The sequence below is a fragment of the Actinospica robiniae DSM 44927 genome (assembly GCF_000504285.1).
Taxonomy (GTDB): domain Bacteria; phylum Actinomycetota; class Actinomycetes; order Streptomycetales; family Catenulisporaceae; genus Actinospica; species Actinospica robiniae.
This window is the reverse complement of the sequence record NZ_KI632511.1, coordinates 7,351,692-8,262,465: the sequence shown is the minus strand read 5'-3', so window position 1 is coordinate 8,262,465 and position 910,774 is coordinate 7,351,692. Positions and strand designations below refer to the sequence as shown.

The window sequence follows — 910,774 nt, the reverse complement described above, 5'->3', positions numbered from 1 at the left end:
TGCACTGGTTCTGCACGAGGATGTTCGTGACGTTGGAAGCCGCGGGCAGGAAAGCGTTGGTGTACGGGGTGACCACCTCGTCGGCGCTGCTCTCGATCACGGTGTACGTCACCGACGAGACGGTCTCGCCTCCGGCATTGAGGTTCGTCAGGAAGGACGAACCGACTTCCTGCTCCACGCATGAGGTACACACGGTGGTCAGGAACTGGTTGGTGGGCTCGAGAATCTGCAGTTGTGTGCCGAGCTGGGTCAGGCCGTCGAGCGTCGTGCCGTTGTTGCTCGGGGCGAGGGCGACCAGCTTGTCGACGGTGCCCGCGCCACCGAGGAACTTGATGTAGTACCGGGGCATCATGCCGCCCTGCGAGTGGCCGACTATGTCCACCTTGGCCGCGCCGGTAGCGGCGAGCACCTTGCTGACGAAGGTGGCGAGCTGGCCGGCGCTCGCCGCGATGTCGCCGGTGCCCTGCAGGTCGGCGTTCGCGGACGAGCCGCCGTAGTTGAAGGCGAAGACGCAGTATCCGTTGTCGGCCAACAGGGGCGAGGCGCCGCCCCAGTTGTCGTTCATGTTCTCGACCGTGCCGTGGACCAGGACTACCGGGTACGGATGGGCGCTGCTGGGCTTGCAGCTCCAGTTGTTCGCGCCGGCCGGCGCGTCGTTCGGGAACAGGAAACCGGCCACGAAGCCGGTGGCGAAGCTGTAGTTCACCGGGTAGCTCGCGGCCGACGCGGGGGCGGCGCCGATGGCGGCGAGGCCGAGTGCGCCGAGGAGCGCGGTGGCGAGCACCAGGCCGCGACGCTTGAAGGTCGTCAGGTGGATCCGCATGGACTCTCCCTTGAGTCGTGGGTCCGCGGCGGCGCCCGGGACCACGACGCCGCGTTCGGGGCGTGACGGTAGGAGCGCGGCGGCGCGAGCGTCAACGCATCCGCGCAGGCCGGGGCGGAAGACTTCGGCCGGTTGATAGGAATCGCGGCGGGGCCGGTCACAGCTCTGTCATGAGGCTGAGCGCTTTCGCGGCCGTACGTCCGGGGCGCGGAGCACGCGCCGGGCCCGGGTGTACCCCACGGTATTGACCGGCCGGTAACATCGACGGATACTCACCGGTAACAACGTGGTCGGACCGGGAGGAGCCGGTGTTCGCACAGCGGATCGGCTGGCCCCGGGGCTTCGCCGGGGACCTGCGCCGGGAGAACCCGAGCCTGGTCCTGGAGATCGTCCGGGAGATCAGGAACCTGATCCCGGAGTACGACCGGCCGATGGACTCGCTCTTCGTCAGTGGCCTGATGCTCGGGGTGCAGACGGCGCTGGCCGAGTTCGCCGACGTGGTGGAGGGGCAGGCGGCGCCGGCCAGCCAGCGGGCCTGGGTCTACCGTCGGCTGGGCCGTTCGGAGCTGGCCGAGGGGCGCAGCATGGACGCGCTGCAGTCGGCCTGCCGACTCGGCGGACGGCTGGCCTGGCGCCGGTACGCGCGGGTGGCCCGGCGGGTCGGGATGCGCCCGGATCAGATGGTTGATCTCGCCGAGGCCGTGTTCACCCACGTCGACCAGATCGCCACCGCGTCGGTGCTCGGTTATGCGCAGGCGAAGGCCGACATCGGCGAGGCCCACCAACGCCGACGGCGGCTGCTGGCGGCCGTTTTCGACGGCGCGGCGCCGGACCAGCTCGAGGCGGCGGCCGAGGAGGCGGACTGGGCCCTGCCGGAAGTGGTCGCCGGCGTGGCTCTCGGGCCGGGTTCCGACTGGCGCGAGGCGGTGGACCCGCGGCCGCACGCGGCGGGCTTCGCGCGTCTGCCGGAGGAGGTGCTGGCGGATCTGACGTCGGCGAACCCCTGCCTGCTGCTGCCGGAGCCGGACGCCTGGCTCGGCAAGCCGGAGATCGCGCAGTTCCTCCGGGAACGGCGGGCGGTGGTCGGGCCGACGGTGCCGCTGCGGGCTGCCGGGGATTCGCTGCGCTGGGCCCGGCTGGCCCGGGAACGGCTGCCTGAATCAGCCCTCGAGCACGCACCGATCCGCTGCGACGCCCACCTGCCGGCGCTGCTGCTGCTCACCGACGAGGCGCTGGTGCGGCTGATCGGAGAGCGGCGGCTGGCCCCGCTGGGCGGGCTCACCGTGAAGCAGCGGGATCGGCTCGAGGCGACACTGCTCGCCTGGCTGGACACCAGTCGCGGCACCGCCCCGGAGGTGGCCGCGCGGCTCGGGATCCATCCGCAGACGGCGCGCAGCCGCCTGCACCGGATGCAGGAGCTGCTGGGTGCGGCGTTGGCGAACCCTGAGTCGAGGTTCGAAATCGAGGTGGCGCTGCGCGGGCGCCGGATGCTCGCCGATTTCGCCCGCGCGGCCTGAGCCGCCCACCCGGATCGGCAGAGCCCGCGAAGGCTCAGATCACGACCGGCAGCTGCGGCAGCCTCGGCCACTCCAGCCAGCGTTCGAAGAAAGAGCCCTGGTTCAGGATCGGCGTCGTCAGTCCGGAGTAGTGGCCGGCGAACAAGCCCACGAAGTCGCTCGTGCGCACCCCGGCGTGCCGGTACGTGGTGGTCCACTCTCGCAGTATCCGGAAGAACGCCTCGTCGCCCACGGTCAGGCGCAGCGCGTGCAAGGTCAGGGCGCCGCGCTTGTAGACCCGGTCGTCGAACAGCTGCCCGACGCCGGGTTCGACGAGCACGAGGTCTTGCGGGAGGCGGTCGAGGCGGCGGTGCCAGCGGCGGGCGTGTTCGTCGGCGGTGCGCTGGCCGCTGGCCTCCGACCAGATCCACTCGGCGTACGCGGCGAAGCCCTCGTGCAGCCAGATGTCGCGCCAGTCCACGACCGTCAGGCTGTTGCCGAACCACTGGTGGGCCAGTTCGTGCGCGACCAGCCGTTCGTTGTCCCAGCCCTCAGCGAGGTGATTCGTGCCGAAGATGGACAGGCCCTGCGCCTCGATCGGGATCTCGAGTTCGTCGTCCGCGATGAGCGCGGTGTACCCGGCGAAGGGGTAGGGACCGAAGCGCTGCTGGAAGACGTCGATCATCCGGGCCTGCCGGGCGAACGCGGCGCCGGCCCGGGCAGCCAGCCGGGGCGGGGCGATCAGCTGCTGCGGGACGCTTCCGGGCAGCTCGATCTCCCGGTACCGGCCGATCTGCACAGTGGCCAGGTACGTCGACATCGGCGCTTCCTGCCGGTAGACCCAGGTCGTGGTCGATCCGCCCGGCATCCGCTCCTCGAGCATGCCGTTGGCCACGACGTGGTACGCCGAAGCCGTTGTGACCGCGATGCGGTAGGTCGCCTTGCGGTCGGGCCGGTCGTCGCACGGGAACCAGGACGGGGCGCCGACGGGCTGACTCGCGACGAGCACGCCGTCGGTCAACTGCTCCCAGCCGAGGCCGCCGTACGGGCTCGAGACAAGCCGCGGCGTCCCCGCGTAGCGCACCTCGACCTGGAAGGTGGCGCCGGCGGCGATCGGCCGGTCGCCAGGCAGGGTGACGCGGAGCTTGCCCGTGCGGTGGGTGTGGCGCACGCGCATGCCGTCCACGCTGACCCGGTCGGGGCGCAGCCCGTTCGAGAAGTCGAGTTCGAACGCGCCGAGGGCGTCGCCCTCCTCGGCCGTGGCGGTCAGCACGGCGGTCGCCTCGAGCCGGTTCGTGCCGACGCGGTAGGCGAGCGTCAGGTCGTAGTGGCCGACGCGGTATCCGTCGTTGCCGTGCCGGGGGAAGTACGGTTCGTGCTCGGGCATCGTGCGGGTCACTCGGGCTTTTCGTGCCAGGGGGCGATCGGGTTGCCGGTCCAGCGGGTGCGGGGCGGCACCGCCTCGCCGCGCATGACGAGGGAAGCGGGGCCGACGGTTGCGCCGGTGCCGATGGCAGCGGCCGGCAGGATCACGCACTGCGGGCCGAGGGTGGCGCCTTCATGCAGGGTGACGAGGTCCATGCTCATGACGCGGTCGTGGAACAGGTGGGTCTGGACCACGCAGCCGCGGTTCACCGTCGCGCCGTCGGCCAGCACGATCAGGTCGGCCTCGGGCAGCCAGTACGTCTCGCACCAGACGCCGCGGCCGATCCGGGATCCGAGCGCGCGCAGCCAGAGGTTGAGCACTCCGGTGCCAAGCCAGGTTTCGGCGAACCAGGGGGCGCCGATGAGCTCGATGAAGTTGTCGGCGAGCTCGTTGCGCCAGACGAAGGAACTCCACAGCGGCTTGTCCTCGGCCGCGATCCGTCCGACGATCGCCCATTTGGCGGCTACCGCGAGCGCGGCTCCGAGGGCGCCCGCGGCGAGCACGATCGGACCGGCCAGCAGCACGGCTGCGGGGGTGCCGAGGCTGCGGGCGGTCTGCGCCACGAGCGCCGCGGCGAACAGGACGAGGCCGGCCGAGATCATCGCGGGCACGATACGGCAGATCTCCACCGCGGCGCGCGCCGCCTTGAGCCGCGCGGGCGGGTTGTAGGTGAGCGAGCTGTCCGTGTCCTGGCTCGCCCGGCGGAGCCGCTCCGGCGGCATGCCGAGGTAGGACTTGCCCCGCTTGGCCTTGGTCGGCGCGGCCGAGAGCACGCCGACGAGGCTGCCCTTGGGCAGCTTGCGGCCGAGACCCACCATGCCGGAGTTGCCGACGAAGACGCGCTTGCCGATCCGCACCGCGCCGACGCTGAGCATGCCCTCGGACAGCTCGTAGGGCGCGATCATGGTGTCGTCGGCGAGGAAGGCGCCGTGGTCGACGCTCGTCATCGCGGGCACGGCGAGCACGGTGGAGGCCTCCACGTCGCGCCCGACCTTCATCCCGAGCAGCCGCAGCCAGACCGGTGTGGCGATGCTGGCGTAGAGCGGGTAGAGCCAGATCCGCGACATCGCCATGAGCTGCGTCGTCGTCCACACGCGCCAAGCGGGGAGGCTGTGCAGTGGGAAGTCGCCGGGCCGCATGCCGACGCTCAGGGCCCGTACTCCGGCGAACACGAGCAGGGCGAAGGTGAGGAAGAAGACGATCACGGTCGGCGCGAGCCCGGCGAGGCCTTGAGCGAAGGCCTGCCACAGCGTGCTGGAGCCGCCGAGGAACGCGGCCAGCACGGTCAGGGCCGGGACGGCGGCGGCCAGCGGCAGCAGTCCGAGCAATACCGCGGTGACGCCGTAACCGGCGTTCCATCGCCTGGTGAACGCGGCGTGCGCGGTCGGCGGACCCTGCGGCTTCGCGGCGTTCTTTCCGCCGCCCTTGCCGGGCCGGACCGGCTCGGCCGGGGATCCGGCCCACCGCTCGCCCGCGGGCACCTCGCCGTCGACCGCGGATCCCGGCTCGATCCGGGCGTGGGCGCCGACGCGGGCGCCGGGCAGCAGAGTGGAACGGGTGCCGGCCGAGGCGCCGTCGCCGACTCGGATCTCGCCGACGTGCACCACGTCGCCGTCCACCCAATGGCCTGTCAGGTCGACTTCGGGCTCGATCGCCGCGCCTTCGCCGAGCCTCAGGTGCCCGGTGATCGGCGGCGGCGAGTGCAGGATGGCGTCGCGGCCGATCCGGGCGCCGAGCGCACGGGCGTAGAGCACGAGCCAGGGGCCGCTGGAGATGCTGAAGACACCGAGCCGTTCGGCCAGGACCTGGGCCGCCCACAGCCGCAGGTGCGCGCGGCCGCCGCGCGGGTAGCGGCCCGGGAGCAGGTCGCGCAGCAGCAGGCGGGCCCCGAGTGCGGAGAGCAGCAGCCGGCCGGGCGGGGTGACGAAGAGCAGGAACCCGACGAGCACGGCCCACCAGGACACATGCGGCGCCCACGGCGGGCTGAAGACGTTTCCGGCCGCGGCGAGGACGGTGAGCCAGCGCACCGCGCCGAGGATCGAGACAGGCACCATCGCCACGGCCTGGGCCCACTGGAACACAGGGCGGACTGGGCGCGGCAGGGCCGACTCGCCGTGGGCGCCGACGAGACCGTCCGGCGCACCGGACGCGGGCGCCAGTTCGGCGAGGCGGTCGGCCAGATCGGCGAAGACCGGGTTGTCGTAGACGTCGCGCACAGTGACGGTCGGGTGGGCGGTCCGAAGCACGGAGACAAGGCGCGCCGCGGCCAGACTGCCGCCGCCGGCGTCGAAGAAGTCCGCGCCGAGACCGAGCGGGCGGTCGCCGAGCACGCTCGTCCAATGCTCGGCGAGCTCCTCCTGGGCCGGCGTCAGCTCAACTGGGCCTTCGTCCTCCGCGGCGGTCGGCGACGCCGCGGGCTCGGGCAGCGGCCACGGCAGGGCATTGCGATCCACCTTGCCCGACGTGCGCGTCGGCAACTGCTCGACGACGGCGATGCGCGGCACGAGGGCGGCGGGCAGGCGCGTGGCCAGCAGTGCGCGCGCGGAAGCCGGATCGAAGGGCTCGGCGGTTTCGTCCTCGCGCACGACGACGTAGCCGACGAGGACCTGACCACCCGTCGGGCCCTTGACCGCCGCGGCCGCCGCCGTCACGCCCGGCAACGCCTGCAACGCGGCGTCGATCTCGCCGAGTTCGATTCGCCGGCCGCCGAGCTTGACCTGCTCGTCCGCACGGCCGAGGAAGACCAGGCCCTCGGGGTCCGCGCGGACGAGGTCGCCGCTGCGGTAGGCCCGATCCCAGCCGGCTGCGGGCAGCGGCGCGTACTTGGCGGCGTCCTTCTCCGCGTCGAGGTAGCGGGCGAGGCCGACGCCGGCTATGACCAGCTCCCCGGATTCACCGGGCGCGACCGGTACTCCCGCGGCATCGATGACGGCGAGCTCCCAGCCGTCGAGCGGCAGTCCGATCCGGACCGGGCCCTCGCCGGTGAGCAGGGCGGCGGTGGCCACGACCGTCGCCTCGGTGGGGCCGTAGGTGTTCCACACCTCGCGCCCGTCCACAGCCAGGCGCTCGGCCAGCTCGGGCGGGCAGGCCTCGCCGCCGAATATCAGCAGCCTGACCTGCTCGAGTGCCTCGGCCGGCCAGAGCGCGGCCAGGGTGGGCACGGTGGAGACGGCGGTGACGCCGCGTTCGAGCAGCCACGGCCCGAGGTCCACGCCGCTGCGCACGAGCGACCGCGGCGCGGGCACCAGGCAGGCGCCGTGCCGCCAGGCCAGCCACATCTCCTCGCAGGAGGCGTCGAAGGCCACGGACAGCCCGGCCAGCACCCGGTCCCCCGGGCCCAGCGGCGCCTGACGCAGGAACAGCCGGGCCTCGGCGTCGACGAACGCGGCCGCGGCGCGGTGGGTCACCGCGACGCCCTTGGGGGTGCCGGTGGAGCCGGAGGTGAAGATGATCCAGGCGTCGTCCTCGACGCTGGGGCGTGCCGAGGGCACGGTGGCGGCGCTCGTGGCGGCGGCCGTCGCAGGGTGTGGCGACGCGCTGCCGGTCACCTCGATGCGCAGGCCCTCGCGGATCACCGCGCGCACACTCGCCTCGCCGAACACCAGTGCGGCCCGCTCCGGCGGATCGTCCACGTCCACCGGCACATAGGAGGCGCCGGCCGCGAGCACGCCCAGGACGGCGAGGTAGAGCTGGGCCGTACCTGAGGGTATGTGGATGCCGACGCGGTCGCCCCGGCCCACGCCCGCCTCACCGAAGCGCTCGGCGAGTTCGGAGACGTCGGCGAGCAGGGTGGCGTAGTCGAGTCGGCTGGCGCCGTCGTCGAGCGCGGGAGCCAGCGGATGCCGGGCCGCGGTGTCCTCGAGCACGTCGATCAGTGTGCGCGGCGTCGGCGCAGCGGCCACGGACCCGTATCGGGCGGTGTCGGCCAGCAGGCGGTGGGGCGGCAACGTGAGCGCCTGCTTCCTCGAGGAGACAGCGGACTCCAGTCAGCCTAACAGAGGTGCGGCATATCAGCTGATTTGTCACCATAAACGAGCAGGGCGCGGCGGATCCGCCGGCGCGTGGCAGCAGACGGACCCGGCGACGGTCCGGCGAGGCGGAGGGCGGAGGACGGAGGCGCGATGGAGGCCGAGCATCCGATCGACCTGAAGAAGTCGCTCTACCCGCTGGTCGACCTGGACACGATCAGCGGGCAGCTGAGCGACTGGGTGCGCGAGTACCGCACCCACGCCGACCTGCGGGTGGAGTACCCGGACGGCTATGACCCGATCCTGATCCGCCCGGACGGGCGCGAGGTGGACACCTGGCGGCAGGGCTACCCGTACGAGAGCCTGATGAAGCGGGCCGAGTACGACCCGGCCAAGCGCGCCCTGCAGATCGAGCTGCTCAAGCTGCAGACCTGGGCGAAGGAGACCGGAGCGCGGCTGGTGATCGTGTTCGAGGGCCGGGACGCGGCCGGCAAGGGCAGCACCATCAAGCGGTTCATCCAGCACCTGAACCCGCGCGGGGTGCGGGTGGTGGCGCTGAACAAGCCGAACAAGCAGGAGCGCACCAGCTGGTACTTCCAGCGGTACGTGGCGAACCTGCCCTCGGCCGGCGAGTTCGTGCTCTTCGACCGCTCCTGGTACAACCGCGCCACGGTGGAGCCGGTGATGGGCTACTGCACCGAGGAGGAGTACCGGCTGTTCCTGCGTCAGACGCCTCTGTTCGAGCGGATGCTGGTGGAGGACGGGATCATCCTGGTCAAGTTCTGGTTCTCGGTCTCCCGCGCGGAGCAGTTGACCCGCTTCGTCATCCGCGACGTGGACCCGGTGCGCCGGTGGAAGCTCAGCCCGAACGACCTGGCCTCGCTCGACCGTTGGGACGCCTACACCCGGGCCAAGGAGGCGATGTTCACCGCCACCCACACCGATCTGGCGCCGTGGACGGTGGTGAACGGCAACGGCAAGCGCCTGGCCCGGCTCGAGGCCATCCGCTTCGTGCTCTCCCAGGTCGAGTACAGCGGGAAGAACAGCGAACTGGTCGGCGTGCCGGATCCGCTGATCGTCGGGCCGCCGCGGATGGCCGGCTCGGGCGGCTCCGGGCTCGTCGCGCGCTGACCCGGCGGTGACGGCCCCAGCGCTCGGATCGTCAAACGAACTCGAACTCGGTCACGTCGCGCACCGGGCGGAAGCCGATGCGCTGGTAGATCGCGTTGCTGGTCGGGTTGGCCAGGTCGGTGTGGAGCATGACGTGTTCGGCGCCGCGGGCCAGCGCCTCGTGCGCGGCGGCCCAGGTCACTCCGGCCGCGTAGCCGTGGCGCCGGTGCTCGGGCGGGGTGTAGACACCGGTGATGCGCGAGCCTCCAGCGGCGACGCCGGTGAAGTTGGCGCAGGCCACCGGCTCGCCGCCGCGGGTCCACAGCAGCTGCCTGCGATCGAGGACGCGAGCCCGGACGAAGGGCTCCGGATCGTGCGGGACCGTGAGGCCGCAGTCGCGGAAGAAGGCCAGATCCCATTCACACAGCATTGCCACGTCCGCCGGGCCGGCCAGGCGGCCGTGGCCGGCCGGTGCGGTGTCGGGCGGAGTGGGCTCGGCGAAGGAGAACAGCCGCATCTCGTGGTTCGCCTTAGCCCGGTAGCTGAGGCCGAGCAGCCTCGCCCAGCGCGCCGCGATGTCCTCGGCGACCCGCACGCCGCCGGCAACCCCGATGGGCCGGTCGCGCCCGGAGGCCTGCCAGACCGCGGGGAGCTCGGCGGCGGCTCGCTCGGATACCTGGGCACCGAGCGTGACCGGGTACGGGTACTGCGCCGCGAACGCCGCGCCGAGCCGGCCCTCTTCGTCGACCCACCAGCCGTAGCAGTCCTGCTCCCTCGGCTGCCGCGGACTCGTGCGCAGCCCGGCGGCGATGCCGAGGATGATCGTGTTACCGACGGGGTCGAGGCTCAGGAACTCCAGCGACGCGTCCGCGAAGGCGCTTGCGTCCCCCGTCAACGTCCAGCCATGATCGGTCACGCGGGCCATCCTTCCCGTCCCGCAGACACGGGGTCAATCCGGACACGGGTCGATCCGAGCACAGGTCAGTCATCGTGTGGAGGCGCCCGCATGAAGATCTTCCTCTCCTCCGACATGGAGGGCACCGCCGGAGTGGTGGACTGGGAGCAATGCCGCCCGGGCCAGAACGATTACGAGCTCTACCGCGAGCTGCTGCAGAACGAGGTGAACGCGGCCATCGACGGCGCCCTGGGCGCGGGCGGGGGCGGAGAGCACGAGATCCTGGTCAACGACTCACACGGGCGGATGGCGAACCTCAAGCCGGACCGGCTACACGGCGACGCATCGTATCTGTCCGGCCGCCATAAGCCTTTTTACATGATGCAAGGGCTCGACGACACCTTCGATGGAGTCTTCTTCGTCTCGTACCACGGCTCAATGTCGGGCACGCCGGCGACGCTCTCGCACACCTACAATCCGTTGGCCATCGCGGAAGTTCGGCTCAACGAAACCGTGACGGGCGAGAGCGGCATCAATGCCCTGGTGGCGCTGGGTTACGGCGTCCCGGTGCTGCTGATCACCGGCGACCAGACGACGGCCGAGGAGTTGCGCCCGTTCTGCCCGGACGCGCGCGCGGCCGTGGTCAAGAAGTCGGTCAGCCGCTTCGCCGCGGAGAGCCTGCATCCGCGCCGTGCCTGCGCACTGATCGAGCGCACCGCGCACGAGGCGGTCGACGCGGCGGCCGCGGGCGAGATCGGGCTGCCCCGGATCGCGTTGCCGGCCACGCTGAGCGTGCGGATGCGCAATCCGGACCTCGCCGAGATGGCCTGCTGGCTCGAGCGCGTCGAGCCGGACCACGACGACGCGACCGTGGTGCACCTGCGCGACACCGACCCGATAAGGCTCTACCGCACGTTCATCACCTTGGTGCTGCTCACTCGCGGCATCGCCGAATAGGAACCGCTCACGCATACAGTCTGAGCTGGTCCGTGACTCACCTGGCGGCAGGTGCCACATCTGCCGTGGCGTGGGCATGCCGCCATGTCCGGCCTTGGATCGTCACCGATGCTGGTGATCCGCTTGACGTTCCAGGCCCCGTGAATGGGTCGACTGTCAACATCAACAGCGATCGTTAGCGTCAGCGCCTGCGTTCAACGTCAACGTCAACGTCAACGTCAACGTCAACGTCAAGGTCAAGGTCAACGGCGCCGCTGGCGGGCCCTCCCTCGGAGAGAGTGCCGGGTTTGGGTGGGTGCTGTCGTTGGGAGGGCGGGCTGGGGTTCGGGATGGTGAGGTTGCGGGGGTGGGTTCTCTCCTCGGCCGGTCCCCGGAGGCAATCAGGAACCTGCCGGGAGGTCAAGCGGCGGAGGTTTCCGCGTGGGGCGGTTTCCAGTGATGGTTGCGAACTTCTCGTTGAGAGGTTTCGTACGTGCCCAATCCGACTGGGATACCCGTTGCGCGCGAGGTCAAGTACCGGTTCTTCGAGCTCATCCATTCGGGCTATACCCAAAGGCAGGCGGCAGCGGCGGCCGGAGTATCCGAAAGCGCCGGCTGCCGCTGGCTCCAGCACGCTGGTGGGGTGAGCATCGATGAACCAGCCCGGGTCTCAGCCCGTTTCCTCTCACTCCAAGACCGGATCGTGATCGCCGACGGCACCCGTGCACGCCGCCCCAAACCGCTGATCGCCGAGGCGATCGGCAAGAGCGTCGCGACCGTCTACCGCGAGATCGAGCGCAACAGCAGACCCAACGGGGTCTATGACCCCTACTACGCCCACAACCAGGCCTACCTCGCCCGACGCCGCGACCGCCCGGCCAAGATCGAAGCGAACGAGCCCCTGCGCGAACAGGTACACGCACTCCTCGCGGCCGGCTGGTCGCCCGGCCAGATCGCCGGACACCTCGCCGCCGCCCACCCCGACCAGTGGCACCAGCGCGCCTGCGCCGAGAGCATCTACCAGGCCTACTACGCCGGCCTGGTCGGCGAGAAGAAAGCGAAACTACGCACCGGGCGCCGCCTGCGCACACCCCACACACGCGCCAAACCCGGCCACGCCGGCCCGATACCCCACATGACCTCGATACGCCAGCGCCCCGCCGCCGCCGACGACCGCTCCGAACCCGGCCACTGGGAAGGCGACCTGATCATCGGCAAACACCAGCGCTCCCAGATCGGCACCCTCGTATGCCGCCACACCCGCTACCTCAAACTCATCCACCTGCCCCACCGGCGCACCGGCGAGACGATGCGCGACGCCCTCGTCGCCCAACTCGCCGACCTGCCCGCCCAGATCCTCAAATCACTCACCTGGGACCAGGGCTCCGAAATGGCCCGCCACCGCGAGACCACCGAGCTGACCGGCATGCCCGTGTTCTTCTGCGACCCCCACTCACCCTGGCAGCGGCCGACCAACGAGAACACCAACGGCCTCCTACGCCAGTACTTCCCCAAGAGCACCGACCTCTCCCGCCACACCCTCGAAGACCTCCGCCACGTCGAACACCTCCTCAACACCCGCCCCCGCCGCGTCCTCGAATGGGCTACCCCGGAAGAACGCATGGCACAATGGATCCCCAGACAACACACCACCTTGATTCGCAACCACTGACAGACACCGCGTGGTGGATTTTGCGTCGCGCCGCTTGACCTCCCGGCAGAACCCTGATCGGGCTTCGCCTGCCCGACCGAGGAGAGAGCCCACCCCCTGAGGTCCGGTGCGAGCTGCGCTCGGGCCCGGACCAGGGCTCGCCTCGCGCGGTTAGCGTGCATGGGGGTGGTGGATGGCGTCGTGGTGTTCGCCGCAGACGAGTGTGAGGTTCGCGAGCGTTGTCGGGCCTCCTTTCGAGTAGGCGATGACGTGGTGTGCTTCGAGTGGCCAGAGGGCCGGGCGGTCGCAGCCGGGGTGGGTGCAGTGGCGGTCGCGGAAGCCCAGGGCCATGCGCTGTGCGGGCGAAGCGAGGCGGGCGAGTGGGTCAGTGTCGATGGCCTTCCCGTCGAGGGTGACGGGCTGGCCGAGGAGGTCGGTGAGGAGCAGGTGTGCGGGGCGATTCGGCATGGGGCCGAGGGCGGAGAGAGCGACGAGGTCACCGTAGGCACTGACGGCATACCCCGGCGCGACGCCTCGTCCCTGTTTCTGGTTCTGGCCTCGGCCCCGACTGACGCCTCCCACCCTGCCTGATGTCGGATTCAACACGGATTCCTGCCTGGGGGTCATCGTCGTGTCTGTTGTGTCTCCTGCCGTTTTCCGCGTGGCCTGTGTCTCGGGTAGTGGTGCGTAGAAGAGGATGGGTGCGCTGAAGGCGGCTTCCCGCTGGGCGGGCGGCGCCGCGAGGAAGACTTCGGCCAGGTGCGTGAGTGCTTGGGCGTTGTATTGCTCGGTGTGGGCGATGTCGTCGGGTACGAGCGTGGTCTTGTCGAGACGGGCGGTGCGGTGCCAGTACCCGACGAGTTGGTCGATGGCGGAGCGCAGGATCGTGGCGCGCACCGTGTCGAGCAGGGCGTCGATGCGGGTGAATCCGTCCCCGACATCGCTGAAGCGCAGGAAGCTGCGGGCGCGCTGCTGGGAGTCGTTTTCCTGGGCGGCTTCGGGGTCGATGGTGTGTTCGAGCACCCGCACGTGCTGGTTCGCCGCGCTGATCCCCTCGGCGCGGGCGATGGCGATGGTCGTCGTGAGCGCCTCGCCCGGATCCAGCGTGGTGTGCTGGACGGCTCGCACGGTGCGGGTGAGGGCGCGAGTGGTGTCCGGGCCGAACGCACCGGCGGAGAGGTCGTGTGTTAACCGCGGAAGGGCGCCGATGGTGCGGGCTTCGAGGGCGAGCTGTCTGGCCCGGCTGGTGGAAAAGTCGAGGTTGGCGGCCAGCCAGGGCCCCACGCCGCCGGGTGCGGCCTTGAGCCGGTCGGCGCGTGCGGTGGTCTGGAGCATCAGCCCGTGGGCGGTCTGTTCGGCGGTCCCGAGTGCGCGCAGCACCTGCAGCAGCATGCCAGCGACTTCGGGATCCTTCGGCGAGGCGTTCTCGGTGGCGGCGAGCACCTGATTCACTGCCCTGCGCAAGCCCGCCGCCGCAGCCTCGATCTCGGCGACGGCGTTGCCGATCTCGTTCTCCATGAGCCCCTCCCCATGATTTCCCACCGTGTTCGGTCCTGTACCTACAGTTTAGATGAGGGGTCCGACAAAAGGTGCGTTTTGGTGTATTCGAACCCGTTAAAGGCAAAGAGAATCCGCTGCAACCTCGTGCCGGTACCGGGCGTTGACTAGCTAAGAGGGCCAATGGTGAAGGTCGATGTGGAATTCGGCAGCGGCGGGAACGGCGACCAGACCGGCGAGTCCGGGCCCGAGCGCAGCTCAGACCGGTCGGCTGGGGGTGGGTTCTCTCCTCGGTCGGGCAGGCGAAGCCCGATCAGGGTTCTGCCGGGAGGTCAAGCGGCGCGATGACGAAAGCAGCACAGCGACAACCACCGCCGCTTGACCTCCCGGCAGGTTCCTGATTGCCTCCGGGGACCGACCGAGGAGAGAGCACACCCCGCAACCCCACCATCCCGAACGCCAGCCCGCCCCACCACGCCAGCACCCCACAAACCCCGGCATCTCTCTCCGAGGGAAGGGCCCGCCAGCGGCGCGTTTGATCTTGATGTTCAATATTGATGCCACCGACTGCAGCCGCGAACGCCATCGCAGAACATCGCGAGTCAGGCGCAGGGGCGGGTGGGCGGGTAACGAATCCCGGGCCCTCCCACGGACACCGGACACCGCAGCAACCAGGCACGGGATACAGTGGCAACAGGCATCCGACCCACACAGGAGCCACGACAGCACACTGCTCAGCGCGGCCCGGCAGAAACAGCCTGAGCCCAGCCAGTAGCGAAGCCTGTGGCGCCGCGACAACCGGCCGCAGATCGCCAGCAGAGGCATGGCGCACGGCTCGGGACCGGGCAAGGTTCGCTACGTCGTCGTGTGCACGCTCGCCAATTGCATGACATGCTTGACGGGCGCGGGTGCACCACGAACGCCCCGCCGGCATCCACGACGAAGCCTTCCGCAAGCTCGGCGTGTGCCTCTTCGCACTAGGACCAGTCATCCGCGGCGTTAACGGCTTTGAAGGGGAATCAGGCCTCAAGCTCGCGAGCGGGCGGAGGGCCCTGAGTTGCGGTCTCCAGCTCCTTCGGTGAGCCGGGCGCCGGCAAAGCGAGCGCGTCTGCGGGCAGTTCGGCGGCCCGCAGCACCGAGCGGACCGGACCGATGCATGCGCGCCGGTCGTCCGAGAGCTGATCCACCAGCACACTGCACCCGGCCCAGGCCGCGCCGCACTGCTCCACGATGGCGCGGACCGTGGCTGCCTGGGCGCCGGTTTCGATCCAGTCGTCGACCAGCAGCACCCGGTCGCCCTCGCCGAGCATCTCGCGCTGGAGCCGGAGCGTGTGGCGCAGGCCGCGGTAGTCCGGCGCGGTCTGGCCGAAGGCCTTGTCGCCGGGCAGTAGGCCGATGCCTTTGCGCACCGGCACGAATCCGACGCCGAGTTCGACCGCGACGGCCGCGCCGAGTAGGAAACCGCGCGACTCGATGCCGCACACCGCCGTCACCCCGTCCGCGCGGACCGGCTCGGCCAGCCCGATCACGAGCGCGCGCAGCGCCTCGGCGTCCCGGAACACGGCCCATACGTCGGCATGGCCGTTGACCCAGCGGAAGTGCTTGAGGGTGTGTTGCGCGGCGTACGAGGCTGAGGACGCTGACATGGTGGCAGTGTGCCCGGCGCCCCGGGCCTCAGTCCAGTGGGTGACGCTGGTCGGAGCCGTCCGACACCGCGGCGCGGCCGCTGCCGGCGGGATATCCGTTCTCGAGCTCAGCCGGCTCTTCGCCCGAGGTCAGGCGATCCAGCGCGGCGCGCACCCGGCGCAGCAGGCGCCCGCCGATGTGCCGGTCGAGCTCCGCCGGGGCCACGTAACGGAACTCCGAGAGTTCCTCCGTCTGGAGCACGATCGCCTCCCGCTGTTCGGCGGTGAGGCGGCCGCCGTCGAAGACGTACATCAGCCCCGGCCGCGGGCGCTCCGGCCGGGCCAGGATGAAGTCCATGACGAGCACTCGCCCCGGTTCGAGCGCGAGACCGAGTTCCTCGGCGAGTTCGCGACGCACCGTCTCGCGCGGGTACTCGTCCGGATCCATGGCACCGCCGGGGATCTCCCAGCCTGGCTTGTAGGTGGGGTTGACCAGGAGCACTCGTCCGTCCTCGTCGGTGATCAGCGCGCCGGCACCGACGTAGACGGCCGGAAGGGAATCGAGGAAGCTGCTCACCGGCCCGACTCAGAGCCCTGACGCGCGTCCGGCGCTGCGGCGCGGCCGCCGCCGCGGACCAGGGACTCGAACTGCGCGACGCTCACCGGCTGGGCGAACAGGTGGCCCTGCACGAAGTCGCAGCCGAGCTCGCGCAGCCGGTCGTGCTGCTGCCAGGACTCGACGCCCTCGGCGATGACGTGCATCCCCAGCGCGTGCGCCAGCGTGATTACTGCGACCACGATCGCGTCGTCGCCGCGCTGCCTCGTCAGGCCCTCGATGAAGACCCGGTCGATCTTCAGCGCATTGACCGGGATGTCGCGCAGGTGGCCGAGCGAGGAGTATCCGGTGCCGTAGTCGTCCAGCGCGATCTGGATCCCGGCCTGGGACAGGTCGGCCAGGGCGGAACGGGCCGTGCCCGACGCCTCGTGCACGGCGGTCTCGGTGACCTCCAGGCAGATCTGCTCCGGCGAGACGCCGTGCTGCGAGATCGCCTTGGTGATCTCCGCCACCAGCGCCGGATCGTGCGAGAGCTGACGGTTGGACAGGTTGACCGCCAGGGTCAGCGGCTCGGCGCCGACCGGCAACTCGGCATTCCACACGGCCAGCTGCCGGCAGGCCTCGTCCACCACCCAGCGCCCGATCGGGATGATCAGATGGTTCTCCTCGGCCACGCCGATGAACTCGGCCGGCGGCAGCAGGCCGCGCTGCGGGTGCTGCCAGCGGATCAGCGCCTCCGCGCCGATGATCCGGCCGTCCACCAGGTCGAGCACCGGCTGGTAGGCCAGCCGGAACTCCTCGCGCTCCAGGGCCAGGCGCAGGTCGTGCTCGAGGTCGATGCGCTGCACCGCCTGCTCGTGCGCGGCAGGCTCGAAGAACCGGTAGCCGCCGGTCACCCCGCCGGCCGCCTTCACCTGGTACATCGCCGCGTCGGCGTCGCGCAGCAGCGCGTCCACGTCGGCCGCCGCGCCCTCGGCCATCGCGATGCCGATGCTCGAGCGCACGTGGATCGCCTTGCCGGCGCAGCTGAACGGGCGCACCAGGCAGCGGTTGATCCGCTCGGCGATCTCGGCCGCCTCACCGCGCTCCACGTCCTCGCACAGGACGACGAACTCGTCCCCGCCGAACCGCGCCACCAGGTCGCCCCGGCGCACCGCCTCGCGCAGCCGGTCGGCCACCGCGGCCAGCAGCTCGTCGCCCGCGGCGTGTCCGAGGCTGTCGTTGATCAGCTTGAACCGGTCCAGGTCCAGGAACAGCACGGCCAGCCCGCCGCGGCCGGCCGCGCCGAGCTCGATCGCCTGCCGGATCCGGCTGACCAGCAGGGTCCGGTTGGCCAGGCCGGTGAGCGGGTCGCGCACCGCCTGCTCGGCCAGCGCCTCCTCGATCCGGCGCCGCTCGGTCAGGTCCCGGCTGACCGCGAGCACGCTGCGCACCTCGCCGCTCTGGTCCACCTCCGGCACGAACCGGGTGTGCAGGTAGCGGTAGACGCCGGCGAGCACGACGCTGAACTCCCGCTCGGTCCCCTGGCCGGTGGCCAGCACGTGGCACAGCGCCTCGTCGAAGGAGCGCACGAACTCCTCCGGCTCGCGGCCGAGCTCGATCATGGTGTGGCCGAGCAGCTCCCGCTGCGGGGTGCCGGTGATCGCCTCGGTGGCCGGGTTGGCGTAGGTGCAGCGCAGGTTCCGGTCGAACCGGGTCATCGGGTCCGGGCTCGTATCTATCAGGGTCTTGAGTTCCTTGCCGACCCGGTCCAGCTCGGCGGTGCGGGCCCGCAGCTCCCGCTCGGCGATCTTCCGGGCGGTGATGTCGCGGCTGATCCCGAAGGTGCCGATGATCCGGCCGTCGAAGTCGCGCAGCGGCTGCTTGCTGGCGCTGAGCGTCTCCTCCTCCGAGGTGTGCGCCCGCAGGTGCGGCTCCTCGATGTCGTTGACCGCCTCGCCGCTGCGCATGATCTCCTGCTCGGTGGCGAAGGCGGCGGCGACGTGCTCGGGGGTGAAGTAGTCGCGCACCGACTTGCCCAGCATGTCCTCGGGCGAGGTGGCGCCGGTGAACGCGGCGGCGCTGCGGCTGGCCCGGATGAAGCGGGAGTCGCGGTCCTTGAAGTAGATCATGTCCGCGCAGGCGGACAGGAGGTTGTGCAGGCAGATGCGGTCCAGTTCGGCCTCGGTCAGCGGCCGGTCACGCTCCTCGTCCGGCGCGGCCGGGACCGCGTCGGAGCCCGACTTCGCCCCGTGCTCTGACGTGCTCGTCATCGACGTGCCTGCTCCCTTGCGTCCGGTTGGCGCTCGGCCGGGAGGCTTTGCGGGCCCGTCCGGCGGCTCCGGAATGCGATCTCCATCTTATCCGAGCGTGATCTGCGGGCTCTCGATTCCCGAACCCGCCCCGATCGGTCCGATCCAGGCGACGTGGCCGTCCGGGCGGACCAGAACCGTCTCGGCGGCCTGCCCCCAGCCGTCCCGCGCCGCCCAAGGGGGGTCTAGTACCCCGCTTGCGGTGATCGTCGCGGGCTGGTCCGGGGTTTCGGGCACGGTGGAGGCCGGCGGCGCGGCGGCGTCGGGCGTGCCGAGCACGAGCCGGACCGCGCGTCCGGGTCCGATCGCGGAGAGCAGCCGGTAGAGCTGCTGCGGGCCGCCGTCCGCCTCGGGCAGGTCGAGGTGCAGGTCGGGGACGCGCGCGCCGAGCCGCGGGTCGTCCCCGTCGGCCACCGGGTAGCGCACCTCCAGGCCGGCCAGCCGCCGGGCGTACTGCAGGTTGACCTCGGAATGCTCGCCGAGCAGCGCCTCGAACCGGCCCCGCAGCGCGGCGCCGTCGGCTCCGCCCGCCGCGACCAGGGCCATCTGCGCCCGCACGTCCTCGAGCACGCGCTCGCCGGCCGGGCGGCGCTCCGCCTCGTAGCCGTCAAGCAGCGCGTCCGAGGCCGCCGGGTCTGCGCGCCGGGCGCGGGTCACAGCGGTGAGCCGCCAGGCGAGGTTGTGCGCGTCTTGGATGCCCAGGTTCATGCCCTGGCCGCCCATCGGAAAATGCACGTGCGCGGCGTCGCCGGCCAGCAGCACCCGGCCGTCCCGGTAGCGCTCGGCCTGCTTGGCCGAGTTGCCCAGGGTGGCCACCCGCTCCGCGTTCTTCATGCCGAAGTCGGTGCCGGTGATGCGCCGCAGCGAGTCGCGCACCATCTCGCCGGTCCACTGCCGCTCGATGTCGCCCATCTCGGCGTGGTCGATGGTGGAGACGACGAAGCGGCCGTCGGGCAGCGCTATGGCGAAGAACACGCCCTGCTCGTGCGTCTGGATCAGCTGGTCCAGCGGCGGCGGGTCGGCCAGCTCGACCAGCGCGGACGGGCTGAGCATGGTGTCCGGGTTGCCGTGGAAGCCGATGCCGGCGGCCTGGCGCACCGAGCTGCGCGCGCCGTCGCAGCCCACCACGAATCGGGCGGTCAGCTCGGTCTCGGTGCCGTCGTCCAGCCGGACGCTCACTGCGGCGTGGTCAGGGCCCTGCTTCAGCCCGATCGCGCGCCGCCCGCGCAGCACCTCGCCGCCGCAGCGGGCGAGGTGCGCCTCGAGCAGTTCCTCGGTGAGCGCCTGGGGCTGGATGACGATGTAGGGGAAGGCCGAGGACAGCTGGGTGAAGTCCAGCCGCCGGGTGCCCATGGCGTAGTGCCAGCTGGGCAGCCGCTTACCGGAGGCGAGCAGCGGCGCCACGGCGCCGCGCGAGTCGAGGATCTCCAGGGTCCGCGGGTGCACCACGAAGCCGCGGGACCACGAGACGCGCTCCTCGCGCGCCTCGATGACCAGCACCCGCACCCCGGCCGCGCACAGCTCGGCGGCAAGCCACAGCCCGACCGGGCCGGCGCCGACCACCAGCACCTCGGCGTCGAGTTCCGGTTCGGCGTGTCCCGACGCGGCCGACGAACTCTGTTGAGGCGGCAAAGCCATTCGCTCCTTCGCTCGTCACCCGCGAGTACGAACGATGATAGCGGGCTGGCGCAAGAGGTCTGCCTGCGCCGATCCGGCGGCGTCCGGCACCGGGAGGGACGCCTGGACGGACGCCGCGACGCCGACGGAGACAGGCCGGCTTTCCTCGGACCCGACGCGCTGTCCGATGTGCTGCCCGCGCGGGACGAAGCGGCCGCCGAGCGCGATGGCCAGACACACCACCCCGGCCGTCACCGCGTAGCCCAGGTGCATGGACGCCGCACTGCTGATGAACCCGATCACCACTGGTCCGAGCAGCAGGCCGCTGTAGCCCATGGTGCTCGCCGCGGCGATGGCGCGTTCGGTCTGCGCTCCCCCGGCGACGCCCGCGAGCGAGAAGAGCAGCGGTGTGACGGCGCAGATCGCGAGGCCCACGGCCGCGAAACCGAGCAACGCGACCAGCGGCACCGGCGCGGCCGAGACCACGGCGAACGCGGCCGCGGCGGCCAGACCGGCCGAGATGATCAGTCGGCGGGCGCCGAAGCGCACGGTGAGCCGGTCCGCCCGCATCCGTCCGATGAACATACAGGCCTCGAAGATCGGGTATCCGAGCGCTGCCACGACCTCAGCCGAGCCGAGCGTGTCGTGCAGGTAGACGCCGCTCCAGTCGGCCACCGCGCCCTCGGCCAGGTAGCTGCAGAAGACGAGCGCGCCGAAAAGATAGACGAGGCCGGGCAGCTTCCGCTTGGGCGCCTCGACCTGCCCGGCGCCCTCGTCAGCAGGGGCCGCGGGCAGATACGTCGGTCCGACGGCCAGGACCGCCGGGATCAGCAGCACGGCGACGGCGCACAGCGCGCCGGTGAAGCCCAGGCCGACCCAGGCCGTGATCGCGCCGAGCACACCGCCGGACACCGCGCCGAGCGACCAGCCGGCGTGCATGCGACCCATCAGCGGACGTCCATAACGCCGCTCGACGGTGGACGCCTGGGTGTTCATCGCGACGTCCACCAGGCCGAAGCAGAGCCCGAAGACGAGCCCGGCGGCGATCAGCAGCGGGTAGTTCGGCGCCAGCCCGACCAGCGCGAGGCACACGGCGGTGCCGGGCAGCGCGGCGCGCAGCACACGGCGGCTGCCGAGGCGCCCGATCACCCGGCCCGCCATGGTCATGGTGATCAGCGCGCCGAGGCCCCAGCCCAGCACTTCGAGCCCGAGCTGGGCGTCACTCAGGCTTAGCTTCTGTTGCAGCGCGGGCATGCGCACGGTCCAGACCGCGCAGAGCGCGCCGGCCAGGGCGAACGTCGCACGGGTGCCCAAACTGGCTCGGGAGAGTCGGCGTTCGGGAGACATGGGTACCAAGCTCCTCAGGGGCGGCGTCGCACGCCGCTGGAGAATGTGAAGACTTTGAGAAAAGAAGGTGGCAGTCGAAACGCCGGAGCGCCGCGACTAGGAGACGAGCGCGAGAAGCCGCTGGCGCAGAGCGGAGAGGCGTTCGGGGCCGAGCAGCGTCTCGTCGAGCTCCGCTGCCTCCCAGACGCCGTCCGCGGCCAGCCGGGCGAGCTGCGCGAGATCGGGATCGGGCTCCTCGTCGAGCCCTTCGGTCATCCACCGCCGCTGCGCCGCCGCGAGCGGTTCGCGCAGCGCCGGGTCGGTGGATGCCGCCGAGAGCGCGGCCCAGCGGCGTCGGGCCAGATCCGGGTCCTCGCCGGCCAGCACGCTGAAGGTGGCCTCGATGTACGCCCGGGTGTACCACCCGGGGCGCTCCTGCCGGTAGCCGGCGATCAGCTCGTCGAAGCCCGCGATCAGGCGTTCGATCATGGCCGTGATCAGGGCGTCCTTGCTGGCGTAGTGGTAGAGCAGGCCGCCTTTGCTCACGCCGGCGTGCTCGGCGACCGCGGCCAGCGTCAACCCCTGGGTGCCGTGCTCGCCGAGCACGGTCTCGGCGGAGTCGAGCAGGCGGTCGCGGACCATGCTTCTACTGTACCGGCTGGACGGTATAGATGTCCAGGAAGATGCGGACGGTCCGGCGGAGCCCGGCGGTGTCGCCGAACTCTTCTATGATCTCGTCTGGGATCCGCGGATCCGCGGTCCCGCGCTGAAGGAGGCACGAGATGAGCGAGCAGGCGGCCGAGGAGTCGGCCCGGCGGCAGGCGATGAACCAGGCGGTCATCGACGAGTTCCGCGGCAACGCGGGCGTCGTCGGGGGCTTCCACGCGCAGATCCCGTTGCTCCTGCTGCACCACGTCGGCGCCAAGTCCGGCGCGCCGTACGTCACCCCGTTGGCCTACCTGGAAGCGGGCGACGCCTTCGTGCTGATGGCCGCGAACGGCGGCCGCGACCGGCATCCGGGCTGGTACCACAACCTGGTGGCGCGCCCGCTGGCCGCGATCGAGATAAACGACCGCACCATCGCGGTGACCGCGCGCGAGGCCGAGGGCGAGGAGTGGGAGCGTCTCTCCGAGCGCGCCCGGCAGGAGTCGCAGCTGTTCGAGGGCTTCGAAAGCCGCACCGCGCGCCACATCCCGATCCTCGTCCTCGACCCGATCAGCGCCTAGAGCCACCGCTAGACGGTCTAGAGCGAGCGCGCCAGGCTCTCGAGCAGGTCCAGCGCGTCCTGCATGCCGTCTTCCATGCCGGAGGCCAGATGCGCGTCGCGGTATTCCTTGCTCTGGTGCGTGACCAGGATCTCCATGAAGGTGCGCCCGTCCTTCTCGGTGAGCGTCAGGGAATTGATCGCTTCGGCGTCGGGCACGCCGGAGTAGATCTCGGTCGAGACCACGTGTTCGTCCGGCACGATCTCCCGGTACTCGCCGTGGAAGGAGAACTCGAACCCGTTGTGCGCGGTCATCTCGTACCGCCAGGCGCCGCCGACGCGCAGGTCGACCTCGATGGATCGGAACTCGGCCCGGTTGGCGTGGTACCAGCGGCGGATCAGCGCGGGCTCGGTGGACGCCCGGTAGACCAGGTGCCGGGGCGCGGCGAACTCGCGGGTGATCAGGATCTGGTTGTCAGCCGGGGTGGTCACGGTGGCGCGCCGGGCGCCGGACTGATCAGTGTGCTGCGTGTTCATGGTGCTTCTCCCTCGTTCTCGTCATCCCCCGTATCTGCCTGCAACTGCTCGAGCACCGTGTCGAGGAGCTCGAAGCGTTCGGTCCACAGCCGCTCGTAGCCCCTGACCCAGTCGTAGACGGCCCGCAACGGGCCGGGTTCGAGCGCGTATATCCGCTGCCTCCCGTCCTCGCGGACCCGGACCAGCCCGACCTCGCGGAGCACCCGCAGGTGCTTGGAGACCACGGGCTGGGCCACGCCGAGCCTCTCCACCAGGTCGTTCACACTGAGCTCGGCGCCCGCGAGGGCGTCGAGGATCTCCCGCCGCCGGGGTTCGGCGACGGCGTTGAACGCGTCCGTGGTGGTCGCCGCTCTGGCCATGGCTCCATCGTATGCCCATATAGGCATACGTCAAGCGGCAAGCCGCCGAACGGCGGCGTGTCGCGGATCAGCGCAGGTCGCGCTTGAGCACCTTGCCGGAGGCGTTGCGCGGCAGGCGGTCGACGAAGCGGACCTCGCGCGGGCACTTGTAGCCGGCCAGCGAGGCACGGCAGAACGCGAAGATCTCCTGCTCGTCCAGAGCCGTGCCGGGCCGCGGCACCACGACGGCGACGATCTCCTCGCCGAGCCGTTCGTCCGGGCGGCCGATCACCGCCGCCTCGAGGATGCCGGGGTGGCGGAACAGGACCTCTTCCACCTCGCGCGGATAGACGTTGAAGCCGCCGCGGATCACCATGTCCTTGATCCGGTCGACGATGAAGTAGTAGCCGTCCTCGTCCACGTAGGCGAGGTCACCGGTGTGCAGCCAGCCGTCGACCAGCGTCTCGGCGGTGGCGGCCGGGTCCTCGTGGTAACCGCTCATCACGACGTGGCCCTTGACCAGCAGCTCGCCGACGTGCTCCGGGCCGGCCCCGGCCGCGCCGTCTATTCGGGCCCGCACGCCCCACAGCGGCTTGCCGATCGAGCCGACGCGGCGTTCGCCCGGCCGGTTCAGGAAGCCGGCCGCGCCGGTCTCGGACATGCCGAAGCCCTCGAGCACGTTCACGCCGAAGCGCTGCTCGAAGCCCTCGATCAGGGCTCTGGGCATGGGCGCGCCGCCGCAGGAGGCGACGCGGTAGCGCTCCAGCCTCCGGTCACCGAGATCGGCGTTGAGCAGGGCGTGGTACATCGTCGGCACGCCCAGGCTGATGGTGACGTCGTGTGCTTCCATCGCGTCGAGTACGGCCTCGACCTCGAACCTGGGCACCAGGCTGATGGTCGAGCCGTAGCGCACGGCGCTGTTCACCGCGCAGGAGAGCCCGTATATGTGGAACAGCGGCAGCACGGCCAGCGTGACGTCCTCGGGCACCGCGCCGAAGGTCTCCGGCGCCACCGTGCAGCTCATGTAGAGCTGGAAGTGGCTCAGCTCGGCGCCCTTCGGCTTGCCGGTGGTGCCGCTGGTGTAGATGATCACGGCCGTGTCCTGCGGCTCGGTCGCCGCCACGTCGGCCATGCCGTCGGCCGCGTCGCACAGGGCCGTCACCTCGGCCGGGTCGGCGAACCGGCTGCGGGCGCCGGAATGCGCGAGCAGGTAGTCGCTCTCGGACGCGGTGAGCATCGGGTTCATCGGGACCATGACCAGACCCGCCTTGAGGATCCCGTAGTAGGCCGTCAGGAACTCCGGTACGTTCGGCAGCTGCACCGCGACCCGCTCGCCCGGCTTCAGGCCGGCGGACAGCAGCGCCGAGGCGAAGCGGCCGCTGTCCCGGTCGAGCTCGGCATAGCTGACGTCCCGGGTCGCCGTGCGGCAGACGAATTTCTCCGGCGACTGCTCGGCGGATTCGGTCAGCGTGGTGGCGAGGTTGAAGACCATGGCGAAGACTCCTTTGTCTCGGTCTCAAGCCCTGGATGAAGCGGCCGTGGGGTTCGGATCACTGCGAAGCGGCGGCCCGCCGGCGCAGCTCGGCCTTGGCCAGGGAACGGCGGTGCACCTCGTCCGGGCCGTCGGCCAGCCGCAGCGTGCGCGCGGCGGTCCACAGCTCGGCCAGCGGGAAGTCCTGGCTCACCCCGCCGCCGCCGTGCGCCTGGATCGCCTTGTCCAGCACCCATTGCGCCATCGACGGCACCGCGATCTTGATGGCCTGGATCTCGGTGTGGGCGCCCTTGTTGCCCACGGTGTCCATCAGCCAGGCGGTCTTGAGCACGAGCAGCCTGGCCTGCTCGATCCGCACCCGGGACTCGGCGATCCACTCGCGCACCACGCCCTGCTCGGCCAGCGGGCGTCCGAACGCGACCCGGTCCTGGACGCGGTCGCACATCAGCGCGAGACCGCGTTCGGCCATGCCGATCAGCCGCATGCAGTGGTGGATCCGGCCCGGTCCGAGCCGGGCCTGGGAGATGGCGAAGCCCTCGCCCTCCCCCGCGATCAGGTTCGCCGCCGGCACCCGCGCGCCGTGGAAGAGGACCTCGGCGTGGTCGCCGTGCCACTCGTCCCGGTAGCCGAAGACGTGCATGGGCCGCACGATCTCGACCCCGGGCGTGTCCCGCGGCACCAGGATCATCGACTGCTGACGGTGGCGGGGCGCGTCCGGATCGGTCTTGCCCATCACGATCAGAATCCTGGCATTCGGGTTCATCGCGCCCGACGCGTACCACTTGCGGCCGTCGACGACGTACTCGTCGCCCTCGCGGCGGATCCGGGTCTCGATGTTCGTCGCGTCGGAGGAGGCGACTTCGGGCTCTGTCATGCAGAAGGCGCTGCGGATCTCGCCGTCGAGCAGCGGGCGCAGCCAGCGCTCCTTCTGCTCCTCGGTGCCGAACTGGGCGAGCACCTCCATGTTGCCGGTGTCGGGGGCGGAGCAGTTGACCGCTTCCGGGGCGAGTCGCGGGCTCCAGCCGGTGATCTCGGCGAGCGGGGCGTAGCCGAGATTCGGCAGCTCGCAGAAGAAGTTCCACAGCCCGCGCTCCCGAGCGGCGGCCTTGAGCTCCTGCATCAGCGCCGGGGTGGCGAAGTCGTCGGCACCGCCCGAGCCGGGCGCCTCGGCCGCGGCCACACGCTGCTCGGCCGGGTAGACGTGCGTGTCCATGAAGGCAAGCAGCTCGCCGCGCAGCTGCTCGGTGCGGGCGTCGAAGGCGAAGTCCATCGGTGTCAGTGTCCTTCCGTGAGGATCGCGTGCCCGCGCTCGACCAGCACCGGGACCGCGGCACCGAGCCGTTCGAAGCCGGCGCCGACGGTCTGGCCGGCCTGGAAGCGGAAGTGGATGCCCTCGGAGATCACCGCGAGCTTGAAGGTGGAAAAGGCCAGGTACCAGGGCAGGTGGTCGAGCCCGACGCCGCCTTCGGCCAGGTACGGCTCGAGCAGCGCGGAGACGTCCGGGAACTCGGCGCCCGGCGGCACCTTGCCGAACAGGCCCTGCCCGGTGACCAGCAGCTCCCAGTACAGCAGCAGCGCGCCGATGTCGGTGAGCGGGTCGCCGAGGGTGGCCATCTCCCAGTCCACCACGGCGGCGATCCGGTCGTTCTGACCGAAGATCACATTGTCCAGCCGGTAGTCCCCGTGCACGATCGCGGCGCGCGGGCTGGGCGGGAGCGAGGCGGCGAGCCGGTCGCGCAGCTCGTCGATGCCCGGGAGTTCGCGACTGCGCGAGGCGTCGAGCTGCTTGCTCCACCGGCGCAGCTGCCGCTCCAGGTAGCCGTCCGGCCGGCCGAAGTCGGCCAGGCCCACCGCGGCCGGGTCGGTGGTGTGCAGCCGCGCCAGCACCCGGCCGAGCTCCCCGGCCAGCGTGGTCAGCCGGTCCAAGCCGAGCGCGGCGGCGGAGGCGGCGGAGCGGTAGACCTCGCCCACGACGTTCTGCATCACGTAGAACGGCGCGCCGAGCACGGCCGGGTCCTCGCACAGCAGGTGCGGGCGCGGCACCGGCACCGGCGTGTCCGCCAGCGCGTTCAGCACGCGGTACTCTCGGGCCATGTCGTGGGCCGTGGCCAGGACGTGGCCGAGCGGCGGGCGGCGCACGATCCAGGAGCGGCGCTCGTCGCACACCAGGTAGGTCAGGTTGGACCGGCCGCCGGCGATGAGCTCGGCGGACAGCGGCCCGTCGCCGAGGAACGCCGCCAGCGCCTCCAGGTCGAGGCCGGGCGGGGAGGTGGGCTCGGAGCCCGTCATGGCGCGTCCTTCCGTACGGTACCGTCTGCCGCGGGCGGACTAAGCGATTGCTTACACTGGTTCCCCTCGGCCGCGCCGCGGCCGCCGAGCGACGCAGGAGGAACGCGATGCCCCAGCCCGACGCGGGACTCGACGAGGCGCAGCAGCGCGGCCTGGTGCAGGCCTGGGAGCAGGCCGGCCCGCCCGCGGCCCGGCGGCTGCTGATAGCGGCCGTGGACGCGTTCGCCGCGCGCGGCTACCACGGCACCTCGACCCGCGACATCGCGGACCGGGCCGGGCTGAGCCCCGCGGGCGTGTACGTGCACTTCGCGTCCAAGGAAGAGCTCTTCTACCGGATCACCCTGCTCGGCCACCAGCAGACCCTGCGCAGCGCCCTGGACGCCGACGCCGCGCCCGGCCCGGACGCACACCCGGCCGAGCGGCTGCGCTCGGTGGTCGCGGCGCAGACCGCCTTCGAGGCGCGCCACCACACCACCGCGCGGGTGATCGAGTACGACCTGCCCTGCCTGTCCCCGGAACACTTCGTCGAGGTCAATGCCCTGCGACGGCAGATCACCGCGGTGGTGCGCGGGATCCTGGCCGACGGGGTGCGGGCCGGCTGCTTCGACGTGCCGGACGTGGACGGGACCGCGCTGGCGCTGCTGTCCATGATCACGGATGTGGCCCGCTGGTACCCGGCCAACAGCCGGCAGGCCCCGGAGCAGCTCGGCCTGCTCTACGCCGATCTGGCGCTGCGGATGGCGGCGCCGCACGGCGCCGGACCGGGCGCGGCGGCGCGCTGAGCGGCCGGCCGCCGGCAACCTCAGACCCCTGACTTGAGTAGCAGGCCGCCGTCGAGCACCAGGGTCTGTCCGGTGATCCAGCCCGCGTCCGCGGAGGCCAGGAAGGCGACCGCGCCGGCGACGTCCTCGGGCACGCCGAGCCGGCCGAGCGCGTAGCCGGCCGCCACCTTCTCCTCCCGGCCCTCGTAGAGCGCGGCGGCGAAGGAGGTCTTGACCACGGCCGGGGCCACCGCGTTCACGCGGATCAGCGGGCTGAGCTCGTCCGCGAGCTGCGCGGTGAGCTGGATCAGCGCGGCCTTGCTGGCGGCGTAGGCGCCGATGTTGGCGGCCGGCCCGAGCCCGGCCACCGAGGCGACGTTGACCACGGCGCCGCCGTGCTCGCCGAGGTAAGCGCGGTGCGCCGCGCGCACCCAGCCGAGGGTGCCGATCACGTTGACGTCGAAGACCTTGCGCAGCACGGCCGGGTCGAGTCCGAGCATGGGCCCGTAGGCCGGGTTGATGCCGGCGTTGTTGACCAGGACGTCCAGCGAGCCGAAGGCCTCGAGCGTGCGCGCTACGGCCTCCTCCTGGTGCGCCGGATCGTCCGCCTTGCCGGGTACGCCGATCGCGTGTTCGGGCCCGCCGAGCTCGGCCACGGCGGCCTCGAGCGGCTCGGGCTTGCGCGCGGTCAGGCACACCCGCGTACCCTCTGCTACCAGCCGACGGGCTATGCCGAGGCCGATGCCGCGGCTCGCCCCGGTGATCAACGCCGTCTTTCCCTGCAGGTCGCGCACCCTTGCTCCCATCCTTCGCGAACAGACGCCTCGTGGCCGCGGACGCACTAAGCGTTTGCTTAGGATGCCTCGCCCGACCAGGCCTGTCAACGACCGGGCGGGCTTGACAAGGCGCTCGCGGCCTGGCGATGCTGAGCGAACGCTTACCTCAGCCGGCCGAGACGCGGGAGGAACACCGATGGAGCTGGACGGCGCGGGAGTCGTGGTCACCGGAGCGGCGGCCGGCATCGGCGAGGCGCTGGCGCGGCGGTTCGCGGCCGCCGGGGCGCGGGTGGTGCTCGCGGACCTCGACGGCCCCGGCGTGATGCGGGTGGCCGAGTCCGTCGGCGGCCTCGCGGTGCCCGGCGACGCCGCCTCGCCCGACGGCGTCGCGCGCCTGATCGCCGCCGCCCGCGCCCACCTCGGCGAGATCGACCTGTACTGCGCGAACGCGGGCGTCGGCGGCGCGTCCGACCTGGCCGACGAGGCCGGCTGGGATTTGTCCTGGCAGGTGAACGTGCTCGCCCACGTGCGCGCGGCCCGGGAGCTGCTGCCGGACTGGCTCGCCCGCGGCCGCGGCCACTTCCTGGCGACCGTCTCGGCCGCCGGGCTGCTGACCATGCTCGGCGCCCCCGCGTACTCCGTGACCAAACACGGTGCGCTCGCCTTCGCCGAATGGCTCTCCGCGACCTACGGCGACCGCGGGATCACCGTGCAGGCGCTGTGCCCGCAGGGCGTGCGCACGGCGATGCTCGACGCCTCGGGCAAGGCCGGCGAGCTGCTGCTGAGCGCCACGGCGATCGGCGCGGACGAGGTGGCCGACGCGGTGATGGCAGGGCTCGAGGATGGATCTTTCCTGATCCTGCCGCATCCCGAGGTGGCCCGGTACTACTCCGGTCGGGCCGCCGACACCGACCGCTGGCTCGCCGGAATGCGCAAAGCGCAGCAGATGCTGGACTGATCTCGCTACCATCTGGTTTCCATGAGCGAGATGGCTACGAATGACGGCACCGAAGCGACGACGACGATCACCTACGCCTGGCGCGGCGAGTTCGAGAGCGCCGATGTGGAAGCCCTGCACGGCGAGGGCTTCGGCCACGATCCGGTGGACTACGACTGGTTCGGCCAGGTGAGCCGGCACAGCCTCGGCTGGGTCTGCGCGTACCGGGAGGCTCAGCTGGTCGGCTTCGTCAACGTCGCCTGGGACGGGGCCGGACACGCGTTCATCCTCGACACCGTGGTCGCCGAGTCGGAGCAGCGCCGCGGCGTGGGCGCCCGGCTGGTGGCGCTCGCGGCCCAGCACGCCCGGGATGCCAAGTGCGAGTGGCTGCACGTCGACTTCGAGCCGCACCTGCGCGAGTTCTACCTGGACGGCTGCGGGTTCACCGCCACCGACGCGGGTCTGCTGTTCCTCAAGTCCGGGTCCGTCAAGCAACCCGCCTGATCCGGCGCAGGATCTGCCACCGCGGACTGTATCTGACCTCGACGACGTCGCCGACGCCGAGCGCCTTGTAGGCGTCGCGCTTGACCGTATAGGTGGCCGCCTCCTCGCCGCCGCCGTCCACGCTGCAGCAGTAGAGCGTCGCGTCGTCGTCGAGGTCGTCGCTCTGCGTCCACTTCTTGACGACCTGGCCGCGGTAGACGACCCGGCGCGGGTGTGGCAGACGCTTGACATAGGCGGGCAGCCAGAACAGCGCGGTGGACAACACGAACAGCGCCGCCGGTGCGACGGCGATGGCGGTGCCGCGCGCGTCGTCGTACTTGGCCGTTCCCACCAGTGCGATCGGGACCGAGATCATCGCGGTCCCGAAGAACGACACGGCCAGTTTCGCCGGCCGGCCGCGCGCGGGCCGGGTGAGCGGCCCGATCCAGACCACCCGCCAGGTCCCGGTGAACGAGGACCAGGCCCGGTTCGCCGGCAGCGGCCGGCCGTCCTTCTCCACCAGGACGGCCGGCGAGGCGGCCGGGCGCGGAGCGATGCTCGAAGGCTGCGACCTCTCCTGCGTACGGGCCCAGCTCGCGATCCGCTTGCCGTAATCGGTCGGGCGCGCAGAGGTCAGGATCGAGGCCACGACGAGCCCGAAGGCGAAGGCGAGGACCGCCGTGCCCTCCGCCCCGCCCGCTCGGCTGCGGCCGTCCGCCAGCGCGCCGAGTCCGGCGCCGACGGCCGTGGCGAGCAGGGTCAGCGGGTATCGCAGGGCCCGATGAACCCGGCGATGCGTGAGCCCGGCGGCCACCGCCTCGGCGGCGAGCGCGTCGGTGAACCGGCGCATCCACTTCTGCCGGTCTTCGGCCTCGAAGTCGGTGATGACCGAGAGCGGCACCGTCGGCATCGCCCGGCTGCACGCGCGCACCCGTTCGAGCACCAGCGCCTCCGAACGCGGCAGCGCCTGCGCCCCCGGCGCCGGCAGCAGCCGGGCGGTGGAAGTGGCCGCGTCACCAGGGGTGATCTCCAGCCAGCCGCGCTCGGCCAGGGAGGCGAGGGTGCGCTGGAAAGCCAGTCGCCCTCGATCGAAGTGGCCTGACATGTATACCGCCAGCCCGGGCGGAAGGCCGTCCGCTCCGGGCATGTCCTGCGGACCCGCCATGCCCCCTCACGATAGGGCCTCGCGCGCTCGTGCGCAGTGGTGCTAGAGCGCTGTTCCCACGTAGTTCAACGCGAGTTCGGCGGCGGCGTATGGGGAGGCTGAGATCCGGTCGAGCTGTGAGATCTGCAGGCGCGTGTCGAAGGGATTCTGCTCGGGCGCGGTGTGCAGCGTGGTGGTCATGAAGTAAGAGAACTGCTCTGCTCGCCACACCCGCTCCAGGCAGTGCCGGGAGTAGTCATCCAGGCCGGCGCTCGCGCCGGTGCGCTGCCACTGCTCGAAGGCCCGTGCCAGGACGGTGACGTCCGCGGCCGCGAGGTTGAGCCCCTTGGCGCCGGTGGGCGGGACGATGTGGGCGGCGTCGCCGGCGAGGAAGATCCGTCCCCAGCGCATCGGCTCGGTGACGCTGCTGCGCAGCGGCAGCACGGCGCGCTGCGTGATCGGGCCGCGCGCGAGCTTCCAGTCGCCGTCGACCGCGAAGCGCGCGTCGAGCTCGTCCCAGATCCGCTCGTCGCTCCAGACGTGCGGGTCGGTGCCGTTGGGCACCTGCAGATAGAGCCGGCTGACGGTGTGCGAACGCATACTCAGCAAGGCGAAACCGCGCGGCGAGTGGGCATAGACGAGTTCGTCGTTGGACGGAGCGACATCGGCGAGGATGCCGAACCACGAGTACGGATATACGCGCTCATACGTGGTGAGCTCGTCCGCGGGTATCGCGTTGCGGGTCACGCCGTGGTAGCCGTCGCAGCCGACCACGTAGTCGCAGGACAGCGTCCGCGCGACGCCCTCGTGGGTGTAGTGGATGACCGGCCGGTCGGTGTCCGCGCCGGTGACGGCGGTGGCTTGGGCCTCGAACAGCAGCGGCGCGCCGTCGACGAGCTGCAGGGCTATCAGATCCTTGACGACCTCGGTCTGCGCGTAGACCCACACCCGGCTGCCGCCGGTGAGCTCCGGGAAGTCGATGCGGTGGCGGCGCCGGTTCCAGCTGAGCTCGATGCCGTCGTGCACGATGCTCTCGCGCTCAAGCCGGGCCGCCGCGCCGGTGGCCCGCAACACGTCCACGGTGGACTGTTCGAGCACTCCGGCGCGCTGGCGCTGTTCCACGTAGGCGCGGTCGCGCGCTTCCAGCACGACGCAGTCCACTCCGGCCTGGTGCAGCAGTCGGGCCAGCAGCAGGCCGGCCGGTCCGGCGCCGACGATCCCGACGGTCGTCGTCGCGGGTATGTTCGTGGTCTCACTCATCGGGGCACTGCTCACTGTTCGTCTTGGGCTTCAAGCACTCGCCGCGCGACGGCGAAGGCGGAGTTCGCGGCGGGCACGCCGCAGTAGACGGCGCTCTGCAACAGGACTTCGCCGATCTCATCGGGCGTCAGGCCATTGTTACGCGCGGCACGTACGTGCATCGCGAGCTCGTCCAGGTGGCCGTGCGCGACGAGCGCGGTCAGCGTGATGCAGCTGCGAGTGCGCCGATCGAGGCCGGGCCGGGTCCAGATCTCGCCCCAGGCGTAGCGAGTGATCAGGTCCTGGAACGGCGCGGTGAACGCGGTGGTGTTCGCGACGGCCCGGTCCACGTGCGCGTCGCCCAGGACGGCTCGGCGCACCTTCATGCCGGCCGCGTGGCGGCGGGCGTCGTCAGACGTGGTCGCGGTGACGTGCTCGGCCAGCGCGGCGGCTACTCGCTCGGGCGCTTCGACCGGGGCGAGGTGGCCGACGCCGGCGAGTTCTAGCAGGGTGCTGTTCTTGATGCCGTCGGCCAGTTCCCGGGCGTGCGCGGGCGGCGTGGCCGGGTCGAGCCTGCCCCCGATCACGAGCGTCGGTGCGGCGATCCGGGACAGCTCGCCGGTCAGATCGAGCCCTGCGATGACGTCGCAGCAGCCTGCGTAAGCGAGCGGATCGACCTCGGCGTGCGCGGCGATGAGGTCGCGGGCGATCTCAGAGCCGCGGATCGGGGCGTCGGCCGGGAACCAGCGATCCCGGGCACTGTCGGCGAGTTCGGCCATCGCGTCGCGGCGGCCGGCGCGCACCCTCTCAGCCCGCGCGCGCCAGTTGGCCGGGTCTCCGAAGTGCGCGGAGGAGCACAGCACGGCGAGTGCGTGCACGCGGTCGGGGTGGTGCGCGGCAAGCCAGGTGCCGACGGCGCCGCCGAGCGAGTCCCCGGCGTAGTCGAACCGCTCGATGCCGAGACTGTCGGCGAGCTCGACGACCAACTGGCCGAGGTCCGCGATGCTCGCCGGGATCAGATCCCTGCTGCTGCGGCCGTGTCCGGGCAGATCCCAGCGCACGACGCGCCGGTCGCGGGCGAGCGCGGGCACGACCTGGGCCCAGAGCGCGGTGGTGGTGCCGATCGAAGGGCCGAGCAGCAGCGGAACCGGTGCGTCGGCACCGGCCGAGGCCGGGACGGCCGGACCGTCGAGCACGTGGTGCAGGACGCGGGCTCCGGTGAGCGAATCAGACATCGTTTTCGCCTCTCCTCACAACCGGTCGGACCGGGGTACGGGCCAGGGCGCGATCGGTGAGCTCGGCGGCCACGCCGCGATACCCGGCCGGGTCGGTCAGTTCGTCGAGCCGCTCGGCGGAGAGCGAGCCCGCCTCGATCAGGCTCCTGATCTCCGGGCGCTCGCCGAGCGCCTGGGCGAGCGGGATCTCCCGTTCGCCGGCGGCTCGCGCGGCCTCGGTGAGCGTGGCCCGGTCGAACACGCCGACCAGCCGTTCCGAGACGATCAGGCCCCGGGTCGCCTCCAGGTTCTCCGCCATGCGCTCCGGCCTGGGTTCGAGCGTCTCAGCCAGGTGGGCGGCCAGCGAGGCCGCAGTGCCGACGAGCCGCAACGCCTCGCGCAACGGCAGCCATTCCGCGTGCCACGCGCCGGCCGGGCGTTCGTCTTCGGCGACCATCGAGCCGTACAACACGCCGGCGAGCGCGGGCACCTGCCGCGCCACGGCCGCGATCAAGGCAGCATCGACCGGATTCGCCTTGTGCGGCATGGCCGAAGAGCCGCCCGCGCCGTCCGTCTGGCGCACCTCGGCGATTTCGGTCCGGCTCAGCACGAGGACATCCGCCGCGAACTTCCCGAGCGCTCCGGCCGCCAGCGCCAAGGCGCCCCCGAGTTCGGCGATCGGAGTGCGCAGCACGTGCCACGGCAACGTCGGCGTGTCCAAACCGTTCTCTTCGGCGTAGCCTTCGACGAGCTCGAATACAGCGTCAGTGCTCTGTGCCGTAGTCGTGAACGCGGCCAGGGTCCCGGCCGCACCGCCGAGCTGCGCGGGCAGACTCAGGCCACTGAGACGATCGTGTGCGTCCAGTGCGAGGGCGCGCCAGCCGGCAGCCTTGAGCCCGAAAGTCGTGGGCACCGCGTGTTGCGTCAGTGTGCGCCCGGCCATGGGCGTGGCCCGATGCGCGGCGGCCAGCGTGCCGAGCGCGCCGGCGATACGCTCGAGCTCCGCCAAAATCAGGGACCTGACCCGGCTGGCCACCAGCATCGTCGCCGTGTCCATGATGTCCTGGCTGGTCGCGCCGTGGTGCACGGATCCGGCGTACTCGCTGCCGACTGCCCAGCGCAGCTCGCCGACCAGTGGGATGACCGGGTTGCCGCCGGCGCTCCCGGCGAGCGCGATCGCGCGGGAATCGAAGTTCCCGAGGCGCGCGGCGGCGGTGACCGCCACGGCCGCAGCCTCAGGCGCCAAGCCCAGCCGCGCCTGCGCGCGCGTGAGCGCGGCCTCGGCGTCGAGCAGGGCCTGGAGAAAAGCGCCGTCGCCGGTCTCGGCCTCGACCCGCCCGCCCGGACGTCCCGGGGAGAGCAGGCCGAGGTCGAGATCGGACGCGCCGCGCTCAGACGAAGTCAAGGAACACCGTCTCTTGGGCTTCGTCGCCCTGCAGCCGCACGTCGAAGCGGAAGACGCGGTCGGACTCCGGCCGCGCCATGAGCGTGGCCCGGCGCTCCGGACTCAGCCCGGCCAGCAGGGCGTCATCAGCCGCGCCCGGGAAGTAGATCCGGGTGAACAGGTGGTGCAGCAGGCCGCGCGCGAACACGCACACCCCGATGTACGGAGCGTCCGGCGCGGGCGCGAAGGTGCGCAGCGCCCAGTGCCCGTCGCCGTCGGTGCCGACCCGGCCGAACCCGGTGAAGCGCACCCCGTCCCGGCCGAGCAGGCGCCCGTCGGACGTGTCCACCCGCAGCGAGCCAGGCGATCCGGTGCGCGAGCCGTCGGGCGCGGCCTGCCAGAAGTCCATAACGGCGTCCGGGATCGCCAGGCCCTCGCCGTCGTGGACGAAGCCGTGCACGGTGATCGCGTCCGGGTGGCCGGCCGGGGCCACGTCGCCGCCGCCCGGGAACGGCAGGCCGTAGCCGAAGAAGGGGCCGACCGTCTGCGAGGGAGTCGGTTCGAGCAGCTCGCTCATGAGGCCACCTCGCTGGCGCTCGCTAGGCCCACTCGCGTGCGCACTGTGCTTATCGGTTCGCTCGCAAGCTCGCTCATGAGGCCACCTCGCTGGCGCTCGCTAGGCCCACTCGCGTGCGCACTGTGCTTATCGGTTCGCTCGCAAGCTCGCTCATGAGGCCACCTCGCTGGCGCTCGCTAGGCCCACTCGCGTGCGCACTGTGCTTATCGGGTCGCTCGCAAGCTCGCTCACTGGTGGTCCTCCTCGAAGTAGGTGGCGCTCGGGCCGTCGAGCACGAGGTCGAAGCGGAAGCCGAGGGAGAAGTCCGGCACGGACAGGCCGTGGTCGTACACCGCGATCAGCCGCTGCTGCGCGGCCGGGTCGGTGACGGACTGGAAGATCGGGTCGTACCCGAACAGCGGGTCGCCCGGGAAGTACATCTGGGTCACGAGCCGCTGGGTGAACGCGGTGCCGAAGACCGAGAAGTGGATGTGCGCCGGACGCCAGGCGTTGACGTGGTTGCCCCACGGGTACGGCCCGGGCTTGATCGTGGTGAAGCGGTAGTTCCCGTCCGCGTCGGTCAGCGCCCGCCCGGCCCCGGTGAAGTTGGGGTCGAGCGGCGCGGGGTGCTGCTCCTGCCGGTGCACGTACCGGCCGGCCGCGTTGGCCTGCCAGATCTCCACCAGCTGGTTGCGCACCGGCCGCCCGGCCCGGTCGGTGACCCGGCCGGTGACGGTGATCCGCTCGCCCAGCGGCTCCCCGCTGTGCCGGCGGGTCAGGTCCGCGTCGAGCGCGGTGACGTCGCCGTTGCCGAACACGGGCGTGTGCAGCTCCACCGCCTCCGGGTCCTCGACCACGATCAGCCGCTGGCGCGGGTGGCGCAGCCCGCTGCTGCGGTAGGGCGGGTAGTCGCGGGCGGGATGGCCGCCGGGCCGCCGCACGTCGGCGTACGCGGCGATCTGCTCGTCGATCTCCTGCTGAGACGTCATCGTCTGCCTCACACATCCAGAATCGGCGCGGCCGTGGCCGCGCGCAGCTCGGCCGGGCTGACCCCGGGCGCGGTCTCGACCAGGCGCAGCCCGTCCGCGGTGACGTCGAGCACGCCGAGGTCGGTGATGATCCGGTGCACGCAGCGGCGCCCGGTCAGCGGCAGGGTGCACTCCGGCACGATCTTGGAGCCGCCGTCCTTGGCCCGGTGCTCCATCAGCACGATCACCCGGCGGGCGCCGTGGACCAGGTCCATCGCGCCGCCCATGCCCTTGATCATCTTGCCCGGCACGGCCCAGTTGGCCAGGTCGCCGCGGGCCGAGACCTGCATGGCGCCGAGCACGGCGGCGTCCACGTGGCCGCCGCGGATCATGCCGAAGGAGAGCGAGGAGTCGAAGAAGGCCGCGCCCGGGCGGACCGTGACCGTCTCCTTGCCGGCGTTGATCAGGTCCGGGTCGAGCTCCTCCGGGTACGGGTACGGCCCGACGCCGAGGATGCCGTTCTCGGACTGCAGCACCAGGTCCACGTCCGGCGGCAGCTGGTTGGGAATCAGGGTCGGCAGACCGATACCGAGGTTGACATAAGAACCGTCGGTCAGCTCGGCGGCCGCACGCGCGGCCATCTGCTCGCGGGTCCAGGACATCAGAGGGCTGCCTCTCCGGCCTCGCGCACGCTCACCGTGCGCTTCTCGATTCCCTTGTCGGCGGCCTGCTCCGGGCTCAGCGGCAGCACCCGCCGGACGAACACGCCGGGCAGGTGCACGGAGTCCGGCTCGAGCTCGCCCGGCTCGACTAGATGCTCGACCTCTGCGATGGTCGTCCGCCCGGCCATCGCGGCCAGCGGGTTGAAGTTGCGCGAGGCGCGGCGGAAGACGAGGTTGCCGTGCCGGTCGCCCTTCCAGGCGCGCACCAGCGCGTAGTCGGTGCGGATGCCGCGTTCGAGCACGTACTCCACGCCGTCGAACTCGCGCACCTCCTTGGCCGGGGAGGCCACGGCGACCGTGCCGTCGGGCGCGTAGCGCCAGGGCAGTCCGCCCTCGGCCACCTGGGTGCCCACGCCGGCCGGGGTAAAGAAGGCCGGGATGCCGGCGCCGCCGGCCCTTAGCCGCTCGGCCAGCGTGCCCTGCGGGGTCAGCTCGAGTTCGAGCTCGCCGGACAGGTAGCGGCGGGCGAACTCCTTGTTCTCGCCCACGTAGCTGCCGGTGACCCGGGTGATCCGGCCGGCCGCGAGCAGGATGCCGAGGCCGCCGCCGTCCACCCCGCAGTTGTTGGAGACCACGCTGAGCTCGCGCGCGCCCTGCTCGTAGAGCGCGGCGATCAGCACGTTCGGCACCCCGCTGAGCCCGAAGCCGCCGACCGCGAGCGAGGAGCCGTCCCCGATGCCGGCCACGGCCTCGGCCGCGGTGGCCACCGTCTTGTCCATGTTCGTGAGCCCGTTCGTCTGATGAACTAAAATTCACTACTCTGTGGGCCGAGTCTGCTTCGCGCGCCCGCGCTTGTCAACGCCGCGCTGCGGCGAATCCGCGGGCCCGGGCGGTTAGAGTGCGAGAGAGGTCAGGAGTGGAAAGGGTGGGTGTGACGGAGACGACAGCGCGCGGCCCGGAGCCGGCCGAAGCGCCGCTGCCGCACCCCGACGAGAGCGTGGGGCCGCTCGAACGCGGCTTCGCAGTGCTGCGCGTCCTGGCCGACGCGCCCGGCGGGCGGCTGCGCGCCAGCGAGCTGACCCGGGCCACCGGGCTGGCCCGCTCGACCGTGGACCGGGTGGCCGCCACCCTCCTCGAGCTCGACTGCCTGCGCGCCGAGGGCGACGGCCGCGACCTGGTGCTCGCTCCCCCGGCCGCCCGGCTGGGCAACGCTTATCTGCGCGGCAGCGGCCTGCCCGAGGCCCTCGGCCCGCTCGCGCGCGAGCTCGCGGCCCGCCTCGACGAGTCCGTCTCCCTCGCCGTGCCCGACCGGGACGCGGCGCGCTTCATCGTCCAGGTCAAGCGTCGCAGGGCCCTGTCGATCTCGTTCCGGGTCGGCGACGCCCTGCCGGCCGAGCGCTGCGCCCCCGGCGCGCTGTTCGCCCGCGACTGGACCGCGGCCGACTTCGAGGCCTGGCACGCCCGGCTGGCCGCGGATCCGGCCGGCGACGGGTTCCCGGCGCTGCCCCGCCCCGGCCGGGCCGCCGAGCCGGCCGCGATCGGCGCGGTGGCTGCGATCGACGCGGTGGAGGGCGAGTTCCGCGAGCGGGTCGAGCGGGCGCGGCGGGACGGCTGGGTCGCCGACGACCAGCTGATCGAGCAGGGCCTGATCGCCCTCGCGGTCCCGGTCCGCGACCCCGCGGGCGCGCTGGTGTGCGCGCTGAGCGTGGTCAGCCACACCAGCCGGCAGACGGTGGCGTCGCTGGCCGAGTCGGTGCTGCCGGACATGCTGGACTGCGCCGCTCGGATGACCCGGACGCTGGCCGAGCACGGCGTGCCCGCTGACGCGGCTGCCGTCGACGTTGCCGATGCTGCCAACGCCGTCGACGCCGCCGTCGTCGACGCCCCAGCGGAACCGATCGATCCGACCGCCGCCGCGAAGGAGCAGCACGGCCCCGGCTATCTCCAGTCGCTGGCCCGCGGAATCAGTGTGCTGTCGGCGTTGGGCGCGGGCGGCCCGGCCGGGATGACGCTGTCCGAGGCCGCCGCCTCGACCGGCCTGCCCCGGGCCACCGCCCGCCGCGCCCTGCTCACCTCGGCCCGCCAGGGCTACGTCACCACGGACGGCAATCGTTTCAGGGTTCTGCCGCGCATCCTCGAACTCGGATACCCCCGGCTCTCCCAGCTCTCGCTCGGCGAACTCGCGCAGCCGCACCTGGCCGAAGTCGTCGCGGCCGTGCACGAGTCGGCCTCGATGGCCGTGCTCGACGGCGATGACATCCGCTACGTCGCCCGAGCCGCGGCGGGGCGGATCATGAGCGTGGACATCATGATCGGCACCCGCTTCCCCGCCTACGCGACCTCGATGGGCCGCGTGCTGCTGGCCGACCTGCCCGAGCCGGAGCGGTCCCGGCGACTGGCTCGGGCCGAACTCAAAGCCCTGACGAGCCACACCGTCACCGATCCGGCCGCGCTCGCCCGCATGCTCGCGGCCGTCGCCGACGAGGGGTGCGCGCTGGTGGACCAAGAGCTCGAAGAAGGCCTGCGTTCCATCGCCGTCCCCGTGCGCGACCCGGCCGGCCGCGCCGTGGCGGCGGTCAACGTCTCCCTCCACGCCGCCCGCACCAGCGCCGACGAAGCCCGCGCCGACGTCCTGCCCGTGCTCCGCGCGGCCGCGGCCAGGATCAGCGCGGACCTGGAGCTGGTGTCCGGCTGAGGCCCGTCCTCGGCGAGAGCCGGCTCAGATCTTGTGGTGCACCCACACTGCCGGCTCGATGTAGACCGCATAGTCGTGCTCGACGCTGCACTGGACCGGCACGAGCGCCTCCGGCACGACGACCGGCCCGGACTGGTCGAACGGCAGGCCGGTCCAGGTGCGCCACTCGGCCAGGGTGCCGGGGATGACCATCGCGCGCTTGCAGACGCCGACGATTCTGCCGCCGGCGCGGACGTGGACGCGCAGCCACGGGTCCTGCGGCAGTCCGTCGTCGCGGACCAGCGCCGCGTACTCGTCGATGGGAAGGTCCGGGACCAGGTGCTTGCGGTTCGGCCGCACCGGGGCGATGAGATGCTCGAACCCGAGCCGCGCGACGTTGTCCCGCATCGCCGCCAGCAGCTTCGCGGACAGTCCGGTGCCCTGCAGGTTCTTGGGAATCGTGATCTCCAGCGCCGAGACCATGTTCGGCTTCTTACCCACCTGCCGGTCGCGCGCCCCGCGCCAGATCACCCCGTCCCACCCGTCGATCGGCAGGTCGCCGAGCGCCGGATCGCCGTCCCAGGCGAAGGGCACGCAGTACGCGCGGGCGATGGCCTGGTCCGGGTCCGCGGCGTCGTAGGCGATCAGGCCGAACTCCGGGTTCGCCACCCGGTTGTCGCTGTAATACAGCAGGGATATCGGGTCCTCGTTCATGAACGCGGGCCACGGATCAGTGGTCTCCGCATTCGCGAACGAGGATTTCAGGTCGGGCCGCTCGGCAGTGGTCACGATGCGCAGATCCATGCGGCGGATTCTAGGCGGGCCCGCTGCGCACGAGCACGTGGGTTTTTCGTCAGACCGCGCCTCCGTACACCGGCAGCGGGTCGGCGCCGGCGGGGGTCATGCGCCGTCCGGCGGCCTCCGCGAGTGTCAGGATACGAAGTCGGCTCAGCGTGTTGCGGGCGCTCTGGCCGGCCCGGGTGCGCGGGACCATGAGCCGCAGGTTGGGCCCGATCTGCCGCCGGGCCTTGACGAGCGGCCGGTGCGCGGATTCGTACCCGGCGAAGGCCCGCTCGTGCCGGCCTTCGGCCTGGGCCAGCTCTCCGGCGAGGCGGTAGGCGCCGACCATCGCCAGTTCCGCGCCCGCGCCGGCGGCCGGAGACACGCACCACGCGGCATCGCCGACCAGGACGACGCGGCCCTTCGACCAGGACGTCATGTGCACCTGCGCCGCGGCGTCGAAGTAGAACTCCGGGTCGGCCAGCGCGCCGTCCAGCAGACGGCTGATATGCCAGGGCGGCTGCGGTCCGAAGGCTTCGCGCACCAGCCGCTTGTGCGCGGGCACGTCCCGACGGTCGTAGTCCAGCGGCGGCGACCGGAAGGCGAAGTACGTCTTGGCCTGGGCGTGGTTTCCCGAACGGTAGATGCCGGCCATCCGGCTGGGCATGTTGAACATGGTGACGCAGCGGTCCTCACCGAGGGCCGCGTCGGCGTCGGCGAAAGCGAAGTAATGGTCCTTATGCCGGATGAACTCGGACTCCGGCCCGAAGGCCAGACGCCGGACCCGCGAGTGCATGCCGTCGGCTCCCACGACCAGATCGAAGCGGCGGGGCGCGGCGTTCTCGAAGCTCACGTCCACGCCCGCCTCGTCCTGCTCCAACTCCCGGATGCTGTCGCCGTGGAGGATCTCGACGTCGGTCTTCTCACGTAGCAGCGCCACCAGATCCCCGCGCATGACTTCGATCGCGCCGGGATCGTGGATGCGCAGGCGGGCTACGGCGCGGTCGGCGGCGTCGACGAATTTGACGCTGCGCACGTCCGCCGCCTGCGCGGACACCTGGGCCCAGATGCCCATCCGCTGCGCCACCTCCCGGGCATGACCGCGCAGGTCCACGCCGTTGCCGCCGACTCGCGGGGCCGTGGCGCGTTCGACGACGAGGGGCTGGAGTCCGTGGCGGGCGAGCCAGTGCGCCAGGGTCAGGCCGGCGATGCTCGCGCCGGAGATGAGGATCCGGGGCGGGGCGGTCATGGAGGGCTCCTCGCGCTAGAATCAACTGGAATGAAGGTTCCATTTGATTATCTGGAAGGAGCGTTCCATTTGTCAACGCCCGCAGCCGGCGCCCGTGCCGACGCCGTGCGCAACCGCGCCCTCGTCCTGGACGCGGCGGTGTCCTTGCTGGCGACCCCCGGCGCGCCGCTCACCGTCGACGCCGTCGCCAAGAAGGCGGGCGTGGGCGCCGGCACCGTCGTGCGCGCCTTCGGCGGCAAGGACGCCCTCGTCGACGCCGCCGTCTCCCGCCTGCTCGAACCGGTCGTCAGCCGAGCCCGCGACCTGCTCGCCGCGACCACCCCGTACGCCGCGCTGCGCGCGTTCCTCGGCGAGCTGATGGCGTTCCAGGCGTCCTACCACCCCATCGGCGACCACCTCGGCGAGCTGAACCAGCCCGCGACCACCGCCCTGCGCGCCGAACTCGTCGCCGCCACCCACGGCATGATCGAAGGCGCCCGCCGCGACGGCGAGATCCGCACCGATCTCGACGGGGACGCCGTCATGCAGCTCATCGGCGAGACCGCCTTCGCCATCGCCCGCAGCGGGCCGCTCTCCGCCGAGCTCACCCACGCCTATCTCAGTGTCCTGTTCGACGGCCTGCGCCCGCAGGGCTGATCCGGAGACACCGGAGACACTCTCGGCACCCTCGTCACCTTCGCAGACGTACGGCACCCGGGTAGCATGGCCCGACCATGAAACCGCTCGACGGTGTGCTGATCGCCGACTTCAGCCGGGTCCTGGCCGGGCCGTACGCCACCATGCTGCTCGCCGACCTCGGCGCGCAGGTGGTCAAGGTGGAGCGGCCGGGGATCGGTGACGACACCCGCGCCTGGGGGCCGCCCTTCGCCGACTCCACCGCCACCTACTTCCTCGGCGTCAACCGCAACAAGCAGTCCGTCGCGCTCGACTTCACCACCGCCGAGGACGCGGCTCTGGCGCGGGAGCTGGTGCGGCGCGCGGACGTGGTGGTGGAGAACTTCCTGCCCGGCACCATGGACCGCCACGGGCTCGGCTACGAGCAGGTCAGGGAGCTGAATCCGGGCGTCGTCTACTGCTCGATCACCGGCTTCGGCGCGGACGAGGGCGCCGGCCTGCCCGGCTACGACCTGATCGTGCAGGCCGTCGGTGGTCTGATGAGCGTCACCGGCGAGACCGGCGGGAGTGGGACGAAGGTCGGCGTCGCGCTCGTCGACGTCGTCACCGGCCTGCACGCGGCGTTCGGCATCATGGCCGCGCTGCGGCACCGCGAGCAGGGCGGTCCGGGACAGCGGGTCGAGGTCTCGCTGCTGACGTCCCTGCTGTCAGGGCTCTCCAACCACTCGTCCGGCTACCTCGCCGCCGGCGTAGTGCCGCGCGCGCTCGGCAACGCGCACCCGAGCATCGCGCCGTACGAGGTCTACCAGGCGGCCGATCGGCCGATCGTCATCGCCGCCGGGAACGACCGGCAGTTCGAGCGGCTGTGCGCGGCCCTCGGCGCGGCGGAACTGGCCGCCGATCCGCGCTTCGGCGGCAACCGCGAGCGGGTCGCGCACCGGGACGAGCTCGCGGCCGAACTCAACCGGCTGCTCTCCGCCCGCGACGCCGACGCCTGGTTCACGGCGCTGAGCGCGGCCGCCGTCCCCTGCGGACCGATCAACGACCTCGCCGAGGCCTTCGCGCTCGCCGAGCGGCTCGGGCTCGGCGCGGTGGCAGAGGTCGAAGACCCGCGCCGGGACGGTCCGCTGCGCCAGGTCGCGCACCCGATCGCGTTCAGCGAGACGCCGGCAACCTACCGCTCCGCACCACCTCGGCTCGACGAGGACGGCGCGGAGATCCGGCGACTGCTCGCGCACTACGCCCGAACGGCGCAGTCGCACGGCACCGAGTAGGCGTACGAGCCATGGCAGGCTGATGCCTGTGACCACAGTCTTCGACGTACTCGCGGTGCCGGCCTGGATCTCGCTCGCCATCTGGGTCAGCCTGGTGGCGTTCCGAGGCGGGTTCTGGCGGATGGACATCAGCCTTCCACCGGTGCCGGTTTCGTCCGCGCCGACGCCCGGCGCCGACGAGGAGTGGCCCGCCGTCGTCGTGGTCGTGCCGGCCCGGGACGAGGCGGAGATCCTGCCGGAGACGCTTCCGACGCTGCTGGCCCAGGACTATCCGGGCCGGCTCGAGATCGTCCTGGTGGACGACGCGAGCTCGGACGGGACCGGCGAGCTGGCCCGCCGGCTGGCCGAGGGCGCGGAGCGGATCACCCTCGAGGTGCTGCGCGGGGACGGCCCGCCGCCGGGCTGGGCCGGGAAGGTCGCGGCGATGGACCGCGCGCTGCGCGCCTGCGGCCCGAGCGAGTACGTGCTCTTCACCGACGCCGACATCGGCCATCCGCCGGACAGCGTGCGCCGCCTCGTCGCCCACGCCCGGGCCGGCGGCTGGGACCTCGTCTCGCTGATGGCCCGGCTGAGCACCAAGTCGGCCGCGGAACGCCACATCGTCCCGGCCTTCGTCTACAGCTTCTTCCAGCTCTATCCGCCCGCCTGGATCCGCAGCGCCCGCAGCCGCACCGCGGGCGCGGCCGGCGGGTGCATGCTGGTGCGCCGATCGCGGCTGGAGCAGGCGGGCGGGCTGGCCCCGATCGCCTCCGCCCGGATCGACGACGTCGCCCTCGGCCGGCTGCTGAAAGTTACAGGCGGCCGCACCTGGCTCGGCGTCACCCGGAGCGTGCGCAGCCTGCGTCCTTACCCGCGCATGGCAGACCTCTGGGATATGATCGCGCGCAGCGCCTACACCCAACTGCGGTGCAACCCCTGGCTTCTGGCCGGTACCGTCCTCGGCCTCGCCCTGACCTACGGGGTGCCGCCGTTGGTCGGCGTGGCGGGCGCGGCCGCCGGCGCCTGGACCGCGGCCGTGCCCGCGCTTCTCGCCTGGGCGCTGCTGACCCTCAGCTATCTGCCGGTCCTCCGGCTCTACCGCCTCGCCGCCTGGCGCGCCCTCCTGCTGCCCACCGTGATGGCCCTGTACGGCGCGATGACCGTGGACTCGGCCCGCCGGCACCGCCGCGGCCGGGGCGGCGCCTGGAAAGGGCGCACCGCCGACTCTGGTGAGGCCAGCCCCCGCGCCCTAACATGAACACAGATTCAAGAAACGGAGCCCGATCCGATGACGCACACCCCCGCCCGCCCGCTGCCGCGCTTCCCGGAAGGATTCCTCTGGGGCGCCGGCACCTCCTGCTACCAGGTCGAAGGAGGCGTGCACGAGGGCGGACGCGGCGAGTCGGTCTGGGACCGCTTCGCCCACACCCCGGGCACCATCGCGGACGCGAGCACCGGTGACGAGGCCTGCGACAGCTACCACCGCTACGCCGAGGACGCGGAGCTCGCCGCCGAGCTCGGCGCGGACCTCTACCGGTTCTCGGTGGCCTGGCCCCGGATCCAGCCCGAGGGCACCGGCCCCGCGCTCGAGGCGGGCCTGGACTACTACGACCGCCTGCTCGAGGCCCTGAGCAGCCGCGGGATCACCGCCGTGCCGACGCTCTACCACTGGGACCTGCCGCAGGCGCTCGAGGACCAGGGCGGCTGGCTCAACCGGGAGACCGCGTACCGCTTCGCCGAGTACGCCGCGCTCATGGCCGAGTTCTTCGCCGGCCGGGTCGAGACCGTGCACACGCTCAACGAGCCGTTCATCCACCTTGCCCTCGGCTACGCGCTCGGCACCCACGCGCCCGGCCGCACCCTCGGCTTCGAGGCGCTGCCCGGCGCCCACCACCAGCTGCTCGCGCACGGCCTGGCCGCCGCCGAGCTGCGCGCCCGGGGACTGAAGGTGGGCCTCGCCCACAACTACACCCCGGTGCGCGCCGCGAGCTCGGCCCCGGCCGACATCGCCGCCGCGCACGCCTACGACACGCTGCACAACCGGGTGCTGACCGACCCGCTGCTGCTCGGCGAGTACGCCGACCTGTCCGTCTTCGGGTTCGAGGACGCCCCGGAGTACGTGCACGAAGGCGATCTGAAGATCATCTCGTCCGGGCGTCCGGACGTGCTCGGGGTCAACTACTACAACCCGACCACCGCCGCCGGGCTCGACCCGCTGGCCGCCTCCACCTCCCCGCTCTCCCTCGGCCTGCCGTTCGAGCTGCGCGGGGTCGAGGGCGCGCCGGTGACCGCGTTCGGCTGGCCGATCGTGCCCGAGGGGCTGACCGAGATCCTGGTCACCCTCAAGCAGCGCTACGGAGCCGCGCTGCCGCCGGTCCTGATCACCGAGAACGGCTGCTCCACCCTGGACGAGCCGGACCAGGACGGCGTCGTGCACGACGAGGGCCGGATCGAGTTCCTCGACGGCCACATCAGGGCCCTGCACGAAGCGATCGAGGCCGGCGTGGACGTGCTCGGCTACGTGGTCTGGACGCTGCTGGACAACTTCGAGTGGGACCAGGGCTTCGAGCAGCGCTTCGGCATCGTCCGGGTCGACTTCGACACCTTCGCGCGCACGCCCAAGGACTCCTACCACTGGCTGCGCGCGCTGATCCAGGACCAGCGCTCCGGCTCAGCCGGCTGATGAGCGCGGTCTCCGGCCGCCTCGGCGGCGACGCGGCCGACGGCGACCCCGCCGCCGCGATACCCGCCGCCGGGCGGCCGGAGACCGCCGAAGGCCGCGCCGTCGGCCGCGGCTGGACCACCGCGCTCGCCCTGGCCAACCTGGGCCTGTGGCTCGGCTACTTCGGGCCGCTGCAGGTGCTGCTGCCGGACCAGGTCCAGGACATCGCCCCGCACGACAAGTCCGCCATGCTCGGCGTCGTCACCGGCTTCGGCGCCCTGGTCGCGCTGGTGGCGGGGCCGGTCGCCGGAGCCCTGTCCGACGCCACCGGCTCCCGGTTCGGCCGGCGCCGCCCCTGGATCCTCGGCGGCGCGCTGCTCGGCTGCCTCGGGCTGGCCGGGCTCTCCGGGCAGCACGGCATCCTCGGCGTGACGCTGCTGTGGTGCGTCGCGCAGGCCGGCCTCAATGCCCTGCAAGCGGGAATCAGTGCACTGGTGCCGGACCGGGTGCCGGTGCGCCAGCGCGGCGTCGTCTCCGGCTGGGTCGGGCTGACCCAGTCCCTCGGCGTGGTCGTCGCCGTCGTGCTCGTCTCCGTCGTGGTGACCGGGCGGGTGAGCGGCTACACGACGCTCGGGATCCTGGTCGTGCTGTGTGCTCTGCCGATCGTGCTGCGTTCCCCGGACCCGCCGCAGCCGGCCGCGGAGCGGCCCGCCTTCGATTTCAGGGCCCTGTTGCGCGCCTTCCGGATCAGCCCGCGCCGGCACCCGGACTTCGCCTGGGCCTGGGGCACCCGCTTCCTGGTCCAACTCGGCAACGCCCTCGCCACGCTCTACCTGCTCTACTTCCTGCGCGACAAAGTCCAGTACCAGAACCGGTTCCCCGGTCAGACCGCGTCCGACGGACTGCTGATCGTCATCGTCCTCTACACCGTCACCACGCTGGCCACCGTCGTCATCGGCGGCGCGATCTCGGACCGGTCGGGCAAGCGCAAGCCCTCGGTCGTCGTGGCCGGCTACGTCATGGCCGTCGCCGCGCTGCTGCTGGCCGCCTGGCCCACCTGGACCGGCGTGCTCGTCGCGGCCGCGATCCTGGGCCTGGGCAACGGCGTCTACCTCTCGGTCGACCAGGCGCTGATCACCCAGGTGCTGCCGGCCGAGCAGGACCGGGCCAAGGACCTCGGCATCATCAACATCGCCAACTCCGCCCCGCAGGTGCTCGGCCCGGCGATCGCCGCGCCGGTGGTCACCTACCTCGGCGGCTACTCGGCGCTCTACCTGCTGGTGGCCGTCGTCACGGTCGCCGGGACGGTGTTCGTGCGGAAGATCGAATCCGTGGACTGAGACGGTATCCGTGGACTGGGAAGCCTCAGCCCCAGTCCACCGCGATCCGGTTGAACCGCTTGTCGATCACGAACCGTCCGCTCAGACCGCTGCGCGCGTCGCCCTGCGCCAGTACGAAGCGGGGCGCGGCGCCGCGCACCTCGCGGTCCCAGTCCTGGATGGCCGCGGCGACGGTCTCGGTGAGCTTGGTGCCCTCCGGCCCGAACCCGGCCACGCCCACCTCCCAGCCGTTCTCGGCTCGCCCCGCCTCCGCGCCGGAGCCCGGAAACACCGTCAGGCAGGCGATCGAGCGTCCGGTCACCGCGGCCATGCCGCCGCCGAACAGCCCCGCCTCGGCGCCGGGAGACGTGGTCAGCTTGCACAGGCCGCCGGGCAGCGCGCAGGTGAGGTAGAGGTCGAGCGGCGAGAAGGAGTCGCCGTAGTCGAGCAGGACGCCGGTGGAGATCTCTCCCGCCGGCTGGTCCAAGGCGTGGCCCAGCGCCTCCGGATCCGATTCGTGCTCGCCTTCGTGCTCGTGGTGCAGGTGCACGCTGACCGAGCTGTCCAAGGTCAGGTCCACCACGTGGCCGGCGTCGTCCGCGATGCCGCGCAACGGCATGAAGGTGCACGCCTCGGTCGAGGACGAGTACAGCCGTCCGTCCGGGGCGAGGTCGAGGGCGAGCGAGAAGGTGACGTCGCCGCGCAGGCGCAGCGGCACCACCAGCCGTCCGCCCGGGGCGAGCTGTTCGACCCAGCCGGGCGGGACGTCGCCCGCGCCGACGGTCACCGTGATCCGGTCGTACGGCGCGTGGGAGGGGAGGCCGAGCGCGCCGTCGCCGAGCACGACCTCGACGTTGGACGCCTCGGCCGCGAGCAGGTGCGCGGCCGCCGCCTCCACCAGGTCCCGGTCCACGTCCATGGTGACCACCTTGCCGGGCCGCCCGACCAGGCGCCCGAGCAGCGCCGCGTTGTACCCGGTGCCCGCGCCGATCTCGAGCACGCTCTGGCCGCGCCGCACGTCGAGCTGCTCCAGCATCAAAGCGACGATCGTGGGCTGCGACGCGGCCGAGATGGACTGGCCCTGCGCGTCGTACTTGGTGGGCACCACCGAGTCCGCATAGGCCTGATACAGCCCGACACCCGGGAGGAAGAGGTGCCGCGGCGTGTACCGGAACGCCGCCGCCACGCTCGCACTGCGGATCGAGCCCTGCTCGCGCAGCCACGTGGTCATCGCGGCGCGCAGCTCGTCGGCGTCCGGCTCGTCCGCGTCGAGCTCTCCGACGCCCGGCGGAGCATCCACTTCACGACCCCGTCCTGCTCCGGGGCGGCGGCCGACCGCCCCCGGCATCGTAACGGGCTGCGGCCTCCGAGCGGCGGAACGGCGCGCTAGCTTTGCTCGCCCACAGGCTCCTGCTCGCGCTCGACCTGGGCGTTCCACTCGCGCTTCGAGGTCTGCCAGCCGTCCTCGTCGTGGCCGAGGCGCCAGTACCCGGAGATGGACAGCGACTCGCGCGGGAAGCCGCGCTCGACCCGCAGCAGCGCTCGCAGCTCCTTGACGAAGCCGGCTTCGCCGTGCACGAACACCTGCGGCACGCCCTCGGGGAAGTCCAGGGTGGACACGGCCTCGACCAGCTTGCCGCCGACGACGCCGTCGCCGCGGTGCAGCCAGGTGACGTGCACCCCGTCGGGCGCGGCGAGCTTGAGCTCCTCGGCGGCGTCGACGACCTCGACGAAGGCATGCCCCCGGGCCTCGGCCGGCAGCGCTTCGAGCGCCGCGGCGATGGCGGGCAGGGCGGTCTCGTCGCCGGCCAGCAGGTGCCAGGGGGCCTCGGGGTCGGGCGCGTAGCCGCCGCCGGGGCCGGAGAAGTGCAGCACGTCGCCGGGCCGCGCGTGCACGGCCCACGGGCCGGCGATGCCCTCGTCGCCGTGCACCACGAAGTCGAGCGCGAGTTCGCGGGTCTGTTCGTCCCAGCTGCGCACGGTGTAGGTGCGCGTGGACGGCCACTGCTCGCGCGGCACCTCCTCGCGGATCCGGCGCACGTCGAACGGCTCCGGGTAGGTGACGCCGGGCGCCGGGAAGAGCAGCTTGACGTAGTGGTCGGTCTGCCCGCGGGTGGCGAATCCGGCGAGCCCGTCGCCGCCGAGGACGACGCGCACCAGGTGCGGGGTGAGCTGCTCGACCCGCAGCACTTCGCCCCGGTGGGCCGGTCCGCCCCGTTCGCGGCCGCCTCGTCCGGCGGGAGTGGGGGATTCCTGGGTAGTCATGCCCGCGATCATAGCCGACGGGTATGTCCGAGGTATATCTTCGTAGTGCTAACGACAGTCGTTAGCCTGTCGCCGAGGCCGCCAGCCGCTCGACAGACGCCGCGACCACGGCCGGGTCGCTGATCATGGTCAGGTGGCGGGCGTTCGGAATGAGCGTCGGCGCGGGGGCGCCGATCCGCGCGGCCGTCTGCGCGGCCGAGCCCGGCGCGTACTCCGGGTCGTCGGCGCCGTAGACCACCGCTTTGGGGAAGGGCAGGGCGGCCAGCCGCTCGAGGCTCGCCACCGGCAGCGACGGGATGCCCGCGTTGAGCACGTCGAAGGCGGCCGGCTCGGCCCCGGCCACCTGGAACGGGCGGCGCCACTGGTCGATGCCGGCCTCGTCCAGCACCGGGCAGCGCGTGCCGCAGGTCTCGGTGTAGATGAGGCGGATCATGTCGTCCGAGCGCAGCACCAGCCGGAGCAGGGTCGTGCGATACGGCTGCGGGATGCCGAAGCCGAACCCGGCCGAGTCCCGCCCGCCGTCCGCGGTCCCGGACAGCGGCAAACCGTCGCCGTCCAGGAACATCACCCCGCCCACGTTCCCCGGCTCCGCCAGGGCTACCGCCGCCGCGACCGCCGCGCCGCTCGAGTGCCCCACCAGCACCGGCCGCACGAGGTGCATGGCCGCGATGAAGTCCATCACCTGCGTCGTCAAGTGCGCGGTCGAGTACGGCGCGACCCGCGAGGAGTATCCGAAACCGTCGAGGTCGATCGCGTAGACGCGGTGGTCCCGGGCGAGCAGCACGGCCGTCGTCTGCCAGCTGTCCGCCGACTCGACGAAGCCGTGCAGCAGCAGCACCGGCGAGCCGGACGTCCCCCATTCGCGGTAACGCGTGTCGATATCACCCGTGGGCACGTAGGTCAGACCCGACGGCGGCGCCACGGCGCCCTCCGTCGTCAGGTTGTAGACGAAGCTGAAGGCGGTGAAGCCGGCCACCATCACGGTGACGGCGACGACCCATTGGCGCAGAAGACGCACCAGGCTGCTGCGAAACCCCGGCATGCTCGCATCGTAGGGGTACCGTCTGCGGGAGGATCAGGCGGCCGGCCCTGTGACGGCCTGGAGGAATCCGGTCAGCTCGTCGCGGAAGCGTGCGGGCGCGTCGCGGTGGATGGAGTGGCCGACGCCCTCGAACGTCACCAGCCGAGCCTGCGGGATCAGCGCCGCGGCGTCGGCCAACGTGTCTTGCGGCACGTGGCTGGTCGAGCCCCCCGCGATCACCAGCGCCGGCACGGAGATCCTCGCCAGCGACGCCCACCAGGCCGGATCCGGCGCTTCGAGCTGCGCGAAGATCTCTGGCACCAACTGCCAGTCGTAAGGCAGCGATTCGGGATGCGCGGGACGCACGGGCTTGGGCAGATGAACGCCCTCGCGTGGAGGCACGGCGTCCTCCAGGACGAGGCCGAGCAGGCCGGTCGGCGCCTGTGCCGCGGCCAGCGACGCGACCGTTCCCCCCATGCTGTGTCCGAGCAGCACGAACCGGCCCGGATCGAGGGCGGCGACGAAGCCGAGGACGTCCGCGGCGAACTCGTCCAGCGCGTACGGCCCGCCCCGGCTGCTGCGTCCGTAGCCGCGCTGCGTCACCGCGATGAAGCGGTAGTCGCCCGCGTCGCAGACGCCTGCCGCCACCGCGTCCCACGTCTCGGCGGAGCCCGGATGCCCGTGCAGCGCCACCACGGGCAGCCCCGAGGCCGGGCCGGTCTCCCGGTAGTGCAGCAGGGTCGATCCGCCGATGCGGACCACCCGGTCCACGGCCTCGAACGTCACACCCGTACTTTAACCGAACACTGAGCTACGGTGACTGAATGATCGATTCATCGGAGCCTGAGATCCCGCTGTTCGGCGGCGACGTCACCGAGGGCATCGTGCGCGTGGGCGACACCGTGCGCAGGCCCGTGAAGCGCAACGCCGCGTTCGTGCATGCCCTGCTCCAGCACCTCGAGGCGGTCGGATTCGACGGTGCGCCGCGTTACCTCGGCGTCGACGCGGCCGGACGCGAGGTGCTGACGTTCATCGAGGGCGAGCTGGCCGGACGGCCGCACCCGGCCTGGATCGGCGACGAGGACAGGCTCGCCTCCATCGGCAGGCTGCTGCGTCGCTACGACGACGCCACCGTCGGGTTCGTCGCGCCCGCCGAGGCAGCCTTCGTGCCGCCGCTCCACCCGGAGGGCCTGCCGCCGGCGCCGGAACTGCCCGAGGAGGTCATCGCGCACCTCGATATCACGCCGGAGAACCTCATCTTCCGCGACGGCACCGCTCACGCGCTGATCGACTTCGACCTCGCCCGTCCGGGCGCGCGCGTCGACGAGCTCTACAACGCGATGCTGTGGTGGGCGCCGCTGAACGACCCGGGCGACCTCGACCCCGGCCTGCGCGGCCTGGACGCACCGCGCCGCTGCCGCATCCTGGCCGACGCGTACGGCATGTCGGAGGCGGACCGGCTGCGGCTGGTGGAGGTTGCCTTCATGCGGACCCGCCGTTCCTGGCACCTGATGAAGCATCACGCCGAGGTCGAAGGCGGCGGCTGGCGGCGGATGTGGGACGAGGGCGTCGGCGACGTCATCACCCGGCGCGAAGCCTGGCTGGAGCGCAACGGATCAGCCGTCGAGGCCGCACTGACGGCCGCCTGATCCGGCCGGGACGCGCAGACGCCCCACGATGCGCCCACGACGCGCCAAGGCCCGGACCACCCCGCCGTACGCGGTGTGTCCGGGCCCCGGAGCGTGGGTGCCGCTTGTGTTTCCCCGCTCAGCCGATCTCTATGTCAGAGCGCAGCCGCAGATCCCGGGACGAGGAACCGACCTCGATCCGGTAGCTGCCGCGCGGGTGGACCCAGCCGCCCGCGGTCTCGTCCCAGCGCGCGAAGGCTCGGCTGGGCATGTGGATCCGCACGGTCTCGGTCTCGCCGGGGCCCGCGTGGGCGCGGCTGAACCCGGCCAGAACCCGGATCGGACGCCCGGGCTCGCCGTCGCCGGCCGGTCCGGACAGATACGCCTGGACCACCAGGGATCCGGCGCGACGGCCGATGTTGGTCACCGCGACGGTGATCTCCACGTCGGCGCCGGCCCGGGTCTGGCCGAGCGGGACCTCGATCCGCTCGTAGGACCAGTCGGTGTAGCCGAGCCCGTGCCCGAACGGGAACCGGGGCTCGATCGAGGCCTTGTCGTAGCCGCGGTACCCGACCAGCAGGCCCTCGTCATAGACCAGCGCCCCGTCCACCGGCACGAGCTTGCCGACCGGCAGGTCGGCCTCCGTGCGCGGCATCGTCACCGGCAGCCGTCCGCCCGGCTCCCGCTCGCCCCACAGCACGTCGGCGAGCGCGTGGCCGAACTCCTGGCCGGGCAGCCAGGCCTGGATGATCGCGCCGACCTGGTCGGCCCAGGGCATCAGCACCGGCATACCGCTGTTGACCACCACGACCGTGCGCGGGTTGGCCGCGGCGACCGCCGCGATCAGCTCGTCCTGACGGCCCGGCAGCGCGAGCGTGGTGCGGTCGTAGCCCTCGGACTCGGTCGTGCCGGTCGAACCGACCACGACCACGGCCACCTCGCTCTCCCGGGCGGCCGCGACCGCCTCGGCGAGCAGCACCTCGTCCGTCTCGACCGGCGCGATGCCGACCTTGAACCGGACCAGCTCGTGCTGATAGCCGGTCGGCACGCAGACGGCGGTGAACTCGAGGATCTCACCGTCCGTCAGCTCGACCTCGCGTCCGAACTCGAACGGGCCCGCATGCGAGACCATCGTGTCCGTCGGATGCGGAGCGTCACCGCTCAGAGTAAACGCTTCCCCGCTGTCCATGCTGGTCGCGCCGCATGCCTTGACTTCGAGTTCGAGTTCGCCGATGCCGCCGATCGCCACTCGGTAACGGCCGGAGCCGGACGCGGTGTAGGTCGAGCGCAGCACGATCCGGCCGATGCCCGGGCCGGTCACCAGGGGATCGGGATCCCACCAGGTCACCTCGCTGGTCGGGCGCACGCCGGTGTAGCGCAGCTCGCCGTCGGCGGTGTAGACCTCCAGCCGGGTGCCGGGCTCGCCGGTCTCCGGCTCGCGCAGCGTGGCCGGGGCCGGCAGCGGCGTCGAGGTCCAGGTGCGGCAGCCCTGCGCGATCCGCAGCAGCGAGGCCGGCGAGGCGTCCTCGCTCGGACCGCGGCCCGAGGCCATCGCCGCGCTGAGCGCCGCGCGCAGCCCCTCGGCCGGCGTGACGCCCGCGGCCATGCCGATCTCCGCGCTGCCCCGGCCCTGGAACTGCGGCTCGGCGACGTTCGGACCGATCAGCGCGATCGAGCCCGGACGCGCGCCCGGGCCGGAGAGCGCGCCGCGCCCGCCCGGGCTGCCCAGCGGCAGCAGCGGACCGATGTTGCGCAGCAGCGTGAACGCGCTGGCCGCGGCCTTGCGCAGGACCGCGCGGCTGGCGTGCGGACCCGGCTTGGGCGAGGGCTCCGGGCCGCGGAAGGCGCCGGTGAGCACGGCGACCCGCAGCAGGCGCAGCACCTTGTCGTCGATCTCCTGCTCGGTCACCTCCCCGCGCTCGACCGCCTGCACCAGCGCCGCGCCCCACGGGCCGTCCGGCCCGGGCATGCAGACGTCGAGGCCGGCCTTGGCGGTGGCCTCGGTGGACCGCGCCGCGAACCAGTCGGAGACCACCGCGCCGGTGAATCCCCACTCCCGCTTGAGCACGTCCACGAGCAGGTGCCCGTGCTCGGTCATGGTGGTGCCGTTGACGAGGTTGTACCCGGCCATCACGGCCGCGCAGTCGCCCTCCGTGACGGCGGCTTCGAACGGGACGAGGTAGACCTCGCGCAGCGTCGCCTCGTCGATCCGGACGTCGACCGTCCAGCGGTCGACCTCTGCGTCGTTGCCGACGTAGTGCTTGGCCACCATGGCGACCCCGGCCGACTGCACGCCGCGCACGAACGCGGCGCCGGTCGACGCGGCCAGCACCGGGTCCTCGCCGTACGACTCGAACCCGCGGCCGCCGTAGGGGCTGCGAGCCAGGTTCAGCGTCGGCGCCAGCAGCGCGTCCACACCCTTGGCCTTGGACTCGGCGCCCAGCTCCGCGCCGACCCGCTCGACCAGCTCCGGGTCCCACAGCGCGGCCAGCGCGATCGGGGCGGGCAGGCTGGAGGAACGGTCGGCCGGGTCGAGCACCGGACCGCGCACGCCGGCCGGGCCGTCGGAGAACACCAGGCCGCGCAGCCCGATCTCCGGCTCGCCCGGCATGGTGAAGTTGTCCACGCCGGTCAGCAGCGCGATCTTCTGTTCCAGGGTCAGTGCGGCCACCGCGGACTCGAGTTCGTGCGGCGAGGCGGAACGCTGCTCGGCGCGCGGCACGGCCGTTGCTTTCTGATCAATCTGCCCGTGCTCCACCGGGCCTCCTTGCTCCTGAGGGCTTGCGGATGGCAAGAGGAGCCCCGGGTCCGCGCAGAGTGCGGCTGCGCGGATCCGGGGCGGACTCGGTTAAGCGATTACGAGACCGGGGTGAGGTTCCACACGAGGTACTCGTAGGCCTGGTACTGCGGCGACGGGTTGATGTACGGGTTCGCCGAAGTGGGCCAGCCGGTGAAGTGCGAGTCGTTGTACTCGTACCACGCGGCCCCGTAGAGCACCGGGATGGCGGGCATGTCCTTCGAGAACACCGACTGCATCTCGTTCAGAGCGGCCTGCTGGTCCTGGGCGCTCGTGGCCGACTCGTAGTCCTTGACGGCCTTGGTCGCGTCGGCGCTGGTGTAGCGGTCGTAGTCGCCGGCCGCCGCGGAGCCTTCCGGCGCCGACTGGGTGTAGTCCAGGATGAACTGGTCACGCTGGAACGGGGTCGAACCCTGGCCCCAGTGCAGGGCCGCGGTGAAGTTACCGGTGGTGATCGCCTGGGTCCAGGTGTCGTACGTGTAGTTGCCGGAGGCGGTCACGTTGAAGCCGGCCTTGGTCAGACCGGTCGCCATGGCCTGGGCGTCGCACCAGTAGTCGCTGAAGGTGTTCGGGTCGATGATCGAGAAGGTGATCCCCTTGCCGGCCTTCATCCACTTGCCGTTGGTCAGGGTGTAGCCCGCCGCCTGCATGTCGGAGGTGACGGTCGCCGAGTCCGGGCCGGACTTGATGTCAGCGGTGGTGGCCGGGTTCTCGGCCGCCTGGTCGATCGGCAGGGTCAGACCGCCGGACGAGGTCGCCGGCAGCTCGTAGTTGGTCTCACACTGCGTGGCCATGGACTGCCGGTCCAGCGCGGCGCTGAGCGCCTTGCGGACGTTGACGTCGCCCAGAGCCGGCTCCGTCTTCGACTGGGTGTTGAGCAGGAGGCTCACCGTGTTGGAGGCCGGGAAGTACGGGGCCGCCGACTGGTAGAGGTGGTTGTGCGCCGGGTCCTTGTTCACGAACGTGCTCAGCACGTTGTTGATGTCGTTGCCGGCGAGGTCGATGTTGCCGGCGGACAGGGCCAGGGAAGCGGCGTCGTTGCTGGTGTACAGCGGGATCGACAGTTCCTTGACCTTCGGCGCACCCTGCCAGTAGCTCGGGTTGGCCTTGTACTTGACGTCCTGGCCGCTGAAGGTGTCCAGCTCGTACGGGCCGGAGCCCACGGCCTGGGCGCCCGGCAGCACGTACTTCGCCGGGTTGGAGATCGCGGACCACTGCGCCTTCTGCACGATCACCTGGTCGGCGATCGCGACGTAGTTCGCCGACTCGGAGGTCGCGTAGTTGATCACGACCTGAGTCGCGCTCGGCTCGGTGATCGAGGCCGCCGCCGGGATGCCCTGCAGGTTCATCGCGGAGTTCTTCGCGGTCGTCACCATCTGGTAGGTGAAGGCCACGTCCGCCGAGGTCAGGGCCGAGCCGTCGGACCACTTCGCGTTCGGGTTCAGCGAGATGGTCAGCGTCCTGCCGTTGTTGGTCCAGTCGAACTTCTGGGCCAGCCACGGAATCGGCGGCTGGGTCGACTTCAGCGTGTTGATCATCATGAGCGGCTCGTACATGAACGAGACGGTGTTCTCACTGAGCACGAAGTCGCCGGCGTCGAACGGGTTGAAGTTGTTCGTGTAGGCGGTCGAGGCGGTCGCGTCCTCGATGATGAGGGCGGTGTTCGCGTTGCTGCCGCCACCCTTGCTGCTGCTGCCGCCCCCAGTGGGACTGCCGCTCGAAGAGCAAGCCGCCAAGGCGAGGCACGCCGCCGCAGCGAGCGTGATCCCCGTGGTGGTTGTCCTGCGTGTCATTATGTACGCTCCCTATATCCGACCGGCTCCGATGCCGGCCAGTCCTGAGCAACCACTGCTATAGGTGTGCTGTATGGAGTTGTGCGGGGCGGTTTCGACTGCCATCGGCCCGCTCCGTGGTCGGTGCGCGGCCGAAGGCGGGAGTCTCTCCCGCTCCGCGGCCGGTCGTCCGCCCCCCGAGGCGGGGGGCGGACGACGCCGGGCCGCTTGGACCCCGGCGTTCCTGGACGTACAGAAAGGGCTTTCACGCCGCTCTCCCTCGTCGAATCGAAAGTTCTCGGTGGTGGTGCGGTGGTGCCTTGGTACTCGAAGCGTCGTGCGGTGGTGCGGTGATGCCTTGGTACTCGAAGCGTCGTGCGGCGGTGCGCTCGTTCCGTGATGCGAGATCTCTTCGGTCTCAGACCCGCGCGGTGGCCTCGGCCGCCTCGGCCCGGTGCTCCGGGCTGTGCAGCCAGCACGCGGCGACCTGGTCGTTGCCGACCGGCAGCGGCGGCGGGGTCTGCTCCTTGCACACCGCCATCGCGAACGGGCAGCGCGGGTGGAACCGGCAGCCGCTGGGCGGGTTGACCAGGCTCGGCGGGGCGCCGCGGCCGCGCAGCTCCGGCACCTGCTCGCGGCCCGGGTCGGGCGCCGCGCTCAGCAGCAGCTGGGTGTAAGGGTGCTGCGGGTCGTCGGTGATCTGCTCGGCCGGGCCGGACTCGACCACCTGGCCCGCGTACATGACCACGATGGTGTCGGCCAGGTAGCGGGCCGAGGCGATGTCGTGGGTGACGTACAGGATCGCCAGCCGCTCGTTCTCGCGCAGCTCGTCGAACAGGTTGAGCACGCCGAGCCGGATGGAGACGTCGAGCATGGACACCGGCTCGTCGGCCAGCAGCACCCGGGGGCGCACGGCCAGGCCGCGGGCGATGGCGACGCGCTGGCGCTGTCCGCCGGAGAGCTCGTGCGGGTACTTCGCCGCGAACTCGGCGCCGGGGCTGAGCGAGACCCGATCGAGCAGCTCCACCACCTTCGCCTCGAGCTCGGCGCCGCGCAGCTTGGTGTGCAGCTTGAGCGGACGCTCGATGTGGTAGCCGATCCGGTGCGCCGAGTTGAGCGAGGAGAACGGGTCCTGCAGCACCAGGTGCACGTCGCTGGTGTACGCGCGCAGCGCCCGGGCGCTGGTGCCCACCGGCTTGCCGTCCAGCAGCAGCGTGCCCGAGGTCGGCTTGATCAGGCCGGTGAGCAGGCGGGCCAGGGTCGACTTGCCGGAGCCGGACTCGCCCACCACGGCGGTGACGGTGGCCTCGGGCAGCGCGATCGAGATCTCCTCGACCGCGTGCACCACCCGGCCGCGTCCCACCGGGAAGTGCTTGGTGACCCCGCGGGCCTCGAGGGCCGCGGTGCCCGGGCGCTTGGGTCCGTGCACCACCGCGGGCGTCGTGGCGTCGTTCATGAGAGGTCTCCCACGGTGAGGTTCGTGCGGGGGTCTGCCGCGGGGATGACCGCCGCGTGCCGGGCGGGGGTCGCGTCCGGGTCGGGCAGGGCGAGCGCGGCCGGGGGAGTGCGGGTGCCGTCCTGCAGGGTGCAGGCGACGGTGCGGTCGCTGCGCGAGCCGATCGGGTGGGCCAGCCGCGGCTCGGCCGTCTTGCAGGCCTCGGCCACGTGCGGGCAGCGCAGGTGGAACTTGCAGCCCGAGGGCATCGCCCGCAGCGACGGCGGGGAGCCCGGGATGCCGACCATCCGCACCTTCTCGCCGTGCAGCGCCGGGAAGGAGTTGAGCAGGCCGTGGCTGTACGGGTGGCGCGGGGAGCGCACCAGCTCGGCGGCCGAGGCCATCTCCACCAGCCGGCCCGCGTACATGATCGCGATGGTGTCGGCCAGTTCGAGCAGCAGCGAGAGGTCGTGGGTGATGAAGATGACCGCGAAGCCCAGCCGCTCGCGCAGCCCCATGAGCTCCTCGAGGATCTCCCGCTGGGTCACCACGTCCAGCGCGGTGGTCGGCTCGTCCATGATGACCAGGCTCGGCTCGAGCGCGAGGGCCATCGCGATCATCACACGCTGGCGCATGCCGCCGGACAGCTCGTGCGGGTAGGAACGCAGTCGGTCCTCGCTGATGCCGACCATGTGCAGCAGCTCGACCGCGCGGTCCTTGCGCTGCGCCGCGGTCCAGTCCGGACGGTGCCGGCGCACCACGTCGGTCAGCTGGCTGTCGATCCGGGCCACCGGGTTGAGCGCGTGCATCGCGCTCTGGAACACCATGGACAGGTCCACCCAGCGGATCCCGGACAGGATCCCGGCGTCCGCCGCCAGCATGTCCACGGTCTGCGGCTCGCCGCCGCCGGCCGGACGCTGGTGGAAGAGCACCTCGCCGCCGGTGATCACGCCCGGTGCGCGCAGCAGCCGGGGGATCGCGTAGGCCAGCGTGGACTTGCCCGAGCCGGACTCGCCGGCCAGGCCGAGCACCTCGCCGCGCCGCAGGGTGAAGCTGACATCGGTGACGGCGCGCACGCCGCCGTCCTCGGGCATGCCGTAGTCGATGCACAGGTTGCGCACCTCGAGCACGGGCTCGCCGAGCGTGGGACCGGCGTAGCCGCCGGCCCGGGAGGTCGAAGCGGTGGTCACAGCTGCTCCCCTTCCACCACGGGCGTCGTCTGGGCGCGCACGACCGGCGTCAGGCCGAGCTGGAACTTCACGTCCCGGCGCTTGGACCGGCTCGAGCGGATACGCGGGTTGATGATCTCGTCGATGCCGAAGTTGAGCAGGGCCAGGCCGATGCCGACCAGCGCCACGCACAGGGCCGGCGGCAGGTACCACCACCACTGGTTAGCCTCGATCGCGCCGTTGGCCTGGGCGGTCTCGAGCATGGTGCCCCAGGAGCCGGAGGCCGGGCTGACCACACCGAGGTAGCACAGCGCGACGTACACGCCCATGCCGTAGATCACGGTGAAGATGAAGGACGCGGCCACGATCGGCAGCAGGTTCGGCAGGATCTCGAAGATGACGATGCGCGGCCTGCGCTCGCCGATCACCCGGGCCGAGACCACGTAGTCCTGGTCCCGCAGCGACAGCGTCTGCGCCCGCAGCGCCCGGGCGCCGTAGGCCCAGGAGCTGATCGCGACCACGATGCCGATCACCATCGAGTTGCTCTTGTCCCCGGCCGGCAGGGGGCTGATGATCACCATCAGGATCAGCAGGCCCGGCAGGGCCAGGAAGATGTTGGTGATGATCGAGAGGACCTCGTCGGTCACTCCGCCCAGGTAGCCGGAGGTGACGCCGACCGCGACCGAGAGCACGGTGGCGAAGATGCCGGCCAGGAACGAGATCAGCAGGGTGGAGCGGGAGCCGATCAGCAGCTGCGAGTACAGGTCGTGCTGCGTGTTGTCCGTGCCGAGCCAGAGCTTGCCGCTCGGGGCCTGCGGCACGCCGTTGGTGGAGTTGTTCACCCAGGCCGCGGTGTGCGGCGCGAGCTCGGGGCCGAACAGCGCCAGGACGATGAAGAAGAGCGTGATGAACGCGCCGACCTGGACCTTGATCGGGAAGCGGCGGCGCTTGCGGCGGGCCGGTGCGGCGGGCGTGGCCGAGCCACCGCCCGTCACGGCCTCGGTCGGAAGAGTCGAGGTCATCGGATCAGGCCTCTCTGCGCGAGCGGGGGTCGAGGGCGACGTAGGCCAGGTCGGCCAGGAAGTTCGCGGCCAGCACCGCGAACGTGACGATGATCAGGATTCCCTGGATCAGCGGGTAGTCGGCGCCGGTGACCGCGTTGAACATCTCGTAGCCGACGCCGGGGTAGTCGAAGACCACTTCGACCAGGATCGCGCCGGTGACCACGAGGCTGATGGAGAGCGTGAAGTTGGAGATCGTCGGCAGGATGGCGTTGCGCGCCGCGATGCTGATCACCTTGGCCTTGCGCAGCCCCTTGGCCGCGGCGACCAGGACGTAGTCCTCGTCCATGGTGGTGATCATCATGTTGCGCATGCCCACGATCCAGCCCGCGATCGAGGCGAGCACCACCGTCACCCCGGGCAGCACCAGGTGCTGGAGCACGCTGGACATGTACGGCCAGTTCCAGCCCTGCACATAGGTGACGTACCGGCTGGTGGTGTCGTACCCGCCGCCGATCGGGAACCAGTGCAGGTCGGAGGCGAACACGATCAGCAGCAGCAGGCCGAGCACGAAGTACGGGATGGCCTGGAAGAACGTGGAGACCGGGACGATCGCGTCCAGCAGTCCGCCGCGCCGCCAGCCGGCCATCACGCCGATCAGGGTGCCGAGGACGAAGGCCACCACGGTGGCCGACCCGATCAGGCCGATGGTCCAGGGCAGGTCGCCGCCGAGCACCGTGGAGACCGGGACCTGCTTCGAGACCGAGAAGCCGAGGTTGCCGGAGACCGTGTGGCCGATGTAGGTGAAGTACTGCGAGAGCAGGCTCTCCTTGCTGTCGACGCCGTACTGCGAGGCCATCGCGGCCAGCTGTTGCGGCGTCACATTCGTGCGCATCTGCGCGATGATCGCGTCGAGCGCATCACCCGGCAGCATCCGGGGTATGAAGAAGTCCAGCGTGATCGCCACGTACGCGGCGATCAGATAGAAGCCGATCCTTCGTATCAGCAGGGGCATCCTGGTGTCACCTCACGGAATGGGCGCCGACGGCGGGCGCGGATTCGGGCCGGCAGCCGCAGCTGGACCGGAGCACGACCTGGACCGGCAGGACGATCTGGCGTTCCGCCGGCCGCTCCCCGCTGATCATGGTGTACAGGGTTTCGAACGCGAGCGCGCCGAGCCGTTCGATCGGCTGGCGCACCGTGGTCAGGGAGGGGCTCACGTGGCGGGCCACAGCGATGTCGTCGAAGCCGGTGACGGCGACGTCGTCCGGAACCTTCAGACCGCGCCGTCGCAGCTCGTTGATGACGCCGAGGGCGGACTGGTCGTTGGCGCAGCAGATCACCCGGGGGATGCGTCCGCCCTCCTCGATCAGCCTGCGCACGACCCGCGCGCCGCCGGCTGCCGAGTACTCGCCGTACCAGTTGGGTCCGTCCTCGAACGGGACGCCGAACTCCTCGGCCACCTCGCGCACCGCTTTGCCGCGGGCGAGGTTGTCGGGGCTGTCGGCGTGGCCGGAGAGGTAGGCGATGGAGTCGTAGCCGTGGTCCCCGAGGACGTGCCGGGCCAGATCGCGCATGCCGGCGGGGTTGTCGCCGCCGATGTTGACGCTGGCCCGGGTGGGCGAGCCAGCCAGCGTGACGACCGGGATGCGGTCGGCCAGCCGGATCACGCCGTTGGGGTTGAGCACACGGTCGTGCAGGATGATCCCGTCGCTCTTGCCGGCCAGCTTGGCGACCTTGCCGCCGGGGCTGTGCTCGTGCACGTCGACCGAGCTGAGCAGCAGATCGAAGCCCTCGAGCTGGGCGGCGACCTCGATACCGCGGTTGAGCACGTCCATGAAGACGAGGCTGTCGGCCTCGTCGTCGAACTCCGCGTCGGCGGCCGGTTCGGCGCGCGGACGGCGGAAGACCACCGAGACGACCTCCTTGAGCCGGCTGGAGAGGGCGCGCGCGGCGCCGTCCGGGACGAAGCCGAGCTCCTGCACGGCGCGCAGCACCCGGTCCCTGGTCTCCGGCCTCGGGGTGGAGTGCCCGTTGAGCACGCGGGAGACGGAGGCGATCGAGACTCCGGCCGTGCGCGCGACGTCGTAGATGGTCAACGAGGGTGTGGGCTTGCGCCCGTGCGACGGGTGGGACTCGTCCGCGGTCACTGCCCTAGCACCTCCCGTCCCCTGCTCGGCTGCCTTCTCCGGGGCGGAGTGGCAAGTTCTGAATGTTTCCACGATCTCGCAGACATCGTCGGTGCCGGCGGACCGGCGTCAACGTCGGAACAAATGGATCTTAATGATCGGAACCTGAGCGAGGAAGCGTTTCCGTAAGCGCTTCCCTGTGCGGCGTGCTGAACCGTATCGCCGGGTAAACGCTTACGCAAGACCGGATGGACGGGGGCCGAGCGAATGTTACCTCGCTGTGATGCCGGTACCGGTTCCGGAGGCCTCGGATCTGGGCACTGATTACGGATCAGAACACGCGCTCAGCTGGCCCGATGGGTCCGATCCCGGGGCCCGGCCGAGGTTTTCGCATCGTTACGTGAGCTTCGCGCGTCGCCGTACGCCGTCGTTTCAGCCAGCATCCTCGCGTGAAAGTCCGAAAACCGGGGCGTTCACGGCGAATCGGACTTCTCCCTCGTCCCGGGCCCGCCGCCGCTCGGCGCCCGGCCTCTTTACACGCCCCGGCCGGGCCCGAAAGACTACAGCCCTCCACCTGAAGGAGGCAGGCGGACATGGAGCGCGCCGCATGGATCACGACGCCGGACGCATCGGCGTTGCTGGCGCCTTGGGAGACCGGGTCCGGCCGCGCCGACCTGCGGGTCGTGGTGGACGAATCACGGGCCCGCCAGACGTTCCTGGGCTGCGGCGCGTCGCTGACCGAGTCCTCCGCCTCGCTCCTGGCCCGGCTGCCGCAGGAGGAGCGCGAGGCGGCGCTGGAGCAGTTGTTCTCACCCCGCACCGGAATCGGCCTGAGCGTACTGCGCCAGCCGATCGGCTCGTCCGCGTTCGTCGCCGGAACCCGGTACTACACCTACGACGACATGCCCTCCGGCCAGACCGACTTCGAACTGGCGCACTTCAGCATCCAGCACGACGAGGCCGAGATCCTGCCGCTGCTGCGCCGTGCCCGCGCGATCAACGGCGACCTGCGGGTGATCGGCACGCCGTGGAGCGCGCCGGCCTGGATGAAGACCAGCGGGTCGCTCGTCGGCGGCGAACTCATCGACGCGCCCCGCTATTACGAGGCGTACGCCCGCTATCTGACCGCCTTCGTGGAGGCGTACGGCGACGCCGGCGTGCCGATCTACGCGCTCACGCCGCAGAACGAGCCGCAGAACCGGAATCCGGACGTGCCCGGCATGCACCTCGGCGTCGAGCAGGCTAGGAAGCTGATTCAGGCGCTCGGCCGGCGGCTGCGGAGCGCAGGGAGGGGCCACGTCCGAGTCATCGGCTACGACCACAACTGGGCGATGCACCCGGACGACCTCGCCGCGGTGCCCTCCGGGGAGCCGACGGAGCGGGACTACCCCGAGGCGCTGCTGGCCGATCCGGAGACGGCGCAATGGATCGCGGGCACGGCGTTCCACTGCTATTTCGGCGGCGCGGAGGCACAGAGCGCGCTGAAGAACCGTTTCCCGTTCAAGGACGTCTACTTCACCGAGTGCTCCGGCTCCCGCGGCTCCGCGGACTCGGACGCCAAGGCATTCTCCGACACCCTGCGCTGGCACGCCCGCAACGTCGTCATCGGTGCCACCCGCAACTGGGCGCGCACCGTGGTGACCTGGAACCTCGCCCTAGACCCCAGCGGAGGCCCACACGCCAACGGCTACACCGACTTCTCCGGCCTGGTGACGGTCGAGGACGATGGCCGGATCACGCCCAACGCCGAGTACTACGCGCTGGCGCACCTGTCCCGCTTCGTGCGCCCGGGCGCGCTGTGCGTTTCCAGCGAGACGGTCGAGACCGCCGAGACAGTGGAGTCCGCTGAGGACGGGAGCGAGGACGTGCTCTCGGTCGCGTTCCGCAACCCGGGCCCCGGCGGGTGCTTGGTCGTGCTTGTGCACAACCAAGGCGAGCGGGAGCGGGACGTCGAGGTGGCGGCGACGGGTGCGGGCTCGGTCGTCGTCACACTGCCGGCCGGTTCGCTTGTCACGCTTGAGCTTCCGGCGGCGGGGTGACGGGCCGATCCGCGCGCACGAAGTCGATGATCCGGCTCAGCGGCGGTCGCCAGTCCGCGGTGGTGTCCACGTGCAAGCAGGGAAGGTCGAGCGCGATCGGGACCCAGGAATCGATCGGCCGTTCGCCGCGTTCGATGCGCTGTAAGAGTTCTTCGTCCGCGTGAGCGGCGCGCGCGGGTTCTCGCGCGGCCCTGCGGGTGATGCGCAGCCGCGCGACTACGGGATCGACGACGCAGCGGATGACGCGGAGGTCGGCGCGGCCGGTGAACGGTCCGAGGTTCGGGCGCCAGAGCCGGTCCTGAAATGCCGCCTCCGCCACGAGATCCGTTCCCGCGTGGACGAGTTCTCCCATGCGTCGGAAGAAGACCTCGAGCGTCTTGAGGTTCAACTCATCGGCCGGAGCTGACGCCGTCGCCACCATGCGCTCTTTGATCTCGTCACGGCATAGCGCCGGCCAGCCGAGTGCGTCGGCCAGGGCGTGGGCCAGCGTCGTCTTGCCCGCGCCGGGCGGGCCGCTCACGATGATCAGTGCCGGTGGTCGCGTCACGTCGTCGATCGTCGCAGAGCGCGCCTCTATATATGCGCATCGTTGCGCAGCCGGATGGCGGTGGCGACGGCGCCGAGCAACTCGGCGCGGGTGCCGAGCCGGCCGGCGAGCACGTCGACCGCGCCGGCGCCGGCCTGACCGGCGTGGCGGTCGATCGACTCGCGCACGCCGGCCACCAGCGGGTCGCCAGCTTCGCCGAGTTCGCCGCCGAGCACGACCGCGGCCGGATTCAGGCAATTGATGAGGTCGGCCAGCACGCGGCCGATCGTGCGTCCGGCGTCGGTCAGGACCCGGGCCGCGGCGGGGGACGCGGCGAGCTCGGCCATCGGCGGCAGGTGCTCGGCCGCGCCGCCGAGCACGTGCTCGAGGCGCCGCCGCACCGCGCCGACCGAGACCACCGTCTCCAGGCAGCCCTGGTTGCCGCAGCGGCACCAGTTGATCGCGCCGGGCAGCTGCGTGTGGCCGATCTCCCCGGCGATCCCGGTCGCGCCGCGGTACGGGCGGCCGCCGAGGATGAGGCCGGCGCCTATGCCGTGTGAGGCCTTGACGTAGACGAGGTCGTCGATGCCGCGGCCGGCGCCGTACATCCGCTCGGCCCACGCGCCCATGTCCGCGTCGTTGGCCACCGCCACCTCGCGCTGCAGGCGCGCGCCCAGCTCGGCTTCGGGATCGAGGCCGATCCACGACGCGAGGATGGTCGGCTCGCGCACGACGCTGGTGCGTACGTCGATGGGGCCGGGTATGCCGGCCGCCGCGCCGACGACCTCGTGCATCGCGTAGCCGGCTTGGGCGAGCGCTTCGAGGGCCAGCCGGGCGCCGGAGTCCATGGCGTCCTGGGGCTTGCCGTCCACGTCCAGGATTTCGCCGCGTTCGGCCAGAATCCGGCCTTCGGTGTCGGCGACGGCGGCGGTCACGTGGGTGTGGCCGAAGTCCAGTCCGAGCACGATCCCGGCCCCGCGGCGCAGCCGCACCACGGAGGCCGGGCGGCCCGGTCCCGCGGCCGGCCGGTCTTCCGCCGGACCCTCGCCGACCAGGCCCTGCTCCACCAGGTCGGCCACGCAGGCGCCGACCGCGCTGCGGGAGAGCCCGGTCAGCTGCGCCAGCTCGGCCCGGCTGAGCGCGTCGTGCCCGGCCAGCACGGCGAGCAGCTGCTCGCGGGTGCGGCGGCGCCGCGCCGAGAGCGCCGCGGGTTCCGGAACTGCTGCGGTCATGGTCAGAAGGTACCCCTCGGCAGGGTGGGAGGGCGATGGGCGGCCGGGCCCCATTCTGCCGTTCAAAGGCTTAATACACAACGGATTTGAACTCTTGACGGCAATAAGAGCACGCAATAAGTTCCCTGCCGGACGCGGCCGTACCCGCCGGCCGCCCGCGCCTCGACAAGGGAGTCACGATGCGTAGATCGGTACCAGGCCCCGAAGACCGTCCCCGGCGGAGGTTCGGGGCGACGGTGACGGCCGCCGCGCTCGGCCTCGCCGGCTGCTTCGGCGTCGCGCTGTCCGCGGCCCCCGCGCAGGCCGCCTCGCCCGCGGTCTCGGTGTGGGAGACCACGACGAACCAGAGCCAGCTGCTCGCGCAGCAGGGCGGCACCAGCTTCAGCCCCGGCGCGAGCTCGCAGAGCCAGGTCATCACGGTCAGCCCGAGCAGCACCTACCAGACCATGACCGGGTTCGGCGCCTCGTTCACCGACTCGTCCGCCTGGCTGGTGTACAACTCGCCGCAGCGCAACACGATCATGAGCAAGCTGTTCGACCCGAACTCGGGCATCGGCCTCGACTTCCTGCGCCAGCCGATCGGCGCCTCGGACTTCGCCCGGTCGCTCTACAGCTACGACGACGTCGCGTCCGGGCAGACCGATCCGAACCTCACCGGCTTCTCGATCTCGCACGACGACTCCTACATCATCCCGATCCTGCAGCAGGCCCTGCAGCTCGACCCGCAGACCACGATCATGGCCACACCGTGGAGTCCGCCGGGCTGGATGAAGAGCAGCGGCTCGATGATCGGCGGCAGCCTCAACTCCGCCGACTACCAGTACTTCGCCAACTACATGGTCAAGTTCCTGCAGGCGTACAAGGCCGCGGGCGTGCCGATCTCCTACGTCACAGCGCAGAACGAGCCCGAATATTCGCCCTCGAACTACCCTGGCTCGACCTTCACCGCTGCCCAGGAGCAGAGCTTCATCGCCGACAACCTCGGACCGGCGATCAAGTCGGCCGGGCTTAGCACCGGGATCCTGGCCTACGACCACAACTGGAACGACCCGAGCTTCCCGGAGACCATCCTCGGCAACTCGTCCTCGGCCCAGTACGTCAGCGGCGTCGCCTGGCACTGCTACTCCGGCGACCCGAGCGCGCAGTCCACGGTCGAGGCGCTCTACCCGTCGTACGGCGTCTACGAGACCGAGTGCTCCGGCAGCCAGTCCTCGAACACTGCGAACACCTTCTCCGACACGCTGGACTGGGAGGTGGCCAACCTCGTCATCAGCGGTATCCGCAACTACGCGAAGTCGGTGGTGACCTGGAACATGGCGCTGGACCCGAGCGGCGGCCCGAGCATGAACTGCACCACGTGCACCGCGCTGGTGACGGTGAACAACTCGTCCGGCAGCGCGTCGTACAACGCGGAGTACTACGCACTCGGCCAGGTCAGCAAGTTCGTGAAGCCGGGCGCGGTGCGGATCGGCTCGAACAGCTTCGGCTCGGGCGGTGTGCAGGACGTGGCGTTCCAGAACCCCGACGGTTCCACCGCCATGGTCGTGCTCAACTCCGACACCTCGAACTCGCACACCTTCGGCGTCTCGGAGAACGGCCAGTCCTTCAGCTACACGCTGCCGGCCGGCGCGGTAGCCACCTTCACCTGGCCCACCGCTCCGACCGGGACGTCCACCGGCGGCGGCTCCTCGATCAACACCTCGGCCTGGTACGAGGTGAAGAACGCCGACAGCGGACTGTGCGTGCAGCCGTCGGGCGGCGGCACCGCGAACGGCACCGTGCTGGTGCAGGAGCCGTGCACCGGATCCGCGGCGCAGCTCTGGCAGTTCCAGTCGAACGGCAGCGGCGCCTACCACGTAGCGAATCAGGCTGCTACCAGTGAGGTATGGGACGTGACCGGCGGAACCGGCGCGACGGCGAACGGCACGGCGATCCAGATCTGGAGCAACGGCGGCTCGTCCAACCAGACCTGGGCAGCGAATCAGCTTTCCAATGGCAACTACGAGTTCGCCGCGCAGAACAGCGGATCCGAATGCCTCGACGTGACGGGTACCTCGACCGCGGCCGGCGCGCAGATGCAGCAGTGGGCGTGCTCGTCCGCAGACGCGGCGCAGTCCTTCGCGCTCGTGCAGTCTTCCGGCACGACCGGCGGCGGGATCAGCACCTCGGCCTGGTACGAGGTGAAGAACGCCCACAGCGGCATGTGCGTCCAGCCCTCCGGCAGCGGAACGGCGAACGGCACCGTGCTGGTGCAGGAGCCGTGTACGGGTGCTGCGTCACAGCTGTGGCAGTTCGTCTCGAACGGCAGCGGCGCCTACCACGTGGCGAATCAGGCCTCGTCCACCGAGGTGTGGGACGTGACCGGCGGCACGGGCGCGACGGCGAACGGCACGGTGATCCAGATCTGGAGCTCGACCGGCTCGTCCAACCAGACCTGGGCGGCTCAGGCCGTCTCAGGAGGCGACTACGAATTCGCTGCGCAGAACAGCGGATCCGAATGCCTCGACGTGACCAACACCTCGACCACGGCGGGCGCGCAGATGCAGCAGTGGGCGTGCTCGTCCACCGACTCCGCCCAGACCTTCGCGCTCGTCCAGAGCTGATACGGGAAGAACATCACAGCATGCGAATATCGCGACACCGCTCCGTGCGCCTCGGCGTCGGCTTCCTGGTGGCGGCCGCTTCCGCCGCCACCGGGACCGTGGCCAGCGCGGTCGCACCCGCGCCGAGCGCGCACGTGTGGATCACCACCGCCGACGGCACCGACAAGCTCGCCGACCTCGGCACGGTGCCCTTCTCCACCGCGTCGACGGACGTGCAGACCGTCGTGGTGGACCCGACCCAGACCTTCCAGACGATGACCGGCTTCGGCGGATCCATCACCGACGCCTCGGCATCAGTGCTCTACACCCTGCCCGCGGCTCAGCGGGCGCAGACCATGGCCGCGCTCTTCTCGCCGCACGGCGGGGACGGCCTGGACTACCTGCGCCAGCCGATCGGCGGCACCGACATGGTCGCGACCGGCCCGTACACGTACGACGACGTGGCGGCCGGGCAGACCGACTACTCGATGTCGCAGTTCTCTGTCGCCCACGACGAGACGCAGATCCTGCCGCTGCTGCGCGAGGCCGAGCGCCTCAACCCGCACCTGCAGATCATGGCCTCGCCGTGGAGCCCGCCGGCGTGGATGAAGGACAGCGGCTCGCTGCTGAGCGGCCGGCTGATCGCCAGTCCGCAGATCTACCACGCCTACGCGCTCTACCTGCTGAAGTTCATCGAGGCCTACCGGGCCCAGGGCGTCGACGTCGACGCCATCACCATGCAGAACGAACCGCAGGACCGGCACACCGACACCTACCCCGGCACCGACATGCCCTCCTGGCAGGAGGCGGCCGTGATCGAGGACCTCGGTCCGATGCTCAAGGCCGCGCACCTGCACACGGAGATCTTCGCCTACGACCACAACTGGTCCGAGGCCTCCGGAGACGTCAGCAGCACGCCCGCGGACGAGACCGCGGACATCGACGACTATCCGCAGCAGGTGCTCGCCACCCCGGCCGCCAAGTGGATCTCCGGCGTCGCCTTCCATTGCTACTCCGGCGATCCGAGTGCGATGACGGCCTTCCACGCGCAGTACCCGAATCTCAAGATCGAGGAGACCGAGTGCTCCGGCAGTGAGTCTTCGGACCCTGCGAACACGTTCTCCGACACGCTCAAATGGCATGCCCGGAACCTGGAGATCGGCTCGACCCGCAACTGGTCGAGCACCGTGGTCAACTGGGACCTGGCGCTGAACGCGGACAACGGCCCGCACGTCGGCGGATGCGGCACCTGCACCGGCATCGTGACCGTCGACGCCGACGGGACGGTGACCGAGAACGCGGAGTACTACGCTCTCGGCCAGCTCTCGCGCTTCGTCCAGCCGGGCGCGGTCCGCATCGGCAGCACATCGTTCGGCACGACGGGCTGGAACGGCGAGGTCGAGGACGTCGCCTTCCGCAACCCCGACGGCCAGACCGTGCTCGTCGCGCACAATGAGAACGACAACCCGCAGGCGGTGGCGGTGCAGGAAGGCGCCTGGCGCTTCACCTACACGCTGCCGGGAGACTCCGTGGCGACCTTCGTCTGGAACGCGGACCTCGCCGGCCCGCACCCGCTGCGTCAGGTCGACCCGTCCGGCTGGACCGCGACGGCCGACCCGTCGGGCCCGACGAACAGCTGCTGCACCGGCGACGTGGCGGCCAACGCCGTCGACGCCGACGCGAGCACGCGGTTCTCGACCGGCGAGGGCCAGGCGCCCGGCCAGTACCTGCAGGTCGACTTCGGCCAGCGCGTGCATGCGCGCCAGGTCGTTTTCGACACCGGCGGCTCCACCGGCGACTATCCGCGCAGCTACGAGGTGCAGACCAGCACCGACGGCACGCACTGGAGCACTGCCGTCGCCGACGGTGTCGGCACCGGCCAGTTCGCCACGGCGAACCTGAGCGGCGCGCCGGTGCGGTACGTGAGGATCACGCTCACCGCCACCGACGCGAACGACTGGTGGAGTGTGGCGGACGTCCGCGCCTACACCAGCTAGGTGTAGTGCCCGTGGACGCAGCTGACGGTAGGTGGGTCGTCTGATGGCGAAGACCTCCGTGTGTGGTGGAGGAGTCTAGGCTCCACACCACACACGGAGGTCTTCGTGTCCCACCGTCACGCGCGCCGGGATGGCCTGCGACCAGCCGCGTCACCGTCGACAACGTCCTCGGGGCAGTACGGCTAGTCGCCCGCCATCGCGGCTTCGAGCTGCTCGACCTGTTCCATCAGCATGGTGGCGTCCGGCAACGGCACTACGTCGAGCTCGTCCGCGCCGTACCCTGGTTCCGGATAGGGCAGGGGCGCCGGGTGGAGCGATGGTTCGAGGCCGGCCGGTCCGGGCGCGGCCGCGGGCGGCTGCCCGATCCGGTCGAGCACCGCGTAGAAGAGTTCCACCGGGACATACGGGTCGATGGCGCGCTGGAGCAGCTCCTCGAGCTCGGATTCGTTCATCCGTCCGATGTCCGATATTCCTACGGTTTCCATGTACCGCACAACGAGTGACGGCCCGCTAGGTTACGCCCCGCGTTTCTCTCGATCTCCTCCGTGATCGACGCCCAGGCCCGACCGGGCACCTCGTGTCCCACGCCCTCCAGCACCACCGCGCGCCCCTGCGGCACCGAGCGGGCCAGTACGCGGGCGGACTGCGGCCGGATCAGCGGATCCTCGGCGCCGTGCAGGGCGAGCAGCGGCACGGAGACGGTCTCCGGGTGGCGCAGCAGCCCGTCGTCGGCGCGCATCGCCGCGAGCTGCCGGCGCGCCGTGGCCGGATCCCCCGGCGCCGCCGCGCGCACCCGCTCGGCGGTGCGCCGGGCCCAGTCCTCGTCGAAGGGCTGGGAGCGGGCCGCGAGCATCCGCGCCATCTGCGCTTGGACCCGGATGTCCTGCTCGTAGTCGGCCGCCTGACGGGTGCTCAGCCGGGCGAGCCGGGCAACGCCGAGCAGATCGAGGTGCGGCAGCGCGTCCCGGGCGTGGAAGCCGAACGGCAGCCCGGCGAGCGAGACGATCGTGCGCACCCGCTCCGGGCGGCGCAGCGCGAGCCCGATGGCCACGCTCGCGCCGAGCGACATGCCGACCACGTGCGCCGCGCCCCAGCCGAGCGCGTCGAGCACGGCGGCCGCGTCGTCGATCATGTCCATGGCCGTGTAGGGAGGGACGCCCGGGCGGGCCGAGGGCCGGGCCCGGCTGCTGCGCCCGCAGTCGCGGCAGTCGTAGCGGGCCACCGCGAAACCGCGCGCGGCCAGGGCGGCGCAGAAGCCGTCCGGCCACCACTGCATCGGCGAGTCGAGCCCTTGCACGAGCAGCAACGGCCGCCCGCCCGGCGGTCCGAAGACTTCGAAGGCGAGGCGCACCGTCCCGTGGCGGGCGAACCTTTCCGCTGCCATGGCCGCAGCCTCCCGAGTTCGAGCGAAGGACCAGCGTCGAGCCCCGGACCCTCCGGTGATCCCATGCCCGGCGGGCGGACGGGGCAATCCCCGGCGGGCGGAGCTCAGCGTTCTGACGGATCGGGGACGTCCGGTTCCAGCTCGTGCGCCGCGTGGTGCTCGGCCCGGCAGGTGCACTCGTCGGTCTGCGCGGAGCATCCGACGTGCGCGGTGGTCTGGTCGAAGGCCAGCGCGGCGAGCCGGTCCCAGGCATCGGTCGCCGCGTCCGGGGCCGCGTCTGTTTCCGGCGGCCCGGATTCGGCGTTGATCTGAGAGGTCACCAAGTGCGGGTTCCCCGGTCCCACCCGGTTCATGCGCCTCGTCCCTCGAACAGCGGCATCAGCGGTGCTCTCGCGTCTCAGACTCAGAGCCCGACGGCGTCCGACGGCGCGCCGGTGGCCGCGGGATGGCGCGCGAGCCAGTCGTCGACCACGTCGTAGGCGCGGGCGCGCACGTCGGGCAGGGAGAGGAAGACGTCATGGCGGGCGTCGGCGATCGGCGTGATCGTGGTCTCGCCGCCCAGGCAGCCGGCCCAGCGGGCGATCTGCGCGACGTCGAGGACGAGGTCCGCCCGATCGCTCAGCTCCGAGTAACGGTTCGCGTAGTGCGTGCGATGGGAGCGCAGGATGAGGGAGGGCACGCCGAGTTCGCAGCCGCGGTGCAGGGCCGCGTGCGCGCGGCGGACGGCGTTCATCCAGCCGACGGTGACCGGGAATCCGGCCAGCGGCTTGAGGTCGAGCTCGAACTCCCACTCGCCGGTGCCGCTGGTGTGCAGGCTGGCGCCGTAGTGGCTCACCGGCACTTTGATCTCTCTGAGCGGGCTCGCCTTGGCCAACAGCCGCAACGCCTGGGTCAACGCCGTGCGGCGGGCGGACGAGCCCTGCAGGTCGAACCACGGACTGTTGAGTATGAGCCCTGTGATCGGCCTGACAGATCCCTGGCTCGCTCGGAGCCGTTCCAGCCACAGTGGGACGATCAGGCCGCCGGTGGAGTGGGCGAGCAGCACGACCGGCTTGCCGGGATGTTCCTCGACGACCGCCCCGAGCGCGAGTTCGAGTTCTTGGTCGTAGAGGATGAAGTCGGAGATGTAGTGCGCGGTCTGGCCGGATCTCCGGGCCCGGCCGGACTTCCGCAGATCGAGCGCGTAGAAGGCGAGACCGCGCGCGGCGAAGAAGTCCGCCAGCTCCGTCTGGAAGAAATAGTCGGCGAAGCCGTGCACGTAGAGCACCACTCCGGTGGGCGACTCGCCGTCCCGCGGCTCGCGGCGGACCAGCACCGCGGCCGCGTTCCCCTCGCCGTCCGGGTCCGGGCCGAGTTCGAACACGTGCTGCCGGTAGCCGTCGAGGATGTCGGGCTGCCAGTCGAGGACGGGCACGGGAGCCTCCGGAGAGTTCGGCGGGAAGGCGCGGGCGCTCCGCGGTGCCCGGATTCCCCGGCACGGCAACGGATCGGGCACACGGCGGGTATACCCGGCGCCGGAGGCCGGGAACGGGCACGGCGGCTTCCGCGGCTCCGCCTCACCCCTTCCCGGCGATCCGGGCGAGTTGGGAGCGCGCGGCGGAGACGAGCTCGACGTTGGTGTGCGCGTGCCCGGCCAGCCCCCAGCCGCCGTCCGCGGCCTCGGTCAGCAGCACCCAGGTGCGCTCGGTGAGGGACGGGTCCCCGGCGGCCTCGGCGACCAGCTCGGTCAGCTGCCGCACCACGGCGAGTTGTTTGTCGCGGTCCAGCGCGCCCTGGTTGGTGAGCACCTGGACCCGCACGTAGGCGTTGCTCCCGCTCACGTTCGACAGGCAGTCGGCGGGCAGGTGGTGGACGAACGCGGCGGTGTTGTGGCGGAACAGCGGGATGTCCGGGAGCTGCTCGATCGCCATCAGCCGGGTGGCCATGGCCCGGGCGAGCTCCCGGGGACGCGGGAACGTGCCCTCGGCCGCGTAGACGTCGATCATCGGCATGGTCGGGCCTCTCTCCTGAAGGTACGGATGATCTGGGCTGCTTGCGGACATTCTGGACGCTGCGCGCCCGCCGTCCGCTCACCTGAACGGCGGTCAGCGGGTGACAGAACCCGTCCGGAGCACTCGTCCTACGGGCCCTCGACCAGACGGCGCAGCGGCGGGGGCGGCCCGGCGCGCCGCGCGGTTAGGTTCGAGACGCCGCCGAGCGCGCGCAGCACGCGCCGGGCGCGGCCGCAGCCTCGAGACGAAAGCGAGAGACCGATGTCCCGCACGACGTCCCTGATCACCGCCACGACGCTCGCCCTGGCGGTCTCCGCGGGCAACGCCGCGGGCTCGAGCCACCACGCGTCGCCCTCCGCCCCGGGTGGCGCGGCCCCGAATGCCGGGCTCAGCGGCGCCCAGATGCAGTCGGCGTTCAAGGCTGCGGTGGCCAAGGGCACCGCCGTGCACGTCAAGGGCGCGTTCAAGCAGACCGGCCAGACCTACAGCCTGGACGTGAACCTGAACAAGAACGGCCAGGCGCAGGGCGAGGTCATCCAGAACGGGGCGGTCCTGCCGGTCAAGAAGGTCGACGGGATCACCTACGTCCAGCTCACGCCGAGCTTCCTCAAGCAGGACGCGGCGGTCGATCCCTCGCTCACGCCCGACGTCATCAAGATGGTGCAGAACAAGTGGGTCTCCTCGCAGACCACCGCCGGCAAGACGCTGGCGAGCAGCTTCGGCGACCTGACCGACTACAACGCCTTCACCTCCATGCTCGCGGGCGGCGGCGCGACCGCGACGCCGTCGACGCCGGCGTCCGGCTCGGGCACGCCCATGGCCAGCCCGACCTCGAGCTCCGGCATCCAGCTCGACAACCTGACCGCCGCCGGTACGGCCTCGGTGAACGGGCAGACCATGGCCGTGTATAAGAACGCAGCCATGGGAACCACGGCGTACTTCGCCGCCAGTGGCCCGGCGTACTTGGAGAAGCTGACCACGAGCGGGGTCGAGACCGGCGCGGCGGACTTCGTCTGGAACAAGCCCGTCACGGTGACGCCGCCGCCGGCCTCCGAGGTCTTCACCGGCTGAACCGGCTGAACCGGCTGAGCCGGAGACCCCTTCCCGACCCGAGTATGAGAGCTCTACCATCGTCAGTGAACACACCTGCGTGTACTGGCGTACATGATGCTCGGGGGGAACAGCCGTGTCATCCACTCTCGTCGCCGACGATTTCACCCCGGCGCCTTCGGTGCTGCGCACGGTCTGGGACTCGCCGCTGTATCGCGGCGCGACGCTGTCGCTCTTCCTATCCGGGCTCGGCGGCTCTGCGGTGGCGCCGCAGATCACCCTGTTCCTGGTCGACGACCTGCACGTGTCGCTGACCACGGCCGGGCTGTACTACCTCACGAATCTCACCGCGCCGCTGGCCGGCTACCTGGTCGGGGCCCGTTCGGACCGCTCCGGCAACCGGCTCGGGCTCTTCCGGCTGTGTACCGTGGCGGGCTTCCTCGGCTGGATCGCGATGGCGGCGGCCGATCGGGCCTGGATGCCGTTCGCGATCAATGCCCTGATGCTGGCGTTCTCGCTCGCCGCCGGCTCGCAGCTGTTCGCGGCCGTGCACGACGACTTGCGCGGCTCCGACAGCGCAGCCGCCGACGGCGTCGTCTCCACAGTACGGATGGCGCTGACGGCCGGATGGATCATCGGCCCGGTGCTCGGCTCGCTGCTGGCCGCCGCCGCCGGACCGCGCGCGCTGCTGGTGGCCGCGGGCCTGCTCACCCTCGCGCAGATGCTCCCCCTGGGCTTCACCCGCTCCGGCGCGCTGGGCGCAGCCGCCGTCGCCGCGGTTCGTGAATCAGAACACGCGCATGGCGAGCCGGAAGTCTCGCGACGTCCGGGGATGCGCCGGATGCTGCCGCTGTTCGCCTTCACCGGTCTGTTCCTGCTCGTCTACGCCGGCGAGCCGATCAAGTTCGGCTACCTGCCGATCTACATGCGCGATCAGCTTCACGTGCCGACCGAGGTCGGCGGCGCCGTGATCGGCATTCAGCCCCTGATCGAGCTGATCCTGATGCCGATAGCGGTGATCGTCGCCCGCCGCATCGGCATGCTGCGCCTGATGACGCTGGGAGCGGCCCTCACCGTCGGCGCGAACCTCTGCTTCGCCCTGACCGGCGACACCGTCGGCATGTTCGCCGGCCAGATCCTGATGGGCGGGGTGTGGGGCGTGTTCGCCGCCCTCGGCATCATCGTGGCGCAGCGGCTCCTGCCCGAAGCCGTAGCGACCGCGTCAGCGGTCTACATCACCTCGACCGCCATCGCCAACGCCTTCGGCGGCGCCACCGGCAGCCTCGGCGTGGCCACGCTCGGCCTACCGCACGTCTTCCTGGCTTCGGCGCTCTACGCGGCCATCGCGACCGTCGGCATGGCGGCGCTGAGCCGGTCCCGCCACGCGCACGCTGCGGACGGCCGCGGCCATCCCGCCGAGTGACCGGTAGTTACGTCAGGGCCCTTGCGCCCGGGACCGGGACCGGGAACTCATAGCCCGGCCACCGCTCGGCGGCCTGGTAGCCCAGCGCCCGGTTGACGTCGAGCATCCACTTGTTCGCGTCGTTGTTGAAGGTGCAGATCCACCGCGCGTCGGGCTGCGACCGCAGCACCCAGAGGTGCGCGGCTGCCTTCAGGCGCAGCCCGAGGCCGTGGCCGCGATGCTGCCGAGTGACCCCGGTGTTGGCGATCTCGATCGTCTCGGGCTCATCCGGATACGCGATCATCGAGGTGAAGCCGGCGATCTCGCCGCGAGGATCCAAGGCCGCCACGTTGTACCGACGCACGCCGAACCGCACGCCGCGCGCCTCCACGAACCGCAGCCGCTCGACTTCGACCGTGCCGAAGTCGTAATCGAACTCCCCCATCGGCTGATCCGCCATGGCATCGAGCGCGGCGCAGAAGGATTGGGCGTACTCCTCCGGGCACTGATCCCAGGTGACGAAGGTGTACGAGCTGTTCTTCAGCGACGGCGCGGCCCACTGCTCCAAAAGCGCCCGATCGACCGCGCGCAAATCGAGCGCGGAGCGGATCGCGCAGTCCGTGAGCTTTCCGCCATGCCCCTCGACGAACTCGTCGGAGACCACGGCGGCGGCCTCGATCTCGGAGAAAGCCATGGCGAGGCGCTGGCGGCCTGCGTTCGCCGCGACTCTGACGGCCTCCTCGAAGAGCGCGGCGTGGACGCCCTCGCCGCGAGCCGCACCCGGAACCCACAGCTGCGTCGACGCGAGATCACGGTTCTTACTCGTCTCGACGTCCTGGATCCCGAAGCCCAGCGCCACCGCGCCGCCCCCGCCGGACTCGTCACCCGCGTCGCCCTCGTCGCCCTCGTCGGCGAAGGCTCCGAACACCGTGGTGCGCTGGTGGTAACCGGGCGTCGCCCACATCAGCAGCCTGGCCGCTCCAGGTGCCGGAAAGCCGGGCATCGCCTCGACGCTCGCGGCGCGGAAGGCGGGCAGGAGCGCGTCGAGCTCCGCCGGGTTCTCGGCCGGGCTGAGCGTTCTGATTCGCATGGACCCACCCCAGCACCGACGGCCGCCGCTGCGCCACTCGTTTTCTCTGCGATCGGTGATCGGCTGAGTGCTCGTGGGCATAGTGGCCTGTCGGGTCGGCGGCCTGCGGTTTCAAGATCTCGCCTCCGGCGGTGGGCCTTCCCTCGGAGAGTGCCGGGGCTGCGTGGTCGCTGGCGTTGGCGGGGCGGGTTGGGGTTCGGGGTGGTCGGGTGCCGGGGGCGTACTCTCTCCTCGGCCGGCCACCAGAGGCAATCAGGAACCTGCCGGGAGGTCAAGTGGCGGTGGCCCGCGCTGATGGTCGATTTTGCAGGGCGCCGCTTGACCTCCCGGCAGAACCCTGATCGGGCTTCGCCTGCCCGACCGAGGAGAGAACCCACCCCCTGAGGTCCGGTGCGAGCTGCACTCGGGCCGAGACCCGCCCGTGCCCGGCCGCGCTCGATCCGGAAGAATCCTGCATCACCGTTCTCATAGCTCGTCGGTGAGTCCGAACGCCTCGGTGCAGCGGCTCACCCGGCAACAGGGTGGAGGCCTACGGCCGTTGCGGGATGCGAGGTGCGGCCTGGCAGTTAGGTCTCTAGGGACTGACGCAGACGGGATACGGCGCGCAGCACCTCGTCGCGGTGCTTAGCCGCCTTCATCCACCCCGGCAGCACGTCGAGCATCGTGTATGCGAGATCAAGGCGCTTCTCGCGCAGTTGAGCACTGACGTAGCCCTCGAGCGCGTCGAGGTGCTCGACGTTCAACGCCCACAGCGTGTGCCCGCAGCACGCGGTCTGCAGCCACAGCGGCTGCTTGAAGAACGGATCGAGTGGAACCCCGTACACGTGCGCCAGCTTCCGGGTCTCCCGCGCGTACCCGCAACGGGCACACGTGAGCCTCGCCGGGTCCGCGTATCGATAGCCATCACGGTGACGCGTCGATAGCGCGCGCTGGCCGCAGGCTGGACAGCGCACCAGCACCCGCTCCGCATAACCGATCAGCCGCAGTCCAGGATCACGGTGGCGTACGGGGAGGGAAGTGGAATCCGCCATGCTCACATCCTGACAGCCTCAAGTCGCCCGCGCCGTCTAATTTCAGCCGGCCCGACCCACTCCCCTCGCGCCCTGGCTGGGCGCACACACGACGCAGCCCAACTCCAGCAGCGGGACGTTGCCCGCTCCAACGGACATGCCTTGAAGGTCCATGACGCAGCTGCGACATGAGATGTCTAGGCCGCTCTATCTTTCTACTCCTTCAACGCCGGGGAACATGCCCGAATGCCCAAGATTCTCCACTACTTTCGCTGATACGGCGCAGGATGAGATACGAGGTTTTTGTCGGTAGTGGCGTCTAGTGCCGTATCAGGCTACGTTCGCCCGGTTGACGATGCGGCGTAGTTCGCGGTTATCGGCGTTGCGGTTCCGCCAGGCGATGTAGCGGCGGATCATGCTGCCCTGTTCCTGGTGGGTGTGGTGGTCGGTGCCGTCGAGAGCGAAGTAGCGCAGGGCTGTGAACTGGGCTTCGATCCGGTTGAGCCAGGAGCTGTTGGTCGGGGTGTAGGCGAGCTCGACGTTGTTCGCCTTCGCCCATGTCCCGACTTTCTGGTCACGCCGGGTGCTCAGGTGCGGGGAGAAGTTGTCCACGATGATCGCCATGCGCATTTCGCGCGGGTAGAGGCTGCGTATGTACCGGCAGAACTCGAGGAATCGGGTGCGGGTCTTTCTCGGCCGTACGTGCCCGTAGAGCCGGTCGCGGCCGAGGTCGTAGGCGGCGAACAGGTGGCGCACGCCGCCGGTGCGGTGGTAGGTCGCGCGCAGGCGCGGGCGGGGCTCGCGTCCAGGTTCCTTCGCGTTTCCGCTGATCGCAGCCCATGCTCGGCCCGGGCGCGGTTGCAGATTGAGCGGCCCGAACTCGTCGATGCAGATCACGATCTCGGGCTCGCCGTCACGCGGCTCGGCCTCGCCGTCGGCGATCGCGTACAGTCGCTCGATCCGGGCTTTCTTCTGCTTGAACTCCGGGTCGGTCGAGCCCTTCCACGTCTTCAGGCGTTGAAAGGTGACGCCTTCCTCGCGGAGCAGGATGCGCAGGCCCTCGTGGCTGATGTCGTCGACCACCCCCTCGGCGACCAGGAAGTCCGCCAGTTTGGACAGGCTCCAGGTCGAGAAGGGCAGGCCGTGCTCGGCCGGCTTGGTCTTGGCAATCTTCTTGATCTCCCGGCGCTGCGGGAGGGTGAACTTCGGCGGGTGACCGCCGCGGTAGCGCGGGTAGAGGGAGTCGAACCCGTCCGCGTTGAAGTTGTGGATCACATCCCGTACGTGGTCCTCGCTGGTGAACGCGACCCGCGCGATGCCGGCGACGTCCATGTTCTGCGCTGAGAGCAGAACCATCTGCGCCCGCCGCCAGGTCACCACCGACCCGGTGCCCCGGCGCACGATCCGCACCAGGCGTTTTCCCTCGTCATCGTCAATCTCACGCACTCTGACACGCTCGGCCACCGACCCAGTCTCACGGATCAGGGCCCGAACGCCAAGCCACCCGGTCGAACAAGCTCGACCGGGTGAATGTAGCCTGATACGGCACTAGCATAGAGGCGTACGGGGAATCGGGACTTGTGACGCGAGGGGTGATGGACGGAGTGGCTGGCCAGCTGGCGTCAGGGGCGTGGCCGAAAACGGCGTAGGAATTCCCCTCGGAGGACTCTGCTGGCGAAGTCGGGGGTGGTTTGGTTAGGCGGGTTTGCCGATGTGGTGGGTGTCGTAGAGGGCTTGTATACGGGTGGGTCGGCGGGGTTTGGTCTGGGTGGGCGCGTAGTGCGCGCCGAGGCGTCTGATGTTGATCGCGATGCCGGTCAGGACGTTTTGGAGGTGGTTTTTGGGGAGCCCGCGGTAGCGGGAGTGGCGTAGATCGCTGATGCGTACGGCCTGGGAGATGGTGCCCTCGATACCGGCGCGCTGGTTATAAACCTTCTGCCATTCTGGGGTGTGCTGGGTGCGGATCGCGTTCATGCGGGCCTCGTAGGGCTCGCGGGGGTGAACGACCAGCACGCGTGGCCGAGGGGCCGGCGCGCTCAGACAGGCGGTGCGTAGCGGGCAGGGTGTGCAGTCGCGGCGGGAGAAGCTGAAGGCGACCAGCCCGTTCTTCTGCCCGCGCATCGGGTTGCTCACCTTCTCGCCCGGGCAGCGGGCGCGCCCGGTGTCCCAGTCGATCTCGAACTCGCCCGGGCTGAAGGTCCCGGTCTTCGCGCCCCGCCCGCTCGAGACGGTGACCGGCGCGATCAGGGTGATGCCGTGGCCGGCCGCGGCGATGAGGTTCGCGGCGGTGGGATACCCGGCGTCCATCACATGCACGCCCGGGCCCAGCCCGCGCGCCAGGAGCCGTTCCTGGATATCAGTTGTCTGCGCGGAATCCTGCACGGTCGCCGCGCTCGTGGCGACATCCGTGACCAGGTGCGGGAGATCCTCGTCGCAGGACTCGGTCAGGTGGACCTTGCCTCCCTCCCACCCGCTCGCGCGTTTGACCGCGTAGCGGGCATCCGGGTCGTACGGAGAGATCGGCAACTCGGCCGCGGGCGGCAGGTCGGTGACGGCTTTGAGCACCCATCCGCCGCCCTCACTCCGCTCGAAGTGCTGCTCCCAGACCTGGGCGAGCAGCCGTACCTGCGGCAGCCTAAGGACCCACCCGGCCGTGGGGTCCGCCTTAAGCGTCTCGAGCAGCAGCGAGCCGTCCGCGCCGAACCGCCCGGCCAACTCCTCCATCGTGGCCTTGCCCCGCCCGCGCCCGATCAGCCGGGAGGTCTCGACCTTGCGCCCGTACCGCTCCTCCCACCCCGGCGCCAGCAGCGGCACGACCCGCTCCGGAGCGACCCGCGCGATCTCCTCGAGCGCCGCACGCACACTCTCGCCGAGCATCTCGACCCGGCCCAGCGAGCGCACCGCCGCGAGCACATGCGTCGAGTCCGTACGCGCCCGCCCGCCCGCGCGCACCAGCCCGGCCGCCTTGAGCTTGTCCAGCACGGTATCGAGCAGCGCGTCCGCGCGCCCCGGCTCGGCCAGCCGGGCCCGGAACTCGGCCAGCACCGACGCGTCGAACCCGGTCTCAGCCACATCCAGGCCCAGCGCGTACTTCCACGAGATCCGGTCCGCCATCGCCACCACCGCCTCCCGGTCCGAGAGGTTGTGCAGGAACTGCAACACCGTGACCATCGCCAGCAACCCCGGCGAAAGCGCGGGCCGGCCGAGCGCCGCAAACATCCCGGCGAACCGCTCGTGCTCGAAATCCTCATCGGCGAACAACGGCCCGAGCGCATCACGCACCCGCATCTCGCCCGTGCCCTTCGGATGCACCGCCCACGCCAACGCGGCCGTCGCCGCCGGAACCCCACCAGCCCGCACAGGACGAAACACCACAAGCCCCTCAATCACCCAGCCGACACGACCACCCAGCCTGCCACAAAATCAGACCACGACTTCGCCAGCAGAGTCCTCGGAGCGCGATCGGGCCACACAATTCCGCGCATCGCATGAGCAGTGGGTGGATCGGACCAGGGCGATGGAGAATTTCGACATCAAGCGCGACCAGACCACCGACCCTTCGCACGGATCGAGGATCGGGATGCCGGAACAGGGTGATGCGGAATTCTTCCGGATCTGGCGCGGCTGGCTCGCGGGATTCCTATGCGAGGTCTGTAATCGGAGTGGATCCCACCAGGACGATGCATGACGGCTCATCGAGCTTGACCGTGCTGTCAGGCTTTTGAGCGGCGTCTGGGTTGGGCGTGGGGTCCGCTGGTGTGGGTGGTGAGGTGTCCACGGGCGCGGCGGGTGGTGGCGGCGCGTGCGCGTAGGCGCTGGTTGGCGGGGTTGCGGTAGCCGTAGGCGGTGCGGGCGTCGGTTTTGATCACGCGGTTGGTGCCCTCGGAGCCCGCGTTCGTCACGCCGGTGGTGATCGCGGCGAGGATCTGCGGCCACCAGGTCGAGACGGTGCCGGCCAGCCGCGTGATCTCCGGCAGGCCGCAGGCGGCGGCGTTCTCGTAGAACCTGATCAGCAGAGCGCTGATCTGTGCCCGGTCCGGGTGTGTGCCGTGGAGTGCGAGCAGGTCCATCAGGTCTTCCTTGACGTTCCATGCCTTGAGGATCGGTATACCGATCTTCGCGGGCAGTGCCCGGAGGTCGTCGATCATCGGGTCCAGGTGCTTCGCGTGCATCCGTGTGCCGGCGCGGGTGAGCCTGTTTCTCAGCTCCCACTCCCGGTTGCCCTTGCGTCCTCGGCGTCCGCGCGCCTGGACGGTGACGCGGCGGCGTACCTCGGTCAGCGCTGTGTTCGCCAGTTGCGCGACGTGGAAGCGGTCGACCACCAGCGCCGCGTGCGGCAGGCTGGTGCGGATCGCGGCCTTGAACACGGTGCACATGTCGATCGCCACGACCTGGACTCCGGCTCGCCATTGCGGGCTCTGCGCCTCGATCCACGCCGAGAGCGTCTCGGCGGTGCGGCCCTCGACCTGCCCGAGCAGTCCGGCGCCGCCGCCGAGATCGACCATCCCGACGTGCCATTTATCGGCCACGACCTCCCACTTCTCGTCGCCGCCTTCGCCGGGCACGAGCCGGAAGCGCGCCTTGCCGCGCCGGATCTCGTCGATGCCCAGGCGTGCGACCTGCGGTGTCTCGGCCGGTAGCGCGAGGCGGGTGTGGGCGGCGAACGCCGTCTGCGCGATCGGCCAGGACACCTCGTGGTCGCGGGCGGCCTGGATCACGGTGCGCCCGCGGTCGGCCACCGCCGCTCCGATCGAGGCGCGAAGCCGACCGGTCAGCCGGGCACGCGGCGGGATCTGCGGGACCGACTCGGTGAAGGTCGCCCGCTCACAGGCGGCGTTGCGGCAGCGCCAACGCCGCTTGGTCCACGTCAGCGCCGTCCGGCGCCCTGCCACCGGCAGATCCCGTGGCCGGGTGCGCACCCACGAATGCGCGTGCTGTGAACGCATCCCGCAGCCGGGACAGCATCTGGCCTGCTCAGACGCGGTCACCAGTGCCAGTATCGGATTCTCGTCGTCATCGAGCATGACGCGCACGACCTGCACCCCGTCGAGTCCGAACAGCAATGTCGTATCGTTGACCAAGCCCGTGGCTCCCTCGCGATCACTCTTGTCTCAGCAACTCGAATGATCACAGAGCGCCACGGGCGCCTCTACTTCAGCAAGACCCTGATCTACGGGCCACCGAACGCCCTACACCTCAAGCACGGTCAAGCTCGATGAGCCTGCATGACTTCACATCAGGCGCGACCCGGGCGCCGATGCCTTCGCACGGATCGAGGATCAGATGTTCGGATCACGGCGATGCAGGATTCTCCCGCGTCGAGCGCGGCTAGCCCGCGGGAGGGTCGGGGATCGGGATGGTCGAATCATGGCGATACAGAATTCGACATCATGCGCGACCGGGCCACGGCCGGGACTCGGCCCGAGCGCAGCTCGCACCGGGCCTCAGGGGGTGTGCTCTCTCCTCGGTCGGGCAGGCGAAGCCCGATCAGGGTTCTGCCGGGAGGTCAAGCGGCGCGATGCGAGATCCACCATCAACGAGGGCCGCCGCCGCTTGACCTCCCGGCAGGTCCCTGATTGCCTCCGGGGACCGGCCGAGGAGAGAGCACGCCCCCGCAACCCCACCACCCCGAACCCCAACCCGCCCCACCAACGACAGCACCCACCCAAACCCGGCACCCTCTCCGAGGGAAGGGCCCCAGCCGGAGGCGAGATCTTGAAACCCCGGCTCGCCCCGCCGACGCAACGGGTGGGCGGGTGGGCAAACGAAACCGTGGGCGAAGCGAAGCGCCCGCCCCGACCCGACAAACCACTCCCCCAACACGCAGCCGATCATCAAGTCGCGTTAGGCCGAGCGCGAGCGCCGGTCTCCGCCGGTGCGCTCCCAGGGCGGAACCAGTCGCAGTTCTCCGGTGCGGGTCTCGATCTGGACCGGGTCGATCGCGTCCGGGGCGAAGCGGTACCACAGCGCCTTCGGTTCCGCGGAGGCCCGGTCCAGGGTCTCGATCCGCACGATCACGCCGTCCCGCGACCGGCGCCAGCCGCGCAGCACCCCGAGCGTCCAGCGGCCGGCCAGTCGGAACCGCACGATCTGGAAGTCGACCTCGGTCCGGCTGGTCCGGTACTCCCGTCCGCTGGGATCGGCGAGCACGAGGTCAGGCGGGTGCGGGCCGAAGCGGAGGGATGTCACCGCGACACTTTATCGAACACATGTTCTGACGCGTAGCTCACTTCATCGCGTTAACGCTCACATCGGCCTTTATCCTCATCAATACTGATGAAGCGAACACGTCGAAAGTTTCATACGTTCCGCGGCGCGGCCTGAGCGGGTCCGGGCAGGCCATCGGCTCCCGCATCACCGCGCGGTACCGGAACTTCTTGCCCACGCGCGGCCCTGGCCGGACACTGCTGTCGCCATCACCGGAGCGCCGACTCGTCCCGCGCATGCGTGGCGAGGTGCCATCCGATCGCGCAACGCTGACCCACAGCGAACTATGTGAGCGTTAACACGATTTTTCCGCGCGTGATCTGCGACCCGGCGTCTCCTGGAACCCGCAACGGAGGTTTTCGATGAGGATCCTTCAGCACCGGTCGTGGACGGCCGGGGCTATCGCGCTCGCCGTGATCGGCGCCGGCGCGGCCGTCACCGCCCCGGCCCAGGCCGCGGCCGGCTGCCAAGTCGCCTACACCGTCTCCAGCCAATGGCCGGGCGGATTCGGAGCGAGCGTGGCCGTCACCAACCTCGGCAGCCCGGTCAGCAGCTGGACGCTGAGCTGGGCGTTCACCGCCGGCCAGACGATCACGCAGCTGTGGAGCGGTTCGGTCACCCAGTCCGGCGCGCAGGTCAGCGTGACCAACGCGGCGTACAACGGCGCCATCTCCACCGGCGGCAGCGCGAGCTTCGGCTTCAACGGGACGTGGAACAACAGCGCGAACCCGGCGCCCGCCTCGTTCACCCTCAACGGCGTGGCCTGCACCGGCAGCGTCAGCGCCTCGCCCAGCGCGAGCGCGTCACCCACCCGCACCGCGTCGCCGTCGCCGTCGGCTTCCGCTTCCGCGTCGGCTTCCGCGTCGGCGTCCGCCACGGCCACGCCCTCGGGACCGCCGCCGTCGAAGACGGTCCGCGTCTTCTGGCTCAAGCCGACCGACGTGGCCTTCAACCAGGCTTACCCGAACGGCATCGCCAGCGTCATGCAGGAAGCGCAGCGCTTCTACAAGGCGCAGCTGGGCAAGACGTTCACCCTCAACAACCCGGTCGTGGAGACCGTCGACGGGCTGCACGACACGAGTTGGTACATCAACAACAACTGCACCGCCACAGCGGCGGCCGATCGCTACTGGTGCGTGGTCACCAACATGCAGACCGAGTTGCAGCAGCGGTTCGGCCTGGGCAACCCGGACAGCCGGTGGCTGATCGTCGCTGAGGTCAGCGCCGAGGAGGTGAACGTGTCCGGCGGCGGCGGCGCGCCCGGCTGGGTGCTGCTGAGCGGGCACGACGCGGACGGCGCGGCCGGCATCAACGGCCCGATGGATCGCTGGTACGGCGGCATGGTGCACGAGCTCGGCCACGCCTTCGGGCTGCCGGACGCCAGCTCCACCGACGGCACCTGCATGTCCGCGTCGCTGTACGACTACCCGAACTGCGACTTCAACCAGACCCAGAAGAACGGGATCCTGACCGGCCCGTACGCGAGCTTCCTGTCCTGACACAGCGGAATTAGCCCGCTGATTCAGCCCGGTCCGCGACACGCGGACCGGGCTGTTCGTTCCCCCGCCGGATCATCCCGTATGCTCTGCCAACGCCGAGTATCGCACGGCTCTTATTAACCTGGCGTCAAAGGCGGCGGCCGCCGCCGTGGGGGTTTGGGATGAACCGCAGGGTACTCATCACGGCGTGCGTCGCCGCCGCGCTGCTGTCGGCGGGCTGCAGCCGGGCCGTTCAACCCCCTGCGACGCTGCCGCCGGTCACCACGCCCGCCGCCGCGCGCGTCGCCGTGACGGCGGCCGGCGCCGAGGCACTGCCGTCGCAGGACCCGGCGCTCGCCGCGGACCTGCTCACCACGCACGACCTGCCCGCGGGCTGGACCAGTCTCGCCCTGTCGAGCAACACCGCACACAGCGCCGCATGCGGAAGTCTGAGCATCGGGGACTCGAGCGATCGCCCGCTGCCACGTGAAGCCTTCACCGAGTTCACCGATCGGGCCACTGCGTCCACACTCGGAGAGATGATCCAGAGCGGCGACGCGGCCCCGGTCGCCCAGGTGTGGTCCGGACTCGGCAACCTCGCGTCCGTGTGTCCGACGTTCAAGGTCACCAGCGCGTCTACGGCGGTCGCCTATCAGCTGGCCAACCTGACACTGCCGACCTACGGCAGTCGCGCCCACGCGTTCACGCTGACTGCGATGGGGAACGGCATCATGCTCTCCGGAGATCTCGTGGCGGTACGCAAGGACGACCTGATCGTCGTGATCATGACGCTGGGCGTTCAAGGCGTGCCGTCGTCGGTGCTGCTGTCGGCCCTCGGCGAGGCCGTCGCCCGCGCCTGAGCCGCCCGGGAGTGGATCGCGTATGGTGAATAAAAGTTCAGCAAGCGAACGCCGCACCCATTGACGCGCCGCGGGCCCCGACCTAGCGTTTCCGGCCACAGGCAGAGCGCCTGGCGACGCGGCACGCGTGGGTACGAGACGACGGAGGGTGGCCGTGGGCGGCACCACCACCAGCAGAGGCCTAGTGATCGCGGGCCGCGAGGTCCCGAGCGAGTCCGGCGGGCACGCCGAGGACCGCAACCCCTGGGACGGATCGGTCTTCGCCGAGGTCGCGGCCGGCACCGCGGCGGACGTCCGCGCGGCGGTGGACGCCGCGGCCGAGGCTTTCCCGGCCTGGGCGGCGACCCGGCCGGCCGAGCGCCGGGCGATCCTGAACCGGGCCGCGGACCTGCTCGCCGAGCGGACCAAGGACGTCATCGCGCTGATGGCCGAGGAGGTCGGCGCAGTCGCGCCGTGGGCCGGGTTCAACGTGATGCTCGCCGCGGACATGCTGCGCGAGGCCGCGGCGGCCACCTCGCAGCCGGTGGGCCAGGTGCTCGCCACCAACTCCGAGGGTGTGCTCTCCATCCAGCAGCGCGTGCCCAAGGGCGTGGTCGCGGCGATCTCGCCGTGGAACGCGCCGGTCATCCTGGGCGTGCGGGCCGTGGCCATGCCGCTGGCCGTGGGCAACACCGTGGTGCTCAAGCCCAGCGAGGACGCGCCGATCGCGTGCGGCCTGCTGATCTCCGACGTGCTGCACGAGGCCGGCCTGCCGGCGGGCGTGCTCAACGTCGTGACCAACGACCGCGCCGACGCCGGGGCCGTGGTCGAGGCGCTGATCGGCGACGAGCGCGTGCGCATGGTCAACTTCACCGGCTCGACCGAGGTGGGCCGGCGGATCGGCGTGCTCGCGGCGACGCACCTGAAGCCGGCCGTGCTCGAGCTCGGCGGCAAGAACGCGCTGATCGTGCTGGACGACGCTGACGTCGACTACGCCGTGGACGCGGCCGTCTTCGGCTCCTACATGAACGCCGGGCAGATCTGCATGTGCGTGGACCGGGTGATCGTGGACCACTCGCTCGCGGACGCCTTCACCGAGCGGTTCGCGGCACGGGTGCGCGACCTGCCGGTCGGCGATCCGTCCGCCGCGGGGACCGTGATCGGGCCGGTGATCAGCGAATCGGCGGCGCAGCGTGTATCGGCCCTGATACGCGACGCGGTGGAGCACGGCGCCGAACTCGTGGTCGGCTCGGGCGAGATCGAGGTTCCCGGCACGCTGATCCGTCCGACCGTGCTCGCCGGGGTGACCAAGCAGATGCGCGTCTACTACGACGAGATCTTCGGTCCGGCCACGGTGATCCACCCGGTCGACGACGTCGAGGAGGCGGTGGCGCTGGCCAACGACTCCGCGCACGGGCTGACCGCGGGCGTCATCACCGAGAACCTGGCCCGCGGCCTGGAGGTGGCGGCCCGGCTGCGCACCGGGATCGTGCACGTGGGCGACCAGTCCATCGCGGACGAGCCGCAGGCTCCGTTCGGCGGCGTGAAGAACTCCGGCTACGGGCGCTTCGGCGGTCAGGCGGGCGCCGAGGCCTTCACCGACACCCGCTGGGTGACCGCACAGGTGAGCGGGCGCGCGCACTACCCGATCTGAATGGCACACCCCGATCCAGGCGCAGCCCGGTCCGATTCCGCGCCGGCGCGGCCTCCTGACGTCTCGTCACCGGCCCGTCATCCTCCGTACTATGGGGGACGTCACGGTGCCGGTGCGAGGGAGGTGAAGCGATGGCGGCGAACGAAGCGGCCCGCCGTCTGGCCGAGGAGTTGCGCGCGGCCAAGGAGGCGGCCGGGCTCTCGCTGCGCCAGATCGGGCGGCGGACCCACTACAGCCGCGCTTCCTGGGAGCGCTGGCTCAACGGCAAGCGGCTGGTCACGGCGGACGCGCTGGCCGGATTCGCCGAGCTCACCGGCGCCGACGGCGCGCGCCTGGCCCGGCTGCTGGCGCGGGCGGCGGCGGAGCGCTCGGCCGACGCCGCGCAGGGGGCTGATACGGCCGCCGGGGCCGCCTGCCGGCTCTCGCAGCTGCCTCCGGGCATCGACGACTTCACCGGCCGCGCCGCCCAGATCGGCGCGCTGCTGCAGGCTCTGGTGCCGCAGCCGGACGGACAGCTCGGCCGGCCGTGCATCGCAGTGGTCTGTGGGGGCGGCGGGATCGGCAAGACCAGCCTGGCGGTGCACGTGGCACGGCTGGCGGAACGGCAGTACCCGGACGGCGCGCTGTACGCGAACCTGGACGGGGTCAGCCAGAGCCCGACGGACCCCTCGGACGTGCTCGCGCAGTGGCTCACCGACCTGGGCGTGCCGGCCGAGCACGTGCCCGGTTCGCTGGAGGCGCGCTCCGCCCGGTTCCGTAGCGTCGTGCGCGATCGGGCGCTGCTGGTGTTGCTCGACAACGCCCGGGACGCCGCACAGATCAGACCCCTGCTTCCTGCATCAGAACTCTGCGGCGTACTGGTGACCAGCCGAGTCCAGCTCGCGCATCTGCCGGCGGCGCGGCACGTGCAGCTGGAGCCGATGAGCTACCCGGAGGCGCTGAGCCTGCTGGAGAACGTCGCCGGGGCGCAGCGGGTGGCCCGGGAGCCCAAGGCCGCCGCGGCGGTGCTCGACGCGTGTGCCGGCCTGCCGCTGGCGCTGCGGATCTGCGCGGCCCGGCTCGAGACGCGGCCCGACTGGAGCGTGCAGACCCTCGCCGAGCGGGTGGCCGACCAGCATCGCCGGCTCGACGAGCTCGCGGTCGGGGATCTCGCGACCCGTTCCAGCTTCGACATGAGCTACGCCCAGCTCGCGCAGGACGCTTCGGGCGAGCCGGCCGACCGGCGCTCGGGCATCTCCCCCGCCCGCGCGTTCCGCCTACTCGGCCTGGTCGCCACCCCGGACATCGGCCTGCGCGCGGCGGCGGCCCTGTTCGGCGTGGACGAGGAGCAGGCCGAATACGTGCTCGAATCCCTGGTCGACGCGCACCTGCTGGAGTCCCCGGCCGTCGAGCGCTACCGCTTCCACGACCTGATCAGGCTTTACGCGGCCGAGCGGGCCGAGCAGTCCGAGACCGAGCAGGAGCGCCGGGACGCGCTGGAGCGGCTGCTGCTGTGGTACGCCGCGAGCGCGGACCTCGCCGGGCATCTGGCGCATCCGGGCCGGCCCTGGCTGGAGCTGCCGCCCTCGGCCGCGCAGCCGGAGCCGCTGACCGACTCGGAGGGCGCGATCGCCTGGTACCACGCCGAGCGGGCGAACCTGCTGGCCGCGGGCGAACTCGCGGAGGCGAACGGCCTGTACGACTTCGGCTGGCGGCTGCCGCACGCGATGTGGCCGTTCTTCCTCATGCGCAGCAACCGGGCGGACTGGATCGCTGCCGTGGAGACGGGATTGCGGTGCGCGCACGCGCTCGGCGACCGCGTCGTGGAGGGGCGCATGCGCAGCAGCCGCGCGCAGGCGCTGACCGAGGTCATGCGGTTCGAGGAAGCAGTGTACGACTACCGGGTGGCGCTCGAGATAGCCACCGAGGGCGGGCTCGTGCCGATGATCGCGGCGACCCTGACCAACCTGTGCATCGTGCACTGGGAGTCCGGCCGCTACGACGAGGCGATCGACTACGGCGCGCAGGCGGTCGAGCGTTATCGCGCCGCCGACAATCGGCTGCCGCTGGCCCGCTCGCTCAACAACCTGGGCCACGCCCTGCTGCTCGCCGACCGCGCCGAGGAGGCCGGAAGAGCCGGCGCGGAGGCGGTCGAGCTCGGCCGCGAGCAGAACAACGGCCTGATCATCGCGGACGGTCTGCTGATCGAGGCCGAGGCGCGGTGGCGCACCGGCGGTTGCGCGGATGCGGCCGAGGCGGGCTTCCGCGAGTCCCTGGAGCTCAGCGCCGGCGTGGGCCAGCTGCGCAACGAGGCCCAGGCCCGGCAGTTCTTCGGCGGCTTCCTCGCCGCTCAGGGGCGGCGCGAGGAATCGGCCGAGATGCTGGCGAGCTCGCTGAAGATCTTCGAGGCGATGGACCACCCCAAGGTCGTCACACTGCGGCAGATGCTGGAACGGGTCAGCTCGGGCGTGCCGCTGAGCTGAGCCGGATCCGGCTACGAGGCCGGCCCTTCGTCGGCGAGTGCCTGCACGTCGGCGTAGGAAGGCATGCCCTGACCGACCGTCCGGCCCTGCCGGATCGCTTCCGCGGCGTCGAGGGCGGCGCCGAGTGCGACGCGGTAGAGCAGCGAGCCGAGGCTGACCCGGCGCACACCGAGGTCCGCGAGCTCGGCCAGGCCGGGTCCGGCGGGCGAGTAGAGCAGGTTGAGCGGCGCGTCCACGGCCTCGACGATCACAGAGATTCGGCTCGCATCTGCGAGTCCGGGTACGAATACCCCGTCAGCACCGGCGTCGCGGTAGCGGGTGAGCCTCGCGATGGTCTCGTCCGTGCGCAGGTCCAGCCAGACGGTATCTGTACGAGCATTGACGAAGAACTCTGGTACGGCTTCCTTCACTGCTGCGATCTTGGCTGCGTGCCGCTCCGGGTCGGTGAGCGTGCCGTCGCTGCGGCCGTCCTCGAGGTTCATTCCGATGGCGCCCGCGTCGGCGAGCTCGCGGGCGAACGCGGCGACCTGCTCGGGGTCGTCGGAGTAGCCGTCCTCGGCGTCGATGGAGAGCAGGAACGAGCCGCCGCCGAGTGCTCGGGCGACGGCGAGCGTGGCTGCGCGGGTATCGCCCGCGCTGTCACGGAATCCGGCGGACGCCGCGACACCCATGCTGGTCGTGGCGACGGCCGGGAAGCCGGCCTGCGCGAGTGCGGCGGCCGAGGCGTGGTCCCAGGCGTTGGGCAGCAGGAGCGGCGTGGCCTGGTAATGGAGCGCGGCGAACGTAGCGGCGTGGTTCATGCGGCTTCATCCAGTTCGGTCGGTCCGTTGCGCGTCATCTGCGGTGCGCGGCTGAGGTCGAGGATCCCGGCCGCGAGAGCGAAAGCGTGCCGCCAGCCCGGACAATGCCGTGGGTCCGCGCCGAAGGTCAACGAGCCGGTGGGCTGCTGACAGACTTCCGGCTCACGGTTGGCGGCGGCGATGTCGAGCGTCACGGTGTCCCCTTCACGGACCTCGACGCCGCCGATCGCGGCTGCCTGCAAGGCGATGCGCCGCATCGTGCGCACGGGCGGGTCGTACCGCAGCGTCTCGGCCAAGATCTCGTCGACTTCCTGGTCGCCGCCATCCTCGGCCAGCGCGCGCAAGGCGTTGTCGACGAGCGTGCCGGTCGCATCGCAGGCCTGGACGAGGATGCCGATCCGATTGGCCGCGGCCTCCAACCGGGCTTCGGATTCGTGCTCTTCCGTGCTCGGCAGCAGCGGCTCGTCGGCGGAGATCAGCACGGCCATGAGCCGCGCGACCGCGGCGTCGGCGGCCTCGTCGTGCCCACCGAAGTAGACCCCTGCGACGAGGCGGACGTCGGCCGCGACAGCGTCCGGGTCGGGCAGTCCGTACGCCTCGGCCAGAACGCGTACTGCGAGTGAGCGCGCGTCGGCCGGCGCACCGCCGATGCGGGCCGCTCGCGCGGCGGCCCCGGTGGCGGCGCGGCGCAGGGCGACCGGGTCGAGCCGCTGCAGATCGGCCTCGACCGTCGTCCGGCGGCGCTGATGGGTCGGTCCCGCCGCGAAGCGGGCCACGGTGGCCCGCAGCCAGGCCGAGGTGCCGGGGGCGGGAATCTCGGGCGCCTCGTCGCTCTCGCGCGGCGGGATCGGGACGAGCACGGGGTCGGCCAGCGCCTCGACGACGTCGGCGTACCGGGAGAAGCGGTGCTCCTTGGCTGCCATGACTCCACGGTAAGCCCGGGAATCTTCGGTCGCGGCCGAACCGTCCGCCCGGGCGTCAGCCGCCGATCTGATAGATGGCGTACTGTCCGACCTGCTCGAAACCCAGTCTCTGGTAGACCGGTCGGCCCTGCGAGGACGCCTGGAGCGAGGCGGTACGGTAGCCGGCGTCGCGGGCGAGTTCGAGCGCCGCGACCGTGATCGCCGTGCCGTAGCCGCGCCGTTGGTGTTCCGGCCGCGTGACGACGTTGTAGATCCCTGCGACGCCGGCGTGCAGCAGAACGTCGGCGGTGCACACCGGCACGGAGTCGACGTAGCCCACGAGGAAGCGGCCGCGGCCGTCCGGAGCGAGCGCGGAAAGCCGTGCACGCGCCAAGAACTCGCGCATCGGCGACCGTCCGGCGTCCCAGCACGAGAGCAGGACCTCACAGAAGTCAGCCCACTGCGTTGCCGTCAGCACCTCGCGGATCTCCGGCTCCGCGCCGGCGTGATCCGCAGCGGTCCAGGCGACGGGCGCCTTCTCGAGCGGCAGCACCATCACCGGCATCGCATCGACCTGCGCGAGCCCGGCCGCCAGCAGCCGCGCTCCGAGATCCGCGGGCGTCGTTCCCGGGTCCACCCACCAGACGAACGGCCGGCCGGTTTGCGCCATCCGGGCGAGCACCTGCTCGATCCGCGCCCCCGCGGTGCCCGGATCGAGCCGGACGTACGCGACGGCGTTGAAGGTCGGATCGGCCACGCCGCTGTCGGCGAAGACCAGGTCGGCCTCGACCCGCGCGCCCGCTCCGGGCGTGTGCCGGTTGAGATGGGCGACGGCTTCGGCCAGGTTGCGGGCGACCGCGTCGGCCAGTCCCGGATCGTCCGCCCGCAGCGGGCTGCTGGAATCCACGGTGCCCGATTCCACCACCTCGCGGCCGAGTGCACCAGAGTTCTGATGTACCAATCAGGACACTGATCGGAAGGACACTGATCGATCCGCCGAGGCCGGCTTGGTCCACACCAGCGAGTACCGGTAGTAGAGCCGGTGCCGGTAGCGCACGCCCGGAAGCACCCGGCGGGCCAGCGAGCGCACCTCCCGCCAGCTCAGGTCGGCCGACTTGACCGGCATCCCCGGGGCCATGGCGTAGCTCGGTCGCAGATTGTTGAGTCGGACGACGGGCAGGCAGAGCCCGCTGACGATCCACTCCATCGGCGAGCGCGTCGCGGCCAGCCCGACCACGACCAGCCGCCCGCCGGGACGCAGCAACTCGGCCGCGCGCAGCAGCCCGGCCCGCTGGTCCATGTGATGCAGGCTCGCCACGAAGGAGACGAGATCGAAGCTCTCCGGCGTGAACGGCTGGCTCAGGAAGGCGCCTTGCCGGAACTTCAGCCCCGGCACGCCGGCGCCGCGCGCGCGGGCGAGCCCGATCATGTCGGCGGAGGGGTCGAGCCCGAGCACCTGCCGGCCGGGCCCGGCCAGCGACCGAGCCAGCCGCCCGTCGCCGCACCCCACGTCCAGGACGTCGCGGCAGCCGGACGGCGTCGATCGCAGTACGAGCGGAAAGTAGGCGCTGTTGTGGTTCCAGTCCTCCACCGTCACTCCTCTCCTCGGCTCAGCGCGGCACAGTCGAACCTCGCACCGCGAGGGTGGCCGACGGCTCGCGCCGATGTCCCGGATCGCCGCCTGCCGCACGCTCGATCAGCGCCCGGGCGGCCCGCGCGCCGTAGGCGGCGACGTCCGTGCCGAGCGCGGTGAGCGGCGGGTCGACCAGGTGGCACAGGACCGAGTCGTACCAGGCGGCTATGGCGAGCTGCTCCGGCACGGCCAGCCCCATCCGCCGGGCTTCACCGAGCCCTGATATGGCCATGAGATCATTGTCGTAGACCACTGCGGTCGGGCGGTCCTTGCGCCGCAACAGCTTCTCGGTCGCCTGCGCGCCCGAAGCCGCGGTGTAGTCCGCAGCCACGTCCGTCGTCTCCAGACCCAGCTCTTCGGCCGCGCGGGCCAGCGCCGCGGTGCGCAGCCGCGTGTGCCAGAGGTCTGACATGCCGGTGACGTGGCCGATCCGGGTGTGGCCGAGCTCGGCCAGGTGGCGCATGATGACGCGGGCGTTCGCGGCCTCGTCGGTGTACACCGCGGGCAGCCCGCCCGAACCCTCCGGCGCGCCGACCACCACCGCGGGCAGGCCCAGCTCCTCGAGCACCGCCACCCGCGGGTCGTGCACGTGCAGGTCCACCAGCAGCACGCCGTCCACCCGGCGCTGCGCCCACCAGGCCCGGTGCAGCTCGCTCTCGGCGCGGTGGTCCTCGGCCACGGTGAACAGCAGTGCGGAACGCTCCTCGGCGAGCTCGCCCTGGATGCCGGCGACGAGCTGCATGAAGAACGGCTCGACCCCGAGCGAGCCCGCCGGACGGTCGATGACCAGGCCGAACGCCCCGGCCCGGCCGTCGGTCAGGGCGCGCGCCGCGGTGTTGGGCTGCCAGCCGATCTCCCGGGCGATGGCCCGCACCCGCTCGCGGGTGGCGGGCGAGACGCCGGGCTGGCCGTTGAGCGCGAAAGATACAGCGGCCTTGGTCAGTCCGGCCCGCGCCGCGATGTCCGCGATGGTGGGCCGGCGCGCCGGCCGCGGCTTCGTGGCCACCCTGCCCACCTCTCTCGATGCTCGCGCGGGCTCGGCCCGCGGCGGTCAGGGGCCGTTCGCCTCCCTGCCAGCCTAGCGTGCCGAGTGTTGACACTTAACCGGTATAGTGCTTGGCTGGCGGGCGGCACGGAGCAGACGAATCCCGCCCGCAACTCCTGTGAGGAGTCCCCTTGATGCGCGACGAAGCGCCGAATTCCCGGGAAATCTCGACCACGCGCCGCAAAGCCCTGATCACCGCGGCGGGCGTGGCCGGCGCGGCCCTGATCGCCGAAACCCCCGCCGCGCACGCCGACACCGCCGCAGCCGCCGACAGCGCCCGATCCGGCGCCGGCCCGCGTCCGTTCGTGCGGGTGGCGAAGGGCGGCGCCGGCTTCACGATCGGGCGCGACGCGTTCCGCTTCGGCGGGACGAACTGCTACTACCTGCATCAACAGTCGCATTACATGATCGACGCCGCGCTCGACGACATCGCCGCAGCCGGGCTCTCGGTCGTGCGCGCCTGGGCGTTCGCCGACGGCAGCGGCCACGGCTACACCGCCCTGCAGACCGCGCCCCACACCTACGACGAGTCGGCCTTCGACGCGCTCGACTACGCGATCTACAAGGCGGGCGTCCTCGGTCTGCGACTGGTCCTGCCGCTGGTGAACAACTGGCCCGACTACGGCGGCATGGCGCAGTACGTCGATTGGTTCCTCGGCCTGCCCGACGACAGCTACGGCGACGCGGTCAACCACGACAAGTTCTATACGACCCCGGCCATCAAGGACTGCTACAAGGCGTACGCCAAGTTCGTCATCGGCCGCCGCAACCCCTACACCGGCCTCGCCTACCGCGACGACCCCACGATCATGACCTGGGAACTCGCCAACGAGCCGCGCAACCGCAGCGACAAGACCGGCGCGCCGGTGCTGGCGTGGATCACCGAGATGAGCGCGTACCTCAAGCACCTGGCGCCGCGTCAGCTGGTCGCGGTCGGCGACGAGGGCTTCTACGGCGACCCGACGAACTACGACTACCCGTACTCGACCTACGAGGGCGACCGCTGGAAGGACTTCATCGCCCTGCCGAGCATCGACTACGGCACCGTGCACCTCTACCCGCAGGGCTGGGGCGAGACCCCGTCGAACAACGGCACCGACCCGGTGGCCTGGGGCACGAAGTGGATCCAGGACCACCTCGCCGACGGCGCCGCGGCCGGAAAGCCGGTCGTGGTGGAGGAATACGGCTTGAGCGTGGACGGCACCGTGATCCAGGACGAGGCCGCGCGCGCCGCCGGATACACCGCGTGGACGGACGCCGTGCTCGCGGGCGGCGGAGCGGGCGACCAGTTCTGGCTGCTGACTTCCCGCGTCGACGACGGCTCGTTCTACCCGGACTACGACGGCTACCGCGTCATGTGGTTCAACGACGCGTCGAACTCCACGAACGACCTGGCGAAGCTGCTCTCGGCCCACGCCAAGGCGATGACCGCCGCCAGCTGACAGCAGTGCCGCTCCCCCGGCGGCCGGTCACGCACCGACCGCCGGGCACGGCTCCGGACTCATCGCCGCAGCGGGCTGCGCCGAGCCGCGCGTCGCCCGGGCGAGGCCCAACGCGAGCGGCACGCAGAGCGCGGAGACGATGGCGAGAAGCCAGGGGACACAGCCGGTTCCGAAGCGTTCGATGCCGAGGCCGGTCGCCGGGCCGGCCGCGGCGCCGCCGATGTTGGCGGTGAGGATCGCGCCGGTCGCGGCCCAGCGCACCCGCGGCGCGGACCGGCTGAGCCAGGGCAGCGCCACCGGGAAGACCGGGGCGTTGAACAGCCCGGCCCCGGCGAACGCCCAGGGTGCGAGCGGGTGCACCGTCGCCAGTGCGAGGCACGCCGTCGTCCCGATGCAGCTCACCGTGACGATCGAGGCGGCGCTCCAGCGGTCGGTCATCGGGCCGATGAGCAGCCGGCCGACGGTGAGCATGAGCCAGAACCCGGAGGTGATCGTCGAAGCGGCCGCCGCGGTGTGGCCGAGCTCGTCCTGCAGGAAGGTCGGCTCCCAGGCGCCGGCGCCGGTCTCCACCGTGACCTGGAGCGCGTAGAGCGCAAGGAAGGCCGCGACCAGCGCCAGGACAGGGCCGCCGACGCGTCTGCGAACCGGCCCATCGAGCTCTGCCGCCTCGTGCTCGCCCGGATCCTTCGGGTGAGCTGCGGGATCCGCGCGCACGGTGCGCACGGCGCGGAGGAAGAAGGCGGCCACGACCAGGAGCGCCGCGGCTATGCCGAAGGCCACGGGGTAGCGGGTCACGCCGACGAGGCTGATCAGCAGCGGTCCGGCGACCGCGCCGAGGCCGAAGCAGGCATTGAGGATGCCGAGCATCGCCGCGCTGCGCACGCCGAAGCCGACCGAGAAGAGCGCGTTGAGCCCGTAGTCCATGCCCCCTGCGCCCAACCCGCACAGCAGGCCGGCCGCGAGCGCGAGCGGCCAGTTCGGGGCCAGCGCGAAGCCCGCGGCCCCGACGGCCATGACCGAGAGCGCGGCCGTCAGCAGCTGGTCGTTGCGGATGCGCGCGTGGGCCACGCCGGCGATCAGCACGCCGGCCACGGCTCCGGCGAAGAACATGCTCAGCGCCGCGCCGGCGCCGGCGGGCTCGAGGCCGAACCGGCTGCGCAGCGCCGGGATGGCCGGGCCGAAGAACGCGTTGACCGAGCCGAGCAGCACGAACGCGACGCACGCGGCCACGGTCGCGCCGGTGCCGAAGAGCCGCTCCGACGCGGGTGAGGAGCCGTCCGCGGCCTGGGCACTGTGATCCACGGCCCCGACCCTACTGGTCCGTGCGGCCGGGCCCGGCACGGAGGCGGCGGACCGCTTGACACTAAACCGGTTCAGTGAAACCATCGCGCCGGGATCCGGCCGGAGGCGAAGGAGACGACATGGGCTCGTCGCGTCAGCACACCGCGCAGCGAACCGAAGCGGCCGCCACGACCACGGCCGCTTCGGCCGCCGCGCCGGGTGCGGCGCCGACGGCGACTGCGGCGGGGACCGGCTCGGCGGGCACAGGCCTCGTCGCGGCCATCGACATCGGCGGCACGAAGATAGCCGGTGGGCTGGTGGACGCCGCGGGCCAGGTGCTTTACGGGACGGTCCGGCAGACACCCACGCTCGGCTCCTTCGCCTCCGCCGCTTCGGCGGCCGCCGACGAGGTCATGGCCGCCGTGGCCGAGGTCCTCGACGAACTCGCCGCGGCGCCCGAGTGGGGCGAGGTCTGCGCGCTCGGGATCGGCAGCGCGGGCCCAGTCGACGTCGGACGCGGCACCGTCTCCCCCGTCAACATCCCCGCCTGGCGCGACTTCCCGCTCGTCGCGCAGACCGCCCGCCACCCCGCCGTCGGCGACAGGCCCCTGACACTGGCCGGCGACGCCGTCGCGATGGCCGCCGGAGAACACCTGCACGGCGCCGCGGCCGGATACGCGAACGCGCTGTGCATGGTCGTGTCCACCGGCGTCGGCGGCGGCCTCGTGCTCGGCGGCCGGGTGATGCCCGGCGCGACCGGGAACGCGGGCCACATCGGGCACATCACGGTCGACCTCGACGGCGAGGCCTGCCCCTGCGGCGGCCACGGCTGCCTCGAGCGCCTCGCCGGCGGCCCCGCCATCGCCCGCCGCGCCCTGTCCTTCGGCTGGGTGCCGCAGGGCCCTTACTCCGACGGCTCCGCCGCGGCGGTGGCCCGTTCCGCCGGCGCCGGCGACCGCGCCGCCCAAGCCGCGTTCGATCGCGCCGCCCAGGCCCTGGCCGCGGGCATCGCCGCCACCGCCGCCCTGGTCGAGCTGGACCTGGTGGTCATCGGCGGCGGCGTCGCCCAGGCCGGCGACGTGCTCTTCGCCCCCCTGCGCTCATGGCTGGGCCACTACGCCACGCTCTCCTTCACCCGCGACCTGACCGTCGTCCCGGCCCGCCTCGGTACCGACGCGGGCCTCGTCGGCGCGGCCGCGTGCGCCCGCTCCGACGCCTTCCCCGTCCACCACGGGACCGGAGACGCGCCGGCCGCCGCGATGGCCTGACGGCGTCCGGCGTTTCCCGGCGCGTCGAAGATCCACGCGCCGGAGCGGCCGGGGCCGCGGGAGTAGTCTCGTCGGGCATGAGCCCTGCCACCGCGACCGCGACCGCACTCGATCTCGCCGCCGGACGCGAAGGCATGGCCCGGCTCTACGTGCAGCGCGGCGACGAGACACTCGTGGACGCCTCGGTCGGGTGCGCGCCCGACACCCTGTTCCTGTTGTTCTCCGCCGGGAAGCCGCTGACCGCGCTCGCCGTGCACCACCTCGCCGAGCGGGGGCTGATCGATCTCGACGCGCCGGTGTGCACGTACTGGCCGGAGTACGCCGGCGGCGGCAAGTACGACGTCTCCGTGCGGCACGTGCTCCAGCACCGGTCGGGGGCGCCGACCTCGACCGGCTCGATCCTGGGCGACGCCCGGATCATGACCGACTGGGACCGTTCGATCGCGGCGGCCGAGCGGGCGCGTCCGCGTTGGCCGGCCGGCGAAGTGGCGGCGTATCACATCCTGAGCTACGGCTTCGTCCTCGGCGAGCTGGTGCGCCGGGTCAGCGGCATGGACATCGGCTCGTACACGCGCCAGATGCTGCTCGAGCCGCTGGGCCTGCACGATACGCACCTCGGTGTGCCGCCGGGCGAGGAGCACCGGCTGGCCCCGCTGCGGGTGCACTCGGGCGGCCTCGCGTCCTACGTGCGCAGCGTGTACTTCAACCGTCCGGCGGTGCGCAAGGCGGTCGTGCCGGCGGCCACGGTCACCGCGACCGCGGCCGACGTGGCGCGGCTGTACCGGATGATGCTGCTCGGCGGGACGATCGACGGCATCAGGGTCCTGCTCCCGGAGACGGTGGGAGCGGCGCTGCGTCCGACCACGGAGAAGGGCGAGAAGGACCGGCTGCTGCGCATACCGATCCGCTGGGCCGAGGGCTTCCAGCTCGGCGGCGCGGCCGGCCGGGCGGCGACCGCGATGGGCACCTCGCCGGACCCGGACACCTTCGGGCACAACGGCAGCTACGTGTGCAGCGCGTGGGCCGATCCGGGCCGCGACCTGGTGTACGTGTACCTGACGAACCTCGTGGTCGGGCGCGGGGACGGGGAACGGCACCACGCCGCGGTGAGCGACGCGGTGCTGCGCGAGTTCGGCTGAGGAGCGCCGCGGGAAGCTGACGGCCGTGCAAGCGCCCTGCGTCAGCCCTCCCGCACCCGTCCACGCGCCTTGAGCGGCACGCCCGGCAGCGGCGGCGCGTCGAGGCGGGCGCCGTCGTAGCCGTACACCGTGCCGAAGCGCTCGCCGGCCTGCCAGGCTTCGCGGTAGCCGGCGATCTCCTCGCCGCTGCGCCCGATCCAGTTCCAGAACATGACGATCCGCTCCTCGAACGGCTCGCCGCCGAGCAGCATCACGGCGCCGCCGGATTCGCTGCGCAGCCGCAGCTCGCGGCGGCCGCAGCCGAGGTAGAGCATCGTGCCGCGCTCGACCGGGACGCCGTCGACGTCGACGAGTCCGGTCATGGCGAGCGCGGCGTACTCGAAGTCGGGCTCGAGCGGCAGGGCGGTGGCCGCGCCCGGGGCGAGGTCGAGGTCCATGCCGACGATCGGGGAGTACGTGGTGCCGGGGGACTCCGCGCCGTCGAAGGCGCCGAGCATCAGGGTCGCGCTCAGGCCGTGGGCGGTGCGCACCACCGGCAGATCACTGTGATGCTCCCAGGCCGGCCCGGTCTCGCGGCTGGCGTCGGGCAGCGCGATCCACAGCTGCGCTCCGTGCAGCAGGGCCGGATGGGCGACGGGCGACTGCTCCGAGTGGGCGATCCCGTGACCCGCCGTCATCAGGCCCAACTCGTACGGCCTAATCGTGGCCAGGCTGCCCAGGCTGTCCCGGTGCTCCACCTCGCCCTGGTGCAGCCAGCTGAGCGTCTGCAGGCCGCAGTGCGGATGCGGGGCGACCCGCATCCCGGGCTCGTCCGCGATGTCGTCCGGACCGTAGTGGTCCACGAAGCACCACGCGCCGACCATCCGCCGGTGGATGTTGGGCAGCAGCCGGCGCACCTCGCTGCTTTCACCCAGTTGCACGCTCCTGGGCGCGAGCAGTTCGCGCACGGGCTCGGCGGCGACCTCGGCCAGACCGCCGCGGACGGTCACCACCGGACTGCGGTCCAGATTGCTCACGGCGCGCTCCTCTCCATGCTGATGCGAAGATTGTCGTGCACGCGCGCACGCCAGGCGAGGCGGGACACGGCCACGGCGTACGCGGGCGCGGCCGATCCGACGACGGGAGAGCACGACGATGAGCGAGGCGCAGGCAGCCGGCGGCACCGCGGACGCCGACGTGGAAGTGGCCGACCATCCGGAGTCCGAGCGCTACGAGGTGCACGTGGCCGGGGAGCTCGCGGGCTTCGCGGACTACCAGCGCGGACCCGGGCAGATCGCCTTCACCCACACCGAGGTCGACTCCGCCTACAGCGGCCAGGGCCTGGCCGGGCGGCTGGTGCAGAAGGCGCTGGACGACGCCCGGGCGGCCGGGAACGAGGTCCTGCCGTTCTGCCCGTTCTTCCGGGGGTGGATCGCCAAGCACCCGGACTACCTCGGGCTGGTGCCCGAGGCGCGCCGCTCGGAATTCGACCTCTGAGGGCGTCCGCGTGACCCGCAGCGTGTACGTGACCGGCATCGGGCGCGGCGACGGCCGGCAGGTGGTGGAACTCGGCCTGATGGAGCTGCTCTCGCGGCGCTCGGACCGGGTCGGGGTGTTCCGGCCGCTCACCCACCGGCCGACCGACGACATGGTCGACCTGCTGCGCTCGCGCTACCGGATCGGGCTGTCCCCCGGGCTGCTCTACGGCATGGACTACGAGGCCGCCGCCGCACTGCGGGCCGAACGCGGCGAGGACGAGCTCGTCTCCGTGCTCCTCGACCGGTTCCGCGAGGTCGAGCGGCACTGCGAGACCGTGCTCGTGCTCGGCACGGACTTCGCCGAGACCAGCATCCCGGACGAGCTCGCGCTCAACGCGCGCCTGGCCAACGAGTTCGGCTCGCTGGTGGTGCCGGTGGTCGGCGGCCACCGGCAGACCGCGGACACGGTCGCGGCGGAGAGCCGCAACGCCGAACGCGCGTACTCCACGCTCGGCTGCAACGTGCTGGCGCTGTTCGCCAACCGGGTGCCGGCCGCGGAGCGGGAGTCGACGCTGCGTCAGCTCCGGGCGGCGTCGGCCGTTCCGGCGTACGTGCTGCCGGACGACCCGGCGCTGGCCGCCCCGACCGTCGCCGAGGTCGTCGCGGCCGCCGGCGGGAAGGTGCTGCTCGGCGACGCCGACGGGCTGGACCGGGACGTGCGCGGCTACGTCCTCGGCGGCGCGATGCTGCCGCACTTCCTCGGCGCGCTGCACCCCGGCTGCCTGGTGGTCACCGCGGGAGACCGGACCGACCTGCTGATCGGCGCGCTGGCCGCGCACACCGCGGGCGCCCCGGCCATCGCGGGCGTGCTGCTGACGATGGGCGAGACCCCGGACCCGCAGGTGATGGGCCTGGCCGCGCGGCTCGGCGCGGGCACGCCGGTGGTGGTCGTGCCGGAGCTGAGCTTCGCCACCGCGCAGCTGCTCGCGCCGCTGGAGGGCCGGATCACCGCGACCGCCCCGCGCAAGGCCGAGACCGCGCTGGGGCTGTTCGACCTGCACGTGGACGTGGCCGAGCTCACCTCGCGGATCGAGCTGGACCGGCCGCAGCGGGTCACGCCGATGATGTTCGAGCACGAATTGATCGAGCGGGCGCGCACCCCGCGGCTGGCCGAGATCGTGCTGGCCGAGGGCACCGAGGAGCGGATCCTGCGCGCCGCCGACGTGCTGGTGCGGCGCAACGTCTGCCACCTGACCCTGCTCGGCGCGCACGCCGCGATCCGGCGCAAGCTGGCCGACCTCGGGCTCGACCTGGGGCTGGATCCCGGCCTGGATCCCGACCTCGAGCGCGGCGCCGAGCGCGGACCGGCCGGGGAAGAGCCGGAGGAAGACTCCACCCGGGCCCGGGTCCGCGTGAACGACCCGGCGCTGGATCCGCGCCGCGAGCGGCTGGCCGAGATCTACGCCCAGCTGCGCCGGCACAAGGGTGTGACGCTGGATCAGGCCCTGGACACGGTCGTCGACGTCAACCACTTCGGCACCATGCTGGTGCATCAGGGCCTTGCGGACGGCATGGTCAGCGGCGCGGTGCACTCCACCGCCTCGACGCTGCGGCCCGCGCTCGAGGTGATCAAGACCGCGCCCGGCGCGGGGCTGGTGTCCTCGGTGTTCTTCATGTGCCTGCCGGACCGCGTGCTCGTCTACGGCGACTGCGCGATCAACCCCGACCCGAACGCCGAGCAGCTGGCCGACATCGCGGTCCAGTGCGCGCGCACGGCCGAGGAGTTCGGGGTGCCGCCGCGGGTGGCGCTGCTGTCCTACTCGACCGGCACATCAGGTCAGGGTGCTGATGTGGACAAGGTGCGCGAGGCGGCGGGCATCGTGCGCCGGCTGCGGCCGGATCTGTTGGTGGAAGGGCCGATCCAGTACGACGCGGCAGTCGAACCGGCCGTCGCGGCGACCAAGCTGCCCGACTCGCCCGTCGCCGGCCGGGCCACCGTCTTCGTCTTCCCGGACCTGAACACCGGCAACAACACCTACAAGGCCGTGCAGCGCTCGGCCGGCGCGCTCGCGATCGGCCCGGTGCTGCAGGGGCTGCGCAAGCCCATCAATGATCTGTCACGTGGCGCGACCGTGCAGGACATCGTCACGACCGTGGCCATCACCGCGATCCAGGCGCACCAGCAGCGGCAGGCCGAGGCGGCCCGCACCGAGTGATCAGAGGTTGAAGGAGAGGATCTCCATCTCCCGGTAGACCGTCTCGACGTACTCCACCGGCGTGCCCTCGGCGTCCTCGCGCAGCGAGACGGCCGCGAGCACCGGGTCGTCCACGGCCGTGCCCATCAGCCGGGCCTCGCGCTCGGTGGCCCGGCGGGCCGTGAGGTGGGTCTGGGCCGGGGCGCCGAAGCGGATGCCGGCCTCGGCCAGCGCGGCCAGCGTGCCCTGCACGATCGGCTCGGCCACCAGCAGCGCGGGCACCCGCTCCACCACGGCGGCCGGGTGCCAGGAGACGGTCAGCGAGATCAGCCGCTTGCGATGGTAGATCACGTACTCGCGCCGGCCCACCCGCACGTCCGGGGTGAGCTTGAGCACGTCGTAAACATCCTGATGCACATGGCGCACGTGCCAGTCGTCGCTGGCCACGTCCGGCCCGGCCCAGCCCGCGTAGCTGACGTGGCCGCGCTCCATCGGACGCAGCGCCCCGGCGCCGGTCAGCGCCCGCTCGAGCCGCTCGGCCGGGGTCGGGATGGACTGGAACGGGGAGACGATCGTACCGCCGCGATAGGAACGCACCAGGCCGCGGCCCTGCAGCTCCCTGATCGCGGCGTGCGCGGTCTTGGCCGAGACCGCGTACTGCGCCGCGAGGTCCCGGACCGAGGGGAGGCGGGAGCCCTGCTCGAGCTCTTGCAGAAGGATTTCCTCCGCCATCCGGTCGGCGATATCGCGGTACGAGGTCATGTGTAGATCCTTCTGCCGGTCCTGCTTCGAAGAATAGGTCGATTCGGTCAAGATTCGGCCAAGAGGGACCACCATTGTGGTACCACGACCGATTCAGCGGTACACCTGTAGTACTACACATCGTGTGATCGGACCGCGCCGCGGAGGGCTGATGAGCGCAGCGGTTTGGCATGAGACGCAGTGGACTGACACCGGCGGCGAAGGCCCGGCGTCTCGTGGGGGTGGGCCGCGGTCGCGGCCGCAGGACGCGCGCCGGGACGAGCCGCCGCGCGAGACCGAGGCCGCGGTCACCGCCGGGGCCGCCGTCGGCGTACTCGCCGACCTGGCCGGGTAGAGCGATGAGCGCCGTGACCGAAGCTTCTGATCCCGCCCTTTCCGCCGTGCCGCCGCTGCCCGCGGCGGACGCCCTGCGCGCGGCGCACGGTCCGCCGCCGGCGGCCGGGGTGGTGCACGACTGGACCGCGCTGACCCTCCCGGCGAACCCGCGGTCGGCCGGCCTGTTCCGCGAGCACACCACGGAGGCGGCGCGGCGCTGGGAGCTGCACCCGGAGAGCGGCGAGACGCTGGAGGTGTGCGTCAGCGAGCTCGTCACCAACGCCATCGTGCACGGCGTCGGCCGCGACGTGCTGCTCGTGCTCTACTACACCGGCGACAGCGTGCTGACCGAGGTGTTCGGGCAGGCGGTCGACCGTCCGGTGATCCCGCGTCAGTCCCGGGCCGACTGGGCCGAGGGCGGGCGCGGGCTGTTCATCGTGGAGACGCTGGCGAAGGACTGGGGCAGCGAGAACACCGGGCACGGCCTGCTGCGGGTCTGGGCGTCCATCGCGGTGCAGCAGACGTCAGAGGACTGATTCGCCGTTCTCCGACGGGCGGCGGGCGGCGGGCTCAGGTCGTCGCCCGGACGCGGACGAGGTCCTCGTCGAGGGACGGGTCCTCCGGGTGCGCCTTGCGCCACGCCGCCATCGCGGCGTCCCACTGCTCGCCGGAGAGCGCGCTGAGGGAGGCCGGGAAGAGCCCGTCCTCCTCCTTCGTGATGTGCACCCGCAGCTCGTCGAAGGCGGCGAGCAGCCGGGCACGGTCGAGGGCGACGGCCGGATCGGCCTCGCCGAGCAGGGCGCGCAGCCTGGCGTGGTCGGTGACGAGCTCGTCGAGGTACTCGGCGTACTGCGGGTCCTCGCGCATGGCGGCGAACAGGCCCTCCTCCTCGCCGCGCCAGTGCGCCTCGAGCTGGCGGGCCAGCAGGTCGAGCCGGCCGCGCGCCCGCAGCACCGCGCCTTCGCGCAGCGCCTCCGCGGCGCCGGCGGCCAGCTCCAGCGTGACCTCGTGCTCGGTGACGAACTCCTTGATCAGGGGTATGTCGATGCAACCGCAGTAGGTGCACATGGGAAACGCCTCCTGTCAGCCGTCGCCGCGACGGCGGATGACCGAGGCTGTGTCAAGGGCGCCGGTCTCTCGTAGTCCGACGATAGGACCGCCCCCTGCCCCCAGCCTGCGCTTTGGGCCGAACGAGTGAGGCCGGGCCGGGCCGCGGCCAGGCAGGCGAGGGGGCGTTGATTGCTCCGATCGGGCGATCCTCGGCGTGGGAAGCGGGTGAAACATGGAAATCTGATGGCATGATCCCTCGTCATGGCTGGATCTGGACGCACGGTACTGCGGGGACTCGGCTCCTGGGTCGGGGAGATCATGATCACGCTCGGCGTGCTCGTCGGGCTCTACGTGCTCTACCTGCTCACCTGGACCAGCGTGGTCGCGCACGCCCACGCCCAGGCCGACGTGTGCACGCTGAAGAAGGAGTGGGCCGCCTCGACCGCGGTCCAGCCCCGCGACGCCCAGCCGTTCGCCACCATCCAGATCCCGCAGATCCGCAACCCGGGAGTCTGGCCGGTGCTCGACGGCGTGGCCCAGACCGAGCTGCAGCAGGGCGTCGGCTGGTACCCGAGCAGCCAGCAGCCCGGGCAGCAGGGCAACTTCGCGGTGGCCGCGCACCGGCGCACCTGGGGCGACATGTTCCGCTACCTCGACGAGGTCAAGACCGGCGACACCGTCGTGGTCCAGGACGGCAACACCACCTACACCTACCGGGTGATCGAAGACCCCGTGTACGTGGACCCGTCCGCGGTGGACGTGCTCGACCGGATCCCCGCGCACTCCGGCCTGACCAAGCCCGGCCAGTACATCACCCTGACCACCTGCGACCCGGTCTACAACGCCTACCGCCGGCTGATCGTCTTCGGCCAGCTCGTCTCCACCCACACCACCCAGCAGACCTCGAAGACCTGCTGACAGCCGGTCACCAGGTCTGGTGCACGACGAGGATGGCGAGATCGTCCTGCTGGCGCGGCGCGAACGCGCGCACGTCCTGCAGCAGGGCGTTGGCCAGGGAGCGCGGGGTGAGCCCGCCGAAGAGCGCGAGCCGGTTCTCGAGCGGATAGAAGGCGCCCTCGGCGTTCCTGGCCTCGGTCAGCCCGTCGGTGTAGAGCACCAGCGTGGTGTCCTGCGGCAGCGGGAAACGCCGCTCCCGCCGCGGCTCGGCGACCAGGTCGGCGAGGCCCAGCGGCACGCCGCTCTCGCCCAGGTCCACGCGGTGCAGGCCGCGGCGGTCGAGCGCGTAGGCGGGCAGATGGCCGCAGTCGATCGCGGTGACCTCGACCTCACCGGTCCACGGCCGGCCCCCGGCCGGCTCCCCCGCATCCGTGCCGGGCTCCCTGGCGGTGCGGAACCCGAGCACGAGGGCGGTGACGAAGCGTTCCGGCTGGCCGCCGTGCACCGCGTCGACGTTGTGCCGGGTGGTGGCCGCGTCGATGGCGTCGACGACGCCGACGAGGGTCGGCTCGCGTTGCGCCGCCTCGCGGAACGCGCCGATGACGGCGAGGCCGGTGCTGAGCGCGGCCAGGCCCTTGCCCTGCACGTCCCCGATCAGGACCCTGGTTCCGTGCGAGGTGTCGGCCACGTCGTAGATGTCCCCGCCCACCAGCCGGTCCTCGGTCACCGGCTCGTACACGCCGTCCACCTGCACCGGCTCGGCGACCTGCGGCAGCGGCCGCAGCACCTGCTGCTGCAGGGCCGTGGCGGTGTAGCGCAGCCGGGCGATCTCGGCCTCGCGGTCGAGCCGGACGCGGCAGGCGTAGATCGCGCCGCCGCCGAAGACGGCGGTGAGCGCGAGGATCACCACGCTGTCGGCGACCGTCGGCTCCGGGCGCACCGTCACCGACCCGATCATGACCAGCAGCGCCCAACCCGCGCTCAGCGAGGTCTGCCCGAGGCCGCCGATGCCGGCGACCAGCGCGGGCAGGAAGATGAGCAGGCTGGTCAGCCGCGCCTCGGGGTCGAGCGCGGTGCCGAGGCCGATGACGAGCCCGGTGCTGCCGCACAGCAGCAGCAGCAGCTGGACGTTCGTCAGCGGGCGCCGCCGCGCCGGGGACGCCCCGCCCCACGCCGTCTTTCTCCCGCCGAGCACACCGACGACGCTAGCGACGCCGGGCGGGCGCTGCACGGCGGCTGACGCCGGGTCAGCGTGCGGGTTCTCCGCGGCGGGGCCGGACGGGTGAACGCGGTCAGCCGCTGCCGGAAGGCGCGGTGCCGGAGGATCCGCCGTCGAGCACCGTGCCGCCGAGGGCCGCGCGCACCGCGTCGGCGTACGAGGCGTCGTCGGGCACGAGCACGACCCAGTCCGAGCCGAGCACCGCGCGCTCGTCGGTGCCGCCGATCAGCAGGCCGGAGACGTTCGTCGAGGTCAACGTGGCGGCGAAGGCCGCGGCCTGCGCGTGGTCGTCGAACACGGCCACGGTGACGTCGGCCGAGCCGGTGCCGCCGGCGTCGGAGATCACGCAATTCAGGCTGCTGCGTACGCCGGGCACGTCGATGTGGTTCGCCGAGCCGGTCGAGGCGGTGCAGCCACGCCCGGCCCGGCCGAGATCAGTGATCAGGGTTCTGCTATCGGCGACGGCGACGCTGGACGCGGTGGCCGTGACGGCGGCGCCGGCCGCGGCCGAGGTGGATCGGGGCGTGGTGGCGCTCCCGGCTGAGCCGCCGCAGGCCGAAAGCGAGCCGAGGGCGAGCGGCGCCGCGCAGGTGAGCGCGGCCGCGGCGAGGATCGGACGTCGGGGCATCGGGCCTCCTGAGCCTGCTGAGACGCTGAGACGTGCTGGGACAATCCGCCGCAGAGAGCTTACTCTCGGGTAACTTTCCGGGGAAGGCGCGGCGGCACCCCGGTCGCGGGCCGTCCCGTCCGGGCTAGCCGGGCATGCGGCCGCTGACGCGCCGTGAGCATCCTGGCTGCATGAGCACTACTCCGCCGCCGCCTCCGACCCGGCCCGATCGGCCGCGGCGCGGGGGCGTGCCGGCGGAGATCCGCGACGCGGTGTCGCTACGCACGTTCGTCCTCGTCACCGCGACCTTGGCGCTCGGCCTCGGCTTCGTGGTCTCGTACGTCGGCGCCCTGCTCGATCCGCGGCTGCAGAACGCGCCGGTGACTGTCGTCTCGAACAGCCCGAAGGCCACTGCGCAGCTCGTGGCCGACTTCAACGGCGTATCGCTGTTCTACCTCGTCGTGGGCTGGAGTGTGACGGGGTACCTGATCGCCTCGATCCTGGGCCTGAGCGCCGGCTCCCGCCCGGCCACGCTCACCCGCGCGGTGATCCGCCTGGTGACGCCGGCCCTGTGCGGCTTCCTGGCCGGCCTGATCGGGACGCTCGTGGTCCAGCGGCACGTGCGCCGGCGCGCTGAGCGGGCAGTTCTGGCCGATGGTCGCGACCTGCTGAGCCGGGTCCTGCCGGCGCCGGGCGCTCAGGCCGGCTGACGGGCCTGCGCGTCGGCCGCGCGGCTCGGCGCCGGGCGCACCTCGATCTCGTCGAGCAGGCGTCGCGTGGCCTCCTCGACGGCGTCCACGGCGGCGTCGAACGCGGCCTTGTTGCGGGCGGAGGGCGCCCGGAAGCCGGAGATCTTGCGGACGTACTGCAAGGCGGCGGCGTGGAAGTCCTCGGGTCCGGCCTCTTCGGTGACCGGCGGGCGGAGGGTCTTGATGCTTCGGCACATGCCCCCAGTCTCGTCCGCTCGCCCGCCGCAGACCAGACCCGTGCCGGATCTTGCCGGCCGCGCCGCGGTCCCCGCAGGTCAGCCGGGCGGAAGGCCCTGCGCGGGAAGGCCCGGGCGCGGCCTAGATCGCGTACGCCAGCAGCGGCAGGCTGCGCCCGGGGATCGAGCCGGAGGGCACCGCGCCGATCCGCACCGCGCCCTGGGCCAGGTAGAACGGCTCGGCGAAGGGGTCCGCGGCGATGGTCAGCCGGTGGAAGCCGAGCTGCCCGGCCAGGGTGGAGATGTGCTGGAAGAGCGCCTTGCCGACGCCCTGCCCGATCACCTCCGGTTCGACGAAGAGCATCCCGAGCTCCCCGGCCGGAGCCTCGCCCTCGAGGGTGGCGAAGCCGAGCAGCCGCTGCGCCCCGGCCTCGTCCGGCTCGGCGACGGCGACCTGGGCGCGCTTCGGCGCGAGCTGGTCCGGCCGGAGGGTGAGCTCGGACCGGAAGGCCGAGAGGAACTCGTCGTCGTAACCCCAGTGCGCCTTGGACCGCTGCGCCAGAGTACTGATACCAACGGCTTCGTCCGGCCGGGCCGGTCTGATCGCGAAGTTCGTCACGGCTTCAGGGTATGCGGGTGCGCCCGCGCGGGCCCAGCCGACCGGCCGGGCCGGGTGCGCAGGTGCTATCCGAGGATCGCGGCGCTGAGGAATCCCACGCCGGCGAGCCAGGATTCGTGGTTCGGGTCGAGCACTTCGAAGTGCCCCATCGTGGGGAAGCGGGCGAGCTCGACCCGGTCCCCCGCCTCCACCGCGGTCCGGGCGTAGTCAAGGCTCTGCGAGATCGGCACCCGGTCGTCCGCGTCGCCGTGCACGACGAGCGCGGTCACCGTCGGGCCGAGCGGGAGCAGCTCGATCGGCGCGGCCAGCCGGTACTCGTCCGGCAGCTCCTGCGGCGCGCCGCCCATGAACTCGATCGCGGCCGGCGGCATGCCGTCCTCCTCGTCGAGCCGGTCGGCGGCCGCGGCGCGCAGGTCGGTGACGCCCGCGAGGGAGACCACCGCGTAGCCGGAGGCGAGCGTCTCCCCGGCCTTGACCAGCGCGGAGGCGACCCAGAGAGCGAGATGGCCGCCGGCCGAGTGCCCGGCGACGCCGAGGCGCCCGAGGTCGAGCGGCAGCGGCCGGGTGGCGAGCGCGCGCACGGCGCTGAGCACGTCGTCGCAGGTGCCGCGCCACCCGCCGCCCTCCTCGCCGAGCCGGCGGTACTCCACGTTGACGGCGGCGAATCCGCGCCGGACCAGGTCCTCGGCGAGCGGGCGCATCAGGTCGAGCCCGTACGGCAGGCGCCAGAACCCGCCGTGGATCAGCACGACGGTCGGATGCGGACCGGGCCCGGCCGGCAGGTGGACGTGGCAGAACTGCGACGGGTGCGGGCCGTAGGCGATGGTATGCGGCTCGGGCTGTTCGGGATCCGCGGCGGCGTCCGGCATCGGTCAACTCCCGTTCCTGATCGGTCGTCACCGGTCCCGATCCTCGTCGATGGCGCGAGCCATCGTAGCCGTACGCCGCCGGCCGCCGGCACGGCGGCGCGGACACGTTCCGGTGAAGACACGGGCGTACGTCGAGCACCCCCGGGCCGCCCGGCGTTGATCGGGCGTGGACAGAGGCGAAGACGCGCAGCACCCGGTCGTGCGGATCGTGCACCATGCGGACGGCACGGCGGAGGTCAACGGCCTGCCGGTGACGGTGCGGCCGGGCCAGGACGTACGCGAGGCCGCGTACCTCAGCGCGGTGGCGCTGGTGTCGTCGCTCGCGGGCACGGGCGACGGTGCGCCGGTGCCGGCGACGCGGGTGGAACCGGACGGGACGCAGTACCCGTTGATGCTCTACCCCGCGCGCGCGCAGTTCGCCGCCGACCTGTCGAAGACGCGGACGAACCCGACGCGGGCGGCCCGGACGTTGCGCGGGCTGGCAGCGCTACGGCTGCGCTGGCTCGTGCCGGTCGCCGGCGCCTGCGTCCTCCTGACCGCGCTGACGACGGTGTTACTGCATACGAGTGAACCCGAGGCTGCGCAGTCTTCGGTGAATGCGCGCGTCGCTGCATCGGCCCCCGGCCCGAGCAGCACCGGCGACGCCCGGGCCGTCAGTGCGGGAATGGCCGGCGACGCCCGCAAGGCTCCGGCTTCGGCGAGCACGGCCGAGAAGTCGGCGGCGCACCCGTCACCGCTTCCGAGCGCCCGGCCGGACACCCCCGCGAGCGCGACGGCGCGTCAGACGGCCGGGCATCCGGCCGTCGGCGACATGGCGCTGGCGCTCTTCGGCGGGGATCGGGATGATCCAGAGGTCTCTTACATCCTCACCCTTACGGCCGATGACACCGACCCGATCACACTGACCTATGTGTATTCGGGTTCGAAGGCGCCTGGTGGGACGCGCACCGAAGTGCTCTCCGGCCAGACCCGATACGCGCTGGCCGGAACGATTCCAGGCCAGGCGTTCTGCGGCGGATCGGTGACGATGCGCGTCTCGACCCGTCCGCAGGCGGCGAACGGCACCGTCAGCGCGCGGACGATGCAGGCTTGCTGAGCCGGCCCCGCACGGCTCGGCGCAGCGGCGGACGCACGTACCAGACCGCGCCGGCGGCCGCGACGAGACACGCGGCCCCGCCGATCGCCAGGCCGGTGCGCGGGTCGGAGACCGCGATGATCCAGCCGACGAGCGGGCCGCCGATCGGCGTGGTGCCCTGGAAGGCGACCTGCCAGAGCGCGATCACCCGCCCGCGCATCTCCGGCCGCGCGGCGAGCTGGATGGTGGAGTTGCCGATGGAGATGAACGAGACGCTGGCCCAGCCGGTGAACAGCAGCGCGACGTAGGCGAAGCCGAGGTCCGGAGAGACCGAGCACAGCAGGATCGCCACGCCGAATCCGGTGGAGGCGATGACCATCGAACGTATCCCGGTGCGTCCGCGGGCCGCGGTGAACAGGCCGCCGATCACGGCCCCGACGCCCATCGCGGCGGTCATGAAGCCGTAGGCCTCGGACCCGCCGTGGAAGGTGTGCTGGACGAAGACCGGCAGCGAGACCTGGAACTCGAACGCCAGCAGGCCGACCAGGCTCATCATCGCGAGCGGCACCGCGATGTGCCGGGTCCCGGCCGCGTACCGCAGGCCTTCGCGCAGCTGGCCGCGCGCCCGGGGCGCGGGCAGGCTGGGTCGCAGCTTGCTGCGATCGATGAGCAGCAGCGAGCTGACGACGGCGACGAAGCTGGCCGCGTTGAACAGGAAGCAGACCCCGACCCCGACCGTGGCGATCAGGATCCCGCCGATGCCCGGCCCGATCACCCGCGCGGCGTTGACGGTGACGGAGTTGAGCGTGATCGCGTTGCGCAGCTGGTCGTAGCCGACCATCTCGCGGATGAAGGACTGCCGCGGCGAGTTCTCGAAGGCGTTGTTCGCGCCGAGGAACACGGCGAGCACGCAGATCTCCCAGTACCGCACCGCGCCGAACACGGTGAGCAGCCCGAGCAGCAGCGCCTGCACGCCCATGACCGCCTGCAGGCTGGTCATCAGCTTCAACTTGTCGGACCGGTCCGCGATGACGCCGCCGTAGGGCCCGAGCAGCAGGACCGGCAGCGTCTGCAGCGCCACGACGAGGCCGAGCGCGGTGCTCGAGTGGGTGAGCGTGAGGACGAGCCAGGACTGGGCCGTCATCTGCATCCAGGTGCCGACGAGCGAGATGGACTGGCCGACGAAGTAGGTGCGGTAGTTCGGTATCCGGAGCGAGCTGAAGGCGGCCCGCCAAGACCGGGTCTGCGCTGCTGCGGCCTGCATGGGCGGCGTACCTCTCTCGCGCTCCGGATCTCCTCCCCTACTATATCCTTAGCAGCTCTAAACAAATATGCTCAGGCCGAGGAAGACGTCGGCCGGCCCGCCGGCCGGCCGCGAGCAGGAGGAGGGGTGGCGGTGGCAGACGCCGCGGCGCAGCCGGGCACCGGCGCGGACCGGCCGGACCGGTACAAGTGGGTCGCGCTGTCCAACACGACCCTCGGCATGTTCATGGCCACGGTCGACGCCTCGATCGTGATCATCTCGCTGCCGGCCATCTTCCGCGGCATCCACCTCGACCCCTTCGCCCCGGGCAACATCGGCTACCTGCTGTGGATCATCATGGGCTACCTGCTCGTGACGGCGGTGCTGGTGGTGACGCTCGGGCGGCTCGGCGACATCGTCGGCCGGGTGCGCATCTACAACCTCGGCTTCGTGGTCTTCACGCTCTCCTCGGTGGCGCTCTCGCTCGATCCGGCGGACGGGTCCGCGGGCGCGCTCTGGCTGATCGGCTGGCGGCTGGTGCAGGCCGTGGGCGGCGCGATGCTGATGGCGAACTCGGCCGCGATCATCACCGACGCCTTCCCGGCCGAGCAGCGCGGCATGGCCCTGGGCGTGAACCAGATCTCCGCGCTGGCCGGGCAGTTCATCGGCCTCGTGCTCGGCGGGGTGCTCTCGGTCTGGGACTGGCACGCGATCTTCTGGATCAACGTGCCCTTCGGCGCGTTCGGCACCATCTGGGCCTACCGCAGCCTGCGCGAGCTCTCCCAGCGCCGTCCGGCCCGGATCGACTGGTGGGGCAACCTGACCTTCGCGGTCGGCCTGGCGACGGTGCTCGCCGCGATCACCTACGGGATCCAGCCGTATCAGAACCACTCGATGGGCTGGACCAACCCGCGGGTGTTCGGCTCGCTGATCCTCGGCGTGGCGCTGCTGCTGGTGTTCGGGTTCATCGAGACCCGGGTGCCGCAGCCGATGTTCCGCCTCTCGCTCTTCCGCAACCGCGCCTTCGCCGCCGGGAACGCGGCGGCGCTGCTGGCGTCGATAGCCCGCGGCGGCATGCAGTTCATGCTCATCATCTGGCTGCAGGGCATCTGGCTCCCGCTGCACGGCTACGACTACGCCGACACGCCGCTGTGGGCGGGCATCTTCCTGCTGCCGCTCACCGCCGGGTTCCTGCTGGCCGGCCCGCTGTGCGGCTACCTGTCGGACCGCTACGGCGTGTTCCTGTTCACCACCGGCGGCCTGACCCTGTTCGCGGGCAGCTTCATCGGCCTGCTCTTCCTGCCGTTGAACTTCTCGTACTGGGCCTTCGCGCTGCTGATCATGCTCAACGGCTTCGGCTCCGGGATGTTCTCCGCGCCGAACACCTCGGCCATCATGAGCAGCGTCCCGGCGGAGCACCGCGGCGCGGCCTCCGGCATGCGCTCGACCTTCCAGAACGCCGGCATGTCGCTGTCCATCGGCGTCTTCTTCTCGCTGCTGATCACCGGCCTGGCCGGTCGGCTGCCCGGGGCGCTGTCGGCGGGGCTGGTGGGCCAGGGCGTGAGCCCCGCGGCCGCGCACCAGGCCGCGCAGCTGCCGGCCGTCTCCACCGTCTTCACCGCCTTCCTCGGCGCGAACCCGATGCAGACGCTGCTCGGCCCGAGCGGGGTCCTCGACTCCCTGTCTCCGCACGCGGCGCAGCTGATCACCGGCAAGCAGTTCTTCCCGAACCTGATCTCCGCGCCCTTCCACCACGGCCTGACCATCGTCTTCGCGACCGCGGCCGGGATGGCCCTGCTCGCCGCCACGGCTTCGCTGCTGCGCGGCACGACGCCGCCCGGGCCGGGCGCACGCGTCTCGGAGCGGGCGAAGGCGCCCGAGAAGGCCGCGCGCTGAATCAGTCCGGCAGCCGGCGGCCGGTGCCCGCGTCGAAGAGGTGGGCGGCGGCCGGGTTCGCGATGATCAGCACCTCGTCGCCGCGGCCGGGCGGGTTGCCGCCGGCGTGCCGGAGCACCAGGTCCACCGGGCCGTCAGGGCCCTGCGTCCGGGCGTGCACCACGTACTCCCGGCCGGAATCCTTCACGAAGACCGCGGTGGCGCGCAGGGCGCCCTGGTCCGGCGCGATCAGCGGGGCGCAAGCCAGGGCGAGATCCTCCGGACGCAGGCCGACGAGCACCCCGTCCCCGGTCAGGGCGCGCGCCTGCGCGTCGCCGAGCTTCACCGCAAGGCCGCCGATCCGGGCGTAGCCGTCCCGGTACGCGGCGGGGACGAGGTTCATCGGATGCTGGCCGACGAACCCTGCGACGGCCGCCGTGGCGGGACGGTCGAAGACCTCTGCGGCCGTGCCCACCTGCTGCAGCACGCCCCGGTCCAGCACGGCTATCCGGTCCGCTATCGCCAGCGCGTCGGTGGAGCTGCAGGTGGCGTAGAGCATCGTCACGCCGAACTCGCGCTGCAGGGTGGCGATCGGGGTGCGCTCGCGCATCATCATCGGGACGCCGGTGCCGGCCAGCGGCTCGTCCACGCAGACCGCGAGCGGCTCGCTGACCAGAGCCCGGGCCATCATGGCGCGCTGGCGCAGGTCGAAGTCGAGGGCGTCCGGGCGGGCGGCGAGGTGGCGGGCGACGCCGCAGCGCTCGGCGATCTCGGCCACCTTCGCGGCCACCGTCTTCGCCGAGGTCTTGCGCATCGTGAGCGGGAAGGCGATGTTCTCCCGCACGCTCAGCTGCGGGAACAACGCAAAGCCCTGAGCCAGCATGGACACCCCGCGCTTGTCCGGCGCGGCCTTGGTCACGTCCCGGCCGCCGATCAGCACCCGGCCCGCGGTCAGCGGGTCGGCGCCGGCCAGGGCGCGCAGCAGCGCGGATTTGCCGCTGCCGGAGGCGCCGGTGAGCACCAGCAGCCCGCCGTCCGGCACGGTGAGCGCGATCCGGTCGAGGACGGGCCGCCACAGGCCCCGCTGCACCCGGGTGACCTCGACGAATTCGACCTCGGCCACGGCTGCGGCGCTCCTCCCACCCGGACTCCTCCCGCTACGGCTCCCCCACGATACCCGCCGGGCACGCACGGCCCGCCCGGGGCAGGGCGGCGCTCCGGGCGGGCCTGGCGGGTGCGTACGCGCGGTACGCGGGTGAAGCTATCCCCGCCCGAATAGAGCGTCAAGAGGCCGGGTAATTCGTGGTATTCGCAATAATGGGCAGGCACGATCGGGACTTTCTCGCTGAGATTAATTCAATACTTGACGAATCGTGAGGACAGGCCCGATCCTCGTGCCATGACGCAGCAGCATCCTGCCAGGACCGAGGGCCGCAATCAGCGCAGCCGCCAGGCGGTGGTCCGGCTGCTGCGGGAGCGCGGCACGCTCAGCCGGGCGGAGATAGCGCGCGCGGTGGGCCTGTCGCCCTCGACCGTCTCCACCCTGGTCGCCGCTCTGGTGGCGGACGGGACGGTGCTCGAGCGGCCGGAGGCGCTGACGCCGGCCGGCGGCCGGGCCGGGCGCCCGGGCACGGCGGTGATGCTCAATCCGGCGGGCGGCGAGGCGATCGGGGTGGACTTCGGCTACCGGCACGTGCACGTGGTGATCGCGGACGTGACGCACGCGGTGCAGATCGCCCGTTCCGCGCCGCTGCCGGCGGACTACGACGCGTCGCTGGGCCTTGACACGGCCGCGGAGCTGGTGCGTTCGGCCGTGCGCGACGCCGGCACCGATCCCGCGCGCATCCTCGGCGTGGGCGTGAGCCTGCCCGGGGCGTACAACCCGCACACCGCGCTGCCCAACTCCGGGCTGCCCTCGCGGTGGTCCGGGATCCCGGTGGCGGCCGAACTCAGCCGCCGGCTCGAACTGCCCGTGCTCGCGGACAACGACGCGAACCTCGGGGCGCTGGCGGAGCGGCAGTGGGGCGCGGGCACGGGTTTCGACGAGCTCGTGTACATAAAGCTGCACAGCACCGTGGGCGCGGCGTTCATCAGCAACGGCCGGCTCACCCGGGGCGCGGCCGGCGGCGCCGGCGAGATCGGGCACCTGGTGATGGACGCCAACGGACCGCTGTGCCGGTGCGGGAACCGGGGCTGTCTGGAGTCTTATGTGGGGCTGCCGCAGCTGATGCGCGCCCTGGAGCCCGGATACGGCGACCGGATCACCTTGCGGGACGTGATCACCAAGGCCTGGCAGGGCGATCGCGGCTGCATCAGGGCACTGAGCGAGGCCGGGAAGACCGCGGGCCGGGCCGTGGGCATGCTCAGTACCGTGCTCAATCCGGCCGCGGTGGTGATCGGCGGAGCGCTGGCCCAGGCGGGCGAACTGCTGCTCGGCCCCCTGCGGGAGTCGGCCCAGGCGGCCGGCCTGCCGCCGGCCGGCACCAGCCTGCGCATACTCCCGGCCGCGCTGGGCGACCAGGCCTGCGCGCTCGGCGCGGTCGCGCTGGTGCTCGGGCAGGCCGGGCAGACACCGATGCCGACAGTTGTCTGAGCGGTGCGTTGAATGGAGCTCGCAAAGCGAGCGCGACGGGCCACGGAAGCATGGACGAGCCGGGCGGAGTAGTGGCTCGGGCGCGTCGCGCTGCGGTCGCGGCCTGTCCGAGCGACGCTTACCGTGTACATCACCATCTGAGTCCTCCCGGATGCGCGATGGGGGGCGCGCTTGACCAGTCCGAGCTTGACCGAGCGAAACTGAGAGAGCCCTGAGATGTCTGATATCACCACTTCCCACGCCCAGGAGGCGATGCCCACCGAACCGGTCGCCGACTCCCCGCTCGATGTGCCCACGGGCGAACGGGATCCGTACTGGTTCAAGCGGGCCGTGTTCTACGAGGTGTTCGTGCGCTCGTTCGCGGACGAGAACGCGGACGGGATCGGAGACTTCAGGGGGCTGACGTCCCGGCTGGACTATCTGCACTGGCTCGGGATCGACTGCATCTGGCTGCCGCCGTTCTTCAAGTCGCCGCTGCGCGACGGCGGCTACGACGTACTGGACTACACCGGGATCCTGGCCGAGTTCGGCGACCTCGGTGATTTCGTGCAGTTCGTGGAGGCGGCGCACGAGCGTGGCATCCGGGTGATCATCGACGTGGTGATGAACCACACGAGCGATCAGCACCCGTGGTTCCTGGCCTCCCGCGAGGACCCGCAGGGGCCTTACGGCGACTTCTACGTGTGGGCCGACGACGACGCCGGGATGCCCGAGGCGCGGATCATCTTCTCCGACACGGAGATCTCGAACTGGAGTTTCGACCAGGTGCGCAAGCAGTACTACTGGCACCGGTTCTTCTCGCACCAGCCGGACCTGAACTACTACAACCCCAAGGTCCGCAAGAAGATGATGGCGGCGCTGCGGTTCTGGCTCGACCTCGGCATCGACGGGTTCCGGCTGGACGCCGTGCCCTACCTCTACCACGAGGAGGGCACGAACGGGGAGAACCTGCCGCAGAGCCATGCGTTCCTCAAGGAGGTGCGCGCCATGGTGGACAAGTTCTACCCGGACCGGGTGCTGCTGGCCGAGGCCAACCAGTGGCCCGCCGACGCGGTGGACTACTTCGGCGACCCGGCCACCGGCGGCGACGAGTGCCACATGGCCTTCCACTTCCCGGTCATGCCGCGCATCTTCATGGCCGTGCGCAAGGGTTCGGCGGTGCCGATCTCGGAGATCCTGGCGCAGACCCCGGAGATCCCGGAGCACGCCCAGTGGGGCATCTTCCTGCGCAACCACGACGAGCTGACCCTGGAGATGGTCACCGACGAGGAGCGCGACTACATGTACACCGAGTACGCCAAGGACCCGCGGATGAAGGCGAACGTCGGCATCCGGCGCCGGCTCGCGCCGCTGCTGGAGAACGACCGCCGGCAGATGGAGCTCTTCAGCGCCCTGCTGTTCTCGCTGCCCGGCTCGCCGGTGCTCTACTACGGCGACGAGATCGGGATGGGCGACAACATCTGGCTCGGCGACCGCGACGGGGTGCGCACGCCGATGCAGTGGACCCCGGACCGCAACACGGGCTTCTCCCAGTGCGACCCGGGCCGGCTCTACCTGCCGGTGATCATGGACCCGGTCTACGGGTACCAGCGGACGAACGTGGAGTCGCAAACGAAGGACACCTCTTCGCTCCTGCATTGGACCAAACGGATGATCGAGCTGCGCAAGGAGAACCCGGCCTTCGGCCTCGGCGGCTACACCGAGGTCGACTCCACGAACCCGGCGATCCTCGCGTTCGTCCGGGAGCTGCCGGCCGAGAAGGCGCCGGACGGCAAGGACTCGGTGGTGCTGTGCGCGATGAACCTGTCCCGGCTCCCCCAGCCCACCGAGCTGGACCTGAGCCGGTTCCGGGCCAGCGAGCCGGTGGAGCTGCTCGGCGGCGTGACCTTCCGCAAGATCGGGGACGTGCCGTACCCGCTGACCATGTCGGGGCACGGCTTCTTCTGGTTCCGGCTGGACGAGCGCGAGGAAGAGCAGCTCATCGCCGGTCTGTGACCGTTGCCGGCCGGGCGCGGCCAAGGTGCGGCCGCCGAGCTCGGGTCTCGTCCCCCACAACCCGGGCCCGGCGGCCGCACGTCTGAGCGGGCCGGCCTACTTCGTCGACCCGGAGGTGAAGCCGGAGACGATCCGGCGCTGCGCGGCCAGCACCAGCAGCGCGATCGGGATGGTGACCACCACCACGGCCGCGTCGATCATGTTGGGGAACACCTGGAACTGGCTGTGTCCCAGATTGCTGATGGCCAGCGGGGCGGTGTAGTGGCTGGGGGTCTGGGTGAAGCTGAGCGCGAAGGTGAAGTCGTTCCACGCCAGGATGAACGAGAGGATCGCCGCGGTCAGCACGCCCGGCATGGCCACCGGCACCACGACCCGGAACAGCGCGCGCAGCCGGGTCAGGCCGTCGACCACGGCGGCCTCCTCGATCTCCACCGGGATCTGGGAGAAGAAGTTGGCCAGGAACCAGATCGCGATCGGCAGGGTGTAGACCAGGTAGCTGGCGATCAGCGTCAGCGGGCTGTCGACCCAGTGGGCGTGGCTGAAGGTGAGGAACAGCGGCCCGACCATCGCCATGATCGGGAAGAAGCCGGCCACCAGGATGAAGCCGAGCAGCGCCGGCTTGCCGCGCAGCCGGGTGCGGGCCAGGGCGTAGCCGGCCGCCGAGCCGACCACGACGGTGATCGCGGTGGTGCTCAGGGCCACGACCGCGCTGTTGAGGACATTGCGCCAATAGTCGTACTGCGCGAAGTCGTTGCGGTAGGCCGAGAGGCTGAACGAGGTCGGCAGCAGGCTGTGCGTGCCCTGATTGAGGTCGGCGGTGGTCTTGAAGGAGGTGATCACCATCCAGTAGAACGGGAAGAGCGAGATCAGCACGAACACCAGGATCAGCACGCTGCGGCCGAGCGCGGCGAACGTGGGCAGGCGGCGGCGCGGCGGCGCGGCGAACTGGGTCGGCCGGCCGTCCCGGGTGACCGTCAGGGTACTCATACAGCTCAGCCCTTCTCCCGGAACAGCCGCGTGTACGCGGCGGCGATGGCCAGGCACAGCACGATCAGCACCAGCGAGATCGCCCCGCCGTAGCCGTAGTCGTAGTCCACGTGGAAGGCGTTGAAGTCGAGGTAGGCCAGGGTCTCGGTGGACGTGCCCGGACCCCCGTTGGACATGATGTAGACGACGTCGAAGACCAGGAACGCCGAGAGCGTGCGGAAGATCAGCGCGACCATCAGCGCGGGCTTGAGCAGCGGCAGGGTCAGCCGGCGGAACTGGCGCCAGGCCGACGCGCCGTCGATCTTGGCCGCCTCGTAGATCTCGTTCGGGATCACCTGCAGCCCGCCGATCAGGATGATGGCCACGAACGGGGTGTTCTTCCACGCGTCGGCCACGAACAGCGCCACCCAGGAGGTGTCGGTGTTGGCGAGCCAGGTGGTGCCGGAGCCGGGCAGGTGCAGCAGGTGCAGCGCGTAGTCGACGAAGCCCTGGCGCGGGTCGAACATCTCCTTCCACGCCTCCGCGGACACCACCGTCGGCACCGCCCACGGGATGAACACGGCCGCGCGCACCAGACCGCGTCCGCGGAAGGGCTTGTTCAGGGCGAGCGCGAGCACGAGCGCGATGGCCACCTCGATGGCGACCGAGACGAGCGTGAACACGACCGTGTGCAGCAGCGCGGGCTCGAAGGTGCTGCCCACCGCGAACATGCGGCGGAAGTTGGCCAGGCCCGCGAGCTTGCCGTTGATGAACGGGATCTCCGGGACGGCGTAGTGGAAGGAGTTCCAGACGTTGTAGACCAGCGGATACGCGGTGATGGCCAGCAGCAGCACGATCGCGGGCACGACCAGCCAGAAGCCGAGCCTGCGGTCCTGCGCCAGCAGCGTGCCGCGGCGGGGTTTGGGGAGGGATTCGGGGCGGCCCGGCGCCGGGCGGGCCTGGTCGGTGGCAGCCATGTCGGTGGGGGAAGTCCTCGCCTAGAGAGAAGAACGGGGGCGGTCGGGCCCGCCGCCGCACGGGCGGGCGGCGGGCCCGGCCGGTGCGGTCAGGACGCTGAGTAGCCCGGGATCTGCTGGATCTGCGTCTGCGCGGAGGACAGGGCGGAGCTGGGCGAGGCCTGTCCGGCCAGCACGGTGGAAATCATGGTCTGGAGCACCTCGGAGATCTGCTGGTAGACCGGGGAGCTCGGACGGGCGGTGGAGGCGGCGAACACGGCCTGCTCGGACTGGTAGTAGGGCGCCGAGGCGTACAGGGCCGAGGTGTAGGCGCTCTTGGCCGAGGGCGGGTCGCCGGCCGACTCGGCCCGGGAGATCTCGACCTGGGCACTGGTCATGTACTTGATGAACTCCAGGTCGGCGGCGGCGTGCGCGCTGTGCGCCGCGACCATCAGGTTGTGCCCGCCGAGCGCGGTGGCCGCGCTGCCGGCGGAGCTCGGGAACGGGATCCAGGCGGTGTTGGACTTCAGCGCGGCGATCTTCTGCGAGCTGGCGAACTCGTAGGGCCAGTTCAGCGCGAACGCGGTCTGGCCGGACTCCCAGGCGCTCTGCACGTCCGACTCCTGCCAGGCGGTCGCCGCCTGCGGGGTGATGCCGTCCTTGTGGATGGTGTCGTACATGAACTGCAGGGCCTGCTGGTTGGCCGGGGTGTTGAGGTCGGACAGGTCCAGCTTGCCGCCGAAGCCGCCGAGGAAGTCGACCAGGGCGCACACCGAGCCCTCGTACTTCGCGCCCTCCCAGGCCAGGCCCTCCTTCAGGCTCTTGTCCGCCTTGACCGCGGCCTGCGCGTCGGCGACGAGCTCGGCGGGGGTGGTGGGGGCCGACTTGACCAGGTCGGTGCGGTAATAGACGCCCTCCGCGTTGATGATCCACGGCACGGCGTAGAGCTTGCCGTTGTACTGCGCAGAGGCGAGCTGGCCGGGGAAGTAGTCGCCGGTGTTGAAACCGTCGGCGGACAGGTCCTGCACATAGCCCGCCGCGGCGAACTGCGGGGTCCAGGTCACGTCGGCGTCGACCACGTCGAGCCCGGTGCCGGCCTGGAAGCGCTGCTGCAGCTGGGTCAGCTGGTCGGTGGCCGAGGAGGCCAGATTGAAGACCTGAACCTTGACGTTCGGGTACTGTTTCTCGAATCCGGCGATGGCGGCCGTGGTGGCCTGGCCCTCCCCGCCGAGGCCGTCGGTGGCGAAGACGATGGTCTGCTGCGCGTTCGCCGAGGTCTGCGGGGTGGTGGAGCTCGAGGAGCTGGAGCACCCGGCCGCGGCGCCGACGAGGGCGGCCAGGGCGGCGGCGGTCAGGGTACGGCGGGCCAGGCGTCCGGGCGCCGCCGTGCTGGGAAGGGTCATTGCGGGGTCACACCTCACTGCGGTCGGGCCCGTCGCGCCGCCGCGCAGGTGCCGTTCGGCACCGGGTCGGCGCGACGAGATCGGATAAGCGAAGGTCATTCGTCAGATCTCTGCTGCATACCGCGCTGCCGGGCCGCTGTTCCGGCGCCGCCGCCCGCCCGGGGCGGCGCCCGCCCGACGTGGATCTCAGGGGACTTCAATGGGATACCGGGAAATGTAGTACCGGGGAAATAGTGCCGTCAACAGCGTTGCCGGATCGTGACTCGACACTAAATAAGTGTGTTCCGAACTAATGAGGGGCCTTACTCGGGCATATCAGTCACCGGTTCGGCGGATTTCGCAGTAATGCGGCGGGGCTCGCCGAGCCGTGACCGAGGGTGACCAGGCGGATTCGACAGGGCCGGCTCACCTCCGGTTCATGGAGGTCTTAATCTCGCGGGGCACGCTCGGGAGCATGGCGATCACGGAAACGAACCCCGCGCCGGCGGCCACGCGTGCCGGCCGGCGCCTCGACGCCGCCCGAGCCCGGCTACGACCCGGCGGCGGCCTGACGGCGGCGGTGGCGGTGCTGGCCGCCCTGGTCTTCGGCTGGGGCGCGTTCCACACGGCCCCGAACGACTTCTACGCCGCCGACGCCCGCAGCATGTCGATGAGCTGGCACAACTTCCTCTACGGCGCCTTCGACCCGGCCGGCAGCGTCACCATCGACAAGCTCTGGGGCTTCCTGTGGCCGCAGGCGATCAGCATCAAGATCTTCGGCTACCACGCCTGGGCACTGGCGCTGCCGGAGGCGATCGAGGGCGTGATCAGCGTGCTCGTGCTCCACCGGCTCACCCGCCGGTGGACCGGACGGGCCGAGCCCGCGCTGCTGGCGGCCGGCATCTTCACGCTCACCCCGATCGTCGCGAGCACCTTCGGACACTCCGGCCTCGAAGACAATGCCCTGACGATGCTGCTGATCCTGGCCACCGACGCGTTCGTGCGCGCGCTCGACACCGGCCGCGCGCGCACCCTGCTGCTGAGCGGCTTCTGGGTGGGCATGGCGTTCCAGACCAAGATGGTGCAGGCGTGGACCGTGGTGCCGGTCTTCGGGCTGGTCTACCTGTGTTGCGGCCCGCACGGCGTGGCGCGCCGGATCCGGCACACGCTGGCCTTCGGCGCCGTGACGCTGGCGAGTTCGCTGTGGCTGATGGTGATCGTGCAGCTGACACCGGCGAGCCACCGACCGTTCATCGACGGCTCCTCCGGGTCGAACAACGTCTTCACGATGGTCTTCTCCTACAACTTCACCAGCCGGTTCGGCTCGAGCGGCATGGGCGGATCGGCGGACTGGGGCAAGCTGTTCGCGGCCGACTTCGGCTCGCAGATCGGCTGGCTCTACCCGCTGGCGCTGATCGCGCTGGCCGTCGGCCTGAGCTCCCGCCGCGGCGGCACCGAGCGGGCCGGATACCTCATGTGGGGCGGGACGCTGCTGGTCACCGGCTTGGCGTTCAGCGCGGGCACGATCCCGCACTCGCAGTACATGGCCGTGCTCGCGCCCGGGCTGGCCGCGCTCTCGGCGGCCGGGATCATCCGGCTGCACCACGCGTTCGCGCACGGCGACCGCAGCGGCTGGCTGCTGCTCGTGGCCATCGCCGCGACCGTCGCGTGGGCCACGCACCTGTCCGCCGAGAACACGGCGCTGGTCAGCTGGCTGCCGCCGCTGGTGATCGTGGCCGGCCTGACGTCGATCGCCCTGCTCGCCGCGTACCGGCTGCGCCGGGCAGGCGTGCTCGCCGCCGCCGGCACCGTCCTCGGCGTCACCGCGATGCTCGCGACGCCCGCGGCCTGGGCGCTCTCCACCTTCTCCACGCAGTACGACGGCACCTCCATCAACGCAGCGGCCGGACCCTACGACGGCCAATTCGGCACCGGCAACGCCGCCCGCGGCGGTGGCGGCGCGTTCCCCGGCGGCGGCAACGGCGGCGGCCCCTCCATGAACGGCTCCGCACCGCCGATGAACAGCGGCATGGGTGGCGAAATGCCCGATGGAACGGGTGGCGGCAGGCCCGGAGGAATGAGTGGCGGCGGTCCCATCGATACCGGTGGCGGTAGCGGTGGACCCGGCGGCACCTCCAGCCTCTCCTCGGCCCAGCAGTCCCTGCTCGACTACCTGCGCCAGAACCAGGGCTCTGCGAAGTACCTGATGGCCGTGATGAGCTCCGGCGACGCCGAGGACTACATCGCCGACGCCGGCGCCTCCGTGCTGCCGGTCGGCGGGTTCAGCGGCGACGACGGCTACCCGAGCCTGAGCGCGTTCAAGGCCCTGGTCGCGTCCGGCGAGCTCAAGTACGTCCTGCTCGACGCGAGCGGCGGGCAGGGCGGCCGAGGCGGCATGGGCGGCCCCGGTTCGGGCGGCACCAGTGAGATCTCCGACTGGGTCACCTCCACCTGCAAGGTCGTCTCCTCCACCACCTCCGGCTCGGCCGGCACGCTCTACGCGTGCACGGCGAGCTGATCACGGCCGCCATCCGCCCCGTGACGCGCCCGTTCCCGGCCACGTCACGGGGCAAAGCCGTGGCCGGGGACGGCCCGGTGTGCCAGGCTTGAGCCATGAGCGATACCGAACACGAACAGCCCGCCACGGCCGCAGCCTCCGAGCCGGCGGCCGAGGACGAGGTCAAGCGCAGGTTCCGCGAGGCGCTGGAACGCAAGCAGGCCCACCACTCCGAGCGCAACGCGCAGGGCGCGAGCGGCGGCGGCAAGGCGAACAACGCGCACGGCCCGGCTGCCGGCAAGCGCACCTTCCGCCGGAAGGCCGGCTGAGCGGATGCCCCCGGCGAAGCGGGGCGCCGCGCTTCCGGAGGCGCCGGAGCCGATCGGCTTCGAGCGGGCCGAGGATTTCGAGGCCTGGCTCGAAGCCAACGACGGCTCCTGCGGCGGACTGTGGGTCAAGCTCGCGAAGAAGGGTTCGGGCATCGCGAGCATCGACTACGCCACGGCGCTGGAAGCGGCGCTCTGCTTCGGCTGGATCGACGGCCGGAAACGCTCGCTCGACGAGGACAGCTGGCTGCAGCGCTTCACCCCGCGCTCGCCGCGCGGCCGCTGGTCCCGGATCAACCGGGACAAGGCGACCGCGCTGATCGAGGCCGGGCGGATGCGCCCGGCCGGGCAGCGCGAGGTGGACCTCGCCCAGGCCGACGGCCGCTGGGACGCGGCGTACGAGGGGCAGCGCTCCGCCGCCGTGCCGGAAGACCTCCAGGCCGCCTTCGACGCCGATCCGGAGGCCGCCGCGTTCTTCACGACCCTCGACAGCGCGAACCGTTACGCGGTGCTCTACCGCGTGCACGAGGCCAAGCGCGCCGAGACGCGCGCCCGGCGGATCGAGAAGCTGGTGGCCATGCTGCACGCGCACGAGACGATCCACCCGCAGCGGACCGCGCGCAAGAGCGGCTGAGCGAGGGCGAATCCACTGGCATCAGGGTTCGATTACGCACAGAATCCCGTCATGGACACCGCGAATCCCGCCAGGCCCGTTCTCAACCCGGTCATCGACGAGTTCTACTCCGCCCGCTACGACGAGGCCGACCGGCTCTCCCGCGACGCCCCCGGGCGGCTCGAACGCGACCGTACCCGCGAGATCCTGCGCCGCGTCCTGCCCGCCGCGCCCGCCCGGATCCTCGACATCGGCGGCGGACCCGGCGTCTACGCGGCCTGGCTGGCAGAACTCGGATACCAGGTCACGATGATCGAGCCGGTGGCCCGGCACCGCGAGCAGGCCGCGGCGTACGGCACCTTCGCCGTGGCGGACGGCGACGCCCGCGCGCTGGCCCATCCCGACGCCTCGGCCGACGCGGTGCTGCTGCTCGGCCCGATGTACCACCTCGTCGATCCCGCCGAACGGGCCCTGGCCTTGGCCGAGGCCGGCCGCGTGGTACGTCCGGGCGGCGTGATCGCGGCCGCGTTCATCAACCGCCAGGCGCCGATCCTGGACGTGTCCGCGCGACTGAGGATCAACGACGACGGCGTCTTCGCGCATCTGCGGAGGCTGCGAGACACCGGCGTGAACGACGAGGCGACCGGGTTCACCGTCGCCTACTTCCACAGTCCCCGGGAGATCCTCGCCGACTTCGCCGCGGCCGGGCTCCCCGAGCCCCGCCTGGTCGGGATCGAGGGCCCGCTGATGGCGCTGATCGTCAGCGGCCTGGTCGAGGACCGGCCGGACTACTTCGAAGCGGCGCTGCGCTCGGCGCAGGTGGCCGAGGACCACCCGGACCTGCTCGCCACCTCCGCGCACGTGCTCGCCGTCGTGGGATCCGCGCCGCACGGCGCGCCGGGGAGCGCCTGAGCTGGACCGCGGTAAGGGGCGGTGGGAGGCTACCGGCATGAGCCTCCGTATTAGGCACATTACGTTCGATTGCGCCGACCCCTACCGGCTGGCCGCCTTCTGGAGCCGGCTGCTCGGCTACCGCGAGGACCCGGCCGAGCCGAACCGCCCGGATGCCGAGGAAGCGGCGCTGGTGGATCCGCAGGGCGAGTCGGGGCTTCTGTTCCTGCGGGTGCCCGAGCCGAAGGCGGTCAAGAACCGGCTGCACTTCGACGTCTGGCCGGACGGGCTCGAGCTGTCCGGCCGCGACCATGCACTGGCGCACGTGCTCGAGCTCGGCGCGAGCGTGGTCGACGATCGGCGCGAACCCGACGGCACCGGCTGGATCGTGCTGGCCGACCCGGAAGGCAACGAATTCTGCCTGCTGCGTTCCCGCGCCGAGCGCTACGAGGACCCGGAGAGCGACGCGGAGGATTACCTGCGGGCCGAACTCGACCTGGCCTACGACCGCCAGCTGCGCGTGCTCGGCCACGTACGCCGCCGCCTCGCCGACATCGGCACCCAGCGCAAGCGGCTGGAGATCGAGGTCTCCGTCCTCGCCGCCCAGGCACCGCTGGACCCCGCGCTCGAAGCCATGCGCGCCCGCGTCCGCGAGCGCACCCGCGCCGAACAGCGCACCCAGGCACTCGCGCACGAGCTGCAAGCCGAGATCAGCTCCTTCCGCGCCGAGATCGAACGCCACCGCGCCGACCCGGAAGCGCGCCAGGCGCAGACCTCCATCAATCAACTCAACGCCCTCCTCGACACCCTCCCCGGCGTCGGCACGGACTGATGACAAGGCACTGAGCACGATTAGAGTGGTGTGCCGTGCGCTCGATGTAGGCCCTGGCGACGTAGCGAAGCGCAGGGGCCAGGGCCTACATCGATTTGATGATCGGCTGGGTGCTCGTGGGGGCGTGGGCGTGGTGGCTCGTCGGGTCGGGGTGGTCGTCGTGGTGTGGGCGGGCGCTTCGCGTCGTCCGGTTCGTCTGACCACCCGCCCACCCGTTACGTTGGCGGGCGAGCTGCGGTTTCAAGATCGAAAGTCGCCGCTGGCAGGCCCTTCCCTCGGAGAGAGTGCCGGGGTCTGTGGGGTGCTGCCGTTGGAGGGGCGGGCTGGGGTTCGGGATGGTGGGGTTGCGGGGGTGTGTTCTCTCCTCGGTCGGTCCCCGGAGGCAATCAGGAACCTGCCGGGAGCTCAAGCGGCGGTGACTTGGGTTGATGCTCGATTCTGCATGGCGCCGCTTGACCTCCCGGCAGAACCCTGATCGGGCTTCGCCTGCCCGACCGAGGAGAGAACACACCCCCTGAGGGTCCGGTGCGAGCTGCGCTCGGGCTGAGTCCCGGCCCGTGGCCCGGCCGCGCGGTGCGGAAGAATCCTGCATCACCGTTCTGGACCGCTGTCTTCTTCTCTACTCGTTCAACGCCGGGGAGCGCGCCCGAGTGCCCGGAAATCTCCCGTATTTTTTCTTTTCCGGCAAAGGCCGGATACGCGGTTTTTGTCGGTGGTGGCGTCTAGCATGGAAGAGTACGAGGGTCGGGGCTTGTGACGGGAGGGTGGTGGACGGGGTGGGGCCGAAAGCGGTGCAGGATTTCCCCTCGGCTTGCGACCGCGCCAGGCGACCCGAGCACCGGCGCCTTCACGCGGATCGAGGGTCGGGATGCTCGGATCAGGGCGATGCAGGATTCTTCCGCATCGAACGCGGCCGGCCTGCGGGATTCTGCAGCGAGGTCTGGGATCGGGGCCGACCGCACCAAGGCGATGCACTATTCATCAGCAAGCGCGAGACGAGCACCGACCCTTCGGACGGATCGGGCATCGGGTGGCCGCATGAGAGTACTGCAGAATTCTTCCGGATCGGGCGCCAGCCTGCGGGATTCCTCCGCGAGGTCTGGGATCGGAATGATCGGATCCATCGTGCAGGATTCAGCACACGCACAGCCGAACCACGGGACTCACTCGCGCGGATCGAGGATCGCGATGCTCGGATCAGGGCGCTGCAGAATTCGACATCAAGCGCGGCCGGGCCACCCGCGCCGGCCCGAGTGCAGTTCGCACCGCTCCCCCAGGGGGTGGGCTCTCTCCTCGGTCGGGCAGGCGAAGCCCGATCAGGGTTCTGCCGGGAGGTCAAGCCTTAAGATTTAACCATTAGTGATCATGGTCGGGTGTTTTCGATGTCGCTCGTTCATGGCTTGTGCCGGTCTTCTTACCGGCTGGGTGGCGTGTGCGCGGTGGCCGGGTCGTGCCCGTCGGGCGGCCGGGGCCGGCGGTGGTGGGTTTCGGCTTTGCGGCGGGGGTGCCGATTTTCCGTGCCAGTACGGGGAAACCCCGGCGGACCCGGCCGGGTGTCGGGATCCGGTCTGGGGGTGTCGGGCGCTGCCAGGGCAGGCGCAGGTGAGCGCCGAGCCGGCGGGCGAGCCTGAGCTGGGTGTATGCGGTGATGGTCAGCCAGGTCCAGCGGTCGGCCTGCTCCGGGGTGCCCACCTGCGGCGCGGTCCAGCCGAGCGACTGCTTGAAGAACCTGAATGTATGCTCGATATCGAATCTCCGCAGATAGGCCGTCCAGAGCTGATCGAGGTCGAACCCGGTCCCGGGCCTCGCGTGGTGCCAGAGCCACAGGTCCTGCGGTGCGCGGCCGCCGGGCAGGCGCTGGGTCTGGACCCTGATCAGGGTGCCGGGCAGGCGCGGCAGTTGCTGCGCGTGCTCGCGCCAGGCGCCCTGGCGCTCGAGCTTCTGGTGCAGCCCGTGCCAGGCGGTCACGATCGTGCGCCCGCAGCGCGGCGAGTCCCGCTCGACGCGCAGGTCCGGGTCGTGCCAGGTGCCCGGGTCGGCGATCGCGAAGCGTCGGCCGTGCACGGGCGGGCGTCCCGGGGCACCGCGCGGGCGCGGCACCGGGTCGCCGTAGTAGACCCGGTCGCGGCGCACCCGTCCGAGAATCTGCCTCTCCAGGCCCCGGCCGGCGGTCAGATAGGCGATCCGGGTCAGGTCGTAGCCGGAGTCGAACACGAACAGTGCGGCAGGGCGCCCGTGCGAGAGCCCGGCGGCGGCGCAGCGCTCGAGCACCGCTTCGACCTGCGCGACGGTGACCGCGGTCGCGTCCTCGGCCACGGCGAGGCGGCGCGCGTCGAGCGGTGCGCACCACGAGTGCGCGCCCCACTCCAGCCCGACCGCGACCGAGTACGGCCATCCCGGCACGGTGCCGCGCCGGTTGCCGCACGCACACGAGTGATGGCAGTGGTGGCGCTCGCGTGCGCACTCGGCGTGCGGACGATGCCACGAAGAGACATCGATCGCGAATTTCAACGGTCCGTCATCCAAGGGTTCCCACACGCTGGTGATCAATCCGGCCAATGCCGGCACGTCGATCTCGCCACTGGCCACGGCGTCGTACAGGGCCCCGTGACCACGACGAAACGGCCGCTGCAGCGACAACTCGGCGAGCGAGCGCACCCGACCGTCCGTCGCGAGTACCGCATCGACGAGATCGAACAAAGAATCCGCGCGCCGCGCGAAGCAGCCGTGCACCCCGGCCCGAAACCCCCGCAGAACCTTCAACGACCCCCCGCCCCCGGCCGCGCGGGACTGGCCGGGCTCCTCACGGCATGGCATCATGAGACCCACGGCCACCTACCTTCTTCGTATCCTTCGACAGAAACGAAGAATCGCAGGTGGCCGTGCCGCGCGTCAGCAGAACACCGAAACTCCCCCAGAAACGATCTCGCCGAGGTTAAATCTCAAGCAAGCGGCGCCATGCACAATCCACCACCAGCGCAGGCCGCCGCCGCTTGACCTCCCGGCAGGTCCCTGATTGCCTCCGGGGACCGACCGAGGAGAGAGCACACCCCCGCAACCCCACCACCCCAAACCCCAACCCGCCCCACCAACAACAGCACCCACGCGAACCCGGCATCTCTCTCCGAGAGAAGGGCCTCCGCCGGAGGCGAGATCTTGAAACTGCAACCCACCCCACCAACGTAACGGGTGGGCGTGCCCCTATGTCTTCCGTCAAGTCTGGGCTGCTCGCTGTAACGGGCATGTGGGTGGGTGTTGCTCGGGTTATGTGGTGGCGGTGTGGGGCGTGTAGAGCGTGGCGTTGCGGAGCATGGCGTGGAGGACGTTGATGCGTCTGCGGGCGAGGCGGATGATTGCTTGGGTGTGGGTTTTGCCTGCGGCGCGGTGTTTGTCGTAGTAGGCGCGGGAGTCGGGGTCGGCCAGGGCGGCGAAGGCGGAGAGGAACATGGCGCGTTTGAGCTGCCGGTTTCCGCGTCTGGGTGCGTGTTCGCCGCGGATGGAGCTGCCGGAGGACTTGGTGACCGGGGCAAGTCCTGCGTAGGAGGCGAGGTGGTCGGCGGTGGGGAAGGTGGCGGCGTCGCCGACGGTGGTCAGGATGGTCGCGGCGGTCCTGATCCCGATGCCGGGCATCGAGGTCAGGAGCGGGGAAAGAGGGTGGGCCTCCAGCAGGGCACTGAGCTGTCCCTCGAGCGTGCGGCGTTGGGCGAGGATCTCGGTCAGCTGGCGGGCGAGGGAGGGGATGACGAGGGCTGCGGCCCGGGTGCCGGGCACCACGACCGTCTGTTCTGCGAGGGCCTCGGCGATCTCCTCGGCCAGGCGCTCGGCCAGGCGCGGGGCCAGGGGTTTCAGGAGTTTGACGATGCGTCGGGTGCCGGCCTCGGCGAGCAGTTCAGGGGAGCCGTACCGGGCGAGTAGCGCGAGGACGGCCTGGTGCTGGATGCGTGGGCCCAGGACGCGTTCGAGGGAGGGGTGGATCTGGGTGAGCAGGCCGCGCAGCCGATTGGAGGTGCGGGTCGACTCGCCCGCGAGGTCCTGGTCGAACCCGACGAGCATGGCCAGTTCCGCCTCGGTCTCATCGAGCACGGTCAGGGTGCGCAGCGCCCTGGGTGCGGTGCGGGCGACGTCGGCGATCACGGCGGCGTCGCGGGCGTCGGTCTTGGCCTCGCCCTCGTAGAGGTCCGCGGCGCGGCGCATGGCCAGGCCGGGCAGGTAGGCGACCTGGCAGCCGACGTCGCGGGCGACGCTCAGCGGCAGCGCGCCGATGTTCGCGGGCTGATCGACGATCACCAGGACGGTGGCGAACTTCGCGATCAGCTTCTCGAACAGGGCGCGCAGTTTCGGTTCGGTGTTCGGCAGGCGCTTGTCGTAGACGGTCTTGCCGGCCGGGGTCAGCCCGTGGGCGTGGTGCTCGCCCTTGCCCACGTCCAGGCCGAGGAAGACCCCGATACCGCTGGTGTCGTACACGCTCGCCGCCTTCTACTTCGCATGGCCCTGGCCTCGACCATCGCACCGCAGCCGGCAACCACGTTACACAGGCCGCCCCGAGAAAACGCCCGGCGTTGCGCCGGGCACGGGATGCGGACCAGGCCCCTTATCAGCGGTCAGGCAGTGCTCCAAAACCCGGCGGCAACACGCCCAAGGCCATAGACACGGCAGGGTGGCAGAGCCATACCGGGCCCGGAGGCCAGGCGCCCCCATTGCGGGGACACGTAAAAGGTAACGGGTGGTCAGATAAACGGGCGACGCGAAGCGGCCGCCCGCAGCCCGACGACCACCCCGACCCGACAAGCCACCGAGGCCCACGAGCACCCAGCCGATCAAATCGCTCTAGACGTAGAACGCGTCAAGGCACTGTCTCAATAGTGGCTGACCGGGCGCAGGCCCGCAGCGCCGCGTCGGCCTCATGCCGTCCGTTCTCATGCGCCGTCAGCCAGGGATCGCGCCCGAGTCGCAGCGTGGCTGCCATCCGCCGGTCCCAGGCCGCGTCGTACGCGGCGCGCGAGGCCTCGTCCGTGCGCCGCTGCAGCTGCTGGCAGAGCGCGTGCGCGGTCTCCCACTCCTGCCGGGCCCGGATCAGCCGCACCGGGATCTCCCAGCGCCGGCCGCCGTACTCGAACGGGACGCAGGCATCGTCGGGCGACGTCATACACCCGAGAATATCCCCGCCCGCCGCCTCAGGCGGCCATCCCGCGCGGCGTGGCGCCGGTTCCGCCGCCGGCGGACGAGCGGCGGGCGGCGCGGGCGGCCTCGCGCTTGGCCGCCTCCTCGCGCACGATCGGGATCACGTGCCGGCCGAACTCGATCGCGTCCTCGAGCAGGTCGTAGCCGCGGGCGGAGAAGATCTCCACGCCCAGGTCGTAGTAGTCCAGCAGGGCCTGGGCCACCGTCTCCGGGGTGCCCACCAGCGCGTTGGAGTTGTCCGCGCCCTTGGTGGCGAGCGCGGCCGGGGTCCACAGCGCGCGGTCGAAGCGCTCGCTGTGGCCGGCGATGGCGATCAGCCGGCGGGTGCCGGTGCTCTGCGCGGGGACCACCGAGAGCCGGCGGTTGGTCTTGATCGCGGCCAGGATCCCGTGCGCCTTCTCCCAGGCCTGCTCCTCGGTGGCGCCCAGGATCGGGCGGAAGGCCACCTGGATCCGCGGCGGCACCGCGCGCCCGGCCGCGGCGCTGGCCGCGCGCACGGCCTCGATCTGCTCGGCCGTGCGGTCCAGCGGCTCGCCCCACAGGCAGTACACGTCCGCCTCGGCCGCGCCCACCGCGTACGCCTCGGGCACGCAGCCGCCGACCGAGACCAGCGGACGCCGGTCGCCGGCCGGGAAGACGTCGCTGACGAACTCGTCGAAGTCGAAATACCAGCCGTGGTGGCTGAACGGCTCCCGCTCGGTCCAGGCCCGCTTGACGATGCCGATGTACTCGCCGGTGCGGGCGTAGCGCTCGGCCATGCTCAGGAAGTCGCCCTCCCGGGCCTGCTCGGTGTCGTCGCCGCCGGTGATGAAGTGCACGCACAGCCGGCCGTCGCTGATCCGGTCCAGCGTCGCGAAGGTCTTCGCGGCGTAGGTCGGGTAGGAGACGTTGGGGCGGTGGGCGAGGAGCAACTGCAGCCGCTCGGTGTGCGCCGCGACGTAGGCGGTGGCGGGCGCCGGGTCGGGGCTGCCGGAGCCGTAGGCGAACAGCACCCGGTCCCAGTCCCATTCCTCATGGGCCCGGGCGAGGCGGACGGTGTAGTCGGGGTCGAAACTCGGACCGCTGCGCGGACGCGTCTCAGAACCGTCATTCGTGGCGGCGTATCCGAGGAACTCAACGGGCATGGCGAAATCCGTCTCTGTGCGGCCGGGGGAGAATGAACCGCGAGGGAGCTGCGCCCATTGTCGCACGCGTCGGCTGGTCGCCGACCTCGACGGGTCGCGCTCGCCCGCTCAGCCGTGACAGGAAGCCGACCAGACTCGACCGAAGTCGATGTATCCCCTTGTGGTCAACCGGATCCGTCGCACCTTGCATTTCTATCAGTTTGCCCGCATCGGGTCAATGTATTCCTGGGCAATACCGGCAGGTCACGCAATCCATGCCGAAATTTGGACGAGGGTTTACCGTTGAATTCGACCCCTGCTTCCGCCGGCCCGGCGCGGCTCGACGGCGCCGGCGCGCGGGCGGCTAGGCTGGCCGGCATGAGCGAGCCCGCCGCCTTCGCCCGGCTGCCCCTGATCGGCGCGAGCGGCGACCTGCGCGCCGACGTCGAGGGCTGGCTCGGCTCGGCGCCGCTGGCCGCGCTGGTGCGCCTGTTCGGCGGCGATCCGGCCGACTACGCCGGCGGCCGGGCTCCGCTCGCGGACCGGCTGGCGAAGCTGGACCTGTTCACCGAGCAGTGGGACACCCGGCAGGGTCTCGAGCGCAACCTGGCCGCGGAGCTGGATCTGACGCCGCACCAGAGCGAGCTGGTGATCGCCGCGGCCAATGCGCTCGGCCTGCGCGGCGAGGCGCCGCGGCACCGCCGCTACGACCACATGCTGATGCTCGGCGGCCTGGTGCGCGCCTGCGTGGCCCGGCCGTCGTACGCGGCGGAGCTGATCCGCGGCGGCGAGATCACGGCCGGCCAGGTCACCACCCTCGGCGCGCACCGGCCGTTCGCCGGCAACGAGTTCGAGCAGGCGGAGCAGCTCGGCTGGGGCGATCTGCGGGAGGAATACGAGGCCTTAGACGCCGGCACCCGGCGCGCGTTCGAGCTCGGGCCGCCGGAGCACGAGGAGGGCGAGCGGCACGAGGACGTGGGCGGCACCTGGGGGATCAAGCACTACCGGACCGCCGACGGCCTGCCGGTGCGCGTGGTGGCGGCGCCCTCGTCGCGGCCGGGCACGCGCCGGGCGGACACGGCCGACTCCTACACCTTCTTCGCCCGGCACGTGGCGGCGCTGCGCCCGGGCGAGCGGCTGCTGCTGATCAGCACCGCGATCTACGTCCTGCCGCAGCACCTCGCGGCGGTGCGGATCCTGGCGCTGCCGTTCGGGGTCGAGGTGGACACCGTCGGCGCGCTGCCGACGAACCGGCCGCGGCTGCCGCTGTCGAACTATTCGGCCACCAAGTACCTGCTGGAGGTGCGCAGCACGGTCCGGGCGCTGGTCCGTCTCGCGCCCCTGCTGGACGGCTCCGCGGCCGCCTGAGGCCCCGCCGGGGGCCGCTCAGCCCGCCCGGAACCGGCGCCGGGCGGCCAGCTCGTCCACCACGCCGGGGGGCAGCACCGCGCGGGGCGGCCCGGCCTCGCCGGCCGGCTCCTCCCCCGGCAGCCGCCGCAGCACCTCCTCCACCTCGGCGCAGACCGCGCCCACGGAGATGCCGAACACGCCCTGGCCGCCCTGGAGCAGCTCCATCACCTCGCCCGGCGAGGTGCACTCGAAGATCCCGGCGCCGTCGCTCAGCAGCGTGATCCCGGCCAGCTCCGCGGCCGCGCGGGTGCCGAGGTGGGCCACCGCGGCGCGGATGTTGTGCAGCGAGACGCCGACGTCCAGCAGGCGCTTGACGATCTTGAGGATGACCACGTCGCGGAAGCTGTAGAGGCCGGACGCGCTCGGCCCGGAGCCGCTGCGCAGGCTGGGCCCGGCCAGCCCGGTGCGGGCCCAGTAGTCGAGCTGCCGGTAGGTCACCCCGGCCGCCGCGCAGGCGACCGTGCCGCGGTAGCCGAACGTGCCGCCCGCCCCCGGCGGCGTCTCACGCCCCGCGACCGCCTCATCCCGCGCGCCCACAGCCACCTCCGCTCCCGCTTTCGCGCACCCCTCGCGGGCGCATGCCGGCCGTCGGCACCCGGGCGGGTCCCGACTTCGGTCCTGTCCGCTTCACCGGCCCGCCAATCCCCCGGCGCCCGCCGAACCGTCCGAACCGGTGACGCACCGGCCGCGCCGCGGCCTTGCGCGCCTACGACTCGAAGTCCTCCGGAGAGACCTGGTCGAGGAACTCGCGGAAGCGCTCGACCTCGTCCTCCTGGTCGTCGGGGAGCAGGATGCCCGCCTCCGCGAGCACCGGCTCCGCCGCGTAGATCTTCGCGCCGCAGCGCAGGGCCAGCGCGATGCCGTCCGACGAGCGCGAGGAGACCGTCACCCCGCCGTCGAAGAGCAACTCCGCGAAGAAGGTCCCGCCGCGCAGGGCCGTGATGTGCACCGCGGTCAGCCGGCGGCCGAGCGCGCGCAGCGTGTCCCGGAACAGGTCGTGCGTGAGCGGACGCGGCGCCTGGGTGCCCTCCAGCGCCGCGGCGATCGCCTGCGCCTCGGACTGGCCGACCCAGATCGGCAGGTAGCGCTCACCGGAGCTCTCCCGCAGCAACACGATCGGCAGATTCGAGGGCAGTTCGACGCGCACTCCAACGACATCGAGCTCGTTCACGGTTACCAGCCTAGTCGTCCAACAGCGCAGCGCGAAGCAGGGCCGCCTCCAGCCGCACCAGCGCCGCCGCGGCCTGGGCCGTGCCGGAGCGCGCGGACCCGCCTCCGGCGGCCCGGATCAGGGCCGCCGCTCGGCCCGCGGCCACCACCACCGGGCGCAGGTGGCGCGGCTCGATCCCGTGCTCGAGCAGGTCCGCCGCGGCCCGGGCGACGAGCAGATCCGCGCCGGTGGCCGGCTGCGCGCCGCTGATCAGACCGAATCCGGCCAGTTCGGCCACCCGGTGCGCCTCCAGCCCGGCCGCGCGGGCCAGGCCCTCGGGGCCGAGCGCGACCTCGCCGAGCTCGGGCGCGAAATACTCCGGTTCCGGCCACCTGGGGGAACGGCGGCGGGTGGCCGGGGCCTCGGCGGCGGGCGCGGGACCGGCGGGTGAATCCGGCGGTAATGGGTGATTTGCCCCGGACGCGCCGGAGATCTCCGCTCGCGCCGCCGCGACCGGCTGCGTCGGGCGTGGCGCGGGCACCGCCGCCGGCGGCGCGACCGGGGCGGGGGTCGGCATCGGCTCGGCGTACGCCGCCGAGGCCTCCAGCAGGATCCGCCGGACCGTCTCGAGGTCCAGCTCGGTGTAGCGGCGGTAGCCGGAGGGGGTGCGCCGCGGCGCGAGCAAGCCGTGCCGCTCCATCGCCCGCAGCGTCTCCGGGCGCAGTCCGGGAAACTCCCCGGCGAGCCTGGCCGCGGCCTCGCCGATGGTCAGACCCCGCACCCGTGGCTCGCCGGACCCGCGCCCGGCGCCGTGGGCCACCCGGCTCAGCCGCGGCCGGCGTGGAAGACCAGGCGGTACTTGCCGATCTGCACCTCGTCGCCGTCGGCGAGCAGCAGCTCCTCGATCCGCTCCCGGTTGACGTAGGTGCCGTTGAGCGAGCCGACGTCGCGCACCAGGAAGCCCTGCGCGGTCCGGGCCACCTCGGCGTGCCGGCGCGAGACGGTGACGTCGTCCAGGAAGATCTCGCTGTCCGGCGCCCGCCCGGCCGTGGTCACCTCGGTGCTGAGCGGGAAGCGGCTGCCGGCGTTCGGGCCGCGGCGCACCACGAGGGCGGCGCCGGTGAACTCCTCGTACGCCGGCACCTCGCCGGTCTCGTCCGGCGGCTCGGCCAGCCCGAGGGCGCCGAAGGTGATGGTGGAGGTGACCTCGGTCGGCCGCTGACTGGCCACCAGGGGGTTGCCGCAGTTCGAGCAGAACCGGCTGCCGGGCGTGTTCACGTGCCCGCACCGCGTGCACAGCGAAGGATCCACGCCTGTCGACGGTGGCATCGATTGACCTCCTGCTGCGGTCAGGGGCGCCTAGGCCCCCGTCGGATTCGCGGACTCGTCGGAGTAATGGGTACTCAGCTGACAATGCATCGAAACCTAGAGCCCCGTCGGGGGCCCGGTCAACCGACACGACGGCGGGCCTGAGCGGGGCACGCCCCGCCGCCCTCCGGTGCCGGTCCGGCGCGCGCCGGTCAGGAGCCGAGCGTGGCGGTGTAGCCGGCCGCGTCCAGCAGATCGTCGACGGACACCCCGTCGGCCAGCTCGACCTTGAACAGCCAGCCCTCGCCGTACGGGTCGGAGTTGACGAGCTCGGGGTTCGCCTCGAGCGCCGCGTTGACCTCGGTCACGGTGCCGGTGAGCGGCGCGTAGATGTCGCTGACCGACTTGGTCGACTCGAGCTCGCCGCACGGCTCGCCCGCGGTGACCGACTCGCCCTGCTTGGGCAGGGTGACGAAGACGATGTCGCCGAGCGAGTCCTGGGCGAAGTCGGTGATGCCGACCTCCACCGCCGGGCCCGTGCCGCGCACCCACTCGTGCTCGCTGGTGTACTTGAGGTCCTCGGGCGTCGTCGTCACGGTTCTTCCATCGCTCTCTCGGTTGACCATCGCCCGCCTACCCCGCGCGGGCCATGCGGTGACCTTACCGGGTCCGCGGCTCACCGCTCCACACGCCACTCGCGCCCGCGGGCACCGCGGCGCGGGCGGCCCGGCCGACGTCACCACGCTGTGACGCGACCGGTACCGCGCAGAGCCGCCGGGAGCCGGCCGGCTACGCGCGGCCTAACTCCCCGAGCGCTCCACCACCGCGGCCCAGGCGCCGAGCAGGCGGTCGGCCGCGTCCGGGTCGGCGGCCTCGGCCCACAGGTGGGTGACCGCCTCGGCCGGGTCCGGCAGGATCAGGGTCCAGCTGCCGTCGGCCTCGACGATGCGCACGCCGTCGGTGGTGTCGATCTCCCGGCCCTCGGCCGCCTCGACCACGGTGCGCATCACCATGCCCTTGGCCGCCCAGGGCGTGGGCACGTCCATCCGGCGCACGTGCGCGTGCGGGATGCGCGCGTCGATCTGGGAGAGCGTCAGCTGGGTGCGCGAGATCAGGCCCAGCATCCTGATGAAGGTGGCGATGCCGTCCAGGGCCGGGTGGAATTCGGGCACGATGAATCCGCCGCGCGCGTCCCCGCCGAAGATGGTGCCGGACTCGCCGCAGGCGGTGGTCAGCTGGTCCGGCGCGGTGGAGACCCAGTTGATGGAGACCCCGTGGTACCCCGCGACCTGCTCGGCCACCCGCGTCGTGGTCACCGGCAGGGCCACCCGGCCGCCGCGCTTCTCCGCCGCCACCAGGTCCAGGATGACCAGCAGCGCCCGGTCCTCGTCGATCCGCGCGCCGGTGTCGTCCACCAGCCAGATCCGCTCGCCGACCGGGTCGAACCTGACCCCGAAGGCCGCCTCCGAGGAGGCCACCAGCGCGCCGAGCCGGCGCAGCGCGGTGTGCCGCTCGCCCGGCGACTCGGTCGGGTGCGCCTCGTCGATGCCGAGGTTGACGGTGAACGCGTCCACCCCGATCCGGCCGAGCAGCGAGGGCAGCACGTGCCCGGCCGCGCCGCCGCCGACGTCGACCACGATCTTCAGGCCGGCGTCCTCGATCCCTGAGGTGTCCACCCGGGCCAGCAGCTCCTGCACGTAGCTCTCGAAGATGCGCGAGGGCGTGCCCAGGTCTCCTATCTCGCCGGGGAACGCGCGCCGGTACTCGCCGCGCGAGTAGATCCGGTCGAGCTTGCGCTGGCCGCCGGGCGAGAGGTCGGCGCCGGAGGAGTCCAGGAAGGAGATGTCCACCGAGTCGGGCACGCCCGGGGTGGTGCGGATCAGCACGCCGCCGGCCGAGCCGTGCGCGGTCTGCAGCCGGGCCACCGGGGTGGGTACGGACTCGAGGTCGCGCACGTTCAGGGCGCTGGAGGTCAGCGCCGCGATCACGGCCCGCTTCAGGGCGCGCGCCGCGCGGGAGCCGTCACGCGCGCAGGTGACCGTGTCGCCCTTCTTCAGCGTGGTGGCGTACGCCCCGGCGAGCCGGACCGCGAGCTCCGGGGTGATCTCGACGTTCATCACGCCGCTGATGCCGCGCGGACCGAAGAGCGAACGCGAGCTGCGCTGCTCCCAGATCACGTCGGAGTGCACGACCGCGCCGGCCTCGACCGTCTTGAACGGGTAGACCCGCACGCCGCCGGAGAGGACCGACTCCTCCTCGATCAGGCACTCGTCGCCGACCACGACGCCGTCCTCGATCCGGACCGCGCGCATCACGTCGGTGTTCTTGCCGATGACGCAGCCGCGCAGGTTCGCCTGCGGGCCGATATAGACGTTCGAGTGCACGACCGCGCGGTGCAGGAAGGCCCCCGCCTTGACCACGACGTTGGAGCCGATCACGGTGTACTCGCGCAGCTCCACGCCGGCCTCGATCTTGGCGTAGGGGCCGATGTAGCACGGGCCCTTGAGGATCGCGGCCGGGTCGATCTCGGCACCCTCGGCCACGAACACGCCCGGAGCGGTCTCGAACCCGTCGATCTCGGTCTCGACCGCGCCGGTGAGCACGTCGGCCTGCGCCTTGACGTAGGACTCGTGCGTGCCCACGTCCTCCCAGTAGCCCTCGGCGACGTAGCCGTAGATCGGCTTGCCCTCGGCCAGCAGCTGCGGGAAGACCTCGCTGGACCAGTCCACCTGGGTGCCGGGCTCGAAGTAGTCGAAGACCTCCGGCTCCATCACGTAGATACCGGTGTTGACGGTGTCCGAGAACACCTGGCCCCAGGTGGGCTTCTCCAGGAAGCGCTCGACCCGTCCCTCCTCGTCGGTGATGGTGATGCCGAACTCGACCGGGTCCTGGACCCGGGTCAGGCACACCGTCACCAGCGCGCCCTTGGCCTTGTGATAGGCGATCAGGGCACTGAGGTCGATGTCGGTGAGCGCGTCACCGGAGATCACCAGGAAGGTCTCGCCGGACAGCTGCTCCTCGGCGTTCTTCACCGAGCCGGCCGTGCCGAGCGGGACCTCCTCGTTGGCGTAGTACAGCGACATGCCCAGTTCTTCGCCGTCGCCGAAGTAGTTGCGCACGAGCGAGGCGAGGAACTGGACGGTGACCACGGTGTCCGTCAGGCCGTGCCGGCGCAGCAGGCGCAGCACGTGCTCCATGATCGGACGGTTGGCCACCGGCAAGAGCGGTTTGGGCATGGAGGAGGTCATCGGCCGCAGCCGGGTGCCTTCTCCGCCGGCCATCACGACGGCTTTCACGGGTTTTTACGCTCCCAGGTCGTCGGCGGATCCCACGTGGATCCACGGGGTAGGCGCGCTGCGAGTCGCCCGATTGGACGCTCTGCGCGCTTTTTACCCCTGCCCCCTGAGCCGGGCGATAATCGAGGGGGACGGCGTGAGAAACCCCTCGTTCGGCCCTTCGGCCTAAGCGATCGCCCCGCGCCACCTGCGGTTCATCCGCCGGCCACCCGGATACCCGCGGCGCTCAGGCCCGGGCCGCGTCCTCGCGCACCACCTGGCGCACCTGCACCACGTAGAGCCCGGCGGCCAGCCAGTACAGCGTGGTGCCCCAGATCGCGAAGGCCCAGCCGATGGCCCCGGCGACGTCGTTGAGCGCGTTGTGCCCGTCGCCCAGCAGCAGCAGCGGGAAGGCGTAGAGCAGGTTGAAGGTCGCGGCCTTGCCGAGGAAGTGCACCGGCAGCGCGCCGTAGCCGTGCCGTTTGAGCACCGCCAGCGGGATCGACATCAGCACGTCCCGGCCGACGAGCAGCACCACCAGCCAGATCGGGATGATCTCGCGCCAGGCCAGGCCGACCAGGGTGGCCAGGATGTAGAGGCGGTCGGCCGCCGGGTCGAGCACCGCGCCGAGCTTGCTGGTCTGGTTCATCGCCCGGGCGATCTTGCCGTCGAGGTAGTCGGTCAGGCCGCCGACCGCGAGCACCAGGATCGCCCAGCCGTCCAGGTGCGGGCCGTGGAAGGCCGGCTGCAGGATGAGCCAGAGGAACAGCGGCACGCCGAGCAGCCGCAGCACGCTCAGCGCGTTCGGGATGGTCCACACCGCGTCGCGGGGGGCTTGGGCCGACCCGGGCGCGGGGGCGCCGGAGTGCGCGGGGGGCGTGGTGTCGGGCTCGGACTCGGGCTCGGCGCTCATGGCCGAAAGCTTAGACGATGGCCCCTCGGCGGCCCTCCGGCAGGTCCGGAGGGTACGTGCGTGTAGGTTTCACCCGGACTCGGCAAAGACTTCCCCAAATCACGCGAATGCCGCTTTCCGGTCCCACCGGCCCGCCACTAGCGTGAACGACGGTACAGCCGTCCGACCGCGCGGTGCTTCTCCCCCCTTGACTCCGCGCCCGGACGGCTGTCGCGTGCGCGAGCATTTGCGGCCGCGACGCCCGCGTGTGCGAGAGTATCCACTCATGGACGACGTGAAAACGCAGCAACAGTCACCCGCCCCGCACGGGGGTGCGGCGCTTCCGACGGGCCGTCAGTTCGAGCTGTACGGCGGTGGATACCGCGCGGTGGTGACCGAGGTGGGCGCCGGATTGCGCGTTCTCGAATACGACGGCGACGGCCCGCGCCGGCCGCTGGCTGCGGGCTACGGAGAGCGCGAGTTCGTCCATTCGGGCGCGGGGCAGCTGCTGCTGCCGTGGGCCAACCGGGTCGCCGCGGGCGTGTACGAGTTCGACGGCGAGCGGCGGCAGCTGGACGTGAGCGAACCGGCCACCGGCAACGCGATCCACGGCCTGACCCGCTGGCTGCCGTGGAAGGCGACCGAGCAGGCGGCCGACCGGGTGCGCCTGACGGTGCGGCTGCATCCGGCGCCGGGCTACCCGCACACGCTGGATCTGGCCGCGGACTACCGGGTCGGGCACGACGGTCTGAGTGTTCTGATCGAGGCGCGCAACGTCGGCGAGCGGACCGCCCCGTACGGTCTCGGCGCGCACCCGTACCTCACGCCCGGGGTCGAACCGCACGAGGGCGCGGCGGACGAGTGGAGCCTGCATCTTCCGGCCGAACGCTATCTCGCCGTAGACGATCGGATGATTCCCGTCGGCGCTTTCGATGTGGATTCGAGCCCTTATGACTTCCGCAAGCAGCGCCCGCTCGCGGGCTCCACGCTCGACACCGCGTTCGGCGGACTGCAGCGGGAATTGGACGGACTCGGCCGGATCAGGCTGAGCGCGGCGGACGGCGGCACGGTCACTCTCTGGCTCGATCGCGGACTCGAGTGGGTCCAGGTGTTCACAGGCGACGCGCTGGCCGGAGCGCACAAGCGCGCCGCGGTCGCCATTGAGCCGATGTCCGCGCCCCCGGACGCATTCAACTCCGGTACCGATCTGATCCGCATCGAGCCCGGACAAGTGGTGACGCACCGTTGGGGAATCGCTTACAGCTGACGCGTCATCAGCCGTAATGCCAGGCCGCACACTCGTCCGCTGTCATGATCTCACGACGACTGATGTACTGGGCCGAAGTAAAGTCCATCAGCGTTTTTTCTGACAGTGGTTCCGGGTTGCTCCATTCGGGTTTATCATGGCCTGGAGAGGCCCGCCGACGGCGCGGACGCGCCCTTCCCGCCCGCCGCGCCTCAGCGCTCTGCGACCTCCGGCCGCGGGGCGGGGCCGCGAAGACAGGATGCGAAGGGGTCACACGCACACAATGAGCACACTGACGAAGAATCAGACCTTGCTGCCCACGGGTGGCCGCTCGGCCCGGCGCGCCCGACAGGTCGCCGAGGCGGAGGCCGTCCGCGCCCAGGAGGCCTCGTACCGCCCGCAGAACGGCTACCTGTCCTGGCTGTTGACGCGGTGCAACCGGGAGCTCGGCCGGCACGTCGACCGGGTCCTGGACGAGGTCGACCTGACCGAGGCCCAGTACGGCGTCCTGCAGGCGCTGGTGCACCTCAAGAGCGCCTCCTCGGCCACCCTCGCGCGTTCGGTCCAGGTCACCCCGCAGGCCATGGTCGGGCTTGTGGCGGCGCTGGAGCGCAAGGGCTACATCTCGCGCACCTCCCACCCCGGCGGTGGCCGGGTCATCACCACCACGGTCACGCCGCTCGGCCAGGAGGCCTTCGACACCGCGAAGAAGCGCGTGCGCGCGCTCGAGCGCACCGTTCGCAAGACCCTGACCGAAGAGGAGTACGGGGTCGTCGTCGACCACCTGGAGAAGCTCGGCAATGCGCTGAGCGAGCTCTGACCGCACGTTCCCGGTCCGCGCACACCCACCGCGGGCCCGCCCCCGCCGAGCACACCGCTTGGCGGGGGACTTGCGTATCACCGGTAGCAACGCCCCGCTTCCCAGGCGGCCGTCGCACGCCGTGAGAAGGTGAGCGGCGGTGCCGCCCGGCCGGCTGCGGCCGGGCGGCACCGCCCTCGTCTTCGAAGTCCGCGGGCGCGTGGAACAGAGCCCTGCGTCGATGGAATCAGAGTCCTGAGGAAGGGTCGGGACTCAGAAGTCGGCCTGCTCGCCGGGCAGCAGATGCCTGAGTTCCGCGCGCACCCGGCGCTCGACCACGGCCAGGTAGAGGTTGGCGTCCTCGTCGGCGAAGAAGTCCTCCCCCGGCTCCGCGCACACCAGCGCGCGCGGATCGAACAGCGCGCCCGCGTCGAGCTCGGTGCCGTGCTGCGCCGCGCGCTCGGCGACCGCGCCGTAGTGCCGCCGCAGCAGCGGCTCTGAGACGGTGCGGGCCAGACCGCCCGGGGCCGCGAGGATCCGGCCCGGGGTGCGCCGCGCCGCCCGGGCCGCGCAGGCGCCCACGCTCTCCCAGCCCCAGGGCGCGAGCCGATCGGCGACCCGGAAGCGCCCGGACACCGGAGCGAGCACGTACCCGTACAGCTCGACCTGGAGCAGTCCGTTGCCCGCCGTGGCGCCCACGAACACGGTCACCGTCAGCCCGGCCGCGCCGCGGCTGACGCGCACCCGCCGGAACCGCCGTGCGCCCGCGTGGCCGCGCGAGGCGGCCGTGGGCATCGGCAGCAGCCGCACCGGCAGATCGCCGTCGGCCCGGGTGGCCAGGGCCGGCCCGGCCGCCACCGGGTAGTCGTCCACGAGCACCATCACCGGCGCCGCGGCCAGCGAGCCGAGGCCGCCGGAGAGCGCCTCGCAGGCGCGGTCGAGCAGGTCCTCGGTGTCGAAGGGGGCCGAGCGCGAGGCGGCCGGGCCGAGCTCGATCAGCCAGCGCCGGCGCAGCGCCTGGCGGCCCGCGCCGAGGAACGGCTCCGCCGCGGCCGCCAGCGGGGGCCGTACGGCCTCGGCGGCGGCGATCCGGGCCCCGAGCACACCCATGGCCTGCTGGGCCCAGGCAGGCTCCGCGGAGAGCCACCGGCTCGGGGTGAACCGGCCCGGGGCCAGCCGGTCGGCCATCGCGGAACGGGCCGAGATCTCCTCGGCGAACACCGCCGCCCAGCAGCCGAGCCCGGCCGCGAGCGGCGCGGCGAGCCGGCGCACCCGGTCGCAGGCGCCGGCCGGGGCGGGCACGTGCAGCACCTCGCGCAGGCCGAGCGGGTCGGCGTGGGTGAGCGCGAGGATCATCATCAGGGCGCCGAACAGCGCCAGCGCGAAGAGCGTCGCCTGGGCACCCGCGCCGCGCCGCAGACCCGCCACGATGGCGTTCGCGCGGCCACGCGCCTCGGCTCCGTTCGCGCCGCCGGCCCGGGCCCCGGCCGAACCCGCGGCCGGGCGCGCGCTCAGGTCCTCGCCCCGCGGCGGCGCGCTCAGCGCCCGCACCGCCAGCACCACGGCCGAGAGCCACACCAGCACCCACGGCACCGGCCAGTCGCCCAGCGCGGTGGTCACGATCACGACCGCGGCTATCGCCGCGTCGCGATAGAGCCGCCGGGTCCGCGCGGCCACGGCGTGCCGGGCCACGGTCACCAGGTCGACGCCGGCCGCGGCGGCGGGCTGCCGGTCCTCGCGCACCAGCAGATTGCGGATCAACGCGCGGCCGAAGCCCTCGTCGAGATGCGCGGCCGTGCACAGATAACGTGTCGCGTCCTCGTCCGCCACGGCTTCTTCCGGCCGCCGCGGGCCCGGGACGCGCCCGACCTGTGCCACCACACCGGTCGTAACGCCCACCCTCGAGCCTCCGTCTTTCCCGCCCCACTCAATCCTGCGAGAGCCGGACTGTACCACGGGGGCGGGAGCGGGCAGCGCCCCGGCGGGCACGGGCGGGAATGGAGTTGCGAACCTTGGCCAAGGCTTTGCCGGGCCGTCGTCCGCCCCGTTCCTCCACCGCCTGACATCAATACCGGTTAGCTGATGATTGTCCGGGTATGCAATCATCCGGGCCTACCTGGGAGTGCCCGGGAACATTGCGGCGCCTTGGGGCGTTGGCACCCAAGCGGACACGGTGAGGCCGAGGAGGCATTGGGGATGAGCGAGCGGGCTTTGCGCGGCACCCGGCTGGGCGCCACGAGCTACGAGACGGACAACGGGATAGACCTGGCACCGAGGCAGGACGTGGAATACGCCTGCCCGAACGGCCATCGTTTCCAGATGCCCTTCTCGGTGGAGGCCGAAGTGCCGATGATGTGGGAGTGCCGCGTCTGCGGCGCGCAGGCGTTGCGGGTGGGCGGCACCCTCGAGGAGGACAAGCCCTCGAAGCCGGCCCGTACCCACTGGGACATGCTGCTCGAGCGCCGGTCCATTCCGGAGCTCGAGGAGGTGCTGGCCGAGCGGCTGGCGCTGCTGCGGGACGGCGGCTTCGGCGGCCGCAGGTCGGCCGTGCGCACGGCGCCGCCGGTGAACCTGGCCACCGGCGCCCCCGAGCCCGGCACGGGCGGCGGGACGGCGCCCGGCGGGGCCGAGGCGGAGGCGGGCGCGACCAGGACGGCGGCCAAGAAGACCACGGCGGCGAAGAAGAAGAGCGTCGGCACCGGGCCGGCCAAGAAGACGAGTGCGAAGCCGGCCGACCGGCCGGCCAGGAAGGCCGCGGCCACGAAGCCGTGACCGTCGCCGGGCCGGCCGAGCGCCTGGGCCCGACGACCACCCGCGAGTGCGCGCCCTGGTGGCGCGCACTCGGCGTTTGCGCCGGCAGTGGCCAGGCCTGGCGCGCCGCTACCTCCGCTTGCGCCCGCCGGTCAGCTGGGCGATCCGGTCCTGCACGCCCCAGGAGGTGGCGCGCCAGAGCGACTCGACGATGATGCTGCGGTTCATCTTCGACTGGCCGCGCTCGCGCTCGATGAAGGTGATCGGCACCTCGACGATCCGGAGCCCGGCGTTGTTCACCCGGCGGGTCAGGTCGGTCTGGAAGCAGTACCCGGCCGAGCGCACCGAGTCCAGGCCGATCGCCTCCAGGGTGGAGCGCCGGAAGACCCGGTAGCCGGCCGTCACGTCGCGCACCTTCAGACCCATGATCAGGTGGATGTAGGTGTTGCCGCCCTTGGACAGGATCTCCCGGGACTTCGGCCAGTTCTTGATCTCGCCGCCCTTGACGTAGCGCGAGCCGATCACCAGGTCGGCGCCCTCCCGCTCGAGCGCGCCGAGCAGCGCGGGCAGGTCCTCCGGGCGGTGCGAGCCGTCGGCGTCCATCTCGATCAGGATCTGGTAGCCGTTGGCCATGCCCCACTGGAAGCCGGCGATGTAGGCGGCGCCGAGGCCCTGCTTGCCGGCCCGGTGCATCACCTTGACCCGGTCGTCGTCGGCGGCGAGCTTGTCGGCGATCTCACCGGTGCCGTCGGGGCTGTTGTCGTCGGCGACCAGGACGTGCACCCGGGGGTTGCTCTGATGCACCCGGGCGACGATCGGCTCGATGTTGTCGCGCTCGTTGTACGTCGGGATGATCACCAGGACGGGCACGGGCTCAGCGGCCTCGGGCGAGGCGGCTTCCGGGCTGTTCGAGTCGATCACGTGCGGGACTTCCTTGCATCGTTCGTCGAGGGGGCGGTGATAGCGGGCGCGGGCAGCGAGCTTATCCGGTCCGGGGCGATGTCGCCCGCCACGCCCGCGAGCGCGGACGGAGCCGGCTCCGGATCGTCGGCCGGCGCGGGCGCCGCGGCGGTCTGGAAGGCCAGGGCGTCACGGCGTCGACGCCGGCCCGCGGCGGCCGCCCAGGCCCAGGCCAGCAGGCCGAGGCCGGTCATCACCCACTCGGGTCCGGCACCCAGCCGCAGCGCCAGGGTCTCCCCGGTGCGCGGAGTGACCTCGGCGGACACCACGGCCGGAGTGAACTGGCCGGTCTGCTGCACGATACGCCCAGAAGCGTCTATATAGGCGGAGATTCCGCTCGTGGCGGCGATCATCACCGGCCGGCCGGTCTCCACCGCGCGCAGCTGGGAGATGGCGAGCTGCTCCGAGGGCTGGTCGGTCCAGCCGTAGGTGGCGTTGTTCGTCTGCACGACCAGCACGCCGCCGCCCCCGAGCGCGGAGGAGCGGACCATGTCGTCGTAGGCGACTTCGAAGCAGATCACCAGGGCGATCTTCACACCGCCGACCGTCAGCACGCCCGGGGTGTGGCCGGGTATGAAGTCGCGCGGGACCAGCGAGAGCTCGGAGATGTACTTGGTCAGCTCGGCCCGGAACGGGATGTACTCGCCGAAGGGCACCAGGTGCCGCTTGGCGTAGGCCTGCCCCGGCCCGGACTGCGGATCCCAGACGATGCCGAGCTCCTGGGCGTTCTTCTGCCCGACCACGACCACCGCGCCGACCAGGGTCTGCGCCTTGACGGCCGCGACCGCCTCGCTCACCTTCGCGTACGCGGTCGGATCGGTGAACGGGTCGACGTCGTCGGAGTCCTCCGGCCAGAACACGGCCACCGGCTGCGGGGCCTTGCCCGCCGCGACCTCGGCCGCGTACTGCTCGGTGACCCGCACGTGGTTGTCCAGCACCGCCGAGGCCTGGCCGTACGCGTCCAGGCCGGTGCGCGGCACGTCCCCCTGTATCGCGGCGAGCTGGACCGGCTTGCCCGCGGTCGTCTGTATCGGCACCAGGTTGCCCACCAGCGGCAGCACCAGCGCGGCGCCGAGCCAGGCGACCGCGGTGCGCCAGCCCAGCGCCTCGGCCCAGGACGGGGCCCCGCTCTGCTCCCGCCGCAGCGCCCTGGCCCGCAGCAGGCGCGGGACGTACCCGGCCAGCACCGTGCCGACCAGCGCGGTGGCGAAGGTGAGCAGCGGCGCGCCGCCGAGCGCGACCACCTTGGTCAGCGGGGTCTGGGTCTGGCTGAAGGCGAGCCGGCCCCAGGAGAACCCGCCGATGGGCCAGCGGTCCCGGAAGAACTCCTCGGCCACCCACAGCAGCGCCTGCCAGAAGGCCGCGCCGCGCAGCCGGCCGGCCGAGGCCACGGCCGCGCCGAGCGGAGCGAAGTAGAGCGCCTCCGCCAGGCCGAGGGCGACCAGCGCGTCCACGCCGATCACGTTGAGCCAGCGGAAGGTGATGTAGCAGAACACGAGCCCGAACCAGAGCCCGGCCCAGGCCGCGGCCGCCCACGGCCGGCGCTGCCCGCGGGCCACCCGGCCGCGGTAGGCGGCCGAGACGGCCAGGGTGAACCCGGCCACGCTCAGCGGCGCCAGCCACCACCAGCCGATCGGGGCGAAGGACGGGTAAAGCGCCAGCCCGGAGGCGAGCGCGGCCAGGTGCGGGAGCCAGGCCCGGCCGGGCCGGGGGCGCCGGGGACGCCAGAGGTGTGCCACAGGTGGCCCTTCCGCTCCTGCTGTCGGTGGTCGGTCACGGCGCGAAGACGTCACGCGCCGGGTCTCATCATCGCGCACGGATATCGACGGGAAGACCGCGGAGGCGGTTCCTTCGGCCATTCCCACGCACTTTTAAGCTTCCCGGGCCCGTCATGGGCGCCGTTGTCCCATTCGCCCGCGGACGGGCCGCCTCGTCAGCGCCCCTTCAGCCGGTCGTACACCGGCCAGCCGCGCACGGAGGTACGAAGGCATTGCGGCAGCGGCAGGCCCGGGGTCAGGTCGGGCAGCCCGGGCACCCCGGCCCGCTCGTCCGTCGACCACGCGGCGACCCGGCTGTCCGGCGTCTGCACGACCAGATCGCCGGCCTGCCACACGGCGTACGTGGCCGCGGCGCCCGGGGCCAGCACGCCCTGCTCGTCCGCCGGCACCCCGGGGGCGCCCGGCCGCAGCGCCCGCCAGCCGCCGCGGGTGTGCGCGGAGAACGCGGCGCGCACGGTGATCCGCGACTGCGGGGTCTGGTGGAACGCGGCGGCCCGCACGGCCGCCCACGGCCCGAGCGGGGTCACCGGCGAGTCCGAGCCGAACGCGAGCACGATCCCGGCCGCGCCGAGCGCGGCGAACGGGTTGAGCGCGGCGGCCCGCTCGGCCCCGAGCCGCTTGGCGTACATGCCCGACGGCCCGCCCCACGCCTCGTCGAAGCCCGGCTGCGCGCTGACCACCACGCCGAAGCGGGCCAGCTTCGCGATCGCGGCGGCGTCGACCATCTCGGCGTGCTCGGCGCGCACGGTCAGCGCGCGCAGCCGGTTCTCGTCCACCGCCTCGGCGGCCAGCTCGAGGGCGCCGACGAGCAGGTCCATCGCGTAGTCGCCGATGACGTGGAAGCCCGGCTGCACCTCGGCCTCGACGCACATGGCGAGGAACCCGGCCAGCTGCTCGACGTCCAGGTAGGTCACGCCGCCGTGCGTCGGATCGCCCGTGTCGGCGGCGTCCGCGTACGGGTCGCGCAGCGCCGCGGTGCGCGACCCGAGCGCGCCGTCGATGAACAGGTCTCCGCCCGCGCCCACCCCGCCGAGCTCGAACGCCTTGACCGGGTCGGTCAGCTCGCCCCAGTACCCGAAGACGTAGGGCCCGGGCTCGTCCGCGGCGAGCTCCAGCAGGCCGGTGAAGTCGTCCTCGCCGGAGATGTCCGGGCCGCCGCACTCGTGCACCGCGCCGATGCCCAGCTCGGCGGCGCGGGCGCGCGCGATGCGTTGCGCGTCGTCTCGCTGATTCGGCGTCACTTTGCCGTAGGCGGCGGCCCGAATCAGGTGATGGGCTTTCTGGGCGACCAGCCCCTCGCCGCGATAGCCGGCCGCCGTTTCGAGGTCCGGCACCGCGGCGAGCAGCACCGAGGAGGCCACCGCCGAGTGCACGTCCACCCGCGAGAGGTAGACGGCCCGTCCGCCGGCGGCCCGGTCCAGCTCCTCGGCGGTGGGCGGCTTCGCGTCCGGCCACGCCGTCTCGTCCCAGCCGGTGCCGAGCACGACCCCGTCCGCGGGCAGGTTCGCGGCGAACGCGGCCAGCCGGTCGAGCACCTGCTCGCGCGAGCCGCTGCCGGACAGGTCCAGCCCGGTCAGCGCCAGCCCGGTGGAGGTCGCGTGCACGTGCGCGTCCACGAACGCCGGCGTCACCAGTCCGCCGTCGAGGTCGACGATCTCGTCCACCCCGTCCGCGTGCAGGTCGGCGCCGTCCTCCGAGCCGATCCAGGCGACCGTGTCCCCCACCGTGAGCAACGCGGTCGCGTACGGTTCGGCCGGGTTGTAGACGGCCCCGTTGCGCAGCAAGGTGGTGCGGGCGGAGCCGGAAGGCGCAGTAGTCACGAGGAGCACCTTAGCCGCCGATCGGACGCGCTCCCGGAAGATCAGGCGTGCGCCCGTCGAACGGCGTGGAGAGCACGATGGTGGTCCGGGTCGAGACGTTCGCGGCCGAGCGGATCCGGCCGAGCAGCCCCTCCAGGTCGGCCGGGGTGGCCACCCGGATCTTCAGGATGTAGTTCTCGTCCCCCGCCACGGAGTGGCAGGACTCGATCTCGGACAGGCCGGAGAGCCGCTCGGGCACGTCGTCCGGCGCGGCCGGGTCGAAGGGTTTGACCGAGACGAACGCCGTCAACGGCAGGCCCAGCGCCTCGGCGTCCACCACCGCACGGTAACCCTTGATCAGACCGCGCTGCTCGAGCCGGCGAACGCGCTGGTGGGCGGCCGAGGTGGACAGGCCGGTGGCCTTGCCCACGTCGGTGTAGCTCATCCGCCCGTCTTCCAGCAGGAGCCTAATGATCTGTAGGTCGATGTCCTCCACATGCCTTACCGTAGTCGTCTTCGCCACACTGCGCGTTCGACTGTTCATCATGCGGAGCGCCCGCGCTCGGGTGCGGGCCGCTGTCGGCGCGGGCGGCTATCGTTGCGCCGTATGACAGAAGGTCAGACCGCCGGGGCCGTCGAAGAGGTGACCGCCGCGGCCGAACGGCTGTGCTCCCGGGAGGAGACCAGCGCCGCGCGGGCCCGGCAGATCCGCTGGTTCGTCAAGGAGCTGAGGCTCGCGCTGGCCCACCCGGAGTACCGTCCGCACGGCCCGGTCGTCACCGCCGCGGACCTGTTCCGGGCGCAGGCGGTCAGCTCGTACCTCGACCTCGGCCGCCGCGGCGAGCTGCGCACCAGGGCCAGCCGGGTGCCCGGAGCCGTCTCCAGCCCGGCGTCGATGCGGGTGCGCGAAGACTGTCTGAAGCTGCTCGCCCGGGAGCTCGGGGTGCCGGTGGAGTTCGGCGAGCGGGTGGAGCAGCCGCAGGTGCGCGAGCCGGTGGACGCGCCGACGCGTTCGCAGCTGCGCGCGCACCTGATCGAGCGGGCGGAGAACCCGCCGGTGCTCGCCGCCCACGTCCGGCTGCTCGCGGTGATCGGCACGGTGCTGGACACCGGCGCGCGGGTGGGCGAGCTGTGCGCGCTGACCCTGGCGGACCTCGACCTGGAGGCCGACCAGCCCGCGGTGACGATCGTGCGCAAGCCGCAGGCGCGCCGGGTGGCCGAGCCGGTGACGCAGCAGGTCACCCTCTCCCCCGGCACGGTCGCGGCGCTGCGGCACTGGCTGAGGCACCGTCAGGAGCTGATCGACGAGTTCCAGCTAGGGGTCAAGGCCCTGTGGGTCTCGGTGGCCGGCAACCACGCCGGCCTGCCCGCGCAGGACGGCCACGCCATCCGCCGCCCCCCGGGCATGCCCCTGCGTCCGCGGGGCTTGCAGCGTGCGTACACGCGAGCGGTGGTGGAGCTCAACGCCGAGCTCGCCGGCTCCGTCGGCTGGCGCCCCCTGCCCTACCGCCTCGAGCAGCTGCGCCGCGCCGTGGAACTCACCGTCGACTCGGACAGCGACAGCGTGACGACCAGAACCGCCGCCAGGCGCAGCTAACGCCGGCCGCTCCGGCGCCGAGCCCCTAGCTCGCCCACCGCTCCCACCACGTGCCCGACCCCGCCCACGCACCACCACACGGCCTCGCCCGAACGCACCACAGCGTGAGCGCCGAGCCGCGGATGTTCGGCGCAGACCGGCCACACCTGCCACGTCTGCTCCATCAGCCCGCACTGCACGACGTCGGCCATCGTCGCCACCGCGCAAGTCAAGTCGTCGCCGACCGGTCCGCAGAGCTCTGGCCCACCGGCGATCCACCGCCCGTCCGCCAAGAGGATCCGCGGCATCGCGGGCCCGAACTCCTCGACGAGCTCCAACCTCGGCTCCCCCTCAATCCCGCCCGCGGCCAAATCCCGCGCCACGACCCGCAGTGCCTCCCGCAGCACGTCGAGCCGCTCCGGCACGAGATCGAACCCTGGCTCGAACGCGGCCTCGTCCAGCAGCCGCGCGGCCAACCCGGCCAGCTCCCCCGCCGCCAACCCCGCCGGCACGCGTTCGACCACCTCGCGCACGGCCGACCCGTAGTGCCCCCAATCCAGCAACTCGCAGGCCAACTCCACCACCGGATCGGCCTCGAGCCGCCCCTCCCGCAGGGCGGTGAACACGCGTCGGCACAGCAGGTCGGCTTTCACCTCAGGCGGCATCCTTATTTCTCGCCTCAGCCTTCTGCGAGACGAAGTGCTGGATCTCGGCGTCCGGCGAGTCGGCGTGGCGCTCGGCTTCGCGGCGCAGCTGGCGTTTCGCGGCCCAGATCGAGGTGAGCCAGGCGGCGGTGATGACCACGGCGCCGGTGCAGGCGGTGATCCAGTCGGGGACGTCGCGCCAGATCTCCCACAGCAGCAGCACGGCGAGCAGCGCGATCGAGTAGTACGCGCCGTGTTCCAGGTACCGGTACTGCTCGAGGGTGCCGCGGCGTACGACGTAGACCGTCAGGGCTCGGATGTAACCGGCGCCGATGGCGAGGCCGAGGGTGATCAGCGCGATGTTCACGGTCACGGAGAAGCCGCCCATGACCGAGTCCATGGAGAAGGTCGCGTCGAGCAGTTCGAGGTAGATGAACAGCAGCAGCGCGGCTCGGCCTTCGACGGTCGCGCGGGGGCGGGAGGCGCCGTCGGCGTCGGCGGCGTCGGCGACGCGGTCGGAGAGCAGCTTGACCGCCTGGTGGCACAGGAGGCCGAACAGGCAGCCCAGGACCACTTTCTCGCGCACGTCGCCGGGCACGGTCAGCCCCGCGACCGCGGTGAACAGCAAGGCGATCAGCTGCGGGACGCCGCGGTGGTCGAGCAGGCTCGGCAGCCTCCGCTCGATCAGCGGCCACCAGTGCACCTCGCGCTCCTCGCGGAAGAACGCGATCGCGATCATCAGCAGGAAGATCCCGCCGTACGCGGCGATGCCGGGCTGGGCGGCGAGCAGCAGGTCGTGGTAGCGGGTCGGGTTCGCGTACGCCAGGTCGACCGCGTGCCAGGGCGTCAGGCGCGCGCCGATCGCGACGATGACCAGCGGCAGCACCAGCCTCATCCCGATCGCGGCGATCAGCACGCCCACGGTCAGGAACATCCGCTGCCAGTAGCGGTTCATCCGCGCCAGCACGGTCGCGTTCACGATCGCGTTGTCGAAGGACACTGCGATCTCCAGCACACCCAGCAGCGCCACCACGACGAGGCCCTGAGTGCGGCCGACGAGGTAGCCGCCGACCAGGGCGCAGACCGCCACCGCGTGGGCGAAGCCGAAAATGCGCGGACCGCTCGCACCTCGTGTCATGTGTGCCGCCTAAGGTGTGCTCGGGGCTGGGACCGGTTACTGACTGCTTGTAACATACCCGGCCCGGACCGCCGCTAGCACCCCGCGCCGGTCGCACCGGGGTGCGCGGGGTATCGCGTGTGACGAGACGTCAGCCGCGGGCGAGCGAGCGCGCGATGACCATCCGCTGGATCTGGTTGGTGCCCTCGACGATCTGCAGCACCTTGGCCTCGCGCAGGAACCGCTCGACCGGGAAGTCGGTGGTGTAGCCCGCGCCGCCGAGCACCTGCACCGCGTCGACAGTGCTCTGCATCGCCGCGTCGGTGCAGTGCAGCTTGGCGATCGCGGCCTGCCGGGAGAACGGCAGGCCCTTGTCGCGCAGCCGGGCCGCGGCCAGGTACGCGGCCCGGCCCACCTCGGTGCGGGCGGCCATGTCGGCCAGGATGAACCCGACGGCGTCGTGCTCGATGATCGGCTTGCCGAACTGGACCCGCTCCCGGGCGTACGCGGTGGCCGCGTCCAGCGCCGCCTGGGCCAGGCCGACCGCGCACGCGGCTATGCCGAGCCGGCCGTGGTCGAGCGCGCGCATGGCGATCTCGAAGCCCTGGCCGGGCTCGCCGATCAACCGCTCTTCCGGCACCCGCACGGACTCGAAACGCATCTGGGCGGTGGTGGAGGAGCGCATGCCCATCTTGTGCTCCGGCGAAGCCGCGCTCAGCCCCTCGGTGCCGGCGTCCACGAGGAACGCGCTGATGCCCTTCGGGCCTTCCTCACCGGTGCGCGCGAGCACAGTATAGAAGTCCGCCTCGCCGCCGTGGGTGATCCAGGCCTTGGTCCCGTCGATGCGGTAGCCGCCGCCGTCCGGCTGGGCCTTGGTGACCAGGTGCGCCGCGTCCGAGCCGTGCCCGGGCTCGGACAGGCAGTACGCGCCGAGCAGGTCCCCGCCGATCATGTCCGGCAGCCAGCGCTCGCGCTGCTCCTCGCTGCCGTACTCGGCCAGCGCGTGACAGGAGAGGGTGTGCACGGAGACGCCGAGGCCGACGGCCAGCCAGCTGCTGGCGAGCTCCTCGACGACCTGCAGGTAGACCTCGTAGGGCTGGCCGGCGCCGCCGTACTGCTCCGGATAGGGCAGTCCGAGCAGCCCGGAGCGGCCGAGCAGGCGGAAGGCGTCGCGCGGGAACTGACCGCTCGCCTCGGCCGCCGCGGCGCGGGGCGCGAGCTCCTTGGCGCCGAGCTCGGCGGTGAGCTCGAGCAGCGCTTGGGCCTCTTCGGTGGGCAGCAGGGCGCTGCGCGCAGCATCCATGGGTCACTCCGATGTGGCGGGCCGCCCAGGTCGTGGGCGGTAACGGACTCGGGGCGCGGGCCGGGGATCGCCCGGGCACGCGCCCTCAAGGTACCGCGGATCAGCGGGCCGCGGCCCGTCCGGAGATCAGTACGTTCCGTAGTTGGAGTTGGAGTTGGAGTTCGAGTCGGAGTTCGAGTTCGAGCTGGAGTCGCCCTGGCCCGCCTCGATCTTCTTGACGTCCTGGACCACCTTGTCCGACGGGATGGCGAAGCCGAGGCCGACCGAGCCGGAGGACGAGGAGCTCGACGAGCTCGAGGAGGAGTAGATCGAGGAGTTCATGCCGATCACCTGGCCGGACGAGTCGAGCAGCGGGCCGCCCGAGTTGCCGGGATTGATCGAGGCGTCGGTCTGGATGGCCGAGTAGGTCACCGTGGACTCGCTCTGGCCCCAGTTGAAGCCGGGGAAGCCGCCGTTGCCGCTGAAGCCCTGGCCCTCGGTGGTGGACTCGGTCACCGACACGGTCCGGTTGAGCGCGGAGACGATGCCGCTGGTGACGGTGTTCTGCAGGTCGTCCGGGGAGCCGATGGCGATGGTCTGGTCGCCCACCTGCACCTGGCCGGAGTCGGCGAAGGCGGCCGCCTTCCAGTTCGAACCGCCCTCGACCTGGATGACCGCGATGTCGTCGGCGGCGATGTAGCCGACGACCTTGGCGTCGTAGGTCTTGTCGTCGTACGTGGTGACCGTGAGCTTGCCGCCCTCGGAGGCGTAGTCGGCGACGACGTGGTTGTTGGTCACGATGTAGCCGTTGCTGGAGACGACGATGCCCGAGCCGATGCCCTCGGCGCTGTTGGTGGTCTCCGTGATCTTCACCACACTCGGCAGCACGGTCTTGGCCACCGCGCCCACCGTGGTGGTCGAGTCGGAGCTGTTTGAGCCGGTGACCACGTTCACCGCCGAGGCCGCCGTCTGGCTGTAGTTGTGGTCGAAGACCGCGCCGGAGACGCCGCCGACGCCCGCGGCCACCACGGCGATCGCGACGACCAGGCCGAGGCCGAGCTTGACCGGGCCGCGCCGGCGCTTGCCGCCGTGCGCCGCGAACTCCGGCGGCACGGGCGGGAGCTGGCCGCCGCCACCGCCGCCGTACTGCGGGTCGGCCCCCGCGCCCCAGACGTATTCCCCGGTCTGGGCCGTGACCATGGCGGGCTGCTCGAAGGCCGAGGCACCGTCCGGGGCCGGCTGGGCCCAGGTGCCGTCGGGGTACGGCGGCTGCGGCGAGGGGCCCGGCTGGGGCTGCTGCGCCTGCGGCTGCTGCGGGTTCGGCGTGGCGGGGTGCTGCGGCGTCTCGGTCATGTCCCGACCATCCCCGGGCAACTTGAGAGGCCGCTGAGACCAGGTCGTGTTCTCGGATAAGAGTTGCCCGAGCAGTTTTAGGCCGAGCCTTCGACGGCCTGGGACAGGCGCGCGGCGACGCGCCGGGGTTCAGAGCGCGAAGGCACCCCGGCGCGTCGCACGTATAGCTACCATCTGCTCAGACCGGGCGCGAGGAGGTATATCCAAACGTGACCGTCTACGTCGGGCCCCGTATGGGTAGGGGGCGCACAGATGTAACAGGCGCGAGAAGGGTCGGCATATATGAACACGGGCTTCGACCTCGGACGGCTGCTCGACGAGCGGACCGGGGAGGGCCACAAGCTGCAGGGGCGGATGCTCAACCCACAGCTGCCACGGATGCTGCACGCGATCGGCTTCGACCGCACCTATACCCGCGCGCAGGGGGCTTATCTCTATGACGCGGACGGCAACGACTACCTGGACTTCCTCGCCGGCTTCGGCGTGTTCGGAGTCGGGCACAACCACCCGGTGGTGCGCTCCGCGCTGCACCAGGTGCTGGACGCGGACCTCGCCGACATGGTCCAGTTCGACTCGCCGCTGCTGGCCGGCCTGCTCGCGGAGAAGCTGCTGGCCCGGGCGCCGCACCTGGACCGGGTCTACTTCGGCAACAGCGGCACCGAGGCGGTGGAGGCGGCGATCAAGTTCGCCCGCTACGCCACCGGCCGGCCGCGCATCGTGTACTGCGACCACGCGTTCCACGGGCTGACCACCGGCTCGCTCTCGGTCAACGGCGCGGCGGAGTTCCGCGACGGCTTCGACCCGCTGCTGCCGGACACCCGGGTGCCGCTCGGCGATCTCGAGGCGCTGGAGGCGGAGCTGCGCAAGGGCGGCGTGGCGGCGCTGCTGATCGAGCCGATCCAGGGCAAGGGCGTGCACCAGCCGGCGCCCGGCTTCCTGCGCGCGGCGCACGACCTGCTCAAGGACCACGGCGCGCTGCTGATCTGCGACGAGGTGCAGACCGGGGTGGGGCGTACCGGGCGGTTCTTCTCCTACGAGTACGAGGACGTGCAGCCGGACATCGTCACCGTGGCCAAGGCTCTGTCCGGCGGCTTCGTGCCGGTGGGCGCGACGCTGGCCAAGGACTGGATCTTCGAGAAGGTCTACTCCTCGATGGACCGGGTGCTGGTGCACGACTCCACCTTCGGCTCCAACGCCATGGCGATGGCGGCCGGCTTGGCCACGCTGCAGGTGATGGAGGACGAGGCGCTGATCGAGAACGCCGAGCGGATCGGCACCCTGATGCGCGATCAGCTGACCGAGCGGCTCGAGCGCTACGAGATGCTGGCCGAGGTACGCGGACGGGGCCTGATGCTCGGGTTCGAGTTCGGCAAGCCGCGCTCGCTCAAGCTCAAGGCCGGCTGGAACACCCTGCAGGCGGCCCGCAAGGGCCTGTTCGCGCAGATGGTGGTGGTACCGCTGTTCCAGCGTCACCGGATCCTGACGCAGGTCTCCGGCGACCACATCGACGTGATCAAACTGCTGCCGCCCTTGACGATCGGGGAGCCGGAGGTGGAACGTTTCCTCACCGCCTTCGACGACGTGATGCGCGACGCGCACCGGGGCACGGGCCTGATGTGGGACTTCGGGCGCACGCTGGTCTCGCAGGCGGTGCGGCGGGGGTGAGCACGTCCTCCGTACCCGCGCGTACCCACGTCCACCTCGACGAAGAGGACGAAGTGACGACAGAACCGGCGGTGCCGAAGCCCGTGGCCGCGCGCACCGACGACCCGGCGTACTTCGCCGCGAAGGCGGCCGAGCAGGCCTCGGCCGAGAACTTCCCGGTCGCGCTGCGGATGCTGCCCCGCGCGGTGCGCGAGGACCTCGCGGTCTTCTACGTGTTCGCGCGGTACGTCGACGATCTCGGCGACGAGCTCACCGGGGACCGGGCCGCGGCGCTGGCCGAGGTGGACGCCGACCTCGGCCGGCTGGCCGCCGGCGGGACGCCGAAGCTCGACCCGGTGCGCGGCCTGGCCCGGATCACCGCGGACGGCCGGGTGCCGATCGAGCCGTTCCACGACCTGGTCGCGGCGAACCTGATGGACCAGTACAAGACCAGCTACGCGACCTTCGCCGAGCTGGTCGCGTACTGCCGGCTCTCGGCGAACCCGGTGGGCCGGGTGGTGCTGCACCTGGCCGGCCAGGCCACCCCGCGCAACATCGCCGAGTCGGACGCGGTGTGCACCGGCCTGCAGATCGTCGAGCACATCCAGGACGTGGCCGAGGACCGCGGCAACGGCCGGATCTACCTGCCGCGGGAGGACCTGACCGCGTTCGGCGTGCGCGAGGAGGAGCTCGACTTCGCGCACTCCGACGAGGATCTCAAGGCACTGCTGCGCTGGGAGGCGGGCCGGGCCGCGGTGATGCTGAGCAAGGGCGTGCCGCTGACCCGGCGGCTGCGCGGCTGGGCCCGGCCGGCCGTGATCGGCTACGTGGCCGGCGGCCGCGCGGCGCTGACCGCGTTGCGCAAGGTGGACTACGACGTCCTGGCCGGCGCCCCGGCGACGACCAAGCAGGGCGTGGTGCGCGCCGCCCTCGGCGTGCTGGCGGGGCGCAAGCGCTGACCCGTGCGCCGGTCGTTCGCCGGCTTCAAACAACCGTTCGGCGGTCAAGTGGGGTAATGCGGGCGATCTCCCGACCACGCCGCACCGTACGGCGCCGCCGCACGGCGTAGGATGCCCGGGTGACCAGCAGTACAGAGCTTGCAGCTGCCTATGCATCGTGCGAGCAGATCGTCGGAAGCCAGGCGAAGAACTTCTCCTACGGCATCAGGCTCCTACCCGGACCCAAACGGCGAGCGCTCTCGGCGATCTACGCGTTCGCCCGAAGGGTGGACGATATCGGCGACGGCGACCTGCCGATGGATCAGAAGCTGGCGGGGCTGGCCGAGACCCGGCGGCAGGCGGAGGATCCCGAGCGCTTCCCGGAGGATCCGGTGCTGGTCGCGCTCGCGGACGCGGCGCGGCGCTATCCGCTGGACCTCGGCTGCTTCGGCGAACTCGTCGACGGCTGCGAGATGGACCAGGTGGGGACCAAGTACCGGACCTGGGACGAACTCTCGCTCTACTGCCGCAACGTGGCCGGGTCGATCGGACGGCTGTCCCTGGCGGTGTTCGATCCACCGGCGCTGCACCAGGATCCCAAGCCCACCGAGGAGCTCGCGGACCGGCTCGGGCTGGCCCTGCAGCTGACCAACATCCTGCGCGACGTGCGCGAGGACCTGCAGGGCGGCCGCGTCTACCTGCCGCAGGAGACGCTCGAGCAGCACGAGTGCGAGCTCGTGCTGCGCGAGGACGGGACGCTCGATCCGCAGGAGGGCCGGCTGGCCGCGGCGCTGCGCTTCGAGGCGAAGCGCGCCGAGGCGCTCTACGCCGAGGGCCTCGGCCTGCTGCCGCTGCTGGACTGGCGCTCACGCGGCTGCTGCGGAGCGCTCTCGGGCATCTACCACGCGCTGCTCGGCCGAATCGCGGCCGATCCGCAGGCCACGTTCGGAGCCCGGATGTCCGTGCCGACCTCGACGAAGCTCGCGGTCGCGGTCCGCGCGCTCGCGCCCCGGCCGGGCGCGGCCCGAGCGGCCGAGCGCGCGAGCCGATGAGCCCGGCACAGCCCGCGCGGCCCGCCGCCGCGGACGCGCCCACCGCCCTGGTGGTGGGCGGCGGCCTGGCCGGGATCTCCGCGGCCCTGGTCCTGGCCGAACGCGGCTGGCAGGTGACCGTGGCCGAGGCGCGGCCCCGGCTCGGCGGCCGGGCCACCTCGTACCGGCGCGGCGAGCTGGTCGTGGACAACGGCCAGCACGTGTTCCTGCGCTGCTGCACCGCCTACCGCGGCCTGCTCGAGCGGCTCGGCGCCGGTCCGGAGACCGGCCTGACGGTGCTTCAGGACCGGCTGGACATCCCGCTGCGCTCCCCCGAGGGCCGCTCGGCCCGGCTCAAGCGCACCAACGCCCCCGCGCCGATACACCTGGCCGGCGCGCTGGCCGGGTACGGCCTGCTGCCGATACGGGACCGGATGGGCCTGGGCCGCGCGGCCATGGCGATCCGGCGCACCGACCCGGCCGACCCGCGGACGGACGCGCAGGGCTTCGGCGGCTTCCTGCGCAAGCAGGGCCAGAGCCGGACCGCGATCGACCGGCTCTGGTCGGTGATCAGCACCGCGACCCTCAACATCGATCCCGACGAGGCGTCACTCGCCTTGGCCGCCAAGGTCTTCCGCACCGGCCTGCTCGAGGACACCGGCGGAGCCGACCTGGGCTACGCCGCCGTGCCGCTCGGCGAGATCCACGACGTGCGGGCGCGCAAGGCGCTGGCCGCCGCGGGCGTGAGCGTGCGCGACGCGACGAAGGTGCTCTCCGTGGACGCCGACCGCACCGTGCGGCTGCGCGGCCGGGACGAGGCCCAGGAGACCCTGCGGCCGGACGCGGTGATCCTCGCCGTGCCGCACGACGCGGCCGCCGCGCTGCTGCCGGCCGAGCTGCCCGCCCCGTTCGCCGCGCTCGGTCACAGCCCGATCCTGAACGTGCACCTGCGCTACGACCGTCCGGTGCTCGACGGCCCGTTCGTCGCCGGCGTCGACTCCCCGGCGCAGTGGATCTTCGACCGGACCGGCCCGAGCGGCCTGCCCGGAGCCGGCCGCTACGTCGCGGTCACCGTCTCCGCCGCCGAGCGCTGGATCGAGCAGCCGGTGGCCGAACTGCGCCCGCTGTTCGAGACCGAACTCGCCCGTCTGCTGCCCAAGGCCCGTGGCGCGCAGGTGGAGGAGTTCTTCGTCACCCGGGAGAAGCACGCGACGTTCCGGCAGGCCGCGGGCAGCGCACGGCTGCGTCCGGGGCCGGATACGGCGGCGCCGGGGGTGCTGCTAGCCGGCGCGTGGACCGCCACCGGATGGCCGGACACGATGGAGAGCGCGGTGCGCAGCGGGATTAACGCGGCCCGGGTTGCGCAAGAACAGTGGAAGAAAGCCAACGGGCATCGGACGGGAGCACGGGCGTGAGCGAGACGCAAGGCGGTACGGACACCCTCACGCAGGGAACCGAGGCGGACCTCCCGGTGGCCGAGCGCGGCGCCGCCGAGATCCTGGCCGACATCAAGCAGCTGGTGGACCCGCAGCTGGAGCGACGGCTCGACGCCCTGCACCCGACCATGCGCGGCATCGGCCGCTACCACTTCGGCTGGCAGGACGCCTCCGGCGCGCCGGATCCGACCGGCTCGGGCGGCAAGGCGCTGCGCCCGGCCCTGGCCGTGCTCGGCGCCCGCGCGGTGGGCGCGGCCGGCGACGAGCCGGAGGTGCTCGACGCGGCCTGCGCGGTGGAGCTGATCCACAACTTCTCGCTCCTGCACGACGACATCATGGACGGCGACCGCACCCGGCGGCACCGGCCCACCGCGTGGACCGTCTACGGCGTGGACCAGACGCTGCTGGCCGGCTGCGCCCTGCAGACCCTCGCCTTCCAGGTGCTCACCGAGCGCAGCCCGCACGCGGTGGCCTCGCTGGCCGCCTCGGTGCAGGTGCTGATCGCCGGTCAGAGCGAGGACCTCGACCTGGCCGGGAACGACGCGGCCACGGTGGATCAGTGCCTGGAGATGGAGTCCGGCAAGACCGCGAGCCTGCTGGCCGCCAGCGCCTCGCTCGGCGCGCACGCGTACGGCGCCGACCCCGAGCGGGTGCGGCTGCTCTCCGAGTACGGCCACCACCTCGGCATGGCCTTCCAGCTCGTCGACGACCTGCTCGGCATCTGGGGCGAAACGGGCACGACCGGCAAGCCGGTGGCCGCGGACCTCTACGCCCGCAAGCGTTCCGCGCCCGTCGTCGCGGCCCTCACGGCGGGCAGCCCGGCGAGCGAGCGGCTGCGCCGGGTGCTCTCCTCCGAAGGCGACCTGAGCGATGCCGATCTTGTCCTCGCGGCCGACCTCGTCGAGCAAGCGGGGGGCCGTTCTTGGACCCAGGACCGCGCCGACCTGCACACTCGTGAGGCCTTAGCTCGCTTGGACCGTTTGGCGCCGCACCCCCGCGCGCTCGCCGATCTCGGTGAAGTCACCAGGTTTCTTCTCTCCCGGACGTGGTAAGGGGCGTGCCGAGGAGGCACGCTGACATGACTGCGATTGCGGAACGGCCGGTGGACACCGGCCGCCCCCCGGGCCTGCCCGAGGCGGCGCATCAGGCTGCCGAGGCCGCGCGCGAGCATCTGCTCGGGCTGCAGGATCCGGCCGGCTGGTGGAAGGGGGAGCTGGCGACCAACGTCACCATGGACGCCGAAGATCTGTTGCTGCGGGAGTTCCTGGGCATCGGGGACCCGCGCACGATCGAGCAGGCGGCCCGCTGGATCCGGTCCCAGCGGCGCGCGGACGGGACCTGGGCCACCTTCCACGGCGGCCCGGCCGACCTGTCCACCACGGTCGAGGCTTACATCGCGCTCAAGCTCGCCGGGGACGAGATCGCCGGGCCGGAGATGACCCGCACCGCGGAGTGGATCCGCGCCTCGGGCGGGGTCGAGGCGACCCGGGTCTTCACCCGGATCTGGCTGGCCCTGTTCGGGCTGTGGGACTGGGACCGGCTCCCGGCCATGCCCCCGGAGCTGATCCTGCTGCCGCCCAAGGTGCCCTTCAACGTCTACGACTGGGGCTGCTGGGCCCGGCAGACGGTGGTGCCGCTCACGATCGTCTGGCATTTCAAACCGTGCCGTCCGCTGCCGTTCGGCGTGGACGAGCTGCGCACCGGGGTCATCCCGCCGGTGCCCGCGGACGAGGACCGGATCGCCGGGTTCTTCCGCCGCGCCGACCGGATGCTGCACCGCTACGAGCGCCGTCCGCTGCGCTCGGTGCGCCGGGCCGCGCTGCGCCAGGCGACCGAGTGGATCATCGCCCGGCAGGAGGCCGACGGCGGGTGGGGCGGGATCCAGCCGCCGTGGGTCTACTCGCTGATGGCGCTGGATCTGATGGGCTATCCGCTGGAGCACCCGGTGGTGCGGGCGGGCCTGGCCGGGCTCGAGGGCTTCCTGGTGCGCGAGGACGGGCCGGACGGCCCGATGCGCCGGCTCGAGGCGTGCCAGTCCCCGGTGTGGGACACCGCCCTGGCGCTGGTCGCGCTGCACGACGCGGGCGCGAGCGCCGCGGACCCGGCCGTGATGCGGGCCACCGACTGGCTGCTGGCCGAGGAGATCACGGTCAAGGGCGACTGGGCGGTGCGCCGTCCGCAGCTCGCGGCCGGCGGCTGGGCCTTCGAGTTCGCCAACGTCGGCTACCCGGACACCGACGACACCGCCGAGATCCTGCTGGCGCTGCAGCGCTCGCGCAATCCGGACGGCGAGCCGGTGCGGGAGCGGCGCATCCGCGCGGCCATCGACCGCGGCGCGGCCTGGATGGGCGGGATGCAGAGCAAGGACGGCGGGTGGGGCGCGTTCGACGCGGACAACACCCGCACGCTCATCAACAAGCTGCCGTTCTGCGACTTCGGCGCGGTGATCGACCCGCCGTCGGCGGACGTGACCGCGCACATCGTCGAGGCCTACGCGGCGCTCGGCCGGCCGCACGACCCGCGGGCGCTGCGCGGGATCCGCTGGCTGCTCGACCACCAGGAGCCGGACGGCTCGTGGTTCGGCCGCTGGGGCGCCAACCACGTCTACGGCACCGGCGCGGTCGTGCCGGCCCTGGTCGCGGCCGGGGTCAGCGCGGGGCATCCGGCGCTGCGCCGGGCCGCGGCCTGGCTGACCGGCCATCAGAACGCCGACGGCGGCTGGGGCGAGGACCTGCGCTCCTACCAGGACCCGGCCTGGATCGGGCGCGGCGAGTCGACCGCGTCGCAGACGGCGTGGTCGCTGCTGGCGCTGCTCGCGCTGGCCGAGGACCCGGCCGGCCCGGGCGCCGAGGTGCGCGCGGCGATCGACCGCGGGGTGGCGTACCTGACGGACACCCAGCGCGCCGACGGGACCTGGGACGAGGACCTGTTCACCGGCACCGGGTTCCCCGGCGACTTCTACATCAACTACCACCTGTACCGGCTTGTCTTTCCGCTCACCGCGCTCGGCCGCGCCGTACACTTCTACAGTGTGAGTCAGCACAGTGCGGAATATCATCGGGTGGATGGCCGATGAGCAGCCCTGTGACCGTGGCCGCCGCGCTGGGCATCGAGGCGCGGGCCCTGCGACGCGGCGCCGGCCTGGAGACCGGCGTGGTGCAGGTGGGCATGCGCGCCGGACGGGCCGCCCGGGTGCTGCCGCGCGACGGAGCCCCGGTGGTGCTCGCGGGCGTGGCCGGCGGGCTGGCCAAGGAGGTGCGCGCGGGCGACGTGGTCGTCTCCACCGAGGTGCACGGCCCGGACGGCGCGGTGGTGCGCTGCCCGGCCGCGCCGCTGCTCTACGCCGCGCTGCGCCGGATGCTGCCGGAGGAGGTGCGGATCCACCTCGGGCCGACCGTGACGAGCGACCGCGTGGTGCGCGGCAAGGCCCGGGCGGGCCTGGCGGCCGAGGGCTACCTGGCCGTGGACATGGAGGCCTCGGTGCTCGGCACGCTCACCGACGCGCCGTTCGCCACCGCGCGCGTGATAGTCGACGACGCGCAGACCGGGCTGTGGCATCCGGCCACGGTCAACCGCGGCCGCGCCGCGCTGCGCACGCTGACCCGGATGGTCCCGGCGTTCGAATCCTGGGCCGGCGCGGCGCATCCGCACCGGCGGGTGGTGCTCGCCTCGCCGCGCTCGTTCTGCGCGGGCGTGGAGCGGGCGATCGACATCGTCGCCGAGGCGCTGGAGCGCTACGGGCCGCCGGTGTACGTGCGGCGCCAGATCGTGCACAACACCTTCGTGGTGGCCGACCTCGAACGCCGCGGCGCGGTGTTCGTGGAGGAGCTGAGCGAGGTGCCCGACGGCGTGCCGGTGGTGCTCTCGGCGCACGGCGTCGCGCCTTCGGTCCGGCTGGAGGCGGACGCACGCGGCCTGGCCGTGGTCGACGCCACCTGCCCGCTGGTGGCCAAGGTGCACACCGAGGCCCGGCGCGCGCTGCGGGACGGGAGCACGGTGGTGTTCATCGGCCACCCGAACCACGACGAGTCCGAGGGGCTGATGGGCGAGGACCCGGATCCGAGCCGGCCCCGGATCCACCTGGTGGAGACACCCGAGCAGGCCAAGGCGCTCGAGGTGCCGGACCGGGAGCGGGTGGCCTACCTGATGCAGACCACCCTGGCCGAAGACGAGGCCGCGCAGGTCGTGGACGCGCTGCGCACCGCCTTTCCGGGCATCGGCGAACCGCCGAGCTCGGATATCTGCTACGCGACCACGAACCGGCAGCGCGCGATCCGCGACGTGGCCGCCGAAGCGGACGTGGTGCTGGTGATCGGCTCGCCGAACTCCTCCAACTCGCTGCGGCTGGTCGAGGTCGCGGAGCGGGCGGGCGCCGCGGCCTACCTGGCCGACGGGCCCGAGCAGATCGACCCGGACTGGCTGGCCGGAGCGGGCACGATCGGGCTGACCGCGGGCGCCTCGGCGCCCGCCCAGCTGGTGGAGTCGGTGGTCGAGGCGCTGGCCGCGCTCGGCCCGATCCGCCGGGAAGAGCCCGCCGGGATCGAGGAGACCTACCGCTTCTCCCTCCCTCCCATGCCCGCGCTGCCGACGACGAAGAGAATCTAGAGGGGATCATGGGCATTCCACTGCGCCAGTCCGTGAAGATTGGCAGCTATCTGTTCAAGAACAAGATCAAGGGGGTCAAGAAGTTCCCGCTCATCGTCGAGCTGGAACCGCTGTTCGCCTGCAACCTGGCCTGCGCCGGCTGCGGGAAGATCCAGCACCCGGCCTCGATCCTCAAGCAGCGCATGCCGGTGGAGCAGGCTGTGGCCGCGGTCGAGGAGTGCGGCGCCCCGATGGTCTCCCTCGCCGGCGGCGAGCCGCTGATGCACCCCCAGATCGACGAGATCGTCCGGCAGCTGATCGCCCGGAAGAAGTTCGTCTACCTGTGCACCAACGCCCTGCTGATCAAGAAGCACATCCACAAGTTCAAGCCGTCGCCGTACTTCGCCTGGGTCGTGCACATCGACGGCCTGAAGGAGCGCCACGACGAGTCGGTGTGCAAGGACGGCGGGTTCGAGGAGGCCGTCGAGGGCATCAGGATCGCGCGCGAGGCCGGGTTCACCGTCAACACGAACACGACCTTCTTCAACACCGACACGCCGCAGTCGGTGATCGACGTGCTCGACTACCTCAACGACGAGCTGAAGGTCGATCAGCTGCAGATCTCCCCCGCCTACGCCTACGAGAAGGCTCCGGACCAGGAGCACTTCCTCGGCGTGGAGCAGACCAGGGAGCTGTTCCGCAAGGCCTTCGACAACGGCAACCGGAAGAAGTGGCGGTTCAACCACTCGGCGCTCTTCCTCGACTTCCTCGAGGGCAAGCGGGACTTCGAGTGCACCCCGTGGGGCATCCCGTCCTACTCGCTGCTCGGCTGGCAGAAGCCCTGCTACCTGCTCAACGACGGGTACGCGAAGACCTACAAGGAGCTGATCGAGACCACCGAGTGGGAGAAGTTCGGCCGCGGCAAGGACCCGCGCTGCGCCAACTGCATGGCGCACTGCGGCTACGAGCCCTCCGCCGTGCTCGCCACCGTAGGATCGCTCAAGGAGTCCCTGCGCGCCGCGCGCGGGTTCTGAGTTATTCAGGTGTCGGCCTGGCGTCGGCGCCCGGCAGCAGGGATCATGGCTTCCCGTGCCCCCCGCTGCCGGGCGCCGGCCCGCGGCTGATCACTCCTCGAGATGGCGGGAACCTGAGCTGACATGGCCCGAGCTGCGCGCGAGGGCGCCCGCAGGCGCTCCCTCGGACTCGCCGCGACCGGAGCGGCGGTCCTCGTGGTCGCGGCTGTGCTGCTGTGGCCGATCTCCGGCGGGCACGACGGCGCCTACGCGCAGTCCACCGGCGGAGCGGTGATCCCGATCCCCTCGGCCGCCGCCGACGCCGCCGCGTCGTACTGGAACGCCCGGCTCGGCCCGGTCGGCCGGACCCCGCCGGTCGGCTCCGGCACCGCGGGCGACGGCCCGGCCGGCTCCGCGGCGCTGCCGAGCCCCGGCATGGGCGGGGTGGTCGAGCAGGGGATCATGGCCGGCGGCTCCCCCATGGCCGTCTCCGCTCCGCTGGCCAGCTCGCCGTTCGGCGGCGTGCCCCAGGTCGGCGCGCTCTTCAGCGCGACCGACGGCTCCGTGCAGGGCCAGGGCCACTACTGCACCGCCTCGGTGGTCAACAGCCCGCAGGGCGACGTGCTGCTGACCGCCGCGCACTGCGTCTACGACACCAACGGCGCCTACACCGATCTCGCGTTCGTGCCCGGATACCACGACGGTCAGGACCCGTACGGGGTCTGGACGCCCGCCGACGTGGTGGTGCCGCCGCAGTGGGCCGCGGACGAGGACCCGGACTACGACATCGCGTTCCTGGTCGTGCACGAAGCCGGCTCCTCCGCCCGGATCCAGGACGTGGTCGGCGGGGACGACATCCAGATCGCCCCGGCCTACTCCGGGCTGACCCAGGTCATCGGCTATCCGCAGGACACGGAGAAGCCGATCACCTGCACCAACATGACGACCCAGGTCAACGACCCGTCGCTGACGACCGCTCAGCTCCAGTTCGACTGCAAGAACTACCCCGGCGGCACCAGCGGCGGCCCGTTCCTGCGCGACGTGGACGCGAACACGGGCCTGGGCACGGTGGTCGGGGTGATCGGCGGCTACGAAGCGGGCGGGGACACTCCGGACGTCACCTACGCCTCGTACTTCAGCCCGTGGGTGGGCTCGCTGCTGGCTCAGGCCGAGTCAAAGGGCTGAGCCCGCGCTCGTCATCCGCGCCCGGTGAAGACCAGCGACACGTTCTGACCGCCGAAGCCGAACGAGTTCGAGAGCACGGCGCGCTGCGGCGTCTCGCGCCGTACGGCCACGACGTCGAGCTCGATGTCCGGATCGATCTGTGCGTCCGTCAGGTTGCGGGTGGGCGGGATGACGCCGTGCTCGAGGCTTAGGACCGCGATCAGCGCCTCGAGCGCGCCGGCCGCGCCGACCAGGTGGCCGAACGAGGCCTTCGGCGCGGTGACGGCGACGCCGGCGCCGAACACCTCGCGGATCGCGCCCGCCTCGGCCGCGTCCCCGACCGCCGTGCCGGTCGCGTGCGCGTTCACGTGGCTGACGTCGGCCGGAGCGATCCCGGCCTGGCCGAGCGCCTTGCGGATCGCGGAGATCTGCCCGCGCCCGTCCGGTGCCGGAGCGGTGAAGTGGTAGGCGTCCGAGGCGATCCCGGCGCCCGCGAGCACGGCGTGCACGCGGGCCCCGCGTGCGGCCGCGTGCCGGGCGCTCTCGAGCACGACGACCGCCGCCCCCTCCCCCAGCACGAACCCGTCGCGGTCGGCCGCGAACGGCCGTGAGGCGCCGGCCGGGTCGCCCGCGTGGCGGGAGAGCGCGCCGGCCTGGGCGAAGGCCGCCATCGTCAGCGGGGTGACGGCGGCCTCCGTGCCGCCCGCGATGACCACGTCGGCCTCGCCCGACCGGATCAGCCGGGCGCCGAACGCGATCGCCTCGGCGCCGGAGGAACACGCCGACACCGGCGTGTAGGAGCCCGCGCGGGCGCCGTACTCGATGCTCACGAGGGCGGCCGGGCCGTTCGGCATCAGCATCGGCACGGCGCGCGGAGAGACCCGCCGGGCGCCGCCGTCCTCCAGCACGTCGTCCTGCTGCAGCAGAGTCCTGACGCCGCCGATGCCGGTGCCGATCGCCGCCGCCAGCCGGTCCGGGTCCGGCTCGGGCGACCCGGCGTCGGCCCAGGCCTCGGCCGCCGCGGCGAGCACCGCCTGCTGGGACCGGTCGAGGCGGCGGGCCTGGACCGGCGTCAGCCCGCCCGCCGGGTCGAGCGCCATCGCCGCGGCCAGGGTGACCGGCAGGTCGGCGCCCGCGAGCAGGCCCTTCGCCTCGTCCCGTACCCCGCAGTGCCCGGCCAGCAGCCCCGCCCAGGTCGAGGCGACGTCCCCGCCGAGCGGCGTGATCGCGCCGAGCCCGGTGACCACCACTGCGCTGTCGCTGCCCGCCATCAGACCCGCTCCCTCGTCTCTTGTACGGCATACAACTTCCTCGACTTGTTGTATCACATACAATTCGATCGTGGCCACCGATCCGAAGTCGCGCCCCCCGCTCGAGCCGGCCCGGGGACGCGGGCGTTCCACCCGGTACCGGATCATCGAGCAGACCGCGCGGCTGTGCGCCCGGGAGCCGGGCACCGAGCCGAGCGTGGCGCAGATCGCCGCCGCGGCGGGCGTGTTCCCCAACCAGGTCACGTACTACTTCGGCTCCAAGGACTCGCTGCTCGTGCACGCCGCGTTCCTCGGCCTGCTGCACGACGCCGAGGCGATCGAGTCCGTCGGCCTGCGCGCCGCCGACGCCGCCGCGTTCCGCACCGAGATCGCCCAGGCCGTCCTCGCGATGCCGTCGCTGCCGTCCGTCGCCCGCGCCCTCGCGACCGCGATCTCCCGCCCGGCGCTGGCCCCGGTCGTCGACAAGCACCTGCACCTGCTCTTCGGCCAGTCCGCGCGCTATCTCAGACGCCTGACACAGGAACGCGACTGGGGCCTCGGCCGCTCCCCCGAGACCGAGTCGCGCACCTTCTGGAGCGCCGCACTCGGCGCCGTACTGCTCACCCGGGCCGGCGTCGCCGGCACCACCGCGGAGCTCGACCTCGCCGGCACGCTGACGATCCGCGAGGGTTAGAACCGCCGCGCGGCGGCATACCCGGCGCTCACACCGGTTTCGGCGCCCCCGCGCGTATCCGGCGACTCCGCGCGTTCTCTCCCCTCCCGCGCGTGCTCACGCGCCGCCGAGCGGAAATTCACCACCTCGCACGCGGGGGCGAGCCTCCGTGCGCCCCCGGCCCCGCGCGTGCCCGGCCCGAGCCCCGGGTAGGGTCACGACAGGCTCCGGGCGGTGGCCCGCACGGCTGCGGCCACCTGGGAATTCGTCCGCCTCCCTTGATTCATGACCCTGACAGGACGGTATACTTCCGACCGCCCACCTGGACGAACGAGAGTGAGCTCGAAATGGGGGCAACACCCTGGAACAGGGCGTTCGGGGGTGAAGCCGCCCCGGCCGCCCCGCAGCGCCCGTGGCCGGCCACGCTGACGGTCGGGACGGACGGACGGATCACCAGCTGGAGCCGCGGGGCCCAGGCGCTGTTCGGGCTGTCCGCGGGCCGGGCCTGCGGCCGCCGTATGCGAACCCTGATGGTACGGCCGGAAGACCGCTCCGCCCTCGACGAACTGCTCGGCACGGTGCTCACCGGGCGCAGCTGGTCCGGCTCCCTCCCGCTGCTCGACGCCGACGGCCTGGTGCATCCGGTGGAGTGCGGCTGGCAGCCGATCCAGGACCGGCGCGGCCGGCCGGGCGCGCTGATCGTGGTCACCGACCGGGTGGGCCAGTCCGCGCCCGCCGCGAAGCCCGCTCCGCTCGGCACCGCCGAGGCGGCGCTGGCCGCGATCGGCCAGTTCCAGGAGCACGCCGCGTCGGTCGCGATGATGCGCCGGGTGCAGCTGCTGACCGAGGCCAACACCATGATCGGCACCACCCTCGACATGTCCCAGACCGCGCGGGAGCTGCTCGCGGTGGCCGTGCCGCGGTTCGCCGACACCGCGTCGGTGGCGCTGCTCGAGACCGTGGTGGACGAGTTCGAACTGCCGCTGGTGCGCCCCGACAACGAGGTGCGCGTGCGCCGGGTGGCCGCGCGGGCGCAGGATCCGGCGCTCGAGGCGCTGCTGCCGGTGGACCAGACCGTGGTGCACGGCCAGAACTCGGTGTTCGGCCAGGTCCTGCGCTCCGGCCGGCCGCGCACCCTGCCCGCCCTCGACCAGGCCGCGACGCTGAAGCTGTGGCCGAGCTCCGAGCCGTCCCCCGGGCCGCTGCTGCTGGGCCACTGCATGCTGGTGGTGCCGCTGGTCGCACGCGGCGCCGTACTGGGCATCGCGATGTTCACCCGCGGCCCGGACCGCCGTCCGTTCTCCGGCGGCGAGGCCGTGCTGGGCGAGGAGTTCGCCGCGCGGGCGGCGCTCTGCGTGGACAACGCGCGGCTCTACAGCCACGAGCGGCACACGGCGCTGATGCTGCAGCGAGCGCTCCTGCCGGCCGACTCCGGCGACCACACCGGCGTCGACGTGGCGCACCGCTACCTGCCCGCGAGCGACCTGACCGGCGTCGGCGGCGACTGGTACGACGTGATCGGCCTGCGCGGCGGGCGGGTCGCGATGGTGGTGGGCGACGTCATGGGCCACGGCGTGCGCGCGGCGGCCGTGATGGGCCAGCTGCGGACCGCCACCCGCACCCTGGTCGCCAGCCTGGACCTGCAGCCGGCCGAGGTGCTCCACCACCTCGACGAGCTGACCGAGCACCTCGGTGACGGCGAGATACTCTTCGCCACTTGCCTGGTGGCCGTGTTCGACCCGACCACCCGGATCTGCCGGATCGCCCGCGCGGGCCACATCCCGCCGCTGATGGTCCCGGCCCAGGGCGGCCCGCAGGTGATCGAGCTGCCCGCGGGCGTGCCCCTCGGCGTCGGCGGCCACACCTTCGAGAGCCTGGACATCGACCTCGAGGACGACAGCCTGCTGGTGCTGTGCACCGACGGTCTGGTGGAGAGCCGCGCCCCCGGCCGCGACATCGACGACGGCCTGGCCGACCTGGCCCGGGAGATCAAGGACCCGTCGCTGCCGCTGGAGGCGATCGCCGACACCGTCATCAGTGGTCTGCGAGGCGACCGGACCATGGACGACGCCGCGCTGGTGATCGCGCGCGTGCGCGGCGTCCCGTCCACCGCCACGGCGAACTGGGTCGTCGAACCCGAACTCCCCGCCGTGGCCCGGGCCCGGCACGCCGTGCGCAGCACCCTGAGCGACTGGGGCCTGGCCGAGCTGGAGGAGACGGCCGAGCTGCTGGCGAGCGAGCTGGTCACCAATGCCCTGCTGTACTCGAACGGCCCGATCAGCGTCCGGCTGATGCGTGACAGAACTCTGTTGTGCGAGGTCTATGACGCCTCGGACGAGGTCCCCCGGCTGCGCACCGCCGGCCACGACGACGACGGCGGCCGCGGCCTGCACCTGGTCAAGGAGCTCTCGCACCGCTGGGGCACCCGCCGCACCACCGGCGGCAAGAGCGTCTGGTTCGAGCTCGCGCTGCCCTGACCGTCAAGCGGCGTATGGTGGGCGCGAAGGATCGCCGATCGGGGAGGACCGAGCCATGCCCGCACCATTGAAGTTGTCTGCGATAACTCTCGACTGCGCCGACCCGCTGGCCCTGGCGGCGTTCTACCGCCAGGCCACCGGATTCGAGCCGCACCCCGGATCAGACGCCGACTTCGCCGGCCTGACCGCCGCCGACGGCCTCAGGATCGGATTCCAGCGCGTCGCCGGCTACCGCGCCCCGAACTGGCCCGAGCAGAGCGTCCCGCAGCAGCTGCACTTCGACTTCGACGTCGACGACCTCGACGCGGCCGAAGCCGAGCTGCTCAAACTCGGCGCCGGCAAGCCCGCCCAGCCCCGTCAGGGCGACCGGGACGGCTATCGGGTGCTCACCGACCCGGCAGGGCATCCTTTCTGCCTCGTGCGGCGCAAAAGCGGCGAGAGCGCCTGAGGCGGGGGTTGCGGTGGGGTGCCGTGAGATGAGGTGAGCGCACAGGTGCCGGGTGCGGCCGGCACCGTGCCCGCCTCACGCGATGAGCAGGCGCACGCCGAGCTCCGCCGCGTCGAGATCGACGAGGTCGCGATTGCGTTCGGCCCACCGCCCGGATGCGAGGTCAGCCCGAAGATCGCGCACAGCCCGCTGCTCCGCAGCCGCCCCGACCCTGGCCCAGATCGACATCCCACGCCGGACATCGCCGTCGAGGTACGCCTCGGGCCGACGCCAGTAGGCCTCGTAGAAGCCGTCGGCACAGTCCCAAGGGATCAGCACCGATTCCACCTTAGCCTCGATCGAGCCGGCCAACTCGGCCAGCGACGGCCGCCCGGCCACCAATCCGTTGCGCTCGGGCAGATAGTCGCGATCCAGCCAGAACAGATCGGTGTCACTGAAGTCCTTCGTGAACACCACCACGCGCCGAGCGACCCGCCGCATCTCGCGCAGCCCCGCGAAAGGGTCGCGCCAATGATCGATGGTGGCGAACGCCATCGCCGCATCAAAGGTCTGATCCGCGAACGGAAGCCGCTCCGCAACGGCCCCCACGCACCGAGCCGCACCCGCAGGCCGCTGCGCCCGCATGACCGCCGACGGCTCCACCGCGGTGACGTCACGGTCGCAGGGTTCGTACGAGCCGGTGCCCGCCCCGACATTCAGCACGGTCCGCGCGTCACCGAGCGCGTCCCACACCCGCCGAGCGATCCGCGGCTCAGTGCGCCGCGTCGCGGTGTAGGCGGAGCCGATCGTGTCGTACAGCTGCGCGGATGACAAAGCGGCCTCCGTCTTGGGGGGTGACAGGTCTCTGGCACGCTTGAGAGCATATATCGGACTGATACATCGAGACGATATGGTGTGCCCACGGCACGCGCAACGAGGGGGTCTTGGGCATGACGGGAACGGCCACCCGCTACCTGTATCTGGTGCGCCACGGCGAGGCGACGACCGATGAGAGCGGACTATCCGAAAACGGCCGCCGACAAGCCGATCTGCTCGGCCGCCGGCTGGCGACCCGACCCATCTCGGTCATGCATCACGGACCGCTGCCCCGCGCCGCGGAGACCGCACGGTTGATCGGAGAGCACCTGGACGGCGTCGCCGTCGCCGCATCGGACATCGCCGGCGACTACGTCCCCTACTTCCCCCACCGCGACGAACTGCCCCCCGACAGCGCCGACAACATCCTGCGGTTCCTCGCCCAGTTCGCGGACGAGGACCGGGAACACGGCCCGGTACTTGCCCACGAGGCCCTGGCGCAGTTCACCGGACCAGTGCCCGGCGACCAGGAACGCCACGAACTGATCGTCACCCACAACTTCCTGATCGCATGGCTGGTCCGGCACGCCACCGACGCCCCGGAGTGGCGCTGGCTCGGCCTCAACCACGCCAACGCCGCCCTGACCGTCATCCGCTACGCGCCAGGACGGCTGTCCTCGATCCTGGTCTACAACGACATGCAGCACTTGCCCACCGAGCTGCGCTGGACCGGCTTCCCGCCCGAACTGCGACTGTGAGCCATGTCGCGTCAGAGGGAGCTATTGTCAATACCTGTGGACGGTAGAGCTGGGCTGGTGTCTCTGCAGTCGGATCCGGGCGTCGGCGCGGTGGCTTGGACTTCGCGGCTCGCGCCGTGGCGTCTCACAGCAGGAGCAACCCCATGAGGGAGTGCCTCGCGGAGCCTTCCCGAGTCCACAGTTCGGCATCAGAGGCAGGATGCGCCGCGAGGACCGCCTGACGCAGCGCGCCAGTATCGACGTCCACCCAACTCTCGGAGACAGTGATGGTCAATCCGTCACGCTCCAGCACATACCCGGTGCTCTGTCCGAGCTGACCGCCGCGGAACCACAAGTCAGGGGCGACCTGCGCGCACGATAGCGAGTCGGCCTCGTCACCGTCACCGTCTGCATCGAGTATCGGTCCGCAAGGGTCGGTTCTCCCAACCCTCACCGTCTCGACCGCAGACCAGCTGCGCAGCCCGTTTTGCACGGTATCGAACTGGGCGATGAGCATATCGCCCTCGAACGTGTACGGCTCTTGCACCAATCCCGGCAGGACCACCACCTGTGCCTGTGCACGCTCCGACACCCCGCTGCCGCTCAGCCACTGCTGCGCGGCAACGCCGGTCTGCAACGCCTTGACAGGCAAGGCGAGCGATACTCCCGCCACCAAGACCGTGCCGAGAACCAGCAGCCTGCCATGCGAGCGCGGACCAGCCAGAGAAGTCAGCAGAACGGCGGGCAAGCAGTAATACAGGCAACTGAGCAGCCCAGCTCGGAAGGGGAGCGCATCGGAGAGCGCCCACATCACGGCCGCATCCACCAGGACCATTCCGGCCACAGCCGCGACCGGGTTCAGAAGTCGCAGTCGGCGTGATAGCCCAACAGTTGCCCTTATACCGCTGACCTCGCGGCGCAGCAACGGAACCGCCAGCAGACAACCCAGACTGATCCCCAGGCACAATCCGAGGGCCATCACTGCGGCCGCCACAACCGATCCGATCACCCCGCCGAGCAAGAGCGAATCAGCGGACATGCCGAATCTGAGCGCCCCGATCGGGAGAAGCGCAGCGAAGGTCAGGCCCAGGGCCAGCCGCGACACCCTCGTCCACTCGGCCAAGCTCGCTCGCCGCTCGTCCGCGATCAAGTCCACGACGTCGTCGCGGTACTCAGACATTCCATCCTCCGCGCGATGCCCATGCAGGTGCATTCATCCTTCTAGACCTGGCATCATGCTGGGCGGTTGCAACGCCTTCGGCCGGCTGCGCGGTCTTCGGAAGGAACATCCCCGGACATGAAAAGAGCCGACCGGGGCGGTCGGCGGTCTGGCGTTTTCTGCCGGGTGGGGCTTGGGGTTGAGCGCGGGGTGGGGAGAACAGCGGTTCGATACTCGGCGTTCCCTCCGGCCGCTCGGGTGCGGGTGCCGGGCGCCGCATGCGGCGGGGTCAGAAGAGCAGGGCGAGCAGGCGCTCGACGACGTTCGGGCGGAGGCGGCCGAGGGTGAGGAAGGGCTCGTCGGAGGCGGTGGTGTCGCCGCGGAGGTGGGGGAAGTCGCGGTCGACTTCGAACCCTGCCGCGGACAGGCCGGTGCGGAGGCGGGCGGCGAGGTCGTGGGCGAGCCGGGCCGACGGGGTGGCGGTGCCGTAGGGGGCGGGCCGGGGTGTCAGGGTGCGTACCGGTTCAGCGTTCGGGTTCTGCGTCATCCTGAATCCTTGCTCACGGGGCCCGCGGCGCGGACCGACGTGACTATCAGAGCAAAAACCGGGCGGCGTGGCGAGATGTAGTTCAGGCGTCGTACGCAGCGAAGATAGTAATCCTTTGGGATGAATAGCGCGGGCGTCGGCGCGATTCCGGTCTTAGCTTTCCTCCGTGACCATGCAACCTGAACTGCGCACGCCGAACCTGGCGCTGCGCCGCACGCGGCAGGCGATGCGGCTGAGCCAGACCGAATTCGCCGCGGCGGTGCGCTCGGCCGGGCTCGCGCTCGGCACGCCGAATCAGTGCACGAAGCGGCTCGTGCAGAAGTGGGAGACCGGCGAGCACGTCAGCTGCCGCGCCGACTATCTCCGGGTCCTGCAGGCGGTGACCGGGCTCTCCGTGCACGAGCTCGGCTTTCGGCAGACCGGACCGGAGTCGCGCGCGGATGTGGCCGGACCGGCCGCCTTTCCGACGACCGGGGACGCGGTGGGGCGGCTGCGGCACGCGCTCGAGCACCCCTCCAGCGTCGACTCGCGCACCGCGGATCTGGTGGAGAGCGCCACCTCGCGCTTGTTCGACCTCGAACACCACAGCCCGGCCAGGCTGCTCGCCCCGACCGTGGACCGACATCTGGCCACCATCACCGCCCTGCTCACGGCCGCACGGCACGAGTCGGTCCGGCGCCGGCTCACCGTGCAGGCTGGGCGCTGCGCCGCGCTGGCGGGCTGGGTGGCGCTGGAACGCGGCGAAACGGCTGCCGCCAACCAGTTCTGGGATACCGCGATCAGCGCCTCGCAGAGCGCCGGCGAGGCTTCACTGCTGGCCGGCACGCTGACGCTGGTGTCGTATTCGGCGCATCGGCGCGAGGATCCGGCCACGGCGTGGCAGTTGGCTGATGCGGCCGCGTTCCACGCCGGCAACGACCGGCGGGCGGCTTCCTGGGCGCTGGCCCGGGCCGCGCTGTACGCGGCGGAGCTGGGCGAGCGGCCGGAGGCGCGGGAGGCGCTGGACAAGGCCATCGAGCTCGGCGGCGACCTGCCCAACCCGCGTCCCGGCGACGGTTCGCTGCCGTGGACCCGGTTCTTCGACCAGTCCCGGCTGCTCTCCGCCGCGGCGCACGCCACGGCGGTGCTCGGGGACGAGAGCGCCGCGACGCTGGCCACCGACGCCGTGGCGATCCTGGGCCCGGCCCGGGTCAAGGCGCGGGCCGTGGTGATGGCCGAGGCGACGCGGGTGGCCGCCTACACCCGCGACTTCGAGCGCTGTCTCGACTGGGGCGCCGCCGCGTGCGAGCTGACCGAGGCGCTGGACGCGGCGTTGGCCGCGCACACGCTGCAGAGCCTGATGCCGACGCTGATGCCGTTCGCGACGGTGCGGCAAGTCAGGGAGCTGCTTGCGCAGCTTCCCGGCCTGCTGAAAGCGAAACGCGAGGACTGTGGAGCAGTGGCGCGGTGAGGCGCCGCCCAGGCTCGCCGGCCGAGCCGCCGGAACGAGACGGCCGGAAAGGCCGGAGCCCTGCGACGCGCACGTCGCAGGGCTCTGGAAGCCGGCTCAGGCCTTACGGCCGTGGCTCAGGCGGCCAGGCGGGCCATCCACGCCTCGATCTCGTCGACGGCGCGCGGCAGGGCGGCCGAGAGGTTCTCCGCACCGTCGGCGGTGACCAGCAGGTCGTCCTCGATCCGCACGCCGATGCCGCGGTACTCGGCGGGCACGGTCAGGTCGTCGGCCTGGAAGTACAGGCCCGGCTCGACCGTGAGCACCATGCCGGGCACCAGTTCCGCGTCGACGTAGTCCTCGACCCGCGCGCTGGCGCAGTCGTGCACGTCCAGGCCGAGCATGTGGCCGGTGCCGGTGAGCGTGTAGCGGCGGTGCAGGCCGAGCTCGAAGACGCGGTCCGCCGGGCCTTCGAGCAGGCCCCACTCCACCAGCCGCTCGGCCAGCAGGCGCTGGGCGGCCAGGTGGAAGTCGCGGAACCGGCCGCCGGGGCGCACGGCGGCGATGCCGGCCTCCTGCGCGTCGTAGACGGCCTGGTAGATCTTGCGCTGCACCTCGTCGAAGCGACCGTTGATCGGCAGGGTGCGGGTGACGTCCGCGGTGTAGAGCGTGTCCGTCTCGACGCCCGCGTCCAGCAGCAGCAGCTCGCCCGGGCGCACCTGGCCGTCGTTGCGCACCCAGTGCATGGTGGTCGCGTGCGGGCCGGCCGCGCAGATCGAGCCGTAGCCGACGTCGTTGCCCTCGACCCGGGCGCGGCGGAAGAAGGTGCCCTCGATCCAGCGCTCGGAGGTGGCCACGGCCTGGGCGAGTTCGCGCACGACATCCTCGAAGCCCTTGGCCGTCGCGGTGCAGGCCGCGCGCATCTGCTCGATCTCCCACTCGTCCTTGACCAGGCGCAGGCCGTGCAGGAAGACCTGGAGCTCCTCGTCCCGGGCGGTGGCGCGCTCGCCCTGCCAGCCGGTGTCGAGCACCGCGAGCAGGCCGTCGAGCTCCGCGTCGTGGCCGCGCAGGATCCGGGTGGAGATCTCCGGGGCGGCCGCCACCGCCGCGGCCAGCACGTCGGCGGCGGTGCGCGAGTCGCGGGCCTGAAGGCCGAGCAGGGCGGCGGACTCGGTCAGCGAGTTGCGCCGGCCCGTCCACAGCTCGCCCTGGTAGTCCAGCCAGAACTCGCCGTTCTCCCGGCTCGAGCGCGGCAGCAGGTAGACCACGGCGTCGTGGCCGCCGTCCGCCTTGGGCTCGAGCACGAGCACGCCGTTCTCGGTCTGGTCGCCGGTGAGGTAGACGTAGTCGCAGGCCGCGCGGAACGGGTACTCCGTGTCGTTCGAGCGGGTCTTGAGCCGGCCGGACGGGATCACCAGGCGCTCGCCGGGGAACGCGGCGGACAGCGCCTTGCGCCGCTTGGCCGTGTACGGCGCCTGCGGGCCGGGCTCGAGCCCGCCGCGGTCGGTGTCGGCCCAGCCGGTGCGCATGCTCTGCGCGAGTTCGTCGCTGACGCCCGAGTTCAGGCCGTTCTTCCGGCCCTTCGGCTTCTTCGCCTCGTCTTGCTCGTTCACCGCTCGACCCGCCTCCAGATTCACCACCCGACCGCCCGGCGGGCCCGCCGGCTCGTGGCCGCGGGTGAGTGCCGCCCGGTGTCGGGGACCGTTACCGCGCTCAGCGTATCCGGTCGGGCGAGAGCCGACTACCAGGGTGGAGCGGAGACCGTGGCCCCGCCCCGACCGGGCCGCTCGGGCAGAGCGGGCCCGATGACACGGCCGGGGTGGGACGCGGGGCCACGGCGGTTTCGGTGGGCTCGAGGTTCAGCCGCTGTAGGAGTCGAAGATCTTCGTGAAGTCCAGCGCGTTCTGCGAGATCTCCGAGCAGGCCGGCAGGCCGTTGGCCGAGCCGGCGCAGGGCTGGTCGCGGTCCACGGACCAGAACGCGAGCCGGCCCAGGTGCGCCGAGTCGGCCCAGCTGACCAGGCTCTGCGCGTCCGCCTCGGAGAACACCTCGGCCGAGTTGTCGTTCTGGCCGATCATCGGGGTCACCCCGATGTTGGCGTAGGTGTCCGAAGGCCAGTCCGCCTTCGCCTGGGTCAGGGTGCTCTGCGCGGCCTGGATCGCCTCCTGGCCCATGTCGCCGGTGAACGAGGAGCCGTAGTCCATGGCCATGACGTTGATCAGGTCGATCCGCGCGCCGTCCTGTTCGGCCAGGGCGAGGAAGGCCACGCCGTCGGCCGCGAGGCCGGTCGGCAGCACCGGCAGGGTGACCGAGACCACCAGGCCGGGGTTGGCGGATTCGAGGCCTGCGATGGCCTGGAAGCGCAGGTTGTTGTCGGCGGTGTAGTCGAGCGGGGCGCCCTCGATGTCGAAGTCGATGTGGTTGACGCCGAGGTGGTTGATCACCGACTGGTAGGCCGCCTGCAGGCTGGACTCGGTGGTGCAGGCCATGGCCAGCTCGGTGCCGCCGGCTCCGCCGAAGGAGACGATGGGGGTGGCCCCGTCGGCCTTGGCGGTGGTGATGTCCGAGTCCATGGTCGGGTCGTTGGTCACCGGGAGGGTGTCGCCCCAGATCGGCGAGCAGCCGGAGCTGATCACGAACGCGGCGGTGTAGGTCTTCAGGCCGGCCTTGGCGGCGCTGTAGAGCATCGGCTCCTGGTTGTTGGACATGTCCACGTACGGCGCCACCTTGCCCACCGAGCCGCCGGTGGAGATGCCGGTGCCGGACGGGCTGGGCGACGCGCTCTTGGTCGGCGACGCGCCGGCCGACGGGGTGGACGACCGGCTGGCCGAGGCGGACGGGCTCGTGCCGCCGGTACCGCCGGTGCCGCCGGTGAGCGAGAGGTCGTCCGCGTAGTAGACGGGTTGGGCGTACCAGCCGTGGATGTGGATCGTCAACGAGGTCTGCGACGCGGAGGTGGTGACCGTCATCGAGAGCTGCTGCCAGCTGGTGGCGGACGGGGTCCAGGTGTCGGTGCCGCCGTTCACGCCCAGGTAGACGTAGGAGCCCTCGACGTAGCCGGAGAGCGTGTAGGTGGTGCTCGGCTGGACCGTGACGGTCTGGGTGCACTGCGCGTCGTCGGAGGAGGTGGGTGTGCCGGCGAGGGCGTGCGAGCCGGAGTGGGCCGGCGAGGAGACCACCGCGGCGGTGCCGGCGTCGCAGGTCCAGGAGGAGAGCGAGCCGGTCTCGAAGCCCGGGTTGCCCAGCAGGTTGGTGGCCGCGGCGGCGGCCGGGGCGGTGGACAGGTACAGCGCGGCGGGTACGACCAGGGCCGCCGACGCGGCGGCGATGCCGAGGCGGAGTCGTCTAGGACGCATGGACGGAAGCACTCCCTTGTGCGGGCCGGTGGGTTGCGTCTTCGTGTACTGAGGTGCGGTGGAAACCGTTGCCGTGACGTGGGTTCGGGCGAACGGCGGCGCGGTGCGGGGTGGTGCGCGGACCGTGTGGTCTAGTCCTCTGAGGTTGGTCTAGTCCAATTTCGCGCGGAAGACAAGCGTTTCGCTCACACCGCCCGGGTTCCGGGACCGGGGGCCGGCGCAGGCGCCACCGATTGCGCGAGCGGCGGCGGAGTGTTGACCTTGACCTTGGGACAGGTGCGACGACGGCGGCGGGCAGGAGGTGGGCTGATGAGCGAGGCGGCGGACGGGCTGGGCATCGGCGAGTTCTCCCGGCTCAGCCGGCTCTCGCCCAAGGCGCTGGAGCTCTACGAGCGGACGGGCCTGCTCGAGCCGGAGTGGGTGGACCCGGCCACCGGCCACCGCCGCTACGGCCGCGGGCAGGTCGAGCGCGCCCGGCTGGTGGCTTCGCTGCGGCAGGTGGGCATCCCGCTCGCGGACATCCGCCAGGCCCTGCGCCAGGGCGGGCGCCCGGGCGCCGAGCAGATCGCCGAGTTCTGGGCGGAGGCGGAGGCGGAGCACGCGGCCCGGCGTCGGCTGGTGAACAACCTGATCGACCGGCTGCAGGGCAAGGCGCCGGCCATGTCCACCGCGTACCGGGTGCGCGTGCGGGACCTGCCCGCGCGGATGGTGCTCTCGGTCACCCGGCACGTGACGAACGAGGAGCTCACCGGCGTCGGCAGGGCGTTCATCGCGGGCTTCCGGGACGCCGGGGTGAGCGTGCTGCCCGGGGTGGAGGGCGCCCCGTTCACCATCTACTACGGCGAGGTGAGCGAGGACAGCGACGGCCCGATCGAGTGGTGCTGGCCGGTCCCGGAGGCGCAGGCCGAGGAACTGGCCGAGCGGTTCCCCGCGCTCACCCTGCGCGCCGACCACGCGCACCTCGAGGCCTACGTGCACTACGGCCGGGCGTCGCAGCTGCACGTCTCCCGGATCGCGCTGGCGGTGGAGAGCATGCTGTCCTGGGCCCGGGACCGGGACAAGCACGTGACCGGCGGGCTGCGCCTGCTCTACCGCGCCGGGAGCGCGGGCGACGGGCCGGACCTGGACCTTTCGCTGCCGGTCAGGTGAGCGAGGCGGCGGGCACGGGGGCGGCGGGCTCCGGCGCGGGCACGGGGGCGGGCTGCGGCGCCGACTCCGACTCCGGCAGCTTGAGCTGGAGCCAGGGGATCGTCAGGTGCACCAGCGGGCCGATGATCAGCGCGTAGACGACCGTGCCGAGGCCGACGTCGCCGCCGAGGAGCCAGCCGACGGCCAGCACCGACAGCTCGATCCCGGTGCGCACCACCCGGATCGAGTGCCCGCGGGCGGCCAGCGCGGTGGTCAGCCCGTCCCGCGGGCCCGGGCCGAGGCCGGCGCCGATGTACAGGCCGGTGGCCACGGCGTTGAGCAGCGCGCCGGTCAGGAAGACGGCCCAGCGCAGCCAGAGCGCGTGCGGGGCGGGCATGGCGCCGAGCATCAGGTCGACCACACCGCCGATCACCACGACGTTGGCGACGGTGCCGATGCCCGGCCGTTGCCGCAGCGGGATCCACAGCAGCAGCACCGCGGCGCCGACGAGGATCAGCACCGTGCCGACGGGGATGCCGGTGCGGTCGGTCAGGCCGGTGTGGAAGACGTCCCAGGGGTCCACCCCGACCGCGGGCGCGAGCATGAGCGCCTCGCTCGCGCCGTAGAGCCCGAGCCCGAGGGTGAGCCGGGTCAGCCGCTGGGCCGGCCGCCGCCTCGGCCACAGTTCCGCCTTCGCCGGCCCGCCCTTGTCCGCCACCGCCGCCATCGCGCCCATCTCCCTCTCGGTCCGTGAGCCGGCCCCCTTGCGGGCTGTGGCCGGCCTCTGCCATCCTGACCGAAAGTGGACTGTTCGACGATAGCCAATCTCAGAGAGGTGGACTGGTCATGGAAGCCAATGCCCCGCTGACGGCGGCCACCTTGGCCCGCCTGCTCGGGCCGTGGCGGGTGGCGGGCGGCTCGGACGCCTCCCGGCATCCGGCCCGGGCCGCGCTGGCCGACCGGATCACCGCGCTGATCCTGGACGGCCGGCTGCCGGTCGGCGCCCGGCTGCCCGCGGAACGGCCGCTGAGCGAGGCGCTGGAGCTGAGCCGGACCACCGTGACCGCCGCCTACACCAGCCTGGTCGAGCGCGGCTACGCGAGCGCGCGCCGGGGCTCGGGCACCTACACCGCGCTGCCCGAGCGGCTGCTGGCCCGCCCGGCCGGCGGCTGGCAGGAGGGTCAGGGCGCTGATCTGGTCGACCTGACCTGCGCGGCCCCGCTGCCCCCGCTGGCCGCGCTGCGCGCCGCCACGGCCTGGGCGGCCGAGCGGCTGTCCGTGGTGACGCAGGAGTCTTATCTGCCCTACGGCCTGAGCGCCCTGCGCGAAGCGGTGGCGCAGCGCTACACGGAACGCGGCCTGCCCACCGATCCGAGCCAGATCCTGGTGACGGCCGGGGCCCAGGGCGCGATCAGCCTCGTCGGCAGACTCCTGATCAGGACCGGTGACAGGATCCTGGTTGAGGGGCCGACCTACCCGAACGCGATCGACTCGCTGACCGCGGCGCGGGCGCGGCTGACGCCGGTGCCGCTGGACCCGGCGACCGGCTGGGCGGACGGGGCGGCCGGCGGCGGCGCGGCCCGGATTCCGTTGGCCCAGGCGGCGACCCGGCTCTCACCGCGACTGGTGTATACGATCCCTCATTTCCACAACCCGACCGGCCTGGTGATGCCGCCGGAGCTGGCCGGCCCGCTGGCCCGGGCAGCCCGCAAAGCAGGAGCCTGGCTCCTGGCCGACGAGACGATCACCGACGCGGCGCTCGACGTCCCGGTGCCCGCGCCGTTCGCCGCCGCGGTCGGCCCCGCGGACGCGGAGCGGCTGCTGGTGTGCGGCTCGCTCGGCAAGAGCTTCTGGGGCGGGCTGCGCGTGGGCTGGGTCCGGGCACCCAGCCGCGTCGTGCACGAACTCGCGGCGGCGAGGGCGTCGCTCGACCTCGCCTCTCCGGTGATCGAGCAGCTGATCGCGGTCGCGGTGCTGCGCGAAGGCTTCGGCATCGAGGAAGAGCGGCGCGCCGAGTGGCGCGCCTCGCGTGAACTGCTGGAGGCGGCCCTGCGCGACGCGATGCCGGACTGGAGCTGGCACACGCCCGAGGGCGGGCTGAGCCTGTGGGTGCGGCTGGCCGGGGGCGAGGAGTCGACCAGTCTCGTCCACCGCGCGGCGACCCACGGCCTGCTGCTGCAGAGCGGCCCGCGCTTCGGCGCCGACCCGGGCACGTACGAGCGCTACCTGCGCCTGCCCTACACCGAGGCGCCGGAGAAGTTGCGCGAAGCCGTCCGCCGCCTCGCCGCCGCCCGCACCGCACTCGGGCCCGTGCACGCCGCGGAGAGGCGGCGGGACTTGGTGGCGTAGCGGTCTGAGCGGGCCTGAGTACGCGTCAGGCCGGCCCGCCGTCCACGTGGGACTGCGGGCCGGCCTGACGCGGCCTGCTTACTGCAGCACGATCGTGGTCCACACGCCGAGGTGGATGCGGTCGCCCGGCTTGACCGGTATCTCCGTCTCCGCCTCCAGCGGCTCGGCCGCCTCGTTGAGCCGGGTGCCGTTGGCGGAGCCGAGGTCCACCACCACCCAGCCCTCGTCGTGCTTGAGCAGCTGGGCGTGCAGGTGGGAGACGGCCGGGTCCAGCGGCGGGCCGGTGAGGTCGATCTCCGGGTTCAGCCCGCGGCTGGAGGAGGAGCGGCCGATCCTTACCGGGCCGGGCCCGGCGGTGAAGCTGAACCGGCGCTCGGCCGGGTACTTCGGGAACGGGAACTCGCTCGCGACGATGTCCCCGCGCTCGACCTGCGCGTCGTAGTAATCCCGGTCGGCGTTGACGATCAACGTCAGCTCCGAGCCGAACGACACCCCGCCCGACGCCGAGCCGGCGATAGGGCCGGCGATCGGATCCGGCAGCGGCTCGAACGGGACGGGCTCGACCTCGGGCTGCGCCGGGGACGCCTCGGGGGACGCCTGCGCCTCGGCCCGGGCCAGCTCAGCCTCGAGGTCGAGGCCCTGCTCGGCCTCGGCCGGCGCGGCCGCAGCGGTGTTCGGGGCCTGCGAAACCGGAGCCTCGGCCGGCGCCGGGCCGACGCCGGCGGTGAGCACCGTCTCCGGCATCGCCTCGGCGAGGTCGAAGTCGTAGCCGCACTCCTCGCAGAAGCGCCCGTCGCGCCCCGCGCCGCACACCGGGCAGGCTCCGGCCCGGGGCGCGGAGCCCGCGGCGGCCGAGCCGGTCCCGGTCGCGGTGGACGGCACCGGAGCCGCCGAGGCCGGCGGTCCGCCGATCACCCGCCCGCAGGTATCGCAGTAGTCGCTGGCCTGGGACTCGTGCCCGGCCGGACAGGTGGACATCTCCGCCGCCCCCTCAGCCGTTCTCGTTGCGGTTCTTGCCCACCCGGACCGTGCGGGTCGAGCGGGTGTCGAGCGTCATCTCGTCCGCGTCCGACACGCGCTGCTTGAGCCGCACCGTGCCGGTGGCCGGGTCGTCGATCTCGACGACCTTCGAGAGCAGGACCGCGGTGTCCTCGTTGCCGGCCTGGGTGGCCAGCTTCACCGCGCGGCCGAGCTTGGCCGTGGCGGTGTCCAGGTCGCCGTTCTTGCGCGCCTCGAGGCCCTCGCGGATCGCGTCGGCCAGCTCCGTCTGCCCGGTGTAGTCGGCCACGGTGCGGTCGATCCGGCCGGTCTGCGCGACGTCGTCGGACCACACCGCGCGCACCAGCCCCTGGCCGAGGGTGACCGCCTGGCCCGCGCCCTCGACCGAGACCAGGCTCACCCGGGCCGCGAGCATCTCGTCGCCGATGCCGCCGGGACGCACCTGCACGCACACCTGGTAGTCCCGGGACTCCGGACCCCACGCGCCGGTCGGGAAGTCGCCGGTGAGCGGGTTGGGACCGGGCGTGCGACGGCCGGTCAGGTCCAGGATCTGCGGCGCCACCTGCTTGACGAACTTCACCTGCGCGCCCTGCGGGGTCCACAGCCGCAGCCGCACGTCGCCGACGGCCTTGCCCATGGCGTGCTCGATGATCTGCTGGAAGTCCCCGGCCAGCCGGCCCGGGTCGGCCACGATGTCCACGGTGCCGAGCAGCGCGCTCGAGACCCGGCGCAGCTCCGCCACCACCCAGTCGGTGCCGATGCCGCGGCAGTCGCAGGTGAACCGGCCCTCGCAGCGCGCCAGCGCGGCGGCGAGGTCGGCCGGGTCCTCGTGCTCGTCCTTGCCGTCGGTGAGCAGGATCGCGTGCCGGATCGCCTGCTCGTGCCCGGTGAAGAGCCGGTCGGCCATGGCCAGCCACTGGCCGATGGCGGTGCCGCCGCCGGCGGTGAGCCGGGCCACCGCGGCCTTGGCCGCGGCGCGGGAGGAGGCGTCCGCGGGCACCAGGTACTCGGTGCCGGGGAAGACCATCCGGGCCACGTGGGTGCCGGCCACGACGGCGAAGGGCACCCCGTCCCGGATCGAGTCGATCGCGGCCTCGGTGGCCTGGCGGGCCGCGGCCATCTTGGTCGGCGGGTAGTCCATGGAACCGGAGCAGTCCACCATGATCACCTGCGCGGCGCGGGCGGACGCGGTGCCGCCGAACGCGGCGGCCGACTGCACCGAGACGATCGCGTTGATCTCCGTGGCGCCCTCGGGCAGGTACTCGTTCTGATAGACGTTGACGGTGAACTGCGGCTGCGCGCTCACAGGTGGGTCCCCTCCACTGGAGTTGCGTTGATCTCGGCGGTCTGCTCCGCGGCGCCCGGCTCGGGCGCGCGCGGGGGCCAGGCCGCCAGCACTGCGGTGATGTTGTCGTGGCCGCCGCCCTCCAGCGCGACCGCGGCGAGCGCGGACGCGGTGGCGAGCAGCCCGCCGAACCCGCCGGAGGCGAGGTGGGCGAGGTCGTCCGCGTCCGGCACGTAGTTCCACAGGCCGTCGCTGCAGGCGAGCACGAGGCCGGGGCCGTCCGGCTCGAACACGGCCAGGTTCGCCGGGTCCTCCGGCGCGCCCGGGCCGAGCCAGCGCAGGATGGTGTGCGCCAGCGGCGACTTGAAGGCCTCTTCCTCGGTCAGGGTGCCGTCGGAGATCATCCGCCCGGCCCAGGAGTCGTCCGCGGTCAGCCGGCGCGGCTCGGCGCCGAGCCAGTAGACCCGGGCGTCGCCCACCCAGCCGACGGTCAGCTCCCGCGCGCCCACCACCACGGTGACCATGGTGCTGGCCCGGCCGTTGGTCTCGTCCGCCGGGTCCGGCGGCAGGGCGCTGACGGCCTTGTGCGCCTCCTCGAACGCGGCCAGGGTGGCGCTCTGCGGGTTCTCGCCCCGGCGCAGCGCCAGCACCAGCTGCTCGCGCGCGGCCAGCGCGGCGGCGGCCGAGGCGGTCTCCGGCTTGTACGAGGCGGAGACGCCGTCGCAGACCACGATGACAGGGGTGGGCGGCCCGTCCCGGTCGCCGATCACCGCGAGGGCCATGTCGTCCTCGTTGCGGCTGTGCCGCAGTCCGCGGTCGGAGACGCCGGCGACCGGGCCGAGGTCCCGCTCCAGCCGGTCGCGCGGATCCGCCGCCGGGGAGCCGCACTGGTCGCAGTACCCGTCGGCGTACGAGGTGTTCGAGCACTGCGGATTGCGGCACGCGCCGGGATCGGCGGCGGGCGGCTCGGATCTGCGCACCAGCAGGTCGGCGCCGCACTCCTCGCAGTAGCCGTCCTCCGGCGCCACCTCGGCGCCGCAGGACGGGCAGGTCGGCCAGGTCTGCGATCCCGCAGCGGCGCCTTCGTGCTCCGGCCCGTGCTCGGCCGGTTCTTCCCGCTCCGTCACAACCCCGTCCTTTTCCGCAGTCAGTCCCGGCGCGTCCGTCATACCCACGTCCGCGGTCGTACCAGGTTCGCGCAGTCCACCATGGCGATCCGTCCCGCGCGGGTCTGCGCCATCCGCGCCCGGGTCCGGTAGGAGCGTTCCAGCGCGGCGCGCAGCCCGTCCTCGCTCAGCCGGTGGCCGAACAGGGTCTGCGCCGCGGCCGTGTCCTCGTCCTGCAGCCGCCAGGAGAGCGCGCCGGCCAGCACCTCGCACTTGAGCGACTCGTGCGCCTCGCCGTCCAGGCCGAGCGCCTCGACCCGCTCGCCGAGCCGGGCCAGCTCCTCCGGGTCGGCCCAGCCGGCGAAGCCGGGCGAGTCCAGCCGGGTGCGCACGGCGGCGATCTCGGCCGCGGTGCGCTGGATCGCGACCTCGGGGATCTGGCCGAGCACGTCCACCGCGCCGGCGTGGTCGCCGGCCGCGATGCGCAGCCGGGCCAGGGCGAAGGCGGCGGTCACGTAGGAGCGGTCCACGCTCCACACCTGCAGGTAGTAGCGCAGCGCGTCGGAGGTGAGGCCGCTCAGCTCCGCGGCCACCGCGATGCCGAGCTTCGGCGCCAGCTCGCCGGGCAGCTCGTTGTAGCAGGCCTCGAACTTGGCCCGGGCCTCGATCGCGTTGCCCTGGCACAGTGCCACCACCGCGCGGTACCAGATCACCCGCCAGTCGTACGCGTCGATCCCGGCCATCCGGTTCAGGTGCCGCTCGGCGAGCTGGAACTGGCCGTCCTCGATCGCGGCGCGCACCACCCGGTAGTGCACCTCGGGCGTCGGGTTGCGCAGCTCCGTCAGAGTCCGCACGACCTGGTCGGCCCGGCCGCCGAGGGCGGCGAGGTAGCCGGCGCTCGGATCGGCCGGGTCGGTCAGCGGCAGCGGGAGGGCGGCGGCGAGCTGCGCGCCGGTGGGCGCGTCGGCGGCCCGCACCCCCTCGGTGCCGGCCGAGTAGCGCTCGGTGGTGAACAGGGCCGAGACGGCCGGCTGCTGCTCGCCCCGCTCCAGCGCGACCACCTCGCGCAGCACGCCGGTCAGCTGGGCGGCCATCTCGGCGGCCGAGGAGAAGCGGCGCTCGCGCTGCGGATGGGTGGCCCGGCGCAGCGCCCGGTCGAAGGACTCGAACCTGGCCAGCACCGGGATCGACTCGCGGGCCGGCAGCTTGTGCGCGAACTCGCGCTGGTAGCCCTTGAAGTCGAAGGCCAGCACGGCCAGCATCCGCCCGACCGTGAACAGGTCGGACTCCACGCTCGGGCCGTCGCTCTCCAGTTCCGGGGCCTTGTAGCCCTCGGTGCTGTAGATGTCCGACTCCTGATCGTCGAAGGCCATCACCGCGCCGAGGTCGATCAGCTTGAGCTGCTCCTCGGACTGGATGATGTTGTCCGGCTTGAAGTCGTTGTAGAGCAGGCCGATCGAGTGCAGGTAGCCGAACGCGGGCAGGATCTCGATGGCGAAGGCGAGCACCTGCGCCAGCGGCAGCGCCTGCCCGGCGTTGGCCTCCTTGTAGTCCAGCGCGATCTGCTTGAGCGACTTGCCGCCGACGTACTCCATCACGATGTAGTCGCCGGAGTCGTGGTGCACGAAGTTGTAGATCTTGACGATGTTGGGGTGCTCGACCTCGGCCAGGAACTGGCGCTCGGCCACCGCCGCGGCCAGCGCCGCCTCGTCCCCGGTGTCCAGCAGGCCCTTGAGGGCGACCCAGCGTCCGGAGACGTTGTTGTCCCGGGCCAGGTAGATCCAGCCGAGGCCGCCGTGCGCGATGCAGCCGAGCACCTCGTACTGGCCGGCCACCAGATCGCCGGGGGCGAGCTTGGGCTCGAAGTCGTAGCCGTTGCGGCACTGGGCGCAGAAGCCCTTGGTCCGGCCCGGATGCCCGTTGCGGCCGCGGCCGACCGCCTGGCCGCAGTGCGAGCAGAAGCGCTTGTGCTCGGGCACCTCCGGGTCGGCCAGCACGGCCTCGCTCGGGTCGCGGTACTCGACGCTGGGGATCTCCACGATGCCCAGGCCGAGGCCGCCGCGGCCGGTGGAGCGCGAGCCGCGGTTGGAGGCGGTGCGGCCGGTCAGGGCGCGCGCGGAGACGGCCGAGCCGCGGCTGCGTCCGGTGGAGGTGCGGGCCGAGCCGCCGCGGGCGGAGACCGAGGAAGCGGTGCGCGCGGAGGTCTCCCGGCCGCCGTTCGCCTGCGCCGGCACCGCGGCGGGCGCCGCCTTGACCGCGGCCATGCCGCAGGTGTCGCAGTAGCCGTCGACGACCGCGCCGTCGCAGCCGAGCCGTGCGCACAGCTGCGCCGGCGCGGACGGGACGGGGGCCGGGGGCGCGGCCTTCGGGGCGGTCTTGGCAGCCAGGCCGCAAGTGTCGCAATAGCCGTCGAGAAGCGTGCCACCACAGCCGGGCCGGGTACACCTCATGTCGCCCATCCTCGCATCCTCCCCTTCACTGTGCTCCCCTTCACTGTGCGCCCTCCCGGGGGCGGGCCGGACCGTCGAGGGCCAGCACCGCCTTCTGGTACACGTGCAGCGCCCTGGTCGACGCGGCGAGATCGCAGGGCCTGCTCCACAGCAGCTCGCGCGCGGTTTGATAGTACGCCTCAAGGGGCTGGTTCTCAGCGGCTCCCTTGCGCGCGGCCCGCACCCGGTAGGCGGAGAGCCGGCCGCGCAGCTCCTCGCGCCGCTCCAGCAGTCCGGCGATCAGCTTCCAGATCCGGGTGGCCTCGGCCAGCGCCGCGTCCAGGGCGTCGCCGAGCACCTCGGCCTCGGTGGTCAGCCGGGGCCACTGGCTCTGGTCGCGCAGCGCGTCGAGGGCCGCGATGCGCGCGCGCAGGGCCGGCGCCTGCCGGGTGAAGGCAGGCAGCGCCTCTATCAGGATCTTGTCACGCACCGTCTCCGCGGCGGACCGCTGCGCCGCCTCGACCTCGTCGATCCGCTCGATCAGCCGGCGCAGGTGCTCGGTGCCGCGGGCGTAGTCGGCGCGCAGATCGGCCTGGTGCGCCGCGGTCTCGGCCAGCTCCGCGATCTGCCGGTCGATCTCGGCCAGCCTTCCTGGGAAGGTGGAGCCGGCGGCGGACAGCCCCAGCGGGTCGGCGAACACCTCCCGGCGCAGCGCCGCGTATCCGTCGCCGAGCCCGGCCACGGCCGTGGCCACCGAGCGGTCGCCCATCTCCCGGGCGACGGCCACCAGGGCCTTGAGACGCTCCTGCACCGGGTCGGCCGCGCCGAACAGCCGGTTCCAGGCCTGCTCGGCCTGGGCGATGAAGTCCGCGGCGAGCTGGTACTCGGTGTTCATCCGGTCCAGGGTCTGGGCCAGGGTGGCGGTGACCGAGACGGTGGCCGGCCCGAGCAGGGTGCGCTCGGAGAGCGCGACGGAGTTGGTGGACAGGGTGATCGACTCGCCGCGCAGCAGCTTGGTGATCGCCGCGAGCTCCTCCGGCCGCGGCTTGACCCGGCGGCCGCGGATCTCCGAGGCCCGGTTGAGCACGTCCTGATACGCGGTGAAATCGTCCCAGAGCGCGGCGATCTTCCCGCTCACCCGCTGCCAGCGCTCGGCCGTCAGGCCGGAGAGCGGCGCGCTCTCGAGCAGTTTGTAGGCGTTGTACTCGGTCAGCTCCACCAGCGCGTCGGAGACCCGTCCCGCGTCCGCGCGCAGACGTTCGAGCTCCGCGTCCACCGCTTCCCGGGTGAGCGGAACCTGGGGGTTGTATCCGTGCTGCGGCATGCGTCCTCGGGCTCGTGCGGATGTCGGGCGTCGCCGTCGCGTCGGCGCGGTGGCTTGTCAGTGCGAGTATTGCGCAACCGGCGGCTGGGCTGCGGGGAGGCCGTGTTCGAAGAACCACTTCTGGTACGAGTTCGCCCACTCGCCGTCGGACTCGTACTGCGCGAGCACGCCGTTGACCCACTGCTCGACGTCGGTCTGGTGCAGCGGCACGGCGATGCCGTAGGGCTCGGGCTCGAGCGGGTCGCCGACCAGGACGAGGTTCGGGTCCTGGGCGGCCAGGCCGGCCAGCAGCGTCTCGTCGGTGGAGACGGCCGACACCTCGTTCACCTGCAGGTCCACCAGGCAGTCGCTGACGTTGGTGACCGCCACCACCTTGGCGCCCGCCTTCTGGATCTGCCCGATGGAGGTGGATCCGGCCTGGGCGCAGACCGCCTGGTTCTTGAGCGCGCTGATCGAGGTGTAGGGCGAGCCCTTGTCCACCAGCAGGCGCTGCGAGGCCTCGAAGTAGACCGCGGAGAAGCCGACCTGCTGGAGCCGGTCGCAGGTGATGGTCATGGTGTCGATGACGACGTCGACCTTCTTGTCCTGCAGGTCCGGTATGCGTTCGGCCGTGGTCAGCGCGACGAACTGGACCTTGCCCGGGTCGCCGAACAGGGACTTGGCGAGCGCGTGCGCGAGGTCGATGTCGAAGCCCTCCTCGTCGCCGTCCGAGGCGAGGTATCCGGTGAGGTACTGGTCCGCGGAGACCCCGACCCTGATATAGCCCCGCTTCTTGATCGCCTGGACGTCCGCGCCGTCGACCGCGGTCGCGCTGGGGGCGGGCGAGGAAGCGGTGGGATCACAGGTCTGCGCCGTGCCCGAACCGCTGCCGGTCGCCGTGGGCGCGGCGCTGCCGAGCTCCGCCGTCGGAGCCTTGGGCTGCTCGCCGACGGCCGCGGTGCTGCACGCGCTCACGGTGGCCGCCGCCAACGCGAGAGCGCCGGCCCACCCGGTCACCCGTCCCCAGCGCCGTCCCGTCCTCATGCCGCTCCCCCTCATCGGTATTCCGCCAACCGCCGGTTCAGGCCCCAGGCCGCGGCGACCGCGCCGAGCAGCCCGACCGCGAGCGCCAGCGCCAGGGCGGCGCCCCCGCCGTACCAGGACCGCGCTCGGGACATGTCCGCCGCATAGCGCGCCTGGCTCGCGTTGGTGACGTTGTCGAAGTCGTCGCGCACGGCCTTGGCGGCGGCCGTCTCGCAGCCGCTCGCGAGATCCTGCTCGGTGCCGACGGTGGCCGTGATCGCCTTCTGATACTGGCCGTCGGCCGCCAGCTCGATCCCGCTGTCGGCACAGGCGACGAGCTTGTGGACATCCGCGCTGACCGCGCCCGAACCCTTGCCGGTGAAGCCCTTCCCGATCTCGGTCAGATCGGCGAGCACCTTCACCGCGTGCTGCTGGTCGTCGCCGCCGACCTGGCCGACGTCCTCGCCCCGATCGATCTGCTGGAGCGCGACGTACGTCTCAGCCAGGGACAACTCCGAGTTTCCGTTCTGCGCCAGCATCACCTGGCTGAAGTCGGTGTGCGCGTCGTCGACGGCGCTGGAACTCCCGACGGCCGCCACGCAGGTCCACAGGAGCAGCGCGAGCACGGCGAGCGCCGCGCCGAGAACGCCGAGGTTCAGCCTCCGCTTGCTGGCGCGCGCGAGCATCCGGCCCACCACGGCCAGCGCGATGAAGGCGAGGACGCACACGACGATCGTGAGCCAGTCCGGACTGGACGCCGAGGACATGCCGTCCTGCGTCGCCGCCTGTTCCTCGGCGATGACCGCCTGCACCTCGCCCAGCATCTGACCGGTGTACATCTGCGAGGCCAGCCGCAGATAGGCGCCGGCCACCGGAAACCCGAAGCGGTTGTTCGCCAGCGCCTCGCCGATCCACTGCGAGTACTGCGGCACCCGCACCGCGAGGTCGTCGAGCTGCGACGAGGCGGTGGCGTCGCCCGTCACCCGCTGCGAGGCGTCGGAGAGGCGTTGCTCGACCAGGGTGATGTCCGAGCCGAACCGGTCCGTGTCCACCTTGGGGGCGACCGGGCCGATCAGCAGCGCGTTGGCGGCCGTCGCGTTGGCGTCGGCGAGGGCGTAGGAGAGCTCTTGGACGTCCTGGTAGAGCTGCTCGGTGGCCTGCCCGGTGTGCTCGGCGGTGGACGAACGGCCGGACAGCCCCACCCCCGCCACGGAACCGGCCAGCAGCACGACGAGCACTCCCGCGAGCAGCATCGACCACAGCCGGGCGGGATTGCCCATCCTCCGCCGCGGCGGCGCCGCCCCCGACTCCGCCTGCGTTTGCGCCGTCGCCGCCATCGTCACCTGACGCCCCCTCGCCTCGATCGACCGTCGACCTGGCAGGAAGTCAAACGTGCCGCTCCCCGCCGGAGTTCCACCATAGCCTCCCGACGCCGGAGGGGTCCCGGCCGGTTGCGCAGCCGTATGCGGCCGTTGCGCAAGCCGTTACCCGGGCCGGGACCCGCCGGGGGCGGCGATGACGGGGGCTGATCCGGGTGCGCGGATCACAGCTCCGCGAGCAGCTGCGGCAACTCGGCCAGCGAGTCCATCCGCAGGTCGGCCTTGGCCTGCAGATCCGGGTGCTCGGCGTGCAGGTAGCCCCACGGACCGCGGCGCACGTGGGCGGTGCGCAGGCCGGCCTCCCAGGCCGGGCGCAGGTCGTTGTCGAGCCGGTCGCCGACGTACATCACGTGTCCGGCCTCGATGCCGGGGCGCAGTTCGCGGCAGGTCTCGAGCACCTTCGCGAAGAACCGCGGATCGGGCTTGCTGATGCCCCAGGTGTCCGAGGTGGTGACCCGGTGCACCGGCAGCTTCATGCCGTCGAGCAGCCGGTGCGAGCTGCGGGTCTGGTTGGCGGCGATGACGACCAGGTAGCCCGCGTCGCGCAGCGCGGCCAGGGTGGGCCGCGCGTCCGGATACAGGTCGCGCTCGCCGTATCCCTCCGGCCGGCCGGCCTCGGCCCGGGCCTGGCGTTCGGCCGCGAGGTCGAAGCCGGGCTTGAAGTACTCGAACACGTCGAGGTGGCCGCGGCCGGCCGCGATCACCGCGCCGAAGACCGCGGAGAAGGTGTGCCGGGGCACGCCGAGCCAGTCGGCCCAGCCGTGGTACTCGACGCTCTCGTCCACCAGCGTCTCGCCGACGTCGAAGACGACCGCGTCGATCAGCGGGGAGCGCGGAGGCGAAACGGCTCTACCGGAGTCGTGGGGGGAGTGCACGCGATTCTCCTTCCATGCCGTGCACATGCACCCGCATGTGCCGCAGGACCGCTTGCGGCAGCGTAGCCGGGCATGCCGTCTCGCCGCCGGGAAATACCCGAATGAGTGAGATCCGCCCGTTCCTCCGCGCTGAGTACGGACAGCCGATTCCAGGGCGACTTTACAAAGCCTTGTCACCGCGCGGAAGACTTTCATGCGCCGGAGAACGGGGATCCCCGCAGCCCGGAGGGGGTGCGGGGATCATCAGCGTAGTCGCCGGCCGACGGTCCGTCAGCCCGCCGAGGTCAGCGTGCTGTCAGACTCAGCTGGACCACCTTGACGACGACCAGGACCGAGGAGAGGGCGAGGTACCCGCGCAGCGAGCCCATGGCGAGGCGCCGGCCGCGGGAGAGCCGGGTCTGGCCGAGTTCGGAGAGCGGCGGCATCCGCCAGTCCTCGGCGCCGGCGCGGTCGATCGGCTCCGCCGTACCGCCGCGGCGGAGCGCGTAGACGCCGAGGGCCAGGCCGAAGCCGAGGAAGACCGCCATGATCGTGGTGATCTGCCCGGCGCTGATCGACGGCCACAGGACGGCGGCGGTGAGGATGAACGAGAGCGTCACCAGCACGCCGAGCACGCAGGTGGTGAAGATGTTCGTCCGCCGGCCGTTGACCCAGGGCCCGAGCACCTCTTTGTCGTTGCACAGCAGCAGCAGGTACACCGAGGCGGAGGGCAGCAGCACGCCGGCCATCGCCTGCACGCCGTTGGTGATCAGGCCCAGCGGCGCGTTCGGGATCAGCACGATGCCGGCGGCGACGCCGATCAGCCCGACGTACACGCCGTAGAAACCCTTGGCCTGCTTGACCCCGCGGTGCAGCGAGTGGTTGACCCCGAAGGTGTCCCCGACCGCGTACGCCGTGGAGAGCGACACCGCGAAGGCGCCGATGATCGAGGCGTCGAGCAGGGCGACGGCGAACAGGATGCCGATCAGATGCCCGCTCTCGGCCGCGATCGCCGAGGCCAGCCCGGCCGCGTCGCTGAAGTGCCCGGCGGCCGGGGTGCCCGCGGTGGCCGCCGTGGCGAAGCCGATGACGGCGGCCGCGCCGAGGACCACCACGCCGATGCCGATCCACAGATCGGCCTTCTCGTACTTCATGAAGCGCGGCGTGATCCGCTTGTCGATCACATAGCTCTGCTGGAAGAACAGCTGCCAGGGCGCCACGGTGGTGCCGACGAGCCCGGTGATCAGCAGCATCACCGTGGACAGCTGCGCGGCGCCGCCGGGCAGCGTGGGCACCAGGAATCCGGAGGCCACGTCCCCGGCGGACGGGTGCAGCATCAGCGCGATCGGGATCAGGATCAGGCTGCCGAAGCACAGGCCGAGGGCCACCCGCTCGAACCGGCGGAACGAGCCGGTGGAGGCCGCGCCGATCACCACGGCCGCGGCCGCCAGGATCGAGGGCGCCTTGGGCAGGCCGAGGTAGCCGACGGCGAGGGTGATCCCGATGAACTCGGTCACCAGCGTCAGGGCATTGAGCAGGAAGAGATCGATGACGCTGAAGATCCCCCAGAACCTGCCGAAGCGCTCCAGGATCAGCTTGCCGTGCCCGACGCCGGTGACGACGCCGAGCCGGACCACCATCTCCTGGTTGACGTAGAGCACCGGGACGAGCAGCAGCAGCACCCACAGCAGCGAGGTGCCGTAGTTCTGCCCGGCCTGCCCGTAGGTGGAGAAGGCCCCGGCGTCGTTGTCGCCGCACATCACGATCAGGCCCGGGCCGACCACCGCGAGCAGGGTCTTGAGCTTGGCCGACATCCCCGAGCGGGCGGCGGTGTCGTCGTGCCTGATGGTGCCGAATGCGCCCTTGATGTCGCCGAGGTGCGCGTCGTCGAGGACGGCGGGACGGCGGACGGGCGCGCTGATCAGGTCGGTCATGGCGTGTCCTCTCCCACGCCGCACACACGACCACGTCAGGGTAAGGAGAGAGGCAGCGTGCTCTCGGCTTGACGTGGACGAACGTGCGGTGTGCGATCAGGCAGCGTGAAGCGCAGGGGGGCTCGAGCCCGGGCGCGGGCAGCACCCGGCGGACACGCGTGCGGACGGGCTCGGCGGGAAGCCGGGCGGGCCCGGGACGGGTTCGTCGGGGCATGCCGGAGCGGCACGGGACTCGGGAACGACTACGCGCACGCCGCAGGCGGGAAAAAGCCCGGCGAAGCCGTGCGCGCGGAAGGACGGCGCGTCAGGCCCGGGGGGCTGTCAGGGGCTTGCGAACGTGTGCGGGCCGGGGTCTCGGTCGGCCCGTATCATGGCCGGAACTGCTGGGTTCCATCGTTCGCCTCCCCTCGGCCGTGGCGCCGCGGCGCCCGTGCGAGGTCCGCGGGATCGCGGACCCGGTTGCGCTCTCGGCCTGGCGCCGCCTCAGCTGAGGACGGCTCAGACCGATGATCCGATCGGCCGCGGGGGGTGTGATCCACCTCGACATTGGTCAAGAGGCGGTCAAGACACTCACCGGGCCGTGCCAAGTCTGCCCCTCGCGACACCCTCGCGTCAAGTGCGGATGCACAGTTGCACAAGCGTGAAGGTGCTGGTCACGGGGAGATAACGAGCGTACGGATCAGTGTGGTGACCATCCGCTGGCGTCTTGAACCAGGGAGCATACGTGCCCTGAGCAGCCCGCCCCGATCCGCGCTCCAGCAGGCCACGCCGCGGGCGACGGACGGGCGGACGGAAGGTTAAGAACCCTAAAAAAGCTTAAGGCGACAAAGTCTTGACGCGCCCGTGGTCTACACCAATTATGGGGTCCGTCCGAAAGAGGTCTAGTCCAATTTCTCGGGAGAAGACAGGCCTCTTCCGGCGCGTTCGGCCGGCCGGGACCCGTGGTCCCGGGCCGGCCCTCCCCACGAACGGCTCGACGAAGAGACAGGTGGAAGTGTGCGCATGAGGGAACGATCCAGAGCCGCGGCCGCCGTGGCCACGACCGCCTGCCTGGTCGCGGCCGGCGTGACCGTGCTGTCCGCGAACGCGCAGGCCGCGACGGTGAACCTGCTGGCCAACCCGGGATTCGAGGCCGGCAGCCTGTCCGGCTGGACCTGCGACGCGGGCACCGCCTCGACGGTGGCCACGCCGGTGCACGCGGGCTCCTACGCCCTGGCCGGCGCGCCGTCCGCCGCGGACGACGCCCAGTGCACCCAGACGGTGAGCGTCGCCCCGAACACCACCTACACCCTTTCCGGGTACGTCGAGGGCTCGTACGTCTACCTCGGCGTGACCGGCGGCGCCGACGCCTGGACGCCGAGCGCGACCAGCTGGCAGCCGCTGACCACGACCTTCACCACCACGGCGTCGCAGACCTCGATCCAGGTGTACGTGCACGGCTGGTACGCCCAGCCGACCTACTACGCCGACGACCTCTCGCTCACCGGGCCGGCCGGGTCCGGCTCGACCGGATCCGCTTCGGCTTCGGCGTCTGCTTCTGCTTCTGCTTCTGCTTCTGCTTCTGCTTCTGCGTCTGCGTCGAAGTCGGCTTCCGCTTCGCCGTCCGCTTCCGCTTCCGCTTCGGCCTCTCCGTCGGCTTCGGCTTCGGCTTCGGCGAGCAAGAGCGCTTCGCCGAGCGCGTCACCGAGCGGCTCGCCCACCGCGACCTCGACCGGCAGCGGCGGCACTCCCCCGGCCGGCGACGGCGTGGTCACCGCCCCGACCGGCGTGAAGGTGACCGGCACCACCAGCTCGACCGTCACGCTCTCCTGGACCGCGTCCACCGACAACTCGCAGACCGGCGACATCCCGGCGTACTACGTCTACAACGGCGGCAACGTGGTGGCCACCTCGATGGGCACCAGCGTCACCGTCAGCAGCCTGACGGCCGGCACGAGCTACTCGTTCACCGTCTCCGGCTACGACGTGGCCGGGCACCAGTCGGCCACCTCCGCGGCCGTCGGCGCGACCACGTCGGCCGCCCCGGCCACCACTCCGCCGGTGAAGTCCGCGTACTTCGACCAGTGGGGCGTGTACGGCAACTCGTACTACCCGAGCAACCTGGCCGACTCCGGTGCCGCGGGTGAGCTGACCGACATCGACTACGCGTTCGAGAACATCTCCGACGCCGCGCCCTACCAGTGCTTCGAGACCATCAAGGCCGCGGACACCAACGACAGCGACACCAGCGCCGGCGACGGAGCGGGCGACGCCTTCGCGGACTACCAGAAGGAATACTCGAGCTCGAACAGCGTGGACGGTTCGAGCGACGTCTACTCGCAGCCGATCAAGGGCAACTTCAACCAGCTGCGCGAGCTCAAGGCCAAGTACCCGAACATCAAGATCCTCGTCTCCATCGGCGGCTGGACCTTCTCGAAGTACTTCTCCGACGCGGCCGCCACCCCGGCCTTGCGCCAGGCCTTCGTCTCCTCCTGTATCAACATGTTCATCAAGGGCAACCTGCCCACCGGCATCTCCGGCGACCCCTCCGGCGGCACCGCGGCCGGCGCGGGCCTGTTCGACGGCATAGACATCGACTGGGAGTACCCGGCCAGCGCCGACGGCCACGCCGGCAACCACTACTCCGCCGCCGACACCGCGAACTTCACCGCGCTGCTGGCCGAGTTCCGCAGCGAGCTCGACAGCTACGGCGCGACGGTGGGCAAGCACTACGAGCTGACCGCGACCCTGCCGGCCGGCCAGGACAAGATCAACCTGATCCAGACCAACCAGATCGGCCAGTACCTCGACTACGCGAGCCTGATGGCTTACGACATGCACGGCTCCTGGGACAGCACCGGACCGACCAACTTCCAGGACCCGATGACGCAGGCCACGAACGACCCGTCCACGCCGGTCGCCCCGGGGAACCTGGACTACAGCGTCCAGACCGCCGTCACCGCGTACACGACGGGATTGAGCGCCTACTCGATCCCCGGCGGGTTCCCGGCGAGCAAGCTGGTCCTGGGCGTGCCGTTCTACTGGCGCGGCTGGACCGGGGTGCCCGCGGGCACCGACTACGGCCTCTACCAGTCGGCCACCGGACCGAGCGCCGCGTACTCGTACAGCGCGACGGCGGGCACCGCGTTCTACAAGGAACTCGAATCGGCCGGCCTGACCAGTGCGGACGAGCACTGGGACGCCACCACCGACTCGGCCTGGATCTACGACCCGACCTCGCAGTCGTTCTTCACCGGCGACACTCCGCAGTCGATCTCGACGAAGGCCTCGTACATCACCGCGAACGGGCTGGGCGGCATGTTCGCCTACTCGCTCGAAGGTGACGACGCGTCCAGCACCCTGCTGAAGGCTCTCGGCAGCGACCTGCCGTAACCCCGGGCCTTTCGGCCACCAAGCACCGCCGCCCCGGACCAGCCGCCGACTTGGCTGGTCCGGGGCCGCGGCGTCGGCGCCTCCGGATGAGGTCAGGCGGTCGGCTCAGCCCCCGGTTCGGGCCGGCAGCGCGTCGAGGTCCAGCTCGGCCAGGGAGTCCAGCACCAGGTCCGCCGCCGAGACGTCGAGGTGCCGCGAGACGTTGTTGGGCACCGCCACGCACCGCAGCCCGGCCGCCTGGGCCGCCCGGATGCCGTTGGGAGAATCCTCGAGCGCCAGCGCCGAAGCGGCCGGAACACCGAGCCGCGTCACGGCGAGCGTGTAGAGGGCGGGATCCGGCTTGGTGCGCTCCACCTCGTCACCGGTGGCCACGGCGTCGAAGGAGTCGAAGATGCCGAGCCGCTCCAGGTGCCCCTGCACCCACGCGCGCTTGGAGCTCGAAGCGATCGCGAGCCCCAGCCCGCGCGCCTTGGCGGCCTCGATCAGCCCGACCACACCCGGCCGCACCGACTCCTTGGCGAGCAGCTCCACGTGCCGCGCCCGCCACCGAGCCCGCATCTCCTCGTCGTCCACCACCACCCCCGTCGCCCGCTCGATCTCCACCGCCGGGTCCCAGCCGTGGTCGACCGACCCGATCACGTGCGCCCAGTCCGCCGCGACCAGCGCAGCCCCGTGCCGGGCGAAGACCTCCTGCCACGCTGTGAACTCCGGGGTCTCGGTATCCAGGATCAGCCCGTCGAAATCGAACACGAGTGCGCTCAGCTCAGTCACGGGGTGATCTTAGGCGATCAGCTCCCGCAGCGGCTCGGTGTCCAACTCGAGCGAGATCGGAGCGGGCAGCCAGACCAAAGCCCCGACCGGGTAGATCTGCACGTTCCGATACACCTCGCCCTCCGGCTCGCTGTGGACGATCACGCAGTCCTTCCGCCGATCCACGACCAGGTAGACCTGAATCCCCGTCTCGGCGTACGCACGCGGCTTGTCGATGCCGTCACGCCGCTGAGCGTCCCGCTCGAAGGAGGTGACCTCGATGGCGAGCGCCACCGGTTCGGGTTCAGGCCAGTCTCCCTGGCCTCTGAAGGATCCGGGCGGGGCGAGCAGCAGATCCGGGCGCGCCCGACCCTTGCGATACTCCTCGATCTTGAGCTGCTGCTCCACATAGGCGCGCAGTCGGGGTGAGCAGCGAAAAGCGAACCACTCGCTCAACCAGGCGATGATCTCCCCGTGGTCCCCGTCCGGCACTTCCTTGACCCCCAGCTTCCCGTATACGAGTTCGTACCGGGCGCCGTCGTCGAGGCGTTCCGCATCGGCGGCGAGGGCTTCGAACTCCTCGACCGTCATCTCCCGGTGGTCGCGTCGGGCTGCCATGGTCTTCACGATATCCAACCTCCGTCGCGTTCGCAGGCGTCCGGCAGCTCCCCGACACATGAGGGAAACCGGACGATCACGAATACGACGATACGTCAGTCATGACTTCGGCGATACACGAATCTGACACTCGATCGGGTGAATCTACGTGCCTTTCTTCGCCTTTCGGCGCTGGTATTCGACACCCTTCATCACGCAGCCTCAGGGCTGGAAGCGGTAGCCCATCCCCGGCTCCGTGAGCAGCTGCTTCGGGTGCGAGGGCTCGGGTTCCAGCTTCTGCCGCAGCTTCGCCAGATAGAAGCGCAGGTAATTCGTCTCCGACTTATAGGCCGGACCCCACACCTGCTGCAGCAGCTGTTTGCCGGACACCAGGCGGCCCGGATTGCGCACCAGGACTTCGAGTACGGCCCATTCGGTTTTGGTCAGATGTACGGATTCCGGCGCCTCCGCGGACGCGTCGGCGCGCCTCGTGATGGTTTTCGCGGAAAGGTCGACGCTGAAATGACCGATCAGCACCACCGGCTCGTCAGCGCCGGAATCGCCTTCGGCGCGCCGCTGGAGTGCGCGCAGACGGGCCATCAGCTCTTCCATCGAGAACGGCTTGGTGACGTAGTCGTCCGCACCGGCGTCGAGGGCGTCGACCTTGTCGGCCGCGTCGGCGCGGCCGGAGAGCACGAGGATGGGCACCTTCGTCCAGCCGCGCAGGCCGGCGATGACCTCCGCGCCGTCCATGTCGGGCAGGCCGAGGTCGAGGATGACGAGGTCGGGCAGATGCCGCGCGGCCGCCTCCAGGGCCGAGGCGCCGTCGGCCGCGACGACGACCTCGTACCTCCGGGCCGAGAGGTTGATCCGCAGGGCACGCAGCAGCTGCGGCTCGTCGTCGACCACCAGAACGCGCATCATCGGGCGACCTCCTGTGTACTCGTGTCCGCCGGCCCTTCCTGGTGGCCGGCCGCCACCACGGACAGCACCATCGTGATGCCCCCGCCGGGCGTGGCCTCCGGCACCAGCGCGCCGCCCATCGCCTCGGCCAGGCCGCGGGAGAGGGCGAGTCCGAGGCCGACGCCCGTCGTGTTATCCCGATCGCCGAGCCGCTGGAAGGGACGGAACACCAGGTCCCAGTCCTCTTCCGGGATGCCGGGGCCGCGGTCGATCACCCGCACCTCGACCTGGTCACCCAGCGCGGAGAGGGTCACCGTGACCGGCGAACGGGTGTGCCTGACGGCGTTCCCGATCAGGTTCGCCACGACGCGTTCAAGGAGTGGACCGTCCACCAGCGCGTCCGGGATTCCGGGGTCGGGCGGCTCCAGGCGCACCCGCCCGGCCGCTTCGGGGACGTCGTCGATGGCGCGCGGGATGATGTCCTCGATCGCGGCCGGTTCGAGCTTCGGCTTGAGCGCGCCGGCCTGCAGCCGGGACATGTCCAGCAGGTTCTCGACGAGCCGGGTGAGCTTGTCGAGGGATTCCTCGGCGGCTTCGAGCAGTTCGGCGTGGTCGTCATCCGGCAGCTCAAGGTCGGGGTCGCGCAAGGTGCTGATCGAGGCCTTCGCCGCGGCCAGCGGGGAGCGCAGGTCGTGCGAGACGGCGGCCAGCAATGCGGTGCGCATCTTGTCGGCGGCCGCGAGCGTCTGCGCGGTGGCAGCCTCGCGCGCGAGCCTGCGGCGTTCCATCGCGGCGGTGGCCTGGGCCGCGAACGCCACGAGCACGCGCTGGTCGGCGGCGGGCAGAGTGCGTCCACGCAGTCCGAGCACCGCGCCCGGGCCCGCTTCGATCACGGTGTCGGCGCCGCCCGGGCTCAGCGCCGGATCGGTTCCGGTGGAGGCGACCAGGGTCCAGCGTGACGGGTCGTCGATCTCGTCCGGCAGCCGCGGATTGCCCGGGTCACTGCGCTGGAGCAGGCTGACGCTGGCCATGGAGAAGGTCTCGCGGAAGCGTTCGAGCAGCGCGGCGATCGCCTCGTCGCCGCGCAGGAGCGCCGCCGCGAAGGCGTTGAGCGTCTCCGCCTCGGCCGATGCGTGCGCGGCGCTGCGGGTCTGTTTGATCGCCAGATCCACCACGGACGCCACGGTCAGCCCCACCAGGACGAACACCACCAACGCGATCACGTTGTTGGCCTCGGCGATGGTGATCGAGTGGACCGGCGCGATGAAGAAGTAGTTGAGCAGCAGCGAGCTCCAGATCGCCGCCACCAGGGCCGCGACCATTCCGCCGAGCCGGGCGACGGCCACCGTCAGGGTGAGGAAGAGCAGGATGTCGGTGGCCTGATTGAGCCGCAGCTGCGGACCCCAGTTGTAGAGCAGCGCGGCCAGCACCGGCGGGCTGAGAAGGGCGGCGGCCACGCCGCGCCGGCTGCCGCCGGTCCCCCACTCGGCCTGGCGCAGCGGGTTCGGCGGCAGCCGGCGGCGGCGCTGGGCCGGGTTCCGGTGCGTCACCATGTGCACGTCGATGTCGCCGGAGTACATGGTCGTGGTCTCGCCCACGCCCCGGCCGGTCAGGAAGCGGTTGACCCGGCTGCGCCGCGAGGTGCCGAGCACGAGCTGGGTGGCGTTCTTCGCCTGGGCGAACTCGATCAGCGCGCGCGGCACGTCGTCGCCGACGATGGTGTGATACGTCCCGCCGAGGGATTCGACCAGGTGGCGCTGCGCGGCGAGGGCGGTAGGGCTGGTGTCGCCGGCCAGCCCGTCCGAGCGGGCGATGTGCACCGCGATCAGCTCGCCGCCGGCCGCGCGCGCCGCGATCCGGGCGGCCCGGCGGATCAGCAGATCGCCGGCGGCGCTGCCGGGCAGCGCGATCACCACCCGTTCGCGGGCCTCCCAGACCCGCTCGATGTGGTGCTCCTCCCGGTAGCGCCGCAGCCCCTCGTCGACCCGGTCGGCGACCCACAGCAGCGCCAGCTCCCGCAGCGCGGTGAGGTTGCCCAGCCGGAAGTAGTTGCCGAGCGCCGCATCGATCTTCTCGGCTGCGTAGACGTTTCCGTGCGCAAGCCGGCGCCGCAGCGACTCCGGCGACATGTCGACCAGCTCGATCTGGTCGGCGGCGCGCACGACCTCGTCCGGCACGGCCTCGCGCTGCGGCACGCCGGTGATCCGCTGGACCACGTCGTTGAGGGTTTCGAGGTGCTGGACGTTGACGGTCGAGATGACCTCGATGCCGGCGTCGAGCAGGTCCTGAATGTCCTGCCACCGCTTCTCGTGCCGCCCGCCCGGCACGTTGCTGTGCGGCAGCTCGTCGACCAGCGCGACCTGCGGCCGCCTGGCCAGCACCGCGTCGAGGTCCATCTCCTGCACCTCGACCCCGCGGTAATGCCGGGTGACCCGCGGCACCTGCTCGAGGCCCTCGGCCATCCTGGCTGTCTGCTCGCGCCCGTGCGTCTCCACGAAGCCGACCACCACGTCTGCGCCACGCTCAGCCCGCCGATGGCCCTCTTCGAGCATCTTGTAGGTCTTGCCGACGCCAGGGGCGGCCCCGAGGTAGACCCTGAGCTTGCCGCGCTGACTCACGGAGTGATTTTCCCATTCTTCCGGCGGTGGCGTGCCCGTGCGCTTCTCACCGCCTGATGGAACGCCGCCGGAAGACGGAAAACTCCCCTTGCATACGCTGCTCTAACGCCCGTGAGCGCAATCTCCACGCGCGCCTGACGGGACGACGCGCTCAGGCCCCCTCGCCCGTGAGGGCAGGGGGCCGCACGGTGGGATCCGGACCGGGGGGAGAGGCCTCAGGCCGGGGTGAGGGCTCGGCGCGCCTCTGTGAGTGAGGAGAGCATTCGCAGCGGCGCGCCGCCCGCTTCCAGGCGCTGACGCACCGAGTCGACGCGGTTGAGGCCGGTCGCGTACCAGTGCCGGCCCAGTTGATCCACCGCCGCCTCGAGCAGGCGGGCGGCTTCCTCGTACTCACCCTGGCGGGCCCGCGCGCCGGCCAGGTCGGCCAGCGTGATCGAGCGCTGCTTGCCCGCGCCCGGGGTGAGCCCGCGCAGATTGTGCTCGAGCGCCTCGGCGGCCCGGCTCGGGCGTCCGGCCGCGAGCTGGCAGAACCCGGAGAAGCCGCTGAGCCGAGAGGCGTCATAGTAGTCCAGCCACTCCGGCCGCGTCGGGCCGCCGCGGCCGAGCTCGGCCTCGGCGCGGGCGATCGCGTCCGTCGCCGCCCGGCCGTCGCCGAGCCGCGACTCCACCTCGGAGAGCACGGCGTAGAGCCAGGAGCGCTGCTCCGCGCTGCCGCCGCGCAGGCCGCACTCCAGCGCCTGCCGGATCAAGGCCCTCGCCTGCCCGGCCACGCCGGCGAACGCCGCGGGGAGCGCGGCGTGGGCCAGCACCGCGCTCAGCAGCGCCGGATCGCCGGACTCCTTGGCCGCCTGCCGGGCGAGCTCGAAGTGGGCGCTCGCGCACTGCGGGCGCTGCACGTCGAAGAAGGCCAGCCGGGCGGCCAGCAGCGCGGTCTCGGCGACCGGCGCGGCCAGCCGGGCCCGCAGCATCGAGGAGCCGGTCGCGCACAGCAGTTCGGTGCCCAGTTCCACGTGCGCGCGCACCGGCTCGACCATGGTCTCGGCCGGGACGGTCCAGTACAGCGCGCGGTGCTGCGCGGTGATCGCCGCGTATCCGGTGACGGCCTGGGGATCGAGCGTGGCCCGGCGCGCCGACGGCGCCGACGGCGCACCACCGGCGGCGGAGCGGTGCTGGGCCGGCGGAGGCGCGGCGGCGGCCTGTGCGGGCTCCGCTTCCGTCCACGGTCCCGCGGGCGCTCCGAGGGCCATGGCTCCGGCCACGAACTGACGCCTTTTCACTGGTTCTGCTCTCTCTCGGTCGTCGTCGAACGACCGGGCGGCAAGCGCTCCCCCTGGGATGAGCTCGGGCTCCTCGTCCAGCTCCCGGCGTGGCGAGCCGGGCCACGGCGCCGGGAAGCCCATCCGTTCGATGGGCAGGCCGAACAAGGACTCGAGCACTTCTTGGTAGGCCGGCAGCGGGAGCGGGGGATCCACGCCCTCCCAGCGGCGTACCTGCCGCACCGACAGCGAGAGCGCGCGTCCGACCTGACGCGAGCGCTCCTCGAAGGCGAGCGCGAGGTCGGACTGGGTCCAGTAGCGGCGCCGGCGCAGTTCGCGCAGCGTCACCACGTCGCTCTGCCCGTTCGGGCAGCACCCGCTCTGCCCGTTCGGGGAGCGCCGCCGTGCCTCCGACTGCTGTACGGTCATATGAGGGAAGCTAGTGCCTCGCTCGCACTTGCATCTTGCAATTGCACGAATCCACTCCATCGGGGGAACGCACTCGGCCCGCGTGCGCCGTGCGTGAGGAACCGTGCGCCCCCCGTGCGGACTCCGGGCGGACCTCCGCGGCCGAGCGCGCGGTGAGGGCCCCGGACTAGGCGGCGCATACGGTTGAAGTGCGCGCGCGTCCGCTCGGCGAACGGTCGCGATCGGCCCGCTGAGCGGCGTGCCGCGACCGTTTCGCCCCGGTTTGCGAGGGCGCGGAAACGGCGCGCGCTCCCGAGCCGCAATCCGGTTCACCGGATCGGGAACGTTTCGCGGGCCGCAGCCGTCGTATTCAGTAGGCCGATACCGGATCGAGACTTCACCTTCGGCACGGGAACACCCGTTCGCCGCGATCCGTTTGACGCCTTGAAAGACGAGTCGAGTGGAGGGGTAGACGACGTGACTCGGACGGACACGGCTGCGATGGTGGCGAGCGGCATGGGAAACCGCATGGCCCTGCTTCCGGCGCGGCGCTCGGCGCGCAATGCGGCGCGCATCCCGGCGATCGCGGATCTGCGGCTGGGTTGGCAGGAGCAGGCACGCTGCCAGGGGGCGGACGCACGGCTGTTCTTCGGACCGGAGAAGGAGCGCACCAGGGACCGCGAAGCGCGCGAGGGCGAGGCCAAGCAGATCTGCGCGACCTGCCCGGTGCTGCGCGAATGCCGCGCTCACGCGCTCGGCACGCCGGAGCTGTTCGGCGTGTGGGGCGGCCTGAGCGAGGCGGACCGGGAACTGGCGACCGGCTCATCCTTCGGCCGCCGAATACCGCGCCCCAGGCCGGTCCCGGCGCTTTAGCGAAGCGCGGCCGCCGCAGCGGGTGAGTTCGGAAAGGCCAGGCCAGAGCCGCACCGGGTGGGCGCGAGCTCGAGCAGGAATGCGCCGTGCGCGGCGCGGGGAGGTGTATCGGGGAGGACGGGGAGCGGCCGCATGGACCGCGGGTGGTGGGAAGCCGTGTGCTGAGCGAAAACCGGGGCGCGGTCGAGATCTCGGCCGCACTGATTCAGGGCCGGAATGGGACCTGAAGTGAAAGCAGCATATTGAGGCAGCCCGACAATCAGTGGCCGGCACGCCGTCCACGGAACAGTCACGCATCGGCCCGGAACGACCGAGAACTTTCCGCCAATGGGAAGCGGCCGAGCTATGACGCAACGGCACAGAACCAAAGCCGTCCCCGACACATAAGCCCGGGCGATCCCTCGATGCCCCGCGCCTTCTGGACGATGGAGCCGCCACCACCCCGCACCCACCTGACCTGCCCGCAAGGTCCGAGGGTATCCGCAGCGTAAGAGCTAAAGAGCGTCCAGGCCTGCCGTCAACTGACGCCTCGAAAACATCTCGCCGCCGAACATCCCCACCACCCACCGGACCTGCGCGCGGGGTCCGGGGTGTCCCCGGCGTGGGGGCTCGGGGGCCGTGCCCCCGAACAAACACAGGAAGCCGTGCGCTCGTACGCAGGCCCAGCCCCGTAGCGAAGCGTAGGGGCGGGGCCGAGGTAAAAGCGCGTCCAGGCTTTCCGGCGCGGGGGCTCGGGGGCCGTGCCCCCGAACAAACACAGGAAGCCGTGCGCTCGTACGCAGGCCCAGCCCCGTAGCGAAGCGTAGGGGCGGGGCCGAGGTAAAAGCGCGTCCAGGCCTGCCGTCAACTGACGCCCCGACAACATCTCGCCGCCGAACATCCCCACCACCCACCGGACCTGCGCGCGGGGTCCGGGGTGTCCCCGGCGTGGGGGCTCGGGGGCCGTGCCCCCGAATAGGCACAGGGAGCCGTGCCGCTCGTACATAGGCCCTGGCGACGTAGCGAAGCGTAGGAGCCAGGGCCGAGGTAAAAGCGCGTCAACGGCGAGCAGCAGCGGTGGACCCGCGGACGACGAGCTCGGGGGCGAAGACGAACTCGTCCTTGGGGCCGGGCATGCCCGCCATCTCCTCGAGCAGCGCTTCGACGGCGGACGCGGCTATGGCCTGGACGGGCTGGCGCATGGTGGTGAGCGGCGGGTCGGTGAAGGCGATCAGGGGGCTGTCGTCGTAGCCGATGACGGAGACGTCCTGGGGGACGGACAGGCCTTCGTCGCGCAGGGCTCTGATCGCGCCGAGGGCCATCATGTCGCTGCCGCAGACGATGGCGGTGCAGCCGCGTTCGACGAGGGCGCGGGCGGCTTGCTGGCCGCCGGCGACCGAGAACATCGTGTGCGCGATCCGCTCGCGGGCGACGGATTCCTCGACGCCGAGCAGGCTCGAGCAGGCGGCGAGGAAGCCTTCGATCTTCCTGATCACGGGCACGTAGCGGACCGGGCCGGTGGCCATGCCGATGCGCTCGTGGCCGAGTTCCACGAGGTGCGAGATCGCCTGGCGCATCGAGTACCGGTCGTCGGTGGCGAAGAACGGGGCTTGGACCTGCGGCATGTGGCCGTTGATGAGCACGATCGGGAGCCGGCGCTCGACGAGGCGGCGGTAGCGGTCCGGGTCGGCGGTGGTGTCCGCGTGCAGGCCGGAGACGAAGACGATGCCGGCGACGCCGCGGTCGAGCAGCATCTCGGTGTATTCGTCCTCGCTGACCCCGCCGGGGGTGAGGGTGCAGAGCATCGGCGTGTAGCCCTGCTTGGTCAGCAGCGTCTCGATCGCCTGCGCGTAGGCCGGGAAGATCGGGTTGTCGAGCTCGGGGATGACGAGGCCGATCAGGCCGGCGGAGCGCTGCCGGGACCGCGGCGGACGCTCGTAGCCGAGCACGTCGAGCGCGGCGAGCACCGCCTGCCGGGTGTCCAGGCCGACGCCTTGCTTGCCGTTGAGCACCCGGCTGACCGTGGCCTCGGACACCCCGGCGTGCGCCGCGATGTCCGCGAGCCTGATCGTGGGCGTCGTCCGTTCGCCACTCACCTGCAGGTCCGTCCTTCACTCGTGCTCGATCCCCGCCGTCCCGGCCGGCGCCGCCGCGTGCCGCCCTATGCCGCCCGCGCCCGGCGAAGGCGGGCGGGGAGGCGACGCCGGCGGCGGGCCTCGGCCGCCGCCGGGCGATGATGGTCGCTCGTCGCGGCGGCGCCGATGACGGTCCGTCAGCTGCGCCGGTCCGAGGCTACGCCTGCGGACGCCGCGGCGTCGCTTTTCTCTCGCTTCGGGGGCGGGACCGCGTCGTCCCGGGTGCCTCGCGGGCTACGCTGCCGTCCACCAGGCGGTCGTGTTCGGCGGGAGCAGGACGTCGTCGTCCGCTTCCGGCGCCTCGGCCGTGTCCATAGGGGCGCTCGCGAGTAGCAGCTTGCCGGGCCGGGGCAGCGCCACCGGCTCGTCGCCGGTGTTCACCGTACACACAAAACCGGGTGCCCGCCGGAAAACCAACACCCCGTCCGGCGCCGTGTGCCATGCCAGGGCGCCGTCGCCGAGCGCCGGCAGGTCGTGGCGCGCTTTCAGGGCCCTGCGATACAGCTGCCAGGTCGACGCCTCGTCACTTCGCTGTGCCTGCACCGTCAGGGCGCTCCACGCCTTCGGCGCCGGCAGCCAGGCCTCGGCCAGGTCCAGCGGCGAGAAGCCGAACGGGGCCTCGGTGCCCTGCCACGGCAGCGGCACGCGGCAGCCGTCGCGGCCGGACGAGCCGTCCTCGCTGCGCAGCCGCTGCGGGTCCTGCAGCAGTTCCTGCGGGATGTCGAGCACTTCCTCCAGGCCGAGTTCCTCGCCCTGGTAGACGTACGCCGAGCCGGGCAGCGCGAGCATCAGCAGCGCGGCCGCGCGGGCGCGGCGCAGGCCGAGCTCGCCGCCGCCGTAGCGGGTGACGTGGCGGCGGATGTCGTGGTTCGACAGGACCCAGGTCGTCGGGGCGCCGACCAGTTCCGAGGTCTGCAGCGAGCCCTCGATCACCTCGCGCAGGGCTTTGCTGTTCCACTCCGTGCCGAGGAAGTGGAAGTTGAAGGCCTGGTGCAGCTCGTCCGGCCGGACGTACGCGGCCAGCCGCTCGAGCGAGGGCGCCCAGGCCTCGGCCACGGCCATCCGCTCGCCCGGGTACGAGTCGAGTATCGCGCGCCAGGAGCGGTGGATCTCGTGCACCTCGTCCTGGTCGAAGTACGGCAGGATGCTGTGGCCGAGCATCTGGATCTGCTCGGTGTGGCCGACGTCGGGCAGGTCGGGGTGCTTGACCATGCCGTGGGCGACGTCGACCCGGAAGCCGTCCACGCCCCGGTCCAGCCAGAACCGCAGGATGTCCTCGTGCTCCTCGCGCACCTCCGGGTTGCGCCAGTTCAGGTCGGGCTGCGCCGGGTCGAACAGGTGCAGGTACCACTCCCCCGGCGTGCCGTCGGGCTCGGTGATCCGGGTCCAGGCCGGTCCGCCGAACACGGACTCCCAGTCGTTCGGCGGCAGCTCGCCGTGCTCGCCCCGGCCGGCCCGGAACAGGTAGCGCCCGCGGGCGGCCGACGCGGGGCCGGCGGCCAGCGCCTCGAGGAACCAGCGGTGCCGGTTCGAGCTGTGGTTGGGCACCAGGTCGAAGATGACGCGCAGGCCGAGCGCGTGCGCCTCCTGGATCAGCGCCTCGGCGTCGCCGAGGGTGCCGAACAGCGGGTCGACCTCGCGGTGCTCGGTCACGTCGTAGCCGCCGTCGGCCATCGGGGACGCGTAGAACGGCGTGATCCACAGGGCGTCCACGCCGAGTTCCCGCAGGTACGGGAGCCGGGTGCGCACGCCGAGCAGGTCGCCCACGCCGTCGCCGTTGCCGTCGGCGAAGGAGCGGACGTAGACCTGGTAGATCACGGCTTCGCGCCACCAGGCCGGACGCGGGTCCGCGGCGTTCTCGCCGTGGAAGGCCGGAGCGGGGGCCGGGATCACGGGGATCGCGGGGGCCGCTGCGGACCCGGGGACCGTCGACGACGGAGCGGCGCCGGCGGGCGCCGTGCGTGTGTCACCGGTCACAGTCATGTGCATCCTCATTCACTTGCGCGTCGTACAGCCGAGGCGGTTTCGGGTGGTGGGGGGCGGAGGGGCCGGCCGGTCAGCTCTTGGCCGCGCCGGCGGTCAGGCCGCTCACCAGGTGCCGCTGGACCAGGAAGAACACAGCGGCGGCGGGGACGATGATCAGTACAGAGCCGGCCGCGAGGGGGCCCCACTCGTCCACATACTCGTTGACGAAGGTCTGCATGCCCACTGGAAGAGTGTACTTGTCCGGACTTTGCAGGAATTGCGACGCATAGGCGACTTCGCCCCACGAGGTGAGGAAGGTGTAGAAGCCGGTCACCGCGAGCCCGGGCCGGGCCAGTGGGACGATCAGCCGCCAGAACGTGCCGAACATGCTCAGCCCGTCGATCCGGCCGGCCTCGTCGATCGCGGTGGGGATGCCGTCGAAGTAGCCCTTGAGCATCCAGGCGCAGAACGGCACCGCGGTGGTGGCGTAGACCGGGACAAGGCCGAGCAGGTTGTTGAGCAGGTGCAGGTCCTTGAGCAGCACGAACAGCGGCACGATCAGGACCGCCATCGGGAACATCTGAACGAGGAGGAACAGCCACATCAGCGGGCGCGCGCCGGGGAAGCGCATCCGGGAGACGGCATAGCCGGCGGTCGCGGCGATGAACACGCCGAAGACCATGGTGCCCGCGGCGACGATGGCGGAGTTGAGCATCCAGTGGCCGAACCCCTGGCCGATCACGTCGCGGTAGTTCTGCAGGCTCAGCCTGCCGAGGTGCTCGGTGGACAGGGCCGTCGAGTTGGGCTTGAACGAGGTCAGCACGACCCAGGCCACCGGCACGGCGGCGATGAGGCTGGCGACGATCAGCGTCAGGTGCAGGGCGACCGAGGCGGCCGGGGAGCGGTGGCCGCGGCGGTAGCCGGGACGGGCGGAGTTCGTGGTCATGCGGCGGCCTCCTGGCCGCGTCCGAGCGTGCGGCGAAAGAACGTGGCGAACAACAGCAGCATGGACAGGATGATCACGCCGTAGGTCGAGCCGCCGGCGTAGTCCCGAGTCTGGCTGAAGGCGTTGTTGTAGGCCTGGGTGATCAGGATGTTCGTCGCGCCGCCGGGGCCTCCGGCGGTCACCAGGTAGATGATCGCGAACTGGTTGAAGGTCCAGATGATGCCGAGCAGGGTCACCGTGGTGGCGACCGGGCGCAGGCCCGGCATGGTGACGTGGATGAACCGGTGCCAGGGGGTGGCGCCGTCCACCTCGGCGGCCTCGAGCAGTTCGCCCGGGATCGCCTGCAGGCCGCCGAGGAAGGCGACCATCATGAACGGGATGCCGATCCAGACGTTGACCATGATGACCGAGAACTTCGCGCTGGTCGCGTCGCCGAGCCAGTTCACCGCGGGCAGGTGCAGGCGCACCAGGACCCAGTCGAGCAGGCCGTCCGGGCTGTTGAGGATGAGGCGCCAGGAGAACGCGGCGACGAACGAGGGCACCGCCCACGGCAGGATCAGCAGCACCCGGTAGACGCCGCGGCCGCGCATCCGGCGGTTGAGCAGCTGGGCCAGGCCCAGGCCGATGCCGACGGTCGGCACCACGCAGCCGGCGGTCCACTCCAGGGTCCAGACGAAGGTGGGCCAGAACTGCCCGTCGCCGCCGGAGAGCACGTACCAGTAGTTGTGCAGGCCGACCCCGTGGAAGCTGGCCGGGATGTGGTTCGCCCCGATCGTCCGACCCATGTTCAGGTCATTGATGTTCGTGAGCGAGTAATAGATCCCCTCTACCAGGGGGTAGCCGACCAGCACCAGGAGCACCAGGGTGACGGGCAGCGCCATCGCCCAGGCGTACCAGTAGCGGTCGTAGCTGTGTCGCAGTCTGCTGATCATCGTGTCCGTTTCCCCGGTCTGGGCGGTCGGCGGCGGGCGGAATCGGCCCGCCGGGACGAAGCGGCGCCACAGGCGGTGGGCGCGCGCTCCGTCCCGGCGGGAGCCTTCATCCGTCAGCCGACGGTCCAGCCGGAGTCGACACCGTTGTTGAGCACCTTGAGCATGTTCTGCGCGATCGAGTCCAGGCCGGCCTGCGCGGAGGCCTTGCCGGACAGGATCTGCTGCATGCCGGTGTCGAACGGGGTGAACAGGTCCGAGCCCTGGGCGATGGACGGGCGCGGGGCGTCCTCCTTGATCACCGGCTCGAAGGCGGTGAGCACGGGGTTGCCGGTGACCTGGGCGTCGGACCAGGCGGCCTGGTGCGTCGGCAGGGTGTTGTTGTGCGCGGCGACGTACGCCTGGCTGGCGGCCGAGTTGATGTACTGGACGAACAGCTCGGACGCGCCGAGGTTGGCCGAGCCGGCGTAGACGACGAGGTCCTGGCCGCCGGTCGGGGTGCCGGCCTTGACCGAGCCGGCCGGGACCGGGGCGATGCCGAGGTTGGTCTTGTCCTTGAAGGCGCTGCCGCTCAGGTCGTCGGCGGTGGACCAGGGGCCGTTGATGACCATGGCCGCGGTGCCGTTCTTGAACGCGTTCTGCATGTTGGTGTACGCGTTCGAGGAGGTGTCGGTGACGGCGGCGCCGGAGGAGATCAGGTCCTGGACGATGCCCATGGCCTTGACCGCGGCGGCGCTGTCGACGGTGACCTTCTTGGCCGAGGTGTCGACCATGTCGCCGCCCTCGCCGTAGAGGAACGGCAGGAAGTAGTAGCTGGCGTCGTCGAGGAAGATCGCGGGCTTGCCGGTCTTGGCCTTGATCGCCAGGGCGTCGGTCTTGAGCTCGGCCCAGGTGGTGGGGGCGGAGGAGATCCCGGCGGAGGAGAACGCCGCCTTGTTGTAGAGCAGGCCGAGCGCGTCGGTGACCTGCGGGACGGCGTAGGTGGCGCCCTGGTACTTGGTGGTGGCGGCGGGGCCGGCCAGGTAGTCGGCGGCGTCCGAGAGGGCCGGGGTGCCGTCGAGCTTCTGCAGGTAGCCGGCCTGGGCGAGGGCCGGGACCCAGCCGATGTCGGAGCGGAAGACGTCCGGGGCGCCGCTGCCGCCGGCGGCGGCGGTCTTGAAGGTGTTCTCGGCGCTGGCGAAGGGCTTGCTGACGTAGTTGACCTTGATGTTCGGGTACTTCGCCTCGAACTGCGAGATCAGGGTCTTGTAGGCGGGGGCCTCGGCCACCGGGTCGGAGGTGTCCCAGAACACGACCGTGCCCTTGACCGACGCGGGATTCGTCGAACCGGACGACGCCGGGGCGGACGAGCCGCTACTACTGCACCCGGCGAGCGTCGAGGCCGCGAGTATCGATGCCAGAACCACCGGGATGCTCCGTCGCATCACACGAGCTCCTTCTCCACGGAAAGTACACCTGGTCACGGAACGCATCTGACGTCCCGTCCGGCCCTTCTCGGGCCACGAGGCAGGAACGTAGCAGTCGTGCGCGCAAGCCGTCCATAGTCTTGCGGAAAGTTTCCGCAAGAACGCGGGCGGCTTGCGTTCGATCCCTGCGAAAGCGGGCCGGACGAACCGGGCGAACCGGATGCGCGGGGGCCGCGGACGGCAAGCCGGCGGCCCGCGGGAACGTGACATTCGCCCCGGTTCGGCGGCGGACGGTCAGCCGATGCCAGACCTGTGCGACACTGCGAACGTGGCCACGCACCAGCAGCAGACCCGGGGACAGGCGGCGCGTCCGCCTGCCGCCGTCCCCGCCCCCGTCCGCGGCTCCGCAGCGCCCGGGCAGCCGCCGCCCGGGGCGGTCGATCCGGCGGCGGGCCTGCTGGGCAAGGTCCGGGTGCGCGGCACGCGGCGGTCGCTGCGGCGGCTGCCGGGTCTGACGGCGCGTCGGCCGGAGCCGTTCGGGCTGGGCGGGATGCACTGGCTGCCGAGTTCGCCGGGCGCGCTCGAGCCGGCCCTGCTGCTGCACGCCGGGGCGCACGGGACCGACCTGATCGCGGTGGCCGAGATCGCCACCAGCGTGCTGCACGGCACCGACACGCGCGACCTCGCGGCCCGGCTCGGCGAGTGCCTGCGGGTGCCGCCGGCGGCGGGCACGGTGCGCCGGATCCAGCTGCTCTACCAGGTGCCGGGACCGGTCGGGCGTACCCGGGCGTACGCGGTGCTGGCGCTGCACTACCACCCGGCGCTGCTCGGCCGCGCGGCCAAGCTGTGCCAGGGCGAGCGGGGGCTGGCCCAGGTGGCCACCCGCGCCGCGCAGAACGTCTACACCCAGCTGAGCCGGGACGACGCCACCGGCGGCCGGCTCGGCCCGCTGGTGCCGCTGGACCGGGCCGCGGCCACCGGCCTGCTCGGCTCGCTGCTGCTGCCCGGGCGCGGGCCGCTGGCCGGACCGCGGCACGCCGAGACGGTCTGGCAGCCGGAGGAGATCGACGCCCGGGCCCCGCGCGGGTGCGCGCTGACCGGCTCGGCCGGGCCGCGCGCGGCGACCTGGTGGCACGCGACCGCCTGGGTCAAGCAGTGGCCGCGCACGCTCGGCGGCGCCGTCGACCTGGCCGCGCCGGCCGGGTTCCTGCCGTCCGGGGTGAGCGGGGCCGCCTCGGTGCTGCTCGGGCCGACCGGGCGGGACGGCGAGGTGGCCGCGGCCGGGTTCGTCACCGTCTCCGCGCACGACCCGCACGAGCTGGAGCTGGCCCGGATCGGCGCGCACGCGGCCGCGGAGAGCGGCGGCGCGGTGATCGAATTCTGCGACCGCCGGCACCACCTGGCGCTGGCCCGCACGCTGCCGCTGGCCCAGGGCCTGCACTGACACCGAGCCGCGCCTGACGCCGGATCGGCTCCGGCGCACGCGGGCGCACGAGAGCGCGCGGGGGGCACCTGAGACCCGTGCGTCGCGCCCGGCCCGCGGGTAGCGCGCCGTGCCCGCGCGTCGCGTCCGGCCCGTCCCTCCCCCGGACGCGCGCACGGCGCAGGGATCCGACGACACGTCGGAAACCCACGCCGGCACCGTCCGCCGCCGGAGCGCGCTCCCGGGCGCCGCGCCGGGGCGCCGCGCGCCGCCGCTGCCTCACGGTACGTCATTTCCCGGTGGCTCAGGGTAGGTATACGCCCGCTTCGCGCCAGGCGCGCGCGGGACCCAAGATGCCGGAAAGTTCTGGGAAAACTCCCTCGGCGCGGCCCGCGCCATGGCATGGTCGGGGTCTGCCACGGATAACGAAATGACCACGAAGGGTAGCCAATGGGCTCGATGGGGACGGTCAGCGAGACCGGGTTCGGCTGGCTGACCCCGGTGTTGTCCTATCTGATGGCCTGTGTCGGAGGTGCGCTGGGACTGCGGGCCACGGTCCGGGCCGTGCACGCGAACAGCTCGCGCTCCCGCCGCAACTGGCTGGTCAGCGCGGCGGTGGCGATCGGCACCGGCATCTGGACCATGCACTTCGTGGCGATGCTCGGCTTCACCGTGGCCGGCACCGAGATCCGCTACGACGTCCTGCTCACCCTGGCCAGCCTGCTGGTGGCGATCGTGGTGGTGGGCCTGGGCGTGCTGCTGGTCACCCGCGGCCAGGGGCGGCCGCTCTCGCTGGCGGCCGGCGGCCTGGCCACCGGGGTCGGGGTGGCCGCGATGCACTACCTGGGCATGGGCGCGGTGCACATGGACGGGTCCGTCTCCTACGCGCCCTGGGAGGTGGGCGGCTCGGTGGCGATCGCGACCGTGGCCGCCACCGCGGCGCTCTGGGCCTCGCTGACCGTCCGCAACCCGCTCACCTCGCTCGCCGCCAGCCTGGTGATGGGCATCGCGGTCAGCGCCATGCACTACACCGGGATGGCGGCGGTGCAGGTGCACGTCGTACCGGGCGCGCCACCGCCGTCGGGCGCCACCGCGATGGACTTCATCTTCCCGCTCACCGTCGGCCTCGGCTCGTACCTGTTCCTGACGGCCGCCTACGTCGGGCTCTCCGACACCGGCCGGCGCCCGGTCCGGCCGGAGGCGGCCGAACCCGCCCCGGTCCCCGTGCGCGCCGCGGCCGACGGGTCGGGCCGCCGATGAGCGCCCCGACCACCGCCGCCGGGGACCTGCGCCGCCCCGCCGCCCGCCGGGCCGCCCACGCCCGGCCGGCCGACGGCGCCTCCCCCTCCGGCCAGGGCCGGGCCCGGGGCCGCGGCTGGCACGGGATGCGGGTCGCGCCGCACACCGTGCGGGCCCGGATCGTGTGCCTGCTCGCGCTGCCGGTCGTCTCGCTCACCGCGCTGTGGGGCATCGCCTCCGTCAACACGATCAGCGCGGCCTACACCCAGGCCGAGCTGCGCGTGCTCGACCAGAGCGTGTCCACGCCGCTGGACCAGGCCGTGCTGGCGCTCGACCAGGAGCGCTCCGCCGCCGACGCGTACCTCGCGGACGACGCCGCGGATCCCGGCTCGTTCGAGCAGCGCGGCGCGGCCACCCGGAACGCCGCGAGCGCCTTCACCCTCGGCGCCGAGCAGTCGTCTGCGGCGGCCGCTGCCGTCTCGCCCGACCTGACGGCCCGTCTGGCCATGGTCACCAAGTCGTTCGCGGCGCTCACCGCCGTGCGCACCGCGGTGATCGGGCACGCGATCTCGGCCGCCGGGGCCGATCAGGCCTACGCCGAGGTCGTGCAGGACTCGTTCGCGGTGCAGTCCGCGCTGGCCTCGGCTCCGGGCGCGCCCGCGACGGCGAGCGCCGCACTCGCCCTGGCCGAGGCGCGCGAACAGCTCGCGCTGCAGGACTCGGCGCTGGCCGGGGCGTACGCGGCGAACACGCTCAGTCCCGCGCTCTACCGCCAGTTCGTCGGCGCGGTCTACGAGGAGCGGGCTGCCCTCGGCAAGGCGACGATCGACGTGGCGGATCCGACCTCGAACGCGGCCGGCGAGGAGCTGACGAGCGTTCAGGACGAGGTGCTCGCGGCCGGTCCCGGCGCGGGCGCGATCGGCCCGGCCGTCCGCAGCGGGTGGGCCGGGTCGGCGCCGACCGTGCGGGACGCGCTGGACCAGACCGAGCGCGCGGCGGCCATGCCCGCGCCGGTCGACCCGTACCGCCGGCTGCTGACCACCGGCTCAGGGCTCGGCGTCATGCTCGGTCTGGTCGCGCTGGTGGTCAGCCTGGTGATCTCGGTCGGCATCGGCCGGCGGCTGGTCACCGACCTGGACGGGCTGCGCGACTTCGCGCTCGACCTGGCCGGGCGGCGGCTGCCGGAGACCATGGCGCGGCTGCGGGCCGGGCAGGTGGTCACCCCGCCGCGGCCGGCCCCGCCGTTGGACCCGGACGCGGGCGAGCTCGGGCAGGTGGCCGACGCGCTCGCGGTGGCCGCGCACGCGGCGATCCGGGCTGCGGTGGAGCGGGCCGAGGTGGTCTCCGGGGTGTCCGGGGTCTTCCTCAACCTGGCCCGGCGCAGCCAGGTGCTGGTGCACCGTCAGCTGGCGCTGCTGGACGCGATGGAGCGGCGGATCGAGGAGCCGGACCACCTCGAGGACCTGTTCCGGCTCGACCACCTGGCCACCCGGATGCGCCGGCACGCCGAGGGCCTGATCATCCTGTCCGGCGCGACCCCGGGCCGGGCCTGGCGCCACCCGGTGGAGCTGACCGACGTGGTGCGCGCGGCCGCGGCCGAGGCGGAGGACTACCCGCGGGTGGAGGTGCGCCGGATGCCGCCGGCCCGGGTGGTCGGGCCGGTGGTCGCGGACCTGACCCACCTGCTGGCCGAGCTGGTGGAGAACGCCACCTCGTTCTCTCCGCCGCACACCCGGGTGGTGGTCGGCGGCGAGCCGGTCGGCTCCGGCTTCGCGATCGAGATCGAGGACCGCGGCCTGGGCATGAGCCCGGAGGCGCTGCGCGAGGCGAACCGGCGGATCGGCGAGTCCAGCGGCGACGACCTGTTCGACAGCGACCGGCTCGGCCTGTTCGTGGTCTCCCGGCTGGCCCGCCGGCACGAGATCCGGGTGAGCCTGTGCCCGTCGGCGTACGGCGGGATCACGGCCGTGGTGCTGATCCCGAGCTCGGTGATGCAGCCGCCGGGGGCCGCGGACGGGGACGCGGAGCCCGCGGACGCCGAGCCGCGTCCCGCCGCGCCGCAGCCGGCCCCGGAGCCCGTCCGCGTGGCGGAGCCCGAGCGCGTCGCCCCCGGGTTCGACGACCTCGATCTCGACCTCGAGCTCGAGTTCGGGCTCGGCCGCCAGCAGCGGCGCGGGCCGCAGACCCGCGAGGAGCCGGCCGGCCCGGGCTCGCGGGCCCGGGTGCCGCGCGCCAACGGGCATCCCGCGCCCGCGGCGCGGGAGGCGGTCACCTCCTTCGACCTGCTGATCCCGCTCTCCCCGGACGCCGACGGCGCCGCGCCCCCGCACTCCGCCGTCGGCCCGGACGGGCTGCCGCGCCGGGTGCGGCAGGCGAGCCTGGCCCCGCAGCTGCGGCGCGAGCCGGAGCGGGACGAGCCCGCCGAGCCGGCCGCACGAGCACCACAGGGCCCCGATCCGGACCAGAACCGGGCCACCATGGCCGCCTTCCAGCACGGATTCACCCGCGGCCGGGCCGAAGGGCCCGCACAGCCGCCGCCTGCCGCCGCACCCACCGGCCCCGGGCCCGAAGCCCCCGGCCCGGCGCTGGCCGCGGACCACGACACGAAAGGGGATGACAACCGGTGACCGGCACCACCACCAGTGAGGTCAGCTGGCTGCTCGACGAGCTGACGGCACGCACCCCGACCATCCGGCACGCCGTGATCCTGTCCACCGACGGCCTGGCCATCGCCTCCTCGCGCGGGCTGAGCCGGGAGGACCGGGAGCACCTGGCCGCGGTCTCCAGCGGCTTCAACTCGCTGGCCAAGGGCGCCACCCGGCAGTTCGGGGCGGGCGCGGTACGCCAGAGCATGGTCGAGTTCGAAGACGGGTTCCTGTTCGTGGTGGCGGCCGGCTCGGGCGCGTGCCTGGCCGTGTTCGCCGAGGCCGCCAGCGACATCGGGCTGGTGGCCTACGAGATGGCCCGGCTGGTCAAGCAGGTCGGCGAGCACCTGTTCGTCCCGGTCCGCGAGGACTTCGACCGCGACGGACGGACGTCGGCCCCGTGACGAGCGACCGCCCCTCCTGGTACGACGAGCAGGCCGGGCCGCTGGTGCGGCTCTACGCCCTGACCCGGGGCCGGGCCCGGCCCTCCCCGGTGCTGCTGGACCTGCTCTCCCTGGTCACGGCCGAGAACGACCCGGCCCGCGACCCGATGCTCAGCCCCGAGCAGGCCGCGGTGCTCACGCTCTGCCGGATCCGGCCGCGCTCGGTCGCGGACCTGGCCGCGGATCTCGACCTGCCGCTCGGGGTGACCCGGGTGATCCTGACCGACCTGCTCGACTACGGCCACATCCGGGTGACCAGGCCGGTGCGCCCGACGGCGCTGCCGGACGAGCGACTGCTGCAGGAGGTGATCGATGGACTACGCGCGCTCTGACCGCGCGGACTTCGTCGCGCTGAAGATCTTGGTGGCCGGGGGTTTCGGCGTGGGCAAGACGACGCTGGTGGGCGCGGTGAGCGAGATCCGGCCGTTGCGCACGGAGGAGGCGATGACCACCGCCGGGCGCGGGGTGGACCGGATCGAGGGGATCGAGTCGAAGAGCACGACGACCGTCGCGATGGACTTCGGGCGCATCTCGCTGCGCGAGGACCTGGCGCTGTACCTGTTCGGCACCCCGGGCCAGGACCGGTTCTGGTTCCTGTGGGACGAGCTGGCGCAGGGCGCGCTCGGCGCGATCGTGCTGGCGGACACCCGCCGGCTGGCCGACTGCTTCCCGGCGGTGGACTACTTCGAGCGCCGGGACGTGCCGTTCCTGGTCGCGGTCAACCACTTCGACCGCGCCCGCAGGTTCGAGCCCGAACACGTGGCCACGGCGCTGGACCTGGACTCGGGCACGCCGGTGGTCAGCTGCGACGCGCGGGAGCGGGCCTCGGTCAAGGAGGTGCTGATCGCGCTGGTGGAGCACGCCGGACGACGGCACGCCGGCCGGGCCGCCGCCACCGCCGCGGGATGAACCGGGACGGACCAGAGCCCTGACGCCATAGGCGTCAGGGCTCTGCTGCTGCGGCGCGGATCGGCGCCCGCTACGCGAGGATCTCCACCGTCGGCGGCTCGCCCGCGCCGGCGAAGAGCCCGGCCAGCGCCGTCCCGTCGGGGCTGCCGAGGCCGGTGCAGGCGTCCCAGCCGGCCCCGGCCCGGTAGCCGCCGTTGTCCCCGCCGGTCACGTCCTGGAACCCGCCCTGGGCCACGCCCGCGGCCGCGCCGCTGTAGAGCACGGCCTGCATCAGGCCCAGCTGCCTGCCGGCCCGCTGGGCGATCCGGGCCACCAGCGCGGCCCACAGCGGCGCCACCGCGCTGGTGCCGCCGATGACCATCTGCCGGCCGTCCACCAGGACCTGGTAGCCGCTCTCCGGGTCGGCGTTGCCGGACACGTCGGGCACGCCGCGGCCGGCCGAACCGGTGTCGGCGTTGCCCGGAACCCCGGCCTGGGCCTGCCAATCCGGCACCGGGAAGAACGCGCTGACCCCGCCGCCGGTGGCCCCGCCCCCGTCGGCCGCGTCGTTCCACACCGTCTCGCCGCCGTAGCCGCCGGCCGAGGTCACCGACAGCCGGGTGCCGCCGCAGGCGAGCACATGCGGGCTGGAGGCCGGGAAGTCGCAGTGGGCGTTGCCGTCGCTCTCGCCGTCGGCCGAGCCGTTGTCGCCGGAGGCGGCCAGCACCGTCACGCCCAGCGCGACGGCGTCCGCGCAGGCGGCGTCGAGGGCCTGGCGGGACTGCGCGGTCCAGCTGTCCTCCGGGCCGCCCCAGCTGATCGAGATCGCGGTCGGGGTCGGGTTGGCGTGCGCGGCGTCGGCGATCGCGTCCACGAAGCCCTGGTCCGTGTTCGGCGCGAAGTACACCGCGAACGCGGCGCCGGGGGCGAGCGCGCCGGCCACCTCGATGTCGAGCTGCACCTCGCCGTCCGGGCCGTCGGCGGACCCGGTCGGGGCGTTCGAGCCGCCGTCGACCGGCACCGCGGTCACGGTCGGCGCGGCCACGCCGATGCCGCGGAAGTACTGGGCCAGTCCGGCGTCGTCGTACCCGCCGCCGAGCTCGATCAGCGCCACGGTGCGGCCGGAGCCGTCGTAGCCCTCAGGGAACTTATACGCGGAGCCGACCTGCAGCGGCGTGTAGGAGTCGCTCTCGCCGACGGCCAGCGGCCGGATCCGGAAGTGCGCCCGGGCCTGCGGGCGGGTGTCGAGGCCGAGGACCGCGATGGTGGCGTGCGCGATGGCCTCGGGCACCGACAGGGCGCCGGTGCGGTAGCGGAAGCTCTCCGGCCCGCCCGGCGCGGTCCGCACCCGGGCGTGGTGCACCGAGGTGTCGAAGACCTCTGACAGCCGCGCCACGGTGCCCTCGGCCTGGATCCGGCGCGAGCCGGGATCGGCGAGCACGATGCGCAGTCCGGCCGCCTCGAGGTGTGCGCGCACGGCCTCGAACTCGACCGGGTCGGCGCCGTGCACCTCGCGCAGCTCCTCGCGGGTGAGCACGATCGAGCCCGCGGGCGGCAGCGGCGTGCGACGGCGCAGGTACACCGTCACGCAGGCGGTCTCGGCCGGATCAGCGGGTCCGAGGACTTCGGCGTGGGCTAACGGGGTGCGGCGCGATGCTTCGAAGCTCATACCTCCTTGATACTCGTCCGGCGCACTGATCACACCGTACGGCGGCGTTTTCGGCGCGCCCTTCGGGTGGTCGAACGACCAGTGACCGGACGAGTGGTGGGGCGAGGAGGATGGATCTCAGGCGGCTGCCATGGCCCGGGCCAGAGCGAGTTCGAGCACGATGATGAGGCTGTCGCGGACCGAGTCCGGATCGCGCGCGTCGAACTCGATCACCGGCACGCCCGGCTCCACGTCGAGCGCCTCGCGCACCGCGTCCAGCGGGTGCGAGGCCGCGCCCGCGAAGCGGTTGACCGCCACCGCGAACGGCATGGTGCGCCGCTCGAAGTAGTCCACCGCCGGGAAGCAGTCCTCGAGTCTGCGGCTGTCCACGACCACGAGCGCGCCCAGCGCGCCCTCGGTCACGTCATCCCACATGAAGCCGAAGCGGTCCTGGCCGGGCGTGCCGAACAGATACAGCTTGAGGGTCGGGTCGAGCATCACCGAGCCGAAGTCCATGGCGACGGTGGTGGTGGTCTTGTGCGGAGTCATCGACAGGTCGTCGACCCCGGCGGCCACCTCGGTGATGGCGGCCTCGGTGGTCAGCGGGGGCACGTCGGAGACCGAGGCGACGGCGGTGGTCTTGCCGACGCCGAAGCCGCCGGCGATGACCATCTTGACCGGCATCGGGGCGGGCGCGGCGTCCGCCTGCGCGCGCGGGCCTGCTTGGAAGTCCATGGGCGAACCTATGCTAGCTCGGGAAGGCTGCGGGCGGGGTGGGTGTAGTTCGCAGCGCCGGCGCGGGTACCGGCCTCAGGCGCGGCCGGCGCCGGTGGGTATGGCTCGTAGTCCATTGATGACCCTTCGCAGGACGTCGACGTCGGTGTTGAGGGCGGCCTGCGGCTCGTGCACCGCGAGGAACCGCCCGGCCCTCAGGTCCCCCGCGAGTACTCGGACCACGTTCAGGTGCAGGCCCAGGCGCACCGCGAGCTCGGCCAGGGACAGCGGCGTACCACAGGCCTCGACGATGGCGCGGCGTTCGAAGGCCAGGGCTCCCAGTTGGTGCAGGCCCTCGGTGGTGGCCACCACCTGGGTCTCCATCGGCAATTCCGCCCCCGCGGCCACAACCCGGCCCTCGGTCAGCAGGAACGGCCTGACCGCTCCGGGCGCCGCCCCCGCGGGCCCGGTAGCGGGACGCGCGCCCCCGCGCGCGCCGTTGTTGTTGTCGTCCCCCGCAGGGGCGCTCATGTGGTCACTCCGGCGGCGGTCACCGAGTTCTTCAACTCCATGATCAGCTGCGGGCTGAGCACCGTGCCGACCCGGTTGCCGAACAGCGTCATCTCGTAGGCGACGTTGCCCAGCTTCGCGTCCTTCGCGGTGACCACCCCGAGCACGCAGCCGCTGCCGATGGTGGACACCAGCAGGTGCCCGTCCTCCATGTCGATGATGACCTTGCGCAGCTGGCCCAGCCCGTAGTGGCCGGCGGCGCCGCCGGCCAGGCTGGTCAGCCCGGAGACGATCGCGGCCAGCCGCTCCGACGAGGCCCGGTCCTCCGGCCGCGAGACCGCGATCAGCAGGCCGTCGGAGGAGACCGCGATCGCATCCGCGACCCCGGCCGTCTCGGCCGCGAACCGGCTGACCATCCAGGTGAAGTCGGCCGCGGCGGTACGCAGGTCGGTGCTGGCTTCGGGCGTCTGACTGGGGCTCATCACGGCCGTAATCCTTCCGGTTCGTCACTGGCGCGGAGCGGGGAGAGGTTCTGCGCCGACACGCGCAGGGCCTCCTCGACCCCGGCTTCGAACTCCTCCACGGCCGCGCGGGCGGCTTCGGCGTCGAGTACGTGCGCGGGGGCCAGGGCGGCCGGGGCGGAGGGTGCGGGCTCGTCGCGCAGCGCGGCGTTCGCGCGGGTGCGGCGGGGCAACGCGGTCAGGACGGCGTCGGGCGCTGAGCCCTCGGCCAAGGCGGGCACCCGGGCCGGGGCGGGCGCGGGAGCGCCGGCCGGGGCGCCGGGGGCGGCGGCGCGGCCCGCGCGCGGCCGGCGCACCGGCAGCGCGTCCGGCTCGGCGATCGGCTCCTCGGTCCGCGGCTCCGGACCGGTCGGCCGCGGCTCCTGCAGCGCCACGGCGGAGCCCTGCTCCAGGGTGGCGCGCTGCTCCGGCAGCACCGGGAGCACCGGGGCGCCCCGGGACGGGCCGCGCCGGCGCAGCGGCGGCTCCGGGCTGTCGAAGGCGAGCAGGTCCGGGCTGATGTCCAGGCGCACGGTGACCCCGCCGCCCGCGGTCGCGCTCAGCCGCACCCCGATGCCGGAGCGGCGGGCCAGGCGGCCGACCACGAACAGGCCGAGCACCTTGCTGGGGGCCAGGTCGAGGCGTTCGCGCCGGACCAGCCGGGCGTTCTCCTCGGCCAGCCGGGCCGCGGTCATGCCCACGCCGTGGTCGATGATCTCGACCACCGCGGTGGAGCCGACCGGCCGCACCGCGATGTCCACGGAGGAGGTGGCCGGGGAGAAGGAGACCGCGTTCTCCACCAGCTCGGCCACGATCAGGGTCAGGTCGCCCACCGCGGCCGGGGAGACGGTCACGTCGCCCTCGGCCGACAGGACCACCCGCTGGTAGCCCTCGACCCGGCCGACCGCGCTGCGCACCACGTCGGTCAGCCGCAGCGGGGCGTCGGCGAGGGTGGGCTCGGTCTCGTTGGACAGCAGCATCAGGCTGTCCGCGCCGCGCTGCAGGCGCACCGCGATGTGGTCGATCCGGTAGAGCCGCTCGAGCACCGAGGGGTCGGTCTCCTCGCGCTCGGCCGCGTCGATCAGGGCCAGCTGACGGCCGGTCAGGTTGTGGATGCGCCGGCCGACGTTGCCGAACATCTCGGCGGTGTTGCGCCGCACCGCCATCTGCCGTTCCAGCACCCGCGAGGCGGTGTCCTGCACCCGGTTGAACGCCTCGGCCAGGTCGCCCAGCTCGTCCCGGCTGAGCGCGGGCACGGTCTCGAACACCGGGGCCGCGCCGGGATCCGCGCCGTCGTCCTCGTCCGCGACCCGTTCCAGGTCGGCCCGGGTGACGTCGGCGATCTGCCGGGCGGCCCGGGTGAGCCGGAGCATCGGGCGCACGAGGGAACGGCGGACCCTGATCTCGAGCACGATCAGCAGCAGCAGCAACGCGACGGCCGCGGCCACCAGGCCGGCCGCGAACCAGGCCTGCAGCCGCGCCTGGTTCCGGGCCGTGGCCACCACGTCCGAGGAGACCTGCGCCTCCATCTGGGCGCGGTCCCGGGCCACGGCCACCGAGGCCTGCCACAGGCCGAGGCCTTCGCCGCCGCCGAACTGGTCCTGCAGCAGCACCTGGTCCACGTTGAAGCCCGGGTCGGCGTGCGGGAGCAGGCTCTCCATGTCCTGCTGGACGCCGTCGATGTAGCGCGCGTCGCTGTCGCCGACGATCTCGTCGTACTGCAGGCCGTCGGGGCCGGAGGCGAGCGACTGGAACCGGGCGGCCTCGTTCTGGCTCACGCCGTATTCGCGCTCGACCACGCTCAGGTCGGCCCAGTCCAGCGAGGCGGCGTCGGTGCCGTTGCCGGTCGGGTCGGTCATGTAGCCGCTCAGCTGGTCCTGGTCGGCGTAGTTGGTCATGGCCAGCAGGCCGATCTCCCGGTCGTGCTCGGTCAGATCGGTCATGTAGAGGAAGTCGAGCTCGGCCTCGTCGAACGCGGCGGTGCCGCCGTTGGCGGCGAGCGCGTCCATGTTGATCGCGCTGTAGAGGTCGCTGATCGTGGTGGAGTACGCGGTCTGCACCAGGCTGCTGTTGGCCACCTTGGGGTCCGAGGCCAGGGCGCGGGCGCCGTTGGAGAGGGTGGCCAGCCACCTCTCCTCGGACATGGCCTGGCCGAGCGAGGAGCCCGGGTCCTGGCCGACCTCGTCGGTCAGGGTCGCGGCCGCCTGGTCGGTCTGCGCCGCGGCGGTGCGCAGCTGGGTGAGCGCGATCGCCTCGGAGGTGGCCGAGCCGGGCACGGCGCTCATCCCCTGCAGGCCCAGCGCGATGGTCTGCTCGGTCTCCAGCGCATTGATCAGAATGCTGATCTGCTCGGCACGGGTCATCGACGCGGCCGCGGCGCTCCAGGCGCGCGCGGAGTCGAACCTGGTCCAGGACAGCGGGATCAGCGCCAGCAGCACGCCGGCGAGCGGCGCGGCCACCAGGATGTCGAGCTTGCGCCGGAATGGGACGGCCTCAAGGCGGTCGACGCCCGTCCGGTGGGCCCGACCCGCTCCGCCCTCCGCGCGCACGGCCACTGAACGCCTCCACCCTCAAACGCTGACACGCCTGCGGCCCGCGCCGCGGACCTTGGATCTGGAACGTGGGGAACAGTATCGAATCAGGCGGGCGGTTGTCACCGCCGGTCCAGTCCTGCGTATCAGGGTTCTTGCCACGAAAACGGGGCCGCGTGTGTCAGTGAGCTGGGACTGCGCGCCGCGAGGCCGCGCGCGGGCGCCGGGTAGGTGCCGATGCAAAGTTTTCGTTAACCGGATCCGGAGTAGGGGGCGCAGTTGTTTCCGGCCCGTTTCCGCCCACCCCTGATCGATCCGGCGCGGCCCGGTCCGCCGGGGTGCGCCGGGCAGCGGCTCAGAACCCTGCGACCTCGCCGACCACCACGATGGCGGGCGGGGCGATGCGCTCGGCCGCCACCCGCTCGGCCACCTCGCCCAGCACCGTGCGCAGCCGGCGCTCGCCCGGGCGCGAGCCGTCCTGCACCACCGCCACCGGCGTATCAGGGTCCTTGCCCCCGTCGATCAGCGCCGCGGCGATCGGCCCGATCCGCTCCACCGCCATCAGCAGCACCAGGGTGCCGCGCAGCCGGGCCAGGGCGGTCCAGTCCACCAGCGACTTCGGGTGCCCGGGCGCGACGTGCCCGGAGACCACGGTGAACTCGTGTGCCACGCCCCGGTGGGTCACCGGGATCCCGGCCAGCGACGGCACCGCGACCGAGCTGCTGAGCCCGGGCACCACGGTCACCGGCACGCCGGCCTCGGCGCAGGCCTCGAGCTCCTCGAACCCGCGGCCGAACACGTACGGGTCGCCGCCCTTGAGCCGCACCACGAACTTCCCGGCCTCGGCCCGCTCGATGAGGATCCGGTTGATCTCCTCCTGGGCCATCGCCCGGCCGTAAGGGATCTTCGACGCGTCCACGATCTCGACGTCCGCGGGCAGCTCGTCCAACAGGCCGAGCGGGGCGAGCCGGTCGGCCACCACCACGTCGGCCTCGGCCAGCAGCCGCCGCCCGCGCACCGTGATCAGGTCGGGATCGCCCGGGCCGCCGCCGACCAGGGCGACGCCCGCGGCCCGGTCCCGGAAGCGGGGCGCACTCAGCACGCCCTCGCGCAGCGACTCCAGCACCGCGTCGCGCAGGACGGCGGTGCGGCGCGGATCGGCCCCGGCGCGGCCGGAGCTGAGTACGGACACGATGACGCCACCGTGCTCGCCCGAGGCCGGGGTCCAGGCGGTGGAGGCCTGCGCGTCGCTCGCGCAGGAGCAGAACACCCGCGCCTGCTCGGCCTCCGCGACGACCGCGGCGTTGACCTCCGGCACGTCGGTGGCGGCCACCGCGTACCAGGCCTCGGCCAGGTCGCCCGGCCGGTAGGCCCGCGCCTCCCACTCCACGTGGCCGTCCGCCGCGTAGCCCTCGACCGCCGCGGTGACCTCGGGCGACACCACACGCACCCGCGCGCCGGCCCGCAGCAGCCCGGCGATCCGGCGGGCGGCCACCCGGCCGCCGCCGACCACCACCACCCGGCGGCCGGACAGGCGCAGCCCGAGCGGGTAGATCTCGCCGGCAGGAGCCTCGGACGGGGTGTCAGGCGTGGTCACTGGCTTTCGGTCCCTTCCCTCAGGATGACACCACGAGCGTACTCACCGCCGGTTACAGCCGGATGTCGGCGGCGCGCGCTAGTGGCGGTCCCGCTCCGTCGGCGCCACCGCGGACGCGCTCGCGTCGGCCACGCCGGCCGCGTCGAAGGTGGCCACCTCGCGCAGCGCCCGGACGGCCGCGGCCACCAGCGGCAGCGCCAGCACCGCGCCGGAGCCCTCGCCGAGCCGCAGCTCGAGGTCGATCAGCGGGTGGATGCCGAGCGCCTCCAGCGCCAGCGCGTGCCCCGGCTCGGCCGAGCGGTGGCCGGCCACGCAGGCCGCCGTCGACTCCGGCGCGATCGCCTGCGCCACCAGCGCCGCCGCGCCCGCGATCACCCCGTCCAGGATGATCGGGACCCGCAGCGCCGCGCCGCCCAGGATGAACCCGGCCAGTGCCGCGTGCTCGAGCCCGCCGAACGCGGCCAGCACGCCGATCGGGTCCTGCGGGTCCGGGCGGTGCAGCTGCAGCGCCCGGCGCACGATCTCCACCTTGTGCGCGTAGGTCTGCTCGTCGATGCCGGTGCCGTAGCCGGTCACCTGGGCCGGCGAGGCGCCGGTGAACGCGGCGATCAGGGCGGCCGAGGCGGTGGTGTTGGCGATGCCCATGTCCCCGGTCAGCAGGCAGCGGTTGCCCGCGGCCACCAGGTCGCGCGCGGTCTCGATGCCGGCCTCGATCGCGTCCAGCGCCTCCTCGCGCGACATCGCGGGGCCCTGGGTCATGTCGTCGGTGCCCATCCGGATCTTGCGCGGCACCAGGCCCGCGGCGTCGCCCAGGTGCGCGGCCACGCCCACGTCGACCACGCACACCTCGGCGCCGACCTGCTTGGCGAAGGCGTTGACCACCGCGCCGCCGGCCAGGAAGTTGGACACCATCTGCGCGGTGACCTCCTTCGGCCACGGGGTGACCCCCTGCGCGTGCACGCCGTGGTCCGCGGCGAACACGGCCAGCGCCGCGGGCTCCGGCATCGGCGGCGGGCACTGGCCGCTCAGGCCGGCCAGCTGCTCGGCGACGGTCTCGAGCATGCCGAGCGAGCCCGGCGGCTTGGTCATCCGGCCCTGCCGCTCCCGGGCGGCCGAGGCGGCGTCCTCGTCCAGGCCGCGCACCGCGTCCACGGTCGCGTCGAGCAGCGAGACCGGCTCGCCGCCGGGCAGCACCCGGCGGCCGAAGTCCTCCTCGTGCACGGCCCAGGCCAGCGGGCGGCGCCGGGCCCAGCCGGCCCCGGACAGCTCCGGCTCGCCCGGGAAGCGCCGGACGTAGCCGACGCACAGGTACGCCACGATCTGCAGGTGCGGCGGCAGGCCGAGGGTCTCGGCGAGCTCGCGCTCGTCGAAGAAGGAGACCCAGCCCACGCCCAGGCCCTCGGCCCGGGCGGCCAGCCACAGGTTCTCCACCGCCAGGCAGGTGGAGAACGGCGCCATCATCGGCTGGGTGTAGCGGCCCAGGGTGTGCCGCCCGCCCCGGGTGGGATCGCAGGTCACGACGATGTTGACCGGGGTGTCCAGGATCGCCTCGATCTTGAGCGCGGCGAACGCCTTGGCCCGGGCCTTGGGCAGCGAGGCGGCGTAGGCGCGGCGCTGCCGGGCGGCGAGGTCGTGCACCTCCTGGCGGCGCTCGGTGTCGCGCAGCACCAGGAAGTCCCAGGGCTGGGAGAAGCCGACCGAGGGGGCGGTGTGCGCGGCCTCCAGGATCCGGGTGAGCACCTCGGTGGGCACCTCGTCCGGCAGGAAGTCGTTGCGGATGTCGCGCCGCTCGTGGATGACCCGGTAGACCGCCTCGAGCGCGTCCTCGGTGTAGCCGGGGGCGCGGTCGCGGGCCTCGGCCGGGGCGGTCTCAGGGCTCTGCTGCGCCGGCTGCGGCTCGGCCGGGGCCTTGGCCCGGGCCGGGCGGCGCCCGGCCGGCTGCGGCGCGCGGGCGGCCACGGACGGGGCGGCGGGCTGCGGCGTGCGCACCGCCTGCGGGACGGTGGCGGGCGGCTGCGGCTGCGGCGGGGCCGGCGGCTGCGCGGGCACCGGCGCGGGCTGCGGCTGCGGCTGCGGGGCCGCCGGACGCGCGGCGGCCTGCTTGGCGGCGGGACGGGTGCGCACCGGAGCCGGGGCCGGAGCGGGCGGCTCGGGCTGGGGCTCGGGCTGCTGCTGCGGAACCTGCGGCTGCGGGGCCGGCGGCTGCACGGGTGCCGGCGGCTGCACGGGTGCCGGCGGCTGCACGGGTGCCGGCGGCTGGGGCGCGGGCGGCTGCACGGCCTGCGGCGGCTGCGGCGGAACCTGCTGCCGCGGCGGCGCGGGGACGTCGTCGTACTCTGCGTCGTCCGGCTCGTCCCGGTACGGCGCCTCGTCGTAGCCCGGGTCCTGGTACGCCGCCTCGGCGTAGTCCTCCTCGTCCTCCGGCTCGGGGTCGAGCAGCACCGGCTGCGGCGCCGCGAGCGGCTCCGGCACCGCGGCCTGGGCCGGGTCGGCGGCCGGGCGGCGGCGGGTGCCGGTGCCGCGCGGGCCGGCCTGGCCGGGGAAGCCCGGCCCCGCGGCCGGGGCGACCGCCTGCCAGGGCACCACCATCTCGTCAGCGTCCTGCGACGCCTCCTCGACCGCCGGCGGGGCGGCCGGGGCGGCCGCGGCCGTCGGCACGAGCGGGGCGACCGGCGGCAGCACCGGCAGGTCCTGCGAGGAGTGCTCGGGCAGGCGCGGCGCGGGCACCGCCGCGGCCGGGCGCGGCCGGGCCGGCACCGGGGCCGGCGGCTCGGGCTGGGGCTGCTGCGGGACCTGCGGATGCGCCGGGGCGGGCTGGCCCGGCTGCGGCTGCGGCGGCGGGGAGACCCGGCGCCGCGGGGGCGCCATGCTCTCCCGCCCGGCGCCGCGGCCGGGCAGCGGCTCGGGTCCGGGCATCGGCTGCGCGGGCACGGCCGGGCGGGCGGCCACGTCGTGCGCGCCGGAGGAGCCGAGGCCCGCCTGGGCCGCCCGCGGCGGCGCGGCCGACCAGGAACCGGATGACCCGCCGAGCGAGCCGGCCAGCGGGTCGTAGCCGGGCTCGTAGCCCTGCGGCTCGGGCAGCTCAGGGTCCTGCGGCGGCATCGGCGCGGCGAACGGCACCGAGTGGCTCTGCCCGCCGGGCTGGCCCAGCGGCATCGACGGGCCCTGATTCATCACGGGCGGGACCGGGGCCTGCGGGTAGGACGCGGCCGGCGGCGGGACCTGGTAGTCCTCCGGCTCGCCCGCGTCGAAGATGGCGCCGGGGAAGAACTCGGTGGTCGGCGCGTCGTGGCCGGCCGGGTGCGCCCCGCCCGGGCCGGGCCGGGCGGCCAGCGGCGCGTTCTGCCCGAACACGGCCTCCGCGTAGCCGATGGAGCCGCCAGCGACCCAGGGCGCGTCACTCGCCGAGGGCAGCCGCGGGGACGGGGGCAGCGGGCTCGGCACGGCGGGCTGCGGCGCCCGCGGCCCGGGGGCTGCGGCACGCTCCGGCCTGACCACGTTCTCGCCGCCGGCGGCGCGCTCGTACCCCTGCGCGTCCAGCTCGCGGCCGAACTCGTCGGTGCCGGTCATCGTGCCTCCTCGTTCCCTGTCCACGGTCGAACCGCGCTCTCGGTGAGCGCGTGTGCCTTGCCCCCCGAACGACCCGTGCGGACTGACGGATCCCCCGCCAGCGGCGGCGGGGCGATCACGTACCCTACCGGGAACCCGGACCCCCCGTCATCGCGACGGCGCTCCCGCCGGGGCGCGCGCAGGCCCGGCGCCAGCCCCTGCGCAGGCGCCGGAAAGCCGTCAACAGGCCGAGCGAGTGACGCACGCCACCCTTCCGATGGACGTGGCGCCCAGACGCGCTCTGCTCGATTCCGCGCCCCTACGCCGCGCCACGGAGCGGAGGCGGCGAAGACGACTGATTCCTCGTGGGACCGTCGGCTGACGGGCGGTCAGACGCCTGCCGCCGATGGCTACGCGCGCTCGCTCCAGAGCACGAAGACCGGGTCCTGCGCGGCGAAGCGGTGGGCGTCGCCGGGGAGGGAGACCAGGCGGGAGGACTGGATCAGGGCGCCGTCGACGCGGCGGCGGGACTTGCCGGGGCCGCCTTCGCCGCGCAGCGCGGTCTTGATCTCGGCGACGCGGTCGATCGCGGTCATCGCGGCGACCACGATCCGCGGGTCGCGGCCGACCGCGGCCCGGGCGACGTCCGCGCCGCCGCCGCCGAGGAAGACCCCGTCCGGCTGCGGCAGGTCGAGCAGCGCCTCCGGCGCCTGGCCGCGCACCACCCGGATCCGGACCTGATGCATCGTCGCGTTGAGGTCGATCCGCTCGCACGAGTCCGGGTCGCGCTCGACCGCGATCACGGCCGCGCCGAGCCGGGCGCACTCGATGCCCACGGAGCCCGAGCCGGCGCCCAGGTCCCACACCAGGGTGCCGGGGCGCGGGGCGAGCCGGGCGAGCACCAGGGCGCGCGCCTCGGCCGCGAGCACCCGGCCGGAGCGGTAGACGAAGGCGTTGTCGGGCGAGGCCCAGCCGCCGGCCGGGCCGGCCCAGCCGGCCAGCGGCACCGGCAGCCCGCCGAGCGCGCCGGGGGCGAGCACCTGCGCCTCGTCCAGGCACAGCACCACGCACGGGTCGCCCCAGATGTGCCGGTCGGCCGCCTCGTCCAGGCTGAGCCACTCCACCGACTCCTCGGGCTCGCCGAGCCGTTGCGCGACCACGAGCGTGCGCGCCGGTCCGGACTTGTCCGGGCCGAGCAGCTCCGCGGCCAGCTCCCGCGGCCCCGCGCCCTCGCCGGTGAGCACGGCCACCTTCGGGTAGGCGCGGCACAGGTTGGCCGCCGCGCGCAGGCTGGCGCCGTGGCCGGCGCTGAACCCGCCGTCCTTGGCCGCGCGTCCGCCGGTACGCACCTTGCCGGGCTCGCGGGAGGAGCCGTCGCTGCCGTCGGCGGGCGGATCGACCGCCACGACCAGGGCGTCCTCCCAGGCCAGGCCGATCCGGCCGAACGCGCTGGCGATGGAGGAGACGGCGGGGACGGTGCGCACCCGCAGCCCCTGGTCGCGCAGGGCGCGGACCACGCCGAAGTATCCCGGGTCGCCGGAGGCGACCACCACGGCCGGCCCGTCGTGCAGGGCCAGCCGGGTCAGCGCCGGACCGAGCCCGCCCATGTAGATCCGCCGCGCGGTCTCGGGCACCGGGAGCGCGTCGAGGTGGCGGATGTTGCCGACCACGAGGGTGGCCGCGGCGAGGGCGCGGCGGGCGGCGGGGCCGGGCGGGGAGCCGTCGAAGCCGATGACGGTGACCGTCACCCGCGGCTTCGCGGCGCCCGACGGCTCACGGCGCGGCGGGCCGTTCTCGTGCGTACCCATAGCGGTCCGATCCTCCCACGACCGTCGGTTGTGCTCCCTCCGGGCCGGAAACCGGCGATTCCGCCGCATGCCGCGCCAACCGGGCGGAGCCGGGCGCGGCCTGGTGCGCGTGGTGGAGCGGGTGGTCGTGGCGGCCGTGCGCGTGGGCCGGGTCGTCGGGGTGGTCGTGCGGATGCTGCGGCTGGCCGACCCTCGCCTCGAAGCCGGGCAGCGCGATCCGGTAGACGCAGGCGTCGCAGTTCATCCCGGGCGCGGCCGGACCGCGGCCGTCCGCCTCGAGATAGCGCTCGAGCACCAGGCCGACCAGGGCGTCGCAGTCCCCGATGACGTCGGCGACCGTCACGGCCGTGTCCTCGTGCCGGTCGGCCCACTCGCGCGTCTGGGCGTGGATGCGGGTCGGCAGGACGCCGGGGAAGAGGAAGAACGGCAGTGCGACGACGCGTCTGGCCCCGAGCGCGCGCAGCCGGTCCAGCCCCTGGGCGACGGAGGGTTCCGCCAGCGACACGAAGGCGGGCTCGACCTCGCGCACGCCGAGGTGCCGCGTGGTCTCCCACAGCAGCCGGGCGGCCCGGTACAGGTCGGCGTTCGCGTCCGGGTCGGTCGTGCCGCGGCCGACGAGCAGCACGGCGTCGGGGCTCTCGTCGGTGGCGTGCTCTTCGAGTCGGTCTCGCAGCAGGTCGAGGATGACCGGGTGCGGACCGAGCGGTCGGCCCAGCCGGGTGCGCAGGCCGGGGTGACGCTCGCGTTCGCGGGCGAGCGCGGCCGGGATGTCGCCCTTGGCGTGTCCGGCGGCGAGCAGGATCAGCGGGACGGCCGTCAGGTTGCGGTGCCCGGCATCGACCAGCCCGGCCACGGCGTCCTTGAGCGGCGGCGGGGAGAGTTCGATGAAGCCGCCCGCGACGGCGTCGGCCACGCCTTCGCGCGTGGCTCGGCGCTCCACCCGCCGTACGAAGGCACGAAACTGTTCGGCGCCCTCGTCGTCGCGCGTGCCGTGACCGACTATCAGCAGGGCACTCACTTATCTACCTCCTGGTAAAGCAGGGCATTGAGCCCGGCGGCGGCGACGGCGGAGCCGCCCTTGCCCGAGCGGTTGCTCACCGCCGGCAGTCCGCTCTCCCGCAGCGCCTGCTTCGATTCGACGGCGCCGACGAAGCCGACCGGTAGCCCGAGCACGAGCAGCGGACGGTAGCGCTCGGCACCGTCGATGAGTTCGAACAAAGCCGTCGGAGCGCATCCGACCACGTATACGGCGCCAGGCCCGGCTTCTTCGGCCGCGAGCCGCATCGCCGCGGCCGACCGGGTGACTCCGAGTTCTGCGGCCAGGTCTACTGCTCGTGGATCCGTGATGTGGCAGAGGGATCGGCGGCGCGTGATTCCCGCGGCGACCATCGCCACGTCCGCCACCACCGGCGCGCCGGCACGTAGCGCGACGACGGCGTCTTCGAGCACGGACTCACTCGGGAGCACCAGATCCTCGGCGTATTCGAGGTCTGCGCTGGCGTGCACGACCCGCTCAAGCACGGCGCGGGCCAGCGGGGTGCGGGCTACCGCGCCGGGATGGCGTTGCGCCAGCAGGCGGCGCAGGATCGCGTACGACTCCTGCTCGATCGGATGGACGGTCCTGGTCACGGTCGGGCTTTCATCTCGATGGCATCCACGGGGCAGATCTCCTGGCACTGCCCGCAGCCGGTGCACAGGTCGGCGCGCACCAGCAGGCTCCCGCCGTGCGGCCGGATCGCGTGCTCGGGGCAGGTGAGCAGGCAGCCGCCGCAGCCCTGGCAGGCTCCGATCTCGGCGACGGCCGGGGTCCCGGTCACTCCTTCCACCGGTAGCCCCGGGGCGTGACGAAGCGGCCTGCCACGATCCGGGACTGGGAACAGCCCACGATCACCGTCGTGTACATGTCGACGACGGCCGGGTCGAACCCGGCGAGCGTGGTCAGGCCCTGGCTCTGGTCCGGCCGTCCGGCGGCGCGCACCCACCCGATCGGTGTCTCGGCCGGCCGGTGCTCGGCGAGGACGGCCAGTGCCTTCGGCAGCTGCCAGTCGCGCTTGGCCGAGCGCGGGTTGTAGAAGCTGACCACGAAGTCGCCCTCGGCGGCGGCACGCACGCGGCGCTCGATCACCGGCCAGGGCGTGTGCAGGTCGGAGAGCGAGATGGCGCAGTGGTCGTGGCCGAGCGGGGCGCCGAGCACGTTCGACGCGGCGGTCGCGGCGGTGATCCCGGGCACGCAGACGACATCCAGGCCTTCGGTTTCCGGATCGTCGAGAGCCGGGGACGCCATCGCGTACACGCCCGCGTCGCCGGAGCCGATCAGTGCCACTCGATGCCCGGCGTTGGCGAGCTCGACCGCGCTGCGTGCACGCCGTTCCTCCGCGCCCAGGCCGCTCGCCTCGATCCGCACGCCGTCGGGCAGCAGATCCCTGATCTGGTCGACGTACTGGTCCAGGCCCACGACCACTTCGGCGCCGCGCAGCTCGTCGAGCGCGCGAGGCGCGGTCAGGTCGCGAGCGCCAGGGCCTAGACCGATGACGGCGAGCCGTCCGCGGCCGGTGGGGTCGTGTGCTGCCACGGCGGCGGTCGCCATCGGGTTCTCCCTCGGTGATTTCGTCTTCTCGACCAGCATTCGGCCCAGCGCACGACCCGGCCCGGCGTAGCGCGCCGCGGCCTCGGCGACCGACGGCGTCCCAGCCGCGGCACGCACCACGGCTGACGGGTTGGGCACCTCGACGTCGGCCAGTTCGGCCGCCGGGTGGACCAGTAGCGGCCACGCGCGCAGTCGAGCCGCCGCGAGGATGCCCGTCTCGTCAGCCTTGAGATCGACCGTTGCCAGGGCCCTGACATCGCGCGGATCAAGGCCGCCACGGCCCAAAGCAGCGTCCACGGTCTCGAGCACTTCGTCCGCGCTCACGCCCCGGGAGGCGCCGACACCGACGACGAGGCGGGGCCGCGGCAGCGGGGGCAGAGGTCTGATGCCAGCGGCGTCGCGGGCGTTGCTGATCACCGGCTCCGCGCCGAGCGCGCCGGCGACCCGGCGGGCGAGGTCGTTCGCGCCGTAGTGCCCGCCGAGCAACGCGATCGCGAAACGTCGGCCCTCATCGACGCACACCACTGGCGCGTCCGTGGTCTTATGCCGGAGCGACGGAGCGAGGATCCGTACCGTCGCACCGGTCGCCAGGAACGCGATCACCGCGTCGCAGCTCCCGAATACGGTCCGCAGCGAGGCCGCGACCGTGCCCTCGTCCACGAACTCGACCTCGTCCGGCCACAGCGCGGCCAGGTATGCCGCCGCCTCACGACCCGAGTCGGTCGCGGCGACGCAGCCGATCCGGCTCACCGCAGCTCACCCCACACCAGGAACACCGGGTTGAGCGCGGCCAGCCGGTGCGTACCGTCGGGCAGCCGAGAGAGTCGCGAGGCCTGGTGCATCATCCCGTCGGCCGCGTAGCCGTGGCTCGCGAGCAGCGGCAGCACCTCGCTCGCCCGCTCGAGCGCGGCATACGAGGCGACCAGACGCGGCGGTCGACGGTCGAGCACCGCGCGCAGGACGTCGATCCCACCGCCGCCGAGGAAGACTGCGTCCGGGGCCGGAAGGCTCGCGACGACCTCCGCTGCATCGCCTTCATATATATAGAGTCCTGTCAGCTCTTGTGCGGCCGCGTTACGCCTGATGCGTGCGCAGGACTCCGGGTCGCGTTCGACCGCGAACACGGCCGCGCCGTGGCGGGCGCACTCGACGCCGATGGAACCCGAGCCGGCGCCGAGATCCCAGACCAGGTCGCCGAAGGCGGGCGCGAGCCGCGAGACGATCAGCGCGCGCGTCTCTTCCTTGGTGATCTGGCCGTCGCGGTACTCGAAGGCGTCGTCGGGCAACGGCCTCGGTGCGTCAACCCCGGCCGGACCGGCCAGCCAGCCAGCTCCGGCCCGCTCAGCTCCCAGTGCGACGCAGAGCACGACGTGCGGGTCGAGGACCTCCGCCTTCGCCGCCTCGTCAAGCCGGAGGGCACGCACGCGCTCCTCCTGCGCGCCGAGATTCTCGGCCACGTACAGGATCCGATCATCGTCTTCGAGCCCTGATGCGAGCAGCCGGGCCGCCAATTCGCGTGCGCCGGCGCCGGGTCCGGTCAGCACCGCGACCTTGGGATGCGCCAGGCAGGCGTTCACCGCGCGCCGCAGGCTCCTGGCCCGCTCCGCCGAGCCGTGAGCCGAGACCACCGCCGCGTCGTCCCAGTCCAGGCCGGCCGCCGCGAACGCCGCGGATACCGAGGACACGGCCGGGATCACCCGTCCGATGGCCAAGCCCTCCGCACGGAGCAGCCGCACCACCCCGAAGAACCCGGGATCGCCTGAAGCCAGCACCACCGCCTGGCCGCCGTGCTTGCGCATCGCCTCGACCGCAGACCCCAGCGCGCCGAGCCGGATCGTGCGGGCGGATTCCGGCACCGGGGCCGCAGCCAGATGCCGGGCCCCGCCCACGACCAGCGTCGCCGCCGCCAGTGCCGCCAGCGCGGGAGCACCCAGCGGCGAACCGTCCCAGCCGATGACCGTCACACCTGAGCTCATCGTCTCTCTCCCCAGCGTTCGCTCATGCCCGTCAGACCCAGGCCGCTGAAGTCCACCAACGCCACCCGGGCCTCGATCGCGCCCCCGCACTCCTCGCGGGCGAAGCGCTCCAGCACCGCCGCCACGCGCTCGCACAGCAGGTCGCCGCACTCCGCCAGCACACCGGCGGCATCCCAGAGCTCGTATACGTGGCGCGCGGTATGAGCCTGCCGTACCCGTGCCTCCAGGGCCGAACCCCGTGGCACCACTTCGGCGGTGACGGCGCCGAGCACGTCGGTGTCGACGGCGGAGCGGGTGTAGTGGGTCATCAGGATCCCGGAGGCGAGCTTCGTCAGCTTCCCGATCATGCCGACGAACGCCACCCGGCCCACGCCCTGCTCGACGCAGCGGCGCAGCGCGGCCCCGGTGAAGTCGCCCACCTCCACGAAGCTGACCTCGGACAGATCGGGCAGCAGCGCCATGGCGCCCTTCTCGGTCCGACCGCCGGTGCACAGCACGAGCGTTGCCGCGGTTGCGTGCGCGGCGCCGGCCTGCGCGGCCAGCACACTCACGGCCTGCTCGACTGAGGCACGCCACGCGGCGGTGGAGAACGGCCGCACGATCCCGGTCGTGCCCAGGATCGAGATCCCGCCGAGGATCCCGAGCCGCCGGTTCGTGGTCTTGCGCGCCATCACCTCGCCCTCGGGCACCGAGATCACCACTCGCACGCCACACGCCGCGAGATCCACCGCTTCGCCGACCGCGCGCGTGATCATCGCGCGCGGCACGGGGTTGATCGCCGGACCGCCGACCTCCAAGCCGAGCCCTGGCTTGGTCACCACGCCCACGCCGACGCCGCCGTCGAGCTCCAGGCCCGGCGCGTCCCGCCACGTGACGGTCGCGGTCAGGTGTGCTCCGTGCGTCACGTCCGGATCGTCGCCCGCGTCCTTGACCACGACCGCCTCGGCCCGGCTCGCCCGCGACACGTCGCAGTGTTCGACCGCGAAGCGGACCCGCTGCGTCCACGCACCGTCCTTGCCCGGGAGCGCGATCTCCACCTCGTGCTGCGGATCCCCGGTGGCCAGCGCGAGAACAGCGGCCTTCGCGGCGGCGGTCGCGCACGAGCCGGTGGTCCAGCCCGGTCGCAGGGCCCTGCCGTCGCGCTGCTTCATCGTGCGCGGCAGATCCGGTTCTCGCAGTTCGTTCATCGCGCGCGCAAGGCCCGGCGTGCCTCGGGATCCGCGCGACGGTGCTCGTGGAAGTGCCCGGGGTGGTAGAGGTGCGAGCGCGTGCCGGAGGAGGCCAGGGCCGGGCCGACCAGGAACAGCGTGTGCTTCCACAGCTTGCGGGCGCGCACCTGCTCGGCCATCGTGCCGATCGTGCACTCGACCAGCTCGCCGTCCGGCCAGGTCGCCCGCGAGGCGACGATCACCGGCGTGTCGGCCTCGTATCCGCCGGCCACCAGTTCCTCGGCCAGCCGGGCGCAGCGCGCGGCGGACAGGAAGATCGCCATCGTCGTGCCGTGCGCGGCGAACGAGCGGATGCTCTCGCCGGAGGGCATCGGCGTCTTCCCGCCCTCGAGCCGGGTCAGGATGACCGACTGGGCCACCTCGGGCACGGTCAGCTCGCGCTGCGCGAGTGCCGCGACGGCCGAGAACGCGGACACGCCGGGGACGATCTCCGTCTCCAGGCCGAGTGCCCGCGCCCGCTCCAACTGCTCTTGCACGGCGCCCCACAGCGCCGGATCGCCCGAGTGCACCCGCGCGACGAGCAGTCCCTCACGCGCGGCCTGCTCGTAGTACGGCAGCACACCCTCGATCGGCAGCGCCGCGGAGTCGACCGTGATCGCATCCGGGCGCGCGTGCTCCAGGATCTCGGCCTGGACCAGGCTCGAAGCCCAGATCACGATGTCCGCCGCGCCGATCGCCCGCGCCCCGCGCAGGGTGATCAGGTCCGCGGCTCCCGGACCCGCGCCGATGAAGGTGACCTTGCCGCCGCTCACAGCGCTCTCCCTCTCCCCCGGCGCGCCGCGGGGACGATCAGGGTCGTGAAATACGAGGCGCGTTCCTCGTCCCAGTCGGCCAACGGCACTATCCGCTCGTCCGGAAGCCCGAGTTCACTGCCGAGCACCGCCTCCGCCGCACGGCCGCGCGCCTTGACGAGCGCGACGAGCTCGCGCATCGACCGGCCGCCTTTGTAGATGACGACTGTGCCGCCGCCCTCCAGCGCAGACGTGACTTCGGCCAGCCCGGCCGTGGCGGGCACGAGCGTCAACGACTCGCGGCCCTCGGCCAGCCGCACGGCCGCACGCGCCGCAAGATCCTGCATCGCGGTCACCCCGGCGACGGTCTCGATCCGCACCGAGGCGTCCACCGCGGCGACCGTCTGCGCGAGGTAGCCGAAGGTCGAGTAGACGTTCGGATCGCCGAGCGTGACGAACACGACGCGGCTGGCGCCGTCGTCGAAAGCCTGCAGCACCGCTCGGGCCGCGTCGTCCCAGGCAGTGGAGCGCCGCTTGGTCACCCCACCGCGGTCGTCGAGCGCGAACACCAGCCGGCGGACGGCGACGTGTGCCGCCTCGGTCACGATCTCCTCGGCCCTGGAGAGCCGATCAGGGTCCGTTGACGGGGCGAACACCACGTCGGCTTCGCCCAATGTCCGCAACGCCTTGAGCGTCACCAGTTCCGGATCTCCCGGGCCCACACCCACGCCGATCAGCGTCCTGCTCATGCCGCATCACCCGCGTACTCGGCGGCCGCGGCGACGATGCGGCGCGGGATCTCCGGCGCTCCCGCCCAGTGCAGGTGCAGGTAGGAGGCGTGCACGCGGCCGGCCCCGAAGCCCTCCGCGACCTTCTCGCCCTCGGAGCCGCGCCAGAACCAGGCCGGCTGAGGGCTGGAGCCAGGTGTCAGGACCGTGCGATGGAACTCGTGCCCGTTCACGCGCGTGCCGGTCGGGCTCAGCACCGAGTCCGTGCCGGCCACCGCCTCACGGTACCCGAGCGTCAGCCGCTCGCTCATCCGCGCCTCGGCGTCCACCACCCCGCACATCGGCACGCCGTCGAGCTTCTTGGCGAGGTACAGCAGCCCGGCGCACTCGGCCGCGATCACGCCGCCCGAGTCCGCGAACCGTCGGACGGCGCCGAGCAGCGCCGCGTTCTCAGCCAGCTGCGACGCGTAGACCTCCGGGAAACCGCCGCCGATCACCACAGCCGACGTGCCGTCAGGCAGCGCCTCGTCCCGCAGCGGGTCGAACGACACGACCTCGGCGCCGGCGGCCCTGAGCAGCTCGGCGTGCTCCGCGTAGGAGAACGTGAACGCCGCGCCCCCGGCCACCGCCACCACCGGGCGCGTCCGGCACGCCACCGGGCCGCCGAGCTCGCCGATCGCGAGCTCCGGCGACCACGTCTCCTCCGCGGCCACCTGCGCCGCGCTCGCCGCGATCCGCTCGATCCGGTCCACGTCGACGTGCGTGGCGACCAGGTCGGCCAGCGCGTCCACCGTGGCCAGCGCGTCCGGCGCCCGCTCGGCCGCCGGAACCAGCCCGAGATGACGGGACGGAGTCGCCGCCGCGTCGCTGCGATGCAGCACCCCGAGCAGCGGAACGCCGATCTCCTCCAGCGCCGCCGCCAGGATCTCGCGGTGCCGCGCCGACCCGACCCGGTTGAGCACGACCCCGGCGAGCCGCACCCGGCGGTCGAACCCGCGGAACCCGTCCACCAGCGCGGCCACCGAACGCCCCTGCGCGGTCGCGTCCACGACCAGCACCACCGGCGAGCCGGTCAGCACGGCCACCTGGGCACTCGAAGCCAGCTCGCCGCGTCCGACAGCGCCGTCGTACAGCCCCATCACGCCCTCGATGACGGCGATGTCGGCGCCGGCGGTGCCGTGCCCGAAGACACCGACCATCCGGTACTCGCCGACCAGGAAGGGGTCCAGGTTCCGGCCCGGCCGGCCCGCGGCCAGCGCGTGGTAGCCCGGGTCGATGTAGTCCGGCCCGACCTTGAACGGCGCCACCCGCCGCCCCCGCCGCGCCAGCACCGCGATCAGCCCGGTGGCGACCGTCGTCTTCCCGTGCCCGGACGCCGGTGCCGCGATCAGCACCCGCGGCACGGCGGAGACCGTCACCATTCGATGCCCTTCTGCCCCTTGCGCCCGGCGTCCATCGGATGCTTGACCTTCGTCATCTCCGTCACCAGATCCGCGCACTCGAGCAGCGCGGGCGCGGCATCGCGGCCGGTGATGATCACGTGCTGGGTCCCCGGCCGGGCGCGCAGCACCGCGACCACCTCGTCCACGTCCACCCAGCCCCAGGTCATCGGGTAGGTGAACTCGTCGAGCAGGTAGAGCCGGTAGGTCTCGGCGGCAAGGTCCCGCTTGATCTGCTCCCAGCCGGCCCGCGCGTTGTCCGCCTGCAATTCAGGGTCCGAATGCAGGTCCTGGATCAGCCAGCTCCAGCCCTCGCCCATCTTGTGCCAGGCCACCGGCGCGCCCTGCCCGGTCTGCTCGTGCACAGCCCCGAGCGCCTTGAACGCCGGCTCCTCGCCGATCTTCCACTTCGCGCTCTTGACGAACTGGAACACCCCGATCGGCCACCCGGCGTTCCACGCCCGCAGCGCCAGGCCGAAGGCGGCCGTGGTCTTGCCCTTGCCGTGGCCGGTGTGCACCACCGTCAGCGGCAGCGCGCGGCGCTGACGGGTGGTCAGGCCGTCCTCCGGGACGTATACGGGCTTGCCCTGGGGCATGTCAGGCCGCCTTTCGCACGAGGTGGTCGAGCGCCGCGGCGGAGACCGAGCCCATCGGCACGTGCTCCCCGCCGAGCCGGAAGGCCAGGTCTGCGGCCAGCCCCAGCCGCACCGGCCCGGTTTCGCAATCCACGACCACGCAGGCCACGCCGGCGGACCCGAGCAGTTCCGCGGCACGCCGGGCGTCGGCCAGAGCCGTGCCCGACCCGGTCGCGCGCCCGTCCGTGACCAGCACGAGCAGCGCGCGCCGCCGCGGATCGCGCAACCGCTCGCGCTGCACGACGGTGTGCGAGAGCAGCAGCCCCGAGGCGAGCGGCGTGCGCCCGCCGGTCGGAACGGCGGCGAGCCGCGCGGCCGCGGCCTCGACGGAGCCGGTGGGCGGCAGGACGAGCGTGGCGGACGAGCCGCGGAAGGTGATCAGCCCGACCTTGTCGCGGCGCTGATAGGCGTCGAGCAGGAGCGAGAGCACGGCGCCTTTGACGGCGGACATGCGCGAGCGTGCCGCCATGGAGCCGGAGGCGTCGACGGCGAAAAGGACGAGGTTGCCCTCACGGTCGCGCCGCACCGCCGTGCGCAGGTCGGAAGGCAGGAAGCTGAGGGCAGCGCCGCGGCTCGCGGTCGGATCGACTGGATACGTAGCGGTTGCGGCCTGTCGGACAGCCGCCGCCCGCATCGTCGCCGGAAAGTGGATCACTCGCCCGAACGTCCCGCCGGAAGCAGGCAGCTCGGCCCCGACCGTCCGCCCCCGCCCGCGCGAGCGTCCAGCCGACCGTCGCCCCGGCACCCCGTCGCCGACCCCCGGAACCGCGAAAAGCCGCGTCCGATACGTCGCGCCGGCGGCGACGGCAGCCTGCTCACCGGCTCCGGGCCCTCCCTTTGACGGCGCATCAGCACCGGAGTCGCCGGAAGGGGGCGGAGGCGTGGGTCGGTTCCCAGCGCCGTCATCAGTACCAGCCCCCGACCCTCGCGGGGCGTTGGGCCTGTTATCCGGCCCCGGACCGCCCTCGCCGCCGCCGTTCCCGGCGCCGCCCTCACCGCCGCCGCCGTCAGGTCCCGCGCCGCCCGGACCGCCGTCCGGCCCGTCTCCGCCGCCGCCGCCCTCCGGATCCGCGCACGCCTGCTCGAGCTGCTTCTCGTCCAGCCCCGGCGCGTCGAAGGGGTTGCGGCGCCGGCGGTGCGGCAGGGCGAGCCGCGCCGCGTCGCGCACCTCCTCGGCGGTCACCGCCGGCCGGCCGCGCCAGGCGGCCAGCGCCACCGCGGCGCGCGCGGTCACCAGGTCCGCCCGCATGCCGTCCACTTCGAACTCGGCGCAGACCCGCGCGATCCGCTCCAGCTCCGCGTCCGGCAGCTCCACAGCCCGCAGCACTGCGCGGGCAGCCGCTATCCGCCGGCCGACCTCCGCGTCCGCCTCGTCCCAGCGCGCGCAGAAACCCTCCGGATCCGCCTCGTACGCCAGACGGCGGCGCACCACCTCGGCGCGCTGCTTCGGGTCGCGGCTGGCCGCCACGTCCACCGTCAGGCCGAAGCGGTCGAGCAGCTGCGGCCGCAGCTCGCCCTCCTCCGGGTTCATCGTGCCCACCAGCAGGAACCGGGCCGCGTGCCGGACTGACACGCCGTCACGCTCCACGTGTGCCTCGCCCATCGCGGCCGCGTCCAGCAGCACGTCGACGAGGTGGTCCGGCAGCAGGTTGACTTCGTCCACGTACAGCACACCGCGGTGCGAGGCCGCCAGCAGCCCCGGCTGGAACGCCGCCTCGCCGCGACCGAGGGCGCGCTCGAGGTCCAGGGCGCCGGTGAGCCGATCTTCAGACGCGCCGACCGGCAGTTCGACCAGGCGCGCCGCCCGCAGTGCCGCGCTCTCGCCGGCGGGCTCAGAGCCGTGCGGCCCGTCCGGGCACTGCTCGTCCGGCGCGGCCGGCTCGCACGAGAAGCGGCAACCGGGCACGACCTCGACCTGCGGCAGCACCGCGGCCAGCGCGCGCACCATGGTCGATTTGGCAGTGCCCTTCTCGCCGCGCACCAGCACCCCGCCCACGGCGGGATGGATCGCGTTGAGGATCAAAGCAAGCCGCAGCTCGTCCTGCCCGAGCACGGCCGAAAAAGGGAAACGCAGCACAGCGCCGATCCACTCCTACCCGGGAGCCCACGCCCGTTCGTAGCGACAGTCATACGTGCCGGGCGCAGTTCCTGACTCGCCCGCGACGCGCTCGGCGTACGGGGGCTGACAGTGGCGGGACCGTTCCGGATTCGCACCGGATTCCTGCGGGGCCGACGGGTAAGAGCATAGCCGCACCGCCCGGCGCGCCGATCCGGCGCACGCGGCGCCTACCGCGCCGCCGGGCCCGCACGGCAGAATGGGGCACCATGAAGATGCTGATCAACTCGCCGGAGACGGTGGTCGCCGATGCCCTGGCCGGGCTCGCCGCCGCGCACCCGGGCCTGCGGGTGGACGCCGAGCGGCGGATCGTACTTCGGGCCGAGCCGGGCGCCGCGGGCAAGCCCGCGCTGATCTCCGGCGGCGGATCAGGCCACGAACCCCTGCACGCCGGTTACGTCGGTTTCGGCATGCTCGACGCGGCCTGCCCCGGGGAGGTGTTCACCTCGCCGGTGCCGGACCAGATGCTGGCCGCGGCGCAGGCCGCGGACACCGGCGGCGGGGTGCTGTTCCTGGTGAAGAACTACACCGGCGACGTGCTCAACTTCCAGCTCGCCGCGGATCTGCTCGAGGACGAGGGCATCGCCTCCCGCTCGGTGCTGATCGACGACGACGTCGCAGTCGAGGACTCGCTCTACACCGCCGGGCGGCGCGGCACCGGCGCGACCCTGTTCGCGGAGAAGCACGCGGGGGCCGCGGCGGAACGCGGCGCCGGGCTGGACGAGGTGGCGGCGGTGGCCGAACGGACGAACGCGGTCTGCCGCTCGTTCGGGATCGCGCTCGGCCCGTGCACCACGCCGGCCGCCGGCCGGCCCGGCTTCGAGCTGGGCGAGGACGAGATCGAACTCGGCGTCGGCATCCACGGCGAGCCCGGCCGCCGCCGCGCGCGCTACGCCCCGGCGAGCGAGCTGGCCGAGATCGCGGTGGAGGCGGTGTGCGCCGACCTCGACTTCCGCGGCGACGCGATGGTGCTGCTCAACGGCATGGGCGCGAGCCCGCTGCTCGAGCTCTACGTCGTCTACGCGGAGGTGGTGCGGGCGCTGGACCGGCGCGGCGTGCGCGTGGTGCGCAACCTGGTCGGCGACTACATCACCAGCCTGGACATGCCCGGCTTCTCGGTGACGGTGTGCCGGGCCGAACCGGAACTGGTGGCTTTGTGGGACGCGCCGGTGCAGACGCCGGCGCTGCGGTGGGGACGGTGACCGAGGTGACGATGCGGGACAAAGACGGACTCGACGCGGCGCTGTTCGTGGCCTGGCTCACGGCCGCGGCCGACGCCGTGGCGAAGGAGGCGCCCCGGCTGACCGAGCTCGACTCGGCGATCGGCGACGGGGACCACGGCACGAACCTCAAGCGCGGGTTCGCCGCGGTGGCCGCGAAGCTGGCGCAGGAGCCCCCGGCGACGCCGGGAGCGACGCTGCAGCTGACCGGCCGTCAGCTGATCTCGACCGTGGGCGGCGCCTCCGGGCCGTTGTACGGCAGCGTCTTCCGTGCCGCCGGCAAGGCTCTGGGCGACGCGGAGTCGGCGGACGTGCCGGCCCTCGCGGCGGCGTTCGCGGCCGGGCTCGAGGCCTTGGCGAGACTGGGCGGCGCGAGCGTCGGCGACAAGACGATGCTCGACGCGTTCACTCCCGCGGTCGAGGCACTTCGGGCCGCCGCCGAGGACGGCCTGCTGCCCGGCCAGGCGCTGGACCTCGCGGCCCGCGCCGCCGAAGAGGGCGCGCAGGAGACGGCTCCGCTGCGGGCGCGCAAGGGCCGGGCCAGTTACCTCGGCGAACGCAGCGAGGGCCACCTGGATCCGGGCGCGGTCTCGACGGCGCTGCTGTGGCGGACCCTGGCCGACGCCGCCGCCTGACGGACGCACCGCCGGTGCCGCGGACCCCGCAAAACCCTGCGGCCGCCGGAGTCAACCCCGACACGCCGCGCTGACCAGGTCGTGATGATAGGGTCGGGCACCGTGAAGCTGGTTGGTGTCGTCCTTGTCTCGCACAGCGAGCGCCTCGCCGAAGGTCTCGCCGAACTCGTGCGCGAACTCGGCGGCGACCAGGTGCCGGTGATCGCCGCCGGCGGCATGGACGACGGCAGCCTCGGCACCAGCTACGGCCGGATCGAGCAGGCCGTGCGCGAAGCCGACCGCGGCGCCGGCGTGCTGCTGCTCGGCGACCTCGGCAGCGCCCTGCTGACCGTCAAGACCTTGCTGGACGAGGGCGTCGGCGATGAGCCTGACCGGCCCGGAGCCGTGCTGGCCGACGCACCCTTCGTCGAGGGCGCCGTGGCCGCGGTGGTCACCGCGTCCGCGGGCGGGGACCTCCAAGCGGTCCGCGCGGCGGCCGAGGAAGCGCGGCTTTTCCGCAAGCTCTGAACGCACGTAAGCCCCGGTTCGCGCGGACGGCGTGTCCGGTCCAGACGGATATATCCGTTATGCCAGGCTTGCTGGAGTGCGACAGCCGGCAGAGCGAGACCCCGCAGCGGATCCGACGGTCCGGACGGCGGTGAAGGTCGGCGGTCCCTCGTCCGAGTCGGACGACACGGGCGACGCCGGATACGCCAAGACACTGCAACCGCGGCACATCGGGATGATCGCGATCGGCGGGGCGATCGGCACCGGTCTCTTCCTCGGCGCGGGGGTGAGCCTGCAGAAGGCCGGCCCCGGCCTGGCGCTGTCCTACGCCGTGGCGGGTGTCTTCGCGTTCTTCGTGGTGCGCGCTCTCGGCGAGCTGGTGGTGCACCGGCCCTCGTCCGGATCCTTCGTCAGCTACGCCCGGGAGCTCCTCGGCGAGTCCGGCGCGTACGTCGTCGGCTGGATGTACGTGTTGAACTGGTCCACCACCGGCATGGCCGACATCACGGCGTGTGCCCTGTACGTGCACTACTGGCAGGCGTTCACCAGCGTCCCGCAGTGGCTGCTGGCGTTCATCGCGCTGGCCGTGGTGCTGACGGTCAACCTGATCTCGGTGCGCATGTTCGGCGAGACCGAGTTCTGGTTCGCCATCATCAAGGTCACCGCGATCACGGCGTTCCTGCTGGTGGGCGTCTGGCTGCTGATCGCCGGCCAGCCGATCGGCGGCGAGACCCCGGGCTGGCACGTGATCAGCGCCAACGGCGGGTTCTTCCCGAAGGGGATCGTGGCCTGCATCTCCATCCTGCAGAGCGTGGTCTTCGCGTACGCGGCGGTGGAGCTGGTGGGCATCACCGCGGGCGAGACGGCCGAGCCGCGCCGGATCGTGCCGAAGGCGGTGAACTCGGTGATGTGGCGGATCGCGATCTTCTATGTCGGCTCGGTGGTGCTGCTGACGCTGCTGCTGCCCTGGACCGACTACTCGGGCAACGAATCGCCGTTCGTCACGGTGTTCAGCAAGCTCGGGATGCCCGCGGCCGGCGGCATCATGAACCTGGTCGTGCTCACCGCGGCGCTCTCCAGCCTGAACTCGGGCCTGTACTCGACCGGCCGGATCCTGCGCTCGATGGCCGCGGCCGGCTCGGCGCCGCGGTTCACCGGGGTGATGAGCCGCCACCACGTGCCCTACGGCGGGATCCTGCTGACCGCGGGGGTGGCGCTGCTCGGCGTCGGGTTCAATGCCTGGCTGCCCGGCGAGGCCTTCGAGATCGTCACCAACGTCGCCGCACTCGGGATCATCTGCACCTGGGGCACGATCATGATCTGCCACCTGGAGTTCGTCCGCCGGGCCCGGCGCGGGGAGCTGGAGCGGCCCGCGTTCCGGCTCTTCTTCTCGCCGGTGACGGAGCTGGCCACGCTCGCGTTCCTGCTGTTCGTCATCGTCGAGATGGGCGTGAACGGCGGGACGATCGGCCGCTGGACGGTGGCGCTGATCGTGCCGATCACCGCCGCGCTGGTGCTCGGATGGAAGACGCGCCTACGGGGCTAGTGTCCCTCGGATCATCTGACGGGGCCGCGTAACTCGCGCGCCTTTCCCGTGCACGGCTGTTAACGTCGCGCCATGCTGACAACCGCGCACCTGACCCTGGCACCGCTCAGCACCGACGACGCAGCGTTCTTCTACGAGCTCAGCGACAACCGCACCGAGACGGAACGTGCCTCGGACGCGCCGTGGCCGACACCGTTCCTGACGGAGGCGATGGGCAAGTTCGGCACCGACTGGGCGAACGAAGGCATCGGCTACCACCTGGTGCGGCTGGGCGACGGCCTCGGGCCCGCGATCGGGATCGCCGGGGTACGGTTCGGATCGCTCGACAGCACCGACAACCTGAACGTCTACTACCACATCGTCGCCTCCGAGCGGGGCAAGGGCTACGCGGTCGAGGCGACGCAGGCGGCGCTGGAGGTCCGCGGCGCGGCCGGGCACGGGGCGCTGCCGGTGCTCGCGTTGATCCGGCCGGAGAACGCCGTGTCACAGCGGGTCGCACGGCGGCTGGGCTTCGGGTGGGAGGAAGGAAGACTCAATTCGCGCGGCCTGCGCGTCTACGAGCTGATGGAGTGAGCCCGGTGGCGGGCGCCCGGAAACCTCATGCTGATTGATGCATCGAGCCGGTACGCGTCGGCTCTGGTGGCCTGTCGTGGTGGGGTGGTCGTGGTGGTGGGGGCGGCCGCTTCGCTCCGCCCGTTTCGTTTGCCCACCCGTTACCTTTTACGTGTCCCCGCAATGGGGGCGCCTGGCCTCCGGGCCCGGTATGGCTCTGCCACCCTGCCGTGTCTATGGCCTTGGGCGTGTTGCCGCCGGGTTTTGGAGCACTGCCTGACCGCTGATAAGGGGCCTGGTCCGCATCCCGTGCCCGGCGCAACGCCGGGCGTTTTCTCGGGGCGGCCTGTGTAACGTGGTTGCCGGCTGCGGTGCGATGGTCGAGGCCAGGGCCATGCGAAGTAGAAGGCGGCGAGCGTGTACGACACCAGCGGTATCGGGGTCTTCCTCGGCCTGGACGTGGGCAAGGGCGAGCACCACGCCCACGGGCTGACCCCGGCCGGCAAGACCGTCTACGACAAGCGCCTGCCGAACACCGAACCGAAACTGCGCGCCCTGTTCGAGAAGCTGATCGCGAAGTTCGCCACCGTCCTGGTGATCGTCGATCAGCCCGCGAACATCGGCGCGCTGCCGCTGAGCGTCGCCCGCGACGTCGGCTGCCAGGTCGCCTACCTGCCCGGCCTGGCCATGCGCCGCGCCGCGGACCTCTACGAGGGCGAGGCCAAGACCGACGCCCGCGACGCCGCCGTGATCGCCGACGTCGCCCGCACCGCACCCAGGGCGCTGCGCACCCTGACCGTGCTCGATGAGACCGAGGCGGAACTGGCCATGCTCGTCGGGTTCGACCAGGACCTCGCGGGCGAGTCGACCCGCACCTCCAATCGGCTGCGCGGCCTGCTCACCCAGATCCACCCCTCCCTCGAACGCGTCCTGGGCCCACGCATCCAGCACCAGGCCGTCCTCGCGCTACTCGCCCGGTACGGCTCCCCTGAACTGCTCGCCGAGGCCGGCACCCGACGCATCGTCAAACTCCTGAAACCCCTGGCCCCGCGCCTGGCCGAGCGCCTGGCCGAGGAGATCGCCGAGGCCCTCGCAGAACAGACGGTCGTGGTGCCCGGCACCCGGGCCGCAGCCCTCGTCATCCCCTCCCTCGCCCGCCAGCTGACCGAGATCCTCGCCCAACGCCGCACGCTCGAGGGACAGCTCAGTGCCCTGCTGGAGGCCCACCCTCTTTCCCCGCTCCTGACCTCGATGCCCGGCATCGGGATCAGGACCGCCGCGACCATCCTGACCACCGTCGGCGACGCCGCCACCTTCCCCACCGCCGACCACCTCGCCTCCTACGCAGGACTTGCCCCGGTCACCAAGTCCTCCGGCAGCTCCATCCGCGGCGAACACGCACCCAGACGCGGAAACCGGCAGCTCAAACGCGCCATGTTCCTCTCCGCCTTCGCCGCCCTGGCCGACCCCGACTCCCGCGCCTACTACGACAAACACCGCGCCGCAGGCAAAACCCACACCCAAGCAATCATCCGCCTCGCCCGCAGACGCATCAACGTCCTCCACGCCATGCTCCGCAACGCCACGCTCTACACGCCCCACACCGCCACCACATAACCCGAGCAACACCCACCCACATGCCCGTTACAGCGAGCAGCCCAGACTTGACGGAAGACATAGGGGCACGCCCACCCGTTACGTTGGCGGACGAGCTGCGGTTTCAAGATCGAAAGTCGCCGCTGGCAGGCCCTTCCCTCGGAGAGAGATGCCGGGGTCTGTGGGGTGCTGACGTCGGCGGGGCGGACTGGGGTTCGGGATGGTGGGGTTGCGGGGGTGTGCTCTCTCCTCGGTCGGTCCCGGACGGCGAATCAGGAACCTGCCGGGAGGTCGAAGCGGCGGTGACTTGGGCTGATGCTCGATTGTGCATCGCGCCGCTTGACCTCCCGGCAGAACCCTGATCGGGCTTCGCCTGCCCGACCGAGGAGAGAGCCCACCCCCTGAGGGTCCGGTGCGAGCTGCGCTCGGCCCGAGACCCGTGGCCCGGTTCATGTCGAATCCCGCATCACCCTGACGCGAACCCCCGGGATCCCCAAGCCAACGCTCCATGCGGAATCTGACATCACCCTGCGCCGATCGCTCCGATCCTCGAACTCGCGCCCATGCGGAATCTGACATCGCCCTCATTCGATTGCTCGATCCTTGGGCCTTGCGGTAGGTGCCGGCGGGCCAGCCGCGCTCGGTGTGGAATTTCGCATTATTCGTGGTGGATGGTGTGGGTCATGCCGTGCGCAATACTGCCTGGGGCTTCCCGCCTGACATCATGCGCGGGCGAGGGCGGCCGCTGGCCAGGTCCAGCATCGTCGCCGACTGTGGGTGGCGCCACCCACGCAGCCATCCGTCTCATGCCCCCTCCTGCCACAGACCCGATATCCCTTCTATGTTTCTATTCTAGACGGCGACGCCGACAAAAGGCACGCGTACGACATTTGTGGGATCATGAGATAAGAAAAGCCCGAGACATTTCCGGGGAACTTGCGGGCGTTTCCGAGCGTTGGAGGAAGAGAGAAGAACAGACCGGAACGCCGAAGTGAAATTCCACCTCATGCGAAATCCCACACCGGGCACGGCCCAATGCCGCTCACGGTAGATTGATCATGCGGTGAGTTCGAGGTTTCCCGTGCTGATCCGTCCCGGATGCAGCACTTGGCGTGCCGGCGGGAGGTTGGCGATGCGTAGGGTCGGCGGCCCGGCGTGGCGTACCCCGACATCAGTGGCCTTCTTCACGGCGTACTGGTTGTGACGTGCCCGTTTGACCACGCGCGGGTAGGAACGGTGGCGCCGCTCGCGATGCAGCTCGCGCGGTGCGGTGATCTCCGTGTTGAACCGCTCGAGCAGGGCCGCCAGGCCCTCAGGGGGAAAAGGCCGCCGGATCATCGATCCGGCGGCGGATGATGCGGACCGCGTTGGTGAACTTCACCCGGTCCGGGTCGATGTCCGCCTCGGTCGCGGCCCGACAGATCAGGGAGTTGATCGCATAGTGGGTGAGCAGGTAGCCGTAGAGCTCCTGGATCACCATGTCAGGGCTCTGGGACCGCATGACCTTCCCCGGTCCCCGTAGAACCGTCTTGGCCTGCGCGTTCGCCTGCTCGTGCTCCCACCGCTCGTGATATCCCGCCGCCAGCAGCGCGGCCGGGGCACTGCGCGCATCCAGCAGCGTCGTCAGCAGGCAAAACAGCTCCCGCTCCCCAGCGGTGCCCCGGTCCGCCACCTCGTACTCCACCACCCGAACCAGCCGCGCGCGATCCTCGAACTCCTCCAGATCCGCCCCCGCCCGAGCCGCCGCCAGGACCTGCTCACGGACCTTCGCCGAGGTACGCGACGCGAACACCACCGAGGTGTACGAGCCGTCCCCGAGCTTGGCGACCAGCGGCAGCGCAATCGTGTCACCCAGGCGCCACAGCAGCTCAGCACCCGTCTGCGACGCCTGACACCAGTCGGCGAACGAGTAGAAGTTGCGATCGGCCAACAACAGCATGTCCTGGTCGAGGAACCGGTAGAGCCGACGCGCCGCGGACTGCTCCCCGCTGCCCTTGCCGCCGCACGGCCCCGCGTCCGCGCCGATCGGAGCCCGCGAGCCGCACTCGACCAACGTCACCACCCGCATCTTCGGGAACGCCGACCGGTTGCCGCCCGAACCGGCGTACCCGAAGTACCCCGCGTTCGCCGCACTGTCCGGCACATCCCACTCGAACCCGTCGATCGAGACCATCCGCCTGCCCGCCAGCCACGCCCCCCGCGTCAGCATCCCCGCCACCGGCTGCGCAACCTGCTCGAACACCTCCCGGACCACGTCAGAACCCAGACGCTTGCGCGCCTGGGTGATCCCGCCCGACCCGGGACACTCCCACCCGGCGTCCCAACGCCCCCAATCCTTCAGGACCTCGGTCAACCGGGTCAGGACCTCCTGATAGTCCTCGTCCGCGAACAACGCCATCGCCATCGCGAAATACACCATGACATGCGCCGGAAGCTTCGCATCCGCCCGCTTCGCACCCCTGCCGAACTCCGCCACCGCGTCATCGATCACCACACGCGGCACCGCCGCCGCCAACAACCCGACCGACACATGATCCGTCAAACGGCCCGACAGGCCCTCCACAGCACTATGCGACACCCCCCGACCGTAACGCCCCACCAATCACCGCACGAACACACAGGTCACAAGCATGATCCCACTACGCTGAGCGGCATTGGGGCACGGCCGGCCCGCCGGGCACCTACCGCAAAGCCCACGAATCGGGCGATCGGCACAGGGTGATGTCAGATTCCGCATGGAGCGTTGGCTTGGGGATCCGGGGGTTCGCGTCAGGGTGGTGCGGGATCCGACATGAACCGGGCCACGGGTCTCGGGCCGAGCGCAGCTCGCACCGGACCCTCAGGGGGTGGGCTCCAATGTCGTTCGGTTCAAACGGGCATGCCGCGCCGCACGCAACGCGGCGCGCGTAATGACCAAGGGGCATCGGCGCACGTCAACCGCTGCAGCGCACGCAGGCTACTGGTCGCTTGCCGCCAGAGCCGGCTACACAGCGGTAGTCAGCCACTGACGAACGCGTTAACGATCGAACATAGCCATCGACGCAGTTCATCGGCACTGCACCAACGATCATGGAACTGAACCGAACGACATTGGGGTGGGCTCTCTCCTCGGTCGGGCAGGCGAAGCCCGATCAGGGTTCTGCCGGGAGGTCAAGCGGCGCGATGCACAATCGAGCATCAGCCCAAGTCACCGCCGCTTGACCTCCCGGCAGGTTCCTGATTGCCTCCGGGGACCGACCGAGGAGAGAGCACACCCCCGCAACCCCACCATCCCGAACCCCAGTCCGCCCCGCCGACGTCAGCACCCCACAGACCCCGGCATCTCTCTCCGAGGGAAGGGCCTGCCAGCGGCGACTTTCGATCTTGAAACCGCAGCTCGTCCGCCAACGTAACGGGTGGGCGTGCCCCTATGTCTTCCGTCAAGTCTGGGCTGCTCGCTGTAACGGGCATGTGGGTGGGTGTTGCTCGGGTTATGTGGTGGCGGTGTGGGGCGTGTAGAGCGTGGCGTTGCGGAGCATGGCGTGGAGGACGTTGATGCGTCTGCGGGCGAGGCGGATGATTGCTTGGGTGTGGGTTTTGCCTGCGGCGCGGTGTTTGTCGTAGTAGGCGCGGGAGTCGGGGTCGGCCAGGGCGGCGAAGGCGGAGAGGAACATGGCGCGTTTGAGCTGCCGGTTTCCGCGTCTGGGTGCGTGTTCGCCGCGGATGGAGCTGCCGGAGGACTTGGTGACCGGGGCAAGTCCTGCGTAGGAGGCGAGGTGGTCGGCGGTGGGGAAGGTGGCGGCGTCGCCGACGGTGGTCAGGATGGTCGCGGCGGTCCTGATCCCGATGCCGGGCATCGAGGTCAGGAGCGGGGAAAGAGGGTGGGCCTCCAGCAGGGCACTGAGCTGTCCCTCGAGCGTGCGGCGTTGGGCGAGGATCTCGGTCAGCTGGCGGGCGAGGGAGGGGATGACGAGGGCTGCGGCCCGGGTGCCGGGCACCACGACCGTCTGTTCTGCGAGGGCCTCGGCGATCTCCTCGGCCAGGCGCTCGGCCAGGCGCGGGGCCAGGGGTTTCAGGAGTTTGACGATGCGTCGGGTGCCGGCCTCGGCGAGCAGTTCAGGGGAGCCGTACCGGGCGAGTAGCGCGAGGACGGCCTGGTGCTGGATGCGTGGGCCCAGGACGCGTTCGAGGGAGGGGTGGATCTGGGTGAGCAGGCCGCGCAGCCGATTGGAGGTGCGGGTCGACTCGCCCGCGAGGTCCTGGTCGAACCCGACGAGCATGGCCAGTTCCGCCTCGGTCTCATCGAGCACGGTCAGGGTGCGCAGCGCCCTGGGTGCGGTGCGGGCGACGTCGGCGATCACGGCGGCGTCGCGGGCGTCGGTCTTGGCCTCGCCCTCGTAGAGGTCCGCGGCGCGGCGCATGGCCAGGCCGGGCAGGTAGGCGACCTGGCAGCCGACGTCGCGGGCGACGCTCAGCGGCAGCGCGCCGATGTTCGCGGGCTGATCGACGATCACCAGGACGGTGGCGAACTTCGCGATCAGCTTCTCGAACAGGGCGCGCAGTTTCGGTTCGGTGTTCGGCAGGCGCTTGTCGTAGACGGTCTTGCCGGCCGGGGTCAGCCCGTGGGCGTGGTGCTCGCCCTTGCCCACGTCCAGGCCGAGGAAGACCCCGATACCGCTGGTGTCGTACACGCTCGCCGCCTTCTACTTCGCATGGCCCTGGCCTCGACCATCGCACCGCAGCCGGCAACCACGTTACACAGGCCGCCCCGAGAAAACGCCCGGCGTTGCGCCGGGCACGGGATGCGGACCAGGCCCCTTATCAGCGGTCAGGCAGTGCTCCAAAACCCGGCGGCAACACGCCCAAGGCCATAGACACGGCAGGGTGGCAGAGCCATACCGGGCCCGGAGGCCAGGCGCCCCCATTGCGGGGACACGTAAAAGGTAACGGGTGGGCAAACGAAACGGGCGGAGCGAAGCGGCCGCCCCCACCACCACGACCACCCCACCACGACAGGCCACCAGAGCCGACGAGCACCGACGCGATGCATCAATCAGTATCAGGCCCCTCCAAATCCCCTTCCAACTCCAGGTAGATCGTCCGCAGCTGGTCGATCGTGTCCTGCTGCGGCGCCTCCCACAGCCCCCGCTCGGCAGCTTCGAGCAGGCGTTCGGCGATCCCGCGCATGGCCCACGGGTTCGAGCGGCGCATGAACGCGGCGTTGGTCTCGTCGAACACGTACGCGGCGGCGAGGCGCTCGTACATCCAGTCGTCCACGACGCCGGCGGTGGCGTCGTAGCCGAACAGGTAGTCCACCGTGGCGGCCTGCTCGAAGGCGCCCTTGTAGCCGTGGCGCTGCATTGCGGCGATCCACTTCGGGTTCACCACGCGGGAGCGGAAGACGCGGTGGGTCTCCTCGGACAGGGTCCTGGTCTTGACCGTGTCGGGCACGGCGCTGTCGCCTACGTACGCAGCCGGTGAACTGCCCGTCAGAGCCCTGACGTAGGCGATCATGCCGCCGTGGTACTGGAAGTAGTCGTCGGAGTCGACGATGTCGTGCTCGCGGGTGTCCTGGTTCTTGGCCGCCGCCTCGATCCGGCCGAAGGCCGCGTCCATCTCCTTGCGCGCCTCGCGCCCGTCCAGGCCCCGGCCGTAGGCGTAGCCGCCCCAGACCGCGAAGACCTCGGCGAGGTCGGCGTCGGACTTCCAGTTGCGCGCGTCGATCAGCGGGAGCAGTCCGGCGCCGTAGGCCCCGGGCTTGGAGCCGAAGATGCGGGTGGTCGCGCGGCGGCGGTCGCCGTGGGCCCGTTCGTCAGCGGCAGCGTGGGCCCGCACGTAGTTCTCCTCGTCGCTTTCATCGAGCGCTGCGACGGCCTGGATCGCGTCGTCGATCATCGCGATCACGTGCGGGAAGGCGTCGCGGAAGAAGCCTGAGATGCGAACCGTGACGTCGATCCGAGGGCGGCCGAGCTCGGCGAGCGGGATGATCTCGAAGCCGGTGACGCGGCGCGAGGCGGCGTCCCACTCGGGCCGCACGCCGAGCAGCGCGAAGATCTCGGCGAGGTCGTCGCCCTGGGTGCGCATCGCGCTGGTGCCCCAGACGGTGAGGCCGACCGAGCGCGGGTAGGCGCCGGTGTCCTCCTTATGCCTGCGCAGCAATGACTCCGCGAGCGCGAGGCCGACGTCCCAGGCCGTGCGGGACGGGATCGCCTTCGGGTCGACCGAGTAGAAGTTTCGACCAGTCGGCAGGACACTGACGAGGCCACGAGTCGGGGAGCCGGACGGCCCGGCCGGCACGTATCCGCCGTCGAGGGCTTTCAGTACATTGCCGATCTCGTCGGTGGTGCGACGTAGACGTGGTACGACCTCGTCGGCGGCGAACTCCAGCACAGCGCGGATCTCCGGGACGCGGGCTGACTCGAGATCATCGAGGGCTGACGAAGTCGCGTCCCAGTCGGCCGCGGCGAGCGCTTCGACGAGCGTGCGTGCCTCGGCTTCGAGCGCGTCGACGTGCTCGGGGTCGGTCTCCGCGTCCTCGGGCAGGCCCTGCGCGGCCGCGATGGCCCGGCGCAGGCCCGGCAGGGCGCCGTGAACGCCGCCGAAGACCTGGCGGGCGCGCACGATCGCGAGCACGTCGTTGACCAGCTCCTCGCCCTCGGGGACGCGTCCGAGTACGTGCAGGCCGTCGCGGATCTGCACGTCCTTGATCTCGCACAGGTAGCCGTCGATATGCAGGACGAAGTCGTCGAAGTCTGCTTCGCCCGGCATCGCCTCCTGGTGCAGATCGCGGTGCAGCTCCGCGGAGGTGACCAGCTCCCAGATCTGCGCGCGCAGGGTCGGGGTCTTGGCCGGATCCAGCGCCTGCACGGTGGCGTACTCGTCGAGCAGCTGCTCGAGCCGGGCGAGTTCGCCGTAGCTGTCGGCGCGTGCCATCGGCGGGATCAGGTGGTCCACGACGGTGGCGTGCGCGCGGCGCTTGGCCTGGGTGCCCTCGCCGGGATCGTTGACGATGAACGGATAGACCAGCGGCAGCTCGCCGAGCACGGCGTCCGGGCCGCAGGAGGCCGACATGCCGAGTCCCTTGCCGGGCAGCCATTCCAACGTGCCGTGCTTACCGAGGTGGATCAGCGCGTCGGCGCCGAAACCGTGGGTGAGCCAGCGGTAGGCGGCCAGGTAGTGGTGGCTGGGCGGCAGGTCCGGGTCGTGGTAGATCGCCACCGGGTTCTCCCCGAACCCGCGCGGCGGCTGGATCATCAGCACCACGTTGCCGAAGGTGAGCGTGGCGAGCACGATCTCGCCGCCGTCCACGTAGAGCTCCCCGGGCGGCTCGCCCCAGTGCTGCCGGATGCCTTCGCGCAGGTCCTCGGGCAGCGCGGCGAACCAGGCCTCGTATTCGGCCAGCGGGACGCGCGCGGTCGCGGCGGCGAGCTGCTCCTCGGTGAGCCACTCCACGTCGTGGCCGCCCGCCGCGATCAGCGAGTGGATGAGCGTGTCGCCGTCCTCAGGGAACTGATCCACCTGGTAGCCGGCCGCGCGCATGGCCAGGAGCAGGCGCACCGCGGACGCCGGGGTGTCGAGGCCGACCGCGTTGCCGATGCGCGCGTGCTTGGTCGGGTAGGAGGAGAGCAGGATGCCGATCCGCTTGTCCCCATTGGCTTTCCGAGCCGGTGCGGCGTGGCGCACGGCGATGCCGGCGACCCGCGCGGCGCGCTCGGGATCGGCCCGGTAGACCGGGATGCCGTCGGCGTCGGGCTCCTTGAAGGAGAACGGGACCGAGATCAGCCGGCCGTCGAACTCGGGGATGGCCACCTGCATCGCCGCGTCCATCGGCGAGACGGCCGCGTCAGAGTCGTGCCACGTCCGACGCGAGCCGGTGGTGGCGATGCCCTGGATCACCGGCACGTCGAGCTCGCGCAGCACGCCGACGTCCCAGGCCTCTTCGTCTCCCCCGGCGCTCGCGTCCGCAGCCACCGCCCCGCCGCCGGCCAGCACCGTCGTGATCAGCGCGTCGCAGCCGCGCAGCAGCCCCAGCAGGTCGTCTCCGGCGCCGTCGGCGGCCGTGCGCAGTGAAGCGCAGTACACCGGCCTCGCGTTGGCACCGGCCGCTTCCACAGCGTCGCAGAGCACGTCGATAAAGGCGGTGTTTCCGGAGAGCTCGTGCGCGCGGTAGTAGATCACGCCGACGGTCGGCCGGGCCGGATCCTCGGTGCGTCCCTGCCGCACCGCGCACGCGGGCGCCTCGAGCACCGGCTCCGGCACGGCGTCCGGATCGCCGCCGCGCACCGCCGCGTCGAGGTACCGGGCGAGCCGGGCCAGGTTCTCCGGGCCGCCCGCGGCCAGAAAGCGCGACGCGGCCGCCACGACGGGCACCGGCACCGACGAATGGGCCATCAGATCCGCGTCCGGGACGGCCTCGCCGCCCAGCGCGATCGTCGGCACCCCGGCCCGGGCCAACGCGGCCAGCCCGGCCTCCCAGACCCGCGCGCCGCCCAGCAGCCGCACCACGGCCACCTCCACGCCGTCCAGCAGCCCGGCGAGCTCGGCGCGGGCCGGGTTGGCCGTCCGGAAGCCCGCGCCGGACGCGCGGGCGGCCAGCAGATCGGTGTCGGCGGTGGAGACGAGCAGCAGGGTATTGATCGACGCGGTGGGCATCCGAAATCTTCCCGTTCGACGGCACTGGTCTGCCCCGGAGTCTACGCATCGGCGCGGGGTTTATCGGATTGTCACCGTGTAGCCGTGCGCAAGCCACCGTTCAATACGCTCAAATCATGATCGGTGATGCTAGGTTCATCACCGTGGCCATCCACCACGCCGCGCAAGCCGGCTACCACCTTGCCGCGCAGGCCTACGAACGGGTCCGGCCCTCGTACCCGACCCGGGCCCTCGCGCTGCTCGCGGACGCCCTCGATCTCAAGCCCGGGCGGCGGGTGGCCGACCTCGGCGCGGGCACCGGGAAGTTCACCCGGCTCCTCGCCCTGACCGGCGCCCAGGTGGTCGCGGTGGAGCCGGTGGCGGCCATGCGCGACCGGTTGACCGAGCTGCTGCCGCAGGTCACCGCGGTGGACGGGGTGGCCGAGGCGACCGGTCTGGAGTCCGGCGCGGTCGACGCGGTGGTGGCCGCGCAGGCCTGGCACTGGTTCGACGGCCCCGCCGCACTGACCGAGATCGAGCGCGTCACCGGCCCGGACGGCCGGCTCGGCCTGATCTGGAACACCCTGGACGTCTCGGTGCCGTGGGTCGCCGCGTACTCGCGGGTCTACCGGGAATGGCGCACCGACGAGGTGCCGGTGCACACCGACGGATCCTGGCGCGCCGCCTTCGAGCCGCGCGCCGGCTGGCAGAAGCTCGCCTCAGCACAGGTGCCCAACCCCTACCTGACCGACCGCGACGGCGTGCTCGGCCAAGCGCTCACCTCCAGCCGGATCAGCACCCTGGACGAGCCCTCGCGCGAGCAGGTGCGCGCGGAACTGGTCGCCGTGCTCGACCGCTTCCCGGACACCAGCGGCGAACGGATCGAGATCCCGTACGTCACCGACATCTACTGGACCTCGAAGATCTAGAGCGAATTGATGACCGGCTGAACGTCCCTGGGGCGTGATGGCTTGCCGGGTCGGGGTGGTCATCGGGGTGAGGGCGGCCGCTTCGCGTCGTCCGTTTCGCCTGACCGCCCACCCGTTACGTTGGCGGGGCGGGCTGGTTGGGTGCCGGGGGTGTGCTCTCTCCTCTTTTAGCGTCGGGGAACACGCGTAAGTGCCCGGAAATCTCCAGTATTTTTGCTTATCCGGTGAAAGTCGGCTACACGGCTTTTGTCGGTAGTGGCGTCTAGCATGGAAGAGTACGGGGATCGGGGCTTGTGACGGGAGGGGTGGCGGACGGGGTGGCTGAGCAGATGGCGTCAGGGGTGTGGCCGAAAGCGGTGCAGGAGTTCCCCTCGGGGTGCGACCGGGCCGCGCGATCCTGTGCAGTGCGTGAGCCCCGGGTGGATCGGACCAGGACGATGCAGAATTCATCCGTGCCGAGCATGGCTGGCCTGCGGAATTCTGCCGTGAGGTCTGGGATCGGGTCGATCGCACTAGGGCGATGCAGAATTCGACATCAAGCACGACCGGGCCACGGGCCGGGACTCGGCCCGAGCGCAGCTCGCACCGCTCCCCAGGGGGTGGGTTCTCTCCTCGGTCGGGCAGGCGAAGCCCGATCAGGGTTCTGCCGGGAGGTCAAGCGGCGCGATGCAAGATCCAGCATCAACGGAAGCCGCCGCCGCTTGAGCTCCCGGCAGGTCCCTGATTGCCTCCGGGGACCAACCGAGGAGAGAGCACACACCCGCAACCCCACCACCCCGAACCCCAACCCGCCCCGCCAACGCCAGCACCCCACCAACCCCGGCACTCTCCGAGGGAAGGGCCCGCCAGCGGCGCCTTTCGATCTTGAAACCGCAGGACGCCCCACCAACGCAACGGGTGGGCGGGTGGGCAAACGAAACCGGGCGGCGCGAAGCGCCCGCCCTCACCCCGACAACCACCCCGACCCGACCAGCCACCACGCCCCACAACCACTCAGCCGATCATCAACGCGCAGTAGACGCTCGGTTTTCGCCGCCCCGCAGGGTGTATACGGCGTCGTAGAGGCCATAGGATGGGCGTCGCCATGGCGTCGTATCAGAATCCGCACCAGTCGGCTGATTCCCTTCCGCCCTCGTCCCTGAACTGGGGCGACTCGCTGGAAGCGCAGGACGAGCCGGCGTACAGCCATGTGCCGATGTCGCCCTTCAACCCGCCGGTCGCCCCGGCCGTGCCCGATTACGGGCAGGTGACGGACCACGACCGGATCCCGGACTACGGCCAGGTGCAGCACGCGATCCAGCCGCACCCGTTCGCCGAGCCGACGCCCTATCCGCTCACCCCGCCGCCGCTGCACGACGCCGCGCCGCCCGCGTTCTCGCCGGGTCTGAGCTACGGCTACGGCGCGCAGGTCTACACCGGGCCGGAGACGGGCGAGAGCGGCAAGGCGAGGGCCGCGCTGTGGATCGGGATCCTCGGCGGCTGGCTGCCGATCAACCTGTTCGTCGGGCTCGCCGCGATCGCCGAGACCGGGCCGGGCCGCAAACGCGGGCGGGACAAGGCGGTCATCGGGCTCTGCTGCAGCCTGGTGTGGGTGGTGCTGATCGGCGGCATCGCGTTCGCGATCCACAAGCACCGGATCGATCCGGTGCCGGCCCTCCCGCAGCGCACCACGCTCTCCGCCCGCTCCGATCCCGGCTGCTACGCGGGCGCCAACGCCGTCTACGCGTATCAGGGCTCTGGACGCGGGCCGGCCGCGCAGGCGACCCTCGGCAAGGCCCTGATCAAGGCGGCGGGCAAGAGCCAGGTCGCCGACGCGCCGCTGCGCAAGCTGGGGCTCGACTACCTCGCGCTGGCGGCCGGCTCGGCGGTGCCCGGGCTTTCCGCCGACACGGCCTATGCCGGCAACGCCTGCGGCCTGTCGTTCAAGGTGCAGTAAGCGCCGAGCGCCGGCGCCGGATCAGACCAGCAGCTTGATGATCGCCGCGACGCCGACGCACACGATCAGCGCGCGCAACGCGATCGGCGGCAGCTTCCGCCCGACCTTCGCGCCGATCTGGCCGCCGAGCACCGAACCGGCCGCGATCAGCCCGGCCGCGGTCCACGAGACGTGGCTGAGCGCGATGAACAGCACCGCGGCCACGCCGTTGACGAGGCCCGCCAGGATGTTCTTGACCGCGTTTATCCGCTGCAGCGAGTCGGTGAAGGCGATGCCCAGCAACGCCAGCAGCAGCACGCCCTGCGCGGCGCCGAAGTAGCCGCCGTAGACGCCGGTGGCGAACACCCCGGCCCACAGCAGCGGCCCGCCGCCCGGCCGGTCCACGGTGCCCTTCTCGGCCCGTCTCCGGGCCACCCAGGCGCCGACCCGGGGCTGGAGCACGACCAGCACCAGCGCGAGCGCGATCAGCGCCGGCACGATCCCGTTGAACGCCGAGGCGGGCAGGTTCAGCAGGAGTATCGCGCCCAGCACGCCGCCGAGCACCGAGGCCGTGCTCAGGATGAGGGTCCTGCGACGCTGCCCGGCCAGCTCGGCCCGGTAACCGTAGGCGCCGGAGAACGAGCCGGGGACCAGGCCGATGGTGTTCGAGACGTTCGCCAGCACCGGGCTGTAGCCGAAGGCCAGCAGCGTCGGGAAGGTCAGCAGGGTGCCGGAGCCGACGACGGTGTTCATCACGCCGGCGGCCATTCCGGCGCCGAAGATCGCGGAGTACTCCGCGAGGTCATGAGCTGCGGTCACCCGGCTGAGCCTACTGGCCCAACCGGGGACCGCTCCTTACTTTCCACGCATCAAGACGCCCGTTCCGCCCCTCGGGACGCCGCGCGGGCCGGCCGGCTACTCGTCCCGGCGGAAGAGCACGTCGTTCGGGGAGTTGCGGCGGCCCGAGGGCCGGTCGGCCGGGGCGGGCGCGGCCGGGGGGCCGCTGCGCTGGGCCGGGGGCAGCGCGGCGGCCTGCTCGCCGTCCTCGACCTCCGGCGGCGCGGCCGAGAGCGGCGAGGCCGGCAGGCCGCCGCCGCCGCCGGTCGCGTTGCTGAACGCGTTGCCGATCCCCTCGACCGCCTTGCCCAGCTCGCTCGGCACGATCCACAGCTTGCTCGCGTTGCCGTCGGCGATCTTCGGCAGCATCTGCAGGTACTGGTAGCTCAGCAGCTTCTGGTCGGCGTTGCCGTCGTGGATCGCCTTGAAGGTCTTGGAGATCGCGCTCGCCTCGCCGTCCGCGCGCAGCGCCGCGGCCTTGGCCTCGCCCTCGGCCTTGAGGATCATCGACTGCCGCTCGCCCTCGGCCCGCAGGATCTCGGCCTGCTTGACGCCCTCGGCCGACAGGATGGTCGCGCGCCGCTCCCGCTCGGCCCGCACCTGCTTCTCCATCGCCTCGGTGATGTCCCGGTTCGGCTGGATCGTGCGCAGCTCCACCCGGCTCACCCGGATCCCCCACCGTCCGGTCTCGCTGTCGAGCACGTCGCGCAGCTGCCGGTTGACCTCGTCCCGGCTGGTCAGGGTGGCCTCGAGGTCCATGCCGCCGATGATGTTGCGCAGCGTGGTGGAGACCAGGTACTCGATGGCCTGCACGAAGTTCTGGATCTCGTAGGTGGCCCGGCGCGGGTCGATCACCTGGAAGTAGACGACCCAGTCGATGTAGACGAGCAGGTTGTCCTCGGTGATGACCTCCTGCGGCGGGAACGGCATCACCTGCTCGCGCAGGTCGACCGTGGCCCGCACCCGGTCCGCCCCCGGCACCAGGAAGCGCAGCCCGGGCTCCAGGGTCCGCTTGTACCGGCCGAACCGCTCGATCACCGCGGCGGTCGCCTGCGGCACCACGCGGATGGCGCGGTAGACGTAGAAGACCACGGCGGCCACGACCACGACCACGAAGACGACGGCTTCGAATGTGCTCATCAGCGCCTCGTTCCTCCCCACTGAAGCGTGCCGCCGCACGGTGCGGATACGGGCACGATTACACCACCACCGCGGTGGCGCCGTCGATCGCCGCGACGTGCACGGCTTCTCCGGCCTCGAACACGCCCTCCGAGTCCAGCGTGCGGGCGCTCCAGATCTGCCCGTCCAGCCGTATCCGGCCGCGGTGGGCGTCCACCCGCTCGGTCACCAGCGCCTCTTGGCCGACCAGCGCGGCCGCGCCGGTGCGCAGGCCGGGACCGGCCTGCCGGCGCACGGCGACGGGCCGGAGGAAGGCGAGCAGGCCGATGGTGACCACGGCGAAGGCGGGCAGCTGCCCGTACCAGGGCACGCCGAAGGCGGCCAGGACCGCGGCGACCACCGCGCCGCCGAACGGCATCAGGAAGACGAGCGCGTTGGTCGCGGCCTCGCCGAGCAGCAGCAGGACGGCGGCCAGCAGCCACCATTCCCAGCTGTGCAGCGTGGCCACCGACCCCATGCCGCCATGGTAGCCGGTGGTTGACGCCCCGTCAGCAGCCTTCGGGCATCCCGCCCCGGCCCGCCACCGGCCGGGCGGCCGGAGTCATGTCAAGGTGCGCATCCGCGCGGCGGCTCACAGCCCGCGGGCGTAGTAGCGGCCTTCGTACGTCTGCACGTGCAGCGGGATGCCGTAGGTGGCGCTGAGGTTCTCCGAGGTCAGGGTGAGCTCGGAGGGCCCGGAGGCGACGATCGAACCGCCGCGCAGCAGCATCGCGTGGGTGAAGCCCGGCGGGATCTCCTCCACGTGGTGGGTCACCAGCACGGTCACCGGCGAGGCCGGATCGGCCGCGTGGTTGGCCAGCCGGCGCACCAGGTCCTCGCGGCCGCCGAGGTCGAGGCCGGAGGCCGGCTCGTCGAGCAGCAGCAGCTCCGGGTCGGTCATCAGGGCCCTGGCGACCAGGGCGCGCTTGCGCTCGCCGCTGGAGAGGGTGCCGAAGGTGCGCTCGGCGAAGCCCTCGAGGCCCCACCAGGAGAGCAGGTCCTCGGCCCGGCCGGTGTCGGCGTCCTCGTAGTCCTCGCGGAAGCGCGCCATCTTGCCGTACGCGGCGGTGAGCACCACGTCGCGCACCTTCTCCCGGCCGGGGATGCGCCCGTCCAGCGAGGCCGAGCTCAGGCCGATCCGGGTGCGCAGCTCGAACACGTCGATCTTGCCGAGTGCGCCGCCGAGCACGGTCGCGCTGCCCGCGGTCGGATGCATCTGCGCCGCGATGATCTGCAGCAGGGTCGTCTTGCCGGCGCCGTTGGGTCCGAGTAGGACCCACCGTTCCCCGTCGGCGATTCGCCAATCGATCCCGGCGAGCAGCTTCTTGCCGTCCCGCACCACCGTCACGTCGACCAGATCAAGCACGTCCGTCATGTGGCCAAACTTACCTGGCCGCGGCCCCGCTTCGGTACCTTGGCCCGGTGGAACAAGAGGTGACGCGCCACGGGCGCACGCTGCGGGTCCTGGTGTTCGGCGCGGATCGGCCCGGAGTGACCGCGTCGTTGTTCGCTGTGATCGAGGAGCACGGATCGGGCGGAAGCGACATAGAGGTCAGCGACGTGGAGCAGATCGTGCTGCGCGGCCGGCTGGTCCTGGGCGTGTTGCTCACCGCCCCGCCGGCCTGGGACGACACCGAGCTGCGGATTGCGCTGCACCGCTGGGGGGCGGAGTGGAAGCTGGGCGTGGAGGTCAAGGAGGGGGTCGGGGACAACCAGCCGCGCGGGGTCGGGCGCAGCCGGGTGACCGTGCTCGGTTCCCCGCTCAGCCCGTCCGCGATGGGCCGGATGGCCCGGGCGCTGGCGGACGCGGGCGGCAACATCGACCGGATCGTGCGGCTGGCGAAGTACCCGGTGACCGCGATCGAGCTGGACGTGTCCGGGGTGGACCCGCTGGAGCTGCGGCGCCGGCTGGCCCCGGAGGCCGCGGCCTGCGGCGCGGACGTCGCGGTGCAGCGCGCCGGGCTCGCCCGCCGGGCCAAGCACCTGGTGGTGATGGACGTGGACTCCACGCTGATCCAGGACGAGGTGATCGAGCTGCTCGCCGAGCACGCCGGCTGCCTCGACGAGGTGGCCCGGGTGACGGCCGAGGCGATGCGCGGGGAGATGGACTTCGCCGCCTCGCTGCGGGCGAGGGTGGCGCTGCTCGAGGGGCTGCCCGAGGAGGTCTTCGCCAAGGTGCGCGGGCAGGTGCGCTACACCCCCGGCGCCCGCACCCTGGTGCGCACGCTCAAGCGGCTCGGCTACCAGGTCGCGATCGTCTCCGGCGGCTTCACCCAGATCACCGACCTGCTCGCGGCCGATCTCGAGCTGGACTACGCGGCCGCGAACACGCTCGAGGTGGTGGACGGCCGGCTGACCGGCAAGGTGGTGGGCCCGATCGTGGACCGGCCCGGCAAGGCCGCCGCGCTGCGCCGGTTCGCCTCGGCGGCCGGCGTGCCGCTGAGCGAGACGGTCGCCATCGGCGACGGGGCGAACGACCTGGACATGCTGGCCGCGGCCGGACTCGGGGTGGCGTTCAACGCCAAGCCGGTGGTGCGCGAGCAGGCGGACACGGCGGTGAACGTGCCGTTCCTGGACACGATCCTGTTCCTGCTGGGCATTCCCGGCGAGGAGATCGCGGAGCTGACGGAGGCCGGCCAGGTCAAGGCGCCGCAGTAGGCCGATCCGGGCCGGCGGGGCATCGGGCCGGCGGCCGGCCCGGCGGCGCGGTCAGCCGTGGTGCGAGGCCCAGATCGCCAGGAGCGTCAGCGCGCCGAACATGACCAGCATGGCCACGCTGACGTAGAGCGCCTGCTTGTGGCCGGCGGCACGGGTGGTCTCGCGCCACTCGCGCGGCGGCCACTCCTCGACGGGTTCCTCGGCGCCGGCCGCGTTCTGTTCCTGCACGTCCATGCCGCCATCCTGCCACCGGTTCCCGGCCGGGGCGTGGCCGGGGTGGCCGACGGCGCGGCGCGGGCGCGCCACGGCGCGCCGGCGGCGTATCAGGACTCTCGTTCGGCCAGGTGCTCGAGCACCGGCAGCGCCCGGCGCAGCACGTCCAGCTCGACCGGGCCGAGCTGGGCGATGCCCGCGGCCAGCACGGCCGAGCGCTCGGTGCGCAGCGCCTCGAGGAAGCCGCGGCCCTGGTCGGTGATGCTCAGCAGGTAGGAGCGCCCGTCCTGCGGGTCCCCGGCCCGGTGCAGCAGCCCGGCCTCGACCAGCCCGGCCACGGTGCGGGTCATCGAGGGCGCGGCCACCCGCTCCCGGGCGGCGAGCTCGCCGAGCCGGATCGGCCCGAGCTTCTCCACCGCGACCAGCGCCGAGGTCTGGGAGAACGTCAGATCTCCGGCGGTGTGCTGGACCATGCGCCGGTGCAGCCGGCCGATGGCCACGCGCAGCCGGGCGATCTCCTGGGGGTCGGCCTGGCTCTGGCCGCGGTCCGGGGCTCCGGTCGGTTCGGCGTTCACGACACCCAGGTTAACGGGCGGTGGCGCACGGCCGCGGCCCGACCTGCCGCCGGATCGCGCGCCGGTAAGGCGTATCTCACGCCGAGTCAAAGCAGTGGCAAGGCTGAGACGAAACGGTGACATGGGGCCGTTCGATCTGTTAGGTTCTGGGGCCAACACATCCGGCGGATGTCGCGACCGTGCGACACCGGATGTGACCGCCGAGTCCACGCGAGTGGAGCCGGGGACCCACTTCGGTGCTCCCCGCCGCGGGGTGAATCGCTCCGGAACCGGAGCGTAGGGCGTCTCTTTCCGCCCGAACCCGTCAGCTAACCCGGTAGGCGGACGAGGGAGAGGGCCGTAAGCGGACCGTGGGCAGTCACAGCAAGTCGAAGCACGGGAGTCAGAGTCCGATCACTCGCTCCGACCCGAACGGGTCGTGGATGCGCAAGTACCCGGCGATCACGGTCGCGGCCCTGGCGGGCACGGTGGTCGGCGGACCGGGCGGCGTGGCGGCGGCGATGGCGCTGGGCGAGGCGTCCCCGGCGACCACTCCCAATCCGGCCATGGCGGACCTGGTGCCGGCCCAGCAGGCGAGCAGCGCGCCGACCGCGGTCGCCTCGCCCAGCGTCAGCGCGTCCAGCGTGAAGACCTCGGCCAGCGCGAGCGCCTCCGCTTCGGCCAGCGCGACGCCGACCCACACCAAGACCAGCCCGTACGCCTCAGTGTCCTGGGGCACCCTGGAGCCGGTGGCCTTCTACGGAACGCAGAACACGTTCACCCCGAGCGCGGACCAGTGGGAGAACGCGAAGACGATAGTCGCGACGGTGGAAAAGCGCGGGATGCACGCGTACGCCGCCGTGGTGGCCGTGGCCACCGCGATCCAGGAGTCGCGGCTGATCAACCTGACCACCGCCACCAACGCGGACTCGCTCGGCCTCTTCCAGCAGCGTCCCTCGCAGGGCTGGGGCACCACCTCCCAGCTGACCACCCCGACGTACGCGGCCAACGCCTTCCTCGCCGCGCTCGACAAGGACGCGCCGGACTACATGAGCATCTACCTGTGGGAGGCGGCCCAGGACGTGCAGCGCTCCGGGTATCCGACCGCCTACGCACAGTGGCAGTCGCAGGCCACGACCATGGTCTACGACATCATGAACGGCAAGGCCCCGGCCTGACCGACGGCCCGGATTCGCCCGTCGGCACTCGGTTTTCTCGGCAGAGCGTGACTCTTCAGTCACGCTCTGCCGTATTTTGGGCGATTTGTGACAACTGCCGGAAACGCCGCTATGGTCGATGTTGTACATCCGGCCGACGCCGTGGAATCCGAACCGCGCACCGGACGTACCCGCCGAGTCCGACAGGGCGGAGCAGCGGTCACCGAACCGCCGCATCCGTTCCCGGAGCCGGGGACCCAATCTCCGTGGCGCACCGTGCGCCCGGTCCCCCGGGGTGAATCGGCCCTCACATCAGACGAAACTCACGGACGGCGACCCTAGCCGTGCGCTGAGTGACGCCTCGATCGGGGCCGTAGGGCGCAAACTCACCTTCCGCCCGAACCCGTCAGCTAACCCGGTAGGCGGCCGAAGGAGAGGCTTCGTTCATCGTGTCTTCGAACACCCCCCGTGCGTTCACGCGCGACCTGATCTCCCGTATCCCCTTCCGTACCGCCTACCAGAGCGGCAGCTCCGCCCTGGCCAAGGGCTACCAGTCCGGTAGCGCCGCGGTCGCCAAGGGCTACCAGTCCGGTAGTGCCGCGGCCACTAAGGGCTACCAGTCCGGTAGCGCCATGGTCGAGAAGCACAAGCCCGCCGCGACCAAGCGCTTCCCCGCCGCGGCCCTGGCCGTCGCCGCCGTCGGCGTCGCGATCGTGCCGCTGGCCACCTCCGGCGCGGGCGACGCGCAGGCCGCCGCCGCGACCAGCCCGGCCGCCGTGACCTCCACCGTCCAGCCCGGCGCGACCGCCTCGAAGGCGGCCCAGGCTCCGGCGCAGGCCCCGGCGCAGACCGAGACGCAGAGCAGCACGCGGTCCTCGACCGAGTCGACCAAGACGACGCCGTCGAACCCCTACGCGAGCGTCTCGATGGGGGACATATCCCCGACGTCGGAGCAGGGCTCCCAGAGCCACATCAGCCTGACCTCCGCGCAGTGGGAGAACGCCACCACGATCGTGCACGCGGCCGAGAACATGAACCTCTCGCCGTACGCGTCGACCATCGCCGTGGCCACCGCCATGCAGGAGTCGAAGCTGCACAACCTGAACGTAGCGGTCGACCACGACTCGCTGGGCCTGTTCCAGCAGCGTCCGTCCACCGGCTGGGGCTCGCCGTCCGAGCTGACCACGCCGACGTACGCGGCCAAGGCGTTCCTCAAGAGCCTGCCGTCGAACTACCAGGACATGTCGCTGCACACCGCCGCTCAGGACGTCCAGCGCTCCTTCAACGGCTCGCTGTACTCGCAGTGGCAGGACCAGGCCAAGCACATCGTGTACACGATCATGCACTCTTCGTGATCAGTTGACGATTGCTTCCGAGCCGCACAGCGCCGTGCGCGCAGCCTCCCCGGGTCCGTCCGACGTCGGACGGACCCGGGGAGGCCTTTTTCGTGCGCCGGGCAGCCCGGCGCGGGCTCAGCCGAAGCGGCCGTGGATGTAGTCGGCGGTGCGCGGGTCGGCCGGGTCGCCGAAGATCCGCTCGGTCGGGCCGGCCTCGACCACGCGGCCGGGCTGGTCCTCCCCGGCCAGGAAGAACGCGCAGTTGCGGCTGACCCGGGCCGCCTGCTGCATGTTGTGCGTCACGATGACGATGGTGACCTGGCCGTCGAGCTCGGCGATCGTCTCCTCGATCCGCCTGGTCGAGGTCGGGTCCAGCGCCGAGCACGGCTCGTCCATCAACAGCACGTCCGGGGCCACGGCGAGGGACCGGGCGATGCACAGCCGCTGCTGCTGACCGCCGGACAGGGCGCCTCCCGGGGTGCGCAGGCGCCGCTGCACCTCGTTCCACAGCCCGGCCCGCCGCAGCGCGTCCTCGACCACCGCGTCCCGGTCCCCGACCTTGATCCCGGCCAGCTTGAGGCCGCTGGCCACGTTCTCGTAGATCGTCATGGCCGGGAACGGGTTGGGCTTCTGGAACACCATTCCAATGCGTTTGCGCACGTCGGCGGGCCGGGCAGCCCGGTCGTAGACGTCCTCGCCGCCGAGAAGGACCTCCCCGGCCAGCGCGGCGCCGCGCACCATCTCGTGCATCCGGTTGAGAACCCGCAGGTAGGTGGACTTTCCGCAGCCCGAGGGGCCGATCAGCGCGGTGACCCGGCCGGGTTCCATGCTCAGCGACACCCGCTCGAGCACCTTGTGGTCGCCGAACCAGGCCGAGACCGCGCGGGTCTCGAGTCCGGCCGGGGCCGGGCCCTCGGCGAAGGCCGGTGCGGGCGCGGGGGCCGGCAGCGCCGTCTCATTCAGAGTGCTCATTCTCCCCATTCCTCAGTAGAGGTTCGGCAACAGCAGCGAGAGGTTCTCGTACACGGCCCACGCCAGCGCGAACGCCGCCGGCGCCGCGCACAGCAGAGCGGGCCAGCGCGACCAGCGGCGGGCCGCGAAGACGCCGCCGAGCAGCACCAGGACCAGCGCTTGGGCCCAGAACACGGCCGGCACGACGGCGTCGGCGTCTCCGGCGAGCGCGTACTCCCGCGGCGCGGTCGCGGGCCGGGACGGGGGTGTCGGCTGCGCGGCCGAGGAGAGATCCGCGCTGACCTCGACCGTGCTGTTCCGGCTCGGGAAGATCGCGCTGTCGGCGGTCTCGAGCACCAGCCGGTTCGGCGTCGGATCGGGTGGAGGCACCGCGTTCGTACCGAAGGATTCGACCGTGTACGTCGAGGTCCCCTGCCCGGTCGTCACCGTGATTTTGTCGCCGCGTTGCAGCCGCATCAGATGCGCGAACGGATCGCCGTAGGTGAGCACCCGCCCGTAGACGACGCTCACCCCGGCCTGTCCCGGCAGCACGCTCGAGCGCAGGTGCCCGGGACCGTGCGTCAGATCCCCGGAACCGGTGCCCTCGACGACGACGAGGTCGGAGATACCGAGGCTCGGGATGGCCAGGATCGCCACCGGCGCTCCGTCGGCGGTGGCCCCGGTCGGCGCCGTGGCCTGCCCGAGTTCTCCCGCGAAGGTCTTGTACAGCACGCTCTGCGCACGCTGCTCGCTGAGCCCGGACAGGCCGTAGAGGTACACGAAGAAACCGAGCACCAGCAGGGCGAACCCGGAAAGTACGAGCCCTGCGACCAGCACCGCCGGGCGCCGCACCGGAGTGCGTTCGGGGCGCGGCCGCCGAGACGGGCGGGGCCGGGCGGGCGGCCGCGGCGCCTTGACCCGCCGCGCTTCTGGCACGGCCTGGTCCGGGACGCCGGGCTCGGGCCCGGCCTCGGATTCGAGGATTTCCGGCAGAGCCATGGGTCAGCCTCGCTTCCTGCGTCGTTGGACCCACGCCCCGGCGAACGCCGGCGCGGCCACGGCCGCGATGATCAGCAGCACGGTGGCCAGTGCCGTCCCGGTCTGCTGCTGGGGCCGTGAGGCCACCGCGACCGGTTCGGCGTAGATCGGCTGCGCGGAGGGCGATCCGCCCGAGCTGCCGCCCGATCCGCCGACGCCGCCCTGCGCGCCGCCGGCTTCGGCCGTGCCGCCGGCCCGCGCGCCCGCCGACGCACCGGCGCCCGCGCCGCCGCCCGCGCCGTTGCCGGAGCCGCCGCCCGAACCGCCGCCGCCCGAGCCCGAGCCGCCCCCGCCGCCGGTGGTGCAGTCGAGCGGCTCGGTGTGGAAGTCGCATCTGCTCGGGTACGGCGCGTTCTTGAGGTAGTCGACGCCGTCGGAGTAGTTCGGGTTCTTACATCCCATCAGCTTCGCCGGGTCGGGCGTCGCGATATGCCCGGGCAGGTGATCGACCTGGAGGAACCCGCCGTTGACCAGGTTCTTCGGCAGCGGTGAGTAGCCGAGCTGGCCCGCACTGGCCTGCGCGCCGCAGAGCACGTAATTGAGCCAGGTACTGAGCGTCATGCCCTTGACACTTGTCCAGTCCGGCACCAGCGAGCCCTTCCCGGTGTCGCGCGGGATGATCAGGTAGCTGTAGCTCGAGAGCGGATAGGCGCGTGGATCAGGGTTCGTGTAGACCTTGTCAAGATTCTGCATCAGGAAGTCGGCGTCGTTCGGGTTCTCGTCGATCACGGCCGCCTGCAAGGCGATCGCCACGTTCGAGGCCGTCGGCAGGGTGTAGTAGCCGGCCGCGTTGAGCATCTTCACTGCGTGCAGGCCGTAGTTGATCGCGTAGGCGTACTCGTCGTAGCCGATCGCGCCCTCACTGCTCGGGGAGGAAAGGAAGGTGGCCATCTGGTCCGAGCCGTTCTTCTGCACGGAGTCGCCGAAGCCCGGGTAGAACTCGGTCGGGCCGCAGGGATTCGGGCCGCCGTGGGCCGCGCAGAACGCGTTCCACATCGACGGGTACTGCTTCGAGAGCCACCGGGTGAACATGTAGCTGGCGCCGGACCCGTCCGAGCGGGTCACCACCGTGATCGGCTCGCTGGGCAGCGGAGCGCCGTAGTCGTGCGTGATCGCGGGATCGTCCCAGTTGGTGACGGCGCCGGTGAAGATCTTGGCGAGGGTCTGGCCGGACAGCCGCAGATCGGTCACCGTCCGGCCGCCGATGTGCAGGTTGTAGATGAACGTGGTGCCGCCCGCCACGATCGGGATGTACGAGTAGTTCCACTGCACCGCCTCGAAGCCCGCGCCGAACGGATCCGGCGTGGTGAGGAACGCGATGTCGGACCCGGCGAAGTCGTTCAGGTGCACGGCGAAGTTCTCCCGGCCCTGCGCCGAGCCGTCGCCGGTGTAGTTGATGTGGATCCCGTCCTGGACCGCGATGTCCCGGGACCACTGCTGGATGGCCGGCTGTGCCCAGGAGGAGCCGTCGCCGTCGAGGGGCACGTAGCTCGCGGCCGAGGCCGGCGCGGCCGGGAAGAGCCCGAACCCCAGCGTGGCCAGGGCCGCGACCAGTACGAGGCCGAGCCGTCGAATCCTATGCGGCGACATGGCCGCCTCCTTCCTCGCGGGCCCGTTCGGCCGCGGCCAGGGCACGGTCGCGGGCCGCGCGGCGGCGCTGGCGTCGGGTCAGCTCGCCCGGGGCCTTGCCGCCGAACAGCCGGGCGATCGTGAACAGGACCAGGACCAGCGCCATCAGCACCACCGCGGCGGCGAAGGCCCGCTCCCGCATGACCGTCTGCGGTTCGCGGACGTACTCGAAGATGAACAGCGGCAGGCTGGTCTGCCAGTCGTGGAACGGATCGGCGTTCATGTAGTTGTTCAGCCCGTCCACCAGCAGCAGCGGCGCGGTCTCGCCGATCGCCCGGGCCATGCCGAGCACGACCGCGGTGGTCAGCCCCGACCGGGCGGTGGGCAGCACCACGTTCCACACCGTGCGCCACTGGCTCGCCCCGAGCGCGTACGAGGCCTCGCGCAGGCTGCGCGGGACCAGCCGGAGCATGACCTCGGAGGAGCGCGCCACGTACGGGATCATCATCACGGTCAGCGCGAGCGCGGCGGCGAAGCCGCTCTTGGGCACCCCGAAGGTGAGCACCACCAGGGCGAGGATGAACAGACCCGCGATGATCTCCGGGAGCGAGGTCATCGCCTCGATCAGGGAGCGCACCGGCCGGGCCATCGGTCCGCCGACCTCCACCAGGAAGAGCGCGGCCAGGATCCCCAGCGGGACCGCGATCGCGGTGGCGATGGCCATCTGCTCGACCGATCCGACGACGGCGTGTTGCACGCCGCCGCTGGTGAGCGGATCGTCGGGGCCGGTGAACGCCATCACCTGGGTGAAGAGGTTGCCGTGGAACAGCGCGTGCCGGCCGGTGAAGGTGACATAGGCGATCTGATCGATGATCAGGGCGAGGATGATCAGCCCGAGGGTGGCCATCAGCGTCGCGGCGATCCGGTCCACCACGGCGCGCGCGCCCCAGACCATCGCGGTCACCGTGCCGAGCACAAGCAGGAACACCGCGTACCAGGCCAGCAGGAACCCGGCGGCGCCGGTGAACGGCAGGATCCGTTCGTAGACCAGCCAGACCAGGCCGAAGGAGCCGAAGAGCGATCCCAGCACGGCGCAGACGCCGTCCACGGTGAACGTCCGGCGCCGGAGGCGGCGGGCGCGATCCGGGTCCGGGCCGGGCCCGGCGGGCTGCCGCGGCGCGGGAGGCGCGGCGGGCGCCAAGCGCGGGGCGGCGGAGATGTCCGTCATGGCGGTGCCTCTCAGTCCGCGCTCTGCGCGCCGGAGCGCGAACCGGTGATGATCACGCCGGCCAGCGCGTTCACGGCCAGGGTGAGCAGGAACAGGACCAGCCCGGCGGCCATCAGCGCGGAGAGCATCGCGGGCGAGGACTCGCCGTACCACAGCGCGATCAGGCTGGGGATGGACAGGCCGCCGGTGTGCAGGACGTGCCAGTTGAACTGGTAGACCGGCGAGACGACCAGCGCGATCACGATGGTCTCGCCCATCGCCCGGCCGAAGCCGAGCATGATCGCGCCGATCATCCCGCCGCGCCCGTACGGCAGCACCACCGTGCGGATCATGCCCCAGCGGCTCGCGCCGAGCGCGTAGGCGCCCTCCCGTTCGCCCGGCGGGGCCTGGGCGAAGACCTCGCGGGAGATCGAGGTGACGATCGGGATGACCATCAGCGAGACCACCACCCCGGCGATGAACGGCGAGAACTCGAACAGGATCTGCATGTCCCCGCCGACGACCTTGAACGGGGGGAAGAACCCGGCGTGGTCGGAGAGCCAGCGGGCCAGGCCGAGCATCCGCGGCTCCAGGAAGAACACGCCCCAGAGCGCGTAGACGATGCTCGGGATCGCGGCCATCAGGTCGATCAGCGCGATCAGCGGGCGCTTGAGCGCGTGCGGGGCGTATTCGGACAGGAACAGGGCGGTGGTGAGCGCGCAGGGCACTGCGATGAGCAGGGCGATCAGGGCGATCACGATGCCGTTGGGCAGCACCGAGGCGATGCCGAACCGGTTCGGGCCGATCAGCCAGGTGGAGGTGGTGAAGAACCTGCCGCCGGCCACCCGGAAGGTGCTCCAGGACCGGAACACCAGGAAGCCGCCGATGAGCCCGGTGATCCCGAACACGGCGAGCCCACCGCCGCGCAGCAGGGCCCGGAATGCCCGGTCCGCGCCGGTCACCCGCGCCACGATGACGCGCGGGACGTCCGCTCCGGCCGGCCCGGACGGGACCGGCGGGCCGATCACCTCGGTGGGCGTGGTGTCAGCCATCGAGGTCGTCACCGCCCGCAGGGTCCTGCGACGAGAAGGGCTCGCCGGGCGCCTCGCCGGTCCCGTCGCCCGCCGCGCCAGCCGCGCCCGCCGCCGAGGACCCGCGCCAGGGCGGGCGCAGCCGCGGACGGCGCAGGTTCCCGGTGCCGAAGGCGTAGGCGAGCGGCCCGCCGACGGCCAGCAACGCACCCACGGCCAGCGCGATCGGCAGGATCACCTTGGCGTCGTCGCTGGAGTCGGCGGCCTTGTCGCCGAAGCCGATCGGGGTGGGCGAGGCCGGGACGGACGCGGCGCTCGACGCGGCGGTGCTCGCCGCGGCCGAAGCACTCGGGGAACTGCCGGCGCCCGCGCCGGCGCCGGTTCCACCGCCGGTACCGCCCGTCGGAACGCCCCCGCCGCCGCTGCCGGCCGACTTGCCGCTGACGGTCGTGTCACCGCCGACGGTCTTGCAGCTCTGCGCGCGCACCGCCGAAGCCGCCGCGAGCGTCTTTCGCTGCTGGGCCGGGCTCAGCGCCAGGTACCCGCCCCACGGCGGAAGCTGGCCGAGGGCGACGCCGTAGGTCTGCGAATCGGCCGCGTCGGTAAGGAAGTTCGCGATCGCGCTCGCCTTGGCCGAACTCAGGCCGCAGGTCGGCACCATCGCGTACTGCACCTCAGTGAGCGGATAGGCGTTCGCCGCGGTGGCGGTGAAGTCCTGGTACTGCGTGACGCCGTCGGGATTGGTCTTCATCGCGGTGACGGCAGCGGACATCGCCGCCGTGGTCGGCGCCTCCGCGTTGCCCGCCGCGTTGACCAGCTCGGCGGTCGGGAAGCGGAAGGCCGAGGCGGTGCCCGAGTCCATCACCGCGAACAGGGCGCGGTGCGGGAAGTCCTCCACCGGTGCCCGCGGGTTGTTCGGCGCGATGCCGTCCGGGCACGGCGGAAAGGCCGCGCTGGTGGTGTTCGGGCAGGTGGCGGCGAACTGGAAGTCGCTGCTCTGCCACTCGGCCAGGTCGGCCGCGACGTTGTCCACGCCGGTGACCGGGGCCCACGCCTCCTGCATCGTCTTGTAGAGCGGCTCGTTCAGCCCGTTCGGGTCGGTCCAGCCGAGGTCCTGGACGACGAAGCTGTTGAGCGGGTAGGCGAACTTCTCGTAGTTCGTGTTGACGTGCATGCCCCACGGATCCGGCTTGCCCTCGAGGAACGCCTGCGCATCCGGGTCGGAGGCGACCCAGCGGGTCAGCTCCCAGGTCAGGTCGCTCTCGCCGGACACCACCATGGGCAGGAACGCGCCGTCGACCGCGTCGTTGCCGGTCAGCAGGAAGTCGTCCGGCGTGTACTGCGGATTGAGCTGGTAGAACTCCGGATCGCTGAAGATGGTCGGCCAGTTCCCGCCCACCGCCGGGTCGCAGGCGGCGGTCTCCTTCTGCTGGCCGGCCGGGCAGCCGCCGAACTGGAGCGAGTAGGACTCGGTGAGCAGCTTCGCCACGAGCCGCGCGTCCAGCTTGATGTCGGTGACCGGCTCCTGCGTGGTGTCGCTGTCGATGTAGTAGGCGATTGATATCGCGGTGGTCGCGATCGGCGCGTAGGTGAACTTCCGGGACGAGCCCGCGGTCGCCGAGGTCGAGGCCGGATCGGTCACCAGCGCCGTGTCCACGGTGCTGGTCACGGCCTGGCCGCCGGAGAGGAACTGCTCGCGGGCCTGGTACTCGCCGATCCCGGAGTCGTAGTCGAAGTCCACCTGGTCCGTGCCGCCGCCGGACTGGCACCAGGACGGCTGCCACTGCCCCATCGCCTTCTCCAGCATGGAGGAGCCGGCGGCGGTGAAGGCGTAGTCCTTCGCCGGGCAGTAGGTCGACGGGATCGGCGCGAAGGAGATCGGCACCGTGATCGCGTCGTTCCACCCGCAGACCCGCATCCAGGGCCGGAACTGGTCCAGGGCCCAGGTCGCGTCCTGGTAGTCGTCGGTGTGGTCCTCGCAATTCGGCGTGTAGGGATCGCCGCCGAACGACGGGATCACCACGATCGAGCAGGGGTGCGTCTGGTCGCAGCCGAGAGCCGCGTCCTGCTCCTTCGTCTGCACCTGGATGTCGGCGTAGCCGGTGCCGCAGACCGAGTCCGCCGGCTGCACGGCCAGGCAGTCGGTCGGCTCCTGCGACGTCCCGCTGCGCGTGTAGCTCTCCACCGCGGTGCCGTCCTGGGTGGCCGTCGACTGGCTGACCACCAGGGTGTTGCAGTTGAAGTCCGGGAACGAGGCGACCGGGTCCGTCCCCGCGCACTGCATGATCGCGACCGGGTAGAACTCGCTGTTCTCCTGGTATCCGCCCTCGAAGTTGCCGTTCATCGACGGCGTGAAGTTCTGCCAGGACACGTGCACGATCTGGTTGGTCAGGTTGACCGTCTGGTCCACCGTCACCGTCGGGGTCTCGCCCGTCATCCCGCCGGTGCCGTCGCCCGCGCCCGCGTACCAGTCCCAGGCGGTGTCCCCGCTGTAGGTGTTCGTGCAGGTGGTGCCGCCCGCGCCGGTCGGGGCGCAGGTCGTCGCGTCCGTCGCCGACAAGCCCGGCACGGCCGCGGCGGAAGCGGCCGCATCGGAAGCGGCCGCGGCGCTGTGCGTGCTCGCGCTCGCGGCCGGGGCCGAGCCCGACCCGACCACCGCGGCGGCCGCCGCGAGGACGAGCGCGGCAATCCTCAACCGGGCCCCGAAGCCGGGCCGTCTGCTCGTTGTGTTCTCCATGTCCTCCACCACTTCTCCGCTGCGGCCTTGGCCGTCTCGCCCGCACGACCCGCGGCCCACGCGCGGGTCCTTCCGCTCGCGCCGAAGCCGGCTCGTCGCAGAGGCCTGTGACGAACCGGCGCGGCAGTGCTCTGATGCCGTGAAGACCGCGGTGCCTAGTCGGTCCAGGCCGCGGTGAACGAGCCGACCACCGTGCCGGCGACGAACGCCGTCGTGTGCAGAGCGCTGTTGAGGTACGCCGCGCCGGCCGGGTCCAGGGTCAGCGAGGTGGCCGAGTAGGTCTCCGAGGTGCCGTCCTGGTAGCCGTTCTGCGCGCCGGCGAGGTCGAGCAGCGCGGTCTCGCCACCGCTCGCCGAGGACTCGCCGTAGAAGGTGGTGCCGCCGAGGTCGAAGATGAGCGTGTCGAGGTTCACGGCCTGGCCGGTGCGCAGGTCGAAGCCGAGGATCCCGCCGCTGTAGCTCTCGGTGCCGGAGTAGGTGCTGATCTCGGCGTTGCCGCTGGTCTCGGCGAAGGTCACGTTCGCCGCGCCGTCGGCGTAGCTCAGCGAGGTGTAGTGCCGCGGCACGAAGCCGATCCCGTGCGCGGCGAGCTGGCCCAGGAACGACGCGTCGACGGTGAGGGTGACGGAGCCGCTGACCGTGTCGGCGGAGGCCGTGGTCGCGACGAGGCCCGAGAGCGCCACCGCGCTGAGCGCGGCCACGGGCAGCGCGATGGCGCGCTGAGCAGAGATACGCATGTCGGTCGGTTCTCCTTGCATGAGTTCTCGTCGGCCGGGGCGGCGCCCCGGCCCGGGGTTCCGGTGTCCGCGAAAACACCGGAAGACGGCGGGTGGGTGCGGGGGTGCGGGGGTGCGTGGGCTGTGGGCGGGGCGGGACGGCGGTGGAGGACCTTCGCGATCCCCTGATCGACGGCGAGCACGCCCCTGAGATGTGCACGCGACTTCTCCGTGGACGCAGCGTTCCGTGCTTCGCCTCCGTGGCGCCGGGCCCGTTGCCGCGGGCTCGGCGGAGGCCCGGTCCCGGCGCGCTCGGCGCGCACCGGGACCTCTGGGCTCGTCAGCCGGCGCCCTCGGTCAGCAGGGCGCCGTCGTGCTCACTGGCCGGTCAGCGTGCCGCAGTTGGAGGCGACGGCGAAGCCGTAGTTGGTGATGTCCGTCGCCGCGGCGGTGCTGGTGCCGTTCGCACCGCAGATCCAGCCGCTCTTGTCGCCGTTGCCCAGGAACGAGCGCAGGTTGATCGGGCTGGTCGGGATGGCCGGCGCCGCAGCGGTACCGGCGTTGAGCGAGGTGAGGAACAGGCTGCGGATGTAGGTCGACGGGAAGGCCGTCAGACCGCTCACGTTGATGACGTGGGCCGCGGTCAGCGGGGCCTTGCCGTCGATGTTCTCGAGCACCAGGCTGCCGGTGGTGTTGGGGCACTTGGCGGTGTAGGCCTGGCAGACGAAGCTGCCGCCCGAGAACGGGAACAGCACGTCCTTGTAGCCGGTCGGGTCGCCCGTCGCGGTGAATTCGTCGTTGGTGCCCTCGTTCTCCTCGATCGCCGCGCCGGAGGCGTTGGCACCGTTGACCACGCAGGTGCCCGGGGTCGTGACGGCGATGTCGGCGAGCCACTGCTGCCGGGTGCCGGAGCTGGCCTGCGGCAGGACCGGGATGATCGCGTCGGTGCTGGTGCCGCCGACTTCCTTCCAGGTCACCGGCGCGTTCGGGTTCGACGCGTTGAGCAGCTTGGCGTCGCAGGAGAAGACCGCCGTCAGCTGCGCGTCGGTGAGGTTCGTGACGCCGTTGCCGCCGTTGTAGATCGAGTAGGTGATCAGGTCCTTGGCGAACAGGACGGACGCGATGCCCGAGCCGTCCGAGGTCTTGATGTTGCGGGACATGCGGGCCAGGTCGACGCAGTACTCGGTCTTGGCCGCGTTCTGCTTCTTGAGCTCCAGCTGCGCGACGCCGGCGCCGGAGCCGTTCGGGCGGGTGATCGAGCAGGACGCGTCGTTCTTGGCCGAGATCGTGTCGCCCGGCAGGCCGGTGGACGGGTTGACCGCGTCCCAGCTGTAGAACGGGTTGGCGGGGCTGGTGGCGTTGTAGTCGGTGGACCACTGGTCGGCCAGGTACTGGATGGTGTCCGACCCGGTCGCGACGATGGCCGTCACCGGCGGGGTGCTGGACGGGTCGGCCAGGGCCGCACCGGTGCCCACCGCGAGAGCGGCGACGGCCACTCCCGCAAGGACGATCGAACGAAGAGCGCGCACGCGACTTCTCCTTAAATACAGCTACCGTGCGTGACTTGATCGACGGGGCCCCGTTGCCGCGGGACAGCGTCGAGTCGGCGTTCACCGACGCAGGTGAGTCTCACCGCGAGAAGTATCTTCGATCACCGATATAGGTGAGCGTCTTGTGAACAGCATCGGCCACCGCGCCCTCGCGAGATCAGCCACCGGCGCATGCCGCTGACGAGGAGCCCCGCCCGGGATAGCGCTCTACCGGAGTTCTCAGAACACTGAGTCACCTGACCGGTTCAGTGCGGAATTCCGAGCGGGCGCGGAATATCTGGAGTCGGCTTATCAGCCGTCTTCATCAGGTTTCGACAACCATTCAGGCCTTGCCGCCACGCTCGTCGAGGTAGCAGGCGAGGCGCAGCTCAGCACCCGTACCACCGCCACGGAGAGCTACCTTAAGGAACTCAGGCTCCTCTCAGTCGAGAACAGCGAGTCACGGCTCGTACACACCCGCGCGGATAAGGAGCGGACGCTGCTGGAGTGCGCTGACGGCCTCCGCGTATCATCTGCCGCAGTGCGGGCACGCGACTTCTCCTTATGCAGTGATCCCGTGCACCGCACTGCGTTGCCGGCCCGTCCTGTTGCCGCGGGGCGGGCCGGTTCATAACCGGATGACAGGGGCGCCGTCGAGGCGACATACTGCGACGTCATGGGCTATGTCGATCTTTCCGGGGTGGGTTACCGGCTGCCGGACGGCCGGATGCTGCTGCGGGAGGTGAACTTCCGGGTCGGTGAAGGCGCGAAGGTGGCGCTGGTCGGCCCGAACGGCGCCGGCAAGACCACCCTGCTGCGGATGGTGGCGGGCGATACGGACCCGTCCGCGGGCACCATCGCGCGCGGCGGCGGCCTCGGGGTGATGCGCCAGTTCATCGGCATGATCGGCGACGAGACCACGCTGGCCGAACTCGCCCTCTCGCTCTCCTCCCCCGCCGTGCGCGCCGTCGGAGAGCGGCTGGCGCGGGCCGAGGCCGCGATCGCCGCCCCGGACGCGGACGAGCGGGCCCAGCTGCGCTACGCCGCCGCGCTCACCGCGTGGGGCGACGCCGGCGGGTACGAGCTCGAGGTGGTGTTCGACACCGTCGCCGTGGGCGTGCTCGGCCTCGGCTGGGACGAGGTGCGCGACCGTCCCGTGCGCACCCTCTCCGGCGGCCAGCAGAAGCGCTTCGCGCTCGACCTGCTGCTGCGCGGCGAGGACGAGGTGCTGCTGCTCGACGAGCCGGACAACTTCCTGGACGTGCCCGGCAAGCTCTGGCTGGAGCAGCGGCTGCGCGAGAGCACGAAGACGCTGCTGTTCGTCTCGCACGACCGCGAGCTGCTGGCCAACACGGCCACCGCCGTCGTCGGCGTCGAAGGCGGCACGGCATGGGTGCACCCCGGCTCGTTCGCGTCCTGGCACGCCGCCCGCGAGGCCCGGCACGAACGGCTCGACGAGGACCGGCGCCGCTGGGACGAGGAGCACGTCAAACTCAAGGAGCTCGTGCTGCTCTACCAGAACAAGGCGCGGCATAACTCTGACATGGCCACCCGGCTGCAGGCCGCGCGCACCCGGCTGGCGAAGTTCGAGGCGGACGGACCGCCGCCGATTCCGCCGAAGGACCAGCAGATCCGGATGCGGCTCGACGGCGGGCGCACCGGCAAGCGCGTGGTGATGTGCGAGCAGCTGGAGCTGTCCGACCTCACCCTGCCGTTCGACTTCGAGGCCTGGTACGGCGACCGGATCGCCGTGCTCGGCGCCAACGGCACCGGCAAGTCGCACCTGCTGCGCCTGCTCGGGCGCGGCGGCACCGACCCGGAGTCCGAACCGCTCACCCCGCTGGCCGTGGTCCGGCACGAGGGCACGGCCCGGCTCGGCGCGCGCGTCGTGCCCGGCCACTTCTCCCAGACCCACGACCGCCCGGAGCTCGTCGGCAACACCCTGGTCGAGATCCTCTGGCGCGGCGACACCCGCCGGCCCAGCCTGCCGCGGGACCAGGCCATGCCGGCCCTGAGCCGCTACGAGCTCGCCGCGCAGGGCGACGTGCGCTTCGAGCAGCTCTCCGGCGGCCAGCAGGCGCGGCTGCTGATCCTGCTGCTCGAGCTCTCCGGCGCCACCCTGCTGCTGCTCGACGAGCCCACCGACAACCTCGATCTGGCCAGCGCCGAAGCGCTGGAGCAGGGCCTGGCCGGCTTCGCCGGAACGGTGCTCGCGGTCACCCACGACCGCTGGTTCACCCGGTCGTTCACCCGCTTCCTGCACGTCGGCGACGACGGCGAGGTGCGCGAGGTGCCCGAGCCGGTGTGGGGCTGAGGGCTCGGCGGGCGGGCGCGGAGCCCGTCAGGCGTCGAGCACCTGGCCGGTCCGGCCGACCACGGGCGGCTGGTCGCTCCACGGGAAGTTGATCCACTCCGCGGTGTGCTTCCAGACGTACTCGCAGCGCACCGAGGAGCTCGGCTTCTGGTAGATCACCGCGGAGCGCACCTCGGCCACGGTGTCCCGGCAGAAGTCGTAGATCAGCCTGAGCGTCTTGCCCGAGTCGGCCACGTCGTCCGCGATCAGCACGCGCTTGTTGGAGAAGTCGACCACGTCCGGCACCGGCGCGAGCATCACCGGCATCGGCAGGGTGGTGCCGACGCCGGTGTAGAACTCGACGTTGACCAGGTTCATGTTCTTGCAGTCCAAGGCGTAGGCGAGCAGCCCCGCCACGAACACCCCGCCGCGGGCGACGGACACGATCACGTCGGGCCGGTAGCCGTCCGCGGCGATCATGCGGGCGAGCTCCCGGCCCGCCTGTCCGAACGTGTCCCAGGTGAGAATCTCGCGCGCCTCGCTCATGCTGAGAATTCTCGCATCCGAACCGCGCGCGAGCCTGGTCGGGGTGTCCACTCCTTGTCGTCCTCGGCGGACTTCGGGAACGGGGGTTTCACTCTTTGCCGTCGTCCGCCCGGTCGTCCCGCGCCCGCTCGTGGCCGCCGTGACCGGGCCGGTGCAGATCCGGCAGGTGCAGGCCGTGGCCGGAGCCGTGCTCCGGCCCGTGGGCGGCGCCGTGCGGCTGGCCGCGCATCCGGCGGCGGCGCTCGGCGTGGGAGCGCGGGCGGCTGCCCTCGGCCGGGCGCGGGCCCATCACCTGGGCGCAGCCCCCACACCACTCGTACGAGCGGCGGGCGGCGCCCATCGCGGCTCCCGGGGTCGCGTAGGACTGCGGCGGGCCGCCGTGCGTCTCGCACTCGACCACGAAGCGCAGCGGCAGGTCGAACAGGCCCGCCGGCGCGTCCGGCGCCTGGGTGTCGAGCACCCGCACCCGGACCCCGGAGTCGCGGTGCCGCAGAATCCGGTAGACGTACGTGCTCTGCTTCGGCAGCTCCGGAGCGAGCAGCGCCGCCGCCTTGGCGCGCACGCGCTGCAAGGCGATCTCGGCCCGCTCGACCTCCTTCTTCGCGTTCTGCCTCATCCGCCTCTCCCTGCTCTGCTCGCGCGCGGGCGGCTCTCAGGCCAGCCGGCGCCGCGGACGGGACTTGTGGATCCGGCGGTTGGCGGCCACCGCGGCGGCGCAGCCGGGGCACCAGGTGTGCGAGGTCTTCACCGCCTGCAGCGCCCGCCGGTGCTCGGCGAAGTAGCGGGTCTGGTCGTGGGTCACGCAGCGGGCCGCCCAGTGCATGTTGATCCCGCGGACGTCGCTGAACACCTCGGAGACGTCGTCGGGGTTGTCCGGGGCGCCGAGCTCGTAGACCAGGACGTGGCTGCCGATGTCGCGGCGCACCCGCTCGCGGGCCTGCGGCTCGCTCTCGTGCTTGGGCACCTCGGGCACCCGCTGGTCCATCGCCTCGCGGGGCGGGTTCTCGTTCTCGAGCAGCTCGTCCTTGGCCTTGCCGGTGCGCCGCGCCTCGAGCGCGTGCGTGTTCAACCAAGAGCGGTCGTTCTTGTGCCGGGGCTTGGCCGTGGTCTTGGGCCTGGCCGAGAAGCCGCCCCGGGCCAGCGTCGTCGCGTCGTTCCTCGCCGCGAAACCGTCCATGGTGAGCCCTTCCTCGTGGTACGGATGAAGGCCGTTCAATCACCCTAGGCCGGTACCGGCGAGCTTGCAGGCTCAGCGATGAACCCGCAGGTCAGAGCGGGTTGGAGCGGAGCGAGATGCGGTGCTCGCGGATCAGCCAGGACACCGCGGTCAGCCGCAGGCTGGCGAAGTCGTAGCCGGCGTGCTCGCGCCAGTCGGACTCCTCGAGCGCCTCGAGGAAGCCGAGGATGTAGTCGCCGAGGGTGTGCGGGAAGGCCTCGGCCCCGCCGAGCACGTCGCGCACCGCGGCCGCGTGCTGGTCCACCGCCGCGGCCAGGCCCGGCTCGAAGGCCAGCTCGGGCAGCCGCGGACCGAACCGCTCCCATACTTCCGCCAGCGGTTGGCGCATGGCTCGCACTCCCCTCGGGCGCAGGATCCCTTCGGGCCGCACTGGGGCGCCCGGGTATACGCCATCCAGGTTAACCGCACCCGCCTACCGTCCGTGACCACGGCGACCGTCGGTGTGGGCTAGATCACCGCGGGCTCTGCCCCGGGGCGCCCGGGCGGCGGCGAGCCCGGAGCGTTCACCTCGGCGTGGAAGGATGCGGTTCATGAGCGCCCACCTGTACAGCTTGCCGACCGCCTTCCCGACCTCGGACGACGACCTGGCCGGGCCGGTGCCGCCGATAGAGGCCGTGCTGTTCGACTTCGCCAACACCTTGTTCCGGATGCTGCCGACCGAGCGCTTCCTCACCCGGGTCTGGGAGCGGGCCGGGCGCGACCCGGGCACGCTCGAGGCCGCCGCGGTGGCCGCGCAGGTGCGCGAGGCCGCGACGCTGCCGCACGTGCTCGAGGCGCAGGTCGGCCGGGACACCTCGGCAGAGCGGCACCACGCGGCCACCTTGGCCTGGTTCGGCGAAGTGCCCGCGCTCGAGGGCGTCACCGAGCTCGCCTACGAGCAGGTGCTGCCCGGCGAGAGCTGGTACCCCTACTCGGACACCGCCCCGGTGCTGCGCGAACTCGCCGCCCGCGGCGTGCCGGTCGGCATCGTCAGCGACATCCCGTTCGACCTGCGCGAGATCCTCGCCGAGAACGGGCTGGCCGACTATGTCGCGGCGTACGCGCTCTCCTACGAGCTCGGCTTGGAGAAGCCGGACCCGCGGATGTTCCTCAAGGCCTGCGCCGACCTCGGCGCCGACCCCCGCCGCACCCTGATGGTCGGCGACAACGCCCCGCGCGACGGCGGCGCGGTGAGTGCGAACCTGCGCGCCTACCTGCTCCCGTCCGAGCCCAAGACCGGGGAGCGCGGACTCGAGGCCGTGCTGCGCCTGGTCGGCTGACGCTGCGCCGGCTCCGGCTCCGGTTCCGGTTCCGGCTTCGGCTTCGGCTGACGGACCGTCGACCGGGATCGGACGGCCCGTCAGTGCTTCGGCGTCACAGTCCGCTGAGGTAGCTCAGCCGCTCGTCCAGGGTGCCGTTCAGCTCCGCGAGCGCGCTCTCGGCCTCGGCGACGGCCAGGTCCCGCAGCGTCGGCGCGGTCACGCCGGCCACCACCGCGGCCGCGTACTCCGCCTGGCTGTGCAGCACCCGGTCGAGTTCGAGCAGTTGCGCCGATCCCGGCCCGCGCAGCCGTTTCCAGGCCTTCTTCGGGTCCGGCGGGAAGGGCGCGTTGCGCAGCCGGTCCGCGGCCGCCGTGTACCGCTGCTGGCACCGCCGGCCGGTGTCCATCGGCAGCTTCAGCTCGGGCGGCGGGAAGGGCTGTTCGCGGGTGGAGGGCGGCAGGATGACGCGCTGGTAGTCCACCACCGCCTCCCCGATCCGCTGGGCCGCCCGGGCCAGCTGCTCGGCCGCCCACGAGCGCACGGCAAGGTCGTCCGCCCGCAGCCGCCCGGCGTCGGTGTACCGGTCGACGCCGAGCAGCGGCTCGAAGGCGCCTTGGGTCATTGCCTGCCGTTCGCGTTGCCCAAGCCCAGCTGGGTGATGTCGCCGTAGAGGCCGGCCGGCAGCAGGGCGACCTGCAGCGGCTCGCCGAGCAGCGCGTTGACGGCCACGGCCAGGCCGCGGTCGGCCAGCTTGAGCGCGAGGTAGGCGCGCATGGCCTCCTGCTCGGTCATGCCGAAGGCGCGCAGCGAGAGCAGCTCGCGCATCCGCTCGTCCCGCGGCGCGATCAGCACCTTGACGTCGTTGAGGGTGATCCCGTACACCGCGAGGAACGCCTGCAGGTGCCCGGAGACCAGCTCGCTGATCTCGTGGATCTTCTCGTTGACCTGCTCGAGCGGGGTGACCTGGACGATCTGGTTGACCGCTTGCTCGACCACCGGCGCGGCGTAGTCGTTGATCTCGGCCGCGTTGACCGAGTGGCCGGCCACCGGCATGTGCTGGACCAGCTTGAGCGCGTCCTCCTTGGTCTCCACGTGGATGTAGTAGTCGACCTCGTAGGAGAGCTCGGCCATCTCGCGCGAGAGCGCCGTGCCGCGGCACTTGATCACACTCTTGGCCCGGTTGATGTAGATGACCTCGTACTGCCACGGCGACTGGCCGCCGTAGAACGAGCGCTGCATGGACCCGAACAGCGGCCGGTCCGGCGTCTCGAGCTGGAACTGGCCGGTGTCGTAGACGTTGAGGATGGCGCCGCGCGACTTGAGCACACAGAAGTGGTTGGACTCGACCGTGATCAGCGAACCGTTGAGGATGTTGGGATCCGCGTAGTGGTAGAGCAGCACCCCCGGGCCCATCACCTCGCGTCCCTGCGCGTCGAGCGTGGAGATCACATTGCGTACACCGGGCATTCGTCCCAGCCCCCTCGTCCCTTGTCAGGCCCCTCCCACCGGGACCGCTGGCGTCACCCTACTGCCGTCCGCGCCCGGAGGTAACCGGCGGACGCGGGGCGTTCGCCGGTGGTGGGAGGAAAGACGCGGGAAAAGGGGGTGGCCCCGCGCCACGGGGGGAGCGCGGGGCCACCGGACACGGTCACTGAGGACCGGTGGGAGGTCTGCATTCCACTACGGGGGGGAGATAGTGGAACGCGCCTCAATGAGCATGACCATACCCCGTCCGGAGCCCGGAGGGAAGGGGAACGCACGATCGGGTGGCGCCGTCCTTAGTCAGAGGTCTCGATTAGACTGGCCGGGCTTTTGCTTATCGCTTCGGGGGTGCGTCGATGGGAGTGGTGGTACCGGAGTCCGCCACGGTGGAACAGCGGTTGCGCGAGGCGCTGCGCCGCGGAGATCTGGACGGCTATCTGCGGGCGCTGTCGGACACGCACGTGCTGGTGTTCGGCTCGCGCCGGCTGGCCGACGAGTCGATCAACGACCCGGAGGCGCCGCTCGGGCTGGTGCGCGATCTGGGCGGGGCGACCCGGGTGTTCGCGGTGACGCCCAATCAGACCGTGGACCCGGGGCCGTACCTGGTCTACCACGCCATGACGCTGCGCTCGATGCTGCGCCGCTGCCGGCCGCTGACCTGGCAGCTGGTGGTGAATCAGGGCACGGACCACGAGGGCCGGATACCGGTGAAGAAGCTGGCCGCGTGGGTGGACCAGCACCCGGACGAGATCCGCCCGCTGGGCGACTACGGCGACCGGCTCACCGCGCTGGACAGCTGGGAGCGCACCGGCCCGCTGGCCACCGCGCTGGCCTGCGGGGCGCATCTGGCGGTGCAGAACGAGGTGCCCTGGAACGCGATCGGCGAGGTCTACAACGACTACCTGGCCGACGCGCGGCTGCTGCGCGACGGCTGGCAGATCACCGACTCCGGCCAGTGGCGGGCCGCGCTCGAGGACCTGCTCGGCGAGCGCTCCCGGGAGCAGGAGCCGGCCGCAGATCCCGCCGTCGTCGCCGCGCACCTGGCCGCGATGCGCCGGGACGGGATCACCGACCCGGACTCCGCCGGAGCCGCGCCCCCGCCCGGGGACGCCTGGTTCTACGGCCGGGCGGTGAACCTGGCCCGCTGGGCCGCCGCGACCCGCCTTTGCGACCAGGACGAGGCGCGCGAGGAGGTGCTGCGGGTCGGGAGCCTGGCCGCCGAGCGCTACCGCGACTGGCGCGAGTTCTCCGCCGGCTATCTGCTGGGCCGGCTGCTGCACTTCGGCGACGCCGAGCGCAAGCAGTACTACCGGCCGCTGCGCAAGGTGCACCGGATCCTGTGCGAGGACCCGGCCAGCCCCTGGCGCACGCTGAGCCTGGCCGACGCGGCCGGCTGACGAGGCGGGCAACCGCGCCGATCTTCCCCCCACCGTCAATCTGCTGAGTCCGGCCGGCACCCCGCCGCGAGCGTCGGCGGCGCCGCCGGCTCCAGCGGAGAGCGGCGTGCGCCGGACCCCTCGGTCCGGCGCACGCCGCTGCAAGCTCCGCTCAGCCCTCCGACTGCTCGTCGTGCTCCGCGAGGAAGGCCTCGAACTGGCTGGCGAGTTCGTCCGCGCTGGGCAGCCTGGTCTGCTCGGCCAGCAGGTTGGGCCGGCCGGCCGCGCCCTCGGCGGCGTCGTACTGCTCCTCCAGGCTGCGGATGACGCCCTTGAGCTCCTGGTCGCCCTGGCCCACCTCGGTCTCGATCTGCACGGCCACCCGCTGGGCCCGGTCGCGCAGCTCCTGCGCGGGCAGCACCAGGCCGGTGGCGGCGGTGACCGCCTCCAGGATGCGGACGGCGGCGGCCGGGTAGGCCGAGCGCGAGACGTAGTGCGGCACCTGCGCGGCCAGGCCGAACACGTCCTTGCCGGCCTGGGCCAGCCGGTACTCGGTCAGCGCCATCGCGCTGCCCGGGACCTGGGCCTGGTCGAACCACTTGGGGTACCCGAGCAGCAGGTCGCGGCGGTTGCCGTGCGGGATCAGGTGCACCGGCCGGGTGTGCGGGACGCCGAAGGGCACGCCGTGGAAGTTGACCGCCAGGGTGATCCCGAGCTCGTCGACCAGATGCACCACGGCCTTGCTGAACAGCTCCCACTCGGTGTCCGGCTCGGGGCCGGAGAAGACCAGGAACGGGGTGCCGATGGCGTCCTTGGCCAGGCGCACGGCCAGCTCCGGCGCCTCGTACGAGGACCAGTGGTCGGCGTTGAAGGTCATCAGCGGCCGCTGCGCCCGGTAGTCCACCAGCCGGTCGGCGTCGAACACGGCCACCAGCGTGGTCTCGTCCCCGCCGAGGACGTAGTCCAGCGCCTGCTCGGCCGCCTGGCCGGCGTCCATGAAGCCGGTGAAGTGGTAGAGCAGCACCAGATCGCCCCCGCGCTGCCCGCTCATGCTGGCGCGAGCCGGCTCGCGGGCCGCGGCCAGGGCGGCCAGTCCGTCCGAGTCGTACGTGTACAGCGCCCGGGCGGCAGAGGTGGGATCAGCCACGGTCTCACCCTTCTCCTAGGTCGGCGGTCGTCCGCGGCGGCCAAGACGCTCGCGCGGAAGCGGGACGCGGGCGCACGAAGGCGCCCTTCCCTCTCTAGTCTGCCAACGATCGAGGCGGCGCGGCCATTCCCGGCCGCGGCGCTCCGGTTCCGCGGCCGTTCGGCGCGCGCCCGCCGCGCGGCCGGCCGGGCCGTCGCCGGAGGCTGAACGGCGAATCATATTTCGAATTCGCAGCACTCGGCCCGCCCGACCTCACGAGGGCGCCGTGTTCCGCTAGCGTCGGACCAGACGGCGAAGGACGTGCGAACACGGGTCGACGCAGGCACGGCCTGGAGCCCTTGCCGTGCCCTCGAAGGTCAGGACGAATGGAGTGCGGACGTCATGGACCATGCCCACGACCCCGCCCGCGCGGGCGCCTCGGCCGTAGTGGAGCAGGTGGGCTCCCCGGCGGTAATCAGCGTGCGCGGTGAGGCGCTGCTGACGGTGGAACCGGAACTGGTGGACCTGACCGTGGTGGTCTCGGCGCAGGCGAAGGACCGGCGCGAGGCTTTCGAACGACTGGTCAAGCGCAACGACGAAGTGCTCGAACTGCTGCGCTCCTACGGCGACTCGGTGGAGAAGGTGGAGTCCTCCGGGGTGGCCGTGCACCCGGAGGTGCGCAAGGGCGGCCGGGACGAGAAGGTCCGGGCCTACCGCGGCGTGGTGCGGGTGGAGGTGTCGATAGCGGACTTCGCCGCGCTCGGCGAGATCGTCTCGCGGGTGGCGGACCTGGAGGCCGCGCACCTGGAGGGCCCGCGCTGGCGGCTGCGGCGCACCTCGCCGGTGTACCGCAAGGCCAGGACCCGGGCCGTCGGCGAGGCGCTGACCCGGGCTCAGGACTACGCGGAGGCGCTCGGCGCCCGGATCACCGGGCTGATCGAGCTGGCCGACTCCGGGCTGATGCAGACCGAGGTGCACCGGCCCCCGCACGCGGTGTTCCAGCCGCGCGCGGCGGCGGGCGGCGGCGGGTTCGGCAGCAGCTCGCCGGAACCGCCGGTGCTCGACCTGGAGCCGGCCTCGCAGGAGGTGCGGGCCTCGGTGGAGGCGCGCTTCTCGGCGACCCAGCCGATGTTCGAGATCCGGCCGCAGGACTGACGGCGGCCGGCCCGATATAAACCCGCTGATCCCCTGCGCGCCGTGTGCGGAGTAGCGTGTCGAGCCGTGCGCACTCGCCTGCTCACCGCAATGGCCGCCGGCTCCGGCGCGATGCTCGCGCTGAGCGGCTGCGCGCTGCTGCATTCGTCCTCGCGCACGGCCGCGACCGCCCCGGCAACGGAGGTCGCGGCGGTAAGCACGTCGGCGCGGCCCACCTCGTACTCGCCGCTGTCCGGACCGGTGGTGGCGGCGAGCGCGCTGCCGCGCACCTGCTCGGCGATGCTCACGCAGGCCCAGTTGGAGAACGTCTTCGGGGCCGGCGTGGCCACCGGCACCAAGTACGCCTCCTACGCGGCGCTGCCCACCATCGAACGCACCGGGCGGGTGGCGTGCATCTTCGGCGTCGGGCTCGACTCCTTCGGCCGGCAGAGCGACGGAGCGGTGGAGATCGCCATCGCCACCTACGACACCGCCGCGAACGCGGTGAGCCGGGCCGCGGACACCGCGGAGCAGGACGCTGAGAACGGCGCGACCGCCGCGCAGATCTCGGTCGGCGGCCATCCCGCGACGCTGATCGTGGAGCCGCAGACGGTGAGCGTCCCGGCCACGGCGGCCGCCTCGTCCTCCGCCGCCCCGGCTTCGGCCTCGGCGATCCCGTCGGCGACGGCCTCGGCCACGGCCACCGCGTCGGCCTCGGGCGGTGAGACCGAGCTCGTGCTGGCGGACGGCAACCGCACGTTCGTGCTGCAGATCCCGTTCGGCGAGCTGAACTCGGCCCAGGCGGCGACGGTGCTGACCCAGCTCGCCCTGTTCGCCTACCAGAACACCCTGCCCCCGGCCGGCGCCGGGGTGAAGCAGAGTCCTTCCACCGGATGAGTCGGGAGCTTATCGTCGAGTCATGAGACACGGGAACACGTTGAGCTGGGAGATCCGGAACTCCGGCCCGGACCGCCACCTCAGTACCCTGCTGTACGTGCGCGACGCCGCCGGCCTCGCGGCGCCGGCCGACTACCCGCTGCCGCCGCTGGCCCCGGCCGTGCCGCTGCGCGCCGAGCTCGTGGCGCACGCGACCGCCGCGGCGGCCGAGGAGTGGAGCGCCTGGTGGGAGCGGGCCGTCACGATCGACCGATGGAGTCAGCAGCCTGACGTCTCCTCGGTCCAGTCGATGGACCCGCCGGAGCCGGGGACCGCGCTGCGGGCCCTGTTCGACGCCGTCGTGGACGAGGCGCACGACTGGCACCGCAAGCGCTTCGAGGAGTTCCGCGACCGGCGCCTCAGGCGGCGCGACCACGGCGGGACGGCCGGCCGGACGGTCGAACGGATCGAGCAGGAACTCGGCCGCACCAGCGCGCCGTTCCGCCTCCAGGTGGCGATGCTGCCGCTGGACCGGAAATGGGGGCGGCGCATAGAGGCGGATCTGATCGTGGTCAGCGAGGAGCTGTGGTACGACGAGGATGCGTGCGATCTGTTCCTCGACCGGATCCTGCGCGCGCTCATGTGAGGCGCGCCGCGCGACGCGGGGAATCTTCGGTCGCATGTCGTATGCTCGCCCGCGACGCGGGTGCGGTGGAGCGATGGCTCCGTCAGGGGACGCAGGAGGGGAACATGCTCGAAGCGGTCGGCCTGTCCAGCCGCGAGATCACGGTCTACCAGGCCCTGATGACGCGGCCGGGGGCGGACGCGGCCCGTCTGGCCGCCGACTGCGGCATGACCGAGACGCAGACCGCGGGGGTGCTGCTGCGGCTCGTGCAGGACGGCCTCGCGGTGCGCCACGGCCGGCCGCCGCGGTACGAGGCCGCCGCGCCCGATGTGGCGCTGGGCGAGCTGATCGGCCGCCAGGAGGAGCGGCTGAGCGCGGCCAAGACCGAGATGCACCGGCTCACCCAGCTCTTCCGCGACGCCGGCGCCACCCAGGACGAGGGCGCGGCGATCGAGGTGGTCAGCGGCGGCGCCGCCGTGGCGCTGCGGATCAGCCGGCTCTACGACGCGGCCCAGCGCGAGGTGCGCTGCCTGGACCGGCCGCCGTACCCGCAAGGGCAGTTCGAGCGGCCGGCCCAGCCGGCCCGCCAGCGCCGGGAGGGGGTCGGCTACCGCACCGTCTACAGCCGCGAGGCGCTGGCCTGGCCGGGCCGGTTCCAGGGCGACGTGCTGGCCGGTGCCGCGTCCGGCGAGCAGGCCAGGGTCCGGGCGAACCTGCCGGTCAAGCTGGTGCTCGCGGACGACGCGGTGGCGGTGCTGCCGATTCCCGCCGACGGCGCGGAGAGCGCCTTCGTGATCCGCTCCGGCCCGCTGCTGCGGGCGCTGGCCGCCTTGTTCGAGCACGAATGGTCGCAGGCGGTGCCGCTGGTGGCCGGCCCGCGCCGGTCCCCGGACCAGCTCGACCAGCCGGACGAGCGGACCCGGTCGCTGCTGAGCCTGCTCGCGGCCGGCCTGACCGACGAGGCGGTCTCGCGCGCCCTCGGCTGGTCCGCCCGCACCACCCAGCGTCGTATCAGTGCCCTGTTGCAGGAGCTCGGGGTGAGCACCCGGTTCCAGGCCGGCGCGGCGGCGCGGGACCGCGGCTGGCTCTGACCGGGCGTGCTCGGCCGCGCCCGTACAGCTCCTAGCTGCGCCGGGGACGCCCGATCGGCCGGATCGCGATCCCGGCGCCGATCAGCTCCAGCACGGTCAGGGCGCCGAGGAGCGCGACGTCCTCGGTCCAGGCCCGTTTCGTCGGCGCGTGCGCGGGGTCGCACTGCGAGGCCATGACCGCCCCGGACGGCGCGTGCTGGCCGTTGCACCCGTCCTGCAGCAGCTTGTCCAGGTCGACCGTCGCGGCGGCGGCCGAGTAGCCCCAGCGGGCGCTCGACAAATACGAGATCTGATCCAGACCGGCCGTCCCGCGCACCGGGAACGCCGAGCCGCTGAGCACGAACTGGGCGAACAGGATCACCGGCAGGATCGTCATGACCTTGTCCGCGTTGCCGGACAGGGCGGAGACCATCAATCCCAGCGCCATCGCGCTCAGACCGGCCAGCGAGACCCCGATGGCCACCTCGAGCTTCCCGTCGAGAAGGAGCGCGCCGTGCGCCGGGCCGCCCTGGCGCAGCAGCGCCAGGAAGGTGAGCACGAACGACTCGACGACGGTGATCACGCCGAGGATCAGGGCTTTGCTGAGGATGTAGGCCGCCGCGGACTGCCCGACCGAGCGTTCCCTGGTCAGGATCGGCCGCTCCTTGACGATCTCCCGGATCGAGTTGGCCGCGCCCAGATAACTGGCGGCGAGGGTGAGCGCGAGCAGCACCGTGGTCGAGTTGCTCGCGGCCCCGGCCGTGCCCGGCACCAGGTTGTCCTTGCCGAACGCGGCGAGCATGAGCAGCCCGAGCACCGGCGCCTGCGCGAACAGGAGCAGGGTATTGCGTTTGTCCGCGGAGATCAGCGCGAGGTAGCGGCGCATCAGCGTGCCGAGTTGCCGCCAGGAGTGCGGGTTGCGCCGCGGCGCCTCCGGATGCGCGGCGGCCAGCTGCATCCGATCGCGTTGCGCCGCAAGCGGTTCGGCCACGTACTCGCGGTTGATCTCGGAGTCCGCGAAGGCCTGCTTCGCCGCGCCCGCGGTTTCGCGGTCGAGCTGCTGGAAGACCTCCGGATAGCCCGGCTGCCCGAAGTACCCGAGCGTGCGCGCGGGCGGCCCGAAGTACGCCGTCTGCCCGCCCGGCGCGAGGAACAGGATCCGGTCGCACATATCAAGGCTCTGGATCGAGTGGGTGACCGTGAGCACGGTGCGGCCGCCGTCGCCGAGATCGCGCAGCAGCTGCATGACGCTCTTCTCGTAGCCGGGGTCGAGGCCGGAGGTCGGCTCGTCCAGAATCAGCAGCGAGGGCCGGGTGAGCAGCTCGATCGCCACCGAGGTGCGCTTGCGCTGGCCGCCGGAGAGCGAGGCCACCCGCACGTCGGCCCGGTGCTCGAGCCCGAGCTCGGTCATCACCTCGGCCACCCGCGCGGCGCGCTCGGCGGCCGGCACGTCGGGCGGGAAGCGCAGCCGGGCGGCGTAGTCCAGCGCGGCCTTGACGGTCAGCTCCGGGTGCAGGATGTCGTCCTGCGGCACGTAGCCGATCCGGTTGCGCAGCTCGGCATACGAGCCGTAGACGTCCCGGCCGTTGTAGAGCACTGATCCGCGGTCGGCCGGCCGCGAACCGGTCAGGGCCTTGAGAAGGGTCGACTTGCCGGCGCCGGTCGGCCCGAGCACGGCCAGGAACTGCCCGCCTTCGAGCGCGAAGCTCACCTCGTCGAGCAGAACCCTGCGACCGGCGTTCACGGTGAGCCCGAGTGCCGCGAACGAGGCCTCCCCCGCGTCCACGTACTCCTCGAGCGTGCCGTGCTGCAGCCGGAGCAGGGTGTGCCCGACGGCGACGAGCGCGCCCTCGCGCAGCCGCTGCCGCCCGTTCACCCGCCGGCCGTCGACGTAAGTGCCGTTGTGACTGCCGAGATCGACCAGCTCGAAGGCGCCGTCGTGCGCGGTGCGCAGCTCGGCGTGGTGCCGCGAGGCGAGCAGGTCGTCGACCACGATGTCGTTGTCGAGCGCCCGTCCGATCCGCACGCGAGAGGACGTGCGGTAGGTGCCGGTGAAGGTGCCCGGAGCGGTGGACGCGCCGGCGAACACCGGCACAGTGGGGGTGTGCGGGTCGAGCGCGCCGCCCGGCGTCGGCGGCACCAGCCGTATCCGGCAGCCGCCGTCCTGCGACCCGAGCGACAGGATCATCGCCCGGTCCACCGACAGCCGGCCTATCCGCTCCCCGTCGAGGAAGCTGCCGTTGGACGATTCGCGGTCCTCGAAGACCCAGCGCGCGCCTTCGAGCCGCAGCACGGCATGCTGCCGGGAGGTCGAGGCGTCGAGGACGACCACGTCGGCCGCCGTGTCGCGGCCGATCGTGACGGGCCTGCTGCCGTCGAAATACCGTTCCGAACCGGCCGGCAGGATCTGGAGCGTGAGCATGTTGACCGGTACCCCGGTGCTAGACCCCATGGCGTCATCGTGACAGCGCACCGGGCCGACGGCTACCGGATCGAAGCACCCTGTCGCCGGACGTAGCCGTATCCGTGGCCGCGGGCTCAGTTGTCGCCGATGATGTCCAGGTCGGCGGCCAGCATGGCGGTGAAAGCGGAGTTCTCGGCCAGCTTGACCAGGTCGATCGCGGGCGCGCCGCGGTTCGACCCCGCACCGAGGTAGACGATGACGTCCTCGCCCTGCGGCGTCTTGAGCTGCACGCCGACGACCGCGTCCGCCTTGCCGGACGCCGAGTCCTTGATGGTGTCGACCAGCGTGAAACCGTGCGCCAGCCGCGTGTTCAGCGAGCACGGGTTGCAGAACTCGAGCCCGTCGGCGTCGCGCGAGTACTCGATCATGAGGATCCCCGGCGTGTCGTGGCTGTCCACGTCGTACTGCCACGGGTTGAGGACGGGCGTGTCCGGCTTCATCCCGGAACCCAGCTGCGCGACCTGGTCCGGCATCATCTCGTTGAGCGCCGCGCTATAGGGCTCCGAGCTCTGCGAGACCTTGAAACCCGGCAGCAGCTGCGCGAGCGCATGAAGATCCTGCTCGCAGATCGTGGCCCGCTGGCTGTTGCTGCCCTTGCCGTAGAAGGACGCGTCGGATCCGGAGGTCCAGGGCAGATAGGCGCCGGTGCACTGCCGACCGATCGCGGACGAAACGACCGTCGCCGCGCCGGTGGAACTCGTGGTGGCCGACCTCGACGCACCCGTGCCGGTGGAACTCGTGGTGGCCGACCTCGACGCACCCGTGCCGCTGCCCGGAAGGACGATGGCCAGGGAGCCGACCGCCGCCAGCACGCCCGCGCCCAGGGTGTAGCCGACCGTACGCCGCAGCGTCGCCCGTCTGGCTGCCGCTAAGGCGCCGGGGACTAGATCCGCAGATGGTTGATATCCGTCCGAAATCGTCTCGAACAGGCTCCGTACCTGAGCCTCGCCGATCTCCAGCTGATCGTCCTGCATGTCGCAGCATCCTTCTTTCATCATAAGAACACGGGCTTACCTGGGATCGCGACGGAGGCCTACTCGGCCGGCATGCTGCCGACCCAATCGGCGCCGAGCACCTCGCGCAGCCGTACCAACGACCGCGACGTCTGGCTCTTGACGGTCCCGACGCTGCAGGACAGCACGGCCGCGGTCGCCTCGACGCTCAGGTCCTCCCAGAAGCGCAGTACGAGCACCGCCCTGCCCCGCTTCCCCAGCTGGGCCAAGCCGGCCAGGAGTTCGAGCCGCAGGTCCGAATCCTCGGAGCGTGGCGGCGGCGCGTCGAGCGCGAGCGCGATGTGCGTATCCCGCTCGCGCTTGAGCTTGCGCTCGTTCGCCAGGAAGGCGTTGACCAGCACCCGCCGCGCATAGGCGTCCACGGAGTCGGCCCGGCTGGCCCGCGACCAGAAGCGGCACAGGTTCGTGAGCGCCTCCTGCGCCAGATCCTGCGCCTGGTGCGGATCGCCGCACAGGAGGTAGGCCGTGCGAAGCAGGTGCCCCTGCCGGGCCCGTGCGTACTCGGCGAACTCGGTTCTTCGCTGCATTGCTCCGCCTTTCGTTCTGACCAGGTCGACAACTAGAGTCAGGACACTTCAATAGGGTTGCGTGCCCTACGCGGATTCTTCGCCCCGGCACGGCGATCCGGCTCAGTCGCCACCCGGGGACGGCAGGCAGCACGGTGGAGCGCCGCTCGGTACCATGACGGCATGGTGCCATGCCAGCTTCCTGATTTGAGGGTGCGATGAGCGACCCGGACGGACAGACGCCGCCTGCACTCCCGGCGGACGAGGTGCGCGCGGCGGATGCGGACCGCGAGGCTACGGCCGAGCGGCTTCGTTCCGCCGCCGCCGAGGGCCGCATCGATCTCGCCGAGCTGGACGAGCGGCTGGAGCAGGCTTATCTCGCGCGCACATACGGCGAGCTGCGGGTGATAACGGCCGACCTCCCCACCGCTCCCCTGCTGCCGGCATCCCGATCAGCCCTGCCGGAGCCCGAGACCCTGGTGCTCAGAACTACAGCGCCCAACCTCAAGCAGGCCGGTCACTGGACCGTCCCGCGCAAGATTCTCGCGGAGACCAAGTCGGGCATCATCACCATCGACTTCACGCAGGCGACCTGCGCCTACGAGCAGATCGAGGTCGAAGCGGTGACCAAGACCGGATGGATCCGGCTGATCCTGCCGGACGGCTGGGCGGCCCAGATAAGTCCGTCCAGCACGAACACCGCCCGCATCAGCAACAAGGCGGCCGGCACGCCGGCTCCCGGCGCGCCGACGGTGATCGTCAACGGGCACCCCGTCTTCGGCCCGATCAAGATCCGGCAACGACACAACAGCTGACGCCGGCCCCGCGGGGATCATTCACCGCGGGCACGGCGTGGTCAGCTGACGATCCGTCGAGCGCGCTTCAGCCCTTGCCGAAGACCCGCGTCCGGGCGCTGAGCGCGTGGCCGGTGCCGCCGAGCCAGGACAGCGCGAGGGCGAAGGTGAGCAGGCCGCCGGTGCCGTTGGCGGTGGAGCCGGGCTGCGGGTGCTCCGCCGAGAGCGCGAAGGCGAGGACGACGGCCAAGGCGTAGCCCAGGGTCGCCGCGGCGTAGAGCCGCGAGCGGGTCCGGACGGCGGCGTAGCCGAAGGCGAGCGGGGTGAGCAGACCGAGGCTGATCAGCGGGATGAGCGCCCAGACGACGGAGAGCACGAGCAGGCGCGGGCCCGGCGTCGGGGCCGCGACGGCTTCGCCGTCGATGACCGGGTCGACGAGGGCGACCTCTTCGTGGACCTCGATGTCTTCGAGCGTCTCGTCGTCCTCGTCGTCCTCGTCTTCGTCCTCGTCGTCTTCGTCCTCTGCGGCCGGCTCGGTGGCGGGGGCGACGGCCGTATCCGTGTCCTGCTCGACCTCGACGGACTCGTCGGCTTCATCGGCTTCATCGGCTTCGTCGGTCTCGACCACCTCGATGATCTCGACGACCTCGAAGTCCGTCGGCCACCGGTCCACGCCGATGGCGGCCGCGGCGAGGGCGACGGCGGTCGGGTCGAGCTCCTCGGGCCTCGGCTCGCCCGGCTCCTCTTCGTCCAGCGGCGGGTAGGCCAGCGGGTCCGGGCCGCCCGGCTCGTCGAGCAGGTCGTCCTCGGGGAACTCGTCCGACTCGGGCTCGGACGCCGGCTCCGACTCGTGCTTCGGCTCCCGTTCCCGCGCCGGCTGCCGCTCCTCCAGCCGGGGCTCGGCTTGCGCCGGCACCGGCGGCACCGGCGGCTCGGCCGGCTTGGCGAGGCCGAGCTCCGCCGCGCAGGTCTGGATCGGCAGCAGGGCGAGGCCCGCGTCGCGGATCTTGGCGTAGCGGCCGTCCTGCGGATCCACCCCCGCGCCGTAGGCGACGTGCGAGACGCGCGCCGAATAACGCTGGGCCAGTTCGAACCCCGCGGCGGCGGCGCGTTCCCGGAGCAGTCGGGCATCCTCGTCGACGCCCAGCACCAGCAGGCGCACGCCCTGTCCACCGCGCGGCGCCGGGATGTCCGCGCCGCGCCCGGTCTCTTTCGGAGTAGTCAGGCTGGTCATGTCGACGCAGCGTAGGCGCCTCGCGGCCACCGCCCGGCGACCCGCGCCCTAACCTACTCATCCATTCACTCGTCCGGCCCAGCGACGCGGCTGAACACCCAGGTGAACGCCGGATGTGCATTCCACCCCCGGGATCCGCTAGAGTTCTACTCGTCGCCAGGGAGCGCAGCGAAAGCCAAGATCCCCAGGCAACATGCGGACGTGGCTCAGTGGTAGAGCATCACCTTGCCAAGGTGAGGGTCGCGGGTTCAAATCCCGTCGTCCGCTCTGTAGTTCCGGAGTGATCCAGGAACCGCGGACGATTAGCTCAGCGGGAGAGCGCTTCCCTGACACGGAAGAGGTCACTGGTTCAATCCCAGTATCGTCCACCAGCTTCATCGCAGTTCAGGCCTCCGATTCTTCGGGGGCCTGATTCGTTTCGGGCGCCTGCGCCGGAGCACGTCAGGGAAGTCGCGGCCACTCGGCTCACCTTTTCGCGTGTCACTTGATATCTGACCGTCGTTACTCATGCACCGAGCTACCCGGGCGATTGACACCGCGCATCGCAGTACGCGAATCTGCTGGAGTCGGCGGCCGCACCGGCCTGCCGGAAGGGGGTTGCGCGGTGGCCTACTCGTCGCTCTGTCTGAGCATGCTGATCTGCGGCGTCTTCGGCGTGTCGGCATTCGGCAAGCTGCGCGGCCGGGCCGCCTTCGAGCGCTTCGCCGCTTCGGTGACCAGCCTGGCCGGCCTGCACGGGCGCCTGGCCCGCGTCACGGCGGTCGGCGTCTGCGCGCTCGAGGTGGCGATCTGCCTGACCGCGCTCGCGCCCGGTGCGAACCGGTTCGGCCTGGCCGCCGCGGCTCTGCTGCTCGCCGCGTTCACGGTGACGCTCGTGCGCACGGTCAGGGCGGGGCGGCGGGTGTCGTGCAACTGCTTCGGCGCGTCCGAGACCCCGGTCTCGGCGCAGCACGTCGTGCGCAACGCGCTGCTGCTGACGGCGGCGGTGGCGGGCCTCGCGTCGGGCTCGCCCTACGGGCACTCGCTCTCGGCGGCGGGCGTGTCACTTTGCGCGTTCGGCGCGGTCGTGGGCGTCACCGTCGTCTCCGCCTTCGACGACCTGATGGACCTGCTCCGTACCAGTTGAGCGCACTGCCCGCAGGTCGAGGCGGGTCTGTGTGAATTGCGGCTTTTTCATCGTCCTTTCATTCCGGCCATGCGGTGGACGAGACGTTCCCCGGCGGCATTTCACATCAGCCACCTGAGACACTACACAGACCATTGACACGGATGCGCAACTACGTGATCCTCGTTAGCGCGGGCGTGGAAGCGCTTACAGGCGCCACGACGAAAACGGGAACGGGGCGAACGAGGGCTGATCGTCGTCGCCACGGGTGGGAGGTGCACAGATGTCTTCGGGTGGCCTTCAAGCACAGGCGGGCGGACGACCGGGCCCGCGAGGGGAATCGGCGGGCCGTGCCCGGCTGCTGCCGGCCGCGCTGCGCGAACTGTGGCGCGCCGCGCCGCGAGCGCTCAGCGCGAAGCTGCTGTGCGCGCTGACCGCGGGTCTCGCCCCGGTCGTCGTCGCCTGGCTGACCAAGCTCGTGGTCAACCGGCTGGTCGAACGGCCGATCGGGCCGACGGCGGCGCCGTTGGCGGCCCTGTGCGCACTCGGCGCCGCGGTGGCGGCGGCCCAGTACCTCGGCCGCTACGCGGACCGCGAGCTCTCCCGGCGTGCCACCGAGATCGGCATGACGGAGCTCTTCGGCGCGGTCGTCGCGCCGGTCGGTATCGCCGAACTCGAAGACCCCGGCTTCCAGGACCGGCTCAAGCTGGCGCAGCAGGCGACCACCGGCGGCATGACCCAACTGCTGCAGGCCGTCCTGGGCGCCCTGCAGCCGGCCGTGACCGCGATCGGGTTCTGCCTCGCGCTGTGGTCCGTCTCTCCGCTGACCACGCTGCTGGTGCTGCTGTCCGCGGTTCCCGCGGTGGCGGCCCAGCTGATGCTCTCCGGCCGCCGAGTGGACGTGCAGGCGCGGATGAGCCCCATGCTGCGCCGCCAGGTGTTCTACACCACGCTCATCCTCGACCCGCGCGCCGCCACCGAGATGCGCCTGTTCGGCCTCGGCACGCTGTTCCGCGGCCGGCTGCTCGGCGAGGTGCGCGCCTCGCAGCAGGGCGAACGGTCCGTCGACAAGCTGACGCTGCGCACCGACACCGCGCTCGGCCTGCTGACCGCGGCCGTCTCCACGGTCGCCCTGTTCGCCACCGTCGCGCGGATCCGGGCCGGGCACGCGACGATCGGCGATCTCGCCCTGATCACCGCGGCGCTCGCGGGCATGCAGGGCGCACTGGCGAGCGTGGTCGTCCAGATCGGCAACGTCGGGCCCGCCCTCGCCCTGTACGGGCACTACCACGCCATCGTGGGGGCCGCCGCGTCGTCCGCGGCGCACGGGCCGGGCGCCGCGGCCGGGCCGCTGTGTGAGGGCCTGGAGCTGCGCGACGTCTGGTTCCGCTACCACCCCGACCACGACTGGGTGTTGCGCGGGGTGAACCTGGTGATCCCCGCGGGCCGCTCCCTGGCGCTGGTGGGCCTGAACGGCGCCGGCAAGTCGACCCTCGTCAAACTGCTGTGCCGCATGTACGAACCCGAACGGGGCACGATCACCTGGGACGGCACCGACATCCGCGACCTCGACCCGGTCGCGCTGCGCCGGCGCATCGGCGTGCTGTTCCAGGACTACATGACCTACCAGCTCACCGCCGCCGACAACATCGCGGTCGGCGAGGTCTCGACCCTGGACGCGTCCGATCCCCAAGGGCCCGAACGCCTTCGCGCCGCCGCCCGGGCCGCCGGGGTGCACGAGGTGATCGAGTCGCTGCCTCAGGGCTACGACACGATGCTCGGCCGCGTGTTCGCCGCTGCCCCGGCCGCCCTCACCACCGCCCGCGGCACCCGGGCCGTGCCGCCCGGGGAGGCCCGGGCCGGCGGCGTCTCGCTGTCCGGCGGGCAGTGGCAGCGGGTCGCGCTCGCGCGGGCGCTGCTGCGCCGGGACGCCGACCTGCTGATCCTCGACGAGCCGTCGTCGGGGGTGGACGCCGCGGCCGAACGGGAGATCCACGGCAAGCTCGCCGAACTGCGCGCCGGCCGTACCAGCCTGTTGATCTCGCACCGCCTCGCCGCGGTCAGGCAGGCGGACGTCATCGCGGTGCTGGGCGCGGGCACGGTGGTCGAACTGGGCGACCACGACACGCTGATGGCGGCGGACGGCGGCTACGCGGCGCTGTTCCGGACCCAGGCCGAGGGCTATCAACTCGTCACTTCAGAGCGGGGCGAAGACGATCGATGAACACCTCACTGCCGGTGAATGTCTCCGTCCTCGGCCCCATGGAGCTGTCCATCGAGGGCACGCAGGTACGGGTGGGAAGTCCGCAGACGCGCGCCGTGCTGGCCGTTCTGGTGCTCGGTGACGGCGCGGTCGTCCCGGTCGGCCGGATCGTGGAGCGGATCTGGCGGGAGAACCCGCCCGCGAGCGCGGTGCTCAAGGTCCAGGGGCACGTCTCGGCGTTGCGCAAGGTGCTGGGCTCGGTCGCCAGCTCGCGCGCCGGCAGCCTGCTGGTGACCAGGCCGCCCGGCTACCAGCTGGTCGGCGAGGCCTATGCCTGCGACATGCACGAGTTCACCGCGCAGGCCAAGCAGGCCTCGGCGCTGGCGTCCGCCGGAGAGGTGGAGAAGGCCTGCGACCTGCTGGGGCAGGCGCTGCGGTGGTGGCGCGGACCCGCGTTCGCCGACGTGCCCTGCGACGACATCCAGATGCACGCGGTGCGGCTGAACCGGCTGCGCTCGATCGCCGTCGAGGACAAGGCCCGGCTCGACCTGCGACTGGGCCGGTTCTGGTCGGTGCTCGAGGAACTCGGCCCGGAGGTCGACGCCAACCCGCTGGACGAGCGCGCCCGGGAGATCCTCATCCACGCCTACCTCGGGCTCGGCCACCGGCACGCGGCATTGGCCTGCTACGAGGACGGCCGGACGCAGTTGCGCGACGAGCTCGGTCTCAGCCCGGGTCCGGCCCTGCAGCACCTCGCGCACTGCATCCGGCACGGTTCCGCGCCCGGCGCGGACGCCAAGGTCGGCGGCCCGGTGGCCTGAGCGGGCTCAGCCCTTCGGCGCCAGGGATCGCAGCACGACGCCGATCACGTGGGAGCTCTGCAGGTAGCCCCAGGTCCGGGAATCCACGCTGCCGGGGCCGTCTCCGATCACCACGAGGCGGTGCGCGGGAACCCGGTCCTGCTCGCTCGCGCCGACGACGCGGCGCACGCTGGCCGGCACCGCGTCGCCCGGGACCGCCGTCACCCGCTTGATCAGCCGCGCCTGGCCGTCCGCGGCGCGACCGGGCAGATGGAAGACCACGATGTCGCCGACCGACACTCCGGCCGTGCGGCGGCGCACCAGCACGCGTTCGCCGGGTTCGAGCGCCGGGGCCATGCTGGCGCCGTCGACCACGACCACCAGCAACCGGCGCCTCACCACGGCCGCGCACGCGATGACGACTGCGACGCCCGCGGCGAGACTGATGAGGATCACGAAAAACCATTGTCCGTGGCGCGCGGCCGCTGCTCAACGTCTCGGTCAGGCTTTCGGTAGCGTTTCGGTAGCGGGCGGGGATATCGGCGGGTAAAGGTGATGTAGAACACTGGTATGTGTATGGTCGTAGCCTGATGACGCACGTCGGGCACTAAGCCCGGCCAAGCAATCGAGGTCACGTATGAACCGTGCGCTCAAGCTCGGCGACCGTATGCTCGCCCGGCTCCTGCCCAAGGAGACCGCCGCCGCCTGCATCGTCGACTACTGCCTGACGACGAGCGTCTACACCAGCGAGCCGGCTTGTGAGATCGCTTACACCCAGCTGTGCCGGTCGACCAGCGGCGTCATCTGCTACGCCGACTACTGGTGCGGCTGATCCTCACTCGCTCCATGAACTCAGTGCCGCTGCCGGGGCCCTCCGGCAGCGGCACTGCCGTGACGGAAAGGACTCGAGGAACCATGGCCTATCTCGCAGCGGCGGTCGCCGTCGTGGGCGCACTCGGCTTGCTCAACCTGCTGCTGACCTTGGCGGTGATCCGCAAACTCCGCGACCACACGGTGCGGCTCAGTGCCGCGGGCAACCAGGAGGGACTGCCGGCGCCCGGCACGGTCGTGTCCGGCGCGCAGGTGCACGACGAGGAGGGTCGGAGCATCGACGCGGACTGGATGACCCGGGGGGCGAAGCTGGTGGTCCTGATGTCGGCCACCTGCAGCGCCTGCATGGAACAGCTGCCCCGCGCCGCGGCCTACGTGGCCGGATTCGCCGGGGCGGCGGACAGCGTGCTCGCCGTGGTCGTCGGCGAGGGCGGCCACCGCGACGAGATCGTCGGCCGCCTGCACGGCCTCACCACGCTCGTCCACGGCCCTGACGCCCAGTTGATGGCCGACGCGCTCGGCAACGAGGGGTACCCGACGTATTACGTGCTCGACGAGGGCCGGGTGCGGGTCGCCACCCATTCGGTCAGCCAGTTGACGGCGCGCACCGGCCGCGAGGCCGTCGGCGCCGCGGCGGCGGGCCGGTAGCGCGTCCGCCGGGGCGCGCGGTGGACGGCCGCACTCGAACTCGAAGATTCCGGCTCTGGGACGCGCGTTCTAGGCTGCGGGTATGGACACGGCGAATCCGTCATCTGTGGTGTGGCGCGGACCCGAGGCGTGCGCGCTGATCGCCGCGATCGCGCCGGAACCCGCCGTCGCCGTCGACACCCGGGAGGACGCGCCGGACGCGGCGCTCTACCCGGGCGAAGACGAGATCGTGGCGCGCGCGGTACCGAGCCGCCGGCTCGAGTTCGCCACGGCACGCTCGTGCGCCCGGCAGGCCATGGCCCGGCTCGGAGCCGAGCCGGCCGCGATTCCGCAGGGGGTGCGCGGGGATCCGCTGTGGCCGCACGGGCTCGTCGGGAGCATCACCCACTGCGCCGGGTATCGCGGCGCGGTGCTCGGGCGGGTGGGGCAGGTGGTGACGATCGGCATCGACAGCGAGCCGAACAAGCCGCTGCCCGAGGGCGTGCTGGACGCGATCAGCCTGCCGCGCGAGCGGGCGATGGTCTCCGAGCTGCTGGCCGGGGATCCGGCTACGCGCTGGGACCGGCTGCTGTTCTGCGCGAAGGAGGCCGTGTACAAGGCCTGGTATCCGCTGGCCGGGTGCTGGCTCGGCTTCGACGACGCGGTGGTGTCGATGGATCCGGAAGCCGGCGCCTTCACCGCGCAGCTGCGGGTGGCCGGTCCGGAGGTGCACGGCCGGGCGTTGACCGGCTTCTCCGGCCGCTGGCTCGTCCACGACGGCCTGCTGCTGACCGCGATCGTGCTGCCGGAGCGGGCGCCGGTCCGCATCCCGCCGTGCCGACCGGGCTCCCGGTCCACGGAGTCGATCCGCTGAGGTAGCGGGTCCGTGGCGCCGCGGACCATGCGTCGGCTCGCGGCGCTACGCAGGCACTTTCCGCGCGGGGACCTTAGGCTCGGAGCATGTGCGGTCGTTATGTGGCGGTGCACAGCCCGCAGCAGCTGGCCCGGGAGTTCGACATCGAGCGGGTCGCCGTGGAAGGCGCGATGGAGCCGGACTACAACGTCGCGCCCACCAAGCCGGTCCTGGCCGTGCTGACCCGCGAGCGGCGGGGCGACGAGGAAGGCGCCGAGGAGCCGGTCGTCCGGGAACGGCAGCTGCGGACGCTGCGCTGGGGCCTGGTGCCCTCCTGGGCGAAGGACCCGGCGATCGGGAACCGGTTGATCAACGCACGGGTGGAGAGCGCGCCGGACAAGCCGTCGTTCCGCAAGGCCTTCGCCAAGCGCCGGTGCATCCTCCCGGCGCTCGGCTACTACGAATGGGCGCAGCCCGAGAAGTCGGAGACGGGCGGGAAGCCGCGCAAGCAGCCGTACTTCATCCACCGCCCGGACGGCTCCACGCTGCCGATGGCCGGGCTCTACGAGCTGTGGCGGGATCCGGAGCGCGAGCGCGACGACCCGGACGCGTGGATGTGGAGCTGCACGGTCCTGACCACGCAGGCCACGGACGAGCTCGGCCGCATCCACGACCGCGCGCCGCTGCTCGTGCGCGCGGACGGCTACGACGCCTGGCTCTCGCCCGAGACCGGGGAGAGCGACCCGCGCGAGCTGCTCGTGCCGGCCACGGTCGGGATGCGGGCCGACCCGGTGAGCACGGCGGTCAACAACGTGCGCAACAACGGGCCGCAGCTGATCGAGCCGGCGCCGGAGCCGGCCGGCGGGCAGGAGCCGAAGGAACTGCGCTAGGCAGAAGCAGCGCCTGCCGTCGGAGAGCGGTCGGCTACCTGCGGCCCTGGCGCAGGCTGCGCTGCTCGTCGACCAGCTCGCGCAGGTGCTCGACCACAGGCAGCGCCGCGACGAGCACGGCTGCCTCCTCGTCCGAGAGCCGGTTGACCGCGTCGGCGAAGATCCCGGTGCTCTCGGCGCGGCGGGTGTGCAGGTACCGGGCGCCGGCCTCGGTGATGGCGACCATCACCACCCGCTTGTCGGCCGGGTCGCTCCGGCGCTCGACGTAGCCCTCCCGGGTGAGCGAGGCGACCAGGGCGGTGACGGAGGGCTGGGTGACGCCCTCGGAGAGGGCCAGTTCGGTGATCCGGCGGGGACCGGTGCGCTCGAGCGTGGAGAGCACGGCGACCGAGGTCAGGCTCATGTCCCGGGGGGTGAGCCGGATGAACGAGGCGAGCAGGTCGTGCACGGCGGAGGCCACGTGCTGCCCGCTCTCGCCAGTGCTCACGGTCGGAAGCATAGCCGCGGGGTGCGCCGAAGCGAGGTCCATTGACAGATTATATAACCGGTCTATATGTTTCCGGCGCAGAGGCGCACGCGCGGCCGGAACCGTCCGGGCGGCGCGCCCGCCGTCCGCGCGTGCTCAGCCAGGAGGGGTGTTGTGACCACCGAGAACCGAGCGGGAGGCGCGCCCGCGCCCGCCGGGGCAGCCGCCTCGAGCGCCTTCCGCCAGCCGAAGGCCGTGTGGGCGGTCGCGTTCGCCTGCGTCATCTCCTTCATGGGCATCGGCCTGGTCGACCCGATCCTGCCCTCGCTGGCCGGCAAGCTGCAGGCCAGCCCGAGCCAGGTGGAGCTGCTGTTCACCAGCTACCTGGTGGTCACGGCGGTGGCCATGCTGGTCACCGGGTGGGTCTCGAGCCGGATCGGGGCCAAGCACACCCTGATCGCCGGCCTGGTGCTGATCGTGGTCTTCTCCGCCACGGCGGGGATGAGCGGCGGCATCGGGCAGATCATCGGCTTCCGGGCCGGCTGGGGCCTGGGCAACGCGCTGTTCATCGCGACCTCCCTGGCCGTCATCGTCGGCTCGGCCAGCGGCGGGTTCGCCGGCGCGATCGTGCTCTACGAGACCGCCCTCGGCGTGGGCATCGCCTGCGGGCCGCTGCTCGGCGGGCTGCTCGGCAACGTCAGCTGGCGCGGGCCGTTCTTCGGGGTCTCGGTGCTGATGCTGATCGCGCTGGTGGCCACGATGATCCTGGTCGAGCCGACGCCGCGCCCCGAGCACCGCTCCTCGATCAGCGAGCCCATCAAGGCCCTGCGTCACCGCAACCTGTCGCTGACCAGCGTCACCGGCCTGCTCTACAACTGGGGCTTCTTCACGATCCTGGGGTACGCGCCGTTCCTGATGGACCTGAGCCCGCTGCGGCTCGGCGCGGTCTTCTGCGGCTGGGGCGTGCTGGTCGCGATCTTCGCCATCTTCGGCGCGCCCTGGCTCAAGGCGAGGTTCGGCACCGCGCGCACGCTCTACGGCAACATGGCCCTGATGGCCGTGGTCAGCCTGGTGATCGGCGTGTTCCCGGACAACCGCACCGCGGTGATCGTGGCCACGATCACGTCAGGCATCTTCATCGGCAACAACAACACCCTGGTGACCACCGCGGTGATGAGCATCGCCCCGGTGCCGCGCCCGGTGGCCTCGGCCACCTACGGCTTCGTCCGCTTCATCGGCGGCGGCCTGGCGCCCTACGCGGCCGGGAAGCTGGTCGAGCACTACAACGCGCACGTGCCGTTCATCATCGGCGCGGTGACCGTGGCCGCCGCGGGCGTGGTGCTCAGCACCGTGCACCGGGCGCTGGACGCGGCCGACCAGGAGCAGGCTCACGCCGGCCACTCCGCGCAGCGCGCGGACGCCGAGGCCACCGCCTAGTGCCCGAACGACCGAATGACGATGAATAACCCCGGCGAAAAGCACTGGACCGACACGGCTCGGGCTCGAGGATTCGAGCTCGGGTCGGACGGCCCTTCCCTCCTCGTGGTCGGCTTGGACGGCTCGGACACCTCGTGGCGGGCGCTCTACTACGCCTTCGGGCTCGCCCGGCGGCAAGGCAGCACCCTGGTGGCGGTCTTCTCCTTCACCCCGATCATCTCGGGCTTCGGCTGCCCGGGCGTGTACTACTCGGGTGAGGAGCTGGCCACCGAGCTGCGCGAGGCCGTGCTCGCGCTGGGGGCCGAGAACCACGTCGCGGCGGAGTTCGTGGCCACCCAGCGCGATCCGGTGGCCGTGCTGACCGAGCTGGCCGCCCGGCGCCGGGCCGACGCCATCATCATGGGCTGCGGCCGTAAGGCCACGCGGACGATACGGCGCAGCCAGTGCCCCGTGACGGTGGTGCCGTAGAGCCGGGTGTCCGGCTCAGGCGGCCTTCACGGCGGAGATGTCGAGGACCAGCTTGACCTTCTCGCCGATCAGCACGCCGCCGGTCTCCAGGGCCGCGTTGTAGGTCAGGCCCCAGTCGGTGCGGTCGACGGTGGTGCCGCCCTCGAAGCCGGCCCGGTTCAGGCCGTAGGGGTCGGTGGCCGCGCCGGTGAACTCCAGGTCGAGGGTGACCTGCTTGGTCACGCCCTTGATGGTCAGGTCGCCGTGCAGCCGGTAGGTGTCGCCGTCGACCTCCTCGGCAGAGGTGGAGCGGAAGGTGATCTCCGGGTGGGCCTCGGCCGCGAAGAAGTCGCCGGTGCGCAGGTGCTCGTCGCGCTGGGCCTGGCTGGTGTCGACGCTGGCGACCTTGATGACCAGCTCGGCGGTGGACCTGGCCGGGTCCGAGCCGTCGAGGTGCAGCTTGCCCTCGTACTCGGTGAACTGGCCGCGGACGTTCGTGACCATGGCGTGGCGGACGCTGAAGCCGATCCGGCTGTGCGTCGGGTCGATGGTGTAGTCGCCGGTCAGGTGGGACAGGTCGCGGTCGACGGTGCCCACGGCGGCGGACTCGGACTCGTTCTTGCGGCTGAAGATGCTCATGGCGGGCTCCTCGGATCGGCTCATTAGTTGAAGGTTCAACTAGGTCTGCCCCAGAGCCTAGCGCGCATTGGTTCAACTTTCAACTACTCCGGCGGCGCTCGCGTCCTCGCCCGCCGCGGACGCGCGCCGCGGACGCGGCCTGGCCCCTGCACAAGGGGTGGATCGTGGCCGCGATCACCGCCCTGGTCGCGGTTCAGGCAAGCTTCCGCGCGACCGCGACGTAGCAGGAGGACTCGGCCTCGGTGATCGCCGAGGCCGCGGTGGCGGCGTCCGGGCGCCACTGGTGCGAGAACGTGACGCCGGGCTCGACCAGCTCCCAGCGCTCGAAGAAGCGGGTGAACTGCTCGCGAGTGCGCATGCCCACGGCGGTGCCCACCGACCGGTAGACGCCGGAGACGGTGTCCAGGTTGGCGCTGATGTCGGCCGTGGCGTGGGAGATCGCGAGCGCACTGCCGGGCGCGAGCGCGTCGGTGAAGGTGTCCACGATCCGCTGCGCCTCGTCGTCGTCGGTGACGAAGTGCAGGACCGCGTTGAGGCTCAGCCCGACCGGCCGGCTCAGATCGAGGGTCTCGTGCAGCACCGAGGTCTTGAGGATGTCAGCGGGCTGGTTCAGGTCGGCCTCGACGTAGGCGGTGCGCCCCTCCCCGCTGCTGATCAGCAGCGCCTGCGCGTGGGCCAGCACGATCGGGTCGTTGTCCACGTAGACCACCCGGGCGTCCGGGGCGAGCGACTGGGCCACCTCGTGCAGGTTGGGCTTGGTCGGGATGCCGGTGCCCACGTCCAGGAACTGGCGAAGGCCGTGCTCGGCCAGGTAGGCGGTGGCCCGGTGCATGAACGCCCGGTTCGCCCGCGCCGCGATCAGGGCCTGCGGGAACGCGGTGAGCACCCGGCTGACCGCCTCCCGGTCCGCCGGGAAGTTGGTCGTGCCGCCGAGGTAGTAGTCGTACATCCGGGCCGAGTGCGCCCGGTCGAGCTGCAGATCCACCGCTGAGTCCATGTGCCGGCCTTCCGGATCGAGTTCTCCCGCCGCCAGTATCGCCGAACCCTGATGCTCTGGGCCAGTGCGCGGCCCGGGGCGGATGGGGCGCGCGGTGATCGCGGCGGCACGCTCGGTGCGAAAAACCCGGACCACCGCTTGAATCCCAGCGGCCTCGATTCGTCAGGATAGAGATAAGGGGCGTCACCCCGCGCCCCCTCGCCGATACCGGTCCGAGCCCGCCGTACCGGCGCCGCGCTACCGAGAGACGACCTTCGTGCACTTTCACCCGCAGCACAGGGAGCCGGGCGCGGCCGCGCGCCCGATCGACACCGGTGGAGGCCGTCCGTGACCTACCTGCCCGTCCCCTCCCCCGCGCCGGCCGACCGTCCGCCGCGGGCGTCCGCCGAGTACGTCGACGTCGCCTTCGACGCCTTCGTCCAGTCCAGCTTCGCCAGCTGGGTGCGCCTGGCCCACCTGTACATGGGCGACCGCGCCGAGGCCGAGCTGGTCGCCTGCGAGGTGACCCTGCGCCTGCACGAGACCTGGGAAGAGGTCCTCGGGCGGGTGCGCAACCTGCCGCTGCACGCCTTCACCCTGCTGCGCGCCGAGATCGAGGACCGGTTCGCGCAGCGGGCCGGGGACCAGATGGTGGAGAACGCCGCGTTCCTGCGGGCGATGCGGGCCGCTCGGGAGGAGTTCGCCGTGCTAGCCGAGTCCATCGGCGTCTACAGCGCGATCTCCCGGCTGCCCGAGCGCCAGTTCCAGGTGATAGCGCTGCGCTATGTGCTGGGCTATGACGTCAAACGCGCCGCCGCGATGATGGGCGTATCCCACCAGACGATCAGCTCCCTGACCTACTACGCCAAGCGCGCCCTCGCCGACGCGCTGGGCAGCGCCGTGCGCGGCGGCGAGCGGGACGGCCGAGATCAGAATCAGGACACGTACAAGGAGGTCCGCGCATGACGGCGTACCTGTCCGCCGAGTCCACGCCGCTCGACTCGCTGCTGGCGGATCTGGCGCTGCTGCAGGCGGAATACCGCGGCTACGCCCCGCCGGCGACGGTCGAGATCCTGGACCGCGCCCGGCGTTTCCGCACCGACCGCGCCGCCGCCCGCACCAGCCACCCCGCTCCGGGCGCGCTGGCCGGGCGGTCGGAGTCGGAGCAGGCCCGGCACGAGCTGAATCTGGCCGCCACGCTGGTGCTGCACCAGCACGGCGCCGCCGGCGACCTGGCCGAGCTCACCACGCAGCCGTACCTGGACCCGACCGGCGCGCTGGTGCTGGCCAGCCTGCTGCAGGTGTCCGGCCGTCCGCTGGCCGCCTGGTTCTGGTTCAAGTTCGCGGCCGGCCACGGCCACCCGGAGGCGGCGTACTGCCTCTACCTCGCGCACCGCGCCGAGGGCCAGTTCCACGACGCCGAGAACTGGCGCCGCGAGGCCGAGCGGTTGCGCCGGGAGGCCGCCGCCGGAGCCCGGCGCGACCGCCGCGTCCGCGTCGGCGCCCCGCCCCGGCTGGCCCTGGAGGTCCGCAGCCTGCTGGCCCAGTGCTACCGCGGCGCCGACCCCCGCGTCTCGCGCGCGCTCGAATCCACCATCGCGCGGCTGAACATCACCGACGCCGACGACTTCCCGCGCGCCGCGCCCCGGCCGGCCGGCGAGCTGATCGAGGCGCTCGTGCCCTACCGGTGAGCACCGCCTGCCGCGGCGGCGATCGCAATTCGTTTCCGCTGCGGGCCTGCGTTGTCCCACACTGTCCGCATGCTGATCCAAGACGAGCTGCGCGCGGCCGTGCGGCGGGCGGTGACGGGGACGAGCGCCGACGTGGTCGACGCCGGGCGGATGCTGCTGGCGATCACGCCCGCTCTCGACGAGGCGGCGCGGCTCGAGGTCGAAGCCGTGCTCAGGACGGCGGATCCGCGGTTCTGGATCGCGCTGGAGGGGGCGCGGGGGCGGCTGTACCGGGATCCGTTGAAGCCTTCGACACAGCTGCCGCCGGCCGAGCTTCCACCTCCGGCCGTTCGGCGTCGACTTCGCCGAGGTCTACCGGAACCTGATCGGCGAGCCCGCCACGCTGACCGCCGCGGCCGTCGCGGGACTCGCCGAAGTCGGCTCGGCCGAGGATGCGGACGACTACTTCAGGCCCCTGCTCCACCATCACCGAGCCAGGATCCGAACCGAGGCGATCAGGGGCCTCAAGCGGCTCGCCGCGAAGATCGAGGTCGACGAGATCCTGCCGCTGATCGAGCAGGACCAGGGCGCCGCCGTCATCGCGGCGGCCGTCGAGATCCTTTTGGTCCGAAGCACCGGCGTGGCCCCGGAACGGCTGCTGGACCTGCTCGACGTCGCGCGCCCGGTACGGGTCCGCCTCGCCGCCATGAGGCTGCTCGCCGCGCGCGACACGACTTGGCGGCTGGCCGTCGACGTCATGCTGCTCGCCGATCCCGAGTACGCGGTGGCGGCGCGGGCCCGAACCGACCTGTACAGCGCCCTGCGGGAGCAGGTCTACACGAAACCGAGCGGGCAGGCGGGCGAACTGCTCACGGCCCACCTGCCCACGGCCGACCGGCTGCTCGCGCAGCAGACCGTCGACCTGCTCCACTTCACGCTCGGCCTGCCCCGCCCCGACCGGGATCAGGCCGACGTGGAGCCGTCCGCCCGGTCAGGCGAGGCGGACGGGCAGGGACTCAAACCCGTTCATCAGGCTCGTGCGACGGTGGCGCAGTTCCTCCAGCGAATCCGCGGCCAGTGACAGCGCCGGGAAGCGCTGCAGCAGAGCTCTGAGAGCGACCTCGGCCTCCATCCGGGCCAGCGGCGCACCGAGGCAGAAGTGGATGCCGTGGCCGAAGGCGACGTGGCCACGCGCGTCGCGGGCGAGGTCGAGCCGGTCCGGATCGGGGAAGCGGTCCGGGTCCCGGTTGGCCGAGCTGGTGGCGAGCATCACCCACTCGCCCTCGGGCACGGTCACGCCGCCGAGGCGCAGCTCCTCGGTGGTGAACCGGTCGGTGGCGTGGTTGAGCGGGTTGGTGAACCGCAGCAGCTCCTCGACGGCGGCCGGGAAGAGCGACGGGTCCGCGCGCAGCCGGGCCAGCTCTTCTGGATGCGCCAGCAGCGCGGCCGTGCCGTTGGCGATCAGGTTCACCGTGGTGTCGAAGCCCGCCATGATCAGCTGGAAGATCCCGGAGAGCAGCTCGGTCTCGGTCAGCGCCGGGCCGAGGTCCGCGGTCGCGTCGGTGTCGCGGACGTGGATGAGCGCAGAGATCAGGTCGTCGCCCGGCTCGGCCCGCTTCGCGGCGATCAGCTCCGTGAGATAGGCGGCGAGCGTCCGGGTCACCCGGGGCCACTGACTGAGCTTGCTGTAGTCGATGACCACGGCCGAGATCCGCTCGCGGTCCTCCTCCGGCAGGCCGAGGAGCTCGAAGAGCACGATGACCGGCAGCGGCCGGGCGAAATCCTCCAGCAGGTCGACGACGTCGCCGGACCGCGCCGCCATCGCGTCCAGCAGCCGCGCCGTGATCTCCTCCACCCGCGGACGCAGCGCCGCCACCCGCCGGGGCGTGAAGGCGTGCTGCATCAGGCCTCGCAGCCGGGTGTGGTCCGGCGGGTCGCGGTGCAGCATGTGCGCGTGGAGGTTGACCTCCTGGCTCGGCCACTCCTTCGCGCCGCCCGGGAAGTGGTGCTGGTCCTTCGCCAGCCGCGGATCGGCCAGCCCCTTGCGCACGTCCTCGAAGCGGGTGACGGCCCAGGCCCGCCTGCCGTCGACCATCTGGACTTCGCGGACCGGGCAGGTCTCGCGCAGCCGGCCGAAGAACGCGGTCTGGTCGCGATAGTAGGAGTCGTCGTCGAGCGGCAGGGGTTGCGTCTGGTCGTCGGTCATGGCCATCACCCTAAGAACCCTGCTTCGGTGATCACCAGCTGTTTTCCGGCCGGGCGCGGCGGCGTCCGGACGGCTCAGCCGAGAAGGGAGTCGAGGACGGCCTCGGCGAACGCGCTGATCCCCTGGCCCACCATCTCGCCCACGACCTCCAGGCTGAACTCCCCGGTCTTGCCGAGGAACCGGCGCGTTCCCGGTGCCCGCATCGGTGATCCGCCGTCGGTGATGACATCGATCGCCATGACGTTGCGCTCACCGTCGTCCTGCCCTCGCCGCCCCATGACCGAAGACTGACACAGCACCGTCCGCCGTTCAAGTGCGGACGGTGCCGTGCGGCCTGCGGCCCGCTAGAGCAACTCAGGCTGCTGCCAAGGCTCGCCGAGGACCTTGTGCGCCAGGAACGCGGCGACCGTCTCGTACCAGAGGGCTGAGTTCTGCGGCTTGAGGACCCAGTGGTTCTCGTCCGGGAAGTAGAGGAACTTCGCGTCGAGGTCGTGCCGCTGCAGGTCGTACCACTGCCACAGGGCGTTGCCGACCGGGACGCGGTAGTCCTTGTCGCCGTGGATCACCAGCATCGGCGTGCGGATGTTCTCGACGTGGCGGTGCGGCGAGTTGCGCTGCCAGCGCTCGGGCCGCTCCATGATGTCGCCGAACTCGAGGCGGAAGAACAGCGCCGCGTCCGAGGTGGCCTTGAGCTCGAGCTGCCACAGGCCGGCGTGCGAGACGATGGCCTTGAACCGGTCGGTGTGGGTGGCCACCCAGTTCGCCATGTAGCCGCCGAAGGAGCCGCCGAGCGCGGCCGTGCGGGTCTCGTCGATGTCCGGGCGGGCCACGACCGCGTCGGTGACCGCCATCAGGTCGGTGAACGGCTTGTCGCCCCATTCACCCCAGCCGCGCTGGCTGAACTGCTGCCCGTAGCCGGTCGAGAGGGCCGGGTCCGGCAGCAGCACGGCGTAGCCGCGGCGGGCCAGCACCCACGGGTTCCAGCGCCAGGTCCAGCTGTTCCAGCTCGAGTGCGGGCCGCCGTGGATGAACACCAGCAGCGGCGCCGGCCCCTCGCCCTCGGGCAGCACCAGGCGGGCGTGGATCTCCTGGCCGTCCGCGGCGGTCGCGACCACGTTCTCGAGCCGGCCGGGCAGCTCGAGCTCGGCGCCGGGAGCGGCGAGCAGGATCGGGGCCTGATCCGCGACACCCGAGGCCAGCCGCACCGGGCGGGCCGGCGCGTCGACGGCGGAGCGCAGGGCGTAGACGGTGCCGTCCGGAGCGACCTGGACCTGCGCGTAGGCGCCGTGGTCGCCGGTCAGCCGGGTGACGGTGCCGGTGGCCAGGTCGAGCTGGAAGATCGGGGCGCGCCCGAGCTCGTCGGCGACGAAGTACACCGCGGCGCCGTCGTGCGACCAGGCCTGGACCTGCGGCCACAGGTCGAGTTCGGGCAGCGGGTCGCGGCCCGGTTCGCTGCCGTCCAGCGGCAGCAGCCACAGGCTGGAACTGAAGCAGCGGTCGTAGTCGCCGTGCCGGAAGCGATGGGCGATCACCAGGCGCCCGTCCGGCGAGACCAGCGGATGGGCGTATTCGTAGCCTGGTTCGCTCGCCAGGGTCCGGCGCTCGCCGGTGGCCACGTCGATCACGACGAGGTCCGCGCGCAGCTCGCCGCTCGGCAGCTTGGCCTCCCACGAGGCGACGACGGCGCGTCCGTCCGGGGTGACGTCGTAGCCGTCCAGCGCGGGGCCTATGTCGCCGCTGACATCGGTGAGTTCGGGCTGCTCGGCCGACTCCGGCGCCGGCGGGGTGAAGGCGAACAGCCGCTTCGTGTCCGGGCCGAGCTGGTGGTCCCAGAAGCGGACCTTCGGGTCCTCGTGCAGGATCGCGCCGACGTCCGCGTCCTTGCGGGCCTTGCGCCGCCGCGCGTCCTCGGCGAGGTCCTTCGCCTGCGGCAGCACGCCGACCCGGAGCACCACGGTGCCGGCCTCGCGGGCGACGGCGACGCCGTCTACTCCGGCCGGGGGCGCGGCCAGCAGGCGCGCCTCTCCGCCGGCGGCCGGCAGCGTCCACAGGCCGGCGCCGTCGGGAGCCGGATCGTCCTTCCCCGCCTGCGGATCCGGGCGCTTGGCGGTGAACAGCAGCGAGCCGTCGGCGAGGTACGCGGCGGCCGATTCGCCGTCGGCGGAGCGGGTGAGCCGGACCGGCGCGCCGCCGTCCGGGTCGATCCGCCAGATCGAGGAGAGGAACTTCTTGCGGTCTGGCGAGAGGTTCTGCACCACGGCGGCGAGGGCGGCGCCGTCCGGTGAAAGGGAGAGCCCGGACACTCTCGGGATCTCGAGGAACCGGGACAGATCGCCGAAGGGACCATCGAACCGCGTCACGCCGGGGGCCTCCTGTTGAAGAGTACTGATGTACTGGTACTCGGACATTCTGACGAAGACGGCTGACAAGCGCGCGCGGGCGAGCCGGCCGGTCGCCTCAGGCTACGCCCGAGGCGACCAACAGGGAACACCCGAACATCATGGGCGACCCTTACCGACCCTGCTCCACCTCCTGCGCTGCCCGCACCACCGCGCAGGCTCCGGCGGGCTCAGCGCACGTGCTCCGGCGCGTTCGCCGCGGCCGGGGCGTAGCCGGACGCCCTGGCGGTGAAGCTGCCACGGCCCTGAGTGCGGCTGCGCAGCCGGGTCGCGTAGCCGAACACCTCGGCCAGCGGCACCGCTGCGGTGACCACGGCGGTCGCGCCGCGCACGGTCGAGTCGGCGACCCGGCCGCGGCGGGCCGTCAGATCCCCGAGCACCGTGCCGACCACGTCCTGCGGCGCCGTCACCGTGACCTCGGCCAGCGGCTCGAGCACGACCAGCTCGCTGGCCCGCAGGGCCTGGCGCAGGCCGAGCAGTCCGGCGGTGCGGAAGGCGACCTCGGAGGAGTCCTTCACGTGGGTGGCGCCGTCGACGAGCACGACGCGCAGCCCGGTGACCGGATGCCCGGCCCGCGGACCCTCGGCCAGCGCGTCCCGGCAGCCGGCCTCGACCGCCCGGACGAACTCGCGCGGCACGCGGCCGCCCACGATGGTGTCGTCGAACTCGAATCCGGTGTCGCCGACGCGGCCGGTGAGCGGCTGCACGTCGAGCACGATATGCGCCCACTGCCCCGGACCTCCGTCCTGCTTCACGTGCCGATAGACGAACCCTGAAACACCGCGCACCACCGCTTCGCGGTAGGCCACCTGCGGCCGCCCGGTGCGCACGGTGATGCCGCGCTCGGCCCGGATCCGCTCCACCGCCACCTCCAGATGCAGCTCGCCCAGGCCGGAGAGCAGCAGCTGCCCGGTCTCCCGGTCCGTGCGCACGACGAGCGACGGATCGGCCTCGGCCAGCCGGGCCAGCGCCGCGCCCAGCTTCTCCGCGTCCGCCTCGCGCTCGGGTTCGAGGGCGATGGAGACCACCGGCTCGGTCGCCGTCGGCGGTTCGAGCAGGATCGGCGCGGCCGGCGCGCTGAGGGTGGCGCCGGTGCGCACCATCTTGAGCCCGGCCACGGCGACGATGTCGCCGGCCGTCGCCTGCTCGACCTCGGTGTGCCGATCGGCCTGCACCCGCAGGATCCGGCCGATCCGCTCCGTCCTGCCGGCACTGACGTCGAGCACTGAGTCACCCTTCCGCAGCGTGCCCGAGTACAGCCGGAGGTAGGTGAGCCGGCCGGGGCCGGCCACATCGACCTTGAACGCCAGCGCCGCCAACGGCTCGGCCGGGTCCGCGGACCGCGCCACGCCGTCGACGCCGCGGACCGCGTCCCGGTCCAGCGGAGAGGGCAGGTAGTCGACCACGGCGTCGAGCAGCGGCTCGATCCCGCGGTTGCGGTAGGCGGCTCCGCAGAGCACGACGACGAGCTCGCCCGAGATCGTCAGCTCCCGCAGCGCGGACCGCAGAGACGACTCAGACAGCTGCGACTGTGCCGCGTACTCCTCGAGCGCCGCCGCGTGCCGCTCGGCCACCAGCTCCTCCAGCTCGTGCCGACGCGAGCGTGCGAGCTCGGCCAGCGCTGCCGGAATCGGCTCGTCCACCGCGTCTCCTGAGTCCTGCGCCCACGTCGTCGCCCGCATCCGGACCAGGTCGACCACGCCGCTGAACCCGGCTTCGCTGCCGATCGGCAGCTGGACGGGCACCGGCGACGGGTGCAGCCGCGCACGGATGTCGGCCACCGCGGCGTCGAGGTCGGCGCCGGCCCGGTCCATCTTGTTGACGAACACGATCCGCGGCACGCCGTGCCGATCAGCCCGACGCCAGACGGACTCGCTCTGCGGCTCGACCCCGGCGACCGCGTCGAACACCGCGATCGCCCCGTCGAGGACGCGCAAGGAGCGCTCCACCTCGTCGGAGAAGTCGACGTGTCCGGGCGTGTCGATCAGATTGAGCCGGTGCGAGTGCCAGCCGCAGCTGACCGCCGCCGCGAAGATGGTGATGCCACGCGAGCGCTCCTGCGGATCGAAGTCGGTGACTGTCGTGCCTTCGTGCACCTCGCCGCGTTTGTGCACGGCGCCGGCGGCGTAGAGCATCCGCTCGGTGACGGTGGTCTTACCCGCGTCCACGTGGGCGAGGATGCCGAGATTGCGCACAGCGGACAGGGTATTGATACGCAGAGTGTTGGTACCCATGGTCTTCCAGCCTTGAGTTCGCCGAGAACGAGACGGCGCGATTGCCCGGCCCGCCCGAACCCGCAGGGGGTCGGGCGAGGGCGTCCGGGATCACTCAGCGCAGGCCGCGCAGCCCGCACCGAGCGGGCGAAGACACGAGGATCACCTCGAACCGAGGCCGGGAGTCGGACATCGCGAAGCGGGTGCGCATCGTCGATCCCTCCCGGTCGGAGAACTCCCGCGCGAAGTGGCGGGCCGGAAACGACGGTAGAGCAACGGGTTCGAAGGCGGTAGCGATTTTATCCGGGCGAGTCGCCTACCGTGGCAGCACGCTGATCGCGTCAGACCGTCCAGATGAGCGCCGCGGTGCCGTCCTCGCGCACCCTGACGCTCGCCTGGACCGGATGGAGCGCGCGCTCCCGGGAGGCGGCGAGCGCGTCGGCGGCGGTCGGGTAGGGCAGCAGCTGGCGCAGCGTGGTGAAGGTCGGTGGCAGCATCAGTACCTTGCCCTCCTCGAAGTCGGCCAGCGCCTGGGCCGGACTGGTCCAGGCCGTCGACTCGGTCTCCCCGGACACGTCCCGGGCGGCCTGGCCGGCCGGCAGCGCCGCGACGAAGAACGCCGTGTCGTAGCGCCGCTCCTCGAACTCCGGCGTCACCCAGCGCGACCACGCGCCGAGCAGGTCGGCCCGCAGCGCCAGGTCGCGGGCCTCCAGGGCCGCGGCCAACGTCATCTCCCGCGTCTCGATCCGGCGGCGCTGCTCCTCCCAGGCCGTGCCGGAGACGTCGCCGAGCACGGAGGAGGCGTCCGTCCCGGCGAACAGCACGCCGGTCTCCTCGAACGTCTCCCGCACCGCCGAGGCGACCAGCGCGTACGCGTTCTCCGACGGGAGCCCGAAGCGCTCGCCCCAGCGGGCCGCGTCCGGTCCCAGCCAGGGCAGCGGCAGCGCGTCGTCGGGATCGACCCGGCCGCCGGGGAAGGCGTAGCGCCCGCCCGCGAAAGCCATGCTCGCGGCCCGCTTGACCAGGTAGACCTCGGGGCCGGACGGCGTGTCGCGCAGCAGCACCACGGTGGCGGCGGGCCGGGCCGGCACGATCGGCAGGCTTCCGTCGAGGTACCGGCCGACGCGTTCGCGCCAGTGCTCCGGCACGGGGAATTCGAAGGTGCCTGATTCGAAGGTGCTGGCCATCACGCCACGATAGCGCCTGAGGGGCCGCGGACCGGAGAACTCAGCGGTGATCCGGCTCCGCGGTGATCCGCCCGGAGCGCAGCGCCGCACGCATCGCGTCGTAGTCGCGTTCGTTCAGCTCGGCGTAGGCCTCGGCGAACTCGGCGATCGCGTGCGCGAAGGTCGCGTCCTCGCCGAGGTACGCGCTGATCGCCACCCGGTCGCCCGACCTCGCGTGGGCGCGGGCCAGCGTCCAGCCGCACAGCCGGCCGTACGCGGTCATCCCGGCCGGGACCATCTCCTCGATCGCGATCGAGCCCTTCCAGTCCGCCAGCTGCCGCGCGTAGAAGTCGCGCCGCTGCCCGTCGATCCCGTCCACGGTGGCCCAGCCGAGGAAGATGTCGCTGACGGTCTGCATCAGCCGCTGGCCCTCCACCACCCGCCGGCCCTGGCAGCCGAGGTCCGCGCGGCCGGTCTTCATCCCGCCGTACTCGCAGATCACCGACCGCTGCGCCTCCTTGACCTGCAGCAGCAGCGGATCCGCGGAGTCGCGGCCGAACATCAGCACGATCCAGCAGCGGGTGCCGACGCTGCCGACGCCCACCACCTTGCGGGCCAGGTCGGCGTAGGCGAACTGGTCGAGCAGCCGGCGCCGGTCGCTCTGCAGGCTGTTGCGGTACTGGCCGATCATGCCGCGTACGACCGCCTCGAGGTCCTCGCGCTCGGCCCCCGGGAGCAGGTCCGCGACCGGCACCACGAGCGGCGGGTCGGCGGCGATCCGGCGGTGCTCGCCGACCAGCTCGGTGAGCTTGGCCATCGCCCGCATGCTGTCGCGCGACCTGGCCTTGGCCACGGTCTTGTCGAAGGCTGCCTTGCGCCGGGCCTTCTTCAGCTGGTCCTTGAGCATGTCCTTGAGGTCTTCGACGTCCGCGCGGGCGTACCAGACGTCGAGCTCGGACATCCCGGCGAAGGTGTTCATCGCGTGCTGATACGCCCGGACCGCGGCCAGCTGGATGGCGCGCCGGTGCTTGCGGCCGTACTCGTTCGACCGCGCGGCGATCTCCAGGCTCGCGGCCAGCCGCTTGACGTCCCACTCCCAGGGGCCCGGGTAGGTCTCGTCGAAGTCGTTGAGGTCGAACACGAGCCGGCGCTCCGGCGAGGCGAACATGCCGAAGTTGCACAGGTGCGCGTCGCCGCACAGCTGCGTGCGCAGGCCGGAGTCGGGGGTCGCGGCCAGGTCGGCGGCCATCGCGGCGGCCGCGCCGCGGAAGTAGGTGAACGGCGAGGCGAGCATCCGGCCGTGCCGCACCGGCACGAGTTCGGGCACCCGCGAGGCGGCCTGGCGCTCGAGCACGGACACCGGGTCCAGCCGGTCCGACGGCAGGTCCAGCCCGGCGTGCGCGGTGGGCGGGGTCGCGGCGCGGGCAGCCAGGCCGGCTTCGGCCGAATCGCGGACTGTGGTCTTCACGCGTGCCTCCCGACTCCGATTCCGTACCGCCGGACGAGTGACCCCGGACGGCGGCCTTACACGCTGCCCGCGCCCCCGCGCGCGCTTCCCGCGAGGGTCAGTCCTCGCTGAAGGTCGAACGCAGCGCGGCCTCCTGATCGGCCGACAGGTTGGTGTGGATCAGCTCCGCGCGCATCCCGCTCACGTGCTCCTTGACCTTGTCCAGCACCGCGTCGGAGGAGAGCAGGAACAGCGCCGAGGTGCCCGGCGTGACCTTCTGCTTGACCTCCTTGATGAAGGCGTCGTCGATCCCGACGTCCGCCATCGAGCCACCGAGCGCGCCGGCCGCGGCGCCGAGCGCGAGGCCGATGAGCGGGATGAAGAAAAGGATGCCGAAGAGCATCCCCCAGAACGCGCCGCCCAGCGCGCCCGCGCCGGCCAAGTTGTGCAGCTGGGTGGTCTTCGGCTTCTTCTCCCCCTCCGGCCAGGAGACCACGGCGCCGTCCTGAACCGTGATCAGCTGCTGGCGCTGGAGGTCCTCCAGCGTGCTCAGCGCCCGCTGAGCCGCGTCGGCCTCCGCGAACTTCCACACCGTCAACGTCGCCATCTGCCAGGCTCCTTCGCTACGCGTGCGCTCGTGCGCACCGGACTGTGCTTCCGATGCCGTGATTCGAATCCAGCGGCCGCGGCCTAGACCGCGTCCGGGCCGACGTTGTGGAACAGGGCCCGGATCGCGAACACGCCGATGCCGATCATGACCGCCGACCAGACCGGCTGGTAGGGCAGGACGAGGAAGTTCGCGAAGACCACCAGCGCGGTCAGCGCGATGCCCAGGGCCCGCGCCAGCACCGAGCCGGTGAACAGGGCCAGCCCGGCCAGCAGCACCAGGGCGCCGGCGACCAGGTGGATCCAGCCCCAGGTGGTCAGGCTGAACTTGTAGACGTACGTGCCGACCAGCGCGTACATCTCGTCCTTGGCGATGGCCGCGGCGCCCTGGGTGATGCCGAGGGCGCCGACCAGGATCATCAGGGCCGCGGCGAGCACGGTGCCCGTCTTCGCCGCGCCGGGCCTGGCTCCTCCGGCCGCCATCTCCGCCTCCTTCCGCCGGGGCCGGGGCCCGCGGGGTCGCTGGGTCCAGGCTCGGCGAGTACGGGACCGGCCGCACGGCGGGTTGGGCTTTTCAGGCAGACCTTGCCGGCCTGCCGGCCCGCGGACGACCGGATCCGGGCACGACGCAACCGGCTCGCCCGGACCGATCGGTCCGGGCGAGCCGGTGGGGTGCGGGCTCGCGCGCCGCGCGCGGCGCGTGAGCGCCGCTAGAGGTGCAGGCGGTGCCGGCGGCGCTGTCCCTCCCCTTCGACCGCCTGCTCGTCGCCGTAATCCGATCGCGGCTCGCCGGTGCCCATCGTGGCGCCGCCGACCTGGGTCGACTCGTCCGGCGCCCATTCGGGTGAGACGTGGTCGCGCTCGGCCGCGTACTCGCGGCGCTCGGCCGCGGGCGTCCGCTTGCGCCGCCGCCTCGCCGCCAGGGCCGAGCCGACCAGCATCAGCGCGCCGCCGGAGAACGCCAGCGGAACCCCGGCGCCGACCAGCGTGGCGTGCAGCCCGGGCACGGTCTGCGCCTGCCGCAGACCCCACAGGTAGACGGTGGTGATCACCACCAGGCCGGCCAGCGCCCAGAGCCAGCGCCACCCGACCACCACCCCGGCCAGCACCAGGACGGCGGCGATCGCCATCGGAAGCAGAAGTGAGGTGGCGGTGTCCGAGTTCGTGGTCGTCGCGTGGTTGAACAGATCCCAGATGCGGATGTCCGAGCCGTCGCGGTTCCCGTACCAGTTCAGGAACACGCTCCAGATCGCGATGATGGCGCCGGCCACGGCGAGCAGCGCGCCGATCATCCAGCGGGTCAACCTCAGCATCGCCTTCCTCCTTCCGCGAACGGCCGGGCCCGGGATGGGCCCTTGTCCGCCAGAGACTACGTATCCAGCCTGCCTCAGCCCGGCGGGACCTGCGACCCGGGGACCGGGCGCGGTCGGAAAAGGCGGCGCTGACCTGCGACGCAGCCGCGAAACGGGGCGGCTCAGGCCAGCGGGCCGAGCGGATCGTCCCGGCGCCGCAGCCACTTCCACACGGTGAAGTTCACGGCGCCGAGCGGGATCGGGACCACGAACGTCAGGGCGCGGGCGAGCAGGATCGCCGCCGCGATCCGGTCGGTGGCCGCGCCGCCGAGGCCCGAGGCGAGATAAGCGGTCAGCCCGACCTCGGTGATGCCGAGTCCGCCCGGGGTGATCGGAATGGTGGTCAGCAGCCGGATCAGCGCGTAGCCGGCGAAGGACTTCTCCCAGGAGACCTCGGCCGCGCCCACCCCGCAGGCGCGCAGGCAGGCCAGCTGCACCAGCCAGCCGACCAGATCGCTGGCCAGGACGGAGATGCTGATCAGCCAGCCCCGGGTGGCCAGCAGGTGCGCGGCCTGGTGCTTGAAGTCGAGGAAGCCGCGCTCGACGTGCCGGGGCCCCTGACGGTGGAACAGGCCGGTGAGCCAGTCCATGAACCGCTGCGCCGCCCGGCCGAGCGCGGCCATGAACCCGTCGCTGTGCAGCGCCGCGATCACCGCGCCGAGCGCGGCCAGGAAGACGGCCGTGCCGAGGATGGTGGCCAGCACCAGCGAGCGGTTGGCCGAGCCGACCGCGGAGAGCGCGATCAGCGCGACCGCGGGCGTGCCGAACTTGGCGAACTGGCTCCACAGGCCGGAGACCAGGGTGTAGAGGGTGAACTGCTCGCCGCTGAACCCCCAGGCCGAGGCCATGTTCCAGCTCACCCCGAGGGCGATGGCGCCGCCGCCCGGCACCGTGTTGGCCACCGCGGTCGAGGACAGGTTCATCGCCGCGGCGCGCGGCAGGCCCAGCCCGGGCAGGCAGGCGGTGATGAACCACCAGTTCACCACCAGGTTGAGCACGGTGACCCCGGCCAGGGCCAGGATCCAGGGCGCGGTCATCGAGCTGACGACGCGCCAGGCGGCGCCGTACGAGGCGATCCGCGGGAAGATGAACGCGAACACGGCGATGATCACCGCGATCGCGAGGGCCTGGGTCAGCCGGTGCCGCAGCCGCCGGCGCCGCTCCTGCTCCGCCTCCGGCCGCACCGCGCCGCTGGTGGAGCCGGCCGGTTCCGCGGACCCGGGCCCCGAAGGCCCGTCGGAGCCCGGGGAGTCCGCGGCCCCCTCGTGCCTCTCGTGCGACCGGCCGCTGCCGCGGGGCCGGTCCTCCGCCATCTCCTGCGCCACAGCCGCGAGTCTAAGGTCAACAACGGCGCCGGGCATCCATCTGGACGGGTGTATCGGAGCGCGCGGGGCGTGGTGCGTCCGGGTGGGTCCTGGTTGCGGGGGTCCGGGGGCCGGGTGAGGATCTTGGAGTGACCTGGCTAGACGGTGGCGGATGGGGGACGCGAGAGGACGCGATACCCGGGGAGTGGGCCCTGCTCGTCCTGTGCATGGTCGTACTGGCGCTGGTGGGCGTGGGCGTGTTCTGGTTCACCCGCGCGCGGCACGATCAAGCCCTGCTCGAGCCGGATCGAAGCGAGCCGGACGGCGCGCGGTCGTTCCTGTTCGGCGAGCTGATGGAGGCGGAGCCGGAGGCCGAGCCGCAGCCCGAACCCGCGGCCGAGCCCGAGCCGGAATCCGAGACGGAGCCCGAGCCGGAGCCCGAGCCGGAACCCGAGCCTGAGCCGGAGCCCGAGCCCATCGCCCTCGCCGCCGCCGAGATCGAGGCCGGTCCGGAGCTGGAGCCGAAGCAGAACGCGACCGCGAGCCGGCTCACCGAGGAGATCTTCGAGCGGGTGGAGCACGAGCGTTCCCACCGGAAGTCGGTGAAATGGAAGGAACTCGCCGCGCTGGTCGAGCGGGAGTTCGGGGTGCGGGTGCATCCGCGCGCGATCGAGCGTGGGCTCCGGCGGCGCAAGGCGTCCGCCGCCGCCGGTACCGTTCCCGACGCCGCGTCAGACGCCGCCTCGGACGCCGCTTCGGCCTGAACCGCCGCGTCCGCTCCGCCCGGCGGCCCGCTCAAGCCGGATAGCTGTCCGCGCGCCGGGGGCGGCGCAGGATGAGGAAGAGCACGAACAGGTACACCGCGAGCGCGACGATCGCGCCGGCCAATGTGCCGCCGCGGAAGCCGGGCGCGGTGACGTCCATGGTCCGCTGGCCGGCGTGGGCGCCGCTGCCGTCACCCGCGGCGACGCTGAGCGTGCACAGGTTGGGGAAGGCGAGCACCACCGCGACGATGAACCAGGTCAGCCGCAGCTGCCAGGTCGAATTCCGGCGGCACGCCAGGGTGAGCACGGCCAGCGGGACCACGGTGAAGGTGAAGCCCAGGCAGAGCCCGAGCAGCGTTCCCGTGCTGAAGCTGCCGTCCACGGCCCGGCCGATCTGCTGCGACCACCAGCGCGGGATGAAGGCCGCCAGGATGATGTAGGCGATGATCAGCAGGGCCAGGCCGACGGCGCTCAGCACGAGCGTGCGCCTCCAGTCGCGGCCCGGCGGCTCGGGTGCCCGCGCGTAGTCGCCCTCGGGGTCGGGTGGTGGGGCGGAGGGGACCCCGTGCACGTCGGACATGTCCTCATGGTCGCGCCCGGTCCCGGTTTTCACCCGCCGACCCGCCCGAACGGGAACTCCGGCGGGCTGCAGGGAGTTGAGTTGATACGGGTGGGAATCGTCCGTGCGGCGACGGCAGAGGGGTGACGCGGATGGGTCTGGACGAGCGGTTGCAGGCGGTGGGCCGTCGGCAGCTGGAACTGTTGGAGGAACTGCAGCGGGCGCGCCGTGAGCTCATCGACATACGTGGCCGCACCCTGATGAAGGTGGCCGAGCTGGAGGAGCACGAACGGCAGGCCGCCGAGCTCTACCAGGAGGCCAGCGAGCAGCAGGAGCCTGACGCCGAGGCGATCCGGGAGTGGCCGCAGCGGGCTCGGCGACGGGTCGAGGAGCTCGAGACCGCGGTGGCGGAGCTGACCGAGGCCGAGCGGAAGCTGGCCGCGCGCATCGCGGGCGCCGAGCTCGACATCGAGGACTTCCAGGTGCTCGCGCCGCAGTTGCTGGCGCGGGCCGCGGCGGTGCGCACGGCCGGGATCGGGCGCGAGGTGTTCGACACGCTCAACGACGCGTTGAACTACGTCGAGTACGCGTTGCAGGCGGCACAGCCGATCGACCCGAACGGGCCGGTCCGGCGATCCGAGCCAGACGGTGAGAAAAGGGCCAGGCTCGTCTAGGTTCCGGCGCGGCAGAGCTCGGCGAGGCTGCGCAGCGCGTCTTCGAGCACGTCGAGGGTCGGCGAGGCGAGGCCGATGCGGACGGCGCGCGGCGCGCTGCGCGGGTCGGCGGCGAAGGCCGCGCCCGGGGTGACCGCGATGCCGAGTCCGGCCGCGGCCGCGACGAAGGTCTCCGCGCGCCACGGCTCGGGCAACTCCCACCAGCAGGAATAAGAGTGCTCCGACGTGCTCGCGCCGAGCCCGCCCAGGATTGCGCGGGCCAGCCGTGCGCGGGCTGCCGCATCGGCGCGTTTGGCGGCGCTGATCCGCTCGACGGTGCCGTCGCCCAGCCAGCGCACGGCGGCTTCGAGGGCGAACGCGCCGGGCAAGGCGGGGGATGAGCGCACTGCGTTGGCGAGCTCGGCGTGCAGCGACGCGGGCGCGACGAGGAAGCCGACGGAAAGGCCGGGGGCGAGCCGCTTGGACAGGCTGTCGACGCGCACCACGCGCTCCGGCGCGGCAGACGCGAGCGAGGCCGTGCCCGGCGGCGCGAGGAACGACCAGACGGCGTCCTCGATCGCGTACATGCCCTCGTGTCGCAGGACATTGGCGATCTCGTCGCGGCGTGCGTCGTCCATGCTGTGGCCGAGCGGGTTGTGCGAGCGCGGCTGGAGGTAGACGGCGCGCAAAGGGTTGGCGCGGTGCGTGGCGATCAGGGCTTCGGGGGTCACTCCGCGCTCGTCCATCCGCAGCGGCACGAGGGTGATGGCCAAGCGCTGGGCCAGACCCTTGATGACCGGGTACGTCAGCGCCTCGACGCCGAGCCGACCGCCCGGCGGCACGAGCGCGGAGAGCGCGGCCGCCGCGGCCTGCTTTCCATTGCCCGCGAACAGCACTGATGCGGGTGCGGGCGTCCACCCGTCCTCGGCGGCAAGGCCGGCGAAGCGCTCCCGGGCCGCGGCCGTACCGACGACGCCGATCGGGCGCAGCGCGTCCTCGAGGGCGTCGCCGCGCAGCAGCGGGCCCAGAGCCCGGGCCAGCAGCGCGGCCTGATCGGGGATCACCGGATAGTTGAGTTCGAGGTCGATCGGCGCGGCGGCCGGCTCGGCCAGGGCGGGCCCGCCCGCGGCGGGTGCGGCGCGGACGAACGTGCCCCGGCCCACCTCGCCCGCGACCAGGCCGCGGCGCACCAGCTCGCGGTAGACCCTGGTGGCGGTGGAGGGCGCGATCCCTCGGCGCCGCGCGTAGGCCCGCTGCGTCGGCAGCCGTTCGCCCGGCCGCAGCGCGCCGACCGCGATCCGCTCCGCGACCTCGTCGGCAAGACCCTGATAATCCTGCCGCGTCTCCTCCGCCATCACCGCACCTCCCACGGCCGCGCCCCGGATTGCACCGAGTGCAAAGTTCTTATTGCACCGAGCCTAGCGCAGCCCTTAGCTTCGAGGCATGGACTTCCCCTTGAGCGCGAGCGCGGAGCTCGGCATCGCCGCGGTGGCCTTCGGCATGGTGCTCACGCCCGGCCCGAACATGATCTATTTGGTGTCCCGCTCGATCACGCAGGGCCGCCGGGCCGGGCTGATCTCGCTGCTCGGGGTCGCCACCGGGTTCCTGGTCTACCTGGCCGCGGTAGCCGCAGGCATCGCGGCCGTGTTCGAGGTCGTACCCGAGCTCTACCTCGCGGTGAAGCTGGCCGGCGCCGGGTACCTGCTCTACCTCGCCTACCAGGCGGTCAAGCCGGGCGGCACCGCCGTGTTCGCCCCGCGCGAACTCGAGCCGGACCGGCCGCGCAAGCTCTACGCGATGGGCCTGGCCACCTGCCTGCTGAACCCGAAGATCGCGGTGATGTACCTGTCCCTGCTCCCCCAGTTCGTCGATCCGGCGCGCGGGCACGTGGCCGAGCAGAGCCTCGCGCTCGGCCTGGCCCAGATCGCGATCGCGGTCGGCGGGAACGCGGCGATCGCGATGAGCGCCGGCAGCATCGCCGGCTTCCTAGCGCGTCGGCCCGCCTGGCTGCGGGCGCAACGGTACCTGATGGGGACGATGCTGACCGGGATCGCGGTCCGGATCGTCTTCGAACGCGGCACGGCGCAGGTGGCCTGACCGCGGACGCGGTCGCGGAGGCGGGCGCGGAGGCGGGCGCGGAGGCGGGCGCGGGCCGGGCCGGGCCGGGCCAGGGAGCTAATCGTTCGGACGCAGGTCCCTGACTCGCTGGAGCTTGCCCGCCGAGCGCTCCAGCGTGTCCGGGTCGACGATCTGCACCTCCACCGCGACGCCGACCACGTCCTTGACCGCGCGCACGATCACCGCGCCCGCCGCAGTGCGCAGGTCCGCGTCGTCGCGCGCCTCCGGCCTTGCCTCGGCCCGCACGGTCAGCCGGTCGAGCCGGCCCTCGCGGGTGAGTTCGAGCTGGAAGTGCGGCGCGACGCCCGGGGTGCGCAGCACGATCTCCTCGATCTGACTGGGGAACACGTTCACGCCGCGCAGGATGATCATGTCATCGCAGCGTCCGGTGACCTTCTCCATCCGCCGGAACGGAGCCCGCGCCGTACCCGGCAGCAGCCGGGTCAGGTCTCTGGTCCGATACCGGATGACCGGCAGCGCCTCCTTGGTCAGCGAGGTGAAGACCAGTTCGCCGCGCTCGCCGGCCGCGAGCACCTCGTCGGAGACCGGGTCGACCACCTCGGGCAGGAAATGGTCCTCCCACACGTGCAGCCCGTCCTTGGTCTCCACGCATTCCTGTGCGACGCCTGGCCCGATCACCTCGGACAGGCCGTAGATGTCCACCGCGTGGATCCCGGCGCGCCGCTCGATCTCGGTGCGCATCTGCTCGGTCCACGGCTCGGCGCCGAACATCCCGATCCGCAAAGAGGTCTCCCGCGGATCGATTCCCCGGCGCTCGAACTCGTCGAGCAGCGTGAGCATGTACGAGGGCGTGACCATGATGATCTCGGGCCGGAAGTCGAGGATCAGCTGCACCTGACGCGCCGTCATCCCGCCCGAGACGGGGATGACCGTGCAGCCGGCCCGCTCGGCCCCGTAGTGCGCGCCCAACCCGCCGGTGAACAGGCCGTAGCCGTAGGAGACGTGCACCTTGTGCCCGGCCCGGCCGCCCGCCGCGCGGATCGAGCGCGCCATGACGTCGGCCCACATCGACAGGTCGTTCTCGGTGTAGCCGACGACGGTGGGCCGGCCGGTCGTCCCGCTCGACGCGTGTACCCGGCGCACCTGCTCCATCGGCACCGCGAACATGCCGTACGGGTACGTATCTCGCAGGTCCGCCTTCGTGGTGAAGGGGAAGCGGGCCAGGTCCTCGAGGCCGCGGCAATCCCGCGGAGCCACCCCGGCCGCGTCGAACTTACGGCGGTAGAGCTCCACGTGGTCGTAGGCGTGGCGAAGCGTGCGGCGCAGCCGGGAGAGCTGGAGCGCGGCGAGCTCGTCGGCCGTGAGCCGCTCGCCCTCGTCACGCAGGTCCGCGGGCAGCGGTTCGCCGAGCCGATCGGTCATCACGACTCCCTTGTCGCGTCCTCGCCGTCGGACCGTCCGTGCGCGCGACGCGACGCAGTGGCCGACAGACCAGCTCACCAGGAGCCGTCGGCCCTGTCAAGACCCTGCGGCGGAGATCAGCCGGCGGCCGAGCCGCCGTCGCCAGACTCGTGCCGGGCCTCGTCCGCCTCGTGCCGCGCCTCCTCGGCGGCGTCCTCGGCGTTGCGCACGGCCTCGGCCTCGACCCGGTCCTCCTCGGCCGCCCCGGCGCGCTTGGCCATCACCGCGTTGCGCCGGTTGACCACCGTGCCCGCCAGCAGCGTCGTGCCCGCGAACGCCGCCACCACCATCCACGACCGATCCAGCACGTGGTTCGTGGCGTGGTCCAGCGAGAGCCGCCCGGCCCCGGTCAGGCCGACCCCGACCGCCGTCGCGCCGAGCAGCAGCGGCAGCTCGAAGCCCCCGTGCTGCGAGAACAAGCCGCCCTCCCAGTGCACCGCCGTCGCCGCCGACATCGCGCCCGCCGCCGCGGCCCCCGCGACCGGCACGGCGAGCCCGAGCGCGAGCAGCGCCCCGCCGCCCGCCTCGGACAGCCCGGCCGCCATCGCGTTCTCCCGGCCCGGCTCGAAGCCCATCGACTCCATCCCGCCCGCGGTGCCCTCGATCCCCTTGCCGCCGAACCAGCCGAACAGCTTCTGCGCCCCGTGCGCCATCAGCACCGCGCCGGCCACCCCACGGATCAACAGCAGGCCCAGATCCCGCCGACCGGCGCACGAGGCGCCCTCGCCGCCGCAGCACGTCCACTCCATGGTCCCAGCCCTTTCCTCGGCCGCGAGTCCCGGCGCACACCGGCACGGGGCCCCCCGCCATCCTCTGCCGCGCGCCCGGCACCCTCCACTAGAACTGGACCATTCGAGGGCGCCGAAACCCCGGTGACCACAGTCGCGGACACCGGTTGACTTGGGTAGAACTTGACGTTCGTGCCCACCCGCCCGGCGTTGACCGCTCCCGGGCCCGGCGCTAGTTTTCAGCTCAGCGCGATCCGGAACCGACCGGTCGGTCGGATGCCGGAGCCGCGTGGTTCGCAGCACCTGACGCACCGTCGCCCGGCTCGCCGGGCGTAGACCCACAGTTCACCACCCACCAGAACTCGGCACGGTCGGATCGGGCGCCGCACTACCCACCTCGCACCATCGCACCCACGCTCCACGCGTCCGCACCGTCCCGCCGAGCAGCCCGACGGGGCAAACGGTCGGCCGGCTCCGCCCGCGCCGCGGCGATCCCGCGCGCCCGCTGCCAGCCGACCGCATCACCCACGCGGCCGGGCACACCCGATCGCCTGGCCGCACCACCCGAGAGGGGAACACACCGCGTGAGCATCACCCAACGTCTGCGGGCCGGCGCGAGCCTGGCCACCGCAGTGGCCCTGGGGGCCGCGATCTCCCTGGGCGGCGCCGCGGCGGCCTCGGCCGCTACGGCACCGGCCCTGGCCGGTTCGGCGCACGCCTCGCAGCCGGCGTTGACGAGCACGAACTCCGGCGCCAGCCGGGTCTGCTCGGACATCGCCGTCGGCAAACTGTCCTGCATGTCGTACAAGCGCGACGGGATCAAGCCGGTCGCCGCCGCTGCCTCGCCCGACGCCATTCCCTCCGGCGTCGGCTACGGTCCCTCGCAGCTGCAGTCCGCCTACAACCTGACCTCGGCCTCGGCCGCGAACGGGTCCGGGCGCACGATCGCCATCGTGGACGCGTACAACGACCCGACGGCCGCGAGCGACCTGGCCGCCTACCGCTCCGCCGCGGGCCTGCCCGCGGTGCCCAGCTTCCGAGTGGTCAACCAGAACGGCGCGAGCTCGCCGCTGCCCTCCACGGCCCCGTCCTCGGACGACTGGACCCTGGAGGAGTCGCTCGACCTGGACATGGCGTCGGCGATCTGCCCGCTGTGCAACATCGTCCTGGTCGAGGCGCAGGACGACACCAGTGACGGCCTCTACACCGCCAACAACGCGGCGGCGAGCCTGGCCGGCTACGTCTCCAACTCGTGGGGCGGCAGCGAGGACTCCACCGAGACCTCGTACGACTCGTACTTCAACCACTCGGGTGTCGTGGTCACCGTGTCCGCGGGCGACGCGGACTACGGCGCGAGCTACCCGGCGACCTCGCCCTACGTGGTCTCCGTCGGCGGCACCGCGCTGAGCACGGCCTCGAACTCGCGCGGCTGGACCGAGTCGGTGTGGAACACCACGACCGGCTCGGAGGGCACCGGCTCGGGCTGCTCCTCGTATGAGGCCCAGCCGAGCTGGCAGACCTCGCTCGGGCTGAGCGGCTGCTCCAAGCGCATCGACAACGACGTCGCCGCGGACGCGGACCCGGCCACCGGCGTGGCGGTCTACGACACCACCAACGGCAACGGCGGCTGGAACGAGGTGGGCGGCACCAGCGCGTCCTCCCCGATGGTGGCGGCGATGTACGCCCTCGGCGGCAGCGCGGGCGCCAACCCGGCGCAGGACGTCTACAACCACACGGCCAACTTCTACGACGTCACCAGCGGCAAGGACGCCTCGTCCTGCAGCCCGGCGTTCCTGTGCACCGCGGAGACCGGCTACGACGGCCCGACCGGCATCGGCACCCCGAACGGCATCACGGGTCTGACGAACGGCTCCTCGGGCGCGAACACGGTCACGGTGACCAACCCGGGCACGCAGACCGGCACCGTCGGCACCGCGGTCTCCAAGCAGATCAGCGCGACCGACTCGGCCTCCGGCCAGACCCTGACCTTCAGCGCCACCGGCCTGCCGGCGGGGCTGTCGATCTCCAGCAGCGGCCTGATCTCCGGCACCCCGACCACCTCGGGCAGCTCCAGCGTGACCGTCACGGCGAAGGACACCACCGGCGCGTCCGGCTCGGCGAGCTTCACCTGGACGATCAACTCCACCACCGGTAACACGGTGACCGTCACCAGCCCGGGCAACCAGACCGGGACGGTCGGCACCGCGGTCTCGAAGCAGATCAGCGCGACCGACTCGGCCTCCGGCCAGACCCTGACGTTCAGCGCCACCGGTCTGCCGGGCGGTCTGTCGATCTCCAGCAGCGGCCTGATCTCCGGCACCCCGACCGCCTCGGGCACCTTCAGCGTGACCGTCACGGCGCAGGACACCACCGGCGCGTCCGGCTCGGCGAGCTTCACCTGGACGGTGAACGCGGCGAGCGGCGGCTGCAGCGCGGCGCAGCTGCTGGGCAACCCGGGCTTCGAGACCGGCTCCATCAGCCCGTGGACCTCCACGGCCGGCGTACTCAACTCGGACACGGTCGACGAGCCCGCCCACTCCGGCAACTACGACGCCTGGATGGACGGCTACGGCACCACCCACACCGACACGCTGGCGCAGAAGGTGACCATCCCGGCCGGCTGCACCACGGCCACGTTCTCCTTCTACCTGCACATCGACACGGCGGAGACGACCACCACCACGGCGTACGACACGCTCAAGGTGCAGGTGCTCAACTCCAGCGGCACCGTGCTGGGCACCCTGGCCACGTTCTCCAACCTGAACCACAACTCCGGCTACACCCAGCACTCGTACAGCCTGGCCTCGTACGTCGGCCAGACCGTCACGCTCAAGTTCACCGGCTCCGAGGACGCGTCGCTGTACACGGACTTCGTGGTCGATGACAACGCACTGAACGTCGACTAGCCGCCGGCTGACCGACGCGCACGACGCGGGCCGTCTTCCCGTTCCGGGGAGGCGGCCCGCACCACGTTGCGAACCCGCCCCGACGGGTAAGCTCCGAGGCATGCAGGCCACTGTGAAGGGCACCACGCTGCCCGTCCTCGAGATCGCCCTCAACCAGGGCGAGTCGGTCATCTCCACACACGGCGAACTGTCGTGGATGTCGCCCAACATCGCGGTCTCGCAGACCACCGGCAACGGAATGGGCGGAGGCGGCGGCTTCCTGGCCGGGGTCAAGCGGGCCCTCGGCGGCGGCAGCTTCTTCCAGACCCAGTACCTGAACCAGGGCGGGGGCGGCGGAATCGTCGCGTTCGCCACGAAGGCGCCCGGCCAGATCCTGCCGGTGCGCATCGGGCCGGGCGCCGGGATGATGGTGCACCGGCACGGCTTTCTGTGCGGCACCCCGGGCGTGAACGCCTCGGCGGCGCCGGTGGCCGGCCTCGGCGCGGGTCTGTGGGGCGGCGAGGGCTTCCTGCTGCAGAAGCTGCAGGGCAACGGCGAGGCCTGGATCGAGCTGTCCGGCGAGGTGACCACCTACCAGCTGGCGCCGGGCCAGACGCTGCTGGTGCACCCGGGCCACGTGGGCCTGTTCCAGGAGACGGTGAGCTTCCAGATCACCCGGTTCAAGGGCGTGCGCAACATCCTGTTCGGGGACAACGGCTTCCACCTCGTCGCGCTGACCGGTCCGGGCGAGATCTGGCTGCAGTCGATGCCGATCCCGCTGCTCGCCCACGCCATCGCGCCCTACCTGCCGCAGCCGCGGCAATAAATCGCTGGCAGGCTCGAACTCAGGGCCCTAAGGTTGCGGCAACGAGCCCCCGGGGAGGGTGCTGGCGGGTCGAAGGCCATCGCTTATCGACTCTTAATCGGCGGGTTGCGGATTCGAGTCCCGTCGAGGCCGTCAGGCCTCGTAGCTCAACTGGCAGAGCAGCTTAGCGGTGTCCATACCCATATCCGCCAACCCACCCCGGGGACTAGCCCCGCCCCGCCCGACTGAAAAAGACTGGTGACGTGAGCGAGGCAGAGCTCGAAGGCGGCGTGCGGCTGTCCGCTGAGGAGATCGCAGCCCTCGACGGAAATTGGGCGCATCACTGGACTCCGAGCCAGGTGGCGCGCCTGCTGGCCGAGGTCGCAGTGCCTTGGTACGTGGCCGCGGGCTGGGCGCTGGATCTGTTCCGCGGCAAGCAGACGAGGAAGCACGGGGACCTCGAGATCGCCGTCCCGGCGAACCGCTTCGCCGAGATCCGCGCGCGATTCGACGGCTACGCCTTCGACGCCGTCAGCAGCGGCAGGCTCTGGCGCGGCGCCGCACCGGAGGTCATCGCCGCCACGCACCAGACCTGGCTACGCGACCCGCGAACCGACGACTACCTCCTCGACGTGTTCCGCGAGCCGCACGACGGCGACGCATGGATCTGCCGCCACGACCCGACGATTCGGCTGCCGTACGACGCCGTCATCCGCCACAGCGCGGACGGAATCCCTTACCTGGCACCGGAGTTCGTGCTGCTCTTCAAGTCCAAGCAGGTGCGCCCAAAAGACCAGGCAGACTTCGAAGAAACCCTCCCCCACCTCGATCCGAACCAGCGCGCAACCCTCACCGACCTACTCGCCCGCGTCCACCCGGGCCACGCCTGGCTCGACCGGCTCTGAGTTCACCGTCCCCCGTGCGTCCTCCTTCGCCCGGTGGCGCTGGAAGCAGGCGAGCGCGGCGATCGAGGGCGCGTCCTTGAAGCGGCCCTCGTCGATCAGCTGCCAGACCTCGGCCTCCGAGAACCACCGGCTGACCAGTCCTGCCTCGGTCTCCTCAAGGTCGGGCTCGCCGACCGTGAGGTCGGTCGCGAGGAACATGTGAAAGCCCTGACCGCTGATCCCGTATGCCTGGTAGAGGTGGCCGAGCGAGGTCATGGTGCCCGCCGTCAGCCCGGTCTCCTCAGCCAGCTCCCCGCGGGCGACGTCGAGGGGATCGGCGTCCGGCTGGGCCTCCCAGGAGCCTCCCGGAAACTCCCAGTACCGCCCCTTCACCGTGTACCGGTACTGCTCGACGAGGTAAAACCCGCCGTCGGTGTAGGGGAGGATGAGCGCGAAGTCGGCTGCGTCGACAACGCCGTAGATGCCCTCGACGCCGTCGTGTCGCAGGGTTTTGTCCTCGTGGACGGCGATCCAGCGGTTCCGGTAGACCACGGTGGAGGCGGTGGCGACGAGTTCGTGCTCGGGAAGCGGCATGCTCGAGATCTCTCTAGTGCGAGTTCATGATCGGCTGGGTGCCGGTGGGGCGTGGTGATCTGTCGGCTCGGGGTGGTCGTCGGGGTGCGGGCCGCGCTTCGCGTCGCCTGGTTCGTCTGACCACCCGCCCACCCGTTGCGTAGCGGGGCGGCCTGGGGTTTCAAGATCTCGCCTCCGGCGCGGGCCCTTCCCTCGGAGAGAGTGCCGGGTCCGCGTGGGTGCTGGCGTAGCGGGGCGGGTTGGGGTTCGGGATGGTGGGGTTGCGGGTGTGTGCTCTCTCCTCGGTCGGTCCCCAGAGGCAATCAGGAACCTGTCGGGAGGTCAAGCGGCGGTGACTTGGGCTGATGCTCGATTCTGCATCGCGCCGCTTGACCTCCCGACAGAACCCTGATCGGGCTTCGCCTGCCCGACCGAGGAGAGAGCACACCCCCTGGAGGAGCAGTGCGAGCTGCACTCGGGCCGAGTCCCGTCCCGTGGCCCGGTCGCGCTTGCTGCTGAATCGTGCATCGCCCCGGTGCGCTCCACCCCGATCCCAGACCTCGCAGCAGAATCCCGCACGCCGGACCGCGCTCGATCCGGAAGGATCCTGCATCGCCGTGATCCGAACATCCCGGCCCTCGATCCGCGCGAAGGCTTCGGTGCTCCGATCGTGCCTGCCGTCGAATTCTGCATCGCCCCGGTCGGATCCACCCGGTGCTCACACACTGCACAGGATCGCGCGGCCCGGTCGCACGCCAAGGGGAAATCCTGCACCACTTTCGGCCACCCTCCTGACGCCATCTGACCAGCCATCCCGTCCACCACCCCTCCCATCGCACGTCCCGATCCTCCGTACTCTTCCATACTAGACGCCACCACCGACAAAAGCCGTGAATCCGGCCTTTGCCGGAAAAGAAAAAATAATGGAGATTCCGGGCACTCGGGCGCACTCCCCGGCGTTGAAGCAGTAGAGAAGAAGACGGCGGCCTAGAACGACAATGCACGATTCAGCAGCAAGCGCGGCCGGACCACTGACCCTTCACACGGATCAAGGACCGGGATGCTCGGATCAGGGCGATGCAGGATCCTTCCGCACCGAGCGCGACCGGGACACCGGCCGGGACCCGGGCCCGAGCGCAGCTCGCACCGCTCCCCAGGGGGTGGGCTCTCTCCTCGGTCGGGCAGGCGAAGCCCGATCAGGGTTCTGCCGGGAGGTCAAGCGGCGCCATGCAAAATCCATCATCAACCAGGGCCACCGCCGCTTGACCTCCCGGCAGGTCCCTGATTGCCTCCGGGGACCGACCGAGGAGAGAGCACACCCCCGCAACCCCACCACCCCACAAACCCCGGCTCTCTCTCCGAGGGAAGGGCCCGCGCCGGAGGCGAGATCTTGAAACCGCAGGCCGCCCCGCGAACGCAACGGGTGGGTGGGTGGACACACGAAACAGGGCGACGCGAAGCGACCGCCCCCACCCGACCCGACAGACCACCACGCTCCACCAGCACCCAGCCGATCATCAACTCGCGCTAGACACGGTTCCAGACCAGCCTGCATCAGATCTCGAATCTCCGGTCAGCCGCGTATCCACTGCAGCGCAGCGCTCAGGGCACTGTCGCGGCTGTTGTCGGGGAGGTGCTCGTCGATGGGGACCGGGCCGTCGACGGGGACGCGGTTGTGGTCGGCGTAGACGGACGCGCTGATGCGCAGGCGGGTTCCGTCGCGCAGGATGTGGGTGCGGTTGGCGGTGCTCATTCCTGCCGTGGGGGCGCCGATGAGACGCGCTCGGGGTTGCGCGCGGAAGGCGAGGGCGACGGCCTCGCCGGCGCTGGACGTGTGGCGTGAGGTGAGCACGGCGATGCGGGATTGGTCGTCGCCGGGGCGGTGGGTACGGGTACGGGTACGGCTGCGGGCCATGGTCTTGCCGTCATGCTTGATCCGGCCGTGGTGCGCGGACCACACCTCGGCTCGGCCGTCGGGCAGCAGGAAGTGCCCGAGGACGCCTTCGGGCAACAGCGGGGCGGCGACGGCGAGCATCGGCCATATGCCGCCGCCGATGTTGGCGCGCAGGTCCACGATCCATCCGGCCGGGCGGGCGGCGATCAGGCTCCTCATGACCGCGGTGCCAGCGGCGAGGTAGCTGCGGGTGTTCTTGCGGCCTTCGGACAGCTTCGGCAGGCGCAGGTAGGCCACGGCGGCCGGCGGCTCGTCGATGAGGTGGCCGGTGGGTGTCGGAGGACCCAGGGCCGCTGTCATCTGCGGGCTACGTTGGCGGGTCGGGGCCGAACCGGGCGGCGGGGTCAGGTGGCTGTGGGGGCCGCCGGCTCGGTGGAGTACCGCGAGCAGGAAGGCGTGGGTGTCGGCGTAGCAGTCGGCGACGTCGAGTACTGCCGTTGCCTCGCGCTCTACCTCGTCCCAGTCCACCGCAGAGGAGAACACGGAAGTTTTGCGGATCTCCTCAACGGCATCGGCCAGGTAGGCGCGTAACCGTCGCGCGGGTGGGTTCGGACGGTCCGGACGGTTCACGCCGCGGGCTCCTCACCGGCTGATCCACGGCTTCCAAGCATCCGAATCAGCCGTCGAGCAACTCGGCGCCGTACTCCCGGAAGAGCCGGCGCAACGCGTCCGGGCTACGGTCCTCAGCGGCGTGGATCGCCTGGATGAGGGCGTACGTACGAGCACCCATCACCAGCAGGTAGCGGGCAGGGTCGGGCGCCGGGTTCCAGTACGTGTGCGCGATGCCGCCGGGGACGATCACGGCGCCACCGGCCGAGATCTCGCTCACCTGCTCGCCGATGCGGACGCATAGGCTGCCCTCCAGGACGTACCACGCCTCGTCTTCCTCGTGGCGATGCAAGGGCGCCTGGTACAGCGGCTCCTCGCCGGAGGCGCCCTCGGCGATCCACTCGGCGAGCACCACGTTCGCGTCCGCGGGGGCGAGCACGCCGTCGGCCAGGCGCAGAGCGGTGAAGTCGGGTGCCGTCATCGACTCAGCGTATCCCGCGGCGGTGCTTCGACGACGTCGCCGGACTGACGGCGAATCAGCCCGAGGGGATCGGCGGGAAGCCGTAGGGCTGGGTGAAGTCCTCTACCGACTGCCCCTTGAGCGCGCCCTCCATCGCCTGCTGCCAGGTCGGCGCGGAGATCGTGGCGCCGAAGATCTGCTGAGCCCAGTAGTGGCCGCCGATCTCCATATAGCCGAGGAAGTCGCCGTGCTTGGGGCTGATGAAGCCGGTCCACACGGCGGTGGCCAGCTGCGGCGTGAAGCCGTCGAACCAGGTAGCTATCGACAACGTCGTGGTGCCGGTTTTGCCGGCGGCGGGGCGGCCGATGCCGAGGCCGTCGGCGGTGGCGCCGGGGACGGTGAGCACGCCGCGCAGCATCGCGGTCAGCTCGTTGGCCAGGTTGGGGTCGATCACCTGCGCGCACTGCTTGCCACGCGCGGGGTACTGCTTGCCGGACAGATTCGCCACCTGGGTGATCACGTATGGCCGGCAGTACTCCCCGTGGGCGGCGAGGGTGGCGTACGCGCCGGCCATCTCGATCGGGGTGATCAGGTTCGTGCCGAGGGTGAAGGAGGCGAACTGGTCGAGCGGCGCGCCGGTGCCGGTGTCGTTGTCCGCGGTCACGCCCATGGACTGGGCGATGGACGCCGGCTGGCAGAGCCCTGTCTTCGTCTCCAGGGTGAGGAAGTAGGTGTTGACGGAGAACCAGTACGCCTCCGGGAGCGTCCCGGTGAACCCGCGGTCGTCGTCGTTGTTGGGCTGGTAGTCGGCCGGCCAGACGATCGTGGGCTTGGCCCCGGCGACGCAGACCGGTACGTGCAGGCCGGTCTCGACCAGCGGGCTCGGCACGCTCATCACGGTGGCGGGGTTCCAGTCGTCCTCGAGCGCGGCCAGTCCCTCGAAGATCTTGAACGAGGAGCCGGCCTGGAATCCCTCGCCGCCCCCGTGCGAAGGATCGGCGGCGAGGTCGACGTAGGTCTGGCCGACGCCGTTGCCCATCGGCTTGGACTGGGCGATGGCGGTGATCGCGCCGTCGCCGGGTTCGACCATGGCCAGCGCGGTGGCCACCTGGTCGGTGGAGTGGGTGTGGGCGGAGACCGCGTTCTGGCCGGAGGCCTGGTCCTTCGGCGAGAGCGTCGTCTTGATCACCAGCCCGCCCTGGTTCCACAGGTTCTCCCTGGCCTGGACGCTCGAGCCGTAGGTCGGGTCCTGCAGGAAGGAGTAGTACACGTACATGCAGAAGAACGCGTCCGAGCCGGCCGTGATGCAGCCGTTCTCCTGGTCGCCCGGCTTCAGGTTCAGCGGCTGCTTCTCGTCGGCGGCCGCCTGCTGCCGGGTGAGGTAGCCCTGCTGCGCCATGTCCTCGAGCACGACGTTGCGCCGGGTCCAGGCGGCTCCGGCGTGGTCGAAGGGATCGTCGGCGGTGGGGCTGTTGACCACGGCGGCGAGCAGGGCGGCCTGGTCGGCGTCGAGCTTGGCCGCGGTGGTGTCGAAGTACGTCTCGGCCGCGGCCTCCACGCCGAAGGCGCCGTTGCCGAAGGGGATCAGGTTCAGGTAGGCCTGCAGCAGCTGACCGCGGTCCATCTGCTGGAGCACGGACGTGGCGAAGCGCAGTTCCTGGACCTTGCGGGTGAAGGTGTCGGCTTGGGCGGCGGCGAACGCGGCCTTGTTCGTGCCGGCTTCGAGCTCGAGCGAGTTCTTGACGTACTGCTGGGCGATGTCGGAGCCGCCCTGCAGGTTCCCGGTGCCCTCGGAGTTGTTCACCAGGGCCCTGATCGTGCCCTTCCAGTCGATCCCGCCGTGCTGGTAGAAGCGCTGGTCCTCGACCGCGACGATGGCGTGCTGCATCAGGATGTTCATCTGGGAGAGCGGCACCACGACCCGGTTGCTCTCGTTGTCCGGGTCCCAGGTGGTGGCGATCACCGAGCCGTCCGCCGCCTCGACGGTGTTGCGCTGCGGCAGCAGCGGCGGCTGGAAGTCGCCCGGCAGGTTCTGGAAATGGTCGGAGGCGGCCTTGGCGCCGAGGCCGGCCGCGGCGACCGCGGGCAGCGCCATCCCGGCCACCACCGCCCCGCCCAGCGAGCTGATGACGATGAAGGCGATCAGCCCCCAGACGAACTTGGCCAGAGCACTGATACCTCTTCGGACCCCTCCCGGCCTCGCCATAACACCAGGGTATTCCGGCTCGGCGCGAGTGGCGAGGGTGTTGGGAGAAGACCACTGAGATCGTGGTCGGCTCACCGGTCGGCCGGGCCCCGACACGCCTCCGGCGCGGTCCGCGGGCAGCGGGCCGCGCCGGAGGACGGCGGTCACTCGACCTCGGGGTCAGTCGACCTCGGCCACCGCCGAGGCGAACTGGGCCTGGTAGAGCCGGGAGTAGGCGCCCTGGCGCTCGAGCAGTTCCTCGTGGTCGCCCTGCTCCACGATCCGGCCGTTCTCCATCACCAGGATCAGGTCGGCGTCGCGGATGGTGGACAGGCGGTGCGCGATCACGAAGCTGGTGCGGCCCTCGCGCAGCGAGTTCATCGCCCGCTGGATCAGCACCTCGGTGCGGGTGTCCACCGAGCTGGTCGCCTCGTCCAGGATGAGGATCGCGGGCTCGGCGAGGAACGCGCGGGCGATCGTGATCAGCTGCCGCTCGCCGGCCGAGACCGAGGAGGCCTCGTCGTCCAGGACGGTGTCGTAGCCGTCCGGCAGCGTGCGCACGAACCGGTCGACGTGGGTGGCCTGGGCCGCCGCCACGATCTTCTCGATCGGGGCGTCCGGCACGCCGTAGGAGATGTTCTGCGCGATGGAGCCGCCGAACAGCCAGGCGTCCTGGAGCACCATGCCGGTGCGCGAGCGCAGGTCCTCCCGGGTCATCCGCGCTATGTCCACCCCGTCCAGGGTGATCCGGCCCTCGTCGATCTCGTAGAAGCGCATCAGGAGATTGACGAGCGTGGTCTTGCCCGCGCCGGTCGGGCCGACGATGGCCACGGTCTGGCCGGGCTTGACCGAGAGCGAGAGGTCCTGGATCAGCGGGGTGTCCGCCTTGTAGCGGAACGAGACGTTCTCGAACTCGACCTGGCCGCGCACCTCGTCCACGGTCGGCGCCTGCGCGTCGTCCGGGGTCTGCTCGGTCGCGTCGAGCAGCGCGAACACCCGCTCGGCCGAGGCCACCGCGGACTGGAGCAGGTTGGACATGCTCGCGACCTGGGTGACCGGCTGGCTGAAGCTGCGCGAGTACTGGATGAACGCCTGCACGTCGCCGAGGGAGAGCGAGCCGGTGGCCACCTTGAGCGCGCCGACCACGGCGATGAACACGTAGTTCACGTTGCCGATGAACATCATCGCGGGCTGGATCAGGCCGGAGATGAACTGCGCCTTGAACGAGGCCTGGTAGAGCGTCTCGTTCTGCTGGTCGAACTCGGCCATCGCCTCGTCCTGGCGGCCGAAGACCTTCACCAGGGTGTGGCCGGTGTACTGCTCCTCGATGTGGCCGTTGAGCCGGCCGGTGGTGCCCCACTGCTTGACGAACTGGGGCTGGGCCTTCTTGCCGATGCGCGCGGCCAGCACCACCGAGAGCGGGATGGTCACCAGCGCCAGCAGGGCCAGCTCCCAGGAGATCCAGAACATCATGGTGAGCACGCCGACGATGGTCATCAGCGACATCGCGATCTGGCTCAGCGTCTGCTGCAGCGTCTGGGCCAGGTTGTCCATGTCGTTGGTGACCCGGGAGAGGATCTCGCCGCGCGGCTGGCCGTCGAAGTAGCTCAGCGGCAGCCGGGAGAGCTTGGCCTGCGCGTCCTTGCGCATCCGGTAGACGGCCCGCTGGACCAGCGCGGTGGCGATCCGGCCCTGGACGGCGAGCACGATCGAGGAGCAGCAGTAGATCAGCGCGACGACGCCGAGGGTGCGGCCGATCGCGTCGAAGTCCATGCCCACACCGGGGACGAACTGCACGCTTTTGAGCATCTCGCGCACGCCGGCCGGCAGCCGCGGGCTGGCCAGCAGCTGAGCCCGGCTCAGGCCGTGGAACGCGGCGGTCTGGCGCCCGGCCACGCCGCTGAGGATCTGGTTGGTGGCGTTGCCGAGGATCTTCGGGCCGATGACGTTGAGGGTGACCCCGATCGCGGTCAGGACCAGGGCGAAGATCATCAGCGGGCGCTCGGGGCTCATGGTGGCCAGCAGCCGCTTGCTCGAGCCCTTGAAGTTCAGCGCCTTCTCGGTGGACTGGCCGGACATGAACGCGGCGGGGCCGCGCCGGGTGCCGGGGGCCGGGCCGAGGCCGCGGGCCGGGACGACCCGCTCGCCGCCCTCCCCCTGAGCCTCGCCGCCCTCGGTCTTGGCGCCGCCGCCGAGCTCGACCACGTCGACCTTGGCCACGACCTGCGCCTCGGGCGCCTCGTCGGCCGGGGAAGTCTCTTCCGGAGCGTTGGTCGTCATGCGAGAGCCTCCTGCTCCGTCAGCTGGGAGAGCACGATCTCCCGGTAGGTCTCGTTCTCCTCCATCAGCTCCGCGTGCCGGCCGGAGCCGACCACGCGGCCCTCGTCGAGCACGATGATGGTGTCGGCGTGGCGGATGGTGCTCACCCGCTGCGCCACGATCAGCACCGTCGCCTCCACGGTCTCGCGGGCCAGGGCGGCGCGCAGCCGCGCGTCGGTGGCGTAGTCGAGGGCGGAGAAGGAGTCGTCGAACAGGTACACGGCCGGGCGGCGCACCAGGGCCCGGGCGATGGCCAGGCGCTGGCGCTGGCCGCCGGAGACGTTCGTGCCGCCCTGCGCGATCGGGGAGTCGAGCCCCTCCGGCATGGCCTCGACGAAGTCGCGGCCCTGGGCTATCTCGAGGGCGCGCCAGAGCTCTTCGTCGGTCGCGTCCGGGTTGCCGTAGCGCAGGTTGCTCGCGATGGTGCCGGAGAACAGGTACGGCCGCTGCGGGACGTAGCCCACGGCCTTGCTCAGCGCGTTCGGGTCGAGTTCGCGCACGTCCACGCCGTCGACCAGGACCGAGCCGGCGGTGACGTCCATCAGCCGCGGCACCAGGGAGAGCAGCGTGGTCTTGCCCGCGCCGGTGGAGCCGATGATCGCGGTGACCTCGCCGGGGCGGGCGAGCACGTCCACGCCGCGCAGCACCGACTGTTCGGCGCCGGGGTAGGCGAAGTCGACCGCGCGCAGCTCGAGCAGCCCCGTCGTCGCCTCCGGGCTGACCGGGTTCGCGGGCGGCACGACGCTGGACTCGGTGGTCAGCACCTCGCGGATGCGCTCGGCGCTGACCTCGGCCCGCGGGACCATCATGAAGGTGAAGACGGTCATCATCACCGACATCAGGATCTGCATCAGGTAGCTGAGGAACGCGGTGAGCGCGCCGATCTGCATCCGGTCGTCGCTGATCAGGTGGCCGCCGAACCAGAGCACGGCGACGCTGGAGAGGTTCATCACCAGCATCACCGAGGGGAACATCAGCGACATCAGCTTGCCGGCGCCGAGGGAGACCGCGAGCAGCTCGCCGCTGGCCTCCTCGAACCGGTCTCGCTCGCGCCCGTCGCGCACGAACGCGCGCACCACCCGCACGCCGGAGATCTGCTCGCGCAGCACCCGGTTGATCACGTCCAGCTTGCCCTGGGTGGCCCGGAACAGCGGCACCATCCGCGAGATGATCAGCGCCAGCACGCAGGCGAGCACCGGGATGATGACGACCAGCAGGCCGGAGAGGGTGACGTTCTGGTTGAGCGCCATGATGACGCCGCCGACCATCATGATCGGCGCGGAGACCGTCATCACGAAGAACATCAGCACCAGCATCTGCACCTGCTGCACGTCGTTGGTGCTGCGGGTGATCAGCGACGGGGTGCCGATCTGGCCGACCTCGCGGGCCGAGTAGCGCTGGACCTGGCGGAACTGGGCCGCGCGCAGGTCCCGGCCGACGGCCATGGCGGTGCGCGCGGCGAAGTAGACCGCGCAGATCTGGCAGGCGATCTGGCCCAGGGTGATGGCCAGCATGATCCCGCCGGTGCGCCAGATGTAGCCGGAGTCCCCGGTCAGCACGCCGTCGTCGATGATGTCGGCGTTGAGCGTGGGCAGATAGAGCATCGCGAGGGTGGCCAGGAACTGCAGGCACACCACCACCGCGATCGGTTTGCGGTACGGGCGCAGGTACTCGCGCAGCAGTTTGATCAGCACGGCGTCCTCCCGGGGGCGGGCTGGTCGGTGGTCGGGACGGGCGGCGCCGACCGCGCGGTCGGCGCCCGGTGCCCGGGGTGTGCGGGCGTGGAGGTGTGCTCGGACAAGACGGACGTCTCCTGGTGCACGACCGCGAGGTCGTTCTCGATCACGGTGATCAGGAAGTCACGCAGGGCGGCTTCGAGTTCGGGGGTCAACTTTCGCATGAGTTCGTCGTTGGCGGCCTTGGCCCGCAGGCCGATCTCGCGCGAGCGGGCCTCGCCGGCCTCGGTGAGGGTGAGCCAGACGATCCGCCGGTCGGACTCGTCCCGCCGGCGCCGGACGTAGCCGGCCTTCTCCAGCGTCGAGACCAGGCCGGTGAGCGTGGCCGGGGTGATCATGCAGCGCTGGGCGAGCTCCGAGTGCGTGGCCCGGCCCGGGGTGCCGGCCTCCAGCCCGCGCCCTTGGCCCCAGGCGAGCGCGTTGAGCACGCCGGCGGCGCCGGGCGAGAGCCCGTCCTCCTCGGCGAGCACCCGCCGGTACCGGTTGCCCATGGCCTGTCCGGCCAGCCCGACCAGCCGCATCGTGGGCGAGCCGACCAGGCGTTGGCGCAGGTCGAGGTCGGGCGGCGGCGGGGGCGCGGGAGGGGGCGGCGGCGGGGCGGGGGGCGAGGGGTCCGGCTCGCGCGGTGCGGTCACCCGAGAAGGTTAGCGTCCAAACTGTTAGGAGGCAAAGTTATTTTCGCCCCGGCGCGCCGGGGCGTTCCCGGGCGGCCGCGCCCGGGGCGCGCGGGGGCTTCGGGCGCATGCCGGGCGGCGGCCGGGGTATCCGAAGAACCCTTACAGCGGAGGCGAATCATGACTATCCCGTATGCGGTCCGCGCCTCGCTCGGCCTGGCCGCCCTGGCCCTGGGCGCGAGCGCGGTCTCCGGCTGCGCCGCCCAGCGGCTGCAGAGCTCGTCCGCGACGGTCTCCACCGCCGGCGCGTCCGCGGCGGCCGACGACGCGCAGAGCAGTACCTGCCCCGGCACAGCTCCGCAGAATCTCTCCTCGAACGTCAGCGGCCTCGCCGACCAGCTCGAGCCGCTGGCCGCGACCCGGGTGCTGCTGTGCGTCTACCCGGCCGCGGCCTCGCCCGCGTCCGACGACTCCGGCAGCCCCGGCGGCCTCGAGAGCCCCGGCGGCTCCGCCAGCCCGGCCGCGAGCCCGCACGCCCCGACCGCGATCGTGCTGAGCAAATCCGACCAGATCGGCACCCTGCAGAAGGCGCTCAATGCCCTGACTCCCCCGCCGACCCAGCCGGTCTCCTGTCCGATGGACTCGGGCGGCTCCATCCTGGGCATCTTCACGGCCGGCTCGCAGGAGACCGAGGTGCTCATGCAGCTCTCCGGCTGCCCGCTGGTCGGCAACGGCCAGAAGACGGGCTGGGTCGGCCAGACCGACTTCATCAGCGTGCTGTCTTCGATGCTCGGCGGCTCGCTGGACCTGGGCACGGACTCGTCCGCGTCCCCGTCCTGATCAGCCGCCCGGGCGGCCGGCCAGGGGTTCGAGCGGATCCCCGATGACGGTCAAGGCGGCAAGGAAGAGCGCGTCGAGGGGAGCGAGCCATGAGGCGATGTCCACATAGGTGGATCCGCGCCAGGTGAAAGCGACTCCGCCGAGGCGCGCGTCACCCCAGTCGACGACGTCGATCCCGATATCGCAGCCCTCGATGACGGCGTGGCCGGACCGTACCGAGACCGGATGGTCCGGCCGCGCCACACCTTCCCGCCGGCCCCGACGCAGCAGCGTGGAGATCGCCGCGCCGGGCTGGTGGGGCGGCCGGCCCGGGTAGACGGGCGACTGGGCGATGACGACGGCCGGACTGCGTTCGCCGGGCAGAACATAGGAATGGACGTAGGAGACGGCCCGGGAGGCCGAGAGCGACCCGTCCTCCTGCCGGGAGCGCACCCCCGCGTGGCCGGAAAGCCTGCGTACGCCGGGCCAGGCCGAGGGCTCGATTCCCAGTGCCGGCACCGGTTCCCCGACCATGTCCGCTCCCGCCTCCGGATCGGTTCGCCCCGCTGCGCCACGGCCTATACTCAAGCCTTCCATCCCAGACACGGAGGGCCGCGGTATGGAGATGTTCGTGTTCGACCGCAGGGAATTCCGCATCCCGCACCACGAGAGCGTGGACGCGTTCGCCACTCTGATCGCGCACGGCGAGCACTCCGGGCAGACCCGGGTGACCTGCCTCTCGATCGAACCGGGCGGCGTCATCGGGGAGCACCCGGCGGTCGGCGGGCAGCTGTTCCTGGTGGTCGCCGGCGAGGGCTGGGTATCAGGGCCCGACGGCCATCGGCTGGACATCCGCGCCGGGCAGGGCGTCCGCTGGGATCCCGAGGAGCTGCACACCTCGGGATCCGAGACCGGACTGAGCGCGATCGCCGTCGAGGGGCCGGATCTGGAAGTCTTCGGGCCGGAATGATCCGGCCCGAAGAGAACGATCAGATCCCGTACACCCGGGTCGCGGTCCCGCCGAAAACCGCCTCGCGCTCGGCCACACTCAGCTGCGCGGTGAGGTCGGTCGCGGCGTGGAAGACGTCATCGTAGCTCCCGGCCAGGACGCACACCGGCCAGTCGGAGCCGAACATGAGCCGGTCCGGCCCGAAGGCCTCGAGCACGACCTCCGCGTAGGGGCGCAGATCCGGAACCGTCCAGGTGCCCCAGTCGGCCTCGGTGACCAGGCCGGAGAGCTTGCACACGACGTGCGGTTCGGCGGCCAGCTCGCGGATCCAGGCCGCCCACGGCTCGGTCTCGCCGGAGGCGATCGGGGGCTTGCCGATGTGGTCGAGCACGAACACCTGGTCGGGCAGCGCACGCACCGCGCGCAGCGCGGCCTCGGCCTGCGCCGGACGCACCAGCAGGTCGTAGGGCAGTCCGGCCGCGCCCACGGCGGCGAGGCCGGCCCGTACCCCGGGGCGGTCCAGCCAGGCCGGATCGGCCTCGTCCTGAACCAGATGCCTGATACCGACCAGGCGCTGGCCGCCGGCCCCGCCGCGGATCTTCGCCAGCTGCTCGGCCGGGCCGGGCGCGGCCAGGTCCATCCAGCCGACCACGCCCGCGATCAGCCGGGTGCACGCCGCGTACGCGAGGAACTCCCTGGTCTCGTCGGCGGAAGCGGCCACCTGGACCAGGATCGTCTTGTCCACGCCGCAGGCCCTCGCCTGGGCTTCAAGCTCCTCGAGCCCGAAATCCCGCCAGATCGGCTTGAGTTCGGGCGCGCGCAGCCACTCGTGCGCGCGGACATGCAGATCCCAGAGGTGGTGGTGCGCGTCTACCGTCATGCTCACTCCGTCGGAACCGGGACGTCGGGGGAAAGCAGGCCGCGGGTACGCAGGTCCTCCCACAGCTCCGTCGGTATCGCTACCCCGGCCAGCGCGGCGCAATCTTCCGCCTGCCCGGCATCCCTGACGCCGATCAGCGCGCTGATGACGGCGGGGTGGCCGAAACCGAACCGCAGCGCAGCCGCGCGCAGCGGGACGCCGTGCTCGAGGCAGACCCTCTCGATCTCCAACGCCCGGCGCAGGATCGGCTCCGGGGCGGGCGCGTAGTCGTAGGTCGCGGCCTGGCGCGGGTCGGCCAGCAGGCCGGAGTTGAACACGCCGCCGAGCACGACGGCGACGCCGCGCTCCGCGGCCGCGGGCAGCAGTTCGGCCAGCCCGCTCTGGTCGAGCAGGGTGTAGCGGCCGGCCAGCAGGACGACGTCGATGTCGGTCTCGCGCACGAACCGCGCCGGCAGCGCGCTCTGGTTCATGCCGACGCCGATCGCCCCGACGACGCCCTCCGCCCGCAGCTTCTCCAGCGCCGGATACGCCTCGGCCAGCGCCTGCTCGGCGTGGTCGTCCGGGTCGTGCAGGTAGGCGATGTCGATCCGGTCGAGTCCGAGCCGCTGCAGGCTCTCCTCGATGCTGCGGCGCACGCCGTCGCCGCTGAAGTCCCAGCGGCGGCGGTGGGTGCGCCGGACGTCGAAGCCCTCGTCGTCGCGCAGGCCCTCCGGGATCTCCCCGGCCAGCGGCTCCAGGATCCGGCCGACCTTGGTGGAGAGCACGTACTCGCCCCGGGGCCGCGGCCGCAGCGCCTCGCCGAGCCTGCGCTCGGACAGGCCCAGACCGTAGTGCGGCGCCGTGTCGAAGTAGCGGAAACCGTCGGCCCAGGCCGCGTTCACGGCCTCGGCCGCGGCGTCGTCGTCGACCTGCGCGAAGAGGTTGCCGATGGCCGCGCCGCCGAAGCCGAGGCGCGAGACCCGGCGCAGGACGTCAGGACGTTGCTGGGGCACGGGGATTCCCTACTGGCCGATCGGGCGGGGACGCAGGCCGGTGAAGCCGCCGTCGACCGCGAGCGAGGTGCCGGTGACGCTGGCGGCCAGCGGCGAGGCGAGGTAGGCGATGGCGGCGGCGATCTCCGGCGCGGTGACGAGCCGGCCCATGGGCTGGCGGGCCGCCAGCGCGGCGCGCTCGGCCTCCGGGTCCTGCGCGGCGTCGAGGAGCCGGCCGACCCACGGAGTGTCCGCGGTGCCCGGGTTCACGCAGTTGACCCGGATGCCCTCGCGCAGGTGGTCGGTGGCCATGGCCAGGGTCAGCGCGTACACGGCGCCCTTGGTCGCGCTGTAGAGCGCGCGCTGCGGCAGGCCGGCCACGGCGGCGATCGAGGCGGTGTTGACGATCGCGGCGTGAGCCGAGGCGCGCAGGTGCGGCAGCGCGGCCCGGGAGACGCGCACCATGCCGACCACGTTGACGTCGTAGACCCGGTGCCACTGCTCGTCCGAGTTGTCCTCGACCGTGCCGGCCGCGCCGATGCCGGCGTTGTTGATCAGGATGTCTATCCCGCCGAGCGCTTCGGCCGCGCCGGCCACGGCGGCGCGCACGGACTCGTCGTCGGTGACGTCGGCGACGAAGCCCAGCTTGGGATCCGGGGCCGCGGACGGGTCGAGGTCGAGCACCGCGACGGTGGCGCCGCGCTCGGCGAGCAGAGTCGCGGTGGCCAGTCCGATGCCGGAGCCGCCGCCGGTCACCACCGCGCGCAGGCCCGCGAACTCGAGGTGCTGATCGGTCATTGTGAGACTCCTTCGTTCTGGCGACGCAGGTCTTCCACCCAGAAGGTACCGTCCGGGAAGCGGTATGCCGCGATCGATCCGTCGTGCATGCGGGCCGAGAATCCGGGGGCCTCGGGCGCCTGGTAGCTGCCCGCGATCACGCGCACCGGATCGACGAAGTGCTCGTGCAGGTGGTCGACGTATTCGATGACGCGGTCCACGGTCGTGCCGCTCAGCGCCACGTAGTCGAACATGGACAGGTGCTGGACCAGCTCGCACAGGCCCACGCCGCCGGCGTGCGGGCAGACCGGGACGCCGAACTTGGCCGCGAGCAGCAGGATCGCGAGGTTCTCGTTGACCCCGGCCACCCGGGCGGAGTCGAGCTGCAGGATGTCGATGGCGTCGGCCTGCAGCAGCTGCTTGAACACGATCCGGTTCTGCACGTGCTCGCCGGTGGCGACCTTCACCGGGGCGACCCCGCGGCGAACCGCGGCGTGGCCGAGGATGTCGTCCGGGCTGGTCGGCTCCTCGATCCAGTAGGGCTCGAACTCGGCCAGCGCCTGCACCCAGTCGACCGCCTCGGGCACGTTCCAGCGCTGGTTCGCGTCGATGGCGATACGCAGGTCGGGGCCGACGGCGGCGCGGGCGGCACGGAAGCGGCGCATATCGTCCTCGAGGTCGGCGCCGACCTTCAGCTTGATCTGGGTGAACCCGTCCTCGACGGCCTGCTTGGCCAGCCGGGTCAGCTTCTCGTCGGAGTAGCCGAGCCAGCCGGGCGAGGTGGTGTACGCCGGGTAGCCGTGCTCGCGCAGCAGCGCGACCCGCTCCTCGGCGCCGGCCCGTCCGGCGCGCAGCAGCTCGAGCGCCTCGGCCGGGGTGAGCGCGTCCTCGATGTAGCGGAAGTCGATCTGGCTCACCAGCCATTCCGGCTCGGCGTCGGCGAGCAGCTGCCAGACCGGCTTGCCCGCGCGCTTTCCGGCGAGGTCCCAGACGGCGTTGACGACGGCGCCGATGGCCATCTGCATCACGCCCTTCTCCGGGCCGAGCCAGCGCAGCTGGCTGTCGCCGATCAGGGCCCGGCTGACGCTGCCGGGGTCGGCGCACAGCTCGTCGAGCTCGCGGCCGACCACGTGCGCGCGCAGCGCCTCGATCGCGGCGACCTGCACCTCATTGCCCCGACCTATCGTGAAGGCGAAACCGTGCCCGGCGAGTTCCTGGCCGTTCGGGCCGAGGGCGTCGGAGCGCAGCACCACATAGGCCGCCGAGTAGTCAGGGTCTGGATTCATGGCATCCGACCCGTCGTGCTCACGCGAGGTGGGGAACCGGATGTCATAAGTATCCAGGGCAAGTATCCGGGCGCGGGCGTCCGACATGGGCAAAGGTCCTTTCCGCCTTCTGGTGGGACAGAATCTAGAAGGCGCAAGGACCTTTGCGCAAGCCATTCATCGGATGTATTTCAGCGCAGTACCTCCGCGACGCCGGTGCCGGCGAAGTCCAGATCGCTATGTTCGATGGTGATCCGCGCGTACTGGGACACGGTCGTGGTGGCGTCCGCGTACACGTCACGCAGGGTCAGCACGGTCGGATGGTCCGCGCTGACGCCCTCGACGACCTCCTGCGCGCCCGGGATGGAACGGGTTGCGACCAGGCCGTCGATGGTGACGCCGGCATAATCCGGGATGTTCGCGGTGCCGGTCGGCGCGGAGTAGAACGGGTCGAGATCGATCGGGTACTGCAGGTCGGACATGGTCGTGTCCAGGTACTCGACGTCGCGCACGACACCGCCGACGCCTTCGTACGACTTGATCCGGATACCGGCCGCGATGCTCGACTCGGTGCCGTAGAGGTCCTTGCCCTCGATGCGGTTGTGCTCGACGAGGATGTCCTGCAGCCCGTAGGTCGTCTCGCTGCCGATCGAGATGCCGTGCGTGCCGAAGCACTGGTTGTCCGCCACGGTCAGGTGCACGTCAGTGGCGTCGTTCGTCTGCATGGCCACGCAGTCGTCACCGTCCATGATCCACGAGTCGCGGACGGTGGCGTACACCGAGGAGTCGATGTCGATGCCGTCGGTGTTCAGCGAGGTGTCGGGGCTCTCCACGACGAGACCCCAGACCAGCAGGCCGCCGCCGGTCTTGTAGTAGAGATTCTGCTTCGCCGCGTCGCGCAGGGTGAGGTCGTACACGGTGAACTGGTCGGAGGACGTCGCCTGGATCAGCCGCGGATTGACCTGCTTGAGCCCTTCCGCCTTGGCGGTCACCGCGTTGTCCCACCAGCTCGTGGTCGTACCGAGGATCGGCAGGTCGCCGCGGCCGTCGATCGCGCCCTGGGTCGGATTGCCCAGCCCGTCCCGGGAGCCCCGGCTGCGCGAGTCCGCGCGCACGCCCTCGACGCCGCTCTCGTTGCCGCTGACGGTGATGAAGGCGGCGCATCCGTTGGAGGACGAGCCGATCGTCCCGCAGGCGGCGCCGTAGTCAGTGGCCTGACGCGAGGCGAAGAGCGTGACCCCGGTGTCGATGACGAGGTACTCGAAGCCTGAGACGGTCAGCGGCGCGGAGAGGAACGCCGTGTCGCCGCCGTCGGCGCCGGGCGACAGTTCGACGGCCTGACCGGTGCCGGCGCAGGCGTTCAGCGCGGCCTGGATGCGGGCGGTGTCGGGGGCTGCGGCCTCCATGTCGTCCGAGAACTCCCGGTTCGCCGGAGCGGCGAGGTCGGAGGTCACGGTCTGGCAGGTGCCGGGCAGCCTCGGCTCGGCTACGCGGCGGGTGTCGCCGAGCCGCGCGTTGTCCCGTTCGGCTTGTGCGGCAACGGTTCTGGCGGCGCCGCTCACCACCGGGTCCCAGCCGTCCGACCCGGCCAGGTACGTGTACGCCGTGTACGACGCGGCCTGGGCCGCGGTCAGCTGCGGACGAGTGGACTCGTTCGCGTTCGCGCCGGAGCCGGTGTCGTCGTATTCGTAGTAGCGACCGGGCGTCCATGTCGCACTGCTGATACCAAGATACGGGTTCGTCGTGTTGACCTGCGCGGGCAGGTTCGTGTTGCGCACGACCAACTGCGGCGCGGTGCCCGAGAACGGCTCCCAGGCGCGACCGAGGTACACGCCGTTCGAGGCGAGCGTGCTGGTCACGGTGTCGCCGGTCAGCAGGATGCCGTACGTCTCGGCGGCGTAAGTCGCGGGCGCGGTCAGGTACGCCTTCGAGTAGATCCCGTCGTTGAGCGTCACGATGTCGGAGCGGTCCACGACCAGGTCGCCGTCGCCGAAGATGTAATCGACATCGCCGTCGATGGTGGAGTTGTACACGTACTGGCGCAGCTCGGCGGTCGCGGTGGAATCCCAGGACAGCAGGGTGTCCTGATGTCCGTAGAAGACGTCGTTCTGGTAGACCTGCCGGTCGCCTTCCATCGCGATCGCGACGGCCTGCGTGGCGGTCACGCTCGGGTAGTCGAGCTTGTCGAACGTGTTGGAGAAAGTGATGTATTTCGCGGTGAAGTCGCTGGCCTTCACGTGCACGGTGGCCGAGCCCTCCGTGCCGTACGTGGAGCCGCTGCTGGTGGCCTCGCCCGCGTAGGTCGAGGACGTGATGACGACGTCCTTGGCGTTGCCGGTGGCCCCGATCAGGCTCAGGTGCAGCTTGGTGGCCGGGATCGTCACCATCTCGCGGTAAGTGCCGGCGGCGATGGAGATCGTGTAGGCGGTGCCGGAGTCGTTCGGCACGGCGTCGACCGCGGACTGCACGGTCGTGTATTCGGCACCGGATTTTCCGACGGTAAGCGTGACGCCGGCGGCCGGGCCGGCGGCGGAGGCGGGCGCCGCCCCGACCGCGAACGCGCCGCCCGCGAGGGCGGAGACGCAAACGGCGGCGAGCAGCGCGGATCTGCGCGATCGCATGGAGACTTCGGTCCTAACGGGCTGGGGGTGGCCGGCGACGGAGCGGCTCGAAGTACCGGGCCGACACCGGATCCGGTGGGCATGACGGCACGTCCCCGTCGATCACGACACAGGACGGGTGGGTTTCCGCCACGCGGCCAGACACCCTCATACCGGGCACGCGTGTGGTGCAGTCGGGGAGGCTAGGACGCGATCCCCACGGCGTCAAGAGCGTTGACGGAATCTCATGTCACCGATACCGTACGCGGCACGTCGTATATGAGACATCGAATCTGTGCGGCGAGCCCGGTCGGGGGACCAAACTCCGCGCGGGCGGTGCCCGGCACACCCTCACTCGGCCGAGCACCGCCCGCGCGGTCGTCTCTCACCAGCCTGATTCCCCCACCATTGACACGCACGGCGCGCCGGGACTAGCTTCCCTTCACATCGTATACGAGATACCCGATGCGGCATCCCGGATACGCGGTATCGAAGTACTGGAAACGGAAACCATCCATGCCTGACACGGTCATGTCGTCGGTCGCGGTGCCCTCGCGCACCGAGGCGGTGCTGGACGCGGTCAAACACGCGATCCTCACCGGACGGCTCATGCCGGGCCAGCCCCTGATCGAGACCGAGCTCGCCGCGCAGCTGGGGGTCTCCAAGACCCCGGTGCGCGAAGCGCTCAAGACCCTGGCCGGGGCCGGCCTGGTCACCATGAGCCCGTACAAGGGCGCGAGCGTGCGGACCGTGGACGACAAGCTGGCCCACTCCGTCTACGACATCAGGATCCTGCTGGAGCCGGAGGCGGTGCGCCGGGCGGCGTCCGCCGGCGGCGCGGCCAGCACCTGGTGGGACGCGGCCGGCTCGGCCCTGGACGCGGCCGACGGGGCCGCGGACCGGGCGGAGCGGCAGACCGCCAACCGGGAGTTCCACCGCGCCCTGTACGCGGGGTGCGGCAACGACCTGATGGTCGGGATCCTCGACGGGCTGCGCGACCAGACCGCGCTGGTGTCCACCGCCGTGTGGACCCGCAACGCGAGCTGGGAGCAGGAGGCCGCCGAGCACCGGGCCATCCTGGACGCGATCAGGGCCGGGCGCGCGGACGTGGCCGCGACCCTGCTCGAAGAGCACATCCGGGCCTTCGTGGAGCGCAACTTCGGCTCCGCGGCCGACTCGGCCTGATCCCGCGCACGGACGGAACCGGGCAGGATCCGCCCGCGCCGGGCGGAAACGGCCGCGCACCGCACGAGAGCACCACCGCACCGCCGCGCCTCGGCGCACGCACCACGGCATCAGGGTAGGAAGATCACCGGCTCGAGCAACCGCGCGCACCGTCGGCGCGGGGCGAAGAAGATCGGTCCGGACCGCTGCAACGGTCCGGACCGGGACACCCGCACCACGGCACAGATCGGCGCGTCCCCGAGCGGGGGCGTCGCCTGGCGAGATCCATGACCCGGAGACACGAGATGCAGTCCGATGATGGCACGGCCACCGCGCCGGCGCCTATTCGCCCGAGTGGGCAGGTCGACCACGCCGCGTTGCGCGCCGCGCTGCGCGGGGTGGTGGCGATCCCGGTGACCCCGTTCGACGCCGAGGGCGGCGTCGACTGGGGGCGGCACGGCGCGCTGCTGGCGCGCCTGGTGGCCGCCGGCGTGCGCGCCGTCACCCCTAACGGCAACACCGGGGAGTTCTACACGCTCGAGCCCGCCGAGGCGCGGCGCGCGGTGGAGAACACCGTCGAGGAGGTCGGCGACCAGGCCACGGTCATCGTCGGCGTGGGCCTGGACACCACCGGCGCGATCGCCGCGGCGCGGCACGCCCGCGACGCCGGAGCGCACATGGTGATGGTGCACCAGCCGGTGCACCCGTACATCTCCGGCGAGGGCTGGACCGAGTACCACCGCCGGATCGCCGAGGCGGTCCCGGAGCTCGGCGTGGTCCTCTACGTGCGCGACGCCCGGATCGGCGGCGCGCAGATCGGCCGGCTCGGCGAGCTGTGCCCGAACGTGGTCGGGGTCAAGTACTCGGTGCCCGACCCGGTGCGCTTCGCCGGGGTGGCCATGGACGCCGGGCCGGGCCGGTTCGAGTGGGTGGCCGGGCTGGCCGAGCTCTCGGCGCCGGGCTACTTCGCCGTGGGCGCCACCGGGTTCACCTCGGGCCTGGTCAACGTGGCGCCGCAGATCGCGCTCGAGCTCTACCGCCGCCTCGCCGCGGGCGAGTACGCCGCCGCGATGGAGATCTGGGCCCTGATCCGCCCGTTCGAGGAGCTGCGCGCGGCCGACTCGTCCGCCGACAACGTCAGCGTGGTCAAGGAGGCGCTGGCCCAGCTCGGCCTGTGCCGCGCCGAGGTGCGCCCGCCTTCGCGCACGCTGCCGCGGCCCGTGCGCGACCACATCGAGGCGATCCTCGCCTCGTGGGGCGAGAGGTGGTCGGTATGACGACCGATTCCGCTCCGCTGCGCAGCGCCGGCTGGTTCGGCGAGGGCGCCACCGGCGGACACCTGCGGGCGTTCTCGCACCGCTCCCGCCTCGCCCAGCTCGGCTACGAGGCGAGCGAGTACGAGGGCAAGCCGGTCATCGCCATCCTCAACACGTGGTCTGACATCAACCCCTGCCACATGCATCTGCGCGAGCGGGCCGAGCAGGTCAAGCGCGGGGTGTGGCAGGCCGGCGGATTCCCGCTGGAGTTCCCGGTCTCCACGCTCTCGGAGACCTTCCAGAAGCCCACCCCGATGCTCTATCGCAATATGCTGGCGATGGAGGCGGAAGAGCTGCTGCGCTCCTATCCGGTGGACGGCGCGGTGCTCATGGGCGGCTGCGACAAGACCACCCCCGCCCTGCTCATGGGCGCGGCCAGCGCGGACGTGCCGGCGCTGTTCCTGCCGGCCGGGCCGATGCTGCGCGGCAACTTCCGCGGCGAGCCGCTGGGCTCGGGCACCGACCTGTGGAAGTACTGGGACGAGCACCGGGCCGGCCGGATCGGCGACTGCGACCTGGCCGAGGTCGGCTGCGGGCTGGCCCGCTCCCCCGGCCACTGCATGACCATGGGCACGGCCAGCACCATGACCTCGGTGGCCGAGGTGCTCGGGGTGTGCCTGCCCGGCTTCGCCTCGATCCCGGCCGTGGACAGCGCGCATCACCGGATGGCGGTACGCACCGGCATGCGCGCGGTGGAGCTGGCCCGGGAGGGCCGGAGGATCACCGAGTTCCTCGGCCGCGAGGCCTTCGAGGACGCGGCGGCCACCGTGATCGCGCTCGGCGGCTCCACCAATGCCCTGATCCACCTGGTCGCCATGGCCGGCCGCGCAGGGGTCGCATTCACTCTGGACGACTTCGACGCGATCTCGCGCCGGGTGCCGGTGCTGGCGGATCTGCGGCCGTCCGGCAGGTTCCTGATGGAAGACTTCTACTACGCGGGCGGCCTGCAGGCCTTCCTGGCCGAGCTGGCCCGGGTGCCCGGCGCCCTGCACCCGGACCGGCCGAGCGCCGCCGGCGGCACCGTCGCAGAGCACTGGTCCGGGGCCGCGGTGCACCGGCGCGAGGTGATCCGCTCGGTGGACGAGCCGTTCAGCGAGGACGGCGGCGTGGCCGTGCTGCGCGGGAATCTGTGCCCTGACGGCGCGGTGATCAAGTACATCGCGTCGCAGAAACCGAGCCTGCTCAAGCACACCGGGCCCGCGGTGGTGTTCGACTCCTACGCCGAACTGCGTGCCGGGATCGACGATCCGGCACACGCGATCACCGCCGAGACCGTGCTGGTGCTGCGCGGCGCCGGCCCGATCGGCGGCCCCGGGATGCCGGAGTACGGCATGCTCCCGATCCCCAAGTACCTGCTGGAAGCCGGGGTCACCGACCTGGTGCGCATCTCCGACGCGCGGATGAGCGGGACGAGCTACGGCACCTGCGTGCTGCACGTCGCCCCCGAGTCGCACGTCGGCGGTCCGCTCGCCCTGGTGCGCACCGGCGACCCGATCACCCTCGACGTCGCCGCCCGCACCCTCACGCTCGAGGTCCCGGACGAGGAGCTGGCCCGGCGCAAAGCCGCCTGGCAGCGCCCCGAGCCGCACTTCGAGCGCGGCTACGGCGCGCTCTACCAGGCCCGGGTGACCCAGGCCGACCAGGGCTGCGACTTCGACTTCCTGGCCCGGCCGGGCCGCAATCCGCAGCCCGACCCGCACTGACGCACCCCGCACGGACGCACCCGCAACGCACCCGCACCCTCGGCACCACGTGCCGCGCCGGGCACGCGCGCCCGGCCGGCCGCGTCCTGCTCCCCTTTCCCGATACGACGACGTAGAAGGCGGAAAGACCATGTCCCCTCAGCGCAACCCTGAGATCAACCGCCGCACACTGCTCGGTTCCGTGGGCCTGGCGGCCGGTGCCGTCGCGACGGCACCGCTGCTGTCCTCGTGCTCCGCCCCGAGCTCGGGGCCGGCCGCGAACAGCAGCCCGGCCGCGTCGCTGGGCGCGACCCCGTCCAAGCCGGTCACCCTCAACATCCTGGACGTGGCGGGCAACCTGGCCCTGACCAAGCCCGCGATCGAGCAGTTCAAGTCGGCGCACCCGGAGATCGTCTCCAACGTGACCTACTCCACCGGCACCGCGCCGCAGCTGCCGGCGAAGCTGAAGGCCGAGCAGGCCGGCGGGAACGTGCAGACCTCGCTCGTGCTCACCGGCACCGACGGCCTGGCCTCCGGCATCACCGACGGGCTCTACATCAACCTCAAGACGTACTACGACCAGTTCTTCCCGAACCTGATGTCGAACTACCAGACCGCCGCGGCGAGCATGGCCACCCTGGCCCAGGACCAGGGCATCGAGATCGTCTGGTACCCCTCCGGGCCGCTGATCGAGTACAACCCGGCCACCGTCAAGACCGTGCCGGCCACCACCGACGACCTGCTGGCCTGGGCGAAGGCGAACCCGGGCAAGTACCAGTACGCCCAGCCGCGCAACTCCGGCCCCGGCCGCACCTGGCTGATGGGCCTGCCCTACCTGCTCGGCGACTCGGACCCGACCGACCCGACCAACGGCTGGTCGAAGACCTGGGCGTACCTGACCGAGCTGAACAAGTACGTCGACACCTACCCGTCGGGCACCAGCGCCACGATGAAGAACATCGCGGCCGGCACCGTGGACATCATCGCCTCCACCACCGGCTGGTACATCAACGGCCGCGCCATCGGCACGGTGCCGAAGGCGATCGCGGTGGCCAAGTTCCAGACCTTCACCTGGGTCACCGACGCCCAGTTCGGCGTGATCCCCAAGGGCGTCTCGAACGACGTGCTGATCGCGAACCTGAACCTGCTGGCCTACATCCTGACCCCGACCGCGCAGGCGGTGACCTACGACCAGGGCTACTTCTACCCGGGCCCGGCGGTCAAGAACGTGACCATCTCGCAGGCCCCGGCGTCCTCGCAGCAGGTCATCCAGCAGTACGGCGTGCCGGACTTCGACACCTGGATGACCCAGTACCCGATGAAGAACTCGCTGCCGGCCACGGCCCAGGTGACCGCGTTCGACCTGTGGGACAAGAACATCGGCAGCACGAAGTGAGCCCTGGAATGATCAGCGAACTGCGACTGAACGGCATCTCCCGCTCCTACGGCGAACACCGCGCCCTGGCCGAGCTGGACCTGACCGTGCACGGCGGCGAGTTCATCGCCCTGCTGGGCCCGTCCGGCTGCGGCAAGACCACCGCGCTCAACTCGATCGCCGGACTGCTGCCGCTGACCGGCGGCTCGATCGACCTCGACGGCAAGCGGATCGACACCCTGCCGCCGGAGAAGCGCGGGTTCGGCATGGTGTTCCAGAACTACGCGCTCTTCCCGCACCTGAGCGTGCGCCGCAACGTGGGCTTCGGCCTGCGGATGCGCCGGGTGGCCAAGCCGGAGCTCGAGCGCCGGGTGAACGCGGTGCTCGAGCTGGTCCGGCTGACCGAGCACGCGCACAAGCTGCCCGGCCAGCTCTCCGGCGGCCAGCAGCAGCGGGTGGCCATCGCCCGCGCGATCGTGCTGGAGCCGCCGCTGGTGCTGATGGACGAGCCGCTCTCGAACCTCGACGCGGCGCTGCGCCTGGACATGCGCGCCGAGATCCGGCGCATCCACCAGGAGTTCGGCCTGACCACGATCTACGTCACGCACGACCAGGAGGAGGCGCTCTCGCTGGCCGACCGCCTGGTCGTGCTGCGGGAGGGACGGGTCGCGCAGATCGGCACGCCGGCCGCCCTCTACGAATCCCCGCGCAGCGCCTACGTCGCGGCGTTCATGGGCTACCGCAATATCCTGAATCTCACGGCCGAGGTGCTCGACGGCCCGCGGGCGACCGTGGCCGGCGACGGTGTGAAGCTGGTCGGGGTCCTGGCCGACACGGCCGACGACGGCCCGGTGTGCACGGTCGGCTCGAGCGTCCAGGTCGCGATCCGGCCGGACGACCTGCGGATCGCGACCGACGGCGCGGAGTGCGTGTTCGAGGCCGTGGCCGAGGTGGTCGAGTACCACGGCCGGGAGTTCCAAGTGGACGCGCTCACCCGGGCCGGCCGCCGCGTCCACCTGCGCACCGACCAGCGGGTGGCGCCCGGCGACCAGCTGGCGCTGACCGTGGATCCGCAGCGGGCGCTGGTGTTCGCGGGCGGCGAGGTGGTGTCATGACCTCGCTCACCGCCGCGGCTCCCCGCCCCGCGCTGCGCCACCGGCTGGCCGAGCGCGGCATCGACAGAACACTGCTTCTCATGCTGCCCGGGATCGTGGCGATCGCGGCGCTGTTCTGCTATCCGTTCGTCTACGGCCTCGGCCTCTCCTTCCAACCGGCCAAGGGCGGGGTGCTCGGCGCCTACCGCGCGTTCTTCAGCGACTCGTTCTCCGCCGGCACCATCGGCACCACCTTCGGCCTGGCCATTCCCAGCTCCCTGATCAACGTGGGCCTGTCCGTGCCGATCTCCTATCGGATGCGCGGAGACTTCCGCGGCAAGCGCCTGCTGCTCGCCCTGCTGGTCGTCCCGATCACGCTGGGCACGGTGCTCACCGCCGAGGGCATCCTGGAGTTCTTCGGCCCGGTCGGCTGGTTCAACCTGACCCTGCAGAAGCTCGGCCTGGTCGGCGCGGGCCACCCGCTGAAGCTGATCAACGACTACTGGGGCGTGCTGTTCTCGCTGATCATCAGCGGGTTCCCGTTCGCCTTCCTGCTCACCCACTCCTACCTCTCCGGCATCCACCCGGCGCTGGAGAAGGCGGCGGCGACGCTCGGCGCGGGCTGGTGGCAGCGGTTCCGCTTCATCACCTTCCCGCTGCTGCTGCCCGGCCTGCTCACCACCTTCTGCCTCACCTTCGTGCTGAGCTTCTCGGTCTTCCCCTCGGCCATGATGGTCGGCGATCCGGACGGCAAGACGCACGTGATCTCGATCGAGGCGTACGAGCAGGCCCTGCAGAACTTCGACTATCCGCAGGGCTGCGCGGACGCGATGGTCATGACCGGCCTGATGCTGGCCGTGATCGGGCTCGCCATGGGCGTCAGAGCCCTGTTCTACACCGGCTCGACGGGAGGCAAGGGCTGATGCGTGCCAAAGCCCTGACACTGCGCCCGGGCGCCTGGCTGGTGTGGGCGCTGGTGGCCTTCTTCATGGTCAACGTGCTCGGCGTGATCGGCGCGGTGGTGCTCGACTCGTTCGGCACCACCTGGTTCCGCGGCTGGACTCCGTCCGGGTATACGGGCTCGAACTACTCCGCGGCCTGGAACGAGTTCGACCTCGGCCAGGTGATGACGGTCACCTTCGAGATCACCTTCCTGGTGGTGGGCCTGTCCCTGCTGGTCGGCGTGCCGGCCGCGTACGCGCTGGCCCGGCGCGATTTCCCGGGCAAGCGCGCGGTGATGCTGCTGTTCGTGCTGCCGATCCTGGTGCCGCCGATCGCCTACGGCATCCCGTTGGCCACCGTGCTCTACAAGTTCCACATGGCCGGCTCGCTCACCGGCGTGGTGCTGGCCAACCTGGTGCCCTCGGTGCCGTTCGTGGTCTACACGATGACCCCGTTCATCGAGCAGATCGATCCGCGCCTGGAACAGGCCGCGCGGATGTGCGGCGCGCCCACCCGCAGCGTGCTCGGCCGGATCATCGCGCCGCTGCTGCTGCCGGGCATGCTCGCGGCCGGGATCCTGGTGCTGGTGCGCACGTTCGGCATGTTCGAGCTCACCTTCCTCACCTCGGGCCCGACCAGCCAGACGCTGGTGGTGAGCCTGTTCTCCGCGGTCTTCTCCGCGGGCATCCGCAGCGCGCAGAGCATCGACGCGATGGCCGTGATCTACACCGGTTCGATGCTGGTGCTGCTGCTGGTCGCTCTGCGGTTCGTCAACCCGACGCAGCTGGTCGCGCGCTCGCGCGACTGACCGCGCCCCTCTCGCTCCCCTCGACGGAACGGACGAAGATGTCTTCCACCCTCGATCGTCGCAAGTTCCTGAAAGCCACCGCGGCCACCGGCACCGCCGCCGCGGTATCCCAGCTCGCGGCGGCACCCGCCAGTGCCGCCGCGTCCACCCCCTCCGCCGACGCCGAGTCCGGCGCGTCCCACGGGCGCGACCTCGACCCGGCCGTGCGGCCACCGCAGTCCTGGTTCGCCGGCCGCGGCGTCGGCGACCAGGCCGGGCCGCGCAACCTGCCGCAGGACCGGGCCGCGGACCGGATCGTGTGCGAGATCCGCCGCCCGCGCATTCCGCGCCGCGACTACAAGGTGACCGACTTCGGCGCGGTCGGCGACGGCGTCACCGACGACTCGGCCGCGATCGCCGCGACGATCGCGGCGGCGAGTCGGCACGGCGGCGGACGCGTGGTGCTCCCGGCCGACCCGGCCACCGGCACGGCCGTCTACTTCACCGGCCCGATCCGGCTCTACTCCCGGATCGAGCTGCACGTGCCGGCCGGGGTGACCGTGCTGTTCAGCACCGACCCGACCGTCTACCCGCTGGTCTACACGCGGTGGCAGGGCATCGAGTGCTACAACTACTCCCCCAACGTCTACGCGTATCAGGCCACCGATATCGCGATCACCGGCGACGGCGTGCTCAACGGCCAGGCCTCCACCGGCAACTGGTGGGCCTGGAAGAACCTTGAGACGCCCGGCTTCAACGTGCTCCAGGCTTACGCCGACGACGGCGTGCCGGTAGACCAGCGGATCATGGGCGCCGGGAACTACCTGCCGCCCACCATGGTCGAGCCGTACGAGTGCGAGCGGGTCCTGCTGCAGGGCGTCACCTTCGTCAACCCGCCGTTCTGGCACCTGCACCCGACCCTGTCGAAAGACGTCACGGTCGAGGGCGTCACCGTGGGCCCGAGCACCGGCCCGAACACCGACGGCTGCGACCCGGAGTCGTGCACCCGCGTGCTGATCGACCACTGCTCGATCTCGGTCGGCGACGACTGCATCGCCATCAAGGCCGGCCGCAACGCCGACGGCCGCCGGGTGAACGTCCCGTGCACCGACCTGGTGATCCAGAACACCGCGTTCGCCAACGGCCACGGCGGCGTGACCATCGGCTCCGAGATGACCGGCGGCGTCGCCCACGTCTACGCCCGCGACCTGCTCTTCTCCAGCACCGATCTGCAGGCCGGCCACCGGCTCAAGACCAACTCGGTGCGCGGCGGCTACATCCAGGACAGCAACGTCTACCGGGTCAACGCCCCGATCATCGGCGGCCCGGCGCTGCTGATCGACTACACCTACGGCGAGGGCGACACCGGCACGTACTACCCGGACGTCACCGATATCAACCTGCTGTATTGGACGGTGGGCCAGGCCACCCAGGCCTGGGACGTCATCGGCTACACCGAGGACCACGTCGGCACGGTCACCCTGGACAACTTCAGCGTGACCACGCAGACCGGCACCAACGTGCTCGATTTCATCGACGACTTCGAACTCGTCGACGTCACGATCAACGGCTCTCCGGTCACCTCCGGGTAGTCGTTCTAGAAAGGCAGGACACCGGTGCCCCCGAAAGCCGAATCCGGTCGACTCGGGGGCACCGGCGTATCCCTGGGGCGGGCAGCAGCGCGCCGTCAGCCGATGGCACTCTCCAACGCCCGGGCCATGGCCGCCTCGCCGAGCGCGTTGGGGTGGAACGGCGCCGCCGAGGACGTCGGCACCAGCCCCTCGATCCACTTGGTCCCGACGGCCTGGCACACGTCGTGCCCGATGGTCGGCGTGTACGTGTCGACGTAGGTGGCGCCGTGGGCCGCGGCCTCGGCGGAGAGCATCGAGTCGAGCCCCTTCTCGGTCTGCCGCAGGTAGCTGACGTCGCCGTAGGCGATCGGCACGATCGGCCAGCAGCCGTTGTTGTGCTCAGGCAGAATGTCCGGATACCCGACCACGTAAACCCGGGCGTCCGGGGCGAGCTGGTGGATCTCGGTCAACACCGCGGCCACCTTGGGCCCGGTCGCGGAGATCGACGCGGCGAGCTGATCCGTGCCGCCCGAGGTGTAGTGCGAGGTGCAGGGCGAGCCGAACGGGTTGGTCAGGCTCTCCTCGGCGCAGGTCTCGATGATGTTGATGAACCCGATGTCGTTGCCGCCGATGCCGAGCGTGACCACCGAAGTGCCCGAGGTGACCGAATTCAGCTGCGGCGCGTTGATGGTCAGGCCGTCGTCGCTCTGGGCCGCGGTCATCTCGACCGTGGTCGCGCCGAAGCAGCTCGCGTCGGTCAGGCTCAGCCCGAGGGCCGCCGCGGTCAGCGAGGGGTAGTTGTGCGACGAGCGCAGGCACAGGCCGCCGGACTGGGTCGGGATCAGAGGCCCGGAGACGTAGGAGTCACCGAGCGAGACGTAGCGCCCGCCCGCGGCGGAGGCCGAGGTGGCGGCGGCCAGAGCGCCGGTGAGGGCGAGCGAGAGTGCGGCTCCGAGCACGAAGGCTCGGCGCACATGCACGACAGTGGGCATGGACGCTCCGAGAGGGTAAGGATCTCAATACCGTCGGTAGCCGCGCAGCTGCCGTCATGCTCGCCGACCGGTCAGGCGGCGTCAACGAGGCTCGGCGTGGCGCTTCCGGAATTGGCCAAGCCTTTACGGCGCGTCGCAGCCTGCCACAGCCGCCGCCCGGAGCGCTCGGCCGGCACGGCGAGCAGCAGCAGGGCGCAGGCGACGATCCCGTCCGACCAGAAGTGGTTGCCGGTGGCCACGACCACGAAGACGGTCAGCGCGGCGTGCAGCACGGCCAGGTACCGCCAGCGCGACCGCGTCACCGCGCAGACCGCCACGGCCACCAGCACGGCCCAGCCCACATGCACCGAGGGCATCGCGGAGAGCTCGTCCGGCTGGAACCCGCCGATCTGCCCGTAGACGGACTGCCCGTACTGCATGGCCGTGTCAGCCATGCCGATCCCCGGGATCATCCGCGGCGGCGCGACCGGCAGGAACTGGATCAGCAGGCACGAGGCGGTGAGCAGGGCCAGCACCGTCCGCCAGCGTCCGTACTGCGCGCGGTGCCGGGCGAAGAGCCAGACCAGGAAGATGATGAGCACGGTGAAGTGCATGGACGCGTAGTAGAGGTTCGCGGCCTGCACCACCAGCGGATGCGGCAGCACCCAGCCCTGCAGGGTGTGCTCGCTGGGCAGGTGCGCCGAGCGTTCGGTGTCCCAGATCCACCGCCCGCGGGTGACGGCCCGGTAGTCGCCCTCGCCGTTCAGCGAGCCGACCAGCTGCCAGAGCCCGTAGAGCCAGATGATCAGCGCCGCCTCGCGGAGGAAGGGCCGCACCCGCGGCAGCACGTCGCGCAGCCGCAGCACCCCGAACACGGCCGCCGCGACCGCGCCGATCACGGCGGCCTGCTGCCAGGTCCACATGAGGTTCGGCATGCTCCGCCCGTTCTCCGTCCAGGTCCGATATCCGGCACACACGATGAGCGGATCAGTATCCCACGCGGGCCCCACGGCCGGACCGGTCGCCCGGCATGAAAGCTACAGCGCCGGCGCCGGCCGCCACCTGCCGAAGGAGGAGGCGGCCGGCGAGGGCGCCTTGACGCCCGCGTCGCCCGGGGTAGTGTCGCTGCCACCGGTCCGGGCTATCAAAGCCATGATTCCCCGGCCGTTCGCTTAATCGGTTAAGCACGCCTGATCCCGGCCAGGCCGAGGAAGGACCCGGAGAATCATGCCCATATCCGTAGCGCGCCCGCACCGCCGCTGGAGCGCCCCGGCCCTCGCGCTCGCGCTGACCACGGCCAGCGCCGTGGCCACCGTCGCGCTGAGCGCCCCGAGCGCCCCCGCGGACACCGGCGCCTCCTGCTCCGCCACGTATTCGATCGGCTGGCAGACGCCGTCGAACACGCCGCCGGACTTCGGCGCCACCGTGACCGTCACCAACAACTCCTCCTTCACCATCAGCACCTGGACGCTGTCGATGGCCTTCTCCGCCGGCCAGACCCTCGTGGCCGGCAGCGCGTACAGCGCCACGGTGACCCAGAGCGGGACGGTGATGAGCGCTACCGGCCTGTCCGGCGACAACGCCAGTCTCGGCCCGGGCGCGAGCACCACCTTCGGCTTCGACGGCGACTACAACGGCACCTCCAACCCGGCGCCCACGATCACCTGCGCCGGCCCGAGCGAGGGCACGGCCAGCGCCAGCCTCACCGGTTCGCTCGACCCGCTGGGCGTGAACACCGCCTCCTGGGACACCAACTTCACCGACTCGGCCATCTCCAGCGACCTCAACGCCGCCAGCGTGGGCCTGATCCGCTACCCCGGCGGCTCCTGGGCGGACGAGTACCTGTGGCAGCCCAACACGGCCAACGGCACCGCCCAGCCGGTGGACTTCGCCCAGTACTCCAGCCAGGTCGACTCGATCACCGGCGGCCAGAAGTTCGTCACCGTGAACTACGGCTCCGACACCGCCGCCGACGCGGCGGCCTGGGTCACCCAGTCCAAGACCTCGGGCCAGGGTGTGGCTCTGTGGGAGATCGGCAACGAGGAGTACGGCTCCTGGGAGACGGACAACCACGCCAACCCGCACACCGCCGCGTCCTACGCCAGCAACGCCCTGCCCTACATGCAGGCGATGAAGGCCGCCGATCCCAGCGCCCAGATCTGCTACGACTACGGCATGGACGGCAACCTCGCGCCCGGCTCCGGCGCGACGGACTGGCAGACCTGGAACGACACGATCCTGCAGGCCGACGCCGCCGACATCAACTGCGCCGACGTGCACTGGTACCCCTTCAACGGCCTGCCCACCGAGAACGTCCAGGCCATCATGGCGACGGTGGACAACGTCCCGACCGCCGCGGCCGAGATCAAGACCGCGCTCTCGACCTATGACCCGAGCGCCTACTTCGTCGTCGGCGAGACGAACATCTCGCAGACCGCGAACGCCTGGAACGAGGAGCCGGTCGGCGCCCTCTACGCCGCCGCGAACGCCCTCGAATGGCTCTCCTACGGCGCGCAGAGCGTCGACTGGTGGGACGTGCACAACTACGGCACGCCGACCGCCGACTTCGGCATGTTCTCGTCCGCGACCAGCGGCGAGCCGGCCATGGACACCCCGTACGCGCCGTACTACGGCTACCAGCTCGCCTCGCTGCTCGCGGTCAAGGGAGCCAAGGTCAGCACGCTGCCGATCTCGACGCCGAACATCTACGCGTACTCCTCGAAGCTGTCCAGCGGCGGGTACAACGTGATGCTCGTCAACGCCGACCCTTCGAACGCTTACACGGTCTCGGCCTCGAGCCTCGGCCTGACCAGCGGCTCGGAGACCGAGTACACCTACGACGCGGCCAACCCGACCGTGGTCAAGGGCACCGCGAGCGGCACCTCGATCTCGGTGCCGGCCGAATCCGTGGTCGTCCTCTCCGGCGGCGCCGGCACGACCCCCACGGGTTCGCCGTCCGCGTCGGCCAGCCCCTCGGCGTCCGCGTCCCCGTCGCACTCGGCGAGCGCCTCGCCGTCCGCGTCGGCCTCCGCGTCCCCGTCGCACTCGGCGTCGGCCAGCCCCAGCGCCTCGGCCTCCGCCAGCCCGAGCCCCTCGGCCGGCAAGGGCTGCACCGCGACCTGGTCGGTGACCAACTCGTGGTCCGGCGGATTCCAGCTCGGATTCACCGTCACCGACAGCGGATCCAGCTCGATCACCGGCTGGAACGTGAAGTATTCGTGGCCTGGTTCACAGACCATCAGCCAGATCTGGAACGCCACGGAGACCCAGTCCGGAGCCGCGGTCACGGCGACGAACCTGAGCTACAACGGCGCCCTGTCCGCAGGCACCTCGACCACGTTCGGGTTGCTCGGCAGCGGCACCGCGCCGACCGGTCTCGGCAGTCTCAGCTGTACGCCGACCGGCTGACCGCCGGCCGCTGAGTAATCAGGACCCTGTGTCTGATCCGTCGTGTCCGGCCCGCTCGGACACGACGGACAGACGCTCGGCGAACACCGCGCGCGCCTGCGGATTGACCCGGGTGAGCGCGACCATCGCGGTGATGATGACGTCGCAGAGCTCGTGCTCGACGTCCTGCCAGTCGTGCGAGAAGCCCTTGCGCGGATTCTGCCCGGTCACCCCGATCAACGCCTCGGCGACCTCGCCGGCCTCCTCGGTGATCTTGAGGATCTGCAGGATGGTCTTGGTCTCCGGCGGCAGCGCGCTGCCCGCGTCGAGCCAGGCGACCAGCCGGTCGATGACGTCCCAGGGATCGGTGTCCATGAACGCCAAGGCTACTCGGCGAGCGCCGTCGTGCCCGGCAGGACGCCGGGCACGACGGCGAACCGCCGTCAGCCGCCGTCAGCCGGGTCAGCCGCCGTACTGCACGATGATCTTCGTGAAGTCGTAAGCGTTCTGCGTCACGTTCGAGCAGGTGCCCGGAGCCCAGGGCTCGACCGCGCCGGACGGGCACGGGAAGTCCCGGTTCGCCGACCAGAACGAGAACAGAGCCGGGTGGTTGGACTTCGAGAACGCCAGCAGGTTCGAGAAGTCCGACTGCAGGAACAGCTCGGACGGCTGGTCGGTGTGCCCGTTCATCAGGGTGAGCCCGAGGTGCGACCAGGCCTGCGCCGCGCTCCAGCCGTAGATCGACTCGAGCTGGGTGATCGCGTCGTCGGTGATGGTCTCGGTCTGCCCGGTCTCAGTGCCCGAAGTCAGGCCGGTGTCGAAGTTCATGATGTTGACGACGTCGAGCCGGGCGCCGTCCGCCTTGGCCTGCTGGATCTCGTCGGTGCCGGTGCCGGGGAAGCCGACGGTGGTCATCGGGATGGTGAGCGAGACCTTGAGGCTGGGGTTGTTCTTCTCGATGGTGGCGATGGCGCCGAAGCGGATCGCGGTGTTCGAGTCCAGCGCGCCGTTCTCGTAGTCGAAGTCGACGTGCGTGAGGTGGTACTTGGTGATCACCTGCTGGTAGGCGGCGGCCAGAGCCGACGCGGACCCGCAGGTCGTGCCGAGTTCGGTGCCGTTGTAGCCGCCGAAGGTCACGGCGACGTCGCCGCCGGCCGCGCGGATCGCGTTGACGTCCGCGAGCACGGCCGTGTCGGAGGAGACCAGCTCGCTGGAGTTCCCGTCCCAGGCCGGGGTGCAGCCGCCCGAGTCGAGCACGAAGGAGAGGTTGTACTCGGTCTCTCCGGACCCTGAGATGACCGACGAGATCGATTGCGCGCCGTTGTCCAGCGGCATCCAGTACACCGGGTGGGTCCAGGGGCCCGAGGTGCCGGTGGAGGTGCCCGTGGGCGTCGGCGAGGCGCTGGCGCTCGGGCTGGCGGAGTGCGACGGGCTCGCGCTGGCGCTTGCGGACGGCGTGGGGGTCTTGCTCGCGGACGCGCTCGCGGACGGCGAGGAGCTCGCCCCGGCCGGCCCCGTCAGCGCCAGGTCATCCGCGTAATACGTCGGCTGCGCATACCAGCCGTGCACGAACACCTGCACAGAGGTCTGCGACGCACCCGTCGTGAACGTCACGCTCAACTGCTGCCAACTCGACGCACTCGGCGTCCACGTCGAAGAGCCCCCGCTCACCCCGATATACACATACGAGCCCTCGACATACCCCGACAACGTATACGACGTGTTCGGCACCACCGAGACCGTCTGCGTGCACTGCGCGTCATCCGAAGACGAAGGCGACCCGGCCAGCGCCCCCGAACCCGCGTGCACCGGCGAGGAGACCACCGCCGCCGTCCCCGCATCGCAACTCCACCCGGAGAGCGAGGACTCGAAGCCCGGATCGGACAACAGATTCGTCGCCGCCGCCGTCGCCGGGCTCGCCAGCAGGCTGACACTCGCGACCAGACCGACCGCCAGAGCGCCGGAGACCAACGCAGCCGTCCGACGGCGACGGCCGCCCGGCCCGGAAGCCGACGTGGGTGATGAGGATGTGGGTGGGTGGCTCAAGGCTGACATCTCCTCGGCTCGAAACGCGCCGCGACACGGCGCCTGCCGAGAATTTGGTCCAGACCAATGCTGCTGTCAAGGGTCTGGACCATTTTCGGGTCGGGTCAGCTCACGCGCGGATCCGATCGGCCGGAGTCAGAACAGCCGGCCGTGCGGGGCCACCAGCTTCGCGCCCGCGGCCTCGAGTTCGAGCTCGACCCGGGCGGTGATCTCGTCCGCGCCGCGTCCGCCGCCGTCGTAGGCCGCATGCGCCCCGCGCACCAGCCGCATCTCATAGCCCTGACGCAGCCCGGCCAGCACCGTCGCGCGCACCCGTCCGTCGCTGGCCAGCCCGGCCACGACGACGACCGAGCGCGGCGGCAGCAACACGGCCAGATCCGTGCCCGCGAAGGCATCCGCGTGCGGGGCACTGAGGACGTGTTCGCCCTCGACGATCGGGTGGTGGAGCTCCCAGCCCGCGGTGCCCGCCGCGTCCGGCTCCCCGGGCGCGCCGTCGTGGCGCACGTGCACGACCGGCACGCCGCCCGCCCGCGCCCGCTCCAACAACTCCGCCGCCGCCCTGATCAGGCGGGCCGCGCCGGACACCGGCCGGGGGGCGTCGAGCCGGCCGCGCTGAAGGTCGAGGAGGAGCAGTGTGGTGGCCATGGAACGAGTTTAGCTCAAATGTTCGAACGAATCGGCCTGTTCGCGAACCATCCGGCCGAGAATGCACCCGGCGCGCGGACCTTGTGGGTCCGCGCGCTCGGCGGTGTGGCGCCCGGGGGCGCCGGCTCGGATTCGGATCCGGCGCGGCGGGCGTCCTCTATGCGGTTCTGGTGTCCCGGTCGGGACGTGCGCGGCCCCATTCCGCCGTCCGCTTCAAACGGAACGGGGCCGCGGCTCACGGCTCACGGGCGGTCGGCGGCGGGCAGCCACACGCGCCGACCGCCGGAGCGCTCCCCCGGGAGCGGGGATCAGGTGTAGTTCTTCCAGGTGTCCGAGAAGGAGCCGCCGGAGATCGAGCCCGGCTGCGCCTTCGTGTCCGAGCTGCCGGCCATCACGATCTCGGTCGGCGAGTAGCTACCGAGTGCGGTCCCGTTCGCGGTGGCGTTCTTGAAGTTCACCGTGCCGAAGTTGGACAGGTTCGCGATCCGGCCGTTGACCTCGGTCGCCTCCGCGATGACCTCGGCGGACGAGTCCTGGTAGCCGGAGGAGCCGGCGTGGGTCGTGGTCTTGGTCCAGCCCTGGGTGGAGTCGGTCAGGGTCATGGTGAAGGTTCCGCTGCTGTTGCGCGCGACGCTCGCGGTGAGCGAGTCGCCCGCCTTGACGGTCACCGAGTAGGCGCTCTCCGAGGCGGGGAGCACCTCCCACCACGCGCCGTACTTCGCCTTGCCGCCGATGCAGTCCGCCTCGGTGCCGGTCTGCTCCAGCGCCGAGTTGCTGTATCCGTCGAGCCCGACCCAGAAGGAGGAGTAAGTGGTCTTCGAGGTGCAGGTGATGGTCGGCTGGGTCCAGGAGGCGGAGACCGAGGTGAACGCGCCGGAGGCGCCGGTGGCGGCGTAGCCCGACCAGTTGGTCGAGGACACGGTGGCGGAACGCAGTGAGGTGAGGGCGTGCAGGCCGTGGCTCTCCTGGCTGGCCATGGCGGCGCTGATCTGGCCGGTGGCGGCGGCCGGGGTGGAGGCGGCGAAGGCGGCGGGCGCGCTGAAGGCCGCGGTGAGGCCGGCCGCGCCGATCGCCAGAGCACGGACATAAGACCTGTGGGACATGGGCGGATCTCCCTTGTTGTGGGCTAAGGGTCGCGGCCGGGCGGCTCTACGAGCCGTCAATGCCGCCCGGCGCGCAAGGATGCCGGCCGATCCATGGGTGGGTGACCGAGTCCGGCGCTCACAGCTTGCGTCGCGCCGCACGCGCTGGGCAAGGGCCGCGAAAGCGTTTAGTCTTAAGGGAATTGGGGTTCTGGGTGGAAATATTCAGATATAGCGGGCCGGTTTCGGAGACTGTGACGAACGGGAAGATCAACGAAAGGTCACGATTGCGAGAACAGCTGAGGAAACCTCTCCCAGACACGGGGTGACCCGCCGGTAAGTTGCACGGCAAGCCGCTCGGACGCTCGAGAAGGGACCGACGTCGCGATGCACGTCCTCGGGTACGCCGCCGATCGGGGCGAGGATCCGCCGTTCGCCGCGGGCGGCGCCCGCGAGCGGGAGCTCGACAGACTTCTGCGAACCGGTCCGTTCCACGAGGCGCTGCGCGCGGCCGTGGCCAACAGCGGCCTGAGCCTGGACCGGATCCAGGACCGGCTGCGCCGCCGCGGCGCCGTGATCTCGGTGCCCACGCTCAGTTCCTGGCAGTCCGGCAGATACCGCCCGGAGCGCGCCGGCTCGCTCGCCGTCCTGTCCGCGCTGGAGGAAGTGCTCGGCGTGCGCCCGGAATCCCTCGCCGCCCTCGTCGGCCCGCCCCGCCCGCGCGGCCGGCGCAGCGCCCCCCAGGACGGCCCCGGCCTCGGCGCGACCTGGTCGGGCCAGCTGGACATCAGCAGTGCCCTGAGTCAGGTGGACACCCGCTGGGACCAGAGCCTGACCCGGCTGAGCACGCACTGCCGGCTGGAGTTGGACGAGCAGGGCAGAGAACGAAGCATGCACAGCCGGCAGCTGCTCCGCGCCGACGTCGACGGCCCCGACCGCTGGGTGACGGTGTTCCGAAGGGACGAGCCCGGGCCGCCGCCGAAGATAGAGACGTGCGACCCCCTGCGCATCGGCGCCGTCGTCGAATCCGAAGCGGCCGGCCTGCTGGTGGCGGAGGTACTGTTCGACCGCAAGCTGACGCGAGGCGAATCGATCATCGTCGAGTACACCCTGGACCACCGCGACCCGAGGCCCAGCTCGACGGTACTGCAGTCCACGCTGCACGTCCCCGTCCGCGAATACGTCCTCGAAGTCAGATTCGACCCCTCCGCACTGCCCGCCTCCTGCCACTCCTTCCGCAGCACCACAGCCGGATCGCGCCCGCAAGAGCGCCTGCTGAAGCCCGACGCCGCCGGCTCCGTGCTGGCCGTGGCGTTGGCCGCGGGCCCCTGCCTCCTCGGCATCCGCTGGGACTGGACGACCCCGGTACAGGGCGCGCGAGACGACTGGGACAGATAGGCGAGGCGACCACAAGCCCCATGCCAGACCCCGAACACAACGAACTCCTGCTCGAGGCCGCCTTCCGCACCGGATCATTCGAGCAAGCGGAGCAGGCCGCCCGCGCGGCAGAGCAAACCGCGCAACGCCAAAGAAAGCACGCCGCGGTAGCGAGGGCGAGAGTCCAACTCGGCCTGATCCGCCACTATCAAAGTGTCCTGCGACGCCACCGACCGCCGGAAGACGCCGCGGCAGCCGAGGAGGAAGCCCTGTTCCGCAGTGCCCTGGCGCTCGCGGAAGCGGTAGCAGATAGAGCATGCGCAGCCGCCGCGCTCCTCGGAATCGGCCTGGTCGAGCAAGTCACCCGCGGAGACTGGAACGAGGCGATGCCGTACTACCGGCGAGCCGAAGCCCTCATCCCGGAGCTGAGAAGCGGCCGAGACGCGTACACGGAATCGGAGATACAGCGTCGTCTGGGCCTGTACTTCCTCGTGGCCGATACGAGGCCGGAGCGCGCACTGCACCACCTCGGCCTCTCTCACGCCATCCTCGAAAGCGGCGGAGACGAAAGGCTGATCCCCAGCAGCCTCACCGCCCTCGCGTCCGCCGAGCGGGCACGGGGAGCGTACGCACGAGCCGTGGAACTGGCGCAGGAGGCGGCGCAGAGGGCGAGGGAGGCGGGCCTGAGCGCGCTGTGGGTCGCAGAGGCCGAACAGGAGCTGCGCGCGGCCCGCGCCGCCCTCACCGCCTCCCCACCCGGTTCCGCGCCCGCCTCGCCGCCGGCTTCCCCGCCGGCTTCCGCGTAACTGCGACGGGCTCGCTCCGCCCACTCGTCTCCCACCGCTCCGTCCGTCCGCGCTTATCGGCCCCTTACGCCCGCCCTGCAATCGTCACCGTGTCAGCAGAATCCGACCCGAGACGACCGACTCCGCCGAACTCCGAAGCAACGGAGATGACGCGAGAGTCGAAAGCCGAGAGCCAAGAGGCGAGGCAACCCATGCGAAAGACGATCGGCGCAGCCGTAGCAAGCGCCGTCCTGTGCGTACTGGCGCTAGCCGGATGCGGAGCCGGAAACCACGGAGGCGCAGGCATATCCGGCGCGAACGCCGCAAAGCCGACGGCCACCCCCGCAGCCAACACCGGCGCCCAACCCGGTGCGGATGCGGGCGCAGACGGCGTCCCGCCCGGCACGCCCACCGGTGCCGCCGCCGTCGACTCGGAGCTCAACTCCGTCGACCAGCAACTCGGCGCCGCCGACACGGATCTCGCCCAAGCGACCGCCCAGCCCTCCGACGGCGACTAACCGCCGCCCGCCGAGTTGCCCCGACCACACCGCACCGTCGCCATTCCTCCGCGACGCCCGACCCCTCAGATCCTCACGGCATCGTCCTTTAGCCCTCGACCGCCCCTCGAAAGGTGGCCCTCCATCATGAAGTCAGCACTCCGCATCGGAGCCATCACCACCGGCGCCGCGCTTCTGCTCGCCCCCGCCGGCGCCGCGTACGCCTCCGCCGCATCCGCCGCGTCCTCCACCCCGACCGGCACCTCGTCGTCCGCCCCCTCGACCGGCGGCTCGGCCCGCCTCACCGCCGTCAAAGCCATCGCGAACGCCCGCATCCAAGGCCGGCTCGCGACGCTACACGCGCTCTCGCTCGCCGTGAGCGACTCGAAATACCTGACGTCCGACGAGAGGTCGGCTCTCAACAAGCAGATCAACGCCGACCTGTCCGGCCTGACCACCCTGTCCTCGAAGATGTCCGCGGAGTCCACGGCCGCAGCCGTCCGCGCCGACGAGACGGTCATGGTCGACGATTACCGCGTCTACGTGTTGATGGCGCCCCAAACCCGTCTGACCGACGCACTCGCCGCCGAGTCGGACGCCGCAGCGACGCTGCAGAAGGCCTACACGGCCCTGTCCGACCTAGCGAACAAGCAGTCCGGCGGAGCCACGCCGACGCAGCAATCCGAGCTCGCCGACCTCCAGACGCAAGTGACCGCGGCCCAAGCAGCGATAGCGAACGAGGTCGACACCGAACTCGCCATCCAGCCCGGCCCGGACGAGACCGCGATCCGCAACGCACTCCAGCCGGTGAAGAGCGCGGTGAAGTCCGCGCATCAGGACCTGGTCAAGGCGCGGAGCGACGCCAAGGAACTGCGGGCATCGCTCAAGTCCTAAGCCGCAGCAAGCAACCCCAAGGCTCGCAGCGCTCGGCACACGACGGGCAGGCGGCGACGTGCCAGCCGCAGCCCGGAGTGGCGGCGCTCACCGTGACTGAACCAATTCGTGGTGACACCCGTTCTGGCCGAACGAAGTCGCGGTGAAACTCACCCGACCGAATCAGGTAGCGATGGTGCCCACCTGTCCGAACCAGGTGATGGTGGGATCCACCCGGCCGAACCAAATCGTGGTGACGTCCGCTCGACCGAACCAGGTGGTGGTGACACCCACCACCACCTGGCCCCGACGCTGCCCGCTATCACGCTCTACTTAGGCCGCCCCTGACCCGGACGCATCGCCTTTTCTCCAGGCCATCCGCGGGCAGCCCGGCACTAGCCCGGACTTACCCCCGTCCAGGCACAATCTCCAGCCGCATCTGTAGCTCTCGCAGATCTCACACCTCAGTTCGCGAAGTCCTGCGTCATCCAGACCGTCCCGGACGAGTCGATCGAGACCACGATGCCGACTTCCGTAAAGCTCGAACTCAGAATATTGAGCCGGTGCCCGTCGTTCGGCGGCTTCTCGGCGAGCATGTCGTTCGTGAGACCCACCGCCATCTTCGCCATCCCGGCCTGCGTGTCCGGTTCGGGGCCGCCCTCGCCGATGTTCTCGCCGCACGCCGTCCAGTGCACGCCGGCTGCCGTCACCCGGTCGCCGATCGCGGGCTCGCCCGAGCATTGGTGCGAGAGTCCGCAGCCGTCGGCCATCAGGTTGTTATGCGCGGTCGCGCTCTTGATCAGGCCCGAGCTCATCGTGTACGCCGGGAGCCCTGCCGATTTGCGTGCCGCGTTGATCACCGCGAGCACCTGCTCCGCAGGGCTCTGGCTCCCACTTGAGCCGGAGCTCGTCGTCGACGTCACCGGCGCCGCCGGGTGCGTCGCGTGGGCGGAGGCCGACGCGCTGTGGCTGGCCGCGTGCGTCGGTGACGGCGAAGCTGCGGCGGAACTCTGCGAAGCCTGCGTAGATGGGACGACCACGGAGCCCACCGAAGCGAGCGCGGTCGACACCGGCGCGGACTGGCTGGTGGACTGCGATTGGACCGCCGACGTCGTCGTGGCGGGTCGAGCGACGAAGACGACCGCTGCCGCGACACCGAGTACCGACAACACCGCCGCGGCGACACCAAGCGGCTTGCCGAACAGTGAGGCGACGCCGGTCTTACCCGACGAACCTCCCGCAGCCCCGCCGTGCGAACCGGCGCGATGCCGCGCACTATGGCGGCTGTGTTCAAGGTGCACCGTCGCCGTATCGGGACCGGAGCCGCTCCCACCGCCGCCAGCGCTCGAGCTCCCGGCTAAGTGCCCGCCACTGCCGGTCGTCTCATAGCCGGTCCCGTAGCCCGAACCCCCGTTCGGCACCCCGAAGCCGGCCCCGTGCGACGTCCCGTAGCCTGAACCCGCATGCCCAGCCCCGTAACCACCGCCCGAATGTCCGGTGCCGTAGCCCGCGCCCGCGATACCCGCGCCTCCTTGCGCAGGGCCGAGATACGCGAGAGGCAGTGGCAGCAGCGGAAGTCCGGCGAGCAATCGCTCCGGGGCGATCAGACCATCCGTCGCGGACACGCAGCGATGGCAGGCTCGCACGTGCCGGATGAAGCGCTTGCGCCACACCGACGACGTCTCGCCGCGCCAATCCGCCGCGAGTTCCATCAGGTCGACGCACCCGGAGTCGAAAGCGCGCAGTATCTGGCGGCAGCTGTCGAGCTGCTCCTTCATCCGCGCCACCCGCACTGTGACGAGGTGCGGGTCCAGCCCGAGCGCGGCGATCAACTCAGCCCGGCTGAGATGTCCGGATGCCTCGAGCCACCACAACCCGAGCAGGTCGCGGTGCTCCGGATCCAGCCAGTTCGCCGCACGCGCGGTCTCCCGGCGCTGGTCGGACAGGTCGAGCTGAAGCAGGGAATGGCCGACGAACTCGCTGCCGGGGTCCGGTTGGTCGAAGGGCTCGAACCGGTCCGCGACGGCGAACGATCCGGTGCGTCCGGACCGCAGATACACGCGGATCTGGTTGACCGTGACGGCCGCGAGCCACGCCCGCAACCGCTCCGGGTCGCGCAGCGAGCCGAGGCCGCGCACGACGTTGAGCATGACGTCTTGGACCACGTCGTCGACGTCGGAACTCGCTCGCAACGAGCGGCGCACTATCGAGTAGACCAGCGGCAGGCATTCGGCCACCAGCGCGTCCAGCGCGTCCGCGTCTCCCGAGCGCGCGGCCTCGGCCAACTCCGTGTCGACTAATCCGACCACCTGCGGCACCTCTTCATCCTTCTCGCACGGATTCCTGTCTGAAAACTCAGATGCGTCGGGGCGCTCCCGAGTCACGGAAATCCCGCTGGACTCGCGCCCCATCCCATCACGCCGAGGGCAAAGGCATGGCAAGCTGTGAGCCATGGCTCCGAATCTTCCCCTCGTCCCGGCGCACTCCCGGCCCGATCTGCTCGCCCCGTCCACCGCCAAGGCGCTGGAAGAACTCGCCGACGTGCTCGACCCGGCGACCGTCGAGGTCGCCGCGATCGACCCGGCCCTCGCGGACACGGCGGCGTTCTGCGCGGAGTACGGCGTGGGCATCGAGGAGTCGGCGAACTGCGTGGTGCTCGCGGGCAAAAGGGCCGGCGAGACCGTTTACGCAGCCTGCATGGTCCTCGCCACCACCCGCGCGGACGTCAACGGCCTGGCACGCCGGCATCTGGGCGTGCGGAAGGTGTCGTTCGCGCCGATGGACGAGGCTGTGGGCCTGACCGGCATGGAGTACGGGGGAATCACCCCGATCGGCCTGCCCGCGGACTGGCCGATCCTGGTCGACCGAGCCGTCACCGCGGCGCCACGCGTCGTGATCGGCTCAGGCGTCCGCGGATCGAAGCTGTGGCTTCCGGGAGCGGCTCTCGCCCTACTCCCGAACGCCGAAGTACTCGATGACCTCGGTACACCGGTCGAACCACGCGAGTAGCGAAGCCACCGGTCTGACGCGATCGCCGGAACGGCCCGGCGGATCGTGTCTCTCTTCACTGTCTATTTCACTGCCGCCACGGTCGCTGTCACTGCGGCCACTGCCGCTGTGATCAATGCCACTGCAGTGTGTTCAATGCTGTAGTTAGCGCTGTGTTCTTTGCCGCGTGCGCGATGCCACGCCGCGTACTCGCGCCGCGACGCACGCGCTCGACCGCCATGCGTGTCCAGCGCTACGCCACGCACTCTCTTCTGCGCCGCGCGAAGGTCACCCCGCTGGGTCTTCCGCGCGGCGCATCACTATTCGGCCCGAGTCGAGGTCCACCGCGCGCGAGGGCGGTGCTCCGGATTCCTCGTCTTCGCGCAGCACCAACGAGGTCTGGCGCTGCTTCAACTCCTGCGCCTTCCCAGGCGCCAGGTTCGCGTGCAGCACCTCGAACCCGGTGGCGGACACCGGCCGTTCCCCGCGCGCCCGCCGCCACGGCACCAGACCGGCCTTGCCGAGTGCGAGCAGCAGCTGATCCGCGATGGCGAGCAGCACCAGCAGCACGACCAACGCGGGCAGGGACACGAACCAGATGATCACGAACGGTAAACGTGCGTGACAGCCAGCGAGTTCCCCGTTTCGCAGTATGAATTTTCGGCACTGGGTAAGAACTCTCCATCCACTGTCAGGGCTCGATCGCCCGGCCGCGCGATTCGCACACGTGAGGCGGACTGCGGACCGGCTGTGGCCGGAGTCTCAGCGTTCGATCAGCTGGATACTCATCCCGGGCCGCCGCCGATGCACGGTCAGATAAAGCAGCCCGTCGTCGCCGGCACTCAGACTGCGTCGCGAGCCGTGCGGGAGCCAGAGCACGCGCCCCTCAGTGAGCGCCAGCTTCTCCCCTTCCCCGGACTCGAGTTCCCCGCCACCGGACACGACGACCAGCAGAACGTCGAGCGCGGCCTCGGCATGCGCGTCGACGCGGCGGCCGGCAGGCAGGTGGACGAGGTTGGCGTCGAGTTGGCGGTCGGATTCGGCCAGCTTCCAGACGGCTCCGGCCGAAAGGTTGCCGAGTTCTTCGGCCATCGCTCGCGCGTCGCACAGCAGCTTCGGGATCGGGGCGGCGGTCGCCGGCTCGGTTTCCGACTGCGCTACCCGGCCGATGCGCACCTGCCACCGCTCAGGGCCGGATTCGACGTAGTCCCAGGTGAATGCGCCGGGGTGGGCCGCGTCGAACTCGCGGTGCAGCGGCTTGGGATCGTGGCTGTTGGACAGGATGAACGACTCCCCCACCGCCAGTTCGGCGAAGCGCGCGAAGATCCGCTGATGCCGCTCACGAGGCGGCAGCTTCGTCGCGTCGACGACTGCCTGGTTCTCGACTGCCTCGTTCTCGACCTCGATCGGCTCCATGTCACGTCTCCTTCTCCGAGCGCCCCGACGGATTCCCGATTATTACATGTAGGATATGTAAAAACTCACGCGATGTGGGGTGGAGGCGGAAGCGGAGATGACACGGGCAACAGCCGCACACGACAGCAGCAGCCCCACGAGGCGCGCTCAAGTGCTGGGCGCACTACGGTCGGCCGACGAACCGTTGGGCGTCATCGACGTCGCGCACCGCCTGGGCGTCCACGCCAACACTGCGCGGTTCCACCTCGACGGTCTGGTTGCAGAAGGCATCGTCGTACGGACGCTGACGGAGCCCGACGGGCCGGGACGCCCGCGATCGGTGTATGCGCCGCGGCCTGGAATGAACCGTGCCGGCGGGCGCGACTACCTGTTCCTGTCCCGGATCCTGCTCAGTCGGCTCGCCGCCGACGGGGCGAGTGCGGCCGATGACGCCCGGGAGGCGGGGCAGGCGTGGGGCCGGCATCTGGCCTCGTCGCCTCAGCCCTTCCAGCGACCGCCCTCGGCCGACGAAGCGGTCGGGCGCCTGACGGGCCTTCTGGCGGATCTCGATTTCTCGCCCGAGCCCGACGCTGAGGCGCCGGACAAGTCGCTTCGCCTGCGTCATTGCCCGTTCCTGGAGCTGGCTGAGGAGTTCGGCGGCGTCGTCTGCCCGGTGCACCTCGGGTTGATGCAGGGCGCTCTCGATCAGATGGGCGCGCCTATCACCGCCGTCGGGCTGGAGCCTTTCGCCGAGCCTGACGCGTGCGTCGTCCGGCTTGCCCGGAGGACTGCCCCGGGCGTCGAGCGCAAACCGTCGGCCGCCGGAATCGCTCCCGCCGCCGGCACGGCGGCAAGTAACACGGGGTATCGCCACAGCAACAAGAACAGGACATGACCTCATGCATTCGACCGCCGCTGCCACGGTCACCGCTGTGGTTTTCGTATGGCTGGGCATGGTGCTGGCGATCTCGTTCATCGAGGCGCCGGTGAAGTTCCGCGCTCCCGGCGTGACGATTCCCATCGGGCTCGGCATCGGCCGACTGGTCTTCCGCGCGCTCAACCTGGTCGAGGTCGTATTCGCCCTCGTCGTGGTCGTCTCTGCTTTCGCCGGGCACGCCACGACCGGTCCGGCCACGCTCACGGCGTGCGTCGCGGCCTTGCTGGCCGTCCAGCTCGCCGCGGTTCGGCCCGCACTCGATCGGCGCTCCGACCGGGTGCTGGCCGGTGAGGATCTGCCACGGTCCCACCAGCACCTCGTCTATATCGCGCTCGAGGTCGCCAAGGTCGGCCTGCTGATCGCGCTGGGCGTCAGCGTTCTGCCCCGCTAAAGGTGCGAAAGAGTGAGGCCGCGCGCACTCCCTGAAGTCATATGAATCCACCGACTGGCTGGAAATCCCAGGTCCGGGCCCATTTGTCAGTGGGGTAGGCCAAGATGGACTCATGGCTCAGTTGATGGATCGGGTGGCGCTGCGCGCCGAGGCCGAGCAAGTGCTGCGGGCACTCGCCGGGGCCGAGGCGCGGCTGCGTGAGGATCAGTGGCAGGCGATCGAGGCCCTGGTGGCCGACCGCCGCCATTGCCTCGTCGTGCAGCGCACCGGCTGGGGCAAGTCGGCGGTCTACTTCGTGAGCACGGCACTGCTCCGGGCGCGCGGCGCCGGGCCCACCGTGATCGTCTCGCCGCTGCTCGCCCTGATGCGCAACCAGATCGAGGCCGCGGCCCGGGCGGGGCTGCACGCCGCCACCATCAACTCGGCCAACCTGACCGAGTGGGAGCAGATCGAGGCGGCCATCCGCACCGGCGAGGTCGATCTGCTGCTGATCTCGCCGGAGCGGCTGAACAATCCCCAGTTCCGCGACACGGTGTTGCCGAAGCTGGCGGCCGAGACCGGGCTGCTGGTCGTCGACGAGGCACACTCGGTGAGCGACTGGGGCCACGACTTCCGGCCGGACTACCGGCGGCTGCGCGAGCTGATCGCCTCGTTGGCGCCGGATCTTCCGGTCCTGGCGACGACGGCCACGGCGAATGCTCGGGTCACCGAGGATGTGGCCGAGCAACTCGGCACCGGCAGCGAGAAGGCTCTGGTGCTGCGCGGGCCGCTCAATCGGGAGTCGCTGCATCTGTCGGTGCTCTCGCTGCCGGACAGCGCGAGCAGGCTGGCCTGGCTGGCCGAGCATCTGCCCGAGCTGCCCGGCTCCGGGATCATCTACACCTTGACGGTTGCCGCGGCGGCGGAGACGGCGGACTTCTTACGCTCCCGCGGATACGAGGTGTCCTCGTACACCGGCCGCACCGAGGATGAGGAGCGGCGGGCGGGCGAGCAGGACCTGCTCGACAACAAAATCAAGGCCCTGGTCGCCACCTCGGCGCTGGGCATGGGCTTCGACAAGCCAGACCTCGGATTCGTCGTGCACCTGGGCGCGCCCTCGTCGCCGATCTCCTACTACCAGCAGGTCGGGCGAGCCGGGCGCGGCGTGGAACGGGCCGAGGTGGTGCTGCTCCCAGGCGTCGAGGACAGGGAGATCTGGCGCTACTTCGCCTCGCTCGCCTTCCCGCCGCGGGCGACGGTGGAGCGCGTGCTCGACGTCCTCGGCGGCGCGGCCAAGCCGCTTTCCACCATGGCGCTCGAACCGATGGTGGATCTCAAGCGCTCACGGTTGGAGCTGCTGCTGAAGGTCCTGGATGCGGACGGCGCGGTGCGGCGGGTGCAAGGCGGCTGGGTCTCGACCGGGCAGCCCTGGCAGTACGACGCCGAACGGTACGCCCGCATCACGGCAGCCCGTGAGGCGGAGCAGCAGGCCATGCTCGAGTACTCCTCGACGAGCAGCTGCCGGATGGAGTTCTTGCGGCGCCAACTCGACGATCCAGAGGCGACCCCGTGCGGGCGCTGCGACAACTGCACCGGCGTACGGCGGGACGCGACCGTGCAGTCGAGTGTGGTCGACGCCGCGGGCAGCCATGCGAAGCGGGCATGGGTCGCCCTCGATGCGCGGCGCCAGTGGCCGAGCGGCATGCCGGCAGTGGGCGTGGAGCTCAAGGGGAAGATCCCGGCCGGAGAGCAGGCTGCCGAGGGTCGGGCGCTGGCCCGGCTCACGGATCTCGGCTGGGGCTCGGCGCTGCGGGACTTGCTCGGGCCCGGCGTGGGCGACCAGCCCGTGCGGCCGCAGCTGCTCGGCGCGATGGTCAACGTGCTCAAGGAGTGGGCGGCGAACGACGCACCGGGCGGCCCGTGGAGCGGCGCCGGCCGGCCCGTGGGTATCGTCACGATCACCTCACGCGCCCGGCCCCGGCTGGTCGCCTCGCTGGCCGAGGGGATCTCGGAGATCGGCCGGCTCCCCATCGCCGGAAACGTGGAGCGGGTGCGCGACGACGGCCACACCGGGCCGACCAACAGCGCCTGGCGGCTGCGATCCGTGTACGAGGCCTTCGCTCTCGGTCCACAGCTGCGCGAGCGTCTCGCCGATTGTCCCGGCCCCGTGCTGCTCGTCGACGATCTCGTCGACTCGGGCTGGACCATGACCGTCGCCGCCCGCCTCCTACGCCAGGGCGGCGCTCCGGCGGTGCTGCCTCTGGTGCTGGCGCTCGCCGGCTAAGCCTGAGCGTCGAACCTGGCCGGGTATGTCGAGTCCGCGGGCTTCTCGATTCGGCTCACCCGGCGGCATCGCTCTGGCTACTGCGCGGCCGGCGGCTGGTCGACGCGCACGAGGTTGCCGGCCGGGTCGCGCACGGCGAAGTCGCGAGTACCCCAGGGCTGCTCGGACGGCTCCTGCACGATCTCCGCGCCGGCTTCACTCACCTTCTTGAACGCGGTGTCGAGGTCGTCCGTGCGGAAGTAGACGCCGTTGAGCGCGCCCTTGGCCGCGAGCGCGGCGAGGGCGTCGTGGTCGGCGGGCGAGCCGTTGAGATAGTTCGTCAGCACGATCGAGACATCCGGCTGCTTGGGCGCGCCGACCGTGATCCAGCGGAATTTGTCCCGGGCGACGTCGTTGCGCAGTTCCAGGCCGAGGGCGTCGCGGTAGAAGCCCAGCGCGCTATCGGGGTCGTGCACGAGAACGAAGCACGTCGAAACTGTCATATCCATGCCGACAACACTAGGGCGCGTTGGAGAAGTATCGCCGGGGCCGCGACGCTACTTCTCCAACGCGCCCTAGGCAGCCCGCTTCCGGAGCGCTTCTCCGATCCGGATTACCTCGGCAGAACGTCCGATTCGTCGTGCTTCACCCGGCCGGCGTACTCCCTGCTCCATCCGGGCCAGGTACCCTCAGGGCGTGGAGGCAAGACTTTCGTCGATCTTCGTTTACCCCGTGAAGTCCTGCCGCCGGGTGGAGACCGACACGGCCACCGTGGAGCCCTGGGGCCTGGCGGGCGATCGCCGCTGGCTTGTCACCGATCCCGACGGAATGCTCCGTACTCAGCGTGAACTGCCTCGGATGGCCTTGGTCCGCACGGCGTACGGCCCGGACGGGCGGCTCCTGCTCTCCGCACCCGGCCAGCCGGATCTGACCGTCGTGTCTCCGCGGCGATCCGAGGGCGCGGCGTCGGCCGAGGTCTCGGTCTGGAGGTTCCGCGGAGCAGCCGCGTGGGCCGGCGACGAGGCGGACGAATGGCTCAGCCAGGCCCTCGACGTACCCAGTCGGCTCGCCCACATGGACGACACGTCGGTCCGAGCCGTCAATCCGGACTACGGCCGGAGCGACGACCGGGTCTCGTTCGCCGACGGCTACCCGCTGCTGCTCGCCACGAGCGGCTCGCTCGACGCTCTCAACGTCGCGATCACGGACATGGGCGGTGAAGCCGTGCCGATGACCCGGTTCCGGCCGAACGTGGTGATCGAGGGAACCAAGGCCTGGGCCGAGGACGACTGGAAGCGTGTGCAGATCGGCGGCCAGCGGTTTCGCGTCGTCAAGCCCTGCGATCGGTGCATCATGACGACGGTCGACCCGGAGCGCGGTGTTCTCGCCGGTCAGCAGCCGCTCCGTGCGCTCCGTAAGCATCGTCGTCACGAGAAACTGGTGCTGTTCGGGATGAACCTGATCCCCGACACGGTCGGACCGCTCACCGTCGGCGACCGATTCACGGTGCTCGACTGACCGTGCCGCCGCGACGACGGCGACGCACCGCCGTCACCTGAAAGCGTCACCGCATCCGGGTCAATACGGCACCGTCCGCTGCTGCGCCCAGGCACGCCGGCCGGCCGGAACGACCGCGGTGGCACCAGGCGTCACATGCCATGCCACCACTCGCATCCCGGCTCAGCGCCCACTCGGCGCGAGTATGAGAAAGAGCCGCTGAGCCTGAGAACCGCACAGGCGTTGTTCGGACAATTCTTAGCCGCTGGCCGGTCAGAGCCTCACACCGCGCGGATATCCTCCTTTCATGTCGATACCGCAAGACTCTCCCCAGCCCGCCGTCCCACCCGGCTGGTACTCCACAGGGGAGACCGGCCCGGACGGAGCGCCGGTCGAGCGCTGGTGGGACGGCGGCGGGTGGAGCGCGATGGTGCGGCCGCTGGGGGGCGGCACCTTCGGCGCACAGCCTCCGCGCCGCAGCCCGCGTACCAAGACTCTGATCGCCTCGGCCACGGTGGTGGTCCTCGCGGCGGCCGGTCTGGGCCTGTACTTCGGCCTGCACAACGGCAATCCGACCACCACGGCCGCGCAGCCTGACGTCCAGTCGACCACCAACCAGGGCGGCAACGGCCTCGGCGGCCTGGGCGGCGGCAACGGAGGCGGGAACGGCAACGGAAACGGCGGAGGCAACGGGTCCGGCGGGCTCGGATCGACTCCGTCCCCGGCGCCCACGGTCACCGGCGGCTCCGGGTCCACGGTCTCCGACCCGATCAACGGCCTGACGATCCCGGTGCCCACCGGCTGGACCGGCAACTCCGGCTCGACCAGCGGAGAAGGCTCCTGGCCCGCGCTGGCCACCGGCACCTACACGTGCCCGAGCGCGCTCGCTCAGCAGAACGGGTCGAGCTCGTCGTCCGCGTCGACGTGCACGAGCGGCGGCGTGAACCTCACCACCGCCCAGGGCACGGACGCGAAGACCGTGGCCACCTCGAACATGGCCCAGTTCGCGAAGGGCAACTACGGCACGCTCTCCTCGCACTCGGTGGTCAACGAAGGCGCGATCTCGGTCGCCGGCCGCACCGGCTACCAGATCACCTGGAGCGTGGTCCCGGACTACTCCGGCCCCAGCGGCACGGTCCAGCTCATCGCGCTGCCCGACCCCGATCTGCCGGGCTACATGGCCATCATCGACATCGGCGTCGACAAGTCCAGCAAGGCGCCGAGCCTGAGCACCGTGGACAGCCAGATCATCAACAACATCGTGGACGCCAACGCGACCGGCGCCTGATCCTCCCGCGCCCGCCCCGATGTCCGCACAACAGGACAGGGGCGGGCGCGGTCATGTCCTGGCTGCTCAGAGCTTGCGCATCCGGACCCGTTCGATCCTGTGGTCAGGGCCTTTACGCAGCACCAGGGTGGCTCGGCCCCGCGTGGGCAACACGTTCTCCACCAGGTTCAGCCGGTTGATCCCGGCCCACACGCCGCGGGCGAAGTCCATCGTCTCCGCTTCCGGCAGCTGCGTGAACCGCCGGAAATACGAACTCGGATCCGTGAACGCGGTCTCCCGTAGCTTGCGGAAGCGCTCCAGGTACCACTGTTCGATGTCGGACTCGCGTGCGTCCACGTAGATGCTGAAGTCGAAGTAGTCGGCCAGCGCCATCCGCGTGCGACCGTCCTGGCCGGGCAAGGCGGGCTGCAGCACGTTGAGCCCCTCGACGATGAGGATGTCCGGCCGGTGCACGATCGCCTGCTCTCCGGGCACGATGTCGTAGACGAGGTGCGAGTAGACCGGCGCGCATACCTCGTCCTTGCCCGCCTTGATGTCGGCGACGAAGCGGGTCAGCGCGCGGCGGTCGTAGGACTCCGGGAAGCCCTTGCGCCCCATCAGGCCGCGCCGTCCGAGTTCGGCGTTCGGGAGCAGGAAGCCGTCGGTCGTCACGAGTTCCACTCGCGGGTGCTCGGGCCAGCGCGCCAGCAGGGCCCTGAGCAGACGCGCCGTGGTCGACTTGCCGACGGCGACACTTCCGGCGACGCCGATGACGAAGGGGGTCGAGCGACCCCGGCCGTGCGCGGGCGTGTCGCCGAGGAAGGTCTCGACGGCACCGCGCAGGTTGTGGACGGCTCCCACGTACAGATTGAGCAGCCGCGAGATCGGCAGGTACATCTCGCGCACTTCGTCGAGGTCGATCTCGTCGCCGAGTCCGCGCAACCCCTCGACCTCCTCGGCGGTCAGCGGCAGCGGGGTACGCTCGCGCAACCGGCTCCACGCCTCGCGGTCAAGATCCACATAAGGGCTCGCCGGGGCGAGATCCCCGGCCTGCGACAAGATCGGCACTCTCTCATTTTGGCTGATCGACCCGCGGAGTTCGTCCGCCGGGGTGCACTAGGGTTCAGCTATGCGGATAGTCCCGATGCGCGACGAGCACGCTGCGGGCGTATTGACGGTCTATCAGTCAGGCTTGGACACCGGCGACGCCTCATTCCAGCGGTCTGCACCGGATTGGCCGGAATTCAGCGCGGGAAAGCTCGCCGAGCACCGCTTCGTCGCGCTCGACGAGGCAGGGCGGGTGCTCGGCTGGGCGGCGGTTTCCGCGGTTTCCGCGCGTCCGGTCTACGCAGGCGTCGTCGAGTTGTCGGTCTACGTCGCCTCCGAAGCGCGCGGCTCCGGCGTCGGCAAGGCGCTGCTGGACCAACTCATCGCCTCGACCGAGCAGGCCGGCGTCTGGACACTGCGCGCCGGGATCTTCCCCGAGAACACCGCGTCCCTGGCCTTACATATGCGCGCGGGCTTCCGACAGGTGGGCGTCCACGAGAAGCTCGGCAAGCACGGCGACCGCGGCTGGCGGGACGTGGTCCTCCTGGAACGCCGCAGCGAGTACATCGACTAGCGCAGGCGCTTCAAATCAGGCCGAAGGCCACGAGCCCGCCGACGGCCAGCAGCGCGAGTGCCGTCAGCAGGTTCGCCCGGCGCTCGATCCAAGGGGCCGTCAGTCGAGCCGCGCCGAAGGATGCGGCGACAGTGAGCCCGACGATGGTGAACACGGTCGCGCAGGCGAAGGCGATCAGCGATCCCAATCCGGCCGCACCGCCCAGCGCACCCGCGGCGAGGAACACCGGAAGGATCGTCAGATCCGGCGATGCGGCGGCTCCGAACGGAACGGCTAGGGCGAGAACGGCGCGAGCCCGGCCACCGCTTGAGTGCCCGCCGTCGCGTTCATGGTGATGGTGCTCATGGTGGCCGTGATCGTGTCCATGTCCACGCCCGTGCTCGTGCCCATGCCCGTGTTCGTGTTCGTGTTCGTGTTCGTGTTCGTGTTCGTGTTCGTGGTGCCGATGACCGCGCCCGGCGAGGTCGAGCACCGCGAGGATCAGCCCGGTCAGGATCAGCAGGCCGCCGATGAGCACGTCCTCGTCGCGCACGACGGTCGAACGCAGCCGCAGGCCGACGACGATCACGACCGCGCCGAGCAGCAGCGAGAGCAGAACGTGGGCGATGGCGGCGGTCAGCGAACGTCGCAACACCCGGCCGAGCGGATCCCGGCGGGCCCGGCCGTGGACGGCCAGGGGCAGCCAGTGGTCGGGCAGGACGGCGTGCCCGGCACCCACGCCGGCGGCGGCGAGCATCAGCGCGAAGGCGGAGTTCATGCCGTCAGGCTAGCACCACATCTTCGCAAGCGTGAATATGAGAAGATAATGCGGAGGGCTGGTTCCTGCAGGACTTTCGCAAGTGGGAGGATGAGTCATGGCCAATCCCGCAGCGTCCGGCGACCATTCCTCCCCTCATCACAGACCCGCGCTCGGACCTGCCCTGCCCGACACACTGGTCCAGACAGCGGTCGGCTACCTCGACATGCTCGCCGAACCGACGCGGCTGCGCCTGCTGTGGGCACTGCGCGACGGAGAGTTCGGCGTCAGCACCCTGGCCGAGATCGCGCGCTGCACTCCGACCGCCGCCAGCCAGCATCTGGCCAAGCTGCGGCTGGCCGGCCTCGTCTACCAACGCGCCGAGGGGCGGGCACGGTACTACCGGCTGCGCGGCGACCACATCAAGCGCCTACTGGACGAGGCGCTCGGCCAGGCCGAGCACGAAGTGGAAGGAATTCCGCACGACTGAGCGGGTCGTCGAGGCGTACGCCGCATCGAGCCCCGCGGATCGCCGTCGGGGGTAGGCGGCCGCTGAACTCCTCCTTGGACCTGGTCCCCGGAAATTGTCGGAGGGCCGTGGCACAGTGGGCACAATGAGCGCGCAAGTGATCACGCTCGGAGACCAAGGAGTTGAGGATCATGCCCGACACCACTCTCCCCCACCCGCAGGGTGCCGTCTGCTGGCTCGACATGCTCCTGTCGGGGCAGGCCGAGGCGTTGCGGTTCTACCAGCGGCTGCTCGGCTGGAGCGGCGAGCCCGACCCGAACGATCCGACCAAGTACGCCGTGCAGACGGTGAACGGCAAGGCGGTCGCCGGCATCGGGCTGATGCCCGAGAGCGAGCCGCTCATGCCCTGGACGGGCTACTTCTCCGTGACGGACCTGGACGCGGCGGTTTCGCGGATCACGGCGAACGGCGGCGGCATCATCGTCGGCGCCAGCGATGCCGAGGGTCACGGCCGGTTCGCGCACGGCACCGATCCGGCCGGGGGGCACTTCGGCCTGTGGGAGGCGGGGCCGTTCCCGGGCTTCCAGATCTGGGGCGAGCCCGGCTGCATGGGCTGGCTGGAACTGGTGACGGCGGAGGGCAAGAGCTCGGCCGACTTCTACGCGGCGCTGCTCGAGTGCACGGTGGAGCCGATGGAGTCGATGCCGGACTCGTACTGGACGCTGCAGGTGGAAGGCCAGCCGAGGGCCGGGATCTTCCAGGTCGACGAGTCGAAGAAGCCTTATTGGCGGCCTTACTTCCTGGTCGACGACGTGGACGAGGCCGCGGCCACGGCGCAGGCCGGCGGCGCGCAGCTGGTGAACGCGCCTACGGACACTCCGTTCGGCCGGATGGCCACGTTGAAGGACCCGAACGGGGTGGAGATCCAGCTCAACTCGATGGAGATGAGTTCAGACGAGTGACGACGCAGAGGGCCGGACGACCCTGAGAGGCGAGCGACGCAGGCTGTCGGGCAGAGCGTGGCCGGTGGCGCAAACCTAAGCGCATAAGGTGCAGCGCGAGCGGTGCCGGGGTGCGCGGCGCGGGTGGCCGACATGGCGCGACGAGCCGGACGCCCATCCGAGGGGTCGTCGGCAGACGGTCCGGCCCGTCGCACAGTTCCCCCCTGCCCGCACGGGGAGCATTCCCCGGACAGGTGCGAACGCGACCGGCGCCCCTCCGTCGCCGCCCGTGCACCGGACCAGCATGGCGGCCCGGGCAGCCCGGCGGGAGGTCTACACCATGGCGGAAACCTGCCGTGGCGCAACTACGCCACGACGCGCACCGGACGGGCCACGACCGCACGTCGGGGCGGATGCGCACTAGTCCCATACAGGGACGGATGGATAGGCTGACCAACCGTCAGGCGGCGGCGGTCGAAGGGGAGGGACGCACATGGCCGAGCACGAGGCCGCGGACGGAGGCGGCGTGGCCGAGTTGGATGCGGGCGTGGCGGCCGGGATCGGCGCGGAAGCAGCGGTCGGAACCGCCGCGGCTGCGGTGATCTCCGCGGGTGGCGCGGGAATCGACGTCGCCGCCGCCGCGGTGGACGAAGCCGTGGCCGTCGTCGCGGACACACTGCTTCCGAACCGGCCGACTCTGCTCGGCGAGTTCGCTCGCATCGCACGGACCAGGCCGGACTGGTTTTACGGCATGCTTTGCAGTTGGGGCATCGGTTACGCCTTCCTGGCGTACCTCGTGCTGTTCACGCACCCGAACCTCAAGGGCGATCCGACGACGGTGGTCGTTCTCGTCGTACTCACCGCGATCGCGGACGGGTCGCTCACCAACCAGCTCGCGGCCGAGCCCGAGTGGTCGGCCGCGCTGCTGCGTTCCGGCGAGGACCCGGCCCGGATCCTGCGCGTCCGCAACCTGATGCTGCTGCTGTGCGAGCTGGTCTACGTGGCCTCAGTGGTGGCGCTGATCGCCTGGCTCGGACACACCGACGCCTGGATACCCCGCGCGCTGCCGCAGTTGGCCGTGATGCCGCTGGCCCCGATCGCCATCGGCAACCTCAGCTCGGTCCTGGCGCCGGCGCCGTTCATGCGGCTCAATCGCAGGTTCCAGGCCCCGGGGACCTGGGTCCGCTGGGCCGTATACGTCACGATCCCGCTGATGCTGAGCACGTATTCGCTGGCCCTGTACTGGCTGCCGACCCGGGTCGAGCACCATTTCGAGCCCAAGCTGCTCAAAAGGGTCGGAGCACTCAAACACCTCACCATCACCCAGGCCTCGGCCACGCACGTCTACATCGCGATCTGGCTGGTCCTCATCCCGCTGTGGCAGCTCGCGGTATGGCTGTTCGCGCTCAGGCTGGCCGACGCGCTGGCCCGGATGCGCCGGCACGGCCTGGCCCGGCTGATGGACCGGCACGTGGAGCTGGCCGGCGCGCTGCCGCAGCTCAGCCTCTACCAGTCGGTTCGCGCTCTGCCGGTCCGGTGCCGCGAGATACCCACGGATCTGCGCGCCGAACTCAAACTGATCCGCTCGGAACTGCTCGAAGCCTCCACCACCCTGTCCCGTTTGTAACAGGTCTGGTACGCGGGCGAGGCTGATTGCCCCCGGCTTCCTGCTGACAGGCCCCGCCGCACTGTGGCAGGGTGGCAACCGGTAAAGCCCGGGAGCGGGTCGGGCGCGATGAGTTCGTCGTGGGGATAGAGCACGTGGAAAAGGGCACAGCCGGGCAAGAGGGTTGGATACGGGCAGCCCGGCCCCTGCTGGCGGTCGGGATCACCGTGCTCCTGGCCATCGGCGCCATCTCGCTGGCCTCGGCGAAGGGCTCGACGATCCATGCCGTCGGGGCGCTGTCGCACCTGTGGGTGCTGTTCGCCTTCCTGGCCTTCGCCGGCGCCGCCGCCGCGGCCTACCAGCTTCTGATCCGACGTCAAGGCGCGGACAAGGCCTCCGAGGCGGCGCAGCGGCTGAACCGGGCCATGCTCGCGGTGTTCGCCGTACTGGCGGTCGCCCTTCCAGTGGGCTTCTACCTCTCGCGGCCCGTTTCCTCCGGTGACGGCGGTCTGGGTTGCGGCACCTGCACCCTCATCCCCGCCACGCACCCGGCGCCCACCGCCACTGTGAACATCCCGACCAACCAGACTCCGCGCGCTCCCAAGAACGTCCAACTCGGGCCGTTCCTGGCCATTCTCGGCATCCTCGTCGCGGTCGTGGCCATCGCCATCGCGGTCTTCATCATCGTGCGGCTGATGCGCAAGCCGATCGCCGCCCCGATCAACGGGCTCGCCCTGCCGGCCCAGGAGATCGTGGACGACGCCGATCTCGAGCGCGCGATGCTGGCGGGCCGGGGCGCGCTCGAAGGCGAGGCCAGGGCGGCGATCATCGCCTGCTACGCGGCCATGGAGGAGTCGCTGTCCGCCGCGGGCGTGACCCTGCTGAACTCGGACAGCCCGGCCGACCTGCTGGCGCGGGCGGCCGTTACCGGCTTGATCCGCGGTGCGGCACCGGGCCGCCTCGCCGAGCTTTTCCGCGAAGCGCGCTTCTCCACGCACGAGTTGGGCGAGAGCAAGCTCGCCGACGCGCGCGCCGCCTTGGACGAGATCCTCGCGCAGGTGACAGCACGTCTGCAGGAGGCAGCGGCCCGTGCCACGGCCGAGGCTGCCACCGCACAGGCAGCCAGAGAGGCCCGGGCAGCCGCGGCCCAGTCGGCAGACGGTCACGGACGGGCGGGAGCACGGTGAGCAGGGTCGTGCGGTGCGCGATGGGCACGAGGGCACAGACGAAGGCGGTGGCCTGGTGAAGAGGGCCGAATCCAGCAAGACGCGCCCGAAGTCCGCGGACGGATACGAGCAGCCGGATCAGATGCCCGCCTCCCGGACGCTCATCCTGGGCGCCGCCGGCTTCGCCGTGATCGTCGAGATCGCCCTCGTCCTGGTCGGCGGCGGCGCGGCGGCCGCGGTGGGCTTGGCCGCGCTGGCCGCCATCGTCATCGCCGTGTTCTGCTACGTGGCCGGCGCCGAGATCCTCGACGGCCAGTACCGCAAGCCGTTGCGCATGGTGCGGCGGCGCAACCTGAGCATGCTCGGCTGGACCGCGCTGGTCTCCTCCGCCCGCGCCTCCGCCACCGGCTTCGCGCACGGCGCGCGACCCGAGATCCAGCGCCTGTACGCCGTCCGCCTGGCCGAGAGGCACGGCATCAGCCTGCTGACGGAGCCGGAGAAGGCCGCCGCGCTCATCGGCCCCGAGCTGTGGCCCTGGATCGACCCGAGCCGGCCCGCCCCGCTCCCCGCCGCCGCGCGCGCGCCGCATCAGTCGCTGGACCGGCGCAGCAACGCCGGGGCCCCACCGCCCGATGCCGTGCTGATCGCGCTGGTGGACCGGCTCGAACAGCTCTGACCGACTTTCTCCACCTGCCGCGGGGCCGGGACCGGCTCCGCATCCGAAGAAGCTACGAGGACGCGAATGACCGACGAACTGACGCCGCAACAGGCCGGGGCCGTGGCCCGGACCGTGCTCGACGAGGTGGAGCGCGCCGTCGTCGGCAAGCGCCGGCCGCTCGAGCTGGTGATGCTGGGCGTTCTGGCCGGCGGCCACGTGCTGATCGAGGACCTGCCCGGGCTGGGCAAGACCCTGCTGGCGCGCTCGTTCGCCACCGCCCTCGGGCTGGAGTTCACCCGTATCCAGTTCACCCCGGACCTGCTGCCCTCGGACGTGACCGGAGCGCCGTTCTACGACCAGAAGAGCGGGGAGATGGTCTTCCGTCCCGGACCGGTCTTCACCCAGCTGCTGCTGGCCGACGAGATCAACCGCACTCCGCCGAAGACGCAGGCGGCGCTGCTCGAAGCGATGGCGGAGAGCCAGGTCTCGCTCGACGGCGTCACCCGCCCGCTGCCCAAGCCGTTCATCGTCATCGCCACGGACAACCCGATCGAGTACGAGGGCACTTACTCGCTGCCCGAGGCACAGCTCGACCGGTTCCTGCTGCGCACGCGCATGGGCTACCTGCCGGTGCAGGACGAGGCGGCGATGCTCAAGCGCCGACTGGACCGGGCGGCGCCCGAAGCGGTGCTGGACGCCAAGTCGGACGCGAGCCAGGTGCTGGCGATGCGCGAGAGCCTCGAGCGCGTCGAGGTCGACGACGATCTGATCGGCTACGTCGTCGCGCTCATCGACGCGACCCGCGCACACGCGCAGGTCCAGGTCGGTGCTTCTCCGCGCGGCGGTCTGGCGCTCGTTCAGCTCGCCCGCGCGCACGCGGTCCTGCGCGACCGCGACTACGTGGTGCCCGAGGACGTCAAGGCGGTGGCGGTGCCCGCGCTCGCCCACCGCATCACGCTGCGCCCGGAACTGTGGGTGCGGCGCATCTCGACCGACGACGTCGTCGCCGGGATCGTCGAGTCCGTGCCGACCCCGCGCACCACGCCCAACCCGGCGCAACCCGCCGCGCGCGCATGAGCGAGAAGCCCGGACCGCCGCAGCCGTCACCCCTGGTGCAGCGCGCGCTCGGCCGGGAGGCGCAGGGCGGCAACGAATTCGAGGCCCCGTCGGCGCGTCCGGACGGGTGGCGCCTGTCCGAACGCGGGTACCGGCTGGTGGCGGTCGCCGCGTGCGCGCTGGCCGTGGGTGTGGCCGCCGGCAACGCGTGGGCGTTCGCGCTGGCGGCCGGTCCGCTGGTGTGGCTGGTGCTCGCTGCCCGCCCGGGCGCCAAGCCGGAACGGGTCCAGGCGACGGCACATGTGCCGGTGCGCCGCTGTTTCGAGGGCGAGACCGTCTCGGTGCGGATCGACTTGGCCTTCGCCGGCGCGGCCGGCGGCCTCGACCCGGCCGTGTATCCGGGCCCTGGCGTGGAGCTGACCGGGATCGAACAGCGGGCGGGCACGGTCGGCCTGATGTTCACCGCGCACCGCTGGGGCCGGTGGAGCCTGGGCGTGGTCGATCTGGACGTCTACGACCGGGCGGGTCTGGCTCGGCAGAGCGTGCGCGTGGACTTGGGCGACTGCGAGGTCTTCCCGCTGCCGTCGGACAGCTCGCTCACCCCGATCCCGGCGCGGCTGCCGAACCGGCTCGGCGAGCACACCTCACGCCAGCGCGGCGAGGGCCTGGAGTTCGTGGGCGTGAGTCCGTTCCGGTGGGGCGAGCGCCAGCGCCGGATCAACTGGCCGGCGACCACGCGCCGCGGCTCGATCCAGATCAGCCAGTTCGCGGCGGAACAGGCGACGGACGCCGTGGTCCTGCTCGACGCGTTCGGCGACGTGGTCTCGGCCGTGGACGGCCACAGCACCCTGGACGACTCGGTGCGCGCCGCGGCGGGCATCGCGCGGGCGTATCTGCGCAGCCACGACCGTGTGGGCATCGTCTCGTTGGGCGGCAGACTGCGCTGGCTGACCCCCGGCACGGGTTCGACCCACCTGCTGCGGATCGTCGAATCCGTCCTCGACGTGCGGCGCGACATGGGCTATCAGGTCCCGGACCTCGACCGCGTCCCGCCGCCGGCATTGCCCGCGGGCGCATTGGTGTACGCGATCACTCCGCTCGCGGACGACCGGTTCCTCGAAGCCCTGCGCGATCTCGCCGAGCGCGGGAACCCGGCCGTGGTCGTGGAGATCCCGGCCGGCGAACCGCTGCTCGACCCTCAGGACCCGGACGCTCCGCTCGCGCGGAGGCTGTGGCGCCTGGACCGCGAGGCCTTGCGGTTCAGCCTCACCGAGCGCGGAATGCCGGTGGTGGCCTGGGATGGCGAGGGCGCGCTCGACTTGGCCTTGGCCCCGCTGCTGCGCCGTCCCGTGTACGGGCGGTCTCGATGAACCCGTTCGCCGTGAGAACCTTCCACCGCACAAGCCGAAGCAGGACTCTCCGATGAGCATGATCTCCCGAGTCGCGGGCGCGCTGCAGCGGGATGTCCCCGCCAGGATCCTCGGCATGGGCCTGTTGGTCGCCACCCTCTACCCGGCCCGATTGGGCGAGCAGTTCGGCACGAGGTGGGTGCTGGTCGGGGCGGCGCTGGTCGCAGGCTGTTGGGCGGCTCCGCCGCTGCGCGAACGCCCCGTCATGGCCGGCCACAAGTTGTGGTCGCGGGTGTCGAGGTACCGCAACACCCTGTTGCCGTGCGTCGGCGTGCTGCTTGCGGCCACGAGCACGCCGCCGACGTGGCTGATGGTGGTCGATCTCGTCCTGGTGCTGATGTACCTGAGCGTGCTCGATCTTCATAGCGAGGCGCCGGGTACGCCGCCCGGCCTCGGCAGCCACGCCGTCGCCGCGTGGATCGCGGCCGGAACCGTCCTCGGCGCCGCGCTGACGCCGGTGTCCGGAGGCTGGTGGGGCCGGATCGTGGCCGCCGGCGCCGTGTTGGCGATCAGCGCGACGGTGTACGCTGTGCTCCGTTTGAGCAAGCCAGCCTCTTACCATCAGCCCACGTCAGGCGAGGCCCGACGGCCATGACCCGGCCCGGGCTGGCATGACAAGCACTTACTGGCAGGACTCTTCCATCAGAGTCCTCCGCGCGGCCGCTCGGTTCTGAGGTACCTAGATCGTCTCAGGCCGATCTAAGGTAGCTCAGCCGCCCGCCTAAGGTAGCCGTGGTCCCCGTTTCGGCCTCCGGTTTCGGGAGATCGTCCGATCCGCCGGGCCTACCTTGGCTCGGATCCTTGAATCAGCCGGGAAATCCCGGCGCCGATTCGAGGAGGACTCACATGAACGGCTTTCTGAACGAGTACGCGGCCCTCGCCTACGTCGCGGAGCGCCAGGCGTCTCTGGAGAGCGCCGCGCGGCGGCACCGCCTGGTTCACGAGGTCAAGAAGTCGCCCCGGGGCGGGCTTGATCCGCGGACCGTACGCGATCCGCGGCCGAGTTCGCGGTGCGCCACGGACCTGGCGTGACCGTCACGGCGGACCGGCCGTCGGTAGAGCGTGGCAGACTCACTGATGTGACAAGGTCGACAAGCCCGGTGTTCATCGGCAGGAAGAGCGAGCTGTCCCGACTGCGTTCCGTGTTCGAGCGGTCCGCGGCCGGGCAGCCGCAATCCGTGCTGTTGGGCGGCGAGGCCGGGGTGGGCAAGACCAGGCTGGTGGAGGAGTTCGCGGGGCAGAGCGGGGCGGCGCTCGCACTGGGGGCGTGCGTCGAAATAGGGGGCGACGGGGTTCCCTACGCGGCCTTCACCGGGGTGCTGCGCAGCTTGCACGAGGCGGATCTGCTGCGCTGCGGGGGCTGGGAGCGCGACGAACTCGCCCGGCTGCTGCCGGAACTGGGGGCGGCCCCACCGGCGCGGATAGACGATGAGTTCGGCCGAGTGCGGCTCTTCGAGGCGGTGACGTCGGCACTGCTCGACGCGGCGGAGGAGCGGCCGCTGATCGTGGTCGTCGACGACCTGCATTGGGCGGACCGGGCGAGCCGCGAGCTGTTCGGCTACCTCGCCCGGGTGCTGCGCCGCGGTCGGCTGCTGCTGATCGGCACCTTCCGCGACGACGAGCTGCACCGCGGGCATCCGCTGCGGCCGCTGGTGGCCGAGCTGTCGCGGGTACGGGAGGTGGAGCGGATCGACCTCGGCCGGTTCGACCGCAGGGAGACGGCGGAGCAGCTCGAGGCTTTGCTCGGCGAACGGGTGGCGCCGAGCACGGTCGAGGACGTCTACTGCCGAGCCGAGGGCAACGCGTTCTTCACCGAAGAGCTCGCCTGCTGCTTCTCCTGCGGGGACGGGGACGAGCTGTCCTGGACGCTGCACGACCTGTTCATCGCACGGGTGGAGACGCTGCCCGAGGACACTCAACGCCTGCTGCGGCTGATCTCCTGCGCCTATCAGCCCACGCATACCGCGCTGATCAGCCGGCTGTCCGGGCTCAGCGAGTCCGAGCTCGCCGACCGGCTGCGGCCGGCCTTCACCGCGCAGATGCTGATCGGCGGGGAGGGGGACGCGTTCCGCTTCCGGCACGCGCTGATGCGCGAGGTGCTGCGGGAGAACCTGCTGCCGGGCGAGCGGGCCCGGATCAGTCGTCAGCTCGGCGAGCTGCTCGAGCAGGATCCCGGCCTCGTCGCCGAGGACGGCCGGGACGTCCAGGTCGCGCACTACTGGCACCGGGCGAAGGTGGCGGACAAGGCCTTGGCCGCCTCCTTGCGCGCGGCCAAGCGGGCCAACGAGAAGTTCGCCTTCTCCGATGAGCTCGCCATGCTCGAGCGGGCGCTCGAACTGTGGGACGCGGTCGACCACGCTCCGGACGAGCAGCCGGACGAGATCTACTGGATGTACCGGGCGTCGCTGGCGGCCTGGCGCGCCGGGCAGCCGGATCGCGGACTGTGCTTCGCCGAGGCGGGCCTGGCCGTGATCGACGTCGAGCAGCGTCCGACCCTCGCCGCGCACCTGTACGAGCAGCGCTCCACGCACCGCTGGGGGCTCGGCCGGCTGGACCTCGACGGGCTCTACCGCGCGGTGGATCTGTTGCCCGCGGACCGCTATCCGGTCAAGCGCGCCTTCATGCTCGCGCGGCTGGCTTCCAAGCTGTGCCTGCACGGGCGCAGCACCGAGGCGCTCATAGCCGCGGAAGAGGGGCGCCGGCTCAGCGAGCAGGCTCCCGATCTCGGCGACCGCTTGCTCGCTTTGTCCTCCTACGGGTCCGTGCTCTTCCACTCCGGGGACTGGGAGCAGGGGTTGGAGCTGCAGTATCAGGCGCGCGAGCAGGCGCACTCCATGGGCCGTACCCCGGCTCTGCTCTCGCGCATCGAGATCTGCATCTCCGACGAGCTGTACAAGCTCGGACGGTACGCCGAGGCCGCCGAGGTGGCCGAAGGCGCACTGGACTCGGTCGCCGCGTCGAACCGGGCGCAGAAGGGCCTGCTGCGGCACAACGCCGCGGAGCCGCTGATCGATCTGGGGCGGCTCGACGAGGCGCTGGCGCACATCGACGAGGGCCTGAACCTGGCGCTCCCGGACGTCCAGGACCAAGGCCTGCTGCGGCTGCGCGCCTCCGTGCACGTGCTGCGTGGCCACAACGATGCGGCCGCCGCCGACCTGCGCCAGGTCGTGCGGCGGGGTCGGTTCGGGCACGGAGACATCGAACTGCAGCATCTGATTCCGACCGCGGCACTGCAGATCATGCTGGCTGCCGAGGGCGGAGTGGGCGAGCAGGTCGGCGTCGAGCTGCGGCAGGTCTTCGCGAACGGGGTGCGCGAGGAGTTCGAGTGGTGGGCCTGGCCGCTGCTGTACACCGCGGCGGCTGCGCTGACGGACCTCGACAGCCGGGACGGGGAGCTCAGTGCGCTCATCCGCAAGTACGCCGACGCGATTCCCCGCCGCGTGCCCATCCACGACCTCTACGCGGGTCTGATCGCCGCCGAACTGGCCATGGCGGAGGAGGTGGCGACGTCGACCGCGGCCTCGCCGACGCCGCTGTGCTGGGCGGAGTTGGCCGGCCGCGCGGACGAGATAGCCGCGCCGGTCCTCCTCAGGGCCCGGATACGCCTGCGCGAGGCCCAGCACGCCGCGGCGGTGCCCGGAGGCCGAGAAGCGGCCGCCACGGCCGCGCGGGAGGCTCGCCTGCTCGCGGTGAGCCTCGGCGCCGAGCCGCTGCTGGCACGGATCGACGCGCTCGCGCGCAGTGCCCGTCTGCTGAGCGTCGTGCCGTCCGACGAGCCCGGCGCCGCCGTTCAAGCCGCTGCGACGGCACCCGGCCTCACCGCGCGCGAGACCGACGTGTTGCGGCTGGTGGCCGAGGGGCTGTCGAACGGTCAGATCGGCGCGCGCCTGTACATCACCACGAAGACGGTGTCCGTGCACGTGTCCAACATCCTGGCGAAGCTCGGCGTCTCGTCCCGGACCGAGGCCGCCGCCGTCGCTCACCGCGATCGTCTGCTCGAACCGGCGGCCTAGGCACACGGCGGGAGGTGACGGCGTAACGAGCGGGATAAGAGTCGCAGAGGGGGGTGACCGTGCGCGTTCGAGGCAGTACGCTGGGTCGGTCCGTAGCCGTCCCCTGACGGCCGTACCAGAACGCTGCCGCCCACGCAGCGGTCCGTGGAAAAAATCGAAGAGTGTGCGAGGTGGACATGCCCGAGGGAGTAGCCGACGCAACGCCGCGTCGGGTTCCGGTGGGGATAGATCCGAACCGCCCGAGCATCGCCAGGGTCTACGACGGGTTCCTCGGGGGGAAGAACCACTACTCGGTCGACCGGGCGGTGATGGATCGAATCCTCGAGGTGGTGCCGGAAGCTGCCGACATCGCCCAGGGCAATCGTCGCTTCCTCAACCGCGCATGCCGCTTCCTGGCCACGCAGACGGACATCGAGCAGTACCTGGACTGCGGGTCGGGGCTGCCCACCACGGAGAACACGCACCAGATCGTGCATCGGTCCAATCCGGAGGCCCGCATCGTCTACGTGGACAACGATCCGGTGGTGCTGGCCCACGGTCGAGCCCTCCTCGAGGACGACGAACTGGTCGTGATCGCCGAGGCGGACATCTTCTCGCCGTCGACCGTCCTCGACCATCCCCTGGTCGCGCAGTACCTGGATCTTTCCGAGCCGGCGGTTCTGCTCCATGTCGGCACCCTGCATCACCTTGAGGGTGACGGCGGGCCGGCACTGATGCAGCAGTACATCGACGCCCTCGCGTCCGGCTCCTACGTCGTCTTCAGCCACTTCTACGACCCCGAGGTGCCCGAGCTGACCAAGGTGGCCAAGCGGATCGAGGAGATCCTCGTGCACGGGCCCATGGGCGCCGGCCGCTTCCGCACGCGCGAGGAGATCGAGGCGATGCTGCCCGGCCTCGAGATCGTCAAGCCGAACGCCACCCGAGGGCCCGGGCTCGTGCCCTGCTACCAGTGGTGGCCCGACGGCCCTCAGCTCAAGACGCCGAGCCCCACGGCGCAGTGCATCGGCGGCCTGGTCGCCCGCAAACCGTGAACGGCGCCGTACGGCGCTGGCATTCGGCGCGAAGCTGACTTAGCGTAGATACCCACACACGTTCGCCGAATAGCGAATCCTTGTTCGCGTCAGGAGGATCGGGGATGGCCGCGGAGGGCAGTGCGGGGCGGGCCGGACCGTCGGTGCGCCGACTGATCTTGGGCAACCAGCTGCGCAGACTGCGGGAGCGAGCCGGCATCAGCTGCGCCGAGGCCGGTTACAGCATCCGCGGCTCCGCCTCCAAGATCAGCCGGCTCGAGACGGGCCGGATCAGCTTCAAGGAGCGGGACGTCGAGGACCTGCTCACGCTCTACGGCCTGACGGATCCGGAGGAGCGGGCGCAGCTCGTCTCGCTCGTGGCGCAGTCGCGCCAGACCGGTTGGTGGCACCGCTACAACGACCGGATGCCGAAGTGGTTCGAGGACTACGTCGGCCTCGAGGAGGCGGCGGCCCGGATCCAGAGCTGGGAACTGCAGTTCGTACCCGGACTCATGCAGACCGAGCACTACGCCCGCGCCGTGGTCACCCACGGGCACCCTCGTGCCGGGTTCGACGACGTCGACCGCATGGTCGAGCTCCGACTCCGTCGCCAGCGCCTGCTCGACGGCACGCACCCGCCGCAGCTGTGGATGGTGATCGACGAGTCCGTGCTCCACCGGGCCCTCGGCGGCGTCCACGTGCTCAAGGCGCAGATCGAACGGCTGCTCGAACTGACCGCGCTGCCGCACATCACCCTGCAGGTGATCCCGTTCTCGCGCAGCGGCTACGTCGCCGAAGGCGCGTTCTCGATCCTGCGCTTCGCCGAACCGGAACTGCCGGACATCGCCTACATCGAGCATCTGACCGGCGCGCTGTACCTGGAGCGCCCGGACGAGATCGAAGTGTACGGACGAGCCTTCGACCGCCTGGTCGTCGATGCCGAGACGCCGCGGGCGAGCCGCCAGCTGCTGGCGAAGATGCGGATGGAGCTCTAGCCGCCCGCACAGGCAGTGCCGAGCGGCAGCGGCCGGCCGCTGCTGCGGTCGTGTGGCGCCGCGTGGCGGCCGCGAGGCAGACAGGACACGGATACAGGGCACGCCAGGCGACCGTAGCGGGCCGCGCAGGACGCGCCAGGCGCCGATGTGCGACGCCGGAACGCAGCCCCCCGTACGGTCGGGGCGTCGATCGGGCCCTGGCGCGCTCGCCTACCCATCCGTGCGCCCTTGTGCGTGCCCGGACACGCGCCCGCGTGCGCCCGCTTACACGCGCGCCCACCCGTGCGTGTGGCCCTGACGCGCGCGCCGCCAGATGTCAGCGTCCGCATATATGCAGTCACCGCACGGCCGCACCCGCGTTCCTATCCGGCCGCGCGAGGATCGTACGTTTGTGCCATACCGGCCGGCCGATCGACTCAGTCGGTTCCGCTTCCCTGTGCTGCCTAAACGGACTGATCGGCCGCTGCCGTGCCCGCGCCGTACGTCACCGATCGTCGCCAGGGGAACGCCGTCAGGTCATCCGCATCGGTGAATTTCACGCAGCGGGATTCTGTGATCACGCCATGCATGCTAGGTTCTTGCACAGAGCACATGCAATTGCAGACATACGGTGCACGCACATCGAAAGGCTGCCGATCATGAGCAAGAACTCGAAGATGGCCTGGCGCAAGAGCTCGTACAGCGGCGCCAACGGGAACTGCGTCGAATTCGCCGTCGCGGACGCCGATCTCGTGGCGGTACGCAACTCGCGGTTCCCGGACGGGGCGGTCCTGCTGTTCAACCGGGACGAACTCGGTGCCTTCCTGGCCGGCGCCAAGGACGGCGAGTTCGACGACCTGGCGTCCTGACGGATCGCCCCGCCTCGGCGGGGCGCTTCCGTTTCCGATCCCGTGGGCCCGCCTACGAGCCGAGCTCGCGCTTTGAGAACCGTGCCCGCCGCCGTTCACCCACGACGCGGCGGGCGCGGGCGTACCGGCGGAATCTCGCCACGCCCCGGCTCCGCCGGAGTCAGCCGCAGCTCTCTGCGAACGGCGCGCAGCCCGCGCTTTCTCGATACGGCCAGTCTTCAGTGCGCGCAGGCCCAGTCCGACGCCGACGTCGCCTTCTCGGCCAGGGCGCGCAGCTCGCGCACGGCGCGGTCGCGGTCCTCGGCGGCGTAGACGGCGGATCCGGCCACGAACACGTCGGCGCCGGCGTCGGCGCAGCGCTCGATGGTCTCGGTGGAGACGCCGCCGTCCATCTGCAGCCAGATCTGGCCGCCGTGGCGGGCGATCGCCTCGCGGGTGCGGCGCACCTTCGGCAGCACCGACTCGAGGAAGCGCTGGCCGCCGAAGCCGGGCTCGACCGACATGATCAGCACCATGTCGAGCTCCGAGAGCAGGTCCTCGTACGGCTCGATCGGGGTCGCGGGCTTGAGCGCCATGCCGGCCCTCGCGCCGGCGGCGCGCAGCGTCCGGGCGAGCCGGATGGGCGCGGCGGCGGCTTCGACGTGGAAGGTGACCGAGCGGGCGCCGGCCTCCGCGTACGCGGGGGCCCAGCGGTCCGGGTCGTCGATCATCAGGTGGCAGTCCAACGGCAGCGTGGAGACCGAGACCAGCGATTCGACGATCGGCAGGCCGAGCGTGAGGTTGGGCACGAAGTGGTTGTCCATCACGTCGACGTGCACCCAGTCGGCCGCCGGGGAGATGGCGGCCACCTCGTCCGCGAGGCGGGAGAAGTCGCTGTTGAGGATCGAGGGCGAGATCTGTACGGCCATGGCTCCCATTCTCCCGTACGCGCGCGCCCATACCTGCCGATGACGCGTCAGATGCGGGGAGGCGACGTCGAGCCGTCACTCCCCCGCGGTCTACGCGCTCACGCGCGCTCTCGTCGCAGCAGCGCCAGGTACATCGCGTCGGTGCCGTGTACGTGCGGCCACAGCTGCACGTCGGGCCCGTCGCCGAGCTCGGGTACGCCGGGCAGGTACGGGCGCGCGTCCACGCGAGCGACGTCCGTGCGCCGCCGCAGCACGTCGTCGACCACGACACGTGTCTCGGCGAGATGGGGCGAGCACGTGACGTACGCCACGAGGCCGCCCGGCCGGGCCGAGTCGAGGGCGGAGTGCAGCAACTTCTTCTGCGTCTCCGCCAGCAGTGCCACATCGCCCGCGCTGCGCCGCCACCGGGCTTCCGGCCGCCGGCGCAGCGCGCCGAGACCGGTGCACGGCACGTCGGCGATGACGCGGTCGAACGACGCGCTGTTCCAGGCCGGCACGGTGCCGTCGGCCGTGATCGCCTTGTGCAGCCCGGGGATCGGCTGCAGGGCGCGCTTGACCAGCCGGGACCGGTGCGGGGCGAGCTCGGCGGCGATCAGCCTTCCGCCGCGCTCCGCGACGGTGGCGGCGAGCAGCGCCGCCTTGCCGCCGGGGCCCGCGCACAGGTCGAGCCAGAGCTCGTCGACACCCTCCATCTTCGCCTCGGCGAGTGCGAGCGCGACGAGCTGGCTGCCCTCGTCCTGCACGCCGGCGCGGCCGCGGCGCACGGCCTCGATCCGGCCGGGGTCGCCGTGCGGGAGATACGCCGCCGTCCTCGCGAACCGACCGGGCTCGGCGCCCTCATCGAGCAGGTCCTCGACCGTGGCCAGCCCGGGCCTGGCCACGAGAGTCACCCCGGGGCGCTCGTTGTCGGCGCGCAGCAGGTCGTCGATCTCCTCGTGCGCGGTCTCGGCGCCGCGGTGCGCGGCCAGCGAGTCCCAGAGGGCTGACACGATCCAGCGCGGGTGGGCCCGGTACAGCGCGAGGTAGCCTTCCGGATCGTCCTGCGGGTTCGGCGCGATCCGGTCGAGCCAGGCGTCGAAGTCCGACTGGCCGACGCGGCGCAGCACCGCGTTCGACATCCGGGCGGCGCCTTCGTGCAGTACTTCCCGGGCGAGGTCCACCGTGGCGGCCACGGCCGCGTGCGGCGGGATCCGGGTGGCCAGCAGCTGGTGCGCGCCGAGCCGCAGCAGGTCGAGCAGTTCGGGGTCGAGCTGGGCCAGCGGGCGGTCCACGCACTCGGCCAGGATGGCGTCGTACGTGCCCTGGGCACGCAGCGTGCCGTACGCCAGCTCCGTGGCCAACGCGGCGTCGCGTGCGTCGAGGTGGCGCTCGTTGAGGATGCCCGGCAGCACCAGGTTGGCGTACGCGTCGTGCCCGGAGACCGCGCGCAGGGTGTCGTAGGCGGCTCGGCGGGCCGGATCGGAAGTACGCATCAGAGGATCTTACCGGCTATTCGCGACCGTCATCGGCCTTGGCCGTGTCTTCGAACCACGGCCTAGGCGAAGTACGCGGTCTCATCGGTCAGCCGCAGCCCGCGGGCCCAGTCGGCCGCGTTCATCCGCTTGCGGCCCTGCGGCTGCACGTCGCCGAGGCGCACGGTGTGGCCGGAGCCGGTGCCGACGATCACGCCGCGCTTGTCCACGACGATCCGGGCGGGCTCCACCTCGCTCGTTCCGGGCAGCGGGGTGAGCGGGAAGAGCTTGACCCGCTCGCCGCCGAGCGTGGTCCAGGCTCCCGGCGCGGGCGTGCACGCGCGCACCTGGCGGTCGATGAACTGGGCCGGCATCTTCCAGTCCACCCGGGCGTCCTCGACCGTGATCTTCGGCGCCAGCGAGATCCCGTCGCCCGGCTGCGGGACCGGGCGCAGTTCGCCGTCCTCGATGCCGTCGAGGGTGGCCACGAGCAGCCGCGCGCCGTCCACGGACAGCCGCTCGAGCAGGTCGCCGGCGGTGTCGGTGCGGCTCACCTCGGTGGTGATCGTGCCGTAGATCGGGCCGGTGTCGAGGCCCTGTTCGAGCTCGAAGGTGCAGGCGCCGGTGATCTCGTCGCCGGCCATCAGCGCGTGCTGGACCGGGGCCGCGCCGCGCCAGGCCGGCAGCAGCGAGAAGTGCAGGTTCACCCAGCCGCGCGCCGGGATGCGCAGCGCGTCGAGCGGGATCAGCCCGCCGTAGGCGACGACGGGGCAGATGTCGGGGGCGAGCTCGGCCAGCCGGGCGAGGAACTCGGGGTCGCGCGGGCGGGCCGGGGTGAGCACCTCGATGCCGTGCTCCTCGGCCAGCCGGCGCACCGGCGAGGGCTCGAGCCGCCGGCCGCGGCCGACCGGGGCGTCGGGGCGGGTGAGCACGGCGGCGACCTCGTGCCGGGACGAGGCGAGCAGCGCCTCGAGCGAGGGGACGGCCGGCTGCGGGGTGCCCGCAAACATCACGCGCATGGTTTCCGGTGCCTCGATCCTTGAGCGGGGGTGACGGTTCCGACGCCGCGTCAGTCGGCGGCGCGTGGCGGCCGGGGGCCGGCCACGCGGCTTAGAGAGCCGCGCCGAAGGTGGCGTGCGGCGACTGCTTGACCCGGACGGCCTGCCCGGCCCACTCCGCCTGGCGGATCGCGCGCAGCGCCGCCTTGCGCTGCTCCCGGTCGAGCCGGTCGACGAACAGGATGCCGTCGAGGTGGTCGGTCTCGTGCTGCACGCAGCGCGCGAGTACCTCGCTGCCCTCGAGCTCGACCGGTTCGCCGTGCTCGTTGAAGCCCTTCGCCACCACACGCAGCGCGCGGGTGCAGGGGAAGCTCAGGTCGGGGATCGACAGGCAGCCCTCGTTGCCGTCCTGGGTCTCCTCGGACAGGTCGAGGCTCGGGTTCACGAGGTGTCCGGTGACGCCGTCCACGTGGTAGGTGAACACCCGCAGCGAGACGCCGAGCTGGGGGGCGGCGAGTCCGGATCCGGGCGCGTCGATCATCGTCTCGGTCAGGTCGCGGATCAGGTTGCGCAGTTCCTTGTCGAAGTCCACCACCGGCTCCGCGGGCGTGCGCAGCACCGGGTCGCCGAAGAGCCGGATCGGTCGGATCGCCACAGTACTGCCCCTGCCCTCGCTGGTCGCTTCGCGTCGTTCCCCGCCAGTTTACCGACCGGAACCAGGGCGGCGGTCCGGCTTGCGCGACTCCGCCCGGCGCCGGGCCGCTACGCCAGATCCACCGGGTCGATCCGCAGCCGCACCGGCTCCTCGACTTTCTTCGCCGCGCGCACGCCCAGCGCGGCCTTGAGCGCACGGGCGAGTTCGGCGCCGTCGGCCCGGTCGCAGCGCACGAGCATCCGCTCGGTGGCGGTGCCCGCCCGCTGCACCGGGACGGGGCCGAGCAGCTGGGCACCCGCCGGCAGCTCGGACAGGTCGAGCAGTTCTTTGAGCGCCGGGTACGCCCCCGTCAGCTCGGCGATACGGGCGCTCGGCGGATAGCCGAGCTCAGTGCGCTCGGCCAACTCGCGACGGGCGAATCCGGCCGGATCCCAGCGCAGCAGGGCCTGGGCCGCCGGGAGGCTGCCGTCGCCGCACAGCAGGACCGCACCGCCGCGCCCGGCCGGACGCACGAGCGACGCCGCGCCGAGCCAGCGCCTCAGTGCCTGTTCGGCGGCACGCAGCGTCGGAAGGTTGAGCAGGTCTTGCGCATCGAGCAGCAATGCCGCGGCGTAGCCTTCGTCAGCGGCCGGTTCGGCTCCCGGCGTAGCCAGCACGAGCGCCGGGTCGGCTGATACGTGCTCGATGATGCCCCGAGCCGCGTTGCTCTCGCGCACGGGCACGCCTGGGAACGCACGCCCGAGCTCCTCGGCGCTACGGTGCACGCCCGTGGCCCGGCTCCGCAACCTGAGGCCGGAACAGGTCCGGCACTTCCACTGCGCCGCGATGCGCCCGCACCATCCGCAGATCGGGTCCTGCTGCGGCCCTGGCTGAGAGAGCGGGCCGCCGCAATGCGCGCACCTGGCCGTCTCGCGGCATTGCGCGCAGGCCAGGCGAGGCCGGTATCCGGAGCGAGGCACCTGCACCAACACGGGCCCGTGGGCGAGCGCCTCGCGGGCCAGGCGCAGAGCCTGCGGCGGGAGGTGCCCGGCCACGGCGCCGGGGTGCAGCTCGCGATCGCGGCTGCGCTCTTCGTTGAGTGCGAACACGCGCGGCGCGTGCTCGCGGACGGTCGCTCGCGGCGCGGAAAGCGGGCGGGCCCAGCGGCGTTGCACGAGGTGCGCGGCTTCCGCGGTGGCGGTGTAGCCGCCGATGAGTGCTCCGGCGCGGGACTGATGGGCTCTCAGCAGCAGGACCTCGCGGGCGTGCGGATAAGGAGCCAGCCGGACCGCGTGTCCGGAGTCCGCGTCGTCCCAGACCGCGACGAGGCCCAGGTTGTCGATCGGCGCGAACTGTGCGGCCGCGGTGCCGACCACGGCACGGATCTGACCCCGGCTCAGCGCGAGCCAGCGACGGTACCGCTCGGCGGCGCCGAGGTCTGCGGTCAGAGCCACGTGCCGGCCTTCGCCCAGCACTCGGATGAGCGCCGCGTCGATTTTGGCGACGTCGCGCCCTGTGGAGGCGATCACGACCGCGCCGCGTCCGCCGGCCAGGGCGGCGTGAACGGCGGCGGCGAGCGCGGCGGAGGGATCGGTGTTGGGCAACGCCGTCCACACCGCGCGCGGTGACTCACCGCGGACCAGCGACTCCAGGTACTCCGCACCGCCGGGATAGGCACGCCAGGGCTCTGGCACGGGCGGGGGCAACGGTCCGAGCAGCGGCTCTTGGGGCGGCTTGCCCTCCGCTCTGGCGTGGCGCGGCGGAACGACCAGCCGCAGGACGTCCGCGAGCGTGCCGCCGTAGAGCTCGGCGACCTGCCGGGCCAGCGCCAGGGACTCCGGGCCGAGCACCGGCTCGGGCGAGACGACCCGCTCGATCGGCACCAGATTGCCGGTGAAGTCGCTGTGCTCGAGCCGCTCTATCAGGTAGCCGTCGACGAGGCGCCCGGCGAAGCGCACCCGCACGCGCACGCCCGGCCGGGCGTTCTCGGCCAGGCGCGCCGGAACGGCGTAGTCGAAGTAGCGGTCGAGGTGCGCGGGCTCCAGATCCACCGCGACCCGCGCGACCGGGCACTGCTCGGCGGGCTCGACGGGCTTGGGCGGTCCGGACACGCGGGCGCGCACCAGCGCGAGCTGTTCGTGTACGGTTCCTTGCCCCACAATGCCCCATTAAACAGCCGGCCGCCGACAGCCGAAGCCCCGCCGCGTCCTTGACGGCGCGACGGGGCGTTCGGAACGGCTGTATGACGATACGTCAGGCCACGGCGGCCTTCAGCGCGTCCACCCGGTCGGTGCGCTCCCAGGTGAACTCCGGCAGGTCCCGGCCGAAGTGGCCGTACGCCGCGGTCTTGGTGTAGATCGGCCGCTTGAGGTCCAGGTCGCGGATGATCGCGGCCGGGCGCAGGTCGAAGACCTTGCCCACGGCCAGCTGGATCTCGTCCACCGGAACGGTCTCGGTGCCGAAGGTCTCCACGAACAGGCCCACCGGCTCGGCCTTGCCGATCGCGTAGGCCACCTGCACCTCGGCCCGGCCGGCCAGGCCCGCCGCGACGATGTTCTTGGCCACCCAGCGCATCGCGTACGCGGCCGAACGGTCCACCTTGGACGGGTCCTTGCCGGAGAAGGCGCCCCCGCCGTGCCGGGCCATGCCGCCGTAGGTGTCCACGATGATCTTGCGGCCGGTCAGGCCGGCGTCGCCCATCGGGCCGCCGATCTCGAACCGCCCGGTCGGGTTGACCAGCAGCCGGTAGTCCGCGGTGTCCAGGCCGAGGGCGGCGAGCTCGGGCTCGACCACGTACTCGCGGATGTCCGGGGCCAGCAGCGTCTCCAGGTCGATGTCGGAGGCGTGCTGGGTGGAGACGACCACGGTGTCGAGGCGCACCGGCTTGTCGCCGTCGTACTCGATGGTGACCTGGGTCTTGCCGTCCGGGCGCAGGTAGGCGACCGTGCCCTCCTTGCGGACCTGGGCGAGGCGGCACGCCAGGCGGTGCGCCAGCGCGATCGGCAGCGGCATCAGCTCGGGCGTGTCGGAGCAGGCGTAGCCGAACATCAGGCCCTGGTCCCCGGCGCCCTGCCGGTCGAGCTCGTCCTGCTCGCCCTCGACCCGCGCTTCGTAGGCCGCGTCCACGCCCTGCGCGATGTCCGGGGACTGCGAGCCGATCGAGACCGACACGCCGCAGGAGGCTCCGTCGAAGCCCTTCTTGGAGGAGTCGTAGCCGATCTCCAGGATCCGCTCGCGCACGAGCGCCGGGATGTCGGCGTAGCCCGAGGTGGTGACCTCGCCGGCCACGTGCACCTGCCCGGTGGTGATCAGCGTCTCGACCGCCACGCGCGAGGAGGAGTCCTCGGCCAGCAGCGCGTCCAGGATCGTGTCCGAGATCTGGTCGGCGATCTTGTCGGGATGCCCCTCGGTCACGGACTCGGAGGTGAACAGGCGGCGATCGGTATACGTACGGACCACGGGGGCTTCCCTTCTGCAGCGGCTGCTGACTTCTCGTGGCCCAGTGTAACCGCGGAAGCTCGTCGCGGAAGAAGCGGCCCGACCCGTGGACGGATGATTGGTCAGATCTAGGGGCTTAATGGGTTGATTCAAGGGGTGGGCGCGTTTGCGCGTCCGGAAGACCGCGGCGGCTGATCGGCGCCGGTCAGAGCCCGGGCTCGGCGGCCCGGGCACGCCACGCGAGCACGCAGTCCCAGATCAGCTCCGCCAAGACGGCCTTGGAACCCGGCGGCACCGGAGTCTCCGCGCCGCCCGTCTCCACGATCACCGCCTCGGTCTCGGGCCGGCCGAAGACCTTGTCGGCGCCGACCTCGTTGACGACCAGGAGGTCCACGCCGTACTTGGCGAGCTTGCGGCGGCCGAGGTCGAGAGCGGAGTGCTCCGCGTCCCCGGTCTCGGCGGCGAAGCCCACGACCGTCTGCCCCGGACGCGAGCGCTCGCGGGCGATCTCGCGCAGGATGTGCGGGTTCTGCACGAGCCGCAGCGTGGGGGCGGAGGTGTCGTCGCTCTTCTTGATCTTGGCGCCGGCGTAGTCGGCGGGGCGGAAGTCGGCCACCGCCGCGCTCATGACCACCACGTCCGCCTCGGGCGCGGCGGCGAGCACCTGCTCGCGCAGCTCCAGCGCGGTGCCGGCGCGCAGCATCTTCGCCCCGGCCGGGTCGGGCAGCGAGACGTTGGCGGCGACCAGGGTGACCTCGGCGCCGCGGGCCAGCGCGGCCCGGGCGAGCGCGTAACCCTGCAGGCCGGAGGAGCGGTTGCCCAGGTAGCGGACCGGGTCGAGCGGCTCACGGGTGCCGCCCGCGGTCACCAGCACGCGCAGGCCGGCCAGGTCGGGCGCGGAAGCGCCGCGCCGCAGCACGGCGAGCGCCGCGGCGAAGATCTCCTCCGGGTCGGGCAGCCGCCCGGGCCCGGAATCGGCCCCGGTCAGCCGGCCCACCGCGGGGTCGAGCACGATCGCGCCGCGGCGGCGCAGCGTGGCGACGTTCTCCTGGGTGGCCGGGTGCAGCCACATCTCGGTGTGCATGGCCGGGGCGAAGAGCACCGGGCACCGGGCGGTGAGCAGCGTGTTCGTCAGCAGGTCGTCGGCCAGGCCGTGCGCGGCCCGGGCGAGCAGGTCGGCCGTCGCCGGCGCGACCACGACGAGGTCGGCGTGCTGGCCGAGGCGCACGTGCGGCACCTGCGGCACGTCCTGCCAGACCTCCGCGGAGACCGGGTGCCCCGACAGCGCCTCCCAGGTGGGGGCGCCGACGAAGTGCAGCGCGCTGGCCGTGGGCACGACCCGGACTTCATGCCCGGACTCGGTCAGCCGGCGCAGCAGCTCGCAGACCTTGTAGGCGGCGATGCCCCCGCCCACGCCGAGCACGACGCGGGGGCGGGAGGCCGTCGCGGGGAAGTCCGCCGCGTCCGCACTCGCCGCCATGAGGGCTCCTCAGCCGCCGGTCAGAGCGAGGTCGGCGAAGCCGGCGTGGTCGGCTCGATCGGCTCCGCGGTCAGCAGGCCGGCGTTGATCTCGCGCAGCGCGATGGACAGCGGCTTCTCGTGCACGTGCGTGTCGACGAGCGGGCCGACGTACTCCAGCAGGCCCTCGCCGAGCTGGGAGTAGTAGGCGTTGATCTGGCGAGCGCGCTTGGCCGCGTAGATGACCAGGCTGTACTTGGAGTCGGTCGCCTCGAGCAGCTCGTCGATCGGCGGGTTGATGATGCCTTCGGGCTCGGTCATGGACAAGGCTTGGACCTCACGGCTTGGACGAGTGGGGATCGCGTGTGGGCGAAGGCCGGATTCGGCTCAGCCGACACCCATCAAGGTTAACAGTTCGCGCGCCACGTCCTCGACGGACGTGTTCACCAGGGTGACGTCGAACTCGGTCTCGGCGGCCAGTTCGTCGCGCGCCGCGGCCAGCCGGCGCTCCTGGACCTCGGGCGGCTCGGTGCCCCGCTTGGTGAGCCGGTTCACCAGCTCCTCCCAGCTCGGCGGGGCCAGGAAGACCAACAGGGCCTCGGGCATCGCCTCGCGCACCTGCCGGGCCCCCTGCACGTCGATCTCGAGCAGGGTGGCGTCGCCCTCGGCGAGCCTGTCCAGCACGGGCTGGCGCGGGGTGCCGTAGCGGTTGCCGGCGAACTCGGCCCATTCGAGCAGCTCGCTGTTGGCGATCAGCTTGTCGAAGCCGTCCTGGTCGACGAAGCGGTAGTGCTTGCCGTCGATCTCGCCCGGCCGCGGGTGGCGGGTGGTGGCGGAGACGGACAGCCAGATCTCAGGGTGCTGGGCCCGCAGATGCGCGAGCACGGTGCTCTTGCCGACCGCCGAGGGCCCGGAGAGCACCACCAGCCGGGGCCGGTGGCCGTTCGGTGGTTCGGGGCGCGCGGTATCGGTCGAGGTCGTCACACGACCTGAGCCTAGCGCATCGCCGGTACGCCATCGGAATGGCGAACCGGACGACACGCCACTGCCACGGTTTGCAAGGCCGAGCCCCGTGCCCCGTGCCGCCCTCGGCTATGAGGGCTCTGATCCACCGCGGGCCTCGACGGCCGCGGTCGTGCTCACTTGCCTACTTGGCCGAACCGAACTCGCGCTCGAGCGCCGCGATCTGGTTGGCGCCGAGGCCGCCGACGCGGCGGTTCTCGGAGATGGAGAGCCGCTCCATGATCTGCTTGGCCCGGACCTTGCCGACGCCCGGCAGGGACTCGAGCAGGGCCGAGACCCGCATCTTGCCGATGACCGGGTTCTTCTGGCCTTCCTGGACGACCTCGGAAAGGGAGGCGCCGGAGTGCTTGAGGCGGTTCTTCACCTCAGCACGCTCGCGGCGGGCCGCGGCGGCCTTTTCCAGGGCAGCCTGGCGCTGTTCGGGAGTGAGGGGCGGGAGAGCCACGCCAATTCACCTCAATGACATCGAATCGGATTGTGGGGGGTTGAGCCGCCCGCGCACGAAGGCCTCAGCCCGATGATCGCGGGTCCCGAGAGCTCGGGTCCCGAATGCTCGGGTGTGACGTTTCGCCCGGCCGGTCGGCTCGGTGGTCCGTTGCCGGAACCTAGTCGCTTCCCGCGTGGGTTGCAAGGTGACACCCCTGCTGGTCTGCGATAAAACCGGAGCGTACCGGAGTCGGGCGCGCCGTGTGCAGCGGATCCGCCTATTCACCCTCCCGAGGGCCGGATTTCGTCCCGAATGAGAGTTCTTTGTCCAAATTATTCGTGGCCTGGTTATCCCGACGCCGTGCCTGATCCCGGCCCCGGGAGGGCGGAAACGGCACCTCGGACCCCTAGTCGCGGCGGTCGTGGGAGCGTTCTCGGGCCCGATTCGGCGCCCTAATATCGAGTTCGACCGTCTCGCAGAGCGGGACGATCGGCGGGTGCGGGCGCGGAGTTCGCATCGGAGTTCGCTTCGCGCGGGGTTGGAAACCGGCGCGGAGTTCGTTTCAGCGAACGGTTCCGCGGGGCGGATCGAGAGCCGGATCAGAACCCGCATCGGGGTCCGCGGCCGAGTCCGTGCCGGGGTCCGTGCCGGGGTCCACATCGACGAGGCGCACGGCGCGGGAAGCCGTGGTCCACAAGGCGGTCACGCCGAAGCAGCCCGCGAGCACGAGTACGGCCGAAGCGGGCCCGAACGAGTCCGCGAGCACGCCGGCGACGGGCGTGGAGGTCCACAGCAGGCTGCTGACGGCGAACTGCCGGGCCGAGAGAACCCGTCCGAGCAAGGCTTCCGGGACGACGCGCAGCTCGTAAGTCTCGAGCACGACGGTCAGCGGCACGATGAGGAAGACGAGCGCGGCGCCGATCACGCCGATCTGCCAGGGCTTCGGCGCGTAGGCGACCCCCACAGAGGCCAGCACGACGGCCCAGGAGGCGGACAGGACGAGTGCGCGTCCACTGATGCGGCGAGCCAGCAACGGCGCGCAGACGGCGCCCAGGAGCCCGCCCACGGCCGCGGCGGACGTGATGGCCCCGATGGCGCTGGGCCCGGCCCCGCGGTCCTTGAGCAGCGCGATGACGAGCAGCACGAGCCCGGTCGCCAGCGCGTTGACCAACGCGGCCCACGGCACCGCGAAACGCAGGAACGGATGCCGGACGATGAACGCGACGCCGGCCCGGATCTCCGCCGCCGCAGCCCGTATCCCGGCCGGAGGCGGCACGGTTTCGGCCGCGGCCTCGGGGTGCGTGACGGCATCCGCGTCGGTGTCGGTGTCGGTGCGCCCGGCCGATTCCGGGGGCTCTGCGGGTTCTGCTGGTTCTGCGGACTCGGCGAATGCGGCCGATCGAGCGCGCAAGGGCCGTTTGCGCGCACGATCCGGCCCGAGCGGACGTCGGATCGCGGCCACGCCGACGGCGGCGACGGCGAAAGACACCGCGTCGCCCAGGAACGGCAGCCAGCGCGCGATCGTGAACAGCATGCCGCCCACCGGCGGGCCGATCAGCGAAGCGCCCATGTCCCGGCCCTGCCGCGCCGCGGACATCGCCGGGAACTGATCCGGATGCACGAGTCGGCGCAGCACCGGAGCGAGCGCGGCGCCGCTGATGCCGTTGAGCATGCCCTGGATCAGCGCCACCAAGGCGATGTGCAGAACATTGACATGGCCGCGCGCCACCGCGTAGACGACCGTGCCGGTGCCGATCGCCTGCCCGATGTAGCACGCGATGATGACCGGCCGCCGCGGAAACCGGTCGGCGATCACGCCGCCCGGAAGCGTCGTGGCGAGGCCGCCCAGGTTGAGGCAGGCGCCGACGACGCCGGCGCGCGCCACCGACCCGGTCGCGTACAGCATCAGCAGCGGATACGTGATCTGCGACATCGAGCTGCCCAGCGAGGAAACCAGGGAGCTGAGCCACCAGCCCGCGTAGTCGCGGTTGCGCCACAGCGGCGGCGCCGCGTCGGAGGACGGTGGCGCGGGCGATGCCGCAGGCGTGGCGGACGGCGCAGGCGCGGCAGGCGCGGCGGACGGCGCGTCGTATGCTGCGAGAGCAGACGCGGGGGCCACGCCGTCCGCAGCACCGGCACCAGCGGCCGGCGCGGGCACGCGAACCACGCCCTCCGCAGGCGACGAACCGTGCGCGACCGACGCAGCGTCCGCAGACGATTCCGCGTCCGCGGACGGTCTCCCGTCCGCGGATGTCCCTGCGCCCGCGGGCGCGGCTACTCCGCCGGCCTCAGACTTCGATGCCGGAGATCTCGTGTGGGGTATACGGCGCCTCGAGTTCCTCCACCTCCTCCGGGCTCAGCTCGACCTCGAGCGCCGCGAGCGCGTCGTCGAGATGGTGCGGCTTGCTCGTGCCCACGATCGGCGCGGTCACACCCGGGCGGCTCGCCACCCAGGCCAGCGCGACTTGGGCGCGCGGGATGGCGCGCTTGGCGGCGATGCGGGCGACGGCCTCGACGATCGCGCGGTCGCCTTCCTGGTACAGGCCGGTCGCGAAGCGGTCGGTCTCCTGGCGCTGCGTGTCCTCCTCCCAGTCCCTGGTCAGCCGGCCGCGGGCGAGCGGGCTCCACGGGATGACGCCGATGCCCTCCTCCCGGCACAGCGGCAGCATCTCCCGCTCCTCCTCGCGGTAGAGCAGGTTGTAGTGGTCTTGCATGCTCACGAACCGCGCCCAGCCGTGGTGCCGCTGCAGGTACAGCGCCTTCGCGAACTGCCAGGCGTACATGGACGAGGCGCCGAGGTAGCGCACCTTGCCGGCCTTGACCACGTCGTGGAGCGCCTCGAGCGTCTCCTCGAGCGGGGTCGTGCCGTCGAAGCGGTGGATCTGGTACAGGTCGATGTAGTCGGTGCCGAGGCGGCGCAGGCTGTGGTCGACGTCGGCGAGGATCGCCTTGCGCGAGAGCCCTCCGCCGTTCGGGCCCTTCCTGGTGCCGAAGTACACCTTCGTCGCGATCACGACCTGGTCGCGGTCGGCGAAGTCCTTGAGCGCGCGGCCGACGATCTCCTCGCTGGAGCCGCCCGAGTACGAGTTGGCGGTGTCGAAGAAGTTCACGCCCGCTTCGAGCGCACGCTGGATGTACCCGCGCGCCTCCGGCTCGCGCACGACCCACTGGTGGCCGCCGCGGGCCGGGTCGCCGAAGCTCATGCAGCCCAAAGCGATCGGGGACACCTCGAGGCCGGTCGAACCGAGTTTCACGAATTCCATACCGTGATCAACGGCCCGACCGGGGACGAGGTTCCCCGGATCGGTGCTTTCGAGGGCCCGTCAGGCGAATTCTGCTGATAGCAGAAATGGGGTCACCGCGGGCCAACTGACGGTATGATGGAGAAAAGCTGACATACCGTCAGTTGCGTCCGTGCCCCTGCCCTGCCGCTCGACCCGCTCCCCCCGCCGGGTCGGGCACAGTCCGTCGGGTCCGGCTCAGTCCGTCGGGTGGGCGTAGCCGAGGGCGATGCGGCAGTCCTTGACGGCCTGCCGAGCCACACGGCGCAGCACGGGGACGTCGGGGCCGTGGCGCAGGACCTCGCGCGACATCGACGGGATCACGTTCGGCAGCGCTTCGCCGAAGACGGCGCGCAGATCCTGCGGGGTCGCGCCCTGGGCACCGAGGCCCGGGGCGAGCAGGGCGCCGTTGAGGGTGGCGAGGTCGAACGGGATCGGGTCGGTGAGCGTCGCGCCGATGACGGCGCCGATCGGGCCCATCGGCGCGGCCGTCCCGTTGCGCTCGGCGGCTTGGGCCAGGATCGCGCCGCCGACGGTGCGGCCGTCGGGCGTCGCGGCCCGCTGGACCGAGGCGCCTTCCGGGTTGGAGGTGAAGGCGAGCACGAACACGCCGCAGCCGTTGCGTTCGGCGGCGCCGAGGAAGGGCTCGAGGGCGCCGAAGCCCAGGTAGGGCGAGACCGTCACGGCGTCGGAGAACAGCGGCGAGGACGGGTCCAGGTACGCGTCCGCGTAGGCCTCCACCGTCGAGCCGATGTCGCCGCGCTTGGCGTCGAGGATCACCAGCGCGCCGGCCGAGCGGGCCTCGGCGACGGTGCGCTCGAGCACGGCGATGCCGGCCGAGCCGAAGCGCTCGAAGAACGAGGACTGCGGCTTGAGCACCGCGATCCGGTCGGCCAGCGCCTCGACCATGGTGAGCGCGAAGCGCTCGAGGCCGGACGGCGAGTCCGGCAGGCTCCACGCGCCCAGCAGGGCGGCGTGCGGATCGATGCCCACGCACAGCGGGCCCCGGGTGTCCAGGGCCTTGCGCAGCCGCGCGCCGAAGGTCTCCTCCGGGCGCGGGGGCACCGCGGCACCGCTCCCGCCGCCCGCCTGCGTCGTCGGCGTGTGGGTCACTGCGTCCTCCCGTGGCCGGTCTGGTTCCGGTGCGCCGACGGGGTTCCGGCGGGCCCGTCCGCGCTGGCGCGGCCGAGGCCGCGGTTGATCCGGCGGGCCCAGAACGGACCCTGGTAGATGAAGCCGGTGTAGCCCTGCAGCAGGGTCGCGCCGGCGTCGAGGAACTCGCGGGCGTCGCGCGCGGTGGTGATCCCGCCGACGCCGATGAGCGTCATCTCCGGGCCGACCCGGGCGCGCAGGATCCGCAGCACCTCCAGCGCGCGGGGCCGCAGCACCGGGCCGGACAGTCCGCCGGCGCCGCAGGCCTCGACCTGGTCGCGCGGCGTGGCAAGGCCGTCCCGGGCGATGGTCGTGTTGGTCGCGATGATCCCGTCCAGGCCGATCTCCACGGCCAGGTCGGCGACGGCGGTCACGTCCTCGTCGGCGAGGTCGGGAGCGATCTTGACCAGCAGCGGCACGCGGCGTTCCGGCACCGCCCGGTTCGCCGCCTCGCGGACCGCCAGCAGCAGCGGCCTGAGCACCTCCACGGCCTGCAGATTGCGCAGGCCGGGGGTGTTCGGCGAGGAGACGTTGACGGTGAGGTAGTCGGCGTAGGGGGCGAGCGCGCCGGCCGAGTGCACGTAGTCGGCGATGGCGTCCTGCTCGGGCACCACCTTCGTCTTGCCGATGTTCACCCCGACGATCACCGGGCTCTGCCGGCCACGGCGGCGCAGCCGCTCGACCCGCTTGGCCAGCCGGTCGGCGACGGCGTCCGCGCCCTGGTTGTTGAAGCCCATCCGATTGATCAGGCAGTGGTCCTTGGTCAGCCGGAACAGCCGCGGCGCCGCGTTGCCCGGCTGGGGCTGCCCGGTGACGGTGCCGACCTCGACGAACGCGAAGCCGAGGGCGGCCAGGCCGTCGATCCCGACCGCGTTCTTGTCGAAGCCCGCGGCCAGGCCGAAGGGGCCGGGGAACGCCAGCCCCATCGCCTTGACCCGCGCGGCCGGGTCGTTCGGCCCGAGCGCCCGGCGCAGCACCGGGGCCGCGCCGGGCACCGCGGCCGCGGCGCGGATCGCGCCGAAGCCGAGGTGGTGGGCGCGTTCCGGGTCCATCCGGTAGAAGACGGACCGGAACAGGGCCTGGTAGAGCATCACGCCGTCCCGTCGCGGTGCGCCTGCAGCCGCTCGGCGTGCTCCTGCAGGGAGCCGACGCCGATGTCGCCGCGGCGCAGCGCCTCGATGCCGTGCACCGCGGCGGCGAGCCCCTGCACCGTGGTGATGCACGGCTTGCCGGTGGAGACGGCGGCGGTGCGGATGTCGTAGCCGTCCAGCCGCGGGCCGACGCCGTAGGGCGTGTTGATGATCAGGTCGACCTCGCCGGCCAGGATCCGCTGCACGATGGTGGGCTCGCCGCCCGGGCCGGTGCCCTCGTACTGCTTGCGCACCGGCGTGGTGTGGATGCCGTTGCGGCGCAGCACCTCCGCGGTGCCCTCGGTGGCCAGGATCTCGAAGCCGAGGTCGGCCAGCACCTTGACCGGGAAGATCATCGAGCGCTTGTCCCGGTTGGCCACGGACACGAAGACCCGGCCCTTGGTCGGCAGCGCGCCGTAGGCCCCGGCCTGGGACTTGGCGAACGCGGTGCCGAAATCGGCGTCTATGCCCATGACCTCGCCGGTGGACTTCATCTCCGGGCCCAGCACGACGTCCACGCCCTGGCCGTCGGGGGTGCGGAAGCGCGACCACGGCATCACGGCCTCCTTGACCGCGATCGGCGCGTCCAGCGGCAGGGTGCCGCCGTCGCCGGAGGCCGGGAGCAGGCCCTCGGCGCGCAGTTGCGCGATCGTGGCGCCGAGCGAGATCCGCGCGGCGGCCTTGGCCAGCGGCACCGCCGTGGCCTTGGACACGAACGGGACCGTGCGCGACGCGCGGGGGTTGGCCTCGAGCACGTAGAGGATGTCCCCGGCGAGGGCGAACTGGATGTTGATCAGCCCGCGCACCCCGACGCCGCGGGCGATCTGCTCGGTGGAGGCGCGCAGCCGCTTGACGTCGAAGCCGCCCAGGGTGATCGGCGGCAGGGCGCAGGCCGAGTCGCCGGAGTGGATGCCGGCCTCCTCGATGTGCTCCATCACGCCGCCGAGGTAGAGGTCCTCGCCGTCGAACAGCGCGTCCACGTCGATCTCGATGGCGTCGTCGAGGAAGCGGTCGACCAGCACCGGGTGCTCGGAGATCAGGCCGGCGTGGCGCTCGAGGTACGAGGCGAGCGAGGGCTCGTCGTAGACGATCTCCATGCCGCGGCCGCCGAGCACGTAGCTCGGGCGCACCAGCACCGGGTAGCCGATCTCGTCCGCGATGCCCTTGGCCTGGTGGAACGAGAACGCGGTGCCGTGCTTGGGGGCGTTGAGCCCGGCCTCCTCGAGCACCCGGCCGAACGCGCCGCGCTCCTCGGCCAGGTGGATCGCCTCGGGGCTGGTGCCCACGATCGGCACGCCGGCGTCCTTCAGCCGCTGGGCCAGCCCGAGCGGGGTCTGGCCGCCGAGCTGCACGATCACGCCCGCGACCGGGCCGGCCTGCGCCTCGGCGTGGTAGACCTCGAGCACGTCCTCCAGGGTGAGCGGCTCGAAGTAGAGCCGGTCGGAGGTGTCGTAGTCGGTCGAGACGGTCTCCGGATTGCAGTTGACCATGACCGTCTGGTAGCCGGCGTCGCGCAGCGCGAAGGACGCGTGCACACAGGAGTAGTCGAACTCGACGCCCTGGCCGATCCGGTTCGGGCCCGAGCCGAGGATCAGCACCGCGGGCTGCTCCCGCGGGGCCACCTCGGTCTCCTCGTCGTACGAGGAGTAGTGGTACGGGGTGGACGCGGCGAACTCGGCCGCGCACGTGTCGACCGTCTTGTACACCGGCCGCACACCGAGCGCGTGCCGCACGGCGCGCACGACCGCCTCCGGCATGCTGCGGATCTCGGCGATCTGCGCGTCGGAGAAGCCGTAGCGCTTGGCCCGCCGCAGCAGCACCGGGGTCAGGTCGGAGGCCTCGGAGAGCTCCTGCGCCACCTCGTGGATCAGCTCGAACTGGTCGATGAACCAGGGGTCGATCTTCGTGGCGTCGAAGACCTCTTCCAGGCTCGCGCCCGCGCGCAGCGCCTGCATCACGGTGTTGATCCGGCCGTCGGTGGGGATCGCGGCCTTCGCGAGCAGCCCGGCCTTCTCCCCCGGCTCGCCGGCGAAGGTGAACTCAGAGCCCTTCTTCTCCAGCGAGCGCAGCGCCTTCTGCAGCGCCTCCGGGAAGTTGCGCCCGATCGCCATCGCCTCGCCGACCGACTTCATGGTCGTGGTCAGGCTGGCGTCGGCGAGCGGGAACTTCTCGAAGGCGAAGCGCGGGACCTTCACCACGACGTAGTCGAGGGTGGGTTCGAACGACGCCGGGGTCTCCCGGGTGATGTCGTTGGGGATCTCGTCCAGGGTGTAGCCCACGGCGAGGCGCGCGGCGATCTTCGCGATCGGGAAGCCGGTGGCCTTGGAGGCGAGCGCGGAGGAGCGCGAGACCCGCGGGTTCATCTCGATCACGATGATCCGGCCGTCCGCCGGGTTGACCGCGAACTGGATGTTGCAGCCGCCGGTGTCCACGCCCACGGCCCGGATGATGTCGATGCCGATGTTGCGCAGCCGCTGGTACTCGCGGTCGGTCAGGGTCATCGCCGGGGCGACGGTGATCGAGTCGCCGGTGTGCACGCCCATCGGGTCCAGGTTCTCGATCGAGCAGACCACCACGACGTTGTCGGCCCGGTCCCGCATGAGCTCGAGCTCGTACTCCTTCCAGCCGAGGATGGACTCCTCCAGGAGCACCTCGGTGGTGGGCGAGAGCTGCAGGCCGGTGCCGGCGATGCGGCGCAGGTCGGCCTCGTCGTGCGCGAAGCCGGAGCCCGCGCCGCCCATGGTGAACGAGGGCCGCACCACGACGGGGTAGCCGCCGAGCTCCTCGACCCCGGCCAGGCAGTCGTCCATGGAGTGGCAGATCACCGAGCGGGCCGACTCGGCGCCCACCTGCTCGACGATGCCCTTGAACTTCTCCCGGTCCTCGCCGCGCTCGATCGCGTCGATGTCGGCGCCGATGAGCTCGACCCCGTACTTCTCCAGTACGCCGGACTTGGCCAGCGAGACCGCGGTGTTGAGCGCGGTCTGGCCGCCGAGGGTGGGCAGCAGCGCGTCCGGGCGCTCCTTGGCGATGATCTTCTCGACGTACTCCGGGGTGATCGGCTCGACGTAGGTGGCGTCGGCGAACTCGGGGTCGGTCATGATCGTGGCCGGGTTCGAGTTGACCAGGACCACGCGCAGGCCCTCGGCCTTGAGCACCCGGCACGCCTGGGTGCCCGAGTAGTCGAATTCGCAGGCCTGGCCGATGACGATCGGCCCCGAGCCGATCACCAGCACCGATGTGAGGTCTTCCCGCCGCGGCATCAGGCCCCGCCCTTCTCAGTCTCGTTCCGGTGCTGCGTCATCAGGTCGGTGAACCGGTCGAACAGGTACGCCGCGTCGTGCGGTCCCGCCGCGGCCTCGGGGTGGTACTGCACCGAGAACGCGGGGGCGTCCAGGCAGCGCAACCCCTCGACCACGCCGTCGTTGAGGTTGACGTGGCTCACCTCGACCCGGCCGAACGGCGTCTCGGCGACGCGGTCGGTCGGGGCGTCCACGGCGAAGCCGTGGTTGTGCGCGGTGACCTCGACCTTGCCGGTCAGCCGGTCCTGCACGGGCTGGTTGATGCCGCGGTGGCCGTACTTGAGCTTGTACGTGCCGAAGCCGAGCGCGCGACCGAGGATCTGGTTGCCGAAGCAGATGCCGAACACCGGCTTGCGCTGCTCGAGCAGGCCCTGCACCAGCGCCACCGGGCCGTGCGCGGTGGCCGGGTCGCCGGGGCCGTTGGAGAAGAAGACGCCGTCCGGGTTCACCGCGAGCACCTGCTCGAGGGTGGCGTCGCCGGGCAGCACGTGCACCCGGATGCCCCGCTCGGCCATCCGCTCGGGCGTCATGGTCTTGATGCCGAGGTCGATCGCGGCGACGGTGAACCGGTGCGGTCCGGCCGGCTCGATGACGTACGGGTCCGCCGTGGTGACCTCGCCGACGAAGTCGGCGCCGGCCATCTCCGGGCTGGCCAGCACCCGCTGCATCAGCGCGGCCGGGTCTGCCTGGGCGGAGACGCCGGAGAAGATGCCCACCCGCATCGCCCCGCGCTCGCGCAGGTGCCGGGTGAGCGCGCGGGTGTCGATGCCGCTGATGCCGACCACGCCCTGGGTGCGCAGCTCCTCGTCCAGGGTGCGGCGCGAGCGCCAGTTCGAGGGGCGCCGGGCCGGGTCGCGCACGACGTAGCCCGACACCCAGATCCGGCCGGAGTCGGGGCTGGGCCGGCGGGACTCGGGGTCCTCGTCGTTGACGCCGGTGTTGCCGACGTGCGGAGCGGTCATCACGACGACCTGTCCGCAGTAGGAGGGGTCGGTGAGGGTCTCCTGGTAGCCGGTCATGCCGGTGGAGAAGACCGCCTCGCCGTAGGTCTCGCCCACGGCTCCGTATGCTTCGCCGCGGAAGGTGCGGCCGTCCTCGAGGACGAGCACGGCCTCCTCACGGGTGTGCGGGGTGTGCGTCTCGCTGGTCACGCGGACGTTCCTTCCTTGGTCAGGGAGTTGATCGCGTCGACCAGCGCGTCCCGGTCGGCCTTGGCGCGCGGGTGGAAGCCGGTGTCGAGGGTCCGTTCGCCCAGCCGCCAGGTCACCAGCACCACGCCGGTGCCGCCGGTGACCTTCCCGGCGATGCCCGGGGCGAGCTCGGCGCCCACCACGTCGACGGCCGGGATGAACAGGTCCGGCGCGGCCTCGCGGGCGAAGAACACGCCCTCGCCGTTCACCGAGACCCATGCGTTCGAGCGCACGCCGAGGCCGTGCACGGCGATCCGGTCGAGCCAGTCGCCGTGCGTGGTGGTGGACGCATACACGCCCTCCACGCCGTCGGCCGGATCGAGCGGGTTCGGCGCCGCGGACGCGGGGGCGGGCACGTCGGCCTGCCGCTGCGCCCGGCGCTGGTAGCCGCGCCACATCAGCGCGCACAGGCCGGCGAAGACCGCCAGCAGCAGCACGCTGAGCCCGATACGCGCGGCGAGCTGGGTCACCGGGGCGCTGTGCTCGCCGGCGGCGAGCAGGATCGTGGACGTGGACGCCGGAGCAGCGAGGCTCACCGCTCCACCACCTTTCCGTCGAGCACCGTCGCCGTGCCGCGCAGGAAGGTCGCGTGGACGGCGCCGGGCAGTTCGAGCCCCGCGAAGGGCGTGTTGCGCGAGCGCGAGTGCAGGGCCTTCGGCTCGATCACCCGGCGCGCGGCCGGGTCGAGCAGGGTCAGGTTGGCCGGCTCGCCGGGCTCGAGCGGACGGCCGTGGCCCTGGAGCGAGCCGATCCGGGCGGCGGCCACCGACATCCGGTCGGCGACGCCGGTCCAGTCGAGCAGGCCGGTCTCCACCATCGTCTGCTGCACTACCGACAGCGCCGTCTCGAGGCCGAGCATCCCCATGGAGGCCACGGCCCACTCGCAGTCCTTGGCCTCGACCGGGTGCGGCGCGTGGTCCGTGGCGACGACGTCGATGGTGCCGTCCGCCAGCCCCGCGCGCACGGCTTCGACGTCGTCCTTCGTGCGCAGCGGCGGGTTGACCTTGTAGACCGGGTCGTAGCCGCGCACCAGGTCCTCGGTCAGCAGCAGGTGATGCGGGGTGACCTCGGCGGTGACCGGGTAGCCCTTGGACTTGGCCCAGCGCACGATCTCTACCGAGCCGGCGGTGGACAGGTGGCACACGTGCAGCCGGGAGCCGGTGTGCGCGGCCAGCAGCACGTCGCGCGCGATGATCGCCTCCTCGGCGACCGCGGGCCAGCCGCGCAGGCCGAGCACGTCGGAGAGTTCGCCCTCGTTCATCTGGGCGCCCTCGGTCAGCCGCGGCTCCTGGGCGTGCTGCGCCACGACACCGCCGAAGGCCTTGACGTACTCCAGCGCACGGCGCATCAGCGCGGCGTCCGAGACGCAGTGCCCGTCGTCCGAGAAGATCCGTACCCGGGCCGCGCTGTCGGCCATCGCGCCGAGCTCGGCCAGGCGCTCGCCGGCGATGCCGACGGTGACCGCGCCGACCGGCTGCACGTCGCAGTACCCGGCTTCGCGGCCGAGCCGCCAGACCTGCTCGACCACGCCCGCGGTGTCGGCGACCGGGTCGGTGTTGGCCATCGCGTGCACGGCGGTGAAGCCGCCGGCGGCCGCGGCGCGGGTGCCGGTCAGCACGGTCTCGGCGTCCTCGCGGCCCGGCTCGCGCAGGTGGGTGTGCAGGTCGACCAGGCCGGGCAGCGCGATCAGCCCGGCGGCGTCGATCACGGTGGCGTCCGGTGCGGCCGCCTCCACGATCAGCCCGTCGCGCACGTGCAGGTCGCGCGGGGTGCCGCCGAGCACGGCGGCGCCCTTCACAGTCCAGTTCCGGCTCATCGCCGCTCTCCCTCGTCCTCGGTGCCGATCGCCGGTTCGCTGCCGCCGAGCAGCAGGTAGAGCACCGCCATGCGGACCGAGACGCCGTTGGCGACCTGCTCGGTGATGGTGGAGCGGGCCGAGTCGGCCACTTCGGCGGAGATCTCCAGGCCGCGGTTCATCGGGCCGGGGTGCATGACCACCGCGTGCTCGGGCAGCAGGGCCATGCGCTCGGCCTGCAGGCCGTAGCGGCGCGAGTACTCGCGCTCGGTCGGGAAGAACGCCTGGTCCATCCGCTCCCGCTGGACCCGCAGCATCATCACCGCGTCGCTCTTGGGCAGCACCGGGTCGAGCTCGTAGGAGGTCGAGCAGGGCCAGCCCTCGACGCCGAAAGGCATCAGCGTGGGTGGGGCCACCAGGGTGACCTCGGCGCCGAGCGTCGCCAGCAGCCGGACGTTGGAGCGGGCCACCCGGCTGTGCAGCACGTCGCCCACGATGGTGACGCGGCGGCCGTCGAGCCCGCCGAGCCGCGAGCGCAGGGTGTAGGCGTCGAGCAGGGCCTGGGTGGGGTGCTCGTGCGTGCCGTCGCCGGCGTTGACGACCGCGCTGCGGATCCAGCCGGCGTGAGCGAGCCGGTGCGCGCCGCCGGAGGCCCAGTGCCGCACCACCACGGCGTCGGCGCCCATGGCCTCGAGGGTGAGCGCGGTGTCCTTGAGCGACTCGCCCTTGGACACGCTCGAACCCTTGGCGGAGAAGTTGATCACATCCGCGCTCAGCCGCTTGGCCGCGGTCTCGAAGGAGATCCGGGTGCGGGTGGAGTCCTCGAAGAAGAGGTTGACCACGGTGCGCCCGCGCAGCGTCGGCAGCTTCTTGATCGGGCGGTCGGCCAGCCGGGCCAGTTCGGCCGCGGTGTCGAGGATGAGCGTCGCGTCGTCGGCGGAGAGGTCCGCCGTGGACAGCAGATGGCTGCGGTGGCCGGTCATCGCGCTCCCTCCCGGGACTGGTCCGCCTTGGTGCCGAGCAGCACCGCGTCCGCGCCGTCGGTTTCGGCCAGGCGCACCTGGACCGTCTCGCGCTGCGCGGTGGGCAGGTTCTTGCCGACGTAGTCGGCGCGGATCGGCAGCTCCCGGTGCCCGCGGTCGACCAGGACGGCGAGCTGGACGGCGCGGGGCCGGCCGAGGTCGCCGAGCGCGTCCAGCGCGGCCCGGATGGTGCGGCCGGAGAAGAGCACGTCGTCGACCAGGACCACCAGCTTGCCGTCCACCCCGCCGGCCGGGATCTCGGTGCGTCCGAGCGCGCGGGCGGGCTTGAGCCGCAGGTCGTCGCGGTACATGGTGACATCGAGAGTGCCGTGCGGCAGCGAGCGTCCCTCGACCGCGGCGATCTGCCGCGCCAGGCGCAGCGCCAGGTGCGCGCCGCGGGTGGGGATGCCCAGCAGGACCGCGTCGTCGGCGCCCTGGGTTCGTTCGAGGATCTCGTGCGCTATCCGGGTCAACGCCCGCTGCACGGCGGCCGCGTCGAGCACGGCCCGCATCGGGGCCGGCGCCGCGGGCGCGGAGGATGCGGCGTCACTCGCCGCTGGTACGGTCACATCGGTCATGCCGAAGCAGACCCCCTTCCCTGCCTCACAGGACAGGACTTAAAGGACGTCGGACGCAGCCCACCCTATCAGGGAGGTTGATCACCTGTTGCCACGGGTCAAATCCGTGTCAAGAGCGGACCCCGATTCGGCCAAAGGCAGCAGACCGGTGTCGCGCGGAGCAGCCGCGGCGGGGCGCAGGCGACGGGTTTAAGCCAGGGAGGCGGGTGCGAGACGGCTTCGATCGTGACATAAGCTGTCAGATATAGAAACGCCGGTCATCAGATGACCTGCTGCCTTGACGAAGCTAGATTACTCTGCGTAACATCCGTCAAGGTCGCCGGGACGGCTGACCGCGAACCACCTGAGCCTTCGATGGGGAGATCCTATGTCTACCGAGTACGCCAAGGCGCTGGGCGCCCGGCTCCGCGCGATCAGGACCCAGCAGGGTCTTTCGCTGCACGGGGTCGAGCAGAAGTCCCAGGGTCGCTGGAAGGCTGTCGTCGTCGGCTCCTACGAGCGCGGCGACCGCGCCGTGACGGTGCAGCGTCTGGCCGAGCTGGCGCACTTCTACGGGGTGCCGGTGCACGAGCTCCTGCCGGGCGGCAGCCCCAACGCCGCGGCCGAGCTCCCGCCGAAGCTCATGCTCAACCTCGAGGTCCTGCAGAACCTCGGCGAGGACAAGGCGGCCCCGCTGCTGCGCTACGTCGCGGCGATCCAGAGCCAGCGCGGCGACTACAACGGCCGGGTGCTCTCCATCCGCCAGGACGACCTGCGCACGCTCTCCGTCATCTTCGACCTGCAGCCCTCGGTGCTCGTCGACCTGCTGATCGAGTGGGGCGTGCTCGACCCCGACGCTCGTCGCGCGGTCAACTTCGACACCGACTTCTCCGACTCCGACCTCGACGAGGAGGAGCTGCTGGACGAGGACGAGGAGTAAAGGCTCCCGCCTCCCCCCATCTGCACCACCGCGATCCCCCGCGGTCGGCCTCGGGCCGGCTGACGGGGGATCGCGTGTTTTCCGGGGAGCAGCTTTTCGGGGAGGCCGCCTCGGTGACTGGTGCTGGGCGGGCTCGCCTCGGATCCGTTCCGCGCTGCGCAAACAGACGGGTCGTCAAATGGCTGTAGGCCCCTGGACCGTTTCGGGTCCGGGGGCCTACAGCTCTACGGGTTGCGCGGCGGCGTCCTACTCTCCCACCAGGTCTCCCTGGCAGTACCATCGGCGCTGGCGGGCTTAGCTTCCGGGTTCGGGATGGGACCGGGCGTTTCCCCGCCGCCATGACCGCCGCACGTCATTCAGGTTTCCTAGCAACTACTCCCGGGCGGGAGCGGCCGGGTACCTGTGAACCGGCTAGTGGATGCGAGCAAGCAGAAGATCAAGAAAGTCTATGTTGGGGTGTGTAAGCCCTCGGCCTATTAGTACCGGTCCACTCCACACCTCACGGCGCTTCCATGTCCGGCCTATCAACCCCATGGTCTCTAGGGGGCCTTACCCACTCAAGGTGGTGGGAGGACTCATCTCGAAGCAGGCTTCCCGCTTAGATGCTTTCAGCGGTTATCCCTTCCGAACGTAGCCAACCAGCCATGCCCCTGGCGGGACAACTGGCACACCAGAGGTCCGTCCATCCCGGTCCTCTCGTACTAGGGACAGCCCTTCTCAATCCTCCAACGCGCGCAGCGGATAGGGACCGAACTGTCTCACGACGTTCTAAACCCAGCTCGCGTACCGCTTTAATGGGCGAACAGCCCAACCCTTGGGACCTACTCCAGCCCCAGGATGCGACGAGCCGACATCGAGGTGCCAAACCATGCCGTCGATATGGACTCTTGGGCAAGATCAGCCTGTTATCCCCAGGGTACCTTTTATCCGTTGAGCGACGGCGCTTCCACCAGCCACCGCCGGATCACTAGTCCCAGCTTTCGCTCCTGCTCGACCCGTCAGTCTCACAGTCAAGCCCCCTTGTGCACTTACACTCGCCACCTGATTGCCAACCAGGCTGAGGGAACCTTTGGGCGCCTCCGTTACTCTTTAGGAGGCAACCGCCCCAGTTAAACTACCCACCAGACACTGTCCCCGATCCGGATCACGGACCCGGGTTAGACACCCGAGACGGCCAGAGTGGTATTTCAACAACGACTCCACCATGGCTGGCGCCACGACTTCACAGTCTCCCACCTATCCTACACAAGCCGCCCCGGACACCAATATCAAGCTATAGTAAAGGTCCTGGGGTCTTTCCGTCCTGCTGCGCGAAACGAGCATCTTTACTCGTAGTGCAATTTCACCGGGCCTGTGGTTGAGACAGTCGGGAAGTCGTTACGCCATTCGTGCAGGTCGGAACTTACCCGACAAGGAATTTCGCTACCTTAGGATGGTTATAGTTACCACCGCCGTTTACTGGCGCTTCAGTTCACCGCTTCGCCGTGAGGCTGACGGGTCCCCTTAACGTTCCAGCACCGGGCAGGCGTCAGTCCGTATACATCGCCTTGCGGCTTCGCACGGACCTGTGTTTTTAGTAAACAGTCGCTTCCCGCTGGTCTCTGCGACCCACACCAGCTCGGAGCGCGAAGCTCGTCACCAGCACGGGTCCCCCTTCTCCCGAAGTTACGGGGGTATTTTGCCGAGTTCCTTAACCACAGTTCACCCGAACACCTCGGTATTCTCTACCTGACCACCTGTGTCGGTTTGGGGTACGGGCCGCCGTGTCCCTCGCTAGAAGCTTTTCTCGACAGCATAGGATCATCCACTTCGCCCCTACGGGCTCCCCATCACATCTCAGCCTTGATGACTGGCGGATTTGCCTACCAGCCGGCCTACCTGCTTGGCCCGGGACGACCACCGCCCGGGATGAACTACCTTCCTGCGTCACTCCATCGCTCGCCTACTACCCGATCAGGTCACCGGCCTCCCACCGCTTGGCCCGAAGGCTTCCACGATCTTCAGCGGGCTTAGTATCACGGGGCTCGGCCCTTGCGGTCCACAGCGGGTACGGGAATATCAACCCGTTGTCCATCGACTACGCCTGTCGGCCTCGCCTTAGGTCCCGACTCACCCTGGGCGGAACAGCCTGGCCCAGGAACCCTTGGTCATTCGGTGCCACCGATTCTCACGGTGGATTCGCTACTCATGCCTGCATTCTCACTCGCATGCCCTCCACGACTCCCTCACAGGGCCGCTTCACCGGACATGCGACGCTCCCCTACCCAACACCACACCTGGCCCCGGAACGACCCGGGGCGGGCTCATGGCATTGACACGACTTCGGCGGCGTACTTGAGCCCCGCTACATTGTCGGCGCGGAACCACTTGACCAGTGAGCTATTACGCACTCTTTCAAGGGTGGCTGCTTCTAAGCCAACCTCCTGGTTGTCACCGCGGTCCCACATCCTTTCCCACTTAGCACGCGCTTAGGGGCCTTAGTCGATGTTCTGGGCTGTTTCCCTCTCGACCATGGAGCTTATCCCCCACAGTCTCACTGCCACGCTCAACGTACCGGCATTCGAAGTTTGGCTGACGTCAGTAACCTGGTCGGGCCCATCGGCCATCCAGCGCCCTACCTCCGGCACGCACACGCAACGCTGCACCTAAATGCATTTCGGGGAGAACCAGCTATCACGGAGTTTGATTGGCCTTTCACCCCTAACCACAGGTCATCCCCCAGGTTTTCAACCCTGGTGGGTTCGGGCCTCCACACCGTCTTACCGGCGCTTCACCCTGCCCATGGCTAGATCACTCCGCTTCGGGTCTAGAACGCGCGACTATAAACGCCCTTATCGGACTCGCTTTCGCTACGGCTACCCCACCCGGGTTAACCTCGCCACGCGCCACTAACTCGCAGGCTCATTCTTCAAAAGGCACGCCGTCACGGCCCACCGCTACCGGTGAGACGACGCTCCGACGGATTGTAGGCACACGGTTTCAGGAACTCTTTCACTCCCCTCCCGGGGTACTTTTCACCCTTCCCTCACGGTACTCGTGCACTATCGGTCACCAGGAAGTATTCAGCCTTACCAGGTGGTCCTGGCAGATTCACACGGGATTTCACGGGCCCCGCGCTACTCGGGAACAGCGCCACGAGCCTGCAGCATGTCGTCTACGGGACTCTCACCCACTACGGTCGGCCACTCGCATGCCGTTCGACTACACCACAGGTTTCTTACTCGTCGGATCGCCGGCAGACGATCCAGGCACGTCCCACAACCCCTCACACGCAACCCCTGCCGGGTATCACACGCACAAGGTTTAGGCTAGATCCGCTTTCGCTCGCCACTACTCACGGAATCACATGTTGTTTTCTCTTCCACCGGGTACTGAGATGTTTCACTTCCCCGGGTTCCCTCCACTCGCCCTATACATTCAGGCGAGGGTGACACCCCATGACGGGTGCCGGGTTCCCCCATTCGGACACCCCCGGATCAAAGCCCTCTCGGCGGCTCCCCGGGGCCTATCGCGGCCAGACACGTCCTTCATCGGCTCCTGGTACCAAGGCATCCACCGTGCGCCCTTAAACACTTACACACACAGAGAACAGACTTGATTCGCCGCTCAAAGGCGGCGATATTCAGATGCTCGCATCCACTATCCAGTTCACAAACACCCCACCGAACCCCAGACCACCAAGGCCACCACCAGACCCCGCACGAAACGTGCAGGCGGTATAGCGCCCGATCCGGACCCGGACGAAGAACCAGCCAGAGGCTGCCCCTTCAGGACCCAACAGCGTGCCACAGAGCTCCCGAAGGAGACCGAACCGTCGATGTTTCCACCCATGAGCACCGCCACCGGACACTCGCCGGTGAAGCGGGTCTGGCCCCCACGACGGCCACTACAGCCGGCGGAAGCGAGAAGCTCCTTAGAAAGGAGGTGATCCAGCCGCACCTTCCGGTACGGCTACCTTGTTACGACTTCGTCCCAATCGCCAGTCCCACCTTCGACCACTCCCTCCCTAAAAGGGTTGGGCCATGGGCTTCGGGTGTTACCGACTTTCGTGACGTGACGGGCGGTGTGTACAAGGCCCGGGAACGTATTCACCGCAGCGTTGCTGATCTGCGATTACTAGCGACTCCGACTTCACGGGGTCGAGTTGCAGACCCCGATCCGAACTGAGACCGGCTTTACGGGATTCGCTCCACCTCACGGTATCGCAGCCCTCTGTACCGGCCATTGTAGCATGCGTGCAGCCCAGGACATAAGGGGCATGATGATTTGACGTCGTCCCCACCTTCCTCCGAGTTGACCCCGGCAGTCTCCCGCAAGTCCCCAGCCATCCGAAGATGCTGCTGGCAATACAGGACGAGGGTTGCGCTCGTTGCGGGACTTAACCCAACATCTCACGACACGAGCTGACGACAACCATGCACCACCTGTGCACGACCCCAAAGGACCCTCTATCTCTAGAGGTGCACCGTGCATGTCAAGCCCTGGTAAGGTTCTTCGCGTTGCATCGAATTAAGCCGCATGCTCCGCCGCTTGTGCGGGCCCCCGTCAATTCCTTTGAGTTTTAGCCTTGCGGCCGTACTCCCCAGGCGGGGCGCTTAATGCGTTAGCTCCGGCACGGAGACCGTGGAAACAGTCCCCACACCTAGCGCCCAACGTTTACGGCGTGGACTACCAGGGTATCTAATCCTGTTCGCTCCCCACGCTTTCGCTCCTCAGCGTCAGTAATGGCCCAGAGACCCGCCTTCGCCACCGGTGTTCCTCCTGATATCTGCGCATTCCACCGCTACACCAGGAATTCCAGTCTCCCCTGCCATACTCTAGCCCGCCCGTACCGGAAGCAGACCCACCGTTAAGCAGTGGGCTTTCACTCCCGACGCGACAGGCCGCCTACGAGCCCTTTACGCCCAATAAATCCGGACAACGCTCGCACCCTACGTATTACCGCGGCTGCTGGCACGTAGTTAGCCGGTGCTTCTTCTGCAGGTACACTCAGTCACCCTTGGTCCCTGCTGAAAGAGGTTTACAACCCGAAGGCCGTCATCCCTCACGCGGCGTCGCTGCGTCAGGCTTCCGCCCATTGCGCAATATTCCCCACTGCTGCCTCCCGCAGGAGTCTGGGCCGTGTCTCAGTCCCAGTGTGGCCGGTCGCCCTCTCAGGCCGGCTACCCGTCACCGCCTTGGTAGGCCATCACCCCACCAACAAGCTGATAGGCCGCGGGCCCATCCTCCACCGAAAAACTTTCCACCCAAGGCCATGCGACCCCAGGTCATATCCGGTATTAGCCCCGGTTTCCCGGAGTTATCCCAGAGTGGAGGGCAGGTTGCCCACGTGTTACTCACCCGTTCGCCACTAATCCCCGGCCGAAACCGGATCATCGTTCGACTTGCATGTGTTAAGCACGCCGCCAGCGTTCGTCCTGAGCCAGGATCAAACTCTCCAAAAAAGAATTCAATGACCTGGCTAAACATCCCGACGGGGGTCGGGATTCATAGCCAATTCAAAACTATTGGCATCAACGATTCAATATGACACGCTATTGAGTTCTCAAGAAACAGCCACGCGCTAGGTACTTCGTTTTCTTGCGTTTCCCTCGCGGTGATCTCTACTTTAGCAGAGTTTCAGCGGCCCGATTTCCATCAAATCCGCCCCGCGCTCTACCGCACGGTTTTCCCACCGACACACACCACCATCCCGTTTCCGGGCTGGGGGCTTGTGGCGACTCGGAGAACATTAGGCCCCCGGCGGGACTGAGTCAAATCGGCCTATCCATGCCTTGACTCAACCCGCCGAGGGTCCGGTGACACTCGGTATCGACGCAGGTCAGCGTGCGAGTTCGATAGCTGCGAGAGTCTTCTTGCCACGACGCAGCAGCAGCCACCGGCCGTGCAGCAGGTCGGCCTCCGTGGGCGCCGCGTCGACGTCCTCGACCTTCGCGTTGTTGAGGTACGCCCCGCCCTCCTGGATCGCCCGACGCGCGGCGCCGCGGCTGGCCACGATCCCGGTGTCGGCGAGCAGTTCGTACACGGGCCTGAGTTCCGTCACCTGGGCTGTGGGCAGCTCGGCCAGCGCGGCGCGCAGCGTCGCCTCGTCGAGCTCGCCGAGCTCGCCCTGCCCGAACAGCGCCTTGCTCGCCGCCTCCACCCGGCGCAGGTTCTCCGCGCCGTGCACGAGGGCGGTGACGTCTTGGGCCAGCGCGCGCTGGGCCGAGCGGAGGAACGGCTTCTCCCGCGTGGCCGTGTCGAGCTCGTCGATCTCCTCGCGGGTGCGGAAGGTGAAGATCTTGAGGTACTCGACCACCTTCGCGTCCTCCGCGTTCAACCAGAACTGGTAGAACGCGTACGGCGACATCATGTCCGGGTCGAGCCAGACCGTGCCGGTCTCGGTCTTGCCGAACTTGGTCCCGTCCGCCTTCGTCACGAGCGGCGTGCCGATCACATGCACGGTGCCGCCGTCGGACTTGTGGATCAGATCCACGCCCGCGGTCAGGTTGCCCCACTGGTCGCTACCGCCGGTCTGCAGCGTGCAGCCGTAGTTGCGGTACAGCTCCAGGAAGTCGAGCGACTGAAGGATCTGGTAGGAGAACTCGGTGTAGCTGATGCCGGCCTCGGAGTTCAGCCGCGCCGCCACCGCGTCCTTGGAGAGCATCTTGCCGACGCGGAAGTGCTTGCCGATCTCGCGCAGGAAGTCGATCGCCGAGATCGGCGCCGTCCAGTCCAGGTTGTTCACGATGCGCGCGGCGAACTCGCCCTCGAAGCTCAGGATGTTCCCGACCTGGCCGCGCAGCTTCTCCACCCACTCCGCGACGGTCTCCTTGGAGTTGAGCGTCCGCTCGGCGGTGGGCTTCGGGTCGCCGATCAGTCCGGTGGACCCGCCGACCAGGCCGAGCGGGAGGTTGCCCGCGTCCTGGATCCGGCGCATCGTGATCAGCTGCACCAGGTTGCCCATGTGCAGGCTGGGCGCGGTCGGGTCGAACCCGCAATAGAAGGTGACCGGTCCGTCGGCGAAGGCTTTGCGCAGCGCTTCCTCGTCGGTGGACAGGGCGATCAGGCCCCGCCACTGGAGTTCATCGACGATGTCGGTGGTCACGGTCTCAACTTCCCTCGGAAGGACGGGCGGGGACCGCCCGGGACGGGTCTTCGGGCCGCACCCCGGGGTGCGGCCCCTCTAGCCTACTGATCCAGCCAAGCGCGTTGTTCGGCGATGAGCGCGCGCACCTCGTCGAGCTGCTCGCGCACCCGCACCGGCGCCGTGCCGCCCCGTCCGTCGCGCGAGGCGATCGAACCGGAGACCGTGAGCACCTCCTTGACGCCGGGCGTCAGCCGCTCGTCGATCGAGGCCAGGTCCTCGTCGGTCAGGTCGGACAGCTCGATGCCGCGCGACTCGCAGTAGCGCACGCTCGCGCCGGCCACCTCGTGCGCCACCTTGAACGGGATGCCCTGCTTGACCAGCCATTCGGCCACGTCGGTGGCCAGCGAGAAGCCCTGCGGGGCGAGCTGCGCCATCCGCTCGCCGTGGAAGACGATCGTGGTGATCATGCCGGAGAAGGCCGGAAGCACCACCTCGAGGGTGTCGACGGAGTCGAACACCGGCTCCTTGTCCTCCTGCAGGTCCCGGTTGTAGGCCAGCGGCAGCGCCTTGAGCGTGGCCAGCAGGCCGGCGGCGTTGCCGATGAGCCGGCCGGCCTTGCCGCGGGCGAGCTCGGCGATGTCCGGGTTCTTCTTCTGCGGCATGATCGAGGAGCCGGTGGCGTAGGCGTCGTCGAGCGTCGCGAAGGCGAACTCCTTGGTGGTCCACAGGATCACCTCCTCGGCGATCCTGGAGATGTTCACCCCGATCATCGCGGCCACGAAGGCGAACTCGGCCATGAAGTCGCGCGAGGCCGTGCCGTCGATGGAGTTCGCGGCGCTGCGGCTGAAGCCCAGCTCGGCCGCGACGGCCTGCGGGTCGAGGCCGAGGGTGGACCCGGCCAGGGCGCCGCTGCCGTAGGGCGAGCAGTCCGTGCGCCGGTCCCAGTCACGCAGCCGGTCCACGTCCCGGCCGAGCCCCTGCACGTGCGCGAGCAGGTGGTGCGCGAGCAGGACGGGCTGGGCGTGCTGCAGGTGGGTACGCCCCGGCATGGCCACCTCGAAGTGCGCCTCGGCCTGGTCGGTCAGGGCCTGCTGCAGGTCGCTGACCAGCGCGACGATGACGCGGGCGTGCTCGCGCAGGTACATCCGGGGCAGCGTGGCGATCTGGTCGTTGCGCGACCGGCCGGCCCGGAGCCGGCCGCCGAGCTGCGGGCCGATCCGCTCGATCAGGCCGCGCTCGAGCGCCGTGTGGCAGTCCTCGTCCGCGACCGTGGGCTGGAAGTCGCCGGAGACGACGTCCTGCTCGAGCTTGTCCAGCCCGGTCAGCATGCCCTCGAGCTCTTCGTCGGTGAGCAGCCCGGCCCGGTGCAGCGCCCGGGCGTGCGCCCGCGAGCCGGCCAGGTCGTAGCGGGCGAACCGCCAGTCGTAGTGCACGCTGGCGGAGAGCGCGGCCAGCGCTTCACTCGGGCCGCTGGAGAAGCGCGAGCTCCACAGCAGGTTCGAAGGTGCTTGGCGTTCGGTCATGGTCGAAACTTTCCGGTTCGCGGGCGGCATGTGTCGCGTGCGCCCGGCATAGGTGGGCGGACGGCGCCCGGATCAAGGTCGAATCTGGAGTCGGGGGCAGGCGGGATCGGCGGTCGGACTCAGCCGCGGGCCGCCTCGCTCAGCCGGCGGGCCAGGTCGGGGCCGCCGAGCGGGTCGCGGCAGATCACCAGGACGGTGTCGTCGCCGGCGATGGTGCCCATCACCCCGGAGGTGACGCCGTGGCGGTCGGCGTGGTCGAGCGCCGAGGCCAGGAACTGCGCCGCGCCCGGCGGGGTGCGCAGCACGACCAGGTTGGCCGAGCCCTCGGCGGTGACCAGCAGCTCGCCGAGCAGCCGGCGCAGCCGGGTCTCGAGCTCGCCCGACTCGATGGCGGGGCGGGGCGACCCGTCGCCGCCCTCGCTGCGCAGCGCGTAGATCAGGTTGCCCTCGGCGTCGCGGATGCGCATCGCGCCGAGCTCGTCGAGGTCGCGCGAGAGCGTGGCCTGGGTGACCGAGAAGCCCTCGCTCGCCAGCAGCTCGGCCAGCGCGGACTGCGAGCGCACCTGGTGGCGCCCGAGCAGATCGGCGATGCGCTGGTGGCGCGCGCGGCGGGTGTTGACGACGGTGGCGGCGGCGCTCTCGAAGGCGGCGGCAGCGGGGCTTTCCTGCTCGTTCCTCGGGACCGCGGCGGACGACGGGGTCACCTGGTCTCCCTTCCCTGGGTGGGTGCGGACGCGGCGGGCGGCGACGGTCGGGGACGCGTCGGCGCGCTCGGTGGGTGGGCCGCGTGGCTGGCGTGGTCGGCGTGCGCGGGCGAGGCGGGCGCTGGGCGAGCTGCAAACCGGGGAGGTATCGCACGGGCGGGTCCCGTGGCACACCGGTGGGCCCGCGTGTCCCCTGGGACTATCGTCCCGGCTGCGACCAGGGACGATGCGGCTGTCTTCGGCGCCACACGCATTCCTCTCGCCTCTCTCGCCCTTCTCGGCTCTCCGGCGCGTCACCGGCCGTGCGGCCGGTGCCCGTGCGCCGAAGCTCCTTCACGCGTCCGTCGCACGCCCGGGCCGCCGCGCCGCGTCGCGCGGCACCCTGGTCAGCGCGAACTGCTCCGGTAACCGAGAAGGTACGCCAGCAGCGCCTTTTGGGCGTGCAGGCGGTTCTCCGCCTCGTCCCAGACCGCCGACTGCGGGCCGTCGATGACGGAGGCGGCGATCTCCTTCCCGCGGTAGGCGGGCAGGCAGTGGAGCACGATCGCGTCCGGCCGGGCGAGCGCGAGGGCCGCCTCGTCGAGGGTATAGGGCCGGAAGACTTCCGCGCGTGCGGAACCCTCGTCCTCCTGGCCCATCGACACCCAGGTGTCGGTGATCAGCACGTCCGCGTCCTGCGCGGCGGCCTTGGCGTCGGAGGTGACGAGCACCGAACCGCCGGTGGCCGCGGCGATGGCGGCCGCGTCCGCGACGTAGCGGGCGTCCGGCTGGTAACCCTCCGGCGTGCCGACGCGCACGTGCATGCCGGCCGTGGCGCCGCCGAGCAGGTAGGAGTGCGCCATGTTGTTGGCGCCGTCGCCCAGGTACGTCATGGTCAGGCCGGCCAGCGCGCCCTTGCGCTCCCGGACGGTCTGCAGGTCCGCGAGGATCTGGCAGGGGTGGAACTCGTCGGTCAGGGCGTTGACGACGGGCACGCGGCTGACCGCGGCCATCTCCTCCAGCCGGGACTGGCCGAAGGTGCGCCAGACGATCGCGGCGACCTGGCGGTCGAGCACCCGGGTGGTGTCGGCCACCGGCTCGCCCCGGCCGAGCTGGCTCGAGCCCGCGTCGATGACCAGCGGGTAGCCGCCGAGCTGGGCGACGCCCACCGAGAAGGACACCCGGGTGCGGGTGGACGGCTTGTCGAACAGGATCGCGACGGCCTTCGGCCCGGCCAGCACGGGATGGCCGAGCGGGTCGGCCTTGAGCTCGGCGGCGAGATCGAGCACCTCGGCCTGTTCGGCCGGGCTCAGGTCGTCGTCGCGGAGGAAGTGGCGGATCGACATCAGGATTCTGCTTCCGGGCGGTAGGCGGACGGGGACGGACGGGTCGGCGCGGGGGCGGCGGCGGTCACGGGCGGCGGCCGTCGTCGAGCGCGTGGTCGAGGATGGCGGGCAGCGCGCCGAGGAACTCGCGGGCCTGATCCGTCGTCAGGACGAGTGGCGGGGAGATCCGGATCGACTCGGGGTTGACCGCGTTGATGATGTAGCCGGCGTCGAGAGCCGCGTCGGCTACCCGGGCCGCCACCGGGCCGCGCAGCCGGATGGCGAGCAGCAGGCCCTGGCCCTGCACGCCGTCGACCGCCGGGTGCTCGAGCTCTTCGATGCCTTGGCGCAACAGCTCGCCGAGCTCGCGGGCGCGGGCGATCAGGCCGTCGCGCTCGACCGCGTGGAGCACGGCGAGTCCGGCCGCGCAGGCGATCGGGTTGCCGCCGAAGGTGGTGCCGTGCGCGCCGGGGGTGAACAGCTCGGCAGCGCGGCCGAAGGCCAGGCAGGCGCCGATGGGCAGGCCGCCGCCCAGGCCCTTGGCCACGGTCACCACGTCCGGGCGGATGCCCTCGTGCTGGAAGGAGAACCACGCGCCGGTGCGGCCGATGCCGGTCTGCACCTCGTCGAGGATGAGCAGGGCGCCGTGCCGGGCGGTGATCTCGCGGGCCGCCTTGAGGTAGCCGGCCGGGGCCGGCACCACGCCGCGCTCGCCCTGGACGGGTTCGAGGAAGACCGCGGCGGTCTCGTCGTCCACGGCCCGCTCGAGCGCGGCGACGTCGCCGAAGGGCACGAACTCGACGCCGGCGGGCAGCGGCTCGAACGGCTCGCGGATGGCCGGCTTGCCGGTGAGCGCGAGGGCGCCCATGGTCCGGCCGTGGAATCCGCCCTCGGTGGCGATCACCTTGGTGCGGCCGGTCAGCCGGCTCAGCTTGAAGGCGGCCTCGTTCGCCTCGGTGCCGGAGTTGGCGAAGTAGACCCGGCCGGTGCTCAGATCGGGGCCGGCTGACGAGCCCTCGGCGGAGTCGTCGAAGGCGCCGGGCTGGGCGGCGAGGGCGAGCAGCCGCTCGGCGAGGGCGATCTGCGGGGCGGTGCCGAAGAAGTTGCCGACGTGGCCGAGGGTGGTCAGCTGGGCGGTCACCGCGTTGACGATCAGCGGGTGGGCGTGGCCGAGGACGTTGACCGCGATGCCGGCGAACAGGTCGAGGTAGCGGCGGCCGTCGGCGTCCCACAGCTGCGCGCCCTCACCCCGGACGAAGACGCGCTTCGGCGCGCCGAAGGTGTTCATCAGGGCATTGCTGTGCCGCTCGGTCCACGCGGTGCTGAGGCCGCCTTGCGCCTGCAGCACGGGCAGGCCCTCGGCCTGGGCCGCGGAGATCGCGTCGGCGCCGGCGATCGGGCCGGAGCCGGCTTCGTGCGTGTGCGTCGTCATTGCGATACCACCATCGTTCCGATGCCTTCGTCGGTGAACACCTCGAGCAGCAGCGAGTGCTGCACCCTTCCGTCGAGCACGTGCGCCGCGTGGACTCCGCCGCGCACCGCGCGCAGACAGGCCTCCATCTTGGGCGCCATGCCGGAGGAGAGCTCCGGCAGCAGCTTCTCCAGCTCGGGCGCGGTGAGCTGGCTGATCACCTGGCCCGAGGCGGGCCAGTCCGCGTAGAGGCCCTCCACGTCGGTGAGCACGACGAGCTTCTCCGCGCCGAGCCCGACCGCGAGGGCCGCGGCCGCGGTGTCCGCGTTGACGTTGTAGACGCCGCCGTCCTCGGCTCGGGCGATGCTGGAGACCACCGGGATCCGGCCGTCGTCGAGCAGCGCGTTGAGCAGCTTGGGCTCGACCGCGGCGACGTCGCCGACCCGGCCGATGTCCACCGGGAGGCCGTCGACGATCGCGTGCCGCTGAAGGCCCGTCATGGTGTTCGCGTCCTCGCCGGACAGGCCCACCGCGAACGGGCCGTGCGCGTTGATGAGCCCGACGATCTCGCGCTGCACCTGGCCGGTCAGCACCATCCGGACCACGTCCATGGCCGCCGGCGTGGTCACCCGCAGGCCGCCGGCGAACTCGCTGACCAGGCCGGAGGCCTCGAGCGCGCGGGTGATCTGCGGTCCGCCGCCGTGCACCACCACCGGGCGCAGCCCGGCGTAGCGCAGGAAGACCACGTCCTGGGCGAAGGCGCGCTTGAGGTCGTCGTCGACCATCGCGTTGCCGCCGAACTTCACCACGACCGTGGCACCGTGGAACTTCGAGAGCCAGGGCAGCGCCTGGGTGAGCACCTGCGCCTTGGCCAGAGCCTCGGTGGAACGGGTTCCCCCCGCCATCGTCTTCACGAGGAGTAGGCCGAATTCTCGTGCACGTACTCCTTGGTGAGGTCGTTCGTCCAGACCGTGACCGTCTCCGCGCCCGCGGCGAGATCCACCACCAGGTGGATGTGACGGTCGCTCAGATCGCACAGCTCGCGCGGCTCGCCGACGCCGCCGTTGCGGCAGACCCAGACGCCGTTGATGGCGACCGAGAGCCGGTCCGGCTCGAACGCGGCCGCGGTGGTGCCGACTGCGGCCAGCACCCGGCCCCAGTTCGGGTCCTCGCCGTAGAAGGCGCACTTGAGCAGGTTGTTGCGGGCGATCGAGCGGGCGACCTCGAGCGCGTCTGCCTCGGTGGCCGCGTTGGCCACCTCGATCTCGATCTCCTTCGAGGCGCCCTCGGCGTCCGCGATGAGCTGGCGGGCCAGGTCGGCGCAGAGCTCCTCGACGGCCGCGGCGAACTCGCGCGCGTCCGGGCGGGTGCCGGTGGAGCCGGAGGCCATCAGGATGACGGTGTCGTTGGTCGACATGCAGCCGTCCGAGTCGATCCGGTCGAAGGTGCGGGCGGTGGCGGCGCGCAGCGCGGCGTCCAGCTCGGCCTGCGGGACCTCCGCGTCGGTGGTCAGCACGCAGAGCATGGTGGCCAGGCCGGGGGCGAGCATGCCCGCGCCCTTCGCCATGCCGCCCAGGACGTAGCCCTCGCGCTCGACCACGGCCGTCTTGGCGACGGTGTCGGTGGTGCGGATGGCCTCGGCGGCCGCGGCCCCGCCGGTGTCGCAGAGCCCGGCGACGACCGCGGGCAGGGCGCCGAGCAGCCGGTCCATCGGCAGCCGCTCGCCGATCAGCCCGGTGGAGCAGACCGCTACCCGGGCGGCCGAGACGTCGAGCGCGGTCGCGGTCTGCTCGGCGGTGCGGTGCGTGTCCTGGAAGCCCTCGGGCCCGGTGCACGCGTTGGCGCCGCCGGAGTTGAGGATCACCGCGTCGAGCTCGCCGCCCTTGACCACCTGCTCGGACCACAGCACGGGCGCGGCCTTGACCCGGTTCGAGGTGAACACGGCGGCGGCCGCGCGCGAGGGGCCGTCATTGACGACGAGGGCGAGATCGGGCGCGCCCGAGGACTTGATCCCGGCCACGACCCCGGCGGCACGGAAACCTCCGGGCGCCGTCACCCCCACGCCCTCGGCGCCGCGAGCGGCGGCCTGCCCGGCCACCGCTGCTCCTGAGCCCACGGCTGCTCCTCCGGTCACGACTGCCCTCCATGGATCGATACTTCGACGTCGATGCTGCTGACCACGGCGACGCTGCCGGCTACTGCGGCGCGGCTCACGGGGCGAGCCCGACCGTGCTCAGGCCCGCGGACTCGGGCAGGCCGAGAGCGAGGTTCATGCACTGGATCGCGCCGCCGGCGGTGCCCTTGGCCAGGTTGTCCACTGCGGCGACCACGACGACGCGCCCGGCCGACTCGTCCAGCGCGACCTGGACGTGGACGCTGTTGGAACCGAGCACCGCGGCCGTCTGCGGCCAGGCGCCCTCGGACAGCAGCGTCACGAACGGCTCGTCGGCGTAGGCCTTCCGGTACGCGGCGCGCAGGTCCTCCAGCCGCACGCCCGGCCGGGCCTTGGCCGAGCAGGAGGCGAGGATGCCGCGGGACATGGGCACGAGGATCGGGGTGAACGAGACCGAGACCGCGCCGCCGGCGGCCTGGCCGAGGTTCTGGGCGATCTCCGGGGTGTGCCGGTGCGCGCCGCCGACGCCGTAGGCGGACGCGTTGCCCATGACCTCGGAGCCGAGCAGATTCGGCTTGAGCGAGCGGCCCGCGCCGGAGGTGCCGGTGGCGGCGGTGATGACGACCTCGGGCTCGGCCAGCTCGGCGGCCAGCGCCGGATAGAGCGCGAGGGTGCTGACCGTGGGGAAGCAGCCGGGCACGGCGACGCGCTTGACCCCGCGCAGCCGCTCGCGCGCGCCGGGCAGCTCGGGCAGGCCGTACGGCCAGGTCCCGGCATGCGGCGTGCCGTAGTAGCGCTCCCAGTCCACGGACTGCTCGAGCCGGAAGTCGGCGCCGGAGTCGATGACGAGCACCTCGGGGCCGAGCTGTTCGGCCACCTCGGCGGACTGGCCGTGCGGCAGCGCGAGGAAGACCACCTCGTGGCCGGAGAGGGTCTCGCGATCCGTCTCGGCCAGGACGCGGTCGTGCAGCGGGACGAGGTGCGGCTGATGCTCGCCGAGGGTCGAGCCCGCGTTGCGACCGGCGCTGAGCGTGCCGATCTGGGCGCGGCCGTCGACGACGGCGGGGTGCGCGAGGAGGAGCCGCAGGATCTCCCCACCCGCGTAGCCGGTCGCACCGGCCACCGCGATCCGAAGGGTCATGGCATGAGAATACAGAAAAATGGAAGACTATGCCATCGTCCGTCCGGGTGAGTTTCGCGGCAGCCGTGCGCCGAGGCACGATAGTCGGCACCCTGCACTCAATCCGCCACCGGCCGTGGCGGGCGGTCAGCCGCAGGTGTTGTGACCACCGGCCGTAGTTGCGAAAACCCAGAGATAGTCGGCGCACAACTCAGGGCGCGACGCTGCGATCATCCGGCGTTCGCGTTGGCTCGCTCGATCTGTCGGGCGACATGCCGGACCCACGGGTTGTGGTCGTATCGAGCACTTCCGTCGAGGATGTCCACGCCGAGGTTCGAGCCAGGTATCGTCGTGACCACCTCGAACGCGAAGTGCAGTCGCTGCCCAAGGGATACGCGGGTGCGGCTGCCCGGAGACCCAAGGACGGCCCAGGCCCAGCCGAGGGCTTTGATCGCGACCTTGCGGTCGGGGTAGGGCTGCCCCTTGCGGGCGAGTTTGATGACGTCGCGGCGGGTGCGCTTTGGCAGTGCACACCAGTCGGAACGTCCAAGCCGGTAGTAGCGCTCGTCGGTCACTCGGAGATCCTAAGCGCGGCTACCAACCCGACCAGATCTGATGGGGTGGGCGGGGTCAGAGTTGCTGGCGGGACTGTAGCCGCCAAGTAGATCTGGGAACCGCCGAGTAAAACCGGGCGCCACAGCCACCCTGGCTACCAGCGGAGATCAAGTCCAACTATCGCTGGGTTTTCGCAACTACGGCTGGTGGTCACACAGGTGTGACTGTGATCGATGGCTGGCTCCGACAACGACAGATGGCCACAGCAGTCGGTAACAAGTCCCCGAGCAGCACCGAGCCGAGCGCACTGGAGTGTGATCACCAACAGTCAACAGGTCGGAATAGTAGGCCGCGAGAGGTGCCGTGGTCCGTTTCGGCGCGACCGACTCCGGGCCGATCAGCCGGCGACCAGGCTCCACGGCGTGAGGTCGAGCCCTGGGTAGCGCTGTGCCATGCCTGCCAGCGTCTGCGGCGTCCAGAACGGGTGACCAGGCGCCGGGAAGCCGAACAGGTGCAGTTGGCCCGGCGTGGCGCGCTCGACGAACCGGCTCCACGCGGGTTCGAAGGAGTGTGTGGCCCAGGCGAGCCGGTCGCCCCATTGGACTGCGGTGGGCCGGTAGCACACCTGCATGCTGTAGCGAACTCCGCGCGGTGCAGTCAGCTGGGTGCCGCGATGGAAGGTGCCTGTTTCGAAGGCGATGACGGTTCCGGCGGGCCCGGCTCCGGAGGTCTCCGCGTCGTAGAGGTCCGGCCTGCCGCCCGTGGCGAGGTATCCCGCATCGCTGTCCACGACGTCCGCGCGCGGATACCAGTTGGGCTTGGCCGGCAGGTCGCCGGTGTAAGCGCGGGAAAGCATGTGCGGCGGCCCGAGCTCCTCGGGGACGTCGGTGAGGTAGACGAACATCTCCAACTGCCGGCAGCGCGGGTCGTCGCTGGGCACCAGGATGGTGTGGTTGAGGTAATCGCGGTGCAGATTCTGGTCGTAGTCGGCTGCCCCGGTGTATTTCGCCCACGCCTCGGCGCTGTAGATCCGCAGGTCTTGCTCGGCCAGCAGACTCTGCGCCAGCTCCACGAGACGCGGGTGCACCGCGAGAAGGCCGACCTCCGCGCTCGCGAACGGGAAGCTGTCGATCCCGGCGAACTCGTCTCCCGTGAAGCGGTCGCGACGAGGGTCGGATCCGTCGTGGAAGCCATCGGCAGAAGGAAACATCGACTCGAGCCCGGCCAGAGCCGGTTTCAGCTCGTCTTCGGGGATGAAGCCCGGCAGGATCACGAAGCCGTCCTCGCGCCATGCACGCGCCGCGTCGTCGAGATTCACCACCGCAACAGCATCCGACCAGGTCACAAACCAGGCAACTGATTTTCGCCGCAAACCCGGCGGCCGATCATCGCAGGGGTCAGCACAGGATCTCGGTGACGGATGTCGCGCTCAGGCTCAGGTCGGCGCAGATGGGCCGAACGGGGGACGCGGGTCAGTCCCGGGGCGCCCGGCGGATGAGGTGCTCGAGGATCGCGGCGGCCTCGCGCGGGTGTTCCGCCAGCCAGGTGCCGAGATGCGCGATCACCGCCTCGCGGACACAGGCTCGTACCTCCGCGTTGCCCAGCTCGCCCCTCGTGCAGCCCTCGAACCTGGGGAAGTCCAACTTCACCGACACGACCGCCGTCAGGCCCTTTCCGATCCGGCCGACGCCGAGATCGGGGTCTGCAGCCGTCAGCAGGTGCTGCTCGCGCGCATAGGCGTTGAGCGCGACCTTCAGCCCGTCGTGAAAGCCCAGGGCATGAACGCCGCCGTAGGGCGTGGGCATGCCGTTGGCGAAGCATTGAAGCTGCTTTTCGCTCGAGTCGCGCCAGCGGAAGGCGACCTCCATCGTCCCCTCCATCCGCGGATCGTCCTTTGCGAAGGCGATGACGTCGGAATGGACCGGCGCCGCCGCCGGCCCGTCGAGGTACGCGACCATGTCACGCACGCCGTCCGAGGGAGGGAAGTGGAGCGACCGGGGCTCGGGTGAGCGCTCGTCGGTGATCGAGATGTCCAGGCCGCTGTTGAGGAAGACCAATTCCCTGAAGCGGTCTGCGAGGGCGTCGAACGAGAGCTCTGCGCCTTCGAAGATCTCGGAGTCCGGCCAGAAGGTGATGGCGGTTCCGTCCGCGACTGCCGACCCCGCGTCAGCGTGTACCGAAGACTCAGCCTGTTCAGCGGGCGGGATCACCGCGATCCCGCGGCTGTACACACGCGTCTCACGGACGCCCCCACTCCACACCTCGGCCACCAGCCGGCTCGACAGGGCGTTGACGACGGCGAGGCCACCGCCGAAGGAGGCCACCATGCGTCGTCCCGAGCGCGTTCCGCAATGCAACATCGTCAGCAGCCTGTCGAGGCCGACACCATCGGGCTCCCCGAAAGCGACGCCGTCGGCATCGTCTGCGACGCGTACGCCGCCATCTGCGAGGAGTGCGACCTGGAGCCGGCTCGCGCGGCCGTCCAGGATCTCACCTAAGGCCCGCTCCGCGATGTCGAACACCATGTGCCGCACGCCGCGCTCGCCGGTCGTTCCGACATACATGCCGGGGCGCTTCCGGACGGCTTCCAGCCCTTCCGAAACTTGGATGTGACTGGCGTCGTATCGGGCGGGCTTCAGGCTCATGAGATCCCCTCCGTTGGCATCAGCAGGCTGGTTCGATCCTAGCCGAAAACAAAGAAAAGACCAGGTCAGAGCCGATATGCCGAAGGCGCGAGAGGGCCGGTGGGCGCCTGCCCGGAGGGGGTTGGCCATGAGCTTGCGAACCCCCGTCGCGGCGCCTGCGCGACCCCGTCAGGGCCGCGCACGACGCCGTTTCAGGCCGACCGTGGAGGGGAGATTTCAAAAAATTCTCGACACCTTGTACCTCGTGGCGATCGCAGGCCGGCGCTGCTTTCGCATGGTGTCCGTCCTGGCCGTCAGAACCCGATGGCCTCGCGAAGCAGCACCACGACGCCCCGGCCCATCCGGGTCGGCGCGTTGAGGATCAGCAACTGGTTGACCGCGCTGGGCACGCCGTACACCTCCCGGGCTCGGACGTCCTCCAGCGGGAGGGCGTGCTGCTCGACGCGGCGCATGGCTTCGTCGAGGTCCGCCACCACCTTCTGCGCCCCGACGACCCAGATCGCGCACGCGGCTCCGCCGACGGCGCCGGGCAGCTGGCTGCCGCTGGCCGAGGCGATCACGAGCGCGCCGGCCTCGGTGACGGCGGTGACGCTGCCGACCGCGAAGTCGGGGGTCGCCACGAGCCGCCGGAGTTCATCGCCCTCGGTTTCCCGGTCCATCGTCATCGCGCGGGATTTGACGGACTGGTAGTCGCCGCCCGCGTTGATGTCCTCCTCGAGCCCGGAGAGCCGCAGCGTCTCGCTCGCGGCGGTGAACACGCTCGCGCCGAGCGGGATCAGCTCCTTCACACGGGCGCGGGCGGCCGCGGCGTCGCCGAGGATCTCGACGGCGAAGCCCTTCGCCGTCAACGCGGCGGCCGTCCGCTCCAGCCGGTCCGCGGAGGCCGGCTCGGTGAACTTCGTCCCGGCCACGTCGGCGGCCGCGACCAGGGCCTCGACGTCGCCCGGCGCTCCCGCCGCTCCCGGCGCCGAACCGCCGAGCGGGGTGATGTCGAGGTAGCGGATCTCGTAGACGCGCTCGGCGAACTTCCAGCCGTCCGCGGTACGCCGGTACCGGTCGTGGTAGATCGCGTAGTTGAGCCCTTCGAAGCCGTTGCGCAGGCGCGCGATCTCCTGGATGAAGGCCCGGCCGGTGGCGGTGTCGCCGTCGATCTCCACCGCGCCCTGGTGCGTGTTCTGGATGAAGAAGTCCCACTGCGCCTGCAGCCGTTCTCCCCCGGCGCGGATCTCCTCGGGCCCGGTGAACTCGACCGGGACGTCGGGCATCCGCAGCACGCCGTCCGAGGTGAACAGGGCCGCGAGACGGGCCCGGTCGCGCATCATCGCGGCGTCGGTGAACTCGCTGCGCAGCGCCTCGATCTCGACCCGGTCCGCGATCGCCTGAAAGTCGTTCATTGCCTCACTCCAGCCTTTGTTCCCGCTGTGTCGATCCCAGGACGAGACAGGGGGGTCCGATTGTGAGATCAGCCGACTGTGATCCCCGTCTCAGGGCCCGCCGACCTGCGGGCCTGCTTCGTCTGCCGGATCACGCTCCAGGCGTCGGCCACCGGGCCCATGTGGGCGAGCTTGTCGGGGTTGATCACCGTGCGGATCGCCTGGATCCGCCCGTCCAGCACGTCGAGCGTCCAGGTGTTGATGACCTTGCCGTCCCGGTCGCGGAAGACGGCGCCGGGCTGGCCGTTCACCTCGCACGGTTGCACCACCCCGCCGATCCGGACGAACGGCAGGATGAGCGAGGTCAGCACCCGGGCCACGTTCCCGGCGCCGAACACGCCGCGGCCGAAGCGCGGCGCCTTGCCGCCGTTGTCGCTGACCATCTGGACGTCCCCGGCCAGCAGCTCGGTCAGGCCGTCGACGTCGCCCGCGCGGAACGCCTCGAAGAAGCGCTCGGCCAGCTCGGCCCGCTCGCGGCGGTCGGCTGCGAAGCGCGGGCGGCCGTCGTCCATGTGCCGGCGGGCCTGCGTCGCGAGCTGCCGGCAAGCCGCTTCGGATCGGCCTACGGCCGAGGCGATCTCCCGGAAGCTGAACCCGAAGACCTCGCGCAGCACGAACACGGCGCGTTCGGCCGGGGAGAGCCGTTCCAACAGCAGCAGCGCCGCCATCGAGAGCGAGTCGGCGAGTTCGGCCGCACGCTCAGGATCCTCATACGGGTCGGTCAGCAGCGGTTCGGGGAACCACGGCCCGACGTACGCCTCCCGACGTACCCGGCCCGAGCGCAGGACGTCGATCGAGATCCTGGTTACCACCGCCGACAGGAACGACTTCGCCGACGCCGGCCGGGTCGACGAGGTCTGCCAGCGCAGCCACGTCTCCTGCACGGCGTCCTCAGCTTCGGTCACGCTGCCGAGCAGCCGGTAGGCGATCGAGAACAGCAGCGGCCGCAGCTCGTCGAACTCCTCCGCCTCGTTCACGCCGGAACTCCCCGATCGCACATGACGCCGCCCTCCGCTTCCAGAACCTGTGTCGGTCCCGAGACGAGGCAGGGCTCCGGTTTGTGACATGACGCAGGTGGCAGGCCTAGCAGTCCAGCTCTCCCGCGCGCACCACCCACTCCTGGCTCAAGCCGGCCGCCTGTGCGAAGTAGCGGTCGTGACTGACCACGAGGACGGTGCCGGTGAACGCGCGCACGGCGCGTTCGACGACGTCGAGCGAGTCGAAGTCGAGGTAGTTCGTCGGCTCGTCCAGCATGAGGATCGGCGCGCCCTCATTCACCGCGACGGCCAGCAACAGCCTGCGCAGCTCGCCGGCGCTGAGGGCACGCAGGGGTGCTTCCCATTGCTCCTCGCCGAACAGATAGCCCGTCAGGATCTGCTCGGCGTCCTCGGGATACACCGGCACACGCGAGCGGAAGTAGTCGATGACGGACGTCTCCAGCCGCAGCCCGTCGTGGGTCTGCGGGAGTACAGCGACCGCGCCGGGTTCGGCCCGGGCAGCGAGGGCGGCGAGAAGCGAGGACTTCCCGGCGCCGTTCGGGCCGCTGATCAGGATCCGGGCGCCCGGTTTGATCTCCAGGTCGGCGAGCTCGAACAGCGTCCTGTCCCCCGCCATCACCGGCAACTGCTTGACATGCAACCCGGCCAGGGCATCGTTCTCCGGATCAGGGAAAGCCAGCGTCAACGTGGGCCGCGTACGAGGCTCAGCGATCCAGCGCGCCGACTGGAGTTCCCGATCCAGCCGACGCTCCCGCGCCTTCGCCTTCTTCGCGACCTTCTTCGCGATGCGGCGCCAATGGTCGTTCGCCGTCGCGCTCTCGGTCGCCGCAGCGTGGCCCTTCGTGGCCTCGATGTCCTCGGCCAGGCGGGCTCGATACTTCTCCTGGGCCTCGTAATCGAGGAGCAGTCGCTGCCAACGGGCCTGCTTCTCCGCCCGGTACGCGGTGTATCCGCCCTCATAGGTCTGCAGCTCGTCGTGAATGCCGTCGAGCTCGACGACCTGCGTCGCGACCCGGTCGAGGAACGCGCGGTCGTGGCTGATCACCAGCAGGGCGCCGGGGAACGCCGCGAGGTAGTCGCCGAGCCAGGCCACCGCGTCGGCGTCGAGGTGGTTCGTCGGCTCGTCGAGCAGCAGGATGCTCGGTTCGGTCAGCAGGACGCGGGCGAGCATCAGCCTGGCCTGCTCACCGCCGCTCACTCGCGCGAGTGGCGTGTGTTCATCCAGATGGGCTACTCCGAGGCGTTGGCTCACCTCGTCGACCCGCGCTCGCGCGGTCCAGCCGCCGAGCGTCTCGAAGCGTTCGAGCAACGTGCCGTACTCGTCGAGCAGCGACAACCGGCCGCTCTCGATCCCGCGTTCGAGTTCGTGCAGCCGCGCCTCGGCCGCGAAGAGCTCGGCCAACGGCTCGCGCAGGAACGCGCCGACGCTCTGGCCCGGATCGGGAACCTGCTGGAAGAAATAGCCGACGCGGGCATCCGGCCCGTACTCGACCCGGCCCGCGATCGCGGACAAGCGGCCGGCCAGGACCTTGAGCAGCGAGGACTTGCCGACCCCGTTCGGGCCGACCAGGGCGACCCGGTCGCCCGGCGCCAGGGTCAGGCCGACGCCGTCGAACAGCGGCTCAGCGTGGAAGGCGAGCGAGAGGCCGGTCGCCTTGAGGAAGGAACGTGCGGATACGGCGAACAAGGAGGGCTCCATGGGTGGTCGTCATGATCGGGTAGCGACACGACCCACGAATCAGCACTACGGAGCTCCTCGAGCCGGAAACAGGTACGCAGACGATGGTGCCCGGGCCGCGAGGGCCCGGGCAACCGGTTTTCCGCCGTGCGGGAGCGCGTCAGCCGCGCAGCACCGCGCCCGAGTGCCGGGTGGCCGAGGCCACGGCGGCCTCGCGCACGGCGGCGACCTCGTCGGCCTTGAGGGTGCGGTCCGAGGCGCGCAGCCGCAGCGAGAACGCCAGCGACTTCGAACCCTCCTCGACCCGATCGCCCTCGTAGACGTCGAACAGCCGGATCGCCTCGAGCAGCGGGCCGGCGCCGGCGACCAGCGCCGACTCGACGTCCGCGGCCGGCACCTCGCGGGAGACCACCAGGGCGACGTCCACCGTGGCGGGCGGGAACGCGGAGACCTGCTCCGGGCTCACCGGCACGTCGTCGGCGGGGACGAGCGCGTCCAGGTTCAGCTCCATCGCGCAGGTGCGCGGCGGCAGGCCGAGCGCCTCGAGCGCCTTCGGGTGCAGTTCGCCCGCGTAGCCGACGATCCGCTCGTCGATCGAGAGCACGGCGCAGCGGCCGGGGTGCCAGGGCTCGTACTGCGCCTGATCCACCGTCAGCTCCGCGCCGCACGCGGCCGCCACCGTCCGCGCCGCCTCGACCGCGTCGGCCCAGCTCGCGGCCCGGCCCTCGCCCCACCAGCCGGCGTTCTCGCGGGCGCCGACGAGCACCGCGGCGACGTGCCGCGGCTGGTCCGGCAGCGAGGCCTCGAGCACCGCGAGCTCCTCGTCCGAGGGGCGGCGCTCGACCGACAGCCGCGGCGGGGCCGAAGCGTCCGGACGCGGCTGGTAGACCAGGCCGGTCTCGAACAGGGCCACGTCGTGGAAGCCGCGGCCGACGTTGCGCCGCAACGTGGCGAACAGGCCCGGCAGCAGTGTCGTGCGCAGGTACGGCTGCTCGTCCGAGATCGGGTTGGCCAGGCTCAGCGCGGTGCGGCGGGCGTCGTCCGCGGGCACGCCCATCGCGTCCAGCTCGGCGTCGCCGACGAACGGGTAGTTGAGCACCTCGACGAAGCCGGAGTCGGCGAGCGCACGGCCAACCCGGCGGTGCAGCCGCTGGCGCAGCGACAGGCCGCGGCCGCGCGGAGCGACCGGCAGCTTCATCGGGATCCGGTCGTAGCCCTCGAGCCGGATGACCTCTTCGGCCAGGTCGTTCGGGTCGGTCAGGTCCGGCCGCCAGGACGGCGGGGTCACGCTCAGCTGGTCCGCGCCCTCGACGGTGCAGCCCACCTCCTGCAGCCGGCGCACCACCGCCTCGCGCGGGTAGGCGAGCCCGGCGACGCGGCCGGGCAGGCCCGCGTCGATCAGGATCGGCGCGGCCGGGCGCTGCTGGGTGGAGGCCACGGTGACCTCCGGGTCCGCCTCGCCGTGGCCGAGCAGCACGAGCAGGTCCACCGCGCGCTGGGCCGCCGCGGCGGCCGCGTTCGGGTCCACCGTGCGCTCGAACCGGCGCGAGGCCTCGGACGGCAGCTTGTGCCGGCGGGCGGTGCGCGAGATCGAGCCCGCGTCGAAGTGCGCGGCCTCGATCAGCACGTCCACGGTGCCGGTGTGCACCTCGGTGGACGCCCCGCCCATCACCCCGGCCAGGCCGATCGGCCCGGTCTCGTCGGTGATCAGCAGGTCGTCCTGGTCCAGCGCCCGCTCGGCGTCGTCGAGGGTCTCGAGCTTCTCCCCCGCAGCCGCCCGCCGCACCGTGATCGGGCCGGTCAGCCGGCGCAGGTCGTAGGTGTGCAGCGGCTGGCCGATCTCGAGCATCACGTAGTTGGCGATGTCCACGATCAGCGAGATCGGGCGCATGCCGGAGAGCTGGATGCGCCGCTGCATCCACAGCGGGGTGGGGGCCAGCGGGTCGATCCCGCGCACGGCGCGCGCGACGAAGCGGTCGCAGCCGAGCGGGTCGGCCAGCACCACCGGGTAGCCGCCCCGGGTCGGCGCCGGGGTGTCGAGCAGGGCCGGGTCGCGCAGCGAGCGGCCGAAGACGATCGCGGCCTCCCGGGCCATGCCGCGCATGGACAGGCAGTAGCCGCGGTCCGTGGTCACCGCGATGTCGAGCACCTCGTCGCGGATGCCGAGCAGCTCGATCGCGTCCGCGCCGACCTGGACGTCGGCCGGCAGCACGATGATGCCGTCGTGGTCCTCGCCGAGGCCGAGCTCGCGGGCCGAGCAGATCATGCCGTCGGAGACGTGGTCGTAGGTCTTGCGCGCGGCGATCTTGAAGTCGCCGGGCAGCACCGCGCCGGGCAGCGCGGCCACGATCTTGTCGCCGACCTTGAAGTTGCGCGCGCCGCAGACGATGCCGCGCACGTCCGCCGCCTCCGGTCCGACCTGCACCTGGCAGTAGCGGATCGGCTTCTTGAACGCGGTGAGCTCCTCGATCTCGAGCACCTGCCCGACCACCAGCGGGCCGGTCAGGCCCACGCCGGACTCGTGCACGGTCTCGACCTCGAAGCCGGCCGGGACGAGGCGCTCGGCCAGCTCGCGGCCGGTCAGCGACTCGGGCAGGTCGACGTACTCGCGCAGCCAGGAAACAGGGACGCGCATCAGATTTCCACTCCGAACGGGAGGGTGAAGCGGATGTCACCCTCGACGATGTCGTGCATGTCGGTGATGCCGTGGCGGAACATCAGGGTCCGCTCAAGGCCGATGCCGAAGGCGAAGCCGCTGTAGCGCTCGGGGTCGATGCCGACCGAGACCAGCACCCGCGGGTTGACCACGCCGCAGCCGCCGAGCTCGATCCAGCCCTCGGACGAGCAGGTGCGGCAGGGGTTGTCCGGGTCGCCCACGGACGAGCCGTGGCACACGAAGCACTGCAGGTCCAGCTCGGCGCTCGGCTCGGTGAACGGGAAGTAGTTCGGCCGCAGCCGGGTGGCGATGTCCTCGCCGAACATGGCCTTCACGAAGTGGTCCAGGGTGCCCTTGAGGTCGGCCATGCCGATCCCCTCGTCCACCACCAGGCCCTCGATCTGGTTGAAGACCGGGGTGTGGGTGGCGTCGAGCGCGTCGGTGCGGAAGGTGCGCCCGATCGAGACCATGTGCAGCGGCGGCTTGCGCCGGAGCATCGTGCGCACCTGCAGCGGCGAGGTCTGCGTGCGCAGGATCAGCGAGTCGTGCTCCGAGCGGGCCGGGTCCAGCGGGTCCACGCCCGGGGTGCGCACGAAGAAGGTGTCCTGCGGGCTGCGCGCCGGGTGGTCCCGGGAGATGTTGAGGGCGTCGAAGTTCATCCACTCCGCCTCGACCTCGGGCCCCTCGTTCACCTCCCACCCGAGCGCGGAGAAGACCTCGGCGACGCGCTCGGTCAGCGTGGTCAGCGGGTGGCGTCCGCCGCGCGGGACGCGGTCCCAGGGCAGCGTGACGTCGACGGACTCCTCGACCAGGACGCGGGCGTCGCGCTCGGCCTCGAGCACGGCGCGGCGCTCGGTGACGGCCTTGGCCACCGCCGCCCGGGCCTGGCCGACCCGCTTGCCGGCCTCGGCCTTGGCGGCCGGCGGCAGCGCGCCGATCTCCCGGTTGGCCAGGGCCAGCGGGGAGCGGTCCTTGGCGTGCGCGATCTCGGCCTCGTGCAGGGCGGCGAGGTCGGCGGCCGCGGTGATCGCGGCCAGCGCCTGGTCGAGGGCGTGCTCGACGGCCTCGGGCTTGAGCGCCTCGACCTCGACCGGGTCGAAACTCTTGTTCGGTGCGGACATTCGGATCGGCTCACACTTCCGCTACTACCACGCCGTCAGGGCGTGCGGGGTCTTCTCGGCAGGCGCCCCAATCCTAACGGGCGCGGCCGACGGGCATTTCCGGCAGTGCGCGCGAGCGCGCGCGGGGTCCGCGCGCACAGTGCGCGGCGGGGAAGGTCACCCGGCGGCCGGCGGCACGTTCGGTCCCGTAGGGGCGCGCGCGGTCAGGCCGCCGGGATGGTAAATCGGAAACGGGCGCCGCCGCCGGGGGCGCGGCCGACCGTGATGCCGCCGCCGTGCGCCTCGACGATGCCCTTGACGATGTAGAGGCCGAGGCCGGTGCCGCCGCGGCGGTTGCCGCGCCAGAAGCGGGTGAACACGCGCGAGAGCATGGCCTCGGGGATGCCGGGGCCTTCGTCGTCGACGGTCATGGCGACCATGCGCGGTCCCTCTCCCTTCCGCTGCTGCTCGGCTCCGTCCGCCTCCGCGGGCGCGGTCTGCGCCGCGTCGAGCGCCATCGTGATGGTGACACGGCCCTCGCCGTGGCGCACCGCGTTTTCCAGCAGGTTGGCCACCACCTGCCGGAGCTTGTCCGGGTCGGCCCAGACCTGGAAGCGCTCCTCGGCCCTTACCTCGAAGCGGTCGACGTCCAGGCCGGCCGCGGTCATTCCGGCGATCTGGTCGCCCACCAGCTCGGGCAGGTCCACCGGGTAGCAGCCGAGCTGGAGCCGGCCGGAGTCGATCCGGGCGATGTCGAGCAGCTCGGCGATCAGCCGGGTGACCCGGTCCGCGTCCGCGTCCACGGTCTCGAGCATCAGCTTGCGCTGGTCGTCGGTGAACCGCTCCCACTTGGCCAGCAGCGTGGCGGTGAAGCCCTTCACGCTGGTCAGCGGGGAGCGCAACTCGTGCGCGACGGTCGCGATCAGGTCCGCGTGCCGCCGCTCGACGCGGGCCCGGGCCGAGGTGTCGCGCAGGCCGACCACGACCCGGCTGACCGGCCCGCCGTGCTCGCGGACGTAGCGCGCGGTGACCAGCACGTCCCGGCCGTCCGGGAGCAGCAGCCGGGTCTCCGGCTGGCCGGTGCGGATGGCCAGGCCCCCGTACGGGTCGGTGCACTTCCACCAGCGGCGGCCCTCCAGGTCGACCAGCGGAAGGGCCGTGTCGAGCGGGCGGCCGAGGGCGCGGGCGGCGGGCAGGCCGGTGATCCGTTCGGCGGCCCGGTTGAACACCAGCACCCGGTCCTCGGCGTCGGCGACGACGAGGCCGTCGGGCAGGTCGTCGTACGAGGACGCGGCGGCGCCTGGGTCCTGCGGGTTGCTCGCCTCCACCTGGCGCGGTCTCCCTTACGGCTCGGTCGAACTGCGGCACGGGGCACGGGCCGTGACCGCCGCGGCTCGTAGCCATCTTGCCGTGCTGCCACCCCATCATTCCGGGTGCCGCCACCGTAGCGCCAGACTTGGCGGGCATGCGCCCGGGTCTCGCAAGGTCGGCACGCGCGGTCCGCGCCTGCGCGCCGCGCCGGGGCTACGGCCGGCGCTGCGCCCGGGCGGAGGCATAGAGGCACACGGCCGCGGCCGTGGCGAGGTTCAACGACTCGGCCCGGCCGTGGATCGGCACCCGCACGACGCTGTCGGCCAGCTCGCGCAGCGGCTCGGGCAGGCCCCAGGCCTCGTTGCCGAACATCCAGCAGGTCCGGGCGGCCAGCGCGCCGGAGTCGGCCTCGTCGTCCAGGTCGGCGGGGCCCGCGCCGTCGGCGGCCAGCACCCGCACGCCGCGTTCGCGCAGCGCGGCGGCGGCCGCGGGCAGGTCCACGCCGGTGACCACGGGCAGGTGGAAGAGCGAGCCGACCGAGGCGCGCACCGCCTTGGCGTTGTACACGTCCACGGACTCGCCGCTGACCAGCACCGCGTCCGCCCCGGCGGCGTCGGCCGCGCGCAGCACCGAGCCGGCGTTGCCCGGGTCGCGCACGTGGGCGAGCAGCACCACCAGGCGCAGCGGGCCGTCGAGCACCTCGGACAGCGGCCGGTCCAGGAAACGGCACACCCCGACCAGGCCCTGGCCGGTGACGGTGTCCCCGAGCGAGGCGAGCACCTCGTCGGTGGCGACGGCGACCGCGGCACCGTGCGCGCGGGCCAGTTCGAGCTCGTCGGCGTACCGCTCGGCCGCCTGCGGGCTGGCGAACAGCTCGCTGAGCAGCCCCGGCTCGGCCGCCGCCTCGCGCACCGCCTGCGGCCCCTCGACCAGGAACAGCCGCTGCTTGGCCCGGAAAGCACGAGAGGCAAGGCGGCGCGCGGCCACGATCCTCGTGGACTTCACCGAGGAGATCGCGGCCTCGCGCGGCCTTGCCCTACCGTGAGCTACGGGTTGCGCGCTCGCGTCGCGGTTCAGGCCGCGACCTTGTCGGCGGCCTTCGGCGCGTTCACGTCGGCCGGCAGCGCCTTCTGCGCGACCTCGACCAGCGCGGCGAACGTGGCGGCGTCGTTGACGGCCAGGTCGGCCAGGATCTTGCGGTCCACCTCGACGCCGGCGGCCTTGAGGCCCTGGATGAAGCGGTTGTAGGTCAGGCCGTTGGCGCGGGCGGCGGCGTTGATCCGCTGGATCCACAGCCGGCGGAAGTCGCCCTTGCGCTTCTTCCGGTCCCGGTACGCGTAGACCAGGGAGTGGGTGACCTGCTCCTTGGCCTTGCGGTACAGGCGGGAGCGCTGGCCGCGGTAGCCGCTGGCCTGCTCGAGTACCGCCCGGCGCTTCTTGTGGGCGTTGACCGCCCGCTTGACGCGTGCCATGTCGAATCGTCTCCTCGGGGCGGGGCCAGCCGGCGCTGACGCGGGCGGGCCCCATGAATCTCAAAAAGGGTCTGGGGGGTGAAGAGCGGGGCGCGGCGGCTACTGGCCGAGCAGGCGCTTGATCCTCTTCACGTCGGCCGGGGCCAGCACGACCTCGCCGGTGATGCGGCGGGTGTAGCGCGAGGACTTGCGCTCGAAGTTGTGGCGCTTGCCGGCCTGGCCCCGCATGATCTTGCCGGTGCCGGTCACCGTGAACCGCTTCTTGGAGCCGCTGTGGGTCTTGTTCTTCGGCATGGCTGCCGTTCCCTCTCATCTTTCGCGACCCGCCCGGCCGGGTCCGCACGGGCGGACCGGCGCGGAGCGAGCCGTGCCTCGGGGCGGCGGCGGGTCGCCGTCGCCGTTCTCGTCTTGTGGTGCTGCCGGTCGCGAGCGGCGGACTACGCCTGCTCGTCGGTCGGCGGCTCTTCGTGCAGGTCAGGAAGCTCGGGAGCGTCCTCGACGGCCAACTCGCCCTCGTCCTTGCCGGACTGGGCGGCCCGAGCGGCCTTGGCGGCGCGGGCCTCGGCCATCGCGTCGACCTTCTTCTTGCGCGGCCCGAGCACCATGATCATGTTGCGCCCGTCCTGCTTGGGCGCGAACTCGACGAAACCGAGCTCCTCCACGTCCGCGGCGAGGCGGTCGAGCAGACGGCGGCCGAGCTCCGGGCGGGACTGCTCCCGGCCGCGGAACATGATGGTGATCTTGACCTTGTCCCCGGCGTTGAGGAACCGCACCACGTGACCCTTCTTGGTCTCGTAGTCGTGCGGGTCGATCTTCGGCCGGAGCTTCATCTCCTTGATGATCGTGTGCGCCTGGTTCTTGCGCGCCTCACGGGCCTTCATCGCGGACTCGTACTTGAACTTTCCGTAGTCCATGAGCTTGGCCACCGGCGGACGCGAGGTCGGCGCGATCTCGACCAGGTCGAGGTCGGACTCCTGGGCCAGGCGCAGGGCGTCCTGGATCGAGACGATCCCGACCTGCTGTCCGTCCGGTCCGACCAGACGCACCTCGGGTACGCGGATCCGGTCGTTGATACGGGGTTCGGCGCTGATGGGGCCTCCTAGGTTCATGCGGTTCGGGCGGCGAGCCGTGGGCCGCCCGAGCGCGGGACAGTGCGGGGAGAGTGAGCCCGCACCGCCGTCAAACGCCTGGGTGTGAGGGGACGATTCCCCGGCACGCGAAAGAGCCCCGCACCGCCTGCTTCCGCAGGAGCAATGCAGAGCTCCACCTTGCCGTCGCACGCGCTCCGCCCCTCGCGGGGTCCGGCTCGCGCGCCGGGACCGTACCCGTCGACCGCCCGGTCGATCAGGTGGGAGGTGGGCCCTCCACTTGCGGGCCGGCGCGGTTCTTCGAGGAACCACTCCGGCCGGTCGCTTCCACCCAGGTTACCAGAGATCCGGGGCACCCCGGCACATCCGGCGATCTTCCGGGGGACGGCGCGCGGGGGCGGGAGGGGCGCGTGCGAGACTGACGGGGTTCGAGCGAGCGAAGGAGCACCCGCAGCATGTCCGAGACCGACCTGTCCGTGTCCGACCTGTCCGCGCCCCGGGAGCTGGCCGAGGTGCCGGCCGTGGAGGTCATCGCGACGCTGGCCGTGCACCTGATGACGGCGGCGGCGGTGCAGCTGGGCCTGGGCGAGCCGGACGAGGACGGGGCCGAGCCGACCCGGGACCTGGACGAGGCGCGCAAGCTGATCACCGCGCTGGCCGGTCTGGTCACCGCTTCGGCGCCGGAGATCGGCTCGCAGCACGCCGCGCCGCTGCGGGACGGACTGCGCACGCTGCAGCTGGCCTTCCGCGAGGCCTCCTCGGTGCCGGACGCCCCGGGCGCCGGGCCGGGCGAGAAGTACACCGGCGCGGTGCGGGTGCGCTAGGGGCCGACGGCGCTCACACGGCGCCGTCCGTCCCCGTCGCCAGCACGATCCGGAGCCCGCCGGAGAGCCGGTCGCGCAGCAGGTCGTCCGCCGCGATGCCCTCGGCCGCCTCGGCCAACGGCGCCTCGAGCGTCTTCGGATCGGTGCCGGGCAGGAAGCCGAGCGCGAGCACCGTCACGTCCTCCGCGGCCTGCCCGAGTTGCGCGCTGACCAGCGCCTTCGCCAACGCGGGCACCCCCTTGAGCACCCGGTTGATCGCGGCCGTGACCTCCGGGTCCACGGCCGGCGGGAGCGGCTTGCGGCGCTGCGCGAACGCCCGCAGCGCGCTGCCGGAGATCTCGAACTGGCCCGGGCCGCCGAGGTCGAGCAGCAACACCTCGGCCTGCTCCTGCAGGGCCGCGGCCGCCGCCGTCTCTATCGTCACCGGGATCGGCCGCGCCTGCGGGAACCCGGCCCGCCCGCCCCACTCGGCGAGCGCGGCGATGGAGGTGAACGCGGGCAGCGCCTTCGAGCCGTCCGGGGCGACCAGCGTGACCACGGCCATGTCGCTGTCCTTGTCCCGGCGCAGCGCGCTGCCGTCCGGGCCGACGGTCTCGGCCTCCTCCGTCTCGCCGAGCAGGGCGACCACCGGCACCAACACCCGTCGCCCGACCAGCGCCGCGTACGCCGGGTAGACCCCGGCCTCGTCCCGGCGGGCCGCCGCGAGCACCTCGATCAGGTCCGGATCAGCCGACCCGTCGTCGCCCTCGAAGCCGGTCGGTTGCAGCGTGCGGCCGTGGAAGTCTGTCACCCGTCCGACCCTAATAGGGGGCGGAGGGGCGAGTCGAGCCGAGGTCCGGTCTGACTCGGCGTCACGTGAACGACGGCCGCCTGACCCGGCGTCCGGTCACCTCGGCCTCTTTCCGCTCCAGCCACTCCAGATACCAGCTCTGGAAGGTGTGACGCTCGAGGCACGCGTCGACGTACGGCTCGAACGGAGGGTTGAACCCGCCCGACGCGACCGCGAAGACCCGGTCTCTCACGCCGGCCCAGTCGTCCTCGACACCGGTCACGGCCTCACTCCGGCCTGATGCCCGACCGGGGATCGACGCCGGGCGGAGCAGGCGGTGGGGGCATCCGCGACGGATCGTAGGTCGGCGGCGCGAAGTACGGGTTGGTGGTGCTGCCCCACTGCGCGACCACGACCTCCGTCGCGCCGGGAGTCTGTACGACGTAAGCGACCGCCAGCTCCTCTTCCGTCGCCTTGGGCCGCCGCAGCAGGAACGTCGCCACCGCGAGGGCGAGCAGCACCAGCGCGCCGCCGCCGGCCAGGGCCTTGGTACGCGCGGCCGTCCCCCCGGTCGCGGAGGCCACGGTGGTGGTCGGGCCGTAGCCGAAGTGGTCGGAGGGGACGCCGGCGCCGGCCTGGGGCACGGCGGCCTCGGCGGTGTAGCCCTTCGCGGCCTTGAGCGCGGCGACCGGGTCGACCACGCCGAATCCCAGTTCGTCGTTGCGGCCGCCGGCCGGCTTGTCCTTGGCGGTCTGCTCGAGCAGGGTCCTGATCTGCGCCGGGCTCAGCAGCGGGTTCTCCGACTTGAGCAGCGCGACCACGCCCGCGACGTACGCGGTGGCCTGGCTGGTGCCGCTGCCCTCGAGATAGGTGTTGTCCGAGTCGAACGCGTCGCAGGGCAGGTCCACGCCGGGCGCGGCGACCGCGACGTCCCAGCCGGTGGTGGAGAAGTCGGCGTGCTTTCCGCTCGAGTCCACCGCCGCGACGGTGATCACTCCGCGTTCGGCGCCCGGGTAGGAGATCTGATTGCCCTTCAGCGCGCCGTTGCCCGCGGCCGCGACCACGACCACGTTGTGGGCCAGGGCGTAGCGGATCGCGTCGGACTCGGCTGACGAATCGTCGCCCGCGTTCGTCTCGTCCCCGCCCAGGGACATGGATATGACCTTCGCCCCGTGGTCCACGGCGTACTTGATGCCGTCGGAGATCGGGGTGTCGTCTTTGGTGGCTTCGCCGAGGTCCGGCGCGTCGTCGTCCCGGATCACCCGGACCGACAGGATGTGCGCTCCCGGCGCGACGCCGAGCATGCCGGCCCCGCCGCCGTCGCGTCCGTGCCCGGCGATGATCGAGGCCATGCAGGTGCCGTGCTCGCCCCAGCCGGGCTGGCCGGCGCGCTCCACTCCGCCGGCGTAGTCGGGGCCCGTGCTCACCTGGCCGGTCAGGTCGACCCGCCCCTGCACGACGCCGGTGTCGAGCAGGCCGACCGTGACGCCCCTGCCGTTGCTCAGCTGCTGGGCCGCGGCCAGATTGAGGTAGGCGACCGGCCACTCGCTGTCGCGGATCGAGTCGGCGCTGGCGGCCGGCGCGGCCCAGACCGTGGCGGCGCCGACGCAGGCGAGCGCCGCGGCCGCCGCGGAGAGCCGGCGCACGATGCTCATGACTGGCTCCCGTTCCGGGCCGGCCCGAGCGCGGTGATCGAGGTGAGCAGATAGGTCGCCAGATCGTCGGCCGCCTGCACCGGCGGCGAGTCGGCCTGCAGCTCGGACTCGTCGCCGCGGTCGAAGGCGGCCGCGGTCGGGCCGTGGCGGCCGTCGGCGAACCCTGAGACGGCGAAGGTGAGGTAGTCGCCGTCTTCGGAGATCCCCGACTTCCAGGCGATCCGCTGGCCGCTCTGGAAGGACGCGGCCAGGGAGCCGCGCACCGGGTAGGTGGCAGGCATCATCGTGTACTGCCGCGCGAACGAGTCCGCCGTCCAAGTCCGGAACAGCGACGTGCGCTCGGCCTCGCTGCCACTCGTGACCACCACGCCGAGCGTCACCACGACGGACTCGGTCGAGTCGAGGTACGTCGCCTCGAGCACGTGGGAACAGCCCGCCTTGCCGAGCGCGCGGCGGAACGGGGCGGGCAGCTGCTCGCAGCTCTCGTCCGGGTTGACCGCCAGCCGGTAGTAGGCCTCGGTGCCCTCGCGGTCCAACTGCGGCGGGAGGATCTTGTCCGCGGGCTCGCTGCGCCACAGCGCCCCGGCCTCGACCTGGTTGGGGCCGGCGTCGTCGCCCGGCAGCGCGTCCGAGCGGGCCGGTGAGGCACCGGACAGGGCGAGGCCGCCGACCAGCGCCGCGACCGCGACGGCCACCACGGCCAGCGCCGCCGTCACCCGTGCGGGGGACCGCCGGGGCCGGACGGGAGGCCGGGGCGGCTCGGGCGGCCAAGGCCAGCCAGCCTGCGGATCCACGCCGCTCCCTCCGTCGACCGCGCCGCGGCGAGGCCGAAAAGACGTTTCAACGTGTGCACCTTATACCGGCCCACCGACCCGCTCGGCTGACTTCCACCAGGCCCCGTCCTCGGTCATCAACTCGCAACCGTTCCGGGACACTCTCGGTCTCGTCCCTCCCGTAACGCGCATGGGAAGGTCACTAGCGTGAAGGACCTGGAACGGCTGAACCACGCCACCGCGCATCTCGACCCCCCGCTGGCGGTGGTCGACCTCGCGGCGCTGCGCGAGAACGCAGCCGACCTGGTGCGCCGGGCCGCCGGCAAGCCGATCCGGGTCGCCTCCAAGTCCGTGCGCTGCCGCGAGATCCTGCGCACCGTGCTGGAGATGGACGGCTTCGAGGGCGTCATGGCCTTCACCCTGCCCGAGGCGCTGTGGCTGGCCGAGTCCGGGTTCTCCGACATCCTGGTGGCCTACCCGACCGCGGACCGGGCCGCGCTGCGCCGGCTGGCGGCCGACCCGATGGCGGCGGACGTGATCACCCTGACCGCCGATTCGGTCGAGCAGCTGGACTTCATCGAGAAGGCCGTGGCCGAGATCGCGGACGCGGCCCCGATCCGGATCAGCGTGGACGTGGACGCGTCCTGGCGGCCGTTGCGCGGCCGGGTGCGGGTGGGCGCGCTGCGCTCGCCGCTGCACAGCGTGGAGGCGGTCTCGGCGGTGGCCCGCGAGGCGGCCGACCGCACCGGCCTGCGGCTGGTGGGCCTGATGGCGTACGAGGCGCAGATCGCCGGCGTGGGCGACCGGCCGCCGGGGCGTCCGGCCCGGGGCCTGGCGGTCCGGGCGATGCAGGGCCTGAGCGCGGCCGAGCTGGCCGAGCGCCGGGCCGAGATCGTCGCGGCGGTCAAGGAGATCGCGCAGCTCGAGTTCGTCAACGGCGGCGGCACCGGCTCGGTCGACCGCACCGCCGCGGAGGACTCGATCACCGAGATAGCGGCGGGCTCCGGACTGTTCAAGCCGCGCCTGTTCGACGGCTACCGCGCGGTGGCGGGCCGTCCCGCGGCGATGTTCGCGCTGCCGGTGACGCGCCGGCCCGGCCGCGGCGTGGTCACCGTGCTCGGCGGCGGCTACCTCGCCTCCGGCGCGCCCGGCTGGGACCGCCTGCCGCAGCCGTATCTGCCGGCCAAGCTGCACTACGACGCCCAGGAGGGCGCGGGCGAGGTGCAGACCCCGCTGCTCGGCGCCGGAGCCGACGACCTGGCCGTCGGCGACCGGGTGTGGTTCCGCCACGCCAAGGCCGGCGAGCTGTGCGAGCGCTTCGCCGAACTGCACACGATCGAGGGTGACAAGGTGACCGCGACCGTGCCGACGTACCGCGGCGAAGGGCGCACGTTCCTCTGACGTGCTGTCGGTGGCGCGTGCCATGCTGGTCGCGTGTCCCGACTGATGCTGCTCGATACCCCGACGCTGTACTTCCGCGCGTACTTCGCCCTGCCCGAGTCGATCGCGGCGCCGGACGGCCGGCCGGTCAACGCGGTCCGCGGCACCCTGGACTTCATCTCGCACCTGGTGACCCACCACCGGCCCGACCGCCTCGTCGCGTGCTTCGACGCGGCCTGGCGCCCGGCGTTCCGAGTGGCGCTGCTGCCCTCGTATAAGACGCACCGGGTCGCGCAGGAGGCGCCGGCCGGCTCCGGCGGGACCGCGGTGGAGGAGGTCCCGGACACGCTCAGCCCGCAGGTCGAGATGCTGCTCGAGGTGCTGGCCGCGTTCGGCATCGCCGACGGCTGGGCCGAGGGCCACGAGGCAGACGACGCGATCGCCGCCTACGCCGCCCGCCACCGCGCCGAGGACGGCGGCCCGGTGGACGTGGTCACCGGCGACCGGGACATGTTCCAGCTGGTGGACGACGGCGCGGGCGTGCGGGTGTTCAACATCGCCCGCGGCGTGGCGAAGCTGGAAGTGCTGGAAGACGCGCAGCTGACCGAGAAGTACGGCGTGACCGGATCGCAGTACGCGGACTTCGCCACGCTGCGCGGGGACCCGAGCGACGGCCTGCCCGGCGTCGCCGGCGTCGGCGAGAAGACCGCCGCGACCCTGCTGGCCGAGTACGGCTCGCTCACCGGCCTGCTCGCGGCCGCCGCCGACCCGGCCTCCGCGCTCAAGCCCGCCGTGCGCAAGAAGCTGGAGGCCGCCGCCGACTACCTCGCCGTCGCCCCCGAAGTCGTCCGGGTCCGTGCCGAGGCGCCGACGACGCCGGTCGACTCCGCGCTGCCGACGACGCCGCGGCATCCGGACGAGCTCGAGAAGCTGGCGGAACAGTACGGCCTGACGAACCCGGTGAAGCGGCTGGCGAAGGCGCTGGCGGGGTAGATCGGCGCGCAGAGTCCTGGAACCGTCTGCGCAACCGCCGGACTAAAGGGCTTCCAGGTCGTGCAGCCACCGGTCCACCGGCCCCACCGTGACCATGCCGCTGCCGGCCCCCGCCAACTCTCCGGACGCCGGAAGCAGCGCGCTCCGGCAGCGCGCCGCGGCCGGCCGGTCACGCAGCTCGATCGCGGCGGCCGCCAGGAGGCAGTAAGTGGCCTCATACATCAGGTCCGCAGGGGGTTCGGGCGCGGAACGCAGAGCGGCCCGGGCCTCGTAGGCCCGGCATCCCTCCGGCGGCCAATTCCTCCTCGGCCGCCTGATACGCCTGGCGGGCCGCGTCCGGGTGGCCGTGCGCGGCCAGGCGCATGGCCCGGTACCAGCGGGTGAAGACGGTCGCGAGCGGGCGCTCGTACCGGTCGGCGAGCCGGTCGGCCGTGGCGGCGTGGTGGTCGGCGCCCGTGAAGTCGCCGAGTGCCCCGCGGGCTTGGAGCCGGACGAGATGCCCGAGGACCTGGGAACTCGGCAGGTCGTGCCGGTCGGCGAGCTCGACGATCCGCGCGCCGATACGGTCGCGCCGGGCGGCCAGCCCGGCCCGGGTGCAGGAATGCAGGAACTGTCCATTGAGTGCCAGGGCGAGAAGCGCCGGTTCGCCCAGGTTCTCGGCCAGCCGCTCGGCCTCGGCAGCGGCTTGCGGCCCGCGTGGATCGCGGGCGCCGCGCAGCTCCAGGGCGAGCGTGGCCAGCAGCCGGCAGCGGGCCGCCTCGGTGGACGGCGCGACCGGCAGCGCCGCCAGAGTGCGTTCGGCAGCCGCCGCCAGCCGCGCGGCCTGGACCGGGTCGTCGCTACGACGCGGCCAAGCTTTGGCAGGCATGGGCACCGGACTTGCAGCACACCACTGTCACCTGCGGTCACTTCATGGCCGAGGAGGCGCCGGATGTGGTGATCGATGCACTGCGCGTCATGCTAGCCCGCTGACCTTGTCTTCGAAGCCTGACCCCCGAGTATCGCAGTGCTGGTTCTCAGCTCCTTAGCTCTAGTCCCCCTGTGGCCGCCGCGTTCTCGTCGGTGCTGATCGCCTCGGCCAGTGCGCGCAGGGCGGGCAGGGCGGCGGCGAGGGCGTCGAGGTCGGGGATGCTGAGGCGGTCGAGCTGACGGGCGAACAGTTCGGCCCGCTCGTCGGCCCAGCGCGCCAGTCGTTCGCGGCCGGCTGGGGTGGCGCTGAGGATGGCGCCGCGGCGGTCGAGGGGCGAAGGGTCGCGGCTGAGGTAGCCGAGCCGGGCGAGCTGCTGGACCTGGGTGGAGACCGAGTTGGCGGCCAGCCGGAGCTCCTTGGCGGCCGCGGAGACGCTGATGCCCGGACGCTCGACCACCAGCCGCAGCAGCTCCCCCTGCGCTCCGGCCAACGGCTCGAAGTGCAGTTGGGAGCGCACGTGGCGGCGCACCGTGCGGTTGAGGGCCGACAGATGGTCGGAGAGGTCCTCGGCCAGCGACCTGCGGTCGGGCGGGGAGGGCGGGGCGGCCGTCATGGAGCCAGGGTAAGTCTAAAGCAGAGCTAATGACTAGGGCCTGAGCTGCATGCACAGTGTTCGCGGAACGAGCGTGTGACGACTGAGTGGCGGTACGGGGGCGGCGGTGGCGAGCGCGGTGGGGGCCGGAGGTCTTCTGCGCCTCGGTCTCGTTATCTAAGCTAAGGAGGTAGTCCTTCGTTCCGCGCATCCGATCCCCGTCCCCGATCTCGCGGGAGGATCCGTGACCTCCGTCGTCAACTCCGCGTCGAGCCTCCCGGAGGATGCGGCCGAGCCACCGCACGACGCCGGGCGCTACAAGTGGGTCGCTCTGACGAACACCACGATCGGCGTGCTGATGGCCACCATCGACGCCTCGATCGTGCTGATCTCGCTGCCGGCCATCTTCCGCGGCATCCAGGTCGATCCGCTCACGCCCTCGAACACCAGCTACCTGCTGTGGATGCTGATGGGCTACATGGTCGTCACAGCCGTGCTGGTCGTCAGCTTCGGCCGGATCGGCGACATGTACGGCCGGGTGAAGATGTACAACCTCGGCTTCGCCGTCTTCACCGCCGGCTCGCTGGCGGCGTCGGTGACCTATTTCGGCGGGACGGGGGCGGCCCTGTACCTGATCGCGATGCGGATCGTGCAGGGGGTCGGGGGCGCGATGATCATGGCGAACTCCGCCGCGATCCTGACCGACGCCTTTCCACGGCACCAGCGCGGCATGGCGCTCGGCATCAACGCCGTGGCCGGCATCGCCGGGTCGTTCATCGGGCTCGTCGCGGGCGGGCTGCTGGCCGCGGTGGACTGGCACCTGATCTTCTACGTGAGCGTGCCCATCGGCCTTTTCGGCACGGTCTGGGCCTACCGCAAGCTGCGCGAGGTCGGCACGAAGGAGGGCGGGCGGCTCGATCTGCCCGGCAATCTGCTCTTCGGCCTCGGCCTGATCGCCGTGCTGGTCGGGATCACCTACGCGCTGCAGCCCTACGGCGGGGCGGACATGGGCTGGCGCAATCCGCTCGTACTGAGCCTGCTCTCCGGCGGCGTCGCCATGCTCGCGGCCTTCCTGGTCGTGGAGAGCCGGGTCACCGACCCGATGTTCGACCTGAGCCTGTTCCGCGTGCGCGCTTTCGCCGCCGGCAACATCGCCTCGCTGTTGTCCTCCATCGGCCGCGGCGGGCTGATGTTCATGCTGATCATCTGGCTGCAGGGGATCTGGCTGCCGCTGCACGGGTACGACTTCACCGCCACGCCGCTGTGGGCCGGGATCTACATGCTGCCGCTGACCGGCGGGTTCCTGATCGCCGGGCCGGCCTCCGGGTACCTGTCCGACCGCTTCGGCGCCCGGCCGTTCGCCACCGGCGGGATGCTCGCCGCGGCCGCCACCTTCGGACTGCTGATGCTGTTGCCGGTGAACTTCGGCTACGGCTACTTCGCCGCCCTGCTGCTGTGCAACGGACTGGCGATGGGGCTGTTCGCGGCGCCCAACACGGCCGGCATCATGAACGCGGTTCCGGCCAACCGCCGCGGCGCGGCCTCGGGGATGCGCTCGACCTTCCAGAACTCCGGGATGACCCTGTCCATCGGCCTGTTCTTCACCATCATGGTGGTGGGCCTGTCCAGCGCGCTGCCCGCCGCCCTCGTGCACGGCCTGACCGCGCAGGGGGTGTCCGGCCCGGACGCGGCGAAGGTCGCCTCGCTGCCGCCGGTCTCGATCCTGTTCGCCGCGTTCCTCGGCTACAACCCGATGCAGAGCCTGCTCGGGCCCACTCTGGCCAAGCTCTCGCCGTCCCAGCAGGCCACGCTCACCGGGCACAGCTTCTTCTCGAACCTGATCGCCGACCCGTTCAAGCACGGCCTTATCATCGTGTTCACCTTCGCCCTGATCATGTGTCTGATCGCGGCGCTGGCCTCGTGGCTGCGCGGGCCCGCCGTCCGCGCCGGCCGGCCGCCCGCCGCGCCCTCCCCCGCCCGCGCATCGAAACGAGATCGAGCATGACGAGCAACAGCGCCCTCCTGGTGATGGACGTGCAGCAGGCCATCGTGGACCGGTTCGCCGGCTCCGAGAATGCGGCCGGCTACCTCCCGCGGCTGCGCGAGGCGATCGACGCCGCGCACCGGGCCGAGATCCCGGTCCTCCACGTGGTCGTCGGCTTCCGCGACGGACACCCGGAGATCAGCCCGCGCAACAAGACTTTCAGCACGCTGGCGCTGAGCGGCGGCTTCGCCGAGGGCGCCGAGGACGCGCGGGTACACCCGGACGTCGCGCCGAGTCCCGGCGACATCCTGATCACCAAGAAGCGGGTCAGCGCGTTCGCCGGCAGCGACCTGGACCTGGTGCTGCGGGCACGGGGCGTCGACAGCCTCGTCCTGACCGGCATCGCGACCAGCGGCGTCGTGCTCTCCACGCTGCGTCAGGCGGCGGACCTCGACTTCCGGCTGACCGTCCTGTCGGACGGCTGCCTGGACGCCGATCCCGAGGTCCACCGCGTGCTGCTGGAGAAGGTGTTCCCCCGTCAGGCGGAGATCGTCGAGGTCGCCGAGTGGATCAAGTCCCTGTGATCTCAGCCCGCTGAGGCGCCGCCGAGCCCGGCGAGGAAGCGCGCCCGGTCCACGATCGCGCGTTCGATCTCGCCGGTCGCCACCTGTTCCCCGTCGGCGTCGACGGCGCTGACGGGGAAGGTCAGGCGTCGGCCGGTCGGGCTCTTCGGCGCTGTGGCGGTCAGCTCCACGCGGCCGCCGACCGGGGTCGCGCGCAGGTGGTCGATCCTGATGGCGGTGCCGACCGACGTCTGGCCGGCTTCGAGGAAGGGGCCGGCCGCTTCGACGGTGGCGGCCTCGAGCCACTGGATCAGCCGGGGCGTGGCGAGGACGGGGACGTCGCCGCTGCCCAGCGCCTGCGCGGTGTCGGCTTCGCTGACTTCACGGATCACCCGGCCCACCCTAGCCAACGTCACTCGATAAACTCCACGTTCGAACACGTCGACGCACTTAGGGGTAGCGATGAGCCTTGACCTCGAGACCGCGGCGGAACGGCGGCGCGCGCTGCTGGCCGATCAGGCGGCCGGTTTCGCCGCGACGGCGGTGGAGAACCTGCGGCGGGAGTTCCCCTACCATCTGTCCCGCCTGATGCGGCGGCCGGGCGATTTCGCGCACGCGCCGCGGGACATCCACCCCGCCTTCTCCAGCTCTTTCGACTGGCACTCCTGCGTGGAGATGCACTGGGTGCTGGTGCGGCTGCTGCGCACCCTCCCGGGCGTGCTGGACGAGGCGGAGATCCGGAGCGTGCTGGAGGCCAACCTCACCACCGCGAATCTGGCCGTCGAGGCCGCCAGCTTCCGCGCCGGGCTGCGTCCGGCGCGGCCGTACGGATGGGGCTGGGCGCTCGCGCTCACCGACGAGCTGGCCGGCTGGGACGACCCGGACGGGCGGCGCTGGGCGGCCGCGATGACGCCGCTGACCGACGCCATCGTCGAGGCCTTCCTCGCCTACCTGCCGAAGAGCCCGTATCCCAGCCGCCGCGGCGCGCACTCGAACACCGCCTTCGGCCTGCGGATCAGCCTGGACTTCGCCCGCCGAAGCGCGGACGCGGGCGATCCGGGGCTGCTGGAGTGCATCCGCGACGCGGTGGAACGCTGGTACGCCGCAGACGCCGACTACCCGGGGGCCTGGGAGCCCGACGCCTCCGACTTCCTCTCCCCCGCGCTGGTCGAGGCCGAGTTGGTGACGGAGCTGTGGGAGCCGGAGCGCGCGCTGCCCTGGCTCGACGCCTTCCTTCCGGGGATCGCCGAGGGCATGCCGAAGCAGCTGTTCACCGTCGCCATGGTCGGTGACGACAGCGACGGCCAGATCGCCCACCTGCACGGCCTGAACCTGAGCCGGGCCTGGTGCTGGCGACGGCTGGCCGAGCACCTGCCCGCCGCGGACGCGCGCATCCCGGTCATGCTCGAAGCAGCCGCCCGCCACGCCGAGCCCGAGCTGGCCAACGTCAGCGGCTCCGACTACATGATCGAACACTGGCTGGCAGCCTACGCAGTGCTCTACCTGATCTGAGTGACATGGTCTGAGCGGGCGCGCCTGACCGGGCATCACCTGCACAGGCGCACCGTCTCGATCCAGTCCGGGGGCAGCGAAGGCGCGTAGTCATCGTCGTCATCGTCCTCGCTGTATCGGGAGTCGGAGCCGAAGATGCCCGCGATCACGCGGCCGCCCGGGTTGTCGGCCGGCCACGGCGTGAACCCGTCGGTGAGCACGACGATGACGTCCGGTCTCGGGCGGGCGGCGGCCGCGCGGCCGATGCCTTTGCGCATGTCCGTTCCGCCGCCGCCGACGAGGTTGAGCTCCTCCGCGCGGCAGATCTGCTGCACGGTGTGCACGGCGGCGTCGCAGCTGTAGACGCCGACCTGGCTGCCGTGCGCGCCGACGGACCGGCAGATCGCGGCCACCTCGGCCAGGGCGCTGCCGAGGTCGGCATCTGTCACCGAGCCCGACGTGTCGACGACCACGGCCACGCGCGGCAGGATGCTGCGAAGACTGGGCAGGACCACCGAGCCGTCGAGCGAAGCGGCGCGCCGGCTCGGCCGCCGGTAGCTGTAGTCGCCGGCGCCCCGGCCGGCCGCCAGGCAGCCGCGCAGCGTGCTGCCGAGGAGCGCGCGCCAGTCCTGCATCGGCTCCGCGCCGCCTTCGGCCCACCGCTTCCAGCCCTGCGGCACCGTTCCCCACCTCCGCTTGTCGAGGAGGGCTTCGCGCACACGGAAGCGGATCGCAGCGGCCTCGAACTCACCGATCGCCTGCGCGCCGGAGCCGTCGAGTTCCCAGGGCGCCTCGCCCCCGTGCGCACCGGATCCGCACTCCACCCAGGCCAGGTCGCCGTTCAGGACCAGCTTCGGCAGCAGTCTGACGTACTCCTCGAACAGCGCGCCGTTCTTGATCTGCAATCCCATCGGGGTCACCGCGCCCTTGGGAAGGCGCAGTTTCACCGTCGTCTCGTCGCCGAAGCTCTCCACCAGATCGTCGTTGATCTCGCAGTCCATGGCGATGTTCATGCGGATCCGTGCGGCCAGCGGATGCTCCGGGTCGAGCGCGGGCGTGCCGGCGCTCTTGTGGTTCCTGCTGCGTTCCATGAGCCTTTCGGCTCGGCGATGGTGGTCGCGCACGAGGTGGGAGACCTCGTGCAGCCAGACGACGGCCAGGTCCGGCAGCTCGGTCATGGCCACGAACGCGGGCGACGCGTAGCAGCGCCAGTATCTGTCCACTGCCATGGTGGGAACGCCGTAGCTGGGGACGATCGTCAGCGCGTGCAATGCGGTGGCGAGGTAGGGAGCCGCGGCCACCGCCGTGCGACGCGCCGCCAGCAGTTTGGCCATGTCGATCTCTGCTGCCGGGTCCAGCGCCTCGGGCCGCGCGGGCGAGCTCAGTCCGCCCATGCCAACACCTCGCCGAGGGCGCTGAGGCGATCGAGCTGCTCGGGTGCGGCCCAGAGCGGGTCGCGCAGATCGGCGAGCTGCATGGCGGGGGCGACGAGCAGGTCGATCGGGACCAGCTCGGCGAGCCGGGCCACCAGTGTCCAGCCGGCTTCCCAGCGTGCTTGCGTCGCGTCGCGCTTGATCGCGTCCACGACGGCGCAGAGCATGGCGTGTACGCGATCTCCGCGCGCGGGCACGTCGGCGCCGTCCGGATCCGCGAGCACCTCTTCGGGGTCGGGCAGGTCGCGCTGTTCGAGGAACGCGAGCAGTTCCATCCCGGCTCCGTCGCCCACGGCGCCGCGGACGGCCAGGGCGATGGCCTCGATGTCCGCACCCGCCGCGTAGCCGAAGGCGAGCAGCCGCAGCACCATCTCCCACGTGCGCGGCGAAGGCCACGCTCCGCCACGCGAGTTGGCGGACGTCGGCATGCGGTGTGTGTAGTCGGGACGCGCGGTCAGGAAGCCGCACACCGCGGATCGCGCGCGGGCGACGGAGCGTTCCAGACGGGCGGGATCGAGACGCGGCAGCGGGATGTACGGCCAGGTACCGCCCAATCCGCGCACGACGATCTCGGGATCGTGCACCCAGGCCAGGTGGACGAAGCGGTTGGCCAGCGGCGGGGCGAGCTGCCAGCCGTCCGCCGCGCTGTTGGCCGGGTTCGCGGCCGCGACGATGCGCACGGATTCGGGCAGAGCCAGGCTGCCGACGCGGCGTTCGAGGACCACGCGCAGCAGCGCGGCCTGCACGGCGGGCGGGGCGGAGGAGAGCTCGTCGAGGAACAGCAGGCCCTTGCCGGTCCGGCTCAGGCGCACGGCCCAGTCCGGCGGTGCCATGGCCACGCCCTGGGCGGCCGGATCGGCGCCGATGACGGGCAGTCCGGCGAAGTCGGAGGGCTCGTGCACGCTGGCGATCACGGTCTCCAGCGGAAGATCGAGGCCGTCGGCGAGCTGGGTGAGCGTGGAGGACTTGCCGATTCCGGGCTGGCCCCACAGCAGCACCGGCAGGTTGGCGGCCGTCGCCAGCGCGAGCGCCTGAACGGCCGGGTCGGTGCCGGGTGCGGTGCTGCTGACCCGGGTGAGCGCGATGAGGCGGTCGGCGGTCTGGATCTCGGTAGTCTGGGTCGCCACGGACGGGGACGGCATGGTCAGAGTCATGATCACCTTTTCTTCAGTCGGGCCGACGCCCCCTTTCGGGACGTGCGGCGGATACGGGGTCCGGCCCGGTGCGCAAAGCCGGTCTCACCGGCCGGGGCGCAGCCGGCGAGGTCAATCTGGATGCGCAGATCGTCTCGGCGCACTGCGTCGAGCACGGCGCCGAAGGCCGTGCCGTCGCCGAGCAGGTACTCCCTCGGGTCCGCGGACGCGTCGACGTGCTCGCGCATCACGTCCAGCGCTTCGTCCACGCGCCCATGCGCCACGAGGGCGTCGATGAGGTCGAGCACGTGTCTGCCGGTGCTGAGATACCTCGCAGCCTGCCGGCATGGATCCCCGACGCCGCCGAGCAGGCTCAGCAGCCCCTCACGTCCTGCTTTGTCGTGGTGATCGGGTTGCCAATCGCCGTCGCGCCGTGAGAGTCGATGCCGTTCGTCGCCGCAGCGCACGAGGATGGCGTCGGCGTCCGCGGACCCTGTTTCGTACCAGGGCACGGTGCCGTACAGCAGGTCGCGCGAGGTCTGCGGCTTGGTGGCCTCGGCGCCCGGGGCGAGCGCCGCGGCTACCAGCGGATGCAGGTCTTGCGGCCCGAGCAGGCCCAACCGGAGCAGCTCCGCGTCGACGGGCCTGGCCCAGGCGGCCGTCGGCACGATCGGCAGGCCCTGGACGTCCGCGAACGGTACGACGTCCGCCGTGACCGTGCCGGGATCGGATCGGTCGAGCCCGCTCAGCGCGATCGCCGTTCCGGAGCACCGGATGACGGCCCGATCGACGCCCGGCAAGGCTCGACGCGCCTCGGTCACCAGCACCGGCAGGTTCACCGGGAACGCGGCCAGCTTGGGCGAACAGCCGCTCCGCAGGTCGATTCCGGCGGCCGCCCAGGCGCTCTCGACCTGGCCGAGGTCCTGGTACGCGGTGATCTGGCGCGCCGCCTGCGTCGCGCGCCGGCCGAGGTCCCCGGACAACCGCGCGAGCGCCGGGGCCGACGCGGCGTCCCAGAACATCCGATGCCCGGTCAGGGGATGCGGGCCGACGCGCCGACGGCTGCCTTCGAGGAGGGTCAGGATGATGCGCTGGCCGGCCGGGGCGCCCCGCGGCGTGGCCGCCACCAACGTGATCGGCGCGCCCGCGTCCGAGTAGTCGGCGAGCTGCACCCACATGCCCGTCAGCAGATGGCCGGCGTCGTGCCGGGCGCGCGGAAAGTGCCAGCGCAGCAGATCGGGGGCGAGACTGCGCAGGTCGGTCCGCAGCAGCGCGGCGATTTCGGCACCGTGCCGATGCCGTACCGAGCGCGGGTCGAGGTGAGGATGGACGGCCGCGGCCGCACAGGCGCCGCGCCAATCCCCGGCCGAGCGTCGGCGCGCGGCCGCCTCGATCATGGCCGGGGTGACGCCGAACCTGCGCGCGGATATCGCGGCCAGGGCAAGGGATTGCGGAAAGATCGCCGAGTTCACCGGCGTGCCGTGTCCCGTCATCGGGCGGCAGCGGTCTCGACGGCCTCCACTTCTGAAATCAGCATATGGTTTCGATGGTCATCGGGAACGATGGACGAGACGATGATGCCCGCGATCAGCCGTGGCCGCAAGCGGTATCCGCCCGGCTCGTGGCCTGACTCAGCGCGGGCCATCCCCGTCGTCGCCTAGGTGAGCTTGCGCCACGGCTTGACCAAGCCGTCCTCCGGCCAGCCCTCGACGGCGGCGCGCAGCTCGACGGCCTGGGCTCCGTCCGCGGACTCGCGGATCACGTCGGCGTGGCCGGCGTGCCGGGCGGTCTCCTCGATCATGTGGAGCACGATCCAGCGCACGGTCCAGGCCTCGATGTCCTTGGGGAACCAGGGCACGCCGGCCGGGACCGGGACGAGGGCGTCGAGGTCGGACGCGGCGAGGATGGCGGCGTCCATGACGTCCGCCGCCTCCCGGTAGTCCGCGAGCAGCTCCTCGAGCGTCTTCTCGCCCGGCTGGAACGAGGCCACGTGCTCGGCCGGGCCGTTCGGCTTGCCCGCGGATCGCAGGATATTGGTCCAGTTCCGCTCGACCGCGGCGGCGTGGTTGATCAGGGCGGCCAGGCTCAGTGTGCTGGCGGAGGGGGTGCTGCGGGCCTCCTCGTCGGTCAGGCCGTGCGTGGCGATGCGCAGCGCTCCCCGCTGGTGGTCCAGGAACCCGAGCAGCGCCACCCGCTCGTCGTGACTGTTGGAATCCCACTTCTTCGTCATGTCGCAAGCATCTCAGGGGACGCCGACTCTGCGAGACTTTCCGGATGGAGATCGATCTGGAACTCGGACGGCTCGACCTCGTCTTCGGCGGGAGCGTGGCGGAGGACGGGCGGGCCTGGCTGGCGCGGCTGCCGGAGCTGGTCGGCTCGCTGCGGGCGGACTGGCAGCTGCGGCCGGGCCGGCCGTACGCGGGCGGATCCGGCGCTTGGGTCGCGCCGGTGGAGCTGCCGAGCGGGGAACGCGCGGTGCTCAAGGTCGGGTTCCCGCATCGAGAGGCGTGGAGTGAGGCGGACGGCCTGCGGCTCTGGGACGGCAACGGTGCGGTGCGGCTGCTGCGTCACGACCCCGCTCGCACGGCCTATCTGCTCGAACTCTGCGAGCCTGGTGCCAAGCTCGTCGACGCCGACCACCTCTCCGCCGAGGCGCGGCTTCTGATCGGCGCGTCGCTGCTGCGGGACCTCTGGCTGCCGGCCGAGTCCGCCGCCGGGAGTGCGATCGAGCCGGTGGCCGCTCAGATGGGCTGGTGGGCGGAGATGGCCGAGGAACGCCTGAGCCGAGTGCCCGCCGAAGCCGACGTAGGGCTCGTCCGCACGGGCCTCAGCCTTCTGCGCTCCCTGCCGGCGTCCGCAACGCGATCCGTCGTGCTGCACGGTGATTTCAATCCCGGCAACGTGCTCTCCGCCGAGCGCTCGCCATGGCTCGCGATCGACGCGAAGCCGCTCACCGGCGACGCCGCCTTCGATCCGTGGCCGCTGCTCGAGCAGGTCGATCCGCCGTTCGCCACGGCCCGGCCGGCCGCGGCGTTGACCTCGCGCGGCAGGCTGCTGGGCGACGAGCTCGACGTGGATCCGGCGCGGATCTTCGCCTGGGGCGTCGCGAAGCTGACCGAGTCAGCCGTCGCCGCAGCAGCCGCGGGCAACCCGACCGAGTGCTTGCGCATCATGGATGAACAGACCCGTACGCTGGCGGACCTGGCAGGACTCTGAGAACTGGTGTAGACGGAAAGAGTGGATACTCCCGCGGGCTCGATCGACGAGGTATTGCACTGGTTCTTCAAACAACGGATGGCCGAGGCCCCGTCGTCGCGGATCGCGGGGCTCTACGCGCCGATCGCCGACTTGGTGCTGCGCGGCGGCAAGCGGCTGCGGGCGCAGTTCGTCCTGCTGGGCTGGCGCGGGGTCGGGGCGCCGCTGACGCCGGAGGTGCTCGGCGCGGCCGCGGTGGTGGAGCTGCTGCACGCGTGCGCGCTGATCCACGACGACGTCATGGACGGTTCGGCGACCCGGCGCGGCGCTCCGGCGGTGCACCGCGTCTTCGGCGAGCAGCACCGGCGGGCCGGCTGGTTCGGGCCGGACGAGCAGTTCGGCATGTCCGCCGCGATCACGGCGGGCGACCTGTGCCTGGTCTGGGCGGACCAGCTGCTGCGCACCTGCGGGCTGGGGCCGGAGGCGGTCGCGCGGGCCCGGCCGGTCTTCGACGATATGCGGGCCTTGACGATGCAGGGCCAGTACCTGGACCTGCTCACCCAGGCGGAGGGCGAGACGTCGGTGGCCGCGGCGCTGGAGGTGGCGCGGGCGAAGACCGCCGCCTGCACGACCACCGGCCCGGCCCGGTTCGGTGCCGCGTTGGCGGGCGGATCGGCCGAACTGCTGGCCGGCTACGGCGCGTACGGGGACGCGCTGGGCGTGGCGTTCCAGCTGCGCGACGACCTGCTCGGCGCGTTCGGCGATCCGGCCGCGACCGGGAAGCCGTCCGGCGACGACCTGCGCGACGGGAAACGGACCGTGCTGCTGGCCGAGGCCGTGGCGAGGCTGGCCAGGCCGGACGCCGACCGGCTGGCCTCCCTACTGACGCAGGGCACTGATCAGGCCGTGGCCGAGCTGCGCGCGCTGCTGGTCGCCTGCGGGGCGAAGGATTCGGTGGAACGCCGGATCGCGCGCCTCGGCGCACGCGCCCTGCAGTACGCCGAGGCCTTGCCGCTCGCCGACGAATCCGTGCGTGCCGAGCTGGTAGGGCTGGTGGACGCCGTCACCGCGTATCCCAGCGGTAGAGCAGCAGCGCAGCCGCCACCAGTGGCGCGACCGCGGACAGGAGCTTGAGCGCGCCGTCGAGCGGCTTGAGCAGGGCGTCGCGCTCGAGGGCGCCCACCTCGCCGTCGGCATAGCGGATCTGCCCGGTCACCTCCAGGACCCTGCGGCGCAGGGTCCTGGCAGGCGTGCTCAGCCGGCGCTGCGCGGCCGAGAACGCCGTCGCGGCGACGGCGGCCAGCACCAGCGCGCAGGACCCTGCCATCGTCCAGCGCGGTCCTTGCGCCACATACCCGACCAGCACCGGGAATGCGCCCCAGGCGAGGGCGAAACCGAGGTCGGTGTGCAGCGCTCCGCCGAACAGCTCGAGGTTGTATCCGAGCACGAGGACTATGCCGGCCGCGATCAACGGCAGCAGCGCGTAGCCCGAGTGGCGCAGCACGCTGATACCCAGCGCGACCGCCCCGGCCAGGCTGAGCCCCGCCGCGGCCCAGAGCGCGCGGTCGCTGATCTCGGTCCGCAGCGGCCGCCCGTTCCACTCGTCCAACGCGTGCGCCGCGACACCGACCGCCAGCGCGAAGGCGGCCAGGCTCGCCCAGAACACGCCCCAGTCGAGGCTCGGCACCAGCGCCGCGCCGATGCCGACGTAGCCGAGGTGCCAGGCCGTGTAAGGGGGATGCAGCAGGGTGATCCAGTCACCGACCGGGCCGCCGCCGCGCGCGTAGAATGCCGGCCGCGCGACGGCCGCGTCGGAGGCCGCCTCAGCCATCCGCTTCGCTTCCGGTGCCCTTGCGGCCCCACATCACCAGCCCGCCACCGAGGCTCATCCGGCGCGTGTGCACGTCCTCGACCCCGGCACCGTGCCAGTAGTCGACGATGCGATCGACCGGGTGGGCCTTGTAGTGGTCGCTGATCGAGGGGCCTAGGAAGTTGCCGACGTGGCCCCATTCCCGGCCGCCGGTGAGCATTCCGGCCAGCGGCAGCACGCCCCGGGTGTAGCCGACCCAGGCCGCGTGCCAGCCGGGGTTGCCCGGCACCGCGAACTCCAGGCTGGCCAGCGCTCCCCCGGGCTTGAGCACCCGGGCGAGCTCGACCATGGTCGCGGCCGGGTCCCGCACGTAGCGCAGCAGATAGGTGAAGGTCACCGCGTCGAAGGAGGCGTCGGGGAACGGCAGGTGCTCGGCCCGGCCCTGCAGCAGCCTGATCCGGTCCGCGCGGCCGCGCCGGGCCACGTTCTCCCGGCCGCGCCGCAGCATCTGCTCGGTCAGGTCCACCCCGGTCACCTCCACCCGGGACTGATCGGTCCAGTACAGGGCCACGCCGGCGGTGCCGGTCGCCACGTCCAGCACCCGGACCGCGTCCGGCGAGGTACGCAGCGCCGCGTCCACCATCGCGTGCCGCCAGCGCCGGTTCTGGCCGAAGGAGAGCACTTCCGCGAGCAGGTCGTATCGGCGGGGCAGGCCGTGGAACAGGTCCTGCGCGTCAACTAAGGTTGCGTCAGCCACACCGGTTCCCCTACCCGCCCGCGGCGGTGGGAATGTACGCTGTGCGCATGATCGTCGAGCATGCCGAATTCACCATCGCCGAGGCCGACTCGGAGAAGTTCGAATCCGCCTACGCACAGGCCAAGGAACTGCTCGCGCAGACCGAGGGCTTCCTGTGGGCGCGGATGCACCGCGGGGTCGAGCGCGGCGAGAGCTACCTGCTGCTCGTGGGCTGGGAATCGCTCGAGGCGCACAACGTCAACTTCCGCGAGTCCGACCGCTTCCCGCGCTGGCGCGCGCTGATCGGCCCGTACTTCGCCGCCACCCCGACGGTCGAGCACTACCGCGAGGTCTGAGACCCGCAGGAGATCCAGTCGAAGCTGGTGTAGTGGTCCGGCGTGTAGTAGTCCTGCCCTCCGGAGCCGGTCACCACGCGCCGCGGCCCCCTGCTGCGCTCGCCCGCCGCGGCCACGGTGAACTCGTGGTAATAGTCGTCGGGCTCGCGCGGCAGCAGCCGCTGGTAGTTGCCGAAGACGGTGCCGTCCTCGTCGTACGGGTAGGGCCCGCCCGCGGCGATCAACTTCAGGGTGCTGATGGCGGCCGGCGGCAGCTCGGCCAGGGTGACCACGGTCATGCCCACGGGCGGGGCGGCCGTACTCGAGCACGCGGTGCCGTCCACCGCGACGACCCGTCCGACGCTCTGGCCGGTGGCCGAGCAGCCCGCGAGCGCGCACGTCGCCAGGGCGGCGCCGAGCCTGATCACGGGACGTTCGAACCGAGCCACTCGATCATTGTGGCGCGCGGGACCAGATCCGGTCGGCGACCGGCAGGTGCGTGTCGTCGTTCGCGTACATCAGAGCCCACTGGCCGGCCGGGTCGGCCCCCGGCAGGGCTCGCCGCGCGTGCCGCCAGCCGGTCAGTCCGGTGTGGCTGACCAGCGGATAGATCAGGCTCGCGGCCTCCCAGGGCAGGCGCAGGAAGGCGTGCAGGGCCGAGCCGGCGGTCTCCGCGTGGGCGATCACGAGCACCCGGCGCCCGGCGTGGCGGCGGGCGAGTTCGAGCAGCGCCCGGCTGGAGCGCTCCAGATAGGACGCCCAGCTCTCCGCGCCCGGATTCGGCTCCTGGTCCGCGGCGAAGGGCGGGATGGTGCCGATCCGGTTGGTGGCCGGGTCCCACGGGTTGCCGCCGACCGGGCCGTGGTCGGCGCTGCGCAGGTCCTCGACCTGTTCGATCGGCAGGTCGCAGGGCCCGAGCGCGGCCAGCACCCGCTCGGTGGTCTCGACCGCGCGGCGGATCGGGGAGTGGCAGAGCACGTCGAAGCGGCGAGGTCCGGCCATCCGCTCGGCCAGGCGGGCGCCGAGCAGGTCGGCCTGGCCCCGGCCGCGCTCGGTCAGGCCGGTGCACACCCCGTCGAGGTTCTCCAGGAACCGCAGGTTGATCACGGCCTCGCCGTGTCTCGCCAGCACGATCTCGGTCGTATCGGACATCCGCGCCCCTCCCCCTCGCGCCTTACCGGCGAGGTCAGGCTAGCGGAGCCGGGAGGCGAAGGAAACAGAGATCGAAGACCTCGCGGCCGTCCTCGACGGCGCGGGCCTCGAACTTGGTGACCGGCCGGTGGGCTGCGCGCGGGGCGTAGCCCTCGTGCGCGTTGCGCAGTAGCGGCTCGGCGCCGAGCACCTCGAGCATCTCGCCCGCGTACGAGGCCCAGTCGGTGGCGCAGTAGAGGCGGCCGCCGGGGCGCAGCCGGCCGGCGATGAGCCCGGCGGCGTCGGGCCGGATGATGCGCCGCTTGTGGTGGCGCACCTTGGGCCACGGGTCTGGGAAGTAGACGTGCACGGCTTCCAGGGAGGCGGCCGGCACCAGGTCGCGCAGCAGGTCGATGGCGTCGCCGGCGGCCACGCGCACGTTCGTCAGCCCGGCCCGCTCGGCCATCGCCAGCACGTTGCCCAGGCCCGGCGTGTGCACGTCCACGGCCAGGAAGTCGTGCTCCGGCGCCGCTGCGGCCATCGCGATCACCGCGTCGCCCATGCCGCAGCCGATCTCCAGCACCAGCGGCGCGCTGCGGCCGAACAGCTCTTCGCGGGCGAGCGGGGCATCGGCCTCGGACGGTATCTCGAACCCCCACTGCGGCCAGAGCCGGTCCAGCGCGGCGCTCTGCGCGTTCGTGATGCGGCCCCGGCGCGGCTTGAAGGTGCGCACGTGGCGGGCCGGCGGCGCGAGGACGTCGGTGTCGGCGGTCGCGTCGACGGGGGCGGGGGCGGTTGACGTGGTCATCTGGGCCAAGCCTAGCCGTACGTCGCGGACGGCTTGCCTGACGAGAGTTATAGATATATCGTTAACACATCGAAGAGATGCTTCGACAGAACCTGATCCTATCCGTGGATCACCGATCAAGGAGAAGAACGACCATGAGGAACGCTTACTTCAATCAAGGTCTCGAAGGCCCCGGACCCGAGCGCCGAGGACGGCGCGGCGATCCCGACGAGCGCCGTCGCGGCGAGGGGCGCGGACGCCCCGAGCACGGCCGGCACATGCACGGCCCGTTCGGCCGCCCGTTCCCGGGCGAGGAGGAGGGCTTCGGCCCGTTCGCGGGGCGCCACGGCGGCCCGCACGGCCCCGGTTTCGGCCCGGGCGACCTGGACTTCGGCTTCGGCCCGCGCGGACGCGGCCGGGGACGCGGCCGGGCCGGGCGCGGCGACGTGCGCGCGGCGATCATCTCGCTGCTGAGCGAGGAGCCGCGCAACGGCTACCAGATCATCCAGGAGATCAACGAGCGCACCGGCGGCCTGTGGCGGGTGAGCTCCGGCTCGGTCTACCCGGCCATCTCGCAGCTCGAGGACGAGGGGCTGATCGAGCCCACCGACGGCAACGGCCGCAAGCTGTTCGCCCTCACCGCGGCCGGCCGCGAGCACGCCGAGCAGAACGCCGATCACCTGCGCCAGCTGTGGCAGATCGGCGAGCAGGGCACCCGGTTCGGCGAGTTCCTGCACTACCGCGAGCTGATCGGCCAGCTGGTCGCCGCCACCCGGCAGGTCAACGAGGTCGGCACCGCGGCGCAGCGCGAGGAGGCCAAGCAGATCCTGGTGCGCGCGCGCCAGTCGCTCTACAAGATCCTCGCCGCCGATCCGGCGGACGCGGCGGCGGAGCCGACCGACGAGGTCTGATGCCGTGATGCGCGAACCGAGTCAGCCGGGGGCTGGATCGGGGGAGACGGGGACGCGGCCGGGTGTCGGGGGCCGAGCGATGACATCGGCCCCTGATACCCGGCCGCACGCGGTAGAGTGGCCCGCTATGGCGCAACCCCTCAAGGATCTGGTGGACCACGGCTGGGCCGAGGCCCTGGAACCGGTCGCCGACCGCGTGGCGGCGATGGGCGACTTCCTGCGGGCGGAGCTGGCCGCGGGCCGCTCCTACCTCCCGCCCGGACCGCAGGTCCTGCGCGCCTTCCAGCAGCCCTTCGACGACGTCAGGGTGCTGATCGTAGGTCAGGACCCGTACCCCACCCCGGGACACGCGGTGGGACTGAGTTTCTCCGTCGCCCCGCAGGTGCGTCCGCTGCCGCAGAGCCTGATCAACATCTTCACCGAGTACCAGCAGGACCTCGGCCTGCCCGCACCCGCCAACGGCGACCTGACCCCGTGGACCGAGCGCGGTGTGCTGCTGCTCAACCGGGCCCTCACGGTCGCCCCGCGCCAGGCCAACGCGCACCAGGGCAAGGGCTGGGAGGCGGTCACCGACCAGGCGATAAAGGCGCTGGCCGCGCGCGGCGGCCCGCTGGTGGCGATCCTCTGGGGCCGCAACGCCCGCAACCTGCGTCCGCTGCTCGGCGCCGGCGTGCCCTGCATCGAGTCAGCTCACCCGAGCCCGAGGTCCGCCGACAGCGGGTTCTTCGGCTCACGCCCGTTCAGCCGCGCTAACGAGGCGCTGGTCGCGCAGGGCGCCGCGCCGCTGGACTGGCGCCTGCCCTAGCACCGAGCTGCTCAATCCGGCGGCAGCCGCACCGCCATCCGGTGCCGCTTGACCGCCTGGCGCATCGTCTGGGCGAGCTGCTCGAACTCCGGCGCCCGCGGACTGGATGAGCGGTGCACCAGAAGGATGCTGCGGCCCGGCGCCGGATCGCAGAACTTCGCGGCGACCAGCCCGGAGCCCGGCCGGGCCTCGACCGCGGCCGCCGTGCTGGGCAGCAACGTCACCCCGAGCCCGCCCGCCACCAGCTGCACCAGCGTGGCCAGGCTGGCCGCCCGGGTCGAGGCGAGTCCTTCGCCGCCTGCCTCGTGGCAGACCTCCAGCGTCTGGTCGCGCAGGCAGTGGCCCTCCTCCATCACCAGCACCGGCATCTCGCGCAGCGAGGCCAGTGGGACCGGCTCGCGCGAGGCGCGCGGATCGTCGCCCGGGTAGACCAGCACGAAGTCCTCGTCGTACAGCGGCAGGCCGGTCAGGTTCGTGCCCTGCACCGGCGTCGCCACCACGGCCAGGTCGAGCCGGCCCGAGGCCAGCCCGTCCAGGATCGAGGCGGTCTGCTCCTCGTGCAGCACCAGCTCCAGCTCCGGGTAGCGGGACTTGAGCGGGCGCAGCAGCGCGGGCAGCAGGTAGGGCGCGACCGTCGGGATCACCCCGAGGTGCAGATTTCCGGTGAACGGCCGCCCGGTGGTCTGCGCGGCCTCGGCCAGCTCCTCGATCCCGGCCAGCACGGCCCGGGCACGCTCGGCTACCGCTTCCCCCGATCGAGTGAGAAGCACGTGTCGTGTGGTGCGTTCCACAAGGCGGGTACCGAGGGTCTCCTCCAGGGCCGCGACCGCCCCGGACAGGGCCGGCTGGCTCATCCCGAGCTCCGCCGCGGCGTCCCTGAAGTGCAGTTTCTCGGCCAGGGCGGAGAACGCGCGCAGCTGCGCGACGGACGGGACGCGGCTATTCATAACCAATTCCTATCATGATCCGCTCCGGGGCTTATTTCTCCGATCAATAAGAACATGCCAGTCTGGACGCACCGAAGATCAACGGCCACGAGCCGTCTCGCACAGCCCCGCACAACCCCGGAGGATCCAGGCACATGCTGACCATTGGCGACAAGTTCCCCGACTTCGAGCTCACCGGTGTGGTCTCGAACGACGCCGCCACCGCGTTCCAGACGATCAACAGCCAGAAGCTGGAGAAGGACTGGAAGGTCGTCTTCTTCTGGCCGAAGGACTTCACCTTCGTCTGTCCGACCGAGATCGCCGCCTTCGGCAAGCTCAACAGCGAGTTCGCCGACCGCGACGCCCAGGTCCTCGGCGTCTCGGTGGACTCCGAGTTCGTCCACCTGGCCTGGCGCCGGGACCACAAGGACCTCAACGACCTGCCCTTCCCGATGCTCGCCGACGGCAAGCGCGAGCTGGTCGCGGCCTGCGGCGTGCTCAACGACGAGGGCGTGGCCGACCGGGCCACCTTCATCGTGGACCAGGACAACACGATCCAGTTCGCGATGGTCACCGCGGGCTCCGTCGGCCGCAACGTGGACGAGGTCCTGCGCGTGCTCGACGCCCTGCAGACCGACGAGCTGTGCCCGTGCAACTGGCAGAACGGCCAGGAGACCCTGGACGCGGCCCAGCTGCTGGCGCAGAAGTAAGACGGCACGAGCAAGACGAGGGAGCTACTCGGATGAGCCTGGACGCGCTCAAGGCGGCCATACCCGACTACGCCAAGGACACCCGGCTGAACCTGAGCTCGGTGATCACCACCTCCAAGCTGCCGGAACAGCAGCTGTGGGGCACGGTGGTGGCCACGGCGCTGGCTTCCCGCAGCACCCGGGTGATCCAGGAGCTGGTCGAGGAGGCCAAGGGCCACCTGACCGCCGAGGCCCTGACGGCCGCGAAGGCCGCAGCCTCGGTGATGGCCATGAACAACATCTACTACCGGACCGTGCACCTGATCGGCGACGAGGAGTACGCCAATCTGCCGGCCCGGCTGCGGATGCAGGTGATCGGCAACCCCGGGGTCGACAAGAACGACTTCGAGCTGTGGTGCCTCGCGGTCTCCGCGGTCAACGGCTGCGGCCGCTGCCTGGAGTCGCACGAGAAGGTGCTGCGCAACGCGGGCTGGACCCGCGAGCCGATCCACGAGGCGGTGCGCATCGCGGCGGTGATCCACGCCGCGGCCGCCACCCTCGACGGCGAGCAGGCACTGGCTTAAGCAGAGCTTGAACAGGGCCTGAGCAGAACGGAAGCGGGGCGGTACCGGAGAACTCCGGTACCGCCCCGCTTCCGCGCGTCCGCTGAGCCCCGTATCAGGCCTCGATCAGTTCCGCGAGCGTCCGCGCCGCGCGCAGGGCGTCGGCGTGCGTGTTGTAGAGGGCGTTGAAGCCGTAACGCAGCAGGTCGGGCTCGCGCTTGTCCCCCACCACACCGCGCGCGGCGGCGGCCGGGACGAGCGTCGCCGCGTCCGGGTGACGCAGCGTCACCTGGCCGCCGCGGCGCTCCGGCTCGCGCGGGGTGATCAGGCCGAAGCCGTGCCGCGCCAGCAGCGCGTCGCAGCACTCGATGAAGAACCCGGTCAGGCTCAGGCTCTGCGCGCGCAGGGTGTCGAGGTCCACACCGTCGAAGGCGCCGAGAGCGGCCTCGAGGGCGAGCATCGAGAGGATCGTCGGCGTGCCGATCCTGGCCCGGCCGATGCCGTCGGCCGGGGTGTAGCTGCCGCGCATGGCGAACGGGTCGGCGTGGCCGGTCCAGCCGGTCAGCGGCTGGCGCATCTGCCCGTGGTGGCGGCTGCTCGCGTACACGAAAGCCGGCGCGCCCGGTCCGCCGGACAGGTACTTGTACGTGCAGCCGACGGCGAAGTCGACGTCCCACGCGTCGAGCTCGACCGGGAACGCGCCCGCGGCGTGGCAGAGGTCCCAGACGACCACCGCGCCGACGTCGTGCGCCGCCTTGGTCAGCCCGGGGATGTCCCAGCGCTCGCCGGTGGCGAAGTCGACCGCGGGGAACGCGACGACGGCCACGTCCTCGGCGTGGCGTGCGATCGCGTCCGCCAGCTCCTGCGGCTTGACCCGCTCCACCCGCAGGCCGAGCAGATCGCCGACCGAGTCCGCGAGGTACGCGTCCGTCGGGAAGTGGCCGGCGTCGGTGAGCAGGACGCCGCGTCCCTCGCGCAGCCGCGCCGCGGCGACCAGGGTGTTGAAGATCTGCACCGAGGTGGAATCGCCCACGACCGTCTGCCCGGGCGCCGCGCCGATGAGGGCGCCGACCTTGTCGCCGAGCCGGTGCGGCAGCTCCCACCAGCGGGACTGCTCGCCGAACCAGGAGCCGATCAGCCCTTCGCCCCACTGCCGGTGCACCGCGTCGCGCATCGCGTCGGGCACGGCGGCCGGCAGCGCGCCGAGGGAGTTGCCGTCGAGGTACGTCTTACCCTCCGGCAGCAGGAACCGCTCGCGGCAGTGCCCGAGCGGGTTCGCCGCGTCGAGAGCGGCGGCGCGCTCGGCCAGCTCCGCCACGGAGCTGCGCCCCAGCGCCGTCGTCGTCTCCGTCATCAGGCCACCCACGCTTCGGTCCGCACGTTCCACAGTTCCGCAAGATACTTCTGGTGCACGCCGCGCGCGAGCCACTCCGCGCCGGAGGTGCCGGCCGAGCCGGTCTTCTCCCCCATCGAGCGCCAGACCGCCATCAGGTGGCGCTGCTTCCACCGGGTGAAGCGCTCGGCCGCGTCGTAGAGCGCCTCGCCCAGGTCGAACAGGTCAGGGTTGTGATCGGCGGCGCGGTAGACCGCCAGCCAGCCGTCGAAGCCGCGCCGCTGGAGCAGGCCGGCCGCGCTGCGCTCGAGGCTGGGCGCGTCCGGGTGGCTCGGGGAGGGCACGCCGAGGGCCTGCTCGAGCTCGCGGTAGAGCTCGGACTGGATCCCGGAGGCCGCGCCGAACGCCTCGCGGAACTCGTCGAACTCGGCCGGGGTGAGCGTGCGCAGGGCCTCCCAGGAGGCGATCAGCGCGTCCTGCACGCCGTGCCCGCGGCGCAGATCGACCAGGGCGCCGCGCACGTCGTCGGCGTCCAGCTTGGCGCAGGCCGCCGTCCACTCGTGCTCGAGCAGCTTGAAGTAGAGCTCCATCACCTGCGTGGTGATCAGGAAGGAGAGCTCCGCGGGCGCCTTCGTCCGCGGCCACTGCAGGTGCAGGAGCTCATCAAGGGCTGCATATTGCGCGTACTCGCTGGGAACGGTTCGCCGGCGGGCTTCGTCGGTCATCATGTCCTTTATGGAACCGCAGCGGCCGGGAAAGATGAATGGGCGTCGCGAACCGTCTGAGCCGCTCCGGGTTATGATCGCAAGGTGAACGGCCGGGTTGACTTTCCAGACGCAGTCGACTGGCTGCTGATCGACGAATTGCAGCAGGACGGGCGGCTCTCCTACAACGAACTCGGCCGCCGGGTGAAGCTGTCCTCGCCGGCCGTGGCCGAGCGGGTGCGCCGGCTCGAGGAGCACGGCGTGATCACCGGCTACCACGCGCACATCGACCCGGCCAAGGTCGGGCGCACGGTGGCCGCGCTGGTGCGGATGTCCTGCTACGGCCCGAACTGCCTGCTGCGCCACCCCGAGGTGATCGACCAGACCGTGGCGATCCTCGAAGTGCACCGGCTGACCGGCGACTCGTGCTGCCTGCTGCGGGTGGCGGTGCGCTCGATGGCCGAGTTCGAGGAGCTGATCGACCGGCTCGCCGACCACGGCACCCCCTCGTCCACGATGGTGCTCTCCTCGCCGATCTCCTGGCGCCCGGTGGGCCGCTGAGCGCGCGGCCCGACGCCCTCCCCGTACGGCCTAATCCCGAGCGCGCCCGCCTGCCCTGACCAGCAGACTTGAGCGTGAGAGCCCGCGAGGGGTGGGCTCTGCCAGCACTTAAGGGGAGCAATCATGATGACGCGCGCGTCGCGCTTGCTGAAGTGGATCGGAGCCGGGACCGTGGTGCTCGCGGTGGCCCCCATCGCCTATGCCGACGCCGCCCGCCATACCGCCACCCCCTCGTCCGGTGCCATCGCACCCAGTAGTACGAGTCCCAGTACGACCCCCGGCGCCATGCCCGGCTCAGCCCACTGCGACGGTGGGACGCCGGACTTCGCCGGGACCTACACCGTCGCCGGACGCGACGACGTGGCCTTCGACTTCGAGGCGGACGGCAGGGTGTCCGAGCTCTACCTCGGCGCCCCCGCCGCGACCGGAGCCTGGCAGGCGAGCGGCGACGAGATCGTCTGGACCGCGGGCGGAGTGACGTACACGTCCCAGGCGCACAGCGCCGCGTGCACCGACCCGGCCCACACCTCGCGCGTCACCTCCGTCGCGGCAACGCCCGCGGGCGGATCGGCCGAGGCGACCGGTTCCGCCGGATCGCTCGGCTCGGATCCGCTGACGCTGCAACGCAGCTAGAGACCGGGCCGGTGGATCCCGCCCGCCGTCGCTCTGGGGGGTGGGATCCACCGCCGTTTCACTGTGCGTGCGTTTTTCGTCACCGGCCAGTGCCATGCTGAACCCAGGCACTCGCGGGAAAGGCGACGAAAGATGACGGACAGCGCGGCGGGCGGGCTCGCGGCGATCGAGCACATCGTGGTGCTCATGCTGGAGAACCGCTCGTTCGACCACATGCTCGGCTACCTGTATCAGGACTCGGGCAACGTCTCGCCGACCGGCCAGCCGTTCGAGGGCCTCGGCGGGACGGAGTCCAACCCGGGCACGGACGGCAAGGCGGTGCCGGTGTTCCCGATCTCGCCGACGACGCCGAACGCGTACTTCATGCCCGGCGCCGATCCGGGCGAGGGCTACGCGGCCACCAACAGCCAGCTGTTCGGCGCGACCACGGCGCCGAACCCGCCGGCCGCGACCATGAGCGGCTTCGTCACGGACTACGCCTACACCCTCGGCTGGGAGGCCAAGGAGGGCTGGTCGATCGTCGCCGGCACGCAGCCGGCCGACATCATGGGCTGCTACACCCCGGAGGCGCTGCCGGTGCTCTCGGCGCTGGCGCGCGGCTTCGCCGTCTGCGACCACTGGTTCGGCTCGGCGCCCACCGAGACGCTGCCGAACCGCGCGTTCGCGCTCTCCGGCACCAGCCAGGGCCACATGGACGACAAGACGAAGACCTTCACCTCCCCGTCGATCTGCGCCTCGCTCGGCGCGGCCGGGGTGGAGTGGAAGGTCTACGGTTACGACGCTCAGCCGCTGACCAGGCACACGTTCCCGGACCTCGCTCAGGCGCCCGCGTCCCACTTCGGCCTGTTCACCGACTTCCAGCGGGACGCGGCGGCCGGCTCCCTGCCGGGCTTCGCCTTCCTCGAGCCGTCCTGGAGCGCGACCGGCAACAGCCAGCACCCGAACTACGACGTGGCGCTCGGCGAGCAGCTGATCCACGACGTCTACACCGCGCTGCGCAACGGCCCGGACTGGAACAGCACCCTGTTCATCCTGACCTACGACGAGCACGGCGGCCTCTACGACCACGTCGCGCCGCCGGTCGGCGCCACCCCGCCGGACAACACCGCGGGCGAGTACGGGTTCGACTTCACCCGGTTCGGCCCGCGGGTGCCCACCGTGCTGGTCTCGCCGCTGATCGAGGCGGGCACGGTCTACCGGGTGCCGGCGGGCGCGACCCCGTTCGACCACACCAGCGTGCTCAAGACGATCGAGAAGCGGTGGGGGCTCGCGCCGCTGACCGCGCGCGACGCCGCTGCGGTGGACGTCGGCGGTGCGCTCACCCTGCCGGCGCCGCGCACCGACGACCCGCTGAGCGGTGTCACCGTCCCCGTCTCCGGCGCCGTCACCCCCGCCGCGGGCCGCCCGACCCACCTGCAGGAGGTCTACGCCGACCTGCTCGCCCGCCAGCTCCCGGCCGGCGTGGCCATCCCGGCGCCGCGCACCGAGGCGGAGGCGACGGAACTGCTGCGCCGCGGGATCCCCGCGCAGAGCTGAGGCGAGAAAATTTCACCGGCCGGTCGGCCGGCGCCGCGAGTTCACGTGAACTCCCCGGCCCAGTATCGGGCGCCATGAACATCGATATCAATATTCTGACCGGTCGCCAGATATTCCAGGCCTGCTTTCTTCCGATGCGCGAGTGCCGGTATCCGTATACCTACGCACCCCACTCGCCATCGGAATGGAGCGGGAAATGGCTTTCGAAATGTTTCGCCGTCGCGCGGTCACGTCCGGCACCCTGGCCGCGGCGTCGCTGCTGTTGGTCGGCGCCACTCCGCAGTTCGCCGCGGCGGACGGCACCCGCACGATCAACTCGTACGTCACCTGCGCGGACGGCACGATGATGTACGGGTTCGAAATCAACTACGGTTCGGGCTGGACGTACACCGCGCTGGGCGCTTCGGGCTATGTCGTCAACTCGTACGAGAAGGAAGTCACCTTCGTCGTGCCGAGTTCCGCGAGCAGTGTCGCGCTGGACACCTACTGCGGCGGCAACGGCTACGTCGAGAACAGCATGTGGGAGGGCTACACCTACAGCCTGACGCCGGGGACTTCGACGGCGACCGCGAACTGGACCTGCGCGCTCTACCCCTATTACGGGCCGCTGATCCGTACCTGCGAGCTCGATTCCATTTCTTACTCCTGATTTTCGCGCCAGGACCGGACTCGCGGACGCGACGACCGCGGGTCCGGTTCATCGGACCGCCGACTCGGGGCCCTCAGGGTGTGAACACGATCCGCGACCCGTCGGCGGGAGTCGCGCTCCACGCCTCGGCCACGTCGGCGAGCGGATGGGTCTCGACCGGCACGTCGACGCCGCCGCCGGCGATGCGCTCGACGTACTCGGGCATCAGTCGCATCATCGTGGCCGCACTCACCGAGCCGAGGCCGCTTCCCCTGACCCGGATCCTCCGGCTCCGCAGCAGCGAAGCCGGCAGCGCGGCGTCCATGTCGGCCAGCGCGCCGATCTGGACGTACTCGATCTCCTCCGCTGCCTGCTGCCTGCCGCTCAGCGCGGCGAACATCGCCTCCGCGGGAGCACCCCACACGTAGTCGAGCACGATGTCCGGCGTGCCGCCGTCGAGGGCCTCGAGGATCGCCGAGACGGTCGATTCCCTGTCCTCAGCCAACTTCGCCGTCGCCGCGCCATAGCCCCGCGCGCGTTCGAGCGCCTCCTCGTTCCGGCCCAGCGCGATGACGCGCTCCGCGCCGAGCGCCAGCGCGTTCTGCACCGCCATCAGGCCGGAGGTGCCGGTGGCGCCGACGATGGCGACGACGCCGCCGGTCTGCTCCGCGCCCTCGCTCGTCCGCCGGCACCGCAACGGCAGCCACGACGACATGCCCGGGTTCATCCCAGCCGCGACCTGCACCGCGCGCTCATAGGTACCGTCCGGCAGCGGGAAGCGCATCCGCCGCGCCACCGCGATGCGCTCGGCCATCGTGCCGTACGGCGCCCGCGGGTTGCCGGTGTAGACGAGCGTTCCGTCCTGCGTCCGGGCCACCGCGTCCACACCCGGGACCAGCGGATAGACGTTGTCGGTGCTGTAGTGCCTGCCGTGCGCCCGGGAGCGCACCAGCTGGTGCAGCCCGGCCGCCACCAGCTCGACCAGTTCCTCCCCCTCGCCGGCCCGCGGCTCGTCGAACTCCCCGTACTCCGGCCGGCCGTCCGCCTGCCGCACCACCGCTGCCTTCATCGCCCGGTCCTCCTTAACGTTGTTAAGTTGCCCTTCCGATGGTGCACTTAACGGCGTTAAACTGTCAAGGTGGCGAGGATGAGCAAGGGACTGGCGAAGGAAGACGTCGTGCGCGCGGCTCTGGACACGCTCGACGCCGAAGGGCTCGACGGGCTGACGCTGCGCAAGGTCGCCGCGCGGCTGGACGTGCAGGCGCCGGCGCTGTACTGGCACGTGCGGTCCAAGCAGGAGCTGTTGGACGAGATGGGCACGGAGATCTGGCGGCGCATCAGCCTCCGGCTCGAGGAGCGGTCGGTCGACGAGCCCTGGCGCACAGCCCTCGCCGCATACGCGCGGATCGCCCGCACCGAACTACTCGCACACCGGGACGGCGCCAAGATGGCGACCGGCACCACCATGACCGACGTCGAGGTACTGCGCCGCCGCGAGCCACGCCTCGCCGCGATGATGCGCCAGGGCTTCACCGTCCGCACCGCCGCCCAGGCGAACGTGCTGCTGCACCACTTCGTCATCGGCTTCTGCATCGAGGAGCAGTCCGTGATCCAGGCCAAAGCCGCCGGCGACCCGCGCTACGACCTGCGTGACCGGGACGCGCGCGTCGACAGCGACGCCTACCCCTTGGTCGCGGAGGCCGGGCGGGAGATCTTCGAGGACGACGACCGGCGGTTCGCGGAGTTGGTGGAGCTGATCCTGGGGGCGTGCGAGGGCTTGCGGTCTGCGGACGACGCAGCCGGGGCATGACAGTGCCCCGGCGGCGTGGAGCCGGCGTGGATCAGACCTCGTACGCCAGAGCCTGCTTCAGGTGATAGTCGGCGGCCGCGAGCATCCACTCCCGGTTCGGGAAGTCGCCCTCCGCGATCCGCAGCGGCCCGCCGACCAGGCCGAGATGCATCGTGTACTGGTAGTACTTCATCCGGACCGGGTCGAGGTCCGGATTGCGCAGCGGCTGGTAGTGCTCCTGGAAGCGCATCCTCATCCAGGTGTGGTCGACCTCGGCGTCGAAGTACATCAGCCCTTCGACATCGATCAGGACGGGCTCGCCGTCCGGGCCGATCAGCACGTGGTCGGGGCCGAGTTCGCCGTGCACCAGCCCGAACTCCGAGCGCGGCTCGACCGCCGCGTAGAGCGCCTGGAGCTTGTCCTCCAACTGCTCGCGCCCCTTGGCCGCACGCGCGTCACGCTCCGCGGCGAACGCGATGTTCGCCAGCGTGGGCTGCAGGTGGGCCGCCTCGCACGTGCCGCCTTTCGACACGCCGCCGCCGTCGACGAACGCGATCTTGCCGAACGCGGGGGCCCGGTACCGGTGCATCTCCCGCAGCATCTCCCCGAGCTGTTCCAGGGGCGCCTTCGCGGCTTGCGGATCGGTCTCGAGCAGCCGCTCCAGCGTGCCGCCTCTGACATCCTCGGCCACGGCTATCTCCGCCGGATAGAGCCGCCGGCTCCGGTCCGCGAACAGAAGACGCGGCGAGCGCGCCCCGGCCGCCTCCAGTCGGCGCGTGGCCATCTCGAACAGGTCGATGCCGGACGAGTGCGCGAACACGTCCTCCGGGTCCGCCGCGGACTCCGGCAGCAGCCCGTCCCAGTAGTCTTCCTCGGCACTCCAGATGTAGACGATGGTGCTGGTGCGGTCGTCCAGGGTGACCCGGTAGACGCCCTTCTTGCTACCGCCCGCCAGCCGGTCCACGTCCACGACGCTGCGATCGGCCCCGAACACTTCCCGTACGACACCGGCCAGTCGGCGAGCGTCGGCGAATCTGCGTTCCGTCTTCACGTTTGATCCCTCCGGCGTCAGAGGCTAGCGGATCTTCGGCACCTGAGACGCCTCCGCCGACGACACCGCCCCGCCGCTGGCGAAGCGGCGGGGCGGGCGGGGGTGCGGCCGCGCGCGGGTCGGCGCGCGCGGCCGCGGCACGGGGCCGACGGCGTCCTCGGCGGCGGCGCTCAGAGAGACGCGCGGCGGGGCTTGGCCAGGCTGGCGGCGGCGCCGACCACGCTCATGCCGATGGCCAGCCAGAACACGATCATCAGGCCGTGCTGGAACGGGCCGGCGATCAGGTTGGGGAAGAACTGGTGGCCGGTGAGGGTCTGCGCGTTCTGCGGCGGCAGGTTGTTGAGCACCTTGTCGCCGAGCAGCTGCTGCATCGGGTTGTAGCCGAGGAACGCGGCGAACAGCACGCCGACCGGCGGGATCGCGGCGACCTGCTGGGCCACCCCCGCCGGCACGTTCTGCGCCGTCAGCTGGGTGACGATGGCGTGCGGCAGCTGGCTGGCGAGGCCGATCACCATCAGCGAGAAGAACACGCCGATGGAGAACAGGCTGCCCGCGTTCATGAAGGTCGAGCGCATGCCGGAGGCGGCGCCGCGCATCTCCGGGCCCACGCTGGACATGATCATCGAGGTGTTCGGCGCGGAGAACAGGCCGCCGCCGACGCCGTTGAGGAAGATCAGGAGCGCGAAGACCGGGTAGCTGAAGTTCGTCGGCAGCGCGAGCATGCCGCCGAAGGTCGCCGCCATCAGCAGCAGGCCGGCCACGGCGAAGGAGCGCTGGCCCCACTTGTCCGAGAGCTTGCCGGAGACCGGGCCGGAGACCAGGAAGCCGATGGTCAGCGGGACCAGGTAGATGCCCGCCCACAGCGGGGTGTCCTCGTAGTTGTAGCCGTGCAGCGGCAGCCAGATCCCCTGCAGCCAGATGATCAGCATGAACTGCAGGCCGCCGCGCGCCACCGCGATCAGGAACGAGGCGCCGTTGCCGCTGGAGAACGCGACGTTGCGGAACAGCTTGAGCTGGAACATCGGGTTGGCCACGCGGGACTCGATGAACAGGAACAGCCCGAGCACCACGACGCCGCCGATCAGGCCGGTCAGGATCAGCGGGTTGGTCCAGCCCATGGTGTGGCCGCCGTAGGGCTGGATGCCGTAGGTGATCGCGGCGAGGATCGCGGTCAGGCCGACCAGGAAGGTGATGTTGCCCCACCAGTCGATCTTGCCCGGCCGCCGGACGCCGGTCTCGTGCAGCGATTTGTACGCCCAGACGGTGCCGATGACGCCGATCGGGACGTTGACCCAGAAGATCGAGCGCCAGTCCCAGGACGCCAGCACGCCGCCGAGCACGAGGCCGATGAAGGAGCCGGCCAGCGCGGCGACGATGTTGATGCCGAGCGCCATGCCGCGCTCGTTGGCGGGGAAGGCGTCGGTGATGATGGCGGCCGAGTTGGCCATCAGCATCGAGCCGCCGACGGCCTGCACCACGCGCCAGCCGATCAGCCACAGCGCCCCGTGTCCGCCGCTGAACGGGTCCACCGAGAGGATCACGGAGCAGACCGTGAAGATGGCGAAGCCCATGTTGTAGAGCTTCACCCGGCCGTACATGTCGCCGAGCCGGCCGAGGGTGACCACCAGCACCGCGGTGACGAGCATGTAGCCCATCAGCATCCACAGCAGGTAGCTGGTGTTCGAGGACTCCAACGGGTTGAGCTTGATGCCGTTGAAGATCGCCGGCAGCGAGATGAGCACGATCGAGGAGTTGATCGTGGCGAGCAGCATGCCCACGGTGGTGTTGGTGAGCGCGACCCACTTGTAGTGCGAGTGCTCCGGGCCGGCGCTCATCGCGTGCCGGAAATGCCCGAATCTGGAGTGGGGAGCGAGGGTCGGGGCCCCGACCGTGGATATCGACCCGTCTTTGGCCATGCCTGATCCTTACCCGGAAATATAGTTAGCTAATGTAAACTAACCACCCTTCCGGGGGCTGGATTCCGACTTCCCGCTCCCCCGACCGAATCGTTACTCTTCCGTGACGCGGTGTGGGGCCGCGGCCAGGAGACCGGCCGGCCATGCGCCGGCGTCGGCGGTCGCGGCGCACACCGGTCCGAGCGCGCCCCCGGCCGTGGTCCAGATCCCGGGCCAGGCCGGATGACGGTCCGTCAGCGGGCTCGCGCAGCAGGGCTCGGCGCAGCGGGCCACCCGCAGCCCGTGCGCGGTGAAGCAGTCGTCGTAGTCGCCGGTCCGGCCGGCGCCGGCCAGCGCGGTGGTCAGCCGGCCGGCCGCGGACACCGCGAACGCGGCCCACCAGTCGTGCCAGGTGACCCAGGGCGCCGGGTCGAACCGGGAGAGCCAGCCCAGCCGCGGGCTGTCGCCGGAGAGGTCCACCACGATCTCCACCGGCTCCTGCCCGGCCCGCGCCGCCATCTCGGCCAGCGCGGCGCGCACCGGCTCGACCGCGTCGGCCCGCTCGCCGTCGTGGTTGAGCACGGCCGCGGCCACCAGGTCCGCCACGTCCTCGGAGACGAAGGCCACGCCCGCGGCGACCAGCCGGCCCGCCTCCACCGACACGGTCAGCCGGCCCGCGTCGCCGTCGAACCAGAAGGTCGGCGGCGAGCCGAGCATCGCGCAGCGCACGGCGTCGGCCGGGGCCGGGTAGCCGCGCGCGAACACGCTCTCGGCCGGCGCCTCCACGACCGTCAGGGTCGGGCCGGTCCTGCCGTCCACGCCCGTCCCCGGCCCGGTTCGGGGGCCGGGGACGGTGCCGAGCTGATCGAACGGCCGTGCGACGATCGAGTCCTCGGCCTCGGTTCCCGGGCGTTCCTCGGCCGGCCGACCGGTCGGCCGCTTGGGCCTGGCCTTGCTCCGTGCCTTTGCCGCTCCGCTCATCGGGCCACCTCCGCTGTGGTTGGAATCGACCGCGTTCTACGCCGTCGGATGGAATGCGCCCCCGTGGCCATCGTCATCCGAGCGGGTGAGCGGAGCGGGACAGACTCGCGGACAAGTCACCCTTTCGTATCAACAGGTTCGTCTACGGGTGGCGGAGCAGCCGGAACGGGGGAATCAGACCTCTTGCCGGGTGTAGAGCTCGCGCACGACCGTTTCGAGGTCCCGCTCCGCGCGCAGCTGGTCCAGCGGACCGTCGTAGGTGACGCGGCCGTGGTCGATGGCGACGACGCGGGAGCACAGCCGCTCGATGTCGTCGACGTCGTGCGTGGTGAGCAGGATCGTGGTGCCGGTACGGGTGTTGAGATCGTGCAGGAACTCGCGCACCGCGTGCTTGGAGACCACGTCGAGGCCGATGGTGGGCTCGTCCAGGTACACCACGGCCGGATCGTGCAGCAGCGCCGCGGTGATGTCGCCGCGCATCCGCTGGCCGAGGCTCAGCTGGCGCACCGGCCGGTCGAGGAACGGCCCGAGGTCGAGCGCCTCGGTGTAGTAGGCGAGGTTCGCCGCGTAGCGCTCCGGCGGAATCCGGTAGAGGCGCTGCAGCAGCGTGAACGAGTCGAGCAGCGGCAGGTCCCACCACAGGGTGGTGCGCTGCCCGAACACGACGCCGATGCGCCGGGCCAGCTTGACCCGGTCGCGCTGCGGCTCGAAGCCGGCGACGCGCAGCGTGCCGGCGGTCGGGGTCAGGATGCCCGTCAGCATCTTGATGGTGGTGGACTTCCCGGCGCCGTTCGGGCCGATGTAGCCGACCAGTTCGCCCGGCGCGACGCGCAGGTCGATGCCGTCGACGGCGGTGAAGTCGCTGCGTTCCCGGCGCAGCCGGCCGGCGCGTTTGCGGGAGGTGAAGACCTTGGTCAGACCCTCCGCCAGGATGATCGGATCGATCTGCGCGGCGGAGGCGGCGGCGGCTTGGGGGGCCTGGGCGGGCACGGTGGTCACGGCGGTCAACTCCCGGTCGAGCGATAGCGGCGGATACTCGCGCGCCAGGCCAGCACGGCCAGGGCGGAGAACAGGGCGGCGGCCGCCGGCGAGGCGAGGCGCAGGAAGCCGGGCAGGCCGAAGGGGTCGGGGTGGCCGAGCACGTAGAGCGAGGGCTGCCAGGTGACGAAGGCGACCGGCAGGACGAAGGTCAGGGCGAACCCGAGCGGACGGCCGAAGATGGTCAGCGGGTATTCGCTGGCGAACTCGGCGCCGTAGGTGAAGGTGTTCGCCACCTCGCGGGCGTCCACGGCCAGGAAGCTGATACAGCCGGACAGGACCCAGAAGGCGCAGTAGAGCACGAACCCGCACAGGATCGTGCCGAGGCACACCGCGATCTTCGGCGCGGTCCAGTGCACCGGCAGGTCGATCAGGGCCCAGACGAGGGTGGCCGTGGCGGGCACGAGCTTGCCGAGTCGCTTGGGGGTGAACTGGTCCGCGAGCACCTGCGCGAGCGTGCTGACCGGGCGGATGAGGACGAGGTCGAAGGTGCCGAGCCGGATCGAGTCGGCGAGGTTCTCGACGCCGCTGGCGACGAGATCGGACAGGGCGAAGGCGAGCCGGGTGGTGCCGTAGAGGTACAGCGTCTGCGGCAGGGTGAATCCGCCCAGGACGGTGACCTGCGAGTAGAGCACGAAGATCGCGATCAGGTCGAGCGAGGTGGTCAGCATCTGGCCGAGTCCGGTCAACACCAGCGAGGTGCGGTACTGCCAGACCGAGCGCGACCACATGCGCACCAGCAGGAGGTAGGCGACGGGGGCGGCCAGCGGGCGTTCGGCGGACTCAGCCACCTTGCACCACCACCTTGCGCCGCGCGGCTTCGGTGAGCAGGCGGCCGGCGGCCAGCAGGATCAGCGCCCAGGTCAGGCCGAACGCGAGCGCGTAGGCCGCTCCACCGGGCTGGGTGCCGAGCAGGACCGAAGCCGGGAGCTGGATCATGGCCGCCCACGGCGTGTGCTGGACGATCGCGCCGAGCGCGCCGGGCATGATCGTCAGCGGCAGGATCATCCCGGAACAGAAGAAGCCGACCGCGAGGGTGATCGACGCCATGCCGCGCTCGTCCATGGTCCAGAACGCGATGAGGCTGATCAGGTAGCGCAGTGAGAAGCTGACGAGGTATCCGACCGCGCAGCACAGCAGGAACGCGGCCCAGCGCACCGGCGAGAGGGGCAGGGCGACGGGGAAGACGAGCGCGCCGAGCAGGACCGGCGGAAGCGAACGCAGCAGCGCGGCACCCGCCGCGCGGCCGGCGTCGAGGGCGAGCCACCAGGACTGGAAGTCCGCCGGACGGTAGAGGTCGACGGCCACGTCCCCGTTGCGGATGCGCGGGCCGAGTTCGGTGCCGTTCATGAACACGCCCATCGGCGCGATCAGGGCCTGGGTGAGGAAGGCATAGGTGCAGGCGTCGGCGAGGTCCCAGCCGTTGATCTCGGGCTTCTGCTTCCACAGCGCGACGAGCACGTAGGCGCGGATGCAGCCGAAGGCGGTGTTGGTCACCACCCCGGCGGCGGCCGAGGACCGGTAGGCGAGGTTGCGTCGCAGCGATAATCGGGCAGCGGTCAGGTACACGCGCATGCGGCGGCTCCACAGGCGTCAGGGGACGAAGACGGGGGGAAGAGGGGCGAACTGCCGACCCTGGCATACCGGGCAGCGGGCCGCAACCGGTTTTCCACCTGCGCCGCAGGCCGGAGCGGCGTTGACGCGCTCTTTACCCTCGATCGGGTGTACTGGCGCTGCCAGCACAGCCGAGCGAGCCGAGCGGGGAGCCGAACCGAAGTGTCCAGCCAGAACGAGGGCGAGCAGCCGGATCCGGCGCCGGAGCCGTGGGGCGCCTTCGACGCCTTCCGGGCGCGGCGGGCCGACGACCGGGCCCAGCAGGAGACTCAAGGTGCGTATTCATTTCCGCCGGAGTACGCGGCCGATCCGCCCTCTCCCACGGCGTCGGGCCCGGTGGACCCGTCGGCCCCGGCGGTGCCGGGCGGGCGGGGGAACGGGAGCGGCGGACGCCTGCGCAGCATCGCCGTCTTGGCCGGCGCCGCCGCGCTGGCCGTCGCCGTCGGGTTCGGCGCGTACGAGGCGGTCGGCTCCTCCGGGCCGGCCGCGAACACCACCACGAGCGGAGCCGCCCCGACGCCCGGCGCCGTCGCGACCGCAACCGCTGCCGCCAAGCTCGGCCGCGCAGTCGACGTTCGGGTGGTCATCGAGTCGATCGGCTCGGGCTCCTTCACCGGCCACCTCCTCGCTACAGGCGAACACGTGACGGTGCAACTGGGCGCGACGACCCGCTTCGGTGCGCTGGCGCATCCCTTCAGCCGCGAACAGCTGAAGGTGGGTGAGACCGTGCTGGTGCGCGGCCGCCGCTCCGCGGCCGATGTCCTCGCCGCCACGGTCGTCCTCGGCGTATAGGGCCTTAGGACATCTACGATCGGCCGTATGACGACGCTGCACGAACGGGTTTCGGGGTCGATATTCGGGCTCGCCTATGGAGACGCACTCGGCAAGCCGACGGAATTCCTCACGCTTGCCGACATCGACCGCAGCTTCGGCTCGGGTGGCCCATCCGATCTGTCGGAGCCGGCGCTGGTGACCGACGACACGCAGATGGCGCTCGCGGTCGGCGAGGGCTTGCTCGAAGTGCTCGAGACGGGGACAGCACTCTCGGCGGAGGTGCTCGCACCCGTATGGACGCGCCGCTTCGTCCTTTGGGCGCATTCGCCGGATAACAACCGGGCGCCGGGCATGACGTGCCTGCGCGCGTGCGGAGACCTCGCCGAGGGCAAGCCGTGGGTCCGCGCGACGATACCCGGGTCGAAGGGCTGCGGCGCGAACATGCGCGTGACGCCGGTCGGGCTCGTCGGCAGACTCTCGTCCTCGACCCGCGCCGGGGCCGCGCAGCTGCAGGCCGCGCTGACGCATGGCCACCCCACCGGACTGGCTGCCAGCGAGCTGACCGCGTTCGCCACCTGGTGGCTGCTCGAAGGCATGGACCCCGCTGACGTGCCGTCAGCCCTGCGAGATCGGGCGCTGCAGCAGCGCGAGGTCTACCACCACGGCTGGCTCGGCGACCTGTGGTCGCGCAGCCACGACACGTCGCCCGAGGCCTTCATGGCCAGGGGTTGGGACGAGTGCCTCGCGGTGCTGGACCGGCTGGACGCGGCGATCGCGGCCGGTGACCGCGATACAGATCCCTGCGACGCGACGGGCGAGGGCTGGATCGCCGAGGAGGCGCTGGCGACCGCGCTGCTGTGCTTCCTGCTCTACCGCGACGATCCGCACGCGGCGCTGCGGCGGGCGGCGCGCACGCGCGGCGACTCGGACTCGATCGCCGCGCTGGCAGGCGCGTTCGCCGGGGCCGCGCTGGGAATCGAGGCCTTCCCGAGCGGATGGCGGGAGCGGATCGAGTACGCGGACCGGCTCGGGGCCGTCGCGACCGGCCTGGCGGACGCGTCGGCATGACGGCCCGTGAGATCGCCTTCCTGATCTTCCCGGACTTCCAGATGCTTGATCTGACCGGCCCGCTGGAGGTCTTCTCGCAGGCCGACCGGTACTCGCCGGGGCGCTACACGCTGCGGACCCTGGCCCTGGACCCGGGTCAGGTGATCTCCAGCAGCGGCCTTGCGGTGGTGGCCGAGGCGGCGACGCCGTTCGCGGGCGCGGACACGCTGATCGTGGTCGGCGGCCGGGGTCTGGACGTGGCGATCAGGCGGCCCGAATACCCCGAGTGGATCGCGCGGGCGTCGAGATCGTGCCGCCGGACGGCATCCGTGTGCAACGGCGCGCTTCTGCTGGCCGAATCCGGGCTGCTCGACGGGCGGAAGGCGACCACGCACTGGAGCCGGGCCGAGGAACTCGCCGCGCGGTATCCGAAGGTGAGCGTGGACGCGGATCCGATCTTCATCCGGGACGGCGCGGTGTCCACTTCGGCGGGCGTGACCGCCGGCATCGATCTCGCTCTGGCGTTGGTCGAGGAGGATCACGGCGCGGCCGCGGCACGTGAGATCGCGCGCCAGCTCGTCGTGTTCGTGCAGCGGCCGGGCGGCCAGCGTCAGTTCTCGGTGCAGCTGCGGGCGCAGCGGCCGACGCGGGAGCCGATCCGGGACCTGCTGGGGTTCATCGCGGAGCATCCCGGCGCGGACCTGTCCGTGCCGGCGCTGGCCGACCGGGTCGGGCTGAGCGAGCGTCAGTTCCTGCGGGTCTTCCACGGCGAGACGGGGCACAGCCCGGCCGGGTACGTGGAGGCGGCCCGGGTGGAGGCGGCGTGCCGGCTGCTGGAGACCACCGACGACGGGGTGGAGCGGATCGCGCGCGTGTGCGGATTCGGCACGCTGCGCACGCTGCAGCGCTCGTTCCAGCGGCTGCTCGGGGTGGCTCCGCACGAGTACCGGGGGCGGTTCGCGGCCACCGGAGCCGGGTTCACGGCGCCGGGCGGCGGGAGCGCCATGGCGTAATCTGTCGCCTGCGCGTCATTGCCGCCATGTCCGAGTCCTGACAGCATCGAGGCATGGACATCGTGATTCCGATCTTCAACGACTTCACCGCCCTCGACGCGATCGGGCCGTACGAGGTGCTGCGCTCGATGCCCGACGCCAAGGTCGTCTTCGCGGCGGCCGCGAAGGGCGTCGTGCGCACCGACAGCCGGATGCTGGGCCTGCAGGCCGACGCGTCCTTCGACGAGATCGAGGCGGCCGACATATTGCTCGTGCCCGGCGGCTGGGGCACGCGCGCCGGGATGACGGACGAGGTGCTGCTCGACTGGATCCGCCGGGTGCACGCGACCACGCAGTGGACCACGTCCGTGTGCACCGGCTCGCTGGTGCTCGGCGCGGCCGGACTGCTGCGCGGTCTCAAGGCGACCACGCACTGGGCCGCGACCGAGCTGCTCGAGCGGACCGGCGCCACGTACACGAGCGAACGGGTCGTGCGCCAGGGCAGGATCGTCACCGGCGCGGGCGTCTCGGCCGGCATCGACCTGGCCCTGACCCTGGTCGCCGAGATCCTGGGCGAGGACATGGCCAAGGCGATCCAGCTGGGCATCGAGTACGACCCGCAGCCGCCGTTCGACGCCGGATCGCCGGCCAAGGCCGGCCCGCGCATCGTCGAGCTCTCCGGAATGGCCCGGTCCAGGAAGACCGGGTGAGGGCGGCGGCGGCCGCCGCCACGAGGGGTTCTGTCGGCGGCTCCGGTTACGGTGGGACCATGACGAAGATCGCCCGGGAGATCGACGAGCTCCCGTTCGCGCACGCGCTCGATCCGCACCGGGGCCCGTTGCTGCGCGACGGGGACCACGACCTGTGCCACTTCGACGCGCTGCACCAGGCGGACGCGGACGCCGGCAGCAGCCGGTTCACCGAGTGCGCCTTCGAGAACGTCGTGTTCGAGGGCGTACGGATGCGCCGGGCCCGGTTCACCGACGTCTGGTGGCGCGGCGGGCGGGTGCTCAGCGGCGACCTGGCCGAGAGCGAGTGGCTGGACGCGAGCGTGCTCTCCTGCTCGTTCGCCGGGATCGAGGCCTTCGGCGCGCAGCTGCGCCGGGTGGTGTTCCAGCGCTGCAAGCTGGACGCGGTGAACCTGCGCGGCGCCGAGCTGCACGAGGTGGTCTTCGAGGACTGCATCCTGCGGGACGTGGACTTCAGCGGCGCCTCGCTGCGGGAGGTGTCGTTTCCCGGTTCGGCGGTGCGCGACGGCAAGTTCGCCAAGGCCAGGCTGGCCAGGGCCGACTTCCGGGACGCCACCGTGCTCGAGTGCGTCGACGGGTTCGAGAACCTCAAGGGCGCGGTCATCGACAGCTCCCAGGCGGTGGAGCTGGCGGTGGACTTCGCCCGGGCGCTGCGGATCTCGGTGGAGGACCGCTGACGCGCCCGCCGAAAACGCGCAGTGGCCGCGGAGGGGAGGGCACGCGCAGCGCCGCGGGGGGCGCGGCGCGTGCTCGGCTGCGCCCGCGGTCCGAGGGCGCGGTTCGTAGAAATCCTGTGGAAGAGCGCTGACGGGCGCGATTAGCCTGGCCGCATGACGAACTCCGCCGCGGGGCTCGAGGGCCCCTCCTGGCGCGACCGCCCCGGCCCGATCGCCGTGCTCACCGGCGCCGGTATCTCCACCGACTCCGGGATCCCGGACTTCCGCAGCCCGCAGGGCCTGTGGACGCAGAACCCGATCGCGGAGCTCACCGCGAACATCGTGGACTAGATGCGCGATCCGCAGCTGCGCGAACGCTCCTGGAACGCCCGCCGGAACAATCCTGCGCGCACGGCCGAGCCGAACCCGGGCCACCTCGCGCTCGCCGAGCTCGAGCGCCACCGCTCGGTGCGGATCCTGACCCAGAACGTGGACCGGCTGCACGTGAAGGCGGGCTCGTCCCCGCGCAAGGTGCTCGAGCTGCACGGCAACATCTTCGAGGTGCTGTGCACGCACGCGAAGTGCGGCTGGACCGGCACGCTGGACGAGATCGCCGCGCGGGTGGACGCGGGTGAGCCGGACCCGAAGTGCGAGCGCTGCGGCGGGATCCTCAAGCCGGCCACCGTCATGTTCGGCGAGTTCCTGGACGAGGACGTGAACGGGCGGGCCGGGCAGTTCGCCCGGGCCGCGGCGGTGTTCCTGGCCGTGGGCACCTCGCTGCGGGTGCATCCGGCGGCCGGGCTGTGCGAGATCGCGGTGGCGGCCGGGGCCGACCTCGTGATCGTCAACAACGAGCCGACCCCTTACGACGATCTGGCCACCGAGCTGGTCCGGGAGCCGATCTCCGAGGCCCTGCCGGCGCTGGTGGCCGAGCTCTCACGGGTGCCGCGGCAGGTGTGACTCCAGATAGGCGACGTCGTGGAAGCCGCCCTCGACGATCGCGTCCATCCGTGCGCGCATGAACGGCCGCAGCCCCGGCGGCAGCTCGTCCACGGCGAAGAAGGCGATCTCGGCGATCTCCTCCTCCTGCGGCCGCAGCGCGGCCGGGTCCGGGCACACCCCGGCGTCGAAGGTCAGGCTGAGGAACTGCACCGGTCCCTCGCCGCGCTCGGCCCACTGCACCGCGAGCAGCCGCACGGGGCCGTCCACGTCGTGGCCGAGCTCCTCGCGCACCTCGCGCACGCAGGCGTCGGCGGGGGCCTCGTTGTCGTCGACGACGCCGCCCGGCAGCGACCAGCCCTCACGGTAGGTGTTGCGCACCATCGCCACCCGGCCCTCCGGGTCGCGCAGCACCGCGTTGGCGGACAGGGCGAGCTTGGGGACCGAGGCGTACCAGGCGGCGGTCTCCTCCGGGGTGAAGCCGATCGTCGTCACGTCGAAGATCCTGCCACACTCACGTCATCCGAGGTGGGCGTCGGGTTCCTCCGCGGTGAGCATAAAGTGGGGCGCATGGCAGACGCGCACGACATCCTCCAGACCGCAGCCCGCATCGCCGCCGGGCACCTCGACGGCCTCGCCGACGGCCCGGTGTGGCGGCCGACGCCGCCGGCGCTGCGGGTCGGCCTGGCCGGACAGGCGCTGCCGGACCAGGGCCTCGACGCCGAGCAGGTGCTCGAGGCGCTCGAGCGCGACGTGCTCGCCTACCCGATGGGCAACGGGCACCCGGCCTTCTTCGGCTGGGTCAACGCGGCCCCGCACCCGGCCGGCGTCGCGGCGGCGCTGCTGGCCGCCGCCATGAACCCGTCGTCGGCCGGCGGCGACCACGGCGACGTCCACCTGGAGCGGGCGGCGGTGCGCTGGATCGCCGAGCTGGTCGGGTTCCCGCACGAGCCCGGCGCCGGGCTGCTGACGTCCGGCGCGTCGATGGCCACGATCGTGGCGGTGGGCGCGGCGCGCCAGCGCGCGCTGGCCGCGGCGGGGTGGGACGTGCGCGCGCACGGCCTGTCCGGCGCTCCGCGCCTGGTCGCGTACGGCAGCGAGGAAGTGCACTCCTGCGTGCGCAAGGCCGTCGAGCTGCTCGGCATCGGTTCGGAGAACCTGCACGTCGCGCCGGTGGACGAATCCGGCGGTCTGCAGGTGGACGCGCTGCGGCGGGCGATCGCGGCGGACCGCGCGGCCGGTGCCGTGCCGTTCCTGATCGTCGGGTCGGCCGGCACGGTGAGCACGGGAGCGGTCGACCCGTTCGACGAGCTCGCGTCGATCGCCGCCGAAGAAGGACTCTGGTTCCACGTGGACGGCGCCTATGGCGGCCTCGGCGTGCTCGATCCGGCGATCGCGCACCGGTACGCCGGCATGGAGCGGGCCGATTCGCTCGCGCTCGACCCGCACAAGTGGCTGCAGGTGCCGGCCGGCGTCGGCTGCCTGCTCGTGCGCGACCGCGCGCAGCTGCGCGAGACGTTCTCCTACGTGCCGGCGTACCTGCGCGACGACGCGGCCGGAGAGCTCGGCTGGTACAGCGAGTACGGCATCGAACAGACCCGGCCGCCGCGTTCGCTGCCGGTGTGGGCCGCGATCGCGGCGCGCGGCCGGGAGGGCGTGGCCGCGGACATCACGGCGTGCGCCTCGACCGCGCGGCTGCTGGGCGAGCTGGTCGAGCGCGACCCCGACTTCGAACTCGCCGCACCGGTCGAGACCTCGATCGTGGCCTTCCGCTACGCCCCGGCCGGATCAGAGCCCGATGAGGCGGATCGGCTCACCGCCGCTTCGGCGGCGGCGGTGCAGGCCGCGGGCCGCGCCTTCATCACCGATTCGACGTTCCGCGGCCGGGCGATACTGCGCGCCTGCCTGATCAACCCCCTGACCGACGCCGGCGATGTCAGCCTGCTGCTCGAGGAGGTACGCGGGGCGGGCGCGGCTCTTCGGCCTTAGGACGCGGCGTACTAGGCTGTCGCCGTGCTTGGTTTGGGTGGGGACGATCCGAGACGGCTGGGGCCGTACCGCCTGCGCGCGGTGATCGGTGACGGCGGCATGGGCCGGGTCTACCTGGCCACCTCGCCGGCCGGCCGGGCCGTGGCGGTGAAGGTGATCGGGGCGGGCCTGGCGAACCAGCCGAACTACCGGGAGCGCTTCGCCCGCGAGGCCCGGGCGGCGATGTCGGTGTCAGGGCTTTACACGGCCAGCGTGGTGGACGCGGACACGACCGGCGAGCGGCCGTACATCGCCACCGAGTACGTGCCCGCGCCCTCGCTGGCGGACGCGGTCAAGACCGCCGGACCGCTGCCGCCCGCCACCGTGACCGCGCTGGCCGGCGGGCTGGCCGAGGCGCTGGCCGCGATCCACCGCGCCGGGCTGGTGCACCGGGACGTCAAGCCGCACAACATCCTGCTGGCGCCGGACGGGCCGGTGGTCATCGACTTCGGGATCGCGCTCGGCGACGACTCGCTGACCTCGCTCACCGCCGTCGGCATGGCGGTGGGCTCCCCCGGCTACATCGCGCCGGAGGTGCTCAGCGGGCGGGATCCGACCGCGGCCGCGGACATGTTCGCGCTCGCCTGCGTGCTGGTGTACGCCGCACGCGGGGTAGGGCCGTTCGGCAAGGGCGACGCGCTGGCGGTCGCGCACCGCACGGTGAGCGACGCGCCGGATCTCGCCGGCGTTGCGGACTTCATCAAGACCCTGGTCACGCCGATGCTGGTGCGCGAGCCCGCGGCCCGGCCGACGCCCGCGCAGCTGCTCGAGCACCTCGAGGTCGTCGGCCAGGAGACCGTGCTGCACGACGCGCTGTGGCTGCCGGAGAGCGTCAGGGGTCTGCTCGGCGAACGACGCCAGGAGGTGCAGCGCCTGCTGGCTGGGAACAGCGAGCAGGCGGTCTCGGCCGCGCCGACCGTGATGCCGCGCAGCGCGCCGCCGCGCCCGCCGGCCTACTCCGACCGGCCGCACGTCGCGCTCACCCCGCCGACGCCGCTGCTGCGGCCGCCGATGCCGCCGCCGGCCGCGGCGTCGCACCGGACTCGCAACGCCCTGCTGGCGACCGGCGGGGCGGTGGTGGTCGCGGCCGTCACGGCGACGGCCGTGGTGCTGGCCCAGGGCAATCGGAACTGCTGCCCCGGCCCGTCCACCAGCCATACGAGCACTGCATCCGTCAGCCCGGTCGCGCAGCAGTCGGCGGTCGACACGAGTTCGGCGACAGAGGCGAGTTCCGCGCCTGCGGCTTCGACTCCGGCGTCGGCCGCTTCCTCCGGGGATGTGTTGAGCTACAAGCCGGGCACGTACAAGGTGAACCGGCTGGTCGCCACCGACCTCCTCGACTACTCCAGCGTCTACCTGGTGGACGTCAAGGTGAACTCGGACGGATCAGTGCAGGCCGACCTGCGCTACACCAACAACACCAGCACCACTCAGCCGTTCGGCTGCACCTACGACACCCCGGACGAAGGAAAGCTCGCCACGGACGACGCGAGTGTGAAGTCCTCGGCGACGGCGTGCACGGACGACCCGAGCTTCACCAAGAACGTACCCGCGGGCGGCTCGCTGGCGAGCTATGACACCTTCGACCACGCCCCGGCCGGATCCGGTACGTGGACCTACACCATCAGCAGCTTCGAGTACAACGGCAGCATCTCCGGGATCGACGTCCCGACACAGTGACAAGCCGGGATCATCCGAGATGATCATCGGCGTGTCGTCGTGCATGACGGTATTGATTTCCTAGCATTACTTCATGGCTACGGTTTCCGCGGGCCGCGGGACGGCCCGGCATCGCAGGAAGCCGGCGCGACGGCTCGCGGCCGAGCGCCTGCTGGCCGTGGACGGCGCCTGGCTGGTGTGCTTCACGGTGCTGGCGACGGCCACGATCCGGCACCCGGAGCCGGCCGCGATCCTGTGCGGGATCTGCGGGATCACCGGCCCGGGAGTGGCCCGGCAGGGCGCGCGCTGCGCCGCGCGGCTGTGGGATCTACGGCATCGGATCACGGCGCCCCCGCAGCGCGAAGCGGTCCAAGCCGCCCGGGCCGCCCAAGCCGCAGAATGGGAACGTGACCGAGACACCGAACCGGCCGGCCGCGACCCCCGAGCCGGAACCTGACTTCACGCCCGAGCAGTACGCGCGGTCGCGGGAGCGCAAGCGGGCCACGGCGCCGCTGCGCTACGGCTCCACGGCCACCGGGATCGCGGTCGTGTGCGTGTTCGGATTCACCCCGCTCGGCAGCGGCCTGTCGCGGGCGGCGGGCGACGTGGCCGGCGGCGGGTGGGCCGCGACGGCGACGCTCGGCGCGCTCGCGCTGCGGATCGTGCTGTGGCTGGCCGCGCTCCCGTTCTCGTTGTGGAGCGAGCGGATCAACCACGCGTGGGGCCTGAGCACGCGCTCGCGCAGCCTGTACTGGCTCGACTCGCTGCGCGGGTTCCTGCTTCTCGGGCTGCTGATGGCGGGCGCGTCGACAGGGTTCTTCGCCATCACCCGGCACGCGCCGCACACCTGGCCGCTTATCGTCGGGGCGGCCGGAGTGGCGCTGGTGTTCGTGTTCTCCTTCCTGATGCCGGTGGTGATCGAGCCGATGTTCAACAAGTTCCGCCCGCTCGAAGCCGGGCAGCTGCGCGAGCGCCTTTTCGCCGTCGCACGGGATTCGGGCGTGCAGGTGCGCGACGTACTCGTGTCGGACGCGTCCAAGCGCACGACCGCCGACAACGCCTACGTCTCCGGCTTCGGCCGCACCCGCCGGATCGTGCTGTGGGACACCACGATCGAGCACTGCTCCCCCGACGAGATCGCGAGCGTCGCCGCACACGAGCTCGGCCACGCGGCCCGCCGCGACGTGGTGACGGGCACGGCGCTGAGCGCCTGCGGCCTGGCGGCTTCGGTGGCGGTGCTGGCGTGGGCGCTCGGCCTCGGCGCGCTGCACGACGCGGCGCACGTGACCGGCGCCGCCGACCCGCGCGCGCTGGCGCTGTGCCTGGCCGTCTCCAGCCTTCTCGGCGGCGTCCTCGGGCCGCTGTACAACCTCTACAGCCGCCGGATCGAGCGGCGGGCGGACCAGTTCGCCCTCGACCTGACCCGCGACCCGGCCGCCATGGTCTCCACCTGGCGCCGCCTGGGCGTGCGCAACGTCGCCGACCTCGAGCCGCACCCGGCGCGGGTCGCGCTCTTCTTCACCCACCCCCCGGTGCCGGCCCGGATCGAGCACGCGCGGGAGTGGGAGCGTTCGCGCACAGCGAACAAAGGCGGGAACAGCGGTCGTCTACGCGAAGTTGAGTAGGTCAGACTCAACTTCGTGGCCGGTCTCCGGCGACGACGAACCGAGGAGCGTACATGGCGATCACGTCCACCACCAAGGCTCTGCCCGTCCTGCCGCTCGATGACGAGGTCGTACTCCCGGGCATGGTCGTGCCGCTGGACCTGAATGACAACGACGCCCGCGCGGCGATCGACGCGGCGCGGCTCGACCCGGAAGCGGGCGAGCACCCCGAACTGCTGCTGGTCCCCCGCCCGGACGGCAAGTACGCCGCCTACGGCACCCTCGCGGTGATCGAGCAGGTCGGCCGGCTGCGCGGCGGCCAGCCGGTGGCCGTGGTGCGCGGCACCGGGCGGGCGAAGATCGGGCGCGGCACCACCGGCCCCGGCGCGGCGCTGTGGGTCGAGGCCGAGATCCGGCCCGAGGCGACCGCGGGCCCGCGGGCCCGCGACCTGGCCGAGGCCTACCGCGAGACCGCGATCAAGATCCTCCAGCACCGAGGCGCGTTCCAGGTCGTGGACGTGGTCCGGCAGATCCAGGACCCCTCCGCGCTGGCCGACTCCGGCGGGTACGCCCCGTACCTGACCCTGGAGCAGAAGCTGACCCTGCTGGAGACCGTCGACGTCGAGCAGCGGCTCGAGCTGGTCGGCGAGTGGGCCAGGGCGCAGCTGTCCGAGCTCGAGGTGACCGAGACCATCCGCAAGGACGTCGACGAGAGCCTGGAGAAGCAGCAGCGCGAGTTCCTGCTGCGCCGGCAGCAGGAGGCCATCCGCAAGGAGTTGGCCGAGCTCGAGGGCCGGCCGGCCGACGAGCAGGACGACTACCGCGCCCGGGTCGAGGCGGCCGAGCTGCCGGAGAAGGTGCGCGAGGCGGCCCTGAAGGAGGTCGACAAGCTCGAGCGCGGCAGCGACCAGAACCCGGAGACCAGCTGGATCCGCACCTGGCTGGACACCGTGCTCGACCTGCCCTGGAACAAGCGCTCCGAGGACGCCTACGACCTGCCCGGCGCCCGCGCCGTACTCGACGCGGACCACTCCGGCCTGCAGGACGTCAAGGACCGCATCGTCGAGTACCTGGCCGTGCGCAAGCGGCGCGAGGAGCGCGGGCTCGAGGCCGTCGGCGGACGGCGTTCCGGCGCGGTGCTCGCCCTGGTCGGACCGCCCGGGGTCGGCAAGACCTCGCTGGGTGAGAGCGTGGCCCGGGCGATGGGCCGCAGCTTCGTCCGCGTCGCCCTCGGCGGCGTGCGCGACGAGGCCGAGATCCGCGGCCATCGGCGCACCTACGTCGGCGCGCTGCCCGGCCGGGTCGTGCGGGCGATCAAGGAGGCCGGGACGATGAACCCGGTCGTGCTGCTCGACGAGATCGACAAGGTCGGCTCGGACTACCGCGGCGACCCGTCCGCGGCGCTGCTCGAGGTGCTCGACCCGGCGCAGAACCACACCTTCCGCGACCACTACCTCGAGGTGGACCTCGACCTGTCCGACGTGGTGTTCCTGGCCACGGCGAACGTGCTCGAGTCCATCCCCGGGCCGCTGCTCGACCGGATGGAGCTGGTGCGCCTGGACGGGTACACCGAGCAGGAGAAGGTCACCATCGGGCGCGACCACCTGCTGCCCCGGCAGCTGGAGCGGGCCGGCCTGAGCGACGAGGAGGCCTCGGTCGACGAGGGCGCGCTGCGCCGCATCGCCACCGAGTACACCCGCGAGGCGGGCGTGCGCGACCTCGAGCGTTCGCTGGCCCGGGTGCTGCGCAAGGCCGCGGCCAAGACGGCCGTGGGCGAGCTGGAGCTGCCGGTGCAGGTGACCGCGGAGAACCTGCCCGACTTCCTCGGGCACCCGCGGCACACTCCGGAGAGCGCCGAGCGCACGGCGGTGCCGGGCGTGGCCACCGGCCTGGCGGTCACCGGCGCGGGCGGCGAGGTGCTGTTCGTGGAGGCGTCGCTGGCCGACCCGGAGACGGGCTCGACCGGGGTGACCCTGACCGGCCAGCTGGGCGAGGTCATGAAGGAGTCGGCGCAGATCGCGCTCTCCTACCTGCGCTCGCACGGCGCCGAGCTGGAACTGCCGGTGGGCGATCTGAAGGACCGCGGCGTGCACGTCCACGTGCCGGCCGGCGCGGTGCCCAAGGACGGCCCGAGCGCGGGCGTGACCATGGTCACCGCCCTGGGTTCGCTGCTCTCCGGCCGGCCGGTGCGGGCCGAGGTGGCGATGACCGGCGAGGTCTCGCTCACCGGCCGCGTGCTGCCGATCGGCGGGGTCAAGCAGAAGCTGCTGGCCGCGCAGCGGGCCGGGGCGAAGGTCGTGCTGCTGCCGCAGCGCAACGAGCCCGACCTGGACGAGGTGCCCGCGGAGGTGCGTGACGCGCTGGAGATCCACCTGGTCTCGGACGTGCGCGACGTGCTCGAACTGGCGCTGGCGTCGGCGCACGCGCCGACGCCGGTCACCGTCGGCTAGACCTCGTCCCCGTCGCCTTCGGCGTCGGTGTCACCTTCGGCCTCCTCTTCCCGCCGCGACGGGAGGGAGGCCGAAGGCTTGATCAGGACGACGCCGGAACCGAGGTCGATCGGGCCCCTGCCGGGCACCGAGACACCCTCGACCTCGCGGGTGTGCTCGAGACGCTCCTGCTCGTCGACACGGTGCCGACCGCCCGGGCTGAACAGTTCCAAGAAGATGCTCACCCACACCACGCTACCCTGCCTTTTCCCCGGTGCCTACAGGTCGAAGGTCACGAGCGTCCGCGGAGCGGGTGAGCGCCTCCCCGGCCGGCGCCCTACTGGAGGGTGCCGCCGGCGTAGTCGGCGTCGAACTGGGTCTCGATGACGCCCTCGACCCCGGTGTCCTTGACCAGGATGCCCAGCTCCCGGTTGTCGCTGAGCGAGTTGCTCGTCCAGTTCATCGAGCCGACCTCGACCGCGGCGGTGGACAGGCCGTAGTCGGCCACGACCGCCTTGGCGTGGATGTAGTAACCGGTGCTGCTGGAGTAGCCGACGACGGTGCCGCCGGCCGCCTTGATCTCGGAGACCTCGGAAGAGTAGTCGGCCGGGTACTCGACCACGACGCGGACCTTCACGCCGGCCTTGGCCCGGGCCACCACCGCGTTGACGAGGGTGGAGCTGGAGAACTCCTCCTCCTCGATGTCCAGGGTCTTGGTGGCGCCGTTGATGATCGAGAGCAGCTTGGTGGTGGCGGTGGTCGGCGACCAGAGCAGATCGTCGCCGGCGCCGGGGGTGATCGCCTTGTTGGCGTAGTCGGCGTTGAACACGGCCTCGATCGCGGCCACGTCGGCGGCGTCGGTGTCGAAGACCCCGTAGTCACAGGTGGTGGTGTAGTAGCTCGAGGTCAGGTTCCCGGTGAGGATCAGCGACTCGGTGCCGTCGACGGTGATCGTCTTCTGGTGCGTGTAGGTGAACCGGGAGGTGTTGGACTCGGTGATGCCGACGCCGGCCGCCTTCAGGGCCTTGATGGCGGCGGCGTTGTACGAGGTGTGCTGGCCGTCGAGCACGACGCGCACGGTCACGCCGGCCTTCTCCTTGGCCACCAGGTCGTTGACGGCCGTGGTGTCGACGAACTCGTACATCGTCATGTCGATCGACTTGGTGGCCGAGTTGATGAAGTTGTAGATGGCCGGCTCGCTGGCCGAGCCGGTGTTCCAGACGAAGGCGGAGTACGGGTCGGTGGCGGCGTGGGCGGGAGCCGCGGCCAGGGCCGAGGCGGCCAGGCCGCAGGCGGCGGCCGAACCGAGGGCACGCAGGACGGTGTGGCGCATGGTGGGTCACGCTCCAAAGTGGGGTCGCGCCGCGCCGGTGGGTAGTCGGCACGGGCCCGTTCGGGGGCGAGACCATGACATCCGTCGCAGGGGCCTTAGACGCGACCGGCAGGTGGCAGCACCATGACGGTTTCGCAACGATTCCGTGCATCAGCCCACGAAGCATTGACCTGTGCGATATGCTGAAATCTTCGAGCCTTGGTTACTTAGAACCCTGTCATCAGGCTCTTGCGGTGCGGCGCGTCCCCACCTGCGCTTCTCATCCGCTCTTCAGCCGCTCTTCAGGAGCCGGCGGCGCCGCGCAGCGGCCAGGCCCGGCGCACCCGGCGTTCCCAGGCGCGCGCTCCACGGGCCACCGCGCTGCCCGCTCCGGCGGCACGGCTGCCCTCGGCCTCGCCGGCGGCGGCGGTGAAGGTGGCCGTGACGGTGGTGCCCGCCCGGTAGCGCGGGGCGCGAACGATGAGCGAGTCGGCCAGCTCGCGGGCGATGAACAGGCCCCGGCCGCCCTCGGCGTCGAGGTCGGATTCGATCTCGTCGCGGTCCGGCACGTCCGAGCCGCGCCACTTGCCGGCGTCCTTCACGGTGCAGATCACGGCGGGGCCGCCGGAGGTGGGCTTGCGCCGCAGGATGAGTTCGACCGGTCCGCTGCCGTGCCGCAGCGCGTTGCCGGCCAGTTCGCTGATGACCAGGGCGGCGTCGCCGGCCCGTTCGGCCAGCCCCCACCGTTCCAGGGCGCCGACGGTGAGCCGGCGGGCCTCGGACAGGGCGGCCGGCGCGGTCAGCTCGGTGACCACCAGGCCCAGGACGAGCTGTGGAGAGATCGAGCGCACGGATCGTACGCCCATGGCCGAGACCAAGACTCGGCGCGCGATGCGGCTTGACTGACGCGCCACGGTAGTTCCACTCCAGCGGGATCTTGAAAGGGTTCAGTTCTGGGCCGTACCGGTCCGGACCACCACCCGCGAACCCACCGCTGTTCCCTGTCCCTGCGCCGCACTCGTCAAGGACCCGGACCAGCCTTCGCGAAAGGCGATCCACGTACCCGCCGCCTCGGGTACGCTCCGCGTCCACACCCTCACTCGCGGTGCCCGAAAGTGCAGGTCACCACGGGTCTGCAGAGCGATAAACGCGAAACCACGGTACCGCTGGAAGCGTATCCCGAGGCGCGTGCATCCGATAGCCCCCGGACCTTAAGAAAATGCCCGCCCGAAGCTGTGGAACACCCACACATGCGCCCCATTTTGCGCATGCATGTGCGGGCGCAATGTGCACAACGTACGCGCCCGCATTGACCCCATTCCTCCTCGGGGCGGCCCGCCGGCGGTCAGTGGGTCTCGTCCTCCGGGTTGGCCTGCACGCAGACGCCGGCGTCCGCGCCGTTCTCCTCGTAGGACTGGCTCGGCACGTTGATGGCCGCGCTCGCCGAAGCGGTGCCCGCCGCGGAGTACGTGCTTCCGGTGGGCCAGTCGGTGCCGATGGTGAGCGTGAGCGTGGTGCCGGTGCCGCTCTCCTGGAGCGCCGAGGGCGGCAGATGCAGGTCCCCGGCGAGTTCCGCGGCGGCCTTCACCTCCTTCGACGAGTAGACCAGCGTGGTGCTCGCGACCGTGCTCGTGGCGTCGCTGCCGGAGGAGTAGACGAAGCCGTCCTGGAAGAGCTGCTGCACCACGGTCTGGTAGCGGTTCGTCGCCCCGGAGGAGTTGACCACCACCACGTGCATCGGGTGGGTGCGCGCGGCCGCGGTCTCGGACGCTCCGACCGCGGCCTCGGACGCCGCGGCCGCCGCCGCGTCCTGCTCACCCCCGGACCCGGCCGCCGAGCTCGAGGACGGCGAGGGCGAGGAGAGGTCCGGACTGGTGCTGGAACCCGCGGAGAGCGTCTCGACCTCGCCCGCGGTGGTGAAGGACTTGTCCTTCTTGATGTCCTCGAACAGCTGCACGGCCTGCGGGTCCTCGACCACGCGGGCCTGGTAGCTCGGGTCGCTCGTGTTCGTGTCCTGATCCCACGGCATGGTCAGGAAGGTGACCCGGTTCGAGGCCACCTGGCCGAAGTCGTCGGCCAGCTCGATCAGCGAGGTGACGCTGTCGAGCCCGTTGTCCACGGTGGTGTACTTGGTCACCGTCTCCGCGAGCGACTGCATCTCGCCGATGTTCGTCAGGGTCGCGTTCTGCTTCGCCTTGCGCAGCATCGAGGACATGAAGATGTGCGTGGCCTGCTCCCGGCCGAGGTCGGAGCCGTCGTAGAAGGCGTGCCGGGTGCGCAGGAACTGCAGCGCCTGCTTGCCCTGCACATCGGTGACACCGGCGCCGATGGTCAGTTTCGAGTACGGGTCGTGCACCGCCGCGCTCACGCACACCGGGACGCCGCCGAGCTCGCTGGAGAGGTCCACCACGCCGGAGAAGTCGAACTCGACGAAGTGGTCGATGGTGATGCCGGTGAGCTTGACCACGGCCGCCACCTGGCAGTCCGGGCCGTATTGCAGGGCACTGTTGATCATGCCGCGGCCGCCGCCGGCGCACTCGGGCAGGTCGGTCTCGGTGTCGCGCGGGATGGAGACGACGGTCGCGTTGCTCCGGTCCGCGGACAGGTGCACCACCATCTCGCTGTCGCCGTTAGCACCGGCGTTGTCCCCGCCCTGCACGCAGGCGCCGCCGAGCGAGCAGTCCGCGCTGCTGGACCGGGTGTCCGAGCCGAGCAGCAGGATGTTGATCGCGGACCGGCCGAAGGCGTCCACCTGCTCCGGCGGCTCGGTCACGCCGACCGGCAGCAGGGCGGTGTGCTTGAGGTTGCGGGTCAGGTGCTGGGCGTCGTAGGCGAGGTAGACGAACCCGGCGGCGACGACGAGCGAGACCGTCACGGTCGTCGAGAGCAGCGCGTACCTGATCCGGCGGCGCCGCCTCGCCCGGCGCGCGATGCGGTCCCGGCGCTGGTTCTGCTCGACGTATTCCTCGGTGGCCTGCGCCTGTTCGAGTATCACGCCGAACCCGTCGGCCGTCTCCGCGTGCGCCGCGTCGTCCGGGCCGGTGTCCGTGTGCTGAGTCTGCTCGAAGTCCGGCCCGCCAAGGCCTTGCGTGTCGTCCGACACCCTGTCCTCCACCCCTGTCATCCTGCGCGTACTGTGACGTCCGGTCGACGCGGGTGGTTGCCTTCGACGGCTGAGAACTCGCTGAGTTCACACGCGGGTGAACAGGCGGTCACGCAGCGCGGCCAGCACGGTGATGGAGACGGCCAGGAGCACCACGCTGAGCACGATCGCCGACTGCGGATCCTCTTGGAAGGCAAGGTAGACCGCGAGCGGCATCGTCTGCGTGGTGCCCGGGAAGTTGCCGGCGAAGGTGATGGTGGCTCCGAACTCGCCGAGCGCGCGGGCCCAGGCGAGCACCGCGCCCGCGCCGATGGCGGGCAGCAGGTTGGGCAGGGTGATGTGGCGGAAGATCTGCCAGGTGCTCGCCCCGCTGGTGGCCGCGGCCTCCTCGATGTCAGGGTCCAGCGTGCGCAGCGCCGTCTCCACCGAGACCACCAGGAAGGGCATGGCGACGAAGGTCTCGGCCATGATCACGCCGGGCGTGGTGAACGGCAGGCTCACCCCGAACCAGCGGTCGAGGTAGATGCCGAGGATCCCCGCGCGGCCGAACACGAGCAGCAGCGCCATGCCGCCGACCACCGGCGGGAGCACGAGCGGGACCATCACCAGCGCGCGGGCCAGGCCGCGGCCGGGCAGGTCGGTGCGCACCAGCAGCCAGGCCAGCGGGATGCCGAACAGCAGGCTGACTCCGGTGGCGGCGGTGGCGCACTCCAGCGACAGCCGCAGCGCGGTCCAGGTGTCGCCGGCGGACAGATCCCGGGTCAGCTGCCGCCAGGGCGTGCGCACGAGCAGGCCGACCACCGGCAGGACCAGGAAGGCCAGTCCGATCAGGGAAGGCAGCAGCAGCAGGGCCGGGGCACGGGTGCCCGGGCCTCGCCGCCGCCGCTGCCGCCCGGTCCTGCCGGCGGTTCGGGTCACGGTGCCTGGAAGCCCGCGGCCAGCAGCACCTGCCGGCTCGGAGAGGAGAGGATGAAGGCGACGAAAGCGGCCGCGGCGGTCGGGTTCGGCGCGCCCTTGAGCACGTCGATCGGGTAGGAGTTGACGGCGTCGGAGGCGGTGGAGAAGACCACGCCGTCCACCTTGCCGCCGGCGCCGAGGATGTCGCTGTGGTAGACCAGCGCCGCGTCCACCTCGCCGAGCTCCACCTTCGTCAGGGCGCTGGTGACGTCGGTCTCGTAGGTCACCGGGGTGAGCGAGACCTTGGCGGCGGCCAGGGCCTTGACCGCGGCCGAGCCGCACGGGACGGTCTTGGCGCACAGCGCGACCTTGATCCCGGACTTGTCCAGGTCGGCCAGGGTCTTGATGTTCTTCGGGTTGCCCGGGGCGGTGGCTATCTCCAGGGTGTTCTTGACGAACACGGTCGGGGTGCCGGTGGCGTCCCCGGCCGTCTGCACCGTCTGCATGGTGGAGGTGTTCGCCGAGGCGAACACGTCGGCCGGCGCGCCCTGGGTGATCTGCGCGGCCAGGGTGTCGCTGCCGCCGAAGGAGAACTTCACCGTGACGCCCGGGTGGTCGTGCTCGAAGGTGGTGGCCAGCGAGGTGAAGGTCTTCTGCAGCGAGGCGGCGGCGAAGACGGTGACGGTGCCGGAGATCGCGGGCGCGGCGGAGGACGCGGCCGAAGCCGGGGTCGAGGTGCTCGCGGCCGGGGTCGCCGAGGACGAGCACGCGGCCGGCAGCAGGCCCGCCAGGGCGAGGGCGAGCGCGGAGGCGGTCAGGCGGGAACGACGGTTCATCAGATCTCGATCCGTTCGACGACGACGTTGGTGGACTTGACCACGGCCACCGAGAGCACACCGGGCTCGAGCCCCAGCGCGTCGGCGGCTTCACGGCTCATCAGCGAGACGATGCGGTGCGGGCCGGCCTGCATCTCGACCTGGGCCATGACCCCGTCGCGCAGCACCCGGGTGACGATCCCGCGCATCCGGTTGCGGGCCGAGGAGAGCGAGCCGTGCCGCTCCATCTCCTCGTGGTCCGCGAAGGTGGTGGCGAAGGCGGCCAGGTCGGGTCCCGCGATGGTGCGGTGCCCGCCCTCTCCGGCGTCGCCGCGCCGGGCCGGCAGGCGGCCCGCGTCGATCCAACGCCGCACGGTGTCCGCGCTGACCCCGAGCAGGTCAGCCGCCTCGCCGATTCGGAAATCTCGCGTTTGCGTCACATTCAACGAGCTTAACGCCGCAGCTGCGAGCCATCCGCCGACTCAGCCTCGCATCCGCCCAGTCGTTACGCTTTCGATAGCCCGCGGCCCGGCTTAATCAGTGGACTCCCTTCCGCGGTTGCCGGATCATGACTGGTCGTGACCATGACGGGCGGTGAATCCGCGACTGCGCGCGAGCTGCTGCGCGACCTCGTCGACGCGCCCTGGCTGGATTGGGGCGTGCTCGACCACAGCGTCGACTTCCACGAGATCACCCGGTTCCTCTACCTGTCCGCGTACGCGGAGGGCCGGGAGCCGCACGCCTACCGCCTCGGACTCGGGCGGGTGCGCAAGGGCGAGTGGCGCCTGCCGGACGGCGCCCGCGTGCTGCGCGAGGGCCGGACCCGCAACCAGCGCGCCCTGTTCGCGGTCGGCGACGGCTGGAGCCTGTTCGTGTACCGCTACAACCCCGGCCACGGCGGGGTCTCGGTCTCCGCGGTCAGCATGGAGCTGGCCCGGGAGATCGCCGAGCAGGCCGCGAAGCTGGTGCGCAAGAAGGCCACGCAGCGCGACGACCGGGTCAAGCTCGGGTTCTGGCACGCGACCGGGGGCGGCGCGGTCAACCAGGAGCGCAGCATCGAGGCGCCGGAGTGGGCCGAGGTGCGGTCCAACTACTCGGGCGCGGTGGCCGACCAGCTGGACCGGCTGATGAAGACCGGCCCGGACGACATCAACGGCAAGCTGGTGCTGCTGCACGGCCCGCCCGGCACCGGGAAGACGAACGCGCTGCGGGCGCTCGGCCGGGCCTGGGGCAAGTGGTGCCGCACCGACTGCGTGCTCGATCCCGAGCGCATGTTCGCGGATCCGGGCTACCTGCTCGAAGTGGTGATGGGCGAGGACGACGACGACCGGCGGTGGCGGCTGCTGATCCTCGAGGACTGCGACGAGCTGATCCGCGGCGAGGCGAAGAGCACCGCGGGCCAGGCGCTCTCGCGCCTGCTGAACCTCACCGACGGGCTGCTCGGCCAGGGCCAGAACATCCTGATCGCCATCACCACCAACGAACCGCTGGACCGGCTGCATCCGGCCGTGGTGCGCCCCGGCCGCTGCCTCGCGCAGATCGAGGTCGGTCCGCTCACCGCGGCCGAGGCGGAGTCCTGGCTCGGCGACGGGCGCCGCGTGGCCGGCCCGATGACGCTCGCCTCGCTCTACGCGCGCAAGGCCGGGCGCGAGGAGACGGAGCCGGTCGGGCCGGAGCCGTCCACCGGCCTGTACATATGACGGCCTGGCCCCGCCGGCGAGAACTCGCCGGCGGGGCCAGGGTCGATCAGGGCAATGCCCTGATCACTTCCAGGTGATCGAGTCGCCGAGGAACTTCATGTCCGCGGCGCTCAGCCCGCTCTTCGACGTGTTGTCGTCGTTGTACCAGGTGACGTCGCCGTCGTCCTGGATCAGGTAGACCGAGCTGCCCGCGGCCAGCGGGTCGGGCACGACGCCGATGGCCTCCCAGGCGGCGGTGGGGGCCGGGGTCGGCACCGTCACCGCGTCCTTGACCGGGGCGTCGCCGGCGACGCCGTCCCACGAGTAGAGCGCGGCCTGGTCGTTGTCGCCGTCGGAGGTGCCGGCCAGGATGACGTACTGGTTGTCCGCGTTCTTCCGGATGTCGCGGAAGCCGAGGCCGCCGAGGTTCATCTCGATCGCGCTGCCGAAGGTCGCCGTGCCGGCGCTGCCGGTGACCAGCGCGTCCAGGTTGGTGACCGGGATGATCAGCGCGTTCGTGCGGGACGAGGTGGTCTCCAGCGGCGCGCGGAAGGCGAAGTACGCGGTGGTGTTGTTCGGCGCGAACTCGAGCCCTTCGAGGTTGAACCCGGAGGTGGTCTTCGGGTCCGTGCCGCTGCCGGTGGAGGAGGACAGGCCGAGCGCGTTGCCGTTCGACTTGTCCCAGTTGATCATGTCGGTGCGCAGACCGGTGTAGGCGCCCACGTAGCTCAGGCTGGTGGAGGCGCCGGTGCCGGTGATGTCGGTGGCGAACACGGTGCTGCGCTCGGGGGCCGCGTTGCCGCTGTTCGTGTTGCTCATCGAGCCGGTCCAGTAGATGCGGTTGCCGATCTTGGCCGCGGCCTCGATGTCGACCTCGTCGGTGCCGTAGGGCAGCTTCGAGGTGAAGTCGAAGGTCTTGACCGGCTGGGTCACGCCGTGCTGGTAGAGGTAGAGCACGTCGGTCTCGTCGTCGCCGATGAGGAAGTAGCCGTTGCCGGCGTCGATCATCGCCGAGGCGTTGCCGATGCCGGAGTAGTAGTCGGCGGACGGGTCGGACGAGTCGGCGAGGGAGGCGGCGTACGAGATCGTCGTCGTGGCCGTGCCACCGCCGGTGGCGGTGGCCGTGATGGTGATCGTCGAGTAGCCGGCCGCGGCCGGCGTGACCGTCAGGGTGCGGGTGGCGCCGGTGCCGGAGAAGACCATGCCGGTGCTCGGCACGACGCTCGTCTTGGACGACTTGGCCGTCAGGGTGACCGCCGCGGCGCCGTAGTAGGCGTCGCCGACCGTGATGGTCGCGGTCGGGTTCTTGGTGTTGGACACGGCGCCCAGCAGCGTGGACGGGGTCGCCGAGACGGTGGGCGTCTTGCTGCCTGAGGGCGACGGCGACGCGGAGGCGCTGGCCGAGGCAGAGGCCGAAGCCGACGCGCTGGCCGAAGCGGAGGCCGAAGCCGACGGCGACGCGGAAGCGGACGCCGAAGCCGAGGCGCTGGCGGCGGCGCCGCCGCTCGGGGCGAAGGCGACGCCGCGGAAGGCCTCCTTGGAGGCGGCGGTGGCGAGCGTCGTCACCGAGCCGGACATGCTCGCGCCGGCGCCGGCGGTGTCAGTGACCTTCGAAAGGGTGCCGCTGGTGCCGGAGGAGCCGCTGCCGGTCGCGTACAGCACGACCTGGCCGCCGACCACCGAACCGGTCAGGTCCACCACGCTCGACAGGCTCTTGCTGCCCTCGGCCTTCCAGCTGCCGCTGACCAGCGAGAACTTCTCGATCTTGCCGCCGGAGTTGTCCGAGACGTAGAGCGTGTCCGGGGTCGAGCCGCCGGACAGGCTCAGCAGCACGGCGCTGTACGGGTCGCCGCTGCCCTCCGGGCTGCCCGGCAGGTTGGCCAGGGACTGGCCGGAGCCGGTCGGGGTGCCGCTGCCCACGGTCGAGACGCCGATGCCGCTCTTGGACGAGGTGGTGTAGAGCTGTCCGTCCACGACCTCGATCTGGCGCACGTTCGAGCTGTTGACCTGGGTGTAGGAGCTCGAACCGAGGGTCGTGTAGCCGATTCCCTCGTTCGCGCCGGAGACCCAGATGCCCGTGCCGTCGGTGCTGGTGGCGCCGCGCACGTTGTTGCCGTCGGCGAAGCCGCCGAGCATCGTCGAGGTGTCGACGGTGCCGTCGCCGCCGACCCGGGCGACGGTGACGTCGTCCGTGCTCGCGACGCTCGAGGTGCCCACGGCCTGGTGGTAGCCGGGGGCGAGCAGGTAGCGGCCGTCCGCGGAAAGGGTGAGCTCGCCCTCCGAGGCCGCGCTGCCCGAGCCGGTCAGCTCGTGCGCCGCGCCGCTGTCCGCGGTGGGCAGCTCGATCGAGGTCACGAGCGAGCCGGAGGTGTTGTACTCGTCGAGGAACACCGGCACGGCGGCGCTGCCGAGCGAGCTGCTGCCGTCGCCGACGCGGTAGACCACGAGGTCGCCGGCGGTCAGGGCGGTGGTGCTGCTCGCGTTGGCGACCACCGGCACGACGACCGCGCCGACCACGAGCGTGCTCGCGAGGACCGCGCCGAGGGCGGCGCGGCGGCGGGTGAGGCGGGAGGGGGCGGGCTGGGAGGCTGGGACTCTTCCAGTCACAGAGATCTGCTGCCTTTCAGCGGCGTGAGAAACCGCCGTGGGATTCGAGATCCGCCACGGCGGCGTCGAGGGCGTGGACACAAACGACGACACTGTTTCCACGCCAGGTGTCGTGCGGATGAACCACGCCCGTCCGCGCGCCGCCCGACAGCCGACGAAATGAGCCTGCTGCATTGTCCGGGTGGCGGATCATCCCGTTTCAGGCCGGATTCACTTGCCGTGCAACAGGAGATAGCCGTAGCACGCGAGCGTCTGCGCGTCCTGGATCGTGCCGTCGCGCATCATCTTCTCCACCTCGGCCCGGGGGAAGAAGCCGAGGCGCATGTCCTGCTCCTCGGGCTCGCGCTCGACCTCGCCCCGGGTCAGCCCGGTGGCCAGGTAGACGTGTCCGCTCTGCGAGGAGAATCCGGGCACGCAGTACATCTCGCCGAGCAGCTCCCAGCGCTCGGCCCGCAACCCGGCCTCCTCCAGCAGTTCCCGCCGGGCGAGCTCGAGCGGGTCGCCCATGCGCCGGTCCGGATACGTGCCCATGGGGAACTCCCAGGAGCGCTTGCGCACCGGGTAGCGGTACTGCTCGACCAGCCAGAACCCGTCGTTCTCGTACGGGACCACGACCGCGTAGTTGCCCTTGTCCACCACGCTGTAGATCCCGCTCGAGCCGTCCGTGCGCTCGATCGCGTCCTCGCGCACCTGCATCCACGGGTTCTCGTACACGACCCGACTCGACAGGGTCCTGATATCAGCCGTCGGCGGTCCGCCCTCGATGTCGATCACAGGCCCACGGTAGCGCCTGCGCCCGTCATGAGGCACTGTACGCCGCCGCCTGGAGCCCGTAGAGGTCCGCGTACCGGCCGCCGGGCCGGTCCACCAGCTCCTCGTGCCGGCCCGCCTCGACGACCTTCCCGTCCGCCAGCACCAGGATCAGGTCGGCCCCGGCGACGGTGGAGAAGCGGTGCGAGACGATCACGGTGACCGCTCCGGTGCGCCGGGACAGTCCACGCGCCCGGCGCATGTAGCGCTCGAAGATCTCCTGCTCGCTCGGCGCGTCCAGGGAGGCGGTGGGCTCGTCCAGCACGAACAGCAGCGGCTGGGTGCGCATGGAGGCGCGGGCCAGCGCCGCCTTCTGCCACTGGCCTTCGCTCAGGTCCACTCCCCCGGTCTCGACGCCGAGTTCGGTGTCCATACCCTGCGGAAGCCGCTCGACCAGTTCCTGCGCGTTGGCCTCGGCGACCGCGGCGGCGACGGCCGTGCGGTCGTCGAGCCGCGGCAGGTCGCCGAAGCCCACGTTGCGCGAGAAGAGCGTCTTGAACCGGCCGAAGTCCTGGAACGCGGCGGCCGAGCGCTCCCGCCAGGCGTCGGTGTCCAGATCGGCCAGGTCGACCCCGTCGATCAGGATCCGGCCCGAGTCCGGGCAGTAGAACTTGTTCAGCAGCTTGACCAAGGTGGTCTTGCCGGAGCCGTACTCGCCGACGATGGCGACCACCGAGCCCGGCGGGATGGACAGGCTCACCCCGTCCAGCGCCGTGCGGTCGGTGCCGGGATACGTGTAGGTCACGTCGTCGAACACGATGCCCTCGGACAGCACGTCCGGCGGCGAGTCCGTGCCCTGCGCCCGCGCGCGCTCCTCGGCCACGTAGGAGCGCAGCCAGAGGTACGGAGCGACCACGCGGCCGGCCGCGGCCGCTCCGACGGACTCGGCGACAGTGCCCTGCAACGCCCCGCGCAGCGTGGTCGCGACGGTGATGGAGAGCACGATGTCGCCGATGCTGCCGTGCCCGTGCGCGGCCCGGTAGACCACCAGCCAGAGCGCGGCGACGAAGCCGAGGGCGAACAGGATCCATCCGGCCAGCTTCCAGATCGCCGCGCGCACCTGGGCCTGGAACCGGCCTTCGGCGGCCTTGTCCCAGGCGGCCCGCTGCAGCCGGGCGATCTCGGTGCCGGAGCCGGCCACCCGGATCTCCTTGCCCGAGCCCGGGTCCGTGGCCACCTCGAACAGGTGGCGCTGCAGCCGGAACTGCTCGGCCGTGTCGGTCTCGGCCTTGATCACGCCGCGTTTGCCGATCCGCTCAAACCACAGCGGCACGCCCGCGAACACCAGCAGGCTCATCAGCCACGGGTCGAGGGTGCCGAGCAGCAGCAGGGTGACACCGAGCTGCAAGACGGTGAAGCACACCCGGACGGCGGCGAGGAACCCGTACATCAGGTTCCAGCTGCCGTAGGAGGCGATGGTGAGCCGGTCCAGGAAGTCGGTGCGCTCCAGATGCTCGATGCCCTCGAGCGTGGCGACGTTCCGGTGCACCTGCGGCATCAGATCGAGCAGCGCCACCCGCTCCACCACGTAGATCGTGGAACCGCCGACCACCGCACCGCAGAACATGCTGCTGGCACAGGCGAGTGCGACCACGAGGCCGGCCACGGCCGCGGCCCGCGCCTGGCCCGCGATGGCGTCGTTCACGGCCGCGCGCATGCCCAACGCGATGGCGGCGGTCAACCCCACCTGGGCCGCCTGCAGGCCGACGATGAGCGCGAACCGGGCGGGCATCCGCTTCCAGGCCAGGTGCAGCATTTCGGCGGCGAGGCCGAAATAGGCGCGGCGGGAGACCCGCGGCGAGTACTCCTCGGACGTCACAGCAGCTCCCCTTCCTCGATGTGGTCCTCGAACCCGGCCCGGAACCGCTCGGCCTGGATGGCGAACATCCGGGCGTACTCGCCGCCGCGGGCGATCAGCTCGTCGTGCGAGCCGCTCTCGGTGATCCGGCCCCCGTCGAGCAGCACGATCCGGTCGGCGTAGCGGACCGTGGAGAGGCGGTGCGAGATCAGCACGATGCTCGCGCCGCCGCGGCGCTCGGCCAGGCGTTGGAAGACGTCGAACTCGGTGCGCACGTCGAGATGCGCGGTCGGCTCGTCCAGCACGAGCAGCTTCGCGCCCTTGTGCAGCGCGTAGAGGGCCCGGGTCAGCACCAGCTGCTGCCATTGGCCACCGGACAGGTCGACGCCGCCGGTGCGGGCGCGGGCCAACGGCGTGTCCCAGCCGTCTGGCAGCCGGGCCAGCACCTCGCCGAAGCCGGCCTCTTGCGCCGCGAGCTCCAGCTCCTCCCGGTCCGGGGCCAGACCGCCCCGGCCCAGCAGCACGTTCTCGGCCGCGCTCAGCTGGTACTTCACGAAGTCCTGGAACACCACCGAGATCCGGGCGCGCCAAGCCGCGTGGCCGTAGTCGGCGATGTCGACGCCGTCGGCGGTGATCCGGCCGGAGGTCGGGGTGTAGAGCATCGACAGGAGTTTGATGAGGGTGGACTTGCCCGCGCCGTTCAGGCCCACGAGGGCGAGCAGCTCGCCGGGCTTGATCTCCAGATCGATCTCGTCCAGCACGGTGCGCTCGGTGCCCGGGTAGCGGAAACCCAGGCCCTCGAAGCGGATCAGCGGCACCCGGTCGGGCAGTCCGTCGACGGGCGCGGCCTCCGTGGCGGCGGCGGTGGCTTCGGGCTCTGCGAGCGCCTCACGCAGCGCGCCGTACGCGGTCAGGCATTCGCCCGCGGAGACCACCGAGATGACGCTGTCGTTCCAACCCATGGCCTGGAAGATGGACCATCCCGCGGCCAACACCGCGGACTCGACCGCCACCGTGGTGCGGCCGGTGGCGGCGTCGTGGCCGACCACGGCCAAGGCGATGGAAAAGGGAATGCCGACGATCACCAGCGCCCACCACTCGTCCTTGGCGGTGAGCTTGGCCCAGATCGGGGTGAAGGCGCGGACCGCGTGCTCGCGGATGGCGTCGGCGATCCAGTCGCCGAGTCCGTAGACCCGGATGTCCTTGCTGGTGCCCGGATCGTTCGCGGTGCTCTCCCACATGCTGCCGCGCCGCATGTGCGGGTAGGAGGCCCGCCAGTTGAGCATGAAGGCGCGGTTGCGCCGGGCCAGCGTCAGACCCTGGATCAGGGCCGGTATCAGCACCAGCGGCACCAGCCACCAGGCGAAGCGGGCCAGCACCGCACAGGCGCCGAGCACGCCGAGGAGCATCGCGGTGATCTGGGCCAGGCCGGCGAAGCCGGTGCCGGGGGTGCGCTCGGTCCAGTTCTTCGGGTCCGCCCGGGCCGCGCGCAGCAGGCGCTGCGTCTCCGGGTCCTCGAGCCGGTCCACGGTCGGGCTGTTGGCCGCCAGCTCGGTGATCCGGGCCCGGTGCGCGCCGTCGATCCGGGCGACGGCCAGGAACAGCAGCGGCTCCGCCGCCGCGTCGGCGGCGTGCCCGATCCCGAGGACCAGCGCGAAGACCGCCAGCGGCACGGTGGCGGCGGCCAACAGCGTCGAGGGCACGGCGTGCTGGATCCGGCCGATCAGCAGCGCGGTGGCCACGGCGATACCCGCCGGAGCTAGGTTCTGCAGCAGCAGGAGGAAGCCGAGACCGGCGAGCAGCCGACCCCCGGCGTCGCGCGAACAGCGCGCGAGTCCTCGGATCGTTAGGACCGACAAGAGCTTCCTCACTGCGAGACCGGGTGCGGGCGCCGTCCATGCTGGCGTTCCTCGCGCTCCCGCGCCACTGCTTTTCCGCAGTTCAGAGCCCGAACAGCTGCCCGTGGCGGGTGTCCGGCAGCAGATCGCGGCGCCCGGCCTTGTCGAACGCGGCTTCGACGGCCGGGTAGTCCTCGGAGAAATGCGCCCAGCTGTCGCAGTGCAGAACGACGGCACGCCGGCTCCCGAGGATCCGGGCGGCCTCGGCGGCCTGGGCCGAATCCAGGGTCAGCGGCGCGCCGTCGAACACCGCCGGCACCCGCGCGCCGCCGGCGAAGATCACCGCGTGCTCGATCGGGCCGAACCGGCGGGCGACCTCCTCGACCAGCTCGAGCGAGGCGTTGTCGCCGCTGACGTAGACGCTCGGCAGATCCGGGGCCTGCGCCAGGAATCCGATCACCTGGCCGCTGACCGGCTCGCAGCCGGCCGGACCGTGCTGGGCCGGCAGGGCCGTGATCCGCAGAATGCCGCCGTCCGGCCGGGTCAGCTCGTACGCCTCCCAGGGCGCGAGCCCTCGGGCCGTCACGGCGGGGTCCGACGCGTTCAGCCGTTCGGCGCCGGAGGTGGTGGTGAGCACGAGCGGGACCTCCGCGAGCAGGGCCCGGCCGGACCGGTCGAGATTGTCCGGGTGCTGATCGTGCGAGAGCAGCACGGCGTCTATGCGGCCGAGGGCTTCGGGCCCGAGCACCGCGGGCTCTGTCTTGGTCAGCGAGGCGCCCGAGCTGGAGACGTAGTGCCCCGGCTCGTCGAAGGTCGGATCGGTCAGCAGGCGCAGCCCGCCTATCTCGATCAGCGCGGTGGGGCCGCCGGTGGACAGCAGGCGGACGACGGCGGCGGTCTCGGTCTGGTTCGTCATGTCCTCGATCATGGCAGCGGCACCGGGCCGCGGACAGTGGCGGGAAAGGCTCGTATCGATGAGATACCGACAGTCGGACCATGCCATGATGTGGTCATGCGACGCATCGCCCTGCTGGTCATGGACGGTGTCCGGATGTTCGACATATCCGTGGTCACCGAGGTCTTCCGCAACGATCGCCTGGCCGGCGGCGCAGACGTGTTCGACCTGCGCACGTGCGGGATCGACCGCGAACCGGTGACGCTCGAGCACGGCGCCGGCATGACGGCGCGCCAGACCCTGTCCTGGCTGCGGGAGGCCGACCTCGTCATCGTGCCCGGAGTCACCTCGCCCACGGCACCGTTCCCCGAGCCGGTACTCCGGGCCCTGCGCTCCGCCCACGGCCGCGGCACTCCGGTCGCAGCGCTCTGTCTCGGCGCGTTCGTGCTGGCCCAGGCCGGACTGCTCGACGGCCGACGCGCCGTCACCCACTGGCACGCCACCGCGCTGCTGGGCCTGCGCCATCCCCTGGTCAAGGTCGAGCCGAGCGCCCTCTACATCGAAGACGACAACGTGTGGACATCGGCGGGCGTGGCCGGCGGCATCGATCTGTGCCTGCACCTGGTGAGGCTCGGCCACGGCGCGGAGACCGCCGCCGCCATCGCCCGGGCCATGGTCGTCGCGCCCTACCGGACGGGCGATCAGGCGCAGTTCGTGGACGAACCCATCCCCGTGCGCGACGAGGTCGACGACCTGCTCTCGGCCGTCCGCACGCGGGCGCTGACCGAGCTGGAGCAGCCGCTGACCGTGCCCCGGCTCGCCGGGTGGGCCGGGCTGTCCGAGCGGACCTTCGCCCGCCGCTTCCTCGCCACCACCGGCACCACGCCCGCGCAGTGGCTGATCGGCCAGCGCGTGCTGCGCGCGCAGCGGCTGCTCGAGCAGACCGATCTGCCGATGGACCGGATCGCGGCCGAGTCCGGCTTCGGCAGCCCGGTGACGCTGCGCCAGCACTTCGTCGAGCGGGTCGGCCTCGCCCCGCGCGACTACCGCCGTTCCTTTCGCCGGACCGGCTGAGCCAACCGAGCGGCCGAACCTCCGATTCGCCACCCGGCGCCGACTGGCGGGCGCCAGGGCGCGCAGGTTAGGTGGATAACGGCCAACTAGTCGGCTTACGAGAGGCTTTGCCATGAAGGTCACCGAGATCTCCCCCGGCTCCCCCTGCTGGACCCAGCTGAGCACGTCCGACGTGGAGGCCGCGAAGAAGTTCTACGGCCAGCTGTTCGGCTGGACCGCCGAGACCGACCCGCGGCCCGAGGTCGGCGGCTACACCACCTTCCAGCTCGACGGCGCCCCGGTCGCGGCGGTCGCCCCGCTGATGGATCCGCGCCAGCCGATCCGCTGGATGCTCTCCTTCGAGAGCAAGGACATCGACGCCACCACCGCCGCGGCCAAGAAGGCCGGCGCGCAGGTGTGGATGGAGCCGATGGACGTGCTCGACATCGGCCGCTGGTCGCTGCTGAGCGACCCGACCGGCGCCGCGTTCAGCCTGTGGCAGGCCGGCAAGTTCGCCGGCTTCGGCGTGGTCGAGGAGCCGAACACCTTCGCCTGGATCGACCTGGCCACCCGGGACCGGGCCGGCGCGCTGAAGTTCTACCGGGACGTGTTCGGCTGGGAGGTCACCGACGACCCGACCTACCCGCAGGTCGGGCTGAACGGCAAGCAGTTCGGCGGGGTGATGGACATGGGTGCCGACTTCCCGGACGAGATGCCCGCGCACTGGAACCCGTTCTTCCTCGTCACCGATGTGGACGCGGTCGCGGAAAAGGCCAAGCAGCTCGGCGGTGGGATCCTGCACGGCCCCGAGGACACCCCGATGGAGCACGGCCCGCGCATCGCCGTCCTGCACGACGGCCAGAGCGCGCCCTTCGGCATCTTCTCCACCCAGCGAAAGTCCTGACGCGTCGCGCATGCTCCGGCGTCATGTTCCACGTGGAACATTATGCGTTCTCTTGCATGATGTTCCACGTGGAACATGACGCCGACGGCCCGAGTCCGTGAGGGACTCGGGCCGCTTGCTGCGTGCTTCCGGCTGCTCAGGTCATCGAGGTGTAGGCCACCACGCCACGGCGGATCAGGCCCACCGCGCTGCGCGCGGACTCGCGCACCCCGGAGGCCTGGTCGCCCGCGGCCGCGTCGGCGATCTGGCCGAGCAGGTCGATCAGCTGCTTGCACCAGCGCACGAAGTCGCCCGCGGGCAGCCCGACCTCGTCGAGCACGTCCTCGAGCCGGTGCCCGCTGGCCCAGCGGTAGGCCGCCCAGGCGAAGCCGGTGTCCGGCTCGCGCTGGAAGTCGAGGTCGTAGTCGCCCTCGATGGAGTGGGTGTCCAGCCAGATCCGCATGGTCCGCTCGATCGCCTCCCGGGCCGGGCCCTTGGGCACCCGCGGCGGCGGCGCGTCGTCGCTGATCCGGGCCTCGTAGACGAGCAGCGAGGCGGCGCAGGCCAGATCGGCCGGACCGAGCCCGTCCCACACGCCCTCGCGCAGGCACTCGGCCGCCACCAGGTCCAGCTCGGAGTAGATCCGGGCCAGCCGGCGGCCCGGATCGGTCACCCGCTCCCCGTCCAGGTACCCGAGCACGGTGAGCACCGAGCAGACCCGGTCGAAGGTGCGGGCGATCGAGTTGGTGCGGCCGCGCACCCGCCGCTCGAGCTGGTCGGTCTCCCGCTGCAGGCGCCAGTAGCGCTCGGCCCAGCGGGCATGGTTCTCCCGGTCCTCGCAGCCGTGGCACGGGTGGCGGCGGAGGGCAGCCCGCAGCCGGGAGATCTCCGCGTCGTCCGCGGCGTCGGCCCGCTGCCGGCGCGGCCGGGTCGGCTTGACCCCCTCGGCCCCGGCCTTGGTCCGCAGTGCGGAGGCCAGGTCCCGGCGCGACTGCGGGGACTTCGGGTTGAACGACTTCGGGATGCGCATCCAGCCCTGCGGCTCCACCGCCACCGGGAAGTCCAGCATGGACAGCCGCGCCACCTGGCGCTCGGCGGTCAGCACCAGCGGGCGCGGGCCCTCCTTGCCGGTGTCCAGCCCGGGGTCGAGCACCACCGCGAGCCCGGACCGGCGCCCGGCCGGCACGGTGATGATGTCGCCCACCTTGAGCGCCTCGACCGCGGAGGCCGCGGCGGCCCGGCGGGACGCGGAGTTCTGCCGGGACAGCTCGGCCTCGCGGTCCGACAGCGCCCGGCGAAGGCCGGCGTACTCCTCGAAGTCGCCCAGGTGGCAGGTCATCGACTCCTTGTAGCCCGCGAGCGCCTCGGTGTTGCGGCGCAGCTGCCGGGTCAGCCCGACCACCGCGCGGTCCGCCTGGAACTGCGCGAACGAGCTCTCCAGCAGCGCCCGGGCGCGCGCGGTGCCGACCTGGCCGACCAGGTTCACGGCCATGTTGTAGGACGGCTTGAAGGACGAGCGCAGCGGATAGGTGCGGGTCGAGGCCAGGCCGGCCAGCGCCCGCGGGTCGAGTCCGGGGCGGTAGAGCACCACGGCGTGGCCCTCGATGTCGATGCCGCGCCGCCCGGCCCGGCCGGTCAGCTGGGTGTACTCGCCCGGGGTGACGTCGACGTGCGCCTCCCCGTTCCACTTCACCAGCGACTCGAGCACCACCGAGCGGGCCGGCATGTTGATCCCGAGCGCCAGGGTCTCGGTCGCGAACACCGCCTTGACCAGGCCCTGGACGAACAGCTCCTCGACGATCTCCTTGAACGTGGGCAGCATCCCGGCGTGGTGCGCGGCCACTCCGCGCTCGAGCCCGTCCAGGAAGTCGTGGAAGCCCAGGACGTTGAGGTCCTCGCGCGGGATGTCGGCGGTGCGGGCGGTCACGTGCGCGCGCACCCGCAGCCGCTCGTCCTGGCCGAGCAGCCGGATGTTGGAGCGCAGGAACTGCTGGACCGCGCCCTCGCACCCGGCGCGGGAGAAGATGAAGGTGATGGCGGGCAGCAGACCCTCGGCGTCGAGCCGCTCGACCACGTCCACCCGGCTCGGCAGCCCGGACCGGCCGCGGCCGACCCCGGCCGAGCGCCCCCGCCGGCCGCTGCCGGGCGCGCGCTCCTCCATCCGGCAGAAGCGCACCAGCTCCGGGTTGACCCGCGCGGCGTCCGGGGTCTCCGGGTCCACCCCGTTGTAGAGGTCGAAGATCCGGCCGCCGGCCAGCACGTGCTGCCAGAGCGGGACCGGCCGGTGCTCGGAGACGATGATCGTGGTCTGGCCGCGCACGGTCTCGAGCCACTCGCCGAACTCCTCGGCGTTGGACACGGTGGCCGAGAGGGAGACCAGCTGCACCGACTCGGGCAGGTGGATGATCACCTCTTCCCACACCGCGCCGCGGAAGCGGTCGGCCAGGTAGTGCACCTCGTCCATGACCACGAAGCCGAGGCCGTCGAGGGCGCTGGAGCCGGCGTAGAGCATGTTGCGCAGCACCTCGGTGGTCATCACCACCACCGGCGCGTCGCCGTTGATCGAGTTGTCCCCGGTGAGCAGGCCGACGTTGGCCGCGCCGTGCCGCCTGACCAGGTCGGCGTACTTCTGGTTCGACAGGGCCTTGATAGGGGTGGTGTAGAAGCACTTGCGCCCGCGCTCGAGCGCGAGGAAGACGGCGTACTCCCCCACCACGGTCTTGCCGGCGCCGGTCGGGGCCGCCACCAGCACCCCGTGGCCCTCGTCCAGCGCGGCACAGCCCTGGACCTGGAACTCGTCGAGCCCGAACGGGTAGAGAGCGGAGAACTGTGGGAACGGCGAGGCCATGCACCTCATCCTAGGGCAACGGTCCGACAGAGGGAGATCGATTTCCGCGCCGCCCGGGCGGCCCACGGCCGCCATCCGGACCCTGATCCACCCCGCCGCGCCCGCGCACGTAGCTCACCCGCGCCCCGCCAGCTCGAGACCCGCACCGAAGTCTTGGTCCGGCGGCGTCGACGGCTGAACCGGACGCCACCGGCTCTGAGTACATGCCCGGCCGGGTGCGCGCTCACACCCGGCCCGAGCCGCCGATACCGGCGGCATCCGGCCAGCTACCTGCGGTGATGTAGTACTACAGGATGTCCTCGAGCGACTCGGCCTGCTCGATCGGGGCCGGCGAGAGGTCCAGATCGGTGGCCTCGTCCGGCGAGAGGTTCGCGCCCGGCATGGACGCGCGCTTGCGGGCCCGGCGCCGGTCGTTGATCTCGGAGACGCCCACCGCGGCGAAGTAGAGCACACAGATCGGGAGGGCGAGCGCGCTCATGCCGAACGGGTCGCCGGTGGGCACCGCCACCGCGCCGAAGACGAAGATCGCCAGCACGATGATGCGCCAGTGCTTGCGCATCGCCTTGGAGCTGAGGATGCCGATGAAGTTGAACAGCACCAGCACCAGCGGCAGGACGAAGGCGACGCCGAAGACCGTCATCATCTGCAGACAGAAGGTCATGTACTGGCTGGCGTCGAGCATGGTCGAGGCGCCGGCGCCGTTCAGGAAGGTCAGTAGCACCTTCATGATGACCGGGAAGAGGAAGTAGCAGACCACCACGCCGCCGACGAACAGCGGCACCGCGGCGCCGATGAAGGCGAGGCTGTACTTCTTCTCCTTCTTGTACAGGCCCGGCGCGAGGAACGCCCAGACCTGGTAGAGCCAGACCGGGCTGCCGATCACCACGCCGCAGTACATAGCGATCTTGAAGGACAGGTTCACCTGCGCGGTGGCGCCGCTGAAGACCAGCGCGCCGTCCGGGCACTCGGCGTTCTTCCGGCCCACGCCGGAGAGCCCCTGGATGTTGCACACCGGGTTCTCGAGCGTGTGCAGGATGTGGCTGCGGAAGACGAAGCCGATGACCGCGCCCAAGAGGATGGCGAGGGCGGCCTTCATCAGCCGGTTGCGCAGTTCCCGGATGTGCTCGCCGAGCGGCATCCGCGCGGCGTCGTCCGCCGAGCGCCCAGCCTTGCCTGCCACGTTTACGTGCCTGCCTGTCCGTCGCGTCGGGCTACAACATCCTCGGGCCGGGCCTCGACCACGCGCCGCTTGGGCAGCGGAACGTCGTCGCGCAGCGCCTGCGCCTCGGACTTGAGGATACGGCGCGCTCGGCCCAGATCACGCATCGCCCCGGGCAGCCGCTTCCAGCCGTAGAGCAGCAGGCCCACCACGACGATCAGGAAGAGAGACTCGGTACGCAGCAGCATCGGTTGCGCTTCCTCACTCGACTTCGGTCCGGTCCGGCGGGGGTCCGACCTGGCACTCCACTTGGCGCTCTCAACTTCCCAGCGATCGAGAGCCTTTGTCAACGGCGACGGGGTGACGATTCCGAGCCGAGCCGCTCGAGCGCCTCGGTCAGCGGCGTGACCTGCTCGCCGAGCAGCTTCCCGCTCGTTGCGAGCTGCCGGCTGAGCGCGAGACCTTCACGCCAGACCCGGAACGCGAAGGAGCCGATCACGACCAGGGCCACGAAGGCCAGGACCGAGAAGAGAAGGACCCAGAGCATCACGACGGACGAGCCTACCGCCTCGAGGCCGGTCCGGTCCGGCTACAGCGGCCGACCGGCGAAGTCGTAGGCCCGCGCGTAGTCCACCACGAGGCGCGCGGTGCTGCCGGTCGGGTGCACCCGGTAGGGGCTGAACGTGTGAATCGGGATCAGCACCTTGGGGTTGATGGTCCGGACGAACTCGTGCAGGTCGTCCTGGTAGGCGTGGCCGGAGCAGCCGATCCGGCGCAGCGGCAGGCCGAGCCGGGCCAGCCAGTCCACGAACAGCTGCCAGCGCGGCTCGAACGGGCCGAGCGGCTCGCCGTTCGCGTGCACGAAGACGCTGCCCGGCCCGAACGGTAGGTCCAGCATCCCGGGCAGGTCGTTCGGGTCGAGCTGCAGGACATAGGAGCCCGGCGCGGCCTGGATCTCGGCCAGGCCCACCTGCGCCGTGCTGGGCGCGTCCTCGACCCCGGCGGCGGCCAGGAACGCCGCGATGCGCTCGGGCCACACGATCCGGCGCCCGGCCGCCGCGGCGATCGCGGTGAACGCGCGCACCCGGTCCAGGTCCCTGGGGTAGACCGAGAGCATCACCAGGTCGGCGTTGCCCGCGAGCTCGGCCTCGAACAGGGCGTTCACGTCCGCCTCGGTGCGCAGCGGGTGGAACTCCTCCCAGCTGAGCGTGGTGCCCTCGGTGACCAGCACGTCGGCGCCGGCCACGGCCTCGGCGAAGCCCCAGGACCGCTCCGGGTGGTAGCCGTGGAAGCGGAAGTCGCCGGTGAAGGCGAGCACCCCGTCGCTGGTGACCACGCGGTAGGCGCTGGCGCCGGGCACGTCGTGGTCGACGTCGAAACGCTCCACCGTCATCGGGCCGACCCGCACCGGCTCGCCGAGCGGGACCGGGCGCCAGTCCGCCGCGCCCTGGAACACGCGCGGGCCCGGCAGCGCCTCGTCCGCCCGCGCCAGCGCGCCGAGCAGCCCGACCGTCTCGGCCGAGGCGTGCACCGGCACCTCCGGCCGCGCGAAGCCGACCAGCCCGACGTGGTCGATGTGCGGGTGGGTGACGAACAGCGCGGTCGGCTCGGCCGGTTCGGCCAGCCGGTCGCCCGGCGCGAGCGCGCCCGGGTCGAACAGGCCCGGGATCGCCGGGGCGGCGCCGACCCGCAGCCGGTCGGCCAGCTCCCGGCCGGGCCGCGGCGCGGCCGGGGCCCGGAACAGATCGCCGTCCTTCGGGATGTCCAGGCCCAGGTCCAGCAGGACCCGGTGCCCCCCGTCCCTGATCAGAACCTTGCTGGAGCCGATGACTCCGACCCCGCCCCAGAACTCCACGCTCGCCGACACCGTGTTACTTCCTCACTCGCTTCAACTCGCTGGACTCGTGGCCGAATCAGGCCGCGGACACGGCGGACTCGGGATCGGCGACCCAGCCGTGGATCACGGGCAGCAACTGCTCGGCGACGGGCGCAGTGGCCGTCGCGGGGCCGTCGGCTCGGCCGAACCGATCAATGTATCCCGTCGCGGCGCCGATCTCAACCGCCGGCTCGATCTCGTTGCGGTAGTGGTCGCCGAGGGAGAAGGCGCGCCAGGGCCGCGCGCCGCCCAGCGCGCCGAGCTCCCGGCGCAGCAGGCTTCTCATTCCGGTCGGCTTGGCCGCGTCCGGCACCACCTCGTCGAAGGCCTCTGCGAGGCCGAGCCGGTCGAGCAGCGGCCTGAGACCCTCCCGCGGGCTGTTGGTGGCCAGCACGACCCGTACGGCACCGCGCAGGTCGGCGATCGTGGCGAGCAGCGGCTTGACCACCTCGATCTCGCAGGACGGGTCGAGCATGTCCTGCCGGGCGCCGGCGAAGGCCGCCTCCACGGCGTCCGCGGAGGCGCCGAAGACGCGCTCGGCGAGCAGGTGCGCGGCGCCCCAGTGGTCGACCGACTCGCGCAGGGTCGCGGCCGCGACGGGGTCCGCGGCCGAGCCGGCCGCCGCCACGCCCTCGGCGAGGTAGCGCTCGAACAGGGCCAGGTAGTGCTCGGCCGCGAGCGGCTCCAGGCTCGCCGCGATCCGGCGGGCGTACGCACGGGCGGGGTCGTCACCTCGGTAGACGGTGCCGTCGAAGTCGAGGACCAGGAGCAGGTTATCGGTGTGGTCGTTCATTCGTGTGGACGCACATTTCCTCGAGCCGGTGAGCCGGGGCTACTTCACGGAGCCCGCGGCGGTCATCGCGCCGCGGATGAACTGCCGTTGCAGCAGCAGGAACACCAGCATGATCGGGACGGTGGTGAAACAGACGGCGGCGCTCATGGCGGACCAGTCCGTGCCGTTGTCGGTGGTGAACGCGGACAGGCCTACCTCGATCGGCTGCAGGTTCGGGTCGTTGACCATGACCTGCGGCCACAGGAACGCGTTCCAGGAGGCCACGAACACGTTGATGCCGATCAGCAGCAGCGCCGGGCGCACCGCCGGGATGCCGATGTGCCACAGGATGCGCAGCCGCCCGGCCCCGTCCACGGTCGCCGCCTCCATGATCTCCTGCGGCATGGTCAGGAAGAACTGGCGCACCAGGAAGATCCCGAACACGCTGGAGCCGAACGGGAGGATCTGCACCCAGTAGGTGTTGAGCAGGTGCAGCTGGCCGGCGACGACGTAGTCCGGGACGATCAGGGTGACGGTCGGGACCATCAGCACCGAGAGGATCACCGCCATCAGCACCTTGCGCCCGGGGAAGCGCAGCACGCCGAAGGCGAAGCCGGCCAGCACCGAGGTGACCAGGCACAGCAGCACGGTGCAGGCCGCGATGAACACGGTGTTGGCGAAGTAGCGCGGCCAGGCCGCCAGGTCCCAGGCGCGGGCGTAGTTCTGCCAGTGCCACTGCGGCACCAGGTTCAGCGGCCAGCTGGAGATCGAGGTGCCCTGCTGCACCGAGATGACGAACACCCAGTAGAACGGCACCAGGAACAGCAGGGCGAGCAACAGCGCGACCAGGCGGCGGGTCCAGGACCAGCCGCGCCAGGACCCGACCGGCTCGCCGGAAGCGCGGTGCGGCGCGCCGCCCCGGGGCTTGTGGCCCCGGGACGGCACGCGCGCGCTGAGCGGGAGGGTCATCCTCAGCTCTCTGCGCTCTTCTTGGACGCGCAGTCACTCTGCGCGGTCTGCAGGGCGGAGGCGGCGTCGGAGCCGCTCAGCGCCGAGGAGACGGCGGTCTGCAGATCGAGCTGGCAGGCGGTCGCCCAGCCGAACGGCGGGTCGACGAACGCGGTGTTCAGGTTGCCGATGGTCTGCTGGATCCACGGGTTGGCGGCCAGGTAGCTCGCGTCCATCGAGGACAGCGCCTGCGCGGTCACCGGGTAGTAGCCGATGCCCTCGGCCCAGGTGGCCTGGGCGGACGGGCCGGCCAGGTACTGCAGCAGCTCCCAGGCCGCAGCGCGCTGCTGCGGCGTCGCGGTCGAGTAGACCACCAGGTTCGCACCGGCCATCATCGAGTCGCCCGGCAACGCGGCGAACTCGAGGGTGTCGCCCTTGGGCGCCGCCTCGTAGGTGACGCCGGCCGACGAGGTGATGTCCTCGGCGCCGCTGCCGCCGGTCAGCGCGTCCTCGCCGGGGTAGAGGTCGGTGGTCGAGCCGCCGACCGCGACCGCGCCGTTGGCCTTCTCGGTCTGCAGGAACTTCAGCGCCTTGACCGCGTCGGCCGAGGTGAACTGCGGGGTGCCGCCGGCGGTGTAGAGCTGCCCGCCGTAGGTGGCCGCGATCTCCTCGAACAGGGTCTCGCCGCTGCCCTGCGGGTAGAGGGTGATGCCGGCGAACTTCGCGTTCGAGGTCTTCTCCTTGGCCGCCACCTTCTCCAGGTCCGAGGCCCACTCGTCCCAGGTGGTGGGCGCCGAGGTGATGCCGGCCGCGGTGAACTGGGTCTGGTTGATCGCCTGCAGCTGCAGCGACTTGCCCAACGGCCACATCCACAGGTTGCCGTCGGAGAGCTTCAGGTCGTTCTGCACGCCGGTGTAGAAGGTGGACAGCTCGGCCGGGCTGTTGCTCCCGGCCAGGTCCTTGATCGGCACGATCTTCTGGGCGGTGGCCCAGCTCTGCGCGTAGCTCTCGTAGGCCATGCCGATGGTCGGGGTGCTGCCCGCGGCCACCTCGGCGTCCTCCTTCTCGAACAGCGCCGTGTAGTTAGACGAGGCCTGCAGCTGGACCGTGATGTTCGGGTTCTGCTTCTCGAAGGCGTCCACCACCTTGGTGAGGGTGGCCAGCTGCGACTTGGTGCCGTACACCTCCTGGAAGGTGATGGTGACCGGGCCGGACACGGTCGGCAGCGGCGAGCTCGAGCTGGACGAGCCCGCGGTAGCCGCGGTCGATCCGCCGCCGGCGCAGGCGGAGGCCGCCAGGCCGAAGGCCGCGATGAGGGCAGCCCCGGCGGCCCGGCGGGACCGGGCACCGGCGAGTATGGCTGGGATTCGCATGATGAGCGCGTTCTCCTTCTTCAAGGGTGGGAGTGGGGATGCGGTCGCTCCATTGCGGACCGGAGGGGTCACGCGGCCCCTGTGCCTCCGACGGATGTGCGCCGCCGGACGAGTGAGAACAGGACCGTGACGGCGAAGAGCACCACCGCGGCCGCCGCGGCGTAGCCCAGCGCGGGGGCCTGGCCGGCGGCGTTCAGGAAGATCAGCAGGCTGAGCGTGACGGTCGAGCTGCCGGCCCCGCGCAGTTGGTAGAACTGGGTGAAGGCCTGCAGCGACCCGATCGTGGTGATCAGCACCACGAACGTGGTCACCGGCCGCAGCTGCGGCCAGGTGATGTACCAGAACTCGCGCCAGGGGCCGCAGCCGTCCACCCGCGCCGCCTCGCCGAACTCCTCCGAGATCACCGCGAGCCCGCCGATGAACACGAGGGTGAGGAACCCCAGCTCGTGCCAGAGGCTGTAGACGATCAGGGCCGGCATGGACGAGCCCGGGCTGTAGAGCCACTGCGAAGTGGGCAGGTGCGCCTTGTCCAGCGCGTAGTTGAGCAGGCCGAACCGCGGGTCGAAGATCATGCCCCAGACCAGGGAGCTCGCGATCAGCGGCGTGGCGTGCGGCAGGTAGAGCCCGAGCCGGGACAGGGCCAGCAGCCGGCCGCCGCGCTGCACCAGCAGGGCGAAGGCCAGCGCGAACGCCGTCCCGCCGACCACCATGCCGGCGGTGAAGTACAGCGAGTGGCCGAACGCGGCGAGGAACGAGGGGTCGCCCTGCTGGAAGAGCTGGCGGTAGTTGGCCAGCCCGACGTACTTCGAGAGCGCGATGTCGTACTGGTTCCAGTGCCACAGCGAGATGTAGAACGTGTAGATCGTCGGGAAGATCGTCCACACCCCGAAGATCGCCAGCGCGGGCAGCACGAAGAGGTAGCCCCACCAGGTTCGGCGGAAGTCGCGCGGCCCTCCGCGCGGACGGATCCGCCCGCCGCTCTGGGCGGGGTTCTGCGGGCTCTGGGATACCCCGAGGGACGGGGCGACGCTCTCTGGCACACCCGAAGTACAGCCAGTCAAAGTGACGCGCAGACGAACAGCCGACGAACAGTCAGCAAACTACCTTGAATTCTTCAGAGAAATCTGAAATCCTGTAATATTCGGCAACCTGTAATCGATCTCGGTCGCGAGAATCCGCCCGAGGCGTATCGCCCCAGGTCAGATGCCCTTCGATATCAGAATCCGTACCCCGCCAGGGCGGCCGCGGCGGTCCCCTGCACGGCCGCGGCGAAGCCGGCCGGGCCGAGCACCCGGGCGCTCTCGCCCAGGCGCAGCACCAGGCGCCGTATCCGGTCCTGGTCCGGTGCCCGCAGCGCCACCCGCACCCCGCCGCCGGGCAGGTCGGTCACGCTCTCGCACGGGTAGTACTCCGGCACCCACCGCGCCCCCGGCGCGAGTTCGAGCTCGATCAGCGGGTCCTGCGCGTCCACCCGCAGTGCGGAGTGCTCCGCCTCGGGCGCGTTGGCGGCGTGCTCGGGCACCACCGCCGGCTCCTCGAGCACCTCGATCCCCACCACCCGGTCCAGCCGGAACATCCGGCGGTCCGCGGAGGTGCGGCACCAGGCGTCCAGGTAGGCCCGGCCGGTGAGCATGGAGATCCGGATCGGGTCCACGGTCCGCTCGGTCACCTCGTCGCGCGAGGGCACGTAGTAGCGCAGCCGCAGCGCCCGCCCGCTCGTCTGGGCCCGGGTGGCCGCCTCGAGCACGACGTCGCGCGCCTCGAAGGCGACCGAGAGCCGCTCGGCCGTGTCCGCGGCCGACTGCCCCACCGCCGCCTCCAGCTTCGCCAGCACCCGCTCCAGCGCGACCCGGTCGGCCAGACCCGGCACCGCGGCCATCGCCCGCAGCGCCACCAGCAGCGCCACCGCCTCCCGGGTGGACAGGCGCAGCGGCCGGGTGATCGCCTCGGCCGCGTTGTCCAGGTGGATCGCGCCGCCCTCGCCGACGTGCGGCTCCATCAGGTCGTCGGAGAACCCGCCGGGCGTCCCGCAGAACCACAGCACGTTGAGGTCCTTGGCGATCTGCCGCTGGCTGACCCCGAACTCCCGGGCCACCTCGGCCACCGTGACCCCGGGGTGGCTGCGCAGATAGGGCACCAGGTTCAGCAGCCGCTCGACCTGCTCCACCGCCGTGCTCACGAAGCCGTCTCCCATTCCATCCGCAGGTCCGCCTCGTCCTGCCCGCCCGCCCGCGGCCCCGGCACCGTGCCCTGGCCGGACAGCGCCCGCAGGTTGCGGATGACCGCGTCGCGCAGCCGCGGCGGGTCGAGAACCACCACGTCCGCGCCGAACTCCGCCACGTAGCCCTCGAAGCCGTCCCGGTAGGCCAGCACCAGCACGTCCCAGCCCTCGTCGGACGGCTCGATCGCGCTCGCGGCCCGCCGCAGCGGGAAGCAGGTGCCGGAGCGCACCCGCAGCGTGGCCGTGCCGAGGTCGGCCTCCGGGCGCCGGGCGAAGGCGGCCACCCGGGCGCGCACGTCGAGCTGGTCGGGCATCGGGTGCGCCGGGACCCGCCCGGTCAGCAGCACGGGACCGGAGATCCGGTCGAGCCGGAAGATCCGCTCGTCCTCCCGGCCGAGGTCGTACCCGGCCAGGTACCAGCGGCCGCGCCAGGAGTCGATCGTCCACGGCTCCACCTCGCGCGAGCGCACCTCGCCGTCCCCGCGGCGGTAGGAGAAGCGGACCACCTGCCGCTCGTAGACCGCTTCGAGCAGCGGTTCGAAGGCCGGCGCCTCGGCCCGCACCCGGGGTTCGATGCCCACCGGGGAGACCGGTCCGACCTCGACCCCGGCGGCCTTGAGCTTGAGCAGCGCGGAGGACGCGGCCTGCGCGAGCGTGGCCTGCTGCCAGAACCGGGCGGCCGCACCGAGGGCCTGCGCCTCCTCCGGCTCCAGGGCGAGCTCGGGCAGCGCGTACTCGCCGGGCGCGATCCGGTAGCCGACCTCGTCGTCGAAGTAGGCGTCGGTGGAGCCGACCTCGAGCGGCACGCCGAGCTCGCGCAGCTCCTCCTTGTCCCGCTCGAACATCCGCTCGAAGGCCTCGTCGGTGGGACAGTTGCGGTACGGCTCGAGCACGCGCCGCAGCCGTTCCTTCGTCACGAAGGTCCGGCTCGCGAGCAGGCAGATCACCAGGTTGACCAGGCGTTCGGACTTCGTCGCCGCCATCAGTGCCGCCTTCCCTCCACTCCCGGCATGTGCTCGACCGACGCTACCTGTTTCCGGCGTGGTTTCGCACGGTCTTCCGCTACCGTAGGCGCGTGATCGGCTGGCTCGAAGGCACCGTGACGCAGCGCGGCCGAAGCTGGCCGGGAGCGCAGGAGCTGATCGTGCGCTGCGGCGGCGAGGACCGCCGCGCTCTGGCCTACCCCGCGCTGGTGGGGGAGCCCGAGGTCGGCGACCGGGTGCTGCTCAACGGGAACGCACAGGCCCTCGGTTTGGGTACGGGTGGGTACGCCCTGGTCGTGGCCCTGCCCGACCGCCTGCCGGTCCAGCCGTCCGCAGATCATCGCACCGCTCAGGATACCGGCAAGATGTCGGTACCCCAAAGCGGCCGGGCGGGCGGCCACCTGGTCAAGGCCCGCTACACCCCGCTGCAGGCTGTGGTCGCGGGCGTGGACGAGCAGGACTCGCCGCACCACGAGCTGCTGCGCGAGGCGGACGACCTGGCCGGGATGCCGGTGGTGGCCGCCGACCTGCACTCCGCCCTGCCCGCGGTCTGCGCCGCGATCCAGCACGACCGCCCCGGCACCCGCGTCGCGTACGTGATGACGGACGGCGGCGCGCTCCCGCTCTGGTTCTCCCGCACCGTGGCCGGCCTGCGCGAGGCCGGGTGGCTGTGCGGCTCGGTCACGGTGGGCCAGGCGTTCGGCGGCGACCTCGAGGCGGTCACCCTGCACACCGGCCTGCTCGCCGCGCAGCGGGTGCTCGGCGCCGAGATCGCCGTGGTCTGCCAGGGTCCGGGCAACCTCGGCACCGGCACGAAGTGGGGGTTCTCCGGCGTCGCCTGCGGCGAGGCGGTGAACGCCGCCGCGACCCTCGGCGCCGACCCGATCGGCGTGCTGCGGGTCTCCGAGGCGGACCCGCGCGAGCGTCATCGAGGCCTGAGCCACCACAGCCTCACCGCGTACGGCCGGGTCGCCCTGGCGCGCGCCCGGCTCGCTCTTCCGGATGAACCCGGAGCGTTCTGGGCCCGGGTCCGCGCCCAGGCCGCGCCGCTCGAAGCCCGGCACGGCCTCGCCGCGGTGCCGGCCGAGGGCCTGGACGAGGCTCTGGCCGCCAGCCCCGTGCCGCTGACGACCATGGGCCGCGGCCTGGATCAGGATCGCGCCAACTTCCTCGCCGCCGCCTGCGCCGGTCGCCTGGCCGCCACCGCGACCCGCTAGGCTGACCCGGTCAACGGATAACGAGAGGATCACGAAAGCATGGCACTGCCGCTTGAGAAGCCCGAGGTCGACTTCCCCGAGGGCAACCCCCCGCAGGACCTCGAGATCGTCGACCTCTGGGAAGGCCAGGGCGAGGAGGCCAAGTCCGGCCACCAGGTCACCGTGCACTACGTGGGCGTGGCCTTCTCCACCGGCGAGGAGTTCGACGCCTCCTGGAACCGCGGCGACGCGGGCTTCCAGTTCCCCCTCGGCGCCGGCCGCGTCATCAAGGGCTGGGACCAGGGCGTCGCCGGCATGAAGGTCGGCGGCCGCCGTCGGCTGACCATCCCCGCGCACCTCGCGTACGGCAACCAGAGCCCCACCCCCGCCATCAAGGCCGGCGAGACGCTGATCTTCGTCGTCGACCTGCTGGGCGTCAACTGAACGCGCTCGCTGAGGCCCCGGGCGCCGCGCTGCGTTGCGCGCCCGGGGCCGGCACGGGGGAAGCACGCCTCGCGGTCAGAGGCCGAACATGGGCAGGCACGGTTCGAGGCCTGCGACGCGGACCTCGGTGGAGCGGCGCGCTTCCCAGTCCGCGCGCGTGAGCCGCAGCCGCTGCAGGGTCGCGTCGGCGCCGCGGACGCTGTGGTGCTCGACGCCGTCGTCGCGGTAGCCGAGCTTGCGGGAGACGCCGAGGGACGCGGCGTTGTGGACGTAGGCGCCGGAGGTGGCGTGGCGGGCGCCGAGGCCGGCGAAGGCCAGATGCAGGACCGCGGCGCGCATCTCGGTGCCGAAGCCCTTCCCGTGGAAGTCCTTGCCCAGCCATGAGCCCGTGGTGACCTCGCGGCGTACCGCGAAGTCGCGGGCGGAGACCTCCTGCGAGCCGATGACGGCGCCGTCGTGGACGACGGCCAGCCAGAGCGACCAACCCTCCGGCTCCCAGCCCGCCCAGGTGCCCCAGGCGTATTTCAGCACGCGTCGAGCGACCACTTGCGGCTCGGCGTCGGTCCAAGCGACGGTGAACGGCTGGACGGCCGCGTCGTGCACGCCGCCGGCCGCGAGACCGGCGAGCGCGTCGAGCTCCGGGGCCGAAGGCACCCGCAGCCGAAGTCTCGGGGTCGCCAGTTCGAGTGATGCCAGGGGCCAGTGGATCATCTCAGCCATGACGGGATTCTGCCGGTCCCGGCCGCGGATCGCACCGGATTAACGGTGATACGCCTTCCGGGCGGCGTTAGCCGAACCTGGCGCGTCGAGCGGAAGGCGGCCGAAAGGTGCTGATAAGACTCATTCGATCTTCACTCAGCGAATGGGAGAAACCTCCGTGCGACTACGCAAGTCCTTCGCCGTGCTCCTCGGCACCGGAATGCTCGTTCTCGCCGTACCCGCCGTCGCCGACGCGGCGACCGGCGGCTTCACCTATCGGTTCGTCGATTCCTACGGCGTCATCCAGGAAAGCACCCTCGACAACCCGCCGAGCCGGGAATGCATCACTCTGCCGGAAGTCGCCGACCCCGACAGCTCCATGCCGGCGGACACGCCGCGCAATGCCACCAACGCGACCGCCGTCGTCTTCAGCGAACCCGATTGCCAGGGCGATTACTTCAGCCTTCGGCCCCTGACCGGACACGGCAGCGAACGGCTGAAGCTGCGTTCGGTGCTCTTCAGCTAGGCGGTGAAGCCGAGGGTCAGCCGAGGGCGTCGACGATATCGATGACGAAGACGAGCGTGTCGCCGCCGTGGATGCCGGCCGAGGCGACGCCCTTGGCGCCGTAGGCGTCGGCGGCGGGGAGGACCAGCAGGACCCTGTCGCCGACGTGCGCGCCGGCCAAGCCCTTGTTCCAGCCCGAGATCACCGAGTCGCTGCCGAAGACGAAGCTGGCGATGCCTCGGCCGAACGACGAGTCGAACTGCTTGCCGGTGTTCCAGTCGACTCCGGTGTACTGCACCATCAGCCGCTGGTCCGAGGTGAGCACGGCGCCGCTGCCGTGGATCAGGACACTGCTGGTCAGCGTGGCCGGGGCCCGCTCGCCCCGTGGGAGCGCGACCGATACGGCGCCGCTGCCAGGGTCGCCGGCGACCCTGGGCAGGTCGGCGTCCTTCTGCGTCGGCTGGATACCGGTGATGTCGGCGTTCGCCGGGTAGCCGCCGACGATGTCGAGCACGTACACGAGGTCGTCCGTGCCCTTGATGCCGTACGCGGTCGCGCCGCCGGTGCCGAAGGCCCCGTCGGGCGGGGTGACGACCTCCACCCGGCTGCCCACCTTCACGCCCGGCAGGGCCTGGTTCCAGGAGCCGAGGGCCGAAGTGGCCCCGAGCACGAACTCCTGCGTCTTGTCCGGGCTGCCGCCGGTGCCGTAGGTGCTGCCGATCAGCTTCCCGCCGGTCCAGTCCATCAGGGTGTAGTCGACCACCACCGCGTCGCCCGCCGCGAGCGGGGAGCCGCCGCCCTGGACCAGGACGGTGGACTCCACCCGGGTCGGCGGGCTCTGATGCGCCGGGATGGTGATCGCGGCCTGCTCGCCCACGGCCCCGGAGACGGCGGGCAGCACCGCCTGGGCCGAGCCCGCGCCGCACGCCGCCGCGCCCGCCGCCAGGCCGAGCGCCGCCAACGCGGCGAGGAGCCGGTGCGGCGGTCGGCGACGGTGGCGAAGACTCACTCCGAGTAGCAGCACGCGCACAGACTACCCAACGACGCGCGCCTACATGGACGCGATGAGCTTATCCACCCTTTCGTCCACGGCCCGGAACGGGTCCTTGCACAGCACCGTGCGCTGCGCCTGGTCGTTGAGCTTCAGGTGCACCCAGTCCACGGTGAAGTCGCGGCGCTGCTCCTGCGCCCGCTTGATGAACTCCCCGCGCAGCCGGGCCCGGGTGTTCTGCGGCGGCACCGACTTGGCCCGGAAGATGTCCAGGTCCCGCGCGGTGCGGTCGACCAGGCCGCGGCGCTCGAGCAGGTAGTACAGGCCGCGCTTGCGGCTGATGTCGTGGTAGGCGAGGTCGAGCTGGGCGATGCGCGGGTGCGCGATCGGCAGGTCGTACTTCTCCTGGTAGCGCTGGATCAGCCGGTACTTGATCGCCCAGTCGATCTCGCGCTCCATCTTCGCCAGGTCCTGCTGCTCGATCGCGTCCAGGGTGCGCTCCCACAGGTCCAGCACCCGGGCCACCGTGCCGGTGCGCAGGTCCCGGCGGTCGGCGAAGTCCACCGCCTTGGCCAGGTACTCGCGCTGGATCTCCAGCGCGGTGGCCTCGCGGCCGTTGGCCAGGCGCAGCTTCTTGCGGCCGGTCAGGTCGTGGCTGACCTCGCGGATGGCCCGGATCGGGTTCTCCAGCGTCAGGTCCCGCATCACCAGGCCGACCTCGACCATCCGCAGCACCAGGTCGGTCGCGCCGACCTTGAGCAGCATCGTGGTCTCGCTCATGTTGGAGTCGCCCACGATCACGTGCAGCCGGCGGTAGCGCTCGGCGTCGGCGTGCGGCTCGTCCCGGGTGTTGATGATCGGGCGGGAGCGGGTGGTCGCCGAGGAGACGCCCTCCCAGATGTGCTCGGCCCGCTGGCTCACGCAGTAGACCGCGCCGCGCGGGGTGGGCAGCACCTTGCCGGCGCCGCAGATCAGCTGACGGGTCACCAGGAACGGGATGAGCACGTCGGCCAGCCGGGAGAACTCCCCGTGCCGGGTCACCAGGTAGTTCTCGTGGCAGCCGTAGGAGTTGCCGGCCGAGTCGGTGTTGTTCTTGAACAGGTAGACGTCTCCGGCGATGCCCTCCTCGTGCAGCCGCCGCTCGGCGTCGTGCAGCAGGCCCTCGAGGATCCGCTCGCCGGCCTTGTCGTGCACGACGAGCTCTTCGATCGAGTCGCACTCCGGCGTCGCGTACTCCGGGTGCGAGCCGACGTCCAGGTAGAGCCGGGCGCCGTTGCGCAGGAAGACGTTCGAGGAGCGCCCCCAGGAGACCACCCGCCGGAACAGGTAGCGCGCGACCTCGTCCGGGCTCAGCCGCCGCTGGCCGCGGAAGGTGCAGGTGACGCCGTATTCGTTCTCGAGTCCGAAGATCCTACGGTCCATCAGGCCCCTCCTGGGGTAGATGACGCTAGTTGTCGCCGTTGTCCTCGCCGCTGTCCTCGTCGAGGGCCTCGTCGATCAGTGCGTTGGTGTCGAGTTCCGCGCCCTCGGCGGAGCCGGCCGGCGCGGAGTCCGCGCCCGGCTCGTCCTGTTCGGCCGCGGACGCGTCGGCCGAGGCGCCGTTCTCCGCCAGCGCCGCCGCGTCCGCGCCCGGCTCGCCCTCGAGCAGCGCGGCGAGCTGCGCGCCGAGCAGGCGGCGGAACTTGCGCGGCTGGGTGCGGTCGCGGTCGAGCACGGCGACCTCGAGCTGGGCCGGGCTCAGCTCCCGGGTCTCGCTGCCGTCGCGGCCGAGCGCCGCCACCGCGATCCGCAGCGCCTCGCCGAGGCCCGGGGTCTCCCGGTAGGTCTCCTCGAGCACCGCGGAGACGGCCTCGGCCGCCCCGCCGATGACCACGAAGCCGTGCGCGTCCACGACGGAGCCGTCGTAGGGGATCCGGTAGATCTGGTCCTGCTCGGGCCGGTCGCCCACCTCGGCGATGACCAGTTCGGCCTCGTACGGCTTGGCACCGGACTCGGAGAAGATGTTGCCGAGCAGCTGGGCGTAGGCGTTGGCCAGGCCGAGGGCGGTCACGTCGCGCCGGTCGTAGAGGTAGCCGCGGCTGTCGGCCAGGCGCACCCCGGCCTGCCGCAGGTTCTCGAACTCGTTGTACTTGCCCGCGGCGGCGAAGCCGATCCGGTCGTAGATCTCGCTGACCTTGTGCAGCACCCGGGAGCGGTTCTCCGCGACGAACAGGATGCCGCCGTCGTAGTTCAGCACCGCCGCGGAGCCACCGCGCGCGATGTTCTTGCGCACGAAGTCCGCCCGGTCCTTCATCAGCTGTTCGGGCGAGACGTAGAACGGCGTCGTCACGTTGTCTTAGTCCTCGTCAGTCGTCTTCTCGTCGGGAGTGGGCGGGTGCCGTCAGCGCAGCGGGGCGTTGGGGCCGTCGGGCCGCCGGTGCCGGGCGTCGACGACCTCTTGCACCAGTTCGGCCAGCTCGGACTGGGGCAGGCGGCGGTAGCCGTCCTCGGTGACCACGCCGACCACCGGGTAGATCCGGCGGGTGAGGTCCGGGCCGCCGGTGGCCGAGTCGTCGTCGGCCGCGTCGTAGAGGGCCTGGATCGCCGCGGTGACCGCGCCGGTCGCGTCGAAGTCGTCGCGGTAGAGCTTCTTGAGCGCGCCGCGGGCGTAGACCGAGCCGGAGCCCACGCAGTGGAAGCCGTGCTCCTCGTACTGGCCGCCGACCGGGTCGTAGCTGAAGATCCGGCCCTCGCCGCTCTCCAGGTCGTAGCCGGCGAAGAGCGGGACCACCGCCAGGCCCTGCATGGCCAGGCCCAGGTTGCCCCGGATCATGGTGGCCAGCCGGTTCGCCTTGCCGTCCAGGGAGAGGGTGATGCCCTCGATCTTCTCGTAGTGCTCCAGTTCGACCTGGAAGAGGCGCACCATCTCCACCGCGAGGCCCGCGGTGCCGGCGATGCCCACGCAGGAGAACTCGTCCGCCGGGAAGACCTTCTCGATCTCCCGGGAGGCGATCACGTTGCCGGCCGTGGCCCGCCGGTCGCCGGCCATGACCACTCCGCCCGGGAAGGTCAGCGTCACGATGGTGGTGCCGTGCGGGGCCTCGAAGGGCAGCGGGCCGCCGCCGTTCGCGCCGAGCGCGGCCGCCCGGCGCCCGGGCAGGTACTCCGGGTTGTACGCGGCGAGGAACTCGGTGAACGAGCTCCCCGAGCCGGAGAACGCGGCCCGCATCAGTCCGAGGTCGCCGGCGAAGCCGCCCTGACCACCGAGCCGTCCCGTCCCTTGGGTTCCCACGCGTTCCCTCTCCTCGTCGTCTCGCAAAGCATGGATCGACCTCGAACCTTACCGGCCGCGCAGGCCGCCGGGCGTGATCCGGCCGCCGCGCGGGCGGATCAGGCGTCTGCCCCCGGCTGAGCCGGCGTCAGACCTTACTGGCCGCCCTTTTGCACAAAGCTCCTGACGAAGGACTCGGCGTCGGTCTCGAGGACCTCGTCGATCTCGTCCAGGACGTCCTCGACGTCCTCGGACAGCTTGGCCTGACGCTCCTTCAGGTCGCTGGACTGCTCGACGACCTCTTCCTCGAGCTCCTCGCTCTGCCGGGAGGCGCGTTCCTGCCCGCCCGTGTCCTTGGCCGCCATCCGGACCACCCACCTCTCTCGAACCATGGCTCCAGTTCCGCACCCGAATGCGCTTCACCTGACCACGACCCTACGCCGATCCGCCGACACGGGCCTCGCGGTTTCACCGAAGCGCTCTTGGATCATCCCTGCCCCCCGCGGGGCGCGTTCACACGTTCGGAGGCTGGCGCCCCGCCTCCACCGCGCAATCGTGATGTCCGCCGCGGCGCGGCCGCCGAGGCCGCGGCCCCCGCGGCAGGGGCGGGGGCCGGGCGGGACGCGGCGCGCTAGCTGCCGCCGGTGAGCTCGCGGACCAGGTCGCTGGCCGTGCGGCAGCGGTCGATCAGCCCCTCGACGTGCTGCTTCGTGCCGCGCAGCGGGTCGAGGGTGGGGATGCGCTGGAGCGACTCGCGCTCGGGCAGGTCGAAGATCACCGAGTCCCAGGAGGCCGCGGCCACCGAGTCGGCGTACTTGTCCAGGCAGCGGCCGCGGAAGTAGGCGCGGGTGTCCTCCGGCGGCAGGTCCACCGCGGTGCGCACCTCCTCGTCGGTGACCAGCCGGTCGAACCGGCCGCGGGCGGCCAGCCGCTGGTAGAGGCCCTTGTCCGGGCGCACGTCGGAGTACTGCAGGTCCACCAGGTGCAGCCGGGCGTCCTCCCAGCCCAGCTTGTCCCGGGTGCGGTAGCCCTCGAGCAGCTCGAGCTTGGCCACCCAGTCCAGCTCCCGGCGCAGCAGCATCGGGTCGGCCTCCAGCCGGGTGAGCACCGACTCCCAGCGGTCAAGGACCTCCTGGGTGACCGGGTCCACGTCCGCGCCGTAGCGGTCCTCGACGTACTTGCGGGCCTGCTCGAAATACTCCATCTGGAGCTGGACCGCGGTCAGCTTGCGCCCGGAGCGCAGCTTGACCAGGTGCTTGAGGGACGGGTCGTGGGAGACCTCGTGCAGCGTGCGCACCGGCTGGTCCACGGTGAAGTCGGCGCCGATGAAGCGGTCCTCGATCATCGCCAGCACCAGCGAGGTGGTGCCCATCTTCAGGAAGATGGAGATCTCGGCGAGGTTGGCGTCGCCGATGATCACGTGCAGCCGGCGGTGCTTCTCCGGGTCGGCGTGCGGCTCGTCCCGGGTGTTGATGATCGGGCGCTTGAGCGTGGTCTCGAGCCCGACCTCGACCTCGAAGAAGTCGGCCCGCTGGGAGATCTGGAAGCCGTGCGAGCGCCCGTCCTGGCCGATGCCCACCCGCCCGGAGCCGGCGAACACCTGCCGGGTGACGAAGAAGGGGGTCAGGTGCCGGACGATGTCGGCGAACGGGGTGGAGCGGGAGACCAGGTAGTTCTCGTGCGAGCCGTACGAGGCGCCCTTGTTGTCGGTGTTGTTCTTGTACAGGTTGATCGGCAGCGCGCCGGGCACCAGCGCGGCGAACCGGGCGGCCGCGGCCATGATCAGCTCGCCGGCCTTGTCCCAGATCACGATGTCGCGGGGGTTGGTGACCTCGGGCGTGGAGTACTCGGGGTGGGCGTGGTCGACGTAGAGCCGGGCGCCGTTGGTCAGGATGACGTTGGCCAGGCCCGAGTCCTCGTCGGTCAGCTGGCTGGTGTCGGCCAGCTCCCGGGCCAGGTCGAACCCGCGCGCGTCGCGCAGCGGGTTCTCCTCCTCGAAGTCCCAGCGGGCCCGCCGCGCCCGCTGCATCGCCGTCGCGTAGGCGTTGACGATCTGCGAGGAGGTGAGCATCGCGTTAGCGTTCGGATGCCCCGGCACCGAGATGCCGTATTCGGTTTCACTGCCCATGACCCGACGTACGCTCATGCCCTCGCCTCCCTGGTCAGCTGCGGGAACGCGTGCATGAGCGCAGTGCCCATAGATTCGCTCGCAAGCTCGCTCATGCCCTCGCCTCCTCGGTCGGCCGGAGGAACGCGCGCATGAGCGCAGTGCCCATAGATTCGCTCGCAAGCTCGCTCATGCCCTCGCCTCCTCGGTCGGCCGGAGGAACGCGCGCATGAGCGCAGTGCCCATAGATTCGCTCGCAAGCTCGCTCATGACCACCAGCTTAGGCGCGCGCGGCGGCGGAAGGCTCCAGCTTCGACCACGGTTTCTCCCCGAGTCGGGACGGGGCGCGACAGGTGTGTCGCGCCCCGTACGCCAGTGTGACTACAGGTACTGCCCGGTGTTGGCGACGGTGTCGATCGACCTGCCGCTCTCCGCGCCCTTCTTGCCGGACACCAGGGTGCGGATGAACACGATCCGCTCGCCCTTCTTGCCGGAGATCCGGGCCCAGTCGTCCGGGTTGGTGGTGTTGGGCAGGTCCTCGTTCTCCTTGAACTCGTCGACGCAGGCGCCGAGCAGGTGGGAGATGCGCAGGCCCTTGGCGCCGTGGTCGAGGAAGTCCTTGATCGCCGACTTCTTCGCCCGGTCCACGATGTTCTGGATCATCGCGCCGGAGTTGAAGTCCTTGAAGTAGAGCACTTCCTTGTCGCCGTTGGCGTAGGTGACCTCGAGGAAGCGGTTCTCGTCCGTCTCCGAGTACATCCGCTCGACCGTGGTCTGGATCATCGCGGCCACCGTGGCCGTACGGTCCCCGCCGTTCTCCCGCAGGTCGTCCTCGTGCAGCGGCAGGGTGGAGGTGATGTACTTCGAGAAGATGTCCTTGGCCGCCTCGGCGTCCGGACGCTCGATCTTGATCTTCACGTCCAGCCGGCCCGGGCGCAGGATCGCCGGGTCGATCATGTCCTCGCGGTTGGAGGCGCCGATGACGATGACGTTCTCGAGCCCCTCCACGCCGTCGATCTCGGAGAGCAGCTGCGGGACGATGGTGTTCTCCACGTCCGAGGACACGCCCGAGCCGCGGGTGCGGAAGAGCGAGTCCATCTCGTCGAAGAACACGATGACCGGCGTGCCCTCGCCCGCCTTCTCCCGGGCCCGCTGGAAGACCAGCCGGATGTGCCGCTCGGTCTCGCCGACGTACTTGTTGAGCAGCTCGGGACCCTTGATGTTCAGGAAGTAGCTCTTGCCGGCCTCCTTGCCCGAGATCTCGGCGACCTTCTTGGCCAGCGAGTTGGCCACCGCCTTGGCGATCAGGGTCTTGCCGCACCCGGGCGGGCCGTAGAGCAGCACGCCCTTGGGCGGGCGCAGCTCGTGCTCGCGGAAGAGCTCCTTGTGCAGGTAGGGCAGCTCGACCGCGTCCCGGATCAGCTCGATCTGGCCGGACAGGCCGCCGATCGAGGCGTAGTCGATGTCCGGCACCTCTTCCAGCACCAGGTCTTCGACCTCGGACTTGGGCACCCGCTCGTACACGTAGCCGGAGCGCGGCTCGAGCAGCAGCGCGTCGCCGGCCCGGATCACCGTGTCCAGCAGCGGCTCGGCCAGGCGCACCACCCGCTCCTCGTCGGTGTGCCCGACGACCAGGGCGCGCGCGCCGTCCTCGAGCAGCTCCTTGAACGAGACGATCTCGCCGACCTTCTCGTAGCCGTGCACGGCGATGATGTTCAGGGCCTCGTTGAGCATCACCTCGCGGCCGGGCTGGAGCTCGTCGAGCTCGACGCCCGGGGCGACCGCGACCCGCAGCTTGCGGCCGCCGGTGAAGATGTCGACCGTGCCGTCCTCGTGCTCCTCGAGGAAGACGCCGAAGCCGCTGGGCGGCTGGGCGAGCCGGTCGATCTCCTCCTTGAGCGCGACGATCTGGTCGCGCGCGTCGCGCAGGGTCGCCACGAGCCGTTCGTTCTTCGCAGTGAGCCCGGACACGGTGACCTGGAGCTCGCTGATCCGGTCTTCTAGGGCACGGTCACGGCTGCCGCGCGGGGTCTCGGCCAGGCGCCGCCGCAGCAGCGCCACTTCCTGCTCGAGGAAGGCAACCTGGTTCAGCGCGTCCTGGCCGGAGCCCGGCTCGCTGCCGAGCGGGCCGCCTCGGCCTGCTCGGGAGCCGGGGCGCAGGGGCTTGTCGTCTTCGTGGGCTGGCACGGTCCTTCACCTCCTCGCGGAGTGTTGTGACGTCACAACGACCCTACCTGCGTTCGGGGGCGGCCAAACCGCCGCACCGCTCGCTCGTGTCGGCGGACCTCCCGCTGCTCGGGTGTCCGCTGTCGACAACACTGCCGTCTCCACAGTGGATTCCCCCTTCACCGCTCGTTATGTAGACGGTCGGGCAACCCGTTCGGATCAACGCTACGGCCGGATCCGCTACGGAGCACGATCATTACCCGTACCGTGCCCCGCTGTCGAGGGCTTTGGGGAATTCGGGTCCCGATGTCCCCGCGCCGGATGAAGTTGTTAGGTTGGGGGGTGTAAGGCTTCCGTGGATTGGGGATGACCGGCCGGATGAGCAGCGAGGATCTCGAGGTCTGGATCGACCAGGAGCTGTGCACGGGCGACGGGCTGTGCGCCCAGTACGCCCGGGACGTCTTCGAGCTCGATATCGACGGCCTGGCCTACGTCAAGGATCCGGCCGGCGCGCTGCGCCAGGAGGCCGGGGCCCGGGTCGCGGTGCCCGCGGACCTGGTGCTGGACGTGATCGACTCGGCGAAGGAGTGCCCCGGGGAGTGCATCCACGTGCACCGGCGCGCGGACGGCGCGGCCGTGGCCGGCCCGCTCGCGCAGGACTGACGGGCGCGGGGCCGACGGCGCGGGCCGCCCCCGGATACCGGACGGCGGCCCGGCCGGGTCACGGCAGGTCGCCCCGCCGGGCGATGCGGGCCGCCCGGGCCTCGGCCTCGTCCACCGGGTCGGCCTCGACGACGCCGTCCCAGGCGTCGCCGAGCTCGGCGGCGGCCTTGGCCGGGCGCCGGCGGCGGGCGGGCAGGTCCACCCCGTCGGCCACGCGGCGGGCGGTGACCAGGAAGCCGGTGTGTCCGACCATCCGGTGGTCCGGCCGGACGGCGAGGCCCTCGACGTGCCAGGAGCGCAGCAGCGTCTCGAACGGCGCGGGCTCGGCGAAGCGGCCGTGCTCGCGGATGGTCTCGACGGTGCGGGAGAGCTGGGTGGTGGTGGCGACGTAGCAGATCAGCACGCCGCCGGGGACGAGCACCTTGGAGACGGCGTCGACGCACTCCCAGGGCGCGAGCATGTCCAGCACGACCCGGTCCACCTCGTCCGGCCGCAGCGAGGAGACGAGGTCGCCCACGGTCAGGGTCCAGGCCGGGTGCTCGCCGCCGAAGAAGGTGCTCACGTTGCGCTCGGCGATCGCGGCGAAGTCCTCGCGGCGCTCGTACGAGTAGACCCGGCCGCCATCCCCCACCGCGCGCAGCAGCGAGCAGGTCAGCGCGCCGGAGCCGACGCCGGCCTCGAGCACGCGCGCGCCCGGGTAGACGTCGGCCATGGCCACGATCTGGGCCGCGTCCTTCGGGTAGACCACGGCGGCGCCGCGCGGCATGGACAGCACGTAGTCGGACAGCAGCGGCCGCAGCGCCAGGTACTCCATGCCGCCGGTGGAGCGCACCACGGTGCCCTCGGGCTCGCCGATCAGCGCGTCGTGGTCGAAGTAGCCCTTGTGCGTGTGGAACTGCTTGCCGGGGGTGAGCGAGAAGGTGTGGTGCCTGCCCTTGGTGTCGGTCAGCTGAACCAGGTCGCCGACCTTGAACGGGCCTTGGCGATGGCTCTTGCCGGTCTCTTCGGGGCGCGGGGCGTCGGGCTCGTGCGTTTCGCTCACCGGTGGATTCTAACGGCCCGAACAGGCGTGCTCGACGTCGGCGGCCGCGAGCACGCTCGAAGACGAGGCCGAAGCCGCTAGCGGCCCAGGAAGGCGTGCTCGACGTCGGCGGCCGCGAGCACGCCGAAAATGGCGCCGTCCGGCTCGGTGACCAGGTATTCCGGGGCCGGAGTCGCGCGCAGGGCCTGCAGCAGGGCCTCGCCGTTGAGGTCGGCGGTCAGGGTCAGCCCGGGGCGCAGCGCGCGGGACAGGGTGCCGACCTGGACCCAGGGGTGGCGCTCGAGCGGAGTGGCGGCGACGGCGGCCTCGTGCACGATCGCGGTGGGCCGGCCGTCGTGGTCGACCACGAGCAGGCTGCGCGCACCCACCGAGGCGGCCCGGCGCAGCGCCTCGGACAGCGGCACGTCGGCCGTGACCGGCACGGCCCGGCGGGTCAGGGCGCGGGCGTTGAGCGTGGGGATGCGCTCGCGCAGCCGGGCGACGGTGAGCGACTGGGAGGCGCCGATGAAGATGAACGAGGCGATGAAGGCGGCCCACACCAGCGTGTAGAGGCCGTCGCTGCTGCCGGCGTCCTGCACCGTGACCATGGCGTAGATCAGCACGCCGACGGCGAGCACGCGCCCGGTCCAGGCCGCGGCGACGGTGCCGGTGAGCGGGTTGCGACTGATCGCCCAGACCGCCGAGCGCAGCACCCGGCCGCCGTCCAGCGGCAGGCCGGGGAGCATGTTGAAGACGCCGACCACCAGGTTGGACACCCACAGCGCGGTGACCAGATACTGCATCGCGTTGAACAGCAGCGAGCTGGTCGGGTGGTCCATCAGCTTCCACACGCCGAAGAAGATCCCGCCGAGCGCGAAGGAGAGCGCGGGGCCGGCGACGGCCACGGCGAACTCGCGCCGCGGGGTGTCCGGCTCCTTCTCGATCTCCGAGACGCCGCCGAGGAAGTAGATCACGATCCGGCGCACCGGCAGTCCGAAGCTCTTGGCCACCACCGAGTGGGCCAGCTCGTGCAGCAGCACGGAGAGGTAGAGCAGGACGGCGAAGCCGAAGCCGATCAGGTAGCGCCAGTTGCCGAAGTCCTCGTCGCTGATCTGCCGGCCGAAATAGTAGGTGATGAACGCGGCGATCAGGAACCACGTGGGCGAGACGACGATGGGAATCCCGAAAGGGGAACCCATCGGGATGCCGCCGCCCGCCGCGCGTCGGGGGTCCGGCCGTCCGCCCTGGTTCTCGTTCTGGTCGCTCACAAGGCGATGCTACGGGTTGCTCTGCTTCCAGGTCTCACGCGGCCGGGCGGGTGCCGCAGTGTCGGCAGAGGCGGCTAGGGTTCTCGGACATGGGTGAGCTTGGGTTCGAGGCGGTCGCGGTGACCGAGGAGGCGACCGCCGGCGTCGCGCCGGGCACGGCCGACGGCGCGCTGTTCGACGCGGGTCCCGGTGCTGTGGGGGCAGATGACAGCGCGCTGTTCGACGCCGGGCGGGAGTTCTCCAGGGGAGTGGTCAAGCTGCCGGCCGCGCTCTCGCCGTCGCGCGCGGGCGACTTCCAGCAGTGCCCGCTGCTCTACCGGCTGCGGGTGGTGGACAAGGTGCCCGAGCCGCCGAACGCCGCGGCCACCAAGGGCACGCTGGTCCACGCGGTGCTCGAGCGGCTCTTCGACCTCCCGGCCGGCCGGCGCACCCCGGCCGAGGCAGTGGAGCTGCTGCGGCCGCAGTGGGAGAAGCTGCTCTCCCAGCGTCCCGAGCTCGGCGGCCTGTTCGCGGCCGAGGAGGAGCGCGCGGCCTGGCTGGCCGAGGCGGAGTCGCTGCTCGGCACCTATTTCACGCTGGAGGACCCGAACCGGCTCGAGCCGGCCCAGCGCGAGCTGTTCGTGCGGGCGCCGATGGGCGAGGGCGAGGACCGGCTGCTGCTGCGCGGCTTCGTGGACCGGCTCGACGTCGCGCCCAACGGGCTGCTTCGGGTGGTGGACTACAAGACCGGCAAGGCCCCGCCGCCCGGGTACGAGGAGAAGACGCTCTTCCAGATGAAGTTCTACGCGCTCGTGCTGTGGAAGGCGCGCGGCGTGGTGCCCAAGCGGCTGCAGCTGCTGTTCCTGGGCAACGGCGAGGTGCTCACCTACGACCCGAGCGAGGCCGACCTGCTCGCGGCGGAGCGCAAGATCGCCGGCATCTGGGCCTCGATCCGGCAGGCGGCCGAGAGCAAGCAGTGGAAGCCCAAGCCGTCGAAGCTGTGCGGCTGGTGCAGCTTCCGCGAACTGTGCCCGGCGCAGGGCGGAGTCGAGCCGCCGGTGCCCGAAGTGCGGATCGGCAAGGCGGACTGACGGCGGATCAGCGGCTGAGGCCGCGTCACCGGGCGATGAGCACGATGCCGAGGACGACGCCGGCCGAGGCGGCCATCCGGATGCGGCCGAAACCCTCCTTGAGCACCAGCGCGCCGATGCCCGCGCCGATCAGGATGCTGGTTTCACGCAGCGTGGCCACCTCGGCCAGGCCGCCGCGGGTCTGCGCCCACAGCACCAGCGTGTAGGCGGTCATGGCGACGAGGCCGCCGGTGAGCCCGCGCGCGGTGTCCTCGCGCAGGGACGGCAGGAGCCTGCTTCGGCGGATGGCCGTGACGCCGATCAGCACGAATATCGCGGAGAGCAGGAAGGTCCAGCAGGAGTATCCCAGGACGCTGCCGGACCTGCGCACGGCCACGCCGTCGACCACGGTGTAGCTCGCGATCACCAGGCCGGTGCCGACGGCCGCGCAGACGGCGGGCAGGTCGGCCCGGGTGGGTATGCCGTCGGAGAAGGCCAGGGCGAGCAGGCCCGCGCTGACCACGCCGATGCCGGCGGCTTCGGGCACTGACATCGGCTGGCCGACCACGAACGTGGCCACCAGCGCGACCACCAGCGGCGAGGTGCCGCGGGCCAGCGGGTACATCCGGCCGAAGTCGCCGAGCCGGTAGGCGAGGACGAGGCCGAAGTTGTACAGCCCCTGGAGCAGGCCGGAGGCGAGGATCCAGGGCCAGACCGCGTGCGCCGGGGGGCGCAGGAACGGCAGCAGCAGCACGGAGGCGCCGCCGGAGGCCACCGCGATCAGCGCGATGGCGGTGAGCCGGTCCCTGGCCGTGTGCGCGAGCGCGTTCCAGAACGCGTGCAGCACCGCGGAACCGAGCACCACCGCCACCACCGTCGTCGACACGGTCGCAGCGTAGCGCTGAGCGCGCCGCCTGTCCGCAACTTGTCTATACAAGTTGCGGACAGTGTCCCTCACCGCGAATTCGCTGCGGAAATCCGGATCGGGACCCTAGAGCGCGGCCAGGAAGGCGAGGTCGACCCCTTCCAGGGTGGCCGCCCTGGTCACCCGGGGATGGTGCGCGATGACCGTGTCGGCGTGCGGCACGGACAGCACCCGGCAGCCGGCCGCGACGCCCGAGGCCGTGCCGATCGGCGAGTCCTCGATCACCACGCACTCCTCCGGCGCCACCCCGAGCAGCCGGGCCGCGAGCAGGTAGGGCTCCGGGTCCGGCTTGGAGCGGACCACGTCGTTGCCGGAGACGGTGTGCCGGAAGAAGTCCGCGCCGATGCCGCCGAGGCAGGCGTCGACGATGCTGCGGGGCGAGGCGGAGACCAGCGCCGTGGGCACGCCGGCCGCGGCCAGCTCCACCAGCAGCTCCTTCGCGCCGGGCAGCAGCTCCGCCCCCTGCGACAGGATCGGCACCATGGCCGCCTCGATCCGGCTGCTCAGCTCCTGCCAGGTCAGCGGCAGGCCGCTGACGCCGAGCAGGTACTTGCAGGCGACCTCGTTCGGCTGCCCGAGCACGTACGGCCAGTGCTCCGGGCCGAGCTCGTAGCCGAGCTCGGCCAGCAGCGCCACCTCGGTCTCGAACCACACAGGCTCGGAGTCGATCAGGGTGCCGTCCATGTCGAACAGCACGGCGGTCGGCTCAGGCATGGGTGTTCCGATCAGGCATTGAAATACTTCGCTTCCGGGTGGTGGACGACGATGGCGTCGGTGGACTGCTCGGGGTGCAGCTGGAACTCCTCGGACAGCTCGACGCCGATCCGGTGCGCCTCGAGCAGGTCCACGATCTTGGCCCGGTCCTCGAGGTCCGGGCAGGCCCCGTAGCCGAGCGAGAAGCGGGCGCCGCGGTATTCGAGCTTGAGCATGCCGTCGATCGTCGCCGGGTCCTGCGACTTGAAGCCGAGCTCGGCGCGCACCCGCGCGTGCCAGTACTCCGCGAGCGCCTCGGTCAGCTGCACGGACAGGCCGTGCAGCTCCATGTACTCGCGATAGGCGTTGGCCTCGAACAGCTTCGCCGTCTCCTGCGCGATCCGCGGGCCCACCGTGACCAGCTGGAAGCCGACCACGTCGGGGCCGTCGGGGCTCTCGGCCGGACGGAAGAAGTCGGACAGGCACAGGTGCCGGTCCCGGCGCTGGCGCGGGAAGGTGAAGCGGGTCCGCTCGCCGCCGGCCTCGTCCAGCACGATCAGGTCGTCGCCCTTGGACACGGCCGGGAAGAAGCCGTAGACCACGGCCGCCTCGAGCAGGTTCTCGGTGTGCAGCCGGTCCAGCCACATCCGCAGCCGCGGCCGTCCCTCGGTCTCCACCAGCTCCTCGTACGAGGGCCCGTCGCCGCCGCGGGAGGCCCGCAGGCCCCACTGGCCGAGGAAGGTGGCGCGCTCGTCGAGCCAGGACGCGTAATCGTTGAGCTGGATGCCGCGGATCACGCGGTTGCCCCAGAACGGCGGCGTCGGGATCGGGTTGTCCACGGCGACGTCCGAGCGGGCCGGCATCTCGTCCGGCTCGGTCACCTGCAGCCGTGCGCCGGCCCCGGCCACCCGCCGCTCCCGGCGGGCCGGGAGCGCGGCGCCGGGCGCGCCGGTCTTGATCGCGGCGACCGCGTCCATCAGCCGCAGGCCCTCGAACGCGTCGCGGGCGTAGCGCACCTCGCCCTGGTACACCTCGGCGAGGTCCTGCTCGACGTACGCCCTGGTCAACGCGGCGCCGCCGAGCAGCACGGGCCAGCGCGCGGCCACCCCGCGGGCGTTCATCTCCTGGAGGTTCTCCTTCATCACCACCGTGGACTTCACCAGCAGGCCGGACATGCCGATGGCGTCCGCCTTGTGCTCCTCGGCGGCGTCCAGGATCGCCTGGATCGGCTGCTTGATACCGATGTTGACGACGGTGTAGCCGTTGTTCGTCAGGATGATGTCGACCAGGTTCTTGCCGATGTCGTGCACATCGCCCTTGACCGTGGCCAGCACGATCGTGGCCTTGCCGGAGGAGTCGGTCTTCTCCATGTGCGGCTCGAGGTGGGCCACCGCCGCCTTCATCACCTCGGCCGACTGGAGCACGAACGGCAGCTGCATCTGGCCGGAGCCGAACAGCTCGCCGACCGTCTTCATACCCTTGAGCAGCACCTCGTTGACGATCTCCAGCGCCGGGCGGGCATCGAGCGCCTCGTCGAGGTCCGCCTCGAGGCCCTGGCGCTCGCCGTCCACGATGCGCGCCTGCAGCCGCTCCTCGAGCGGCATCGCGGCCAGCTCCTGGGCGCGGGTCTCCTTGGACGAGGCGGCCGAGACGCCCTGGAACAGGTCCAGCAGGTGCGAGAGCGGGTCGTAGCCCTCGGCACGCCGGTCGTAGATCAGGTCGAGCGCGGCGTCGCGCTGCTCCTGCGGGATCCGGTTGATCGGCAGGATCTTCGAGGCGTGCACGATCGCGGAGTCCAGCCCGGCCTCGCTGCACTCGTGCAGGAAGACCGAGTTGAGCGCCTGGCGGGCCGCCGGGTTCAGGCCGAAGGAGATGTTCGACAGGCCGAGCGTGGTCTGCACGTCCGGGTGCCGGCGCTTGAGCTCGCGGATGGCCTCGATCGTCTCCAGGCCGTCGCGGCGGGACTCCTCCAGGCCGCTGCCGATGGTGAAGGTCAGGCAGTCGACCAGGATCGCCGACTCGGGCACGCCCCAGTTGCCGGTGATGTCCTCGATCAGGCGCTCGGCGATCTCCACCTTCTTCTCGGCGGTGCGCGCCTGGCCCTGCTCGTCGATGGTCAGCGCCACGACGCCGGCGCCGTGCTCGGCCGCGAGCCGCATGATCTTGGCGAAGCGCGAGTCCGGCCCGTCGCCGTCCTCGTAGTTCACCGAGTTGAGCACGGCCCGGCCGCCGAGGCACTCGAGCCCGGCCTGCAGCACCGGGGGCTCGGTGGAGTCGAGCACGATCGGCAGGGTGGAGGCCGTGGCGAAGCGCCCGGCCAGTTCGGTCATGTCGGCCACGCCGTCGCGGCCGACGTAGTCCACGCACAGGTCCAGCAGGTGCGCGCCGTCGCGGATCTGGCCGCGGGCGATCTCCACGCAGGCGTCCCAGTCCTCGGCGATCATCGCCTCGCGGAAGGCCTTGGAGCCGTTGGCGTTGGTGCGCTCGCCGATCGCCAGGTAGGAGGCGTCCTGGCGGAAGGGCACCGACTGGTAGAGCGAGGCGGCGGCCGGCTCGGGCCGCGGCTCGCGGGCGGGCGGGACGGAGCCGTGCACGCGCTCGACCAGCTGGCGCAGGTGCTCGGGCGTGGTGCCGCAGCAGCCGCCGACCAGGTTCACCCCGTAGTCCGCGATGAACTGCGCCTGCGCGTCGGTGAACTCCTCCGGCGTCAGCGGGTAGTAGGAGCCGTCCTTGGTGAGCACCGGCAGACCCGCGTTCGGCATGCAGGACAGGCCGATCTGCGCGTACTTGGCCAGGTGCCGCAGGTGCTCGCCGTACTGGCCGGGGCCGGTGGCGCAGTTGAGGCCGATCACGTCGATGCCGAGCGGCTCGAGCGAGGTGAGCGCGGCGCCGATCTCGGAGCCGAGCAGCATCACGCCGGTCGTCTCGACCGTCACCGAGACGATCAGCGGCAGGTCCACCCCGGCGGCGGCCATCGCGCGCTTGGCGCCGATGACGGCGGCCTTGGCCTGCAGCAGGTCCTGGCTGGTCTCCACCAGCACGGCGTCCACGCCGCCGGCGATCATGCCCTCGACCTGCGCCTGGTAGCCGTCGCGGACCGCGGCGAAGGGGATGTGGCGCAGCGAGGGCAGCTTCGTGCCGCCGCCGGCCGAGCCGAGCACCCAGCGCGGCCGTTCCGGCGTGGCGAAGGAGTCGGCGGACTCCCGGGCGATGCGGACCGCGGCCTCGGCGAGCTCGAAGATCCGGCCCTCGAGCCCGTACTCGCCGAGCGCGGTCCGGTTGGTGCCGAAGGTGTTGGTCTCGACGCAGTCGATCCCGGCGGCGAAGTAGGCGTCGTGGATCGAGCGGACCACGTCGGGCCGCGAGACGTTGAGGATCTCGTTGCAGCCCTCGTGTCCCTGGAAGTCGTCGAGGGTCAGCTCGACCTGCTGGAGCATGGAGCCCATGGCTCCGTCGGCGATCACGACGCGCTCGGTGAGCGCCTGTCGGAGCGATGCGGCGCGGCTGCTGCTCATCACTGGCCCTTCGATCGGCAGGGAACTGGGGAAACCCGCTTACGCTCTAAGCGTACCGATCGGCGACGACACGCCGGTCCGGTGTCCACAGGGCGTAGGCTGGGCATGCGCTTAGTTGCCACACACGTCGCCCCGTTTGGAGTAATGGCGGGTGGCGAGGTGGCGGGACCGAAGACGACTACGAGGAGGCACGGTTGATCGAGCTCGAGGAACTGCCCGAGCTGGTCGACCCGGTGATGATCGCGGCCTTCGAGGGCTGGAACGACGCCGCGGACGCGGCCTCGAACGCCGTGCGCCATCTGGCCGAGGTACTCGACGCCGACCTGTTCGGCGCGATGGACGCCGAGGATTATTACGACTTCCAGGTCAACCGGCCGACCCTGGCGCTGACCGAGGACGGCGAGCGCGAGCTGGTCTGGCCCACCACCCGGTTCTCGGTGGCGCGGGTTCCGGCCGCGACCCATCCCGAGTCGCCGGAGCAGGGTCCGGCGGTGCGCGACGTGGTGCTGGTGCACGGCATCGAGCCGAACATGCGCTGGCAGTCCTTCGCCGAAGAGCTCTTCGACCTGGCCCGGGATCTCGGGGTGACCACGGTGGTGGTGCTCGGGGCGCTGCTCGCGGACGTGCCGCACACCCGGCCGGTGCCGGTCTCCGGCTCCTCCGGGGACCCGGACCTGTGCGCGGCGCACGGCCTGGAGCAGCCGACCTACCAGGGGCCGACCGGGATCAACGGGGTGCTGCAGGAGATGGCCCGGCAGGAGGAGATCCCGATGGCCTCGTTCTGGGCCGCGGTGCCGCACTACGTGGCCCAGGCGCCCTGCCCGAAGGCCACCCTGGCGCTGATCCGCCGGCTCGAGGACGTGCTGGACCTGACCATCCCGGTGGGCGATCTGCCGCAGGAGGCGCAGGACTGGGAGAACGGGGTGGACGAGCTGGCCGGCGAGGACAGCGAGGTCGCCGAGTACGTGCGCAGCCTCGAGGAGGCGAAGGACACCGCGGAGCTGCCCGAGGCCAGCGGCGAGGCGATCGCGCTGGAGTTCGAGCGCTACCTGCGCCGGCACGAGCGACGCAGGCGCGGCGGTGGCGTGGCCGGCGAAGACGGCCCCACGACGGGGAACTGACGGCGCGTCGGAAGCCTCACTCGAACAGCTCGCGGCGGCACGCGCCGGTGAAGAACTCGTCGTCGGCCAATAGCGCCGCGGTGACGACGAGGCCGACCACGGTGCCGGTCGGGGTCTCGGTGCGACAGCGGTGCAGAACACGCTGCTTGCGCGAGGCCACCTCGACGATCCGCACGGCGCGGTTGGCCGGCAGGCGGGCGCGAAGCTCCTGCATCGGGCTGAGGCCGACGTTGCCCGGCGCGTCCCCGTGCAACCGGGAGCGGGAGAGCTGCCGCCCGTGGTCCCACTCACAGAATGCGGGCCAGAGCGGCACGCACCACGCACGCAGCTCGGGCAGATCGTGCAACGAGGCGAACTCGGGTTCGTCCATTCCGGGCGGCTGACGGAACTCGACCGGGTCCGAGCCGATGTCGGGCGGTGCGAGCAGCTCGGCCGCATACCGTTCGCGCAGCTCCTCCCACTGTTCCTGCAACGACGGGTCCCACGCCGCGGGGCGGCTGAGCACGGCCGGGGGAAGCAGATCTTCAGGACTGGTCTCCGCGTGCATGAAATACAGCCACTGCCAGGTCATCCGGTTGCTCACCAGCACTGATCTGGCATCCATGCCGCCCACGCCGCGCATACCGATTCCCTACGAAGAAGAACACTGATATCCTCGTTCAGGCTAACGGGGAACGCCGGTGGTGTCGACGGGGAGAACTCGCACATCGCACCCGGGTCGGTACCGCCTTGCCTCCAAGCCGAGCAAGGGTCCTGACGGTCTCATCCCAGGGGAGCAGACGATGCCGCACAGACACACCTTCCATCCGCTCAAGACCGGCGGCGTGCTGGCCGCCGCGACCGCGCTGGCGGTCGTCGCCGGGCCCGCTTCCAGCGCGCAGGCCGCGACCGGCTCCGCCGCCGGAAGCGCCACTACGGCGGCGGTCCGCCAGGTGACGACCTACCGGATCACGGCGCCCGCCCACGTCATCGGGTTCGATTCCGCCGTCGCCAAAGCGCACGGGTACGTCATCAAGAAGGACGCGAACGGCCGGGAGTACTCGGTGAAGGCCTCGGCCGCCGGGCTCTCGTCCTCCGCCGCGTCCGCCGTGCTCCCCGCCGAGACGAAGGACGGCAACTGCGGAGACTCCTTCCTGGAGTACACCGCCATGGGGAGCAAGCAGGCCACCGTCCACACCGGCTTCAACCTGATCGGTTCCACCGCCTACTACTACGACTGGGACGTCGCGGTCACCGACTCGGCGGGCACCGGCACCAAGGAGTTCTACGGCTACCTCGACTCGGACTGGTCGTGGTCCACGATGTGGCTGACCGTGCACTCGGTCACCGGCTACTCGTACGCGCGGGTGGTGAACGGGTACGCCTATCAGTACGACGGCGCCATCTGCTACTCGGAACTGCCGTCGGCTGAGATCACGCTCAAGTAATCACTGACGGCGTGCCGGCCGACCTCGCGTCAGCCGGCACGCCCTCGTGGCTCCGGTCAGTTGCCGAGCCAGAGGTCGGGGCCGAAGACCTCGTAGTGGATGGACTCGGCGGGCACTCCGCGCTCGATCAGGCCGGCCCGGACGGCGCGCATGAAGGGCAGCGGGCCGCAGAGGTAGGCGGTGACGCCTTCGGGCACGTCGATCGCGGCGAGGTCGGCGCGGCCGAGTTCGGCGCCCTCGGGCAGGCCGTCGGGGGCGGTTTCGTACCAGAGGCGCAGGTCGGCGCCGGGGAGGGCGGCGACGAGGCGACGCTGGTCGGCTTCGTGCGCGTGGTCGGCCGGGGTGCGGTCGGCGTGCAGCACGGTGACGGCGCGGGCCGAGCCGGTCTCGGCCAGGTGGTAGAGCATCGCCAGCATCGGGGTGACGCCGATCCCGGCGGAGGCCAGTAGCACCGGGCCGTCGCCCTCGGCCAGCACCAGGTCGCCGCCGGGGACGGAGACGGTGAGCAGGTCGCCGGGGCGGGCGTGCGCGTGCAGGTGCGCGGAGACCTCGCCGGCGGGAGCGGCGGCCTCGGCCGGCACCCGCTTGACCGTGATCCGCCAGTCATCCCGCCCTGGCGCGGCCGAGAGGCTGTACTGGCGGATCTGGCGGGCGCCGTCGGGCAGCGGGATCTGGACGCTGATGTACTGGCCGGGGCGGAACGGGCCGGCCGGCGCGCCGTCGGGACGGCGCAGCACGAGCGTGATCGCGTCCGGCGTCTGCTCCAGCCGCTCGGCGATCTCCATGCTCTGCCAGACCTCGCCCTCGGCGACGCCGGCGCTCTGGTAGAGCCCGGCCTCGAGCCCGATCAGGGTCTCGGCCATCAGCCAGTAGACCTCGTCCCAGGCGGCGGCGACCTCGGGGGTGACGGCCGCGCCGAGCACCTCGCCGATGGCGGCGAACAGGTGCCGGTGCACGATCTTGTACTGCTCGGCGGAGATGCCGAGGGAGACGTGCTTGTGCGCGATCCGCGAGAGCATCGCCGCCGGCGGCGTCTCCGGGTTGTTCACCAGCGCCGCCGCGAAGCCGGCCACCGCTCCGGCCAGCGCCCGGCGCTGCTCGCCGTTGGCCTGGTTGCCCCGGTTGAACAGGTCGGTGAGCAGGTCCGGGTGGGCCTCGAACAGCTTCCGGTAGAACAGGTCGGTGATGGTCTCCACGGCCGCGCCGACGGCGGGCAGGGTGGCCCGGATGACCGGGGCGGACTGTTCGGAGAGCGTGAGAGCCATGAGGCGCTCCTTAGGTGGATACAGGTTCTAAATTGGTATAACGCTTGCGTATTTAAGCGGGCGAGCCTCCGCCTGCGGGCAGCGGGGATCGTCCGCGCACGGGCGGTCGGGGGCGGGATCGACGGTGATCGGGAGTCACGGCGCCGTCGTCGTCGACGGCCGCACGGTCATCAGGGCGCGCGCGGGGCGCTTCGCCGCGCCGGTGCGGTGAAGTGACGGCGCGTCAGGGCCGGATCAGGCGGACCGGCGTGTTCCGCCCAGGCCCACCAGGGCGGGACCGGTGGGCGAGGCCACCAGGTCGGCCACGGTGATCCGGTCGAGTTCGGCGTAGAAGGCCCGCTGCGCCTCGCGCAGCGCGCCGCGCAGCCGGCAGGCGGCCCGCAGCGGACACGGCGGGTCGCCTTCGCAGGCCACCACTTCCTCGTCCCCTTCGAGCTGCCGGACCAGCCAGCCCACGGTCGCCTGGCGGCCGAGGGCGGTGAGCTCGAGCCCGCCGCCGCGGCCGCGCCGGGTGCGCACGACGCCCAGGTGCTGCAGCCTGCTGATCGCCTTGGCCATGTGCGTGTAGGGCACGTCCATGACCTCGGAGACCTCGCGCGTGGTCAACGCGTCCTGCGACGCCACGGCGAGGCGCATCACGGCCCGCAGCGACAAGTCGGTGAACTTCGTCAACCTCACGCGATGACGCTATCAAACTGGTATTTGAGATGCGTATTCAGGGGGGTGGTTTCCGGCGCCACGGCGGACGGGCCGCGGCGCCGGGTGCCGGAGAGCGTCAGAGCGCGACGCCGAGCAGGGCGTCCACCGCGCGCGCGGCCAGCCCCGGCGCGCCGCTGTCGAAGGCCTCGCCGACCGGGGCGGCGAGCGCGGACTCGGCCCAGACGTCCATCGCGGCCAGCGCGCCGGGCGCGTCGAGATCGTCGGCGAGGCGCTCGCGCAGCTGCTCGAGCAGGGCGTCGGCGGACGGCGCGTCCGGCCGGCTCACCGCGCGGCGCCAGCGCTCGAGCCGGGCCTCGGCCCGCTCGAGGTCCTGCCCGGTCCACTCCCAGTCGTTGCGGTAGTGGTGGGCGAGCAGCGCCAGCCGGATCGCCATCGGGTCGTGCCCGGCCGCGCGCAGCTTGGAGACGAACACCAGGTTGCCGCGCGACTTCGACATCTTCTCGCCGTCCAGCCCGACCATCCCGGCGTGCACGTAGGTGTGCGCGAAGGGCCGCTCGCCGGTGACGACCTGGGCCTCGGCCGCGCCCATCTCGTGGTGCGGGAAGGCCAGGTCGCTGCCGCCGCCCTGCACGTCGATGCCGCTGCCGAGGTACTCGAGGGCGATCGCGGCGCACTCGATGTGCCAGCCGGGCCGGCCCTCCCCCAGCGGCGTGGCCCAGGACGGCTCGCCGGGCCGCTTGGCCTGCCAGAGCAGGCAGTCGAGCGGGTGGCGCTTGCCCGGGCGGTCCGGGTCGCCGCCGCGCTCGCCGAAGATCTTCTCGCGCAGACCCGGCTCGAGCCCCGAGACCGCGCCGAAGTCGGGCTCGGCGTGCACGTCGAAGTACACGTCATCGTCCACCCGGTAGGCCGCGCCGGACTCGAGCAGCCGCTGCACCAGCGCCACCACCAGCGGGATCGACTCGACGGCGCCGATGTAGCGGTACGGCGGCAGGATCCGCAGCGCCGTCATGTCCTCGCGGAACAGCGCCGTCTCGCGCATCGCGAGCACCTGCCAGTCGTCCTGGTCGCGCTCGGCCCGCTCGAGCAGCGGATCGTCGACGTCGGTGACGTTCTGCACGTAACGCACGTCGTACCCGGCGTCCAGCCAGGCCCGCTGGACCAGGTCGAAGGCCAGGTAGGTGGCGGCGTGGCCGAGGTGGGTGGCGTCGTACGGGGTGATGCCGCACACGTAGATCCTGGCCGGGCCGTCCTCGGCGGGACGGGCCGGGGTCGCGGCGAGCGCGCCGGTGGAGGTGTCGTGCAGGCGCGGCAGGTGCCCGAAACCGGGCAGTTTCGGCAGGTGGGAAGTAGGCCAGGCATCCATGGTCATCACCCTAACGGCTGGGCGCCCGCCGCACGTACCGAGGCGGACGGGCGGGGCATGGCGCGGCCGGGCGCGGATCGGCGGGGCAACCGCGGATCGGCACGGCTGCCGCCGCACGGCGCGGAGCCGGACGGATCAGATCGGCGGCCAGGGCACCGGGCGCATCCGGCCGTCCGGGCCCGGCAGCACGCCCTCGGCGAGCAGCTGGTCGATGCGCTCGCGGAAGGCCTCGAGCTCACCCGGCGAGAGCAGCGCGGCCAGCTGCCCGGCGAGGCCGGCGTCCTCGCGCAGTCGGCCGAGTTCGCCCCGCTCCTGCTCCGAGAGCGGCTCGTCGGCGAAGCCCCACAGCAGCGTGCGCAGCTTGTCCTCGGCGTGGAAGGTCAGGCCGTGGTCGATGCCCAGGACCCGGCCGTCCGGCAGCGGCAGCAGGTGGCCGCCCTTGCGGTCGGCGTTGTTGACGATCGCGTCGAACAGGGCGATCCGCCGCAGCTCGGGCCCGCCGTGGTGGGCGAGCAGGCCGTCGGAGCCGTCGGACAGCTGCACGGCCAGGATCGGGCACCACTGGCGCGTGACGTCCGTGGGCGGATCGGTCAGCACGGTGACCGCGGCGGACAGGTCCGTCTCCTCGATCCACTGCTGGCACATGCCGCGGCCGAACGGGCCGTCGCGCTCGACCGTGCGCGGCACCAGGTGCCAGCCGGCCGCCTCGCTCACCGCGTACGCGGCCAGCTCGCGCGCGGCCAGGGTGCCGTCCGGGAAGTCGTGCAGCGGCCGTTCCCCGGCCACCGGCTTGTAGACGCAGGGGAAGCCGACGCCGTCGAGCTCGACCCGGCAGTAGAGGGTGGCGTTCGACGCCTCGGTGAGCCGGCCCTCGACCGTCAGCTCGCCCTCGCGCAGCACGCGTTCGACGTCCACGGTCGCCACCTCGTCGGCTGATCCGGTCGGTGCGCCCGGCCCGGCGGTCTCGTTCACGCAGCCCTGCGCCGGTAGCCGTTCTGGCGCGGACAGACGTGGCCCTCCGGGTCCAGCGGCAGGCCGCACAGCGGGCAGGGCGGGCGGCCGGCCGCGACCACGGCGCCGGCCCGGGCGGCGAAGGCGCGGGCCTGGCCGCCGGTGATGTAGACCCGCAGCGCGTCCGGGGCCTCGGCGAACAGATCGTCGGAGAGCGGCTCGGCGGCGTCCTCCACGTCGGTGACGGCGCCGGCCTCGATCACGATCCGGGCGTGCGACTCGTCCCAGGCCAGGGCCAGCGAGCCGACCCGGAACTCCTCCAGGATCGGCTGCTCGAGCGGGGCGGTGTCGGACAGGCCGGCCGGGACCGAGTCCGGGATGCCGGCGACCGGGCCGGTGCGCCGCACGATCTCGTCGAGCAGCTCGCCCAGCCGGGTGGCCAGCAGCGCCACCTGCTCCTTCTCCATGGCGACCGAGGTCACCCGGGAGCCGGCGCGGGCCTGGAGATAGAACGTGCGGCTGCCGGGTTCGCCCACCGTGCCGGCCACGAAGCGTTCCGGCGGGTCGTATACGAACAGCTGTCGGGGCACCGCCGTCCGCCTCCTGACTCGAATGCGTGGTCAGCCGCGCGAGCGGCCCATAGGCTTACCGTACAACGGATCTCAGCCGCCGACTCCCGCGCCGCCGCCGACCGGCGCGTCCCCGGCCGCGCCGGCCTCCGGGGCCGCCTTGCGGATCAGGGCACTCACATCTCCGCCGAGGTCGTTGACCCGCAGCACGGCCGGCCGGGTGCCGTGGTAGCGCACCACGGTCAGCGAGCACGGGTCGATCTGCACCCGCTGGAACAGGTCCAGGTGCATGCCGAGGGCGTCGGCCGCGATCGCCTTGATCACGTCGCCGTGCGAGACGACGGCGTAGGCGCCGTGCTCGCCGAGCTTGGCGTTCCAGGAGCGCACCGCGGCCACGGCCCGGGCCGAGACCGCCGCCAGCGACTCGCCGTCCGGGAAGGACGCGGCGGCCGGGTGCGCCTGCACGGTGCGCCACAGCGGCTCCTCGGCCAGGGACTTCAGGGTCCGGCCGGACCAGCTGCCGTAGTCGCACTCGGTGAAGCGCTCGTCGAGCTCGAACAGCGTCTCGGGGCGGGCGGCCAGCAGCGGCTGCGCGGTCTGCCGGGTGCGCTCGAGCGGGCTGCTCACCACGGCGTCGAGCGGGACCTCGGCCAGGCGGGCGGCGAGGCGCACGGCCTGGTCCCGGCCGAGCTCGTCGAGGTCGATCCCCGGCGTGCGCCCGGCCAGGACGCCCGCCGTGTTCGCGGTGGAGCGCCCGTGTCGAATGAGCAGGACAGTGGTCATCGAACCCAGATTACGCCTCGGCGTCAACCAGGCGTGCCGCCGTGCCCAGGGCGGCCAGGCGCTCGTCCAGGGTGGCGGCGAACGGACTCAGGCTCAGCGTGGTCACCCCGGCGGCCTCGAACTCCTTCATCCGCCGGGCGATCCGCTCCGGGGAGCCGAGCAGGCTGGTGGCGTCGACGAACTCGAGCGGCACCGCGGCGGCGGCGTTGCGGTGCTCCCGGGCCAGGTAGAGCTCCTGCACCTGCTCCGCCTCGCGCTCGAAGCCCATCCGGCAGGCGAGCTGGTTGTAGAAGTTCTGCTCCCGGCTGCCCATGCCGCCGATGTAGAGCGCGGCGTACCAGCGCACGAGTTCGGCGGCGCGCTCCACGTCCTCCTCCACCACGATCGGGACGGTGGGCACGACGTCGAACCCTGTCATGGTCTTCCCGGCCTTGGCGCGCCCGGCCTCGATCGCGGCCAACTGCTCTTGCGCGAAGGCCGGGCTGTAGAACACGGCCAGCCAGCCGTCGGCGATCTCGCCCGCGAGTTCCAGGTTCTTCGGGCCGACCGCGGCGAGGTAGACCGGGATGCGCTCGCGCACCGGATGCACCGTCAGCTGGATCTTCTTGCCGGGCCCGTCCGGCAGCGGCAGCTGGAAGTGCTTGCCCTGATACTCCAGACGCTTGCGGGAGAGCGCGAGGTCGACGATCTCGACGTACTCGCGGGTGCGGCCGAGCGGGGCCTGGAAGCGCACGCCGTGCCAGCCCTCGGACACCTGCGGCCCGGACACGCCGAGGCCGAGCCGGAACCGGCCGCCGGAGAGGGAGTCGAGGGTGGCGGCGGTCATCGCGGTCATCGCCGGGGTGCGCGCCGGGATCTGGAAGACGGCCGAGCCGACGTCGATCCGCTCGGTCTGCGCGGCCACCCAGGCCAGAACGGTGGCCGCGTCCGAGCCGTAGGCCTCGGCGGCCCAGCAGACCGCGTAGCCGAGGCGGTCGGCCTCGCGGGCCAGGGCCAGGTTGTCGGCGTCGTTGCCGGCGCCCCAGTATCCGAGGTTCACGCCCAGCTTCATCGGCGGCGTACTCCTTTGCGGTTCACGTGTTCGCGGTCGGATGCCCACACTACTCGCTGGTAACTTCAACCGACAGCCCCGATCCGGCCTGCGCCGATGCGTACGCCGAACGGGTAGGTGGGCGATGACCCGTCCGCCGGACGGGTGACACCCTCACGTCTTGTCCGCCGCAGTCGGTAGATTGCGGGCATGGAGCAACGGCATCTGGGGCACACCGGGCTGCGCGTGACCCGGCTGGGCCTGGGCACGATGGCCTGGGGCCGGGACACGGACGAGGGCGAGGCGGCCGACCTGCTCAAGGCGTACCTGGACGCCGGGGGCAATCTGGTGGACACGGCGGACGTGTACGGCGACGGCGAGGCCGAGGCGCTGCTCGGCCGGGTGCTCGAGGGGATCAGGGACGAGGTCGTGATCGCGACCAAGGCCGTCTCGGTGCCGCACACCGAACGCCGGTTCGACGCTTCGCGCCGGCACCTGCTCTCCGCCCTCGACGCGTCGCTGGCCCGCCTCGGCACGGACTACGTCGACGTCTGGCAGCTGCACGCCTACGACGAGCTGACGCCGATGGAGGAGACGCTGGCCGCCCTGGACATCGCGGTCAACTCCGGCAGGGCGCGGTACGCGGGCGTGGCGAACTACTCCGGCTGGCAGCTGGCCTCCGCGGCCTCCTGGCAGCGCGCGGTGCCGGGGCGGGCGCAGATCGCCTCGGTGCAGATGGAGTACTCGCTGCTGCAGCGCGGCGTCGAGCGCGAGGTGGCCCCGGCCGCGCGCGCCCTCGGCGTCGGCCTGCTGCCCTGGTCGCCGCTCGGCCGGGGCGTGCTGACCGGCAAGTACCGCACCGGGACGCCGTCCGACTCGCGGGCGGCCTCGGACCGGTTCGCCGGTTTCGTCGAGCCCTACCTCACCCCGGAGGCGCGCCGGATCGTGGACGCGGTGGCCACCGCGTCGGACGGGCTCGGCGTGGCGCCGCTCGAGGTGGCGCTCTCCTGGGTGCGCGATCGGCCCGGGGTGGTGGCGCCGATCGTCGGCGCGCGCACCCCGGCACAACTGCGCGGGGCGCTGGCCACCGAGGATCTGTTGCTGCCTCGGGAGATCCGCTCCGCTTTGGACGATGTGTCGGCGCCTGCCGTCGGCTACCCGGATGACGGTTGGAACAGGGGATAGCGAGGATGTCGGAACAGGGAGGGACGCGGGACGAGGCTCCGCTGGGGCCGGAGGTCTCGCGCTGGCTGGCCGAGCAGGGCGCGCCGGCCGGGTTCGCCCGGTCGCTGCGCGCGGAGCTCGGGGCACAGGCCGACCAGCTGCTGGCGGAGAACCCGTGGCTGGTGCTGGAGTTCCCGCAGGTGCGGCCGGAGTCGGCGGACGAGCTCGCCCGCGGGCTGCTCGGCCTGGCCGGCCGGGACGAGGTGGCGGCCGACCCGCGGCGCGGCCGGGCCCTGGTGGGCTGGCTGCTGGCCCGCGCGGCGCGGCGCGGGGATACGGCGGTGGGCGCCGACACGGTCGTCCAGGAGCTCAAGGGCCTGGGCGTGCCGGACCCGGTCGGCGCGGTGGCGGACGCGGTGGAGCAGGGCGCGGCGCTGGTCTTCGCGGACCGCGTGGCGATCCGAGCGGCGCAGGAGCAGGCCGAGCGCGAGCAGGACGACGACGAGGACGCCGACTTCGAGGCCTTGGACGCCGGCGACGACGACGATCCGGCGGCCATGCTCGCCGGCCCGTACACGTTGCTGGCGCTGGATCAGTGGGCGTTCCTGGAGCAGTCCGCGGCCGAGGCGGCGCAGCGGCTGCTGGCCACGGCCACACCGCTGGACGGCGAGGCGGTCGCGGTGGCCGCGGTCGAGGCGGTGCCGGGCGGCCAGGCGACGATAGAACGGGTCCGGCGGGTGGTCGAGGCGGTGGCCGAACAGGGCCTGACCCTCGTGACCGGCGGCTCGGCTCTGCTGCCGGGCCAGGTGGCCGCGGCCTTCCCCGGCGCGGTGCTGGCCAGCCCGAGCCCGGCCGGGCTGCGCACGCTGGCCGAGGAGGGCTTCGCCGCGCTGGACCTCCGGGCGCTGGCCGAGCAGGTCGACCGGTACGCCGAGGCGCCGGTGATCGTGCTCGCGGACGCTCAGCTGATCCCGCTCGAGCTCGGCGCCAACCTGCTCGAGCTGCTGCCGGACGGCGCGCACGTGGCGCTGTGCGGAGATCCGGCCACGCTGCCGGCGGCCGGCCCCGGCCGGCTGCTGCGGGACCTGCTGGAGATCGACGACCCCGAGTTCGGCGGCGCGGTGCCGCGGGTCGAGCTCAAGGCGCGCCCGAGCGGCCCGCTCACGGCGCTGGTGGACGCGGTCCGCTACGGCGGCCTGCCGCCCATGGAGCTGCTCGGGGACGGCCAGTCCACCGAAGTGAAGATCATCCCGGTGCGCGACCCGGGCGAGACCCGGCTGCGCACGGTGCAGCTGGTGACGGACTCGATCCCGCGCGCGCTCGACCTGCGGGGCGCGCAGATCCAGGTCGTCGCGCTGCGCGAACGCGGCCCGGCGAGCGCGGAGGACCTCAACGCGGCGCTGAAGGAGCGGGTCAACCCGGGTCCGGGCGTGTGCGCCGGACTGGACACCGGAGACCGCGTCGTGGTGCGCGAGGGTGCCGGCCTGGCCGGGTTCGGCCTGCGCGGCGGCGAGACCGGGATCGTCTCGGCGGCCGACGCGCAAGGCCTCACGGTGCGCTTCGACCCGCCGCACGGCGTCGCGCCGGACGAGCCGGACGGCCCGGACGTCGTCGAGGTCGAAGACGGCCCGGGCGAGCCGCTGGAGCTCTCCTTCGACGCCGCGCAGGCCGGAAACCTGCGCCACGCCTGGGTACTGACGCTGCGTGAGGCGCAGGGCGGGCACTGGCCGGCCGTGGTGGCGGTCATCGACGGCGGCTCGGCCGCGGCGCTGACCCGGGCCGCGGTGCTCGGCGCGTTCGTGCCGGCGCTCAGTCATCTCTCCGTCGTACACGGGGCCGGACGCGCGCTGGCCGAGGCGGTCGAGAAGCGGCCGCACTCGCCCAGCCGCACCCGGCTCGCGCAGGCCCTGAACTCCTGATCGCACCCTGATCTCCCCCGCGCCCGCCTCGAGCGCCGGCCGGGGATCCGGAAGGTTGAGACATGCCAGAGGATGATGACCTGAAGGTGCGCCCGGTGCGCTGGCAGGACGGCCTGGTGCTGATCGACCAGACCAGGCTGCCGGGCGAGCTGCGGCACGTGCGGATCGAGGACGTGGACGCGCTGATCGAGGCGATCCGCAGCCTGGCCGTGCGCGGCGCGCCGGCCCTCGGCGTGGCCGGGGCGTACGGCGTCGCGGTGGCGCTGCGCCAAGGTGCCCGGGAGGGCTGGGACGGCGGCCGGGTGCTCGAGGCGGTGGAGCGGATCCGGCATGCCCGCCCGACCGCGGTGAACCTGGCCCGCGGCACGGACCGGGCGGCGGCCCGGCTGGCCGACGGGGTCGACGCAGTGCTCGAAGAAGCCGCGGCGGTCGCCCGCGAGGACGTGGCGGCCAACCGGCGGCTGTCCGAGCTCGGCGCGGACTGGCTGCTCGCCCGGATCGGCCACGACCGGCCGCTGCGCCTGGTGACGCACTGCAACGCGGGCGCGCTGGCCACCGCGGGCTGGGGCACCGCGCTCGGCGTGGTGCGGGAACTGCACCGGCGCGGAAGGGTCGAGCTGGTCTACGTCGACGAGACGAGGCCGCTGCTCCAGGGCGCCCGGCTCACGGCCTGGGAACTCGAGCAGGAGGGCATCGCGCACCTGGTGCAGGCGGACTCGGCCGCCCCGAGCACCATTCTGTATCAGGGAGTGGATGCAGCCGTGGTCGGTGCGGACCGGGTCGCGGCCAACGGCGACACCGCCAACAAGATCGGCACCCTCGGCGTGGCGCTGGCCTGCGCCCGGGCCGGGGTGCCGTTCATGGTCGCGGCCCCGACCACGACCGTGGACGCGGCCACGCCGGACGGCTCGGCCATCCACATCGAGCTGCGCGACCCGGACGAGGTGGCCGGCTTCGGAGCGGCCCGCACCGCGCCCGCGGGCTCGGCCGGGTTCAACCCGGCGTTCGACGTCACGCCCGGCACGCTCGTCGATGCGCTCGCCACGGAGCTCGGCGTGGCCGAGGTCTCCCGGGGCGAGCTGCCCGGGCAGCTCTGGAGCGGCTCGCTCTGAGCCCGGGGCCGGGCCTCAGCTGAGCAGCGTGTCCTCGGCCTCGAGCTCGTCGTCCTCGTCCTCGTCCTCATCCACCTCGTCGTCGTCCTCGTCCTCGTCGAGCACGTCGTCGCGGTAGAGCAACAGCTCCTCGTCCACTTCGGAGAACGGGTCGTCGTGCCAGCCCACGACGCCCTCGGGGTCGGCCGCCACCACCCACATCGTCGAGTCGCCCGGCTGCAGGCCGAGCTCCTCGGCCCGATAGGCGATCTCGTCCGCGTCGTAGGCGTCGAAGATGTCGAGCAGGGCACTGCGGGTGGTGGTCGTCTCCGGGTCCACGCCCTCCGCCGCCGTGCGGGCCGCCGCGGTCAGCGCGTCCGGGTCGGCCACCAGGTAATCCCGGCGGATGAACACCGAGAGCGCCTCGATCTCGTCCGGCCCCGCGTAGTCCGGCGCCGCCTCGCCCATCACCTCGAACGGGGTCACCTCGTCGTGCACGGCGTAGAGCAGCTCGTCGTACGCCTCCGCGGCGGCGGCGAGCGCGTCGAAGGCCTCGAGCACGGCCGGGTCGAGCTCGTCGACCCGGGCCTCCACCGCGCGCAGGTGCGCGTCGATGGCGGCCTTGAGCGTCTCCGCGGCCTGACGGACCTCGGCTGCGGTGGCGGTACCCGCGGGAGACGCGGGAGGCGGCGTGGCGATCGGCGGCTGTGTGACGGACGGCGGCGTCTCAGGCATGGCACGACGGTATCCGACCGACGTGTCTGTTGGCATCTCCAATGGCGCGGCGACATCGCGTCCTCGGCCGGGCTCGCGGCCGGGCGCGCCGGGCGGATCCGGGCCCGGTCCGGCCGCGGGCCGGTCGGAGCCGGTCCGCCGGGCCCGCGCCACCCCTGGCGCGGGCGACGCGGACAGGTGGCGTTACCCTGCTGAACGGAGAAAATTCCGATCTGTTGACCCTGCCGACCCGCCCGGCAGCCCGACGCCACCGAGGTTCGCCCGCCATGACCGACATCGCGCCCAGCGCTCCCCCGCGCGTCGCCTTCGCCTCCCGCCCGCTGCTGATCAAGACCTACGTCGTGCTGGCCTGGATCACCGGCACCGCGATCACCGTCCTCGAACTCGTCGCCCTGCCGCTCAAGTGGTGGGCGCACTCCCCCGGGCTGGGCAACGGGCTCGGCCTGGTGCACGGCATGGGCCTGTACCCGCTCTACGTGGTGGTGTGCCTGGTCGTGGCCTTCCGCTACCGCGTCTCCATCCCGCACATGGCCGTGATGGCGCTGGCCGGCCTGCTGCCGTTCGCCTCGCCGGCGGTGGCGCACTGGACCCTGCGGCACATCGACAAGCGCGACGCGGAGAAGGCGGCCAAGGCGGCGGCCCGGGCCCGGTCCAAGGCCAAGCGGCCCGGGCGCCCGACCGTCCCCGGCCAGGCGGCCGCGGACTCGGCGGAGCCGCAGGACGTCGCGGCCGGGTCCTGAGCCGTGCCACCCCGGTGGTCCCGGCGGCGCGGTCGAGGCGGATACTGGCTGACGTGTCGATGTCCGAAGCCCCGCCCCGGCTCACGCCGCGGGACCTGCGCCGCCCCGGCTGGCTGGCGGCGCACGCGGGCATCGTCCTGCTCGCGATCGCCTTCGCTCTGCTCGGTCGGTGGCAGTGGGACGTCGGGCACAAGGTGGCGCCGCTGACCACGGCCCAGCTGGCCGCCTGGCGCACCCCCGAGCCGGTGGGCTCGGTCATCACCGCCTCCTCGGGCCTGAACGGCACCGAGGTCGGCCAGGCCGTCTCGGTCACCGGCACCTACGACTCGGCCCGGCAACTGCTCGTGCCCGGCCGCAGCCTGGGCGGCCGGAACGGCTATTACGTGCTGGCCCCGCTGGTGACCGGCACGCACCAGGCGCTCGTGGTCAACCGCGGCTTCCTGCCTTCCGCCGGCGGCGGCGAGCCCGCGGTGCCGGCCGCGCCGGCCGGGCGGATCTCGGTGACCGGCTGGGCGGCCGAGCCGGAGTCGACCACCGGCGAGGTCAACGCCAACGGGATCACCCAGCAGCAGCAGACCGGCGCCGCCACGGCCGCGAACGAGATCCAGTTCATCTCGCCCGCCGCGCTGGTCAACCTGTGGCCCTACCAGCTGCCGGACGCCTACGTCACCGCCACCGACTCCGCTTCGCTGGCCGGAGGGCTGATCCCGATCCCGGCGCCGCTGCCGCAGCACGGCACCACCTGGGACCTGCTGAACGTCTGCTACGCGTTCCAGTGGTGGCTGTTCATCGTCATCCTCGGCTCCTGGTACGTCGTCTACCTGCGCCGCGAGCTGCGCCCCCGCCCGCTCGGCGCGGACGAGGACGAGGACTACGCGGGCGACCTGGACGACGACGCGGACGCGGAAGAGACCGCGGACCGCGCCGCGCCGGCCACGGCCGGCTCAGCTGAGTAACAGCCGACCGAAGCGCCGCGCCGCGATCCACAGGCCGAGCGCCGCCAGCACGGCCAGGTAGAGCGCCCGCAGCGCCAGCGCGGGCTCGACCACCCCGAGCATCAGACCCCGCACGATCTCGATGCCCTGATACAGCGGCGTGGCCTCCACGAACAGCTGCAGCGGGCGCGGGTAGACCCCGAGCGGGAAGAACGTGGTGGAGAACAGGAACATCGGCATCATCATGAGGTTGACGAACTCGAAGTCCTGCCAGGAGCGCATGAACGTGGCCAGCGCCATGCCCAGCCCGGCGAAGCCGAGCCCGATCAGCAGCGCGGCCGGGACGGCCAGGATCGCCCAGGCCGAGGTGAGCACGCCGAAGAAGGCGACCACGACGGTGAACGCGACCGCGTACATGCCGCCGCGCAGCAGGCACCACACCAGCTCGCCGAGCGCGATGTCCGGGGCCGTCAGCGGCGTGGCCAGGATCGCGTCGTAGACCTTGCCGTATTTGAGCCGGTGGAAGATGCCGAAGGTGGAGTCGTACATGGCTCCGTTCATCGCGGCGGTGGCCAGCAGCGCCGGGGCGACGAAGGAGACGTACTTGATCGGGGAGCCGTCCGGGCCGGTGACGTCCGGGATCAGCTTGCCCAGGCCCACACCGAGCGAGAGCAGGTAGAAGATCGGCTCGAAGGCGCCGGTGAACAGCAGCAGCCACATCCGCCGATAGGCCGTCAGGTTGCGCTCCACCACGTGGCCGGAGCGGCGGGTGCCGAAGGCGCCGGGCCAGCGCGGCGCGACGCGGGGTTGCAGGGCGAGCGAGGTCACGTCGGGTCTCCTGGTCAGCGGTCGAGGTAGAGACGGCGGCGGAAGTTGCGCAGGGCCAGCCACACGCCCACGGCGAGGAAGGCGCAGAGGTAGCCCAGGTGCAGCAGCGCCGAGCCGAGGTCGACGGTGCCCAGGGTCAGCTCCCGGCACAGCTCCACCCCGTGCCACAGCGGGGTGGCGAACGCGACCGGCTGCATCCAGCCGGGCAGCTGCTGCCACGGGAAGAAGGTGCCGGAGAACAGGAACAGCGGCGTCATCACGAAGCGGAAGACCACGTTCAGCGGCTGGTCGCTGTCCAGCGTGACCGTGTAGGCCATCATCGGGAACAGGAACGCGGCTCCGGTCAGCACCGCGGCCGGCAGCGCCAGCCAGGCCCAGCCGGAGCGCATCGTGCCGAAGCCGGCCATCGCGGCGAAGAACACGGCCGACAGGGCCGCGATCCGGATCAGGCCCTGGATCGCGGTGCCGAACATGATGTCCTGCGGGCGTTGCGGGGTGTTGACCGCGGCCCAGTAGTTGCCGAACCACTTGAGGCTGCCGAGGATCGGGAAGGCGGCCTCGAAGATGCCGTTCTGCATGGCCGTGGCGGCCAACACGCCCGGGGCGATGAAGGAGAGGTAGCTCACCCCGCCGGGCAGGTTGCGGTTCTGGTCCACCAGCGTGCCGATGCCCACGCCCATCGCGGTCAGGTACATCACCGGCCCGAACACGGCGGTGGCGACGGTGCCGCGCCAGGTGCGGCGGAAGAAGGTCAGCCAGTAGCGCGCCTGGCGCAGGCTGAGCACCAGCCCGCTCGGGGCGGGCGGTACGGCGGCGGCTGCCGGGACGGGGGCCTGGTCGAGAGCGGTCATCGGCTCAGTCCACCAGCGTCCGGCCGGTCAGATGCAGGAAGACGTCCTCCAGGGTGGAGCGGCGCACCAGCGCCGTCACCGGTTCGAGGCCGCGCCTGCGCACCTCGGAGAGCGCGCCCTCGCCGTCCTCGGCGTAGACCAGGACCCGGTCCGGCAGCGGCTCGATCCGCTCGCCGAGGCCCTGCAGCTTCTCCGTCGCCTGATCCCGCTCGCCGAGCTCGAAGCGCAGCTCCAGCACGTCCCGGGTGGCGTAACGCTCGATCAGGTCCCGCGGCGAGCCCTCGGCCGCGATCCGGCCCTTGTCCATCACCACCAGCCGGTCGCACAGCTGCTCGGCCTCGTCCATGTAGTGCGTGGTCAGGATGAGGGTGGTGCCCTGCTGCTTGAGCCGGTAGAGCCGGTCCCACACCACGTGCCTGGCCTGCGGGTCGAGTCCGGTGGTCGGCTCGTCCAGAATCAGGATCTCCGGATCGTTGATCAGCGCCCTGGCGATGGTCAGCCGGCGCTTCATGCCGCCGGAGAGCGGCTCGACCTTGTCCCCGGCCCGGTCGGTGAGCTGGACGAACTCCAGCAGGCGCTCGGCCCGCTCCTGGATGACCGCCCGCGGCAGGCCGAAGTAGCGGCCGTAGACGTGCAGGTTGTCGCGCACCCGCATCTCCGTGTCGAGGGTGTCCTCCTGCGGCACCACCCCGAGCCTGGCCCGGATCTGCGGGCCCTGAGTGTCCGGGTCGAGGCCGAACAGGCGCAGCCGGCCGCCGCCGACCGGCGAGACGCAGCCGATCATGCGCATGGTGGTGGATTTCCCGGCGCCGTTGGGTCCGAGGAAGCCGAACACCTCGCCGCGGCGGACCTCGAAGTCGACCCCGGCGACGGCGGTGAAGGGTTCGCTGTTCTTCTTAGTGAACGTCTTGACCAGGCCTTCGGCCTCGATCAATATGTCGGGTGGCAAATGAGAAGCGGGCACCCGACCGACGCTACCGGTGACCTCCGACACCCGGCTAACCATTAACCTTGGGGCGGTACGCTACCTCCGCAGCGCCTCGGGATGCTTTCTCGCGCTGTTGTCAAGGTGCTCCCCGCAAGAGAGACGGAAACAGGTTCATGCTCCTGACCGAGCAAATCCCAAGCTCAGATCCGGTCGTCAAGACCGAGGATTCCGTCACCGAGAGTCGGGTGGACGTCACCATCGTGCTCCCCTGCTACAACGAGCAGGACCACGTGCTGCTCGAGATCGAGCGGGTGAGCAAGGCACTGGACGAGAGCGAGTTCAGCTACGAGCTGCTCGTGATCGACGACGCCTCCACCGACAACACGCTCGAGGTGCTGCGCAAGGCCGCCACCGAGTACCCGCACATGCGCCTGGAGCCGTTCCAGCGCAACGGCGGTACCGGCACGGCCCGTCGGATCGGGACCCAGATCGCCCGCGGCGAGATCGTCGTGTGGACCGACGCGGACATGAGCTACCCGAACGAGCGCATCCCCGAGATGGTGCGGATCCTGAAGGACAATCCCCGGATCGACCAGGTGGTCGGCGCCCGGACCACGGAGGAGGGCACCCACAAGCTGCTGCGCGTGCCGGCCAAGTGGATGATCAGGAAGATCGCCGAGCGTCTGATCAACCAGAAGATCCCCGACCTGAACTCGGGCATGCGCGCCATGCGGCGCCAGGTGGCCCTGCCGTACCTGCGGCTGCTGCCTCCCGGGTTCTCCTGCGTCACCACGATCACCATGGCGTTCCTGGCGAACCAGCACGACCTGCACTACATGCCGATCGATTACGCGAAGCGTGCCGGCAAGTCGAAGTTCAGGTTCGTCAAGGACGCGTACCGCTACATCCTCCAGGTGCTGCGGATGGTGATGTACTTCAACCCGATCAAGGTGCTGCTGCCGCCCGCCCTGTGGCTGATCGGCATCGGCATGGTAAAGGCGATCGTCGACCTGTCCCTGCACCCGTTCAAGATCGCCGAGGACACGATCCTGCTGTTCCTCAGTGGTCTGATCATCGCGTCACTGGCGCTGCTGGCGGACCTGATCGTCCGCTCCCGCGGCGAGAGCTGACGGCCTGATCGCGGCAGCCGTCAGGGCCCCGGGGAGAGATCCCCGGGGCCCTGACGTTTCTCCGTTCGCGCTGCGACGCGGTGGAGGCGCCTGCGCCGCTCCGCCTCAGCCGGCCCGGCGGCGTCGGCGTCGGCGGATCCACCAACCCTCGCCCAGCACGGCCGCCACCAGCCCGACCAGGGTCACCCCGGACACCGCGAGGCCGAGAGCGGCGTGCGGCGGGGCGTACGTCAGCGTGACCACGTGCTTGCCCGCCGGAACGGCGATGGCGACCACGCCCTGGTCGGCCGCGCGCAACCGGGCGGCGGCGCCGTCCACGGTCGCCTTCCAGCCGGCCTGGTCGGAGTCGGCGACGACGAGGTACCCGGCGCCCTCCGCGTCCACCGTCGCGCTGACGGTGGTGTCGCCGTCCTCGTCGACGGTCACGGACGCCGGGGAGCCGGAGGCGGCCGGCGCGTCATCCGAGAGCACGACCTCGTTCGCGCCGACGGCGCCGGAGGCCAGCAGGCCCAGCCGCTGGCTCTGGTCGGTGACGACGGTCGACTGTGAGGCCCAGCGGATCCGCGGCTGCGCGTCGAGCCGCTGGTAGATCGCTGAATCCTGCACGTGGACCAGGCGCAGGCCGTCGTCCTGGCCGGCCACCGCGTCGACGGCGGCCTTGCCCTGATCCGCCTCCACCGTCAGCGGCTGCGCGCCGTGCCAGGTGATCGTGGCCGTGAGCGCGGTGCCCGCGGCGACGGAGTCGGCCGCGACCGGGACGTCGAACTGGCTGCCCGACTGCATGCCGGTGGCAAGGCGATCGGTGTGCGCGACCGTGCCGGAACCGTCGTGCACGACGACGTCCAGTGAGTCGTCCGGGCCGAGCGCGAGTGTGCCGGCGGGCGTGATCCCGACCCCGCGCAGCGGCCCGGTGACCGGCACGGCGACGGTCACCGGCTGGTTCGGCTGAAGTGTCAGGGTGCTGCCGTCCATCGTCGCCAGGACCGGTTCGCCGAAGATCGGATCGGACAGCGCGGACACCCAGTACTCGGCGCCGAGCTGGTCCAGGATCGGACTGGTCGCGGTGGCCTGCTCGGCCGCGAAGTCGATGTAGGTCTCGTACTGGATCGCGGCGTACGGCACCGCGTCGATCATCGCGGCGAAGGCCTTGTCGATGAAATTGTGGCCGTTGACCGCGCGCACCGGATACGCGCTGTTGGTGCCGAAGACCATGCCGGTCGAGGTCGAGGCATACCGGTCCTCGCCCAGGTTGCTCATCAGATAGGCGTGTGTGTCGGTCACCGGATAGAACGTGGAGACCGGTGAGCGCGGGAAGAACTGCGTGACGAAGTTCGTGCTCTGCCACGCCAGCAGCACCGGCAGCACGGCCGCCGCGGCGAAGCGGGTGGAGCGCCATACACCCGCGGCCTCCAGCGACGGCCCTTCGGAGCGCCCGGTGCGCCAGAGCACGCCGACGCAGGCGAGCGCGCCGAAAGCGAACAGCGCCGCGTACAGCGCCTGGTGCACGAAAAGGTTGACCGCGGCGGCGTGGCCGATCGCCGTCGCTCCGGTCGTGCTCGCCTCGTCGAAGCCCACGGCCAGCGACGCGACCGCGATGCCGAACGCGACGAAGGCGACCGTGGCGGGCCACCACGGACGCAGCCGGTGCGCGGCCGCCACGACCCGTTCGCGGCGGCGGGCCACGACGTCGAAGCCGATCGCGACGAGCACGGCCAGCAGGAAGCCGAGGATGCTGCGCGAACGGCCGATGAAGTTCTGGCCGAACAGCGCGCGCGAGACCGTCGTGTCCTGGAGCACCCGGAGCGGAAGGCCGCCGATGTAGAGGAGCTGCAGCCAGACGACCACGCCGGCCGCGAAGAACGTCCACACGCTGCGCGGCAGCAGCGGCCGCGCACGCCACGGCAGCGCCAGCGCCACCAGCACGAGCACGACCGCCGCCGCGCCGAGGTAGTCGACGGACTCGACGGCGTTGGAGGACAGGTAGTAACCGCGGTACTGCGGATTGCCGGTGCCGAAGATCCACGGTGCGACCGTGGTCAGCACCGAGGTCGGCATCAGGTGCTGGTCAGAGGTCTGGCTGCGGCCGATGATGAGCCAGGTCTTCATGAGCCCCTGGAACGGCAGCAGCTGGAACGCCGTCAGGCACGCGCCCGCGATGATCCCGCCGAGCACGCCGGCGCCGCCGAGCACCGTCCGGCGCAGCCCCTCCGCGCCGCGCACCGCCAGCAGCCGGGCGAGGGCGTAGCAGCACACCGTCACGCCCGCGTACCCGGTGACCGAGGGGAACCCGCCCAGCAGCATCGAGGCGACCGGCACCGCGATCAGCACCGCGTCCCGGATCCGCCGCGTCTGCAGGAAGCGCTCGACCGTCCAGAACAGCGCCGGGATGAACGCGGCGGTGCGGGTCTGCGGGAAGTCCACCCACATGACCATGAAACCGCTGCCGGCGAAGGCCAGGCCGCCGAGCATCCCGGCCACCCGGGAGAGCCCCAGCCTCCTGAGGAACAGGAAGCTGCCGCCGGCCCCGCAGATGAGGATGAGCAGCTGCGTGTACGCCGGGCCCATCCAGGTCGGCAGCACGTAGTACGGCACGGTCAGCGGCGAGAGCAGCGCGTCGTCGGGCACCGAGCCGAGCGCGCCGCCGCCGTCGCCGTTCGGGTCCGAGCCGGCGAAGTGCCCGTGTTCGAGATCCGCCTTGAACAGGATGGTGCCGGGGATCATGGAGGTGTACGTGTCGTACAGCAGGGCGTTGCCGCCGGACGAGTCGTCGAAACCGGCCTGCGGGTACGGCCCGGACTGTGTCAGCGTGCCCGTCGCGCTCAGCGAAGACGTGCCGAACAGCGGGCCGCCGATGCCCCACAGTGCGAAGAGAGCCAGAGCCAGCGCGGCGACGACGCTCAACGGCCGCGGCCGGCGCAGTCGTGACCGCCACGCGGACGGGGTCGTCGGCTCGGGTCGGAGGGTCTCTGGTTCGCCTGCCAGGTCGCTGCCCACGCCCCCGGAGCCGAGGTCGCGCATGCCGCCGGTTTCGCCGGTCAAGTGTCGTTCCAGTCGGATCGCAGGTACAGGAATCGGCCGGGAGCCGGTCACGCGCCCAGCCGAGCGGTCAAGGGTTCGACCACGGCCGAGCAGCCGAATCGGTCTCGCGCCGCGGCTCGCGCCTGTTTGCGGGCCGCGGCCAGCCGGGCCGGATCCCCGGCGAGTCCGCGCAGTTCGGCCGCCAGCGCCTCCGCGTCGCCGGGCGGCACGAACAGGGCCGCGTCGCCCAGAGCCCGGCGCTGCGGCGCGGTGTCGGAGGTGACGACCGCGCAGCCGGCCGCCGCACCCTGGAAGACCTTGTTCGGCACCACGCGCAGCGCCTTGGGGCCGGTTCCGAAGATGCCGAGACAGACGTCGTGTTCAGCCACCAGGGCGGGCAGCTCGGTCGAGGGCACCCAGTCGATCCAGGTGACCGGGCAGCCGCCCTCGGCCGCCGCGCGGGCCGCCGCGAACTCCTGGCCGCGGCCGATCATGGTGGCCTCCACCTTGACGTCGCCGAGCAGGCCCAGCGCGGCGCCGATCACCGGAGCGCCCTGCAGCGGCGTATAGAGGCCGAAGAACGCGACACGCAGCGGGCCCTCGAGAGCCCGCTCCGAGTCGGCGTCCTCGGCCGGAGCCGCGGCGAACCAGTCGTCGGGAGCGCCCACCTGCACCACCACGCCGCGCGAGCGGTGCTCGTCCGGCAGTGTCTCGAGGTGCTCCTCGGTGTCGACCACGACGACGTCCGCGCGCTTGAGGGCGCCGGCGTCGATGGCCCGCAGCAGCTTGGTCTTGACCCCGCCGCCGGAGATGTTGCGGTCGCGCGCGGTGTCACTCGCGCCGATGAGGTGGTCGAGCACGATCGTCTTGCGGCGGAAGAGAAGCCGGGCCAGGCGCACGTCGAAGTGGCCCATGTAGCCGACCACCACGGCGTCCGGCTTCGGCGCCCGCCGCGCGGTCCGGGCCAGGCGCAGCCAGGTGGAGCCGAGCCGGCCGAAGAGCACCGGCAGCCGCCACGGCTGGGACAGGATGGCCACGCGGTCGGCCGTGTCCAGGCCTAGCGGCGCGTTGCATTCGGTCACCTCGTGTCCGTACGCACGCAGCCCTTCAGCCAGGACGCCGACCCGGGGGTGCGCTGTCACATCGTAAGTGCCGAAGAACAGAATCCGCATGGCACGACACAGTAGGGCATCCAGTTGAACGGACCGTGGCCGTTCGGCGCGGCGGCCGTACGCGAGCGCCGGAGGTGCGCTCAGCCGAAGCGCGTATGCTTCCGACCATGCCTGACCCCCGCACCAAGCAGGCGCCGCTTTCCGCGCCGGCCGCCCAGGACGACGCCCCCACCGCCGCCGGGAAGGCCGCGAGCAGCGGCCCGGCCTGGCGCAAACTGCTCGGACGAGCGATGGGCGCGCTGGAGAGCCGGACGTTCAAGATCTGCTTCGGTGTGGGGATGGTGGCGCTCGGGATATGGGCCGTCATCAGCAAGTGGTCCGGGTTCAAGAGCGGCCTGGACCAGATCGGCCCCCTCGCGGTGCTCGAGGCGCTGGCGTGCGTCGTGGTCGGCCTGCTGTTGAACATGCAGGTGTGGCGCGGGCTGCTGTCCGCCTCCGGATCGGCCCTGCGCGTCCGGGCCGCGTCGCGGGTCTACTTCATCGGACAGCTCGGCAAGTACGTGCCCGGCTCGGTCTGGCCGGTGCTCACGCAGATGGAGCTCGGCCGCGCCTACAAGGTGCCGCGGGAGCGCTCGGCCACGGTCGTGATCATCGCGATGACGATAGGGCTGGCCTCCGGTCTGCTGGCGACGCTGGTGGGCGTGCCGTTCATGGACGGCGGCGAGGCCGGGACCTACTGGTGGGCGTTCCTGTTCATCCCGGTCCTGCTGGTGATCCTGCACCCGCGGGTGCTCAACCCGATCCTCGACCGCGGCCTGCGGATCATCGGCCGGCCCGCGCCGGAGCACCCGCTGACGCTGCGCACGCTGCTGATCGCGCTCGGCGTGAACGTGCTGGCCTGGTTCGCCAACGGCCTGCAGATCTGGGTGATGGCGACCCGGCTCGGCGCGAACGGCGGCCACGTGCTGCTCGTCTCGGTCGGCGCGTACGCCTTCGCCTGGTGCGTGGGCTTCCTGATCGTCATCGCCCCGGCCGGCGCCGGCTTCCGCGACGCGATACTGGTCGCCACCCTCACCCCCCTGCTGAACGGGCGCACCAGCGAGGCTCTCGCGATCGCGGTGGTCTCCCGGCTCGTGACGATCATCGCGGACCTGCTCGGCGCGGCCGCCGCGGGCGTCTTCGCCGTGCACGCCGCGGCGGCGCCGACGGGCGAGGCGGACCCGGCGACGCGCTGACGGCGGGGCCGCCGCGTGGGCGCCCGGGCGCACGTTGTACGGTCGATCCCGTGCGTTCGTACCGTTTCGCCCTGACGCCCCGGTGGGTGGCCTTCCACGTGCTGGTCTGGCTGCTGCTGATCCCCGCCTTCATCGGGCTCGGCTACTGGCAGCGCACCCTGTGGAAGGACCGCGCCGACTCGCAGGGGCTGGTCTACGCCAAGCTCGACGCCAAGCCCGCCGCGCTCGGGAACGTCGACCCGCTCGGCCATTTCGTCACCCAGCAGCAGCAGTGGGTGGCGGTGACCGTCACCGGCCACTACGACACCGCGCACCAGTTCGCGGTGCGCAACCGCTCGCAGAACGAGAACGCCGGCTGGTACGTGGTGACCCCGCTGGTGCTCGACGACGGCTCGGCCGTGTTGATCAACCAGGGCTGGATCGCCACCTCCAACAGCGACGTGCCGAGCACCGCGATGCCGACGCTGCCGCCGGTGCCGAGCGGCACGGTCACCGTCACCGGCTGGCTGCAGCCGGACGAGACCACCGCGAACACCCGGATCACCGACGACACCGCGAAGCTGCCGACCGGCGAGATCGCCCTGATCACCAAGCCGGACCTGCAGAGCCGGGTGGCCGACCCGCTGCACGACGGGTCGATCCAGCTGACCTCGTCCAGCCCGGCCAACACCGCCGCCGCGGCCGCGCAGCCGGTGCCCGGGCCCAGTTACGACAACACCATGTACATCGCGTACATGATCCAGTGGTGGGTCTTCGCCATCGTCATGCCGATCACCTGGCTCAAGCTGCTGCACCGCGAGGCGCAGGAGCGGCTGGCCAAGGAGCAGGCGGCGCTGGAGGAGGACTGGGACGATGACGAAGACGAAGACGACGAGGACTGGGAGGACGACGACGAGGACGAAGACGTCCCCGCCGTCCCCGCCGAGCCGGTGGCCGCGGGCGCGGCTGCGGGCGCGTCAGAGTCCCGGCAGCCGGGCGAGTAAGGCCTCGAACTCCGGCGTGGGCAGGATCCGCGCCGTCTCCCCCACCGCGTCCACCGGGAGTACCGTCACCGAGCCCTCCCGCCACCAGTAGAGCTGGTCGGTCAGCGGCCCCGGCGCGGTCTCGAACTGGCGCCAGGCCAGGCGCAGCAGCGCGCCGGCCGCGGCGACCGCCTCGGTGGTCTCGATCGGGTGATAGGCCAGCAGGTGCCGGTGCGGCAGCACCACCAGGGCGCCGTTCTCCGCGGCGGCGTGGCCGTCGCGCTCGAGGTATTCGCAGAGCCAGAACACGTGCGTCGGACAGTACGGCCCGGGTCCGGCCAGCACCGTCACGTTCGCGCCGTCCACGTTGAGCCGCTCCGGATCCAGCGCGCCCTGCCGGCGCACGTTCTCCCGCGCCGCCGCGAACACCTCCGCGCTCGGCACCGCCCAGGTGCCGGCCTGCTCGGCGGCCAGCAGCCGGCCGCCGCCCTGCGGGGTTTCGCAGAGCACGACTTCGGTCAGCCCGGGCAGGGCCGGCCGGGCCAGCGCGCCCGCGGTCGCGGCGGCGAGCTGGGCCGGCAGCAATCGGGAGCGCAGCGGCGCCGCCCACGGGGCCACCGCCTGTACGGCCGCCTCGTCCGCGCGCTCGGCCTCGGCCAGCCAGTCCGCCACGGCCTGCTCCACCAGGTCCGGCCAGTCCGCCTTGGCGCCGCGGGCCATCCGGGCCCGCAGCGACGCGACGTCGATGGTCCGGCCCGGGCGCATCGCCGCGTCCCGGTGCAGTTCCAGCCGTTCCGGCGCGGCCACCCGCCAGCGCAGGCCGCGGCCGCGCAGCTCCACCTCGAGCAGGCCGAGGAGGGCGGTGGCGACCGGGTCGCCGAAGGGCCAGGCGGCGGTGTCCCGGGCGGTGTAGGGCATGTCGCGCAGTGTAATCGGTCCGGACGGGCGTGACCCGAACGGGGGATCCGCCGTTGTAGAGGCGTGCCCGATGCGTACGAGACCCCGCTAGCGTCCTCGCTGTCCCGCTCGGCCGCCGCGCTGTGCGGTCCGCCGCCCGCCCCGCTCCGTCCGCGCGCGCCGCGCGGGCCGGCCGGCCTCGCCCCGGGCTCGCCCAGCGGGATCGGCGCCCCGGCGCTCGGCAGCGGGCTGCCCAAGGTGCCGCGGCCGCGGCGCAGCGAGCCGCCGCAGCGCGACCCGGTGATCACCGACGAGCTGTGGGCGCTGATCGAGCCGCTGCTCCCGGTCCGCACCCGGCGCCGGCGCTACCCCGGGCGGATGCCGCTGGACGACCGGGCCGTGCTCACCGGGATCCTGGTGGTGCTCGCGCGCGGGATCGGGTTCGAGCGGCTGCCCAAGGAACTCGGCCTCGGCAGCGGGATGACCTGCTGGCGCCGGCTGCGGGACTGGCAGCAGGCCGGGGTGTGGCCGGCCCTGGCGCGGCTGCTCGCGGAGTCGCTGCCGGAAGGGCACCGGATCGACTTCCGCCGCGTCGCCGCCGACGCCGGCCCGGACACCCCGGTCACCCGCCGGCCCACCCCGCCCCGGGCCAAGCAGCCCTCCGCGGTGGCGGCCGAGTTCGGGATGACGCTGCTCCGGTAGCCATGCTCGAGCCATGACGACTGGTGATCAGACTACTGTGACGGCGGCGGCGGTGCGCGAACACGTCGACGCCTTCAACGCGGGCGACGTGGACCGGCTGATGGCGCCGCGATCGACGGGCTGCGGCCGCATCTGGCCGTGGCCCACGTGATCGCCGACTTCCGGCTGCGCGACGGCCTGATCGTCTCGGCGAAGGTGTACCGGAAAGGCAGCGCGGAGCTGTCCTGACTGCTCGCCACCCCGTGGACGGCCGAGCCGGGGCCGACTGGTTGAATGACTAGGTGAACGAGCAGATCCGGATACCCGACCCCGTCCGCAGCTTCGTCGCGATCGGCGACTCGTTCACCGAGGGCCTTGCCGACGACCGCGGCGACGGCGTGTTCCGGGGCTGGGCGGATCTGGTGGCGCAGCGCCTGGCGCGGCGGGAACCGGGGCTGCGGTACGCGAATCTGGCCGTGCGTGGCAAGCTCATCGGGCAGATCCGGGCCGATCAACTGGCTCCGGCGGCGGCGATGCGCGCGGATCTGGTGAGCCTGGCGGGCGGACTCAACGACATCATGCGCCCGGGCTGCGACCTCGACGCGGTGTGCGAGCACATCACCCGCTGTGCCGAGACGCTGGCCGCCTCGGCCGGGCTGCTGGTGCTGTTCCACCCGATCGACGTGCGCGCCCGGATGCCCTCGGCCGCGCGGCTGTGGCCGAAGGTGGCCCGGCTGATCGAGGTGGTGGACCAGCTCGCCGCGCAGCACGGCGCGGTGGTGGTGGATCTGGCCGCGGAGCGGGTGTTCGACGACGCGCGGCTGTGGGCGCCGGACCGGATCCACCTGACCGCCGAGGGCCACCGGCGGGTGGCCGAGGCAGTGCTCGAAGCCCTCGGGTTCGAGCCCGAATCCGACTGGCGCGCGCCGCTTCCGGCCGCGCCGGCCCGCGGGCCGCTGGCCCACCGGGCGGCGAAGTCGTGGTCGGACGCGCGGTGGCTGGTGGGATTCCTCGCGCCCTGGATCAGGCGGCGGCTGACCGGGCGCTCCTCGGGCGACGGGATCGAGCCCAAGCGCCCGGAACTGACCCCGGTGGGGTGATCAGCGGCCGGCCAGAGCCCTGATCCGGCGCACCTGGGCCGAGCGCTCGGCGGCGCGCTGGGCGTCGTAGTCCCGGTCCACCGCGCCCTGCACCAGCGCCTTGGTCTCGATCAGCGCGTCCCGGTCCGCGGCGAGCAGTTCGCGCACGAACACCTCGGCGTCCATGGCCAGCTGGTCGGTCCGGCACACCCGGTTGACCAGGCCGAGCCGCTCGGCCTCGGCCGCGTCCACCCAGCGTCCGGTGGAGCAGATCTCCAGCGCCCGGGCCGGACCCACCAGGTCCACCAGCGGCTTGGTTCCGCCTAGGTCGGGCACCAGGCCCAGGGTGATCTCGCGCATCGCGAAGCGCGCGTCCTCCGCGGCGATCCGCAGGTCGCAGGCCAGCGCCAGCTGGAATCCGGCGCCCACCGCGTGCCCCTGCACCGCCGCGACCGTGATCAGGTCGGGGTTGCGCCACCAGGTGAAGGCCTCCTGGAAGGCCTCGATGGTCAGCTCCGCGTCCGACTGCCCGGCGTCCGCCAGGTCCAGCAGGGTCTTCGCCCCGCCCACGCCGCCGATCAGCACCGTGCGGTCGAGCCCCGCGCTGAACGAGGGCCCCTCGGCCCGCAGCAGCACCGCGCGCACGCTGCCAGGCAGGGCCCGGCCGACCTCGGCCAGGTGCCACCAGGTGCTCGGCGTCATCGCGTTGCGCTTGTCCGGCCGGTCCAGCACGACCGTGGCGAGCTCGCCGTCGATCCGCAGCCGCACCCCGGCCTTGGCCGCGGCGGCCGCCTTGGCCTCGGGCCACGCCTCGTCCGTGGCAGTGTTCGAACTGGTCATGGCGGCGCCCCTCGTCCCTGCGGTCCCTGCCGGCCCTTTCCGGCCGGCTCCACGGACTTTACCGTACGGTAGTGATCAGCCCGCGCGCCCCCGGGCCCGCCACCCGCCGGCGGCCCCGGCCGCGCCCCGTGACGCGGGTGCGTCACGGCGCCGCGCGCCCGGGGCCGCCGGATCGCTTCCGTCGATTTCCTTCGGTACTGCTCGCCGTGCTGCCTCGCGGCCACCGGGCACCGTGGTCAAAACCGGCACCGTGGTACGGTGGCCCGGCAGGGTGCGAACCGACTAAGCGGTGCGCGCCTTGCCGCGGGTGGCGCCGCCGCGCCCGCGGAGCGTGACACCGGACTCGCTCAGCATCCGGTGTACGAACCCGTACGAACGCCCGGTCTCCTGCGCCAGAGCGCGGATCGACTCTCCGGCCTCGTACTTGGTCTTCAGGTCGCTCGCGAGCTGCTCTCTCGCGGTGCCGGTGACCCGGCTGCCCTTCTTCAGGGTCTCGGCCACTTGCGCCTCCTAGAGGGGGTGTGGGGTATCTCCCACCTTGCACAGGGAATGTGCGCTCTGGGGACCCATGATCACCCCTCCCGAGCGAGTTGACCACTGCTTCGCCGCAAAAACTCAAGCCGTATTCCCGGCTCCCCTGCCTGATTCGTGCAGGAAAATCCCGGCATGTCAGGATAAAACTTCCGCTCCGTTATCAGACTGTAACGGAGGGCAATCGACGTTCTGTCGGATACCGGTCGCCGGCGACCGTTCTCAGGCCAGTGCGACGAGGTCCCGGTAGCCCTCGTTCCACAGGTCCTCGACCCCGTCCGGCAGAAGGATCAGCCGCTCCGGGCCCAGCGCGTCCACCGCGCCCTCGTCGTGTGTGACGAGCACCACCGCGCCCTCATAGGTGCTGAGCGCGCCCAGGATCTCCGCGCGGCTGGCCGGATCCAGGTTGTTCGTCGGCTCGTCCAGCAGCAGCACGTTCGCGCTGGAGACCACGAGCGTGGCCAGCGCGAGCCGGGTCTTCTCGCCGCCGGAGAGCACGCTGACCGGCTTGTCCACGTCGTCCCCGGAGAACAGGAAGGAGCCGAGGGTCTTGCGCACCTCCACCAGATCCAGGTCCGGGGCGGCGGTGCGCATGTTCTCCAGCACGGTGCGCGCCGGGTCGAGCGTCTCGTGCTCCTGGGCGTAGTAGCCGAGCTTGAGGCCGTGGCCCGCCTCGACCGAGCCGGTGTCCGGCTTCTCCACCCCGCCGAGCAGGCGCAGCAGCGTGGTCTTGCCGGCGCCGTTGAGCCCGAGGATGACGACCCGGGATCCGCGGTCCACGGCCAGATCCACGTCCGTGAAGATCTCCAGCGAGCCGAAGGACTTGGACAGTCCGCTGGCCATCAGCGGGGTCTTGCCGCACGGTGCGGGCTTGGGGAAGCGCAGCTTGGCCACCTTGTCCGAGGCGCGCGTCGCCTCGAGGCCGCTCAGCAGCCGCTCGGCCCGGCGGGCCATGTTCTGCGCGGCCACGGTCTTGGTGGCCTTGGCCCGCATCTTGTCCGCCTGGCTGAAGAGCGCGTCGGCCTTCTTCTCCGCGTTGGCCCGCTCGCGCTTGCGCCGCCGCTCGTCCGCCTCGCGCTGCTCCAGGTAGGCCTTCCAGCCGACGTTGTAGATGTCGATGACGCTCCGGTTGGCGTCGAGGTGGAAGACCTTGTTGACGCACGCCTCGACCAGGTGCGCGTCGTGCGAGATGACGATGAACCCGCCCTTGTAGTTCTTCAGGTAGTCGCGCAGCCACACGATCGAGTCGGCGTCGAGGTGGTTGGTGGGCTCGTCGAGCAGCAGCACCTCGTTGTCCCCGAACAGGATCCGGGCCAGCTCGATCCGCCGCCGCTGGCCGCCGGAGAGCGTGCCGATGGGCTGGTCGAGCACGCGGTCGGGCAGGCCGAGGCTGGCCGCGATCACCGCGGCCTCGGACTCGGCCGCGTAGCCGCCGGCCGCGAGGAAGGCGGTCTCGGCGTTGGCGTACCGGCGCATCGCCTTGTCGTGCTCCGCCGCGTCCGCGCTGCCCATGTTCTTCTCGGCCGCGCGCATCCGGCGCACGGACTCGTCCAGCCCGCGCGCGGACAGGATCCGGTCCCGCGCGATCACCTCGAGGTCGCCGGTGCGCGGGTCCTGCGGCAGGTAGCCGACCTGGCCCGAGTTCGAGACGGTGCCGGAAGCGGGCAGGCCGCCCTCGCCGGCCAGGATCTTGGTCAGCGTGGTCTTCCCGGCGCCGTTGCGCCCGACCAGCCCGATCCGGTCGCCGGGGCCTACCCGGAAGGAGGCGTCCTGCAGCAGCACGCGGGCGCCGACGCGCACTTCGAGATGGGAGGCGGTGATCACCGTTCCATCGTACGGGACCGGCGCCCACGGCTCCCACGCGGTTTCGGTCCGTGGTCCGCCGCCCGGCCGCCCGCCGCGCCGCGCCACTCGCCGAACAGCCGTGCGGATACGTATTCAAGCCGACATGCCACTACTAAGATGCACATTTGCACGCACCTTCAGGAGGGCAGCGTTATGACCGTCGCTCTACCTTCGATCGATCCGCCGTTCTCCGCGCGGCTGCATCCGCTCACCTCCGTCGTGGCGGCCGCCACGGAGAAGTGGGCCGCGCACTGGAGACTGACCTCGCGGCCGGAACTGGCCCGGCGGCTGCGCGAGACCGATCCGGCCCGGCTGGCCGGGCGGGTCTGCCCCAGCGCCAGCCTGGAGGGCCTGCGGCTGAACTCGGACTGGCAGGCCTGGCTCTTCCTGTTCGACGACGCGTACTGCGACGAATCCGAGATCGGCTCCGACCCCGCGGCCACCACCGAGGTGACGGTGTGGATGCTCGGCGCCCTCGAGGACGGCGAGGCCAGCCGGGACGACGCCTTCGCCGGCGCCCTGGCCGACCTGTGCGCCCGGCTGGACGCGATGGCCAGCCCGGTGCAGCGGGCCCGGTTCCGGCAGGAGGTGACCGGCTATCTCTACTCCCTGGTGTGGGAGGCCGCCCGGCGGCGTCAGCGCACCCCCGCGGAACTGCCCGAGTACATCAGGATGCGCCGTCACTGCAGCGCCGTGCCCACCTGCCTGGCGCTGATCGACGTCGTCAACGGGTTCGAACTCAGCCAGGAGCTGTGGTGCTCCGCGGCCGTGCGCGCCGCCGCCGAGGCGGCGACCGACATCACCTGCTGGACCAACGACGTGCTCTCGCTGCGCAAGGAGGAGGAGCGCTCCACCGAGCTGCTCAGCCTGCCCGCGGTACTCGGGCGGCGGCAGGGCCTCGGCCTGGCCGACGCGCTGCAGCGGTGCACCGTGATGATCGACGCGCGCATCCGCGACTACCTGGACGCCCAGCAGCCGCTGCTGGCCTCCGGCGATCCGTTGGTCTCCCGGCTGTGCGCGGACATGCGGCACTGGATCGCCGGGAACCTGGCCTGGTCCCGGGAGACCCGGCGCTACCGGGTCAGCACCTGCTGAACCGGGTCACCCGCAGCCGCACCGCGTCCGGGTGCAGCGTCGTGCGCGCCACCGGCCGCACCACGCTGCCCGGCGCCGGTTCGAGCCGGTACCGGGCCAGCACCGCGCACAGCACACAGAAGATCTCGGCCATCCCGTACCACTCGCCCGGGCAGCCGTGCGGCCCGCTGCCGAACGGCAGGTAGTACTCCGCCGCCACGGCCGGATCCATGCTCTTCCACCGGTCCGGGTCGAAGGTGTCCGGGTCCGGGAACGCGGCCGGATCCCGTTGCAGTGCATAGAAATTCAGCAGCACCTGGCGGCCCGCGGGTATCCGCACGTCGCCGAGCCGGATGTCCCGCAGGGCGCGGCGCCCGATCAGCCAGCCCGGCGGGTAGAGCCGGAGCACCTCCCTGACCACGCGCTCGGTCAGCTCGAGGCGGCGCATGTCGGCCGGCGCGAGCCGCCGCCCGCCGGTCACCCCGGCGATCTCGAGCCGGACCCGCTCCTGCAGCTGCTGGTCCCGCGCCAGCACGTGCAGGCACCAGCCCATGACCCCGGCCGTGGTCTCGGTCCCGGCCAGCAGCAGCGTCATGATCTCGTCGTGCGCCTGCTCGTCGGTCATGCCCGTGCCCTGCTCGTCCACGGCCGCGAGCAGCGCGGCCAGGGATCCGGCGGATTCCACGCCGCCCTCGGCGGATCCGGCCGCCGCGGCGCGGGCGCGCTCGCGCGCGACCATGGCGTCGGCCACCTCGTGCACCCGCCGCAGCGAGCGGCTGAAGCGCCGGTTGCCGGGCGTGGGCAGCAGATCGAGGGCGCGGATCGGGAGCAGGGCTCTGCGTCCGATGCCGGCGAGCAGCTCCGGCAGCGCGCGCATCACCTCGTCCGCGGCGAGTTCGGAGCCCGACATCGAGCGCGTGACCAGGCGCATGGAGAGCACGCGCAGATCGACCGCGGCGTCCACCACCCGGTCCGGCCCGTCCGTGCCGCGCTCGGCGGAGCCCGGCGCCGCCGGTTCCCAGTAGGCGTCGAGGAACCGCTCGATCTGCGGCGTCATCGCAAGCGCGTGCACCCGGGAGGCTGAACGGTCGAAGGTGGGGCGCAGCATCCGTTTATTGCGCCGGTGCTTGGCACCGCGGGAGGTACCCACCCCGTCGCCGATCAGACGTCTGAGCGCGTCGAACTGAAAGCCCTTGTCGTACTCGGCCGCGTCCGTCACCAGGATCCGGCGCACCTGCTCCGGTCCGGACACCACATAGGCGGGCACCGGGCCGAGGCGCACCAGCGCGACCGGAGCCTCCCGGCCGGCGTTCACCAGCAGCGCCAAGGGATCGCGCAGCAGGACGGGAGCATGGCCGAGCAGCGGCCATCCGCCCGCGACGGGGGGTGCGGGAACCTCGATCGGCTCGCCCGCCCCGCCGCACTCGGACGCGGGATCCGTGCCCTGACGCTTCATCAGTTTTGGACCCTAGCGCGTTCGCCCGCTCCCGCAAGGCGCGCCGCGGGGGTGGCGCGCGCCCCCGTACGCCGCCCGATTTTCCACTCGCGCACCGCATTTCTTCCGGAAATACACCACCAGAGGGCGACGATACGACTACCGTATGGGTGTCGGCGGAAGGAATGGAGGCGTTCATGGCGCCATCCACGAGAGTGTCCGGCGAGGCCGGGGCGGCCGCGCCGCCCTCGGACGGAAGGCAGTGGCCGATGAGGAGCGAGGATCGGAACGGCGGCTGGGACGAGTTCGGCTTCACCCCCAGCGGGTTCGACGCGGACGCGGGCTTCTACAACTGGCTGCTGCCCACCAACGAGGTCATCTGCGACGACCGGACCTACGAGCTGCACGGGCTGACCCCGGACGCCGGACTGCGGTTCGAGGCGTTCCTCGGCCAGGTGCCGCCGGAGGACCTGCCGGACCTGCTCGAGGTGCTCGAGCCGCTGCTGGCCCGGCTCGGCGACTTCGCCATCGAATACCGGATCAGGCGGCCGGACGGGCGGATGAGCACGCTCGAGACCCGCGGCCGGGTGGTGGCCGGCCCCGGCGGCAAGCCGGAACGGGCCATGGGCATCATCATCGACGTCACCGAGCGGCGCCGGGCCGAGCTCGAGACCATGCGCCGGGCCGCCGTGGCCGCCCGGATGCAGGAGCTGACGGCGGGCCTGGCCGCGGCGGGCACGCTGGGCGAGGTCCGCGACGCGGTCACCGGGTCGCTGCGCGCGCTCGGCGCCAGCGGCGTGCTGGTGGCCGACGCCGGGCCGTCGGCCGAGATCCTGCTCGAGTGCGGCGATCTGGGCATGGCGGCCGGCCGGGTGCGGATCGGCGAGGACGGCCCGGTGCGCACCGCGGCCTCCACCGGCGACCCGCTTTTCTTCCCGGAGCCCTCGGACCTGCGACGGCGCTTCCCGCAGTCGGTGGAGGCGATGAAGGAGACCGGCGCCGTGGCGGTCGCGGTCATCCCGATCGGCGGCGTCCCGCGGATGCGCGGGGTGTGCATGATCGGCTTCGACGGTCCGCGCGCCTTCGACGCGGCCGAGCGCGCCTTCCTGGTGCTCGCGGCCAGCGCGATCGGCCAGGCCGTGCACCGGGCCCGGATCCACGACGTGGAGTTCAACCTGGCCATGGCGCTGCAGGGCGGCATGCTGCCGCGCAACCTGCGCTACGGCCCGGGCGTGGAGATCGCCCGCCGCTACGAGGCGGCCACCACCGGGATCCAGGTCGGCGGGGACTGGTTCGACTCGGTGCAGCGCCCGGACGGCTCGACCCTGCTGATCATCGGGGACGTGGAGGGCCACAACGTGCAGGCCGCGGGCATGATGTACCGCGTGCGCACGACGCTGCTGGCCTACGCCAACCGCACCAGCGACGTGGCCGAGCTGCTGGCCCAGGCCAACGCGTTCGTCTGCCAGGTGAACGAGGAGGCCGAGAGCCCGCTGTTCGCCACCTGCCTGCTCGCGTTGATAGATCCGGAGGCCCGCACGGTCACCTTCAGCCGGGCCGGCCACATCCCGCCGCTGCTGGCCAAGCCCGGCGAGCCCAGCGAGGTGCAGCACCACGAGGTGGGCGTCCCGCTCGGGGTGGAGGACGGCTCGACCTACCCGGTGTGGCAGCAGCTGTACAAGCCCGGCACGGTGCTGCTGCTGTGCACCGACGGCCTGCTCGAGTCGTTGGACAACGACCTCGACCGGGGTCTGGCCCGGTGCCGCGGCGTGCTCGACGGACAGCGGGACGAGAAGCTCGAGACCCTGGCCGACGACCTGCTCGCGGCCAACCGTCCGCGCGGCCCCTGGAAGGACGACGTCGCGCTGCTGCTGGCCCGGCTGACCTAGGCCCGCCCGGACCTCCCGCCGGTTCGATCGCCGTCCCGATAGAATCTTCGATGTCGGATTCAGTACGGGATGAAGGACGGGCCGATGACGGGCAGACTGACCGGTTGCACGGCGCTGGTGACGGGCGCTTCCAGCGGAATCGGGGAGGCCACCGCGCTCGCGCTGGCCGAGCAGGGCGCGCGGGTGGCCGTGGTGGCGCGGCGCGGGGACCGGCTGGCCGACCTCGTGGCCAAGATCGGCGCGGGCGGGGGCGAGGCGCTCGCGATCGAGGCCGACGTGACCGGGGAGCCGGCCGCGGTGGACGCGGTCGGGCGGACGGTGGAGCACTTCGGCCGGCTGGACATCCTGGTGAACAACGCCGGCGTCATGCTGCTCGGCCCCACCACCACCGCGAGTACGGCGGACTGGCGGCGGATGGTCGACGTGAATCTCATGGGCCTGCTGTACTGCACCCAAGCCGCGCTCCCGCACCTGCTCGAGGCCGCCGAGCAGGAGCCGCGCCGGGTGGCGGACCTGGTCAACCTCAGCTCCATCGGCGGCCGCACCACCCGCTCCGGCAGCCAGGTCTACAACGCGACGAAGTGGGGCGTCGTGGGGCTGAGCGAGTCGATGCGCCAGGAACTGGCCGGCCGGCACGTGCGCGTGAGCGTGATCGAGCCCGGCGCCGTGCGCACCGAACTGCCGGACTCCAACCGCCCGGAGATCCGGAGCACGATCCTCGGCCGGCAGGAGGGGTTCGACGTGCTCGCTCCGCAGGACATCGCGGACGCGATCGGCTACATGGTGACGCGGCCGCGCCACGTGAACGTCAATGAGATCATGGTCAGGCCGACCGAGATCCCGTAACGGGCCGGGAGTCCGTGGGCCGGGAGGACTGGGAGGACGCGACAGCCGTGGCCGAGCGCTTCGACGACATCACCCCGAAGATCAGAACGTTCATCGACAAGCAGCACATGTTCTTCGTCGCCACCGCGCCGCTGGGCGACGGGCGGGTCAATGTGTCACCAAAAGGATATAAAGACACGTTCAAGGTCATCGACGAGCACACCTTCGCCTACCTGGAGCTGTTCGGCAGCGGCATCGAGACGAAGGCGCACCTCGGCGACAACCCGCGGATCACGATCATGTTCTGCTCGTTCGGCCGCGAGTCCAACATCGTCCGGCTCTACGGCAAGGGCCGGTACCTGCGGCCGGACGACCCGGAGTTCGAGCGGCTGGCCCCGCAGTTCAACCTCGCCCACCCGAGCCCGCGCGGCATCGTGGTGGTGGACGTGGAGAGCACGCAGACCTCCTGCGGATACGCGGTGCCGTACATGGAGATCCAGAGCGAGCGCCCGGTGCTGGACACCTACCACGAGCGCCGCACGGCGCCGGAGTGGGCGCGGCGGGTGGCGGAGGTGAACGACAAGAGCATCGACGGCCTGCCCGGCCTCGAGCCCGACCATCCGCTCCCGACCGACGTGCGGCGCAGGCCGGCCGCCTGAGCTCCGGGACCCGTCAGCACGCGCAGGCCGTGCCGTCGGCGGGCGCCGTGAGCGGGTCCACCGCCGGCTCGCGCCGTCCCCACGCCGTGTCGTACGCGAAGCCCTCGCGCACCCAGTACTCGAACCCGCCGATCATCTCCTTGACCGGGTAGCCGAGCCGGGCGAACTCCAGCGCCGCGCGCGTCGAGCCGTTGCACCCCGGACCCCAGCAGTAGGTCACCACCGGCGTGCCCGCCGGGATCAGCGCGGCCGCCTCCGCCGCGATCCGCCCGGTGGGCAGATGCACCGCGCCCGGGATCCGCCCCTGGTTCCAGGCCTGCTCGGACCGGGTGTCGATCAGCACGAACCCGGGGAGGGCACCGGCCTGAACGTCCGCGAGCTCCGCGTGCACGTCCGAGACGTCGGTCTCGAACTCCAGCTTGGCCGCGAAGTGCGCGACCGCCGCCGCGTTGCGCATATCCGCCATGGTGTCCGCCTGCGTTTCCATCGTCGTCGTCATGAGCTCAGCATGCCGGGAGCTCCCTTCCCCGCGACAGTGGCGCGAACGACAGGGTTCGCTAAGATCACGCCATGCTGCTCGAAACGCCGCGCCTGCGTCCGGAAGCGACGGGTCCGACCGTCGCCGTCTACCTCTTCGACGGGATATCCGTGTTCGAGGTCGGCTGCGTGACCGAGGTCTTCGCCCTGCCGAGACCGGAGCTCGACGTGCCTTGGTACACCTTCGAGGCGTGCGCCGAGACGACCGGCATGATGCGGGCGATGGGCGGGTTCGGCCTGCTCGCAGAGCACGACATGACGCAGTTCGCGGCCGCCGACACGGTGATCGTCACCGCTGTTCCGAACGTGCGCGGCGAGATCTCGAAGGCGCTCGTCGACGCGCTGCGGGAGGCGCACGAACGAGGTGCGCGGGTGGTGTCCATCTGCTCGGGCGCCTTCGCCCTGGCCGAGGCGGGCTTGCTCGACGGGCTGCGCGCGACCACTCACTGGCGCTACGCCGGGATATTCGCGGCGCGGTACCCGAAGGTGCATCTGGACCCGGACGTGCTGTACCTCGACGAAGGCAGGGTGCTGACGAGCGCCGGCAGCGCGGCGGGGCTGGACCTCTGCCTGCATCTCGTCCGCCAGGACCACGGTTCGGCCGTGGCCAACTCGGTGGCCCGGCGGCTCGTGCTGCCGCCGCACCGAGAAGGCGGACAGGCGCAGTTCATCGAGGCGGCCGTACGGCCGGTGCCGGAAGACGACGGGGTCGCGCGGTCGCTGGACTGGGCCATGGAGAACCTCGCGCACCCGATCTCGGTGGCGCAGATGGCCGAGGTCGCGCGCATGTCGTCGCGCAGCTACATCCGCCATTTCGCCCGCGCCACCGGCACTTCGCCGCTGCGCTGGCTGGTGAATCAGCGCCTTGCGGCGGCCCGGGCGATGCTGGAGACCGGCGACGCGCCGATCGAGCAGGTGGGCGCCGCCGTCGGCTTCGCCGATTCGGCCACGTTCCGCCACCACTTCACCCGCGCGGTCGGCACCGCGCCCTCGGCCTACCGCCGGACCTTCCGTCGCTGAGCCGGCGGCGAGCCGCTGCCCGCATCACGCGCCGGGACCGGTACGCAGGCGGTAGTAGCAGTGACCAGGCTTCTGATCGACGAGCCGGCCACCGCACTTCTCTATCACCCGGCGCGAAGCGTGATTGTCGGGATCCGTTGTCAGCAAAGCGTCGTCGACGCCCAACGCGTAGGCGACGGGCATCGCGGCGAGCAGCAGTGCCGTGGCATGCCCACGCCCCTGCGCGCCCGGCCGGATCACGTATCCGATGTGGCCGCCCATGACCTCGAGCCGGGAGTTGAGCCGGTGCCGGATGGCTATCCGGCCCAGGAACTCGTCGCCCTCGGACCAGAAGAGACTCGACTCGGGCACCGGCCCCTCGGCCGCGACCGAGTCGGGCGTGCGCCGCGCGTGCAGGCTGTCGATGTACGCCGAGAATCCCGAGGGGGCGCGCACCGCCTCGTGATCGATGCGCGCGGCCCAGTCGGAAAGCGGCCCCGCCGCTCGGAACTCGGCGAGCGTGGCGAGGAAGGAGGCGTGGAAACGGGCGTGCGGTCTGGTCAGCTTGGGCATGACAGGATCCTGCCATCTGCCCGCGCGACGATCAACCGGGCCGGTGCCCGGCCCGGTCTGACGCCGGAGCGTCAGACGTTGAAGCCGAGCGCCCGGAGCTGGTCCCGGCCGTCATCGGTGATCTTGTCCGGGCCCCACGGCGGCATCCACACCCAGTTCACCCGGAAGTCGGTGACCAGATCGGCTGTGGCGCTGCGGATCTGATCCTCGATCACGTCCTGCAGCGGGCACGCGGCGGAGGTCAGCGTCATGTCGATGATCGCGACGTTGCCCTCGTCCACGGTCAGGCCGTAGATCAGGCCCAGGTCCACGACGTTGATGCCGAGCTCGGGGTCGACGACGTCGCGCAGGGCCTCCTCGACGTCCTCCACGGCCGCGACACCGGCCGCCGGCTCCTGCTGCTGCGTCTGCTGCTCGCTCACTGCTCAACTCTCCTTCGTGCTGCGCGCCAGCGCCTGCGCGGTCGCGTCCTTCAGGGCCATCCAAGACAGCAGGGCGCACTTGACCCGGGCCGGGAACTTCGAGACGCCGGCGAAAGCCACCGCGTCCTCGAGCACGTCCTCGTCCCCCTCCTGCTCGCCCTTGGACTGCATCAGCTCCAGGAACGCCTCGTGCAGCTCGAACGCCTCGGACACGTTCTTGCCGATCACCAGGTCGGCCAGCACCGAGGCCGAGGCCTGCGAGATCGAGCAGCCCTGCGACTCGTACGAGACGTCCTTGATGACGGCCTGCCCACCCCTGCTGCCGTCGTCCAGGTGCACGCGCAGCGTCACCTCGTCGCCGCAGGTGGGGTTGATGTGGTGGACCTCGGCGCCGAAATCGTCGCGCAGGCCCTTGTGGTGCGGGTTGCGGTAGTGGTCCAGGATGATCTCCTGGTACATCGACTCCAGCTTCACGCCCTCACCCTCCTCTCCCTTGTTCAGGCTCCGAAGAACCGCTTCACCTGTTCGAGCCCGTCCACCAGCGCGTCGATCTCGGCCTTCGTGGTGTAGACCGAGAACGAGGCGCGCGTGGTGGCAGGGATGCCGTAGCGCACGCACACCGGCCGGGCGCAGTGCTGGCCGACCCGGACGGCGATGCCCTGCTCGTCGAGCACCTGGCCGACGTCGTGCGGGTGGACCTCGCCGAGTCCCTCCACCGAGAGGATGAACGAGATCGCGGCCCCGTGATGTTCCGGGTCGCTCGAGCCGATGATGCGCAGGCCCTCGACGCCGCCGAGCCGCTCGAGGGCGTACTCGACGATCTCGTGCTCGTGCCGGGCGACGTTCTCCATGCCCAGGGCGGTCAGGTAGTCCACCGCCGCGCCCAGCCCGACCGCCTCGGCGATCGGCATCGTGCCGGCCTCGTACTTGTGCGGGATCGGGGCGTAGGTGGAGCCCTCCATGGTGACCACGCCGACCATCTCGCCGCCGCCGAGGAACGGCGGCAGCTCGTTGAGCAGCTCGGCCCGGCCCCACAGGACGCCGATGCCGGTCGGGCCGAGCATCTTGTGGCCGGTGAAGGCGACGAAGTCGGCCCCGAGCGCCTGCACGTCCAGCGGCAGGTGCGGCGCGGACTGCGAGGCGTCGACGACCACGAGGGCGCCGACGTCGTGGGCGCGCCGGACGATCCGCTCGAGCGGGTTGATCGTGCCGAGGATGTTCGAGACGTGCACCACGGAGACGACCTTGGTGTGCTCGTCGATGACCTCGTCGAGGTTGCTCAGGTCCAGCCGCCCGTCGTCGGTCAGGCCCAGCCAGGCCAGCTCCGCGCCGGTGCGCTGCGTGGTCAGCTGCCACGGGACGATGTTCGAGTGGTGCTCCATCTGGGTGATCACCACGCGGTCGCCCTTGCCCAGGCCGTACGGCTCGCCGGCCCAGCCGAGCACGCTCGCCACCAGGTTGAGCGCCTCCGAGGAGTTCTTGGTGAAGATCACCTCGTTGCGGTCCGGCGCGTTGATGAACGCCGCGACCTTGTCCCGGGCGCCCTCGTAGAGCGCGGTGGCCTCCTCGGCCAGCGCGTGCACGCCGCGGTGGACGTTCGCGTGGTGGTTCGCGTAGTAGTCCGCCATCGCGTCGATGACCTGCCGCGGCTTCTGCGAGGACGCGGCCGAGTCGAGGTAGACCAGCGGACGGTCGTCGCCGACCCTGCGCTCGAGGATCGGGAAGTCCTTGCGGATCCGCTCGAGGTCGAGGCCTGTGCCCGGCGGTACGACGCCCGCGGGGGGGCTCTTGAGATCCACAGTCATGTCAGGCACCCGCCTTGATGTCGTCCTCGGCCCCCACACCGGTGTACTTCTCGTAGCCCTCGTCCTCGAGCACCTGGGCCAGCTCCGCGCCGCCGGACTCGACGATCCGGCCGTTCGCGAAGACGTGCACGAAGTCGGGCCGGATGTACTTGAGGATGCGGGTGTAGTGGGTGATCAGCAGCGTGCCGACGTCGCCGGTCTCGCGCACCCGGTTGACGCCCTCGGACACGATCCGCAGCGCGTCCACGTCGAGGCCGGAGTCGGTCTCGTCGAGCAGCGCGATCTTCGGCTTGAGCAGCTCGAGCTGCAGGATCTCGTGCCGCTTCTTCTCACCGCCGGAGAAGCCCTCGTTCACCGAGCGCTCGGCGAAGGCCGGGTCCATCTGCAGCTGGGTCATCGCGGCGTTGACCTCCTTGACCCAGGTGCGCAGCTTGGGCGACTCGCCCCGGATCGCGGTGGCGCTGGTGCGCAGGAAGTTGGCCACCGACACGCCGGGGACCTCGACCGGGTACTGCATCGCCAGGAACAGGCCCGCCCGGGCCCGCTCGTCCACGGTCATCGAGAGCACGTCCTGGCCGTCGAGCAGCACCTGGCCGCCGGTCACGGTGTACTTCGGGTGGCCGGCGATGGAGTAGGCCAGGGTCGACTTGCCGGAGCCGTTGGGGCCCATGATCGCGTGGGTCTCGCCCTGGCGGACCGTCAGGTCGACGCCCTTGAGGATCTCCTTGGGCTCACCCTCGGCGTCGACGGAGACGTGCAGGTCGCGGATTTCCAGAGTAGCCATGGGTTAGAGCTCCACATTCGTGGCGACGTAGACGACATCGCCTTCGATCTTGGTCGGGTAGACGGGCACCGGGTCCACGGCCGGAAGGCAGGACGGCTTGCCGGTGCTCAGGTTGAAGGTCGAGCCGTGCAGCCAGCACTCGATCTCGCCGTCGACGATCTCGCCCTCGGACAGCGGCACCTCGGCGTGCGAGCAGGTGTCGAAGAGCGCGTGCACCTCACCCCCGGAGGTGCGCACCACCATCACGGCGACGTCCTCGACCTCGCAGCGTTCCGGCTTGTCCTCTTCGAAGTCGGCGAGCGCGCCGACGGCGTGCCACTCGGGCTGACGGCTCATCGGGCCAGCTCCTGCTCGACCTTGGCCATCAGCCGCTCTTCGAGGTCCGGGACGCCGATCCGGCGCACGACGTCGGCGAAGAAGCCGCGCACGACCAGGCGGCGGGCCTCGTCCTCGCGGATGCCGCGGGCCTGGAGGTAGAAGAGCTGCTCGTCGTCGAACCGGCCGGTGGCCGAGGCGTGGCCGGCCCCGACGATCTCGCCGGTCTCGATCTCGAGGTTCGGCACGGAGTCGGCGCGGGCGCCGTCGGTCAGCAGCAGGTTCCGGTTGAGCTCGTAGGTGTCGGTGCCCTCGGCGTTCGCGCGGATCAGCACGTCCCCGACCCACACCGTGTGCGCCTGCTCGCCCTGCAGCGCGCCCTTGTAGGTCACGTGCGAGCGGCAGTTGGGCACCGAGTGGTCGACGAAGAGCCGGTGCTCGAGGTGCTGGCCGTCGTCGGCGAAGTACAGGCCGAGCAGCTCGACGTCGCCGCCGGGAGCGCTGTAGCGCACGTTCGGGGTGATCCGGACCAGGTCGCCGCCGAAGGTGACGTTCACCGACTTCACGGTGGCGTCCCGGCCGACCAGCGTGTTCTGCTGGGCCAGGTGGATCGCGTCGCGGTCCCAGTCCTGCACCGAGACGAAGGTCACGTTCGCGCCGTCGCCGGCGATGAGGTCCACGTTCGCGGCGCGGGCGCCGGTGCCGGTGTGCACCAGCACGATCACGGCCTCGGCGAACGGCTTGACGTCGAAGACCAGGTGCGCGTACGCGGTGCCGCCCTCGCCGTGCACGTCCACCCGCAGCGGCTCGGTCAGCACGGTCTCCTTGGCCACGGTGATCACCGTGGTCTGCTCGACCGCGGCGTACGCGCGGGCGGCGACCAGGTCGATCGGCGCGCCGGCCTTGCCGGCGCGCGGGTCCTGCGGCCCGACCTGCTCGACGCTGACGCCCTCGGGCAGGCTCAGCTCGACCTTGTCCGTGCCGTCCGCGGGCGCTCCCTCGTGCAGCCGGCCGATCCGCTTGAGCGGGGTGAAGCGCCAGTCCTCCTCGCGCCCGGTCAGCGCGGCGAAGTCGGCCGGATCGTACGAGGTCGGCCGCTCGCCGCGGGAGGCGAGCACTTCGGAGTGGGTGCGTCCGGTGCCGGGTCCGGCGAGCGGAGCGCCAGCACCCGGGCCCGCGACGGACACGGCCGCCGCGGTGGTCGCGCCCTTGGACTGCTCAGGCTGTGACATCAGTGTTCTTTCTGGTGAAGCGAGAGGTGGCCGGGGACGAGGGACACGCCGAGGCGCTCGGGGTCAGCCGACCGCGCCTTCCATCTGCAGCTCGATCAGCCGGTTGAGCTCCAGCGCGTACTCCATCGGGAGCTCCTTGGCGATCGGCTCGACGAAGCCGCGCACGATCATCGCCATCGCCTCGTCCTCGGTCAGGCCGCGGCTCATCAGGTAGAACAGCTGGTCCTCGGAGACCTTGGAGACGGTGGCCTCGTGGCCCATGGTCACGTCGTCCTCGCGCACGTCCACGTAGGGGTACGTGTCGGAGCGGGAGATGGTGTCGACCAGCAGGGCGTCGCACTTCACGCTGGACTTCGCGTGCTGCGCGCCCTCCTGGATCTGCACCAGGCCGCGGTACGAGGTGCGTCCGCCGCCGCGCGCCACCGACTTGGAGACGATGTTCGAGGAGGTGTTCGGCGCGGCGTGCACCATCTTGGAGCCGGCGTCCTGGTGCTGGCCGGGGCCGGCGAAGGCGATCGAGAGCGTCTCGCCCTTGGCGTGCTCGCCGAGCAGCCACACGGCCGGGTACTTCATGGTGACCTTGGAGCCGAGGTTGCCGTCGATCCACTCCATGGTCGCGCCCTCGTGCGCCGCGGCGCGCTTGGTGACCAGGTTGTAGACGTTGTTCGACCAGTTCTGGATGGTCGTGTAGCGGGCCCGGGCGCCCTTCTTCACGATGATCTCGACCACCGCGGAGTGCAGCGAGTCCGAGCTGTAGATCGGCGCGGTGCAGCCCTCGAGGTAGTGCACGTAGGAGCCCTCGTCCGCGATGATCAGGGTCCGCTCGAACTGGCCCATGTTCTCGGTGTTGATCCGGAAGTAGGCCTGCAGCGGGATCTCCACGTGCACGCCCTTGGGGACGTAGATGAACGAGCCGCCGGACCAGACCGCCGAGTTGAGCGCGGCGAACTTGTTGTCGCCGGACGGGATCACGCTGGCGAAGTGCTCGCGGAACAGGTCCTCGTGCTCGCGCAGCGCGGTGTCGGTGTCCAGGAAGATCACGCCCTGGCGCTCGAGGTCCTCGTTGATCGAGTGGTAGACCGTCTCCGACTCGTACTGCGCGGCCACGCCGGAGAGCAGCCGCTGCTTCTCGGCCTCCGGGATGCCCAGCTTGTCGTAGGTGTTCTTGATGTCCATGGGCAGGTCGTCCCAGGAGTTGACCTGCTTGTCCGTGGCGCGCACGAAGTACTTGATGTTGTCGAAGTCGATGCCACTCAGGTCGGCGCCCCAGTTCGGCATGGGCTTGCGCTCGAACAGGCGCAGCGCCTTGAGCCGGAAGTCGAGCATCCACTGCGGCTCGTTCTTGAGGGCCGAGATCTCCCGGACCACTTCCTCGCTCAGTCCGCGCTTGGCCGTGGCGCCGGCGACGTCCGGGTCGGCCCAGCCGAACTCGTAGTTGCCGAGGCCGGCGAGCTCGTCGTGAGTAGTGGTCATGCGGAAGCATCTCCTTCGGGCTGGGCAGGCTCCGACTCGTGCGTACGCTGGCGCGTGACGGCGGACGGCGGGATGAACGTGGTGCAGACGCCGTCGCCGTGGGCGATCGTGGCCAGGCGCTGGACGTGGGTGCCGAGCAGTTCGGCGAAGACCTTCGTCTCCACCTCGCACAGCTGCGGGAACTGCTCGGCGACGTGTTGGACGGGGCAGTGGTGCTGGCACAGCTGCTCGCCGGGCACGGCCTCCTGCTCCCGGGTGGAAGCGGCGTAGCCGTCCGCGGTCAGCGCCTCGGCCAGCAGCCGGGAGCGCTCGCCCGGATCGGCGGCCGCGAGGGCCGCCTGGTACCGGGCGGCGAGGCCGGCGAAACGGCGGCGGGCGAAGTCGGCGACCGCGTCGTCACCGGCGGTCTCCGCGATGAACCGGAGGGCGTCGACGGCGAGGGCGTCGTAGTCGTGGTGGAACACGGCCCGGCCGGCGTCCGTCAGGGCGAAGACCTTGGCCGGGCGGCCGCGGCCGCGGTGGCCGTAGACCCGCTGCTCCCGGGCCTCGACGAGGCCCTCGGCCAGCAGCGCGTCGAGGTGCCGGCGGATCCCGGCCGGCGTCAGGCCGAGGCTGGCGGCCAGCTCCGCCGCGGTGCGCGGACCCTCGGACAGGATCGAACGGGCCACCCTGTTCCGGGTGGCCTGCCTCTCTTCCTGCTCGTCGAGGACGCCCACGTTTTTCACAACACCATAGTGAGCTTATTCCTTCCGAGGGGCAACTAAGGCTGCCCTAAGATCACCGGCGCGCCGAACCGCCCCTCCCCCGCTCCCCTTCGAACTTAGCCGCCCGGGTGCGCTCGCGCCCAGCCGGCCCACGTAGACTCGCGCCCATGCACGAGACCGAACCCGCCGTCCGGATCGCGGGCCTGGTGAAGCGGTACGGGGAGAAGACCGCGGTCCAGGGCCTGGACCTGACCGTGGACCACGGTACCCTCACCGCGGTCCTCGGCCCGAACGGCGCGGGCAAGACCTCCACCATCGAGTGCTGTGAGGGATATCGCAGGCCCGACGGGGGCACCGTGCGCGTGCTCGGGCTCGACCCGGTCGCGGACGCGGCGCGGCTGCGGCCGCGGATCGGCGTGATGCTCCAGTCGGGCGGTATCTATCAGTCCGTTCGGGCGATGGAGATGCTCCGGCACGTGGCCGGCCTCTACGCCCATCCGCTCGACGTGGACGAGCTGGCCGCCCGGCTCGGCCTCGACTCCTGCGGCAAGACCACGTTCCGGCGGCTGTCCGGGGGACAGCAGCAGCGGCTCTCGCTCGCGCTGGCCGTGGTCGGCCGGCCCGAGCTGGTGTTCCTGGACGAGCCCACCGCCGGGCTGGACGTGCAGGCCCGGCACGCCACCTGGGAGCTGATCGAGCAGCTGCGGTCCGACGGCGTGACGATCGTGCTGACCACGCACCTGCTGGACGAGGCGGAACGGCTCGCCGACAAGGTCGCGATCATCGACCAGGGCCGGGTCATCGCCTACGACTCCCCGCAGCGCCTCGCCGACGACTCGCGCGAGCAGGACTCGATCCGGTTCGAGGCCCCGGCCGGCCTGGACCTGACCGCGCTCTCGATCGCGGTCGCGCCCGGCGCCAAGGCCTCCGAGCCGGTGGCCGGCAGCTACCACGTCACCGGCACGATCACGCCGGACACGCTCGCGGCGACCACCGCCTGGTGCGCGAGCCTCGGGCTGATGCCGCGTAATCTGCAGATCGAGCAGCGCAGCCTGGAGGACGTCTTCCTCGATCTGACCGGAAGGGAGCTGCGCTGACCATGAGTGAGCTTGCGAACGAATCATCGAGCGCAGTGTGTCGCGCATGCGGCCTACCGAGCGCCAGCGAGGTGGCAGCATGAGTGATCTCGCGAACGAAACTCTGAGTGCCCGCCCGCTGTCCGCGCCCGGCTCGTTCCGGCCGGATCCGCGGCCCGCGCCCGCCGCCCGGATGATCCTGGGCCAGGCGCGCTTCGAGACGAAGCTGCTGCTGCGCAACGGCGAGCAGGTGCTGCTGGCGATCATCATCCCGGCGCTCATGCTCATCGCCTTCTCGGCCGAGCCGATCGGCACGATCAGCGGCGGCGGCAGCCGGATCGACTACTACGCGCCCGGCATCATCGGCGCCGCGGTGCTCTCCACCGCCTTCACCAGCCAGGCGATCGCCACCGGCTTCGAGCGGCGCTACAGCGTGCTCAAACGGCTCGGGGCCACGCCGCTGCCGCGGTGGGGGCTGCTGGCCGGCAAGGCGCTGAGCATCCTGATGGTCGAGTGCGTGCAGATGGTGCTGCTGGCCGGGATCGCGCTGGCCATGGGCTGGTCCCCGCACGGCGATCCGCTGGCGGTGCTGCTGCTGCTGGCCCTGGGCACGGCCGCGTTCAGCGGGCTCGCGCTGTGGCTGGCCGGATCGCTGCGGGCGGAGGCGACGCTGGCCCTGGCCAACTTCGTCTTCCTCATCTTCATCGGGGTCGGCGGCGTGGTGGTGCCGCTGGACAAGTTCGGGCACGGCGCGCAGGAGACGCTGCAGTTCCTGCCGATCAGCGCGCTGACGGACGGGCTGCGGGACGTGCTCCAGCACGGCTCGGCGATGCCCTGGGGGCCGCTGGGGATCCTGGCGGTCTGGACGCTGGTGGCCATCGCGGGCGCGGCCCGGTCCTTCAAGTGGGAGTAGCACGGTGACGCAGCAGGAGACGATCGCGGCGAAGAGCGAGGCGGCCGCGCCGGGCACGGCCGGCCGGCGCCGGCTGCGGGACTGGAGCCCGACCTCCAGGCAGGTCGAGCTGGCCTGCCTGATCGCCCTCGTCGCCAATACCCTGATCGTGGTCACGGGCGGCGCGGTGCGGCTGACGAACTCGGGCCTGGGCTGCCCGACCTGGCCGGAGTGCACCGGCGGGTCGCTGGTGCCGGTCTCCACGCTCGGCTACCACTCGGTCATCGAGTTCACGAACCGGATGCTGACCTACGCGGTCTCGGCCGGCGTGGGCCTGTCCATCCTGGCCGCGATGTTCCAGAAGCCGCGGCGGCCGGTGCTGGTGAAGCTGTCCTGGGCGCTGTTCCTCGGGGTCGTGCTGCAGGCCGTGATCGGCGGGATCACGGTGCTCACGAAGCTGGCGCCGGAGTGGGTCGCGGTCCACATGTGCGTGTCCATGGGCATGATCGCGGTCTCGTTCCTGCTCTGGCACCGCTCCCGCGAGGGCGACGGGCCGGTCCGCCTGCTCACCCGCCGGGAACTGCTGTGGCTGGGCCGGCTGCTGGTCGTCGCGACCGGCGCGGTGGTCGCCGTCGGCACCCTGGTCACCGGCACCGACCCGCACGCGGGCGCGGAGGACGCGAGCAAGCGGCTGCCGTTCAAGGCGATGGACATCACCCAGGCGCACGCCGACCTCGTGTTCATCGTCGTCGGTCTGACCGCCGCGCTGTGGCTGGCGCTCAAGGCCACCGACGCGCAGCCGCGGACGCTGGGCAAGGTGCGCGACATGTTCGCGGTGCTCGTCGTGCAGGGCGTGCTCGGCTACACGCAGTACTTCACCGGCCTGCCGGCCTGGATGGTGCTGCTGCACATGACCGGCGCGTGCCTGACCTGGCTGGCGGCCTGGCGGGTGCTGATGTCGCTGCGCGAGCGGGGCCCGGCCGCGGCATGACGGGCTATCGCAGGTATCTGCTGTCGGCGCTGTACGCGGTGCTGTCGATCGGCGTGCTGCTGCTGTTCTTCGAGACCCGTCCGGTGGGCACGTTCCTGGTGGTGGTGAGCGTGCTCGGCGTGGTGGCCGTGTCGGTGACCGGTCGCGAGGACGAGTAGCGAGAAGGCGTTCGGCGCTGTCAGCCGATTGTTGTACCGTTGGGCCCTCAACAGGATCAGACGCTCGTCTGGTGGAGGGGATGGCGCGTGCCGATGTTCGGTCTGGGCAAGAACAAGAAGAACCGCGAGCCCGCCCAGACGCCGGCGCCCGCACGACCCGAGCCCGCGCTCGATCTGCCCCCGGCGCGCAGTCTCGAGGACAATGGCGATCCGGCGCAAGGGCCGCTGCTGGAGCTCGCCGCGGCCCGTGACTGGCCCGCGCTGCGTGCCGCGTTGACCGTTTACGCCGGCCACGATCTCACTTCGCTGACGAACACGGTGCTCTCGCAGGCGCCCGGGATCGAAGAATGGCTCCCGGATACGCTCGCGCAGACCCCTGATGACGCGTTCGCCCGGGCCGTGCTCGGCGTGCACACGGTCAACGCCGCCTGGAAGGTGCGCAGCGCCAAGCGCGCGCAGCACGTGACGCAGGACCAGTTCAAGCAGTTCCACGCGATTCTGCGCGAGGCGGAGGATCACCTCTACGCCGCGGTGGAGCTGGACCCCTCGTCCGTCGTTCCCTGGCATTCGCTGATGAATTCGGGCCGGGGCCTGGAAGTGGGCCGCGAGATCGTGCAGCAGCGCTTCGAGGCCGCGATCCGGCGCTCCCCGGGCCACCTCGGCGTGCATCTGAGCATGCTGCAGCAGCTGTGCCAGAAGTGGAGCGGGTCGCACGAGCTGATGCACGAGTTCGCCACCGAGGCCGCGCGCGGTCCGCACGCGGACATGCTCTGCGTCCTGGTGCCCCAGGCCTACTACGAGCACTTCTCCGAGACGGAGCGGGAGACTCCCGAGCGGAAGTTCATCCAGTCCGCCGAATCGCGCGCGGAGCTGAAGGAACTGGCCGAACGCACGATCTTCCGCGCGGATTACAAGCCCAACCCGCGCAGCCCGTACGCCGCCGCGAACATGTTCGGGTGGGCGTTCGCCTACGCCGGCCTGTGGCCCGAGGCGAAGGCGGCCTACGCGGCGAGCGAGGGCGTCTGCGTCCGCTGGGCCTACTTCGGCAAGCCGGTGGCCGAATACGACCGCCTGCGCACCCTCGCCTACCGGAACGGCTGAGCACTCGTGACCGCAACCGAACCCTCGCACACCTTCCAGGTCGACCTGCGCGGCATGGTCGATCTCCTCTCGCACCACCTGTACTCCAGCCCGCGGGTGTTCATCCGGGAGCTGATGCAGAACGCCATCGACGCGATCACCGCGCGCCGCCTGCTCGATCCCTCGGCGCCGGCCGAGGTGACCATCCGGGCCGGCGAGGCGCTGACGGTGACCGACACCGGCGTCGGGCTGACCGAGGACGAGGTGCACCGCTTCCTCGCCACCATCGGGCGCAGCTCGAAGCGCGACGAGGACGGCCTGATCCGGACCCGCTCGGACTTCGTCGGCCAGTTCGGCATCGGCCTGCTCGCCTGCTTCGTCGTCGCGGACGAGATCACCGTGGTGACCCGTTCCGCCCGTGAGCCGCACGCTCCGGCGGTGGAGTGGCACGGCTACGCGGACGGGCGCTACAGCATCAGGACCCTGTCCGGGCAGGGCACCGAGTTCGGCACGACCGTCACCCTGGTGCCGCGGCAGGGTTCGGCGGAGTGGTTCGGCGCCGCTCGGCTGACCGAGCTCGCGCGCCACTACGGCAGTCTGTTGCGTTACGAGGTGAACCTGATCGGGTCGGACGGCACACCGGTCCGGATCACCGAAACGCCGGCGGTGTGGGATCGGCCCTACGGCTCGCCGATCGCGCGGCGTGAGGCGTTAGTAGAGCACTGCGAGCGCCAGTTCGGGTTCAAGCCCCTGGACGTGGTCGACCTGAACCTGCCGCTGGTCGGGCTGCGCGGCGTGGCGTACGTGCTGCCGACCTCCGTGCCGGCCAACCGGCGCAGCGGCCACCGCGTGCATCTCAAGGGCATGCTGATCTCGGATCAGGCCACGGAGCTGCTGCCGGACTGGGCGTTCTTCGTCCGGTGCGTGGTGGACTCGGACGGGCTGCGCCCGACCGCCTCGCGCGAGGCGCTGTACGACGACGAGACGCTCGCGGCCGTACGGGACGCGCTCGGACAGGAGCTGCGCTCCTGGCTGGCCGGCCTGGCGGCGAGCGATCCGGCGCTGCTCGGCCGGTTCCTGGCCGCGCACCATCTCGCGGTCAAGGCGCTGGCCGCGTACGACGACGAGCTGCTGGCGACGCTGCTGCCGTGGCTGCCGTTCGAGACCACGGACGGGTCGGTCACCCTCGACGAGTTCTGCCGCAGCCACCCCACGATCCTGGTCACCCAGACGGTGGAGGAGTTCCGGCAGGTCTCCTCGATCGCGGCGGCGGCCGGGCTCGGCGTGGTCAACGGCGGCTACACCTACGACCGCGACCTGATCCGCCGGCTGCCGCACCTGCGGCCGGGCGTGTCCGTGCTCGACCTCGACCCGGACACGGTCACCGCCCACCTCGACAGCGTCGATCCCGCGGTGGAGCTCGCCGCCGCGCCCTTCCTCGACCTCGCCCGCAAGGTGGTGGACCGCTACGGCTGCGACACGGTGCTGCGCAGCTTCCACCCGGTGACGGTGCCGGCGCTGCTGATCGACAACCGCGAGGCCCGGCACGAGCGCAGCCGGGCCGAGCAGGAGGCGGTCTCTGACGGCCTGTGGGCCGACATCCTCGGCGCGCTGCGCAGCGCGGCGCCGCGGGCTCAGCTGGTGCTCAACCACCAGTGCCCGCTGGTGCGGCGGGTCGCCGTGATCGAGGATCCCGATCTGGCCGCCTCGGCCGTGGAGGGCCTCTACGGACAGGCGCTGCTGCTCAGCCGCCGGCCGCTGCGCCCGGCCGAGCACGCGCAGCTGAACCGGGCCTTCCTGGGCCTGCTGGAGTACGCCACGCACGACGGACGCGGCGGAGCGCCCGCGTCGAGAATCGGAGGGGACGAGCGGTGAGCGATCCGGAGGCGGGCCGGTCCGAGCAGGACATCCTGCATGAGCTGAGCGGGCTGCGCGAGGAGCCCTACGGCGCCGCGCGTTCGGCCCGCACCGAGGAGCTGGTCGATCAGGCCGAGCGCAACGAGCTGGACCGGGCGCTGATCATCTCGCTGTTCGAGCTGCTGACGGCCTATGAGTACGGCGCGGAGACACACAAGGCGCCGGTGCTCTTCAGCCGGATCCTGAAGCTGTACGCGGACAAGCCCGAAGCCTTCGACGAGTGGGCCGAGCACCGGCTGTTCTGGTGCTTCAAATGGATCTCGACGGCGCTGCTGGAGATCCCGGACGTGCCGCTGGCCACGATCAAGGGCTGGATCGGGCAGATGCAAGAGCGCTACCGGGCTGCGGAAAAGCCGCTCCAGGCCGTGCGCACCTCGCAGTACAAGCTCGCGGCGCACACCGGCGTCGGCGCGGAGCTGGCCTACGAGCTGTGGGCGACCAGGCCGCGGGACGAGTTCAGCGACTGCGAGGCCTGCGAAGCCCGGTACCGGGGCGAGTTCTGGGCGCGGCGCCACGACGACGTCCGGGCCCTGAAGGAGTGGGCCCCGGTGCTCGAGGGCGAGCTCACCTGTGCCGAGGAGCCGGCGGCGACGATCTCGCGGTCGCTGATCCCGTTGGTGCGCGCGGGCCGGGCGGACGAGGCCGTCTCGCTGCACCGCTCCGGCTACCGTGCCACCAAGGGCCAGGTGTCGATGGACGACGTGGTCGCCCTGCACCTGGAGTTCCTGGCGCTGACCGGTAACAGCGCGCGCGGCCTGGAACTGCTGGCGGAGAACCGGTACCGGTTCGACTCCACCGCGACGCCGCAGACCCGGCTCGCCTTCTTCAGCGGCGTCAGGGTCCTGTTGTCGCGGCTGGCCGCGGAGGGCAACGGGCAGGCCCCGGTGCCCGGCCCCGGCGGACGCACGGTGACGGCCACGGACTTGCTCGCCCAGATCGAGACGGAGACCGAGGAGCTGGCCCGGCGCTTCGACGCGCGCAACGGCACCAGCCGCCACGGCGACGATCTGCATGCCCGGTGCGCGATGCCGCCGCTCACGGCCCAGCCGCTCGAGCTCGGCCTGCGCGCACGGCCGCTGCCGGTGGCGCCGCCGGTGGTGGCCGCGCCGGTCGCGCCCGTGCCCGAGGAGTTCGCGGTGCTGCTGGCCGAGGCCCGCGCGGCGCTGCAGAGCGGCCGCCCGGAACAGGATCGGCTGTGGCGGGCGGTCGCGGAACGGGCCGGCGAAGCAGACCTCGACAACGTGCTGCGCGCCGAGATCGCCGACCGCGAGGCTTTCGCGCTCCTGCCGGAAGAGCAGTGGAGCGAGGCGGAGAAGCTGCTGCGGCGCTCCGCGGAGCTGTTCGAGTCCGCCGGCGCCCCCGGCCGGGCCGTGGCGCGCCGCTCCCGGGCCGCCTGGTGCTCCTTCCAGCAGGCGAAGAGCGCGACCGGCCTCTCCTGGACCGAGCTCGACGAACTGGCCGCTCAGGCCGAGGAGCTGCTCGCCGCGGGCGCCATCGAGAGCGAGGACTACTGCATCGTCTGGCACAGCCGGGCCGCCTGCGCACTCAGCACCCTGAGTAAGACGGCCGGATCCGCCGGGTCCGACGAGGCGGACGATCTCGACGACCGGGACGACCAGGAGAGCGACGGCTTCGCGGGCGCCGACACGGCCGCGCGGGAGCGGTTCGACCAGGAGCTCGCGCGGTTCTACGAGGCGGCGACCCGGGCCGGAGCGGCCCATCGCGCGGCCGTGGCCAGGACGATGGCGGCGCGCGCGGCGGAGTCCGACGGCCGGATCGAGGACGCACTCGCGCTGGCCGAGGAGGCCCTCGCGCTCGCCGAGAGCGTCGAGCGGCCCTGGATCCTGGCGGAGCACCTGGTCCAGTCCGGTCACCTGCTCAACCGGCTGGGCCGGCTCGACGAGGCGGCCGAGCGGCTGCACCGGGGCCTGGCCGCGGCGACGGAGTGGGCCTACCCGGGGGCGAACATCGGCGCGGTGCTGATGGAGCTGGCCTGGAACCGGCTGAACGCGGACGACGCCGCGGCCGCGGTCAGCCATCTGACCGCCGCGGCGGCCCGGTTCGACCGGGACGGGCGGCCCAAGTCCGCCGTGGTGGCGCGGTGCATGCTCGGCGAGGCGCTGGCCGGCACCGGCCGGCTCATCGACGCGATCGCGGTCTACGAGTCCGTGCTCGACGAGGAGGCCGAGGCGCGGCTGAGCCAGGAACAGCGGGGCCAGCTGCGGCTGGACCTCGGCCGGGCGCTCAAGCGCGCGGGCGAGTTCAAGCAGGCGGCCGAGATCTTCGTCCAGCTCGCCGACTTCGTCGAGGACTGGCCGGAGCAGGCGGTGCGCACCCTGGTCGTCTGCGAGCTCGCCGGAGCCCTGTTCGCGGCCGAGGTGCCCGAGCAGGCTCGGGCCGCGGTGGGGCGGGCGCGCGAGCTGCACGCGCAGGCGCCGAACGCGGGGGCGCTGTGCGCGATGCTGCGTCAGGCGGCCAACGGCGTGATGGAGGCGCGGGGCTCCGACGGAGCCGAGGAGGCGCTGGCCTACCTCGACGAGGCGGACGCCGCGACGGCCGCCGCCGAGGAGCTCGCCGGCCTGTTCCAGCGCTGGCCGGAGACGGCGCAGACGGCCGACCTGCGCACCCAGATCCTCAGCTCGGTGAGCCGGTTCGAGGAGGCGCTCGCCGCCACCGAGGCCGCCTCGATCGCCTGGGAGCGCGGCGGGACGCGGTCGATCGACGAGTGGGCCGAGTCCGTGCGCATCGCGGCGGTGCTCGAAGGCCACCGGCTCGGCCGGCCCGAGCAGGCGGTGGCCCGGATCGGCCCCGCCGTCGACCGCTGCCGCCTGGCCGGCCGCGATCGGGCCGTCGCGATCCTGACCCGCCTGGCCCAGAACCTGGGCAAGGACCCGGAGAACTGAGCCCGACCCCCAGGAAGGAAGACCCGCGATGCAGTGCGCTGCCTGCGGCTCCACGCTCCCGGCCCCCGGAGCCGCGTGCACGGTGTGCGATCCGTGGGCGACGCCCACCGGCTCGGCGACCGCCACGCTGCTGCCTCCGCCGAACATGCCGCGGATCCCGGCGGGCCCGGCGACCTTCCTGGGCACTTCGCTCCCCCGCTGGTACCGGGCGCTGATCCGGCGCAACCCGCCCGTGCCGACCGCCGACCTCGACGCGGCCTGGCGCAACACGCTCATCTCCTCCGCCGTCAACGTCGTGGTGCTCGCGGTGTTCACGATCACGAGCGTCACCGCCGCGCGGGACCACAGCGACTCCGCATATCAGACCGCTGTCGTCGTCTTCGCGGCCGGCGCGGCCGTCGCCCTGGTGGTCGGACGCGTCCTGCGGCGCAGGACCTGGCTCGGCCGGGTCGTGGCCGTGTTGGGGAGCCGACCGGACATCGGCCATCCGCGCCTGCTGCAGATACCGGCGATGTCCCGACTCAGCACCGTCTACAACGCCGCCCAGAGCGTGGGCGCCAGCCTGTGCGCCGGCTTCATCATCCTCACCGCGAACAAGGGCCCGGGCGTGCTGTGGATCCCGTTGCTGGGCCTCCTCGTGCTCACGCTCTGCCAGCTCGCCCTGCTCTCCGTGGCACGCGGTCCGGTCACCCGGCTGCTGGCGTCCCCGACGGGGTCGGTCCCGCAGGGAGTCTAGAGCCCGACCTCGGCCAGGAAGTAGGTACCCGCTCCGGTCAGCCGCACCTGCATGTCCTGGGCGCCGAGGAAGCAGGACTGGCCGCGGGTGAGCAGCAGCCGGGCGGCCGGCTCGGTGCCGCAGCCGACCGAGGCCTCGCCCTCGATGCACAGCAGCACCCGCGGTCCGCCGTCGCCGGGCACGTCCAGCACCGCGCCGTCGGCGAGAGTCAGCCGGCTGAGCCGGAACTCGGGCACGTCGGTGCCGAAGACCTCCACGCCGGGCGAGACCTGACGGGCCGCCAGCACCGGCACCTCGACCTCCGGGTCGAGCACCCGGACGAGCTCGGGCACGTCGATGTGCTTGGCCGTCAGCCCGGCCCGGATGACGTTGTCCGAGTTGGCCATCAGCTCGATGCCGACGCCGCGGATGTACGCGTGCACGCCGCCCGCGCCCATGAACAGCGCCTGGCCCGGTTCGAGCACGCGGTGGTTGAGCAGCAGGGAGGCGACCAGGCCGATGTCCCCGGAGTGGTCGGCGCTCATCCGCACCACCGCGTCGTAGGCGTCGGCGTACGGGCCGCCCCGGCCGGATTCCACGGCGGCGGCCTCGACCACGCTCTCGGCCAGGCTCGCGCGCGCCTCGGCCGGCCATTCCAGCAGCCGGGCCAGAGCCCGGCCCACGGCCTTGGCCGACGGGTCTTCACGCAGGCCGGCGGCGAGCGGCTTGAGCTCCGGCACGCCGAGGCCGTCGAGCACGTCGGCGGCCTGCGCGGCCGAGCGCAGCCCGGCGAGCACCTCGAAGGGCTCGAGCGCGCACAGGATCTCCGGCTTGGGCCAGTCGTCCACGTAGACCCGCTCGTGCGCGTCCAGCGCCACGCCGGCCGCGTTCTCCCGGGCGTAGCCGCGTTCGGCCTGCTCCCGGTCCGGGTGCAGCTGGATCGAGAGCGCCTTCTGCGCGGCGAGCACCTTGAGCAGGAACGGCAGCCGGCCGCCGAAGCGCGCGGCCACCCGGGCGCCGAGCTCCTGCCCGGGGGCGGTGGCGATGGCGGCCCGCAGGGTCGCGGCGCGTCCTTCTCGGGTGAGCACCGACGGGGCGTTGGGATGCGCGCCCATCCAGAGTTCCGCCTGCGGGGCCGGGCTGGGCGAGGGTTCGCCGAGCAGGTCGGCTATGGCCGTGTGCGAACCCCAGGCGTAGGGCTGGACGGTGTTGCCCAACAGATCCACGTGCGGGCCTCCTCGCGGCTGGCTCGACTCAGGTCGGGTTCACGGCCTGTGTGCAAATTGCACAGCCACTCTAGCGGCAGACCCTGAGCGGACGTTCAAATCGCCGTCAGAAGTCTTACCGTACCAGCGGATCGATCGCCACCAGCACGAAAAGCAGCGCCAGATAGGTGTTGGAGAAGTGGAACATGCGCATCGGCTTGAGCGCCACCCCCTCGACCCCGCGGCGGGCGGCGCCGTGCAGCCGGTGCGCCTCGACGAGGAAGGCCACGCCCAGCACGGCCGCGCCGATCGGATAGACCCAGCCGGTGTGCGCGATCGGCCACAGCAGCAGCGAGCACGCCACCGTCGCCCAGCTGTAGAGCATCATCTGCCAGGTCACGTGCCGCTCGGTGGCCACGCACGGGAGCATCGGCACGTTCGCCGCGGCGTAGTCCTCGCGGTAGCGCAGCGCCAGCGCCCAGAAGTGCGGCGGCGTCCACAGGAACACGACCATGAACAGCACCACCGGCGACCAGGCCAGGTGGTCGGTGACCGAGGTCCAGCCGATCACGGTCGGGAAGCAGCCGGCCGCGCCGCCCCAGACGATGTTCTGCGAGGTGCGCCGCTTGAGGATCATCGAGTAGACGACCACGTAGAACACGTTCGCGGCCAGCGCGAGCACCGAGGAGAGCCAGTTGACCGCCAGGCCCAGCCAGAGCGTGGAGGCGACGCCGAGGGCCAGCCCGAACACCACCGCGGCCTGCGGGGTGACGGTGTGCGTGGCCAGCGGGCGGCGGCGGGTGCGGCGCATCTCGGTGTCGATGTCGCGGTCCACCCAGCAGTTGAGCGCGTTCGCGCTGCCGGCCGAGAGGTAGCCGCCCACCGTCACCGCGGCCACCGTCCACAGATTCGGCACGCCGCCCTTGGCCAGGAACATCACCGGGATCGTGGTGATGATCAGCAGCTCGATGATCCGCGGCTTGGTCAGCGCGACATAGGCCCTGACGGTGTCGGCCAGCGACCCGCGGACCCGGGTGCTCTCCGGTGTCGGCGCGCCCGTGACCGGGGCAACCGGAAGGGATTCCACCGCAGTCACCCGCGCACACCCCTGATCTCGTTCTCGTCGCCTGCCATGTGAAGACAGACAGACTCTAGACCCCGCCCCGCCCGGCCCCGCGCCCGGGTCGGGTGAAACGCCGGGAACCGTGCCGCGGCGAGGCCGCGCCGGCACGCTCCGAAGGCCTTCTCTCGAACAGAGCACAGCGCATGATTGATAGCCCTGAGCGGGGTAAGGTGGCCTCGACTAACAGATTCCAAGCCTCCGCCGCGCGGGGAAAGGGCCCGGGCACAGCCCGGTGGGCAGCGTCGCCTCCGCCCCCGAGACGACGGCCCCGTACCCTAGAGAGGACGCGCGCGTTGAGCACGCCGACGTCATTTGAGTGGACCGAGCTGGACCGCCGCACCGTGGACACCGTCCGGGTGCTGGCGATGGACTCCGTGCAGAAGGTCGGCAACGGCCACCCGGGCACCGCCATGTCGCTGGCCCCGGCCGCGACCCTGCTGTTCCAGAAGCACCTGCGGCACGACCCGTCCGACGCGAAGTGGGCCGGGCGCGACCGGTTCGTGCTCTCCCCCGGCCACTCCAGCCTCACGCTCTACATCCAGCTCTACCTCTCCGGCTACGGCCTCGAACTGGCCGACCTGCAGTCCTTCCGGACCTGGGGCTCGCTCACGCCCGGCCACCCGGAGCACGGCCACACCACCGGCGTCGAGACCACCACCGGCCCGCTCGGCCAGGGCCTGGCCAACGCGGTCGGCATGGCCATGGCGGCCCGGTTCGAGCGCGGCCTGTTCGACCCGGACGCCGCGGCGGGCGAGTCCCCGTTCGACCACCGGATCTACTGCTTCGCCTCCGACGGCGACCTGGAGGAGGGCGTCACCTCCGAGGCCTCCTCGATCGCCGGCACGCAGAAGCTCGGCAACCTGGTCGTCATCTACGACGACAACCACATCTCGATCGAGGGCGACACGAAGGTCGCGTTCACCGAGGACGTGCTCGCGCGCTACGAGGCCTACGGCTGGCACACCCAGTCGGTCGAGTTCACCTCGCCGAACGGCTACGACGAGGACGTCGAGTCGCTGCACCAGGCGGTCCTCGCGGCCGAGGCCGAGACCGGCCGGCCCTCGATCATCCGGCTGCGCACCATCATCGGCTGGCCCGCGCCGAAGCTGCAGAACACCGGCAAGGCGCACGGCTCGGCGCTCGGCGAGGCCGAGGTCGCCGCCACCAAGCAGGTGCTCGGCTTCGACCCGGAGCAGCACTTCGAGGTCGCCGACGAGGTGCTCGCGCACGCCCGCGCGGTGGCCGAGCGCGGCGCGGCGGCGCACCGCGAGTGGAACACCGGCTACGAGGCGTGGCGCGCGGCCAACCCGCAGCGGGCCGCCGACTTCGACCGGATCTCCCGGCGCGAGCTGCCCACCGGCTGGGACGCGAAGCTGCCGAGCTTCGCCGCCGGCACCGAGGTGGCCACCCGCAAGGCCTCCGAGGCCGCGATCCAGGCCATCGCCGAGCAGCTGCCCGAGTTCTGGGGCGGCAGCGCGGACCTGGCCGAGTCGAACAACACCACCATCAAGGGCGGCCTGTCGTTCCTGCCCTACACCGAGGAGGGCGGCGAGTTCGGCGGCTCCTCGCCGTACGGCCGGATCCTGCACTTCGGCATCCGCGAGCACGCCATGGGCTCGATCCTCAACGGCATCGTGCTGCACGGCAACACCCGCCCGTTCGGCGGCACCTTCCTGGTCTTCTCCGACTACATGCGCCCCGCGGTGCGCCTGGCCTCGCTGATGCACGTGCCGGCCACCTACGTCTGGACGCACGACTCGATCGGCCTCGGCGAGGACGGCCCGACCCACCAGCCGGTGGAGCACTACGCCGCGCTGCGCGCGATCCCCGGCTTCCAGTTCGTGCGCCCGGGCGACGCCAACGAGACGGTCGCGGCCTGGAAGGCCACCATTGAGCAGGACGGCCCGGTCGGCCTGGCGCTGACCCGGCAGAACCTCCCGGTGTTCGACCGGGACGCGCTCGGCACCCCGGTGGGCGTGGCCGAGGGCGTCAAGCGCGGCGGCTACGTGCTGGCCGACGCCTCCGCCGGCGCGCCGCAGGTCATCCTGATCGGCACCGGCTCCGAGGTGCAGCTCGCCCTCGCCGCCCGGGAGTCGCTGGAGGCCTCCGGCGTGCCCACCCGGGTGGTCTCGATGCCGTGCGTCGAATGGTTCGACGCGCAGGATGCCGGGTACCGGGAGTCGGTCCTGCCCGCGGCGGTCAAGGCGCGGGTCGCGGTCGAGGCGGGCGTGGGCCAGTCGTGGTACCGCTTCACCGGCGACGCCGGCCGCGTGGTCTCGCTGGAGCACTTCGGCGCCTCAGCCGCGTACCAGAAGCTGTTCACCGAGTTCGGCATCACCGCCGAGGCCGTCGAAGCCGCCGCGCGCGACTCGCTGGCCGCGGTCGCGGGCTGAGCATCCAAGGGGAGAGAAGGTAGCAGAATGTACGAGAACCTCAAGAAGCTGTCGCAGGACGGCGTCTCCATCTGGCTCGACGACCTTTCGCGCGACCGGCTGCAGACCGGCACGCTGGCCGAGCTGATCCGGGACAAGCACGTCACCGGCGTCACGACCAACCCGACCATCTTCCAGAAGGCCATCTCCGGCTCGGACACCTACAACCCGCAGATCGCCGAGCTGGCGGTGCGCCGGGTGAGCGTGGACGAGGCCATCCGGATGATCACCACCCGCGACGTACGCGACGCCGCGGACGTGCTGCGCCCGGTCTACGACCGGACCGACGGGGTCGACGGACGGGTCTCGATCGAGGTCGACCCGCGCCTCGCCCACCGCACCGACGCCACCACCGCCGAGGCCAAGCAGCTGTGGTGGCTGGTGGACCGCGACAACGTGCTGATCAAGATCCCGGCGACCCGGGCGGGCCTGCCGGCCATCACCGCCGTGCTGGCCGAGGGCATCAGCGTGAACGTGACGCTGATCTTCTCGCTGCAGCGCTACCGCGAGGTCATGGACGCGTTCGTGGCCGGCATCGAGCAGGCGAAGGCCAACGGGCACGACGTGTCCAAGATCCAGTCGGTCGCCTCGTTCTTCGTCTCGCGGGTGGACACCGAGATCGACAAGCGGCTCAAGGCCATCGGCGGCGACGAGGCCAAGAGCCTGCTCGGCCAGGCCGCCGTGGCCAACGCGCGGCTGGCCTACGAGGCCTTCGAGGAGGTCTTCTCCTCGGACCGCTGGGCTCCGCTCAAGGCCGCCGGCGCCACCGCGCAGCGTCCGCTGTGGGCCTCGACCGGCGTGAAGGACCCGGCGTACAAGGACACCCTGTACGTCGACGACCTGATCGTGGCCGGCGTCGTCAACACCATGCCGGAGGCCACGCTCGACGCCGAGGCCGACCACGGCGCCCCGAACGGCGACGCGGTGCGCGGCACCTACGCGCAGGCCAAGAAGGTCATCGCGGACATCGAGGCCCTGGGCATCTCCTACGACGACGTCGTCCAGGTGCTCGAGGACGAGGGCGTGGAGAAGTTCGAGGCCTCCTGGAACGACCTGCTCGGCGCGCTCAAGACGGAGCTCGAGAAGGAGGCGGAGGCGGCATGAGCGAGCTTGCGAGCTCATCGACGAACGCAGTGCCTTGGCGAACCCGCCTACCGAGCGCCGGCGAGGTGGCGGCGTGAGCCGTACGGGTACGAAGGACGACGGCGACGCGTTCGGACCCTCCATCACCCACCGTCTGCTCGAATCGCGTGAGCACGCCGAGACCAACCTGGCCAACCCGCTGCGCGACGCGCAGGACCGGCGCATGCCCCGCATCGCCGGTCCGTGCGGGCTGGTCATCTTCGGGGTGACCGGCGACCTGAGCCGCAAGAAGCTCATGCCGGCCATCTACGACCTGGCGAACCGGGGGCTGCTGCCCCCGGGCTTCGCCCTGGTCGGCTTCGCCCGCCGGGACTGGGAGGACCAGGACTTCGAGCAGGTGGTGTACGAGTCGGTCAAGGAGCACTCCCGGACCCCGTTCCGGGAGGAGGTGTGGAACCAGCTGTCCCAGGGCTTCCGCTTCGTCCCCGGCGAGTTCGGCGACCCGGCGGCCTTCGACCAGCTCAAGACGACCATCGACGAGCTCGACCGGCTGCGCGGGACGAACGGCAACCACGCCTTCTACCTGTCCGTGCCGCCGAAGTTCTTCCCGAACGTGGTCAAGCAGCTCAAGGAGTCCGGCCTGTCCGACGGCGGCCCGGACTCCTGGCGCCGGGTGGTGATCGAGAAGCCGTTCGGGCACGACCTGTCCAGCGCCAAGGAGCTCAACCGGGTGGTGGGCGAGGTCTTCTCGCCCAAGTCGGTCTTCCGGATCGACCACTACCTGGGCAAGGAGACGGTGCAGAACATCCTGGCGCTGCGCTTCGCCAACACGATGTTCGAGCCGATATGGAACCGCAACTACGTCGACCACGTGCAGATCACCATGGCCGAGGACATCGGCATCGGCGGCCGCGCGGGGTACTACGACGGCATCGGCGCGGCCCGTGACGTCATCCAGAACCACCTGCTGCAGCTGCTCGCGCTGACCGCGATGGAGGAGCCGGGCTCCTTCGACGCGGACTCGGTGTTCGCCGAGAAGGTCAAGGTGCTCTCGGCCGTGCAGCTGCCGGAGGACCTGGGCAAGCACAGTGTGCGCGGCCAGTACGCGGGCGGATGGCAGGGCGGCGAGAAGGTGGCCGGCTTCCTGGAGGAGGACGGGATCCACCCGAATTCCATCACCGACACCTACGCGGCCATCAAGCTGGAGATCGACACCCGCCGCTGGGCCGGCGTGCCGTTCTACCTGCGCACCGGCAAGCGCCTCGGCCGGCGCGTGACGGAGATCGCGGTGGTCTTCCAGCGCGCTCCGCACCTGCCGTTCACCGACACCATGACGGAGGAGCTGGGCCAGAACGCCCTGGTCATCCGGGTGCAGCCGGACGAGGGCGTGACCGTGCGGTTCGGCTCCAAGGTCCCGGGCACCTCGATGGAGGTGCGCGACGTGTCGATGGACTTCCAGTACGGCGAGGCGTTCACCGAGTCCTCTCCGGAGGCCTACGAGCGGCTCATCCTGGACGTGCTGCTCGGCGACCCGCCGCTGTTCCCGCGCAACGAGGAGGTCGAGCTCGGCTGGGAGATCCTCGACCCGATCGAGCAGTACTGGGCCGTGAACGGCAAGCCCGCCCAGTACGCCTCGGGCACCTGGGGACCGGCGGAGGCGGACGAGATGCTCGCCCTCGACGGACGTGTTTGGAGAAGGCCGTGATCATCGATCTGACCGACACCACCTCAGGCAGGATCGCCTCGACCCTGGTCTCGGCCCGCCACCGCAGCGGCACCCCGACCACCGGCGCGGTGCTCACCCTGGTCGTCTCGACCGAGGAGCGGCACCACTACGACGCGATGAAGGCGGCCGGCAAGGCCGCCCGGGAGCACCCGGCCCGGATCATCATCGTGATCGGCCGCCCGGACACCACGCGCACCCGGCTGGACGCCGAGGTGCGGGTGGGCGACGAGAACGGCCCGGGCGAGGTCATCGTGCTGCGGCTGTACGGCGAGCTGGCCCAGCACGCCGACTCGGTCGTGCTGCCGCTGCTGCTGCCGGACGTGCCGGTGGTGACCTGGTGGCCGGACGAGGGCCCGGACGTCCCGTCCAAGGACCCGCTCGGCGCCTTCGCCCAGCGCCGGATCACCGACGCGGCCGAGTACTACAAGCCGATGACCAAGCTGACCGCGCGGGCGAACGCCTACCAGCCCGGGGACACCGACCTGGCCTGGACCCGGCTGACCCCGTGGCGCTCGATGCTGGCCGCGGCGCTGGACCAGTTCCCGCACGCGGTGAGCTCGGTCGCGGTCTCCGGCGAGGAGGGCAACCCCTCGGTGCGGGTGCTGGCCGTGTGGCTGCGCCAGCGCCTCGGCGTCCCGGTCACCCGGACCGCGGACGAGGGCCCCGGCATCACCTCGGTGGAGCTGATGACCACGCAGGGCCCGATCTGCCTCGACCGGCCGGACGGCGAGCTGGCCACGCTGGCCATCCCCGGCCAGCCGGACCGCCCGGTGGCGCTCAAGCGCCGCGAGACGGCCGAGCTGATCGCGGAGGAACTGCGCCGGCTGGACCAGGACGACGTCTACGCGCGGATGCTGGCCGAGGTCGCCGAGCCGTTCACCGAGCCGCTGCAGGTGGCCGGGCCGACGGTGGAGGCGGCGCGCAAGGCGGCCAAGGAGGCGCAGAAGCTCGGCGAGCCGGCTCCGGTCGTCGTCGGCGAGGAGGCGGCCGGCCCGGACGCGGCGGCGGCCTCGGACCCGGGCACGGACGGGGGCACGGCGAAGGAGGAGACGGCTTGACTGGCGAGAGCTCGAACCGGCGCATCCTCGTCCACCCGGACGGCCCGATCCTGGCTCAGGCCGCGGCGGCGCGGCTGGTGACCAAGCTGGTGGACGTGCTCGCCGAGCGGGACGAGGCGCACCTCGTGCTGACCGGCGGCACCATCGGCATCGGCATGCTGGCCGCGCTCGCCGATCTGCCGCTGCGTCAGGCGGTGGACTGGAGCCGGGTGCACCTGTGGTGGGGCGACGAGCGGTTCCTGCCCGGCGGGGACCCGGAGCGCAACGACACCCAGGCGAGGGACGCGCTGCTGCGGCTGCTGCCGCTGGAGCCCGCCCACGTGCACGCGATGCCGGCCACCGACGGCCCGGACGGCCCGGACGCGGAGGCGGCCGCCGAGCGGTACGCCGCCGAGCTCGCCCGCTGCGCCCCGGCCGGAGCGGACGCGCCGGCCTTCGACGTGCTGCTGCTCGGCATGGGTCCGGACGGCCACATCGCCTCGCTCTTCCCGGAGCACCCGGGCACCCGCGAGACCGGCCCGTCCGCGATCGCCGTGCACAACTCGCCGAAGCCCCCGCCGAACCGGATCTCCCTGACCTTCCGGGTGATCCAGGCCGCGCGCGAGGTGTGGGTGATCGCCTCCGGCGCGGAGAAGGCGAAGGCCGCGGGTCTCGCCCTGGCCGCGGGCACCGACCAGACGGTCATCCCGGCGGCCGGCGCGCACGGCACCGAGGCCACGCTGTGGTTGCTCGACCGGGCCGGGGCGGCTCAGCTCGAGAGCTAGCCCGAGGCCCCCGACACGGACGATCCCCCGACGCCACCGGCGTGCGGGGGATTCTTCGTGTTCAGCCGCCTGCCCGCTCGGCGCCGAGCAGCGCCTCGAGCAGTCCGGGGAAGGCCGCGTCGACCTCGGCGCGCCGCAGCACGTTCATCTTCGACGTGCCCGCGTAGGACTGACGGATCAACCCCGCCTCGCGCAGCACGCGGAAGTGGTGCGTCGCGGTGGAATTGCTGACGGTCAAATCGAATCCGCCGCAGGCCATGCTGCCGCACCCGTCCGCGGCCAGCTGTGCCACGATGCCGCGCCGGACCGGGTCGACCAGGGCCTCGAGGATCTGTTGCAGCGTCACCTCGGCGAGGTCGGGGTGACGCGGGTCCCGGTCGGTGTCGGGGGCGGTCCTGGCCGTCGGAGTCATGCCCCCCATAATACGACAGGCATCAAAGTTTGACGAGCATCGTACTTTAGTGCTTCGCTGGAGCCATGACGAAGACGGTGCGTTTCCACAAGATCGGCGGCCCCGAGGTGCTCGTGCTCGAGGACGAGGAACCAGGCCGGCCCGGCCCCGGCGAGGTGCTGATCCGGGTCGAGGCCATCGGCCTGAACCGGGCCGAGGCGTTGTTCCGCACGGACTCCTACGTCGAACCGGTCAAGCGGTTCCCGGCCAGGCTCGGCACCGAAGCCGCGGGCGTGGTCGAGGCGGTCGGCGAGGACGTGGCCGGGCTGCGGCCGGGGCAGCCCGTCAGCGTTCTGCCGGGCCTGTTCTCACAGAACGACTACGGGGTCTACGCCGAGCGCGCCATCGTCCCCGCACGGGCGGTGCTGGCCCGGCCGGAGGGCATGAACGCGATCGAGGGCGCGTCGGTGTGGATGCCGTACCTGACCGCCTACAGCGGATTGGTCCAGATCGGCGGGCTGAAGGCGGGCGACACCGTCGTTCTGACCGCGGCCTCGAGCAGCGTGGGGCTGGCCGCGATCCAGGTGGCGAACCGGATCGGCGCGACTCCGATCGCGCTGACCCGCGGCGAGGCGAAGAAGCAGCGGCTGCTCGAGCACGGAGCCGCGCAGGTCGTGGTCACCGACGCCGAGGACGTCTCCGACCGCGTCCTCGAGGCCACGAACGGCCGGGGCGCCGAACTCGTCTTCGACGCCGTCGCCGGCCCCGGCGTGACCGATCTGATGAAGTCGACGAGCGACGGCGGTACGGTCCTGCTGTACGGCGGGCTCAGCGGACAACCGACGCCCTTCCCCGGCCTCGCGCTCGGCATGGCGCCGGTCGCGCTGCGCGCCTTCACCATCCGCGAGACCATGCCCGACCCCGGCCGTCGGCGTGCGGCCGAGGCGTTCATCCACACTGGGCTGCGCTCGGGCGCGCTGCGACCCGTGCTCGACCGCACCTTCGACCTCGCCGACATCGTCGAGTCGCACCGGTACCTGGACACGAACGCCCAGTTCGGCAAGTCGGTGGTGACCGTCGGAGGATGAGATCGGGAAATTCCCGGCACCCGGGGCTGGACGACGAAGTTTGCAAAGTGTACATTTCTTGGTATGGCAGAGACAGTGACCCTCACCGACGCGCGCACCCGCCTCGGCAATCTCGTCGCCAAGTCCCATCACGGCGGCGAGATCATCACCATCACCCAGCACGGCACCCCCGTCGCCGCGATCGTCCCCTACGAGGTCCTCGAATACTTCCGGCGCCGTGAGGACGAGGCCGACATCGCCCTCGCCGAGCGGATCCTGGCCGAGGACGAGAAGACGGTCCCGCACGACGAGGTGGCGAAGCTGCTGGGTGAGGTCTAGGTGCCGCGTCACAAAGACGGAGAAGCCCCCAAGGAACAGCGCAAGACCTACTGGATCGACTGGAAGCCGGCCGCGATCGACGCCGCGACCATGCTGCACCAGGAGGACAAGCTCGGCGCGCAGCTCGTCCTCGCGGCCGTGTACGAGCTCGGCGACAACCCGACTCCCGGCAACAGCGCCAACCTGGGCCGCGGCGGGCTGCGCCGGCTGCTGCTGGGCTACTACCGGGTGCTCTACAAGGTTTCCGAGAAGAGCAGCACCGTGACGATCATCATGGTGGCCAAGGCGCCGCACCCGCAGTAGGAGACAACCCGGGCGCGGTGACCGGCCGCGGGGACTCAGGCCGCGACGAGCGGCCTGGGCTCCCAGTCCAGCGAGGCGCCGTGCATCCCGGCCGTGCCGAGCCGGAACAGCCGCTCCCGGCCGCCGAGGTAGACCGCGGCGCCGAGCACCTCGTGCGCCTCTCGGGGCGCTTCGCCGGCCGGATCGGGGCCGCCGCTGAACAGGCCGAGGCCGACCCGGAAGCCCTCCTTGACGACGAACACCAGGTCCCGGCGCGCCCCGAGCTCGCGCACCAGCGCCACCAGGTCCGCCCGGCCCTGCGCGCTCCAGTGCGGCAGGCTGTTGGAGACGAACACGCACGGCACGGCGTTGTCCGCCACCGCTTCCACCGCGTCGCCGAGGATCCGCAGCGCGTCCCCCTTGCGCAGCCGGACCGGCCGCCGGGCGGCGTGCGCCAACGCGGCATCGAGCCTGGCCCGGCGCTCCTCGTGCTCGGGCCAGACCAGTGCCCGCAGCCAGGCGCGGGCCTCGGGATCGTCCGGGCTCAGCGGATTGAGATCGAGCCCGACCCGCGAGGAGACCCGCAGTTCCTTGCCCACGAACGGCGCGAGCTGCTCCGGTGTGCACGAGCCGTGCATCTCGCAGTGCAACGGCGGCACCCCGTCGGCCTCGGCCGCACCGCCCGGAAGCACCGTGCCGTCGGCGAACTCGTAGCGGTAGTCGTAGCGATCCGCGTGCAGCAGCAGCCCGGCGCTCGGGCCGATCTCGATCAGGCCCAGCGGACGCCGCGTGGCCGCGCGCACCCAGCCGAAGGCCGGGAACAGCTGAGCACTGCGACGCACCTCATTGGTCTGCGTCTCCCCGGTCGCGAGCAGCGGATCGATCTCGGCGCGGTGGGCCGCGACGAAGGCGGCGAAGGCCTCCGGCAGCGCGGCGTCGGGCGCGCGGGTGCCGCCCAGCGACGGGTAGTAGGCCGCGAGCGGATCCTGCGGGTGATCGAACAGCACCCGGTGTACCGAGGCGAACAGCAGGTTGGGGATCCGCTGGCGCTCCGGCGCCCCGGCGAGCACGTCGGTGAACATACCGCCGGCGGCCAGATCCTCGGAGACGTACTGGGCCAGCACGGCGTAGACCGGAGAACCGGCCCGCGCCTCGCGGTCGATGAAGAACTCGAACCTGCGCACGGTCACGCCCCAATCCGCCATGCGGCGATTATAGGCAAGCCCCGTGGCCGCACTCTGATCTGATACCGGTCCTGGTGACCCGAGAGCGCGCGGCGAAACTCCCCCACTCCGCAAGCGCCGATACCGCCCGCGCTGATACGCGCGGGCGGTACGGAAGGTTCGAAAAGGGCGCGGGCTAGGGCGCGTCGGATCAGGCCGCGGCGTCTGACGCGTGCGCTCGCAAGGCGCCGGGGCGGGCGCATACTCGGCCGTCTGTAACCGATCCGGCAACGCAGCGAGCGTGCGTGGCAGGCGTCGCGGCCCCGGCGATACTTCTCAAACGCGCCTAGATCTCGCCGCGCAGCTTGGCCAGCGCCTCGGCCAGGATGGCCTCGCCGTCCTCGTTGCTGCGGCGCTCGCGCACGTAGGCCAGGTGCGTCTTGTAAGGCTCGGTCCGCGGCGGCGCCGGCGGGTTGTCCCGGTCCGGTCCGGCCGGGAAGCCGCAGCGCGGGCAGTCCCAGCTCTCCGGAATCGCCGCGTCGCTGGCGAAACTCGGCCGGGTCTCGTGCCCGTTGCAGCAGTAGAAGGTGATCCAGACCCGCGGCGCGGTGTCGCCCCGCTCGGCCTCGCCCATGGGCCCGGCGCCGACCCGGCTGCCGCGAATCGCGTTGCCACTAGCCACTTTTATCCGTCTCCCTGCCGCTTGCCCACCACATTGTCCCACCACGCCCGAACAAAGCGCGATGCACCAGTGTACGAGCGTTAGGGCAGACGCGGGTGCGCATCCCCCCGGTTCCCGGCGCAACCGGGCCGGAAGATCCCGAAACGTGCCTACTTGTAGGCGATTCCGATACCGACGATGCAGGCGAGCCAGATGATCGAGAGCACGATCGTGATGCGGTCGAGGTTCTTCTCGACCACGGAGGAGCCGCCGTGCTGGGAGGTGAAGCCGCCGCCGAACATGTCCGACAGGCCGCCGCCCTTGCCCTTGTGCAGCAGGATGAACAGGATCAGCAGCAGGCTGGTGAGACCCAGGATGATCTCAAGACCGAGGACCACGGGGTTCTTCTCTCTCGACATGGCAGCGGACGGTGCGGCTAGGCGCCCGGCGGAGGGCGGCCCGCGGCACGTACGCGCGGACCGCCCCAGCTTACCGGGCCGGGCGGCCCCTCGACCAGTGCCGGTCGCGGGGCCGCCCGGGTGCGGAGCGGATCAGGCTCAGGCGGCCTTGTCCTGCTCCTTGAACCGGACGATCTTCACGAAGTCCTCCGGGTCCAGCGAGGCACCGCCGATCAGCGCGCCGTCGATGTCCTTCTCGGCCATGATCCCGGCCGCGTTGGCGCCCTTGACCGAGCCGCCGTACAGGATCCGGGTGGCCTCGGCGGTCTCGCCGTCGTACAGCTCGCCGAGCAGCTCGCGGATCGCGCCGATGACCTCCTGCGCGTCGGCCGGGGTGGCCACCTCGCCGGTGCCGATGGCCCAGACCGGCTCGTACGCCAGCACGCTGCCGCGCACCTCGGCCGCGGTCAGCCCGGCGAGCGAGCCGCGGACCTGGTCGAGCACGTACGGGACGTGCCGGCCCTCCTTGCGGATCTCCAGTGCCTCGCCGATGCACACGATCGGGCAGATGCCGCGCTTGAGCGCCGCCTTGGCCTTCGCCGCCACCAGCGCGTCGTCCTCGCCGTGGTACTGCCGCCGCTCGGAGTGGCCGACCGCGACGAACGCGCACTTGAGGGTGGCGAGCATGGCCGCGGACACCTCGCCGGTGTACGCGCCGGACTCGTACACCGAGACGTCCTGGGCGCCGTACTTGATCGCCAGCTTCTCGCCGTCGACCAGGGTCTGGACCGAGCGCAGGTCCGTGAACGGCGTGAGCACCGCCACCTCGACCGCGGCGAAGTCCCGCTCGGTCAGGCTGTAGGCGATCTTCTGGACGTGGGCGATGGCCTCGAGGTGGTTGAGGTTCATCTTCCAGTTACCCGCCATCAGCGGGGTACGCGAGTTAGACATTGATCGCCTTTCGAGAGCCAGTTACCCGGCTGTCATCCAGCGAGGTACGCGAGCTAGCCACTTGCTTTCAGCCTTCCAGAACGGTGATTCCGGGCAACGCCTTGCCCTCGAGGTACTCCAGCGACGCGCCGCCGCCGGTGGAGATGTGGCCGAAGGCGTTCTCGTCGAAGCCGAGCGCGCGCACGGCCGCGGCCGAGTCGCCGCCGCCGACGACGGTGAAGCCCGGCGAGTCGAGCAGGCCCTGGGCCACGGCCCGGGTGCCGCCGGCGTACGGCTCCATCTCGAACACGCCCATCGGGCCGTTCCAGAACACCGTGCGCGCGTCGGCCAGCTTGGCCGCGAACAGCTTGCCGGACTCCGGGCCGATGTCCAGGCCGAGCCGGTCGGCCGGGATCGCGTCGGCCGAGACCACGCAGTGCTCGGCGTCGGCGGCGAACGCGGCGGCGGCGACGATGTCGACCGGCAGCATGATCTCCACGCCGCTGTCCTTGGCCCGCTCCAGGTAGCCGAGGACCGTCTCGATCTGGTCCTCCTCGAGCAGGGACTTGCCCACCTCGTGGCCCTGGGCCTTGAGGAAGGTGAAGACCATGCCGCCGCCGATCAGGATCCGGTCGGCCTTGTCCAGCAGGTTGTCGATGACCCCGAGCTTGTCCGAGACCTTGGAGCCGCCGAGCACGACCACGTACGGGCGCTCCACCTCGTCGGTGAGCTTCTTGAGCACGCCGAGCTCGGTCGAGATCAGGTAGCCGGCCGCGTTCGGCAGGTCCTCGGCCACGTCGTAGACCGAGGCGTGCCGGCGGTGCACGGCGCCGAAGCCGTCCGAGACGAACAGGTCGGCGAAGGCCGCGAGCTGGTCCGCGAACCTGCCCCGCGCGACCGCGTCCTTGCTGGTCTCGTCCGGGTTGAACCGGACGTTCTCGAGCAGCGCGATCTCGCCGTCGCCGAGCGCCTCGACGGTGGCCTTGGCCGACTCGCCGACGGTGTCGGTGGCGAAGGCGACCGGCTTGCCGAGCAGCTCGCCGAGGCGGGCGGCCACCGGCGCGAGCGAGTACTTCGCGTCGGCCTCCGGGTCCACGCCCTTGGGCCGGCCGAGGTGGGCGGTGACGATGACCTTGGCGCCGCGCTCGAGCAGAGCGCTGAGCGTGGGCACCGAGGCCCGGATGCGGCCGTCGTCGGTGATGCGGGTGCCGTCGAGCGGCACGTTGAGGTCGGCGCGCACGAGCACGCGCTTGCCCGCGACCTCGAGGTCGTCAATGGTCTTCATGCCATGCCTTCTTTGCGATACGTGCCTGCGGGGGATTTCCGCGGAACCCGACGAAGGCCCGCACGACGCGGCGGTCGTACGGGCCTTGGGTCACGGGCCGGGGCTCGGCGCGGGCCGCGGTTCGACGCGGATCTACAGCGAGGCGCCGACGAGGTTGATCAGGTCGATGAGGCGGTTGGAGTAGCCCCACTCGTTGTCGTACCAGCCGACGACCTTGACCTGGTCGCCCTGGGCGAGGGTCAGGGTGGAGTCGAAGATGCAGGAGGACGGGTCGGTGACGATGTCCGCCGAGACGATCTCGTCCTCGTTGTACTTCAGGAAGCCCTTGAGCTTGCCCTCGGACGCGGCCTTCTTGAACGCGGCGTTGACCTCGTCCTTGGTGACCTCGCGGGAGAGGTTCACGGTCAGGTCGGTGACCGAGCCGGTGGGGACCGGCACGCGCATGGCGAAGCCGTCCAGCTTGCCCTTGACCTCGGGGATGACCAGCGAGATGGCGCGGGCGGCGCCGGTGGAGGCCGGGATCACCGAGAGGTTCGCGGCCCGGGCGCGGCGCAGGTCGATGGTGCCCTTGCGGGTCAGCGCGATCTGGTCCTGCAGCTGCTGCTCGGTGGTGTAGGCGTGGACCGTGGTCATCAGGCCCTTCTCGATGCCGAACTCGTCGAGCAGCACCTTGACCAGCGGACCGAGGCAGTTGGTGGTGCAGGAGGCGTTCGAGATCACGTGGTGCGTGGCCGGGTCGTACTCATCGTGGTTGACGCCCATCACGATGGTCTTGTCCTCGCCGGTGGCCGGCGCCGAGATGATGACCTTCTGCGCGCCCGCCTCGATGTGCTTGGCGGCGTCCTCGGCCTTGGTGAACAGGCCGGTCGACTCGATGACGACCTGGACCCCGAGCTCCTTCCACGGCAGCGCGGCCGGGTCGCGCTCGGCGATGACCTTGATCGCCTTGCCGTTGATGACCAGGGAGTCGTCGGTCGCCTCGACCGAGCCCGGGAAGCGGCCCAGCACCGAGTCGTACTTGAGGAAGTGGGCCAGGATCTTCGGGCTGGCGAGGTCGTTGATGCCGACGATCTCGATGTCGGCGCCCGAGGCCACGGTGGCCCGGAAGAAGTTGCGGCCGATCCGGCCGAAGCCGTTGATGCCAACGCGGACAGTCACGAAGGTCTCCTCGCTCAAGCACCCCCGCGGGCGGCGTATCCGTCCGGTGGTGCGGGTTAATCCAACTCCAGGATGCTCTGCCAACTTATCGCGCCCCCGCGGCGCGAAGCCAACCGGCCCGGTATGTGGAACTACCGGCCGGTAGCTCGCGAAGGCGCGGCGGGCGGCGGCCCGTATGTCAGCCCCTTTGTATCGACCTCTGTCCGAGTGCCGCATCCGGACCTGCGCCGACGGCGCCGGGCCGGAGCGCGCGGCTCCGGCCGCGGCGCGGCCGAGATCAAGTACTGATCAGGGTTCGAATAGCGCCGGGTCGCGCTACTCCGCCACTCCGGCCGCGGCGAACAGCTCCGGGGTCAGACAGGCCTCCGTCCCGGGTACGCCCAGGTCGGCGGCGCGCCGGTCGGCCAGGGCGAGCAGACGGCGGATCCGGCCGGCCACCGCGTCCTTGGTCAGCGGCGGGTCGGCCAGCGCGCCGAGCTCCTCCAGCGAGGCCTGCCGGTGCTCCAGGCGCAGCCGGCCGGCCAGGGCGAGGTGCTCGGGCGCGGACTCGCCCAGGATCTCCAGCGCCCGGCCCACCCGCGCGCCCGCGGCCACCGCGGCCCGGGCCGAGCGGCGCAGGTTCGCGTCGTCGAAGTTGGCCAGCCGGTTCGCCGTGGCCCGCACCTCGCGGCGCATCCGGCGCTCCTCCCAAGCCAGCACGGAGTCGTGCGCGCCCAGGCGGGTGAGCAGCGCGCCGATGGCGTCGCCGTCGCGCACGACGACCCGCTCCACCCCGCGCACCTCGCGGTTCTTCGCGCTCACGCCGAGCCGGCGGGCCGCGCCGACCAGGGCCAGCGCCGCCTCCTGCCCGGGGCAGGTGATCTCCAGCGCGCTCGAGCGGCCCGGCTCGGTGAGCGAGCCGTGCGCCAGGAACGCGCCGCGCCAGGCCGACTCGGCGTCGCACACGGAGCCGGCCACCACCTGCGGCGGCAGCCCGCGCACCGGGTGCCCGCGCCCGTCCACGAGGCCCGTCTGCCGGGCCAGCGCCTCGCCGTCCCGCACCACCCGCACCACGTACCGGCTCGCCCGGCGCAGCCCGCCCGGCGCGATCACGCCGAGCTCGGAGGCGTGCCCGTAGATCTCGGCGACGTTCTTGCGCAGCCGGCGGGCCGCCGCCGCGGCGTCGAGCTCGGCCTCGATCACGATCCGGCCCTGCACCAGATGGATCGATCCGGCGAGCCGGAGCAGGGTCGCGGTCTCGGCCTTGCGACAGCAGGGCTTGACCACCGTGAGTCTGCTCAACTCGTCTTTGACCGCCGCGGTCATCGCCATGGCAACGCGGCCTCCTTCGGTGCGGCTCGGGGGTGGAGTGGATGCCCGTCCAGGTTAACCGCCGGTGACCGCCCGTGGCCGCCGTTACGCCCTCGGATCACCGCCAGGGATGACCCTCGTACGGGTCAGTCCCGCTGGCGGCCCCGGCGCGTCGCGCTCCGTACCAGGGCGTAGGTGAGGCGGACGGGGAGGCGGACGGGGAGGCGGACGGGGAGGCGGACGGGGAGGCGGACGGGGAGGCGGACGGGGAGGCCGCGGCCGCCGTCACGCCCTCGGATCACCGCCAGCGACGACCACGGTGACCCACCTACGGGGACGGGTCAGTCCCGCTGGCGGCCCCGGCGCGTCGCGCTCCGTACCAAGGCGTAGGTGAGGCGGACGGGGAGGCGGACGGGGAGGCCGCGGCCGCCGTCACGCCCTCGGATCACCGCCAGCGACGACCACGGTGACCCACCTACGGGGACGGGTCAGTCCCGCTGGCGGCCCCGGCGCGTCGCGCTCCGTACCAGGGCGTAGGTGAGGCGGACGGAGGTCAATCTTGGACGCGCCTTGCTCAGCACCGAGGCGTGTGTTCGCGCTCCGTACTGGTGCGTATGGGCGGGCGGGCGATCGTTGCGGGCGAAAGTGGGACCTTGGCGGGCTCAGGCGCGGTCGTCCACGATGGCCGCGATGGCGTGGGCCAGGCGCTCCGGGTCGTGGAACGGCAGCTCGCCGTCGGCGGCCACCGTGGCGGTGTGCACGCGCGCGCCGAGGAGGCCGGCGACCTCGTCCAGCTTGCGCGCCTCGTGCGGGCCGCGGACCGAGCTCGGGTCGACCAGGATCGCGTCCAGCCGCAGCCCGGGGGCGTGCGCGGCCAGCACCTCGACGTGGTCGGCCGGGGTGAAGCCGTCGGTCTCACCTATCTGCGGGACGAGGTTGAGCACCAGCATCCGCCGGGCCTTGGTACGCAGCAGCGCGTCGGCCAGTTCGGGCACCAGCAGGTGCGGCAGCACGCTGGTGAACCACGAGCCCGGGCCGAGCACGGCCCAGTCCGCCTCGTCGATCGCGGCCACCGCCTCGGCCACGGCCGGCGGGTCCTGCGGCAGCAGCCGCACCGAGAGCACCTCGCCGGGGGTCTTGGCCAGCGAGTGCTGCCCGCGCACCGTGCTCAGCTCCAGCGGCCGGCCCGGGTCCACCCCGCGCACGACCGCCTCGATCTCCAGCGGCACCCCGGCCATCGGCAGCACGCGTCCGCGGGCGCCGAGCAGCCGGGCCACCCAGTCCAGCGCCGCGACCGGCTCGCCGAGCTCTTCCCACAGCGCCGTGATCAGCAGGTTGCCCAACGCGTGCCCGGCCAGGTTGCCGCTGCCGCCGAAGCGGTGCTGCAGCGCCCGGGCCCAGGTCCGGCCCCAGTCGTCGTCCCCGCACAGCGCGGCGAGCGCCATCCGCAGGTCGCCGGGGGGAAGGCCGCCGAGCTCGGTGCGGATCCGGCCGCTCGAGCCGCCGTCGTCGGCGACCGTGACGATCGCGGTGAGCTGGTCGGTCAGCCGGCGCAGTGCGGACAGGCAGGCGTGCATGCCGTGCCCGCCGCCGAAGGCGACCACCCGCGCGCCGACTTCACCGCCGCCGCCGTCTCGCTGCTCGCTCACTCACGCCCTACGTCCCGGTGGACCACGGTCGTGTCCACGCCATCGCCGATCAGCCGCGCCGCGAACTGCTCGGCCATCGCGACGCTGCGGTGCTTCCCGCCGGTGCACCCTACCGCAAGGGTGACGTACCGTTTGCCCTCCTTGCGGTACCCCGCGGTGATGATCCGCAGGGTCTCGCCGAAGGACTCGAGCAGCTCCTTCGCCCCCGGCTGGGCCAGCACGTATGCGCTGACGTCGGGGTCGAGACCGGTGCGCGGCCGCAGCTCGGGCACCCAGTGGGGGTTGGGCAGGAAGCGTACGTCGAGTACGAGGTCTGCGTCCACCGGCAGCCCGTATTTGAAGCCGAAGGACATGACGGTGGCCCGCAGCTCGCCCTCGCCGCCGTCCCGGCCGAAGGTGCGCTCCAGGGCCGCGCGCAGCTCGTGCACGTTCCGGCTGGAGGTGTCGATGACCAGGTCGGCCTCGCCGCGCAGCTCGCGCAGCAGCTCCCGCTCCCGGTCGATTCCGTCGGTGATGCGCCCCTCGCCCTGCAGCGGGTGCGGTCGGCGCACGTTCTCGAACCGGCGCACCAGCACGTCGTCGGCCGACTCGAGGAAGACGATGCGATGGCGCAGACCGGTGGCCTCTATGTGCGCGAGCGCCTCGTGCAGGTGCTCGAAGAAGGACCGGCCGCGCACGTCCACGACCACCGCGATCCGGGGCACCGAGCCCTGGGTGCGCGCGGCGAGGTCGACCATGGTGGCGATCAGGCTCGGCGGGAGGTTGTCCACCACGAACCAGCCGAGGTCCTCGAGTACCTTGGCCGCCGTGGACCGGCCGGCCCCGGACATGCCCGAGATCACCACGAGCTCGGGCGGCTCGGCTGCCGCTTCGATCTCCGGAACGCTCATGTGGTCCGCCTTTCCCCCAGGACGCTGCCGCCGTTCATCGCGGGCCGGTCGCGCCGGCCGGTCCCGAGTCTATGTCCCTTTCGATTCACTTTCCGCCATCTTCGCGAAGCTCCCCGTCACCGCTCAGTCTCCGCCGTCTTCGAGAAGCTCGCCCGTCGCGGTGTTGACGGCGGCCGGGCGGGTCGATGAACGGGCCCGTTGCGCGATCGCCTCGTGCAGCGTACGCGCCGTCCCCAGGCCGAGTCCGGGCACCTCGGCGAGCTGTTCCACCGAGGCCGCGCGCACCGCCTTGACCGAGCCGAAGTGCTTGAGCAGGGCCTTGCGACGCACTTCGCCGAGCCCCGGGATGCCCTCGAGGAGGCTGCCGCCGGTCATCGCCTTCGAGCGCCGCTGCCGGTGGAAGGTGATGGCGAAGCGGTGCGCCTCGTCCCGCACCCGCTGCAGCAGGTAGAGCGCCTCGCTGGTGCGCGGCAGGATCACCGGGTCGTCCTGGCCGGGCAGCCAGATCTCCTCCATCCGCTTGGCCATCCCGGCCACCGCGACGTCCTCGATACCGAGCTCGGCCAGGGCCCGGGAGGCCGCGGCCACCTGGGGCGCGCCACCGTCGACGAGGACGAGCTGGGGCGGGTAGGCGCTGCGGCTGAGCGGCTTGTCCACGACTGTGGTCTCGTCATCGACGGCGTTCTCGTCCTCGACGACGCCGTCCGCGGAGACGTCCGCAGTCGCGTCTTCATCCGACTCCGCAGGCGTGTGCGTGCTCTGTATCGCTCCGTCGAGCCCGTCGTCTCCGGGCAGCAGCGCCTCTCCGGATTTCGAGGCCTCGGCCAGGTAGCGCTTGAACCGACGGCTGATCACCTCGTGCATGGACCGGACGTCGTCCTGCCCCTGCACGGTCTTGATGGTGAAGCGCCGGTACTCGGACTTGCGCGGGAGCGCGTCTTCGAACACGACCATCGAGGCGACGACCTCGGCGCCCTGGGTGTGCGAGATGTCGTAGCACTCGATCCGCAGCGGCGCCTGGTCCATGTCCAGCGCCTCGGCGATGTCCTCGAGCGCCTGCCCACGGGTCGTCAGATCCGAGGCCCGCTTGGTCTTGTGCAGGGCCAGGGCCTGCTTGGCGTTGCGCTCGACCGTCTCCATCAGGGTGCGCTTGTCCCCGCGCTGCGGCACCCGCAGCTCCACGCCGTGACCGCGCAGGGTCTCGAGCCAGGCCTGGACCGTGGCGGCGTCCTCGGGCAGCGCGGGCACCAGGATCTCGCGCGGCACGCCGTCCGGCTCCTGGTCGCCGTAGAGCTGCTGGAGGAACTGGCCGACCAGGCCGCCGGTGTCGATGTCCTCGACCTTCTCCACCACCCAGCCGCGCTGGCCGCGCACCCGCCCGTCGCGCACGTGGAAGATCTGCACGGCGGCCTCGAGCTCGTCCTCGCAGATCCCGACGACGTCCGCGTCCGTGCCGTCGCCGAGCACGATGGCGTTGCGCTCCATGGCCCGCTGCAGCGCGCCGAGGTCGTCGCGCAGCCGGGCCGCCTTCTCGAACTCGAGGTCGGCCGCGGCCTGCTTCATGTCGCGCTCGAGCTTGCGGGTGAACCCGGCCGTCTGCCCGGCCATGAAGGAGCAGAAGTCCTGGGCGATCTGCCGGTGCTCCTCGACGCTGACCCGTCCGACGCAGGGTGCGGAGCACTTGCCGATGTAGCCGAGCAGGCAGGGCCGGTCGGAGAGCTGCGCGCGGCGGAAGACGCCCTGCGAGCAGGAGCGCATCGGGAAGACCCGCAGCAGCGCGTCCACCGTCTCGCGGATCGCCCAGGCGTGGGCGTAGGGCCCGAAGTAGCGCACGCCCTTCTTCTTCGGCCCGCGCATCACCTGCACCCGGGGGAACTGCTCGTTGAGGGTGACGGCCAGGCTCGGGTACGACTTGTCGTCCCGGTAGCGCACGTTGAACCGGGGGTCGAACTCCTTGATCCAGGAGTACTCGAGCGCGAGCGCCTCGACCTCGTTCGTCACCACCGTCCACTCGACGCCGGCGGCCGTGGTGACCATGGTCTGAGTGCGCGGGTGCAGCGAGGTGAGCGGCTGGAAATAGTTCGCCAGGCGGGCGCGCAGGTTGTTGGCCTTGCCCACGTAGACGACGCGGCCGTACGGGTCGCGGAACTTGTAGACGCCCGGCTGGGTCGGGATCGAGCCCTGCGCGGGGCGATAGCTCGTCGGATCGCTCACGCTTTCAGCCTACGGCGTCACACCGACAGCCCCGCACGCCGCGGGCGGGGGCGGCGAGCGCCGGCCCGCCCACGGCGACTTCGCTCAGGCGCCGATCAGGAGTTCCAGACGATGTTCGAGCCCTGAACGGTGATGGTCTCCGCGCTCAGCGGGGAGGCCGCCGGGCCCTGCATGACCGAGCCGTCCTTGGCGCTGAACTCGGAGAAGTGGCACGGGCAGTGGATGACGTTGTTCTGCACCGAGCCGACGGTGCAGCCCGCGTGCGTGCACACGGCCGTGAACGCCTTGAACTGTCCCGCGGTCGGCTGGGTGACCACGACCTTGTTGGCCTGGTCGATGAATCCGCCGCCCACCGGCACCGCGGAGGTGGTGGTCAGCGTGACCGGACCGGCGGAGGCGGCCGGGGCGGACTTCGCGTTGGACCCCTCCGGCATGCTGTTGCTGCTGCTGCACGCGGCGGCGGTGACGCCGACTCCGGCCGCGGCGACCCCGAGCGCGGTGGCGCGCAGCATGGTGCGCCGGTCAGCGGTCGGAGTGGGCTTGGTCTCTTCGGCCATCGGTGAGGGCTCCTCGTCCGTGGGTGCGTGCCGCCGACCCGCCGGGGTGCGGCGGCTCGCTGTTACAACGCGTCAGGCTACCTGGCCAGGCTGAAAGTCGGGTGTCCGGGCCGGGCGCGCCGTCGACGTCAGGTCGTCACGCACCACGGATGCCGGCGGCGGACGGTTCAATCGGACTGAATTTTTCAGCGCGAAAGCCCGCCGCGCGGTTCCGTCGGGGGAACCGGGCGGCGGGCCTTCACCGGGGGGCTCGGGCGCTCGGACCGTCAGCCGAGCAGCTCCTTGAGGAACTTGCCGGTGTAGGACTCCGGGTGCTGGGCGAGCTGCTCGGGCGTGCCCTCGGCCACCACCATGCCGCCGCCGCGGCCGCCCTCCGGACCCATGTCCACCAGCCAGTCCGCGGTCTTGATCACGTCGAGGTTGTGCTCGATCACGATCACCGAGTTGCCCGCGTCCACCAGCCGCCCGAGTACGCCGAGCAGCTTGCGGATGTCCTCGAAGTGCAGGCCGGTGGTCGGCTCGTCCAGGACGTAGACGGTGCGTCCGGTGGAGCGGCGCTGCAGCTCGGCGGCGAGCTTGACCCGCTGGGCCTCGCCGCCGGACAGGGTGGTCGCGCTCTGGCCGAGCCGGACGTAGCCGAGGCCGACGTCGTCGAGAGTGCGCAGGTGCCGGGCGATGGCGGGGATGGCCTCGAAGAACTCCACCGCCTCGGCCACCGGCATCTCCAGCACGTCCGCGATGGTCTTGCCCTTGTAGTGCACCTCGAGCGTCTGCTCGTTGTAGCGGCGGCCGTGGCAGACCTCGCAGGGCACGTACACGTCCGGCAGGAAGTTCATCTCGATCTTGATGGTGCCGTCGCCCTGGCAGTTCTCGCAGCGGCCGCCCTTGACGTTGAAGGAGAAGCGCCCGGGCAGGTAGCCGCGCACCTTCGCCTCGCTGGTCTCCGCGAACAGCCGGCGCACGTGGTCGAACACGCCGGTGTAGGTGGCCGGGTTGGACCGCGGGGTCCGGCCGATCGGGGACTGGTCGACGTGCACCACCTTGTCCAGGTGCTCCACCCCGTCCACCCGGGTGTGCCGGCCGGGCACCTTGCGCGCGCCGTTCAGCTCGCGTGCGAGGTGGGTGTAGAGGATGTCGTTGACCAGGGTGGACTTGCCGGAGCCGGAGACGCCGGTGACCGCGACGAAGCAGCCGAGCGGGAAGGTGACGTCCACGTCCCTGAGGTTGTGCTCGCGTGCGCCGTGCACGGTCAGCACCCGCTCCGGGTCGACCGGGCGGCGCTGGGTCGGCACCTCGATCCGCATCCGGCCGGACAGGTACGCGCCGGTGAGCGAGTCCTCGGACTCGAGCAGGTCGGAGACCGGCCCGGAGACCACCACGTGGCCGCCGTGCTCGCCCGCGCCCGGGCCGATGTCGACCACCCAGTCCGCGATCTTGATGGTGTCCTCGTCGTGCTCCACCACGATCAGGGTGTTGCCGAGGTTGCGCAGCCGCACCAGCGTCTCGATCAGCCGGTGGTTGTCCCGCTGGTGCAGGCCGATGGACGGCTCGTCGAGCACGTAGAGCACCCCGACCAGGCCGGAGCCGATCTGGGTGGCCAGCCGGATGCGCTGCGCCTCGCCGCCGGCCAGGGTGGCCGAGGCGCGGTCCAGCGAGAGGTAGTCCAGGCCCACGTCGACGAGGAACTGCAGCCGCTCGTTGACCTCCTTGAGCACCCGCGCGGCGATCTGCGCCTCGCGCTTGCCCAGCTTGAGCTCGCGCAGGAACCTCGCGCACTCCCCCACCGGGAGCGCGGCCACCTCGGCGATGGACTTGCCGCCCTCGGTGTACTCGCCCTCGGTGTGCCCGCCGAGGGTGGCGGCCAGCACCAGCGGCTTGAGCCGGGTGCCGTTGCACGCGGGGCAGGGCGCCTCGCGCATGTAGCCGGCGTGCCGCTCGCGGGAGCTGTCCGACTCGGCCTCGGCGTGCCGGCGCTCGATCCACGGGATGACGCCCTCGAAGCCGGTGGAGTAGCTGCGGGTGCGGCCGAAGCGGTTGGTGTAGCTGACCGTGACCTTGTGCTTGTGGCCGTGCAGCACCGCCTTGCGGGCCTTGGCCGGAAGCTTGTTGAACGGGGTGTCGAGGTCGAAGCCGAGCTCGCCGGCGAGGCCCTCGAGCAGGTGCCCGAAGTAGTCGCCGGCCTGGCCGGAGCCGGACCACGGCGCGATCGCGCCCTCGTTCAGGCTCAGCTCCGGGTCGGGGATGACGAGCTCCTCGTCCACCTCCATCCGGATGCCGAGGCCGGTGCACTCCGGGCAGGCGCCGAAGGGCGAGTTGAAGGAGAACGAGCGCGGCTCGAGCTCCTCGAAGGACAGGTCGTCGTACGGGCAGTACAGGTGCTCGGAGTACATCCGCTCGCGGTGCGGGTCGTCCTCCGGCAGGTCCACGAAGTCGAGCGTGATCATGCCGCCGGCCAGCCGCAGCGCGGTCTCGATCGAGTCGGTCAGCCGGCGCTTGGCCGAGGACTTGACCGCGAGCCGGTCCACCACGACCTCGACGGTGTGCTTCTCCTGCTTCTTGAGCGTGGGCGGCTCGGTGAGCTGGATGACCACACCGTCCACCCGGGCCCGGCTGTAGCCCTTGGACTGCAGCTCCTTGAACAGCTCCGCGTACTCGCCCTTGCGCTCGCGCACCACCGGCGCGAGCACCTGGAAGCGGGTGCCCTCGTCGAGTTCCAGCACCCGCTCGACGATCTGCTGCGGGCTCTGCCGGGAGATGATCCGGCTGCACTCGGGGCAGTGCGCCTTGCCCGCGCGGGCGTAGAGCAGCCGGAGGTAGTCGTAGACCTCGGTGATGGTGCCCACGGTCGAGCGCGGGTTCTTCGAGGTGGACTTCTGGTCGATCGAGACGGCCGGGGACAGGCCCTCGATGAAGTCCACGTCCGGCTTGTCCATCTGGCCGAGGAACTGCCGGGCGTAGGCCGAGAGGGACTCGACGTAGCGGCGCTGGCCCTCGGCGAAGATCGTGTCGAAGGCGAGCGAGGACTTGCCCGAACCGGACAGGCCGGTGAAGACGATCAGGGCGTCTCTCGGCAGGTCGAGGGAGACGTCTTTGAGGTTGTGCTCGCGCGCCCCCCGGACGATCAACTTGTCCGCCACTGCTCTGCTCCCTGGTTCGACATGGCCTGACCTGCGGTGTTCCCTGGTTCCCGGTTCTTCGGGGCCACCAGCGCACCACTCCCGACCCATCGTAGGCGGGCCCACCGACAGAAATGTCCCGTCCGGTCGAACCGCATGGCGTTCGGCCCGGCGGGTGCGCCAGAGTAGAGCCATGGCAACCGAAGCGAGCCCCGCCGCGCCGGCCGCGGCCGTGCCCGATCCGACCGAGACCGTGGCCCGGGTGGTCGAGGCGACCGCCCATCTGCTGGCCACCGCCGAGCAGTTCGACGACGCGGCCGTCCGCGAGCCCTCCCTGCTCCCCGGCTGGACCCGCGGCCACGTCCTGACCCATACCGCCCGCAACGCCGACGCCCAGGTCAGACTGCTGACCTGGGCCGCGACCGGCACCGTGACCCCGATGTACGCCTCCCGGGAGGCCCGAGACAGCGAGATAGAGGCAGGCGCCGACCGCTCCGCCGAGCAGCTGCTGGCGGATCTGCGCGAGGCGTGCGAGCGCTTCGCCACGCAGGCCGCGCGGATGGAGCCGGAGCACTGGACCACGTTGATCGAGAACCGCCGCGGCTTCCCGCAGCCGGCCGCCTGGATCCCGTGGTGGCGGCTGGAGGAGGTGCTGGTGCACCACGTGGACCTGGACGCGGCCTTCTCCCCGGCCCACTGGCCGCCGAGTTTCACCGATCCGGAACTCGCCATGGTCACGGCCCGGTTCAACGACCCGGCCCACACCGACGAATCGCCGGCGTTCCGCTTGCACGCCGAAGACTCCGACCTATTCTACGGCGTGCGCGCCGACCCCCAGGACGCCTCCGCCCCGCTCGTGCGCGGGCCGTCCGCCGCGCTGTTCGCCTGGCTGATCGGCCGCAGCAACGGCGACGGCCTGAACGTGGAGCCGCACGGCGCCCTGCCGAAGCCCCCCGGGTGGAAGTGACGAACGTGAGCATCGAAGACGGATACCTCGCCGACGCGAGGCGAGTGCGGAGGGGTGGAAGGTGAACTACCACGGGCACGTGACGGTCGGCGGCCCGCCGGATGTCAGAGAACTGCCGGCCCTGGTGATCACGAAGGTCGCCGTGGGCCCCTACGACAACAACGCGTACCTGCTGCGCTGCCGGGACACCGGCGAGCAACTGCTGATCGACGCGGCGAACGAGCCGGAGACGCTGATCCGCCTGGTCAACGGCTCGTTGGCCTCGGTGGTCACGACGCATCAGCACGGCGACCACTGGCAGGCGCTGCGGCAGGTGGTCGGCGCCACCGGCGCCCGCACCTTCGCCGGCCGCTACGACGCGGAGGGGATCGCGGTGCCGACGGACACCATCGTCGACGACGGCGACACCATCCGCGTCGGCCGAGTCGAGCTGACCGCGACGCATCTGGTCGGCCACACGCCGGGCTCGATCGCCCTGCTCTACGACGATCCGAAGGGTCACCCGCACCTGTTCACCGGCGACTGCCTGTTCCCGGGCGGGGTCGGCAACACCGACAAGGACCCGAAGCGGTTCGCCTCGCTGTACGGCGATGTGGTCGCGAAGGTCTTCGACCGGCTGCCGGACGAGACGTGGGTCTACCCGGGCCACGGCAAGGACACGACCCTCGGCGACGAGCGGCCGCAGCTGGCTGCGTGGAAGTCGCGCGGCTGGTAGGCCGACAAGACGGCGGCGGTAGTGGCCTGAGCCGCTGCCGCCGCCAGCTGTTGTCGGCGCGTCGCCGCGGAACGCTTTCGCAGGCCACGGACTTTCGGGTACACGAACGCGTTCTCGGCGCTGACGGACGCCGTGCGCCCGTTCACCACCCGCCGGAGTCTGCGTAAGCGCCTGACGGCGAGGCTCAACCCGTAATGCGGCCGGCCAGGGCCTGCCGAGAGCGGGGAAGCCGCAGGTCAAACACGTCAACCACGGGGTTGAGGTGCTTGACCTGCGGGAGTCGCGACTAGTAGATGGCCCAGCCGGCGAGTACGACGACGTGGCCGCAGGGAGCGAAGGCCACCCAGTCCCTGCCGTCTACGGTGCCGCGCTCGGCGAAGCGGCCCTTGGGTTGGGCGTCGCAGCCGGGGCATTCGACCTTGTCGTTGCCTTCGGCCTCCCAGAACGTCTCGAGGTCCACTGCGTCGACCTCGACGAAGGACGGCTCTGGGTCTTCCTGGAACGGGTCCCGCTCGCTGGCGGCCATGGCGTCCTCCTCGTCCGTGGTTTCTCCCAGCCTGCGCCATTCGGCACGCCGGGGCGCTGCTCGCGCCGCCCACTCGGGTGAGCGGGGCGGGGGCTCGCTAAACGCGAGGCGGCTGGGCAAAGCGCAGGACGTTGCCGTACGGGTCGATGACCTGCATCGTCGGGCCGCCGGGGGCGTCGGCGTGGACGCCGGGGCGCAGCCGGGTGTCGTCCTTGGCGAGCAGCTCGCGCTGGAGGGCGGTCACGTCGCGCACCGGGATCCATACGACACCGTTCGGACTGCCGTCGCCGTGGTGCTCGGACAGGTGCAGGACGGTCGCCGACCGGGAGACCTGGGCGTAGACCGGCAGGCCGGGCTCGAAACGGTGCTCCCAGTCGAGCGTGAAGCCGAGGTAGTCCAGGTAGAAGGGCAGGGCCAGGGCCATGTCCATCACCCGCAGGATCGGCACGCCCGGACGCATCTCCGCGTCCGCGTCCGAGTCGGCGCCCGCGTCGGCGGCGGCACCGGTCTTGGCCAGGGCGGCGGACAGGACGTTCCAGTCCTTGGCGGCGAGCTGATGGGCGATGAGTTCGAGCGCCAGGCTGTGCGGGATCTCGGTGCCGGCGGCGGCGAGGTCGTCGCGCAGCCGCTTCGCGAGCTTCTTGGCGAGGTCGGTGTTCGTAGATGTCATTGCGTCGGCTCCTACGCGGCCGGGTGCGCCGATGCTCGCGTTGTCAGCTCGTGCCGCGCTCGGTCAGCCTGCGCTTGACGGCTTGTCGTGCGCATTCACCGAGCCCTTCCGGGTGCGAGCGGCAGGTTGCGCCAACCTGTCGCCCAGACTACCAACAACACGCCTCGTGTTACGGCTGGCTCGTCAGAAAGCGAATGACCGCGGGGCCGGCGAGGGCGCGGAACTCCTCGAAGTACGCGTGCCGGGCTCCCTCGATCAGCTCGATTCCGGCACGCGGAATCCGGCCCGCGATCAGCTGGGCGTTCTCCGTCGGGTTGAAGCGGTCTTCGGTGCCGTGCACGACGAGTGTCTCGGCCTCGATCCGCGGCAGCAGGTCCCAGGCGTCGTGGCGGCTGCTGGCCACGAGGTGGCGGCCGCGGGCGAAGTCGGGCATCGCCGGGTCGCCGGTGGTCTGGTGCGGGCCGGGGTACACGGCGAGCCATTCCGGCGTGTACATCAGCTCATCCAGCACACGTGCGGCGGCAGCGCGGTCGGCCTGAGCCAGGGCCCGTCGCACGTCGTTGCCGCGCTCGATCGCCTGCGGTCCGCCGGGCGACGTGCAGCCGAGTACCAGGCGTCTTACTCGCCGCGGGTTCTTCGCGGCGAGTACTTGCGCGGTTCGGCCTCCCATGGACGTGCCGTAGACGTCCGCGCTTTCGATTCCGAGCGCGTCGAGGACGGCGAGGGCGTCCTGGGCGAACAGATCGATGCTGTACGGCACGTCGGGCTTGTCGCTCTCGCCGGTGCCGCGGTAATCAAAACTGACGGTCGTTCGATCAGCCTGGAAGTCTTCGCGGACTCCGTCCCACCAGTGGTGGTTGTTCGCCTGGCCGGCCAGCAGAAGCAGTGCCGGGCCCTCACCCTCGATCTGGTAGGCGATCCGTGTGCCGTCCGGTGCCGCCGCGAATCCGGTCTTCACGCGATCTTCTTCGTCATGAAGACGCTCAGCGGGTCGAGCACGTAGTCCGCGAAGGGATCGCAGTAGATGAATCCGCAGCGTTCGTAGAGGGCACGCGCCGGGGCGAAGTAGTCCTCGGTGCCGGTCTCGAGGCTCAGCTTGGCCAGGCCCATGGCCGCCGATTCCCGCTCGATGTGGGCCAGCATCGCGGCAGCGACTCCGCGCCGCTGGTAGCCCTCGGCCGTGCGCATGGACTTGATCTCCCCGTGCGTCTCGTCGAGGCGCTTGATCGCGGCGCATCCGGCGAGCCGGCCTTCGTCGCGCAGGGTCCAGAAGACGACGTCGGGATGGCGCAGCCCGTCGAGGTCGAGCGCGTGCATGCTCTCGGCCCGAGGCGTGACCCGCTCCATCTCCGCGCGGTGGAAGCGCAGGAGTTCGATAACCTCGGAGCCGGTCAGGTCATCCATCTCGATCTTCACCAGATCATGCTACCGAGGAGGCCGCGGGTGCCGGTGACGGCGACGTGAAATCGACCTGCGTATGCCTGATCACCAGGAGCGACGCGGGTGTGACCGAGCTGCTGCTGGGACTGAAGAAACGCGGCTTCGGCGAGGGGCGCGTGGTCGCTCCGGGCGGCCATCTGGAGCCGGGCGAGACTACCGGGCAGGCCTGCGTGCGTGAGATCGCCGAGGAGGTGGGGATCGTGGTCGAGCCGGCTGATCTGGCGCCGGCGGGCGGCGTGGCCTTCCGCTTTCCGACCAGGCCCGAGTGGGATCTGCACGTGGCGCTGTTCCGCACCCGGCTCTTCCAGGGCGAGCCGGCAGAGTCCGACGAGCTGGTCCCCGGGTGGTACCCGGTCGAGGATCTGCCGTGGGCCGACATGTGGCCGGATGCGCGCCACTGGCTGCCGCGCGTGCTGGCCGGCGAGACGATCCAGGCCGAGATCACGCTCGGAGCGGACGGTGAAACCGTGACAAAGGCGATGTTCCACGTGGAACATGATGCATAGTACGACATAGTTTTGCGCTAGTGGGCGGACGGTGCGGACGTCGCCTGACTCAGGATCAGATCGATGACCCGGCCGACCGAGCGCTCGAAGACCGCGTCCGCGTCCAGATCGGGCGCCTCGGAGCCGATGAAGGCGGCGGCCAGGTTCGGATAGTCGCCAGTGGCCACAGCCATGCCGAGGTACGCGGCGAGCTCGGCCTGCCACTGCGCGCTGCCGCCGACGTCCCGCTGGTTCGCCTCCCACTGCGCGAACTGGCACACGTAGCCGTTGAGCATCGCGAACAGCTCCATCTTCGTGCCGCCTGACAGCTTCGCCTCGGACATCACCGCGAGGAAGTATTCGGTGCAGCGCAGCGAGTTCGGTCCGATCGAGGGCCGGGTGAGCACGAGCCCGGGCACCCAGGGGTGCCGGCGCATCGCTGCCAGGCCTTGCCGGGCGAACTCGTGCAGATCCGCCCGCTGGTCGCCGGTCGGCGCCTCGGGCAGCCGCCACTCCCCCGCCACCGCGTCCAGCATCAGATCGAACAGGTGCTCCTTCTTCGGCACATAGGTATACAGCGACATCGTGCCGGCGCCGAGAGCCGCGGCGATCTTCCGCATGGACACGCCGGCCAGGCCCTCGGCGTCGGCCAGGGCGATCGCGGCCGCGGCGATGGCCGCTCGGCTGTGCGCGGGCGCCGGGCCGCGGGCCGCGCGTTCGGGCCGCAGCCAGATCAACTCGGGGCGCTCGTTCGTCATCTCGTTGCTCACCTCGACCGAGTCTAGACAACCCGTACACCGTACGTAGTATGCTTCGCGGCATGAAAACACCGTACGATGTACCAGGTAGTGATGCGCCAAGCCAGGCGATCGCGGTATCCGGCCTGCACAAGCACTTCGGCAAGACACACGCCCTGCGCGGATTTGAGCTGAGCGTCCCGGTCGGCACGGTCTGCGGCCTGCTCGGACCCAACGGCGCAGGCAAGACCACGGCCGTGCGCGTCCTGGCCACGCTCACCGCGCCCGAAGCCGGCGAGGTCAGGGTGGCCGGGTACGACGTGGTGCGCCAGCCCGACGAAGTGCGCCGACGCATCGGCTACACCGGGCAGCACGCCGCTTTGGACGAGGGCATCACCGGCCGGGAGAACCTGCGCCTGCTCGGCCGGCTGCACCACCTCGGCGCCCGCGAAGCGGCCCGACGCGCCGACGACCTGCTCGAGCGGTTCGATCTGGCCGAGGCGGCGGGCCGGCTGGTGCGGTCGTACTCGGGTGGCATGCGACGCCGGCTCGATCTCGTCGCCAGCCTGCTCACCCGGCCCTCGGTGCTCTTCCTGGACGAACCCACCACCGGGCTCGATCCCCGCAGCCGCAACGAGATCTGGTCCACCGTCAGACAGTTGGCCGCCGACGGCGCCACGGTCCTGCTCACCACGCAGTACCTCGACGAGGCGGACCAACTCGCCGGGGAGATCGCCGTCGTCGATCAGGGCGTGGTCATCGCGAACGGCACTCCCGCGCAGCTCAAGGAGATGATCGGCACCCGCATCGAAGTGGAACTCGCTGACGCGGCGCTGCTGGCGACGGCCGCGAAGGTGCTCACTGATCTGGCCGGCGCCGAACCGGAGATCGATGCCGCGGAGCGCCGACTGAACGTGCGGACGGCCGGCGGCGCCACCATCGGTCTGCCTCGCCTAGTTCGCGAACTCGACAGCGCAGGCGTGGAAGCGCTCGATGTCGCGCTGCGCAGACCGACCCTCGACGAAGTCTTCCTCACCATCACTGGGAGCGCGGCATGACCACCACGACCGTCACCACAGTCACCCGCCGTCCGCACACGGATGTCTGGGCTCTGACGCTCCGCGTGCTCTGGTACTACAAGAACTCCCCCGGTCTGATCTTCGTCTCACTCGCCGCGCCGCTGGCCATGCTGGTCGTGTTCGGGTACGTGTTCGGCAGTGCCATCGCGGCGCCGGGCGGAGAGAGCTACCGCAGCTATCTGATGCCGGGGCTGTACGTGCTGATCGCGGTCAACGCCGTCATGCCGAGCATGGTGGGCGCCGCGCGCGATCTCGAACGCGGAATGACCGACCGGCTGCGCACGATGCCGATATCGCGCGGCGCGACGCTGCTCGGGCAGGCGTTCGCGGACCTGTTCGTCAGCGCCGTCGTCCTGGCCGCCATGATCGGCGTCGGGCTGGCCGTCGGCTGGCGCGCGCACGACGGCGTCGGACGGGCGGCCGCGGCGTTCGGCATCCTGCTCCTGCTGCGCTTCTGCATGATCTGGCTGGGGTTCTTCCTCGGCCTGCTTTGCGGCCGGGAGGATATCGCCGCTCAGGCCGGCATCCTGGTGTTCCCGATCGGCATGGTCAGCAACGTGTTCGTGCCGACCGCGGGGATGCCGGGCTGGCTGCGCGCGATCGCCGAATGGAACCCGGTCAGCTGTGCGGCCGCCGTCTGCCGCACGCTCTTCGGGGACAACGCCGGCGCCGCGGCCACCTCACCGTGGACGCTCGTGCATCCGGTGGCCGCGACGCTCGGCTGGTGCGCGGTGCTGCTGCTCGTCTTCGTTCCGCTGGCGGTACGGACGTTCAGCCGGCACGGACGTTAGCCGCCGTCGGCCGGTTCTCAGCCGGCCGCTGGGGTCCCGCACTCCGGGCAGAACTTGGCGCCGGCCGGCACCGCTTGGCCGCAGCCACCGCAGGATGCGGGATCGGTGAGCTTGTGGCCGCATTCCGGGCAGAACTTGGCACCGTGCACTTCTGCCCGGCACTGCGGGCACACCAGCTGATGCTCCGTCACCACGTCCATGCCTTCCACGGATTGCGCCCCGGCTTCGGACGCGGCCTGGCGCGCCGCCGCGACCTGGCCCTCCGCGCGGGCCTGCTCGACCTCGGCCTGCAGGTCGGGCGCACAGTAGCGGCACATCCCGCGATCCGCGCTCCAGCAGTTGTCGCACACGTGCTGAGTGCAGTGCGCGCAGCGGTGGAAGTGGCTCTGCGCCTGGCCGATGGCGCGCTGGAACGCGGCGTCGCGGGCCCGGTGCCAGCCCGCGTCGGCGAGCCCGCCGACCGTGTTGGCCACGTCCCACCCGACGTTCGAGGCGGCGTTCGAGGCCATCCCGCTGGCCCGGCGCAGCCAGCCGGTGGCCCGGCCGAGACTGTAGTTCTCGAAGCCGGAACGCCAGGTGTCGCCGCAGCGCTGACAGTAGAACTCGAACTCGAAGCCCGCATCGTCGCCGCCCGACTGCGACAGATCCCGGCTGTTCTCGGTGAACCACAACTCGTTCGCCATGGTGCTGCCTCCCCCTGCGATCGCTGCGCGCGCCCACCGCACGCGGCTGGCTCTTGCGTACCGCCCGCGCGGGAAGGTCGCAAGACCCGCTGACACACCGCCGGTCTTGACAGCCCGGGATTGAGCTATATCGTGTTCGCTGAACGCGATATAGCGCGAATAGAAGGGGGTGGCCGTGCCATCGTCCACGGCTGTCGGGGAGCTCGCGATCGACGCGAGAGACCTGGTGAAAACGTATAAAGGCGACGTCCGCGCGGTGCGCGGGGTGAGCCTGCAGGTCCCGCGCGGCTCGGTCTTCGGCCTGCTCGGGCCGAACGGCGCGGGCAAGTCCACGCTGGTGAAGATGCTCACCACGCTCTCCGCGCCGACCTCCGGCGCGGCCAGCGTGGCCGGCTTCGACATCGTGCGCCAGCAGCGGCAGGTGCGCCGGTCCATCGGCTGCATAGCCCAGAACTCCGGCGTCGACGTCCAGGCCACCGGACGGGAGAACCTGCTGCTGCAGGGCCGGGTCTACGGCCTGCGCGGCGCCGAGCTCGAGCGGCGGGTGGACGACCTGCTCGGCCGTTTCGGCCTGGCCGAGGTCGGCGGACGGTTCGTGAAGACCTACTCCGGCGGCATGAAGCGCAAGCTCGACGTGGCGCTCGGCCTGGTGCACGCGCCGCAGGTGCTCTTCCTGGACGAGCCGACCACCGGCCTCGACCCGGAGGCGCGGTCCGAGATGTGGGAGCAGATCAGGGCACTGGCCTGGGATCAGGGCCTGACCATCCTGCTGACGACGCATTACCTGGAGGAGGCGGACGAGCTCGCCCGCTCCCTCGCCATCGTGGATCAGGGCCGGATCGTCATCGAGGGCAGCCCGGACGAGCTCAAGGCCGAGCTCGAGGGCGACGCGGTCTCACTCGAACTGGCTCAGGGCGCTGACCCGGACAAGGCCCTCGCCGTGGCCGGCGCGCCCGGGCGGCTCACCGACGTCGTCGTCGACGGCCTGCTCCTGCGCGGCCGCAGCGGGGACGGCGCCGGCGCGGTGCCCGCACTGCTGGCCGCGCTCGAGGCGGTGGAGATCACCGTCGCCTCCGTCACGGTCGCCCGGCCCTCGCTGGACGACGTCTACCTGCGCCACACCGGCCGTTCGTTCACCGCGGCCGAGGAAGCCGCCGCCCAGGCCGCGCGGTCCGGGGAGCAGAAGGGGGAGGCGCGGTGAACGCGCTCAGCGACACCTGGTACATGACCGGCCGCGCCTTCCGGGCGTTCCTGCGGCAGCCGATGTTCGTGGCCTTCACGCTGATCCAGCCGATGATCTGGCTTCTGCTGTTCGGCCAGCTGTTCAAGTCCATCACCCAGTTGCCCGACTTCGGCGCGCCCAACTACGAGACATACCTGGTGCCCTCGATCGTGGTCATGTCCGCATTCTTCGGCGCCGGCTGGGGCGGCATGGCGATCCTGGACGACCTGACCCGGGGCGTGCTCGACCGGTTCCTGATCTCGCCCGTCTCGCGCTCCTCGCTGATCGTGGGACGGCTGCTGGTGCAGGTGCTCGCGATCGTCATCCAGGCGGCGATAATCCTGCTGCTGGGGCTGGCAGTGGGCGCGAGCTATCACAACGTGGTGATGGGCGTGCTGGTGCTCATGGTGGCCTCGAACCTGCTGGCCACCGCGATCGGCGCGCTCTCCTACGGGCTCGCGCTGATGGTGCGCCGGGAAGAATCGATCATCGCGGCCTCGAACTTCGTCCTGATGCCGCTTCAGTTCACCTCCACCGGGTTCATGGCGCTCTCGCTCATCCCGCACTGGATGCAGGAGGTGACCAAGTACAACCCGGTGAACTGGACGCTGGTGGCCGGCCGCGGCGCGCTGGAGTCCAGCCCGAACTGGGGGCCGATCTTCGAGAACCTCGGCTATCTCGCCATCCTGATGGTGGCCTGCGGCTGGGTCTCGACCCGCGCGTTCCGCAGCTATCAGCGCTCGATGTAAGTACACACATACGCGCGGACGCGTGAACGCCGTCGCCAAGCCCACCTTGGCGACGGCGTTCGCCTATCAAAAGGACTAGGCCTCGGGAAGGATCGGAAGCTGCGCCCCGTCGCGCAGGAACAGCGGAATCCGCTCGAGCGGCGCCTGCACCGTCACGGTCTGGCCGCCGGTGTACTCCTCGCCGGTCCAGGCGTCCCGCCAGGAGGCGCCCTTGGGCAGGTAGACGTCCCAGGCGCGGGCGCCGGCCTCGAGCACCGGCGCCACCAGCAGGTCGCGGCCGAACAGGTAGGCGTCGTCCACAGTCCAGGACTTCGGGTCCTCCGGGAACTCCACCAGGTAGGGGCGGATCGGGGTCAGGCCGGTCTCGTGCGCCTCCTGCATCACCGAGAGCACGTACGGCTTGAGCCGCTCGCGCAGGGCGATGTAGTCGGACATGATCTTGCAGGCCTCCTCGCCGTACGACCAGATCTCGTTCGGGCCGCCGGTCACCTGGGGCGAGAACTCCATGGCCGGCTCGCGGAAGCCGTGCAGCCGGAAGATCGGGCTGAACGCGCCGAACTGGAACCAGCGCACGATGGTCTCGCGGTACTCCGGCGAGTCCGGGTCGCCGCCGTGGAAGCCGCCGATGTCGGTGTTCCACCACGGGATCCCGCTCAGCGCCGTGTTCAGGCCCGCCGCGATCTGCTTGCGGAAGGTGGCGAAGTCCGGGTAGATGTCGCCGGACCACAGGATCGCGCCGTAGCGCTGCGAACCGGCCCAGGCCGAACGGTTGAGCGTGACCACGTGCTCGCGGCCGGCCGAGCGCATGCCGTCGTAGAACATCCGCGAGTTCTCCCGCGGATAGAGGTTGCCGACCTCCAGCCCGGTGCCCGCGTGGTAGCGCAGGTTGGCCGGGTAGCCGGGCTTGAGCTCGGGCTCGCAGGCGTCGGCCCAGAAGATCTCGATGCCCTTGTCCAGGTAGCTCTCGCGCACCTTGGACCAGACGAAGTCGCGCGCCTTCGGGTTGGTGGCGTCGTAGAACGCGACCTGGACGGTGTGGTCCACGCCCTTGTCCGGCCAGTCGGCGTGGGCGACGGGGCCGAACTCGGTGCCGATCAGCAGGCCGAGGCGCTCCATGTCGAAGTGGTACTCCGAGAGCGGGCTGACGGAGGGCCAGACCGAGACCATCAGCTTCGTGCCGTAGCTCGCCAGCTCCTCGACCGCGGCGGCCGGGTCGGGCCACTCGGCCGGGTCGAAGCGCCACTCGCCGAGGTGGGTCCAGTGGAAGAAGTCCGCGACGATGACGTCGAGCGGGACGCCGCGGCGGTGGTACTCGCGGGCCACCTCGAGCAGCTCCTCCTGCGAGCGGTAGCGCAGCTTGCACTGCCAGAACCCGGCGGCCCACTCGGGCAGCACCGGGGTGTGGCCGGTGGCGGCGGCGTAGGAGCGCTGGATCGCGGCCGGCTCGCCGGCGGTGACCCAGTAGTCGATCTGGCGGGCGCTGTCGGCCACCCAGCGGGTGCCGTTGTGCGCGAGCTCCACCCGGCCGATCGCGGGCATGTTCCACAGGAAGCCGTAGCCGCGCGAGGAGACCAGGAACGGGATGGTGACCTCGGAGTTGCGCTGGACCAGGTCGATCACGGCGCCCTTCTGGTCGAACAGGCCGTGCTGGTGCTGGCCGAGGCCGTAGAGGCGCTCGTCCGGGTAGGCGGCGAAGCGCTGTTCGAGCCGGGCGTAGCCGTTGCCGTGCGCGGTGCGCAGGCGCGGGCCGGGCCACCAGAAGTGCGCGTCCTGCTCCGCCAGCAACTCGGCGCCGTCGGAAGTGCGGGTGAAGGTGATCCGGCCGGTGGGCGTCACGGTGGCGGTCAGCTCGCCGTTGACGATCGTGGCCGCGTGCGGGCCGAGCTCCACCCAGGCCCCGGCGCCGGGTTCCCCCGGCGGGTTCTCGAGCAGGGCGCCGGGCACGTCGTCCAGGATCGCCCCGCCGACCTTGGTCCGGACCCGGAGCGAGTCGGCGCCCCACGGTTCGATGCGCAGCGTCTCCTGGCGGCCGGTCCACTCCAGGACGGGCTCTCCGGGTCGGGCCGTGAACTCGCCCACCTCGTGGGCGAGCGAGGCCAGCGGGGATTCCTCGGACATGGCGGATGGGCCTTTCGTAGGCGGGGGCAGTGCGCGCCGCCGTGCGGGGCGGCGCCCGGTGGGCGCGGGGCGTGCTGCCGTACGTATCAGTGTTCTGGGGTTGAGCGCCGGTCGCGGGCCGGCCGCGGCTCAGGCCGCGGGACCGGCGGCGCTCGATTCGCGCGCGGTCAGCGCCGGGGGGATCAAGGTGATCGGTTCCTGCTGGCCGCCGGCCGAGTCGAGCTGGGCCATGGCGAGCCGGACGGCGCGCCGGCCCATCTCCTCGGCCGGGATGGAAACGCTGGTCAGCCGGGGCGAGGCCTGCAGCGCGACCTGGTCCGGGCAGATCGCCACCACGCTGGTGTCCTCGGGCACGGCCCGGCCGGACAGGCGCAGCAGGCTCAGCAGCGGGGCGATGGCCGCCTCGTTCTGCACCACGAACCCGGTGGTGTGCGGGCGCTCCTCCATGATCCGGGAGAGCACGCCCGCGGTGGACTCGTAGGTGCCCTCGCAGGAGCGGTGCACGGTGCGCACGCCGCGCTCGGCGGCGGCCCGCTGGAAGCCGGCCAGCGTGCGGGCGGCGAAGCCGGTCTTGCGCTGGTAGACCCCCTCGCCCTCGCCGATCAGGGCGATGTCGCGGTGGCCGAGCGCGGCGAGGTGCTCGACGCAGGTGGCGCCGGTGGCCTCGAAGTCGAGGTCGACGCAGGCGAGCCCGGCCGAGTCGGCGGGCAGCCCGATCAGCACGGCCGGGGTCTCGGTCTCGCGCAGCACCGGGATCCGGTCGTCCTCGAGCTCGATGTCCATCAGGATCATCGCGTCGGCCAGGCCGCTGCCGGCGATCCGGCGCACCCCCTGGGTGCCCTCGTCCTTGGTGAGCAGGAGCACGTCCTGCCCGAACTCGCGCGCCTCGGTGGTCACCGCCATGGCGATCTCCATGATCACCGGCACGTACATGTCGCTGCGCAGCGGGATCATCAGGGCGAGGATGTTGGAGCGGTTCGACGCCAGCGCGCGGGCCCCGGCGTGCGGGTGGTATCCGAGCGCCTCGATCGCCGCCTCCACCTTCCGGCGGGTGTCGTCCGAGATCGAGCGCTTGCGCGACAGGACGTAGGACACCGTGGAGGGCGAGACGCCCGCTTGGCGGGCGACTTCGGCCAGGGTCACCATAGTGGAGCCTCTTCGGGTGGTCGGAGCGGGGCGGGCACGGCGGGGGCGCTGTGCCCGGAAGCGGTGGTGAAGCGCTTCGACATTGTCTCCGGCCGGTTTCCCGGCCGCCCGCCAAGCCTTGCCCCTGAAGGGTAGACCGCGCACGTGGAGACTGTCTAGGGGATCTGTCGAAGCGCTTCGATAGTTTCGTCCTCGACCGCCGCCGCGGCGTCTGAGTTCCCCCGAGGCTACCCCCAGTGGACCTCTGCCACGCGGCATACGGCGATGGATACGGCCTCCCGGTCCCGATGCGGCGGGACCGGGAGGCCGTGGCTTCAGGCGGCGCGGATCTCGACCTCGCGGGTGCGATGGTCGAGAACGAAGACGCGGTCGCCCCTGCGGACCGCCTCCACGCCTTCCGGCAGGTTCTCCAGCACCGGCCCGACGCCCGCGTCGGCGGCGGCACGGCGCAGCACCCGGCCGAGGGCCGAGGCCTCCGGCAGGGTGGCGAGGTACCAGGCCGAGCCGGCGCCGTGGCCGTTGACCGTGACCGCCGGGTGGCCGGCCAGCGGGCCGTCCTCGATCCGCGCGAGCACGCGGGCCGTGGTGGCCGCCTGGTCGAACCACTCGGCCCAGGTGGCGGCCGTGAAGTCGCCCAGCTCGGCCGAGCCCACCCGCAGGCCGACCCCGTCCGGGATCGGCCAGTACTCCTCGATCCGGATCCCGAGCAGCTCCCGCAGGGACGCGGGATAGCCGCCGAGGCGGACACGCTCGTCCGGGTCCGTCACTCCGCTGAACGGCCCGACGACGAGCGTGCCGCCGGCTTCGACGTGCCGCTCCAGGTTCCGGCCGGCCTCGTCCGAGATCTGATACAGATTCGGCGCGAGCACCAGCCGGTACCCGGACAGCTCCGCGTGCGGATGCACGAAATCGCAGGTGATGTTCGCGCGCCACAGCGCGGTGTAGTACTCGTAGATCCGGTCCACGTAGCGGAAACCGCTGTGCGGCTGGTGGTCGAGCTCCACCGCCCGCCAGGCGTCCCAGTCGACCACGATCGCGACCTGCGCCGCGACCTCGGTGCCGATCAGGTCGCCGAGGCCGGCGAGGTCCTTGCCCAGCTCGCACACCTCGCGGAACACGCGCGAATCAGGGCCCGCATGCGGCACCATCGCGCTGTGCGAGCGCTCCGCGCCCTGCTTCGAGGCGCGCCACTGGAACTGCAGCAGCCCGTCCGCGCCGCGGGCGAGGGCCTGGAGCGACCACAGCCGGAACAGGCCCGGCGGCTTGGGCGTGGCCACCTCCCGCCAGCCCACGGCGCCGGTCGACTGCTCCATCATGATCCAGCCGCCGGCGCGGGTCGACCGGCCCAGCGACCGGGTCAGGTCCTGGGCGAACGCGCTCGCGCACGCGCCGAGCGGGTCGTTCGGGTCCGGATACGAGTCGACCGAGGCGAAGTCCTCCTCGGGCGCCCACTGCCAGGAGTCGGTGCCCTTGTAGAACCCCATGAAGTTCGTGGTGACCGGGACCGCCGGGTTGCGGGCCGAGACGATGTCGCGCTCCGTCTTGAAGCCCTCGAGCAGCAGATCCGAGGCGAAGCGCTGATAGTCCTGGTCCTGCACCGGATTGATGACGTACTGGACCTTGCGCGGCGGGATCACCTCGGCCCACTCGCTGTAGTGCTGCGACCAGAACCGGGTGCCCCAGGCCTCGTTGAGCCCGTCGAGGTCGGTGTACTTCCGCTTGAGCCAGCCGCGGAAGGTCTCCGCGCAGCCGTCGCAGTAGCACACCGTCCCGAACTCGTTGCCGATGTGCCACATCCGCAGCGCCGGGTGGTGCGCGTACCGGTCCGCCAGCGCCGCGCAGACGGCGTCCGCGTGGTGCCGGTAGACCGCCGAGGACGGGCAGTAAGCGTTGCGCGACCCGTAAGTACGCACGCTGCGATCCGGGTCCTGCGGCGAGGTCTCCGGCCACCGGTGGTGCAGCCACGGCGGAGCGCTCGCGGTCGGAGTGGCCAGCGCGACGCCGATCCCGCCGGAGTGCAGGAGGTCGAGGACCTCGTCGAGCCAGCCGAAGTCGTACTCCCCCGGCCTGGGCTCGAGCAGGGCCCAGGAGAAGACGCCGACCGTGGCCAGGTTCACCCCGGCCTCGTGCATCAGCCTGACGTCGTCCTCCCAGACCTCGCGCGGCCACTGCTCGGGGTTGTAGTCGCCCCCGAACAGAAGCCGGCCGCGCGTGGCGTCGTGCAGAGAAGCCATCGAACTCTTCCTACTGATCCTGGTCCTGGCCCTGCTGGTCCTGGCCCTGCTGGTTCCCGCCCTGCCGGGACACGTCGATCGTCTCGACGCCCCGGCCGTTGGTGCCGACGTAGACCCGGCCGTAGTGGTTCGGGTCGCCGACGATGTCGGGGATCCAGCCGAAGTTCTGCTGGTCGCTGTTGATCTTCGTCCAGTGCCTGCCCAGATCCGTGGACATGTAGAACCCGGTCACCGAGTCGACGGTGCCCACCATGTACAGGGTCCGGTTGTGCGAGCCCGGAGCGGCCGCGCCCTCGCCCACCGCGTCGGCCGCCGAGACGTGCGCGGCGTCCACCTGGGTCCAGGTGCTTCCGCCGTCGGCCGAGTGCATCAGACCGCCGGTCTGCGCGGCGAAGTAGAGCTCGCCGGCGTGGCCGGGGATCGTCTGCAGCTGGTCGTTGCTCGCCGCGGTCAGGCCGGTGGCGGCCGAGGCGAAGGTCTTGCCGCCGTCGGTGGAGCGGTAGAGCACGCCGGTGCCCGAGTCGACGGCGTAGTACGTGTTCTTGTTCACCGGGTCGGCCACCGGGGCCACGCCGGTGGGCAGGCCGGTCACGGCCGTCCAGGTCTGGCCGCGGTCGGTGGAGTAGACCGGGCTGGTGCCGTCGGCCGGGTTCCACACGATGCCCGAGCCGTCCGCGGCGACCGCCACCTGGCCCTGTCCCCAGCTCATCGAGCCCGGGGCGGTGAACTGGGTCCAGGTCTTGCCGCCGTCGGTGGAGTACTGGCCGGCCGGCAGGCTCGAGCCGTTCTCGCCGACGAACGCGATCAGATCGCCCTTGGCGTCCTGCGCGATGCCGGAGCCGGTGCTGTAGGTCGCATCGAAGGTGTCGGTCGGCGACCGGGTGAGCGAGGTGTGGCAGAACCCGCCGAGGTCGCCCAGGGCGCTGATCAGCTTGCAGTCGCTCGGTCCGTTCGGCACCAGCAGCGACTTGACCGAGGTCTCCTCGATGCCCTTGGCCGCGGCGGTGGAGAAGTCCACCGTGCCGCCGGAGTCCAGCGCGCCCATGTTCGTGGTGCCGTAGAGCGTGGCGCCGGTGCCGTAGACGACGTGGTTCGGGTTGAACGGGTCGACCGCGACGGCGCCGATCCACCAGCCGAACTTCGGCTGCGCGCCCCAGGCCAGGTACGGCTCGGAGGCGATGTCCAGCGACGTCGAAGCGGAGACGTCGGTCCAGGTGGTGCCGCCGTCGGTGGACCGGTAGATCGTGTCGATCGGGCTCCACCGGTCGTTGGTGGCGACGTAGACCGTGTTCGGGTTGCTCGGGTCGAGCGCCAGCCCGTCGTAGCCCCACCAGGCGGAGGACGACTCCGGGGTGACGTCCGCGCCGGCGCCGACCGCGCCGTTGCCGGAGCGCGAGGAGGTGCCCGCGGCGAACTTGTAGAGCTTGCCGGTGCCCATCCAGTACGGGCCGGTGAACTGGTCGTAGACCACGTACAGCGAGCCGTTCCCGGCGAACTGCGCCTTGATCGGGATGGTGCCGGGTCCGCCGGCCACCGTGGTCCAGGTCTTGCCGCCGTCAGTGCTCTCATACAGCGTCGAGGTGTCCCCGTCGCCGGCCACGATGTGCCGGGTCGGGGTGCCGCGGTGCTTCTCGGTCTGGTCGAAGGTGACGAACTGCAGGCCGGAGGTGGAGTTGGAGCCCAGGTCCGGGAAGTCCTTGTCCTGCGCCCAGGTGCGGCCGCCGTCGGTGGACTTCCACAGGCCCTGGTTGCGGGTGGCGAAGTAGAGCACGTTGTCGTCGTTCGGGTCCACGACCAGCCGCTCGCCGGAGTCGCGGCCCTGGTCGTTCGCGCCGTTCTCGAACGGCAGGCTGAACGAGGTCCAGGTGCGGCCGTAGTCGCTCGAGCGCAGGATGGCCGAGGGCTGGCCGTTGTTCCAGCTGTCCGCGTACGAGCCGACGGCGGCCCACACCACGTTGGGGTGGATCGGGCTGGTGGCCACGGATTCGACGCCGAGCTCGTTCCAGTTCGCGAAGCTCGTGGAGTCCAGCAGCGGGATCCAGGTGCGCGCCGAGGCGTTCCAGCGGTAGAGGCCGCCGATGTCAGTGCGCAGGTAGGCCAGGCCTGGCTGGGTCTGGTTGTAGACGACGCCGGTGATGAAGCCGCCGGCGCCGATGTTCACGTTGTTCCACACATAACCGCTGCCGTTGCCCGCGGATCCGCTCGCGGCCGAGGCGGCCGGGGCGGCGATCAGCGGCGCGGCCAGGAGCCCGGCCGCGGTGCAGGCAAGAATCGCCCTCTTCTTTGAGGTGCGCATGGGTGGGGTAGTCCTCTCAACCCTTGATGGCGCCGGTGAGCATGCCCTTGGCGAAGTGCTTCTGCACGAACGGCGTCAGGATGACGATGGGAATGAGCGAAAGCGAGACGGTGGCCATCGACAGGCCGGTCTGGGACGCCTGGGCGAGTCCGCCGACACCGGTGGTGCCCATGCCGGGCATGCTGGTGCCCTCGAGCGTGTAGTCGAAGATGACCACGGCCAGCGGGTTGTTGGAGGCGTTCTGCGATTCGTAGAGGATCGCGTTGAAGAAGGTGCCCCAGTAGGCCACCGCGTAGAACATGGTGACGACTGCGATCACGGCGCGCGAGGTCGGCATCACGACCGACCACAGCACCCGCCACTCGCTGGCGCCGTCCAGCCGCGCGGCCTCGATCAGCTCGGCCGCGGTGTTGGTGAAGAAGGCCCGCAGGACCAGGATGTTGAAGACGTTCACCGCGGAGGGCAGGATCAGCGCCCAGAGGCTGCCGAAGAGCTTCAGGTCGCTCACGACCAGGAAGGTCGGAATGATGCCGCCGTTGAAGAACATCGTCACGATCAGCGTCATCAGCACCGGCCGCTGGGCGAACGAGTGCGCCCGGGAGAGCCCGTACGCGCACAGCACACTGACGAACATCGAGAGCGCCGTGCCGACGATGGTGATGAACGCGGTGACGAACAGCGAGCGGCTGACCGTGCCGCCGCTGAAGATCAGCTGGTAGTTCTGCAGGCTCAGGCCGTGCGGGATGAGCACCAGGCCGTTGCCGGCCGAGTTGATCGCGCCCTTGGTGGAGAAGCTGGTGAGCACCACGCCCCAGACCGGGACGAGGATGACCAGCAGGACCGCGGTGATGACCGTGCCCTTGCCGAACTGGCCGTACCAGTGCGGCTGTTCCTCCCAGACCGGGCGGCCCTTGGCCGGCTTGCGGAACCCGCGGGCGGAGGCGGGGCGGAAACGTCCGCCGGATTCGGTGACAGTGCTCATCGGCGGTACAACCCATCCTCACCGAACATGTGCGCCAGTTTGTTCGCACCCAGAATCAAGATCAGGGACAGCACGGCCTTGAATAATCCGACCGCGGCGCCATAGCTGTAACTGCCGCCGACCGAGGTCGTTCCGCCGAATCCGGCGCCTAGGCCGGAATAGATATAGGAGTAGGTGTCGAGCACGTCGGCGGCGCTCGCACCGACCGCCTGTCGCTGAATCAGCATCTGCTCGAAGCCGACGCTCAGCGCGTTGCCGAGGCGCAGCACCAGCATCAGCACCACGATGCCGCGCAGACTCGGCAGGGTGATGTGCCGCATCCGGCGCCATCGGCCCGCGCCGTCCACCGCTGCCGCCTCGTAGAGGTTCTGGTCGATGGCGGCGAGCGCGGCGAGGAAGACGATCAGTCCCCATCCCGCCTCTTTCCACACGGCTTGCGCGGTGACCAGGTATTTGAATGTGCCCGGGTCCGTCATGATGTTCCAGGACGAGATCCCGTGCCGATTCAGGAACACGTTGAGCACGCCCGCGCCGCCGAGGAACTCCTGGAAGAACGTGATCACCAGCACGTAGGTGAAGAAGTGCGGCAGGAAGACCACGGCCTGGATGAAGGCCCGGATGCGCTGGCTCAGGATCGTGTTGACCAGGAGCGCGAGCATGATCGGGATCGGGAAGTAGAGCACCAGCTGGACGAATGCGATGACCAGGGTGTTCTCGAAGGCCTGCCAGAAGCCGGGGTCGGTCAACACCTGCTGGAACTGCTGCAGCCCGACGAACTGGCTGTGGATCAGCCCCTGGTAGATGTCGTAGTTCTCGAACGCGATGACGATCCCGGCCATCGGCAGGTAGTTGAACAGCACGATCAGGATCAGCGCCGGAACGCACATCAGCAGCAGGGTCTTGTCCCGCCGCAGCCGGGTGCGCCAGGTGATGTTCCGCAGTCGCGGTCCCTTGTCCTTGCCACGGCCGACGCCTAAGCGCCGCCGCTTCGTGGAGGCCTCCGCCTCCTGGGTCGTGATCGCCGCCACGGGCCCTACTCCCATCTCACGCTCATCGCTCACGCCGCGGCCACGCCCGGCCGCGGCAGGGCCGGGCGGAGCCTGCCCCGCGCCGCTCGCGCGCCGCGGGGGATCCGCCCGGTCTCAGCCTGGAATCAGTTACCGGTGCCGTACTTCTTGGCAACGCCCTCGTAGAAGGCGCGCAGCGTGTTGCCGCCCTGGTTCTTCCAAGTGGTGAGCGCGTTCTGGTAGTCCGTCACCGTCTTGCGGCCGAGGCGCACGTCGGTGATGACCGACTCGAGCGCGGTGGTCGCCTTGGCGGTCGACGCCGGCTCGGTGATGTTCATCGCGAAGAAGAGCGGCTTGTACGCGTGCTGGACCGCGTCCGCCTGCCAGGCCGCGTAGTCCTGGGTGATCTGGTTGAAGCCGGCGTTGTAGATGACCGCCTGGCAGTTCGCGAGCTGGTCGAAGGTGTCGATGACGACCTTGTTGCCCTCGCTGGTCAGCGTCGGGCCGTTGGCGGTGATCGTGTAGTCGGTGCCCGACTGGCCGTAGCGCGCGACCAGGTACTCCTGGCTGCCGTAGGGGGCGGCGAGGAAGTTGGCGATCCGCAGCAGTTCCTTGACCTGGGCGTCGGACAGGTTCTTGTTGAGGTACGAGAACATGCCGGCGCCGGCCTCGAGGCCGATCTTCGGGGTGGAGCCGTCGAAGGAGAAGATCTTGAAGGCCTGCCGCTCGTAGCCCTTGTTGGCGGCCTGGCCGCTCTGCGCGTCCGCGCCCACCCACGCGCCGTTGCCGTCGGCCGTGATCACGGTCTTGCCGGCCCAGAAGCGGTTCTTCGCGTTCTGCGAGTCTCCGGCGATGGCAGAGGGGTGCACCCAGCCGCCCTTGGCGAGCGAGGAGGCGAACTCCAGCATCTCCACGTACTCGGGCATCTCGTACTTGGAGATGAAGTTGCCGCTGGAGTCCTTCGTGAAGCCCACACCCGAGGAGATCGGGATGTTGAACATCTGGAAGAGGTAGATGCCCAGGTCATCGAAGGCGTACTGGCCCTTGGACTTGTTGGTCAGCTCGGCGCCGAGCGCCTTGAGCGCGTCCGCGCTGGTGATCGTGGAGGCGTCGATGCCGGCGGTCTTGAAGATGTCCGCGCGGTAGTAGATCATGCCCGCGAACGAGGCGCCCGAGGTCCACAGCGGAATGCCGTACAGCTTGCCGTTCCACACACCCGCGGACCAGCCGGTGGAGGGGATCGCGGCGAGGTTCGGGTAGTCCAGCGCCTTGTCGCCCGCGAGGTAGGGCGTGAGGTCCTTGAAGTACTTCTCGACACCCTCGGAGAAGTTCTGGATCGCGGCGGTGTTCCAGCCCGGCACGTCCAGCCAGTCCGGGATGTTCCCGGAGGCGAAGAGGGTGGAGAGCATCGTGGCGTAGTTGTTGCCGTCCGAGGGGTTCTCGTTCAGCGTGGCGCCCAGGGCCGCGTTCACGGCCTTGTAGTAGCTGTTGCCGGCCGGCGGGACCGAGCCCCAGATCGGGGTCACCGTCTTGTAGGTGCCGCCGGAGCCGATCGTGCCGGTCACGGTCTTGACCGGGTTGGCCGGGAAGTTCAGGAAGCCCGGGTCGGTGGCCGAGCCGACGGCGCCCGCGACCGAGGGGATGTCGGCGGTGACCGCGCTGGAGGCCTTATAGGTCGGAATGACGGCCTTCACGGCGGACTTCGCCGTCACGCCGGTGGTACTGCTTGCGCTGCTGCCACAGGCGGAAAGCAACGGCACTCCGGCTACCGCGCCGGCGACACCCGCGGACGCGGTCACGAACCCGCGTCGGGTGAATGCGATGGAGCTCGGCATTGAACTCTCCAAGAGTGTGGGGTCGCTCGGCCGACCCACGGAGAGAGTCGTCGAAGCGCTTCAATGTTGGCTTGAGGTTAGGTCAGTAAAACGGCCCATGCAAGGGCGTTCGGTTACGATTCGATGACGAGGGCACTCGATGCCCGGTGGTCGATACCAGGGCCGACCTCCTCCCCCGCTGTACCACTACATCGCCTCTGAACTGCAAAGATTCTTTTGCTTACGGCCGGCGGACCGAGTTCCTGAGCTGGCCGGGGATTGACAGAAAGGGGGGTGGGATGGAACTTTCGAAGCGCTTCGATCAGATGCCCGTTTCCGTCCCGTCGCCTTCGCATCCCCCGAGTGAGAGAGTGGCCCTCGTGACCCCCACCCCTGAACAGCAGGCCGAGTCGCTGCTGGCCGAACTGACCGTCCAGGAGAAGGTGGCCTTCCTGCACCAGCACCAGCCGGCCGTCGAACGGCTCGGCCTGGCGAAGTTCCTGACCGGGTGCGAGGGCTTGCACGGGGTGGCCTGGATCGGCGAGGCGACGGTCTTCCCGCAGGCGGTGGGCCTGGGCGCGACCTGGGACCGGGAGCTGGTGCGGCGGGTGGGCGAGGCGGTCTCGACCGAGGTGCGCGCGTTCAGCCAGGACACCGCGAACGCGTACCAGGACAGCGGCCAGTTCGAGAAGCCGGCGCAGGTCTCGCTCAACGTGTGGGCGCCGGTGGTCAACCCGCTGCGCGACCCGCGCTGGGGCCGCAACGAGGAGGGTTACAGCGAGGACCCGTACGCGACCGCGCAGATCGCCACCGCTTTCTGCCGCGGACTGCGGGGCGAGCACCCCACGGTGTGGCGCACCACGCCGGTGCTCAAGCACTTCCTCGCGTACAACATCGAGACGGACCGCGACCTGATCGACGTGCGGGTGCCGGACCGGGTCCTGCACGAATACGAGCTCCCGGCCTTCCGCGGACCGATCGAGGCGGGCGTGGCCGCCGGTGTGATGCCCGGCTACAACCTGACCAACGGCGTGCCCAACCATGTCCACCCGCTGATCAATGACGCGCTGCGCGCCTGGGACCCGGATCTCGCGGTGTGCTCGGACGCGCAGGCCCCGTCGAACCTGGTCGAACGGGAGAAGTACTTCGACGACCACGCCGTCTCGCACGCCGCCGCGCTCAAGGCGGGCGTGGACAGCTACACCGACAACGCCACGGACAGCGTTCCGACGATCGAGCGCTTCACCGCGGCGCTGGAACGCGGCCTGATCACCGAGTCCGACGTGGACGCCGCGGTGCGCCGGCTGCTGCTCCTGCGCGCGCGGACCGCGGAGTTCGCCAAGGACTCCGACCCGTACGCCGACATCAAGGCCGACGTCATCGACAGCGCGGAGCACCGCGCGCTCGCCCGCGAGGCGGCTGAGGCGTCCGTGGTGCTGCTCAAGAACGAGGACGCCGCGCTTCCCCTGCCGACCGGCCAGGACGCGCCCGAACGCATCGCCGTCATCGGCCACCTGGGCACGCGGGTACTGACCGACTGGTACAGCGGCACGCTGCCCTACTCGGTGTCCATCGCGGACGCCCTGACCAGCGCGTACGCCGAAGCCGGGACGCAGATCGGCACGACTGACGGCGCCGACCTGGTGGTGCTGCGGGTCGTGGACGAGGCCTCCGGCGAGCCCGTCGAGTTCGGTCCGTACCGGCACCAGGACTGGGGCACCAGCGTGCAGTGCCCGCTGCCGGTGCACACGCTGCAGTCCGTCGAGAACGGGCGCTACCTGACGCTCACCGGCAAGAACGACGAGGGCGTCGAGGCCGCCGCGGACGCCCCGGACGGCTGGATCGTCAAGGAACTCTGGGAGTTCGAAGCCGCTCCGGACACCGCCGCGGACGCTGCCGGCGGTGAAACTTTCACGCTGCGCTCCAACGCGCCGGAGCGCCGTAAGTACGTCCGCGTCGAACCGTCGACCGGTGCGCTGCTGGCCGATGTCGAGGATTTCGCCGCCGCCACCCGCTTCCGGCTGGACGTCGTGGAGTCGGGCGAGCAGGCCGCCGCAGAGCTCGCGGCCTCGGCCGACCGCGTCGTGCTGGTGCTCGGCAACGACCCGCACATCAACGGCCGGGAGACCGTGGACCGCGACGGCCTCGAGCTGCCGGCCCGGCAGGAGCGGCTGCTGCGCGCGGTGCAGCAGGCCAACCCGGAGACCGTGCTCGTGCTGGTCTCCAGCTACCCGTATGCGATCGATTTCGCAGCCCGGAGCCTGCCGGCGGTCCTGTGGACCTCGCACGGCGGCCAGGAGCTCGGCACCGCGGTGGCCGGCGCGCTCACCGGGCGGAGCAACCCCTCGGGTCGGCTGCCGCAGACCTGGTACGCGGCTTCGGCCGAACTTCCGGACCCGACCGACTACGACGTGATCGGATCCCGATGGACCTACCGGTACTCGCGGCGTGACCACTTGTATCCGTTCGGTCATGGTCTTTCCTACACGACGTTCGAGTACTCCGATCCGTCGGCGCAGGTGCAGGCAGAAGGACCGGGAGCGTTCACAGTAACCGTTAATCTCGACATAACCAACACCGGCCCCCGATTCGGACACGAGATCGCCCAGCTCTACGTGCGCCGGATCGGCGGCGAGGGCTTCGACGCCGAGGACGAGGCGCTGCGGATCCTGGTCGGTTTCGCGCGGATCGCGCTGGAGCCGGGCGAGCGGCGCGAGGTCGCCTTCGAAGTGGCTTCCGCCGGTCTGCAGCGGTGGTCCGCGGCTGAGGGACGCGCCTTCGTCGCAGCAGGCGAGTACGTGTTCGAGGTCGGCCGATCCAGCGCCGATCTGCCGGCGAGCGTGCACGTGGAGCTGGCGTGACCTCGGCGGACCGGTACGAGGCGAGCTGGGAATCCCTGGCCGCCTACCGGGTCCCGGACTGGTTCAGGGACGCGAAGTTCGGCATCTTCGTGCACTGGGGCCCCTACAGCGTGCCCGCCTACAGCAACGAGTGGTACTCGCGGAACATGTACCGCACGGACAAGCCGGAGTTCGAGCACCACCGCGCCACCTGGGGACCGCAGAACGAGTTCGGCTACAAGGACTTCATCCCGCTGCTGACCGGCGAGTCCTTCGACCCGGACGCCTGGGCCGCGCTCTTCCGCGAAGCCGGCGCGCAGTACGTGGTCCCGGTGGCCGAGCACCACGACGGGTTCGCCATGTACCGCAGCGAGCTCAACCCGTGGAACGCCACGGTGATGGGCCCGAAGCGGGACGTGATCGGCGAGCTGGCCGAGGCGGTACGCCGCCGGGCGATGGTCTTCGGAGTCTCCACCCACCGTGCCGAGCACTGGTGGTTCCTCGAGGGCGGGATGGCCTTCGATTCGGACGTGCGCGATCCGCGTTACGCCTCGCTCTACGGCCCGGCGCAGCCGCAGCACCTCGCACCGAGCAAGCAGTTCCTGGACGAATGGGCTGCGCACACGATCGAGCTCATCGACGCCTACGACCCGCAGTTGCTCTACTTCGACTGGTGGATCCACCGGCCTGCCTACACGCCGTACCTGCCGAAGCTCGCCGCGCACTACTACAACCGGCTCGCCGACGCCGGGCTCGAGCCCGTCCTGACGTACAAGGACGGCGCTTTCCCGGTCGGCACGGCGGTCGAGGACATCGAGCGCGGCGCGAGCGCTACGCTGCGGCCACGTCCGTGGCAGGCGTGCACGGCGGTCTCGCGTAAATCCTGGTGCTACGTCGAGGACCCGGAGTACAAGACCCCGCGGGAGCTCGTCGGCACGCTCATGGACACGGTCGCCAAGAACGGCTGCCTGCTGCTGAACGTCGGACCCAAGGCCGACGGCACGATCGCCGAGGACGAGGCACAGATCCTGCGCGAGGTAGGGGCCTGGCTCGCGGTCAACGGCGAGGCCGTGTACGGCACCCGGCCATGGGCCGTCTACGGCGAAGGCCCGGCCAAGTCCATCGAGGGCGGCTTCTCCGAGGGCGACCAGGCCGGATACGGCCCGCGCGACCTGCGTTTCACCACTCGGGAGGGGCTGCTGTACGTGCTCTCCCTCGCCGCGCCGGAGGACGGACGGATCGAGATCCGTTCGCTCGGAGCGGATCTGACGCTCTACCACGGCAAGATCGGCCGGATCGAGCTGCTCGGCCACACCGGCGAGTTCGAACCGCGGCCACTCGAGTTCGAGCAGGGCCCGCACGCGCTGACCGTGCGCCTGCCGGAGTCCTGGGCCACCGGGCACCAGGCGGCGGTGCCGCTGCCGGTGCTCCGGATCACAGCTGCCTGACGCACAGGGAACATGCGGCGCCCGTGCGATCCGCGCGGATCGCACGGGCGCCGCATGGTGTGTCCACGGGCTGTGCCGGCTTACGGGCCATGCCGGTTCAGGGGAAGCCGGGACCGCCGTCGACCGGGATGTACGCGGCGTACCAGCCGGCGGCGACGGCCAGCACGGCGAGCAGCACCCAGACCACCCAGCGGCGGCGGATCGAGGCGAGCCAGCCGGCCGGCGCCAGCAGCACCGGGAAGACCGCGAGCATCTCGCGCGGGACGACGGAGTAGTCGTGGATCGCGGCGTAGATCAGGACGGCCACGATGCAGGTGTAGGTCAGCAGCTGCCAGGCCTGTCGCTGGACGAACATCACAATGATCAAAATGGGGACCACCAGCAGCACCGCCGTGGTGATGTGCGCCTGGCCGGTGTTGTAGCCGCCGACCGCCGAGCCCTCGACGCCGAGCCTGATCCGGTGCAGCAGGTCGCCGGCGTTGCCGAAGCCGGTGCCCCACTTCTTCTGCGCCCGCAGATATCCGCCGACGCTGCCCATCCGGTACGCCACATACGCGAGGAATCCGGCGGAGCCGATCGGCGCGATGATGAAGGCGGCCGGCGGCCGCCAGCCGGCCCGCTCACCGCTTCTGCGGGCCGAGACGAACTGCACGACCGCGCCGACGCACACCGTGGCGACGATCGCGTTCGCGGTCGGACGGGTGGCTCCGGCCAGGCAGGCGAGCACGGCCGCGGTGATCAGGGCGTGGCGCAGCAGCGCGTAGAGCGCCCACGCGGACAGGCAGATCGCGAGCGTGTCAGCGTACAGGGAGCCCTGGATCACGGCCGAGGGCATCAGCGCCCAGAGCACCGCGAAGATCAGGCCGGTGCGCGCGTCCCGCACGAGGCGGCCGATCTCGAACAGCGCCCAGGCCCCGGCGACGGCGGCGATCCAGGTGATCGCCAGGCCCACCGCGGTCACCGGCAGGCGGGTGACCCCGTGCCCGAGCCCCATCAGGCCCGGATAGAGCGGATCGAAGGCGAAGGGCGAGAGGTTCGGCGAGATCGAGGTGTCGTAGCCGCGCTCGGCGATCTTCTGGTACCAGCCCGAGTCGACGAACACGAACATGCCGCGGCTGGCGTAGCCGTGGCCGCTCGAGAGCAGGCCGAACACGAGCGTGCCCACCAGGCGTGCGGCCAGATACGCGGCCATCGCGGGCCACGCGCGCCGCGCCGAGCGCAGCGCGCCCGAGCGGAGGGCGGCGACGGCCGAGCGATCGTGCTGAGCCGGTACCTGGTGCTCGGTCGTGCTACTGGTCACGGTGTCGCTGTCCGTCCTTCGTGCCGTACCGGCGGGCGAGGCGCACGGATGCGCGCTCGGCCGCCCCCGGCAAGCCTGCGGGTGAACCGCGCGCGAGCGCGCGGTTAGCCTGAGCTAAGGCCGGATCCTATCGCGCCGCCGAGGGCGCCGACGCACGCCCGGCGCCGCTCAGCCGGCCGTTCACACCCCGGCCGCGCGCATCCCGCGCAGCTCCTTCTTCAGCTCCGAGATCTCGTCGCGGAACCGCGCCGCGAGCTCGAAGTGCAGCTCCGCCGCAGCCGTGTGCATCTGCTGGGAGAGGTCCTCGATCAGCGCCTCGAGCTCCTCGGCCGGCTTGCCCACGTAGTCCACGCTGGTCACGCCGCGCGAGCCGACGCCCGGCACCGGCGAACGGCCCTTGCCCTGGGGCTTGCTCAGCAGCTCGCGCGTGTCGGCGTCCTCGCGGATGAGCGAGTCGGTGATGTCGGCGATCTTCTTGCGCAGCGGCGTCGGGTCGATGCCGTGCTCGGTGTTGTACGCCTGCTGCTTCGCCCGGCGCCGGTTGGTCTCGTCGATCGCCTTGGCCATGGCCGGGGTGATCTTGTCGGCGTACATGTGCACCTGGCCGCCGACGTTGCGCGCCGCCCGGCCGATGGTCTGGATCAGCGAGGTCGGGCTGCGCAGGAAGCCCTCCTTGTCCGCGTCCAGGATCGCCACCAGCGAGACCTCGGGCAGGTCCAGGCCCTCGCGCAGCAGGTTGATGCCGACCAGCACGTCGAACACGCCGAGCCGCAGCTCCCGCAGCAGCTCCACCCGGCGCAGCGTGTCGATGTCCGAGTGCAGATAGCGCACCTTGACGCCGAGCTCGAGCAGATAGTCGGTCAGGTCCTCGGACATCTTCTTGGTCAGCGTCGTCACCAGCACCCGCTCGCCGCGCTGCTCGCGCAGGCGGATCTCGTGCACCAGGTCGTCGATCTGGCCCTCGGTCGGCTTGACCACGACCTCCGGGTCCACCAGGCCGGTCGGGCGGATCACCTGCTCGACCACCTCGCCGCCGGCCTGGGCCAGCTCGTACGGGCCGGGGGTGGCGGAGAGGTAGACCGTCTGCCCGATCCGCTGGACGAACTCCTCCCACTTGAGCGGGCGGTTGTCCAGCGCGGAGGGCAGCCGGAAGCCGAAGTCCACCAGGTTGCGCTTGCGCGAGGTGTCGCCCTCGTACATCGCGCCGATCTGCGGGACGGTCTGGTGCGACTCGTCGATGACCAGCAGGAAGTCGTCGGGGAAGTAGTCGAGCAGGGTGTTCGGCGCCGTCCCGGCCTCGCGGCCGTCGATGTGCCGGGAGTAGTTCTCGATGCCGGAGCAGAACCCGACCTCGCGCATCATCTCCACGTCGTAGGTGGTGCGCATGCGCAGCCGCTGCGCCTCGAGCAGCTTGCCCTGCCGCTCGAGCACGGCGAGGCGCTCCTCGAGCTCGGCCTCGATCCCGGCGATGGCCCGTTCCATCCGCTCCGGGCCGGCGACGTAGTGCGTGGCCGGGAAGACGTAGATCTCCTGGTCGTCGGTCAGGATCTCGCCGGTGACCGGGTGCAGGGTCATCAGCCGCTCGATCTCGTCGCCGAACATCTCCACCCGGACCGGGTGCTCCTCGTACATCGGGAAGATGTCGACGGTGTCGCCGCGCACCCGGAAGGTGCCGCGGGTGAAGGCCACGTCGTTGCGGGCGTACTGCACCGCGACGAGCCGGCGCAGCAGCTGGTCGAGCCCGTACTCCTCGCCGACCCGCAGGCGCACCATGCGGTCGACGTACTCCTGCGGCGTGCCGAGGCCGTAGATGCAGGAGACGGACGCGACCACGATCACGTCCCGCCTGGTCAGCAGGGAGCTGGTGGCGGAGTGGCGCAGCCGCTCGACCTCGTCGTTGACGGACGAGTCCTTCTCGATGTAAGTGTCGGTCTGCGCCACGTACGCCTCAGGCTGGTAGTAGTCGTAGTACGAGACGAAGTACTCGACCGCGTTGTTGGGCAGCAGCTCGCGGAACTCGTTGGCCAGCTGCGCGGCCAGGGTCTTGTTCGGCGCCAGCACCAGGGTGGGGCGCTGCAGCCGCTCGATCAGCCAGGCCGTGGTGGCCGACTTGCCGGTGCCGGTCGCGCCGAGCAGGACGACGTTCTTGTTCCCGCCGCGTACCCGGCGCTCGAGCTCGGCGATGGCCTCGGGCTGGTCGCCCGAGGGGTTGTATTCGCTGATCACCTCGAAGGGGGCAACGCTGCGTTCCAGATCCGTCGTCGGTCGCGTCATGCCCTCCAGGCTAGACGTGCCCTCCGACAGCCGCTGCCACCGCAGCCGTCACCGCAGGTCAGCGGTTCGGGCTGGTTGTGGCGGCGGTCACGGCCGACGCCAGATCCGGATCTCGGTGCTCGGCTGCCGCCGCGAGAAGAGCCCGGACGGCGAGACCTCGGCCAGCAGCCGGCGCAGGTCCGCCTCGAACTCGGCGAGCCGCTCGCCGAACAGGTGCGGCGCCGAGCCCGAGAGCGAGAAGACCTCCGCGACGACCACGTCCGCCGTGCGCTCGAGATGAGCGCCACCGGGCAGCAGATGGCCTTCGAAGTCGCCGAACCCGGCCCGCTCCAGCACCGCGCTCTCGCCGCCCGGCGTGCCGTTCGGCAGGGTCCCCTGCCCGGCTCGCCACACCGGCCCCAGATAGCTCTCGGCCAGCGCCTTGATCCGGTCGGTCGGAGTCGCCGGGTGCGGCACGGGCTCCCGGCCCAGGACGTCCACGTGCGGCTTGGAGATCAGCACGCACGCGCCGCCGGGCACGAGCGCGTCCCGCACCTTGGCCGCCACCAGGTCCCGGTCCATCCAGTGGAAGGACTGCCCGAAGACGGCGACCGTGAAGGTGCCGAGGCCTTCCGGCCACTGCTCGGCCCGCGCCTCGATCCACCGGGTCCGCCCGGCCAGCCCGGCCGCCTCGGCCCGGCTCGCGGCCTGCGCGATCATCCCGTCGTCCGGGTCCAGCCCGACGACCTCGGCGAAGCGGTCGGCCAGGGCCAGGCCGAGCGTGCCCGGCCCGCAGCCCACGTCCGCCAGCCGGCCGAGCCCGTCCAGCTCGAGCGTGTCCACCAGCACGTCCACCCAGCCGGCCACGTACGGCGGCCGCCCGGCCGCGTAGTACGCGGAGGCGCCCTCGAACAGGGTCTCGTCCCAGACCCAGTCGCCGATCGTCACGACGCTCCGCCCTTCGCCTCGGTGCACGAAGGCCGGATTATGCCAGGGCTCGATGAACGGCGGGTGGCGTACGCCCCTGATCAGGCCTGCTTCTCCACGACCTTGCGGAAGGCCGGCCGCGGCAGGTGGCGCAGGCCGGAGAAGACGTAGCGCAGCTGGGCCGGCACCCAGATCAGGTCGGCGTCCCGGCGCAGGCCGTCCACGATGCCCTCGGCCACGGCCTCCGGCGTGGTGGACATCGGCGACTTGGGCCGGCCCGCGGTCATCTTCGACTCGACGAACCCGGGCCGCACCACCATCACGTGCACGCCGGTGCCCTGCAGCGCGTCGCCGAGGCCCTGCGCGAAGGTGTCGAGGCCGGCCTTGCTCGAGCCGTAGATGAAGTTGTCCTTGCGCCCCCGCTCGGCCGCGACCGAGGAGAGCACCACCAGCGCGCCGTGGCCCTGCTTCTTCAGCGCCTCGGCCACCACCAGCGACGAGGTGACCGCGCCGACGTAGTTCGTCTGCGCCACCTTCGCTGCGGCCATCGGGTCGCGCTCGTCCGCGGCCTGGTCGCCGAGGACGCCGAAGGCCAGCAGCACCACGTCGATGTCGCCCTCGGCGAAGAGCGGGGCGAGGGTGTCGTCGTGGCCGGCGAACTCGAGCGCGTCGAACTCCACCACCCGCACCTCGGCGCCGAGGCCGCGCAGCAGGTCCGCGCCCGCCTCCATCCGCTCGGAGGGCCGCCCGGCCAGGATGATCCGCTTGGTCTTGTCCTGCGCCAGCCGGCGCGCGGTGGCCAGGGCGATGTCCGAGCCGCCGCCGAGCACCAGCAGCGACTGCACCGAACCGAGCGAGTCCTTCATATCATCGTCCTTACAGGTAGAGTCGGTGCCCTTACAGACCGAGCCGGCGGGACTGGTCCGAGACGAACACCCCGTGCGGGTCCGCCTCGGCCCGCACCTTGCGGAAGGCCTCCAGCCGCGGATACATCGCGGCCAGGTCCCCGGCGTCGAGCCGGGAGTCCTTCGCCAGGTAGAGCCGCCCGCCCGCCTCGAGCACCTGCGCGTCCATCCAGCGCAGCAGCCCGGCCAGCCCGGGCGTCCCGGTCGGGAAGTCGTAGGTGAGGGTCCAGCCGTCGGCCGGGAAGGACAGGTAACCGGGACTGGCCGGACCGAAACGCTTGAGCACCGTGACGAACGAGGGCGCGCCCTGCACGGCCACCCGCTCCACGATCCGGCGCAGCGTCGAGGCCGCGGCGAACGGCACCACGAACTGGTACTGCAGGAACCCGGCCGCGCCGTAGACCCGGTTCCAGTCGTGGATCGCGTCGAGAGGGTGGAAGAAGCCGCCGATGGTGGCCAGGTGCGGGCGGGCGTCCTTGGGCGCGCGGCGGAAGTTCGCCTCGTTCATCAGCCGGATGGTGCGGCGGTTGAGCAGGCCGCTGGGAAAGACGTCCGGCATCGCGGCCAGCGGCTTCGGGCTGAACGCCAGCGGGTTGCCGCGCAGCTTCTCCGGCAGCTGGTCGAGGGTGGCGAAGTTGCCGCTCTCCACCCAGCCGCGGCCGAGCGAGGGGCCGGTGGCGAGGTTGTCCAGGGAGGCGACGGAGAAGCGGTAGTCCGCGTCCGTGAGCGTCATCCGCTCCATCGCGTCGTCGAGGTTCGCCACGCGCTGGGTCTCGACCTGGATGCGCGAGGTCTCCACCCGCATCATCCGCAGCTTGGCGCGCACGATCACGCCGGTCAGGCCCATCCCGCCGGCCGTGGCCCAGAACAGCTCCGGCTCCGTCTCCGGCGTCAGGGTCCGGACGCTGCCGTCGGCGAGCAGGAGGTCGAGCTCGAGCACGTGCTGGGCGAACGAGCCGTCGGCGTGGTGGCTCTTGCCGTGGATGTCGCAGCCGATGGCTCCGCCGACCGTCACGTACCTGGTGCCGGGGGTGACCGGGACGAAGTAGCCGAACGGCAGCATCGCCTGCATCAGCTGCTGCAGGCTGACGCCGGGCTCGACCTCCACCGTGCCCTGATCCAGGTCGACGCCGAGGATGCGGTTCATGCCGGTGAGATCGAGCACGAGGCCGCCGGCGTTCTGCGCCGGGTCGCCGTAGGAGCGGCCCAGTCCGCGCGCCACGACGCCGCGCGGGCCGGCTCCGGCCACCGCCTCGGCGATCTGCTCCCGCGTGCGCGGCCGCACCACCTGCGCCACGGACGGGGCCGTGCGTCCCCAGCCGGTCAGCTTCTCCCGTCGCGGCTGCGGCACCGCGGCCACCTCCCACTGCTTGCCGGGCACGACCGCTGGATCAGTGCCCATTGAAGACTCCGATGGCGAAGAGCACCAGCCAGGCCGCGCCGATCGCCATGATGACCCTATCGCCCAGCACGACGTCCTCGGGCTCGCCCGCCTTGCCCGCGTCCACGAACATGGCGTAGCGCAGGAACAGGAAGGACCAGGCCACGATGGAGATCTCGTGCCAGTGCACGCCGTGCGTGGCGGCGTCGAGGTCGAAGGCCCACAGGCTGTAGGTGAGGATGGCCAGGCCCGCCATGGTCTGCCAGATGAAACGCAGGTAAGAGGCCGTATACGTGGCCAGCGAGCGCCGGGTGGCCGCGGCGCTCTCACCCATCAGGATCATCTCGGAGAAGCGCTTGCCCGCGACCATGAACAGCGAGCCGAAGGCGGTGGTGAGCAGGAACCACTGGGACAGGTCGATGCCCGCGGCCACGCCTCCGGCCATCGCCCGCAGCAGGAAGCCGCCGGCCACCAGGGCGAGGTCGACCACGAGCACGTGCTTGAACCAGGCGCTGTAGGACAGGTGCATGGCCAGGTAGACCATCACCAGCGCGACCAGCCCGCCGTTCTCGGTCGCGGCCACCGTGATGGCCGCGGCCGCGAGCACGGCGACGCCGACCCAGGCCAGCCGGATCGGCACGATCCCGGCCGCGATCGGGCGGTGCCGCTTGGTCGGGTGCAGCCGGTCGGCCTCGACGTCGAGCGCGTCGTTGGCGTAGTACACCGCCGACGCGGCCAGGCAGAAGGCGACGAAGGCCACCGCGACCGGCCCGAGGACGCTCGCATGGCCGATCGTGCCGGCCGCCAGCGGGGCGGTGAACACCAGCAGGTTCTTGATCCACTGCTTCGGCCTGGCCTCGCGGACCAGGCCGCGCACCAGGGTGGCGCGGTCGACGGGACCGGCGGCGGCGCGGGCGGATTCCGTGCCGTGCGGCAGATCGGGTTCGCCGAGCACGTCCGGTTGCTGGTGTTGCGCCGGGAATGAACTCACGACGTGCTCCTCACAGGGCTCTGAGAGTGCTCATAACGCGTCGGCGTCGGTTGCAGTACGGCTTGGGCACACTATCAGGATCCGTCGCGGCGGCCGGTGAGCTCTCGCCACAGCGCCCCCACGGCCTCGACGAGTTCGGCCTGCGTCCCGTCGTTCTCGATCACCCGGTCGGCCGCCGCGTTGCGCCGCTCCCGGGGCGCCTGCGCCGCGATCCGCGACTCGGCCTGCTCCCGGCTCATCCCGCGCAGCCGCACCAGCCGGTCGATCCGGACCTCGTCGCGCGCGTCCACCACGATGACGAAGTCGAACAGCGGTACCAGCCCGCCCTCGACGAGCAGCGGGATGTCCTGGACCACGATGCTGCCCTCCGGGGCGGCCGCGGCCCGCTCGGCCATCCACGCGCGCACCCTCGGATGGATGATCCGGTTGAGCTCCTCGCGCCGGGCCGTGTCGGAGAAGACCAGCTCGGCCAGGGCGGCACGGTCCAGCGAGCCGTCGCCGGCGAGCACGCCCTCGCCGAAGGCCTCGACCACCGCGGCCAGTGCGTCGGTGCCGGGCTCCACCACCGCGCGGGCGGCGAGGTCGGCGTCGAGCACGACCGCGCCGTGATCGGCGAGGCGCGCGGCCACCGCGCTCTTGCCCGCGCCGATGCCGCCGGTGAGTCCCACATGCAGGGTTCGCATATCCGGGAGAGTACCGTCCCCGGCTTCCGGGACGAGCGAGGGGCCCGCCCACCGTGATGGTGGACGGGCCCCTCGAAGCCGCTGTCAGCTCCTGGCGGTCAGCCGGCCGGAGTCCTGAAACTTCCAGGTCCGCCCGGCGCCGGGAGCGTCAGCTCTGGCCGCCGGCCAGCTTCTCCCGCAGCGCGGCGAGCTGGTCGTCGGACGCCAGGGTGCCGGTCGCCTCGCCGGAGGCGGCGGAGGAGGAGTAGCTCGACGGAGCCGCTCCGCCCTCGGCCGGGCCGGTGCCGTTCGCGGCGGCGTCGGCGTCGGCCTTGCGGGCCTCGGCGATCTGCTTCTGGTGCTGCTCGAACCGGGTCTGCGCCTCGGCGTACTGCGCCTCCCAGGTCTCGCGCTGGGAGTCGTAGCCCTCGAGCCACTCGCCCGTCTCCGGGTCGAAGCCCTCGGGGTAGACGTAGTTGCCCTCGGCGTCGTACGAGGCGGCCATGCCGTAGAGGGTCGGGTCGAACTGGTCGACCGTCGAGTCCCCGGTCAGGCCCTCGTTCGCCTGCTTGAGCGAGAGCGAGATGCGCCGGCGCTCCAGGTCGATGTCGATGACCTTGACGAAGATCTCGTCGGACACCTGGACGACCTGCTCCGGGATCTCCACGTGGCGCTCGGCCAGCTCGGAGATGTGCACCAGGCCCTCGATGCCCTCGTCCACCCGGACGAACGCGCCGAACGGCACCAGCTTGGTGACCCGGCCGGGCACGACCTGGCCGATCTGGTGGGTCCGGGCGAACTGCTGCCACGGGTCTTCCTGGGTCGCCTTGAGCGAGAGGGAGACGCGCTCGCGGTCCATGTCCACGTCCAGGACCTCGACCGTGACCTCCTGGCCGACCTCGACGACCTCGGAGGGGTGGTCGATGTGCTTCCAGGACAGCTCGGAGACGTGCACGAGGCCGTCCACGCCGCCCAGGTCCACGAAGGCGCCGAAGTTGACGATCGAGGAGACCACACCCGAGCGCACCTGGCCCTTGAGCAGGGTGGTGAGGAAGGTCTGGCGCACCTCGGACTGGGTCTGCTCGAGCCAGGCGCGGCGGGAGAGGACCACGTTGTTGCGGTTCTTGTCGAGCTCGATGATCTTGGCTTCGAGCTCCTTGCCGACGTACGGCTGCAGGTCGCGCACGCGGCGCATCTCGACCAGCGAGGCGGGCAGGAAGCCGCGCAGGCCGATGTCGATGATCAGACCGCCCTTGACCACCTCGATGACGGTACCGGTGACGATGCCGTCCTCGTCCTTGATCTTCTCGATCGTGCCCCAGGCGCGCTCGTACTGGGCGCGCTTCTTGGACAGGATCAGCCGGCCCTCCTTGTCCTCCTTCTGCAGGACCAGGGCCTCGACGTGGTCGCCGACCGACACGACCTCGTGCGGGTCGACGTCGTGCTTGATCGACAACTCGCGGGAGGGGATGACGCCTTCGGTCTTGTAGCCGATGTCGAGCAGGACCTCGTCACGGTCCACCTTGACGATGGTGCCGTCGACGATGTCGCCGTCGTTGAAGTACTTGATGGTCTCGTCGATCGCGGCGAGGAAGTCCTCCGCCGACCCGATGTCGTTGATGGCGACCTGCGGCGTGCGGGGGGTCTCGGTGCTGCTCGTCATGGGGGAAAGGGCTCCGGGCGGATGTAGTCGACTGTATGCACGCGGCGGAGGCCTGACTCGGGTGGCTGTTAACGTCCTGATCGCGACGAGCGGTGCGAGAACAGCGGTTCAGTCGGTGCGGTTCCCTCGGTCTGAAACCACACGGGTTCCGCAGCGCACAAGCCAGGATAGGCTCTGCGCGTATCCATGGTCAATCGCGCACGCCAGGAAGGTGTGCCGAGCGGGGGAACGCGAGCCCGGAGCGGGTCGCGCGATGCCGTCTGCAGTTGTGCGTTCACGGCACCGAGCCGGGTCACGAAAGGATAAGCGCGTGGAGGGCACGGAGTCGAGGGCTCCCGGGGGCGGATCCGGCAGCGGTGCGGCGGACCTGGTGGCGCGCCGCGAGGCGGCCCAGGACGAGACCGTCCGGGCGAACCGGACCTGGTGGGACGCGAACGCGGATGAATATCAGGCCGAGCACGGCGAGTACCTGGGCGACGCCCGGTTCCTGTGGTGTCCGGAGGGCCTCTACGAGGACGAGGTGAAGCTGCTCGGCGACGTCGCCGGGCTGGACGTGCTGGAGATCGGCTGCGGCGCGGCGCAGTGCGCCCGCTACCTGGCCGGCCGGGGCGCGCGGGTGGCGGCGCTGGACCTGTCCGCCCGGCAGCTGCAGCACGCGCGCCGGATCGACGAGCAGGAGGGCCGGGCGCCGCTGCGGCTGGTGCAGGCCGACGCCACCCGGCTGCCGTTCGCCGCGGAGAGCTTCGACATCCTGTGCTCCGCCTTCGGGGCGGTGCCGTTCGTGGCGGACTCGGCCCGGCTGATGCGGGAGGCGGCCCGGGTGCTGCGGCCGGGCGGGGTGTGGGCCTTCGCGGTGCCGCACCCGGTGCGCTGGGCGCTGCCCGACCTCCCGGGCGAGGAAGGGCTGGTGGTACGCCACTCCTACTTCGACCGGCGCCCCTACGTGGAGCAGGACGAGCAGGGCCGGGCGGACTACGTGGAGCACCACCGCACCCTCGGCGACCGCGTGCGGGAGCTGACCCGGGCGGGCCTGCGGCTGGTGGACCTGGTGGAGCCGGAGTACCCGCGCGACCTGGGCGAACCGTGGGGCGGCGGGTGGTCCGCGCTGCGCGGGGGCCTGATCCCCGGCACGGCCGTCTTCATCACCCGCAAGGACTAGAAGCGTCATGAAAATCTTCGTGTTCTGATGTGGTGGCCTGGCGTAGCCGGCCCGCCGCTCGCTTGTTCACGCTGGTGTGGGTAGCTGCCAGGCTCCGTCTGTGCGGGTGAGGCCGAGGTTGATGAGGGTGCGCAGGTTCAGGGCGGCGGCGCGGGTGTGGATCCAGGTGTTGTTGGGGATGGTGCCGCGGTAGCGCAGGCGGCGGTTGTTCCCGGCGACGAGCCAGGCGACGGCCCGTTCAACGGGTGGGCGCCAGCGGCGGTAGGCGGCCTGCCAGTCGGGGTCGGTGGTGGCCTGGCGTCGGGCGGCGGTCTGCTGGTCGTGGTGGGGTCGGATGGTCAGCACCCGGCCGGCCTTCGCTTTCGTGCACTGCTCGCGCAGCGGGCAGGTGGGGCACTGGTCGAAGACCGCTTTGCGCTGATGGTGGATTCCACTGGGTGGAGTGAGCGGGATGGTGTGCCCGGCGGGGCAGGTGACCTGTCCGGTGGTGTCGATGGCGAAGTCGTCGAGGCTGAAGCCGCCGGGTACGGCCGTGGTCAGCGGCGCGGGTTTGAGGAACAGGCGGTGTCCGCGCTCGAGCAGGGCGGCGCTGGCGCTCCCGCTGCTGTAGGCGGTGTCGCCGTACAGGTCCAGGCCGGTGGCCTGGTCGTCTTCGTTGATCAGGTCGAGGGCGACGGCGGCCTCGTGGTGCTCGGGCCCGGAGCCCGGGCGGATGGCGAGGGCGGTGTAGATCCCGGTCTCGGGTTCGATGGCGAGGTGGGCTTTGTATCCGTCCTGCTTGTGGGTGCGGGTCTTGTGCACGTGCCGTGATTCGGGATCGACGGTGGAGATCACGCGGTTCTCGGCGGTGCCGCGGGTGATGCGCCAGCGCCCGTCGCGCCCGTCGGAGTCCTCCGCGGGTTCGACGTCCTGGCCGGCGACGAGGGCGAGCAGGCCGAGGGCGTCTGCGGGCTTGGGGCCGTGCTCGCGCTCGGGCAGGGCCACCAGCAGCCGGATCGCGTCGGTCACCAGCGCGTCGACGAGTTCGGCCCGGGCCTGCGGGTCGTTCCAGGCGATCGCGGGTTTCCCGGGATCGGCGTAGTCGTGCGCGGTGCACACGGCCGCGACCACGTCCGCGGCACCGGGCACCTCGCGCGCGACGCGCCGGATCGCGGCGATGATCTGGGTGACGGTGTCCTGGGTGGCCACCGCGTCATCCAGCACGGTGGAATCCAGCGCCCGGCGCACCTTGCCCTTGAGGATCCCGGTCTCGGCCACCACCGCGCGCACGGCGGTGAAGATCCGCTGTGGGTCCGCGGAGCGCGACAGGCGTCGGCGGAAGTAGGCCAGCAGCGACGGGTCGAACCCGGTGTCATACAGCCCGAGCCCGCACGCGGCCTTCCACCGCAGGTCACAGCGCAGCTCCTGGACAGTGTCGAAGTCCGAGTGGCCGTTAAGGGCCTGGAGGGTGACGGCCGCGGCCAGGATCGCCGGAGGCATCGAGGGACGTCCGTTGCGCGAGGGGTACATGTCCGCGAACATCTCCGCCGGAAACAACGCCTCCCGGTGCTCGGCCAGGAACGCGAACACGCTCCCGGCCGGGATCAGCTCCCGGCACGTCGCCCACACATCTGGCCCGACCAGCTCACCCGTCCACTCACCCTGCATGACAGCATTCTGGCCCGGCCGCTACGCGGCCGGGCCAGAATGCATGATTTTCATGACGCTTCTAGGGCGCGTTTGAGAAGTATCGCCGGGGCCACGACGTTACTTCTCCAACGCGCCTTAGGCCCTCCGCCAGTGGCCGGCCGCCCGGCCCTCGATCGGCGCAACCGGCTAGGCCTTCCGGTGCGCGCGCACGCGCGACCATGGTCGCGCAGCGTGTCCGCACGGTGGCGGATACTGGAGCGGTCCCCAGTGCCGGTTTAGCATTCGAGCAGTCGGGACCACCTCCCCGGCGCGTCGCCGACCACTCCCAGAGAGGGGCCGCACCCATGGCCCGACGGCTGCTGGCCGACAGCGCGATCGTCGCCGTCGGGATGATGGCGGGCAACGTTCTGTCCTACGGGTTCAGCTTCGCCCTCTCGCACCAGCTCGGCTCCACCGGCTACGGCCAGATCGGCGCGCTGCTCGCGCTGTTCCTGATCGCCTCCATCCCGGCCACCGCGCTGCAGGCGGTGACCGCGCGGCGGGTGGCCACGGCGACGGCGGCCGACGGCGGGGAGCCGGGGCCGCAGGTCGCGGCGCTGGCCGGGCCGCTGATCCGGTGGTCGGTGCTGGTCGGGCTGGCCGAGGCGGTCGTGCTGCTGGTGCTCGCCCCCGCGCTCTCGGCCGCGCTGCCCGCGGTCTCCACCGCCCAGGTCGCCTGGACTGCCGTCTCCCTGCTGCCCTACACCGTCATCTCCGGCTACTTCGGCCTGGCCCAGGGCACGAGCCGGTTCGTCGTGTTCACGACGCTGTTCATCGCGATGAACGCGGTGAAGTTCCTCTCCGGGCTCGGCGTGGGCGGCGTGACCGACAACCCGACCGTGGTCATGGTCGCGGTGGCGGCTTCCTGGTTCGCCGTGTGCGCCCTGTGCCATTACGCGCTGCGCGACCTGGTCGCCACGCGTCGGCTGGTGCGCGGCGACGGCTACCTGCGTGAGTTGGGCAAGGCCAGTTGGGGCATGGGCGCGGCGCTGATGCTCTCGCTGCTCGACGGGCTGCTCTCGGCGCACTACTACCGCGGCTCGACGCTGGGGAGCTATCAAGCCGGCGCGCTGTTCACCCGCGCGGGCTATTTCGGCCCGCAGTTCGTGGCGATCCTGGTCTACCCGCGGCTGGCCGTGCCGGACACCCGCCGGGCCGCGCTGCGCATCGGCGTGGCGGCGTCGGTGGCGATCGGGCTGCTCACCACCGGCCTCGTGGCGCTGATCGCGGGGCCGCTGGTGCGGGTCGCCTTCGGCAGCCACTACACCGAGGGAGCCTCGTTCTCGCTCGAGTCGGCCGCCTGGCTGTTCGCGCTGGCCGGCGCGATGCAGGCGCTGGTCCAGCTGGTGCAGCTGGACGCGGTGGCGCGCGGCTCCGCGGCGGTGGGCTGGCTGGTGCTCGGCGGCATCGCGGCCGAGCTGATCGCGATCACCACCTTCGCCCACCACTCCCCCGACGAGCTGATCACCACGGCCGCCGTCGTCGGCACGGTCACCGCCGCCGCCGGTCTGGCCATGGCCGCCCGCGCCCGGCACCCGGCCGCCCACGCCGTGCGCACGGCCGAGCGGGCGCCAGCTGCCGCTTAGGCCGTGGATGGGGCCACTCCACACGGGTCCCGGAGAGGCTGTGTGGCCCGCTCACATGCGATCGTCCGCGCGGCGGCCGTACGGTCGGGTTCATGACGAGGATCGAGGACGCGGCCGAGTGGGCCGCCGGCGGAGGCAGCGTGGACCTCGGCGGCCGCACCGCCGTGGTCACCGGGGCGGCCAGCGGGATCGGCCGGGCCTGCGCCGAGGTGCTGGCCGGGGCCGGGGCGAAGGTGCGGGTGCTCGACCTCGACGCCGAGGGCGCGCGCGAGGTGGCCGAGGCCGTGGGCGGCGAGGCGCACACCGTGGACCTGACCGACCCGGGGGCCGCGGCCGCGCTGGCCGCGGACGCCGACATCGTGGTCAACAACGCGGGCTTCCAGGTGGTGCGCCCGATCGAGCAGTTCCCGCCGGACGTCTTCCACCGGATGCTCGCGGTGATGGTCGAGGCGCCGTTCCACCTGATGCGCTCCGCGCTGCCGCACATGTACGGCCAGAGCTGGGGCCGGATCGTGAACATCTCCTCGGTGCACGGGCTGCGTGCCTCGCCCTACAAGGCCGGCTACGTCACCGCCAAGCACGCGCTCGAGGGCCTCTCGAAGGTCGCCGCGGTCGAGGGCGGCCCGCACGGGGTGACCTCCAACTGCGTCAACCCCGGCTATGTGCGCACGCCGCTGGTGGAGAAGCAGATCGCGGACCAGGCCGCCGCGCACGGGATCGACGAGCAGGAGGTGGTGGAGAAGGTGCTGCTGGCCCGCTCCGCCACCAAGCGGCTGATCGAACCCGGCCAGGTGGCCGATCTCGTGCTCTACCTGTGCTCGCCCTCGGCCGCCTTCGTCAACGGCGCCTCGCTCGCCATGGACGGCGCCTGGACGGCGCAGTAGCCTCCACACCCCGAGCCGCCCGACCCGGCCCGCTCGCACGAAGCTCGCGGGGAAACCCTCAGCGAAACCCTCTCGGAAGGATGCGCCGAACCATCATGAGCAGCGCGGATCTGGTCTACCTCGGCCTGCTCGCCCGAGACGCCGCGTCCGCCGAGTACGACGAGCCGGTGCGCCGGGCGCGGGCCGAGGGCGCGGGCCCCGAGCGGGTCGCGGAGGCCGAGCAGGGCCGGACGCTCGCGCTGCGGGTGCGCGCGACCCTGCGCGAGCAGCGCCGCCGGGAGAACGAGCTGACCGCGCTGTTCGAGACGGCCGGCGACCTGGCCGGGCTGCACGACCTGGACGAGGTCCTGCGCGCGATCGTGATCCGCGCCCGTAAGCTGCTCGGCACCGATGTGGCGTACCTGTCCTTGCACGACGAGCGTGCGGGCGACACCTACATGCGGGTGACCGCGGGCTCGGTCTCGGCCGAGTTCCAGCGGGTGCGCCTGGGCATGGGCGAAGGCCTCGGCGGCCTGGTCGCGCAGACCGCGTCGCCCTACGCCACCGCGGACTACTTCAACGACGACCGCTTCCGGCACACGCGCAGCATCGACAGCGCCGTGCACGACGAGGGGCTGGTCGCCATCCTGGGCGTGCCGTTGCTGGTCAACGGCAAGGTCATCGGCGTGCTCTTCGCCGCCGACCGGTCCGTGCGGCCGTTCACCCGCAACGAGCTAGCCCTGCTCGGCTCGCTCGCCACCCACGCGGCGATCGCCATCGAGTCGGCCAATCAGCTCGCTGAGACCAAAGCGGCGCTGGCCGAGCTGGCCGAGGCCAGCCGGGTCATCCGGGAGAACAGCGCGGCGGTCGAGCGCGCGGCCGAGGCGCACGAGGCGCTCACCGGTCTGCTGCTGCACGGCGCCGGGCTCGGCGAGTTAGCGGCCTCGGTCAGCGAACTGCTCGGCGGCGCGGTCTGCCTGACGGATGATCAGGGCCGGGTCCTGCACGGCACGGAGGCCGACGCGCACGGAATCGGCGTGGAGGCCGCGGCCGCGGAGTCCGAGCGCACTGGCCGCGCCGTGTTCGCGTCCGGGCGGTGGATCGCGGCCGTGCAGGCCGGCGGCGAACACCTGGGCACACTGGCGTTCCGCGGGCCGGCCGACCTGGGCAAGGCCGACCAACGCATCCTGGAACGGGCAGCCATGGTCACCGCTCTGCGGTTGCTGACGGAGCGTTCGGTGCGCGAGGCCGAGCATCAGGTGCGCGGCGAGCTGCTGACTGATCTTCTCGACGCCGTCGGCCGCCCCGACCCGGACGTCTCCGGTCTACGCGAGCGCGCCCGCCGGCTTTCCGCGGATCTCGACGCAGCACACATACTCGTGGTGGCACGCGCCGAGGACGCCGACCGGCGCAGGCTCGCCTCGGCCGCCGCGCATCTCGCCGCGACCCGCCACGGCCTGGCCGGCGAGCGGTCCGGCACCATCGTCTTGCTGCTGCCCGGCACCGAGCCGACCGCCACCGCGCGCGACGTCGTACACCACCTGCACGCGGCGATCCAACGACCCGTCACCGCCGGCGCCGCCGGTCCGGCGTTCGGCCCGCTGGCCGTGGCCGCGCTGTTCGAGGAAGCAGATCGCTGCCTCGGCGCGCTGCTCGCGCTCGGCCGTATCGGTGACGGCGCTTGCGCGGCCGACCTGGGCTTCGTCGGTCTGCTGCTCGGCGGCGGTCAGGTGCCCGGCTTCGTCGAGGAGACCCTCGGCCCGGTGCTGGAGTACGACGCGCGCAGGCAGACCGACCTGCTGCGCACGCTCGAGGCCTACTTCGCCTGCGGCGGCAACCTGATGCGCGCCAAGGACCGTCTCCACGTGCACGTCAATACGGTCACCCAGCGGCTGGAACGGATCGGCAAACTGCTGGGCGCGGACTGGCAGGCACCAGACCGCGCCCTCGAACTGCAGCTCGCGCTGCGGCTGCACCGGCTGCGCTAAGCCGTGTCTTCGAACTAGCGCCGGTACGACCCGCCGTCGCGCAGGCTGACGGCGACATCGAAGTTGGTCCCGGAGGCGTCCCGGACCCCGCCGAGGACGAACACGGGGGCCGGCGCGTTCACCTTGCTGCCGTTGCCCACCTGCCCGAACTCGTTGTCGCCCCAGGCGTAGAGGTCACCGCCGCGGGTGATGCCGTAGGAGGTCGCGCCGCTGGTGGCGATCTTCGTGAAACGCAGGCCGGGCCGCAGCGGAACCCGCACCGGAGAGGGCTGCGACGCGGTGGTGCCGGTGCCGAGCTGGTAGTGGCGCCCGTCGCCCCACGCGTAGAGGCTGCCGTTGTCGAGCAGGACCAGGGTCTGCCCGTTGCGCGGCAGCGATCCGCCGAGGAACGCCTCGCGCACCCGGCCGGGCAGCTTGACCCGCAGCGGCACGCCCAGCTGCCCGTTGGCACCCAGACCCCACGCGTACACGCTGCCGTTCGTCAGCAGCGCGTAGGCCGTCGAGTTGGACGTGCCGATCTGCCTGACCGCGCCCGGCAGGTAGACCGGGAAAGGCGTGGTGAGCGGGCTGCTGACCGACCCGGCGGTGCCGAAGGAGCCCCAGAACGCGACCGTCGAGGCGGGCGCGGAGGGCGCGCCCCGGCCCGCCGTCGGGTCAGCGGCGGCAGGGCCCGCCGCCGCGGCGATCACGGCCAGCGAGCCCGCGCCGACCAGGACCGGGCGCGACACGCGACGCGAGCACTCAGCTACTTTGCGCAGTGCAGGAATCATGGCGCCAGGCTAGAGTCCGGATCCGCGGTGCCCCGGGAACCCCTCCCGAGGCAACCGGGTGATTCGCTCAGCGGAGCAGGGCTCTTACGATCGCCCGCGCTCCGGCGCCGGGCCCGACGACGGTGTAGTGGTTCGTGCCCGGCACCAGCTCGACGCGCACCTTGTCCCGATCGAGCCCGCCGAGCACGAGACGCGATTCGTCATACAGCGCCTGCTCCTCGTTGAGCATCCCCCGTGCCGCGTAGACGAACTCCACCGGGCACGTCAGCTCGTTGATCGCCGTGCGCAGCCCCGGCTCGACGATCACCTGCCTCCCGTCCGCGCGGATCGCGTCCTCGACGCACGAGGAGACCGCCCGGCCGTCCGGCAGCACCAGCGTGTCGCGCACCAGATAGGCCGTCAGGGGCTCGGACCAGTTGCCCACGAACGACGGATGGGCGCGGTGGAAGTCGAGGTAGGCCGCGGCGTCGGCGAAGGTCATCGAGAGCTTCTTCACCGCCGGACCGACCACCGCCTCGAGCACGGCGTCCGGATCGGCCCCGGACGGCAGCGGGAACCCGAGCCCGCCGTCCACCGCGACGAAGCGGCCGAACCGCTCCGGGTGGCCGAGGGCCGCCGTCGCGCCGACGAACGCGCCGAGGGAATGCCCGCCCAGCACCGGCACCCGGTCGATGCCGAACGCGTCGAGCACGGCGACGAGGTCCTGCGCCTCCCTGGTGATCCCCCAAGGACCGGTGATCCCCCGGGAGCCCGCGCGCCCGCGCAGGTCCGGGGCGATCACCTCGGCCCGGCCGGCCAGCTCCGCCACCACGCTGGACCAGACCAGCGCGTTCGCGGTGATCCCGTGCGCGAGCAGCAGGACCGGGGCGTCCGGGACCGTCGCCGCCCAGTGCAGCACCGCCAGCTCCCCGCCCGGGACCGCGACCCGGGATTCGGTGTACTCCCGCCAGCCAGTCATCAACCCTCCTGTGTCCGGGCTCCCGCGCGCGAGCGTCCGGCCAGCCCGCCCGGCGCGAAGAACACCACCAGCACGAACGCGGCGCCGAGCAGGAACAGCGGCTGCTCGAGCGGTCCGCGCAGCACCCCGGGCAGCCCCGCCACCGCGGCCGATCCGGAGACCCGGGTCAGCGACTGGCTGGCATAGCCGTAGAGCACTCCTCCGATAATTGCTCCCCATCGGCGCCCCGTCCCACCCAATACCGCCATGACCAGAAGGCTGAGCGTGAAGTTGGAGTCGGACACCGTGGGCGTCGCGCCGCCGAGCAGCAGCAGGTAGACCACTCCGCCACCGGCCGCGAGCACGCCGGCGACCACGAAGGCGAGCAGCTTGAACAGGTACGGATTCAGTCCCAGCACCTCCACCCGCCGCTCGTTCTCGCGGAGCGCGCGCATCACGCGGCCCGGCATGGAGGCGGTCAGACCCCAGACGACGAGCGCGCACACGGCCAGGTACGCCAGGGCGATCCAGTACAGGTTCGCCGTGTTGCGCACCCCGCTCAGCGCCGCGGGAACGGCGTCGCCGTTCAGCGTCTCGCCCTGCTCGCCGCCGGTCAGCTGCGGCGATCCGGAGATCACCAGGATCGAGACGGCCTGGCCGAAGGCCAGGGTGACCATGGCGAACCCGATCCCCTCGACCCGCAACGCGACGCCGCCGAGCACCACCGCCGCCACCGACGCGATCGCGAGACCGGCCGCGGCGGAGACCCAGAGCCCGTACCCGGCGTGGTTGACCAGGATGGTGGTCAGATACATGCCGCCGGTCACGAACATGCCGTGCCCGAAGGACATCACGCCGGTGTGCCCGAACAGCAGGTCGTAGCTGATCGCGAGCCCGGCGAAGACCAGGCAGACGGCCAGCAGCTGCAGCACCCCGGGCGCGTCGAACGGTCCGTCGAACACACCGGGGATCTGCACGGTCGAATACGGCAGGGCGTAGAGCAGGGCGAACAGCAGCGCCGCGCGCACCCAGCGAGAGGCGAGCGGGCCACTTCGCCAAAGCGAACTCAGGGCATTCACGCGGGCCTCCCTTGCAGACGACTGCGGCGGCGCAGCAAAAGCACCGCGGCGAGCAGCAGCACGACCGACTCGTCGCCGAGGCTGGCCGAGGCGTAGTCGGCGTACTGCTGGACCAGACCCACCGCCACGGCGGCGAGCGCGGTCCCGGCGATCGAGCCGGTGCCGCCGAGCACGACGACGACGAACGCGAAGATGAGCAGCGAGGTGCCGTCCCCCGGAGAGACCGAGCCCTGATAGAGCCCGAACAGCGCGCCGCCGAGTCCGGCCGCGCCGCCGCCGAGGGTGAACACGGCCAGGTTGGCCCGGCGCACGTCGATGCCCAGCGCGGTGACCATCTCCCGGTCCTCCACGCCCGCGCGCACGATCAGACCCGCGCGGGTACGCGCGAGCAGCAGCCGCAGGCCGACCAGCAGCGCCACGGCCAGGCCGATCAGCAGGAAGCGGACGCTCGGGACGTGCGCGCCGAACAGGTCGACGGTGCCGCCCAGCCAGCTCGGCAGCGTCCACAGCCGCGCGTCGGCGCCCCAGATCGCCTGCAGCAGCGCCGGAATGGCGAGCCCCAGGCCGACCGTGGCCAGCACCTGGTCGAGCTGGCGCCCATAGAGGGGCCTGATGATCGCGAGTTCGGTCAGCGCGGCAGCGCCGGCGCCGGCGGCCACCCCGGCGAGCAGCGCGGCGAGAAGGCCGACCGTGCCCGAGAGCTGGTCGGCCACGGTCCACCCGACGTATCCGCCGAGGCCGACGAACGCGCCGTGGGCGAAGTTGAGCACGTCCATCAGGCCGAAGATCAGCGTCAGGCCGGAGGCGACGAGGAAGTAGAGCGCGGCCAGGCCGAACCCGGTCGCGGTCAGCAGCACCACGGTGGTCATGACGCCGCACCCCCTCGACGCGCGTCGGCCCGCGCCGTGGAGACGCCGAGCAGCTCGTTCGTGCGGGCCGGGTCGGCCAGCAGCTCACGGGTGTCGCCGCGGTGCGCGACGTGCCCGGTGTCGAGCACGACGGCCCGGCCGGCCATCGTGCGCACCACGCTCAGGTTCTGCTCGATCAACAGGATCGGCACGGTCTCGGCCACCTCCTTCAAGGCGCGGGCCACCTCGGCGGCCACCTTCGGGGACAGGCCCTTGGTCGGCTCGTCGACGACCAGGAGACGGTTGCGGCGCAACAGGATCCGGCCGATCGCGAGCATCTGCTGCTCGCCGCCGGAGAGCGTCCCGGCGGCCTGGGCGGCGCGCGCCTTGAGCACGGGGAAGAGCTCGTAGACGCGCTCGTAGCCGGCCTTGGCCCGCTCCCGCGGCTCGGCCAGCCGCAGGTTCTCGGCCACACTCAGCCCGGCGAACACGCCGCGGTCCTCCGGCACGTAGCCGATGCCGAGGCGGGCCACCGTGTGCGTGGGCAGGCCGAGCAGTTCGCGCCCGTCCAGCCGGATCGAACCGGTGGCCGGGTACAGGCCGAGGATCGACTTGGCGGTCGTGGTCTTACCGACGCCGTTGCGCCCGAGCAGCGCGGTGACGCCGGTGCCGGCCACGGCGAACGAGACGCCGTGCAGGATCGCGCTGCCGCCGAGCCTCACCCGGACGTCGTCGAGCTCGAGCAGCGGATCAACGCCCTTCATCACGTCGGTCACAGCGGCTCTCCCAGATAGGCTTCGCGCACCACGGGGTTCTCGGTGATCTCATGCGGCGCCGCGCAGGCGAGCAGTGCGCCGTGGTGCAGCACCGCGACCCGCTCGGCGAGCCCCAGCACGACCTCCATGTGGTGCTCCACCATGAGGATCGTCGCGCCGGCGGCGTGGATCTCCCGGATCAGGGCTGTGAGTTCGGGCACTTCCTCCACCGCCATGCCGGCCATCGGCTCGTCGAGCAGCAGCACCTGCCCGGCCACGGCGTGCGCGGGCCGCGCGGCCTGGCCGGCCAGCAGGATCGCGAGCTCGAGCTTGCGCTTGCCGCCGTGCGAGAGCGAACCGGCCCGGCGGCCGGAGTCGGCCGTCAGCCGGGTGCGCTCGAGCGCCTCGGCCGCGGTGCTCCTCGCCTTCGCGCCGATCCGGCCCCACGGCTTGAGGCTGCCGTACGGCCCGCTGATCGCGGCCTGCGCCGCCAGCTCGGCGTTCTCGGCCACGGTCAGGCCGGGCAGCACGCTCGAGGTCTGGAACGTGCGTCCGAGTCCGCAGCGCACCCGGCGGTGCGCGGGCAGCGCGGTCACGTCCCGGCCGTGCACGCGCACCCGGCCCGAGGTGGGCCTGGTCAGCCCGGTGATCAGGTTGAACAGCGAGGTCTTGCCCGCCCCGTTCGGCCCGATCACCGCCAGCAGCTCGCCGGCGCGCACGTCCAGGGTGACCTCGTCCAGCACGGTGCGCCCGCCCACGCGCCAGCCGAGGCCGGCCAGCGCGAGGGCGGGACGCTCGTCGACCGGCGCGGCGGCCGGGTTCCGAACGGTCTGCAGTTCCATCAGGACCCTGACGTGATCCAGGCCGGGACGGCCGGCGCTGGCGGCGCGATCGAGGCCGGGTCCACCGTCTTGACCAGCTGCGGGGTCCAGGTCGTGCCCGACCCGGTGAGCTTGGCCTCGAACTCCGGCTGGAGCAGCGCGTGGTCCGAGGCGCGCACGGTGTACTGGCCCTCCACGCCCGGGAAGGACCAGCCCTCCAGCGCCTTGATCATGGCATCGACATCGGTGGGCGAGGCCTCGAGCGCGTGCGCGAACATCTGCATCGCGGTGAACCCGTCCGGGGTGAACAGGTCCACCGTGCCGCCGGACTCGGTCACCAGCTTCGTCATCGCGGTCTCGTAGGCGTTGCCGCCGCCCGCGCCCGGGAAGTAGTGCGCCAGGAACTCGATCTTCGAGCCGGCCGGCCCGGTCGCCGGATACGTGGCCACGTTGGCCAGTCCGGTGACCACCTCGGTGGCCGAGAGCACGCCCTGCTGGTTCAGCGCCGTCCACATCGAGGTGGCGTTCGTCCCGGCCCAGGCGACGAACAGCAGGTCGGGCTTGGCCGCCAGGATCTTCGCGGTGAACGGTGTGAAGTCGGTAGCGGTCAGCGGCACCAGCACGCTGCTCACCGAGGCGCCCTGCGCGCCGAGCACGGCCTTGACCCCGGTGACGTTCGCCGTGCCGAACTCGCTGTCCTGCGCGAGCACCACGACCTTCTTGCCGGACAGGGTGCCGACGAAGGTGCCCGCGGTGGCGATGTCCTGGTAGGACTCGCGGCCCGAGCGGAAGGTGTAGCGGTTGAGGTTGTCGAGCTGGTCGACCGCGGCCGGGCCGGCGATGTCGAGCACCTTGTTCTGCGCCGCGACCGCGGCCACCTGCAGCGCGATGGCCGAGTCCACCGAACCGCCGATCATCTCCACGCCCTGGCCGATCAGGCCCTTGGCGTCGGCCACGGCGGTGGCCGGGCTGTCCGCGTCGTCCTCGACCACGAGTTGCACCTTGTGGCCGTCGATGACGTCGGTGCCCTTGCTCAGATAGCTCAGGCCCGCCTTGAGCCCGGCCAGATACTCCGTGCCGTACGGGGCGTAGGGCCCTGATTCGGAGGTGATGATGCCGATCTTCACGGTCGAGCCGGTGGACGCGGCGCTCGAGGCCGCGCCGGTCGGGGACGCGCAGCCGGCCGCGAGCGCGGCCAGCGCGAGCAGTCCGGTCGCGGCCAGGACGCGGCGAGGCCCGGCGGAGTGTGGTGCAGGACGCGACATTGCGGCTCCTACGAAGGGCGGGGATGGGGATCGGAAGGTCTTTCACTGAGCTCTGCCTGACCCTAGGAACTGGGCCGCCGCGCCCCCATGTGAGCCGTAGCCACAATCCCGGACCCGGGCATGTGCCGCCGCGACATCTGATCGTCCAGGCCGGGCGGGCGAGACTACAGTGCTGGGAGAACGACCGTTGTCTTCAGGCGACACGACAAGGAAGTCAAGGGAAGTCACATGGACAAGGTGGTCGCCGCGGCTCAAGCCGTGGCCGACATCCCGGACGGCGCCACCATCGCCGTCGGCGGGTTCGGACTGTGCGGGATCCCCTCCACTCTGATCGCCGCTCTTCTCGCGTCCGGTCCACAAGACCTGCGCGTGGTCTCGAACAACTGCGGCGTGGACGGCTGGGGCCTCGGGCTGTTGCTCGAATCCGGCCGGATCTCCCGAATGACCAGCAGTTACGTGGGCGAGAACAAGGAGTTCGCCCGGCAGTACCTCTCCGGCGAACTCGAGGTGGAGCTCACCCCGCAGGGCACGCTGGCCGAACGGCTGCGGGCCGGCGGCGCGGGCATCCCCGCGTTCTACACCGCCACCGGCGTCGGCACCCAGGTGGCCGAAGGCGGCCTGCCCTGGCGCTATCACGAAGACGGCACCGTCGCCCTCGCCTCCCCGCCCAAGGAGGTGCGCAGCTTCGGCGGCCGCGACTACATCCTGGAAGAGGCCATCGTCACCGACTTCGCCCTGGTGCGCGCGGCGATCGCGGACCGGCACGGCAACGCCGTGTTCAACGGCTCCGCGATGAACTTCAACCCGCTCGCGGCCATGGCCGGGCGCGTGTGCGTGCTCGAGGCCGAACGCATCGTCGAGCCCGGAGAGATCCCGCCGAGCGCGGTGCAGCTGCCCGGGGTGCACGTGCACCGGGTGGTCGAGGCGACGGTGTCCGACAAGCGGATCGAGCGGCGCACCGTGCGTCCGCGCACGGAAGAAGGAGTCTGACGATGGCGCTCGACCGCGAGCAGATGGCGTCCCGCGCGGCCCGCGAGCTGAGCGACGGTCAGTACGTCAACCTCGGCATCGGCCTGCCCACGCTCATCCCGAACTACGTGCCCGAGGGCGTGCACGTCGTGCTCCAGTCGGAGAACGGCATCCTCGGCACCGGCCCGTACCCCTACGCCGGGGACGAGGACGCGGATCTGATCAACGCCGGCAAGGAGACGGTCACCCTGCTGCCCGGCGCCGCGCTGTTCGACTCGGCCGCCTCGTTCGCGATGATCCGCGGCGGGAAGATCGACGTGGCCGTGCTCGGCGCGATGCAGGTCTCGCAGGACGGCGACCTGGCCAACTGGATGATCCCGGGCAAGATGGTCAAGGGCATGGGCGGCGCGATGGACCTGGTCCACGGCGCCAAGCGGGTCATCGTGCTGATGGAGCACACGGCGAAGGACGGCACCCCGAAGATCGTCGAGTCCTGCTCCCTGCCGCTGACCGGCCGGCGGGTGGTGCACCGGATCATCACCGATCTGGCCGTCATCGACATCGAACCCGAGGGCCTCGTCCTGCGCGAGCTCGCCCCGGGCGTCACCGAGGAGCAGGTCGCCGCCGCGACCGGCGCGGCGCTGCGGTCCTGATCGAACGCCGAACGGCCGCCCCCGACGATGCGTCGGGGGCGGCCGTTTTTCGCGTCTGTCCGGCTACCCGGCTCGGCACCTCGGTTGAAACGGCGCCATGGGTTGAAACAGCATCTCGGTTGAAACAGCACTACGGCTTGAGCGGCGGGTGGGCCGGGTCGAGCAGGCCGTTCTCCTTCAGGAAGCCGTGCAGCGGAGTGGTCTCCGGGTAGTGGCCCCACTGGTGGTCGCCGTAGGTGTGCTCGAACCGCGGCTGGTGCAGCGACTCGCCGAGCAGCTGGCGCTGGACCGGGGTGAAGGAGTCGAACTCGGGCGAGGCCTGCACCGCGGCGACCTCGTCGCGGATCGCGATCCAGCGCAGGGTGTAGGCGAAGAACATCGCCTTGCGGGTCACGTCCGAGTAGTTGTTCGTCCGGGTGTGCCAGATCCGGCGGTCGAAGAAGACCGCGTCGCCCGGGTTGGCGCACACCTCGACCGCGCCGGGGGGCTCGGGCCACTCCACGTCGCGGCGCGGCGGACCCTCTATCCAGTTCTGCAGGTGGCTGCCGGGCACGACCTTGAAGTTGCCGCGGCCCTCGACCGAGACGTCGGAGAGCCAGTACGCCAGCTTCACCGACAGCCGCGGCCGCGGGTCGGTCTCGAGCTCGCGGTTCTGCCGGCCGCCGTCCTGGTGCCACTCGAACCGGTACGGCTTGGGCACCCGGATCGGCGGGTGTACGTCGAGGTGCGAGTGGTAGATGTGCACATTCCAGCCGAGGATCGACCAGACCAGCGGGAAGGTCGCGGGGTGGTCCACCAGGGGCGCCACCTCGGGGCAGCGGTGCACCGCGGACAAGATGTGCATCGCGCCCTCGGGCGAGAGCCGCTGCGCCTCCTGCTCGGCCGCGTAGACCCGGTCGATGACTTCGGTGTAATGCTGCACCTCGGCCGCGCTCAGCGCGCCCGGGATGACAAGGTAGCCGTCGCGCTCGAACTGCTCGCGCTGCTCCTTGGACATGGGCGTGGTGCCCTGGTGCGCCGGCGCGGGCGCTTCCGTAATGCTCATGGGTCCACCTGCTTCTGGTCGGTGTGCCCCGCCACCTTATCGCTGCCCGGCAAGGTGGACACAAGGCGGTGACAGACCTGTGACAACCGCCGCGAACGGGACGTCACGCCAGGTCGGTGCGGTGTTCGGCCGCGCGCGCTCAGTGACCCGCCTCCCGCCAGTCCGCGCCCACGCCGACCGAGACGTCGAGCGGCACCCTGAGCTCGTAGGCGCCGGCCATCTCCCGGCGCACCAGTTCCTCGACCTCCCGCTGCTCCTTCGCGTCGAGTTCCAGGACGAGTTCGTCGTGCACCTGCAGCAGCAGGCGGGAGCGCAGCCCGGCCTCGGTCAGGGCCCGCTCCACTCTGAGCATAGCCACCTTGATGATGTCGGCGGCGGAACCCTGGATCGGCGCGTTCAGCGCCATCCGCTCGGCCATCTGACGCCGCGGCACGTTCGTCGACGTCAGGTCGGGGAAGTAGCGCCGCCGCCCGAGCAGGGTCTCGGTGTACCCCGTCTGACGCGCCTCGTCCACCACCGCGCGCAGGTAGTCGCGCACCCCGCCGAAGCGGGCGAAATAGCCCTCCATGATCTTGGTGGCCTCGACGTTCGAGATCCCCAGACCCTGGGACAGGCCGTAGGCCGACTGCCCGTAGGCCAGGCCGTAGGAGACCGCCTTGACCCGGCGCCGCAGCTCCGCGTCCACCTGCTTCGGCTCCACCCCGAACACCCGCGCGGCGACCGAGCTGTGCAGGTCCTCACCGGAGTTGAACGCCTCGATCAGCGCCTCGTCTCCGGACAGGTGGGCCATGATCCGCATCTCGATCTGGCTGTAGTCGGCCGTCATCAGCATGTCGTAGCCCTCGCCGGCGATGAAGGCCTTGCGGATGCGCCGGCCCTCCTCGGTGCGCACCGGGATGTTCTGCAGGTTCGGGTCGGTGGAGGACAGGCGGCCGGTGGCCGCGATCATCTGATTGAAGGTCGAGTGGATCCGGCTGTCCTCGGCCACCGTCTTGATCAGGCCCTCGACCGTGCTGCGCAGCTTGCTCACGTCCCGGTGCCGCAGGATCGCGAGCAGCGCGGCGCTCTGCCGGGCGTCGGTCGCCTTGCCCACCAGCGACTGCAGCGCGTCCGCGTCGGTGGTGTAGCCGGTCTTGGTCTTCTTGATCCCCTTGGTGGGCAGGCCCAACTGCTCGAAGAGCACCTCCTGCAGCTGCTTCGGCGAGCCGAGGTTGAACTGCGAGCCGACCGCCGAGTGCGCCTCCTCCACCGAGTGCTTCACGTCCGCGGCGAACATCCCCTCGAGCTCGCCGAGGTAGTCCCGCCCGGCCGCGATGCCGCGCCGCTCCATCCGCTCCAGCAGGCCCACCAACGGCAGCTCCACCTCCTCGAACAGCCGGCCGGTGCCCGCCTCGGCCAGCTTCGCCAGCAGCACCGGCGCGAGGTCCACGATCGCCCGCGCCTCGGCCATCAGCTGCTGCGCGCCCGCCGCGCCCTCGGGCTCGGCCAGCGAGTCGAGGGAGAGCTGCCCGGACTCCTCCTGGGCCGTGGCCAGCTCCTGGTGCAGGTACTGCCGGGCCAGGTCGGCCAGCTCCACCCCGCGCTGCCCCGGATTCACCAGGTACCCGGCCAGCGCGGTGTCCGCGGCCAGCCCGGCCAAGGTCAGCCCGCGCGCGTCCAGCGCCAGCAGCGGGCCCTTCGCGTCGTGCAGCGCCTTGGGCTTCGCCGCGTCGCCGAGGTAGCCGCGCAGGGCCTGCTCGTCCGACGGGTCGAGCTCGGTCGGGTTCACCCAGGCCGCCGGCCCCGACGCGGTCGCTATGGCCAGCGCCGTCACGTCTCCGCCGCCGCGGCCCCACCGGCCGGTCAGCGCGATGCCCAGCAGCTCGGTGCCGCTCGCGTGCTCGGCCAGCCAGGCCGCGACCTCGCCGGTGCCGAGCACCCGCCCGTCCACCTCGATCGGCGGGACGCTCTCGGCTTCGTCCGGCGCGGCCTCGCCGTCCAGGCCGAACACCTCGGCCACCCGCGGCCGCAGCACCCGGAACTGCAGGGTCTCGAAGAGCCGGTCCACCGCCTCCGCGTCCCCGGCGGAGCGCTCCAGCTCGCCCGGGCCGCGGTCCAGCTCCACCCGGCGGTCCAGCTCGGTCAGCCGCCGGTTGAGCCGCACCGCGTCCACGTTCGCGCGCAGGCTCTCGCCGACCTTGCCCTTGATCTCGTCCACGTTCTCCAGCAACGCCTCGAGGCTGCCGTGCTCGCGGATCCACTTCGCCGCGGTCTTCTCCCCCACCCCCGGCACCGAGGGCAGGTTGTCCGACGGATCCCCGCGCAGCGCCGCGAAGTCCGGGTACTGCCGCGGGGTCAGCTCGTACTTCTCCTGCACCGCGGCCGGGGTGAACCTGGTCAGGTCCTGCACGCCCTTGCGCGGGTAGAGGACGGTGACCTGGTCGGTGACCAGCTGCAGGGTGTCCCGGTCGCCGGAGACGATGGCGACCTGGAACCCGTCCGCCTCCGCCTGCGTGGTCAGCGTCGCGATCAGGTCGTCCGCCTCCGAGCCCTCCTTGCGGAAGACCGGCACCCGCAGCGCGCCCATCAGATCCGCGATCAGGTCGATCTGGCCGCGGAACGGCTCCGGCGGCGCCGCGCGCTGCGCCTTGTACTCGGGAAACAGCGCGGTGCGCTCCAGCGCGGCGCGCGAGACGTCGAAGCACACGGCCAGGTGCGTCGGCTTCTCGTCGCGCACGACGTTGACCAGCATCGCGGTGAAGCCGTAGACCGCGTTCGTCGACTGGTCCCCGCCGGCGATGGTGAACTTCTCCGCGGGCAGGGCGTAGAACGCCCGGAAGGCCATGGAATGCCCGTCGATCAGAAGCAGTTTCTTCGCACTGGTTCCGTGTCCGTTCTCGGCCCCCGCGGGCTTCGCGCTAGTCGCCATGCTTGAATCCTAGGCGCAGGCACCGACACGAACGGGCCCGACAGCCGTAACCGCCGAAAGGAATCGCATGACCGACGCGTCCTCCCCTTCCGTCCCCGTCGGATTCGAGGGCATCTTCGGGGATGTCTACCGGGACGGCGGCCAGCTCGCGGAGAAACTCGGCATCGAGTTCAAGGAACTCGATGCCCAGCGCCTGGTGGCGACGATGCCGGTGGAAGGCAACCGGCAGCCCCTCGGGCTGCTGCACGGCGGCGCCTCGGTCGCCCTCGCCGAAACCCTCGGCTCCATCGGCGCCGCGCTGCACGCCGGTCCCGGCCGGCTCGTCGTCGGCGTCGACATCAACGCCACCCACCACCGCGCGGCCGTCTCCGGCCTCGTCACCGGCACGGCGACGCCGCTGCATCTCGGCCGCGGCACCGCGACCTACGAGGTGGCCATCACCGATGAGCACGGCAAGCGGGTGTGCACTTCGCGTATCACGTGTCTGATCCGCGACAAGAGGTAACGCGACGCGGATCGGTCAGGCGCCCGCGCCCTCGCTCAGGGTCAGTTCCGGTGCGGGCGCGATCGGCGCTTCGGTAGCGTCGGCGGACTTCGACGGCGTGGCCCGGGTGGCCAGGTAGCTGCCGACCAGCACCAGCGGGAAGCCGATGGCGATCCCGCCGGTGACCGGCTCGCCGAGCACGGCCACACCGGCCAGCAGCGCCACCGCCGGATTGACGTACGTGATCACCGTCGCGCGCACCGAACCGGCCTCGGCGATCAGGGCGAAGAAGCACACGAACGCCGTCGCCGTGCACACCACGCCGAGCGCCACGATCGAGCCGAGCACGTTCCACCGCGGCAGATGCGACGGGGCCTGAAGGATCGCGAACGGCAGGTACACCAAGGCGACCGCGGTCAGCGACACTGTCACCACGCCGAGCGACGGAACCGAGCTGAGCTTGCGGTCCGCGATCATCGGCGCGATCGCGTATCCCACACAGGTGACGCACACCGCGCCGAGCGCCCACACCGGCGTCCCACCCGCGGTCAGATTCAACCCGACCACGGCGCCCACCCCGCCGAGTCCGACCGCCAGCCCGATCAAGCGCACGGGCGAGAACACCGTGCGATCCCCCAGCCGCCAGGCGACGACCGTCCCCACCAGCGGCACCATCGCGATCAGCAGCGCCACCAGGCTGCTGCTGAGCCGCTCCTCCGCCGAGTTGAGCAGATACCAGGGCACGGCTATCTCGATCGCGGCGAACGCCAGCACCATCCGCCAGTGCGCCAGCGCCGGCCGGATCACCCCGCGGCGCAGCGCCACCGGGAGCAGCAGCAGCGCGCCGATGGCGGTCCGGCCGAACACCAGGAATCCCGGCGTCAGCCCGGCGTCCATCACCACCTTGATCAACAGGTAGGGGACACCCCAGATCACCGACATCGTCGCGAACAAAATCCAGGCCCGCCGAGTCATCCCCGCGCCTCCCACTCGATCCCGCCCGGCGCCGCGCACCGGTCCCTGCCGCCAGCGTAGACGCGATGGGCGTAACCGCCGACAGAGTCCGGCACATCCTACATACCCGGCGCCGGGGGGCCGCCACCCGTTTCCGGGCCTCAGCGGCCGGCCCGCAGCGCCATCCGCGCGCAGATCGCCGCCAGCGGCAGCTCGATGAACACCGCGCTGACCACGGCCGTCGCGCTGTCCCAGCCCTTGGCGGAGGTGGAGGTGTCGAACCAGGCGTCGGCCACCAGCATCGCCGCGCTGGCGCCCGCCAGCGCTCCCACCCGCGCGTCCCCGCGCCGGCGCAGCCAGGCCGTGCCGGCCAGCATCGTCGCCAGCAGCACGTCGAAGCCGGACCAGGCCAGCGACCAGTTGCGCGCCACCGTGTGCGCGGGCAGGGTCACGGCCAGCACCGCGATCCACGGCACCAGGGCCAGCGCGCACCCGGCCAGCAGCCGGACCTCCGGCTCCCGGCGGCCGTGCAGGATCTCGTTCGCGGCGAAGCGAATCGCAGTCATGGTGTCCTCCCCATCGGCGTATCCCTACGCCCACCACGATGCCGCCGCCACCCCCCTCGCCGGATCGCCGCCGAGATCGATTTCCCCGGCTCACCCCGCGGCATGAGTCATCCGCGCGGTCTCCCCCGCGCGGATGAGCCGGCCCCGGATCCGCCTCCCGGGGCCGTCCGCACGGACTCAGAGCCCGAATTCGGAGCGCAGCCCGGCCAGCCGGTAAGAGAGCTGATGCGAGCCCAGGCGGTGCAGCGCCTCCTGCAGGCTGGCGAAGTCCCGCCGGCCGGCCGCCGCGGCCAGCACCTGGTCCAGCGGGATCCGGGCCCGCTCGAGCTGCTCCACCAGCCACACCACCCCGGTCGGATCCGCCCAGGCGGCGTACCAGGAGAGCAGCGCCTCCGGGCACTCGTCCGGGGCCGAGGCCACCAGCAGCGAGGCGAGCCTCCCCCGCTGGGATGAGGAGAGCTGCGCCTGCTCCGCGGTGAAGTAAGCGGCCTGCTGCTCCCGCGGCGCCGCGAGCAGCGCCGGCACCAGCATCGTGGCCGCCTCCGGCGAGTCCACGGTGCTCGCGATCGCGGCCATCGAGGCGAACGGCCGATTGGAGAAGAGACCGATCAGAACGCTGACGTCGGCGTCCGTGCCGTCCTTGGCCAGGCAGTCCAGCAGCGCCGCGCACGCCTCGTCGCTCGCGCCCGTCGCCAACCCCACCAGCACCGCCTCGACCTCGCGCTCCCGGCCGCCCTTGCGCAGCGCGCCGACCATGGTGCCCACGTCGTCCGGGCGCCCCGCCACCACCGAGACCAGCAGGTCCACGGCCGAGCGCGAATGCCCGCGTTTGCGCAGCACCGCGCTGTAGCGCAGCACGGTCGAGACCGGCTTGTTGCGCGCCGCCGCCGTGAACGCGTACACCGCCAACTCGGAGCGTCGCCCCGCGTTGAGGTACGCGGCCAGCGACTCCAGCTCGCCCTCAGAGCTCTGGTACTTGGCCAGCACGGCGTCCAGGAAGTAGTACGCCAGCTCGGGCGATCCGGCGTCCATCAGCGCGCTCGCCGTGTAAGCGGTCGACGAGGGGTGCGGACCGCAGGTCTCCACGATCTCGTGGAACACCTGCTCCGCGGCCACCACCGCCCCCGCCGCCATCATCCGTCCGATCAGGGCCGCAGCCCGATCCGCAGGCAACGTCGTCGCCACCAGGTGCGCCGCCCGTCGGTAGAGCTCGAAGCACTCTTCGAGCCTGCCCTCCTGCTCGTACTGCTCCGCCAAAGCCAACACCCTGTGGCCAGACCAGTACGACGTATCCGGAAGCTGCATCGACCTCCCCGTCCTCGCTCGGCCCGCGGAGCGCGATCTCCACGGCAAACACGACAACTCGGGCGCGTTTCTATCACGGAAACGCCCGGAGCGGAAGGGGTTCGTGTACACAGAGCGGGACCCCGGCAACACTGTGCTGCCGGGGCCCCGCGGGTCATGCGTTGTCAGAACCGGAACTCAGCCTGACCTCAGTGCGCGGGAAGCTCCTCCACCGAGGTGGTCTCGATCGCCGCGCGGAGCTTGTCCACCGGGAGCGCGACGGCCTGGGCCCAGAAGTAGATGACCACGCTGAAGACCGTCACGGCCAGGATGTCCGACCACCAGCTGTGTAGCGGCGGAGTGTGGAACAGGAAGCTGTGCCCCGGTCCGAAGTCGCTCGCCCAGCAGAGCACGCCCATGCCGAGCAGGTACACCGGCAGCCAGGAAGCGGCTCGCAGGTCCAGGATGAGCGGCGTGGAGTTCAGCTTGAACACCTGGGTGACCAGGATCACCGCGTAGCCCAGGACGATCGCGATGCCGAGGCCCTCGAGCGTGCTCCAGCCGGACCAGAAGATGACCAGGTTCGCCACCACGAAGGCGAGCGGCGCCATCACCGAGCCGCCGAACAGGCGGTACGGACGCTCCCAGTCTGGGAGCTTGGTCCGGAACACGCCGAACGCCAACGGCGCGCCCGCGTACATCAGGACGCTGGCGGAGGTGATGAAGCCGACGAAGTTGTTCCAGTTCGAATAGTTGATGAAGCAGGCGCAGCCGACGACGAACGCCATGACCAGGCCCACCCACGGGATGCCGGCCTTGTTCAGCTTGCCGGTGCCGCGCGGCCAGTAGCCGTTCTTATCCATCGCGATCGAGTAGCGGGAGGTCGCGGTGGTGTAGATGACACCGGTGCCGAAAGGCGAGACCACCGCGTCGAAGAACAGCACCTTGGCCAGCCAGCCCAGGCCCACCAGCGTCGTCAGACCCGCCCACGGGCCGGAGATGCCCGGGAAGTTCAGGTCGGACCACAGGTGCGGGATGTTGGCCGCCGGAATCGCGCCGATGAAGAAGATCTGCAGCAGGATGTAGATCGCGGCGCCGATCAGGATCGAGTAGATGGTCGCCCGCGGGATGTCCCGCTTCGGGTTCGACGACTCGCCGCCGAGCTGGATCGCCTGCTCGAAGCCGAGCAGCGAGAAGATGATGCCGCTGCCGGAGACGGCGCCGAACACGCCCTCGATGCCGTGGGGCATGAAGCCCTCGCCGGCCGAGAAGTTGGAGGCGTGGAAGTGGGTGACCGCAACGATGAGGATGGTCGCCAGCGGGACGGCGATCTTCCACCAGGTGATCGCGTTGCTGACCTGGGCCAGCGCCTTGATACCGATGAAGTTCATCGCGACGAAGACCGCCATCATGGCGATCGCGACCACATAGCCCCAGCCGTGCAGGGTCCCACTCGCCGTGGTCCAGTTCGCGGCGAACCCGTAATGGCCCGTGTAGCTCAGCGTGGCCTCGACCTCGATCGGAGCCACCGAGGCCGCCTGCAGCCAGGCGAACCAGCCGAACGACGCGCCCGCCGCTCCGCCGAAGGCGTAGTGCGCGAACCGCGCCGACCCGCCCGCGACCGGGAACATGCCGCCGAGCTCCGCGTGCACGAGCGCGAGGATGATGATGGCCACGGAGCCGATGCCCCACGCGATGATCGCGGCAGGGCCCGCGGTCACCAGCGCGCGCTCCGCGCCCTTGAGCCATCCTGAACCGATGATCGAGGTCTCTGAAGCCCAGAGCAGGCCGATCATGCCTACGTTGCGCTTCAGATGATTGCTGGCTCCGACTGTGGTCGAAGCTGTCTCAGTTGCCATGCAGAATCCTTCACTCGCTTCTGGCGACAGGTGGGAAAAGACAACGTTGCACGCTGTTGATGCGTTGGCTCATGTTAGAGACATGTATGCCTCGTGAGAAGGGTGTCCACGCTGCGATTTGGTAAACCCCTCTACTCACCTGAAGTCCGGTATCCATGCAGGTCATAACAGCTTTTGACCGTATGTCAACCAAGATCGGCCCAAGTCTGGAGTCCGGCGAGACGGGCTTTCGACCGCAATCCGGACGCCCGGCCGGAGCTCACGGCCCGTCAGCTCCCGGGGACTTAAAGGGCACCCCGGGACGCATTTCCGTCATTGCCCTGCCTGTTCGGGAAACCCCCATCAGGGCACGACCGGTCCCTCATATGGCGAAAACCGGCCGTCTCGCCGCAACTGGTGCGGGGAGACGGCCGGCGGGGGCCTAGAGAAGAAGAGTGCTGCGACGCGAGCGTCAGTGCTCTGGCACCGACGGCCCGTTCGCGCGGCCGCTACTGGGCCGAGGGGGGCGTGGTGCCGTCGACGACGGCCTGGGCCACCTCGCGCATGGTCAGCCGGCGGTCCATCGAGGTCTTCTGGATCCAGCGGAACGCGGCCGGCTCGGTCATGCCGAGCTGGGCCTGGAGCAGGCCCTTGGCCCGGTCCACGAGCTTGCGGGTCTCGAAGCGCTGCTGGAGGTCGGCCACCTCGTTCTCCAGCGCGCGCAGCTCCTCGTACCGGGAGGTGGCCATCTCGATCGCCGGCACCAGGTCGGCCTTGGAGAACGGCTTGACCAGGTAGGCCATGGCGCCGGCGTCGCGGGCCCGCTCGACCAGTTCGCGCTGGGAGAACGCGGTGAGCATCAGCACCGGCGCGATCTTGGCCTCGCCGATCCGCTCGGCGGCGGAGATCCCGTCCAGTACGGGCATCTTCACGTCCAGGATGACCAGGTCCGGCTTGAGCTCCTCGGCCAGCTTCACGGCCTGCTCGCCGTCGCCCGCCTGACCGACGACGTCGTAGCCCTCCTCGGCCAGCATCTCGGCCAGGTCCATCCGGATCAGCGCCTCGTCCTCGGCGATCACTACGCGCTTACGCGGCTGGTTGCTGTCCTCGGCGGTCATCTCGGCTCGCCTTTCCCTGTGTCCGCCGCAGTGCGGACGGTCATGATTGTCGTCGGTTCCCAGCCTAGTGGACGGCCGATGTCCCGCGCACCGCAGGTCCGGGATGCGGTATGCTCGGCAAGCCTTGCGCGGGGTTGGCGGAATGGCAGACGCTGATGGCTCAAACCCATCTGCCCGAAAGGGCGTGCGGGTTCGAATCCCGCACCCCGCACCGACGTCAGACAAGATGGTCATTCCTCGTTTCGAGTGAATGGCCATCTTTGCCTCTCCGCCCGGCCCGGCCCGGGCGCCGCCGCTTCCGCGCTGCCGGGCCGGAAGCCGAGCGGCCGGCCCCCGCTCGGGGAAGCGCGACCGCGTCAGGCCTTGGTGCGGTAGGCCGGGGCGGCACCGCCCACGGCGTCGCCGATGCGGTGCACCCGCACGGCGTTGGTGGAGCCGGGGATCCCGGGCGGGGAGCCGGCGGTGATGATGATCAGCTCACCAGGCTTGCACCGGCCGAGCTCGAGCAGCGCGTGGTCGACCTGGATCACCATCTCGTCGGTGGAGCCGACCTCCTCGCCGATGAAGGTCTCCACGCCCCAGCTCAGCGCCAGCTGCGAGCGCACGACCGAGTCCGGGCTGAAGGCGAGGACGGGGATCGGCGAGCGGTAGCGGGCGAGCCGGCGGGCGGTGTCGCCGCTCTTGGTGAACGCGACCAGATAGCTGGCGCTGAGGTAGTCGCCGAGCTCGGCGGCGGCGCGGGCCACGGCGCCGCCCTTGGTGCGGGGCTTGGAGATCGCCTGCGGCAGACCCTTGGCCAGCACCTCCTCCTCGACCGCGCAGATGATCCGGGCCATGGTCTGGACCGTCTCGACCGGGTAGTCGCCGACGGAGGTCTCCGCCGAGAGCATCACCGCGTCGGCGCCGTCGAAGACCGCGTTGGCCACGTCGCTCGCCTCGGCCCGGGTGGGCCGGCTGGCGGTGATCATCGAGTCGAGCATCTGGGTCGCCACGATGACCGGCTTGGCGTTGCGGCGGCACATGGTGACGAGCTTCTTCTGCACCAGCGGCACCTGCTCGAGCGGCATCTCCACGCCGAGGTCGCCGCGGGCGACCATGATGGCGTCGAAGGCGTCCACGATCTCGTCGAGGTTGTCCACCGCCTGCGGCTTCTCCACCTTGGCGATGACCGGCAGGCGCACGCCGATCTCGTCCATCACCGCGTGGACGTCCTCGATGTCCTTGGCGCTGCGCACGAACGAGAGCGCGATCATGTCCGCGCGCAGGTTCACGTCGTTCTCGCCGAGCGCCCAGCGCAGGTCGGCGATGTCCTTCTCGCTCATCGCCGGCACCGAGACGGCGACGCCGGGGAGGTTGATCCCCTTGTTGTTCGACAGCTTGCCGCCCTCGACGGTGCGGCACTTGACCCGCGGTCCCTCGACCTCGATCACGTCGAGCGCGACCCGGCCGTCGTCGATCAGGATCCGGTCGCCCGGGTGGCAGTCGCCGGGCAGGCCCTTGTACGTGGTGGAGCAGATCTTCTGGTCCCCCGGCACGTCCTCGGCGGTGATGGTGAACTCGTCGCCGCGCTCGAGCAGGATCGGGCCTTCGGCGAAGGTGCCGAGGCGGATCTTCGGGCCCTGCAGGTCGACGAGCACGCCCACGGCGCGGCCGGCCTGGTCGGCGGCCTTGCGCACGTTGAAGTAACGCTCCTCGTGCTCGGCGTAGGAGCCGTGAGACAGGTTGAGCCTGGCGATGTCGAGGCCGGCGGCGACTAGGGCCGAGAGCTGCTCGAAAGAGGCGGCCGAGGGGCCGAGTGTACAGACGATCTTCGCGCGACGCATATCAGCGACCCTATCCCTTACCCACAAGTAACTATGTCCGAACGAGTCATTCCGCTCCGGCTCCGGTGCGCGCACCACCGAGGCCGGTCTCCACCGCAATCCTAACCACATCAGTCAGGGGCGACTTCACCGGAAGCCGCCCCTGACGCTCGGGTGTACAACTGAGGAAGAATCAAACTCCGGAGCGTGAAAGAACCATGCCGCGGCGGGGGCGGACGGCGGACGGCCGCCGCCGGGGGCTCCCGACGGCGGCCGGCGATGCGGCGTCCGCGTTCAGACCGTCAGCTGACGGGTGGTCGGCTCGACCGAGGCCGGGAGCGTGGAGCTCGCGGCCAGGTACCGGTCGACCGCGGCCGCGGCGGAGCGGCCCTCGGCGATGGCCCAGACGATCAGCGACTGGCCGCGGCCGGCGTCTCCGGCGACGAAGACGTTCTCGACGTTGGTCCGGTACTCGCCGTCGCGCTTGATGTTGCCGCGCTCGTCGAGGTCGAGGCCGAGCTGGGCGACCAGGCCGTTGTCCTGCTCGGGGCCGGTGAAGCCCATGGCGAGCAGCACCAGGTCGGCCGGCAGCTCGCGCTCGGAGCCGGGGACCGGCTGGAACCGGCCGCCCTCGAGCTTGACCTCGGTCAGCCGCAGGGCCCTGACGTGCCCGCCCTCGTCGCCGACGAACTCGGTGGTGCTGACCGCGTAGACCCGCTCTCCGTTCTCCTCGTGTGCGGAGGAGACGCGGTAGGTCATCGGGTAGGTCGGCCAGGGCTGGCCGTCCGGGCGCTCGTTCGGCGGCTTGGGCATGATCTCGAGCTGGGTGACCGAGAGCGCGCCCTGCCGGGTGGCGGTGCCGAGGCAGTCCGCGCCGGTGTCGCCGCCGCCGATGACGATGACGTGCTTGTCCTTCGCCGTGATCGGCGGGGTGACGAAGTCGCCCTCGGAGGACTTGTTCGACAGCGGCAGGTACTCCATCGCCTGGTGCACGCCGTCGAGCTCGCGGCCGGTGACCGGCAGGTCGCGGGCCTTGGTGGCGCCCACGGCGAGCACGAGCGCGTCGTAGCGGTCGCGCAGCTGCGAGGCCAGGATGTCCTGGCCGACGGCGACGCCGGTGCGGAACTTGGTGCCCTCCGCCCGCATCTGCTCGATCCGCCGGTTCAGGTGCCGCTTCTCCATCTTGAACTCGGGGATGCCGTAGCGCAGCAGGCCGCCGATGCGGTCGGCGCGCTCGTACACGGCCACGGTGTGGCCGGCCCGGGTCAGCTGCTGGGCGGCGGCCAGGCCCGCGGGGCCGGAGCCGATCACGGCGACGGTCTTGCCGCTGTGCCGCTCGATCTCCTGCGGCTTGACCAGCCCGGCGTCCCAGGCCTTGTCGATGATGGCGACTTCGACGTTCTTGATGGTGACCGCGGGCTGGTTGATGCCGAGCACGCAGGCGGTCTCACACGGCGCCGGGCACAGCCGCCCGGTGAACTCCGGGAAGTTGTTGGTCGCGTGCAGGCGCTCGATCGCCTCGGCCCAGTCGTCCCGCCAGACCAGGTCGTTCCACTCGGGGATCAGGTTGCCGAGCGGGCAGCCGTTGTGGCAGAACGGGATGCCGCAGTCCATGCAGCGGCCGGCCTGCTTCTGGATGATCGGGAGCAGGGCGCGCTGCGGGTAGACCTCTTTCCAGTCCTTGACCCGCTGATCGACCGGGCGTCGCTCGGGGTGCTGGACCGGGGTGGTCAGGAATCCGCGCGGGTCAGCCATGTGCGGCCTCCATGATCTTCTCGAGGGTCTCCTGCTCGCTCAGACCCGCGCGCTGCGCGGCGGCCCGAGTGCCGAGTACCTGCTTGTAATCGGTGGGCATGATCTTCGCGAAGCGGGCGATCGAACCCGCCCAATCGGCCAGCAGGACGGCGGCGGCCTGGGAACCGGTCTCTTCGAAGTGGCGCTTGACGGTCTCGTGCAGGAACGCGCGGTCATCCGCGTCGAGCGCCTCGACGTTGACGAGTTGGGGGTTGACCCGGGCGACCTTGAGGTCGAGCACGTACGCGATGCCTCCGGACATGCCCGCGGCGACGTTGCGGCCGTGCTCGCCGAGGATGACAACGCGTCCGCCGGTCATGTACTCCAGCGCGTGGTCGCCCACGCCCTCGACGACCAGGGTGGCGCCGGAGTTGCGCACGGCGAAGCGCTCGCCGACGGTTCCGGACAGGTAGATCTCGCCGCCGGTCGCGCCGTAGCCGACGACGTTGCCCGCGATGATGTTGCGGGAGGCGTCGAACCCGGACTCGCGCGGCGGGCGCACGATGATCCGGCCGCCGGACAGGCCCTTGCCCACGTAGTCGTTCGCGTCGCCTTCGAGGCGCAGCGTGATGCCGCGCGGGAGGAAGGCGCCGAGCGACTGGCCGGCCGAGCCGGTCAGGGTGATGTCGATGGTGTCGTCGGCCAGGCCGGCGCCGCCGTACCGCTTGGTCACCTCGTGGCCGAGCATGGTGCCGACGGTGCGGTTGACGTTGCGCACCGCCAGCGCCGCGCGGACCGGGGTGCCGTCCTCGAGGGCGTCGTGGGCCAGGTCGATCAGCTGGTTGTCGAGCGCCTTGGCCAGCCCGTGGTCCTGGACCGTGGTGCGGTGGCGGGCGGCTCCCTCGGGCAGTTCGGGCAGGTGGAAGACGGGGGCCAGGTCGAGGCCGGCCGCCTTCCAGTGCTCGACCGCCTTGGCGGTGTCCAGGTGCTCGACCCGGCCGACCGCCTCCTGCAGGGTGCGGAAGCCGAGCTGGGCGAGCAGCTCCCGGACCTCCTCGGCGATGTACTCGAAGAAGGTCACCACGAACTCGGGCTTGCCGGAGAAGCGGGCGCGCAGCTCCGGGTTCTGGGTGGCCACGCCGACGGGGCAGGTGTCGAGGTGGCACACGCGCATCATGACGCAGCCGGAGACGACCAGCGGCGCGGTGGCGAAGCCGAACTCCTCGGCGCCGAGCAGCGCGGCGATGACGACGTCGCGGCCGGTCTTGAGCTGGCCGTCGGTCTGCACCACGATCCGCTCGCGCAGGCCGTTGAGCAGCAGCGTCTGCTGGGTCTCGGCGAGGCCGAGCTCCCAGGGGCCGCCCGCGTGCTTGAGCGAGGTGAGCGGGGCGGCGCCGGTGCCGCCGTCGTGGCCGGAGATGAGCACCACGTCGGCGTGCGCCTTGGACACGCCCGCCGCGACCGTGCCGACGCCGACCTCGGAGACCAGCTTGACGTGCACGCGGGCCGAGGGGTTGGCGTTCTTCAGGTCGTGGATGAGCTGGGCGAGGTCCTCGATGGAGTAGATGTCGTGGTGCGGCGGCGGCGAGATGAGGCCGACGCCCGGCGTGGAGTGCCGGGTGCGCGCGACCCACGGGTAGACCTTGTTGCCGGGCAGCTGGCCGCCCTCGCCGGGCTTGGCGCCCTGGGCCATCTTGATCTGCAGGTCGTCGGCGTTGGTCAGGTACTCCGAGGTGACGCCGAAGCGGCCGGAGGCGACCTGCTTGATCGCCGAGCGGCGCTGCGGGTCGTGCAGGCGCTCGGGGTCCTCGCCGCCCTCGCCGGTGTTGGACTTGGCGCCGATGGAGTTCATCGCGATGGCGAGGGTCTGGTGCGCCTCGAGCGAGATGGACCCGTAGGACATCGCGCCGGTGGAGAAGCGCTTGACGATCTCGCTGACCGGCTCGACCTCGTCGATCGGGATCGGGGCGCGGCCGCCCTCGGCGAAGGCGAACAGGCCGCGCAGCGTCATCAGCCGCTCGGACTGCTCGTTCACCCGGGAGGTGTACTGCTTGAAGATGTCGTAGCGGCGCTGCCGGGTGGAGTGCTGGAGCCGGAAGACGGTCTCCGGGTCGAACAGGTGCGGCTCGCCCTCGCGCCGCCACTGGTACTCGCCGCCGGTCTCGAGGCGGCGGTGCGAGGCGCGGTTGACCCCGCGCGGGTAGGCGCGGGCGTGCCGGGCGGCCACCTCGGCCGCGATCTCGTCCAGGCCGATGCCGCCGAGCTTGGAGACGACGCCGGTGAAGTAGGTATCGGTCAGCTCACGGCTCAGGCCGACGGCCTCGAAGACCTGGGCGCCGCGGTAGGAGGCGACGGTGGAGATGCCCATCTTGGACATCACCTTGAGCACGCCCTTGCCCAGCGCCTTGATCAGGTTCTTGATGGCCTTGTCGGAGGGCACGGCGACGAACGTGCCGGCGTTGGCGAGGTCCTCGACCGTCTCCATGGCCAGGTACGGGTTGACCGCGGCGGCGCCGAAGCCGATCAGCAGCGCGACGTGGTGCACCTCGCGCACGTCGCCCGCCTCGACGAGCAGCGAGGTGTGCGTGCGGGTCTTCTCCCGGATCATGTGGTGGTGCACCGACGAGGTGAGCAGCAGCGACGGGATCGGGGCCTGCTCGGCGTCGGAGTGCCGGTCGGAGAGCACGATGATCCGCGCGCCGTCCTCGATGGCGGCGGTGACCTCGGCGTTGATCTCGGCCAGCCGGTCGCGCAGGGCGGTGCCGCCGCCGGCGGCGCGGTAGAGGCCGGAGACGGTGACGGCCTTGAGGCCGGGCAGGTCGCCGTCCGCGTTGATGTGGATGAGCTTGGCCAGCTCGTCGTTGTCGATCACCGGGAACGGCAGCTCCACCTGGCGGCACGAGGCCGGGGTGGTGTCGAGCAGGTTGTCCTCGGGACCGATGGTGGTGCCCAGGGAGGTGACCAGCTCCTCCCGGATGGCGTCCAGCGGCGGGTTGGTGACCTGCGCGAACAGCTGCGTGAAGTAGTCGAACAGGAGCCGCGGGCGGCGCGAGAGCACGGCCAGCGGGGTGTCCGAGCCCATGGAGCCGATCGGCTCGTACCCGCTCTTGGCCATCGGGGCGAGCAGGACGCGCAGCTCCTCCTCGGTGTAGCCGAAGGTCTGCTGGCGGCGCACCACGGAGGCGTGGGTGTGCACGATGTGCTCGCGCTCGGGCAGCTGCTCGAGGTGGATCAGACCGGCGTGCAGCCAGTCCTGGTAGGGCACCTCGGCCGCGAGCGAGGACTTGATCTCGTCGTCCTCGACGATGCGGTGCTGCGCGGTGTCGACCAGGAACATACGGCCGGGCTGGAGCCGGCCCTTGCGCACGACCTTGGCCTGGTCGATGTCGAGCACGCCGACCTCGGAGGCCAGCACGACGAGGCCGTCCTCGGTGACCCAGTAGCGCGACGGGCGCAGGCCGTTGCGGTCGAGCACGGCGCCGATGAGGGTGCCGTCGGTGAAGGTGATCGAGGCCGGGCCGTCCCAGGGCTCCATCTTGCAGGAGTGGTACTGGTAGAAGGCGCGACGGCTCGCGGCCATCTCGGTGTGGTTCTCCCACGCCTCGGGGACCATCATCAGCACGGCGTGCGGCAGCGAGCGCCCGGCCAGGTGCAGCAGCTCGAGGACCTCGTCGAAGCTGGCGGAGTCGGAGCCGGACGGCGTGACGATCGGGAAGACCCGCTCGAGCGGGCCGCGGATCACGTCGGTGGCCAGCTGGGACTCGCGGGCCCGCATCCAGTTCTTGTTGCCCTGGACGGTGTTGATCTCGCCGTTGTGCGCGATGAAGCGGTACGGGTGGGCGAGCGGCCACGCCGGGAAGGTGTTGGTGGAGAAGCGCGAGTGGATCAGCGCGATGGCGCTGGCGAAGGCCCGGTCGGACAGGTCGGGGAAGAACGGCTCGAGCTGTCCGGTGGTGAGCATGCCCTTGTAGACGATGGTGCGCGCCGAGAGCGACGGGAAGTAGGTCTCGGTGCTGTGCTCGACCCGCTTGCGCAGGACGAAGGCGAGCCGGTCGAGGTCGAGGTCGCGCTCGCCCTCGGCGCCGGCCACGAACAGCTGGCGGAAGCGCGGCATGACCGCGCGCGCGGTCGCGCCGAGCAGCTCGGGGGTGACGGGCACCTCGCGCCAGCCGAGGACCTCGAGGCCCTCCTCGGCGGCGATGACCGCGACGGCGGAGCGGGCGGCGGCCTCGGACTCGTCGTCGTCCGGGATGAAGGCGAGTCCGGCGGCGTAGGATCCGCGGGCGGGCAGCTCGAACGGGACCTGCTCGCGCAGGAAGGCGTCCGGGATCTGGACCAGGATGCCGGCTCCGTCGCCCGAGTCGGCCTCGGCGCCGGAGGCGCCGCGGTGCTCGAGGTTGCGCAGGGCGGTCAGCGCCTGCTCGACGATCTGGTGGCTCGGCTCGCCGGTCAGGGTGGCGACGAAAGCGACACCGCAGGCATCCCGTTCGGCGCGCGGGTCGTAAAGGCCCTGTGCCGCGGGTATAGCGCGCCAGAGAGCACCTGGGGCTTGGGGGGACGATGAATACACCGGGTCCTCCGTGTCGTCTTGGGGCCGCAACGTGAAGTGTGCGCGCACGAGGGACGACTCTGGCCCTGCCGCGGTGGAATCGAACGTTACACGATGGGTGCGGATTCCGTAATGAGAGAGGCTTTCGTCTCGCTATTCGGACGTCGAGTCGTTGACCTGCGGTGCTCATGCGCTACAGCGTGTTTTCCCCGGGTTGCGCCGCTTTCACTCTTCCGGCTTATGACGCATGTCACAACCACGTGAACGCAGGCAGGCCGCCTCCTGAACGGAAGCGGCCTGCCTGCGGGAATGCGTACGCGGGCGGATTGCGGCCCGGCGCACTTGGCGTTCTTTTTACGCGTGCTCCTCGTGCTTCGCCCCGTCGACGGCCTCGGCGTCGTCGTCCTCGGCGGACTCGGCGCTCAGCGCACGCTCCTGCGGGTCTCGGTCCGCGTCGTTCTCAGGGCGTCGTCCACCGCTGGACACGTCCTCGGAAGCGGCCTCGCCCTCGTCCTCTCGGTCGTCGGCTCGCGCGCCGCCCTCCGGGGCATACGGCTTGAAATACGGCCAGTACAGCTCCTCGCGGCTCTCCTTGCCCGGACGCAGCCGCCGCGAGATCAGGAAGTAGGCCAGCGCGGCGCTGAAGCAGACGATGGACGCCCAGTCGTTGACGCGCAGGCCCAGGAACGCGTGCGCGTAGTCGCTGCGCAGGTGCTCGATCCAGCCGCGGCCCGCGGTGTAGCCCATGACGTACAGCGCGAACAGCCGGCCGTGCCCGATGCTGAAGCGGCGGTCCGCCCACAGCAGCAGCACGCACACCAGCACGTCCCAGATCACCTCGTAGAGGAAGGTGGGCTGGAAGTGGCCGAGCACGGTCGAGGTGCTCCCCGGGCAGGCCACGGCCTGGCGGATGCCGTCCTGGCTCATGCAGTGGATGGTCAGGCCCCACGGCTTGCTGGTCGGGTCGCCGTAGAGCTCGTTGTTGAACCAGTTGCCCCACCGGCCCATGGCCTGGGCCAGCACGATGCCGGGCGCCACCGCGTCGGCGTAGGCCGGCATCCGCACCCCGCGGCGGCGCGCGCCGATCCAGGCGCCGAGGCCGCCCAGGGCGATCGCGCCCCAGATGCCGAGGCCGCCGTCCCAGACGTAGAAGACCCGGACCCAGTCCTCGCCGTGCTCGAAGTAGAGCTCCGGGTCGGTCACCACGTGGTAGAGCCGCCCGCCGATCAGGCCGAACGGCACGGCCCAGATCGCGATGTCGGTGATGATGTGCGGTTCGCCGCCCTTGGCCCGCCAGCGCCGTTCGCCGAGGATCACCGCGATGGCGATCCCGGCGATGATGCACAGGGCGTAGAAGCGGACGGGCAGCGGTCCGATCTGGAGCCCGGCCGTGGACGGGCTGGGCAGATAGGCCAGCGTGGTGGAGTTCATGGTTCCGGTTCCGGCTTACGAGGCGCTGGGCGACGACGAGGCGGAGGCGCTCGCCGAGGAGGTGGGGGCGGTGGACGGGGACGCGGGCGGCGACGCGGTGGACGAGGCCGCCGCGGTGCCCGAGGCCGGAGCCGACGCGGCCGCGGACGCCTTGGCGGCCAGCTGCTGCATCTGCGTGGTGAAGGCGGCCGGGGTGGAGAGCGTCAGCTTGGTCCCGTTGGCCATCAGGGTCGGGGTCGCCGCGTTCGCGACGCCGACGACCTGCTCGAGGTCGCGGTAGTTCTGCTTGATCCAGCCGTCGTACTTGCCGGACTTGACGCAGGACTCGAAGGTCGGGCTGTCCAGGCCGGACACCTGCTTCGCGTAGCCGATCAGGGTGCTGGTGGAGCTGAAGGTGTCCGTGGACTCGGACGCGGGCTGATGGGCGAAGAGGAGGTCGTGGTAGGCCTCGAAGTAGCCGGCGTTCTGGGCGCAGGCCATGGCGTTGCCGCCGGCCAGCGAGCCGGAGCCGCCGTCGCTGTTGTCGATCAGGTCGACCAGGTGCACCAGCACCTGCACCGTGCCGGCCTTGACCAGGGCCTTGTAAGCACTCTGGTACTGGCTCTCGAACGCGCCGCAGTCGGAGCAGCGGACGTCTTCGTAGACGGTCACCTTGACCGGGGCGCCGGAGTCGCCGATCGGTATGGCCATGCCGTCGGCGCTGGTGATCCCGCCGCTGGTGTCGGCCACGGTCTTGGTCGGGGCCGACGGCGCACCGGAGGGCTGGATCGCCCCGGTGACGACGATGCTCAAGACGATCGCGAGCAGGACCACGCCGAGCGAGGACCCGTAGACCGCGGTGCGCCGGTTGCGCGCTTCACGCCGCGCCAGCTCGGCCCGCACGAGGGCGGCCCGCTGCCGCGCCAGCTCTTTGCCGATTCGATTCGCCCTGCTCATCGCGTGCTCGCTCGCTCCGCTCGTCGTCAGCAACGCCTCGGCGGACCCGACGCCCTCGAGGTCCGGGCGCGCACCGCCGTGCCCCGGTGACGCCCGCCTGGGAATCCTATGCTCGCGGCGGGGCGTCGCGGGAGGGCGAGTGCGCCTTCTCGGAGAATTCTCGGCAAGGCGTGACCCGCTTGTGACCTTGACGCTGCTCACCCCGCGGCGGCGACGGCCCGATCGAGCGCGGCGGTGAAGTTCTTCTCCTGGGTCGCGGCGGGCTGCGAGGTGAGTTCGAACGGCTGGCCGTTGATCAGGTAGTCGGGCGTGGAGACGTTGCCGCCCTCCGCGCTGGAGAGGGCGTCGTAGTTCTTCACCACCCAGGGCTGGTACTTCCCGGACTTCACGCAGGTCTGGAAGGCCGAGGTGTCGAGGCCGGAGACCTGCTTGGCCAGCGAGATCAGGGTGTCGGCGGAGGCGTAGGCGTCGTCGGTCTCGGGCGGCTGGTTGGCGAAGAGGACGTCGTGGTAGCCCTTGAACTTTTCATTGCCGACGTCCTGCGCGCAGCCGGCCGCGCTGCCGGACTCGATCGAGCCGGTGCCGCCGTCGTTGCGGTCGATCAGGTTGACGATGTGGAACTGCACCTTGATCTTCCCGGCCTTCGCCTGGGCGGTGTAGATCGGGCCGAACATCGACTCGGCCTCCTTGCAGAACGGGCAGCGGAAGTCCTCGTAGACGGTCAGCGTCACCTTGGCGTTCTGGTCGGTGCCGTAGGGCACGGCCAGCCCGTTCGCGACGGTGCCGGTGGGGAAGACGAGCGGGCCGTTGGCGGCGGCCGAGGAGTTCTGGCTGCTGTTGTGCTGCACCGCGATACCGATGCCGACGGCGACCGCGATGACCAGAACGACGATCCCGCCGATCAGGAACTGCCGCTTCCGGCGCGCCTTGGCCTGCTCCGCGGCGTAGGCGGCGGCAGCCCGTTCGCGCCCCTTGGCCGAGCGCTTGTCGTCCTTGCCCTGCGGTGACATGACTCCTTATCGTGCCGCAGCGTCTCTTTGCGTGATGATCGACACGCGGTGGGTGAGAACGGCGAAGCCCCCGTCCGGCGGACGGGGGCTTCGCGGTTCACGCGGGCGGACGAGCGGCTACGGCAGCAGCGCCTCGTCGGCGGAGAAGCGCGACTTGGGCCGCCAGAGCAGCCAGAGCGCCGGGATCAGGAAGACCACGTCGCGCAGCACGTCCAGGGTGTAGCGGGTCTGGCCGGCCGAGACCACGCCGCCGGTGCCGCCGCAGCCGCAGTTGATGTGGATGCCGCGGGCGCCGAGCGAGATGATCGCGCCGATGTAGACCAGCAGCAGAAGCCCGGACAGAGCGGCCACCAGGCGGGTGCCGAGGCCGATGATCAGCAGCAGGCCGAGGGCGAGCTCCAGGTAGGGCTGCGCGTAGGCGAACGGCGTGATCAGGCCGCCGGGCAGGATGTGGTAGTTGCGCACGTCGGCCACGTTCTGGGTCGGCGTGGCCAGCTTCGGCGCCGCGTAGTACACCCACATCACGCCGAGCAGCACGCGCGCGACCAGCGAGATCCACCGCCCGTTGGCGTCCAGCCAGGACGGGGGCGCGGCCTCGTCCTCGACCCGGCGCCCGTTGTCGGTGTTGTTGCCGGTCACAGCGCCCTTGGTCGCCATGGCGTGTTCCCTTCTCGGATGCCCTCGTCGGCTACGGTGGTGCGGCTTCGCGCGGTCAGACGCGAATGTCGCACAAACCGTATCTCACCGTCGGCCCTTCCTGACAGCCTCGGCCAGCTCCTCGGCCAGCGCGCGCACCCCGGCCAGACCGGCCGCCTCGTCCGGCGCCTCGATCAGCCGGCGCACGAAGGCCGAGCCGACGATCACCCCGTCCGCGAACGCGGCCACCTCGGCCGCCTGGACGCCGTTGGAGACGCCGAGGCCGACGCAGACCGGCAGGCCGGTCTGCTCGCGGGTGCGCGCGACCAGGTCCTTGGCCGAGCCGCTCACGGCCTCCCGGGTGCCGGTGACGCCCATCAGCGAGGCGGCGTAGACGAAGCCCCGGCACACGTCCGTGGTCAGCGCGATCCGCTCCGAGGTGGAGGTCTGGGCGACCAGGAAGACCCGGTCGAGCCCGTGCGCGTCGGCGGCGGCGATCCACTCGTCCGCCTCCTCCGGGATCAGGTCGGGCAGGATGGTGCCCGCTCCCCCGGCCGCGCTCAGCTCGGCGGCGAAGCGGTCCACGCCGAAGCGCTCGATCGGGTTCCAGTAGCTCATCACCAGGGTCGGCGCGCCGGTGGCGGCCGCGCCCTCGACCACGCGCAGCACGTCCAGGGTGGTCACCCCGGCGTCGAGCGCGGCCTGCACGGCCTTCTGGATCACCGGGCCGTCCATCTGCGGGTCCGAATACGGCAATCCGACCTCGACGATGTCGACGCCGCCCTCGATCATGGCGCGCAGGGCCGCGATCGAGCCGTCCACCGAGGGGTAGCCGGCCGGCAGGTAGCCGATCAGCGCCGCGCGGTCCTCGGCCTTGGCCGCGGCCAGCACATCAGAGAGCTTGCTCACGGTTCAGGCCTCCGTGCCACTGTGCTTGTCGAGGGCGACTTCGTCGCTGAAGTAGGCAGCGGCGGTGTGCATGTCCTTGTCGCCGCGGCCGGACAGGTTGACCAGGATGACCGGCTCGCGGCCGAGCTCCTCGCGCAGCTTGGGGGCGATGCGCAGGGCGCCGGCCACGGCGTGCGCGGACTCGATCGCCGGGATGATGCCCTCGGTGCGGCACAGCAGGCGGAACGCCTCCATCGCCTCGGCGTCGGTGACCGGCTCGTAGACGGCCCGGCCGGTGTCGTGCAGGTAGGCGTGCTCGGGACCGACGCCGGGGTAGTCCAGGCCGGCCGAGATGGAGTGGCTGGGCAGGGTCTGGCCGAACTCGTCCTGCAGGATGTAGGTGCGGGCCCCGTGCAGCACGCCGAGCGCGCCGCCGGTGATGGAGGCGGCGTGCAGGCCGGTCTCCAGGCCGGAGCCGCCGGCCTCGAAGCCGTAGAGGCGCACGTCCTCGTCCGGGACGAACGCGTGGAAGGCGCCGATGGCGTTGGAGCCGCCGCCGACGCACGCGGCCACCGCGTCCGGCAGCGCGCCGGTGAGCTCGAGGATCTGGGCGCGCGCCTCGACCCCGATGATGCGGGCGAAGTCGCGCACCATCGAGGGGAACGGGTGCGGGCCCGCGGCGGTGCCGAACAGGTAGTTGGTGTGCTCGACGTTGGTGACCCAGTCCCGGATCGCCTCGTTGATGGCGTCCTTGAGCGTGCGCGAGCCGGCGGCCACCGGCACCACCTCGGCGCCGAGCATGCGCATCCGGGCCACGTTCAGGGCCTGGCGCTCGGTGTCCTCCTCGCCCATGTAGACCACGCACTCGAGGTCGAACAGGGCGGCGGCGGTGGCCGAGGCCACGCCGTGCTGGCCGGCGCCGGTCTCGGCGATGACCCGGCGCTTGCCCATCCGCTTGGTCAGCAGGGCCTGGCCGAGGACGTTGTTGATCTTGTGCGAGCCGGTGTGGTTCAGGTCCTCGCGCTTGAGCAGGATCCGCGCGCCCGCGTGCTCGGAGAGCCGGTGCGCCTCGGAGAGCAGCGAGGGCCGGTTGGCGTAGCTGCGCAGGAGGTGGGTGAGCTCGGCCTGGAACTCGGGGTCGTTCTTGGACTTGTGGTAGGCCTCGGTCAGCTCGGCCAAGGCGGCCATCAGCGCCTCCGGCATGAACCGGCCGCCGATCTTGCCGCGCGGGCCGACCATCGGGTCACCGTAGTGTCCGGCAGGATCGGGCTGGGGTGAGACGTGCGCGTACGACGCCGCGAAGAAGGCGTCGGAAAAGGTGGAATCGTCCGTCATCGGACTGCGAGCTCCTCAGGAATCGCCATGCGTGAACCGGGCAGCGGGCTGCCGCGCGACACCCTGGACGAGGGCGGCTACGCGGCCGCGGCCCGCCATCGGCGACCCGCCGGCGCGTGGCGCCACCACGGCCGCCGACGGGCGGCGGCGCGGGGAGAGGTCGACGTGCTCACGGGGCGATCCTAGTGCCTGCCGGCGATCCGCCGGCTCAGCGGCCGCGGCGCATGGCCGGGTGGGCTCCGGCGGCGACCAGGTCGGCCACGCAGGAGCGCGGGTCCCGGCCGGTGACCAGGGACTCGCCGACCAGCACGGCGTCCGCGCCGGCGTTGGCGTAGGCGATCAGGTCGTGCGGGCCGCGCACGCCGGACTCGGCCACGCGCACCACCGAGTCGGGGATGCGGGGGGCCAGCCGGGCGAAGGTGTCCCGGTCCACCTGGAGGGTCTTGAGGTCGCGCGCGTTGACGCCGATGATCTTGGCGCCGGCGTCCAGCGCCCGGTCGATCTCCTCCTCGGAGTGCACCTCGACCAGCGGGGTCAGGCCGATCGACTCGGCCCGCTCGATCAGCGAGACCAGCGCGTCCTGGCCGAGCGCGGCGACGATGAGCAGGGCGAGGTCGGCGCCGTTGGCGCGGGCCTCCCACAGCTGGTAGCTGGAGACGATGAAGTCCTTGCGCAGCACCGGGATGTCCACCCGGGCGCGCACGTCCTTGAGGTCCTGCAGCGAGCCGCCGAACCGGCGCTGCTCGGTCAGCACACTGATGACGCTGGCGCCGCCGAGCTCGTAGTCCGCCGCCAGTGCGGCCGGGTCGGCGATCGCGGCCAGCGCGCCCTTGGACGGGCTCGACCGCTTGACCTCGGCGATCACCGCGACGCCCTCGCCGCGCAGGGCGCGGACGCCGTCCTTGGCGGACGGCTGCGTCCGGGCCCGGGACTTGAGCTCCTCGAGCGGGGTGACGGCCTGGCGCTCAGCCAGGTCGGCGCGGACACCCTCGATGATCTCCTCGAGCACGTTCACCCTGGTACCGTCCCCTCGATAGGCACGCCCACACACGGCGCCGTCTTGCCCTGCCATGCTATCGGCCCGGCGCGGTGCACGCTGCCAAGATCCACATCACGAAACGCGCCCCGCTCCGCCGTGCGGCGTGAGCAGGGCGCGGACCTCGCTCGGCGCCGCGTCAGGCGGCGACGCGGGCGGCCTTCGCCTCGGCCTTGGCCGCGGCCCAGTCGCTGTTGGACTTGGCGCCGAGGCCGGCGCCGTTCAGGGCCACGTTGACGACGATGGCGATGATCTGCAGGACGCCGCCGATGATGACCACGGACCAGATGTGGAACGGGAAGGCGACGCCGCCGGCGAGCCAGCCCAGACCGGAGATGAGGCAGGCCCAGGTGCGGGCCGGAGCGTGCCCGTGGTCGATGTGGTGCTCCTCGATCGTCGGCAGCGACGAGGCGCCCATCATGGCCATGCCGGCGCCGGCGACCTTCGCCAGGGGCGAGGAGCCCTTCTCCGCCTGAGTCTCTTCGATCACCTGCGACATGGTTGCTGAACTCCTACAAGTGGAAGATAGGACCGCGCTCACGCGCTGTCCCTATTGTTCCGCATCACGCTGCGTGGTCGAAATCGGGGGGTGGCCAGGAGACGCAGATCACTCGGCCTCGCGTACGTTCCGTGTCTACGCGGACACATGACGTCAGGTCAGGTCGTTTCCGCGACCCTGCGCGTCCCAGATGTCACGGGCCGTCACCGCGCGGTCGGCGGGCTTCGCGCCCTCGGCGGCCGCGGCCGCCGGCGCCTCGTAGCGGTTGCCGAGCCCGGACCAGCCGCGCCCGCGCGCGAGCGTGTAGATCCCGGCCAGGCACAGCAGCACGCCGCCGACGATGGTCAGGTACGGCCACGCGTTGTTGTGCACGTGGCTGACCACCGCGTCCGAGCCGAGACCCTGCGACGCCGCCGACGAGCGCAGCGCGGCGTCGAGGGAGTGCAGCCGGTCGGCCACCGCGTAGACGGTGCCGGCCCCGGCCAGCGCGAGCAGCGCCCCGACCAGGTAGCGGCCGAGGTTGCGCACGGCCAGCAGCGCCACCGAGCCGGCCAGCCCGGCCAGGCCGAGCGCGTAGGGCGCGCTGGTCAGCTGCGAGCCGGACGCGCTGACGCCGAAGGTGATCGGCGTGGTGACGTCGCCGTGCGCCCAGCCGCGTCCGATGGTCAGCAGGATCACGCCGGCGCCGAGCGCGGCCAGCAGCGCCGCGGTGGCCTTGGCCTGCGCGGCGCGCCGGGCCGGGCGCACCGGGGCCTGCTCGGTGACCGTCGCGGCGTCCTCGGAGCCGGCCTCGCCGGCCGGCGGGGCGGAGGCGGCGTCGCCGGTCGCGGACTGTGCTGCTGATGCCATGCGACCATCCTCGCAAACCGGGTCGCGGCCGCTGCGGGCGGGGCCGCTCCCCGGCCGGCTCAGGCCGCGGGCCGCAGCGTCCCGGCCGCGGCGACCGCGCGCAGCACGGCCATCGCCTTGTTGCGGCACTCCGCGTCCTCGGACTCCGGCACCGAGTCGGCCACGACGCCCGCGCCCGCCTGCACGTAGGCGACGCCGTCGCGCAGCAGCGCCGTGCGGATCGCGATCGCGGTGTCGGCGTCCCCGGCGAAGTCGAGGTAGCCGACGCAGCCCCCGTACACGCCGCGGCGGGTGGGTTCGAGGTCGTCGATGATCTGCAGCGCGCGCGGCTTGGGCGCGCCGGAGAGGGTGCCGGCCGGGAACGCCGCGAGCAGCACGTCCAGCGCGGTGCGTTCCGGCGCGATCCGGCCGACCACGGTGGAGACCAGGTGCATCACGTGGCTGTAGCGCTCCACCGCCATGAATTCGAGCACGTCCACGCTGCCGGGCTCGCTGATCCGGCCCAGGTCGTTGCGGCCGAGGTCGACCAGCATCAGGTGCTCGGCGCGCTCCTTCGGGTCGGCCAGCAGCTCGTCGCCCAGCGCCGCGTCCTGCTCCGGGGTGGCCCCGCGCGGACGGGTGCCGGCGATCGGGTGCAGCATCGCCTCGCCGTCGGCGACCTTCACCAGCGCCTCCGGCGAGGAGCCGACGACGTCGAAGCCCGTGTCCGCGCCGTCGGCGCCATCGGCGCCGGGGAAGCGGAACAGGTACATGTAAGGGCTCGGGTTCGTGGCCCGGAGCACCCGGTATACGTCCAGCGCGCTGGCGTCGGTGGCCATCTCGAAGCGCTGGGAGAGCACGATCTGGAAGGCCTCGCCCGCGCGGATCTGCTCCTTCGCCGCGTCCACCGCGGTCCGGTAGTCCTCGCCGGTGCGGTTCCCGGTGTACTCGGGCGCCGTCTCGAGCCGCAGTGTGGCCGGCGGCAGCCGGTCCGGCCGGCCCAGATCGGCGGCCATCGCGTCCAGCCGCTTCACCGCACCCTGGTACGCCGCGTCCACGCCGTCCGGGGTGCCGTTGAGGTTGATCGCGTTGGCGATCAGGGTCACCGTGCCGTCGGTGTGGTCGAGCACCGCGAGGTCGGCCGCGAGCAGCATGGTCAGCTCGGGCAGGTTCAGGTCGTCCTTGGCGTGGTCGCCGACCCGCTCGAGCCGCCGGACCGTGTCGTAGCCGAGATAGCCGACGAACCCGCCGGTGAGCGGCGGCAGGTCGGCGCGGTCCCGGTCGTGCGGGGTGCGCAGCAGCTCGAGCGCGGCCCGCAGCACCTCCAGCGGCGCGCCCTCGGTCGGCGCCCCGGTCGGCGGCGTGCCGATCCACCGGGCGCGGCCGTCCTTCTCGCTCAGCGCGAGCTCGCTGCGCACCCCGACGAAGGAGTAGCGCGACCAGACGCCGTGCTCGGCGGACTCGAGCAGGAAGGTGCCGGGCCGCTCGGCCGCGAGCTTGCGGTACAGGCCCACCGGGGTCTCGCCGTCGGCCAGGAACCGGCGGGTGACCGGGATGACCCGGCGGGAGCCGGCCAGGGCCCGGAAGGCGGACAGGTCTGGTGTGGTCGCACCGGTCGTCATGGCTGACATTCTGGCAGCCGGGCGCAAGGGCCGAGACCGGTGTCCAGCGGGCGAAGCCGGCGTGCGCCCGCCTCGCCCGCCGTCCGCCTCACTCCTCGCCGAGCGGCAGCTCCCGGCCGTCGAAACAGGTGTGCGTCCCGGTGTGGCAGGCCGGGCCGGACTGGTCGACCTTGACCAGCACGGTGTCGCCGTCGCAGTCCAGGGAGACCGACTTGACCGCCTGGAAGTTGCCGGAAGTCGCCCCCTTGACCCAGTATTCGGCGCGGCTGCGCGACCAGTAGGTGGCCCGGCCGGTGGTCAGCGTGCGGCGCAGCGCCTCGTCGTCCATCCAGGCCAGCATGAGGACCTCGCCGCTGTCGTACTGCTGCACGACCGCCGGGAGGAGTCCCTGGGTGTTTCGTCTCAACTGCGCTGCAATCGCCGGGTCCAAGGCCGGAGATACGGGCGTCGTCTCATCCATGTGCCCTATTGTCGCGCTCGGACGATCACGTCGGGACCCACCGGGCCGGACGCGGCGGCACGAGTGGGAGGACTGCGGCGATGACCAGGCACGCGGCGACGAGCCGTCGGCTCGGCGCGGGCCTGCTCGCGACGCTGCCCGCCTGGCTGGTCGCGCACCTGGTCGTGCTGCTGGTGTGCCGGCAGATCAGCCCCGGCGACGTGCTCGGCCCGCTCTACGTCTGGGACACGCACTGGTATCTGGCCGAGGCCGACGGGATGGCGCACGGCACAGCGGTGTTCACCGACCAGACCGGCGCCGGCGGGCTGGCCCACTTCTTCCCGCTGACCTCGCTCGCCACCGCCGGGCTGACCGTCGTGACCCGGCTGCCCACCGCGTTCGTGCTGTTCGCCTTCAGCTGGACGATGTCGCTGCTGTTCGGCGCGCTGGTCTACCTGATCGCGCTCACCGAGACCGAAGACGAGGGCACGGCGCGCCGGGCGGCGTGGCTCAGCCAGCTCGCGCCGGGAGCGTTCGTGCTGGTCATGGGGTACACCGAGCCGCTCGCCGGGGTGCTCGCGGCGGGCTACTTCCTGGCCGTGCGGCGCGGCCGGCCGGGGTGGGCGGTGGCGCTGGGCCTGCTCGCCGGCGTGTCGCGGCCCACCGGCGTGGTGCTGGCGCTGTTCGGCCTGATCGAGGCGATCCGGCGGGCGTACCGCAGCGACTGGCGGCCGCGGAGCATACTCAGCGGGCTCGCGCAGGCCGCGGCCCCGCTGATCGGTCTCGGCGGCTACCTCCTGTACTGCCAGCTGCACTTCGGCGACTGGATCCTGCCGTACGCGCAGCAGGTCACCGGCGGCAACCGGGGATCGGTGGCGCAGAACCCGCTCGGCACGTTCCAGTACCTCGCGCAGAGCGGCTACCCCTATGGCGGCCAGATCCTGCTCACCTCGGCGATCTGCGCCCTGATCGCGCTCGCGGGGCTGATCGCCTGCCTGTTGAAGCTGCCGATCTCGTATACCGCCTGGTCCGCGGTGATGTTCTGGCTCGGCATCACCTCGCCCTTGTTCACCTCGGAGCCGCGCTACCTGGCCGCGCTCTTCCCGCTGCTGATCGCGCTGGCCGTGGTGGCCCGGCGGTGGTGGCAGTGGTACCCGCTGCTGGCGCTGAACACCGGCATGCTGGCCTGGGTCGCCTGGCTGGCGCTCTCCTGGCATCAGGTCGCTTAGGGCCTGTCCGGCCCTAGACAGTGCGCTGAGTCTCCGCTACCGCCCCACGGCCGTGCGCGCCCACGAGGCGTAGAGCCCCGCGTAGATGCCGCCGCGGTCCACCAGCTCCTGGTGCGGGCCGCGCTCGGCCAGCTCGCCGGCGTCGAACACGAACACTTCGTCGGCCGACTGCGCGGTGGAGAGCCGGTGCGCGATCGAGACCGTCGTGCGGCCGCGGGTGAGCGCCTCCAGCGCCCGGGCGATGCGCTGCTCGGTCGCGGGGTCGACCGCCGAGGTGGCCTCGTCGAGCAGCAGCAGGTCCGGATCCGCGACGTACGCGCGGGCCAACGCGACCAGCTGCCGCTCGCCCGCCGAGAGGGACTCGCCGCGCTGCCCGACCTGGGTGGCCACGCCCTGCGGCTGGCCGGCCAGCCACTCGCCGAGCCCGAGCGCCTCGAACGCCGCGGCCACCGCCGCGTCGGCCGCGCCGGGAGCTCCGTAACGCACGTTGTCGGCGAGGGTGCCCTCGAACAGGAAGCCGTCCTGAGGGACCATCACCACCCGGCGGCGCAGCTGCTCGAACGGGATCCGCCTAGCGTCGACGCCGCCGATCAGCACACGGCCCTCGATCGGGTCCATCAGCCGGGTGAGCAGCTTGGCGAAGGTGGTCTTGCCCGAGCCGGTCTCGCCCACCACCGCGATCCGCGAGCGCGCCGGGATCACCGCGTCCACCTCGTGCAGCACCCGGGGACCGCTCGGGTAGGCGAAGGCCACGCCCTCGAAGCGCACGTCCAGCGGCCCGGCCGGCAGGTCCTCGCCCGCCGCGCCCGGATCCGGCACGTCCGGCACCGCCTCGAGCAGGCCGATCACCCGGCGCCAGCCCGAGATCGCGTTCTGCGCCTCGTTGAGCACCTCGACGCCCCACTGCACCGGTGTGATGAACAGCGAGACCAGGAAGAGCATGGCGACGAGCTGACCCGCGGTCAGATGCCCGCCCACGCCGAGGAGCGTGCCGACCACGATCACGCCCGCGTTCGCGAGCCCGGCCGCGATCTCGCCGGCGCTGAAGGTGGTCACGACGATCCGCTGGGCCCGGACCTGGGCGGCCCGGGTGTCCTCGATCGAGGCGTTCATCCGCTCGGCCATCCGGTCCTCGATGCCGTACGCGCGCACGACCGGGGTGCCGACCAGGGTCTCGCTGACCGCGCCGAGCATGTTGCCGATGGCCTTGCGCACCGCGCTGTAGCGCTTGCCGGTGGCCTTCTGCACGATCCGCATGGTGGCGAACAGCGGCAGGAAGCAGACCCAGATCAGGATGGTCAGCTGCCAGGAGTAGACCGCCATGACGATGGTGGCCAGCCCCATCTGGGCGATGCTCACCACCAGGGTGAGGCCGCCCTCCTGGATGAAGTTGGTGATGGTGTCGACGTCCGAGGTCACCCGGGAGACCAGCGAGCCGCGCTGTTCCGCCTGCTGGTGCGCGACGGAGAGGTCGTGCACGTGCCGGAACGCCTTGATCCGCAGCCCGGCGAGGCCGGACTCGCTGGCCCGGTAGAGCCGCCGGCTCATCGCGGTGGCCGAGACCATGGTGACCACCACGGCGCAGGCCGCGATCAGCACCATGTGTTCGACCTCGGCGACGTCCACCTTGCCGGAGGCCGCGCCGAAGCCCTTGTCCATGGCCTGCTGCACGGCGACCGGGATGACGATGCGCCCGGTGGTGGCGACGAGCGCCAGCAGGATCGTGACGCCCATGCCCCGGGTGAACTCGGGCGAGAGCCGCAGGCCGGCGCGCACGATCCGCAGCGGACCGCCGGAGGCCTCGCCGACGATCAGGGTCTCGGGAGCGGCCGGCTCCGCGGCCTGCTCGAGCTCTTCCACGACGGCGGTCATGCGGGGATCTCCTCGGCCTGGGTCGGGGCGTAGGGCTGCGCGGTCTCGAGCGGCTCGGCGGATCCGTCCGGCTCGGCGGACTGAGCCTCCTCGGCGGCCTTGGCGTACGCGGTGATCAGCTCGCGGTAGCCGGGGCTGGCCGCGAGCAGCTCGTCGTGGGTGCCGCGGGCGCTGATCGCGCCGTTCTCGAGGAAGAGCACTTCGTCGGCGAGCGCGACCGTCGCCTTGCGGTAGGCGATGACCACGACCGTGGCGCCGGGCCCGGTGGAAGAGCCCTGCTCGCGCAGCCCGTCGAGGATCGCCGCCTCCACGCTCGGGTCCACCGCGGAGGTGCAGTCGTCGAGCACGAGCAGCCGGGGGCGGCGGGCCAGCGCGCGGGCCAGGGCGAGGCGTTGGCGCTGGCCGCCGGACAGCGTCGTGCCGCGCTCGCCGATGACGGTGTCGAGTCCGGCCGGCAGGGCCTTGACGAAGCGTTCCGCCTGCGCGGTGCGCAGCGCGGCCCACACCGCGTCGTCGGACATGTCAGCGCCCAGAGTCACGTTGGCGCGCACGGTGTCGCCGAAGATGAAGGTCTGCTGCGGGACGAGCGCGACCGCGTCGGAGACCTCGCCCTTGGCGTAGTCGGCGAGGACGGTGCCGTCCAGGCGGATCTCGCCGCCGGTCGGGTCGGCCAGCCGGGCCAGCAGCGCGGCGAGCGTCGACTTGCCCGCGCCGGTGGCGCCGACCAGCGCGACGGTGCGTCCCGGAGCGACCGACGCGGTCAGCGAGCGCAGCACCGGCGACTGCTCGGTGCCGGGGTAGGCGAAGTCGACGTGGTCGAACTCGAGGGCCGCGGCTCCCACTGCGGCGTTCGTGGCCGCGGTCCCGTAGTCGGTGTGGTCCCGCGCGGCCAGCACAGCGGCCACCCGCTCGTAGCCGACCACGGCCCGGGGCAGGTCGCCGAGCACCCAGCCGATGGCCTGGATCGGGAAGGCCAGCAGGGTGATCAGGTACGCGACGTTGACCACGTCGCCCGGCCGGGCGTGGCCGGCCGCGACCTGCTGGGTGCCGAACAGCAGCACGGCGAGCACGCCGAGGTTCGGCAGTGCCTCGAGGATCGGGCTGAACAGGCTGCGGGCCCGACCGGCCGCGATGTTGGCGTCACGCAGGTGGTTGGCACGCACGGCGAAGCGCTCGGTCTCCGCGGCCTCCCGGCCCAGCGTCTTGACCACGAGCGCGCCGTCGAAGGACTCGTGCGCGACCTCCGCGACGTGCGCGCGCAGCTCCTGGGCGCGGGCGAAGCGGGGTCCGGAGAAGCGGACGTACACCGTGTTGGTGGCGATGACCGCCGGGAACAGCAGCACTCCGACGAGGGCGAGCACCGAGTTGGTCAGGAACATGTCGACGATGGCCATGAGCAGCATCACCACCACGCCGAGGGACATCGGCATCGGCGCGATCGGCATGAACGACATCTCCACGTCGGAGTTGGCGTTCGACAGCAGCCGTCCGGTGGGCCGCTGCTGATGCCAGCTCAGCGGGAGCCGGAGGTACGCGGCGGTGACGCGGCGGCGGAACCTCGCCTGCATCCGGAACTGCAGCACGCCAGCCAGCAGCCGGCGGCCGAAGATGCCGAGCACCTTGGCCACGGCCACGCCCACGATCAGCAGCCCGCCGGCCGCGAGCATCCCGGCCGGGGTGTGGCGCGTGGAGAAGGCCGGGAGCACGACGTGGTTGGTGGCCCACCCCGCGGCCCAGGCCGCGCCGACGGTCATGGACCCGTAGAGCGCGCTGCCGAGCAGCGCGCCGGCGAAGACCCGCTTCTCCGTCCGGATCGCGAGCCCGAGCACCCACAATCCGCGGCGGGTCGGCGAAGCTTTCGCCGGATACGGGCGTGACATGGCGGATCCCCCTCGTGGCAGGCGCGACGCGGCCGCGCGGACAGGTGCGTGGAGCGCGGTGCCGGGCACCGGCGACGGACACACGCTCTTCGACACTAGCCAAGCAACGCCGCTGGTGTATAGGGAGATTCCCCCCGCGCGATCCTTACGTTATCGGACGATGGCTCAGCCGCTCGCCTGCCGATACTCTGTGCGCATGACCGGATTCGCAGCGCGGGAACGGCAGGCCCTGGCCGAGACTCTGGCGACGATCGGGCCGGACGCCCCGACCCTGTGCGCGGGGTGGCGCACCGACGACCTCGTCGCGCACCTGGTGCTGCGCGAGGGCAGGCCGGACGCCGCCGCCGGGATCGTCGCCAAGCCGCTGGCCGGCTGGACCAGGCGGGTCCAGAACCGCAGCAAGAAGCGGCTGCCCTACCCGGGCCTGGTCGAGCGCTTCCGCTCCGGCCCGCCGCCCTGGTCCCCGACCCGGGTGGGCGCGGTGGACGAGGCGGCCAACGTGCTCGAGTTCTTCGTCCACCACGAGGACGTGCGCCGCGCGGCGCAGGACTGGGAGCCGCGCAAGCTCGATCAGGAGCACGAGGACGAGCTCTGGCGCCGGCTGCGCAGCGGGGTGAAGCTGATGTTCCGCAAGGTGCCGGTCGGGGTGACGCTGGTGCGCACGCCGAACCAGCTCACGGTGGTGGCCAAGCCGGCCACGCCGCTGATGGTCACCGTCTCCGGGCCGGTCGGGGAGCTGGTGCTGTTCTGCTTCGGCCGCAAGGACGCCGCGCGGGTGGAGCTGTCCGGGGACGACACCGCGGTCGGTCGGCTGCAGCGCGCCACGCTGGGGTTCTGAGCCGCGGCCGCGTCGGCCCGGGACCTCCGTCAGGGACGCGCGGGCGCATCCCTGACGGGCACTCGGCTCGAGGTTCTCAGCTCAGGGCGGTCGGCAGCAGCGCGGCCGGCGCGTCCTGGTAGACCACCGGCACCAGCCAGCGCCGGATCGCGGCCGAGCCCACCGAGGTGTGCGCGGGCGCGGTGGTGGCCGGGTAGGGGCCGCCGTGGTGCTGGGCGTGCGTCACCGCGACGCCGGTCGGCCAGCCGTTGAACACGATGCGCCCGGCGATCTGCTCGAGCTCGGGCAGCAGTTCCCGGGCCGCCTCCACGTCCCCCTCATCCTCGGCGTCGAGGTGGACGGTCGCGGTCAGATGCCCCTCGCCGAGGCTGCCGCCCTCCAGCAGCCGGCGCGGGTCGTCCGCTCCGCCGGGCTGGTAGGTGACGACCAGTCCGACCGGACCGAAGTGCTCCTCGCGCAGCGCCTCGGCGTGCTGCCGGAAGTCCTCGGCGGTCACCGTGTACACGGCCGGGGTCGGCGCCCAAGGCCCGGTGCCCGGCTTGCCCTCGGCCAGCAGCCGCACGCCCGGCACCCCGGCCAGCTCCTGCGCGCCGGCCACCAGTCCGGAGTGGATCCGCTCGGCCAGCATCGGCCCGCCGACGGTGCCGGACATGGCCTCGGCCACCGCTTCCAGCAGCTCCTGGTCTTCGGGCACGAAGATGATCCCCGGGTTCGTGCAGAACTGGCCGGAGCCGAGGGTGAGCGAGGCCGCGTAGCCGTTGGCGATCTCGGTGCCGCGCGCGGCGACCGCGCCCGGCAGCACCACGACCGGGTTGACCGAGCCGAGCTCGCCGTAGAACGGGATCGGGTCGGGCCGCTCGGCGCACAGCTTGGCCAGCGCCAGGCCGCCGCGGGTGGAGCCGGTGAAGCCGACGCCCGCGATGTCCGGGTGCCGCACCAGCCGCACCCCGGCCTCGAAGCCGAAGACGATCTCGAACACGCCCTCCGGCGCCCCGGCCCCGGCCAGCGCCTGCCGGACCAGCTCGGCCGTGCGCAGCGAGGTGTGCGGGTGCGCCTCGTGCGCCTTGACGACCACCGGGCAGCCGGCCGCAAGCGCGGAGGCGGTGTCGCCGCCGGCGACGGAGAAGGCGAAGGGGAAGTTGGAGGCGGCGAACACCGCGACCGGCCCGATCGGCCGGTTGATCCGGCGCAGGTCCGGCCGGGCGCCGTCGGCTCGCTCGACCACCGTGTCCTGATACCCGCCGGCGCCCAGCACCCCGGCGAACAGCCGCAGCTGCCCGGTGGTGCGGGCCACCTCGCCGGTCAGCCGGGCGGCGCCGAGCGCGGTCTCCCGGTCTGCCAGCTCCACCAGCTCGTCGGTGTGCGCGTCGAGGGCGTCCGCGACGGCCTCGAGGGCCACCGCGCGCTCCAGCCGCGCCCACGGGGCGGCGGCCGAACGCGCCCGGGCCACCGCCCGGTCCACCTCGTTCGGAGCGGTGGCGGGCACCGGCTCCCCGGCGGGCTCGCCGGTGCGCGGGTCGTAGCCCTGGATGATCTCGTCCGCGACGGTCATGGGTGCCTCACAGATTCTCTGCGTCGAGGGAGGGAAAGCAGAACGGACCGCCGAGGTGGGCGAACACGGGGTCCTGCGGGTCGAGCGGGCCGAACTCGGCGATGAGCTTGTCGGCGAAGATCTCGGCGTCGTCCTGCGGCTCGTAGCCGAGCTCGCGCGCGCCGGCCTGGGAGACCCAGCCGCCGCGGGTGTTCGCGGAGACGCCGTAGACGATGCGGTAGCCGGGACGCTCCGCGGCGAGGCAGGCCTCGAACAGCCGCCCGGCGTCGTCCGGCGAGAGCCAGGTGGACAGGGCGCGCAGGTTGGTCGGCTCGGGGAAGCAGGACAGGATCCGGACGCAGATCACGTCCATGCCGTAGCGGTGCGCGTAGAGCGCGCCGAGGCCCTCGCCGGCCACCTTGGAGACGCCGTAATAGGTGTCCGGCAGCGGCGTGACGTTCTCGGCCACGGGGTAGTCGGCGGGAGTGTGGTAGCCGACCGCGTGGTTCGAGGAGGCGAACACCACCCGCGGCACCCCGGCCCGGCGGGCGGCCTCGAAGACGGTGTAGGTGCCGTTGATGTTGACGTCGAGGATGGTCTGCCACGGCGCCTCGGTGGCCTGGCCGCCGAGGTGGACCACCGCGTCGACGCCCTGGCAGGCCTCGATCATCGCGTCGAGGTCGGTGACCGAGGCGCGCACGGCCTCCTCCCCCGCCGCCGGGACGAGCTCGGCGAGGTCGAGCAGCCGGAGTATCCGGCCCGTTCGGGCGAGCCGGGGCCGCAGCAGCGTCCCCACGCCGCCGGCGGCGCCGGTGATCAGGATGGTGGACAAGGGTTCTCCTTCCGAGTCGGCTCAGCCGGTGCGCAGGATCGCGCTCAGATCCTTGGCGTGCCGGACGATCGCCTCCAGCACCTGGGCCGCGTGCTCGGCGTCGTCGAGCCGCACCGAGGGCACGGAGCAGCTGATGGCGTCGATGGCCGGGCTCTTGAAGTCGAGCGCCACGGCGAAGCAGCCGAGGCCGACGGTGTTCTCGCCGCGTTCGACCGCGTAGCCGCGTTCGCGGGTCTCGGCCAGATCGGCGAACAGGGCCTGACGGCTGGTCAGGGTGTGCGGGGTGAGGGGGTCGAGCCGCTCCGGGAGCAGAGCGTCGACCTCGTCGTCGGTGTGCTCGGCGAGCAGCGCCTTGCCGAGCGAGGTGGCGTGCGCGGGCAGCCGGCGGCCGACCCGGGAGGTCAGCCGCAGCTGGTGCGCGGACTCGCGGCTGGCCAGGTAGACCACGTCGCCGGCGTCGAGCCGGGCGAGGTGCACGGTCTCGTTGACCTCGGCGCGCAGCTCCTCGAGCACGCGGGTGGCGGCCCGGATGACCGGGTCGCGGTCCAGGTACGAAGTGCCGACGAGCAGGGCCCGGACGCCGATGGAGTAGCCGGTGCCGCGCCGGTCGGTCTCCACCCAGCCGCGCGCGACCAGGGTGCGCAGCAGCACGAACAGGCTGGACTTGGGATAGGACAGCTCGCGCTGGATCTCGCTGAGGGTGAGCGGCTCACCGGTGCGCGAGAGCAGCTCCAGCAGCTCCACGGTGCGATCGGCCGATTTGACCGCGGCGGGAGCCTGGGAGTCGGATGCCATGGGGTTCCCTTCCGCAAGCCGCGCGGGCCACTCGCCCGCGCGCGTCGAGGCCATCGTGCCAGGGCCTCGAAATGTTCACAAGTGCGACCAGTGTTCAGTATACGGAATAGTGACGTCGGTCGGATCGGCGCTCCGGCCCGAAACTTTCTGCCGCCGCTCGTCGCCGGCCGGCGCCGGCAGGCCCGCGGACCCGAGTGCCGGGGACCGGCGGACCGCCCCCGGCTCGACGGCCCTCCCGTGATCCCAGGTGGCGGCGCTCTGCGGCGGCGCGCGCGCTGCCCGCGCCGACGAAATTTTCGCGGCGCCGGGCCGGGCCGCCGGGCGGTCGCGCCCACCTTGACGGGCGATCTTTCCCGTTCTAGGGTGCCGGTGGATTCAGATTACTGGACGATGTTCATGATGGTGAACGCGCCGTCTGCCCGCACCGCCGAAGGGACCCGCTTCCGTGCCGCCCCGTGCCGCCAGCCCCCGCCGCCTCGGCGGCCTGCTCTTCTTCCCCGTCACCGCCTTCGACCAGGACGGGCGCTTCGTCCCCGAGGCCTACCGCGCGCACGTCGCGGCCCGGCTCGAGCAGCGCCCCGGCGCCGTGTTCGCCGCCTGCGGCACCGGCGAGTTCCCCGCGCTCGCCCCGGCCGAGTACGAGACGGTCGTGCGCGTCGCGGTCGAGGCCGCGGACGCCGCCGAGCACCGCGTGCCGGTCATCGGCGGCTGCGGCTACGGCACCGCCCTCGCGGTGGACTACGCCCGCGCCGCCGAGCGCGCCGGCGCCGACGGCCTGCTCGTGCTGCCGCCGTACAGCGCGGACGGCGGCCAGGACGGACTGCTGCGCCACTACAGTGCGCTGGCCGCGGCGACCGACCTCGACCTGATCCTCTACCAGCGCGACACGACGGTGTTCACCCCGGAGACCGTGGTCGAACTCGCCCAAGTGTCCAACATCGTCGGCTTCAAGGACGGACGCGGCGACCTGGACCTGATGCTGCGGGTGGTCAGCGCGGTGCGCGCGAGCGGCGCGGAGGACTTCCAGTACTTCAACGGGATGCCCACCGCGGAGATGACCCAGCAGGCGTACCGGGCGGTCGGCGTCCCGCTGTACTCCTCGGCAGTGTTCTGCTTCGCCCCGGACCTGGCGCTCGCCTTCCACGGCGCGCTCGAGCGCGGGGAGCGCAAGACCGTGGACCGGCTGGTTGACGTGTTCTTCCGCCCCTACGTCGAGCTGCGCCACGCGCGCCCCGGCTACGCGGTCTCTTTGGTCAAGGCACTGACCCGGGCGGCCGGCCACGAGGCCGGCCCGGTGCGCGCACCGCTGGTCGAGCCCGCCGCCGAGCACGTCGCCGAGGCCCTGGCGCTGGTCGACCGGGCCCGCGAGGCCCTCGCCGCACTCGCCGACAGCGCCGGAGAGGCCGCGGAGTGAGTCCGGCAGCCGGGCTCGGCGTCAACCTCTATCCCTGGGACGTGGCGGGAGACCCGCAGTGCCCGGACCGGATCGCCGGGCTCGGCGCGGACCGGGTCACCCTGGCCGCCGCGTATCACACGGTCAGGGCGCTTTCGCCGCGCCATCCGCAACGCAAGGTGGTCACGGCCGGCCACTCCGCGCTCTACTATCGGCCGGATCCGGCGCACTGGAGCGGCTCGCTGCTGCAGCCGGCCGAAGCGAGCTGGGCGGCCGGTGCGTTCACCGAGGCGGCGCCACGGCTGCGCGAGGCCGGGCTGAAGGTCTACGCCTGGACGATCCTGACGCACAATCAGCGCCTCGGCACCCTGCATCCGGAGCACTCCGTCGTCAACGCGTTCGGCGACCCGTACCCGTGGGCGCTGTGCCTGAACTCCCCCGAGGTGCGCGGATACTGCGCGCTGCTGGCCGCTGAGGTCGCGGCGCAGCCGGACATCGACGGGATCGAACTCGAGTCCTGCGGCTGGTACGGGTACGACCACCTGCACGCGCACGACAAGACCGGCGGCGTCGCCTTCGATCAGGGCACGAAGTTCCTGCTGAACCTGTGCTTCTGCGCGGCGTGCGAAGCCTGGTACACCTCGGCCGGGCTCGACGGTCTGCGGGAATCAGTGCGCGGCGCACTCGAGCCGGTCTTCCGGGGCGACGCGGCGTCAGCCGCGTTGGACGCGCGGACGATGGACACCGTCGGCTACATGCGGATCCAGGCGGCGGCGAGGTTCCAGGTCGAGGTGGTCTCGGCGGCACGGCAGGTGCGCCCGGACGTGCCGATCCTGCTGCACACGAGCCCGGACCCGCTGGCCGTCGGCGCGAACCCCGGCAGCGTCCCGGACGGCTCGTTCGGCGCGGTGCTGCAGTGCGGCGGCGCCAGATCGCAGGACGCGCTGACGCAGCTCCGTGCGTACGCCGACGCGATGGCGAAGTCGGCCACTGCCCAGCCGCTCGCCGCGACGGTCAACATCGTCGCCGGCATGGGCTCGGACCGCGACGGCCTCGGAGCGTGGGTCGCCGAACTGCGCTCGGCCGGGGCCGAGGAGCTGCGGCTGTACCACGCGGGACTGGCCTCCGCAGCGGATCTCGAAGCCGTCCGGGCGCTGGCCGGCTGACGGACGGGCCGTCAGCTATCAGCTCCCAGCGGCCGCTCGATCCCGAGCACCAGCAGCCGCCACACCGCCGCGAAGTCCTCGTCGATTCCCGGCGAGGACCATTCGGCCACGTGCGACGGGTTGTGGAACCGGGCCGTGGCGTCGAGCACGGCCTTACCACCCGCCTCGAGCGCGGACGCACGGACCTCGCCCGCGGCCACGCCGTCGCGCAGGATCGCGGTGATCTGCTCGGCCAGGGCGGAGACGTGCTCCTGGACCGCGCCGGGGTCGGCCGAGGAGATCTGGTGGTAGGTCTCGAAGAGCTCCGGGTCCTCGCGGGCGTAGCCCTGCTTCCGGCTCACCAGCGCGCCCAGCCAGCGGCGCAGCCGGTCGACGGCCGGGCCCTGCTCGTCCGCGATGACGCCCAGATCCCGCGACACCGCCTCCAGCCCCTCGCGCACCACCGCGGCCCGCAGCGCCGCCTTGGTCGGGAAGTGGCGGTAGACCGTGCCGTGCGAGACGCCGAGCATCTGCGCCACGTCGACCACGGTCGTCTTGGCCGGACCGTAGCGGCGCAGCGCGTCCTTCGCCGCGGCGAGGATCTGCTCGCGCGTGAGCGGCTGCGCCGCCGGGGTCATCTCAGCGCTCGCTGTCGAGCGTGGCCATCTGCGGCGTGGCGTAACGGTCGCCGGCCGCGGCACCCTTCGGCACGGCCTTCTCGATCACGTCGAGGTCCGCGGGGGTGAGCTCGACCTCGATCGCGCCGAGGGCCTCGGTCAGCCGGTCCCGCCGGCGCGCGCCGATCAGCGGCACGATGTCCGAGCCCTGAGCCAGCACCCAGGCGATCGCGATCTGCGCCACCGAGACGCCCTTGCCCTCGGCGATCGTGCGCAGGGCCTCGACCAGCTCGAGGTTGCGGGCGAGGTTCTCACCCTGGAAGCGCGGGGCGTGGGCGCGGAAGTCCCCGGGCCCGGTGGAGCGCTCCGGCGTCCAGTGCCCGCTGATCAGGCCGCGGGAGAGCACGCCGTACGCCGTGACGCCGATGCCGAGCTCCCGCGTGGTCGGCAGGATGGACTCCTCCGGAGAGCGGGAGATCAGCGAGTACTCGATCTGCAGGTCGGTGATCGGGTGCACCGCGTGGGCGCGGCGGATGGTCTCGGCGCCGACCTCGGACAGGCCGACCTGCCGGACGTACCCGGCCTGGATCAGCTCGCTGATCGCGCCGACGGTCTCCTCGATCGGGACCTCCGGGTCGAGCCGGGCCGGGCGGTAGATGTCGATGTGGTCGACGCCGAGCCGGGTGAGGGTGTAGGCCAGCGCCGTCTTGACCGCCGCGGGCCGGGCGTCGTAGCCGAGCCAGCCGCCGTCCGGGCCGCGCTGCGCGCCGAACTTGACCGAGATCTTCACCGAGTCCCGGTCCAGCTTCAGCTCCCTGAGCGCCCGGCCGAGCAGCATCTCGTTGTGGCCCATGCCGTAGAAGTCGCCGGTGTCGAGCAGGTCCACGCCCGCTTCGACGGCGGCGCCGATGGTGGCGATGGACTCGGACTCCTCGGCGGGGCCGTACATCCCGGACATGCCCATCAGGCCGAGGCCGAGCGCGCCCGAGGGCACCGCGGCCGAACCGGCTCCGAGCGTACGCGTGGTGATCATCGTCGCCTCCTGAAGGTCGTTGATCCCAGGATGCGACATGGAGATGACAGATGTCAATATCTGTCAGCCGTCATCAGTTCCGATCCCAGCGCCGCTGCCGGCGGGCGAGCAGGAAGAAGAGCGGAATGAGCGGGAACGGCGGGATTCCGTGCAGCGCCGCCACGATCCCCAGGGCCAGCAGCAGCGGGAGGATCAGGATCGGCGGGGCCGGCGGGCGGGTGGCCGGGCGCGGGACCCGCGCGCCCTTCCGGACCGCCTCGGCAGCTGGCCGCGGCAGGTCGCGGAACAGCGCGCGCAGCTGGCCCCGGGTACGTGCCGCGAACGCCGCGTCGGCGCGCTCGTCGAATTCGGCCCGGTCGAGCCGGCCGTCGGCGTAATGGTCGGCCAGGACGCGCAGAGCGTCCTCGCGTTCGGCGTCCGAGGCGCGGATGCCCGCCCCGCCGGCCTGGCCGCGGGGGTCGCCCTCACCCCACGGATCCGTCGTGACCTGCGGCTTCTCTGTGCCCATGTCGATCACCTCGCTGCGTGCGCCCGGACCGCGCCACGCCCGGTCCAAATCGTTCCACACCGGTACTATAAACCCGGGGACACGATCCCAACCTGGGACGATCCTGTGAGTCCGACCGCCGGGAGCACCCATGACGCCGCCCCGTACAGCGCACCACCCGCCGGTCGCGGTCGGCGAGATACCGCCGAGCGTGGCCTTCCTGCTCTCCCGGCTCGGCTTCGAGGTCGGCCGCGAACTCGGCCACGCGCTGGCCGGGCTCGGTCTCGAGGTGCGTCATTTCGGGCTGCTACGGCTGCTGGCCGACCGGAAGGGGCACTCGCAGCGCGCGCTCGGGGCGATGCTGCGGATCACGCCGAACCGCATGGTCGCGCTCATCGACGACCTGGAAAGCAGGGGCCTGATCGAGCGCAGGCCGCACCCGGCGGACCGGCGCGCCTACGCCGTCACACTCACCGGCGCCGGATCCGCGTTGCTGGACCAGGCGTTGCAGGCCGCCCTCGACCTGGAAGTCCGCACGTGCCGGCCGCTTGAAGCCGAAGAGCGCGAGCAGCTGCTGGGTCTCTTGCGCAAGCTCGCCGAGGCGAAGGACGCGCTAAACAACGAAGCGCTCGCCGGCATCCACCCGGGGATGCCGGCGAGCGACGAGGACTGAGGAGCAGCCGATTTCGGCAGGGCCCTGACGGTCAGAACCGCGGGTTCAGCCGCTCCCAGGACGGGTCCTTCAGCCGCATCGCGGACAGGTCGTCACGGAAGCGGATGCCGCAGTCGAGGTACTGCCGGTGCAGCTTCTCCAGCGCGTCCCGGTCGAGTTCCACGCCGAGGCCCTCGGTGCCGGGCACGGCCAGCGAGCCCTTGTCCCAGACCAGGGCGCCGGGCTGGATCACGTCCTCGCGGGTCCACGGCGAGTGGGTGTCGCAGGCGTAGGTGAGGTTCGGCACGGCCGCGGCCAGGTGCGTCATGGCGGCCAGCGAGATGCCCAGGTGCGTGTTCGAGTGCATCGACATGCCCCAGCCGAAGGTCTCGCAGATCCCGGCGAGCTTGAGCGAGGCCCGGAAGCCGCCCCAGTAGTGGTGGTCGGAGAGCACGACGGAGACCGACTCGAGCCGGGCCGCCTCCGGTATCTCCTCGAACGCGGTCACGCACATGTTGGTGGCCAGCGGGAGCGAGGTGGCCCGGGCGACCTCGGCCATGCCCGGGTTGCCCGCGGTCGGGTCCTCGAGGTATTCCAGCAGACCCTCGAGCCGCGGCGCGATCCGCTTCGAGGTGGCCACGGACCAGTTCGCGTTCGGGTCGAGCCGCAGCGGGTGCTCGGGGAACGCCTCGCGCAGCGCGGCGATCGCCTCGGCCTCGGCCTCCGGCTCGAACACGCCGCCCTTGAGCTTGAGCGAGCCGAAGCCGTAGGTGTCCACCATCCGCTCGGCCTGGCGCACGATGCCCTCGGGGTCGAGCGCGTCGCCCCAGTCGTCGTCCGGGAAGTCCGGGCCGGTGGCGCCCTCGGGGTGGGTGGCCCAGCGGTAGAAGAGGTACGCGCTGTAGGGCACCGCCTCGCGCACGGCCCCGCCGAGCAGGTCGCACACGCGCTGGCCGGTCGCCTTGCCCTGCGCGTCGTAGAGGGCCACTTCGAGCGCGCCGATGGTCTGCGCGACGGTCTTCTCCCGGGAGACCCGGCCGACCAGCTCGGTGAGGTTGGTCGGGGTCACCGCGCCCAGCGCCAGCGCCACCCGGTTCGTCAGGCCGTTGACGTCGGAGACGCTCAGGCCGGCCAGCGCCGGCGCGGCCTTGCGCAGGTTCGCCAGGGTCGGGTCGTCGCCGTAGGCCTCGGACAGGCCGGTGATCCCGGCGTCCGTGTGCAGTTCGATGATCGCCCGCAGCTGGTAGGGCTGGTGCACGCCGGAGGCGTTGAGCAGCGGCGGGTCGAGCACCGCCACCGGGGTGATGACGACCTCGGTGATCTTCGGCAGGCGCATGGATCATCCCGTTCATGCTTGTGAACAACTTGCAGACTTATGAACGACGACAGCCTTCGCACCCTACGTCGTCGTCCGCGAGGGCGTCAAGGCGGACGCCGAGGGCCCGCAGAAGCGCTCTGCGGGCCCTCGGGAGGCGCTCTCGGCCGGTCGGCACCGGCAGGGACTGCGGCGTCAGCGCACCGGGTGCCCGGCCTCGCGCAGGGCCGACTTGACCTCGCCGATGGACAGCTCGCCGAAGTGGAAGACCGAAGCGGCCAGCACGGCGTCCGCGCCCGCCTCGACGGCCGGGGCGAAGTCCGCGACCCGCCCGGCGCCGCCGGAGGCGATCACCGGGATCGAGACCTCCGCGCGCACCAGCCGGATCAGCTCGAGGTCGTAGCCGTCCTTGGTGCCGTCGGCGTCCATCGAGTTCAGCAGGATCTCCCCGGCGCCGAGCTCGGCCGCCGTCGCCGCCCAGGCCACCGCGTCGATGCCGGTGGAGGTGCGGCCGCCGTGCGTGGTCACTTCGAAACCCGAGTCCGTGCGCACCCCGCCGGTGCACCGGCGCACATCCGCCGAGAGCACCAGCACCTGCCGGCCGAAGCGCTCGGCGATCTCGGTGATCAGCTCCGGGCGCGCGATCGCGGCCGTGTTCACCCCGACCTTGTCCGCGCCCGCGCGCAGCAGCCGGTCCACGTCGTCGGCCGAGCGCACGCCGCCGCCGACGGTCAACGGGATGAACACCTGCTCGGCTGTGCGGCGCACCACGTCGTAGGTGGTCTCCCGGTCGCCGCTGGAGGCGGTGACGTCGAGGAAGGTCAGCTCGTCCGCGCCCGCCTGGTCGTAGGCGCGGGCCAGCTCCACCGGATCGCCGGCGTCGCGCAGGTTCTCGAAGTTCACGCCCTTGACCACGCGGCCGGCGTCCACGTCGAGGCAGGGGATCACGCGGACCGCGAGGCTCATCCGGCATCCTCCCGGTAGGCGTCGACCTCGACCTCGACCAGCATCAGAGGGTCGATCAGCTTGGCGACCACGACCATGGTCGCGGCCGGACGGACGGCGTCGAACAGCTCCTTGTGCGCCCGCCCGACCTCGTCCATGTCCCGGGTGTGGGTCACGTACATCCGGGTGCGCACCACGTGCTCGGGCCCGAAACCGGCCTGGGCGATGGCGTCCAGCGCCACGCCGAAGGCCGTGATCGCCTGCTGATACGGGTCCCCGTCGTGGTGCACAGCCCCGTCCACCACGGCGGTGCAGCCGGAGACGTAGGCGTTCGGGCCGGCTATCACGGCGCGGCTGTAGCCGATGACGTCCTCATACGGGCCACCGGAGGAAATGCGCTGAACAGTCACCGGGACACCGCCTCCAAGGCCTGCTCGAGCGTGAACGCGCCCGCGTACAGCGCCTTGCCCACGATAGCCCCCTCGACCCCGTCGGGCACGAGCCCGGCCAGCGCCCGCAGGTCCTCGATGCTCGAGACCCCGCCGGAGGCCACCACCGGGCGGTCGGTCGCGGCGCACACGGTGCGGTAGAGCTCGACGTTCGGGCCGGCCAGCATGCCGTCCTTGTTCACGTCCGTGATCACGTAGCGGGCGCAGCCCTCGGCGTCCAGCCGGGCCAGGGCCTCGAACAGCTCGCCGCCGTCGGTGGTCCAGCCGCGGCCGCGCAGCCGCCAGGAGCCGTCCTCCAGCTTGCAGTCCAGGCCGACCGCGATCCGGTCGCCGTGCTCGGCGATGGCCTTGGCCACCCACGCCGGGTTCTCCATCGCGGCGGTGCCCAGGTTGACCCGGGTGCAGCCGGTGGCCAGCGCGGCCCGCAGCGAGTCGTCGTCCCGGATGCCGCCGGACAGCTCCACCCTGACCTCCAGCGCGGCCACCACCGCGGCCAGCAGCTCGCGGTTGGAGCCGCGGCCGAACGCCGCGTCGAGGTCCACCAGGTGCACCCACTCGGCCCCGGCCGACTGCCAGGCCAGCGCGGCGTCCAGCGGGGCGCCGTAGGACGTGGCGGTGCCCGCCTCGCCCCGCACCAGCCGGACCGCCTGGCCGTCCTCCACGTCCACCGCGGGCAGGAGTTCGAGCTTGGACATGCGTTTCCTCTACCGTTGCCCCTCGAGCGCCGAGGAGTGGGGAGTTACAGGGTCTTGATCCAGTTGGCGATCAGCTGCGCGCCCGCGTCCCCGGACTTCTCCGGGTGGAACTGGGTGGCCCACAGCGCGCCGTTCTCCACCGCGGCCACGAACGGCTTCGAGCCGTAGTCGCACCAGGCGACCTTCGGCGTGGGCAGCGGACCGGTGTCGGTCAGCGCCCAGTCCCGCGCGGCGTAGGAGTGCACGAAGTAGAAGCGGTCGTCCGGCTCGAGGCCGGCGAACATCTCGCTCCCGGCCGGGATCGAGACGGTGTTCCAGCCCATGTGCGGCACCACCGGCGCCTCGAGCTGCTCCACCGTGCCGGGCCACTCGCCGCAGCCCTCGGTGCGCAGGCCGTGCTCGATGCCCTGCTCGAAGAGCACCTGCATGCCGACGCAGATGCCCAGCACCGGCCGGCCTCCGGCCAGCCGGCGGCCGATCACCCGGTGCCCGAGCACGTGTCGCAGGCCGCTCATACAGGCCGCGTACGCGCCGACGCCGGGCACCAGCAGGCCGTCCGCCTCGAGGCAGGCCTCGAAGTCGGCGGTGATGCTCACCTCGGCGCCCTGCCGGGCCACCGCCCGCTCGGCCGAGCGGACGTTGCCGAATCCGTAGTCGAGGATGGCGACGGTGCTCATGCCGCGCTCATCGCGTCGCTCGCGAGCTCGCTCATCTCCCGGCTACTTCCACCGCATGACGCCGGCGGCCAGCGCCATCACGCTGCACAGGCCGAGCAGGGTGACGATCCCCTTGGACATGTTCTGCTTGGCGAAGGAGATCACGCCGCCGGCCAGGAACAGGCCCAGCAGGATCAGCAGGGCCGCGCTGTAGCTGTTGGTCACAGGGTGCCTTTCGTGGACGGGACGCCGGTCACCCGCGGGTCGAGCGCGCACGCGTCGCGCAGGGCCCGGGCCACCGCCTTGAACTGCGCCTCGACGATGTGGTGCGCGTTGCGTCCGTAGGGCACGCGCAGGTGCAGGCAGATCTGCGCCTGGGCGATGAAGGACTCGAAGATGTGCCGGGTGAGCGTGGTGTCGTAGGCCCCGATCATCGGGGCCATCCGCTCCGGCTCCTCGTGCACCAGGTAGGGCCGGCCGGACAGGTCCACCACGGCCTCGGCCAGGGTCTCGTCCAGCGGCACCGCGGCGTTGGCGAACCGGCGGATCCCGACCTTGTCCCCCAGCGCCTCGCGGAACGCGGCGCCGAGCGCGAGCGCGGTGTCCTCCACCGTGTGGTGGGCGTCCACGTGCAGGTCGCCGGTGGTCTTGACGACCAGGTCGAACAGGCCGTGCTTGGCCAGCTGGGCGAGCATGTGGTCGTAGAAGCCGATGCCGGTCTCCACGTCCGTGCTGCCGGTGCCGTCGAGGTCGATCTCGACCAGGACGCTCGACTCCTTGGTGGTCCGCTCGACCCGGCCGTAACGACGGCGCAGTTCGCTCACTGTCCTTCACCCTTCGCGCGCAACGGGGCCCTGCCGTCCTGAAGGAGCCGCGTGAACGCGTCCAGGAACGCCGTGGTCTCCTCCACGGTGCCCGCGGTCACCCGCAGCTTATGCGGCAGCAGACCCTCGCGGATCAGCACCCCCTGGTCCAGCAGCGCCTGCCACACGGCGTGCGGGTCCTGGAAGTCGCCGAAGGAGACGAAGTTGGCGTCGGAGGGCACCACGTGCAGGCCGAGCGCGGTGAGTTCGGCCACGATCCGGTCGCGCTGGGCCTTGACCGCGTCGACCGTGCCGAGCAGCTCGGCGGTGTGCGCGAGCGCGGTGCGGGCCACGGCCTGGGTGAACACCGACAGGTGGTAGGGCAGGCGCACCAGCAGCAGCGCGTCGATCACGGCCGGGTCGGCGGCCAGGTAGCCGATCCGCGCGCCGGCCATGGCGAAGGCCTTCGACATGGTCCGGGTCACGATCAGCCGGGGCCGGCCGGGCAGCAGGGTGAGCGCGGAGGGCGTGCCGGGCCGGAAGAACTCGGCGTAGGCCTCGTCGATCACGACCATGCCCGGGGCCGCGTCCACGATCGCCTCGACCAGCTCCAGCGGAGCGGCGGTGCCGGTCGGGTTGTTCGGCGAGGTGAGGAAGACCACGTCCGGCCGGTGCTGCTCGATCTTGGCGACGGCGTAGCCGGGATCGAGCTCGAAGGTCCGCGGGTCGCGCGGCTCGGCCGCCCAGGCGGTGCCGGTGGCCAGCGCGATCAGCCGGTGCATCGAGTAGGACGGCTCGAATCCGAGCGCGGTGCGGCCCGCGCCGCCGAAGCACTGCAGGATCTGCTGGATGATCTCGTTCGAGCCGTTCGCGGCCCACAGGTTCGCGCCGAGCAGGTCGTGGCCCAGGCTGTGCTCGTTCAAGAATTGGGCCAGGTCCTTGCGCAATTCCACCGCGTCCCGGTCCGGGTAGCGGTTCGCCCCGGCGGCCGCGCTGGTGGCGGCGATGGCGACGTCGGCGACGAGCTCGGGCGAGGGCGGGTACGGGTTCTCGTTCGTGTTGAGCAGGACCGGGACGTCCAGCTGGGGCGCGCCGTAGGGCGAAAGGCCGCGCAGGTCGTCCCGGATCGGCAGATCCCGCCAGGTGAAGCCGGCGGGATCCGGACGCGTGGCGTCCTCGGTCACTCCTCCTCCAGAGGGCTTTCGTCGGTGTCCGGCGCGAGGGCCGGGCGGTCGGATGCTCCGTCGGCCTCCGGCGGGCGGCGGGCCAGCACGGCCTCGCCGTGGCCGGGCAGGTCCTCGGCGTTGGCCAGGGTGACCACGTGCGGCGCGACCTCGGCCAGGGCGGCCTCGTTGTACTCGACGATGTGGATGCCCTTGAGGAAGGTCTGCACGGACAGGCCCGAGCTGTGGCAGGCGCAGCCGCCGGTGGGCAGCACGTGGTTGGACCCGGCGCAGTAGTCGCCCAGCGACACCGGCGAGTACGGGCCGACGAAGATCGCGCCGGCATTGCGCACCCGCCCGGCCCACACCCGGGGGTTGGAGGTCTGGATCTCCAGGTGCTCGGCCGCGTAGCCGTCCACCACGGCCAGGCCCGCCTCGAGGTCGTCGACCAGGATCAGCGCGGACTGGCGCCCGCCCAGGGACTGGGCGATCCGCTCGGCGTGCTTGGTCTCCGGCACCCGCTTGGCCAGCTCGAGCTCGACCGCCTCGATCAGTGCGGGCGAGTCGCTGACCAGGATCGCGGCGGCCATCGGGTCGTGCTCGGCCTGGCTGATCAGGTCGGCGGCCACGTGGCCCGGGTCGGCGCTGAGGTCGGCCAGGATGGCGATCTCGGTCGGGCCGGCCTCGGTGTCGATCCCGATCCGGCCCTTGAGCAGCCGCTTGGCGGCGGCGACGTAGATGTTGCCCGGGCCGGTGACGATGTCCACCGGGCGGCAGCCGGTCTCGCCGGGGCCCGAGCCGTAGGCGAACATGGCGATGGCCTGGGATCCGCCGACCGCGTAGACCTCCTCGACCCCTAGCAGGGCGCAGGCGGCCAGGATGGTCGGGTGCGGCAGGCCGCCGTAGGCGCGCTGCGGCGGCGAGGCCACCGCGATCTGCTCGACCCCCGCTACCTGCGCCGGCACCACGTTCATGACGACGGAGGAGGGCAGCACGGCCAGGCCGCCGGGCACGTACAGGCCCGCGCGCCGGATCGGCACCCAGCGCTCGGTCACCATGCCGCCGGGCACCACGACGGTCTGCACGTCGCGCCGGCGCTGGTCGTTGTGCACCTTGCGGGCGCGGCGGATCGACTCCTCGAGGGCGGCGCGCACCTGGGGGTCGAGCGCGCTCAGCGCCTGCGCGATCGCCTCGCCGGACACCCGCAGCGAGCGCAGCCGAACCCCGTCGAACCGCTCCCCGTACTCGATCAACGCGGCCTCGCCGCGATGGCGCACGTCCTCGCAGATCGGACGGACGGCCTCAAGAGCGGCCTCGATGTCGAACTCGGCCCGCGGAACCAGATTCCGCACGTCCAGGTTCGACGCACGCAGGTCCATTCCACGCAAATCGATACGGTTGATCACACAACCAGTGTAGTTGCCCACCGGCACCAGCCCGCGCAAGATTCCGAATACTGGGCTCGGGAGGTTCTACGCTAGGGGCATGCCGACCACGCTGCCCCTCTTCCCGCTCGGGTCAGTGCTCTTCCCCGGTGTCGTGATGCCGCTGCGCGTGTTCGAACCGCGCTACCGGCAACTGGTCGAGGACCTGCAGGCGCTCGAGACGGCCGAGCAGCGCTTCGGCGTGGTGGCCATCAAGGACGGGCGCGAGGTGGGCGAGGGCAACGTCCGCAGCGTCTACGAGTACGGATGCACCGCGCAGATCTCGGCGGTGGACGCGGCCGACGACGGCTCGTACTCGCTGGTGACCACGGGCGTGGAGCGCTTCCGGGTGCTCGCCGCGGACCTGGCCGGGGCGCCGTACCCGACGGCCGAGGTGGAGATCCTGACCGACGTGCCGGGCGAGGGCGCGGACGCGCTGCGCACCCCGGCCACCGCGCACTTCCTCGGCTACCAGCGGGCCCTGACCACGCTGCGCGGGCTGCGCATCGGCGCGCTGCCGCAGCTGCCGGACGACCCGACGGTCCTGTCCTACCTGATCGCCGCGACGATGATCATCGACCTGCGGGAGAAGCACTCGCTGCTGGCCGCGGCCGACACCGCCACCCGGCTGCGGCGCGAGCAGGCGCTGCTGCGGCGGGAGTCGCTGCTGATCCAGGAGCTGCGCTCGCTCCCGGCGGTGGACATCCTCAAGCGGGACTGAGCCGGCGGCTCAGCCGGCCCGCCCGATCGGCGCGGTCACGGCCGAGGTGAGCCGGACCAGCTCGGCCGGGGCGAGCTCCACCTCGAGGCCGCGGCGTCCGGCCGAGCAGAACACGGTCTCGAAGGCCAGCGCGGAGGCGTCCACCACGGTCGGCAGCGGCCGGCGCTGCCCGAGCGGCGAGATGCCGCCGAGCACGTAGCCGCTGGAGCGCTCGGCCGCGGCCGGGTCGGCCATCGCGGCCTTCTTCCCGCCGACCGCGCCGGCCAGCGCCTTGAGGTCGAGCGAGCCGGAGACCGGGACGACGGCCACGGTGAGCCTGCCGTCGACGTCCGCGACGAGGGTCTTGAACACGCGGGCGGGGTCGACGCCCATGGCCTCGGCCGCCTCGGTGCCGTAGGAGGCGGCGGCCGGGTCGTGCGGGTATTCGTGGGTGACGAAGGGGATCTGCGCCTTCGTCAGGGCGACGGTCGCCGGGGTGCCCGCCGCGGTCCTGCCTTGCTTGGTCTTCGCCACCGGGCCAGCGTACTCAGCCGGCGGGCGGCTGCGATCCCGGCACCGCGTCGCGCGGGCCTTCCGCGCCGGGCCCGGGGGCGGTCAGGTCGACCGGGTCGGCCCACTGCGGGAACTCGTACTGGGGCGGCTCCGGCTCCGGGTCGGACGGGCCGAACACGAGCACCAGCAGGAAGTACAGGCCCACCGCGACGGCCGGCCAGAGCCAGACCACGCCGGTGGCGCCGATCCGCAGCGGCAGGTCGAAGAGCCCGTTCGCGGGCACGCCCTTCGTGGAGGCGATCACGTCGCCGCGGCCCGGGCCGAGCCAGACGCCGAACCAGGCGGCCAAGTAAGCCGCGCCGATCCCGGCGCCGGCCAGCGCCAGCGCGACGCCGATCGGGGCGCGGTGGCGGAACCAGCCGAAGGCGGCCAGCGCGAGCAGCGCCCCGGCCACGACCGCGCAGACGGCGAAGGTGCCGTCCTGCCCGACGAAGCCCTTGGTCTCCGGGTTCTCGTAGAAGGCCGACTTCTGGCCGTCGGAGACGGTGATCACGCCCTGGACCGGCGGGGCCAGGTAGCGCCAGGCGACGCCCACGATCACTCCGGCCACCAGCGACAGCGCGGAGATCACCAGGGCGCCGAGGACCTCGGGCGCCCACGTGCCGCGCGGACGCGCGCTGCGCGGCGCGGGCGTCGATATCTCGATACTCATCGATGACACTTTTTCACAACCTCCGCGCAGTGTCTTCCCGGGTCCGACAACCGGGTCGGGCCGTGTCGTGAGACCATCGCCGGCTGGAACACGGTGGGACGGCCCTCGTGCTCGGCGATCCGGACCGGGTCGACGACCAGCGTCGCGACACCGGCCGCCTCGGCCAGCTCCTGCACCGGATGGATCACCGTCTTCGACGGCATGCCCGCGCCGACCGGATCGGCGCGGGCTGCTCGCGCACAGGCCTAGGGCAGACGAATCAGCATCTTGCCGGTGTTGGCGCCGCGCAGCAGGCCGAGGAAGGCCTCGACGGAGCTCTCGATCCCCTCCACCACGGTCTCCTCGGTACGCAGCTCGCCCTCGCGCAGCCACCGCGCCGCCTGGGGGATCCACTGCTTGGCCAGGTGCATGTGGTCGGTCACGATGAACCCGCGCAGGGTCAGCCGCTTGCCGATGGCCAGGGCCAGGTTGTCCGGGCCGGGCACCGGCTCGGCGGCGTTGTACTGGGAGATCGCGCCGCACAGCGCGACGCGTCCGCCCACCCGCAGCCGGGCGATGGCGGCGCGCAGATGATCGCCCCCGACGTTGTCGAAGTAGACGTCGATGCCTTCCGGCGCGGCCTGCTTGAGCTGTTGCTCGAGCTCGCCGCGGCGGTAGTCGACGGCGGCGTCGTAGCCGAACTCGGAGGTCAGCCGGGCCGTCTTGTCCGGTCCGCCGGCCGAGCCGATCACCCGGGCCGCGCCGAGCCGCTTGGCGATCTGCCCGGCCACCGAGCCGACCGCTCCGGCCGCGCCGGAGACGAAGACCACGTCGCCCTCCTTGACCGGGGCGACCTCCACCAGCCCGGCGTACGCGGTCAGCCCGGTCGTGCCGAGCACGCCGAGGTAGGCCTGGGCCGGGGCGAGCTCGGGGTCGACGACGCGCACGGCCGCTGCCGGGAGCGTGGCGTACTCGCGCCAGCCGGCCATGTGCAGCACGGTCGCGCCGACCGGGACCGCCTCGTCGGCCGACTCGATCACGGTCCCGACGGCGGCGCCCTCCATCGCCTGGCCGAGCGCGAAGGCCGGCACGTAGGACTTGACGTCGTTCATCCGGCCCCGCATGTACGGGTCCACCGAAAGCCAGTCGTTGCGCACGAGCACCTGCCCCGCGGCGGGCGGGGCGACCGGCGCCTCCAGGGTGGCGAAGTCCTCGGGGACGGGCTCGCCCACGGGTCGGCGGACGAGGTGGATCTCACGGCCGGTGGTGACGGACATGCTCGGTGCGCTCCTTCGCGGCTTCCGACGGGGGCGTGTCGGTGTGTCAGCTTTCTGCGGCGATCAGGTCGAGGGCGTGCTGGAGGTCCTGCGGATAGGGCGAGGTGAACTCGACCCGCTCGCCGGTGGCCGGGTGGGCGAAGGCGAGGCGGGCCGCGTGCAGCCACTGCCGGGAGAGCCCGAGTCGCTGGGCCAGTTTCGGGTCCGCGCCGTAGGTCAGGTCGCCGACGCACGGGTGGTGCAGCGCGGACATGTGCACCCGGATCTGGTGGGTGCGCCCGGTCTCGAGCTTGATGTCGAGCAGCGTGGCCCGGCGGAAGGCCTCGATGGTGTCGTAGTGCGTCACCGAGTCCTTGCCGTCGGCGGTGACCGCCCACTTGTAGTCCGCCTTCGGGTGGCGGCCGATCGGCGCGTCCACGGTGCCGCTCATCGGGTCCGGGTAGCCCTGCACCAGCGCGTTGTAGCGCTTGTCCACAGTGCGTTCGCGGAAGGCGTCCTTGAGCACCGAGTAGGCGTGCTCCGACTTGGCCACGACCATCAGCCCGGAGGTGCCGACGTCCAGCCGGTGCACGACGCCCTGGCGCTCGGCCGCGCCGGAGGTGGAGATGCGGTAGCCGGCCGCGGCCAGGCCGCCGACCACGGTGGGGCCGAGCCAGCCCGGGCTCGGGTGCGCCGCGACGCCGACCGGCTTGTCCACCACCACGATGTCGTCGTCGTCGTGCACGATGCGCATGCCGGGCACCGGCTCGGCCACCACGGCCGGGCCCGCGTCCTCGGCGCCGGGTGGCGGGGGCAGCTCGATCTCGAGCCAGGCGCCGCCGCGGACCCGGTCCGACTTGGCGGCCGGCTTGAAGTCGATCGAGACCAGGCCCTGCTCGGCCAGCTCCGCCGCCTTGGTCCGGGAGAGCCCGAACATGCGGGCCAACGCGGCGTCCACCCGTTCGCCGTGCAGGCCGTCGGGGATGGGCAGGGAGCGGGCGGTGGAGTTCATCCGACCAGGTTACCGGGGCCGGAGGTCAGCGGTGCTCGTGCTCCCGCTCGGCGCTCTCGTCGCTCTCGCCGGACTCCGACGCCTCGGCCGGCGCCTCGGACCCGGTCTGCGCCTCGGCCTCGGCGGCGGCGCGCTCCGCCGCGGCACGCTCGTCGGTGCCGTCCGGGTGCAGGCCGCGGAAGGCGAGCAGCACCATCAGCACGCCGCCGCAGGTGATCGCGGCGTCGGCCAGGTTGAAGATGGCGAAGTGCGGCAGCTGGACGAAGTCCACCACCCAGCCGCGGAACGGCCCGGGCGCCCGCGCGATCCGGTCGGTGAGGTTGCCGGCCGCGCCGCCGAGCAGCAGCCCGAGGGCCACAGCCCACGGCCCGCTGTAGAGGTTGCGGGCCAGGCGCAGGATGACGAACACCACGCCGATCGCGATGAGCGAGAAGATCGCGGTGTAGCTCCACCCGATGGAGAAGGCCGCGCCGGAGTTGCGGGTGTAGGTCAGCTGCAGCAGCGACCCGATGACGTGCACCGGCTGGCCCAGGGTGAGGCGGGAGACCACGAGCAGCTTGGTCACCACGTCCAAGACGTACACCAGCGCCGCGACCGCGAACAGGATGCCCACGCGCCGCCGGGCGGCGAGGGGCTCGGGCCCGGTCGGCGGGCGGAGGTCGGATTCGAGGGCCTGGTCCTGGCCGCCCCGTGCATTGTCCACCCGCCGACCCTACCTCGTCCGGGTTCGTCCGGTCACCGCCCGGCGATCAGCCGGGCGGAATCTCCGGCCCGGATCAGCGCCTTTCCTGCTTCTCCTTGCAGTCCTTGCACAGCGTGGCCCGCGGGAAGACCTGCAGCCGCGCCTTGCCGACGCCCTCGCCGCAGGACTCGCACACTCCGTAGGTCCCGCCGGCGATGCGCCCGAGCGCCCGCTCCGATTGCACGAGCATCTCCCGCGCGTGGCTGAGGATGGACATCTCGTGCTCGCGCTCGAAGTTCTTCGCGCTGGTGTCGGCCTGGTCGTCGCCGGCGCCGGTGCCGGCGTCGCGCAGCAGGTCCTCCAGGGCGCGGTCGGCCGAGGCCACGTCCGCGCGCAGGCGGTCGACCTCCGCGCGCAGGTCCTGCTCGACCTCGCCGATCTCCTCGGCGGTCCACGGGTCCTCGCCGGCGCGTACCGGCAGGGCCTCGGTTCCGCCGCGGGGCTTGGCGGTGGTGCGAGCGGGGGTGCGCGGGGCGCGGGCGGCGGGCGCCTTGGTCGCCGGACGCGCGGCGGACTTGGCGGCCGGCGCCTTCTTGGTGGTGGGCGACGGCGCCGCCGAGGCTGCGGCGGTGGTACGCGCGGTGGTGCTCACAGGTGCATCCCTCGCTCTCGGATCGGATCAAAAGTGACCGGTCACCGCCGGTGGGCGCGCTTCGCGCCGGGGCGGGCCGGCCGGGCTGCGGGCGGTGCGACGCGGTGGCGCCGTTCACCCATTCCGCATAACGGGTTACGCGGCTGATTGGTGCCCGGCCCAATCCGGCACTAATCACGGAATGGCAAAGATCTTTTCCCCGCGGGCACTGGGCCGACCGGCTGACGCTACGTTCGGTGCCCGCCCGGATACGTATGGTAAGGTAGTCCACTCAGTCGCGCAGGGCCCGGATCCGGTCGGCGAGATCGGCCGGCGGATGCTCCACCCGCACCACCTTGTCCCTGCTCGTGGCGCCGCTGACCAGCGTCACCGCCGCCCGCGGCACGCCGAGCGCCCGGGCCAGGGCGGCCAACGCGGCGGCGGTAGCCTTCCCGTCCACCGCGCGCTCCGTCACCGCGACGACGAGCGCCCCCGCGTCTCCGTACGACCCTCCCGCTCTGGTGCGCGCCGCCCCCGGCTTCACCCGGATACCCAGGCGCACGGGCGGGGTGGCGGGAGCGCCGGGGCGCGGCGCGGCGGGAGCCATGCGCCCAGCCTAGGTCGCGCGGCGTGCCGCGTCCGGATTCCGGGCACCGGGCCGAAACCCGGTCGAGCGCGGCGCGGCCGGGCCGTACACTGGGTGCGCGGATCGCGCAGGCGAGGACGGGGCCATCACCCCCGAGCCGCCGGAAGAACCGGTCGGGCCCGCCCGACCCCAGTAGAACCGGCCTTTCCGCGAGTTGAGGGGGCACGGCGCCGGCGGCGCCGGGCCAAGAAGGGTGGTACCGCGGGACGCGTCGGCCGACGCGCTCGTCCCTTCGCCGACCGGAGGCGCTGCCGCGAGACGGCAGCCGCGACGAGAAGCGGAGGGGCCCGCCGATGTACCGACCCGTACCCGCCCAGGTGGACCTGGTCGCCCTCGAGCACGAGGTGCTCGACCTGTGGCGCCGTGAGTCCGTGTTCCGCAAGAGCCTGGAGGCCACCGCAGGCGGCCCGCGCTGGACCTTCTACGAGGGCCCGCCCACCGCCAACGGCATGCCGGGCACGCACCACGTCGAGGCGCGCGTCTTCAAGGACGTCTTCCCGCGGTTCAAGACCATGAAGGGCTACCGCGTCGAGCGACAGGCCGGCTGGGACTGCCACGGCCTGCCGGTCGAGCTCGCGGTGGAGACCGAGCTCGGCTTCACCGGCAAGCAGGACATCGAGGCGTACGGCGTGGCGGAGTTCAACGCCAGGTGCCGTGCCTCGGTCGAGCGGCACGTGGGCGAGTTCGAGAAGCTCACCGAACGCATGGGCTACTGGGTGGACCTGTCCGAGGCGTATCGGACGATGGACCCGTCCTACATCGAATCGGTGTGGTGGTCACTCAAGCAGATCTTCGACAAGGGCCTGCTGGTGCAGGACCACCGCGTCGCGCCGTACTGCCCGCGCTGCGGCACCGGCCTGTCCGACCACGAGCTGGCTCAGGGCTATGAGACGGTCGTGGATCCCTCGGTGTACGTGCGGATGCCGCTGACCTCCGGTCCGCTGGCCGGGCGCGCGGCGCTGCTGGTGTGGACGACCACACCGTGGACGCTCGTGTCGAACACGGCCGTCGCGGTGCACCCCGAGGTGACCTACGTCGCGGCGACCGACGGCACCGAGACCCTGGTCGTGGCCGAGCCGCTGCTGGAGAAGGCGCTGGGCGAGGGCTGGACGGCGACCGGGGAGTCGTTCACCGGCAAGGAGATGGAGTACTGGAGCTACCAGCGTCCGTTCGACTTCCTTGAGTTCCCTTCGGAGGCGCACTTCGTCGTACTCGGCGACTACGTCACCACCGAGGACGGCACCGGCCTGGTGCACCAGTCCCCTGCCTTCGGCGAGGAAGACCTCAAGGTCTGCCGCGGCTACGGCCTGCCGGTGGTCAACCCGGTACGCGCCGACGGCACCTTCGAGGAGTCGGTGCCGCTGGTCGGCGGGGTGTTCTTCAAGAAGGCGGACGAGGCCCTGACGGCTGATCTGCGCGATCGCGGCGTGCTCTTCCGGCACCTCGAGTACGAGCACTCCTACCCGCACTGCTGGCGCTGCCACACCGCCCTGCTCTACTACGCGCAGCCGTCCTGGTACATCCGCACCACCGCGGTCAAGGACGCGCTGCTGCGCGAGAACGAGGCCACCAACTGGTACCCGGAGAACGTCAAGTACGGCCGCTTCGGTGACTGGCTGAACAACAACATCGACTGGGCCCTGTCCCGCAACCGGTACTGGGGCACCCCGCTGCCGATCTGGCGCTGCGCCGAGGGCCACGTGACCTGTGTGGGCTCGCTGGCCGAGCTCGGCGCGCTGGCCGGGCGCGACCTGGCCGGGCTCGACCCGCACCGGCCGTTCATCGACGAGGTCTCCTTCGCCTGCCCCGCCGGCGACGGGACCTGCGGCGCGCACGCGCAGCGGGTGCCCGAGGTGATCGACTGCTGGTACGACGCCGGCTCGATGCCGTTCGCGCAGCTGGGCTACCCGCACCTGCCCGGCTCGGAGCAGGAGCTGGCCGAGGCCTACCCGGCCGACTTCATCTGCGAGGCGATCGACCAGACCCGCGGCTGGTTCTACACCCTGATGGCGATCGGCACGCTGGTGTTCGATCAGTCCTCGTACAAGAACGTGCTCTGCCTGGGCCACATCATGGCCGAGGACGGGCGCAAGATGTCCAAGCACCTGGGCAACATCCTCGAGCCGATCCCGCTGATGGACCGGCACGGGGCCGACCCGCTGCGCTGGTTCATGCTGGCCGGCGGCTCGCCCTGGTCGGCCCGGCGGGTGGGCGACGGCACCATCCAGGAGGTGGTCCGCAAGACCCTGCTGACCTACTGGAACACGGTCGCCTTCCACGTGCTCTACGCCCGTACCGGCGGCTGGACCCCGTCCGCGGCCGACCCGGCCCCGGCCGAGCGCCCGGTGCTCGACCGCTGGGTGCTCTCCGAGCTCAACCGGCTGGTGCGGGACGTGGACGCGGCGCTGGAGAACTTCGACACCCAGCAGACCGGCAAGCTGCTGGCCGCCTACGTGGACGACCTGTCGAACTGGTACGTGCGCCGGTCGCGGCGGCGGTTCTGGGACGCGGACCCGGCCGCGCTGGCCACCCTGCACACGGTGCTCGAGACGGTCACCCGGCTGATGGCGCCGCTGGTGCCGTTCATCACCGAGCGGGTCTGGCAGGACGTGGTGCGCCCGGTGACGCCGGACGCGCCCGAGTCGGTGCACCTCTCGTCCTGGCCGGAGGCGGACGAGGCGGCGATCGACGACGAGCTCGGCGTGCAGATGGCGCTGGTGCGCCGGCTGGTGGAGCTGGGCCGGGCCACCCGCGCCGAGTCCGGGGTCAAGACCCGTCAGCCGCTCGGCCGGGCCCTGGTCGGCGCGAACGGCTGGGCCGGGCTGTCGGCCGAGCTGCGGGCGCAGGTGGCCGAGGAGCTGAACGTGGAGGGCACCGAGGCGCTGAGCGCGGCCGCGGGCGACCTGCTGCAGTACTCGGCGAAGGGCAACTTCCGGGCGCTGGGCAAGCGGTTCGGCAAGCGCACGCCGCTGGTGGCCGACGCCATCGCGGCCGCCGACGCCGCGGACCTCGCCGCCCGGCTGCGGGCCGAGGGCCGGGCCGCGCTGGCGGTCGAGGGCGAGCAGGTCGAGGTCGAGGCCGAAGAGGTGATCGTGACCGAGACGCCGAAGGAGGGCTGGGCGGTGGCGACCGCCGGCGGCGAGACCGTGGCGCTGGATCTGACGATCACGCCGGAGCTGCGGCTGGCCGGCCTGGCCCGCGACGCGGTCCGGCTGATCCAGGAGGCGCGCAAGACCAGCGGCCTGGACGTCTCGGACCGGATCCGGCTGGTCTGGCACGCCGCGGACGAGACCGCCGAGGCGCTCACCGTGCACGAGGCGGCGATCGCGCAGGAGGTCCTCGCGGTGGAGTTCACCCGCGGCGAGGCTCCGGTGCAAGCCGCGTTCGCCGACGCGGATCTGGGCCTGAGCTTCTCCGTGGCGAAGGCCTGATCGACCGGTCAGTGAGCTGATCACGTCAGCCCGGGCTCATCCGGCCCGGGCTGACGTGCGTTCAGTTCGGTTGGCAGGCAGCGGCGACAGACGATGCGGTGACGTGGTTGGTGTCACCCTGATGCGCGCTCAGGTCGGTGAGTACGAGCACGATGTCGCCGTCGGGGGCGATCAGCCCGTTGAGGGCGCCGGGCGTGGTGAAGCCGCCCTTGAACGTGGTCTGCTCGATCGTGAACGTGGTGGTGCGCCCGTGCGCGGTGACTTCGTAGACGGCTTGGCCCGACGACGGGTCGGTGTTCGCGATGTAGACGGAGAGCGTGCAGCGCACCGCGCGGTGGAAGCGGAAGTGCCAGACCGCCTGCGAGGTCGGCGGCGTCGGATCTGTGGCGGCGCCGGACTTGCGGAAGGCGTCGGCCGCCCGGCCGCAGGCCGGATCTCCCCCGCCGACGTCCTCCTCCAGCGTCGGCGATGTGACGGAAAACACACCCCGAGTCGAGGCGGCACAGCCCGGTCCGAGCGTCACCGTGCCTCCTGCGAACCCCGTCGAGGCGGCGCGAGTGCTCGCTGGGCTCCGTGCCTGGCTGCTCGCTCCCGTACTCGGCCAGGGGTGCGCGAGAGCTTGAGCCGCGAACCAGCCCGACGCGCCGAGCGCTCCGACCGCGAGCACGGCGAGCAGCGCGAGTAGGCGGGCGCGGGGGCGACGCCGGCCGCCGGCCGCGACACGGTCTGCGGTGGTGCGCGTGCCGAGGGTCAGATCGTCCGGATCAGAGGCAGGCGGAAGCGGCAGGATCAGCGGCGGCGCGGTGCCGGCCAGCATCTCGACCGGCTCGGCGGCGAGCGCGGCCTGCCGTTCCAGCTCGAAGTCCACGATGCGCAGGGCCGCCGCGGCCACCGCCTCCGCCCGCGGCCTCGCCGCCGGATCCCGGGCCAGGCAGGCCTCGACCAGCGGACGCAGGGAAGCCGGGACGCCGGAAAGACGCGGCTCGCCGTGCACGATCCGGTAGACCACGGCGGCCGGATCTCCCCCGCGGTACGGCGACGACCCCGTCGTGGCGAAGACCAGCACCGAGCCGAGCGCGAAGACGTCCGCCTCGGGTCCGACCGCGCGCGGGTCGGTGATCTGCTCGGGAGACATGAAGCCGGGCGTGCCCATGGCCCATCCGGCCAGGCTGAGGGTGGTCGCGTCTGCCGTGCGCGCGATGCCGAAGTCCACCACCCGCGGTCCGTCGGCGGCCAGGACGATGTTGGCGGGCTTCAAGTCGCGGTGCACCACGTCCGCCGCGTGGATCTCACCGAGCGCGCCGGCCACGCCCACCGCGAGGGCCGCGGCCGCCGCCGGCTCCAGCGGACCGCGTTCGGCCACCAGCCGCTCCAGCGTCGGTCCGGCGATGTACTCGGCCGCCAACCAGGGCGGATCCGCCTCGGCATCCCCGTCGAGGACGCGCGCCGTCCCGTGCCCGTGCACCCGGCGCGCCGCCTGCAACTCCCGTCGAAACCGCGACCACGCTGTCGCGTCCTCGGTCCGGGCCAGGACCTTCACCGCCGCCGGCCCAGCCCGTTCATCCCGTGTGTCCCTGGCCAGGAACACCCTGCCCATGCCGCCCTGCCCCAGCACCGCCTCGATCCGGTAGGGGCCCACCACCCCCGGGTCCGAGGACGCCGGCGGGCGTGGCGGCGCGGGCGCGTATCCGGCGCTCGCCGCGGCGAGCGCGGCCCGCCATCCCAAGGCGGGCGAGGACTGCTCCACACCGGCCAGTCAAGCAGCCGACCGCACGCGCGAGAAGAGGCGCGCGCCGCGCGGAGCGCGACGCTCCGGCGCGTGGTCGACGGCGCCCGGGCTCCGACTCGCCCGGGCCGACCGGCCGTCAGCCGTGGTGGCCGCGTCGGCTCAGGACTCGGGGTCCTCGTCGATCAGGAAACCGCGCATCGGAGACGGCGCCTGCGGGATGCCCGGGTTCGGCTGCGGCGGGACGCCGGGCCGGATCGGGGCCATGGTCTGGGTCATCTGGCTCATCGAGGAGCCGGCCATGGCGGGCGCGGGCATCGGCGGGGCCGGGACCGCGGAGGCGTAGCCGCCCTGCGGGCCGGACTGGCCGAGGCCCGGGACCATGCCCGAACCGCTCGCGCCCATGCCGCCGCCGAACGCGGGTGCGCCCATGTTGCCCATGTTGCCCATACCGGCCATGCCGGGCATCGGCTGCGGGGGCAGCGGAGCCTGCGGGGCCGGAGCGGACGGGCCGGGGCCGAGCTGCGGGACGCCGCCGCCGAAGTTCGACGCCGAGGAGCGGGCCAGCGCGGAGTCGTCGCTGGAGTTGGACTCCAGCTGGCGCATCTGGCTCTCCAGGTACGACTTGAGCCGCTGCCGGTACTCGCGCTCGAACGCGCGCAGGTCCTCGACCTTGCGCTCGAGCGAGGCGCGGGCCTGCTCCAGCGTGCCCATCGCCACGCGGTGCTTCTCCTGCGCGTCACGCTCCAGCGCCTCGGCCTTGCCGCGGGCCTCGCGCTCGAGGCCGTCGGCCCGGGTGCGCGCCTCGCCGACGATCTTGTTGGCCTCGTTGCGGGCCTCCGCGATCGCCTGGTCCGCGGTCTGCTGGGCCAGCGCCAGCACGCGCGCGGCCGAGTCGCCGCCGGGCTGGAACTGCGGCTGCTGCGGGACCGCCATCGCCATCGGCATCGGGGCCGGCAGCTGCGGAGGTATGGGCTGCGGCTCGCGCCGCTGCGGCATGCGGTCCATCGGCACCGGCGCGCGGTCCAGCGGCGGGCGGTCCATCGGCCCGGGGCCGCGGTCCATGCTCGCCTGCTGGGCCTGCTGCTGCGCCTGGGCGGCGGCCCGGGTCGCGGCGGCCAGCTTGGCCCGCAGCTCCTCGTTCTCGCGCAGCAGGCGGGTCAGTTCCGCCTCCACCTCGTCGAGGAAGGCATCGACTTCTTCCTCGTCGTAACCCTCGCGTAGGCGGACGGTCGTGAACTGCTTGTTGTGAACATCCTCGGGGGTCAACGGCATCTCTTCACCTCGGCGTGGTCGTCGGCGTACCGGACAGACAATATCTCGTGTCCTGGCTGTTATGTATCGTCAGATGCTCCCGACGAACTGGATCGCCAGGTACAAGATGATCAGTAACAGAAAGAACGCCAGGTCGAGCGCCATTCCGCCGATGCGCAGCGGCGGGATGTACCGCCGCAGGAACTTCAGCGGGGGATCGGTGGCGGTGTAGGCGGACTCCACGGCAACCAGCATGACACCGTGCGGGTCGTAGGAGCGGGCGAATTGGAAAACCCACGACATGACCAGCCGGAACATGAACAGGATCCAGTACACCCACAGGGCCACAATCACGATCTCGATGACCACATGTCCCATGAGTCACACCGTTCCTTCCGGAGCGCCGTCACCGTCGGCGTCCGGTCGGACACCGCTGGTCAGCTCTGGTTGAAGAACCCGCCCTCGGCGATGCGGGCCTTGTCCTCGGCCGTGACATCGACGTTAGCAGGTGAGAGCAGGAACACCTTCTGCGTCACTCTCTCGATGCTTCCCCGCAGGCCGAAGACCAAGCCCGCGGCGAAGTCGACCAGGCGCTTCGCGTCCGTGTCGCCCATCTCGCTCAGGTTCATGATCACCGGGGTGCCGTCCCGGAAGTGCTCGCCGATCGTGCGCGCGTCGTCGTACCGCTGCGGATGCAGGGTCGTGATGCGGTAGGGCTCGCCGCCGCCCCCGCCGCTGCCGCCGCCCTGCCGCTCGTACGGCTCCGCCAGCACCGCGACCGGCGTCGGCCGGACCGGCTCGGGGACGCCGCCGACCCGGCCGGCCGGGACACTCGGGCGGCGCGGCGCGGCCAGGAAGAGCGGGCGCACCTCCTGCTCGGCCGGCTCGGCCGAACGCACCGGGGCCTCGGCGTAGCGCGGCGCCTGCTGGGCGAAGCGCGGGACGTACTCCTCCTCGCGCTCGTCCTCGTCACGGTGCTGCGACGCGCCGAGCGGGCGCGGCTCGCCCTCCTCCTCGCCCTCGTACTCCTCTTCGTAAGCGTACGGATCGTCGCCCTCGGACAAGCCGAGGTAGACGGCCGTCTTCTTGATGAACCCCGGCATGTGCCCGTCCTTCCGTCGGTGGGCGATGACGCGATGTCGGCGATGGTGCGATGTCTCAGTCAGCGGCTGATCGGCTTTAACCATGAACACTCGCGGTGAATCACGACGTTACCGCAGCGGAGGTCTGCCACCGAGCAAGGCGGACCCGATCCGCACGTGTGTCGCCCCCGCCGCCACCGCGGCCTCCAGATCCCCACTCATCCCCGCCGAGAGTGACATGGCATCAGGATGGACGCCACGCAGTTTCGCGGCAAGGGCCGCGAGCCGCTCGAACGCCGGTTCCGGCGCGGCGCCGAGCGGCGCCACCGCCATCAGCCCTTCGAGCCGAAGCACGCCGCTGCGCGCCACGGCGTCGGCGACCCGCAGCACGTCCTGCGGATGGGCGCCGCCGCGGCCGCCGGCGTCGCGCTCGGCGGCCGGGTCCAGATTGACCTGGACCAGGCAGCGCGGCCTGCGCCCGGCCCGCTCGGCCGCCTTCGCCAGCGCCGCCGCGAGTTCCGGGCGGTCGACCGACTCGATCACGTCCGCATAGGAGACGACTGATTTCACCTTATTGGTCTGCAGCTGTCCGATGAAGTGCCATTCGGGGAAAGGATCCGACGCCGTGTCGGCAAGTGCGGCGGCCACCTCGGCCGCCTTCGGCGCCGCCTCCTGGTCCCGGTTCTCCCCGAACACCCGCTGCCCGAGCGCGTAGAGGTGCAGCGCGTCGACGGCCGGCCGGAACTTCGTCACCGCGACCAGATTCACCTCCTCGGGCGAACGGCCGGCCGCGGCGCAGGCCGCCTCGATCCGGGCCCTGACTCCGGCCAGGTTCGCCGCGATCTCGGCCCGGCGCCCGTCCGCTAGCACGCGCGCTCGATCCAGGCGAAGCCGGCGAACCGGCCGGTGACGCCCTCGCGGCGGTAGGAATAGTGGTCCGCCGACTCCATCGCGCACAGCGGCGAGCGGTGCGCGTTCGCCTCGGCGATCCCGGCCGCGCGCAGCTGCGCCCAGACGCCGCCGGGCACGTCCACCGCCGCGGTCCCCTGCCGGGTCACCGCCCAGGACTCGGGCACCCGCTCGGCCACCTGCGCCCGCATCGCGTCCGGGACCTCGTAGCAGGCCCCGCAGACGGCCGGGCCGGTGTAGGCGATGATCCGCTCGGGCTCGGCGCCGAGCTCGCGCATCCGCCCGACCGTGGCCGGCACCACGCCGGCGGCCATCCCCGGGCGCCCCGCGTGGGCGACCGCCACCACGCCCGCGTCGGGATCGGCGAGCAGCACCGGAGTGCAGTCGGCCACCAGGATGGCGAGGGCCAGACCGGGGACGTCGGTGACGCTGGCGTCCGCCTCCGGGCGCGCGCCGGGCCACGGACCGTGCGCGCGGGCCACCTCGGCCCCGTGAACCTGCGTCAGATACACCACGTGCTCGGGCTCGAGGCCCAGCGACCGCGCGGCCAGCGCGCGGTTGGAAGCCACCACCTGCGGGTCGTCGCCCACGTGGTCGGCGAGGTTGAGCGATCCGTAGGGTGGGGCGCTCACGCCGCCGTGCCGGTCCGAGAAGGCGAACCGGATCCGCCCGTGCTGGTAGATCTCCACGCGCGGAGCCTATCCGGTGCTCCGGGAGGGCGCCGACGGCCGGCGTCAGTTCAGGTTCTTGAGGAAGTCCGGGATGTCGATGTCGTCCTCGGCCCGGGTCGGCGGGATCGGCAGCACCTGGGTGGGCTCGTCGTCCTCCCGGCGCGGCAGCGAGCCGAGCATGCCGTTGACCGCGGTGGTGTTCTCGACCGTCTCGGTGCGGCGCGGCGCGGCGGACTCCCGGCGCTTGGACGGCTGGCCGCCGTCGAAGCCCGCGGCGATCACGGTCACCCGCACCTCGTCGCCGAGCCCGTCGTCGATGACGGCGCCGAAGATGATGTTCGCGTCCTGGTGCGCGGCCTCGGAGACCAGCTGCGCGGCCTCATTGATCTCGAACAGGCCGAGGTCCGAGCCGCCGGAGATGGACAGCAGCACGCCGCGCGCGCCGTCGATGGAGGCCTCGAGCAGCGGGGAGGAGATGGCCATCTCGGCCGCCGCGGTGGCCCGGTTCTCGCCGCGGGCCGAGCCGATGCCCATCAGCGCGGAGCCCGCCTCGGACATCACCGACTTCACGTCGGCGAAGTCCAGGTTGATCAGGCCCGGGGTGGTGATCAGGTCGGTGATCCCCTGGACGCCGCTGAGCAGCACCTGGTCGGCCGACTTGAACGCGTCGAGCACGGTGGCGCCGGGCGCGGAGATGGACAGCAGCCGGTCGTTCGGGATCACGATGAGGGTGTCGACCTCCTCGCGCAGCGCGGAGATGCCCTCCTCGGCCTGGGTGGCCCGGCGCCGTCCCTCGAAGGTGAACGGCCGGGTGACCACGCCGATGGTCAGCGCGCCGAGCGAACGGGCGATCCGGGCCACCACGGGGGCGCCGCCGGTGCCGGTGCCGCCGCCCTCGCCGGCGGTGACGAACACCATGTCCGCGCCCTTGATGACCTCTTCGATCTCCTCGGCGTGGTCGTCCGCGGCCTTCTTGCCGACTTCGGGATTGGCGCCGGCGCCGAGCCCGCGGGTCAGTTCACGGCCGACGTCGAGTTTGACGTCGGCGTCGCTCATCAACAGCGCCTGCGCATCCGTGTTGATCGCGATGAACTCGACACCCTTGAGTCCGACCTCGATCATACGGTTGATGGCGTTGACACCGCCGCCGCCGATGCCCACGACTTTGATGACGGCGAGGTAGTTCTGGGGTGCACCCACGATTCGAAGGCCTCTCGCACTGGTGAGTTGGTCCGCCGCGGCGCGCACGGGTGGCCGCGCACACGGTCCGCTCAAAGACTTTATCGCCCCTGACGGCCGTCAACATCATCTCGATGACTCGATCGACGACACGACAGTAGGTCGCCGGACGCACGCCCCGCAACGAACACGCCGAAACTGACCCCCGGACAGTTTCGCTTATTCTTCCACGCTTCACCGTATTGTCAGGCTATTTCACGACTTCGCCGGGGCATTCGGAGCGCTCACATCGTAGTGGTGGGCGTGGCCCGTGCGCATCAGCGCCACGAGGTCGCGCGCTTTGTCGACGGCGTCGTCGCCACCGCCCCAATTCACCGTGACGCCGCCGGCGAGCGTCAGAGTGATGGCATAGGGATCGGTCGCGGTGATCGAGGAGATGCGCCGGTCCACATCGGCCGGCAGCGCCCGCAGCGCGGCCAGCGCGCCGGGCACCACCTGCGCGTCCTTCGCCGCGCCGGAGACGTCGATCACCGGCAGCCCGGAGCGCGTCTTCGCACTCTGACCGAGCACCACCCCGCCGCCGTCCACGATCGCGTAGCCCCCGGCGTCCGGCACCAGCGCCGCGGGCACCCGCTCGACCACGCTGATCAGCACCGTGCCCGGCCAGTCGCGCCGGACCGTGGCCGAGGCGACCTGCGGAACGCGCTCGATCCGCGCGGCCGCGGCGGCCGGATCGAGCGCGGCCATCGGGCTGCCGGCCGGGATCTGCGCGGCGTCCAGCACGGTCGCGGTGGAGATCGACTTGGCGCCCTGCACCTTGACCGCGCTCACCGCGATCAACGAGGTGTGCCAGAGCACCAGGTAGCCGACCAGCGCGAGCAGGCAGGCGGTGACCGTCAGGGTGACCGCGAGCCGGCGGCGGCGCGACCGGGTGCGCATCCGCGCGGCGTAGAGGCGCGCGGGCAGGTCGGAGACCCGGCCCGATCCGCCCGGACGCCTCCCGGCGGACGTGGCGGTGGCGGCGCCGGCGCGCTCGTTCGTGGAATCTCCGCCACCGGGGCCGGTCATCGCTCAGTTCACCGCCGGGTGACCTGGACGGCGCGCCGGCGCAGCAGCTCGAGCAGGGCCGGGCCCACGGTGGTCACGTCGCCCGCGCCCGCCGTGACCACCACGTCGCCCGCCTCGACCAGTTCGGCCAGCAGCGGGGCCACGTCGGCGGTCACCGGCTCGAACGCGACCTGCGCGGCCGGCAGCGGCACGTCCTCGGCGATGACCGAGCCGTTCACGCCCGGGATCGGGTCCTCACCCGAGCCGGGATAGACCTCGAGCACCACGACGAAGTCGGCCGCGCCGAGCGGGGCGCCGTACTGGCGCAGGAAGGTCTTGGCCCGGGAGTAGCGCTGCGCCTGGAACGCGACGACGAGCCGCCCGTCCCCGGCCAGCTCCCGGTACGCGGCGAGGGTCGCGGCGATCTCGGTCGGGTGGTGCATGTAGTCGTCGTACACGCGCACGCCGGCCGCTTCGCCCTTGAGCTCCATCCGCCGCCGCGCCCCGGTGAAGTGCGTCAGCGAGCCGGCCGCGGCCTCGGGCGCGAAGCCGAGCGTGGTCAGCACGGCCCAGGCGGCGGCCGCGTTCTCCACGTTGTGACGGCCGGTCAGGTTCAGTTCGAGGCCGACCACGTCCGCCTCGGCGCCCAGCTTCGCCGCCGAGCGGCCGCCGGCGAAGGTGACGTCGGAGATGTGCACGTCGGCGGCGTCGGAGAAGCCGTAGCTGACCGTGCGCAGGCCGCGGGACCTCGCGTGCGCCAGGGCGATCCGCGCGCCCGGGTCGTCGCAGCACACGACGAGCACGCCGTCGGGCTTGATCCGCTCCACGAAGGCCTTGAAGGCCTCGTGCACCGCGTCGACGGACTCGAAGTAGTCCGGGTGGTCGAGCTCGGCGTTGGTGATGACCGCGATGTCCGGCCGGTAGTGCAGGAAGGTGCCGTCGGCCTCGTCGGCCTCGGCCACGAACACCGGGCCGCGGCCGGACCGGCCGCTTATCCCGGTCGCCCCGATCTCGCCGCCGACCGCGTAGGACGGGTCCTCGCCGAGCTCGGTGAGGGCGACCGCGATCATCGAGGTCGTCGTGGTCTTCCCGTGCGTGCCCGCGACCACCACCGCTGTGCGCCCGACCATCAGCGAGGCGAGCATGGTGGCGCGGTGCACCACCGTCAGGCCGCGTTCCCTGGCGGCGAGCATCTCGACGTTGTCGCCGCGCAGCCCAGTGCTGACCACCACCGTGTCCACGCCCTCGAGGTTCTCCGGCTTCTGGCCGATCGAGATGACCGCGCCGTCGCGCTCGAGCTCCTCGACGACCGCGGTGCGCTTGATGTCGCTGCCGGAGACGGGCAGCCCGCGCTCCAGCGCGACCCGGGCGACCGGGGCCATGCCGACGCCGCCGATCCCGACGAAGTGCACCCGGCCGAGCTGCTCGGCCGGCGGCACCGGGTCGAGCCGCTGGTGGTAGAGGTCGTGGATGTTGCTCATTACGCTCCTTGCGCCTCAGTCGGCGGCTTTCCCGCGCTTCCGGCCGCTTCGTACACCAGATCGGCGAGCGCCTCGTCGCCGTCGCGGCGGCCGAACGCGGCGGCCGCGGCGCCCATCTCGGCCAGCCGGACCGGGTCGGTCAGCAGCGGGAGCGCGTGCTCCAGCAGCCAGGCCGGGGTCAGCTGCTCGTCCTGCACCAGGATGCCGCCGCCCGCCCGGACCACCGGCTGGGCGTTGAGCCGCTGCTCGCCGTTGCCGACGGGCAGCGGCACGTACACCGCGGGCAGGCCGACCGCGGCGAGCTCCGAGCAGGTCATCATCCCGCCGCGGCCCAGCACCAGGTCGGCGGCCGCGTAGGCGTAGTCCATCCGGTCCAGGTAGGGCACCCGCACGTAGGCGGCGCCGGCGACCGGGAAGACGTCCTGGTCGCGCCAGTTGCCCCGGCCGACCGCGTGCAGGATCTGCACCCCGGCCTCGGACAGGGCGCCGGCCGCGCCCTCGATCGCCTCGTTGAGCCGGCGCGCGCCCTGCGAACCGCCGTAGACCAGCAGCGTGGGGCGGCCCGGCGTGAGGCCGAAGAACGCCAGCGCCTCGTCCCGCAGCGCCGGGCGGTCGAGCCGCGAGATCATCTGCCGCAGCGGCATGCCCAGGTAGCGGCCGCCGCTCAGGCGGCAGTCCGGCGAGCCGGTGGCGATCCAGGCGGTCATCCGCGAGCCGACCCGGTTGGCCAGGCCCGGCCGCACGTTCGCCTCGTGCACCACGATCGGCACGCTGCGGCGCCGCGCGGCGAAGTAGGCCGGCAGCGAGACGTACCCGCCGAACCCCACCACGACGTCCGCCTCCACCTTGTCCAGGATCTCGGCGGCCCGGCGCACGGTGCCGGCCAGCCGGGACGGCACGGTGAACACGTCCATGGTGGGTTTACGCGGCATGGGCACGGCCGGGATCAGCTCGAGCGGGTAGCCGCGCTCCGGAATGAGCTTGGTGTCCAGGCCCTTGGTGGTGCCGAGGCAGGTGATCGAGGACCGCGGATCGCGTCGGCGCAGCGCGTCGGCCAGCGCCAGCGCCGGCTCGATGTGCCCGGCGGACCCGCCGCCGGCCAGCACCGCGTGCAGCGGTCGATCTTCGGTCACGGGGCATGTCCCAACTTCTCGGCGGCTCGGCCACGGGCGCTCGGCGGCCGGGAGCCGAGCTTAGCGGGTGCGGATGAGGAGGCGTAGCCTGCGCCGTCCCGCGGCCCGTCCCCGTCCGCGGCGGCCGGGGCGCCGGTGCCCTGCCGGTACTGCGAACGGGCGAAGGAGAGCAGCATCCCGACCGCCGCCAGCGAGGGCAGCAGCGAGGACCCGCCGTAGGAGACGAACGGCAGCGGCACGCCCGCGATCGGCAGCACGCCGAGCACCGCGCCGAGGTTGATCAGGGTCTGCGCCATCAGCCAGCCGGTGACCGCAGCCGAGGCGAGGCGGACGAAGCCGTCCGTGGCCTGCATCGCTATCCGCAGCCCGGCGTATCCGAGCACGATGAACAGGGCGAGCACGGCCAGCGCGCCGATCAGGCCGAGCTCCTCGCCGATGATGGCGAAGATGAAGTCGGTCTGCGCCTCGGGCAGCTGGCCCCACTTCTCCCGGCTGGCCCCGAGCCCGACGCCGAACCAGCCGCCGGAGGAGAGCGCGGAGAAGCCCTGCGCGGCCTGGTAGCCGGTGCCGGTCGGGTCGGCGGAGGTGCTGGAGAGGAACTCGGTGAACCGGCGCACCCGGCTGGGCCGCATCAGCACCGCCAGCGTGGCCAGCCCGCCCGCCCCGGCGGAGGTGACGGTGAACAGCCGCCCGGGCGCGCCCACCACCCACAGCAGGGCGAACGCGATGGCCGCTATCACCATGGACGTGCCCATGTCCCCGCCCAGCATGACCAGTCCGATGATCAGGCCGGCCATCGGCAGCAGCGGCACGATCAGGTGGTCCCAGCTGGCGAGCCGCTTCTCCTTGCGGTCGAGCAGATCCGCGCCCCAGAGCACGAGCGCGAACTTGGCGAACTCGCTCGGCTGGATGGTCAGCGGCCCGAACTCGAGCCAGTTCTGGTTGCCGCCGGTCGAGACCTGCCCGAAGGCGAGCACCATGAGCAGCAGCAACAGCGACACGAGCAGCAGCGGATAGGCCAGCAGCCGGTAGAAGCGGACCGGCAGCCGCGCCGCCACCGCCAGCAGCGGCACCCCGATCGCCGCGGAGACCGCCTGCTTCGTGATCGTGCCGAGCTCCGGCTTTCCGGAGACCAGGTTGTTCGTCGTCGAGGCCGAATACACCTCGAGCAGGCCGATGCCGACCAGCAGCGTGGTCGCGCCGATCAGCATGAAGTAAGGGGCCATCGGATGCAGCAGCCAACGTCGGGCCTGGACGAGCCCGGTCCGCGCCTGCCCGATCCAGCCCATTGCCGTCAGCCCTTTGCCCTTTCCGCCCCGCCACGCCTACCGGCGAGGTTAGCGCACACGGGCCGGGGACCGGTGCAAGACGCGGGGAACGCGGGGCTCGGCGTGGGTGCCGGCGCGGGCGTCGGCTAGAGCTGATAGCGGTAGAGCCGCGAGTCGCGCACCCCGAACCCGAGCCCCTCGTAAAGCCGCCGCGCCGCCATCCGCGACGGACGCGACGTCAGATCGACCGTCCGCGCCCCCGCCGTCCGGGCCAGCCCCAGCGCGTGCGTGGTCAGCGCCGCCCCCACCCCGTTCCCGCGCGCCGAGGAGTCCACCACCACGTCCTCGACCCAGGCCCGCAGCCCGCTCGGGATCGGGAAGAGCACGAGCGTCAGCGTCCCCACGATCCGCCCGTCCAGCCGCGCCAGCAGCACCGTCGTGCCCTGCCACCCGAGCAGCGCCTCCAGCTCCGCCGCCCCGATCGGCTTCGCGTGCGCCGAAAGCTGCGGCAGCAGCCGGTCGAACGCCTCGACCACCTCGGAGGTCACGGACTCGAGCGGGGAGATCTCAACCGTCATGGAGGGATGTTACGGGGTGTCAGCTTCGGCCGGGGCGTGCGCGGCGAAGACGTCCGCGGCGCACGCGGCGTCGATCGCCGCGTCGAACCACGCGTCGAGCCGCGCCACGTCGGTGCAGTCGGTGATCCTCGAACGCTGGTCGTTGTCCAGCTCGATCGAGCGCGCGTTCAGGATGCGAAGGACGTTGGCAGCTTTGACGTCGCTGTCGTGATCGTCCAGGATCTCCCGGAGGATCGGGGACGTGCGCAGCGTTTCGAGGTCCATAGTCATCATCTTCCTCCAGATGTGTGCGGCGGGAAGGGAACCGAGCCCGAGTTGGACGTAGGTGCCGAGGTCGGCGTAGATCTCGTCGCCGGCCTGGAGCACGGCATCGGCGAGCCTGCGCAGGGCCGTTTCATCGACATCTCGACCATGGATGATCACCGAAAGCGCGCCGAGGTGGACGTTCGACGCGTCGATCTCCGCCGGAATCGGCACGTTCTCCGGGCCGAGCACCCACGGGTTCAGCTCGAGACTCGTCCAGAAACGCGTCGAGATCCGGACAGGAGTGCGCGCCCACGCCGCCGTGTCCAGGTCCTGGCAGATCACGACGAGCATTACCGGGCACTGATAACGCTCGTGCAGATAGGCGACGTAGTAAGGCCGGCTGCGCTGCTTGGCCTTGTCCGGCCTGCTTTGGGCCTCGAATACGACGATGAAAGTGTGTCCGTCTGCCGCTTGGAGGCGCATCACCGAATCGACGCGGCGCTCGAGCGGGGCGAACGTCGTCACGTCGTTCGACAGTTCCCAGGCTTTCACGGTCGGCGGGAACGTCTTCAATCCCACGGCGTGAAAGGTCCGGTCGATCTCTTCCGGATGGTCTCGGAAGAATCGGTGCAGGGTCTCGTGTGTGGAAGTGACCATGCGTCAGAAGATAAGCCCGAAATACGACCGGCACCCCCGCGACGCCTGTTTCTTCGCCACCATCACCGTGACATGCGACGAGCCGCGTGACTCGGGTGGCTCACGCGGCTCGGCTCGTTATCAGTTCATTGCGGTGGCTACCCGGCCTGCGCCGCCTTGCGGGCGCGGACCCGCTCGGCGAAGATCTCGCCGCGCTGGTTGTAGGAGACGAACAGGTCCATCGAGGCGCAGGCGGGGGCGAGCAGCACGGTGTCGCCCTGCTGGGCGAACCCGGCGGCGGCGTCGAGGGCCGCTTCGATCGCGGTCTGGGCGTCCAGGCCGGTGTCGGCGCCGCCGATGTCGGCGATCGGGACGTCGGGGGCCTTGGCCCGCAGCGCTTCGGCGATCAGGGCCCGGTCCTGGCCGAGCAGGACCACGCCGCGCAGGCGCTTGGCGGCCTTCTCCACCAGGGTGTCGAACTCGGCGCCCTTGGCCAGGCCGCCGGCGATCCACACGATGTGCTCGTAGGCCGCGAGCGACGCGGCGGCCGCGTGCGTGTTCGTGGCCTTCGAGTCGTCCACGTAGTCGGCGCCGTCGAGGACGGCGATGAACTCGATCCGGTGCGGGTCCGGGCGGAAGTTGCGCAGGCCGTCGCGCACCGCCTCGACCGGCACGCCGTGCGCCCGGGCCAGCGCCGCGGCGGCGAGGCCGTTGGCGATGTTGTGCGGGGCGTGCGGCTCCACGTCGAAGATCGTGCCGAGCTCGGCCGCCGAGGTCCGGCGGTCCTCGATGAACGCCCGGTCGGCCAGGATGCCGTCCACCACGCCGAACATGGACAGCCCGGGGGCGCCGAGGGTGAAGCCGATGGCCCGGCAGCCCTCGACCACGTCCGCCTCCTCGACCATCCGCTCGGTGATCGGGTCGGCGGCGTTGTAGACGCAGGCGACCTGGCAGCGCTCGTAGATCCGGGCCTTGGCCGCGACGTAGTCCTCCATCGTGCCGTGCCAGTCCAGGTGGTCCGGCGCGATGTTGAGCACCGCGGCGGCCTGCAGGCTCAGCGACTCGGACCAGTAGAGCTGGAAGCTGGAGAACTCGATCGCCAGCACCTCGTACGGCTCGGCCGCGACGACCGCGTCCACCAGCGGGAAGCCGACGTTGCCGCAGGCGACCGCGCGCCGGCCGGCCGCCTCGAGCATCGAGGCGAGCATCCGCACGGCGGTGGTCTTGCCGTTGGTGCCGGTCAGGCCGACCCAGGGTGCGTAGCCGCCGTCCGGCAGCGGCTTGCGCAGCCGCCAGGCGAGCTCCGCGTCGCCCCAGATCGGGATCCCGGCCTCCCGCGCGGCCGCCACGATGGGGGCGGTCGGCGGGATGCCGGGCACGACCACGAGCAGCTCGCAGTCCTCCGGCAGGGTCTTGTCATCGCCCAGGCGCAGCACCGCGCCGAGTTCGGCGACGCGGGTGGCCCGCTGAGTGGTCTGCTCGTCGTCGTAGCGGTCGCACAGGACGACGTGCGCGCCGAGCCCGAGCAGTACCTCCGCGGCGGAGATGCCCACCACCCGGGCGCCGACCACGCACACCCGCAGGCCCTGCCACGGCACGGTGGCCCGGCCGTCCGGGTCGGGTCGGCGCCAGTCCGCGCCGGTGGCCTTGTCCTTGCCGTTCACGGTGCTCACGGTGCTCATTTCGTCGCGGCGAACCCGCCGTAGAAGACGCCTAGGCCCAACGCCACGCATAGTCCCGCGATGATCCAGAACCGGATGACGACGTTGACCTCTGGCCAGTCCAACAACTCGAAATGATGATGCAACGGCGCCATCTTGAACACGCGTTTGCCACCCCGGAGTTTGTACGAGCCGACCTGGATGACCACCGAGAACATCTCGATTAGGAACAGGCCGCCGATGATCACGGCCAGCACCTCGGTGCGCGAGCAGATGGACAGGCCGGCGAAGGCGCCGCCGAGGGCGAGCGAGCCGGTGTCGCCCATATAGATCTTGGCCGGCGACGCGTTCCACCAGAGGAAGCCGAAGCAGGCTCCCATGAGCGAGGCGGCCACGATGGCGAGGTCGAGCGGGTCGCGCACCTCGTAACAGCCTCGGCTGGGCGCGCTGCCGCAGCTCTGGCCGTACTGCCAGACGCCGATGACCACGTAGGCCGCGAAGGCCATCACCGACGCGCCGGTGGCCAGGCCGTCCGCGCCGTCGGTGAGGTTGACCGCGTTGGACCAGCCGGAGATCAGCACGTAGCTGAAGACCACGAACAGCACCGGGCCCAGGCTCAGCCAGCCGATGTCGTAGAGGAAGGAGACGTGGTCGCTGGCCGGGGTGTAGCCCATGGAGTTGGGGAAGTGCAGCACCAGGATGGCGAACGCGATCGCGACCACCGACTGGCCGATCAGCTTCGCCTTGGTCCGCAGGCCGAGCGAGCGCTGCTTGTAGATCTTGATGAAGTCGTCCAGGAAGCCGACCATGCCCAGACCGGTCATCAGGAACAGCACCAGCAGCGCCGAACTGGTCGGCCACTTGCCGGTCAGGCCCTTGGTGACGAAGTAGGCGATGAGGGTGGACAGGACGATCACGGTGCCGCCCATGGTCGGCGTGCCGCGCTTGACCTGGTGCGACTGCGGGCCGTCCTCGCGGATCTCCTGTCCGTAACCGCGACGGGCGAAGAGCTTGACCGCCACCGGTGTGCCGATCAACGAGCACACCAGCGCGATCACGCTCGCGTACAGGACCGCTCTCATCACTGTGGATCCTCCAGCAGGGCTCGGGCCACCCGGCGCAGGCCGACGGAATGGGACGCCTTCACCAGCACGACGTCCCCCGGACGCAGCTGCTCGCGCAGCAGCGCGATCGCCTCGTCCGAATCGGCCACCAGTGTGGTCTCCTGGCCGCCGGAGCCCTCGTGGCCGGCACCGGCGTGGATCATCGCGGCTTCGGCGCCGACGGCCACCAGCCGGTCGATGCGCAAGCGTACGGCCAAACGGCCGATCGCGTCATGCTCCTCCACCGAGCGGTCGCCGAGCTCTGCCATGTGGCCGAGCACCGCCCACGACCGCGCGCCCGGGCGCGAGCGCGCCAGGGTGACCAGGGCTTTGAGACCGGCTCGCACCGACTCCGGGTTGGCGTTGTAGGCGTCGTCGATCACGACGACGCCGTCGGGCCGGGCGGTCACGGCCATCCGGCCGCCGCTCAGCGCCCGCGCCGCGGCCAGGCCGGCGGCGACTTCGGGTACGGACATGCCCACGCCGAGACAGACGGCGGCCACGGCCAGGGCGTTGGAGACGTGGTGCTCCCCGACGACCTGGAGGGCCACGCGCGCCGACGCGGCGTCGGCAAGGTCCGGCTCGGCTCGGCTCAACGAAGCGTCGGCGGCACTGAGCACGAGGGTGAACGACGGGCAGCCGTTCTGGTCGAGCTCGACGTCCTCGGCGCGCACCCGGGCGGAGGGGTGCTCGCCGAAGGTGATCGTCTCCGCCACGGTGCGCACCTCCATCTCGGCCACGTAGGGGTCGTCGGCGTTGAGCACGGCCAGACCCTCCGGCGGCAGCGCCTCGATCAGCTCGCCCTTGGCCAGCGCGGTCTGCTCCTTCGAGCCGAACTCGCCTGCGTGGGCGCTGCCGATGTTGAGCACCAGGCCGACGCGGGGCGGGGCCAGTTCACACAGGTATTTGATATGACCGATGCCGCGGGCGCCCATCTCCAGCACCAGGAACTTCGTGTCCTGATCGGCCCGCAGGACGGTGAGCGGAAGGCCCTTCTCGTTGTTGAAGGAACCCTCGGTGAACACGGTCGGGCCGTGGCCGGAGAGCACCTGGCCGAGCATGTCCTTGGTCGAGGTCTTGCCGGAGGAGCCGGTGAGCGCGATCACCGTGGTGCCGGTCAGCCGCAGCAGCACCTCCCGGGCCAGCCGGCCGAGGGCCGCCTCCACGTCGGGCACCAGGACCCCGGGCACGCCCGCGTCCCGGCTGCCGAGCATCGCCGCGGCGCCCGCCTCGATCGCCGAGGAGGCGTAGTCGTGTCCGTCGGCCTGCTCGCCGTCGAAGGCGGCGAACAGGCCGCCCGGCACGATCTCGCGCGAGTCGAGGAAGGCGGGGCCGGTGACGGTGATCGCGGGGTCGGTTCCGGGGGCGAGCTCGCCGTCCACGATCCGGGCGAGTTCGCCGAGCGTGAGTGCGATCACCCGTGCGCCGCCTCTCGCCCGGCCGCGGCGTGCTGGATCGCGGCGCGCAGGACCGCCGCGTCGTCGAAGGGGTGGATCACTCCGGCGATCTCCTGACCTTGTTCGTGTCCCTTGCCGGCCACCACCACGGTGTCGCCGGCCTCGCTGCGGGCGACCGCGCGGGCGATCGCCTCGGCCCGGTCGGGGCAGACCTCGATCTCGGCCCGCGCCCCGGCCGCCGCCGCGGACCGCGCGCCGACCTCGGCCGCGGCCAGGATGGCCAGCGGGTCCTCGGAGCGCGGGTTGTCGTTGGTGAGGATGACCTCGTCGGCGCCCTCGGCCGCGGCCGCGCCCATCAGCGGCCGCTTGGCCCGGTCCCGGTCCCCGCCGCAGCCCACGACGATGCGCAGCCGCCCGGCGGTGACCGGGCGCAGCGCGGCCAGCACGTTGCTGATCGAGTCGGGGGTGTGCGAGTAGTCGACCACGGCCAGGTACTCCTGGCCGGCCTCGATCCGCTGGACCCGGCCCGGCACCCCGGGCACCGCGCCCACGCCGGCGATCGCCGAGGTCGGCTCGATCCCGGCGGCGATCAGCGAGACGATCGCGGTCAGCGCGTTGGCCACGTTGAACTGGCCGGCCAGCCGGACCGAGGCACCGCGGCGGGCGCCGTCCGGGCCGACCACGGTGAAGGCCGAGCCGTTGATGCTCGAGTCGATGTCCACCGCGCGCCAGTCGGCCGGCTGGCCGGTGGGCGAGATGGTCCAGGTCTCGATGCCGAACCCGCGCGCCCGCTCGGCGATGCGGCGGCCGTACGGGTCGTCGATGTTGACCACGGCCAGCTGCGTGTAGCCGGGCGTGAACAGCTTCGCCTTGGCCTCGAAGTAGTCCTCGAAGTCGGCGTGGAAGTCGAGGTGGTCCTGCGTCAGGTTGGTGAAGGCGGCCACCCGGTAACGGATCCCGGCGGTGCGTCCGTACGCCAGCGCGTGGCTGGAGACCTCCATCGAGACCGCCTGCACCTCGTGCCCGCGCATGGCGGCGAGCAGCGCCTGCAGATCCGGCGCCTCCGGGGTGGTGCGCAGGGTCTTGACGGCGGTGTCGCCGATCCAGGTGCCGGTGGTGCCGATGACGCCGGTGCGCACGCCCGCCGCGCGCAGGCCGCCGTCCATCAGGAAGCTGGTGGTCGTCTTGCCGTTGGTCCCGGTGATCCCGAGCATCGTCATGGCCTCGGCCGGGTGGCCGTAGAGGGCCGCGCCGACCGGGCCGAGCGCCGGGCGCACCTCGGGCACGAGCACGGTGGGCAGACCGGCCTCGGCGGAGAGCTTGGCGCCCTCCTCGTCGGTCAGCACGGCCACCGCGCCGCGGGCGGCCGCGTCGTCGGCGAACTGGGCGCCGTGGGCCAGGGCCCCGGGCAGCGCGGCGTACAGGTCGCCCGGCCGCACCGCGCGGGAGTCGAGGGTGAAGCCGCGCACTTCCAGATCCAGCGCGTCGTGCGTGCCGACGATCCTGGCCTGCGCAAGCGCCGCGGCGAGCTCCTTGAGCGTCCGGCCCGGATCGGCCTGCGGCCGGGGATCGGGGGCCGGAGTGGAAGCGGAGGTTTGAGGGTGGGACGGGGAGGGCACGTTCGGCAGGCTACCGCGTTCTCGCCCCCGCGCGTGCCACGCCCCGCGACCGGCCCGCGCGCCGCTGCGCCGCGTGACGGCCCGGCTACCAGGTGATGGGCAGGTCGGGCGACTTGGCTCCGGTCGGCGCGACGCCCCGCTCCTGCAGGGCGTAGGACATGAGCTTCTGGAACACCGGCGCCGCCACGCTGCCGCCGAAGTGGTTGGCGCCCTGCGGACCCTCCACGTAGACCCCGATGACCAGCTGCGGGCTGTCCGCGGGCGCGTAGCCGATGAACGAGGCGGTGTACCCGCAGTAGCCGCGGCAGGAGGCGACGAAGCGGTTGGCGGTACCGGTCTTGCCGGCCACGCGGTAGCCGGGGATCTCGGCCGTGGCCGCGGTTCCCGCGTCGGAGACCACCGACTCCATCATCTCCGAGACCTGCTTCGCGACCTGCGGGGAGACCACCTGGGCGCGCATCGGCGCGGGTGCCGCGGTGAAACTGCCGTCGGGGCCGACGAAGCCCTTGACCAGGTTCGGGGTCACCCGCACGCCGTTGTTCGCGATGGTGGCGTAGACGCTGGTGGCCTGGATGGCGTTGACGGACAGGCCCTGGCCGAAGGCGACGGTGTACTGCTGCGAGTGGTTCCAGTCGGCGGCCGGGGCGAGGATGCCGGGCGACTCGCCGGGCAGCCCGAGGCCGGAGGCGCGGCCGAGGCCGAAAGCGGAGAAGTAGTCGTACAGTATGGCGTTGCGCTCGGCCATGTTGTTCGGCGAGAGCTGCAGCGAGGTCAGGTCGGTGCCGATGTTGCTCGACTCGGCCAGGATCCCGTTGAGCGTCAGGTGCTCGGTGCCGTGCGGGTCGTCGTCGTGCACGGTGTATCCGTCGCCGGTGTTCAAGGTCGGGGGCACGACCACCTTCGTCCCCGGGTTGGTCACGCCCTGCTGCAGTTCGGCCGACATGGTGACGACCTTGGCCACCGAGCCCGGCTCGAAGACGTCGGAGACGGCGGGATCGCCGAGCTGCTCGGAGGTGGCCGCGGCGAGATTGGTCGGATCATAGGAGGGCGAGGAGGCCAGGGCCAGGACCGCCCCGGTGCGCGGGTCCATCACCACGACCGTGCCGAGCGCGGCGTCGGTGGACCTCACCTCGGCGTCGAGGGCCTGCTGGGCGGCCCACTGGATGTTGCTGTCTATGGTCGTCTGCACCGAGGTGCCGTCGACCGCGGCCTTCTCGTTGATGCCGGTGGTGGGGATCTCGTAGCCGTAAGCGGCCTGATACGAGATCTTGCCGTCGCTGCCGGCGAGCATGCTCTGGTACTCCTGCTCGAGCCCGGCCGCGCCCACGCCCTCGGAGTTGATGAAGCCGACGGCGTTGGCCGCGAGCGCGCCCTGCGGGTAGACCACCTTGGGGTCGGAGTTGCCGGTGATCCCGGCCAGCCCCAGCGCCTTGATCCGCTTCCACACGTCCGGGCTGACCTGGCGGGCCAGCACCGCGTACTGCGAGGTCGAGTTCGCCAGCTTGGTCCGCAGCGCCGCCACGTCGAAGCTGCCGGGCGGGTTGCCGAGGTAGGCGGCCAGCTTCGAGGCGTAGACCGACGGGTTCTGCTTGGCCTGGGCGATCACCAGCGGGTCGGCGATGACGTCGACGGCGTCCACCGACTCGGCCAGCGGCTTGCCCGAGGCGTCCAGGATCGAGCCGCGGGTGGCGTAGAGGGTGACGTCGGCGGTCCGGTCGGCGGCCGCCTTCGCGGCGAACCCGGCGCTGTCGGTGACCTGAAGCTGGATCAGCCGGCCGCCGTAGAGCGAGAAGACGAAGGCGAGCGCGACCAGGCCGACGCGCAGCCGGCGGCGCGGGCGGCCGAGCCGCAGCGGTGCGGCGGGCTTGGCCGGGGCGGCCTTGGCCGCGTCGGCGGGACGGGCGCCGCCGGAGCGCGGCCGGTTCGGGGTCTGGCTCATCGCGGGCTCCCGGATGCTGAGTGACTCGGCGTCGGTTTCGCGTGCGGGGCCGGGCTCGGAGACGTCAGCGACTTCACCGTCGTCTTCACCGTCGCCGTCGTGGCCGTGCCGGCGGACGCTGTCGTGCTCGCCGTGGCCGTGGTGCCCGCCGTCGCGCTCGCCGTGGCGGTCGTACCGGCCGATGCGGAGCCGGACGCGGTCGCGCTGGGCTTGAGGCTCGGCTTCGGCGGGGGCGACGGGGTCGGCGCGGGGCGCGGCGAGCCCAGCACGGCGCCGGTGGTCGGGTTCAGGAACGCCGGCTGCGGGTTCGGCACGAGCCCCTGCGCGGCCGCGGCCGAGGCCAGCGCGGCCGGTCCGGAGAGTCCGGACAGCTGCTGGGAGAGCTGCTGCGCCCGGTCGTTCAACTGCGCCTGGCGTTGTTCGGCCTGCTGCGTCCGGATCGAGTTCTCGTCCATCGCCGTGTTCAGCGACAGCAGCCCGATCAGCCCGGCCAGCAGCACGCCGAGCACCAGCAGGGCGAACGGGATCGCCGACCGCCGCCCGGCCCAGCCCTCGATCACGGCGAGCCGCGGCCCCTGCCCCTGTCTCGACGGTCGCTCAGCCACGAGGGCCAGTATCGCCTACCAAGCGCGGACTATGCGTCAGCAGCGGCGTGCGGCGTGCTGCGACATCCGGCCTCTGACATCGCTTGACGCGGCGTCATCCGCCGCTCTACACCTCGAGCCGGGCCTGCACCGACCCCGGCCGGACCCGCTCGGCCACCCGGAACTTCGCCGAGGCAGCCCGGGGATTGGCCTCGATCTCCTCGGTCGTCGGCTCCTGCGCTCCCCGGGTGAGCAGCTGGAGCACCGGCTCGGTCCCGGGCGGCGCGACCGGCAGCCCGCGCGGCGCCGTGGACTGCGCGCCGGCCGCGAACACGCGCTTGACCCAGCGGTCCTCGAGCGAGTGGTAGGAGAGCACTGCCACGCGACCGCCGACGGCGAGCAGGTCCACCGCGCGCGGGATCGCCCGGCCGAGCACCTCGAGCTCCCCGTTCACCTCGATCCGCAGGGCCTGGAACGTCCGCTTGGCCGGATGCCCGCCGGTACGCCGGGTCGCCGCCGGGATCGCGGTGCGCACCAGCTCGGCCAGCACCCCGGTGCGCTCGATCGGCGCGCGCTGCCGCTCGGCCACGATCGCCTGCGCCACCCGCCGGGCGAAGCGCTCCTCGCCGTAGTCGCGCAGGATCCGGGTCAGCTCGTTCACCCCGTAGCCGTTGACGACCTCGTACGCGGTCAGGGACGCGGTCTGGTCCATCCGCATGTCCAACGGGGCGTCATACGCGTAGGCGAAGCCGCGCTCGCGCATGTCGAGCTGCATGGAGGAGACCCCGAGGTCGAACAGCACGCCGTGGACGCGTTTGACGCCCCGTTCGGCGAGCACGTCCGGCAGCTCGTCGTAGACCGCGTGCACCGCCTCGAAGCGGTCGCCGAAGCGGGCCAGCCGGGCCCGGGAGCGGGCGAGCGCCTCCGGGTCGCGGTCGAGTCCGAACAGCCGCGCGCCCGGGTAGCGCTCGAGCAGCGCCTCGCTGTGCCCGCCGAGGCCGAGGGTGCAGTCCACCAGCACGGCACGCGGAGCCGCGTCCGCGACGTCGAGCGCTTCGACGCACTCGGTCAGCATGACCGGGACGTGCGGAGCCTTCGGGGCCTCCGCTGCCTCGGCCGAATCCAGCCCGTCCACCAGCGGCCGCCTTCGTTCTCGCCCGCGCCGTGCTCCGGCGCCGTCCATCCCGGAGCACTCTACAAGTGATCAGGCGGTCTCCCGGCGCACCAGCTCCACCGGCAGTATGACGGCGGCCGGCTCCTGCCCGTCGAGCAGCGCGAGCAGCAGCCGCACCATCTCCTCGCACACCCGCTTGTACGGCTGGCGCACCGTGGTCAGCCCGGGCCGGCCGGCCGAGGCGGCCAGCGAGTCGTCGAACCCGACCACGGCCACGTCGCCCGGCACCGAGCGCCCGGCCCGCTCGAGCGCGTCCAGCGCGCCGCGGGCCATCAGGTCCGAGGCGACGAACACGGCGTCGAGGTCGGGCGTGCGGCGCAGCAGGTCCTCCATGGCGGCCTGGCCGGACAGCCGGGTGTAGTCGCCGTGCGCGATCAGGCTCTGGTCGAACCCGATCCCGGCCTGCCCCAGCGCCTCCCGGTAGCCGGCCAGCCGGTCCCGGCCGCCGGGCGTGTCCAGCGGACCGGTGACGGTGGCGATCCGGCGCCGGCCCAGGCTCGCCAGGTGCGCCGTGGCCAGCCGGCCGCCCTCGGCCTCGTTCACCGCGACGTACGCCAGCTCCTGCTCGTGCCCGATCGGCAGGCCGCAGGCCACGGTCGGGATGCCGAGCGAGGCCAGCCGGCCTATCACCGGGTTGCCCGCGTGCGTGGAGACCAGCAGCGCGCCGTCGATGTGGCCGCCGGAGATGAAGCGCACCACCCGTTCCAGGTCCGGCTCGCTGTCCGCGATGGACAGCAGCAGCGGGATGTCGTGGGCGGCCAGGGCCTGGGTGCATCCGCGCAGCAGCACCTGGAAGTTGGGGTCCTCGAAGAACTTCTCCTGCGGTTCGGACAGGATGAAGGCCACCGAGCCCGAACGCTGCGTCACCAGCGAACGGGCGTGCGTGTTGACCACGTACCCGGTCTGCTTTATCGCCTTGTTCACGGCGGCGAGCGCCGACGGCGAGACGTTGATCCCGCCGTTGAGCACGCGGGAGACGGTGCCGCGGGACACGCCCGCGGCCGCCGCCACGTCCTCGATCGTCGGGCGCCTCCGCCCGCTGTCGACGACCACTTATGCCCCCATCACGATGTTCAGGCCCGCACCGCGCCGGTGCCTCGGCCACGCGCGGCTCACTTTACCGACCCCGCCGTCAGGTCGACCCGCCAGAAACGCTGGAGCAGGAAGAAGAGCAGGATCAGCGGCAGGATGGAGAGCAGCGCACCGGTGATGACCAGGCTGTAGAGCGAGGGCTGCGAGGTGCCCGCGTCGAGGAGGGTGAACAGGCCCACCGTCAACGGGTACTTGTTCTCGCTGCTGAGCATCAGCCAGGGCAGCAGGAAGTTGTTCCACACCGCCACGAACTGGAACAGGAAGATGGTCACCAGACCGGGCGTCATCATCGGCAGGCTCACCCGCAGGAATGTGCGCCACTCCGGCGAGCCGTCCATCCGCGCGGCCTCGAGCACCTCGTCCGGCACCGAGGCGCCGGCGTAGATCCGGGCCAGGTAGATGCCGTAGGGCGAGATGATCGAGGGGATCAGCACCGCCCAGTAGGTGTTCGCGAGCCCGATCTTGGCCACCAGCAGGTACTGCGGCACTGCGAGCACCACGGCCGGCACGAGCATCCCGACCAGGATCATGGTGAACAGGAAGCCCTTGCCGCGGAAGCGGTACTTGGCGAAGCCGTACCCGGCCATCGCGGACACGATGGCGGACAGGATCGCTCCGCCGCCCGCGTACAGCGCGGTGTTGGCCAGCCAGGTCCAGAACACGCCGCCGTCGTACGAGGTGAGCCCGTCGAAGTTGCTCACGAACGAGCCGGCCGGGCGGAACGGCGCCATGCTGTCCAACTGGGTGTTGGTCTTGGTCGTGGCGACCAGGAGCCAGACGATCGGCAGCAGCGTGTAGAGCGCGCCGAGCAGCAACACCGCGGTCGGCACGATGGAGGTGCGCCGGCCCTGGCGCGGCGCGACACCTTGCGAAGCAGTGGTCAAAAAGCTCATGCGGTCACCTCGACGATGTGCTGGCGCGTGCATGAGCGCACTGTGCTGAATGGTTCGCTCGCAAGCTCGCTCACTTCGCCTCCCCTCCGAAGATCTGCCGGTTGGTCAGCCGCAGCACGGCGACCGAGAGCGCGAACATCAGCACCGCGATCACGATCGACTCGGCCGAGCCGAGGTAGATGTCGTGGGCGGTGAAGGTGTCGCGGTAGATCGTCATCAGCGGGGTCCAGGTGGTCGAGACGCCGCCGTAGGCGATCTGGTGCATGGCGTAGGGCTCGTTGAACACCTGCAGCGTGGCGATGGTGGAGAAGATCGCGGTCATGATCACGGCCGGCCGGATCATCGGGAGCTTGATCCGCAGCGCGATCTGCCGCTCGTTCGCGCCGTCCAGCCGGGCGGCCTCGTACGCCTCCTGCGGCAGTGAGCGCAGCGAGGTGTAGAGCACCATCATGTTGAATCCGGTGCCGCCCCACACGCCGATGTTGGCGACGGACAGGAACACGATGTGCTGGCCGAAGAAGTCGATCCCGGGGATGCCGAACACCTGCAGGGTCGAGTTGATCGGCGAGAACGCGGGCAGGTACATCATGCCCCAGATGATCGAGCCGATCAGGGTGGGCACGGTGTAGGGCAGGAAGATGGCGATCCGGCCGAAGCGCTGCAGGCGCACCCGCTGCGCGTCCAGGATGAGCGCGAACACGACGGCCAGGCCGAGCATGATCGGGATCAGGATGCAGCCGTAGATCAGGGCCCGCACCGCGCTCTGCCAGAACTCGCCGTCGTGGAAGACGGTGGTGTAGTTGGCGAATCCGGCGGAGACCTGCTTGCGCTGGCTGGCCCCGAGGCCCAGGCCGGAGACCTGGGTCTTCTGCGTGCTGAGGTAGACGGTGTAGCCGAGCGGCAGCAGGAAGACGGCGACGAACAGCAGGACGGCGGGGGCGACGAAGAGGTAGGGCGAACGGCGCGGCGCGGGGCTGTGCCGTCTGCCCGGGCGGACCCGCCGCGTCCGGGACGCGGACGCGGCGGGCTGCTCGTCGTGCAGGGAGATGACGGTACTCATCAGTCAGACCTGGCCGGGGTCAGGACCCGGCGACGGTGAAGCCGGCCGACTTCATGTCCGAGAGCACCGAGGACTGGAGCTTGTCCAGCGCGCCGAGGTAGCCGGACTGGGTCTTGACCGTCGCGGCGAAGTCGTCGCTGAAGTCGCTGTAGGCCACGTTCACGTCCGGGCCCCAGGTGGCGGCCGCGGTGCTGGCGGAGAACTGCTTGGCCAGGGTGTAGAAGTCCGGCTGGTTCATGAAGGTCTGGGCCGGCAGCGAGGAGCTGGACTCGGCCGAGAGCGCGGCCGGGTAGATGCTGCCGTCCTTGACCAGCAGGTCGGTGCCCTGGGCGGAGTCGTTGAGCCAGGCGATGAACTCGGCGGCCTGCTCCGGGTGCTTCGAGTTCGAGGTCACCGAGGTGGCCGAGCCGCCCCAGGCGCCGTCGACGCTCTGGCCCGCGGCCCACTGCGGCAGCGCGGCCATGGCCCACTTGCCTGAGGTGTTGGCGGCCTGCGAGGCGAGGTCACCGGGCGCCCACACGGCGGAGACCCAGGACGCGTACTGGCCGGAGGAGAAGGACTTGTCCCAGCTCGCGGTCCACGCGGTCTGCGAGTCGAGCGCGCCCTGCTCGACCAGGTTGCCCCAGAACGAGGCGACCTTCTGCGAGGCGCTCGAGTTGATGCCCACCGACCAGCTGCTGCCGGAGGCCGACCACCACTGCGCGCCGGCCTGCTGGCTCAGCCCGGAGAACAGGCCCGGGTCGGTGGTGACGGTGTCGCCCATGTAGATGCTCGGGTCGTCCTTGTGCAGCTGCACGGCCTCCTGGGCGTACTGGTCCCAGGTGGTGGGCACGGCCAGGTTGTACTTCTTGAAGATGTCCGTGCGGTAGAAGAACGCGAGCGGCGCGGCGTCCTGCGGCACGCCGTAGAGCTGGCCCTGGCCGAGGGTGACCTGGTTCCACAGGCCGGCCGGGAAGTCCGACTTGATCTTGTTGTCGTACGACGAGATGTCGGCCAGGTAGTTGTTGGTCACCATGGTCGGCAGGGACTGGTACTCGATCTGCGCCATGTCCGGCATGTCGCCGGCCTTGCCGGCCGTCAGCAGCTTGGCCAGCTCCGCGTCGCCGCCAGCGGCCTCGGTGAACTTGATCTGTATGTTCGGGTGCGACTGGTTCCAGACGGCCACGACCTTGTCCATGTTGGGAACCCAGGACCAGAAGGTCAGTGTCACCTTCTCGTTCGAGGCCGCAGTGCTGCCTGCGCTGGGGCTGGAGGAAGAGGAACAGCCGGCGACGAGCGCGGTCGCGGCGACGGCGCACGCGGCGGCCTTCGCAGAGCGAGGGAACTTCATCGTCCACTCCTGTCGGTGTGAAGCAGAGGGTTAGAGGAGTCTCACAGTGGTGCAGCGGTTGTGAACGCTCCCAGACTCGTGACAGAATCCCGGACTGTCAAGTGGTGGTGTGCCGCCGCATCGGCGTGCTACTACTTCGTTATCGTTCCGTGAGCGCTCCCATTGTTCTTTTCATGAGAGCGCTCACGGGACCAGCCCGTGTCCGCTTCCGTGTCCCCGGTGCAGCAAGGAAACGCCCATGAACACCACGGCCAGCCCGCCGGCCGCCCCCTTCGCCCGGCTCGCCTACGGCGCGGACTACAACCCGGAGCAGTGGCCCGAGGAGGTGTGGGCCGAGGACGCGCGGCTGATGCGCGAAGCCGGGGTGAACCTGGTCAACCTGGGCATCTTCGCCTGGGCGCTGCTCGAGCCGGAACCGGGCGTGTTCGACTTCTCGTTGCTGGACAAGGTGATCGGGCACCTCGCCGAGGCCGGCGTGGACGTGGACCTGGCCACCCCCACCGCGGCCGCGCCCAACTGGTTCCTGACGCAGTACCCGCATGTGCGTCCGGTGACCGACGACGGCGTCGTGCTGGCCGGCTCGTCGCGCCAGACCTACTGCCCGCACTCCCCCGAGTACCGCGAGGCCTGCCTGCGCATCGCGGACAAGCTCGCCGAGCGGTACGCCGCACACCCGGCCGTGACCATGTGGCACGTGCACAACGAGTACGGCTCCCCGACCGGCGCGTGCTACTGCGCCGTGTCCGCAGCGGCATTCCGGGACTGGCTCCAGGCGAAGTACCAGACGCTCGAGGCGCTCAACACCGCGTGGACGGCCACGTTCTGGGGCCAGGTCTACACGGCGTGGGACCAGATCGACACCCCGAAGCGCACGCCCATGGCGGACGTGAACCCGGCGCACCGCCTGGACTTCTCCCGCTTCACCTCGGACACCACGCTCGAGCTCTACACCGGCCAGCGCGACGTCATCAAGGCCCGCCTCGCCGAGGCCGGACGGTCCGAGACCCCGGTGACGACCAACTTCCAGCTGATCAACTGCAAGGCGCTGGACTTCTGGAGCTGGGCGCGCGAGGTCGACATCGCCGCGAACAACCACTACCTGACCGCCGAGGCCGCGGACAACCAGATCGAGCTGGCGCTGTGCGCGGACTTCACCCGCTCCATCCGCGGCGGGCAGCCCTGGATGGTGATGGAGCACTCCACCGGCGCGGTCAGCTGGCAGCCGCGCAACCTGGCCAAGCGCCCGGGCGAGATGCGCCGCAATACCCTGTCGCACGTGGCCCGGGGCGCGGACGGCGCGCTGTTCTTCCAGTGGCGGGCCTCGCGCGGCGGCGGCGAGAAGTTCCACTCCGCGATGCTGCCGCACGGCGGCACCGAGACCCGGATCTGGCGCGAGGCGGTCGCCCTCGGCGCGAACCTCGACGCGCTGGCCGAGATCGCCGGTTCGCGGGTGGCCGGGGCGGACACCGCCGTGCTGTGGGACTGGGAATCCTGGTGGTCGCTCGAGCAGGTCTTCCGCCCGTCCGTCGACCTGGCGTTCAAGCCGCGGCAGCTGGAGTTCTACGAGCAGCTCTACCGCGCGCACGTGCAGGTCGACTTCGCCCATCCCGGCGCGGATCTGTCCGGCTACCGCCTCGTGGTGGTCCCGCAGATGTACCTGTGCCGCGAGCAGTGGGCCAAGAACCTGCGCGACTACGTGGCGGGCGGCGGCACCCTGGTCGTGTCCTACTTCTCCGGCATCGTGGACGAGGACGACGCGGTCTACCTCGGCGGGTACCCGGGCGTCCTGCGCGACCTGCTCGGCCTGACCGTCGAAGAATTCCTGCCGCTGCACCGGGATCGCGAGCTCGCGTTCGACGGCGGCGGCACCGGACGGATCTGGGCCGAGGAGATAGCGCTGCACGGCGCCGAGGCGAAGTACCGCTTTACCGAGGGCCCCGCGGCGGGCGGCCCGGCGGTGACCCGGCACCGCGTCGAGGCGGGAACGGCGTGGTATGTGGGGACGACGCCGGATCCGGCCACCCTGCGCGAGATCCTGCGCGCGGCCGCCCATGACGCGGGCGTCGCGTTCGACACGCAGACGCCTGACACGCTGGAGCTGGTGGAGCGGGCGTCCGCCGGCGGCGACCGCTACCTGTTCGCGATCAACCACGCGGACGAGCCGGTCGAGGTGGCGGCGGCGGGCACCGATCTGCTCACCGGCGAAGCCTTCGCCGGCACCGCGTCGGTGTCTGGCGGCGCCGTGCGCGTCATCAAGCTCCAGGGCTGACGACAGGGCTGACAACGTGGCGAAGGGCCCTGCGGGATCACGACGATCCCGCAGGGCCTTCACCATGCCGGATCAGCGGGCGGCGAAGTCGTTGATCGCCGAGAGCGCGGTGTCCGAGTAGTTGAACATCGCCTGGTTCTCCCACGCGTCGAGCGAGGAGGAACTGGTCGGGTCCCAGCCGTTGCCGGAGACCACGGTCCAGGTCGGCTCCCAGTAGAACGCGCCGAGCCCGAGGCCGTTCGGCACGGCCTGCACGATCGAGAGCACGTCGCGGAAGTTCGACATCTGGCCGTAGGCGCTCGCGGCGTATCCGGAGTCGAGCTCGCTGGAGGTGTCGAACGACGGGGTCAGCGAGTCGCCCGAGGTCATCGTCCACGGGTACGCGGTCTCGGCGATGGCCACCTGCTTGCCGTACTTGGCGGCCAGGCCGTCGAGGTCGGTCTGCAGGACGTCGAGCCGGCCGTGCCAGTAGTCGTAGTAGGACAGTCCGATGACGTCGAACGAGACGCCGTAGTTGATCGCGTTGGTGTACCAGGTCTCGAGAGTCGAGAGGCTGTCCGAGGACGCGAGGTGCAGCATGATCTTGGTGGACGAGTCGGCCGCCTTGACGCCGGCGATGCCCTGCTTGAGCAGCGCGGCCAGCTGCGACCAGTTCGAGGTCGAGCCGTCGCTCCACAGCATGCCGGCGTTGATCTCGTTGCCCACCTGGACCATCGCGGGCGGCGTGCCCTGGGCCACGAGGTCTGCGACGTCCTGCTTGGAGTAGTTGTAGACCTGCGTCTCGAGGGCGCTCAGGCTGTCCGAGGCCCAGGCCGCGGGGACGGTCTGGTGGCCCGGGTCGGCCCAGGTGTCGGAGTAGTGGAAGTCGAGCAGGATCTGCTGTCCGTAGGTGCTGTAGGCCTGTTTGGCCATGGCGAGCAGCTGGGTCTCATTGTCGAACCCGTCCGCGGGGTTGACCCACACGCGCAGCCGGACGTAGTTCATACCAGCGCCCGCCATGATCTGCAGCGCGTTCTCCTTGGTGCCGGAGCTGGTGTAGTAGACGCCGCCGTCCTGCTCGCCGCGGTAGAGGCTGGAGACGTCGGCGCCGCGGATCGCCAGCGGGGCCGAGCCGTAGACGAAGGTGACGTCGTCATAGTTCGTCCAGGCGCCGGCCGCCGAGGCGGAGTGGAAGTCGATCGTGCAGGTATTGCCGGTGACGTAGACGTAGTCGACGATCCGCAGCCAGCTGCCGTCGGTGTCGACCGGCACGTAGGTCTTCGGCGCGGTGCTGCCGCAGCTGGACATGGTGATCCAGTTGCTGCCGCCGACGTCGTCGGTGCGGACCCAGACCCCGAAGGTGTAGTAGCCGGGGGTGATGTTCGAAATGGTCTGATACGTGTCGACCGTGTAGGCGGAGGCCGAGTAGTGCGAGAGCCGGTAGGACCCGGACCGCCCGCCCGACTCGGTGTAGGAGGCCGCGGTCGTCCCGGAGGCGGTCCAGCCGGTCGGCGTGGCGGTGCCCGCCCCGTTGGACTCGAACCCGGGGTTGGTCACCGTCGGCGTCGTGGTGGTGGCGAAGGCCGGCGTGGCCGCGCCGACGGCGGTGGCCGAGGCGAGCAGGAACGCGGCCAGCACGCGCAGCGGCCGGTTCGCGGCGCGGCGGGCCGGCCCGGAGACCGAACGGGTGGCAGCCCGGAGGGCGCGGTGGGGAGCGCTCCCAGTGTTTTCAGGGGATATCGACGGGGACGGCGGATGCGGATGACGCGTCATTGCGGCTCCTGGCATGGTGGGGACTAGCGTGGGCGCTCGACGGGACACGGTGAGGCAGTTCCAACGCGTTCCGTTGTTGGGAGCGCTCACATCATGGGCAGGAACGTTGTCGCACGCGCGCGGCGGGTTGTCGACGTCTGATGCTCCGGGCTCGCCCTTCTCCCCGGCCGGCCCCGGAACGCTGAAGGGCGCCCCCCGCACGGGGAGCGCCCTTCGGACAGCGGGACCGACGGGTCGTCAGTCAGCTGCCCACGGCGGCGAATTCGTCGTCGAACTCGCCGCCCTTGGCGCCGTCGAGGAAGGCCGACCACTCCGCTTGGGTGAAGCGCAGCACCGGTCCCCCCTGGTCCTTGGAGTCGCGCACGGCCCGCCCGCCGTCCGGCAGCAGCGCGACCTCGACGCAGTTGCCGCCGTTGCTGCTCGCCGCCGCCTTTCGGAACGACAGGGCTTTGAGATCATTCAGGGTGGTCACTGGATCTCCCGGATCAGGTTATGGATGAAGGTGAGCGACTCCTCCGGCGAGAGGGCCTTGGCCCGGTCATGCTCGAAACGGAACCGGAAGGGCCGCACATCCTCGGCGCGATCGATCAGTCGGCCCACTCCCGGGCCTTCGGTGAACACCATGTCGGCGCCGTCCGAGAAACTGAGCAGATTGATCGCACCATCGGAAAGTGCATGTGCACCTGCAACGAACGGTAGCACTTGCACAACCCATCTGTGGCAATCTCGCACCAACGCCACCATGCGCTCCAATTGCGCGCGCCACACCTCCGGACCACCTACCCGTCGCAGAAGTGCGCCCTCGCCCACCAGCATCCAGATATCGGGGCCGCCGGGAACCAGAGCCGTGCGTTGCCGCTTCATCCGCGCGTCGACGAGGGCGTCGATCTCCTCGGGCGGGTGGGCCCGCCAGGAGACGAACAGCTCCCGCGCGTACTGCTCCGTCTGGAACAGCCCGGGTATCCACTCGGGGTTCCAGCCGTCGATGGCTATCGCCCGCTGTTCGACCTCGTTGTACTCGTCGAACCAGGACACGGAGCTGGCGTGGCGCAGCATCGGCCACAGCCGGGCGAACAGGCCGCCGGTCTCCAGCGCGTCGTCGCAGAGCCGGGCGAACTCGAGCGTCGGCTTGCGCCGGCCGGTCTCGATCATGCCCACGGCCTGTTCCGAATACCCGATCCGCTCGCCGAGCTTGCGCTGGCTCAGCCGGGCGATCTGCTCGCGGTGGTGGCGGACCTCGTTGCCGAATACCCCGAGCGGGGACTCCGCCGGAGCGGGAGGGGTGGTGACCATTCGCCGCGTCCTGTCCACACAGTCGGATTGTGGGGTCGTTTCCGCCACTGAGAGTACCGAGCAGCGGGCACGATGGAGGCATAACGATCAGCCCTCCACCCGTTCGAGGTACCCGAATGAATGATCGTCAGCTTTCTGCCATGCACAGCGGCGTACCGGGCCCTTATCCGGACACATATCCGCTCTGGACGATCCGGTTCACGTGGGCGGTGCTGACGTCCGACGACCGGCCGACCTATACCTATCTGCACACCTCGAACGAGAACGAGGCGATCGACCGGGCCGCGTTCACGGTCGATCAGTACGAGAACTGCGGAGACCGCGTCCTGGTCGAGGCGGCGATCCGGGTGCAGGGCGGCTGGTCCGTCATGCCGGGCTTCCCCCGGGCGCTCTCCTCGCCGCGCCCGCGGGCCGGCTGAGCAGCCGGAAAGCGGCACCGCCGCGGGCGCCGGGCCCCGCCCGCTCACAGCCTGCGCGCTGCTGCCGGCCGCGCAGGGGGGAGACTCGCAAGCGCCCGCCGCCGGGGAAGGGGCGTCGGTCGCGGGAGCGGGTGGAGGCCGCCGACCACGGCGGTGCTGGGAATACGTGCACTGACCTGCATCCGGCGAGGCGTGGGGCCCGCCGTCGTTCAGCCTGCCGTGCTCGCTGCGCTCGTCCTCGCGCTCACTCCGGCCACTCGCCGGCGAGCTGGGCGGCCACCTCCTCGGCCAGGTCCGCGAAGGCCGGCTCGCGGGCGGCGAGGTACTCCCGCCAGCGCTCGGCGTCCCAGATCTCGAAGTGGGTGTCCGCTCCGATCACGGTCACCTCGCGCTCCAGCCCGGCGTAGTCGCGCAGATGGGCCGGGAGCGTGACCCGGCCCTGCTTGTCCACGCCCTGCTCGCTCGCGCTCGCGTACAGCACCCGCAGATGGTCGCGTACGGCCTTCGGGGAAGTGAGGCCGTTCGCGGCCGGCAGGGCCCTGATGCGCTCGGCGAGTTCGGCGAAGCGCACGGCCGGCCACACGGTGAGACAGCGTTCCTGCCCCTTGGTGATCACCAGCCGCTCCGTTCCGTCCACTCGCGCCGCCTCCTCGCGCAGCCGCGCGGGCAGGATCAGCCGTGCCTTCTCGTCCAGTCGCGGCTGGAAGGTGCCGAGGAACACCGGCCACCTCCCGTCCGCCGCCCGCGGGAACCCGGGGATCCCGACAGGCCCCACTTTCCCCCACTCTACTCCACTACGCACCCGCTGGGCCGGATGGCGGATGTGACAGACCATATGACGAGGGATGAGAGGGGTTACCGGGGCGCACGGGGCACCGCGGAGCCGCCCGCCGCCGCCTCCGGCGCAGCCCGCGGCGACCGCGCCGTGGCCGAGACGTGGCCCGCATGTGCCGGTCCCGTGCCCGAATCGAGGTCTCCGGCTCTTGCGCACAGTCGGTCCAAGTCGTGCACTATGTGCGGTGGCGGCCGTTCACTGAGCGGCCGAATGAGCAGATTCGCTATCAATCGCGGAGTAATGGCGAGGGGAGGGTCCGTTGCCGAGCATCGTGGGGCAGCAGGGACCGCAGGGTCTGGACCGTACGCAGGTGGACTGGCTGGCGGCCACCGCGCAACGGATCCAGGACCGGATCGAGACGGTGCTCGAGGGCAAGAGCGAGGTGGTGCGCCTGACGCTCACCGTGCTGCTGGCCGAGGGCCACCTGCTGATCGAGGACGTGCCCGGCGTGGGCAAGACCCTGCTCGCCAAGGCCCTCGCCCGCGCGCTGGACTGCACCGTGCGCCGGATCCAGTTCACCCCGGACCTGCTCCCCTCCGACGTCACCGGCGTCACCATCTACGACCAGCACCGCGGCGAGTTCGAGTTCAAGCCGGGCGCGGTGTTCGCGAACCTGGTGCTGGGCGACGAGATCAACCGCGCCTCGCCCAAGACCCAGTCGGCGCTGCTCGAGTGCATGGGCGAGCACCAGGTGACCGTGGACGGCACCACCTACCAGCTGGAGGCGCCCTTCATGGTGATCGCCACCCAGAACCCGGTGGAGATGGAGGGCACGTATCCGCTGCCCGAGGCGCAGCGCGACCGGTTCATGGCCCGGGTGGCCATGGGCTACCCGGCGCCGGCGGCCGAGCTGCGGATGCTCGAGGGCCACGCCGCGGCCAACCCGCTCGACGACCTGCAGTCGGCCGCGGGCACGGCGGACGTGGTCAAGCTGATCGAGACGGTGCGCGCCGTGCACGTCTCGGACGAGGTCAAGCAGTACGTGATCAACCTGGTCAGCGCCACCCGGGAGCACCCGGACCTGCGCCTCGGCGCCTCGCCGCGGGCCTCGCTGCACCTGATCCGGGCGGCCCGGGCGCACGCGGTGCTCGGCGGGCGCGGCTACGTGCTCCCGGACGACATCAAGAACCTCGCCGTGGCGGTGCTCGCGCACCGCCTGATCCCGACCGCGGAGGCCAGGATCGGGCGCCGGGACGCGGCCCAGATCGTGACCGACCTGCTCGACCGGGTGCCGGTCGCGGTCTCGTCCGGGGGGCAGCGCCGGTCGTGAGCACCCGCGGAATCCTGCGCACCTTCTCCACCGGGCTGACCGTCCGCGGGCGCGCCTTCCTGTTCGCGGGACTCGCGGCCGTCGTCGCCGCGCTGGCGGCCGGCTACCCGCCGCTGCTGCGGATCGGCGTGCTGCTGATCGCGATGCCGGTGGCCGCCGCGGTGATCACCGGATCCTCCCGCTACCGGATCTCCTGCCGCAGGGTGCTGCAGCCGGGCCGGGTGCCGGTGGGCACCCCGGCCCAGGTGCACCTGCGACTGCAGAACGCGGCGCGGCTGCCCAGCAGCGCGCTCCTGGTCGAGGACCGGCTGCCGTACACGCTCGGCAGCCGGCCGCGCTTCATCCTGCGCCGGATCGAGCCCAGCGGGCACCGGCGGGTGGCCTACCGGATCCGGTCCGAGCACCGCGGCCGGTTCGAGATCGGCCCGCTCACCCTGCGCAGCGCGGACCCGCTGGGCCTGTTCGAGCTCAGCCGCTCGTTCAGCGCCCGGCACACGCTGACCGTGGTCCCGCGGGTGCAGCAGCTCCCGGCCGGCCGGCTCGGCGCGCTGTGGGCCGGCCGGGGCGAGGGGCACGCGGCGTACGCGGCGGCGGCCGGCGAGGAGGACATCGGCGTGCGCGAGTACCGGCACGGCGACGACCTGCGCCGGATCCACTGGCGGGCCACCGCCCACCACGGCGAGCTGATGGTCCGCCGGGAGGAGCGCACCTGGCACAGCCAGTGCACGGTGCTGCTCGACAGCCGCACGGCGGCGCACCGCGGCAGCGGCCCGGCCGCGTCCTACGAGTGGGCGGTCTCGGCGACGGCGAGCACGGCGGTGCACCTGCTCAACCTGGGCTACCAGGTGCGGCTGTCCACCGGGACGGGCACGGGGCTGATCCCGGCGGAGAACCAGGACACCGTGCTCGACGCGCTGGCCGTGGTCAAGCCGGTGCACCGGGCCGCGCTGAGCCTGGAGGAGTGGTCCGGCGGCGGCGCGACCGGGCTCGCCGGCGGCGACCACCTGGTGATCGCGTTCCTCGGCGAACTCGGCCCCGGCGACGCCGCGGAGCTGGCCCGGGCCCGGCCCGGCGCCACCGGCGGAGTGGCGTTCCTGCTCGAGACGGCCACCTGGGCCGGGCCCGCCGCGCTGGCCGCGGACCGGCACGCCTACCGGGAGTCCGCGCGCATCCTGCGGGCCGCGGGCTGGCACGTGGTCCCGGCCAGTGCCAAGGACGACTTCGCCGAGCTCTGGCAGCAGGTCGGCGGACGGCACGACGAGGTCGCCGAAGCCGCCGCGGCGGCGCGGCCGGTCCGTCCGGAGCCGCTGCCCGCCGCGACCGCCACCGGCCCCTCCACACGAGACGGAGGGCCGGCCTGATGGCGACGGCGCTCGACTCCACCCGCTCGCTGCGGCTGCCGGCCGCGGCCGCACTGGCCACCTTCCTGTCCACGCTCGGGCTGGACCGGCTGATCAGCGTCGGCCCGTGGATGACCGAGGTCGTGGCCGCCGCGATCCTCGTCGCCGCCGTGGGGGCCGGTCTGCGCCGGATCAACACGCCGCGGCTGCTGATCGTGCCCGGGCAGGCCGTGGCGGTGCTGATCGCCCTGGTGCTGATGCTCGTGCCGCACTCGGCCACGTTCGGGTTCCTGCCCGGCCCGCACGCGCTGCGGGCGCTGGTCCACCTGGTCAACCAGGGCGGCCTCGACCTCGAGCAGTACACCCCGCCGGCCCCGTCCACGCCCGGCATCACGGCCCTGATGGCCGTCGCAGGGGCCGGATTCGCGCTGGTGATCGACCTGTTCGCGGTCACCCTGCGGCGGCCGGTGCTCACCGGGCTGCCGATCCTCGCGGTCTACCTGATCCCGGCCACCCGGCAGCCCGGCGGCATGAGCTGGCTGGCCTTCGCGCTGAGCGCGCTCGGCTACCTGGTCCTGCTCGGCACGGACGGGCAGGACCGGCTCAGCCAGTGGGGCCGCAGCGTCCACCGGCGCACCGGGCGGCCGCTGGAGGGCTCCACCAACACCGGGCTGACCCGGCAGATCGCCACCTGGGCGATCGGCGTCGCGCTGGTGGTCCCGATGCTCGTGCCCACCCTCCCCCGGCTGATCACCCTCGGCGGCGGGGGCGGTGCGGGCGCGAACTCCACGATCTACCTCGACCAGTCCGTGGACATCAGCCGGGATCTGGCCAGCACCACCGCGGTGCCGCTGCTGGACTACCGCACCGACGCGCCGAGCGGCGAGGTCACCGACGACTACCTGCAGATGACGGTGCTGACCGATTTCGACGGCGACGGCTGGGACCCGCCGACCAACACCAGCACCGCCCCGCCCGGCGACGTGTCCATTCCCGGGCTGGCCAAGGACTCGCCGATCCACGTCGCCACCGTGCGCACCGCCGTGACCGTGATCGGCAACATGGGCTTCAGCACCGTGCCCGCGCCGTACGCGCTGAGCGGCATCAGCGACGATTCCGGCCTGACCAACATCCAGGTCGACACGAACACCGCCACGGTGTTCGTCAACGACAACCTCAACCAGTCCCGGGAGAACGACCGCTACACCGCGGTGAGCAAGGTGCCGATCCCGACGTCCGCCCAGCTGCAGGACGCGACGGTGGGCCACGACGAGATCGGGCAGAAGTACCTGTCGCTGCCCGCCGGCATCGCGTCGCTGATCACCAAGGACGCGCAGCAGATCACCGCGTCGGGGGCCACCCCGTATGAGAAGGCTGTCGCGCTGCAGAACTACTTCCTGAACGGCACCTTCAAGTACTCCCTCAACGTCAAGGCCGAGGACGGGGTCCCGGCGATCGAGAGCTTCCTGCAGAACAAAGTAGGGTTCTGCGAGCAGTTCGCCGCGACGATGGCGGCGATGGCCCGCGCGCTGGGCATCCCCGCCGTGGTGGCCGAGGGCTTCACCCCGGGAGAGGCGCAGCCCGACGGCAGCTACGAGGTCACCACGCACGACGCGCACGCCTGGCCGCTGCTTTACTTCGACAACGTGGGCTGGATCCGCTTCGAGCCGACTCCCACCGTGGTCTCCACCGGCCGCGCCACCACTCCGCCGTGGACCCTGGCCCCGGTGAAGGCTACCGGCGGCGCGTCCGACGGCAGCACCGCGAAGGCGACCACCGGTCCGACGCCGGCCCCGACCGCGAGCAAGTGCGCGAGCGGCACCACGCCGGTCAGCCTTCCGCACAACATGGGCGAGCAGGACCAGGAGGCCAGCGGCTGCGGCAGCAAGAGCTCCGGCCTGAACTTCTCGGCGCGGGCCCCGTTCGCGTCCTGGGGGCCGTTGGGCGTGGTGCCACGCACCTTCGAGCGCGTGTTCCTCACCGGCAATCCAGCCCAGATCGCGGTGAAACTGCTCTTACTCGCGCTGGTGCTGCTGACCGTCGTGCCCGGCCTGGCCCGGCTGCTGCGGCGACGCCGGCGGCGCAAGGTGATGCGCGACGCGGCCACCAGCGGCGCGGCCGTGCCGAGGCCGCGCGGCGGGTCGGACGAGAACGGCGAGCAGGGGGCCGACGCGTTCGGCTCCCGGTTCGGGCCGGGAGTCGCCCGGCGGGCGGCCGCCTTCACCGCCTGGGACGAGCTGCGGGAGTACGCGACCGACCTCGGCTTCGGCTGGCCGGAGTCGGACACCCCGCGCCAGCTCGCCGGCCGGCTGTCCGCCGAGGCGCGGTTCGACGAGGAGAGCGAGGCCGCCGTCGGGCGCGTCACCACGCTGGTCGAGCGCGCGGTCTACTCGCCCGACCCGGACATCGCACCGGAGGAGGCGAGCGCGCTGCCGAAGGACGTCCACGCGGTGCGCGCCGCGCTGGGCACCTCGGCCGGCCGCGGAGCCCGGCTGCGCGCGGCGATCCTGCCGAGCTCCTCGCTGGACTACCTGCTGCGGCGGGGCCGCCGCTCCTGACCAGGAGGGACGACGAAGCCCGCGTGCCGGAGACGGCACGCGGGCGCTCGCGTCTCAGCGGCCGGCCGGCGCCGGGCAGAACTCCAGTTCACCCGGGCCGGAGAAGGCTCAGAACTGGTCCCGCTCGCGGCGGTGCTGCCAGCGCAGCTCCATCCGCTGCATGAAGGTGCCCTGGCGCTTCGCGGCCCGGGTCCGGGCCCGCCGCAGCTTGCGCAGCTTGGTGGCCGGGACGATCTCGCCCGGCGCCGGCATCCGGCGCCACGAGCTCCAGGCCAGGTACAGGCTGCCGGCCGCGACCACGGCGCCGGCCACCTCGAGGGCCACGCGGTGCGCGTAAACCCCGTAGCCCAGCGCCGCGAGCCCCAGCAGCAGGCCGATCACGGCCGTCACCAGCCGCAACCGCAGCCGTCCGCGCAACCGCGAACCCTGCAGCGCGGAGGCGAACTTCGGGTCCTCGTCCTGCAGGGCCCGCTCGAGCTGCTCGAGCAGCCGCTGCTCGTGCTCGGACAGGGGCACGGGTTCCTCCTCAAGGCGTACCAACGCGGGCGAGCGGGCCGCCGGGAGAACCGACACGCCCCTCTCCCCCTTCAAGAATAAGCAGGCCCGCTCCACTAAGGAACGGGATACCGGGTATTTCCCCCGGACGTGCCCTGCTCACGCGGGCTCGAGCGCGATCCGACGCGGCGGGAATCCGCCGCGAACCGCGCGGATCGCCCCGCACGGCCGCTCACCCGCTCGGCCCTACCCGCCACCGCTACTGCGGCCGGGCGGCCAGCACGTGCACCTGGGTGGCCAGCGCCCGGAACTCCGGGCGCCCGGCGGTCAGCGCCTCGAGCGCGAGCAGGTCCGGATCGTCCGGCTCGGCGCTGGGCACCAGGTCCGCGAACAGCCGCACGCCGTGACGCGCGCCGACCTCCAGGCCGGCCTGCCGGACCAGCTCGACCAAGTCGTCCTCGGTGAACCGGCGGCGCACCGGCTCACGCAGCGCCGCCAGCGCACCGGCCACGTTGCCGCCGAGCGCGCGGGCCACCACGAGGGCGTCCCGGTTGGCGGCGAGCACGCTCGCGATCCCGCCTTCGCGCAGCACCTGCGCCGCGGCGCGCATGCCCTCGGCCGGGTCGTCGGCCAACTCGAGCACGCCGTGGCAGAGCACCGCGTCGGCGCTTTCAGGCTCGACCACCTCGAAGACGCTGCCCAGGTCGCCCTGGACCGCGCGCACCCGGTCGCTGACCCCGGCCTCGGCCGCTCGCCGCTCCAGGGCGGCCAGCGCGTCCGGGCTCGGGTCCACCACGGTGACGCGGTGGCCGAGGCGGGCCAGCGGAACGGCGAACCCGCCGGTGCCGCCGCCCAGGTCCACCACCGCGAGTTCGCCCGTCCCGGTCCGCGTGGACCGTTCGGCCAAGCCCGCGGAAAGCACCTCCCACACCACTCCGGTACGCGCCGACGTACCCGGATGCGTGCGCTCTAGAGCCACCGCTGATGTCCTTTCGCTCTGCCCGCGCCACAGCCTAGCCGTCGGCGGGCCCGGACTCCCACGGGCCGCCCGGCAGCGCGGCCCGGGCGACTTCGGCCGAGTCGACCGGCTCGAGCTCGGGATCGGCCACGTCGAGGGTCTTGACCCGGCCCGGCGCGGTGTCCGGCCCCTCCAGCCGGATGGTCACCCGCCCCAGTCCGGCGCCCTGCACCCAGCCGGGGCCCCACTGGGCGTGGCGCACGTCCTGGCCGGCCAGCCAGCGCCGGGCTTCGGGCGCCTCGGGCACCGGGCCGTAGAGCGTGACCGCCGGCACCTCGGCCGCCTCCGCCGCCTCCGCATCGTCCTCGTCCGACGCCGCGTCAGCCTGCTCCGCCAGGCCTTCGAGCTCTGCGATCAGGTCGCCCTGCGCGTATTCGGCGAGCCCGGAGATGCCTACGCCGAGCAACCGGATCCCGCGCATCTGGCCGGTGGCCGCGGCTGCCGCGCCGTCGACCAGGCGCAGCGCGGCCGGCAGCAGCAGCCTGACATCGTCGGTGGGGCCGGCCAGGGTCTCGGACCGGGTGACGGTGGTGAAATCGTGGCCCCTGGCCTTGACTGTGACGGTCCGTCCGGTGTGGCCTCCCTCACGCAGCCGGCGCACCACCCGCTCGGCCAACTCGGTGACGGCCCCTCGAATGGAGTAGAGATCCATCAGGTCGTGCGGGTAGGTGTCCTCGACGCTGACCGACTTCGTCTCCCGGTCCGCGCTCACCGTGCGCTCGTCCAGCCCGCGGGACAGCCGGTAGAGCTGCCCGCCCCACGCGTGCCCGAGCAGGCTCACCAGCTCCTGCTCGCTCAGCGCCCGCAGCTCGCCGACGGTGGCGGCGCCCATGGTGTGCAGCCGGTCGGCGGTGGCCGGGCCCACGCCCCACAGCTTGCGCACCGGCAGCGGGTCGAGCCACTGCTGCTCGTTGCCCGCGGGCACGACGACGCAGCCGTGCGGCTTCTCCGCGTCCGAGGCGACCTTCGCCACCAGCTTCGAGGTGCCCGCGCCGACCGACGCCGTCAGACCGGTGCGCTCGCGCACGAGTTCGCTCAGCCGGCGCGCGTGCGCCCGGACCTCGTCCTCGCCGCGCGGCGGGCCCTGCTCCATCGCGTCGAGGTCGATGAAGGCCTCGTCCATGCTCACCGGCTCCACCAGCGCCGAGAACTCCCGCAGCACGCCCATCACGACCTGGCTGATCTCGTGGTACGCGCCGAACCGGGGGAAGAGGTAGGCCGCGTTCGGGCAGCGGCGCCGGGCCAGCGCGGTCGGCATGGCCGAGCCGACGCCGAAAGCGCGGGCCTCGTAGCTGGCGGTGGAGACCACGCCGCGCAGGCCGACGCCGCCGACCACGACGGGTTTGCCGCGCAGGCTCGGCTTGTGCCGCTGCTCCACCGCCGCGAAGAAGGCGTCCATGTCGATGTGCAGGATCGACGGGACGGTTCGCATGGCTCCATCGTCCACCAACCCACTGACAACGGCGGCGGTCAGTCCAGGTGCGGCAGGAGCACCAGCGCGAGGTGCAGGCCGAGCCGGTCCCGGCCGGAGTCGAGGTCGAAGCCGGTGAGCCGCTCGATCCGCTCGAGCCGGTGGTAGAGCGTCTGCCGGTGGATGCCGAGGGCGTTCGCGGTGCGCTGGGCGCTGCCGGCCTCGTCCAGGTAGGCCCGTGCGGTGCGCACCAGCTCGGTGCCGCCCTCGTCCAGCAGCCGGTCGATGCCGGGCTGGGCCAGGGCCTCGCGCAGCTGCGCGTCGGGGGCGGCACCGAGCAATCGGTGCACCCCGAGCTCGGGCCATTCCAGCTGCCCGGCCGGCTCACCCTGGCGGAACGCGGCGACCCTGGCCGCGATCCGCGCCTGCAGCCAGGACGCCCGCGCCCGCACCAGTGTGTCCGCCGGCCCGCCGATCCCGGCGACGGCGCGGTGCTCCGGCCCGAGCGCCGAGAGCGCCGCGCGCGCGACCGCCCGGGCGGCCGTCAGATCGCCGGGCGCGCCGAGCGGGACGATGAAGGTCGAGGCGTGCTCCCCGGTGCCCACCAGCACCGTGCGCGGCAGCCGCCAGGCGTTGACCGGCGCGAGCGCGTCGTCCGGCAGGGCCCGCAGCACCACCGCGGCGACGGGTGTGGCCTCGTCCCGCGACCAGGACTCGGCGATCTCCCCGGCCGCCTTCGAGCGCGTCTCCGGGAAGGTGGAGAGCAACTCGCCCACCTTCCAGCCGAGGTCGTCGCGCCAGCGGGAGTGCCGGGCCAGCTCCGCGCCGGCCCGCCCGGCCAGGTTCAGCAGCTCCGGCAGCAGCGCCGGGTCGACCGCGCGGTCCTCGAGCAGCCACAGGTAGCCGTAGGTGACGGACTGCCAGCGCACCGGCACGCAGACGCGGCCGAGCAGCCGGCGCTCGGGGTCGGCCGGGATGTGCACCGGCCCGGCGGCCCGGGCGATGCCGAAGGACTCGTAGTAGCGTCGGACCTCGTCGGTCGAGCGCCGGCTGAGGATCGACTCCTGGCGCACCGCGTCGCCCGCGGTCCGGTGCGCGCCGAAGGCCACCAGGTTGAACTCGCGGTCCTCCAGGGTGACCGCCATCTCGGTGATCCTGGCCGCCTCGTCCACCAGGTCCTGCAGGTCCGGTCCCATCGCGCCGCCTCCTCCCGCCGCCCGCGCCGCGGCCGCGCCGTGGCGGCCGTGCGCGCTCATCATACGATTGTCTGAGAAAAAGTCCGGTGACGGCGACGACTGTCTCTCGCTGGGGGGCGCGCGGGCTCCTTACGGTAAGCGCGAACGACCCGTACCCGCCCCGGAGGCAGTCAGTGGCCGCAGTGCTCTCGTCCGTGTTGCTCAAGGCCTCGCGCAGCCCCGTCGCGCGCCGGGCCGTGACCGCGATCCCCGTCACCCGCAAGGTCGTCGACCGCTTCGTGGCCGGCGAGGACCAGGCCGCCGCGATCGCCGCGGTGCGCGCGCTCAAGGCCCAGGGCCTGTTCGCCACCCTCGACCACCTCGGCGAGGACACCACGGACGCCGCCCAGGCCGCCGGGATCCGCGACTCCTACGTCTCCCTGCTCGGCCGGCTGCGCGCCGAGGGCCTCGCCGACGCCGCCGAGGTCTCGGTCAAGCTCTCCGCGCTCGGGCAGGCGCTGCCCGGCGGCGAGCAGCTCGCCCTGGACAACGCCCGCGCCGTCTGCGAGGCCGCGGCCGCCGCCGGGACCACGGTGACCCTCGACATGGAGGACCACACCACCATCGACTCCACCCTGCGCGTGCTCAAGGTGCTGCGCGAGGAGTTCCCCTGGGTCGGCGCCGTGCTCCAGAGCATGCTGCACCGCACCGAGCAGGACTGCCGCGACCTGGCCTACCGCGGCTCGCGCATCCGCCTGGTCAAGGGCGCCTACGCCGAGCCCGCCTCGGTCGCGCACCAGGACAAGGCCGAGGTCGACGCCGCCTACGAGCGCTGCCTGGAGATCCTGATGGCCGGCGACGGCTACCCGATGGTGGCCAGCCACGACTCCCGGATGATCCGCGCCGGGCGGGCCGCCGCGCGTGCGCACGGCCGTTCCGCGGGCGACCATGAGTTCCAGATGCTCTTCGGCATCCGCCAGGACGAGCAGCTCAAGGCCGCGGCCGCAGGCGAGCGCATGCGCGTCTACGTGCCCTTCGGCACCGACTGGTACGGCTACTTCATGCGCCGGCTGGCCGAGCGTCCGGCCAACGTCGCCTTCTTCCTCCGCGCGGTCGTCGGGCGCTGAACCCCGCCTCGCGCCCGCCGCACGCCCCCGTGCTCAGCCCCACCCGATCCGTCCGAAAGGGAACCACACCGTGGACGCCGTCACCCGAGTCCCGCAGCCGGTCAACGAGCCGGTCCTGGGCTACGGCCCGAACAGTCCGGAGCGCGCCCGCCTGACCGAGGCGCTGGCCGAGCTCCAGTCCCAGCCGATCGACCTGACCATGACGATCGGCGGCAAGCAGCGGATGGGCGGCGGGGGCCGGTTCGACGTGGTCCAGCCGCACCGCCGCGCGCACGTGCTCGGCACCCTGGCCGAGGCGACCCGGCAGGACGCCCAGGACGCGATCGACGCGGCCGCCGCGGCGGCCAGGGACTGGCGCGAGCTGTCCTTCGACGACCGCGCCGCGGTCTTCCTCAAGGCCGCCGACCTGCTCACCGGCCCGTGGCGGGCCAAGGTGAACGCGGCCACCATGCTGGGCCAGTCCAAGACCGCGCAGCAGGCCGAGATCGACTCCGCCTGCGAGCTCGCCGACTTCTGGCGGTTCAACGTGGCCTTCGCCCGGCAGGTGCTGGCCGAGCAGCCGACCTCCAGCGCCGGGGTGTGGAACCGCACCGACTACCGGCCGCTCGAGGGCTTCGTCTACGCGATCACGCCGTTCAACTTCACCGCCATCGCGGGCAACCTGCCCACGGCGCCGGCGCTGATGGGCAACACCGTGCTGTGGAAGCCCTCGGTGACCCAGCAGTTCTCCGCGCACCTGGTGATGCGGCTGCTCGAGGAGGCCGGCCTGCCCGCCGGCGTCATCAACATGCTGACCGGAAGCGGCGTCCCGGTGTCCGAGGTCGCGTTGGGCCACCCGGACCTGGCCGGCATCCACTTCACCGGCTCCACCCGCACCTTCCAGCACCTGTGGCGGACCGTCGGCGAGAACATCGAGGGCTACCGCGCCTACCCGCGCTTGGTCGGCGAGACCGGCGGCAAGGACTTCGTGCTGGCGCATGCGAGCGCCGACCCGGCCGTGCTCAAGACCGCGCTCACCCGCGGCGCCTTCGAGTACCAGGGCCAGAAGTGCTCCGCAGCCTCCCGCGCCTACGTGCCGAGGGCGCTGTGGGAGCAGATCAAGGACGACCTCGCGGCCGAGGTCGAGGGCCTGACCGCGGGTGACGTCACCGACCTGGCGAACTTCATGGGCGCCGTGATCGACGAGCGGGCCTTCGCCAAGCACAAGGCGGCGATCGACCGGGCGCACGCCGCCGCGGACATCGACGTGCTCGCCGGCGGGACATACGACGACGCCGAGGGCTTCTTCGTCCGCCCGACCGTCCTGGTCGGTTCGAACCCTGACGACGAGATCTTCAACACCGAGTACTTCGGCCCGATCCTGTCCGTGCACGTGTACGAGGAGTCCGACTACGACGCCGTGATCGAGCGGCTCGACCGGACCTCGTCCTACGCGCTGACCGGCTCGATCCTGGCGCAGGACCGCGCCGTGCTGGCCCACGCGGCCAAGGGCCTGCGCTTCGCCGCCGGCAACTTCTACCTCAACGACAAGCCGACCGGCGCAGTCGTCGGCCAGCAGCCCTTCGGCGGCGGCCGGTCCTCGGGCACCAACGACAAGGCCGGCTCGGCGCAGAACCTGCTGCGCTGGACCAGCCCGCGCTCGATCAAGGAGACGTTCGTCCCGCCGACGGACTACCGGTACCCGCACATGGGCTGACCCCCGCCCACGCACCGCGAAAGCCCCCTCCGCTCAGAGCGCGGAGGGGGCTTTCGGTGCTTTCGCCTCGTGCGGACTCACCATCACGGGGCGGCGGGCAGCCGACGGGTACCCTGCCGCCGCCCGTCAGCGCGTCAGCGCGCGTACCCGGGCATCGGGAACGCCTCGAGCAGGTCGCGGACCTCGCCGGCGACGGTGTCGAGCTCCTTGGCCACCTCGGCGTCGTCGAGCGGGCCGCGGCCGGCCGCGAGCACCGCGCGCTCGATCCACTCGGCGAGCTGCGGCATGTGCTCGGTGCCCAGGCCGCGGGTGGTGATCGCGGCGGCGCCGAGGCGCAGGCCGGAGGGGTCGAACGGACGGCGGGTGTCGAACGGCACCGAGTTGAAGTTCAGCTCGATGCCGGCCACGTCCAGCGCCTTCGCCGCCACCTTGCCGGTGACCTCCTTGTTGCTCAGGTCGAGCAGCAGCAGGTGGTTGTCGGTGCCGCCGGAGACGAGGTCGAAGCCGCGCTCGAGCAGGGCCGCCGCCAGGGCCTGGGCGTTGGCCACGATGCCGGCCGCGTAGTCGCGGAACGAGGGCCGGGCCGCCTCGGCCAGCGCCACCGCGATGCCGGCGGTGGTGTGGTTGTGCGGGCCGCCCTGCAGGCCCGGGAAGACCGCCTTGTCGATCGCCTTGGCGTGCTCCTCGGTGGACAGCAGCATGGCGCCGCGCGGGCCGCGCAGGGTCTTGTGCGTGGTGGTGGAGATCACGTCGGCGTAGCCCACCGGGGTCGGGTGCGCGCCGCCCGCGACCAGGCCGGCGATGTGCGCCATGTCGGCCAGCAGGATCGCGCCGACCTCCTTGGCGATCTCGGCGAAGGCCGGGAAGTCGATGGTGCGCGGGATGGCCGTGCCGCCCGCGATGATCAGCTTGGGCCGCTCGCGCAGCGCGATCTCGCGCACGTCGTTCATGTCGACCCGGCCGGTCTCCTGGCGCACCCCGTAGTGGGTGGGCCGGAACCACTTGCCGGTGGCCGAGACCGGGGAGCCGTGGGTCAGGTGGCCGCCCATCGGCAGGTCCATCGAGAGCACGGTGTCGCCGGGGGTCATGAAGGCCAGGTAGACCGCCAGGTTGGCGGGCGAGCCCGAGTACGGCTGGACGTTCGCGTGCTCGGCGCCGAACAGGCTCTTGGCCCGCTCGATGGCCAGGCGCTCGAGCTGGTCGACGACCTGCTGGCCCTCGTAGTAGCGCCTGCCGGCGTACCCCTCGGAGTACTTGTTGGTGAAGACCGTGCCGGTGGCCTCGAGCACGGCGGTGGAGACGTAGTTCTCCGAGGCGATCAGCCGGATCTTCTCGAACTGGCGCTTCGCCTCGGCTTCGGCCAGCCGGGCGATCTCGGGGTCGGCTGCGGCCAGGTGGGTCAGGGCGGGCTCGTGCACGGTGCCTCCAGGTCAGGGTCGACTCGTCGGCGGTCACCCAGGCGCACGGTGCCCACTGCTGATGATCCGGGCCGCTCCACGGTGGTCGGTTCCACCTCGTTGGCGCCAGTCGCGGCCCTCCACCACGGATCCTACCGGGACCGGGCGAGCGCTTTACGCCCGTTCCAGCTTGGCCACGCACTCGACGTGGTGGGTCATCGGGAACAGGTCGAAGGCGCGCAGGCCGGTCAGCCGGTATCCGCGCTCGGCGAAGTAGCCCAGATCCCGGGCCAGGGCGGCCGGGTCGCAGGCCACGTAGGCGATCACGCGCGGGCGCAGGCCGGCGATCCCGGCCACCACGTTGCGCCCGGCGCCGGCCCGCGGCGGGTCGAGCACCACGACCTCGGCCTCGAACCCGGCCGGCGCCTGGGAGATGGCCTTGTCCACCCGGTCCTCGACCAGCACGACGTGCTCGAACTCGGCCAGGTTGGTCCGCGCGTCGGCCACCGCGCCGCGGTCGGACTCCACCGCGACCACCTCGCCGTCCGGGCCGACCGCCGCGGCCAGACCGGCCGCGAACAGGCCCACGCCGCTGTACAGGTCCATCGCGGTCTCGCCGGGCCGGGCGTCGACGTACTCGAGCACGGCCTGGCTCAGCACGTCCGCGGCGGCCGGGTGCACCTGCCAGAACCCTGATCCGCTGATCTTGAAGGTGCGCCCGGCGGCCACCTCCCGCACCTGGGCCCGGCCGTGCACCCGGGCGGCTCCGCCCTCGCCGTCCCCGCGCAGCACCGAGACCGGCACGTCGAGCTCGACGATGGGCATGCGGCCGAGCGGCTTGGGCAGCGGTGTGACCACCACGGCCCGGTCCGAGGACCCGGTGGAGGCGATCACCTCGACGCCGGCCACCCCGGACCAGTCGCGCTGCTCGATCCCCACTTCTTCGACGCCGTCCGCGGCGATCAGGCACTGCTCGACCGGCACCACGTCGTGCGAGCGGCTCTTGCGCAGTCCGGCACGGCCCTGCCCGTCCACGGCGAACTGCACCCGGGTGCGCCAGCCGAGGCCGTCCGCGTCGCCCGGCGCGGGCTCGACCACGACGTTGCGCTCGATCCCGGCCAGCCGCTGCAACTGCTCCCGGATCACCGCCGCCTTCAGCGCCCGCTGCGCCTCGGGCGCCGCGTGCTGCCAATCGCAGCCCCCGCACTTGCCCGGCCCGGCGTACGGGCACGGCGCGGGCACCCGGTCGGCGGAGGCCTCGAGCACCTCGACCGCGTCCGCTCGCAGGTAGCGGTCGTTCCCGTGCCCCTCGGTCACCTCCACCACCACGTGCTCGCCCGGCAGCGCGTGCCGCACGAACACCGCGCGCCCCTCGTGCCGGGCCACGCAGAAGCCGCCGTGCGCCACCGGCCCGACCCGCACCTCGAAGCGCTCGCCGACCAGCGAGGGCCCGGCGTCGGGGCGCTCGGCGGGCGCGTGGGCGCGGGTGGAGGGGCGGGAGGAGGCGCTGCGCGGCACGGTGTTTCCTTGTCTCGCGTGGATGGCCGGGGCTCCGGCGGGTGACACTCAAGGGTAGGGCGTGCGCGGCGGGAGCGGCCGCACCCGCCGCTGTTCCTGAAGACGGACGGATGATAGACACGTCACCGTGAGGACGCGCCGCGGCCCTCGCCACCATCGACGAGCTTCGAGGAGACCGGGCACTGTGCATATCGTGATCATGGGCTGCGGCCGCGTGGGTTCCACGCTGGCCCTGAGCATGGAGGAACTGGGGCACAGCGCCGCCGTGATCGACCAGGATCCGCAGGCCTTCCGCCGGCTCGGGGGAATCTTCCGCGGTCGTCGCGTGACCGGCACCGGCTTCGACCGGGACACTCTGATCGCGGCCGGGATCGAGGGCGCCGGCGCGTTCGCCGCGGTCTCCTCCGGCGACAACTCGAACATCATCGCGGCCCGGGTGGCCCGGGAGACCTTCGGCGTGGAGAACGTCTGCGCGCGCATCTACGACCCGCGCCGGGCCGAGATCTACGAGCGGCTCGGCATCCCGACGGTGGCCACTGTGCGCTGGACCGCGGACCAGATGCTGCGCCGGCTGATCCCGGGCGGCGGCGAGGAGCACTGGCGCGACCCGTCCGGCACCGTCGCGGTGGTCGAGGTGCACGTGAGCCCGGCGTGGGTGGGCCACCGGGTGGCCCGGCTCGAGTCGGTCTCCGGCACCCGGGTGGCGCTGATCACCCGGCTGGGCAAGGGCATACTGCCCGAGAACGACACCGTGCTGCAGGAAGGCGACCTGGTGCACGTGGCGCTGAACACCGCCGAGCAGTCGCAGGTGGAGCAGATCTTCGCGAAGGGACCCGAGCACTGATGCGCGTCGCGATCGCCGGAGCCGGCAACGTCGGCCGCTCCATCGCCGTGGAGCTGCTGGAGAACGGCCACGAAGTGCTCCTGATCGACAAGGAGCCGCACCGCATCGCGGTGGACGAGCTGCCCCGGGCGGAGTGGCTGCTGGCCGACGCCTGCGAGATCGCCTCGCTGGACGAGGCCGGCCTGCAGCGGTGCAACGTGGCCATCGCGGCCACCGGGGACGACAAGGCCAACCTGGTCGTCTCGCTGCTCGCGAAGACCGAGTACGGCGTGCCCCGGGTGGTGTCGCGGGTCAACCACCCGAAGAACGAGTGGCTGTTCAACGAGGCCTGGGGCGTGGACGTGGCCGTCTCCACCCCGCGCCTGATGTCGGCCCTGGTCGAGGAGGCCGTCTCGGTCGGCGACCTGGTTCGGGTGCTGCGCTTCAGCCAGGGCGAGGCGAACCTGGTGGAGCTGACCCTGCCGGCCGACGCGCCGCTGGTCGGCACCGTCATCGGGGCGGTGGACTGGCCCGACGACACGGCGCTGGTGGCGGTGCTGCGCGGCGGCCGGGTGGTCGTGCCGACCCCGGACGACCCGCTGGAGGGCGGCGACGAGCTGCTGTTCGTGGCCGCGCCGGACCGGGAGCAGCAGCTCGAGGACCTGCTCAACGCCGAGGCCACGCACTGACGCACGGCTCCGCGCCCGCGCCGCGGAGCCGGACCGGCCCCGCCGCCCCCTTCGATCGGGGGGCGGCGGGGCCGGTCGTTTGTCAGAGCTCTGTGACGGCCGCTGGCGGCCTCGGCGGCGGATCCGGGCCTTACGACCCCTCGGCGTCCTCCGCGGCGCCCTGGCCGGCCGCGTGGGCCGCCTTGACGGCGGGCAGCGGGGCGCGCCGGATGATCTGCCAGCAGGCGTAGACGACGGCGAGGTAGAGCGGGTAGCTCATGATGATCTTGGCCACACCCAGCGCGTCGATCTGATTGGACAGGTACAGCGGCACCTCGACGCACACCCGCAGCGTGAACATGGCCGCGAGCAGCCAGGTGGCCAGGGTGAACGCGCGCAGCCTGGCCGGCTGCTCGCGCCAGGCCATCATCTCGCCGGTGATCGGGCCGAGCACCACCCCGACCGCCGGCCAGCGCACCAGGGCGCTGACCGAGAACACGATCGCGTAGCCGATGTTGAGCAGCACGCCCGGCAGGTAGAAGCCCTTGGCCTGACCGGAGAAGTGCGCGACCGCGGCGCACACCAGCACGCCGGCCAGGCCGCCGAGCGAGTGCTGCAGGGTGTCGCGCTTGGCCAGGCGCACCGCGCTGAGCACGGCCGCCACCGCCACCGCGGTCCAGATCGCCGCGCCCAGGTTGCGCGAGAGGCCGTAGACCACGACGAACAGGATGCTGGGCAGGCCGACCTCGGCCAGGCCGCGGCGGCCGCCGAAGGCCTTGAACACGGAGGCCTGGTACGCGGCCAGGCGCTCCTCGTGCGACGCCTCCCCGGCCTCGGGCGAGGGGGAGGCGACCGCGTCGGCGGACGCGTGCGTCGAGGGCTGCGGCGCCGCGGCGGCGGCTTCGGCTGACATGTCTGGCATCGTACCTTCCGCACCCCCGCCCGGCGGAAGAACGCGGGCGGGGCCGCCGCCGCGCCGCTGGCCGTGCTCCGGCCCGCGGCGGCGCGGCGCGGTCAACGGATCTCGGTGATCTCGGGGCCGCGCTGGAACGGGTTGAGGTCGCTGCTGGTGTACGGGGAGCCGGCCTCGGCGCCGGGCTGGTCCGCGTCCTCGGTCGGGCGGGCCTGCGGGGGCAGGCGCAGCTGGATCGGCTCCCGCGGGGCCATGGCCTGGGTGCCGCGCACCACCACGACGTTGCGGAACACCTGCTCGACCATCGCGGCCGCCTCGGCCTGCACCGCGGCCTGGCCGGAGATCACCGCGCGCAGGAACCAGCGCGGGCCGTCGGCGCCGAGGAAGCGCACCACCTGCACGCCCTGGTTGCCGTCCGGCAGACGGACCGGGACCCGCGCGCGCAGCTCCGGGCCGAAGGAGCCCACGCCCTTGTCGATGACCCCGCCCTGCTTGGTGACCTCCACCGCGATCTCGTCGCGCACGTCGGTCCAGATGCCCTCGGTACGGGGGGCGGCGAAGGCCTGCAGCTGGATGGCGCTCTGCCCGAGCACCACGGTGATGGCCATCACCTCCTGCTTCTCGGAGACCTCGAGCCGCACCTCCATCCCGGGCACCGCCGGGACGAGCAGGCCGCCGAGGTCGACCCGGCCCTCCATGGGGTTGTCCAGTTCCGCGGCGTCCCAGGGACCCTCGGCCCGGTCGGCGGGAGGCTCGGCCGTGCGGCGCGGCGCCTCCTGCTCCTGCTGCGCCTCCTCGCCCTCGTCCTCGGGCTCGAGCCCAGCCTCGTCCGCCGCGTCACGGCCTCGACGTCGGAACATCGGTCACATCTCCCCATCAGTTTCGAATCTCGTGTGCCGGCCTGCGTCCCGCACAGTCATCGCGCCGATCGTTTCACTACAGCCGGACTATAACCCGCGGCGGTGCTTTACCCGCTGCGGACGGCCCGCGCCCTACCGGCCGGTGGACCCGTGCCCGCCGTGGCCGCGCTCGCTCGGCGGCAGCTGCGCCACCTCCACGAAACGCGCCTGCTCCACCCGCTGCACCACGAGCTGCGCCACCCGGTCGCCCCGGAGCAGCTTGACCGGGTGCGCCCGGTCCAGGTTCACGATGATCAGCTTGATCTCGCCGCGATAGCCGGAGTCGATGGTGCCCGGGGTGTTGACCAGGGAAACCCCGTAACGGGCGGCCAGCCCGGACCGGGGGTGCACGAACGCGGCGAAGCCCTCGGGTATGGCCAGGGCCAGGCCGGTCGGCACGACGGCCCGCTCGCCCGGCGCCAGCTCGACGTCCACCGCGCTGCGCAGGTCGGCGCCGGCGTCGCCGGGCAGCGCGTAGGAGGGTGCCGGGAGGTCCGGATCGAGCCGGTGGATGAGGATCTCGACCCGGCCGGCCGTGTCCGGGACCGTCAAGGGCTGTGCGGCATTCACGCCCGCACCCTACTCCGTCCGCGCGCTCGGGGCGGGGCGGCGGCGCGAGCGGCGGCCGAGACGGTCAGGGGTTGAGCTCGAAAGCCTGCAACGAACGGTAGCGGTGCGGGTCCTCGAGCACGGCCTGGACCTCGTCCGGGCGGCCGTGGGTGACGAAGTGCTCGAGCTTCACGGCGACGAACAGCGCCGCCGCCCGGGCCACGAGCAGGCCCTCGGCGCCGTCGAGCCGGGCCTCGGCCCGGTAGTAGAACTTGCGCCCGGCCTGCCCCACGCACCAGGCCCGCAGGTGCACGATCCGGCCGACCGGCACCGGCTTGAGGAAGTCGGTCTCCAGCCGCCCGGTGACCGCGGGCACCCGCAGCATCCAGCTGACCGAGCCCATGACCTCGTCGAAGGCGGCCGTCAGCAGCCCGCCGTGGATCAGGCCCGGCGCGCCCTGGTGCGCCTCGGCCACCTCGAACTCGGCCGCCACCGACACGCCCGGACCGGCCTGGATGCGCAGGTGCAGGCCCTCGGGACGTGCCTCGCCGCAGCCGAAGCACTGGTCGTAGTGGGTGCCGAGCCAGGCACCGGGCTCCGGGGCCTCGGGATGGCGCTCGGGCAGCACGACGTCCGCGGGCGGTTCGGTGGGGGCGCGGCGGTCGTCGGTGCCGGAGGGGTCCTGGGAGCTCATGCCAACAACATTACTCGCCGGTAACTATGAAAAGCCACCGGTCCCTTTCCGGCCCGCTCCCGGGGTGTGTGACCCTAGGACGCATGACCGCCTCCGAGAACCCCGGCTCCTACCGCGAGCAACTGAGCGCGCCCCTGTCCTGGTACCTGATCGGCATCCTGTTCGGGGTCGCGTTCGGGATCATCTTCCTGGTCGTCGGCCCATGGCAGGCCCTGGCCGGGCTGGTGGCCGGCTCGGCCGTCGCGATCTGGGTGGTCGCCGCCTACGGCCGGGTCTCGATCCGGCTGGACGGCAAGAACCTGCAGGCCGGCCCGGCCGCGCTGCCGCTGGCCTCGCTCGGCGAGGCGCGCGCGCTCGATGCCGAGCAGGCCCGGGCACTGCGGTCGCAGGACGCCGATCCGCGCGCCTTCATGCTGCTGCGCAGCTACGTCAAGACCGCGGTGCGGGTCGAGGTCGTCGACCCCCGTGACCCGCACCCGTACTTGTACCTCTCGTCGCGCCACCCGGAGCGGCTGGCCGCGACGATCGCCGGCGCCGGTGCCGGAGCGAACGCCGCGGCCGGCTAAGTCCGCGCCACGCCCGGCGTGCTCACGCACAGTCCCGGCACACCGGCTGGCCGTCGCGCTCGAAGGCGAGCTGCGACTGGTGGTGCACCAGGAAACAACGGGAGCAGGTGAACTCGTCCGCCTGCCGGGGCAGGACACGGACGCTCAGCTCCTCTCCGGACAGGTCGGCACCCGGAAGCTCGAGCGACTCGTTGTCGCCCTCCTCCAGGTCCACCACGGCGGCGGTCTTGTCGACGCGTCGGGCCTTCAGTTCCTCCAGCGAGTCCTCGTTGAGTTCGTCATCCGTCTTGCGCGGCGTGTCGTAGTCGGTAGCCATTTTCCCTCTCCCCCTTCAGGCGGTTCACAGGTCGTTCAGGGCACGTAACGTATCGGAAGGCAAAGTTGTGCCCGATCCGAGGCGGAGATTTTGCCTTACTTCAAGGGGTGTTATGCAACCGACACCCGACCGAATCAGCCGTTCGGGTGGTCTGGGAGGATGTCCCCCGACCTCGCCACCCCTGTCCGGAAAGGCCCGGCCATGCCCGTCTACGCTCTCGGCGATCTTGTTCCCGAGATCCATCCGCAGGCCTTCGTCCACCCAGAGGCCACGGTGATCGGGCAGGTCAGCGTGGGTGCGGGCAGCACCGTGTGGCCCGGCGCGGTGCTCCGCGGGGACTACGGAAGGATCACCGTCGGCGCGGGCACCTCGATCCAGGACGGGACCGTGATCCACGCCACAGAGGAGCTCGAGACGAAGATCGGCAGCCGGTGTGTCGTTGGTCACATCGCGCACCTGGAAGGGTGCACGGTCGAGGACGACTGCCTGATCGGCTCGGGCAGCGTGCTCCTGCACCGGGTCGTGGTGCGCTCCGGCGCGCTCGTGGCGGCGGGCGCGGTGGTCTCCCCCGGCACCGAGGTGCCGGCCCGGGCGATGGCGCTGGGCGTCCCGGCGAAGATCCGCCCCGACTCGGTGGCTCCGGGCAGTTTTACCGACGCCGTGTCGAGATACGTCGCCAACGGAGAGCGGTATGCCCGGGGGTTGCGCCGAATCGGCTGAATCACACCCCCCGCCGCGCGTCGCTCAGCGTCGAGAACTGCTCACGGTACGCTCTGCCCGAACCCGCGGAGCGCACACCCGCGCAGAGCCCACATCCGCACGATCAACCGCACGATCAACCACCACCCGCCGTCCGCTCCGCCCGAGAAGTCCATACAGCCCAGACCCGCACGATCAACCACCACCCGCCGTCCGCTCCGCCCGAGAAGTCCATACAGCCCAGACCCGCACGATCAACCACCACCCGCCGTCCGCTCCGCCCGAGAAGTCCATACAGCCCAGACCCGCACGATCAACCACCACCCGCCGTCCGCTCCGCCCGCGAAGTCCATACAGCCCAGACCCGCACGATCAACCACCCGCGGTCCGCTCCGCCGGTATCCAGACCCGCACGATCAGCCCCCCGTCCGCTCCGCCCTGGATCCCGATCCGGCCGCCGTGCGCCCGCACCACCGACCGCACGATCGAGAGCCCGAGCCCGGCTCCCCGGTCCTCCGCCCGGCGCGGCGCCCCCGGGGCCCGCAGCCGGCGGAACGGCTCGAACAGCGACTCCACCGCGTCGGTCGGCACCACCGGCCCGCTGTTGGCCACCACGAGCAGCCCGTAGTCGCCCTGGTCGTAGGTCACCACGTCGACCCAGCCGGCCTCGGACGGCGGCAGGTTGTGCCGCATCGCGTTGTGCACGAGGTTCGTCGCGACCTGCTCGAGCAGCGCCGCGTCCCCGCGCACGAGCACCGGGTGCAGCTGCGTCCGCAGCCGCAGCCCACGCTCGGCCGCCTCGGCGCCGCTCATCGCCACGACCCCGCCGACCACCTCCTCCCAGCGCACCGGCCCCGGCGCGAGCACCGCCTGGTCCGCCTTGGAGAGCGCCAGCAGGCCCTCGATCATCCGTTCGGAGCGCTCGTTGTTGGCCAGCAGCCCCTGCGCCAGCACGACCGTGTCCGGCGGCGTGTCCGGGTCCGCCAGCGTCACCTCAAGCAGGGTCCGGCTCACCGCCAGCGGCGTGCGTAGCTCGTGCGAGGCGTTGCCGGTGAACCGCCGCTGGCTCTCGAACGCCGCGTCGAGCCGGTCGAGCATCTCGTCGAAGGTCTCGGCGAGCTCGTACAGCTCGTCCCGCGGCCCGTCCGGGGCCAGCCGCGCCCGGGTGTCGAGCGAGCTCTCGCCGCGCCGCGCGATCCCCCGCGCCGCCGCCGTCACCCGGCTCAGCGGCCGCAGCACCTGCCCGGCCACCCAGTAGCCCACCGCGAACACCAGGACGCCGATCACGGCCAGCCCGAGCAGCGCGGCCAGCAGGATCTGGTGCAGCGTCTCGACGTGCTCGGCCCGGGTGCACGCGGCCGCCTGCGCCACCGTGAGCCGCTGCCCGGCCAGCCGGTCCGCCGCCGTCACCCGGCACCAGCTCGGCAGATCCGCCCGCGGATGGTTCAGCCGCCACTGCACCAGCAGGTACGTCACCGCGGTCAGCACCGTGCCGAAGACCACGAACAGGGCCACGAAGATCAGCGCGAGCTTCCCGCGCACCGGCAGCCCGCGCCGCCGCGGCGGCTGGACCGCCGCGGCCGCTGGCTGCAGGTAATGGCCCGAAGCGCTGAGCGGGACGATCGTGCGGGCCAGGGGATCAGGTTCCACCGCTTCAGCCGATCCGGTAGCCGGCGCCGGGCACCGTGAGGATCACCGGCGGCTCGCCCAGCCGACGCCGCAACGTCATCACCGTCACACGCACCACATTGGTGAACGGATCGGCGTTCTCGTCCCACGCCTTCTCCAGCAACTGCTCCGCGCTCACCGCGGCACCGCCGGCCCTCATCAGCACCTCCAGAACGGCGAACTCCTTGGGCGACAGGGCCACTGGACGTCCGTCCCGCGCCACCTCACGCCTGGCCGGGTCCAGGCATATCCCGGCCCGCTCCAGCACCGGCGGCACGGCGGGCACCGCCCGCCGTGCCAGCGCCCGCACCCGCGCGACCAGCTCCGCGAAGGCGAAGGGCTTGCCCAGGTAGTCGTCGGCGCCGAGGCTCAGGCCCGCGACCCGGTCGGCCACCTCGGCCGCCGCCGTGAGCATCAGCACCCGCGTGGCGCCGCCCTGGCCGACCACCTGCCGGCAGAGCTCGTCGCCGCTCACCCCGGGAAGATCGCGATCGAGCACGATCACGTCGTACTCGTTCACCCCGATCCGCTCACCCGCCTCGACCCCTTCGTAGGCCACGTCCACCGCCATCGACTCCCGGCGCAACCCCCGCGCGATCGCGTCCGCCAGCAGCTGCTCGTCCTCCACCACCAGCACCCGCACCGTCACCACACCGCCGCATCGTCAGCCGGAAAGCCCAGGCCGCGGCCCGGGAACGCGCCCTCAGGCCGGGCGCGCCCCGCCATCATCCCTCCAGCCGGATAAGGACGAGGTGAACAGTCGGGGCCGGGCTGTTTGAAAGTTCCAGGTTCGGGAAGCTGTCATTCACACGGCCCAACTTCGCGCCCCATGGCCATTTCAGCATCGCCGGGGTGTGGGTACGTCCGACGCGTCCGTTCCGCTAGGCGCCCGCCGCGCTCTCCCCCGTTCGCGGCCCGCCAGGCGATCAGCCCGGGGCCCACCACGCCCCTCCCGTCCCGGGTCAGCCCCTCCAGTACCACGAGCACAAGGAGCACCATGGGAGACTTCGCCGCCCGTCTGCGCCAGAGGATCGAAGACACCGAGTCGGCCCTGCGCCGCGCCATGACCGCCCAGGATGTGTACGGGGTACAGGTGGAGCAGGGCGAACTCGATTCGCTGCTGCGCATCGCCGCCGACCACGGGGTCGACCCCCAGATCCGTACCATGGCGGCCTGAGCCGCCGTCCCGCCGCCGCCGGCGCCCCGCGCTTGCCCGGCTCTTTCCCGGCGCCCGAGTGATCCCCGGGCGCCCTCAGTAGCCCGGCTCGTCCGCACCGAGGCCCACCAGGGCCTCGTGCAGAGCCGGAAAGAGCGCAGGCCCCGCCGCCAGCACCATCGACTCCGAGGCGGGGGTCCCGTGGAAACCCTCCACGCGGGCCCCCGCCTCCGTCGCGATCAGGGCCCCCGCCGCGTGGTCCCACAGGTGCGTGCCCCGTTCGAAGTACCCGTCCACCCGCCCGGCCGCGACCGCACACAGGTCCAGCGCCGCGCTGCCGGCCCGGCGGATGTCGCGCACCCGTCCGATCAGCCCGGCCACGATCTGACCCTGCCGCTCCCGCCGCTCGGCCCGGTAGCCGAACCCGGTGGCCACCAGGGCCCGGTCCAGCCCCGAGGGAGCGGTCGCCGCCAGCCGCCGCTCGCCGAGCCACGCCCCGCCGCCCAGCACCGCCGTGTAGAGCTCCCCCATCTGCGGCGCGAGCACCACGCCCGCCACGATCCGCCCGTCCACCTCGGCGGCGATCGAGACGGACCAGGACGGCAGCCCGTAGAGGTAGTTCACCGTGCCGTCGATCGGGTCGATGATCCAGCGCACGCCGCTCCGGCCGGCCTCGGTGCCGCCCTCCTCGCCGAGGAAGCCGTCATCCGGCCGATGGCGGCGGATCGTCGCCCGGATGGCCTTCTCCGAGGCCGTGTCCATCTCGGTGACCACGTCGGTCGGGCTCGACTTCGTCTCGGCGACGCCCAGATCGGCCGGCCGGCCCTGCACCAGCAGCACCGCGGCCTCCTGGGCCGCCACCCGCGCCGTGGCCAGCAGCTCCGCCGGATCGACGCCACCCATGTCCGCAGCCATCGTGCTTCCTCTCGCCCTCTGGTCTGGTCTCGGCGGCCCCGCGCGGTTCGCGGCCCGCTCTCAGTCCCGCCCGCACAGCGCCGGCTTGCCCGGCCCCCGCGGGTTCGGGCAGGACCCGGCCGCGCACACGTCCGGCATCGGCCCGAGCCCGCTCAGCCCGGCCCGCACCACCGCGACGCCGCGCTCCGCGGCCGCCCGCTCGATGAGCAGGTCCCGCACCAGCGCCACGAAGTCCGGGTGCGTCCCCGGCGTCGCGGCCCTGGCCACCGGCAGCCCGAGCCCGGCCGCGACCTGCGCGGCCTGCGTGTCCAGATCGTAGATCACTTCCATGTGGTCCGAGACGAAACCGATCGGCACCAGCACGATCGCGCGAGCCCCGGCCTCGACGCGCTCTCGCAAGTGGACGCCGATGTCAGGCTCCAGCCACGGCTGCGTCGGCGGACCGCTGCGGCTGCAGTAGACGAGCTTCCACGGCCGCTCCACCCCAGTACGCTCCCGCACTGCGCCCGCCACCAGACCCGCGACCGCCTCGTGCTGCGGGACGTACGCACTGGTCTGGGCATAGGAAAGCGGAACCGAATGGGTGACGAAGGCGATCTCCGCGCCGTCGCGCAGCTCCGGGTCGAGCTCCTCGAGCGCGGCGAGCGTCGACCCGATGAAGGGGCCGACGAATCCCGGGTGGTCGAAGTAGGCGCGGATCTTGTCGACCCGCATCACGTCGAGCACGCCGGCCTCGGCCGCGGCCGCCGCCAAGTCCTCGCGATACTGCCGGCAACCCGAATACGACGAGTACGCCGAGGTCACGAACACCAGCGGTCGGCGTACCCCGTCCGCGGCCATCCGGCGAAGCGTGTCCGCCAGGAAGGGGTGCCAGTTGCGGTTGCCCCAATACACCGGGATGTCGATGCCGTGCCCGGCCAGATCCTTCTCGATCTCGGCCAGCAGCGCCCGGCACTGCGCGTTGATCGGGCTGACTCCTCCGAAGAGGAAGTAGTGCTCCCCCACGGCCGCGAGCCGCTCGCGCGGGATGCCTCGGCCTCGGGTCACGTTCTCCAGGAATGGCAAGACCTCGTCCGGACCCTCCGGCCCGCCGAAGGACAGCAACAGCAGCGCGTCGTACGGCTCGGCCGAGACGCTCACGGACTCCACCATGCCCAAATCCTCGCACGCTGAGGCAGTGCCCCTTGACGCGAGGTCTACGGTCAAGTTGGCTTACTCCCTGCGAAACCTCGTCGAACCCGCGGGTTTCGCTTCTGACCGCGCCCGTTTCCCTCGCCCGGCCCCGGCCCCGACCCGCAGCAGCCCCGCCCGATCGCCGCACGAGACGCCCGCAAGATTGGCCCAGGATGAGCACTCTCCCGACCGAAGCCACCGCGACCCGGACCTGGACGAACTGGGCCGGCAACCAGCAGGCCCGGATGCGCCGCGTGGCTGCTCCGAGCAGCCCGCAGGAGGTCGCGGAGACGGTGCGGGACGCCGCGGCGCGCGGGATGACGGTCAAGCCGGTCGGCTCCGGCCACTCGTTCACCCCGGTCGCGGTCACCGACGGCGTGCAGATCCGGATGGGCAACCTGGCCCGGCTGCGCGGCGCCGACCCGGCCACCGGCCTGGTCACGGTGGAGGCCGGGATGGGCCTGTGGCGGCTCAACGAGCTGCTGGCCGAGCAGGGCCGGGCGCTGCGGAACATGGGCGACATCCAGGCCCAGACCGTCTCCGGCGCGATCGGCACCGGCACCCACGGCACCGGCCGCGACAGCGCCTCGATCGCCGCCCAGGTGGCCGGCCTCGAGCTGGTGCTGGCCGACGGCAGCCTGGTCGCCTGCTCCGCCGACGAGCACCCCGACCTGTTCGAGGCGGCCCGGATCTCGCTCGGCGCCATCGGCGTGATCACGGCGGTGACCTTCCGCACGGAGCCGGCGTTCCTGCTGGAGGCGCACGAGGAGCCGATGCGGCTGGCCGAGGTGCTCGAGCGCTTCGAGGAGCTGCGCACGCGGAACGAGCACTTCGAGTTCTGGTGGTTCCCGCACACCGCGATGACGACGGTCAAGCGCAACAACCGCAGCGAGGGCCCCGCCCGCCCGCTCTCCCGCCGCCGGGAGTGGTTCGAGGACGAGTTCCTGTCCAACACCTTCTTCGCCGGCGTCTGCCGCGTCGGCCGGGCCGCCCCCCGCGCGATACCGGCCATCAACAAGATGGCCGCGAAGGTGCTCTCGGCCCGCACCTTCGTGGACCGCTCGGACCGGGTGTTCACCTCCCCGCGCACCTTCAAGTTCGTGGAGATGGAGTACGCCCTCCCGGTCGAGGCCGCCGCGCCCGCGCTGCGCGAGGTCGAACGCATGATCGCGCACCAGAACCTGAAGGTGAACGTCCCGATCGAGGTCCGCTGCGCCCCCGCCGACGACCTGTGGCTCTCCACCGCCCACGGCCGCGACACGGTGTACCTGGCGTTCCACATGTTCCAGGGCATGGATCAGACCGCGTACTTCGAGCAGGCCGAGCAGATCATGATCGCGCACGACGGCCGCCCGCACTGGGGCAAGCTGCACAACCGCGACCGCGACGACTTCGCCGCCGACTACCCGCGCTTCGGCGACTTCCTCGAGGTCCGCGAGAAGACCGACCCGGACCGCGTCTTCGCCAACGCCTACACCCGGCGGGTTTTCGGGACCTGAGGCTGCTCGCGATCCGCGTTCGAGCCCTGAAGCCGTTCGTTCGGCGCCGTGCTCGAGCCCTGAAACTCTTCGGAAACCCGGGCGCACGACGCGCGCGGCCGAAACTCTCGGCGGTCCACGCTTTCGCCGCCGGAACTTTCAGCGAACGGCAGACTGATTCAGGGTTCTTTCACCGTATCCGCGGCGCGCTTCCACCGCTGACGCTGCCAGTGCCGCCGACACGCCGACACCCGCTGACCGCCCGGCTGTCGGCTTCCGCCGGCCTCACCACTCACTCGCCCCACCCGGCTCGCCACCCTTACCCCGTGCTCAGTTTCCGCTTCCGCCGAAGGGAAATCCCGCGAGCAGCTCCCCGCGCGCGACCAGCACCGCCGGCCCCGTCATCTCGATCCCGCCGTCTTCGTGCTCGACGATGCTCAGCACGCCGCCCGGAAGCCGCACTTCGTACGCCGTCCCCGGCGCCGCCCCGTCCCGCCGTGCCGCGGCCACCATCGCCGCGCACGCACCCGTGCCGCACGCGCGCGTCTCGCCGACCCCGCGCTCGAACACGCGCATGTCAATCCACTGCGGCCCGATCGCCGCCACGAACTCGACGTTCACGTCCTCCGGATACACCTCTTCCGGACGCAGCTGCGGCCGCTGCGTCAGCGGACCCGCCTGCGCCACGTCGGAGACGAACACGACCGCGTGCGGGTTGCCCATATCGACGTTCACGGACGGCAGCCACGCCCCCTCCACCAGCACCTCGGCATTGCCCTCCGGCCACACCGCGCGCCCCATGCTCACCGTGACGTCACCGGCCCCATCCGTCGGCACCACCACGGGCTTCACGCCACCGCGCGTCGCGACGGCGAACCGCCCCGGCTCGGCCAGCCCCTGCTCGACCAGGTACCGCGCGAACACCCGCACCCCGTTGCCGCACATCTGCGCGATCGACCCGTCCGCGTTGCGGTAGTCCATGAACCAGTCCGCCTGCGCGGAATCCGCCTCGTACCCCGGCATCGACTTCGTCGGCACCACGCGCAGCAGCCCATCGGCACCGATCCCGGCCCGCCGATCGCAGACCGCGGCGACCCACGCCGCGTCGGGATCGAAGGCGGCGTCGACGTCCTCGATGATGACGAAGTCGTTCTCGGCGCCGTGGCCCTTGGTGTACCGGATGCTCTGACCCGCGGTGAACCGATCCATGGCGCCATGCTACGCGGCAGCACCGACAGCATGTGCCGCCGCCGACACCAAGTCGCTGCGATCCCGCGCCAGCCAGACCGTCTCCTTGGCACGTCGGAACCACTTCTCCTGCCGCCGCGCGAACTGGCGGGTGCGCAGCGCCGTCTGATCCCGCGCCTCCTGCTCCGTGCAGTGCCCGTCGAGGAAGTCCAGCACCTGCTGATAGCCGAGCGCCCGGCTCGCCGTCTCGCCGTCGCGCAGGCCCTCCGGGATCAGCCGCACCACCTCGTCGACCAGTCCCAGCTCCCACATGACCTCGACCCGCCGGGTGATGCGGTCGTCCAGCTCGGTCTTCTCCACCCCGAGCCCGACGCGCACAGCCCCCGGGTAATGCCCGCCGGCCTCCGGCAGCGACGCGCGGAACGGCTCGCCCGTCAGCCGCACGACCTCGAGCGCACGCACGATACGCCGCCCGTTCGACGGCAGGATCGCCTCGGCCGACCGCGGGTCCGCAGCGGCCAGTTCGGCGTGCAGAACGGCCGAGCCCTCCTGCTCCAGCCGCGCCTCGAGCTCCGCGCGCAGTACCGGATCGGTGCCCGGGAACTCGAACCCGCCCAGCACCGCGTCCACATACAGCCCCGACCCGCCGACCAGCACCGGCACCATCCCGGCCCCGATCAGCGCGTCCACCTCGGCGCGGGCAAGCCGCTGGTACTCGGCGACGGCGGCACGCTCGGTCACGTCCCAGATGTCGAGGAGGTGGTGCGCGACACCGCCGCGCTCGGCCTCACTGAGCTTCGCCGTGCCGATGTCCATCCCGCGGTAGAGCTGCATCGAGTCGGCGTTCACCACCTCGCCGCCGAACTCCCGCGCCAGCGCGATGCCCAGGTCCGACTTGCCGGCCGCGGTCGGCCCGACCACGGCGATCACGAGGGGATGTATCACGCGATCCATTGTCCCTGCCGCGAGGTCCCTGCCGCGAGCCGCAGCGCGAACCCGGCGAATCGGACATACGCTGGCCTGATACCGATGGTCGTGCCGACCGTCCAGGCACCGAAGGGAGCTCGCCGATGAACGTCCTCGACTCGGTCAAGGGAAAGATGCGGGAGCTGACCGACCGGGCCAACGACCTGTCCGGGCCCGCCAACGAGAAGCTGGACTCCGCCAAGTCCGCGGTCGCGAGCGGCCTCGGCAGCGCCGGCAAGTACGTCGACGAGAAGACCGGCGGCAAGTACGCCTCGACGATCCACTCGAGCGTGGGCAAGGCCAAGGGCTTTCTCGGCCAGAACGGCGAGCAACAGGCCACCGACCGGCCGTCCCCGCCCACGAAGCCACCCGGCGCGGCCGAAGACTCCTCCGGGAAGAACGGCCCCGAGCAGCCCTCCAGCTGACCGGCTGACCACCTGCCGCGGTGCCGCGTCGCGCCACGCGCGACGCGGCACCGTTCGTGCAGCACCGTTGGTGCAGCACCGTTCGTACAGGGCCGGAGTAGCAGCAGCTCAGCCGCAGGTCGGCGCCGCCGGAAGCGGCACAGGCACGCCGACAGACGGCATCCCCAGCGAGACGGAAGGCTTCGGGGGCTCTTCGGCCGGCGCCGCCTGCCGCCGCTCCCAAGCGTCGCCCGACCGGAGCCGCCGCAGCGACCGGATCGCCGACACCGAGCCGTGGGCCGCCGCGTCTGCCTCGCTCGTCGTACCCGCCGTGCTCGCCACAGCGACCGCCGCGTCGCCCGCCACACCGTCCGCGATCAGGTGATGCGGAGCGGCCTGCGTGATGACCACTGTCACCGCGTCGCCCGGCCGCGGCAGATCGGCCTGCGCCGTCTCGCCCACGCCGAAGTGCACCAGCCGGTTGTCGCGGGCACGCCCTGAGAGCCGACGCGTAGCGCCGTCCTTGCGCCCCTCGCCCTCCGCCACGAGCAGCTCGACCTCGGTGCCCACCAGCGCCCGGTTCTCCGCCCAGGAGATCTCCTCCTGCAGGGCCACCAGCCGCTCGTAGCGCTCCTGCACGACCTCCTTGGGCACCTGCTGGTCCATGTCGGCCGCAGGCGTGCCCGGCCGCTTCGAGTACTGGAAGGTGAACGCCGAGGCGAACCGAGCCTCCCGGACCACGTCGAGCGTGTGCTCGAAGTCCGCATCGGTCTCGCCCGGGAACCCGACGATGACGTCGGTGGTGATCGCCGCGTGCGGAATGGCCTCCCGCACGCGCCCGATGATGCCCAGGTAGCGGTCGCGCCGGTACGAGCGGCGCATCGCCCGCAGCACGGAGTCGGACCCGGACTGCAGCGGCATGTGCAGCGACGGCATCACGTTCGGCGTCTGCGCCATCGCCTCGATGACGTCGTCGGTGAAGTCGCGCGGGTGCGGGGAGGTGAACCGAACCCGCTCGAGCCCGTCGACCTCGCCGCAGGCGCGCAGCAGCTTGGAGAAGGCCTCGCGGTCGCCGAACTCAGCGCCGTAGGAGTTCACGTTCTGGCCGAGCAGCGTGACTTCGACCACACCCTCCGCCACCAGCGCCTCGATCTCCCGGAGGATCTCGCCGGGACGCCGGTCCTTCTCCGTGCCACGCAGCGACGGCACGATGCAGAAAGTGCAGGTGTTGTTGCATCCGACGGAGATCGAGACCCACGCCGCGTAGGCCGACTCACGCCGCGTGGGCAGCGTCGACGGGAACGCCTCGAGCGACTCCTTGATCTCGAGCTGCGCCTCCTCCTGCACCCGAGCACGCTCGAGCAGGACCGGCAGCGAGCCGATGTTGTGCGTGCCGAACACCACGTCCACCCACGGCGCCCGGCGCTGCACCTCGCCGCGGTCCTTCTGGGCCAGGCAGCCGCCCACGGCGATCTGCATCCCCGGCTTGCGCGCCTTGACCGAGGCGAGGTGCCCGAGGTTGCCGTAGAGCCGGTTGTCCGCGTTCTCCCGGACCGCGCAGGTGTTGAAGACGACCACGTCCGCCTCGGCACCCGGGTCCGACCGCACGTAGCCGGCCGCCTCCAGGAGTCCGGCCAGCCGCTCGGAGTCGTGCACGTTCATCTGGCACCCGTAGGTGCGGATGTCGTAGCTCTTCACGTCTTCTTGCAGCGCCATGCCTCCAGGATAGGTCTTTGCGCGACCGACCTCGTCCGTTATAATTCCGTGACAATCCAGGGTGACGCGCGGCACTGATTCACGCTACCTTTCAGAACCAAGACCGTAAGGGGCGGCCGAATCGGTGTCGGTAAGGGGTGGAAAGCGGTGCGCAGACGGGGTTTCCTCGGCCTGGCCGTAGGTCTGGGTGTCGCAGCGGTGACAGAGGGCTGCGTCACCATCTCCCCCCTCGCCACCACCGGCGACTTCCCGGTGGACGCCGCGGCGAGCCTGCCGAACTCGCCGACCTGGACCGCGATGAAGGCCCGCAACGGCAACAAGGGCCAGATCATCATCGGCGTCAAGGCCGACCAGCCCGGCCTCGGCACGTTCAGCTCCGCCACGAACTCCTACAGCGGCTTCGACATCCTCATCGCCCGCCTCGTCGCGGCCGGCCTCGGCTTCTCCCAGGACCAGATCCAGTTCACCACGGTCGCGTCACAGAACCGTGAGACGGAACTGGAGAACAAGACGGTCGACCTCGTCGTCGCCTCCTACAGCTACAGCGCCGAGCGCGCCAAGCTGGTCTATTTCGCGGGCCCGTACTTCACCACCCCGGAAGCGATCCTGGTCGCGAAGTCGAACACCCAGGTCACCGGCATCGACTCGATCAACAGCGACACGGACGTCTGCGAGGTCAGCAACTCCACCACCGTCGCCGGCGTCACCCTGAACAAGCCGGTCGTGCGCAACACGTACAGCGAGTGCGTGGACGCGGTGAAGGCAGGCCAAGCGCAAGTCGTCTACAGCGACTACGCCCTGCTCCTCGGCTACCTCAACCAGGACCCGACCAAGCTGCGCGTCGTCAACACCAACGCCTCGATCCAGTACTACGGCATCGGCCTCCCCCTCGGCGACAACGCCCTCCGCGACGCGATCAACACGATCCTCACCACCGCCGTCGCCAACGGCACCTGGCGCGCCATCTTCAACTCCACCCTCGGCCCCGAAGGCGTCAAGGCGCAGCTCCCGGTCGTCGGCAAGTGGCCGGCCCCCGCGACCTCCTGACGCAGCTGCGGTCCCGGTCGGTCCCGAGCACGGTCCTGCCGGCCGTCCTCGTGGGTCTCCTGACCCGCCCTGGGCTTGCTCTGGCGGCTGCTGACGCGGTGGCTGCTGACGCGGCCTCCTGGCCTTCTCACCGCCCGACGGCGCCCAGCGCGCGTCCCCTCGATCGCCTGACGCAGGACTCCGGCCGCATCCTCCTAGCCTCGCTTCCCCGGCCGCCAGACGAAGCCCTCGCCGCGCCTTCCGACCTCCGACACGGCGACCCCGGCCGCATCCTCCTGGCCTCGTCTCCCCGGCCGCCAGACGAAGCCCCGGCTGCGGCCTCCCGTCCGCCCCGGCCGCGTCATGCCTCGCCGAGCCGCCACTCTCACTCGTCGCTGAACTCAGCCCTCCAGGCCGTCGTCCACCACGTCGAAGTCCCCCATCCCCTCGGCATCGCCGGACGAGTAGTCGCCACGCTCGTCCGCCGCCGCCATGGCCTCGCGCACCGCTCGACCGACGATCTGCCCGCCGTACCCCTTGCGCGCAAGGAAGCCGGCGAGCCGACGCGTCTGCACCTCTCGCGGCAGCGACGCCATCCGGGCCTGCCGCTCCTTCGCCAAGCGCGACGCCGTCTCCTGCTCCTGATCGGCGTCGAGCACGGAGACGGCCTCCTGCACCAGTTCGTCCGGCACCGCCCGACGTCTGAGTTCGAAGGCGATGGCCCTGCTGCCCAGACCCCTGTGCTCGTGCCGTGAGCGGGTGAACGCCTCCGCGTACGCCGCGTCGTCGACGAGGCCCAGTTCCGCGAACCGATCGAGCACCGCCTCGCCGGCCTCTTCGGGCACGCCCTTGCGCTCGAGCAGCTCGGACAGCTGGCCTCGCGTCCGGGCCGAACGCGACAACGCGTCCAGCACCAGCCGCCGCGCCAGGGCGTCAGGATCCTGCGGGGCGGATTCCGGTTGCTCGTCTCGGCGCTCCGGAATCCGCCCCGGCCACTTCCTAGGCACTACTCAGCCGTCACTCAGCGGCGTCCGCCACGGCGGCCGCCTTCGCCCGTGAGGCACGCGGGGTCTTGGCCGCGGGCTCGGGCGCGCTCTGCCGGGGCAGCGCCTCGGTGGCGCCGGCAGCCGGCTTGTCCTCGGCCGGCGCGTCCAGGCGAGGCCCGACGCCGAGCTTCTCCTTGATCTTCTTCTCGATCTCGTTCGCGATGTCGGGGTTGTCCTTCAGGTAGGTGCGCGCGTTCTCCTTGCCCTGCCCGAGCTGGCCGCTCTCGTAGGTGTACCAGGCTCCCGACTTGCGCACGAAGCCGTGCTCCACGCCCATGTCGATCAGCCCGCCCTCGCGGCTGATCCCCTCGCCGTAGACGATGTCGAACTCGGCCTGCCGGAACGGCGGGGCGACCTTGTTCTTGACCACCTTGACCCGGGTGCGGTTGGCCACCGCCTCCTGGCCGTCCTTGAGCGTCTCGATCCGGCGCACGTCCAGCCGCACGGAGGCGTAGAACTTCAGCGCCCGACCACCGGTGGTCGTCTCGGGCGAGCCGAACATCACGCCGACCTTCTCGCGCAGCTGGTTGATGAAGATCGCGGTCGTCCTCGAGTGGTTGAGCGCGCCGGTGATCTTGCGCAGCGCCTGGCTCATCAGCCGCGCCTGCAGACCCACGTGCGAGTCGCCCATCTCGCCCTCGATCTCGGCCCGCGGCACCAGCGCGGCCACCGAGTCGATGACGATGATGTCCAGAGCGCCGGAGCGGATCAGCGTGTCTGCGATCTCCAGGGCCTGCTCACCGTTGTCCGGCTGCGAGATGTACAGATTCTCCGTGTCCACGCCGAGCGCCTTGGCGTAATCCGGGTCGAGCGCGTGCTCGGCGTCGATGAAGCCCGCGAGCCCACCGGCCCGCTGGGCGTTGGCCACGGCGTGCAGTGCCACCGTGGTCTTACCGCTCGACTCCGGCCCGTAGATCTCGATGACTCGGCCACGCGGCAGCCCACCCACTCCGAGGGCGATGTCCAACGCGATCGCCCCGGTCGGGATGACCTCGATCGGCGTCCTGGTCTTGTCACCCATGCGCATCAAGGAGCCCTTGCCGAACTGCCGCTCGATCTGCGCGAGCGCGGCGTCAATCGCCTTCTCGCGGTCCGTTCCTACCGCCATCGTTCCTCTGCCTCCGTGATATCGAAAACCGCCGGTTCAAGGTCGCTGTGCCGAGGCTACCGGCCGCTACCGACAAGACCGCCCGACCCGCTGGGCACCGTCCCGCCTCCGCGATCCGCCGCCCGGCGGGCCGCCGTCGCCAGGACGATACGACCCGGCCGTCGCCGAGACGACGGAGCGCCGTGTCCCGCCGCCGCGCAACCGGGCCTCGCGGCCAGGCTGACGCCGTCGGCAGAGCCCTGTGTCGCGCAGGTCCAGGTCCAGGACCAGGTCCAGCCCACTGTGCCACAGCTTTGCCCACCAGGACGGCGAATCCGGAGAAGTCCGAGCAAACCGCGCCCGGGGACGGTGTCCGCCGCACCATGGATAGAACTATAGTTCGACTCCCCTCCGTTCACGCACACCCCTCCGGGTGAATCCCTCGGTCCATCGCCGTCAGCCCGGCCCCGTTCGGAGCTATCCGAACCGCGTACTGAAAATACGCCAGATGCTCGATGTATCCGCAGGTCAGCGCTGGGATCGTGGTCCTGTCGCCCCGTTTTCCCGCGGAATACCCGCGGCGGGGCGGCGAGGAACGAAGGAGGTACGAGATGTCCCGTATGTTCCATCGCGCGGTCGCCGTGTCCGTCATCGGCACGGCCGCCCTGGTCGCGCCGGTGGCCGCCATGGCCGCGGACACCGGGGGCGGCACCACGGGCGAGACGGCGACCAGCGTCGTCGTCCACCTGCCGCAGAGCGCGCAGCCCGGCGAGCCGTTCACCGTGACCGCGCGGATCACCCCGCGCGACGGCGTCGCCACCCCCGGCTCCCCGCAGGACCCGGACTTCCCGGGCGACTCGGCGGGCGCGCCGGATTCGACCCCGGAGCAGCCGGGCGCCACGCCCGAGACCCGGAGCGGCACCGGCGCGGACGGGAGCCAGACCGGCACGGTGAAGGGGAAGGGCAAGTCCAAGGGCACCGGCCACCGCAAGGGCACGGGGCGCCGCAAGGGCAAGGGCAAGACCAGGCGGCCCGCGCTGACCGGCGAGGTCACCTTCATCGTGGACGGCAAGGCCCAGCCCCCGGTCGAGGTGACCCGCGACCAGGCCAGCGAGCAGATCAGCGTCCCGCTCGGTCGGCACACGATCTCCGCCGAATACAGCGGCGACGACCACTTCGAGGGCGCCGACTCGCCCACGGTCGCCTTCGCGCTGACCGACGGCAGCGAGCAGGGCGACGGTTCGCAGCAGTAAGCGGCCCGCCCACGACCCAACGTCCTCCGGCTAGGCGCATCCGCGCCCCGCCGGGGGTATCCAGCCCACCACCGAACGGCGAGACGGCCGCTCGGCGTGCGGTGGCGGTGCTGGACGCATCAGCCGGAGCGATCCGGAATCGGGGACCTCCGGGTCTCCGGCCCCCGAGGGCGCCGCAGCCCGCAGCCCGATCATCCGGGCCGCATGCGGCGCTCAGCGAGGGGGATTCACGCGGAGCTGGAGCCCGAGTTCCGGCTGGAGCCGAAGCTCCAGCTCCGCACGTGGGGCCGCCGGCGGTGGCGGCTGCCCGGGTCACGACCTGGGAACGCGCCCCGTCGGCACGCCGGGCCCGCTCGAGCGGGCCTGTGCACTCCGGATCGTTCCGGCTGATGCACGCGGTGCACGTGTCGGTCTCCGACCATGGGGAGACCGACGCGTCTTCGGCATGCCCAAAAACCGGGCGCACCGAAGAGTGCTGTGGTCGCCGTTAGCGGCGACCACAGCACTCAGTTTCAAGCTCAGCGAACGGCCCGCACCCGTTGCAACATCCCAGGCCGTGGGAACTCAAGTCACCAACTGCTGTGCAGCGGCTTGCCTTCGCCGAACCCGGCGGCGCTCTGGATTCCGATGACAGCGCGGTCGTGGAACTCTCCGAGCGACTTCGCACCCGCGTAAGTGCACGAGGACCGCACGCCGGCGACGATCGAGTCGATGAGGTCTTCGACGCCGGGGCGCCGCCGGTCGAGGTACATCCGAGACGTCGAGATCCCCTCTTCGAAGATCGCCTTGCGCGCCTGCTCGAACGCCGAGTCCTCGGCACTGCGGAGCTTCACGGCGCGGGCTGAGGCCATCCCGAAGTTCTCCTTGTACAGCCTCCCGTCACCGTCCTTCTGGATGTCTCCAGGGGATTCGAAGGTGCCCGCGAACCAGGAACCGACCATGACATTCGACGCGCCGGCCGCGAGCGCGAGCGCCACATCCCGCGGGTGGCGAACGCCGCCGTCCGCCCAGACGTGCTTTCCAAGGGCCCGCGCCTGCGCGGAGCACTCCAGCACCGCAGAGAACTGCGGTCGGCCGACGCCCGTCATCATGCGCGTCGTACACATCGCACCGGGACCGACCCCGACCTTGATGATGTCGGCGCCGGCCTCCACGAGGTCGCGGACACCCGCAGCGGAGACGACGTTGCCCGCCGCGATCGGCACCTGCGGATCAAGTCCGCGCACCACACGCAGCGCCGAGATCATCTTCTCCTGGTGCCCGTGCGCGGTATCCACGACGAGCACGTCCACGCCCGACTCGAGAAGTGCCTTCGCCCGGCCGGCCACATCCCCGTTGACGCCGATGGCAGCGGCCACACGCAGCCTGCCCTGCGCGTCGACCGCGGGCGTGTACAGCGTCGCCCGGAGCGCGGCCTCGCGCGTGAGCAGGCCCGCCAGACGGCCGTCCTCCCGGACGACGGGAGCGAGTCGATGATGTCCCTTGCTGAGGCGTTCGAACGCCTCCTCGGGCGCGATACCGTGCGGTACTGCCAGCAGCTCGCGCGACATGACCTGGCCGACCTGCGTGAAGCGGTCGACAGCCAGGCAGTCGGCCTCGGTGACGACACCGATCGGCCGCTCTCCGTCGACGACCACCGCCGCGCCATGCGCACGCTTCGGCAGAAGATTCAGCAGGTCGCCCACGGTATCCGTGGTTCTGACGGTGATGGGGGTCTCGTAGACAACGTGCCGCGACTTGACCCATGACACGACGTCCGCGACCACGTCGAGCGGAATGTCCTGCGGAATGACCACGAGGCCGCCACGCCGCGCGACCGTCTCCGCCATCCGTCGGCCGGCGACCGCGGTCATGTTCGCGACGACGAGCGGGATCGTGGTCCCGGTGCCGTCGGCGGTGGCGAGGTCGACGCTTAGACGCGAACCGACGTCGGATCTGGCGGGAACCATGAAGACGTCATCGTAGGTGAGGTCGTACTGCGGGTTGATCTCATTCAGAAAGCGCACGTAACGGCATTCTACCCGTATTGGTCCCGGCCGCCGTCTTACTCGCGTGCGACCTGCACTTTCACTGGCTATGCCCGCCGTTCGAAGCCGGTTCAGCGGCTTCGCCGCGCGCGCCATTGCCGACCGTGCGCCATTCACCGTCCGGGTCCAGTCTGCGGACGATCCGCGCCGGCACTCCAGCGACCACGCAGTGGTCGGGGAAGGTGCCTCGAACGACCGACCCTGCGGCCACGACGACGTTCTGGCCTAGTTTCGCGCCGGGCAGGATCACGGCTGCCGTTCCGATCCAACAGCCGGAGCCGATCGAGACGGGCTCGTTGATCGGCCACTGCTTGCCGATCGGGACGTCCGGGTCGGCATAACCGTGATTCTGGTCCGTGACGTAGATATACGGGCCGGTGTACACGTCGTCACCGATCTCGATGGACTGGTGGCCGACGACGTGGCTTCCACGGCCGAGTACGACTCCGCTTCCGATCCGGACGATGGGGTGCGGTCCGAGGTCCCGCTCGGGAACGAACCCTGCGGAAATCGTCACGTGCGGGCCGATCAGAGTGAAGTGGCCGACTGAGATCCACCGCTCTCCGAGCAGCGTGCCCTGCGGGAAGGCGATCGCGCTGCCGTCGCCGAAGAAGGCGAAGCGGCGGGCGGCGCGGGAACCGCTGGTGATCTTCCCGGTTTCCGTCGCCTGGCGCCAGACCCAATGCACCAAGGGCTGAGCACACGCTCGAAGCCGAACTCTTCGCATGGCGTCCACGTTAGGCGATCTTTTCGAAAGCCATACCCATACGCCAGTTCCCGCCTCGGCTTGCAAGGGTACGGTTGTGCCCCACCGGGGTAAGGTTGAGCTCTACAATGCTGCGCCAGCGGCACACCGTGGATCGCGGATCGCGACACGACCGGCCTTAAGGGGAGGCGCGCACATGCAGAGTCCAGAGTGGGCTGCGGCCATCAACATCGCCATCGGCTGGGCCCTGACATTCGTCCTCGGCTTCGAACGCGAAGTGCGCGGCGCGCCCGCAGGAGACCGGACCTTCTCCATGATCGGCCTTAGCGCCGCACTGATAGGCACTGTCGCACCGCACTACCCCGCGGTCCTGGGCGGTGCCGTGACCGGCATCGGGTTCATCGGTGGCGGGCTCTGCTTCCGGCAGTCGGTCAAGCAGCAGGACCAGGAGCGGGAAATCCTCCACGGCGTGACCACGGCCGCATCGATCTTCGGGGCCGCGGCGATCGGCGCTATCGCAGGCTGTGGCGATCTGATGGTCGCGTCTGTGGCGACGGTGGGGATCCTGCTCTCGCTGGAGATCCGCCATATTCCGCTGCTGAGGTACCTCGACGCGCGGCGTTGGGCGCACATGTTCAACGACGACGGCCACCGCCACTTCAGGTTGCACGATCTCGAGCATGCTCTGCTGCACCCGCATCCGCACCAGGAGCACTCGAGCTTCGCTTCCCCGCAGGAGCATGCGATCCCCTCGCAGAACACGTCCACCGCCCCGGCGGAGACCACCTCGATGTCGACTGACGACACGTCAATAGAGGAGGGCGACACCTTGATAGAAGAGGCCGAGGCCGCCAGCATCCTCGCGAGCCAGGTCATCGCTTCGGGCGCGATGCGCGGCGGGCGCTGACCGCTCAGCGCACCGTGCGCTGATCGTCTCACCTGTGTTAGCCTCGATAGGCCGGTACGTACGATGTCCCCGGGCCTCACCTATAGCCGGCGCGGAATACCGTTTGGCTGGAGCCGCGCCGAGCCACTCGCCGAGAGGCGACACGCGTACCGGCGCTAATCCTTCGAACGCGCCGCCAACCTTTGATTTTGTCAAGGTGGCGGCGCGTTCCGCTTCCTGGTACGTGTGAACATGCGAGCTACCGGGCGCGGAATAATGCACCGAGAAGTGGTCTCGCCCGCCGGACCGGGGTGCCCAGGCCGTCTTCTTCGTCGATTATCGAACCCGGCGGAGTCCGCCGCCGGAGAGGAGAGCAGGGTGAAGGACCGCGAGCCGGTGGCGACCTGGCTGACGGACATGGACGGCGTGCTGATCCACGAGGGCAGCATGATTCCGGGAGCCGACGAGTTCATCCGCAAGCTCAGAGATCGCGGCGTGCCGTTCCTCGTCCTGACCAACAACTCGATCTACACGCCGCGGGATCTGCGGGCGCGGCTGCTGGCCACCGGCATCGATCTGCCGGAAGAGTCGATCTGGACGTCCGCGCTGGCCACGGCGCAGTTCCTCGACTCGCAGCGCCCGGGCGGCTCGGCCTATGTGGTCGGCGAGGCCGGGCTGACAACGGCCCTGCACGAGGCAGGGTACACGCTCTCCGAGTCCGACCCGGACTATGTCGTGCTGGGCGAGACCCGGACCTACAGCTTCGAGGCCATCACGCGGGCCATCCGCCTGATCGACGGCGGAGCTCGCTTCATCGCGACGAACCCCGACGCGACCGGGCCCTCCCTGGAAGGCGCGCTGCCGGCGTGCGGTTCCGTAGCGGCCCTGATCACCCGGGCGACCGGCGTTGAGCCGTACTTCGTCGGCAAGCCGAATCCGGTGATGATGCGCGAAGGACTGAACAAGATCAAGGCCCATTCGGAGTCGACGGCCATGATCGGCGACCGTATGGACACCGACGTCAAGTGCGGCATCGAAGCGGGCCTGGAAACCATCCTGGTGATGACCGGGATCACGCAGCAGAGCGACATCGAGCGGTTCCCGTATCGCCCGTCCAGAGTCGTGAAGTCGATCGCGGACCTCATCCCCGAGGTGTGCTGACCCGGGAGTTGCGCAGGATCACCCGAACGGCCGAGTACCGGTCGGACTCGGCGGTTCGTTAGTCACGGCGTGACAGCCTCGCGCCTCTCCGCCGCTCAAGCCCGACCCGTGCCACCTGGTTCTGATCGAGTCTTTCTGCGCAACACCCCGCTTTATGACGCCCTCGTCGACGAGTACCGGCTCGCGCTGCGTTCGCTGCCCGGCGACCGTACAGGCGAGGACGTCTTCATTCCTCGCTTCAGCTCGATCCCGCATCCGTACAACCCGTCTTCCCGGCACCGGGGCGCGCCGGGAGACATCCAGTTCCGGTACTGAGTGCCTGCATTGGGGCTGGGACGCGCTTCAACGCGCCCAGCCGCCACATCGCTGCAACAGCGAGGGTCAGTACGCGCTACGCCGGATACGTCCGGCATAGCGGGCTTCCCAGGAGTCGTTATGCACGTCGCCTCCCTCGACATTGGCCGAACGGTAGATCGGCGGCTCCACGCCGCGATCGAGCAGCCTGCCGGTGACTTCCGCGACGATGGCCTGGGCGATCGCGGCGTTGGCAATCGACGAGAGAGCACAGACGGCGCTGCCGTCGGGCATCGGCAGGATGGCGTCACCGTGGGGAGCGCCGTTGTCGATGACGACGTCCGCGAGCTCGAAGAGCCGGCTACCAGAGGGATGGCGCGAGGTGATGGCTCGGGAGTGTGCGAGCGATGTCAGCGCGATCACTTTGTGACCGGCCGCTTTCGCGATGAGCGCCATTTCGACGGTCGAGCCGTTGCCGCCGGACTGCGACGCGATCAGCACGACGTCGTCGGCCTTGATGGGGGCGAGTTCCCACACCTTGCGGGCAAGTTCGGGATCACGCTCGGCCTTCGGGTCGGCAAGGGCCTCGGTGGGCAGGTCGCCGAGAAGCACCGAGTCGCGTAGTGCAAGTTTGTTGGTGGGGATGAGGCCGCCCGCACGGCCGCTGAGCTCCATGGCGAGGGCCTCGGAGTGACCGGTCCCGAAGATGTGGAGCACGCCCTCGGCGGCGAGGCTGTCGGCGATCAGGTCGGCGGCTTGTGCCACCGCGTCCTGCTGGGTGGCCTCGACGCGCTCGAGTAAGGAGCGGATCTCTGTGAATACCGCGGCACCGTTGACGGCCATAGGGGCTCCCTCGCTCCTGGCGTGAGTCTGTGGGGCTTGCTGTGCCGAACGGTACTGCACCCTCGGCGGCTTCGGGAACGGTGTGCTCGGCTCTGAATAGGAGCTATCTGTTCACGCCCGCGACTCGGGAAGTGCACGATCGCTACGATGAAGGCAACGGCCGTGCGGCCGTCGTAGCGGCGAGGTGGACATGAATTTTCCGGGGCAGCGTGGAGCGGGGCTGGGCGCCTTCAGCTCCCGCGGGTCGCACAGGAACACTGTGAGCACGGTGTTCCTGGTGGTGGTCGCGGCCACGGTGACCGGCGGCGTGGCTTCCTGGTTGGGCTCGGGCTCCCGCTTCGCGGTGTTCGTCTTCGTCTTCGGCCTGTTCTTCACCGTCTTGTGCCTGCACGAGTTCGCGCACGCCTACACCGCGCACCGTGGGGGCGACACGTCGATCGCGGCCCGCGGCTACCTGGATCTCAACCCTCTGCGGTACGTGAACCCGGTGCTGTCACTGCTCCTCCCTGCGATTTATCTGATCATCGGAGGACTCCCCCTTCCGGGCGGGTCGGTGCTGGTGAACCGGGCTGCGATCCGGACGCGTGGCGGGGCGGCGCTGGTGTCTGCGGCGGGGCCGCTGATGAACGTGGCCGCGGCGGGGATCTCGATGGCGCTGATCGCGCTGTTCGCGCCGACGGTCTCCTTCGGGAGCTTCAGCCAGATCGACGAGTTCGCGCCGCACTGGGCGTTCTGGGCGGGACTCTCATTCTTCGCTTATCTGCAGGTGGCAGTGGCGATCTTGAACTTGATCCCGGTGCCCGGCCTCGACGGATACGGCATCATCGAGCCTTATCTGCGCTACGAGACGCGGCGGGCGCTCGACCCGATCCGCCCGTACGGGATCCTCGCGGTACTCCTGCTGCTGTTCGCGTTCCCGCCGGTCCGGGACGGTTTCTCCACGCTGGTGGAGGACATCCTGCAGTGGGGGCAGCAGCCGGACGCGGGCCCGGGCCAAGGTCTTTCGCTGTTCAAGTTCTGGAGCTAGTGATCTCGAATTGACCGCTGGGCCGTCTGGCGCCAGCGGGGCGGAAGTGAGACGATCCGAGCAGTCCGGGGACGCCGAATGGCGCCACGAGATCATCTCTCAAGGAGCACTTGGCCATGTCTATAACCAATGAGCCTGTTTCCTCCTCCGCCGGGGCTTCCGGCGAACCGAAGCTCACCTTGTACAACGGCTCGACCGGTACCGGCCGCCGGGTGACGGTGCGCGATCTGGCGCTGGCGAAGCAGCGCGGCGAGCGCTGGCCGATGCTCACCGCTTACGACGCCATGACCGCGGGCGTGTTCGATGAGGCCGGGATCCCGGTGCTGCTGGTCGGCGACTCGGCCGGCGACAACCACCTCGGGTACAGCAACACCGTTCCGGTGACGGTCGAGGAGCTGATCACGCTGTCCGGGGCGGTCGTGCGCGGCACGAAGCGCGCGCTGATCGTCGCGGACCTGCCGTTCGGCTCATACCAGTCCTCTCCGCGTCAGGCCCTGGAGACCGGGACGAGGTTTCTGAAGGAAGCCGGCGTCGGCGCGGTCAAGCTCGAGGGCGGCCGCCGGGTGCTGCACCAGGTCGAGGCGCTGGTCCAGGCCGGGATACCGGTCATGGCGCACATCGGCCTGACTCCGCAGTCGGTGAACGTCCTGGGCGGTTACCGGGTGCAGGGGCGGGGCGAGGAGGAGGCGGAGCGCCTGCTCGCCGACGCCAAGGCGCTGGAGGCGGCGGGGGCGTTCGCGGTCGTGCTGGAGCTCGTGCCGGCGGAGCTGGCCGGGCGGGTGACGGAGTTGCTGCACGTCCCGACCGTCGGTATCGGCGCGGGCGTCGGTTGCGACGCCCAGGTCCAGGTCTGGACCGATATGGCGGGGATGACGGCGGGGAACGCGCCGAAGCACGCGAAGCGCTACGCGGATATGCGGGGCGTGTTGGCGGGTGCTGCGCAGGCGTTCGCCGCGGATGTGGTCGCGGGGGCGTTCCCGGGGCCGGAGAACAGCTTCCACTGAGCTCTGGCGGGCTCCAGGTAGCACCCGGGGCCGCTCGCTTCCGCGTGCCTGCGGCTTGCCGCTAAAGGCGGACAGCGACGGATACCGGCCGACAGGATCGCGGGTGGGTTCGACGCCCACCCGCGATTCAAGTCGGTCTCGACTGGGGATCCGGTGATCCTCGGTGAGCGGGACCAACCAAGAGGACCGTTGCATTGCGGCGGCCTTTCTCGGCTTCCAAGCCGCAACTCCAGCTCCGGGCTTCGTTCCGACAGTGTCCGTACACGCGCGAGGTACGGCACGATAGGCACCATGGACCGGTCCGAGGCGCGAATACTGCGCGAGTTGCTCGAGGCCGGACGCGGCCGTGCGTGGCTGGACGAGGCCGATGACTTCGCGGCAGCGCTGCGTGCGGCTCCGCGGCAGGTCGGAGGCCTGCTTCTGGTTGGGCCGGGCGACGCGGAGCCGTGGCACATGACGGCTCACCTGTCGGAGGATGCACGGCTGCTCGGGCTGGACCAGTTGGTTCCGACACTGGTGCGGGCAGCTCCGGAGGCGGGTGCGCCGACCCAACTCAGTGTCGGTCTTGATCGAATCAGTTCGGCCGGGCGAAGCGATGCCGTGCTGCTTGTCGCCGCTGACGATCCGGAATCAGCGGTGCTGGAACGTGTGGCCGACGCGAAGAAGCACGGCGCTCGCATTTTGACGCTCGGTCAGGTGGCGCCGCTGGCAGCGGATTTGGCTCATGACGCACTCGCGGTCCCTCAGCCCTCTGAGGTGATGGACCTACCGTCTTTCGACGGCGCGCAGCATCTGGTCTCGGCGGCAGCGGTGGATGGGCGCCAACGCGGCCTCATCCTGCGTCTTCGGCGGTGGATCGAGGCTGTCAACGGGCCGCGGGTAGACCGCTGGTGAAGGGCGCAAGCCGCAGCAGACCCGGGCGGCGAGACCGCGCGAGCCGCAACCCGTGACAACGGGCGACGACCGCGCGATCCACCCCAGCGGCGACGCCGCCCTTCACGCATCCCGGCGACAGGCGGCAGCAGGTGAAAGCAGGTGGCGTAGCGACGGCGCAGGCGACGATGCGGAGCCTCGCGGCTCACTCAGGCGTCGTCGCCGTTTTCTTTCCATGCCTCGTTGCGCTCGTGGACCTTTTCGAGCGCATGTTCTGCTTCTTCTTGAGTCGCGAACGGCCCGATACGGTCCTTAGCCCTGCAACCGACACGTCCTTCGACCTTGTGGTGCTTGAGGCAGTAGTACCACTGCGCTTCCTCGTCGATCATGTCGCCTCCCGTCCGTTCGTCGGTAATTCAGGTACCTCGTGCCCGCGAACGGGCGTCTAGACTCGTCTGCATGGCTCCCTTGGTTCCCGGCACCATCTCCCCCACCCGCCACGTACCCTCACGCATCGCCCGTCCGGAGTACGTCGGCAAGCCGCAGCCGAGCCGCTACACCGGCTCGGACGTGCAGACGGCGGAGACGATCGAGAAGATGCGCATCGCCGGTCGGATCGCGGCGCAGGCGCTGGTCGAGGTCGGGCGCGCGGTCAAGCCGGGCGTGACGACGGATGAGCTGGACCGGGTCGGGCACGAGTTCCTCTGCTACCACGACGCCTACCCCTCCACGCTGGGGTACCGGGGTTACCCGAAGTCGCTTTGCACCTCCGTCAACGAAGTCATCTGCCACGGCATCCCGGACACGACGCGGTTGTCCGAGGGCGACATCGTGAACATCGACATCACGGCGTTCATCAACGGGGTCCACGGCGACACGAATGCCACCTACGAGGTGGGCGAAGTGGACGAGACCGCCCATCAGCTCGTCGAGCGGACGCGGGAGTCGCTCAACCGCGCGATCAAGGCAGTTCGGCCCGGGCGCGAGCTCAACGTGATCGGGCGCGTGATCGAGGCGTACGCGGCCCGATTCGGCTACGGCGTGGTGCGGCTGTTCACCGGGCATGGGATCTCGAGCGTCTTCCACAGCGGCCTCATCGTGCCGCACTACGACGACCCGCGGGCGAACCGGGTGCTCGAGCCGGGGATGACCTTCACGATCGAGCCGATGCTGACGCTCGGGACCATCGAGCACCGGATGTGGGCGGACGGCTGGACCGCGGTGACAGCGGACGGGAAGCTGACGGCTCAGTTCGAGCACACGCTCGTGGTGACGGACGACGGCGTGGAGATCCTCACTCTGCCGGAGTGAATCGGAGCTGGCCGGATCGAACCAGGGCGAGCCGGATCGAGCTTGGCGACCGGAGCCTGACGACAGGATCGGGGCCTCAGGCTGCTTCGCACGCGTCCGCGAGAGTGCCGAGGATGCGCAAGGGGTCGGGGAGTTCGGCCTGCGGGTCGTGAATCCAGCGGGCTGTGCGGCCGTTCATGGCGCGGGCCGGCGGGAGAAGCACGTAGGACCCGCGGGTATGCCAGCGCAGGCCGCTGGTCTCAGTGGTTTCGGGGCGCGCGTCGAGGTCGCAGGCCCACCATTCGTCGTCTCCGTCGCCGGTGCCGGGGCGGGCCGTCGTGAAGAACAGGTAGCGGTCGCCGGAGGCAGTGGTGGCTACGGGGCCGACCGGCTCCTTCGCGGCGAGAAGGGTGTCGAGGGCCCGGGCGCCGGCCTGGGCGGGTACTTCGAGGACGTCGTGGGTGCGTCCGGTGGGTGTCGCGTAGTTCGTGTCGGGGAGCCGGGTGCGCCATCGGGCTAGCTGTGCGGGGTCGGTGCTCGCCTCTTTGCGCCAGCTCCGGGAGAGGGGGTGCGCGCCTGGCGCGGGACAGCCCACTCGGGTGCACGAACAGCCGGGTCCGGTGCTGCTGGGCGCCGCGGCGGGAACGACGGGCAGACCGCGGGCGAGGAAGTCGGCGACAGGGTCGGCCTGCTCGCGGCGTCGGCGCATCCCGGTCAGCCGTCCGCGCGTATTCGCGCGGTCGCCGTTGAGCATCGTCATGGCCGGCCCGCCTTCCCTAGGCGTCGGGCCGCGCCCGGCCCCTGCTCGGTCGCCGGCACGGCGCCGGGGCAGCGTGCCGGGATGGCCGCGGACGGGGGCCGGGGACGCGGCGGTCCCTGGCCCCAGGATACCGAGGGCGCGCAGGCTGTCGGAGTCGATCTACCTTGACTGAATCGTGCCGGTTACGGCGCCGAAACCGATCCGTGTCCCGCCGCGGCCGGGAGCGGTCGCGGTGAGCACGACGGTGTCGCCGTCGGCGAGGAACGTGCGGGTGGAGCCGTCGGCCAGGTGGAGCGGCTCGGTGCCGTTCCAGGTGAGCTCGATCAGGGAGCCGCGCTGGGTGGGGTCGGGGCCGGAGACGGTGCCTGAGGCGTACAGGTCGCCGGTGCGCAGGCTCGCGCCGTTGCTGGTCAGGTGGGCGAGTTGCTGGGCGGGGGTCCAGTACAGGCCGGCGAACGGGGGCCGGGAGACGACGGTGCCGTTGAGCTCGACCTGGAGGGTCAGGTTGTAGCCCCAGTGGTCGCCGAGCAGGTGCGGCAGCGGGGCCGGGTTCTGCGGGGGCGGGGCGACGCGGGCTTCGGCGAGCGCGTCGAGCGGAACTATCCACGGGGAGACCGAGGTGGCGAAGGATTTGCCGAGGAAGGGGCCGAGCGGCTGGTACTCCCAGGCCTGGATGTCGCGGGCGGACCAGTCGTTGACCAGGACGGCGCCGAAGACGTGGTCGGAGAACTCGTCCACGCTGACGCTCTGGCCGAGCCGGGTGGGGACGCCGACGACGAAGCCGACCTCGGCTTCGATGTCGAGGCGGATGGTGGGGCCGAAGACGGGCTCGGCGCCGGGAGTGGGCACGCGCTGGCCGTGCGGGCGGGTGATCGGGGTGCCGGAGACGACGATGGTGCCGGAGCGGCCGTGGTAACCGATGGGCAGGTGCGTCCAGTTGGGCAGCAGCGGCTCGCTGTTGGGGCGCAGGATGCGGCCGAGGTTCTCCGCGTGGTCGCGGGAGGAGTAGAAGTCGACGTAGTCGGCGACGGTGAACGGCAACGGCGTGGCCATCCGCGGCAGCGGGAGCAGCAGGGGCCGTACGGCGCCGGCGTTGGCACGGTTGCCGAGCAGTTCGGTGGCGCGGGCCCGGACGCTGCTCCAGACGGCGGGCCCGGCGGCGAGCAGGCGGTCGAGATTCGGGGTGGTGAGAATGCCGGGGTCGGGCACCGCGGTGTCGAAAAGGCCTGCTTCGGTGGCGGCGCCGAGGGGGAGCGCGTGGGTGCCGATGGCGACGGCGGGCTGGGGCGGGGTCTGGCCGTCGGCGACCACTCCGTAAGGGAGGTTGTCGAGGCCGAAGCCGAGGTGCTCGGGAGTATCGAGCCAGCTGTCTGTCATGTGGGTCTGCCTCCGCGGGCCCGTGACCGGGGTGGGCCGGTCGGGGGCGATCGGTGCGAACGTGGTCCGGTGGTGCGGATGATCGGGAAAACCCTAGCGGACCGCCGCCACCGGTCGCGGCGAAGCGCTGTTCGGCGCCCTGACCTGCTCGGTTAACGATGGGGGCGGCGGTACGTCTATCATGTGCGGGTAACCATGTGATGCCCGCGCGCTCCCTGGTGTCTGGTCGTGGCGGCCCCTGGACGGGTCGGTACCGACGGTCGGTTTGTTTTCCTCTGTGGGATTCTTTCGGCGAGTGCCGAACACAGGCGCGGCATTGCCCCGATACAGGGCCCGTACTTGTGGTCGGCAGGGTCGCGGTGTGTCCGCGTGTCGCTGCCTCCTTGTCACGTGCCGGAACGACCTGGAGGTCGCGCTGTGATGTCCGAGAGTGAATTCGATTCGACGCAGGTGTCGATGACCGAGCCGGTTGAGCTCGCCGTGGCCGAGGCCGAGCCGGCGGCGGAGCCCGAGGGCGTGCCGTTCGCGGAGCTGGAAGTGCCGCGCGCGCTGCTCGAGGTGCTTAAGGAAGCCGGGGTGACCAGAGCGTTCCCGATTCAGGCCGCGACGATTCCGGACGCGCTGGCGGGTAAGGACGTGCTGGGCCGCGGGCGTACCGGGTCGGGTAAGACGCTGGCGTTCGGTCTGCCGACGCTGTCCCGGCTGGAGGGCCTGCGGGCCCGTCCGCACAAGCCGCTGGCGCTGGTGCTGGTGCCGACGCGTGAGCTGGCGATGCAGGTGGAGGAGTCGCTGCGGCCTTATGCCAGGGCTCTGCATCTGCGGATCCGCTCGGTGTTCGGCGGTGCGCCGATGCGCAAGCAGATCGACGGGCTGCGCTACGGGGTCGAGGTTCTGGTGGCGACGCCGGGCCGGCTCTCCGACCTGATCGAGCGGGGCGAGTGCGAGCTCGGCGATGTGGACATCGCGATCCTGGACGAGGCGGATCAGATGTGCGATATGGGCTTCCTGCCGCATGTCTGCGAGCTGATGGACCAGGTGGTGGCGGGCGGCCAGCGGCTGCTGTTCTCGGCGACGCTGGACGGTGCGGTCGACGAGATCGTGACCAAGTACATGAAGGACCCGGTGCTGCACGAGGTGGACCCGCAGGCCGGCGTGGTCTCCACGATGAGCCACCACCTGCTGCTCGTGACCCCGCAGCACAAGGCGCGCGTCGCGGCTCAGATCGCGGGCCGGCACTCCGGCGGGGCCGCGGCGGAGGCTCGTTCGATCTTCTTCGTGCGCACGCAGCTGGCGGCGGACCGGGTGACCGAGCAGTTCCGCGAGCGCGGGCTGGCGGCGGCTGCGCTGCACGGCGGTATGACGCAGGTGGCGCGGACCAAGACGCTGGAGGACTTCAAGGACGGGCGTACGCCGGTCCTGATCGCGACGGACGTGGCGGCGCGCGGTATCCACGTGGACGGCGTGGACCTCGTGGTGCACGTGGACCCGCCGCGGGACTCGAAGGACTACCTGCACCGTGCGGGCCGTACCGCGCGGGCGGGCCAGGCCGGGATCGTCGCGTCGCTGATCCTGCCGAAGCAGGCGCGGCAGGCGGAGCGTTTGATGCGGGACGCCGGCGTGGAGGCGGAGAGCCTCGACGTGGCGCCGATCGGCACGGGTGGCAGGTGGGAGAAGGCCGCCGCCGCGCTGGCCGGCCTGACGGCCGCTCAGGAGGTTCCGGAGCCGGGCGACGTGCCGGTCTTCACGCTGCCGGTGCGGGAGCGGGGGCGCCGGGACGACCGGGGCTTCGGCGACCGGGGCCGGCGGGACGGGTACGGCGGCGGCGGCGACTTCCGCGGGCGGCGCGAGGACCGCGGCGGCTACGGGGACCGGCCGCGCCGGGACGACCGCGGGAACTTCGCCCGGCGCGAGCGGGACGACCGCGGCGGGTTCGGGAACCGTGACGACCGTGGCGGCTTCCCGCGGCGGGACCGAGACGAGCGCGGCGGCGGCTTCCGTCGCGACGACTCGCGCGGCGGCTTCAACGGGAGCTCGCGGGACGGCCGCGAGCACCGGGACCGGTTCGCCGGACGGGGCGCCTGAGCCGTCGGCCGATAGGCCGTGACAAAAGGGCGGCCGGATGTCTCGCCAGAGGCGTCCGGCCGCCCTTCTCCATACCCTGGAATATGACCTCTGATTTTCATGTTTCCGCAGGCGGAAGCCGCCTTTTCCGTCGCTCAGAACGTTTGTTCGTACCCTGCGGCGGGTATCTCCAAAGAGTAGGCAGACGGCGACTTTCCGGGGAGGATCTGTCGTGTCGAGCGTGTCGGTGACCGGACTGGACGAGCGGCCGAGGACGGCGGGCTGGGTGCGGGTGCGGCTGACCGCGCCGCAGGATACCCGCGGCCCGCGCGGCGTGGCGTTGACCGAGGGCGAGTTGGTGCTGCGGGCGGACCGGGTGGCGGTGGACGAGGGCGAGTTGGTGTTCCTGTGCGCTGACGAGGTGGTCTTCCAGCTCGATCGGCGTTACTTCCGATCGATGGCGTGGTTCGTGGATCGGCCGACGTTCGCGGAGTGGCTGCGGTCGCGGCGCAAGCGGTATCCGAACTCGCACACGCGCTGGTCGTCGGAGGAACGGGAGCAGTTGGCGAAAGAGCTCGGCGGCGGGAACAGCTGGCAGCGGATCGCGGACGTGCATGGGCGCACAGTGCACGCCGTGCAGCGTGAGGCGGTCAAGGACGGGCTGGTGGCGGCGGAGGCGTTTCCGCGGCCGGGCGTGGGCTGAGCCCGCGCTCCCCTGCTTCGTACTCTGTGAACGACGGTAATGACTTCGCGGCGGCCGGGCAAAGCCCGGCCGCCGCGAAGTGCTGTGTGGTGGTGCGCAAAGCGCAGTCCGCTCTAGAGCGCCACCGGCTCACGCCACATCGGGTACATCGTCGGGCCGTCGGGGAACCGGATCGGCTCTCCGTGGTCGACGAACCCGTAGTTCAGGTAGATCCGGCGCGTGTTGGCCTCGCTGGCCTCGAGGTACGCCGGGATGCCCTCCCGGTCGAGGTGGGCGAGCCGGTGCTCGAGCAGCGCCGTGCCGAGGCCCTTGCCCTGCCGTCCGGGGAGCACGGCGAGGATCGCGAGGTGCTCGAAGGGGCGGCCGGGCGTGGGCAGGCTCTCGTACAGGAGGCGGTCGAACATGGCGACGCGTTCGGCCCAGGGGCCGAGCATCGCCGCCACGTGCGGCTCGGGCTCCGGCGGAGCCGGCTGCTCCCCGCCGTCCTCGACCACCCACAGCGCCGCCGCCGACCGGTCCTCGGTGATCTCGACGAGGCCGTGCTCGATCGCCTGCGCGACGTAGGCCTGGAAGTAGCCGGGGAACACGGCGCGGCGCAGTTCCTCGTCGCCGATCTGCCAGCGGGCGGCGTCCAGGTGATGGAAAGCCGCTGCGACGAGCCCGGCGAGGAACGGAGCCTCGTCGGGTCCGGCCGTCAGGATCGGCGTGTCGGAGCTCACCGGCTGGCCTCCTCGACGGCCTCGGCGGCCGGCGCGGGGGCGGGGGCGGGCACGAGCGAGGACGAGAGGGCGCTGTACTTGCTCGGCGAGTACTTCTTCGCCCACAGCGCCCAGCCGACACCGGCGGCGGCGACGACCAGGTAGATGACCGGCCACAGCCAGGACGTCGCGTCGCCGGAGCTGACGCCGATCATGATGCGGAAGTGCCAGATGACCAGTACCACGCCGACCACGAGGGCCACCGCGGCCACGGCCGGGAGGATGAGCGCGGTGGTGACGCGCTCCTGGTGCGGGGTGCGCCGGAAGAACGCGATGATCGCGATCGCGGTGACGGCCAGCAGCACCAGGATGCCGAAGCCGCCGGCGGTGCCGCCGATGTAGAAGGTCTGGTACAGCGGGTCCCAGTGGAAGAGCTGGGTCGCGCCGATGCACACGAGGCCGGAGGCGCTCTGCAGGACCGAGGCGCGCCAGGCCACTCCGCTGCGGTTGGTCGCGGCCAGGCTCAGCGGCAGCATCCGGGCGCGGGCGCCGGTGAAGGCGTAGCGCACCCAACCGCTGTGGTAGCCGAGCAGCGCGGCCAGCAGCGAGGTCAGCATCAGCCAGTTGCCGATGGTGCTCTCAGTGTTCGTGCCCAGGCCGAAGAAGAGGTCCGGGCCCTGCTGCCCCGCGGTCGCGGCGACGGTGTCGCCGTAGTGGGCCTGCATGGCCCAGGCCGCGAGCAGGTAGATGACCGCGGACAGCGCGAGGCAGGTGTAGGTGGCGAGGGTGACCGCGCGGCGCGGGTTCTCGACTTCGCGGGTGTAGACGGCGGTGGTCTCGAAGCCGATGAAGCCGAGCACACAGATCGCCGTGGCGGCGCCGAGGTTGCCGAGCGTCAGGTGGCCGGCGATGAAGGCGTGGGCCGCGCCGCCCTTGGCCGGGTGCGCGAGGCCGCGCTGGGAGAGCACGAGGCTGAGCACGATCTCGCACAGGGACAGCAGGCCGAGGAAGTATCCGACGTAGCGCAGCTTGAGCTGGCCGAGGATGGTCACCACGACCCAGACGAGCAGGGCCCAGAACCACCAGGAGTGGTTGATGTTGTACTGGGCGCCGAGGAATCCGTTCATCTCGACGCCGAGGATGCCGTAGAGCGCGACCTGCAGGAGCCCGTAGGAGAGCAGGGCGATGAAGGCGACCGGGACGCCGACGAGGCGGCCGAGTCCTTCGGTGGCGATCGCGTACATCGCGCCGCCGGTCGGGGTGTACTGGGTCATCGCCACGTAGCCGGGGACCCACACCGCCAGAACCAGGCCGACGATGAGGAACGTGATCGTCATGTTGGTCATGCCGGTGGTGGCGAAGGCGCTGGGCAGTACGCCGGCCTCTACGAGCATGGGGCCGACACTGGCCACGGCGGTGCAGAGGACTACGAGTACGCCGACCTTCTTGGCCCGGGCGGCTACAGGTATCTGTCCTGTCGGCCCGGTGCCGGCCGAGGTCGGACTGGTGGGGGTCATGGGAGAGCTCTCCTTGGGTTCTGCGCGGTAACGGGGGAGGCGTTACGTGCCTGGGCTGATGACCACCGCGTCCACTTCGGCGGCGGTCAGGTCGACCAGGAGTTTGAGCTGAGCCGCGGTATCGGCGCGGCGCGTCTTGGCGAGGGCGTCGCCTCGGTTCATCGAACCCAGCCGGTCCCAGCCGCCGGACTGCTTGGCGTCCAGGCCGGTGGCGATGGCGAGTTCGGCGAGCACGGCGTCGGCGGAGGCGATCGGGTCCGAGTACAGGGCCCCGCCGACGAGGGCGCGGATCGCCTTGGCCAGCCCGCGTTGCACCGGCGCGTAGTAGACGCGTTCGCGCAGCATGCCGCGCGATTCCGGGTTGATGATCCCCGCTTCGTGCAGTTCGGTGCGGACGAGTTCCTCCACGCCGGCGGCCACGACCGTGAGCTGGTCGCGCAGCGGGATCGCCCGCGCGCGCAGGTCTTCGAGCACGCTCTCGGCGGCGCGGCTCGGCTTGGTGGGGCCGGCCGTCTCGCCGTCGCCGGGTATCGCGGCCACGGTCGGGTCGGGCGGGATGAACCGGTGGGTGCGTATCTCCACCGCGATCCAGCCCGCGATGATGAGTTCGGCGATGGCGCTGGCCGCGAGCCCGAGCCCGATCACCGCCTCGCTCAGCACCGGCTTGCCTCGTCCGCTGTGGGCGACGACGTAATAGCGTCCGGTGAGAGTCAGCTGCCTGATGGCCTCGGCGATCGGGTCGCGTTCGCCCCGCTCGCGGGCCTCGTTCTCCCGGGTGGCCTCGGCCTCGGCCTGCGCGCACAGGTCCATCCAGGACGTCATCAGCAGCCCGTAGAGGGCGTGCGGCTCGTACGGCAGGCGGGCGGCGACCCAGGCGCTGACGTCGGCGATCGGGTCCTGGGTGTGGCCGCTGCCGGCCGGGAGCGCGTTGGCGACGGCGGCGAAGACCTGGTAGCGCTGCTGGTCCGAGACGGTGATGTGAAAGCGCCTGGCCGCCTGGGCCAGGACTTCGTCGAGGTCGCCGTAGCCTCCCTCGGTACACCAGTCCATCAGTGCCTTGACGAGCTCGGCCAGCTCTCTGTTGCTGCGTGCGCCGTTGACGGTCAGCAGCATGGCGGCGCCGCCGATTCCGACCGGACGACTCGCGCGGATCCGACGGATGGCGACGGACGCGGCGGGGGCGACTGCTTCACCCCGGCCTCCTCTCCAGGTCGCCTGCGGCAACACCTGACACTCGACAGCTCAGCATTCTCTATGACGCACGCATAGATACCACGCGGGAAGTCCCGGTCGGTAGCCTCTTCGCGCGCAGAGTCTTGATTGCATGGCGCCGCCGTGGGATTTCGGCAGCTGACGTGTGCGGGGCGACGTTGCCGCCGTCACACGTTCCGTGGAACCTCGTTGATCACCTTCCAGGGCCCTGATGATCAGAGAAGTGATACCACGGGTACTCAGTGCGACGCAAGAGTATGACGGGGGCCGAGAGGAGTTGCGGGGCTCTGGAGCCGATGACCCGTCAGCCGGCCGCCAGGCCGGCCGCCAGGATGCTTACCAGGTAGCGAAAGCTTTCACCGGGGTCGCGGCCGAGTTGGAAGCCTCCACCCTGCTCGAGCGCGATGAAGCCGGTCACGGCGGCACGCAGGGTCCGGACGGCGTCGATGAGCCCGTCGTCGGCGAGGCCGAAGCCGCGTACGACGGCGTATGCCACCTCGACCAGGCGGGTGGCCGCCGCTTCGACTGCCGGGTCCGCGGAGGCGGGGTGCTCGATCAGGCTCCACCGGTGCGGCAGGCGCAGCGCGTAGCCGCGGTAGGCGGTCAGAAAAGCCTCGAGCGCCTCTCGGCCGGAACGGCCCATCACCGCCGCGCCGATCTCCGCCGCCGCCTCGTCGAGCACGGTGATCGCCATCAGGTCTTTGAGGTGATCGATGCTCTGCACATGCTTGTATAAAGAAGGAGTGGCTACTCCGGCCCGGGCGGCGACATTCTTAAGAGTCAGCGATTCGGAGCCTGATTCGTCGAGCAGCTCGAGGGCGAGGCGGGTGACGGCGGCGGGGGTGAGTCCGGCCCGGGGCATGTGCGGCTCCTCGTCGTGGGGTGGGGCGGGTTCGGGTTCGTCGGTCGGGTACGCGGTGCGGCGGGCGGCTCACCGCCCGGCCGGGCCGGCCGGGTCGAAGTCGCGGATGAGGGCGGCGATCTGCTCCGGAGCCTCCTCGTGCGGCTGGTGGCCGTAGCCGTCGAGCAGCTCGAGACGGGCGTCGAGCGCGTCGGCCACGAAGCGGGCTTCGGCCTCGGCGTCGGGGAAGTCCTCGTCCGCGGTGCCCATGATGACGAGCGTGGGGATGGCCGCGGCCTTCGCCTGCGGCAGGAGCGCCTCGGCGGCGTCGTGGGAGCCGGCGCACATCCGCGCGAAGACGGCGGCGCGGCCGGGCTCGCGCAGGTTGGCGTCGACGGCTGCCCGCATGGCGGCGTAGTCAGCCGGACGCTTCGGGAACATGTGCGGGAACCAGGACATCCACATCATGCGGGTGAGCGCGGGCTTGGTGATCAGATTGGCCAAGACCTTCGCGATCAGGTTGGGCGCGGGCAGGCTGCGCACGAACGGGCCCGCGAGGATCGCGCCGCGCAGCAGCTCGGGCTGCTCGGCGGCCAGGTGGACGCTGGAGGCGGAGGTGTAGGAGTTGCTGTAGAGGAGCACCGGGCCGACGTCGAGGTGGCGGATCAGGGCGGCGAGGTCCGCGGCCGTCACGGCGGAGCTGTATTCGTCCCAGCCCGTGTCGGATTCGCCGAGGCCGCGGTAGTCGGTGGTGACGACGCGGTATCCGGCGGCGAGCAGGGCCGGAACGACGTGGCGGAAGGTGGCGCGGACGGTGCCCATCCCGGGGGCGAGGAGCACGACCGGGCCGGCGCCCTGGTCGTCGTAGGAGATTCGGCCGACGGTGCCGTCGGGGCGGGTGATCTCAAAGAAGCGGGTGGGCGCCTGGGTGGTAAGGGCGTTCATGGTCGTTCCCCTCGGCTGGATTGGCGAAGTCCGATAGCCTTAAAGCTAATGCAGTTAGCTTTGTGCGTCAAGCCCTCCCCGTCCGTCCAGGTCCGGTGGGTCGCCGCCGCTGGAGCCGCCGCGACGTGCGGGGCATCCCTTAGGGGTTGTGTCCTCCCCAGGAATGACCCGTTCACCGGAACTTCGCTCTTCGGGACCCTAGGCACGGTACTTTTCCACCCGCTACTTTGGCGTCTGCGCCGTCGGCCCCCGACTTGTCGTCGGCAGACCCGATGACGACGGAGGAAACCGTGGGCCGACGAATACGCGCTGCCGTGCCGCAGGTTGTGCGGCCGGGCGCGGGGCGGGCGGTGGTCTTCTCGGCGAGTGTGGGCGCGGGTCACGACGCCGCCGCGAACGAGCTCGCGCGGCGCCTGCGCGGAGCGGGCCTCGAGGTGGAACGGCACGACTTCCTCGACCAGTTGCCGGGGCCGCTGGGGCGGCTGATCTGCGACTCCTATCACAATATGCTGCTGACGGCGCCGTGGACCTATCAAGCGCTCTACGGCGCGCTCGATCGCTCACGGGCTCTGTCGCTGCAGGTGTCGCTGATCTCAGCACTCTCCATGCGCCGGATGACGGAGGCGATCGGCACCGACGCGCGGGTGGTCGTCTCGACGTATCCGCTGGCCAGCCAGGTGCTGGGCCGCATGCGGGCGAGCGGACGGCTCGACGTCCCGGTCGTGACGTACCTGACGGACTATTCGGTGCACCGGCTGTGGGTGGGCGAGGGCGTGGACGCGCACACCGCGGTGCACGACGTCGCGGCCGGGCAGGCCCGGGCGCTCGGCGCGTCGCAAGTGGTGACCGTGGACCCGGCCGTGGATCCACGATTCGTGCGGCGCTGCCCGGATTCGCGCGCCCAGGCGAGGGAGCGCATGGGGCTGCCCCCGCACGGACGCTTGGCGCTGCTGGTGGGCGGCTCGTGGGGCATCGGCGAGATCGACGAGACCGTGCGGGATATCGCTGCCACCGGCCTGGCGGACTGCGTGGTGGTGTGCGGCCGCAACGAGGAGCTCCGGCGCCGGCTGGCCGAGCAGGGGGTCAAGCACGTCTACGGCTGGGTCGAGGACATGCCGAGCCTGATGCACGCCGCAGATGTGTTGGTGCAGAACGCCGGTGGTATGTCCGTATACGAGGCGCGCGCCTGCGGCCTGCCGGTCGTGACGTACCGGACGCTGCCGGGCCACGGGGAGACCAACGCGCAGGCGCTCGACGAGGCAGGCGCGGCCCGCTGGATCACCGATGCGGCTGACCTGCGAGGCGCGCTGCAGAAGGCTTTCGCTCAGGCCACGCCGGGGCCGGTGCCGGACTTCGCGGCCGATCCCGTTACCGTGATCCTCGGAGTAGCACCGCGTCGAACGACGGTCGGCCTCGGAGCCGAAGCGGCAGGTTCGGATGCCCGACTGCCGCGGCAACAGGAACGCCGCTCGCGGGCGTCGCGGTTCGGCCGGTTCGCACAGGGTGCGGCCGACAAGGTCGGCCGAGAGAACGAGACGAGAGGTGCCGCGTGAGCAAGCTCGCGACGTTGGCCAAGTACACGGCCGGCCTGGCCGCCGCGGGAGCGGTGGCGCACGCAGCGCCGAGCGTCACCAGCCTCGGCCCGGTCCGAGCCACCCTCTGGCCGCGGCTGACCGGCATCGGCGACCGCGGGCACGTCGCGCTCACCTTCGACGACGGGCCGGACCCGGCGTCGACCCCGTTGTTCCTCGCGGCCCTCGACGAGGCCGGCGTGAAGGCCACCTTCTTCCTGCTCGGCGAGATGGTGCAGAAGGCGCCGTGGCTGGCCCGGGAGATCGCGGACGCCGGACACGAGGTGGCCTTGCACGGCTGGGCGCACCGCGCCCACGTGGCGGTACCGCCCGCGCAGACGTTCCGGGACCTGCGGCAGGGACGCGACGAGGTGGCGAGCGCCATCGGCCGCGCACCCGAGTGGTACCGGCCGCCGTACGGCGTGGCGACCGCGGCGACGTTCTCGGCGTGTCGCAAGCTCGGCCTGCGGCCGGTGCTGTGGAGCGCCTGGGGCCGGGACTGGACGGCGAAGGCGACGCCGGAGTCGGTCTTCCAGACGGTGGCCAAGGACTTGCGGGGCGGGGGCACCGTGCTGCTGCACGACTCCGACTGCACCTCGAAGCCGGAGTCGTGGCGCGCCACGCTCGGCGCGCTCCCGCTGCTGCTGGCTCACTGCGCCGAGCAGGGCTGGCGGGTCGGGCCGCTCCGCGAGCACCGGCTCACCGAGGACAGCGCCACCCGCCCGAGTCTCGCCGCAGCTCGAGACTGAGAGCCGCCATGTCGGCGGTCCTGCGCCTCAGCAGGACCGCGGACGGCGGGTTGGCGGCTCGGCAGCAGCCGCCGGCTGCTCAGTCGGCGATGCCGGCTTCGCGCTTGACCTGGTCCATGTCGAGGTCGCGCGCCTGCTGGATCAGATCCTCGAAGGCGGGTTCGGGCAGCGCGCCCGCCTGGGCGTAGAGCACCACACGGTCCCGGATCACGAGCAGCGTCGGGATCGCCGAGACGTTGAAGGTGGCGGCCAGATCCGGGTGCGTCTGCGTGTCGACCTTCCCGAACAGGATGTCCGGATTCTTCTCCGAGACGCGTTCGAACACCGGCGCGAACTGCTTGCACGGCCCGCACCACGAAGCCCAGAAGTCGACGACGGTGATGCCGTCCCGGTCGGTGTTCTCCTCGAAGTTGGCGGGGGTCAGTTCCTGCGTCGCCATCGGGTTTCCTCCTGTCGATTGCCTCCAGCCTAATCGCAGGCCGCGCTCACGGACCAGCGCACAGGCTGGCGGCGGACGGATGGTGGGAGCTTTTGCGCAAAGGCTTGCGACAGCCGGTGCGGCAGCGACGTCCGGGGATCCGTGCCGTATGTGGAGAGCGTCATACGGACGGGACACGTGAGCGGGCGCGGCGGGTTCTGGCGAGTCGAGTGCGTACAGCCGGGTATGCGCAACACCGCGACTCGAGGAGGAAGGGCAGCACGAGTGGGTGACGGCCCAGACGTAGGGGGCGGGCACAAGTGGCCGACCGGGGGCGGCGGACGTGCTCGTAAGACGCTACAGTCGGTTGCACGGAGCCGACCCAAGGTGATCATCGAGGAGTTTCAGTGCCCGTGCTCGCGCCCGCTCCCACCTCCCGGCGAACAGCCACGGTCCCACGGCAACGGGGGGTACGGATGACTACCGAGCCGCAGCCCGCACCCACGGGGAACAGGGGCTGGCGCGGCTTCGCTCGCCGCGCGTGGGAGGAGAGCCGGGACCTCGAGCTGATGCACCGCGCGCTCGGCTTCGCGGCCCTCGGGCTGGTCACGCTGATCCCGCTGCTGCTCGTGGTCTCGGCGGCGGACCCGGTGGGCGGACGGGCGTTTCCGTCCTGGCTGGCGGCGGCCCTCGGCCTGTCCGATCGCGCGGCGCAGGAGCTCATCCCCGTCTTCGGCCCTCCCGGGCAGGCGCTCTCGGCGACCACGGCGCTCGGCCTCGCCGGCCTCGCCGCGTTCGGGCTCTCCTTCGTCTCGGCCATCCAGGTCGGCTTCGAGCGAATCTGGGCCCTGCCACCGGCCCGTCTCATGAGCGTATGGCGGCGCGTGGTCTGGCTCGCCGCGCTGATCGGATTCCTCCTGGCGGCCGCGGACACCAGCCTGCTTCCGTACGGCACATGGTCGCGCACGCTGCTGCAGACGGCGGTGGCGACCGCGGGCTCATCGGCCTTCTTCTGGTGGACCGCCAGGTTCCTGCTGGCCGGCCGGGTCGGCTGGCTGCTGCTCCTGCCCGGGGCGATGCTGACGGCTGCCGGCCTCGTGGGCCTGCGCCTGTTCTCCGCGATCGTGTTCTCCCCGCTCGTCGTCTCGAGCGCCGCCGCGTATGGCGCGATCGGCACCGTCGTGGTGCTCGTGTCCTGGCTGATCGGCATCGGTTTCGTGGTGTTCGGCGGCGGCCTGATGGGCCGTCTGCTGATGGAGCACACTGCGGTATGACGATCACTCCACTGCTCCAAGCGGTGGAAGTTCATGATTTTGCTTGCATAGTCTTCCAGTCTCGTCGGACGATGGATCCCAGGCCCCGGTGAGGGCGGCGTTCGACGGCGGAAACTGACGACTTTTCACCCGAATCGACGATCGGCAGAGCTGATACTCCCTCACTATGATTGGTTACTCTTTGCGTTGATCAGATCGCGACGGGTGAAGGGAGCGGGGGATGGCGCAGTCCACCACGGACGGCGAGTTGGACCCGGTGGCGACCTCTGGCGGCTCAGCCGCCATCGAGGCGGCCACGGGGCTCACGGCTGCAGCAGTCACGAAGACACCGACCACAGAGACAGACGCGTCCGGCAAAGCCGCCGAATACCCGGCAGCCCGAAGGGCGGGGCTCGAGGGTGGAGCCCTGGAAGGCAGGGCGAGCGAGCAGACGGCCATCGGCGCCACGGGTTCGGCGGGCAATGCCTCCGCCGCGGTCAAGCGGACCGAGCCGGGGGCGCCCCAGCACGGGGTGATGAAGCGCGCGGCGACCCAGTCCGCGGCCACCGGGCCGCGCGCCGTCAAAGCAAGGGCCACAGGAGCCAAACCGACCGCTGACGGCAGGTCAGCCTCGTACGGACGCACGGGCAAGCTGATCCCAGCTGATGCTCATTCATCCGTTCGCCACGTCAGGCCGTCATCCGGCGGCGCCCAAGGCAGGCTTCGCTCCTGGTGGGGGGCCTTCCCTGCGTGGGAACGCCGCGCTCTCACCGTCATCGTCCTGTTCGCGGGAGCCATGTACGGCTGGGAGGCGGCGCACGCGACGTACCACGGCTTCTATGCGGTGGCCGTCAAGTCGATGACCACGGGCTGGCGCGCGTTCGTCTTCGGGGCCTTGGATCCGAATGCCTCGATCACGATCGACAAGATCCCCGGGTTCCTGTGGCCGCAGGCATTGAGCGCCATGGTGTTCGGCTTCCACCCGTGGTCGCTCGCGCTGCCGCAGGGGGTCGAAGGCCTGGTGACCGTCCTGGCCCTGCACGCGGCCGTGCGCCGCTGGCTCGGCCCGAAGACCGGAATGTGCGCTGCCGCGATCTTCGCGCTGACGCCGGTGGTCGCCTCGCTGTTCGGGAAGGTGCTCGAGGATGCCGCGCTGACCTGTCTGCTGGTGCTCGCCGCAGCGGCGTGGCAACGAGCCGTGGAGACCGGCCGGCTGCGCTCCTTGGTCTTCTGCGGCGTCTGGGTCGGCCTGGCCTTTCAAGCGAAGATGCTGCAATCCTGGGCTGTCCTGCCCGCATTCGCGCTCGCGTACCTGATCGCCGCCCCACCGCGCCTCCTGGTCCGGCTGCGGCACACGCTCGTGGCAGGGGCGGTCTGCCTGGTGGTCTCGCTGTCCTGGGTGATCATCGCGACCCTGACACCCGCGGGCGACCGGCCCTACGTCGACGGGTCGACGAACAACAGCGCCGCTGCGATGGTGTTCGGCTACAACGGCCTGGCCCGCTTCGGATCGGTCGGCGTATCGGCCGCCGGCACCGGCAGCGTGGCAGCGAACCAGGGCACGCACTTCGGCGGATCGTCTTCAGGCTGGTGGAAGCTCTTCCAGCACGAACTGGCCTCACAGGTCGGGTGGCTCTATCCGGTCGCGCTCGCCGGAATCGCGTTCGCGCTCTGGCGCCGTGGTCGCGGCCGCACCGATGTGGTGCGCGCAGGTGCACTGATGTGGACGGGCTGGTTGCTGATGACGGGCCTCGCCATGTCGGCGGGCAGCGTGCCGCACTCCACCTACGTGGTCGCCCTCGCGCCCCCGCTCGCGGCGCTCGCGGCGTACGGGCTCGTGCATGCCGTGCAGCTGTACCGGGCGCCGCGGAGGACGCGCGACCGACTCATTCTGCCCGTGCTGACCGGCGTCACGCTCACGTGGTCGGTGTATCTGAGCGCCGCGTTCCCGCGCTTCCTCCCCGGAATCGCGCTGCCGCTCTCGGCCGCCGCGGTGACGGTGGTGGCGCTGGCACTGGTCGTGGGTCGAGCCACCGGTCGGCGCAGCGGCATGACACGTTGGTCCGCAGGGCTCTGCTGCGCCCTGATGCTCGCCGTCCCGGCAGCGTGGTCGGTATCAGTGTTCGACCCTGCCTACGCGGGTAGTTCCGGCAATGCCAACGCGGGCGGATACCAGGGAGGCATGCACTTCGGGCCCAGAAAGGGGGTGCAGACCCGCCTGGGCGGCCGGTCGACCCCGGCGATGTTCAATCCGTTCAACCCGCGGACCTCGCTCGACGCCGCGCAGTCGCGCTTGCTGTCGTACCTCACCGATCATCGCGACGGATCCCGGTACCTCGTAGCGACCGAGTCGTGGGGTGTGGCTACGCCCTACATCCTGGCGGACACCGCGTCGGTGTTGCCGATGGGCGGGTTCTCGGGCGATGCGGACTTCCCGCAGCCGCAGCAGTTCCAGGCCATGGTCAGGGCCGGCGAGGTCCATTACGTGCTGCTCACCGGAGGTATGCGCGGTCGCGGCACGCGCTCCCCGAGCACCCGGAGTGCTTCCGGCACGCACGGCGCGAAGCAGACGCGGGCGGCGACCACGGCTCGCGTCACCGACACCTCAGATCTTGCGCGAGTCGCCGCCCTGGTGGCCAAGTCATGCCGACTGGTGCCGGCGGCCGCGTATGGCGCGGTCCAGCAGGAGACCGCGCCCCTGTACCGCTGTGGCTGAACCACAGTGCGCTGATTGACAGCTCAAGAGTGAAAAGAGGCCCTTACTGGCCTCCCCGGGCCCTGTCGCCCGCCGGCGCAGTTCGGCAGCGCTGCCGAACTGCGCCGGCGGACCGCGCGGGCGCCGAGGGCGCCGAGGGCGCCAAGGCCCGCCCAGCCAGCCGAAACGAGGGCGGGCCGGGCCTGCACGGCCCGGCCCGCCCTCGCGGAACACACTGCTCGGATCGCCCGGCTCCCGAAGCCTCGGGTCAGGCGCCGAGGTGCGGCACCGGCTCGGTGGGGATCACGCCGAGCTTGCCTCGCTGGTAGTCCTCGAATGCCTGCATGACCTCCTCCTTCGTGTTCATCACGAAGGGTCCGTAGGCGAAGACGGGCTCCCGGATGGGCTGGCCGCCGAGCAGCAGCACGTCCAGGTTCGGCGTCCGGCTGTCCGGGCGGTCGGTGGCGGCGATCGTCAGGCTGTCGCCGTCCCCGAACACGGCGAGCTGGTGCGCGTCGAGGGGACGCAGGTCGGGGCCGACCGCGCCGCGGCCGCCGAGCACGTAGGCCAGCGCGTTGAAGCGCGGGTTCCACGGCAGCGTCACCTGGGCGCCGGGGCTCAGGGTGGCGTGGACCAGAGTGATCGGGGTGAAGGTGGAGCCCGGCCCGCGGTACTCGCCGACCTCGCCGGCGATCACGCGGATCAGCGCGCCGCCGTCCGGGGTGGTGAGCAGGGTGGCCTGCGGGCCTTCGATGCTCTGGTACTGCGGCGGGTTCCACTTGTTGGCCGCGGGCAGGTTCACCCAGAGCTGGATCCCGTGGAACAGGCCGCCGGACATCACCAGCGACTCCGGCGGGGCCTCGATGTGCAACAGGCCGCTGCCGGCGGTCATCCACTGGGTGTCGCCGTCGGTGATCACACCGCCGCCGCCGTGCGAGTCCTGGTGCACGAAGGTGCCGTCGATCAGGTAGGTCACGGTCTCGAAGCCGCGGTGCGGATGCCAAGGGGTGCCCTTCGGCTCCCCGGCCGCGTACTCCACCTCGCCCATCTGGTCCATGTGGATGAAGGGGTCAAGGGCCTGCTTGGAGACCCCCGCGAAGGCCCGGTAGACCGGGAACCCCTCCCCTTCGAAGCCCTGGGGCGCGCTGGTGATCGCCCGCACCCGGCGCGGCGCGGACACCTGCGGGTCGGGTACGGGAACGCGCGGAAGCTCCAACAGTTTGTCGGTGGTCACGGCGGGCATCTCGGCCTCCTCAGCTAGCGACTGACGCGCCCGCGGCGCGAGCGCTCAGTTAGTTGAACATTAAACCATCGGCTCGCATTCCGCCAGCCGTAGCAGCGGCGGCTGCGGGCGCCGGGCTGCAAGATCAGGCCACAAATGCGCGGCCACCAGGCCTAATGGACCCTCGCCTATCGCATACCCGGGCGGTTGGCCATGTAGCCGACCAGACTTGCGGCGGTCACTCTGGGTAACCCCCGTGCGGCGTAAGCCGCCTCCATCAGCGCGCCTCGCGCCGAGCCGAGGAGAACGCGCTCTCGGCCGCGATGCTCGCTTGGTGCCTGGCTCCTGGCTCAGTGCCTCGCTCCTGGCGGAGTCGGCTTCGAACCCGCGCCTCGTATGCGCGCTTCGCACCCCGCTCCGGCCCGGCCCCAGATCAACATGAGCTGGGCGAGCGATCAGCGGGGGCAGCCGGGGGTCAGCGGGGACCGAGTCGTGCCTGAGATGTACCTCAGGCGCCGGTCGCCACCGGCCGGGTCGGATCGTTGGACCATTGCGACCAGGAACCCGGGAACAACACCGCATCGATGCCCGCGATGGCGAGCGCCGCGACCTGGTGGGCGGCGGTCACGCCGGAGCCGCAGTAGACGGCGACCGCGCTTGGCGTTTCGGCGTCCACGCCGAGGTCGGTGAACCGGGCACGCAGCTCGGCCGCCGAGCGGAACTTTCCCGTCTCGGTCAGGTTCTCAGTGGTCGGCGCGCTCACTGCGCCGGGGATGTGGCCGGCCCGCGGGTCGACCGGCTCCGTCTCGCCGCGGAAGCGCTCGCCCGCGCGGGCGTCGAGGAGCACGCCGTGGTCGGGAAAGTCGGCCGCCTCGTCGATCGAGAGCACCGGGAGTCGCCCAGAAGAGAGCTCGACGTCTCCCGGGGTGGGGCTGGCCGGCGGAGTCTCGAGGCCTTCGAGCGGGTATCCGGCGTCGCTCCAGGCGCGCAGGCCGCCGTCGAGCAAGCGGACGTCGCTCAGGCCGGCCCAACGCAGCAGCCACCAGGCTCTTGCGGCGGCAAGGCCGCCGTTGTCGTCGAGGACGACGACGCAGTCGCCGTCGTGCAGGCCCCAGCGCCGCGCGGCGGCCTGCAGATCCGCGAGCTCGGGCAGCGGGTGGCGGCCGTCGGCGGCGGTGGCCGGCGCGGCGAGGTCGTCATTGAGGGACACGTAGACCGAACCAGGCACTCGGCGAGCGAGGAAGTGCTCGTGTCCGTTCGGGTCGCCGAGAACCCAGCGCACGTCGAGCACGACCGCGCGGGGCTCGTTCTCGAGACGCGCGTGCAGATCCTTGGCGCTGATCAAGATCCCGGTCATCGATGCTCTCCCGCGCGTGCTCAGGGGTCGGTGCTGGTTGCGGAGGCACGCGGGCGCCGGGACGGCGGCCACGATGCCTCGACATGCGTGAGCTTAGCTGAGGCGCCTAGTAACGCGGTGATCTCCCCGGAAGGAGCCCGAGCGGTGGCCCTCGACACGGGGCGCCGATGGATCCCTGACGCACCTTCACTGAGTAGCTGACAGATCAGCAGCTGCGGCCGGAGAGCCGCAGGGCACGGCGGCTAGCCGGTCACCGCCAGTATGGCCTCACGAAAGCGCTCGACATCGAACCCGAGCCCGGTCACCAGAAACTCCTCGACCGACCCGTATCTCGACTCGACCTCCGCGAACGCCGCATCGAGGTAGACGGGTCGCACTTCGATCAGGGGGAGCAGAGACTGGCCCTCCCCCACCATGAGGCGAATCGCCGCCAGGAGCCTGGCTCGCGCCGCGGCCCCGCGGCCAGTGCTCGAACGCTCATTGGTGAGCAGATAATCGGCATAGATATCGGCGCGGTCGACGCCGATGCCGGACAGCACGAGCGCCGCGAGCCAGCCGGTCCGGTCCTTGCCGGCGGTGCAGTGGAACAGCACCGGCTGCCCGGCGCCGGTCATCTCCGCGATCAGGTTGAGAGCAGCAGAGAAGGCGCTTCGGCTTGACTCATCGGCGATGAACTGCTGATACATCTCCACCATGATCTTGACGAGGACCTCCTCGTCGCGCGGCTCGGCGTTGGGGCCGGCACTCACCAGTTCAGCGAGCACCGTCCGAGTGACGTCGGTGGTGGGCAGGTGGGTCCGCGGACCTGCCCAGGGGCCGGCCCCACGGCCCCCCGCCTCGGTCTCGCCACGGAGATCGATCACCATGGCCAGGCCGAGGCCGCGCAGAAGCTCGAGGTCTGCCTCGGTCGCATAGGACAACGCCTCGGACCGCAGCAGCATCCCGGACCGGACCACGCGCCCGTCCCAAGAGCGGTATCCGCCCAGGTCCCGGGCATTGGGCGCGCCGAACAGGCCGAGGTCTCGTCCAGCCTCCGTCATCAAGAGCGCTCCCGTCGTTCCGCGCGTCATCCCTGCTGGCACGACCATACCGGCCGTTGGGCGCCCGGCCTGTCTTGCCGTCAGATCCGCGCGGGCGCGTCGATGCCGAGCAATTCGAGCCCTTGCCGGAGGGTACGCCCGGTCAGGTGCGCCAAGGCCGCCCGGTTCACCCGCTGCCCGTCTGCATCCGCCTTGAGGATCGGGCAGTTCTCCCAGAAGTCACTCCAGGCCTTGGCCACGTCGAACAGATAGGTGCACAGCCGATGGGGCTCGAGGGTTCCGGTCACCTCCTCCACCACCTCGCCGAACTCGTCGAGCGCGAGGATCAGCGCCCGCTCCGCCCGGCTGAGTGGCGCATCGAGAGCAAGTGGCAGTCCCGTCCCGTCGGCGCCGCCGCGCAGCGCTTCAGGCAGCTTGCCGAGCACCGAGTTGACCCGGGCGTGGGCGTACTGCAGGTAGACGCCCGTGCGGCCCTGGGAGGAGACCATCCGGGCCGGATCGAAGACGTAGTCCTTGATCCGCATGTTGGACAGGTCCGCGAACTTGATGGCGCCGATCCCGGCGGCCTGTACGACGCTTTCGAACTCGCCGGGATCGAAATGCGGGCTCCTCTCCTCGAGCGCCTTCCCAGCTTCGGCGACGGCCTTATCGAGCAGATCGACGAGGTGAGGGGTGTCGCCGGACCGCGATCGGAACGGCTTCCCGTCCGCACCGAGCATGGTGCCGAACGCGATGTGGGCCACGTCGACCTCGTCGCCGAGCCAGCCGGTCCGCCGGGCGGCCGAGAACACCATCCTCAGGTGCAAGGCCTGCCTGGAGTCGGTGACGTAGAGGATCCGCTGCGCTTTCAGCTCCTCGACCCGGTACCGAAGCGCGGCGAGGTCGGTGGCGGCATAGCCGTAGCCGCCGTCGGACTTTCTCACCAGCAGCGGCAACGGCTCGCCTTGCGGGTCCTTGAACTCCGCGGAGAAGACACAGAGCGCGCCGTCGGACTCCTTGATCAGGCCCTTCCGGTCGAGCTCGGCGACCACGTCGGCCAGCATGGGGTTGTAGAACGACTCGGGTACGGCGTCGGCGGGAGTCAGCAGGACTCCGAGCCGCCGGTAGATGTCCTGGAACGCGGAGGTGGAGAGCTCGACCAGCTTCGTCCACACCGCCCGCGAGGTCGGTTCCCCGTTCTGGAGTGCCACGACCCGGTTTCTGGCCCGCTCGGCGAAAGCCGGATCCGCCGCGAACTCAGCTGTCGCTGCCTTGTAGACCGCGTCCAGGTCCGCAAGGGTCATCCCGTCGAGGGCAGGGCATGACGGCTGAGGGTCGGCGGCCGTCGCTGCGGCAGGGTCCGGGTCGGGGGCGCCTGTGCTCAGCGTCCCGGGCGTGCTCCCGAGGGCCTCCGGATGCTCCAGCAGGTACTGAATCAACCGGCCGAACTGGGTGCCCCAGTCCCCCAGGTGATTGGCCTTGATCACCTCGGCGCCCGCGTGCGTCAGGATCCTGACCAGTGCGTCGCCGATGACGGTGCTGCGCAGGTGCCCGACGTGTAGTTCTTTGGCGATATTCGGCCCCGAGTAGTCCACCAGGACGTGCGAGCCCGCGAGGGGAACGCCGAAGCCGAGCCGGTCGTCCGCGAGCCGCGCTGCGACGACGGACCACAGGACCCGGTCCGCGACGGTCAGATTGAGGAACCCTGGGCCCGATACCTCGACGGACTCGAAGATCGGGTCCGATACCCCGGCGGAATCGAGAACGCCGCCATCCGCAGCGGTGGAAGAGCCATCCGGCGATTGGCCCTCGGATTCATCGAGTCCGGCATGCGGCGCAACGAGCTCGGCCTTGATCGCCGCGGCCAGTTCCCGCGGGTTCGATCCCGTCCGGTTGGCGAGGTCGAGGGCGATGGCAGCCTGGAAATCGGCCCGCTCCGAGCGGCGAACGGCCGGATCCACGATGTCGAAGTCTCGGGGCGACACGCGCCGCACGGCCTCTGCCGCCCGCATGCTTACCTGGGCCTTCACACCGATTACCTCCGGCATCGCCGGGAACCTCCTCGCCACTGGTCCTGGAGCGGCACCGCGAGACGCGGGGCGCTTGCGACCAGGTTATTCACGCGGCGGCGCGGCCCACACCTGATTATTCAGCGGCCTCAATCGTCCATTCGCCGATGGCTAGGGGCGATGAGCGTGCCAGCGAAGTGCCTGTTGGACGGGGACTCAACGCGGCCGTGGTGCTGGGGTCGTGTGGAGCTGTGGAGCTGACGGGAAGTCCCCGCGCGCTCATGACCAGTTCTCGCCCCTGACGGCGAGGTGCGCGATCACGCCGGTCAGCGTGGGCACAGGGACGTCGCGCAGTGTGGCGGCACGCAGTACTGCGCCTCCGATCGCGTCGAGCTCTATGGCTCGACCGGCCTCGGCGTCGCGCTGCATCGACGACTTGGTGGCGTCCGGCAACGAGCGGTAGAGCCGCACGACGTCCACCAAGTCCACTTGGGCCCCGCTCGCGCGTCCGACGGCGACGACTTCCTCGGCGGCGGCGTACAGCTCGTCGCCGTGCTCGGCACGAATCTGCCCGACCGTCTGGCCGTAGCGCGTGGTCAACAGTGCGATGGGGGCGATGAAGCTGAGTTTCGACCACAGCATCGAGGTTTCGTCGTCGCGGACCCGAACGGCGAAGCCTGCGGCCGCGAAGACGGGCAAGACTGCGGCGAGCCGGGCCGACGGTGCCGTGGCACTTGCGAGGTCGATGTCGGCGAACGGGCTCGAGTGCTCGATGACGCCGGGAGCCAGGCGGGTGGACTCGACGCGGATAGTGGCGGGGGCGACCAGTCCCTCCCCGTAACGGGCTCGCAGAAGAGCAGGATGCTCAACACCGTTGAGGAACGGGACGATCAGGGCATTGTCGAGCGCGCCCGCGTCCAACCGATCCAGCGCTTCGGGCAGCGCAGTGTGCTTGACCGCGATGAGGCACAGGTCCACCGGTTCACGAAGTTGCGTCTCGGCGCGCATTGCGACGGCAAGCTCCCCGAAGCGGCCGCTGCTGACGCGGATCCCCTGCTCCCGCAGCGCCTCCGCGGTTGCGTCGCCGGCGATGCAGACGACGTCATGACCGCTGTGCACCAGCGTGGCAGCGAGGAGGCCCCCCACGCCGCCGGGGCCGAGGATGGCGACTCGCAGCGGCCCATGGATACGGGCAGAACCCCAGGAGTTGGAGGTCTCGGGGTCTGCCGTGGCGGGAGCCGCGGTAGCCACGGTGGGGGTGCGCGCGGCGGCAGTGGCAGTGGCGATGTCAGCTTCCTGCATCCCGTCAGCATACGCGGCGGCCGCGTCTATGCCGGGTACACGAGCATCCAGGGCTCGTCGTGCGGGATTGCCCGGCGTGAGCGGCAAATCGGCTCGCCGGGCGCCTGCGCTCGCCCGCCCTGAAGCAGGCAGCGACGACTGCGGCTGCGGTGCCACCGAACACGATGGCACCCGCCGACCGACGGACTCGGCTCCGCTCAAGCCCTCGGCTGGCGTGCCGCCAGCTCTGCGTGGTCCCGTCGATCAACACGCGCAGGATGCCGGCGTGCCGCCAGCTCTGCGTGGTCCCGTCGATCAACACGCGCAGGATGCCGGCGTGCCGCCAGCTCTGCGTGGTCCCGTCGATCAACACGCGCAGGATGCCGGCGTGCCGCCAGCTCTGCGTGGTCCCGTCGATCAGCTCGCGCAGGATGCCGGCGTGCCGCCAGCTCTGCGTGGTCCCGTCGATCAGCTCGCGCAGGATGCCGGCGTGCCGCTAGCTCTGCGTGGTCCCGTCGATCAGCTCGCGCAGGATGTCGGCGTGGCCGTTGTGCTGCGCGTACTCCTCGATCATGTGGAGCATCACCCAGCGCAGGTCCACCTGACCGATCCTGCGGTGCTCGCCGACGTCGTCGAGGTCGAACTGCTCGTAGATCGCGCGGCTGCGCTCGCAGGCGCGGAGGAAGCGGGCTACGTCCTGCTCGAGCGTGGCATCGTCGTCGAGGAGGAAGTCGCCGTCTCGGCGGTCCGGGAAGCCGAACGGCGCGGGCTCGTCGCTGCCCAGCATCACCGTGACGAACCATACGTGCTCGACCTTGGTCAGGTGCCGGACGAGGCCGTGCAAGGTGTTGAGCGACGGGACGACGCGGCGGGCAGCCTGCTCGTCGTCCAGGCCGTCGATCTTCGCGAGCAGTTCGGCGCGGTGGTAGTCGAGCCACTCGGCCAGGGCGACGCGCTCGGGGGCGACGGGACGCGGGTCGGGAGACGGCTTGAGCGGCGAGGTGAAGGGCATGTCGGTCCAGTTCTAAATAGTTCTATCGGTTCAGCGGCGGGCCGACCGTCTCAGGGGGCGAAGCTCATCAGCATCAGCCGGTCGGGGTCGGGGAACGGGACGAAACCGGCGCGGGCGTAGACCTCGTGCGCGTCGAGAGTCGAGAGCATCACGCGCTTGAGGCGGTAAGGCGCCAGGTAGTCGCGGACGACCGTGGTCAGCCACGTGCCGATGCCCATGCGGCGATGGGCGCGATCGACGTACACGTCACAGAGCCATGCGAAGGTGGCCAGGTCAGTGACGACTCGGGCGAACGCGACTTGGCCGCCCTGCTTGTCGTACACGCCGAAGTTGACCGAGCCCTCGATCGAGCGGTGAACCGTCTCCAGGCTTCGGTTGAGCGCCCAGAAGGCATCGGTGGACAGCCAGCGGTGAACCAGTTCGACATCGAGCCTCTCGGCTTCGGTGGAGATCTCGAAGCCGTCGGCCCTCTGCTCCAACATGTGGCTCCTTCCGCTCGTCGTGACCATGCTCGAGCGTAGCCACCCTTGGCCTCGGGCGCAGCCCAGTACTGCGGCCACGGGCCCCTTCCGCCGCCTCGCGCGCAGCCCAACGCCGCAGCAGCGGCCCCCATCCGCCGCCTCATGCGCAGCCCAGCGCCGCAGCAGCGGCCGGGCCCCTGCTTCCTCGGGTGGGCTCAGGGCGCGGGGACCTCGCCGGAGCCGCGGGGGACGAGGGTCGTCGGGAGGACGATGCGGCGGGGGGCGACGGTGAGGCCGGCCAGACGGTCGAACAGCAGGGTCGCGGCGACGCGGCCGAGACCGGCCGGGTCCTGAGCCACGACGGTCAGGCCGGGGGTGATCAGGTCGGCGAGTTCGAGGTCGTCGAAGCCGACCAGCGCGGGCCGCTCGATCCTTCCGGCGAGTCCGCGCAGCACCGCCATCGTCAACCTGTTGTTTCCGCAGAACAACGCGGTGGCGGCGTTGGGGGCGGCGAGCATGCGGTCCAGGGCCGCGCGGACGGACGGCGGATCGGCGCGGCCCATCTCGATCAGGCGCTCGTCCGCTTCTATGCCCGCGTCCGCCAGGGCCCTGCGGTAGCCGTTGAGGCGTTCGCGGGCGGTGTAGATCGACGGGTCGTCGCCCAGGTAGCCGATGCGGCGGTGGCCGCGGTCGAGGAGGTGGTGCACGCCGGCCCGGGCTCCGCCGAAGTTGTCGGCGAGGACGGCGTCCGCGGCCAGGTTGATCGGCGGGCGGTCGGCGAACACGACCGGGACGCCGACGCTGATCTCGTGGCGCAGGTAGGAGTGGTCGGTGGCGGCCGGCACGATCACCAGGCCGTCGACCCGGCGCGAGCACAAGGCCAGCGCGAGTTCCTGCTCACGGTCCGGGTCGTCGTCGCAGGACCCTGTGAGCAGCAGGCAGTTGTGGGAGCGCACGACCTGCTCCACGGCCCGGGTGAGCACCGAGTAGAACGGGTCCGCCACGTCCTCGAGGATCAGGCCTATGCCGGCGGCGCGGCCGGTGCGCAGCTGCCGGGCCGAGTCGTTGCGGCGGAAGCCTAGTTCGGCGATGGACCGGGAGACGCGCTCGGCGGTGGACGGCAGGACGCCGGCCTCGCCGTTGACGACGCGCGAGACCGTCTTGAGGCTTACGCCGGCGTGGGCGGCGACGTCGTTCATCGTCGCCCTTCCGGAGCGCCCGGTCGCGTCGACCGCACGGGGCATGTGCTGCTCCTTTCAGCGTGCTCAGCCAGCCAACCATGAAAGCTCGGCGCTTTCGCGTTCTCCCGCCCGGTGGCGGCGGTCCGCGGGACCGAAGCGGACCCGGCCGTGAGGCGGAAACCGGTTCAGCCGCGGAGCGGAGGCGGATCCGGCCGCTGGGCTCGCGCCCTGGCGGCCGGATCGTGCGCCGTTGCGCACACCCTAGGTCATATGACTGAGGATGGGCTGCTCAGCCTGGCCATTTTCCGTCGATCGGGCGCTGGAAGCGTCGACCGGACTGTCCGACGTACTTCAGACGGCGAGGCAGGACCGAGTCGGGCGGCCGGCGGCCGACGGAAGGTTTCAGGGCGGTCGCCCCGGCGCCGGTGCGCGTTGCGCGACGCGCCATCCGCCATGGACGACCCGTCGCGCGCCGCGTCACGCGTTCATCGCAGGGTCATGGCAGCGTCCAGTTCTGGGCACCGGTGCTGTTGCAGGTGTAGATCTGCAGCTGCGTGCCCGCGGTGGTGGTGGAGCCCGGGTCGTCCAGGCACTTGCCGGACTGCGGGTTGATCAGGGAGTTGCCGGCGCCGGCCTGCCATTGCTGTGCGCCGGTGTTGTTGCAGGTCCACCACTGGACGACGGTCCCGTTGGCGGTTCCGCTGTTGCTCACGTCGAGGCAGCCGCCGTTGATCTGGATGGTGCCGTTCGTCGCGATGGTCCACTGCTGCGTGGAGCCTCCGTTGCAGCCGTAGATCTGCACGTGCGTGCCGTTGGTGGTGCCGCCGCCGCTGTCGTCGAGGCACAGGCCGCCGAGGACGCCACTGGAGACGCCCGAGTAGACCGCGCCGACGGCGGGTGAGGCCGCGGAGGTGAACCCGAGCGCGAAGACGTGCAGGGCGCCGCTGGCGACGTTGCTGGGCAGTCGCACGCTGGCGACCGTCTTGCCGGATGCCAGGTTCATCGGCTTGGTGGCGAAGACGTAGGTCTTCGTGGCGTCGGAGGAGTTGCCCGCGTGGTTGCGGTACGTGGTGGTGATGGCGGTGGTGTCGGATGCCGCAACCGCTGATCCGCCGCCGCCGAGGGTCCAGTCGCTGAAGGTGATCGGCACGCTCTGGGTACTGCCGTCGGTGTAGGTGACGACTGCAGCGCCGGTGGAGGGCCCGTTGCTCGCGGAGCCGAGGAACGAGATCGCTCCGGATCCGCTGGCGGTCACGGTTTGGCCGTTGGCCAGGTAGTTGTCCAGCGAGCCTGCCGCGGGACCGGGCCAGGTGAAGTTGACGCCGTTGGCGCTGACGGTGGAGCCGGGGTTCACGCCGGCGGCGCTCAGGGCGGTGGCCGAGTAGCTGTAGCCGCCGCCGTCGAAGTTCGCCGCGGAGGCGGCGGAGTCGGCCGAGACGCCGATGTCGGTGTAGGTCGGGTTGCCCGCGTAGGAGGGCGGGGCCTCGTTCGAGGCGGCGGCCCAGGAGGTGTTGGCCGTGGAGCCGAGGGTGAAGTTGAGCGTGCCGCCGGAGGTGATGGCGGCGCCCGGGACGTAGGCGTTGTTCCACGCCGTCCCGTTCCAGGTGGCGGACTGTACGTACGGGGAGCCGTCGGCCGCGCCGTTGCCGTTGATCGTCAGGGTGTTGCCGCTGGGCAGCGTGAGCACGATCTGGGTGAACAGCGGGGAGCCGAGGGCCAGGTCGGAGGTGCCCGGGGTCTCCGGGTACATGCCGAGTGCGGACCAGACGTACCAGGCGCTCATCTCGCCGAGGTCGTCGTTTCCGGCCAGGCCGCCGGGGGCGTCGGTCCAGATCTGGTCCTGGACTTGGCGCACGACGTGCTGGGTCTGGTACGGCTCGCCGGTGTAGTCGTACTCCCACGGGATGTCGAGCGCGGGCTCGTTGCCGAGGTCGGTGTAGCCGTTGGCTCCGGTGAGCGAGGAGAGCACGGTGTTGAGATACGTGTTCATCGTGCTGTTGCCGCCCATGGCGGTGGCCAGGCCGTGCAGGTTGAACGGGACCATCAGCGTGTACTGCCAGCCGTCTTCCTCGACGAAGTTCGAGGTCGAGGTCGGGTTGAAGCCGGAGGTCCAGGTGCCGCTGTAGTCGCGCGGCTGGACGAACCCGCTGTTGTGGTCGTAGATGTTCTGCCAGTCCTGGGCCCGGTTGGCGAACGCGGTCTGGTCGGAGCCGTCGCCGAGCGCTCCGGCGAAGGCGGAGATGGCGAAGTCGGCGCTGTTGTACTCGAGGGTGGTCGCGGCGGCGCCGTAGAAGTTGCAACAGCCGTAGCTGCCGTTCGTGGGCAGGTAGCCGAGTTGCTCGAGGTAGGTCAGGCCGGGCCGGTTGTTGTTGGCCGTGGTGGCTTCCGCGATCATGTCAGTGAGCGCAGTCGAGGTGTCGAAGTTGCGCGCTCCGAAGGCGTAGTACTCGGCGAGGATCTCGTCGGCCGGGTCGCCGACCATCACGTACGTCTCGCCGTTGTCCTCGGACCACTTCGGGAAGCGGCCGGTCTGCTTGTAGTCGTCGATCATCGACTGGGCCGTGTCGGAGGCAGCTTGCGGGTCGGTGAGCGCTTCGAGTTGTGCTTGGGAGCGGTAGATGTCCCAGCCGGAGTAGTTGGCGTAGGCGGCGGAGTGGCCCGAGTCGACGGTCTGCACGCTGCCGTTGAAGCCGTAGTACTGGCCGTTGACGTCGCTGATGATGTTCGGGTGCAGCAACGCGTGGTAGAGCGCGGTGTAGAACACGGCCTGCTGGGCGGCGGTGCCCCCGGACGTCTGCACCTTGCCGAGCAGGGTGTTCCAGGAGGCCTGCGCGGCGGATTCGGTGCTGGAGAAGTTCCAGTTCGGGTTCTCGGTGGCGCGGTTCTGCACGGCGTTGGCGATCGAGACGTAGGAGACGCCGACCTTGGCGAGCACCGTCTGGTTCGAGGTGGTGTTGAAGGTGACGTATCCGTCGTTGGCCGCGGTGTTCGGGGTGACGGCGTCGGACTTGGCGGTGGCCGTCTTACCGTGCAGGGCAGGGTGGTTCTTCGCCTCGGGCGTGGTGGAGGACTGGGCGGTGGCCGTCGACGGGGTCGTGGCCGCCACGGCCTGGCTGCCGTTGGAGGCGAACGACTGGTTGAAGACCATGTCGAAGTAGACGGTGTAGCTGTTGCCCCCGCCGCAGAAGTTCCCGCTGGTGGCCTGGCCGCTGACTTCGGTGTTGCTCACGACGTTGAACTGGGTGTTGGAGTCCCCGTTCTGGCTGGCGTTGAGCTTGAAGATCAGGTTGGCCTGGGTGGTGGACGGGAACGTGAACGAGGCCATTCCGGAGCGCGGGGTCACGGTCAGCTGGGTGGTGACCCCGTTGGACAGGGCGACGGAGTAGTAGCCGGGTGAGGCGGTCTCGTTGGAGTGCGAGAAGGAGTCGGTGGCGCCGGTGTTGACGCTGCCGACGGTCGGCAGGACGGGCACGTCGCCTTCGGCCCCGCAGCCGGGGCCGGACAGGTGGGTGAGGCTGAAGCCGGTGATCGAGGAGTCGCTGTAGGCGTAGCCGCCGCCGTCCGGGCGGGAGGGCGTGTCCGGGCTCCACTGGACCATGCCGTAGGGCACGTCGGCGCCCGGGAAGTCGTTGGCCGAGTTGGCGGTGCCGATGAACGGGTTGACGAGCGAGGCCGGGCTCGTCACCAGCGCGGGGTGGGCGGGAGCGGCGTGGGCTGCGGGGGCGGCGGCCAACGCGAGCGCGGTGACGGATGCGGCGAGGGCGGCGGTGAGCCGCCGACGGGTACGGGCCGGGAACGGCGGGTGCGTGGGGGTGCCGGCTCCGGGCCGCGAGGGCGTGCCGAAGCTGCTGCTCGGGTGATCGTTTCGTGCCATGGTGCGGGGTCGCTCCTTCCTCGCCGCACGCGCGGGTGGGTCCGCGGGCGGCGATAAAACGGGATGAGGAGGTGCGCGCTGCACAGGCGGCAAGCGATGACAACGTTGTCTCTGGATTGGGTGTGTGTCAAGAGAATTGATACGAAGTCAGGTTCCGGAACTTCGCGGCGCTGGTTGCGGGCGGCGCGAAGAAAAGGCGACGGCCGGCGTCGAGCGGGGTCGGCGTGGCAGACGATAAAAAGCGGGCAAAACAACGCGGCAGAACCTTCAGTGATCGGATTGATACGTTCCGTAAGCGGGAATGAAACGAATGGGAACATTGATCCACACGGGAACGCCTGGGGGCCGCCGCAATGGAGCTCGCCGTCTCATACCTCTTCCTCCGCCGCGCCATCGGCCTCATCGGGGCGCTGTTGCCGGTCGTCCTTCCGCTGGGATACGCGCTGAGCACCGGGCATTGGCGGCTGCTGGCTTCGATGAGCAGCTACTACTACTCGGACATGCGCAACGTCTTCGTCGGGAGCCTGTGCGCGGTGGGCGTGTTCCTGATCTGCTATCGGTACCGGCACTGGGACGACGTTTTCGCCACGATCGGGGGCGCGTGCGCGATCGGCGTCGCGGTGTGTCCGACCCGGCCGGGCGGTGCCACGCGGCTGGCTGCGACGGTGGGTGTGCTGCACGTCGTGTTCGCCGCGCTGTTCTTGGTGAACATGGCGCTGATGTGCTGGTTCCTGTTCACCTTGACGGACCGGCCGGCCGGGCAGCGGACTTCGGCGAAGAATGCGCGCAACCTCGTCTACCGGGTGTGCGCGGTGCTGGTGGTGGTGTTCACGGCGCTGGCGGGGCTCAGTTCCTTCACCTCCCAGTCGTTCGGCGACAGGGTGCATCCGCTGTTCTGGTGCGAGGCTCTGGCCACCTTCGCGTTCGGATTCGCCTGGTTCGTCAAGGGCGAGACGCTGCTGCAGGACCAGGGCCAGGATCAGCCGGCCGGGACGGCGGCGTCGGGCGGGCTCGCGGCGTCAGGCTTCGAAGTCGGCGAGGTGCTGGAGTAGCGGCCGGCGCTGTTGCGAGCGGCGGGCGCCGGGGATCGAGAGCTTGGCCTCGATCTCGGCGGGCGCCGCTTCGAGCATGCCGATCTCGGCGTACGGGAGGTAGCCGACCTGTTCGTTCACCCGGCGCATGGCCGTGTTCTCCGCGGCCGTGCTGGTGACCACGCGGTCGAGCCCGGGGACCTCGGCTGACAGCCAGCGCAGCATGGCCGCCTTGACCGTCCGCGCGAGTCCGAGACCACGGTGGGCCCGCACCACTGCCGTGTCCCGCTGCCAGCTCAACGCGGGCCGCACCGGATCGCGCAGCAGCTCGGTGAACGCGGCCACGTCGCCGGTTCGCTCGTGCATGGCGACGACGCAGTGCCATGTGTCGCCGTCGGCGGCGATCTCGGCCTCGACGCGGCGAAGCCGTTCCACGGTCCACGTCGGGTGGACGAGGCTCGTGTCGCCGAGGGGCGAGTCGGCTATGGCGTTGCGGGCTCTGGCGAACGCGGCCACGAGTGGTTCCGGCGTAGCGGCGGTCCAGCGCTCCAGGCGGTAGCCGGCCGGGGTCCGCAGCTGCCAGCGCGCGGGCTCGATGTCGGGGATGTGCAGCATCTGCCAGGAGAAGATCTGCGTGGTGCGGAATCCGACGCGATTGGCCCACAGTGCGCCGGCGCTGCCGATACGGACGGCGTCGGCGACGAGCGTGGTGCAGCCGCGCGCCTGTGCCGCGGAGACGAGCCGATGGAGCAGAGCCGTGCCCACGCCGCGGCGACGGTGGTCCGCGGCGACTTCGATGCGGGGAACCGCGACGAGGGTGCCGTCCTCCTCGACGAGCGAAACGCCCACGGATCCGATCAACCGCTCCCCCTGCCAGGCGGACCACTGCAGGGGCGGCGCGACCGGCGGCAGTCCCTCGGAGAGAGCGACCGTCGACGGCGGGCAGGCAGCAGCAGCGGCGACGTACTGCTCGTAGGCCTGAATCGGGAAGCCGGGGAACACGGAGCGTCGATCTTCCGCGTACAGCTCGTAGCGCTGCTTCAGCTCGCTCGGGTCAGCATCGGCGCCGAGAAACGGCCTGATTTCCATGTTGCTCCCGAGTCGTCCCTCTTGATGGTACCCGGGGTGGATCTCAGGTGTGCTCGGAGAGCCCGCAGTCGCGCAGAGTCTCGATGATCTGCTTGACCTCCTGCGCGCGGTTGCGCGGGCAGACCAGGACGGCGTCCTCGGTGTCGGCCACGACCAGGCCTTCGACCCCGACGACGGCGATGACCCGGTTCCCCACGGTGGAGACGATCACCGAGGACTTCACCTCGCGCAGCAGGGTCCTGGTGGGGTCCCCGATCACGAGGTTGCCGTTCTCGTCGTTGGGCAGCGAGTCGCCGAGCGAGTGGAAGTCGCCGATGTCGCTCCAGGAGAAGCCGGCCGGCACCGTGACCACACGGCCCGCAGCCGCGGCGGGTTCCATCACGGCGTAGTCGACGGAGACCTTCTCCAGTTCGGGCCATTCCCGAGCGAGCACCTCGTCCCGCCGCGAGGTGTCCCAGGCCGCGCCGATCCGCTCGAGTGCCTCGCACAGCGCGGGCTTGTAGCGCGCGAGTTCCTCGAGGAACGTGCCGGCCCTGACGATGAAGATCCCGGCGTTCCACAGGTATTCGCCGGATTCCAGGTACTGCTGGGCGAGCTCGCGCTTGGGCTTCTCGGTGAACTGCCGGACGTTGCGCACGCCCGTCTCGATCAGCTCGCCGAGCTGCAGGTAGCCGAAGCCCTCTTCGGGGCGGGTCGGCTCGATGCCCACGGTGCACACGTGGCGGCCGCGCCGCGCGACCATCGCCGCGCGCTCGATCGTCTCGACGAACCGCGCCCGGTCCCCGATCAGGTGGTCGGCGGAGAAGACGCCCATCACCGCTTCCGGGTCGCGCCGGGCGATGACCGCGGCGGCGAGGCCGATCGCCGCGCAGGAATCCCGTGGCAGCGGCTCGACGAGGACGTTCTCCTCGGGGATGTGCGGCAGCTGCCGGGCGATGGCGGCGGCGTGCGCGATGCCGGTGACGACGTACGTCTCCTGCGCCGTGCTCAGCGGGGCGAGCCGGTCGGCGGTGTCCTCGAGCAGCGAGCGTTCCGTCCCGGTGAGCGCGTAGAGGAACTTCGGATGCCCGGCCCGCGAAAGCGGCCACAACCGGGTTCCGCTGCCGCCGGCGAGGATGATCGAATAGAGCACGATACCGGGAGTATACCCATCCGTCCGGGCGCGGACGCGGAACGCGGGCCGGCATTGTCACGCGCGTCGCCGCCTTGAATCTGCTGCGATCTCGACGGCCGTTCGGGACCGGTCCGGCGCAGGCCGGCCGCGCCCCGCCGGGGGGGCGGGGATCGTCTTCGTATATTCAAAATTTAATGAGAGAACCGATGCCTCCGAAGGCCTTGCGGCCGCCCGGAATGCGGCCGTCCCGCCGGCGGGACGCGAGCTCGGCCGGCCGCATGACCATGACATAGAACAGTGCAGGCGGGCGTGCTAGCTTGAATTTCTCGATGCCCGCAGCGGCATATCCTTCCTACTCCCCCATCCCCTTATCCGCTTGCTTTTCCGCGCACCGCGGACGGATGGCGGACGTCCGGCGGCGCGGTGAATCAGAACTCGTATAAGTGGCTCGTGCTCGGCGCCGATCGGCCGCCGCGCGCCCGCCTCCCTGTCGAAGGAGGATCCATGAACAGCGAAGACGACGACGCGGAGAGCGAACCGGCGAGACGGCCCCGGCGCGTGGTCCGGGAGCTGCCGGCCGAGCAGGACACCGGCCGGACCGACCGGCTGCTCTACCGCATCGAAGGCGAACTGGACGTCCCCGCGTTCCTCACCGCCGTCGCCGACGTCATCGAACGCCATGACGCATGGGGGCTGGCCGCCCCCGAAGAGGGCGCCGGCGGCGCGGCACCCGGCCGGTCGCGTCGCGGAGCCTTCTCGGACCTGGTGGCCTACCAACGCGTGGACATGATGTCAGAGGACGAGTTCACCCGTTGCGTCAGCACGCTGGCGGCGAGAGATGTCGACTCCTTCCGAAGCCGGCGGGTCGGATATCCGCTCCGCATGCGGCTGCTCGAACACTCCCCCGATGTGTACGTGTTCAGCATCGCGTGCCAGGGCGTGTCCGAGAACGCCAATGTGCGTACGGCGTTCGAAGAAGAGCTGTGGCAGTTGTATGAGACGCATGTCGTCGGGCCGGCCAGGCTGTTCACAGCAGACGCATATGCGCAAACCCCGCGGCGCGAACGTTTCGCGGCGCTGCCCGCGGAGCCGGTCCCGGCGCCCGCGCACCGTGCGGGCGGCGGCAGCGCATCGACCCTGGAAGTCCGGTTCCGGTTCAGTGGCGAGCCGCTCCGGCGGATGCGCGAGGCCGCGCTTCGCAACGGGACCAACGAGTTCGTCTGGACGCAGTGCGCGTTGGCGAGTGCCGTCTTCGAGTACTGCCCGGCCGACGCGATCGCGCTCTGGGTCTCGGCCGACTCGATTCTGGTCGGCGGCCATGCCGCACAGGATGCGGCCGGGGTGAGCCTGCCGCTGGTCGTCGAACGCGCCGAGTCGCCGGAACAGCTGCTCCGAGCCGTCACCCGGGAGTGGCTCTCGAAGCTCCGCGTCCGCGGCGCCGAGCGCGAACTCGAACCCGGGCGCGGGCGCGGCGGCGAGGATCGGGAACCGCCGCGGCCTGGGCCGAGCGGTGCGCTGCGCGTCGCGTACATCAACCACGTGCAGGAGCAGATGAACCGGACGGCCGGGCGGTCGGCCGCGCATCCGGGTGCTGCCGCGCTGGCGGTCAAACGGGAGACCACCGGCGTGCACATGCTCGTCCAGAGCTGGGCCGAGCACGTCGGCGTGACCTTGACCTTCAACACCTCGTGGATCGCGCAGGGCTCGGCCGGACTGCTCGCCGGGTCGGTCGAATCCGCGCTGCAGTCCTGGACCGAGCTTCCCTGCGACGCCTCCCGCACGCCCTGCCAGGGCCGCGCTGCCCGGGGAGTGAGCGGGCCGGCCCGCCTGCGCTGATCCCCACTTGGCCGAACGGCCGTCCCACTGCGCAGGTCAGCGCCTTGGGAAAACGGGGAGGTTCCCACGATGTCGCGGGACGCTCGACGCGACGACGACCCAAGCGGATCATCAATGGCGATGACCGCGGGTCGGCGGGCCGAAGGGGAGCGAACGATGCTGACATCTGATGCGGCGGGCACGAACTCTGCGACGAAGCGAGGCTCCGCGGAGACGGTGGTCGGAACAGGGACAGGGACGGGCCCTGCGGGTTCCACCGAGACGGGCGGGACGGGATCGGGCTCCGCAGCAGGCGACAACGGTTTCGCGGAGACGGAGCGGACGCCGGCCCATCGGGGCGCTCACGGCGGGATCATGGTGACGCGAGTGGGCCTGGAGCTGCCCGCGACCCTCGAGTTCGGAGCGTGGGAGCAGGCGGGGCTGAAGATCGCCCGCATCGCGGATTCCTCAGCCTGGTGCCTGGGCGACTGGCTGATCTACGGTCAGAACGTGTACGCCGGCCGGTACCGCCACGCCGTGGCGATGGCCGGGCTCGACTACCAGACCCTGCGCAACTACGCCTGGGTCGCCCGACGGTTCGAGCTCTGCCGACGGCGCGAAGGGCTCAGTTTCCAGCACCACGCCGAGGTCGCGGCCCTTTCCGTGGCGGATCAGGACCGTTGGCTGGACCGAGCCGAGCAGGGCGGCTGGTCGCGCAACCAGCTGCGCAGCGGCATCCGCGCCGAGCGCCGGCCTGGTCGGGCGGCGATCGAGCAGCCCGGCCTGCCCCGGCTGTGCCCGGCCGCCGAGCAGGTGGCGAAGTGGCGGCAGGCGGCCGAGCGGCGGAGTCAGGGGCTTGCGGACTGGATCGTCGCGACGCTCGATTCCAGTGCGCTGCGGGCCCTGGCCGACCTGCCCGAGCTCGCCGAGTCGTCGGCGGGGCTCGCCGAGCCCGGCGAACCGAGCACCGCCGCCGAGGCCGCCGGGCGGTTGCGCCCCCTGGTCAACGCCGGCTAGGCACGGCGGCGCAAAGTTCCGGCTGGTCGAGTGCGGCGAGCCGGTCTGTAAGCCGGGTTCTGTACGTGCCCTGCGTAAGCCGGGCCCGTGGCGACCATCCATCTAGGACGCACGTCGCCGTGCGCCTCGAGCGGTCTACCCGCAGACTCGGGCGGGTCGCCCTCAAGCATCTGCGCGGAGCGGGCTGGCGCTCGCTCCTTCTCGACCTTGCTCCGGGTGGGGTTTACCGAGCCGCCCACGTCACCGTGGGCGCTGGTGCGCTCTTACCGCACCGTTTCACCCTTACCGTCGCCGGACGAGTCCCGCGACGGCGGTCTGTTTTCTGTGGCACTGTCCCGCGGGTCACCCCGGGTTGGCGTTACCAACCACCCTGCCCTGTGGAGCCCGGACTTTCCTCGAACCCGCCGGTCTCCCGGCGTGCTCGCGGCCGCCCGACCGACTCGCCGCAGCGGCCAGTGTAACGCCTAGGCCGTGGTGTCGATCTCCGCGGAGCGGTCGGCGGGTCGGGGGCCGTCCTCGGCCGGGCCGGCCTGGGCGGGCAGGCTGAACTCCCGGACCTGGTCCACCGGGGTGCGCAGGATGTCGAGGGAGCGCACCACATGCGGCGCGAGGGCGAGCGGGAAGACGAACGCCGCCGCGCAGAGCATCGCGGTGGGCGGTCCGAAGCGGTCGGCGAGCCAGCCGAAGGCGGTGTAGCCGAGCCAGACCAGCGACTGGGAGCCGAAGCTCATGGCGGAGTTGATCCGGCCGGTGAGCGCGTCCGGGATCAGCCGCGCCGAGTAGGACGAGGTGATCGCGTTGAGCGGGACGATCAGCAGCATGGTCAGGCTCAGCACGGCTGTGGCTCCCCACACCTGCGGCACCACGGCGCAGGCGACCAGGCCGAGCATGAAGACCCAGCCGATCCCGACGAAGACCGGACGCAGCGGGAGCCTCTTGATCACCTGCGCCGTCAGCAGCGCGCCGGCCACGCCCATCACCAGCATCACCGAGCCGGCTAGGCCGATCATGCGCGGACCGCCGCCGCGGTAGCGCATCAGCGCGATGAAGAGCAGGCCGAGCACGTTGCCGACCATGTTGACCAGCGCGCCCCAGATGAGCATGTAGCGCAGGAACGGCTGGGCCAGCAGGAAACGGAAGCCCTCGCGCATATCCGAGGTGATGCTGCCGCGTGCCTGCGGGCGGTCGACCGGCTCCGGGCCTAGCGGGGTCCTGATCGCGGCCGCACCGAGCGCGCTGAACAGAAAGGACACGGCGTCACCGGCGAACGGGATCCAGCGCGCGACCGTGAACAGGATCGCGGCGACAGGGTTCGCCACGAGTTCGGCCGCCATGTCACGGCCCTGTTCCTGGGCGGTGCGCGCGGCGAAGAGCTCGAGTGGCACGATCCGCCGCATGGCCGGTCTGACCGCGCCCGTGTAGAGGCCGCCGACGATGCCGGCCAGCGCACCCGCCCCTGCCAACAGCGCGATCGACGGACGCGGCCCGCGGGCGTCGAAGGCGACGACGGCCATGACGGCTGCCTCCACCAAGGGGCCGCTGACGAGCAGCAGCTTGCGCGAGACGCGGTCGGCCAGGGCGCCGCCCCACAGCGTCGTGGTGAGCGTCCCGACTTGGCGCGCGCCGGCGATCACGCCGGCCCCGGTGGCCGAGCCGGTGGTGAACAGGACCAGCAGCGGGAAGGCGAGCGAGGACATGGAGGTGCCGAACATGGACAGCGTCTCGCCGGTCCACCACGCCATGTAGTCGCGGTTGCGCCAGAGCGAAGGGCGCGAGGCGGGCGGAATGGCCGCCTCCGGCTCGCCGGCCGGTTCTTCCGATGCCCGCGCCATCGCCACCCCTCCCCCTGTCGGCATCGCAGGTGTGTCATGTTGCTGAATCGGCGTGCGGCAAGGCCCGTACACGCCGATTCAGCATTCTGTTATATCCGGGATGCCGCCGCAATCCTCCGGTGGCTTACGCCGCGACGAGGTGGTCGAGGGCGAGCCGGGCCAGCAGGGTGGCGCCGTCCGGCAGCACGCGGTCGTCGAAGGCCGCCTCGGGCGAGTGGTTCCACGGGGACGTGTGGTGGTCGCGGCCCTCGATGGTGGCGCCGAGGAAGACCATCGCGCCGGGGACCTGCTGGAGGACCCGGGAGAAGTCCTCGGCGCCGGCCAGCGGCTCGGCCATGGTCTCGAAGCGCTCCGGGCCGAACAGCTCGCCGACGGTGTCGCGCACCACGTCGATGGCGTGGGCGTCGTTGACGGTGGCGGGATACAGGCCGTCGTAGACCACCTCCACCTCCAGCCCGTGTGCCTTGGCGATGCCTTCTATCAGGCCGACCAGCACCGGGCGCATGCGCTCGCCGGCCGCGGCGGAGAAGGTGCGCACGGTCGCGTCGAAGTGCGCGGTCTCCGGGATGATGTTCTCCTTCGTCCCGCTGTGGAACGAGCCCACGGTGACCACGACCGGGTCGAAGATGTCGAACTTGCGCGTGACCGCGGTCTGCAGTGCGGTGACCATCTCGCAGGCCGCCGGGATCGGGTCGTTGGCCCGGAACGGGGCGGAACCGTGGCCGCCTGCGCCGTGCACGGTCACGTGCAGGGAGGAGCAGGAGGCCATCATCGGGCCGGGACGCGCGCCGAAGGTGCCGCGCGGGAACATGCCGGAGCTCACGTGCAGGGCGTAGGCGGCGCTGGGGCGAACGCCGGAGGCGTCCAGCACGCCCTCGGCGATCATGTGGCCGGCGCCGTCCTCGCCCTCCTCGCCGGGCTGGAACATGAACACCACGTTCCCGGCGAGCTGCTCGCGCCGGTCGCTGAGCAGCTTCGCCGCACCCACCAGCATGCTGGTGTGCAGGTCGTGGCCGCACGCGTGCATCACGCCGTCGAACCGGGAGATCGGCACGTCGCTGACCGACGTCTCTTGTAGCGGCAGCGCGTCCATGTCGCCGCGCAGCAGCACGGTGGGGCCCGGCCGGGCGCCGCGCAGCACGCCGGTCACCGAGTTCAGCCCGGTGCCGAGGGTCAGTTCGAGTCCGCAGCCGTCGAGTGCGCCGAGCACCTTCTCCTGGGTGCGGGGGAGCTCGAGACCGAGTTCCGGTTCGAGGTGCAGGGCGTGGCGCAGAGCGGCCAGATCGCCGGCGATTTCCCGGGCGTCATTCTTGAGATCTTCGACGAGGTTCGACATGTCCGGAGCATAGTCACGGTGCACCGGTTACGGCCATAGCCCGGAGGTGAGAACGGGCGGTGGATCTCACGGCCAGTACAACGGCGCGTTGCGGGCCCGGGCGAGCAGTTTACGGGCCGTCAGGCCGGTCACCACGGCGCTGGCGCCGAAGAAGATCAGCCAGCAGCCGAGGATCCAGGCGAGCACCACCAGGCTGGCGCCCGGGAAGGCCACGATCAGCAGGCCGATCACGATCGCGAACACCCCGCCGGCCGTCCCGGGCGCGCGGCCCGGCGCCCGGCGAGCCCGCTGCCGCGCCCCGAAGATCGTCAGTGCCCCACTGACCAGCCAGAACGCGCCGACCACGAGGGCCAGGCCGGAGGCGGTGTGGAACGGCCGGGCGACGCAGAGCACGCCGAAGCCCACCGAGAGCACCGCGAGCACGATCGCGACCACCCGGGCCACCGGCTCCACGCCCTTGAGCTGAATCGCGGTGACGAACCGGTAAGCGCCGGTGAGCAGCAGGTAGACGCCGAACAGGAAGGTCAGGGCGGAGACGGTGTGCCCGGGCCAGGCCACCACCAGCACGCCGAGCACCACGCCGGCGGCGCCGAAGAGCACCGGCAGCAGCCACATCCGCTTGAACCGCGCGGGGTCGAACCCCTGACGCGCGCCGCCGCCGGGACCGCCGGGGCCGCGACCGCCATCCACGACCTCGCCCTCAATCGGGTCGCTCATGACTCCACCTCGCTAGCGCTCGGTAGGCGCATTCGCGGACGCACTGCGCCCTTTGATTCGCTCGCAGGCTCGCTCATGACTCCACCTCGCTAGCGCCCGGCCGGACGCGGTTCCGGCACGTCAGCGCCCTGACTGACGCTTCATCACACTATGTCACAGACCGGTGCCGGCGCCGCCGGGTGGCGGGCCTCGGGCCTGCGGATTGCTCCGTAAGATGCTCTCATGTCCAGCACGCCGGAGCCCACGGACCCCATGCGGAACGTGGAGCCCACCGCTTCCACCGAACCGCCCGATCCCGCCGTGGAGCCGGAGGCGCCGGACCACTGGTCGTTCGCCGCGATCAACCAGGCGATCAGCGCGGACTTCCGCAGGGCCATCCTGGCCGGGCTGATCGCGCTGGTGGGGCTGGCGCTGACGTACGTGAGCGGCGGCGTGCTCGGCAGCGGGAACGCGCCGGTGGACTACTTCACCCGGCACCGCTGGCTGGCGTCGGTCTGCTCGGTGATCGGCGCGGTGGCCTTCTTCTCCTTCGGCGTGATCGCGGTGCGCTCGGCCACCAAGGAGATCCTCAAGACGGTGCCCTCCTCGGTGGGCGACGACCGGAAGGTGGGGCTGCGCTGGATCTGCCTGGTGGTCGGGTACCTGCTGGTGATCTTCGGCACCCTCGGGGCGCTGAACGTGCCGGTCGAGCGGCTCGCGCTCGGCGGCGCGATCACCGGCGTGATCCTGGGCATCGCGGCGCAGCAGGCGTTCGGCAACTTCTTCGCCGGGCTGGTGCTGCTGATCGTGCGGCCGATCTCGGTGGGGCAGCGGATCTCGGTGCGCTCCGGGCCGATGGGCGGGCCGTACTCGGGCGAGGTCATCGACATGACGCTCACTTACGTCCGGCTGGCCACCGAGCGCGGCACGCTGCTGCTGCCGAACTCGTCCATGCTCTCGGCCGTGATCGGGCCGATCGGGGTGTTCGAGGAGGAGCCGGACGCGGCTGCTCCGCTGCCGGCTCCGAACGCGCCGGTCTCCCCGCCGATCGAGGGGCAGCAGCCGATCGAGCCGCCGAAGCAGCCCGACCAGCCCTGATCAGTCGCGCGGCCAGGCGGCGATCAGCGCGTCGGTGATCTCGCGGCCGCGCACGGCGATCCTGAGCCAGTCGGGGCCGAGCCCGGGGAAGGTGTCACCGCGGCGCAGGGCGTAGCCGGACTCCTCGCGCAGCCGCAGTCGCAGCTTGTCCGCGCCTGGCGCGTGGATGAGCACGAAGGGGGCGCGGGCGTGGTCGGCTGCGGGAAGGCCCACCGCAGGCAGTTCCCGCAGGCGCTGCTCGAGATAGTGGCGGTCGCGTTCGGCCTCCCCCGCCAGTCCCTCTGCCTGCTCGAGAGCAGCGGGCTCGGAGCAGGCGATGGCTGCGGCGAGGGCGGGCGAGGAAACAGACCACAGCGGCTGGGCCTCGCGCAGCGCAGCGAGCACGGCCGCGTCGCCGACTGCGTAGCCGACCCGAAGGCCTGCCAAGCCCCAAGTCTTCGTCAGGCTTCTGAGGACGACGAGGCCGGGCAGGTCGGCGCGTCGGATCAGGGTTTCCGGCTGGCCGGGGATCGCGTCGATGAACGCTTCGTCGACGACGAGGACCCGGCCGGGCCGGGCGAGCGCGGCGAGATCGCGCGCGGGATGCAGCACGCCGGTGGGGTTCGTCGGGTTGCCCACGATCACCAGGTCGGCATCCTCGGGCACGCTCGCCGGATCGAAGCGGAAGCCGTCGCCGGCCGGTGTGAGCACCCTGGTGACGTCGTGGCCCGCGGCCAGCAACGCGGCTTCGGGCTCGGTGAACTGAGGGTGCACCACGACCGCGCGGCGCGGATGCAGTGCCCGCGCGAGCAGCACGAACGCCTCGGCCGCGCCCGAGGTGAGCAGCACCTGCTCGGGCTCCCGGCCGTGCGCGGCGGCGACGGCGGCCGTGGCCGGAGCGGCGTCGGGGTACGCGGCGAGCTCGGGCAGCACGGCGGCGATCCGCTCCAGCAGCCAGGCCGGCGGCCGGGGTATACGGACATTGACTGCGAGGTCGGTCAAGCCGGCCGCCGTCTCCCGATCTCCGTGGTGCCGCAGGTCGAACGCGTGAGCCATGGGTACATCCTGCCGCCTCCGCGCGGCCGGGCGGCACTCGCTACCATCGCCAGGTGAAGAGCTCACCCGCCGGCGCGGCCGGCCAGCGAAAGTCGCATTCGGGGCGAGGTCGGACGGGGAAGGCCGGCGCGGCCGCCCTGGCGACCGGGCTGCTGGCCGGCTACGCGGCGGACACGCTGCTCGCGGACCCGAGCCGGGGCCACCCGGTGGCACTGTTCGGCCGGGCCGCGCGCGGGCTGGAAGAACACTGGTATCAGGACTCCCGGCTGCGCGGCGCGGCGTTCACGGCGGCGTGCGTGGGCGGGGCGGCGGCGCTCGGCGCGGCGGTGGACCGGGCGGCCGGGACGCGGCGGCTGTTGGCGGTCGCGTCGACGGCGAGCGCGGCCTGGACGGTGATCGGGGCGGCCTCGCTGCGGCGGGAGGCCGAGGAGATCGGGCGGCTGCTCGAGGTCGGCGATCTCGAGGGGGCCCGGGAGCGGCTGCCCCGGCTGTGCGGGCGCGACGCGCGCGGCCTCGGCGAGAGCGCGCTGGCCCGCGCGGTGATCGAATCAGTGGCCGAGAACACCTCGGACGCCGTGGTGGCGCCGCTGTTCTGGGGCGCGGTGGCGGGCACGCCCGGGCTGCTGGCGTACCGCGCGGCGAACACCCTGGACGCGATGGTCGGGCACCGCTCGGAGCGCTACGAGAGGTTCGGCTGGGCCTCGGCCCGGCTCGACGACGCGCTCAACCTGGTGCCGGCCCGGCTGACCGGGCTGCTCACCGTGGCGGCGGCGCCGCGGGTCGGGGGCGACCGGGCGCAGACCTGGCAGGCGCTGCGGCACGACGGAAGCCACCATCCGAGCCCGAACGCCGGGCACTGCGAGGCTTCGGCGGCGGGCGCGCTCGGGCTGCGGCTGGGCGGCACGAACGTCTACGGCGCGCGGGTGGAGGAGCGTCCGCAGCTGGGCACCGGGCGCAGCCCGCGCGGGTTCGACATCGCCCGCGCGACGAAGCTGTCCAAAGCGGTGTGCACCAGCGCCGCGGTGCTCGCGGCCGCAGGAGCGCTGCTCGGCCGGGCCGGACGCTCGCGTCGTGGCTGACGGCTCGCCGGTTCGGGGCGGCCTGCTGGTCGCCGGCACCACCTCGGACGCCGGGAAGTCGGTGCTGACGGCCGGGATCTGCCGCTGGCTGGCCCGGCAGGGCGTAGCGGTCGCGCCGTTCAAGGCGCAGAACATGTCGAACAATTCGGCGGTCTGCCTCGACCCGGCCACCGGCGAGGGGGCCGAGATCGGGCGGGCGCAGGCCATGCAGGCGGCCGCGGCCGGCGTCGTACCGGTGCCGCAGATGAACCCGGTGCTGCTGAAGCCCGGATCGGACCGCAGCAGCCAGGTCGTGCTGCTCGGCCGTCCGTTCGCCCAGGCCGACGCGCTGAGCTACCAGGAGCTCAAGGCCACTCTGCTCGAGCACGTGCTCGCCGCCTACGACGAGCTGCGCGCGCGGTTCGACGTCGTGATCTGCGAGGGGGCCGGGTCGCCGGCCGAGATCAACCTGCGCCGCGGCGACATCGCGAACCTCGGACTCGCCCGGGCGCGCGAGCTGCCGGCGGTGGTGGTCGGGGACATCGACCGCGGCGGAGTGTTCGCGGCCTTCCACGGCACGGTGGCGCTGCTCGAGCCGGCGGACCAGGCTCTGATATCAGGCTTCATCATCAACCGGTTCCGCGGCGACCCGGCCCTGCTGGATCCGGCGCTGGAGATGATCCGGCAGCTGAGCGGGCGGCCGACGCTCGGGGTGGTGCCGTATCTGCGGGATCTGTGGCTCGACGCGGAGGATTCGCTGAGCCTGGACGCCGCCGCTCCCCCGCCGCCCGCCGAGCCGCTGCCGGGATCGCGGCCGTTGTCGGTCGCCGTGGTGCGGCTGCCGAGGGTGTCGAACTTCACCGACGTGGACGCGCTGCGGCTCGAGCCGGGCGTCGAGGTCTCCTTCACCACCTCGCCGCGCGGCATCGCCGAGGCGGACCTGGTGGTGCTGCCGGGCACGAAGTCCACCGTGGCCGACCTGGCGTGGCTGCGCGAGCGCGGCATTGTCGAGGCCTTACGCGCCCGGCACGCGAAGGACGGGCCGATCCTGGGCGTGTGCGGCGGCTACCAGATGCTCGGGACCGAGATCGAGGACGAAGGCGGGGTGGAGAGCGCGGCCGGGACGGTGGTGCCGGGGCTCGGCCTGCTGCCGGTGCGCACCCGTTTCGTCGCGCGCAAGACCCTGGCCCGCCCGACCGGATTCGGCTTCGGCGCGCCGGTGACGAGCGCGTACGAGATCCACCACGGCCAGGTCGAGGTGTTCGGCGGCGATCCCCTGTTCACCGACGCCGCCGGCGGCGCCGCGGACGGCTGCGCGGCCGGCTCGGTGCTCGGCACGCTCTGGCACGGCGCGCTCGAGTCAGACCTCTTCCGCAGCGCCCTACTGGAATGGCTCGGCGAACGCGCCGGCTATACCGGCGCGTTCGCCCAGGTCGGGGCTAGTGCGGCAGGACGGACACGATCCGGCGTGGAGTTCGCGGCCGCCCGGGAGGCCCAGTACGATCGCCTGGCCGACGCGGTGGACGCGTACGTCGACACGGCGGCCCTGCTGCGGCTGATCGAGTCGGGCCCGACCCCGGACCTGCCGATGCTGCCGCCGGGACGGGACCGCTGAACCTCACGCCGGCTCCCTCTCCGGCACGCGGGCCGAACGGCGCCGGATGCGGGCGAGCAGGTAGACGTTGAGCAGATGGAAGACTCCGAGCACGAGTAGCACCGTACCGATCTTGACCGAGAGAGCCTCGAAACACGCCCGGATCGAGCCGACGGTGCCGCCGATGCGCATGAACAATGTGACGAAGCCGAGGTCGAGCAGATAGAACCCGACCACCAGCAGCCGGTTGACCGCCCCGGCCACGGTCTCGTCCCCGCGCAGCAGGGCCACCAGGAACACGTGGCCGGTCCGGCTGAGCGTGCGCGCCACCCAGACGGTCAGCAGGACGGACAACAGCAGATAGACGACGTAGGTGAGTACCGTGAGGTCCACCGACCCTCCCCTGGATACAAGTGCCTTGATGCGTGTACTGCCGATCTGATGCCCCCTCAGGAATTGTGGCAAACGGGTGAATTCCGACCATTTGCCAAGCGGTTGTCTCGTCGGGGCAACCGCGGTGCGGGGTCGGACGTCATGAAGGCAAAGGATCTCGGGCCGTGGATCCGGGCAGCGGCAGCGGCAGCGGCAGCGGCAGCGGCACGAGCGAAGAACAACGGAACAACAGGCAACAGCACAGCGGGCCGAGGGAAAGCCGAGGAAAGGTGCTCGATCGCTTCAGCCGTCAGGCCGGCCGGCTCCGCCGACGGGTCGCACGGGAGCTCTCCGGGCTGCACTGGCAGCCGGTGCGCACGGACCGCCTGCCGAGGCCGGCGTTCTGGGGCAGCCGGGAGAGTCTGGCGCTCGGTCTGGCGCTGGTCGTCTTCGGCACCCTCGGCGCCGGGCTGTGGGGGCTGACCAGCGGGCCGGGGCAGACGCTGACCGGCAGCACGCTGGCATCGGACGGGCGCAGCACGGCCGAGCCGCCGGCCGAGCTGGTGCAGAGCGCGGCGGAGGACTTCGTCTTCCCCGGCGGCTCGCCCGCGTTGACCTTCGCCTCCTCCGGGCTGGCGGCGATCGAGGTCGACGGCTACGGGCTGATGGGGCATCACGGCTCGATGGACAAGCGGGTCGCGATCGCCAGCATCACCAAGACGATGACGGCGTACGTCGTGCTGCGCGACCACCCGATGAGCGAGACCGGTTCCGGGCCCACGCTCACCCTGACCGCCGCCGAGGCCGCCGAGTACGCCAAGGCGATAGCGCAGGACGAGTCGGCGGTGCCGGTGCGCACCGGCGAGAAGCTGACCGAGCGCCAGGCGCTGGAGGCGATGCTGCTCGCCTCGGCCGGCGACATGGCCGACATCCTCGCCCAGTGGGACGCGGGCTCGGTCGACGCCTTCCTGGACAAGATGAACGGCGAGGCCCGCGCGCTCGGCATGACCAGGACCGACTACACCGATCCGGCCGGCCTGGCCGCGAGCACCGTCTCGACCATGGCCGATCAGCTCAAGCTGGCCGAGGCGGTGGAGAAGGTCCCCGCGCTCACCTCGATCGTCGCCGAGCGCGACGCCAAGGTGCCGGTGGCCGGCTGGGTGCACAACTACAACGAGGACCTCGGCGGGTACTCGATCGACGGGATCAAGACCGGCACCACCGCGGCCGCCGGCTCCTGCCTGCTCTTCTCCGCCCACTACACGGTGGACGGGCGGACCGTGACCATCCTCGGCATCGTGCTCGGCCTGCCGGGCAGCACCGGCACTCCGTGGTCCGCGTTGAGCGCCTCGCTCAAGCTGGTCGGCAGCGCGGAGAAGGCGCTCGGCACCGCCACCGTCGTGCCGGCCGGCCGGCCGGTGGCCCGGATCGTGCGGGGCGGCACGGCCACGCAACTGGCACCGGCCCGGGCGGTGGACGTGTTCGGCTGGGCCGGGCTCGGCTACCGGGTGGCCGTCACCGGTTCCGCCCGGGCGCCTGTCCTGCAGGTCACCCGGACGGGCGCAACCTCGAAGGAGGCGAGTGTGCCACTGGGGCCGCTGCCACCTCGTGGCGCGCTGGGCGGATCCTCCGTCAGGAGACCGGAATCCCGCTCCTCCGCGAGAAACTGAGGCCGCTGAGCGGTCCGGGGGCGCACGGGCGGTGCCGGTAAGGAGCACGAGTCGCGATTCGGCTACGATCGACGTTGTTTCGATCACAATCGCGCCCTGAGCCGGGGCGGACCCAAGGGGGTGGAGCGGGTGGCGTTCTCGTCCGCCCGGCGCCGGCCGAGCCGTCGTCAGGGCATCCTGACGGCTTTGGTGCTGCTGGTGTTCTGCGCGTGCCTACTGACCTGGCAGCACGGGTCGCTCAACCTCGGGGTCTATCGGCTGGACCTGGACGTCTATCGGATCGGCGCGAAGGCCTGGCTGGACAACCATGACCTCTACGGCCGGCTGCCGGAGACCCAGGGCGGGCTGCCGGAGCCGTTCACCTATCCGCCGATCTCGGCCATCGTGATGTCCCCGCTGGCCGTGGTCTCCTCCACCCTGGCCGGCGTGCTGATGACCGGGGTGAGCCTGGCGCTGCTGGTGTGCGTGCTGGCGTTGTTCTTCCGGGCCACCAAGCTGGCCGCGGGGCGCGGCACCTGGCGCCTGGCGATGACGCTGCTGCCGCTGGCGGTGCTGCTGGAGCCGGTGCGCACGACGCTGGCGTACGGGCAGATCAACATCGTGCTGATGGCGCTGGTCGCGTGCGACTGCCTGCTGCCGAGCACCTGGTTCACCGTGCGCGGGCGAAAGGTGGGCTGGCCGCGCGGCACGCTGACCGGCGTCGCCGGCGCGCTCAAGCTGACCCCGATGGTGTTCCTGCTCTACTTCGTCGCGCGCAAGGACTGGAAGGGCTGCCTGAGCGTGCTCGGCGGCTTCGTCACGATAGGGCTGATCGGGTTCGCCCTCGCGCCGCACGACTCGTGGGAGTACTGGACCAAGACGATGTTCCAGACCGGCCGGATAGGCCCGGGCGTGTTCTCCGGGAACCAGTCGCTCACCGGGGTGCTCGACCGCGCGCACCTGTCCGGCTCCACCGAGACCGCGACCTGGCTCGTCCTGTCCGCCCTCGTCGCCGCGCTCGCCTTCATCGCCGTGCGCCGATTGGCCCGGCAGGGGCGCACGGTCACCGCGGTCGCCATCACGGCCTGCACGCAGCTGCTGGTCTCGCCGGTCTCCTGGTCGCACCACTGGGTGTGGTGCGCGCCGGTCCTGCTGTGCGCGCTGGTGCGCGGACGGCGGCTGTGGCGCTGGGGCGCGGGCTCGAAGTACTTCTGGATCACCGCGGCGGTCGCGGCGGTGTACCTGTCCGAGCCGCAGGTCTGGTTCCCGCACACGTTGAACCGCGAGTACGGCTGGGCGCTGTGGGAGCAGGCCATCGGCAGCGCGTACGTCTGGGTCGGCGTGGCGGCGGTCTTCCTCGTCGCCTTCGGCAAGAACCCGCCGCCCGCGGTACCCGCGCGGCCGCCGGCCGAGGTCTCCTCGCGGCCCGAGTACGCCGAGCACGAATCGGCCGTAGCCCAGACGGGGCGCTAGGGCCGGCACCGGCCCGGTGACGACGCAGCGGCCCGGCAACCCGAACGGACGGGTTGCCGGGCCGCTTCGCGTCTGGACGCCTGGACGCTCGGGTTCCCGAGCGCCTCGGGCAGCGCCGCCCGGTCAGGCCTGGGCGGGCTCGGCCTCGGACTCGCTCGCGGGCGCCGGGCGCTGGATGCCGAGGGCGGCGGCAGCCGGCTCCTCGGCGGCGCTCCCGCCGCGCGCGCCGCCCCGGCCGAAGACGGCGCGCAGGCGCCGCGGCAGGAACGCGCCCTCGACCGTGGAGGCCCACAGATCGCGGTAGCCGATGTACGTCGCGGCGACCAGCAGCGCGTCGCGCGCGATGACCGCCAGCACGGCGAAGACGTGGGCGCGGATCAGCGACTGGAAGCCGAACGGGAACTCGTACTGGGTCAGCGGCAGCGCGATCAGGACCAGCAGCGCGCTCCGGCGCTGGGTGGTGTCCTTGTAGAGCAGGCAGAAGCCCGCGACGGCGAGCACCCAGATCATGTACTGCGGGCTGATCACCCGGCTCGTGACGATCATCAGCAGCGTGGCCACGAAGGTCGCGTCCGCGACCACCGCGGGGCGCCACGTCTTGCGCCACCACCAGTAGGCCATCAGCGCGAACCCGATGACCGTCGCGGCCAGCGACACGTAGTAGGCCACGTTCACGATGGTCACGACGTAACCCTGGGCGCTGGGGACGGCCTGGTACGAGCCGTAGAGCACCCTCGAGTTCACGTGCCACAGCCCGGCCCGCTTGCCCGCCAGCAGCAGCACGCCCCAGACGGACTCGATCTCGATGCCGCGCCCGCCCTCGTTGCCGACGAAGCTCATCGTGTGCGTGTAGAAGAGCGAGAGCAGCGCGGTGGAGGCCACGATGGCCGCGATCGCGGCGATGATGGTCTCCCGGCCGCGCTTGGTGCGCGGCAGGCCGAACACGGCCAGCCCGGGCCAGATCTTCACCGCGGCGCCGAGGCCGATCAACGCGCCGGCCAGCCAGCGCTTGCGGCGCTGGTGCCCGTCGTCGGCGCCCTCGGCCAGCGCGTGCGGGACGCCCTTGCCCAGCAGTACCAGCGCGAACACGACGAACAGGGCCGGGAACAGGTCGTAGCGGCCGTAGACTATCGGGCCGAGCAGCGGGACCCCGGCGATCCAGTACCAGGGGCCGGACCACACGTCGCGGTGCGCCGCGGTCCACAGCAGCAGCACGGTGATCACCGCGTCGGCGGTGAAGGTCATCACGGTGAACCCGGACTGGTACCTCAGGCCGACCGCGTTCTCGATCCACTGCGGGATCTCCAGGATCGGCGCGAGCAGCGGCGGGTACTGCCACTTCGTGTCGACCGGGATGTTGCCGTACTGAAGCGACTTGTGCGCCCAGTTCATGTAGAGCGCGATGTCGCCGACACTGGGCTTGCCCCAGCTGCGCAGGAAGTGGCCGGTGGCCGTGACGTAGAGCACAGCCCGAGTCAGGAACCAGACGATCAGGGCCGTGACGGTGCGTCTACGGGTGGATGACATGTGAGGTGCCTTCTTCTCCCCGGCTGGTGACGGTGTGGCCTGACGGATCGTCATCGTCCGTTCCGGCACTTGGGACCGGCGAAAGCATATGGTTCCCGGCTAAGGTGGGTTCGCCCATCGTCGCTCTATCACGGAACCGTTCCACGATGTTTATCTTCATTCCACCTTCGGAATCCAAGGCCTTTCCAGGTGACGCGGCTCCGACCGAGCTCGGTTCCCTGGTCCTGCCGGAGCTCGCCGAGACGCGGCTGGCCCTGCGGGACAGTCTGATCCGGCTGTGCGGCGGTCCGGCGCAGGACGCGCTCGGCGTGTTGGGCCTGAGCGCCGGACAGGCCGGCGAGCTGGCGCACAACCAGGTGCTGGCCAGGGCCGGCGCCGCAGCGGCCGCCGACGTGTACGCCGGCGTGCTCTACGATCCCTTCGGCCTGCCCGCGCTGCGCGGGCGCGGCCTCGCCCTGGATCACGTGCTGATCTTCTCCGGTCTCTGGGGTGTGCTGCGGCCGGGCGACCGGATCCCGCACTACCGCTGTTCCGCCGGTGTGAAGCTGCCCGGCGTGGGCTCGGTCAGCGCCGCCTGGCGCAAGGCCCTGCGCGAGCCGCTGGCCGCGCACGTCGGCGACGAGCTGGTGGTCGACCTCCGCTCCGGCGCGTACGCCGCGCACTGGCAGCCCGGGGCGAACGCCGTGAGCGTCCGAGTGCTGCAGGAGTACCAGGCGGGCGGGCGGACCGTCCGCAAGGTCATCTCGCACTTCAACAAGGCCACGAAGGGCCGTCTCGCCCGGGCACTGGTCGAGTCGGGACAGCACCCGGCCAAGCCCGAGGAGTTCGTGGACCTCGTCCGCGACCTCGGCTTCACCGTCGAGCCGGGGCCGGAACCGGCGAAGGCATCCTCGCCCACGCCCCTGGATATCGTAGTGAGCGAGCTGTGAGAATCCGCTGAGGACGTCGCCGCCTGACCAGGCCGAGAGCGCATGGTCAGGCCGGGTGCCGGCTCAGCCCAGCTGCCGGCTCAGTCCAGGTGCGCGGTGTCGTTGACGCAGCGGACGTTGCACAGGCCGTCGTCGTAGTAGTCGATGACGCTGAGCGAGGCCGCGGCCAGCTCCATCCGGTTGACCGCGGACAGCGGTGCGCCGAGCGCCGCGCACACCAGTGCCTTGATCGGCGTGACGTGCGTGACCACCAGCACGGTCTGGCGCGGGTAGCGGGCGACGAGCCGGTCCTTGGCCTCGACGGCCCGGCGGGCGAGCGCGGCCAGCGTCTCCCCCTGCGGCGGCGCGACCTCGGCCGAGCCGAGGAAGGCGGAGAGCTCGGAGGGATAATGCTCGTGCGTCTCGGCGAAGGTCAGGCCCTCGAACAGGCCGAAGTCGATCTCGCGCACGCCCGGCTCGGGCTCGACCGGCAGGCCGACCGCACGGGCGACGGCCTCGGCGGTGGCCAGGGTGCGCCGCAGCGGCGAGGCGACGATCGCGTCCACCGGTCCGTAGCGGACATCGGCCCGCAGCCGTTCGGCGGCGCGGCGGGCCTGCTCCTGCCCGGCCTCGACGAGCGGCGGGTCGCCGATGCCGGCGAAGCGCTTCTCCAGGGTCAGCGGGGTCACGCCGTGGCGCAGCAGCAGCAGCCGGGTGGGGCGGCCGAGGTCCGGGGACCAGGCGACCTGGGACTTGGCGGAGACGGGAGCCGCGGCCTGCGCCGCAGTGGTTGCGGCCGCCGCGCCGGACCCGACCCGCAGCGGCGTCGGCGAGACCCACGCGCGCCCCGCGGCCGCCGCGTCCAGGGCCTCGTTGGCCAGCCGGTCGGCGTGGCCGTTGAGGTTGCGCGGGATCCACTCGTACGTCACCTCGGCGTCCGGCAGGACCCCCCGGGCGCGTTCGGCCAGCGGCTTCATGTCCGGGTGCTTGACCTGCCAGCGCCCTGACATCTGCTCCACCACGAGCTTGGAGTCCATCCTCACCTTGACCCGGGCCCGCGGGTCGATCGCGGCCGCGGCCTCGAGCCCGGCGATCAGGCCCCGGTATTCGGCCACGTTGTTGGTCGCGCGGCCGAGGTACTCGGCGAGCTCGGCGAGCAGCTCACCGGTGTCCTCGTCCTCGACCACGGCCCCGTACGAGGCCTCCCCCGGGTTGCCGCGGGAGGCGCCGTCCGCCTCGATGATCAGTGTGCGCATACCGTGTTCGAGCCCTTAGAGGCCGGAGTCGCCGGTGCGCACCAGGATGCGGCGGCACGAGTCGTGGCGCAGGATCGCGTCCGCCGGCGCCGACTTGGCCGCGTTGACCTCGGCGATGTCGAGCTCGATCTGGCAGGCCTGGCAGCGGCGGCGCACGATCGCGGCCACGCCCACGCCGTTGTACTGGCCGCGCAGCTTCTCGTAGAGCGCCATCAGGTCGGCCGGGATGCCGGCCGCGGCCAGCTCGCGCTGGCCCTTGGTGAACTCGGTGTCCTTGTCCAGGCCCGCCTGCTCGCCGGCGAGCTCGTGCGCCACCCGGCCGCGCTCGCCCTCGACCTCGGCCCGGTCGGCCGCGAGCTTCGCCGTGCGCGCCGAGGAGGTCTCGACCTTCTCCATCACCTCGAGCACCACGTCCTCGAGCGCGGACTGACGCTTCGCCAGGGACTCGAGCTCGTGCTGCAGGTTCTCCAGGTCCTTGGCGCTGCCGCGGCCGGACTCGAGCAGCTTGCGGTCGCGTTCGGCCCGGCTGCGCACCTGGTCCACGTCCGCCTCGGCCTTGGCCTGCTCGCGGGCGAGGTCGGAGTCCGCGGCCATCGAAACCGCGTGCACGTCGCGCAGCTGGCCGAGCCGGGTGTCGAGGGTCGCGAGCTCGGACAGCTTCGGGAGGGTGCGGCGCCGGTGCGCGAGCTGGTCCAGCTTGGAGTCGAGGGCCTGGAGATCGAGCAGGCGCAGCTGGTCGGCGGGCTCGGCATTCACGTGGCGGTACTCCTCGGCGGCTCGTTCCGGCGATCGCGGCGGATCACGGCGGATCGGTCAGGGCGGTTCACTGTGTGTGCGCGGTCCACGGGTCGGTGACGAGCGTGGAGACCCGCGTCTCTACCGTACCGCCTGCCAGCAATGCCGCGGCGACCGGCAACCAGGGCCACTCGCTGGCGAAGTGCGCGACGTCCACGAGCGCCGGGCCGCCGCCGAACCGGGCCGCCTCCATCGCCTCGGACGCCGGGTGGTGGCGCAGGTCGGCGGTGACGTACACGTCCGCGCCGCCCGCGCGCACCGCGGCGAGCAGCTCCCGGTCGTCCCCGGCGCCGCCGCACACCGCGACGGTGCGCACCGGCCGGCCGAGATCGCCGGCCACCCGCACGCCGGCCGACGTACGCGGCAGCGACGCGGCGACACGCTCGGCGAAAGCGCCCAGCGGCTCGGGCTCGGGCAGAGCGGCGAAGCGGCCGAGGCCGAGGCGTCCGGCCGCCTCCTGTCCGCGCAGCGGCAGGATCGGTCCGGCCACGGTCAGGCCCAGCGCGACGGCGAGCGCGTCGGAGACCCCGGGGCGGGCGACGTCCGCGTTGGTGTGCGCGGTCAGCAGGGCGCAGCCGGCCGAGATCAACCGGTGCACCGAGCGTCCCTTGAACGTGGTCGCGGGCACCCCGTTGACCGCCTTGAGCAGCAGCGGGTGGTGCGTCACCAGCAGGTCGGCGCCCCATTCGAGGGCCTCGTCGATCACCGCGTCCACCGGGTCGACGGCGAACAGCACCCGGCCCACCTCGGCCGCCGGATCGCCGCACACCAGGCCCACGGCGTCCCAGGACTCTGCGGTGGCGGGCGGGTAGGCGGCGTCGAAGACGGCCGTGATCTCGGCGAGGGTCGGCATGGTCCCAGATTCTAAGGCGTGCTCAGCCCACACCGCGGAACTTCGTACCCTCATGCGCTTTCCAGGAGATTCTCAAGATCGCGCAGGCATCATGAGGAAAATCTCATGTTAACTGTGCTGGACGGGTATTTCCCCGCGCGACAGGTCGCGCTAATTTCAGATCCGACCCACCATCACCCGGGCATACGCACACCCAGTCGCACCGTGCCCGGGGCACGACGCCGTGCGGCCGACCCTGCCTGCGCGGTCCTCTCGTCTGTTCCCTCATACCCACAGGAATGGTCGTGCGTAGAAATATTCGAATAATCGGCGTACTCGCCGCGCCCCTGCCCGTCCTCGCGCTCGCCGTGCCGGCGAACGCCGTCAGCTCCGCCGCCGCCCCCCGCGTCGTGCTCTCGGCCGCGGCCGTGCCGGGCCTGGCCCAGGCCACCCACACCGGTGCTCTCGCCTCCAGCCGGGAGCTGAGCCTGCAGGTCAGCCTCAAGCCGCGCAACCAGGACAAGCTCGCGGCCTTCATCCGCGCGGTCTCGGACCCGCACTCGTCCTCGTACAAGCACTACCTGACGGTGGCGCAGTACGCGGCCGAATACGGCGCGACCGACGCGCAGGTCCAGTCGGTCACCTCGTACCTGCGCTCGGCCGGGCTCTCGGTCGGCCAGGTGACGGCCAACCACCTGACCCTGTCCGTCAGCGGCACCACGGCCCAGGTGGAGAAGGCGTTCGACGTCTCCATCGGCACCTACCAGACGAACGCGCGGTCCTTCTACGCGAACGAGGCGGCGCCCTCGCTGCCCTCGAGCATCGCCTCGGTCGTCTCGGGTGTCGCGGGCCTGTCCACCTCGTCGGTGCGCACGGCGGCCGCCACTGCGACGCCGCACGCGGTCACCTCCAAGGCGACCCTGGCGCTCACCCCGACGCTGGCCCGCAGCGGCTACAACCTGACCTCGTCGATCAGCTCGGGCTACAACGGCTCCGGCGTGACGATCGGCCTGGTCGAGTTCTCGTCCTACTCCGCCTCCGCGGTCGCGGCGTACAACACCAAGTACAGCCTCGGCGCGACGGCGGCCAGCGTGGTCAAGGTGGACGGCGGCACAACCGACTCCTCCGGCGCCGTCGAGGACGAACTCGACATCGAGGTCGAGTACGCGCTCGCGCCCAAGGCCACCGTCAAGGTGTACGAGGCGCCGAACACGGACGCGGGCGAGGTCGCCCTGTACGCGGCGCTGGTGAGCGCGGACGTGCCGGTCATCTCGAGCAGCTGGGGCGAGCCGGAGACGGAGGAGAACAACCTGGCCTCCGACCACGCCGACTTCGTCGAGGCCGCGGCCCAGGGCCAGTCGGTCTACTCGGCCTCGGGCGACTCCGGCGCCGACGACAACGGCAGCAGCCTGTCGGTCGACTACCCGGCCTCCGACCCGTACGTCAGCGGCGTCGGCGGGACCAACCTGACCGAGACCTCGGGCGCGTGGAAGAGCGAGACCGCGTGGTCCGACAGCGGCGGCGGCAAGTCGGTCGAGTACGCCACCCCGAGCTTCCAGTCCGCGGTGAACACGACCGGCGACCGTGAGGTGCCGGACGTGGCGGCGGCCGGCGGCCCGAACAGCCCGTGGTACATCGACGCGGGCGGCTGGGAGGACGTCTGGGGCACCAGTGCGGCGGCGCCGAACTGGGCCGCGTTCACCGCCGACTACGACACGGCCGCGGCGACGCTGGGCAAGGCGAAGTTCGGCTACGCCAACTCGTTCATCTACACGGTGGCGCAGTCGTCGTCCTACAGCTCGGCGTTCCACGACGTGAAGAGCGGCAACAACGGCGGGTACAGCGCGGGCACCGGCTACGACCCGGTCACCGGCTGGGGCTCGTACAACGGCGCCAACTTCATCGCCGACGAACTGTGAGTGAGCGGTAGCGGGAACGGTTGAGCGGGGTGGGCGCGGGCGACCGCGCCCACCCTCGTCCGTTCAGGCCAGGAACTCGGCGACCGCCCGGCGCCAGGCCTCGGGCTGGTCGATGTGGGCCATGTGCCCGGCCTGGTCGAGGACGACGGCACGGGCCTCGGGCATCTGATCGGCCGTCTGCTCGGCGAGGAACGCGGGGAAGGTCATGTCCTGCCGACCGTGCAGCAGCAGGATGGGCAGGCCGACCTTAGCCAGGCGTTCGAGCGAACGCTCGGGGCGGATCGCCGGATACCGGCCCGGAGGCGTGGACCGGCACCAGTCCGCCGTGAACCTGACGGCGTCCAGCCTGCGCCGATACTCCGCGCGGACCTCGTCCCGCCACACGTTCGCCGGAATCCCGGCTATCGCGTCGGCACGGACGAGTTCCGGTGTCGGCTCAGGGTTCTGATCCCGATGTCGGCTGACTCCTCGCCGTACCGCGACGGCTTCCGGCCAGTCGCCGTACGCGTCGGGCGGCACGGGCGGGATGCTGCTGGAGGCGACGATAAGGCGTCGAATCCGCTGTGGCGCCGTCACCGCCAGCCGCTGCGCGAACAGGCCGCCGGTGGAGAACCCGAGCACATCCGTCTCACTGATGCCGAGCGCGTCGAGCAGCGTCACCAAGTCACGCACCACGGCGTCGGCGTTGTACTCGTGAGCCGGCAGACCGGTCGTCGATCGGCCGCAGCCGCGCAGATCGACGAAGACGAGCCGGTGTGCTTCGGCGAGGTCCGTGAGCGGTTCGCGCAGATAGCTGTGATCCCAGTCCGGGCCGCCGTGCACGACCAGCAGCGCTCGCTCGGCGGGCCCGGCGCTGCGGGCCGTGAACAGGTCGACTCGTGGATCCGAGCAGACGGGTATGAGCTCTTCGATCAGCACGGGCGCGGCTCCGGCGCTACAGCTCGATGACGGTGCGGATCGCGGCGCCCGAGCGCAGCAGGTCGAGCGCCTCGTCGATCCGCTCCAGCGGAAGCCGGGCGGTGACCATCGACTCGAGGTCCAGCCGGCCCGCGCGCCACAGCCGGATCAGCCGGTCGTACTCGACCCGGACGTCGCCGCCGCCGTACATCGTGGACAGGATCCGCTTGTTGTCGTAGAAGAGCTCGTTCATGGTGAACTCGACCTTGTCCTCGCGCGAGCCCACCCCCACGACGACGACCGATCCGCCGCGCCGGGTGAGCTCGTACGCCTGACGTACCAGGCTCCCCCGGCCGACGCATTCGAAGACGTAGTCGAAGCCATGCTTGCCGGTCAGCTCCTTCATCAGGGCCCTGGCTTCTTCGGGGGCCGCGGTGCGGGTCGCGCCGAAACGGCCGACCAGATCCCGCTTGTCCGCGCTCGGGTCCACGGCCAGGATCTCGGCCGCGCCGGCGATGCGGGCGCCCTGGATGACCGAGACGCCCACGCCGCCGCAGCCGATCACGGCGACGCTGGAGCCGGGGCGCACCCGGGCGGTGTTGAAGACGGCGCCGACGCCGGTGGTCACGCCGCAGCCGATCAGCGCCGCGACCTCGAAGGGCACGTCGGCCGGCACCGGCACGGCGCACTGCCACGGCAGCACGACCTCGTCGGCCAGCGTGCCGGTGCCGCACATGCCGTACACCGGCTCGCCGTCCAGCAGGAAGTTCGGGGTCTGTGCCGCCGGGATGAACACCTCGGTGCACAGGTTGCCCTCGCCGCGCAGGCAGAACGCGCAGTGGCCGCAGGGCGGCACCCAGCACACCGTGACGTGGTCGCCCGCTCGCACGGCCCGGACGTCCGCACCGACCTCGAGCACCTCGCCCGCGCCCTCGTGCCCGAGCACGAAGGGACGGCGATTGGCCACCACGCCGTTCATGGCGGAGAGGTCCGAGTGGCACACGCCGCTCGCCCTGATCCGCACCCGGACGTCCTCGGGCCCGAGGTCCTTGGTCGTGAAGTCCGTCCGGACCTCCGTCCGCTCCTGACCGGCCTTGCGCACCATCGCGGCCCGCATCCGCCACCTCCGCAGCTACTGTCGGGTAACCGATTCTCCGGGCACCTTACCGCGCGCTGGGCCGGCCGGTCAGGGGACGTAGGTGCCGTTGAGCAGCCCCACCGCCTCGTCCGCGACGCGGCGGAGCCGGTTGGCGAAGTAGACCAGCAGCAGGCCAAGCACCGCCCGGGCCCCGCACAGCAGCATGTACTCGTGGTCGTGGTCGATCGAGCTCGTGAACGAGTCGGAGTACTGGGGGACGGTGGTCGCCTGCAGGAAGAGCGAGAAGACGAGGCAGGCGAGCCAGGTGAGCCGGAAGTACGGGTAGCCGGCCCGCCGCAGCACGGCCCGGCGCGCGCCCACCGAACCGAAGGCCTCGTTCAGCGAGCGCTGCCACATCCCCAGCGTCACCAGGATGGCGACGAATACGATCAATGCGACCCAGGAAACCAATCCCACGGTGTTGCCGTCGGCCCGCAGCTGGGCCGATTGCGCCATCGACGGGAACTGGTTCGCCACGATCAGTGCATTGAGCTGGTCGGCCAACGTCACGGCATGATCGATATAGAAGATCTCGGCGATGCTCACGACCGCATAGAGCACGCCCAGACCGGCCACCACCCGCGGCAGCCTGGGGTCGAGCGGCGGAACCTGCGGGGCCGGGGCGTAGATCGAACCGGGAAGTCCGACACTTCCCGGATTCATCGTCACCGTCTCCGACATCGCCCACGGATCGATCTCTGACATGTTGCCCCCTGTTTCGAATACCCGGATGTAGACCCCACAAAGGGCTTCCATGCTCGGGTCATCGCTGAGGGCGCGTCAAGACTTTCCGAAGGCTGTTACGGTCGCCGCGCGCGCACCGCCAGCGGCACCGCCGCGGCGGCCAGACCGAGCACACCGCACACCAGGAACGCGGTGCGGTAGGCGCCGCCGGTGGGCAGCACCAGCCCGGCCATCGGGGTGTGCGCGAGCAGCGCCGAACTGATCGTGCTCGAGGTCAGCACGACCCCGGCCACGGCCGTGCCGACCGCGCCGCCGACCGTCCGCAGCACCGCGTTGACGCTGTTGGCGATACCGGCCTGCTCGGGCGGGACCGCGCCGTTGATGTAGGCGGGCATGGCGGCGTAGGCGAGGCCGATGCCGAGGCCCATCACGCCGGACGCGCCGTAGACGTCGCCCTGCGATCCGTGCCAGAGCCCGAGGAAGAGCATCGAGAGGCCGGCGAGCGCTCCGCCCAGCGCCATCGGCGCCTTGGGGCCGAAGCGGCCGATCAGCCGGGCGCCGATCGGGGCGCCGAGGAAGGAGCCCACCGCCGAGGGCAGCAGCAGGATGCCGGAGTGCAGGATCGAGGCGCTGAAGCCGTAGCCGACGGCGCTCGGAGTCTGGGTGAAGTCGGAGAGCAGGGTGAACGAGGCGTACATCAGGAAACCGACGCAGAACCCGGAGACGTTCGGCACGGCGACCGCGGGCCGGGCCAGCACCCGCACGTCCACCAGCGGGTGCGCGGTGCGCAGTTCGAGCACGATCCACAGGCCGAGCACGACCGCCGCGCCGACGAACAGCCCGAGCACCGAGGCCGAGTGCCAGCCCCAGGCCGCGCCCTCGGACAGCGCGAGCAGCAGGGCACTGAGCCAGACGGCCAGCAGCAGCGCACCGAGCGGATCCATGCTGCCGACGCGGTCCTCGACCGGATCGTGCTTGATCGCGACGAGCACGGCGGCCAGCGCCACCAGGCCGAGGATCAGGCCGAGCAGGAAGACGCTCTGGTAGGACCAGTGCTGCATCATCCAGCCGGTGACCACGAGGCTCAGGCCGGAGCCGACGCCGAGCGAGGCGGAGACCAGGGACACCGCGCCGGTGACCTTCTCCCGGGGCAGTTCGTCCCGGATGACCGCGATGGCCAGCGGGAGGATGCCGCCGCCGAAGCCCTGCAGCACCCGGCCCGCGACGAGCACCGGCCAGCTGTGCACGGAGTAGGCCAGCGCCGAGCCGGCGACCAGGCCGAGCACGGAGAGCACGAGCACCCACTTGCGCCCGTAGAGGTCGCCCATCCGCCCGAGCAGCGGGGTGAGCACGGCCGCGGCGAGCAGGTTGGCGGTCATCATCCAGGCGACGGTGGCCGTGGTCAGGTGGAAGGCCTCGCCGAGCGTCGGGAGGATCGGCACCACCGAGGTCTGCACCACGGTGAAGGCCATCATGGCCAGCACCAGGGCACCGAGGATGAGCCCGGGCCGAGGCGAGGCCGAGGGCTTGCGGGCTTCGGCGGCGCGCGCGTGGCCGCGGCCGCGGCCGCGGCCGGTCAGCGTGGCACTCATGCAGGCTGGCTCCTTCAGTTACTTCAGCGAGGCTAAGGTTCAGTCACTGAAGTATGCGCGGAGAATCCTCAGGCCGTCAAACATTTCAGTTGCTTAACTATTGGGCTAGGCTGAGGCCATGACCCGACGCGACCCGCTCAGCCTCGAGGTGATCAGCTCGCTCGCCGAGGTGACCGGCCGGTTCATCGCCGACTACGACGAGGCCGCGGCCGCGCACGAGCTCACCGGAGCCCAGGCCCGGCTGCTCGCCCTGGTGGTGACCGAGCCGCGGCCGATGAGCCGGCTGGCCGTGTCCATGCACTGCGAGCCCTCGAACGTGACCGGCCTGGTGGACAAGCTCGAGCGGCGCGGCCTGGTCGAACGCCGGCCGAACCCGGCGGACCGGCGGGTGAAGCTGATCGCGCCGACGACGGAGGGCGTGCACCTGTCCGGCGAGGTGTGGGCCGACCTCGACTTCGCCGCCGAGCCGCTGGCCGCCCTGGCCGAGCCCGAGCGGGTGGCGCTGCGCGACCTGCTGCGCAAGATCAACCCGTCCACCGACTGACCCGTCGGCCGCACTCGGCCGCCTTCGACCGCCGCCTTCGGCCACTTCCCTCGATCACCGCGCCGCCGCGCGCCACGGACGCGCGCAACCCGGCCGCTCCCGCGTTCCCCCGTCCAGGGCCTTTGTCAGCCTGGCCGGGGGAACGCGGGTTTGTGCACCCCCGCGCTCGGGCCATCTGTCCGCCACGCCGGTTCGACGGTCCCGGACAGGGGACCGGCCGGCCCGAAGGAGTGATTCCCATGGCGCGAACTCGCGCCCCCGTGCACCGCGTCGCGGTGATGGCCGCCGCCGGCACCTTGGCCGGACTCGGCGCCCTCGCCTCGGCGGTGGCCCCGGACGACACGTCCGACGCGGCCGCGGTGGTGGTCCTCGGCGCCCGCACGGCCGCCGACGCCCTCGCCGCCCCGCCGATCCGGCCGCCGCTCGGCGCCGTGGTGGTCGAACTGCCGGGCATGGGCCCGGCTCCCGCCCCGGAGCCGCCGCTGCTGCCCGAGCCCTGCCCGTGCCTGCTGAACCAGCACAACCCGGAGGGCCTGATCAACCGGCTGCTGGGGAACATGTTCTAGCCCCGCCGGCGGTGCCCGGCCCCGCCCGGCCGCCGCGTTCCGGACGGCCGCGTCGGGCGGGGCCCAGGTCACAGCTTCGCAACGACGCGCGATCGAACGTCCGCGCGAACGGGCGCGCCGGCCCGCCCGGCCGTCCGGAACCGCGCGAACGCCGGTACCGATGCGCCGCCCGGGCGCCGGGCGGCGCACCGGCGCGGGTGACGTACGGCCGGGGCTTCCGGACCGGCGTAACGTGTCCTGGGCCGGATAGTTACTGACTGGTAAGATTGGCGGACGATAGGATCGGCGCCCGGACGCGGCGGCCTCGGGCCGTCCGCCGAACCGGAAGAGCCATGGGTAGCGAGGAGTCGGGCGTGACACGTCGTGCCGCGTTCGATGAGAACGCGCTGCGCATCGCGCTGTTGTGTTATCGGGGCAACCCCTACTCGGGCGGCCAGGGGGTCTACACCCGCAATCTCTCCCGGGAGCTCGCCGCGCTCGGCCACGCCGTCGAGGTGTTCGCCGGACAGCCCTACCCCGAACTCGACCCGGGTGTGGGCTTCACCCCGGTGCCGAGCCTCGACCTGTACCGCGAGCCGGACCCGTTCCGCACGCCCGGCCTGCGCGAGTACCGCGACCTGATCGACCTGCTCGAGGTCGGCACGATGTGGACCGCGGGCTTCCCCGAGCCCACCACCTTCTCGCTGCGGGCGGCCCGGCTGCTCGCGGTGCGCCGGCGCGAGTTCGACCTCGTACACGACAACCAGTGCCTCGGCTACGGCCTGCTGCGCCTGCCGCGGCTCGGCCTGCCGACGATAGCCACCATCCATCATCCGATCCAGGTCGACCGCGCGCTCGAGCTCGCCACCGTGACCGGGTTGCGCCGGGTGACGCTGCGGCGCTGGTACGGCTTCACCAAGATGCAGGGGCGCGTCGCGCGCCGGCTGCCCGAGGTGATCACCGTCTCCTCCAGCTCGGCCGCGCAGATCACCGAGCACTACGGGGTGCGCCCCGAGCGGATCAGCACCATTCCGATCGGCACGGACGTGGAGCGGTTCAGCCCCGACGCGTCCGTCGCGCGGGTGCCCGGGCGGATCGTGACCACCGCCAGCGCCGACTCCCCGCTCAAGGGCCTGGGCGTGCTGGTGGAGGCGTTCGCCAAGGTGCGCGCCGAGTTCGACCACGCCGAGCTGACCGTGATCGGCAAGCCGAAGCCGGGCGGCACGGTGGAGCGCGCGATCGAGCGCTACGGGCTCGGCGGCCGGGTCCGGTTCGTGTCCGGGCTGAGCGAAGAAGAGCTCGTACATACCTTGCGCTCCGCCGAGATCGCCTGTGTACCCTCGTTGTACGAGGGTTTCTCGCTGCCCGCGGTGGAGGCGATGGCCGTGGGGCTGCCCCTGGTGTCCACCACCGGCGGCGCGATCCCCGAGGTGGCCGGCCAGGACGGCCACACCACGCTCGCGGTGCCCCCCGGCGACGCCGAGGCGCTGGCCGGAGCACTCACCCGGCTGCTGCGCGACGCCGCCCTGCGCGAGCGGCTCGGTGCCGCGGCGCGCGAGCGCGCGGCGACCCGGTTCACCTGGCGGGCCGCCGCCGCGGCCACGGCCGAGCGCTACCGCGCCGTGCTGGACCAGACGTGCTGAGCCGCCGCGCGGGCGCCGCCTCGCCCGCGCACCGGCGATCGGCACCACGCACGGCAATCCGTCACCGACCCACTCCGGAGACCGCATGCTGACCGTCGACTTCGACCGCTTCCCGATCATGCCCGGCGAGCGGGTGCTCGACCTCGGCGCCGGCGCGGGCCGGCACTCCTTCGCCTTGCTGCGCAAGGGAGCCGACGTCGTCGCCCTCGATCACTCGATGTCGGAGATGGAGTCGGTGGCCGCGATGTTCGCGGCCATGCGCGAGGCCGGAGAGGTGCCGGAGTCGGCCGCGTACCTGGCCGTGCGCGGCGACGCCTACCGGCTGCCGTTCCCGGACGGCAGCTTCGACAAGGTGGTGGCGGCCGAGGTGCTCGAGCACCTGCCGGAGGACGAACGCGCTTTCGCAGAGCTCGAACGGGTGCTCAAACCCGGCGGGAAACTGGCCGTCACGGTGCCGCGCTGGTTCCCGGAGAAAGTCTGCTGGTCGCTGTCGGACGCGTACCACGAGGTCGAGGGCGGGCATGTGCGGATCTACCGGCGCGGTCAGATCCTGGAGCGGCTGCGCGCGGTCAAGCTCGCCCCCTACGGTTCGCACCACGCGCACGCGCTGCACTCGCCGTACTGGTGGCTCAAATGCGCGGTGGGGGTGGACAACGACGCCTCGCGCATGGTCCAGGCGTACCACCGGATGCTGGTGTGGGACATCATGAAGGGCCCGAAGACCACCAGGATCGGCGAGTCCCTGCTCAATCCGGTGCTGGGCAAGAGCCTGGTCGTCTACGCGGCCAAGCGCGCATGAGCGAGCTTGCGAGCGAATCGGTGAACACAGTGCTTGCGCGAATGCGCCCGGCGAGCGCCAGCGAGGCGGTGTCATGAGCGAGCTTGCGAGCGAATCGGTGAACACAGTGCTTGCGCGAATGCGCCCGGCGAGCGCCAGCGAGGCGGTGTCATGAGCGAGCTTGCGAGCGAATCGGTGAACACAGTGCTTGCGCGAATGCGCCCGGCGAGCGTCGGCGAGGCGGTGTCATGAGCGTCGCGCTACTGGCCCGCGCCGGGCTGCTCGACCGGCCCGCGATCGACCGCACCGTCCGGCGAATCGTCGCGCTGCAGCGGCCGGACGGCTCGATCCCGTGGTTCCACGGCGACAAGACCGATCCCTGGGACCACGTCGAGTCCGCGATGGCGCTGACCGCCGCGGGCCTGCCGGGGCTGGCGGCCGACGCGTACCGCTGGCTGGCGAGCCGCCAGAACTGCGACGGCTCCTGGTACGCCAACTACGCCGACACCGCCGAGGGCGCCGCCGAGGCCGCGGACAAGACGAAGGACGCGAACTTCAGCGCGTACCTCGCCGTCGGCGCGTACCACCACCTGGTGGCCACCGGCGACATGGACCTGGCGACGCAGCTGTGGCCGACGGTGCGGCAGGCGACCGAGTTCGTGCTCGAACTCCAGCGTCCGGACGGCGCGATCCGGTGGAACCCGGACACGGACGAGGCGCTGCTGACCGGGTCGAGCTCGATGTACCAGGCGCTGCGCTGCGCGGTGGCGCTGGCCCTGCGCGTGGGCGGGGTCGCCGGGCGACGGCTGGCCGGCGACTGGACCGACGCGGCGGTGCGCCTCGGCGAAACGGTGGCCGCGGCCGGCCGGGACGAGGCGCCCGGGGTGTTCGCCCCCAAGGACCGCTACTCGATGGACTGGTACTACCCGGTGCTCGGCACGGCCCTGCGGGGCGAGGCCGCGCACGCGCGCATCGACGAGGGCTGGGACCGGTTCGTGGTGCCCGGACTCGGCACGCGCTGTGTGGCGGATCGCCCGTGGGTGACCGGCGGTGAGACATTCGAGCTCTGCATCGCCCTGTGGGCGATGGGGCGTTCCGGGCAGGCCAAGCGCCTGCTGGCGGACGCGCAGCACCTGCGCGATCAGGACGGGCTGTACTGGACCGGCTATGTCTTCACCGACAAGGCGGTGTGGCCCGAGGAGAAGACGTCCTGGACGGCAGGCTCGCTGCTGCTCGCGCTCGCCGTGCTCGGCGGGGAACCGGCCAGCCGCGCGGTGTTCGGCGGGAGCCGGCTGCCGGCGGCATTGCCCGTCCGGGCAACGGTTCTGACGGCATGACGCCGCGACCCGCGGCCTACTGCGAGTAGTACCCGAGCAGGGTGCCGATACCCAGCGCGTGCGCGGCGAGCTGATCCGGATCCACCGCGTACATCCCGGCGACCTTGGGCGGATGGTAGTCGGCGGGCTCGGCGTAGACCGTGAACTGGTACTGGTCCGTGTTGCCCGCCCCCGGGCACATCGGCAGGTAGTTCGTGACCACCACGGCGCTCCCGGTGGTGTCGGCCGGCAGGTTGCTGACGGCCGGCTTGAGGTCCATCAGGACCCAGTGCACCACCGATCCGGTGTTGTCGTAGGCGTAAAGCGCCTGCCAGGCCGTGCCCGCGGGCATGCCACTCCACTTCAGCGGGGGCGAGGCGGCCGCGCCGCTCGGGGCGTCGCAGGTGTAGGCGGCCGGGATCTTGCCGTAGCCGTGGAACGCCGAGCTCGTCAGCGTCATCGACACCGGCGAACTCCTGGGCGCGGGAGTGGGCGCGGGAGTGGGCGTGGGCGCGGCCGAGCTCGCCGCGGCCCGAGGATGCGCCGAGCTCGAGCAGGCTCCCACTGCGAGAAGGGTAACCGCGCCCACCGACAGCGCCGCGACGAGCGCGCGAGATCCACGCGAGGGCATATCCGCCTCAGTGCCGGGAGAGCATGGCGAACTGCTTGAGCGCCCGCAGCGTGTCCTCCGGGGTCAGCGCGTCGACCGAGATCCGGTCCATGACCCGCGAGTACTGCTCGACGTCCTCCGGACGGTCGAGGTACTGGGCCCCGGTCAGGTGCTCGAGGTAGACCAGGTCGGCGAGTTCGGGCTCGGCGAACCGCAGCAGCACGAAGGCGCCGCCCTCGGCCGCGTGCGCGCCGACGGAGAAGGGCAGCAGCTGGATGGTGACGTTCGCCCGCTGGGTCTGCTCGATCAGGTGCTCGATCTGAGGCTGCATCGATTCCGCGCCGCCGATCGGCCGGCGCAGCGCCGCCTCGTCCAGCACGGTCCAGAACACCGGCGCGCCCGGCCGGTCGAGCACGTCCTGGCGGCGGATGCGCACCTCGACCCGGCGCTCGACCTCTTCCTGGCTCAGCGAGCGGTTGTTGCCGATCACGGACCGCGCGTACTCGCGGCACTGCAGGAGGCCCGGGATGTACTGCACCTCATAGGTGCGCACGATCGAGGCCGCGGTCTCCAGACCGACGAAGGCCTCGAACCAGCCGGGCAGGCTCTCGCCGTAGGTGTGCCACCAGCCGAGCGTGTTGGCCTCGTTGACCAGGTTCAGGATCTGCTCGCGCTCCTTGGCGTCGGTGACCCCGTAGAGCGTCAGCAGATCCGCGACGTCGCGCTCCTTGAACGAGACCTTCCCGGTCTCCATCCGGCTGATCTTCGACTCGGTGCCGCGGATGTGGTAGCCGGCCTCTTTCGCCGAGATCTGCTTCTTGGCCCGCAATTTGCGCAGCACCGTGCCGAGCAGGATGCGGCGCACGGTGGAGTTGTCTCCCTCGCCGTCCATCCGCACTCCCGTTTCCCGCCCTCGCTGTCTGTGACCGCAAGTCTGCCACCTGGTCACGGCGATTTGAAGAGCCTTTGCCGAAGATGCCGTACAGACCGCTACTTCGGCGCTACGATGCAAGTGCATCGGCACGCGAACCATCGGCATTTGCATCGACCCTTGCAATACCGGACGACCGGGCGAATGCCGAGCGTACGCGCCCGTCAGCGCGTTCCACCGTGACAAGAACAGGTCCGCCTCACTCTCCATCCCGACTCCCCACGGATGCCCACATGGCGCTCGCGACCTCCGCAGAAACCTGCGGCGCTGCCGGTTCGGCCGAGACCGTGCGCACCGCCATGTTCCGGTTCGACCCGGTCCCGGAGTCCGCCGGCAAGGCACGGCGCTCCGCCCGGACCGTGCTGAGCACGTGGGGTCTGCAGGCGCTCTGCGAGGACGTGGACCTGGTCGTCTCCGAGCTGATCACCAACGCGTTGCTGCACACCGGCCTCGGGCCGGGTGGCGCGCCCACCCCGGTGCGGCTCGAACTGGAACTGGACGGGGACGCGCTGACCTGCCGCGTCGTCGACTCGAGCCCGCTGCCGCCGCAGCCGGAAGAAGCGGACCACGACGCCGAGTCCGGCCGCGGGCTGATCCTGGTCGAGGCGCTGGCCGACGCCTGGGACTGGGAGGACCTGCCCGAGGGCAAGGCCGTCTGGGCGCGCTTCCTGCTGTCCGCCGTCTAGATCCTCTGCCTGGATCTTCCGGCTCGATCCTCCGTCCAGGACGTATCCGCCCCCTGGCGCCACCCTGGCGTGTTGCACGGTTTTCCGCGCCCCCGCCTCGGATTCGGCGCCGTACGCCGACGTCCCGCGCGCCCGCGGCGGCTTCGCGCCCCCTTTCCGCCGCCCTGCCGGGATCATGTCCGGGCCTGGGCTTATTCGTGTTCGAATACCCGTCGATACCCGCTTCGCCGGGGCGTGGGCGCGCTCCTCGAGCGCCGCCCGAGCGCCCCCCGCGACTCCGCGAATATGCACTTTCTTTGGCAGATGCACGTGCATCGGCAAGGGAATCAGCGCTATGGTCGAAGAGCAGGGAAACAGCACTCGAAGATCCGGAAGATCCGTGAGGAGAGCAGCGATGTCCAGCACCCCCCGTAACGGGATCGCGGCGACCGAGCTTTTCGGCGCCGCCTGGCGTAAGAGCAGCTACAGCAACTCCCAGGGCAACTGTGTCGAGTTCGCCGCGCTGCCCGACGGCAGCGTGGCCGTGCGCAACTCCCGTGACGCCACCGGTCCCGCCCTGGTCTACACCCGGGCCGAGATCCAGGCGCTGCTGGCCGGCGTCAAAGACGGCGAGTTCGACGACCTCGCCTGACGCACCCCGGTAAGGCTGATCGCCGCCCCCTAGACAGGCTTGCCCCGCTCCTGGACCGCCGGAGCGGGGCAAGCCGCTTGCGTGTGCGGGAAACCCGGGACCGCCCGTATTTCCGCGGAAAGGGATTCAGCCGTGAACCGGCTCGGTCGCGGGACGGCAAAGACCTGGCATCGCCGTTCCCTCCGGGCGATTGACGACCTATCATGACGGCCATGGCGGATCGGGAGAATCAGCCCGCGTCCGCCCGGAATCGGGAGGACGAGATGTCCGCGGACGGCGATCAGGAATCGGTCGGCCCCTTGCCGGGCAGCGACTGGACGGTCTCCATCGGGGGTGACTGGGATCCGCCGGTGATCGATCCGACCGTGCCGCATCCGTTCCGGATGTACAACTACCTCATCGGGGGCAAGGACAACTACCAGGCCGACCGGGACGCGGTCGAGGTGCTGCTGCGCGCCCGGCCGGACACCGTCATCAGCGCCCGGGCGGTGGAGGCGTTCAACCGCCGGGTGGTGCGCTACCTCGCCGGCGCCGGCATCACCCAGTTCCTCCAGCTGGGCACCGCGATCTCGGTGGCCAACAGCCACGACCAGATCGCCCGCTCGGTCGAGCCGGACTGCCGCTTCGTCTATGTGGCCGACGACCCGATCACGCTCGCGCACGCGCGGGCCCTGCTCGTCGGCCGCCCCGGCAGCGACGTGACCGTGGTGCAGGGCAACTTCCGCAAGGCCGAGGACGTGCTGGCCGACCGCTCCGTCACCGGGCACCTCGACCTGAACCGGCCGGTCGGCGTGCTGCTGCTCGGCATGCTCGACTACATCAGGGAACGCGAGCAGGCCCGCGCGGCGCTGGCCGTGCTGGCCCGCTGGCTGCCCGCGGGCAGCATGATCGCCTTCCAGCACGTCGAGGAGGTCGGCCAGAGCGACATCGACGAGGCCGTGGACCTGATCATGGCCCAGGACCAGATCGAGCTGACGCCGCGGTCCCCGCAGGACATCGCCGCCATCGTCGAGGGCTACGACCTGATCTACCCGGGCCTGGTACAGCTGCCGCTCTGGCGGCGCGAGGACACCCCGGCCGAGGCCGTGGGCTGGGACGACGGCCCCGGCCCGGAGATGGCCGAGCGCGCGGCCACCCTCGGCGGCGTGATCAAGCTCTGACCCGCCCTGCAGGACCCGCCGCGGTCAGACCCGTCGCGGTCAGAGCCGCTTCGGTCAGACCCGTCGCAGGATCCTGAGCGAGCCCTGCCCGGGCAGTTCCTCGAACTCGCCCGAGTCCAGCGCCCGCAGGTAGATCCGGTACGGCGCCTGCCCGCCGTCGGCCGGGTCCGGGAAGACGTCGTGGATCGCCAGCAGGCCGCCCACGACCACCTTCGGCGCCCAGCCCTCGTAGTCCGCCCGGGCCGCCTCGTCGGTGTGGCCGCCGTCCACGAACACGAAGCCGGCCGCGCCCTGCCACAGCCGCGCCACCTGTGCCGAACGTCCCACCACCAGCACCACGTGCGGCTCCACCCCGGCCCGCGCCAGCGCCCGGCGGGCGTGCGGCAGGGTGTCGATGAGGCCCGCCTCCGGGTCCACCAGGCTCGGGTCGTGGTACTCCCAGCCCGGCTGGTGCTCCTCCGAGCCGCGGTGGTGGTCCACGCTCAGCAGCATCCGCCCGCCGGCCCGCGCGGCCCCGCCGAGCAGGACCGCGGACTTGCCCTGGTAGGTGCCGATCTCGACCAGGTCGCCGAAGCCGGCCCCCGCCACCGCCGCCGCGTACAGCGCCCGGGCCTCGTCCTCGGGCATGAACCCCGGCGTGTCGAGGAAGGCCTGCCACAGCAGGGGCTCGATCGTGGCGACCGGTTCCGGGACGTCGGTCGCCGTCGCGTCGGCAGCGTAGTCGTGCATGGGCACAGCTTTTCACATCCCGCCACGCCCGATCCGCGTTCTCGGACTGCGCACGAGCCCGCCACCCGTTACCGTGACAGGCATGGGCGAGATCATCCTGCTGCGTCACGGCGAGACGGCCTGGTCGCGGGACGGGCGTCACACCGGGCGCACCGACCTCCCGCTGACCGATGAGGGGCGCCGGCAGGCCAAGGCCGCCGGCGCCCTGCTGGGCGAGCTGCCGGCCGGCACGCCGTGCTGGACCAGCCCGGCGCAGCGGGCCGTGGAGACCGCCAAGCTGGCCGGCCTGGAGCCGGACGGCACCGACCCGGACCTGTGGGAATGGGACTACGGCGGCTACGAGGGCATCACCTCCGCCCAGATCCAGACGCAGCGCCCCGGCTGGTTCCTGTGGCGCGACGGGGTCGTGCCCGGCGGCCCGGCCGGCTTCCCCGGCGAGACGGTGGAGCAGGTGGGCGAGCGCTGCGACCGCGTGATCGCCCGGGTGCTCCCGCTCGCCGCCGAGGGCGACGTGGTGCTGGTCGCGCACGGC

At 71.6% G+C, this 910,774-nt stretch carries 801 protein-coding genes, 3 tRNA genes, 3 rRNA genes, 1 other RNA gene, 7 pseudogenes and 4 riboswitches (2 of these 819 only partly in view); of the genes and pseudogenes, 291 read left to right on the top strand and 524 right to left on the bottom strand.

What is annotated here, in order from left to right:
* A protein-coding gene (locus tag ACTRO_RS35685) for an esterase/lipase family protein (protein WP_034270330.1) crosses the window boundary here: on the bottom strand, positions 1-823 show its 5' portion. The gene continues 137 nt to the left of window position 1, outside the view; only the first 823 of its 960 coding nucleotides appear in the window; the start codon lies at positions 821-823; the stop codon falls past the left edge of the window.
* Between the two features lie 308 nt (positions 824-1,131).
* On the opposite strand from ACTRO_RS35685, the gene ACTRO_RS35680 reads away from it, so the two are divergent.
* Entirely contained in the window at positions 1,132-2,340 is a 1,209-nt protein-coding gene (locus ACTRO_RS35680) for a PucR-like N-terminal domain-containing protein (RefSeq protein ID WP_051451897.1), read from the top strand.
* A gap of 34 nt (positions 2,341-2,374) precedes the next feature.
* Here ACTRO_RS35680 and ACTRO_RS35675 read toward each other — a convergent pair whose 3' ends face one another.
* Both ACTRO_RS35675 and ACTRO_RS35670 read right to left on the bottom strand, forming a co-directional pair.
* Positions 2,375-3,706, bottom strand: a complete 1,332-nt coding sequence (locus tag ACTRO_RS35675; protein ID WP_034278241.1) for a M1 family metallopeptidase — start codon at positions 3,704-3,706, stop codon at positions 2,375-2,377.
* A gap of 8 nt (positions 3,707-3,714) precedes the next feature.
* Positions 3,715-7,692 (bottom strand): Pls/PosA family non-ribosomal peptide synthetase, encoded by a 3,978-nt coding sequence (locus tag ACTRO_RS35670; RefSeq protein WP_084316770.1) that lies wholly within the window; start codon positions 7,690-7,692, stop codon positions 3,715-3,717.
* A gap of 174 nt (positions 7,693-7,866) precedes the next feature.
* Between ACTRO_RS35670 and ppk2 the strand changes: the two genes are divergently transcribed.
* The gene (ppk2, locus tag ACTRO_RS35665; RefSeq protein WP_084316769.1) at positions 7,867-8,844 is read left to right on the top strand and encodes a polyphosphate kinase 2; all 978 of its coding nucleotides are present in this window, start codon (positions 7,867-7,869) and stop codon (positions 8,842-8,844) included.
* A gap of 31 nt (positions 8,845-8,875) precedes the next feature.
* Here the strand turns inward: ppk2 and ACTRO_RS35660 are convergent, their stop codons facing one another.
* A complete protein-coding gene (locus ACTRO_RS35660; RefSeq protein ID WP_051451896.1) occupies positions 8,876-9,739 on the bottom strand; it encodes a GNAT family N-acetyltransferase in 864 nt (287 codons plus the stop codon).
* A 90-nt stretch (positions 9,740-9,829) separates the two neighbouring features.
* On the opposite strand from ACTRO_RS35660, the gene ACTRO_RS35655 reads away from it, so the two are divergent.
* Together ACTRO_RS35655 and ACTRO_RS35650 are read left to right on the top strand one after the other, a co-directional pair.
* On the top strand, positions 9,830-10,675 hold the full coding sequence (locus ACTRO_RS35655; protein WP_034270323.1) for a M55 family metallopeptidase: 846 nt from the start codon (positions 9,830-9,832) through the stop codon (positions 10,673-10,675).
* Between the two features lie 472 nt (positions 10,676-11,147).
* The gene (locus tag ACTRO_RS35650; RefSeq protein ID WP_051451895.1) at positions 11,148-12,326 is read left to right on the top strand and encodes an IS30 family transposase; all 1,179 of its coding nucleotides are present in this window, start codon (positions 11,148-11,150) and stop codon (positions 12,324-12,326) included.
* Between the two features lie 150 nt (positions 12,327-12,476).
* Here the strand turns inward: ACTRO_RS35650 and ACTRO_RS35645 are convergent, their stop codons facing one another.
* From ACTRO_RS35645 to ACTRO_RS35615, 7 genes are all read right to left on the bottom strand, one after another.
* Positions 12,477-13,823 carry an HNH endonuclease signature motif containing protein gene (locus ACTRO_RS35645; RefSeq protein WP_034270321.1) on the bottom strand — a complete coding sequence of 449 codons (1,347 nt, stop codon included), beginning with the start codon at positions 13,821-13,823 and terminating at the stop codon, positions 12,477-12,479.
* 998 nt (positions 13,824-14,821) lie between these two features.
* A complete protein-coding gene (locus ACTRO_RS35640; protein WP_063628129.1) occupies positions 14,822-15,448 on the bottom strand; it encodes a phosphoribosyltransferase family protein in 627 nt (208 codons plus the stop codon).
* A gap of 28 nt (positions 15,449-15,476) precedes the next feature.
* On the bottom strand, positions 15,477-16,004 hold the full coding sequence (locus ACTRO_RS35635) for an NUDIX domain-containing protein (protein WP_051451894.1): 528 nt from the start codon (positions 16,002-16,004) through the stop codon (positions 15,477-15,479).
* The gene (locus ACTRO_RS35630; RefSeq protein WP_051451893.1) at positions 16,001-18,235 is read right to left on the bottom strand and encodes a putative bifunctional diguanylate cyclase/phosphodiesterase; all 2,235 of its coding nucleotides are present in this window, start codon (positions 18,233-18,235) and stop codon (positions 16,001-16,003) included. Before ACTRO_RS35630 ends, ACTRO_RS35635 begins: the two co-directional genes overlap by 4 nt.
* A gap of 87 nt (positions 18,236-18,322) precedes the next feature.
* Positions 18,323-19,912, bottom strand: a complete 1,590-nt coding sequence (locus ACTRO_RS35625) for an FAD-dependent monooxygenase (protein ID WP_051451892.1) — start codon at positions 19,910-19,912, stop codon at positions 18,323-18,325.
* Positions 19,913-19,927: 15 nt separating this feature from the next.
* Positions 19,928-21,238, bottom strand: coding sequence for an MFS transporter (locus ACTRO_RS35620; protein WP_084316768.1), 1,311 nt, complete (start codon positions 21,236-21,238; stop codon positions 19,928-19,930).
* A gap of 96 nt (positions 21,239-21,334) precedes the next feature.
* Entirely contained in the window at positions 21,335-21,859 is a 525-nt protein-coding gene (locus tag ACTRO_RS35615) for a TetR/AcrR family transcriptional regulator (RefSeq protein WP_034270319.1), read from the bottom strand.
* 140 nt (positions 21,860-21,999) lie between these two features.
* Here ACTRO_RS35615 and ACTRO_RS35605 point away from each other — a divergent pair, with 140 nt between their 5' ends.
* Positions 22,000-22,443, top strand: coding sequence for a nitroreductase/quinone reductase family protein (locus tag ACTRO_RS35605; protein ID WP_211244516.1), 444 nt, complete (start codon positions 22,000-22,002; stop codon positions 22,441-22,443).
* 17 nt (positions 22,444-22,460) lie between these two features.
* Here the strand turns inward: ACTRO_RS35605 and ACTRO_RS35600 are convergent, their stop codons facing one another.
* The 5 genes from ACTRO_RS35600 to ACTRO_RS35580 all read right to left on the bottom strand — a co-directional run bounded on the left by ACTRO_RS35600 (position 22,461) and on the right by ACTRO_RS35580 (position 27,077).
* Entirely contained in the window at positions 22,461-22,958 is a 498-nt protein-coding gene (locus ACTRO_RS35600; RefSeq protein ID WP_051451891.1) for an SRPBCC family protein, read from the bottom strand.
* Complete coding sequence (locus tag ACTRO_RS35595; RefSeq protein ID WP_034270309.1) at positions 22,955-23,317, bottom strand: ArsR/SmtB family transcription factor; 363 nt, start codon at positions 23,315-23,317, stop codon at positions 22,955-22,957. Before ACTRO_RS35595 ends, ACTRO_RS35600 begins: the two co-directional genes overlap by 4 nt.
* Positions 23,318-23,384: 67 nt before the next feature.
* Positions 23,385-24,788 (bottom strand): long-chain-fatty-acid--CoA ligase, encoded by a 1,404-nt coding sequence (locus ACTRO_RS35590; RefSeq protein ID WP_034270306.1) that lies wholly within the window; start codon positions 24,786-24,788, stop codon positions 23,385-23,387.
* Between the two features lie 58 nt (positions 24,789-24,846).
* Positions 24,847-26,058 carry an acyl-CoA dehydrogenase family protein gene (locus tag ACTRO_RS35585; RefSeq protein ID WP_034270303.1) on the bottom strand — a complete coding sequence of 404 codons (1,212 nt, stop codon included), beginning with the start codon at positions 26,056-26,058 and terminating at the stop codon, positions 24,847-24,849.
* A gap of 5 nt (positions 26,059-26,063) precedes the next feature.
* Positions 26,064-27,077: a phosphotransferase family protein gene (locus ACTRO_RS35580; RefSeq protein ID WP_034270300.1), complete on the bottom strand. Its 1,014-nt coding sequence runs from the start codon at positions 27,075-27,077 to the stop codon at positions 26,064-26,066.
* Between the two features lie 107 nt (positions 27,078-27,184).
* Between ACTRO_RS35580 and ACTRO_RS35575 the strand changes: the two genes are divergently transcribed.
* Positions 27,185-27,859, top strand: coding sequence for a TetR/AcrR family transcriptional regulator (locus ACTRO_RS35575; protein ID WP_034270298.1), 675 nt, complete (start codon positions 27,185-27,187; stop codon positions 27,857-27,859).
* A 20-nt stretch (positions 27,860-27,879) separates the two neighbouring features.
* Here the strand turns inward: ACTRO_RS35575 and ACTRO_RS35570 are convergent, their stop codons facing one another.
* Positions 27,880-28,644 carry a glucose 1-dehydrogenase gene (locus ACTRO_RS35570; protein ID WP_034270295.1) on the bottom strand — a complete coding sequence of 255 codons (765 nt, stop codon included), beginning with the start codon at positions 28,642-28,644 and terminating at the stop codon, positions 27,880-27,882.
* A gap of 166 nt (positions 28,645-28,810) precedes the next feature.
* Here ACTRO_RS35570 and ACTRO_RS35565 point away from each other — a divergent pair, with 166 nt between their 5' ends.
* A complete protein-coding gene (locus ACTRO_RS35565) occupies positions 28,811-29,572 on the top strand; it encodes an SDR family oxidoreductase (protein WP_034270293.1) in 762 nt (253 codons plus the stop codon).
* Between the two features lie 21 nt (positions 29,573-29,593).
* Positions 29,594-30,055: a GNAT family N-acetyltransferase gene (locus ACTRO_RS35560; RefSeq protein WP_245594589.1), complete on the top strand. Its 462-nt coding sequence runs from the start codon at positions 29,594-29,596 to the stop codon at positions 30,053-30,055.
* On the opposite strand, the gene ACTRO_RS49210 is transcribed toward ACTRO_RS35560, so the two are convergent.
* From ACTRO_RS49210 to ACTRO_RS35520, 8 genes are all read right to left on the bottom strand, one after another.
* A complete protein-coding gene (locus ACTRO_RS49210) occupies positions 30,039-31,199 on the bottom strand; it encodes a DUF2207 domain-containing protein (RefSeq protein WP_034270290.1) in 1,161 nt (386 codons plus the stop codon). The two genes, ACTRO_RS35560 and ACTRO_RS49210, sit on opposite strands and share 17 nt — an antisense overlap.
* Positions 31,200-31,241: 42 nt before the next feature.
* A complete protein-coding gene (locus ACTRO_RS35550) occupies positions 31,242-32,438 on the bottom strand; it encodes a 4-hydroxybenzoate 3-monooxygenase (RefSeq protein ID WP_034270287.1) in 1,197 nt (398 codons plus the stop codon).
* Between the two features lie 11 nt (positions 32,439-32,449).
* The gene (pcaDC, locus tag ACTRO_RS35545; RefSeq protein ID WP_034270284.1) at positions 32,450-33,652 is read right to left on the bottom strand and encodes a bifunctional 3-oxoadipate enol-lactonase/4-carboxymuconolactone decarboxylase PcaDC; all 1,203 of its coding nucleotides are present in this window, start codon (positions 33,650-33,652) and stop codon (positions 32,450-32,452) included.
* Complete coding sequence (gene pcaB, locus ACTRO_RS35540; protein WP_051451890.1) at positions 33,645-35,036, bottom strand: 3-carboxy-cis,cis-muconate cycloisomerase; 1,392 nt, start codon at positions 35,034-35,036, stop codon at positions 33,645-33,647. Before pcaB ends, pcaDC begins: the two co-directional genes overlap by 8 nt.
* Positions 35,023-35,592, bottom strand: a complete 570-nt coding sequence (pcaG, locus tag ACTRO_RS35535; protein WP_034270282.1) for a protocatechuate 3,4-dioxygenase subunit alpha — start codon at positions 35,590-35,592, stop codon at positions 35,023-35,025. The genes pcaB and pcaG overlap by 14 nt, the downstream gene beginning before the upstream one ends.
* 227 nt (positions 35,593-35,819) lie before the next feature.
* On the bottom strand, positions 35,820-36,560 hold the full coding sequence (gene pcaH, locus ACTRO_RS35530; RefSeq protein WP_034270279.1) for a protocatechuate 3,4-dioxygenase subunit beta: 741 nt from the start codon (positions 36,558-36,560) through the stop codon (positions 35,820-35,822).
* An 8-nt stretch (positions 36,561-36,568) separates the two neighbouring features.
* Positions 36,569-37,201, bottom strand: a complete 633-nt coding sequence (locus tag ACTRO_RS35525; protein ID WP_034270277.1) for a CoA transferase subunit B — start codon at positions 37,199-37,201, stop codon at positions 36,569-36,571.
* Positions 37,201-37,980, bottom strand: a complete 780-nt coding sequence (locus tag ACTRO_RS35520) for a CoA transferase subunit A (protein ID WP_034270275.1) — start codon at positions 37,978-37,980, stop codon at positions 37,201-37,203. Before ACTRO_RS35520 ends, ACTRO_RS35525 begins: the two co-directional genes overlap by 1 nt.
* Before the next feature lie 152 nt (positions 37,981-38,132).
* Here ACTRO_RS35520 and ACTRO_RS35515 point away from each other — a divergent pair, with 152 nt between their 5' ends.
* On the top strand, positions 38,133-39,896 hold the full coding sequence (locus ACTRO_RS35515) for an IclR family transcriptional regulator domain-containing protein (protein ID WP_084316767.1): 1,764 nt from the start codon (positions 38,133-38,135) through the stop codon (positions 39,894-39,896).
* Between the two features lie 24 nt (positions 39,897-39,920).
* Here ACTRO_RS35515 and ACTRO_RS35510 read toward each other — a convergent pair whose 3' ends face one another.
* A complete protein-coding gene (locus ACTRO_RS35510; RefSeq protein WP_034270272.1) occupies positions 39,921-40,679 on the bottom strand; it encodes a protein-tyrosine phosphatase family protein in 759 nt (252 codons plus the stop codon).
* A 49-nt stretch (positions 40,680-40,728) separates the two neighbouring features.
* Positions 40,729-41,904: an FAD-dependent monooxygenase gene (locus ACTRO_RS35505; RefSeq protein ID WP_051451889.1), complete on the bottom strand. Its 1,176-nt coding sequence runs from the start codon at positions 41,902-41,904 to the stop codon at positions 40,729-40,731.
* Between the two features lie 69 nt (positions 41,905-41,973).
* Between ACTRO_RS35505 and ACTRO_RS44380 the strand changes: the two genes are divergently transcribed.
* From ACTRO_RS44380 to ACTRO_RS35480, 5 genes are all read left to right on the top strand, one after another.
* Positions 41,974-42,540: a TetR/AcrR family transcriptional regulator gene (locus tag ACTRO_RS44380; protein WP_051451888.1), complete on the top strand. Its 567-nt coding sequence runs from the start codon at positions 41,974-41,976 to the stop codon at positions 42,538-42,540.
* 77 nt (positions 42,541-42,617) lie between these two features.
* Positions 42,618-43,793 carry a CaiB/BaiF CoA transferase family protein gene (locus ACTRO_RS35495; protein WP_051451887.1) on the top strand — a complete coding sequence of 392 codons (1,176 nt, stop codon included), beginning with the start codon at positions 42,618-42,620 and terminating at the stop codon, positions 43,791-43,793.
* 22 nt (positions 43,794-43,815) lie between these two features.
* The gene (locus ACTRO_RS35490; protein ID WP_051451886.1) at positions 43,816-45,030 is read left to right on the top strand and encodes a glycosyltransferase; all 1,215 of its coding nucleotides are present in this window, start codon (positions 43,816-43,818) and stop codon (positions 45,028-45,030) included.
* A 30-nt stretch (positions 45,031-45,060) separates the two neighbouring features.
* Positions 45,061-46,455 carry a GH1 family beta-glucosidase gene (locus ACTRO_RS35485; protein WP_051451885.1) on the top strand — a complete coding sequence of 465 codons (1,395 nt, stop codon included), beginning with the start codon at positions 45,061-45,063 and terminating at the stop codon, positions 46,453-46,455.
* Positions 46,455-47,774, top strand: a complete 1,320-nt coding sequence (locus tag ACTRO_RS35480; RefSeq protein WP_084316765.1) for an MFS transporter — start codon at positions 46,455-46,457, stop codon at positions 47,772-47,774. Before ACTRO_RS35485 ends, ACTRO_RS35480 begins: the two co-directional genes overlap by 1 nt.
* A gap of 25 nt (positions 47,775-47,799) precedes the next feature.
* On the opposite strand, the gene fxlM is transcribed toward ACTRO_RS35480, so the two are convergent.
* From fxlM to ACTRO_RS35460, 4 genes are all read right to left on the bottom strand, one after another.
* Positions 47,800-49,053: a methyltransferase, FxLD system gene (gene fxlM / locus ACTRO_RS35475; RefSeq protein WP_051451884.1), complete on the bottom strand. Its 1,254-nt coding sequence runs from the start codon at positions 49,051-49,053 to the stop codon at positions 47,800-47,802.
* An 86-nt stretch (positions 49,054-49,139) separates the two neighbouring features.
* Positions 49,140-50,018 carry a siderophore-interacting protein gene (locus tag ACTRO_RS35470; protein ID WP_084317219.1) on the bottom strand — a complete coding sequence of 293 codons (879 nt, stop codon included), beginning with the start codon at positions 50,016-50,018 and terminating at the stop codon, positions 49,140-49,142.
* 61 nt (positions 50,019-50,079) lie between these two features.
* Positions 50,080-51,060: an alpha/beta fold hydrolase gene (locus ACTRO_RS44375; protein ID WP_084316763.1), complete on the bottom strand. Its 981-nt coding sequence runs from the start codon at positions 51,058-51,060 to the stop codon at positions 50,080-50,082.
* A gap of 33 nt (positions 51,061-51,093) precedes the next feature.
* Positions 51,094-51,825, bottom strand: coding sequence for an alpha/beta fold hydrolase (locus ACTRO_RS35460; protein WP_034270267.1), 732 nt, complete (start codon positions 51,823-51,825; stop codon positions 51,094-51,096).
* Between the two features lie 38 nt (positions 51,826-51,863).
* Between ACTRO_RS35460 and ACTRO_RS35455 the strand changes: the two genes are divergently transcribed.
* Complete coding sequence (locus ACTRO_RS35455) at positions 51,864-52,688, top strand: phosphotransferase (RefSeq protein ID WP_034270264.1); 825 nt, start codon at positions 51,864-51,866, stop codon at positions 52,686-52,688.
* A 118-nt stretch (positions 52,689-52,806) separates the two neighbouring features.
* Here the strand turns inward: ACTRO_RS35455 and ACTRO_RS35450 are convergent, their stop codons facing one another.
* From ACTRO_RS35450 to ACTRO_RS35420, 7 genes are all read right to left on the bottom strand, one after another.
* Positions 52,807-55,425 carry a beta-glucosidase gene (locus ACTRO_RS35450; protein ID WP_211244514.1) on the bottom strand — a complete coding sequence of 873 codons (2,619 nt, stop codon included), beginning with the start codon at positions 55,423-55,425 and terminating at the stop codon, positions 52,807-52,809.
* Positions 55,426-55,523: 98 nt separating this feature from the next.
* On the bottom strand, positions 55,524-57,257 hold the full coding sequence (locus ACTRO_RS35445; protein WP_084316762.1) for an ABC transporter substrate-binding protein: 1,734 nt from the start codon (positions 57,255-57,257) through the stop codon (positions 55,524-55,526).
* A 397-nt stretch (positions 57,258-57,654) separates the two neighbouring features.
* Complete coding sequence (locus ACTRO_RS35440) at positions 57,655-58,692, bottom strand: ABC transporter ATP-binding protein (protein ID WP_051451881.1); 1,038 nt, start codon at positions 58,690-58,692, stop codon at positions 57,655-57,657.
* Complete coding sequence (locus ACTRO_RS35435) at positions 58,689-59,765, bottom strand: oligopeptide/dipeptide ABC transporter ATP-binding protein (protein ID WP_051452589.1); 1,077 nt, start codon at positions 59,763-59,765, stop codon at positions 58,689-58,691. Before ACTRO_RS35435 ends, ACTRO_RS35440 begins: the two co-directional genes overlap by 4 nt.
* Before the next feature lie 92 nt (positions 59,766-59,857).
* Positions 59,858-60,862, bottom strand: coding sequence for an ABC transporter permease (locus ACTRO_RS35430; protein WP_051451880.1), 1,005 nt, complete (start codon positions 60,860-60,862; stop codon positions 59,858-59,860).
* Positions 60,863-60,866: 4 nt separating this feature from the next.
* Positions 60,867-61,856, bottom strand: coding sequence for an ABC transporter permease (locus tag ACTRO_RS35425; RefSeq protein ID WP_034270258.1), 990 nt, complete (start codon positions 61,854-61,856; stop codon positions 60,867-60,869).
* Positions 61,857-61,863: 7 nt separating this feature from the next.
* Positions 61,864-62,991: a LacI family DNA-binding transcriptional regulator gene (locus tag ACTRO_RS35420; protein WP_051451879.1), complete on the bottom strand. Its 1,128-nt coding sequence runs from the start codon at positions 62,989-62,991 to the stop codon at positions 61,864-61,866.
* A gap of 572 nt (positions 62,992-63,563) precedes the next feature.
* Here ACTRO_RS35420 and ACTRO_RS35415 point away from each other — a divergent pair.
* Positions 63,564-65,009, top strand: a complete 1,446-nt coding sequence (locus tag ACTRO_RS35415; RefSeq protein ID WP_051451878.1) for a glycoside hydrolase family 30 protein — start codon at positions 63,564-63,566, stop codon at positions 65,007-65,009.
* On the opposite strand, the gene ACTRO_RS35410 is transcribed toward ACTRO_RS35415, so the two are convergent.
* Both ACTRO_RS35410 and ACTRO_RS35405 read right to left on the bottom strand, forming a co-directional pair.
* Positions 64,981-65,556: a P-loop nucleotide/nucleoside kinase family protein gene (locus ACTRO_RS35410; RefSeq protein ID WP_034270256.1), complete on the bottom strand. Its 576-nt coding sequence runs from the start codon at positions 65,554-65,556 to the stop codon at positions 64,981-64,983. The two genes, ACTRO_RS35415 and ACTRO_RS35410, sit on opposite strands and share 29 nt — an antisense overlap.
* Positions 65,557-65,582: 26 nt before the next feature.
* Positions 65,583-66,767: an ROK family transcriptional regulator gene (locus tag ACTRO_RS35405; protein ID WP_034270255.1), complete on the bottom strand. Its 1,185-nt coding sequence runs from the start codon at positions 66,765-66,767 to the stop codon at positions 65,583-65,585.
* Positions 66,768-67,003: 236 nt separating this feature from the next.
* On the opposite strand from ACTRO_RS35405, the gene ACTRO_RS35400 reads away from it, so the two are divergent.
* Entirely contained in the window at positions 67,004-69,370 is a 2,367-nt protein-coding gene (locus tag ACTRO_RS35400) for an RICIN domain-containing protein (protein ID WP_051451877.1), read from the top strand.
* Positions 69,371-69,390: 20 nt separating this feature from the next.
* Entirely contained in the window at positions 69,391-71,346 is a 1,956-nt protein-coding gene (locus ACTRO_RS35395; protein WP_051451876.1) for a discoidin domain-containing protein, read from the top strand.
* A gap of 182 nt (positions 71,347-71,528) precedes the next feature.
* On the opposite strand, the gene ACTRO_RS35390 is transcribed toward ACTRO_RS35395, so the two are convergent.
* The 5 genes from ACTRO_RS35390 to ACTRO_RS35370 form a co-directional block, all read right to left on the bottom strand.
* Entirely contained in the window at positions 71,529-71,798 is a 270-nt protein-coding gene (locus ACTRO_RS35390; protein WP_034270253.1) for a hypothetical protein, read from the bottom strand.
* A gap of 20 nt (positions 71,799-71,818) precedes the next feature.
* A complete protein-coding gene (locus tag ACTRO_RS35385; protein ID WP_051451875.1) occupies positions 71,819-72,730 on the bottom strand; it encodes an alpha/beta fold hydrolase in 912 nt (303 codons plus the stop codon).
* Positions 72,731-72,834: 104 nt separating this feature from the next.
* The gene (locus ACTRO_RS35380; protein WP_157436622.1) at positions 72,835-73,050 is read right to left on the bottom strand and encodes a hypothetical protein; all 216 of its coding nucleotides are present in this window, start codon (positions 73,048-73,050) and stop codon (positions 72,835-72,837) included.
* Between the two features lie 83 nt (positions 73,051-73,133).
* Entirely contained in the window at positions 73,134-74,144 is a 1,011-nt protein-coding gene (locus ACTRO_RS35375) for an alpha/beta hydrolase (protein ID WP_034270247.1), read from the bottom strand.
* A 142-nt stretch (positions 74,145-74,286) separates the two neighbouring features.
* Positions 74,287-74,721, bottom strand: coding sequence for a tautomerase family protein (locus ACTRO_RS35370; RefSeq protein WP_051451874.1), 435 nt, complete (start codon positions 74,719-74,721; stop codon positions 74,287-74,289).
* Positions 74,722-74,982: 261 nt separating this feature from the next.
* Between ACTRO_RS35370 and ACTRO_RS35365 the strand changes: the two genes are divergently transcribed.
* Together ACTRO_RS35365 and ACTRO_RS35360 are read left to right on the top strand one after the other, a co-directional pair.
* On the top strand, positions 74,983-75,792 hold the full coding sequence (locus ACTRO_RS35365; protein ID WP_034270244.1) for a hypothetical protein: 810 nt from the start codon (positions 74,983-74,985) through the stop codon (positions 75,790-75,792).
* A gap of 115 nt (positions 75,793-75,907) precedes the next feature.
* Positions 75,908-77,194, top strand: a complete 1,287-nt coding sequence (locus tag ACTRO_RS35360; RefSeq protein ID WP_211244513.1) for an MFS transporter — start codon at positions 75,908-75,910, stop codon at positions 77,192-77,194.
* 7 nt (positions 77,195-77,201) lie between these two features.
* Here ACTRO_RS35360 and ACTRO_RS35355 read toward each other — a convergent pair whose 3' ends face one another.
* The 7 genes from ACTRO_RS35355 to ACTRO_RS47695 all read right to left on the bottom strand — a co-directional run bounded on the left by ACTRO_RS35355 (position 77,202) and on the right by ACTRO_RS47695 (position 85,658).
* A complete protein-coding gene (locus ACTRO_RS35355) occupies positions 77,202-78,263 on the bottom strand; it encodes a GNAT family N-acetyltransferase (protein ID WP_034270241.1) in 1,062 nt (353 codons plus the stop codon).
* Between the two features lie 566 nt (positions 78,264-78,829).
* The gene (locus ACTRO_RS45000; protein WP_034278181.1) at positions 78,830-79,294 is read right to left on the bottom strand and encodes a hypothetical protein; all 465 of its coding nucleotides are present in this window, start codon (positions 79,292-79,294) and stop codon (positions 78,830-78,832) included.
* 309 nt (positions 79,295-79,603) lie between these two features.
* On the bottom strand, positions 79,604-80,737 hold the full coding sequence (locus tag ACTRO_RS35345) for an IS630 family transposase (protein ID WP_034270238.1): 1,134 nt from the start codon (positions 80,735-80,737) through the stop codon (positions 79,604-79,606).
* Between the two features lie 231 nt (positions 80,738-80,968).
* Complete coding sequence (locus ACTRO_RS35340) at positions 80,969-82,561, bottom strand: IS1182 family transposase (protein ID WP_034270236.1); 1,593 nt, start codon at positions 82,559-82,561, stop codon at positions 80,969-80,971.
* Positions 82,562-82,986: 425 nt separating this feature from the next.
* A complete protein-coding gene (locus ACTRO_RS35330; RefSeq protein WP_051450234.1) occupies positions 82,987-84,354 on the bottom strand; it encodes an ISL3 family transposase in 1,368 nt (455 codons plus the stop codon).
* Between the two features lie 763 nt (positions 84,355-85,117).
* Positions 85,118-85,462: a hypothetical protein gene (locus ACTRO_RS35325; RefSeq protein ID WP_034270231.1), complete on the bottom strand. Its 345-nt coding sequence runs from the start codon at positions 85,460-85,462 to the stop codon at positions 85,118-85,120.
* Between the two features lie 37 nt (positions 85,463-85,499).
* Entirely contained in the window at positions 85,500-85,658 is a 159-nt protein-coding gene (locus tag ACTRO_RS47695) for a hypothetical protein (RefSeq protein WP_157436620.1), read from the bottom strand.
* 184 nt (positions 85,659-85,842) lie between these two features.
* Between ACTRO_RS47695 and ACTRO_RS35320 the strand changes: the two genes are divergently transcribed.
* From ACTRO_RS35320 to ACTRO_RS35305, 4 genes are all read left to right on the top strand, one after another.
* Entirely contained in the window at positions 85,843-86,979 is a 1,137-nt protein-coding gene (locus ACTRO_RS35320) for a cellulose binding domain-containing protein (RefSeq protein ID WP_051451872.1), read from the top strand.
* Positions 86,980-87,140: 161 nt separating this feature from the next.
* Positions 87,141-87,818 (top strand): hypothetical protein, encoded by a 678-nt coding sequence (locus ACTRO_RS35315; protein ID WP_034270229.1) that lies wholly within the window; start codon positions 87,141-87,143, stop codon positions 87,816-87,818.
* Between the two features lie 154 nt (positions 87,819-87,972).
* Positions 87,973-89,451 carry an aldehyde dehydrogenase family protein gene (locus ACTRO_RS35310; protein WP_051452586.1) on the top strand — a complete coding sequence of 493 codons (1,479 nt, stop codon included), beginning with the start codon at positions 87,973-87,975 and terminating at the stop codon, positions 89,449-89,451.
* Between the two features lie 131 nt (positions 89,452-89,582).
* Entirely contained in the window at positions 89,583-91,913 is a 2,331-nt protein-coding gene (locus ACTRO_RS35305) for an ATP-binding protein (RefSeq protein ID WP_051451871.1), read from the top strand.
* 11 nt (positions 91,914-91,924) lie between these two features.
* Here ACTRO_RS35305 and ACTRO_RS46295 read toward each other — a convergent pair whose 3' ends face one another.
* Genes ACTRO_RS46295 through ACTRO_RS35285 form a run of 5 tightly spaced genes read right to left on the bottom strand, consistent with a single transcriptional unit; the run spans position 91,925 to position 96,254 of the window.
* Positions 91,925-92,713 (bottom strand): isocitrate lyase/PEP mutase family protein, encoded by a 789-nt coding sequence (locus ACTRO_RS46295; RefSeq protein WP_084316757.1) that lies wholly within the window; start codon positions 92,711-92,713, stop codon positions 91,925-91,927.
* Positions 92,710-93,636 carry a cytochrome P450 gene (locus ACTRO_RS46290; protein WP_084316756.1) on the bottom strand — a complete coding sequence of 309 codons (927 nt, stop codon included), beginning with the start codon at positions 93,634-93,636 and terminating at the stop codon, positions 92,710-92,712. The genes ACTRO_RS46295 and ACTRO_RS46290 overlap by 4 nt, the downstream gene beginning before the upstream one ends.
* A 55-nt stretch (positions 93,637-93,691) precedes the next feature.
* A complete protein-coding gene (locus ACTRO_RS35295; RefSeq protein ID WP_169739987.1) occupies positions 93,692-94,522 on the bottom strand; it encodes a GNAT family N-acetyltransferase in 831 nt (276 codons plus the stop codon).
* Positions 94,523-94,576: 54 nt separating this feature from the next.
* Positions 94,577-95,206, bottom strand: a complete 630-nt coding sequence (locus ACTRO_RS35290; protein ID WP_211244512.1) for a class I SAM-dependent methyltransferase — start codon at positions 95,204-95,206, stop codon at positions 94,577-94,579.
* A 19-nt stretch (positions 95,207-95,225) separates the two neighbouring features.
* The gene (locus tag ACTRO_RS35285) at positions 95,226-96,254 is read right to left on the bottom strand and encodes a LacI family DNA-binding transcriptional regulator (RefSeq protein WP_034278171.1); all 1,029 of its coding nucleotides are present in this window, start codon (positions 96,252-96,254) and stop codon (positions 95,226-95,228) included.
* A 173-nt stretch (positions 96,255-96,427) separates the two neighbouring features.
* On the opposite strand from ACTRO_RS35285, the gene ACTRO_RS35280 reads away from it, so the two are divergent.
* Positions 96,428-97,735: a glycoside hydrolase 5 family protein gene (locus ACTRO_RS35280; RefSeq protein WP_051451868.1), complete on the top strand. Its 1,308-nt coding sequence runs from the start codon at positions 96,428-96,430 to the stop codon at positions 97,733-97,735.
* A gap of 27 nt (positions 97,736-97,762) precedes the next feature.
* Here ACTRO_RS35280 and ACTRO_RS35275 read toward each other — a convergent pair whose 3' ends face one another.
* Positions 97,763-99,037 (bottom strand): MFS transporter, encoded by a 1,275-nt coding sequence (locus tag ACTRO_RS35275; RefSeq protein WP_051451867.1) that lies wholly within the window; start codon positions 99,035-99,037, stop codon positions 97,763-97,765.
* A 119-nt stretch (positions 99,038-99,156) separates the two neighbouring features.
* On the opposite strand from ACTRO_RS35275, the gene ACTRO_RS35270 reads away from it, so the two are divergent.
* Positions 99,157-100,284, top strand: a complete 1,128-nt coding sequence (locus ACTRO_RS35270; protein WP_084316754.1) for an ROK family protein — start codon at positions 99,157-99,159, stop codon at positions 100,282-100,284.
* A gap of 77 nt (positions 100,285-100,361) precedes the next feature.
* On the top strand, positions 100,362-101,423 hold the full coding sequence (locus ACTRO_RS35265; protein WP_034270224.1) for a serine hydrolase domain-containing protein: 1,062 nt from the start codon (positions 100,362-100,364) through the stop codon (positions 101,421-101,423).
* 41 nt (positions 101,424-101,464) lie between these two features.
* On the opposite strand, the gene ACTRO_RS35260 is transcribed toward ACTRO_RS35265, so the two are convergent.
* Entirely contained in the window at positions 101,465-102,439 is a 975-nt protein-coding gene (locus ACTRO_RS35260; RefSeq protein WP_034270222.1) for a pirin family protein, read from the bottom strand.
* A gap of 118 nt (positions 102,440-102,557) precedes the next feature.
* On the opposite strand from ACTRO_RS35260, the gene ACTRO_RS35255 reads away from it, so the two are divergent.
* Both ACTRO_RS35255 and pta read left to right on the top strand, forming a co-directional pair.
* Positions 102,558-102,899: a GNAT family N-acetyltransferase gene (locus ACTRO_RS35255; protein WP_051451866.1), complete on the top strand. Its 342-nt coding sequence runs from the start codon at positions 102,558-102,560 to the stop codon at positions 102,897-102,899.
* 10 nt (positions 102,900-102,909) lie between these two features.
* Entirely contained in the window at positions 102,910-105,096 is a 2,187-nt protein-coding gene (pta, locus tag ACTRO_RS35250; protein WP_034270216.1) for a phosphate acetyltransferase, read from the top strand.
* Here pta and ACTRO_RS35245 read toward each other — a convergent pair whose 3' ends face one another.
* Complete coding sequence (locus ACTRO_RS35245) at positions 105,097-105,837, bottom strand: GntR family transcriptional regulator (RefSeq protein ID WP_034270213.1); 741 nt, start codon at positions 105,835-105,837, stop codon at positions 105,097-105,099.
* A gap of 151 nt (positions 105,838-105,988) precedes the next feature.
* On the opposite strand from ACTRO_RS35245, the gene ACTRO_RS48375 reads away from it, so the two are divergent.
* Positions 105,989-106,171, top strand: coding sequence for a hypothetical protein (locus tag ACTRO_RS48375; protein ID WP_034270211.1), 183 nt, complete (start codon positions 105,989-105,991; stop codon positions 106,169-106,171).
* A gap of 13 nt (positions 106,172-106,184) precedes the next feature.
* Entirely contained in the window at positions 106,185-106,688 is a 504-nt protein-coding gene (locus ACTRO_RS35235; protein WP_051451865.1) for an ATP-binding protein, read from the top strand.
* Between the two features lie 34 nt (positions 106,689-106,722).
* Here ACTRO_RS35235 and ACTRO_RS35230 read toward each other — a convergent pair whose 3' ends face one another.
* A complete protein-coding gene (locus tag ACTRO_RS35230; protein WP_051451864.1) occupies positions 106,723-107,220 on the bottom strand; it encodes a hemerythrin domain-containing protein in 498 nt (165 codons plus the stop codon).
* Between the two features lie 243 nt (positions 107,221-107,463).
* Here ACTRO_RS35230 and ACTRO_RS35225 point away from each other — a divergent pair, with 243 nt between their 5' ends.
* On the top strand, positions 107,464-108,120 hold the full coding sequence (locus tag ACTRO_RS35225) for a class E sortase (RefSeq protein WP_084316751.1): 657 nt from the start codon (positions 107,464-107,466) through the stop codon (positions 108,118-108,120).
* A gap of 7 nt (positions 108,121-108,127) precedes the next feature.
* Here ACTRO_RS35225 and ACTRO_RS35220 read toward each other — a convergent pair whose 3' ends face one another.
* Both ACTRO_RS35220 and ACTRO_RS35215 read right to left on the bottom strand, forming a co-directional pair.
* Complete coding sequence (locus ACTRO_RS35220; RefSeq protein WP_157436619.1) at positions 108,128-109,294, bottom strand: PP2C family protein-serine/threonine phosphatase; 1,167 nt, start codon at positions 109,292-109,294, stop codon at positions 108,128-108,130.
* A gap of 97 nt (positions 109,295-109,391) precedes the next feature.
* Entirely contained in the window at positions 109,392-109,946 is a 555-nt protein-coding gene (locus tag ACTRO_RS35215) for a hypothetical protein (protein ID WP_034270208.1), read from the bottom strand.
* A gap of 170 nt (positions 109,947-110,116) precedes the next feature.
* Between ACTRO_RS35215 and ACTRO_RS35210 the strand changes: the two genes are divergently transcribed.
* On the top strand, positions 110,117-110,635 hold the full coding sequence (locus ACTRO_RS35210; RefSeq protein ID WP_157436618.1) for a hypothetical protein: 519 nt from the start codon (positions 110,117-110,119) through the stop codon (positions 110,633-110,635).
* Here ACTRO_RS35210 and ACTRO_RS35205 read toward each other — a convergent pair.
* The 3 genes from ACTRO_RS35205 to ACTRO_RS35195 all read right to left on the bottom strand — a co-directional run bounded on the left by ACTRO_RS35205 (position 110,623) and on the right by ACTRO_RS35195 (position 112,338).
* A complete protein-coding gene (locus tag ACTRO_RS35205; protein WP_034270202.1) occupies positions 110,623-110,871 on the bottom strand; it encodes a DUF2277 family protein in 249 nt (82 codons plus the stop codon). The two genes, ACTRO_RS35210 and ACTRO_RS35205, sit on opposite strands and share 13 nt — an antisense overlap.
* A 121-nt stretch (positions 110,872-110,992) precedes the next feature.
* A complete protein-coding gene (locus tag ACTRO_RS35200) occupies positions 110,993-111,469 on the bottom strand; it encodes a GNAT family N-acetyltransferase (RefSeq protein WP_084316750.1) in 477 nt (158 codons plus the stop codon).
* 65 nt (positions 111,470-111,534) lie between these two features.
* Entirely contained in the window at positions 111,535-112,338 is an 804-nt protein-coding gene (locus tag ACTRO_RS35195) for an alpha/beta hydrolase family protein (RefSeq protein WP_051451861.1), read from the bottom strand.
* Between the two features lie 166 nt (positions 112,339-112,504).
* Here ACTRO_RS35195 and ACTRO_RS44365 point away from each other — a divergent pair, with 166 nt between their 5' ends.
* Positions 112,505-113,434: a hypothetical protein gene (locus ACTRO_RS44365; RefSeq protein ID WP_051451860.1), complete on the top strand. Its 930-nt coding sequence runs from the start codon at positions 112,505-112,507 to the stop codon at positions 113,432-113,434.
* Here ACTRO_RS44365 and ACTRO_RS35185 read toward each other — a convergent pair.
* Complete coding sequence (locus tag ACTRO_RS35185) at positions 113,406-114,677, bottom strand: MFS transporter (protein WP_051451859.1); 1,272 nt, start codon at positions 114,675-114,677, stop codon at positions 113,406-113,408. The genes ACTRO_RS44365 and ACTRO_RS35185 overlap by 29 nt on opposite strands.
* Before the next feature lie 126 nt (positions 114,678-114,803).
* Between ACTRO_RS35185 and ACTRO_RS35180 the strand changes: the two genes are divergently transcribed.
* Positions 114,804-116,552, top strand: a complete 1,749-nt coding sequence (locus ACTRO_RS35180) for an MFS transporter (RefSeq protein WP_245594586.1) — start codon at positions 114,804-114,806, stop codon at positions 116,550-116,552.
* Position 116,553: 1 nt separating this feature from the next.
* On the opposite strand, the gene ACTRO_RS35175 is transcribed toward ACTRO_RS35180, so the two are convergent.
* The gene (locus ACTRO_RS35175; protein ID WP_034270196.1) at positions 116,554-117,654 is read right to left on the bottom strand and encodes an ABC transporter ATP-binding protein; all 1,101 of its coding nucleotides are present in this window, start codon (positions 117,652-117,654) and stop codon (positions 116,554-116,556) included.
* A gap of 276 nt (positions 117,655-117,930) precedes the next feature.
* Here ACTRO_RS35175 and ACTRO_RS35170 point away from each other — a divergent pair, with 276 nt between their 5' ends.
* Both ACTRO_RS35170 and treS read left to right on the top strand, forming a co-directional pair.
* On the top strand, positions 117,931-119,124 hold the full coding sequence (locus ACTRO_RS35170) for an ROK family transcriptional regulator (RefSeq protein ID WP_051451858.1): 1,194 nt from the start codon (positions 117,931-117,933) through the stop codon (positions 119,122-119,124).
* Between the two features lie 252 nt (positions 119,125-119,376).
* Positions 119,377-121,119: a maltose alpha-D-glucosyltransferase gene (gene treS / locus ACTRO_RS35165; RefSeq protein WP_034278148.1), complete on the top strand. Its 1,743-nt coding sequence runs from the start codon at positions 119,377-119,379 to the stop codon at positions 121,117-121,119.
* Positions 121,120-121,215: 96 nt separating this feature from the next.
* Here the strand turns inward: treS and ACTRO_RS35160 are convergent, their stop codons facing one another.
* The 3 genes from ACTRO_RS35160 to ACTRO_RS35150 all read right to left on the bottom strand — a co-directional run bounded on the left by ACTRO_RS35160 (position 121,216) and on the right by ACTRO_RS35150 (position 124,444).
* Positions 121,216-122,106 (bottom strand): carbohydrate ABC transporter permease, encoded by an 891-nt coding sequence (locus ACTRO_RS35160; protein ID WP_051451857.1) that lies wholly within the window; start codon positions 122,104-122,106, stop codon positions 121,216-121,218.
* A 5-nt stretch (positions 122,107-122,111) separates the two neighbouring features.
* Positions 122,112-123,062, bottom strand: coding sequence for a carbohydrate ABC transporter permease (locus ACTRO_RS35155; protein ID WP_051451856.1), 951 nt, complete (start codon positions 123,060-123,062; stop codon positions 122,112-122,114).
* An 89-nt stretch (positions 123,063-123,151) separates the two neighbouring features.
* The gene (locus ACTRO_RS35150; RefSeq protein ID WP_034270193.1) at positions 123,152-124,444 is read right to left on the bottom strand and encodes an extracellular solute-binding protein; all 1,293 of its coding nucleotides are present in this window, start codon (positions 124,442-124,444) and stop codon (positions 123,152-123,154) included.
* A 454-nt stretch (positions 124,445-124,898) separates the two neighbouring features.
* On the opposite strand from ACTRO_RS35150, the gene ACTRO_RS35145 reads away from it, so the two are divergent.
* From ACTRO_RS35145 to ACTRO_RS48370, 5 genes are all read left to right on the top strand, one after another.
* Positions 124,899-126,941: a mannosyltransferase YkcB-related protein gene (locus ACTRO_RS35145; RefSeq protein WP_034270190.1), complete on the top strand. Its 2,043-nt coding sequence runs from the start codon at positions 124,899-124,901 to the stop codon at positions 126,939-126,941.
* 95 nt (positions 126,942-127,036) lie between these two features.
* Entirely contained in the window at positions 127,037-127,249 is a 213-nt protein-coding gene (locus tag ACTRO_RS35140; protein WP_034270188.1) for a DUF5302 domain-containing protein, read from the top strand.
* Positions 127,250-127,253: 4 nt separating this feature from the next.
* Complete coding sequence (locus ACTRO_RS35135) at positions 127,254-127,880, top strand: YdeI/OmpD-associated family protein (protein WP_034270185.1); 627 nt, start codon at positions 127,254-127,256, stop codon at positions 127,878-127,880.
* A gap of 51 nt (positions 127,881-127,931) precedes the next feature.
* Positions 127,932-128,771 carry a class I SAM-dependent methyltransferase gene (locus ACTRO_RS35130; RefSeq protein ID WP_051451855.1) on the top strand — a complete coding sequence of 280 codons (840 nt, stop codon included), beginning with the start codon at positions 127,932-127,934 and terminating at the stop codon, positions 128,769-128,771.
* 37 nt (positions 128,772-128,808) lie between these two features.
* Positions 128,809-129,582 carry a VOC family protein gene (locus tag ACTRO_RS48370; RefSeq protein ID WP_063628127.1) on the top strand — a complete coding sequence of 258 codons (774 nt, stop codon included), beginning with the start codon at positions 128,809-128,811 and terminating at the stop codon, positions 129,580-129,582.
* Positions 129,583-130,938: 1,356 nt separating this feature from the next.
* Here the strand turns inward: ACTRO_RS48370 and ACTRO_RS35120 are convergent.
* The 4 genes from ACTRO_RS35120 to ACTRO_RS35105 form a co-directional block, all read right to left on the bottom strand.
* Positions 130,939-132,345, bottom strand: a complete 1,407-nt coding sequence (locus ACTRO_RS35120; RefSeq protein ID WP_084315835.1) for an NF041680 family putative transposase — start codon at positions 132,343-132,345, stop codon at positions 130,939-130,941.
* Positions 132,346-132,846: 501 nt separating this feature from the next.
* Positions 132,847-134,046 (bottom strand): IS110 family RNA-guided transposase, encoded by a 1,200-nt coding sequence (locus tag ACTRO_RS35115; RefSeq protein WP_034263005.1) that lies wholly within the window; start codon positions 134,044-134,046, stop codon positions 132,847-132,849.
* A gap of 379 nt (positions 134,047-134,425) precedes the next feature.
* Positions 134,426-134,728 (bottom strand): hypothetical protein, encoded by a 303-nt coding sequence (locus ACTRO_RS35110; protein WP_034270182.1) that lies wholly within the window; start codon positions 134,726-134,728, stop codon positions 134,426-134,428.
* A 28-nt stretch (positions 134,729-134,756) separates the two neighbouring features.
* Positions 134,757-135,887, bottom strand: coding sequence for an LLM class flavin-dependent oxidoreductase (locus tag ACTRO_RS35105; protein WP_034270180.1), 1,131 nt, complete (start codon positions 135,885-135,887; stop codon positions 134,757-134,759).
* A 357-nt stretch (positions 135,888-136,244) separates the two neighbouring features.
* Between ACTRO_RS35105 and ACTRO_RS35100 the strand changes: the two genes are divergently transcribed.
* Positions 136,245-137,234, top strand: coding sequence for a hypothetical protein (locus ACTRO_RS35100; protein ID WP_063628329.1), 990 nt, complete (start codon positions 136,245-136,247; stop codon positions 137,232-137,234).
* 18 nt (positions 137,235-137,252) lie between these two features.
* Here ACTRO_RS35100 and ACTRO_RS35095 read toward each other — a convergent pair whose 3' ends face one another.
* From ACTRO_RS35095 to clsA, 7 genes are all read right to left on the bottom strand, one after another.
* The gene (locus tag ACTRO_RS35095; protein WP_084316746.1) at positions 137,253-137,819 is read right to left on the bottom strand and encodes a MerR family transcriptional regulator; all 567 of its coding nucleotides are present in this window, start codon (positions 137,817-137,819) and stop codon (positions 137,253-137,255) included.
* 163 nt (positions 137,820-137,982) lie between these two features.
* The gene (locus tag ACTRO_RS35090) at positions 137,983-138,447 is read right to left on the bottom strand and encodes a bifunctional nuclease family protein (RefSeq protein ID WP_034270177.1); all 465 of its coding nucleotides are present in this window, start codon (positions 138,445-138,447) and stop codon (positions 137,983-137,985) included.
* 10 nt (positions 138,448-138,457) lie between these two features.
* Positions 138,458-139,207 carry a MerR family transcriptional regulator gene (locus ACTRO_RS48365; protein WP_034270174.1) on the bottom strand — a complete coding sequence of 250 codons (750 nt, stop codon included), beginning with the start codon at positions 139,205-139,207 and terminating at the stop codon, positions 138,458-138,460.
* A gap of 44 nt (positions 139,208-139,251) precedes the next feature.
* Positions 139,252-139,755, bottom strand: a complete 504-nt coding sequence (locus tag ACTRO_RS35080; protein WP_034270172.1) for a double zinc ribbon and FHA domain-containing protein — start codon at positions 139,753-139,755, stop codon at positions 139,252-139,254.
* Positions 139,756-139,946: 191 nt separating this feature from the next.
* Positions 139,947-140,360, bottom strand: coding sequence for a glycine cleavage system protein GcvH (gene gcvH / locus ACTRO_RS35075; protein WP_034270169.1), 414 nt, complete (start codon positions 140,358-140,360; stop codon positions 139,947-139,949).
* Between the two features lie 174 nt (positions 140,361-140,534).
* Complete coding sequence (locus tag ACTRO_RS35070; RefSeq protein WP_034270166.1) at positions 140,535-143,030, bottom strand: mannose-1-phosphate guanyltransferase; 2,496 nt, start codon at positions 143,028-143,030, stop codon at positions 140,535-140,537.
* A 226-nt stretch (positions 143,031-143,256) separates the two neighbouring features.
* The gene (gene clsA / locus ACTRO_RS35065; protein ID WP_084316744.1) at positions 143,257-143,922 is read right to left on the bottom strand and encodes a cardiolipin synthase ClsA; all 666 of its coding nucleotides are present in this window, start codon (positions 143,920-143,922) and stop codon (positions 143,257-143,259) included.
* A gap of 265 nt (positions 143,923-144,187) precedes the next feature.
* Here clsA and ACTRO_RS35060 point away from each other — a divergent pair, with 265 nt between their 5' ends.
* Positions 144,188-145,168 (top strand): aldose 1-epimerase family protein, encoded by a 981-nt coding sequence (locus ACTRO_RS35060; RefSeq protein WP_051451852.1) that lies wholly within the window; start codon positions 144,188-144,190, stop codon positions 145,166-145,168.
* Between the two features lie 262 nt (positions 145,169-145,430).
* Positions 145,431-145,967: a MarR family winged helix-turn-helix transcriptional regulator gene (locus tag ACTRO_RS44360; RefSeq protein ID WP_051451851.1), complete on the top strand. Its 537-nt coding sequence runs from the start codon at positions 145,431-145,433 to the stop codon at positions 145,965-145,967.
* A 252-nt stretch (positions 145,968-146,219) separates the two neighbouring features.
* Here the strand turns inward: ACTRO_RS44360 and ACTRO_RS35050 are convergent, their stop codons facing one another.
* Entirely contained in the window at positions 146,220-147,845 is a 1,626-nt protein-coding gene (locus tag ACTRO_RS35050) for a hypothetical protein (protein ID WP_157436616.1), read from the bottom strand.
* A gap of 297 nt (positions 147,846-148,142) precedes the next feature.
* Between ACTRO_RS35050 and ACTRO_RS50015 the strand changes: the two are divergent.
* Positions 148,143-148,469: pseudogene (locus tag ACTRO_RS50015) on the top strand (RNA polymerase-binding protein RbpA); the annotation flags it as partial.
* A gap of 357 nt (positions 148,470-148,826) precedes the next feature.
* Here ACTRO_RS50015 and ACTRO_RS35040 read toward each other — a convergent pair.
* The 4 genes from ACTRO_RS35040 to ACTRO_RS35025 form a co-directional block, all read right to left on the bottom strand.
* A complete protein-coding gene (locus tag ACTRO_RS35040) occupies positions 148,827-149,618 on the bottom strand; it encodes a polyprenol monophosphomannose synthase (RefSeq protein ID WP_034270161.1) in 792 nt (263 codons plus the stop codon).
* Positions 149,615-151,396 carry an apolipoprotein N-acyltransferase gene (lnt, locus tag ACTRO_RS35035; protein WP_051451850.1) on the bottom strand — a complete coding sequence of 594 codons (1,782 nt, stop codon included), beginning with the start codon at positions 151,394-151,396 and terminating at the stop codon, positions 149,615-149,617. The genes ACTRO_RS35040 and lnt overlap by 4 nt, the downstream gene beginning before the upstream one ends.
* A 194-nt stretch (positions 151,397-151,590) precedes the next feature.
* Positions 151,591-153,255: an amidohydrolase gene (locus ACTRO_RS35030; RefSeq protein WP_034278125.1), complete on the bottom strand. Its 1,665-nt coding sequence runs from the start codon at positions 153,253-153,255 to the stop codon at positions 151,591-151,593.
* A 10-nt stretch (positions 153,256-153,265) separates the two neighbouring features.
* Entirely contained in the window at positions 153,266-153,730 is a 465-nt protein-coding gene (locus ACTRO_RS35025) for an Lrp/AsnC family transcriptional regulator (RefSeq protein ID WP_034270158.1), read from the bottom strand.
* Positions 153,731-153,841: 111 nt separating this feature from the next.
* Between ACTRO_RS35025 and ACTRO_RS35020 the strand changes: the two genes are divergently transcribed.
* Positions 153,842-154,831 (top strand): site-specific integrase, encoded by a 990-nt coding sequence (locus tag ACTRO_RS35020; RefSeq protein ID WP_169739986.1) that lies wholly within the window; start codon positions 153,842-153,844, stop codon positions 154,829-154,831.
* Here ACTRO_RS35020 and ACTRO_RS35015 read toward each other — a convergent pair.
* The 4 genes from ACTRO_RS35015 to ACTRO_RS35000 form a co-directional block, all read right to left on the bottom strand.
* Entirely contained in the window at positions 154,828-155,463 is a 636-nt protein-coding gene (locus ACTRO_RS35015; RefSeq protein WP_157436614.1) for a hypothetical protein, read from the bottom strand. The two genes, ACTRO_RS35020 and ACTRO_RS35015, sit on opposite strands and share 4 nt — an antisense overlap.
* A gap of 1 nt (position 155,464) precedes the next feature.
* Positions 155,465-156,592 (bottom strand): DUF475 domain-containing protein, encoded by a 1,128-nt coding sequence (locus ACTRO_RS35010; RefSeq protein WP_051451848.1) that lies wholly within the window; start codon positions 156,590-156,592, stop codon positions 155,465-155,467.
* A gap of 130 nt (positions 156,593-156,722) precedes the next feature.
* Positions 156,723-157,874, bottom strand: a complete 1,152-nt coding sequence (locus tag ACTRO_RS35005; RefSeq protein ID WP_034270152.1) for an acyl-CoA dehydrogenase family protein — start codon at positions 157,872-157,874, stop codon at positions 156,723-156,725.
* A gap of 126 nt (positions 157,875-158,000) precedes the next feature.
* Positions 158,001-159,206, bottom strand: coding sequence for a S1C family serine protease (locus ACTRO_RS35000; RefSeq protein WP_051451847.1), 1,206 nt, complete (start codon positions 159,204-159,206; stop codon positions 158,001-158,003).
* A 282-nt stretch (positions 159,207-159,488) separates the two neighbouring features.
* Here ACTRO_RS35000 and ACTRO_RS34995 point away from each other — a divergent pair, with 282 nt between their 5' ends.
* From ACTRO_RS34995 to ACTRO_RS44355, 9 genes are all read left to right on the top strand, one after another.
* Complete coding sequence (locus tag ACTRO_RS34995; RefSeq protein WP_034270149.1) at positions 159,489-160,871, top strand: aspartate aminotransferase family protein; 1,383 nt, start codon at positions 159,489-159,491, stop codon at positions 160,869-160,871.
* Positions 160,868-161,809, top strand: coding sequence for a squalene synthase HpnC (gene hpnC / locus ACTRO_RS34990; protein ID WP_157436613.1), 942 nt, complete (start codon positions 160,868-160,870; stop codon positions 161,807-161,809). Before ACTRO_RS34995 ends, hpnC begins: the two co-directional genes overlap by 4 nt.
* A 119-nt stretch (positions 161,810-161,928) precedes the next feature.
* A complete protein-coding gene (locus ACTRO_RS34985; protein ID WP_034270146.1) occupies positions 161,929-162,840 on the top strand; it encodes a phytoene/squalene synthase family protein in 912 nt (303 codons plus the stop codon).
* Positions 162,837-164,234, top strand: a complete 1,398-nt coding sequence (gene hpnE, locus ACTRO_RS34980; RefSeq protein ID WP_051451846.1) for a hydroxysqualene dehydroxylase HpnE — start codon at positions 162,837-162,839, stop codon at positions 164,232-164,234. The genes ACTRO_RS34985 and hpnE overlap by 4 nt, the downstream gene beginning before the upstream one ends.
* Positions 164,231-165,307: a polyprenyl synthetase family protein gene (locus tag ACTRO_RS34975; RefSeq protein ID WP_211244509.1), complete on the top strand. Its 1,077-nt coding sequence runs from the start codon at positions 164,231-164,233 to the stop codon at positions 165,305-165,307. The genes hpnE and ACTRO_RS34975 overlap by 4 nt, the downstream gene beginning before the upstream one ends.
* A 26-nt stretch (positions 165,308-165,333) precedes the next feature.
* Positions 165,334-167,331 carry a squalene--hopene cyclase gene (gene shc, locus ACTRO_RS34970; protein WP_051451845.1) on the top strand — a complete coding sequence of 666 codons (1,998 nt, stop codon included), beginning with the start codon at positions 165,334-165,336 and terminating at the stop codon, positions 167,329-167,331.
* On the top strand, positions 167,328-168,860 hold the full coding sequence (ispH, locus tag ACTRO_RS34965) for a 4-hydroxy-3-methylbut-2-enyl diphosphate reductase (protein WP_051451844.1): 1,533 nt from the start codon (positions 167,328-167,330) through the stop codon (positions 168,858-168,860). Before shc ends, ispH begins: the two co-directional genes overlap by 4 nt.
* Before the next feature lie 8 nt (positions 168,861-168,868).
* The gene (gene hpnH, locus ACTRO_RS34960; RefSeq protein WP_034270144.1) at positions 168,869-169,873 is read left to right on the top strand and encodes an adenosyl-hopene transferase HpnH; all 1,005 of its coding nucleotides are present in this window, start codon (positions 168,869-168,871) and stop codon (positions 169,871-169,873) included.
* A 123-nt stretch (positions 169,874-169,996) separates the two neighbouring features.
* The gene (locus tag ACTRO_RS44355; protein WP_051451843.1) at positions 169,997-171,037 is read left to right on the top strand and encodes a trypsin-like serine peptidase; all 1,041 of its coding nucleotides are present in this window, start codon (positions 169,997-169,999) and stop codon (positions 171,035-171,037) included.
* Positions 171,038-171,048: 11 nt separating this feature from the next.
* Here the strand turns inward: ACTRO_RS44355 and ACTRO_RS34950 are convergent, their stop codons facing one another.
* On the bottom strand, positions 171,049-172,287 hold the full coding sequence (locus tag ACTRO_RS34950) for a beta-ketoacyl-[acyl-carrier-protein] synthase family protein (protein WP_034270141.1): 1,239 nt from the start codon (positions 172,285-172,287) through the stop codon (positions 171,049-171,051).
* A 70-nt stretch (positions 172,288-172,357) separates the two neighbouring features.
* Between ACTRO_RS34950 and ACTRO_RS34945 the strand changes: the two genes are divergently transcribed.
* The 3 genes from ACTRO_RS34945 (at position 172,358) to ACTRO_RS34935 (ending at position 175,864) form a co-directional block, all read left to right on the top strand.
* A complete protein-coding gene (locus tag ACTRO_RS34945) occupies positions 172,358-172,960 on the top strand; it encodes a TetR/AcrR family transcriptional regulator C-terminal domain-containing protein (protein WP_034270138.1) in 603 nt (200 codons plus the stop codon).
* Positions 172,961-173,286: 326 nt separating this feature from the next.
* Positions 173,287-175,416, top strand: coding sequence for an ATP-binding SpoIIE family protein phosphatase (locus ACTRO_RS34940; RefSeq protein ID WP_051451842.1), 2,130 nt, complete (start codon positions 173,287-173,289; stop codon positions 175,414-175,416).
* A 55-nt stretch (positions 175,417-175,471) separates the two neighbouring features.
* On the top strand, positions 175,472-175,864 hold the full coding sequence (locus ACTRO_RS34935; RefSeq protein WP_034270134.1) for a VOC family protein: 393 nt from the start codon (positions 175,472-175,474) through the stop codon (positions 175,862-175,864).
* A gap of 75 nt (positions 175,865-175,939) precedes the next feature.
* On the opposite strand, the pseudogene ACTRO_RS34930 reads toward ACTRO_RS34935, so the two are convergent.
* Positions 175,940-176,671 (bottom strand): annotated as a pseudogene (locus ACTRO_RS34930) (class I SAM-dependent methyltransferase); the annotation flags it as partial.
* Between the two features lie 122 nt (positions 176,672-176,793).
* Here ACTRO_RS34930 and ACTRO_RS34925 point away from each other — a divergent pair.
* On the top strand, positions 176,794-177,417 hold the full coding sequence (locus ACTRO_RS34925; RefSeq protein WP_034270131.1) for a histidine phosphatase family protein: 624 nt from the start codon (positions 176,794-176,796) through the stop codon (positions 177,415-177,417).
* Positions 177,418-177,541: 124 nt separating this feature from the next.
* Here ACTRO_RS34925 and ACTRO_RS34920 read toward each other — a convergent pair whose 3' ends face one another.
* The gene (locus ACTRO_RS34920) at positions 177,542-178,576 is read right to left on the bottom strand and encodes a hypothetical protein (RefSeq protein ID WP_034270129.1); all 1,035 of its coding nucleotides are present in this window, start codon (positions 178,574-178,576) and stop codon (positions 177,542-177,544) included.
* Positions 178,577-178,844: 268 nt separating this feature from the next.
* Positions 178,845-179,102 carry a hypothetical protein gene (locus tag ACTRO_RS34915; RefSeq protein WP_034270126.1) on the bottom strand — a complete coding sequence of 86 codons (258 nt, stop codon included), beginning with the start codon at positions 179,100-179,102 and terminating at the stop codon, positions 178,845-178,847.
* A gap of 172 nt (positions 179,103-179,274) precedes the next feature.
* Here ACTRO_RS34915 and ACTRO_RS44350 point away from each other — a divergent pair, with 172 nt between their 5' ends.
* Positions 179,275-180,552: an NsdA family TPR-like regulatory protein gene (locus tag ACTRO_RS44350; protein ID WP_483758855.1), complete on the top strand. Its 1,278-nt coding sequence runs from the start codon at positions 179,275-179,277 to the stop codon at positions 180,550-180,552.
* 116 nt (positions 180,553-180,668) lie between these two features.
* Here ACTRO_RS44350 and ACTRO_RS34905 read toward each other — a convergent pair whose 3' ends face one another.
* Entirely contained in the window at positions 180,669-182,144 is a 1,476-nt protein-coding gene (locus ACTRO_RS34905; RefSeq protein WP_245594585.1) for an aminopeptidase P family protein, read from the bottom strand.
* Positions 182,145-182,390: 246 nt separating this feature from the next.
* A complete protein-coding gene (locus ACTRO_RS34900) occupies positions 182,391-183,887 on the bottom strand; it encodes a carbohydrate binding domain-containing protein (protein ID WP_034278099.1) in 1,497 nt (498 codons plus the stop codon).
* A 309-nt stretch (positions 183,888-184,196) separates the two neighbouring features.
* On the opposite strand from ACTRO_RS34900, the gene ACTRO_RS34895 reads away from it, so the two are divergent.
* Positions 184,197-185,036, top strand: a complete 840-nt coding sequence (locus ACTRO_RS34895; RefSeq protein WP_051451839.1) for a MerR family transcriptional regulator — start codon at positions 184,197-184,199, stop codon at positions 185,034-185,036.
* On the opposite strand, the gene yczE is transcribed toward ACTRO_RS34895, so the two are convergent.
* Positions 185,029-185,742, bottom strand: coding sequence for a membrane protein YczE (yczE, locus tag ACTRO_RS34890; RefSeq protein WP_051452583.1), 714 nt, complete (start codon positions 185,740-185,742; stop codon positions 185,029-185,031). The genes ACTRO_RS34895 and yczE overlap by 8 nt on opposite strands.
* 119 nt (positions 185,743-185,861) lie before the next feature.
* On the opposite strand from yczE, the gene yczR reads away from it, so the two are divergent.
* Positions 185,862-187,364, top strand: a complete 1,503-nt coding sequence (yczR, locus tag ACTRO_RS34885) for a MocR-like transcription factor YczR (protein WP_051451838.1) — start codon at positions 185,862-185,864, stop codon at positions 187,362-187,364.
* Between the two features lie 78 nt (positions 187,365-187,442).
* On the opposite strand, the gene ACTRO_RS34880 is transcribed toward yczR, so the two are convergent.
* From ACTRO_RS34880 to ACTRO_RS34840, 9 genes are all read right to left on the bottom strand, one after another.
* Entirely contained in the window at positions 187,443-188,342 is a 900-nt protein-coding gene (locus ACTRO_RS34880; protein WP_034270123.1) for an FHA domain-containing protein, read from the bottom strand.
* 13 nt (positions 188,343-188,355) lie between these two features.
* Complete coding sequence (locus ACTRO_RS34875; RefSeq protein WP_034270121.1) at positions 188,356-189,669, bottom strand: vWA domain-containing protein; 1,314 nt, start codon at positions 189,667-189,669, stop codon at positions 188,356-188,358.
* Positions 189,666-190,775, bottom strand: a complete 1,110-nt coding sequence (locus tag ACTRO_RS34870) for a zinc-ribbon domain-containing protein (protein WP_051451837.1) — start codon at positions 190,773-190,775, stop codon at positions 189,666-189,668. The genes ACTRO_RS34875 and ACTRO_RS34870 overlap by 4 nt, the downstream gene beginning before the upstream one ends.
* Before the next feature lie 38 nt (positions 190,776-190,813).
* Entirely contained in the window at positions 190,814-193,204 is a 2,391-nt protein-coding gene (locus ACTRO_RS34865) for a serine/threonine-protein kinase (RefSeq protein WP_211244506.1), read from the bottom strand.
* Positions 193,205-193,244: 40 nt separating this feature from the next.
* Positions 193,245-194,507 carry a hypothetical protein gene (locus tag ACTRO_RS34860; RefSeq protein ID WP_034270115.1) on the bottom strand — a complete coding sequence of 421 codons (1,263 nt, stop codon included), beginning with the start codon at positions 194,505-194,507 and terminating at the stop codon, positions 193,245-193,247.
* A 57-nt stretch (positions 194,508-194,564) separates the two neighbouring features.
* On the bottom strand, positions 194,565-195,530 hold the full coding sequence (locus tag ACTRO_RS34855) for a glutamate ABC transporter substrate-binding protein (RefSeq protein WP_034270112.1): 966 nt from the start codon (positions 195,528-195,530) through the stop codon (positions 194,565-194,567).
* An 11-nt stretch (positions 195,531-195,541) separates the two neighbouring features.
* Positions 195,542-196,852 carry a hypothetical protein gene (locus ACTRO_RS34850; RefSeq protein WP_157436611.1) on the bottom strand — a complete coding sequence of 437 codons (1,311 nt, stop codon included), beginning with the start codon at positions 196,850-196,852 and terminating at the stop codon, positions 195,542-195,544.
* A 200-nt stretch (positions 196,853-197,052) separates the two neighbouring features.
* Positions 197,053-197,763 (bottom strand): HAD family hydrolase, encoded by a 711-nt coding sequence (locus ACTRO_RS34845; RefSeq protein WP_245594584.1) that lies wholly within the window; start codon positions 197,761-197,763, stop codon positions 197,053-197,055.
* A 284-nt stretch (positions 197,764-198,047) separates the two neighbouring features.
* Positions 198,048-199,676, bottom strand: coding sequence for an NRAMP family divalent metal transporter (locus tag ACTRO_RS34840; RefSeq protein WP_034270107.1), 1,629 nt, complete (start codon positions 199,674-199,676; stop codon positions 198,048-198,050).
* A 1,002-nt stretch (positions 199,677-200,678) separates the two neighbouring features.
* On the opposite strand from ACTRO_RS34840, the gene ACTRO_RS34835 reads away from it, so the two are divergent.
* Positions 200,679-203,048 (top strand): glycosyl hydrolase family 18 protein, encoded by a 2,370-nt coding sequence (locus tag ACTRO_RS34835; protein ID WP_034270104.1) that lies wholly within the window; start codon positions 200,679-200,681, stop codon positions 203,046-203,048.
* A 105-nt stretch (positions 203,049-203,153) separates the two neighbouring features.
* Here ACTRO_RS34835 and ACTRO_RS34830 read toward each other — a convergent pair whose 3' ends face one another.
* The 5 genes from ACTRO_RS34830 to ACTRO_RS44345 all read right to left on the bottom strand — a co-directional run bounded on the left by ACTRO_RS34830 (position 203,154) and on the right by ACTRO_RS44345 (position 209,601).
* Positions 203,154-203,819 carry an HAD family hydrolase gene (locus ACTRO_RS34830; RefSeq protein ID WP_211244505.1) on the bottom strand — a complete coding sequence of 222 codons (666 nt, stop codon included), beginning with the start codon at positions 203,817-203,819 and terminating at the stop codon, positions 203,154-203,156.
* Between the two features lie 9 nt (positions 203,820-203,828).
* On the bottom strand, positions 203,829-204,416 hold the full coding sequence (locus tag ACTRO_RS34825) for a Uma2 family endonuclease (RefSeq protein ID WP_034270101.1): 588 nt from the start codon (positions 204,414-204,416) through the stop codon (positions 203,829-203,831).
* A 201-nt stretch (positions 204,417-204,617) separates the two neighbouring features.
* A complete protein-coding gene (locus ACTRO_RS34820) occupies positions 204,618-205,319 on the bottom strand; it encodes a response regulator (protein ID WP_034270098.1) in 702 nt (233 codons plus the stop codon).
* A complete protein-coding gene (locus tag ACTRO_RS34815; protein WP_034270095.1) occupies positions 205,316-207,916 on the bottom strand; it encodes an ATP-binding protein in 2,601 nt (866 codons plus the stop codon). The genes ACTRO_RS34820 and ACTRO_RS34815 overlap by 4 nt, the downstream gene beginning before the upstream one ends.
* Before the next feature lie 215 nt (positions 207,917-208,131).
* Complete coding sequence (locus ACTRO_RS44345; RefSeq protein WP_051451835.1) at positions 208,132-209,601, bottom strand: NsdA family TPR-like regulatory protein; 1,470 nt, start codon at positions 209,599-209,601, stop codon at positions 208,132-208,134.
* Between the two features lie 456 nt (positions 209,602-210,057).
* Here ACTRO_RS44345 and ACTRO_RS34805 point away from each other — a divergent pair, with 456 nt between their 5' ends.
* The gene (locus tag ACTRO_RS34805) at positions 210,058-210,453 is read left to right on the top strand and encodes a WhiB family transcriptional regulator (RefSeq protein WP_245594583.1); all 396 of its coding nucleotides are present in this window, start codon (positions 210,058-210,060) and stop codon (positions 210,451-210,453) included.
* 1,037 nt (positions 210,454-211,490) lie between these two features.
* Here the strand turns inward: ACTRO_RS34805 and ACTRO_RS34800 are convergent.
* The 5 genes from ACTRO_RS34800 to ACTRO_RS34780 all read right to left on the bottom strand — a co-directional run bounded on the left by ACTRO_RS34800 (position 211,491) and on the right by ACTRO_RS34780 (position 217,831).
* Positions 211,491-212,534 carry a LacI family DNA-binding transcriptional regulator gene (locus tag ACTRO_RS34800; protein WP_425394895.1) on the bottom strand — a complete coding sequence of 348 codons (1,044 nt, stop codon included), beginning with the start codon at positions 212,532-212,534 and terminating at the stop codon, positions 211,491-211,493.
* Positions 212,535-212,801: 267 nt separating this feature from the next.
* On the bottom strand, positions 212,802-214,550 hold the full coding sequence (locus tag ACTRO_RS34795) for a glycoside hydrolase family 13 protein (protein ID WP_084316737.1): 1,749 nt from the start codon (positions 214,548-214,550) through the stop codon (positions 212,802-212,804).
* Positions 214,551-214,623: 73 nt separating this feature from the next.
* Positions 214,624-215,478, bottom strand: coding sequence for a sugar ABC transporter permease (locus ACTRO_RS34790; protein ID WP_034270088.1), 855 nt, complete (start codon positions 215,476-215,478; stop codon positions 214,624-214,626).
* Complete coding sequence (locus ACTRO_RS34785; RefSeq protein ID WP_034270085.1) at positions 215,475-216,410, bottom strand: carbohydrate ABC transporter permease; 936 nt, start codon at positions 216,408-216,410, stop codon at positions 215,475-215,477. The genes ACTRO_RS34790 and ACTRO_RS34785 overlap by 4 nt, the downstream gene beginning before the upstream one ends.
* A gap of 113 nt (positions 216,411-216,523) precedes the next feature.
* A complete protein-coding gene (locus ACTRO_RS34780; protein WP_051451834.1) occupies positions 216,524-217,831 on the bottom strand; it encodes an extracellular solute-binding protein in 1,308 nt (435 codons plus the stop codon).
* 310 nt (positions 217,832-218,141) lie between these two features.
* Here ACTRO_RS34780 and ACTRO_RS34775 point away from each other — a divergent pair, with 310 nt between their 5' ends.
* From ACTRO_RS34775 to ACTRO_RS34750, 6 genes are all read left to right on the top strand, one after another.
* Positions 218,142-219,257, top strand: coding sequence for a hypothetical protein (locus ACTRO_RS34775; RefSeq protein ID WP_157436610.1), 1,116 nt, complete (start codon positions 218,142-218,144; stop codon positions 219,255-219,257).
* 438 nt (positions 219,258-219,695) lie between these two features.
* Positions 219,696-220,496, top strand: coding sequence for an MHYT domain-containing protein (locus tag ACTRO_RS34770; protein WP_034278079.1), 801 nt, complete (start codon positions 219,696-219,698; stop codon positions 220,494-220,496).
* Positions 220,493-223,102, top strand: coding sequence for a sensor histidine kinase (locus tag ACTRO_RS34765; protein ID WP_051451833.1), 2,610 nt, complete (start codon positions 220,493-220,495; stop codon positions 223,100-223,102). Before ACTRO_RS34770 ends, ACTRO_RS34765 begins: the two co-directional genes overlap by 4 nt.
* Positions 223,099-223,524 carry a roadblock/LC7 domain-containing protein gene (locus tag ACTRO_RS34760; RefSeq protein WP_051451832.1) on the top strand — a complete coding sequence of 142 codons (426 nt, stop codon included), beginning with the start codon at positions 223,099-223,101 and terminating at the stop codon, positions 223,522-223,524. Before ACTRO_RS34765 ends, ACTRO_RS34760 begins: the two co-directional genes overlap by 4 nt.
* On the top strand, positions 223,521-223,895 hold the full coding sequence (locus tag ACTRO_RS34755; RefSeq protein WP_034270080.1) for a DUF742 domain-containing protein: 375 nt from the start codon (positions 223,521-223,523) through the stop codon (positions 223,893-223,895). The genes ACTRO_RS34760 and ACTRO_RS34755 overlap by 4 nt, the downstream gene beginning before the upstream one ends.
* Complete coding sequence (locus ACTRO_RS34750; RefSeq protein WP_034270076.1) at positions 223,876-224,472, top strand: GTP-binding protein; 597 nt, start codon at positions 223,876-223,878, stop codon at positions 224,470-224,472. The genes ACTRO_RS34755 and ACTRO_RS34750 overlap by 20 nt, the downstream gene beginning before the upstream one ends.
* A gap of 70 nt (positions 224,473-224,542) precedes the next feature.
* Here the strand turns inward: ACTRO_RS34750 and ACTRO_RS34745 are convergent, their stop codons facing one another.
* The 19 genes from ACTRO_RS34745 to ACTRO_RS50540 all read right to left on the bottom strand — a co-directional run bounded on the left by ACTRO_RS34745 (position 224,543) and on the right by ACTRO_RS50540 (position 248,710).
* A complete protein-coding gene (locus ACTRO_RS34745; protein ID WP_051451831.1) occupies positions 224,543-226,120 on the bottom strand; it encodes a S53 family peptidase in 1,578 nt (525 codons plus the stop codon).
* Positions 226,121-226,237: 117 nt separating this feature from the next.
* Positions 226,238-226,834: a GTP-binding protein gene (locus ACTRO_RS34740; RefSeq protein ID WP_034270074.1), complete on the bottom strand. Its 597-nt coding sequence runs from the start codon at positions 226,832-226,834 to the stop codon at positions 226,238-226,240.
* Between the two features lie 75 nt (positions 226,835-226,909).
* Positions 226,910-227,344 carry a DUF742 domain-containing protein gene (locus ACTRO_RS34735; RefSeq protein WP_034270071.1) on the bottom strand — a complete coding sequence of 145 codons (435 nt, stop codon included), beginning with the start codon at positions 227,342-227,344 and terminating at the stop codon, positions 226,910-226,912.
* The gene (locus ACTRO_RS34730; protein ID WP_034270068.1) at positions 227,341-227,805 is read right to left on the bottom strand and encodes a roadblock/LC7 domain-containing protein; all 465 of its coding nucleotides are present in this window, start codon (positions 227,803-227,805) and stop codon (positions 227,341-227,343) included. The genes ACTRO_RS34735 and ACTRO_RS34730 overlap by 4 nt, the downstream gene beginning before the upstream one ends.
* Positions 227,805-230,378 carry a HAMP domain-containing sensor histidine kinase gene (locus ACTRO_RS34725; protein WP_034270064.1) on the bottom strand — a complete coding sequence of 858 codons (2,574 nt, stop codon included), beginning with the start codon at positions 230,376-230,378 and terminating at the stop codon, positions 227,805-227,807. Before ACTRO_RS34725 ends, ACTRO_RS34730 begins: the two co-directional genes overlap by 1 nt.
* Before the next feature lie 331 nt (positions 230,379-230,709).
* Positions 230,710-231,951 carry a uroporphyrinogen-III C-methyltransferase gene (cobA, locus tag ACTRO_RS34720; protein WP_051451830.1) on the bottom strand — a complete coding sequence of 414 codons (1,242 nt, stop codon included), beginning with the start codon at positions 231,949-231,951 and terminating at the stop codon, positions 230,710-230,712.
* Between the two features lie 78 nt (positions 231,952-232,029).
* Positions 232,030-235,521, bottom strand: coding sequence for a nicotinate-nucleotide--dimethylbenzimidazole phosphoribosyltransferase (gene cobT, locus ACTRO_RS50545; RefSeq protein WP_051451829.1), 3,492 nt, complete (start codon positions 235,519-235,521; stop codon positions 232,030-232,032).
* Positions 235,522-235,910: 389 nt separating this feature from the next.
* Entirely contained in the window at positions 235,911-237,308 is a 1,398-nt protein-coding gene (gene cbiE, locus ACTRO_RS34710; protein WP_084316736.1) for a precorrin-6y C5,15-methyltransferase (decarboxylating) subunit CbiE, read from the bottom strand.
* Entirely contained in the window at positions 237,274-238,326 is a 1,053-nt protein-coding gene (locus ACTRO_RS34705) for a sirohydrochlorin chelatase (protein WP_063628126.1), read from the bottom strand. Before ACTRO_RS34705 ends, cbiE (ACTRO_RS34710) begins: the two co-directional genes overlap by 35 nt.
* The gene (locus ACTRO_RS34700; RefSeq protein ID WP_034270061.1) at positions 238,323-238,937 is read right to left on the bottom strand and encodes a precorrin-8X methylmutase; all 615 of its coding nucleotides are present in this window, start codon (positions 238,935-238,937) and stop codon (positions 238,323-238,325) included. The genes ACTRO_RS34705 and ACTRO_RS34700 overlap by 4 nt, the downstream gene beginning before the upstream one ends.
* The gene (locus ACTRO_RS34695) at positions 238,934-239,134 is read right to left on the bottom strand and encodes a 4Fe-4S dicluster domain-containing protein (RefSeq protein WP_034270058.1); all 201 of its coding nucleotides are present in this window, start codon (positions 239,132-239,134) and stop codon (positions 238,934-238,936) included. Before ACTRO_RS34695 ends, ACTRO_RS34700 begins: the two co-directional genes overlap by 4 nt.
* Complete coding sequence (cobJ, locus tag ACTRO_RS34690; RefSeq protein WP_084316735.1) at positions 239,122-240,645, bottom strand: precorrin-3B C(17)-methyltransferase; 1,524 nt, start codon at positions 240,643-240,645, stop codon at positions 239,122-239,124. The genes ACTRO_RS34695 and cobJ overlap by 13 nt, the downstream gene beginning before the upstream one ends.
* Positions 240,642-241,961: a precorrin-6y C5,15-methyltransferase (decarboxylating) subunit CbiE gene (cbiE, locus tag ACTRO_RS34685; RefSeq protein WP_034278062.1), complete on the bottom strand. Its 1,320-nt coding sequence runs from the start codon at positions 241,959-241,961 to the stop codon at positions 240,642-240,644. The genes cobJ and cbiE (ACTRO_RS34685) overlap by 4 nt, the downstream gene beginning before the upstream one ends.
* Positions 241,868-243,058 carry a cobalt-precorrin-5B (C(1))-methyltransferase gene (locus ACTRO_RS34680; RefSeq protein WP_034270055.1) on the bottom strand — a complete coding sequence of 397 codons (1,191 nt, stop codon included), beginning with the start codon at positions 243,056-243,058 and terminating at the stop codon, positions 241,868-241,870. Before ACTRO_RS34680 ends, cbiE (ACTRO_RS34685) begins: the two co-directional genes overlap by 94 nt.
* Positions 243,055-243,852 carry a precorrin-4 C(11)-methyltransferase gene (gene cobM, locus ACTRO_RS34675; protein ID WP_034270052.1) on the bottom strand — a complete coding sequence of 266 codons (798 nt, stop codon included), beginning with the start codon at positions 243,850-243,852 and terminating at the stop codon, positions 243,055-243,057. Before cobM ends, ACTRO_RS34680 begins: the two co-directional genes overlap by 4 nt.
* A complete protein-coding gene (cobI, locus tag ACTRO_RS34670; RefSeq protein WP_034270049.1) occupies positions 243,849-244,580 on the bottom strand; it encodes a precorrin-2 C(20)-methyltransferase in 732 nt (243 codons plus the stop codon). The genes cobM and cobI overlap by 4 nt, the downstream gene beginning before the upstream one ends.
* Entirely contained in the window at positions 244,577-245,980 is a 1,404-nt protein-coding gene (locus ACTRO_RS34665) for a cobyrinic acid a,c-diamide synthase CobB (RefSeq protein ID WP_034270046.1), read from the bottom strand. The genes cobI and ACTRO_RS34665 overlap by 4 nt, the downstream gene beginning before the upstream one ends.
* Positions 245,974-246,594, bottom strand: coding sequence for a cob(I)yrinic acid a,c-diamide adenosyltransferase (cobO, locus tag ACTRO_RS34660; protein ID WP_034270043.1), 621 nt, complete (start codon positions 246,592-246,594; stop codon positions 245,974-245,976). The genes ACTRO_RS34665 and cobO overlap by 7 nt, the downstream gene beginning before the upstream one ends.
* A gap of 1 nt (position 246,595) precedes the next feature.
* A complete protein-coding gene (locus ACTRO_RS50540; RefSeq protein ID WP_034270040.1) occupies positions 246,596-248,710 on the bottom strand; it encodes a VWA domain-containing protein in 2,115 nt (704 codons plus the stop codon).
* Positions 248,711-248,755: 45 nt separating this feature from the next.
* Positions 248,756-248,908, bottom strand: a riboswitch (cobalamin riboswitch).
* A gap of 50 nt (positions 248,909-248,958) precedes the next feature.
* Here ACTRO_RS50540 and dhaK point away from each other — a divergent pair.
* From dhaK to ACTRO_RS34625, 6 genes are all read left to right on the top strand, one after another.
* Entirely contained in the window at positions 248,959-249,951 is a 993-nt protein-coding gene (gene dhaK / locus ACTRO_RS34650) for a dihydroxyacetone kinase subunit DhaK (protein WP_034270037.1), read from the top strand.
* An 11-nt stretch (positions 249,952-249,962) separates the two neighbouring features.
* Positions 249,963-250,604 (top strand): dihydroxyacetone kinase subunit DhaL, encoded by a 642-nt coding sequence (gene dhaL / locus ACTRO_RS34645; protein ID WP_034278060.1) that lies wholly within the window; start codon positions 249,963-249,965, stop codon positions 250,602-250,604.
* Between the two features lie 84 nt (positions 250,605-250,688).
* Complete coding sequence (dhaM, locus tag ACTRO_RS34640; protein WP_034270034.1) at positions 250,689-251,111, top strand: dihydroxyacetone kinase phosphoryl donor subunit DhaM; 423 nt, start codon at positions 250,689-250,691, stop codon at positions 251,109-251,111.
* A gap of 214 nt (positions 251,112-251,325) precedes the next feature.
* Positions 251,326-252,636: an amino acid permease gene (locus tag ACTRO_RS34635; protein ID WP_084317213.1), complete on the top strand. Its 1,311-nt coding sequence runs from the start codon at positions 251,326-251,328 to the stop codon at positions 252,634-252,636.
* Between the two features lie 72 nt (positions 252,637-252,708).
* Positions 252,709-253,209 (top strand): GNAT family N-acetyltransferase, encoded by a 501-nt coding sequence (locus ACTRO_RS34630; protein WP_034270028.1) that lies wholly within the window; start codon positions 252,709-252,711, stop codon positions 253,207-253,209.
* A 396-nt stretch (positions 253,210-253,605) separates the two neighbouring features.
* Complete coding sequence (locus ACTRO_RS34625; protein WP_034263005.1) at positions 253,606-254,805, top strand: IS110 family RNA-guided transposase; 1,200 nt, start codon at positions 253,606-253,608, stop codon at positions 254,803-254,805.
* 1,035 nt (positions 254,806-255,840) lie between these two features.
* Here ACTRO_RS34625 and ACTRO_RS49200 read toward each other — a convergent pair.
* The 4 genes from ACTRO_RS49200 to cobN all read right to left on the bottom strand — a co-directional run bounded on the left by ACTRO_RS49200 (position 255,841) and on the right by cobN (position 263,415).
* Positions 255,841-256,122 (bottom strand): hypothetical protein, encoded by a 282-nt coding sequence (locus ACTRO_RS49200; protein WP_051450305.1) that lies wholly within the window; start codon positions 256,120-256,122, stop codon positions 255,841-255,843.
* Positions 256,097-257,362, bottom strand: coding sequence for an IS4 family transposase (locus ACTRO_RS34615; RefSeq protein ID WP_034261336.1), 1,266 nt, complete (start codon positions 257,360-257,362; stop codon positions 256,097-256,099). Before ACTRO_RS34615 ends, ACTRO_RS49200 begins: the two co-directional genes overlap by 26 nt.
* Positions 257,363-258,254: 892 nt before the next feature.
* A complete protein-coding gene (locus ACTRO_RS34610) occupies positions 258,255-259,454 on the bottom strand; it encodes an IS110 family RNA-guided transposase (RefSeq protein WP_034263005.1) in 1,200 nt (399 codons plus the stop codon).
* 358 nt (positions 259,455-259,812) lie between these two features.
* Complete coding sequence (gene cobN / locus ACTRO_RS34605; protein WP_211244502.1) at positions 259,813-263,415, bottom strand: cobaltochelatase subunit CobN; 3,603 nt, start codon at positions 263,413-263,415, stop codon at positions 259,813-259,815.
* A 116-nt stretch (positions 263,416-263,531) separates the two neighbouring features.
* Between cobN and ACTRO_RS34600 the strand changes: the two genes are divergently transcribed.
* The gene (locus ACTRO_RS34600) at positions 263,532-264,323 is read left to right on the top strand and encodes a class I SAM-dependent methyltransferase (RefSeq protein ID WP_034270025.1); all 792 of its coding nucleotides are present in this window, start codon (positions 263,532-263,534) and stop codon (positions 264,321-264,323) included.
* Positions 264,324-265,407: 1,084 nt separating this feature from the next.
* Entirely contained in the window at positions 265,408-266,259 is an 852-nt protein-coding gene (locus ACTRO_RS34595) for a hypothetical protein (RefSeq protein ID WP_034270018.1), read from the top strand.
* A 21-nt stretch (positions 266,260-266,280) separates the two neighbouring features.
* On the opposite strand, the gene ACTRO_RS34590 is transcribed toward ACTRO_RS34595, so the two are convergent.
* The 4 genes from ACTRO_RS34590 to ACTRO_RS34575 form a co-directional block, all read right to left on the bottom strand.
* Positions 266,281-267,057, bottom strand: a complete 777-nt coding sequence (locus ACTRO_RS34590; RefSeq protein WP_034270015.1) for a sulfite exporter TauE/SafE family protein — start codon at positions 267,055-267,057, stop codon at positions 266,281-266,283.
* A gap of 96 nt (positions 267,058-267,153) precedes the next feature.
* On the bottom strand, positions 267,154-268,215 hold the full coding sequence (locus tag ACTRO_RS34585) for an SPFH domain-containing protein (RefSeq protein ID WP_034270012.1): 1,062 nt from the start codon (positions 268,213-268,215) through the stop codon (positions 267,154-267,156).
* Positions 268,216-268,273: 58 nt separating this feature from the next.
* Positions 268,274-268,711 (bottom strand): NfeD family protein, encoded by a 438-nt coding sequence (locus ACTRO_RS34580; RefSeq protein WP_034270009.1) that lies wholly within the window; start codon positions 268,709-268,711, stop codon positions 268,274-268,276.
* A 114-nt stretch (positions 268,712-268,825) separates the two neighbouring features.
* On the bottom strand, positions 268,826-269,608 hold the full coding sequence (locus tag ACTRO_RS34575) for an ABC transporter ATP-binding protein (protein WP_034270007.1): 783 nt from the start codon (positions 269,606-269,608) through the stop codon (positions 268,826-268,828).
* A 47-nt stretch (positions 269,609-269,655) separates the two neighbouring features.
* On the opposite strand from ACTRO_RS34575, the gene serB reads away from it, so the two are divergent.
* Positions 269,656-270,891 carry a phosphoserine phosphatase SerB gene (serB, locus tag ACTRO_RS34570; RefSeq protein ID WP_034270005.1) on the top strand — a complete coding sequence of 412 codons (1,236 nt, stop codon included), beginning with the start codon at positions 269,656-269,658 and terminating at the stop codon, positions 270,889-270,891.
* Between the two features lie 51 nt (positions 270,892-270,942).
* Here serB and ACTRO_RS34565 read toward each other — a convergent pair whose 3' ends face one another.
* The 3 genes from ACTRO_RS34565 to ACTRO_RS34555 all read right to left on the bottom strand — a co-directional run bounded on the left by ACTRO_RS34565 (position 270,943) and on the right by ACTRO_RS34555 (position 272,397).
* A complete protein-coding gene (locus ACTRO_RS34565; protein WP_157436609.1) occupies positions 270,943-271,125 on the bottom strand; it encodes a hypothetical protein in 183 nt (60 codons plus the stop codon).
* 89 nt (positions 271,126-271,214) lie between these two features.
* Positions 271,215-271,679 (bottom strand): MarR family winged helix-turn-helix transcriptional regulator, encoded by a 465-nt coding sequence (locus ACTRO_RS34560; RefSeq protein WP_051451826.1) that lies wholly within the window; start codon positions 271,677-271,679, stop codon positions 271,215-271,217.
* Between the two features lie 188 nt (positions 271,680-271,867).
* A riboswitch (cyclic di-AMP (ydaO/yuaA leader) is annotated at positions 271,868-272,017 on the top strand.
* A 44-nt stretch (positions 272,018-272,061) separates the two neighbouring features.
* Positions 272,062-272,397, bottom strand: a complete 336-nt coding sequence (locus ACTRO_RS34555; protein ID WP_157436608.1) for a hypothetical protein — start codon at positions 272,395-272,397, stop codon at positions 272,062-272,064.
* A 10-nt stretch (positions 272,398-272,407) separates the two neighbouring features.
* Between ACTRO_RS34555 and ACTRO_RS34550 the strand changes: the two genes are divergently transcribed.
* Together ACTRO_RS34550 and ACTRO_RS44335 are read left to right on the top strand one after the other, a co-directional pair.
* A complete protein-coding gene (locus ACTRO_RS34550) occupies positions 272,408-272,836 on the top strand; it encodes a hypothetical protein (RefSeq protein WP_157436607.1) in 429 nt (142 codons plus the stop codon).
* Positions 272,837-273,034: 198 nt separating this feature from the next.
* Positions 273,035-273,255, top strand: a riboswitch (cyclic di-AMP (ydaO/yuaA leader).
* 9 nt (positions 273,256-273,264) lie between these two features.
* A complete protein-coding gene (locus ACTRO_RS44335) occupies positions 273,265-274,170 on the top strand; it encodes a hypothetical protein (protein ID WP_051451824.1) in 906 nt (301 codons plus the stop codon).
* Positions 274,171-274,287: 117 nt separating this feature from the next.
* On the opposite strand, the gene ACTRO_RS34540 is transcribed toward ACTRO_RS44335, so the two are convergent.
* The 8 genes from ACTRO_RS34540 to ACTRO_RS34505 form a co-directional block, all read right to left on the bottom strand.
* Complete coding sequence (locus ACTRO_RS34540; RefSeq protein WP_034269996.1) at positions 274,288-275,124, bottom strand: phosphate ABC transporter ATP-binding protein; 837 nt, start codon at positions 275,122-275,124, stop codon at positions 274,288-274,290.
* Positions 275,125-275,136: 12 nt separating this feature from the next.
* Positions 275,137-276,102, bottom strand: a complete 966-nt coding sequence (locus ACTRO_RS34535) for a class E sortase (protein WP_051451823.1) — start codon at positions 276,100-276,102, stop codon at positions 275,137-275,139.
* A 3-nt stretch (positions 276,103-276,105) separates the two neighbouring features.
* Complete coding sequence (locus ACTRO_RS34530; RefSeq protein ID WP_034269993.1) at positions 276,106-277,731, bottom strand: substrate-binding domain-containing protein; 1,626 nt, start codon at positions 277,729-277,731, stop codon at positions 276,106-276,108.
* Positions 277,718-278,938, bottom strand: a complete 1,221-nt coding sequence (pstA, locus tag ACTRO_RS34525) for a phosphate ABC transporter permease PstA (RefSeq protein ID WP_084316732.1) — start codon at positions 278,936-278,938, stop codon at positions 277,718-277,720. Before pstA ends, ACTRO_RS34530 begins: the two co-directional genes overlap by 14 nt.
* Positions 278,939-278,949: 11 nt before the next feature.
* The gene (gene pstC / locus ACTRO_RS34520; RefSeq protein WP_245594580.1) at positions 278,950-279,981 is read right to left on the bottom strand and encodes a phosphate ABC transporter permease subunit PstC; all 1,032 of its coding nucleotides are present in this window, start codon (positions 279,979-279,981) and stop codon (positions 278,950-278,952) included.
* Entirely contained in the window at positions 279,962-282,685 is a 2,724-nt protein-coding gene (locus ACTRO_RS34515) for a hypothetical protein (RefSeq protein ID WP_157436606.1), read from the bottom strand. Before ACTRO_RS34515 ends, pstC begins: the two co-directional genes overlap by 20 nt.
* A gap of 155 nt (positions 282,686-282,840) precedes the next feature.
* Positions 282,841-283,422, bottom strand: a complete 582-nt coding sequence (locus ACTRO_RS34510; protein WP_034269986.1) for a hypothetical protein — start codon at positions 283,420-283,422, stop codon at positions 282,841-282,843.
* A 356-nt stretch (positions 283,423-283,778) separates the two neighbouring features.
* The gene (locus tag ACTRO_RS34505; protein ID WP_157436605.1) at positions 283,779-284,930 is read right to left on the bottom strand and encodes a substrate-binding domain-containing protein; all 1,152 of its coding nucleotides are present in this window, start codon (positions 284,928-284,930) and stop codon (positions 283,779-283,781) included.
* A 676-nt stretch (positions 284,931-285,606) separates the two neighbouring features.
* On the opposite strand from ACTRO_RS34505, the gene ACTRO_RS34500 reads away from it, so the two are divergent.
* Positions 285,607-287,244 carry an ABC-F family ATP-binding cassette domain-containing protein gene (locus ACTRO_RS34500; RefSeq protein WP_034269980.1) on the top strand — a complete coding sequence of 546 codons (1,638 nt, stop codon included), beginning with the start codon at positions 285,607-285,609 and terminating at the stop codon, positions 287,242-287,244.
* A 27-nt stretch (positions 287,245-287,271) separates the two neighbouring features.
* On the opposite strand, the gene ACTRO_RS34495 is transcribed toward ACTRO_RS34500, so the two are convergent.
* The 4 genes from ACTRO_RS34495 to ACTRO_RS34480 form a co-directional block, all read right to left on the bottom strand.
* A complete protein-coding gene (locus ACTRO_RS34495; RefSeq protein WP_034269977.1) occupies positions 287,272-287,769 on the bottom strand; it encodes a phosphoribosyltransferase in 498 nt (165 codons plus the stop codon).
* Positions 287,770-287,857: 88 nt separating this feature from the next.
* Positions 287,858-288,385 (bottom strand): hypothetical protein, encoded by a 528-nt coding sequence (locus tag ACTRO_RS34490; RefSeq protein WP_034269974.1) that lies wholly within the window; start codon positions 288,383-288,385, stop codon positions 287,858-287,860.
* 36 nt (positions 288,386-288,421) lie between these two features.
* The gene (locus ACTRO_RS34485; RefSeq protein ID WP_034269971.1) at positions 288,422-288,946 is read right to left on the bottom strand and encodes a hypothetical protein; all 525 of its coding nucleotides are present in this window, start codon (positions 288,944-288,946) and stop codon (positions 288,422-288,424) included.
* A 91-nt stretch (positions 288,947-289,037) separates the two neighbouring features.
* Positions 289,038-289,334, bottom strand: coding sequence for a DUF6401 family natural product biosynthesis protein (locus tag ACTRO_RS34480; protein ID WP_034269967.1), 297 nt, complete (start codon positions 289,332-289,334; stop codon positions 289,038-289,040).
* Between the two features lie 202 nt (positions 289,335-289,536).
* Here ACTRO_RS34480 and ACTRO_RS34475 point away from each other — a divergent pair, with 202 nt between their 5' ends.
* Positions 289,537-290,265: an HAD family hydrolase gene (locus ACTRO_RS34475; protein WP_051452577.1), complete on the top strand. Its 729-nt coding sequence runs from the start codon at positions 289,537-289,539 to the stop codon at positions 290,263-290,265.
* Positions 290,266-290,359: 94 nt separating this feature from the next.
* On the opposite strand, the gene ACTRO_RS34470 is transcribed toward ACTRO_RS34475, so the two are convergent.
* Positions 290,360-290,869, bottom strand: a complete 510-nt coding sequence (locus ACTRO_RS34470) for a hypothetical protein (protein WP_034269964.1) — start codon at positions 290,867-290,869, stop codon at positions 290,360-290,362.
* On the bottom strand, positions 290,866-291,714 hold the full coding sequence (locus ACTRO_RS34465; RefSeq protein ID WP_051451822.1) for an SPFH domain-containing protein: 849 nt from the start codon (positions 291,712-291,714) through the stop codon (positions 290,866-290,868). The genes ACTRO_RS34470 and ACTRO_RS34465 overlap by 4 nt, the downstream gene beginning before the upstream one ends.
* Positions 291,715-292,085: 371 nt before the next feature.
* On the opposite strand from ACTRO_RS34465, the gene ACTRO_RS44330 reads away from it, so the two are divergent.
* Positions 292,086-293,126 carry a DUF1266 domain-containing protein gene (locus tag ACTRO_RS44330; protein ID WP_157436604.1) on the top strand — a complete coding sequence of 347 codons (1,041 nt, stop codon included), beginning with the start codon at positions 292,086-292,088 and terminating at the stop codon, positions 293,124-293,126.
* Positions 293,127-293,277: 151 nt separating this feature from the next.
* Here ACTRO_RS44330 and ACTRO_RS34455 read toward each other — a convergent pair whose 3' ends face one another.
* Positions 293,278-294,252, bottom strand: coding sequence for a PAC2 family protein (locus ACTRO_RS34455; protein WP_034269961.1), 975 nt, complete (start codon positions 294,250-294,252; stop codon positions 293,278-293,280).
* A gap of 381 nt (positions 294,253-294,633) precedes the next feature.
* Between ACTRO_RS34455 and ACTRO_RS34450 the strand changes: the two genes are divergently transcribed.
* The 4 genes from ACTRO_RS34450 to ACTRO_RS34435 all read left to right on the top strand — a co-directional run bounded on the left by ACTRO_RS34450 (position 294,634) and on the right by ACTRO_RS34435 (position 297,957).
* A complete protein-coding gene (locus ACTRO_RS34450) occupies positions 294,634-295,386 on the top strand; it encodes an SIMPL domain-containing protein (protein ID WP_063628125.1) in 753 nt (250 codons plus the stop codon).
* Positions 295,387-295,452: 66 nt separating this feature from the next.
* Positions 295,453-296,262, top strand: a complete 810-nt coding sequence (locus ACTRO_RS34445; RefSeq protein WP_157436603.1) for a hypothetical protein — start codon at positions 295,453-295,455, stop codon at positions 296,260-296,262.
* A gap of 22 nt (positions 296,263-296,284) precedes the next feature.
* On the top strand, positions 296,285-296,887 hold the full coding sequence (locus ACTRO_RS34440) for a hypothetical protein (RefSeq protein WP_157436602.1): 603 nt from the start codon (positions 296,285-296,287) through the stop codon (positions 296,885-296,887).
* A 104-nt stretch (positions 296,888-296,991) separates the two neighbouring features.
* Entirely contained in the window at positions 296,992-297,957 is a 966-nt protein-coding gene (locus tag ACTRO_RS34435; RefSeq protein WP_034269952.1) for a TrmB family transcriptional regulator, read from the top strand.
* 31 nt (positions 297,958-297,988) lie between these two features.
* On the opposite strand, the gene ACTRO_RS34430 is transcribed toward ACTRO_RS34435, so the two are convergent.
* The 3 genes from ACTRO_RS34430 to ACTRO_RS34420 form a co-directional block, all read right to left on the bottom strand.
* The gene (locus tag ACTRO_RS34430) at positions 297,989-300,388 is read right to left on the bottom strand and encodes an ATP-binding cassette domain-containing protein (RefSeq protein ID WP_084316730.1); all 2,400 of its coding nucleotides are present in this window, start codon (positions 300,386-300,388) and stop codon (positions 297,989-297,991) included.
* A gap of 86 nt (positions 300,389-300,474) precedes the next feature.
* Positions 300,475-301,374, bottom strand: a complete 900-nt coding sequence (locus tag ACTRO_RS34425) for a hypothetical protein (protein ID WP_034269949.1) — start codon at positions 301,372-301,374, stop codon at positions 300,475-300,477.
* A gap of 59 nt (positions 301,375-301,433) precedes the next feature.
* Positions 301,434-301,940: a SigE family RNA polymerase sigma factor gene (locus ACTRO_RS34420; protein WP_034269947.1), complete on the bottom strand. Its 507-nt coding sequence runs from the start codon at positions 301,938-301,940 to the stop codon at positions 301,434-301,436.
* Positions 301,941-302,137: 197 nt separating this feature from the next.
* On the opposite strand from ACTRO_RS34420, the gene ACTRO_RS34415 reads away from it, so the two are divergent.
* A complete protein-coding gene (locus ACTRO_RS34415) occupies positions 302,138-302,734 on the top strand; it encodes a DUF1707 SHOCT-like domain-containing protein (protein WP_051451819.1) in 597 nt (198 codons plus the stop codon).
* A gap of 67 nt (positions 302,735-302,801) precedes the next feature.
* On the opposite strand, the gene ACTRO_RS34410 is transcribed toward ACTRO_RS34415, so the two are convergent.
* Positions 302,802-303,947, bottom strand: a complete 1,146-nt coding sequence (locus tag ACTRO_RS34410) for a hypothetical protein (protein ID WP_034269945.1) — start codon at positions 303,945-303,947, stop codon at positions 302,802-302,804.
* A gap of 195 nt (positions 303,948-304,142) precedes the next feature.
* Between ACTRO_RS34410 and ACTRO_RS34405 the strand changes: the two genes are divergently transcribed.
* The 5 genes from ACTRO_RS34405 (at position 304,143) to ACTRO_RS34385 (ending at position 308,076) form a co-directional block, all read left to right on the top strand.
* Positions 304,143-304,214, top strand: a tRNA-Gly gene (locus ACTRO_RS34405).
* 29 nt (positions 304,215-304,243) lie between these two features.
* Positions 304,244-304,318 (top strand) — tRNA-Val (locus ACTRO_RS34400).
* 233 nt (positions 304,319-304,551) lie between these two features.
* Complete coding sequence (locus ACTRO_RS44325; RefSeq protein WP_051451818.1) at positions 304,552-305,073, top strand: MauE/DoxX family redox-associated membrane protein; 522 nt, start codon at positions 304,552-304,554, stop codon at positions 305,071-305,073.
* A 262-nt stretch (positions 305,074-305,335) separates the two neighbouring features.
* Positions 305,336-307,276, top strand: a complete 1,941-nt coding sequence (locus tag ACTRO_RS34390) for an ABC transporter ATP-binding protein (RefSeq protein ID WP_051451817.1) — start codon at positions 305,336-305,338, stop codon at positions 307,274-307,276.
* Positions 307,273-308,076 (top strand): AfsR/SARP family transcriptional regulator, encoded by an 804-nt coding sequence (locus ACTRO_RS34385; RefSeq protein ID WP_034269943.1) that lies wholly within the window; start codon positions 307,273-307,275, stop codon positions 308,074-308,076. The genes ACTRO_RS34390 and ACTRO_RS34385 overlap by 4 nt, the downstream gene beginning before the upstream one ends.
* A gap of 6 nt (positions 308,077-308,082) precedes the next feature.
* On the opposite strand, the gene lepB is transcribed toward ACTRO_RS34385, so the two are convergent.
* Positions 308,083-308,511: a signal peptidase I gene (lepB, locus tag ACTRO_RS34380; protein ID WP_051451816.1), complete on the bottom strand. Its 429-nt coding sequence runs from the start codon at positions 308,509-308,511 to the stop codon at positions 308,083-308,085.
* 181 nt (positions 308,512-308,692) lie between these two features.
* Between lepB and ACTRO_RS34375 the strand changes: the two genes are divergently transcribed.
* The 4 genes from ACTRO_RS34375 to ACTRO_RS34360 all read left to right on the top strand — a co-directional run bounded on the left by ACTRO_RS34375 (position 308,693) and on the right by ACTRO_RS34360 (position 311,256).
* A complete protein-coding gene (locus ACTRO_RS34375; RefSeq protein WP_034269940.1) occupies positions 308,693-308,887 on the top strand; it encodes a hypothetical protein in 195 nt (64 codons plus the stop codon).
* Between the two features lie 83 nt (positions 308,888-308,970).
* Positions 308,971-309,534, top strand: a complete 564-nt coding sequence (locus tag ACTRO_RS44320; protein ID WP_051451815.1) for a TlpA family protein disulfide reductase — start codon at positions 308,971-308,973, stop codon at positions 309,532-309,534.
* A gap of 82 nt (positions 309,535-309,616) precedes the next feature.
* Positions 309,617-310,387, top strand: a complete 771-nt coding sequence (locus tag ACTRO_RS34365; protein WP_157436601.1) for a 4'-phosphopantetheinyl transferase family protein — start codon at positions 309,617-309,619, stop codon at positions 310,385-310,387.
* A gap of 86 nt (positions 310,388-310,473) precedes the next feature.
* A complete protein-coding gene (locus ACTRO_RS34360) occupies positions 310,474-311,256 on the top strand; it encodes an SOS response-associated peptidase (protein ID WP_034269937.1) in 783 nt (260 codons plus the stop codon).
* 34 nt (positions 311,257-311,290) lie between these two features.
* Here the strand turns inward: ACTRO_RS34360 and ACTRO_RS34355 are convergent, their stop codons facing one another.
* Positions 311,291-311,743: a MarR family winged helix-turn-helix transcriptional regulator gene (locus ACTRO_RS34355; protein ID WP_245594579.1), complete on the bottom strand. Its 453-nt coding sequence runs from the start codon at positions 311,741-311,743 to the stop codon at positions 311,291-311,293.
* 153 nt (positions 311,744-311,896) lie between these two features.
* On the opposite strand from ACTRO_RS34355, the gene ACTRO_RS34350 reads away from it, so the two are divergent.
* Positions 311,897-313,159 (top strand): MFS transporter, encoded by a 1,263-nt coding sequence (locus tag ACTRO_RS34350; protein WP_034269935.1) that lies wholly within the window; start codon positions 311,897-311,899, stop codon positions 313,157-313,159.
* A 21-nt stretch (positions 313,160-313,180) separates the two neighbouring features.
* On the top strand, positions 313,181-313,627 hold the full coding sequence (locus ACTRO_RS34345; RefSeq protein WP_063628324.1) for a universal stress protein: 447 nt from the start codon (positions 313,181-313,183) through the stop codon (positions 313,625-313,627).
* A gap of 15 nt (positions 313,628-313,642) precedes the next feature.
* On the opposite strand, the gene ACTRO_RS34340 is transcribed toward ACTRO_RS34345, so the two are convergent.
* Both ACTRO_RS34340 and ACTRO_RS34335 read right to left on the bottom strand, forming a co-directional pair.
* Positions 313,643-314,245 (bottom strand): YceI family protein, encoded by a 603-nt coding sequence (locus ACTRO_RS34340; RefSeq protein WP_034269932.1) that lies wholly within the window; start codon positions 314,243-314,245, stop codon positions 313,643-313,645.
* Positions 314,246-314,438: 193 nt separating this feature from the next.
* On the bottom strand, positions 314,439-315,242 hold the full coding sequence (locus ACTRO_RS34335) for an SAM-dependent methyltransferase (protein ID WP_034269930.1): 804 nt from the start codon (positions 315,240-315,242) through the stop codon (positions 314,439-314,441).
* Between the two features lie 327 nt (positions 315,243-315,569).
* Between ACTRO_RS34335 and ACTRO_RS34330 the strand changes: the two genes are divergently transcribed.
* The 3 genes from ACTRO_RS34330 to ACTRO_RS47680 all read left to right on the top strand — a co-directional run bounded on the left by ACTRO_RS34330 (position 315,570) and on the right by ACTRO_RS47680 (position 317,972).
* Entirely contained in the window at positions 315,570-316,187 is a 618-nt protein-coding gene (locus ACTRO_RS34330) for an RNA polymerase sigma factor (protein ID WP_051451813.1), read from the top strand.
* The gene (locus tag ACTRO_RS44315; RefSeq protein ID WP_051451812.1) at positions 316,184-316,912 is read left to right on the top strand and encodes a hypothetical protein; all 729 of its coding nucleotides are present in this window, start codon (positions 316,184-316,186) and stop codon (positions 316,910-316,912) included. The genes ACTRO_RS34330 and ACTRO_RS44315 overlap by 4 nt, the downstream gene beginning before the upstream one ends.
* 619 nt (positions 316,913-317,531) lie before the next feature.
* Entirely contained in the window at positions 317,532-317,972 is a 441-nt protein-coding gene (locus ACTRO_RS47680) for a hypothetical protein (protein WP_157436600.1), read from the top strand.
* Here the strand turns inward: ACTRO_RS47680 and ACTRO_RS34315 are convergent.
* The 10 genes from ACTRO_RS34315 to ACTRO_RS34270 all read right to left on the bottom strand — a co-directional run bounded on the left by ACTRO_RS34315 (position 317,883) and on the right by ACTRO_RS34270 (position 329,605).
* Positions 317,883-319,097, bottom strand: a complete 1,215-nt coding sequence (locus ACTRO_RS34315; protein WP_034278022.1) for a cytochrome P450 family protein — start codon at positions 319,095-319,097, stop codon at positions 317,883-317,885. The genes ACTRO_RS47680 and ACTRO_RS34315 overlap by 90 nt on opposite strands.
* A gap of 74 nt (positions 319,098-319,171) precedes the next feature.
* A complete protein-coding gene (locus ACTRO_RS34310) occupies positions 319,172-319,375 on the bottom strand; it encodes a hypothetical protein (RefSeq protein ID WP_034269925.1) in 204 nt (67 codons plus the stop codon).
* Positions 319,376-319,441: 66 nt separating this feature from the next.
* On the bottom strand, positions 319,442-321,457 hold the full coding sequence (locus ACTRO_RS34305; RefSeq protein WP_034269922.1) for a S9 family peptidase: 2,016 nt from the start codon (positions 321,455-321,457) through the stop codon (positions 319,442-319,444).
* A 209-nt stretch (positions 321,458-321,666) separates the two neighbouring features.
* The gene (fusA, locus tag ACTRO_RS34300) at positions 321,667-323,730 is read right to left on the bottom strand and encodes an elongation factor G (protein ID WP_034269920.1); all 2,064 of its coding nucleotides are present in this window, start codon (positions 323,728-323,730) and stop codon (positions 321,667-321,669) included.
* Between the two features lie 320 nt (positions 323,731-324,050).
* Positions 324,051-324,896, bottom strand: coding sequence for an NUDIX hydrolase (locus ACTRO_RS34295; RefSeq protein ID WP_084317211.1), 846 nt, complete (start codon positions 324,894-324,896; stop codon positions 324,051-324,053).
* A 40-nt stretch (positions 324,897-324,936) separates the two neighbouring features.
* Complete coding sequence (locus tag ACTRO_RS34290) at positions 324,937-326,343, bottom strand: DUF2252 domain-containing protein (protein ID WP_034269917.1); 1,407 nt, start codon at positions 326,341-326,343, stop codon at positions 324,937-324,939.
* A gap of 97 nt (positions 326,344-326,440) precedes the next feature.
* Positions 326,441-326,929, bottom strand: a complete 489-nt coding sequence (locus ACTRO_RS34285; protein ID WP_034269914.1) for a DUF1269 domain-containing protein — start codon at positions 326,927-326,929, stop codon at positions 326,441-326,443.
* Between the two features lie 83 nt (positions 326,930-327,012).
* Positions 327,013-327,411 (bottom strand): DUF7144 family membrane protein, encoded by a 399-nt coding sequence (locus tag ACTRO_RS34280; protein WP_034269912.1) that lies wholly within the window; start codon positions 327,409-327,411, stop codon positions 327,013-327,015.
* A 227-nt stretch (positions 327,412-327,638) separates the two neighbouring features.
* Positions 327,639-328,241, bottom strand: a complete 603-nt coding sequence (locus ACTRO_RS34275; protein WP_051451810.1) for a hypothetical protein — start codon at positions 328,239-328,241, stop codon at positions 327,639-327,641.
* Between the two features lie 161 nt (positions 328,242-328,402).
* Complete coding sequence (locus tag ACTRO_RS34270) at positions 328,403-329,605, bottom strand: lysylphosphatidylglycerol synthase transmembrane domain-containing protein (protein WP_034269909.1); 1,203 nt, start codon at positions 329,603-329,605, stop codon at positions 328,403-328,405.
* A 128-nt stretch (positions 329,606-329,733) separates the two neighbouring features.
* Here ACTRO_RS34270 and ACTRO_RS49195 point away from each other — a divergent pair, with 128 nt between their 5' ends.
* Positions 329,734-330,348, top strand: coding sequence for a hypothetical protein (locus tag ACTRO_RS49195; RefSeq protein ID WP_211244501.1), 615 nt, complete (start codon positions 329,734-329,736; stop codon positions 330,346-330,348).
* 31 nt (positions 330,349-330,379) lie between these two features.
* On the opposite strand, the gene ACTRO_RS34260 is transcribed toward ACTRO_RS49195, so the two are convergent.
* Positions 330,380-330,928 carry a hypothetical protein gene (locus ACTRO_RS34260; protein WP_051451808.1) on the bottom strand — a complete coding sequence of 183 codons (549 nt, stop codon included), beginning with the start codon at positions 330,926-330,928 and terminating at the stop codon, positions 330,380-330,382.
* A 131-nt stretch (positions 330,929-331,059) separates the two neighbouring features.
* On the opposite strand from ACTRO_RS34260, the gene ACTRO_RS34255 reads away from it, so the two are divergent.
* Complete coding sequence (locus ACTRO_RS34255) at positions 331,060-331,581, top strand: hypothetical protein (RefSeq protein ID WP_034269906.1); 522 nt, start codon at positions 331,060-331,062, stop codon at positions 331,579-331,581.
* Here ACTRO_RS34255 and ACTRO_RS34250 read toward each other — a convergent pair.
* Entirely contained in the window at positions 331,578-332,915 is a 1,338-nt protein-coding gene (locus tag ACTRO_RS34250) for an aminotransferase-like domain-containing protein (RefSeq protein ID WP_034269903.1), read from the bottom strand. The genes ACTRO_RS34255 and ACTRO_RS34250 overlap by 4 nt on opposite strands.
* 88 nt (positions 332,916-333,003) lie before the next feature.
* On the opposite strand from ACTRO_RS34250, the gene ACTRO_RS34245 reads away from it, so the two are divergent.
* On the top strand, positions 333,004-333,657 hold the full coding sequence (locus tag ACTRO_RS34245) for a LysE family translocator (protein WP_034269900.1): 654 nt from the start codon (positions 333,004-333,006) through the stop codon (positions 333,655-333,657).
* A gap of 78 nt (positions 333,658-333,735) precedes the next feature.
* Here the strand turns inward: ACTRO_RS34245 and paaK are convergent, their stop codons facing one another.
* Positions 333,736-335,061 (bottom strand): phenylacetate--CoA ligase PaaK, encoded by a 1,326-nt coding sequence (gene paaK / locus ACTRO_RS34240; protein ID WP_034269897.1) that lies wholly within the window; start codon positions 335,059-335,061, stop codon positions 333,736-333,738.
* A gap of 116 nt (positions 335,062-335,177) precedes the next feature.
* Complete coding sequence (locus ACTRO_RS34235) at positions 335,178-335,849, bottom strand: DoxX family protein (RefSeq protein ID WP_063628124.1); 672 nt, start codon at positions 335,847-335,849, stop codon at positions 335,178-335,180.
* Positions 335,850-336,412: 563 nt separating this feature from the next.
* Here ACTRO_RS34235 and ACTRO_RS34230 point away from each other — a divergent pair.
* From ACTRO_RS34230 to ACTRO_RS34220, 3 genes are all read left to right on the top strand, one after another.
* A complete protein-coding gene (locus ACTRO_RS34230) occupies positions 336,413-338,734 on the top strand; it encodes a putative Ig domain-containing protein (RefSeq protein ID WP_063628123.1) in 2,322 nt (773 codons plus the stop codon).
* A gap of 100 nt (positions 338,735-338,834) precedes the next feature.
* Positions 338,835-339,539 carry an AIM24 family protein gene (locus ACTRO_RS34225; RefSeq protein ID WP_034269894.1) on the top strand — a complete coding sequence of 235 codons (705 nt, stop codon included), beginning with the start codon at positions 338,835-338,837 and terminating at the stop codon, positions 339,537-339,539.
* Between the two features lie 242 nt (positions 339,540-339,781).
* Positions 339,782-340,423, top strand: coding sequence for a nucleotidyltransferase domain-containing protein (locus tag ACTRO_RS34220; protein WP_034269891.1), 642 nt, complete (start codon positions 339,782-339,784; stop codon positions 340,421-340,423).
* Here ACTRO_RS34220 and ACTRO_RS34215 read toward each other — a convergent pair.
* The 7 genes from ACTRO_RS34215 to ACTRO_RS44300 form a co-directional block, all read right to left on the bottom strand.
* Positions 340,376-340,996 carry an NUDIX domain-containing protein gene (locus ACTRO_RS34215; protein ID WP_084316724.1) on the bottom strand — a complete coding sequence of 207 codons (621 nt, stop codon included), beginning with the start codon at positions 340,994-340,996 and terminating at the stop codon, positions 340,376-340,378. The two genes, ACTRO_RS34220 and ACTRO_RS34215, sit on opposite strands and share 48 nt — an antisense overlap.
* Before the next feature lie 1,552 nt (positions 340,997-342,548).
* Positions 342,549-343,499: a S41 family peptidase gene (locus ACTRO_RS44305; protein ID WP_157436599.1), complete on the bottom strand. Its 951-nt coding sequence runs from the start codon at positions 343,497-343,499 to the stop codon at positions 342,549-342,551.
* Between the two features lie 46 nt (positions 343,500-343,545).
* Entirely contained in the window at positions 343,546-343,959 is a 414-nt protein-coding gene (locus tag ACTRO_RS34205; RefSeq protein WP_084316723.1) for a cupin domain-containing protein, read from the bottom strand.
* Positions 343,960-344,014: 55 nt separating this feature from the next.
* Positions 344,015-346,144: a transglycosylase domain-containing protein gene (locus ACTRO_RS34200; protein WP_051451806.1), complete on the bottom strand. Its 2,130-nt coding sequence runs from the start codon at positions 346,142-346,144 to the stop codon at positions 344,015-344,017.
* A 159-nt stretch (positions 346,145-346,303) separates the two neighbouring features.
* Positions 346,304-348,403, bottom strand: coding sequence for an ABC transporter ATP-binding protein (locus ACTRO_RS34195; protein WP_084316722.1), 2,100 nt, complete (start codon positions 348,401-348,403; stop codon positions 346,304-346,306).
* Positions 348,400-350,136: an ABC transporter ATP-binding protein gene (locus tag ACTRO_RS34190; protein ID WP_034269888.1), complete on the bottom strand. Its 1,737-nt coding sequence runs from the start codon at positions 350,134-350,136 to the stop codon at positions 348,400-348,402. The genes ACTRO_RS34195 and ACTRO_RS34190 overlap by 4 nt, the downstream gene beginning before the upstream one ends.
* A complete protein-coding gene (locus ACTRO_RS44300) occupies positions 350,130-350,813 on the bottom strand; it encodes a MarR family winged helix-turn-helix transcriptional regulator (protein WP_211244500.1) in 684 nt (227 codons plus the stop codon). Before ACTRO_RS44300 ends, ACTRO_RS34190 begins: the two co-directional genes overlap by 7 nt.
* Before the next feature lie 159 nt (positions 350,814-350,972).
* On the opposite strand from ACTRO_RS44300, the gene ACTRO_RS34180 reads away from it, so the two are divergent.
* Positions 350,973-351,632 (top strand): hypothetical protein, encoded by a 660-nt coding sequence (locus ACTRO_RS34180; RefSeq protein ID WP_034269885.1) that lies wholly within the window; start codon positions 350,973-350,975, stop codon positions 351,630-351,632.
* Here ACTRO_RS34180 and ACTRO_RS34175 read toward each other — a convergent pair whose 3' ends face one another.
* Positions 351,633-352,145, bottom strand: a complete 513-nt coding sequence (locus ACTRO_RS34175; RefSeq protein ID WP_034269882.1) for a hypothetical protein — start codon at positions 352,143-352,145, stop codon at positions 351,633-351,635.
* An 85-nt stretch (positions 352,146-352,230) separates the two neighbouring features.
* Here ACTRO_RS34175 and ACTRO_RS34170 point away from each other — a divergent pair, with 85 nt between their 5' ends.
* Positions 352,231-352,581, top strand: coding sequence for a hypothetical protein (locus ACTRO_RS34170; protein ID WP_034269879.1), 351 nt, complete (start codon positions 352,231-352,233; stop codon positions 352,579-352,581).
* 19 nt (positions 352,582-352,600) lie between these two features.
* Here ACTRO_RS34170 and ACTRO_RS34165 read toward each other — a convergent pair whose 3' ends face one another.
* The 5 genes from ACTRO_RS34165 to ACTRO_RS44295 form a co-directional block, all read right to left on the bottom strand.
* Positions 352,601-353,440, bottom strand: coding sequence for an amidohydrolase family protein (locus ACTRO_RS34165; protein WP_034269876.1), 840 nt, complete (start codon positions 353,438-353,440; stop codon positions 352,601-352,603).
* Positions 353,441-353,442: 2 nt separating this feature from the next.
* Positions 353,443-354,432: an aldo/keto reductase gene (locus ACTRO_RS34160; RefSeq protein WP_034269874.1), complete on the bottom strand. Its 990-nt coding sequence runs from the start codon at positions 354,430-354,432 to the stop codon at positions 353,443-353,445.
* 9 nt (positions 354,433-354,441) lie between these two features.
* Positions 354,442-355,209, bottom strand: coding sequence for an SDR family NAD(P)-dependent oxidoreductase (locus ACTRO_RS34155; RefSeq protein WP_034269871.1), 768 nt, complete (start codon positions 355,207-355,209; stop codon positions 354,442-354,444).
* A complete protein-coding gene (locus ACTRO_RS34150) occupies positions 355,206-356,561 on the bottom strand; it encodes an enolase C-terminal domain-like protein (RefSeq protein WP_034269868.1) in 1,356 nt (451 codons plus the stop codon). The genes ACTRO_RS34155 and ACTRO_RS34150 overlap by 4 nt, the downstream gene beginning before the upstream one ends.
* Before the next feature lie 83 nt (positions 356,562-356,644).
* Positions 356,645-359,074 carry a pectinesterase family protein gene (locus tag ACTRO_RS44295; RefSeq protein WP_051451804.1) on the bottom strand — a complete coding sequence of 810 codons (2,430 nt, stop codon included), beginning with the start codon at positions 359,072-359,074 and terminating at the stop codon, positions 356,645-356,647.
* A 495-nt stretch (positions 359,075-359,569) separates the two neighbouring features.
* Between ACTRO_RS44295 and ACTRO_RS34140 the strand changes: the two genes are divergently transcribed.
* The 8 genes from ACTRO_RS34140 (at position 359,570) to ACTRO_RS34105 (ending at position 369,005) form a co-directional block, all read left to right on the top strand.
* The gene (locus ACTRO_RS34140; protein ID WP_211244499.1) at positions 359,570-360,238 is read left to right on the top strand and encodes a GntR family transcriptional regulator; all 669 of its coding nucleotides are present in this window, start codon (positions 359,570-359,572) and stop codon (positions 360,236-360,238) included.
* Between the two features lie 284 nt (positions 360,239-360,522).
* Positions 360,523-361,494 carry a dihydrodipicolinate synthase family protein gene (locus tag ACTRO_RS34135; protein ID WP_084316721.1) on the top strand — a complete coding sequence of 324 codons (972 nt, stop codon included), beginning with the start codon at positions 360,523-360,525 and terminating at the stop codon, positions 361,492-361,494.
* The gene (locus tag ACTRO_RS34130) at positions 361,491-363,236 is read left to right on the top strand and encodes an IlvD/Edd family dehydratase (protein WP_034269862.1); all 1,746 of its coding nucleotides are present in this window, start codon (positions 361,491-361,493) and stop codon (positions 363,234-363,236) included. Before ACTRO_RS34135 ends, ACTRO_RS34130 begins: the two co-directional genes overlap by 4 nt.
* A gap of 130 nt (positions 363,237-363,366) precedes the next feature.
* Positions 363,367-364,611, top strand: coding sequence for an extracellular solute-binding protein (locus ACTRO_RS34125; protein WP_157436598.1), 1,245 nt, complete (start codon positions 363,367-363,369; stop codon positions 364,609-364,611).
* Between the two features lie 8 nt (positions 364,612-364,619).
* A complete protein-coding gene (locus tag ACTRO_RS34120) occupies positions 364,620-365,705 on the top strand; it encodes an ABC transporter ATP-binding protein (protein WP_034269859.1) in 1,086 nt (361 codons plus the stop codon).
* Positions 365,702-366,607: an ABC transporter permease gene (locus ACTRO_RS34115; RefSeq protein ID WP_034269856.1), complete on the top strand. Its 906-nt coding sequence runs from the start codon at positions 365,702-365,704 to the stop codon at positions 366,605-366,607. Before ACTRO_RS34120 ends, ACTRO_RS34115 begins: the two co-directional genes overlap by 4 nt.
* On the top strand, positions 366,607-367,434 hold the full coding sequence (locus tag ACTRO_RS34110) for an ABC transporter permease (protein WP_034269853.1): 828 nt from the start codon (positions 366,607-366,609) through the stop codon (positions 367,432-367,434). Before ACTRO_RS34115 ends, ACTRO_RS34110 begins: the two co-directional genes overlap by 1 nt.
* Before the next feature lie 38 nt (positions 367,435-367,472).
* The gene (locus tag ACTRO_RS34105; protein WP_051451803.1) at positions 367,473-369,005 is read left to right on the top strand and encodes a glycoside hydrolase family 28 protein; all 1,533 of its coding nucleotides are present in this window, start codon (positions 367,473-367,475) and stop codon (positions 369,003-369,005) included.
* 95 nt (positions 369,006-369,100) lie between these two features.
* Here the strand turns inward: ACTRO_RS34105 and ACTRO_RS34100 are convergent, their stop codons facing one another.
* Both ACTRO_RS34100 and ACTRO_RS34095 read right to left on the bottom strand, forming a co-directional pair.
* Positions 369,101-369,976: an SGNH/GDSL hydrolase family protein gene (locus ACTRO_RS34100; RefSeq protein WP_034269850.1), complete on the bottom strand. Its 876-nt coding sequence runs from the start codon at positions 369,974-369,976 to the stop codon at positions 369,101-369,103.
* Between the two features lie 71 nt (positions 369,977-370,047).
* On the bottom strand, positions 370,048-370,890 hold the full coding sequence (locus ACTRO_RS34095) for a phosphatase PAP2 family protein (protein ID WP_051451802.1): 843 nt from the start codon (positions 370,888-370,890) through the stop codon (positions 370,048-370,050).
* A gap of 292 nt (positions 370,891-371,182) precedes the next feature.
* Between ACTRO_RS34095 and ACTRO_RS34085 the strand changes: the two genes are divergently transcribed.
* The gene (locus ACTRO_RS34085) at positions 371,183-373,363 is read left to right on the top strand and encodes a cellulose binding domain-containing protein (RefSeq protein ID WP_084316720.1); all 2,181 of its coding nucleotides are present in this window, start codon (positions 371,183-371,185) and stop codon (positions 373,361-373,363) included.
* A gap of 18 nt (positions 373,364-373,381) precedes the next feature.
* Here the strand turns inward: ACTRO_RS34085 and ACTRO_RS34080 are convergent, their stop codons facing one another.
* From ACTRO_RS34080 to ACTRO_RS34065, 4 genes are all read right to left on the bottom strand, one after another.
* Positions 373,382-373,717, bottom strand: a complete 336-nt coding sequence (locus ACTRO_RS34080; RefSeq protein WP_034277988.1) for a MazG-like family protein — start codon at positions 373,715-373,717, stop codon at positions 373,382-373,384.
* Between the two features lie 87 nt (positions 373,718-373,804).
* Complete coding sequence (locus tag ACTRO_RS34075) at positions 373,805-375,313, bottom strand: carbohydrate binding domain-containing protein (protein ID WP_245594578.1); 1,509 nt, start codon at positions 375,311-375,313, stop codon at positions 373,805-373,807.
* Between the two features lie 210 nt (positions 375,314-375,523).
* On the bottom strand, positions 375,524-376,033 hold the full coding sequence (locus ACTRO_RS34070) for an isochorismatase family protein (RefSeq protein ID WP_034269843.1): 510 nt from the start codon (positions 376,031-376,033) through the stop codon (positions 375,524-375,526).
* Positions 376,034-376,341: 308 nt separating this feature from the next.
* Positions 376,342-377,136 (bottom strand): G1 family glutamic endopeptidase, encoded by a 795-nt coding sequence (locus tag ACTRO_RS34065; RefSeq protein ID WP_034269841.1) that lies wholly within the window; start codon positions 377,134-377,136, stop codon positions 376,342-376,344.
* A 366-nt stretch (positions 377,137-377,502) separates the two neighbouring features.
* Between ACTRO_RS34065 and ACTRO_RS34060 the strand changes: the two genes are divergently transcribed.
* From ACTRO_RS34060 to ACTRO_RS34040, 4 genes are all read left to right on the top strand, one after another.
* Positions 377,503-378,513 carry a helix-turn-helix domain-containing protein gene (locus ACTRO_RS34060; RefSeq protein WP_211244498.1) on the top strand — a complete coding sequence of 337 codons (1,011 nt, stop codon included), beginning with the start codon at positions 377,503-377,505 and terminating at the stop codon, positions 378,511-378,513.
* Between the two features lie 20 nt (positions 378,514-378,533).
* Complete coding sequence (locus tag ACTRO_RS47670) at positions 378,534-379,298, top strand: tetratricopeptide repeat protein (RefSeq protein ID WP_157436597.1); 765 nt, start codon at positions 378,534-378,536, stop codon at positions 379,296-379,298.
* 191 nt (positions 379,299-379,489) lie between these two features.
* Positions 379,490-379,795, top strand: a complete 306-nt coding sequence (locus tag ACTRO_RS34045) for a hypothetical protein (RefSeq protein WP_034269832.1) — start codon at positions 379,490-379,492, stop codon at positions 379,793-379,795.
* A gap of 126 nt (positions 379,796-379,921) precedes the next feature.
* Positions 379,922-380,668 (top strand): hypothetical protein, encoded by a 747-nt coding sequence (locus ACTRO_RS34040; protein ID WP_034269829.1) that lies wholly within the window; start codon positions 379,922-379,924, stop codon positions 380,666-380,668.
* A 443-nt stretch (positions 380,669-381,111) separates the two neighbouring features.
* On the opposite strand, the gene ACTRO_RS34035 is transcribed toward ACTRO_RS34040, so the two are convergent.
* Positions 381,112-382,965, bottom strand: coding sequence for a sigma-70 family RNA polymerase sigma factor (locus ACTRO_RS34035; protein WP_034269825.1), 1,854 nt, complete (start codon positions 382,963-382,965; stop codon positions 381,112-381,114).
* Between the two features lie 133 nt (positions 382,966-383,098).
* Here ACTRO_RS34035 and ACTRO_RS34030 point away from each other — a divergent pair, with 133 nt between their 5' ends.
* Positions 383,099-383,656: a YbaK/EbsC family protein gene (locus ACTRO_RS34030; RefSeq protein ID WP_034269822.1), complete on the top strand. Its 558-nt coding sequence runs from the start codon at positions 383,099-383,101 to the stop codon at positions 383,654-383,656.
* 267 nt (positions 383,657-383,923) lie between these two features.
* Here the strand turns inward: ACTRO_RS34030 and ACTRO_RS34025 are convergent, their stop codons facing one another.
* Positions 383,924-384,241, bottom strand: a complete 318-nt coding sequence (locus ACTRO_RS34025) for a DUF6191 domain-containing protein (protein WP_034269819.1) — start codon at positions 384,239-384,241, stop codon at positions 383,924-383,926.
* A 156-nt stretch (positions 384,242-384,397) separates the two neighbouring features.
* On the bottom strand, positions 384,398-385,051 hold the full coding sequence (locus ACTRO_RS44990; RefSeq protein WP_063628122.1) for a DUF2249 domain-containing protein: 654 nt from the start codon (positions 385,049-385,051) through the stop codon (positions 384,398-384,400).
* A gap of 97 nt (positions 385,052-385,148) precedes the next feature.
* Here ACTRO_RS44990 and ACTRO_RS34015 point away from each other — a divergent pair, with 97 nt between their 5' ends.
* From ACTRO_RS34015 to ACTRO_RS34005, 3 genes are all read left to right on the top strand, one after another.
* Entirely contained in the window at positions 385,149-385,925 is a 777-nt protein-coding gene (locus tag ACTRO_RS34015) for a helix-turn-helix transcriptional regulator (RefSeq protein WP_084317210.1), read from the top strand.
* Between the two features lie 4 nt (positions 385,926-385,929).
* Positions 385,930-386,358 (top strand): hypothetical protein, encoded by a 429-nt coding sequence (locus ACTRO_RS34010; protein WP_034269816.1) that lies wholly within the window; start codon positions 385,930-385,932, stop codon positions 386,356-386,358.
* A gap of 124 nt (positions 386,359-386,482) precedes the next feature.
* The gene (locus ACTRO_RS34005; protein ID WP_034269813.1) at positions 386,483-388,621 is read left to right on the top strand and encodes a RecQ family ATP-dependent DNA helicase; all 2,139 of its coding nucleotides are present in this window, start codon (positions 386,483-386,485) and stop codon (positions 388,619-388,621) included.
* Positions 388,622-388,698: 77 nt separating this feature from the next.
* Here the strand turns inward: ACTRO_RS34005 and ACTRO_RS34000 are convergent, their stop codons facing one another.
* Positions 388,699-389,109 carry a VOC family protein gene (locus ACTRO_RS34000; RefSeq protein WP_034269810.1) on the bottom strand — a complete coding sequence of 137 codons (411 nt, stop codon included), beginning with the start codon at positions 389,107-389,109 and terminating at the stop codon, positions 388,699-388,701.
* Between the two features lie 187 nt (positions 389,110-389,296).
* On the opposite strand from ACTRO_RS34000, the gene ACTRO_RS33995 reads away from it, so the two are divergent.
* Positions 389,297-390,118, top strand: a complete 822-nt coding sequence (locus ACTRO_RS33995) for an MOSC domain-containing protein (RefSeq protein WP_034269807.1) — start codon at positions 389,297-389,299, stop codon at positions 390,116-390,118.
* Between the two features lie 286 nt (positions 390,119-390,404).
* A complete protein-coding gene (locus ACTRO_RS33990) occupies positions 390,405-391,385 on the top strand; it encodes a DUF2510 domain-containing protein (protein WP_034269804.1) in 981 nt (326 codons plus the stop codon).
* Positions 391,386-391,451: 66 nt separating this feature from the next.
* On the opposite strand, the gene coaA is transcribed toward ACTRO_RS33990, so the two are convergent.
* Positions 391,452-392,432 (bottom strand): type I pantothenate kinase, encoded by a 981-nt coding sequence (coaA, locus tag ACTRO_RS33985; RefSeq protein WP_051451798.1) that lies wholly within the window; start codon positions 392,430-392,432, stop codon positions 391,452-391,454.
* Positions 392,433-392,493: 61 nt separating this feature from the next.
* On the opposite strand from coaA, the gene ACTRO_RS33980 reads away from it, so the two are divergent.
* Positions 392,494-392,985: a GNAT family N-acetyltransferase gene (locus ACTRO_RS33980; RefSeq protein WP_034269802.1), complete on the top strand. Its 492-nt coding sequence runs from the start codon at positions 392,494-392,496 to the stop codon at positions 392,983-392,985.
* Between the two features lie 10 nt (positions 392,986-392,995).
* Here ACTRO_RS33980 and ACTRO_RS33975 read toward each other — a convergent pair whose 3' ends face one another.
* A complete protein-coding gene (locus tag ACTRO_RS33975; protein ID WP_034269800.1) occupies positions 392,996-393,742 on the bottom strand; it encodes a hypothetical protein in 747 nt (248 codons plus the stop codon).
* Between the two features lie 97 nt (positions 393,743-393,839).
* On the opposite strand from ACTRO_RS33975, the gene ACTRO_RS33970 reads away from it, so the two are divergent.
* The 13 genes from ACTRO_RS33970 to ACTRO_RS33910 all read left to right on the top strand — a co-directional run bounded on the left by ACTRO_RS33970 (position 393,840) and on the right by ACTRO_RS33910 (position 407,892).
* Positions 393,840-394,211, top strand: coding sequence for an ArsR/SmtB family transcription factor (locus tag ACTRO_RS33970; protein ID WP_034269798.1), 372 nt, complete (start codon positions 393,840-393,842; stop codon positions 394,209-394,211).
* Between the two features lie 170 nt (positions 394,212-394,381).
* A complete protein-coding gene (locus ACTRO_RS33965) occupies positions 394,382-395,152 on the top strand; it encodes a VOC family protein (RefSeq protein WP_051451797.1) in 771 nt (256 codons plus the stop codon).
* A gap of 472 nt (positions 395,153-395,624) precedes the next feature.
* Positions 395,625-396,758, top strand: coding sequence for a hypothetical protein (locus ACTRO_RS33960; protein ID WP_034269796.1), 1,134 nt, complete (start codon positions 395,625-395,627; stop codon positions 396,756-396,758).
* 71 nt (positions 396,759-396,829) lie between these two features.
* A complete protein-coding gene (locus ACTRO_RS44290) occupies positions 396,830-397,924 on the top strand; it encodes a DUF4129 domain-containing protein (protein WP_157436596.1) in 1,095 nt (364 codons plus the stop codon).
* A gap of 55 nt (positions 397,925-397,979) precedes the next feature.
* On the top strand, positions 397,980-398,579 hold the full coding sequence (locus tag ACTRO_RS33950; protein WP_157436595.1) for a hypothetical protein: 600 nt from the start codon (positions 397,980-397,982) through the stop codon (positions 398,577-398,579).
* Between the two features lie 66 nt (positions 398,580-398,645).
* Positions 398,646-399,638, top strand: a complete 993-nt coding sequence (locus ACTRO_RS33945) for an AAA family ATPase (RefSeq protein ID WP_034269794.1) — start codon at positions 398,646-398,648, stop codon at positions 399,636-399,638.
* Complete coding sequence (locus ACTRO_RS33940) at positions 399,635-400,987, top strand: DUF58 domain-containing protein (protein ID WP_034269791.1); 1,353 nt, start codon at positions 399,635-399,637, stop codon at positions 400,985-400,987. Before ACTRO_RS33945 ends, ACTRO_RS33940 begins: the two co-directional genes overlap by 4 nt.
* Before the next feature lie 52 nt (positions 400,988-401,039).
* Complete coding sequence (locus ACTRO_RS33935) at positions 401,040-401,621, top strand: hypothetical protein (protein ID WP_034269788.1); 582 nt, start codon at positions 401,040-401,042, stop codon at positions 401,619-401,621.
* A gap of 251 nt (positions 401,622-401,872) precedes the next feature.
* Positions 401,873-402,058, top strand: a complete 186-nt coding sequence (locus ACTRO_RS33930; protein ID WP_034269786.1) for a hypothetical protein — start codon at positions 401,873-401,875, stop codon at positions 402,056-402,058.
* A gap of 47 nt (positions 402,059-402,105) precedes the next feature.
* Positions 402,106-405,039, top strand: coding sequence for a helix-turn-helix transcriptional regulator (locus tag ACTRO_RS33925; protein ID WP_169739985.1), 2,934 nt, complete (start codon positions 402,106-402,108; stop codon positions 405,037-405,039).
* A 176-nt stretch (positions 405,040-405,215) separates the two neighbouring features.
* Complete coding sequence (locus tag ACTRO_RS33920; protein WP_034277968.1) at positions 405,216-406,070, top strand: SAM-dependent methyltransferase; 855 nt, start codon at positions 405,216-405,218, stop codon at positions 406,068-406,070.
* Between the two features lie 104 nt (positions 406,071-406,174).
* Positions 406,175-407,044: a helix-turn-helix domain-containing protein gene (locus tag ACTRO_RS33915; protein WP_034269780.1), complete on the top strand. Its 870-nt coding sequence runs from the start codon at positions 406,175-406,177 to the stop codon at positions 407,042-407,044.
* 638 nt (positions 407,045-407,682) lie between these two features.
* Complete coding sequence (locus tag ACTRO_RS33910; protein ID WP_034269777.1) at positions 407,683-407,892, top strand: DUF397 domain-containing protein; 210 nt, start codon at positions 407,683-407,685, stop codon at positions 407,890-407,892.
* 218 nt (positions 407,893-408,110) lie between these two features.
* Here ACTRO_RS33910 and rpe read toward each other — a convergent pair whose 3' ends face one another.
* The 20 genes from rpe to pyrR all read right to left on the bottom strand — a co-directional run bounded on the left by rpe (position 408,111) and on the right by pyrR (position 431,613).
* Entirely contained in the window at positions 408,111-408,800 is a 690-nt protein-coding gene (gene rpe, locus ACTRO_RS33905) for a ribulose-phosphate 3-epimerase (RefSeq protein WP_034269774.1), read from the bottom strand.
* Positions 408,801-408,898: 98 nt separating this feature from the next.
* Positions 408,899-410,272, bottom strand: coding sequence for an RsmB/NOP family class I SAM-dependent RNA methyltransferase (locus ACTRO_RS33900; RefSeq protein ID WP_051451794.1), 1,374 nt, complete (start codon positions 410,270-410,272; stop codon positions 408,899-408,901).
* Positions 410,273-410,334: 62 nt separating this feature from the next.
* Positions 410,335-411,270: a methionyl-tRNA formyltransferase gene (gene fmt / locus ACTRO_RS33895; protein WP_034269771.1), complete on the bottom strand. Its 936-nt coding sequence runs from the start codon at positions 411,268-411,270 to the stop codon at positions 410,335-410,337.
* A 91-nt stretch (positions 411,271-411,361) separates the two neighbouring features.
* Positions 411,362-411,904: a peptide deformylase gene (def, locus tag ACTRO_RS33890; protein ID WP_034269768.1), complete on the bottom strand. Its 543-nt coding sequence runs from the start codon at positions 411,902-411,904 to the stop codon at positions 411,362-411,364.
* Between the two features lie 107 nt (positions 411,905-412,011).
* Positions 412,012-414,042: a primosomal protein N' gene (locus ACTRO_RS33885; RefSeq protein WP_157436594.1), complete on the bottom strand. Its 2,031-nt coding sequence runs from the start codon at positions 414,040-414,042 to the stop codon at positions 412,012-412,014.
* Between the two features lie 94 nt (positions 414,043-414,136).
* On the bottom strand, positions 414,137-415,342 hold the full coding sequence (gene metK, locus ACTRO_RS33880) for a methionine adenosyltransferase (protein WP_034269762.1): 1,206 nt from the start codon (positions 415,340-415,342) through the stop codon (positions 414,137-414,139).
* A gap of 184 nt (positions 415,343-415,526) precedes the next feature.
* Positions 415,527-416,801 (bottom strand): bifunctional phosphopantothenoylcysteine decarboxylase/phosphopantothenate--cysteine ligase CoaBC, encoded by a 1,275-nt coding sequence (gene coaBC, locus ACTRO_RS33875; protein ID WP_051451793.1) that lies wholly within the window; start codon positions 416,799-416,801, stop codon positions 415,527-415,529.
* Positions 416,802-416,821: 20 nt separating this feature from the next.
* Entirely contained in the window at positions 416,822-417,100 is a 279-nt protein-coding gene (rpoZ, locus tag ACTRO_RS33870; RefSeq protein ID WP_034269759.1) for a DNA-directed RNA polymerase subunit omega, read from the bottom strand.
* A 66-nt stretch (positions 417,101-417,166) separates the two neighbouring features.
* Positions 417,167-417,763 carry a guanylate kinase gene (gene gmk / locus ACTRO_RS33865; RefSeq protein ID WP_034269756.1) on the bottom strand — a complete coding sequence of 199 codons (597 nt, stop codon included), beginning with the start codon at positions 417,761-417,763 and terminating at the stop codon, positions 417,167-417,169.
* A gap of 163 nt (positions 417,764-417,926) precedes the next feature.
* Positions 417,927-418,247, bottom strand: a complete 321-nt coding sequence (gene mihF, locus ACTRO_RS33860) for an integration host factor, actinobacterial type (RefSeq protein WP_034269753.1) — start codon at positions 418,245-418,247, stop codon at positions 417,927-417,929.
* Between the two features lie 544 nt (positions 418,248-418,791).
* Positions 418,792-420,387 carry an MFS transporter gene (locus ACTRO_RS33855; protein WP_034269749.1) on the bottom strand — a complete coding sequence of 532 codons (1,596 nt, stop codon included), beginning with the start codon at positions 420,385-420,387 and terminating at the stop codon, positions 418,792-418,794.
* Between the two features lie 130 nt (positions 420,388-420,517).
* Positions 420,518-421,492, bottom strand: coding sequence for an aldo/keto reductase (locus tag ACTRO_RS33850; RefSeq protein ID WP_034269746.1), 975 nt, complete (start codon positions 421,490-421,492; stop codon positions 420,518-420,520).
* A 216-nt stretch (positions 421,493-421,708) separates the two neighbouring features.
* Positions 421,709-422,575: an orotidine-5'-phosphate decarboxylase gene (gene pyrF, locus ACTRO_RS33845; RefSeq protein ID WP_034277962.1), complete on the bottom strand. Its 867-nt coding sequence runs from the start codon at positions 422,573-422,575 to the stop codon at positions 421,709-421,711.
* A gap of 44 nt (positions 422,576-422,619) precedes the next feature.
* Positions 422,620-423,753, bottom strand: a complete 1,134-nt coding sequence (locus ACTRO_RS33840) for a quinone-dependent dihydroorotate dehydrogenase (RefSeq protein ID WP_084316715.1) — start codon at positions 423,751-423,753, stop codon at positions 422,620-422,622.
* A complete protein-coding gene (gene carB / locus ACTRO_RS33835) occupies positions 423,753-427,055 on the bottom strand; it encodes a carbamoyl-phosphate synthase large subunit (protein WP_034269743.1) in 3,303 nt (1,100 codons plus the stop codon). The genes ACTRO_RS33840 and carB overlap by 1 nt, the downstream gene beginning before the upstream one ends.
* Entirely contained in the window at positions 427,055-428,245 is a 1,191-nt protein-coding gene (gene carA / locus ACTRO_RS33830) for a glutamine-hydrolyzing carbamoyl-phosphate synthase small subunit (RefSeq protein ID WP_034269740.1), read from the bottom strand. Before carA ends, carB begins: the two co-directional genes overlap by 1 nt.
* Complete coding sequence (locus ACTRO_RS49995; protein WP_051451791.1) at positions 428,242-428,820, bottom strand: PH-like domain-containing protein; 579 nt, start codon at positions 428,818-428,820, stop codon at positions 428,242-428,244. The genes carA and ACTRO_RS49995 overlap by 4 nt, the downstream gene beginning before the upstream one ends.
* Positions 428,817-430,100 (bottom strand): dihydroorotase, encoded by a 1,284-nt coding sequence (locus ACTRO_RS33820; RefSeq protein WP_034269737.1) that lies wholly within the window; start codon positions 430,098-430,100, stop codon positions 428,817-428,819. Before ACTRO_RS33820 ends, ACTRO_RS49995 begins: the two co-directional genes overlap by 4 nt.
* The gene (locus tag ACTRO_RS33815; RefSeq protein ID WP_034269734.1) at positions 430,097-431,062 is read right to left on the bottom strand and encodes an aspartate carbamoyltransferase catalytic subunit; all 966 of its coding nucleotides are present in this window, start codon (positions 431,060-431,062) and stop codon (positions 430,097-430,099) included. Before ACTRO_RS33815 ends, ACTRO_RS33820 begins: the two co-directional genes overlap by 4 nt.
* On the bottom strand, positions 431,059-431,613 hold the full coding sequence (gene pyrR, locus ACTRO_RS33810) for a bifunctional pyr operon transcriptional regulator/uracil phosphoribosyltransferase PyrR (RefSeq protein WP_051452571.1): 555 nt from the start codon (positions 431,611-431,613) through the stop codon (positions 431,059-431,061). Before pyrR ends, ACTRO_RS33815 begins: the two co-directional genes overlap by 4 nt.
* 433 nt (positions 431,614-432,046) lie before the next feature.
* On the opposite strand from pyrR, the gene bldD reads away from it, so the two are divergent.
* A complete protein-coding gene (gene bldD / locus ACTRO_RS33805; RefSeq protein WP_051451790.1) occupies positions 432,047-432,598 on the top strand; it encodes a transcriptional regulator BldD in 552 nt (183 codons plus the stop codon).
* Between the two features lie 233 nt (positions 432,599-432,831).
* Here bldD and rrf read toward each other — a convergent pair.
* The 24 genes from rrf to infC all read right to left on the bottom strand — a co-directional run bounded on the left by rrf (position 432,832) and on the right by infC (position 462,799).
* Positions 432,832-432,948, bottom strand: a 5S ribosomal RNA gene (gene rrf, locus ACTRO_RS33800).
* Positions 432,949-433,054: 106 nt separating this feature from the next.
* Positions 433,055-436,177: ribosomal RNA gene (locus tag ACTRO_RS33795) — 23S ribosomal RNA — on the bottom strand.
* 338 nt (positions 436,178-436,515) lie between these two features.
* Positions 436,516-438,042, bottom strand: a 16S ribosomal RNA gene (locus ACTRO_RS33790).
* Together the 16S, 23S and 5S rRNA genes form the textbook arrangement of a ribosomal RNA operon.
* A 377-nt stretch (positions 438,043-438,419) precedes the next feature.
* A complete protein-coding gene (tyrS, locus tag ACTRO_RS33785) occupies positions 438,420-439,685 on the bottom strand; it encodes a tyrosine--tRNA ligase (protein ID WP_034269728.1) in 1,266 nt (421 codons plus the stop codon).
* 83 nt (positions 439,686-439,768) lie between these two features.
* A complete protein-coding gene (argH, locus tag ACTRO_RS33780; protein WP_034269725.1) occupies positions 439,769-441,190 on the bottom strand; it encodes an argininosuccinate lyase in 1,422 nt (473 codons plus the stop codon).
* Between the two features lie 119 nt (positions 441,191-441,309).
* Positions 441,310-441,894, bottom strand: coding sequence for an arginine repressor (locus tag ACTRO_RS33775; RefSeq protein ID WP_034269723.1), 585 nt, complete (start codon positions 441,892-441,894; stop codon positions 441,310-441,312).
* Positions 441,895-442,280: 386 nt separating this feature from the next.
* Positions 442,281-443,219, bottom strand: coding sequence for an ornithine carbamoyltransferase (gene argF, locus ACTRO_RS33770; protein ID WP_034269721.1), 939 nt, complete (start codon positions 443,217-443,219; stop codon positions 442,281-442,283).
* A gap of 64 nt (positions 443,220-443,283) precedes the next feature.
* On the bottom strand, positions 443,284-444,630 hold the full coding sequence (locus ACTRO_RS33765; RefSeq protein ID WP_084316714.1) for an acetylornithine transaminase: 1,347 nt from the start codon (positions 444,628-444,630) through the stop codon (positions 443,284-443,286).
* Entirely contained in the window at positions 444,627-445,514 is an 888-nt protein-coding gene (gene argB / locus ACTRO_RS33760) for an acetylglutamate kinase (RefSeq protein WP_034277952.1), read from the bottom strand. Before argB ends, ACTRO_RS33765 begins: the two co-directional genes overlap by 4 nt.
* 5 nt (positions 445,515-445,519) lie before the next feature.
* Positions 445,520-446,671, bottom strand: coding sequence for a bifunctional glutamate N-acetyltransferase/amino-acid acetyltransferase ArgJ (gene argJ, locus ACTRO_RS33755; RefSeq protein WP_034277951.1), 1,152 nt, complete (start codon positions 446,669-446,671; stop codon positions 445,520-445,522).
* A 148-nt stretch (positions 446,672-446,819) separates the two neighbouring features.
* Positions 446,820-447,863: an N-acetyl-gamma-glutamyl-phosphate reductase gene (gene argC, locus ACTRO_RS33750; protein ID WP_034269718.1), complete on the bottom strand. Its 1,044-nt coding sequence runs from the start codon at positions 447,861-447,863 to the stop codon at positions 446,820-446,822.
* A 209-nt stretch (positions 447,864-448,072) separates the two neighbouring features.
* On the bottom strand, positions 448,073-448,417 hold the full coding sequence (locus tag ACTRO_RS33745; protein WP_034269716.1) for a hypothetical protein: 345 nt from the start codon (positions 448,415-448,417) through the stop codon (positions 448,073-448,075).
* 377 nt (positions 448,418-448,794) lie between these two features.
* Positions 448,795-449,718, bottom strand: a complete 924-nt coding sequence (locus ACTRO_RS33740; protein ID WP_034269713.1) for a phytanoyl-CoA dioxygenase family protein — start codon at positions 449,716-449,718, stop codon at positions 448,795-448,797.
* A gap of 151 nt (positions 449,719-449,869) precedes the next feature.
* Positions 449,870-451,042 (bottom strand): DNA topoisomerase subunit B, encoded by a 1,173-nt coding sequence (locus ACTRO_RS33735; protein ID WP_051451789.1) that lies wholly within the window; start codon positions 451,040-451,042, stop codon positions 449,870-449,872.
* A 293-nt stretch (positions 451,043-451,335) separates the two neighbouring features.
* Complete coding sequence (locus ACTRO_RS46255; RefSeq protein ID WP_084316713.1) at positions 451,336-452,436, bottom strand: nuclear transport factor 2 family protein; 1,101 nt, start codon at positions 452,434-452,436, stop codon at positions 451,336-451,338.
* A gap of 68 nt (positions 452,437-452,504) precedes the next feature.
* Positions 452,505-453,452, bottom strand: a complete 948-nt coding sequence (locus ACTRO_RS33720) for an RNA polymerase sigma-70 factor (protein WP_034269707.1) — start codon at positions 453,450-453,452, stop codon at positions 452,505-452,507.
* Positions 453,453-453,558: 106 nt separating this feature from the next.
* On the bottom strand, positions 453,559-455,160 hold the full coding sequence (locus tag ACTRO_RS33715) for an ABC-F family ATP-binding cassette domain-containing protein (protein ID WP_211244496.1): 1,602 nt from the start codon (positions 455,158-455,160) through the stop codon (positions 453,559-453,561).
* 151 nt (positions 455,161-455,311) lie between these two features.
* On the bottom strand, positions 455,312-457,786 hold the full coding sequence (pheT, locus tag ACTRO_RS33710) for a phenylalanine--tRNA ligase subunit beta (protein ID WP_034269701.1): 2,475 nt from the start codon (positions 457,784-457,786) through the stop codon (positions 455,312-455,314).
* The gene (gene pheS / locus ACTRO_RS33705; RefSeq protein ID WP_034269699.1) at positions 457,786-458,928 is read right to left on the bottom strand and encodes a phenylalanine--tRNA ligase subunit alpha; all 1,143 of its coding nucleotides are present in this window, start codon (positions 458,926-458,928) and stop codon (positions 457,786-457,788) included. The genes pheT and pheS overlap by 1 nt, the downstream gene beginning before the upstream one ends.
* A 203-nt stretch (positions 458,929-459,131) precedes the next feature.
* Positions 459,132-460,235, bottom strand: a complete 1,104-nt coding sequence (locus ACTRO_RS33700) for a sensor histidine kinase (protein ID WP_051451788.1) — start codon at positions 460,233-460,235, stop codon at positions 459,132-459,134.
* A gap of 196 nt (positions 460,236-460,431) precedes the next feature.
* Positions 460,432-461,232, bottom strand: coding sequence for a TrmH family RNA methyltransferase (locus ACTRO_RS33695; protein WP_034277945.1), 801 nt, complete (start codon positions 461,230-461,232; stop codon positions 460,432-460,434).
* 59 nt (positions 461,233-461,291) lie between these two features.
* A complete protein-coding gene (gene rplT, locus ACTRO_RS33690) occupies positions 461,292-461,690 on the bottom strand; it encodes a 50S ribosomal protein L20 (protein ID WP_034269696.1) in 399 nt (132 codons plus the stop codon).
* A 99-nt stretch (positions 461,691-461,789) separates the two neighbouring features.
* Positions 461,790-461,984, bottom strand: a complete 195-nt coding sequence (gene rpmI / locus ACTRO_RS33685; RefSeq protein WP_034269694.1) for a 50S ribosomal protein L35 — start codon at positions 461,982-461,984, stop codon at positions 461,790-461,792.
* Between the two features lie 143 nt (positions 461,985-462,127).
* On the bottom strand, positions 462,128-462,799 hold the full coding sequence (infC, locus tag ACTRO_RS33680) for a translation initiation factor IF-3 (protein ID WP_051451787.1): 672 nt from the start codon (positions 462,797-462,799) through the stop codon (positions 462,128-462,130).
* A gap of 434 nt (positions 462,800-463,233) precedes the next feature.
* Here infC and ACTRO_RS33675 point away from each other — a divergent pair, with 434 nt between their 5' ends.
* Positions 463,234-463,602 carry a DUF1844 domain-containing protein gene (locus tag ACTRO_RS33675; protein ID WP_034269692.1) on the top strand — a complete coding sequence of 123 codons (369 nt, stop codon included), beginning with the start codon at positions 463,234-463,236 and terminating at the stop codon, positions 463,600-463,602.
* Positions 463,603-463,615: 13 nt separating this feature from the next.
* Here ACTRO_RS33675 and ACTRO_RS33670 read toward each other — a convergent pair whose 3' ends face one another.
* From ACTRO_RS33670 to ACTRO_RS44285, 4 genes are all read right to left on the bottom strand, one after another.
* A complete protein-coding gene (locus ACTRO_RS33670) occupies positions 463,616-464,392 on the bottom strand; it encodes an SseB family protein (RefSeq protein ID WP_051451786.1) in 777 nt (258 codons plus the stop codon).
* A 61-nt stretch (positions 464,393-464,453) separates the two neighbouring features.
* A complete protein-coding gene (locus ACTRO_RS33665) occupies positions 464,454-464,654 on the bottom strand; it encodes a hypothetical protein (RefSeq protein ID WP_034269689.1) in 201 nt (66 codons plus the stop codon).
* Positions 464,655-464,658: 4 nt separating this feature from the next.
* Complete coding sequence (locus ACTRO_RS33660) at positions 464,659-466,026, bottom strand: S8 family serine peptidase (RefSeq protein WP_051451785.1); 1,368 nt, start codon at positions 466,024-466,026, stop codon at positions 464,659-464,661.
* A complete protein-coding gene (locus ACTRO_RS44285) occupies positions 466,023-466,742 on the bottom strand; it encodes a hypothetical protein (protein ID WP_051451784.1) in 720 nt (239 codons plus the stop codon). The genes ACTRO_RS33660 and ACTRO_RS44285 overlap by 4 nt, the downstream gene beginning before the upstream one ends.
* A 264-nt stretch (positions 466,743-467,006) precedes the next feature.
* Between ACTRO_RS44285 and ACTRO_RS33650 the strand changes: the two genes are divergently transcribed.
* Positions 467,007-468,200, top strand: a complete 1,194-nt coding sequence (locus ACTRO_RS33650; protein WP_034269686.1) for an amino acid deaminase/aldolase — start codon at positions 467,007-467,009, stop codon at positions 468,198-468,200.
* A gap of 45 nt (positions 468,201-468,245) precedes the next feature.
* Positions 468,246-469,172, top strand: a complete 927-nt coding sequence (locus tag ACTRO_RS33645; RefSeq protein ID WP_034277933.1) for a 5'-3' exonuclease H3TH domain-containing protein — start codon at positions 468,246-468,248, stop codon at positions 469,170-469,172.
* A 42-nt stretch (positions 469,173-469,214) separates the two neighbouring features.
* Here ACTRO_RS33645 and ACTRO_RS49190 read toward each other — a convergent pair whose 3' ends face one another.
* Together ACTRO_RS49190 and ACTRO_RS33640 are read right to left on the bottom strand one after the other, a co-directional pair.
* Positions 469,215-469,394, bottom strand: coding sequence for a hypothetical protein (locus ACTRO_RS49190; protein ID WP_051451783.1), 180 nt, complete (start codon positions 469,392-469,394; stop codon positions 469,215-469,217).
* Positions 469,387-470,040, bottom strand: a complete 654-nt coding sequence (locus ACTRO_RS33640; protein WP_211244495.1) for a hypothetical protein — start codon at positions 470,038-470,040, stop codon at positions 469,387-469,389. Before ACTRO_RS33640 ends, ACTRO_RS49190 begins: the two co-directional genes overlap by 8 nt.
* On the opposite strand from ACTRO_RS33640, the pseudogene ACTRO_RS51150 reads away from it, so the two are divergent.
* Positions 469,998-470,144 (top strand): annotated as a pseudogene (locus tag ACTRO_RS51150) (alpha/beta hydrolase); the annotation flags it as partial. The gene ACTRO_RS33640 and the pseudogene ACTRO_RS51150 overlap by 43 nt on opposite strands.
* A gap of 44 nt (positions 470,145-470,188) precedes the next feature.
* Here ACTRO_RS51150 and ACTRO_RS33635 read toward each other — a convergent pair.
* Entirely contained in the window at positions 470,189-470,695 is a 507-nt protein-coding gene (locus ACTRO_RS33635; protein ID WP_051451781.1) for a MarR family winged helix-turn-helix transcriptional regulator, read from the bottom strand.
* A 223-nt stretch (positions 470,696-470,918) separates the two neighbouring features.
* Between ACTRO_RS33635 and ACTRO_RS33630 the strand changes: the two genes are divergently transcribed.
* Together ACTRO_RS33630 and ACTRO_RS33625 are read left to right on the top strand one after the other, a co-directional pair.
* On the top strand, positions 470,919-472,679 hold the full coding sequence (locus ACTRO_RS33630; RefSeq protein WP_063628120.1) for an MFS transporter: 1,761 nt from the start codon (positions 470,919-470,921) through the stop codon (positions 472,677-472,679).
* Complete coding sequence (locus tag ACTRO_RS33625) at positions 472,676-473,242, top strand: cysteine hydrolase family protein (protein ID WP_034269683.1); 567 nt, start codon at positions 472,676-472,678, stop codon at positions 473,240-473,242. Before ACTRO_RS33630 ends, ACTRO_RS33625 begins: the two co-directional genes overlap by 4 nt.
* A gap of 2 nt (positions 473,243-473,244) precedes the next feature.
* Here ACTRO_RS33625 and ACTRO_RS33620 read toward each other — a convergent pair whose 3' ends face one another.
* Positions 473,245-473,613, bottom strand: coding sequence for a thioesterase family protein (locus tag ACTRO_RS33620; RefSeq protein WP_034277927.1), 369 nt, complete (start codon positions 473,611-473,613; stop codon positions 473,245-473,247).
* Between the two features lie 70 nt (positions 473,614-473,683).
* On the opposite strand from ACTRO_RS33620, the gene ACTRO_RS33615 reads away from it, so the two are divergent.
* Positions 473,684-474,733, top strand: a complete 1,050-nt coding sequence (locus ACTRO_RS33615; protein ID WP_034269681.1) for a DUF2891 domain-containing protein — start codon at positions 473,684-473,686, stop codon at positions 474,731-474,733.
* Positions 474,734-474,768: 35 nt separating this feature from the next.
* On the opposite strand, the gene ACTRO_RS33610 is transcribed toward ACTRO_RS33615, so the two are convergent.
* The 4 genes from ACTRO_RS33610 to ACTRO_RS33595 all read right to left on the bottom strand — a co-directional run bounded on the left by ACTRO_RS33610 (position 474,769) and on the right by ACTRO_RS33595 (position 479,508).
* On the bottom strand, positions 474,769-476,106 hold the full coding sequence (locus ACTRO_RS33610; RefSeq protein ID WP_051451780.1) for a vWA domain-containing protein: 1,338 nt from the start codon (positions 476,104-476,106) through the stop codon (positions 474,769-474,771).
* Positions 476,094-477,299 carry an AAA family ATPase gene (locus ACTRO_RS33605; RefSeq protein ID WP_034269679.1) on the bottom strand — a complete coding sequence of 402 codons (1,206 nt, stop codon included), beginning with the start codon at positions 477,297-477,299 and terminating at the stop codon, positions 476,094-476,096. Before ACTRO_RS33605 ends, ACTRO_RS33610 begins: the two co-directional genes overlap by 13 nt.
* A 2-nt stretch (positions 477,300-477,301) precedes the next feature.
* The gene (locus ACTRO_RS33600) at positions 477,302-478,750 is read right to left on the bottom strand and encodes a hypothetical protein (RefSeq protein ID WP_169739984.1); all 1,449 of its coding nucleotides are present in this window, start codon (positions 478,748-478,750) and stop codon (positions 477,302-477,304) included.
* 185 nt (positions 478,751-478,935) lie between these two features.
* Positions 478,936-479,508 (bottom strand): DinB family protein, encoded by a 573-nt coding sequence (locus ACTRO_RS33595; RefSeq protein WP_034269676.1) that lies wholly within the window; start codon positions 479,506-479,508, stop codon positions 478,936-478,938.
* 44 nt (positions 479,509-479,552) lie between these two features.
* Between ACTRO_RS33595 and ACTRO_RS33590 the strand changes: the two genes are divergently transcribed.
* Entirely contained in the window at positions 479,553-480,494 is a 942-nt protein-coding gene (locus tag ACTRO_RS33590) for an aminoglycoside phosphotransferase family protein (RefSeq protein ID WP_051451778.1), read from the top strand.
* Between the two features lie 21 nt (positions 480,495-480,515).
* Entirely contained in the window at positions 480,516-481,607 is a 1,092-nt protein-coding gene (locus tag ACTRO_RS33585) for a polyprenyl synthetase family protein (RefSeq protein WP_051451777.1), read from the top strand.
* Here ACTRO_RS33585 and ACTRO_RS33580 read toward each other — a convergent pair.
* Both ACTRO_RS33580 and ACTRO_RS33575 read right to left on the bottom strand, forming a co-directional pair.
* The gene (locus ACTRO_RS33580; protein ID WP_051451776.1) at positions 481,537-482,304 is read right to left on the bottom strand and encodes a hypothetical protein; all 768 of its coding nucleotides are present in this window, start codon (positions 482,302-482,304) and stop codon (positions 481,537-481,539) included. The genes ACTRO_RS33585 and ACTRO_RS33580 overlap by 71 nt on opposite strands.
* Positions 482,297-483,040: a class I SAM-dependent methyltransferase gene (locus tag ACTRO_RS33575; protein ID WP_034269673.1), complete on the bottom strand. Its 744-nt coding sequence runs from the start codon at positions 483,038-483,040 to the stop codon at positions 482,297-482,299. The genes ACTRO_RS33580 and ACTRO_RS33575 overlap by 8 nt, the downstream gene beginning before the upstream one ends.
* A gap of 47 nt (positions 483,041-483,087) precedes the next feature.
* Between ACTRO_RS33575 and ACTRO_RS33570 the strand changes: the two genes are divergently transcribed.
* Positions 483,088-483,375 (top strand): antibiotic biosynthesis monooxygenase family protein, encoded by a 288-nt coding sequence (locus ACTRO_RS33570; protein ID WP_034269670.1) that lies wholly within the window; start codon positions 483,088-483,090, stop codon positions 483,373-483,375.
* Here the strand turns inward: ACTRO_RS33570 and ACTRO_RS33565 are convergent.
* From ACTRO_RS33565 to trmB, 3 genes are read right to left on the bottom strand one after another with little or no spacing between them, the layout of a single operon-like run.
* Positions 483,360-483,803 (bottom strand): guanyl-specific ribonuclease, encoded by a 444-nt coding sequence (locus tag ACTRO_RS33565; RefSeq protein WP_084316710.1) that lies wholly within the window; start codon positions 483,801-483,803, stop codon positions 483,360-483,362. The two genes, ACTRO_RS33570 and ACTRO_RS33565, sit on opposite strands and share 16 nt — an antisense overlap.
* Before the next feature lie 4 nt (positions 483,804-483,807).
* A complete protein-coding gene (locus ACTRO_RS33560) occupies positions 483,808-484,506 on the bottom strand; it encodes a histidine phosphatase family protein (RefSeq protein ID WP_051451775.1) in 699 nt (232 codons plus the stop codon).
* A 34-nt stretch (positions 484,507-484,540) separates the two neighbouring features.
* A complete protein-coding gene (trmB, locus tag ACTRO_RS33555) occupies positions 484,541-485,293 on the bottom strand; it encodes a tRNA (guanosine(46)-N7)-methyltransferase TrmB (RefSeq protein ID WP_084316709.1) in 753 nt (250 codons plus the stop codon).
* Between the two features lie 134 nt (positions 485,294-485,427).
* Here trmB and ACTRO_RS33550 point away from each other — a divergent pair, with 134 nt between their 5' ends.
* Entirely contained in the window at positions 485,428-486,183 is a 756-nt protein-coding gene (locus ACTRO_RS33550; RefSeq protein ID WP_084316708.1) for a PadR family transcriptional regulator, read from the top strand.
* A gap of 127 nt (positions 486,184-486,310) precedes the next feature.
* A complete protein-coding gene (locus ACTRO_RS33545; RefSeq protein WP_034269667.1) occupies positions 486,311-486,988 on the top strand; it encodes a uracil-DNA glycosylase in 678 nt (225 codons plus the stop codon).
* Between the two features lie 11 nt (positions 486,989-486,999).
* Here ACTRO_RS33545 and ACTRO_RS33540 read toward each other — a convergent pair whose 3' ends face one another.
* Positions 487,000-487,935, bottom strand: a complete 936-nt coding sequence (locus tag ACTRO_RS33540) for a LysR substrate-binding domain-containing protein (RefSeq protein ID WP_034269664.1) — start codon at positions 487,933-487,935, stop codon at positions 487,000-487,002.
* 134 nt (positions 487,936-488,069) lie between these two features.
* On the opposite strand from ACTRO_RS33540, the gene ACTRO_RS33535 reads away from it, so the two are divergent.
* Entirely contained in the window at positions 488,070-488,624 is a 555-nt protein-coding gene (locus ACTRO_RS33535) for a peroxiredoxin (protein WP_034269662.1), read from the top strand.
* Between the two features lie 32 nt (positions 488,625-488,656).
* The gene (ahpD, locus tag ACTRO_RS33530) at positions 488,657-489,187 is read left to right on the top strand and encodes an alkylhydroperoxidase, AhpD family (RefSeq protein WP_034269660.1); all 531 of its coding nucleotides are present in this window, start codon (positions 488,657-488,659) and stop codon (positions 489,185-489,187) included.
* Positions 489,188-489,281: 94 nt separating this feature from the next.
* Here the strand turns inward: ahpD and kynU are convergent, their stop codons facing one another.
* Together kynU and ACTRO_RS33520 are read right to left on the bottom strand one after the other, a co-directional pair.
* Positions 489,282-490,520, bottom strand: coding sequence for a kynureninase (gene kynU, locus ACTRO_RS33525; RefSeq protein ID WP_051452568.1), 1,239 nt, complete (start codon positions 490,518-490,520; stop codon positions 489,282-489,284).
* Positions 490,520-491,227 carry a tryptophan 2,3-dioxygenase family protein gene (locus ACTRO_RS33520; RefSeq protein WP_084316706.1) on the bottom strand — a complete coding sequence of 236 codons (708 nt, stop codon included), beginning with the start codon at positions 491,225-491,227 and terminating at the stop codon, positions 490,520-490,522. Before ACTRO_RS33520 ends, kynU begins: the two co-directional genes overlap by 1 nt.
* A gap of 81 nt (positions 491,228-491,308) precedes the next feature.
* Here ACTRO_RS33520 and ACTRO_RS33515 point away from each other — a divergent pair, with 81 nt between their 5' ends.
* From ACTRO_RS33515 to ACTRO_RS33500, 4 genes are all read left to right on the top strand, one after another.
* A complete protein-coding gene (locus ACTRO_RS33515; protein ID WP_034269657.1) occupies positions 491,309-491,764 on the top strand; it encodes an Lrp/AsnC family transcriptional regulator in 456 nt (151 codons plus the stop codon).
* 123 nt (positions 491,765-491,887) lie between these two features.
* Positions 491,888-492,397, top strand: coding sequence for a hypothetical protein (locus tag ACTRO_RS33510; protein WP_034269654.1), 510 nt, complete (start codon positions 491,888-491,890; stop codon positions 492,395-492,397).
* 132 nt (positions 492,398-492,529) lie between these two features.
* The gene (locus ACTRO_RS33505) at positions 492,530-493,933 is read left to right on the top strand and encodes an alkaline phosphatase family protein (protein WP_063628119.1); all 1,404 of its coding nucleotides are present in this window, start codon (positions 492,530-492,532) and stop codon (positions 493,931-493,933) included.
* A 196-nt stretch (positions 493,934-494,129) separates the two neighbouring features.
* Positions 494,130-494,582, top strand: a complete 453-nt coding sequence (locus ACTRO_RS33500) for a hypothetical protein (protein ID WP_157436591.1) — start codon at positions 494,130-494,132, stop codon at positions 494,580-494,582.
* Positions 494,583-494,655: 73 nt separating this feature from the next.
* Here the strand turns inward: ACTRO_RS33500 and ACTRO_RS33495 are convergent, their stop codons facing one another.
* Positions 494,656-495,630, bottom strand: coding sequence for a quinone oxidoreductase family protein (locus ACTRO_RS33495; protein WP_034269649.1), 975 nt, complete (start codon positions 495,628-495,630; stop codon positions 494,656-494,658).
* A gap of 78 nt (positions 495,631-495,708) precedes the next feature.
* On the opposite strand from ACTRO_RS33495, the gene ACTRO_RS33490 reads away from it, so the two are divergent.
* Positions 495,709-496,371, top strand: coding sequence for a TetR/AcrR family transcriptional regulator C-terminal domain-containing protein (locus tag ACTRO_RS33490; RefSeq protein ID WP_034277895.1), 663 nt, complete (start codon positions 495,709-495,711; stop codon positions 496,369-496,371).
* Positions 496,372-496,402: 31 nt separating this feature from the next.
* Here ACTRO_RS33490 and ACTRO_RS33485 read toward each other — a convergent pair whose 3' ends face one another.
* From ACTRO_RS33485 to ACTRO_RS33460, 6 genes and pseudogenes are all read right to left on the bottom strand, one after another.
* Positions 496,403-497,401, bottom strand: coding sequence for a phosphotransferase family protein (locus ACTRO_RS33485; protein WP_051451772.1), 999 nt, complete (start codon positions 497,399-497,401; stop codon positions 496,403-496,405).
* 170 nt (positions 497,402-497,571) lie between these two features.
* Entirely contained in the window at positions 497,572-499,236 is a 1,665-nt protein-coding gene (locus ACTRO_RS33480) for an MFS transporter (protein ID WP_211244774.1), read from the bottom strand.
* 174 nt (positions 499,237-499,410) lie between these two features.
* Positions 499,411-500,277, bottom strand: a complete 867-nt coding sequence (locus tag ACTRO_RS33475) for a hypothetical protein (RefSeq protein WP_034269647.1) — start codon at positions 500,275-500,277, stop codon at positions 499,411-499,413.
* 204 nt (positions 500,278-500,481) lie between these two features.
* Positions 500,482-501,213, bottom strand: a pseudogene (locus tag ACTRO_RS33470) (ABC transporter ATP-binding protein); the annotation flags it as partial.
* A gap of 68 nt (positions 501,214-501,281) precedes the next feature.
* Positions 501,282-502,106: an ABC transporter permease gene (locus ACTRO_RS33465; protein WP_051451771.1), complete on the bottom strand. Its 825-nt coding sequence runs from the start codon at positions 502,104-502,106 to the stop codon at positions 501,282-501,284.
* Complete coding sequence (locus ACTRO_RS33460) at positions 502,099-502,890, bottom strand: ABC transporter permease (RefSeq protein WP_034269644.1); 792 nt, start codon at positions 502,888-502,890, stop codon at positions 502,099-502,101. The genes ACTRO_RS33465 and ACTRO_RS33460 overlap by 8 nt, the downstream gene beginning before the upstream one ends.
* Positions 502,891-503,091: 201 nt before the next feature.
* On the opposite strand from ACTRO_RS33460, the gene ACTRO_RS33455 reads away from it, so the two are divergent.
* The 6 genes and pseudogenes from ACTRO_RS33455 to ACTRO_RS33430 all read left to right on the top strand — a co-directional run bounded on the left by ACTRO_RS33455 (position 503,092) and on the right by ACTRO_RS33430 (position 508,107).
* Positions 503,092-503,721 (top strand): hypothetical protein, encoded by a 630-nt coding sequence (locus ACTRO_RS33455; protein ID WP_034269641.1) that lies wholly within the window; start codon positions 503,092-503,094, stop codon positions 503,719-503,721.
* A gap of 27 nt (positions 503,722-503,748) precedes the next feature.
* Entirely contained in the window at positions 503,749-504,771 is a 1,023-nt protein-coding gene (locus ACTRO_RS33450; RefSeq protein ID WP_034269638.1) for an ADP-ribosylglycohydrolase family protein, read from the top strand.
* On the top strand, positions 504,768-505,763 hold the full coding sequence (locus ACTRO_RS33445; protein WP_051451770.1) for a GlxA family transcriptional regulator: 996 nt from the start codon (positions 504,768-504,770) through the stop codon (positions 505,761-505,763). Before ACTRO_RS33450 ends, ACTRO_RS33445 begins: the two co-directional genes overlap by 4 nt.
* A gap of 53 nt (positions 505,764-505,816) precedes the next feature.
* Positions 505,817-506,452 (top strand): DJ-1/PfpI family protein, encoded by a 636-nt coding sequence (locus ACTRO_RS33440; protein WP_034269635.1) that lies wholly within the window; start codon positions 505,817-505,819, stop codon positions 506,450-506,452.
* Positions 506,453-506,511: 59 nt separating this feature from the next.
* Complete coding sequence (locus ACTRO_RS33435; protein ID WP_034269632.1) at positions 506,512-507,168, top strand: pentapeptide repeat-containing protein; 657 nt, start codon at positions 506,512-506,514, stop codon at positions 507,166-507,168.
* Positions 507,169-507,321: 153 nt separating this feature from the next.
* Positions 507,322-508,107, top strand: a pseudogene (locus ACTRO_RS33430) (SIR2 family NAD-dependent protein deacylase).
* Here ACTRO_RS33430 and ACTRO_RS33425 read toward each other — a convergent pair.
* Positions 508,084-508,581, bottom strand: a complete 498-nt coding sequence (locus tag ACTRO_RS33425) for an NUDIX domain-containing protein (protein WP_051451769.1) — start codon at positions 508,579-508,581, stop codon at positions 508,084-508,086. The pseudogene ACTRO_RS33430 and the gene ACTRO_RS33425 sit on opposite strands and share 24 nt — an antisense overlap.
* Positions 508,582-508,656: 75 nt before the next feature.
* Here ACTRO_RS33425 and ACTRO_RS33420 point away from each other — a divergent pair, with 75 nt between their 5' ends.
* The 5 genes from ACTRO_RS33420 to lon all read left to right on the top strand — a co-directional run bounded on the left by ACTRO_RS33420 (position 508,657) and on the right by lon (position 515,827).
* Entirely contained in the window at positions 508,657-510,075 is a 1,419-nt protein-coding gene (locus ACTRO_RS33420) for a pyridoxal phosphate-dependent decarboxylase family protein (RefSeq protein ID WP_034269629.1), read from the top strand.
* Between the two features lie 24 nt (positions 510,076-510,099).
* Positions 510,100-511,794 (top strand): serine/threonine-protein kinase, encoded by a 1,695-nt coding sequence (locus ACTRO_RS44275; protein WP_157436590.1) that lies wholly within the window; start codon positions 510,100-510,102, stop codon positions 511,792-511,794.
* Positions 511,795-511,867: 73 nt separating this feature from the next.
* Entirely contained in the window at positions 511,868-512,230 is a 363-nt protein-coding gene (locus ACTRO_RS33410) for a hypothetical protein (protein ID WP_034269627.1), read from the top strand.
* Positions 512,181-513,398 carry a M48 family metallopeptidase gene (locus ACTRO_RS33405; RefSeq protein WP_051451767.1) on the top strand — a complete coding sequence of 406 codons (1,218 nt, stop codon included), beginning with the start codon at positions 512,181-512,183 and terminating at the stop codon, positions 513,396-513,398. The genes ACTRO_RS33410 and ACTRO_RS33405 overlap by 50 nt, the downstream gene beginning before the upstream one ends.
* A 53-nt stretch (positions 513,399-513,451) precedes the next feature.
* Positions 513,452-515,827 carry an endopeptidase La gene (lon, locus tag ACTRO_RS33400; RefSeq protein WP_034269624.1) on the top strand — a complete coding sequence of 792 codons (2,376 nt, stop codon included), beginning with the start codon at positions 513,452-513,454 and terminating at the stop codon, positions 515,825-515,827.
* Here the strand turns inward: lon and ACTRO_RS33395 are convergent.
* From ACTRO_RS33395 to ACTRO_RS33365, 7 genes are all read right to left on the bottom strand, one after another.
* Positions 515,824-516,051 (bottom strand): DUF6191 domain-containing protein, encoded by a 228-nt coding sequence (locus ACTRO_RS33395; RefSeq protein WP_034277874.1) that lies wholly within the window; start codon positions 516,049-516,051, stop codon positions 515,824-515,826. The two genes, lon and ACTRO_RS33395, sit on opposite strands and share 4 nt — an antisense overlap.
* Before the next feature lie 92 nt (positions 516,052-516,143).
* Complete coding sequence (locus ACTRO_RS33390; RefSeq protein WP_034269622.1) at positions 516,144-517,139, bottom strand: phospholipase D-like domain-containing protein; 996 nt, start codon at positions 517,137-517,139, stop codon at positions 516,144-516,146.
* Positions 517,140-517,420: 281 nt separating this feature from the next.
* Positions 517,421-517,984: an ATP-binding protein gene (locus ACTRO_RS33385; protein ID WP_034269619.1), complete on the bottom strand. Its 564-nt coding sequence runs from the start codon at positions 517,982-517,984 to the stop codon at positions 517,421-517,423.
* 479 nt (positions 517,985-518,463) lie between these two features.
* A complete protein-coding gene (locus ACTRO_RS33380; RefSeq protein WP_051451766.1) occupies positions 518,464-520,233 on the bottom strand; it encodes an LCP family protein in 1,770 nt (589 codons plus the stop codon).
* A gap of 75 nt (positions 520,234-520,308) precedes the next feature.
* On the bottom strand, positions 520,309-521,139 hold the full coding sequence (gene modB / locus ACTRO_RS33375; protein WP_034269616.1) for a molybdate ABC transporter permease subunit: 831 nt from the start codon (positions 521,137-521,139) through the stop codon (positions 520,309-520,311).
* Positions 521,136-521,954, bottom strand: a complete 819-nt coding sequence (modA, locus tag ACTRO_RS33370) for a molybdate ABC transporter substrate-binding protein (RefSeq protein WP_034269614.1) — start codon at positions 521,952-521,954, stop codon at positions 521,136-521,138. The genes modB and modA overlap by 4 nt, the downstream gene beginning before the upstream one ends.
* Positions 521,954-522,373 (bottom strand): TOBE domain-containing protein, encoded by a 420-nt coding sequence (locus tag ACTRO_RS33365; RefSeq protein WP_034269611.1) that lies wholly within the window; start codon positions 522,371-522,373, stop codon positions 521,954-521,956. Before ACTRO_RS33365 ends, modA begins: the two co-directional genes overlap by 1 nt.
* A 144-nt stretch (positions 522,374-522,517) precedes the next feature.
* On the opposite strand from ACTRO_RS33365, the gene ACTRO_RS33360 reads away from it, so the two are divergent.
* Positions 522,518-523,633 (top strand): DUF5925 domain-containing protein, encoded by a 1,116-nt coding sequence (locus ACTRO_RS33360; protein ID WP_051451765.1) that lies wholly within the window; start codon positions 522,518-522,520, stop codon positions 523,631-523,633.
* A 63-nt stretch (positions 523,634-523,696) separates the two neighbouring features.
* Here the strand turns inward: ACTRO_RS33360 and ACTRO_RS47665 are convergent, their stop codons facing one another.
* The 5 genes from ACTRO_RS47665 to ACTRO_RS33335 form a co-directional block, all read right to left on the bottom strand.
* Complete coding sequence (locus ACTRO_RS47665) at positions 523,697-526,219, bottom strand: hypothetical protein (protein WP_157436588.1); 2,523 nt, start codon at positions 526,217-526,219, stop codon at positions 523,697-523,699.
* 210 nt (positions 526,220-526,429) lie between these two features.
* Entirely contained in the window at positions 526,430-526,915 is a 486-nt protein-coding gene (locus tag ACTRO_RS33350) for an NUDIX domain-containing protein (RefSeq protein ID WP_051452565.1), read from the bottom strand.
* 103 nt (positions 526,916-527,018) lie between these two features.
* Entirely contained in the window at positions 527,019-528,848 is a 1,830-nt protein-coding gene (locus ACTRO_RS33345; RefSeq protein WP_051451763.1) for an ABC transporter ATP-binding protein, read from the bottom strand.
* A complete protein-coding gene (locus ACTRO_RS33340; RefSeq protein WP_051451762.1) occupies positions 528,845-530,686 on the bottom strand; it encodes an ABC transporter ATP-binding protein in 1,842 nt (613 codons plus the stop codon). The genes ACTRO_RS33345 and ACTRO_RS33340 overlap by 4 nt, the downstream gene beginning before the upstream one ends.
* Before the next feature lie 82 nt (positions 530,687-530,768).
* On the bottom strand, positions 530,769-531,581 hold the full coding sequence (locus tag ACTRO_RS33335) for an MBL fold metallo-hydrolase (protein ID WP_051451761.1): 813 nt from the start codon (positions 531,579-531,581) through the stop codon (positions 530,769-530,771).
* Positions 531,582-531,677: 96 nt separating this feature from the next.
* Here ACTRO_RS33335 and ACTRO_RS33330 point away from each other — a divergent pair, with 96 nt between their 5' ends.
* Both ACTRO_RS33330 and ACTRO_RS33325 read left to right on the top strand, forming a co-directional pair.
* The gene (locus tag ACTRO_RS33330) at positions 531,678-532,634 is read left to right on the top strand and encodes a GlxA family transcriptional regulator (RefSeq protein ID WP_034277856.1); all 957 of its coding nucleotides are present in this window, start codon (positions 531,678-531,680) and stop codon (positions 532,632-532,634) included.
* Positions 532,635-532,746: 112 nt separating this feature from the next.
* A complete protein-coding gene (locus ACTRO_RS33325) occupies positions 532,747-533,517 on the top strand; it encodes a VOC family protein (RefSeq protein WP_034269608.1) in 771 nt (256 codons plus the stop codon).
* Positions 533,518-533,653: 136 nt separating this feature from the next.
* Here ACTRO_RS33325 and ACTRO_RS33320 read toward each other — a convergent pair whose 3' ends face one another.
* The 11 genes from ACTRO_RS33320 to ACTRO_RS33270 form a co-directional block, all read right to left on the bottom strand.
* Positions 533,654-536,344 carry a DEAD/DEAH box helicase gene (locus tag ACTRO_RS33320; RefSeq protein WP_245594570.1) on the bottom strand — a complete coding sequence of 897 codons (2,691 nt, stop codon included), beginning with the start codon at positions 536,342-536,344 and terminating at the stop codon, positions 533,654-533,656.
* Between the two features lie 286 nt (positions 536,345-536,630).
* Entirely contained in the window at positions 536,631-537,524 is an 894-nt protein-coding gene (gene tatC / locus ACTRO_RS33315) for a twin-arginine translocase subunit TatC (RefSeq protein ID WP_051451759.1), read from the bottom strand.
* 2 nt (positions 537,525-537,526) lie between these two features.
* Entirely contained in the window at positions 537,527-537,751 is a 225-nt protein-coding gene (locus ACTRO_RS33310) for a twin-arginine translocase TatA/TatE family subunit (RefSeq protein ID WP_034269605.1), read from the bottom strand.
* 98 nt (positions 537,752-537,849) lie between these two features.
* A complete protein-coding gene (locus tag ACTRO_RS33305) occupies positions 537,850-538,053 on the bottom strand; it encodes a hypothetical protein (RefSeq protein ID WP_157436586.1) in 204 nt (67 codons plus the stop codon).
* Positions 538,054-538,092: 39 nt separating this feature from the next.
* Positions 538,093-539,370 (bottom strand): MBL fold metallo-hydrolase, encoded by a 1,278-nt coding sequence (locus tag ACTRO_RS33300; protein WP_034269600.1) that lies wholly within the window; start codon positions 539,368-539,370, stop codon positions 538,093-538,095.
* Positions 539,371-539,416: 46 nt separating this feature from the next.
* Positions 539,417-540,172, bottom strand: a complete 756-nt coding sequence (locus ACTRO_RS33295; RefSeq protein WP_034269597.1) for an HAD family hydrolase — start codon at positions 540,170-540,172, stop codon at positions 539,417-539,419.
* A gap of 39 nt (positions 540,173-540,211) precedes the next feature.
* Positions 540,212-541,120: a carbohydrate ABC transporter permease gene (locus ACTRO_RS33290; RefSeq protein ID WP_084316700.1), complete on the bottom strand. Its 909-nt coding sequence runs from the start codon at positions 541,118-541,120 to the stop codon at positions 540,212-540,214.
* A 2-nt stretch (positions 541,121-541,122) separates the two neighbouring features.
* Positions 541,123-542,472 (bottom strand): extracellular solute-binding protein, encoded by a 1,350-nt coding sequence (locus ACTRO_RS33285; RefSeq protein WP_157436585.1) that lies wholly within the window; start codon positions 542,470-542,472, stop codon positions 541,123-541,125.
* Positions 542,473-542,540: 68 nt separating this feature from the next.
* Complete coding sequence (locus ACTRO_RS33280) at positions 542,541-543,512, bottom strand: carbohydrate ABC transporter permease (RefSeq protein ID WP_157436584.1); 972 nt, start codon at positions 543,510-543,512, stop codon at positions 542,541-542,543.
* Between the two features lie 176 nt (positions 543,513-543,688).
* On the bottom strand, positions 543,689-544,651 hold the full coding sequence (locus ACTRO_RS33275) for a helix-turn-helix transcriptional regulator (protein ID WP_051452564.1): 963 nt from the start codon (positions 544,649-544,651) through the stop codon (positions 543,689-543,691).
* The gene (locus tag ACTRO_RS33270; protein WP_063628118.1) at positions 544,648-545,676 is read right to left on the bottom strand and encodes a helix-turn-helix transcriptional regulator; all 1,029 of its coding nucleotides are present in this window, start codon (positions 545,674-545,676) and stop codon (positions 544,648-544,650) included. The genes ACTRO_RS33275 and ACTRO_RS33270 overlap by 4 nt, the downstream gene beginning before the upstream one ends.
* Positions 545,677-545,768: 92 nt before the next feature.
* Here ACTRO_RS33270 and ACTRO_RS33265 point away from each other — a divergent pair, with 92 nt between their 5' ends.
* The gene (locus ACTRO_RS33265; protein WP_034277840.1) at positions 545,769-546,893 is read left to right on the top strand and encodes a DUF3866 family protein; all 1,125 of its coding nucleotides are present in this window, start codon (positions 545,769-545,771) and stop codon (positions 546,891-546,893) included.
* Positions 546,894-546,938: 45 nt separating this feature from the next.
* Positions 546,939-547,316, top strand: coding sequence for an FKBP-type peptidyl-prolyl cis-trans isomerase (locus ACTRO_RS33260; protein WP_034277838.1), 378 nt, complete (start codon positions 546,939-546,941; stop codon positions 547,314-547,316).
* A 75-nt stretch (positions 547,317-547,391) separates the two neighbouring features.
* Here the strand turns inward: ACTRO_RS33260 and ACTRO_RS33255 are convergent, their stop codons facing one another.
* Positions 547,392-548,036 carry a GNAT family N-acetyltransferase gene (locus tag ACTRO_RS33255; protein ID WP_211244489.1) on the bottom strand — a complete coding sequence of 215 codons (645 nt, stop codon included), beginning with the start codon at positions 548,034-548,036 and terminating at the stop codon, positions 547,392-547,394.
* A gap of 142 nt (positions 548,037-548,178) precedes the next feature.
* Between ACTRO_RS33255 and ACTRO_RS33250 the strand changes: the two genes are divergently transcribed.
* Entirely contained in the window at positions 548,179-548,541 is a 363-nt protein-coding gene (locus ACTRO_RS33250) for a hypothetical protein (protein ID WP_211244488.1), read from the top strand.
* 16 nt (positions 548,542-548,557) lie between these two features.
* Here the strand turns inward: ACTRO_RS33250 and ACTRO_RS44265 are convergent, their stop codons facing one another.
* The 7 genes from ACTRO_RS44265 to arc all read right to left on the bottom strand — a co-directional run bounded on the left by ACTRO_RS44265 (position 548,558) and on the right by arc (position 557,055).
* Positions 548,558-549,544, bottom strand: coding sequence for an FKBP-type peptidyl-prolyl cis-trans isomerase (locus ACTRO_RS44265; RefSeq protein WP_157436583.1), 987 nt, complete (start codon positions 549,542-549,544; stop codon positions 548,558-548,560).
* Positions 549,545-549,571: 27 nt separating this feature from the next.
* A complete protein-coding gene (pafA, locus tag ACTRO_RS33240) occupies positions 549,572-550,933 on the bottom strand; it encodes a Pup--protein ligase (protein ID WP_034269589.1) in 1,362 nt (453 codons plus the stop codon).
* A gap of 25 nt (positions 550,934-550,958) precedes the next feature.
* Positions 550,959-551,840 (bottom strand): proteasome subunit alpha, encoded by an 882-nt coding sequence (gene prcA / locus ACTRO_RS33235; RefSeq protein ID WP_063628117.1) that lies wholly within the window; start codon positions 551,838-551,840, stop codon positions 550,959-550,961.
* Between the two features lie 51 nt (positions 551,841-551,891).
* Positions 551,892-552,719, bottom strand: a complete 828-nt coding sequence (gene prcB, locus ACTRO_RS33230; protein WP_034277823.1) for a proteasome subunit beta — start codon at positions 552,717-552,719, stop codon at positions 551,892-551,894.
* Positions 552,720-552,916: 197 nt separating this feature from the next.
* Positions 552,917-553,126, bottom strand: a complete 210-nt coding sequence (locus tag ACTRO_RS33225; protein ID WP_034277821.1) for a ubiquitin-like protein Pup — start codon at positions 553,124-553,126, stop codon at positions 552,917-552,919.
* Positions 553,127-553,392: 266 nt separating this feature from the next.
* A complete protein-coding gene (gene dop / locus ACTRO_RS33220) occupies positions 553,393-554,907 on the bottom strand; it encodes a depupylase/deamidase Dop (RefSeq protein WP_211244487.1) in 1,515 nt (504 codons plus the stop codon).
* 342 nt (positions 554,908-555,249) lie between these two features.
* Complete coding sequence (arc, locus tag ACTRO_RS33215) at positions 555,250-557,055, bottom strand: proteasome ATPase (RefSeq protein ID WP_034269583.1); 1,806 nt, start codon at positions 557,053-557,055, stop codon at positions 555,250-555,252.
* Between the two features lie 357 nt (positions 557,056-557,412).
* Here arc and ACTRO_RS33210 point away from each other — a divergent pair, with 357 nt between their 5' ends.
* Positions 557,413-557,697 (top strand): ferredoxin, encoded by a 285-nt coding sequence (locus tag ACTRO_RS33210; protein WP_245594568.1) that lies wholly within the window; start codon positions 557,413-557,415, stop codon positions 557,695-557,697.
* A 58-nt stretch (positions 557,698-557,755) separates the two neighbouring features.
* On the opposite strand, the gene ACTRO_RS33205 is transcribed toward ACTRO_RS33210, so the two are convergent.
* Together ACTRO_RS33205 and ACTRO_RS33200 are read right to left on the bottom strand one after the other, a co-directional pair.
* Positions 557,756-558,739, bottom strand: coding sequence for a tRNA (adenine-N1)-methyltransferase (locus tag ACTRO_RS33205; protein WP_157436582.1), 984 nt, complete (start codon positions 558,737-558,739; stop codon positions 557,756-557,758).
* Between the two features lie 77 nt (positions 558,740-558,816).
* Positions 558,817-559,986, bottom strand: a complete 1,170-nt coding sequence (locus ACTRO_RS33200; protein WP_034269578.1) for a site-2 protease family protein — start codon at positions 559,984-559,986, stop codon at positions 558,817-558,819.
* A gap of 89 nt (positions 559,987-560,075) precedes the next feature.
* Here ACTRO_RS33200 and ACTRO_RS33195 point away from each other — a divergent pair, with 89 nt between their 5' ends.
* Complete coding sequence (locus tag ACTRO_RS33195; protein ID WP_084316699.1) at positions 560,076-561,056, top strand: RecB family exonuclease; 981 nt, start codon at positions 560,076-560,078, stop codon at positions 561,054-561,056.
* 25 nt (positions 561,057-561,081) lie between these two features.
* Here ACTRO_RS33195 and ACTRO_RS33190 read toward each other — a convergent pair whose 3' ends face one another.
* The 3 genes from ACTRO_RS33190 to metH form a co-directional block, all read right to left on the bottom strand.
* On the bottom strand, positions 561,082-561,921 hold the full coding sequence (locus tag ACTRO_RS33190; RefSeq protein WP_034269575.1) for a DMT family transporter: 840 nt from the start codon (positions 561,919-561,921) through the stop codon (positions 561,082-561,084).
* 105 nt (positions 561,922-562,026) lie between these two features.
* A complete protein-coding gene (locus ACTRO_RS33185) occupies positions 562,027-562,674 on the bottom strand; it encodes an HAD family hydrolase (RefSeq protein ID WP_051451755.1) in 648 nt (215 codons plus the stop codon).
* A gap of 11 nt (positions 562,675-562,685) precedes the next feature.
* Entirely contained in the window at positions 562,686-566,168 is a 3,483-nt protein-coding gene (gene metH, locus ACTRO_RS33180) for a methionine synthase (RefSeq protein ID WP_034269572.1), read from the bottom strand.
* 194 nt (positions 566,169-566,362) lie between these two features.
* Between metH and ACTRO_RS33175 the strand changes: the two genes are divergently transcribed.
* Positions 566,363-567,289, top strand: coding sequence for a PAC2 family protein (locus tag ACTRO_RS33175; RefSeq protein WP_051451754.1), 927 nt, complete (start codon positions 566,363-566,365; stop codon positions 567,287-567,289).
* 16 nt (positions 567,290-567,305) lie between these two features.
* Here ACTRO_RS33175 and ACTRO_RS33170 read toward each other — a convergent pair whose 3' ends face one another.
* On the bottom strand, positions 567,306-567,911 hold the full coding sequence (locus tag ACTRO_RS33170) for a hypothetical protein (protein ID WP_034269569.1): 606 nt from the start codon (positions 567,909-567,911) through the stop codon (positions 567,306-567,308).
* Positions 567,912-568,071: 160 nt separating this feature from the next.
* Between ACTRO_RS33170 and ACTRO_RS33165 the strand changes: the two genes are divergently transcribed.
* A complete protein-coding gene (locus ACTRO_RS33165; RefSeq protein WP_034269566.1) occupies positions 568,072-568,716 on the top strand; it encodes a hypothetical protein in 645 nt (214 codons plus the stop codon).
* 56 nt (positions 568,717-568,772) lie between these two features.
* On the opposite strand, the gene ACTRO_RS33160 is transcribed toward ACTRO_RS33165, so the two are convergent.
* The 7 genes from ACTRO_RS33160 to ACTRO_RS33130 form a co-directional block, all read right to left on the bottom strand.
* Positions 568,773-569,981, bottom strand: a complete 1,209-nt coding sequence (locus tag ACTRO_RS33160; protein WP_034269563.1) for a globin domain-containing protein — start codon at positions 569,979-569,981, stop codon at positions 568,773-568,775.
* A 234-nt stretch (positions 569,982-570,215) separates the two neighbouring features.
* Entirely contained in the window at positions 570,216-570,659 is a 444-nt protein-coding gene (locus tag ACTRO_RS33155) for an Rrf2 family transcriptional regulator (protein ID WP_034269561.1), read from the bottom strand.
* A 97-nt stretch (positions 570,660-570,756) separates the two neighbouring features.
* Complete coding sequence (mshC, locus tag ACTRO_RS33150) at positions 570,757-572,004, bottom strand: cysteine--1-D-myo-inosityl 2-amino-2-deoxy-alpha-D-glucopyranoside ligase (RefSeq protein WP_034269559.1); 1,248 nt, start codon at positions 572,002-572,004, stop codon at positions 570,757-570,759.
* A 135-nt stretch (positions 572,005-572,139) separates the two neighbouring features.
* Positions 572,140-572,976, bottom strand: a complete 837-nt coding sequence (locus ACTRO_RS33145; protein WP_245594567.1) for an SCO1664 family protein — start codon at positions 572,974-572,976, stop codon at positions 572,140-572,142.
* A complete protein-coding gene (locus ACTRO_RS33140; RefSeq protein ID WP_034269555.1) occupies positions 572,973-573,545 on the bottom strand; it encodes a DUF3090 family protein in 573 nt (190 codons plus the stop codon). Before ACTRO_RS33140 ends, ACTRO_RS33145 begins: the two co-directional genes overlap by 4 nt.
* Before the next feature lie 72 nt (positions 573,546-573,617).
* Entirely contained in the window at positions 573,618-574,307 is a 690-nt protein-coding gene (locus tag ACTRO_RS33135) for an MSMEG_4193 family putative phosphomutase (protein WP_034269552.1), read from the bottom strand.
* A gap of 10 nt (positions 574,308-574,317) precedes the next feature.
* A complete protein-coding gene (locus tag ACTRO_RS33130) occupies positions 574,318-575,358 on the bottom strand; it encodes an LLM class F420-dependent oxidoreductase (protein ID WP_034269549.1) in 1,041 nt (346 codons plus the stop codon).
* 189 nt (positions 575,359-575,547) lie between these two features.
* Between ACTRO_RS33130 and ACTRO_RS33125 the strand changes: the two genes are divergently transcribed.
* From ACTRO_RS33125 to mtnA, 3 genes are all read left to right on the top strand, one after another.
* Entirely contained in the window at positions 575,548-576,522 is a 975-nt protein-coding gene (locus ACTRO_RS33125; RefSeq protein WP_034269546.1) for an aldo/keto reductase, read from the top strand.
* 5 nt (positions 576,523-576,527) lie between these two features.
* The gene (locus ACTRO_RS33120) at positions 576,528-578,420 is read left to right on the top strand and encodes a helix-hairpin-helix domain-containing protein (protein ID WP_034269543.1); all 1,893 of its coding nucleotides are present in this window, start codon (positions 576,528-576,530) and stop codon (positions 578,418-578,420) included.
* Positions 578,421-578,482: 62 nt separating this feature from the next.
* Positions 578,483-579,532 (top strand): S-methyl-5-thioribose-1-phosphate isomerase, encoded by a 1,050-nt coding sequence (gene mtnA / locus ACTRO_RS33115; RefSeq protein ID WP_034269540.1) that lies wholly within the window; start codon positions 578,483-578,485, stop codon positions 579,530-579,532.
* A gap of 15 nt (positions 579,533-579,547) precedes the next feature.
* Here mtnA and ACTRO_RS33110 read toward each other — a convergent pair whose 3' ends face one another.
* Entirely contained in the window at positions 579,548-580,246 is a 699-nt protein-coding gene (locus tag ACTRO_RS33110) for a hypothetical protein (RefSeq protein ID WP_157436581.1), read from the bottom strand.
* A gap of 266 nt (positions 580,247-580,512) precedes the next feature.
* Here ACTRO_RS33110 and ACTRO_RS44260 point away from each other — a divergent pair, with 266 nt between their 5' ends.
* Positions 580,513-580,986 (top strand): DUF3817 domain-containing protein, encoded by a 474-nt coding sequence (locus tag ACTRO_RS44260; RefSeq protein WP_051451753.1) that lies wholly within the window; start codon positions 580,513-580,515, stop codon positions 580,984-580,986.
* A gap of 59 nt (positions 580,987-581,045) precedes the next feature.
* Entirely contained in the window at positions 581,046-581,942 is an 897-nt protein-coding gene (locus tag ACTRO_RS33100) for an SURF1 family protein (RefSeq protein ID WP_034269538.1), read from the top strand.
* Here the strand turns inward: ACTRO_RS33100 and ACTRO_RS33095 are convergent.
* Genes ACTRO_RS33095 through ACTRO_RS33085 form a run of 3 tightly spaced genes read right to left on the bottom strand, consistent with a single transcriptional unit; the run spans position 581,931 to position 584,564 of the window.
* The gene (locus tag ACTRO_RS33095; RefSeq protein ID WP_034269536.1) at positions 581,931-582,749 is read right to left on the bottom strand and encodes an ABC transporter permease; all 819 of its coding nucleotides are present in this window, start codon (positions 582,747-582,749) and stop codon (positions 581,931-581,933) included. The two genes, ACTRO_RS33100 and ACTRO_RS33095, sit on opposite strands and share 12 nt — an antisense overlap.
* Positions 582,750-582,763: 14 nt before the next feature.
* Complete coding sequence (locus ACTRO_RS33090) at positions 582,764-583,600, bottom strand: ABC transporter permease (RefSeq protein WP_034269533.1); 837 nt, start codon at positions 583,598-583,600, stop codon at positions 582,764-582,766.
* A gap of 4 nt (positions 583,601-583,604) precedes the next feature.
* Positions 583,605-584,564, bottom strand: a complete 960-nt coding sequence (locus ACTRO_RS33085) for an ABC transporter ATP-binding protein (RefSeq protein WP_034277803.1) — start codon at positions 584,562-584,564, stop codon at positions 583,605-583,607.
* A gap of 137 nt (positions 584,565-584,701) precedes the next feature.
* Here ACTRO_RS33085 and ACTRO_RS33080 point away from each other — a divergent pair, with 137 nt between their 5' ends.
* The gene (locus ACTRO_RS33080) at positions 584,702-585,658 is read left to right on the top strand and encodes a glycosyltransferase family 2 protein (RefSeq protein WP_084316696.1); all 957 of its coding nucleotides are present in this window, start codon (positions 584,702-584,704) and stop codon (positions 585,656-585,658) included.
* Positions 585,659-585,763: 105 nt separating this feature from the next.
* On the opposite strand, the gene ACTRO_RS33075 is transcribed toward ACTRO_RS33080, so the two are convergent.
* Both ACTRO_RS33075 and ACTRO_RS33070 read right to left on the bottom strand, forming a co-directional pair.
* Positions 585,764-588,697: a YfhO family protein gene (locus ACTRO_RS33075; protein ID WP_034269530.1), complete on the bottom strand. Its 2,934-nt coding sequence runs from the start codon at positions 588,695-588,697 to the stop codon at positions 585,764-585,766.
* Positions 588,698-588,744: 47 nt separating this feature from the next.
* A complete protein-coding gene (locus ACTRO_RS33070) occupies positions 588,745-589,848 on the bottom strand; it encodes a glycosyltransferase (protein ID WP_034269528.1) in 1,104 nt (367 codons plus the stop codon).
* A 107-nt stretch (positions 589,849-589,955) separates the two neighbouring features.
* Here ACTRO_RS33070 and ACTRO_RS33065 point away from each other — a divergent pair, with 107 nt between their 5' ends.
* A complete protein-coding gene (locus tag ACTRO_RS33065) occupies positions 589,956-591,023 on the top strand; it encodes a lysylphosphatidylglycerol synthase transmembrane domain-containing protein (protein ID WP_169739983.1) in 1,068 nt (355 codons plus the stop codon).
* A gap of 50 nt (positions 591,024-591,073) precedes the next feature.
* Positions 591,074-592,006 (top strand): SURF1 family cytochrome oxidase biogenesis protein, encoded by a 933-nt coding sequence (locus tag ACTRO_RS33060; protein WP_051451751.1) that lies wholly within the window; start codon positions 591,074-591,076, stop codon positions 592,004-592,006.
* On the opposite strand, the gene ACTRO_RS33055 is transcribed toward ACTRO_RS33060, so the two are convergent.
* Complete coding sequence (locus tag ACTRO_RS33055; RefSeq protein ID WP_034269525.1) at positions 591,980-592,903, bottom strand: hypothetical protein; 924 nt, start codon at positions 592,901-592,903, stop codon at positions 591,980-591,982. The two genes, ACTRO_RS33060 and ACTRO_RS33055, sit on opposite strands and share 27 nt — an antisense overlap.
* 237 nt (positions 592,904-593,140) lie before the next feature.
* Between ACTRO_RS33055 and ACTRO_RS49990 the strand changes: the two are divergent.
* From ACTRO_RS49990 to ACTRO_RS33045, 3 genes and pseudogenes are all read left to right on the top strand, one after another.
* Positions 593,141-593,488: pseudogene (locus ACTRO_RS49990) on the top strand (transposase); the annotation flags it as partial.
* A gap of 109 nt (positions 593,489-593,597) precedes the next feature.
* Positions 593,598-593,735, top strand: coding sequence for a hypothetical protein (locus ACTRO_RS47660; RefSeq protein WP_157436579.1), 138 nt, complete (start codon positions 593,598-593,600; stop codon positions 593,733-593,735).
* Positions 593,736-593,865: 130 nt separating this feature from the next.
* The gene (locus tag ACTRO_RS33045) at positions 593,866-594,663 is read left to right on the top strand and encodes an SGNH/GDSL hydrolase family protein (RefSeq protein WP_051451749.1); all 798 of its coding nucleotides are present in this window, start codon (positions 593,866-593,868) and stop codon (positions 594,661-594,663) included.
* On the opposite strand, the gene ACTRO_RS33040 is transcribed toward ACTRO_RS33045, so the two are convergent.
* The 3 genes from ACTRO_RS33040 to ACTRO_RS33030 form a co-directional block, all read right to left on the bottom strand.
* The gene (locus tag ACTRO_RS33040) at positions 594,664-595,482 is read right to left on the bottom strand and encodes an enoyl-CoA hydratase/isomerase family protein (protein ID WP_034269522.1); all 819 of its coding nucleotides are present in this window, start codon (positions 595,480-595,482) and stop codon (positions 594,664-594,666) included.
* Between the two features lie 282 nt (positions 595,483-595,764).
* Complete coding sequence (locus ACTRO_RS33035) at positions 595,765-595,983, bottom strand: helix-turn-helix domain-containing protein (protein WP_034269519.1); 219 nt, start codon at positions 595,981-595,983, stop codon at positions 595,765-595,767.
* Between the two features lie 252 nt (positions 595,984-596,235).
* A complete protein-coding gene (locus tag ACTRO_RS33030) occupies positions 596,236-597,837 on the bottom strand; it encodes an ABC-F family ATP-binding cassette domain-containing protein (RefSeq protein ID WP_034269516.1) in 1,602 nt (533 codons plus the stop codon).
* Positions 597,838-598,011: 174 nt separating this feature from the next.
* On the opposite strand from ACTRO_RS33030, the gene ACTRO_RS33025 reads away from it, so the two are divergent.
* The gene (locus tag ACTRO_RS33025; protein ID WP_034269513.1) at positions 598,012-598,953 is read left to right on the top strand and encodes a terpene synthase family protein; all 942 of its coding nucleotides are present in this window, start codon (positions 598,012-598,014) and stop codon (positions 598,951-598,953) included.
* Here ACTRO_RS33025 and ACTRO_RS33020 read toward each other — a convergent pair.
* Positions 598,940-600,388, bottom strand: a complete 1,449-nt coding sequence (locus ACTRO_RS33020) for a cytochrome P450 (RefSeq protein ID WP_034269510.1) — start codon at positions 600,386-600,388, stop codon at positions 598,940-598,942. The genes ACTRO_RS33025 and ACTRO_RS33020 overlap by 14 nt on opposite strands.
* Positions 600,389-600,636: 248 nt before the next feature.
* Between ACTRO_RS33020 and ACTRO_RS33015 the strand changes: the two genes are divergently transcribed.
* The 3 genes from ACTRO_RS33015 to ACTRO_RS33005 all read left to right on the top strand — a co-directional run bounded on the left by ACTRO_RS33015 (position 600,637) and on the right by ACTRO_RS33005 (position 603,740).
* The gene (locus ACTRO_RS33015; protein ID WP_169739982.1) at positions 600,637-602,256 is read left to right on the top strand and encodes a SpoIIE family protein phosphatase; all 1,620 of its coding nucleotides are present in this window, start codon (positions 600,637-600,639) and stop codon (positions 602,254-602,256) included.
* Between the two features lie 84 nt (positions 602,257-602,340).
* Entirely contained in the window at positions 602,341-603,102 is a 762-nt protein-coding gene (locus ACTRO_RS33010; protein ID WP_034277788.1) for an SDR family NAD(P)-dependent oxidoreductase, read from the top strand.
* 47 nt (positions 603,103-603,149) lie between these two features.
* Positions 603,150-603,740 carry a pyridoxamine 5'-phosphate oxidase family protein gene (locus tag ACTRO_RS33005; RefSeq protein WP_034277786.1) on the top strand — a complete coding sequence of 197 codons (591 nt, stop codon included), beginning with the start codon at positions 603,150-603,152 and terminating at the stop codon, positions 603,738-603,740.
* A 13-nt stretch (positions 603,741-603,753) separates the two neighbouring features.
* Here ACTRO_RS33005 and ACTRO_RS33000 read toward each other — a convergent pair whose 3' ends face one another.
* Positions 603,754-604,239: a rhodanese-like domain-containing protein gene (locus ACTRO_RS33000; RefSeq protein WP_157436577.1), complete on the bottom strand. Its 486-nt coding sequence runs from the start codon at positions 604,237-604,239 to the stop codon at positions 603,754-603,756.
* Between the two features lie 71 nt (positions 604,240-604,310).
* Between ACTRO_RS33000 and ACTRO_RS32995 the strand changes: the two genes are divergently transcribed.
* The gene (locus ACTRO_RS32995) at positions 604,311-605,297 is read left to right on the top strand and encodes a helix-turn-helix domain-containing protein (RefSeq protein WP_051451748.1); all 987 of its coding nucleotides are present in this window, start codon (positions 604,311-604,313) and stop codon (positions 605,295-605,297) included.
* Positions 605,298-605,321: 24 nt separating this feature from the next.
* Here the strand turns inward: ACTRO_RS32995 and ACTRO_RS32990 are convergent, their stop codons facing one another.
* From ACTRO_RS32990 to ACTRO_RS32950, 9 genes are all read right to left on the bottom strand, one after another.
* Entirely contained in the window at positions 605,322-605,849 is a 528-nt protein-coding gene (locus ACTRO_RS32990) for a GNAT family N-acetyltransferase (RefSeq protein ID WP_034269504.1), read from the bottom strand.
* A gap of 71 nt (positions 605,850-605,920) precedes the next feature.
* The gene (locus tag ACTRO_RS32985) at positions 605,921-606,271 is read right to left on the bottom strand and encodes an iron-sulfur cluster assembly protein (protein WP_051451747.1); all 351 of its coding nucleotides are present in this window, start codon (positions 606,269-606,271) and stop codon (positions 605,921-605,923) included.
* Between the two features lie 3 nt (positions 606,272-606,274).
* Positions 606,275-606,745, bottom strand: coding sequence for a Fe-S cluster assembly sulfur transfer protein SufU (gene sufU / locus ACTRO_RS32980; RefSeq protein ID WP_034269501.1), 471 nt, complete (start codon positions 606,743-606,745; stop codon positions 606,275-606,277).
* A gap of 23 nt (positions 606,746-606,768) precedes the next feature.
* The gene (locus tag ACTRO_RS32975) at positions 606,769-608,076 is read right to left on the bottom strand and encodes a cysteine desulfurase (RefSeq protein WP_051451746.1); all 1,308 of its coding nucleotides are present in this window, start codon (positions 608,074-608,076) and stop codon (positions 606,769-606,771) included.
* Between the two features lies 1 nt (position 608,077).
* Positions 608,078-608,860 carry a Fe-S cluster assembly ATPase SufC gene (sufC, locus tag ACTRO_RS32970; RefSeq protein ID WP_034269498.1) on the bottom strand — a complete coding sequence of 261 codons (783 nt, stop codon included), beginning with the start codon at positions 608,858-608,860 and terminating at the stop codon, positions 608,078-608,080.
* A 3-nt stretch (positions 608,861-608,863) separates the two neighbouring features.
* Positions 608,864-609,196, bottom strand: coding sequence for a non-heme iron oxygenase ferredoxin subunit (locus ACTRO_RS32965; RefSeq protein WP_034269495.1), 333 nt, complete (start codon positions 609,194-609,196; stop codon positions 608,864-608,866).
* Positions 609,193-610,407 carry a Fe-S cluster assembly protein SufD gene (gene sufD / locus ACTRO_RS32960; RefSeq protein ID WP_034269492.1) on the bottom strand — a complete coding sequence of 405 codons (1,215 nt, stop codon included), beginning with the start codon at positions 610,405-610,407 and terminating at the stop codon, positions 609,193-609,195. Before sufD ends, ACTRO_RS32965 begins: the two co-directional genes overlap by 4 nt.
* A 63-nt stretch (positions 610,408-610,470) precedes the next feature.
* Entirely contained in the window at positions 610,471-611,880 is a 1,410-nt protein-coding gene (gene sufB / locus ACTRO_RS32955; protein ID WP_034269489.1) for a Fe-S cluster assembly protein SufB, read from the bottom strand.
* Positions 611,877-612,605, bottom strand: coding sequence for a helix-turn-helix transcriptional regulator (locus tag ACTRO_RS32950; RefSeq protein ID WP_051451745.1), 729 nt, complete (start codon positions 612,603-612,605; stop codon positions 611,877-611,879). The genes sufB and ACTRO_RS32950 overlap by 4 nt, the downstream gene beginning before the upstream one ends.
* A 146-nt stretch (positions 612,606-612,751) precedes the next feature.
* On the opposite strand from ACTRO_RS32950, the gene ACTRO_RS32945 reads away from it, so the two are divergent.
* The 8 genes from ACTRO_RS32945 (at position 612,752) to ACTRO_RS32915 (ending at position 622,337) form a co-directional block, all read left to right on the top strand.
* On the top strand, positions 612,752-613,681 hold the full coding sequence (locus ACTRO_RS32945) for an ABC transporter ATP-binding protein (RefSeq protein WP_034269486.1): 930 nt from the start codon (positions 612,752-612,754) through the stop codon (positions 613,679-613,681).
* Positions 613,682-613,760: 79 nt separating this feature from the next.
* The gene (locus tag ACTRO_RS32940; protein ID WP_051451744.1) at positions 613,761-614,573 is read left to right on the top strand and encodes an ABC transporter permease; all 813 of its coding nucleotides are present in this window, start codon (positions 613,761-613,763) and stop codon (positions 614,571-614,573) included.
* A gap of 4 nt (positions 614,574-614,577) precedes the next feature.
* Positions 614,578-615,543, top strand: a complete 966-nt coding sequence (locus ACTRO_RS32935; RefSeq protein ID WP_211244485.1) for a COX15/CtaA family protein — start codon at positions 614,578-614,580, stop codon at positions 615,541-615,543.
* A complete protein-coding gene (locus ACTRO_RS47655; RefSeq protein ID WP_157436576.1) occupies positions 615,540-615,701 on the top strand; it encodes a hypothetical protein in 162 nt (53 codons plus the stop codon). Before ACTRO_RS32935 ends, ACTRO_RS47655 begins: the two co-directional genes overlap by 4 nt.
* 87 nt (positions 615,702-615,788) lie before the next feature.
* Entirely contained in the window at positions 615,789-616,802 is a 1,014-nt protein-coding gene (locus ACTRO_RS32930; RefSeq protein ID WP_157436575.1) for a DUF4034 domain-containing protein, read from the top strand.
* Positions 616,803-616,856: 54 nt separating this feature from the next.
* Positions 616,857-618,656, top strand: a complete 1,800-nt coding sequence (locus ACTRO_RS32925; protein WP_211244770.1) for an HSP90 family protein — start codon at positions 616,857-616,859, stop codon at positions 618,654-618,656.
* Positions 618,653-621,601 (top strand): hypothetical protein, encoded by a 2,949-nt coding sequence (locus tag ACTRO_RS32920; RefSeq protein WP_051451742.1) that lies wholly within the window; start codon positions 618,653-618,655, stop codon positions 621,599-621,601. The genes ACTRO_RS32925 and ACTRO_RS32920 overlap by 4 nt, the downstream gene beginning before the upstream one ends.
* 28 nt (positions 621,602-621,629) lie before the next feature.
* Entirely contained in the window at positions 621,630-622,337 is a 708-nt protein-coding gene (locus tag ACTRO_RS32915; protein WP_034269481.1) for a hypothetical protein, read from the top strand.
* On the opposite strand, the gene manA is transcribed toward ACTRO_RS32915, so the two are convergent.
* Positions 622,334-623,542: a mannose-6-phosphate isomerase, class I gene (manA, locus tag ACTRO_RS32910; RefSeq protein ID WP_034269479.1), complete on the bottom strand. Its 1,209-nt coding sequence runs from the start codon at positions 623,540-623,542 to the stop codon at positions 622,334-622,336. The two genes, ACTRO_RS32915 and manA, sit on opposite strands and share 4 nt — an antisense overlap.
* Before the next feature lie 115 nt (positions 623,543-623,657).
* The gene (locus tag ACTRO_RS32905; protein WP_084316692.1) at positions 623,658-624,617 is read right to left on the bottom strand and encodes a heme o synthase; all 960 of its coding nucleotides are present in this window, start codon (positions 624,615-624,617) and stop codon (positions 623,658-623,660) included.
* Positions 624,618-624,937: 320 nt separating this feature from the next.
* Here ACTRO_RS32905 and tkt point away from each other — a divergent pair, with 320 nt between their 5' ends.
* The 5 genes from tkt (at position 624,938) to pgl (ending at position 631,707) form a co-directional block, all read left to right on the top strand.
* On the top strand, positions 624,938-627,037 hold the full coding sequence (gene tkt, locus ACTRO_RS32900; protein WP_034269474.1) for a transketolase: 2,100 nt from the start codon (positions 624,938-624,940) through the stop codon (positions 627,035-627,037).
* 27 nt (positions 627,038-627,064) lie between these two features.
* The gene (gene tal / locus ACTRO_RS32895) at positions 627,065-628,180 is read left to right on the top strand and encodes a transaldolase (RefSeq protein WP_034269471.1); all 1,116 of its coding nucleotides are present in this window, start codon (positions 627,065-627,067) and stop codon (positions 628,178-628,180) included.
* 202 nt (positions 628,181-628,382) lie between these two features.
* Positions 628,383-629,864, top strand: coding sequence for a glucose-6-phosphate dehydrogenase (zwf, locus tag ACTRO_RS32890; protein ID WP_051452557.1), 1,482 nt, complete (start codon positions 628,383-628,385; stop codon positions 629,862-629,864).
* Positions 629,861-630,943, top strand: coding sequence for a glucose-6-phosphate dehydrogenase assembly protein OpcA (opcA, locus tag ACTRO_RS32885; protein ID WP_051451741.1), 1,083 nt, complete (start codon positions 629,861-629,863; stop codon positions 630,941-630,943). The genes zwf and opcA overlap by 4 nt, the downstream gene beginning before the upstream one ends.
* Positions 630,940-631,707 carry a 6-phosphogluconolactonase gene (gene pgl, locus ACTRO_RS32880; RefSeq protein WP_034269469.1) on the top strand — a complete coding sequence of 256 codons (768 nt, stop codon included), beginning with the start codon at positions 630,940-630,942 and terminating at the stop codon, positions 631,705-631,707. Before opcA ends, pgl begins: the two co-directional genes overlap by 4 nt.
* Before the next feature lie 61 nt (positions 631,708-631,768).
* Here the strand turns inward: pgl and ACTRO_RS32875 are convergent, their stop codons facing one another.
* Positions 631,769-632,119: an ArsR/SmtB family transcription factor gene (locus ACTRO_RS32875; protein ID WP_034269467.1), complete on the bottom strand. Its 351-nt coding sequence runs from the start codon at positions 632,117-632,119 to the stop codon at positions 631,769-631,771.
* Between the two features lie 65 nt (positions 632,120-632,184).
* Here ACTRO_RS32875 and ACTRO_RS32870 point away from each other — a divergent pair, with 65 nt between their 5' ends.
* The 3 genes from ACTRO_RS32870 to ACTRO_RS32860 all read left to right on the top strand — a co-directional run bounded on the left by ACTRO_RS32870 (position 632,185) and on the right by ACTRO_RS32860 (position 633,807).
* On the top strand, positions 632,185-633,186 hold the full coding sequence (locus ACTRO_RS32870; RefSeq protein ID WP_034269464.1) for a zinc-dependent alcohol dehydrogenase family protein: 1,002 nt from the start codon (positions 632,185-632,187) through the stop codon (positions 633,184-633,186).
* Positions 633,187-633,249: 63 nt separating this feature from the next.
* A complete protein-coding gene (locus ACTRO_RS32865) occupies positions 633,250-633,504 on the top strand; it encodes a type II toxin-antitoxin system Phd/YefM family antitoxin (protein ID WP_034269461.1) in 255 nt (84 codons plus the stop codon).
* Positions 633,505-633,807, top strand: a complete 303-nt coding sequence (locus tag ACTRO_RS32860) for a hypothetical protein (protein ID WP_051451740.1) — start codon at positions 633,505-633,507, stop codon at positions 633,805-633,807.
* 35 nt (positions 633,808-633,842) lie between these two features.
* Here the strand turns inward: ACTRO_RS32860 and ACTRO_RS44250 are convergent, their stop codons facing one another.
* The 12 genes and pseudogenes from ACTRO_RS44250 to uvrA form a co-directional block, all read right to left on the bottom strand.
* A complete protein-coding gene (locus ACTRO_RS44250) occupies positions 633,843-634,991 on the bottom strand; it encodes a DUF2332 domain-containing protein (RefSeq protein WP_084316690.1) in 1,149 nt (382 codons plus the stop codon).
* 304 nt (positions 634,992-635,295) lie between these two features.
* Positions 635,296-635,631, bottom strand: coding sequence for an RNA polymerase-binding protein RbpA (locus ACTRO_RS32850; RefSeq protein WP_084316689.1), 336 nt, complete (start codon positions 635,629-635,631; stop codon positions 635,296-635,298).
* Between the two features lie 149 nt (positions 635,632-635,780).
* Positions 635,781-636,008 (bottom strand): preprotein translocase subunit SecG, encoded by a 228-nt coding sequence (gene secG / locus ACTRO_RS32845; protein WP_034269456.1) that lies wholly within the window; start codon positions 636,006-636,008, stop codon positions 635,781-635,783.
* Between the two features lie 159 nt (positions 636,009-636,167).
* On the bottom strand, positions 636,168-636,959 hold the full coding sequence (gene tpiA / locus ACTRO_RS32840; protein ID WP_034269453.1) for a triose-phosphate isomerase: 792 nt from the start codon (positions 636,957-636,959) through the stop codon (positions 636,168-636,170).
* A 67-nt stretch (positions 636,960-637,026) separates the two neighbouring features.
* Positions 637,027-638,223, bottom strand: coding sequence for a phosphoglycerate kinase (locus tag ACTRO_RS32835; RefSeq protein ID WP_034269450.1), 1,197 nt, complete (start codon positions 638,221-638,223; stop codon positions 637,027-637,029).
* Between the two features lie 132 nt (positions 638,224-638,355).
* The gene (gap, locus tag ACTRO_RS32830) at positions 638,356-639,381 is read right to left on the bottom strand and encodes a type I glyceraldehyde-3-phosphate dehydrogenase (protein WP_034277754.1); all 1,026 of its coding nucleotides are present in this window, start codon (positions 639,379-639,381) and stop codon (positions 638,356-638,358) included.
* Between the two features lie 315 nt (positions 639,382-639,696).
* The gene (whiA, locus tag ACTRO_RS32825; protein ID WP_034269447.1) at positions 639,697-640,692 is read right to left on the bottom strand and encodes a DNA-binding protein WhiA; all 996 of its coding nucleotides are present in this window, start codon (positions 640,690-640,692) and stop codon (positions 639,697-639,699) included.
* 641 nt (positions 640,693-641,333) lie between these two features.
* Positions 641,334-642,248, bottom strand: a complete 915-nt coding sequence (locus ACTRO_RS32820) for a gluconeogenesis factor YvcK family protein (protein ID WP_051452556.1) — start codon at positions 642,246-642,248, stop codon at positions 641,334-641,336.
* A gap of 68 nt (positions 642,249-642,316) precedes the next feature.
* The gene (rapZ, locus tag ACTRO_RS32815) at positions 642,317-643,210 is read right to left on the bottom strand and encodes an RNase adapter RapZ (RefSeq protein ID WP_034269441.1); all 894 of its coding nucleotides are present in this window, start codon (positions 643,208-643,210) and stop codon (positions 642,317-642,319) included.
* Between the two features lie 123 nt (positions 643,211-643,333).
* Positions 643,334-645,424: an excinuclease ABC subunit UvrC gene (gene uvrC, locus ACTRO_RS32810; RefSeq protein ID WP_034269438.1), complete on the bottom strand. Its 2,091-nt coding sequence runs from the start codon at positions 645,422-645,424 to the stop codon at positions 643,334-643,336.
* A 95-nt stretch (positions 645,425-645,519) separates the two neighbouring features.
* Positions 645,520-645,981: a Rieske (2Fe-2S) protein gene (locus ACTRO_RS32805; protein WP_034269435.1), complete on the bottom strand. Its 462-nt coding sequence runs from the start codon at positions 645,979-645,981 to the stop codon at positions 645,520-645,522.
* Between the two features lie 269 nt (positions 645,982-646,250).
* Positions 646,251-649,118 (bottom strand): annotated as a pseudogene (uvrA, locus tag ACTRO_RS32800) (excinuclease ABC subunit UvrA); the annotation flags it as partial.
* A gap of 172 nt (positions 649,119-649,290) precedes the next feature.
* Between uvrA and ACTRO_RS32795 the strand changes: the two are divergent.
* Together ACTRO_RS32795 and ACTRO_RS32790 are read left to right on the top strand one after the other, a co-directional pair.
* Positions 649,291-650,064, top strand: coding sequence for a maleylpyruvate isomerase family mycothiol-dependent enzyme (locus ACTRO_RS32795; protein WP_084316688.1), 774 nt, complete (start codon positions 649,291-649,293; stop codon positions 650,062-650,064).
* 61 nt (positions 650,065-650,125) lie between these two features.
* Positions 650,126-650,779, top strand: coding sequence for an MBL fold metallo-hydrolase (locus ACTRO_RS32790; protein ID WP_034269432.1), 654 nt, complete (start codon positions 650,126-650,128; stop codon positions 650,777-650,779).
* 286 nt (positions 650,780-651,065) lie between these two features.
* On the opposite strand, the gene ACTRO_RS32785 is transcribed toward ACTRO_RS32790, so the two are convergent.
* The 4 genes from ACTRO_RS32785 to ACTRO_RS32770 all read right to left on the bottom strand — a co-directional run bounded on the left by ACTRO_RS32785 (position 651,066) and on the right by ACTRO_RS32770 (position 653,391).
* On the bottom strand, positions 651,066-651,305 hold the full coding sequence (locus ACTRO_RS32785) for a hypothetical protein (protein ID WP_034269429.1): 240 nt from the start codon (positions 651,303-651,305) through the stop codon (positions 651,066-651,068).
* 97 nt (positions 651,306-651,402) lie between these two features.
* A complete protein-coding gene (locus ACTRO_RS32780) occupies positions 651,403-651,975 on the bottom strand; it encodes a glyoxalase superfamily protein (RefSeq protein ID WP_034269425.1) in 573 nt (190 codons plus the stop codon).
* A 169-nt stretch (positions 651,976-652,144) separates the two neighbouring features.
* Entirely contained in the window at positions 652,145-652,933 is a 789-nt protein-coding gene (locus tag ACTRO_RS32775; protein WP_034269422.1) for an alpha/beta fold hydrolase, read from the bottom strand.
* Complete coding sequence (locus ACTRO_RS32770) at positions 652,930-653,391, bottom strand: GNAT family N-acetyltransferase (RefSeq protein WP_063628116.1); 462 nt, start codon at positions 653,389-653,391, stop codon at positions 652,930-652,932. Before ACTRO_RS32770 ends, ACTRO_RS32775 begins: the two co-directional genes overlap by 4 nt.
* 44 nt (positions 653,392-653,435) lie before the next feature.
* On the opposite strand from ACTRO_RS32770, the gene ACTRO_RS32765 reads away from it, so the two are divergent.
* Positions 653,436-653,921 (top strand): 8-oxo-dGTP diphosphatase, encoded by a 486-nt coding sequence (locus ACTRO_RS32765; RefSeq protein ID WP_051451738.1) that lies wholly within the window; start codon positions 653,436-653,438, stop codon positions 653,919-653,921.
* A 17-nt stretch (positions 653,922-653,938) separates the two neighbouring features.
* Here the strand turns inward: ACTRO_RS32765 and ACTRO_RS32760 are convergent, their stop codons facing one another.
* Positions 653,939-654,670 carry a TetR/AcrR family transcriptional regulator gene (locus tag ACTRO_RS32760; RefSeq protein WP_211244483.1) on the bottom strand — a complete coding sequence of 244 codons (732 nt, stop codon included), beginning with the start codon at positions 654,668-654,670 and terminating at the stop codon, positions 653,939-653,941.
* 50 nt (positions 654,671-654,720) lie between these two features.
* On the opposite strand from ACTRO_RS32760, the gene ACTRO_RS32755 reads away from it, so the two are divergent.
* Positions 654,721-655,695: a daunorubicin resistance protein DrrA family ABC transporter ATP-binding protein gene (locus ACTRO_RS32755; RefSeq protein ID WP_034277743.1), complete on the top strand. Its 975-nt coding sequence runs from the start codon at positions 654,721-654,723 to the stop codon at positions 655,693-655,695.
* Positions 655,692-656,507, top strand: coding sequence for an ABC transporter permease (locus ACTRO_RS32750; protein ID WP_034269417.1), 816 nt, complete (start codon positions 655,692-655,694; stop codon positions 656,505-656,507). The genes ACTRO_RS32755 and ACTRO_RS32750 overlap by 4 nt, the downstream gene beginning before the upstream one ends.
* Before the next feature lie 17 nt (positions 656,508-656,524).
* Here the strand turns inward: ACTRO_RS32750 and ACTRO_RS32745 are convergent, their stop codons facing one another.
* Positions 656,525-657,190, bottom strand: coding sequence for a zinc ribbon domain-containing protein (locus tag ACTRO_RS32745; RefSeq protein WP_034269414.1), 666 nt, complete (start codon positions 657,188-657,190; stop codon positions 656,525-656,527).
* Positions 657,191-657,365: 175 nt separating this feature from the next.
* Between ACTRO_RS32745 and ACTRO_RS32740 the strand changes: the two genes are divergently transcribed.
* Positions 657,366-658,391 (top strand): daunorubicin resistance protein DrrA family ABC transporter ATP-binding protein, encoded by a 1,026-nt coding sequence (locus ACTRO_RS32740; protein WP_034277742.1) that lies wholly within the window; start codon positions 657,366-657,368, stop codon positions 658,389-658,391.
* Positions 658,388-659,161, top strand: coding sequence for an ABC transporter permease (locus ACTRO_RS32735; RefSeq protein WP_211244482.1), 774 nt, complete (start codon positions 658,388-658,390; stop codon positions 659,159-659,161). The genes ACTRO_RS32740 and ACTRO_RS32735 overlap by 4 nt, the downstream gene beginning before the upstream one ends.
* Before the next feature lie 75 nt (positions 659,162-659,236).
* On the opposite strand, the gene ACTRO_RS32730 is transcribed toward ACTRO_RS32735, so the two are convergent.
* From ACTRO_RS32730 to ACTRO_RS32700, 7 genes are all read right to left on the bottom strand, one after another.
* On the bottom strand, positions 659,237-661,279 hold the full coding sequence (locus ACTRO_RS32730) for a glycoside hydrolase family 31 protein (protein WP_051451737.1): 2,043 nt from the start codon (positions 661,277-661,279) through the stop codon (positions 659,237-659,239).
* A 129-nt stretch (positions 661,280-661,408) separates the two neighbouring features.
* Complete coding sequence (locus tag ACTRO_RS32725; protein WP_034269408.1) at positions 661,409-662,425, bottom strand: LacI family DNA-binding transcriptional regulator; 1,017 nt, start codon at positions 662,423-662,425, stop codon at positions 661,409-661,411.
* 314 nt (positions 662,426-662,739) lie between these two features.
* On the bottom strand, positions 662,740-664,659 hold the full coding sequence (locus ACTRO_RS32720) for a beta-galactosidase (RefSeq protein ID WP_034269406.1): 1,920 nt from the start codon (positions 664,657-664,659) through the stop codon (positions 662,740-662,742).
* 10 nt (positions 664,660-664,669) lie between these two features.
* Positions 664,670-666,955 carry a VPS10 domain-containing protein gene (locus tag ACTRO_RS32715; protein ID WP_051451736.1) on the bottom strand — a complete coding sequence of 762 codons (2,286 nt, stop codon included), beginning with the start codon at positions 666,953-666,955 and terminating at the stop codon, positions 664,670-664,672.
* A gap of 16 nt (positions 666,956-666,971) precedes the next feature.
* On the bottom strand, positions 666,972-667,937 hold the full coding sequence (locus ACTRO_RS32710) for a carbohydrate ABC transporter permease (RefSeq protein WP_034269403.1): 966 nt from the start codon (positions 667,935-667,937) through the stop codon (positions 666,972-666,974).
* Entirely contained in the window at positions 667,934-668,980 is a 1,047-nt protein-coding gene (locus ACTRO_RS32705) for an ABC transporter permease (protein ID WP_169739981.1), read from the bottom strand. Before ACTRO_RS32705 ends, ACTRO_RS32710 begins: the two co-directional genes overlap by 4 nt.
* A 110-nt stretch (positions 668,981-669,090) precedes the next feature.
* Complete coding sequence (locus ACTRO_RS32700) at positions 669,091-670,779, bottom strand: type 2 periplasmic-binding domain-containing protein (protein WP_034269401.1); 1,689 nt, start codon at positions 670,777-670,779, stop codon at positions 669,091-669,093.
* Positions 670,780-671,138: 359 nt separating this feature from the next.
* Between ACTRO_RS32700 and ACTRO_RS32695 the strand changes: the two genes are divergently transcribed.
* Together ACTRO_RS32695 and ACTRO_RS32690 are read left to right on the top strand one after the other, a co-directional pair.
* On the top strand, positions 671,139-673,619 hold the full coding sequence (locus ACTRO_RS32695; RefSeq protein ID WP_245594564.1) for a beta-glucosidase: 2,481 nt from the start codon (positions 671,139-671,141) through the stop codon (positions 673,617-673,619).
* Positions 673,616-675,046, top strand: a complete 1,431-nt coding sequence (locus ACTRO_RS32690; protein WP_084316686.1) for an alpha-L-fucosidase — start codon at positions 673,616-673,618, stop codon at positions 675,044-675,046. Before ACTRO_RS32695 ends, ACTRO_RS32690 begins: the two co-directional genes overlap by 4 nt.
* A 97-nt stretch (positions 675,047-675,143) precedes the next feature.
* On the opposite strand, the gene ACTRO_RS32685 is transcribed toward ACTRO_RS32690, so the two are convergent.
* The 8 genes from ACTRO_RS32685 to rpsA form a co-directional block, all read right to left on the bottom strand.
* Positions 675,144-676,346, bottom strand: a complete 1,203-nt coding sequence (locus ACTRO_RS32685) for a hypothetical protein (protein WP_034269396.1) — start codon at positions 676,344-676,346, stop codon at positions 675,144-675,146.
* 180 nt (positions 676,347-676,526) lie between these two features.
* Positions 676,527-678,620: an excinuclease ABC subunit UvrB gene (gene uvrB / locus ACTRO_RS32680; protein WP_034269393.1), complete on the bottom strand. Its 2,094-nt coding sequence runs from the start codon at positions 678,618-678,620 to the stop codon at positions 676,527-676,529.
* 87 nt (positions 678,621-678,707) lie between these two features.
* A complete protein-coding gene (locus tag ACTRO_RS32675; protein WP_211244481.1) occupies positions 678,708-679,547 on the bottom strand; it encodes a class I SAM-dependent methyltransferase in 840 nt (279 codons plus the stop codon).
* An 80-nt stretch (positions 679,548-679,627) separates the two neighbouring features.
* A complete protein-coding gene (gene dprE2 / locus ACTRO_RS32670; RefSeq protein WP_034269390.1) occupies positions 679,628-680,392 on the bottom strand; it encodes a decaprenylphospho-beta-D-erythro-pentofuranosid-2-ulose 2-reductase in 765 nt (254 codons plus the stop codon).
* Between the two features lie 31 nt (positions 680,393-680,423).
* Positions 680,424-681,833 carry a decaprenylphosphoryl-beta-D-ribose oxidase gene (gene dprE1 / locus ACTRO_RS32665; protein ID WP_084316685.1) on the bottom strand — a complete coding sequence of 470 codons (1,410 nt, stop codon included), beginning with the start codon at positions 681,831-681,833 and terminating at the stop codon, positions 680,424-680,426.
* Complete coding sequence (locus tag ACTRO_RS32660; protein WP_034269387.1) at positions 681,823-682,803, bottom strand: decaprenyl-phosphate phosphoribosyltransferase; 981 nt, start codon at positions 682,801-682,803, stop codon at positions 681,823-681,825. The genes dprE1 and ACTRO_RS32660 overlap by 11 nt, the downstream gene beginning before the upstream one ends.
* Positions 682,804-682,877: 74 nt before the next feature.
* Positions 682,878-683,486, bottom strand: a complete 609-nt coding sequence (gene coaE / locus ACTRO_RS32655) for a dephospho-CoA kinase (RefSeq protein ID WP_034269384.1) — start codon at positions 683,484-683,486, stop codon at positions 682,878-682,880.
* Positions 683,487-683,634: 148 nt separating this feature from the next.
* Positions 683,635-685,128: a 30S ribosomal protein S1 gene (gene rpsA / locus ACTRO_RS32650; protein ID WP_034269381.1), complete on the bottom strand. Its 1,494-nt coding sequence runs from the start codon at positions 685,126-685,128 to the stop codon at positions 683,635-683,637.
* 310 nt (positions 685,129-685,438) lie between these two features.
* Between rpsA and ACTRO_RS32645 the strand changes: the two genes are divergently transcribed.
* Positions 685,439-686,287, top strand: coding sequence for a class I SAM-dependent methyltransferase (locus ACTRO_RS32645; RefSeq protein ID WP_245594563.1), 849 nt, complete (start codon positions 685,439-685,441; stop codon positions 686,285-686,287).
* Between the two features lie 66 nt (positions 686,288-686,353).
* Here the strand turns inward: ACTRO_RS32645 and ACTRO_RS32640 are convergent, their stop codons facing one another.
* A complete protein-coding gene (locus ACTRO_RS32640) occupies positions 686,354-687,934 on the bottom strand; it encodes an IS1182 family transposase (RefSeq protein WP_084315930.1) in 1,581 nt (526 codons plus the stop codon).
* A 326-nt stretch (positions 687,935-688,260) separates the two neighbouring features.
* Between ACTRO_RS32640 and ACTRO_RS32635 the strand changes: the two genes are divergently transcribed.
* The 3 genes from ACTRO_RS32635 (at position 688,261) to ACTRO_RS32625 (ending at position 692,392) form a co-directional block, all read left to right on the top strand.
* Positions 688,261-689,541, top strand: a complete 1,281-nt coding sequence (locus tag ACTRO_RS32635; RefSeq protein ID WP_034269378.1) for a hypothetical protein — start codon at positions 688,261-688,263, stop codon at positions 689,539-689,541.
* 92 nt (positions 689,542-689,633) lie between these two features.
* Positions 689,634-690,425 (top strand): 3-hydroxybutyrate dehydrogenase, encoded by a 792-nt coding sequence (locus tag ACTRO_RS32630; protein ID WP_034269375.1) that lies wholly within the window; start codon positions 689,634-689,636, stop codon positions 690,423-690,425.
* Positions 690,426-690,520: 95 nt separating this feature from the next.
* Positions 690,521-692,392, top strand: a complete 1,872-nt coding sequence (locus ACTRO_RS32625) for a helix-turn-helix domain-containing protein (protein ID WP_084316682.1) — start codon at positions 690,521-690,523, stop codon at positions 692,390-692,392.
* Between the two features lie 14 nt (positions 692,393-692,406).
* Here ACTRO_RS32625 and ACTRO_RS32620 read toward each other — a convergent pair whose 3' ends face one another.
* The 7 genes from ACTRO_RS32620 to ACTRO_RS32590 form a co-directional block, all read right to left on the bottom strand.
* Positions 692,407-693,162: an RCC1 domain-containing protein gene (locus ACTRO_RS32620; protein ID WP_084316681.1), complete on the bottom strand. Its 756-nt coding sequence runs from the start codon at positions 693,160-693,162 to the stop codon at positions 692,407-692,409.
* Between the two features lie 67 nt (positions 693,163-693,229).
* Complete coding sequence (locus tag ACTRO_RS32615) at positions 693,230-694,120, bottom strand: alpha/beta fold hydrolase (protein WP_034269367.1); 891 nt, start codon at positions 694,118-694,120, stop codon at positions 693,230-693,232.
* Positions 694,120-695,178: a branched-chain amino acid ABC transporter permease gene (locus ACTRO_RS32610; protein WP_084316680.1), complete on the bottom strand. Its 1,059-nt coding sequence runs from the start codon at positions 695,176-695,178 to the stop codon at positions 694,120-694,122. Before ACTRO_RS32610 ends, ACTRO_RS32615 begins: the two co-directional genes overlap by 1 nt.
* Positions 695,175-696,047 carry a branched-chain amino acid ABC transporter permease gene (locus ACTRO_RS32605; RefSeq protein WP_034269362.1) on the bottom strand — a complete coding sequence of 291 codons (873 nt, stop codon included), beginning with the start codon at positions 696,045-696,047 and terminating at the stop codon, positions 695,175-695,177. The genes ACTRO_RS32610 and ACTRO_RS32605 overlap by 4 nt, the downstream gene beginning before the upstream one ends.
* A complete protein-coding gene (locus ACTRO_RS32600; protein ID WP_034277726.1) occupies positions 696,044-696,790 on the bottom strand; it encodes an ATP-binding cassette domain-containing protein in 747 nt (248 codons plus the stop codon). Before ACTRO_RS32600 ends, ACTRO_RS32605 begins: the two co-directional genes overlap by 4 nt.
* Before the next feature lie 8 nt (positions 696,791-696,798).
* Positions 696,799-697,623 carry an ABC transporter ATP-binding protein gene (locus tag ACTRO_RS32595; RefSeq protein WP_034269360.1) on the bottom strand — a complete coding sequence of 275 codons (825 nt, stop codon included), beginning with the start codon at positions 697,621-697,623 and terminating at the stop codon, positions 696,799-696,801.
* Positions 697,623-698,867 carry a substrate-binding domain-containing protein gene (locus tag ACTRO_RS32590; RefSeq protein WP_034269358.1) on the bottom strand — a complete coding sequence of 415 codons (1,245 nt, stop codon included), beginning with the start codon at positions 698,865-698,867 and terminating at the stop codon, positions 697,623-697,625. Before ACTRO_RS32590 ends, ACTRO_RS32595 begins: the two co-directional genes overlap by 1 nt.
* A 228-nt stretch (positions 698,868-699,095) precedes the next feature.
* On the opposite strand from ACTRO_RS32590, the gene ACTRO_RS32585 reads away from it, so the two are divergent.
* Positions 699,096-699,857 (top strand): CoA transferase subunit A, encoded by a 762-nt coding sequence (locus ACTRO_RS32585; RefSeq protein WP_034269355.1) that lies wholly within the window; start codon positions 699,096-699,098, stop codon positions 699,855-699,857.
* Between the two features lie 2 nt (positions 699,858-699,859).
* Complete coding sequence (locus ACTRO_RS32580; RefSeq protein WP_034269352.1) at positions 699,860-700,489, top strand: CoA transferase subunit B; 630 nt, start codon at positions 699,860-699,862, stop codon at positions 700,487-700,489.
* Positions 700,490-700,619: 130 nt separating this feature from the next.
* Here the strand turns inward: ACTRO_RS32580 and ACTRO_RS32575 are convergent, their stop codons facing one another.
* Positions 700,620-701,534: a phytanoyl-CoA dioxygenase family protein gene (locus ACTRO_RS32575; protein WP_034269349.1), complete on the bottom strand. Its 915-nt coding sequence runs from the start codon at positions 701,532-701,534 to the stop codon at positions 700,620-700,622.
* A 139-nt stretch (positions 701,535-701,673) separates the two neighbouring features.
* Positions 701,674-704,442: a DNA polymerase I gene (polA, locus tag ACTRO_RS32570; protein WP_034269347.1), complete on the bottom strand. Its 2,769-nt coding sequence runs from the start codon at positions 704,440-704,442 to the stop codon at positions 701,674-701,676.
* 67 nt (positions 704,443-704,509) lie between these two features.
* On the opposite strand from polA, the gene ACTRO_RS32565 reads away from it, so the two are divergent.
* Complete coding sequence (locus ACTRO_RS32565; RefSeq protein ID WP_034269344.1) at positions 704,510-704,947, top strand: hotdog fold thioesterase; 438 nt, start codon at positions 704,510-704,512, stop codon at positions 704,945-704,947.
* A 15-nt stretch (positions 704,948-704,962) separates the two neighbouring features.
* Here the strand turns inward: ACTRO_RS32565 and ACTRO_RS32560 are convergent, their stop codons facing one another.
* From ACTRO_RS32560 to ACTRO_RS32540, 5 genes are all read right to left on the bottom strand, one after another.
* Positions 704,963-705,901 (bottom strand): DMT family transporter, encoded by a 939-nt coding sequence (locus ACTRO_RS32560; RefSeq protein ID WP_034269341.1) that lies wholly within the window; start codon positions 705,899-705,901, stop codon positions 704,963-704,965.
* A gap of 140 nt (positions 705,902-706,041) precedes the next feature.
* On the bottom strand, positions 706,042-706,446 hold the full coding sequence (locus ACTRO_RS32555; RefSeq protein WP_063628115.1) for a hypothetical protein: 405 nt from the start codon (positions 706,444-706,446) through the stop codon (positions 706,042-706,044).
* A 177-nt stretch (positions 706,447-706,623) separates the two neighbouring features.
* Entirely contained in the window at positions 706,624-707,703 is a 1,080-nt protein-coding gene (locus ACTRO_RS32550; RefSeq protein ID WP_034269338.1) for a hypothetical protein, read from the bottom strand.
* A 236-nt stretch (positions 707,704-707,939) separates the two neighbouring features.
* Complete coding sequence (locus tag ACTRO_RS32545) at positions 707,940-709,589, bottom strand: APC family permease (RefSeq protein WP_051451733.1); 1,650 nt, start codon at positions 709,587-709,589, stop codon at positions 707,940-707,942.
* A gap of 488 nt (positions 709,590-710,077) precedes the next feature.
* Positions 710,078-710,686: an ANTAR domain-containing response regulator gene (locus ACTRO_RS32540; protein WP_034269333.1), complete on the bottom strand. Its 609-nt coding sequence runs from the start codon at positions 710,684-710,686 to the stop codon at positions 710,078-710,080.
* Positions 710,687-710,814: 128 nt separating this feature from the next.
* On the opposite strand from ACTRO_RS32540, the gene ACTRO_RS32535 reads away from it, so the two are divergent.
* Positions 710,815-710,897, top strand: a tRNA-Leu gene (locus ACTRO_RS32535).
* A gap of 145 nt (positions 710,898-711,042) precedes the next feature.
* Here ACTRO_RS32535 and pyk read toward each other — a convergent pair.
* From pyk to trpB, 9 genes are all read right to left on the bottom strand, one after another.
* Positions 711,043-712,509, bottom strand: coding sequence for a pyruvate kinase (gene pyk, locus ACTRO_RS32530; protein WP_034269331.1), 1,467 nt, complete (start codon positions 712,507-712,509; stop codon positions 711,043-711,045).
* Positions 712,510-712,782: 273 nt separating this feature from the next.
* A complete protein-coding gene (locus tag ACTRO_RS32525; protein WP_034269328.1) occupies positions 712,783-714,243 on the bottom strand; it encodes a glutamate synthase subunit beta in 1,461 nt (486 codons plus the stop codon).
* Positions 714,236-718,792 (bottom strand): glutamate synthase large subunit, encoded by a 4,557-nt coding sequence (gene gltB / locus ACTRO_RS32520; protein ID WP_034269325.1) that lies wholly within the window; start codon positions 718,790-718,792, stop codon positions 714,236-714,238. The genes ACTRO_RS32525 and gltB overlap by 8 nt, the downstream gene beginning before the upstream one ends.
* A 333-nt stretch (positions 718,793-719,125) precedes the next feature.
* Positions 719,126-720,202 (bottom strand): prolipoprotein diacylglyceryl transferase, encoded by a 1,077-nt coding sequence (lgt, locus tag ACTRO_RS32515; protein WP_034269323.1) that lies wholly within the window; start codon positions 720,200-720,202, stop codon positions 719,126-719,128.
* A gap of 15 nt (positions 720,203-720,217) precedes the next feature.
* The gene (locus ACTRO_RS32510) at positions 720,218-721,138 is read right to left on the bottom strand and encodes a DsbA family protein (protein ID WP_051451732.1); all 921 of its coding nucleotides are present in this window, start codon (positions 721,136-721,138) and stop codon (positions 720,218-720,220) included.
* A 197-nt stretch (positions 721,139-721,335) separates the two neighbouring features.
* Positions 721,336-722,148 carry a DsbA family protein gene (locus tag ACTRO_RS32505; protein WP_034269320.1) on the bottom strand — a complete coding sequence of 271 codons (813 nt, stop codon included), beginning with the start codon at positions 722,146-722,148 and terminating at the stop codon, positions 721,336-721,338.
* Positions 722,149-722,265: 117 nt separating this feature from the next.
* A complete protein-coding gene (locus ACTRO_RS32500) occupies positions 722,266-722,805 on the bottom strand; it encodes a MauE/DoxX family redox-associated membrane protein (RefSeq protein WP_051451731.1) in 540 nt (179 codons plus the stop codon).
* A gap of 84 nt (positions 722,806-722,889) precedes the next feature.
* On the bottom strand, positions 722,890-723,693 hold the full coding sequence (gene trpA, locus ACTRO_RS32495) for a tryptophan synthase subunit alpha (RefSeq protein ID WP_034269318.1): 804 nt from the start codon (positions 723,691-723,693) through the stop codon (positions 722,890-722,892).
* Positions 723,694-723,696: 3 nt separating this feature from the next.
* Positions 723,697-724,911 (bottom strand): tryptophan synthase subunit beta, encoded by a 1,215-nt coding sequence (trpB, locus tag ACTRO_RS32490; RefSeq protein ID WP_157436902.1) that lies wholly within the window; start codon positions 724,909-724,911, stop codon positions 723,697-723,699.
* A 123-nt stretch (positions 724,912-725,034) separates the two neighbouring features.
* Here trpB and ACTRO_RS47650 point away from each other — a divergent pair, with 123 nt between their 5' ends.
* Complete coding sequence (locus ACTRO_RS47650) at positions 725,035-725,193, top strand: hypothetical protein (RefSeq protein ID WP_157436574.1); 159 nt, start codon at positions 725,035-725,037, stop codon at positions 725,191-725,193.
* A 22-nt stretch (positions 725,194-725,215) separates the two neighbouring features.
* Here ACTRO_RS47650 and trpC read toward each other — a convergent pair whose 3' ends face one another.
* From trpC to hisI, 5 genes are all read right to left on the bottom strand, one after another.
* On the bottom strand, positions 725,216-726,022 hold the full coding sequence (trpC, locus tag ACTRO_RS32485) for an indole-3-glycerol phosphate synthase TrpC (protein ID WP_034269315.1): 807 nt from the start codon (positions 726,020-726,022) through the stop codon (positions 725,216-725,218).
* A gap of 160 nt (positions 726,023-726,182) precedes the next feature.
* Positions 726,183-726,542 carry a hypothetical protein gene (locus tag ACTRO_RS32480; RefSeq protein WP_034269312.1) on the bottom strand — a complete coding sequence of 120 codons (360 nt, stop codon included), beginning with the start codon at positions 726,540-726,542 and terminating at the stop codon, positions 726,183-726,185.
* A gap of 153 nt (positions 726,543-726,695) precedes the next feature.
* Positions 726,696-727,391: a TIGR02234 family membrane protein gene (locus ACTRO_RS32475; RefSeq protein WP_051451729.1), complete on the bottom strand. Its 696-nt coding sequence runs from the start codon at positions 727,389-727,391 to the stop codon at positions 726,696-726,698.
* Positions 727,392-727,450: 59 nt separating this feature from the next.
* Complete coding sequence (locus ACTRO_RS32470) at positions 727,451-728,992, bottom strand: anthranilate synthase component I (RefSeq protein WP_034269309.1); 1,542 nt, start codon at positions 728,990-728,992, stop codon at positions 727,451-727,453.
* A gap of 88 nt (positions 728,993-729,080) precedes the next feature.
* Positions 729,081-729,452 (bottom strand): phosphoribosyl-AMP cyclohydrolase, encoded by a 372-nt coding sequence (gene hisI, locus ACTRO_RS32465; protein WP_034269306.1) that lies wholly within the window; start codon positions 729,450-729,452, stop codon positions 729,081-729,083.
* Positions 729,453-729,532: 80 nt separating this feature from the next.
* On the opposite strand from hisI, the gene ACTRO_RS32460 reads away from it, so the two are divergent.
* The gene (locus tag ACTRO_RS32460; RefSeq protein ID WP_034269304.1) at positions 729,533-730,660 is read left to right on the top strand and encodes a hypothetical protein; all 1,128 of its coding nucleotides are present in this window, start codon (positions 729,533-729,535) and stop codon (positions 730,658-730,660) included.
* 36 nt (positions 730,661-730,696) lie between these two features.
* Here ACTRO_RS32460 and ACTRO_RS32455 read toward each other — a convergent pair whose 3' ends face one another.
* The gene (locus ACTRO_RS32455) at positions 730,697-732,532 is read right to left on the bottom strand and encodes an ABC transporter ATP-binding protein (RefSeq protein WP_034269301.1); all 1,836 of its coding nucleotides are present in this window, start codon (positions 732,530-732,532) and stop codon (positions 730,697-730,699) included.
* The gene (locus ACTRO_RS32450) at positions 732,529-734,412 is read right to left on the bottom strand and encodes an ABC transporter ATP-binding protein (protein WP_051451728.1); all 1,884 of its coding nucleotides are present in this window, start codon (positions 734,410-734,412) and stop codon (positions 732,529-732,531) included. Before ACTRO_RS32450 ends, ACTRO_RS32455 begins: the two co-directional genes overlap by 4 nt.
* Before the next feature lie 196 nt (positions 734,413-734,608).
* Here ACTRO_RS32450 and ACTRO_RS32445 point away from each other — a divergent pair, with 196 nt between their 5' ends.
* Complete coding sequence (locus tag ACTRO_RS32445) at positions 734,609-735,250, top strand: TIGR03085 family metal-binding protein (protein WP_034269299.1); 642 nt, start codon at positions 734,609-734,611, stop codon at positions 735,248-735,250.
* 76 nt (positions 735,251-735,326) lie between these two features.
* Here ACTRO_RS32445 and ACTRO_RS32440 read toward each other — a convergent pair whose 3' ends face one another.
* The 3 genes from ACTRO_RS32440 to ACTRO_RS32430 are packed head-to-tail and all read right to left on the bottom strand — an operon-like array spanning position 735,327 to position 738,408.
* A complete protein-coding gene (locus ACTRO_RS32440) occupies positions 735,327-736,802 on the bottom strand; it encodes an aldehyde dehydrogenase (NADP(+)) (protein ID WP_084316679.1) in 1,476 nt (491 codons plus the stop codon).
* Between the two features lie 7 nt (positions 736,803-736,809).
* Positions 736,810-737,613, bottom strand: coding sequence for an NAD-dependent epimerase/dehydratase family protein (locus tag ACTRO_RS32435; protein ID WP_034269297.1), 804 nt, complete (start codon positions 737,611-737,613; stop codon positions 736,810-736,812).
* A 21-nt stretch (positions 737,614-737,634) separates the two neighbouring features.
* Positions 737,635-738,408, bottom strand: coding sequence for an IclR family transcriptional regulator (locus tag ACTRO_RS32430; RefSeq protein ID WP_034269294.1), 774 nt, complete (start codon positions 738,406-738,408; stop codon positions 737,635-737,637).
* A gap of 445 nt (positions 738,409-738,853) precedes the next feature.
* Between ACTRO_RS32430 and ACTRO_RS32425 the strand changes: the two genes are divergently transcribed.
* Both ACTRO_RS32425 and ACTRO_RS32420 read left to right on the top strand, forming a co-directional pair.
* On the top strand, positions 738,854-739,822 hold the full coding sequence (locus ACTRO_RS32425; RefSeq protein WP_034269291.1) for a 5-dehydro-4-deoxyglucarate dehydratase: 969 nt from the start codon (positions 738,854-738,856) through the stop codon (positions 739,820-739,822).
* The gene (locus ACTRO_RS32420) at positions 739,819-740,967 is read left to right on the top strand and encodes a hypothetical protein (RefSeq protein WP_034269288.1); all 1,149 of its coding nucleotides are present in this window, start codon (positions 739,819-739,821) and stop codon (positions 740,965-740,967) included. The genes ACTRO_RS32425 and ACTRO_RS32420 overlap by 4 nt, the downstream gene beginning before the upstream one ends.
* 11 nt (positions 740,968-740,978) lie before the next feature.
* Here ACTRO_RS32420 and ACTRO_RS32415 read toward each other — a convergent pair whose 3' ends face one another.
* From ACTRO_RS32415 to ACTRO_RS44245, 3 genes are all read right to left on the bottom strand, one after another.
* On the bottom strand, positions 740,979-741,584 hold the full coding sequence (locus tag ACTRO_RS32415; RefSeq protein WP_034269285.1) for a TetR/AcrR family transcriptional regulator: 606 nt from the start codon (positions 741,582-741,584) through the stop codon (positions 740,979-740,981).
* Position 741,585: 1 nt separating this feature from the next.
* Positions 741,586-742,593 (bottom strand): aldo/keto reductase, encoded by a 1,008-nt coding sequence (locus tag ACTRO_RS32410; RefSeq protein WP_425394894.1) that lies wholly within the window; start codon positions 742,591-742,593, stop codon positions 741,586-741,588.
* A gap of 76 nt (positions 742,594-742,669) precedes the next feature.
* Entirely contained in the window at positions 742,670-743,104 is a 435-nt protein-coding gene (locus ACTRO_RS44245) for a DUF1707 SHOCT-like domain-containing protein (RefSeq protein WP_157436573.1), read from the bottom strand.
* 190 nt (positions 743,105-743,294) lie between these two features.
* Between ACTRO_RS44245 and ACTRO_RS32400 the strand changes: the two genes are divergently transcribed.
* Positions 743,295-743,756 carry a MarR family winged helix-turn-helix transcriptional regulator gene (locus ACTRO_RS32400; RefSeq protein WP_169739980.1) on the top strand — a complete coding sequence of 154 codons (462 nt, stop codon included), beginning with the start codon at positions 743,295-743,297 and terminating at the stop codon, positions 743,754-743,756.
* 31 nt (positions 743,757-743,787) lie between these two features.
* Here ACTRO_RS32400 and ACTRO_RS32395 read toward each other — a convergent pair whose 3' ends face one another.
* From ACTRO_RS32395 to hisD, 9 genes are all read right to left on the bottom strand, one after another.
* Positions 743,788-745,071 (bottom strand): enolase C-terminal domain-like protein, encoded by a 1,284-nt coding sequence (locus tag ACTRO_RS32395; protein WP_034269280.1) that lies wholly within the window; start codon positions 745,069-745,071, stop codon positions 743,788-743,790.
* 174 nt (positions 745,072-745,245) lie between these two features.
* Positions 745,246-746,016 carry an imidazole glycerol phosphate synthase subunit HisF gene (gene hisF / locus ACTRO_RS32390; protein ID WP_034269277.1) on the bottom strand — a complete coding sequence of 257 codons (771 nt, stop codon included), beginning with the start codon at positions 746,014-746,016 and terminating at the stop codon, positions 745,246-745,248.
* Complete coding sequence (locus ACTRO_RS32385) at positions 746,013-746,405, bottom strand: RidA family protein (protein ID WP_034269274.1); 393 nt, start codon at positions 746,403-746,405, stop codon at positions 746,013-746,015. The genes hisF and ACTRO_RS32385 overlap by 4 nt, the downstream gene beginning before the upstream one ends.
* Positions 746,402-747,139, bottom strand: a complete 738-nt coding sequence (priA, locus tag ACTRO_RS32380; RefSeq protein WP_034269271.1) for a bifunctional 1-(5-phosphoribosyl)-5-((5-phosphoribosylamino)methylideneamino)imidazole-4-carboxamide isomerase/phosphoribosylanthranilate isomerase PriA — start codon at positions 747,137-747,139, stop codon at positions 746,402-746,404. Before priA ends, ACTRO_RS32385 begins: the two co-directional genes overlap by 4 nt.
* A 44-nt stretch (positions 747,140-747,183) precedes the next feature.
* A complete protein-coding gene (hisH, locus tag ACTRO_RS32375) occupies positions 747,184-747,816 on the bottom strand; it encodes an imidazole glycerol phosphate synthase subunit HisH (RefSeq protein WP_034269268.1) in 633 nt (210 codons plus the stop codon).
* 42 nt (positions 747,817-747,858) lie between these two features.
* Positions 747,859-748,020 (bottom strand): hypothetical protein, encoded by a 162-nt coding sequence (locus ACTRO_RS48355; RefSeq protein WP_034269265.1) that lies wholly within the window; start codon positions 748,018-748,020, stop codon positions 747,859-747,861.
* Positions 748,017-748,610: an imidazoleglycerol-phosphate dehydratase HisB gene (hisB, locus tag ACTRO_RS32365; RefSeq protein WP_034277705.1), complete on the bottom strand. Its 594-nt coding sequence runs from the start codon at positions 748,608-748,610 to the stop codon at positions 748,017-748,019. The genes ACTRO_RS48355 and hisB overlap by 4 nt, the downstream gene beginning before the upstream one ends.
* Before the next feature lie 5 nt (positions 748,611-748,615).
* Positions 748,616-749,782: a histidinol-phosphate transaminase gene (locus ACTRO_RS32360; RefSeq protein WP_051451726.1), complete on the bottom strand. Its 1,167-nt coding sequence runs from the start codon at positions 749,780-749,782 to the stop codon at positions 748,616-748,618.
* On the bottom strand, positions 749,779-751,167 hold the full coding sequence (gene hisD / locus ACTRO_RS32355; protein ID WP_051452550.1) for a histidinol dehydrogenase: 1,389 nt from the start codon (positions 751,165-751,167) through the stop codon (positions 749,779-749,781). Before hisD ends, ACTRO_RS32360 begins: the two co-directional genes overlap by 4 nt.
* A 79-nt stretch (positions 751,168-751,246) precedes the next feature.
* On the opposite strand from hisD, the gene ACTRO_RS32350 reads away from it, so the two are divergent.
* Complete coding sequence (locus ACTRO_RS32350; protein ID WP_034269262.1) at positions 751,247-751,906, top strand: LON peptidase substrate-binding domain-containing protein; 660 nt, start codon at positions 751,247-751,249, stop codon at positions 751,904-751,906.
* Between the two features lie 9 nt (positions 751,907-751,915).
* Here ACTRO_RS32350 and ybaK read toward each other — a convergent pair whose 3' ends face one another.
* The 8 genes from ybaK to ACTRO_RS32310 form a co-directional block, all read right to left on the bottom strand.
* A complete protein-coding gene (gene ybaK, locus ACTRO_RS32345; protein ID WP_034269260.1) occupies positions 751,916-752,419 on the bottom strand; it encodes a Cys-tRNA(Pro) deacylase in 504 nt (167 codons plus the stop codon).
* 13 nt (positions 752,420-752,432) lie between these two features.
* Complete coding sequence (locus ACTRO_RS32340) at positions 752,433-753,110, bottom strand: DUF2567 domain-containing protein (protein WP_051451725.1); 678 nt, start codon at positions 753,108-753,110, stop codon at positions 752,433-752,435.
* Positions 753,107-753,313, bottom strand: a complete 207-nt coding sequence (locus ACTRO_RS32335) for a hypothetical protein (protein ID WP_034269257.1) — start codon at positions 753,311-753,313, stop codon at positions 753,107-753,109. Before ACTRO_RS32335 ends, ACTRO_RS32340 begins: the two co-directional genes overlap by 4 nt.
* Positions 753,314-753,355: 42 nt before the next feature.
* A complete protein-coding gene (locus tag ACTRO_RS32330; protein ID WP_034269254.1) occupies positions 753,356-754,366 on the bottom strand; it encodes an NADP-dependent oxidoreductase in 1,011 nt (336 codons plus the stop codon).
* 46 nt (positions 754,367-754,412) lie between these two features.
* Positions 754,413-755,357, bottom strand: coding sequence for an RluA family pseudouridine synthase (locus ACTRO_RS32325; protein ID WP_034269251.1), 945 nt, complete (start codon positions 755,355-755,357; stop codon positions 754,413-754,415).
* Positions 755,358-755,382: 25 nt separating this feature from the next.
* The gene (gene lspA / locus ACTRO_RS32320; RefSeq protein WP_063628113.1) at positions 755,383-756,060 is read right to left on the bottom strand and encodes a signal peptidase II; all 678 of its coding nucleotides are present in this window, start codon (positions 756,058-756,060) and stop codon (positions 755,383-755,385) included.
* Between the two features lie 73 nt (positions 756,061-756,133).
* Positions 756,134-756,691 carry a TraR/DksA family transcriptional regulator gene (locus tag ACTRO_RS32315; RefSeq protein ID WP_051451724.1) on the bottom strand — a complete coding sequence of 186 codons (558 nt, stop codon included), beginning with the start codon at positions 756,689-756,691 and terminating at the stop codon, positions 756,134-756,136.
* Positions 756,692-756,962: 271 nt separating this feature from the next.
* On the bottom strand, positions 756,963-757,232 hold the full coding sequence (locus ACTRO_RS32310; RefSeq protein WP_034277695.1) for a DUF167 domain-containing protein: 270 nt from the start codon (positions 757,230-757,232) through the stop codon (positions 756,963-756,965).
* A 377-nt stretch (positions 757,233-757,609) separates the two neighbouring features.
* Between ACTRO_RS32310 and ileS the strand changes: the two genes are divergently transcribed.
* Positions 757,610-760,747 carry an isoleucine--tRNA ligase gene (gene ileS / locus ACTRO_RS32305; protein WP_034269249.1) on the top strand — a complete coding sequence of 1,046 codons (3,138 nt, stop codon included), beginning with the start codon at positions 757,610-757,612 and terminating at the stop codon, positions 760,745-760,747.
* 61 nt (positions 760,748-760,808) lie between these two features.
* Here ileS and ACTRO_RS50535 read toward each other — a convergent pair whose 3' ends face one another.
* The 24 genes from ACTRO_RS50535 to ACTRO_RS32185 form a co-directional block, all read right to left on the bottom strand.
* The gene (locus ACTRO_RS50535) at positions 760,809-762,494 is read right to left on the bottom strand and encodes a serine/threonine-protein kinase (RefSeq protein WP_157436572.1); all 1,686 of its coding nucleotides are present in this window, start codon (positions 762,492-762,494) and stop codon (positions 760,809-760,811) included.
* 141 nt (positions 762,495-762,635) lie between these two features.
* Complete coding sequence (locus ACTRO_RS32295) at positions 762,636-763,748, bottom strand: DivIVA domain-containing protein (RefSeq protein WP_034269247.1); 1,113 nt, start codon at positions 763,746-763,748, stop codon at positions 762,636-762,638.
* Positions 763,749-763,817: 69 nt separating this feature from the next.
* Positions 763,818-764,105: a YggT family protein gene (locus ACTRO_RS32290; RefSeq protein ID WP_034269244.1), complete on the bottom strand. Its 288-nt coding sequence runs from the start codon at positions 764,103-764,105 to the stop codon at positions 763,818-763,820.
* Positions 764,106-764,164: 59 nt separating this feature from the next.
* A complete protein-coding gene (locus ACTRO_RS50530) occupies positions 764,165-764,830 on the bottom strand; it encodes a cell division protein SepF (RefSeq protein ID WP_034269241.1) in 666 nt (221 codons plus the stop codon).
* Between the two features lie 108 nt (positions 764,831-764,938).
* A complete protein-coding gene (locus tag ACTRO_RS32280; protein ID WP_157436571.1) occupies positions 764,939-765,679 on the bottom strand; it encodes a YggS family pyridoxal phosphate-dependent enzyme in 741 nt (246 codons plus the stop codon).
* Positions 765,673-766,407 (bottom strand): peptidoglycan editing factor PgeF, encoded by a 735-nt coding sequence (gene pgeF / locus ACTRO_RS32275; protein ID WP_034269238.1) that lies wholly within the window; start codon positions 766,405-766,407, stop codon positions 765,673-765,675. Before pgeF ends, ACTRO_RS32280 begins: the two co-directional genes overlap by 7 nt.
* Positions 766,408-766,452: 45 nt before the next feature.
* Complete coding sequence (gene ftsZ, locus ACTRO_RS32270) at positions 766,453-767,589, bottom strand: cell division protein FtsZ (RefSeq protein ID WP_034269235.1); 1,137 nt, start codon at positions 767,587-767,589, stop codon at positions 766,453-766,455.
* Between the two features lie 234 nt (positions 767,590-767,823).
* Positions 767,824-768,636, bottom strand: a complete 813-nt coding sequence (locus ACTRO_RS32265) for a cell division protein FtsQ/DivIB (protein WP_051451721.1) — start codon at positions 768,634-768,636, stop codon at positions 767,824-767,826.
* 8 nt (positions 768,637-768,644) lie between these two features.
* Positions 768,645-770,096 (bottom strand): UDP-N-acetylmuramate--L-alanine ligase, encoded by a 1,452-nt coding sequence (murC, locus tag ACTRO_RS32260; RefSeq protein WP_051451720.1) that lies wholly within the window; start codon positions 770,094-770,096, stop codon positions 768,645-768,647.
* Entirely contained in the window at positions 770,096-771,211 is a 1,116-nt protein-coding gene (gene murG, locus ACTRO_RS32255; protein ID WP_034277686.1) for an undecaprenyldiphospho-muramoylpentapeptide beta-N-acetylglucosaminyltransferase, read from the bottom strand. The genes murC and murG overlap by 1 nt, the downstream gene beginning before the upstream one ends.
* 14 nt (positions 771,212-771,225) lie before the next feature.
* The gene (ftsW, locus tag ACTRO_RS32250; protein ID WP_051451719.1) at positions 771,226-772,518 is read right to left on the bottom strand and encodes a putative lipid II flippase FtsW; all 1,293 of its coding nucleotides are present in this window, start codon (positions 772,516-772,518) and stop codon (positions 771,226-771,228) included.
* Positions 772,519-772,643: 125 nt separating this feature from the next.
* Positions 772,644-773,075, bottom strand: a complete 432-nt coding sequence (locus tag ACTRO_RS32245; protein ID WP_034269233.1) for a GNAT family N-acetyltransferase — start codon at positions 773,073-773,075, stop codon at positions 772,644-772,646.
* A 9-nt stretch (positions 773,076-773,084) separates the two neighbouring features.
* On the bottom strand, positions 773,085-773,978 hold the full coding sequence (locus tag ACTRO_RS32240) for a hypothetical protein (protein WP_034269231.1): 894 nt from the start codon (positions 773,976-773,978) through the stop codon (positions 773,085-773,087).
* A 137-nt stretch (positions 773,979-774,115) separates the two neighbouring features.
* Positions 774,116-775,555 carry a UDP-N-acetylmuramoyl-L-alanine--D-glutamate ligase gene (gene murD / locus ACTRO_RS32235; RefSeq protein WP_034277682.1) on the bottom strand — a complete coding sequence of 480 codons (1,440 nt, stop codon included), beginning with the start codon at positions 775,553-775,555 and terminating at the stop codon, positions 774,116-774,118.
* Between the two features lie 80 nt (positions 775,556-775,635).
* On the bottom strand, positions 775,636-776,700 hold the full coding sequence (mraY, locus tag ACTRO_RS32230) for a phospho-N-acetylmuramoyl-pentapeptide-transferase (RefSeq protein WP_034269228.1): 1,065 nt from the start codon (positions 776,698-776,700) through the stop codon (positions 775,636-775,638).
* Complete coding sequence (locus ACTRO_RS32225) at positions 776,700-778,139, bottom strand: UDP-N-acetylmuramoyl-tripeptide--D-alanyl-D-alanine ligase (protein WP_034269225.1); 1,440 nt, start codon at positions 778,137-778,139, stop codon at positions 776,700-776,702. Before ACTRO_RS32225 ends, mraY begins: the two co-directional genes overlap by 1 nt.
* On the bottom strand, positions 778,136-779,737 hold the full coding sequence (locus ACTRO_RS32220) for a UDP-N-acetylmuramoyl-L-alanyl-D-glutamate--2,6-diaminopimelate ligase (protein ID WP_051451718.1): 1,602 nt from the start codon (positions 779,735-779,737) through the stop codon (positions 778,136-778,138). The genes ACTRO_RS32225 and ACTRO_RS32220 overlap by 4 nt, the downstream gene beginning before the upstream one ends.
* Positions 779,738-779,822: 85 nt before the next feature.
* Positions 779,823-781,676, bottom strand: a complete 1,854-nt coding sequence (locus tag ACTRO_RS32215) for a peptidoglycan D,D-transpeptidase FtsI family protein (protein WP_063628112.1) — start codon at positions 781,674-781,676, stop codon at positions 779,823-779,825.
* Positions 781,673-782,281 (bottom strand): cell division protein FtsL, encoded by a 609-nt coding sequence (ftsL, locus tag ACTRO_RS32210; protein ID WP_157436570.1) that lies wholly within the window; start codon positions 782,279-782,281, stop codon positions 781,673-781,675. Before ftsL ends, ACTRO_RS32215 begins: the two co-directional genes overlap by 4 nt.
* A gap of 106 nt (positions 782,282-782,387) precedes the next feature.
* A complete protein-coding gene (rsmH, locus tag ACTRO_RS32205) occupies positions 782,388-783,395 on the bottom strand; it encodes a 16S rRNA (cytosine(1402)-N(4))-methyltransferase RsmH (protein ID WP_245594558.1) in 1,008 nt (335 codons plus the stop codon).
* 69 nt (positions 783,396-783,464) lie between these two features.
* The gene (locus ACTRO_RS32200) at positions 783,465-784,487 is read right to left on the bottom strand and encodes a LacI family DNA-binding transcriptional regulator (protein WP_034269222.1); all 1,023 of its coding nucleotides are present in this window, start codon (positions 784,485-784,487) and stop codon (positions 783,465-783,467) included.
* 59 nt (positions 784,488-784,546) lie between these two features.
* Positions 784,547-785,419: a carbohydrate ABC transporter permease gene (locus ACTRO_RS32195; RefSeq protein WP_084316674.1), complete on the bottom strand. Its 873-nt coding sequence runs from the start codon at positions 785,417-785,419 to the stop codon at positions 784,547-784,549.
* 70 nt (positions 785,420-785,489) lie between these two features.
* Entirely contained in the window at positions 785,490-786,479 is a 990-nt protein-coding gene (locus ACTRO_RS32190) for a carbohydrate ABC transporter permease (RefSeq protein WP_034269217.1), read from the bottom strand.
* Positions 786,480-786,498: 19 nt separating this feature from the next.
* Entirely contained in the window at positions 786,499-787,809 is a 1,311-nt protein-coding gene (locus ACTRO_RS32185) for an ABC transporter substrate-binding protein (protein WP_034269215.1), read from the bottom strand.
* Between the two features lie 238 nt (positions 787,810-788,047).
* On the opposite strand from ACTRO_RS32185, the gene ACTRO_RS32180 reads away from it, so the two are divergent.
* The gene (locus ACTRO_RS32180) at positions 788,048-790,078 is read left to right on the top strand and encodes a beta-galactosidase (protein ID WP_034269213.1); all 2,031 of its coding nucleotides are present in this window, start codon (positions 788,048-788,050) and stop codon (positions 790,076-790,078) included.
* 72 nt (positions 790,079-790,150) lie between these two features.
* Here ACTRO_RS32180 and ACTRO_RS32175 read toward each other — a convergent pair whose 3' ends face one another.
* The 3 genes from ACTRO_RS32175 to ACTRO_RS32165 all read right to left on the bottom strand — a co-directional run bounded on the left by ACTRO_RS32175 (position 790,151) and on the right by ACTRO_RS32165 (position 793,123).
* On the bottom strand, positions 790,151-791,830 hold the full coding sequence (locus tag ACTRO_RS32175; protein WP_084316673.1) for a glycoside hydrolase family 53 protein: 1,680 nt from the start codon (positions 791,828-791,830) through the stop codon (positions 790,151-790,153).
* Between the two features lie 241 nt (positions 791,831-792,071).
* Entirely contained in the window at positions 792,072-792,302 is a 231-nt protein-coding gene (locus ACTRO_RS32170) for a DUF397 domain-containing protein (protein ID WP_034269210.1), read from the bottom strand.
* On the bottom strand, positions 792,299-793,123 hold the full coding sequence (locus ACTRO_RS32165) for a helix-turn-helix domain-containing protein (protein ID WP_034269207.1): 825 nt from the start codon (positions 793,121-793,123) through the stop codon (positions 792,299-792,301). Before ACTRO_RS32165 ends, ACTRO_RS32170 begins: the two co-directional genes overlap by 4 nt.
* 140 nt (positions 793,124-793,263) lie before the next feature.
* Between ACTRO_RS32165 and ACTRO_RS32160 the strand changes: the two genes are divergently transcribed.
* The gene (locus tag ACTRO_RS32160; protein WP_034269204.1) at positions 793,264-793,542 is read left to right on the top strand and encodes a hypothetical protein; all 279 of its coding nucleotides are present in this window, start codon (positions 793,264-793,266) and stop codon (positions 793,540-793,542) included.
* Between the two features lie 244 nt (positions 793,543-793,786).
* On the opposite strand, the gene mraZ is transcribed toward ACTRO_RS32160, so the two are convergent.
* Positions 793,787-794,263, bottom strand: a complete 477-nt coding sequence (mraZ, locus tag ACTRO_RS32155) for a division/cell wall cluster transcriptional repressor MraZ (RefSeq protein ID WP_034269202.1) — start codon at positions 794,261-794,263, stop codon at positions 793,787-793,789.
* A 373-nt stretch (positions 794,264-794,636) separates the two neighbouring features.
* Here mraZ and ACTRO_RS32150 point away from each other — a divergent pair, with 373 nt between their 5' ends.
* The 3 genes from ACTRO_RS32150 to ACTRO_RS32140 are packed head-to-tail and all read left to right on the top strand — an operon-like array spanning position 794,637 to position 799,545.
* Positions 794,637-795,647 (top strand): AAA family ATPase, encoded by a 1,011-nt coding sequence (locus ACTRO_RS32150; protein ID WP_211244479.1) that lies wholly within the window; start codon positions 794,637-794,639, stop codon positions 795,645-795,647.
* Complete coding sequence (locus ACTRO_RS32145; protein ID WP_051451716.1) at positions 795,644-797,008, top strand: DUF58 domain-containing protein; 1,365 nt, start codon at positions 795,644-795,646, stop codon at positions 797,006-797,008. Before ACTRO_RS32150 ends, ACTRO_RS32145 begins: the two co-directional genes overlap by 4 nt.
* The gene (locus tag ACTRO_RS32140; RefSeq protein ID WP_034269199.1) at positions 797,008-799,545 is read left to right on the top strand and encodes a transglutaminase TgpA family protein; all 2,538 of its coding nucleotides are present in this window, start codon (positions 797,008-797,010) and stop codon (positions 799,543-799,545) included. The genes ACTRO_RS32145 and ACTRO_RS32140 overlap by 1 nt, the downstream gene beginning before the upstream one ends.
* Before the next feature lie 108 nt (positions 799,546-799,653).
* Here the strand turns inward: ACTRO_RS32140 and ACTRO_RS32135 are convergent, their stop codons facing one another.
* The 4 genes from ACTRO_RS32135 to ACTRO_RS32120 all read right to left on the bottom strand — a co-directional run bounded on the left by ACTRO_RS32135 (position 799,654) and on the right by ACTRO_RS32120 (position 803,665).
* On the bottom strand, positions 799,654-800,118 hold the full coding sequence (locus ACTRO_RS32135) for a DUF3040 domain-containing protein (RefSeq protein ID WP_245594556.1): 465 nt from the start codon (positions 800,116-800,118) through the stop codon (positions 799,654-799,656).
* Positions 800,119-800,299: 181 nt separating this feature from the next.
* On the bottom strand, positions 800,300-801,019 hold the full coding sequence (locus tag ACTRO_RS32130) for a methyltransferase domain-containing protein (RefSeq protein ID WP_084316672.1): 720 nt from the start codon (positions 801,017-801,019) through the stop codon (positions 800,300-800,302).
* A gap of 34 nt (positions 801,020-801,053) precedes the next feature.
* A complete protein-coding gene (locus tag ACTRO_RS32125) occupies positions 801,054-802,490 on the bottom strand; it encodes a DNA polymerase IV (protein ID WP_034269190.1) in 1,437 nt (478 codons plus the stop codon).
* Between the two features lie 38 nt (positions 802,491-802,528).
* A complete protein-coding gene (locus ACTRO_RS32120) occupies positions 802,529-803,665 on the bottom strand; it encodes a PucR family transcriptional regulator (protein WP_034269188.1) in 1,137 nt (378 codons plus the stop codon).
* 182 nt (positions 803,666-803,847) lie between these two features.
* On the opposite strand from ACTRO_RS32120, the gene ACTRO_RS32115 reads away from it, so the two are divergent.
* Positions 803,848-804,771 carry a proline dehydrogenase family protein gene (locus ACTRO_RS32115; protein ID WP_034277667.1) on the top strand — a complete coding sequence of 308 codons (924 nt, stop codon included), beginning with the start codon at positions 803,848-803,850 and terminating at the stop codon, positions 804,769-804,771.
* Between the two features lie 70 nt (positions 804,772-804,841).
* On the top strand, positions 804,842-806,467 hold the full coding sequence (pruA, locus tag ACTRO_RS32110; RefSeq protein ID WP_034269185.1) for an L-glutamate gamma-semialdehyde dehydrogenase: 1,626 nt from the start codon (positions 804,842-804,844) through the stop codon (positions 806,465-806,467).
* Positions 806,468-806,601: 134 nt separating this feature from the next.
* Here pruA and ACTRO_RS32105 read toward each other — a convergent pair whose 3' ends face one another.
* Together ACTRO_RS32105 and ACTRO_RS32100 are read right to left on the bottom strand one after the other, a co-directional pair.
* Positions 806,602-807,885 carry a serine hydroxymethyltransferase gene (locus ACTRO_RS32105; RefSeq protein ID WP_034269182.1) on the bottom strand — a complete coding sequence of 428 codons (1,284 nt, stop codon included), beginning with the start codon at positions 807,883-807,885 and terminating at the stop codon, positions 806,602-806,604.
* A 28-nt stretch (positions 807,886-807,913) separates the two neighbouring features.
* Positions 807,914-808,008: riboswitch (ZMP/ZTP riboswitch) on the bottom strand.
* 30 nt (positions 808,009-808,038) lie between these two features.
* Positions 808,039-809,382: a class I SAM-dependent RNA methyltransferase gene (locus ACTRO_RS32100; RefSeq protein ID WP_084316671.1), complete on the bottom strand. Its 1,344-nt coding sequence runs from the start codon at positions 809,380-809,382 to the stop codon at positions 808,039-808,041.
* Between the two features lie 184 nt (positions 809,383-809,566).
* On the opposite strand from ACTRO_RS32100, the gene ACTRO_RS32095 reads away from it, so the two are divergent.
* On the top strand, positions 809,567-810,226 hold the full coding sequence (locus ACTRO_RS32095; protein WP_034269179.1) for a potassium channel family protein: 660 nt from the start codon (positions 809,567-809,569) through the stop codon (positions 810,224-810,226).
* Positions 810,226-810,894, top strand: coding sequence for a potassium channel family protein (locus ACTRO_RS32090; protein ID WP_034269176.1), 669 nt, complete (start codon positions 810,226-810,228; stop codon positions 810,892-810,894). The genes ACTRO_RS32095 and ACTRO_RS32090 overlap by 1 nt, the downstream gene beginning before the upstream one ends.
* Positions 810,895-811,024: 130 nt before the next feature.
* On the opposite strand, the gene ACTRO_RS32085 is transcribed toward ACTRO_RS32090, so the two are convergent.
* From ACTRO_RS32085 to ACTRO_RS32070, 4 genes are all read right to left on the bottom strand, one after another.
* A complete protein-coding gene (locus tag ACTRO_RS32085; protein ID WP_051451715.1) occupies positions 811,025-811,786 on the bottom strand; it encodes a DUF3159 domain-containing protein in 762 nt (253 codons plus the stop codon).
* A gap of 101 nt (positions 811,787-811,887) precedes the next feature.
* On the bottom strand, positions 811,888-812,646 hold the full coding sequence (locus ACTRO_RS32080) for a DUF3710 domain-containing protein (protein ID WP_034269173.1): 759 nt from the start codon (positions 812,644-812,646) through the stop codon (positions 811,888-811,890).
* Positions 812,647-812,778: 132 nt separating this feature from the next.
* On the bottom strand, positions 812,779-813,255 hold the full coding sequence (dut, locus tag ACTRO_RS32075; RefSeq protein WP_245594554.1) for a dUTP diphosphatase: 477 nt from the start codon (positions 813,253-813,255) through the stop codon (positions 812,779-812,781).
* Positions 813,256-813,319: 64 nt separating this feature from the next.
* Complete coding sequence (locus ACTRO_RS32070) at positions 813,320-813,928, bottom strand: PaaI family thioesterase (protein WP_034269168.1); 609 nt, start codon at positions 813,926-813,928, stop codon at positions 813,320-813,322.
* An 83-nt stretch (positions 813,929-814,011) separates the two neighbouring features.
* Here ACTRO_RS32070 and ACTRO_RS32065 point away from each other — a divergent pair, with 83 nt between their 5' ends.
* Positions 814,012-814,494: a DUF3093 domain-containing protein gene (locus tag ACTRO_RS32065; protein ID WP_034269165.1), complete on the top strand. Its 483-nt coding sequence runs from the start codon at positions 814,012-814,014 to the stop codon at positions 814,492-814,494.
* A 22-nt stretch (positions 814,495-814,516) separates the two neighbouring features.
* Here the strand turns inward: ACTRO_RS32065 and ACTRO_RS32060 are convergent, their stop codons facing one another.
* Positions 814,517-814,810 carry a DUF4193 domain-containing protein gene (locus tag ACTRO_RS32060; protein ID WP_034269162.1) on the bottom strand — a complete coding sequence of 98 codons (294 nt, stop codon included), beginning with the start codon at positions 814,808-814,810 and terminating at the stop codon, positions 814,517-814,519.
* 201 nt (positions 814,811-815,011) lie between these two features.
* On the opposite strand from ACTRO_RS32060, the gene ACTRO_RS32055 reads away from it, so the two are divergent.
* The gene (locus ACTRO_RS32055) at positions 815,012-815,530 is read left to right on the top strand and encodes a gamma carbonic anhydrase family protein (RefSeq protein ID WP_034269160.1); all 519 of its coding nucleotides are present in this window, start codon (positions 815,012-815,014) and stop codon (positions 815,528-815,530) included.
* 351 nt (positions 815,531-815,881) lie between these two features.
* Here ACTRO_RS32055 and ACTRO_RS32050 read toward each other — a convergent pair whose 3' ends face one another.
* Together ACTRO_RS32050 and ACTRO_RS32045 are read right to left on the bottom strand one after the other, a co-directional pair.
* The gene (locus ACTRO_RS32050) at positions 815,882-817,159 is read right to left on the bottom strand and encodes a sensor histidine kinase (RefSeq protein WP_051451714.1); all 1,278 of its coding nucleotides are present in this window, start codon (positions 817,157-817,159) and stop codon (positions 815,882-815,884) included.
* A gap of 4 nt (positions 817,160-817,163) precedes the next feature.
* Positions 817,164-817,820 carry a response regulator transcription factor gene (locus tag ACTRO_RS32045; RefSeq protein ID WP_034277658.1) on the bottom strand — a complete coding sequence of 219 codons (657 nt, stop codon included), beginning with the start codon at positions 817,818-817,820 and terminating at the stop codon, positions 817,164-817,166.
* Positions 817,821-818,174: 354 nt separating this feature from the next.
* On the opposite strand from ACTRO_RS32045, the gene ACTRO_RS32040 reads away from it, so the two are divergent.
* Entirely contained in the window at positions 818,175-818,354 is a 180-nt protein-coding gene (locus ACTRO_RS32040; protein ID WP_034269157.1) for a hypothetical protein, read from the top strand.
* Positions 818,355-818,429: 75 nt separating this feature from the next.
* Here the strand turns inward: ACTRO_RS32040 and ACTRO_RS32035 are convergent, their stop codons facing one another.
* On the bottom strand, positions 818,430-819,248 hold the full coding sequence (locus tag ACTRO_RS32035) for an inositol monophosphatase family protein (protein ID WP_245594553.1): 819 nt from the start codon (positions 819,246-819,248) through the stop codon (positions 818,430-818,432).
* Positions 819,249-819,308: 60 nt separating this feature from the next.
* Entirely contained in the window at positions 819,309-820,400 is a 1,092-nt protein-coding gene (locus ACTRO_RS32030; protein ID WP_034269152.1) for a ferrochelatase, read from the bottom strand.
* A gap of 194 nt (positions 820,401-820,594) precedes the next feature.
* Here ACTRO_RS32030 and ACTRO_RS32025 point away from each other — a divergent pair, with 194 nt between their 5' ends.
* The gene (locus tag ACTRO_RS32025) at positions 820,595-821,920 is read left to right on the top strand and encodes a D-arabinono-1,4-lactone oxidase (protein ID WP_034269149.1); all 1,326 of its coding nucleotides are present in this window, start codon (positions 820,595-820,597) and stop codon (positions 821,918-821,920) included.
* A 309-nt stretch (positions 821,921-822,229) separates the two neighbouring features.
* Here the strand turns inward: ACTRO_RS32025 and dapF are convergent, their stop codons facing one another.
* On the bottom strand, positions 822,230-823,108 hold the full coding sequence (gene dapF / locus ACTRO_RS32020; RefSeq protein WP_034269147.1) for a diaminopimelate epimerase: 879 nt from the start codon (positions 823,106-823,108) through the stop codon (positions 822,230-822,232).
* 9 nt (positions 823,109-823,117) lie between these two features.
* Positions 823,118-824,041, bottom strand: coding sequence for a tRNA (adenosine(37)-N6)-dimethylallyltransferase MiaA (miaA, locus tag ACTRO_RS32015; protein ID WP_034269145.1), 924 nt, complete (start codon positions 824,039-824,041; stop codon positions 823,118-823,120).
* 116 nt (positions 824,042-824,157) lie between these two features.
* Between miaA and ACTRO_RS32010 the strand changes: the two genes are divergently transcribed.
* Positions 824,158-824,478, top strand: coding sequence for an antitoxin (locus ACTRO_RS32010; RefSeq protein ID WP_051451713.1), 321 nt, complete (start codon positions 824,158-824,160; stop codon positions 824,476-824,478).
* A gap of 108 nt (positions 824,479-824,586) precedes the next feature.
* On the opposite strand, the gene miaB is transcribed toward ACTRO_RS32010, so the two are convergent.
* Positions 824,587-826,173, bottom strand: a complete 1,587-nt coding sequence (miaB, locus tag ACTRO_RS32005; RefSeq protein WP_034269142.1) for a tRNA (N6-isopentenyl adenosine(37)-C2)-methylthiotransferase MiaB — start codon at positions 826,171-826,173, stop codon at positions 824,587-824,589.
* 147 nt (positions 826,174-826,320) lie between these two features.
* Between miaB and ACTRO_RS32000 the strand changes: the two genes are divergently transcribed.
* Positions 826,321-827,220 (top strand): transporter substrate-binding domain-containing protein, encoded by a 900-nt coding sequence (locus ACTRO_RS32000; RefSeq protein WP_051451712.1) that lies wholly within the window; start codon positions 826,321-826,323, stop codon positions 827,218-827,220.
* Positions 827,221-827,600: 380 nt separating this feature from the next.
* Here ACTRO_RS32000 and ACTRO_RS31995 read toward each other — a convergent pair whose 3' ends face one another.
* Both ACTRO_RS31995 and recA read right to left on the bottom strand, forming a co-directional pair.
* On the bottom strand, positions 827,601-828,206 hold the full coding sequence (locus ACTRO_RS31995; protein ID WP_084316669.1) for a regulatory protein RecX: 606 nt from the start codon (positions 828,204-828,206) through the stop codon (positions 827,601-827,603).
* A 10-nt stretch (positions 828,207-828,216) separates the two neighbouring features.
* A complete protein-coding gene (recA, locus tag ACTRO_RS31990) occupies positions 828,217-829,353 on the bottom strand; it encodes a recombinase RecA (RefSeq protein WP_034269139.1) in 1,137 nt (378 codons plus the stop codon).
* Between the two features lie 590 nt (positions 829,354-829,943).
* On the opposite strand from recA, the gene ACTRO_RS31985 reads away from it, so the two are divergent.
* Positions 829,944-830,585, top strand: a complete 642-nt coding sequence (locus ACTRO_RS31985; RefSeq protein WP_157436569.1) for an Ig-like domain-containing protein — start codon at positions 829,944-829,946, stop codon at positions 830,583-830,585.
* A gap of 569 nt (positions 830,586-831,154) precedes the next feature.
* Here ACTRO_RS31985 and ACTRO_RS31980 read toward each other — a convergent pair.
* The gene (locus ACTRO_RS31980) at positions 831,155-832,591 is read right to left on the bottom strand and encodes a GuaB1 family IMP dehydrogenase-related protein (RefSeq protein WP_034269134.1); all 1,437 of its coding nucleotides are present in this window, start codon (positions 832,589-832,591) and stop codon (positions 831,155-831,157) included.
* A gap of 61 nt (positions 832,592-832,652) precedes the next feature.
* Positions 832,653-833,300: an acyltransferase gene (locus ACTRO_RS31975; RefSeq protein WP_034277650.1), complete on the bottom strand. Its 648-nt coding sequence runs from the start codon at positions 833,298-833,300 to the stop codon at positions 832,653-832,655.
* 214 nt (positions 833,301-833,514) lie between these two features.
* Between ACTRO_RS31975 and ACTRO_RS44235 the strand changes: the two genes are divergently transcribed.
* The 3 genes from ACTRO_RS44235 (at position 833,515) to ACTRO_RS47645 (ending at position 835,680) form a co-directional block, all read left to right on the top strand.
* Positions 833,515-834,225 (top strand): MgtC/SapB family protein, encoded by a 711-nt coding sequence (locus ACTRO_RS44235; RefSeq protein ID WP_051451710.1) that lies wholly within the window; start codon positions 833,515-833,517, stop codon positions 834,223-834,225.
* Positions 834,226-834,582: 357 nt separating this feature from the next.
* Positions 834,583-835,365, top strand: a complete 783-nt coding sequence (locus tag ACTRO_RS31965; RefSeq protein ID WP_034269132.1) for an HAD-IIA family hydrolase — start codon at positions 834,583-834,585, stop codon at positions 835,363-835,365.
* 108 nt (positions 835,366-835,473) lie between these two features.
* Positions 835,474-835,680: a hypothetical protein gene (locus ACTRO_RS47645; RefSeq protein WP_157436568.1), complete on the top strand. Its 207-nt coding sequence runs from the start codon at positions 835,474-835,476 to the stop codon at positions 835,678-835,680.
* Between the two features lie 66 nt (positions 835,681-835,746).
* On the opposite strand, the gene ACTRO_RS31960 is transcribed toward ACTRO_RS47645, so the two are convergent.
* Positions 835,747-836,502 carry a sugar isomerase domain-containing protein gene (locus tag ACTRO_RS31960; RefSeq protein ID WP_034269129.1) on the bottom strand — a complete coding sequence of 252 codons (756 nt, stop codon included), beginning with the start codon at positions 836,500-836,502 and terminating at the stop codon, positions 835,747-835,749.
* Positions 836,503-836,761: 259 nt separating this feature from the next.
* Between ACTRO_RS31960 and ACTRO_RS31955 the strand changes: the two genes are divergently transcribed.
* From ACTRO_RS31955 to ACTRO_RS31945, 3 genes are all read left to right on the top strand, one after another.
* On the top strand, positions 836,762-837,529 hold the full coding sequence (locus ACTRO_RS31955; RefSeq protein WP_051451709.1) for a site-2 protease family protein: 768 nt from the start codon (positions 836,762-836,764) through the stop codon (positions 837,527-837,529).
* A gap of 116 nt (positions 837,530-837,645) precedes the next feature.
* Complete coding sequence (gene panB / locus ACTRO_RS31950) at positions 837,646-838,533, top strand: 3-methyl-2-oxobutanoate hydroxymethyltransferase (RefSeq protein ID WP_034269126.1); 888 nt, start codon at positions 837,646-837,648, stop codon at positions 838,531-838,533.
* Between the two features lie 291 nt (positions 838,534-838,824).
* Positions 838,825-839,427, top strand: a complete 603-nt coding sequence (locus tag ACTRO_RS31945; protein ID WP_034269123.1) for a hypothetical protein — start codon at positions 838,825-838,827, stop codon at positions 839,425-839,427.
* 188 nt (positions 839,428-839,615) lie between these two features.
* Here the strand turns inward: ACTRO_RS31945 and ACTRO_RS31940 are convergent, their stop codons facing one another.
* On the bottom strand, positions 839,616-839,795 hold the full coding sequence (locus tag ACTRO_RS31940; protein WP_034269120.1) for a hypothetical protein: 180 nt from the start codon (positions 839,793-839,795) through the stop codon (positions 839,616-839,618).
* A gap of 70 nt (positions 839,796-839,865) precedes the next feature.
* Here ACTRO_RS31940 and map point away from each other — a divergent pair, with 70 nt between their 5' ends.
* A complete protein-coding gene (gene map, locus ACTRO_RS31935) occupies positions 839,866-840,717 on the top strand; it encodes a type I methionyl aminopeptidase (RefSeq protein WP_034269117.1) in 852 nt (283 codons plus the stop codon).
* A 76-nt stretch (positions 840,718-840,793) separates the two neighbouring features.
* Here map and ACTRO_RS31930 read toward each other — a convergent pair whose 3' ends face one another.
* Both ACTRO_RS31930 and fahA read right to left on the bottom strand, forming a co-directional pair.
* Positions 840,794-841,456 carry a bifunctional DNA primase/polymerase gene (locus ACTRO_RS31930; protein WP_051451708.1) on the bottom strand — a complete coding sequence of 221 codons (663 nt, stop codon included), beginning with the start codon at positions 841,454-841,456 and terminating at the stop codon, positions 840,794-840,796.
* Positions 841,457-841,615: 159 nt separating this feature from the next.
* Positions 841,616-842,833, bottom strand: a complete 1,218-nt coding sequence (fahA, locus tag ACTRO_RS31925; RefSeq protein WP_034269114.1) for a fumarylacetoacetase — start codon at positions 842,831-842,833, stop codon at positions 841,616-841,618.
* A 456-nt stretch (positions 842,834-843,289) separates the two neighbouring features.
* Here fahA and ACTRO_RS31920 point away from each other — a divergent pair, with 456 nt between their 5' ends.
* Together ACTRO_RS31920 and ACTRO_RS31915 are read left to right on the top strand one after the other, a co-directional pair.
* A complete protein-coding gene (locus ACTRO_RS31920) occupies positions 843,290-844,915 on the top strand; it encodes a DEAD/DEAH box helicase (protein ID WP_084317204.1) in 1,626 nt (541 codons plus the stop codon).
* A 211-nt stretch (positions 844,916-845,126) separates the two neighbouring features.
* Complete coding sequence (locus ACTRO_RS31915) at positions 845,127-845,597, top strand: hypothetical protein (RefSeq protein ID WP_034269111.1); 471 nt, start codon at positions 845,127-845,129, stop codon at positions 845,595-845,597.
* A gap of 113 nt (positions 845,598-845,710) precedes the next feature.
* Here the strand turns inward: ACTRO_RS31915 and ACTRO_RS31910 are convergent, their stop codons facing one another.
* From ACTRO_RS31910 to ACTRO_RS31890, 5 genes are all read right to left on the bottom strand, one after another.
* Positions 845,711-846,316, bottom strand: coding sequence for a GNAT family N-acetyltransferase (locus ACTRO_RS31910; protein WP_051451707.1), 606 nt, complete (start codon positions 846,314-846,316; stop codon positions 845,711-845,713).
* The gene (locus tag ACTRO_RS31905) at positions 846,313-847,812 is read right to left on the bottom strand and encodes an APC family permease (protein WP_051451706.1); all 1,500 of its coding nucleotides are present in this window, start codon (positions 847,810-847,812) and stop codon (positions 846,313-846,315) included. The genes ACTRO_RS31910 and ACTRO_RS31905 overlap by 4 nt, the downstream gene beginning before the upstream one ends.
* Positions 847,813-847,854: 42 nt before the next feature.
* Positions 847,855-848,925 carry a GPP34 family phosphoprotein gene (locus tag ACTRO_RS31900; protein WP_034269108.1) on the bottom strand — a complete coding sequence of 357 codons (1,071 nt, stop codon included), beginning with the start codon at positions 848,923-848,925 and terminating at the stop codon, positions 847,855-847,857.
* A 403-nt stretch (positions 848,926-849,328) separates the two neighbouring features.
* The gene (locus ACTRO_RS31895; RefSeq protein WP_034269106.1) at positions 849,329-849,886 is read right to left on the bottom strand and encodes a TetR/AcrR family transcriptional regulator; all 558 of its coding nucleotides are present in this window, start codon (positions 849,884-849,886) and stop codon (positions 849,329-849,331) included.
* 69 nt (positions 849,887-849,955) lie between these two features.
* Positions 849,956-850,810: an alpha/beta fold hydrolase gene (locus ACTRO_RS31890; RefSeq protein WP_051451705.1), complete on the bottom strand. Its 855-nt coding sequence runs from the start codon at positions 850,808-850,810 to the stop codon at positions 849,956-849,958.
* Between the two features lie 272 nt (positions 850,811-851,082).
* On the opposite strand from ACTRO_RS31890, the gene ACTRO_RS31885 reads away from it, so the two are divergent.
* Complete coding sequence (locus ACTRO_RS31885; protein WP_084316667.1) at positions 851,083-852,363, top strand: MGDG synthase family glycosyltransferase; 1,281 nt, start codon at positions 851,083-851,085, stop codon at positions 852,361-852,363.
* The gene (locus ACTRO_RS31880; RefSeq protein ID WP_051451703.1) at positions 852,360-853,130 is read left to right on the top strand and encodes a polysaccharide deacetylase family protein; all 771 of its coding nucleotides are present in this window, start codon (positions 852,360-852,362) and stop codon (positions 853,128-853,130) included. The genes ACTRO_RS31885 and ACTRO_RS31880 overlap by 4 nt, the downstream gene beginning before the upstream one ends.
* A 79-nt stretch (positions 853,131-853,209) precedes the next feature.
* Here ACTRO_RS31880 and ACTRO_RS31875 read toward each other — a convergent pair whose 3' ends face one another.
* Positions 853,210-853,569: a thioredoxin family protein gene (locus ACTRO_RS31875; protein WP_034269103.1), complete on the bottom strand. Its 360-nt coding sequence runs from the start codon at positions 853,567-853,569 to the stop codon at positions 853,210-853,212.
* Positions 853,570-854,024: 455 nt separating this feature from the next.
* On the opposite strand from ACTRO_RS31875, the gene ACTRO_RS31870 reads away from it, so the two are divergent.
* Positions 854,025-854,822 carry a hypothetical protein gene (locus tag ACTRO_RS31870; RefSeq protein ID WP_034269100.1) on the top strand — a complete coding sequence of 266 codons (798 nt, stop codon included), beginning with the start codon at positions 854,025-854,027 and terminating at the stop codon, positions 854,820-854,822.
* Positions 854,823-855,042: 220 nt separating this feature from the next.
* Positions 855,043-857,517: a glycosyltransferase family 39 protein gene (locus ACTRO_RS31865; RefSeq protein ID WP_211244477.1), complete on the top strand. Its 2,475-nt coding sequence runs from the start codon at positions 855,043-855,045 to the stop codon at positions 857,515-857,517.
* Positions 857,518-857,764: 247 nt separating this feature from the next.
* On the opposite strand, the gene ACTRO_RS31860 is transcribed toward ACTRO_RS31865, so the two are convergent.
* The 9 genes from ACTRO_RS31860 to ACTRO_RS31815 form a co-directional block, all read right to left on the bottom strand.
* On the bottom strand, positions 857,765-858,739 hold the full coding sequence (locus ACTRO_RS31860; protein ID WP_034269097.1) for a pirin family protein: 975 nt from the start codon (positions 858,737-858,739) through the stop codon (positions 857,765-857,767).
* 487 nt (positions 858,740-859,226) lie between these two features.
* Complete coding sequence (locus ACTRO_RS31855; protein WP_034269095.1) at positions 859,227-860,075, bottom strand: sulfurtransferase; 849 nt, start codon at positions 860,073-860,075, stop codon at positions 859,227-859,229.
* Positions 860,076-860,317: 242 nt separating this feature from the next.
* Positions 860,318-861,115 (bottom strand): tyrosine-protein phosphatase, encoded by a 798-nt coding sequence (locus ACTRO_RS31850; protein WP_051451701.1) that lies wholly within the window; start codon positions 861,113-861,115, stop codon positions 860,318-860,320.
* 80 nt (positions 861,116-861,195) lie between these two features.
* On the bottom strand, positions 861,196-863,142 hold the full coding sequence (gene argS / locus ACTRO_RS31845) for an arginine--tRNA ligase (RefSeq protein ID WP_034269092.1): 1,947 nt from the start codon (positions 863,140-863,142) through the stop codon (positions 861,196-861,198).
* Positions 863,143-863,382: 240 nt separating this feature from the next.
* Positions 863,383-864,405, bottom strand: coding sequence for a ketopantoate reductase family protein (locus ACTRO_RS31840; protein ID WP_084316665.1), 1,023 nt, complete (start codon positions 864,403-864,405; stop codon positions 863,383-863,385).
* A gap of 475 nt (positions 864,406-864,880) precedes the next feature.
* Positions 864,881-865,396 carry a DinB family protein gene (locus tag ACTRO_RS31830; protein ID WP_051451700.1) on the bottom strand — a complete coding sequence of 172 codons (516 nt, stop codon included), beginning with the start codon at positions 865,394-865,396 and terminating at the stop codon, positions 864,881-864,883.
* Between the two features lie 50 nt (positions 865,397-865,446).
* Positions 865,447-865,878 carry a GNAT family N-acetyltransferase gene (locus ACTRO_RS31825; RefSeq protein ID WP_034269086.1) on the bottom strand — a complete coding sequence of 144 codons (432 nt, stop codon included), beginning with the start codon at positions 865,876-865,878 and terminating at the stop codon, positions 865,447-865,449.
* A 194-nt stretch (positions 865,879-866,072) separates the two neighbouring features.
* Positions 866,073-867,101 carry a LacI family DNA-binding transcriptional regulator gene (locus ACTRO_RS31820; protein ID WP_034269083.1) on the bottom strand — a complete coding sequence of 343 codons (1,029 nt, stop codon included), beginning with the start codon at positions 867,099-867,101 and terminating at the stop codon, positions 866,073-866,075.
* A 433-nt stretch (positions 867,102-867,534) separates the two neighbouring features.
* On the bottom strand, positions 867,535-870,912 hold the full coding sequence (locus ACTRO_RS31815; protein ID WP_051451699.1) for a lectin: 3,378 nt from the start codon (positions 870,910-870,912) through the stop codon (positions 867,535-867,537).
* Between the two features lie 353 nt (positions 870,913-871,265).
* Between ACTRO_RS31815 and ACTRO_RS31810 the strand changes: the two genes are divergently transcribed.
* Positions 871,266-871,964 carry a hypothetical protein gene (locus ACTRO_RS31810; protein WP_051451698.1) on the top strand — a complete coding sequence of 233 codons (699 nt, stop codon included), beginning with the start codon at positions 871,266-871,268 and terminating at the stop codon, positions 871,962-871,964.
* Here the strand turns inward: ACTRO_RS31810 and ACTRO_RS31805 are convergent.
* Complete coding sequence (locus tag ACTRO_RS31805; RefSeq protein ID WP_034269080.1) at positions 871,932-873,032, bottom strand: GNAT family N-acetyltransferase; 1,101 nt, start codon at positions 873,030-873,032, stop codon at positions 871,932-871,934. The two genes, ACTRO_RS31810 and ACTRO_RS31805, sit on opposite strands and share 33 nt — an antisense overlap.
* 43 nt (positions 873,033-873,075) lie before the next feature.
* Positions 873,076-874,164: a mannose-1-phosphate guanylyltransferase gene (locus tag ACTRO_RS31800; protein WP_034269077.1), complete on the bottom strand. Its 1,089-nt coding sequence runs from the start codon at positions 874,162-874,164 to the stop codon at positions 873,076-873,078.
* Positions 874,165-874,650: 486 nt separating this feature from the next.
* On the opposite strand from ACTRO_RS31800, the gene ACTRO_RS31795 reads away from it, so the two are divergent.
* Entirely contained in the window at positions 874,651-875,982 is a 1,332-nt protein-coding gene (locus ACTRO_RS31795; protein WP_034269074.1) for a condensation domain-containing protein, read from the top strand.
* A 354-nt stretch (positions 875,983-876,336) separates the two neighbouring features.
* On the top strand, positions 876,337-876,978 hold the full coding sequence (locus ACTRO_RS31790; protein ID WP_169739979.1) for an LmbU family transcriptional regulator: 642 nt from the start codon (positions 876,337-876,339) through the stop codon (positions 876,976-876,978).
* A 32-nt stretch (positions 876,979-877,010) separates the two neighbouring features.
* On the opposite strand, the gene rnpB is transcribed toward ACTRO_RS31790, so the two are convergent.
* The 4 genes from rnpB to ACTRO_RS31775 form a co-directional block, all read right to left on the bottom strand.
* Positions 877,011-877,421: RNase P RNA component class A (gene rnpB / locus ACTRO_RS44705), an RNA gene on the bottom strand.
* A gap of 21 nt (positions 877,422-877,442) precedes the next feature.
* Positions 877,443-878,810 (bottom strand): MFS transporter, encoded by a 1,368-nt coding sequence (locus ACTRO_RS31785; protein WP_051451697.1) that lies wholly within the window; start codon positions 878,808-878,810, stop codon positions 877,443-877,445.
* Positions 878,811-878,934: 124 nt separating this feature from the next.
* Positions 878,935-880,146: a M20 metallopeptidase family protein gene (locus ACTRO_RS31780; protein ID WP_034269071.1), complete on the bottom strand. Its 1,212-nt coding sequence runs from the start codon at positions 880,144-880,146 to the stop codon at positions 878,935-878,937.
* Between the two features lie 66 nt (positions 880,147-880,212).
* Positions 880,213-880,863 (bottom strand): HdeD family acid-resistance protein, encoded by a 651-nt coding sequence (locus ACTRO_RS31775; protein WP_051451696.1) that lies wholly within the window; start codon positions 880,861-880,863, stop codon positions 880,213-880,215.
* 222 nt (positions 880,864-881,085) lie between these two features.
* Here ACTRO_RS31775 and ACTRO_RS31770 point away from each other — a divergent pair, with 222 nt between their 5' ends.
* Positions 881,086-881,940: a mechanosensitive ion channel family protein gene (locus tag ACTRO_RS31770; protein ID WP_051451695.1), complete on the top strand. Its 855-nt coding sequence runs from the start codon at positions 881,086-881,088 to the stop codon at positions 881,938-881,940.
* On the opposite strand, the gene cobC is transcribed toward ACTRO_RS31770, so the two are convergent.
* Positions 881,941-882,975 (bottom strand): Rv2231c family histidinol phosphate aminotransferase CobC, encoded by a 1,035-nt coding sequence (gene cobC / locus ACTRO_RS31765; RefSeq protein WP_034269068.1) that lies wholly within the window; start codon positions 882,973-882,975, stop codon positions 881,941-881,943. It lies immediately after the preceding gene.
* 53 nt (positions 882,976-883,028) lie between these two features.
* On the opposite strand from cobC, the gene ACTRO_RS31760 reads away from it, so the two are divergent.
* The gene (locus ACTRO_RS31760; RefSeq protein ID WP_084316663.1) at positions 883,029-884,054 is read left to right on the top strand and encodes a cobalamin biosynthesis protein; all 1,026 of its coding nucleotides are present in this window, start codon (positions 883,029-883,031) and stop codon (positions 884,052-884,054) included.
* A complete protein-coding gene (locus tag ACTRO_RS31755) occupies positions 884,047-885,648 on the top strand; it encodes a cobyric acid synthase (RefSeq protein ID WP_034269065.1) in 1,602 nt (533 codons plus the stop codon). Before ACTRO_RS31760 ends, ACTRO_RS31755 begins: the two co-directional genes overlap by 8 nt.
* A gap of 3 nt (positions 885,649-885,651) precedes the next feature.
* Here ACTRO_RS31755 and ACTRO_RS31750 read toward each other — a convergent pair whose 3' ends face one another.
* Positions 885,652-886,020: a hypothetical protein gene (locus ACTRO_RS31750; RefSeq protein WP_034269063.1), complete on the bottom strand. Its 369-nt coding sequence runs from the start codon at positions 886,018-886,020 to the stop codon at positions 885,652-885,654.
* 164 nt (positions 886,021-886,184) lie between these two features.
* Here ACTRO_RS31750 and ACTRO_RS31745 point away from each other — a divergent pair, with 164 nt between their 5' ends.
* Positions 886,185-887,669, top strand: a complete 1,485-nt coding sequence (locus ACTRO_RS31745; RefSeq protein WP_157436567.1) for a D-alanyl-D-alanine carboxypeptidase family protein — start codon at positions 886,185-886,187, stop codon at positions 887,667-887,669.
* Between the two features lie 129 nt (positions 887,670-887,798).
* Positions 887,799-889,121 (top strand): glycosyltransferase 87 family protein, encoded by a 1,323-nt coding sequence (locus ACTRO_RS31740; RefSeq protein WP_157436566.1) that lies wholly within the window; start codon positions 887,799-887,801, stop codon positions 889,119-889,121.
* 123 nt (positions 889,122-889,244) lie between these two features.
* Here the strand turns inward: ACTRO_RS31740 and ACTRO_RS31735 are convergent, their stop codons facing one another.
* Entirely contained in the window at positions 889,245-890,648 is a 1,404-nt protein-coding gene (locus ACTRO_RS31735) for a glycosyltransferase family 87 protein (RefSeq protein WP_034269061.1), read from the bottom strand.
* A 146-nt stretch (positions 890,649-890,794) separates the two neighbouring features.
* Here ACTRO_RS31735 and ACTRO_RS31730 point away from each other — a divergent pair, with 146 nt between their 5' ends.
* The gene (locus ACTRO_RS31730; protein WP_034269058.1) at positions 890,795-891,577 is read left to right on the top strand and encodes a YaaA family protein; all 783 of its coding nucleotides are present in this window, start codon (positions 890,795-890,797) and stop codon (positions 891,575-891,577) included.
* Between the two features lie 80 nt (positions 891,578-891,657).
* On the opposite strand, the gene ACTRO_RS31725 is transcribed toward ACTRO_RS31730, so the two are convergent.
* From ACTRO_RS31725 to ACTRO_RS31715, 3 genes are all read right to left on the bottom strand, one after another.
* Complete coding sequence (locus ACTRO_RS31725; RefSeq protein ID WP_034269055.1) at positions 891,658-892,812, bottom strand: bifunctional RNase H/acid phosphatase; 1,155 nt, start codon at positions 892,810-892,812, stop codon at positions 891,658-891,660.
* Positions 892,813-892,827: 15 nt separating this feature from the next.
* On the bottom strand, positions 892,828-893,568 hold the full coding sequence (locus tag ACTRO_RS31720) for a zinc ribbon domain-containing protein (protein WP_034269052.1): 741 nt from the start codon (positions 893,566-893,568) through the stop codon (positions 892,828-892,830).
* Positions 893,569-893,635: 67 nt separating this feature from the next.
* Positions 893,636-894,460 (bottom strand): Nif3-like dinuclear metal center hexameric protein, encoded by an 825-nt coding sequence (locus tag ACTRO_RS31715; RefSeq protein WP_034269049.1) that lies wholly within the window; start codon positions 894,458-894,460, stop codon positions 893,636-893,638.
* 284 nt (positions 894,461-894,744) lie between these two features.
* On the opposite strand from ACTRO_RS31715, the gene ACTRO_RS31710 reads away from it, so the two are divergent.
* The gene (locus ACTRO_RS31710) at positions 894,745-896,358 is read left to right on the top strand and encodes a S53 family peptidase (RefSeq protein WP_169739978.1); all 1,614 of its coding nucleotides are present in this window, start codon (positions 894,745-894,747) and stop codon (positions 896,356-896,358) included.
* A 63-nt stretch (positions 896,359-896,421) separates the two neighbouring features.
* Here ACTRO_RS31710 and ACTRO_RS31705 read toward each other — a convergent pair whose 3' ends face one another.
* The 4 genes from ACTRO_RS31705 to ACTRO_RS31690 all read right to left on the bottom strand — a co-directional run bounded on the left by ACTRO_RS31705 (position 896,422) and on the right by ACTRO_RS31690 (position 900,669).
* Positions 896,422-897,276 carry an alpha/beta fold hydrolase gene (locus ACTRO_RS31705; RefSeq protein WP_051451691.1) on the bottom strand — a complete coding sequence of 285 codons (855 nt, stop codon included), beginning with the start codon at positions 897,274-897,276 and terminating at the stop codon, positions 896,422-896,424.
* Between the two features lie 16 nt (positions 897,277-897,292).
* Positions 897,293-898,372: a Zn-dependent alcohol dehydrogenase gene (locus tag ACTRO_RS31700; RefSeq protein WP_034269046.1), complete on the bottom strand. Its 1,080-nt coding sequence runs from the start codon at positions 898,370-898,372 to the stop codon at positions 897,293-897,295.
* Between the two features lie 69 nt (positions 898,373-898,441).
* Positions 898,442-899,098, bottom strand: coding sequence for a hypothetical protein (locus tag ACTRO_RS31695; protein WP_034269043.1), 657 nt, complete (start codon positions 899,096-899,098; stop codon positions 898,442-898,444).
* Positions 899,099-899,193: 95 nt separating this feature from the next.
* A complete protein-coding gene (locus ACTRO_RS31690; RefSeq protein ID WP_063628109.1) occupies positions 899,194-900,669 on the bottom strand; it encodes an MFS transporter in 1,476 nt (491 codons plus the stop codon).
* A 118-nt stretch (positions 900,670-900,787) separates the two neighbouring features.
* Between ACTRO_RS31690 and ACTRO_RS31685 the strand changes: the two genes are divergently transcribed.
* The 5 genes from ACTRO_RS31685 (at position 900,788) to ACTRO_RS31665 (ending at position 905,516) form a co-directional block, all read left to right on the top strand.
* Entirely contained in the window at positions 900,788-901,213 is a 426-nt protein-coding gene (locus ACTRO_RS31685; RefSeq protein ID WP_034269041.1) for a MarR family winged helix-turn-helix transcriptional regulator, read from the top strand.
* A gap of 239 nt (positions 901,214-901,452) precedes the next feature.
* On the top strand, positions 901,453-901,779 hold the full coding sequence (locus tag ACTRO_RS31680; RefSeq protein WP_157436565.1) for a hypothetical protein: 327 nt from the start codon (positions 901,453-901,455) through the stop codon (positions 901,777-901,779).
* Between the two features lie 332 nt (positions 901,780-902,111).
* Positions 902,112-903,401: a glycosyltransferase family 4 protein gene (locus ACTRO_RS31675; RefSeq protein WP_034269035.1), complete on the top strand. Its 1,290-nt coding sequence runs from the start codon at positions 902,112-902,114 to the stop codon at positions 903,399-903,401.
* Between the two features lie 85 nt (positions 903,402-903,486).
* The gene (locus tag ACTRO_RS31670) at positions 903,487-904,200 is read left to right on the top strand and encodes a class I SAM-dependent methyltransferase (RefSeq protein WP_034269033.1); all 714 of its coding nucleotides are present in this window, start codon (positions 903,487-903,489) and stop codon (positions 904,198-904,200) included.
* 227 nt (positions 904,201-904,427) lie between these two features.
* Positions 904,428-905,516, top strand: coding sequence for a prenyltransferase/squalene oxidase repeat-containing protein (locus tag ACTRO_RS31665; protein WP_051451690.1), 1,089 nt, complete (start codon positions 904,428-904,430; stop codon positions 905,514-905,516).
* Positions 905,517-905,532: 16 nt separating this feature from the next.
* Here ACTRO_RS31665 and ACTRO_RS44230 read toward each other — a convergent pair whose 3' ends face one another.
* Together ACTRO_RS44230 and ACTRO_RS31655 are read right to left on the bottom strand one after the other, a co-directional pair.
* Positions 905,533-905,955 carry a YbhB/YbcL family Raf kinase inhibitor-like protein gene (locus ACTRO_RS44230; protein ID WP_245594710.1) on the bottom strand — a complete coding sequence of 141 codons (423 nt, stop codon included), beginning with the start codon at positions 905,953-905,955 and terminating at the stop codon, positions 905,533-905,535.
* 178 nt (positions 905,956-906,133) lie between these two features.
* Positions 906,134-906,997: a helix-turn-helix domain-containing protein gene (locus tag ACTRO_RS31655; protein WP_034269031.1), complete on the bottom strand. Its 864-nt coding sequence runs from the start codon at positions 906,995-906,997 to the stop codon at positions 906,134-906,136.
* A gap of 272 nt (positions 906,998-907,269) precedes the next feature.
* On the opposite strand from ACTRO_RS31655, the gene ACTRO_RS31650 reads away from it, so the two are divergent.
* The 3 genes from ACTRO_RS31650 to ACTRO_RS31640 all read left to right on the top strand — a co-directional run bounded on the left by ACTRO_RS31650 (position 907,270) and on the right by ACTRO_RS31640 (position 909,513).
* Positions 907,270-907,722 (top strand): ATP-binding protein, encoded by a 453-nt coding sequence (locus ACTRO_RS31650; protein ID WP_051451688.1) that lies wholly within the window; start codon positions 907,270-907,272, stop codon positions 907,720-907,722.
* Positions 907,723-908,116: 394 nt separating this feature from the next.
* Positions 908,117-908,353 (top strand): DUF397 domain-containing protein, encoded by a 237-nt coding sequence (locus ACTRO_RS31645; RefSeq protein WP_034269028.1) that lies wholly within the window; start codon positions 908,117-908,119, stop codon positions 908,351-908,353.
* A gap of 212 nt (positions 908,354-908,565) precedes the next feature.
* On the top strand, positions 908,566-909,513 hold the full coding sequence (locus ACTRO_RS31640) for an SAM-dependent methyltransferase (protein WP_169739977.1): 948 nt from the start codon (positions 908,566-908,568) through the stop codon (positions 909,511-909,513).
* Positions 909,514-909,567: 54 nt separating this feature from the next.
* Here the strand turns inward: ACTRO_RS31640 and ACTRO_RS31635 are convergent, their stop codons facing one another.
* A complete protein-coding gene (locus ACTRO_RS31635) occupies positions 909,568-910,140 on the bottom strand; it encodes a class I SAM-dependent methyltransferase (RefSeq protein WP_342673780.1) in 573 nt (190 codons plus the stop codon).
* Positions 910,141-910,324: 184 nt separating this feature from the next.
* Between ACTRO_RS31635 and ACTRO_RS31630 the strand changes: the two genes are divergently transcribed.
* On the top strand, positions 910,325-910,774 hold the 5' portion of the coding sequence (locus tag ACTRO_RS31630) for a histidine phosphatase family protein (RefSeq protein WP_034269025.1). The gene runs 144 nt beyond the window's last position; only the first 450 of its 594 coding nucleotides appear in the window; the start codon lies at positions 910,325-910,327; its stop codon lies off the right edge, out of view.

Excerpts from the sequence above, each read along its gene's own strand:
- ACTRO_RS35675 (WP_034278241.1), bottom strand. The coding sequence starts at position 3,706 with ATGCCCGAGCACGAACCGTACTTCCCCCGGCACGGCAACGACGGATAC.
- ppk2 (WP_084316769.1), top strand. The coding sequence starts at position 7,867 with ATGGAGGCCGAGCATCCGATCGACCTGAAGAAGTCGCTCTACCCGCTG.
- ACTRO_RS35655 (WP_034270323.1), top strand. The coding sequence starts at position 9,830 with ATGAAGATCTTCCTCTCCTCCGACATGGAGGGCACCGCCGGAGTGGTG.
- ACTRO_RS35645 (WP_034270321.1), bottom strand. The coding sequence starts at position 13,823 with ATGGAGAACGAGATCGGCAACGCCGTCGCCGAGATCGAGGCTGCGGCG.
- ACTRO_RS35640 (WP_063628129.1), bottom strand. The coding sequence starts at position 15,448 with ATGTCAGCGTCCTCAGCCTCGTACGCCGCGCAACACACCCTCAAGCAC.
- ACTRO_RS35630 (WP_051451893.1), bottom strand. The coding sequence starts at position 18,235 with ATGACGAGCACGTCAGAGCACGGGGCGAAGTCGGGCTCCGACGCGGTC.
- ACTRO_RS35625 (WP_051451892.1), bottom strand. The coding sequence starts at position 19,912 with ATGGCTTTGCCGCCTCAACAGAGTTCGTCGGCCGCGTCGGGACACGCC.
- ACTRO_RS35620 (WP_084316768.1), bottom strand. The coding sequence starts at position 21,238 with ATGTCTCCCGAACGCCGACTCTCCCGAGCCAGTTTGGGCACCCGTGCG.
- ACTRO_RS35615 (WP_034270319.1), bottom strand. The coding sequence starts at position 21,859 with ATGGTCCGCGACCGCCTGCTCGACTCCGCCGAGACCGTGCTCGGCGAG.
- ACTRO_RS35605 (WP_211244516.1), top strand. The coding sequence starts at position 22,000 with ATGAGCGAGCAGGCGGCCGAGGAGTCGGCCCGGCGGCAGGCGATGAAC.
- ACTRO_RS35600 (WP_051451891.1), bottom strand. The coding sequence starts at position 22,958 with ATGAACACGCAGCACACTGATCAGTCCGGCGCCCGGCGCGCCACCGTG.
- ACTRO_RS35595 (WP_034270309.1), bottom strand. The coding sequence starts at position 23,317 with ATGGCCAGAGCGGCGACCACCACGGACGCGTTCAACGCCGTCGCCGAA.
- ACTRO_RS35590 (WP_034270306.1), bottom strand. The coding sequence starts at position 24,788 with ATGGTCTTCAACCTCGCCACCACGCTGACCGAATCCGCCGAGCAGTCG.
- ACTRO_RS35585 (WP_034270303.1), bottom strand. The coding sequence starts at position 26,058 with ATGGACTTCGCCTTCGACGCCCGCACCGAGCAGCTGCGCGGCGAGCTG.
- ACTRO_RS35580 (WP_034270300.1), bottom strand. The coding sequence starts at position 27,077 with ATGACGGGCTCCGAGCCCACCTCCCCGCCCGGCCTCGACCTGGAGGCG.
- ACTRO_RS35575 (WP_034270298.1), top strand. The coding sequence starts at position 27,185 with ATGCCCCAGCCCGACGCGGGACTCGACGAGGCGCAGCAGCGCGGCCTG.
- ACTRO_RS35570 (WP_034270295.1), bottom strand. The coding sequence starts at position 28,644 with ATGGGAGCAAGGGTGCGCGACCTGCAGGGAAAGACGGCGTTGATCACC.
- ACTRO_RS35565 (WP_034270293.1), top strand. The coding sequence starts at position 28,811 with ATGGAGCTGGACGGCGCGGGAGTCGTGGTCACCGGAGCGGCGGCCGGC.
- ACTRO_RS35560 (WP_245594589.1), top strand. The coding sequence starts at position 29,594 with ATGAGCGAGATGGCTACGAATGACGGCACCGAAGCGACGACGACGATC.
- ACTRO_RS49210 (WP_034270290.1), bottom strand. The coding sequence starts at position 31,199 with ATGGCGGGTCCGCAGGACATGCCCGGAGCGGACGGCCTTCCGCCCGGG.
- ACTRO_RS35550 (WP_034270287.1), bottom strand. The coding sequence starts at position 32,438 with ATGAGTGAGACCACGAACATACCCGCGACGACGACCGTCGGGATCGTC.
- pcaDC (WP_034270284.1), bottom strand. The coding sequence starts at position 33,652 with ATGTCTGATTCGCTCACCGGAGCCCGCGTCCTGCACCACGTGCTCGAC.
- pcaG (WP_034270282.1), bottom strand. The coding sequence starts at position 35,592 with ATGAGCGAGCTGCTCGAACCGACTCCCTCGCAGACGGTCGGCCCCTTC.
- pcaH (WP_034270279.1), bottom strand. The coding sequence starts at position 36,560 with ATGACGTCTCAGCAGGAGATCGACGAGCAGATCGCCGCGTACGCCGAC.
- ACTRO_RS35525 (WP_034270277.1), bottom strand. The coding sequence starts at position 37,201 with ATGTCCTGGACCCGCGAGCAGATGGCCGCGCGTGCGGCCGCCGAGCTG.
- ACTRO_RS35520 (WP_034270275.1), bottom strand. The coding sequence starts at position 37,980 with ATGGACAAGACGGTGGCCACCGCGGCCGAGGCCGTGGCCGGCATCGGG.
- ACTRO_RS35510 (WP_034270272.1), bottom strand. The coding sequence starts at position 40,679 with ATGGATCTGCGCATCGTGACCACTGCCGAGCGGCCCGACCTGAAATCC.
- ACTRO_RS35505 (WP_051451889.1), bottom strand. The coding sequence starts at position 41,904 with ATGACCGCCCCGCCCCGGATCCTCATCTCCGGCGCGAGCATCGCCGGC.
- ACTRO_RS35495 (WP_051451887.1), top strand. The coding sequence starts at position 42,618 with ATGAAACCGCTCGACGGTGTGCTGATCGCCGACTTCAGCCGGGTCCTG.
- ACTRO_RS35490 (WP_051451886.1), top strand. The coding sequence starts at position 43,816 with ATGCCTGTGACCACAGTCTTCGACGTACTCGCGGTGCCGGCCTGGATC.
- ACTRO_RS35485 (WP_051451885.1), top strand. The coding sequence starts at position 45,061 with ATGACGCACACCCCCGCCCGCCCGCTGCCGCGCTTCCCGGAAGGATTC.
- ACTRO_RS35480 (WP_084316765.1), top strand. The coding sequence starts at position 46,455 with ATGAGCGCGGTCTCCGGCCGCCTCGGCGGCGACGCGGCCGACGGCGAC.
- ACTRO_RS35470 (WP_084317219.1), bottom strand. The coding sequence starts at position 50,018 with ATGACTACCCAGGAATCCCCCACTCCCGCCGGACGAGGCGGCCGCGAA.
- ACTRO_RS44375 (WP_084316763.1), bottom strand. The coding sequence starts at position 51,060 with ATGCCGGGGTTTCGCAGCAGCCTGGTGCGTCTTCTGCGCCAATGGGTC.
- ACTRO_RS35455 (WP_034270264.1), top strand. The coding sequence starts at position 51,864 with ATGATCGATTCATCGGAGCCTGAGATCCCGCTGTTCGGCGGCGACGTC.
- ACTRO_RS35445 (WP_084316762.1), bottom strand. The coding sequence starts at position 57,257 with ATGACACGCAGGACAACCACCACGGGGATCACGCTCGCTGCGGCGGCG.
- ACTRO_RS35440 (WP_051451881.1), bottom strand. The coding sequence starts at position 58,692 with ATGAACGACGCCACGACGCCCGCGGTGGTGCACGGACCCAAGCGCCCG.
- ACTRO_RS35435 (WP_051452589.1), bottom strand. The coding sequence starts at position 59,765 with ATGCCCGAGGACGGCGGCGTGCGCGCCGTCACCGATGTCAGCTTCACC.
- ACTRO_RS35430 (WP_051451880.1), bottom strand. The coding sequence starts at position 60,862 with ATGACCTCGACTCTTCCGACCGAGGCCGTGACGGGCGGTGGCTCGGCC.
- ACTRO_RS35425 (WP_034270258.1), bottom strand. The coding sequence starts at position 61,856 with ATGCCCCTGCTGATACGAAGGATCGGCTTCTATCTGATCGCCGCGTAC.
- ACTRO_RS35415 (WP_051451878.1), top strand. The coding sequence starts at position 63,564 with ATGGAGCGCGCCGCATGGATCACGACGCCGGACGCATCGGCGTTGCTG.
- ACTRO_RS35405 (WP_034270255.1), bottom strand. The coding sequence starts at position 66,767 with ATGACCGCAGCAGTTCCGGAACCCGCGGCGCTCTCGGCGCGGCGCCGC.
- ACTRO_RS35395 (WP_051451876.1), top strand. The coding sequence starts at position 69,391 with ATGCGAATATCGCGACACCGCTCCGTGCGCCTCGGCGTCGGCTTCCTG.
- ACTRO_RS35390 (WP_034270253.1), bottom strand. The coding sequence starts at position 71,798 with ATGAACGAATCCGAGCTCGAGGAGCTGCTCCAGCGCGCCATCGACCCG.
- ACTRO_RS35385 (WP_051451875.1), bottom strand. The coding sequence starts at position 72,730 with ATGGCAGCGGAAAGGTTCGCCCGCCACGGGACGGTGCGCCTCGCCTTC.
- ACTRO_RS35370 (WP_051451874.1), bottom strand. The coding sequence starts at position 74,721 with ATGCCGATGATCGACGTCTACGCGGCCGAGGGCACGTTCCCGCGTCCC.
- ACTRO_RS35365 (WP_034270244.1), top strand. The coding sequence starts at position 74,983 with ATGTCCCGCACGACGTCCCTGATCACCGCCACGACGCTCGCCCTGGCG.
- ACTRO_RS35355 (WP_034270241.1), bottom strand. The coding sequence starts at position 78,263 with ATGCGAATCAGAACGCTCAGCCCGGCCGAGAACCCGGCGGAGCTCGAC.
- ACTRO_RS45000 (WP_034278181.1), bottom strand. The coding sequence starts at position 79,294 with ATGGCGGATTCCACTTCCCTCCCCGTACGCCACCGTGATCCTGGACTG.
- ACTRO_RS35340 (WP_034270236.1), bottom strand. The coding sequence starts at position 82,561 with ATGCGGGTGCGTGATGCGCTCGGGCCGTTGTTCGCCGATGAGGATTTC.
- ACTRO_RS35320 (WP_051451872.1), top strand. The coding sequence starts at position 85,843 with ATGAGGATCCTTCAGCACCGGTCGTGGACGGCCGGGGCTATCGCGCTC.
- ACTRO_RS35315 (WP_034270229.1), top strand. The coding sequence starts at position 87,141 with ATGAACCGCAGGGTACTCATCACGGCGTGCGTCGCCGCCGCGCTGCTG.
- ACTRO_RS35305 (WP_051451871.1), top strand. The coding sequence starts at position 89,583 with ATGGCGGCGAACGAAGCGGCCCGCCGTCTGGCCGAGGAGTTGCGCGCG.
- ACTRO_RS46295 (WP_084316757.1), bottom strand. The coding sequence starts at position 92,713 with ATGAACCACGCCGCTACGTTCGCCGCGCTCCATTACCAGGCCACGCCG.
- ACTRO_RS46290 (WP_084316756.1), bottom strand. The coding sequence starts at position 93,636 with ATGGCAGCCAAGGAGCACCGCTTCTCCCGGTACGCCGACGTCGTCGAG.
- ACTRO_RS35280 (WP_051451868.1), top strand. The coding sequence starts at position 96,428 with ATGCGCGACGAAGCGCCGAATTCCCGGGAAATCTCGACCACGCGCCGC.
- ACTRO_RS35270 (WP_084316754.1), top strand. The coding sequence starts at position 99,157 with ATGGGCTCGTCGCGTCAGCACACCGCGCAGCGAACCGAAGCGGCCGCC.
- ACTRO_RS35265 (WP_034270224.1), top strand. The coding sequence starts at position 100,362 with ATGAGCCCTGCCACCGCGACCGCGACCGCACTCGATCTCGCCGCCGGA.
- ACTRO_RS35255 (WP_051451866.1), top strand. The coding sequence starts at position 102,558 with ATGAGCGAGGCGCAGGCAGCCGGCGGCACCGCGGACGCCGACGTGGAA.
- ACTRO_RS35245 (WP_034270213.1), bottom strand. The coding sequence starts at position 105,837 with ATGACCTCGTACCGCGATATCGCCGACCGGATGGCGGAGGAAATCCTT.
- ACTRO_RS48375 (WP_034270211.1), top strand. The coding sequence starts at position 105,989 with ATGAGCGCAGCGGTTTGGCATGAGACGCAGTGGACTGACACCGGCGGC.
- ACTRO_RS35230 (WP_051451864.1), bottom strand. The coding sequence starts at position 107,220 with ATGTGCACCTACTGCGGTTGCATCGACATACCCCTGATCAAGGAGTTC.
- ACTRO_RS35225 (WP_084316751.1), top strand. The coding sequence starts at position 107,464 with ATGGCTGGATCTGGACGCACGGTACTGCGGGGACTCGGCTCCTGGGTC.
- ACTRO_RS35215 (WP_034270208.1), bottom strand. The coding sequence starts at position 109,946 with ATGCCCCGACGTCCGATCCTCGCCGCGGCCGCGCTCACCTGCGCGGCG.
- ACTRO_RS35210 (WP_157436618.1), top strand. The coding sequence starts at position 110,117 with ATGAGCACTACTCCGCCGCCGCCTCCGACCCGGCCCGATCGGCCGCGG.
- ACTRO_RS35205 (WP_034270202.1), bottom strand. The coding sequence starts at position 110,871 with ATGTGCCGAAGCATCAAGACCCTCCGCCCGCCGGTCACCGAAGAGGCC.
- ACTRO_RS35195 (WP_051451861.1), bottom strand. The coding sequence starts at position 112,338 with ATGCCGGACGCCGCCGCGGATCCCGAACAGCCCGAGCCGCATACCATC.
- ACTRO_RS35185 (WP_051451859.1), bottom strand. The coding sequence starts at position 114,677 with ATGCAGGCCGCAGCAGCGCAGACCCGGTCTTGGCGGGCCGCCTTCAGC.
- ACTRO_RS35170 (WP_051451858.1), top strand. The coding sequence starts at position 117,931 with ATGACGCAGCAGCATCCTGCCAGGACCGAGGGCCGCAATCAGCGCAGC.
- treS (WP_034278148.1), top strand. The coding sequence starts at position 119,377 with ATGCCCACCGAACCGGTCGCCGACTCCCCGCTCGATGTGCCCACGGGC.
- ACTRO_RS35160 (WP_051451857.1), bottom strand. The coding sequence starts at position 122,106 with ATGAGTACCCTGACGGTCACCCGGGACGGCCGGCCGACCCAGTTCGCC.
- ACTRO_RS35155 (WP_051451856.1), bottom strand. The coding sequence starts at position 123,062 with ATGGCTGCCACCGACCAGGCCCGCCCGGCGCCGGGCCGCCCCGAATCC.
- ACTRO_RS35150 (WP_034270193.1), bottom strand. The coding sequence starts at position 124,444 with ATGACCCTTCCCAGCACGGCGGCGCCCGGACGCCTGGCCCGCCGTACC.
- ACTRO_RS35145 (WP_034270190.1), top strand. The coding sequence starts at position 124,899 with ATGGCGATCACGGAAACGAACCCCGCGCCGGCGGCCACGCGTGCCGGC.
- ACTRO_RS35140 (WP_034270188.1), top strand. The coding sequence starts at position 127,037 with ATGAGCGATACCGAACACGAACAGCCCGCCACGGCCGCAGCCTCCGAG.
- ACTRO_RS35135 (WP_034270185.1), top strand. The coding sequence starts at position 127,254 with ATGCCCCCGGCGAAGCGGGGCGCCGCGCTTCCGGAGGCGCCGGAGCCG.
- ACTRO_RS35130 (WP_051451855.1), top strand. The coding sequence starts at position 127,932 with ATGGACACCGCGAATCCCGCCAGGCCCGTTCTCAACCCGGTCATCGAC.
- ACTRO_RS48370 (WP_063628127.1), top strand. The coding sequence starts at position 128,809 with ATGAGCCTCCGTATTAGGCACATTACGTTCGATTGCGCCGACCCCTAC.
- ACTRO_RS35110 (WP_034270182.1), bottom strand. The coding sequence starts at position 134,728 with ATGACGTCGCCCGACGATGCCTGCGTCCCGTTCGAGTACGGCGGCCGG.
- ACTRO_RS35105 (WP_034270180.1), bottom strand. The coding sequence starts at position 135,887 with ATGCCCGTTGAGTTCCTCGGATACGCCGCCACGAATGACGGTTCTGAG.
- ACTRO_RS35100 (WP_063628329.1), top strand. The coding sequence starts at position 136,245 with ATGAGCGAGCCCGCCGCCTTCGCCCGGCTGCCCCTGATCGGCGCGAGC.
- ACTRO_RS35080 (WP_034270172.1), bottom strand. The coding sequence starts at position 139,755 with ATGCCACCGTCGACAGGCGTGGATCCTTCGCTGTGCACGCGGTGCGGG.
- gcvH (WP_034270169.1), bottom strand. The coding sequence starts at position 140,360 with ATGGTCAACCGAGAGAGCGATGGAAGAACCGTGACGACGACGCCCGAG.
- clsA (WP_084316744.1), bottom strand. The coding sequence starts at position 143,922 with ATGAGCGCCGAGCCCGAGTCCGAGCCCGACACCACGCCCCCCGCGCAC.
- ACTRO_RS35060 (WP_051451852.1), top strand. The coding sequence starts at position 144,188 with ATGGACGACGTGAAAACGCAGCAACAGTCACCCGCCCCGCACGGGGGT.
- ACTRO_RS44360 (WP_051451851.1), top strand. The coding sequence starts at position 145,431 with ATGAGCACACTGACGAAGAATCAGACCTTGCTGCCCACGGGTGGCCGC.
- ACTRO_RS35020 (WP_169739986.1), top strand. The coding sequence starts at position 153,842 with ATGACAGAAGGTCAGACCGCCGGGGCCGTCGAAGAGGTGACCGCCGCG.
- ACTRO_RS35010 (WP_051451848.1), bottom strand. The coding sequence starts at position 156,592 with ATGACACGAGGTGCGAGCGGTCCGCGCATTTTCGGCTTCGCCCACGCG.
- ACTRO_RS35005 (WP_034270152.1), bottom strand. The coding sequence starts at position 157,874 with ATGGATGCTGCGCGCAGCGCCCTGCTGCCCACCGAAGAGGCCCAAGCG.
- ACTRO_RS35000 (WP_051451847.1), bottom strand. The coding sequence starts at position 159,206 with ATGACCGAGACGCCGCAGCACCCCGCCACGCCGAACCCGCAGCAGCCG.
- ACTRO_RS34995 (WP_034270149.1), top strand. The coding sequence starts at position 159,489 with ATGAACACGGGCTTCGACCTCGGACGGCTGCTCGACGAGCGGACCGGG.
- hpnE (WP_051451846.1), top strand. The coding sequence starts at position 162,837 with ATGAGCCCGGCACAGCCCGCGCGGCCCGCCGCCGCGGACGCGCCCACC.
- shc (WP_051451845.1), top strand. The coding sequence starts at position 165,334 with ATGACTGCGATTGCGGAACGGCCGGTGGACACCGGCCGCCCCCCGGGC.
- ispH (WP_051451844.1), top strand. The coding sequence starts at position 167,328 with ATGAGCAGCCCTGTGACCGTGGCCGCCGCGCTGGGCATCGAGGCGCGG.
- hpnH (WP_034270144.1), top strand. The coding sequence starts at position 168,869 with ATGGGCATTCCACTGCGCCAGTCCGTGAAGATTGGCAGCTATCTGTTC.
- ACTRO_RS44355 (WP_051451843.1), top strand. The coding sequence starts at position 169,997 with ATGGCCCGAGCTGCGCGCGAGGGCGCCCGCAGGCGCTCCCTCGGACTC.
- ACTRO_RS34950 (WP_034270141.1), bottom strand. The coding sequence starts at position 172,287 with ATGGCGGGCAGCGACAGCGCAGTGGTGGTCACCGGGCTCGGCGCGATC.
- ACTRO_RS34940 (WP_051451842.1), top strand. The coding sequence starts at position 173,287 with ATGGGGGCAACACCCTGGAACAGGGCGTTCGGGGGTGAAGCCGCCCCG.
- ACTRO_RS34935 (WP_034270134.1), top strand. The coding sequence starts at position 175,472 with ATGCCCGCACCATTGAAGTTGTCTGCGATAACTCTCGACTGCGCCGAC.
- ACTRO_RS34925 (WP_034270131.1), top strand. The coding sequence starts at position 176,794 with ATGACGGGAACGGCCACCCGCTACCTGTATCTGGTGCGCCACGGCGAG.
- ACTRO_RS34920 (WP_034270129.1), bottom strand. The coding sequence starts at position 178,576 with ATGTCTGAGTACCGCGACGACGTCGTGGACTTGATCGCGGACGAGCGG.
- ACTRO_RS34915 (WP_034270126.1), bottom strand. The coding sequence starts at position 179,102 with ATGACGCAGAACCCGAACGCTGAACCGGTACGCACCCTGACACCCCGG.
- ACTRO_RS44350 (WP_483758855.1), top strand. The coding sequence starts at position 179,275 with ATGCAACCTGAACTGCGCACGCCGAACCTGGCGCTGCGCCGCACGCGG.
- ACTRO_RS34900 (WP_034278099.1), bottom strand. The coding sequence starts at position 183,887 with ATGCGTCCTAGACGACTCCGCCTCGGCATCGCCGCCGCGTCGGCGGCC.
- ACTRO_RS34895 (WP_051451839.1), top strand. The coding sequence starts at position 184,197 with ATGAGCGAGGCGGCGGACGGGCTGGGCATCGGCGAGTTCTCCCGGCTC.
- yczE (WP_051452583.1), bottom strand. The coding sequence starts at position 185,742 with ATGGCGGCGGTGGCGGACAAGGGCGGGCCGGCGAAGGCGGAACTGTGG.
- yczR (WP_051451838.1), top strand. The coding sequence starts at position 185,862 with ATGGAAGCCAATGCCCCGCTGACGGCGGCCACCTTGGCCCGCCTGCTC.
- ACTRO_RS34880 (WP_034270123.1), bottom strand. The coding sequence starts at position 188,342 with ATGTCCACCTGTCCGGCCGGGCACGAGTCCCAGGCCAGCGACTACTGC.
- ACTRO_RS34865 (WP_211244506.1), bottom strand. The coding sequence starts at position 193,204 with ATGAGGTGTACCCGGCCCGGCTGTGGTGGCACGCTTCTCGACGGCTAT.
- ACTRO_RS34860 (WP_034270115.1), bottom strand. The coding sequence starts at position 194,507 with ATGCCGCAGCACGGATACAACCCCCAGGTTCCGCTCACCCGGGAAGCG.
- ACTRO_RS34855 (WP_034270112.1), bottom strand. The coding sequence starts at position 195,530 with ATGAGGACGGGACGGCGCTGGGGACGGGTGACCGGGTGGGCCGGCGCT.
- ACTRO_RS34840 (WP_034270107.1), bottom strand. The coding sequence starts at position 199,676 with ATGACCGACCTGATCAGCGCGCCCGTCCGCCGTCCCGCCGTCCTCGAC.
- ACTRO_RS34835 (WP_034270104.1), top strand. The coding sequence starts at position 200,679 with ATGAGGGAACGATCCAGAGCCGCGGCCGCCGTGGCCACGACCGCCTGC.
- ACTRO_RS34825 (WP_034270101.1), bottom strand. The coding sequence starts at position 204,416 with ATGGCAGCCCGACGCGACCACCGGGAGATGACGGTCGAGGAGTTCGAA.
- ACTRO_RS34820 (WP_034270098.1), bottom strand. The coding sequence starts at position 205,319 with ATGATGCGCGTTCTGGTGGTCGACGACGAGCCGCAGCTGCTGCGTGCC.
- ACTRO_RS44345 (WP_051451835.1), bottom strand. The coding sequence starts at position 209,601 with ATGACCGTACAGCAGTCGGAGGCACGGCGGCGCTCCCCGAACGGGCAG.
- ACTRO_RS34795 (WP_084316737.1), bottom strand. The coding sequence starts at position 214,550 with ATGACTGTGACCGGTGACACACGCACGGCGCCCGCCGGCGCCGCTCCG.
- ACTRO_RS34790 (WP_034270088.1), bottom strand. The coding sequence starts at position 215,478 with ATGACCACGAACTCCGCCCGTCCCGGCTACCGCCGCGGCCACCGCTCC.
- ACTRO_RS34785 (WP_034270085.1), bottom strand. The coding sequence starts at position 216,410 with ATGATCAGCAGACTGCGACACAGCTACGACCGCTACTGGTACGCCTGG.
- ACTRO_RS34780 (WP_051451834.1), bottom strand. The coding sequence starts at position 217,831 with ATGCGACGGAGCATCCCGGTGGTTCTGGCATCGATACTCGCGGCCTCG.
- ACTRO_RS34770 (WP_034278079.1), top strand. The coding sequence starts at position 219,696 with ATGGGGACGGTCAGCGAGACCGGGTTCGGCTGGCTGACCCCGGTGTTG.
- ACTRO_RS34765 (WP_051451833.1), top strand. The coding sequence starts at position 220,493 with ATGAGCGCCCCGACCACCGCCGCCGGGGACCTGCGCCGCCCCGCCGCC.
- ACTRO_RS34750 (WP_034270076.1), top strand. The coding sequence starts at position 223,876 with ATGGACTACGCGCGCTCTGACCGCGCGGACTTCGTCGCGCTGAAGATC.
- ACTRO_RS34745 (WP_051451831.1), bottom strand. The coding sequence starts at position 226,120 with ATGAGCTTCGAAGCATCGCGCCGCACCCCGTTAGCCCACGCCGAAGTC.
- ACTRO_RS34740 (WP_034270074.1), bottom strand. The coding sequence starts at position 226,834 with ATGGACTTCCAAGCAGGCCCGCGCGCGCAGGCGGACGCCGCGCCCGCC.
- ACTRO_RS34735 (WP_034270071.1), bottom strand. The coding sequence starts at position 227,344 with ATGAGCGCCCCTGCGGGGGACGACAACAACAACGGCGCGCGCGGGGGC.
- ACTRO_RS34730 (WP_034270068.1), bottom strand. The coding sequence starts at position 227,805 with ATGAGCCCCAGTCAGACGCCCGAAGCCAGCACCGACCTGCGTACCGCC.
- cobT (WP_051451829.1), bottom strand. The coding sequence starts at position 235,521 with ATGACCGGCACCGACGAGTTCGGCCGCGAGCTGGACGCGCAGGGGTAC.
- cbiE (WP_084316736.1), bottom strand. The coding sequence starts at position 237,308 with ATGGGTACGCACGAGAACGGCCCGCCGCGCCGTGAGCCGTCGGGCGCC.
- ACTRO_RS34680 (WP_034270055.1), bottom strand. The coding sequence starts at position 243,058 with ATGAACGAACTGCGAGAACCGGATCTGCCGCGCACGATGAAGCAGCGC.
- cobI (WP_034270049.1), bottom strand. The coding sequence starts at position 244,580 with ATGAGCAGGACGCTGATCGGCGTGGGTGTGGGCCCGGGAGATCCGGAA.
- ACTRO_RS34665 (WP_034270046.1), bottom strand. The coding sequence starts at position 245,980 with ATGGTGACGGTCTCCGCCGTGCCGCGGGTGCTGATCGCGGCACCGGCG.
- cobO (WP_034270043.1), bottom strand. The coding sequence starts at position 246,594 with ATGCCCCAGGGCAAGCCCGTATACGTCCCGGAGGACGGCCTGACCACC.
- dhaK (WP_034270037.1), top strand. The coding sequence starts at position 248,959 with ATGAAGATGCTGATCAACTCGCCGGAGACGGTGGTCGCCGATGCCCTG.
- dhaL (WP_034278060.1), top strand. The coding sequence starts at position 249,963 with ATGCGGGACAAAGACGGACTCGACGCGGCGCTGTTCGTGGCCTGGCTC.
- dhaM (WP_034270034.1), top strand. The coding sequence starts at position 250,689 with ATGATAGGGTCGGGCACCGTGAAGCTGGTTGGTGTCGTCCTTGTCTCG.
- ACTRO_RS34635 (WP_084317213.1), top strand. The coding sequence starts at position 251,326 with ATGATCGCGATCGGCGGGGCGATCGGCACCGGTCTCTTCCTCGGCGCG.
- ACTRO_RS34630 (WP_034270028.1), top strand. The coding sequence starts at position 252,709 with ATGCTGACAACCGCGCACCTGACCCTGGCACCGCTCAGCACCGACGAC.
- ACTRO_RS49200 (WP_051450305.1), bottom strand. The coding sequence starts at position 256,122 with ATGATCCGGCGGCCTTTTCCCCCTGAGGGCCTGGCGGCCCTGCTCGAG.
- cobN (WP_211244502.1), bottom strand. The coding sequence starts at position 263,415 with ATGCCCACCGCGTCGATCAATACCCTGCTGCTCGTCTCCACCGCCGAC.
- ACTRO_RS34600 (WP_034270025.1), top strand. The coding sequence starts at position 263,532 with ATGATCGGTGATGCTAGGTTCATCACCGTGGCCATCCACCACGCCGCG.
- ACTRO_RS34595 (WP_034270018.1), top strand. The coding sequence starts at position 265,408 with ATGGCGTCGTATCAGAATCCGCACCAGTCGGCTGATTCCCTTCCGCCC.
- ACTRO_RS34585 (WP_034270012.1), bottom strand. The coding sequence starts at position 268,215 with ATGAGCACATTCGAAGCCGTCGTCTTCGTGGTCGTGGTCGTGGCCGCC.
- ACTRO_RS34580 (WP_034270009.1), bottom strand. The coding sequence starts at position 268,711 with ATGGGGTCGGTGGCCACGCTGCACAGCTGGGAATGGTGGCTGCTGGCC.
- ACTRO_RS34575 (WP_034270007.1), bottom strand. The coding sequence starts at position 269,608 with ATGACGGACGTGCTTGATCTGGTCGACGTGACGGTGGTGCGGGACGGC.
- ACTRO_RS34565 (WP_157436609.1), bottom strand. The coding sequence starts at position 271,125 with ATGGACGTGCAGGAACAGAACGCGGCCGGCGCCGAGGAACCCGTCGAG.
- ACTRO_RS34540 (WP_034269996.1), bottom strand. The coding sequence starts at position 275,124 with ATGAGCACTCTGAATGAGACGGCGCTGCCGGCCCCCGCGCCCGCACCG.
- ACTRO_RS34535 (WP_051451823.1), bottom strand. The coding sequence starts at position 276,102 with ATGGCTCTGCCGGAAATCCTCGAATCCGAGGCCGGGCCCGAGCCCGGC.
- ACTRO_RS34530 (WP_034269993.1), bottom strand. The coding sequence starts at position 277,731 with ATGTCGCCGCATAGGATTCGACGGCTCGGCCTCGTACTGGTCGCGGCC.
- pstA (WP_084316732.1), bottom strand. The coding sequence starts at position 278,938 with ATGACGGACATCTCCGCCGCCCCGCGCTTGGCGCCCGCCGCGCCTCCC.
- ACTRO_RS34515 (WP_157436606.1), bottom strand. The coding sequence starts at position 282,685 with ATGGAGAACACAACGAGCAGACGGCCCGGCTTCGGGGCCCGGTTGAGG.
- ACTRO_RS34510 (WP_034269986.1), bottom strand. The coding sequence starts at position 283,422 with ATGCGTATCTCTGCTCAGCGCGCCATCGCGCTGCCCGTGGCCGCGCTC.
- ACTRO_RS34500 (WP_034269980.1), top strand. The coding sequence starts at position 285,607 with ATGGGCTATGTCGATCTTTCCGGGGTGGGTTACCGGCTGCCGGACGGC.
- ACTRO_RS34495 (WP_034269977.1), bottom strand. The coding sequence starts at position 287,769 with ATGAGCGAGGCGCGCGAGATTCTCACCTGGGACACGTTCGGACAGGCG.
- ACTRO_RS34490 (WP_034269974.1), bottom strand. The coding sequence starts at position 288,385 with ATGAGGCAGAACGCGAAGAAGGAGGTCGAGCGGGCCGAGATCGCCTTG.
- ACTRO_RS34485 (WP_034269971.1), bottom strand. The coding sequence starts at position 288,946 with ATGGACGGTTTCGCGGCGAGGAACGACGCGACGACGCTGGCCCGGGGC.
- ACTRO_RS34480 (WP_034269967.1), bottom strand. The coding sequence starts at position 289,334 with ATGCGCCAACCGCTGGCGGAAGTATGGGAGCGGTTCGGTCCGCGGCTG.
- ACTRO_RS34475 (WP_051452577.1), top strand. The coding sequence starts at position 289,537 with ATGAGCGCCCACCTGTACAGCTTGCCGACCGCCTTCCCGACCTCGGAC.
- ACTRO_RS34470 (WP_034269964.1), bottom strand. The coding sequence starts at position 290,869 with ATGACCCAAGGCGCCTTCGAGCCGCTGCTCGGCGTCGACCGGTACACC.
- ACTRO_RS34465 (WP_051451822.1), bottom strand. The coding sequence starts at position 291,714 with ATGCCCGGTGTACGCAATGTGATCTCCACGCTCGACGCGCAGGGACGC.
- ACTRO_RS44330 (WP_157436604.1), top strand. The coding sequence starts at position 292,086 with ATGGGAGTGGTGGTACCGGAGTCCGCCACGGTGGAACAGCGGTTGCGC.
- ACTRO_RS34450 (WP_063628125.1), top strand. The coding sequence starts at position 294,634 with ATGGACCATGCCCACGACCCCGCCCGCGCGGGCGCCTCGGCCGTAGTG.
- ACTRO_RS34440 (WP_157436602.1), top strand. The coding sequence starts at position 296,285 with ATGAGACACGGGAACACGTTGAGCTGGGAGATCCGGAACTCCGGCCCG.
- ACTRO_RS34435 (WP_034269952.1), top strand. The coding sequence starts at position 296,992 with ATGCTCGAAGCGGTCGGCCTGTCCAGCCGCGAGATCACGGTCTACCAG.
- ACTRO_RS34430 (WP_084316730.1), bottom strand. The coding sequence starts at position 300,388 with ATGGGGTCTAGCACCGGGGTACCGGTCAACATGCTCACGCTCCAGATC.
- ACTRO_RS34425 (WP_034269949.1), bottom strand. The coding sequence starts at position 301,374 with ATGCAGGACGATCAGCTGGAGATCGGCGAGGCTCAGGTACGGAGCCTG.
- ACTRO_RS34420 (WP_034269947.1), bottom strand. The coding sequence starts at position 301,940 with ATGCAGCGAAGAACCGAGTTCGCCGAGTACGCACGGGCCCGGCAGGGG.
- ACTRO_RS34415 (WP_051451819.1), top strand. The coding sequence starts at position 302,138 with ATGAGCGACCCGGACGGACAGACGCCGCCTGCACTCCCGGCGGACGAG.
- ACTRO_RS34410 (WP_034269945.1), bottom strand. The coding sequence starts at position 303,947 with ATGACCAGCCTGACTACTCCGAAAGAGACCGGGCGCGGCGCGGACATC.
- ACTRO_RS34390 (WP_051451817.1), top strand. The coding sequence starts at position 305,336 with ATGTCTTCGGGTGGCCTTCAAGCACAGGCGGGCGGACGACCGGGCCCG.
- ACTRO_RS34385 (WP_034269943.1), top strand. The coding sequence starts at position 307,273 with ATGAACACCTCACTGCCGGTGAATGTCTCCGTCCTCGGCCCCATGGAG.
- ACTRO_RS34375 (WP_034269940.1), top strand. The coding sequence starts at position 308,693 with ATGAACCGTGCGCTCAAGCTCGGCGACCGTATGCTCGCCCGGCTCCTG.
- ACTRO_RS44320 (WP_051451815.1), top strand. The coding sequence starts at position 308,971 with ATGGCCTATCTCGCAGCGGCGGTCGCCGTCGTGGGCGCACTCGGCTTG.
- ACTRO_RS34365 (WP_157436601.1), top strand. The coding sequence starts at position 309,617 with ATGGACACGGCGAATCCGTCATCTGTGGTGTGGCGCGGACCCGAGGCG.
- ACTRO_RS34360 (WP_034269937.1), top strand. The coding sequence starts at position 310,474 with ATGTGCGGTCGTTATGTGGCGGTGCACAGCCCGCAGCAGCTGGCCCGG.
- ACTRO_RS34345 (WP_063628324.1), top strand. The coding sequence starts at position 313,181 with ATGAATAACCCCGGCGAAAAGCACTGGACCGACACGGCTCGGGCTCGA.
- ACTRO_RS34340 (WP_034269932.1), bottom strand. The coding sequence starts at position 314,245 with ATGAGCATCTTCAGCCGCAAGAACGAGTCCGAGTCCGCCGCCGTGGGC.
- ACTRO_RS34335 (WP_034269930.1), bottom strand. The coding sequence starts at position 315,242 with ATGGACTCAGCGGTGGATCTGCAGCTCGACCGGGCGCACTCGGCCCGG.
- ACTRO_RS44315 (WP_051451812.1), top strand. The coding sequence starts at position 316,184 with ATGACGGCGTACCTGTCCGCCGAGTCCACGCCGCTCGACTCGCTGCTG.
- ACTRO_RS34315 (WP_034278022.1), bottom strand. The coding sequence starts at position 319,097 with ATGACCGACGACCAGACGCAACCCCTGCCGCTCGACGACGACTCCTAC.
- ACTRO_RS34310 (WP_034269925.1), bottom strand. The coding sequence starts at position 319,375 with ATGGGGCGGCGAGGGCAGGACGACGGTGAGCGCAACGTCATGGCGATC.
- fusA (WP_034269920.1), bottom strand. The coding sequence starts at position 323,730 with ATGGGTACCAACACTCTGCGTATCAATACCCTGTCCGCTGTGCGCAAT.
- ACTRO_RS34295 (WP_084317211.1), bottom strand. The coding sequence starts at position 324,896 with ATGGCCAGCACCTTCGAATCAGGCACCTTCGAATTCCCCGTGCCGGAG.
- ACTRO_RS34285 (WP_034269914.1), bottom strand. The coding sequence starts at position 326,929 with ATGGCGACGTTGACGGTGTGGAAGTTCGCGGAGGCCGACGCGGCTCAG.
- ACTRO_RS34280 (WP_034269912.1), bottom strand. The coding sequence starts at position 327,411 with ATGGCGGCCGGAGGAGCCAGGCCCGGCGCGGCGAAGACGGGCACCGTG.
- ACTRO_RS34275 (WP_051451810.1), bottom strand. The coding sequence starts at position 328,241 with ATGCTGAGGTTGACCCGCTGGATGATCGGCGCGCTGCTCGCCGTGGCC.
- ACTRO_RS34260 (WP_051451808.1), bottom strand. The coding sequence starts at position 330,928 with ATGTCCGACGTGCACGGGGTCCCCTCCGCCCCACCACCCGACCCCGAG.
- ACTRO_RS34255 (WP_034269906.1), top strand. The coding sequence starts at position 331,060 with ATGGGTCTGGACGAGCGGTTGCAGGCGGTGGGCCGTCGGCAGCTGGAA.
- ACTRO_RS34250 (WP_034269903.1), bottom strand. The coding sequence starts at position 332,915 with ATGGCGGAGGAGACGCGGCAGGATTATCAGGGTCTTGCCGACGAGGTC.
- ACTRO_RS34245 (WP_034269900.1), top strand. The coding sequence starts at position 333,004 with ATGGACTTCCCCTTGAGCGCGAGCGCGGAGCTCGGCATCGCCGCGGTG.
- paaK (WP_034269897.1), bottom strand. The coding sequence starts at position 335,061 with ATGACCGATCGGCTCGGCGAACCGCTGCCCGCGGACCTGCGTGACGAG.
- ACTRO_RS34235 (WP_063628124.1), bottom strand. The coding sequence starts at position 335,849 with ATGGAGTGGACGTGCTGCGGCGGCGAGGGCGCCTCGTGCGCCGGTCGG.
- ACTRO_RS34225 (WP_034269894.1), top strand. The coding sequence starts at position 338,835 with ATGCAGGCCACTGTGAAGGGCACCACGCTGCCCGTCCTCGAGATCGCC.
- ACTRO_RS34215 (WP_084316724.1), bottom strand. The coding sequence starts at position 340,996 with ATGCCGCTTCCCGAGCACGAACTCGTCGCCACCGCCTCCACCGTGGTC.
- ACTRO_RS34205 (WP_084316723.1), bottom strand. The coding sequence starts at position 343,959 with ATGACGGCACCCGACTTCACCGCTCTGCGCCTGGCCGACGGCGTGCTC.
- ACTRO_RS34200 (WP_051451806.1), bottom strand. The coding sequence starts at position 346,144 with ATGGCGAGGCCGGGAGGGGTCCGAAGAGGTATCAGTGCTCTGGCCAAG.
- ACTRO_RS34195 (WP_084316722.1), bottom strand. The coding sequence starts at position 348,403 with ATGACGACCAACGCTCCGGAAGAGACTTCCCCGGCCGACGAGGCGCCC.
- ACTRO_RS34180 (WP_034269885.1), top strand. The coding sequence starts at position 350,973 with ATGACTATCCCGTATGCGGTCCGCGCCTCGCTCGGCCTGGCCGCCCTG.
- ACTRO_RS34175 (WP_034269882.1), bottom strand. The coding sequence starts at position 352,145 with ATGGTCGGGGAACCGGTGCCGGCACTGGGAATCGAGCCCTCGGCCTGG.
- ACTRO_RS34170 (WP_034269879.1), top strand. The coding sequence starts at position 352,231 with ATGGAGATGTTCGTGTTCGACCGCAGGGAATTCCGCATCCCGCACCAC.
- ACTRO_RS34165 (WP_034269876.1), bottom strand. The coding sequence starts at position 353,440 with ATGACGGTAGACGCGCACCACCACCTCTGGGATCTGCATGTCCGCGCG.
- ACTRO_RS34155 (WP_034269871.1), bottom strand. The coding sequence starts at position 355,209 with ATGACCGATCAGCACCTCGAGTTCGCGGGCCTGCGCGCGGTGGTGACC.
- ACTRO_RS34150 (WP_034269868.1), bottom strand. The coding sequence starts at position 356,561 with ATGTCGGACGCCCGCGCCCGGATACTTGCCCTGGATACTTATGACATC.
- ACTRO_RS44295 (WP_051451804.1), bottom strand. The coding sequence starts at position 359,074 with ATGCGATCGCGCAGATCCGCGCTGCTCGCCGCCGTTTGCGTCTCCGCC.
- ACTRO_RS34140 (WP_211244499.1), top strand. The coding sequence starts at position 359,570 with ATGCCTGACACGGTCATGTCGTCGGTCGCGGTGCCCTCGCGCACCGAG.
- ACTRO_RS34135 (WP_084316721.1), top strand. The coding sequence starts at position 360,523 with ATGCAGTCCGATGATGGCACGGCCACCGCGCCGGCGCCTATTCGCCCG.
- ACTRO_RS34130 (WP_034269862.1), top strand. The coding sequence starts at position 361,491 with ATGACGACCGATTCCGCTCCGCTGCGCAGCGCCGGCTGGTTCGGCGAG.
- ACTRO_RS34125 (WP_157436598.1), top strand. The coding sequence starts at position 363,367 with ATGTCCCCTCAGCGCAACCCTGAGATCAACCGCCGCACACTGCTCGGT.
- ACTRO_RS34120 (WP_034269859.1), top strand. The coding sequence starts at position 364,620 with ATGATCAGCGAACTGCGACTGAACGGCATCTCCCGCTCCTACGGCGAA.
- ACTRO_RS34115 (WP_034269856.1), top strand. The coding sequence starts at position 365,702 with ATGACCTCGCTCACCGCCGCGGCTCCCCGCCCCGCGCTGCGCCACCGG.
- ACTRO_RS34110 (WP_034269853.1), top strand. The coding sequence starts at position 366,607 with ATGCGTGCCAAAGCCCTGACACTGCGCCCGGGCGCCTGGCTGGTGTGG.
- ACTRO_RS34105 (WP_051451803.1), top strand. The coding sequence starts at position 367,473 with ATGTCTTCCACCCTCGATCGTCGCAAGTTCCTGAAAGCCACCGCGGCC.
- ACTRO_RS34100 (WP_034269850.1), bottom strand. The coding sequence starts at position 369,976 with ATGCCCACTGTCGTGCATGTGCGCCGAGCCTTCGTGCTCGGAGCCGCA.
- ACTRO_RS34095 (WP_051451802.1), bottom strand. The coding sequence starts at position 370,890 with ATGCCGAACCTCATGTGGACCTGGCAGCAGGCCGCCGTGATCGGCGCG.
- ACTRO_RS34085 (WP_084316720.1), top strand. The coding sequence starts at position 371,183 with ATGCCCATATCCGTAGCGCGCCCGCACCGCCGCTGGAGCGCCCCGGCC.
- ACTRO_RS34080 (WP_034277988.1), bottom strand. The coding sequence starts at position 373,717 with ATGGACACCGATCCCTGGGACGTCATCGACCGGCTGGTCGCCTGGCTC.
- ACTRO_RS34070 (WP_034269843.1), bottom strand. The coding sequence starts at position 376,033 with ATGGCCACCACACTGCTCCTCCTCGACCTTCAGCGCGGCCGGCTCGAC.
- ACTRO_RS34065 (WP_034269841.1), bottom strand. The coding sequence starts at position 377,136 with ATGTCCCACAGGTCTTATGTCCGTGCTCTGGCGATCGGCGCGGCCGGC.
- ACTRO_RS34060 (WP_211244498.1), top strand. The coding sequence starts at position 377,503 with ATGCACGTCCTCGGGTACGCCGCCGATCGGGGCGAGGATCCGCCGTTC.
- ACTRO_RS47670 (WP_157436597.1), top strand. The coding sequence starts at position 378,534 with ATGCCAGACCCCGAACACAACGAACTCCTGCTCGAGGCCGCCTTCCGC.
- ACTRO_RS34045 (WP_034269832.1), top strand. The coding sequence starts at position 379,490 with ATGCGAAAGACGATCGGCGCAGCCGTAGCAAGCGCCGTCCTGTGCGTA.
- ACTRO_RS34040 (WP_034269829.1), top strand. The coding sequence starts at position 379,922 with ATGAAGTCAGCACTCCGCATCGGAGCCATCACCACCGGCGCCGCGCTT.
- ACTRO_RS34030 (WP_034269822.1), top strand. The coding sequence starts at position 383,099 with ATGGCTCCGAATCTTCCCCTCGTCCCGGCGCACTCCCGGCCCGATCTG.
- ACTRO_RS44990 (WP_063628122.1), bottom strand. The coding sequence starts at position 385,051 with ATGGAGCCGATCGAGGTCGAGAACGAGGCAGTCGAGAACCAGGCAGTC.
- ACTRO_RS34015 (WP_084317210.1), top strand. The coding sequence starts at position 385,149 with ATGACACGGGCAACAGCCGCACACGACAGCAGCAGCCCCACGAGGCGC.
- ACTRO_RS34010 (WP_034269816.1), top strand. The coding sequence starts at position 385,930 with ATGCATTCGACCGCCGCTGCCACGGTCACCGCTGTGGTTTTCGTATGG.
- ACTRO_RS34005 (WP_034269813.1), top strand. The coding sequence starts at position 386,483 with ATGGATCGGGTGGCGCTGCGCGCCGAGGCCGAGCAAGTGCTGCGGGCA.
- ACTRO_RS34000 (WP_034269810.1), bottom strand. The coding sequence starts at position 389,109 with ATGGATATGACAGTTTCGACGTGCTTCGTTCTCGTGCACGACCCCGAT.
- ACTRO_RS33990 (WP_034269804.1), top strand. The coding sequence starts at position 390,405 with ATGTCGATACCGCAAGACTCTCCCCAGCCCGCCGTCCCACCCGGCTGG.
- ACTRO_RS33980 (WP_034269802.1), top strand. The coding sequence starts at position 392,494 with ATGCGGATAGTCCCGATGCGCGACGAGCACGCTGCGGGCGTATTGACG.
- ACTRO_RS33975 (WP_034269800.1), bottom strand. The coding sequence starts at position 393,742 with ATGAACTCCGCCTTCGCGCTGATGCTCGCCGCCGCCGGCGTGGGTGCC.
- ACTRO_RS33970 (WP_034269798.1), top strand. The coding sequence starts at position 393,840 with ATGGCCAATCCCGCAGCGTCCGGCGACCATTCCTCCCCTCATCACAGA.
- ACTRO_RS33965 (WP_051451797.1), top strand. The coding sequence starts at position 394,382 with ATGCCCGACACCACTCTCCCCCACCCGCAGGGTGCCGTCTGCTGGCTC.
- ACTRO_RS33960 (WP_034269796.1), top strand. The coding sequence starts at position 395,625 with ATGGCCGAGCACGAGGCCGCGGACGGAGGCGGCGTGGCCGAGTTGGAT.
- ACTRO_RS33945 (WP_034269794.1), top strand. The coding sequence starts at position 398,646 with ATGACCGACGAACTGACGCCGCAACAGGCCGGGGCCGTGGCCCGGACC.
- ACTRO_RS33940 (WP_034269791.1), top strand. The coding sequence starts at position 399,635 with ATGAGCGAGAAGCCCGGACCGCCGCAGCCGTCACCCCTGGTGCAGCGC.
- ACTRO_RS33935 (WP_034269788.1), top strand. The coding sequence starts at position 401,040 with ATGAGCATGATCTCCCGAGTCGCGGGCGCGCTGCAGCGGGATGTCCCC.
- ACTRO_RS33930 (WP_034269786.1), top strand. The coding sequence starts at position 401,873 with ATGAACGGCTTTCTGAACGAGTACGCGGCCCTCGCCTACGTCGCGGAG.
- ACTRO_RS33920 (WP_034277968.1), top strand. The coding sequence starts at position 405,216 with ATGCCCGAGGGAGTAGCCGACGCAACGCCGCGTCGGGTTCCGGTGGGG.
- ACTRO_RS33915 (WP_034269780.1), top strand. The coding sequence starts at position 406,175 with ATGGCCGCGGAGGGCAGTGCGGGGCGGGCCGGACCGTCGGTGCGCCGA.
- ACTRO_RS33910 (WP_034269777.1), top strand. The coding sequence starts at position 407,683 with ATGAGCAAGAACTCGAAGATGGCCTGGCGCAAGAGCTCGTACAGCGGC.
- rpe (WP_034269774.1), bottom strand. The coding sequence starts at position 408,800 with ATGGCCGTACAGATCTCGCCCTCGATCCTCAACAGCGACTTCTCCCGC.
- ACTRO_RS33900 (WP_051451794.1), bottom strand. The coding sequence starts at position 410,272 with ATGCGTACTTCCGATCCGGCCCGCCGAGCCGCCTACGACACCCTGCGC.
- fmt (WP_034269771.1), bottom strand. The coding sequence starts at position 411,270 with ATGCGCGTGATGTTTGCGGGCACCCCGCAGCCGGCCGTCCCCTCGCTC.
- coaBC (WP_051451793.1), bottom strand. The coding sequence starts at position 416,801 with ATGGCGGCGAGTGCGGACGCGGCGGACTTCCCCGCGACGGCCTCCCGC.
- rpoZ (WP_034269759.1), bottom strand. The coding sequence starts at position 417,100 with ATGACCGAGCCCGAAGGCATCATCAACCCGCCGATCGACGAGCTGCTC.
- ACTRO_RS33850 (WP_034269746.1), bottom strand. The coding sequence starts at position 421,492 with ATGGAATTCGTGAAACTCGGTTCGACCGGCCTCGAGGTGTCCCCGATC.
- ACTRO_RS33840 (WP_084316715.1), bottom strand. The coding sequence starts at position 423,753 with ATGCTCTACCAGGCCCTGTTCCGGTCCGTCTTCTACCGGATGGACCCG.
- carB (WP_034269743.1), bottom strand. The coding sequence starts at position 427,055 with ATGCCGCGGCGGGAAGACCTCACATCGGTGCTGGTGATCGGCTCGGGG.
- ACTRO_RS33820 (WP_034269737.1), bottom strand. The coding sequence starts at position 430,100 with ATGAGCCGGAACTGGACTGTGAAGGGCGCCGCCGTGCTCGGCGGCACC.
- ACTRO_RS33815 (WP_034269734.1), bottom strand. The coding sequence starts at position 431,062 with ATGACCGGCCACCGCAGCCATCTGCTGTCCACGGCGGACCTCTCCGCC.
- pyrR (WP_051452571.1), bottom strand. The coding sequence starts at position 431,613 with ATGCGGGCCGTGCTCGACGCGGCCGCCGTGCAGCGGGCGTTGACCCGG.
- bldD (WP_051451790.1), top strand. The coding sequence starts at position 432,047 with ATGTCTACCGAGTACGCCAAGGCGCTGGGCGCCCGGCTCCGCGCGATC.
- argH (WP_034269725.1), bottom strand. The coding sequence starts at position 441,190 with ATGACCGAACGCCAAGCACCTTCGAACCTGCTGTGGAGCTCGCGCTTC.
- argF (WP_034269721.1), bottom strand. The coding sequence starts at position 443,219 with ATGTCGATCCGCCACTTCCTCCGCGACGACGACCTGAGCCCGGCCGAA.
- ACTRO_RS33765 (WP_084316714.1), bottom strand. The coding sequence starts at position 444,630 with ATGACGACGCACACGCACGAAGCCGGCTCCGGCCCGATCGCCGGCGCC.
- argB (WP_034277952.1), bottom strand. The coding sequence starts at position 445,514 with ATGGCGGGGGGAACCCGTTCCACCGAGGCTCTGGCCAAGGCGCAGGTG.
- argC (WP_034269718.1), bottom strand. The coding sequence starts at position 447,863 with ATGACCCTTCGGATCGCGGTGGCCGGTGCGACCGGCTACGCGGGTGGG.
- ACTRO_RS33735 (WP_051451789.1), bottom strand. The coding sequence starts at position 451,042 with ATGAGCCTGAAGCCCGCCCGATACGACGCCAGTCACATCCAAGTTTCG.
- ACTRO_RS46255 (WP_084316713.1), bottom strand. The coding sequence starts at position 452,436 with ATGAACGACTTTCAGGCGATCGCGGACCGGGTCGAGATCGAGGCGCTG.
- pheT (WP_034269701.1), bottom strand. The coding sequence starts at position 457,786 with ATGCGCGTCCCTGTTTCCTGGCTGCGCGAGTACGTCGACCTGCCCGAG.
- pheS (WP_034269699.1), bottom strand. The coding sequence starts at position 458,928 with ATGTCCGCACCGAACAAGAGTTTCGACCCGGTCGAGGTCGAGGCGCTC.
- rplT (WP_034269696.1), bottom strand. The coding sequence starts at position 461,690 with ATGGCACGCGTCAAGCGGGCGGTCAACGCCCACAAGAAGCGCCGGGCG.
- rpmI (WP_034269694.1), bottom strand. The coding sequence starts at position 461,984 with ATGCCGAAGAACAAGACCCACAGCGGCTCCAAGAAGCGGTTCACGGTG.
- infC (WP_051451787.1), bottom strand. The coding sequence starts at position 462,799 with ATGAACCTAGGAGGCCCCATCAGCGCCGAACCCCGTATCAACGACCGG.
- ACTRO_RS33675 (WP_034269692.1), top strand. The coding sequence starts at position 463,234 with ATGTCCGAGACCGACCTGTCCGTGTCCGACCTGTCCGCGCCCCGGGAG.
- ACTRO_RS33660 (WP_051451785.1), bottom strand. The coding sequence starts at position 466,026 with ATGAGCATCGTGCGCCGGCTCTCCGCGGCGGCCGCGGCGCTCGCCTGC.
- ACTRO_RS33645 (WP_034277933.1), top strand. The coding sequence starts at position 468,246 with ATGCTGCTCGATACCCCGACGCTGTACTTCCGCGCGTACTTCGCCCTG.
- ACTRO_RS49190 (WP_051451783.1), bottom strand. The coding sequence starts at position 469,394 with ATGTATGAGGCCACTTACTGCCTCCTGGCGGCCGCCGCGATCGAGCTG.
- ACTRO_RS33640 (WP_211244495.1), bottom strand. The coding sequence starts at position 470,040 with ATGCCTGCCAAAGCTTGGCCGCGTCGTAGCGACGACCCGGTCCAGGCC.
- ACTRO_RS33635 (WP_051451781.1), bottom strand. The coding sequence starts at position 470,695 with ATGACGGCCGCCCCGCCCTCCCCGCCCGACCGCAGGTCGCTGGCCGAG.
- ACTRO_RS33625 (WP_034269683.1), top strand. The coding sequence starts at position 472,676 with ATGACGAGCAACAGCGCCCTCCTGGTGATGGACGTGCAGCAGGCCATC.
- ACTRO_RS33615 (WP_034269681.1), top strand. The coding sequence starts at position 473,684 with ATGAGCCTTGACCTCGAGACCGCGGCGGAACGGCGGCGCGCGCTGCTG.
- ACTRO_RS33610 (WP_051451780.1), bottom strand. The coding sequence starts at position 476,106 with ATGGGCGGACTGAGCTCGCCCGCGCGGCCCGAGGCGCTGGACCCGGCA.
- ACTRO_RS33605 (WP_034269679.1), bottom strand. The coding sequence starts at position 477,299 with ATGACTCTGACCATGCCGTCCCCGTCCGTGGCGACCCAGACTACCGAG.
- ACTRO_RS33595 (WP_034269676.1), bottom strand. The coding sequence starts at position 479,508 with ATGACGAAGAAGTGGGATTCCAACAGTCACGACGAGCGGGTGGCGCTG.
- ACTRO_RS33590 (WP_051451778.1), top strand. The coding sequence starts at position 479,553 with ATGGAGATCGATCTGGAACTCGGACGGCTCGACCTCGTCTTCGGCGGG.
- ACTRO_RS33580 (WP_051451776.1), bottom strand. The coding sequence starts at position 482,304 with ATGGCTGAGGCGGCCTCCGACGCGGCCGTCGCGCGGCCGGCATTCTAC.
- ACTRO_RS33570 (WP_034269670.1), top strand. The coding sequence starts at position 483,088 with ATGATCGTCGAGCATGCCGAATTCACCATCGCCGAGGCCGACTCGGAG.
- ACTRO_RS33560 (WP_051451775.1), bottom strand. The coding sequence starts at position 484,506 with ATGTCCGATACGACCGAGATCGTGCTGGCGAGACACGGCGAGGCCGTG.
- trmB (WP_084316709.1), bottom strand. The coding sequence starts at position 485,293 with ATGACCACGTCAACCGCCCCCGCCCCCGTCGACGCGACCGCCGACACC.
- ACTRO_RS33550 (WP_084316708.1), top strand. The coding sequence starts at position 485,428 with ATGAGGAACGCTTACTTCAATCAAGGTCTCGAAGGCCCCGGACCCGAG.
- ACTRO_RS33545 (WP_034269667.1), top strand. The coding sequence starts at position 486,311 with ATGGCGCAACCCCTCAAGGATCTGGTGGACCACGGCTGGGCCGAGGCC.
- ACTRO_RS33540 (WP_034269664.1), bottom strand. The coding sequence starts at position 487,935 with ATGAATAGCCGCGTCCCGTCCGTCGCGCAGCTGCGCGCGTTCTCCGCC.
- ACTRO_RS33535 (WP_034269662.1), top strand. The coding sequence starts at position 488,070 with ATGCTGACCATTGGCGACAAGTTCCCCGACTTCGAGCTCACCGGTGTG.
- ahpD (WP_034269660.1), top strand. The coding sequence starts at position 488,657 with ATGAGCCTGGACGCGCTCAAGGCGGCCATACCCGACTACGCCAAGGAC.
- kynU (WP_051452568.1), bottom strand. The coding sequence starts at position 490,520 with ATGACGGAGACGACGACGGCGCTGGGGCGCAGCTCCGTGGCGGAGCTG.
- ACTRO_RS33520 (WP_084316706.1), bottom strand. The coding sequence starts at position 491,227 with ATGATGACCGACGAAGCCCGCCGGCGAACCGTTCCCAGCGAGTACGCG.
- ACTRO_RS33510 (WP_034269654.1), top strand. The coding sequence starts at position 491,888 with ATGATGACGCGCGCGTCGCGCTTGCTGAAGTGGATCGGAGCCGGGACC.
- ACTRO_RS33505 (WP_063628119.1), top strand. The coding sequence starts at position 492,530 with ATGACGGACAGCGCGGCGGGCGGGCTCGCGGCGATCGAGCACATCGTG.
- ACTRO_RS33500 (WP_157436591.1), top strand. The coding sequence starts at position 494,130 with ATGGCTTTCGAAATGTTTCGCCGTCGCGCGGTCACGTCCGGCACCCTG.
- ACTRO_RS33495 (WP_034269649.1), bottom strand. The coding sequence starts at position 495,630 with ATGAAGGCAGCGGTGGTGCGGCAGGCGGACGGCCGGCCGGAGTACGGG.
- ACTRO_RS33490 (WP_034277895.1), top strand. The coding sequence starts at position 495,709 with ATGAGCAAGGGACTGGCGAAGGAAGACGTCGTGCGCGCGGCTCTGGAC.
- ACTRO_RS33480 (WP_211244774.1), bottom strand. The coding sequence starts at position 499,236 with ATGAGCGCCGGCCCGGAGCACTCGCACTACAAGTGGGTCGCGCTCACC.
- ACTRO_RS33475 (WP_034269647.1), bottom strand. The coding sequence starts at position 500,277 with ATGAGCGGAGCGGCAAAGGCACGGAGCAAGGCCAGGCCCAAGCGGCCG.
- ACTRO_RS33460 (WP_034269644.1), bottom strand. The coding sequence starts at position 502,890 with ATGCGCGTGTACCTGACCGCTGCCCGATTATCGCTGCGACGCAACCTC.
- ACTRO_RS33450 (WP_034269638.1), top strand. The coding sequence starts at position 503,749 with ATGACGACGCTGCACGAACGGGTTTCGGGGTCGATATTCGGGCTCGCC.
- ACTRO_RS33445 (WP_051451770.1), top strand. The coding sequence starts at position 504,768 with ATGACGGCCCGTGAGATCGCCTTCCTGATCTTCCCGGACTTCCAGATG.
- ACTRO_RS33440 (WP_034269635.1), top strand. The coding sequence starts at position 505,817 with ATGGACATCGTGATTCCGATCTTCAACGACTTCACCGCCCTCGACGCG.
- ACTRO_RS33435 (WP_034269632.1), top strand. The coding sequence starts at position 506,512 with ATGACGAAGATCGCCCGGGAGATCGACGAGCTCCCGTTCGCGCACGCG.
- ACTRO_RS33420 (WP_034269629.1), top strand. The coding sequence starts at position 508,657 with ATGGCAGACGCGCACGACATCCTCCAGACCGCAGCCCGCATCGCCGCC.
- ACTRO_RS33410 (WP_034269627.1), top strand. The coding sequence starts at position 511,868 with ATGGCTACGGTTTCCGCGGGCCGCGGGACGGCCCGGCATCGCAGGAAG.
- lon (WP_034269624.1), top strand. The coding sequence starts at position 513,452 with ATGGCGATCACGTCCACCACCAAGGCTCTGCCCGTCCTGCCGCTCGAT.
- ACTRO_RS33390 (WP_034269622.1), bottom strand. The coding sequence starts at position 517,139 with ATGCGCCACACCGTCCTGCGTGCCCTCGGTTCGGCCGCCGCCTGCGGC.
- ACTRO_RS33385 (WP_034269619.1), bottom strand. The coding sequence starts at position 517,984 with ATGGGCGTACGATCCGTGCGCTCGATCTCTCCACAGCTCGTCCTGGGC.
- modA (WP_034269614.1), bottom strand. The coding sequence starts at position 521,954 with ATGAACCGTCGTTCCCGCCTGACCGCCTCCGCGCTCGCCCTCGCCCTG.
- ACTRO_RS33360 (WP_051451765.1), top strand. The coding sequence starts at position 522,518 with ATGACGGGCGGTGAATCCGCGACTGCGCGCGAGCTGCTGCGCGACCTC.
- ACTRO_RS33350 (WP_051452565.1), bottom strand. The coding sequence starts at position 526,915 with ATGCAGGTGCGCGAGGACGCGATCGAGCGCACGGACGGCTCGAGCGGG.
- ACTRO_RS33335 (WP_051451761.1), bottom strand. The coding sequence starts at position 531,581 with ATGACGAACCAGACCGAGACCGCCGCCGTCGTCCGCCTGCTGTCCACC.
- ACTRO_RS33330 (WP_034277856.1), top strand. The coding sequence starts at position 531,678 with ATGCGACGCATCGCCCTGCTGGTCATGGACGGTGTCCGGATGTTCGAC.
- ACTRO_RS33325 (WP_034269608.1), top strand. The coding sequence starts at position 532,747 with ATGAAGGTCACCGAGATCTCCCCCGGCTCCCCCTGCTGGACCCAGCTG.
- ACTRO_RS33320 (WP_245594570.1), bottom strand. The coding sequence starts at position 536,344 with ATGGCCTCGCCGTTCCCACAGTTCTCCGCTCTCTACCCGTTCGGGCTC.
- ACTRO_RS33310 (WP_034269605.1), bottom strand. The coding sequence starts at position 537,751 with ATGCTGCTGCGTACCGAGTCTCTCTTCCTGATCGTCGTGGTGGGCCTG.
- ACTRO_RS33295 (WP_034269597.1), bottom strand. The coding sequence starts at position 540,172 with ATGAACGACCACACCGATAACCTGCTCCTGGTCCTCGACTTCGACGGC.
- ACTRO_RS33290 (WP_084316700.1), bottom strand. The coding sequence starts at position 541,120 with ATGACCCTCCCGCTCAGCGCGCGCGTGCCGTCCCGGGGCCACAAGCCC.
- ACTRO_RS33285 (WP_157436585.1), bottom strand. The coding sequence starts at position 542,472 with ATGCGAATCCCAGCCATACTCGCCGGTGCCCGGTCCCGCCGGGCCGCC.
- ACTRO_RS33270 (WP_063628118.1), bottom strand. The coding sequence starts at position 545,676 with ATGGCGGCGACGAAGTCCGAACGCCTGGTCAACCTGGTGATCTGCCTG.
- ACTRO_RS33255 (WP_211244489.1), bottom strand. The coding sequence starts at position 548,036 with ATGGCTGAGATGATCCACTGGCCCCTGGCATCACTCGAACTGGCGACC.
- ACTRO_RS33250 (WP_211244488.1), top strand. The coding sequence starts at position 548,179 with ATGGGAGAAACCTCCGTGCGACTACGCAAGTCCTTCGCCGTGCTCCTC.
- pafA (WP_034269589.1), bottom strand. The coding sequence starts at position 550,933 with ATGGACCGTAGGATCTTCGGACTCGAGAACGAATACGGCGTCACCTGC.
- prcB (WP_034277823.1), bottom strand. The coding sequence starts at position 552,719 with ATGCGGGCCGCGTTCTCCGGCTCGGGGAGCTCGTTCACCGAGTTCCTC.
- ACTRO_RS33225 (WP_034277821.1), bottom strand. The coding sequence starts at position 553,126 with ATGGCGGCCAAGGACACGGGCGGGCAGGAACGCGCCTCCCGGCAGAGC.
- dop (WP_211244487.1), bottom strand. The coding sequence starts at position 554,907 with ATGAGCGTACGTCGGGTCATGGGCAGTGAAACCGAATACGGCATCTCG.
- ACTRO_RS33210 (WP_245594568.1), top strand. The coding sequence starts at position 557,413 with ATGAGCAGCGAGGATCTCGAGGTCTGGATCGACCAGGAGCTGTGCACG.
- ACTRO_RS33195 (WP_084316699.1), top strand. The coding sequence starts at position 560,076 with ATGGGTGAGCTTGGGTTCGAGGCGGTCGCGGTGACCGAGGAGGCGACC.
- ACTRO_RS33185 (WP_051451755.1), bottom strand. The coding sequence starts at position 562,674 with ATGCCTGAGCCGACCGCCGTGCTGTTCGACATGGACGGCACCCTGATC.
- metH (WP_034269572.1), bottom strand. The coding sequence starts at position 566,168 with ATGAGCAGCAGCCGCGCCGCATCGCTCCGACAGGCGCTCACCGAGCGC.
- ACTRO_RS33170 (WP_034269569.1), bottom strand. The coding sequence starts at position 567,911 with ATGCGCGGCGTGGGCGGCATGGATGCCAGATCAGTGCTGGTGAGCAAC.
- ACTRO_RS33165 (WP_034269566.1), top strand. The coding sequence starts at position 568,072 with ATGCCGCACAGACACACCTTCCATCCGCTCAAGACCGGCGGCGTGCTG.
- ACTRO_RS33160 (WP_034269563.1), bottom strand. The coding sequence starts at position 569,981 with ATGGCTCTCACGCTCTCCGAACAGTCCGCCCCGGTCATCCGGGCCACC.
- mshC (WP_034269559.1), bottom strand. The coding sequence starts at position 572,004 with ATGGATGCCTGGCCTACTTCCCACCTGCCGAAACTGCCCGGTTTCGGG.
- ACTRO_RS33135 (WP_034269552.1), bottom strand. The coding sequence starts at position 574,307 with ATGACCACTGTCCTGCTCATTCGACACGGGCGCTCCACCGCGAACACG.
- ACTRO_RS33130 (WP_034269549.1), bottom strand. The coding sequence starts at position 575,358 with ATGAAGCTGGGCGTGAACCTCGGATACTGGGGCGCCGGCAACGACGCC.
- ACTRO_RS33125 (WP_034269546.1), top strand. The coding sequence starts at position 575,548 with ATGGAGCAACGGCATCTGGGGCACACCGGGCTGCGCGTGACCCGGCTG.
- ACTRO_RS33120 (WP_034269543.1), top strand. The coding sequence starts at position 576,528 with ATGTCGGAACAGGGAGGGACGCGGGACGAGGCTCCGCTGGGGCCGGAG.
- mtnA (WP_034269540.1), top strand. The coding sequence starts at position 578,483 with ATGCCAGAGGATGATGACCTGAAGGTGCGCCCGGTGCGCTGGCAGGAC.
- ACTRO_RS33110 (WP_157436581.1), bottom strand. The coding sequence starts at position 580,246 with ATGCCTGAGACGCCGCCGTCCGTCACACAGCCGCCGATCGCCACGCCG.
- ACTRO_RS44260 (WP_051451753.1), top strand. The coding sequence starts at position 580,513 with ATGACCGACATCGCGCCCAGCGCTCCCCCGCGCGTCGCCTTCGCCTCC.
- ACTRO_RS33100 (WP_034269538.1), top strand. The coding sequence starts at position 581,046 with ATGTCCGAAGCCCCGCCCCGGCTCACGCCGCGGGACCTGCGCCGCCCC.
- ACTRO_RS33090 (WP_034269533.1), bottom strand. The coding sequence starts at position 583,600 with ATGACCGCTCTCGACCAGGCCCCCGTCCCGGCAGCCGCCGCCGTACCG.
- ACTRO_RS33080 (WP_084316696.1), top strand. The coding sequence starts at position 584,702 with ATGCTCCTGACCGAGCAAATCCCAAGCTCAGATCCGGTCGTCAAGACC.
- ACTRO_RS33070 (WP_034269528.1), bottom strand. The coding sequence starts at position 589,848 with ATGCGGATTCTGTTCTTCGGCACTTACGATGTGACAGCGCACCCCCGG.
- ACTRO_RS33065 (WP_169739983.1), top strand. The coding sequence starts at position 589,956 with ATGCCTGACCCCCGCACCAAGCAGGCGCCGCTTTCCGCGCCGGCCGCC.
- ACTRO_RS33055 (WP_034269525.1), bottom strand. The coding sequence starts at position 592,903 with ATGCCCTACACCGCCCGGGACACCGCCGCCTGGCCCTTCGGCGACCCG.
- ACTRO_RS47660 (WP_157436579.1), top strand. The coding sequence starts at position 593,598 with ATGACGACTGGTGATCAGACTACTGTGACGGCGGCGGCGGTGCGCGAA.
- ACTRO_RS33040 (WP_034269522.1), bottom strand. The coding sequence starts at position 595,482 with ATGACCAGTTCGAACACTGCCACGGACGAGGCGTGGCCCGAGGCCAAG.
- ACTRO_RS33025 (WP_034269513.1), top strand. The coding sequence starts at position 598,012 with ATGACCGTCGCTCTACCTTCGATCGATCCGCCGTTCTCCGCGCGGCTG.
- ACTRO_RS33020 (WP_034269510.1), bottom strand. The coding sequence starts at position 600,388 with ATGAAGCGTCAGGGCACGGATCCCGCGTCCGAGTGCGGCGGGGCGGGC.
- ACTRO_RS33015 (WP_169739982.1), top strand. The coding sequence starts at position 600,637 with ATGAGGAGCGAGGATCGGAACGGCGGCTGGGACGAGTTCGGCTTCACC.
- ACTRO_RS33010 (WP_034277788.1), top strand. The coding sequence starts at position 602,341 with ATGACGGGCAGACTGACCGGTTGCACGGCGCTGGTGACGGGCGCTTCC.
- ACTRO_RS33000 (WP_157436577.1), bottom strand. The coding sequence starts at position 604,239 with ATGACGACGACGATGGAAACGCAGGCGGACACCATGGCGGATATGCGC.
- ACTRO_RS32995 (WP_051451748.1), top strand. The coding sequence starts at position 604,311 with ATGCTGCTCGAAACGCCGCGCCTGCGTCCGGAAGCGACGGGTCCGACC.
- ACTRO_RS32990 (WP_034269504.1), bottom strand. The coding sequence starts at position 605,849 with ATGCCCAAGCTGACCAGACCGCACGCCCGTTTCCACGCCTCCTTCCTC.
- ACTRO_RS32975 (WP_051451746.1), bottom strand. The coding sequence starts at position 608,076 with ATGACTGTGGATCTCAAGAGCCCCCCCGCGGGCGTCGTACCGCCGGGC.
- sufC (WP_034269498.1), bottom strand. The coding sequence starts at position 608,860 with ATGGCTACTCTGGAAATCCGCGACCTGCACGTCTCCGTCGACGCCGAG.
- ACTRO_RS32965 (WP_034269495.1), bottom strand. The coding sequence starts at position 609,196 with ATGAGCCGTCAGCCCGAGTGGCACGCCGTCGGCGCGCTCGCCGACTTC.
- sufD (WP_034269492.1), bottom strand. The coding sequence starts at position 610,407 with ATGTCACAGCCTGAGCAGTCCAAGGGCGCGACCACCGCGGCGGCCGTG.
- sufB (WP_034269489.1), bottom strand. The coding sequence starts at position 611,880 with ATGACCACTACTCACGACGAGCTCGCCGGCCTCGGCAACTACGAGTTC.
- ACTRO_RS32945 (WP_034269486.1), top strand. The coding sequence starts at position 612,752 with ATGCACGAGACCGAACCCGCCGTCCGGATCGCGGGCCTGGTGAAGCGG.
- ACTRO_RS32940 (WP_051451744.1), top strand. The coding sequence starts at position 613,761 with ATGAGTGATCTCGCGAACGAAACTCTGAGTGCCCGCCCGCTGTCCGCG.
- ACTRO_RS47655 (WP_157436576.1), top strand. The coding sequence starts at position 615,540 with ATGACGGGCTATCGCAGGTATCTGCTGTCGGCGCTGTACGCGGTGCTG.
- ACTRO_RS32925 (WP_211244770.1), top strand. The coding sequence starts at position 616,857 with ATGGTCGATCTCCTCTCGCACCACCTGTACTCCAGCCCGCGGGTGTTC.
- ACTRO_RS32915 (WP_034269481.1), top strand. The coding sequence starts at position 621,630 with ATGCAGTGCGCTGCCTGCGGCTCCACGCTCCCGGCCCCCGGAGCCGCG.
- tal (WP_034269471.1), top strand. The coding sequence starts at position 627,065 with ATGTACGAGAACCTCAAGAAGCTGTCGCAGGACGGCGTCTCCATCTGG.
- zwf (WP_051452557.1), top strand. The coding sequence starts at position 628,383 with ATGCCCCGCATCGCCGGTCCGTGCGGGCTGGTCATCTTCGGGGTGACC.
- ACTRO_RS32875 (WP_034269467.1), bottom strand. The coding sequence starts at position 632,119 with ATGACTCCGACGGCCAGGACCGCCCCCGACACCGACCGGGACCCGCGT.
- ACTRO_RS32870 (WP_034269464.1), top strand. The coding sequence starts at position 632,185 with ATGACGAAGACGGTGCGTTTCCACAAGATCGGCGGCCCCGAGGTGCTC.
- ACTRO_RS32865 (WP_034269461.1), top strand. The coding sequence starts at position 633,250 with ATGGCAGAGACAGTGACCCTCACCGACGCGCGCACCCGCCTCGGCAAT.
- ACTRO_RS44250 (WP_084316690.1), bottom strand. The coding sequence starts at position 634,991 with ATGGCGGATTGGGGCGTGACCGTGCGCAGGTTCGAGTTCTTCATCGAC.
- tpiA (WP_034269453.1), bottom strand. The coding sequence starts at position 636,959 with ATGTCTAACTCGCGTACCCCGCTGATGGCGGGTAACTGGAAGATGAAC.
- ACTRO_RS32835 (WP_034269450.1), bottom strand. The coding sequence starts at position 638,223 with ATGAAGACCATTGACGACCTCGAGGTCGCGGGCAAGCGCGTGCTCGTG.
- whiA (WP_034269447.1), bottom strand. The coding sequence starts at position 640,692 with ATGGCGATGACCGCGGCGGTCAAAGACGAGTTGAGCAGACTCACGGTG.
- ACTRO_RS32820 (WP_051452556.1), bottom strand. The coding sequence starts at position 642,248 with ATGCACGCCTGCCTGTCCGCACTGCGCCGGCTGACCGACCAGCTCACC.
- rapZ (WP_034269441.1), bottom strand. The coding sequence starts at position 643,210 with ATGAGCGTTCCGGAGATCGAAGCGGCAGCCGAGCCGCCCGAGCTCGTG.
- ACTRO_RS32805 (WP_034269435.1), bottom strand. The coding sequence starts at position 645,981 with ATGGCCGAAGAGACCAAGCCCACTCCGACCGCTGACCGGCGCACCATG.
- ACTRO_RS32795 (WP_084316688.1), top strand. The coding sequence starts at position 649,291 with ATGGCAACCGAAGCGAGCCCCGCCGCGCCGGCCGCGGCCGTGCCCGAT.
- ACTRO_RS32785 (WP_034269429.1), bottom strand. The coding sequence starts at position 651,305 with ATGGCCGCCAGCGAGCGGGACCCGTTCCAGGAAGACCCAGAGCCGTCC.
- ACTRO_RS32780 (WP_034269425.1), bottom strand. The coding sequence starts at position 651,975 with ATGACATCTACGAACACCGACCTCGCCAAGAAGCTCGCGAAGCGGCTG.
- ACTRO_RS32755 (WP_034277743.1), top strand. The coding sequence starts at position 654,721 with ATGAAAACACCGTACGATGTACCAGGTAGTGATGCGCCAAGCCAGGCG.
- ACTRO_RS32750 (WP_034269417.1), top strand. The coding sequence starts at position 655,692 with ATGACCACCACGACCGTCACCACAGTCACCCGCCGTCCGCACACGGAT.
- ACTRO_RS32745 (WP_034269414.1), bottom strand. The coding sequence starts at position 657,190 with ATGGCGAACGAGTTGTGGTTCACCGAGAACAGCCGGGATCTGTCGCAG.
- ACTRO_RS32730 (WP_051451737.1), bottom strand. The coding sequence starts at position 661,279 with ATGTCCGAGGAATCCCCGCTGGCCTCGCTCGCCCACGAGGTGGGCGAG.
- ACTRO_RS32725 (WP_034269408.1), bottom strand. The coding sequence starts at position 662,425 with ATGGTGACCCTGGCCGAAGTCGCCCGCCAAGCGGGCGTCTCGCCCTCC.
- ACTRO_RS32720 (WP_034269406.1), bottom strand. The coding sequence starts at position 664,659 with ATGGCTTCTCTGCACGACGCCACGCGCGGCCGGCTTCTGTTCGGGGGC.
- ACTRO_RS32715 (WP_051451736.1), bottom strand. The coding sequence starts at position 666,955 with ATGCGCACCTCAAAGAAGAGGGCGATTCTTGCCTGCACCGCGGCCGGG.
- ACTRO_RS32710 (WP_034269403.1), bottom strand. The coding sequence starts at position 667,937 with ATGAGCACTGTCACCGAATCCGGCGGACGTTTCCGCCCCGCCTCCGCC.
- ACTRO_RS32705 (WP_169739981.1), bottom strand. The coding sequence starts at position 668,980 with ATGGGAGTAGGGCCCGTGGCGGCGATCACGACCCAGGAGGCGGAGGCC.
- ACTRO_RS32700 (WP_034269401.1), bottom strand. The coding sequence starts at position 670,779 with ATGCCGAGCTCCATCGCATTCACCCGACGCGGGTTCGTGACCGCGTCC.
- uvrB (WP_034269393.1), bottom strand. The coding sequence starts at position 678,620 with ATGACGCGACCGACGACGGATCTGGAACGCAGCGTTGCCCCCTTCGAG.
- dprE2 (WP_034269390.1), bottom strand. The coding sequence starts at position 680,392 with ATGAAGGACTCGCTCGGTTCGGTGCAGTCGCTGCTGGTGCTCGGCGGC.
- dprE1 (WP_084316685.1), bottom strand. The coding sequence starts at position 681,833 with ATGGGCACTGATCCAGCGGTCGTGCCCGGCAAGCAGTGGGAGGTGGCC.
- coaE (WP_034269384.1), bottom strand. The coding sequence starts at position 683,486 with ATGCGAACCCTGCATGTGGGACTCACCGGCGGCATCGGCGCGGGCAAG.
- rpsA (WP_034269381.1), bottom strand. The coding sequence starts at position 685,128 with ATGACGAGCAGCACCGAGACCCCCCGCACGCCGCAGGTCGCCATCAAC.
- ACTRO_RS32640 (WP_084315930.1), bottom strand. The coding sequence starts at position 687,934 with ATGCAGGGTGAGTGGACGGGTGAGCTGGTCGGGCCAGATGTGTGGGCG.
- ACTRO_RS32635 (WP_034269378.1), top strand. The coding sequence starts at position 688,261 with ATGGCCCGACGGCTGCTGGCCGACAGCGCGATCGTCGCCGTCGGGATG.
- ACTRO_RS32630 (WP_034269375.1), top strand. The coding sequence starts at position 689,634 with ATGACGAGGATCGAGGACGCGGCCGAGTGGGCCGCCGGCGGAGGCAGC.
- ACTRO_RS32625 (WP_084316682.1), top strand. The coding sequence starts at position 690,521 with ATGAGCAGCGCGGATCTGGTCTACCTCGGCCTGCTCGCCCGAGACGCC.
- ACTRO_RS32620 (WP_084316681.1), bottom strand. The coding sequence starts at position 693,162 with ATGATTCCTGCACTGCGCAAAGTAGCTGAGTGCTCGCGTCGCGTGTCG.
- ACTRO_RS32615 (WP_034269367.1), bottom strand. The coding sequence starts at position 694,120 with ATGACTGGCTGGCGGGAGTACACCGAATCCCGGGTCGCGGTCCCGGGC.
- ACTRO_RS32605 (WP_034269362.1), bottom strand. The coding sequence starts at position 696,047 with ATGACCACCGTGGTGCTGCTGACCGCGACCGGGTTCGGCCTGGCCGCG.
- ACTRO_RS32600 (WP_034277726.1), bottom strand. The coding sequence starts at position 696,790 with ATGAAGGGCGTTGATCCGCTGCTCGAGCTCGACGACGTCCGGGTGAGG.
- ACTRO_RS32595 (WP_034269360.1), bottom strand. The coding sequence starts at position 697,623 with ATGGAACTGCAGACCGTTCGGAACCCGGCCGCCGCGCCGGTCGACGAG.
- ACTRO_RS32590 (WP_034269358.1), bottom strand. The coding sequence starts at position 698,867 with ATGTCGCGTCCTGCACCACACTCCGCCGGGCCTCGCCGCGTCCTGGCC.
- ACTRO_RS32585 (WP_034269355.1), top strand. The coding sequence starts at position 699,096 with ATGGACAAGGTGGTCGCCGCGGCTCAAGCCGTGGCCGACATCCCGGAC.
- ACTRO_RS32580 (WP_034269352.1), top strand. The coding sequence starts at position 699,860 with ATGGCGCTCGACCGCGAGCAGATGGCGTCCCGCGCGGCCCGCGAGCTG.
- ACTRO_RS32575 (WP_034269349.1), bottom strand. The coding sequence starts at position 701,534 with ATGAGCATTACGGAAGCGCCCGCGCCGGCGCACCAGGGCACCACGCCC.
- polA (WP_034269347.1), bottom strand. The coding sequence starts at position 704,442 with ATGGCGACTAGCGCGAAGCCCGCGGGGGCCGAGAACGGACACGGAACC.
- ACTRO_RS32565 (WP_034269344.1), top strand. The coding sequence starts at position 704,510 with ATGACCGACGCGTCCTCCCCTTCCGTCCCCGTCGGATTCGAGGGCATC.
- ACTRO_RS32560 (WP_034269341.1), bottom strand. The coding sequence starts at position 705,901 with ATGACTCGGCGGGCCTGGATTTTGTTCGCGACGATGTCGGTGATCTGG.
- ACTRO_RS32555 (WP_063628115.1), bottom strand. The coding sequence starts at position 706,446 with ATGACTGCGATTCGCTTCGCCGCGAACGAGATCCTGCACGGCCGCCGG.
- ACTRO_RS32545 (WP_051451733.1), bottom strand. The coding sequence starts at position 709,589 with ATGGCAACTGAGACAGCTTCGACCACAGTCGGAGCCAGCAATCATCTG.
- ACTRO_RS32540 (WP_034269333.1), bottom strand. The coding sequence starts at position 710,686 with ATGACCGCCGAGGACAGCAACCAGCCGCGTAAGCGCGTAGTGATCGCC.
- pyk (WP_034269331.1), bottom strand. The coding sequence starts at position 712,509 with ATGCGTCGCGCGAAGATCGTCTGTACACTCGGCCCCTCGGCCGCCTCT.
- ACTRO_RS32525 (WP_034269328.1), bottom strand. The coding sequence starts at position 714,243 with ATGGCTGACCCGCGCGGATTCCTGACCACCCCGGTCCAGCACCCCGAG.
- lgt (WP_034269323.1), bottom strand. The coding sequence starts at position 720,202 with ATGAACTCCACCACGCTGGCCTATCTGCCCAGCCCGTCCACGGCCGGG.
- ACTRO_RS32510 (WP_051451732.1), bottom strand. The coding sequence starts at position 721,138 with ATGAGCAGGGCGAATCGAATCGGCAAAGAGCTGGCGCGGCAGCGGGCC.
- ACTRO_RS32505 (WP_034269320.1), bottom strand. The coding sequence starts at position 722,148 with ATGTCACCGCAGGGCAAGGACGACAAGCGCTCGGCCAAGGGGCGCGAA.
- ACTRO_RS32500 (WP_051451731.1), bottom strand. The coding sequence starts at position 722,805 with ATGGCGACCAAGGGCGCTGTGACCGGCAACAACACCGACAACGGGCGC.
- trpB (WP_157436902.1), bottom strand. The coding sequence starts at position 724,911 with ATGGTCGGCCCGCGCGGCAAGATCGGCGGCCGGTTCATGCCGGAGGCG.
- ACTRO_RS47650 (WP_157436574.1), top strand. The coding sequence starts at position 725,035 with ATGCGTGAACCGGGCAGCGGGCTGCCGCGCGACACCCTGGACGAGGGC.
- ACTRO_RS32480 (WP_034269312.1), bottom strand. The coding sequence starts at position 726,542 with ATGTCGCAGGTGATCGAAGAGACTCAGGCGGAGAAGGGCTCCTCGCCC.
- ACTRO_RS32475 (WP_051451729.1), bottom strand. The coding sequence starts at position 727,391 with ATGGCATCAGCAGCACAGTCCGCGACCGGCGACGCCGCCTCCGCCCCG.
- ACTRO_RS32470 (WP_034269309.1), bottom strand. The coding sequence starts at position 728,992 with ATGACGACCGGTGCGACCACACCAGACCTGTCCGCCTTCCGGGCCCTG.
- hisI (WP_034269306.1), bottom strand. The coding sequence starts at position 729,452 with ATGGATGAGACGACGCCCGTATCTCCGGCCTTGGACCCGGCGATTGCA.
- ACTRO_RS32460 (WP_034269304.1), top strand. The coding sequence starts at position 729,533 with ATGACCAGGCACGCGGCGACGAGCCGTCGGCTCGGCGCGGGCCTGCTC.
- ACTRO_RS32455 (WP_034269301.1), bottom strand. The coding sequence starts at position 732,532 with ATGACCGCCGTCGTGGAAGAGCTCGAGCAGGCCGCGGAGCCGGCCGCT.
- ACTRO_RS32450 (WP_051451728.1), bottom strand. The coding sequence starts at position 734,412 with ATGTCACGCCCGTATCCGGCGAAAGCTTCGCCGACCCGCCGCGGATTG.
- ACTRO_RS32445 (WP_034269299.1), top strand. The coding sequence starts at position 734,609 with ATGACCGGATTCGCAGCGCGGGAACGGCAGGCCCTGGCCGAGACTCTG.
- ACTRO_RS32440 (WP_084316679.1), bottom strand. The coding sequence starts at position 736,802 with ATGACCGTCGCGGACGAGATCATCCAGGGCTACGACCCGCGCACCGGC.
- ACTRO_RS32430 (WP_034269294.1), bottom strand. The coding sequence starts at position 738,408 with ATGGCATCCGACTCCCAGGCTCCCGCCGCGGTCAAATCGGCCGATCGC.
- ACTRO_RS32415 (WP_034269285.1), bottom strand. The coding sequence starts at position 741,584 with ATGACCCCGGCGGCGCAGCCGCTCACGCGCGAGCAGATCCTCGCCGCG.
- ACTRO_RS44245 (WP_157436573.1), bottom strand. The coding sequence starts at position 743,104 with ATGGGCACAGAGAAGCCGCAGGTCACGACGGATCCGTGGGGTGAGGGC.
- ACTRO_RS32395 (WP_034269280.1), bottom strand. The coding sequence starts at position 745,071 with ATGCGCCTGCCGAAGATCACCGAGGTCGTCATCACCCCGGTGGCGGTG.
- hisF (WP_034269277.1), bottom strand. The coding sequence starts at position 746,016 with ATGAGCCTCGCGGTCCGCGTGATCCCCTGCCTCGACGTGGACGCCGGC.
- priA (WP_034269271.1), bottom strand. The coding sequence starts at position 747,139 with ATGTCCAAGCTCGAACTCCTGCCCGCGGTGGACGTGGAGGACGGCCAG.
- hisH (WP_034269268.1), bottom strand. The coding sequence starts at position 747,816 with ATGAGCACCGTCGCCATCCTCGACTACGGATTCGGCAACGTCCGCTCG.
- ACTRO_RS32350 (WP_034269262.1), top strand. The coding sequence starts at position 751,247 with ATGCCGACCACGCTGCCCCTCTTCCCGCTCGGGTCAGTGCTCTTCCCC.
- ACTRO_RS32340 (WP_051451725.1), bottom strand. The coding sequence starts at position 753,110 with ATGAGTATCGAGATATCGACGCCCGCGCCGCGCAGCGCGCGTCCGCGC.
- ACTRO_RS32335 (WP_034269257.1), bottom strand. The coding sequence starts at position 753,313 with ATGCCGTCGAAGACGGTGATCCATCCGGTGCAGGAGCTGGCCGAGGCG.
- ACTRO_RS32330 (WP_034269254.1), bottom strand. The coding sequence starts at position 754,366 with ATGTCCGTCACCACCGGCCGTGAGATCCACCTCGTCCGCCGACCCGTG.
- ACTRO_RS32325 (WP_034269251.1), bottom strand. The coding sequence starts at position 755,357 with ATGAACTCCACCGCCCGCTCCCTGCCCATCCCCGACGGCCTGCACGGC.
- ileS (WP_034269249.1), top strand. The coding sequence starts at position 757,610 with ATGTACCGACCCGTACCCGCCCAGGTGGACCTGGTCGCCCTCGAGCAC.
- ACTRO_RS32295 (WP_034269247.1), bottom strand. The coding sequence starts at position 763,748 with ATGCCGTTGACCCCCGAGGATGTTCACAACAAGCAGTTCACGACCGTC.
- ACTRO_RS32290 (WP_034269244.1), bottom strand. The coding sequence starts at position 764,105 with ATGGGACATGTGGTCATCGAGATCGTGATTGTGGCCCTGTGGGTGTAC.
- ACTRO_RS50530 (WP_034269241.1), bottom strand. The coding sequence starts at position 764,830 with ATGCCGGGGTTCATCAAGAAGACGGCCGTCTACCTCGGCTTGTCCGAG.
- ACTRO_RS32265 (WP_051451721.1), bottom strand. The coding sequence starts at position 768,636 with ATGACCGGCCCCGGTGGCGGAGATTCCACGAACGAGCGCGCCGGCGCC.
- murC (WP_051451720.1), bottom strand. The coding sequence starts at position 770,096 with ATGAGCAACATCCACGACCTCTACCACCAGCGGCTCGACCCGGTGCCG.
- ftsW (WP_051451719.1), bottom strand. The coding sequence starts at position 772,518 with ATGGGCTGGATCGGGCAGGCGCGGACCGGGCTCGTCCAGGCCCGACGT.
- ACTRO_RS32245 (WP_034269233.1), bottom strand. The coding sequence starts at position 773,075 with ATGACGGTTGAGATCTCCCCGCTCGAGTCCGTGACCTCCGAGGTGGTC.
- ACTRO_RS32240 (WP_034269231.1), bottom strand. The coding sequence starts at position 773,978 with ATGGTCACTTCCACACACGAGACCCTGCACCGATTCTTCCGAGACCAT.
- mraY (WP_034269228.1), bottom strand. The coding sequence starts at position 776,700 with ATGAGAGCGGTCCTGTACGCGAGCGTGATCGCGCTGGTGTGCTCGTTG.
- ACTRO_RS32215 (WP_063628112.1), bottom strand. The coding sequence starts at position 781,676 with ATGAGCCAGACCCCGAACCGGCCGCGCTCCGGCGGCGCCCGTCCCGCC.
- ACTRO_RS32195 (WP_084316674.1), bottom strand. The coding sequence starts at position 785,419 with ATGAGCTTTTTGACCACTGCTTCGCAAGGTGTCGCGCCGCGCCAGGGC.
- ACTRO_RS32190 (WP_034269217.1), bottom strand. The coding sequence starts at position 786,479 with ATGAGTACCGTCATCTCCCTGCACGACGAGCAGCCCGCCGCGTCCGCG.
- ACTRO_RS32185 (WP_034269215.1), bottom strand. The coding sequence starts at position 787,809 with ATGAAGTTCCCTCGCTCTGCGAAGGCCGCCGCGTGCGCCGTCGCCGCG.
- ACTRO_RS32180 (WP_034269213.1), top strand. The coding sequence starts at position 788,048 with ATGAACACCACGGCCAGCCCGCCGGCCGCCCCCTTCGCCCGGCTCGCC.
- ACTRO_RS32175 (WP_084316673.1), bottom strand. The coding sequence starts at position 791,830 with ATGACGCGTCATCCGCATCCGCCGTCCCCGTCGATATCCCCTGAAAAC.
- ACTRO_RS32165 (WP_034269207.1), bottom strand. The coding sequence starts at position 793,123 with ATGGTCACCACCCCTCCCGCTCCGGCGGAGTCCCCGCTCGGGGTATTC.
- ACTRO_RS32160 (WP_034269204.1), top strand. The coding sequence starts at position 793,264 with ATGCACAGCGGCGTACCGGGCCCTTATCCGGACACATATCCGCTCTGG.
- ACTRO_RS32140 (WP_034269199.1), top strand. The coding sequence starts at position 797,008 with ATGGCGACGGCGCTCGACTCCACCCGCTCGCTGCGGCTGCCGGCCGCG.
- ACTRO_RS32125 (WP_034269190.1), bottom strand. The coding sequence starts at position 802,490 with ATGCGAACCGTCCCGTCGATCCTGCACATCGACATGGACGCCTTCTTC.
- ACTRO_RS32120 (WP_034269188.1), bottom strand. The coding sequence starts at position 803,665 with ATGGGACCGGACCTGCAGGACCTGGTGGACGAGGCGGCCAGGATCACC.
- ACTRO_RS32090 (WP_034269176.1), top strand. The coding sequence starts at position 810,226 with ATGCGCGTCGCGATCGCCGGAGCCGGCAACGTCGGCCGCTCCATCGCC.
- ACTRO_RS32085 (WP_051451715.1), bottom strand. The coding sequence starts at position 811,786 with ATGTCAGCCGAAGCCGCCGCCGCGGCGCCGCAGCCCTCGACGCACGCG.
- ACTRO_RS32080 (WP_034269173.1), bottom strand. The coding sequence starts at position 812,646 with ATGTTCCGACGTCGAGGCCGTGACGCGGCGGACGAGGCTGGGCTCGAG.
- ACTRO_RS32070 (WP_034269168.1), bottom strand. The coding sequence starts at position 813,928 with ATGAGCTCCCAGGACCCCTCCGGCACCGACGACCGCCGCGCCCCCACC.
- ACTRO_RS32065 (WP_034269165.1), top strand. The coding sequence starts at position 814,012 with ATGACCGCCTCCGAGAACCCCGGCTCCTACCGCGAGCAACTGAGCGCG.
- ACTRO_RS32060 (WP_034269162.1), bottom strand. The coding sequence starts at position 814,810 with ATGGCTACCGACTACGACACGCCGCGCAAGACGGATGACGAACTCAAC.
- ACTRO_RS32055 (WP_034269160.1), top strand. The coding sequence starts at position 815,012 with ATGCCCGTCTACGCTCTCGGCGATCTTGTTCCCGAGATCCATCCGCAG.
- ACTRO_RS32040 (WP_034269157.1), top strand. The coding sequence starts at position 818,175 with ATGGGAGACTTCGCCGCCCGTCTGCGCCAGAGGATCGAAGACACCGAG.
- ACTRO_RS32035 (WP_245594553.1), bottom strand. The coding sequence starts at position 819,248 with ATGGCTGCGGACATGGGTGGCGTCGATCCGGCGGAGCTGCTGGCCACG.
- ACTRO_RS32030 (WP_034269152.1), bottom strand. The coding sequence starts at position 820,400 with ATGGTGGAGTCCGTGAGCGTCTCGGCCGAGCCGTACGACGCGCTGCTG.
- ACTRO_RS32025 (WP_034269149.1), top strand. The coding sequence starts at position 820,595 with ATGAGCACTCTCCCGACCGAAGCCACCGCGACCCGGACCTGGACGAAC.
- dapF (WP_034269147.1), bottom strand. The coding sequence starts at position 823,108 with ATGGATCGGTTCACCGCGGGTCAGAGCATCCGGTACACCAAGGGCCAC.
- miaA (WP_034269145.1), bottom strand. The coding sequence starts at position 824,041 with ATGGATCGCGTGATACATCCCCTCGTGATCGCCGTGGTCGGGCCGACC.
- ACTRO_RS32010 (WP_051451713.1), top strand. The coding sequence starts at position 824,158 with ATGAACGTCCTCGACTCGGTCAAGGGAAAGATGCGGGAGCTGACCGAC.
- miaB (WP_034269142.1), bottom strand. The coding sequence starts at position 826,173 with ATGGCGCTGCAAGAAGACGTGAAGAGCTACGACATCCGCACCTACGGG.
- recA (WP_034269139.1), bottom strand. The coding sequence starts at position 829,353 with ATGGCGGTAGGAACGGACCGCGAGAAGGCGATTGACGCCGCGCTCGCG.
- ACTRO_RS31985 (WP_157436569.1), top strand. The coding sequence starts at position 829,944 with ATGTCCCGTATGTTCCATCGCGCGGTCGCCGTGTCCGTCATCGGCACG.
- ACTRO_RS44235 (WP_051451710.1), top strand. The coding sequence starts at position 833,515 with ATGCAGAGTCCAGAGTGGGCTGCGGCCATCAACATCGCCATCGGCTGG.
- ACTRO_RS31960 (WP_034269129.1), bottom strand. The coding sequence starts at position 836,502 with ATGGCCGTCAACGGTGCCGCGGTATTCACAGAGATCCGCTCCTTACTC.
- panB (WP_034269126.1), top strand. The coding sequence starts at position 837,646 with ATGTCTATAACCAATGAGCCTGTTTCCTCCTCCGCCGGGGCTTCCGGC.
- ACTRO_RS31945 (WP_034269123.1), top strand. The coding sequence starts at position 838,825 with ATGGACCGGTCCGAGGCGCGAATACTGCGCGAGTTGCTCGAGGCCGGA.
- ACTRO_RS31940 (WP_034269120.1), bottom strand. The coding sequence starts at position 839,795 with ATGATCGACGAGGAAGCGCAGTGGTACTACTGCCTCAAGCACCACAAG.
- map (WP_034269117.1), top strand. The coding sequence starts at position 839,866 with ATGGCTCCCTTGGTTCCCGGCACCATCTCCCCCACCCGCCACGTACCC.
- ACTRO_RS31930 (WP_051451708.1), bottom strand. The coding sequence starts at position 841,456 with ATGACGATGCTCAACGGCGACCGCGCGAATACGCGCGGACGGCTGACC.
- fahA (WP_034269114.1), bottom strand. The coding sequence starts at position 842,833 with ATGACAGACAGCTGGCTCGATACTCCCGAGCACCTCGGCTTCGGCCTC.
- ACTRO_RS31920 (WP_084317204.1), top strand. The coding sequence starts at position 843,290 with ATGACCGAGCCGGTTGAGCTCGCCGTGGCCGAGGCCGAGCCGGCGGCG.
- ACTRO_RS31905 (WP_051451706.1), bottom strand. The coding sequence starts at position 847,812 with ATGACCCCCACCAGTCCGACCTCGGCCGGCACCGGGCCGACAGGACAG.
- ACTRO_RS31900 (WP_034269108.1), bottom strand. The coding sequence starts at position 848,925 with ATGCTGCTGACCGTCAACGGCGCACGCAGCAACAGAGAGCTGGCCGAG.
- ACTRO_RS31895 (WP_034269106.1), bottom strand. The coding sequence starts at position 849,886 with ATGCCCCGGGCCGGACTCACCCCCGCCGCCGTCACCCGCCTCGCCCTC.
- ACTRO_RS31890 (WP_051451705.1), bottom strand. The coding sequence starts at position 850,810 with ATGAACGCCCTTACCACCCAGGCGCCCACCCGCTTCTTTGAGATCACC.
- ACTRO_RS31885 (WP_084316667.1), top strand. The coding sequence starts at position 851,083 with ATGACGACGGAGGAAACCGTGGGCCGACGAATACGCGCTGCCGTGCCG.
- ACTRO_RS31875 (WP_034269103.1), bottom strand. The coding sequence starts at position 853,569 with ATGGCGACGCAGGAACTGACCCCCGCCAACTTCGAGGAGAACACCGAC.
- ACTRO_RS31870 (WP_034269100.1), top strand. The coding sequence starts at position 854,025 with ATGACTACCGAGCCGCAGCCCGCACCCACGGGGAACAGGGGCTGGCGC.
- ACTRO_RS31865 (WP_211244477.1), top strand. The coding sequence starts at position 855,043 with ATGGCGCAGTCCACCACGGACGGCGAGTTGGACCCGGTGGCGACCTCT.
- ACTRO_RS31860 (WP_034269097.1), bottom strand. The coding sequence starts at position 858,739 with ATGCCCGCCGTGACCACCGACAAACTGTTGGAGCTTCCGCGCGTTCCC.
- ACTRO_RS31855 (WP_034269095.1), bottom strand. The coding sequence starts at position 860,075 with ATGACCGGGATCTTGATCAGCGCCAAGGATCTGCACGCGCGTCTCGAG.
- ACTRO_RS31850 (WP_051451701.1), bottom strand. The coding sequence starts at position 861,115 with ATGACGGAGGCTGGACGAGACCTCGGCCTGTTCGGCGCGCCCAATGCC.
- argS (WP_034269092.1), bottom strand. The coding sequence starts at position 863,142 with ATGCCGGAGGTAATCGGTGTGAAGGCCCAGGTAAGCATGCGGGCGGCA.
- ACTRO_RS31840 (WP_084316665.1), bottom strand. The coding sequence starts at position 864,405 with ATGCAGGAAGCTGACATCGCCACTGCCACTGCCGCCGCGCGCACCCCC.
- ACTRO_RS31830 (WP_051451700.1), bottom strand. The coding sequence starts at position 865,396 with ATGCCCTTCACCTCGCCGCTCAAGCCGTCTCCCGACCCGCGTCCCGTC.
- ACTRO_RS31825 (WP_034269086.1), bottom strand. The coding sequence starts at position 865,878 with ATGTTGGAGCAGAGGGCCGACGGCTTCGAGATCTCCACCGAAGCCGAG.
- ACTRO_RS31820 (WP_034269083.1), bottom strand. The coding sequence starts at position 867,101 with ATGCCCCGTGCGGTCGACGCGACCGGGCGCTCCGGAAGGGCGACGATG.
- ACTRO_RS31815 (WP_051451699.1), bottom strand. The coding sequence starts at position 870,912 with ATGGCACGAAACGATCACCCGAGCAGCAGCTTCGGCACGCCCTCGCGG.
- ACTRO_RS31810 (WP_051451698.1), top strand. The coding sequence starts at position 871,266 with ATGGAGCTCGCCGTCTCATACCTCTTCCTCCGCCGCGCCATCGGCCTC.
- ACTRO_RS31805 (WP_034269080.1), bottom strand. The coding sequence starts at position 873,032 with ATGGAAATCAGGCCGTTTCTCGGCGCCGATGCTGACCCGAGCGAGCTG.
- ACTRO_RS31795 (WP_034269074.1), top strand. The coding sequence starts at position 874,651 with ATGAACAGCGAAGACGACGACGCGGAGAGCGAACCGGCGAGACGGCCC.
- ACTRO_RS31790 (WP_169739979.1), top strand. The coding sequence starts at position 876,337 with ATGGTGACGCGAGTGGGCCTGGAGCTGCCCGCGACCCTCGAGTTCGGA.
- ACTRO_RS31785 (WP_051451697.1), bottom strand. The coding sequence starts at position 878,810 with ATGGCGCGGGCATCGGAAGAACCGGCCGGCGAGCCGGAGGCGGCCATT.
- ACTRO_RS31780 (WP_034269071.1), bottom strand. The coding sequence starts at position 880,146 with ATGTCGAACCTCGTCGAAGATCTCAAGAATGACGCCCGGGAAATCGCC.
- ACTRO_RS31775 (WP_051451696.1), bottom strand. The coding sequence starts at position 880,863 with ATGAGCGACCCGATTGAGGGCGAGGTCGTGGATGGCGGTCGCGGCCCC.
- ACTRO_RS31770 (WP_051451695.1), top strand. The coding sequence starts at position 881,086 with ATGTCCAGCACGCCGGAGCCCACGGACCCCATGCGGAACGTGGAGCCC.
- cobC (WP_034269068.1), bottom strand. The coding sequence starts at position 882,975 with ATGGCTCACGCGTTCGACCTGCGGCACCACGGAGATCGGGAGACGGCG.
- ACTRO_RS31735 (WP_034269061.1), bottom strand. The coding sequence starts at position 890,648 with ATGTCATCCACCCGTAGACGCACCGTCACGGCCCTGATCGTCTGGTTC.
- ACTRO_RS31730 (WP_034269058.1), top strand. The coding sequence starts at position 890,795 with ATGTTTATCTTCATTCCACCTTCGGAATCCAAGGCCTTTCCAGGTGAC.
- ACTRO_RS31725 (WP_034269055.1), bottom strand. The coding sequence starts at position 892,812 with ATGCGCACACTGATCATCGAGGCGGACGGCGCCTCCCGCGGCAACCCG.
- ACTRO_RS31715 (WP_034269049.1), bottom strand. The coding sequence starts at position 894,460 with ATGCCGACCCTCGCCGAGATCACGGCCGTCTTCGACGCCGCCTACCCG.
- ACTRO_RS31700 (WP_034269046.1), bottom strand. The coding sequence starts at position 898,372 with ATGCGGGCCGCGATGGTGCGCAAGGCCGGTCAGGAGCGGACGGAGGTC.
- ACTRO_RS31695 (WP_034269043.1), bottom strand. The coding sequence starts at position 899,098 with ATGTCAGAGATCGATCCGTGGGCGATGTCGGAGACGGTGACGATGAAT.
- ACTRO_RS31690 (WP_063628109.1), bottom strand. The coding sequence starts at position 900,669 with ATGAGTGCCACGCTGACCGGCCGCGGCCGCGGCCGCGGCCACGCGCGC.
- ACTRO_RS31685 (WP_034269041.1), top strand. The coding sequence starts at position 900,788 with ATGACCCGACGCGACCCGCTCAGCCTCGAGGTGATCAGCTCGCTCGCC.
- ACTRO_RS31680 (WP_157436565.1), top strand. The coding sequence starts at position 901,453 with ATGGCGCGAACTCGCGCCCCCGTGCACCGCGTCGCGGTGATGGCCGCC.
- ACTRO_RS31675 (WP_034269035.1), top strand. The coding sequence starts at position 902,112 with ATGGGTAGCGAGGAGTCGGGCGTGACACGTCGTGCCGCGTTCGATGAG.
- ACTRO_RS31670 (WP_034269033.1), top strand. The coding sequence starts at position 903,487 with ATGCTGACCGTCGACTTCGACCGCTTCCCGATCATGCCCGGCGAGCGG.
- ACTRO_RS31665 (WP_051451690.1), top strand. The coding sequence starts at position 904,428 with ATGAGCGTCGCGCTACTGGCCCGCGCCGGGCTGCTCGACCGGCCCGCG.
- ACTRO_RS44230 (WP_245594710.1), bottom strand. The coding sequence starts at position 905,955 with ATGACGCTGACGAGCTCGGCGTTCCACGGCTACGGCAAGATCCCGGCC.
- ACTRO_RS31655 (WP_034269031.1), bottom strand. The coding sequence starts at position 906,997 with ATGGACGGCGAGGGAGACAACTCCACCGTGCGCCGCATCCTGCTCGGC.
- ACTRO_RS31650 (WP_051451688.1), top strand. The coding sequence starts at position 907,270 with ATGGCGCTCGCGACCTCCGCAGAAACCTGCGGCGCTGCCGGTTCGGCC.
- ACTRO_RS31645 (WP_034269028.1), top strand. The coding sequence starts at position 908,117 with ATGTCCAGCACCCCCCGTAACGGGATCGCGGCGACCGAGCTTTTCGGC.
- ACTRO_RS31640 (WP_169739977.1), top strand. The coding sequence starts at position 908,566 with ATGGCGGATCGGGAGAATCAGCCCGCGTCCGCCCGGAATCGGGAGGAC.
- ACTRO_RS31635 (WP_342673780.1), bottom strand. The coding sequence starts at position 910,140 with ATGCCCGAGGACGAGGCCCGGGCGCTGTACGCGGCGGCGGTGGCGGGG.